The sequence below is a fragment of the Sphingomonas ginsengisoli An et al. 2013 genome (genome assembly GCF_009363895.1).
Lineage (GTDB): Bacteria > Pseudomonadota > Alphaproteobacteria > Sphingomonadales > Sphingomonadaceae > Sphingomicrobium > Sphingomicrobium ginsengisoli.
In genome coordinates this window covers 1,573,752-2,305,000 of record NZ_CP045434.1, presented here as the reverse complement: position 1 = coordinate 2,305,000, position 731,249 = coordinate 1,573,752, and the positions used below count along the sequence as shown (strand labels likewise).

Genomic DNA, 731,249 nt, shown 5'->3' with positions numbered 1-731,249 from the left:
CGCAGGGCGGGACGCTCACGGCGCGCCGGGCGGCGCTCCTCGCGGGCAAAAGTCTCGCGCCGCTCGCCCTCGTCGCGCTCGGTCCGTTCGGGACGCTCGGCGCGCTCCGGGCGATCCGACCGCTCGTAGCGATCGTTCCGCTCGGTCCGGCCGGTACGCTCGGTCCGTTCGGGACGGCGCTCCTGCTGCTGCCGCTGCTGCTGCGGACGCTGGTCGAACTCGTCGCCCTCGTCACCGTCGTCGCCCGAGAAATCGGCGTCGTCGCCGTCCTCATCCTCGTCGCGCGAATTGCGCTGTTCCTCGAACCGCGGCCGGGTCTCGGCGAGGACGCGGAAATAGTGATCGGCGAACTGGAGATAATATTCGGTCTGGACGCGGTCGCCGGACATCTGGGCATCGCGCGCCAGGCTCTTATACTTTTCGAGCAGCTGCGCGGCATTCCCGCGCTGACGGCTGTCGCGGGCATTGCCGCCTCCACCGCCCATCCCCTGCGGACGCTGCTGTCCCCCACGACCGCGACGGCGGCCGTTCTGACGATTATTCATCAAATGCTTGTTCCTTGTCGCACTGGCGCTGGTCTACTTTCGAAGCGCGTGACAACCGACCCGTCGATGATGCGGCGCCGCACGGCACAGCTGCCGTGGTGCCCCTCGCCGTCACGTCGCGCCTGTCATGCGGCGCCCTCATGAGCGTTGTCATCGGGGGTAGCGACGGGAGCGGTCGGGCTTTCGAGTGCGCGGTTCGCGGCCCCGTTGCTGCCCTTGATGTAGACTGCCGTCCCGGCTTTTCCAAGTTATTTGTTGTTCACCCGGACGAGCAGGGCGCGCGGGCGGTCACCGAGATCGCGGGCCAGCCGCACGTCGAGGCCCCGCTCACGGAACAAAGCGGCGGCGCTGTCGCCCTGGTCATGACCGATCTCGATCGCCGCCAGCCCGTCGGGGCAGAGCAGCCGGCCGATTTCGGGCGCGATCCGGCGATAGTCGTCGAGCCCCTGCGGACCGGCGAACAGCGCTTCGGCGGGTTCGTGCTCGGCGACGCCCGGCCCGAGCGCGGCGTCGGTCGCGACATAGGGCGGGTTGCAGAGGATGAGGTCGAAGCATTCCTCGACCCCGACCGCCCAGTCGCCCAGCCGCCATTCGGCGCGGCCCTCGAATCCGAGCCGGCGGGCGTTGGCCGAGGCGTAGGACAAGGCGCGACGCGAGGCGTCGATCCCGAGGCCGGTCGCCTGCGGGAACAGGTCGAGCGCGGCGAGCAGCAGCGTCCCCGGCCCGGTGCCGAGGTCGAGGATCCGCGCGGGCGGCTGCCGGCCCTCGAAATGCTCGAGCGCGGCGGCGATCAGCGTCTCGCTGTCGGGACGCGGGATGAGCACGCCGGGGCCGACATGGAGTTCGATGTTCCAGAAGGCGCGGCGGCCGGTGATGTAAGCGATCGGCTCGCCCCCGCGGCGCCGCTCGACCATCTCGGCGAAACGCGGCGGAACGGCGCGGTCGGGCGGGCTCAGCAGCAGCCGGTCGCGGTCGATCCCGAGCGCCTCGGCCATCAGCAGCTCGGCGTCCAAGCGAGCCGTGTCGCTGGTGGGTGCAAGGCTCCGGGCGGCATCGGCGAGCGCCCGGTCGATCGCTTTCACGCGTCCTCTAGTCCGGCGAGGCGCTGGGCCTCGTCCTCGGAGATGAGGGCGGCGGTCAGTTCCTTGAGGCCGGGGCCTTCGAGGATTTCGGGAAGCTTGTGGAGGGTCAGGTTGATCCGGTGGTCGGTCACCCGCCCCTGCGGAAAATTATAGGTACGGATGCGCTCGGAACGATCGCCCGAGCCGACCATCGACTTGCGCGCGCCGGCGCGTTCGTTCGCCAGCCGCTCGCGCTCGAGCTCGAACAGGCGGGTGCGGAGCACCTTCAACGCCTTGGCCTTGTTCTTGTGCTGGCTCTTCTCGTCCTGCTGGATGACGACGAGCCCGGTCGGCAAATGGGTAATGCGGACCGCGCTGTCGGTGGTGTTGACCGACTGGCCGCCCGGTCCCGACGAGCGATAGACGTCGATGCGGAGATCCTTGTCGTCGATGTGGACGTCGACTTCCTCGGCCTCGGGCAGCACGGCGACGGTGGCGGCGGAGGTGTGGATGCGGCCGCCGCTCTCGGTCGCGGGGACGCGCTGGACGCGGTGAACGCCGCTTTCGAACTTCAGCCGTGCGAACACGCCCGAGCCGAGAATCGAGGCGACGGCTTCCTTGTAGCCGCCGACTTCGGACTGGGAGGCGCTGATCAGCTCGAACTTCCAGCCCATCTCATCGGCGAAGCGCTGATACATGCGGAGCAGATCGCCGGCGAAGAGCGCGGCTTCGTCGCCGCCGGTGCCGGCGCGGACCTCGAGCATCGCGGCGCGCTCGTCCGCCGAATCTCGCGGCAGGAGCTGGAGCGCGAGCGCACGCTCGGCCTCGGGCAACTTGTCCTCGATCAGCCGCAGCTCCTCGGCGGCCATTTCGCGCAATTCCTCGTCGCCGTCGCGGGTCATCGCGCCGAGACTTTCGCGCTCGGCGCGGAGCCGGCGCACCTCGCGCGCGGCGGCGGCGACCGGCTCGATCTGGGCATATTCCTTGGACAGGCGGACGAAGTCCTCAGGCGCGAGGTCGCCCTTCGACATCGCCGAGGAGAGTTCGTTCTTCTTGGCCTCGATCTGCGCGATGCGCTCCGAACTAATCTGCATCAGCGGGTCACCGCAGCGGGGATGAGGTCGAAAGCCACGGCCCGCTGCTCACCGGTCGTGAGGTCCTTGACCTGCGCCGTTTCGCTGGCGAGCTCCTCGTCGCCGATGATGATGGCGAAGCCCGCGCCGCTCGCCGCCGCTCGCGCCATGCGCTTTTTCATATTGCCGCGAAAAGCCATGTCGGCCGCCAGCCCGCTTTGCCGCAGTCGGGTGAGGATGGTCACCGCCGCGCTCTCGGCCGAGGCGCCCAGAGGAACCAGCACTGCATCGGGCGTTTCTGCCGGCGGCGCGTCGATCATCATCGACAGCCGCTCGATTCCTGCCGCCCAGCCGATCGCCGGGGTGTGCGGGCCGCCGAGGCTCTCGATCAGGCCGTCGTAGCGGCCGCCGGCGAGCACCGTCCCCTGCGCGCCCAGCCGGTCGGTGATGAACTCGAAGGCGGTGTGGCGATAATAATCGAGCCCGCGTACCAGCCGCGGCGCGCGCTCCCACTGCACCCCGGCGGCATCGAGGCCGCTGGTCACGGCAGCAAAGAAGTCGGCCGCCTCGGGGGTGAGGAATTCGTCGATCGCGGGCGCTGAATCGACCACCGGCCAGTCGGCGTGCGCCTTGCTATCGAGGATTCGCAGCGGATTGCGCTCGAGCCGGTCGCGGCTGTCATCGCTGAGCTCGGCGACGCGGCCACGGAAATGCTCGCGCAGCGCGCCGCGCCACGCCTGGCGGGTGGCGGGATCGCCGAGCGTGTTCAGCTTGAGCACCGCGCCCTCGCCGATCCCCAATTCCTTGAGCAACTGGTCGGCGAACAGCAGCACTTCGACATCGGCCTGCGGTTCGCCCGCGCCGAGTATCTCGGCGTCGAGCTGGTGGAACTGGCGGAAGCGGCCCTTCTGCGGGCGCTCGTAGCGGAAGGCTGGGCCGTGGGTCGCGACCTTCAACGGCGCGAACTGCTGCCAGCCCTCGGTCAGATAGGCGCGGGCGATGCCGGCGGTGAATTCGGGACGCAGGGTCAGGCTGTCGCCGCCGCGATCCTCGAAGCTGTACATCTCCTTGGAGACGACGTCGGTGGTCTCGCCGAGCGAGCGGGCGAACACCGCGGTCGGCTCGAGCACGGGCACTTCGACCCGCTTGAAGCCGAACAGCCGACGGGTGCGCTCGAACGCAGCGACGACGGCGTGGAAGCGGTCGGCTTCCTCACCGAGGAGCGACTGCATGCCGCGGACGGGTTGGGGGGTGGAGATTTGCGCCATGAATATCGGGCAAGGCCACTAGCGGCCCGCAGGGGGAAAGGCTAGGCGCGGCGCATGGTCCGATCCACTCGCAGCGCCGCGCTGTTTTTCGCGGCACCCCTCGCCATTGCGGCCGCCTCGCCGGTCCCCCCGCAGAACAGCCGCCCGCAGCCGGTGCCGATCGTCGACACGATCCCGACCGCCCGCGACATTCCCTACCCGGGCACGCTGCAGCTGACGGTCGACGCGACCGACACCGCGCGCGGCATCTTCCGGATCAAGGAGCGCGTCCCGGTGGCGCAGGCGGGCGACCTCGTCCTGCTCTATCCCAAGTGGCTGCCGGGCAATCACGCGCCAAGCGGCCAGATCAGCAAGGTTGCCGGCTTCCGGCCCACCGCCAACGGCCAGGTGCTCAAGTGGCGCCGCGATCCGGTCGACGTCTACGCCTTCCACGTTGACGTGCCCCAGGGCGTCAGCGCGGTCGATGTTGAATTCCAATATGTCTCGCCGACCGACACCAACCAGGGCCGGACGGTGATGACGCCCGACATGGCGAGCATCCAGTGGATCGCCAATTCGCTCTACCCGGCGGGCTATTTCGTGCGGCAGATTCCGATCCAGGCGTCGGTGATCGTCCCCGCCGACTGGAAGATCGGCACCGCGCTCCGCCCGCAGGCGCAGAGCGGCGGCCGAACCGACTATCCGGTCACCAGCTACGAGATCCTGATGGATTCGCCGCTGATCGCCGGGCGCAACTATCGCAACATCCCGCTGACCAACGACGTCAGCATCGACGTCATCGGCGACACGCCGGCCGACCTTGCCGCGACGCCGGCGCAGATCGCCGCGCACCGGCGGCTGGTCGAACAGGCGGTGAAGCTGTTCGGCGCGCAGCATTACGACCATTACAACTTCCTGCTGACCATCTCCGACAACCTCGGCGGGTCGGGGCTCGAGCATCATCGCAGCTCGGAAGACGGGGTGAAGCGCGGCTATTTCACCGACTGGGACAATGTCCTGCGCGACCGCAACCTACTGCCGCACGAATATAGCCATAGCTGGGACGGCAAATATCGCCGCGGCGCCGACCTGTGGACGCCTGACTATCGGACCCCGATGCAGGGCACTTATCTGTGGGTCTACGAGGGCATGACCCAATTCTGGGGCTATGTGCTCGGCGCCCGCTCGGGGATGTTGTCCAAGCAGGATACGCTCGATGCGCTGGCGGCGACCGCCGCGACCTATTCCGAGGGCACGCCCGGGCGCGCCTGGCGGCCGCTGGTCGACACCACCAACGATCCGACCATCGCCCAGCGCTCGCCGCAGGCGTGGCGCGGCTGGCAGCGGAGCGAGGATTATTACTCCGAAGGCCAGCTGATCTGGACCGACGTCGACCGGATCATCCGCACGCGCTCGAACGGCCGCAAGTCGATCGACGACTTCGCCCGCAGCTTCTTCGGGATGCGCGACCGCGATTATGGCGAATTGACCTACACGCTCGACGAGATCGTCCAGCGGCTGAACGCGGTCGTCCCCTATGACTGGCGCGGTTATCTCACCGCCAAGGTCTATGACGTCGCGGCCAAGGCGCCCCTCGAAGGGCTGACCGAGGGCGGCTACAACCTCGTCTACACCGACCAGCCGACCAAGTGGATCAAGAACGGCGAGGCGCGCGCCAAGTCGACCGATCTCACTTATTCGGGCGGTTTCGCGGTCGGCAGCGACGGCAAGATCAGCAGCGTGCTGTGGGACAGCGCGGCGTTCAACGCCGGGCTGGCGATCGGCGACCAGCTGCTGGCGGTCAACGGCCGCGGCTTCAGCGGCGACGCGCTCAAGACCGCGATCACCGCCGCCAAGGGCAGCCCGACCACCCCCATCGACCTGCTCATCAAGAGCGGCGATCTCTATCGTACCGCCCGCCTCGAATGGCATGGCGGCCTGCGCTACCCGCGACTGGTCAAGGTCGGCCGCGGGATGGGCACCCTCGATCATCTGCTGGAGCCGAAGTGAATCTCGATCTCGTCCCCGCGGGCAAGAATCCGCCCGAATCCGTCAACGTCCTGATCGAGGTGCCGATCGGCGGCGACCCGGTGAAGTATGAGCTCGACAAGGCGTCGGGCGCGATCTTCGTCGACCGCATCCTCCACACCGCGATGCGCTATCCGGCCAATTACGGCTTCATCCCGCATACGCTGGGCGACGATGGCGATCCGCTCGACTGCCTGGTGGTGGCGCGCTCGCCTTTCTTCCCCGGCTCGGTGGTCCGCGCGCGTCCGATCGCGGTGCTGTTCCTCGAGGACGAAGCGGGCGGCGACGAGAAGTTGCTCGCGGTCCCCGAATTCAAGACCTCACCCTATTACGAGGGCGTCCACGAGGGCGAAGACCTGCCGGCCATCGTGATGGACCAGATCAGCCACTTCTTCACCCACTACAAGGACCTTGAGCCGGAGAAGTGGACCCGCGTCGGCCGTTGGGGCGACCGCGAAGAGGCTTATGCCGTGATCCGGGCCGGGCTCGAGCGCGCCAAGAACGCCAAATATTAGTAGTCGGCGATCAGGACTCGGCGGCGCCGTATTCCGATGGTGTCCGCCGTTCCTGATCGTGCGCGCGATTGTTGAGCGCCTGCCGGACCCGGTCGAGTAGCTCGGCCCGGCGATAGGGCTTGCCCAGCACGTCCTTGTGAGGACGCTCGGGCCCCGAGACGACCAGCTCCTCATTGTAGCCGGTGGTCAGCAGGATGCCGATCTTGGGATCGCGGCGGGCGATTTCATCGGCCAGCATCAGCCCGTTGATCCCGCCCGGCATGACGAGGTCGGTGAACAACAGGTCGAAGGTGCCTGCCGGCGTCTTCTCGAACAGCTTGAGGGCAGCCTCGCCGCTTTCGGCCGTGGTGACCCGGTAGCCGGCCGCGCCAAGAATCTCCTGCGCGAGCTCGAGCACTTCGGCGCTGTCCTCGACCACCAGCAGATGCTCGCCCGCCGAGCGATTCTCGACCACCGCGGCCTGGAGATGCGGCGGGCGCTCGAGGGCCTCTTCGGGCGCGGCGGTGACCGGGAACAGCATCCGGATCAACGCCCCGCGGTCGGGTTTCGATTCGATCTCCAGCCGCCCGCGCGACTGCTGAACGAAGCCCGACGCCATTGCGAGGCCGAGCCCGGTCCCCTTGCCTTCGCGCTTGGTGGTGAAGAAGGGCTCAATGGCGCGCTCGATCACCTCGGGGCTCATGCCCGAGCCCTCGTCCTGCACCTCGACCGCGACATAGTCGCCTTCGGGCAGCTGGCGGGCGGCGGCGTCGCCGTTCAAGTGCATCTGCTTGGTGGTGATGGTGACCACGCCCCCCGACGGCATGGCGTCACGCGAATTCATCAGGATGTTGAGCAGCGCCATTTCGAACTGCTCCGCGTCGACCAGCACGCGCGGCAGGCGGCGGCGCAAATTGAGCTGAAGATCGACCTGGCTACCGAGCGAGCTTTCGATCACCTCGACGAAGCCGCTGACGAGCTGGGTGAGGTCGGTCGACTTGGGCGTCAGCCGCGTCTTCCGGGCGAAGGCGAGCAACTGGCGGGTGAGCTTGGCGCCGCGGTCGGCCGCCGAACGGGCATTGTCGATGTAGCGCTTGGCGCGCTCGCCATCGATCGACGAGGACAAGAGCTCGAGGTTGCCGTTCACCACCTGCAGCAGATTGTTGAAATCGTGCGCGAGACCGGCGGTCAGCTGGCCGATCGATTCCATCTTCTGCGCCTGGCGGAACGCCTGCTCGCTGTTCCTGCGGCGGGTGACATCGAGCTGGCTGGCGAACTGATAGGCGAGCTTGCCCGACTGGTCATAGACCGGGCCGATGAACACGGCATTCCAGAAGGGCGTTCCGTCACGCTTGTAGTTAAGGATCTCGGCCGCAACCGAGCTGCCGGTGCGGATCGCCTCGCGCAGTTCGGACACGGTTTCGCGGTCGGTGTTGGCGCCCTGCAGGAACCGACAATTTCGGCCGAGGATCTCGTTTTCCTCATAGAGCGTGAGATCGAGAAAGGCCTTGTTGGCAAAGACGATCGGATTGTCGGGCAGATTGGGATCGGTGAGGATCATCGGCATCCGCGTCATCTCGATCGCGGCGAAGAAGACGTTGCCGCGCTCGTCGAGACCGGGGTGCGAAATGACGCTTTCACGCCAATGGTTCAGCCCTTGCGAGGTGCCGATCGTGTCATTGTCGCCGGGATAGAGATCCATCGCTCCGCCGGCAGGCGTGCCACGCGCGTCGCCCATGCTGTCGACATCGGTCGCGTCGCTGGCGTCGGTCGGCGTCGACCTTACAGTCTTGTCGTTCAAGCAACGTCACCCGATACAAAAGCAAGAAAAGTGCGAAAGCGTTTATGCTGGCGCATTTAGCGCGTAGCAACGGGAAACCAGGTGACGGGTTCCCACTCTGCGTGGCCTGCCGCTCATCCAATCGCTCATTGGCAACCTGCTTGCGGTCCCGTCGCCAAGCTGGGAAACAGACCGCCGATCCCTTTTCTCGAGAGGACCTGCCCTTGCCTCGCCTGCTGCTCACACTGGCCGCGCTGACCGCCACTGCCCCGCTGGCCGCGCAGCCCGTCGGACCCGCGGTCCGTCAGACACAGGCGACGATCGAGCGCATTCGCCGGATCGATCCTGCGCTTGGTTCGGTGCTCGCGCTCGACCCGACCGCGCTGGCGCAGGCGCAGCAGGTCGATGCGGGCGGATCGCTTGGTCCGCTCTCTGGACTGCCTATCCTCCTCAAGGACAATATCGAAGCAGCGGGGCCGCTGCCGACGACGGCGGGCAGCCTCGCGCTGGCCGGTAACGTCACCGGCCGCGACGCGCCGCTCGTCGCCCGCCTGCGCGCGGCGGGGCTGATCATCGTCGGCAAGACCAATTTGAGCGAGTGGGCCAACATCCGCTCGAACCATTCAATCTCGGGGTGGAGCGCGGTCGGCGGGCAGACCCGTAACCCCTACGCGCTCGACCGCAATCCCTGCGGCAGCTCGAGCGGCAGCGGCGCGGCGGTTGCCGCCGGCCTCACCCGAATGGCGATCGGGACCGAGACCGACGGCTCGATTACCTGCCCGGCCTCGCTGAACGGGATCGTCGGTCTGAAACCCACCGTCGGACTGGTCAGCCGCACCCATATCGTCCCGATCAGCGCCAGCCAGGACACCGCCGGGCCGATGACTGCGAGCGTGCGCGAAGCCGCCCTGGTGCTGAGCGTGATCGCCGGCAGCGATCTCGCCGACCACGCGACCGTCGAAGCCGACCGCCACAAGCGCGACTATGCCGCCGGGCTCAGCCCCACCGCGCTCCGGGGCAAGAAGATCGGCGTGATGCGCTTCGCCTCGGGCTTCGGCACCGACGAGGTTTTCGAGCGCGCGCTCGCCGTCCTCAAGGCGCAGGGCGCGACCCTGGTCGAGATCAAGAAATTCGACGACAGCCAGATCGGCCGCAACGAGGGGCTGGTGCTCAACACCGAGCTCAAGGCGGGGCTCAACGCCTACCTCAAGGGCAGCCCGGCGAACCTCCCGGTGCGGACGCTGGCCGACACCATCGCCTTCAACCAGGCCCATGCCGCGACCGAGCTCGCGCTGTTCGGGCAGGAAACCTTCATCGCCGCCGAGAAGACCAAGGGCCTGAGCGATCCCGCCTACCGCAAGGCGCGGCAGCTGAGCTTCACCGCCGCCGGGCCGAACGGGATCGATCGACTCCTGAAGCAATACGGCCTCGCTGCGCTGGTCGGACCGACCATGCCCCCGGCGTGGAAGATCGACGCGGTCAACGGCGACCAGATCAGCGGCGGCGGCGCGGGCAGCCTAGCGGCGGTCGCCGGCTATCCGCACCTGACGGTGCCGATGGGCAGCGTGCGCGGGTTGCCGGTGGGTCTGAGCTTTATCGGCGCCAAGTGGAGCGAGGCCGAATTGCTCAACCTCGGCTACGCCTATGAGCAGGCGCGCGGCCCGCTTCCCGGCCCGCTCTTCTTCCGTTCGATCGAGGACAGCCCGGCCGTCCTGCCCTATCTCAAGCGCTGAGCCGCAGCCCCGCGATGGCTGCGACGATGGCCAGGATCAGGAGGACGCGAAGGGTGCCGGTCGGCTCGCCGAAGAATGCCATGCCGACGAGCACGGTCCCGACCGCGCCAATCCCGCCCCACACGGCATAAGCAGTCCCCATCGGAATGCTCCGCGACGCTTGCTCGAGCAGCCCCATCGACAGGGTCACGCTGACCAGAAAGGCGATCGTCCACGGCCAGTTGCGAAAGCCGTCGACGAAGCGGAGCGAGGTGGTGAAGCCGACCTCGAACAGGCCACCGACGATCAGCAGGAGCCAGGCCATGACATTCCTTTCACTGGACGCGGGCCACCGCAGCGCTAGCCTCGCCGTCCATGGCTAAGTTCAGCATCGGTCACAAGCTCGCGCCTCCGCGCTTCCTCTTGTTCCTCGCCGTGCTTATCGTCGGGTTCGTCATCTCAGCTGTCTATCACGAACGCCTGTCGCTCGGGGTGCTCGCCTCGTTCGACGTCGCGGCGGTGGTCTTCCTGCTGGCGATCCTGCCCGTCCTCAAGACCGACAAGGAATCCGAGATCCGGCAGCAGGCGGCGCGCAACGACGCCAATCGCTCGATGCTTCTGGCGATCACCGGGGTCGTCACCACCGTGGTACTGGTGGCGCTCGCGGCGGAGAGCTCGGCTGATCACCTAGGTTGGAAAGGCAAGGCGCTGATCATCGCGACGATCATCATCGCCTGGCTGTTCAGCAACATGATCTACGCGCTGCACTACGCCCACCTCGCCTATGGCGATGAAGACGCGCCGTGCGAGAGCCTCGGCTTTCCCAACACGAACACGCCCGACTATTGGGACTTCGTCTATTTCGCCTTCACGCTCGGCATGACCTTCCAGACCTCGGACGTCGAAATCCGCGACCGCGGCCTGCGCCGGGTGGTGATCGCGCATTGCCTGGCGGCGTTCTTCTTCAACCTCGGCGTGCTCGCCTTCACCATCAACGTACTCGGGTCGAGCAGCTAGACGACAGCCTCGATCACCGGCGAGACGTGGCGCGGCCGGCGCGCGGCCAGCAGGCAGCCGAGCACGATCAGCGCGGCGCCGGCGAGCGTCGTCCAGCGCAGCGGGTCGGCGTAGAAGATCGCGCCGAGCGCCAGCGCCCACAGGAAGGCGCTATATTCGATCGGCACCAGCACCTGCGCTTCCTCGCGGCCATAGGCCCAGCTCAACAGGAATAGCGAGGTCACCGCCAGCGCCGCCGACAAGGCAAGCAGGCCCCACACCGGCAGCGACGGCGGGATCGCGGGCAGCGCCGGATCGAGCAGCATCGCTGGCGGTAGCGCCAGCAGCAGCCAGGCGCCCGAGATCAGCGACTGGAAGAAGCTCACCTCGGCGGGGCTCGCGACCTGTGACTGCTGGCGCATGAGAATGAGGTTCCAGGCGTAGAGCATGGCCGAGGCGAGGATCGCGGCGACCCCGTCGAGGTGGCGCTCGCCCCCGGTCCCGAGCCGTGCCCACAGCAGGATGAGCATGCCGGCAAGGCCGAGCAGCGACGCGCCGATGCTCCGCCGGCTGACCCGCTCCGCGAGCATCGCGGCGGCGAGATAGAGCGCGACCAGCGGGGCGATGAAGGAAAGAGCAATCGCCTCAGCCATCGGCAGCCGCGCCAGCCCGTGGAACCACAGCACCGCCATCGCCGCGCCGACCGCGCCGCGCATCAGGTGGAAGCGAAAGGCCGCGCGGCTCGGCCAGCCGGCGCGCGAGCGGAAGTAAGCGGGAGCGGACCAAGCGGTCGCGAACAGCTGGCGCCAGAGCATTCCCGAATAAGCGCCGATCGCCAGCGCCACCGCCTTCATCGCGGCGTCCATCCCGGCGAACAAAGCGATGCCGAGCGCGGCGGCGAGGATCGGAAGCCAGTGATGATGCCGCGCGCTCATGCCCTGCGCTGTAGCGGGACCGGCGGCCTAGCGCAGCAGCATCTCGTCATTCTCGATCGAGACCGACTGGAAGCGGCTCAGCACATTCTGGCCGAGCAAGGATTGCTCGCCGTCGGCGAGGACGAGCGCCTGGACGTCGGTCAGGCGATGCCCGCCCAATTCGAGGCTGGGGAGCGTCACGGGCAGGCCCATGACAGGTCCCGACGCGCCTTGAGCGACGACCTGGAAGCGGTCGGGATCGACATTGATCCCCGCTCTTTCCGCATCGGCGCGGGTCAGCGAGACGACCGTGGCGCCGGTATCGATCACGAAGTCGACCGCAGTGCCGTTGACGTCAGCACTCGCGTAGAAGTGGCCGTCGGCCTGGCGGGGCAAGGCGACGCTGCCGCCGAGCGACGATTGATGAAACGAGTTGGCGGTCGATTCGGTCGGCGTGATCAGGATCGACTGGTTCGAGCCGTCCTGGTCAGAAATGGCGGCGCTGGACGACGCGGGCATCTTCGTGCCCACCGCCACCGCGATCACCAGCAATGCCACCATCGCCTTCCACATCGCCCCCTTGTGCGGGCGAAGGGTGAAAAAGCCGTTGCCGATTACTCGGCGGCGGCGAGAACCTCGGCCTCCGTGGCCTGCGCGGCGTCAATCTCGGCCGCCTTCTGCTCGACCAGGCGGACGATGTGATCGATCATCCCCTCGTCCGAGACATGGTGGTCGGTGACGCCCGACAGATAGACCATGTGCTTGCCATTGCCGCCGCCGGTGATGCCGATATCGGTCTCGCGCGCTTCGCCGGGTCCGTTGACCACGCAGCCGAGCACCGACAGCGACATCGGGGTCCGGATGTGCTGCAAGCGCTCCTCGAGCTTCTCGACGGTGCGAATGACGTCGAAGCCTTGGCGCGCGCAACTCGGGCAAGAGACCACCCGCACGCCGCGATTGCGGACGCCGAGCGATTTCAAAATCTCGTAGCCGACGCGGACTTCTTCCTCGGGCTCGGCCGAGAGCGAGACGCGGATGGTGTCGCCGATCCCGCTCCACAGCAGCATACCGAGGCCGATTGAACTCTTCACCGTGCCGCCGATCAGCCCGCCCGCCTCGGTGATGCCGAGGTGGAGCGGGCAATCGAGTTCGCTCGCCAACTGGGTGTAGGCGGCGACCGCGAGGAAGACGTCGGACGCTTTCACGCTGATCTTATATTCGCGAAAGTCGTGCTCCTCGAGGATGCGGACATGGTCGAGCGCGCTCTCGACCAGCGCCTCGGGGCAGGGCTCGCCATATTTTTCGAGCAGATGTTTCTCGAGGCTGCCGGCATTGACCCCGATGCGGATCGAGCAGCCGTTGGCCTTGGCCGCGCGGACCACTTCGGCGACCCGTTCGCTACTGCCGATGTTGCCCGGGTTGATCCGCAGGCAGGCGGCGCCGGCGTCGGCTGCCTCGAGCGCGCGCTTGTAGTGGAAATGGATGTCGGCGACGATCGGCACTTCGGCGGCGCGGACGATTTCCCTGAGCGCCGCGGTGCTGTCCTGGTCGGGGCAGGAGACGCGGATGATGTCGACCCCGGCTTCCTCGCAGCGGCGGATCTGCGCGATGGTTGCGCTGGCGTCCGAGGTCGGGGTGTTGGTCATCGTCTGGACGGTGATCGGCGCGTCGCCGCCAACGGGGACTTTGCCGACCATGATCTGGCGGGACGGACGGCGATCGATGGTGCGCCAGGGGCGGAGTGCGGACATGCCCGCGATATAGCCCCCTCACGCGACAGAACCAAGGCAAGCCCGCGACTTAGCTGCGCGAACGCCGCGTAGGAGTCGCGGTTAACATCTGTTATGAGTCGCGGCCGAGGCTCAGAGTCGGGGACCTGACGGGGTGGATGAATCGGCCCTTCTGTCGCGATCGCGCGCGGGACGATCCCGCAAGCCGGCCGCGCGCAAGCCGTTCGTCCAGCGCTACTGGGCCTTCCTGAGCTACAGCCATGCCGATGCGGGCCACGCCGACTGGCTGCACCGCGCGCTGGAACGATTCCGCGTTCCGCCAGAGCTGGTCGGGCGCCGCACCGAGCGTTTCCTCGTCCCGCGCACGCTCGCCCCGATCTTCCAGGACCGCAGCGAGCTGGCGGCGTCGGGCGATCTTGGCGGCGACATCAACGATATGATCGAGGGCTCGCGCCACCTCATCGTGCTCTGCTCCCCCGCGACCGTCGCCAGTCGCTGGGTCAATGCCGAGATCCGCGCCTTCAAGCGGCTGCGTCCCGACGGCAAGGTGCTCGCCGCGATCGTCGGCGGCGAACCCCACTCAGCCGATCCCGCCAGTGAGTGCCTGCCCGCGGCGCTGAGCGAACGTTATGACGCGCGGGGCCGGCTGGTCGGCGACGATGCCGAGCCGATCGCCGCCGACCTGCGCGCGGAAGCCGACGGCCGCGACATGGGATTGCTCAAGCTCGTCGCGGGGATGCTCGACGTCCGCCTCGACGAGCTGGTCCAGCGCGAGGAACAGCAGCGACACCGTCGCTGGATGCTGGTCAGCGCAGGGTCGATCGCAGGGATGCTGCTGACCACCGGGCTGGCGGTGGTGGCGTTGCAGGCACGCGACGAGGCGCGCGACCAGCGTCGCCAGGCCGAAAGCCTGGTCGGCTTCATGATCGGCGATTTGAAGGACAAATTGGAGCCGGTTGGGCGGCTCGACGCGCTCGACGCGGTCGGCGGCAAGGTGCTCAATTACTATGAGCATCAGGACAAGGCGGGCTTGAGCGACGAAGCGCTGGGCCAGCGCAGCCGGGCGCTGACGCTGATGGGCGACATCGCCCAGCGCCGCGGCGACCTGGCCCGCGCGCTGGCGCTGTACCGCGAGGGGCTGGCGAGCACGACCGAGGCGCTGCGCCGTGATCCCGCCAACCCACAGCGGCTGTTCGACCAGGCCCAGAACGTCTTCTGGATCGGCAATCTCGCCGCGACCCAGGGCCGTTACGACGAGGCCGGCGCGCGCTTCACCGACTATCGCGCGCTCGCCGACCGCATGATCGCCGCCGAGCCGGCCAATGTGAAATGGCAGCTCGAGGGCATCTACGCCGACAGCAATCTCGGCGTGCTGGCGCTGCAGACGCGCCATTCGCGCGAGGCAGCAACGCGCTTCGGCCATGTCCTGAAGCCGCTTGGGACGCTGCGCCGCGCCGATCCCGCCAATGCCGATTATGCGAGTCTCGAGATCGAGGCGCGGGGCGACCTCGCCGATGCGCTCGAACGCTCAGGCCAATTGCCCGCCGCGGTAGCCGAGCGGATGCGGCAGCTCGCCACCTTGCAGCAGGCGCTGGCGCCGGCTCCCGACAACAGCCTGCTGCTCGAAAAGGAGCTGGTCGCGCTGCGCTCGCTGGCGCGCGAGCAGGCGGCGGTCGGCGATCGCGTCGCCGCGCTCGCGATCTCGGGCCGCGGGGTGGCGCTGGCCGACCTTTTGGTCCGCCGCGACCCGGCCAATGGCAATTGGGCCAGCAGCGCGGCGGGCGCGCGGCTTGAACATGCGGCGCTGCTGCTGCGGCAGGGCCAGCTTGGCGCCGCGGCGACGTTCACCGAGGCCGGCTGCAAGGTGGCCGAGCGGCTCAACCCCGCCAATAGCGCGGTGTTGGCCAAGAAGATGCGGCGCAAATGCCTCGACGACCGCGCGCGGCTCAGCCTTGCTCAAGGCGCCGCCGCGTCGGCGATGCTGACCGCCGGCCAGCTCATCGCCGAAATCCGCAACGATCCCGGCGCCGACCCGATCGACGCGCGCTTCGCGCTGGCGCGGGCGCAATCGCTGGCCGGCGATATCGCCGCCGCGATGGGCGACCGGGCGTCGGCGATGACCGCCTGGAACGAGGCGCTCGCGACTTGGCCGATCACGGTCGAGCAGACGCCCACCGACCTCGCGCAACGCCAGTTATTGCTCGAGCGGCTGGGCCGCAGCGCCGAAGCGAGCGCGCTCGGCGCCCAGCTTGCCGCCACCGGTTGGCGGACGTGACACGCACTTTGGGGACCTCGACCATGCCGGACACCGCCCACCGCCCGCCGTCGCCCAAAACCGAAGGTCGCGCCCATGCCAGCGAACTGACCGTCAAGGCGCGGCGGAACGGGGCCGACTGGTCGTTCGAGCTGCAAGCGGACGGTAAGGCGACGGCCGAGGTCACCTACAGCAAGGACGCGCTCGGACTGCACAAGCGCGACTGGCACGAGGCCGACTTCATGCTCGATGATCCGAGCGGGGCGCTGGCTTTCCATCCCGACAAGTTCACCGCCATCTGGGTCGCGCGCGGCACTGCCGCCGCCGCGCCGCCGTACCCGATGGCGCCGTCGCGCGACCACGGCGTGGTCCCGCTCTCGTCGAGGCCAAAGCGGCTGCGCGTCCGCAACGACAATGCCGAGCCCTGCCTGCTGAGCTTCCGGCTCAATTTTGTCGCGGCCGAGGGTCCGGGCGACACGATCGTCGCCTTCCTCGACCCGATCATGAACAACCAGAACGGTGGCTCGGGCAGCAGGAATTAAAGAGGAGCGGTCATGACGAAATCGAAGCCCATCATGGTGCCGGTAATCGTCCACAAGGACGCCTCGGGCGATTATTCCATCACGAAGATCAAAGATCTGAAGTTCAACAAGAAGGATGACAAGATCCCAGGCGACTGGGTCTATGCCATCACCTTCCGGATCCAGAATCCTCATCCGGCCAACTTCGTCTTCGCCAGCGACGAAGACGGCTTCTGGGTCCAGGACGCCGCGAAGGGTTGCCCGACGAAGTATCAGCCTCATCCCAGCTTCGTGTATGACGGCACGAGTGCAGACGGGCTCGAATTATATGTCACCAACCGCGACCCGAGTTGCCAACAGCTCAAATACACCCTCAACCTGGTCGACGCCGACGGGGTGCGGAAGCCGATCAGCCTCGACCCGATCATGAATAACCAGAATGGCGGCGCGAGCTTCTGGGAGGCGAACAGTGTCGCGATCATCGGCGCGGTAGGCGGGCTGTTCGCAATCGCGGGCCTGGCGGCGCTGATCTCCTTCTGGCGCGACACGGCCGACGATTGAGCGAATATGCGCCCGTCCCTTTTGCCCTGGCGGTCGGGATCACTGGCCACCGCCGCGCGGGGCTAGGCGATGCCGCGGGCCTGCGGGATCGGCTGACCCGGCTGATCGCCGACATCGAGGGAATCGCCGGCGACCTCCATGCGCAGGAAGCGGCGCTGTTCGCTCCGCCGCCGCCGATCCTGACTCTCGTCTCCCCGCTCGCATCGGGCGCGGACCAAATGGCGGCGGCGGTCGCGCTCGAGCGCGGCTGGCGGTTGCAGGCGGTGCTGCCGTTCGACCGGGCCAGCTACGCCGAGACAATGGACCAAGACGAGGCGGCCGAACTCGACCGGCTGGTGGCCGCGGCAGGCTGCGTGCTCGAATTGCCCGGCGAGCCGGAGCGGCCGCTCGACGGGTTCGTTATGGCCGGCCGCGCGACCATCGCCCATTCCGACCTGCTGATCGCGATCTGGGACGGCGAGCTGGCACGCGGCCGCGGCGGCACGGCCGAGACGGTCGACGCCGCTCTGCTGCGCGGGACCCCGGTGATCCATTTGCCGACCGATCCGGACCAGCCGGTGACCCTGCTGTGGAGCGCGTTCGACCCGGTGGTGGTGACCAGTCCCGGCGATCGCCAGTGCGGCCGCCCGGCCGACGCGGCGACGCTGCGCGCGGTGCTGTCGGCCGTGCTGCTGCCCCCGGCTGATCCACCAGAGCGGCAATATTTCGACCGCTTCCGCAACGAACGCTTGCGGCTGTGGCGCTGGCGGGTCGAATATCCGTTGCTGATGACGCTGGCGGGCACCCGCCGAATCTCGCGCCGCGACCTCACCGCCCGCCCGCAGCTTCAGGCGGCGGCGGATGAGTGGGACAGCTACCGCTTGAGCTGCGCCGACTGCCACGGCGTCGGGGTGCCGCTCGACCTGCTCCAGCGCGCCTATGTGTGGAGCGACGGGCTGGCGAGCCACTTTGCCCAGACCTATCGCTCGAGCCTGGTGTTCAACTTCCTGCTGGCCGCCTTCGGCGCGCTGGTGGGGTTGAGCGGACTGGTGCTGCCGACCAACCCGCTCGAGCTCGCGCTGATCGAGGCGGCGGTGGTGCTGGCGGTGATCGTCAACACCCAGGCCGGGTCGCGGCGCGGCTGGCACCAGCGCTGGCTCGACTATCGCCAATTGGCGGAACGGTTGCGACCGATGCGCAGCCTCAAGCTGCTCGGCATCGCCGCGCCCGACCCGCCCGGTAACGCCGCCGAGCCGGTCGCCCGGCGCTGGATCGACTGGTATGCAGCGGCGGTGTGGCGGACGATCGGCTGCCCCGCCGGTCGGCTCGACCTCGACGAAGTGCAGCCGCTGGCGGCGGCGATTGCCGCGCACGAGTTGCAGCCCCAGGTCGACTACAACCGCCACACCAGCGGCCAGGTGAAGGCGCTCGACGAACGGCTCGAGTGGGCGGCGCTGGCGATCTTCGCCGCGACCCTTGGCGTGACCCTCTTCTCGGTCGGTTGCCTGCTGTTCGATCCACCTTTGCTCCAGCGGATCGGCGCATGGAGCACCGTGCTCTCGGCGGGCCTGCCCGCGCTCGGCACCGCCATCTTCGGCATCCGCGTCCAGGGCGACTTCGGTTCGCTCGCCTCGCGTGCGCGCAACACCGCCGACCAGCTCGAGCGGATCGTCACCGACCTCAAGCTGGCGACCACCCTCCCGCGCACCGCCGACCTCACCGAGCAGGCCGCGCGGGTGATGCTCGCCGACCTCGGCGAATGGCGATTAGTTAATGAACTCCACGAGTTGTCGCTCGGATGAGCCTCGGCTAGATCGCCCCCCGTGCCGATCATCCGCTTGCTTGCCGCGCTGTGCGCGCTCTTCGCCGCTGCGCCCAGCGCCGCTTACTGGGAATATGGCCACGAGACCGTCGCCGCGGTGGCGTGGCAATCGGTCCGGCCCGAGACCCGCGCGCGGATCGAGGCGCTGCTTCGTCAGGGCCGGCTGCTCGAGACGCCGACCTGCCCGGTCGCGACGATCGAGCAGGCGAGCATCTGGGCCGACTGCATCAAGCCCCTGGGCGACCGCTTCAGCTATCAGAGCAGCTGGCACTATCAGAACGTCAACGTCTGCAAGGCGTTCAGCCTCGGTCAGGCGTGCAAGGACGGCAATTGCGTCAGCGCGCAGATCGAGCGCAACGCGCGCCTGCTTGCCGACAAGACGGTGCCGGTGCGTGAGCGGGTGATGGCGCTCGCCTACCTCGTCCATTTCGTCGGCGACCTGTCACAGCCGATGCACGCCGGCGACCGCGGCGACCGCGGCGGCAACGACCTGCCGGTCACCTACGGGACCATCGCCGGCAAGACGAACCTTCACAGCATCTGGGACGGCTGGCTGCCCGAGCGCGCGATCACGTCGGGCCCGAGCGCGCGACCGGGCAATCCCAACGACGCCAATTTCGCCGGGCGGGCACGCGAGCTGCTGTCCGAAGTGCCGGTCGGCGAGCGCGCCGCGCTGGCGCAGGGCACCACCGAGGAGTGGAGCCGGCAGAGCTGGGAGAATGCCCGGACCTATGCCTATGGCACGCTGCTTGGCGATCCGTGCGGCCCGCTGCCGGCCGAGCGGCCGGTGATGACCGAGGAGAAGATCCGCAGCGTGATGGCGCCGATCCGCCGCCAGGTTGTGACCGGCGGGCTGCGGCTGGCGCGGCTGCTCGACGATGCATTGCTTTACGGCAAGGCGCCGCAACGGCCGCAGCGCCCGCCGACCGCCGGCTAGCTCAGTCATCGTCACCGCGGCGCCAGCGCCAGCCGCCGCGAGTGGTGCGGCTGGCGACGAAGATCAGCGCGGCGGTGGCCGGGAGGACGATCGCAGCGCCGGTCAATTTGTCATCGTCGAAGTAGCGCAACGCGACCCCGACCAGCGCGAAATAGACGCCGAGCACCGCCCAGCCCTGCCAGGCGATCGGCAGCCCGGCGCCGAAGCCGACGCGCTTGGGCTCGAACCATTCGGGCCCGTCGCTCATCGCCGTTTCTCGGTGACGAAGGCGGCGATGCGGTCGACGAGGCCGGGCGCCAGCGGCAGATTGGGGTTGCCGTAGGTCGCGATGTTCGCGTCGCGCGCTGCCGGGGCTTCCTTGAGGATGTGGTTCATGGTCGGGAAGTCGGCCCGAGCGACCCCCGGCCGCGCCGCGACCAGCCGGTCGGCGTCGGCCGGCTTGACCTGGAGGTCGGTTCCGCCCTGCACCACCAACACCGGTCCCTTGTAGGCGGCGAGGAGCTTGGCCGGGTCGTAGCGCAATTCGTCGATCAGGAAGTCCTGCACCGCCGGGTTGAACAAGCCTTGGCCGAGCGCCGGCGGCAGGCTTGCCGCCTCGACCCGGCGGCCGGCTTCGAGGCTGGTGAGCGCTCGCTCGGCGTCGGCGAGGATCGGGGCGTTGGCGGGATTGGCGCGCAGTTGCTCGCGAATGATGCCGCCGAGCGGGCGCCCAGCCGCCTCGAGCAGGACCAGTCCGCAGACGTCGGGCCGGTCCGCCGCCGCCAGCGCGATGAGCCCACCTTCGCTATGTCCGGCCAGCCAGACGCAGCGGGCGCCGGTCGCCTGCCGCGCGGCGGTGACCCAGCTGCCGGTATCGGCGGCGTAGCGGCCGATGGTGACGTTGTTGCCATCGCCCGCCCCGCGACTGCCGCCGAGGCCGCGCTTGTCGATCCTGAGCGTCGCGATGCCGCGGGCGGCGAGCCCCTCGGCGAGCAGCTTGTACGGCGCGGCGTTGATCCCGAGCGGATTGTTGCCGTTGCGATCGGTCGGCCCCGACCCGGGGATGATCAGAACGGTGGCGCGCGGCGTGCCGACTGCCTGCAGCAGCGTGCCCACAAGCTGGCGACCCGTGCCGGCGGTGAGCTCGGTCTGGCGCAGTGCGCCGGGGGAGGCGGTCATCACCTGGGCCGCGGCGAGGATCAGGGTGATCATCCTTGTTTCTCCTTTGGCGGGCGTCCCCGCTTGACCGGGTGGGGCGGCCTCACCGCCACTCCGCGCGCCTTTAACGCTTCGCGGATCAACATTTCCGCTTCGGCATTGGCCGAGCGCAGATTGGCCGTGGCGCAGCGTTCCACCGCGTCCCACAGGGTCGCGTCGATTCGCAGCGGAAAGGCCTTGCGCTCCGCCATCCGCAACTACTGGTAAAGGGTGCCGGTGTTGACCACGGGCTGGGTGTCACGCTCGCCGCACAGCACCACCATCAGGTTCGAGACCATCGCCGCGCGGCGCTCGTCGTCGAGCTCGACGACATTCTTCGCGCTCAGCTGCTCGAGCGCCATTTCGACCATGCCGACGGCACCCTCGACCAGCGTCTTGCGCGCGGCGACCACCGCCTGCGCCTGCTGGCGGCGGAGCATCGCCCCGGCGATCTCGCTGGCGTAGGCGAGGTGGGTGAAGCCGCACTCGTCGACCGTAATCCCGGCGACCGCCAGCCGCGCATTCAGCTCCTCGCGCAGTTCGACTCCGACCTTGTCGTGGTTGCCACGCAGGGTCACTTCCTGATGCTCGAAATCGTCATAGGGATAGCGCGAGCCGATGGTGCGGATCGCCGCTTCGACCTGGACCACCACGAACGCCTTGTAATCCTGGACATCGTAGAGCGCCTGCGCGGTATCGATTACCCGCCAGACGATCTGCGCCGCGATCTCGATCGGGTTGCCGCGCAGGTCGTTCACCTTGAGCCGCTCGGAAATGAAGTTGTTGGCGCGGACCGACACCTTGCGCCGCATTTCCCACGGCAGCACCCAGCGCAGGCCGGTGGTCCGGTCGGTTCCGCGATAGGCACCGAACAGGGTGATCGCGACCGCCTGGTTGGGCTGGAGGATGTAGAAGCCGAACAGCACGAATACGAAGACGACCGGGGTCACCACGGCGACCACTGGCATCCATTCCAACGCGGTTTGGTGCGCGAGGCTGACGACCGCGAACACCTGCACCGCGATGGTCAGCAGCAGCAACAGCAACATCCCGTAGCCGCTGACGGTCGCGGCGCCGCGTTCGCGGCTCGAAGTCAGGACTGGGTTTGGCGACTCGCTCATGAACGTTCCCCTTTAATCTGATATCATATTTATATGGGAGTAGGGATTTGCGCAAGCGGGGGTCGGGGCCTAAGCGCGCGGGCATGACGAACTGGCAATTGGTGGTGCACGGCGGGTGCGGGGAATTGCGTCTCTCGGAAAAGGAGGAAGCGGCGGGGCGTGCCGGGCTCGCCGCCGCGCTCGACGCGGGCGCGGCGATCCTCGCAGCGGGGGGCTCTTCGCTCGACGCGGTCGAGGCGGCGGCGCGGGTGCTCGAGGATGATCCCGCCTTCAACGCCGGGCGCGGCAGCGTGCTCGCCCATGACGGGCATATCGAGCTCGACGCCGCGATCATGGACGGGCGCACTCGAGCGGCGGGCGCGGTCGCCGGGCTGACCACGATCCGCGCTCCCATCAGCGCGGCGCGGGCGGTGATGGAGCATAGCCCGCACGTCCTGCTGAGCTTCGACGGCGCCGAGGAATTCGCCCGCGACCACGGCCTCGAGACCGTCGACCCGAAGTGGTTCGAAATTCCCGAGCGCCGAGCCCAGCTCGAGCGCGTGCTGGCCAGCGGCGGCGGGTTCGACGCCGACGTCAAATATGGAACGATCGGGGCAGTCGCGGTCGATGCCGCCGGCCATGTCGCCGCCGCCACTTCGACCGGCGGGCTGACCGCCAAGCGCTACGGCCGGATCGGCGATTCGCCGCTGATCGGGGCGGGCACCTATGCTGACGATCGTTCGGCGGCGATCAGCGCGACGGGCTCGGGCGAGTTCTTCATTCGCGCCGCCGCCGCGCACGAGGTCGGCGCGCGGATGCGGATGCTCGGCGAGAGCCTTCAGCAGGCCTTGGACGCGGTGCTTGCCGACATTCGCGCGCTCGGCGGGACCGGCGGTCTGATCGGCGTCGCACCCGACGGAACGGCCGCGTGGGGCTTCACCACCCGCGGGATGTTCCGCGGGCAGGCCAATGCCGCGGGCCGGACGGTGGCGGTGCATGAGGCTTGAGCCGGCGACCGCGGCCGACCTCCCAGCGCTCGAACGGCTGGTCGAAAGCGCTTACCGCGGCGACAGCGCGCGCGCTGGCTGGAGTCATGAGGCGGACCTCGTCGGCGGGCGCCGCACCGATGCCGCCGAGCTCGCCGCCATGCTCGCTAACCCCGCCCAGCACATCCTATTGCGGCGCGAGGGTGATGCGCTCGGGGCCTGCGTGGCGGTGACCGACAAGGGCGAGGGGCTCGCCTATCTCGGTATGCTGACGGTCGACCCGACGGCGCAGGCGAGCGGGACCGGCCGCGACGTGCTGGCGGGGGCCGAGGCCTTCGCCCGCGATACGCTTGGCGCAACGCGGATGGAGATGCAGGTCATCGCCCAGCGGCCCGAGCTGATCGCCTGGTATGAGCGGCGCGGCTATCGGCCGACGGGAGAGACCCGCCCCTTCCCCTATGATGAGCAGCGCTACACGCCCAAGCGTGCCGACCTCGCCTTCGTGGTGCTGGAGAAGACGCTCTAGTTCATCGGGATCGGCCGGCCCTCGACCATCACGTAGCCGATGTGCTGGACCGCCCTGGGGTCGGTCAGCGGATCGCCGTCGACCGCGATCAGGTCGGCCGACTTGCCCGCATCGAGCGTCCCGGTCTCGCCGGCGATTCCGAGCAGGTCGGGCCCGCCCTTGGTCGCCGCGATCAGCGCGTCGCGCGGGGTCATCCCGCTCTTGGTCACCATCAGCTCGACTTCCTTGCCCGCGTCCTTGTGCGGGGCGACCGCCGAATCGGTCCCGAGCGCGATCTTGACCCCGCTCCGATAGGCGAGCGCGAGGCCCTTGCCCCACGCGGTCAGCGCTTGCCGCGCCTTGGCCTGCGAGCTTGGCGGGATCTTATTGCCTTCGATCAGTCCCGGAAGGGCACTCAGCGCGATCAGGGTCGCCGAATAATAGGTGCCGTGCGCCTTCATCGCCTGCGCCCCGGCGGAGTCGAGGAAGGTGCCATGCTCGATCGAATCGACCCCGGCGTTGGTCGCGGCGAGGATCCCGCGCGCTCCGTGGGCATGGGCGGCGACCTTGAGGCCCGACGAATGCGCCATCTGGACGATCGCGCGCATCTCCTCGTCGGTGAAATGCTGATCAAGGCCGCGCGCGCCAGGGTCGAGCACACCGCCGGTGGCCATGATCTTGATCACGTCGACACCCGCGGCGGCAAGGTGGCGGACCGCTTCCTGGCATTGCTGCGGCCCGGTGCAGACTGCGCTGCTGAGGTGCGCGGCGTCGAAGGCGGCGGCCATCTCGGGCGGCAATCCGGTGGCTGGGTCGGCATGGCCGCCGACGATCGACAGCGGGTCGCCCGACACCTTGACCCGCGGGCCCGGGAAGCGGCCCTCGCCGATCGCATCACGCACCGCGGTCACCGCCGCGGTCGCGCCGCCGAGGTCGCGTACGGTGGTGAAGCCTGCGCGCGCCATCTCGAGGGCATGGGTCAGGCCGACGGTCGCCGAATAAGGCACCGAATATTTCTGGGTATAGCCGTTGTACCAGGGCTCGCCCGAATTGCTTGTCAGGTGGACGTGAACGTCGGTCATCCCCGGCAACACCGTGCGGGCGCGCTGGTCGACCACCGTCGCCCCCGCCGGGGTAGTGAAGCCAGACTCGATCCGCACGATCCGACCATTGTCGACGATCACCGTCGAGGGGCCGCGCGCGGGCTGCGCCGCGTCGACGATCAGCCGTCCGGCCTGAATCGCGTAGGTCTCGGCGCTCGCCGCGCCCGACAGCATCAGCGCGCCCGCGGCGAGCAGCATCTTCCCGATCATGGTCGTCCCCTCATCCCTGTTGGAACGCAGCCTAGCGCGGGCCAGTCACGCTTCAAGTGACCATGTTGAGCAGGGTGTCGAGCCGGTCGGCTTCGTGCGCCGGCTTGTCGGTGCGGATGCGGCTGATCCGGGGAAAGCGCATCGCCAGGCCGGAGCGATGACGCTTGCTCAGGTGGACGCTGTCAAACGCGACTTCCAGTACCAGCGTCTTCTCGACCTCGCGGACCGGGCCGAAGCGCTGGACCGTGTTCTGGCGGACGAAGCGGTCGAGCCAGCGCAGCTCCTCGTCGGTAATCCCCATATAGGCCTTGCCGACCGGCAGCAGCTCACCCGCCTCGTTCCACGCCCCGAAGGTATAGTCGCTGTAATAGCTCGACCGTTTGCCCGACCCGCGCTGGGCGTACATCATCACGCAATCGGCGGTCAGCGGATCGCGCTTCCACTTGTACCACAGCCCGGTGCGGCGACCGGCGACGTAGGGCGAATCGCGCCGCTTGAGCATCATCCCCTCGATCGCCGCGTCGCGCGCGCCGGCGCGGATTTCGCCAAGCTCGGTGAAGTCCTTCGCTTCGATCAGTTGCGAGAGGTCGAAGCGGTCGGCGGGAAGCCGGGGCACGAACGCCTCGAGCCGCGCCCGGCGGTCGGCCCAGCCAAGTTCACGCAGGTCTTCTGAGCCGTCGTAAAGGATATCGTAGAGCCGGACGAAAGCGGGATAGTCGTCCTGCATCTTGCCGCTGACGACCTTTCGGCCGAGCCGCTGCTGGAGCGCGTTGAAGCTGGCCGCCGCGCCGCCATGCTCGTCCGCGCCCTGTCCCGCGCCGCGCACCAGCAATTCACCGTCGAGCACGCCGGGCACGACGAAGGCGGCGGCGACGTCGGGAAAGCTGCGGGTGATGTCGTCGCCGGTGCGGCTGTAGAGCCTCGTCTGTCCGCCGGCGCGGACCAGCTGGACGCGGATGCCGTCCCATTTCCACTCGGCCGCGTAAGCGTCGAGGTCGAGCTCCTCGCTCTCAAGAGGGTGGGCGAGCATGAACGGGCGGAACACCGGAATGTCGACCACGCGCGGCTGCTCGGCGTGGCCTTCGCCCCAGGCGAACAGTTCGAGGAACGGCTGGTCGAGCCCGTGCCAGACCTCCTCGACCCCCTCGACATCGACCCCGAAGGCGTCGGCGAACGCCTGCTTGGCGAGCCGGGCGCTGACCCCGACCCGCAACTCGCCCGTCGCCAGCTTGAGCAAAGCATAGCGGCCCGAGGCGTCGAGGTGGTCGAGCATTCGCGCCAGTTCGGCCGGCGCGTCCGAGCGGCTGATCGCCTGGAGGCGCGTCACCGCATCGGCGAGGCCGATGGTGCCGTCGTCAATCTCGGGATGTTCGGCATCGGGGGTCGGCCAGAGCAGCGACACGGTCTCGGCGGTGTCGCCAACGTAATTGCGGCTGAGGCTGAGCAGGAAGGGGTCGACGCGGGTCTCGGCGAGGTTGCGGATCACCGAGGATTTGACCGCGGGGATGTCGAGCGACCCGGTCAGCGCCGCCAGCGCATAGCCGCGATCAGGGTCGGGGGTGCGGCGGAGATAGTCGCCGATCAGCTTCAGCTTGGCGTTGCGGCTGCGGGTATAGACGAGCGCGTCGAGCAGCTGGGAGAAGGCGCGCATCGCCCCTTAATGCACGGGCCCGCCGATTCGTTTCGGGTCGGTGCGGGCGCTCCCGTCAGTGCAGTCTGGCGGCGAGCGCGGCGAGAATCGTCTGGCAGTCGGTCGCCTCCGGCGCACCGAGCGCGTCGTCGAAATGGCTGAGCGCCTGCGGCACCGACACCCGGCAGCCGGGCAGCAGTGCCAGTTGCGCCGAGCGCTTGGCGAGGCTTTCGGCGGCGCCGAGGCCGGCGCGGGCGGCGACATCGCGCACCGCGTCGAGCCGCGCATGGATGTCGAGCGGGCTCAACCGCTCGGCGCGGCCGTTAATATCGGCGATTCGCAACCGCAGGTCGCGGCGGATGTCATCAAGGGCGTCGCGCATGGCTTCACTCCGCTTTAAGTAAAGCGACGGTCGCCCAAAGCGGTTAAACAAGCATGAAAGCACCGTGACGGACCGGCGAAACGGATGCGAATTCCTTGACATGGGCGTGGCGGCGCGGCATGGGCGCGGCGAATGCGGGCGGCGTGCGAGCGCCGCTCTTTGTTTTTCCAGCTTTCAGGACTCGAACGATGGCCAAGCCGGCAACCGTCAAGATCAAGCTCGTCAGCACGGCCGACACCGGCTTCTTCTACGTGACCAAGAAGAATCCGCGCAACCAGACCGAGAAGATGAGCTTCCGCAAGTACGACCCCGTCGCGCGCAAGCACGTCGACTTCAAGGAGGCCAAGATCAAGTAAGGCGCTTGGCGCCTCTTGCTGGCTGACGAGGGGCGCTGCGGCGCCCCTTTTCACGTCAGTGTACCGCCGCGCCATTCTCCGCGAGCAGGGCGCTGACCTCTTCGATGAACCGCGCGACCGAGATCGGCTTCGAGACATAGGCCTGGACGCCGGCCGCGCGGACGCGGTCCTCGTCGCCGGCGCCGGCATAAGCGGTTACCGCCATGATCGGCACATCGCGCAAGCCGGGATCGTCGCGGAACCAGCGAATGAGCTCCATCCCGCTGACGTGGGGCAGCTGGATATCGGTGATGATCAGCTGCGGCGCGAAGCTCTGCGCCCGCTCAAGCGCCTCACGGCTGTCGGTCACCGCACACGGCTCGTGCCCGTGCGCCGCGAGCAGGTCGCAGAACAGCTTGATGTTGAGGGCGTTGTCCTCGACAACCAGGATCCTGGCCACGGCCTTACAAGCTCCCTCAACCCTTCACCTCCCATCATAGGCGATGATCAGGCCCGCTCCAAACACCCCGGACCCGATGATTGTTGCGCTGCAGGCGCTGGCTGTCACCTTGCGGGACGAAGCGCGCGCCCAGCGGCTGCTGACGCTGACCGGTCTGACCGCCGACGAACTGCGCGCCCGCGCCACCGAGCCGGCGATGCTGGCGGCGGTGCTGAGCTTCCTCGAAGCGCATGAGCCGGACCTTGTCGCGGTCGCCGAGGCTCTTCAGATGCCGCCGCAGGAACTGGTCGCCGCCCGGAGCGCTCTCGACGCATGAATCGCCCTCTCCTCGTCACCGACTGTGACGAAGTCCTGCTGCACATGGTGTCCCACTTCGCCGACTGGCTCGACGAAGCGCATGGCGTGCGCTTCGACCTCGACAATCTCGACTGGGGAAAAGCGTTGAGCCGCGGCGGCGAGCCGGTCCCGCCCGACGAGGTGTGGCCGCTGCTCAACGAATTCTTCCAGAAAGAAATGCACCGCCAGACACTGGTCCCCGGCGCGGTCGAGGCGCTCGGGCGGATCGGTGAGAGTGCCGACATCGTCATCCTCACCAACCTTGGCGACCATGCCCATAGCTGGCGGGTCGAGCAGCTTGCCGCCCACGGAATCCGCCATGAAGTGGTCTGCAATCAGGGCGGCAAGGGCGAGCCGTTGAAGCGGCTGGTCGAGCGACACGGCAATCCGCCCAGCGTATTCGTCGACGACCTCGCGGTGCACCATGCCAGCGTCGCCAAATATTCGCCGGCGACCGCGCGGCTGCACATGATTGCCGAGCCGCGCATCGCCGCAATCGTCCCGCCAGCGCCCGACGCCGACGCGCGGATCGACGACTGGCCGACCGCGACCGCCTGGATCCTCGACCGTTTGAAGGATGCTTAGATGACCAAGACCGCTCTTATCACCGGCGCCACCTCGGGCATCGGCGCGGCTGCTGCGAAACTGTTCGTCGGACACGGCTGGAAGGTGATCGGCACCGGCCGCCGCGGCGACCGCTTGAAGGCGCTGCAGGAGGAACTGGGCGACGCCTTCCTCCCGCTCGAACTCGACATGCGCGACCTCGACGCGCTGCGCTCGCTGCCGCAATTGGCGGGGGAATGGGGCGGCCTCGAACTGCTGGTCAACAATGCCGGGTTGGCACCGCCGGCCGACCCGCTGCACGAGCAGGAATGGGAGCGGCTCGACCAGGTCATCGCGACCAACATCACCGGGCTCGTCGCGCTGACCCAGGCGCTGCTGCCCAAGCTGATCGAGGCCAAGGGCGCGATCGTGAACCTGTCGTCGGTCGCCGCCACCTACCCCTATCGCGGTGGAGCGGTGTATGGGGGGACCAAGGCGTTCGTCCGCCAGTTCAGCCTCGACCTGCGCTGCGACCTGGCCGGAACCGGGGTGCGGGTCAGCTCGATCGAACCGGGAATGGCCGAGACCGAATTCACCGTCGTCCGCAATGGCGGCGATCAGGCGGCGAGCGACGCGCTCTACGCCGGGCTCGAGCCGATGACCCCCGAGGATTTGGCGGACACCATCTGGTGGATCGCCAACCAGCCGCCGCACCTCAACATCAATACGGTCGAGCTGATGCCGACCCGGCAAAGCTTCGCCGGTTTTGCGATGAGCAAGCAGGGCTGACAGGCCGCTCGCTCGTCCTGAGCGGAGCGCAGCGCAGTCGAAGGGCGTCTCGTCATACGCCCTTCGACTTCAGACCTTCGGTCTTCCGCCCAGGACGAGCGAAGGTTGACCGCCAGGAAGGGGCCTGCTTGAGCGCCCTCATGTCCATCGACTCACGCCTCGCCGAACTCGGCATCATCCTTCCGCAGCCGGCCGCGCCGGTCGCTTCCTATGTTCCGGCGGTGGAGGCCAACGGCCTTCTCCACATCTCGGGCCAGATCAGCTTCGCCGAGGACGGCAGCCTGATCACCGGGCGGCTGGGCGAGAATGTCGATCTGGAGGCGGGCCAGGCCGCCGCGCGCCGGTGCGGGCTGATGCTGCTGGCGCAGATCAAGGCGGCGCTCGGCTCGCTCGACCGGGTCGAGCGGATCGTGAAGCTCGGCGTATTCGTCAATTCGGCGGCCAGCTTCACCGACCAGCCCAAGGTCGCCAACGGCGCCTCGGATCTGATGCAGCAGGTGTTCGGCGAGGCCGGGCGCCATGCCCGCTCGGCGGTCGGTGTGCCGGTGCTCCCGCTCGGCGTCGCGGTCGAGGTGGATGCGGTCGTCCAGGTCCGCGCCTGACCCGCTGAAGCCCGGGCCGCTCGGCTTCGCGCATCGCGGGCTGCACGGACCGGGCGTCCCCGAGAACAGTCTGGCCGCCGCGCGCGGCGCGCTGGCGCTCGGCGCGGGAATCGAATGCGACGTCCGGGCGACCGCCGACGGCATTGCGCACGTCTTCCACGACGAGGGCCTCGAGCGACTGACCGGCGCCGACGGCTGCCTTCGGCATCGCTCGTCGGCGCACGCGGCCGAACTGCGGCTGCTCGGCACCGGCGAACCCATTCCGACCCTTGTCGACCTGCTCACGCTGATCGACGGCCAGGTCCCGCTGCTGATCGAAGTGAAGCGCGAGATCGGGCTTGAGCGGCTGTGCCAAGCGGTGGCCGCGGCGCTGGCTGGCTATCGCGGCCCGGTGGCGGTGATGAGCTTCGATCCGCGGGTCCCGCGGTGGTTTGCGACGAACGCCCCGGCGGTCCTGCGCGGACTGGTGATCGACGTCGGCCTCAAGCCGTGGTGGCGGGCGCTGTTCCTACTCACGGGCAGGCCGCAATTCCTCGCGGTCGACTGCCGCGCGCTCGACCAGCGGTGGGTGGCGAAGCAGCGCGGGCGGATGCCGGTCTATAGCTGGACCGTTCGCTCTCCCGCCGACCGCGCCAAGGTGGCGAAGTTCGCCGACGCTCCTATCTGGGAGGGCGATGGCCGACCTTGATCGCGTAACTGCCCGCATCGCCGATACGATCGCGGGGATCGAGCCCGCCTTGTGGGACTCGTTGGCGGCCAGCGGCAATCCGTTCGTTGCCCACGCCTTTTTCGCTGCGCTGGAGGATTCCGGGAGCGTCGGCGAGGCGAGCGGGTGGAGCCCGCTGCCGATCCTGGTCGAGGAAGCCGGCGAGATCGTCGCCGCCGCGCCCGCCTTCCTCAAGAGCCACAGCCAGGGCGAATATGTGTTCGATCACGGCTGGGCCGATGCCTGGCAGCGCGCCGGGGGCGATTATTATCCCAAGCTGCAGGTGGCGGTGCCGTTCACGCCGGTGCCCGGCCCGCGGCTGCTCGGCACCCGGCCACAGGCGCTGCTCGCCGCGCTCGAGGCGGTGACGAGCCAGAACGGGCTGTCGTCCGCGCACGCCACCTTCCTCGAGGAGGACGAGGCAGCCGACTTCGCCGCGCGCGGTTGGCTGATCCGCCACGGCATCCAATATCACTGGTTCAACCGCGGCTTCGCTAGCTTCGACGACTACCTCGCCACTTTGGCCAGCCGCAAGCGCAAGGCGCTGCGCAAGGAGCGGGAAGCGGCGCGGGCCGGGCTGGAAATCGTCGCCCTGCGCGGCGCAGAGATCGGGCCCGCGGAATGGGATGCGATGTGGGCATTTTACCGCGACACCGGCAGCCGCAAGTGGGGCCGGCCCTATCTGACCCGCGAATTCTTCGACCAAATTGCGATCAGCCAGCGCGACCGGCTGCTGCTGTTTCTTGCGCTGCGCGACGGGCGGCCGATCGCCGGCGCGCTCAACTGGATCGGGGCGGACACGCTCTACGGCCGTTACTGGGGCTGCACCGAGGAAGTGCCCTTCCTCCATTTCGAGCTCTGCTATTACCAAGCGATCGAGTGGGCCTGCCGCCATGGACTCGCGCGGGTCGAGGCGGGCGCGCAGGGCGAGCACAAGTTGGCGCGCGGCTATGAGCCGGTGATCACCCGCTCGGCGCACTTCATCCCGAATCCGGGTTTCCGCGATGCGGTCGTGCGCTTCGTCGATGCCGAGCGCGAGGGCGTGGGCCAAGAGATCGAGGCGCTGCGCGCCGAACTCCCCTTCCGTCAGGCGTGAACGAAAAAGGCCCGCCCGGATCATGTCCGGGCGGGCCCTGCCCCGCGTGACACGCGAGTTTTCGCTGGGAGCTTACGCTTCCTGGATCGGCTGCAGGTTCACCGCCGCGGTCTTGCCGCGCCGGTCGACCTCGAGCTCGAACTCGAGCCGGTCGCCTTCGTTGAGCGACGGCATGCCCGCGCGCTCGACCGCCGAAATGTGGACGAACGCGTCCGGCTGGCCGTCATCGCGCTGGATGAAGCCGAAGCCCTTCATCGAATTGAAGAACTTCACCGTGCCGCTGGTCCGCTCACCGGTCAGCTGACGCTGCGGCGCGCGCTCTTCGCGGACCACCGCGACCGGCTCACCGTCGATGCGCAGGTTGGTGGCCGAGATACGGCCCCCGCGGTCGACCAGCGTGAACTCGAGCGGCTGACCGTCGGCGAGGTCGGTGAGACCCGCCTGCTCGACCGCCGAGATGTGCACGAACACGTCCTCGCCGCCATCGTCACGGACGATGAAGCCGAAGCCCTTTTGCGGATTGAAGAATTTAACGGTGCCCTTGCCTTCGCCGACGACCTGGGGAGGCATGCCGCCACCACCACCACCGCCGCCGCCGCCACGGAAGCCGCCACCGCCGCCACCACCGCGGTAGCCACCGCCGCCGCCGCCACCGCCGAAGCGATCGCCGCCGCCGAAGCCGCCACCACCGCCGCCGCCGCGGTAACCACCGCCGCCGCCGCCGCCGTAGCCGCCACCGCCGCCGCCACCGAACCGGTCGCCGCCGCCGCCGAAGCCGCCGCGGTCACCGAAACCGCCGCCGCCACCGTAGAAATCACCACCGCCGCCGCCGCCGAAATCACCCTTGCTGTCGCGACCGCGTCCACCGCGATCACCCTTGCGCCCTCGATCGTAACCCATGCCCTTCACACTTCTCCAGCCCGAATAATCAATCAAACCAACGCGCTGGGCCTCAGGGCGCAACCGGTCACGACACGCCGAAACAGGCGCGCAGATGATTCACGTTACCCGAAAAGGTTCGTTCGCTCCAGCCGATTCGAAGGAGCGCGGCCAGCGAAGGTTCAGTGAGGCCTTGCCAAGCGCCGCCCGAAAGAGAAACAGCACTTTCATGGCCATTCATTTCCACGAAGAAGACCTGCCCTCCACCGACCTGTTCGCCGCCGGGCCGATCGCGATCGACACCGAGGCGATGGGGCTCCACCCGGGCCGCGACCGGCTGTGCCTGGTGCAATTGTCCGACGGCAGCGGGGACGAGCATCTGGTGCGCTTCTCGCCGGGAAGCGACTATGCGGCGCCCAATCTGAAGGCGCTGCTGGCCGACCCCAACCGGCTCAAGCTTTATCATTTCGCCCGATTCGATATCGCGATTATGCAGCACTATCTCGGCGTCATGGCCGCTCCGCTCTACTGCACCCGCACCGCCAGCCGGCTGATCCGCACCTACACCGACCGCCATGGCCTAAAAGAACTGGTCCGCGAGCTGCTCGGTCAGGATCTGAACAAGCAACAGCAGACCAGCGACTGGGGCGCGCCCGAGATCAGCGACGCCCAGCGCGACTATGCGGCGAGCGACGTGCGCTATCTCCACGCGCTCAAGGAAAAGCTTGACGTCCGCCTCGCCCGCGAAGGCCGGACCGAGCTGGCGCAGGCCTGCTTCGACTTCCTCCCCACCCGCGCTCGGCTCGACCTCGCCGGCTGGCCCGAGGAGGACATTTTCGCTCATGCCTGAGACGGCGGCAGAGCAGCGCGAGACGCAGGCGAAATGGGCGCAGCCGGGCAGCCGGCACGACGGCCTCGTGCGCCTGCTCAAGATCGCGCTGCCGAGCCTGGTCGGCGTGCTGGTCGCCTTTCTCCTGCTCGCTCCATTGAGCAAGCGGCAGGAGGTCAGCTTCATCCTCGACAAGAAAAAGGTCGAATCGTCGCCCGAGCGAATGCGGATCGAAGCGGCTAGCTACACCGGCCAGGACGACAAGGGGCAGCCGTTCACCGTCCAGGCCAAGCGCGCGATCCAGCCAACCTCCGAGCAGCCGATCGTCGATATCAACGGGATGTTCGCCAAGCTCGGCATGGTCGAGGGGCCGGCGACGATCGAGGCCGACCGCGGCCGCTACAATCTCGACCTCCAGCAGGTCAGCGTGCTCGGCCCGGTGCGGGTCAACGGGCCCAAGGGCGAGCAACTGTTCACGCATGACGTGCTGGTCGACTTGAAGACCCGCACGGTGACCGGCGGTAACGGCACCGGCACCGGTCGCGAGGGCGATGTGGCGGCGGGGAGCATCAACGGCGACTTGCGGAGCAAGCAGCTGGGGCTGAACGGCGGGGTCAGCGGCCGGCTTCCGCTCGGTACCTTTACCGCCGGGCGGGTCCACGCCGATCTCGGCACTCGGACCGTCGTGCTCGATGGCGGTGCGCGGTTGAAAATTAAGCAAGGGGCGGTCAGATGAGGACCATGGGGCGTTTCATCACTCTCGGGCTCTTGCTGGCGACCGGCACCGCGCTGGCGACGGTCGCCGCCGCGCAGGCGCAGCAGCCGGCGGGGACGCAGCCGATCCAGCGGGCCCAGCCGACCTCGGCGCTCAAGGGCCATAACGGCAATGCGCCGGTCGATGTCAGCAGCGAGCGGATCGAGGTTCAGGATCGTGCCGACCGCGCGGTCTTCTCGGGCAGTGTCGTCGCCAAGCAGGACGATCTCACCCTCACCACCGACCGGCTGACGATCGCCTATACCAACAACGGCGGGTCGACCAATGGCAGCGGAATCCAGATCGACCGCCTAGATGCGGCTGGCGGAGTCACGGTGCGCTCCCCGTCCGAAACCGGGCGCGGCGACTTCGGAGTCTACGACCTCAACCGCAAGATCATCACGTTGATCGGCAACGTCCAGCTCGACCGTGACGGCAGCCAGGTGAAAGGCAATCGCCTCACCATCGACCTCGACAGCGGCCGCGCGGTGATCGACGGCGGCCCGCCGGGCGTCGGCCAGAACGGCGGCCGGGTGCAGGGCCACTTCACCGTCCCCCAGCGCCAGACGCAGAAAAGCGGCTGAGCCGATGCTCGATACCCGTACGGCCCCCGGGACCGGACTCGACGCCGCCGGCACGGTGCGCGGGCTCGAGGTCCGCTCGATCGCCAAGGCTTATGACAAGCGCGCGGTCCTTCACGACGTCTCGCTGAGCGTCAGCCGCGGCGAAGTGGTCGGGCTGCTCGGTCCCAACGGCGCCGGCAAGACGACCTGCTTCTATTCGGTGATGGGCCTGGTGAAGCCCGATGCCGGCCGCATCCTGCTCGACGGCAACGACATCACCCCGCTGCCGATGTACCGCCGCGCGATCCTCGGTCTTGGCTACCTGCCCCAAGAAACGAGCATCTTTCGCGGGATGACGGTCGAACAGAATATCCAAGCCGTGCTCGAAGTGGCCGAGCCCGATCGCGGCGAGCGCCAGGCGCGGCTCGAGCGTCTGCTCGACGAATTCGGCCTGACCAATTTGCGCGCGGCGCCCGCGATGGCGCTGTCGGGGGGTGAACGGCGGCGCTGCGAGATCGCCCGCGCGCTGGCGGCCGAGCCCAAGATCATGCTCCTCGACGAACCGTTCGCGGGTATCGATCCCATCTCGATCGCCGACATCCGCGACCTGGTGAAGGAATTGAAGGGCCGCGACATCGGCGTGCTCATCACTGACCACAACGTGCGCGAGACGCTCGATATCGTCGACCGGGCCTGCATCATCTACGACGGCCAGGTCCTGTTCCAGGGTACTCCTGAGGCGTTGGTGGCCGATCGCGACGTGCGCCGGCTCTACCTCGGCGAGAGCTTCGAACTCTAAGGCCAGCGTGGCGCAATGAGCCTGGCACCGGGCCTCCAGCTCCGCACGTCCCAGTCGCTGGTGCTGACGCCCCAGCTGGCGCAGGCGATCAAGCTCCTCCAGCTCAGCAACATCGAACTGGAAGCGGTGCTGGCCGAGGAATTGGCCAAGAACCCGCTGCTCGAGGCCGGCGCGCCCGACCGCGACGTCGTGGTCCGCGAGGATCGCGAATTTGGCGACGACGCACCCGAGCCGAGTGGCGCCGACCAGCTTGCCGGCGCGGGCGACGAGGCGCTCGACCGCGACTGGCGCGAGGCCGCGCTCGAATATGACAGCGCGGCGGAAGTCGGTGCGGCGCCCGACGACGGGTTCGATTTCGACCGCCTCGAGGCCGGGGCTTCGGGCCTCAGCGAACATCTGCTGTCCCAATTGCACGGGCATGGCGGCGCTGCCGCCCGCGCCGCCGAGGCGATCGTCCACGAACTCGAGGAAACCGGCTATCTGGCAGTCCCGCTCGGCGACCTCGCCACCGCGCTCGAGTTGCCGCTGAGCGATGTCCAGGCCGGGCTCGCGCTCGTCCAGGGGCTCGAACCCGCGGGAATCGGCGCGCGGACGCTGGCCGAGTGCCTTGCGCTGCAGGCCAGGGCCGCCGACCGATACGACCCCGCGATGCGCCGGCTGATCGACAATCTCGACCTGCTCGCCAAGGGCCAGCTCGCCGCCCTGAAACGCATCTGCGCGGTCGACGACGAAGATCTGGCGGACATGATCCGCGAATTGCGCGCCTACGACCCCAAGCCCGGCTGCCAGTTCGCCGCCGAGCCCGAGACCGCGCCCGAACCCGACGTGCTGGTGCGGCGCGCAGGGAAAGGATGGGCGGTCGAGCTCAACCCCGCCAACCTGCCGCGGGTGCTCGTCAACCGCCGTTATTATGCCGAGCTCAAGACCGGCCCGCAGAGCAAGGAAAGCCGCGCCTGGCTGTCCGACTGTCTCGGCCAGGCCAACTGGCTGGTCCGCGCGCTCGACCAGCGCGCGCGTACCATCGTCAAGGTCGCGAGCGAAATCGTCACCCGCCAGGAAGGCTTTTTCCGCGGCGGTGTGGCGCATCTCAAGCCATTGACCATGGGCGCGGTCGCCGAGGCGGTGGGCATGCACGAATCGACCGTCAGCCGGGTCGCCGCCAACAAATATCTTTCGTGCGAACTGGGCCTGTTCGAACTCAAGTGGTTCTTTCGCTCGGGTGTCGCGGCGGACAGCGGCGAGGGCGCCTCGGCCGAGGCGGTCAAAGCAGCGATCGCGCGGCTGATCGGGCACGAAACCGAGATCCTGTCGGATGATACGTTGGTCGACCTGCTTAAAGAGCAGGGCTTCGACCTCGCCCGCCGCACGGTCGCCAAATATCGCGAAGCGCTCGGGATCGGCTCGAGCATTCAGCGGCGGCGGCAGCGCGCCATCTCGGGCAAGGCCGCCTAGAGCGCGATCCGCGCCCAGACGGGAAGGTGATCGCTCGCCACCCGCGCGGATTCGCTGTGGTGGACCCCCGCGGCTTCGATCCGGAGGGCCTTGTCGACGATGATCCGGTCGAGCGTCGCAACCGGGCGGCGGGCATGGAAGCTCGGCCCGATCGGCGCGATCCGGTAGTCGTCCGCTAAGTCCTTGAGGCAGCCCGCCTCACGCCGCCATTCATTGGTGTCGCCCATCAGCACGCTCGGCATCTTGTTCGGACGGCGCGCGATGGCGGCGACGATCGCCCGCATTTGCCGCCGCCGCCACAGTCCCGACAGGTCGAGGTGGAGCCCGATCACGCGCAGCGGCTGGTCGCCGATCAGCAATTCGGCAAGGACCGCACCGCGCGGCTCGAGTGTCGGCAGCTCGAGCGCGGCGACGTCCATGACCGCGATATGCGGCTTCACCAGCAGCGCGTTGCCGTGCCAGCCGATGTTGCGCGTATCGACCTTGAGCAATTCGTCGACCCGCGCACCCATCTTGGGCAGCGCATCGAACATCCGCCGGTTCTTCACCCCCAAGGGCACCGGCTTGTAGCGGCCGTGGCTGTCGATCAGCTCGTGCGGCACCGCCGAAGCGCGGCCGCCGGTGCGCCGATCCGCCTCCTGCAACGCGACGATGTCGGCATCGACCTCGTTCAGCACCTCGAGCACCCGATGCGGGTCGCGCCGCCGGTCGGTGCCGACCGCCTTGCGCATGTTGTAGCTGGCGAGGGTCACGACGGCGCTGGTCACAGATAGGCAACCCGAGCCAGCGGGCGGAGTTCCGGACGGTGGGACGATGGAAGGGTCACGCGCGCTCTGTGGGCATCGCTTTAGCGAGACGCAAGCGATTGCCCGCATCACCGTTAAGTTACGGAAAACCGCCGTTTATTGCCAGATGGGGCGTGGCGGGCGAGGGGTGAAACGAACAACCTTCTGCGATGGCCTTCGTTGTTTTCCCGGCAGCCGTGTCCGCACGGCCAACCTGCCCAAGAACGGAGAATTTCATGATCAAGACTGCTTTTGTCGCCACGCTGATGCTCGCCGGGACGCCCGCGCTGGCCCAGGCGACGCAGCCGGCGCCCAGCGCCACTCCGACGGCGACCCAGCCGACCACCCCGGCCCAGACCTCGCCGTCGGCGACTGCGCCGGCCGCGGATTCGATGACCCCGCCGGCCGATTCGGCAACGACGACCAGCACCACGACCACGACCACGCAGACCGCGTCGACCAGTTCGGACCCGGTCGCGGCGACGGTCGAGGCCGACTGGGCGAAATATGACAAGGACGGCAACGGCAAGCTCAGCCGCGTCGAGTTCGATGCCTGGATGAATGCGCTGCAGACGGCCGCCGGCAAGAAGCCGCAAACCAAGGCCTATCTGACCGCCGCCTTTGCCAAGGTCGACACCGACAAGAGCAAGAGCGTGTCGAAGGCCGAGCTGACGACCTTCCTCAAGGGCTAAGCCTCGTCAGCAACCGATGAAATGAAGGGCGGCGCGGTGATCGCGCCGCCCTTTGTCATGTCTAGACGTCGAGGTTGGCGACGCTCAGCGCATTGTCCTGGATGAACTCACGGCGAGGTTCGACCACCTCGCCCATCAGCCGGGAGAAGATCTCGTCGGCGACATCGGCCTGCCCGACCTCGACCCGCAGAAGCGAGCGGTTGGCTGGGTCGAGCGTAGTCTCCCACAATTGCTCGGCATTCATCTCGCCCAGCCCCTTGTAGCGCTGGATCGACAGCCCCTTGCGCCCCGCCCCGAGCACCGCATCAAGCAATTCGCTCGGGCGAGTGATGCTGGCGGGCTTGCCCTTGGTGTCGGCAGTTCCCTGCTCGGTCGCGTCGTCGCCTTCGCCCCCCTCGACGGTCGGTTCAGGCTCGGCGACCGCACCCTTGCGCATCGTCCGCAGCGTCGACGGCTGGGCATAGGCCTCGGCCTGCTCGGCGGCGAGCGCGTGCAGCTTGCGCGCCTCGGCCGAGACGATGAAGCTCGGCTCGACGATGGTGACGTCGGTCACCCCGCGCCACAGCCGCTTGAGCAGATAGCCGCCCTCCGCGGCGAGCTCGCCGGTCCAGCGCCCTTCGGGATCGCCCTGCTGGAGCCAGTCCGACACGCCCTCGATCGCGGCGCGGCGACCCGCTTCCTGCAGCTCGGGATTGAGCGCGCCCGCCAGCGCGAGCGCCTCGAGCAAGGCGGGATCGTACTTCTTGGGCGCATAGCGCATCAGCGTACGCACCCGCCGCGCATGATCGACCAGCGCCCGCAGGTCCTTGCCCTGGCGAACCTCGCCGGCGGTTTCGAGCTGGAGCCCGTCGAGCCCGGCGTCGACCAGATATTCGTCGAGCTGCGCGTCGTCCTTGAGATAGACCTCCGAGCGGCCCCGCGCGACCTTGTAGAGCGGCGGCTGGGCAATCATCAGGTGCCCCGCCTCGATCAGCTCGGGCATCTGCCGGTAGAAGAAGGTCAGCAGCAGCGTGCGGATGTGCGCGCCGTCGACGTCGGCGTCGGTCATGATCACGATCTTGTGATAGCGCAGCTTCTCGAGGTTGAACTCCTCGCGGCCGATGCCCGTGCCGAGCGCCTGGATGATCGTCCCGATCTCGCGGCTCGACAGCATCCGGTCGAAGCGCGCGCGCTCGACGTTGAGCAATTTACCGCGCAGCGGGAGGATCGCCTGATTGTGGCGATTGCGGCCCTGCTTGGCCGAGCCGCCGGCCGAGTCACCCTCGACCAGGAATAGTTCGCTGAGCGCGGGATCGCGCTCCTGGCAGTCGGCGAGCTTGCCGGGCAGCGAAGCGATATCCATCACCCCCTTGCGGCGGGTCAGTTCGCGCGCGCGCTTGGCCGCCTCGCGCGCGGCGGCGGCATCGATGATCTTCTGGATGATCGACCGCGCATTGACCGGATTTTCCTCCAGCCACTCGGTCATCTTGTCGCTCATCAGCGCTTCGAGCGGCTGACGCACTTCGGAGCTGACGAGCTTGTCCTTGGTCTGGCTGCTGAACTTGGGATCAGGCAGCTTGACCGAGACGATCGCGGTCAGCCCCTCGCGCATGTCGTCGCCGGTGAGCGTCACCTTCTCCTTCTTCAGCATGCCGGACTTCTCGGCATAGCCGTTGACGGTGCGGGTCAGCGCCGCGCGGAAGGCGGCGAGATGGGTGCCGCCGTCACGCTGGGGGATGTTGTTGGTGAACGGCAGGACGTTCTCGTAATAGCTGTCGTTCCACTCGAGCGCGACGTCGATGCCAATCCCGTCACGCACTGCCGAAATGGCGATGGGATCGGGGAACAGCGGGGTCTTGGCGCGGTCGAGATACTTCACGAAGGCGGCGATCCCGCCCTCGTAGAACAGCTCGACCTCCTTGCGCTCCTCGTGCCGCGCGTCGGCCAGCACCAGCCGCACACCCGAATTCAGAAAGGCGAGCTCGCGATAGCGGTGCTCGAGCTTCTCGAAATCGAACTCGGTGATCTTGAAGGTCGCCGGGCTCGGCAGGAAGGTCACGCGGGTGCCCTTCTTGCCCTCCGGCGCCGGGCCGACGATCTTGAGCGGAGCGACCGCGTCGCCGTGGGCGAAGCGCATGAAATGCTCCTCGCCGTCGCGCCAGATGGTGAGGTCGAGGAATTCGCTGAGCGCGTTGACCACGCTCACCCCGACGCCGTGGAGGCCGCCCGACACCTTGTAGGCATTGTCGTCGCTGGTGTTCTCGAACTTACCCCCGGCGTGAAGCTGGGTCATGATGACCTCGGCCGCCGAAACGCCTTCCTCGGCATGGATGCCGGTCGGAATGCCGCGGCCATTGTCCTCGACCGTGACCGAGCCGTCTGGGTTCAGCTGGATGAGGATGCGGTCGCAGTGGCCGGCGAGCGCCTCGTCGATGGCATTGTCGCTGACCTCGAACACCATGTGATGGAGGCCCGACCCGTCGTCGGTGTCGCCGATGTACATGCCGGGGCGCTTGCGCACGGCGTCGAGGCCCTTGAGCACCTTGATGCTGTCGGCGCCGTAGCTGTTCTGATTGGGATCGCTGCTCATGCTGAGGATATAGCGAGTGCGGGGAGGAAGTCACGCGTACGCGCGTGCGCGCGAGGGGCCGAAACGAAGCGGCCCGCCCTCGCTGATAGCAAGAGCGGGCCGTTGAAGGGAACGTTGGCGAAAGCGCTTAACCGGCGCGGCGCTGGCCGCCCCCGCCGCCGCCACCGCGGCGACGCTGGCCGCCGTTCGGACGACCGCCGCCCTGCCCGCCCTGACCACCGGCGGGACGCTGCCCACCGTGGCGCTGCGGCTGCTGGCCGTGGCTCTGACCGGTTGCGCCCGAGCGGATCGGATTGCCGACCGGGCCGCGTGGGGCGCCGGGGACGCCGCGCATCGACCGGCCGCCCTCACGTGGGCCACGCCGCTCCTCGGGCATGTCCGAACGCGGGTCGTTGCGCGGCAGGCCGAAGCGCTGCGGATCGCCGGCGTGGCCGCGGGCACCGCTGCCGTTGCGGCGATTGCGCTGGCCCTGCTGGGGCGCGCGCTCGCGGCCGCCGTCGCCCTTGGGCGCGGGCTTCAAGCGCTTGAGCGCCTCCACCGCCTGGTTGAAACCACCCGGCAGCTCCTCGACCGTCAGCTTCTGGCGGGTGAGCTTCTCGATGTCCTTGAGATACGCACGCTCCTCGCCGTCGCAGAAAGCGATCGCGATGCCGTCGGCGCCGGCGCGCGCGGTGCGGCCGATCCGGTGGACATACTGCTCGGGGACGTTGGGCAGGTCGTAGTTGATGACGTGGCTGACGCCCGGGATGTCGATCCCGCGCGCGGCGATGTCGGTCGCGACGAGGATCGGGACGCTACCGTCGCGGAACTGGCCAAGCGCCTTTTCGCGCTGCGGCTGGCTCTTGTTGCCGTGGATCGCATTGGCCTTGATCCCCGCCGCCTCGAGCAGGCGGACGACCTTGTCGGCACCATGCTTGGTCCGGCTGAACACCAGCGACCGGTCGATCTTGGTGTTCTGGAAGAACATCGTCAGCAGCGCGGTCTTCTCGCTCTGGTTGACGAAAGTGACGCGCTGCTCGACCCGCTCGGCGGTGGTGGCGACCGGGGTCACCGCGACCTGCGCCGGGTTGGTCAGATACTGGTCGGCGAGCGCCTGGATCGCCTTGGGCATGGTCGCCGAGAAGAACAAAGTCTGGCGCTTGGCCGGGATGATCTTCACGATCCGCTTCAAGGCGTGGATGAAGCCCAAGTCGAGCATCTGGTCGGCCTCGTCGAGCACCAGGATCTCGAGCGCCTTGAGGTCGACCGCGCGCTGGTCGACGAGGTCGAGCAGCCGGCCCGGCGTGGCGACGAGCACGTCGAGCCCGCGCTGGACGGTACGGACGCTCTTGGCATTGGCAACGCCGCCGAAGATCACCCCGCTGGTGGTCTTGAGGTTGGCGCCATAGGCCGCCGCGCTGGCCTCGATCTGCGAGGCGAGTTCACGCGTCGGGGCGAGCACCAGCATCCGGATCTGGCCCGGAAGGAGGAATTGCGGACGGTCGGCCGCCAGCCGCTGCAGCGAAGGCAGCATGAAGGCGGCGGTCTTGCCGGTGCCGGTCTGGGCGATGCCCAGCAGGTCGCGGCCGGTCAGGACGGTGGGGATGGCCTGCGCCTGGATCGGCGTGGCCTGGTTGTAATTCTTGGCCGCAAGCGCGGCGAGCAGGGGCTGGATCAGCCCGAGGTTTTCAAACGACATAAGTCTCTCAACATGACGCATCCGAGCACGGCTTTGCGCGCCCGGGAGCCGGGTGAACAAAGAACCCCGCGTGATGTGGAGAACTTAAAAAGGGAACCGAGACGCGGGCCGGCCGCAAGGCCGATCACGCCGCTTCAGTGGCGTCTCGCTACCGGCCATATAGGCGAGCGGTCACCATTTGTCCACTCAGGCGGCGATTGCGTTCCCGTGGTCGACCCGCAGGCGGGTGCCCACGACACCCTCGAACAGCGCTTCCTCGGTGGCCGTCATCCACACTTGCCCGCGTCCTTCGAGCCGCGTGAACAGCGCCTCGCGGCGGCCCGGGTCGAGGTGCGCGGCGACCTCGTCGAGGAGGAGCACCGGCGGCGCGTCGCGACGCTCCGCGACGAGCTCGGCGTGGGCGAGGACGAGGCCGAGCAGCAGCGCCTTCTGCTCGCCGGTCGAGCTGCGCGCGGCGGGTTGGCGCTTGGCTCGGTGGGTGACGGCGAGGTCTTGGCGGTGCGGCCCTTGGGTCGCCCGGCCCGCGGCGGCATCGCGCCCGCGGTTGGCGCGGAGAGCGGCGGCAAGGTCGCCGTCGGTCCAGCCCTCGAGCGCGATCTCGGGACGCGCGAAGCGGTCGTCGGGGCTGGCCGCGAGCCGCTCGTCGAGCGCGGCGACGGTCCGCGCGCGGGCCGCCGCCACCATCTCGCCATGCTCAGCCATCCCCGCTTCGAGCGCGGCGAGCCATTGCGGATCGGCGCCGTCCGGCTCGGCGAGCAGCTTGTTGCGGGCGCGCATCGCGGCCTCGTAGCGCGCGGCATGGTGGGCGTGGGCGGGCTCGAGCGCGAGCACCAGCCGGTCGAGGAAGCGGCGGCGGTCGCCCGCGCTGCCGGCGAACAGCCGGTCCATTGCCGGGGTCAGCCACAAGACGGACAGCCACTCGGCAAGGCTGTTGACCGCGGCCGCCGCGCCATTGACCCGCACCTGCCGCCGCTCGGGCGCCGCCGCGCTGGTCCCGGTGCCAAGGTCGATGTCGCCGAGGCGGGCGTGGATGGCGAAGCCGCCCGGCCCGTCGCTCCGCGCCACCTCGCCCAAGGCCGCGCCGCGCAAGCCGCGCCCGGGGGCGAGCAGGCTGACCGCCTCGAGGATGTTGGTCTTGCCCGCGCCATTCTCGCCGAAGAGGCAGACGAACCCCGGCCCCGGCGCGAGGGTCAGTTCGCGGTAGTTGCGGACGTCGGTCAGGGCGAGGCGGGAGAGCATGGCTGCTGAACGGATAGAGCAGAGCGCCGCCGGCGATGCCAGCACTCTCCGATCATCGATGAGTCGCGGTGCTCACGCTCCCCTTGTTCAGATCGAAGCGACGATGTTACGCTGCATCAACAAACGGGGGGACGTCATGACCATGAGCGTACGGGCCGCGCTGGGCAGCGGGTTGATGCTGTGCGGCTCGGCGGCGAGCGCCGGGCTGCTGACGACCAGCGGACCGGGCGTCGCCTGGTTCGAGCAATGCGACGGCTACGGAAAGCCGACCGAGAATGGCGATGGCATGACCAAGGAGGCGAGCGGCTTCCTCGGCATCTTCACCGGCGGCCCGTCGGCTGGCAACACCCGGCGGAGCACCCCGGCGTTCGGTGCGGCCGGCGTCCAGGCCTGCGATACCGCGCTGGCCGACCCGCGGCTGCGCGAGCGTTACTGGGCGCGCCGGACCAGCCTGCTGATGGCGCGCGCGGTCCACGGGCTGGCCGACGGCAAGGCCGACGGGGCGATCGCCGACCTCGACAAGGCGCAGGCGGCGGTCCAGGCGCCCAACGATCCCTATTATCAGCGCAGTCTCGGGCTCGGCCTCGAACTGGTCCGCGCCTATGCGCTCCGCCAGACCGGGCAGGAGGCCAAGGCACGCGAGCTCGCCGCCGACGTCCTTCGCCAGCGCCCGTGGAGCCGTGCCACCGGCAGCGCGATGATCGCCATCGTCCCCGACGAGGCCGCGGTCCTCAACGGCACGCCGATGGTCCAGTCGCTCGCCCGGCTCCAGCCCAAGTTCGTCGACGCGATCTTCCAACGGGCGATGACGACCCGCGACTTCGCGACCGCGATCCGGCTCTACCCGAACCTCGTCGCGCCGACCCGGACGCTCGATCGCGGGACGAGCGGGATCGCGGAGGAGCTCGGCCGCGAGCGCAACGAAGCGGTCGAGCGGCTCTATTCGGTGCGGCGGCGCGGCGCGCTGGCCTATGCGCTGGCGGCGACCGGCGATGCGACCGGCGCGCGCCGAGCACTCGCCGACGGCGATGCGGAGCTTGCCCAGTTGGCACAGCCGCTGCCGCCCTTGCCCGAGGGCGAAAAGGAAGGCTGGAAGGCGCGCTCGCGCCGCGCGGTCAACGAGGCGATCGTCACCGCCGGCCAGCGCGTGGGTTCGGAGCTCGCCATCTGGCGGGCGATGACCGAGAGCAAGCTGGCATTGCGCGACGGCAAGGTGCCCGCCGCCCTCGACCTCAAGAACATCCTCCCCAACGGAGCGGGTTACGACCTCCTCCTGACCTACAAGCAGGCGAACGTCCCCGACGCCGCCCGGCTCGCCGACCTGTTGGGCGAGGCGCTCAAGCCCAATCCGAAGTCGAATCCCAAGATCGAGATCCCGTTGCTGTTCGCCAGCCTTCCCCATGCGGAAATCCCGCAGCGGATCGCCACCTATCGCAAGGCCAACAGCGACTTCATCGGCTACCTCTGGGGTGGCACCAGCGGGTTCAAGACCAAGGCCAATGCCGACGGGACAACCACCATCTCGTTCACCGGGCAGAAGAGCAGCGGCAATGTAGTCGAGGAAATGGCCCTGCTGCGGGCAGCGGATTACGTCCACTCGCTTGGGCGTGACGGGTTCGTGATCCGCTCGCGCGCCGACTTTGAGCGGACCATCCAGATGGTCGGCATGTACAGCGGCGGCGCGCGCTATCCCGACGGCTATTCGACCGAGCTGACGATCGAACCGGTCGACGTGGCGCATCCGTCGCCTGCGCTGGCCGCCGCGCCGTGGCGGATCATCAAGGCCGACGAGATAATCTCCGCGCTCGGCCCGACTTACTTCGCGCCGCAGGTGGCGAGCGGCACGGCGAACTGAGGAGGGGCAGCGCTCCCTAGCGGCCCGGCAGCTCGGCGGCTCGGGCCATGTAGAGGCCGACGAGGCAGGCGTCGTCGCGGCATCTGTCGCGGCGGGCGAGGAAGCGGCGCTGGTCGGCGAGGAGCCTGGCCTTGGCGGTCGAGCCCATCGTCGCGCGCGCCGCGAAATAGCGTTGCGAGAGGGTGCGGTCGGCCTCGGCGAGCGCGTCGTTGCCGCAGATCATATCCTCGACCGCGGTGGCGGCGCTGCGGCAGTCGAACCCCGCCTTGCGATCGCGGCGGGATTCGTCCGCGCGGTTCGGCTCGGGCGGCGGGGCCGCATTCAGGGCGGGGCCGAAGTCGGGCGCGACCGGGAAGCGGGCGGCGGCGGCAAGGATCGCGGCCGAGACCGGGGCTAGCCCCTCGGTGATCAAGCTGTAGCCGCTGCCGTCCTCTTGCGGCTCGGCCCAGTAGCGCACCGGGGCGCTGAGCTCGGCCCGGCCGCCGAAATAGTCGCGCGCGCTGGCCGGCAGCGCGAGCCGCAGCGTCATCCGGCATTCGAGCCGGCCGCTGGCGGGGTCGTAGGACACCGAGCGGACGTCGTCGGCCTGCGCGCGGGTAGCGCGGCGGAGGCGACCGAGATCGGCACTGTGGGTCGGCGAGGCCGCGGCGGCGCGCGAGAAAGCGAGATCGCGCAGGAAGCCGTAGCTGCTGCGCAGCGCGCAGGCGTCGGTCGCGGGCGTGTCCGCCGCGGCCGCGAGCGCGAGCAGAGCGATCATCGCGTCAGCCCCCCGCCGACGTCGCTCAGACGCGCATCGGCATCAGGACGTAGAGCGCGTTGGCCTTGTCGTTTTCGCGCAGCAGGGTCGGCGCGGCGGCGTCAGCGAGGTGGACCTCGACCGTGTCGCCGTCGATCTCACCCAGGATGTCGAGCAGGTAGCGCGCGTTGAACCCGATCTCGAGCCCCTCGGACGCATAGTCCGCCGGGACTTCCTCGGTGGCGAGACCGTTCTCGGGGCTGGTCACCGACAGCGTCACGCGGTCGCGGTCGACGGCCATCTTGACCGCCCGGGTCTTCTCGCTGGCGATGGTGGCGACGCGGTCGACCCCCGCGGCGAAGCTCTTGGGGTCGAGCTTCAACAGCTTGTCGTTGGCGGTCGGGATGACGCGCGTGTAGTCGGGGAAGGTGCCGTCGATCAGCTTGCTGGTCAGGACCGCATGGCCGAGCACGAAACGGATCTTGGTCGCGCTCAGCGAGACTTCGACCGTGCCCTCGACCTCGTCGAGCAGCTTGCGGAGTTCGCCGACACATTTCCGCGGCACGATGATGTCGGGCATGCCGTCGGCGCCATCGGGCTTGGCGACGGTGACGCGCGCCAGCCGGTGGCCGTCGGTCGCGGCGGCCTTGAGCTGGTCGTCGGCGATGTGGAAGAAGATGCCCATCAGATAGTAGCGGGTTTCTTCCGACGAGATGGCGAAGCGGGTCTTGTCGATGATCTGGCGGAGCGTCGCGGCGGGCAGCTCGAAGCGGGTCGGCAGCTCGCCCTCGGCAATCACCGGAAAGTCGTCGCGCGGGAGGGTCGAGAGGTTGAAACGCGAGCGGCCGGCGACGACCTGCATCTTGCCGTCGGCGGCGGTCAGCTCGACCTGGCTGCCCTCGGGAAGCTTGCGGACGATGTCGAAGAAGGTGTGCGCCGAGACGGTGGTCGCGCCGGGCTGGGCGACGTTGGCGGCGACCGTTTCGTCGACCTGGAGGTCGAGGTCGGTCGCCATCAGGCGGAGCGAGCCGTCCTCACGCGCGTCGAGCAGGACGTTGGAGAGGATCGGGATGGTGTTGCGCCGCTCCACCACCGACTGGACGTGGCCCAGGCTCTTAAGGAGGGTTGCCCGTTCGATCGTCGCCTTCATCGTATTTCGCCCCTTGTCGCGGCGGCTGGAACGCCGGCCGCTGCCGCACTGGTTCGGGGCGACTATAGCGAGCGGAACCGGTCTTGCCAGTGCCTCCGCGCGGCCTGTCGCACGCCGTTTTCGCTCAGGCGGCGTGGGCCGCCTCGGCTGCCAGTTCGTGGGGCAGCGCGGCGATCGTCGAGGCGACTGCGCGGTCGAGGTTGCGGAGCGCCTCGTGGAGCTGGTCGGCCTGGCGCCGGGTGGTGCAGCCGAGCGCCTGCTCAAGCGCGGCGGCGGCCTCCCCGACGGCGCAGCCGCCGATCGACATCGCCGCGCCCTTGAGGCTGTGGGCTTCGGCCGCGGCGGCGGCGAGGTCGCTGCGCCCGATCGCCTCGCGGATGGCGAGCGGCTGGGCGGCGAGCTGCTGGGCGAACAGCGAGAGCAGTTGCGCGATGCGGTCGTGGCCGAGCGCCGCGCGCAGCTCATCGAGGCGGGAGCGGTCGAAGTGGACGACGCCAGGGCGGGTCTGGGCGCGCGCCTGGCGCCGTTCGGTCAATTCAGCGAAGAGCGCGTGCAGCGCGGCGGTGTCGATCGGCTTGGCGAGGAAGCAATCGATCTCCTCGATCGCATATTGGATTCGGCGGTCGGGCGAGGCATCGGCGGTGACCGCGGCGATGGGGGTGGTCGCGTTGGGTCCCCCTGAGCGACGGATGGTGCGGGCGGCGGCCAGCCCGTCGAGGAGCGGCATCTGCATGTCCATCAGGATGACGTCGAAGGGCCGCGCCCCGGCGGCGGCGACCGCGGCGGCGCCATCGCCGTAGCAGGTGACGCGATGGCCCATCCGCCGCAACAGCGCGAGGATCAGCAGCTGATTGACGCGATTGTCTTCGGCCAGCAGCACCTCGAGTGGGCGCGACCGCCGGGACTTGGCGAGGACCGGTGGCGGAGCTGGCGGAACGGTAGCGGTCGTCTCTACCCCCACGTCGGGAAGCGGCAGTTTGAGGACGAAGGTCGTCCCCTTGCCGAAGGTCGAACGGAGCTTGAGGTGGCCGCCCATCCCCGCGGCGAGCCGGCGCGAGATCGCGAGGCCGAGCCCGGTGCCGCCGAACCGCCGGCGGGCGCCGCCCTCGCCCTGGACGAACGGTTCGAACAGTCGTGCCTGGTCGTCGACGTCGATCCCGATCCCGGTGTCGCTCACCGCGAGGCACCAGCGGCGCGCGCCGCCGCGCCCGCCGCGCGCGCTGATCGTCACTTCGACCTTGCCGCGGTCGGTGAACTTGATCGCGTTGCTGACGAGGTTGGAAAGAACCTGCTGAATGCGCACCCGGTCGCCGCTGACCTTGGTCGTTTCGCCCGCTCGCCAGTCGAAGGCCAGCGTCAGCCCCTTGGCGTCGGCGGTCCGCTCGAACAATTGGACGGTTGCCGCGGCGGCCTCGCGCAGGTCGAATGGCTGCACCGCGAGATCGAGATGCCCGCCCTCGAGCCGCGAGAAGTCGAGGATGTCGTTGAGCACCGTCATCAGCAGGTCGGCCGATTGCTGAAGCGTATCGAGATAGGCTTCGCGTTCGCTTGCGCTGGTGGCGCCGCGCAGCAATTCGATCATTCCGAGGACGCCGGTCATCGGCGTGCGGATCTCGTGGCTCATGGTCGCGAGGAAGGAGGATTTGGCCTGCGCCGCCGAGCGCGCCTCGTCGAGCGTGGAGAACAAGCGCGCTTCGGCCGCGAGCTTGTCGGTGACGTCGGTGACCACCCCGAATGTCGCCACCAGCCCGCCGCCAATCCGCCGCTCGGCCTGCAGCCGGACCAGGACGGTGCGCGGCGTCTCACCGGCAACGGTGGCCAGCCGCAGCTGACATTCGCTCATGCCGGCTTCGCGCACACTGCGGGCCAGGATGCGAAGAAGTCGGCGGCGGTCGTCGGCATGAACCAGCCCGAGCGCGGCGGTGAATGAGCAGCGCGTCGACATGGTTCGCAGCAGCAGTTGTGCCTCGCTTGAGAAAAGGACTTCCCCGCTATCGGCGGCGGCATGCCAGTGGCCGACGTTGGCGAGCCCCTCGGCGAGGGTCAGCAGGCGATTGGTTTCGCGCAGCTTGCGTTCGGCCTCGGCGCGGCTCTGCTCGGCCGCGCGGCGCTGGGCGATGTCGCGCAAGCTGCCGACCCATTCGCCGTTCTCACCGACACGGTTGAAGCCGGCCTCGACCCAGCGAAAGCCCTGCCGCGCGCCGCCGACCCGAAAGGTGATCGGCGCCGGGTCGAGCGGTGCAGCCGGATCGAGCGCATGGTGCAGCGTCGTCCAGTCGTCGGGGTGGACCACGGCGAGCAACGGCTGGCCGACCAGCTCGTCGGGATCGGTGGCGAGCAGACGCTGGGCGGCGTGGCTGGCGAAGCGCACCTCCCCGTCGCTCGACAGTCGAAGGACGAGGTCGCTGCCGTGTTCGGCGAGCAGTCGATAGAGCTTCTCGCGCTCAACCAGCGCCGCCTCCGCGCGCCACCGCGCGGTCTGGTCGTGGACGCGAACGATCAGATGCGTCACCCGCCCGCGCGGATCGAGGCCGGGGGTGATGGTCAGATTGCAGCTGCCCTCGCTACCGTCCGCGCGAATATAGCCGAGCGCGCCCTCGAACCGCCGCTTGCTGACGCTGACGCGGCGCCATTCCTGGACCAGCCCCGGCCGCTCGACCCCCGGGAAGCAGGCGAGCCATTCGCGGCCACTGTCGAGGGCCAGGTTGACCCCGGTCAGCTCGGCCCAGCGGCGGTTGGCGAAGAACAGCCGGCCCGCGCCCGTGAACATCAGGATGCCGGTCGGCGAGACCTCGGCGATGTCACGGAACCGCTGCTCGCTACGGTCGAGCCGGGTGCGCAGGCTGCGCCGCGCCAGCCACTCGCGCGCGCCCAGCACCAGCGCGACCACGGCAATGCCGATCGCCACTTCCGGCCGTTCGGTCGCTGGCGCGACGACGAGAGCCAACGCCGCGCATGCCACCACTGCCGCCACTGCGGCGGGAATCAGCGATCGGCGGACAAGCGGATACGGCATGGGTCTCCTGTCGAGCCGGAGACACTTAGCAGCCTTTGTTCCCACGCCGTTCCAGAGTCGGGTCCACGCCGGACAAGCCGGAACGGTCTGTTAAATCACGCTTTAAACCGAACTGGAGCGGATTACTTCGCGGCGGGCTTGAGCACCGCATCGACGTGATGAACGACGCCGTTGCCGTAAACTTCGTCGGCACCACTCACGGTCGCGCTGCCGCTCGGTCCGGCGAGCTTGATGCGGTCGCCGTCGCGGGTGGCCGTGAGCGTGTCGCCGGCCATCGTCTTGAGCAGCGCCTTGCCGTTATTGGCGTCGATCGCGTGACCGATGTCCTCGGCGAGCACGGTGCCGGGAAGGACATGACCGCTGATCAACTTGACCAGCGCCTGCTTGTTGGTGCCGAGATCGCCCGCACTCATGAAGGCGGCGTCGGTCGGCATGAAGACGGTGTAGGGACCCGGGCCCTTGAACACCCCGTCCATGCCCGCCGCCTTGACCGCCGCGGCGAAGCGGCTGGTGTCGGGCTTGCCGAAGCTGTCGGCGATGGTGCCCTTGGCCGCGGCCGGGCGTGCGGCGGTGGCGCTATTGCCGTCGGGCGCGGCGGTGTTGCCGTCCTTGGCCGAGTGGCACGCCGCCAGCCCGGCAGTCGCCGCGACCAGCAGCACGATGCGAAGCGTCATTCGGATAATCTCCCTGTTGCGGCGGGCACCCCCTGCCGGGCGCCCGCCTGTCGTGATCAGGTCAGCGCCTCGATCACCGCCGTGATCAGGCGGGTCTTGGGATCGACCTGGTAGATGTAGCCGTCGTTGTAGCGATACCAGTCGTCGGCGTTGTCGGCGTAGCGGTCGCGATAGGGGTAGGGGACGTTGTAGACGTCATACCCCGGCGGAAGCGGCTGCCCCATCGACAGGTCGCCAGCGAGGAGGGCGACGATCTGGTCGACCACCCCGTTCGAGCGGTTGACCTGATAGATGCCGCCGTCGCCGTAGCGATAAAGGTCGTCGCCGCTGTCGGCATAGTAACGCTGGTAAGGCAGCGGCACGTTGTAGAAGCTGACATAGTCGCTCGGATACGGCTCCCCCGCGTAATAATAATCGGGGTAGTAATCGGGACCGTAGCCGAACAGCGGCGCATAGCCGTCGACCAGGTTGGTCGAGCGCGCGACGCGATAGATCAGCCCGTCGTTCTGCCGGTAATAATAGTCGTTATTGTCGGGATACCAGCTGCGATAGGCGATCGGCAGCAAGCTCGACGCGAAGGCGGCCGGGACCGCCTGGCCGAGATATTTGCGCGCCTGGCCCGGGGGCAGGCAGCCATTGTTCTTGGCCGCGAGCCCCGGCGGACAACCATCGACGCGGACCGGATTGCCGTAAAAGGCCGCTTGGTTGCGATAGCCGCCATCATTGCCGCCGCGGTAAACGGGGTTAGGCGCCTCGCGGAAGGCCTGGCCTCCGGCGACCTGCCCGCCCTGGCGGCCGCGGAACTGCTGCTGCTGGCGATCGGGACCGCGGAAGGCCTGGCGCTGGGCTCCGTGTCCGCGCTGCTCCATCTGACGTCCACCCTGGCCGCGGCCATGCTCGACGCGGGCCTGGCGCTGTTGCTGGCCATGCTGAGCGCGCGCCGCATGGCCGCTGCGGAACTGCTGCCCGCCACCGTGACCGCCACGGAATTGTTGACCGCCGCCTCCGTGCCCATGACCGCCGCCGCCACGGGCCATCTGCGGCCCACCACCGCCGCCGCCGCGACCGTGACCACCGCCACCGCCACCGCCGCCGCCATGGGGCTGGCCGCCCCCACCACCACCGTGCGGGTTGCCACCACCGCCGCCGTGCGGGTTGCCGCCACCACCGCCACCGCCGTGGCCGCCGCCACCGCCCGGGGGACCACCGCCGCCACCACCGTGGCCGCCGCCGTTGCCGCCGCCCCCGCCATGGCCCCCGCCTGGGCCGAGCGCGGCCAGCGGGGTGCCGAGGGCCAGGGCCAAAACCCCGGCGCCGAGCATGAGTGCACGCATGAAAACTCTCCTTTTCGAGGGCTTCAAACGGCTTGGTTAACGAGCTGTTCCGAGAGCTGTGTCGACCGCCCTACAGTGGGCCAGCGAGTCAGGCGGGCTGGTCGTCGACCCAGTCGCGCTGCAGCCCGCGGATCGCCAGCGCCATCAGCCCGGCGGCGACGAGGTAGAAGCCAAGCACCCCGACCGCGGCATAGCGCAGCGATTCAAGGCCATAGGTCGCTTTCAGCCGCTCGGAGATGCCGCCGATCAGGATCGGGCCGACCCCGAGGCCGATCAAATTGTTGATCAGCAGGAAGTAAGCCGAAGCGGTGGCGCGCATCGGCCGCTCGACCAGATGCTGGACCGCGGTGGTGACCGGGCCGAGCCAGAGGATGTTGAGGGCGTTGGGGATCAGCAACAGCGGCCAGGCCAACCACAGGCTTGGGCTGAGCAGGCCGAAAAAGAAGGTCGGCGCGGTGATCAGCCAGGCGAGCGCGGGCAGCCGCGCATACCAGCGCTTGTCGAGCCGACCGAGGCGGTCGGCGAGCAGCCCGCCGCCGAGCACGCCGAGCACGCCGCCGATCAGCAGCAGCGAGCCCATGAACTGCCCGGCCTGGAGGAGCTCGAGCGAATAGCTGCGCATCAGCACCGAGGGGGTCCACAGCGCGAGCCCGTAGCCGCACAGCGACGAGCAGGAGGAGGCGAAGGCCATCAGCCAGAAGCTCGGCTTGCGCGCGACCACCGCGAGCACCGCGCCGAGCCCGACCGGCACGGTGGTCTCGGCGGCGGCGCGGGGACGGTCGCGGACGACCCATTTGAGGATGGGCGCAAGGATGAGGCCGGCGACGCCCATGATCAGGAAGGCGGCGCGCCAGTTGATCCATTGGGTCAGGTAGGCGCCGATCAAGGTGCCGAAGCCGAGCCCGATCGGCACGCCGAGCGAGAAGATGCCCATCGCCCGCCCGCGCCTTTCGGGCGGGAAATAGTCGGCGATGAGCGCATAGGAGGGGGCGACCCCGCCCGCCTCGCCGACCCCGACGCCGAGGCGGTAGAGAAATAGTTGGGCAAAGCCGGTGGCAGTGCCGCACAGCGCGGTGAAGCCGCTCCACACCACCAGCGAACCGGTCACCAGCCAGCTCCGGCTGGTGCGGTCGGCGAGGTTGGAAAGCGGTGGTCCCAACACCGAGTAGAGCATCGCGAAGGTCAGTCCGCCGATCGCCCCGAACTGGGTGTCGCTTAGGCCGAGGTCGGCCTTAATCGGCGCGGCGAGGATGCCGAGGATCTGGCGGTCGAGAAAATTGAAGATGTAGGCGAGCAGCAGGAAGCCGAGCACTACATTGGGGTTGCGGGCCGGCGGCGCGGGAGAGACCTGCTGCATCGTGGTGTGGGGTGGCACGGGGCGCCGGCAAAGCCAAGCGCCCCGCGCGAACCCGCTACAGCTTGATGTCGACCGAAGCGAACACCTGCCGCGGCGAGCCGTAGAAGCCCGTCACCACGCCCTCACGGCCGAGCGACGGGGCGATCCCCGGCTTGTTGAAGTTGGGGCTGGTCGGGGTCACCGACAGCACCGGCTGGCCGGTCACCGGGTTGATGGTGAGGAACTGGTAGCCGCCAGTCTGGTAGCGCTTGTCGAAAAGGTTGCGGCCGTGGATCCCGACCGTGACCTTGCCGAACGAATATTGAAGGTTGGCGTCGAACAGCGCGAACGCCTTCTGATCGAGATAGGGGCTCGGCGTCTCGAACCGGTAGGTCTTGCTGCGATAGGAGACGGTGGCGTTGCCGCTGAGCACCCCGCTGCCGGTCGGCACCGCAAAGTCGAGCGAGGCCGAATTGGTCCACTTGGGCGTGTTCTGCAGCTTCCGGTACGGCGCCACATCGACCGGTCCGGCGCGGGTGGCCGGCGAGGGATTGCCGTTGGCGTCGTAGCCCGCGATGTTGGCGATGAACTGCTGATACTTGGCGTCGATGTAGCCGAGCGAGCCGCTCAGATTGATCCGCGAGCCCTGCCCGGCGAAGTCACGGGCGAGGGTTCCGGTGGCCTCGACCTCGACGCCGTTGAAGCGCGCGCGCCCGGCGTTGGTGGTGACGCCGACGAAGGTCGGGACGCCGTTGATCACCGCACCGACCGAACCGGGCACCTGCACATCGCGATATTGCGCGTGGAAGACGTCGGCGGCGAGGCGCAGGCGGCGATCGAACAGGCTCGCCTTGTAGCCGGCCTCGTAGCTGGTGACCTTTTCGGGATCGAACAGGAAGTAATCAAAGATTTCGGCGGCCGAGCGGGTGCCGTCGCCATTCAGGTCCGGCGCCGCGGTTGACAGGCCGCGCGGGTCGAAGCCGCCGCCCTTGAAGCCCTTCGACCAGCTCACATAGAGCGTGTTGTCGGGGTTGGGCATGAAGCTCAGCGAGGCACGCGGGGTGAACTGCTTGAAGGTCTTCTCGCCGGTGAAGTTGGAGGTGGTCGAGAGCACCACGCCATTGCCGCCGAGGCTCGGCAGCGGGCCATTCAGCACGTTCTGGCGGATCACCACCGCCTGGCGCTTGTCGTTGGTGAAGCGGCCGCCGAGCGACAGCGAAAGCTGGTCGGTGAACTTGTAGCTGAAGTCGCCGAACACCGCCCAGGTCTTTGTATGGACGTCGCCGAAGGTCGAGGCGTCGAACCCGGGCAGGCCGAGCAGCGCGCCGGTGGTTCCGAGCACCACGTCGAACACATCGCGCGCCCTGGCATTGAGATAGTAAGCGCCGACCAGGCCGCTCAACCGGCCGCGGTCGACAAGCAGCTGGGCTTCCTCGCTGAACTGGCGGTTCTGGTAGATGGCGGGCACGTCGACGTCGACCGCGGGCAGCGCGTCGAAGTCGATCGGGGTCGTGCTCTTGTCCTTGCGCCAGGCGGTGATGGTGCGGAACTTGAAGCCTTCGCCGAGCGGCACTTCGCCAGTGAAGCTGAGGCCCCCGCCGGTCACCTTCTGCTTGGGCAGGACCAGCCCGCCCTGGCTGTCAAAGACGTCCGACAGGACCGGCGTGCCCGACAGTAGGCCGGGGATCAGGCGGTGACCGCCGCGGGTGTTGCTCTTGTCCCAGGTATAGTCGCCGGTCAGCCGGAAAAAGGCGCCGAGCGCGGGCTCGAACTCGACCGTCCCGCGGGTGGCGATGACGTCCTTGTTGTAATTTTCCTGCCCCGTGGTGAGGTTCTTGCCGAACCCGCCGCGCGACAGCCGCGCTGCGGCGGCGCCGATCCGCAGGGTATCGGTGACCGGGACCGAGCCCGAGATGATCAGGTCGGCCTGATCGTAGGTGCCGTAATTGGCCTTGATCTCGAGCGCGGGCTGGGTCGACAGGCGGCGGGTGACGTACTTGATCGCGCCGCCAATCGTGTTGCGACCGTAGAGCGTGCCCTGCGGCCCGCGCAGCACCTCGACCCGCTCGACGTCGTAGATGTCGAGCAGCGCGCCCTGCGGACGGTTCAGATAGACGTCGTCGAGATAGAGGCCGACGCCGCCCTCGAAGCCGGCGACCGGGTCCTGCTGGCCAACGCCGCGGATGAAGGCGGTCAGCGTGCTGTTGGTCCCGCGCGAGGTCTGGAAGGTGACGTTGGGGGTGGTCTGGGCGATGTCCGAAATGTCGATCGCGCCGCGCCGGCTGAGCTGCTCGCCCGAGTAAGCCGAGACGGCGATCGGGACATTCTGCAGCCGCTCGGTCCGGCGGCGGGCGGTGACCACGATGTCGGTGTCGCTGCTGGTCGCGGCCTGCGCCTGCGTGACGGCGTCATTCTGGCCGGCCGGGGCCTCGGTGGCGGCGGGTGCAGGCGGCGGGACCGTCGCCGGATCGACCGGCGCGGCCTGCGCGAAGGCGGCGGCGGGCAGCAGGGTTACCGCGGCGGCGGTGCCGAGCAGAAAGGCGGCACGACGGCTATGCAACATGGATGAACTCCCCCTTGAAGCGGCAACCCCGTATCCTCCCGGTTGCGCCGCATTGGCTGGCTTGTTACTGAAAGTTGAACCACCTTTCAACTTGCTTGGCAAGGGGGTGGGACGGGGGGAGTGATGGCAGTAAGCAAGGCGCAGGCTGCGGAACGGGATGCTGGCGACGGCGCAGAGGGGCGCCACGCCAGCGACGGCAAGGCTCCGCGGACCGCGCGCGGCGAACGGACCTTGCGCAAGATCCTCGACGCGGCGCGGCACGAGTTTGGCGAACGCGGTTTCGGCGAGACCTCGATCGTCGGCATCACCGCCCGCGCCAAGGTCGCGCTGGGGACCTTCTACACCTACTTCGACAGCAAGGAGGCGGTGTTCCGTGCGCTGGTCCGCGACATGTCGGAGCAGGTCCGTGACACTGTCGCGCCAAGCTTCGGCGAGGGGGCCGATGCGCTCGATGCCGAACGGCGGGCCTTGGTCTCATTTCTCGGCTTCGTCCGCGACAACAAGGCGGTCTACCGGATCATCGACGAGGCCGAATTCGTCGACCCCGACGGCTTCCGCCAGCACTACGTCACCACCGCCGAGCGTATCGCCCGACGGCTTCAGTCCGGCGCCGAGCGCGGCGAAGCGGCGCCCGAGCAGGACCCGCTCGAGCGCGAGGTCCGCGCCTGGGCGCTGATGGGCGTCAACGTCTTTTTGGGCCTGCGCTTCGGCGTGTGGGGCGACGAGCCGCCCGAGCAGGTCGCGGCCGCCGCCAGCCGGCTGATCCGCGACGGACTGGCAGTGCGCTAGAGCGTCCGCACGCGTTTCGCGAAGCGGGCGATGTCGTCCGCGTCGTGATAAAGGCCGAGCCCAATCCGCAGCACCTCGCCGCGCACGTCGGTGACTATATCCTCGGCCAGCAGCCCCTGCTGCCAGGCTGCCGCGCGCGGTGAACGAAATGCGAGGAAGCGCGCGTGCGGACCACTATCGAGCGGGTTGAGCAACGTCGCTTCGGCCAGCGGCGTCCCGGCGATCGCGTCGAGCAATTGCGCCTGCAGGCCGGCAACATGCGTGCTGATCGCCGCGGTCGTCAGCCCCTCGCTCGCCAGCATCCGCCGCACGGCGAGGAAGCGGTAAAGCGCGCTCGGATCGAAGGTCGCGCCCATGAAACGCATCGCGTCGGGGGCGTAGCCGACCTGGCCGGGCGGCAGCGTCAGATCCTCGAATTCGGCATACCAGCCGGTGATCGGCGGCCGTTCGCCGAAGCCCGGCGGGGCGTGCATCAGCCCAAGCCCCTCCCCCGACATCGCATATTTGTAGCCGCCAGCGAGGAAGAACAGGCGGTCGGCGAGCGGCGCTGGAAGTGGCGCCGCATTGGCCATGAAGCTGTGATAGCCGTCGACCACCACCCACGGCCCGGCGGGCGCTGCCAGCGCCGCCAGCGGCGCGAGGTCGTCGAACCGGCGGCCACTGCCGAACAAGGTCTGGCTGACGAGGATGAGGTCGAACGGCTCGGCCTTGGCGGCGGCAAGGAAGCGCTCGCCCAGCGTCTCGAACGGCTCGGCAGCGACGCTGTGCTGGGTGATCGCCCCCGCCTCGACCCAGCGCGCGAACTGGCGGCGGGCGCTGTGAAATTCGCCGTCGGTGGTGAGCACGCGCAGCGGCTGACCGGCGCGGCGCGGGCAGGCGGCGGCGAGGCGGATCAGGAAGTCGTGGGTGTTGGCGGCAAACACCACCGCGTCGGGGAGGCCGCTGCCGAGCTCGGCAGAGACCTCGGCCTGCGCCGCGGGCCACAGCTCGCCCATCACCTTGTCCCACTTGCGGTCCGCCAGCCGCGCGGCATCGTCCCAGCAGGCGAGCTGCCCCTCGCGGCTGGCGTCGGGCCACAGATGGTGGCTATGCGCCGCGAGGTGCAGCCGACCCGGCGCCGCATCGAGCGCGCGCGAAAAGAGATGCTTGTAGCTCACAGCGCGGTGCGCAGCTGCCACAGCTCGGGAAAGGCGCGCTTGGACAGCGTTGACTGGAGGTAGGCGACCCCGGCCGAGCCGCCGGTGCCGGTCTTGCCGCCGATGATCCGCTCGACCGTCAGCACATGCTTGTGCCGCCAGCCGGCCAGAGCGTCGTCGATGTCGACCATCTTCTCGGCCAGCTCGTAGAGATCGAACCAGCGCTCGGCATCGCGGTAGACCTCGAGCCAGCTGACGGCGCCGCTGCGCTGACGGGCGCCGTCGCACACCTCCCACAGGCTCGGCGCGGCGAGCGCCACCTCGAGCCGGGCGCGATCCTCGCCATGGTGGAAGTCGAGGAATTTGGGGTCCTTGATCCCGAACCGATATTCGAGCTCGCGGAATTGCGCCGACTGGAAGCCCGACGAGGTGCCGAGCACGTGGCGGAAGCGGCTGTAGTCGACCGGGGTCAGCGTCGCGAGCACGTCCCACGACAGCGTCATCACCGACTGGATGCGGCTGACCCGGGCAAGCGCCTTATAGGCTTCGGCGAAGCGGTCCTCGGCGATCAGGCCGATCGCCAGCGCCACCTCGTGGAGCATCTGCTTGAGCCACAATTCCTTGGTCTGGTGAATGACGATGAACAGCATCTCGTCGTGGAGCGACGACAATGGCTGCTGCGCCGACAGCAGCTCGGGCAGGTGCAGGTAATCGGCATACGTCATGCCGGCGGGGGTCGCGGTCATGCCGCGGCCTTAGGCGAAAAGGCGGCGGGGTTCACCCCCGCGCTCTCCTTACGAGCCCGAGTCGTCGCCCTTGCTGTCGCCGCTACCGGGCGCGCCGGCGACGCCGATCCCGCCGAACACGTCCTCGAAGAAGCTACGGCGACGGCCGAGCGTCGGGGTCTGCTTCTTGTAGGGGCTGATGCTGGCGATCTGCTCGCGCCCGGTCTTGTCGACCGAGGTGACGTTACCGGCCGCATCGAAGCGGACGCGGAGCACGGTCTGCTGGACCACGCGCGGCAGGCGGAAGGCGACCGTGGTCGTCTGCCGCTGCACATAATACCATTCGTTGTCGTTGAATTCGCTGGTGAACGACGGGCGGCCGAGCGTCTTGGCGACCGAGTCCTTGTTGTCGACGCCGGGCTGGATCGCCGAGACGAGTTCCTTGTCGAGGATATAGCCCTTGTTTTCGCGCGTCCCCAGCGACGAGCAGCCCGCCAGCAGGACGGCGGCGGCGATGGCGAGGCTGGTGGTGCGGATCATGGAAACCTTTTTTCTCGGCAGAAACCGGCAATGGGCCAGGCGGCCTTGCACGGATGTGCGACGGGCTCAATATCCTTGGCCGACCCCGCGGCGCAAGCCTTGCGGGCCCTGCCGCGCGGCGGCTGAACGAAGGATAAACGGGAGATGGCGTCGCTGATGCGGCTGTTCCGCCGTGACGAGCCGATCGCACAGGCGCTTTACGCCGCGGTGGTGGCCAAGGCGCGGACGACCGAATGGTATGTCGCGGGCGAAGTCCCCGACACGCTCGAAGGGCGCTTCTCGATGCTCGCAACCTTGCTCGCGCTGGTCGACCTCCGGCTCGAGCGCGGGGCCGAGCCGGCGCGAATGCTGAGCGTCTCGCTGGCCGAGGCGTTCGTCGCCGACATGGACGCGCAGCACCGTCAGATGGGCACCGGCGACCCGGTGATGGGCAAGAAGGTCGGCGGACTGGTCGGCGCACTGGGCGGCCGGATCGGCGCGTGGCGGCGGGCAATCGACGGCAGCGAGAGCTGGCCCGCGGTCACCGAGCGCAGTGTGTTTCGCGGTACCGCGCCCAACCCCGACGCGCTCGACTTCGTCGAACGCCGGCTGCGCGACCTGTGGGCCGGGCTCGAGGCGAGCAGCGACGATTCGCTGGGCGCGGGGCGGCTGCCGTGAGCGCCTTCAGTGAATCGCTGCCGCTCCACCAGCTGCGCGACGGGCTGCGGCTCGACCTGGCCGCCGACGAGGCCGAACGGGCGGCGATCGCCGCGCGGCTCGACCTCGCCTCGCTCGAGCGGCTCGAGGCGCATGTCGCGCTCGAGCGACAGGGCGACCAGGTCCGCGCCCACGGCCGCCTGCGCGGCGCGCTCGAACAGCGTTGTGTCGCAACGGACGAGCCGCTGCCGGTTCATGTCGACGAGCCGTTCGACCTCAAATTTGTTCCCGAGCCGGGCGCCGCCGCCGAGGGCGAAATCGACTTGAGCGACGAGGATTGCGACGTCGTCTTCCACGACGGCGCGGCGATCGACCTCGGCGCCGCGCTGGCCGACACGTTGGCGCTCAGCCTCGATCCCTATCCGCGCAGCCCCAACGCCGACGAAGCGCTGCGCGAAGCGGGCGTGCTGAGCGAAGAGCAAGCTGGCCCGTTCGCGGCGCTGGCGGCGCTGAAAAAGGGGTGAGTTTCGCCTAGAACGGGACGTCGTCGTCGAGGTCGCTGTCGAACGCCGCCGGCTGTGGACGCGAGCCCGAGCTGGCGCCGCCGCGGCCGCCACCGCCGCTGTAGCCGCCCGAGCCGAAGCCGCCGTCGTCTTGGCTGCTGCCGCGGCCACCGCCGAAACCGCCACCGCCACCTTCGCGCGAATCAAGCAGCACCAATTCCCCGCGGAACTTGCCGAGCACGATCTCGGTCGAATAGCGGTCGGCGCCATTCTGGTCCTGCCACTTGCGGGTCTGCAGCTGGCCCTCGATGTACACCTTGCTGCCCTTCTTGAGGTAGCTCTTGGCGACGCGGCCGAGGTTCTCGTTGAAGATGGCGACCGAGTGCCATTCGGTCTTTTCCTGGCGGTTGCCGTCGCGGTCCTTCCAATTCTCCGACGTCGCGATGCGCAGGTTCACCACCTCGCCGCCGTTGGAAAAGCTGCGGCTTTCCGGGTCCTGCCCCAGGTTGCCGACGATGATGACCTTGTTGACGCCCGCCATGTGCAAACTCCTCGAATCTCGAGGGTCAGCTATAGGCCGAGCGCGACCGCCGTCCAGTAGGTGACACCCGCCGCGACATAGGCGAGCGCGAACATGTAGCCGACCATGAACAGCGGCCATTTCCACCCATTGGTTTCGCGCCTGGTGACCGCGATGGTCGAGATGCACTGCGGCGCAAACACGAACCAGGCGAGGAACGCCAGCGCGGTCGGCAGCGGCCATGCTCCGCCGAGCCGCTGGCTGAGCGTCTGCTCGAGCTTCTGGTCGTCGCTCTGGTCGAGCGCATAGACGGTGGCGATCGCGCTCACCGCCACCTCGCGCGCGGCCATGGCAGGGAGAAGCGCCAGCGCGATGTCGTGGTTGAAGCCGATCGGCCGAACCACGACCTCGATCCCGCTGGCAATCTTGCCGGCGACCGAGACCTCGCTCTGCTTCTGCCCCGGCGCGGCCTGGGGGAAGCTGGCAAGCGCCCACAGCACCAGTGTGCTGACGAGGATGATGCCGCCCGCGCGCTTCAAGAAGATCACCGCCCGCTGCCACAGGCCGAGCGCGACGTCCTTGATCCCGGGCATCTGATATTTGGGCAGCTCCATCATGAAGCTGCTCGATGCGCCCTTCGCCACCGTGCGGCGGAGGACCAGCGCGACGCCGAGCGCGCCGACGATTCCGGCGATGTAGAGGCAGAACATCACCAGGCCCTGCAGCCCGAACAGCGCCAACACCGGCCGGTTGGGGATGAAGGCGCCGATCACCAGCGTGTAGACCGGCAGCCGCGCCGAACAGGTCATCAGCGGCGCGACCAGGATGGTCGTCAGCCGCTCCTTGTCATTGTCGATAGTCCGGGTCGCCATGATCCCGGGGACCGCGCAAGCAAAGCTCGACAGCAAAGGGATGAAGGCGCGGCCCGACAGGCCCGCGCGGCTCATCAGCCGGTCCATCAGGAAGGCGGCGCGGACCATGTAGCCGGTGCCTTCGAGCAGCAGGATGAAGAAAAACAGGACGAGGATTTGCGGGAGGAAGGTGACCACCGCCCCGACCCCGCCGAGCACCCCGTCGACCAGCAGCGAGCGCACCCCCCCGGCGGGCAGCCGCGCGCTGACCCCGTCGCCGAGCCAGGCGATGCCATCCTCGATCCACCCCTTGGGGGCTTCGGACCAGGTGAACACCGCCTGGAACATGACGAACATGACGGCGAAGAAGATCAGCGGTCCGACCACCGGGTGGAGCAGCACGCGGTCGAGCTGGTGGGTCCAGCGGCGGGTCGGGGTTTCGGTCACCACCGCGGCGAAGGAAATGCGGCGCGCCTCGCGGCTGACATCGGCGGGCGGTTCGACGGCGGCGCGGCGGGGCTGGCCGAGCGCCGCCTGGAGCGCGTCGCGAACCTGCTCCATGCCTTTGCGGCGGACCGCCACCGTCTCGATCACCGGCACGCCGAGCAGCTCGGCCAGGCGGTCGGCGCTGAGCTCGAGCCCGTCGCGGCGGGCCATGTCGATCATGTTCAAGGCGACCACCGTCGGCAGCCCGAGCGCGATCAACTGGAGCGCGAAGCGGAGATGATTGTCGAGGTTGGAGGCGTCGACCACGATCAGTAGCGCGTCGGGCCGACGCTCGCCGGCGAAGCGGCCGAGCAGCACGTCGCGGGTAACCGCTTCGTCGGGGCTGGAAGGATCGAAGCCATAGGCCCCGGGGAGGTCGACCAGCTCGATCGGGCGGCCGTCGGCGAACGCGGTGCGGCCGCTCTTCCGCTCGACGGTGACGCCGGGATAATTGCCGACCTTCTGGCGCGCGCCGGTTAGGGCGTTGAACAGCGCGCTCTTGCCGGCATTGGGATTGCCGACCACCGCGACCAGTGGTGCGGGTGTCACGGCTGAAAGTCCGTCAGGCGCCCGGGACGACTCGGATGGCGTGGGCGTGGATGCGGCGAATGGCGACCGTCATCCGGCCGACTTTCACCGCCAGCGGGTCGCGCCCGACCGGGCCCGAATGCAGCGATTCGACCAGCACGCCCTCGTCGAACCCGAAATGCTTGAGCCGGCAGGCATCGCCCGCCTCGAGCGCGCTCCAGTCGACCAGCTCGACTCGGCCCCGGCCGCCCAGCGGCAGCTGGTCGAGGGGGAGCGAAAAGCTCGCCGAGTTGTGGTGGAGCGTCATTGCTGCGACTGATTATCAATAACGATAGTGGGCGTAAAGTGAAAACGCCACTCACTCTCAATAAGGGATTCGATTAGCGCGGCGGGTAGCGCAACCGCGCGACGAAGCGCGTCAGGCTCGGCCGCCGCTCGGCCCCGTCGCGCCAGCGCGCCTTGACCCCTTCGAAGCGCATCACCTCGTCGATCCGGCGGTCGAGGAAGGCCGCGGTGGCGGCGCCGTCCTCGCTGTCGTCCTGCAGCCAGGCGAGCAGGGTCGAGCCATAGACGGCCCCTAGCGTCAGCCGCTTGGTGTAGTGATTAAAGTCGGTCGCCGTATCACCGGCGAGGCGCCAGAGGTGGTCGGCAGTCCGCCACGACAGCTTCGCGGCGGCGGGCAGATTCTGCGGCATGGCGAGGGTGGCAAGCGCGCGGCGAATCGCTTCCTTGGCCGGCGCCTGGAGCTGGAGTCGCGCCCACAGCAATTCGCGGATGCGCGCGCGGATCTTCATCGCCGCGATCCGCTCGGGCAGGAAGGCTTCGGTCAGCGCGCGGTCGATCGCCTGGCCGTAAAGGTCGATCAGCCTGACCGCGTCCTTGGGCATCGCCAGCCGCGCCTGCTCGAGCGGGACCCCTTGCGCGGCGGCGGCGGCCTCGACGGCGGTCGCGGTCCAGCCGTCGAACACGGCATTCTCGCCGACCGCCAAGCTAAGCTGGCGGCGGATACGCTCGAGCGGGGTGATCTCGTCCATGCCCGGCTAAGTGGAACCGGCGGCGCGCGGACGCAAGCGCACCAGCACCAGCGCGACCGCAATCGCGCCGGCCCCGACGAAGTCGAGCAGGGTTAGCCGCTCACGATAGACAATCCAGCCGATCAGTGCCGACACCGCCGGCTGGGTCAGCAGGGTGAGGCCGACCACCAGCGGCGGCACCTCGCCCAGAGCATAGACCAGCAGGCCCTGCCCGATCACCTGGCTGCCGAGCGCGAGCAGCAGCACCCACGTCCAGTCCGCCGGCACCAGCCGCTCGCCGGTCATGAGGGCGAGCGGGAGCAGGTAAGCGGCGCCGAACAAGCTGGCGAGGATCAGCAGCGGCAAGGGCTGAAGCGTGCCGCGGATCCGCTCCACCCCGATCAGATATCCGGTGTAGAGCAGCCCCGCGAGCAGCGAGAGCAGGTCGCCGTGGAGGTTGCCGGCACTCAACTCGGCGCTCTTCACCATCAGCAGCACCGTGCCGACCAGCGCCAGCACGAGCGCCGCCGCCTGCAGCCGGGTCGGCCACGAGCGCGCGATCCACAACCCCCAACCGGCGAAGGCAAAGCTCGCGACATTGCCGAACAGCGTCGCATTGCCGAGCTTGGTCAGCCCGATCCCCGCATGCCACGCGGCAAGGTCGGCGGCGAAAAAGAACGCAGCGAGCGCGATCGCCCCGGCCAGCGCGGCGCCGGGCCAGTGCGGCCGCTGCTTCGTCGCCACCGCGATCAGCCACAGGAACGGCACCGCGAGCAGCAACCGCCAGACCCCTGCGGTGGCCGGCCCGACCCCCGACAGCCGCACTATCCACGGCCCGAACGCCAGCGCGACATTGCCGAGCAGCAGGGCGACGAACGCACGCGGGCGGATGGGTTGCGACATGGGGCTCCGGCGAGGGATGCGAGCCTGATAGCCGTCTTATTGCGCCGCACAAGAAAACTGCGGCTGCGACTTAGCAGGAGCGGGGCGGCACCCTATCTGTCGCTCCAGCCCGCCAGGCGACCGCAGCAGCGACAAGGACTTTCCCCTCATGGCCGACCTCTTCGATCCGCTGACCGTCGGATCGCTCCAGCTTCCCAACCGCATCGTGATGGCCCCGCTCACCCGCGGGCGCGCCGGCCGCGCGGGCGTGCCCAACGCACTGATGGCCGAATATTACAGCCAGCGCGCCGCCGCCGGGCTGATCATCTCCGAGGCGACCGGGATCAGCCGCGAAGGGCTCGGCTGGCCGAACGCGCCCGGCCTGTGGAACGACGAGCAGGTCGACGGCTGGAAGATTGTCACCGACGCCGTTCACGCCGCCGGCGGCCGGATCGTCGCCCAGCTGTGGCACATGGGCCGGCTGGTCCACTCGGACTTGGGCGGCGGACAGCCGGTCTCGGCCAGCGTCACCACCGCCCCGCACAAGGCGCACACCTACGAGGGCAAGAAGCCCTATGAGGAAGCCCGCGCCGCCACCCTCGACGACATCAAGCGCATCACCGCCGACTATGTCCGCGCCGCGCGCAACGCGATCGCCGGCGGCTTCGACGGGGTCCAGCTTCACGCCGCCAACGGCTATCTGATCGACCAATTCCTGCGTGACGGGACCAACCTTCGCACCGACGACTATGGCGGCCCGGTCGAGAACCGCACCCGCCTGCTGCGCGAAGTGGTCGAGGCGCTGGTGGCCGAGGTCGGCGCCGACCGCACCCACGTGCGCCTCAGTCCCAACGGCGAGTCGCAGGGCTGCAACGACAGCGATCCCGAAGCCATCTTCGTCGAGGCCGGCCGCGTCCTCGGCAAGCTCGGTATCGCCAGCCTCGAACTGCGCGAGCCGGGCCCGCAATCGACCTTCGCCGCTACCGACGTTCCCCCGGTCAGCCACCTCATCCGGCCCTTGTTCGACGGCGCGATCATCCTCAACAGCGACTATGTCCACGACAGCGCCGAGGCGCGGCTGAAGGAGGGGGTCGCCGACGCGATCAGCTTCGGGCGGCCGTTCATTGCCAACCCCGACCTTGTCGCGCGGCTCCGCCAGGACGCCGCGCTGCAGGTGCCCGACGTGCCGACGCTCTATTCGGAAGGACCCGTGGGCTACACCGACTATCCAGCGATGGCGGAACAGCAGGCCGCCTGAACCGGTTGAGGCCGCATGGCCAAGACCAGCACGACCAAAAAATCGCCCGCCAAGCGCGCCGCGCCGCGTCCCGCCTTCAACTGGAAAGCGGGCGCCGCGCTCGCCGGCAGCGCGCTGGTCGGGCTCGGCATCGCCTACGTCCTCCAGGAGAAAGCGACGCCGGGGCCCGACTATCGCGTGCTGGTCAGCGAACGCGGCTTCGAGGTGCGCGCCTATCCGGCGATCACCGTCGCCGAGACGGTCGTCCGCGGCGGCCGCAAGAATGCGCTGAGCGAAGGCTTCCGCCGGCTCGCCGACTACATCTTCGCCAAGTCGCGCGGCGGCGAGAAATTGCCGATGACGGTGCCGGTGTTCCAGGACGGCGGCAATCCGATGGCGAGCGACCCGCCCGTCTTCGACGATGCGGTCGAGGGTGGCTGGCGCGTGCGCTTCGTCATGCCCGAGGGCCGCAGCGCCGCCGATCTGCCGCCCCCGCCCACGGGAATCGCGATCGTCGAATTGCCCGAGCGCCGGGTCGGCGCGGTCCGCTTCTCGGGCGTGGCCGACGACGACAAATTGCTGGCGAATGAGGACGCTTTGCGTGGCTGGCTCGAACGGCACGGCGAAAAGGCGCTCCCGACCGAGCCCGAATATGCCTTTTACAATTCGCCGATGATCCCGCCGCCGCTCCGCCGCAACGAGGTATTGCTCGCGCTGAGCTAAGCGAAGCGTTCGCGCACCTGGAAGAGCGCCAGCGCCGCCTGCGCGGCGCCGCCGCCCTTGTCGCCCTGGCCCGGATCGGCGCGGGCGATCGCCTGGGCTTCGTTCTCGGTGGTGAGGATGCCGTTGCCGATGGCGACCCCGTCCATCGTCAGCGCCATGATCCCGCGCGCGCTTTCGCCGGCAACGATCTCGAAATGATAGGTCTCGCCGCGGATCACCACGCCCAAGGCGACGAACGCATCGTAGCGTCCGCTCTCGGCGGCGAGCGCGATCGCGCCGGGCACTTCGATCGCGCCGGGCACCGTCAGCACCTCGACCTCATGCCCCTTGAGCGCGGCCTTCGCCCCCTTGAGCAGCATGTCATTGAGATGCGCATAATAACGCGCCTCGACGATCAGCACGCGGGCCATCAGTGGGTCTCCTCAGGGATGCAGCGTTCCTCGACGATCGACAGACCGTAGCCCGACAGGCCGACCGGCTGGTGCCGCGTATTCGACAGCAAGACCATGTCGTGGATGCCGAGTGCAGCGAGGATCTGCGCACCGACACCGTAGCTGCGCAGCATTTCGCCTTCCTCGACTTCCTTGCCCGAGCGGCGATCGGCCGAATGGCTGAGTGAACCCGGCGCGGCGGCGTGGAGCGCGACGATCACCCCGCTTCCCGCTGCCTCGATCATCCGCATCGCCCGCTGGAGCAGCCCGCCGCGCTGCCCCGGCTCGCCGAGCACGTCCGCGAACAGGTCGAGGCTGTGCATCCGCACCAGCACCGGCTGGGTGACGTCGAGCGGGCCGAGAACCAGCGCGAGCTGCTCGGCGCCGGTCGCCTTGTCGCGGAACACCTGCGCCTGCCAGGTCGCGCCACCGGTCGAGGTGAAGCCGGTCTCGGCGACCCGCTCGACCATATTATCCTTCTTGAGGCGGTAGGCGATGAGGTCGCGGATCGTGCCGATCTTGAGCCCGTGCATCCGGGCGAAGTCGATCAATTCGTCGAGGCGGGCCATGGTCCCATCCTCGTTCATGATCTCGCAGATGACGCCCGAGGGGTTGAGGCCAGCGAGCCGCGAGACGTCGACCGCGGCCTCGGTGTGGCCGGCGCGGACGAGCACCCCGCCGGCGCGCGCGACCAGCGGGAAGACATGGCCCGGGCTGACCAAGGCGTCGGCGCCGTTGGCCGAATCGATGGCGACCGCGATGGTCCGCGCGCGGTCGGCGGCGCTGATCCCGGTTGTCACCCCGGTGCGTGCCTCGATCGAGACGGTGAAGGCGGTCTCGTGCCGGGTGCCGTTCTTGCGCGCCATCAGCGGCAGCTGAAGCTGTTCGACCCGGTCGCTGGTCAGGGCGAGGCAGATCAGCCCGCGGCCGTGGCGCGCCATGAAGTTGATCGCGTCGGGGGTCGCCATCTGCGCCGGGATGATGAGGTCACCCTCATTTTCGCGGTCGTCGTCGTCGACCAGGATGAACATCCGCCCGTTGCGCGCCTCGTCGATGATCTGCTCGGCGCCGACGAGAACCTCGGTCGTCCCACGCTTCAACAGCCGCTCGAGCCGGCCAAGCGTGTCAGCGGTCGGATTCCAGTCGGGCTGGCCGAGCTTGCGCAAGCTGTTGGGGTGGAGGCCGGCGGCACGGGCGAGGCCGGACCGGCTGACCTCGCCCGTGTCGATGATGGCGGTGAGCCGCTCGATCAGACTGGTAGACATGACGACGCAATATCACACTGTAGTGTGATAGGCGAACATGAAATATGCCTCAGCGCTGTGCGCGCTCTGCCATCATCCGGTCGAGATAGCGCGCCAGCACGTCGATCTCGACATTGAGCTGTCGTCCGGCTGCGATATTGCCGAGCGTGGTCTCATGCGCGGTGTGGGGGATGAGATTGACTGCAAAGTGGGTGCCGTCGGCCTCGTCGCGGACCTCGTTGACGGTCAGCGACACGCCGTCGAGCGTGATCGACCCCTTGGGCGCGAGCATTGGCCCGAGCGCGGCGGGGACACGGATCCCGACCCGCAGGCTGTCGCCTTCGGGACAGACGCCGAGCACCTCGCCCAGCCCGTCGACATGCCCGGTGACCAGATGGCCGCCGAGCTCGTCGCCCATCCTGAGCGCGCGCTCGAGGTTGAGCCGCGCGCCTTCCTGCCACAGGCCGGCGGCGGTCTTGCTACGGGTCTCGGCCGAGACGTCGACCGCGAACCAGTCGTTGCCCTTGTCGACCACGGTCAGACAGCAGCCGGAGCAGGCGATCGAGGCGCCCAGCGCGACCCCGGCCATGTCATAGCCGCAGCCGATCACCAGCCTGAGGTCGCCGCGCTCCTCGGCGGAGCGGACGGTGCCGATGTCGGTGACGATGCCGGTGAACATATGCGGGCCTCAGCTGGTGCGGACGCGCTCGTAGACTTCGAGCCGGTCGATGCCAAGCGAGCGCCCGTCGCGCGCTTCCCAGCGGCCGTGCGCGTCGCCGATCGCGTCGAGGCCGATGTAGCCCACGCTCTGCCGCCCCTCACCGATGATGATCGGTGCGCGGTAGAGGAGGATGCGGTCGACGAGGTCGGCGGCAAGGAAGGCGGTGGCGGTGGCCGAGCCGCCCTCGACCAGCAAATCGTTGACGTCATGAAGTCGGAACACGTCCTGCGGCGAATGCAGCGTCTCCCATCCTTCGACCGGCTCGCCGCGGGTGAGCAGGGCGCGGCGCGGCGAGCGCTCCTCGAGCCCGGGCAGGCGGACGTCGAGCCGCGGCTGGTCGGCCTGCAGCGTGCCGCGCCCGACCAGGATCATGTCCGAGCGCGCTCGCTCGAGGTGGACATGGGCGCGCGCGTCCTCGCCGGTGATCCATTTCGATTCGCCCGACGGCAACGCGATCTTGCCGTCGATCGACAGCGCGAGCTTGAGCGTGATGCGCGGCCGACCGAGCGCCAGCCGGGTAAGCCAGCCCGCCAGCCCCTCCCGCGCTGCGTCAGCGTCGAGCCCCACCCCGACTTCGATCCCCGCCTCGCGCAGGATCGCGAAGCCCCCGCCGGCGGTGCGCGGATCGGGATCCTCGATTGCGGCAACTACCCGGCCGACGCCGGCCTCGACGATCAAATGCGCGCAGGCCGGACCGCGGTGACTGCGGTGCGCGCAGGGTTCGAGCGTGGTGACCAGCGTCGCCCCCCGCGCCCGCTCCCCCGCCTCGGCCAGCGCGACTGCCTCGGCATGAGGCCGGCCGCCGGGCTGGGTCGCGCCGCGGCCGACGACCGTGTCGCCATCGAGGATGACGCAGCCGACGTTGGGATTGGGCGCCGTGCTACCACGCGCCTCCTCGCCAAGGCGCAGCGCCTCGGCCATCGCCGCGGCCTCACTTGATGCCGAGCTGATTCCCGAGCTCCTTGAACTGGCGCTGGCGGTCGGCCGCGGCGGCGTCCTTTTTCGCCTGGTCCTTCTTCTGGTCGGCGACGATCTGCGCGTCGGTGCGGTCGGCGCGGAAGCTCTCGACGTAGATCACCTGCGGCGGCGGCGCGGTGTTGACCTTGGGGTCGAAGTAAAAGGCGACCACGATCGCCGCGGTGGCGACCAGCGCGAGAACCGCGCCGATGGTCTGCTCGCGGCTGCGGCGGCGCATGAAGGCGCGCAGGTCGTTCCAGGCGGCGCGCGGGGTGGACGGGCGGGGGAAGACGGGCATGGCGTCTAGATAGGCGCTGCCGCGCTCCCCCGCCAGCCGTCGCTCATCCCTCGTCGTCGAGGCGGAAGCGGAGCGTCACCACGATACTCGTCGCGACCGGCTGGCCGTCTTCGGTGGCCGGCAGATAGCGCCAGTATCGGATGAGGTGACTGCGCGCCGAGGCGAGGAAAGCGGGGTCGGCCGGGCCGTCCGGATCGACCGCGGTGACCCGCCCGCGCGGATCGATCGCCAGCCGGAGTCGCAACGTCGCCTCCTGCTCGAGCCGGCGCTTCTCCTCGGGATAGGGCGGGCGAAGCTGGTCGGCGGGGGTGGCGAGCACCGGCGCGGTCGGCTTGGGCATGACGATCGTCGGTGGCTTGGGCGGCAGTACTGGCCCGGCTCCCGTATCGGTGCCCAGGCCGATGGTCGGGCCGGGGTCGACCACGATCGGCCCGGGGTCGAGCGTCTGGCCACCGCTGGGCGGTGGGGGAATGATCGGCTTGAAACGGTCGATGTTGGATTCGGTCGGGTGGGTGACCGGCTGCGGCTTCGGCTTGACCGTCTGCTCAGGCGGCGGATCGATCTCGGGCGGCACGCGATAGGTGGTCGTGATGACGTTCGGGATACGCACCACGTCCATCTTGGCGAGCGCGACCAGCGTCAGGGCGACGGCATGGACGCCGACGATCGCGATCAGGGTGGCGGGGCTGAGTTGCCGGTGAACCCGGCGGTGTGCGGCATAGGCAAGCATGGCACGTCTCCTCGCTGAGGAGAATTAATGTTACATCATCACGTGAGTCGTGCAAGCGAAATGTAACAGTGTCTCATGACGCGCTTAGATGCTGGCGGCGGTCAGCCGGGCATTGGCGAGGTCGGGACCGAGCCGCTTGAACAGCGGCGCCATCTCGGGCCCCGAGTCGCGCCCGGTCAGCGCGCGGCGCAGCGGCAGGAACAGCGCCTTGCCCTTGCGCCCCGTGCGCTCCTTGAGTGCGGCGGTGAGCTGGTGCCACGGGTCGTCGTCCCAGCCGAGTGATGGCAGCAGCGCCAACGCCTCGCCGAGGTAGGCGCGATCGTCGGGCGTGAGGTCGGGCGCGGCGATGTCCCCACCCAGCACCGGCAGCCACTCGCCGATCTCATCCAGCCGGTGCAGCGCCGAGCGGAGTAAAAGCCAATCCTCTTCGCTCACCTCAGCAGGGAGTCGCTCGGCAACCGCCGCGTACGGCAGCTGGTGGAGCAAGCGGGCGTTGAGCAGCTCGACCTCATGCAAATCGAAATGCGCCGGCGCGCGGCCGAAGTGGGCGAAGTCGAACGTCTCGGCGAGCTGGCCCAAGTCGGCAACCGGCTCGACCGGCTGCGAGGTACCGAGCCGCGCGAGCAGCGACAGCAGCGCCATCGGCTCGAGCCCCGCCTCCTGCAGTGCGGGCACCCCGCTCGCGCCGAGCCGCTTGCTCAGCTTGCCCTCGGCCGCGACCAGCAGCGCCTCGTGCGCCAGTTGCGGCGCCGGCGCGCCGAGCGCGGCGAACATCTGCAGCTGCACTGCGCTGTTCGAGACATGGTCCTCGCCGCGGACGATGTGGGTGACGCCAAGGTCGATATCGTCGATCACGCTCGGCAGCAGGTAAAGCCAGCTCCCGTCGGCGCGGCGGATGACTGGATCGCTGAGCAGCTTGGGATCGAACTTCTGCTCGCCGCGGATGAGGTCGGTCCAGCCGATCGGCGCGTCATGGTCGAGCCGGAAGCGCCAGTGCGGGGCCCGCCCCTCGACCGCTGCATTCTCGCCATCGGGTCGCTCGTAGACCGGCGGCAACCCGCGCCCGAGCAGGATCTTGCGGCGAAGGTCGAGTTCCTCGGGAGTTTCGTAGCAGGCATAGACGCGGCCACCTTCGCGCAGCCGCTCGAACTCGCGCCCGTACAGCGCAAACCGCTCGGACTGGCGGACACTGTCGTCGAAGCTGAGCCCGAGCCAACCGAGGTCGTCGCGGATCGCCTGCTCATGCTCGGCGGTCGAGCGCTCGGCATCGGTATCGTCGATCCGCAGCAGGAACCGGCCGCCATGCTTGCGCGCGAAAAGGAAATTGTGGAGCGCAGTACGAATGTTGCCGGCGTGGAGCCGACCGGTGGGGGACGGCGCGAAACGGGTGACGAAGGTCATGAGGTCCGGCTAAAGCAGACGCGGCTTTCGGGCCATAGCTACTCGTCGATCACAGCGAAACGTAAGTGGCATTGCTGCGCCACATCTCTTCGCATGTCCGAGCCGGTCGAATGCGATCCTCGGTGTGCGACGCGACACCTGTCGTTTGCGCGATCTTGCCGAGTTCTCCGATCAGGAAATCCAAGCCTCGCAGTTCGGCGCGGACGTCCGCCGCCGCTGCTCGCGCCACCGTTCGGTCCGCGTCACTCGGTTTACCGAAGGTCGGGTCGAGCAGGCTGAGTCTACCCCAGGCATGGATGATCGCGTCGACATTATGCTGAGCAAGGGCGATGTCAGCTGACGCCTGCTTAATCTTATCGGCGTCGGCGTCGCCATGTCGCTGACGCATCAACAATTCGGACTGGTTGTCGATTTCGTCGACATAGAAGGCCGCCATCCGCGGCCGTTCCAGCATTTCCTTGCTCATCGGATGCAACGGGTCGGATCGTATGACGTTCTGCATGCGCTGGTCGAGGCAAGGAATAGCTGCCTTCCATGCAAGGCCATAAGCCAGATTATCGCCGAGCTGACGCCTCGCGCGGCGGCGCGAGTCTTCCATCTGCGCCTGCTGCCCTCGTTCAGTCACCGCGTTCGCCAACCCCTGCGCGATCAGCACGCCGGCGATGACGACGGTGAGTTCGAACACGAACAGGCGCGCGGTGTGCTGGCCGCTGCCCTCGCTCCACCAGTGTCGAACCGTCCGGAACATTCCACGCCCCCGCCAGGAAAAGCGTGACCTTATCAGCTACGAACCGGTGCGAAAGGCGTTGGTGATCGGGTAGCGGCGGTCGCGGCCGAAGTTGCGACTGCCGATCTTGACCCCCGGCGGGGCCTGGCGGCGCTTGTACTCCGCACGAAGGACGAGCTTCTCCATTTCCGCCACGATCGCGCGGTCGGCTCCGGTCGCTTCGACGACCTCGGCGACGCTCTTCTCCTGGTCGACCAGCCCTTCGAGGATCGGGTCGAGCAGGCTGTAGGGCGGCAGGCTGTCCTCGTCCTTCTGGTCGGGGCGCAGTTCGGCCGAGGGCGGCTTGTCGATCACCCGCTGCGGCATCACCGGCCCGCTCGGCCCCAGCGCGTCCTCGGGCCGATGGCCGTTGCGCCAGCGCGACAGCGCGAAGACGGTCGACTTGTAAGCGTCCTTGAGCACCGAATAGCCGCCCGCCAGATCGCCGTAGAGGGTCGAATAACCGACGCTCATCTCGCTCTTGTTACCGGTGGTCAGCAGCATGTGACCGAACTTGTTGCTCAGGCCCATCAGCACCACCATTCGCAGCCGCGCCTGGGTATTCTCCTCAGCGAGGCCGGGCGGGCGGTCGCCGTAGCTCTGCTTCATCATCCCCGCGACCGCCTCGATCGCGGGCAGGATCGGGATGACGTCATGGCGGCAACCGAGCAGCCGCGCGCACTCCTGCGCATCCTCGACGCTGGTCGAATGGGTGTAGGCCGACGGCATCATCACGCACCACACCCGGTCGGCGCCGAGCGCGTCGACCGCCACCGCCGCCGACAGCGCGCTATCGATTCCGCCCGACAGGCCGAGCAGCACGCCGGGGAAGCCGTTGCGATTCACATAGTCGCGCAACCCCACGGTCATCGCGTGGTAGATGTCCTGCGGGAAGTGATCGAGCGGGTTGTGCAGTCGGGTGTAGCAGGTCCAGCCGGACTCCTCGCGCGCCCATTCGGTGAGGACCAGCTGCTCCTTCCAATCGGGCAGCTGGACCACCAGTCGGCCGTCGGCGTTGACCACGAAGGACGAGCCGTCGAACGCCAGCTCGTCCTGCCCGCCGACCCGGTTGAGATAGGCCATCGGCCGTCCGGAGGTGCGCACGCGCTCCTCGACCAGTGTCCGGCGGATGGCGTCCTTGTCGAGCTCGTAAGGGCTGCCGTTGGGGACGAGGAATAGCTCGGCGCCCGCCGCGGCCAGATGCTGGCAGACGTCCTCGAGCCAGATGTCCTCGCAGATCGGGATGCCGATCCGCACGCCCTTGAAAGTGAACACTTCGGGCAGCGGGCCGGGGGTAAAGACGCGCTTCTCGTCGAAGGTGCCGTAGTTGGGCAGCTCGCGTTTCAAGGTGACGAACAGCTCGCGCCCCTCGTCGGCGACGATCATGGCATTATGAGCGCGCCCCTCGCGCACCACGATCGAGCCGAAGGCGACCGCCGGGCCGGGCGCGGCGGTCGCCGCCACCAGCTTCGCCGCTTCCTCAGCGGTGCGGCGGAGGAAGCTTGGCTTGAGCACCAGATCCTCGGGCGGATAGCCGGTCAGCTGCAGCTCGGGCACCAGCAGCAGGTCGGCTCCAGCCGCCGCCTCGCGCATCGCCAGGATCGCGGCGGCGTTGCCGGCGAGGTCGCCCACCGTCTGATTCATCTGGGCGAGCGCGATGGTCAGCCGATCGGTCATGCGCAGCCTCTAGCGGTTCGCGCCCTTCCGTCCAACGCATGGGGTCGCTAGGAGCGGTGGCGTCACGCGAAGGGGCCGCTCACATCATGAAGATTCTCGCCGGCAATTCGAACCTGCCGCTCGCCAAGGCGATCAGCGACTATCTCGAGCTTCCGCTCACACAGGCCAGCGTCCGCCGCTTCGCCGACGAGGAGATTTTCGTCGAGATCCACGAGAATGTCCGCGGCGAGGACGTCTTCCTGATCCAGCCGACCAGCTACCCCGCCAACGACAATTTGATGGAATTGCTGATCTGCATCGACGCGCTGCGCCGCGCGTCGGCCAAGCGGATCACCGCGGTGGTGCCTTACTTCGGCTACGCCCGCCAGGACCGGAAGCCCGGGCCGCGCACCCCCATCTCAGCCAAGCTGGTCGCCAATCTCATCACCAAGGCCGGCGCCGACCGGGTGCTGAGCGTCGACCTCCATGCCGGGCAGATCCAGGGCTTCTTCGACATCCCGACCGACAATCTGTTCGGCGCCCCGGTAATGAGCGCCGACATCCAGGCGCGCTTCGCCGACCAGCCGATCACCGTGGTTTCCCCCGACGTCGGCGGCGTGGTCCGCGCGCGCAGCCTCGCCAAGCGGCTCGACAACGCCCCGCTGGCGATCGTCGACAAGCGCCGCGAGCGCGCGGGCGAATCGGAAGTGATGAACATTATCGGCGACGTCTCGGGCCGCTTCTGCGTGCTGATCGACGACATCGTCGATTCGGCCGGCACGCTGTGCAACGCCGCCGCCGCCTTGAAGCAGCAGGGGGCGACCGAGGTCGTCGCTTACGTCACCCACGGCGTGCTGTCGGGCGGGGCGGCGGCGCGCGTCGCGCAGAGCGAACTGACCGAACTGGTGGTGACCGATTCGATCTACGCCGGCGACAGTGCTGCGCACGACAAGATCCGCCGCCTGACCATCGCCCCCCTGCTCGCCGAGGCGATGCGGAGAATTGCCGACGAGTCGAGCGTTTCGAGCCTGTTCGACTAAGAGGATTTTCCCATGCCCAGAGTGCTCATCACCGGTGCCAATCGCGGTCTCGGGCTCGAATTCGTGCGCCAGTTCGCCCGCGACCGGTGGGAGGTGGTGGCGACCACGCGCGAGCCGGCGGCCGAGGTCACCGCGCTCGGCGCCGAGGTGCGCCAGCTCGACCTCGCCGACCTCGACGCGGTCGCGGCTTTTTCGCTCGACGGGCCGCTCGACCTGCTGATCGCCAATGCCGGCACCTATGGCCCGACCGAGGCGCGCGACGCCGACGGCGCCCGCCAGTGGCTTGACGCGCTCGCGGTCAATACGGTCGCGCCCTACCTGCTCACCCAGCGGCTGCTGCCCAACGTCGCCCAGGCGCGCGGCAAGCTGATCGCGGTGAGCACCCGGATGGGGTCGATCGAGGACAACACCAGCGGCGGCTACCTCGCCTACCGGTCGAGCAAGACCGCGCTCAACATGGCGTGGCGGACGCTCGCGCTCGCCAATCGCGAGCTGACCTGCGCGGTGCTCCACCCCGGCTGGGTCAAGACGCGGATGGGCGGGCCCAATGCGCCGGTCCAGCCGGAGGAGAGCATCGCCGGAATGCGCCGCGTGATCGACGGCCTCACCACCGCCGATTCGGGCGAGTTCTTCGACTTCCAGGGGAATCGCGTCCCCTGGTAGCCGCCTCAGGCGTGCTTCATCGCCTTGTGCTTGGCGTGCATATGGCCCGCCATGCAGCCGGCGGCGGCGCCCGCCACCGCGTGGCCCCTGCCGATCATATGCCCGCCGACACCGCCGACCGCGGCGCCCTTGAGGCAGCCCTTGGCGTCGGCCGTGGCGGGGATCGCGAGCGCGGCGCAGGCCAGCGCGGCGGTCAGTATCGTCGAACGGATCATCATCACTCTCCCTGGTTTGGTGATGCCAAAACGAACGAGGCGCGGGCGCGCCCCTCGATGAACCCGATTTAACCGCGCGGAAGGCTTCGCCCGCTTACCTTGCCTTTGGCGACAAGGGCCGCTATTGGCGCCTCGCTTTCCAGATCGTTGGAAAAACCACCGGGCCGGCCAGTGAGGGCTGCCGTGTCAGGTGAGAACCGTCGTCCCGCGCGAAAGCTCAGGGACTACACAGGAGACGAAAATGCCCAAGCTCAAGACCAAGAGCGGCGTCAAGAAGCGCTTCAAGCTCACCGCCACTGGCAAGGTGAAGCACGGAGTCGCCGGCAAGCGCCACCGGCTGATCAGCCACAACGCCAAGTACATCCGTCAGAACCGCGGAACCGAAGTGCTCGCCGTCGCCGATACGGCGCGGGTGAAGCTTTGGGCCCCCTACGGTCTCAAGTAAGGAGTTCTGACAGATGGCACGCGTCAAACGGGGTGTTACCACCCGCGCCAAGCACAAGCGTTTGTTGGATCAGGCGAAGGGCTATTACGGCCGTCGCAAGAACACCATCCGCATCGCCCGCCAGGCGGTCGAGAAGGCCGGGCAGTACGCCTATCGCGATCGCAAGGTGAAGAAGCGCAGCTTCCGCGCCCTTTGGATCCAGCGCATCAACGCCGCGGTCCGCGCCGAAGGGCTGACCTATGGTCAGTTCATGCACGCGCTCAAGCTCTCCAACATCGACCTCGACCGGAAGGTCCTGGCCGACATGGCGATGCACGAGGGTGCGGCGTTCTCGGCGCTGATCGCCCAGGCGCGCACCGCTCTGCCGGAGCAGGCCTCGGCCTGATCCTCGCACCGCACTGCGACTGATAAGGAAGGCGCTCGGGGCAACCCGGGCGCCTTTCTTTTATGCTGCGTCAGAAGGTCTGGTGGCCGGTGGCGGTGGCGGTCAGCACCGCATAGTCGACGCTGGTGCCGGCGGGCGCGTCGACCGTCCACTCGGCGCCGGCATAGAGCCGCTTGCCCGGCAGTTCCTTGCAGACATTCTTGGCCACGCAGGCCTTGCCGGCCGCCAGCTCGACGCTGGCGGTGCCGTCGTTGCGAATGGTGAGCTTGTCACCGCTGCGCCGGCCGCTCAACTTCGTCACTGCGGGCGCTGCCGGACGCAGCAGCACCAGCACGTCGTAGCCGATCAGCAACTTCAACCCGGTGACATTGGACTGCACCGTGCCGACGGTCGGCTTGACCGTCACCCGATAGACCCGCTCGCGCGCCGGCAGCGCGCCGATCGCCGCGATGCGCAGCAGCTTGCGCTGGCCCGGCTCGAGGATCATCCGCGCCGGCGTGACCAGCAGGCCAAGCTTCTCGGGGTCGGGATCGGCGTGGCGTTGCATGGTCGCCGCGCCCGGGTTCAGCACCTCATAGGGCTCGACCACGACGTAGGCGCGCTCCTTGTCGTTGTTCCAAATCTCGATGTCGCCGCGCGCCGGCTTGCCCGGCGCGAGGTCGAGCACGAGCTGGCTCAGCACGATGTCGGCCGACGCGGCCTGCGGCACCGCGAACAGCGCCGCGCCGGCGAGCGCGGCAGAGACACAAAGGCGTCGAATCATGAGCAGGTCACCGTTCCCAGGCTGAGATAATCCTTGTCCGCGGGCAGCGCCGGCAGCGCCACCGCGCACGGGCTGCCGTCCGGACGGACGAAGTTCAAGGTCTTGGCCGCGCCGCGATCGAATTGGAACCAGCCGCTGTCGGCGGTGACCATCTCCTCGGTGCCTTCGGCGAGGCGCGCACCGGCGAGCGGCTGGCCGGCGCGGTCGACCAGCTTGCCGAACAAAGTGGTCAGCTTGCGCGCGGTCCACACCGCGTGGGCGACGTTGCCGGGATAAAGGGTGACCGTGCGCGGTGCCGGGTCGAAGTCGATCGCGCCCCCGCTCAACGGCTTCAGCTGGATCTTGTAGCTGCGGTAGGGCGAGAGGAAGATCGGCAGGCTGCGGCCGTTGATGATGCGCCCGCGCGGCACCCCGTCGACCAGCAATTCGAACGCGCCACCGCGCCCGCGGACGGTGGCGATCAGCGCGCTTTCGGTGAGGTCGCGGCCGCCGACCACCACCCCGTCGCCGCGCGCCGCGCCGCCCGACTGGATGCTGAGCGAATAGCCGAAGTCGCCGCCCAAACGTTTGATGACGTCGGCGCGGGCGGTGCCGAAACGGCTCTGCAGGCTGGCGCTGCCCTGGAGGCTGCTCTCGGCCTGGTCGCGGTTGAGCCCGCCGGTCAGCGCCAACTGGGCGTCGTCGAACGGCTGGGTCTGCCACTGGCTCGACACGTTGGTGACCGCGCGGGCGCGCTGATTGCCGTCGGCGCCGCGGCCATAAGCGCCGCCGCCGCTGCTGACCGTGGTGAAGGCGCCGCGCGACATGATCATCCGCGCGCCGACGAAGCCGGCCATCCCGGCGCGGGTAAGCTGGAGGTCGGACAACATGGTCAGCTGCAGCCCGCCGATCTGTCCGAGCCGCCAGGTCGCACTCGGCCCAATGCTATAGTCGCGCGTGCCGGCCTGGCCGCGATAGAAGCCGGTCACCTGCATCGTCACCGGCCCGAACTGCAGGCCGAGGTTGCCGGTCAGCTGCGTATAGCTCCCGCCGCGCGGATCGACGCTGTCGACCGGGCGCCCGGCAAAGCCGAAGCCGCCGTCCTGGAGCGGCAGCAGGGTGTCGCCCGAGCGGCTGGCGACCCGCCTGAGGTCGAGCGTGAACTGAACCCGGCCGAGGTCGCCCGAGGCGAGCTGGAGCAGCCCGCCATGATCGTGGGCACTGCTCATGAAGCCGATCGCGCGGACCCGCACCAGCCGAGTCGCGACATAAGCGCCGGCCTGCCCGATCGCCTTGTCCGAGGTGCCGGTGACGCCCCCCTCGACGCCGAGCCAGCGCGACAGCCGGACGTTGGCGCCCCCGCTATAGTAAAGCTGGCGCTCGAGGCTCACCGGCCGTCCGGGGCGGGTGTTGGCGAGCAGCCCCGCCATCGCGTGGAACAGGGGCCGACCGAGCGGCGCCATCTCGGCGCTGCGAACGAAGAAGCGCTGCTCCTCGCGGATCGGCCCGCTGCCCTCCTGGATGCGGAGCACCAGATTATACGACCCGCTCGGCAGCCGCGCGGTATCGATGAGGTTGTTGCCCGCCTCGTAGTAGCGCGCGTCGACCAGCCGCCCGTCGACCAGCAATTCGACCCGCGCCGGCTGCTGAAGGAACAGGAACAGAGGCGTCCCCTCGAGCCGCTCGCGGTCTGCGCGGGTGTCGAGCTGGGTTTCGAAGCCGGCGCCGAGGATCCGGCGCTCGCCGGTGAAATCGTTGCCCGGCGCCCAGAACAGCCCCGCCGAGAAGCGCTGATCGGGACGATCGACCTCGGCGACGAGGTCGTCGACCAGCACTCCGAAGCCCGACGCCAGCGCCACGTTGCTGCGGATGCGCGCGCTGCCGAGCGCGAGGACGTTGCGGGTCTGCGCCTGGTAGAGCGGGGTGTGACTGCCGGTGCCCGACAGGCTGAGGCCGAAGTTGCTGGCCAGCGACAGCCCACTGTCGGGCCGGGGCAGGAAGCCGGTGGCGCCCTCGGCGACCGCCTTTCGCAGCTGGGGATTGACGAACACGGTCACGCGCAGCTGGTCCTCGTCGAGGATCACGCCCGCGACCGGCGGCCGGAGGACCCCGCAATCGAGGTCGTTGAGCTGGCCGCAGACCAGTCCGGCATGGCTGTCGAGCGGGCCGGCGAGCGCGGCGGTGATCGCCGCCGGATCAATGAGGTCGGGGATCAGCGCGACGACCGCCGCGGGGTCCTTGAAGCGGACGGTGCCGTGGTCGATCGTGACCGAGGCCTCGCCCAGCCGCCGCTCGCCGAGGTTCACGTCCATCAGCGCGTCGTGCGGGCCGTCGAGCGCGGCGAAGTCGCCGGGCGCGCTGACCTTGGCGTCGAACACATTGCTGCTGGCATCGCTGGCGGTGGCGCGTGTCGTGGTTGCGGCAGTCGTCGCCGCGGTGGTCGCGCTCCACGCCGGAGTCGCCGCGAGCGCAAATAGCGCGCAACCGGCGAGCAGCGGCGCGCGCGCGCCGGCCTGGTAGGTCGCCGACGTCATTCGGAGCCGATGATGATCGTCAGGATGCCGCTGAACGCCCCGCTCGGCGCGGCCTGCAGCGCGGTGGCGCGAAGCAGCACGATCAGGCTCGCGCTGCTCGGCGGCCCATTGTTGCAATTGGCCTGGACCGCGGTGGTCAGCAGGCCGGTCAGCGGGACATTGGGCCTGAGCGTGGTGCCGGTCGCCTGGTCGGGCAACATGTTCCACTGTACTTCGTAGGCGAGCGTGCCGCCCCCGCCGGCGAGGGTGAAGGCGCCGCCCGCTCCGTTGCCGACTGCGGTGACGTTGTAGCCCGGCGTCGTCTTGGCGCTGTAGACGCAGACGCTGCTGGCGAGCGTCCGGTCGGCCGAGAGGTTGGTGATGGTGCCGAAGTTGTAGTCGGTCAGGTTGCCGATCTTGACGAACTTCTCCTGCGCGGCGGCTGGGGCGGGCAAGCCGGCCACCAGCAACCCCAGCAGGGCAAGAAAAAAGCGGGGCAGCCAGCGGCCACCCCGCTTTTGCCGGTTCCGCGATGGCGAACTCAGAAGCGCCATTTACGGAACCAGCGGGCTCACTCGGGCGCGACGACCAGCGTCAGCACGCCGGTGTAGGTCGCGCTCGCCTGCATCGTCTGCAGTACAGCCGAGCTCATCTTGACGACCAGCGTCGCGCTGGTGGCGACGCCCGACGCGCAGGTCGGCGAGGTCGCCAGCGTGCTCTGGCCGGTCAGCGCGGTGCCGCTGGTCAGTGGCGCGGTCACCGCCGCACCCGAGGTGTTGGCGAACTCGACGGTGTAGGCCGCGGTCGGCAGCAGGCCGCTCGCGAGGGTGAAGGCGCTGCCCGTGCCGTTGCCGGTCGCGGTGATGTTGTACTTGCGGCCCGAGGTGTTGCTCCACACGCAGATGTTCTGCGAGTTGGACACCGGGTTGACCGGGTCTACCGCCGAGAAGGTGACGTCGGAGAGCTTGCTGATCTGAACGCGGCCGGCGACCGACGCGTTGATCGTAACGGTGCCGGTGGACGTGGCGCCGAGCGTACCATCGGTAGCCGCCTGAGCGGTCCCGGCGGCAGCCGTGGCGAAAAGAAGGGCGACCGGCAGGAGCCGGGCGAAACGGTTGCGAATCATGTCTTTCCCCAAGACCTCGAGGAGCCGCCGGAAGTGGATCGGCTCTGGTCCGCATTGGACCAAACAGGCGTTAAATTAGTCTCAACCGCCTCCCCGCGCCGGTTAAGGCGCTGTGTTCGCTCACCTTTTCGTCGGGGCGCTCGATGCTGTCCCAAGCTGCGACAGCTTCTCCCCTCGAATCAGCTGTTAGGACCGAAATGGTTAGCGACGCGTAAACCCTGTTCGACGAACTGGGCCGCATCCGCCTGACGGCCGCGTGTTCGTCCTATGATGCTCCGGGGGGCTGGAGATGGATGATGCGCGTTTGCTCCTGCCTGCTGATCGTCGGCGCTGCCCTGGCCGCGACACCGGGCGCCGCCGCGACCGACGGCCGGATGGGCGCGCTGTCGAGCGGGACGGTCACCATCCGCGTTTCGGTCGCCCCGCGCGCCTGGCGGCCCGGCGAAGGCACGCTGTGCGTCGCCGCGCCCACGAGTGGCTATTCGCTGAGACTGGCGGACTCGGGGCGTCCGGTCGCAGCCACCATCGCGCCGGGCCTGTGCGTCGCCCGCGCGCAGGGCGTGATTCTGCCGCCCGCCGTGCGCAAAAGCGGCGACACGCTGCTGATCGTGGCCGAGTGAAGTTTCACCGCTGAGTGTTGGTCACCACCGGACGGTGACTGGAGCGGGCGAAGGGATTCGAACCCTCGACCCCAACCTTGGCAAGGTTGTGCTCTACCCCTGAGCTACGCCCGCTCTGGCGCCATGAGCCGGAGACCGGCTGGGTGAGGGCGCGCAGCTAGCAGGGGGTCGGCAGCCGCGCAACCCCTTCCCGCGCCAGCCTTGCGGCCCCGCCCCCAGCGCCTCATATGCCGGGCGACCCCGTAACCGTACAGGAACTCCGACCGTGGCCACCCTGGGATTGAGCGCCGACGAGCGCGACGCCATCGCCAAGTTCCAGAAGGACGTGCTCGAGCCGTCGATGAGCGGTCTCGTCATCCTCGATTTCTGGGCGGAATGGTGTGGCCCGTGCAAGCAGCTCGGCCCGACGCTCGAGAAGGTCGCCGCCGACTATGCCGGCAAGGGCGTCAGCCTGGTCAAGATCGACGTCGACCAGGACAAGGTCATTGCCGCGCAATTCCGCATCCAGTCGATTCCGACGGTCTATGCCTTCTTCGGCGGGCAGCCGGTCGCCGACCTCACCCCCTATCGCAGCGAAGGGCAGATCAAGAAGGCGCTCGACCAGCTGATCGCCCAGCTTAACGTCCCCGGCGAGGAGCAGGCCCGCGAGGCCGAGATCGAGCCGCTGATCGCGATGGGCGAGGAAGTGCTCGACGGCGGCGACGCGGCGCGGGCCGAGAATATCTTCCGCCAAATCCACGAAATGGCGCCCGAGCATCCGCAGGTGATCGGCGGGCTGGCGCGCGCGCTGATCGCCGCCGGTCGCGCCGACGAGGCGCAGGAGCTGCTCGACGGCGCGCCGGCCGACGCCGCCAGCGACCCCGCGCTCGCCCGCGCCCGCGCCGCGCTGGCGCTGACCGCCGCCGCCCCAGCCGAGCCGACCGAGGAACTCGAGCAGCGGCTCGCCGCCAACCCCGACGACCACCAGGCCCGCTTCGAGCTGGCCGGGGCACGGATGGCCAACGGCGACCGCGACGGCGCCGCCGACGCGCTGCTCGAGATCGTCGGGCGCGACCCCGCCTGGAACGACGGCGCCGCCCGCGCCCGCTTCCTCCAGTTGCTCGAAGCCGCGGGGCTCGAGGACCCGTGGGCGCGAACCCAGCGGCGGCGGCTGTCGGCCTTGCTGTTCACATGAGCGCCGCGCCGCTCCGGCTCCCGCTCTTTCCGCTCGGCGGGGCGATCCTCTTTCCGCGCAGCCAGATCCCGCTGCACATCTTCGAGCCGCGCTATCGCACGATGATCGAGGATGCGAGCGCGGGGGCGGCGCGGATCGGGATGATCCAGCCCTTGGGCTCGGGCGACGATCCGCAGCATCCGCCGCTCTACCGGGTCGGCTGCATCGGCGAAATCGTCGGGCTGGAGGAACTGGAGGACGGGCGCTTCAACGTAGTGCTGCAGGGCTCGACCCGCTTCCGGCTGATCGCCGAGGCCGACGTCGGCACTCCCTATCGCCAGGCCGACGTCGACAGCGCGGCGTTCGACGACAGCGACCCCGACCCGCTCGGCCTTGCTCAGCGCGCCGAGGTCGAGCGCGAGGCGCGTCGGCTCGGCGATGCGATGGGGCTGACGGTCGACTGGAGCGCGGTCGAGCGCCTCGACGACGAGATGCTGGTCAACGCGATCGCCCAGGTCGCGCCGTTCGACGTCGGCGCCAAGCAGGCTTTGCTCGAGGCCGCGCTGCTGCCCGAGCGCGCCGACCTTTTGGTCCAGCTGATGCAATTCCTCCGCCTGGCGGTCGGCGGCGGCGAGCAGAGCCCGCGGCTGCAATAGCTAGATCGGCAACCCGCGCAGCAGCAGCGGCAGGTCCCCGCTGGTCCCCCGCGCCTCGGCGTTGAGCCGTTCCTTGAGCGGCCCGACCCGGTCGATCAGCGCCATGCCGAACCGCCGCACCGCCGAAGCCGCCTTGCCCGGTACTCCGTAGAGCCGCGCGAGGCTGTCGGTCGCCAGCGCCACCGACAGCGTGTCGAGCGCGCGCCACTGCTGATAGCGCGCGAGCAGTTGCGCATCTCCAAGGTCGAGCCCGAGCCGCGCCCCGTCGACCAGCACCTCGGCCAGCGCCGCGACATCACGGAAGCCGAGGTTGAGCCCCTGCCCGGCGATCGGGTGGATGCCGTGCGCGGCGTCACCAACCAGCGCCAGCCGGCGATCGGTGATCCGCGCCGCATGGTGAAAGCCGAGCGGATAGGTCGAGCGCGGCGCGGTCATCCGCACCTTGCCCAGCAATCCACCCATCGCCGCCTGCACTTCCGCGGCGAAATCCTCGTCGCTCAGCGACAGCCAGCCCGGCGAGTCGGCGCCCGCCACCGACCACACCAGCGCCGAGCGGTGCGACCCGTCGGCCAGGTCGGTCATCGGCAGCAGCGCGAACGGTCCGTCGGGGAAGAAGATCTCGTAGGCGACGTCCTCGTGCGGACGCTCGTGTGCCAGCGTCGAAACGATCGCCGCATGGTCGTAGCGCCAGCGCGCCAGCCGGATCCCGGCCGCCTCGCGGGTCGGCGAGTTGCGCCCTTCAGCGACCAGCAGCAGCGGCGCACGCGCTTCGCGCCCGTCGCTCAGCGTCACCGCGACCCCATGGTCGCCGCGATCGATCGTCGTCGCGCTGGTCTGCCACAGCAGGGTGATCCCGGGTCCCGCCTCGGTCCGTCCCCGCAGCGCGGCGCGGAGGTGGCGATTCTCGTGCATCCAGCCGAGTGGCTCGTCGGGCTCAGCCTCGAAGGTGAGCCCGCCCGGCGCCAGCCCGTCCGACGCGCGGATCGCTTTGATCGGGCTGCCCGGCGCGGGAAAATGGTCGGCGACCCCGATCGTCCGCAGCATTCGCAGCGACGAAGAGGAGATCGCGCTGGTACGGCCGTCGAAGGCGGCGTCCTTGCGCAGGTCAGGGTCGGCGGGGTCGATCACGATGCTGGTGAGCCCGCTCGCGTCGAGCGCCGCCGCCAGCGTCAGCCCGACCAGTCCGCCGCCCAGGATTATCACATCGCTGCTGATCATGCCGCCGCTCTGTCACCGCGCGGCCACGCACGCAATGCAGCCGTGCGGCCGTCCTTGACCCCGGACTCCGCCGTCAGGCACAATGACGTCATCGTTTCGGGTGGGGATAAGGACAATGGCGACGGTGGCGGGACGCGCGCAGCGGCGCGAGCTGGAGCCGGACTGGCGCGACCGGCTGACCGACACGGTGAAGGCGTTCGCGCTGCGCATCCTCGGCGCATTGCTGCTCGCCGCCAGCCTCGGGCTCGCGGTCGCCTTGCTCACCCACCAGAGCACCGACCCGAGCTGGAGCACCGCCGCCGGCGGCCCGCCCGACAATTGGCTCGGCGCGCCCGGCGCCTACCTTTCCGACATCCTGCTGCTGCTGTTCGGCGTCGGCGCAATTCTGTTCCTGCCGGTGATCGCCATCGCCGGCATCCGCCTGCTGCGCGGCGAAAGCGCCGGGCGGATCGGCCGCGCATTGTTGTTCACGGGCCTCGGCGCCCTGCTGCTCGGCGGCGCCCTCGGCCTGACCGCCGGCTCGGCGGTGTCGGGGCTCCCCGGCGGCTGGGGCGGCGCGCTCGGCCTCGCCGGCGCCCACGGCCTCGAATATGGGGTCGACCAGATCGGCAATCCGGCGATCGCGGGGCCGCTCCGGCTCGGCCTGATCGTCATCCTGGCGCTGGCCGGGGTCGTCCTCGCCTTCCTCGCATTGGGCCTGCGCGACGAGGAACGCGGCTGGGTCGCCGAGCGCTTCCGCCGGCCCGAGCGTGAGGACCGTCCGGTCAAGCCGCGCAAGACCGCCGCTCCGCGCGAAAAGCGCCTCGACGAAGCCGCCGCGATGCCGCCTCGTGGCCGTCCCGAAGTCTCGGTCGCCGAGCCGAGCGGTGCGCTCAAGCCCGCGCGCGGCAAGGCCAGGGAGGCCGCTGCCACCCGCGGCCAGCAGCAGAGCCTCGCGCTCGGCGACAACTTCCAGCTGCCCCCGATCGACCTCTTGACCGCTCCGCCCGCCGGCGGCCGCGCCCCGATCGACAAGGCCGGGCTCGAGCGCAACGCCCGCCTGCTCGAAGGCGTGCTCGAGGACTTCCACGTCCGCGGCGAGATCGTCGAGGTCCGCCCCGGCCCGGTCGTCACCATGTATGAGCTCGAGCCCGCCAGCGGGATCAAGGCGAGCCGCGTCATCCAGCTCGCCGACGACATCGCCCGCAACATGTCGGCGCTGTCGGCCCGCGTCGCCACCATTCCCGGCCGCAGCGTGATCGGCATCGAACTCCCCAACGTGAAGCGCGAGACGGTCGCCCTGCGCGAGCTGATCGCCAGCCAGGCGTTCGAGGACCAGTCGATGAGCCTGCCGCTGATCCTCGGCAAGAACATCGCCGGCGATCCCGTCATCGCCGACCTGGCGCCGATGCCCCACCTGCTGGTCGCGGGCACCACCGGCTCGGGCAAGTCGGTGGGCTTGAACGCCATGATCCTCTCGCTGCTCTACCGGATGACCCCGGACGAGTGCCGGATGATCATGATCGACCCCAAGATGCTCGAGCTGAGCGTCTACGACGACATCCCCCACCTCCTCTCCCCGGTCGTCACCGAGCCGGCCAAGGCGATCCGCGCCTTGAAATGGGCGGTCGAGCAGATGGAGGAGCGCTATCGGATGATGGCCAGCCTCGGCGTCCGCGCGCTCAAGAGCTTCAACGAGAAGGTGCTCGACGCCAAGGCGCGCGGCACCAAGCTCGGGCGGCGGGTCCAGACCGGTTACGACGCCGACAGCGGCCAGCCGATCTACGAGACCGAAGAGCTTGAGTATGGGGTCCTGCCGCAGGTTGTGGTGGTGGTCGACGAGCTCGCCGACCTGATGATGACCGCCGGCAAGGAAGTCGAATTCCTAATCCAGCGGCTCGCCCAGAAGGCGCGCGCGGCGGGCATCCACCTCATCATGGCGACCCAGCGTCCCTCGGTCGACGTTATCACCGGCGTCATCAAGGCCAATCTGCCGACACGCATCAGCTTCCAGGTGACCAGCAAGATCGACAGCCGCACCATCCTCGGCGAACAGGGCGCCGAGCAGCTGCTCGGCAAGGGCGACATGCTCTACATGCCCGGCGGCAAGCAGATCCTCCGCGTCCACGGCCCGTTCGTCAGCGACGAGGAGGTCCGCGCGGTCGCCGAGCATTGGCGCCGCCAAGGCACCCCCGACTACATCCAGGCGGTCACCGAGGAGCCCGAGGACGGCGGCTATCTGCTCGACGGCGCCCCGGCGGGCGAGGACGATGCCGAGAGCCAACTCTACCGCAAGGCGATCCAGATCGTCGCCGAAAGCCAGAAGGCCTCGACCTCCTACCTCCAGCGCCAGCTCCGCGTCGGCTACAACAGCGCCGCGCGGCTGATCGAGCGAATGGAAAAGGACGGTCGGGTCGGCCAGCCCGACCATGTCGGCCGCCGCGAAGTGCTGATGGACATGGACGGCCACCCGCTCTGAGCCTGAACGCGGCGGAACTGCGGGGTTCAGAGCGCATTCAACGCCAAACCGCCATTCGCGCGGACCAGCCTTTCTCAGGAGTGCGCATGACCATTTCGATTTCCGCCGCGCGGCTGCTCGCGCCGGTCGCCGCCGTGGCGCTGGTCGCGAGCGCGCCCGCGCCGGCCCAGACCGCCGACGCGCTCGGCCAGGTCGAGCGCTCGCTGTCCGCCACCCAGACGATGACCGCGAGCTTCCTCCAGACCGACCAGAAGAATCGCCAGCTCCGCGGCACCCTCCAGCTCAAGCGTCCGGGCAAGGTCCGCTTCCAATATGGCGGCCGCGCCAACATGCTGCTGGTCGCCGACGGCCGGAAACTGACCTTCATCGACTATGACGTCGGCCAGAAGTCGAGCTGGGGAATCGGCAATTCGCCGCTGTCGGTGCTGCTGTCGCCCCAGCCCGACTTGAAGCGCATCGCCTCGATCGTCCCCAACAGCGATCCGCGCATCGTGCTGGTCCGGGCCCGCGACAACCGCCGGCCTGAATTCGGCACAATCATCCTCGCTTTCGTCAAGACCGGCGACGCCCCCGGCGGGCTGCGGCTCGAAGGCTGGACCGCGATCGACGCGCAGAGCAAGCGCACCACGGTCAAGCTCGACGGCCAGCGCTACAACGTCCCGATCGGCGACGACGCTTTCACTTACGCCGACCCCAAGCGCCGGAAATAGCAGGGCGAATCCCAGTATCTGAACGCAACTGTTAATGCTGCCGACAGGGTAAGCCTGCTAGATCGATCCCGATCGCTGGCTGAGCCGGGGTTTCCCCCTGTTACCCGGGCGCTGGTGATCACCTCGCGTGACGAACGCTTGGTCGGCCCTCGCTCCATGCCCCCGGAGCGGGGGCCTTTGCCTATTCGGGCGCGGTTCGGCAAAGGAACGGCGTGACCAACCTCAAGATCGCCAGCTGGAACATCAACTCGGTCCGCGCTCGCGCGGCCATCGTCGAGCGCTTCCTGCTCGAGCAGTCGCCCGACGTCCTCTGCCTGCAGGAAACCAAGGCGGCCAACGACGTCTTCCCGACCGAGCTGTTCGAGCGGCTCGGCTACGTCCACCAGCAATTGAACGGCCAGCGGATGCACCACGGCGTGGCGATCCTCTCGCGCCTGCCGCTCGCCGACCCGGGCAGCCACGACTGGCAGGACAATGGCGAGGCGCGCCACGTCGGTGCGCGGCTGCCGGGCGGCGTCCGGCTCGAGAACGTCTACATCCCCGCCGGCGGCGACATTCCCGACCGGACCCTCAACCCTAAGTTCGGCCAGAAGCTCGACTTCCTCGAGCGGATGACCCGCTGGTCCGAGGGACTGAAGGAACCGACCGTCATCGTCGGCGACTTCAACGTCGCCCCGCTCGAGAGCGACGTGTGGAGCCACAAGGCGCTGCTCGACGTCGTCAGTCACACGCCGATCGAGGTCGAGGCGCTCGGCCGGCTTCAGGCGGCGCACGACTGGGTCGACCTCGGCCGCCAGTTCATCCCCGCGCCCGAGCGCAATTTCACCTGGTGGAGCTATCGCTCGCTCGACTGGACCCGCAACGACCGCGGGCGGCGGCTCGACCACATGTGGTGCTCGCCCGAACTCGCGCCCCAAGCGACCGCCCACGCCGTCCATGAGCCGTGCCGCGCGTGGGAGAAGCCGTCCGACCACGTGCCGCTGGTGGTCGAGTTCGCGCTGTGAACCGGGTCCGCGCGGCCATCGCCGTGCTGGCGGCCGGGCAGGCGATCACCATCGGCGAACTCACCGTCGCCGCGGTCGAGACGGGCGAGGATCCCGGCGGCGACCTCATCATCAGCGGCGAACGTGCCGCCGCGCTCGGCCTCGGCCAGCGCCGCGAGGCCGCCGATCCCGCGCAGCCGGTGCGCATCCTCCGCTCGGACTGGCTTCATGACGTCAACGTCCGCCAGCTGGTCGACCCCAGCCTCGACTTCAGCCGCGGCCCGCTCGGCCCGTTGTCGCTCGGCACCCTCGACGACCCGCCAAGCGCGCGCGCCGCGCTGACCCTCGCCCGCCTCGCCGCACTGCTGCCGGCGCTGTGGATCGCGCCTGCCGCGCAGTCGGTTCTCCACCTCGACACCGCCGAAGCCCTTGCCGCCAGCCAGCGCCGCGCGGTCACCCTGGCCGCCCGCGCCCGCTTGCCCATCGACGGCATCGACGCCGACACCCAGGTCGCGGTCTTCCGCGCGACCGAGGACGGCAGCGAGCATGCCGCAATCGTCGTCGGGGCGCCCGGCGGCGAGCCGCCGCTCGTCCGCCTCCACAGCGAATGCCTGACCGGCGACGTGTTCGGCAGCTTGAAGTGCGACTGCGGTCCGCAACTCCACGCCGCCTTGCGCCTGATCGCCGAGGCCGGCGCCGGCGTCCTCCTCTACCTTCGCGACGAAGGGCGCGGGATCGGGCTCAGCAACAAGATCCGCGCCTACCAGCTCCAGGACCGCGGGCTCGACACGGTCGAGGCCAACCGCCGGCTCGGTTTCCCCGACGACGTCCGCGACTATGCGCTGGCGGCGGCGATGCTTCGGGCGCTCGGGATCGACCGGGTGCGGCTGCTGACCAACAATCCGGCCAAGCTCGCCGGCTTAGCCGCGGCGGGCATCGAGGTCGTCGAGCGGGTCGCGCACCACATGCCGACCAACCCCCACAATGCCGACTATCTCGCCACGAAGCAGCGCAAGAGCGGCCACCTCGACTGAGGGTTCATTACTCGAACAGCGCGGTCCCGACCCGGACGGCGGTCGCCCCGAGCATCACCGCCGCGCGATAATCGCCGCTCATCCCCATGCTCAAACCCGTGACGTCATGCCGCCGCACCAGCTTGGCGAGCAGGGCGAAATAAGGCGACGGCTCGACTCCGGCGGGCGGGATGCACATCAGCCCGGCGAGCGGCAGCGGTCCGGCGCGGACCTGCCCGAGAAACTCCGCCAGTTCGCCCAGCGCGACCCCGCCCTTCTGCGGCTCGTCGCCGATGTTGACCTGGACGTAGACCGTCGGCGTGCGCGCGGCCTTGTCGCTCGCCTTGACCAGCGCCTCGAGCAGGCTCGCCCGGTCGAGCGAATGGATCACGTCGAACAGCGCCACCGCTTCCTCGGCCTTGTTCGATTGCAGCCGACCGATGCAGTGCAGCGCGACGTCGGGATGCGCGGCCTTGAGCGCGGGCCATTTCTCCTCCGCCTCCTGCACGCGGCTTTCGCCGAACACCCGCTGCCCGGCGGCGATCAGCGACTCGATCTCGGCCGCCGAGCGCGTCTTCGACACCGCCACCAGCGTAACCTCGTGCGGATCGCGCCCGGCGACTCGCGCGGCGGCGGCGATTCCATCGTTGACGGCGGCAAGGCGGGTGGCAGCATCGGTCACGCCGCGCTGCTATAGCGAGCCCCATGACGACGCAACGCTGGCCCGGCGCTTGGCTGATGACCGACGAGCGGATGGGCGAGAAGCTCTGGCCAGCGATCGAGTGCGCGGGTGATGCGAGCGCGGGGATCATCCTGCGCCATCACGCCACCGAGCCCCAGCGGCGGCGGGTGATCGGGTCGAAGATCGCCGACCTCGCCCACAAGCGCGGCCTCACGCTCGGAGTTGCGCGCGACGCCGCGCTGGCCCGCGAGCTGGGCGCACGGCTGGTCCACAATCCCGACGGGCCCAGTCTTGGTCTGCCTTTTTCGCGCGCGGTGCATGACGAAGCGGAGGCGCTGGCGGCTGCGGCCGAGGGCGCGGCACTGGTGTTCGTCTCGCCGGTCTACGCCACCCGCTCGCATTCCGAGGCAGTGCCGCTCGGCGAGAAGGAGGCGGCGCGGCTGGCGGGGATCGCCGGCGCACCGGCCTATGCGCTCGGTGGAATCGACTCGCGCGACTGGAGGCGGTTGCGCAAGCTTAAGGCGCTGGGGTTTTCCGGGTGGGCGGGGATCGACGCTTGGATCGCACTGGCGAAGGGGCGGTTTCGGTTGTGAGGGGGTGAGGCCGTCACGGGAGTAAATCCCGTGACGTCAGTCCTGTCACTTCGTGCCGGCTGGCCGGCCTTCGCCGTCTCTTTGCGTAAGGCGCGCTGCCGCGCAGCGCAGGCCTTACGCTCGGCGGCTCAGGCTTAGAACTTCAGCGCCGTCCCGACGTAGACAGCCTGGCTGTCGCGGCGCTGGTCGGAGAAGGTGGCGATCTTCTCGCGCTCAATCTTGTAGCGGACGCCGCCGGTCAGCGCGATGTTGCGCGAGACGTTATAGGCGCCGCCCACGTCCAGCGCGTAGCTGTTGTTGAAGGCGATCGCGGGGACCGCGCGGTCGGTCCGGTCGGCGCTCGCGGCGACGCGGCCGGTGAAGCGCTTCAGATTGTAATTGACGCCGACCACCGCACCTTCGCTGGCGCCGAGCGCGGGAACGTCGGCCTTGGCGCGGGCGACGTCGCCGGTGATGGCGAAGCGCTTCCAGCCCACGGCGACGCCGAGGTTATAGCTGGCCGGGGTCAGCGCGACGCCCTGGCTGACCGGCTGGGTCACCAGCTCGGTCGTCTTGAGCGAGCGGTTGGGCAGCTCGGCGCGGATCGCGACGCGGACCTGATTCGGGCGGCGCTTGGCCGCAGCCGGGGTGAAACCGAAGTCGTTGGCGAGCGCCGGCCGGCTGGCCAACGCCGCGGCGAGTCGCGGATCGACCTGCGAGGGCGTGAACCCCCGCTCGAACGACAGCGCGAGCGCGGGCGGCTTGGTATTCTTGGACGGGGCCGCGATGACGATCGTCGCGGGCAACAGCAGGCTGGCCGCGGCGAGCGCCACGGCAATCTTGCCTTTGCTGAAATTGCCCCGGTTCATCGTCGAGTCACCACTCCCTGTGTTGAGGATATAGCCTCGCGAAGATGAATGTTCCACGACAGTTCCGAGTTCGCCGGCCGATGTGACATTGAATCCACAGAACGGTTCCACCGACGTGCCGCTTGCCCGCATTGGCACAGCATCTATAACGCCGCCCAACCCTGACCGCTTCAAGGCAGAAAGACGAAAACCGATGGTCCGCACCACTTTCACCGCCGCGCTGATTCCCCTCGCGCTGCTTGCCACCGGGTGCGCGCGCAACCGGGACGTGCCGACCCGGCTCGCCCCCGCCCGGCTGACCCAGATCGGCGTCAACACCTACCTCTGGCGCGCCGCGATCGACACGCTGAGCTTCGCGCCGCTGATCACCGCCGACAGCAATGGCGGAGTGATCGTCACCGACTGGTACGCCAACCCCCAGGCGCCGGGTGAGCGGGTCAAGCTGACCGTCTCGATCCTCGACCAGGACCTGCGCGCCGACGCGCTGCGGGTCGCCGCCAGCCGCCAGGTCAACCAGGGCGGCCAGTGGGTCGACGCGCCGGTCGCCGCCGCCACCGTGCAGAAGCTCGAGGACATCATCCTGACCCGCGCCCGCGACATCCGCCGCGGCACCGTCTCCGGCTAAGCTTCGAGGAATCATGACCGACCGTTTCGACCCGGCGGCGAGCGACTCCCGCTGGCAGGAGCGGTGGGAGGCCGAGGGCTGCTTCCGCGCCGACAGCGCCAGCCCCAAGCCCAAGTCCTTCGTGCTCGAGATGTTTCCCTACCCGTCGGGACGCATCCACATGGGGCACGTCCGCAATTACACGATGGGCGACGTGCTCGCGCGCTTCCGCCGGATGCAGGGCTTCGAAGTCCTCCACCCGATGGGCTGGGATGCCTTCGGGATGCCGGCCGAGAATGCGGCGATGGAAAAGAAGGTCCATCCCGGCAGCTGGACCCGCGAGAACATCGCCACCATGCGCGGCCAGCTGAAGCGGCTCGGCTTCGCGCTCGACTGGAGCCGTGAGCTCGCCACCTGCGAACCCGATTACTACGGGCATGAGCAGGCACTCTTCCTCGACCTGTTCGCCGCCGGCCTCGTCTTCCGCAAGGAATCGGAGGTCAACTGGGACCCGGTCGACATGACCGTGCTCGCCAACGAGCAGGTGATCGACGGCAAGGGCTGGCGCTCGGGCGCCCCGGTCGAGCGGCGCAAACTGAGCCAGTGGTTCCTCAAGATCACCGACTTCGCCGAGGAGCTGCTCGACGGCTTGGGCACGCTCGACCAGTGGCCCGACAAGGTCCGGCTGATGCAGGAAAATTGGATCGGCAAGAGCCAGGGGCTCCAGTTCCGTTTCCAGCGTGCCGATACGGCGGGCGAGATCGAGGTTTTCACCACCCGTCCCGACACCATCTTCGGCGCCAGCTTCGTCGCCATCTCGCCCGGCCACCCGATCGCCGAGGCGCTCGCCGCCGAGCGACCGGAGGTCGCCGACTTCATCGCGCGCTGCAAACAGGGCGGCACCACCGCCGCCGAGATCGAGACCGCCGAGAAGCTGGGCTTCGACACCGGGCTCGAAGTGCTCCACCCGCTCGATCCCGACTGGCGCCTGCCGGTGTGGATCGCGAACTTCGTGCTGATGGACTATGGCACTGGCGCGCTCTTCGGCGTTCCCGCGCACGACGTCCGCGATTTCGAATTCGCGACCAAGTACAAGCTGCCGATCCGCCGCGTCGTCGCCGCCAGCGCCAACGAGGCTGGACTGCCGATCACCGCCGCCGAAGTCGGCTCAGGGGTCGCGGTGAACTCGCGCTTCCTCGACGGGCTGACCAGCGAGGCCGCCACCGCCGAGGTCATCCGCCGTGCCGAGACCGCCGGCTGGGGCCAGGGCACGATCCAGTACCGCCTGCGCGACTGGGGCGTCAGCCGCCAGCGCTACTGGGGCACGCCGATCCCGATCATCCACTGCGACGCGTGCGGCGCGGTCCCCGTCCCGCGCGATCAGCTCCCGGTGGTGCTGCCCGAGGACGTCAGCTTCGACATCCCCGGCAACCCGCTCGACCGCCATCCGACCTGGACCAAGGTCGACTGCCCGCAGTGCGGTGCGGCGGCGCGGCGCGAGACCGACACGCTCGACACCTTCGTCGATTCGTCCTGGTATTTCATCCGCTTCGCCAGCCAGCCGAACGATCAGCCGTTCGACCGCGCCGAGGCCGAGGCCTGGTTGCCCGTCGGCCAATATATCGGCGGGGTCGAGCATGCGATCCTCCACCTTCTCTACGCCCGCTTCTGGACCCGCGCGCTCGAGCGGATCGGCAAGATCGGCGTGACCGAGCCGTTCAAGGGCCTGTTCACGCAAGGAATGGTCACCCACGAGACCTATCGCGCCGGCGACGGCAGCTGGCTTAGCCCCAATGAGGTTCAGCGCAACGGCGACGACTGGGTGCACATCGAATCGGGCCATCCGGTCACCCCCGGCCGGATCGAAAAAATGTCCAAGTCGAAGAAGAACGTGATCGACCCCGACACGATCATCGACCGCTACGGCGCCGACGCGGTGCGCTGGTTCATGCTCTCCGACTCGCCCCCCGAGCGCGATCTCGAATGGTCGATTGGCGGGATCGAGGGCGCCGCCCGCTTCGTCCAGCGGGTGTGGAAGCTGACCCAGACCGCCGCTTTGGCCGACGCGACCGGCGACGACCTCGCGCTGCGCCGCCGCGTCCACAAGACCATCGCCGCGGTTGCCCAGGCGATCGAGGGCCTCCAGTTTAACAAGGCTATCGCCAGCCTCTACGAGCTCACCAGCGCGATCGAGAAGGCCGCGCCCTCGGCTGACCGCAGCACGGCCGTCCGCACCCTGCTCATGCTGGTCGCGCCGATGGCCCCCCACCTCGCCGAGGAAGCCTGGGCGAACCTCGGCGGCGCCGGGATGATCGCCGACCAGCCGTGGCCCGCGCACGATCTCGCGTTGCTGGTCGACGACCAGGTCACCGTCGCGGTGCAGGTCAACGGCAAGCTGCGCGACACGATCGCCGCCGCGCGCGGCCTCGCCCGTGAGGAACTGCAGGCGATGGCGCTCGGCAGCGACAAGGTCGCCAAGTTCCTCGACGGCGCCGAGCCGAAAAAGGTGATTGTGGTGCCCGACCGTCTGGTGAACATCGTCCTGTGACCCGCCTTCCCCTTCTCTTTGCGCTGGCCTTCGCCACCGCCGGCTGCGGCCTCCACCCGCTCTATGCCGGGGGCGAGGCCGGCCCGGTCGCGCAGCTGCTCCACTCGGTCGCGGTGCAGCCGATCCCCGGCCAGTCGGGCTATCTGGTCCGCTCGGCGCTGGTCGACCGGCTCGGCACCACCGATCCCACGCCGCGCTACCGCCTCCAGGTCGAGCTTGACGATTCGATCGAAGGCTTCGGCATCCGCAGCGATTCGGCGGTCACCCGCGAACGCCGCACCCTGCGCGCGCGCTACCGGCTGGTCGACGCGACCACCGGCGCGGTCGTGCTCGACGCCACCGCCGGCTCGGATTCGGGCATCGACGTCGTCAGCAGCGAATATGCCACCGTCGCCGCCGAGCAGAGCGCGCTCGAGCGGCTAAGCGTCATCGTCGCCGACCAGATCGTCGCCCGCATCGGTCTGTTCGCGACCCGCTCGGGCGGTCGGTGAAGATCGCCAAGGGCCAGGTCGACCGCACGGTCGATCGGCCCGACCCGGCCACGCGCCTGTTTCTCTTCGCCGGTGAGGATGAATCCACCTCGCGCGCGCTGGCGGCGCGTCTGCTCGCCGCGCTCCGGGCCGAGAAGGAGCCGCTGACTGGCGCCCAGCTCAAGAGTGACCCCGCCCTCCTCAGCGACAGCGCCAGCGCCATCTCGATGTTCGGCGGCGCGCGTCTGATCTGGGTCGAGCCCGCCGGCGACGAATCACTGGCGGCGGTGGAAGCGTTGCTCGCCGCCCCCGCGGTCGAACATCCGACCGTGTTGATCGCCGGCGCGCTTAAGAAGACCTCGGGCCTCCTGAAGGCGGTCGACGCCCATCCCGCCGCTTTGTCGCACCTCTCCTACACCCCCGATGCCGCCAACATGGGCCGCTTAGTCGCCGATCTCGGCCGCGCGCGCGGGCTGCGGCTGTCGCGCGACGTCGCCGACCGCCTCGCTGCCTCAGCTGGCGCTGACCAGGCGATCGTCGCGCAGGAGCTGACCAAGTTCGCGCTCTATCTCGACGCCTCGCCCGAGCGCCCGCAGGAGCTCTCCCCCGAGCATCTCGACCGGCTCGGCGCCGATGCCCCCGACCGCGACCTCGCGCGCGCTGGCGACCTCGCGCTGAGCGGCGCCCTCGCCGAACTGGCCGATGAGTTGGGGGTGGCCGAGGAAGCCGCCAACGACGCCATCCCGATGACCCGCTCGCTCCAGCGCCGCCTGCTCCAGCTGGCCCCGCTGCGCGCCCGGCTCGACGCCGGCCAACCGATTGACGCGGTGCTCACCGGCATCTTCTGGAAGGACCGCGCGCTGGTCGGACGGATGCTCTCGCGTTGGTCGAGCCCCCGGTTGGCGCAGGCGCTCAGCCGGCTGGCGCAGGTCGAACGGCAATTGCTCCAGGGTGGCGCCGCACCGCCCCCGGCGGCAACGCTCGGCACCGAATTGCTGCAGCTCGCCCGCGCCGGGCGGCGCTAAGGCCTAGATCGGCTCGCCGGTCAGTCGCTGGCAGACGAGGTCGAGCTGGTCGAGCGTCGAGAAATGCAGCGTCACCGTCCCGGCGCTGCCCTTGGCCGCGATCTTGACCCGCAGGCCGAGCACGTCGCCCAACTGCCGCTCGAGCGCGGCGACGTCGGCATCCTGGACCTGCCCGCCATTGCGCGCCGAACCGCGCGCCAGGTCGGTCCCCGCGCCCGGTCGGACCGCCTTGGCAAGCTGCTCGGTCTGGCGAACCGACAGGCCACCGCTGATCACTTCGCGCGCCAGCGCCTCGGGATCTTCGGCACTGGCTACCGCGCGCGCGTGACCCATGCTGAGCTCGCCGCGCCGGAGAAGCTCACGAACATATTCGGGAAGATCGCGTAATCTCAACAGGTTAGCGACATGGCTGCGCGATTTGCCGACCAGCTTGGCGACCGCATCCTGGCCATGACCGTAACGCTCGATCAGGCTGGCGTAGGCGTCGGCCTCTTCGAGCGCATTCAGATCCTCGCGCTGGACGTTTTCGATCAGCGCCACCTCGGCGCTTGCCGCCGCGTCGAACTCGCGGACCAGCGCCGGGATCTTGTGCAGCTGCGCGCGCTGCGAGGCGCGCCAGCGCCGCTCGCCCGCGATCAGCTCGAAGCGCCCATCCTTGAGGTCGCGGACGAGGATCGGCTGGAGCACCCCGCGTTCGGCGATCGACGCGGCGAGCTCGGCGATCGCGGCATCGTCGAACGCCTGCCGCGGCTGCTGCGGGTTGGGGCTGATCGCGCCGACGTCGATCTCACGCACCCCGCCCCCGCGCGCCGCCTCGAGCTCGGGCTGCGCATCGCCGAGCAGCGCCGACAGCCCGCGGCCGAGACCACGCTGACGAAGTTCGTTCATGCCGCCTCCCCGACCGCCGGCTGCGGCAGGCGATCCATCAATTCCTTGGCCAGCCGGACGTAGGCCTCGCTACCCGAACAGCGCAGGTCGTAGATCAGCGCCGGCAGCCCATGGCTCGGCGCTTCCGACAGTCGTACGTTGCGCGGCACCACCGTCTCGAACACCGCCGACCCGAGGCAGGCGCGGACGTCCTCGGCGACCTGCCGCGATAAGCTGTTGCGGCGATCGAACATGGTGAGCGCGACCCCGAGGATGCCGAGGTCGGGGTTGAAGCGGGTGCGAATCCGCTCGACCGTCTGTAGCAACTGGCTCAGCCCCTCGAGCGCGAAGAACTCGCATTGCAGTGGCACCAGCAACTGTTTGGCGGCAATCAGCGCATTGACCGTCAGCAGGCCGAGCGAGGGCGGGCAGTCCATCAGCACGATGTCCCACCGCGCCGGCGCCGCGTCGAGCGCATCGGCCAGGCGGTGGGTCCGCCGCTCGAGATCGACCATCTCCACTTCGGCGCCCGACAGATCCTGCGTCGCGGGGACGAGGTCGAGGCGCGGGACCCGCGAGGGCACCACCGCTTGCTCGAGCGTCGAATCGCCCATCAGCACGTCATAGCTCGACCGCTCGCGCGCCGCCTGGCTGACGCCCAGCCCGGTCGACGCATTGCCCTGCGGATCGAGGTCGAGCAACAGCACGCGCCAACCGGTAGCCGCCAGCGCCGTCGCAAGATTGATGGCGGTAGTGGTCTTGCCCACCCCGCCCTTCTGATTGGCGACCGCAATCCGGATCATCCTCGCCCCTTCCGCCTGGCTGAGACCTCGGAAGCCACCACGATCACCGCGTCCCCCTCGGTGATGCTGCGCTCCGTTCGGAAACGACCTTGCCACGAGGCCTGCGCCGCGGCCAGTTCGTTTTCGCCATTGCGCCCCTTGGGGAGCACCCAGACGGTCTCAGGATGCGACAGATGGTGTGCGGCAGCAAATAATTTGTCGACCGATGCTACCGCGCGCGCCGTGATCGCGTCGAACCGACCGCTCAAGCGCTCCGCCTTGCCATGGAAGACGCGCACGTGGGGCAAGTTGAGGTCAGCGATGCAGCGTTCGAGAAACTCGACGCGAAGGCGGCGCGGCTCGATGAGAGTGATCGGCTGCTCGGAGAGGATGGCGATGACCAACCCCGGAAGGCCAGCGCCCGACCCGATATCGGCAATCGCTCCGTGCGGTGTGAAGCGAAGGAGCTGCGCGCAATCGATAATGTGGCGCGACCAAATCTTATCTAGTGTCGATGCCGAAATGAGATTTTGCTGCTCGTTTCCCCCTCTGAGTAGCGCCACGTAGCGCTCGAGCCTCTCGAATGTTTCACGTGAAACATCGCGCTGCGCGGCATCACTAACCTGCTCGATCATGCCGCCCGACGCGCGATCATCAGATGTAGCGCGGACAAGGCCGCGGGACTGATTCCCGGAATGCGCGAAGCCTGGTCGAGGTTATCAGGCCGCGCTGCCGACAGCCGCTCGGCCATTTCGATCGACATTCCCGCAATGGTCGCGAAGTCGAGGTCAGCCGGAATCATCGTCGCCTGCGCCGCCCGCATCGCCGCCCACTCGCGCTCCTGCCGCGCAACGTATGGCGCGTACAGAGCATCGGCGCGGCCCTCTTCCGTATTCGCGAAGGCGGTCGTGCCGCGGAAGCGCAAGTGGTCTTCAATCTGCTGCCGCCTCCGCTCACCAACTGCGCACGAGGCAATCGCCGCCTCTCCCAATCGCGCCGTGGCGTTGTCCGCGCGTAGAGCCAACCGATGCTCGGCCCGCGCCGTCATCATTCGATAGGGCTCGCTTACGCCCTGGACGATGAGGTCGTCGATCAGCACCCCGATGTAGCTGGTGCGGCGGTCGAACAGAACCGGGGCAATATCGCGCGCGTGCGCCGCTGCGTTCATCCCGGCCACCAGACCCTGCGCCGCCGCTTCCTCATAGCCGGTCGTGCCGTTGATCTGTCCCGCGAGAAACAGCCCGCTAATCGCCTTGCTCTGCAACCGCGCATCGAGGTGGCGCGGATCGACATGCTCATATTCGATCGCATAACCCGGACGGACAATGACGGCGCGTTCGAGCCCAGGGATCGAGCGGACGAAGTCGCGCTGAACGTCTTCGGGCAGCGAGGTCGAGATGCCGTTGGGATAGACGAGTTCGCTGTCCAGCCCCTCGGGTTCGAGAAAGACCTGGTGCCCATCGCGGTCACCGAACCGCCGCACCTTGTCCTCGATCGACGGGCAGTAGCGCGGTCCCCGCCCCGCAATCGCGCCCGAATAAAGCGGCGAGCGATGTTCGGCCGCGCGGATCAAATCGTGCGTCATTGCAGTGGTTCGGGTTATCGCACAGGCGAGTTGTGGCGGACGGGCGCCGTCGTCGAGCGCGCTCATCTGCCAACAGTCGCGGTCCGATGGCTGCTCCTGCAGTCTCGCCCAGTCGATTGTGCGCCCGTCGAGCCGCGGGGGCGTCCCGGTCTTGAGACGCCCCTGTGCCAGACCTAGCGCGCGCAGCTGGCCCGACAGCACGACTGCCGCCCGCTCGCCTCGCCGTCCTGCCGGCGTCGCTTGCTCGCCGAGATGGATGACAGCGTCGAGGAAGGTCCCGGCGGTGACGACGACCGCCCGCGCACCGAGAGTCGTGCCATCGGCGAGCCGGAGACCCACGACCGTCTGGCCTTGAACGAGGAGCTCGGTCGCTTCTCCTACGACGACCTCGACACCGCTCTCCGCCATCAATGTCTTGATGGCCTCAGCATAAAGCCGCCGATCCGCCTGGACCCGCGGCCCTTGCACCGCCGGACCCTTGCTCCGGTTGAGCATGCGCCGATGAATCGCGCTGCGGTCGGCGGCGCGGGCCATGAGCCCGTCGAACACGTCAAGCTCGCGGACGAGATGACCCTTGCCGACGCCGCCAATCGACGGGTTGCAGCTCATCTGGCCGAGATTGTCGGCTTGCATCGTCACGAGCGCCACCCTTGCCCCGCGGCGCGCGGCTGCAGCGGCGGCCTCGCAGCCGGCATGACCCCCGCCGATGACGATTACGTCAAACATGCGGGCCTCATAGCGCAGCCGTGTTTCACGTGAAACATCACTTACCGAGACAGAACCGACCAAAGAGCGAGTCGAGCATTTCTTCCGTGCTGGATTGCCCGGTAATCCGATCCAGAGCCTCGCGGGCCAGACGCAATTGATACGCCGCGATAACGATGTCGTGCGAAACGCAACTTAAGGCGTTCAAGGCCTCGGCTAGCAAATCGGCTTGCCGACGATTGAGGCTTGTGAGATCCGGCGGCGGAAACGCGCTGGCCGCCTGATCGCGGACTGCCGCAAGCAGCGTAGCAATGCCTTCGCCAGTCAACGCCGACACGCCGAAACTGCTTGGCGGTGGGGAGCCGCGGCGATCAATTTGCGCATGCACCTTGATGACGCGCGAATGGTCGGGCGCCTCGTCGGGCGCGCCGAGCCAAAGGACGATACCGGCCCCGGCCACCTGTGCGTGAGCGCGCTCAACCCCGATCGCCTCGACCTGGTCACCTGTTTCTCTCAGTCCCGCGGTGTCGACGAGCACGAGCGGCACCCCGTCGATCGCAATTGGCGCTTCGAGCGCATCGCGGGTTGTCCCCGCGACCTCGGTGACGATCGCCCGCTCTCTCCCAACCAGCGCATTGAACAGGCTCGACTTGCCCGCGTTGGGCGGACCGGCGAGCACGATCCGCACACCTTCGCGAAGAAGGTCGGCGCGTGGCCGCGCCAGCCAGACGCGCCACTCATCGGCCAGCGCGACAATGGCGGCGCTGAAGGCGGGCTCGTCGAGTGCGGTCTCATCTTCGTCGCCGACGTAATCGATCGCGGCCTCGGCCTGCGCTGACAGCTCGATCACGCGGCGGCGCCAGTCTTCGATCAGGCGTCGGGTGCTGCCCTCCGCAGCGCCGACCGCCGCGCGACGCTGCCACTCCGTCTCGGCTTCGAGCAGATCGGCAAGCCCCTCGGCTTCGGTAAGGTCGATCCGCCCGTTGACCACCGCGCGGCGGGTGAATTCGCCTGGCTCGGCCTCGCGCACTCCCGGCTGAGCGGCAAGCGCCGCGCAGACCGCCGCCACCACAGCGCGGCCGCCATGGCAGTGGAACTCGACCAGATCCTCGCCGGTCGCGCTTGCGGGCCCATCGAACCGCAACAGCAACGCCTGGTCGAGCACGCTCCCGTCGCTTGCCCGCAACGTGCGCAACCGCGCCTCGCGTGCCGGCGGCAACGCCCCCGCCAGCGCGGCCGCCGCAGCGTGCGCGCGCGAACCGCTCAGGCGAATAACCGCAATCCCCGCCGGCGGCCGTCCGCTCGACAGGGCGAAAATCGTTTCCTGATCAGTCACTTAAGGCCATCGCTACACATCCGCGCCCGGCTCGGTCAGAGCCCGAACACCGTCCGCAGCCCGAGCACATGGTCGCCGCCGAGCCAGCCCTCGACGATCATCTTGCCAGCCACATACAGGATCACCAGCAGGCCGATATAGTTGATCCACGGGAAGCGCTCGATCAGCTTGGCGACGTAATTGGCCGCCAGCCCCATGAACAGCACCGAGCAGGACAGGCCGACGAACAGCAGCGCCGGATTCTCGCGCGCGATCGAGGCGACCAGCAGCACATTGTCGACGCTCATGCTGAGGTCGGCGATGGTGATCTGAATCGCCGCCTGAACCAGCGTCTTGGAGGGCGGCGGCCCCTCGATCTCGGGCGTGTCGGGATCGTCGCACTCGACGAGCTTGGCCGGGTGCAACCCGCGCCACATGTTGAAGGCGACCCAAAGGAGCAGTAGCCCGCCGGCGAACACCAGCCCGGTAATCTTGAGCAATTGAGTGGCGATCAGCGCGAAGCCGATCAGGAACACCAGCGCCATGCCGACGCCGAACAGGAGGACCTTGCGGCGGTCCTTGGGCGGCAGGCCCGAGGCGAGGCTGCCCATGATGACGACATTGTCGCCGGCCAGCGTCAGGTCGCCGACGATGATCTGGCCGAGGCCGGCCAGCCCAGCGGGCGTGAAGATTGACGCAAAATTCAACATGACAGCGCTTTAATCTTCTGACGCCGTCCGTCCAGCCCGAGCCCGGCACCGGGCACGCATGAAACGTGCCCGGTGCCGGGCTTGAGCTTACTGGTTCATCGAGGCGAAGAAGTCCTCGTTCGACTTGGCGTCCTTCATCTTGTCGAGCAAGAACTGCATCGCGTCGATGGTGCCCATCTGCATGAGGATCCGGCGGAGCACCCACATCTTGGTGAGGATATTCTGCTCGACCAGCAGCTCCTCCTTGCGGGTGCCGCTCTTGCCGACGTCGAGCGACGGGAAGATGCGCTTGTCGCTGACCTTGCGGTCGAGCACGATTTCGCTGTTACCGGTGCCCTTGAACTCTTCGAAGATGACCTCGTCCATCTTGGAGCCGGTGTCGATCAGCGCGGTGGCGATGATCGAGAGCGAACCGCCCTCCTCGATGTTGCGGGCGGCGCCGAAGAAGCGCTTGGGACGCTGCAGCGCGTTGGCGTCGACACCGCCGGTGAGCACCTTGCCCGAGCTCGGCACCACCGTGTTGTAGGCGCGGCCGAGACGCGTGATCGAGTCGAGGAGGATGACGACATCCTTCTTGTGCTCGACCAGCCGCTTGGCCTTTTCGATCACCATCTCGGCGACCTGGACGTGACGCTGCGCGGGCTCGTCGAAGGTCGAGGAGATGACCTCGCCCTTCACGCTGCGCTGCATGTCGGTGACTTCCTCGGGCCGCTCGTCGATCAGCAGGACGATCAGGAACACCTCGGGATTATTGTCGGTGATCGCCCGCGCGATGTTCTGCAGCAGCACGGTCTTGCCGGTCCGCGGCGGCGCGACGATCAGCGCGCGCTGGCCCTTGCCGAGCGGGGCGACGATGTCGATCACCCGCGCGCTCTTGTCCTTGATGGTCGGGTCGAGCGTGTCGAGCTTGAGCTTCTCGTTCGGATAAAGCGGGGTCAGATTATCGAAATTGACCCGGTGACGAACCTGGTCGGGATCGTCGAAGTTGATCTGGGTGACCTTCGTCAGCGCGAAATAACGCTCGCCGTCCTTGGGAGCGCGAATCTCGCCCTCGACCGTATCGCCGGTGCGCAGGCCGAAGCGGCGGACGACCTGCGGGGTGACGTAAATGTCGTCGGGCCCGGCGAGATAATTCGCCTCGGGACTGCGGAGGAACCCGAATCCGTCGTTGAGCACCTCGATGGTGCCGGTCCCCATGATCTCGGCGCCGCTTTCGGCGCGGACCTTGAGGATGGAGAACATCAGGTCCTGCTTGCGCAGGGTGCTGGCGCCCTCGACTCCCATCTCCTCGGCCATCGCGACCAATTCAGCGGGAGTCTTCTTCTTCAATTCTTTCAAATGCATGTGTGTATGCCTGGGTGTAGGGGAGATGGTCAGCCAGGTGGATCTTGGATCGAGCCGCTAGAACAGCGGTCACACCGGCTGAGGAGGAGGAATACGGACCGGTGCGGCCGTATCCTTGGCAGAGGTATGGTGCGCTTGGGCCTTAGTCAACTGGGGTGCTGTGGCCGCCCGGTCACTAGAAGGGCTTCACGATCACCAGCACCACGATCAGCGCGGTGGCGATGCCCGGAATCTCGTTCATGATCCTGAGCGTGCGATTCTCCAGCGGGCGCGCGCCGTTGGCGAGCTTGCGACCGTAAGCGCCCATCCACCCCTGATAGCCGGTCAGCGCGACCACCAGCGCGAGCTTGGCCGAAAACCAGCCCTCACCCCACGCGCCCAGGTGAAAGGCCAGCGCCAGCCCGAGCACCCAGACGATCACCATCGCCGGGGTGAGGATGATCGCGCGGGTGCGGCGCTCGCGCTCGATCCAGGCGCGATCCTCGGCCGAGCCGGGCGGGGTCGCATGATGGTAGACGTAGAAGCGCGGGAGCAGGAACAGCCCCGCGATCCAGAAGATGACGAAGGTCAGATGCGCGGCCTTGACCCACGGATAGGCGTTGCCGAGCCAGCCGACATAGTCATTCAGGAACGTCATCGTCAGAGCACCCCTCCCGGCGCCTTGCCTAGCAGCTGCATCAGCTGCTCGACATGGGCAATCGGCGTCGTCTGCTGGATTCCGTGACCGAGGTTGAAGACGTGGGGTCGCTCGGCCAACGCCGCCCGGATTCGCGCCACCGCGGTCCCGAGCGGCTCACCCCCGGCGATCAGCGCCAGCGGATCGAGGTTGCCCTGCACCGGCAGCCCCTCGGGGAGCACCTGGTGCGCCCAGGCCGGATCGACCGTCTCGTCGAGCCCGAGCGCGTCGACCCCGGTCTCCCGCGCATAGGCCGGCAGCTTGCCGCCGGCGCCCTTGGGGAAGCCGATGATCGCCAGTCCGGGCCGCGCCGAACGCAATTTCTCGACCAGCCGCGCGGTCGGCGCGATCACCCAGCGCTCGAACTCGCTCGGCGCGAGACTGCCCGACCAGCTGTCGAAGATCTGCACCGCGTCGACCCCGGCGTCGGCCTGGCCGATCAGATAATCGAGGGTCAGCGCCTCGATTGTCTCGATAATTGCCCCGAACCGGCCCGGATCCTGATAGGCCAACGTCCGCGCCGCCGCCTGCTCGCGGCTGCCCTCGCCGGCGACCATGTAGGTGGCGACCGTCCACGGCGCCCCCGCAAAGCCCAGGAAGGTGGTCTGGGGCGGCAAGGCGGCCTTCACCCGGCGCACGGTCGCGTAGATCGGGTCGAGGCGCTCCAGCACCGGCTGGAGGCCATCCAGCGCGGCCTCGGCGAGCGGGGGCGCCAGCCGCGGCCCCTCGCCGGCGGTGAAGCTCAATTGCTGGCCCAGCGCGAAGGGCACGATCAGGATGTCGGAAAAGAGGATCGCGGCGTCGAGCGCGAAGCGGCGGAGCGGCTGAAGCGTGATCTCGGCGGCCGCCTCGGGATCGTAGACGAGGTCGAGGAAACCGCCCTTGTCGGCCCTGAGCGCGCGATATTCGGGAAGGTAGCGCCCGGCCTGGCGCATCATCCACGCCGGGGGCGGGTCGCGCCGCTCACCGCGCAGCACGCTGAGCAGGGGCTTGTCGGTCATCCCCGCCGGTCCGCTCGCCACGCCCTTATTCCTCTCTTTAAGAATCTAATGATTGTTGAAAGTTGTTGGCCGCTTGGTCGCGGGGAATAGGTGGGCGTCCCGATTTTGCCAACAGCCGCCATCCCACCGCGCCCAAGCGAGTCCGGCGAGTCGGACTGAGACTCTCCCATGACTCACAGGCTGGGGATTGTCCCGGAAGCCCGTGGATGGAATCGCGCATGATTGCCCCGAAGCTGGGCGCGGACCGTCCGATTGGACTATGCACCGCGTCGCGCTAGGCCGGGCACACGGCTTGTCCACAGGAACAAATATGGACCTCATCCTCGCCTCGACCTCGACGATCCGCGGCACGTTGCTGGCCAATGCCGGCGTGCCATACGGCGTGGCGGCGCCGAGTGTCGACGAGGCGGCGGTCAAGCAGGGTTTCGCCGGCGACGACGCCGCGCTCGCCACCAGATTGGCCGAGTTGAAGGCGCTGAGCGTCGCCTCCGCGCATCCGGTCGCACTGGTGATCGGCAGCGACAGTGTCCTCTCGATCGACGGCCGCCGCTTCTCCAAGCCCGGCGGCCGTAGGCAAGCCGCCGAGCACCTCCGCTTCTTCTCCGGCAAGACGATGATCCTCACCAGCGCGGTCGCGCTCGCCAGGGGCAGCGAGGTCGTGTGGTCGCACGCCGACAGCGCACGGCTGCAGGTCCGCCCGCTCAGCGAGGAGTTCATCGAGCAGTATCTCGACAGCGACTGGCCCGAGGTCAGCTATTGCGTCGGTGTCTTCCGCCTCGAAGGCCCGGGCCTGCAATTGTTCGACACCGTCGACGGCGATCACTTCACCATAAAGGGCCTGCCGCTGCTCCCCTTGCTCCGCGAGCTGCGGCGACGGGGCGCGCTGACGGCATGACGTCAGATCGACCCCTCTCGGCTGCGCTCGGGACAAGCTTTGCCGAAGTGATCGGCGACCCCATCGCGCAGAGCAAGTCGCCGCTGATCCACGGCTATTGGCTCGAAAAGCTCGGCATCGCCGCCGACTATCGCCGCGCCCAGGTCACCCGCGCTGAGCTGCCTTCTTTTATAGCCGAGCGCCGCGCCGACCCGCACTGGCGCGGGTGCAACGTCACCATGCCGCTCAAACTCGACGCCTTGCTCCTCGCCACCGAATCGCGCGACGAGGCAGTCCAGGTCGGCGCCTGCAATACGCTGATGCCCGATCCCACCGGCCTCACCGCCGCCAACACCGACGTCGGGGCAATCGTGCTGGTACTGAAGCGCCTCGCCGAGCAGCGTCCGACCCACTCGGTGACCCTGCTTGGCACCGGCGGCGCGGCGCGCGCGGTGCTGGTCGCACTGAAATCGCTCGGCTTCACCAACGTCGCCATCCACGCCCGCGATGCCGAGCAGGCGTTCCACCTCGCCAACAGCTTCGGGCTCAAGCAGCGCCCGCAGCCGTTCGATGCGCCGATCGCCACCGACGGCCTCATCAACGCTACCCCGCTCGGGATGACCGGCGCGCCGCCCTTCACCCTCGACCTTGGCGGGCTGCCACCGGGCGGGTGGGTGTTTGACCTGGTCACGTCGCCAGACCCCACCGCGCTGGTCACCGCCGCGCAAGCCCGCGGGCTCGCCGCGACCGGCGGCCTAACGATGCTGGTCGAGCAGGCCGCCGCCGCCTTTCCACTCTTCTTCGGCGCCCCGCCGCCCCGCTCGGCGGAGGACGACGCCGAGCTCTACCGTCGGCTCCGCGCATGATCCGTCTTGCGCTGACCGGCTCGATCGGGATGGGCAAGTCGACCGTCGCCGCGATGTTCGCCGCGGCGGGCGTCCCCGTCTTCGACGCCGACGCCGTCGTCCGCCGGCTGCAGGGCCCCGGCGGCGCGCTGGTGCCCGCGATCGAGCAGCGCTTCCCCGGCACAACCCACGGCGGCGCGGTCGTGCGCGAGGCGCTGGCGGCGGCGGTACTCGGCCAGCCCGCCGAGCTCGCCGCGCTCGAGGCGCTGGTCCACCCCGCCGTCCAAGCCGAGCGCGAGCGTTTCATCGCCGCCCACGCCGACGCGCCGGTGCTTCTGTTCGACATCCCCCTGCTGTTCGAGACCGGCGGCCAAACCGCGTTCGACAAGGTCGTGGTGGTCTCCGCCCCGCTCGAGATCCAACGCGCCCGCGTGCTCGCCCGCCCGGGGATGACCGACGCCAAGCTCGCCGCCATCCTCGCTCGCCAGACCCCCGATTCCGAAAAGCGCGCGCGGGCCGACGTGGTGATCGACACCGGCGGCTCGCTCGCCCACACCGAGGCCCAGGTCGCCGCGATCCTCGCTGGACTGGAATCGGGCAAAGGCGCATAGTTTAGGGCGACCATGCGCGAGATCATCTTCGACACCGAAACCACCGGCGTAAACCCGGCCACCGGCGACCGGATGGTCGAGATCGGCTGCGTCGAGATGATCAACCGCTGCGAGACCGGGCGAAGCTTCCACGCCTATTTCAATCCCGACCGCGCGATGCCGTCGGAGGCCGAGGCGGTGCACGGACTGTCGGCGATTTTCCTTTCCGACAAGCCGCGCTTCGCCGAGCGCTGCGACGAACTGCTCGCCTTCATCGGCGACGCGCCGCTGATCGCGCACAACGCCTCGTTCGACTTCGGCTTCCTAAATGCCGAGCTGGCGCTGTGCGGCCGCGATCCGGTGTGCATGAGCCGGATGATCTGCACGCTGATGATGGCGCGCTCGAAACACCCCGGCGCCAAGCACAGCCTCGACGCGCTCTGCACCCGCTTCGGGGTCGACCGCTCGGCGCGCGTTCTTCACGGCGCGCTGCTCGACGCACAGCTCCTTGCCCAAGTCTATGTCGAATTGACCGGCGGCCGCCAGATCGGCCTCTCGCTCGTCAGCGAGGTGATCGCCGACACCGGCGCCGGCGCGACGATCGCTCCGGCGCAGCGTGCCGTCCGTCCGGCCCGCCCCCATGCGGCGTCGGTTGAAGAATTGGCGCGTCATGCCCAGTTCGTCGCGGGGTTGAAGGACCCGCTGTGGCACCTGCTGCAAGCGGCGGAAAACAGCCCCGCTCATTGACGGCCCCAGCCCTGCTGTTGCAGGGCACCGCCGCCGCAACAAAGAGGGAGTCCGCGAACGTGGACGTACGGGTGTCGGGCCATCAGGTCGAGACGGGGGACGCGCTGCGGGCGCATGTCACCGAGCGCATTTCGGCGGTCGCGGACCGCTATTTCTCGCGCGCGATCGGCGCCAACGTCACCTTCGGCCGCGGCCCGCACGACCGCGGCTTCACTTGCGACATCGTCGCGCCCGTCACCCACGGCGTGGTGCTGAAAGCGTTCGGCAAGGCGCAGGACGCCCACACCGCCTTCGACGGCGCCGCCGGCAAGATCGAGCGCCAGCTCAGCCGCTACGTCGCCCGCCTGCGCGCGCGCAAAGGCAATGGCGCCGACGAGGGCGACGGTACCGAAGTGGCACAGAATGCCGGCTACACCATCTTCGCGCCGCCGCCGGAGGACGCGCCCGCGCAGGAGCATCCGCCGATCATCGCCGAGACCAGCGTCGATATTCCCGACGCCAGCGTCGGCGACGCGGTGATGCTGATGGACCTTCGCAACACTCGTGCGTTGATGTTCCGCAACTCCGGAACGGGTGCGTTCAACATGGTCTACCGCCGCGAGGACGGGACCATCGGCTGGGTCGAGCCGCGCGGCTGAACCCACCACCTTTTTCAGGAATTGCGCCCGGCGCCCGCCCATTCCGGACGGCGCCACACCCGAGTGCCAAGCGATGCGTCTAGCCGAGTTCGTCGATTTCGAATCGATCAAGTCCGCCCTGCCCGCGACCAACAAGCGCGGGCTGTTCCAGCTGCTCGGCCAGTTCGCCGCGCAGCGGCTGGGGCTCGACCCGGCGGTGGTGACGAGCGCGCTCAACGAACGCGAGAAACTGGGCTCGACCGGCTTCGGCAACGGCGTCGCCATCCCCCACGGCAAGATCGAGGGGCTGGCGCGGGTCTGGTGCATGGTCGCGCGGCTGCCCGAGCCGATCGACTATAAGGCGATCGACAGCCAGCCGGTCGATCTCATCTTCTTCCTGCTGTCGCCGCCCGATGCGGGCGCCGAACATTTGAAAGCCCTCGCGGCGGTCAGCCGGACGCTGCGCCACGCCGCGACGCTCGAACAGTTACGCGGCGCCCGCTCGCGCGATGCGCTGGCGGCGGTGCTGATGGGGGTCGATGAACGCGACGCCGCCTGACACGGGCGCCGCCGCGCACCTGCGCGCGCTCGAAACGCTGTACGACAGCGCGCCGATCAACTGCCTGTTCGAATCGCAGCTGGCGCTCCCCCGCCAGGGCGAGGCGACGATCCGTTTCACCGTCCGCGAGGACGCCTATCACGCCGCCGGCGCGGCCCATGGCACGCTCTACTTCAAGATGCTCGACGACGCGGCCTTCTACGCCGCCAACAGCCTCGTCAGCGACCGCTTCCTCCTCACCACCGCCTTCAACCTCCACTTCACCAAGCCGATGACCGCCGGCCCGGCCGAAGCCCACGGCCGCTGGATCAGCGGGCGGCGGCGGGTGTTCGTCGCCGAGGCGCGGATCGTCGACGCGAGCGGCGAGGAATGCGCGCGGGGCACCGGCACTTTCATGCGCTCGCACATCGCGCTCGCCGGCCTCCCCGGCTACCGCGCCTGACCCGTGGACGACCGGCTCGCTCCCGGGGTCGAAGCGACCGCGCTCATCCGCCGCGCCGAGGCGCTCGGCGGGTTCGGCACCGTCCTCCACAAGGGCGATCCGACCCGCGGCACCATCCTCCTCGTGGTGACCGAGCGCGGCGACCATCGCGCCCTGCTCGAGCGGCGGCTGCAGGCCGACTGGACCTACCGCTGGACCGCGATCGGCGCCGGCCCGGGCGATTCGGCAGGGGCGGCACAAGATGTAGCGCGCGCTCGCTCCCGCGACCCCGATTGTTGGGTGATCGAACTGGATATCCCGTCGAGCGAACGATTCATCGCTGAAACGACTTCGACGAGTTGACCGTGCCGCCGATGCGGTGAACGGAGGAACTCGTTCAGCGGGGCACTTCTTCGCGCAGCCATTTCAGGCCGCGATTGGGGGGCACGCGAGACGGGGGATTGGCCAAGTTGCGCGAGCGCTTTTCAGCTCGATGTTGTGCGACCCACGCCGATCAACCGCATCAGGTTTGGTCTCGAATGTTGCATCGTTTCGCCGTGATGATTGCTGGCGCTGTTCTCGCCAGCGGTACGGTTGCTCCCGCCCAGGTTGTGCCCGCCGCCGCTTCGACCGCCGCCACCGTCACGCCGACCGTTGCCGTCGCTTCGACCAACACCCCCGATCCCCTGCTTCAGCCCGGTGAGCCGCTGATCGCTGCGCCGGTCACCGCCGCTCCCGAGGCGCCCGCCCAGCCGGTCGTCGACCGCAGCGAGAGCCTCGCCGACAAGGTCGCCGACCTGCGCGCCAGCGACGCCGGCAGCCGCGAGCTCGAGTGCCTCGCCGCCGGCGTCTATTTCGAAAGCAAGAGCGAGCCGCTCGCCGGCCAGCTCGCGGTCGGTCAGGTGATCGCCAACCGCACCCACAGCCGCGGCCGCTTCCCCGCCAGCTATTGCGGCGTGCTCAAGCAGCACGGCCAGTTCAGCTTCATCAGCGGCGGCCGCTGGCCGACCGTCAGCAAGTCGAGCCGCCAGTGGCAGACCGCGGTCGCCATCGCCCGCATCGTCGACGGCAAGCTCCACGACGACGTCGCCCGTTCGGCGATGTTCTTCCACGCCAAGCGCGTCCATCCGGGCTGGAACTCGACCCAGGTCGCCTCGATCGGCAACCACGTCTTCTTTCGCTAAACGCTGGCACTACGGTCCCGCTTTGTTCTAATGCGGGCCAGTGAGTAGCGCCCCCGAGTCCCTCAGCCCGCCACCCTGTTTCGACGATCTGCCTCCGGTCGCGGCCGAAGTCGCGCGCGGGGTCACCCGCCTGTTCTGCCGGCAGGACCTGTTCGTCATCTGCGAAGTGCCGCTGCCCAATGGCCGCCGCGCCGACCTGATGGGGATCGACCCCAAGGGGCAGCTCACCATCGTCGAGATCAAGGTCAGCAAGGCCGACCTCACCACCGACGCCAAATGGCACGACTATCTCGATTATTGCGACCGCTTCTTCTGGGCGGTTCCGCCGCACCTCTCGGCGCTGTGCGAGGAAGAGCGCTTCCTCCCCGGCGAGGCGGGGCTGATCGTCGCCGACCGCTATGACGCCGCTATCTGCCGCGACGCCGCGCACCGTCCGCTGGCGCCCGCTAGGCGTAAGGCCGAGACGCTGCGCTTCGCCCGCCGCGCCGCGCGCCGCCTGAGCGCGCAGCTCGACCCCAGCCTCGGCTTCGACCGCTAGAGCTTGGGGCGCTTAGAGTTTGGGGCCGGCGACCGCCCGCGCCGGGCGCGCCTTGATGCTGTCCATCAACTGCAGGATCGTCGCCGAGCGGGCATCCAATTTGGCATAGTCGCGCGCGCTGCGGCCGCTCGCGCTGTCGCGCTTGTCGGGGTTGGCGCCATTCTCGAGCAGCCGCTTGATCACCGCCAACTGGCGCGCCTGGACCGCGGCGATCAGCGGGGTCTCGCCCAGCTTGTTGGGCCGGTCGACCTGCGCCCGATAGGCGAGTAGCAATTGCACCCCGTCGTCCCACCCGTTGCGCGCCGCCAGGTGCAGCGGTGTGTCGCCCGAGCCATTGGGCAGGTTCGGGTCGCCGCCCTTGGCGAGGAAGTAGGTGAGGAAGTCGGTGTCGCGGCGCGCGGTCACCACGTGCAGCGCACTTTCGCCCTTGTCGTTGCGAAAGTTGATCATCGCCGCGCCATTGGCCTCGAGGTAATTCAAGACCTTGGTGCCATCGCGCGACTTGACCGCCTCGACGAAGGCATAGCCGTCCGAACCGTAGGCGGTCTTGGCCGCCTGCGCCTGCACCACCGTCGGGACCAGCAGCGCCAGTCCCGCCGCCGCCATCAACCGCCTCAAAACCCTGCCCATTTCGCCCACCCGCTCGATCGTCGCCTTGAAAGCGCCGCTCTAGCAGACCACAGCAGGCCGGGAAATGAACAAGCCTCCTCAAGACCCCTGGTGGAACCGGCCGCTGGCGACCCTCGACCGGGGCCAGTGGGAGGCGCTGTGCGACGGCTGCGGCCGCTGCTGCCTCCACAAGCTCGAGGACGAGGACACCGGCCAACTTTACCCCACCAACGTCGCCTGCAAGCTGCTCGACCGGCGCAGCGGGCAGTGCAGCGACTATCCCAATCGCGCGCGCCACGTCATCGACTGCGTGCAACTGTCGCCCGCCAAGCTCGACAGCCTCGAATGGCTGCCCTCGACCTGCGCCTACCGCCTGCGCGCCGACAATCTGCCGCTCCCCGACTGGCATTATCTTGAAAGCGGCAGGCGCGAGACCGTCCACGAAGCCGGCATGTCGACCCGCGGCTGGACGATCAGCGAAACGGACGCGGGCGAGCTCGAGTATCACCTTGTCGACCGCGATCTTTGACCATCCCGACCTGCCGCTCCCGATCGCGCTGGTGCGCCACCATGCCGCGCGCCGCCTGCGGCTCCGGGTCGATCACGAACGGCGCCAGCTCAAACTGACCATGCCGCGGCGCGGCTCGGCCAAGGCCGCGTTGCGCTGGGCGGGGGAACAGCGCGCCTGGGTCGAGCGCCAGCTCGCCGCCGCGCCGGGCGACGCGCCCTTCGCCGACGGCGCGACCTTCCCGCTCGAGGGCCGTCCAGTCACCATCCGCGCGGTCGGCGGGCGGCGGAGCGTCACCCTGGTCGGCGACGAACTCCACGTCGGCGGCCCGCCCGAGGCGCTCGCCCGGGCCGTACTGCGCTGGCTCCACGCCCGCGCCCGCGACACGCTCAGCGCCGAGACCAGCGCGGCGGCGGCGGCGGCGGGGGTCGGGGTCAGCTCGGTCGCGGTCGGCGACGCCGCCACCCGCTGGGGGAGCTGCACCGCGTCCGGCGCGATTCGCTACAGCTGGCGACTGATCCTCGCCCCGCCCGAATGCCGCCGCTTCGTCGTCGCGCATGAGGTCGCGCACCGGCTGCACATGGACCATTCGCTTAGCTTCCGCCGCGCCGAGGAGCGGCTGTTCGGCGGGCCGGTCGCCCCGGCGCGCGCCTTATTGCGCGAGGTCGGGCCGGCGCTGCGGCTGGTCGGTCGGGGCTGACGGCGGCGGCGCGCGGTCGGTCGGCGGGGGCGCGCCCTCGCGGGGCGGCGGTGTCCCCCCGAAAATGCGGTCGAGCTCGGTCTGGTCGGGCGAGCCCTGCTGCTGTTGCTGCTGCTGGCTCGGCGGCGGGGGATTGTTCTGTCCGCCGCCCATCGGGTCGGCCTGCTGGCTCGGCAGCGGGTTGCCGTCGGCGTCGACCAGCGGCTGGTCACCGCTGAAGGTCGCGTTCAGATCCTCCTCGGGCGACAATTGCCAGTCGGGCATCGGCACTTCGGTCTCGAACTGCTCGACCGGGCGATTGGCGACCGCGACCACCATGAAATCGTGGAAGGCGCGCGCCGGCGCGGTCCCGCCCTGCAGCCCGGGGATCGTCTTGGCATCGTCGCGACCCATCCACACGCCGGTGGTCAGGCCCGAGGAGAAGCCGAGGAACCAGCCGTCCTTGTTCGAGGTGGTGGTCCCGGTCTTGCCCGCTACCGGGCGCCCGATCTGCGCCGCGCGGCCGGTCCCCGACAGCACCGCGGTCTGGAGGAGGTCGGTCATCTCGGCCGCGACCCACGGCGCCACCAGCACCCGGTCCTCGGCATTCTCGTGGCGATAGAGAAGCCGTCCGTCGGCGGTGACCACCCGGGTGATCGCATAGGGGCTGATGCCCACGCCCTTGTTCTCGACCGCGGCGTAGGCGCGCGTCAGGTCGATCAGCCGCACTTCGGACGAGCCCAGCACCATCGACGGATAGGTCGAGATCTGGCCCGAAATGCCGAACCGGTGCGCCATGTCGGCGATGGTCGAGAAGCCTAGTTGCGCGCCGATCTTGGCGCTGATCGTGTTGATCGAGCGGGCGAACGCCTCGCGCAGCGTGACCGTGCCAAGGAAGCTGCGAGTCGAGTTGCGCGGGGTCCAGCCCTCGATGGTGATCGGCTCGTCGACCAAAGTGGTGGTCGGCTTCATCCCCGATTCCAGGGCGGCGAGATAGACGAACAGCTTGAATGCCGAGCCCGGCTGGCGCTGCGCCTGGGTCGCGCGATTGTAGATGCTGTTCACATAGTCGCGCCCGCCGATCATCGAGCGGACCGCCCCGTCGCGGTCGAGCGCGACCAGCGCGCCCTGCGCCCCGGCCGGGGTGTTGGCCGCGATCGCCTTGTCGCCCGCCGCCTGCATCCGTGTGTCGAGCGTGGTCCACACGTCGATCGGATCGCTGGTCTCGTCGATCAGCGTGTCGAGCTGGGGCAGCGCCCAGTCGGTGAAGTAGCGGACGCTGTTCTGCTTCTGCGTCGGCTGGACGACGATCCGCGCGGGGTCGACGCTCTCGGCGGTCGCCCGGCTGATGAAGCCGTTCTCCACCATCGTCTCGAGCACCACCCCGGCGCGGCCGCGTGCGGCCTCGACGTCGGCGGTCGGCGAATAATTGGAGGGCGCCTTGACCAGCCCCGCGATGATCGTCGCCTCGCCCAGGCTCAACTGGGTCGCCGGATGGCCGAAAAAGGTCCGGCTGGCGGCGTCGATCCCATAGGCGCCGCCGCCGAAATAGACCCGGTTGAGATAGAGCTCGAGGATCTGGTCCTTGGTGAACTTGCGCTCGAGCGCAAGGGCCAGAATCTGCTCGCGAATCTTGCGCCCGAAGTTGCGGCTGTTGGTGAGGAAGATGTTGCGCGCCAGCTGCTGGGTGATGGTCGACCCGCCCTGGCTGAAATGGCCGGTCTGCAGCCGCACCTTGATCGAGCGGGCGATGCCGATCGGGTCGACGCCCGGATGGCTGCGGAAGCGCTTGTCCTCGACCGCGATCATCGCCGCGCGCATCGGCGCCGGAATCTGTTCGTAGGGGATCCACTGGCCGAAGGTCGGGCCGATCGAGACCAGCACCTTGCCGTCGGCTGAATGGACCCGGATCATCTGCCCGAGGTCCTTGCGCTGGGCGAGCTCGGCGTAGGACGGCAATTCGCTCATCGCCACGCCGACCGCGATCGCCAGCGCGATCAGCCCGGCCAGCACCGCCGCCAGCCCCCACTTCACCAGCCGCCCGAACCAGCCGCCACGGCGTCGGGGTGGCGGCTCGCGGCGCGCGTTGCTCGGGGCGGGTCGGCGAGGGGGCGCAGCCATGGGTGGGCGCAAGGCTTAGGGGCTGCCCACCCGGTCGGCAAGCGTCACTCGGCGGGCTTATCCTTCTTGCCGGCGAAGTCGAGGCTCGCCGAGTTGATGCAGTAGCGCAGGCCCTCGGGTCCCGGCCCGTCGGGGAAGACGTGGCCGAGATGGCCCTCGCACTTGGCGCAGCGCACCTCGGTGCGGGTCATGCCGTGGCTGTGGTCGTGGATTTCCTTGACCGCGTCCGGCGCGGCGGGGGCGGTAAAGCTCGGCCAGCCCGAGCCGCTGTCATATTTGGTGTCGCTGGCGAACAACGGCTCGCCGCAGCCGCCGCAGACATATTGCCCCTGCTCCTTGTTCTTGAGCAGGTCGCCGGTCCACGGCGCCTCGGTGCCGGCCTCACGCAGGATTCGATAGCGGTCGGGGCCGAGCTTCTCGCGCCACTCCTGCTCGGTCTTGGGCATGTCGGTCATCGGGGGGATCTCCTTCGGCCGCATATGTGGGGTGCGGCGGCGGGAAGGAGAAGGGTGGGCGCGGTGCCGAGTTGCCCGCTCTGCGGCGGAGCAAACCGGCTGACCTGTCCCCGGCAGATTGCCCGCTCTTCGGCGAGCAACTCGGCCGCTTTGTCCCCCGGACAAAGCTAAGGCCGCCCGTGGGCGGCCTTACCGAGTTGCTGGTGCGGTCGAGAAGACTCGAACTTCCACGCCCTTTCGGGCACAGCCACCTCAAGGCTGCGCGTCTACCAATTCCGCCACGACCGCATGTTCTTGGCGGCGCGGCCCTAGCAGCGGTGCCGAACCTGCGCAACCGCCCCCGCGCAACGCCCTAACCGGCGCGGGTCGCGCCTTCCGGCACGCACTTCTTCTCCGGCGCGCGATTGCGGTCGAACGACACGTCGAGGCACGCCGCCGCCGGCGGGATATTGAGCTCGGCGCTGTTGAAGCTCGCGCTGCCGCCCGGCTGGAGCGACGGGGCGGGGGGCGGGATGGTCCAGCGATAGACCACTTGCTGGTCGAGGCTGCGCAGCTGCGCCTGCAGCGGCGGCACCTGGCGGGTCTGGTCGGTCGGGTTGATCACCTTGCCACTCACCTCGAGCAGCTGGTTGCCGCTCGCCAGCGTCCGCCGGTTGCGCTGGTCGACCTGGATCAACAGCGGCGTGTCGGTCGCCTGCGCCAGTCCGATCCGCTCCTTGAACGAGGTCGGGGCGAGGAACCAGAAGGCCGCCACCGCGGCGACGATGATCGCCAGCACGACCAGCAGCCCGATCATCAGCTTGCCGCGCCCGCCGCTGAATTCCTCGCTGCCGCTGTCATAGGCCGCAAAATCGACGTCGACGGGCGCGGCCGCGGCTGGCGCGGTCCAGCCGGCCGCTTCGTCGAGCGGCGGCGCCGGCGTCGACAGCCCCGGGTCCTGCGCCATCGCATAACGCTGGTCAGCCTCGCGCTCGGCGGCTTCGCTTTCGCTTTCCACCGCCGGCGCGCTTTCAAACGCTTCGGTTCTGGCGCCCGGCACTTCCCCGGCCGAGGTGATCGTCTGCGGCTCGGCCTCGACCGAAGGGGCATGTTCCCAGCCGTGGTCAGCAGGCGCCTCCTCGGGCACCTCGCTGACTTCGGCATAATCATGCTCGGATTCGGGCTCGGCCGTTGGCTCCGGCGCAGCCGCCGCCCGCTGGCCATAATTTTCAGCGCCCGCAGCGACGTCGCTGACCGGCGCGGGATTATCCGCCGCATCGACCGGCGCCACCGGCGGCGCCACCGCCGCTTGATCGGTTGCGGCCGAACCCTCTTCGGGGTCCTGGTGCCAGCTATGCTTGCAATTGGCGCAGCGGACCTGGCGGCCGCCCGGCGGGATGGCGCCGTCCTTCACCGTATAGCGTGTCCCGCAAGCCGGACAGGTGAGGATCATCGCTTCGGGCCCTTTGCCGCTATTGTTCTCTCACGGGTAACCGCATGGCGGCGGCATTGGCAAGGCGGCGGCGCCATGCGAGAGAATCGGGCAGCGTGGAGAGGGGACGAGTGAAGTGAGCGGCCTGGGCGCCATCGTCGAGTTCGACAGCGTCGGCCTGCGCTACGGCACCGGCGCCGAAGTGCTCAAGGATCTCGATTTCCGGCTGCCCGCCGGCGGCTTCACCTACCTCACCGGCCCGTCGGGCGCGGGCAAGACCTCGCTGATGAAATTGCTCTACCTCGCCCAGGCGCCGACCCGCGGCCGTATCCGGCTGTTCGGCGAGGAATTGAGCGATGCCCCGCGCGAAGCGATGCCCGCCTTTCGCCGCCGCATCGGCGTGGTCTTCCAGGACTTCCGCCTGGTCCGCCACCTCTCCGCCTTCGACAATGTCGCGCTTCCCCTGCGCATCGCCGGCCGCGCCGAGGCCGAGATAAATACCAGCGTGCGCGAACTGCTCGACTGGGTCGGGCTCGCCGACCGCGCCGCCGCGCCCCCGCCGACGCTGTCGGGCGGCGAGCAGCAGCGCGTCGCCATCGCCCGCGCGGTGGTCGCCCACCCCGAACTGCTCGTCGCCGACGAGCCGACCGGCAATGTCGATGCCGAGATGGCGCAGCGGTTGCTCCACCTGTTCGAGAGCCTCAACCGGCTCGGCACCACCGTCCTCGTCGCCACTCACGACCTCTCGCTGATCGCCGCCACCAAGGGCGCGCAGCTGATGCGGCTCGAGGGCGGACGGCTGGTCGACCCGACCGGCGCGCTCAAGCATCCGCCGCGGCGGCCGGGGGCCGAATGACCGCGAGTTCCGCCACCTTGCCCGGCGACCAGCAGTTGCTGCCCGACCGCGGGCCGCGGCTGGCGCCGTGGCTGATCGGGGTGCTGATGTTCGTCACCGTGCTGGTCGGTGCCGCCGGGCTGGCGCTCGCCAACGCCGCGCGGCTGGTCGCGTCCGGGGCCGAGCAGCGCTGGTCGATCCAGCTCCCCGGCGGCGCGCGCACCGCCGAACCGCTCGCCGCCAAGCTGCGCACTGCGAAGGGGGTCGAGGCCGCCACTGCCCTCCCCGAAGCCGAGGTCCGCTCCCTCGTCGGCCAGTGGCTCGGTCCCGACCTCGCCGCCAGCGCCGACCTCCCGCTGCCCGGCCTGATCGACTTGACCCTCGCCCCCGGCGCCTCGCCCGCGCCGCTACGCCAGGCGCTCGCCCAAACCGCGCCCTCGGCGCGCCTCACCTCTTACCCCGAGCAGCTCGGCCCCCTGCTCTCGAGCCTGCGCTTTCTCGGCGGGATCGCGCTCGCATTGGTGCTGCTGATGGCGGCGGCCAGCGCGGCGGCGGTGATGCTCGCCACCCGCAGCGCCTATGATGCGCACCGCGGAACGATCGAGGTGCTCCACGGCATCGGCGCCACCGACCGCCAGCTCGCCGCTTTGTTCCAGCGGCGGATGACACGCGAGGCGCTGATCGGCGGCATCTCGGGGACGATCCTCGGGCTGACCCTCATCTTCCTGACGCTGGTCACAAGCGGCGCCTTCTTCACGCTCGCCGCCAACGGCCCCGCGCTGCGCCCGCTCGACATCGTTGTCCTCGGATTGCTCCCGCTCGCCGGCGCTCTCCTCGCGCGGCTGGTTGCGCGGGCGACGATCCATCGGGCATTGCGGGCGACCCTATGATCCTCCGCCTCGCCGCTTTGTTCCTGCTCCTCTACGCGCTCGGCTTCGCTCTGTTCAGCGTCACGCTCGGCCAGCCGGCGGGACCGCAGGTGACCCAGGCGGTGGTGGTGCTGACCGGCGGCCCCAACCGGATCGAGCGCGGGATCGCGGTGATGCGCGACCATCAGGCACAGCGGATGCTGATCGCCGGCGCCGACCCCAGCGTCTCGCGCGCCGACCTCGTCAAGCGCCTCGGCAAGGACAGCGGCCCCGTGCTGCGCTGCTGCGTCGACTTGGGCTCGGAGAGCGTCGACACCCGCTCCAACGCCGAAGAGGCCGGGCGCTGGCTCAAGCAGCACCATTTCACCTCGGTTCGGCTGGTCACCAGCGACTGGCACATGCGCCGCGCGGCTTACGAATTCCGCCACCACCTCGGATCGGGCTACACCCTCCTCACCGACGCCGTCCCGACCCGCCCGCGCTTCCTCACGCTGTTCGGCGAATATAACAAATATGTCCTCCGCCGCGGCGCGGTGTGGCTCGACATGTAAGGCCCGCGATGCAGCACCTCCGCTCCGTCCTCTATTTCCTGATCTTCTACCCGGCGACGGTCTTCTACTGCATCGCCAGCCTCCTCGTCGCGCCGTTCAGCCAGCGCGCGCTCCGGCGCGTGGTGCGCGGCTGGGCCGATTTCCACCACAACCTCGTCCACGACCTCCTCGGCATCCGCTGGGAGATCGAGGGCAATGTCCCGCCCGGCCCGCTCCTGATCGCGATCAAGCATCAGGCGATGGTCGAGACGATCGAGGCGCTGCGCCTCGCCGACACGCCGGTGGTGGTGATGAAGCGCCAATATGTCGACACGCCGCTGCTCGGCTGGGTGATGAAGGCATTCGGCGTCATCGGCGTCGACCGCGAGGCCGGCGCCAGCGCGCTGCGCGAGATGATGGCGCTGGGCAAACAGGCCAAGGCCGACGGCCGCCCGGTGGTGATCTTTCCCGAAGGCACGCGTGTCGCCCCCGGCACCACCCCGCCGCTCCGCTCGGGTTTCGCCGGCCTCTACCGCGTGCTCGGAATGCCGGTGGTCCCGATCGCGCTCGACAGCGGGCGTCTCTGGTCCAAGGGGCTGCTCAAGCGCCCCGGCACCATCCACCTGCGCGTCGGCGAGACGATCCCCGCCGGCCTCAAGCGCGACGAGATCGAGCAGCGCGTCCACGCTGCCCTGAACGCCTTCGAATCAGCCGCGTAACCGCGCGCCGAGCTTCTCCGCCGCCGCGACGATCCGCGCGCCCACGCCGGCGATCTCCTCTTCGGTCAGCGTCTTCTCGGTCGGCTGGAGCACCACCTCGACTGCCAGGCTCAGCTCGCCCTCGGCAGGCTGGTAGCGGTCGAACACCCGGACGCCGGTGATCAGCACCTTCTCCGCCCCGCGGATCGCCCGCACCAGCGCGTCGGCGGTGAGGTCGGCGGGAACCAGGAAGGCGAAGTCGCGGGTGACCGGCTGGAGCGCGGGCGGGGTGTAAGCGGCCCGCGCCCGGCTGCTGCTGCGCGGCGCCGGGATCGCCTGGAGGTAGAGCTCGGCCGCCTGCGTCGTCGCCGGCACGTCGAACTGCCGCGCGATCCCCGGATGCACCTCGCCGAATGCCGCCAGCACCGTCTTCGGCCCCAGCCGCAGCGTCGCCGAGCGACCCGGGTGGAAGGTCGGCCCGGCGTCGGGGAAGACCATCAGATTGGCGACCGGCGCCCCGGCGGCCTCGAGCAAGGCGACCACCTCGGCCTTGGCGTCATAGGGCCCGAACGGCACCGCCTTGCCGCGCTGCCAGTCGCGCGTGGAAGCCTCACCTGCCAGCACCAGCCCGAGCGTCGGCTGCTCGCCGTCGTCGCGATAGCGCCGGCCGAGCTCGCACAGCCGAACGCTGCTCGCGCCGCGGTCGAGGTTGCGGCGCGCGGCGGCGAGCAGCCCCGGCAGCAGCGAGGGCCGCATCACCTTCAAATCCTCGCTGATCGGATTGGCGACCACCCACGGGTCGACCCCGTCGGCGAAGGGCGCGGCTTCGGCCTCGCCGATGAAACTCCAGGTCACCGCCTCGTCGAGCCCGCGCGCGGCGGCAGCGCGGCGCACCCGCCGCTCGAGCCGCTGCGCCGGGGTCGCGGTCGGCAGCGCGACGCCCTCGCGGCGCGGCAGCGCGGTCGCGGGGATGCGGTCGAAGCCGTGGATGCGGACGACTTCTTCGACGAGGTCGGCCTCGCCGTCGATGTCGGGCCGCCAGCCGGGCGGGACGACGCCCTCGCCGGTGACCGTGAAGCCGAGCCGTTCGAGAATGTCGTGCTGCTCGGCGACGGGCACCTCGACCCCGCAAAGCTGTGCGGTCCGCTCGGGCCGGAACGGCACCGTGCGCGGGGCGATCACCTGCGGCCAGTCGGCGGCCTCAGCAAACGTCACGTCTGACGCCTCGCCGCCGCACAGCTCGACAATCAGCGCGGTCGCCGCCTCGATCATCTCGGGCAAGTTGGTCGGGTCAACTCCGCGTTCGAATCTTGCGCGGGCGTCCGAGTTGAGCTGATGCCGCCGCCCGCTCTGGGCGATCGAGACCGGATCGAACCACGCGCATTCGAGCAGCACATCGGTCGTGCCGCCCGATACGCCGGTGCTCTCGCCGCCCATGACGCCACCTAGCCCGAGCACGGCGTGGTCGTCGGCGATCACGCAATCCTTGCCGGTGACCGCATATTCCTTGTCGTTGAGCGCCACGAACCGCTCGCCGTCGCGCCCGCGGCGGGCGACGATCCCGCCCTGCAGCTTGGCCGCGTCATAGACGTGCAGTGGGCGGGCGCGGTCGATCGAGAAGAAGTTGGTGACATCGACCAGCGCCGAGATCGGGCGCAAGCCGACCGCGGTCAGCTGCCGCCGCAGCCACTCGGGGCTCTTGCCATTGCGCACCCCGCGGATGTGCCGCCCGGCAAAAGCCGAACAGCCGCTGCCGTCCTCGACCCGGATCGGCACCGGATTGGCGCCGTTTGCGGCCACGGCCGCCACCGGCTTGTCCTTGAGCATCCCCAATCCCGCCGCCGCCAGGTCGCGCGCGATCCCGCGCACGCCGAGGCAGTCGGGCCGGTTCGGGGTCAGCGCGACATCGAACAAGGGGTCGTCCAACCCGGCATAAGCCGCGAACGCCGCCCCGACCGGCGCATCGGCCGGCAGCTCGATGATCCCGTCATGCTCCTCGCCAAGCTGCAATTCGCGCACCGAGCACATCATGCCCCGGCTCTCGACCCCGCGGATCGCGGCGACCTTTAAGGTCATGTCGCTGCCCGGGACATAGGCGCCCGGCGGCCCGAACACGCCCTTCATCCCCGCCCGCGCATTGGGCGCGCCGCAGACGACCTGCATCGGTCCCTCGCCGGCATCGACGCTCAGCACCTGCAGCTTGTCCGCCTGCGGATGGCGCTCGGCGGTCAGCACTTGCGCCACGCGGAACGGCGCCAGCTTCTCGGCCGGATTGGTGACCTCTTCGACCTCGAGCCCGATGCGGGTCAGCGTCTCGGCGATCGTCTCGACCGAGGCGTCGGTGTCGAGGTGGTCCTTCAGCCACGACAGGGTGAACTTCATGCCCCCACTCCCTGAGCGAGGGTGGGCACGGCCAGCGCGCTGAACCCGTAATGCTTGAGCCAGCGGATATCGCCGTCGAAGAAGGCGCGCAGGTCGTCCATCCCATATTTGAGCATCGCCAGCCGATCGACCCCGGTCCCGAAGGCGAAGCCCTGCCACTCGTTCGGGTCGAGCCCGGCGGCCGCGATTACCCGCGGATGGACCATCCCGCTGCCGAGCACCTCCATCCAGCCCTCCGACCCGCCGACCACGCGGCGGCCCTTTTCATGGCTGTAGCCGACATCGACCTCGGCCGACGGCTCGGTGAAGGGGAAATAGCTCGGTCGCATCCTGAGGACGATGTCGTCGCGCTCGAAAAAGGCCTTGAGGAAAGTCTCGAGCGTCCACTTGAGGTGCCCCATGTGAATGTTGCGGTCGATCACCAGCCCCTCGATCTGGTGAAACATCGGGGTGTGGGTCGCGTCGCTGTCCGAGCGATAGACTCGCCCCGGCGCGATCACCCGCAGCGGCGCACCTTGCGCCTCCATCGCGCGGATCTGCACCGGCGAGGTGTGGGTCCGCAGCACCCGCGCCGGCTCGTCCCCGCGCGGCTCGCAATAGAAAGTGTCGTGCATCGCCCGCGCCGGGTGGTGCTCGGGCATGTTGAGCGCGGTGAAATTATACCAGTCGCTCTCAATTTCGGGCCCCTCGGCGACCGCGAAGCCGAGGTCGGCGAAGATCTCGGCCAGTTCCTCCATCACCTGACTGACCGGGTGGACGCTGCCGACCGGCCGCTCGGGCGCGGGCAGCGACAGGTCGACCCGCTCGGTCGCCAGCTTGCGGCTCAGCTCGGCCGCCTCAAGGGCGTCCTTGCGCGCCGCGATGGCGTCGGCGACGCTCGCCCGCACGCCCTGGATTTCAGGCCCGCGGGTCTGGCGCTCCTCGGGGCTCAGCCCACCCAGCGTCTTCAACAGCGCGGTCACCCAGCCGCTCTTGCCGAGCGCGCTCACCCGCTCGGCATCGAGCGCCTGGAGGTCGGCGGCGACGGCAATCCGCGCCAGCGTGTCGTTCAGTTCGGTCATCGTGCGGGGGCCTTAGCGTCGCCGCCGCTTCCCGTCACGGCCCGACGAAGGGGAAGGGCGACACGGTCTTCCGATACTCGTGCACCGCGAGCGGCCGCCCGGCGGGCGGCATCGCGCGATAGGCGCAGTCCATCCGCGGGCAGATGCCGCACGACGGCCCGACCGGAGTCACCGGCGCGCGCTCGAGGTCGATCCCCTCGGCGCAATGCAGCCGGTGCGCATGTTCGATGTCGCAGCCCAGCCCGATCGCCAGCAGCCCGCCACGAAGCTCGGTCTTGATCGGCCGCTCAATCGTCCGCGCGACCGTGAAATAGCGATGGCCGTCGGGAGTCTCGATGAGCTGGGTCACCACCTGCCCCGCCTGCTGGAAAGCGGTGTGCAAATTCCAGCGCGGGCAGGTGCCGCCGAATCGCGAGAATGGAAATCGCTCGCCGGCATAGCGCTTGGAGATGTTCCCCGCCGGATCGATCCGCAGCATGAAGAAGGGCACTCCGCGCGCGCCCTGCCGGTTCATCGTCGTCAGCCGGTGCGCGACCTGCTCGACGTTGGCGCCGAACTCGGCGCACAGCCGGTCGATCGAATAGCGATAGCGCTCGGCCGCGGCGAGGAACTTGCCATAGGGCATCAGGATCGCCCCCGCCGCATAATTGGCGAGGCTGACGTGGAGCAGGTGGCGCGTCCCCGCGTCGGGCGGCCGCGCCGCCTCGAGCAGCCGGCCGATGATCGGGTGCAGCTCGAGCAGGCTCAGCTGATAGGCGATCCCAAAGGTCTTGTTCTCGGGCCGGAGCATCGACGACAGCGACAGCAGGCGCCGCTGCGGGTCATAGACCTGGCTGGCGCCCTGCATCTCCTCGGGGCTGACCACCCGCACCTCGACCCCATAGGCTTCCTTCAGCCGCCGCCGCAGCGGCTCGGCCACCGACAAGGGATCGCCGAGCGCGCCGCCCAGCGTCTCGGCACCCTCCTCGAGCTCGGGAAAATGGTTGCGGCTCGCCTGGATGAAATCGCGCACCCACGTCTCGGGGGTGATCACGCTGCGCTCGTCGCCCTCGGTGTCGCCGCCCTGGGGATGACGCTGAAGTTCGCGAAAGGCGGTGTAGAGCCGGGTCACCGCCTCCGACAAAGCGGGCGCATTGTCGGCGGTCTCGAGGATTTCCTGCCGGCTGATCCCTAAGTCCTGGAACATCGCGTCGGTGAATACTTCGGCGAGCTGGTCCGCGCCGCCGCTCTCGCCGCCCTCGCTGGCGAAGGCGCGGATGTCGATGTCGAACGCTTCGGCAAGCCGCAGCAGGATGCCCGCGGTCACCGGCCGCTGGTTGCGCTCGAGGTGATTGAGATAGCTCGGGCTGATCCCGAGCTCGGTGGCCATCGCGCTCTGCTGCAGCCCGCGCTCGCGCCGCAGCCGCTTCAGTCGCGCGCCGAGGAAGAGCTTATGCTGAGCCACGCTGAGAAGCTGTCAACTTTTGACAAGCTGCACAAGTCTAAACTTGGCATCTTCGCACTTCTCACCAGTAACTTGTCCGCGAAATCGCGTTTCACTGCCCACCTATTCGCAGCTTTCCAGGGGTGATTCGCACATGGCTACCGACTTTTCCGACGTGGTTTCCGCGCCGCCCGGCCGCTTCGCCGGGATCGAACGCCCCTACACCGCCGCCGACGTCGAGCGGCTGCGCGGCTCGGTGCCGATCGATCACACGCTCGCCCGCCGCGGCGCGCTCAAGCTGTGGGAATTGCTCCACCAGGACGAGCCGGTCTGCGCGCTCGGCGCGGTCACCGGCAACCAGGCGATGCAGATGGTCCGCGCGGGCCTCCAGGCGATCTATCTATCGGGCTGGCAGGTCGCCGCCGATGCCAACACCGCCGGCGCCATGTATCCCGACCAGTCGCTCTATCCCGCCAACGCCGGGCCCGAGCTCGCCAAGCGGATCAATAAGACCCTCCAGCGCGCCGACCAGATCGAGCATCTGGAAGGCGGCGCCAAGCGCGACTGGTTCGTGCCGATCGTCGCCGACGCCGAAGCCGGCTTCGGCGGCCCCTTGAACTGCTTCGAGATCATGAAGGCTTATATCGAGGCGGGCGCCGCGGGGGTCCATTTCGAGGACCAGCTCGCCTCTGAAAAGAAGTGCGGTCACCTCGGCGGTAAGGTGCTGATCCCGACCCAGGCCGCGATCCGCAACCTCGACGCCGCGCGCCTCGCGGCCGACGTCTGCGGCGTCCCGACTGTCCTCGTCGCCCGCACCGACGCCGAGAGTGCCAAGCTCATCACCAGCGATGTCGACGAGCGCGACCGCCAGTTCATCACCGGCGAGCGCACCCCCGAGGGCTTCTTCCGGCTACGCGACGGCAGCGGCCTCGACCATTGCATCGCCCGCGGCCTCGCCTTCGCCGAGCACGCCGACCTCCTCTGGTGGGAGACCTCGCACCCCGACCTCGCCGACGCGCGCAAGTTCGCCGAAGCGGTCCACAATGAGCATCCGGGCAAATTGCTCGCCTACAACTGCAGCCCGTCGTTCAACTGGGCGGCCAAGCTCGACGCCGACACCATCGCCAAGTTCCAGCGCGAGCTGGGCGCGATGGGGTACAAGTATCAGTTCGTCACGCTGGCGGGCTTCCACGCCTTGAACCACGGCATGTTCGAGCTGGCGTCCAACTACCGCGACCGCGGCATGGCGGCCTATTCCGAATTGCAGCAGGCCGAGTTCGCCTCCGAGGCGCAGGGCTACACCGCCACCCGCCACCAGCGCGAAGTCGGCACCGGTTACTTCGACGCGATCGCCACCGCGGTCAGCGCTGGCCAGGCCTCGACCACCGCTTTGTCCGAATCGACCGAAGCGGCGCAGTTCGTCGCCGCCGAATAACCCCTTTCGCAGGAGAATGATCATGGCACAGCGTTTTTGGGTGATCGGGGGCGAGTATCGGGATTGCGACTTCCAGGCGCTCGAGCCGGGCACCGAGCGGGTCAGCGGCCCCTTCGCCAATGAGTTGAAGGCGCGGATGGAATGGCAGCGGCTGACCTTCAAGGACCGCCATGCCGCGACCGAGCGTTACGCCATCTGCGCCGAACCGGAGCTGAAGTGCAAGTGAGCGATGTCCTCGAGCGGCCGCGGGTCGCGGTTGAACCCTCCACCGTCCCGGGTGCGGAAGAAATCCTCACCCCCGCGGCGCTCGATTTCCTCGCCGGGCTGCACCTCGCCTTCGACGTGCGGCGGCGGGCGCTGCTCGCCGCGCGCGGCGACCGGCAGGAATGTTTCAAGGCCGGCCAGCTCCCCGATTTCCCAACGGCGACCGCCGACACCCGCCGCGCCGAGTGGCGGGTGGGGGACATCCCCGCCGACCTCCAAGACCGCCGAGTCGAGATCACCGGCCCAACCAACGCCAAGATGGTGATCAACGCGCTCAACTCGGGCGCCAAGGTCTTCATGGCCGATTTCGAGGACGCCACCGCGCCGACCTGGGACGAATTGCTCCAGGGCCAGCTCAATCTGCGCGCCCGCTGGCAGGGCAACCTCGCCTTCACCGACGCGGGCACCGGCAAGCAGTATAAACTCAACGACCAGATCGCCGTGCTCAAGGTCCGCCCGCGCGGCTGGCACCTCGACGAGCGCCACCTGACCGTCGACGGCGTGCCCATCAGCGGCGGGCTGTTCGATTTCGGCCTCTATTTCTTCCACAACGCCCGCGCCGCGCTCGCCGCTGGCTCGGGCCCCTACTTCTACCTCCCCAAGCTCGAAAGCCGCTTCGAGGCCGAATTGTGGAGCGAGGTCTTCGCTCATGCCGAAGCCCACCTCGGCCTGTCCCGCGGCACCATCAAGGCGACCGTGCTCATCGAGACGATCACCGCCGCCTTCGAGATGGACGAGATCCTCTACGCGCTCCGCGAGAACATCGTCGGGCTCAACTGCGGCCGCTGGGACTATATCTTCTCGACCATCAAGCGCCTCGGCGATCGCCCCGACCGGCTGACCCCCGACCGCTCGGCGATGACCATGGATAAGGCCTTCCTCGCCGCTTACTCGCTGCGCCTCATTGAGACCTGCCACCGCCGCGGCGCCTTTGCCATGGGGGGAATGGCCGCCTTCATCCCGGTCAAGGGCGACGAGGCCGCCAACCAGACGGCCATGGACAAGGTCCGCGCCGACAAGGAGCGCGAGGTTCGCAACGGCCACGACGGCACCTGGGTCGCGCACCCGGCGCTGGTCCCGGTCGCGCTCGAGGCCTTCGCCGCGATGCACGGCCCCAACCAGCTCGCGAAACGCCCGCCCCACGTCCCCGGCCGCGACGAGATGCTCGAGCTCCACACCGGCCCCCGCACCGAGGCCGGCGCGCGCGAGAATATCCGCGTCGGCGTCCAGTATCTCGCGGCCTGGCTGTCGGGCCGCGGCGCGGTGCCGCTCTACAATCTGATGGAGGACGCGGCGACCGCCGAGATCTGCCGCACCCAGCTATGGCAGTGGCTCAAATATGCCGCCCCACTCGACGACGGCCGCACATTCGATCGCGCCCTGTTCGAAACGCTGTTCGAGGCCGAGCTCGCCGCCATCCCCGACCAGCCGCACCTCACCGAAGCCGCCGGCCTGTTCCGCGCGATGGTCCTCGATCCCGACTGCGAGGAATTCCTGACCCTCCCCGCTTACCCCCTGCTCAATTGAGCTGGAAGGCGGTCGCCTCGTGCGCGGCGATGATTGCGCGCACGACCTCGTTCATCAGCGTCATCCGTACCGCCAGCGGCACCGCGGTGCGCTTCATCATCACCGCCACCGCATAGCTGCGGCCGTCGGGCGCGGTCAGGACGCCGATGTCGTTATAGCCCGCCTGCACCCCGCCCAATTCCTGCCCCGTCCCGGTCTTGTGGGCGAGCGTCCACCCCGCCTTCAGCCCGCCGCGCAGCCGGTTCTTGCCGGTCACCGTGTCGCTCATGATCGTCAGCAGCCGCGCGGTCGACGCCGGCTGGAGCAGCTCGCCGCGCTTGAGCCGCGCCAGCGTGTCCACCAGCGCGAACGGCGCCGCGCCGTCATAAGGATCGTCGATATAGCGCTCGAACAGTCGACTGCGCTGACTCAGCGGCAGCTTGTCGCGCGCCGTGAAGAAGGCATCGCCGATTGAATAATCGTCGCGCCACCGCAGCCCCGCGATCCGCGACTGCAGCGCGCGCTCGCCATCGGCGAAACGGATCTCGCCCAGCCGCCGCTCGGCGATGAACCCGCGCACCGCCTCGGGCCCGCCCGCCAGCCGCATCAACTTGTCGTTGGCGGTATTGTCGCTCTGCGTCAGCGCTCGGTTGAGCAAATCCTGCAGCGTCGTCGTATAGCTCCCGCCATTTGCGAGGATGACGTCTCGGATCGGCTGGTGGAAGACGGTGAGGTCGCTCCGGGTCAGCGTCACCGGCTGGTCGAGGCGGAGCGCGCCGTGGTCGATCCGGTCCATCACCGTCAGCGCGACCATGAACTTACTGACGCTCTGCTGGGGATAGAGCTCGTCGGTCTTCCACCCGGTGCGCCAGCCGCGCTCGACCGACTCGACCGCGATCCCGACCCGCCCGTCGAACCCGCGCCCGAGCTCGGCGATCCGCGCGGCCAGCGGAGCCGGGGCCGCCACCGCCGTCGCTACCCCTGGTTGGACCGGAGGCACGACCGGGCCGCAACTCGCCACCGCCAGCGTGAGCACGGCCGCCAGTACTCGGATCAACGACGCCATGACGCCCGCACCCCGCTAGCGGCTGAGCAACGCCGCGCTTTCGATCTCGTCCAAGGCGCGATGCGCTGCGATATAGCGCCGCGCCTCGTTGACCCAGCCGCCCGCCACCCCGATCGCCGGCAGCCGCATCGCCTCGGCCAGCGCCTGGTCGACCTGGCCCCCCTGCAGCCGCGCCGCGGCGCGGGCATAGGTCGCCGACGGGCGCGCGCTCGGCCGGTCGGCGCGGTGGATCGAGATCAGCGACCCCAGTTGCGCGCGGGTCGCCTGCCAGAAGCCGACGTCGCCGCCACCCTGCAGTTGCGGCCCCAGCGCCTCGAACTGCGCCTGGAGCTGGTCGAGCCGGATTGGCGTCCGTCCGGCGGTAATCACCGTCGCTACCGCCTGCCGGTTGGTGAGGCCGAACCGCTCGTTCAGCAGCGCCTCGAGGTAGCCGAGCGGCACCCCGCGATCGATCGCCCGCCGCGCGGCGAAGCTGACCAGCAGCCCGTCGGCACGCCCCGCCGAGCCCGCCACCTGCTGCGTCGTGCTCTCCAGCCGCGCGATCCTTTGCTCGAGCACCGCGACATCGGCCGGTGCGGCGGTCGCGGGCGGCGCGGGGACGACCGCGGTCACCTGAACCGGTCGCGCCAGCGCGGCCTGCGGCGCCGTCTGCGTGGTCTGCACTGGCGTCACGCCGAAGAATTGCGCCGCCGCCTGCCAGCGCGCCAGCGTCCACACCGCCACCGCCGCTCCGATGAGCAGCAGGACGAGGATCAGCAGCAGCCAGGTGGCGACGCCGGGGCCGCGGCGGGGGTAAGGGCCGGTCATGTCGGCGGCGATTGTTGGCACAGCCGCGCGGCGAGGGAAAGCAGCGTGCCGTCGTCGGGCGTGTCGGCCGCGGCCAGCGTGTGCCAGCCGTCCCCGCACGCCGCCGCGGCCGCCGGGCTGATCGCGGCGATGGCGAAGCGCTCGCGGTCGGCGACCAGCTCGGCCACCCGCCGCCCCGCGCGGGGCGAATGGACCAGCAGCACCGCGGGCGCTTCGGCGGCCAACGCAGGCGCCGGCTCGATCGCCACCGAGCGATAGACGGGCACAGCGAGAATCCCCGCACGTTCCACCCCGATCCGATCCTCCCCCGCCAAATGGAGCAGCCGCCGCTCGGCCGGCACCTCGGCCAGCAACGCGGCCACGCCGCCCGTCCCGACCGTCTCGACCCGCAGCCCCGCCGCCCGCGCCGCTGCGGCGGTCGCCTCGCCCACCGCCAGCACCGGCAGGCGCTTAAGCCTCGCCAGTCCATCGCCTGCCTGGCGGACCGTATTGGCGCTGGTCAGCAGCAGTGCATCAAAGTCGGTCGTATTCGGCACCGCCCACGCCAGCGACTCGATCCGGAACAGCGGCCGCGCCACCGCCGTCAGCCCCAGCGCCGCCGCCCGTGCCATTGTTACCCAGGCACCCGGCTCGGGCCGCAGCACGACCAGCTTCATGCGCTGAACAGGCTCCGCACCGCCGCCGGCGCTTGGCTGAGCAACTCCCGCGCCAGCCCCGCCGGCGCGGCGTCATCGCCCGCTGCGAACCGCACCTCGCCTGCGACCCGCTCGGCCCCGTCGCTGCTCAGCAATTCCGCCCGCAGCCACAGCGAACCGTCGCCGCCAACCAATGCCAGCGCCGCCACCGGCGAATGACACGAGCCGCCGACGCTGCGCGCAAACGCCCGCTCGGCGTGGACCGCGGCGCAGGTCGGCCCGTCATTGATCGCCGCCAGCAGGTCGCGCACCCGCTCGTCCCCGCTGCGGCACTCGATCCCGATCGCCGCTTGCGCCGGAGCGGGCAGCATCTCGGTCGGCTCGATCGCCACGCCTTCGGCCATCCCCAGCCGGTCGAGCCCCGCCGCCGCCAGCAGCGTCGCGTCGCATTCGGCGCCGACCTTGCCCAGCCGCGTCGCGACATTGCCGCGCAGGGGCACGATCTGGAGGTCGGGCCGCAGCCGCAGCAATTGCGCCGCCCGCCGCGGCGACGAGGTCCCCACCCGCGCACCCTGGCTCAAGGCTTCGATCGACTCCGCCCCGATCAGCCGGTCGCGCACGTCGGCGCGCGGCAGCATCGCGGCGATGTGCAGCGATTGCGGCCGCTCGCTCTCGACATCCTTCATCGAGTGGACCGACAGGTCGGTCTCCCCCGCCAGCAAAAACTGGTCCAATTCCTTGGTCCAAAGATATTTGCCGCCGACCTCGGCCAGCGGGCGGTCCTGGATGCGGTCACCGCTGGTCTTCACCGCCTTGAGTTCGACGCTGCCCGCCGCCCAGCCGTGCGCTGCTTCGAGCGCGCTCGCCACCATCCGCGCCTGCGCCAGCGCGAGCGGGGAACCACGGGTGCCAAGGATGAGCGGAGCCTTCATCCCCGCCCCCTAGTGCAAGCCGGCCGCTTGGGGCAAAGGGCTTCGCGCAGCATGACCCTCATCCTCGGCCTCGAATCCTCCTGCGACGACAGTGCGGCGGCGCTGGTCACCGGCGATCGGCGCATCCTCGCCCAGGTCGTGGTCGGCCAGAACAGTGCCCACGCCCCGTTCGGCGGCGTCGTTCCCGAGATCGCCGCCCGCGCCCATGTCGAGGTGCTCCCCGGCCTCATTGCGCAGGTCCTCGCCGAGGCCGGGGTCGCCCCGCACCAGTTGGACGCGGTCGCCGCCACCGCCGGCCCCGGGCTGATCGGCGGGGTGATGGTCGGTCTGCTCGCCGGCAAGGGGCTCGCGCTTGCGGCGGGCAAGCCGCTGATCGCGGTCAACCATCTCGAAGGCCATGCACTGTCGCCGCGGCTGACCGATCCCGACCTCGAATTTCCCTATCTGCTCCTGCTCGCCAGCGGCGGCCATTGCCAGCTGCTCGAAGTGCGCGGCGTCGGCGACTATCGCCGCCTCGCCACCACCATCGACGATGCCGCGGGCGAGGCGTTCGACAAGGCCGCCAAGCTGCTCGGCCTGCCTTATCCCGGCGGCCCGGCGATCGAGGTGCTGGCGCAAGACGGCGACGCCGCCGCGGTCCCGCTGCCGCGTCCTTTGCTCGGCTCGCCCGAACCCCATTTCTCTTTCGCCGGGCTGAAGAGCGCGGTGCAGCGCGCGGTCGCCGCGGGCACCCACCGCCCCGCCGACGTCGCCGCCAGCTTCCAGCAGGCGGTGGTCGACTGCCTGATCGATCGCACCCGCCGCGCGCTGGCCGTCAGCGACGCGCCGACCCTCGTGGTGGCGGGCGGAGTCGCCGCCAACGGCGCCATCCGCGCCGCGCTCCAGCAACTCGCCGCCAGCGAGGGCCGCGCCTTCGCCAGCCCGCCCGGCTGGCTGTGCACCGACAATGCCGCGATGATCGCCTGGGCCGGCGCCGAGCGCTTCGCCGCCGGCCGCTGCGACCCGCTCGACGCCCCCGCCCGCGCGCGCTGGCCGCTCGACCCCGCTGCCGAGACGGTCCGCGGCGCAGGAGTGAAGGCATGAAGGTCGGCGTCATCGGCGGCGGCGCGTGGGGCACCGCGCTGGCGCAGGTCGCCGCGGCGAAGGGCGAGCCGGTGCTGCTGTGGGCACGCGAGCCCGAAGTGGTGGAGTCGGTCAACGCCCGCCACGAAAACAGCCTGTTCCTTCCCGGCCGCGCACTTAGCCCCGCGATCCGCGCCACCGCCGACCTCGCCGACCTCGCCGACTGCGCCGCCTGGCTGGTGGTCACCCCCGCCCAGCACATGCGGTCGGTCCTCGCCCACGCTCCCGCTGGCTGCCGCGCGCTTATCCTCTGTTCGAAGGGCATCGAGGAAGGCAGCGGCGCGTTGCTCCATTCGGTCGCGCGCGAGGTCTGTCCTGAGGCCGAGGTGATGGTCCTCTCCGGCCCGACCTTCGCGCACGAGGTCGCCGCCGGCCTCCCCACCGCGCTGACCCTCGCCGCCGCCGATCAGGCCCAGGCCGAGCAGGTCCGCGACCGCCTCGCGCTCCCCGCCTTCCGCCTCTACCTGACCGACGACGTTGCCGGGGCCGAGGTCGGCGGGGCGATCAAGAACGTCCTCGCCATCGCCTGCGGCGTGGTCGAGGGCCGCGGGCTCGGCCAGAACGCCCGCGCCGCGCTGATCGCGCGCGGCTTCGCCGAAATGACCCGTTTCGGCCTCGCTGCTGGCGCGCGGCGCGAGACGCTCGCCGGGCTGTGCGGGCTCGGCGACCTCGTTCTGACCTGCTCGAGCACCAGCAGCCGCAATTATTCGCTGGGGGTCGGGCTGGGGCAGGGCCGCGCCGCCGCCGAATTACTCGCCGACCGCCGCACCGTCGCCGAAGGGGCCTTCACCGCACCCGTGCTCGACCGGTTGGCGCGCGACCGTGGAATCGACATGCCGATCGTCGCTGCAGTCGCCGCCTTGTTGAGCGGCACCGCGACCGTCGACGCCGTGCTCGAAAGCCTGCTCAGCCGCCCGCCGCGTGCCGAGGCGCACTGAGTGCGGCCTCTAGAAATCCCAGGCGATGCCGTTCTTTTCCCAGTCGCCGTAGCGGGTCGGCTCGGGCCGCGGCTTGTCGCCCGCGGGCGGCGCGGCGGGCTCGGCCGCCTCGGGCGCCGGCACCGGCGGCGACTTGCTGAGGTAAGCGGGCGGGTCGAGGTGCTTGGGGCGCTTCATAACAAGGGACATGGGCAGTGAACGGCGCCGAGCCAAGAGGGACCGAAGGCTTTGCCGAGCGCCGCGCCGCGCTGCAATTGCTCGACGCCGTCCTCCGCCGGGGGATTACCCTGGACAGCGCCGCCCAGCGCACCCCGCTCGCCGACCGCCCGCTCGCGCTCGCCATCGCCGGCGAGACGCTCCGTCGCCTGCCCGAGCTCGACGCGCTGATCGACGGCGCGACCCGCCTCCGCCTCGCCGACGACGCCAAGGCGCGGATGGTGCTCCGCCTCGCGCTCGCGCAGAAACTGGCGATGAACGTACCCGACCATGCGCTGGTCGCGACCGCGCTGCCGCTGGTCGACGGCGGCCCGCGGCGGCTGGTCCACGGCGTCCTCGGCACCCTGCTGCGCAGCAATCCGCAAGCCAGCGACGCCCCCGCGCTCCCCGCTCCGGTCGAAGCGCGCTGGACCGTGGCTTGGGGCGAAGAAGCCGTCGCCGCCGCCCGCCGCGCGATCGTCCGGCGCCCGCCGCTCGACTTGAGCTTCGCCGACGATGCCGTCGCGCAGGCCTTCGCGGTCGAGACCGGCGGCGTCAGCCTTGCCCCGAACCACGTCCGACTGACCGGCGGCGCGGCGGTGCAGGATTTGCCCGGCTATGGCGCCGGCGGCTGGTGGGTGCAGGACCTCGCCGCCTCCATCCCCGCCCGGCTGATCCCGCGCGAGGCCGCCAACGTCCTCGACCTCTGCGCCGCACCCGGCGGCAAGACGATGCAACTGGCGTCACGCGGTCACCGCGTCACTGCCGTCGATCGGTCGGAAAGTCGTCTGGCACGACTTTCTGAAAATCTGAGCCGAACCGGACTCGACGCCACGACGGCGGCCTCCGAAGCGCTCGCGTGGAGCGAAGGCGACTATGACGCCATCCTGCTCGACGCGCCCTGCTCGGCGACCGGCACCTTCCGCCGCCATCCCGAGGTTCTCTACCGCGCCTCACCCCGCATCGTCGCTGAGAGTGCCGAGCGTCAGGCCGCGCTGCTCGCCCACGCCGCCACGTTGCTCCGCCCCGGCGGCACGTTGGTCTACGCCGTCTGCTCGCTCGAGCCCGAGGAAGGCGAGGCCATCGTCGCCAATGCCCCCGCCGGCCTCACGCTCGACCCGATCTCCGCGCAAGAATTGCCGCCGGGCATCGCCCCGCACGACCGCGGCTGGCTGCGACTCCTCCCCGGCGCCCTCGAAAAAGACGGCGGCCTCGACGGCTTCTTCATCGCCCGGCTTGTCCGCCGCTAGGCTCCCCGGCTAATCGGTCCCATGGTCCGCATCGCCCCCTCGATCCTCTCCGCCGATTTCGCCCGTTTAGGCGAGGAAGTCCGCGCGATCGACGCGGCGGGGGCCGATTGGATCCACCTCGACGTGATGGACGGCCACTTCGTCCCCAACCTCACCTTCGGCCCCGGGGTGGTGAAGGCGCTCCGCCCGCACAGCGCCAAGCCGTTCGACGTCCACCTGATGATCTCGCCGGTCGATAACTTCCTCGACGCTTTCGCCGAGGCGGGCGCCGACATCATCACCGTCCACCCCGAGGCCGGGCCCCACCTCCACCGCACCATCCAGCGCATCAAGGGTCTCGGCAAGCAGGCCGGCGTCTCCCTCAACCCCGCCACCCCCGCCAAGATGCTCGACTATGTCCTCGAGGACCTCGACCTCGTGCTGGTGATGAGCGTCAATCCGGGGTTTGGCGGGCAGAAGTTCATTTCGAGCCAGCTCCGCAAGATCGAGGCGATCGCCAAGCGCATCGCCAAGGAGGGCCTGACCTGCGAACTCGAGGTCGACGGCGGGGTCGACCCCGTCACCGCGCGCCAGTGCATCGACGCCGGCGCCACCGCGCTGGTCGCGGGCACCGCCGCCTTCACCGGCGGCCCCGACCGCTACGCCGCCAACATCGCCGCGCTGCGAGGCGCGGCGTGAGCGAAGCAGGCGGCGCCCGTCCGCCCCTGCTGCGCCGGCTGTTCGGCCGCTCGCGCCAGCCGCTGCGGCTCGCCGCCGTCCCCCGCGACCACGTCCAGGGCGACCGCGCGCGCGGCGACCAGCTGCTCGCCGGCCGGCTCGTCCGCGGCACCGACGCGCTCCCCCTCGCCGACCTCGACTTCGCCGACGTCGGCACGACGTCCCCGCTTGCCCGCGACCTCCAGGGCTTCTCCTGGCTGCGCGACCTCTCCGCTGCCGCCTCGCGCGACAAGGGCGCTCGCCTAGCCGAAGCGGTCGCCGCGCGCTGGCTGGTCGCGCATGGCGGCAAGGTCGACGCCGCCTGGGCGCCGCCCTTGTGGGGCGAGCGGCTCTTGTTCTGGACGGCCTACGCGCCCTTTCTCCTGTCGAGCCGCGACACCGCCTATCGCGCGGCGCTGCTCAACACGATGGCGCGCGGCGCCCGCCACCTCGTCGCCACCGCCGACCAGGCCCCGCCGGGCCTGCCGCGGATCACCGCCTGGGCCGGCCTCACCAGCGCTGCCTTGCTCCTCCAGGGCCAGTCGAGCCGCGTCGCCCGCGCCGAGGCGGGCCTTACCCGCGCGCTTGCCACCGGCCAGTTCGACGACGGCGGCCTCATCTCGCGCTCGCCGGCCGAGCAGGCGCTGCTGGTCGACCGCTTGGGCCTGCTCCACGCCGCTTACCATGCCGCCAAGCAGGCGATGCCCGAAGCGCTCGACAATGCCGCCACCGCCGCGCTCGCCGCGCTTCATGGGGTGACCATGGGCGACGGCGCGCTGGGGTCCTGGCAGGGCGGCAACCCGGGCGAAACCGCGCGCATCGCCGCGCTGATCGAGGGGTGCGGGCTGCGCGCCCGCCCGCTCCGCCAAGCGCGCGGCTGGGGCTATCACCGGCTGACCGCGCTCGGCACCATCGTCGTCGTCGACGCCGCGCCGCCCCCGCCGACGCGGATGGCGCGGACCGGTTCGGCCTCGACCCTCGCGCTCGAAATGAGCGACGGGCCGCAGCGGCTGGTGGTCAATTGCGGTGGCCCCGGCCTCCTGCCGACCAGCCTCCCGTCCGACCTCGCGCAGGCGCTGCGCACTACCGCCGCCCACTCGACGCTGATCCTCGCCGACACCAATTCCACCGCCATCCTCCCCGACGGCAGCCTCGGCGCCGGGGTCAAGGACGTCACCCTCGACCGCCGCGACGACGATGAGTTCACCCGCCTCGAAGCCAGCCACGACGGCTATCTCAAGGGCTTCGGGCTGATCCACAGCCGCGGCGTCATGCTCGCCAACGATGGCAAGGAAGTGCGCGGGCTCGACCGCCTCCTACCCCGGGGCCGCAAGAAGCTCCGCGACGCCGCCGCCTTCACCCTGCGTTTCCACCTCGCCCCCGGGGTCGAGGCGGTCGCCACCGCCGACCAGATGGGGGCGATTCTCCGCTCGCCCGGCGCGCCGCCGTGGAACTTCCGCTGCAAGGGCGCCCGGCTCGAGGTCGAGGACAGCGTCTGGGTCGATGGCGCCGGGCGTCTCGCCGGCTGCCTCCAGCTCGCCATCACCGGGGAGGTCTCCCACCTCGGGATCGACCTCGGCTGGCAATTCCGCCGCTCCTCCTGACCTCTCGCTCACCCAAGGGAACCACCATGACCGACCTCGTGCCCGTCCGCCGGGCGCTGCTTTCGCTTTCCGACAAGTCCGGCCTCGACGCGCTGGCGGCGGCGCTGGTCCGCTACGGGGTCGAGCTGGTCTCGACCGGCGGCACCGCGACGAAACTGCGTGAGCTCGGCCATCCGGTCCGCGACGTCGCCGAGCTCACCGGCTTTCCCGAGATGATGGACGGGCGCGTGAAGACGCTCCACCCCAAGGTCCACGGCGGCCTTCTCGCCGTCCGCGACAACCCCGCCCACCAGGCCGCTGCCGCCGAGCACGACATCGCCCCGATCGACCTCGTCGTGGTCAATCTCTACCCCTTCGAGCAGACCGTCGCCCGCGGCGCGGCGCGTGACGAGGTGATCGAGAATATCGACATCGGCGGCCCCTCGATGGTCCGCTCGGCCGCCAAGAACCACGCCCATGTCGCGATCCTCACCGACCCCGCCGACTATGAAGCGCTGACCGCCGAGCTCGACGCCAACCACGGCCAGACCTCGCTCGCGCTGCGCCGCCGCCTCGCCGGCAAGGCCTATGCGCTGACCGCTTCCTACGACAGCGCGATCGCCAGCTGGTTCGCCTTCGCCGACCAGGGCGAGCGCTTCCCCGCCACCCTGCCGCTCGCGCTCACCAAGGCGAGCGAGCTGCGCTACGGCGAAAACCCGCACCAGTCGGCCGCGCTCTATCTGCCGCAGAGCCGCGGCGTCCTGGGCGTCGCCGGCGCCCGCCAGGTGCAAGGCAAGGAACTCAGCTACAACAACTTGAACGACGCCGACGCCGCGCTCGAGCTGGTCGCCGAGTTCCGCGACGGCGCGCCCGCCTGCGTCATCGTCAAGCACGCCAATCCGTGCGGAGTCGCCCAAGGCGACTCGCTGCTCGCCGCCTACACCGCCGCGCTGCAGTGCGATGACGTCTCGGCGTTCGGCGGCATCGTCGCCGTCAACCGCTCGCTCGACGCCGCGACGGCGCGCGCCATCACCGCCATCTTCACCGAGGTGGTCATCGCCCCCGACGCCGACGAGGAAGCGATCGCGTTGTTCGCCGCCAAGAAGAACCTCCGCCTGCTGCTGACCGGCGCGCTGCCCGACCCGGCGCGCCCCGGCCTCCAGCTCAGGAGCATCGCCGGCGGGATGCTGGTGCAGGCGCGCGACAATGGCGTCATCTTGCCTCACGACCTCAAGGTGGTGACCAAGCGCGAACCGACCGAGCGGGAAATCGCCGACTGCCGCTTCGCCTGGACCGTCGCCAAGCACGTCAAGTCGAACGCCATCGTCTACGCCAAGGATGGCGCCACCGCGGGCATCGGCGCTGGCCAGATGAACCGCCGCGACTCCGCGCGTATCGCCGCGGTCAAGGCGCGCGAAGCCGCCGAAACCCACGGCTGGGCCGAGCCCCGCACCGTCGGCTCGGCGGTCGCCAGCGACGCCTTCTTTCCCTTCGCCGACGGCCTGCTCGCCGCCGCCGAAGCCGGCGCCACCGCGGTGATCCAGCCCGGCGGCTCGATGCGCGACGACGAAGTCATCCACGCCGCCGACGAGGCCGGGCTGGCGATGATCTTCACGGGCATGAGGCACTTTCGCCACTAAGCCGCCGAGCGCAGCGACGCCGGCACGATAGTGCCGCCGGAGCAGCGCGAAGAGCCGGCGAAGTGCGGCCGGCCTGCGCGCGAATGCGCGACAGGACCGACGGCGCGAATTCACTTCGCGCCCCTCCCTTCGTCCTACCGAACCGGGTTCGCCGTCGTCCCCGCCGCCGGCACCTCTGCCTCGCGCAATTCCTCGATGTCGGCCTTGCGCATCCGGAACAGCTCGCGGTCTTCGGGGCCGAAGCCGCGCAGCCAGATGATCGCGCCGAAGGTCGCCAGGATCGCCGGAATGCCGAACGCCAGCTCGGCCCATTCGGGCAGCCGGATCGCGACTTCGCCGACCAACGTCGCCGCCGCCGCCGCCCACACCAGCGGCCAGCGCCAGCCGCTGACCGGGGCGCCGAGCAGTCGGCCGGCGAGCCACGCCTTGCTCACCGCCGCGAACACCAGCGCCAGCGCCAGCGCGATCGCGGGTGAGGTCGCCTGCCACTGCGGCGGCCAGCCGAGCCGCCGCATGGCGACGATCAGCACCACCGTCAGCACCGCCTGCAAGCCGAGCATGATCAAGGACAGCAGCATGTTGCGCTTGCGGGCGATGTAGATCAGCGCCGCCTCGCTGGTGGTGGCGGTCGCCGCGACCACTTCGGCGGCGAGCAGGAAGGCGAGCGCCGCGGTGCCGGCGACGAAGTTGGGCCCGACCAGCCCCATCACCGCCTTGCCGGGGATGCACAGCGCCAGCCCCACCGCGGCCTGCGCGGCGATCACCCAGAAGCCGACCTGCCGCACCTGCTTGGCGACCGCCAGAAAATCGCCCTTGGCGACGTTGGTGGCAATGACCGGGCTGAGGATCGGGTCGAAGCTCGTCTTCAATTTGCTCGGCAGCGAGGCGACGTTCTGCGCGACATAATAGATACCGACTAGGTACGGCGTCGCGAACAGGCCGAGGATGGCGAGGTCGATCCGCCGGCTCGCCCATTCGACCGTGTCGGCCGCCGCCACCGGCAGATAGCGCCGCGCCATCCGCCAGCCGGTCGCCGGGTCGGGTCGCCAGCCGTGGGGAATGCCGTAGCTGCGGACGAACGGAATCACCGACGCGGTGACCGCGCCTAGCATCGACAGCGCATAAGCGATGATCAGCCCGTCGCGCTTGTCGATAAAGGCGAAGGCCAGCGCCGCCCCGCTGATGATCCACGGCTCGACCACCGCCCGCGCGCGCACCGTCGCGCCGACATCCTCGCGATAGGCGAGGGCGGCGAGCATGATGTCCGACCAGGCCATCGCCAGCACCGCTAGCGGCAACAGCCATTCGAGCCCGTGGATCTCGCTGTTGGGATACATCGCCCGCGGAAAGGCGAACAGCACGCCCATGCAGATCGCCGAGCCGACCGCCGCCACCAGCAGCGCGTCCCACGCGACGCAGCCATGGTCGCGGTCGGTTTCGCTCAACTGCTGGGCGAGCCCGCGCTTCAGCCCCAGCGTCGCGAGCTGCGCGGCGAATTCGACCACCAGCACCGCATAAGCGAAGCGGCCGAGCGCCTCGGCGCCGTACATCCGCCCGGCGATGAACAGGAAAGGCAGCCGCGCCGCCAGCCGCAGCACGAAGCCGAAGAAGTTGATCCGCCCGCCCCGCGCCAGTGCCGCGAGATCGGCGCTCGGTGCCTCGCTATCGGGGGTGGCCTCGCCCGGTCCCGCCTGCGTCGCGCTCAATGCGCCGCGCCCCAGTGCGCGCCCCAGCCCACCTCGACGTCGAGCGGGACGGTCAGCGCCACCATCGGCTCGGCCGCCTCGGCCATCACCCGCCGGACCACCGCCGCAGCGGCTTCTTCCTCGCCCTCGGGCACCTCGAACACCAGTTCGTCGTGCACCTGCAGCAGCATCCGCACGCGTGGCAGCCCGGCGTCGCGCAGCGCCGGCGTCATCCGCGCCATCGCCCGCTTAATGATATCGGCGCTGGTCCCCTGGATCGGTGCGTTGATCGCCGCCCGCTCGGCCCCCTGGCGGTGGTTCATCTGGCTCGAGCGGATGTTGGGGAAGTGCGTCTTGCGCCCGAACAGGGTGCGGGTGAAGCCATGCTCGCGCACGAAGCTCAGCGTGTCGCCGATATAATTCTGGATGCCCGGGAAGCGCTCGAAATAGCGGTCGATGATGACCTTGCCCTCGTCGCGCGAAATGCCGAGCCGTCCCGCCAACCCCCATGACGAAATGCCGTAGAGGATCGCAAAGTTGATCGTCTTGGCCTTGTTGCGCGCGTCGCGGTCGCTCGCCCCGAACAATTCCTCGGCGGTCATCGAGTGGATGTCCGCCTTGTCGAGGAAGGCTTCCTTCAATTGCGGCACGTCGGCGATGTGCGCCGCCAGCCGCAGCTCGATCTGGCTGTAGTCGGCGCTCATCAGCACATGGCCGGGCTCGGCGACGAAGGCGTCGCGGATCTTGCGCCCGATCTCGGTGCGGATCGGGATGTTCTGGAGGTTCGGATCGGTCGACGACAGTCGCCCGGTCTGCGCCGCCGCCAGGCTGAAACTGGTGTGCACCCGCCCCGTCTCGGGATTGATCTGCGCCTGCAGCGCGTCGGTGTAGGTGGTCTTGAGCTTGGTCAGCTGCCGCCACTCGAGCACCAGGCTCGCGCACGCCACCCCTTCGCCCGCCAGCCGCTCGAGCTCGTTGACGTCGGTCGAATAGGCTCCGCTCTTGCCCTTGCGTCCGCCTTTCAGCCCCAGCCGCTCGTAGAGCACCTGCCCCAATTGCTGGGTCGAGCCGATCTGGAACGGCCCGCACGCCGCCTCATAGACCCGCTCTTCCAGGCTCGCGATCTCGGTCGCGAAGGTCTTGCTCAGCTCGGCCAGATAGTCGCGGTCGACCTTGACCCCTTCGCGCTCCATGCAGCCGACCACCCGCACCAGCGGCTTGTCGACGCTCTCATAGACCCGCGCGACATTCTCGGCGGCGATCCGCGGCTTCAACCGCTGCCACAGCCTGAGCGTGATGTCGGCGTCCTCGGCGGCATATTCGGTCGCGCGGTCGAGCGGCACCTTGTCGAAGGTGATCTGGTTCTTGCCCGTCCCGCACACCGCCTTGAAGCTCAGGCATTCATGCTCGAAGTGCAGCTTGGCGAGCTCGTCCATGCCGTGGCCCTGCCGCCCGGCGTCGAGGTCGAAGCTCATCAGCATCGTATCGTCGACCGGTCCGGCCTCGATCCCGTGCTTGGCGAACATCACCCAGTCATATTTGAAATTATGCCCGATCTTGAGCACCGCTGGGTCTTCGAGCAGCGGCTTCAAGCGGTCGAGCACCTGGTTCAGCGGCAGCTGCTGCGGCGCCTCGGCGAACATGTCGAGCCCGCTGTGCCCGACCGGGATATAACAGGCCTTGTTGGGCGCGGTCGCCAGGCTCACCCCCGCCAGCCGCGCGACGATGCAGTCGATGCAATCGGTCTCGGTATCGACCGCGACAAAGCCCTGCCGCGTCGCCTCGGCGATCCAGCGATCGAGCGCGTCGAGCGTCGTCACCGTCTCATACTTCGAGCGGTCGATGGTGATCGCCTCGGCCGGCGCCGGCCCGCTCGCGCGGTCGGGCGTCGAGCCCAGCGTCGGCCGCGCCGCTCCGCTGCTTCCCGTCGCCACCGGCGCACCCGCCCCGCCGACCATCCGGTTCAGCAGCGTCTTGAACCCCTGGTCCTCGAGGAATTCGCGCAGCGGCTCCTTGGGGATGCCGGTCAGCGCCAGCGCCTCGAGCGGCTCGGGCAGATTGGCGTCGCACTTCAGCCGCACCAGCTCGCGGCTCAAGCGCGCCATGTCGGCGTGGGCGAGCAGATTCTCGCGCAGCTTGGGCTTCTTGATCCCGTCGGCGGCGGCCAGCACCGCCTCGAGGTTGCCATGCTCCTGGATCAGCTGGGTCGCGGTCTTCGGACCCACCCCCGGCACGCCCGGCACATTGTCGACGCTGTCGCCCATCAGCGCCAGCACGTCGCCGACCAGCTCGGGCCCGACCCCGAACTTCTCGACCACGTAAGCGGTGTCGATCCTCCGGTCGTTCATCGTGTCGAGCATGTCGACCGAGCCGTCCTCGATCAGCTGCATCAAATCCTTGTCGGAGCTGACGATGGTCACCTTCCACCCCGCCTCGCGCGCGGCGGTGACGTAGCAGGCGATGATGTCGTCGGCCTCCAGCCCCGCTTCCTCGATGCACGGAATCGAAAAGGCGCGCGTCGCGGTGCGGATCAGCGGGAATTGCGGGACCAGGTCCTCGGGCGGTGGCGGCCGGTGCGCCTTATACTGGTCGTACATCTCGTTGCGGAACGAGGACGAGCCCTTGTCGAGGATCACCGCCATGTGGGTCGGCCCGTCGGCCTTGTTCAGCCCGTCGGCGAGCTTCCACAGCATCGCCGTATAGCCATAGACCGCGCCCGCCGGCTGGCCATGCTTGTTGGTCAGCGGGGGGAGCCGGTGATAGGCGCGGAAGATGTAGCTCGACCCGTCGACGAGGTAGAGGTGGGGCTGCGTGTCGGACATGAAGCGCCCGATGTAGCCATCTCCCCCGTCCGATGCCAGCCAAGCGGCAGCATCCCGGAAAACGGCAAAGGAGCCGCCGCCGGTCTGCCCGGCGGCGGCTCCTCTATTCCCCCCGAACGTCAGCGGTCAGGCGATCTGCAAGGCCGCCTTCCGCCGCCGGCGCATGGCGACGCCCATGCCGCCGAAGCCGATCAGCATCAGCGCCCAGGTGCCGGGCTCGGGCACCGCCGCGGTCGGCGCGAAGGCGCGGCCCGACAACGTCGATCCGTCGATCACGCCGTAGAAGCCGAGCTGGTTGAAGGCGGTGGCGTTGGTCCGGAAGATGTAAGTGGTGCTGTTCTCGGTCCCGGTCAGGCCGTTGGCGCCGAATTCCGTGGTGAGCACGCCGCCGCTCGGCGACCGGCCGAAGGTGGTGGTCGACCCACTTGGCGTCCCATCGGCCAAGGCGGGATTGTTGACCGCAACGAACGGACCGGCGCCATCCGTGTCGGCACCGTTCACGAAGGCGCTCACCAGGAAGTTGGTGAAATCGCTGACCGTGAAGCTCCGGATCTCCTGGCTGGCGGCGCTCCCCGCGCCGGTGCGGATGACCTGATAGTAGAAATCGAGCGTGCCGGACGTGTTCTGATAGACCGCCTGGTTGAAGGTTGCCGAGAAGGTCAGCGCCGTGCCCGCTGTGCTCGAACTCGCCAACAGCGTGCCCGCCGTTCCGGCCGGGAAAGCCTGGGTCGGCTGGCCGGTCGCTCCGGGCAGCAGGTCCGTGGCCGATGCAGGCACGGCAAAGGTCAGGGACGCCGCAAGTGCAGCGCCGGCAAACATGGTTTTCAGTGACATAGTAGGCTCCGTCCAAACGACGTCGCCCTCCGACGCCAAGCCCACCCCGCCTCTTGGTTAACAGGAGTTAATCTCACGTCAATGCAATTTTAACTGTGCCGCGTTGGCGCATTTTCGGACGACGCGCGGCCGCGGGCGGCGCGTTCCTCGACCCTTTCACGGGTCCGGCGAGGCGGCGACATTACCGGCTGGAAGCTGAGCCCGCCCCCTTGCGCGATGGCGCCCGCCGGCTGGCCGTGCTTGTCGGTCGGCGGGTAGCCGGTGATAGGCGTGGAAGATGTAGCTGCCTCTCCCCTTGATCCACCGTCGCCGCTTAGATTTGACGACCGTCAAAGCGCCGTGCGGCCGCCGCGGCTACGCCTGACCCATCAAGTCAGGAGTTTGCCCGATGACCCGCGGTCTCGACCGCGCCGCGCTTGCCGCCCGCCAGGAAATCACTGCCCCGCCGCCCGCCCTCGCCACCCCCGCGGAAGCCCGCGCCGGCTGCACCGACCGCAACTTCGGCCTGCCCCCGGCGCTGCTGCTCGGCGTGTTCGGGCTGTTCATGGCCTATCTGGCGGTGATGTGGATCGGCTTCGCTGCCGACGGCCTCGTCATGCCGATGGTCATCAACGTCATCTTCGTCGCGGCGTTCTGCGTCGTGCCGATGAAGTGGGCGACGATGAAGCCCGCCCACCGCGACCGCGCGCTCGGCTGGGCCGAGTTTCGCGAGCGCGGGATCGAGACGTTGACCGGCCACAGCGACGCCGGCGAGGCGGCGACGCTGGTCCTCCTGCTCCCGGCCTGCGTGCTCTTCTGGGGCATCGCGACGACCACCATCGCCGCGCTGGTCTGACCGCTCAGGCGGCGGGGCCGAGCCGCGCGGGGTCGAGGAGTTCGATCCCGCGCCGGCCGTGGCGGCGGATCGCGCCGTCGGCCTCGAGCGCGCCGACCACCCGGCTGACCGTCTCGATCGTCAGCCCGAGCAGCCCGGCCAGCTCGGCGCGCGACAGCGGCAGCTCGAACCGCGCCGCCGGATGACAGGGCGACTCGCTCGCCGCATCGGCCATCGCCAGCAGGAACGTGCCGACCCGTTCGCGCGCGGTGTGCCGCCCGACCATCGCGGTCAGCGAGCGCGCGGCGAACAGATCCTCGCTCGATCGCCGCAGCAATGCCCGCGCCAGCGCCGGGTAACGCTCCACCGCGCGCTCATATTCGGCGCGCGAGAACAGGCACACCTCGCTTGGCGCCAGCGCGACCACGTCGAACCGCGCCAGCGGGGTGAACAGCTCGCCGACGAACCCCGCCGGATGGACCAGGCTCAAAATCCGCTCGGTCCCCCCGGCGTCGAGCGCGCTGATCTTGAGCGCCCCGCGCACCAGCGTCGCGCAGGCGTCGCTCGCCTCCCCCGCCGCGAACAGCGTCTCCCCCGCCGCCAGCCGCCGATGCCGACCCAGCCGCGCCAGGTCGTCGCGCTCGGCGGAATCGAGCGCCGCACACGCCGCGCGGTCGCGCACGGGGCAGCTGTCGCAGGCGAGGAGAGAGCCGGCCATGACCCAGGGTGTAGCCGCTCCGCCGGCCCGCTCAACCCGGCAGCCCTTGCGCGCCCGCCCGCGCTCGGCCACCTCCGCCGCGCGTGGTGTCGTCGGCTCTTCCACTCCTGCTCAGCTTCGGCGCCGGCCTCGTCGGCGGAGCGATGAACGCGCTTGCGGGCGGGGGCACCTTCGCCACACTGCCCGCGCTGATCGGGCTTGGCCTCCCCGCCAACATCGCCAACGCCACCTCCAACCTCGCGCTTCTCCCCGGCGCGGCGACCAGCGCCTGGTCCTTCCGCCGCGAGCTCGCGCCGGTCGGCGGCATCCCCGTCAAATGGCTCGCGGCGATCACCTTCGCCTTCGGGCTGGTCGGCAGCCTCTTGCTGGTCCTCACCCCGACCCGCACCTTCGACCTCCTCATCCCCTGGCTCTTGCTGTTCGCCTTCCTCGTCATGCTGCTCGGCAAGCGCGCCGCCGACTGGCTTCAGGCGCGCGTCACCATCGGGCGCGGTACCTTGCTCGCGACCCAAGGGTTGCTCGGCATCTACGGCGGCTATTTCGGCGGCGGGGTCGGGCTCATCACCACGGCGCTCTACGGGCTCCTCGCCGGCATCGCCCCGCGCGAGTTGTTCGCCATCCGCACGCTGATGCTCGCGCTCGCCAACCTCGCCGCGGCCTTCATCTTCGTCGGCTTTGGGATGATCGCCTGGACGGCCTGCGTGCCGATGCTGGTCGGGGCGATCCTCGGCGGATGGCTCGGCGCCATCCTCGGCAAGCACCTCTCGGCCAGCGCGATCCGCGCCTGGACCCTCCTCGTCACCGGCGCCACGACGCTCGTCTTCTTCGCCCGCGCCTACGCCTAGACACTGCGCCGCCAAACGCCGACACTCGCGCCATGTCCGACAAATTCGAACGCCATAAGCAGCCCTGGACCCAGGACGAGCTCGAGAAGCTCCACCGCCTCGCGGTCAAGGGCCTGGGCCTGAAAGCCATCGCCAAGGCCCTCACCCGCTCGGAAGAAAGCACCGAGAAGCAGGCCAAGGCGCTCCGGCTCAAGATCGCCAAGCTGCGGTGAGCCGGCGGCGGCCCCTCCGGTGGCGGGGGTGCGCCGCCGCCGCCCTCGTCCTTGGTTGCGGGCTGGCGGCTCCCGCGCTCGCCGCCGACGCGCCGCCACCCCCGCCACCGCCGCTCGCCATCGCCATGCGCGAGACCTTCGACGTGATGAGCGTGCCCTTCGGCCGAAGCCCGGGCATCAGCCTGCTCAACAAGCTGCAACTGTCCGGCACGCTGCGGGGTGACCAATTCGGGCTCGAAGGGTGGAGCGCGCACGCCCAGCTTTTCCGCTTCGACGGCCAGTCGCTCTCGCGCCGCCTCGGCGACCTCCAGACCGCCGACAACATCGAGGCGGTCCCGGTGACGCGGCTGTTCGAAGCCTATCTCGCCCGGCTGTGGGGCAAGGGCGACCGCACCGTCGCGGTCCGGCTCGGCCTCATCGATCTGAACAGCCAGTTCGATTCGATCGACGCCGCGAGCCTGATGCTCAACAGCTCGCACGGCATCGCTCCCGATCTCTCGCGCAGCGGGCTGAACGGCCCGTCCATCTACCCGGTGACCGCGGTCGGCTCGACCGTCACCTGGGTCCGCTCGCCCCGGCTGACGCTCCGGCTGGGGGTGTTCGACGGCGTCGCGGGCAGTCCCGCGCTCCCGCACGCCTTCCTTGCCGAGCGCTTGTCCCCGCACGACGGGGTGCTGGTGATCGCGCAGGTCGACGATCACCTCGACAAGGACCGGCGGATCGAAGGGGGCGCCTGGGGCTATACCGCGGCGACGGGCGGCGTGGCGGATCCCGCCGCGCACGGCCGCGGCGCCTATCTCTCCTACCAGGGGCCGACCGCGTGGCTGCCGCGACTGTCGTGGTGGCTGCGCGGCGGCGTCGCCAACGGCCGCGCCCAGGCGGTGGAGGATTATGCCGGCGGCGGCCTCGTCCAGCAGGGCACCTTCGCCGGCCGCCCCAAGGACCGCCTCGGCCTCGCGCTCGCCCACGCGGTCGTCGGGCACGACGCCGCGGCGCTTGGTGGCACGCACCGCGCGGAGACCAGCGTCGAATTGACCTACCAGGCGGTGATCGGCGACCGTTTCGTGGTCCAGCCCGACCTCGACTTCGTCCACCATCCGGCGGGCCTCGCCCACGCCCCCGACAGCCTCGCCGTCGGCCTCCGCCTCGTCTTCGTCGCCGCCCACCCCGGCTCCCTCAAGGCCAGCGACCCCGGCGACCCGACCGTCCCCCCGGATGCGCTATAGGCGGCCTGCGCCGGCGGAGGTCTGTTTTCGACCCAATGCGAACATGGCAAGATGAACGCATCAATTCAGAATGAAATGGCCTTACGTTCCGCTACTGCCACTTTGCATTGCTTCCTGTGCACAACAGCCAGCAGAAAACTCGGCGTGCCCAACCCTTCGCAGCCTGGATCCTTCTCTCGCTGATGCCGATGCAACCAAGGCCATCCAGCGCAGAGACCGCGTCCTTTTAGGCGTTTATGGTTATACTACGATCGTGCCCGGGGCTGAGGACAGCCATCTACCGGTGCGGATGATCGAGGGGACATCCGACACGCCTGAAAACGAAAACTGTCAGCTTCTCAACGAGCGAGCGGGAGCATATGCGGCGAACTACAACCGCAGGATCTTGAGCAGGTGATCTGGCCGTACTGACGGAAGGTCTGTTTTCGACCCATTGCGGACATCGACCCTCCATGTGAGACTGCCTTGGGGGGCCAATACTCATGAGCGATTTTGAAGCGCTGTTCTCTTTGTTCGGCGTCGTTTTCGGCCTTATCGTCGCCGAGATCGCGCTGAAGTTCGCAGACGCGATTGACGGCAGCCGAGCCCGCCCGCTGGGCGCCCTCACTCCAGCACTCGCGCTGCTCATACTCACCGACATCACTAATTTCTGGATGTTCCTGTGGGGCTCGCGCGCGGCGCTCGTCATCAGTTGGCACCTCGTATTTACTGGGGTTATGTTGGCGATCGTCTACTTTCTCGCTGCTTCCTTGGCCTTTCCACGCACAAAATCTCACGTCGCCCACTTGGACGAGCACTACTGGCATCGAAAGCAGATTGTCGCTGGTGGCATTCTGTTCGTGAACATCATTGTCATCGGTGCGCTCGTCGCGCGGACAGCGCCGGCTTGGAACGACTGGTGGTTCTACTTCTACTTCCCAAGCTATGTGGTTGCCCTTGCTGGGTTGACTTTCAGTAAGTCGCGTCGGTTCGATCTGCTCTGCCTTGGCTGGGCGCTTTTCGTGAACTTGTCTGCCGGTTCCGACCTGTTGCCGCACTCTCAGTTCGGCAAGATCACCGGACAAGTCCCGCAACACCAACAATAGTCCAAGTCGAAAAGTGCGCCGCAAATCCGCGGCCGTCGACACTCGGGCGAACGTCCGAGTCCGACCCATTGCGGACATTCCGGAGCCGTGAAACATACAGCTCATGCTGCCCATCGATTTCGACTGGATACTTTCAGCGTCTGCCGCTGCGTGGCTAGGTTATTCTCGACCGCGATCTACTGCGTTTACCGCTGCTCTAGGCCTCTTAATTGCAGTGTTAGCGTGGCTAGCGACTTATCCTCTCGTAGGCCTTGGCACGAGCTTCGGAGGCGACATCTCGCTCGCTGAAGATTACATCAACGGTGTGGGTAACGGCTCGTCGATGCTTGCCGACGCGGCATTTCCGCTCGTCTGGACATACCCCTAGGTCGCCATCGGATGGCTGGCATTCAGGGTCGGTCGCCGGGTCCGTAAATCGGATTAGGAACGAACGTCCGCTTTCCACCTATTGCGGAATGGGCGCTGGGTCAGGTGAGCTGGAAAGCGCGTTTTGGAGCGAAGCTATGAGCGACGCGGCACTGGGGTTTTTGAGTGTTTTCGCCGCTCTAGGCTTCGTCAGTCTCGCAATCTGGCAATGGCGCACCGGCAACTTCATTGATCCTATATTGAGGACCCTCGCACCTCAATTGAGGAAACGGCCGCTCATGTGGTTCACGAATTCGTTCTATGCTTTTATGGCGGTGTGCTGCCTCTATTCTGCTCGCCTTCTTTTTGCCGGTGTTTAAGGTCCGCTTTCCACCCATTGCAGACGTAGGCAGCCCCGCTACCTTACCTCGCATGTCTGGCTATCCTGCGCTGCTGCGTGACCTCTGTGTTAATCTGGGCTTCTGTGGGAGCGGTGATGGCGTTGAGCCGTCACATGTGGAGGCTCTGATAACGGAGGGCGGTCAAGTCACCGCTGACGAGTTTGTTAGGTGGGTATTTCAGGCTGAAGGCATGGATCCGGTCAGCGCTGAAGCGGCAAAGCACGCAACCAGCATTCGGGCGGCATTCGTCCGGCATTTGGGTGGTGAAGTCGTGCCAGCGTCATCCCTAACTGACGCGACATAAGGTCCGCTTTCCACCCAAAGCGGACATTGCGACCGAACGTCCGAGTCCGACCGGTTGCGGTTCTTCACTGCTTCTAGAAACCGGCTTCGTGCCCAGACCCTTCGACATTAGCGAGGAGCTTAGGGAGGCCCATTGCCCGGCGGGAATGCAGCGATGACAGACACCGCAAACGTCATGGCCATCGACCACTTCGGGTTCGCGGTATCGTCTCTCGACGACGCCGTTCGGTTTTGGACCGAAGCGCTCGGCTTCACGCTGGAGCGGCAGTCCGAGATGGGGGGCGACTTCCTGCGTCAGGTCACCGGCGTCGACGACGCAGGGGTGAAGACCGCGATCGTCAAGGCGCCCGGCGGCTGCGTGGTCGAACTGCTGCAATATGCCAAAGGGCTTGAGAACGGGATCGTGCCCAGCAGCTCGGGCGCCATCGGTGCCGCCCACCTGGCTCTCACCGTGACGGACATCCATGCCGCCCTCGCCCGCGTCGAGGCAGCGGGATGGACGGCCAAGGGAAGTCCGCAACCCATCCCTGGCGGCCCACGCCAGGGGACGCTGGTCGCCTACGTTTCCGGCCCTGACCATATCACGATCGAGTTCATGCAGCCGCCCGCCCGCTGACGTCCGCTCTCCACTCATCGCCGACATTCGCTGCCGGCCCTACGGCACCAACACCGTGTCCTTGGCGTGCGCCAGCAACCGCGGATAATCGAGGTTGAAGTGCAGCCCGCGGCTCTCGTGGCGGCGGAGCGCCGAGCGGATGATGAGGTCGGCGACCTCGACCAGGTTCCTGAGCTCGATCAGGTCGGGCGTCACCCGGAACTTGCCGTAATAGTCCGACACCTCCTGCCGCAGCATGTCGACCCGCCGCTTGGCCCGCTCGAGCCGCTTGGTGGTGCGGACGATGCCGACATAATTCCACATGAAACGGCGGATCTCGCCCCAGGTCTGGGCGATCACGACTTCCTCGTCGCTGTTGCTGACCCGGCTCTCGTCCCAGTCGCGCACCGCGGGCACGGCGGGCAGCTCGTCCCACCGGGCGAGGATGTCCTTCGCCGCCGCCTCGCCATAGACCAGGCATTCGAGCAGCGAGTTGGACGCCAGCCGGTTGGCGCCGTGCAGCCCGCTCTCGGTCACCTCGCCCGCGGCATAGAGCCCCGGCGCGTCGGTCCGCCCGTGTATGTCCACCACAACCCCGCCGCAGGTATAATGCTGCGCCGGCACCACCGGGATCGGCTCGCGGGTGATGTCGATGCCGAGCCCGAGCAGTTTCTCGTAGATGTTGGGGAAGTGCGCCTTCACGAACTCGGGCTCGCGGTGGCTGATGTCGAGGTGGACGAAGTCGAGGCCGTCGCGCTTGATCTCGCTGTCGATCGCGCGGGCGACGACGTCGCGCGGCGCCAACTCACCGCGCTCGTCATAGTCGGGCATGAAGCGGTGCCCCGTCTGCGGGTGCTTGAGGATTCCGCCCTCGCCGCGCACCGCCTCGGTGATCAGGAAATTCTTGACCGTGAGGTTGTAGAGGCAGGTCGGGTGGAACTGCATCATCTCCATGTTGGAGACGCGGCAGCCCGCGCGCCACGCCATCGCGATGCCGTCCCCGGTCGCCCCCCGCGGCGCGGTCGAGTAGAGATAGGTCCGCCCCGCCCCGCCGGTCGCCAGCACCGTTGCCCGGGCCAGCAGCGTCTCAACCTTCTTCGTCTGCCGGTTGAAGGCGTAGAGCCCGTGCACCGTCCCGTCGGTCGAGAAGCGCGTCGCATGGCGCCCGGTGACGAGGTCGATCGCCACCATCTCGGGCACCAGCGTGATGTTGGGCTGCGCCGCGGCGGCCTTTTCGAGCGCCTGCTGCACCGCCCAGCCGGTGGCGTCGGCGACATGGACGATGCGGCGGTGGCTGTGCCCGCCCTCGCGCGTCAGGTGCAGCGCGCCGCCTTCCTCCGCGAAGGGCACGCCCAGCTCGATCAGTCGGGCAATGGCCGCTGGCGCATGGCTCACCACATGCTCGACCACCTTGCGGTCGTTCAATCCCGCGCCGGCCATCATCGTGTCCTCGACATGCGCGTCGAAGCTGTCGCCTTCCTCGAGCACCGCGGCGATCCCGCCCTGCGCCCACCCGGTCGCCCCTTCGCTCAGCCCCCCCTTGGCGATCACCGCCACCTTGCAATGCTCGGCAAGGTTGAGCGCCGCGGTCAGCCCGGCGGCACCCGAGCCGATGACGAGAACGTCGAACTCCTGCTTCACCCCTGCCGCACCAGGCTGAGGAACACATCCTCGAGATCCGGATCGCGCGTCACCACGTCGACGATGCCGAGCCCCTGCGCCCCCAGCGCGCCCAGGACCTCGCCCGCATTCACCTTGTCCTTGCGGTAGGTGATCGTCAGCTGGCGCTCGCCCGACACCGCGATCTGCTCGAAGCACGGCGCCTCGGGCGCCGTCATGACGTCACGGTCGACCGTGACGATGACCTTCTTCTCCTGCGCGCGGCCGACCAGCTCGCGGGTCGGCTCATTGGCGATCACCTGGCCGTGGTTGATGATCGCGATGCGGTCGCACAATTCCTCGGCTTCCTCGAGGTAATGGGTCGTCAGCACGATCGTCACGCCCTTGGCGTGCAGTTCGCGGACGTAATCCCACAATTGTTGGCGAAGCTCGACGTCGACCCCGGCGGTCGGCTCGTCGAGCACCAGGATCGGGGGCGAGTGGACCATCGCCTTTGCGACCAGCAGCCGCCGCTTCATGCCCCCCGACAGCGTCCGGCTGTAGGCATTGGCCTTGTCGGTCAACCGCATCGCCGCCAGCAGCGCGTCGCTCTGCCGCTCGTTCTTGGGAATGCCGTACAGCCCCGCCTGGATCTCGAGCGCCTCGCGCGGGGTGAAGAAGGGGTCGAACAGGATTTCCTGCGGCACCACCCCGATCGACAGCTTGGCGTTGCGCGGGTGCTGGTCGATGTCGAAGCCCCAAATGTCGACCTTGCCCGACGTCTTGACCACCAGTCCCGCGAGGATGTTGATCAGCGTCGACTTGCCCGCGCCATTGGGGCCGAGCAGCCCGAAGATCTGCCCGCGCGGAACCTCGAAGCTGACCCCGTCGAGCGCGCGCTTGCCGCCCTGATAGGTCTTGCCGAGGTCCTCGATCCGGATTGCCGCGTCGCTCATAACCACCAGCCACTAGCGGCTTATTGAAGGCTGGCAAGCAAGGGGCTAATCCCCGCGCCCATGTCGGCCATTCCTCCTCCCGAGACCATCCTCGTCACCACCAACGCCGTGTCGTGCGACGGCGCGGGCGACATCGCCCCCGCGCTCGGCCACCCGCGGGTCTATCTGCGGATCGACGAAAAGGGGTTTGTCGAGTGCGGCTATTGCGACCGCCGCTTCGTCTTGAAGGGCGGCCCGGCCGACCCGGACGCCGCCGCCTAGCCCCAAGTCCCGGCTGGCGTCGCGCCGCGGCGCGCCTATATCGTGCGCCATGAACGCGCTGCTCGACCCCCGCCGCTTCCTCTATCGCGAAGCGCTCGACCCCGACGAGGCCAAGCGGCTCGCCGCCCGCCACCTTGGCGCCTGCGACGACGGCGAGCTCTACCTCCAGTATCGCAGCTCGGAGGCGTTCGGCTTCGACGATGGCCGCCTCAAGACCGCCGACTACAACACCGGCGGCGGCTTCGGCCTGCGCGGCGTGACCGGCGAGACCACCGCCTTCGCCCACGCCAATGAAATCAGCGCCGCCGCGATCGAGCGCGCCGCCCAGACGCTGAAGCTGCTCGACCCCGCCACCGGCCCCCACGCCGGCCCGCCGCCGCGCACCAACATGGCGATGTACGGCGTCGAGGATCCGCTCACCCTCATCCCCTTCGCGCGCAAGGTCGAGCTCTGCCAGCAGATCGACGCCGCCGCCCGCGCCCGCGATCCGCGCGTCGCACAGGTCAGCGTCGCCCTCCAGGGGAGCTGGAGCGTGGTCGAGGTGGTCCGCGCCGACGGTTTCGTCGCCACCGACGTCCGCCCGCTGGTCCGCCTCAACGTCTCGATCGTCGCCAAGCAGGGCGACCGCCGCGAGATGGGCTTCCACGGGCTCGGCGGCCGCTACCTCTACGACCGCCTGTTCGAGCCCGCGACCTGGAACCGCGCGATCGACATCGCGCTCCAGCAGGCGCTCACCAACTTGGATGCGGTCGACGCCCCCGCGGGCGAGATGACCGTGGTCTGCGGTCCCGGCTGGCCCGGCGTGCTGCTCCACGAAGCGGTCGGCCACACGCTCGAGGGTGACTTCAACCGCAAGGGCACCAGCACCTTCTCCGGCCGCCTCGGCGAGCGGATCGCCGCCCCCGGCGTCACCGTGGTCGACGACGGCGCGATGGCCGAGCGGCGCGGCTCGCTCACCATCGACGACGAGGGCACCCCGACCCAGCGCAACACGCTGATCGAGGACGGAATCCTCGTCGGCTATCTCCAGGACCGCCTGAACGCCCGCCTGATGGGGGTCGCCCCGACCGGCAACGGCCGCCGCGAGAGCTTCGCCCACGCGCCGATGCCGCGGATGACCAACACCTTCATGCTCGGCGGCCAGGACGATCCCGCCGAGCTGCTCGCCCGGGTCAAGGACGGCGTCTACGCCAAGAGCTTCGGCGGCGGCCAGGTCGACATCACCAGCGGAAAGTTCGTCTTCAGCTGCACCGAGGCCTATCGCATCCGTGGCGGCAAGCTCGCCGAGCCCTTGAAGGGCGCGACCCTGATCGGCGACGGCCCGACCGTGCTGACCCGGGTCAAGGGCATCGGCAATGACCTCGAACTCGACGAGGGCGTCGGCATCTGCGGCAAGGGCGGCCAGTCGGTCCCCGCCGGCGTCGGCCAGCCGACCCTGCTGATTGACGGCCTCACCGTGGGCGGCACCGCCGCTTGACCCTGGACGGCCCGGACTGGAGCGAGCGGCTGCTCGCCTTCTGGTTCGGACTCGATCCCGCCTTATGGTTCAAGCGCGACGATGCGCTCGACGCCGAGCTCCGCCGCCGCTTCGAGCGGGTCCGCGCCGCCTTGCGCGACTGCCCGCCCGGCTCGTTCCTCGCCAGCCCGCGCCGCGCGCTCGCCGCGGTGATCCTGTTCGACCAGGTGCCCCGCAACCTCTACCGCGACCGGCCCGAGCAGTTCGCCACCGACCCGCTCGCGCTCACCATCGCCCGCGACGCGATCGCGCTCGGCTACGACCGCGCCATGACCCTCGACGAGCGGACCTTCCTCTACATGCCGTTCCAGCACAGCGAGTCGCTCGCCGATCAGGCGGAGTCGCTCCGCCTGTTCACCGCGCTCGGCGATCCCGAGCGGCTCGACTACGCCCGGCGACACCATGACGTCATCGCCCGCTTCGGCCGCTTTCCCCACCGCAACGCCGCGCTCGGGCGCACCCCGACCGCCGCCGAACGGGCGGCCGGCAATGTCGAGCCTTTCTAGCGATGAGCCTGATCGAGATCGGCCGCTATCACGACCAGATCCGCGCCGACCTCGCGCGGCTGACGCTCGAGCGCGAGGGGATCGACGCCTTGCTGTTCGACGAGGCGATGCACCGCTACTTGGGCGTCGGCTGGTTGATGCCGGTTCGGCTGATGGTCGCGAAGGGCGATGGCCCACTCGCGCTCAACATCCTCGCCGAGGACGATCTCAGCCCTGACTGGTGACCTGAGCCTTAGAGCAGGTGGTCGACCGCGGCGAGGCTGAACCCCGCCGCCTGCGCCTTGGCCTCGACCTCGTCGCGCGGCACGCCTTCCTCGCGACAGGCGACCGCCCAGGCCAGCGTCGAGCGCATCCCCGAGCGGCAGAAGGCGAGCAGCTTGCCCTCGCCCGCGGCGTGCATCGCCTCGCGCATCGCCTCGACATGGGTCGGGCCCATGCCCCGGTCGATCGGCACATGGCGATAGGCGAGCCCGGCGGCCTGCGCCGCCTGCTCGATGTCGGCGCTGCTCGGCTGGCCGGGGTCCTCATTGTCGGGGCGGTTGTTGACGATCAGCGTCACCCCCGCCTCCTTGGCCTCGGCAAGCTGCGCGGGGCTCAACTGCCCGGCGACCAGCGTATGTTCGTCAAGCTGCTTGAACATGGTCATGGCGTGGTCCCCGGGTGGCCGTGTGTCTCGCCCGTAGGCGGTTCGGCGGCGCGGCGCCAGCGGGCGCGGATCATCGCACTCGTCTCGCGGCTGCCGTCGTGGCTCCACCCGGGCTCGCGCACCAGATAGCCGAGCTTGGCGCCCCACGGCGCGCGCCACAGGTCGCGGGCGATCCCGACCCATTCGTGAGTCGCCGCCCACAGGATGTTGAACGACCCCAATTGGTGGACGATGCCGTAGCGCGGCCGGTCGTCCGCGCGCTCGGGCTCGAAGGTGCCGAGCCAGCGGTCCCAGACGATGAACACCCCCGCATAATTCTTGTCGAGATAGCGCGGGTTGACCGCATGGTGGACGCGGTGGTGCGACGGCGTGTTCATCACCGCCTCCACCCAGCGCGGCAGCCGCCCGACCACCTCGGTGTGGATCCAGAATTGGTAGATGAGGTTCAGCCCCGCGCAGAAGAACACCATCGCCGGCGGGAAGCCGATCAGGAACAGCGGCAGGCGGAAGGCGAACGCCAGACTGAAGAAGCCGGTCCACGTCTGCCGCAGCGCGGTCGACAGATTATAATGCTGGCTCGAATGGTGGATGACGTGGCTCGCCCAGAACCACCGCACCCGGTGCGCCGCGCGGTGGAAGACATAGTAGAGGAAATCGTCGGCGACGAAGCACAGCACGAATGCCCACCAGGTCCACGGCACGTCGAGCAGCCGGAACCGCCACAGCCAGCTCGCCGCCGCATAGATGGCGCCGAGCGACAGCGCCCCCGCGATCGTGCTCCCGAACCCCAGCCCGAGTGACGTCATGGTGTCACGCGGGCAGTAACGCCGCCGGTCGCGCAGCCGGGCGACCACCATCTCGGCGAGCACCAGCGCGATGAAGCCGGGGATGGCGAGGTCGACCGGGTTGGGCAGGTCGGGCATCGGCGTCTTCTACAGCATCGCGCGCACGCTGGGGAGTTGCGCGCGCCCCAGCCGCAGCCGCACCTTGCCGAATGGGCGGTCGCGCGGATCGATCACCAGCGTGTCACCTTCCTCGGTCGCCAGCAAAGGCCGCTGCAATTCGCGGCTCGCCATATCGACCCCGTGCGCCTTGACCGCAAACAGCCGCCCGTCATGCGCGAAGGCCAGCGCAGCCTTGCCGTCCTGCCCGACCAATACCGTCCGCAGCGCCAGCGGCCCATATTCCTGCCCCAGCCGCTCGGCGACCTCGTCCGCGCTCAGCGCCTCGCGCCGGCCCAGCCCCATCGCTTTGGCGAGCGCCGCCAGCACCACCACCCCGACCAGCGAGCCGAGCAGCAGCATCCCCTTCACGCCGCGAACCGCTCGACCGTCTCGAGCATCGCGTCGCCATAGCGCTCGAGCTTGGCCGCCCCGACCCCCTGCACCCGCGCCAGCTGGTCGAGGCTCGCCGGCCTGGCCGCCGCGATCTCGCGCAGCGTGCTGTCGTGGAAGACGACGTAGGGCGGCACCCCCTGCGCGGCGGCGAGGCTGCGGCGGGTCTCGCGCAACGCGTCGAACAGCGGGTCGGCCGGCCCCTCGTCACCGCGGCTCCGGCGCCGGCCCTTGCTTTCCTTCGGCACCGCGATGGCGACGCTCGCCTCACCCTTGAGGATCGCCCGCGCCCCCGGCCCGAAGCTCAGCCCCCCATAAGCATCGGCCCGCAGCGCGTCGCGCGCGACCAGCGCGCGGGCGACGTGGCGGACCAGCGGCAGCTCCTCGGCGGTGGCGATCCCGAACACCGACAGCCGGTGGTGCCCGTTGGCATGAACCTTGTCGGTCTCCTTGCCCGCCAGCACGTCATTGAGGTGCCCGACCCCGAAGCGCATCTCGGTGCGGAAGGCGGCCGACAGCAATTTGCGCGCCAGCTCGGTCACCTCGATCTGCGCCGGCGGCTCGAGGCAATTGTCGCAATTGCCGCACTGCTCGGGCGGGTCCTCGCCAAAATGCCTGAGCAGGATCGCCCGCCGGCACCCCGGCGTCTCGACCAGCGCGGCGAGCGCGTTCAGGCGCTCGCGCTCGGCCTCGCGGCGGTCGGCCGGCACTTCCTCCTCGAGCCGCTGGCGGGCGAGCGCGAAGTCCGCCGCCGACCAGAACAGCCACGCCTCGGCGGGATCGCCGTCGCGCCCGGCGCGCCCGGTCTCCTGATAATAGGCCTCGATCGACTTGGGGATGGAGACGTGCGCGACGGTCCTGACGTCGGGCTTGTCGATCCCCATCCCGAAGGCGATCGTCGCCGCCATCACCATCTCTTCCGAGGCGACGAAGTCGTGCTGGTTGCGCTGGCGCACCTGGGGGTCGAGCCCGGCGTGATAGGCGCGCGCCGGCCGCCCGTTCCCGCTCAGCGCGGCGGCGGTCTTCTCGGCCTTGTCGCGGCTCGGCGTGTAGACGATCGCCGGTCCCGGCCGCTCGCGCAGCAACTGGTCGAGCTGCCGCGTCGCCTGCTCGCGCGGGCGGATCACGTAGCGGATGTTGGGCCGGTCGAAGCCGGCGACGATCAGCCCGTCCTCGCCGATCCCGAGCTGGGTTAATATGTCGGCCCGCGTGCGGCGGTCGGCGGTGGCGGTCAGCGCCAGCCGCGGCACCGCCGGAAAGGCGCTCAGCAGCCCCTTGAGCATCCGATAGTCGGGGCGGAAGTCGTGCCCCCATTCGCTGACGCAATGCGCCTCGTCGATCGCGATCAGCGCGAGATCCAGCCGCTCGATCATCCGCCCGAAATGGTCGGTCGTCGCCCGCTCGGGCGCGACGTAGAGCAGGTCGAGGTCGCCCCCCAACGCGCGCTCGGTCACAGCCTGGCGGTCGTCGGCGCTGGTCAGCGACGCGGCCTTGATCCCCAGCGCCTCGGCCGAGCGGATCTGGTCGTGCATCAGCGCGATCAACGGCGAGATGACCAGCGCCATCCCAGGCCGCGCCAGCGCTGGCAATTGGTAGCAGAGCGACTTGCCCGCCCCGGTCGGCATCACCGCCAGCGTGTTCTCGCCCGCCAGAACGCGATCGACCACCTGCCGCTGCACCCCGCGGAAGGAATCGAAGCCGAAGACGGATTTGAGCAGCTGCTGGGGGTCGGTCACGTCTGAACTGCTCTCGAACGAACGGCGCGGGCCCGCAAGCCCGCGCCGCCGTCTCTTCTTACTTGTCGCCGCCGGCGGTCGGGGTCGTCCCGGTCAGCCCGTAATATTGCAGATACGGATTGATGTCCGGATCGCGCCCGGCGAACCCGCGATACATGGCGGCATAGTCGAGCGTGTTGCCGCGGCTCAGCACCATGTCGCGGAAGCGCTGGCCGTTGGCGCGGGTCAGGCCGCCATGGCTCTCGAACCAGGCGAAGGCGTCCTGCCCGAGCATCCGGGTCCACGGGTAAGCGTAATAGCCCGCCGAATAGCCGTTGCTCCAGATGTGGAGGAAGTAGTTCGACCGATAGCGCGGGGGCACGTCGGTGACATCGAACCCGCTCTTGGCCAGCGCGTCGGCCTCGAACCGGTCGACGTCCTTGATCCCCGCGTTCGCCGCCAGCGAATGCCAGTCGAGGTCGAGCCGCGCCGCCTCGAGCACCTCGCCATTGTCATAGCCCTGGTTGAAGGTCCGCGCCTGCTTGATCTTGGCGATCAGCTCGGCCGGCAGCACCTGCCCGGTCTGATAGTGCACCGCGTAATTCGGCAGCACCTTGGGATCGAGCGCCCAATTCTCGTTGAACTGGCTCGGGAACTCGACGAAGTCGCGCGCCACGCTGGTGCCCGAGATGGTCGGATAGGTCTGCGCCGCGAACAGGCCGTGCAGCGCATGGCCGAATTCGTGGAACATCGTCGTCACGTCGTCGAAGCTGATCAGCGCGGGCTGGCCCGGCGCCGGCTTGGTAAAGTTCTCGACGTTGTAGATGACCGGCTTGGTCCCGCGCAGATAGCTCTGGTTGACCAGGTTCGACATCCACGCGCCGCCGTTCTTGTTGTCGCGCTTCCAGAAGTCGAAATACATCAGCCCGAGCTGCTGGCCGTTGGCGTCGGTCACCTCATAGGTGACCATGTCCGGATTCCACGTCGGCAGGTCGGTGCGCTTCTTGAAGGTCAGCCCGTAGAGCTGGTTGGCGGCGTAGAAGACGCCCTTTTCCAGCACCCGGTTGATCTCGAAATACGGCTTCAGCTGATCGTTATCGAGCGCATAGCGCTGCTTGCGGATCTGCTCGGCATAGAAGGTCCAGTCGGCCGGGGTGACCGGGGCGGTGGCGCCTTCCTTCTGGGCGAGCGCGCGTATGTCCGCGGCTTCCTGGCGCTGCTTGGCGGCGGTCGGCGCGGCCAGCCGGTCGAGGAAGCCGACCGCGGTCTGCCGGTTCTTCGCCATCTGGTCGTAGAGCGTATAATCCGCCCAGTTCGGATAGCCGAACAGCGCCGCCTTCTGCGCACGCAAATTAGCGATCTCGAGGATCAGCGCGCGAGTGTCGTTGGCATCGCCATGCTCGGCGCGATTGATGCTCGCCTCATAGAGCTTCTGGCGCGTCGCATGGTTGGTCAGGCTCGACAGCAACGGCTGCTGGGTCGTGTTCTGCAACTGCAGCACATAGCCGGTCAGGTGGCGCGCCTTGGCCGCCTCGGCCGCCGCCGCGATCTGCGCTTCGCTTAAGCCAGCCAGCTCGGCCTTGTCGGTGACATGCACCGCGCCGGCCTTGGCGGCATTGAGCAGCTTCTGGGTGAAGCTCGTCTGCAGGCTCGAGAGGCGGGTGTTCATCGCCTTGAGCTGGGTCTGCTTGGCGGGCGACAGCATCGCTCCAGCGTGGACCATCTGATTGTAATAGACGTCGAGCAGCTTGGCCTGCTCGGCGTTGAGCCCGAGCGAACCAACGCGGTCGTGCAGGTCCTTGACCCGCGCGAACAGCTTGGCGTTCAGATTGATGAAGTCGCCATGCTGCGCGAACAGCGGGCTGGTCTTGGTGTCGACCGCCTGCAGCGTGTCATTGGTGTTGGCCCCGTTGACCGCCGAAAAGGCGAGCCCGGTCCGCTCGAGCAGCAGCCCCGACCGCTCCAGCGCGACGATCGTATTGTCGAAGGTCGGCGCCGCCTTTTGGTTGGCGATCGCGGTCACTTCGGCTTTCTGCTGCGCCATCCCGGCCATCAGCGCCGGGAGGTAGTCGCTGTCCTTGATCCGGCCGAAATCGGGCGCCTGGAGCGGCAGCGTGCTGGGCTTGGCGAAGGGGTTGGACGCGGGCAGCGACGCCGACATCGTCGCGGGGTGACGCTTGGCGGGCGCAGCGGCGGTCAACGCGGGCACGATGGCGATCGCGGCGGACGCGAAAAGGAGCTTGCGGATCATAGGGTTACGGTTTCCTCCTGTAAAATGTCGCCGGAGGTCTAGCGCGCCCGCGCCTTTCGCAACACTGAATTATGAACGGCGCGGGCGGCGCCGTCGCGCTCAGACGATGGTGTAGACGATACCGAGCCGGCCTTCGTCCTTGAGCGCCGCGATTCCCGCCGTGTCGAGCGGCTCGTCGAAGGTCATCCCGCAATCATGCTCGCCGGACCAGGCGACCTCGCCCATCACCTCGATCTCGCCGACCTTGAGCAATATCTGCCTGCCGTCCTGCGGCAGGCTGCGGCCCGACAATTTGGCGCCGTGCAGCCCAAGGTCACTGATCGCGACCGAGCGGGAACCGCCCAGCGTGGTGGCCGACCCGGCAAGGGTCACGCGCTCGCGTTTCTCCCGCCGCTTGCCGCCGGGAATATCAACACGCTTACCGAAACTGTGCATCATCATACTCCATGATGCCCCACGCCCGGACGCGGCGGTAAGATCGCAAAGGTCAACGCAAGGTGGGCAGACAGCGCTAACCGCGCCTTCACCACGGCGCGCCTATTCGGCCGCCTGCTCGAGCTCGCGCTCCTGCGCCTGCCGCGCCCACAGCTCGGCATAGAGCCCCTGCCGCCGCAGCAGTTCCTGGTGCGTCCCGCGCTCGGCCACCCGCCCGGCGTCGAGCACCACGATCTGGTCGGCCCCGACCACGGTCGACAGCCGGTGGGCGATGGTGATCGTGGTGCGGTTGCGCGCGACGTCGCCGAGCGTGTCCTGGATCGCTTCCTCGGTCCGGCTGTCGAGCGCGCTGGTCGCCTCGTCGAGGATCAGGATCGGCGGGTCCTTGAGCAGCGTCCGCGCGATCGCCACCCGCTGCTTCTCGCCGCCCGACAGCTTCAAGCCCCGCTCGCCGACCATCGCTTCATAGCCGTCAGGCAAGGCGGCGATGAAGCGATCGATCGCCGCCCCCTTGGCCGCGCCCTCGATCTCGGCCTGGCTCGCCCCGTCGCGGCCGTAGCCGATGTTGTAGCCGATGGTGTCGTTGAACAGCACCGTGTCCTGCGGGACGATCCCGATTGCCGCGCGCAGGCTCGCCTGCGTCACTTGGGCGATGTCCTGCCCGTCGATCAGGATGCGCCCGCCTTGGGGATCGTAGAAACGGTAGAGCAGCCGCGCCAGCGTCGACTTGCCCGCCCCCGACGGCCCGACCACCGCCAGCGTAGTCCCCGCCGGCACCCTGAAGCTCACGCCCTCGAGGATCGTCCGCTCGGGGTCGTAGCCGAACCGCACGTCCTCGAAGCGGAGCTCGCCGTTCGGCACGCTCAGTGCCACCGCGCCCGGCGCATCGACCACCTCGGCGGCGGTGTCGGTCAGGTCGAACATCGCCTCCATGTCGATCAGCCCCTGGCGGATCGAGCGATAGACCCAGCCGAGCATGTCCAAGGGGCGGAACAGCTGCAGCAGCAGGCTGTTGACCAGCACCACGTCGCCCGGGGTGAACTTGCCCTGGCTCCACCCCCACACGGTCAGCGCCATCGCGCCCGCCATCATCCCGTTGGTGATGAAGCTCTGCCCGATGTTGAGCCACGCCAGGCTCACCTCGTTGCGCACCGCGGCGCGGGTGAAGGTCCCGATCGCCTCGTCGTAGCGGCGCGCCTCGCGCTCCTCGGCGCCGAAATATTTCACCGTCTCGTAATTGAGCAGGCTGTCGACCGCGCGCCCGATCGCCTTGTTGTCGACGTCGTTCATCTCGCGCTGGAGCTTGCTGCGCCATTCCGACACCCGCCGGGTGAAGACGATGTAGACCGCCACCGTCACCAGCGTCGCCGCCACCAGGCCCAGCCCATATTTGACGTAGAAAATGACGCTCGTGGCAACCAGCTCGATCAGCGTCGGGGCGATGTTGAACAGCAGGAAATAGAGCATCATGTCGATGCTCTTGGTGCCCCGCTCGACGATCTTGGTCAGGCTCCCCGTTCGCCGCTCGAGGTGGAAGCGCAGCGACAGGCTGTGGACATGGCGGAACACCCGCGCCGACAGCCGCCGCGCCGCGCTCTGCCCGACCTTCTCGAACACGGCGTTGCGCAAATTGTCGCTAAGCACCCCGCCGAACCGCGCCAGCGTGTAGGCGGCGACCAGCGCGAAGACGATCCCGACCGCCTGCGCCGGCCCGCTCATCCGGTCGATGATCGCCTTGTAGGTGAAGGGCATGGCGAACAGCACGCCGCGCCCGGCCAGCACCAGCACCACCGCCACCACTACGCGCAGCTTGAGCTCGCGCTCGCCCTTGGGCCACAGCATCGGCAGGAAGCGCCACAGCGTCTTGAACCCCGCCACCGGGCGGGTCGTCGTCTCTTCCGCTGTCGCCATCGTGCCACAGGTAGGCACCGCGCTGCCTCACCGCAATCGTTCGCCCCCGAAACGAACGGAACCGAGCCGTTAATCGACGGTTATGCCTTCAAGTTTGTCATTGCTTGCCAGTGAGTTCGCATCATGGGGCCCATCGCTTACGTCATCGCCATCCTCGGCTGCGCCGACGGCTCGTCGGCCGCCTGCACCCCGGTCGCGACCATGCCCACCCGCTATGAAAGCCGCGCCAGCTGCGACGCCGCCGCCGCCGCCGCGCTCACCCAGAACACCGACGTCGACTATCCCACCGTGGTCGCCGAGTGCCGCCGCGCGACGACCGTTCCGGCGGCTCAAAGGTTGGAGCGGAGCACGCCGCTTAGCGTTGACCACGCGAACGGCTGAGCCCCCCGCTCGGCCGAACGGAGTTTATCCCATGGCCGAGACCTTCCAGCCCGAAGTCCACCCCAACGACCATCTCCCCGGTCACGAAAGCGCGCTCGAGCCCAAACCCGAGTGGCAGCCGCGCTACCCCGGCTCGGGCCGCCTGAAAGACAAGGTCGCGATCGTCACCGGCGGCGACAGCGGCATCGGCCGCGCGGTCGCCGCCTTGTTCGCGCGCGAAGGCGCCGACGTCGCGATCATCTATCTCAACGAGCATGACGATGCGGCCAAGACCCGCGACATCGTCGCCGCCGAAGGCCGCCGCGCGCTGACCATCCCCGGCGACCTCGGTGACAAGAGCTTCTGCGAGAAAGCCGTCCACCAGGTGATCGACGCCTTCGGCCGGCTCGACGTGCTCATCAACAACGCCGGCGAACAGCACCACCAGGAGAAGATCGAAGACATCTCGGAGGAGCAGCTCCGCCGTACCTTCCAGTCGAAAATCTATTCGATGTTCTTCCTCACCCAGGCGGCGATGCCCCATCTCAAGTCGGGTGCGGCGATCGTCAACTGCACCTCGGAGACGATGTACAAGGGCGCGCCGATCCTGCTCGACTATAGTGCGACCAAGGGCGCCATCACCGCCTTCACCCGCAGCCTCGCGCTCAATCTGGTCGAGCAGGGCATCCGCGTGAACGGGGTCGCCCCGGGTCCGATCTGGACCCCGCTCAACCCGTCCGGCGGCCAGCCGCCCGAGAAGATCCCCGAATTCGGCAAGGACACGCCGATGAAGCGCCCCGGCCAGCCCAACGAGGTCGCCCCCGCTTTCCTGTTCCTCGCCTGCGAGGATTCCTCCTACATGACCGGCCAGGTGATCCACCCCGACGGCGGCAACACGACCAGCAGTTAGGTGTAGCAACCACGGCGGCGTTGGGAAATTCCGCCAAGCGATGGGGCTCCCCGCACGGTGCTGGGAGCCCCTTTTTTCGCCTCTCTTTGAAAAGAAACGACTTTTTGAAATTGGCACGCTCTCTGCATTGAAAGCTTCGTGGCCCCGGCAGTCGGACGCCACGACAAACAAGGGAGCTTTCACATGTTCATCTCGACCTCGAATTTCCGCAATACCGCGGTCAGCCTCGCCGGCGCGTTCATCACCGCCATGCTGTTCGTCTCGGCCGCCGTCGGCCCGATCCACCTCGCCTGAACGGAGCGCGCATCCATGCAGAAGTTCCTGCTCAACCGCCGCGACGCCAAGGTCCTCGGGGTCGGCGCGGGCATCGCCGATGCGACCGGCCTCGATCCGCTGATCGTCCGCCTCGGCCTGATCCTCGCGGTGCTGGTCACCGGGCCGATCGCGATCATCCTCTACCTCGCCGCTGCCTGGCTCGCCTCGGATCGCTGAGGCGGGTCAGCCGGCCCCCGGCTTGCAACCGCCGGCCCGGCCGCTAGTCTGACCATTGCCGATCGATGGAGGGACCATGCCCATCCTCTCGGCCTTGCTGTTCGCCGCTGCTCTACCCGCCGCCCCGCCGGCCCTCCCGGCCAACGCCGCGACGCTGGTCGTCTACCGCGCGTACGCCGAACCCATCCTCTTCGCGCCGACGTTGGTGATCGACGATCACGAGTTCGGCACGCTCGGCCAGAAGCGCCGGCTCTCCTTCGCCCTCGCCCCCGGCAAGCACGTCATCGAGGCGGTCTGGCCCGCCTTTTCGGCCCAGCGCAACGCCACGCTCGAAGTACGAGCCGCCCCCGGTCAGCAGCTTTATGTCGAGTTGCAGGGCGCCGCCGCGCCAATGCGCCGCAAGGGCACGTCGGCGCTGGTCGAGCAGGACGCCGCCACCGGCGCCGCCGCGCTCGCCTGCTGCCGCCCGCCCCGCTGACGGGAACAACCGCGCGCCTCGGCGATTGAAACGCTTCGGTAACGTCATCGGTCTCGAAGGGGGACCGAGCGCTACACAGGGGAATATTTTCATGAAGACTCTTTCTGCCCTCGCGGTCGCCGCCGGCCTGCTTTCGCTCGCCGCCTGCAACAACACCCCGCAGGAAAAGACCGCCGACAACATTGAGGCGAACGCCGAAGCCCGCGCCGACAACCTCGAGGACATGGCCGACAACGCCACCACCGAGAATCGCGAAGACGCGCTCAACAACAAGGCGGACATGGTCCGCGAGAATGGCGAAGAGCGCGCCGACCGCGTCCGCACCAGCGCGGACCTCGACGGCAACAGCGCCGACGACACCATCTCGGGCAACAGCACCCAGAAGAAGTAACTGCGCGAAAGAGCACGCAGGCGAGGCGCTCACCTTCGGGTGGGCGCCTCTTTTTATGCCCGCTTCTCCTGGCCCTTGGACGAGTGGACGTGGGCTCCGCGGAGGCCTAGCACGGGCGCCAACCTCTCATTTCGCCAGGAGCAAGCCCATGCGCCGTCTGCTGTTCGCCGCCGCCCTCACCCTCGGCCTCGGCGCCCCCGCCGCGGCGTCGCTCCCCGTCGGTGCCAAGGCGCCCGACTTCACCACCATGGGCGCGCTCGGCGGCAAGGACTTCAAGCTCCACCTTGCCGACCAGCTCAAGCATGGCCCGGTGGTGCTCTATTTCTACCCCAAGGCCTTTACCGAGGGCTGCACCTTCGAGGCCAAGGCGTTCAGCGATGCCTCCGCCGATTTCCAGAAGGCCGGCGCGCGGGTGATCGGGATGAGCGCCGATGATCTGCCGACGCTGCGCCGCTTCAGCACCGAGGCCTGCCGCGGCAAGTTCCCGGTCGCGACCGCCAGTCCCGAGGTCATCAAGGCCTATGACGTCAAATTGCCGGTGGTCTCGATGACCAACCGCACCAGCTACGTGATCGCCCGCGACGGGCGGATCACCTTCGTCCACTCGGATTTGAGCTGGAAGGACCATGTCGCCAAGACGCTGGCGGCGGTCCGGGCGCTGCCCCGCTAGGCGCTAGCGCTCGCGGCGGAACAGCCGCGACCACCAACTCCGCTTCACCTCGGGCTCGGGCTCGGGCGCGGCAACCGGCGCGGCGGCCACGACCGGCGGGCTGACGATCGGGATCACTTCGGCCTGCAGCACCCGCTGGCGCAGGCTCGCGCCGCTCGCCGGCGCGACCTCGGCGTCCAGGTCCTCGCGCGGCACCCACGGCTTGATCGTCAGCGCGGCGAACTGCGGCTCGCTGCTCTTCTCAGGCGTCGCGCGGGCGGCGGCGCGGCGGCGCTTGGGCTCGATCAGCGTGACGAAGTCGGCGTTGACCCCGACCGCCCCCGCGACCAGCCGGCACCCACCCGGCAATTGCTTCGCCGCGCGCTGCACCGCCGCCAGGAACAGCGTCGAGCGCAGCCAGCAGCCGAGCACATATTCGACATAGCCCCCCGGCGCGCGCCCCTCGACCCCGTCGCGTCCGTCGCGGAGGAAGTGGCGATGCTTGTGGAGCGTCAGCGCGCTGTTGAGCTCGGCGAGCCCCGCGGTCGCGCAATAGAATTCGACATCTTCCTCATGCCCGACCCACGCCGGCATCTCGCGGCTGCATTCCGCCAGCACCGTCTCCGCCGGGCTGGTCGAAAAGGCGAAGGCCTCGTCCGAATAGAGCCCGAGCAGCAGTTCGGGCTCGTGCGTCTGCCCGGCTTCGAACACCAGGTCGGGCGGGTTGGTCAGGCCGAGAGTGATCGCGCTGATCGGCGGGCCTTCCCATTCGGCCAGGATCGGCAGCAGGTCGTCCCACCCGTCGATGACGACGTCGGCGGCCTTGGTCGCTTGGCAAATGGCGGAAAGCGATCCGCCAAATGGCGCAAAAGCATCCCGCAACAGCGCCTCGGCGCCGGCGGCATCCCCCGCCGACAGCAGCACTCGCACCTGCTCGACCCACGCCGCCTCGTCGGCCGCCTCGAGGAACGTCAGCTGGAGCGGAAGCGGTTCAGGCGGCTCGCGATAAGCCCGGATTCCTGCGGTAAACGCGTCGGGAATCGTCACATGCTGCGGGTGGCTCCGATACATGTTCATGCTTGCACGCTCCCCATCCTACGCAGGCATAGGCAAGCATCGTTAAGCAAAGGTGAGAGCCTCGAACCACTCGGCGCGAGCAGCGTTCAACCCCTTGAGGAGACAGGCTTATGAGCGACTCGCTGGACCGGTCTGAGATCGTCAGGGACTTCCACGCCGCGGTGAACATGACACCGCCGGCGCTCGAGAAATGGCTCGACACCGACCACAGCCGAGAGGTCGGCGACAGCCACACCCAAGGCGGCGACGGTGGCGAAAGCACCGGCCACCGCTCGGGGCGAAAAATCATCGCCATCCTCGGCAAGAAGCAGGCCGACCTCACCGACGCCGACCTCGCCCACATGCGCAAGGTGGCGGGCTATGTGCACCGCCACATGGCGCAGCGTCCGGAGGGCGACGTCAGCGAGACCAAGTGGCGCTATTCGTTGATGAATTGGGGCCACGACCCCCTCAAGAAATAGCCTAAGCGCGCGCCGCGGCGGCCTGGAGCAGCGCTTCGAAAGCAGTCGCGTCGAGGCGGTCGCCCTCGTGGAGGTCGATCGCCCGCCGCTGGTTGCCGTCGAGGCTGGCGTTGAAGAGCCCCGCCGGGTCGGCCAACGCGGCGCCATGGGCGAAGGTCAGCTTGACCTTGTCGCGATAGGTTTCACCTGTGCAGATCAGCTGCCCGTCGACACTCCAGGTCGGCACGCCCGCAGGGTTGCTCGGCTTCTTCCACTTGCGCTCCTCGACCGCGGTCGGCAGCGCGGCGAGGATCATCGCGCGGATTTCCGCCATTCGTAGCACCCGCCAGTCGTCGCTCATGCGGCCTCCTCTTCCTCGCATTCGTAAGCGGTCAGGATCGCCTTGATCAGCCCGGGAAAGCGGGTCTCGACCTCGGCGCACCGCGAATAGTTGCGCAGCTCGATCCCGACGCGTTCGGAGCGGATCAGCCCGGCCTCGCGCAGGATCTTGAAATGCTGCGACAGCGACGACTTGGGGACCGTCCGCCCGCGCTGCTCGGCGACCTCGGCGCAGCGCGCGACGCAATCGGTCGCGGCGATGTCTGCGAAGATCGCCGCCCGCTCGCGATCCGCCAGCGCATGGAGGATCGCGTCGGGCCGGAGGTCGTCGAGCGAAGGGTGCAGCAGCGGTCTCATCGCCAAATCAGATAAGCGCCCTTGAACATCGGTTCAACAGTTCCAACTTCCCGAACTTCCGAAGTGATGCACCGCTGCGGTGGCGGTCGCGTCGCCGACGGACGGATATGGAGCAATGACATGGGCAAATTGACAGACAAGGTCGCGGTGGTCACCGGGGCTTCCAAGGGCATTGGCGCAAGCATCGCAAAGGCGCTTGCCGCCGAGGGCGCGGCAGTGGTGGTGAACTACGCCTCGAGCAAGGAGGGCGCCGACAAGGTAGTCGACGCGATCACCGCCGCCGGCGGCCGCGCAGTCGCGGTCCACGGCAACGTCGCCGACGAAGCCGACGCCAAGGGCCTGGTCGACGCCGCGGTCGAGCAGTTCGGCCGGCTCGACATCCTCGTCAACAACAGTGGGGTCTATGCCTTCTCCGCGATCGAGGAGGTCACGGCGGACGACTATCGCCGCCAGTTCGACATCAACGTGCTCGGCACCCTGCTCACCACCAAGGCGGCGGTGCCGCACCTCGAAGCCGGCGCGAGCGTCATCAACATCTCGTCGAACATCACCAGCCTGCTGGTCCCGCAGTCGGCGATCTACACGGGCACCAAGGGCGCGGTCGACGCGATCACCGGCGTGCTCGCCAAGGAACTCGGCCCGCGCGGCATCCGGGTCAACGCGATCAACCCGGGCATGATCGTCACCGAAGGCGCGCGCGAGGCGGGGGTGATCGGCTCGGAATTCGAGAGCCAGATCGTCGCCCAGACCCCGCTCGGCCGGATCGGCGCGCCCGACGATGTCGCCGACGTCGCGGTCTTCCTCGCCGGCGACGACAGCCGCTGGCTGACCGGCGAGAAGCTGGCGGCGAGCGGCGGCCTGCGCTGACCGATGGACGGCGATCCGGGGCCCGCGCGGCACCGGATCGCCGCCGGTGGGTTGAACGCCTTCGCCGTGATAACAACCGTCCGGCACACGAACGAGGGAGCCCGTCATGGCCAAGGGTCAGGTGAAGTCGAACAAGGAAGCGCGCAAACCCAAGAAGGAGAAGCCCAAGACGATTGCGGCCAATCCGTCGACCAAGGGCAGCGGCGGCGGGCTCGGCAACGGCTGAGTCCGCGCCGCCGATGTCCACCCGGCGGATCCTGGTCGATGCCGACGCCTGCCCGGTCAAGGACGAGATTTACCGGGTCGCCTGGCGCCACGGCGTTCCGGTCAGCGTGGTCAGCAACCAGCGGCTGCGCGTGCCCGAGCATCCGCAGATCGAACGCGTGGTGGTGACCGACGCGTTCGACGCCGCCGACGACTGGATCGCCGCGCGCGCCGGGCCTACGACCGTCGTGATCACCGGCGACATCCTGCTCGCCGAACGCTGTCTCAAGGCGGGGTCGGTCGTACTCGCCCCGACCGGCAAGGCGTTCACCAACGCCGGGATCGGCGCGGCGATCGCGACGCGGGCGATCATGGCCGACCTGCGCGCGGGCGCGGGAAGCGAGGGCATCGGCGGCCCGCCGCCCTTCGCCAAGGCCGATCGCTCGCGCTTTCTCCAAGCGCTCGACGAGGCGCTGGTCCGGCTCGCCCGCGGCTGAGGCAATCGGACGATTGTGCCGCGCGGCGAGCGCGCTAGGCTGGGCGCCTGAGGACTTGCCCGGTCGGTGGACGCATTTTCCTATCTCTCGGTGCTGCTGTCGATCATCCTCGGCCTTGCCATCCAGCAGGTGCTGCAAGGCTATCGCGCGCTGATCCTCAGCCGCGCGCAGGTGCGCTTCTATCCGCTGCCGCTGATCTGGTCGGTGCTGGTGCTGCTGATGGTCACCCAGCATTGGTGGGCGAGCTTCAACCTCACCCAGCGGACCGAGTGGAGCTTCGCGGCGTTCGGCGTCACCCTCGTCCAGACTGCGCTCATCTACATGCTCGCGGCGATCGTCCTGCCCGACGTGCCGGCGACCGAGCCGCTCGACCTCAAGGCGCATTATTATCGCGAGGCGTCCGCCTTCTTCGGGCTCGCCTTCGCGGTGGTGCCGTGGAGCATCTTTCGCGAGTGGGTGCTCGAGGGCCGTTTGCCCGAGCGCGAGAATCTGCTGTTCCACCTCTCCTTCCTCGCCATCTCGCTGCCCGCCGCGCTGATCCGGCGCGAGCGGCTGCACCACTTCGCCGCGCTCGCCATGACGGTGCTGTTCACCGCCTACATCGCCCTCCTCTTCGCGCGGCTGCGGTGAGCGACCCGTTCAACCTCCAGCGCTTCGTCGCGGCGCAGCGCGATGGCGTCTTCGAACGCGCGCTGGCGGAGATCGCGGCAGGGCAGAAGCGGACCCACTGGATGTGGTTCATCTTCCCCCAGCACGGCGACCTCGGCCACAGTCCGGCCGCCAAGTTCTACGGTCTGTCCGGTCCCGAGGAGGCGCAGGCGTATCTCGCCCATCCGCTGCTGGGCCCGCGCTACCGGGAGAGCGTCGCTGCGGTTCGCGCGCAGCTGGCCGCCGGGCGGAGCCTTGAGGCGATGTTCGGCGGATTGGACGCGCTCAAGTTCGCTTCGTCGGTGGAGCTGTTCGGCCTCTAGGCGGGCGCGACCGCGCCGACCGGGCCGACCGGCGCTTCCTCGCCGCGCGAATAGGTCCCCACCAGCACCCCGGCGGCGAGGACGTGGCCGCGGACATGCTCGACTAGGTCGCCGCGCCCGGGGCTGAAGTCGGGCGCTGGCGCCTCGCCGTCGAGCGCGAGCAATTGGAAGACATAGTCGTGGGCGCCGTGGCCGGTCGGCGGATCGGGCGGGAGCCAACCTTCGCCGCCGAAGCTGTTCTTGCCGACATCCTTGCCCGCCGCGCCGTCACCGTCGGCCCGGATCGCGCCTTCCTCCAACTGATCGAGCGCGGGGTCGATCGCGGCGACGATGGCATGGACCAACGGGCGCGGGGCGGGGGCGTCGGGATCCTCGACGATCAGCGCCAGCCGCGCGGTCCCTTCGGGCACGCCGCGCCAGTGGAGCGGGGGCGACACGCCTTCCCCGTCGGCGGTGAACCGCTCGGGCAGGCGGGCGCCGGGGGCGAAGGCCGGGCTCATCAGGTCGAGCGTCGGCAGGCCGCCGAGGTCGAGCCGGGCGAGGGTGAGCTTGTCATGCCCGGCGCGCAGGTTGCTGAGCGCCGAGCCGAGCCAGTGGGGGATGTTCTCGAGCATGGTGACCGAACGTCCGGGCGGGTCACGAAGGTCCGCCTAGCGACCCGAACCGGCGAACCGCGGACGTTGCCGCGCTATCGTTCGACGTCGACGATGATCCCGTCCTTGAGCCACTGCGCGACCTGATGGCGGTCGGCAGTGTCGCGGACATCAGCGTAGTAATCAGGCGACCGCGCGGTTCCGTCGGAGAGATCGCGATCGGCGCCGCGCCGCTCCTTGAAATAGGTCTTGGCCGGCTGCAGCGTCAGGGTGTCGCCGGCAATCGCCGCCACCCGAATCGTGCTGTACATGACCGGCGCCTCGGGATTGCTCGACAGGCGCGCGGCATCAACTTCGTAGATGTCGCCGACCCTGGGCGCGGCGACGTAATTGGCATTGTCGCTGGCGTCTGCCGCGCTGGCCACCGCGCCGACGGCGAACAGGCTGGCGAGCGCGCCGGCGCCGAGCGTCCAGCCCCGCCGGTCCAGGAAGGGGATGGCCTTGGCGACGGTCGCCTTGTCGAGGGTGTCGTCACCCCAGTGCTGCGCGCCGCAATGGCCGCAGACAAGCTGCGTTTCCTTGCCGGTCACCCAGCGGAACAGCCAGTAGGCGTGGCGCACCTGATAGGTCACCCAATGCTGGAAATTGCTGTCCTCGCCGCACCGCTCGCAATGGCGAACGCCCGCGTCCCCGACATGCGCGGCCTTGGACCGCACCCCCCAACTGATGAACATGTGCTTCCCCCCGGATGGCGGGGTGACCCCGCGCTGGAGCCATTGTTCATCGCGGCGGCGGCGCCGTCAACCGAGCCGCAATCGCCTTGCTCGGCTTCTTGGCGCCGGGCACCATGGTGCCGTGACAGGGGACAGTGAACGCAGCGGCCTGCCGATCACGCATTTCACGGACCAGGCGGCGCTGGAGGCGTGGCTGGCAACGCAGCCGGCCGACGCCAAGGGGATCTGGCTGGCGATCGCCAAGGCTGGCGGCGGGGCGACCTCGGTCGGCAAGGCGGAGGCGATCGACAGCGCGCTGTGCTTCGGCTGGATCGACGGGCAGCTCGGCAAGCTCGACGAGCGTCATTTCCTGATCCGATTCACGCCGCGCCGGCCGCGCTCGAAATGGTCCGAGAACGATGCCCGCCGGGCCGAGGAGCTGCTTGCCGAGGGGCGGGTGCGGCCGGGCGGTGTGGCACAGATTGAGGCGGCCAAGGCGGACGGGCGGTGGGAGGCGGCCTATCCGCCGGCGAGCCGGATCGCGGTGCCCGAGGACTTGGCGGCGGCGCTCGCCAGGAGGCCGCCGGCGAAGTCGTTCTTCGACGGGTTGAGCGGCGCCAATCGCTATGCGGTGCTCTACCGGCTCCACGCGGTGACCGAGCGGGCCAAGCGGAAGGTTGCAGTGGCCAAATGGGTTGCCGCCCTGGCGCGGGGCGAGACCGTGCACGGCTGAGCCGCGCAGCCTCAGTCGCCGGCGCGGGTGAGGGTGGTGCGGTTGCGCGGGAGCCAGGTCTCGGCGGCGTAGTCGGTGAAGTCGACTTCCTTGAGCTCGGTCAGCGCATTGCCGTCGCGGGTGGTGGTGACGCGGATCTTGGCGGGGCGATTGTCGTCGGTGCCGGTCTCCTCGCTGACGATGACCCAGCGGGCGGGGGTAGGGGCGGCGCTCAAGCGGAGCCTCGCGGTCGACAGTTCGGGCGTGTCGTTCTTGCGGAAGGAGACGCTGCTCTCGCTCGCGCCGTCCTTGAGCAGCATCGAGACGGTGGTGATGCGGACGGTGCCGGCCTTGGGGCCATCGTCGAAGTCGGCGACGCGCAGCTGGGTCACCCCGTCGCCGCCGTCGCGGATGGCGACGGTCATCGGCAGCCCGACCCAGCGGTTCGACTGATAGTCGCGATATTCGAGCTTGCCCTGCCAGCGCCCGACCAGCGTCGCCCGCGCGGCGGCGAGGGTCAGCGTTGGGGGCGGCGCGGGTTGGGCGGCGGCGAGAAGCATGAGGCTGAGCAGCATGATCGTCCCCTTCAAATTCGGCGCGGCCATGAGAGCCGCATGCGGCGATGTTGGCAATTACGGCGTTGGGCGGGGAGTGGATGCATGTGCCTAGGAGCCGACCCGATGACCGAAGCCTGGTGGAACGACACGCTGATCGCGCGCAGCGACGATATCGTGACGGTGGAGGGGAACGCCTACTTCCCGGCGAGCGCGGTGATGCCCGGCGTGCTCAAGGACAGCGCGACCACCAGCGTCTGCCCGTGGAAGGGTACCGCCCATTATTACTCGCTGGTCGCGGGCGGCGCCGAGAATAAGGACGCGGCCTGGTATTATCCCGAGCCCAAGGAGGCGGCGAAGGAGATCGCGGGGCGGGTGGCGTTCTGGAAAGGCGTGGAGGTCAGGTGAGCCGCGCCGCGGCGGCGGTGCTGGACCTGCTCGGTCGGCGCGATGAGCGCGCGACCGTCTGCCCGAGCGAGGTCGCCCGCACGCTCGCCGCCGAGCGTGGGGAGGCCGACTGGCGCGCGCGCATGAGCGAGGTCCACAAAGCGGTCGACGCGCTGGTTGCGGACGGGCGGGTGCGGCTGAGCTGGCAGGGCGCGGCGATGCCAGAGCGCGAGGGGCCGTATCGGATCGGCCGGACCGAGCGCTGAGCTAAGCTGTCAGCCCAAGCGCTTGCGGTTGGCGCGGACGCGCTTGCCGGCGATGCGCACCGCGGCGCGGGCAGCGCCCAGCGGTGTGCTCACCTTCCCGCTCACGAGCGCCTGGGCCAGCTCGGCGCCGGCCGCCATCTTCTCGGCGACCATCCGCTCGGCCTCGTGCGCGGCTCGGGGGCCGCCCTGCATCACCTTGAGCGTGCGCAAGCCGATGACGGCGGCGGCATCGGTCATCAGCAGCGCGCTGTCGAACCAGAGGTTGGCCCAGGCTTGATCGGTGCGGTGGGTCATATTTGGTCCTTGGTGAGCGACCGACGGTGGTCGGGATGCAGGAGGTGTAACGGGCGAGCGGGTCATTCAGGCCCGTGGTCCTCGGACCGCCAGAAAGGAAGCCCCAAATTGCCCCAGCGGGCGATGAAGCGCTCGGCATTCGGCATAGCGATGGGCCAGGCGCGCTGCACGGAGGCTAGTGAGGCGGGTCAGCGAGGGCCAGCGGCGGCGGTGAAGGTTACGAAGTTTCCGCCCGATGCGCCGTGGTGCCTTCGCGCTCCGGCCGCGGGGAGGTGGGCGCAGCGGCGGAATTGCGCCGCTGCCGGTCGCCGAGCAGGCGCATCAGGCGGCCGTCGCTGTAGCTTTCCATGTGACTTTCGGGTGGGGGCGCGGAGGCGGGCGGAGGCGTCATCGCCCGCTGCCACATGGCGGCAAACAGCCCGTCCGGCTGGCGATCGCGCAAGCGGTAGGCGCCCTCCCGGCTCATCCCCGCCGCCGCCGCAGCGGTGCCGACATGGCGGGTGCGGGCGAGGCTATCGAGAAAGGCGAGCTGCCGCGCGACAGTCCAGCCGTCGCGGCGGCAGGACTGGCGCGAGGGGCGCGGCGGTGGGGCGGGCGGGCGCATCGCCGATGATGGAGCAGATTGCGCGCGTGTAGGACAGGGGTTTGTGGTGTGGCGGGAATGAGTGGTCGTTGCCGAAAAGATCGACGGGCCGCTCGCAGCCTCAGACTCTTTCCGCTGGTTGTTCGTTGCGCCGGGCAGAGGTGGGCAGGCGGGCGTCGAGCCAGGCGGTGATGTCGGCCAGCACTTCCTCGCGGCCGAGATCGTTGAGGAGGTCGTGGAAATGCCCCTCGTAGAGCCTGAGTGTCTTGTCGGTCGAGCTCGCTTCACGGTGAAACTGCTCGCTGCCATCGGGGCGCGCGGCCTTGTCGGCGGTGCCGTGGAGGATCAACACGGGCAGGGTGATCCGCCCGAATTCCTGCTCGAAACGTTCGGCGGCGCGGGCGAGCGCGGCGACACTGGCGACGGGCTGGACCTCGTCCTTAGTCAGCGGATCGGCGAGCAAGCTCGCGACCCACTCGGGATCGCGCGAAAAGTCCTCCATCTTGAGCTTAAGCACGTGGAGGTGCGGGGTGAGGTGGCTGGCGCCCTCGAGCAGCTTCAGCGCGACGTCGGGGGCGAACACGCGGAAGGCGAAGCTTTCGCAGACGAGGCCGGCGATCCGGTCCTGATAGTCGAGCGCGTAACTCACCACGGTGACCCCGCCCGCGCTGTGGCCGAGGACAAAGACGGGCAGGTCCGGATGGCGGCAACGCGCCCATTCGATGGCGGCCGACAGGTCGGCGACATATTCGCTGATATTGTCGATGTAGAAGCGCTCGCCTTCCGAACGCCCGCGCCCGCGCAGGTCGAGCGCGGTGACCGCCAGGCCGGCGTCCGCAAATGCTTCGCCCGCGCGCAGATAATGGCCGCCATGCGCATTGAACCCGTGGCACAGCACCAGGCTGGCGCGCGGTGCGCCCGCCGGCTCCCAATGGCGGAGGAACAGGCGGCCGCCGTGGCCGTCGAGCCAATGTTCGGTCGCTTGGATCATCGTCGCTCTCCTTGGCTGGGCGGGGGACGCGGGTTCAGGGCTTGTCGAGGAAGGCGCGGACGAGGGCTATCGTGGCGGTGGGATTTTCCTCCATGATCCAGTGGCCCGAGCCGGGGACGATGCCGCCGGTGACGTCGGTGGCGCCGCCGCGCATCACCTCGGCCATCTGCGCGCCGAAGCTCTTTTCCCCGCCGAGCGCGAGGACGGGCATGGCGAGCTTGCCCTTGGCGGCGAGCCAGGCGCGGTTGTCGACCGCGTCCTGGTCGAAGGCGTGGAACTGCTCGAAACCCGAATGCATCGCCTCGGGCAAAGCGTAGAGCCGGGCGTAATGCTGGCGGCTGGCTTCGTCGAAATGGGCGGGGACGGCGGAGAATTCATTCCAGAAGCGGTCGAGGTAGATGCGCTCGCGGCCCTTCACCAGCCGCTCCATGTCCGGGCCGCCGAAGCGGAAATGCCACAGCAGGGGGTTCTTGAGAATCTCCTCCCACGGGCCGACCCCGGGAACCGGCGCATCGATCAGCGCGAAGCGGCGGACCCGGTCGGGATGCTGGATGGCGAAGGCGAAGCCGACCATGTTGCCGATGTCGTGGGTGACGAGGTCGGCGCGGGCGACGTGGAGCGCGTCCATCACGCCGGCGATGTCGCCGGCCTGGGTTTTCTTGTCGAAGCCGGCGGCGGGCTTGGAGGAGAGGCCGAGGCCGCGCAGGTCGGGGACGATCACCTGATGGTCGCGGGCAAGGTCGACGGCGAGCGGCTGCCACATGTCGCCGGTTTCGCCATAGCCGTGGATCAGCACCACCGCCGGGCCGCGGCCGCCGACACGGACGTGGATGGTCGCGCCGTTGGTGGCGATGTCGCGGATCTGGAAGGTGGCCGGATAGGGCCGGACCGCGGCGGCGAGCGCGCTGGAAAAGGCGAGCAACACCAAGGCACAGGTCGCGCGGATGAACATCTTCAGCCCCCGTTGGAAGGATGCGAAGCGCTCCGGCCCGACGCGACTCGACCGCTTGAGAACGCTAACGGAAGATAGCGCGTTTGCGGCTGGCGGCACAGCGGCGATTATTGCGCCGCGTGAATGACCTCAGTCGTGCTCGCGGCCGTTGGCGCCGATGTAGAGCTCGTGGCCGCCCTCTCGGTATTTGGCGCTCATCTCGGCCATGCCTTCTTCGGCCTGCTCGGGGGAGCGCTCCTCGACATCGCTCGGGACGAGCGGTGACTGGTTGAGCAGGCCTGCGTCCTGCTTCGCCGCGAAGTCGCGCACCTCCTGGGTGATCTTCATGCTGCAGAATTTAGGTCCGCACATCGAGCAGAAGTGGGCGGTCTTGGCGCCTTCGGCGGGGAGGGTCTGGTCGTGATATTGCTCGGCGGTGTCGGGGTCGAGGCTGAGGTTGAACTGGTCGCGCCAGCGGAACTCGAAGCGGGCGCGGCTTAGCGCGTCGTCGCGTAGCTTGGCGGCGGGGTGGCCCTTTGCGAGATCGGCGGCGTGGGCGGCGAGCTTGTAGGTGACGACGCCGACCTTGACGTCGTCGCGGTCGGGGAGCCCGAGATGCTCCTTGGGGGTGACGTAGCAGAGCATCGCCGTGCCGAACCAGCCGATCATCGCGGCGCCGATGCCGCTGGTGATGTGATCGTAACCGGGCGCGATGTCGGTGGTCAGCGGCCCCAGGGTGTAGAAGGGCGCCTCGCCGCAGCTCTCCAGCTGCTTGTCCATATTCTCCTTGATCTTGTGCATCGGCACGTGGCCGGGGCCCTCGATCATCACCTGGCAGTCGTGCTCCCACGCTTTCTTGGTGAGCTCGCCCAGCGTGTAGAGCTCGGCGAACTGGGCCTCGTCGTTGGCGTCGGCGATGCTGCCGGGGCGGAGGCCGTCGCCAAGGCTGAAGGCGACGTCATAGGCCTTCATGATCTCGCAAATCTCGTCGAAGCGCTCGTAAAGGAAGCTCTCGCGGTGGTGGGCGAGGCACCATTTGGCCATGATCGAGCCGCCTCGCGATACGATGCCGGTGACGCGCTTGGCGGTCAGGGGCACGTAGGGTAGGCGGACGCCGGCGTGGATGGTGAAATAGTCGACGCCCTGCTCGGCCTGCTCGATCAGCGTGTCGCGGAAGATGTCCCAGGTGAGGTCCTCGGCGATGCCGCCGACCTTCTCGAGCGCCTGGTAGATGGGGACGGTGCCGATCGGCACGGGGGAGTTACGCAGGATCCACTCGCGGGTGTCGTGGATGTTGCGGCCGGTCGAGAGGTCCATGACCGTGTCGGCGCCCCAGCGGATCGCCCACACCATCTTGTCGACCTCGGCGGCGACGTCGGAGGCGACGGCGCTGTTGCCGATGTTGGCGTTGATCTTGACCAGGAAGTTGCGGCCGATCGCCATCGGCTCGGATTCGGGGTGGTTGATGTTGTTGGGGATGATCGCGCGGCCGCGGGCGACCTCGTCGCGGACGAATTCGGGGGTGACGAAGTCCGGGATGGCGGCGCCGAAGCTCTCGCCGTCGCGGACGGTGCCGAGCGCGGTTTCGCGGCCGAGATTCTCGCGGTGCGCGACATATTCCATCTCGGGGGTGATGATGCCGCGGCGGGCGTAGTGCATCTGGGTGACGTTCTGGCCCGGCTTGGCGCGCAGCACGCGCTTGCGGACGTTGGGGAAGGGCGCGACGCCGCCGGAGCGGTCGGGGCCGAGCTGGCCGTTGTCCTCGGGACGGACCTCGCGCTGGGCGACTTCCTCGACGTCGCCGCGATTGCGGATCCAGTCGCGGCGGACTTCGGGCAGCCCGGCCATAATGTCGATGCGGGCGTCGGGGTCGGTGTAGGGGCCGCTGGGATCGTAGACGGTGACCGGCGCTTCGCCGCACGACGGCTCGAGCATCACCTGGCGCATCGCGACCTTCAAGGGGCCGACGTGGATCTTGCGGCTGCCGCGGATCGGGCCGGTGGTGACCTTGAGTTCGGTGCGGGCGGGAATGTCGGCCATGCTATTCGTCCTCTCCAAGTGGAGGGACGACGCGAAACGCCGCTCCCTCCCTACGCCGGTGTCAGCCGGATCAGGTTCAGCGGGTCGGAGGATGCGAGCCCTCCCTCTCAGGTCTCGCGACCTCCCCGGGGATGATGGCGGCCTAGCCCTTCGCTGCACCCAAGGCAACGCGGCGCGGCTCCGGACCGAGTGACTTTCCAATATGGAAAATTATCGCTTTCCAAATCAGAAAGTCGGTGTTAGTCAGTTTCCATCTTGGAAAGTGAAACGACACAAAAGGGACTGACGATGGATCGGAACGAGGCACTGGCGGCACTGGGGACGATGGACGCGGCCAAGGCCGATCTGGCGCGGGCGGCCGACTGCCCGCCGTGGCGGCACGTGGCGTTCGGCCTGGTGATGGGCGTGCTGGTGCTGGCGCAGGGGCTGGCGAGCCCGCTGAGCATGGGCTTGCTGGCCTGCGCCATGGCCGGGGTCGTGTTGCTGGTCCGGGCGGACCGCAAGCGGATGGGCGTGTTCGTCAACGGCTACCGCAAGGGCCGGACCCGGGTCGTCGCCTTCGTCATGCTGGGCGTGATGATGGTGCTGGTCTTCGCCGAGATCCATGCGCGCGAAAGCGGATTGAGCCTCGCCACCCGCCTCGGGATCGGGGCGCTGGCGGTGATGTTGGGCATTTGGGGCAGCTTGATCTGGCAGCGCGTCTTCCGCAAGGACCTCGGCCTGTGAGCGACGGCAATGTGATGGTGGGGTTCGACCCCGCCTTCCACCAGCCGGTCCGGCTGCAGGTGGCGGCGGTGCTGGCCAACGTCCAGGAGGCCGAATTCGCCCGGCTGCGCGAGATCGCGGGGGTGGCCGATTCGGTGATGAGCAAGCATCTCTCGGCATTGTCGGAGGCGGGTTATGTGGCGCTGCGCAAGAGCGCGCTCGACGGCCGGCAGCGGACCTGGGCGGCGCTGACCCGGACCGGACGGGCCGCATTCAAGGCCCATGTCGCGGCGCTTCAGCGGCTGGCGGGGGCGACGGCCTGACCGTTGGCGGCGGACCGGAGCGCCTTTTCTTTGCCGCAACCGCACGGCAGAGGGCGCTCCCATGAGCATGACGCACCTCGACCGGCTCGAGGCCGAGAGCATCCACATCCTGCGCGAGGTGGCGGCCGAGGCGAAGAAGCCGGTGTTCCTCTACTCGATCGGCAAGGATTCGAGCGTCATGCTGCATTTGGCGCGCAAGGCCTTCGCGCCGGCGCCGCCGCCGTTTCCGCTGCTGCACATCGCCAGCGGGTGGGATTTCCGCGCGATGCTCGAGCACCGCGACCGGACCGCGGCGGCGCTGGGGATGGAGCTGATCGTCTGGCACAATGACGCGGCGGCGGCGGACGGGGTCAATCCGTTCGACACGCCGACCCCGGTCTACACAAGGCTGATGCTGACCGAGGCGCTGCGGGCGGCGCTGGACGCGGGGGGCTATGACGCGATCCTCGGCGGCGGGCGGCGCGACGAGGAGAAGGCGCGCGCCAAGGAGCGGATCGTCTCGGTCCGCGGACGCAACCACCGCTGGGATCCCAAGCGCCAGCGGCCCGAGCTGTGGAACCTCTACAACCTCAAGGTGAACGCGGGCGAGAGCGTGCGGGTGTTCCCGATCAGCAATTGGACCGAGCGCGACATCTGGGAATATATCGAGCGGGAGGCGATCGATGTGGTGCCGCTCTACCTGGCGGCCAAGCGTCCGACGGTGGTGCGCGACGGCACCATCCTGATGGTCGACGACGAGCGCTTTCCGCTGGCCGAGGGTGAGGTGATCGAGGAGCGGCTGATCCGCTTCCGCACGATGGGCTGTTATCCGCTGACGGGCGCGATGGAGAGCGACGCCGACACTTTGCCCAAGATGATCGCCGAAATGGCGGCGAGCCGGACCAGCGAGCGGCAGGGGCGCGTCATCGACCGCGACGAGAGCGCGAGCATGGAAGTGAAGAAGCGCGAGGGGTATTTTTAACCGTGCAGGACCTCCTTCGCTTCATCACCTGCGGTAGCGTCGACGACGGCAAGTCGACGCTGATCGGGCGGCTGCTGTGGGATTGCCAGCTGCTGATGGAGGACCAGCGCGTCGCGCTGGCGGCCGACAGCAAAAGGGTCGGCACGCAGGGCGAGGACATCGACTTCGCGCTGCTGGTCGACGGGCTGGCGGCCGAGCGCGAGCAGGGCATCACCATCGACGTCGCCTACCGCTTCTTCGCGACGCCCAAGCGGCGGTTCATCGTCGCCGACTGCCCGGGGCACGAGCAGTACACCCGCAACATGGCGACAGGCGCGAGCACGGCCGATGCCGCGGTGATCCTGATCGACGCCAGCAAGGGCGTGCTGACCCAGACGCGGCGGCACAGCCATATTGTGCGGTTGCTCGGGCTCCGGCACCTGGTGCTGGCGGTCAACAAGATGGACCTGGTCGACAACGACCGGGCGACCTTCGAGGCAATCGTCGCCGATTACCGCGCCTTCGCCGACGAGGAGGGGATCGGCGCGGTGACCGCGATCCCCTTGTCGGGGCTCAAGGGCGACAATGTGATGGAGCGTTCGGCGGCGACGCCGTGGTACGACGGGCCGACGCTGATCGAGGCGCTCGAGACACTGCCGGTCGAGCTCGACGCCGAGGTCGCGCGGCCGTTCCGGATGCCGGTGCAGCTGGTCAGCCGGCCCAACGCCGACTTCCGTGGCTATGCCGGGCAGATCGTCGCCGGGACGGTGCGGCCGGGGGACGCCGTGCGGCTGCTGCCGTCGGGGCGGACCACCGGGATCGCGCGGATCGTGACGATGGACGGCGACCTCGGCCAGGCGTCGGCGGGGCAGTCGGTGACGCTGACCTTCGCGGACGAGGTCGATTGTTCGCGCGGGGAGACGATCGCCGCGGCCGAGGCGCCGCCGCAGCAGTCGGACCAGTTCGAGGCGGCGCTGGTCTGGCTCGGCGAGCAGGAGCTGGTGCCCGGGCGCGGCTATACGCTCAAGCTGGCGACCCAGAGCGTCACCGCGACGGTGCAACCGCCCAAATATGAGCTCAACGTCAATTCGGGCGAGCATCTGGCGGCCAAGACGCTCGGGCTGAATGCGATCGGGGTGGTCGAACTGGCGACCGACGCGCCGCTGGTGTTCGAGCCTTACGGGGAGAGCCGCGCGCTCGGCGGGTTCGTGCTGGTCGACAAGACCAGCAACGACACGGTCGCGGCGGGGATGATCCACTTCGCGCTACGACGGGCGCAGAACGTCCACTGGCAGCATATCGAGATCGGCCGCGAGGCGCATGCCGCGCAGAAGGGCCAGCGGCCCTGCGTGGTGTGGCTGACGGGCCTGAGCGGGGCGGGCAAGTCGACCATCGCCAATCTGGTCGAGAAGCGACTCCATGCGCTGGGGCGGCACAGCTTCCTGCTCGACGGCGACAACGTCCGCCACGGGCTCAACCGCGACCTCGGCTTCACCGAGACCGACCGGATCGAGAACATCCGCCGGGTCGGCGAGGTCGCCAAGCTGATGGCCGACGCCGGTCTGATCGTCGTCACCGCCTTCATCTCACCGTTCCGGGCCGAGCGCGAGATGGTGCGGCGGATGCTGCCGGAGGGCGAGTTCCTCGAAGTGTTCGTCGACGCGCCGCTGAGCGTCGCCGAGGAGCGCGACCCCAAGGGGCTTTACGCCAAGGCGCGGAGCGGCGCGCTCAAGAATTTCACCGGGATCGACAGTCCGTATGAGGCGCCCGAGCGGCCCGACCTCAGGATCGACACCACCGCAATGAGCCCGGAGGACGCCGCCGAGGCGATCGTCGAGGCGGTGCTGGGGCAGCGCTAGCGCGACCCTAAAGCCACAGGGTGCGACCCGAACGATACGGCGGTGCAACCAAGCGGTGAGTTGGCGGTTCGTAAGCGCCATGAAGCATCTCCTTCCCGCCGCCGCGGCGCTATTCGCTCTCGTTCCCACCGTCGCCGCCGCGCAGGAAACCGCGCCGCCCGAGACCGCCACGACCGCGCCGTCCAACGACCTGCGCGTCCGCGTCGGTGGCGGGGTGCAGACCCGGCCGAGCTTCATCGGCTCCGACAATAACGACATCGTCCCGCTATTCCGGCTGAGCATCGCCCGCGGCGACCATGAATTCCATTTCTCCGCGCCCGACGACGGCCTGTCGCTGCCGCTCTTCACCAGCGGCGGCTTCTCGATCGGCCCGATCGGCTATCTCCAGTCGCGCCGCCGCAACAGCGACGCCGGGGTGGCGATCGGCGAGGTCAAGCGCTCGGTCGAGGTCGGCGGCTTCGTCGACTATGTGCTCGACGACAGCATCCGGCTGCGCGCCGAGCTGCGCCAGGGCGTCACCGGGCACAAGGCGCTGGTCGGCCAGGTCGGTGCCGACAAGATCTGGCGCGACGGCGATAAATATGTCTTCTCGATCGGGCCGCGGGTGATGTTCGGCAGCGGCAAGTTCGACCGCACCTATTTCGGGGTCAGCCCGGCGGCGTCGCTGGCGACCGGCCTGCCCGCCTATACCCCGGGCAGCGGTGTCTATGCGGTGGCGCTGGCGAGCGGGCTCAATGTCGACCTCGGCCATCGCTTCGGGCTGTTCGGCTTCGGCCGCTACGAGCGGCTGGTCGGAGATGCGGCCAAGTCGCCGTTCATCCGCACCTACGGTTCGCGCAACCAGTTTTCGGCGGGCGCCGGCCTGACCTATACCTTCACCGTCCGGCGCTAGGCCGGGCGGGCCGACGGGGACTTAGTCGCCCGCGCCGGGGTCGGCCGAGAAATATTTGTCGTACTTGCCTTCCTCGCCCTTGTGCTCGTCGGCGTCGGCGGGCGAATCCTTCTTGCGGGTGATGTTGGGCCACTGGCTCGAGAAGGTCGAGTTGAGTTCGAGCCACTGCTCGTTGCCGCTCTCGGTGTCGGGCAGGATCGCCTCGGCCGGGCACTCGGGCTCGCACACGCCGCAGTCGATGCACTCGTTGGGGTTGATGACGAGCATGTTCTCGCCCTCGTAGAAGCAGTCGACCGGACAGACCTCGACGCAGTCCATATACTTGCAGCGGATGCAGGCGTCGGTGACGACGTAGGTCATGGTGACGTGAACTCCCTTTAGGGGAGCAAGCGCTATTGCGGGGCCGGCGTTCCGTCAACGGGGCTGGTGGGCGGCCGCTCGTCCACGTCCTCGTAGCAAGTGCGGGCTTCGGCCGGCGGCCCGCGGCGGTCGGGGAGGGCGAGGACGCGGACGATGCGGACCTGACCGCGCAGCGGTAGCGCGACGATGCTGCCGACCTTCACTTCCTCGGATGGTTTCTCGACCCTTTTGCCGTCGATGCGGGTGCGCCCTTGCGCGAGCAACTCCTGCGCCTGGGTGCGGGATTTGATCAGGCGGACGCAGAACAGGAAGCGGTCGATGCGCATGCCGCGCAAGCCAGCCGTCACCCTGAACTTGTTTCAGGGTCCATGCCAGAACCCACACCAAGGTTCGCGTGACGCGATGGATGCTGAAGCAAGTTCAGCATGACGGGAGTCGTCACCGCTTCAAATCCGCCAGCGCGGCGAAGGCGTTGCCGGGGCGGGCGGGCTTGGCCGCGCGCTCGGGGCGGCGGCGCTGGCCGCGCCAGTGCCACGCCTCGCCCTTGGGCTGAAAGCCGACCTCGGCCATCAGCAGGCGCAGCGTCGCGTCGTCGAGCCCGAGCGAGGTTGCGAGCTGGCGGTCGACCACCTCGTCGCCGCCGGCTGCGCGGACCTGGTGGGCGTGCGCGGCCATGCGGTCGGCGAGGTCGATGCGCAGCCAGGTCTGACCGAGCCGGCGGTAGGCCATCGCCGCGCCGTGGCGGTCGGCGCTGGGCGGCAGGGTCGCGGCGCCGGGCGGGGGAAGCGCCGGCATCGGTTGACCCCCGCGCACCGCCATCAGCGCGGCGCGCCAGCGCTGGCCCTCGGGCTTGAGCAGCGAGGGTAGGAAGGCATCGAGCGCGCCCAGCCGCACGCGCAGGCGGTAGAGCGCGGCGCGGTCGTCCTTGTCGAGCTGGCCGATCGGCGCGGCGAGCGCCTTGCGCGGCAGCAGCCCGCCGGCGTCGGCGAGCATCGCGGTGAGCGCGCGGACCGGCGGGCGATGGTGCGGGTCGGACGAGGCCTTGCCGAGCCGGACGAGGTCGCCGAGGTGGCGCGCGACCTGCGCCTCGACCCAGCGCTCGAGCCGGGCGCGGAGCATGGTGCGCACCGGTGCCGACAGGCGGTCGAGCGCGCGGACGGTGCGGACCGCGGGCTCGGTCAGCGAGCGGCCGGGGGCGAGGCGGGCGAGGACGTGCTCGCCCCAGCCGATCGCGACCTCGCCGCCAGGCTCGGCGCGCAGGGTGAACAGGCGGTCGTCGCCTTCGGCCAGTTCCCTGGCGCGGCGGTCGAGTTCTTCGCCGAGGCGGCGCTCGGCGGCGGCGAGGAGCAGGCGCTTGTCGGCAAGGCGCGCGGTGGGATCGACGGTGAAGTCGAAGCCGGCGAGATGGCCGATCGGCTCGGGCCCGACACTAACCTCGCCGTCGGCGGCGACGGTGACCGGCAGCGCATCGGCGCCGCGCGCGCCGATGTCGCGGACGAGAACGGCAGTGCGACGATCGACGAAGCGCTGGGTCAGCGCGGCATGAAGCGCATCGCTGAGGCGACCCTCAACGGCTCGCGTACGCTCAGCCCACTTGGCGGGCTCCTTCAGCCAGTCGGCGCGATGGGCGATATAGGCCCAGCTGCGCACCCCGGCGAGACGGTCGGCGAGCGCCTCGATGTCGCCCTGGACATTGTCGAGCCGGGCGACCTCGGCGGCGAACCAGTCGGCGGCGATGTGGCCGCCTTCGCCGATGTAACTGAACACCCGGCGGACCATCCGCGCATGGTGCATCGGGCCGACCTTGCGGAAGTCGGGGAGGCCACAGGCCGCCCACAGCCGCCGCGCCTGGATGCCACGCATCACCGCCACCGCGGGATCCTCGGCGATCGCCTTCAGGACCGCGAGGTCGATCGACAGCGGCGCGGCGCGGAGCAGGGGATCGCCGCTCTTCTCCTCGAGGCTGGCGATCAGCGCGCGGACATCGGTGAAGTCGAGGTCGGAGTTGCGCCAGTAGAGATGGTCGAGCGGGCGGAAGCGGTGCTCCTCGATCGCGAGGACTTCTTCGTCGCTGAACGCGGCGCCATTGTCGCCGCCCAGGCCCAGCGTGCCGAAGGTGCCGTCGCGCTGGTGGCGCCCGGCACGGCCGGCGATCTGCGCCATTTCGGGGATGGTCAGGCGGCGGTCGCGGCGGCCGTCGAACTTCTCGAGGCCCGCGAAGGCGACGTGGGCGACGTCCATGTTGAGGCCCATGCCGATGGCGTCGGTGGCGACGAGATAATCGACCTCGCCACGCTGGAACATCGCGACCTGGGCGTTGCGGGTGGCCGGGGAGAGAGCGCCCATCACCACCGCCGCGCCGCCCTTGAAGCGACGCAGCATCTCGGCGAGCGCGTAGACCTGCTCGGCCGAGAAGGCGACCACCGCCGAGCGCGGGGGCAGGCGCGACAGCTTGACCGAGCCGGCATAGCGCAGGGTGGAGAAGCGCGGGCGGGTGACGATCTCGGCTTGCGGGATCAGTTTGCGGATCAGCGGGCGGAGCGTGTCGGCGCCGAGGATCAGCGTCTCCTCGCGGCCGCGGGCGCGGAGCAGGCGGTCGGTGAAAACGTGGCCACGCTCAGGATCGGTGCCGAGCTGCGCCTCGTCGATCGCGCAGAAGGCGAAGTCCTGGCCGTCGTCCTGCCAGTTCGGGACGGGCCCCTCGACTGCGCTCGGGACAGGCATCGATTCCACCGTGCACAGCCAGTAACGCGCGGTCGGGGGAACGATCCGTTCCTCGCCGGTGAGCAGCGCGACGCTGGCCTCGCCCTTCAGCCTGACCACGCGATCATAGACTTCGCGGGCGAGCAGGCGGAGCGGGAAGCCCATCACTCCGGACGAGTGGGCGCACATCCGCTCGATCGCGAGGTGGGTCTTGCCGGTGTTCGTCGGCCCGAGGATCGCCCGGACCGAACCATCGCCGTTGGCCATGAGCGAATGTGGGGGCAGGGGCGGGACAAGCGCAAGACATGATCGCCTCGGCCCGGCGCATTTTCGCTCTTAGCGCGGCGTTAACCCTGATCGGCCAGACCGGCGTCACGCATGTATCAGTCGCGCATCCTTGCCCATGACGCCGCGCCCCTGTTCGGGTCGAAGCCGCCGCCCCCGCTAAGCTGGCGCGAGCGGATGCGCGAGCTCGACGTGGTGGTCGACCTCGGCGCCGGGCTGTTCAGCAGGCGCTGGTGGCGCGGGCTGGCGACGCTGGTGGCGCTGCTCGGGCTAGTCGCCTGGCTGGCGCCGCGATTCGAGCCGCTGCCGGGCGACCGCGCCGAATGGTTCGACGCGCCCCAGGCCGAGCAATGGGATGCGCTGGGGATCGGCGGGCTGGCGGCGGGCTCGCCGACCGGACTGCCGATGGCCGAAACCGGCGCGGTCACGCCGCTCAGCGAAGCGCCGGTGCGGACCGAGGTCGCGCTGGTCGGAGCGATCGGGCCGGGCAATGACGGGTTGACCGGCCTGCTGGTGCGCAGTGGCACGGTCGCCGCCGACGCCGCGCGCGCCGCCGCGCTGGTGCGCGGGACCGGCAGGCCGCTCGCGCCGGGAACGATGGTCAGCTTCACGCTTGGTGCGCCGCTCGCCGGCGGGGCGCGGCCGCTGCAGCGGCTCGAGCTCCAGGCCGGGATGGACCTGCGGGTGCGGCTGGCGCGCGCCGGGGAGGCGTTGGCGCTCAGCACCACGGGAATCGCGGTCGACCGGCGACCGCTGCGGATCCGGGGCAAGGTCGGCGACGGGCTCTACTGGTCGCTGCGCGCGGCCGGCGCGAGCCCGATGGCGGCGGCGCAATATCTCCAGGCGATCGCGACCCAGGTCGAGGTCGGCAGCGCGGTCGCTACCGACGATCGCTTCACGCTGGTGCTGGCCAACGCCCGCGCCGCGACCGGCGAGACCGTCACCGGGCCCTTGCTCTACGCCGGGCTCGAGCGGACGCTCGGCGCGCCGCTGCAGCTGGTGAAATGGAACGGGCAGTGGGTCGACGCGGCGAGCAGCGGCAGCGCCGCTCCGCGCACCTCGAGCGGGATTTTCTGGCCGGTGCAGGCGCGGATCACCTCGACCTTCGGGATGCGCTACCATCCGATCCTCCACTATGCGCGGATGCACAAGGGGGTCGATTTCGGCGCCCACTACGGCCAGCCGATCCAGGCCGCCGCCGAGGGTCAGGTGATCCAGGCGGGCTGGGCCGGGGGCTATGGCCAGCAGGTGCGCATCGCGCACGGCAACGGGCTCGTCACCAGCTACAGCCACATGAGCCGGATGGCGGTGACGCCGGGGACGCTAGTCCACCAGGGCCAGGTGATCGGCTTCGTCGGCTCGACTGGCCTGTCGACCGGCCCCCACCTCCACTTCGAGACGCTGCAGGGCGGCGTGGCGGTCAACCCGCTCGGCGTCCGCTTTACCAGCGTGGCGCCGGTGAACCCGGGCGCCAGCGCGGCGATCAAGGCGCGGGTGAAGGAATTGTTGGGCGGCTAGGTCAGTGTCAGCTTTCGACCCATTGCGGACATTCGGCAGAAGGCATTTGGGTGCTAAGCGAGTCGAACTTTTGCCAGAGCTCGTGGTTGTACTCTTCTCGACTTCGTTAGGAGTGCGCGATGAGCAGCAAGCGTGAATTGGTCGATACTGGAGCCGACAAGCGCTATGTCCGGCGCGACGACCACGGGAAATTCAAGGCGAGCGATGACCAGGCCAAGTCGCTAGGGCGTGATGTTCAACAACCTGCCAAGTCTGAGAAACCGAAGAGCCAAGGGGACAAGGGAGACTGACGTCTCCTGAGCGCTAAATCCGATCGGCTTGTTTCACGTTGATCGCACCATTTGCGGCAAGCATCTGTCATCGCTTAAGAGTGTTTGCAGGTCCGGTGCTTAAGCGAGTCGAGCGCACGGGCTAGACGGAGTGACTCGCGGTGGAGCAAAGTATGCGCCTCACCGAGGATGAAGAGTATTATCGCCAGCGGGTGATCATCGAGCGTCAGCGAGCCACGGACGCGCCCAATCTCAAGATTGCCAAAGTGCATATGCAGCTCGCCGATCTCTACGAAGAGCTGGTCGAGAGCAAAGAAGACGCGACGGTCATCTCTTGGCCGGGTACGTCTCGAGGGCATAACGACAATCGTTGAGATCAACCAAAATGCCGGCTTTGTCGGCGGTCGGGTCTTCAGAGATTTGGGCGTGCCTGCATGAAAGGCCTCGGCTACTTGATTTCGACGCTCAGCGTCTGTCTGCTGGGGATCGTTTCATGGCGGAGCGACCAACCCTTTTGGAAGGCTGCGGTCCTGACCACGGGCATGGTCGCATCAGTTCTCGGCATGCTCCTGCGCTTCCTGTCTCACCGCAAGGATCGAGCGGCGATAGCGTTTGCGCAGCGTGAGGCCGAGAATCAATCGTGCGAGCCGTCGACGGCTGCACCGCCAAAAACAAGCGGTGACGCCGGCGCAAACAATTAGATTAGGATTTGTGCTCAGGCTTTCCCTTGCGGCTAGTCTTGGCCATCTTCTCAAGCTCTTTCTCACTCATCGAAGAGGCCATCGACTTCGACGCACCCTTGAGCTCGCTTCTAGGTGTGTCACCTCGCTTAGCTGAAAGAGCCGCGCCAGCGGCCTTCTGTTGAGCGGCTGATTTAGCTGGCATGAGCGATTTCCTTACGTGATCCAGCGCCAAACGTCTCAACAGCTTTTTGGTTCGACCGGCTGGCGATTGCGAGCAGGCCTGATCAATGTCCGCTTTCCACCCAATGCAGACATTCAGCCGTCACCAGATCAGGTCGTGGTGCGTTGTGCTGTCAAACTGAGGTTCAGCTTGGGCGGCGCAGGGGGCGGCCTCGGCAGGAGACGATGTGATGTCGATGGTCATCGCGGTGATGGCGATCCAGGCGATCGCGGCGCCCCCGGCGAGCGTTCCGCCCGCCAGCGCCGAGGTGGCGCATGGCGAGGTCGCCGGGCCGCCCGCTCCGCCCAAGCCCAAGCCCAAGGTGCCCGCGCCGCTCGCGCCGGCCGGGTGCAGCACCAGCGTCCCGACCGACCCCGGGGTGGTCGTGGTCTGCGCGCCGCCGCCGCAGGGCTATCGGATCGATCCCGACGTCATCCGCGCCAAGCAGATCGCCCACAATCATACGCTGCCCAAGCCGCGCGAGATGCTCCACGACAACAGCTGCCAGGTGGTCGGACCCGGCGGGTGCATGAACAACACCGGGATCAACGTGGTCGGCGCGGCGCTGTTCGCCGCCAAGCTGGCCAAGACCGCGATCGAGGGCGGCAACGTCGGGCGGCTGTTCGTCACCAACCCGCAGCCGACCGAATATGAGATCTACCTCGCCGCCAAGGCCGACCGCGAGGCCGCCGAACGCGACCAGGCGGCGCAGGCCGCGGCGCTGGCGGCGAAGACGCGGCGCGGGGAGCCGGCGGCGCCTTAGGCGGTAAGGGTCACGCGGAGTGAATCCGCGTGACGTCGGACGAGTTCGGCGGTGCCGACCCGCCGGCCGGGCCGCAGCAATCTCGAACAAGACCGGCGCCGCTGCGCGTCGGCGGGCTTGGTCTCGTTGCTTAGCGGCCGTGCCCTCGCCACCGCTTGATCGTGCGGCCGATGATTTCTTCCTCGCCGCCGGTCTCGCGCCACAGCGCCGCGAAGCTGGGGTCGGCCGAGGCCGGGCGCTTCTCGGGTTCGAGGTCGTCGAAGCGGACGCGGATGGGAATGGCGACACCCTCGCCGCAGACGATGCATTCGCGGTTGCGGAGCGCCGGGATCGAATCGAGGAAGCCGCGCGCGCCTTCGGGCATCGCCGCGCGGACGCAGGCCTGGTCGCGGTCGTTGTTGAGGCGCATCGAGATGATCGTGCCGCACTGCGACAACACGCCTTCGGCCAAGTCGGACGGACGCTGGGTGATGAGGCCGAGCGACACGCCATACTTACGGCCTTCCTTGGCGATCCGCTCGAGGATCTTGCGGACGGCCTGGCCCTTGGCGCTCTCGTCCTTGGGGACGTAGCGGTGGGCTTCCTCGCAGACCAACAGCAGCGGACGCTGCGCTTCGGTCCGCGACCAGATGGCATAATCGAACACCATGCGGGCGAGCACCGAAACCACCACCGAGGTGACCTCGGAAGGGACGCCAGAGACGTCGACGATCGAGATCGGGCGGCCGTTGGCGGGGAGGCGGAACAGCTTGGCGAGGAAGCTGCCCATGTTGTCGCTGACCAGCATCCCTGAGAACATGAAGGTGTAGCGCGGGTCGGCGCGCAGCTCGTCGAGCTTATTCTTGAGCCGCTGATAGGGCATGGTGTCGCCGGCGCGGTCGAGCTTGCCCATCTCGTTGACCAGGATCTGGTTGAGGTCGGTCAGCAGGTAGGGGATGGGCGAGTCGACGGTGACCTTGCCGTACTGCTCGGACGACTTGGTCCGGGTGCGCGCGGCGAGCAGCACCTTGGCGAGGATGTCGGCATCGCGCTGGCGTTCGGCCCCGTCGGTGGTGAGGAGCACTTCGCAATGCTCTTCGAAATTGAGCAGCCAGTAGGGCAGCTGGAGGTTGTCGACGTTGAACAACTCGCCGATGCCCTTGAACGCGGCGCTATATTCGCCGTGGGGATCGATCATCACGATGTGCCCCTCGGGGCTGTACTGCGAGATGCGATGGAGGATCAGCGCGACGCTGGTCGACTTGCCGGTACCGGTCGAGCCCAGGACCGCGAAATGCTTCGACAGCATCGGGTCGATGTAGAGCGCGCCACGAATGTCGTCGGTCGGATAGACGGTGCCGATCTCGACGTGCGCCGAGTTGGACGCGGCGAACACCGAGCGGAGGTCGTCGGTCGACACCGGCAGCACCGGACAACCGGGGATGGGATAGCGGGTGACGCCGCGGCGGAAGTTGCTCATCCGGTCGGAGCTGTCGCGGTCGGCCTCACCGAGGAAGTCGATCATCGCCGAGATGGTGCCGTCGTCATCGCCCTTCATGGTGCGGACGTTGGCGATCAGCCAGCTGCCGTCCAAGGCCATCTTGACCTGGCTGCCGACCTGCCCGGACATGGCGACCGACTGGTCGGCGTGGGTGCTGATCGCGTTGAGGCGGGCCGCGTCCATCCGGATGCGCGAGCCCGAGCCGGCGATCTCGAGCACCGCGCCGATCGGCTCGAGCTTGTGCGCGGGCGAAGGCACGTGGCCGCCGGTCGAATCCTCGTCGTTGAAGCTCGAAAGCTCGTCGAGGAAGGCCTTGAGGCTCGGTTGGTCGGTCATGAAATGGTCGGCTCCGCACAGATACGCTGGAATAAGGAGCCAAGGTTAACGCCGCCGCAGTTAAGATTCCGTCACGCGGGGGCGTTAGGCGCCGCGGCGGCGGAAGGCGGCGGCGGCGGCCCAGCCGAGGAACAGCGACAACGCAACCGCGGCGAGGCCATAGGCGAAGGCGTGGCGTCGGGCGGCCTGGGCGACCACCCGCTCGAACCCCGACTTGCCGACCTGGATTTCCTTGGTGGCAGCGGCGATGACCTTGCCGCGCTCGATCAGGAAGGTCTCGGCCGTGTAGGTGCCGACCGGGACCTGGCTGGGGATGAAGATGCGCGCGCGGTAGAGGACGTTGGCGCTAATCTCGACCCCCGAGCCGTCCTCGACATAGAGGCCTTGGCGGCGGCGCAGGTCGAGCAATCCGGCTTCGAAGCGCCGTTCCTTGTCGGGCTGGGCACCGCCGCCGGGCGAGAGCTGGAGGTTCTGCAGGCCGAGCTCGTAAATGGCGGCGGTGCGGCTATCGACCAATGTGGAGATCGGGCGCGAGGAGGCGACCGCGTAGAAGCCGGGGGCCGAGCGGAAGCGGTTCGAATCGGCATTGGTCCAGATGCCGGCGAGGCGCTGCTTCTCGCGCACCATGATCGGCTGGCTCGGACCTTTCAGCACCACCACGATGTCGGCCGGCGCCTCGGGCACCCGGCCGCGCGGGTAGACGATCGCGCCGAACAGCAGGAGCTGCGCGCCGGTGAAGCTGTACTGGATGTCGATCCGCCGCGCCGAGATGTCGGGCACCAGCGTCGGCGCGGTCTGGGCGCTGAGGAAGGGAGCAAGCGCGAGGAGGAGGGCGAGCCGACGGATCACAGATATTCGATCGAGAAGATCTCGTCCGGGCGATAGGTGAGCCCGAGCGCCATCCGCGCCGCGACCAGCAGGATGATCAGCGCGAGGGCGAGGCGGAGATAGTCGGGCTTGATCCGGGTGGTGAGGATCGCGCCGACCTGTGCGCCGATCACGCCGCCGACCAGGAGCAGGGCGGCGAGGACGATGTCGACCGACTGGGTGGTCAGCGCATGGATCATGGTGGTCGCCGCGCTGACCGCGAGGATCATGACGAGGCTGGTGCCGACCACCACCCGCGTCGCCATGCCGAGCAAATAGATCATCGCCGGGACGAGGATGAAGCCGCCGCCGACCCCGAGCAGCACGGTCAGCACGCCCGCGGCGAAGCCGAGCAGCGCCGGGGCGATCGGCGAGAGATAGAGGCCCGAGGCATAGAAGCGCCAGCGGCCGGGCAGACCGGCGATCCAGCTCTTGTGACGGGGGCGGGGCTCGGCGGGGGCGGCGGTGGCGATCCAGCCGAGCGCGATTGCCGCGTCGCGGAGCATCAGCCCGCCGATCGAGCCGAGCAGGAGGACGTAGAGGATGCCGATGACGGTATCGATCTGGCCGCTCGACTGGAGCAGGCGGAAGATGCCCGCCCCGCTCGCGCTGCCGACGAGGCCGCCGGCGATCATCACTCCGCCCATCCGGAAATCGACCCCGCCGCGGCGCATGTGCGCGAGCACGCCCGAGACGCTGGCGCCCGTCAGCTGGGTGGTCGCCGAGGCGACCGCGACCGCAGGAGGAATGCCGTAGAAGATGAGGAGCGGGGTGGTCAGAAACCCGCCGCCGACGCCGAACAGGCCGGACAGGATGCCGACCAGAAAGCCGAGCACCACGATCAGCGGCGCACTGACGGACATGCCGGCGATCGGGAGGTAGATGTCCATGCGTCGGGGCAGGCTAGCGGGAAAGGGCGCGGGGACAAAGGGTCAAGCCGTGAGAGCCTTTCTCTCGCGATCGTCAACCTGAACCTGTTCCATGTTCAAAATCTCCGCCCGTGGCGAGGCGCGAGGATGGATGCTGAAACGAGTTCAGCATGACGGTTTGGTCGGATATTCCGACCGGAGCGGTTGCGTCGGCGCGGCGCTCCTCGCAAGGACGCGGGCGCATGGACCCGCGCTTTGCCCATATCACCGACTGGGTGTTCGACCTCGACAACTGCCTCTACCCGGCGTCGACCGGGCTGTTCGGGCTGATCGACGAGCGGATGCAGGCCTATATCCGGCAGTTGAAGGGCTGCGATGCCGCTGAGGCGAAGCGGGTGCAGAAGGCGCATTTCCATGCCCACGGGACGACGCTCGCCGGGCTGATGGCCGAGCATGACATCGATCCCCACCATTTCCTCGACGACGTTCACGACATTCCGCTCGACCGGGTCGCGCCCGACGCGCGGCTGGTGCGGGGGTTGGGCCGGCTGCCGGGGCGCAAGTTCGTCTTCACCAACGGCGATGCGCCTTATGCGCGGCGCGTGCTCGAGCGGATCGGCGCGGCCGACCAGTTCGAGCAGCTGCACGACATCATCGCCTCCGAGCTTCGGCCCAAGCCCGACCCGCACGGCTATCGGCTGATGCTGGCGAGCTTCGGGATCGACCCGGCCCGCGCCTGCATGGTCGAGGACATGGCGCAGAATTTGCGGCCGGCCAAAGCGCTCGGCATGACGACGGTGTGGGTGGACAATGGCTCCGAGCGGGGCAACCACGATGCCGAGCCGGGCCATATCGACGTGACGATCCGCGATGTCGGTGAGTGGCTGGAAAAATTGTTGGGAGAAGAACAGTGAGCGAGCTGCAGGGGATCATCGAGGGCGCGTGGGAACAGCGCGACAATCTCGACCTCGATTGCGCGACGCTCCGGTCGTCGGTCGAGGAAGCGTTGCGGCTGCTCGATAGCGGCGAGGCGCGGGTCGCCGAGCCGACCGCCGATGGCTGGCGGGTCAACCAGTGGCTCAAGAAAGCGGTGCTGCTGAGCTTCCGGCTGAACCCGATGGCGGCCATCGCCGGCGGGCCGGGCGGGGCGAACTGGTGGGACAAGGTGCCGAGCAAGTTCGAGGGCTGGGGCGCCGACGAGTTCACCAAGGCCGGCTTCCGCGCGGTGCCGGGCGCGATCGTCCGTCGCGGTGCCTATGTCGCGCCGGGCGCGGTGCTGATGCCGAGCTTCGTCAACCTCGGCGCCTATGTCGGCGAGGGAACGATGGTCGACACCTGGGCGACGGTGGGCAGCTGCGCGCAGATCGGCCGCAACGTCCACATCTCGGGTGGCGCCGGGATTGGCGGGGTGCTCGAGCCGCTGCAGGCGGGTCCGGTGATCATCGAGGACGATTGCTTCATCGGGGCGCGCTCCGAAGTGGCCGAGGGCGTGGTGGTGGAACGCGGCGCGGTCCTCAGCATGGGCGTGTTCCTCGGCGCGAGTACCAAGATCGTCGACCGTGCCTCGGGCGAGGTGATGTACGGCCGCGTGCCCGCTTATTCGGTGGTGGTGCCGGGCAGCCTGCCGGGCAAGGACGGGGCGCCGAGCCTCGCCTGCGCGGTGATCGTCAAGCGCGTCGACGAACGCACGCGGTCCAAGACCAGCATCAACGAACTGCTGCGCGACTGAACGGCCTGTGCGAAGGTGGCACATTCGTGAACATCGAAACAAAGCCGTTCTAAATCAACGAGAAACTTCCTTAATAAAAGGTTGACGCCGGCTGAACGAGGCGACAGCTTCGAGCGGTTGCCGGCTGCTGTCGGCGGAGGAGACCGAGTCGATGTCATTGCCGCGCACCAATAGTCTGACGACCAAGATCCAGCCTCAGGATTTCATCAACCTCGATAACTATGTCGGCTACACCTACGCCGGGAAGCCGATCCTTCCGCTGACCGGGACGAATTCGGTCACCAGCCATCTCGACGCCGGTCCCGAGCTCAAGGCGTCGAACGGTGTCATCACCTACACCTTCCTCGACCTGCAGCACCTGACCGGGCTCTACAACAATCCCAATTTCGGCTTCACCGCCGGCTACGGGCTGTCGAACTACACGCCCGACCAAGAGGCGGCGGCGCGCGCGGCGATCAAGCTGTGGGATGACCTCATCCCGGAGAGCTTCCGCGAAACCAACGGCCAGGGCGCGGACATCGTCTTCGCCAATTCGCTCGATCCGGCGCAGGCCTATGCCTATTATCCCGGCCAGCGCGGCTGGAAGTTCCAGAGCGACGTGTTCACCAACGATCCGAACGCGCCGGCAAGTCAGGGCGGTAACTGGACCAACAAGTGGTTCACGTTCGGCGGCTACGGCAACACGACGCTGATCCACGAACTCGGCCACACGCTCGGCCTGTCGCATCCGGGCAACTACAACTACGACCCGAATCTCGACCTGACCTACGCCAATTATGCGGAGTATGCGCAGGATTCGACCCAGTATACGATCATGTCCTACTGGAGCGCGGGTTCGACCGGCGCGCGGATCGTCAACTGGACGCAATTCGTGAACAGCAATGCGCAGACGCCGCTGCTGCACGACATCTTCGTCATCCAGGAAAAATATGGCGCCGACCCGACCACGCGGGCGGGGGACACCGTCTACGGGTTCAATTCGAACGCCGGCAACGCGGTCTACGACTTCACCAAGAACCCCTTCCCCTACCTGTCGGTCTATGACGCAGGCGGCAAGGACACGATCGATCTGTCGGGCTTCACCGTGTCGCAGTTCCTCGATCTGCACGCGGGCGCGTTCAGCTCGATCGGCGGCGCGGTGCCGAGCGCTGACGTCATCAACGCCGCGCGCGCCGACCTGTCGAAGATCGCCGGCTACGACGTCGACGGTGGACTCGGGCCGACGCCGCAGTCGTACATCGACGCGGTCGCCAACAGCTACATGACCGGCAATGCCTCGCGGATCGCCGCGGACGTGGGGGTCGCCGGGATCCGCACCACCGAATATCAGAACTTCTCGATTGCCTACGGCACGACGATCGAGAATGCGACCGGCGGTTCGGCCCGCGACCTGCTGTGGGGCAATGACGTCGCCAACGTGCTCAAGGGCAATGGCGGCGACGACGTGTTGCGCGGCTTCGGCGGCAATGACGAGCTGTGGGGCGGGACCGGCAACGACACCTTCGTGTTCGACAAGGACGGCTCCACCGACACGGTCAAGGACTTCCAGACCGGCGCCGACAAGCTCGACCTGCGCAATGTCGCCGGGGCGACCAGCGGCTGGGTCAGCTGGAATGCGGCGACCCACACGATCGGGATCGACACCGACCACAATGGCTCGGTCGACATGACGATCATCGTGCTGGGCTCGACCGTCAACCTGACGAGCGACGTGCTCTACCACGCCTGAGCGGCGCACCGATTGAAGGAAAAAGGCTCCGTCGGCTTGTCCGGCGGGGCCTTTTTTCTTGGATTGAACCGGCCTGTGGGGGGCCTTACTCAACGACGATCAATGGGGGAATTTCTATCGTGACCAGCAAGTTGTTTGTGCTCGCCGCCTGCGCCGCCGTCGTCGTGCCCAGCGCCGCCAATGCCACCGCTTCGACCAAGGCCAAGCCGCGGGCGACCGCGCCGGCGGCCGCGCCGGCCAAGAGCCGGCCGGCACCCAGCCCGGCCGAGATGATGGCGATGATGAGCAAGATGATGGACCTGCTGTTCCCGGCCGGGCCCGAACCCGATGCGGCGCGGCTGGTGGTCGCTCGCCAGGCGGCGATCACGATGTTTCCCAACGGCACCTATGCCAGCGCGATGAACGGCTTCATCGACCGCACCGTCGACCGCGTGCTGTCGATGAGCGAGGCCGATTTCGAGGCGATGATTCCGCCCACCGCCCCGCGCAAGAATGCCATGGCCAAGCCGCCGAGCACCGAGCCGCTGCGGGTCAGCCTGGCCAAGGGCGACGCCAATTTCGACGCCAAAGTCGCCGCCGGCAAGGCCTTCGTCCAGACCACGCTGGTGAAGTTCGGCGACGTCGCCGAGCCGCGCTTCCGCGAGGGCATGGCGCGGGCACTGGCGCGCAAGTTCGACGCCCGCCAATTGGCCGAGATCCAGGCCTTCCTGGCGACCCCGACCGGCGCCGCTTATGGCCGCGAGATGATCGGCATGTGGTTCGAGCCCGACGTCATGCACGGCATGGTCGCGGCGCTGCCCGACATGATGCGGATGATGCCCGACATCGCCAAGAGCGGCGCCGCGCTCGGTGCGCAGATGAAGGACTCCGCCCCGCCCAAGTGAGGCAAGCGCCTAGAAGGTCGGACGGGCGCCGCAGTAACGGTAGCGCGTGCCGGCCATGGCGAAGGCGGTCGGGCTGGTGATGGTGAGCACGGTCGCCCCGCCTTCGATCATGTCACCGCTCTGGATATCGCGGCAGCGATCGTGGAGGGTGTAGACGTTGCCGCGCTTCACCAGGCGGGCGATGCTGCATTCGGCCTGGGCCACGCCGATCGAGCTGCGCCCGCCCCAATAGTTGACCATCTCGGCATTGGACGCGCCGCGGCAGGCATGGCCGACGGGAACATAGATGCCCTGTTTCAAGGGCAACAGGTCGCCGGCGGCCATGGCCGTGGTCGAGACCAGCGCGAGGGTGAGGGTGAAGCGGGGAGCGAGAGGCATGGCGCGGTCCTTCTGCATGAGGAAGACGCGACAGGGCGCCACCATCGGGCAGGCGCCGCCACACTTGTCGCAGGTCCGCCGCGCGCCGGCAACGGCGGTGTGCTCCTAGCGCTGGGAGGCGACCCAGTTGTCGACACGCCGCTCGAGCACCGGGAGCGGCTGCGAGCCTTCGGCGATGATGAGGTCGTCGAAGGCCTTGATGTCGAACTTCGGGCCGAGCGCTTTCTGCGCGCGGCTGCGCAGCTCCATGATCTTGAGCATCCCGATCTTGTAGCCGGTCGCCTGGCCGGGGAGCGTGATGTAGCGGCGCACTTCGGAGCGGGCGCTTTCGGGCGACAGGCGGCCGGTCTTGATCATGTAGGCAACCGCCTGCTCCTCGGTCCAACCCTCGGCGTGAATGCCGGTGTCGACTACCAGCCGGCTGGCGCGGAACAGCTCGGCGTCGAGGCGCATGAAGTCGGCGGCGACGTCGGGATAGGCGCCCATCTCCTTGCACAGCAGCTCGGCATAGAGCGCCCAGCCCTCGTTGAAGGCGACATAGCCGCCCGAGCGGCGGAACTTGGGGGTGCCGGTCTGGCGGACCTGGATGTCGCCGGCCATGACGTGACCGGGAATGCCCTCGTGGCACATCAGGTCGTAGACCGCGGCGGGGTCCTCGGTCTTGCCGAGCAGGTGGACGTAGACCCGGCCCGGGCGGACGCCGTCGGGGCTGGGCCCGCTGGCATGGGCGGCGCCGCCGGCGACCTCGCTGAACGAGGGCTCGCGGACGACTTCGGCCTTGTATTGGGGCAGGTTGTTGAAGCGCGCCGGGAGCAACTCGCGGTTGTGCGCGACCGCGGCGTTGGCGCGGGTCAGATATTCCTGGCGGGTGACGTCGGTATAGTCGGCCGGCGGGAAGCGCTTCGCCCGGTCGTCGTAAAAGGCCTGGCGATTGGCGAAGCCGGCCGAGCGGGCGAGCGCGTCCTGCTCGCCCTCGATTCGCGCGACTTCCTTGAGGCCGATGGCGTGGATCTGGTCGGCGCTGAGGTCGAGCGTGGTGTTGATCTTAAGCGCGGTGGCGTACCAGGCCTTGCCGCCGGGGAGCGAGATCGCCCCGACCCGACCGGAAGGCGCGCGCGGCAGTTCGCTCGTCGCCCAGGCGATGATCCGTTCGTAGACCGGCTTCAATCCGAGGACTGAGGTGCGCGCGTCGGCGAGCAGCGCGTTGGCCTCGGCCGGGGTGAACTTGCCCGCGGTGCGCAGCTTGGCGACCTTGGCCTGCGCATCGGCCCACAACGGCGAGTCCTTGCCGCCGTCGAAGGGCGCGCCGCTGATGAGGGTGCGGCTGCCGCTGATCACCCGCTCGACCTGGAAGCGCGGGGCGCGGATGCCGGCGTCGTCGGACTGCTTGCTCAGCCCCATGGCGGTGTCGAGCGCGGCGGGAATCGCCTTCAGCCGGGCGTTGTAGGCGCGCATGTCGGCGGCGTCGGCGACCGTGTGCGTATTGATCATGAAGTCGGGCAGCGTGGTGTGCGCCGAATAAAGGAAGGAATAGAAGGGCGGCTGGAAGCGGCGATATTGATATTGCAGCTCGGCGCGGTCGAGCTCGGTCTGCCAGATGTCGAAGTTGGTCTGCCCGGACGGCGACAGCTTGGCCCGGTCGAACTGCGCCTTCATCCGCGCGACGCTGGCGCGGCGGGCTTCGAGCCGGGCGAGTTGGCCGGCCTCGCTATTGTCGTCGAGCCGGTCCTCGCCCTCCTTGATCCCCAGCCGGGTGGCGAGCTGCGGGCGCAGCTTCAAGTCAGCGGCGAATTCGGCGTCGAGGAAAGCGGTCAGGCGGGCATCCTCGCTGGCCGGGGTGGCGGCGGCCGGCGCGGCGGCGGGCTGGGCCAGCGCGAGGCCCGCCGGGGTGGCGGCAAGCGCGAGCGCGAGGGCGAGCGAGGGCAGATGACGCATGGACAAACCTCCGGTGGGGTGAGCGGTTACTTGGCTTCGGCGAGGAGCTGGCGGGCCTGCGGACTGGTCCAGTCCATCTCGCCCGTATAGCGCCAGATCTCCTTGCCCTCCGAGCTGTAGAGCACGGTGGTCGGCAGGGTCTGGACGCCGAGCGCGCTGCTCATCGCCATTTCCTTGTCCTGGTAGCTGTCGAGCCCGATCTTCTTCTCGTCGAGGAAGGCGGCGACGGTGGACTGCGGCTGCATGTCCTGGCTCAGCGCGAGGACCTGCGGCGCGCCGGGAGTCGCGGCGAGCTTGTCGAGGGTCGGCAATTCCTTGATGCACGGGGCGCACCAGGTCGCCCACAGGTTCATCAGCAGCGGCTTTCCCGAGAAACCCGCGAGGCTGGCGTCTTCGCCGTCGCCGTTGACGAAGCCGACGTCGGGGGCGGGTTGGCCCGCATGGCTACGGTCGAGCTTGCTGGCCGGGGGCTTGGCGGCGGTGTCGCCCGCGGCGGCGTTCGCGGCGACTTGGCCGTTGGAGGAAACTTGCCTATCGCAACCGGCGATGACGAGCAGGGCGGCAACGAGCAGGATGGAGCGCATGGGTGAGGCCTACAAGGTCCGACGGGCGCTTGGGAAGGCCGCAGTGGTGATGGCGGTCGCCGGGCTGCTGGTGAGCTGCGGCCGGGTCGGTACGCTACAGCCCAAGCCGGGCCATGCGCTGCCGGTCAAGCCCAAGGTCGCGCTGACCACGCCCAGCGTCGACGACCTGCTGACGATGCCGCCGCAGGCGCGCCCGGCGCGGGTCGACGAATTGCAGGCCAAGAACCGCCCGCGCGAGGCCGACCGCTTCGACCTGCCGCCCCCCGATGGCGGCGCCGCGCCCGAAATCGAGACCAACGGCCAGGCGACCAACCAGACCGACAGCACAGGACCCGTGACCCCCCAATGACCAGCGCTTTCAAGCCCGTTCGCAAGGCCGTCTTCCCCGTCGCCGGCCTCGGCACCCGGTTGCTGCCGGCGACCAAGACCATGCCCAAGGAGATGCTGACGGTGATCGACCGTCCGCTGATCCAATATGCGGTCGACGAGGCGCGCGAGGCGGGCATCGAGCAGCTGATCTTCGTCACCGGGCGCGGCAAGTCGAGCCTGGTCGACTATTTCGACCAGAGCTTCGAGCTCGAGGCGACGATGACCGCCAAGGGCAAGGACATGTCGGTGCTCGACGCCAGCCGGGCCGATTTCGGCGAGCTGATCAGCGTTCGCCAGCAGTCGCCGCTGGGTCTGGGCCACGCGGTCTGGTGCGCGCGCCACGTGGTCGGCGACGAGCCCTTCGCGGTGCTCTTGCCCGACGACCTGATGGCGGGGACGCCGGGCGCGCTCCGCCAGATGGTCGACGCGTACAACCGGGTCGGCGGCAACATCGTCTGCGCCGAGGAAGTCGCGGCGGACAAGACCGCGAGCTACGGGATCGTCACCCCGGGCGCGACCGACGGCGACCTGACCGAGGTCAAGGGGCTGGTCGAGAAGCCCAAGCCCGAGGTCGCGCCGTCGCGGCTGGGGGTGATCGGGCGCTACATCCTCCAGCCCGAGGTGATGCAGGTCCTGAGCGAGCAGGAGCCGGGCGCGGGGGGCGAAATCCAGCTGACCGACGCCATGGCCAAGCTGATCGGGCGCCAGCCGTTCCACGCGGTCAAGGTCGACGCGGTGCGCCACGATTGCGGCGACCGGGCGGGCTATGTGCGGGCGACGATCGCGCTGGCGTTGGGACGCGACGACCTGCGCGAGGTGGTGCGCGAGGCGGTCGCCGAGGGCTAGGCGCGGAGGCGCTCGGCTTCGCGCGCCTGGAAGCGGTCGTTCAATTCCCCGAAGGCGATCGCACGTTCGACCACTCGGGCGTCGAGCTTGACCATGTCGGCGCGCAGCGCGGCGAGGTTGCGCGCGCGCTCGAGCTGGCGGGCGATGCGCGCCACCAACACTTCGAAGTGGAAGGGTTTGACGACCACGTCGTCGGCGCCGCCGGCGAGCGCGCGGACGATCCCGTCATTCTCGCTCCGCCCGCTGATCAGGATCACCGGCAGGTCGCACCAGGCCGGGGTCGCACGCAGCCGCTGGGTCAGCGCGATACCGTCGAACACCGGCATCGCCAGCTCGGCCAGCACGAGGTCGACGTCGCCGCGATGGAGCATGGCGATCGCCGCGCCGGCGCTGTCGGTGGTGGTCATCGCATAGCCCTCCGCCGTCAGTCGCCGCGCCAGCAGCGCGCGATGCGCCGCCTTGGGGTCGACGACCAGCAGGTGGGGAGCGGAGCCGGACATGGCTCAGCCCATGAAGAAAAGTGGTTAACGAAATCTTACGGACCGGTCCGTTTCGCCAAGGAAATGATTCGGTCTGGACCGTTATCGTCAGGGCAGCAGCTCGACATCCCAATAGAGATAGTCGCGCCAGCTGTCGTGGAGATAGCCCGGCGGGAATTTGCGGCCATGGTCCTGCAATTGCCAGCTGGTCGGACGGATCGGCTCGCGGTGAAGCGGCATCCCGGCCTGGCGCGGGGTGCGGCCGCCCTTGCGCAGGTTGCACGGGGCGCAGGCGGTGGCGACATTCTCCCACGTCGTCCGCCCGCCCTGGGCGCGGGGAATGACATGGTCGAAGGTCAATTCGCGATGGCTGCCGCAATAGAGGCAGCGGAAGCGGTCGCGGAGGAACAGGTTGAAGCGCGTGAAGGCCGGATATTCGTTCGGCCGCACGAATTGCCTGAGCGCGATCACGCTCGGCAGCTTCAACGTATGGTTGGGCGAATGCACCTCGCGCTCATAGTGCGAGACGACGTCGACCCGTTCGAGGAACATCGCCTTGACCGCCGTCTGCCACGGCCACAGGCTGAGCGGATAATAGCTCAGCGGCGTATAGTCGGCGTTGAGGACGAGGGCGGGACAGCTGTCGGGATGGCGGATGAGTTCAGGCTGATACACGAGCGCGCGAGGCCTCCGGTCGTTGAGAACCGAACCTGCGCTCCCCCGGCCCGTCGCACCCAGGAGGAGAGGCCGTTATCGGCCACTTCCCTGTGACACCCGGATGCCAAGCCGGTGTGACGGGGTGATGAATCGCAAGTTGCGGATAAGCGGTCAAGGGGGCTGCGAATGACAAGCGCCCGCTTTGCCCCGTCGCCGAGCGGGCTGCTGCATCTGGGACACGCCTATAGCGCGGTGCTCGGGCGTCGGGCGGCCGAGCGGTGGCTGCTGCGGATCGAGGATCTCGACCCCGGGCGGGCGCGGGCCGAGTTCGTGCCGGCGATCATGGCGGATCTCGATTGGCTCGGGCTAGCGCCCGATGGGGCGCCGCTGGTGCAGTCGCAGCGGACCACGCTCTATGCCGCGGCGCTCGAGCGGTTGCGGGCGGCGGGGCTGGTCTATCCCTGCTTCTGCACTCGCGCCGACATCGCTGCCTCGCTGACCGCGCCGCATGGTGATGCGGGGAGTGGCTATCCTGGCACCTGCCGTGGGCTTCCGGACGACCCGGCGCGGCGGGCGACGACGCCGCACAGCTGGCGGCTCGACAGCGCCAAGGCGATCGCGGCAGCGGGCCTGCCCGGGTGGCGCGAGGCCGATGGGACGCGGTTCGCCGGTGACGCGGGGCAGATCGGCGACGCCATCCTCGCCCGCAAGGACGCGCCCTCCTCCTACCATCTCGCCTGCGTGATAGACGATGCGGCGAGCGGGGTCGATTTGGTGGTGCGCGGCGCCGACCTGCGTCCCTCGACCCCGGTCCAGCGGCTGTTGCAAGTCCTGCTCGACCTGCCCGAGCCGACCTACCTCCACCATGCGCTGGTCGTGCATGAGGACGGGCGGCGGCTCGCCAAGCGCGACCAGGCGCCGACGCTGGCGGCAATGCGCGCCGCGGGGGTCGACGGGCGGGCGCTGGCAGCGCAGCTCGCTACCGGCCAACTGCCACCTAGTTATCGGCTGGCGATGCCCTAGATAGGAGCCATCATGACTACTCTCCTCATCATCGTCCTGGTCGTCCTGATGGGCGCCGTTGCCTACGTGTTGGTGCGGGGCGTCATGGCGATGGCCTCGGGCAAGGCCGGCAATCAGCAGCAGCAACAGGATTGGATGCGCAAGCGCGTGCTCTACCAGGGCATCGCGATCTTCGTCGCGGTGGCGATCCTGCTGCTCGCCGGCAAGGGCCACTGACGCTGGTCAAGCTCAACCGGATCTACACGCGCACCGGCGACGGCGGCGAAGCCGGGCTGGTCGACGGCAGCCGGGTCAGCAAGGCGGGGCCGCGGCTGACCGCGATCGGCGAGGTCGACGAGGCCAATTGCGCGGTCGGGCTGGCGCTGGCGGAGCTGCCGGCCGACCATGCGCTCGCGGCCGCGCTGCTGCGGATCCAGAACGAGCTGTTCGATTGCGGCGCCGACCTCGCCACGCCCGGCGAGATGGAGGGCGCTCTGCGGATCCTGCCGGGGCAGGTGACCCGGCTCGAAACCGAGATCGACGCGATGAACGAGAGGCTGAGCCCCCTGACCAGCTTCATTCTGCCGGGCGGCAGCCGCGCGGTCGCGGCGCTGCACCTCGCGCGGGCGGTCACTCGCCGGGCCGAGCGCGCGGCGGTGGCGCTGAGCGAGGTCGAGCCAATCGGCGACGCGGTCGTGGCCTATCTCAACCGGCTGTCCGACCATCTGTTCGTCGCGGCCCGCGCGGTCGCGGCCGAGCGGGGCGGCGACGTGCTGTGGGTCCCGGGCGCCACCCGGCCTTAAGGCCTAGGCACAAAAGGGGGCATGGCTCGTTGGGTCGGCGTAACTTTTGGAGCGCTCCATGCCGCTGACCGCCGTCGCGTTGAATTGCAGTTTGAAGCCGAGCAGCGGCAAGCCCTCGTCCACCGATGCGATGATCAAGGTCATCGCCGACGAATTTGCCAAGCATGACGTAACGGTGAGCGAGACGATCCGGCTCGCCGACCACGATGTGAAACCGGGGGTCGAGAGCGATCTGGGCGAGGGCGACGCCTGGCCCGGCATCCGCGCCAAGATCCTTGCCGCCGACATCCTGATCTTCGGGACGCCCATTTGGATGGGGCAGACCTGCAGCGTCGCCAAGCGCGCGCTCGAGCGGATGGACGCTTTCCTGAGCGAGACCGACGAGCAGGGCCGGATGCCGAGCTTCGGCAAGCTGGCGGTGGCGGCGATCGTCGGCAACGAGGACGGTGCGCACAACGTCACCGCCGACCTGTTCCAGTCGCTGAACGACACCGGCTGGACGATCCCCTCGGCGGCGAGCTGCTATTGGGTCGGCGAGGCGATGCACAAGACCGACTTCAACCAGCTGCCGGCGACGCCCAAGGAAGTGCAGCAGACCGCGGCGATGCTGGCGTCCAACGCCGCGCACCTGGCGAAGCTGCTGAAGGGCGAAGCCTATCCGGGAGTGAAGCAGGAAGGGTGAACCAGCACGCGTCCATCACTGCCGCCACCGGGTCGCTCGCCGAGCGGCTGGCGGCGACGCGCGCGCTGACGCTGGCCCTCGCCGCGCCGCTGAGCGAGGCTGATGCCTGCATCCAGCCTTATGCCGAGGCGTCGCCCGCCAAGTGGCATCTGGCGCACACGACCTGGTTCTTCGAGACCTTCGTGCTGCGCGACCATCTCGCGGGCTACACCGCTTATGACGATCGCTTCCCGTTCCTGTTCAACAGTTATTACGAGGGTGAGGGCGCGCGGCTGGCGCGTGATCGCCGCGGGATGATCAGCCGGCCGAGCCTGGCCGAAGTGCGCGATTGGCGCGTGCATGTTGACGAGCGCTTGCAGCGCGCGCTGCCGGGCCTGCCGCCGGCGGCACTGACGCTGATCGAGCTCGGCATCCAGCACGAACAGCAGCATCAGGAATTGCTGCTGACCGACCTCAAGGCGGGGTTCGCCGCCAGTCCGCTCGAGCCGGCCTATGACGTCATGGCGCCGAACGCTGACGCCATGACGCCGCCGACCGAGAAGGTGAGTGGAGACGGCTTGTCATGGCTGACCAGCGATGAAGCGATCGTCACCATTGGCGCCGAAACGGAGGGTTTTGCCTTCGACAGCGAGCGGCCGCGGCACCGCGTGCTGCTGGCTCCGCACGCGCTGGCCTCGCGGCCGGTGAGCAATGGCGAGTGGCTCGAGTTCATCGCCGACGGTGGCTATGCGACGCCGACCCTGTGGCTCAGCGACGGGTGGGAGTGGGTGCGGCGCGAGGGGATCGCGGCGCCGCTCTACTGGAGCGCCGAGGAGCGGACGGCCTTCACGCTGGCCGGCCGCCGACCGCTCGAGCTCGCCGCACCGGTCGCCCACATCAGCCATTACGAAGCCGACGCCTTTGCCCGCTGGGCCGGGGCGCGGCTGCCGACCGAGGCCGAATATGAGGCGCAGGCGGCAAGCGCCGATCCGGCGGGCGGCAACCAGCTCGACCGGGCGGGGCCGGTCGGGCCAAAGGCCGGCGGCGGGCTGTTCGGCGACGTCTGGTGCTGGACCGGCTCGGCCTTCCTCCCTCATCCGGGGTTCGCGCCGGCCGAAGGTACGGTCGGCGAATACAACGGCAAGTTCATGAGCGGGCAGATGGTGCTGAAGGGCGCCAGCTGCGCGACGCCGCGCGGGCACAGCCGCGCTTCCTATCGCAACTTCTTCCCGCCGGCCGCACGCTGGCAATTCACGGGGGTCCGTCTTGCTCGCGACTTGTAACGCCGATCCGCAATTCCAGGCCGACGTGCTGGCAGGGCTGGCCGCTTCCCCGCCGGCCATTCCCGCGCGCTGGCTCTATGACAAGCGCGGGTCCGAGCTGTTCGAGGACATCACCGTCCTGCCCGAATATTATCCGACGCGGACCGAGACCGCGCTGCTGCGCGCGGTCGCGCCCGAGCTGGCGCGCTGGATCGAGCCCGGGCGGGCGGTGGTCGAATGGGGCGCGGGGGCGCAGACCAAGACGCCGATCCTCCTCGATGCGATCATGCCGGCGGCTTATGTTCCGGTCGACATCAGCGGCGGGATCCTGCGCGACGAAGCGGCGGCGCTCGACCGCCGACTGGCGGTGCCGGTGCTGCCGATCGAGGGCGACTTCACCAAGCCGATCACTTTGCCCGCGCAGGTTGCCGATCACGCCAAGCTGGGCTTCTTTCCCGGCTCGACCATCGGCAATTTCGTGCCCGCGAGTGCGACCGACCTGCTGCGGCTGTTCCGCGCCGACCTCGGGACGGGCGCACTGCTGCTAATCGGGTTCGACCGGGTCAAGGAGCAGGGCCGGCTGGTCGCGGCCTATGACGATGCGCAGGGAGTGACCGCGGCGTTCGACTTGAACCTGCTCGACCGCATCAACCGCGAGCTCGAGGGCAGCATTCCGGTCGACAAGTTCCGCCATCAGGCGCGGTGGAACGCCCTGCTCAATCGGATCGAGATGCATCTGGTGGCGAGCGAGCGGGTCGAGTTCAGCGTGCTCGGGAAGTCGTTCGCGCTCGACAAGGGCCAGTCGATTCACACCGAGAACAGCCATAAATATACGCCGGAGAGCGCCGGGCTGCTGCTGGCGGCGGGCGGCTGGACCCCGCGGACCTGGTGGACCGACCCGGCGGGCGACTTCATGCTGTTCCTCGCCGAGGCCGAACCCGAACGCTCGGCGCCCTGATCGCCCGCGCGAGTGTGTTGCCCCGCTGAGGCAGTCGGGGTAAGCGCGGAGCCATGCTGCTCATCAAGATCATCCTCGACGTCGCGGTCATTCTCCTCAACGTCCTGTGGTGGATCGTCGTCATCCAGGTCGTCCTGAGCTGGCTGGTGGCTTTCAATGTCCTCAACACGAGCTCGGAGGGGGTGCGGCGGTTCCTGGTCGCGCTCGACCGGTTCATGGCCCCGCTTTACCGCCCGATCCGGCGGATCCTGCCCGACTTCGGCGGGCTCGACCTGTCGCCGATCGTGCTCATCCTGATCATCACGATCCTCCAGGGTCCCGTCATCGGCAACATTCGCAACGCACTGCAGATCGGGTGAATCGCGTGAGCGCGGCGCTGATCGACGGGCGGGCCGCGGCCGAGGCGCTGCGGGCGCGGGTCGCCATCGCCGCCGACTTCTTCCGCGCGCAGGCTGGTCGGCCGGCGGGGCTGGCGACCGTGCTGGTCGGCGAGGATCCGGCCAGCGCCGTCTACATCCGCTCGAAGAACAAGGCGGTGGACGCGGCGGGGATGCACGGGTTCCACCATCCGCTGCCTGCCGACACGAGCGAAGCCGATTTGCTGGCGCTGGTCGCCGAGCTCAACCGCGATCCCGCGGTCGACGGCATTTTGGTGCAACTGCCGCTGCCGCCGCAGATCGACGCGGCGCGGGTGATCGACGCGATCAATCCCGACAAGGACGTCGACGGCTTCCACGTGGTCAACGCCGGGCGGCTGGCGGTGGGCGACCCGGCGGCGCTGGTGCCCTGCACCCCGCTCGGTTGCCTCCATCTGCTCAAGAGCCAGCTCGGGGACCTCACCGGTCTTAACGCCGTGGTGGTCGGGCGCTCGAACATCGTCGGCAAGCCGATGGCGGCATTGCTGGTAGAGACAAGCTGCACGGTGACGGTGGCGCACAGCCGCACCCGCGACCTCCCCGCGCTGTGCCGCACCGCCGACATCCTCGTCGCCGCGGTTGGGCGCCCCGAGATGGTCCGCGGCGACTGGGTGAAGCCGGGCGCGACGGTGATCGACGTCGGCATCAACCGCGTCCCCGCGGCCGAGCCCGGCAAGACGCGGATCGTCGGCGACGTCGCCTTCGACGAGGCGCGGGAAGTGGCGGGTGCGATCACCCCGGTGCCGGGCGGGGTCGGGCCGATGACCATCGCAATGCTGCTCAGAAACACGTTGGTCGCGGCGCACCGCCGGGCCGGGCTCAACCCGCCGGAGGATTTATGATCGCTGCTGCACTTCTGTTGAGCCTCGCTCCGGTCGCCACTGCCGTCGATGCGGAGCGCGCCTTCGCCGCCGATGCCCAACGGATCGGACAATGGAGCGCCTTTCGCAAATGGGCCGATCCGACCGCGGTGATGTTCACGCCCCAGGCGACCTGGGCGCAGAGCTGGCTGGCGGGACGACCCGGGAAGAGCCGTCCCAACCCGCCGCAGGCGGTGCGCTGGTCGGCGGACCGCAGCTTCGTGTCGTGCGATGGGCGGACGGCGGTCAATACGGGCCCGTGGCGCGGGCCGAACAGCAGCGGCACTTTCACGACCTTGTGGCTTCGGCAGAAGTCGGGCGCTTGGCGTTGGACCGTGGACGGCGGTGACGAGATCGCGCGCCGGGGCCCGCTGCCCGCGCGTGCAGTCGTTCGCAAAGCGTCGTGCGCCAATCCCCAGCTGCGTCGCAAGCAGGTCGAGGCGGCTTATGACGCGCCGCTCATTCGCGCCCAGCCGCCGGGCGACACCGGCTTCACCCGCGCCGCCGACGGCACCTTGCTCTACCAGTGGAAGGTCAGCCCGGCCGGCGCGCGCGAGCAGGTCGCCAGGCTGTGGAACGGCACCCGCTTCGAAATCGTCCTCGACCAGCGGATCGCCGCGCCGCCGCGCCGATGATCGCGCTGTTCACCTCGGCCCTGATCACCTTTTTGGTAATCATCGACCCGCCGGGGTGCGCGCCGATCTTCGCCTCGCTGACCACTCGGGCCGGCGCCGACGAGCGGCGGCGGATGGCGATCCGCTCGGCGCTGATCGCGTGGTTCGTGCTGATGTTCTTCGCGCTGCTCGGCGAGCCGCTGCTGCGCGCGCTCGGCATCCAGCTCGCCAGCTTCCGCATCGCCGGCGGGATCATGCTGTTCGCGATCGCGCTCGACATGGTGTTCGAGAAGCGCACCGAACGCCGTGAGGAACGGGCGGCGCATGTCGAGCAGGAAGATATTTCGGTCTTCCCGATGGCGATCCCGATGATCGCCGGGCCCGGCTCGATCGCCTCGGCGATGCTGCTGACCGCGCGCGCCAACGGCCTGATCGAGACCGCGATCGTGCTCGGCGCGATGACCGCGGTGATCGCGCTGACCATGCTCTCGCTGCTCGCCGCCGGGCCGCTGATGCGCTTCATCGGCGCACGGCTGGAAGCGATGATTACGCGCATCCTCGGCGTGGTGCTGGCGGCGCTGGCGGCGCAGTTCGTAGTCGACGGGCTGAAGCAGAGCTTCCCGCACGTGCTGGCCTAAGCGCGACGTCCCGGCCTTCGCCGGGATGACCCTTATTTCTTGTGCAGCTCCGCCAGCAGCGCGGGCGCCGGGTAGATCGTCCGCAGCGCTTCGTCGATCGCCGCGGTCGAGACGGCGACGGTGCGGTTAAGCGTGGGGTCGTAGCCGTAATTGCCGCCGAGGCTGTGGATGTTGCCGTCGAACGCCGCGCCGATCACCGTGCCGCCCTTGTCGATCACCGGCGAGCCTGAGTTGCCGCCGATGATGTCGTTGGTGGTGACATAATCGTATGTCGTGCGCGGGTTGATGCGGGCGCGGTTGGCGGCGAAGGCCGGGGCGAGGTCGAACGGGTCGGCCCCCGTGGCGCGGTCGAATGTCCCGCCGAACACCGTCCGGGTCGGGACCGGCTGGCCACGCTCGGTCCAGCCCTGGACCTTGCCGTAGCTGATCCGCAGCGTGAAGGTCGCGTCGGGATAGTTGCTGTCGCCATAAGCGGCGAAGCGGGCGTCGGCGAGCTTGGCGCGGGCGGCGGTCAGCGGGCCGTCGACCTCGGCATCGAATCGCTTCTGAAGCTCGCGGTCGTTCGCTTGGAGGCTGCGGGCGTAGACGATAAGCGGATCGGTCGACGCCGCGATCGCCGCCTCACCGCCGTCCCACAGCGCCTTGCGCACCGCCGGGTCGGCCAGCCGGGTTCCGGCGACCAGCCGGTGGGCGAGCGCCTCAGGCGATTCCTTGCCGAGCAGCAGCCGGGTCTGGGGATTGTCGGCGCCGAGATATTCGCGCGCCTTGGAGAGGCCCCAAGAGATCCGCAATTCCTCGAGCCAAGGAGTGATCGGGCGGTTGTCGAGGACGCGCTTCTGGACCAGCGGCAGCGCGCTGTCGGAGAAGCCGGGCAGGCGGTCGGCATTGGGCTTGGCGCGCTCGGCGGCGGCGCGGACCAGCGTGTCGGCATAGCCGTAGAGCGTGCCGCCCGGCGCGGCGTAGGTCCGCTCAACGTAGAGGCTGCGATAGGCGCGGGTGGCGGCGGCGATGTCGGCCCATGGATTGCCGATCGCCGGGTTGGCGGCGCTGCGCCGCTTGAGGTCGGCCTCGTTGGCGGCAAGCCGGGCCATGAAGGCCGGATCGTTGAGCGCTTTCACGCGGCCGATGTAGACCTTGAGCGTGTTCTCGAGGCCCTGCAGCGTCTCGGCGCCTTCGCGCGCCCGCTCGGGCGACTGGGCCATCGAGGCGAGCAGGCGCCCACGCAATTCGGACAGAGTGGTAACCGCGATCGGCAGCGCAACCTCGCGCTGGAAGGCGAGCTCGTCGAGCGTCAGCAGCCGCTGGGTCGAGCCTGGATTGCCGACGACGAAGGTCGCCTCGCCGTCGATCGGCGCGCGCGGGTTCCAGGCGAGGTGTTGGGGAGTGGCGACCGGCTGGCCATTCTCATAGGCGCGCAGGAAGCTGCCATCGAGCGAGTAGCGCGGGAAATTGAAGTTGTCGGGGTCGCCACCGAATTGCGCGGCCTGCGCCTCGGGTGCCCAGACCAGCCGGACGTCCGAATATTTGCGGTAGGTGTAAAGCTTGTACTGGCCGCCGCCGAACAAGGTGACGACCTGGCAGCGCTTCTTCGCCGTGTCGGTGCAATTGTCGCTCTCGAGCTTGGCCGCGGCGGCGCTGCGGGCCTTGACTGCGGCCGCCCCGGTGGCGGTGCCGATCGCCGCCTTGATCTGCGGCGTGACGTCGCGGATCGCGGTCAGCACCTCGGCCTGCTGGCCGGCGCACTTGCGCTCTTCCTCGCGGTTGCGGGCGACGAAGCCGTTCTTGAGGATGTTGTTGTTAGCGGTGCTGTTGTCCTCGGCGCAGGGGGCGACGCAATGGTGGTTGGTGAGGATGAGGCCCGAGCCCGAGACGAAGCTCGCCGAGCAGCCGCCGGTCAGGCGGACCGCGGCGCCGCGCACCTTGTCGAGCCACGCCTGGTCGGGCGCCCAGCCGTAAGCCGCCCGCATCTTGGCGGCGGGAAAGGCGTCGAAGGTCCACATGCCTTCGTCGGCGCGCGCCGCGGTGGTGGTCAGAGCGAGCAAGGCGGTTCCAGCGGCAAGGCGGGCGAAAGCGGGCATCGGGATCCTCAGGCGGAGAGACGAGAGCGGGCGAGCGTAGCGGGCAGCGCGAAATATGCAAAAGAGGCCCGGCCGTGCGGGCCGAGCCTCCTTCGTTCGTAACGGCGAGCGGGCGCTTACTGGCCGCGCATCGCGCCCATTTGCTCACGCGCCTGCGCGCGTTCCTCGGGGGTGAGTGTGCCGTCGTGGTTGAGGTCCATGCGGTCGAACCGCGCCACGCTGGCGGCGGTCAGCTCGTCGAGCGTGACCCGCCCGTCGCGGTTGGCATCGGCCATCATCAGCATCCGCCCGCGGCCCATCCCGCGACCGCCGCCCTCCTGACCGGCGCCGAGCGCAGCAATCTCGTCCTGCGTGATGACCCCGTCATGGTTGGCGTCGAGCCGGGCGAACATCTTCTGCGCACGCGCGATCGCCTCGGCGCGGGTCTCGGCCGGACGCGGCGCGCGGGCCCAGGCCTGGCCCGGGGCGGGTGGCGCCATCGGCGCGACGGGAGCGACCGGCGGCACCGGGGCGACCGGCGGGGGCGGCGGCACGGGTTGCGCCAGCGCGGCGGTGGTGGCGACAGCGGCCAGCAGCCCGCCGATCATCAGCTTGAACGTCATGTGCGTCAGTCTCCTGCCTCGAAAAGCCCTTCGTCGACGGAGGCTTAAGCGCGAGTCGCTTGCGCCAGGTTGAACGGGACTGGCGCGGCGAAAGACCCTCCCTTAGCAATGGTGGCGATGGACGTTGCCACCGCCGAACCTCGGATTGCCGATACCGCGCGCTGGTGGGAGCGGCGCTGGCTGGCGGCGGTCATGGTGCTTCTGACGGCGCTGCCGTTCGTGATTCCCCGGATCCCGCCGCTGGTCGACCTGCCGGCGCACATGGCGCGCTACCGGGTCGCGCTCGACCTCGCCAACTCGCCCGAGCTGCAGCGCTATTTCGGTTACCATTGGCGGCTGATCAGCAACCTTGGTGTCGACGTGCTGGTGGTGCCGCTGGCGCGGCTGGTCGGGCTCGAGCCGGCGACCAAGCTCATCGTCCTGCTGCTGCCGATGCTGACCGCCGCGGGGCTGCTCAGGGTCGCCACCGCCGCGCACGGCCGGGTGCCGCCGACCTTCTGGTTCGCGCTGCCCTTCGCACTCGCCTCTCCCTTGCTGTTCGGTTTCGTCAATTTCGTGCTCGGCGCGGCGTTGGCGCTGCTGGTGTTCGGCTATTGGCTCGGGCGGCGGTCGCCGTGGCTGCTGGCGGTCGCGGCGCCGGTATTGATGATCGCGCACCTCTACGGCTGGGCGATGCTTGGGCTGATGGTCGCGGGCGCGGTGCTCGGCGAAGGCTTCGCCGAACGGCGTCCTCTGCCGCGGCTCGCTCGCGAGCTGGTGCTGGCGACGCTGCCGCTGGCGACGGCGCTGGTGCTGCTGCCGTTCATGGCGCGCAGCGACGGGGTGCCGTTCGAGAAATGGTTCGACCTCAACGACAAGGTCGCCTGGGCGATGGCGGTGCTGCGCGACCGCTGGCCGGCGGCGGACATCGGTTCGGCCGTACTGGCGCTGCTGGTGATCATCCTCGGCTGGCGGCGACTACCGTTGAAGCCGGTGCTGGCCGGACCGGCGCTGCTGCTGATCGCCTTCGGGCTGATCCTCCCCTACAAGGTGATGGGCTCGGCCTTCGCCGACATGCGGCTCTACGCTTACGCCTTCGCCATCTTCATCCTCGCCATCGACAGCAGTCGGCTGCCGGCGCGCACCGCCGCCCGCGTGGCGGCGCTGGGACTAGCCTTCGCGCTTTTCCGGATCGGTGTGGTGACGGCGAGCAACCTCATCGCCGCGCGCGAGCAGGCCAGTATGCTGAGCGCGCTCGACCGTGTGCCGGTGGGCACGCGGCTGGCGGCGCTGGTCGGGCAGGACTGCACCGACATTTGGCAGCAGCAGCGCCACGCGCATTTCGCTTCGCTGGTGACGGTCCGGCGCAACGGTTTTTCCAACGACCAGTGGCCGGCCTCAGGGATCAACCCGCTCGAGCGGCGCTATCGCCCGCCCAATCTGTTCGACAGCGATCCGAGCGAACTGACCCAGCCGCAAGCGTGCGTGCTCAGCTGGACGGTGGACGTGGCACTGGCCGCCTTGCCACGCGACTATTTCGACTATGCGCTGCTGATCGGAACCGAGCGGCCCAAGCCCGCCAGCCTCGCCGGGCTGACGCCCGTTTGGCGAGACGACCGCGCGACGCTCTACCGGGTCGACCACCCGCGCCGCTAGCAAAGCGCGCGCACTGCGCTAGGGAGGCGTTCGATGGACTGGATGGTCGCCTCGCCGCCCAATACCGCCGCGCTCGACCGCCCCAAGCAGTGGTGGGAGAAGCGCTGGTTCGTCGCGGCGGTGATCCTGGCGACGATGATCCCGCTGCTCTATCCGCCGCTGCCGCCGCTGGTCGACCTGTTCGGGCATATGGGGCGCTATCGGGTCGAGCTCGACCTCGCCGACAGTCCGTATCTGTCGCGTTATTACGACTTCCACTGGAAGGTGGTCGGCAACCTCGGGGTCGACCTCCTGGTGGTACCGCTGGCCAAGCTGTTCGGCCTCGAATTGGCGGTCAAGCTGATCACGCTGGCGATTCCGCCAATGACCGCCGCAGGAATGCTGTGGGTCGCGCGCGAGGTGCATTACCGCGTCCCGCCGACGGTGCTGTTCGCGCTGCCGTTCGTGATCGGCCACCATTTCATGTTCGGCTTCATCAACTACGCGCTGTCGATGGCCTTCGCCTTCCTGGCGTTCGGGCTGTGGCTGCGGCTCGGGCGGCTGGGCAAGAGCCGGCTGCGCGCCGCGCTGTTCGTGCCGATCTCGCTGCTGATCTGGCTGACCCATACGTTCGGGTGGGGGACGCTCGGGCTGCTCGCCTTCGCCTCCGAGTGTATCCGCCAGCACGACAAGGGTCGCGGCTGGCTGATGAGCGCGCCGCGCGCCGCCTTCCACTGTTTGAGCCTCGCCGCGCCCCTGCTGTTGATGATCGCCTGGCGCGAGCATGGCGGGGGCAAGACGATCGACTGGTTCAACTGGAAGGTGAAGTGGCAGTGGATCATCATGGCCCTGCGCGACCGCTGGCGGACGTTCGACGAAGCGTCGGTCGCGGTCACCGGGGCGGTGCTGCTGTTCGCCATCGTCCAGCGCAAGCTGGCCTTTTCGCGGATGCTGCTGTTCACCGTGCTGGTGCTGCTGGTTGCCTATGCGATCCTGCCGCGCATCATCTTCGGATCGGCCTATGCCGACATGCGGATCGTGCCGTTCATCTGGGCGATCGCGCTGCTGGCGATCCGCTTCAAGAAACACACCGACCTGCGGATGGCGGGGCGGCTGGCGGGACTCGCGCTGGCTTTCTTCGTGGTGCGCATCGCCGCCACCACCTGGAGCATGGCGATCGCTGCCGACGAGCAGCGTCAGCAGCTGACCGCGCTCGATCAGGTCCCGATGGGCGCGCGGGTGGTGTCGATGGTCGGCATCCCCTGCGAGGAGGGCGGGTGGCCGCTATGGCGCAACGCCCACCTCGGCGGACTGGTGGTGGTGCGCAAGCAAGGCTTCTCGAACGACCATTGGGACGTGCCGGGGGCCAAGCTGCTGACCGTCACTTACGCAGCCGCGGGCGACTGGCGCTACGATCCCTCGAACCTGGTCCGCGATCCGCGCTGCCGGCTGTCGGCCGGGCCGATCGGGCTGCGGCTGGCGCGCTTCCCGTCGCAAGCGTTCGATTATCTCTGGCTGATCGATCCACCGGCCTACGACCCGGCGCTGACGGCGCGCTTCGCCAAGGTCTGGACGGGGCCGAACGGCTCGGCCCTCTACCGCTTGCCGGGCGCGGACGCTAACAAGCCGCAATGACCCTGCTGTCGATCGTCGTGCCCTGCTTCAACGAGGAAGCCTGCCTCGAGCTGCTCCACAAGCGGCTGGCGGCGGCGGCGCAGGCGGCGGTCGGCGACGATTATGAGATCGTGCTGATCAACGACGGCTCGCGCGACGGCAGCTGGCCGCTGATGCAGCGGCTCTCGGCGGGCGATCCGCGGCTGGTGTGCATCAACCTGTCGCGCAACCACGGGCACCAGCTGGCGCTGACAGCGGGACTCGACCTCGCCCGCGGCGAGCTCATCCTGATCGTCGACGCCGACCTCCAGGATCCGCCCGAGCTGCTCGGCCCGATGCTCGAATGCATGCGCGAGCAGCAGGCCGACGTCGTCTACGGTGTCCGTCGCAGCCGCGCGGGCGAGACCCACTTCAAGAAGGCGACCGCGGCGGCCTTTTACCGGCTGCTGGCGAGCGCGACCGAGATCGACATCCCGATCGACGCCGGCGATTTCCGGCTGATGACCCGCCGCGCGCTCGACGTGCTGCTGGCGATGCCCGAGCAGGCGCGCTTCGTCCGCGGGATGGTGGCATGGATCGGCTTCCGCCAGGTGCCGTTCCTCTACGATCGCGCCGAGCGGGCGGCGGGGGAAAGCAAATATCCGCTGTCGAAGATGCTCAAATTCGCCTTCGACGCGCTGACCGGGTTCAGCTCGGCGCCGCTCAAGCTCGCCAGCCACGCCGGGCTGCTCCTCAGCCTCGGTTCGCTGTTGATCATCTTCTACATCGCCTACGCCTTCATCAGCGGGTCGAGCATCCAGGGCTGGACCTCGCTGATGCTGGTGGTGGTGGTGCTCGGCGCGGTCCAGATGTTCGTGCTGGCGATGATGGGCGAATATATCGGCCGGCTCTACAGCCAGGCCAAGCAGCGTCCCTTGTACATCGTTCAGGAGATCGCCGGCGCCCCCCGCGCACCGAGCCACGGGCTGGGACAGGTCGTCGGGCCGGCGAACTTTCAGCGCGCGGAGGCGACCGCGAATAGCGACAGCCCGGGCGGTAGCGGGATCCGGCCGATCAACCGCGCTTCCTGAACGAAGACCTTTTCCAATGCGGTGTTGAGCGGGGCGGGCGGCAGGCTGTCGTCGCCATCGTCCTTGCCGCGCAATTTGCCCGCGAAGCGGTTGGCGACCGCCACCGGGAACAGCAGGCTGTTGAAATAGCCGAGCTGGTCGAGCTTGAGCGGTGAGCCTTGGACCAGCTTCCTGAGGCCGCTCTTCGAATAGCGGCGGTGGTGGTGATTGACGACGTCGTGCGCCGACCACATCCACTGGTGCGCGGGCACGGTCATCACGAATTTGCCGCCGGGCTTCAATCGCGCGGCGATGCTGGCGAGCGCGGCGGCGTCGTCCTCGATATGCTCGATCACGTCGAACGAGCCGATCAGGTCGAAGCTCTTGTCGGGCACCCCGTCGAGCCCGGGCAACGGGGCCGAGCCGACGCTGCGGCCGAGGCGCTGCTCGGCCATTTCGCGCGCGGCGGGGTCGACCTCGATCGCCTCGACCCGGCCGAAGGCGGACAGCATCGGCAAATTGTGGCCGGTGCCGCAGCCGATTTCGAGGATACGGGCGTCCTTGGGCGGCTGGACGGTGCGGCGGATCAGCGCCTCGAGCACTTCGCGGCGGGCGCGATACCACCAATGCTGCTGGTCGAGCTCGGCCATGCGGTCGTAGACGATGCGTTCCATCAGGCGAACACCCACAGGCGGTTGAGGAAGAAGGTCGCGAACGGTGTGATCAATACCGCCGGGACCAGCGGCCACCAGGTCGGGCCGTGGAGCAGGTCGGTGGCGATCCAGGTGAAGGCGGCGTTCATCAGGAAGCCGAAGCTCTGCACCGCGAAGAACTGGACCTTGGTCTTGTGGTCTTCGCCTTTGCCGTGGCCCTGGAAGCTCCATCGGCTGTGCGCGAAGAAGCCGGCGGTGACCGCCACCAGAAAGGCGATGATCACCGCGAACACCGGCCACATCACATAGGTGGCGAGCGGCCAGTAGACGACGGCGTAGAGCAAGGTCAGCAGCACGCCGACGATCCCGAAGCGCATCAGCTGGCCGAGCGTCTCGCGATGGTGAGGGGCAAGGGCGGTGAACATGGCGTCACTTGCCCTTTAAGGCGGAGCGGCTAGAGCGCCAGCCACTTTGTTGCGCGCATCCGACCCTCTGCTGCCGAACTCGGCCGACCGCTGGCTGGAGTGGACCGCGCGCCACTGGCGCTGGGTGGTGCTCGCCTATTGGCTCGGCGCCTGCGCCTGGTTCCTCTTCTCGCGCTGGCGCGGGATCGAGCTGTTCCAGCTCAACGACACCGACGACAACATGCGGATCGCGCAGGTCCGCGCGCTGCTCCACGGGCAGGCGTGGTTCGACCTGCGGCAATATCGGATGGACCCGCCCTACGGCGCGAATATCCACTGGAGCCGGATTGTCGACCTGCCGATCGCGGGGCTGATCCTGCTCGGTCGGCTGTTCGTCAGCGGCCCCAATGCCGAGCGGTTCGCGGTCGCGGTGGCGCCGCTGCTGCCATATCTGCCGCTGTGCGTCGGGCTGGCGCTGAGCGCGCGGCGGCTGATCCATCCGGCGGCCTATCCGCTGGCGTTCGCCGCTTTGTTCTTCGCCGCTTCGACCAACGGCATGGTGATGCCGACGCGGATCGATCATCACGGCTGGCAGCTGGCGATGCTCGCGCTGACGGTGGCCGGTCTCGCCGATCCCGACCGCCGCCGCGGTGGGCTGGTGGCGGGCGCGGCGAGCGCCTTCTCGCTCAGCATCGGGCTCGAATCGCTGATCTACATCGCGCTGGCGGCCGCCGCGCAGGTGCTGATGTGGGTCGACGACCGCGACCAGCGCGAGCGGATGGCGACCTTCGCGGTCAGCCTCGCCGCGGGCTGCACGATCGGCTTCCTCGGCTTCGCCAGCTACGCCAACCGGGCGCCGGTCTGCGACGCACTGTCGCCGGTGTGGCTGAGCGACGCGTTGCTCGGCGGGGCGCTGTTGTGGTTGATCGCTGCGGTATCGCCGACGCGGTGGACGGTTCGGTTCGGGCTGGCCGCGGGCGCGGGGGTGATCGTCGCCGCCTTCCACGCGCTGGCGTGGCCGCATTGCCTGACCCGGCTCGAAGGCGTTTCGCCCGAGGTGGCGACCTTGTGGCTCAACAATGTCCGCGAGGCCAAGCCGATCACCGATTACGGCTGGCAGGAGCAATTGCGGACGGCGGCGCTGCCGGCGGTTGGGTTGGTCGGCTGGGCGCTGCTGGCGGTGCGCAACTGGCGGCCCGAGCGGGACCTGGCGCGGCGGACGCTGGCGGCGGCGGCGATCTCGGTCGCGCCTTTCCTGCTGCTGTTCTGGCAGATGCGGACCGGTCCCGCGGCGCAATTGCTCGCCTGTCCGGGCGCGGCGGCGCTGGTGTGGGTGCTGCTGCCCAAGGCATGGGCGTCCAAGAATTGGCTGATCGGTGCGGTCGGCAGCGCCGCGCTCGTCGTGGTCGGCGTCGGCGCCGCGGCGCCGCTGGCGCTCAACTTCGTGCCCGGACCGCCGCGCAAGGAATGGGACAAGCAGGTCGACCGCGCCAACCGGCTTTGTCCGTCGATGTGGGGGCTGCGGCCGATCGCCAAGCTGCCCAAGGGGACGATCTTCACCTTCCTCGACCTGGGGCCGCGGATCATCGCGGTGACCCACCACGATGCGGTAGCGGGTCCCTACCATCGCAACGGCGACGCGATCCGTGACCTGATGGTGGCGTTCCGCGGGCCCGAGCCGCAGGCGCACCAGCTCGTCCTCAAGCACCGCGCCGACTATGTGATGATCTGCCCGATGATGAGCCAGGCGACCGTGTTCATGGCGCGCGCGCCGAACGGCTTCTACAGCCAGCTCGCCAAGGGACAGGTGCCGGGCTGGCTCCAGCCGATCGCGCTGCCGGTCGACAGTCCGTTCAGGATTTGGCGGGTGACCCCGTCGCCCGGTAGCGCGTCTCCGCCTCGGCCAGATAGTCGCGGGTGAGCGGCAGCGCGCGGCGGTCCTTTATATACTGGACCTGATAATTGCAGGCCGAGCCGCTCTCGAACATGACGATCCCGCCGGCGAGGTAGAATTCCCACATGCGGAAGAAGGGTTCGTCGTAGACGGCGACAATCTCGGCCCGGCGGTCCTGGCAGCGCTGCAGCCAGTGGCGCAGCGTGTAGGCATAATGGAGCCGCAGCGTCTCGGTGTCGCTGGCTATAAGGCGGAATTTCTCGCTCGCACCGTGCATCTGGCTGAGGCTGGGCAGATGATAGCCCGGGAAAATCCACTTGTCGGTGAAGGGGTCGGGTGAGCCCGCGCCGCCCAGCTTGCCGATCGTGTGGAGCAGCATGACTCCGTCGCGCTTCAGCAGCCGGTAGCAGCTCTCGTAGAATTCGTCGTAATGCGCCGCGCCGACATGCTCGAACATGCCGACCGAGACGATCCGGTCGAAGGTGCCGGTGACATGGCGATAGTCGATCAGCTCGAACTTGACCTTGTCGGCAACGCCCTCGCGGTCGGCCCAGGCGCGGGCGTAGGCGAGCTGCTCGGTCGATAGCGTGACGCCGAGCACCTCGACCCCGGCGACGCGGTTGAGGTAGATCGCCATGCCGCCCCAGCCGCAGCCGATGTCGAGCACGCGCTGGCCGGGCTTCAAGTCGAGCTTGGCGGCGATGTGGGCGAGCTTGTCGAGCTGCGCCTGCTCGAGGCTGTTGGCGGGGTCGGTGAAGTAGGCGCAGCTGTACTGACGCATCGGGTCGAGGAAGAGGTCGTAGAGCCGGTCGTCGAGGTCATAATGGTGGGCGACGTTCTTGCGCGACATGTGCGGCAGGTTGCGACGGAACTTTGCCTTGAGGTCGTTGAAGCGCCCCTTGCTCATCAGCGACTTGCCGCGCGAGCCGCCTTCTTCCCACGGGTTGGAGCCGACCACGATCTCGAGCAGCTCGAGCATCGTACCCTGCTCGATCCTCAGGCGGCCGTCCATGTAGAGCTCACCGATCGCGAGCCGGGGTTTGCGGATCAGCTGGCGTAGCGCGGCATTGTCGGTGATGCGGATCGTGACTTTGTGGAAGCCGCCGGGGCCGAAACTCTCCTGCCGCCCGCCGGGAAGCTGCACGTGAATTCGGCCTCGCTTGACCAGCGAGCCCGCCAACCTGGCAATCAATGACATTTGGGTGAGCCCTCGAACCGCGTGTGTCAGCGCTCTCTAGCGCGGCGCGCGCGCCCAACGCAAAGCCGAAGGTGAGCTCAAGAGGCCGCCGTCTCGCGGTCGCGGTCGGCGCGGCTGCGCTTCTCCGCCGCCGTCTTGAGCTGGCCGCAGGCGGCGTCGATGTCGCGGCCGCGGGGGGTGCGGACCGGGGCGCTGATGCCGCCTTCAAACACGATGTTCGAGAAAGCGCGGATCCGCTCGGGGGTCGAGCATTCGTAGACGGCGCCCGGCCACGGGTTGAACGGGATCAGATTGACCTTGGCCGGCAGGCGATAATGGCGGATCAGCCGGACCAGCTCGCGCGCATGGTCGTCGCTGTCGTTCTTGTCCTTGAGCATGACGTATTCGAAGGTGATGCGGCGGGCATTGTTGGCGCCGGGATAATCGGCGCAGGCCTGCAGCAATTCCTCGATGCCGTACTTCTTGTTCAAGGGCACGATCTCGTCGCGGATTTCCTTGGTGACCGCGTGGAGCGAGACGGCGAGGTTGACCCCGATCTCCTCGCCCGCCTTGGCCATCATCGGCACCACGCCCGAGGTCGACAAGGTGATCCGGCGCTTGGAGAGGCCGAGGCCGTCGCCGTCCATCACGATCTTCAGCGCGTCGCGGACATTGTCGAAATTGTAGAGCGGCTCACCCATGCCCATCATGACGATGTTGGTGAGCATGCGGCCCTCGGGCTGGCTCGGCCATTCGCCGAGCGCGTCGCGGGCGAGCATCACCTGGCCGACGATCTCGTCCGGCTCGAGGTTGCGGACGAGGCGCATCGTCCCGGTGTGGCAGAAGCGGCAGTTCAGGGTGCAGCCGACCTGGCTCGACACGCATAGCGTCCCGCGATCGGCGTCGGGGATGAACACCATCTCGAAATCGTGGCCGTCGTGGGTCTGGAGCAGCCATTTGCGGGTGCCGTCGGTCGAGACCTGCGCCTCGACCACCGCCGGGCGGGCGATGGTGAAATGCTCGGCCAGCCAGGGCTGCTGCGCCTTGGCGATGTCGGTCATCAGCGCGAAATCGGTGACCCCGCGATTGTAGATCCAGTGCCAGAGTTGCTTGGCGCGCAGCTTGGCGGGTTTGGCCTCAAGCCCGGCGGCTTCGAGCGCGGCGCGAATCCGGTCCTTCGATAGGCCGACCAGCTCGGTCTTGCCGTCAGCGCGCGGGCTCGGGCCCCTAGGAACGGGCACAGGGTCGATCGGGCCGGGGATCGGCATCAGGGTGGTGTCGGCGCTCATGGTGTGGCGGCCATGTAGCGGAGGTGGCGCGGTTTTTCCAGTCGGTGCGCTTGGCTTAGCGCGGGGCGGCGCAGCCGGCGGCCGCCGCGTCGATCGCGGTCGGGGCGCCGGCGAGCAGGTAGCGGTCGGTGTGGCCGCCGTCGCTGCTGCGGAAGCGGGCGCGGAGGTCGCCGGCAGCGCGGATCGCCGCGATCAGCGCGGCCTCCTGCGCCGGCCCGGTGCTCCAAGCGTCGGCGCCGCGGGTGGCGAGCTGGAAGGTGGCGCCTCCGGCCGCGACCAGCACGGTGCTGCCGGACAGGGCGGGGCGCGAGAGCCGGAGGTGGAGTTGGCCGCGCCGCCGCCCGGGCGGACGGTCGAAGCTTAGCGTGGCGCGGGCCTGGTCGTGGCCGGGGGAGGCGAGCAGTTCGGAACGGGCAACGGCGGCGCAGGTGCCGCCGCGGTCGAATGCGACCCAGACGGGGCTGGCGAACAAGGTGCGGGGAGGAGCGGCGGCAACGGGCGCCGCGACGAGCGCGGCGGCAGCGAGGATCAGCGCGCGGTGGTCCCGGCCTTGACCGCGGCCTCGTGCGCGACCGCCTGCTGGACCGCGCCGTTCAGCCCGATCGAGGCGACCACCACCGCGGCCCCGGCTAGCGCGAGACCGAGCGCGACTTCCGCCAAGGCGGCTCCGGCTGTGCTGGTCAGCAGCTTGCGCATCGCGAGGACTGTCCCCTTTCGTGACACGCGTCACTGCGGCCACGAATGTCCTCAACGCTCCGGTTAAGAAGATGTCAACCACGTCCGTTAACCTTGCTGCGCCGCTGGTCGACAGTGGCCGCCAAGTTGCTGATTTTGCAAGAGCGGGATGGGCAGGCGTCCATGCCCCCGCAACCGACCATCGGTAAAGTCCGTTCCGTTTACGAAACGACCCGCGTGAGTCGGGCCGGATATTCGTGGCGGTACGTGATCGCCACTCGGCGAGACAGCAGCAGGTAAGGCATCCAAATCGCGAGGCTCACCAGCACCCGGGTGAGGTTGCCGTGGAGCAGCAGCGTGAAGGCGGCGGCGACCTCGGGCGGGAGCATCATCCCGCGCGCGGCGCCGGTCATGATTACCTGCATCGCCAGGTCGATCGCCCAGGCCGAGGCGAGCAAGGCGGGGAAGTGGCCCGAGCGGCGCAGCCCGGCGGCGAAGGCGATCGCGTAGAGGCTGCAGGCGAGCGTCGCGTCGGCGGTGAGCCAGCTGTGCAGCGCGCCGAGCCACGGGCTGCTGTCCGCGCCCGCAGCCGGAATGGCGGTGAGAAAGGACAGCCCGCGCAGCAGGATGGCGGCGAGTAGCGCGAGCAGCAGCGAGAGCATCAGCCCGCCCGCGCCGTATAATGGATGGCGGGCGAGCACCGGCGGCGCGATCCGGCCACCGAACAGCGCCAGCCCGGCGGTCAGCGCGAGCGCCGGAACGAGGGTGAACACCGCATAGGGAAGCCAGGCGAACGGGTCGCCATAATGACCGGAGAGCCGTAGCGCAGAGCCCGCGCCCGCAATCGCCAGCCACGCCAGCGCCAGCCGCGGGGCGTGCCGCTCAAGCACCGCCAGCAGCGCGTTGCCGCGCGCTTGCAATGTCCGGGACCAGGCGGCGGCAGTTATCATTCGACGGCTTTGCTCGGTTGGAGGAACGCGACGAACGGGCTCATGGCACGCGAGCGATTATGAAGCCGTAAATCGGCGGGCGATGGGCGATGTTCCCGTCGTTTCGGTCGCGTATTGCCGCGCTTCCTCCATTATGGCATCAAATCGGTGCTCGGTTGTCACATGGGGTCATGATGACGGCGGAGCGATTCTCCAGTCGGTTGGGCATGAAACGGCGGCGGTGAGCGCGGCCGCGCTGATCGAGCGTGTGGCGATCGAGCTGTCGTTGTTTGCGGCGGCGGGGTTTCTGCTGTGCGCGATCGACGACCTGCTGCTCGACCTGCTTTACGTCGCGCGGCGCGGCTGGCGCGCGCTCACCGTCTATCGCCGCCACGCCCCTGCCGACGCCGCGATGCTGACGGGCGCGGACGAGGGCTTGATGGTGGTGTTTATTCCCGCCTGGGACGAGGCGGCGGTGATCGGCGACATGCTGCGCGCGACGCTGCGCCGGTTCGACCATTCCGATTACACGCTGTTGGTCGGCCATTATCGCAACGACCCCGCGACGGCGGCGGCGATCGCCGAAGTCTCCGATCCGCGGGTGGTCGCGGTTGACATCGGGGTCGACGGGCCGACCACCAAGGCCGACTGCCTCAACCGCTTGTACGATGCCTTGGTCCGGCTCGAGACCGCGCAGGGCCGGCGCGCCGCGGCGGTGGTGCTGCATGACGCTGAGGATCTGGTCCATCCGCAGGAGTTGAAGTTGTTCGCCCGGCTGATCGGCCGCGCGGGCGTGATTCAGCTGCCGGTGGTGCCGCTGGTCGATCCGGCAAGCCCGTGGATCGGCGGCCATTATTGCGACGAGTTCGCCGAGAGCCATGGCAAGGAACTGGTGGTGCGCGAGGCGGTCGGCGCGGCGATCCCGCTGGCGGGGGTCGGCTGCGCACTCGAGCGCGGGGCGCTCGGCCGGCTGGCGACGCGCGAGGACGGGCGACCGTTCGCCGGCGGCAGCATGACCGAGGATTATGAGATGGGGCTGCGGCTGGGCGCGCTGGGCGAGCGGACGATGTTCGTCCGGCTGCCGCTGGTCCACGGCCAGCCCGGCGTGATCGCCAGCCGCGGGCATTTTCCGGCGACCCTCGACGCCGCGATCCGACAGAAGGCGCGCTGGCTAGGGGGAATCGCCTTTTCGGGCTGGGACCGGCTCGGCTGGGGGCGCGGCTGGGGTGAGTGGTGGTTCCGGATGCGCGACCGGCGCGGACCGCTGGCGGCGCTGCTGCTGCTCGCGGGCTATGTCGCGGCGCTGCTATGGGCGCAATTGCTGGTCGCCCAATGGCTCGGCGCACCGGCGCCGACGCCGATCCCGCCGGTGCTCGACTGGCTGCTGCGGCTGACCGCGCTGCTGCTGACCTGGCGGGTGATCATGCGCGGGCTGTTCACCGCCTCGGCCTACGGGCTCGCCGAAGGGCTGATGAGCGTGCCGCGGATGGTGGTCGGCAACATGATCGCGATCCTCGCCGCGCGGCGCGCGCTGGCGATCCACCTCAAGGGCGGCCCCAAGCAATGGGACAAGACCGCCCACATCTTTCCTGCGGAGACGGCCCGATGAGTGCACCGGTGAAGTTCCTGGCCGTGGCGGTCGCCGGGTGGGTGACCTTCCGCGCCGCGGCGAGTGCGCTGGCCTTTCCCGAAGTCGCCGCCCCGCCGCCGCCAACTCCCGTTGCACCGGCAGTGCAGCCGGCGACTGCGGCGCCCGCTGTCGCCTACGCGCCGCTCGGGCCGGGGCAGGCGGGCGGATCGCCGGGTGCCGCGCCTTACGGTTATCCTTATGGCTATGTGCCGGCCGGCTATCCCTATCCGCCGCCGCAGCCCTATCCGGCCGCTTATGGCTACGCCCCGCCCGGCTATGGCGCCGCGCCGCCGGTGCGGCAGGTGTCGGTGCCGATCTATTACCCGGTGCCCGTGCAGATGGCGTCGGCGGCGATGCCGTTGCCGCGCCAACGGCCGTGGGCGAACGGCGCGAGCGGCAGCGTCGATCCCGAGGCGCTGGCCGACGGCGAGGCACCCGAATCGAGGCCGATGGTGGACGTCATGCCGGGGCCGGGCGGCGGCAAGGGGCCAGGCGTGGTCGCGCTCGACCAGCCGGGACCGCCGCGGCTCGACCGGCTGAGCCTGTCGACCTGGAGCCTGGTCCGCCAGGATCGCCATGGCGAGCTCATCAACGCGCCGCTCAGCCCGGCGCTGGCGCCCGGCGGGCAGCTCGGCGGCAGCCAGGCGGGGGCGCGGCTGACCTATCGCTTCACCCCGCGGCTGGCGGCCAATGTACGCTTCTCCGCGCCGGTGCCGTCGCCGGGCAGCCGCCAGCGCGGCTTCAGCGGTGAGACGGCGTTGGGGGTAAGCTGGCAGCCGCTCGCCGCCCTGCCGGTGCGGCTGATGGCCGAGCGGCGGCAGCGGATCGGCAATCCGCTCTACGGCGGTGGGCGCAATGCGTTCGCGCTGCTGGCCGAGGGCGGCGCGTACGACAAGCCGCTGCCGCTCGGCTTCAGCCTCGACGGCTATGGCCAGACAGGGATCGTTTCCGCTCGCCAGCGCGACTGGTTCGTCGATGGCGGCGCGACCTTCACCCGGGCGCTGTTCGGTCGCTATTCGGCCGGGGTCGGCCTGTGGGGCGGCGCGCAGAAGGGCTTGAACCGGCTCGACGTCGGGCCGCGAGTGTCGGCGCAGCTGACCCGCAACGTTCGGGTCAACCTAGACTATCGCTTCCGCGCGGTCGGCAACGCGCGACCGGGCAGTGGCTTCGCCGTCGGGCTGGGTAGCAACTTCTAGGCTGACCTGATTCTGCGTTTTTGCAGAACGGCGGTGCAACATTGTTGCTCCCGCAATGCGTCATCGTGGCTCATATGGGCGCCCTGTTCGTGACAGGGAGACATGAAATGACCACCCGTTCCGCTATCGCCGCCGCGTTCGTCAGCATGGTCGGCGCCGCTTCCGCTTTGACCCTCGCCGCCCCTGCTTCGGCCGCCATGCCCGGCCCGGTCGCGGTCGCCGCGGTGCCGACCGCCGACCTCGACCTCGGCTCGGCGAGCGGGCAGGCTCGCCTCAAGCAGCGCCTCGAGCGCGCCGCCGCCGACGTCTGCGGCGACGCCAGCTCGGCCGATCCCGCCGGCCGCCGCTGGGTCCGGCAGTGCCGGGCCGACAGCTTCGCCAAGGCATGGGACCGGGCGCAGGCGCAGCGCACGACCGCCGCGCGGGTCGCTGCCCGCTAAAGCGTCTGCGTTGGCCATCACCGCGGCGGTTGCGCTATGCCGCCGCGTATGACCGACCCAGATTTCCTCGACCTCGCCGACGGTCGCCGCCTCGCCTATCGCGCGAGCGCGGCCGCCGGGCCGCTGACCCTCGTCTTCCTGCCCGGCTATGCGTCGGACATGATGGGCGCGAAGGCGCAGGCGCTCGAAACCTGGGCGGGTGAGCGCGACCTCGGTTTCGTCCGCTTCGATTACAGCGGCACCGGCGAAAGTCCGGGCGACTTCGCCGACGGCACGCTCGAACGCTGGCTCGAGGACGTGCTGGCCATCATCGACGAGGTCGCGGCGGGACCGCTGGTCCTCGCCGGCTCGTCGATGGGCGGCTGGCTGGCGCTGCTCGCCGCGTTGCGCCGGCCCGACCGGGTGCGCGGGGTGCTCGGCATCGCCGCCGCGCCAGACTTCACCGACTGGGGCTATGACGAGCGCGACCGCGCGACTTTGCTCGCTGCTGGACGGCTCGAACGCCCGAACCCCTATGGCGGCAACGCCGAATTGACCACGCGCAGTTTTTGGGAATCGGGACAGCGCCTGTTGCTCGGGAACGACATCGCGCTCCATTGCCCAGTCCGGCTGGTCCACGGCGACGCCGACGGCGAGGTGCCGCTCGAGGTGGCGCTGCGGCTGGTGAGCGCGCTTCGTTCGCCCGAGGTTCAGTTGTGGCTGGTCAAGGGCGGCGGCCATCGACTGTCGACGCCGAGCGAGCTCAAGACCATCGAGCGCGCGGCGGCCGACCTGGTGGAGCTTGCCGCATGATCATCGCCCTGTTCGCCGCTGCTGCCCTCGCCCACGCCGCGCCCGTGCCCAATTGCGCGGCCGGGACGCCCGGCGCCGCCTGCCGCGCGGTCGCCGCCGGCAATGCCGGTCGCTTTGCCGAGGCCGCCGGCGAGTTCGAGACCGCGGCAAGCCGAGCTGTGGGCGCCGACCGCGACCGTGCGCTGGCGGCGGCGGGCAACATGTGGCTGGCGGCCGGCAATGGCGGCAAGGCGGCGGTCGCGCTCGACGGCGCGCTGGCCGGAACTGGGCTGACGGGGCTCCAGCGCGGCGAGGCGCTGATCGATCGCGCCCGGGTCGCCTTCGAGCAAAAGGATTTCGCGCTCGCCCGCGCCAAGCTCGGCGAAGCGCAGGCGACTGCGGCGAGCGACCCCTTCTACTGGTATTTCTCGGCGGCCGTAGCGATCGAGGAAGGCAAGCTCGACCTCGCGCGCACCGCCAACGCCCGCGCGCTGGCGCTGCTGCCGGGCGACCCGGCGACGCTGGTGCAAGCGGGCGACCTCGCGCTGCTCGGCAACGACCGGGCGCAGGCACGCGAGCGTTACCGCGCGGCGGCGGCGGGCAGCGACGCCTTCGCCAAGGAGGCGCAGGCCAAGCTCGCGCAGTTGGATGCCGCGCCGGCGGCGGCAACAGGCAAGGCGCCGGCGGTCACCCGGCCGACGCCGGCCCCGCGCAAGCCTCAGCCGAGATCGTAGTCGATCGTCGTCACGACCCGCACCTTCTGGAAGGGTGAGCCGCCGGCGGCCGAGGAGCAGTCGTCGCAGTCGTCGCCGTCACGAGCGGTGACTGAGAAATAGCCCTGGCTGGCGGTCTTGATCTTGCCGACTACCGCGCCGCTGTCGCGGGCGAACTGCTCGGCCATGTCGCGGGCGTTCTTGTTCGCTTCCCCGATCATCGCGGGCTTGAGCGCATTCAATCCGGTGAAGGTGTAGCTGGCGTTGCTGCCCGACAGTTCGATCCCGTCGCGCAACAGGTCGGCCTCGCGGCTCTTGGCGGCGCGGGCGCGCATCACGTCGGTGGTCCGGAGCTGTAGCGATCGGCGGACGGTCAGGATCGGCGGGCCGACCGGCTGGCCGTCCTTGTCCTTGGCGCGGTCGCGGCTGAACGAGACGTCGGTGTCAGTGACATCGTCGGGGCGGAAGCCGGCCTTGGCGAAGAAGGCGCGTGCCGCGCGAGCCTGGGCGTCGACCGACTGCTGGACCGCGGCGAAATCGCTGCCCTGGTGCGAGAAGTCGATCGTCCAGGTGGCGAGGTCAGCGGTGACGTTGCGCTGCGACACGCCGCGCACGGTGACCGAGCGGTGCTCGGCCATTTTCGAGCGGCGGAGGCCATCGCCGAGGGCGTAGCCGCTGGTGGTGAGACCCAATGCGAAGATAGCCACCGCGCCGAGCACGACGCGGTCCGTTCCGAGGTGCAGCATGACTTGAAGTCTCTCGGTTCGTCGTCACTTAAAGGACGGCCACCGGACACAAGCGCCGGTCACGGTCGTCGACGAACCGTGCAATAATAGCGATGAACGGAGTCCAGTTCCATGCGATTTCTCCACACCATGATCCGGGTCACCGATCCGGACGCCACTGTGGCATTTTTTCAACTGCTCGGGCTCGAGGAGCGGCGGCGGATGGAAAATGAGGCGGGACGGTTCACGCTCATCTTCCTCGGCGTTCCCGGCGACGAGGGCGGCGAGGTCGAGCTGACCCACAATTGGGACCCGGAGGAATATGGCGGTGGCCGCAACTTCGGCCACCTCGCTTATTCGGTCGACGACATCTACGCGACCTGCCAGCGGCTGATGGACGCCGGGGTGACGATCAATCGCCCGCCGCGCGACGGCCGGATGGCGTTCGTCCGCACCCCCGACAACATCTCGATCGAGCTCTTGAACAAGGGCGGGGCGCAGGCGCCGGCCGAGCCGTGGGTGTCGATGCCCAATAGCGGCGAGTGGTGATGGCGAGCCGACCTGAGGTCGTCGCGGTCCCGGCGCTGAGCGACAATTACATCTGGCTGCTCCACGATCCCGCCAGCGGCCACACCGCCTGCATTGATCCGGGCGACGGGGCAGCGGCGCTGGCGGCGGCTGAGGCGCGAGGCTGGCGGATCGACCAGGTGCTGATCACCCACTGGCATCCTGATCATACCGCCGGCATCGGCGCTGTAGTCGCGGCGACCGGGGCCGGCGTGTGGGGACCGGAGGCGGAGCGCGACAAGTTCGTCGGCCTCGACCACGGGCTGGCCGAGGGTGATCGGGTGAGCGTCGGCCCTTGGACGGCCGAGGTGTGGGAAGTCCCGGGACATACGCTGGGTCATATCGCCTTCGTCTTCCCCGAGGCGGGCCTCGCCTTCACCGGCGACACCTTGTTCGCAGGCGGCTGTGGGCGCTTGTTCGAGGGGACGCCCGAGCAGATGTTCGCATCGCTCCAGCGGCTGGCCGCCTTGCCGCCGGAGACGGTGGTTTACGCCGCGCACGAATATACGCTGTCCAACTACCGCTTCGCCGCGCATGCCTTTCCGGGCGATGCGGCGATCGTGCGGCGATTGGCGGAAGTCGAATGCTTGCGCGCGGCCGGCGAAATCACGCTGCCCACCACCATCGCCGAGGAGCGCGCGTCCAATCCTTTCCTGCGCGCCGCCGATGCCGCCGAATTCGCCGCCTTGCGCGCCGGCAAAGACAGCTTCCGTTAAGCCGGAGCCGCGCAGCCTCGGCGTGCGTTGTCCACAATACTAGACTCGCCAACCATGCCCTGGAGGCCGCCATGCGCCGCACCGCCATCCTCACCCTGTCCGCGCTCACTGCCGCGCTGGTCGGCGCCTGCGCCTACAATGAGGCACCCCAGCCGCGTAGCCCGCAGGCGCTCCAGGAACTCGACCGCTATCTCGCGGGCAAGGTTGCCGGGCCGCCGCAAAGCTGTCTGCCCAATTACCGTGCCAACGACATGGTGGTGATCGACGAGCACACCGTGTTGTTCCGCGACGGCCGGCGCGTATGGCGGACCGAGATTCCGGGCGGCTGCAGCAACCTTGGCCGACCCGGCTATGCGATGGTCACCAAGCAGTTCGGCGGCGAAGGCCTTTGCCGCGGGCAGATCGTCCAGGTCGTCGACACCGCCAGCGGGATGGTGGCCGGCGGCTGCACGTTCGGCGACTTCGTCCCCTTCGAGGCGCCGCGACCGCGCTGACGCGCTAGCCCGCTTTCCCGCCGTAGAGCGCGTCGAGCCGCTCGCCATAGTGCGCGCGGATCACGTGGCGGCGGATCTTCATCGACGGGGTGAGCATCTCATTGTCGACGGTGAAGGCGTCGTCGGCGACGACGAAGCGGCGGACCTTCTCGACCACGCTCAAGTCGGCATTGACCCGGTCGACCGCCTTCTGCAGCGCGGCCTTCAGCCCTGCCTCGTTGCCCTTGTACTTGGCCAAGACCTCGGGCTCGGGGACGAGCAGGCCGACGAGGTGCGGGCGGCGGTCGCCGGCGACCATCGCCTGCGCGATTTCGGGCTGGAGCGTCAGCATTCCCTCGACCCGCTGGGGCGCGACATTGTCGCCCTTGTCGTTGACGATCAGGTCCTTCTTGCGGTCGGTGATGACGATCCGGCCATGGTCGTCGAGGTGGCCGATGTCGCCGGTGTGGAGCCAGCCGTTTTGAAGGACTCGCGCGGTCTCCTCCGGGTTGTTCCAATAGCCGTGCATGACCAGCTCGCCACGGACGAGTATTTCGCCATCCTCGGCGAAGCCGACCTCGGTGTTGAGCAGCGGCGGGCCGACCGTGTCGAGGCGGATGCCGGCCTTGGGCCGGTTGCAGCTGATCACCGGCGCCGCCTCGGTCTGGCCATAGCCCTGGAGCATGGTCAGCCCGAGTGAATGGAAGAAGACGCCGACCTCGGGATTGAGCGGCGCGCCACCCGAGACCATCGCCTTGATCCGCCCGCCGAACTTGGCCGCGACCTTGCGCTTGAGCGTCAGCCTGAGGAACAGCTCCATCGGCCGGTCGGCGAGCGAGACCTTGCCGGTGCTGTAGCGGTCGCCGCCGATCTCGAGCGCGCGGCGGAGCAGCAGTTGCGAAAAATTGCCCGATTTCTCGACCGTCTTCAGCAGTCGCTGGCGCAGCATCTCGAACAGCCGGGGCACGACGACCATGATGGTCGGGCGCACTTCCTCGATGTTGGCGGCGAGTTTTTCGAGGCTTTCGGCGTAGTAGATCTGCCCGCCGAGCGCGATCGGGAAGTGCTGCCCGCCGGTGTGCTCATAAGCGTGGCTGGCGGGGAGGAAGGAGAGGAACACCTCGTCGTCCCAGCCGAAGTCGTTGGCGATGACGTCGACGCAGGCCGCGCAATTGTGAAGGATCGCGCCATGGTGCTGGCGCACCCCGCGCGGGGCGCCGCCGGTGCCGCTGGTGTAGATGAGGCAGGCGAGGTCGTCGCGGCCGACGTTCGCGATCCGCTCGCGCACCGCCTCGACGTCGCCGCTATCGCGGGTCAGTTCGCTCCACTGGTGGAAGCGTGCGCCCTCGACTGCCTGACCGGTGCGGATGTCGTCGATCCCGATCACGTCGTTGCAGTCCGACGAAAAGAGCACCGCAGGGATCAGCGTCTTGGCGAGCTTCTGCGAGGAGACGATCACCGCTCGCGCGCCCGAATTTCCGAGGATGTGGGTGTGATCGCGGGTCGTGTTGGTGGTGTAGGTCGGCACCGTCACGCAGCCCGCGGCCATGATCGCGAGGTCGGCGATCAGCCATTCGGGCCTGTTCTCGCTGACCAGCATGACCCGATCGCCGGGCTTGAGGCCGAGCTTGAGCAGACCCGTCGACAGCGCCGCGACCTGGCGCGCGGCCTCTCTGTAGCTGACCGGCCGCCAACCGCCGTCATGCTTGGCCCACAGGAAGGGCGCGTCGCCCTTCTCGGCCACGCGGTCGAGGAACATGGCGACGAGGTTGGGAAAGGTTTCGAGCTGGGTGCGCTTGACCATGAGATGTCCCTTATTCGCCGACCGCGACGCCTTCGCTGCGCGGGTCGGCGGCGCCGACCAGCCGGCCGTTCACCCACTCGATCGCGTTCGCCTTGAAGCTCGGCGGGCGGACGGCGACCTTGTGGCCGAGCGCTTCGAGCTGCGGCGCCATCGCCTCGAGGCTGGTGCCCTTCTCGACGAACACGGTGTCGCCGGGGGCGAACAGGACCGGCAGGGCGATCGCCGCCTGCGCGCTCATCTTCCAGTCGAGCACGGCGATGATCGCCTTCAGGACCTGCGCGGGAATCGTCGCCCCGCCCGCCGCGCCGACCGCGAGCCGGGGACGGCCGTCGGGGCCATAGACGATGGTCGGGCTCATCGAACTGCGCGGCCGCTTGCCGCCCTGCACCCGGTTCGCGGTGTCGAGGCCGTTCAAGGTCGGGGTCAGGTTGAAGTCGGTCAGTTCGTTATTGAGGTAATAACCGTTGACCACCAGCCCCGAGCCGAAGGGACTTTCGATCGTCGAGGTGACGGTGGCGACCTCGCCGCGGCGGTCGACGGCGACCATGTGCGAGGTGCCATATTCGACCTGGGGCCGGGGGACCGACACCGCGACCGCGCCCGCGGGCAAGCCGGCGGCAACGGTCGCCATGGTGCGGTCGGGCGCGATCAGGGCCGAGCGGCGGGCGAGGTAGCCGGAGTCGACCAGCCCGGCGACCGGCACCGCGATGAAGTCGCTGTCGGCGAGATATTTGTCGCGGTCGGCGTAGGCGAGGCGCATCGACTCGGCGATCAGGTGCCAGGCGGTCGGGCTGTCGGGTCCAAGCGCCGAGAGGTCGAACCGCTCGAGCATCTTCAAGGTGGCGAAGACGGTGGTCGCGCCCGACGAAGGCGGACCCATGCCGCAGATGCGGTAGACCCGGTAGGTGCCGCACACTGGCGGCCGCGACTTGGCCTGGTAGGCGGCGAGGTCGCTCGCGGCCATCGGCGCTGGATTTCGTGGGGCGGTGGTGACTGCGGCGACAATCTGCGCGGCATTGTCGCCGCGATAAAAGGCGTCGGGGCCTTGGGCTGCCAGCCGCTCGAGGAAGGCGGCGAGCGCGGGATTACGGACCAACGTGCCGACAGGTTTGGGACTGCCGTCGGCGGTAAAGAACAATGCGCGACCGGCGCGCGAGAAAGCCCCGGTGGTCGGGAAGTTGCGCAGCATCTCCTCCAGCCGCGGGGTGATGACAAAACCGTCGCGAGCGAGGCGGATTGCCGGCGCGAACAATTGGGCCCAGGCGAGCTTGCCATGGTCGCGGTGGACCAACGCGATCTGGCGCAGATTGCCGGGCACGCCGACGCTACGGCCGCCGGGGATCGCCTGCTCGATCGGCAGCGCCTGGCCGTTCTGGAAGAACCAGGTCGGGGTCGCGGCGGCGGGCGCTGCCTCGCGGCTGTCGTAGCTCTGCGGCCCGTCGTGGCCATCGTCATAGACCAGGAAGCTGCCGCCGCCGATGCCGCTCGACTGCGGCTCGACCACGGTCAGGGCGATCATCGTGGCGAGCGCCGCGTCGGCCGCGCTGCCGCCTTGCCGAAGCATTTCGGCCCCCGCCTCGGCCGCGCGAGGATCGGCGGCGCTGACCATCCCGCGGCTTCCGGTCGCGGGCGCCGGGTTGGTGGTGGCGGTCTGTTGCGGAAGAGTGGCGCAGCCGGCGAGCCCGAGCGCGGCGCTGAGCAGGAAAGTGAGACGCATGAGCGAAGGGCTACTCGCTGCCGACCGCCTCGGCAATGTCGGCGAAACCGGCGCGGTCGAGGTGATCGAGGAGACCGCGCGCGATGCGGCGCGCGAGGCCCGGGCCTTCGTAGACCAGCGCCGAATAGAGCTGGACGAGGCTGGCCCCGGCGCGGATCCGCTCCCACGCGTCGTCGGCCGAGCCGATCCCGCCGACCCCGACCAGCGGTAGACCGCCGCCGGTCTCGGCGCGAAAGCGGCGCAGCGCGTCGAGCGCCAGCGCCTTCAACGGCGCGCCCGACAGGCCGCCAGCCTCCTTGGCATGGGGCGAGCGGAGCGGCGGGCGGCTGACCGTGGTGTTGCTGACGATCAGCGCGTCGATGCCATGGTCGATCGCCGCGCGGACGATCTGCTTGGGCTCGCCCTCGCCGAGATCGGGCGCGACCTTGAGGAAGATCGGTGGACCGCCAAGCCGACGCGCGTCGCGGACGGCGGCGAGCAGCTCGCGCAAGGCGCCCTCGTCCTGCAGCTGGCGGAGGCCCGGCGTGTTGGGCGAGCTGATGTTGATCGTCAGATAATCGGCCACCGGCGCCATCCGCCGCACGCCTGTCGCATAGTCGGCGATACGGTCGGGGCTGTCCTTGTTGGCGCCGAGGTTGACCCCGACGATGCCCGTCCGCTTGCGATTGCGGAGGCGGGGCAGCGCGTCGGCCTGGCCGTGACTGTTGAAGCCGAAGCGATTGATCACCGCGCGGTCCTCGGCGAGCCGGAACAGGCGGGGAGCCGGATTGCCCGGCTGTGGACGCGGGGTGATCGTGCCGACTTCGACGAAGCCGAACCCCAAACGCAGCAGCGGAACGGATACCTCGGCATGCTTGTCGAACCCGGCAGCGAGTCCGATCGGTGAGGGGAAAGTAAGTCCGGCGACGGTGCTGGCGAGGCGCGGGTCGAAGCGAGGAGCGCCGCCGGGAAGTGTTTTGAGGCCGGCAATGGTCAGCCCGTGGGCGCGCTCGGGGTCGAGGCGGAAGAGCAACGGGCGGGCGAGCGAGAAGAGGGACATGCTGCTGTCGGCAAAGAGAAGAAGGCGGATGCCGGGTCAAGCCTGGCATGGGGTTAATGTTTGGCAGTGCGACCGTCGGCAGCGCCGCGCGTTGGGCGGGCGAGAGCGCGAGGAACTGCCCCCATGAACATCGCCGACCAGATCGTCGAAACGCTGCAGGAAGTCGGGGTAAAGCGCATTTACGGCGTGGTCGGCGACAGCCTGAACGGCATCACCGAGGCGATTCGCAGTCGCGGGGTGATCGACTGGGTGCATATGCGCCACGAGGAAGCGGGCGCCTTCGCCGCCGGGGCCGAATCGCAGCTGACAGGTGAGCTGGCGGTTTGCGCGGGTTCGTGCGGACCCGGCAATCTCCACCTCATCAACGGGCTTTACGACTGCCACCGCACCCGCACCCCCGTGCTGGCGATCGCCGCGCAAATCCCCAGCGCCGAACTCGGCAGCGGCTATTTCCAGGAGACCAAGCCCGAGAAGCTGTTCGCCGACTGCAGCCATTTCTGCGAAACGGTCTCCAGCCCCGAGCAGATGCCCCGCCTGCTCGAGCAGGCGATCCGCGCCGCGGTCGGCCAGCGAGGCGTGGCGGTGCTGATCATTCCCGGCAACGTCGCGCTGATGGAGGCGGGCAAGCGCGCCCCCGCGCCGCGCAGCGGTCTGCTACCCGCGGCGCCGGTGGTGCGACCGGCGGAAGCGGAACTTGATGCGCTTGCCGCGCTGCTCAATGGCTCGCGGCGGGTGACCCTGCTGTGCGGCCGTGGCTGCGCGGGCGCGCACGGCCCCTTGCTCCAGCTCGCCGACGCGCTCGGGGCGCCAATCGTGCACGCGCTCGGCGGCAAGGAGTTCGTCGAATATGACAACCCCTTCGACGTCGGCATGACCGGCCTCATCGGCTTCGCTTCGGGTTACCGCGCGATGATGAAGGCCGAGACGCTGCTGATGCTCGGCACCGACTTTCCCTATCGCCAATTCTATCCGCCCGAGGCGCGGATCGCGCAGGTCGACCTCAGGCCCGAGCATCTCGGCCGCCGCTGCAAGCTCGACCTCGGTCTGGTCGGCGACGTCGCTGCGACGATCGAGGCGCTGCTGCCCCGGCTCGAGCCAAAGGGCGACCGCGCGCATCTCAAGGAAAGCCTCGCCCACTATCGCAAGGCGCGCGAGGACCTCGACGAGCTGGCGGTGCCGGGCAGCGGCGCAATTCACCCGCAATATCTCGCCAGAGTGCTCAACGACGCGGCGGCGGACGACGCGATCTTCACGGCCGACGTCGGCACCCCGACCATCTGGGCGGCCCGCTATCTCAAGATGAACGGGCGGCGGCGGCTGATCGGCTCGTGGGTCCACGGCTCGATGGCCAATGCGATGACCCAGGGCATCGGGGCGCAGTCGGCCTTTCCCGGGCGGCAGGTCATCTCGCTGTCGGGCGACGGCGGGTTCGCGATGCTGATGGGCGACTTCCTGACGCTGAATCAGCAGCGGCTGCCTTTGAAGACCGTGGTCTTCAACAACGGCACGCTCGGCTTTGTCGAGCTTGAGATGAAGAGTGCGGGACTGATCGAAACCGGGGTATCCCTCGACAATCCCGATTTCGCGGCGATGGCGCGCGCGGTCGGGGTGCATGGGGTGCGGGTGGTCGAGGCCGACAAGCTGCCCGATGCGGTCGCCGAGGTGCTCGCTCACCCCGGCCCGGCGCTGCTCGACGTCGTGGTCAACCGGCAGGAATTGTCGCTGCCGCCCAAGGTCACGCTCGAGCAGATGAAGGGCTTCAGCCTCTATGTCGCCCGGGCGGTGATGAACGGCAAAGGCACCGAGATCGTCGACCTCGCCAAGAGCAACCTGCTGCGCTGACGGGGCGGCCGTGGTTGTAACTTGAGGCGTTCCGGCCTAAATCGGACCGGAAAGCTCCACATTTAATATGCGCCTGACCCATCTCGCCGATTATGCGGTCGTGATCATGACCGCCGCCGCCCGTTCCCCCGCGGGCGCGCGGCTCAGTGCGTCAACGCTGGCGGACGCAACTGGGGTGCCGCTGCCGACCGCGCAGAAATTGATGGGCAAGCTGGCCGGCGCCGGGCTGTTCGACAGCGTCCGCGGTGTCGGCGGCGGCTTCGTGCTGGCGCGCGACGCGGCGGCGGTGACGCTCGCCGACATCATCGAGGCGGTCGAAGGGCCGATCGCCATGACCCAGTGCAGCGGCTCGGACGAAAGCAGCGACTGCGCGCTCGACGCGCATTGCAAGGTCAAGCCGCACATGAGCGTCGTCAGCAAGGCCGTGCGCGGCGCGCTGGCGGGCGTCACCCTCGAACAATTGGCGCATGAGCGTCACCTGGAAATTGCATGACCGACGACGTCCAGTTTAAGAACCGCGAAGCGCACGAAGCCGCCGAGAAGCTCGCCACCTACGAGTGGGGCTTCACCAGCGACATCGAGTCCGACTTCGCCCCAAAGGGTCTCAACGAAGATACGGTCCGCTACGTCAGCGCCAAGAAGGGTGAGCCCGAGTGGCTGCTCGAATGGCGGCTCAAGGCCTATCGCGCCTGGCTCGAGATGGAGGAGGTCGACTGGGCCAAGCTCGACATCCCCAAGATCGATTACCAGGACGCTTATTATTACGCCGAGCCCAAGCAGCGGCCGACGATCGCGTCATTGGACGAGCTCGATCCCGAGATCCGCCGGACTTACGAAAAGCTCGGTATCCCAATCGAGGAGCAGAAGGTGCTCGCCGGGGTCGAGGGCGCGCGCAAGGTGGCGGTCGACGCGGTGTTCGACAGCGTCTCGGTCGCGACCACCTTCCGCGACGAGCTCGACAAGGCCGGCGTCATCTTCCGCTCGATCAGCGAGGCGGTGAAGGAATTTCCCGACCTCGTCCGGAAATATCTCGGCTCGGTCGTGCCGCAGCGCGACAATTACTTCGCCTGCCTCAACAGCGCGGTCTTCTCCGACGGCACCTTCGTCTACATTCCTGAGGGCGTCCGCTGCCCGATGGAGCTGTCGACCTATTTCCGCATCAATGCCGAGAATACCGGCCAATTCGAACGGACGCTGATCGTCGCCGACAAAGGCAGCTACGTCTCCTACCTCGAGGGCTGCACCGCGCCGATGCGCGACGAGAATCAGCTTCACGCCGCGGTGGTCGAGATCTTCGCCCACGAGGACGCGGAGGTGAAATACTCCACCGTCCAGAACTGGTATCCGGGCGATGCGGAAGGCCGCGGCGGCATCTTCAACTTCGTCACCAAGCGGGCGCTATGCAGTGGCGCGCGCTCCAAGGTCAGCTGGACCCAGGTCGAAACCGGCAGCGCGATCACCTGGAAATATCCGAGCTGCATCCTGAAGGGCGACGGGAGCGTCGGCGAGTTCTATTCGGTCGCGCTGACCAACAACCGCCAGCAGGCCGACACCGGCACCAAGATGGTGCACATCGGGGCGAACACGCGATCGACGATCGTCTCCAAGGGCATCAGCGCGGGGCGCAGCGACAACACCTATCGCGGCTTGGTGCGGGTGCTCCCGGGCGCCGAGAACGTCCGCAACTTCACCCAGTGCGACAGCCTGCTGCTCGGCGACCAGTGCGGCGCACACACCGTGCCCTACATCGAGGTCAAGAACCCGACCGCGACGATCGAGCATGAGGCGACGACGTCGAAGATCAGCGAGGACCAGTTGTTCTACGCGATGGCCCGCGGGCTCGATCAGGAAGCGGCGGTTGCGCTGATCGTCAACGGCTTCGCGCGCGAGGTGCTCAAGCAGCTGCCGATGGAGTTCGCGGTCGAGGCGCAGAAGCTGCTGGGGATTAGCCTTGAGGGGAGTGTCGGGTGATGACTCCGTCCCGTCATGCTGAACTCGTTTCAGCATCCATTTTTTTATCCACGCCGTGGGCGGCGGCATGGATCCTGAAACAAGTTCAGGATGACGCATCGGTGCGAGAGGAAGAGGCGTGATGTTTCTCCTCACCATGGCCGCCGCCTCGGCCGAACTCGACGGCCTCAGCCAGAGCGTCGCCCAGTGCAACCGCGCCGCGCTCAACCCGGTGTTCAGCGCCGAGCCCGACCGCCGCAGCCAGTTCATGATCGACGCCTATCGCGAGCAAGAGCAGATCGTGGCCGACCGGCTGGCGCTGTCGGATCAGCGTCGTCTACTGCGCGAGGCGGCGACGCCGACCCCGGCCGCCGAAAAGAAGAAGCTCGACCTGACCGACGCGGCGATCGACGACCGCCAGCGCGCGCTCAACGACAAACGCCTGCTCGAAAGCATGCGGCAGGACACGATCGACGCGCTCCGCCGCACCTACCTTTCCCACTGCCTAGCCGAAGAAGAACGCCGCAAGTGACCATGCTCCAGATCACCGACCTCCACGCGACCGTCGCGGACAAGCCGATCCTCAAGGGGCTGACCCTGTCCGTCCCGGCGGGCGAGGTGCATGCGATCATGGGCCCCAATGGCGCGGGCAAGTCGACGCTGGCTTATGTCCTCGGCGGACGCCCGGGTTACGAGGTGACCGGCGGGTCGGTGCAGTTCGACGGGCAGGACCTGCTGGCGATGGAGCCGCACGAGCGGGCGGCGGCGGGGCTGTTCCTCGGCTTCCAATATCCGGTCGAAATCCCGGGCGTCTCGTCGATGCAGTTCATCCGCGAAAGCCTCAACGCCCAGCGCCGTGCGCGCGGCGAAGCGGACCTGTCGGGCGCGGAGTTCATCCGGTTGGCGCGGGCCGAGGCGGCCGAGCTCGGCATGGACGTCGAGATGCTCAAGCGGCCAGTCAACGTCGGTTTCTCGGGCGGCGAGAAGAAGCGCGCCGAGATGGTCCAGATGGGGATCATGCGGCCACGGTTCGCGGTGCTCGACGAGACCGACAGCGGGCTCGACATCGACGCGCTGCGCGTGGTCGGCGCGGGCATCAACCGCATCATGCGCGCCCCCGATCGCGGCGTGCTGCTGATCACCCATTATCAGCGGCTGCTCGACGTGGTGCAGCCCGACAAGGTGCACGTGCTCAGCGCTGGGCGGATCGTCCGCTCGGGCGGCCCCGAGCTTGCCCACGAGCTCGAGCGCGGAGGCTATGCGGAAGTCGCATGACCGTGCTCGATCTCCCCACTCGTAAGGACGAGGCGTATCGCTACGCCGACCTCGATGCACTGAAGCGCGTCTGGGGCGAGCTGGCGGAAGCGCGCGAGGTCGTCGTCCCGGCGGGCGAAACGCATACGCATGTGCTGCTGGCGAACTGTGAACCGGTCGAGGTGCATCGCGCCAGGCTGGTGATCGAGGCCGGGGCGCGGCTCGACCTGTTCGTGCTCAACGGGGCCGCCGACTACGGCCGGATCGAGATGGACGTCGAAGTGCGGGAGGGCGCACATTTCGAGCTGAGCGCCGCCAATATCGGCGGCGGCACGGCGACGCAGGAGATCGTCACCGTCGTCAGCCACACCGAGCCCAAGGGCACCTCGCGCCAGACGGTGCGCAGCGTGCTGGGGGGCAAGGCAACCGGCAGCTATCTCGGCAAGGTGGCGGTGGCACGCCATGCGCAACATGTCGATGGCGAGCAGTCGGTCAAGGCGATGCTGCTAGACAGCGGGGCGACCGCCAACTGCAAGCCTGAGCTCGAGATCTACGCTGACGACGTCAAGTGCGCGCACGGCGCCAGCGTCGGCGAGCTCGATCCCAACCAGCTCTTTTATGCCTTCTCGCGCGGACTGCCGCCGGCCGAGGCCAAGGCACTGCTGCTCGAAGGGTTCGTGCTGCAATTGTGGGACGAAGCGCCGGAGGATCGACGCGAGGAGCTGATCGAGGCGACGCGCGCCTTGCTGCGACAGGTGGCGGCGTGAACGTCCAGTCGCCGATCCGCACCGAACTCGACGTCCGCGACCAGTTTCCGGCGATCGCGGGCTGGCATTATCTCGACAGCGCGGTGTCCGCGCAGAAGCCGCAGGCGGTGATCGACGCCATCACGCGGGCTTATGCGCAGGATTACGCCTCGGTGCATCGCGGGGTCTACCAGCGGTCGGCCGACATGACACTCGCTTATGAAGCGGCGCGGGCGCGGACGGCGGAATATATCGGCGGGGCGGCCGAGGAGATCGTCTTCACCCGCGGCGCGACCGAGGCGATCAACCTGGTGGCGTCGGTGCTGCCCAGGGACGGCCGCGACCGGGTGCTTCTGAGCGCGCTCGAGCATCACAGCAACATCGTGCCCTGGCAGCTGGCCGGCTACGCGATCGACGTCGTGCCGCTCACGGCGGACGGCCGGATCGACCTCGACGCCGCCGCGGCTATGGTCAGCGAGCAGCACCGGGTGGTCAGCCTGGCGCATGTCTCGAACGTCCTCGGCTCGATCCTCGATGCGCGGCGCGCGGCGGAGATCGCGCACTCGAAGGGCGCGCTGCTGCTGCTCGACGGCTGCCAGGCCGCGCCGCGGCTGCCGGTCGACGTCGCGGCGATCGGGGCGGATTTCTACACCTATTCGGGGCACAAGCTTTACGGTCCGACCGGCATCGGGGTGCTGTGGGGACGGCAGGCGTTACTCGAGGCGATGCCACCCTATCAGGGCGGCGGTGCGATGATCGACCGGGTGACCTTCGAGCGCACCACCTTTATGCCGCCCCCGCAGCGGTTCGAGGCGGGGACTCCGCACATCGTCGGCGGGATCGGCCTCGCGGCCGCGATCGACTGGGTCGAGGGCGTCGGGGTCGAACGTATTCATGCGCACGAGACGGCGCTGGTCGCCGAGACGCGCGCCCGGTTGCGCGAACTTGGCTTCGTCACGCTCTACGGGCCCGAGGAGAGCGCCGGCATCGTCTCATTCAATGTCGCGGGGGTGCATCCGCACGACGTCGGCACCATCTTGGATGATGCGGGCGTGGCGATCCGCGCCGGGCACCATTGCGCGCAGCCGCTGATGGACTGGCTCGGCGTCCCCGCCACCGCCCGGGCGAGCTTCGGCGCTTATTCGGATGCGAGCGACGTCGACGCGCTGATCGAGGGACTGAACAAAGTGAAGCGGATCTTCGGATGAACGAGGAGCGGAAAATCGAGATCGAGGAAGTGAGCGAGGTGCCGTCGCCGCCCAAGGCGCGGGTCGAGGTGGAGAGCCCCGCCGAAACCTTCGAGCGCAAGCGCGACTATCTCGCCGGTTTCCTTGCCGAGCAGCCGGCCGAGGCGCCCGTGCATGGGAGCGGCGGGGCAGTGCAGGCGGCGATCGTCGAGGCGCTCAAGACCATTTACGACCCCGAAATCCCGGTCGACATCTATGAGTTGGGGTTGATCTACGACGTCGCGGTGAGTGAGGATGGCGACGCGGTCGTCACCATGACGCTGACCACGCCGCACTGCCCGGTCGCCGAATCGATGCCGGGCGAAGTCGAGTTGCGAGTGCTGTCGGTACCGGGTGTGCGCGATGCCGAGGTGAAGCTCGTCTGGGATCCGCCGTGGGACCCGAGCAAGATGAGCGACGAGGCTCGGCTCGAACTGGGAATGCTTTAAGTGAAACCGCTCATGCTGAGTAGCCGCGCAAGCGGCATATCGAAGCACGGCCCTTCGATACGCGCCTACGGCGCTACTCAGGGTGAGCGGAGTGGAGTGTCGTAATGAACGTTCAGACCACCCGCCGCGCCCGTCCGGCCGCGATCACGCTGACCCCTGCCGCCGAAGCGCGGATCGCCGAGCTGATGGGTAAGGCGCCCGAGGGCGCGATCGGGGTCAAGCTGTCGACCCCCAAGCGCGGCTGTTCGGGGCTGGCCTACTCGGTCGATTATGTGACCGAGGAGCAGGGCTTCGACGAGAAGATCGAGACGCCCGGCGGCACCTTCTATGTCGACGGCGCCTCCGTGCTCTACCTGATCGGCTCGACGATGGACTGGCGCGAGGACGATTTCACCGCCGGCTTCGTGTTCGAGAACCCCAATGCCAAGGGCATGTGCGGGTGCGGCGAAAGCTTCATGGTCTGAGGCTTATCGTGCTATGACGGCGCCTTAGAGGAGGCGAGTCATGCGCATCTTCCTGTCTCTCATGGCCACCTTGCTGGCCGCCGCCGCGCCGCCGGTGCCGGTCAACCGCACGGCGTCCATGCCGGTCAGCAATCCCTATGCGGCGAGCAAAGGCTGCCCCGAGACGCCGATGTCGCTTGCCCGCAAGCAGGCCGACAAGCCCCAGCTCAAGCGGTTGAACAAGCTGCCGTCGGCGAGCGCCTTCGCCGCGGTCGACCGGCGGGTCGGCGGCTGCCCCGCACCGCTCACGCTGACCCGGCATCAGTTCGGCCGCTAACCGCCACTGCTGTTCGATGCGCGAGGGGGGGTGCACATGCTGCGCTGCACTCGCTACATGCAGCGCCATGTCCAAGATGTTCAAGATTTCGCTGCCGGACGGCTCGGTCCGGGAGATGCCCGAGGGTTCGACGCCGGCCGACGTGGCGGCGGCGATCGGGCCGGGGTTGGCCAAGGCGGCGCTGGCGGCGCGCGTCAACGGCGAGGTGCGCGACATCATGCGCCCGTTCGAGGGCGACACCGACCTCGCGCTGATCACCTCGCGCGATGAGAAGGACGCACTCGAGCTGGTCCGTCACGATTATGCGCACGTGCTGGCCGAGGCGGTGCAGATCCTCTTCCCGGGGACGCAGATCACTTTCGGCCCGGCGACCGACGACGGCTTCTACTACGACTTCGCGCCGGCCCCTGGCCGCGGGCCCTTCACCGAGGAAGATCTGCCGGCCATCGAGCAGGCGATGCGCGACGTCATCGCCCGCGATGAACCGCTGATCCGCGAAGTGTGGCAGCGCGAGGACGTGCGCGACTTCTTTGCCCGCACGGGCGAGAGCTTCAAGGCCGAGTGGGTGATGGAGCTGCCTGAGGGCGAGCCGATCACCATGTATCGTTCGGGCAAGGGCAAGGCGGCGTGGATGGACCTGTGCCGCGGGCCGCACCTCGCCTCGACCGGCAAGCTCGACCCGCAGGCATTCAAGCTGACGCGGGTGTCGGGCGCTTACTGGCGCGGCGATCCCAAGAACCCGATGCTCAGCCGCATCTACGGGACGGCCTGGCTGAACAAGAAGCAGCTCGCCGAGCATCTCCACCGGCTCGAGGAAGCCGGCAAGCGCGACCATCGCAAGCTCGGAAAGGAGATGGACCTGTTCCACCTCCAGGAAGAAGCGCACGGGTCGATCTTCTGGCATCCGCAGGGCTTCGTCGTCTGGCGCCAGCTCGAGGCCTACATGCGCCGGGCGATCGATGCCGCGGGCTATCAGGAAGTGAAGACCCCGCAGATCATGGACGCGCGTCAGTGGGAGCAGAGCGGCCACTGGGGCAAGTATCGCGAGAACATGTTCGTCATCCCCGACGAGGTGCCCAACACCGAGGACGAGGGACCGGTGATCAGTGGCGACGCGCAGTTGATGGCGCTGAAGCCGATGAACTGCCCGGCGCACGTGCTGATCTTCCGCCAGGGCATCAAGTCGTATCGCGACCTGCCGTTGCGGCTGTACGAGAACGGCTGTTGCCACCGCAACGAGCCGCACGGCGCGCTACACGGACTGATGCGGGTGCGCCAGTTCACCCAGGACGACGCGCACATCTTCTGCCGCGAGGACCAGATCGTCGACGAGGTGCAGGCGTTCTGCCGCCTCGCCGACCGCATCTACCGTGACTTCGGCTTCAAATATTCGATCAAGCTGGCGCTGCGCCCCGACAAGCGCTTCGGCAGCGACGCCGACTGGGACAAGGCCGAGAACGAGCTGCGCGACGCGGTGGTCGCGGCGGGCCTCGCGACCGAAGAATATGGCTGGGAAGAGCTGCCGGGCGAGGGCGCCTTCTACGCGCCCAAGCTCGAGTGGCACCTGACCGACGCGATCGGGCGGACCTGGCAGGTCGGCACCATCCAGTCGGACCGCGTGCTGCCTGAACGGCTCGACGCGAGCTACGTCGGCGAGGATGGCGAGCGCCATCGGCCGGTCATGCTACACCGCGCGATCTTCGGGTCGTACGAACGGTTCATCGGCATCTTGATCGAGCATTTTGCAGGCAAGTTCCCGCTGTGGCTCGCGCCGACTCAGGCGGTGGTGGCGACGATCGTCTCCGACGCCGACGGCTATGCGGCCGAAGTGGCGGCGAAGCTGACCGCCGCGGGGCTCCGCGCCGAAGCCGATCTTCGCAACGAGAAGATCAACTACAAGGTGCGCGAGCACAGCCTGGCGAAGGTCCCGTTGCTTTTGGTCGTCGGCAAGCGCGAGGCCGAGGAAGGGACCGTCGCGGTGCGCCGGCTGGGTTCGGACGATCATCAGAAGGTCATGCCGCTGGGCGAGGCCATCGCGGCCTTTACGGCGGAGGCGACCCCGCCCGACTTGCATGCGTGATCCGGGGCGGCCTTGCGGTCGCCCCGCTGCCGCCCCATCTTATGACTAGCGAACCAGCGCGTCCGCATGGCGCGTGTCCGCCACAGGCTGTGGATATTCTGCGCCTTTCGGGGGTTCGCCCTCTTCCCATCGCTCGCCTGAAAGCCTAGCTCGCGAGCAACCACACAACCGCATCAGGAGATTGCGCTATACCCCCGCCCTATCCGCGCCGTTCGATGGCGCCGCCGACGATGACCGGCCCTCGCTACAATGAATTCATCCAGTCGCCCAAGGTCCGGGTGATCGATGAGAATGGCGAGAATTTGGGCGTGATGTATACGCGCGAAGCCTATGAGCAGGCGGTGAGCGTGGGCCTCGACCTGGTCGAGATCAGCCCCAACGCCGATCCGCCCGTCGCCAAGTTCCTCGATATCGGCCGCTTCAAATATGAAGCGCAGAAAAAGGCCAACGAGCAGCGCAAGAAGCAGAAGACGCAGGAGATCAAGGAGATCAAGATGCGTCCGAACATCGACGACCACGACTATGACACCAAGATGAAGAAGGTCGTCGAGTTTTTGGGCGAGGGCGACAAGGTCAAGGTCACCATGCGTTTTCGCGGTCGCGAAATGGCGCACGGCCAGCTCGGAATGGCGGTGCTCCAGCGCGTCGCCGCCGAAACCGGCGAAATCGCCAAGGTTGAGGCACACCCGCGCATGGAAGGCCGGCAAATGCTGATGGTGCTTTCGCCCAAGTAACGTTGCCTCACCCTCCTTTCGAAGATTGTTGAACGATATTGCAGCGCAGCAAAGATTACGTCTTTGCTGCGCTGCGTCATGTTGCTGCCAAGTGACAGGTGTCACCGATTGCTAATCGCAACTTTGCTGCCTCGCTTTTCACCCGTTCGCCACTGCACTAGCTCTCCTTGCGACTGACTGATTCACAGGGGGAGTTTTCCGATGCGCAAGTCGATGTGGCTGTTGTCGAGTGGCCTGGTGGCCCTGGCGACCCCGGTGTTCGCCCAGGAGACCACCAATCCGCAGGGCGCGACCCCGACCGAAGGCGCGACGACCAGCGCCGCCGCGGTATCGAACACCCAGGCTCCGCCCAAGACCCAGGATCCCAACGTCGACGTCAACACCGGCGACATCGTGGTCACCGCGACCCGCCGTAACGAGGCGCTGTCGGACATTCCGCTGGCGGTCAGCGCGGTCACCGCGGCACAGCTGCAGAACACCGGCGCCAACGACATCCGCCAGCTCAACCAGGTTTCCCCCTCGCTGCTGGTGTCCTCGACTTCGTCCGAAGCGGGCGCGGCGGTGGCCCGTATCCGCGGCATTGGTACGGTCGGCGACAACCCCGGCCTCGAAAGCTCGGTCGGCGTGTTCATCGACGGCGTCTACCGCTCGCGCACCGGCACCGGCCTGACCGAACTGGGGCCGATCGATCGCATCGAAGTCCTGCGCGGGCCGCAGGGCACGCTGTTCGGCCGCAACACCTCGGCGGGCCTGATCAGCATCATCACCGCCAAGCCGACCTTCGCCCCGTCGGTCTATGGCGAAGTGACGCTCGGCAACTACAGCCTCCGCCGGGTCGAGGGCGGGGTCAACGCGCCCCTGTCCGACTCGCTCGCCGTGCGCCTCGACGGCGTCTACATGAAGCGTGACGGCTTCCTTCACGACGTCGTCTCCGACCGCCGGATTAACAACCGCGATCGTTACCTGCTGCGCGCCCAGGCGCTCTACAAGCCCAACGAAGATTTCAGCTTCCGCCTGATCGGCGACTATTCGAAGCGCAAGGAAGAGTGCTGCGGCGCGGTGTTCCTGCCGGCCAGCGACAGCGTCTACACCAACGGGACCTTCTCCTCGCAGCCCTCGACCATCGCCGGCATCGAGCGCGGGCTGGGCGGGATCATCCTCGACAATCCCTACGCGCGCCAGGTCGCGATCACGCCGGGCCGGGACTATGTCTCGAACGTCAAGGATTACGGCATTTCGGGTGAGGCCGTATGGAAGCTCGGCGGTGCCGAGCTGACCTCGATCACCGCGTACCGCTACAACAATTATGTTCGCGGGCAGGACGCCGACTTCAACAATCTCGACCTCATCTACCGGGCGAGCGACGGCGGCTCGTACAACAAGTTCAAGACCTTCAGCCAGGAGCTCCGCCTCCAGGGTTCGACCTGGAATGACCGGTTGGACTGGCTGGTTGGCGGCTATTACGCCAACGAGAAGCTGCAGGTCCGCGACAACCTCGCCTACGGCGCCGACTATTCGCGCTACGCCAACTGCCTCGTCGCGCTCAACTTCGCGCAGGTGACCGGCCAGTCGGCGCTGGTGCAGCCGAGCAACGCGACCTGCTTCAACCCGGCGATCGCGACGGCGCTGCTGCCGGCCGTCGGCACCAGCGCCACGGCGCTGTCGGCCTTCGCGCGGTTGGGCGTATTCGCCTCGCCGACCTTCACCAACTCGGGCTTCACCAACCTTGCCCAGGCCTCGGGCTTCCCAGGTCGGACCTTCTCGGGCGTCGCCATCGACGACCTTTACAACCAGACCAGCAACAACTTCGCGATCTTCACGCACAACATCTTCACCATCGCGCCGGGCCTCAAGCTCACCGCGGGGCTGCGGTACACGCGGGAGAAGAAGACCCTCGACGTGAACCTGCGCGATGCCGGCACCGGCCTCGCCACCAACCTGTGCGCCTTCTACTCGCAGCCGGCCTTGGGCTCGCTCGAGCAGCTGCCGTGCGTCATCCCGAGCCTGCCGGGCGGATCCTACGTCGGCAGCGACTCTCAGGTGGAGAAGAAGTTCTCGGGCACCGCGGTGTTGAGCTACAAGCCGACCGAGAGCCTGCTCACCTACCTGAGCTACTCGCGCGGCTACAAGGCGGGCGGCTACAACCTCGATCGCTCGGCCTTCTCGCGCTACGTCTTCCTCAACAGCGCCGGCGTTCCGATCGCGGGCGCGGTCTGCCCGTTCACCGGGACCGCGCCGACCGGCTGCGCCACCGGCACTTATGGCCGGACCGGGCTCAGCAGCATGTCGCAGCTGCGCTTCAAGCCGGAAATTAACGACGCCGTCGAACTGGGCGCCAAGTTCAACGGCCGCAAGGTCGACATCAACGTCGCCCTGTTCAACGAGCAGTTCCGCGACTTCCAGCTGAACACCTACAACGGCGTCAATTTCTTCGTCGAGAACATCAACAGCTGCAGCCAGAGCCTGAACGGCGCTGACACCGACAATGCCCAGCAGACGCCGACCGGCGCCTGCACCGCGGGGATCAGGTCGGGTCTGCGCAGCCGCGGTCTCGAGTTCGAGTCGTTCACCCGCCCGGTGCCCGACGTGAACTTCAACTTCGGCGCGACCTACGCCCAGACCAAGTATCGCGCCAACCTGGTCGGCGCCGACGGCCGGCCGTTGTCGGCAGCGTTGTTCCAGCTGCCGGGCCAGCGCCTTTCCAACAGCTCGCTGTGGACGGTGAGCAGCAGCCTCTCCTACACTCCGCGCATCACCGACAGCGGCATCCGCGCACTGTTCTACGTCGATGCCCGTCATCAGACGGCCTTCAACACCGGCTCGGACCTCGATCTCGAGAAGCTGCAGAAGCCCTACACGCAGGTGAATGCCCGCATCGGCATCCGCGGTCCGAACCAGGCCTGGGCGGTCGAGCTGTGGGCGCAGAATCTGTTCAAGGAGAATTACAAGCAGGTCGCTTTCGACGCGACGCTGCAGGGCAGCTGCACCATCCGCGGAGCGCAGGCCGGCTATTGCTCGCCGCTGCCGAACCGGGCGACGCAGCTCTACGGCGCCTTCCTTGCCGAACCGCGGACCTACGGCCTGACCGTGCGGTTCAAGTGGTCGCCGGCGCCGCACGCGGCCCCGATCCCGGTGGCCGAGCCCGCGCCGCCGCCGCCCCCGCCGCCGCCCGCGACCCAGACTTGCCCCGACGGATCGGTGATCCTGGCGACCGACGCCTGCCCGGCGCCGCCCCCCCCGCCCCCGCCGCCGCCGCCGGCGCCCGAGCGCGGCTAAGTCGCGACAACCAGCTCCAGGAGGAGGAGAGGGCCTCGCCGGGCAACCGGCGGGGTCCTTTTTATTTAGGACGTGAGTGCTGGCTGTTGGGCGGCGGCGAGCAGCAGCGCGTCGCGGAGCGCCTGCCCGGCCTCGGCGCTGAGCTTTTCGCCGCTCGCGTCGGTCAGGTAGAAAACGTCGACCGCGCGCTCGCCGTAAGTGGCGATATGGGCGCTGTGCACCACCAGCCCCTGTTCGAAGATGATCCGCGCGAAGGTCGCGAGCAGGCCGGGCCGATCGGCGGCATTCACTTCGACCACGGTGGTCCGGCGCGAAGCCTTGTCGGCGATCACCACCGCCGGCGCGACAGTGAAGGTCGTTGAGGACGGACGGGTCGTGGGTACCGCCGGCAGCGCGGTGGCGGCGAGCGCCTCCTCGACGTGGCGCACCAGTCTCTGGCGGTGGCGCTTGTCGGTATAAGCGAGGCCGCGTGCGTCCTGCACGAGTAGATTGTCGAGCGCGATGCCATCGCGGGTGGTGTGGATACGCGCGTCGACCACGCCCGCGCCAGCGGCCGCCAGCCCGGCGGCGATCCGGTAGAACAGGCCCGGCCGGTCGGCGGCGAAAACGGTGACGCGGGTGGCGCCGTCCTCCTGGCCCTCGGCCGTGACACTCGCGCCGTCGTCGCCGATCCGCGCTCCCGCCGCTGCCATCTGTCGCGCATTGGCGAGCAGGGCGTCGGCGGGCTCGGCCAGCCAGTAGCTGTCGGGAAGGCGGCGGGCGTGGCCACGCGCCGCCTTGGTCGACCAGCCGAGCTGGTCGCTCAGCACCTGCTGCCGCGCCGTGACCGCTTCGCCTCGTCCTTGCTGCTTGTGGCCGAGCCGGAGCCGCTCCTCGGCCGCCTCGTAGAGGGTGCGGATGAGCCGTCGCTTCCATTCGGTCCAGATGCCCGGGCCGACCGCGCGAATGTCGACCACGGTCAGCACCAGCAACAAGCGCAGCCGCTCGGGACTTTGTACGACCGCGACGAAATCGTCGATCGTCTTGGGGTCGGCGAGGTCGCGCTTGAAGGCTGTGTGGCTGAGCAACAGGTGATGGCGGACCAGCCAGGCGACCGTCTCGGTTTCCGCCGCGTCGAGCCCGAAGCGCGGCCCGAGCTGCAGCGCGATCTCGGCACCGAGGACGCTGTGGTCGCCCTTGCGGCCTTTGGCGATGTCGTGGAGCAAAGTCGCGACGTAGAGTGTGCGGCGCGACCCCAATTGGCGGAACATGGCGGTGGCCAGCGGATGGTCGTCGGTGAGGCCGCCGCGCTCGATCTGGGCGAGCAGGCCGATCGCGCGGATGGTGTGCTCGTCGACCGTGAAGTGGTGATATTTGTCGAACTGCATCTGCGCGACGACCCGGCCGAAGTCGGGCACGAAGCGGCCGAACACTCCGGCTTCGTTCATCCAGCGGAGCACCAGCTCGGGCCGTTCGCGGTCGGTGAGCACCTCGAGGAACAGCGCATTGGCTTGAGGGTCGTCGCGGACCTGGTCGACCAGTCGCGCGTCGCGCGCCGCCGCGCGCATCGCCTTGGGGTGGATCTCGAGCCCCTCGCGCGCGGCGAGCGCGAACATCTCGATCAGCCGCAGCGGCTGTTCGGCGAGGAAATTATCGCTGGCGATCGACAGTCGGCCGCGGTCCATCACGAAGCCGTTCAATCGGCGCGGCCGGCGGAGGAAGGTCGGCAGCGCGAAGCGCAGCCCCTTGCGCCCCATCTGCTCGTCCAATTGGGCGAGGAACACGCCGGTCAGATCGCCAACGATCTTCGCCTGCAGGAAATAGAATTGCATGAAGCGCTCGACCGCCTGCTTGCCGGGCCGGTCGGTGTAGCGGAGCGCAGCGGCCAGCTCGGGCTGGAGGTCGAAGCCCAGCCGTTCCTCGGCGCGGCCGCTCAGCAGGTGAAGCTGGCAGCGGACCGACCAGAAGAAGCGCTCGGCGCGGTCGAAGCGGCCGAACTCGGCGCGGGTCAGCAGCCCGGCGCCGACCAATTCGGCGGGCGTGCGGACGCCGTGGATATATTTGCCGATCCAGTAGAGCGTGTGGAGGTCACGCAAGCCGCCCTTGCCGTTCTTGACGTTGGGCTCGACGACGTAGCGGCTGTCACCCATCCGCACGTGCCGCTCGTCGCGCTCGGCGAGCTTGGCGGTGACGAATTCGGCCGCGGTGCCGGCGACCACTTCCTTGGCGAAGCGCGTGCGGCCTTCCTCGAACAGGGCCGGGTCGCCGCCGAGGAAGCGCGATTCGAGCATGGCGGTGCGGACCGTCATGTCGCTTTTCGCCAGGCTGACGAGCTCGGGCAAGGTGCGGATCGCCTGACCGACCTTCAGCTTCAGATCCCACAATTGGTAGAGCGTCGATTCGATCACCTGCTCGCACCACGGCGCGCGCGGGTGAGGGGTGAGGAACATCAAGTCGATGTCGCTGAACGGCGCCATCTCGCCGCGGCCATAGCCGCCCAAGGCGACCAGGCTGACGCGCTCGGCGGCGGTGGGGTTTGGCGAGGGATAGCGGCGCTGTGCTTCGGCGAAGGCGGCGAGGACGAGGCGGTCGGTCAGCGCGGCGTAGGCGGCGGCGTGGCGGCGGCCCGCGCTCGGCTCGGCGGCGACCTCGGCGGCGATGGCGGCCCGGCCGTCGGCAAGGAGAGCGGCGAGCGGCTGGTCGCGGGTCGCTGCGGTCGCCACGCGCTCAGCGCTCGTCCGCGAGGCTCTTGAGCCGGTAGAGCGTTTCGAGCGCCTCGCGCGGGGACAATGCGTCGGGATTGAGCTCGGCGAGCGCGTCGAGCAGCGGGTCGGCGGGGGTTTCCTCGGGCTGCGCGGCGGCGGCGAACAGCGGCAGGTCGTCGAGCCCAGCGGCGATCCCGCCGGTGGCGTCGCGCCCGGCTTCGAGCTTTGCCAGCACCGCCTTGGCGCGGGTGACGACGTCTGGCGGCAGCCCGGCGAGCCGCGCAACCGCGATCCCGTAGCTGCGGTCGGCGGGGCCGCCGGCGACCTCGTGGAGGAGGACGAGGTCGCCCTTCCATTCGCGCGCGCGGACGTGGTGGAGCGACAGCGCGTCGAGGCGGTCGGCGAGGCGCGTCAGCTCGTGATAATGGGTCGCGAACAGGGTCCGCGCGACGACCGTGTCGTGCATCGCCTCGACCACCGCCCAGGCGATCGCCAGCCCGTCGTAGGTCGACGTGCCGCGCCCGATCTCGTCGAGGATGACCAGGCTGTTCTTCGTCGCCTGGGCAAGGATGGCGGCGGTCTCGACCATCTCGACCATGAAAGTCGAACGACCGCGGGCGAGATTGTCGCTCGCGCCAACCCGGCTGAACAGGCGGTCGACCAGCCCGACCTTGGCGCGCGATGCGGGGACGAAGCTGCCGGCCTGCGCGAGCAATGCGATCAGGGCGACCTGGCGGAGGAAGGTCGATTTGCCGCCCATGTTGGGGCCGGTGATCAGCCACAATCGGTCGTGCGGCCCGAGCGCGACGTCGTTGGCGATGAACCGGTCGCCGGCGCGGGCGAGCGCGCTTTCGACCACCGGGTGGCGGCCGCCGTCGATCTCGAGGCAGGGCTGCTCGACCACCGCCGGACGGCACCAGCCGCCCTCGGCGGCGCGTTCGGCGAGGCCGGCGGCGACGTCGATCCGGGCGATCGCCTCGGCGGTGTCGGCGATCCGCGCCGCGTCGGCGACCGCGAGCGCGGTCAGCGCGGCGAGATGCGCCTGCTCGACGGCGAGCGCGTGGGCACCGGCCTCGACGACCTTGCTAGCCTCGGCATGGAGGTCGGGAGAGTTGAAGCGGACCACGCCGGCGAGGGTCTGGCGGTGGGTGAAGCCGCTGTCGGGGGCGAGCAGTCGATCGGCGTGCCGCGCGGCGACCTCGACATGATAGCCGAGCACGGCGTTGTGGCGGATCTTGAGCGCGGCGACGCCGGTCGAGTCGCGATAGCGCGCTTCGAGGGCGGCGATGGCCTGGCGGCCGTTGCTGCTCGCGTCGCGCAGGGCGTCGAGTTCGGGGTCGAATCCGGAGGCGATGAAGCCGCCCTTGGCCGCGTCGAGCGGGGGCGAATCGACAAGCGCCGCGGCGAGACGCTGCGTAAGCCGCTCGTGACCGGCAAGGCGGGGCAGTAGGCTGGCGAGGAGCGGCGGGAGATCGGGTTCGGCGGTGAGCGCCTGGCCCATGGCGGCCGCGGCGACGAGGGCGTCGCGCACCGAGGCGAGGTCGCGGGGAGAGCCGCGGCTCGCCACCAGCCGCCCAAGCGCGCGGCCGAGATCGGGGAGCGCACGCAACGCTTCGCGCACCCGGCCGCGGCGCAGCGCATCTTCGTTCAGCCAGCCGACGAGGGTCAGCCGCGCCTCGATCGCGGTTCGGTCGAGCAACGGCGCGGAAAGGTCCGATCCGAGCAGGCGGCGTCCGGCGGCGGTGACGCAGCGATCGACCTCGGCGAGTAGCGAGCCGGCGACCTGCCCATCGGCGGTGCGGCAGATTTCGAGGCTGGTCCGGGTCGCGGCGTCGATCGCCATATGCTGCAGCCGCGCGATCCGGCGCGGTGCGGCGAGGAAAGCAGTGGCGCCCTTCTGGGTTGCGTCGAGGTAGGCGAGGAGGCCGCCCGCCGCCGCCAGTTCGGCGCGCGACAGCTCGCCGAAGCCGTCGAGGCTGGCGACCCCGAACCGCGCCTTGAGCGCGCGTTCGCCGCCGCCGCTGTCGAAGCCGCCCTTGCCCGGTGTGGTGCGGATGCCGGGGACCGAGGCGTCGGCGATGGTCTCGGCGGGCGACAGCCGCGCCAGCTCGGCCAGGAGGTCGCCCGGCCCGCAGGCGATCAGTTCGAACCGCCCGGTCGAGATGTCGGCGGCGGCAAGCGCATAATCCTCGCCCGCGCGGCCGATGGCGGCGAGCCAGTTTGCGGCGCCACTGTCGAGCAGTGTTTCCTCGGTCAGCGTGCCGGGGGTGACCAGCCGCACGATCGCGCGGTCGACCAGCGCCTTGGAACCGCGCGCTTTGCGGGCTTCGGCGGGGCTCTCGGTCTGCTCGGCGATGGCGACGCGGTGGCCGGCCTTGATTAGCCGCGCGAGATAGCCCTCGGCCGAATGGACGGGGACGCCGCACATCGGGATCGGCTCACCCGCGTCGGCGCCGCGCTTGGTCAGCGCGATGTCGAGCGTCGCCGCGGCGGCCTTGGCGTCGTCGAAGAACAGTTCGAAGAAGTCGCCCATCCGGTAGAACAGGAGCGCGTCACCGGCCTCGGCCTTGAGGCGGTGGTATTGCTGCATCATGGGGGTGGGGTCGTCGGCCCGGGCCATGGGGGTGACGTTAGTGGGACAGGGGTGTAACCGCCACCCCATGTCCGACAGCAATGTGAAGTTCTCCGAAGCCGAAGCGCTGCATTTCCACAGCCGCGGCCGCCCGGGGAAGATCGAGATCATCGCCTCCAAGCCAATGGCGACCCAGCGCGACTTGAGCCTCGCTTATTCGCCCGGCGTGGCCGTTCCCGTCCGTGCGATCGCCGAGAACCCGGCCTGCGCCTACGACTATACGGCTAAGGGCAATCTGGTCGCGGTCATCTCGAACGGCACTGCGATTCTGGGTCTGGGCAATTTGGGCGCGCTGGCGTCCAAGCCGGTGATGGAAGGCAAGGCGGTGCTGTTCAAGCGCTTCGCCGACGTCGATTCGATCGACCTCGAACTCGACACCGAAGATGCCCAGCGATTCATCGACGCGGTCGCGCTGATGGAGCCGAGCTTCGGCGGCATCAACCTCGAGGACATCGCCGCGCCCGACTGCTTCGTGATCGAGCAGACGCTGCGCGAGCGGATGAACATCCCCGTCTTCCACGACGACCAGCACGGCACCGCGATCATCACCGCCGCGGGCCTCATCAATGCCTGCCTGCTGACCGGACGCGCCCTCGGCGACATCAAGGTCGTGGTGAACGGCGCCGGCGCGGCGGCGATCGCCTGCACCGAACTGATCAAGGCGATGGGCGTGCGCGCCGACCATGTCATCATGTGCGACCGCACCGGCGTCATCCACACGGGCCGTACCGACCTCGACCAATGGAAGAGCGCGCATGCGGTCGTCACCGATCGCCGCACTCTGAAAGAGGCGCTGGTTGGCGCCGATGTCTTTCTCGGCCTGTCAGCGGCGGGCGCCTTGAAGCCCGACATGGTGATGGAGATGACGGAACGGCCGATCATCTTCGCCATGGCCAATCCCGATCCCGAGATCACGCCGCCCGAGGCCAAGGCCGCGCGGCCCGACGCGATCATCGCCACCGGCCGTTCGGACTATCCCAACCAGGTCAACAACGTACTCGGCTTCCCGTTCATCTTCCGCGGGGCGCTCGACGTGCGGGCGCGGGCGATCAACGACGAAATGAAGATCGCCGCCGCGCAGGCGCTGGCCGAGCTGGCGCGCGAGCCGGTGCCCGACGAGGTCGCGGCGGCCTATGGCGGCAAGGCGCAGCGATTCGGCGCCGACTACATCATCCCGGCACCGTTCGATCCGCGGCTGATGGAGATCGTCCCCGCGGCCGTCGCCGAGGCGGCGATGCGCTCGGGGGTCGCGCAAAAGCCGATCGAGAATATGGCGGCCTACCGCCAGCAACTCCGCTCGCGGCTGAACCCGACCGTCAGCGTGCTGAGCCTCGCCTACGAGGCGGCCAAGGCCAATCCCAAGCGCGTGCTGTTCGCCGAGGGCGAGGAGAAGAACGTCCTCCGCGCCGCGATCGCATTCCGGGACAGCGGGCTTGGCACCCCGGTGCTGGTCGGCCGCGACGAGGTCTACGACAATCTCAAGGAACTGGGGGTCGACGATCCCTCGGGCTTCGAAGTGCTCAACAGCCGCAATTCGCCGCTGGTCGGGCGCGCGGTCGATCACCTTTACCGCCGCCTTCAGCGCAAGGGCTATCTGCGCCGCGAGATCGAGCGGATGGTCAACCAGGATCGCAATTTCTTCGCGGCGGCGATGCTCGAGCTGGGCGAGGCCGACGCGATGATCACCGGCACTACCCGCCCGTTCAGCCAGAGCCTGAAGCAGGTGCAGATGGTGCTCGACGACGACGGCCACACGCCGTTCGGGATCAACATCATCGTCGGCCAGAACCAGACCGTCCTGATCGCCGACACCGCGGTCACCGAGCGGCCGACCGCCGACGAACTCGCCAGCATCGCCGAGCGCTCGGCCGCCTTCGCCCGACGGATGGGGCAGGAGCCGCGGGTCGCCTTCGTCAGCTACACGACCTTCGGCAACCCGCCGGGCGCCTTCGTCGGCAGCCTGCGCGAGGCGGTGGCGCTGCTCGACACCCGCACCGTCGGCTTCGAATATGAGGGCGAGATGAGCCCCGAGGTCGCGCTCAACCACGACATGCAGCGGCGCTTCTATCCGTTCAGTCGGCTGACCGGGCCCGCCAACATCCTGATCATGCCGGGGCTCCAGTCGGCCAGCCTCAGCGCCAAGCTGCTCCGCGCGCTCGGCGGGGAGAATGTGCTCGGGCCGTTCCTGGTCGGCATGAAACTACCGGTGCAGATCGCCCCGATGACGGCGAGTGCGACCGATCTCGTCACGCTGGCGGTGCTGGCGGCCGGCGGGGTGGAGGCGTCGCGGGGGCTGTGACGTCGTCCCGGCGCAGGCCGGGACCTCAGGGAAAGCTGGCAGAACATCAGCGCTGCGCTACGCTGGTCCGATGCCAGGCTGGGTCTACATTCTCACCAACAAGCCTCATGGCGTTCTTTATACCGGCGTGACCGCTGACCTTGTTGAGCGTGTTTTCCAACACCGTGCTGGTCGCGGGTCGCGCTTTGCGCACAAGTATCAATGCCACACCCTCGTCTATGCCGAAGAGCATGAGCGAATCGAGGACGCGATCCAGCGGGAAAAACGGATCAAGGAATGGCCGCGGCTGTGGAAGCTCCGCCTGATCCACGAGGCCAATCCAGAGTGGATTGATCTTTCCGGTTCCTAGCCGACCTGAGGTCCCGGCCTTCGCCGGGACGACGTTTAGAGCCGCTCGGCGCTCGACACCGCGTCGCTTCCGCGCAGCGCGGCGAGGATGGTGTGGAGGTGGGCGAGGTCGTGCACTTCGACGTCGAGGTCGAAGGTGTGGAAGCTGCCGTCGCGGTGGACCTGCTGGAGGTTGATGATGTTGGCGTCCTTGGCGCCGAGGATGCCCGCCATCGCGCCGAGCGCGCCGGCCTGGTCGCGCAGGATCACCCGCAGCCGCGCGGTCGCGCCGTCCGAACCGTCGCCCCAGGCGAGGTCGAGCCAGTCCGCGTCGACCCCGGTCGCGAGGCTGTCGCAGCCGATCGCATGGACCTCGATCCCCTCGTCCTCGCGGCGCAGGCCGACGATGCGGTCGCCCGGGATCGGGTGACAGCAGGGCGCGAGGTGGAAGGCGACGCCAGGGGTCAGCCCCTTGACCGAGATCGCCTTGCGCTGGGCCGAGCGGCGCGGCGCGGCGACATCGCCCCCGGTCGAGCCCGGCATCAACGCTTCCATCAGCGCCTCGTCGGTGACCCGCTTGCGCGCGATCGCGATCATCAGCGCGTCCTCGCTTTCCTGCTTCAGCTTCTTGAGGGCGCGCGGCAGCGCCTCCTTGGGCAGCGGGACGGGCAGGCGGGCGACGATCTCGTCGTAGATCTTGCGACCCAATTCGACCGTCTCGTCGCGCTCCTTGTGGCGGACGAAGCGACGGACCGCCGAACGCGCCTTGCCGGTGGCGACGAAGCGCAGCCAGCTCGGCTGGGGATGCTGGGCGTCGCTGGTCAGGATTTCGACCTGGTCGCCATTCTCGAGCAATGTGCGGAGCGGGACGACCCGGCCGTTGACCTTGGCGCCGACATTCTGGTCGCCGAGCCGGGTGTGGACGGCATAGGCAAAGTCGACCGGGGTCGCGCCCTTTGGGAGCTGGATCAGTTCGCCCTTGGGGGTGAAGGCGAAGATGCGGTCCTGGTACATCGCCATCCGGGTATGCTCGAGCAGCTCCTCGGGGCTGTCGGCATGGTCGAGGATTTCGACCAGATCATCGATCCACGGCACGCGAATGTCGGCCGACGGGCGGCCTTCCTTATAGGCCCAGTGGGCGGCGAGGCCCTTTTCGGCCTGGAGGTGCATCTCGCGGGTGCGGATCTGCACCTCGATCCGCATCTTGCTGTCGTGGATGACCGAGCTGTGCAGCGACCGATAGCCGTTGCGCTTGGGGGTCGAGATGAAGTCCTTGAACCGGCCCGGGACCATCGGCCAGCGGCGGTGGATGAGGCCGAGCGCGCGGTAGCAGTCCTCGACGCTGTCGACGATCACCCGGAAGGCCATCACGTCGGACAGTTGTTCGAAGCTGATGTGCCGCTCGGCCATCTTCTTCCAGATGCTGTAGGGATGCTTCTCGCGCCCGGTCACCTCGGCGGTGAGGCCGTTGTCGGCGAGGTGAAGCTGCAACCCCAGGCCGATCCGGCCGATCACGTCGCCGCCCTCGGCGTGGAGCTGCGCCAGACGCCGGGTGATCGAGGCGTAGGCGTCGGGCTCCAGCTCGCGGAAGGCCAGCGTCTGCATCTCGTTCATGATCTCGTACATGCCGATCCGCTCGGCGAGCGGGGCATAGATATCCATGGTCTCGCGGGCGATGCGGCGGCGCTTGTCCTCGGCCTTGATGTGATAGAGCGTCCGCATGTTGTGAAGTCGGTCGGCGAGCTTGACCAGCAGCACGCGGATGTCGTCGCTCAATGCGAGCAGGAACTTGCGGAGGTTTTCGGCGGCGCGCTCATTTTCCGACTGCGCCTCGATCTTGGAGAGCTTGGTGACCCCGTCGACCAGCCGCGCGACGTTGCCGCCGAACAGCCGCTCGATCTCCTCGGGGGTCGCGACCGTATCCTCGATCGTGTCGTGGAGGATGCCGGTGGCGATCGTCTCGTCGTCGAGCTTGAGGTCGGTGAGGATGCCGGCGACTTCGATCGGATGGCTGAAATAAGGGTCGCCCGAGGCGCGGGTCTGGCTGCCGTGTGCCTTCATCGAGAAGACGTAGGCGCGGTTGATCAGGCCCTCATCGGCATCGGGGTCGTAGGCGCGGACCCGCTCGACCAGCTCATATTGACGAAGCACCGCCCCATGTGGGGCGAGCATCGCTCGCGTTGCAAGTGCGAAATGGTCTGCGGCGACCGCCGCGGACCTGTCGGCTTGCCTTACACTCTGTTCAGACCCCGCGATATGTGCTTCATTTTGCAGGCCGAATGGAAAAGGGGTGAAGTTTGGCTCGGGATCACAAGCAGATCGAAGCCTTCAAGGCGGCGGCGTTGCGGTGTCCGTTGCCCAGCTCGATCGACCTGGTCGGTGAACGCTGGGCGTTCCTGATCGTGCGCGGGGCATTGAACGGCCTCCAGCATTTCGAGGAATTCCAGGGCTGCCTCGGGATCGCCCGCAACATCCTGTCCGACCGGCTCGCCAAGATGGTTGCCGGGGGCATCCTGCGCCGCGCCGCCGATCCGGACGACCGCCGCAAGGTCATCTATTCGCTGACCCGCAAGGGCGAGGCGCTGCTGCCGGTGGTGCTGGCGCTGCGCCAGTGGGGCCTCGACTGGGGCCATGGCTCGAACGACCGGGTGGCGGCCGACATCCGTGACGGCCAGCCGATCCGCAAGATCGCCATCCTCGCCCATGACGGGCGCGAACTCGCGCTCGACGAGCTGATGTGGCTCGATCCCGAGGGGAAAGGCTATCGCCTGCCCGAACGGATCGTCCCGCCGGGCGATGCGGTCGACGCCGCCTGAGCGGCGCCGAACGGCTTATTCGTAGTCGTTGCCGCTCGGCGTCGGGCGCGGCGGGGCGGCGGCGGTGAGGCGCAGCGCCTCGGCCGATTCGCTCAGGCTCGCCAGCTCATCGGTGGCGTCCTCTTCGTCCATCTGGACGCGCTGCAGGCTCTGCACCACCGCTTCCTCAAGGTGACGCGGGCGAACGGTCTCCTCGGCGATCTCGCGCAGGGCGACGACCGGATTCTTGTCACGGTCGCGGTCAATGGTGAGATCGGCGCCGCCCGAGATCTGCCGCGCGCGCTGAGCGGCGAGCAGGACCAGGTCGAACCGGTTGGGGATCTTGTCGACGCAATCTTCGACGGTGACGCGCGCCATGGCGGGGCCTAGCCTCTTGAACAGTTTCCGTTGAACGGGAGAGCGGCTGAGCTAGGGCGGCGACCACGCAAAGTCAAGAAAAGCGGCTCCGGCGGCGCGCTGGTTCGTTACCGCAACGATGCTTGCCACCCGCCCTCCGCCGCCCCAACAACGACGCATGTCCGAGGCGACGCCCGCACCCATAAGCGCGAACATCGCCGGCACCGACCTTCTCCTGCTGGAGAGCGGGACCGAGCGGCTGGAGGTGCTGCTCGACCTGCTCGACGGCGCGGCGACCAGCGTGCGCTTCCTCTTCTACATGATGAACCCCGACGCGGCGGGCGAGGCAGTGCGCGACGCTTTGGTCCGGGCGGCGCGGCGCGGGGTCGAGGTGCGGGTGCTGCTCGACGGCTTCGGCTCCGACGTCAACGCCGCCTTTCTCCAGCCGCTGGTCGAGGCCGGCGGCGCGTTCATCCTGTTCCATCCGAAATTGAGCCGGCGCTACCTGCTGCGCAATCATCAGAAAATTGTGGTGGTCGACGAGCGGCTGGCGCTGATCGGCGGGGCCAACATCGACCGCCATTATCTCAGCGATCACGACCTCCAGCGCTGGCGCGACCTGTGGCTGCGGCTCGACGGGGCCGCCGTGCAGCACCTCGCGCGCTATTATGATGCGATTTATCGCTGGAGCAGCCACGAAGGGAGCCGCCTGCGCGACCTGCGGCGGATCGTCCGGCGGTACAGCCAGCACAAAGGTGCGCTGCAATGGAAGCTGTCGGGCCCGGTCGCGCGGCACAATCCGTGGCCGGGGCAATTGGCCCGCGAGATCATCGCCGGCACCCGGCTCGACGTCATCAGCGCTTACTTCTCGCCGCCGTTCGCGATGTTGCGGCGGATCGGACGGCTCGGTCGGCGCGGGCAGGTGCGAATCGTCACCGCCGCCAGGTCCGACAACAACGCCACCATCGCGGCGGCGCGACACACCTATGCCCGGCTGCTGCGGCATCGGGTGGGGATGTACGAATATCAGCCGGCCAAGCTGCACACCAAGCTCGTCATCTGCGACGACGTGGTTCACCTCGGGTCATCGAACCTCGACTTCCGCAGCCTCTACCTCAATCTCGAGATCATGCTGCGGATCGACGACGCGGGCTTTGCGGCGCAGCTGCGCGGTTATTTCGAGCGTGAACTCGTCGACTGCCAGCAGATCACCCCCGCCATCCACCGCGCGCGCGCCGGCTGGCTGCGGCGGCTGAAGTGGACGATCAGCCACTGGCTGGTGACCGCGGTCGATTACACGGTGACCCGGCGGCTCAACTTCCGGGCGGAGCAATAGGCCTTCGCTAATTTCCCGCTCGTGCTGAGCGGAGCAAAGCGAAGTCGAAGGGCGCCCTTCGACTGCGGTCCTGCGGACCTCCGCTCAGGACGAGCGAATCTGCTCCTCGCTTACTTGGGTTCACGATAGGCCCAGAAGAGCGTCGCCGGCGGCACGTTGATCCATTCGAACCCACGCTCGATCCGCTCGAACACCGGGGCGATGAAGTCGCGCACCTTGGGGCTGAACTGATAGACTAGGAACGCCCCGCCCGGGCGGATCACCCGGCTGGTGGCCGCGCCGATGGCGTCGCCGACGCCCGGCGGCAGGGTCGAGAAGGGCAGCCCCGAGAGGACATAGTCGGCGTGGGCGAAGCCGCGGTCGGCAAGGATCTTCTCGACGTCGGCGGCCGAGCCGGTGACCGGGATCAGCCGCTCGTCGTCGATGTCCTCGCGCAGATAGTCGGTGAACTCGGCGTTGGTGTCGATCGTGATCAGCGTCGCGTCGGGACACATCCGCTCGAGGATCGGACGGGTGAAGGTGCCGACCCCCGGACCATATTCGACGAACACCTTGGTGTTGGCCCAGTCGACCGGGCCGAGCATCTTGTTGATCAGCTTGGTCGAGGAGGGGATGATCGAGCCGACCATCACCGGGTGCTTCATGAAGCCGCGCAGGAACGCCAGGCGCGGATTGGTCGCACGGCCCCGGCGGCGCGCAAGGCGGCGCTGCTCTTTGAGCGCTCGGGCGGACGTGGCGTGCATGATTACTCCGGATGGGACGGAACAGGGGTGGACCGTCAAGCAAATGCCGCCGCAATGCGCAAGTTCCCTTGCGACACAGGTCGTTGAGATTAGACCCTGATACGATGGATGCCCCGCGCACCCGCCAGAAAGTCGCCGGCTCGGCGCTGAGCAGGACTCACTTCCTGCTGCTGTTCGCGGCAATGCTGGTCGCGGCAGCGGGCAATACCGCACTGCAGTCGATCATGCCCGCGATCGGCCGTGCGATTGGCATCGCGGATTTGTGGGTCGCGCTCGCCTACACGTGGAGCGCGGTGCTGTGGGTGCTGCTCGCGCCTTACTGGGCCGAGAAGAGCGACCATCACGGGCGCAAGTCGCTGACCCTGCTCGGGCTGGGCGGGTTCGTCGTGTCGATGGCGCTGTGCGGGCTGGCGCTGGTCGGCGGGCTGCACGGCTGGTGGAGCGGCGGTCTGACCTTCGGCCTGTTCGCGATATTCCGCACGGTCTACGGCAGCCTCGGCTGCGCGACGCCGAGCGCGACCCAGGCCTATCTCGCCTCGAAGACCCGGCGCGCCGCGCGCACCGCGGCCTTGTCCTCGCTGTCGAGCAGCTTCGGGCTCGGCACGATCATCGGGCCGGCGCTGGCGCCCCTGTTCGTGCTGCCGTTCATTGGCCTCCCCGGACCCCTGTTCGTGTTCGCATTGATCGGACTGATCGTGTTCGGCGCGGTGCTGCGCTGGCTACCCGACGACGCCCACGGCCGACGCGAGGGGCGCGGGGCGGCGATGAGCTATCCGAGCATCGCCTCGATGGTGACCGGCGCCAGCGTCCGCGCGGCGACCGCGCCGGGTCGCCGTCGGCGGCTGTCGTGGCGCGATCCGCGGATCAAGCCGTGGATTCTCGCCGGGGTGACCGCGGGGCACGCCCAGGCCGCCGGGCTGACCTGCATCGGCTTTTTCGTCATCGACACGCTCCATCTCGACCCGCACCATGCCGGGGGACCGATCTCGCTGGTGATGATGGCCGGCGCGGCAGGGACGCTGGCGGCCCAGTGGGGGATGATCCCGCGCCTCCACCTGCGTCCCCGCAAGCTGATCCTGTGGGGCGCGGTGATCGCCGGCGCGGGGCTGGTGATGACCATGGCCGGACGCGACCTCTACGGGCTCGTGGTCGGCTTCGGGCTGACCTCGATCGGCTTCGGCTTCACCCGACCCGGCTTCACCTCGGGCGCGAGCCTGGCGGTACCGACCGCCGAACAGGGCGGGGTGGCCGGGGTGATCACCTCGGCCAACGGGATCAGCTACATCCTCGCGCCCGGCCTCGGCATGGCGCTCTACGGGGTGAACCCGCACCTGCCCTTCGCCGCCTGCACCGCCATCATGGCGGCGCTGGCGGTGTGGGGGCGGCGGCTGACCTAACCCTGCTTGGTCGGGTCGCGCGGCCGCAGCATGCCGGGCGAGACGAACCCGATCCCGCCGCGGTCGGGCCGCACCGCGTCCGACTTGAGCGTGTCCTGGATCCGCTCATATTCCTCGAGCATCTCGGCGGTGACCGACGCGCGCGTATCCTGCAACGCGCTCTCGAAGTCGGCCATCGTCACGCTCGCGGCATCGAGACCGCGGCGTAGCGCGACGAGGCCCGCGCGGCGGGTGAGGTCTTCCAAGTCGGCACCGGTGAAATTGTCGGTCCGCCGGGCGAGCGCCTCAAGGTCGACGTCGGGCGCCAACGGCATCCCCTTGGTATGGATCGCGAGGATCCGCCGCCGTCCCGCCGTGTCGGGCGGGCCGACATAGATCAGCTCGTCGAGCCGGCCCGGGCGAAGCAAGGCTGGGTCGATGAGGTTGGGCCGGTTGGTGGCACCGATCAGCACCACGCCCTGCAGTTCCTCGAGCCCGTCCATCTCGGCGAGGATGGTGTTGACCACTCGCTCGGTGACCTGCGGCTCGCCCAGCCCGCCGCCGCGCGCGGGGACGAGGCTGTCGAGCTCGTCGATGAAGATCACCGTCGGCGCGACCTGGCGGGCGCGGGCGAACAGCCGGGCGATCTGCTGCTCGCTCTCGCCATACCATTTGCTCAAGAGGTCCGAGCTCTTGGTGGCGATGAAATTGGCTTGGCTTTCGCGCGCCGTGGCCTTGGCCAGCAGCGTCTTGCCGGTTCCGGGCGGACCATAGAGCAGGAAGCCCTTGGCCGGCCGGATGCCGAGCCGCTTGAAGGCTTCGGGATGCTTCAACGGCAGCTCGACGCCTTCCTTCAGCTTGGTCGCGGCGGCGTCGAGCCCGCCAACATCGTCCCAGGTGAGGTTGGGCACCTGGACCATGACTTCGCGCATCGCCGAGGGCTGGACTCGCTTGAGCGCACCGTCGAAGTCGCTGCCTAGCACCGCCAGCTTGTCGAGCACCTCGGTCGGGATGGTGCCCTCGGCGAGATTCAGCTCGGGCATGATCCGCCGCACCGCCTCGAGCGCGGCCTCGCGGACGAGCGCGGCAAGGTCGGCGCCGACGAAGCCGTAGGTCCGCCGGGCAAGGTCGTCGAGGTCGACCTTGGGGTCGAGCGGCATCGCGCGGGTATGGATTCCGAGAATCTCGCGGCGGCCGGTCTCGTCGGGGACGCCGACCACGATCTCGCGGTCGAACCGGCCTGGCCGGCGCAGCGCCTCGTCGATCGCCTCGGGCCGATTGGTGGCCGCGATCACCACCAGATTCTGTCGCGGCTCGAGCCCGTCCATCAGCGTCAGCAATTGCGCGACCAGCCGCTTCTCGGCCTCGCCGCTGACCTGGTCGCGCTTGGGTGCGATCGAGTCGATCTCGTCGATGAAGATGATCGAGGGCGCCGACTGGGCGGCCTGCTCGAACACCTCGCGCAGGCGCTTCTCGGATTCGCCATAGGCCGAGCCCATGATCTCCGGCCCGGCGATGTGGAAGAATTGCGCATCGCTCTCATTGGCGACGGCGCGCGCCAGCCGGGTCTTGCCGGTGCCGGGCGGGCCATGGAGCAGCACACCCTTGGGCGGGTCGACCCCAAGGCGCTGGAACAATTCGGGATGGCGCAGCGGCAATTCGACCATCTCTCGCAGCGCGTCGATCGTGCTCTTGAGCCCGCCGAGGTCGTCGTAGGTGACGTCGGCGCGGCGCTCGCCCTGCTGCTCGCTATATTCGGGGAGCAGTTCGACCACCGTGTCGCGGTCGATGTGGACGATCCCGCGCGGCGCGGTGCTGACCACGGTCAGGCGGATTTCCTGCAGCGCATAGGCCGGGGCGTTGAACAGCGCGCGGACATGCTCGGGCATGTCGGCGTTGACACGCTGGTGGCCGGTCGTCGCGACGGTGTCACCGGCGGTGATCGGACGGCTGGCGAAGCTGCGGCTCAGCGCTTCGGTCGAGCCGGCGAGCCGGATGTTGTTCTGCGCGGGCGCGAAGACGACGCGGGTGGCGGGACGGCTGACCGCCTTGCGCACTTCGACGAAATCGCCCGAGCCGGCGCCGGCATTGGCCCGTTGCAGCCCGTCGAGGCGGATGATGTCGAGGCCCTCGTCGTCGCCATAGGGGCCGATCGCGCGCGCCGGGGTCGGGCGCTTGCCGACGATCTCGATCACGTCGCCGTCGCTAAGACCGAGGTCGTCCATGAACTTGCGCGGCAGCCGCGCGATTCCGCGGCCGCTGTCGGCGGGCGGCAGGTTGGCCACCTGAAGGCGGCGGGTTTCTGTCTCGACGTCGGCCATTCATTGCTCCCTTGACGCCGCCCAACGGGGGGCGACGGTTTCGGTTCAATGTGGGGCGAGGCGGCGGCGATGCAAATCCGCCGGCGCCTGCCGTTCAGTTTGCCTTGATCATCGCCGCGACCTTGCGCAGCACCGAACGGGGGAGGATGCGGTGGCCCTGCGCACCGACCTTGTTGAGCGCGCCGGGGATGACCACCGCCTGGTTCTTCGCCAGTCCGGCGAGGCCGGCGGCGACGACCGGCGCGCTCGGCATCGCCATCTTCTCGAGCATGTTGCCCTCGCCGTAGCCGGCGACCCGGAAGAATTCGGTCTTGGTCGGTCCCGGGCACAGCGCGCTGACGTGGATGCCCTTGTCTTTGACTTCGACGTGCAGCGCCTCGGTAAAGCTCAGCACATAGGCCTTGGTCGCATAATAGACCGCCGAGAAGGGACCGGGCTGGAAGGCGGCGGTCGAGGCGACGTTGAGGATGCCGCCGCGCTTACGGTCGATCATGCCCGGAAGCACCGCGTGGCACAGCTCGGTCAGCACCCCGCAATTGAGGTCGATCATCTGCCGCTGCCGCGCGCCGTCGAGCTCAGCGACCGTTCCGCTGAGCCCGAAGCCGGCATTGTTGATCAGGCAGTCGACATGCTCGTCGTGGGCGGCGAGGTCGGCCAGCAGCCGGTCGGCCGCGCCGGCCTCGGCGAGGTCGAGCTCGACCGCGCGGGCATTGCCCAGCTCGGCGGCCAACTCGTCGAGCCGGTCCTTGCGCCTGGCGACCAGCACCAGCCGGCTGCCGTCCCCTGACAATTGCCGCGCGAAATCGACGCCGAGCCCGGCCGATGCGCCGGTAATTAGGACGACGGGCTTGGTCATGGCGGAGTGCTCCAATGCCGACCACCGTCCGCTCGTCCCGAGCGGAGGACCGCAGGTCCGTAGTCGAGGGGCGTATACCGCGTGGGGCGCCCCTCGACTACGCTTCGCTCCGCTCGGGACGAGCGGGGCAGGGACTTGCTTACGCGACGGTCGCTTTCTCGATCTTGCCCGGATTGCGCGGCGGCTCGCCGACCGGGAGCGCGTCGACATGCTCCATCCCGCTCTCGACCTTACCCCAGACGGTGTATTGCCGGTCGAGGAAGCGGGCGTCGTCGAAACAGATGAAGAACTGGCTGTTGGCGGTGTCGGGCTGGTTGGTCCGCGCCATCGAGCAGGTGCCGCGCACGTGTGGCTCGGCGTTGAACTCGGCCTTGAGGTCGGGGAGCTTGGAGCCGCCCATGCCGGTGCCCGACGGGTCGCCGCCCTGCGCCATGAAACCCGGGATGACGCGGTGGAACACGACGCCGTCGTAGAAGCCGTCCTTCGCGAGGCTGGTGATGCGCTCGACATGGCCAGGGGCGAGGTCGGGCCGCAGCCGGATGACGACGTCGCCGCCGCTCGAAAGGGTCAGGGTAAGGGTCTGCGGCGTATCGGCCATGAAGGATGCTCCGTGAATGGGAAGCGGCGCATGTAGGCGCGCCTCCCGCCTTGCGCCAGAGCAGGCCGCGCCATAGGAGGGCGGCGTCGCGGGCCAGGGAGAGCGGGAATGAGCGAACGGGAAACCGCTGCCACCGCCGTCCTGGCCGAGGATGAGGCTGTCGTTGCAGCGCCCGCCCCAGACCCTGAAAGCACGGTGATGGACGACGAGGACCGCCTGCGTCCCCGCTTCGTCGCCGAGGTGCTCGACGCCGTCGATGACGGCGATGTCGAGACTGCCCGCCGGCTGGTCGAGCCGCTCCACCCCGCCGATGTCGCCGACCTGATCGAGCTCGCCCGCGCCGACGAGCGCGAGGGCCTGGTCGCAGCGCTCGCCGAACTGGTCGACGCCGACGTCATCGCCGAGATGAACGAGCACGTCCGCGAAGTGCTGGTCGGCGAAATGGCGCCCGAGCGCGTCGCCGAGATCGCGGGCGAACTCGAGACCGACGACGCGGTCGCGATCATCGAGGATCTCGAGGAGGACGAGCAGCGCGCGGTTCTTCGCGCGATGGAGCCTGACGAGCGCGCAGCGATCGAGGAAGCGCTCAGCTACGGTGAGGAAACCGCCGGCCGCCTGATGCAGCGCGACCTGATCGCGGTGCCCGAGCATTGGACCGTCGGCCAGGTCATCGACTATCTCCGCTCCGACGAAGAACTCACCAACAATTTCTGGGAAGTGTTCGTCGTCTCGCCGATCCACCACCCGGTCGGCACCTGCCAATTGTCGGCGATCCTGCGCTCGCCGCGGACCATGCCGGTGAGCGCCATCATGGCCGAGGAGCAGACGCTGATCCCGGTCGACATGGACCAGGAAGACGTGGCGCTGCGGTTCCAGAAATATGCGCTCATCTCGGCTGCGGTGGTCGACGCGAGCGGGCGACTGGTCGGGATGATCACCGTCGACGACATCGTCCACATCATCCAGGAAGAGGCGGGCGAGGACACCACCCAGCTGGCCGGCGCGGGCGATGGCGACATCAACGAGCCGATCCGCTTGACGGTGCGCACCCGCGTGCTGTGGCTGGTGGTCAACCTCGCCGCGACCATCTGCACCGCCTCGGTGGTCGGCCTCTTCCAGGGCGAGATCGGGCGCTACGCGATCCTGGCCGCGCTGATGCCCATCGTCTCGGCGCTGGGCGGCAATGCCGGCACCCAAACGCTAGCGGTGGTGGTCCGCGCGCTCGCCACCAATCAGTTGACCAGCGCCAACACCGCCTGGATGCTGCTCCGCGAATTCCGCATCGCCATCGCCAACGGTTTTTCGCTCGGGCTGGTCGGCGCGGTCGGGAGCTGGCTGGTGCTTGGCAATCCGACGCTGTCGGTCGTCTTCGCGCTGGCGATGCTGATCAACAGTCTGGTCGCGGGGCTGGTCGGGGTGCTCGTCCCCGTCACGCTCGACAAATTCCGGCTCGATCCCGCGGTCGCCTCGGCGGTGTTCGTCACCACCATGACCGACGTGATGGGCTTCTTCACCTTCCTCGGCCTCGCCTCGCTGCTCCTTACCTAAGCGGTTGATTTCTCAGGCGTGGCCCGCAAATGGACGGGCGTGCCCAATCTCCATCTCACCAAGGTCGCGGTCGGCTGCCGCGATGTCGCATCGCTTGAGCGGCGGATCGCCGGGCGGGCCGCCGACGGTGAGGTGCGGGTGGTCACCCGGATGCGGCCCAAGCGGATGGCCGAGCTGATCGGCGGCTCGCTCTACTGGATCGTCAAGCATCGGTTGGTCGCCTGCCAGACGATCCTGCGGTTCGATGATCGCAAGGACGGCCGACTCGACATCGTCTGCAGTGATGCTCTGCTCGCCATTCCCCCGACCACCAAGCGTGCGCACCAGGGCTGGCGCTATCTCGAATCCGAGGCCGCGCCGAAACCGGGCGACCATGACGACAGCGGGCTCGGGCTGTTGCCGCCGCTGCTCTATGGGAAGCTTAGCGCGCTTGCGCTGATCTAGCGCCGGCCTACCTGCTCGCGGCAGCCGGTGATGGTCGCGGTGCCGGTGGTCTTGGACTGGCAGCCCGGATCGCCCGCGAGCGTCACCGCGGCGACCCCGGTGGCGTCGACCTTGGCGGTGCCGCTGACGGTGGCGCGGACCAGCGCCGGCCCCTCGGCACCGATGGTCGCATCGTGGGCGTTGACGCCCGCCGCGTCGATGCTTCCGGCGCCGCGGACGATAGCGGTCAAGTTGAGGGCCTGCCCGCCGAGCCGGGCCGAGCCGGCGCCCGCGACACCGATCTTCAACCGGTCGACGTCGAGGCGCTGGATAGTGGCGATGCCGCTGCCCTGCATGTTGAGCGCGAATTCGGGCCCGCGGATGTCGCTGGCTGTGAGCGAGCCCGCGCCGTTGACCGTGGCGATTGCGAGGTTGCCGGTGCCCGCCTCGATCGCCACGGGCCCGGCCGGTCCGTCGGGCGAGCCGCCCCAGCCGCCGGGATCGACGCTGACGATCAGGGTCGTGCCCTCGACCCTCACCTTGACCCGGTCGATCGCGGCGGCCGAACCGGTCGCGCGGGCGAAGGAACCGCTGTTGGTGGTGATGGTCACCGTATAGGGCCCGTCGATGCGGACTCGGTCGAAGCTGGTGATTGTGTAGCTGCGGGTCTCGGCGGCCGCCGGAGCGGCGAGACCGGCGGCGAGCAGGGCGGCGAGGGGAAGGAAGCGGATCATGCCCTCACCCTCGCACCGTCATGGTTAACGCTTCGTCAGCGCCGCCTTAGGAGCAGCGCACCTCGCCCGAGCCGGCCTTGCTGATCTGGCACTTGGCGCCGCCCTTGATCTCGACATCGCCTGAGCCGGCGACCGAGACATTGGCCGATTGCTTCGCCTGCAGCCGGACATTGCCCGAGCCCATCACCTTGATCTCGGCGGTGTCGGCGACGAGATCGGCGGCGTCGACGTCGCCCGATCCCGCGACCGACATCTGGGTCGCGCCGACCGTGCCCTTGGCCGAGACATCGCCCGACCCGGCGATCTTGATCGCCAGCTGGCGCGCCTGCACCGAGTCGAGCTTGAGCCCGCCCGAACCGGCGAGATTGGCCTCGAAACTGTCGCCGGCGACCTTGTTGACGGTGACGTCGCCCGATCCGGCCATCGCCACCGACGCCAACGTCGGCAGGGTAACCGAAATCTTGACGCCCTTGTCGTTGGTCCAGCGCGTCCAGTTCATGCCGTTGCTCGGCTTGGGGTGGATTTTGAGGGTGTCGCCATCCTGCTCGACCACGATGTCGTCGAGCCGGTTCTGCCCACCAGTCGCCTGCACGCCCGGCGCGCTGCCGGTGCTGACGGTGACATCGTAGGAGCCGGCGACCGCCAGCCGCGTGGCATTGCCAGCGGGGAAACTGCGGGTGGTCTGCGGTCCGGCATCGCGCGCCTGGCCCATCTGGCAGGCGGAGAGCGTGGCAAGGGCGGTCATCGGGACGGCGAAATGGACGAGGCGCATGGCAATTCCCCTAATGCTGTGTTGCCAGCATAATACACGCCCGGCCGCGGCGTGCAAGCATGCAAAAAGGGCGCCTTCTCGGGAGAGGAGACGCCCCTTTGCAAGAAGCATCGAGTGAAGGCGCTCAGTCGGCGTCTTCGGTCTCGACCACTTCCTTGTTCTTCTGATGGATGACCGCGGCCTTGTTCAGGATCTCGAGGATCTTGGCCAGCGCGGCCTTCTCGTCGGTCTGCTCCATCGCGCCGAGCTCCCGCGCCAGGCGCGACGAGGCGGCTTCGAAGATCTGCCGCTCCGAATAGCTCTGCTCGGGCGCGTCGTCCGGGCGGAACAGGTCGCGGGTCACTTCGGCGATCGACGTGAGGTCGCCCGAATTGATCTTCGCCTCATATTCCTGGGCCCGGCGCGACCACATGGTGCGCTTGACCTTGGGCTTGCCCTTGAGCGTCTCGAGCGCCGCCTGCATGGTCTTGTCGCTCGACAGCTTGCGCATGCCGACCGAGTCCGCCTTGAGGACGGGGACGCGCAGCGTCATCTTCTCTTTTTCGAAGCGGAGCACGTAGAGATCGAGCCGGGTGCCGGCGATCTCGGTGCTCTGCAGCTCAACGACGCGGCCCACACCATGCTTGGGGTAAACAACATAATCGCCAACGTCGAAGCTAAGCGCCTTCGCTGCCATTACTAACCTTTCTCTGCGCGCGGCACCGGACTCAACCGATGTCCCCCAAGTCGACCGACGGTCGTGGTGCCGTGCTGTGTGAACAGACCTGCTGTTGCGAGCGAGGCCGCTCAGGGTCGAGCGGCCTTCCGTGTCGAGTATTTAACACAAATGGATTCAGATTTCCAGTCCGAGCTGCCTCGGAACATCCTCATTAACCTCGTTTAATCCCGACAGCCCGAGCCCGAGCAGGCGAATTCCCTTGGTGACCGGCAGGAGCCGCTCGAGCAGGACATGGCCGGCCGCGGCGAAGGGGCCGTAGCGATCGATCGGCACCTGATGGCTGCAGGCGCGGCTGATCAGCTGGAAGTCGGCATATTTGACCTTGAGCGTCACCGTCCGCCCGGCGACCCCGTGCCGCTCGATCCGCGTCCAGGCGTAGCCGGCGACCCGCTCGAGCTCGGCGTGCAAGGCTTCCGGATCGCGCAAATCCTCGTTGAAGGTCCGCTCGGCACTGACCGACTTGGTTTCGCGTTCGGAGCGGACCGCGCGCTCGTCGATCCCGCGGCAGATGCGGTGATACCATTCGCCCGAGCTGCCGAACCGCCCGGTCAGTTCCTCGAGGCTCATCTGCTGGAGATCGGCGCCGGTGTGAATGCCGAGCGCGTTCAGTCGCTCGGCGGTTTTGGGACCGATTCCGTGAAAGCGCCCGACCGGCAGCGAGCCGATGTAGCGCGCCGCCTCGTGCGGGCGGATGACGCACAGGCCGTTGGGCTTGTTCTGGTCGGAGGCGAGCTTGGCGACGAACTTGCAGTAACTGACCCCGGCCGAGGCGGTCAGCCGGGTTTCCTGGGCGATGCGGCGGCGAATGTCCTCGGCGATCGCCTTCGCCGAGCCGAGCCCCAAGCGGTCCTCGGTGACGTCGAGATAGGCCTCGTCGAGGCTCAGCGGCTCAATGAGGTCGGTGTAATCGGCGAAGATCGCGCGGATCTGTTGGCTGACTTCGCGATAGGCGTCGAACCGCGGCTTGACGAAGATGAGGTCAGGGCAGCGCCGCTTGGCGGTGACCGAGGGCATCGCCGAGCGGACTCCGAACACCCTTGCCTCGTAGCTCGCTGCCGCGACCACCCCGCGGTGACCGCCGCCGACCGCCACCGGCTTGCCTTTGAGCGAGGGATCGTCGCGTTGCTCCACGCTCGCGAAAAAGGCGTCCATGTCGACATGGATGATCTTGCGGAGCGGATTCGGCGCTTCAGCGTTCACTCCCCGTTCCCTAACTTGGCTTGTCGCCGGAGTCATGCTTTAGGGCCGCCAAACCCCACTTGCGCGGAAACCCTCATGAACATCCACGAATATCAGGCCAAGGAATTGCTCGCGAAATATGGCGTGCCCGTCCCCGCCGGACACGCCGCGATGACCGCCGACGAGGCGGTTGCGGCGGCCAAGCAGCTCCCCGGGCCGTTGTGGGTGGTCAAGGCGCAGATCCACGCCGGCGGCCGCGGCAAGGGCAAGTTCAAGGAGTTGGGCCCCGATGCCAAGGGCGGCGTGCGCCTCGCCAAGTCGATCGACGAGGTCCGCGCGCACGCCGAGGAGATGCTCGGCAAGACGCTGGTCACCATCCAGACTGGCGAGCACGGCAAGCAGGTCCAGCGCCTCTACATCACCGACGGCGTCGACATCGCGAAGGAATATTACCTCGCGTTGCTGGTCGACCGGGAGACCGGCCGCATCGCAGTGGTCGCCTCGACCGAAGGCGGCATGGACATCGAGACGGTCGCCCACGACACGCCCGAGCGCATCCACACCATCACTATCGACCCCGCGACCGGGCTGATGCCGCATCACGGCCGCGCCGTCGCCGCCGCGCTCGGCCTGACCGGCGACCTCGCCAAGCAGGCGGCCAAGGTCCTTGCCGGCCTCTACGCCGCTTTCCTCGGCAGCGACGCCGAGCAGATCGAGATCAACCCGCTCGCGGTCACCGACGCCAAAGAAGGCGAGGGGGCAAAGCTGATGGTCCTCGACGCCAAGGTCGGCTTCGACGGCAACGCCATGTTCCGCCACAAGGACATCGCCGAGCTGCGCGACCTGACCGAGGAAGATCCGATGGAGGTCGAGGCGTCGAAGTACGACCTCGCCTACATCAAGCTCGACGGCGACATCGGCTGCATGGTCAACGGCGCCGGCCTCGCCATGGCGACGATGGACATCATCAAGCTGAACGGCGCCTTCCCGGCCAACTTCCTCGACGTCGGCGGCGGCGCCAACAAGGAAAAGGTCACCGCGGCGTTCAAGATCATCCTTGCCGACCCGGCGGTGAAGGGCATCTTGGTCAACATCTTCGGTGGCATCATGAAGTGCGACATCATCGCCGACGGCATCGTTGCCGCCGCGCGCGAGGTCGACCTCAAGGTCCCGCTGGTGGTCCGCCTCGAAGGCACCAACGTCCAGCAGGGCAAGGACATCTTGGCGAACAGCGGCCTGCCGATCGTCGCCGCCAACGACCTCGGCGATGCCGCCCAGAAGATCGTCGCCGAAGTGAAGAAGGCGGCCTGACACGATGCTGGCTCGCGCCGATGCCGACGCCCTTTGCGCCTCCATGGAGGATGCTTGGAATGCCGGTGACGGCGCGGGCTGGGCCGCGAGTTTTGCCGAGGACGCCGACTTCGTGAACGTCCTCGGGCAGCACGCCCGCGGACGGGCCGCGATTGGCGCGGGGCATCAGGAAATTTTCGACGGCATCTACCGGGGCAGTCGCAATCGGATGGCTGTCGAGGATCTTCGCGCGCTCGACGATCGGATATCGCTCATGCACGTGTCCGCGACCCTCGACGTCCCGGGCGGACCGATGGCGGGAACGCATCGTGCGCTGATGTCGATCGTGGTCGATGGGTCCGGTTCCAAACCGCTGATCGTCGCCCTACACAATACAATGCTGCGGGAACGGCCGGGCGTTTAAGCGGATGGAGCCGGGCGCGCGGTCCGCCGCGGCGCCGTGATGGAGAGAGAAAGCGATGAAGGTCTTAGTCGCGGTCAAGCGGGTGATCGATTACAACGTCAAACCGCGGGTCAAGATGGATGGCTCGGGGGTCGACCTCGCCAACGTCAAGATGAGCATGAACCCATTCGACGAGATCGCGGTCGAGGAAGCCATCCGCCTCAAGGAAAAGGGCGCCGCGAGCGAGATCGTCGTGGTCTCGGTCGGCCCGGCCAAGGCGCAGGAGACGCTGCGCACCGCACTGGCGATGGGCAGCGACCGCGCGATCCTCGTCCAGACCGACGACGAGGTCGAGCCGCTCGCCGTCGCCAAGATCCTGGCGAAGATCGCCGAGGAAGAGCAGCCGGGCCTTGTGCTGCTCGGCAAGCAGGCGATCGACGATGACAGCTCGCAGGTCGGGCAAATGCTCGGCGCGCTGACCGGCTGGGGCCAGGGCACTTTCGCCTCCAAGGTCGAGGTTGCGGGCGACAGCGTCAACGTCACCCGTGAGGTCGACGGCGGGCTCGAGACTGTGGCGCTGACGGTCCCAGCGATCGTCACGACCGACCTGCGCTTGAACGAGCCGCGCTACGCAAGCCTTCCCAACATCATGAAGGCGAAGTCGAAGCCGCTCGCGAACAAGACGCCGGCCGACTACGGCGTCGACACTGCTCCGCGGCTCGAGACGCTAAAGGTGGTCGAACCGGCCAAGCGTTCGGCCGGAATCAAGGTCGGCTCGGTCGACGAACTCGTGTCCAAACTGAAGTCCTTGGGAGTGGTGGCATGACGATCCTGGTTCTCGGCGAGCACGCCCACGGCAAGGTCAAGGATTCGACCCTCGCCACCCTCGGCGCCGCGGCCAAGATCGGCGGCGACGTGCATCTGCTGCTGACCGACAGCGGCGCCACCGCCGCGGCCGACGACGCCAAGACGATCGGCGGGGTCGCCAAGGTGCTGGTCGCCGCCGACGCCGCGCTCGATCATGAGCTGGCAGAGGCCGTCGCGCCGCTCGTCGCCGGGCTGGCGGCCAATTACGATTATGTCCTGTTCGGCTCGACCACCACCGGGCGCAACATCGCCCCGCGCGTCGCCGCATTGCTCGACGTCGCGCAGGTCAGCGACATCATCGCGGTCGAGGGGCCGGACACCTTCCAGCGCCCGATCTACGCCGGCAATGCGATCGCCACCGTGCGTTCGAAGGATGCCAAGAAGGTCATCACCGTCCGCGGCACCGCATTCGCAAAAGCCGAGCGCGGGTCGGGCGCGGGAAGCGTCGAGGACGTTCCCGCCGGCGCCGCCAACGAAAAGTCGCGCTTCGTCTCGATGGAGGAGAGCGTCAGCGAACGTCCCGAGCTGACCAGCGCCAAGATCATCGTCTCGGGCGGCCGAGCATTGGGCTCGGGCGAGGCATTCCACCAATATATCGACCCGCTCGCCGACAAGCTCGGCGCCGCAGTCGGCGCCAGCCGCGCGGCGGTCGACGCGGGCTACGCCCCCAACGATTATCAGGTCGGCCAGACCGGGAAGATCGTCGCCCCGGAGCTTTACGTCGCCATCGGCATCTCGGGCGCGATTCAGCACCTCGCCGGAATGAAAGACTCGAAGGTAATCGTCGCCATCAACAAGGACGAGGAAGCCCCGATCTTCCAGGTGGCGGACGTCGGCCTGGTCGGTGACCTGTTCAAGATCGTACCGGAGCTGACCGAGAAGCTTTAAGCGCCGGTCGCTGCATTGAGCGGAAGCAGAGCTCGCACCGCTTGGCGCCATAGCGTGCGCTGGGCGGGTCCGGTGAGCGCGGGGCTGTGCGCGTGGGGCTTCTTCTATCCAAGGCCGTACCTGCCGGTCTTGGCGCTGCTTGGGCTAACCCCCGTAATCGCAGTCGTTGCGGCGCAGCTCTCGAAAGGTGCGATCGATCTCAACAAGGACGAGGGTCCGTCTCAGTTCTTGATGCTGCCGCCGATCGTTTTGGCGTTGCGCCTCCTCCTCGACTTCCCGTTGGTCGACGGTTGGGCTCTGTTCGAATGGAGCCTCGCGCTCGGCGGCCTGCTGACCCTGATTGGGCTGTGGCTGTTTGCCAAAGGCTTGCCCCGCGGAAAGGAACAGTGGACCCTGCTGCTCTGCGGCGCTCTCGGGGCCATCTGCTATGCGTGGGCGCTGCTCGCATTGGCGAACGACATCTTCCCCCAGGCGGCACCCGAACACTTTGCGGTGCGCGTGCTCGATCATCGCATCGGCAATGGCCGGCATAGGAGCTATTACGTGACCCTGCCGCCGTTTGGCCCGGTGAAGGAGCGTGACGACTGGGATGTGGGTCGCACAGCCTATGAGCAGGTTGCAGTTGGCAAGCCGATTTGCATCGACATCTACCCCGGCGCCCTACGGGAGCCGTGGTACGACGCAAGCGCCTGCCGCTGAGCCGGCCGCCTAGAGCCCACCCAGAAAGCTCGCAACATTGGCGCCGAGTGCGTCGACCGCATAGCCGCCTTCGAGCACCGTGAGCGTCGGCACCCCGAGCCGCCCGATGCGGGTCGCCAGCCGGGCATAGTCGGCGGTCTCCAGTGCGAAATAGCTGATCGGATCGTCGACGAACGTGTCGGCGCCGAAGCTGACGATCAGCAGTTCGGGGCGGTCGGCGGCGAGCCACTCGAGCGTCTCGGCCAGCGCCTTGTCGTAGGCGGCGAACGCCGTTCCGCGCGGTAGCGACCGGTTGAGGATGTTGCCGCCGCTCTCCTCGGCGTGACCCCAGAAGAAGGGGTAGTCGGTGGCGGGGTCGGCATGGAGCGAGGCGAAAGCGATGCCCTCGCGCCCACGCACAATGTCCTGCGTCCCATTGCCGTGGTGGTAGTCGAGGTCGAGGATCGCGGCCCTCCGGCCCGAGACGACCGCCGCGATCGCCGCCCAGTTGAGGTAGGAATAACCGCCCATATAATCGGGGCCGGCGTGGTGGCCCGGCGGGCGAGTCAACGCGAACGCGTGCTCACCGCCGAGCACGGCGTCGAGGCCGCCGAGCAGCGTCCCGCAGGCCGCCAAGAGCGCGCTCCAAGTCCCGGCGGTGATCGGCGCGCAGGTGTCGTAGGCGTGGGCGCCGAGCCGCGCGTCGATGCGGGTGAGCTGGCGTGGACCGCGGTGCACCGGGAAGGCGTAGGGCAGCACGTCGCCGCTCCGCCCCGTCGCCTGCCACTCGTCGTAGGCGGTACGCAGCAGGTCGAGATAGTCCGGGTCATGCACCCTGCCGAGCAGTTCGAGCAATTCGTCCTCCGCGCGGTGCGCGGGCGTCTCAGTCGGCCCGATCGCGGTGAGGATTGAATCGACCCTGTCGACCGTGTCCGCCGCCGGGTGCAGCGCGCCGTTGAAGAATTCGGTCTGCGGCGTGTGCGCTCGCTGCCGCTCATCCCAGAAGCAGCGCATCACTTGGCGGTCGCGGTGTGGCGTTCGGAACTGCCGATCGCGGGATCCTCGTCGGCATCGTCGCCGAAGATTTCCGACGCCAGCTCGCGGTCGAGGTCGGGCGCCTCCATCGGCGGCGCGGTCCGCAGCACGACATAGCCGAGCAGCCCGGCGAGCAGCGAGCCGGCCAGCGTGCCGATCTTCGCCTCGTCCACCAGCGCCGGGTCGGCGAAGGCGAGCGCGCCGATGAACAGGCTCATGGTGAAACCGATCCCGCATAGCAGCGCCGCGCCATAGACCTGCCGCCAGGTGACGCCCGCCGGACGCCGCGCCGCGCCCAGTCGGACGGCGAGCAGGATCGCGGCAAAGACGCCGAGCTGCTTGCCGAGGAACAGGCCGGCGGCGATCCCGAGCGGGAGCGGGTGGGTCAGCTGGTCGATCCCGCCCAAGGTCACGCCGGCGCTGGCGAAGCCGAACAGCGGAACTACGCCGAACATCACCCACGGGTGCAGCCGATGCTCGAGCTTCTTGAGCGGGGAGGACGGCTCTCCGCGGCCGAGCGGGATGGTCAGCGCGGCGAGCACGCCGGCGATCGTCGCGTGGACGCCCGACTGGAACACCGCCACCCATAGCCCGCAGAACAGCAGCAAATAGGGCCACAGCCGCCGCACCCCGAACATGGTCAGGCTGGCCATCAAGCCGAGCAGCACCGCCGCCGCGGCGAGCGCGGGGACGTTGAGGTCGGCGGTGTAGAACAAAGCGATGATGATCACCGCGCCGATGTCGTCGACGATCGCGATCGTCACGAGCAGCAGCTTGATCGACGCCGGCGCGCGGCTGCCGAGCAGCGCCAGCACGCCCAGCGCAAAGGCGATGTCGGTGGCGGCGGGGATCGCCCAGCCGCGAAACAGCGCGGCGTCGCCGCCAGTGACTGCCAGATAGAAAGCGGCGGGAACCGCCATGCCCGCGGCGGCAGCGATGATCGGCAGCCGCCGCGCCTCGGCCCCCGCCAATCGCCCGTCATACCATTCGCGCTTCACCTCCAGCCCGACGAGCAGGAAGAACAGCGCCATCAGCGCGTCGGCGATCCAGTAGTGGACAGTCAACGGCCCCAGCTGGGTGTGGAGCAAGTCGTGGTAGCCCGCCGCCAGCGGGGTGTTGGCGATCAGCAGCGCCGCCGCCGCCGCACCCATCAACGCAAGGCCGGCGTTGCGATCGTGGTTGTTGCTGGCGGCCATGCCGTTTCATGGCCACCGGCGCCCCGCGGCGCAACCGAAAGGCGTCAGGCGGCCGCTGGCTGGCCGACCTCGACCTCAAGGCTCGTCTCGGCCTTGAGCAGCTTGGAGATCGGGCAATTGGTCTTTGCCCCTTCGGCCAGCTCGCGCAATTTGGCTTCGTCGATGCCCGGCACGGTCGCGCGCAGTTTGAGGTCCGATCGAGTGACGGTGAAGCCCGCGCCATCCTGCTCGAGCGTCACCTTGGCTTCGGTTTCGAGCGTCCCATCGGTCACGCCCGCGCCCGCCAGCGCGAAGCTCAGCGCCATGGTGAAGCAGCCCGCGTGGGCGGCGGCGATCAGCTCCTCCGGATTGGTCCCGGGACCGTCCTCGAAGCGGCTGTTGAAGCCGTAGCGCTGCTCGTTGAGCACGCCTGACTGGGTCGAGACCCAACCCTTGCCGGTCTTGCCCATGCCTTCGTAGCGGGCGTTGGCGGTGCGGGTGACCATGTTGGAATGCTCCTTTGGCTAAGGTCCGACGGACCGGTGGAACGCCACTCACCCCTGCAACGGATGAGACGAGCGCTCGTTCATTCGAACATGACTATCCCCGCCCGTCCCCTCCGCCTCGGCTTCCCGGTCAAGGTGATGGGAGTGCCCGGCCTGAAGTCGGGCGACAGCCGCCGCTGGCAGAAGAATCCGCATCTCAAGTGCAGCCTCGAGCTGCTCGACCACGTCCTCGACTATCTCCGGAAAGTCGAGATCGACATGTACCGGCTGTCGTCGGACATCGCGCCCTACGCCACCCATCCCGGCCTGCCGCAATTCCACAACATGGTGGCCGAGAGCGATGCCGAACTGGCCGCGTTCGGCCGGAAGGCGCGCGAGCTCGACATCCGCCTGTCCTTCCACCCCTCGCAATATGTGCTGCTCAACAGCCCGAACCCGGACCTGACCGCCAAGTCGATCTGGGACCTCGCCAGCCAGGCCGAGATGCTCGACCGGATGGGCTGCGGCCCCGAAGCGGTGCTCGTCACCCATGTCGGCGGGGTCTATGACGACCGCGAGGCGGCGCGGGCGCGATGGATCGACGGCTGGAACCAATGCCCCGAGCATGTCCGCCGCCGGCTGGTGCTCGAGAATGACGACATCCGCTTTTCCGCCGCCGACGTGCTGTGGATCCACGAGCGGACCGGGGTCCGCTGCGTGTTCGACTATCAGCACTTCTGGTGCTTGAACCCCGAGCGGTTTGAGCTGCGCGACACGTTCGAGAAGTTCCTCGCGACCTGGCCCGACGGGGTACGGCCCAAGATGCACTTCTCCTCGCCGCGCACTGAGATGCGCGAGGTGAAACGCAAGGTTACCGCCAAGCAGCGCGACGCGGCGAAGGCAGGCAAGGCACCTAAAGCGAGGGGGCTGACCAAGGCCCCGGTGAAGGCGACGGCGCGCGTGAAAACCGTGCTGCTCCCGCCGATCTGGACCGGCCACAGCGACTTCACCAATCCGTTCGAGTTCGCGACCTTCATGCGCGCGGTCGACGGGCTCGAGTTCGACGTGATGATGGAGGGCAAGGCCAAGGACGTATCGATCATCAAGCTGCGCCCCGACCTGCTCCGCTTCGCCCCCGATGTCGCCGCCCGTTTCGGAATCACCGCCGCCGATGCCGACGAGTTGGCGGCCGAGGAACGCGCGCTTGAACAGGGTGTCGCTGCTAACGATGAACCCGACGTCGACGAGGGTGAGCGCATGACCGAGCCTGAGGAAGCCCTCGGCTGACGAGCGGGCGTTGCCCCTTCGTTCGGGCCTGCTAGGCTGACCGGCGAGGAGCAGCGCATGACCCAGGCGCGTGTATTGGCCGACGGCATTTTCTTCGGCGAGGGACCGCGCTGGCACGAAGGGCGGCTGTGGTTCAGCGATTTCTATGCCCACGCGGCCCGTTCGGTCTCGCTCGCTGGCGATCTCAGGACCGAGGTCGAGCTCGACGACCAGCCATCGGGGCTCGGCTGGCTGCCCGACGGGCGTTTGCTGGTGGTGGCGATGCGCGGGCGCCAGCTGCTTCGGCGCGAGGCCGACGGCTCGCTTGTCGTTCATGCCGATCTGTCAGCGGTCCACACCTTCCTCAGCAATGACATGGTGGTCGACGCCGACGGCCGCGCCTACGTCGGCAACTTCGGTTTCGACCTGCACGGTGAGATCCGGACGCGCGGCGACCTCGCCGTGCTCGCCGATCATCCGACCGCGGCGATCGCGCTGGTCCACCCCGACGGCCGGGTCGAGCAGGCGGCGGACGGGCTGCACTTTCCCAACGGCAGCGTGATCACCCCCGACGGCGGGACGCTGATCGTCGGCGAGACGCTGAGCGGACAGCTCACGGCGTTCGACATTCTGCCCGACGGTCGTCTCGCCAATCGGCGGCTGTGGGCGCAGACCCTGACCGATCCCAACGCGCCCCGCCTGCCCGACGGCATCTGCCTCGACGCCGAGGGCGCGATCTGGATCGCCAACCCCACCGCGCCCGAGTGCGTCCGCTATGCCGAGGGCGGGGACGTGCTCGAGGTGGTGACGACCGGCCAGCCCAGCTTCGCCTGCATGCTCGGCGGCGAGGATGGCCGCACGCTCTTCGCCATGACCGCGCCGACCAGCGATTCCAGGCAGGCGTCGGCGAGCGCGAATGGGCGGATCGAGATCGCGCACGTGCGCGTCCCGCGCGCAGGCTGGCCGTGACCTTGTCGGTTATAGCGAGGGGGGTCCTGGCGCTCGCTCTGCTGGGAAGCGCGGGGCCGGCCCTGGCTGGCCCACCCTACCTCACCGACGATCCGGTCCCGACGGACCTCGGCCATTGGGAGTTGTACGCCTTCAGCGCCGGCGAAGGGCGCCGCTCGACCATCGACGCCGACGCCGGGCTCGACCTCAACTATGGCGCGGCCAAGGGCGTCCAGCTCACCGCCACGCTGCCGCTGAGCTTCAGCCATGTCCCCGGCGAGGGCTGGCGCGGTGGGTCGGGTGACGTCGAGCTCGGGGTCAAATATCGCTTCCTTCATGATGAGAAGGCGGGGGTCGCGATCGCCATCTTCCCGCGCGTGATCTTGCCGACCGCGGCGCACAGCCCGGGGGAGCGCACTCGCCTCTTACTGCCGGTGTGGGCGGAAAAGGATTTCGCGGGAGGCACCAGCCTGTTCGGCGGGGGCGGCTTCACTCTCAATCCCGGGAGCGGCAATCGCGATTTCTGGCAGGCCGGGATTGCGGTGACCCAGGACATGGGCCGCACCCTCTCGCTCGGCGCCGAAATCACCCGCCAAGGCGCCGACCAGCAGGGCGGCACCGCGCAGACGCGCGCCGGGCTGGGCTCGATCCTGCGCCTGAGCGAGCATGCCTCGATCCTGTTATCGGGCGGGCCAACCTGGGCCGACCACCGCACCGGTTATCATTTCTACCTGGCGCTCGGGCTGACGCGCTAGGGCGCGATCACCAGGACGCGGAATGAGCCCGGCACCGCCTTCGGTCGTTCGGCTCCGACGGCCGCGCCGAGGCGCGCCGACGGCAGATAGGCCCGGCCGGTGGTGAGATCGAGCGCGATGGTGCGCGCGCTGACCGCGGTCGCGACCTGCCCCGCGACGGTCGGTCTGGCGCCGAGCTGGATCAGCGTGATCGTCCCGTCGCGGCCGGCGGGGATCAGCGCCAGGTGGCGGGCGGCGTCGACTTCGGCCCCGTCGGCGCCGCGGCCGATCGGCAGCTTGGCGAGCTGACGGCCGTCCGGCGCGGAGACGATCGCCACCGCATTTTCCCCGCAGGCCGAGACGAGCTCATTCAGGGCGGGGTCGAGTGCGATCCCGGTCGGCCCTTCGCAGCCGGCCAGCGGGAAGCGGCCGACCAGCTTGCGGGCCTTGGTGTCGAGCACCACGACCTCATTCTTGTCCTCGACATTGACGTAGAGGCGGCCGCGCCCGTCGGCGACGCCAAGCTCGAGCGAGCCGCCGACCGCGATCGTCGAGAGGACCTTGGCCGTCACCGGGTCGATCACGGTGATGTCGCCGCTGCCCGGGTTCATGATCCACACCGTGCGGGTCAGCGGGTCCCAGGCCGCGGCATCGGGCTTGGTCCCGGTCGGGATCGTCGCGCGGACCTTGCCGGTGCGCCCGTCGAACAGGATGGCGGTGTTGGTGCCGCCGTTGGTCGAAAGCACCTCGTGCGTGCCGGGGATGGCCAGCGCGGCGTGGACTCGCTCTCCGGCGACGATCCGGTCGGTCGCTTGCCCGGTGCGGAGATCGATTGCGGTCACCCCGTCTCCGTGCGCAACATAAAGCCGACGGTCGGCCGAGGCGACGCTGAGCAGGTCCCAGCCGCCGTCGCCCGCGGGCAGCTGCGCGACCACCTTGTATGGCGGCGACGCGGCATGGGCGGCGGCGGCGCTCGCCATCAGCGTCATGAACGGGATCAGCCGGCGCATCGCTCACCTCATCGAAAGAAGAGGACGAGCCTAGCGGAGTCAGCGGCGGCGGCTAGTGAATAGGCGGCAAGGTGGAACTGGCATTAGGCCACTTCACTTCGAAACGATGGTGCCCAGGGACGGGGTCGAACCGCCGACACTGCGATTTTCAGTCGCATGCTCTACCAACTGAGCTACCTGGGCCCACGTCTGCAGCCAGACCGGCTGCGGGGCAGGCGGCTCCCTAGCTGTGCCCCTCGTCGCTGTCCAGCCCGTCCGCGGCGGGCGGGCCGGGAATGCGGTAGCCCTCACCAAGCCATTGCAGCAGATCGCGATCCTTGCAGCCGCGGCTGCAGAAGGGCTGGTGCTGGGGCGCGGGCGGCTGGCCGCACAGCGGACAGGGCTTGGGATCAGTCTTCGGCATGGCCCGCCCAGATGGCGAGGCCGGGGTCGGCGCGCAAGGCGATCGCGCCGCCGCGCGCCCGGGCTAGCTGTTCGAGCCACGATTGCTGCGCCTCGAGCAGGCTGACGACGGCCGGCGCGGCGACCAGCGTCGCCGGCCCGTGCGCGCTCGCGGCCTGGCGCAGCAGCTGCCGTGCCGCGAACGCCGGGCGGTCGAGCGCCAGCTCGAGCAGGGAGGCGTGCCGGCGCGGGCGGACCAGCTGAAGGAAACCGAAGCCGTTGACCGCGGTCCGCTCGAACCGGGTGCCGGTAAGCACCGCGTCGATTGCCTCGGCGGAGGCGGCGCGCGGGGCCTTGCCCGCGACCGTCGGCAGGTCGATCCCGATCGAGCCGCCGATGCCGAGCCGCCGGATCGCCTGCGCGGCGGCGCGCGCCCCGGCCACCGCCAGCTCGCCGGGCGGCAAATGGCCGTCGACGTCGATCAGCGTCATCGCAGGGGTCGCGAAAAGGCCGAGGCTGCCACCGGGGAAGGACACGCTCCCGCTCTGCGCCTGCTCGACGATCTCGTCCCAGTCGGCGGCGGCGAGTTCGCCCGGCCGTGCCAGTCGCCCCGGCAACGGGGCTGACTGCGGCGCGGCATCGGTGACCCGCGCCAGCGGCCGCTTCCATCGCTCTACCGAGGCAATCGCCTCGCGGGTGATCTCGAGGTGGAGCGCGCCGCCCTCGCTGACCCCGGCGGGGCGGTGCGGCAGCAGCAGTTCGGTCCCGTCCTGGGCGACCGCCAGCGCATTGCGGCCGTTCGTCCCGACGCTCGTCAGCCGTGCGTCGACCACGCTTCCGGCTGCCAGCGTACCATCGAGCACGACACGCGCCTCGACGATCGCCTCACGGTCGACCAGCGCGCACCGGGTCTCCCCGATCCCGCGCTCGTGGACCCATTCAGGCAAGGGGATATCCCGCCGCCTTGAGCAGGTGCCGTGTCTCGGCCAGCGGCAGGCCGACGACGTTGGAATAGCTCCCGCCGATGTGGCGGACATAGACCTCACCATAGCCCTGCAGCGCATAGCCGCCGGCCTTGCCGCGCCATTCGCCGTGCCCGGCGTAATAGTCGATTTCCTGCTCGGACAGCCGCTTCATCGCGATGGTCGTCTCGACCAGCCGGGTGCGCAGCGGCTGTCCCGGAGCGGCGAGCGCGACCCCGGTCATCACCCGGTGCCGGCGGCCGCTCAGCAGCGCCATGCACGCGCGCAGCGTCGCCTCGTCCTCGACTTTGGGCAGGATCCGGCGGCCGACCGCGACCACCGTATCGGCGGCGAGTACCAGCGCGTCCGGTTCGCGCGCGGCGACGGCTTGCGCCTTCTCGGCTGCCAGGCGCAACGCATGGTCGCCTGGACGCTCGCCGGCGGGCACGCTCTCGTCGATGTCGGCGGGGAGGATGGCATCGGGTACGACCCCGATCCGCGCCAGCAGGTCGAGGCGGCGCGGACTCGCCGAAGCGAGGATCAGCCGCATCGGCCGCGCTTAGCCGTTATAGCCGGGCGGTCCGGCGCGGCCGGGCATGAAGCGGTAGGTGATCCGCCCCTTGGTGAGGTCGTAGGGGGTCAGTTCGACCAGCACTTCGTCGCCGGTCAGCACGCGGATGCGGTTCTTGCGCATCTTGCCGGCGGTGTGCCCCAAAATCTCATGGCCGTTCTCGAGTTCGACGCGGAACATCGCGTTGGGGAGCAGTTCGACTACCCGCCCGCGCATCTCGAGAAGTTCTTCCTTGGCCATGCAATTCCTTGTGACGAAAAGTGAAAGTCGCGGCCCCTTAGCGGGACGGCGGCAAAAAGGGAAGGCGCACAGGGAGGACCGGCCCGGCAAGCGTGCCGACGGGGAAGCGCTCCCGAGCGTCTGATCTCCAGATGGGAAGTCGACGCCGCGCCGTCAACGCGCCAAGCCAGCCGATGCTGTCAGGAAGTTCATTTGCTGCGGGCCGCACCCCTCACTAACCTTTCGCGTTCCTGAACAGGGAGGCTGACTCGCGGCCGGTGACAGACGCCAGCCGGGCAGGGCAGTTGATAGGAATGTTGGAGGGAATATGCGCAAAGTTCTGATGATCGCGCTCGCTGGTGGCGCGCTGACGCTCGCCGCTTGCGGCCATAAGACCGACACGGCCACCGCCGCCAACGAGAGCGCCAATGCGGCGGTCGAGGCGAGCAATGCGGCCGATGCCGCCAACGCCGCGTCCAACGAGACCATGAATGCGATGGCGACCGGCAACGACCAGGCGATGCAGGCTGCCGGCGACAATGCCGCCGCGGCTGGCAAGGCGGCCGAAAAGGCCGGCGACGCCGCCAAGGACGCCGGTGACAAGGCCAAGGACGCCGCTCACTAAGCACGCCTTTCTCAACGGCCGGCTAGACTCCCGACCCGAGAGCATGAAGCGCCGCGGCGATCCCTCGCCGCGGCGTTTTTTTTTGCGCCCTCGCTGCGTCTCAGGCCGGGTTGTATTTGGCCAGGAAGGTCTCGAGACGGCCGAAGAAATCGGTCTCGTCGGCCTCGTTGCCGAGGTCGTGACCGTGATCCTTGTAGAAGACGGACGTCACCGGCGCATGGCGATGCTCGAGCGCGGTCACCAACGCGTGGCTTTGCTTGGACGACACGGTGCCGTCGCTCTCACCATGCGCGATCAGTACCGGCGTGTTGAGATGCGCAACCTGCTGAAGCGGTGAGACGGTCCCAAGATCGATCTTCTGGGGCCCCGCGACGCGGGTCCGCCATTCGCGGAAGTAGCGGGTCGCCGAAAAGGATTCGCGATTGTCGCGAAGTTGGGCTTCGAGGTCGGTAACCCCGGCATAGCTGACAGCGCAGCGATAGCGCTCCGGGTTGCGGATGGCGCCCCACAATGCCGCATAGCCGCCGTACGACAGGCCCATGATGCAGACCCGCTTGGGATCGACCTGGCCGCTCTTCACTAACCAGTCGAGGCCATCGTCGAGGTCGTCCTGCATGGCTCGACCCCACTGGCCATAACCCCGTTCGGCGAACGCGCGGCCGAACCCCGTCGATCCGCGGAACTGGGGCTGGAACACGGCATAGCCGCGGCTGGCGAGAAACTGCACAAGGGGATCATATTGCCAGTCGTCGCGGGCGAACGGTCCGCCATGCGGCAGCATGATCAGTGGTGGCGGGCCTTTCTCCGCAGTGCGCGGCAAGGTCAGGTAAGCGGGAATCTCGAGGCCATCGCGCGTCTTGAAGCTGACGCTCTTGACGTTGCTCATCGCCGCCGGATCGATCCGGTCGTAGGGATTGGCGACCGGGCTCATCCGCAATTGCCGTCGATCGAGCACGTAATAAGCGCCAGGATCGGTCGCCGCGCTCGACCGCACGAGCACGCGGTTCTTGTCGCGGCTGAAGCTCACCACTTCGTTGACTTTGTCCGGCAAGGCGCGGTCGATCGAACTCTGGACCTTGCGCATGTCGGCGTCGAACCACTGGAAGCGGGTCCGGTCGTCTTCGTAGGAGACGCCGCCGACGTCGCCGCTCCACTGGTCGGCGTAGACTTCACCGACATCGACATTGGGATGTTCGAAGATCGGCGCGCCAATGGCGCCGGTGGCAAAGTCGTAGTGGTAGACGCCGAAGCGACCGGTGCGCTCGTTGGTGATGATCGTGCCCTTGCCGGAGGGCCCGAAGGTGAAGCGCTCGATCCGGCTGTCGTCATCCTTGTCGAAATGGCCCTTGACGATGCGCAACGATTCCTCGGGCTTGTCGCGGTAGAAGAGCTTCCAGCTGCGATCGTCGTAGGCGAGTCCGGCGCGGACGGTGCCATTGGTGTCGACGAACCAGTCCCAGACATTGGGCCGTTCCTTCTCGACGACCACGGCGGCGCCGGTGCCGAGATCGACGCGTTTCACCTGCGGATTGCTGTAGATGTCCTTTTGACTCGCCACCAAGGCGTATTGACCGTCGGGATCGACGAACAGGACTTCGCCGACGAATAAGCCGTCGCTCTTGGGATCGCCGACTTTGATCTGGCCAGTGGTAAGGTCGACGATGAGCAGGCGCGTGTAGGGAAAGAACAACGCGCCGATGCGTGTCTGCTTGATCACCGTCATGAGGAGACGGTTGTTCCCGGCCCAATAGAGCGAGCGAAACAGTACGTCGCCGGTCTGCAGCGCGCGCGGCCGCCCGGCTGGGTCGTCGACGTTGATGATGAGGATGCGCTGGTCCTTGCCGGTTCCCGCGCGGGCGGCGAGCCAGCGGCCGTCGGGCGACATCATCGGCGAGCGCAGGGACGGCGGGGTAGCAAAATCGGCGATGCTCGGCTTGGCGGTCGTCGCTCCGACCACAGCAGCGGCCGGCGTCGTCTGCGCCGGTCCGTTCGCCCCCAGCGCGCCACTCGCAACCGCGCCCAGCGCGATCAAACGCAACCACAACATGCAACAAGCCCCCTTGTTTGGCGGCCCAGCCTAACTTGATTGCGGTTAAAGAAAAGCCCCGCTCCGACCGGTGTCGGAACGGGGCTTTTCAATGGCTCGATTTGACGATCAGCCGGCGCCGTGCGCCGCCAGGGCCGCGAGCAGCAGCAGCGCCACGATGTTGGTGATCTTGATCATCGGATTGACCGCCGGGCCGGCGGTGTCCTTGTAGGGATCGCCGACCGTGTCGCCGGTCACCGCGGCCTTGTGGGCTTCACTGCCCTTGCCGCCGTGGTTGCCGTCCTCGATGTACTTCTTGGCATTGTCCCACGCGCCGCCGCCCGAGGTCATCGAGATGGCAACGAACAGGCCCGACACGATTACGCCCAACAGCATCGCGCCCAGCGCCGCGAAGCCCTGCGCCTGGCCCGCGACAGCGGTGATGATGTAATAGACCGCGACGGGGCTTAGCACCGGCAGCAGCGAGGGGATGATCATCTCCTTGATCGCCGCCTTGGTGACGATGTCGACAGTGCGGGCGTAGTTGGGACGGCTGGTCCCGGCCATGATGCCGCTGTCGTTGCGGAACTGCTCGCGGACGTCCTCGACCACGCTGCCCGCCGCCCGGCCGACCGCGGTCATGCCGAAGGCGCCGAACAAATAGGGCAACAGCGCGCCCAAAAGCAGGCCGACGATGACGTACGGATTGCTCAGCGCGAAATCGACCTTGAGGCCGGGGAAGTAGCGGGCGAGGTCGGTGGTGTAGGCGCCGAACAGCACCAGCGCGGCGAGCGCGGCCGAGCCGATCGCATAGCCCTTGGTCACCGCCTTGGTGGTGTTGCCAACCGCGTCGAGCGCGTCGGTGCGCGCGCGTACGTCGTCGGGAAGACCCGCCATCTCGGCGATGCCCCCGGCGTTGTCGGTGACCGGTCCGTAGGCGTCCAAGGCGACCACCATGCCGGCCAGCGCGAGCAGGCTGGTGGCGGCGAAGGCGACGCCAATGATGCCCGCGATCTGGAAGGTCGCGACCACCGCGACCACGATCACCAGCGTCGGCAGTGCGGTCGACTCCAGGCTGATCGCGAGGCCCTGAATGACGTTGGTGCCGTGACCGGTCTCCGACGCCTTGGCGATCGACTTGACCGGGCGATAGTTGGTGCCGGTGTAATATTCGGTGATCCAGACCAAAAGGCCGGTGACGGCGAGGCCGATCAGCATGCACCAGAACAGGTCCATGCCGGTCACGCTGTCGATGATGTTGGCGGTGCCGTCGGGATTGACGATACCGCCGCCCCCGATCGCCGCGTGCATGTCGCCGAGCGCATATTGCGCAGCGAGATAGATCGCCGGGATCGACAGGACAGCGGTGGTCCAGAAGCCCTTGTAGAGCGCGCCCATGATCGACTGGCCCTTGCCCAGCCGGACCATGTAGGTGCCGATGATCGAGGTGATGATGCACACCCCGCCGACCAGCAGCGGCAGCACGATCAACTGACCGAGCAGCGGCGAATTGGGCAGCAGCAGGGCGATGGAGACCATCGTAAGGCCGATCGTCACGACGTAGGTTTCGAACAGGTCGGCGGCCATGCCGGCGCAGTCGCCGACATTGTCGCCGACGTTGTCGGCGATCACCGCCGGATTGCGGGGGTCGTCCTCGGGGATGCCTGCTTCGACCTTGCCGACGAGGTCGGCGCCGACGTCGGCGGCCTTGGTGAAGATGCCGCCGCCGAGACGCGCGAAGATCGAGATGAGCGAGGCGCCGAACGCCAGCGCGGTGAGCGCCTGGGTGATGGCATGACGATCGGCCTCGACCGCCAGGTCACGCCCGCCGGGGCCGGTCAGATACCAGTACAGGCCGGCGATCGAGAGCAGGCCGAGGCCCGCCACCAGCATGCCGGTGATCGCGCCCGAGCGGAACGCCATGGTGAGCCCGCCCTGAAGCGAAGTCCGCGCGGCTTCCGCGGTGCGGACGTTGGCGCGGACCGAGATGTTCATCCCCACATAGCCGGCGACGCCCGACAGGACCGCGCCAAGCAGGAAGCCGGCGGTGCTGAGGCCGCCCAGCGTGAAGAAGATGATCGCCGCGACGATCACCCCGACGATGCCGATGGTGGTGTACTGCCGGCCGAGGTAGGCCTGCGCGCCTTCCTGAATGGCGCCGGCGATATCGACCATGCGCTGGTCGCCGGCCGGCGCGCTCAGCACCTGGCGGCTGGTGACAAGTCCGTAGAGCACGGCAATCAGTCCGCAGACGATCGCGATCACTGTGACAGTCATGGTAGAGAACAACCCCTTGTTCGCTTATGTCCGGCGACGCTGGCGCGCCTCCGGGAGAGAAGACGGCGGGAGTTGTAACGGCTTAACGAGACCTGTCTAGGCCAGCCAAAATGCGCTCAGCGAACCGCAGATCAGCCCGGCGGCGAGGATCGACAGTCGGCGCCAGTCAATGAGTGCGATGTTCATGGCCCAGGCGCTCCGGCAGTGGGACGACGCCCCGTTTGTCGGTGAGCACGATTGCCTCGCCGTCGGTCAGGGTGCCGATGCGGGTGAACCTGGGCTGCTCGGGTAAAGAAAGCGTTAGGAGGTCGGTCCCGGCGGGCAGTGCGGCGAGCAGCGCATAGTCGTCGCCACCGGTCGCGGCGAACAGACGTTCGGCCCGGCCGCCACCGCGCTCGGCGACGAAGGCGCTCGACAGCGGCAGCGCCTCGAGGTCGAGCGCCGCGCCGCAGCCGCTCGCCGCGCACAGTCGCTGGGCATCGAGCAGCAGCCCGTCCGACACGTCCATCATCGCGGTCGCCAGCGGCGCCAGCGCGCGGCCGGCGGCGAGCAGCGGGACCGGGCGACGGAAGATGTCGACCAGCGGCCCCTCGGTCGCCGGATCGCTCGTGAGCAACGCCAGTCCGGCGGCACTGTCACCGAGCGTCCCCGCCAGCCACAGTTCGTCGCCCGGCCGTCCGCCCGCGCGCGCCGGGGCGGGCGTGGCGGTCCGTCCGACCACGGTCAGCCCGAGCACGCGCGGCGCCCCCAGCGGCAACGCGATGGTGTCGCCCCCGACCAGGGGCAGGCCGTAGCTCTCGCAAGCAGCTGCGAGACCGTCGAGGAAGGCATTCTCCCATGCGCCATCGCCCGCCAGCGTCAGCGACAGCAAGGCAGCAATCGGTTCGGCACCCTTCGCCGCAAGGTCGGACAGGTTGACCGCCGCCAGCTTCCACCCGACCGAGGCCGGCGGATCGGACGGTAGGTAATGGATGCCCTCGGCGATGCTGTCGTGGGTCAGTACGAGGTCGCCAAGCACCGCCACATCGTCGAGCAGCCCGCGCGCGGCGGGGTCGGTGGCGATCCGTCGCAGTTGGGGCAGGAAAGCGGATTCGGACGGCATCAGGTCACTCTATCGTCATTGCGAGCGCAGCGAAGCAATCCACTGCTCCTTCTGCCCCGAGAAGGCACTGGATTGCCGCGCCTTCGGCTCGCAATGACGCAAGCTCAGGTCCGCGCTTCCTTGGCGATGGCGTCGAGCAGCCCGTTCACGAACGAGACTTCCTTCTTGTCGAAGAAGGCGTGGGCGACGTCGAGATATTCGCTGATCACGCTGCCCACCGGCACATCGCGCCGCGCGATCAACTCGTAGGTGCCGGCGCGCAGGATCGCGCGCATCGGGCGATCGAGCCGGTCGAGCTTCCAGCCGTCGGCGAGCTTGCCCTCGACCTGCGCATCGATCTCGTCGCGGCGGGCATCGACCCCGCGGACGATGTCATCGAAGAAGTCGACCTCGGCGTCGGCCAGCTCGTCGCCGTCGATCGTCGCGCCGAGCCGGTGCTGGTGGAATTCATGGAGCAGCTGGGCGAGCGGCTTGGGCTCCATCTCGAGCTGGTAGAGCGCCTGGACGGCGGCGAGCCGCGCGGCGGAGCGCGAGCGGGAGCGGGCGGGAGCGGTCATGAGGCGGCGGCCTATGCCCGTTCAGGTGCGCCAAGGAAAGCATCGAGCGCCTGCGCCACCGCCGCGGGCTGCTCCCACGGGACGAAGTGGCCGGCATCCTCGACCCGGACGATCGTGAGGTTCTCGACCAGCGCATCGAGCCCGTGGAGCTGTAGCGGCAGCAGCGCCTTGTCCTTCATTCCCCACACCACCAGCGTCGGAACCTTCACCTTGGGAAAGGCGCGCAGGAGGAAGTCCGGCAGCGGAACGGTGACGCCGGGCGGCGGGACCATCACCGCCGCCCCGCGATACCAGTTGAGCATCCCGGTGAAGACCCCCGGCTGGCGCCATTCCTCGAAATATTCGGCGCGCTCGTCCGCGCTGATGTTGGCAAGGTCGACATGGCCGCCGAAGCTTTTGTCGAAAAAGGTCTCCCACCCCATCGCCTCGACCGCCGCCTCGAAGCCGGGCGTGCGGAAGGCGGTGATATACTGGCTCGCCGCGCGCTGGTCGGCATCCTCGATCAGGCTCTTCTGGAAGACGACCGGATGCGGCGCGTTGATGATGACGAGGCGTTTGAGCCGCGGATCGTTCTTCAGCGCCGCCGCCCACGACACCGCGCCGCCCCAATCGTGGCCGACCAGGGTGAAGTCGTTAAGGCCCAGCCGGTCGACCAGGGCGAACAGGTCGGCGAGGATCTTGTCGGTGCTGTAGTCGCCCGGATCCTGCGGCGCGTCCGACCCGGCGAAGCCGCGCTGGTCGGGCATGATCAGGCGATATCTGTCCTCGAGCAGCGGCACCAGCCCGCGCCATGTCCGATGGCTTTCGGGAAAGCCGTGCAGCAGCACGATCGCTGGCCCGTCCTCGGGCCCTGCGAAGCCCACGTTGAGGGCGACGCCGGTCGGCAGGGCCATTTTCTCGAAGCGCATGTCACCATCCTTGGTCGTTGCGATCGCGGCGAAGCAATCCAGTTCCTGCCCCGTTGGTCAAGGAAACCGGATTGCGTCGCCAACATCGCAACGATTGTTGCGGCTTAGTGCTTCGTCACGAGGTGAGCGTCCTCGCCCACATTTTGCCACAACCAGCGCCTGACCACCCGCACGGGCGGCGAGCGCCAGACGAGGATGACGAGACCCAGTAGCAGCAGCCACGGTAGGAGGAAGCCGATCGCCTGGAGCACCACGCTGATCATGGTGACGAAGCTCGCTACCAGCGCCTTGACGCCGGCCTTGATCGGATTCTCCCGGAAACCCGGGATGCCGCCTTCACCGTCGTAATTGAAGGTGATTGGCGTGGCGGCCAGTTGTTGCTGCCCCTCGTCGGCGGACCGGCGCTGCTGCTGGGCCGCGGCGATCAGGTCGCTGAGCTGGCGCTGCAATTCGGCGCGCTCGGTGCTGCCGGGCTTGGCCGCGTCGATCCGTTTGCGCAGGTCGGTAGCCTGCGCCTCGATGTCGGTCGCGGCATTATTGGCCGCCGCGACCGTGCTACCGACATCCTCGCCTTCATAATCGCTGCGGACAAGCTTGCCGTCGGCCGAACGGACGTCGGCGAGGGCCATCCGCCCGAACTGCCGAGCGATCCGCGGGTCGACCTTGACCGTGAGGCTGCCCGAGACCGCATCGTCCTCGCCGACCGAATATTGCATTCCGGTGATCCGGCACCGCGCCAGGCCAAGCTGTTCGCAACGCTCGGCATGGCGCTCCTGCACGGCTTCGATCTGCGAGTTGCCAAGCAGATAGTCGTAGGAGAATTTCCACGCGACACCGGGCGTCGCGCCCGGTCCCGCGCTGTCCTTGGCTACCGATGAAGAAGAGTCGTTCGCTCGTTGCGAACAGCCGGCCAGCAGTAAGGCTGCGGCGGCAAGCCCCATCACACGCATCAGACACCATCCCTTTCGTTCCTGCAGCTTCTGTCGGCTGCTGCCTCGGAGGAGAACGCAGGGCGCGAGTCGCGTCAAGCGTGGGCGCTAAGCCGATCCGCCTTTACCGAGCGGGGCGAGATAGTCCTGCCAATATCGCTCCGCCGCGCCATAGCCACCTTCGCTGGCGCCGATCAGGCCTTCGCGATCGCGGATGGTGATACAGCCGCGGCACATCTCGATCAGACCCTCCGCGCGCAGGGCCTTGAGCATGTTGGTGACGGTCGGCCGATGCGACACCGTCATCTGCGCCAGCGCGTCGTGGGTCACCTCGATCGCATCGTCGGGCAGCCGGTCCTGGCACATCAGCAACCAGCGCGCGAGGCGCGAGGTTACCGACTGTTCGGCGCACAGCAGGTTGGAGGAGACCTGCGTGATGAAGGCATAGAGATATCGCTGCACCACCTCGCGCGCCTCGGCGGAATCGGCGATGATCCGCTGGAAATCCTTGGTCCGCACCCGGCGACCGCGCAGGGGGCCGACCTGGACCAGCACCACATGGCGCGCTCCCGGGACACTGAGCAGTGCCGAGACCGGGAACATCCCCTCGCACCCGACCATCCCCACCTCGGAGAATTTGCCGCTTGGGGAGAGCTGGAATTTCGACGCGACGCCTTCGGTCACGATGAAGACTTGGCTGCCGTCGAGTAGCTCGTCGGGGACGGTGGCGCCGGTCTCGACCGAGAAGTCGCCCCCACTCGCCATCAGTTCGTCCGCGCAATCCGTCGGCATCAAGGACAACAGCTTATTATTGGGCACGCGCACGTCCCCTTTCACTGTGCTGACCAATTACCGAGCAAAAAGCAGTAGTAGACCTGTTGGGCAGGTAAGCCACCATACACAGGTTAAGAAAAAAACGTAAAGCAAACGACATTGTTCCGTTACGGAAGCGTCGGTTGCAAGACCAAGATTGCTTCAACCCGCTTGGGTTAATGTCCTGTGATTGCCGAACTTTTTGCGGCTTCAGCAGGAGACTCACCATGCCCTTCACCACCTCGTCGAGGCCGCGGCACCGGCGGCTCGCCCGCGTCGTCGGCTCGGCCCTCACCGCGCCTCTCGCCATCGCCGCCCTTGCCGGGCCGGCTGCCGCGCAGTCGGTGCCCGCACCGTCGACCCTGGTCAGCGTCTGCTCGGGTGTCAGCCTGCCGCGATCGGTGGTGACCGACATCATGAGCCCGGTGCTGACGGGCATCTACGGACCGGTCGAAAATCGCGTCAACGGCATCCTCGGCGTGCTCACACTCAACCCGCTCGTCCTGAACCTCACCGGCCAGCCAGCGCCGCTCAGCGTCAACGTCAACGGGCTGCTTACGACCGCCGCCTCGGGCAGCAACATCGGCCTCAACGTCGTCGCGCAGGATGGCACGCTGGTCGGTCCGGCAAGTACCTGTAACGCGACGGCCGACGGCTACACGCTCGACACGCCACAGGGCCTGGCGATCGGCGGCAACATGATCTCCGGTCTCGGCGCCAGCGGCCAGCAGGCCACTGCCGGCGAGATCAACTCGGTCGCCCTCGGCAACCGCGCCCAGACCGATGCCTTGGCGGTCAACAGCATCGCCATCGGTCCCGACGCCGCGGTGGGCGCGGGCGGGAGCAATTCGGTCGCGCTCGGCTCGGCCGCTAGTGCCACCGCCGCCAACAGCGTCGCGCTGGGCGCGGGATCGGTCGCCAGCCGCGGCGCCGTCAGCGGCTATTCGGCGCCCCTCCTGTCGGGCACCTACAATAGCGCTGGCGAGATCAGCGTCGGCGCGCCAGGGGCGCTTCGCCAGCTGACCAACGTCGCGCCCGGCTCGGCGCCGACCGATGCCGCCAACATCGCCCAGCTCCAGGCACTGGCCGCGCTCGTGCCGACCGATCCGGTCGTCTACAACGGCTCGAGCCACACCGGCATCACGCTGAGCGGAGCGGGCGGCACTACCATCACCAACCTCGCGGCGGGCAATGTCGCCGCCACGTCGAGCGATGCGGTCAACGGCAGCCAGCTGTTTGCCGTGCAGCAGCAGGCGAGCGCCGCCGCGACCACCGCCGCCAACTCAGTCCAGTATGGCGGCGCGTCGCAGACCAGCGTCACCTTCGGCGGCGCCGGCGGGACGGTTCTCACCAATGTTGCGGCGGGCACCGTCGTCGCGGGATCGACCGACGCGGTCAACGGCGATCAGCTGTTCACGCTGAGCCAGCAGGTCACCGGCCTCGCCAACGCGACTGCCAACGGGGTCCAGTATGACGACGCGACGCAGGCGCAGGTGACGCTGGGCGAAGCCGCCGGGACGGTGGTCACCAATGTCGCCGCCGGCAACATCGCCGCCGGTTCGACCGACGCCGTCAACGGTGGCCAGCTTGCCGCGACCAATGCCCAGGTCGCGACGAACACCGCCAACATCGCCAACCTCACCACCCAGGTGAACACCAACACCGGCGACATCAACGCCATCCAGGTGCAGATCGCCAACCTGACTGTCGCCGGGGGCAGCCCGGTGCAGTACAGCAACCCCGCCACGCCGACGACATCGAACGGGGGTGTCGCCACCAACGACGTGACGATTGTCGGCGCGAATGCCGGTTCGGTCACAGTGCACAATGTCGCGGCCGGGGTCGTCGCCGCCGGCTCGACCGACGCGGTCAACGGCAGCCAGCTCGCGGCCACCAATGTCGCGGTGCAGACCGCTCAGACCACCGCCAACCAGGCGCAGGCGACGGCCACGCAGGCCCAGACCACTGCGACCCAGGCGCAGGGGACGGCGACGCAGGCGCTCGTGCTCGCCAATAACAGCGTCCAGTACGACAATGCGCAGCGGACCTCGGCCACGCTCAATCCCGGCGGCTCGGCGACGCGCTTCAGCAATGTCGCGACCGGCACCGCCGCCACCGACGCGGTCAACGTCGCCCAGTTGCAGGCGGTCGCCAGCGGCGCGGTGACCAGCGCCGTCAACACCGCGGTCAGCCAGGCCAATGCCTACACCGACGCCCGCTTCCTGGCGATGAATTACGACCTGCGCGCGGTCCGGCGGGAAGCGCGGGCGGGGAGCGCCGCGGCGCTGGCCGCCGCCGCGCTGCCGCAGCCGCTCGAGCCCGGCCGCAGCATGATCGCCGGCGGCGTCGGCACCTACGGTGGCCGCTCGGCGCTCGCGATCGGCGCGAGCCACGCCTCCGACGACGGCCGCAGCGTGTTCCGCGTCGGCCTTACCTACGACACCAATGAACGCGTCGGTGCCAATGCCGGCTACGGGTTCCAGTTCTAGAGCTTGGGTTAAGGTGTCGGTGGCCCCGTCCCTGCTTCGGCAGGGGCGGGGCCATCTCGTTTGGCAGGACCAGAACGACCGACCGATCAGTCGCCGTCGAGCTCGGGATAGTGGCGGAAGATGCCGTTCTCGTTGAAGCCGATGCGGCGGTCGCTGGCGAAATAGTCCTGCAGCTCGGGCAGCGCGGCGACCCGGTCGCGGAGGGCGGCGACGCAGGGGGCATCAGGTTCGACCGCCGCCATCCGCCGCGGAAAGGCGTAGCGCAGGCCTTCGACCAGCTGGAACAGCGACAGGTCGACGTAGGTCCATTTGGTGTCGATGAACCAGTCGCGACCGCCGAGCGACTGCTCGAAATATTTGAGGAATTTGGGGATGCGCTTGTCGCGGAAGCCCTGCGCCGCCCGCGCTGCCTCGGCCTTCTGTTCCTCGTAGGTCGCCATCAGCGCGACCGGGTGATGAACGTTGTGCGCTTCGGCCACGGCGTCGGCGATGGTCAGCTGGAGCTGGATCAGCCACAGGTCGGTCGCAAGGTTGCCGCTGGCGAGCCCGTGCTTCTCGCCGAGCCAGGCGCAGATATGCGGCGCCTGCGCGATCACGAAGTCGCCGTCGACCAGGTAGGGCGGGGCGAACGGACCGCGCTCGGTCCGCGCCGCCAGATCCTTCATGAGCGCGTCCTCGCCCTCCTCGCGGGCGCGATCGCGATAGGCGATCTTGCCCGCCTCGAGCGCCAGCCGGACGAATTCGCCGCGACCGGGAATGGTCGGCCAGTACCAGAGGTCGTAGGCCATGGTTGGATGCCTTTCGTCAGGGATAGCTGACGGTCAACGGCATCTCGGGCAACGGGATCCATTCGTCATGATCGTCGGGCGGTAAAGCGAACTCGCCGGCGCGCCAGGCGCGCTTGGCTTCGTTCAGCCGCTCGCGGCTCGAGCTGACGAAGTTCCACCAGACATGGCGCGGACCGTCCATCGGCTCGCCGCCGCACAGCATCAGCCGCGCCCCGCTGGTCGAACGGAGCACCGGGCGGTGGCCGGGGGCGAGGAGGACGAGGTGCTGCTGGGTCAGCGCCAGCCCGTCGACGCTGGCGTCGCCGTCGAGCAGATAAAGCGCGCGCTCGTCGACTTCCTTGTCGATCTGGAGCGAGGCACCGGGGGCGAGGTGGATGGCGGCGTAGAGCGTCGCGCTATGCTGGGTGACCGGCGAGCGGACTCCGAACGCCTCGCCCATGATGAGGTTGAGCCGGACCCCGTCGCCCTCGACCCACGGCAGCGCGTCGGCGGCGACATGCTCGAAGGCTGGATCGACCTCCTCCTTGGCCTGCGGCAGCGCGAGCCAGGTCTGGATGCCGTCGAGCAGCGGGCCCACGCTCCGCTGGTCGGCGGGCGAGCGCTCCGAATGGGTGATGCCCTTGCCCGCGGTCATCAGATTGACCGCCCCGGGCTCAATCCGCTGGACGGTGCCGAGGCTGTCGTGATGCTGGATCGCGCCCTCGAACAAATAAGTGACGGTGGCGAGGTTGATGTGCGGGTGGGGGCGCACGTCGATGCCCTCGCCGACCCCCAGCCGGGCGGGACCCATCTGGTCGAAGAAGATGAACGGTCCGACCATCGTCCGCTGCTTATGCGGCAGGGTGCGGTGGACCTTGAAGCCACCGAGGTCGTGGCTGACCGGGGCGAGATCGAGCAGGATCGGAGGACCTTCCATGAGGCCCTCCTATCAGACCCCTTCGCCAGGGGCGACGGCGCGAATCGTCAGCGCATGGACCCGCGCGTCCATCAACTCGCCGAGCGCGCGATAGACCAGCCGCTGGCGCGCGATGCGGCTCTGCCCGGCGAAGGCGGCGCTCTCGATCAGCAGGCTGAAATGCGACTCGCCCGCCGGATTGTGTCCGGCGTGGCCGTGGTGCTTGGCGCTGTCGTCGACGAGCTCGAGCCGCGTCGGGCTGAGCGCCTGGGTGAGACGATGCGTGATGTCCTGTGCGACCGGGCCCGTGAAGTCAGCGTTCATCGCGACTATATAGGGCGGCTTGGCAATAGAGGCAGCATTGGCGTCACGAAGTCCAAAATTCCATGGCCGGGTCGAAGGTGCGGCGGATCGCTGCGCCGTTCCCGGCTGCGACGAACCCGGCGAATTCAAGGCGCCGCTGACCGAGCCCGATTTCGACGGGCCGGGCCAGTGGCGCTGGCTGTGCCTCGCTCACGTCCGCGAGCATAACAGCCGCTACAACTTCTTCTCGGGCATGAGCACCGAGGAGATCGAGGCGGCGCAATCGCCGGTCGCCGGCTGGGACCGCCACGCTCGCGCTTTCGCCCATGTCGGCGGGGGCGATCCGGCGCCACCGTGGAGCGACTTCAAGGATCCGCTCGACGCGATCGCGGGTCGGTTTCGCGGGCGCGGGTTCGCCGGTCCGGGCGCCGCGCCGGCGCGCTTCGGCCGGGACGAGCAGGCCGCGCTGTCGGTGCTCGGCCTGGGCGACGATACGACGCTCAACGCGGTGCGGCAGCGCTATTCCGAATTGGTCCGGCGCTACCACCCCGACCGCAACGGCGGCGACCGGCGGCACGAGGGCAAGCTCAGGAACGTTATCGACGCCTGGCAGACACTGCGGAAGGCGCCGGCGTTCGCTTAATCCCGGTCGGGCGCGCCGAGCGGGAAATAATGGCGGAATTGCCGCGCCTGCTCGACCGCGCGGCTGACCGCAGGGTGAGCAAGCAATCGCTGGCGATAGCGTGCGAGCCTAGGGCGATGATCACCGATTGGCTCGATCCAATCAGCGTAGAAGAGCGCGGGCGCGGCGGCGCAGTCGGCCATGGTGAATGCTTCTCCCGCGGCCCAGCCGTCCTCGGCGAGGTTGCGGTCGAGCCAGTCGTAGGCGGCGCGCAGCTTGGTCAGCGCTTGCTCGACGCCGTACGGGTCCTTTGCTTCGGCCGGGCGCAGGGCATTGGCGACCGGCACATTGGCACGGTCCATCACTCTGAGATCGAACACCCGGTCGAGGAAGCGCACGCGCAGCCCCGCGTCGCCATCGGGGATCCAGCGGTTGGGTCCGGGGTGATGGCGCTGCAGATGCTCGATGATGATCGAGCTTTCGGCGATCACCTCGCCATCGTCGACGAGCAAAGGGAACTGCCCGAACGGCGCGCAAGCCGCGAACTCGGCGCCATGCTGCTCGACCGAGCGGAACTCGAAGTCAGTGTCGTCGGCATAGAGCGGGATCAGCGCCTTCCAGGTGTAGCTGCTGAACTCGTGGCCATAGAGGATGAGGCCGTCTGTCCCGAGCGGCGTCGAGGGGCTCACCAGCGGCCCTCCTTCATCGCTTGCTGGCGGACTTCCTCGCGGGGGCTGACGATCTGCGGCCCCGCCCATTCCTGCCGGATTTCGCCGCCCGGCTCGTAGGTGGCGATGACCGCTCCGGCGTCCGTCGTCTTCTGATCGACCAGGCGCATCGCCGTGGCGGCCGGACCGTCGCCGAGCAGGCGCTTGCCCTGACCGAGGATGGCGGGGAAGATCATCAGCGTCAGCCGGTCGAGCAGGCCAGCGGCGATCAGCTGCGGGTAAAGGCTGCTGCTGCCCTGGATGAGCAGGTCCGGCCCGTCGCCGCGCTTGACCTCGGCCAGCTCCTCCATGCTGCGAACCGCCACGCTGTTGGACCAGCCGAGCTCGGGCTCGCCATGCGTGACGACATATTTCGTCGCCCGGGTGAAGTCCTCGCCCATCTGGATCGCGGCCTTTTCGCCGTCGTCCTTGCCCTGCAATTCAAACACTTCGCCGATGCCCTTTGGCTCCTGCCCGACATAGGGCCAGTAGGCCGAGAAGATGTCGTAGGTCCGGCGACCGAGCAGGAGATCGTAGGGCTTGGTGAAGAAGGCATCGATCGCCTCGCCAACACCCTCGTCGAAGAATTGCGGGAGCCAGCCGCCGTGCGCGAACCCGCCGGTCGGGTCCTCGGTCGGGCCGCCGGGCGCCTGCATGACGCCGTCAAGGCTGACGAAGGCGCAGCCGCGGATCTTACGCATCGATGGTCTCCCCACGCCGCGCCGCCTCGATCTTGGCGTGATCGATTTTCTGCATGGTCATCATCGCGTCGAACACGCGCTTGGCGACCTTGGGATCGGGGTCGCTATTCCCTTCGAGCAGGACGCGCGGGGTGATCTGCCACGAATAGCCCCAGCGGTCGGTGCACCAGCCGCAATCCTGCGCCGACCCGCCGTTGCCGGTGATCGCGTTCCAGTAGCGGTCGGTTTCGTCCTGGTTCTCGGTGATGACCATAAAGCTGGTGGCCATGGTCGGCTTGAACATCGGCCCGCCGTTCAAGCCAAAAAACGCCCGCCCGAGGACGGTGAAATTGACCGTCAGCTCGGTGCCCTCGGCACCGCCGGGAAAGTCGCCGGGCGCGGCCATCGCCTGACCGACCTGGCTGTTGGGGAACGTCGCGGCATAGAATTCCGCCGCCTTGCGGGCCTCGCCATGGTCGAACCACAGGCAGGTGGTGAGCTTGTCGTCGGTCATTGCGCTGCTCCTTGATGGCGAGGGCCGACCACGGCGAAGACCGCGCCCTGCGGATCGACCCCGTTGAGCGAAAATTCGCCGCCCGGAATCTCGATCGGGCCGTGGACGATGGTGCCGCCACCGGCGGTCACCGCCGCGGCCGCGCGGTCGATGTCGTCGACGCCAAGATAATAGGTCCAGCCGCCTTCGGGGCGGTTCGGCATGACACCCATGACCGCGCCGATGCCGACGCCGCCATGCTGGATGAAGCGATAGGCGCCAAGGTCGCCCATCGGCATTTCGCCTTCCTGGCCCCAACCAAAGTGACGCTTGTAGAAGTCGACCGCGCGATCGGGGTCGCTGCTCGACAGCTCATTCCAGCGGACGTGCTTCGGCTGGTCGACCGAGAAGACGTCGCTGGTCGCATCGGGCGCGCCCTGCGGCGGTTCGGGCTTCATCAGATACATCGGTGCGCCGGTCGGATCGGCGATCATCGCCATCCGGCCGATGCCGGGCACCGACCAGGGCGGCATCAGCGTGGCGGCGCCGTCGGCGGTGGCGGCGGCGACCGCCTGGTCGACATCGTCGACGTTGAGATAGCCGAGCCACATCGGCTTGGCGCCATGTTCCTGCATCGCGGCGTCGAGCCGGAGCACGCCGCCGGCGTTGCCGCCGTCGCCGCGGCGGATCATGCGATAGTCCATCTCGCCCGCGGGCTTAGCCTCGATGTCCCACCCGACCACGGAGTCGTAGAACGCCTTGGACGCATCGGGATCGGGGCTCATCAATTCGTACCAGATGAAACTGCCGGTCGGATTAGCCATTGCGCTTCTCCAGTTCGACGATCGGTTCAAACCCGCCGAAGATCATCCTCTTGCCGTCGAACGGCACGGGGATGGCCATCAGCTCCTCATTCTCCATCATCTTGCCGAAGGCGCGGTCGCGGGTCGCCTTGTCGGGCCACTCGATCCACGAGAAGCAGGCGGTTTCGCCCTCCTGCCGGTCGACGGCGCGATAGAAGTCGGTCTGTTTGCCTTCGGGCACGTCCTCGGGCCAGCATTCGACGATGCGCAACGCGCCTTCGTTCATCAGCAATTGGTCGGCCGCGCGGGCGTGGTCGATGAAGGCCTGCTTGTCGGCCAGCTTCACCGGAATGACGAAGCCATCGATATAGGTCATGCCGCTTCTCCCTTGGGCTTGTCGGCGTACAGCGCGAGCTGGTCGGCAAGCGCCTGGGCAAAGGCCGGACGGGCGATGCCGCGAGCGCGATAGGCGTCGAGCGTCGGATAATCGGCAACCAGCCCTCCCTCATCGCCGAGTATACGGAGCACCGCGATCATCAGCAGGTCGCCGATGGTGAAGCGGTCGCCTTCGAGCCACTGGCGGTCGCCGAGCCATTCCGCGACCCGCGCGAATCTTTTGCCGAGCTCGGCACGCGCCGACGGCTTGCGCAGCTTGGCCCACTCCTCATTCGGGTAGAAGGCGTCGAGGGTCGCATAGCTCATCATGAACGGCTCGACGCTGTTCAAGGCGGCGTATGTCCACTGTATCGCGCGAGCACGGGCAACGGGATCGCTCGGCAGCAGCCGCTCGTCCTTCTCGCCGATATGCTGGACGATCGCCCCGCTCTCGAACAGCTGGAGGTCGCCCTCGCGATAGGCGGGAACCTGGCAGAAGGGCTGCTCGCGCTCGTAGCCCGGCGGAATCGGCCCGACCGTGCGGACGCAATAATCGGCGCCGATCTCCTCCAGCGCCCAGCGGACGCGAAGGTCGCGGACCTGGCCGCGCGCGAAGGGCGGGACCCAGCCGAAGGTGGTGAGCTCGATTGGAGCCTGAGCAACCAGCGCCATGGCTCAGGCGTCCGCCGTTTCGACCGGATGCGCGCCCTGCGCCGCGAAGGCCGGGTCCATCCACATCGCCGACCACTGATGGCCGTCGAGATCTTCGAAGTCGCGGCCGTACATCGGCCCCTCGCCGGTCTGGTCCTCCTGGCTGACGTCGGCCTTGCCGCCGGCAGCCTTGGCCGCCTCGGTCATCTTGTCGACGTCGGCCTTCGACTTGGCCGACAGGCACAACAGCACCTGGCTGGTGCCATGCGGCGGCGCGATCGGGCGCTGGGTGAAGGTCGAATAAAAGTCGTGGGTCAGCAGCATCACCGCGATCGAGTCGCTGAGCTGCATCATCGCCGCCTGCTCGTTCGAGAACTTCGGTTCGTTGGTGAAACCGATCGCCGAATAGAAGGCCTTGGCCTTGGCGAGGTCGGTCACCGGCAGGTTCACGAAAATCATCTGGGACATGGGTAAGCTCCTCCTAGTGGTTGCTGCTCAGCGACGCAGCGGAATGAGTTGCCGAAGGCGCGGCTCGCGCAGCCACAGTCCGGCCCAGACCACGACTCCGATATACACGCCGAACAGGGTAAAACCGAGCAGCGGGCTACCGACCCGCAAATGGCTGGCGACCGCCCCGCCAAGATAGCCGGTCAGCAACACCGCCCCGAGCACCGCGGTTGGGGGCAGTGCGTAGAGCAGGGTGCAGATAGCCAGGATGGCGCCGAGCAACCGGTAGAAAGCGGGATCGGCGGGAAGGCCCAGCGGCGGGCTGTTGGCGATCATCAGATCGGGCGCGAGCAATTTGCCCGCGGCGTCGGCGGCCAGGAAGACGATCGCCAATCCGCTCAGCGCCCATGCCAGGCGTGCCTGGCGCTTGGCTGAGGGCGGAATTGCCGGGGCGTCATACGGGGCTGTTGCCATCGCTCGTTCTCCTCAAACCTAACCTTGATTGCGACTCGATAGAAGCTTATTTACCCAACCAATCAGGAAACACAACCACCAGGTTAGAAAAGATAACCAAAGTGCGACGAGGCGAGCAGAAACGCAGTTACGACGATGCCTGTGGCACCGCCCACGCGCTCGAATTGATTGGGGAGCGGTGGGCGCTGATCGTCCTGCGCGAGCTATTGTTCGGGCCACGGCGGTTCTCCGATCTGCGCGCCGACATCCCGGGGCTCAGCGCCAATGTCCTGACCCAGCGACTGACCGAGCTCGAGCAACGCGGGCTCGTCCGCCGCACCCGCTTGCCCCCGCCGGCGGCGCGCGAAGTCTATGAGGCGACGCCGTGGGGACTCGAGGCCGAAGCCGTGGTCCAGGCGCTCGGACGCTGGGCGGCGCGCTCGCCGCGGCACGACCCGACCCTGCCGTTGTCGGCCGTCTCGATCCTGCTCAGCTTTCGCACCATGATCGACGAGGACAAGGCACGGGGCGCGGATTTGCGGATCGGCTTCCGCTTCGGTGACGAGAGCTTCAGCGCGCGGGTCAAGAAAGGCCGGATCCGGGTCACGCGCGGGCCGGTCGAGGGATCGGACGCGGTGATTACCGCCAAGCCGACCGAGCTCGCGGGTGTAGTCTATGGCGGCGCGCCGTTCGAATTGCTGGGCGTCGAGGGCGACGAGGCCGCGGCGCGGCGGTTCGTCACGCTATTTACGCTGCCGCCGAAGGTTGAGACGCCCCCCGCAGCGAGCTAAGGGCCTCGATATGGCCGACCTTTCGAACGAGACCCAGATCCCCACCGGCGACACGCTGATGGACGCGCCCGACCGGATGGTGAAGGTGCGCGAGGCTTTCGGGATCGACAGCGACATGGAAGTGCCGGCCTTCAGCGAGGCCGACGAACGCGTCCCCGACCTCGACCCCGCTTATGTGTTCGATCCCGACACCACGCTGGCGATCTGCGCCGGCTTCGCCCGCAACCGCCGGGTGATGGTCCAGGGCTATCACGGTACCGGCAAGTCGACCCATATCGAGCAGGTCGCCGCGCGCCTCAAATGGCCGTGCATCCGCATCAACCTCGACGCGCACATCAGCCGCATCGACCTCATCGGCCGCGACGCCATCGTGCTCAAGGACGGCCAGCAGGTGACCGAATTCCGCGAGGGCCTACTGCCATGGGCGCTGCAGCACCCCGTCGCGCTGGTGTTCGACGAATATGACGCCGGCCGCCCCGACGTCATGTTCGTGATCCAGCGCGTCCTCGAGGTCGAGGGCAAGCTGACCCTGCTCGACCAGAATCGGGTGATTCGCCCCAACCCCTTCTTCCGCCTGTTCGCGACCACCAACACCATCGGGCTGGGCGATACGACCGGGCTCTATCACGGCACCCAGGCGATCAATCAGGGGCAGATGGATCGCTGGAACATCGTCACGACGCTCAATTACCTGCCGGCGCAGGTCGAGGCGCAGATCGTGCTCGCCAAGTCGGGCGAATATGACAAGGCCGACGGCCGCCAGACGGTAGAGAAGATGATCAAGGTCGCCGACCTCAGTCGCCAGGCCTTCATCAACGGCGACATCTCAACCGTGATGAGCCCGCGCACGGTGATCAGCTGGGCGCAGAATGCGCTCATCTTCGGCGACGTCGGATTCAGCTTCCGGGTCAGCTTCCTCAACAAGTGCGACGAGGCCGAGCGGCCGCTCATCGCCGAGATGTATCAGCGCGTGTTCGGCAAGGACCTGCCGGAGAGCATCGCGGGCAAGGCCTAGGTGGCGGGCGGTTCGCGCCTCGACGCGCGGCGCTGCTGCCAGGCCCACAGCGCCTCGATGAAGATCGCCATGCCGGTCCAGACCGCGAGCGTGACCTGCAACCGGCCGCTGCCGTGTCCGCCGTCGCGCCAAAGGAGTCGCGGCAACGACCAGATCAGCACCAGGTTGAGGGCCGCATACATCCAGCGCTGCGGGCTGGCCGACACATACAAGATGCCGATCACGATCGCGGCGGTGAACAGCAGCAACTGCGCGAAGTCGAGCGGCGTCGGGGCAGGAATGTCCGCCAGTACGAAGCCGAGCACGGCCCCGAAAAAGGTATTCAGCCCGGCGAGATTGGCGCGATACTCACTGCGCGTCACCTGCATCCCAAACATTCCCGGCATCACATTCCCCCGACTGGCGCGGCATTATGCTGCGGACGGGGCAGGGCGAAAGCAAGTCTGATGGCCGAAGTCACCCCGCTCGACCGGTTCCGCCAGGTGCTGGCTGGCGCGGCGCGAGCGATCGCGCAGGATGCGGAGGTCGAGGTCGCCTTCGCCAGCGAGAGCGGTGCGACCGGCGGGCGGGTGGCGCGGGTGGTGTCGCCGGGGCCGGGGCTCAATCCGCGACTGGTTGCGGAGGCGCGCGGCGGGGCGGACGCGGTCGCGCTGCGGCTGCGGCATCACAACGGAAGGCTGCACGACGGGCAGGCGCCGCTCGAGCCCGAAGCGCGGGCGGTGTTCGATGCGCTGGAGAGCGCGCGGATCGAGGCGCTCGGCGCGCGGGCGATGCCGGGTGTCCGCGACAATCTCGCCGCGCTGACCGAAAGCCGCGTCCGCACCGATCCGATCACTCGCGCTCGCTCGGCCGACGAGGTGCCGCTCAGCACCGCGCTTAACCTCCTGGCGCGTGAGCGGCTGACCGGGGAAGCGCCGCCGCAGGCAGCCAAGGCCGGACTGGCGCTGGTCCGCGACTGGATCGAGGAGCGCGCCGGGGGCGACCTCGATGCGCTCGCGCTGGCGCTCGACGACCAGCTCGCCTTCGCCTCGCTGGCACGCAAGCTGCTCGAGGATCTCGAACTCGCCAGCGCCGACGACCGCGCCGATGAGCAACCCGACGAGGGCGGGGAGGACGAACAGGGCGAAGACCGCGGCGAGGACGACAGCGAGGATCAGGACAGCGACCAGAGCCCGGTGCCGGGCGAGATGGAACAGCGCGCCGAGGAGGATCAGCAGGAGGCTGACGACGAGGACGTCTCGGCCGAGGATAGCGAGGATTCGGACGCGGTGCCGGGCGAGGAGGGCGACGAAAGCAGCGCCCCGCGCCCGAACCGGCGGCCGTCGGAACCCGAGCTTGCCGGTGATTATCGCGCCTTCACCACCCGCTTCGACGAAATCGTCGAGGCTCCCGATCTGTGCGACGAGGAAGAGCTCAATCGCTTGCGCGCCTATCTCGACCAGCAGATGGGGTCGCTGTCGAGCGTGGTGACCCGGCTCGCCAACCGGCTGCAGCGAAGGCTGATGGCCCAGCAGGCGCGCAGCTGGGATTTCGATCAGGAAGAGGGGTTGCTCGACGCCGGCCGGCTGGCGCGCGTGGTGGTCTCGCCGGGCCATTCGCTCAGCTACAAGATCGAGCGCGAGACCGACTTCAAGGACACGGTCGTCAGCGTGCTGATCGACAATAGCGGGTCGATGCGCGGGCGCCCGATCTCGATCGCCGCGATTTGCGCCGACATCCTCGCCCGCACGCTCGAACGGTGTGGGGTGCAGACCGAGGTGCTCGGCTTCACCACCCGCGCGTGGAAAGGCGGGCAGAGCCGCGAAAGCTGGCTGAGCGAAGGGCGCCCGCCAAGCCCGGGCCGGCTCAACGACCTCCGCCACATCGTCTACAAGCGCGGCGACGAGCCGTATCGTCACTCGCGCCGCAACCTCGGGCTGATGATGCGCGAGGGCCTCCTGAAAGAGAATATCGACGGCGAGGCGCTGTTGTGGGCACACCAGCGGCTGATCGCCCGGCCTGAGGAGCGGCGCATCCTGATGGTGATCAGCGACGGCGCGCCGGTCGACGATTCGACCGCCAGCGCCAATGGCGGCGCCTATCTCGAAAAGCATCTGCGGCAGGTGATCGGCTATATCGAGAACAAGTCACCGGTTGAGCTGGCGGCGATCGGGATCGGCCATGACGTGACGCGCTATTACCGGCGCGCGGTGACGATCATGGACGCCGAGCAGCTGGGCGGGGCGATGGTCGAGCAGCTTGCGGCGCTGTTCGACCAGAGCTGAGCCGGGATGCAGGAAAACAAAGGTCCGGCACAGTTACGCAACTGGTGCCGGACCCGCCCTCAAACGCGACGCGAGGGAACTCGTTGTCCGCCGTGGCCGACGGACGGAACGGGATGACAGGGGAGAAAATCCCGTCCGCTGAATGGCTTACTAGTGATTCGCAGTTGAACGCTGCTGAACAGGTGGCACAGCCGAGGTTCAGGAACCGCCGACTGTTCCTGGCTGCGGTCTTGGCGCTGCTGGCAGTATCCGACACCGGCGTCGATCGGCCCAACCGCCGTCCTTTGCCCGATCGCCTCGTCGCGGTCCGCTTCACGCCATTGCCGCTGGCGGCAAGCAGCGCCGGGTCGCTGCGGCTGGTCGGGGCCTGGACGGTGGCCGCGGGCGATCCGCGCTTCTTCGGGCTGTCGGCGCTGGCCGTGCGCGGCAACCGGCTGCTGGCGCTGACCGATTCGGGGGTGACGATCGACCTCCCCAAACCTGGCGATGGGACGGTCACGCGCTTGCACGATCTTCCGGATGGGCCGGGCTTCGCCACCTACAAGAAATATCGCGACAGCGAGGGGCTGCTGCAGGAGGCCGGCGGCGGTTGGCTGGTGACGTTCGAATATCGTCATTCGCTATGGCGATTCGATCAGGGCTTCACACAGGGCGCGCAGGTCGCCGACCTGTCAGTGATGCGCTGGCCGAAGAACGATGGGGTGGAGGCGCTGGTCGGCGCCCCAGGCGGCGGGCTGCTGCTGTTCCCCGAATCGACCCGCGGCGTGCTGTTGCTGCGCGATGGACGCGCGACCTTGCTGCCGCTGGTAGGGCGGACCGGCGGGATCGCGGACGCGGTGACGTTGCCGGACGGGCGAATCATGGTGGCGGTGCGGGACTTGGGGCTGGGAATCGGCAATCGGCTGGCGTGGCTTGAGCGCGAGGGGCTGGGTTACCGGCTGGTGACCTTCGCCACACTGCCGCTCGGCTGGCTCGACAATGTCGAAGGGCTCGCGGCGGAGCGCTTGCCGGGCGGCGGCACGCGTGTGTGGGCCGTCACCGACAATGACGACTGGCGGCGGACCGTGCTGCTGGAGATGGAATTGCCGCCGGAGCGCGCCACGCGCGCCCGGCAGCCGACGTGCTAGGCCGCGGCCGTATCGGTCGACGAAGCCTTCTTGGCCAACTCGCGCTTGAGCTTGCGGGCGGTCGGCCCCAGCTTCTCGGCGCCCGTCTTCTGCAGCCAGTTGTCGAGGCCGCCGACATGCTCGACCGAACGCAGGCCGTGCGTCGAGACGCGCAGCTTGACGCTCTTGCCCAGCGCATCGCTGATCAGCGTGACGTTCTGCAGGTTCGGCAGAAAGGTCCGCTTGGTCTTGTTGTTGGCGTGGGAAACATTGTTACCCACCTGCCGGCCCTTGCCGGTCAGCTCGCAAACGCGCGACATAATGTGTTCCTGCAAAAAAAGATTGGCGCCCAACCAGTGAGCGCCGGATCAGCGGGGGCCAGTACAGAAGGGCGCCCCGCGCGTCAACCGCGCAACCGCTTGGGCCAGCGAACGTTATGCCCGCGACACGATCTCTTGCGAAAAGGCATCTGGACTCATGCGCGGCATCATTCTCGCTCTCATCCTGGTCGTCGTGCTGGCGATCGCGGCGTTCGCCACGGGCCTGCTCAACCTGACCCCGACCCAGCAGGGCCGTGTGCCGAGCGTCGCCGCGCAAGACGGCAAGCTGACCGTCCAGGGTGGCGAACTGCCCAAGGCCAAGGTCGAGGCGGGCCGGATCGCGGTCGGCCAGGGCGAAGCGACGGTCAAGGTCCCGCGGCTCGAGGTGCGCCCGGCCGGCAGCGCGCCGGGGACCGCTACCCAGACGACCACGGTGACCACCAACTCGACGCAGCAGTGACGATTGGGTCCGCTTGCCGCTAGACGGCGGCATGGCTTTTCCGATGCCCCCACCGATGCGACGCGCGCTCGACCTCGCCGCCGAAGCGGCGCGGGCGGGCGAAGTGCCGGTGGGTGCGGTGGTCACCCTCGGCAATGAAGTGGTGGCCGAAGCGCGCAACGCGATGCGCGAGAGCCTCGACCCCACCGCCCATGCCGAGATGGTCGCGATTCGCCGGGCGGCGAAGACACTCGGCCGTCCACGGCTCGACGGCTGCACTCTGTGGGTCAGCCTCGAGCCCTGCGCGATGTGCGCCGGGGCGATCGCGCTGGCGCGGCTCGACGCGCTGCGCTTCGCCGCCGACGACCCCAAGGGAGGCGGGGTGGTGCACGGGGCGCGGGTGTTCGCGCAGCCGACCTGCCACCATCGCCCAGACGTGCTCGGCGGGCTCGGCGAGGTGGAAGCAGCGGCGCAGCTGCGCGATTTCTTCGCTGCTCGCCGCTGAGGCCTGCATCGGTGCGCTTGGCAGCCGGGCATTAATCCCGTTATGAACGATTGGACACGATGAGCACCCCTTTGCTCCCATTCCCCTGGTTCGACCTTGTCCTGATCATCGCGCTGGTCGCCTTGAACGGCGTCCTGTCGATGAGCGAGCTGGCGATCGTCTCGGCGCGCGAGGCGCGGCTCAAGGGGCTGGCCAAGAGCGGCAGCGGCGGCGCCCGCACCGCGCTGGCGCTCGCCGCCGACCCCGGGCGCTTCCTCTCCACCGTGCAGACCGGGATCACCCTGATCGGCGTGCTCGCCGGCGCCTTCTCGGGCGCGAGCCTGGGCGAGCCGACGTCGCAGCGATTGGCGCTGCTCGGGCTCGATCCGGACCTTGCGCACAAGCTCGGCTTCGGGCTCGTCATCGTGCTGACCACCTTCGTCTCGCTGATCATCGGCGAGCTGGTGCCAAAGCAGTTCGCGCTGCGCAGCCCCGAGCCGATCGCGGTGGTGATGGCGCGGCCGATGTATTGGCTGAGCCGCGCGACCGCGCCGGTGGTGTGGGTGCTCGACAAGACCAGCGGGGTGATCTTTACCCTGCTCGGTCTCAAGCGTGAGAATGAGAATCAGGTTACCGCCGAGGAACTGCACCTGGTGGTCGCCGAGGCGCAGAGCGCGGGCGTGCTCGAGGAGAGCGAGCGCGCGATCATCAGCGGCATCGTCCGGCTGGCCGATCGTCCGGTCCGCGAGGTGATGACCCCGCGCACCGAGATCGACTGGATCGATATCGACAGCACTCCCGAGGAGCTGCGGCAGGCGCTAGCAGAGACTCCGCACAGCCGCCTGCCGGTGGCGGAGGGGTCGGTCGAGAAGATCGTCGGCGTGGTCCAGACCCGCGACCTGCTCGACGCCGCCCTGAACGGCCGCCCGCTCGACCTGCGGCAGCTGGCGCGCAAGGCGCCGGTGATTCCCGACGTGATGGACGCGATGGACGCGCTGTCGGTCCTGCGCTCGGCGGCGGTGCCGTTGGCGCTGGTCCACGACGAATATGGCCACCTTGATGGGATCTGCACCCCGGGGTCGCTGCTGGCGGCACTGGCCGGCGCGTTCCGCTCGGACGTCGAGGACGACGACCCGCCCGCGATCGAGCGCGACGACGGCAGCTGGCTCTTGTCGGGCGCGGCCAATGCCGATCTGCTCGAGGACCGGCTCGGGCTCAACATGCCCGCCGAGCGCGACTATTCGACCGTCGCCGGCTTCGCGCTGTCGGTGCTCAAGCGCCTGCCCCACACCGGCGAGACTTTCGAGCACCTCGGCTGGCGGTTCGAGATCGTCGACATGGACGGGCGCAAGATCGACAAGTTGATCGCCACCGCCCCCCGGCGGCGGCGTGAGGTCGAGGAAGAGCCGGCCTGACGCTTCGTCGTCCCGGCGAAGGCCGGGAGCTCAGCGAATTTCAGACGTTATCTGTTCGTGTCCCGAGGTACCGGCCTTCGCCGGGACGACGGGCAGGTCTGACCTTACAGTTTGCCGAAGCTCGCTTCGTAGCCGTGCTGGTCGCCGCGGGCGAGGAACGCCGCCTGCTCGACCACCCGGTCGCGGGTCAGCCGGCCGCGGAAGGCCCCAAGCTCGGCGTCGATCCGCTCGACGTCGCTCGGCGTCAGCGCGGCGATCTGGGCGTAGGTCATCAGGCCCATGCTGTTGAGCATGGTCGCAAGCTTGGGGCCGACGCCCTTCATCCGCTGGAGGTCGTCGGGCCTTTCGCCTTCGGGCAGGTTGGCGTGGACCGGCGAACCGATCACTTCGCCGACCACGTCGCTGGTCGCGGCCGCCACCTCGTCCACCAGCCCCTCGCGGCGCGGCGCGGTGCGCACCACCTGCGGCGGGATGTCGTGCTGCGGGGTGATCGCCGGCTGGCGCATGTGCGCCCGCACCGGCTCGTCGCTACGGCTGAGCGTGACCTGCTGCTTGGGACGGAAGATCATGATGCCGACGATCAGGCCGATCGCGACCGCGATCAGGATCACCGGCCAGTAAGCGGCCCACAATTCACTCATGCCAACCTCGTGTTTGATGACGGACGATCTTGTATGACAGCCAGGCGAGGCCGAGCCCCACGGCGTAACCGGCGAGGCCGAGCAGCGCGACTTCGAGGAACAACGGCATCAGCGGGCGGCCGGGATGTTGACGATCGGGGGCGCCAGCACGTTGTCGGGCGGCGGGCCGGGCGCCAGCTTGGTCTCGACCGGCAGGCTGCCGGGGTCCCATTCAACCTTGGCCACCCCCGGCAGTGCCGCCATTCCTTCGGCGAGCAGCCCGCGTTGGAAGTCGTCGGCGGGGCCCGACAGGATCAGCGTCCGGCTGAGCGGCGTGTCGGCGAGATGCGCCTGGATCTGGGTCATGTCATTGGCGGTCAGCAGGCGCTGAGCGTGGCCTTCGATGTCGGCCTTGAGGCGGGCCGAAGCGCCGAGCGGGCCATGGAACAGCTCGGCCACGGCGAGCGTGGCGACGGCCCCAAGCAGGATCGGCTGGATGCGGCTCATGCCCGTTCGCGCGCCAGTTCGCGCCAGCCAATGTCGCGGCGGTGGAAACCGTCGGCGAAGTCGATCGCGTCGACTCCGCGGTAAGCGCGGGCGCGGGCTTCGGCGAGCGTCGGGCCGAGCGCGGTCACCGCCAGCACCCGCCCGCCGGCGGCGAGCAGCGCGCCCGAGCCGTGGCGGGCGGTGCCGGCGTGGAAAACGGTTACGCCCTCGACCTGTTCGGCGGCCTCGATCCCGTCGATCGTGCCACCCTTGCGCGGGGTACCGGGATAGCCTTCGGCCGCGACCACGACGGTCGCGCTCACTTGGTTCTTGAGCGTCGGCGGCGCGATCTCGCCAAGGCGACCGCTCGCCACTGCGAGCAGCAGCTGCGCGACGTCGCCGTCGAGGCGCGGCATGATCGCCTCGCATTCGGGATCGCCGAAGCGGACATTATATTCGATCAGCTGGGGTCCGTCGGCGGTGAGCATCAATCCTGCATAAAGCACCCCGTTGAAGGGCGTTCCCCGCTGCGCCATCGCCCGCGCGGTCGGCAGCACGATTTCATCCATCGCCTGGCGTTGGAGCGCGGGGGTCAGGACGCGGGCCGGGGAGTAGGCGCCCATGCCCCCGGTGTTGGGGCCGGTGTCGCCTTCGCCGACGCGCTTGTGGTCCTGCGCGCTTGCCAGCACCACCGCGACCTCGCCGTCGACAAGCGCGAACAGGCTCGCTTCCTCGCCGTCCAGGAACTGCTCGATCACCAAAGGGCCATCGCCCGCGGCGCGGATCGCTTCCTCGGCCTCGGCGCGGGTCACCGCGACGGTAACGCCCTTGCCCGCGGCGAGCCCGTCGGCTTTGACCACCACCGGCAGGCCGAACTTGTCGAGCGAATCCAGCGCCGCTGCCATGCGGTCTGTGCGGATGTAGCCGGCGGTCGGAATACCCACGCCCGCGCACAGATCCTTGGTGAAGCCCTTGCTTCCCTCGAGCGCGGCGGCGGCGGCGTTGGGGCCGAACACCGGAATGCCCGCGGCGCGGCAGGCGTCGGCGACTCCGGCGACCAGCGGCGCCTCGGGCCCGACCACGACCAGGCCGATGCCTTGTTCCTGCGCCAGCGCGACGACCGCCCGCGGATCGGTCGGATCGATCGCGACGCAGTCGGCCCAGCGGGCGATGCCGGGGTTGCCCGGCGCCGCCAGCAGCTTGCCGCAGCTGGGCGATTGCCGCATGGCCCAGGCAAGCGCATCCTCGCGCCCGCCCGATCCCAGCAGCAGAATGTCGATGGACCCCGTCACCGCCGGCCTCCTAGCCCAGCAAGCCCCCGGCGACAATTCGCCCCCGATGAGCGTCGGCGAGCTGGCCGGCGCGGTGAAGCGTGCGGTCGAGAGCGGCTTCGGCCGCGTCCGCGTGCGCGGTGAGATCAGCGGCTGGAAACGGCACAGCTCGGGCCATTGCTACTTCACCTTGAAGGACGACAATGCCTGCATCGACGCGGTGATCTGGCGCGCCTCCGCAGGGACACTCGCCTTCCGCCCCGAGGACGGGGCCGAGGTGATCGCCAGCGGGAGAATGACGACCTACCCCGGTCGCTCCAAATATCAGATCGTCGTCGACCGGATGGAACTGGCGGGGGAGGGCGCGCTGATGGCGCTCCTCGACAAGCGCCGCCGCGCCCTCGCCGCCGAAGGCCTGTTCGACGCCGGCCGCAAGCGCCGTCTGCCGTTCCTGCCGCGGACCATCGGGGTGGTTACCAGCCCCACCGGAGCGGTGATCCGCGACATCCTCCACCGCCTGGCCGACCGTTGTCCAAGCCATGTGATCGTCTGGCCGGTGCCGGTGCAGGGCGAGGGCGCGGCCGGCAAGATCGCCGCCGCCATCCGCGGCTTCGCCCAGCTCGAGCACAAGCCCGACCTCTTGATCGTCGCCCGCGGCGGCGGTTCGATCGAGGATCTGTGGGCGTTCAACGAAGAGGAAGTGGTGCGCGCGGCAGCGGAATCGCCGATCCCGCTGATCAGTGCGGTCGGGCATGAGACCGACACCACCCTGATCGACCACGCCGCCGACCTGCGCGCGCCGACGCCGACCGCCGCCGCCGAGCTGGCGGTGCCGGTGCGTGCCGAATTAGCGGCTTTGCTCGACGACTATATGGTCCGCCAGCGCCGTTGCCTCACTCGCCGCGCCGACGATGCGCGCGAGCGGCTGGCGCTAACCGTCTCGCGCTGGCCGGAGCCGGCGGCGCTGACCGGGCTGCGGCGCCAGCGGCTCGACGAGGTCGGCGATCGCCTGCCGCGTGCGCTCGGCGCCCGGACCCACAAGGCCGAGGCGGCGATGAACCGGGTGGTGCCATTGCTCCGCCGGAGCCTGCTCGACCAGCGGATCGAGCGGCTCGGCGAGCGGCTCGCCGCGGTGTGGAAGACTGCCGAGCTGGTCCATCCCGACCGACCCTTGTCGCGCGGCTTTGCGCGGGTCACCGATCGCGCCGGCCACACGCTCATCCACGCCGCGCAGGCGCGTGCGGCGGGGACGCTGACGCTGCGCTTCGGGGACGGCGCGGTCGAGGTGAGCACCGATGCGGCCGCGGTCCCGCGCAAGGTTGAGCGCAAAGCCCGCACTTCCTATGTGGCACCCCAGCCCGGATTGTTCGACGGCGAAGACTAGGACTCGACGATGCTCATGCAAGGCGGCGGCCGCGAGGCGCGCATCCACTATCTCGCCGGCACCTTCCGCGTTCTCAGCGACGGCGACCATGTGAAATGCGCGGTGACCGGCGCGCGCATCCCGCTCGATCATCTGCGGTACTGGAGCGTCGCGCGCCAGGAAGCCTATGCCGACGCCGCCACCAGTCTTGCCGCCGACGAGAAGGCTCGGTCGCGCTAGCCTAACGGACGCGGCGGACCCGGACTCCGGGCGCCTTGGCGACACTGAGTCGGAACCCGCCCAACCCGGCGCGCTTGATCAGTACCGGATCGCCGGCGCGCGGCGACCAGGTTTGGGGGTTCATGTCGGTCTGCTCCCACACGCTGCCGTCGCGCAGCGTGAACACCCACTGCCCGCTCGCATCCGCGCTGGCCTCGGCGAGCACGCCCTCGACCTGGTCGAGCGTTTCGACCTTGCCGCCGTGGTCGCGCAGGACCCCGACGTCGGGCATGTTGAAGCCGAACATCGCGCGGCGGTTACGCTCGACCTGCTCGCGCGCGACGATCACGATGTCGGATCTCTGCTCGGCCGCCAGCAGCGTCGCTGCCTCCTGGTCGAAGCAGGCGAGCCGCGCGGCGCTGTCGCCGATCGCCTTGCACCGCGCGAGGCCGCGCAGGGCCGACGACTCCGCCGGAGCGTCCTTCGCCATCGCCGCCGAGCCGCAGGAAAGTGCCAGCAGAGCCAGTGTCACCGTGATCCGCATGATGTCCCCTTTTGCCATGACGACGTTAGGCCCGCATTGCCTCCCAAGTCCATGACGACCGTTACGGGCCTGTGGCCGAATTGCTACAGGGTCGGTTCCGATTGTCGCCAACGCGCCATAACCGCTTGCCGCAAGCTTTGGCTCAAGCGTAGGCACGGCCCGGTTTGGTCGCTCGTCCTGCATGCAGGGGATGGCCGCCTAGAGTGTCTAAGGGGATTATAACGATGCCAACTCTTCGTTTTCGCGACCGCCTGCTCGCGACGACCATCGTCGCCGGCACCGCGCTGATCGCTGCGCCTGCCATGGCGCAGACCGCGCCGCCGCCGCAGGACGCGCAGTCCACACTGCCGCCGCAGAACAGCTCGAGCACGCCGGCCGCCCAGGCTGAGCCGGGCCAGAGCACCAACCCGACCATCGCCACCCCCGGCACCGCGCCGAGCACCGCGGTCGCGCCGGCCACCGACAACACTGGCGAAGTGGTTGTGACCGGTTCGCGCATCACCAATCCGAACCTGACCTCGGTCACCCCGATCACGGTCGTCACCGCCGCCGAAGTCCGCAACCAGGGCAACGCCCGCGTCGAGGACCTCGTCAACTCGCTGCCGCAGGTGTTCGCGAACGAAGGTTCGACCGACTCCAACGGCGCCTCGGGTATCGCCACCGTCGACCTTCGCGACCTCGGGCCGAGCCGCACCCTGGTGCTGATCAATGGCCGCCGCCTCGGCGCCGGCGATCCGACCGACATCGCGTCCGACTTGAACTTCATCCCGGGCGCGCTGATCAAGCGCGTCGACGTGCTGACCGGCGGCGCCTCGGCGACCTACGGTTCGGACGCGCTCGCGGGCGTCGTCAACTTCATCCTCAACACGAACTTCGAGGGTGTGCAGCTCGACGCGCAGACGTCGGTCTACAACCACACCAACGACTATCGTGAGGCGAACTACCTCGGCGCCAATAATGCGCGCGGCTATCGTCTGCCGCAGGGCATGTCGACCAACGGCGCGATCCAGAACGTCACCCTGACGCTCGGCGCCGGCACCGGCGACGGTCGCGGTCACGTGGTCGGCTATGCTGGCTGGCGCAAGGTCAACGCCGTCACCCAGGGCGACCGCGACTTCAGCTATTGCGGTTATTCGGCCGGCACCTCGAGCGGCAGCCCGTACTACACCTGCGGCGGCTCCTCGACCTCGGCCTTCGGTCGTTTCCGTCGTACCGTCCAGACCGGCACCAACCCCGCCAACGGGCAGCCGATCTACAGCGCGACGGGCAGCAGCTACACCGCCAACCCGGCGGCGCCGCGCGGCACTCCGGGCGGCTTCGGCATCTACTCGGGCGCTCGCGACGGGTTCAACTTCAACCCGTACAACTACTTCCAGCGTCCGGACACCCGCATCACCGCGGGCGTGTTCGCCAACTATGACGTGAGCGACGCGTTCAAGCCGTACATGGAATTCATGTTCATGGACGACCACACGAGGGCGCAGATCGCGCCGTCGGGTGCGTTCTACGGCACCGACTTCGCCGTCAACTGCAACAACCCGTTCCTGACCTCGGCCCAGGCCACTCAGCTGTGCGGCGCGAATGCGGGCACGGCGACCATCCAGTCGGTCTATATCGGCCGTCGTAACGTCGAGGGCGGCGGTCGTGTCGATGACCTGCGTCACACCGACTATCGCGCCGTGGTCGGCGCCAAGGGCGAAATCGCCCCGGGCATCAACTACGACGTCTACGGGTCGTTCTGGAAAGCGCTGCTGACCGAGACCTACTTCAACGACTTCTCGCGCATTCGCCTGAACCGCGCGCTGAACGTCGTGAACGTCAACGGCGTCGCGACCTGCCAGTCGGTGGTCGATGGCACCGACCCGAACTGCGTCCCGTACAACATCTTCACCGGGACGACGACGGTTCAGGCGACCACGGCCGCGGGTGTGACCCAGGCCGCGCTCAACTACCTCCAGACCCCTGGCTTCCAGAGCGGCAGCAACACCGAATATGTCGCCAGCGGCGTCATCTCGGCGGACCTCGGCCGCTACGGCTTCCAGTCGCCCTGGGCTTCGGGCGGCGCGCAGGTCGTCGTCGGCGGCGAGTATCGCAAGGAGAAGATCGAGCTCAACCGCGACATCGAGTTCCTGACGGGCGACCTTGCCGGCCAGGGAACGCCGTTCGGTGTGCCGAACGTCGCGGGTGGCTACGACGTGAAGGAAGTCTTCACCGAAGTCTCGCTGCCGATCGTCAACAACAAGCCCGGGTTCGAGACTCTCGGCCTGATCGGTGGTTACCGTTACTCGAAGTACAGCATCCAGGGCTCGACCCACACCTACAAGGCGCAGATCGAGTACGCCCCGGTGAAGCAGCTGCGCTTCCGTGCCGGTTACAACCGCGCGGTCCGTGCGCCGAACACGCTGGAGCTCTTCTCGGCGCCGACGGTCGGCCTCTTCGCGGGTAACGATCCCTGCGCCGGCACCTCGCCGAGCGCCACGGCTGCGCAGTGCGCCCTCACCGGCGTGACCGCGGCTCAGTACGGGAACATCGATACGAACCCGGCGAACCAGTACAACCAGCGCACGGTCGGCAACATCAACCTGAAGCCGGAGAAGAGCGACACGATCACCGCCGGTGTCGTCGTCAACCCGATCCGCAACCTGACGCTGACGGCCGACGCCTTCAGCATCAAGGTGAAGGGCTTGATCTCGGCTCCGGGTCCGCAGTTCGTGATCAACCAGTGCATCGCGGGCAACACCTCGCTCTGCAGCTTCATCAACCGCTCGTCGGACGGCTCGCTGTTCACCGGGCCGAGCTTCGTGGCCAATCCGACCCTCAACCTGGGTTCGGAAAAGACCCGCGGCATCGACGTCACGGCGCTCTACCGGGTTAACACCTGGGGCCGTCAGTCGATCAGCTTCGACCTCGTCGGGACCTATCTCGACCGGTTCGACATCACCCCCGTTCCGGGTGGTGACAAGCTGAGCTGCGCCGGTGCGTACGGCTTCAACTACTGCGGTACGCCGCTGCCCAAGTGGCGCAGCAAGCTCCGGGTGACCTACCAGCTCACCCCGGAACTCGGCATCACCGGTGCGTGGCGCTACTTCGGCAAGGTCACCAACGACGCGATCAAGATCGATGGCGTCAGCGAGTGCCCGTCGAGCGGCGCGGCTGATCCGAACGGCTGCATCAACCGTGCGGTCGCTCACATCGGTTCGCAGAGCTACTTCGACCTGACGCTCGTTGCGCGCATCAGCGACAAGTACACCTTCCGCATCGGTGCGCAGAACATCCTCGACAAGGCGCCGCCGGTGCTGGACTCGAACTACTCGAACAACGGTTCGAACACCTACGCGCAGGTTTACGACTCGCTGGGTCGTTACATCTACGCGGCGGTCCAGCTAAACTTCTAGTTCCAGCCTAGAACCGTTAAGTGGGGCGGGGCTTCTCTCGGGAAGTCCCGCCCTTCTTGCATCTGGAGAGCCGTCGATGGAGGCCGACTTTCACCGCGATGCCGATAGCGCCCTGGCGCGCGGAGATGTTGTGGCCGCGACCCGAGCGCTCGAGGCGGGCGTCGCCGCCGCGCCGGGAGACTATGCCGGCTGGATGAAGCTCGCGGCGTTGCGACGGCGGGCGGGCGAGCGACGCGGAGCGCTCGCGGCGGCCAATGCCGCGCTCGACGCCGTCCCCAATGATTTCATGGCCCTGCTGATCAAGGGAAATCTGCACGAGCAGCTGGGCGAAGCGAGCCGCGCGGCCGAGGTCTATCGCGCCGTGCTCTTCCATGCCGAGGCGCAGCCGGCATTGCCGCCGCCGGTGATGCAGCAGGTCGAGCGCGCGCGCGCGTTCGTCGCCGACCACCGCCGAGGGGTCGAGGAGCGGCTGACGACGGTCGCCGGGCTCGATGCCGCGCATCAGCGGCGCGCGCGGCGCTTCGTCGAACACGTCCTCGATCGCCGTCCCGCTTATCATCAGGAGCCAACGCACTATCGATACCCCGGGCTGGCCGACGTCGAGTTTTTCGACGACGCCTACCTCGAACTTCGCGCGCGGCTGAGCGATGCCACCCCGGCCATCGCCGAGGAGTTTGCGGTGCTCGCCGCTACCCACGCCGATCGGCAGCGGCCCTATGTCGATTTCGCGCCCGGTCAGCCGGTGGGGCAATGGGCCGAACTCAACCGCTCCACCGCCTGGAACGCCTTCCATCTGCTGCGCTACGGTGAACCCGATCCGGTCAATGCCGCGCTCTGCCCGCAGACGCTGGCCGCTTTCGCTGGTGAGGAACAGGCCAACATCCCCGGGCTCGGTCCCAACCTGATGTTTTCCCTCTTGGCGCCGCACACGCACATCCCACCGCATCACGGCGTCGCCAACTTCCGTGTAGTCTGCCACCTCCCGCTCATCGTCCCGCCACACTGCCGTTTCCGGGTCGGTGGCGACATTCGCGAGTGGCGGGTGGGCGAGCCGTGGATTTTTGACGACACGATTGAGCATGAGGCGTGGAACGACAGCGACGAGCTGCGGGTCGTTCTGATCGGCGACTTGTGGCGGCCCGAACTCGACGGGCAGGACCGAGCAATCGTCTGCGATCTCATGCAGGCCCAGGCGGAAGCCGACCGCCCCCTCGGTGACCTCTAAGCGCAGTGCTCCGAGCGTAGCTTGTTGTCGGCATCGCGTTGGTTTATTGGCCGAATCCGACAATTCAGCAGCTTAGCAGGAGCGTGATGATGAATTCTGGTATGATCGGCGGTCTGGCCGCCTTGCTCGTCGCCACCTCGGCCAGCGCGTTCGCCGCCGACCCGGCTCCGGTTCCCGCCCCGCAGGCGGCCCCGGCTCCGACCCAGGCGACTAGCGGCAAGCCAAACCCGGGCGACCGCATCGTCTGTGAGGAAGATGCCGAGACGGGCTCGCTGATCGCCAAGAAGAAGACCTGCATGACGGTCTCGCAGTGGCGCGATAAGGCGTTCCGCAGCGGTCAGTGGATCGAGCATCAGACCACTTACAACAGCTCGCCCAACGGGCGCTGAGCTCAAGCGTAGCCGAGCTTCTCGATCCAGGGGCGGAGGATCGGTTCGACCTCCGCCAGGTAGCGCTCGTAGCGACGCCAGCCGCCTGAGCCGTCGTAGAGCCCGCGCCTGACCTGGGTCGTGCTCGCGGTGGACACGCCGCGCCGGGTCGCGGTCCGGTCGAACCGGCGCAATTCGTCGCTCCATTCGACCCCGAGGAAGGCACACAGCGCCTTGGTGGTCGCGTCGAAGTCGCCGACCAGCGCTTCGTAGCGAAGCTCGAAGGCGTCGATCGGAAAGACCTCTAGCGAGCGAGCGATCACCTGCTGGGTCAGCGCATAATGAAGCGCGGTGCTTTCGAGCGTCGCGAAGGCCATCGTTCCGGCATTGAAGGCGAAGCTGGTGTGGAAACAGCTCCACACCACGTCGCGCGGATCGCGGCGCATCAGGATGGTCTTGGCGTGGGGGAACAGCCGCGCGATGATCGGCAGCCGCAACCCCTTGAATGGGTCCATGTCGACGAACAGCTTGCCGTCGAGCGGCTCGCCGGCGGCCTCGCTCGCGCGCTCCCAATATTCACCGTTAAGTGTCGCAAGCTCCGCCTCGGGCAGGGTAGCGAAGCGGGCGAGATCGGCGGCCGATTGGAGATAGTCGCGGTCGATCATCCCGAGCGTGCGGCGCTCCTCGATCGCCACGGCGTTGGGTAGGGTCGCAAGGATATTCTCCACCAGCGTCGTGCCCGAGCGCGGATAGCCGGTCAGGAAGACGTGGGTTGCCGCGGGCCCGGCGGGCAGCTGGCCTTCGCGCCACGGCGCCGGATCGACCGCGTCGACCGCCGCGGCGATGGCCCGCGCCGTCTGCAGCGCTTCGGCATGGCCTTCGCCAAGGCGCGCACTGTTGGTCTCATGGAACAGGCGCTGCGCTCCGGCATAGGCCTGGTAGGCGTCGTCGTAGCGGCCGACACCCTCATAGGCATCGCCAAGTAAAGTGCGGGTGCTGACCAGCATCTCGCCATCGGCGGGTCCGCTGGCGACAGCCGGCTCGAGCACCGCGATCGCTTCGTCGAAGCATTTCTCCTCGATCGCGACGAGCCCGAGGGCGTTGCGTGCAGCGACAGAGGCGGGATCGAAACGGAGTGCCTGTTCGGCATGCGCCACGGCCGCCTCGCGCTCGCCGCGACGGGCCAGGCTGGCGGCGAGCGCGGCGTGGGCCGCGGCGTTGTTCGGCTCAAGCTGGAGCGTGCGTTCGAAATCGTCGGCGGCGTCCTTGAGCGCGCCGCCGCGCTCGAAGGTGGCGCCGCGCTCGAACCAGGCGGCGGCGTAAGCAGGGTCGAGCTCGATGGCCCGGTTGAAGCATTCCACCGCGAGGCGCAGGCCGCCCTGCTTGCGGAGCACCACGCCGAGCGCGAGATGGAGCGACGGATCGCCAGCCCAGCGCTCGAGCGCCCGGCGGATCACCTGCTCGGCGTCGGCGAGTTGGCCGTCCTCCTCGTGGCGCCAGGCGACGAGGTTGAACACCAATGGATCTTCGACGCCATCTGCCAGCGCCCCCGAGGCGAGGGCGGCAGCGGCGGGCAGGTCGTCGCGATCGAGCGCACGGTCGATCTCAGCAAGCACATCGGACATGCGCAGCGCCTTATCCCGACTGGGCGCGCCCTCCAAGACCGCTTTGTCCCGCGCCGCGCGCGTCGCTAGGATAGGATCGAAGCGACCGTATGGCGCGGCGGTGGGATCGGGAAGCAGTGGCGAACAACGGGCTTTTTGCGGCGGCTTCGACGGCGTTCGACCGGGGCGACTATGAAGCGATGGTTCGCCTGCTTGAGCCCGCCGTGGCGGCGGCGCGCGACCCTCATCTGTGGCAGTTGCTTGGGCTCGCCCGGCGCGGGCTGCTCGACAGCGACGGCGCAGTCGCAGCGTTCGGCGCCGCGGCGGACCTCGCCCCCGATGATGTGCGGATCGCCCATGCGCTGGCGCTCGCTACTCTCGAAGCGGGGCGTCCGGCTGCGGACTTGTATCAACGGGCGCTGAGCCTCGCGCCGACCGACGCCGGCCTGCTGGTCGGTCACGCCTCGGCGGTGGCGGACAATGGACGCGGCGCGGAGGCGGAGGGCGGCCTGCGGCAATTGCTTCGCGACCATCCCGGCTGGCATGATGGGCATGCGGCCTTCGCACGGCTGGCCGCCGCCAATGGCGGTGGGACCGACGGGACCGCGACGGTACGCGAGGCGCTCACGCGCTTTCCGAAGGACCCCGCGCTGTGGCGGCTGTTGCTACGGCTACTGCTCGATGGGGGCCGTCATGCGGAGACGCTCGAACTCGCCCCGCAGGCAACGGCGGCCGTCGGTGCGTCGACCGAGTGGGCCCGCGCCGAGGCGATCGCGCTGAGCGAGCTTGGCCGGGCGGCAGAGGCACAGCGGCTGTTCGACCGGCTGCCCGCCGATGCGGTCGCGAATGGAATGGTGCAGCGTGTGCGCAACCTCATCCGTCTCGGCCGGCTCGCAGAGGCGACCGTGCTCGCCGAAGCTCGACCGGGCGATGGCGCCGATGCGGTTCTGTGGCCCTATCGGGCGCTGCTGTGGCGGGTTACCGGCGACGAGCGCTGGCAGTGGCTCGAAGGCGATCCCCGCTTGATTGGGACCTACGACCTCGGGCTGACGGCGGGGGAGATCGAGGCGTTGGCGACGATGCTCCGCGCCTTGCACCAGCGCTCGGGGCAGTTGCCCGACCAGTCGGTGCGTCGGGGTACCCAGACCGACGGCAATTTGCTCGCGCGCGCCGAACCGGAAATCGTCCGTCTGCGCACAGCGCTGCTCGACGCCGTGCAAACGCACGTCGCGCAGCTGCCGCCGCCGGTTGCCGGCCATCCCACACTGGGTGGCCCCCGCATGCCGATCCGGGTCAGCGGATCGTGGTCGGTGCGCCTGTCCGACGCCGGCTTCCACGTCGATCACGTCCATCCGTACGGCTGGCTGAGCTCAGCCTGCTACGTCGCCTTGCCGCAGGCCGACGACACGCGTGAGGAAGGGTGGCTGGCGTTCGGCGAAAACCGTGTCCTGCTGCCCGACCTCGCCGGCTTCCGGTCGGTCAAGCCGGTCGTCGGCCAGCTCGTGCTATTCCCTTCGACCATGTGGCACGGCACCCGGCCGTTCAGGGCCGGCGAGCGGCTGACGGTCGCCTTCGATATCGCCCGACCGCCGATCGGCTAGGCCGCGGCGCGCTCTTCGGCCACCGGCGTCAGCGTCAGTCCACCATCGCCCTCGTCGGCCCGCACCGTCGATCCGTCGCGCACCTCGCCCCGGAGAATGAGATCGGCGAGCGGGTCCTGCAGATAGCGCTGGACGGCGCGCTTCAGCGGACGCGCGCCGTAGGTCGGGTCGTAGCCGACTCGCGCCAGCCACGCCCGCGCGGCCTCGGTCAGCTCGAGCTTGATCTTGCGGTCGGTCAGCAGCCTGCGCAGCCGGTCGACCTGGATGTCGACGATCGGCGCCATGTTCCCCGCCGAGAGGCGGTGGAACAGGATGACCTCGTCCAATCGGTTGAGGAATTCGGGCCGGAAATGGGCGCGCACGACGTCCATCACCTGCGGTTCGGCCTTCTCGACCGGCTCGTCGTCGCCGAGCGCGGCGAGATACTGGCTGCCGAGGTTGGAGGTCAGGATGATGATCGTGTTGGTGAAGTCGACCGTGCGGCCCTGGCCGTCGGTCAACCGCCCGTCGTCGAGCACCTGGAGGAGAATGTTGAAGACGTCGCCGTGCGCTTTCTCGACCTCGTCGAAGAGAACCACCTGGTAGGGCCGGCGCCGAACCGCCTCGGTCAGCACGCCGCCTTCTTCGTAGCCGACATAGCCCGGGGGCGCGCCGATCAGCCGGGCGACGGCATGCTTCTCCATGAATTCGCTCATGTCGATGCGGACCATCGCGGTCGCATCGTCGAACAGGAATTCGGCGAGCGCCTTGGTCAGCTCGGTCTTGCCGACGCCGGTCGGCCCGAGGAACAGGAAGGACCCCAAGGGCCGGTTCGGGTCCTGCAGGCCCGCCCGGGCGCGGCGGACGGCGGTCGACACGGCCTTGACCGCCTGGTCCTGGCCGATGACGCGCTTGCCGATCAATTGCTCCATCTGGAGCAATTTCTCGCGCTCACCCTCCATCATCCGCTCGACCGGCACACCGGTCCAGCGGCTGACGACCGCGGCGATATCCTGCTCGGTGACTTCCTCGCGCAGCATCGCATGCTGCGAGACCGCGCGGGCGTCCTCAAGCTGCTTCTCGAGCGCGGGGATGCGCCCGTAGGCAAGCTCGCCGGCCTTGGCGAGATCGCCCCCGCGCTGCGCCTGCTCGAGCTCCAGCCGGGCGGAGTCCAATTGCTCCTGCACCTTCGAGGCAGCGGCGATCTTCTCTTTCTCGGCCTGCCAGCGTTGGGTCAGCTCGGCCGACTGCTGCTCGAGATTGCCGAGTTCGCCTTCGAGATTGCCGAGCCGATCGCGCGAGGCCGCGTCCTTCTCGCGCTTCAGCGCCTCGCGCTCGATCTTCAATTGCATGATCCGCCGGTCGAGGTTCTCGATTTCCTCGGGCTTGCTCTCGACTTCCATCCGGATCCGGCTGGCGGCCTCGTCCATCAGGTCGATCGCCTTGTCGGGCAAGAAGCGGTCGGAGATGTAGCGGTTCGACAGCGTCACGGCGGCCACGATCGCGGGATCGGTGATGGTGATCCCGTGGTGGAGCTCGTACTTTTCCTTGAGGCCGCGCAGGATGCTGATCGTATCTTCAACCGTCGGTTCACCCACGAACACCGGCTGGAAGCGACGTTCGAGCGCGGGGTCCTTTTCGACGTGCTTGCGATATTCGTCGAGCGTGGTGGCGCCGATGCAGTGCAGCTCGCCGCGCGCGAGGGCGGGCTTCAAGAGGTTCGATGCGTCCATCGCGCCTTCGCTCTTTCCCGCGCCGACCAGCGTATGCATCTCGTCGATGAACAGGATGATCTCGCCCGCGGCGCCCTTCACCTCGTCGAGCACACCTTTCAGGCGCTCCTCGAACTCGCCTCGATATTTCGCGCCCGCGATCAGCGAACCCATGTCGAGGCTGAGCAGCCGACGATCCTTGAGGCCGTCGGGCACGTCGCCGTTCATCATCCGGATCGCGAGCCCCTCGACGATCGCGGTCTTGCCGACCCCGGGTTCGCCGATCAGCACCGGATTGTTCTTGGTCCGGCGGGCGAGCACCTGGATGGTGCGGCGGATCTCCTCGTCGCGGCCGATGACGGGATCGAGCTTGCCGTCGCGCGCGGCCTGGGTGAGGTCGCGGGCAAATTTCTTGAGCGCGTCGAGGCGATCCTCGGCACCCTGCGTGTCGGCGGTGCGCCCGCCCTGCAGCTTGTCGATCGCGGCGTTGAGCGCGAGCGGCCTGACCCCCGCGCGCTCGAGCGCGGTCGCGACGTCGCTGCCCTTGGCGAGCGCCATCGCCAGCAGAATGCGCTGCACGGTGACGAAGCTGTCGCCGGCCTTTTTCGCAATCTGCTCGGCCTGGTCGAGCAGGCGCATCACGTCGCCGTCGAGCCCGGGAGCCGAGGTCGCGCCCGAGCCGGTCACGGCGGGCTCGCGCGCGACCAGCGCGTCGGCTTCACGGCGGGCGGCCTTGGCGTCGCCCCCGGCGGCGTCGATCAACCCCGCGGCCATTCCCTGCTCGTCGTCGAGCAAGGCTTTGAGGAAATGCGCCGGGGTGATCCGCTGGTGATGCTCGCGCACCGCGATGGTCTGCGCGGCCTGGACGAAGCCCTTGGCGCGATCGGTGAGTTTTTCGAAGTCCATGGAAGTTTGCTGCCCCTTCTCTGGCAGCGAAGGTAGTGTGGCAATCGGGCCACACAAGCCCGGCCGACGAAATGTCGGTCCGGGGGTGGCAATCAGCGCGGAGCGAGGGGGTCCGAGCTGGGAGAGGCTGGTTGAATCGCGGTGGGGACTACGGTCACCGCTGGCGCCGGCGGGGCTGCCCGGACGATCGGGCTCGGGCAGGCGAGCGTTCCGCCGTCGTTGCGGCCCCACGTGCGATATTTCCAGCTGTCCACGTGGAAGCGCAGCTTGGTATAGAAGCCCAATCCGACATTGTAGCGCGGCCCGTTGATCGCATGGCCCGAACAGAGCCGGCTCATCAGCGTGCCGCGATCGATCGGCAGCAGCGGCACCAGGTCGATCGCCGACATGGTCATGTGGACGCTCTCCGGCGCGCCACCGGCGCACTGGTTGAGGATCGGATTGCGATAGGCGCTGACCGCCTCGACCGGGCCGATCGCCGGCACCACATAATCGCGGACGTAGCGCAGCGTCTGGATGACGTTGGCCCACTGGGTGATCGGCGGCACCTCGAACGGTTCGGCGCCGCACTTTGCCCAGTCGCTCGCGGTCCGCAGCAACTGCCAGGTCGGGACGACGAAGCCGACCTGATTGTCCATCAGATAGCGATGGAAGCTGGCGACCAGTCCGGGCCGCCAGCTCTGCCCGCCGATCCATCGGCGATATCCGGCCTCGTCCTGACCGGCGATCACATAGTCGCCGGTCGGATTCCATACCGGCGGACCGACGCGGAACGGCGGAACGATCGACGCGGCGGCGGCGGTGGGCTGGGCGAGGGCAAGCAGGACTGGCAGCAACGGCATTATCCCAGCCTAAAGCACCCACAGCGCTTGAAAAGTGACTAAGGCGGACGCACGTCGCACGAATGAGCCAGCCCATCCACGTCGACCTCCCCCACACCCTCGGCCGCGAGGAGGCACAGCGGCGGATCGCCGCTAACGTCCACAAGCTCCAGGGCTACATTCCCGGCGGGGCGGACGTCACCAGCAACTGGGTCGATAACCGGCTCGACCTCACCGTCGGGGCGATGGGCCAGAGCGTCGATGCCAAGATCGACGTCGAGGATCGGCTGGTCCGCTGCGTGATCGCACTGCCCGGACTACTGGGCATGTTTTCGAAGCCGATCGAGGCGGCGCTGAAAGCCAAGGGCAGCGACCTGCTGCTCGAGGATCGCACAAAGGTCTAAGTCCCGCGCGCACGGCTCGCCTTGCCGAGCGAATGTGGCTAGCCTCCGTGCTCAAGGAGGCCGCCTTTATGCGCCATTTCGCCGTGATCGGTTCGGGTCCCGCGGGGTTCTACACAGCCGAAGCGCTGCTCAAGACGTACGGCAGTGAGGCGCGGGTCGATATCCTCGACCGGCTGCCGGTGCCTTACGGCCTGATCCGCTTCGGGGTCGCCCCCGACCACCAGTCGATCAAGGCGGTAACGAAGCGCTACGAAAAGGTCGCGCTCGAACCCGGCGCGCGCTTCCTCGGCAATGTCCACCTCGGGGCCGACGTCTCGATCGAGGAGTTGCTTGGCCTCTATGACGCGGTCGTGCTGGCGACCGGCGCGCCGCACGACCGTCGGCTCGGCATCCCTGGCGACGACCTCCCCGGCGTGCTCGGTTCGGCGGCCTTCGTCGGCTGGTACAACGGCCATCCCGATTTCGCCGAGCTGGCGCCGCCGCTCGACGGGACTGCCGCGGCGATCGTCGGCAACGGCAATGTCGCACTCGACGTCGCCCGCATCCTCAGCAAAACCCCGGCGGAGTTCGTCGGCTCGGACATCGTCGGCCATGCGTTCGAGGCGCTTGGCCAGAGCCACCTGCGCAGCGTCACCATCCTCGGCCGCCGCGGGCCGCAGCAGATCGCGATGACGCCCAAGGAGCTCGGCGAGCTCGGCCATCTCGAGCAGGCGCAGCCGCTGGTCGATCCCGCCGACCTGCCGCCGGCCGACAGCGATGCCGAGCTCGATCCGGGGCAGCGCAAGTCCGTCGGGCATTTGCGCGAGTTTGCTGCCATGCCGCGCAACGAAAAGCCGCGCGAGATCCTGTTCGACTTCTTCGCCAGGCCGCTGGCGATCGAGGGTGACGGCCGGGCCGAACGGCTGATCGTCGAACGAACCGCCTTGCAGGCTGACGGCACGTCGCACGGCACGGGCGAGACCTACGCCGTGCCCTGCTCGCTGGTGGTGAGCTGCATCGGCTACGCAACGCCGGCGATCCCCGGCGTGCCCTACGACGACCGGCTCGGCCGCTTCGCCAACGACGGCGGACGGATTGCGGAACGGCTCTATGCCGTAGGTTGGGCTCGGCGGGGCCCGACCGGGACGATCGGGACCAACCGCCCCGACGGCTATGAGGTCGCCGAGCAGATCGCCGCGCTGTTTCCGGCCGAGGGCGGCGACAGCGGGCGGCGCGGCGGCGACGGGCTCGACGCCCTGCTCCAATTGCGCGGCTGCGATCCCGTGCCCTTCCACGACTGGCAGAAAATCGAGGCGGCCGAGGTCGCTGCGGCACGGGCCGGCGCTCCGCGTGAGAAACTGGTGCGGGTCGGCGACATGCTCAAAGCCGGCGGACATTGATTCCCCGCGCATGAACTTGTCGCTTGCCGGACCCAAGCGCGGACACCGCTCGTTACGGGGGCGATGCAGGGTCTGATCATACTCAACAAGGGTGGCGGTAGCGCGGGCGACGACGTCGAGGAGCGGGTCCGCGCCGCGGTTGCCGATGCCGGGCTCGACGCCGAAATCTGTGCGGTCGAAGGCGCCGAGTGTGCGCGCCGGGCGACTGCGGCCCGCGACGATGGCCGACCGTTCGTTGCGGCCGGTGGCGGCGACGGCACGATCAGTTCGGTCGCGGGTATTCTGGCGGGAAGCGAGGTGCCTCTCGCCGTGCTCCCGCTCGGCACGTTGAACCATTTCGCCCGCGACCTCGGCATTCCGACCGAACTCGAAGAGGCGGTGGCAGTGCTCAAGACCGGCCACCACCGCCCGGTCGACGTTGCCGAGGTCAACGGCCGCGTCTTCATCAACAACAGCGCGGTCGGGCTCTATCCGTTGATGGTGCTCGACCGCGAGGCGCAGCAGAAGCGGCTCGGGCGATCCAAGAAGCTGGCGATGCTGGTCGCCGGGGCGCGGACGCTGGTGCGATTCCGTCATCACCGGCTCCGCCTGACGATTAACGATGCTGAGCAGGCGAGCGTCAACACGCCGCTGCTGTTCGTCGGCAACAACGACTATGCGCTGGTTCTGCCTGAAGCGGGCAAGCGTCAGACGCTCGACGACGGGCGACTGTGCGTGATGGTGCTCCGTTCGCAGAGCCGTGCGGGGATGGTCGCCGCGATCCTTCGCGCGCTGGTCGGCCGGACGCGCGACGACGATCTCATCCGGCTCGATGACGTCACCCGGCTCCGCGTGGCGAGTTCACGGAGCCATCTCGCGGTCGCGACCGACGGTGAGACCGAGCATCTCGAAAGCCCGCTCGACTACCGCATCTGGCCCAAGGCGTTGCAGGTGATCGTGCCCCAATGAAAAGCCGGCCCGAGCGGGTGCTCCGGCCGGCCGATCGCTGGTGAGGCGGGAACCGCTTACCAGATGTGGATGCGCTGCTCCGGCGTCAGGTAGAGCGCGCCGCTCTTGACGTTGAACGCCTTGTACCAGGCGTCGAAGTTGCGGACGACGTTGGGACGGAGCTGCCCCGGCGAATGCGGATCGGTGGTCAGCTGGTTGAGCATCGCCGCCTCGCGCATCTTGTTGCGCCATACCTGGCCGAAGCCGAGGAAGAAGCGCTGGTCGCCGGTGTAGCCGTCGATGACCCGGTCGGGCTTCCCGTGCAGGCTCATCTTGTAGGCATCGTAGGCGACGTTGAGGCCGGCGAGGTCGGCCATATTCTCGCCGAGCGTCAGCTCGCCGTTCACATGCTTGCCCGGGATCGGCTCATAGGCGCCGTACTGGGCGACAACCTTGTCGGTGCCGACCTTGAAGCGGTCGATGTCCGCCTGCGTCCACCAGTCGTTGAGGTTGCCCTGCGGGTCGTACTTCCGACCCTGGTCGTCGAAGTGGTGGCTGAGCTCATGCCCGATCACCGCGCCGATCGCGCCATAGTTGACCGCCATGTCGGCGTTCGGATCGAAGAAGGGCGGCTGCAGGATCGCGGCCGGGAACACTACTTCGTTCATCGGCGGGTTGGCGTAGGCGTTCACCGTCATCGGGGTCATGCCCCACTCCGTGCGGTCGACCGGCTTGCCCATCTTCGCGAGGTTGCGGTTATATTCGAACGCGCTGGCGCGGAAGAGATTGCCGACCGGATCGCCGCTCTCGACCGTCAACGCCGAATAGTCGCGCCACTTGGTCGGATAGCCGATCTTGGGGGTGAAGGCGGCGAGCTTGACCCGCGCCTTGGCCTTGGTCTCGGGCGCCATCCAGGTGAGGTTGGCCAACCGGTGATCCATCGCCTTGATCAGGTTGTGGACGAGTTCGTCCATCTTGGCCTTGGTCTCGGGCGTGAAGTATTTGGCGACATAGGCCTGGCCGACCGCCTCACCCAATGCGCCGTTGACCAAGCCAACCCCGCGCTTCCATCGCTCGGGCAGCTGGGGCGTGCCCGACAGCGTCTTGCCGTAGAAGTCGAAATTCTCGTTGACGAACGCCTTGGGCAGCATCGGCGCGGCGGCCGAGATGGTACGGAAGGTCAGATAGTCCTTCCACGTGTCGATCGGCGCCGACTCGATCAGCTTGGCCGACCCGGCGATCGCCTCGGGCTGGCTGACGATCACCCGCTCGGGCGCGCCGATACCGGTCTCGCGGAAATAGGCGTCCCAGTTGACGCCCGGGTCCTGCGCCTTGAGCTCGGCCAGCGTGCGCGGATTATAACGCTTCTCGACCTGGCGCGACTGGACGCGCGACCACTGGACCTGCGCGATCTGCTTCTCGAGGTCGAAGATCCGCTGGGCGCGCGCCTCCGGCTCGCTCATCCCGGCCATGCGCAGCATGTTGCCGACATGGGCGATATACTTGGTGCGCGCCTCGGCAAACTTGGGATTGGTGGTGTCGAGGTAATAGTCGCGGTCGGGCAGGCCGAGGCCGCCTTGGCTGAGATAGACGGCGTAGAGGCTATTGTTCTTGAGGTCCTGCTGGACCCCGGCGCGGATCGGACCGCCGATGCCGGTGCGATTGGCCCAGGCCATCGCATTGGTCAGGTCATCGCGGCTCTGCACCGCGGCGATCCGGGCGAGGTAGGGCCGGAGCGGGGTCAGGCCCTTCGCTTCGATCGCCTGCTCGTCCATGAAGCTCTTGTAGAGGTCGGCGATCTTCTGATCGTTGCTGCCGGCCGGACCGCCGGTCTTGGCGACGTCCTCGATGAGGTCATGGGTGCGCTGGTCGCTGAGGTCGCGGAGGATGCCGAACCCGCCCCAGCTCGACTTGTCGGCGGGGATCTCGGTGTTCTTGTCCCACGTCCCGTTGACGTAATTGTACCAGCTGTCGCCGGGGTTCACGCTCTTGTCCATGCCGGCGAGGTCGACGCCCCAGCTGCCGAGCTGCGGCTTGGCGGAGGTAGTCGAGGCGCGGGCGTGGTGCGCGGGCGCGGGCTTGGCGAGCAGCGGCGCGCTACCGGCGACGGTGACGGCGAGGGCGGCGGTACCGGCCAGAAGAATCCGTTGGAACATGTGAGACTTAACCTCCCCTTGGGTGGCGGTCGGTCTACGCCTCGGCGACCGCCTGTAAAGCGACCGAGCGACACTCCTTCGACAAGGGTGCCCAGTCCATCGACCAGCGGCGGCAACTCGGCGCTGGCGCTTGCCGGAGTGCCGCGTTAGCCTCGCCCATGGCGGCGCCGCCCGAGCGCCGCGTTTCGGGGGAACCGCCGTGCCCATCCGCTCGATTATCGCCGCCACCTTGCTCGCCGCCACTGCCGCGCCAGCGTTCGCCCAAGCGCCGGCTCCGGCGACAGCGCTGCGCCCCGACCAAGTCGAGTTCCGCCGGGTTTACAAGGAGCTGGTCGAGACCAACACGACGCTGTCGGCGGGCAGTTGCACACTCGCCGCCGAGCGGATGGCCGCCTACCTCAAGTCCGCCGGAATTCCCGACAGCGATCTTCACCCGTTCGTCGAACCCTCGCATCCGAAGGAAGGCGGGCTGGTCGTCGTCTACCCCGGCCGTCAGCCGACCGCGCGGCCGGTGCTGATGCTGGCCCACATCGACGTGGTCGAGGCCAAGCGCGAGGACTGGACCCGCGATCCCTTCACCTTGGTCGAGGAGAATGGGAATTTCTACGCTCGCGGCGCCGCCGATGATAAGGCGATGGCGTCGATCTGGGTCGACACGCTGGCGCGGATGGCGCGCGAGAAATATCGTCCCCGCCGCACGCTCAAGCTTGCGCTGACCTGCGGCGAGGAGACCAGCGGCGCGTTCAACGGCGCCGAATATCTCGCCAAGAACCAGCGCCAGCTGATCGATGCGGCCTTCGCGGTCAACGAGGGCGGCGGGGGCAAGCTCGACGCCAACGGTACCCCGCGCTTCCTCGGCATCCAGGTCGGCGAGAAGCTCAGCCAGAATTACACGCTCGAGGTGACCAATCCCGGCGGCCACAGCTCGCGTCCGGTCCCTGACAATGCCATCTATCATCTGGCCCACGCGCTGACCGCGATCGAGGCGACGCGATTCCCGGTGATGTTCAGCGCGACCACCCGCGATTTCTACACCCGCATGGCGCCGACCCGTCCGGCCGACCAGCGCGCGGCGATCACCGCGCTGCTCGCCAATCCGAACGACGTGGCTGCTCGCGCGCTGCTCGAGCGCGAGCCCGACGACAACGCCATTCTCCATACCAATTGCGTCGCGACGATGCTCGATGCGGGCCACGCCACCAATGCGCTGCCGCAGCGGGCGCGCGCCAACATCAACTGCCGGATTTTCCCAGGCACCAGCGCCGAGGACGTTCGCCAGACGCTGATCAAGGCGATTGCCGATCCCAAGGTCGCGGTCTCGCTGCGCGAAGTCCGCAACGCTCCGGCGCCGCCGCCTCCGCTCGACCCGAAGGTGCTCGGTCCGGCCGAGACGCTGGCCAAGCAGATGTTCCCCGGCGTGCCGCTGGTTCGGATCATGTCGGCCGGCGCGACCGACGGCGCCTTCCTGACGCCCGTGGGCATTCCGACCTACGGCATCAGCGGCTATTTCGGCGATCCCGACGGCAATGGCGTGCATGGGCTCAACGAGCGCGTGCGGGTCAGCGTGCTTTACAACAGCCGCGACTATCTCCAGCGGCTGATCCGCATCTACGCCGAACAGGCGGACTGAACGGAGCGACACCTATGCGAACCTCGATTGCCCTTGCCGCCACGGTACTGGCGCTGAGCCTGCCGGGCCTTGCCGCCTGCAAGAAGAGTAGCAGCAGCCAGACCGCCGCCGCGACGACCGCCGACCAGTCGCTCAAGATCACCCAGTCGAGCCCGCCGCCGGGCGGGAGCTGGCTCGACGTCGTCAACACCACCCAGGACGGCTACGTCCGCGGCAATCCCAACGCCAAGGTCAAGCTGCTCGAGATCGCCTCGCTCGGCTGCCCGGTGTGCAAGCGCTTCGCCGACGAGGGCGTCCCGCCGCTCAAGGAACTGGTGAAGAGCGGGCAGGTCAGCTGGGAAATCCGCCCTTACATCATCCACGGGCCGATCGACCTCGCCGCCAACCTGATCGCGCGCTGCAACGGACCGCAGGGCTTCTTCCCGCTGGCCGAGGCGATGTACAAGGATCAGCTGAGCTGGATGGGCACGATCGAGAAGCTGCCGCCGGCCGAACTCGACCAGATGCAATCGCTCCCTGCTCAGCAGGTGGTCAAGCAGATGGCTGAGCGTTCCGGCCTGCAGACGCTTGCCGCGCAGCACGGCTTGCCGAGCGGCAAGAGCAACCAGTGCCTGGCCGACCAGAAGGCGCTCGAGAATGAAGTCGCGGCGACGGCGCGGGTGACCGATCAGTATCCCGACTTCAAGGGCACCCCGACCTTCGTGCTCAACGGCAAGCTGCTCGACCAGACCTCGAACTGGAACGCGCTCAAGCCGCAGCTCGAGGCTGCGCTCAAGAGCTGATGATCGCGCTCAGCCGTCCTCATCGTCGTCTTCATAGCCGACGAGGTTGAGCTCGCGCGCCTTGATCTGGCGGGTCATGCACCAGTGCATCAGCGCGTCCTCGCGGCCGTGGGTGATCCACACTTCCTTGGGCTTGAGCTCGAGGATGGTGGCGGTCAGCTCGTCCCAGTCGGCATGGTCGGACAGGATCAGCGGCAGCTCGACGTTGCGCTGGCGGGCGCGCTGGCGAATCCGCATCCAGCCGCTCGCCATCGCGGTGATCGGGTCGGGCAGGCGGCGCGACCAGCGGTCGTTGAGCGCACCGGGCGGACACATGACCAGATGTCCGGCGAGCTCGGCCTTGCTCGCCCCGGTGGCGGGCCGCAACTCGCCGAGGTCGACCCCCCATTCCTGGTAGAGGCTATTCAGCCTTTCGAGCGCGCCGTGGACGTAGATGGGCGCGGTGTGCCCGCGGTGGCGAGCTTCGCTGATGACCCGCTGCGCCTTGCCCAGCGCATAGGCGCCGACCACCACGCAACGGTCGGGATTGTCGGCCAGCCGGGCGAGCAGGCGGTCGATCTCGCCCCCCGCATCGGGATGGCGGAATACCGGCAGCCCGAAGGTCGCCTCGGTGATGAAGATGTCGCACGGGACCGGCAGGAACGGCTCGCAGGTCGGGTCGGCGCGCCGCTTGTAGTCGCCCGACACCACCACCCGCTCGCCGCGATAGTCGAGGATGATCTGCGCGCTGCCGAGCACGTGGCCGGCCGGAACGAAGCTGACCTCGACTTCGCCGACGGTGACGCTCTGGCCATAGTCGACCGGGCAGCCGTTTTGCTGGCCGTAGCGGACATCCATGATCGCCAGCGTCGCCGGGGTCGCCCACACCGTGCCATGACCGCCGCGCGCGTGGTCGGCGTGGCCGTGTGTGACGAGCGCGCGCTCCTTTGGCTGCGAGGGGTCGACCCAGGCATCGGCGGGTGCGACGTAGATGCCCTCTGCATGAGGCTGTATCCAGGAACCGAGACGGGCCATGCGGGCTTATACGGTAGTGGACGGCGGACGGTTCCGCCCGCAAATTGGCAAGAACGGAGTGGATCATGGCCGCAGGCAGCGACGTCAACTATTGGACGATCGTCACGATACTCGGCCCAATCCTGCTCGTGCTGGCGATCGCCTGGGCGATGATCCGCAACCGCCAGCAGAGCGCGGACAGCGTCGAGCGGACCGAGGAAGCGACCCGCCAGAACTATCGCGACGAGCAGGCCGCGCACGAGAATGAGCCGGGCAGCGGCCTCTGATCGCGGCTGACCTTCCGCCCGTCATCGCCGACTGGTTCGCCGCCAAGGGCTGGGCGCCGCGGCGGCACCAGCTGGCGATGCTCGAACGGGCGCGGGCCGGACGCCACGCGTTGCTGGTCGCCGCGACGGGGGCGGGCAAGACACTGTCAGGCTTCCTGCCGACCTTGGTCGAGCTGGCCGAGCAGCCTGATTTCGACGGCCTCCACACCCTCTACATCTCGCCGCTGAAGGCGCTCGGGGTCGACGTGCAGCGCAACCTGCTTGGCCCGATCGGTGAGATGGGTCTGGCAATCCGGGTCGAGACGCGAAGCGGCGACACGCCGTCTGACCGCAAGGCGCGCCAGCGGGCGCGCCCGCCGCACGTCCTGCTGACCACGCCCGAATCCTTGAGCCTGCTGCTGAGCTACCCCGACAGTTTCACCCTCTTCGCCAACCTCAAGCACGTGGTGATCGACGAGATCCATGCCTTCGCCCGCGACAAGCGCGGCGACCTCCTCGCGCTGAGCCTCGCCCGGCTCCAGCGAATCGCGCCGCAGCTCCGCCGGGTGGGCCTGAGCGCCACCGTCAGCGATCCCGACGCCTATCGCGGCTGGCTCGCCCCCGATGCCGATGAGGAAGAGGTCGACCTCGTCATCGGCGACCCGGGCGCCGACGCCGACCTGTCGATCCTCATCCCCGACGGTCGCGTGCCCTGGTCGGGCCATTCGGGTCGCTACGCCGCCCGCCAAGTGATGGAGCTGATCGAGGCGCACAAGACGACGCTCGTCTTCTGCAACACCCGCAGCCTCGCCGAGCTGATTTTCCAGGAGCTGTGGAAGGTCAACGAGCAGAATCTGCCGCTCGGGATTCATCACGGCAGCCTCGCGCTCGAGGCGCGGCGCAAGGTCGAGGGGGCGATGGCCGACGGCCGGCTGCGGGCTTTGGTCTGCACCTCCAGCCTCGATCTCGGGATCGACTGGGGCGACGTCGAGATGGTCGTCCAGATGGGCGCGCCCAAGGGCTCGAGCCGCCTGCTCCAGCGGATCGGCCGCGCCAATCACCGGCTCGACGAGCCGAGCCAGGGTACCATCGTTCCCGGCAACCGCTTCGAATATCTCGAGGCGCGCGCCGCCCTGGACGCGATCGACGCGCGCGAGCTCGATCCCGAGATCTTCCGCCCGGGCACGCTCGACACGCTCGCCCAGCACATTCTGGCCTGCGCCTGCGCCGCCCCGTTCGAGCAGGCCGACCTGCTTGCCGAACTCCGCTCGGCCGCGCCTTATGCGGGCCTGCAGGACGAGGTGTACGAGCGCGTCCTCCAGTACATCGCCACCGGCGGCTATGCGCTCAAAGCCTATGACAAGTTCCGCCGCCTGACCGAGGAGCCGGCGGGCTCGGGCCACTGGCGGATCACCAAGCCCGCGGTCGCAGTGCAGCATCGGATGAACGCCGGGATCATCGTCGACAATCCGATGTTCGACGTCCGCTTCAAGAACGGCCGGATGCTCGGCCGGGTCGAGGAGGGGTTCGCCTCGACCCTCACCGTCGGCGACCACATCTTCTTCGCCGGCCTCAGCCTCGAGGTCGAGCGGATGAAGGACAGCGACATCATCGTCCGCGCCAGCACCAAGGAGGCGCGGCTGGTCACTTATGGCGGTCAGCGGATGAGCATGACGACGCACCTCGCCGACCGTGTCCGCGCTTATCTCGCGAGCCCCGAGGAATGGCATCGCTTCCCCGACGATGTGCGCGAATGGCTCGAAGTGCAGCAGCGCCGCTCGCGCCTGCCCCAGCCCGACGAACTGCTGGTCGAAACCTTCCCGTTCGAGAAGCGCCATTACATGGTGATGTACAGTTTCGAGGGCTGGAATGCGCACCAATCGCTCGGCATGTTGATCACCAAGCGGATGGAGAAGCTGGGGCTGAAGCCGCTCGGCTTCGTCGCCAACGACTACGCGATCGCGGTCTATGGGTTGGAGAAGATCACCGATCCCGCACCGTTGCTCTCGCCCGACATCCTCGAGGATGAATTCGTCGACTGGGTCGAGCAGTCGATGCTGCTGAAACGCGCTTTCCGTGAGGTGGCGGTGATCGGCGGGCTGGTCGAGCGCCAGCATCCGGGCAAGCGCAAGACGGGGCGCCAGGTCAGTTTCTCGACCGACCTCATCTACGACGTGCTGCGCAAATATGAGCCCGAGCATCTGCTGATGAAGGCGGCGTGGGAGGACGCACGCGCGCGGATGACCGAGCTTGGCCGGTTGGCCCGGCTGGTCGAGCGGGCGGCGGCGCAGATGGTCCATGTCGATGTCAGCCGGGTGACCCCGATGGCGGTGCCGCTGATGGTGGTGATCGGCCGCGAAGCACTGCCGGCGGGCGCGGCGGCGGATGACAGCCTGCTGATCGAGGCCGAAGCGCTGGCAGCGGAGGCGATGCGGCTGGATTGAGGTTTCGTCATTGCGAGCCGAAGGCGAAGCAATCCATTCGCCGCACTGCTCGATGGATTGCTTCGCTTCGCTCGCAATGACGAAGGGCGTTCACCAACGCGCAAGGTTGGCTGCCCGACCTTGGGCCATGCGCTTCCTGCCCGTCCTCACCTTGCCACTCCTTTCCGCCTGCGCGGTCGCCAATACCGCGGTCGATGTCGTCACTTTACCGGTGAAAGTCGTTTCAAAGGGCGTCGACCTCGCAACCACCAGCCAGTCTGAGGCCGACCAGAAGCGTGGGCGACGGATGCGCGAGGCGGAAGAGCGCTACGGCCGCGCGCTGCGCGAGTGGGACAAGGCCTGTCGCAAGGCGACCGCCCAAGGCAAACCCTGCCCGCCGCGACCCGAGATGCCGGAGGTGCGCTAGGCGCGCGACCCCGCTACAGCGCCGCGATGCGCTACTTCCTCGACTGCGAATATGACGGCTGGAACGGCCCGCTGCTGAGCCTCGCGCTGGTGCCCGAGGATGGCGGCGAGGAATTCTACGTCGTCCTGCAGCACGACCGCCCGCTGACCGACTGGGTCGAGCGCCACGTCGCGCCCTACCTGTGGACGGTGCCGGAAGCGCACAAGCATGAGCCGATGGGTCACCGCGAGGCGGCCGAGACGCTCTCGCAATGGCTGACTGGTCTGACCGAGGTCGAGATCGTCGCCGACTGGCCCGAGGACATCTCGCTGTTCTGCCGGCTGATCATGACGGGCTCTGGCGAGATCGTGCGCGTGCCCAAGCTGACCTTCCGCTTCATTCGCCTGCCGGGCTTCTCGACCGCCCGCAACAGCGTCGTGCCGCACAACGCGCTGCACGACGCGCGATCCTTGCGCGACCACTTTACCCACTTGGAATAGCAGGCGTTTCGCGCCACAGGCCGAAGCAATGGTTCCGCTTTCGTTCGCTGGTCACGATTTCCTTGCCGAGCCCCAAGGCGCGCTGTGGTGGCCGGCGCGTCAAGCGCTGCTGGTTGCCGACCTGCACCTTGAGAAAGCGAGCTGGTTCGCCAAGCTCGGCCAGTTCCTGCCGCCCTACGACAGCATCGCGACGCTGACCGCGTTGAACGAACTGGTCGACCGCACCGGCGCCGCCACGCTCTACTGCCTGGGCGACAGCTTCCACGACAAGTTCGGCTGCGACCGGCTACCCGAGGCGGCGTGCGCGCTGCTCACCGGCATGACCGCCCGGCTCGACTGGGTGTGGATCCTCGGCAACCACGACCCGGGCTTCGCCGACCACTGCGGCGGCCGGCTGGTCGAGGAAATCGCGGTCGACAACCTGGTCCTCCGCCACGAAGCCCAGCCCTTGGACCCGCGGCCCGAACTGTCGGGCCATTACCATCCCAAGCTCCGCCTCCAGCTCCGCGGTAAGCGCGTCTCTCGACGCTGCTTTGTCGCCAGCGGGTCGAAGCTGATCCTGCCGGCGTTCGGCGCGCTCACCGGCGGTCTCGACGCGCACCATCCCGAGATCATGAAGAAAGTCGGCGGCTCGGCCGCGGCGTTGATTCCGGTCGCCGACCGGCTGCTGAAGTTTCCGCTGGCCGCGTGAACCTCCCTGCGGCGGAGCCGTGGGGAGGGGGACCGTCAGCCGAAGGCTGATGGTGGAGGGGCCTGTTCGATCGTCGCTGGCCCCTCCGTCAGTCGCTGGCGCGACTGCCACCTCCCCATGCCGTCGCACGGGGAGGATCTTAAGCCAATCGAGCCGCGATCAGCCCGCGGACCATGTTGCCGATGTGAAAGCCGCCCGCCAGATCGTCGGGGGTCAAATCCGCCTCGACCGCGCGGCCCTCGTCGAGCAGCTTGGCACGGAGCACGCCGGGCATCAGCCCGCGGCTGGCGGGCGGGGTGAGCAGCTGGCCGTCGCGTTCGACGAACAGGTTGGTGAAGCTGCCCTCGGTGAGCTTGCCGTCGGGGTCGACGAACAAAGTCTCGAACGCGCCGCCTTCGGCCTGCGCCCGGTCGTAGAAGCTTCGGTCGGTGGTCTTGTGGCTGAGACGGAAATCACTTGCCGGAACAGGCAGGGGGCGAAGCGCGACCGTCACCGGGGGCCGCGCGGCCGGGGGCAGGTTGCGCAGCTCCACCGCCATCGTCCCGGTCGGTGAGAGTAGCAGCCGGGCGACACCCGGCAGTTTGCGGCTGAAGGTCGCTGCCTGAAGCTCGTTGCGGGCAGCGTGGCGGTCGTAACTGAAACCCAAAGCCCGCGCCGAGGCGCCGAGCCGGTCGAGATGGCGATCGAGCTCAAGCACGCCCTCGCGCGGATCGAAACGCATCGTTTCGATGAGGTCGACGGTCGGTTGCTGGGCAGTCACGAAGGCTCCCTTGGCCAGGCACTCGGCCCACTCATCGCTCGCTTGCGAGTCGACCACAAGCCCGGAGCCGAGCCCGATCCGCGCAGCCTCTTCCCCTTCGCGGGTCGCCAGCGTGCGGATGAGGACGTTGAAGCTGGCATTGCCGTTGGGGTCGATCCACCCCATCGAGCCGGTATAGGCGCCCCGCGGTTCCGGCTCGAGCCGGCGGAGCGCCAGCATGGCGGCGACCTTGGGCGCGCCGGTCACCGAGCCGCAGGGAAAGATGGTCCGGATCACGTCCACCGCGTCGAGCCCCGGGCGGAGGCGGGCGGTCACCCGGCTGACCATCTGCCGCAGCGTCGGATAGGTCTCGACCGCGAACAACTCGGGCACCGCGACGCTGCCCGGCTCGGCGACCCGGGCAAGGTCGTTGCGGATGAGGTCGACGATCATCAGATTTTCGGCGCGATTCTTGGGATCGTCGGTCAGCGCCGCGGGCGGGGCGGAAAGCGGCGCGGTACCCTTCATCGGGCGGGCCTCAATCATCCCATCGCGTAGCGTGAAGAATTGCTCGGGGCTGCACGACAGCAACCAGCCGTCGTCGTGGCGGACCACGCCGCCCCAGCCGGCCCCGCTCGCCTGTCGCAGCCGGGCGTAGAGTGCGAGCGGATCGCCGGCGAAGCGAACATCGCAGCCGAAGGTCAAATTGGCCTGATAGAAATCGCCGGCGAACAGGTGGTCGCGGACGTCTGCAGCGGTCGCGAGATAATCGGCGCGGGCCAGGCGCGGGACCGGCGCGCTCGCCCTCGCGCCGGCTGGGTCGGGCAGGAAGTCGGCGGCGTCGACCGTTTCATAATCGTCGAACAGCCCGAACCATAGCAGCGGCCCGTCTCCCTGCCGCGCGGCCGGCGCGAGCGCGGGGTCGAGCGCGATCCCAGCCTCGTAAGCCAGAAAACCCGCCGCATGCGCGCCGCCGCGCACCGCTGTCTGCAACTCGCCCAGCGCGTCGGCGACCTCCGTCAGTCGGTGGGCGACGATGATCCGCGTTGGCGCGCGGTAGAGCCGGGCGGGGGGCGCCCCGGCGCGGGCATCGTCGAACAGCAGGAAGGGCTCGGTCACCGCCGCGCGTTTGACCGTTCGTTGCGAGTCCGTAAAGTCGCGTCATGCGCACCCTCCTCGCCCTCGCCGCTGCGGCGCTCGCCGCCACGCCCGCCGTCGCCCAGCCGATCGCGCCCGCGGTCGCCAAGCGGATCGACCGCATCCTCCGCCAGACCCCGCTGATCGACGGGCACAACGACCTGCCCGAGCAATTGCGGGAGAATTACAAGCTTGATGTGAGCGGGCTCGCCAGCGGCACCGACACCCGCGCCCACCCGCTGATGACCGACATGGCGCGGCTTCGCGCCGGGAGGGTCGGGGGCGTCTTCTGGTCGGTCTATATCGACGGGTCGATCACGGGCAATCAAGCGATCCACGACACGATCGAGCAGATCGACACCGTCCATCGGCTGGTCGCGGCCTATCCCAACGACCTCGCATTCGCGCGCACCGCCGACGACGTCGTCCGCATCCATCGCCAGGGTAAGATCGCCTCGCTGATCGGGATCGAGGGCGGACGCCAGATCGGCGGCAGCCTCGCCGCGCTCAGGCTCTTCTACGACGCCGGCGCGCGCTACATGACGCTGACCCACAACCAGACCACCGAATGGGCCGACAGCGCCACCGACGAGCCCAGGTGGCACGGCCTCTCACCCTTCGGTCTCCAAGTCATCGGCGAGATGAACCGCCTCGGCATGCTGGTCGATCTGAGCCACGTCTCGGCCGAGACGATGAAGGCGGCGATTGCTGCGTCGAAGGCGCCGGTGATCTTCTCCCACTCGTCGGCGCGCGCGCTCAACACTCACCCGCGCAATGTCACCGACGATGTGCTTCGGCTGTTGCCTGCCAACGGCGGGGTGGTGATGGTCAACTGGGTGCCGCCCTTCATCAACCAGCGCGTGCTCGAGTGGCAGGCCGACGAGGAGGCCGCGACCGCGCGGCTAAAACAACTGAACAAGGGAAATCAGGCGGCGGTCGACGCGGGCGTCAAGGCGTGGGAATCCGCCCATCCGCGCCCGGCGACGACGGTCGCCATCATCGCCGACCACATCGACCATGTCGCCCGCGTCGCCGGGCACGATCATGTCGGGATCGGCGCCGACCTCGACGGCATTCCCTACACGCCCGACGGCATGACCGGGGTCGACGCCTATCCGCTGCTGTTCGCCGAACTGATCCGCCGCGGGTGGAGCGACACCGACCTCGCCAAGCTCGCCGGCGGGAACGTGCTCCGCGCGCTGCGCGGAGCCGAAGAAACTGCGCGCCGGCTCAAGGATCAGCCACCGGCAATGGCGACGCTTGAGGCCGCGCCCACCGCCCCCTAAGCTCGGCGCCATGCGCACTCCCATCCTCGCGGCGCTGCTTGCCGCCTCCTCGCTCGGCACGCCCGCTGCCGCCCAGTCCGCCGCGGTCGCGGCCAAGCCGGCGGCGCTCACCGCGAGCGGCCTTCCCGCCGTCCCCGCCGAGTTGGCGGCGCGGACCCGGCCGTACATGGAAACGCGGAGCGCCACCTTCGCCGGCTGGGACAATCGCACCCATGCGATGCTCATCCGCACCCGCTTCGGCAACACGCCCCAGCTTCACCGCGTCGCCGCGCCGCTGATGGATCGCGAGCAAATCACGTTCGAGGGCGAGCCGGTCAGCGGGGCCATCGCGCCAACCGGCGACGTGATCGCCATCCAGAAGGACAATGGCGGTGACGAATTCTTCCAGGCCTATCGCCTCGACCGCGGCCGGCTCGTCCTGCTGAGCGACGGCAAGAGCCGCAACGAACTCAATCGCTGGAGCATGGACGGGCGGCTGCTCGGCTACAGCTCGACCCGCCGCAATGGCACCGACAGCGATCTCTATGTGGTCGACCCGCGCAATCCTGCCAGCGGGCGTATGGTCGCTCAGGTCCAGGGTGGCGGCTGGGCGATCCAGGACTTCGCTCCGGGCAACCGCACCGCCGCGGTCCTCAACACCAAGTCCGTCACCAATGCTGATCCTTATCTGCTCGACCTCGCCAGCGGGAAGCTGAGCCCGATCGGCGATGTGTCGCGCGAGGTCGCTTACAGCGACCTCACCTACGCCCCCGACGGCCGGCTCTACGCCCTGTCCGACGAGGGCTCGGACGTCGCCCGGCTCGGCCGGCTCGATCCGGCGACCGGTCGATTCACGCCGCTGGCCGGCGGCGGCCGCTGGGACATTGAGAATTTCGACCTGAGCAAGGACGGCCGCACCGCCGCTTACCTGACCAACGAGGCTGGCATCAGCCGGCTCTACCTGCTCGACCTCGCCACCGGGCGCAGCCGCCGCGTCGTCAAGCTGCCCGTCGGCGTCGCCGGCGGCGTGCGCTGGTCGGCGTGGGGCGAGCTCGGCTTCACCCTCAGTTCGGCCAAGGGGCCCGCCGACGCCTGGTCCTACAATCCGCGCACCGACAAGCTGACCCGCTGGACCCGCAGCGAGACGGGCGGGCTCGACTTCTCGGGCAATCGCGACCCCGAGCTGGTCGAGGTCGCCAGCTTCGATGGCGAGCGCGTGTCGGGCTTCCTCTATCGCCCCGACCCGGCCAAATTCCCCGGCCGTCGCCCGGTCATCGTCGACATCCACGGCGGGCCGGAGGGGCAGGAGCGACCCGGCTTCATGGGCCGCGACAACTATCTCATCAACGAACTCGGCATCGCCATCTTCCTGCCCAACGTCCGCGGCTCGACCGGCTACGGCAAGCGCTTCGTCAGCCTCGACAACGGCCCCTTCAAGCGCGAGGACAGCGTCAAGGACATCGGCGCCTTCCTGACCCGTCTCAAGGCCGATCCGGCGATCGATCCGCAGCGGATGGCGGTCACTGGCGGGTCCTACGGCGGCTACATGTGCTACGCCTCGGCGATCCGCTACGCCGACACGTTCAAGGGCGCGCTGTGCAACGTCGCCATCTCGAACTTCGTCACCTTCCTCCAGAACACGCAAAGCTATCGCCGTGACCTGCGCCGCGTCGAATATGGCGACGAGCGAGTGCCGGCCCAGCGCGCCAAGCTCGAGGAGATCAGCCCGCTCCGCCGGATCGGCGAGATCCGCTCGCCGATGTTCGTCGTCGCCGGCGCCAACGATCCGCGTGTGCCCAAGTCCGAGGCCGACCAGATCGTCGCGGGCCTTCGCAAGCGCGGCGTCGAGACCTGGTATCTCGTCGGCGAGAACGAGGGCCACGGCTTCGGCAAGAAGGAGAACCAGGACTATCTGTTCTGGACGACCCTCATGTTCTGGCAAAAGGAATTGCTGGGCCGCTGACCGGTGTGAGCGGCCGCCCGCCTCAGGCGAAGGCGGTGAGGTCGATCGCGGCCATCGCCGCCGGCAGGTCGGGGAAGGCGTGGCGCAGGTGGCGGTCGGCCTTGCGCAGGTCGGACCGCAAATAGGATTTGAGGTGGGATCCCGCGCTCGCCATCGGGTCCCGCCCCACCAACCGCTCGTTGATTGCCAGCGCGGTCACGCGGGCCCGTTCGCTGAGGTAGCCGGTACGTTGGCTTTGCCAGCCCTGCCGGTCGTGGGCCGTGTAAGCGCTGAAATTCTTGGCGACATTGGCAAGGAGGACGCCGAAACCCATCCGGACGGCAAGCAGGTCGGTGGCCAGTTCCTCAAGCTCGGCTCCCCCCGGCGGCAACGTCGCGAAGCTGTGCATCCGATAATGGGCGAGTTCGTGGGCGAAGGTGGCGACCAGCAGGGCTGGGTCGTCGAGGAGCTCGGGCCGATAACTGATCCGCGGGTCGTTGCGACCGCGCAGTTGCTGGTAGGTGCCCAGCGCGCCGTTGCTAGTTTCCATCACCCCGATGGCCTCGACCCGGCTCGCGCGACTGTCTGGCAGCGCGACCAGTTCGCACGGCCAATCAGCCATCCCACACTGCCGTTGGACGAGCGCGAAGATCTCTGCCGCGAGTGCGTGTCCCCGGCTGGACATCGCCGGATAATATTCCGCCGTGGGCAGGAAAAGCGGGCGATCGCCGGCCGAGCCCAGCGCGGGATCCTCCTCGTCGATCCACCGCAAGGTTGCGAGCAGCCAATCCAGCTCGTCCGCATCAACCACGGCCTTGGGTGTGAACCAGCCCATCGCTCCTCCTTGCGCTTGCCTCGCGCACAGCTTGGTTTCACAGCAAGGAGATGTCCACTTCGGCCCCCACGCCGCCGCTCCGCGCCGCGATCATTCCGGTTACCCCGCTGCAGCAGAATTGCACCTTGCTGTGGTGCACCGCGACCAACCAGGCGGCGATCGTCGATCCCGGCGGCGACCTGCCCAAGATCAGGGATGCGATCCGCCAGACCGGGGTGACGCCGCAGAAGGTCCTGCTGACCCACGGCCACATCGACCATTGCGGCCAAGCCGGGATGCTGGCGGCCGAACTCGGCATCCCGATCGAAGGGCCGGAGGAGCAGGACCGCTTCTGGATCGCCCGGCTCGAGGAGGATGGCCGCAATTACGGGATCGAGGCCAAGTCGTTCGAGCCCGATCGCTGGCTCAAGGGCGGTGACACGGTCACGGTCGGCGACCTCACGCTCCAGGTTCACTACACCCCCGGCCACACCCCGGGCCATGTCGTCTTCCATCATCCGGAATCGAAGCTGGCGATCGTCGGCGACGTGCTGTTCGCGGGGTCGGTCGGGCGGACCGACTTTCCGCTGAGCAATACCCAGGACCTGCTCGATTCGGTCGTCCGCGAGCTGTGGCCGATGGGCGATGAAACCGTCTTCCTCCCCGGCCACGGCCCAGCTTCGACCTTCGGGCGCGAGCGGGCGAGCAACCCGTTTGTCGGCGACCAGGTGCTCGAGCGGGCCTAGCGGGTTGCGTCGGCAGCCTTTTCCGCTATAGGCCCACTCGTTCGCGACGACCGTTCGCCGCCGTGGGCTCCTTGCCCGCCGGAAGGTGACGTTCGTCGCATTCTTTTTTGACATTGAGACAGGTGCCGCAATGGCCGTTCCGAAGAGAAAGACCTCGCCCTCGAAGCGCAACATGCGCCGCAGCCATCATGCGCTGAGCCCGGTCGGGTTCCAGGAGTGCCCGAACTGCGGTGAGCTCAAGCTGCCGCATAACCTCTGCAGCGCGTGCGGGCATTACAACGGCCGCGAGATCGTCGCGACCGAAGTTTAAGCGCGAGAGGGTCGACATGGCCCGCGCTCCGCACCAGCCCGCTGATTTCGCCTCGCCGCGAATCGCGATCGACGCGATGGGTGGCGATTCTGGTCCGGCCGCGATGGTCGGCGGGGTCGCGCGCGCGCTCAAGTCCGATCGCTCGCTGCGCTTCCTCGTCGTCGGCGATGAAGCGCTGATCGCGGCCGAGCTCGCCAAGTATAATTTCGCCGCCGGTGCGGTCGAAGTGCTCCATGCCTCCGACGCGATAGAGGGCTCCGAAAAGCCCAGCCAGGCCCTGCGCCGCGCCCGTACCACTTCGATGGGGATGGCGATCGCGGCGGTGAAGGACGGTCGTGCCCAGGCCGCACTGTCGGCCGGCAACACGGGCGCGCTGATGGCGATCGCCAAACTCGCGCTCCGCACCATGCCGGGGATCGACCGGCCCGCGCTGACTGCGCTGCTGCCCTCGCTCGGTGAGCATGATTGCGTGATGCTCGACCTCGGCGCCAATACCGAGTGCGATGCCCAGAACCTCGTCCAGTTCGCGGTGATGGGGGCGGCCTTTGCCCGCACCGCGCTCGGGCTCGCCAAGCCGCGGGTCAAGTTGCTCAACATCGGCACCGAGGAATTGAAGGGCACCGGCGAGCTCAAGGAAGCCGCCGCGCTGCTGCGCGAGGCGAGCTACCTGCCGCTGAAATTCGACGGCTTCACCGAAGGCGACCAACTGTCGCGGGGCACGGTCGACGTGGTCGTCACTGACGGCTTCTCGGGCAACATCGCCTTGAAGACCGCCGAGGGCACCGCGCGCTTCGTCACCGACCTATTGCGCCGCGCCTTCACTTCGTCGCTGCGTTCGAAGGCGGGGTTCGCGCTGAGCAAGCCGGCGCTGCACATGCTGCGGGTGCATCTCGACCCCAATAATCACAATGGCGCGGTCTTCCTCGGCCTCAATGGGCTGGTGGTTAAGAGCCACGGCAGCGCGACTCCCAAGGGCGTCTGCAATGCGATCAACGTCACCGCGCGGATGGTGCGTAACGACATCACCCGGCAGGTCGCCGACGATCTCGACAATTTCCGCGCGCATGCCTTCAGTGCCGAGCAGGCGGGAACGGAGCCCAAGTGAGCGTCAAAGCCGTGATCCGCGGGGTCGGCGCGGCGCTGCCCAAGCGGCGGGTCGACAATGCCGAACTGGCGCAAATGGTCGACACCACCGACGAATGGATCGTCGAACGTACCGGCATCCGCTCGCGCTACATCGCAGGTGAGGGCGAGACGACGGGAACGCTGGCGGCGGACGCCTGTCGCCAAGCGCTCGAACGTGCCGGCATCGCGGCGGCCGACATCGACCTCATCGTCCTCGCCACCGCGACCCCCGACCAGACCTTTCCGTCGACGGCGACCAAGGTGCAGGCAATGCTCGGCATTTCCGACGCCATCGCCTTCGACGTCCAGGCGGTGTGCAGCGGCTTTCTTTACGCGGTGTCGGTCGCCGATTCGATGATCCGCGGCGGCGGCGCCAAGCGCGCTTTGGTGATCGGCGCCGAAACCTTCTCCCGTATCCTCGACTGGGAAGACCGCACCACCTGCGTCCTGTTCGGTGACGGCGCGGGAGCGATCGTGCTCGAGGCCGAAGAAGGCGGGAACCGCGGGATTCTCGCGACCCGGCTTCATGCCGATGGCCGCCACAACGAAATGCTTTATGTCGACGGCGGGCCGTCGACCACCGGCACCGTCGGCAAGCTCAGGATGAAGGGCCGCGAGGTCTTCCGCCATGCGGTGGTCAATCTCGCCGACGTCCTTGGCGAAGTGCTCGAGGCGGCAGGCTTGAGCGTTGCCGATGTCGACTGGGTCGTTCCGCACCAGGCCAACGCCCGGATCATCGACGCCACCGCGCGCAAGCTTGGCCTCGGCGCCGAGCGAGTGGTCATGACGGTTGACCGCCACGCCAACACGTCCGCGGCTTCGGTTCCCCTGGCGCTCGAGGTTGCGGTGCAGGATGGCCGAATCAAGCCGGGCGATCTGGTCGTCCTGGAAGCGATGGGCGGTGGCTTTACGTGGGGCGCTGCCGCACTTCGCTTTTGATTTCGTTCGTTAAACATGCTCTTAGGTCGAATTGCCGACACGGTTCGTTTGCGCTAGCGTAACGAAACGTCGACACGCGAGAAGGGGCGGAGTGAAAGGCGATGGCAGACGCTGGAGTGGCCCGGAGGCCGGCTCAGGATATGCATGGTGGGACGCTGACGCGCGCCGACCTCAGTGACATCGTGCATCGCAAGCTGGGACTCAGCCGCGCCGAATCGGCGAGCATGGTCGAGCGCCTGCTCCACCATATGTGCGCGTCGCTGTCGCATGGCGAAAACGTCAAGATTTCGGGCTTCGGCAGCTTCATCCTGCGCGACAAGGGCCAGCGGGTCGGGCGCAACCCCAAGACCGGCGTCGAGGTGCCGATCGCGCCGCGCCGGGTTATGACCTTCCGCGCCAGCCAGTTGATGCGCGACCGGATCGCGCGCCGCAGCTAGGCCGCTTGGTGGCGGGACCCAAGGCCGACGGCGCCTTTCGCACCATCGGTGAACTCGCCACCGAGCTGGGCGTCGCCCAGCACATCCTGCGCTACTGGGAAACCAAGTTCCCGCTGAAGCCGCTGCAACGCGCCGGCAACCGTCGTTACTATCGGCCTGCCGACGTCGCTCTCGCGCGGCGGATCAACGAACTGCTCAATCGTGACGGTTACACTGTGCGGGGTGTTCAGAAGCTGCTTCGCGAAGGACGGCTCGACGGCAGCGGCGAGGCGACCGCTTCGCCCGAACTGGTCGCAGAGCAGCCCTCAGGCGTCCGCGCCGTCGACCTGCGCGCCTTGCGCGAGCGGCTGGTCCGCGCGCTCGAGCGCTGAGCGCCGCGCCACCCGCGCCACCGCCTGGTCGAGCGACAGCCGGCTGACCGTCACGCCCGGCGGAAAGGCGGTCAGCAGCCGTGACGGGCAGGCGGCCGACAGGATCACGAAGGTTCCGCGGTCGCCCTCGCGCCGGATCAAGCGCCCGAACGCCTGCGCCAGCCGCGCCTTCACCACCCGGTCGTCATAGGCGCTGCCGCCCCCCGCCAGCTTGCGCGCGGCGTGGAGCACGGTCGGTCGCGGCCATGGAATCCGCTCCATCACCACCAGTCGCAGCGATTCGCCGGGCACGTCGACCCCGTCGCGCAGCGCGTCGGTGCCGAGCAGGCTCGCGCGCGGGTCGTCGCGGAAGATATCGACCAGCGTGCCGGTGTCGATCGGATCGACATGCTGGGCGAGCAGCGGCAGTCCCTCGCGCGCCAACCGGTCGGCAATCCGCGCATGGACCGCCTTCAGGCGCTGGATGGCGGTGAACAGCCCGAGCGTCCCGCCCCCGCTCGCTTCGATCAGCCGGGTATAAGCACCGGCCAGTGCGGGGAGGTCGCCCTGACGGATGTCGGTGACCACGATCACTTCGGAATTGGCGGCATAGTCGAACGGGCTCGACGCGGCGAAGCGCTCGGCCGGGCCGGGCAGGTGTAGCGCGCCGGTGCGGCCTTCCGCCGCCGCCCACTCCTCGCCGCCGCCACGCAGCGTCGCCGATGTCACCAGCACGCCCTGTGCACCCGCGAGCACCGTGCCGGCCAGCGGCCGGGTCGGGTCGAGCCAGCGGCGGTGCAGCCCCATGTCATATTCGCGCGCCTCGACCCGATCGAGCGCGAGCCAGTCGACGAAGTCGGGATCGGCCGGCCCGCCCACCCGGGCGAGCAATTGGGTCCACGCGCCCAGCGCCTGGCCGCGCCAGCTCAATCCCGCGATCGCCCCCTCGACCCTGGCGCGAGCGGCGGCATCGAGCCAGTCGGGCGCATCTTCGAGCACCGCCTCGAGCCGCCGGCCGAGCGCCGCCAGCGGACGGGCGAGCGCTTCGAGCGCCTCGAGCGCCTTGGCGGCGGCCTCGACCAGATCGCCGTCGGGCTCGGCCAGCTCGGTCTCCAGCCCATAGCCGGCGTCCTGCGCCTTAGCCCGCGCGAGCACCGTGCTGCGGACTTGGGAGAGCAGCGCCTCGAGCGGCCCGAACGGCGCACCCTCGGCGATCCGCCCAAGCCAGCCGTCGCTCGGCAGCAACCGCGCCGCATCGACCGCCGCGTCGAGCGCCTGTGCTCCCTGCTCATCGTAGGAGCAGACGTCGAGGAGGCGCGCGGCCAGCCCTCGCCGCCGCCCGCGCGAACTCTTTTCCGGTCCGACGATCCAGCGCCGCAGCTCGATCGCTTCCTGCCCGGTCAGCGCCACCGCGAAGGTCGAATCGGCGGCGTCGAACAAGTGATGGCCCTCGTCGAACACGATCCGCTCGGGCGGCCGGGCCAGTCGTCCGCGCGCCGCGGTGACCATCACCAACGCATGGTTGGCGATGACGAGGTCGGCGTCGCGGCTGGCGCGCTCGGCGCGTTCGATGAAGCAGCGGCGGTAGTGCGGGCATCCCGCGTAGACACATTCGCCGCGGCGGTCGGTCAGCGCCGTTGCGCCGGCGCGGCGGAACAGGCTCGGCAGCCAGCCGGGCAGGTCGCCGCCAACCATATCGCCGTCGCGGCTGTAGGCGGCCCAGCGCCCGACCAGTTGCGCCAATACAGCGGCCCTGCCCGAGAAGGCCCCCTGCAGCGCGTCCTCGAGGTTGAGCAGGCAGAGGTAATTCTCGCGCCCCTTGCGGATCACCACTTTCTGCCGCCGCTCGGACGGGTCGGGGAACAGCCGTTTGGTCTCGGCATCTAGCTGCCGCTGCAAAGCTTTGGTGAAGGTCGACACCCACACCGCGCCGCCCGCCTCGCCCGCCCACAGCGAGGCGGGGGCAAGATAGCCGAGCGTTTTGCCGATCCCGGTGCCCGCCTCGGCCAGCAGCAGATTGGGCGAATCGGGCCATTCGCGCGGGTTGAACGCGTGGGTCGCTGCGGCGGCGAAGGCGCGCTGCCCGGCGCGCTGCTCGGCGCCCGCACCGGTGATCTCCGCCAGCCGGTCCTCAGCCGCCGCCGGTGGAATCCGCAAGGTTCGCGGTGGCGGGCGCTCGGCCGCCTCTTCCCATTGCGGCAGCCGCGAGAACAGCATCCGTTCGCCCCGCTCGGGCCGCGCCAGTCGCTGGCCGACCAACGGAGCCCACGGCCAGCCGAGCCGGTGGAGCGTGGCGTTGACCGTCCATGCGCCCTCGCGCTCGGTCCAGGCCGGATCGGCGAGCCTGGCGAGCAATTCCTCGGCGATCTGCGGTAACAAGACAGCCGCAGCGGCATCGTCGGCGGGCGGCGCCAATCCCACCGCGCGGGCGAGCCCGGCGACCGTCGGCACCGCGAAGCGGGCGGGATGGAGAAAAGCGAACAGCTCGAGCAGGTCGAGCCCGCTGACCTCACCATAGCCGAGCCGCTGACCGACCAGCGGCGCGTTGAGGAGGATGTGGGGCGTTTCCGCCAACCGCGCGATCGCCTCGCCGCGGCTGATGGCACGGACGCCATCGGCTTGGACGAGCCAGATGCCGGCATGGGTGGCGTGAAGCGCGGGGAGGGCGGGCTTGAGCAAGCGCCGACTGTGGGGCGAGCGGAACGAAAGGGCAACAGCACAAGGCGGCGAACCGGTCGCCGCATTGCTGGTTTGTCATCTCGCAGTCGCGGTAAGTAATTGTGGCTGCAGCTCGTTTGCTGGTAGCGGCGGCCCATGTCCGACCGTCACCTGCAAGGCCTGGTTCTCCTCGCGCTGATCGTCGTGGCGGTCGTCGCCAGCGTGGCCTGGGCACTACGGCGCCGACGCCTCGCCCGCTCGCGCGGGCTGCGGGTCGACATCAGCCGCTAGCCCGCACGCCCTTGCCTTCGCAGGTGCGAAGGGGCAGTCGCGCCCACATGACCGACGACGCGCTCCGCCACGCCGCCATGACCTCCAAGACCTGGGTGTTCGAGGAAGCACGTAAGCTCCTCAAGCGCTGGCCCGAGGGCAAACCCGACGGATCGCCGATCGTGTTCGAGACGGGCTACGGCCCATCGGGCCTGCCGCACATCGGCACCTTCACCGAAGTGTTGCGGACGACCTGGGTGCGACGGGCCTTCGAGACGCTGACCGGCGGCACCGTGCCGACCAAGCTCATCGCCTTCAGCGACGACATGGACGGCCTGCGCAAGGTCCCCGACAACGTCCCCAATGGGGAGATGCTCAGCCAGCATCTCGGCCGCCCGCTGACCAAGGTGCCCGATCCATTCGGCCAAGCGGAGAGTTTCGCGCATCACAATAACGCGCTCTTGCGCTCGTTCCTCGACCGCTTCGGCTTCGATTATGAGTTCTTCAGCGCGACCGACTGCTATCGCGCGGGCCGGTTCGACCCGACGCTGCGCGAGGTGCTGCGTCGCTACGACGACATCCTCGCCATCATGCTGCCAACGCTGCGCGAGGAGCGGCGCCAGACCTATTCGCCGGTTCTCCCGGTCAGCCCGACGAGCGGCCGGGTGCTGCAGGTGCCGGTGCGGGTCGTCGACGCCGAGGCTGGAACGATCGCCTTCACCGACGAAGACGGCCAAGAGGTGACCCAGTCGGCGCTCGGCGGCCACGCCAAGCTCCAGTGGAAGGTCGACTGGGCGATGCGCTGGGTCGCGCTCGGCGTCGATTACGAGATGGCGGGCAAGGACCTGATCGACTCGACCATCCAGTCGGGCAGGATCGCCCGAGTCCTCGGCGGCCGCCCGCCCGAAGGCTTCAATTACGAGATGTTTCTCGACGAGAAGGGCGAGAAGATCTCCAAGTCCAAGGGCAATGGCCTCGGGCTCGACGACTGGCTCAAGTACGGCAGCGAGCGGTCCCTGGAATTCTACCTGTTCCGCGAGCCCAAGAAGGCCAAGAGCCTGCACCTCGGGCTCATTCCGCGCGCGGTCGACGAATATTGGCAGTTCCGCGGCAACTGGCCGGACCAGCCGGTCGAACAGCGGCTCGGCAACCCGGTCCACCACATCCACGCAGGCGACGTCCCGGCGCCTTACACGCTACCGCTCGGCTTCGGTCTGCTGCTCAACCTCACCAGCCTTCCGGGCGTGCAGGATAAGGAGACCGCCTGGCGCTTCGTCCGTCGCTACGCTCCCGACACCGCGCCCGAAACTCATCCCGAGCTCGACGAGCTGATCGGCTTGGCGGTCAATTATGCGCGCGACTTCGTCGTGCCCGGGCTGGCCCGGCGCAAGCCGGTCGGTGACGAAGTGGCGGCGCTCAAGGACCTCGACGCCCACCTCGCCGGACTGCCCGCCGACGCCACCGCCGAGGACATCCAGAATGCGGTGTTCGAGATCGGCAAGCGCTATCCGTTCGAGAGCCTGCGCCACTGGTTCCAGGCACTCTACGAGACGCTGCTCGGCTCGAGCCAGGGTCCGCGCATGGGCAGCTTCATCGCGCTCTACGGGGTCGACAACAGTCGCAAGCTGATCGCCGAGGCGCTTAGCCAGGCCTAGCGCGCGCGCAGCTTGTCCTTGTGGACTGGCTCGGCTGGCACCTCGCCCGCGTCGATTCGCGCGGCGTCGGCAGCGCTCAGCCCGCTGAGCTCGAGCGCCTTGACCAGGGCCTGCTTGGGATCGACCGCGAGGTCGGGCTCGATGCCGCTTCCCTCCCAATCGGCGCCAGTCTTGAGATCGCTGGTCCGCCCGACCGGCATCCACACCGCGAAATGGTCATTCAGCGGGCCCGGTCCGCCGAAGTGATTGGCCCCCGCAGTCGCCTCGCCGATCAGCGTCGCGCGGCCGGTCGACTTCATCGCCAGGCTGAAATGCTCGGCGGCACTGGCGGTGGCGTTGGAGGTCAGCAGATAGACCTTGGCCCGGCGCAGCGGCGTATCGGCGCCGGGAGTGGCGCTGTGAATCGCGCTCACCCGATCGGGCCCCTTGGTGAAGACGAGGCTCGGCGCTTCGCCGAATGGCGAGCCGAACTGGTCGAAGATGCTCCGCGCCATCTCCATCTTCACCAGCCCGGTCGGCTGGGCGAAGAGGTAGGGGAAGATGACGTCCATCTCCTTGAGCCCGCCGCCATGATGGTTGCGCAGGTCGAAGATCATCGTCTTGGCATTGCTGTGCTCGGCCATGAACTTGGTCACCGCCGCCACTTCCTCGTCCGTCCCCATGAAGGCGGTGAAGCGGATGTAGGCGATGTCAGGCGTGAGCCATTTCGCCGACTGGATCAGCGGCGGAAAGCCCTTCGGCGGGCCACCCCGGCCGCCCGGACCGTCGCCCTCCTTGGGCGCGAGCATGACATGGAGGTGCCCGTCCTTGTGGACTGCCTGGAGATCGTCGGTCAGCAGCGTCGCCAGCGACTGGCGGGTGCCGTGGTCGTAGCGTCCGGTCGCCGCCTTGGCGCGGAGCATCGCAGCATAGGCCTTGCCCTGTTCGGGAAGCACGAACTTCGACGCTAGCTCGCTCGCCAGCTTCTCGGCGACCCCGCGGCCCTCGCCGGCTTCGAGCGGGAGGGCGGCCTCGGCCGGCACGGCGGGCGTGGCGACCGGGGCAGGGGCTGCCGCCGGCGGTGCGGCCTGCGCGAGGGCCACGCTGGTGCCGAGCAAAAGCGTCGAACCCAGCAGAACGGAAGCGAACGACATCGGAAACCCCTCCACAGTGTGTTAGTTGACTACATCACTATCACAATCCCTGCGGCAGAACAGCGCGTTCTCGGTTGCCCTTGCGCCAGAATTTGGCACGGTCGCCGCGATGCTCGACGAATTCGACCTGGCGCTACTCGAGGAAATACAGCGCGACGACGGCCGCACCGCCGACCAGCTTGCCGAGCGGATCGCCCTGTCGCCCTCGGCGATCGCGCGGCGGCTGCGTCGGCTCCGCGGCGAGGGGTGGGTGCGGCGGACGGTGGCGCTGCTCGCCAGCCGGCTCACCGAGCGGCGGCTGCGAGCGATCGTCATGGTCCAGCTGGCCGAGCATGCCGACCAGGCGCGCAAGGCCGCGCTGCTCGACCGCCTCACCGCCGCCGCCGAAGTGCAGTTCGTCTACGAAATCGCGGGCAGCCACGACCTCCTGCTCCTGCTCGACTGCGCCGACATGGACGAGTTCGTCGGCCGCGCCGAAGCCTTGCTCGCCATCGACGCGACGGTGCGCCGCTACGAAAGCCTGTTCGTCAAGCGCGAGATCAAGTTTGCGCCCTTCGTCCGCCTGATCGGACGGCGCCCGGCCTATTGAGCCGGCGCGGCACCACCGTGCCGCCTGATCCAGCCCTGCATCTGGCCGATCTCGCGTTGCTGGTCGGCGATGATCTTCGCGGCCAGCGCCTTCATCTCCGGATCGCGGCCGCGCGCCTGTTCCTGCCGCGCCATGTCGAGCGCGCCCTGGTGGTGCGCGATCATCATCGTCGCGAAGTCCCGGTCGGGATCGCCGCTGATCGGCCCCATCGAATGCACCGCCGCCGCGCCGCGATTGTCCGGCTCGGGCGGCGGCGCGCTCGACCCGCACGCGGTGAGCAGGGCGGTCAGTGGGAGCAGGGGAAGCGTGCGCATGACCGCAGCGCTATCAACTTGGCCGACATGGGGCTAGGGAGCGCGCCATGACCGACGAAGCAGAACTCAGCGGCGTGCCCGCCAAGCGCGCGCCCAAGCCCTCACCCACCCATATCGGCAACCACAAGCTCGACGCGTCGACGCTGATGATGGGTTACGGGTTCGACCCCTCGCTGTCGGAAGGCTCGCTGAAGCCCCCGATCTTCCTCACCTCGACCTTCGTGTTCGACAATGCGGCGGCGGGCAAACGCTTTTTCGAGGGCGTCACCGGCAAGCGTCCGGGCGGGGCTGAAGGCCTCATCTATTCGCGCTTCAACGGCCCCAACCAGGAAATCCTCGAGGATCGCCTCGCACTGTGGGAAGACGCCGAGGACGCGCTCGCTTTCTCCAGCGGCATGTCGGCGATTGCGACCCTCCTGCTGACCTTCGTCAAGCCGGGCGACGTCGTCGTCCATTCGGGCCCGCTCTATGCCGCGACCGAGACGCTGATCGCCAAGATCCTCGGCAAGTTCGGGGTCAGCTGGCTCGACTTCCCCTCGGGCTCGACCCGGGAGGAGATCGACGCGGTGATCGCCGCCGCCAAGGCCAAGGGCCGGGTGGCGATTATCTACCTCGAAAGCCCGGCCAACCCGACCAACGCGCTGGTCGATGTCGAGGCCGTTCGCGCCGCGCGTGACGCGGCCTTCGGGGCCGACGAGCGTCCGCCGATCGCCATCGACAATACCTTCCTCGGCCCGCTGTGGGCCAAGCCGTTGGCGCAGGGCGCCGACGTCTCGGTCTACAGCCTCACCAAATATGCCGGCGGGCATAGCGATCTCGTCGCGGGTGGACTGGTCGGCACCAAGGCGGTGCTCGACCCGGTGCGGATGATCCGCAACACCATCGGCACCATCCTCGATCCCAACACCGCGTGGATGCTGCTGCGCAGCCTCGAGACGCTCGAACTCCGCATGACGCGCGCCGGCGAGAATGCCGCCAAGGTCTGCGAGTTCCTCCGCGGCCACGACAAGGTGGAAAGCGTTGGTTACCTCGGCTTCCTCGAAGAGGGCAGCCGCCAGGCCGACATCTACCGCCGCCATTGCACCGGCGCGGGCTCGACATTCTCGCTCTACCTCAAGGGCGGTGAGCGGGAGGCGTTCGCCTTCCTCGACAATCTTACCATCGCCCATCTCGCGGTCAGCCTCGGCGGCACCGAGACGCTGGCCAGCGCCCCGGCGGCGATGACCCACCTGAGCGTCCCCGACGAGCGCAAGCAGGCGCTCGGCATCACTGACAACCTCGTGCGGATCAGCATCGGCGTCGAGAATGCCAACGACCTCATCGCCGACTTCGAAAATGCGCTGAGAGCGGTGTGAGCTACCGAGCGCAGCGAAGCCGGCACGTAGCGTCGCCTGAGCAGCGCGAGAGATAGCGAACCGCGGGCGGCCTGCGCGCTGCTGGCGCGACAGGACCGACGGCGCGGGATTTATTCCCGCGCCGCCTCGTCGGATCTACCGCCAGTCCTCCACCCGCCAGCCGCGCTGTTGCGCCAGCCGCCGCAGCGTCGGGTGCGGGTTCACGGCGACCGGCTCGTCGGCCCATTCGAACACCGGCAGGTCGGAGATGTGGTCCGAATAGAAGCGCGTCCGCCCGACCTCGATCCGCTCCTCGGCAAGCCAGGTGTCGAGCATACGCTTCTTCGCCGGCCCGTAGCAATTTTCGCCATCGATTTTCGCCGACAGGCTTTGGTCGAGCCCGGTGACCGTGCCCGTCGCGATGACGTCGTCGAAGCCCAGCCGCTCGGCGATCGCCTCGGCGTAGAGCCGGTAAGACGCTGTCGCCATCACCAGCCGGAAACCCTCGGCCTTGTCGCTCGCCAGTTGCCGCCGCGCGCCAGGGCAGATGTTGTGCGCCACCGTCGCGTCGGCGAAGCTGGCGACCAGCGGCTTCAATTCATGCGGGTGGAGGTGCCCGCCCAGCATCAGCGCGTGGTTGATTTCCTTTAGTCGCGCCCGGTCGATCGCCTTGGCGACGTAGCCGAGCATCGACAGCGCGGCGAACGGGGTCAGCGCCAGCCGCCACGGCTGCCGCTGCCGCGCGCAATGGAGCAGGAAGCTCGTGTAAGTGGCGCGGACGGTGACCGTCCGGTCCATGTCGTAAACGGCAAGGTCGGTCATGCTTCTCCGGCGAGGATGGCGGTGACGAGGGCGTGGTCGGCGGGCTTGTCGACGTCGATCGCGGCGAGCGGATCGCGCATCACCACCGCCCGCGCGTCGAGCCCGAGGCGGCGACCGAGTGCGGCCATCGTCTGGTCGAGGTTGCGGACCCGCAGCACCGCGCCGAGCAGCAGCGGCAGCCCGAGCTGGAGCAGCACCCGCCAACCCTTCTTGCGATCCTGCTCGATCGCCCGCCAGCGCTCGACCCCGCGTGCCGCCTTGGGGGTTCCCAAGGCAAACAGGTTGGCGCCGCTATAGCCCTCGCCGCCGACATTGATCCACGTCCGCTGGGCGTCGGGGAATCGCTGCCGCATCGCGGTCCGGCTGACTACCCCGAGCGCAAGATCGCACCCGGCCGCGGCCGCGGTGAACTCGGCGATCATCGCCGGCGTCAGCAGCGCGTGGTCGGCGGTCGTGATTAGCAGCGGAAACGGGGTCTCCGGATCGGCCAGCAGATCGGTCAGCGTGCTCGCAATGGTTTCACCCGAAGGCGCGAGCTGGACTCGGGGGTCGGTCGGTAGCACCGAGGCGAGCCGCTCGGTCTGCTGGGTGAGGACCCGCACACCGCCGATCTCGGGCGCCGAGAGCAGCGCACGCAGCGGGCGCAACACCATCGGCTCACCCGCGACTGGCAGCAGCGGCTTATAGTCGACGCCGAGCGAGCGGCTCAGCGGGTCGCCGCCGGGCCGCGAGCCGGCGAGCAGGATCGCGGTCCAGCGGGTCACGCCGCTTCGGCCTCGCGCGACGAGCGGATGGTCTCGCCACGGTCGGCGCGCGCTTCGGCTTGGGCCAGCCGGAGCGCGAGGATGATCGTGCTGACCAGCGCCCAGCAGGCGGCGACCTCGACCCCGAGGTCGGGGCGGCCCGCCACCAGCGACAGCAACAGGATGACGAGCAGGCTGTCGCGCCGTGCGGCGATCATCCGGAACCAGCGGTCGCCGACCTGCCAGTCGTGAAGCTGAAGCCCGAAGCGGACGCGGAACCAGCCTTCGATCAGCAATCCCACGACATGCCCGCCGACCATGATCAGCAGGAGCGAACCCTTGTAGACTTCCTCCATCTGGTGCCCGGCGGCCCCCAGCCCGTGCACCCACGCCCACCACCAGAAGGGCGGGGCGATGAAGTCTATCCCGCGGTCGAGCCAATTGCCGGCCTGGCTGACCTGGCCGGTGACCCGCGCCAGCGTGCCGTCGACGCTATCGAGCAATAGATAGGCAAGCGCGCTAAGGCCGCCCCACCACAAGTGACCGCGCCAGAACAGCAGGGCGGCGACGACGCAACAGGCGAGCCCGGCGAGCGTCACCGCCAGCGGGTGCAGCCCGGCGGCGGCGGCGGCGCGGGTCAGCGCCAGCGCCGGCGTCCGCCACACGAAGCGCGGCAGCGGATCGACCAGATGCACCCGTGCCGCCGCGAAGCGGCTGCCAAAGTCGGCGGGGTCGGAGGCGGCACTGGTCATCGTCCGTCCCTGCTAAGCCGGACGCTCTGGCCTGGGCAAGCGCGACCTTGGTTCTGTCCCGAGATGACAGCAGTTGTCTTGTCGCGCTGTTTCGCCCATCTCTCGCGACCAATGGCGACGGCTGCGCAACGACCCGACAATGTGTTCGCACCAAGCGGGGCGATGACGATCGGCCGCGTCGGCTCGATGAGCCGCGAACTCGATGCGCTTCCCGACCCGCTGACGATCGACTTGTCGGGGGTCGATCGGATGGACACGGTCGGCGCGTATATCGTCCATCGCGCCATTCGCGACCGCCACGCCGAAGTCGTCGGCGCGAGCAAGGATTTCGGCGATCTGCTCGAACAGGTCGCCGAGGCCGATCACCCAGCCCGCGTCGTCCCGGAGAAGGAAGGCGGCGCGGTCGCCGAGCTCGGCGCCTGGACGATCGAGAGCGGCCGCACGCTGGTCGGTCTGCTGGGCTTCTTCGGCGCGACGCTCATTGGCTTTTGGGGGCTGATCAAGCGGCCTCGCCGCTTCCGCGTGAACGCGGTAGTTCAGGGCTTCGACGTCGTCGGGGTCCGCGCGCTCGGCATCATCGGGCTGATGAGCTTCCTGATCGGCGTCGTCATCGGCCAGCAGGGCGCGGTCCAGCTCCAGCAGTTCGGCGCCGACGTCTACACGATCAATCTGATCGGCCGGATCACGGTGCGCGAGCTCGGGCCCCTGATGACTGCGATCATGGTCGCCGGACGCTCGGGCTCGGCCTTCGCGGCGCAGATCGGCACCATGAAGATTACCGAGGAGGTCGACGCGATGCGGACCATCGGCGTCTCCCCGATCGAGGCGCTGGTGATCCCGCGGCTGCTGTCGGCGGTGGCGATGATGCCGCTCCTCGCTTTCTGGTCGATGCTGCTGTCGATCGCCGGCGGCGGCTTGTTCTGCTGGATCGGGCTCGACATCCCGCCGATCACCTACATCCAGCGGATCGCCGAAGTGGTGCCGACCACCGACCTGTGGGTCGGGCTCATCAAGGCGCCGGTGTTCGGCTTCATCATCGCTCTGGCCGGCTGCTTCCAGGGAATGCTGGTCGCCAACGACAGCGAGCAGGTCGGGCTCAAGACCACCGCCGCCGTGGTCCAGTCGATCTTCCTCGTCATCGTGCTCGACGCGGTGTTCGCGGTTTTCTTCAGCTCGCTGGGGTGGATCTGATGGCGCTCGCCGCCGAAGGCTCGCGGATCGACCGCGACGGCCCGCCGATCATCAGCGTCCGCGGGCTCGAGAACCGGTTCGGTGACCAGATCATCCACGAGGGTCTCGACCTCGACGTCCATCGCGGCGAGATCATCGGCGTGGTCGGCGGCTCGGGCACCGGCAAGTCGGTGCTGATGCGCTCGATCATCGGGCTGCAGACACCGGTCGCGGGTGAGATCAGCGTGCTCGGCGAGAACATGATCGCGCGCGACGAGGCCGAGGCCAAGAACATCCGCCGCCGCTGGGGAATCCTGTTCCAGAACGGCGCGCTCTTCTCGACCCTCACCGTGGCCGAGAATGTCGAAGTCCCGATCCGCGAATATTTCCCGTTCATCAAACCGCCGCTGCTCGACGAGATCGCCAGCTACAAGATCGCCATGTCGGGCCTGCCGGCGGACGCGGGCGAGAAATATCCGGCCGAACTGTCGGGTGGGATGCGCAAGCGCGCCGGCCTCGCCCGCGCCCTCGCGCTCGATCCCGAGTTGCTGTTTCTCGACGAACCGACCGCCGGGCTCGACCCGATCGGCGCCCAGGCGTTCGATCAGCTGATTCTCGGGCTGCGCGAGCGCCTCGACCTTACCGTCTTCCTGATCACCCACGACCTCGACAGCCTCTACGCCATCTGCGACCGGGTCGCGGTGCTCGCCGACCACAAGGTCGTCGCGGTCGACACCATTGATCGGTTATTGAAACTCGACCATCCGTGGATTCAAGAATATTTCAACGGGCCGCGCGGACGCGCTGCCGCGGCAGCGTGAGACAGGAGTAGACGGCAGGCCCATGGAAACCCGCTCCAATCACGTGCTGGTCGGCAGCGTCGTGCTCGGCCTGCTCGCCGGGTTGCTGCTGTTCGCCGTCTGGATCAGCGGCCTCAACACCGAGAAGCGCAAATGCTTCGACATCTATTTTCCCGCGGTCGGCGGGATCAACCGCGGCTCCAACGTCAGCTTCTCGGGCGTGCCGGTCGGTCAGGTTACGAAGATCGCGCTGCTCCCCGACCGGCCCGAATTCGTCTGGGTCCGGATCGAGGTCGACGATCCGACTCCCGTGCTCCAGGGTACCACCGCGCAGATCAAGAGCGTCAGCCTCGCCGGCGCCAACGAGATCCAGCTTCAGGGCGCGGTCAAGGGCGCCCGCCCGCTCGAGACGCCGGGCCCGCAGGGCTGCCCAGTCATCCCGCAGTCGGCCGGGGGCCTCGGCGCCTTGCTCAACAGCGCGCCCGAACTGCTCGACCGTATCCAGCGGCTGACCGAGCGATTGACCGAATTGCTCAGCGACAAGAACCAGAATGCGATGAGCGACATCCTCGAGAATGTCGACAAGACCAGCCAGGTGCTCGCCCAGCGCGCACCGGAGATGGCCGACACGCTCAAGCAGGCCCAGCTCGCCGCGCGCAACGCGGCCGAGGCGGCCAATTCGGTGTCGAAGCTCGCCAACAACACCAGCCGGCTGGTCGACGAGGAAGGCCGCCCGGCGGCGCAGGACCTCAGGAAGTCGATCGCCTCCATCCAGCAGACCACCGCCAACATCGACGCGCTGGTCGCCGATGCCCGGCCCGGGGTGCAGAACCTCAGCAAGTCGACGCTGCCCCAGGTCAACCGCCTGGTCACCGACCTCCAGCACCTGACCAGCAGCCTGCAGGGCGTGACCGAGCGGCTCGACCAAGGCGGGGTGACCGGCATCCTCGGCAGTCCCAAGCTGCCCGACCATCAGCCAAGAAAGGGCCGCTGATGCGCGCCGTGAAGTTCCTTCCTGTCGCGGCCGCGCTGACCTTGAGCGCCTGCTTCGGCGGCAAGCCCCCGCCCACGCTGCTGACCCTGACCCCGTCGGCGGCGCCGGTCGCGATCCAGCGCAGCGCCTCGGCCGGGCAGGCCGTCACCATCGACCTGCCCTTGGTCGCCCGCGAAATTCGCCAGGTCCGCGTGCCGGTGCTCGAGCGGCCGGGGCAGATCACCTACATCAAGGGCCTCCAATATACCGCGACCCCCGACCTGCTGTTCCAGGCGCTGGTCAGCGAGACGGTCCGGCGGACCACTAACCGCGTGGTGCTCGAGCCGGGACAGAGCACGCTCGATCCGGGCCTTCGCGTCGGCGGCACGCTGCAGCGGTTCGGCTATGACATGGCCTCGGGCCAGGTCACGGTGACCTACGACGCCGTCCTCTCGACCGAAGGCGGCACCAAGGTCGAGACCCGCCGTTTCGAAGCCACCGCCCCCGCCGACGGCACCCCCGCCACCGTCGGCCCTGCGCTCAACCAGGCTGCCAACTCGGTCGCGACCCAGGTCGCGGGGTGGATCGGGGGGTAAGGCATTGCCGATCTCGACCTGGCTCATTCAGCCTGAGCGGCTTCGTTGATCGGCCTTCCGCTTGCCGCTGCGGCAGCCGCATTCTCGCTGGCCGCCGCGCCGGTCATTGAAACCCTTCCCGAAGCGCACTGGCTATCGCCGTTCGACTATCCGATTGCGATCACGGGGCCGAAGGTTCAGGGACGGTTGTGTTTCTTCTGACGTTCGGGGCGGACGGCCGCCTCTCTGCGTGCAATATCCTCCAGTCGAGCGGCAATGCGATGCTCGACATGGCGACCTGCCGCCTGTCGCGACAGAGAGTGCGAGTGAGCGCGACCCAGCCGCACGTGCAATTCTTCCAACATCACTGGTCGTAGCGCTGAGCGGAAGCGCTTCATCCCTTTGAAACCACGGGGTTTCCGGACACCGTAGGCCTCATCCCAAACTCTTGCTGACCTGCTCGAACACGTCCTTGCTGAGATTCGGCTGCGCCAGGATTCGCTCGAGCGCCTGACGCATCAGCGCCGCGCGGCCCGGCTCGAGCTTGCGCCAGCGGCCGAGCGGCGGGACGAAGCGGGCGGCGGTCTGCGGATTGATCGCATCGACCTTGAGGATGAGGTCGGCCAGCCACTCGTAGCCGCGGCCGTCGGCGCGGTGGAAGGCGAAGGGCGTCGCGGCAAAACTGCCCGCCAGCGCGCGTAGCCGGTTGGGATTGGCGAGGGTGAAGTCCGGGTGGGCCGCCAGCGCCTCGGCCTTGGCCAGCGTATCCTCGGCCGGCACTGCGGCCTGGATCGCGAACCACTTGTCGATCACCAGCGCATCGTCGTGGAAGCGGTCGTAGAAATCGGCCAGCGCGGCGTCGGCCTCCGTTCCGCCGAGCATCGCCAGTACGCCGAGCGCCGACTGCCGCTCGGTCATCGTGCGCGCGGCGTCATATTGCTTGCGAGCGAGGCCGCGGGCGAGATCGGCGTCGGCCGCGGCGAGATAGCCGAGCGTGGTCGCGCGGAGCCGCCGCAGCCCCTTGTCCTCGCCGGCGAGGCTGTCGGGATCGGCGCGCGACGCCGCCTCATAATGGTCGGCGAGGTCGGCCTTGAGCGCGGTCCCGATCGCCGCCCGCAGGTCGTCGCGGACGCGGTGGATCGTCGCCGGGTCGGACGTGTCGAGCCGCTCGGCAAGCAGCGTCTCGCTCGGCAGCAGCAGCGCATCGGCCTTGAACGCGGGGTCGAGGCCGTTGCTGGCAAGCGTCGCGCGGGCGGCGGCGATCACCGGTTCGGCGTCGACCGGGCCGCCGCGGATGCCGCTCAGCAGCTCGCGCAGCGCCAGCTCCTGCAGCGCCTCGTAGCGCGCGAAGCTGTCGGTGTCGGACACCGCCAGCGCCTCAAGCTCGCCGGGCTGCCGCGCGACATCTGCAACGATCGGGGCCGAGAAGTTGCGGTTGATCGACAGCAGGGCCGGCTCGGCGAGCCCATCGAAACGGACCGACTGCTCGGCCTCGGTCAATTCGATCACCTGCTCGGCCACCAGCTCGCGCCCGCTGTCGCGGCCGATCAGCGCGGTCCGCAGCGGGATGACGACCGGCTGCTTGGTCGGCTGGCCGGGGGTCGGCGGCGTGACCTGGGCGAGATGCAGCGTCGCGCCGTCGCCGTCTTGCTCGAGCCGGGCGGTGACCTTGGGCGTGCCGGCCTGGCTGTACCATCGCCGGAACTGGGTAAGGTCGCGGCCACTGGCGTCCTCGAGCGCCTTGACGAAGTCCTCGCAGGTGACCGCCTGTCCGTCATGCCGCTCGAAGTAGAGGTCGGTGCCCTTGCGATAGTCGTCGGGACCAAGGATCGTCCGCAGCATGCGGATCACCTCGGCGCCCTTGTTGTAGACGGTGGCGGTGTAGAAGTTGGTGATCTCAATGTAGCTGTCTGGCCGGATCGGATGCGCCAGCGGGCCAGCGTCCTCGGGGAATTGCGCCGCGCGAAGGGTGCGGACCTGGTCGATCCGCTCGACCGCGGGGCTGCCCATCGCCTCGCTGAAGCTCTGGTCGCGGAAGACGGTCAGGCCTTCCTTGAGCGACAGCTGGAACCAGTCGCGGCAGGTGACCCGGTCGCCCGACCAATTGTGGAAATATTCGTGCGCCACGACGGCGGCGATCGCGTCGAAGTCGCCGTCGCTGGCGGTCTCGCGGTCGGCCAGCACGTAGCGGGTGTTGAAGATGTTAAGGCCCTTGTTCTCCATCGCCCCGAAATTGAAGTCGGAGACGGCGACGATGTTGAACCGGTCGAGGTCATACTCGCGGCCATAGGCCTGCTCGTCCCATGCCATCGCCTGCTTGAGCGCCCACATCGCATGGGCGGTCTTGGGCAGGTCGGCTTCGCGCACCCAGATGCCGAGCTCGACCTCGCGCCCGCTCATGGTCGTGAATCTGTCGCGATTGACCGCGAGATCGCCGGCGACCAGCGCGAACAGATAACACGGCTTGGGGAAGGGGTCCTCCCAGGTTGCCCAGTGGCGGCCGTTTTCGCCCTCGCCAGTCTCGAGCGGGTTGCCGTTCGACAACAGCACCGGGAAAACGGCGCGGTCCGCGTCCATCCGCACGCGGTAGCGGCTCAGCACGTCGGGTCGATCGGGGAAGAAGGTGATGCGGCGGAAGCCTTGGCTCTCGCACTGGGTGCAGAGCAGCCCGCCCGACGAATAGAGGCCCATCAGCTTGGTATTGGCGGCGGGACGGATCGCGACCTCGGTCTCGACCACCGCGGCATCGCCGGCGATGGCGATGAGAAGTTGGTCTCCGTCGAAGGTCGGCTCCTGGGCGGTGCCGTCGACCGTCAGCGTCAGCAGCTCGAGCTCGTCCCCGTCGAGCCGCAGCGGCCGGTCATGCGCGCCGTTACGGGCGACTTCGAGCCGGGCGCGCACCACCGTCCGCTCGGGATCGAGCGTGAAGTCGAGCGCGATGGCCGGGACCAGCCAGTCGGGCGGCCGATAGTCGGCGCGGTGGATGGCGGCGGGGGCGGCGGGCGCAGTACGGACATCAAGCATCGGATGGACTTAAGGACGCCGCGGCGCCGGCGCTAGCCCCACGCGGTCTGCGCCGCTAGGGTCGGCACGGGGGAGAAACGACCATGCAATTGCTCGTGATGGCTGCGGCCGCGGCACCGGCCGGCGGGTTCGACGTCGACCAGGCGACGCAGGCCTATCTGGCGATGGTGCAGGGTGCCGCGCGGGCGCGCTCGGACGCCTACTTCGAGGGCGGCTATTGGCTGCTGCTGTGGAGCGCGCTGCTCACCATTTTGGTCAATTGGGCGCTGCTGCAGTCGGGCTGGTCAGCGCGCTGGAGCGCGTGGGCGCGGCGCGTCGGGCGCGGACCTGGCCGGCGGGTGATGCTTTACGCGCTGCCCTATATCTTGGCGACGAGCCTGCTGCTGCTGCCGTGGACCATCTACACCGATTTCGTCCGCGAGCATCAGTATGGCCTTTCGAACCTGACCTTCCCCGACTGGCTGAAGGAACAGGGAACCGCGCTTTTGCTGACTCTGGTGATCGCGCCGTTCGCACTTGCCGGCATCTTTGCGGTGATCCGGCGCGCGCCGCGGTCGTGGTGGCTGTGGGGCACGGCGGTGATGATGTTGTTCACCGCACTCGGTGCGCTGATCGCGCCGGTGTTCATCGCCCCGCTCTTCAACCATTATACGCCGATGCCGCAGGGCCCGCTGCGCGACCAGATCCTCGCCATGGCGCACGCCCAGCATATCCCGGCCGACAACATCTATGTCTCCGACGCCTCGAAGCAGAGCGACCGCATCTCGGCCAACGTCTCCGGTCTCGGCCCGACGGTACGGATCACGCTCAACGACAATCTGCTGCGGCGCGTGCCGCCGGCGGGGGTGAAGGGCGTGATGGGCCACGAAATGGGGCATTATGTCCTCAATCACGTTGTCTCGCTGATTCTCGAATTCGGGCTGATCTACCTCGTTGTGCTGCTGGCGCTGTGGTGGCTGGCGCCGCGTCTGCTCAGGCGTCACGCCGGGCAATGGAAGGTCAGCGATCCGGCCGACCCCGCGGCACTGCCCCTCTACGCCGGGCTGGCAAGCGCGCTGATGCTGCTTCTGACGCCGGCCACCAACAGCATCACCCGCACCCATGAGATCGAGGCCGATGCCTTCGGGCTAGACGCAGCGCGTGAGCCCGACGGCTTCGCGGCGGTGGCGATGATGCTCGGCGAATATCGCAAGCTCGAGCCCGGGCGACTCGAGGAGATCGTCTTCTTCGACCATCCCTCGGGCTACAATCGCGTCCACCGCTCGATGGAGTGGAAGGCGCGGCACTTGGGCGAGCTACCGCCCGACCAGCGCGGGATCGTCCGCCCGGCGCCGCTGCCGGCAAAATTCTAGTCCGCGACGGGGGTCGGAACCACGTCGTGGCGGCTGGTCAGGGCCCACACCATGCCGGCCATGGCGAGGACCGCCCCGCCCGACGCCAGCGGGGTCCAGCGATAGGCCTCGAACAGGGTCGACAGCGCCATGGCGATGATCGGCACGATCACGCTCGAATAAGCGGCGCGCCCGGCGCCGATGGTGCGGATGATCGGCATGTAGAGGCTGAACGCGAGCGCCGAGGCGAACAGCGCTAGGTAAGCGAGCCCAAGCCAATAGCTCGGCCGCGGATCGAACACCGGAGGCCCGCTGACCGCGAGGGCAAAGGCCGCGTCGAAGCTGGCGCCGAAGATCATCCCCCAGGTCAGCATGGTCGGCAGCGGCACCTGCTTCGCCTTCTCGGTAGTCTGGAGCACGTTCGACACGCTCGCCCCCATCACCCCGGTCAGGGTCAGGCCGATGCCAAGCAGCACCTGATCGAGCGGCGCACGGGCGCTCTCAACCTCGTTCCAGAAGAGCAGGGCGATGCCGCCCACTGCCGGAATCGCCGACAGGATGAAGCTGCGGCTCGGCCGATGCCCGGTCCAGGCCCAGGCGAGCAGGCTGTTGGGGATGAGCAGAAGCGCGAAGACACAGGCCACCAGCCCCGAGGTGATGTGATGCTCGGCGAGATAGACCGCGTTGAAGTTGACGCAGAACTGGCAGAAGCCGAACAGCGCCGCGATCCGCCACGCGCCCGGGGGCAGGCGCAAGCCGCTGCCCTGCCACTTGGTGTAGGCCGCCATCGCCGCCGCCGCGATCACGAAGCGGTAGGTCACCGACCAATGCGCCGGGACGACGCCGAGCTGGTCGCGGATGACGATCCAGGTCGAACCCCAGATCAATGTGATGGTGATGAAGAAGAGCAGGACCGCCCCGCGGCCGAGCGGCGCGCTCACAGCGCCCGGATCGCGTCCGCCAGCCGGTCGACCGCGGCAAGGTCCTGGTCCCAGCTAGTCACCAGCCGCGCTTCGCTGACGCCCCAGTCGTAGAAGTCGAACCCGGCAGCGCGCAACCGGGCGGCCTCGTCGGCGGTCAGCTTGAGAAACACCTCATTGGCCTCGACCGGGTGGACCAGCCGCTCGGCGCCGGCGGCAGCGCCAAGCCTTTGCGCCGCCTCATTCGCGTTGCGGGCATTGGCGAGCCAACGGTCGTCGGCGATCATCGCCAGCAGCTGCGCGGCGAGGTAGCGGCCCTTGCTTAGCAGGTGGCCCGAGCGCTTGCGCAGCCGGCGAACCGGATCGGCCAGCGCGGGATCGAACAGGATCAGCGCCTCGGCCGACAGCCCGCCATTCTTGACGCAACCAAAGCTGAGCGCCTCGACCCCGGCGCGCCAGCTGAGGTCGGCGGGGCTGGCGCCGGTCGCGACCACGGCATTGGCGAAACGCGCGCCGTCGAGGTGAAAGCGGAGGCCTTGGATCTTGGCCCACTCGCCGAGCGCGGCGGTCTCTTGGGGCGAATAAGTCAGGCCATATTCGCTGGCGTTGGTGATCGACAGCGCGCGCGGCTGGACCTGGTGGACGTCGGGGCGGATGCGGCTGCGCGCTTCCTCGACCGCGTCGACCGTGAGCTTGGCGCCGGGGCCGTCGACCAGCAGCAGCTTGGCGCCGCCGGTAAAGAATTCGGGCGCGCCGGCCTCGTCGACATTGATGTGCGCCTCGCGATGGCACAGCACGCCGCCATAGGGCGGGACCATTGCCGCCAGCGCGAGGCAGTTGGCGGCGGTTCCGGTCGTCACCCACAGCGCGGTAACCGGAGTCTCGAACAGCTCGGAAAAAGCGGCGTCTAGCCGCTGCGACCAGCCGTCGCCATCATAAGCGGTGTCGAGCCGGTCGGCCTCGGCCATGGCGGCGAGCACCGCCGGGTGCGCGGCGGCTGCATTGTCGGAGAAGAAGCGCATGGCCCGGGTGAGTGGCGGCTGCGACGCGCCGGGTCAACCGAACGCGGAGGCTTAGGCGAGCGCCGCCACGCGCGGCAGGATCTCGGCCGGGACCGGGCCGCCGAGCTGGCGATAGCGCGCGAACAGCTCGGCGAAATGATCGTCCATCGTGCGGGTGACGGTGTTCGCCGCCGCCATCGCCCGCGCCCTGGTCGGGCCGCCATCGACGAAGCGGACGATCGCCTCGCTCAGCGACTGGCGGTCGGCGGCGACATAGCGCTGCCCGGCGCCCGCCAGATAGTGGCTCGCCGCCCCGCCGAAATCGGGGACGATCAGCGGCAGCCCGCTTGCCCGTGCCTCTGCCGCGGCCATGCAGAAGGTCTCCGATTCGCAGCCGTGGACCAGCGCGTCCGCGCTGGCGAGCAGGGTCGCAAGAGTCGCCCGATCGCGGACCGGATTGCCAACCGTGACATGGCGGCAATTGGCGGCGAGCTTCTCGAGCTTGGGTCGGGCATTGCCGTCGCCGACCAACAGCAGGCCGACCGGACGCGTGGCCGACGCCTGCTCGACCGCGCGCATCACCATCGCCCAGCGCTTCTCGGCGGCGAATCGACCGAGGCCAAGCAAGAGGGTCGCGCCGCGCGGCAGACCCAGTCGGCGCAGCAGTTCCTCGCGCAGCGGCTCGTCGCGCAGGTCGGGCGAGAAGGTGTTGGGTTCGCAGCCCATGGGAACGGTGGCGACGTTGCGCAGCCCGCCCTCGCGCAGCCGCTCGGACAGGCTGTGGTTGGCGCTGACGACCAAGTCGTACATCCCGTCGAGCCCGCGCAGGTGGCGCCAGAACCAGCCGAACCAGCGGTCGATCGTCTGCCGCTCGGCGACCTTGCCGAACCAGCGATAGGCATAGCTCGCCAACGGATCGGCGTGCATCACGAGGCTACGGGTCGCGGCGCCCTGCCAGCGCCCGACCAGCGTTGCGCTCGACCAGGGCGAGCTCGCCTCGATATGGTCGGGGCGCCAATGGTCGAGCGCGGCGTGCAGCGCCTCCTCATCGGCGAAATAATGGTAACGCCGGTCGACCGGCAGCTCGGGGTTGCGCAGGGTGGCGATGACGGCGCCCGGACGGACCTCGTTCCAGCCGTCCTCGCGGCCCGGCGCGAGCAGGATCATCTCATGGCCATGCGCCGCCGCGACCTCGAGCTTGCGCTCGAGATAGGTTTTAACACCGCCGCCGTAGGGCGTGTAGAAGGCACAGACATCGACAATCCGCATGGCGGGACCGGTTAAGCCTCATTGTGACGAGAGAATGGCTATGCCGTTGTGACTATCGCGGCTTTTTCCGACAAATGAAGATTGTGTCACATCGTCACACGAGCGTAGCGGTGACATGAAAGACACGGCAAGGGCCAATCATGTCACGCCGACTGCTGCTCGCTTCCATTCACGACGTCTCGCCGCGGTTCGAAGGCGAGGTCGATGCGTTGCTGGCGCGGCTGGCGCCGGTGGCCGGCGAGCGGGTCGCGCTGCTTGCCGTGCCCGACCATTGGGGAAACGCCCCGATCATCTCGGGCACGCCGTTCGCGACGCGGCTGCGGCGCTGGGCCGAGCGCGGACACGAAATTTTTCTCCACGGATGGTTCCACCAGGACCGCAGCGACCACGCGGGCGCCGCCGCCCGCTTCCGTGCCAAACATATGACCGCCGGCGAGGGTGAGTTTCTCGGGCTCGACCGCGCCGAGGCCGAGCGCCGGATCCGCGACGGGAAAGCATTGCTCGAGGACGTCACCGGCCAGCCGATCGCCGGCTTCGTCGCGCCTGCCTGGCTCTATGGCGACGGAGCCCACACCGCGCTGCGCAATACCGGCATCGCGCTGGCCGAGGATCACTGGAAAGTGTGGTCGCCGCGGACCGGCCAGGTGCTCGCGCGCAGCCCGGTGGTGACCTGGGCGACGCGAAGCAGGGCGCGTCTGCGCTCGTCGCTGTGGGCAGCGCGGGCGCTGCGGACCGTGCCGATGCCCGGTGTGATGCGGCTGGCGGTGCACCCGCCGGACATTCGTTCGGACGTCGCCATGGCGAGCGTCGACAAGACACTGGCGGCGCTGGCGCGGACGCGGCGGTGCGGGGGCTATGGAGAGCTGGCGGGGTAGGGCGTGGGGCTCAGCGCGACCCCTCCGGGGGATCATTCGCCGCGACCCTCCCCCGGAGGGTCGCTATCGGCGAATGATGGTGCTGCCGGTGAGGATTGAACTCACGACCTCAGCCTTACCAAGGATGCGCTCTACCACTGAGCTACGGCAGCACTGTCCGGAGACGGGCGGGCCTATGGCGGCGACCCTTGTCCCGTGTCAAGGAAAGAGAATGAGCAAGGACGACAAAGCCGAGCGATTGGCGGCACAACTGCGCGAGAATCTGCGCAAGCGAAAGGCGCAGGCGCGGGCAGTGGAGGCCCAGGGCGTCGTCACGGCGGAGGCCGGGACCTCGGATCGGAACGACGCGGCCGACTGAGCCGCGCTGAGATCCCGGCCTTCACCGGGACGACGCTTAGAGCGGCGCGCAGGCCTGTTCGAGCCAGGAGCGCTCGTCGCCGCCAAGCTGCGGTCCGACCTTCGCCAACACCTCGGCATGATAGTCGTTGAGCCAGCTAAGTTCGGACGGCGACAGCATGGCCTTGTCGATCAGCCGCCGCTCGATCGGCGAAAAGGTCAGCGTCTCGAACCCCAGCATTTCCTTCTCGGCGCCATCAATCTCACGTTCGACCACCAGGATGAGGTTCTCGATTCGGATCCCATACTCGCCGGTCTTGTAATAGCCCGGCTCGTTGGAAAGGATCATGCCCGGCTGGAGTGGCTCGTCGGCGCCGGCAAAGGCGCCGCCGGGGGGTGAGATGCGCTGCGGGCCCTCGTGGACCGAGAGGAAGCTGCCGACCCCGTGGCCGGTGCCGTGGGCATAATCGAGGCCCGCTTCCCACAGCGGCCGGCGGGCGAAGGCGTCCAGCTGCCCGCCGCGCGTGCCTTTGGGGAAAACGGCGGTGGCGATGGCGATGTGGCCCTGCAGCACCCGAGTGAAGCGGTCGCGCATCTCGGCGGTCGGCTCCCCCACCGCGACGGTGCGGGTGATGTCGGTCGTGCCGTCCTCATACTGCCCGCCCGAATCGATCAGGTAGAGCGAGCCCTTCTCGAGCTTGCGGTTGGTTTTCTCGGTCGAATGGTAATGGACGATCGCGCCATTCGGTCCGGCGCCGGAGATGCTGTCGAAGCTCAGATCCTTGAGTTCGGGATATTCGCGGCGGAAGGCCTCGAGCCGGTCCGAGGCGACCAGTTCGTCGAGTTCGCCCTTCGGCGCTTCGTCCTCGACCCACTTGAGGAAGCGCGTCATCGCCACCGCGTCGCGGGCTTGGGCGGTGCGCTGACCGGCGAGCTCGGCCTCATTCTTGATCGCGCGGGGCAAGACGGTCGGATCGCGCAGCTGGATGATCGTCGCCCCGGCGCCCTCGAGCGCTTCGAAGATAGCGGCGACCGAGCGCTCGCCGTCTACCGCAACGGTCTTCCCGGCAAAATTCTTGAGTGCACTCTCGAACGCCGACCGCTCGTGGAGCCGGACGCCATTGCCGAGGTGCTGGGTCAGTTCGGGGCTCACCTTTTCGCCCGCGACGAACAGGTCGGCGGTGCCGTCGGCGTTGACCAAAGCATAGGCCAGCGCGACCGGCGTGTGGCTGACGTCGGTGCCGCGGACATTGAAGGTCCAGGCAATCGAGTCGAGCGCGGCGAGCACCGCGGCGTCGGCGCCATGCCCGGTCAGCCAGTCGGCGATTTCCTGCCGCTTGGCCGCGCTGCTGCGCCCGGCATAGCGCTCGGGCTGGACGGTCAGCTTGGCCTTGCTCGCCTTCGGCCGGTCGGCCCAGACCCGATCGATCGGATTGTCCTTGACCGGGACCAGCGTCGCGGCGCGCGCGGCGAGCGCTTCGGTGGCTTGGCGGACCCAGTCGCGCCGGTGCAGCCACGGGTCGTAGCCGATCCGTGCGCCCTTGGGCGCATGGTCCTTGAGCCAGTCGGCGATGCTGGTCTCGGGCACCGACTGATAGCTCCAGTCCTTGCCGTCGACTTGGCTGCGCACCTGCAGCGTGTAACGCCCGTCGGTGAAGATTGCCGCTTCCTCCGGCAGCACCACCGCCGAACCGGCCGAGCCCTCGAAGCCGGTCAGCCAGGCAAGCCGCTGGGCATAGCTGCCGACATATTCGCTCATATGCTCGTCGGTGAGGGGGACGACGAAACCGTCGAGTTGCTGCTCGGCAAGCTGGCGGCGGAGGGCGGCGAGGCGGTCGGCGTGGCTGGACATGGGCTTTGCTCTAGCCCCGACGGGCCGCGATTGGCAAAGGCGGGGAATGACCAGCCCCGCCGACCTGCCGCCGCCACCGCAAGCCCTCCAGCGCCCGCACACCTACGAGCGCCACGGCGTTACGGTCGAGGACCCCTACGCCTGGCTGCGCGATCCCGGCTATCCGACCGTCACCGACGAGGTCGTGCTCGGCTACCTCAAGGCCGAGAATGCTTATTTCGAGGCGTGGAGGGGGCCGCACGACAGCCTGATCGAAACGCTGTTTCAGGAGCTCAAGGGCCGCCAGAAGGAGGACGACCGCTCGGTCCCGGTCAAGGATGGCGACTGGGAATATTGGTGGGCGTTCGAGGCCGGCGCGCAGTACCGGCAGTGGTGGCGGCGACCAACGGCCGGCGGCGAAGACCAGCTCATCTTCGACGAGGTCGCCGAGGCGGCGGGCAAGGATTATTTCCGTTTGGGCGCGCTGGCGGTTAGTCCCGACGGGCGGCTGGCGGCGACTTTGGTCGACGACGACGGCTCGGAGCGATTCAAGCTACGCATCCGTGACCTCGCCAGCTGCGAGACGCTCGAGGAAGTCAGCAGCGTCGGCATCGGCAGCCCGGTGTGGACCAGCGATTCGGCCGGGATCGTCTTCACTGAAGTCAACGATAATTGGCGCAGCTACCGGGCCAGGTACCACCGGATCGGCGCGCCGTTGGACGAGAGGGTCACCTTGTATGAGGAGACCGACGACAAGGGCTTCTCGGTCGGCGTCTCACGCAGCCAGGACCGGCGCTTCATCTTCATCGCTACCGGCGACAACACGACCAGCGAGGTGCGGTTCGTTCCGGCCGACCAGCCGACCGCACCGCAGACCCTGATCGCGCCGCGTCAGGCAGGCCGAGAATATAGCGTCGACGCGGCGCACGACCGGCTGTGGATCCTGACCAACGACACCCACGTCAATTTCCGCGTCGCCAGCGCCGATCCGGCGCGGCCGGGCGAGTGGGCCGAGGTGATCCCGGGATCGGACCGCACCTACCTGCGCGGGCTCACTTCGTTCCGCGATCATCTCGCGCTGACCACGCGAATCGAAGGGCTCGATCAGCTCCTCTTGCGCGATTATGCGAGCGGCGAGACGACCCGCATCCCCTTCGCCGAGGCGAGCTACACCGCCGGGTTCGGCGGCAATCCCGATTACGCGCCCGACTTCTACCGGGTGGGCTATACCTCGATGGTCACACCGGCGACGGTCTACGACTACGATCCGCGTGCGGGTGAGCTGATCGTCCGCAAGGTGCAGGAAATCCCGTCGGGCTACGATGCCGACCAATATGCGACCGAGCGCCTGATGCTGCCTGCCCGCGACGGGACGCTCGTGCCGGCCAGCGTGGTCTACAAGAAAGGCTATGCGAAGGACGGCAGCCAACCGCTCTTCCTCTACGCCTACGGCGCCTACGGCCACGCCATCCCGCCGAGCTTCTCGACCGCGCGCCTCAGCCTGCTCGACCGCGGTTTCGCCTACGCGATCGCCCACATCCGCGGCGGCGACGACCTCGGCTACCAGTGGTTCTTAGACGGCAAGCTGACCAAGCGCACCAACACCTTCACCGACTTCGTCGACGTCGCCAAGGGGTTGGTCGGCGAGGGTTTCGGCGCGCCGGGGCGGATCGCGATCCAGGGCGGTTCGGCCGGGGGCGAGCTGATGGGAGTGGTGATCAATACCGACCCCGACCTCTGGGGAGCCGTGATCGCCGACGTGCCCTTCGTCGATGTGGTCAACACGATGCTCGACGACTCGTTGCCGCTCACGCCGGGCGAGTGGCCCGAGTGGGGCAATCCGATCACCGACGCGGACGCGTTCAAGCTGCTGCTGAGCTACAGCCCTTACGACAATGTCACTGCGCAGGCCTATCCGCCGCTGCTGATCACCGCGGGCCTCAACGACCCGCGTGTAACCTATTGGGAGCCGGCCAAATGGGCCGCGCGCCTCCGCGCGACCAAGACCGACGACCGTCTGCTCATGCTCAAGACCAACATGGGCGCCGGCCACGGCGGCAAATCGGGCCGCTGGGATTCCTTACGCGAAGTCGCCGAGGAATATGCCTTCGTGCTCGACCAGCTGGGAATAAAGGAATGACCGAACGTCCGGTCTTCACCCTCGAGTTGACCGCGCTGCCCGAGCACATCGACGAGCTGGGCCACGTCAACAATGCGGTGTGGGTGCAGTGGATCCAGCAAGTGGCGCTGGCGCATTGGTACAGCCTCGCCGACCCGCGCCATGCCGACGACTATTTCTGGGTCATCGTTCGCCACGAGATCGACTACCTCCGCCCCGCTTTCGTCGGCGACAAGGTGACCGGGCGGACCTGGGTCGGCGAGGCGCCCAAGGGCGCCAAGTTCGACCGGCTGATGGAATTCATCGGCCCCGACGGCAAGGTCTGCGTCCGCGCCCGCACGGTGTGGGCAATCATCGACAAGGCCGCCGGCCGCCCGATCCGCGTACCGCCCGAGGTGATCGCGCCCTTTCTCGAACCGTACGGGTTGGAGTAAGGCCTCTTCGATGCCCGACGCGATCCTTCACGATTACTTCCGCTCCTCGGCCTCCTACCGGGTGCGGATCGCGCTCAACCTCAAGGGCATCGCCTACACCCAGCATCCCGTCGACCTGCGCCACGACGAGCAGAAGGCGCCGGCCTATGTCGCGCTCAACCCGCAGGGGCTCGTGCCGATGCTCGAGATGAACGGCGAGCGGATCACGCAGAGCCTGGCGATCTTCGATTTCCTCGACGCGCAGGTGAAGGATCCGCCGTTCGTCCCGAAAGACCCCGCCGGGCGCGCACACGTTCTGGCGCTGGCGTTGACCGTCGCCTGCGACATTCACCCGCTCAACAATCTGCGCGTGCTGCGTTATCTCAAGAATGAGCTCGGCCAGTCGCAGGAAGTGGTCGATACCTGGTACCGTCACTGGTGCAGTGAGGGGCTGGCGGCGCTGGACGGCCTCGCCGCGCCGGTTGCCGGCACCTACCTTTTTGGCGACCAGCTCAGCATGGCCGACATCTGCCTCGTGCCCCAGCTCTACAATGCGCGGCGGCTCGACACCCCGCTTGACGGCTTCCCGACGCTTACCCGCATCGACGCGATGCTGACCGAGCTTCCGGCCTTTGCCGCCGCCCATCCCGACCGACAGGAGACCGCCTCATGAATCGCGTGGACACGATCAACAGCGGCATGGACCAGATGAGCCCGCTCGCCTCGGTCGAGATCCCCAGCCTCGAAGGCCGAGTCAGCGACGAGGAATGGCAGCTGCGCATCGACCTCGCGGCTGCCTACCGTCTTGTCGCGCATTACGGTTGGGACGACCTCATCTTCACCCACATGAGCGTGCGGGTGCCGGGGCCGGAGCACCACTTCCTCCTCAACCCCTACAACCTCATGTTCGAGGAAGTGACCGCCTCGTCGCTGATCAAGGTCGATCTTCAGGGCAATCCGGTCGAGCCGACGCCCTTCCTGACCAATCCGGCCGGCTTCACCATCCATTCGGCGGTACACATGGCGCGCGACGACGCTCATGCCGTCATCCACCTCCACACACCGCACGGCCAGGCGGTCGCCGCCCATGCCGAGGGGCTGCTGCCGCTGACTCAGACCGCGATGCTGGTCGGCGGCGATCTCGCCTTCCACGATTACGAAGGCGTCGCCACCGATCTCGAGGAGCGCGAGCGGATCGTCGCCGACCTCGGAACTCGCTCGGCGATGCTTTTGCGCAATCACGGCACGCTGACCGTCGGCGAGACCGTCGGCGAGGCGTTCATCCGCATGTATTTCCTCGAGCGCGCCTGCGAGGCGCAGATCTACGCCCTGTCCGCGGGCGACAAGATCAACAACCCGCCGCAGGGCACCCCCGAGATTGCCGCCCAGCAGGGCCAGATGGGCCTCAAGATCGCCGCCAAGCTGCTCGCCTGGCCCGCGCTGCTGCGCAAGGCCTACCGGCTCGACCCAGCCTTCGCGAGCTAGGCGGCGAGCGCCACGGCATTGGCCAGCGAGCGGGCGTTGCTGCGCAGGGAGGCAATGCGCTTGGTCACCAGCGTTCGCATCGCACACGCTTCCGACCAGGTGATGGCGTAGGCGCGCGTCGGCGCCGCTTCCGACTGCTGAAAGGCAAGCGCGAGCAGCCACTGATGCCCGCGTCCGCGCCAGACGGTCAGCACCCCATGATCAAGATGTCGGCGCCATTCGCACCATGGCGCAAGGTCGGCCAGCGTCTCCGATATCGCCTTGCCAACGCTGGCCAGCGCTCCCTTGCTGCCGGTCAGCTCACGCAGCCGGTCGAACGGCGGCAGGTCGGAGGGCTTCTGTCGCTTCAGGCGCCGGCGCGGCGGTTGCAGTTCGGCGAGAAGCTTGTCGACGATTCCGTCGAGTTCCGCGAACAGCGCCAGGCAATCGCGGCGCCACCCGTCGGCCTGCTGGAACATGGCTGTAAAGGGATCGGCAGTGGCCGGATCTGGCAGACGGACGGGCTCGGTCATCCACCGCTGCTAACCGCAAAAGAATGACCGATTATTCAATGTTGCGCGGCCGTTTCGAGTTACCGCGCGAATAAGTCTCGCTGTGACCTCTTTGCTGCTTCTCGGCCTCGTTTGTCCGCCGAATGAAGCGACGCCGGCGGGCGGACCGTGAAGCGGGTTGCATCCCCACCGACCGCCGCCTAAGAGGCCCCCGCCTTGACCGCCGCGTCACCGCGCGGTGGTCGGTCGGGGAGTAGCTCAGCCTGGTAGAGCACTGTCTTCGGGAGGCAGGGGCCGGAGGTTCGAATCCTCTCTCCCCGACCAACTTTATGCGAGAGCGTTTTGCGCTCTCGCTCCGCCAAAAGAACAGGGGTTCGAGGCTCACATTGAACTTTTTAGTGTCCGACGCTCGAATTTACCTCGTGAATAGCCCGCGTCCAGGCGCAAGTTTCGGCGATTTGAAAATAACTTTCCGCGGACCTGGCTTGTTGAGCTCAACCACCGCAAAGCGCCCATCTCTCGGCCCATCACGGCCGCCAAACGATCGCCTAGAAGCGGACGCTCCTTAGCCAAGCACACGTCGACCCTTGGGACTCGCTGGCTAGATTGAGGCCGCGCCAAGCATCTTGGCGCCAGCCTCCTTTCGCTCCGAAAAGCGGTCGACGAGCGCCGCGCCGTGGGTGCGGAGCAGCCAGGGAAAGCGGACCAACTTCTCCATGACGTCTACGCTCCGGTCATAATGGTTGAACGGCTTCATTCGCCCGGTCTCGTCGAATCCCTGGTAGGCCTTGGCGACGCTCGACTGGTTCGGACTGGTCGTCATCCGCATCCAGCGACCAAGTATACGCAGCGTGTTGACGCTGTTGAACGATTGCGATCCCGCCGACACCTGCGTCACGGCCAGAGTGCGCCCCTGCGTCGGCCTGATTCCGCCCATGTTGAGCGGGAAGTGGTCGATTTGCGCCTTCATGATGCCGGTGATCTGGCCTCCCAGAAGCGGTCGTCCTAGTCGAACGGCCCGCCAAGCCACTGGGGCCGCATTCGAGGCGACGAATGCCGCCGCCGGTCGGGGCCGACTTCCAGTTTCCAAGGCTACGTCACACTTTGTAAAGATTGGCGGCAAGGAAGAGGCGATCGGAAGAGCTCCGAGCGCTTCTTGCCCTCCCATCCAATGAACGATACGCGAGCCGACCGCGGCCAGCACGCGCATTGAGGTCGCCATATTGGCGGACACCGCGCTCTGGCAGAGGTTTCTGAGCTGAGCCACTTTATAGTGGCGCCCTTACACTCGTCATGGGCCAATGGGCCGCTGAATCTCTCGCCTCATTCGGCTCGGCGTTAATCAGAGCGGGACGACCGGATGGTGTTCGCTAGCCTGCCGCTCGCTATAGCGGTCCACAAGGTATTCCGACCGGTCGCGGGTCAGCAGCGTGAATTTGTAGAGCTCCTCCATGACGTCAACGAGCCGCGCATAATAATCTGACGGCTTCATTCGGCCGTTGTCGTCGAACTCGTTAAAGGCCTTGGCGACAGAGGATTGGTTCGGGATCGTGATCATCCGCATCCACCGTCCTAAGATGCGGAGCTGGTTGACTGTGTTGAACGATTGCGAGCCTGCATTGACCTGGCACACCGCCAGCGTCCGGCCCTGGGTGGGGCGAACGCCGCCGCTTTCCAGCGGCAGCCAGTCGACCTGGCTCTTGAAGATGCCGGTCATGGCGCCGTGCCGTTCCGGTGAGCACCACACGTGCCCCTCCGACCAGATCGACAACTCGCGGAGCTCGGCGATCTTGGGGTGGGTCGCGGGTGCGTCGTCGGGCTGGGGCAAGCCGCGCGGATCATAAATCCGCGTCTCTGCACCCATGTTGCGCAGCAGGCGGTCTGCCTCCTCGATCAGCAGGCGGCTGAAGCTCCGCTCCCGCAGCGAGCCGTAGAGGAGCAGGAACCGAGGTGGATGCGTGGACACCGTCACAGGTATCAGCTTCTCCAGCGAGGGCCGGTCGATATGCTCGGGTGACAGGGCTGGAAAGTCGTCGGTCATCACTCACTCTGGCGGGGCGTGCGCAACATTATGGTTGGCAAGCTCGTACACTTCTAATAACGTGGAAGTATGGAAAGCAAGCTCGCCGTTGCCGCTCTGGCGGCGCTCGCCCACGAGGGCCGGCTCGCCGTGTTCCGCATGCTCGTGCAGGCCGGAGCGGACGGCGTTGCGGCCGGTGAGATCGCGCGCCACCTCGGAGTTCCGGCCAACTCACTTTCGGCCAACCTTAGCGTCCTCACCCATGCCGGGCTGATTGAGTCGAGACGAGAAGGTCGGTCGATCATCTACACCGCAGCTTATGAGCCGATGTCGGCGCTGCTCTCCTACCTTGTCGAAGATTGCTGCCAGGGCTCCCCGGCGATCTGCGCGCCGCTGGCGGCGATCATGGCGCGAACCGCCTGCTGCGCAGACGACGCCCCGGCGCCAGCGTGACTTCGCCAAGCCTCGAGCCGCCCCTCCAGCAGTTCGACCTGTCACGCCGTCTCGCCGCGGAGGCACTGGGGACGGCCCTGCTGCTCGCGATTGTAATCGGCTCGGGCATCATGGGCGACCGGCTTGCCGCCGGGAACGCCGCTGTCGCCCTGCTCGGCAACACACTTGCGACCGGCGCAGGTTTGGTCGTGCTCATCACGATGTTCGGTCCGCTCTCGGGGGCCCACTTCAACCCAGCTGTCACGCTCGTCTTCGCCGCCCGTCGTGAACTCAACGCGTCGACGGCCGCGGCATACATTGCCGTTCAAATCATCGGTGCCGTCGCGGGTGTGTGGGCGGCACACCTAATGTTTGCCGAGCCGGTGCTCCAGATCTCGAGCAAGCTGCGCGACGGACCGGCCCAGGCATTTTCGGAGGGCGTGGCGACCTTTGGGCTGATCGCTGCCATCCTCGGTTCGCTCCGTTTCCGGCCCGAGGCGACGCCGTTCATCGTTGGCCTCTACATTACCTCCGCCTACTGGTTCACAGCGTCGACCTCGTTCGCGAACCCTGCAGTGACGATCGCCCGGTCGCTCAGCAACACGTTTGCCGGCATCGCACCGTCGTCAGCACCCGCCTTCATCATCGCCCAACTCGCCGGTGCAGCGCTCGCCGCACTGTTAAGCGGTTGGCTATTCAGACAGGAGCGCCTCGCATGACCGAATTCCCGATCACGATCTATCACAACCCCGCCTGCGGCACGTCGCGCAACACGCTCGCCATGATCCGAGCCGCTGGGTACGAGCCGAAGATTATCGAGTATCTGAAAGCGGGTTGGACGCGACAGCAACTTGGCGAGCTGCTCGCTGCCATGCACATGCGCCCGCGCGACATAATGCGCGAGAAGGGAACGCCTGCGGCGGAGCTCGGGCTCCTCGCGCCGGATGCCACCGACGAACAGATTTTCGACGCGATGCTCGAGCATCCCATCTTGGTAAACCGACCCATCGTTGTCACGCCCAAAGGCTCTAAGCTTTCACGCCCCTCCGAGGTTGTACTCGACCTTCTCGATCGGCGCCCGGAATACTTCACCAAAGAGGACGGTAAGACTGTTAAGCTGAACACCTAGCTAAGCCAGGTGAGAGTCAGCTCAGGCCATCAGCTCTTGCCTCCTCCTCAAGTCTCGAACCATCCGCTAGAGAGGAGGTTGGATCCGTTGCGATCGCTTCCCCTCGCGTCGTCTTAGCAAGAGATAGCCAGCGGGGATGACGAGCATGGACAGCAGGGGTGCCGTCAACATGCCGCCGATCATCGGGGCGGCGATACGGCTCATTACTTCCGACCCGGTTCCCGTCCCGATCAAGAGCGGAAAAAGACCCGCGAGAATGACTGCGACGGTCATCGCCTTGGGTCGAACTCGAAGCAGCGCGCCTTCCCGCACCGCCTCTTCAATCTGTTGTCCATCCGGGTGCGAGGGTCGTTCGGCCAAAGCGTGTTTTAAGTAGATCAACATGACCACGCCGAACTCGGCGGAGACGCCGGCCAGCGCGATGAAGCCAACCCCAGTCGCAACCGATTGATTGTAGCCAAGCAGATAAAGCAGCCAAACGCCGCCCGTGAGGGCGAACGGCAGGGTGCCCATGATCAACGCTGCCTCGTCCAGCCGCCGAAAAGTCGCGTAGAGCAGCAGAAAGATGATCAGTAGCGTTGCCGGCACAACGATCTTGAGCCGTGCAACCGCGCGCTGGAGAAACTCGAACTGGCCAGTGTAGGTGACGCTGACTCCCGGTGACAGCTTGACGTTCGCGGCTACGGCACGCTGGAGATTGCCCACGATCTCGGTCAGGGCGCGGTCCCTGCCATCGATATAAATCCACGTGACCGGCCGACCGTTCTCGCTTCTCAGCATCGGCGGCCCATCGGCAACATGGATGTCCGCAACGGTGCCTAGCGTGATCTGCTGATACGACGGGGTTACCACAGGCAGCTGCCTGAGATCGTCGAGGCTGTCGCGTAACTCACGTGGGTAGCGGAGGTTGATCGGATAACGCGCCAGCCCCTCGACTGTCTCGCCGATGGTCTCGCCGCCAATGGCCCCGGAAACGATCGACTGCACGTCGGCGATGTTCATGCCGTAGCGCGACGCGGCCGCACGATTGATCACAACCTCGACATAGCGGCCGCCCGTCAGACGCTCCGCGAGTGCCGAACTGACGCCGGGTACGGTCTTCGCCACGAGTTCGATCTTGTGGGCGGCCTCGTCGATCTGGGCCAAATTCGAGCCCGCGACCTTGATCCCGATCGGGCTCTTAATGCCAGTCGACAGCATGTCGATGCGGTTGCGGATTGGCGGAATCCAGAAGTTCGCGAGTCCGGGCACCTTCACGGTGCGATCGAGCAAATCGATCAGCTTGTCCTGCGTCATGCCCACTCGCCACTCGCTCTTCGGCTTGAAGCGGATGGTCGTCTCGAACATTTCGAGCGGCGCGGGATCAGTTGCCGTGTCTGCGCGTCCGGCCTTGCCGAACACGGTGGCAACCTCCGGCACCGTCTTGATCAGGCGGTCGGTCTGCTGAAGCAGCCGTCCCGCCTCGGCGGTAGACAGGCCGGGCAGTGCCGAGGGCATGTAAAGCAGATCGCCCTCGTTCATTTGCGGAATGAATTCGCCGCCGAGCCGGGTAACGGGCCAGAGGATGGTGGCGAATAGCAGCGCCGCAATGACCAGCACCTGCTTGGGCCGGGACAGCGTCCAGTCGAGCGCCGGTCGGTAGAGACGGGTCAGCCAGCGATTGATCGGATTGCTCTCCTCCACCGGGATTTTACCGCGAATGAAGAAGCCCATGAGGACGGGGATCAAGGTGATCGAGAGGATCGCCGCGCCGGCCATCGCATAGGTTTTTGTGAACGCGAGCGGGGCGAACAAGCGTCCTTCCTGCCCCTGAAGCGAGAACACCGGCACGAACGACAGCGCGATAATCAGGAGACTGAGAAACAACGCCGGACCAACTTCGGCTGCGGCGTCGGTGATGACGCGCCACCGCTCCGGACCTTCCAGTACGTCGCCAGGGCGATCGCGCTCCCAATGTTCGATATGCTTGTGGGCATTCTCGATCATCACGATTGCGCCATCGACCATCGCGCCAATGGCGATGGCGATGCCGCTTAGCGACATGATATTGGCGTTGACGCCTTGCAGGCGCATGACGATCAGCGCGAATAAGATACCGAGCGGCAGCGTCAGGATCGCAACCAGCGCCGACCGGGCGTGCCAAAGAAAGAGTCCGCAGACGAACGCGACGACAATGAACTCCTCAATCAACTTGCTGGTGAGGTTTTCGACCGCACGGTCGATCAACCCCGAACGATCATAGGTGGTGACCACCTCGACGCCAGGCGGCAGGCTCTTCTTCAGTTCGGCGAGCTTGGTGCGCACGCCGTCGATCACTTCGCGCGCATTCTTGCCTTGACGCATGACAATGACGCCGCCAGCGACTTCACCTTGGCCGTTCAGTTCGGCAATCCCGCGGCGCATGGCGGGACCGACCTGGACCGTGGCGACGTCACCCAGCCGCACCGGAACGCCGCCGGCTGCCGTCTTCAGCGGAACCGCGCGAAAGTCGTCGAGTGAACTTAGATAGCCGGTCGAACGAACGATATATTCCGCCTCGGCCATTTCAACGACCGAGCCACCGTTCTCCTGATTGGCGCGCTTGAGCGCGTCCGCGACCTGATCGTGTGTGATGCCGTAGGAGGCGAGCTTCTGCGGATCGAGCAAGACCTGATATTCCCTTACCATGCCGCCGATGCTTGCGACTTCGGCGACACCGGGAATGGTCTTGAGCTCGTAGCGCAGGAACCAGTCCTGGATGCTGCGCAGTTCAGACAGATCGTGCCGGCCGGTTCGATCGACCAAGGCATATTCGTAGATCCACCCGACGCCTGTCGCGTCCGGGCCAAGCGATGCCTTGGCGCCTTCAGGCAGCCGGCTCTGCACTTGACTGAGATATTCGAGAACGCGGCTGCGCGCCCAATACAGGTCTGTGCTGTCGTCGAATAGGATATAGACGAAGCTGTCGCCCTCGAAAGAATAGCCGCGCACGACCCGCGCCCCTGGCACCGACAACATCGTCGTCGCCAATGGGTAAGTGACTTGGCTCTCGACGACTTGGGGTGCCTGCCCCGGATAGCTGGTCTTGACGATGACCTGCACGTCCGAAAGGTCGGGCAAGGCATCTACGGGGGTCGTTTTGATCGCACCGATGCCGATCACGATTACGACGAGCGCGGCTAGGAGAACCAGATAGCGGCCTTTGACCGACGCACGGATAATCCGGGCGATCACTTGGTGCCGCCCCCGATTGGCCGCGCCGGAATACCGCTAAGGCTTGCCTCGGAGTCGAGCAGGAACTGACCCGACGCGACCACTTTCTCACCCGGGCTAAGCCCGGCGAGGACTTCTGTCTGACCGCCGACATCCCGGCCGACGCGCACCTCCGCCGGGCGATAATGGCCCTTCCGTTCAGCAAGCATCACAAGGGTTCGCTTGCCCGTGCGGATGACCGCTTCACTCGGCACGAGCAGGGCCGACCGCGCCTCGTTCGTGAGGTGGACGGTCGCGAACATGCCCGGCCGCAGCCGCGTGCCGTGATTTGGCAACTCGACCCTGACGGTGAGCGTCCGGCTCTCAGTCGAGGCTGTCGGCAGAACCGCAACGATGCGCCCCCCGGAAGGCTCACCTGGAAAGGCGGTCAAATCGGCGGTAACTGACTGACCGACACGTACCTGACCAGCCTGTGCCTCCGGGATCGCCGCGTTGAGCCACACGGTGCCAAGTCCGTTGATCTGGGCGAGCGTCTGGCCTTGCGCGAGCGTCACCCCGGCTCGAGCATCGAGCGTCTGAATCACACCGCTGATCGGGCTTCGGACGGTTACCACTCCGCGCCGCCCCGTCTGGCCGGCTGAAACCCCGAGCAGCCGTAACCGCTGGCCTGCTGCGGCGATCAGGGCGCGATCGCCGGTGCGGCGCACGGCGCTGTACTCGGTTTCCGCGCCGCCCCACTCGGGCACCAGCAGATCGGCGATCGGTGCGCCGGCTGGGATCACGTCGCCCGGCGCCCGGCGATAGACCCGCTCGACGAAGCCCGTAGATCGCGCCTGCACTATAGCAACATCGCGCTGGTTGAAGTCGACCGTGCCAGTGACGTCGAGCGCGCCAGCAAGCGTGCCGGTCGTCGCGGTCGCGACCCTGATCCCGAGATTCTGTTGAGCGCCCGGATCGACCGTTACCGATGGCGGCCCGGCGACTGCGTCGGTTTCGTCCGCATATCTGGGTTTGAACGCCTTCATCCCCATGGATGAGAGTGCATCTGCACTGCTATAGTGCTCCCGCGGCACCATCGGATCGTAGTAATAGAGGACCTTCTTCTTGCTTTCGGAAGCAGAGGCACCGGTCTCCGTTTGAGCAGCAGGTGCGGTCCAGCGAGCGATGCCGAAGCCGATCGCACCGCTGGCGACCACTGCGAGGATCGCGGCGCGGCCCGGGGGTGTGCGGAAGACTGAGGTCATCGTGCCGCGCTCCGATAGGTGAGATTGATCCGCGCTGCTTCGAGAGCGACGTCGGCCTCTCGGTCGAGCGTGTCGAGCATCGCGTTGGCCAGCGCGCTGTGGGCATCGACAATGTCGATCAGCCCGGCCCGTCCAGCTGAATAGCTGGCCGTCTCCAGGTCGACCCGCTCGCGGGCGAGTGGCTCGATGGTCCGGAGGGCACGCTCCAGCCGGGCGTGGTGAGCGGCGTGTTCGGCCAGTCCGGCGTCGAGCTCGGCGCGGAGCGCGCGCCGCGCGGCCTCCTGCTCGGCGAGCACCCGTGCGGCATCGGCCTGACGCGCGGCGATGAGGGGCGCCTGACGGTGCTTCTGGAAAAGCGGAAGGCCGATCGTTACCCCGGCCGAGACATAGTCGCCAAAGCGTGGGTCGCGGCGCTGATAGCTGACATCGACGCTGAAGTCCGGGCGCCGCTCCGCTTCCGCGACCCGGACCTCCGCTAGCGACTGAGTGACCTTGGCGGCGACAGTCGCCAGTGCGGGATTTCCGTCCAGCGCGGCCTCAAGGCGCGCGGCATCGACCTCGAAGTTCGGTACGGGCCCGGCGATCGCCGGATCGGGATCGCCGGTCCACCGTGTAAGGACAGCACGAGCCTTCGCCAAAGCCGAGATTAGCTCATCCCGGCGATCATCGAGCGCGGCGAGTGCCTGGCGCCCCGCCAACACCTGCGCTGGTCGCGCGTTGCCCGCCGCGACCGCGCTCGGCGTCGTGCCGACCAGCCGGTCGAGCCGCCGCCTAACCGAGTCGAGCGCGGCGACCCTTTTCTGGGCGAAAGCGACGGTAATCCACGCAAGCGCGGTTTGGACCTCCACAGTGCGCGTCTCGGCCGTCGCTTGAGCCGTTGCGACCGTGATCTCGGCTCCGGCTCGCTGCTGCTGGGCGTGGCGCTTGGCGGCGTTCAAAATGTCCTGCGAGACGCCGACACTGAACCAGTTGAAGTCGTCGCGTGAGGGTTTGAATGCCAACGGCCCCGAGATCGGAAAACTATCCTCTTCTAGTCGCAACTTTGGATCGGGCAGGCGCCCGGTAGCGTCGCGTCGTAGACGCGCCGCATCAATCTCGAGCGATCTGGCCCGAAGCGAGGGCGCGTCGCCGCGCGCCTGTCTAAGCGCATCGTCGAACGTCATCGGTCGCCCTTGAGCTGCGCCCGACAGGAGGATGGCGGCCAATGCCAGGACGCCGCGAAAGCGCACCGACGGTACGTCAGTTAGACTGAAAAGCATGGTATGACCCTTTTATCGCCCAGGCGCACAGCGCCGGGAACGTCCGGAACTCGCCCATAAGAGCGAGCCGCTTCAGGGCAGCCTTAGGGGCTGCTTTAGCCGACAGTCTTCGGAGGCGGGTCTGTCGTCGTGAAAATCAACGAGGTGAGCTGAGGCTGGCGACTTGCGACGGCCACCAGGCGCAAAGAGCGCGTCGGTTCCACGCCTGCCATCATGGGGGCCACCGCCGTAGGTGCGCAAACCATGTCGCAAGCCTGTGCGCAATCCTTGTTCGAATCACAACAAGACCCATCGGGATGCGAGCTCTCCGGCGCCATCGTCATGCCGTGCATCTTGCCCGTCGTCATCTCGCAGCTGCTGTGCGCAGTCGGGGCCGGAAATGCCGCGGTCGCGGCGAATAGCATCAAAAAGATGGCGAGGAACGTCTTCATCGAGGGCAACCTTATACGTTCGAAGACGCAGAACCGTTACCGATAATATTTGTCGACCGGGCTGGATGCGGACAGCACGTCCGCTTTCCCAGAATATCGCCGTTCACAATCTGACGCTATTCAATCGCAGGGCGTTCAGCACAACTGTGAAAGAAGACAGCGCCATGGCCGCGCCAGCGAGCATGGGGGAGAGCAGGATGCCTGCAACTGGGTAAAGCACACCCGCCGCCACGGGCACGCCGATTCCGTTGAACAAGAACGAGAAGAGCAGGTTTTGACGAATGTTCCGCATAGTAGCTTGAGCAAGTCGGCGGGCGCGGACGATTGCGGAGAGGTCGCCACGCGTGAGGGTTATGCCGGCGCTTTCAATCGCGACATCGGTCCCCGTTCCCATCGCCAAGCCGACATCCGCAATCGCCAGGGCCGGGGCGTCGTTGATTCCGTCCCCGGCCATCGCCACGCGAGCGCCGCTCGCCTTCAGCTCAGCGATGATCCGAGCTTTGTCTTCGGGCCGCAAGTCCGCGCGCACATCGTCTAGGCCGCCCACCGCGCGCGCGACTGCATCGGCCGTAGCTTCATTGTCCCCGGTGAGCATGATGACACTCAGGCCCTCGCGTCGGAGCGTCGCGATAGCCTCCGCCGCCGTGGATCGCACCGGATCGGCGACCGCCAGCAGTCCTGCCAGCTTACCGTCGACCGCGACCAGCATGACGCCAGCGCCATCGCGCCGGTGACGATCAGCCGCGCTGTGGATGAAGGAAGGATCAATCCCGACCCTTTTCATCTGGGCCGCATTGCCAATTACGACTTCCTGGCCGGCTACCTTGGCGCTGACGCCGAGGCCGGTGTGGGAGGCGAACTCCTCGACCCGGCCGATCACCAGGCCCTTGTCCTTGGCAGCCGTGACAATCGCATGAGCGAGCGGATGCTCGGACTGGCCTTCAACGGCGGCGGCAAGTGCAAGCAACTCGTCTTGCTCGATGCCGCCCAAGGCCTCGATGTCCAGCAGCTTAGGCTTGCCTTCGGTTAGCGTGCCCGTCTTGTCGATGACCAACGTATCGACCTTCTCAAAAGCCTGCAGGGCTTCCGCATTCTTGACCAGCACACCGGCATGCGCTCCACGGCCGGTGCCGACCATGATAGACATGGGCGTGGCGAGCCCGAGCGCGCAAGGGCAGGCGATTACCAGCACTGCGATCGCGTTCAGGAGAGCGTGGCCCATGCGGGGCTCAGGACCGAACACTGACCAGACCACAAATGTTGCAACCGAGATCAGCACCACCAGCGGCACGAACCAGCCGGAGACTCTATCTGCGACCGCTTGGATAGGTGCGCGGCTGCGCTGCGCTTCGGCGACCATCCGGACGATCCGTGCGAGCATCGTATTCGAGCCGACCGCCCGGGCTTCCATGACAAGGCTTCCCGTGCCGTTGACTGTTCCGCCCGTGACCTCCGCGCCCAATTCTTTGAGCACTGGAACGGGCTCACCGGTCAACATGGACTCATCGACCGAACTGCGGCCGTCGACCACCACTCCATCGACCGGCACCGCCTCGCCGGGACGCACTCGCAGCCGATCGCCGGCCGCCACTTCGGCAAGGCTGACTTCCTCCTCCCACCCGTCAGCCCGCAGCCGACGCGCAAGCTTGGGCGCGAGATCCATCAGCGCTCGGATCGCACGACCAGTCGCCGCCCTAGCGCGCAATTCGAGCACCTGCCCGAGCAGCACCAGCGTCACGACGACGGCTGCGGCCTCGTAATAAACCGGAACGACTGCGCCCATCCGGAACGTCGAAGGAAAGGTCCCAGGAGCTACCGTTGCGAACAAGCTGTATAGGAACGCAGCACCAACCCCGATCGAAATCAGCGTGAACATATTCAGATGCCGCGTGACGATTGATCGCCATCCTCGCACGAAGAACGGCGCACCGGCCCACAGCACCACTGGCCCGGCGAGCGCGAGTTGAACCCACGGCGAGGCAGCGGAACTGACCAGTTCGTAGCCAAGCAGTTCGGCAAACATGGATACGGCGAGCAGCGGGATGGTTAGCGCTGTGGCAATCCAGAACCGACGGGTGAAGTCGACCAGCTCGGGGTTGGGCGCATCGTCGAGCGACGGCTCTTCGGGTTCGAGCGCCATGCCGCAGATCGGGCAGGTCCCGGGCCCTTCCTGGCGAATCTCGGGATGCATCGGACACGTCCACATCGCGCCCGGCGTCGCTTTCGGTTCCGGGCGCGGCTGTCCACCCAGATACGCGTCAGGCTGGGCGACGAACTTGGTCCGGCACCCGGCGCTGCAAAAGTGATAAGCTTGCCCAGCGTGCTCTGAATGGTGCGGCGTCGCTTCCGGATCAACGGTCATGCCGCACACGGCGTCAGTGACCGTTTTCATAGCCGCACCCTGTGCCTGATCGATTTGCCCATCATCACGGAGATACGCCTCGGGGTCGGAGACAAACTTGGCTCGGCACCCCGCACTGCAAAAATGAAAGCTATGACCGGCGTGTTCGGCATGGTGCGCACTAGTTGCCGGATCGGCCTTCATCCCGCACACGGGGTCCGTGACGGCTTGCACGCCAGCTGACGCACTATTCCGTGAGCAGCACCCTACCTCAGCCGGCTGGCGTTCGGCGTCCCGCGGCTGCGGGACGGAGCCCTCGCAGCAGCCATGGCCTTCTGGCGGAGACTGGGGATGCCCGTCGTTCATGCGAAAACTCCCTGGACTCAAGAAGACCGACACCTGATCCGCCAATCCTACTTGTGCTACGCACGAGGGCCTCTTTTCCCTCGAACGCATGAGTAAAGTCGACGGCCCCGACGGGGCTCGCTAGAGCCAAAGGCTTGCACTCGGGGAGGGGAGGCCGGGATGGCTGCGCAACTTGAACAGCCAAAGCCAAGCGGTGATCACGAATTCTTTATTCGTCGGCTAATCGCGAACTGGCGCGACGATCCGGGGGCAACCTATCGAAGCTGGTTCTTGTGGGATGAGCGGCTAAAGAACTTCCGCTCTATCCGGCGAGGCATCAGTCAAGTCGTTGGCGAAATCGAGCGAGGTGCCTTCGGGGTCGCGTACCGCGGATCGTCTTTAGAAACCGTTGTCCACTCGGTCGCCGAGCAACGCCAGATCTTTAAAGGTGCCGACCACGCCTTCTTGTGGAAACCCAAGCTCCGAATTCCTGACATTTACGAAAGCCCGGATAATCAACGGGCTTTCGGCCGGCTGCTCGATGCCTGCTCCTGCTGCGACACGGCGGAGGAGATTATTAGCCATATTCACACCATCGACCGCTTAAAGATCAAGGGGCTGGGGCCGGCGGTCGCTAACCTGCTCTACTTTCTTCACCCAACCCTGGTGCCGCCTTTCAACACTGCAATCGTGAACGGATACAATGCACTCACTGGCGCGAAGGTGAAGCTGGGAAGCTGGGAACACTTTCTTGCCATGCGAACCGGGATCCTCGACCTCAACGACCGATATCGTGATCTTCTGTCAAACGACCTGGGCGCGATCGGCGGTTTGATGTTCGACATCGGGTCAGGCCGCTATCCAGCCCCGCCCCTGGAGCCGGACTGCAGGGCGCTCAACGATTGGGCCTCGCGACTGGAAACCGCCCGCGAGGAAGCACGCACGCTCAGCAAAGCCGCAAAGCAGGACGGCGAGAACGAGCGTACCCACACCGAGCTTCAGGGCTGGTTGCGTGATCTTGGCCTGGCACTCGGCTATGATGTTTGGATCGCTTCCAACGACCGAAGCCGACTCTTGAATGACTTGGCGCTTGGGCACGGCTGTCTAGAACGGCTCCCGGACTCGATCGCGACTTCGAGCGGCGCAGATTCAATCCGTCTGATCGACGTGCTCTGGTTGGAGAAGGGCGGCGAGCATGTGACCGCCGCTTTCGAAGTGGAGCATTCGACCTCCATCTACTCAGGGATCGTGCGGATGCTCGATCTGGCACTTAGTGGCGGCGAGATTCATGCTGCAGCCGGCATGTTCCTTGTCGCGCCCGACGCGCGCGAGAGCGATGTTCGCGCTCAGCTGCGGCGACCGGCATTCAGTCGAATCGCTGACCTCAACATCGCCTATCTGCCGTACAGCGAATTGGAAAAGAACCGCGAAGCCATTGCTCGTTTCGGATCGGGGTTGAAGGCGATCAAAGCCATTGCGAGCAAGCTAACCTAGGTCGCCGTTGGCGAGGGCTCAGGCCGAACCCCGCGTATCCTTCTTCAAAGGGGTGCGTAACGATGACGATGACGATGCCTTCGCCGGATTCGTGGCTTGATCCGCTTTTGATCGGGTGGTTTGTGTTGACCGCTCTATCGGTCGGCTACGTCGCTTGGGACGCGTTCACCCGCAATCCCGAAATGAAGGTGATGAAATGGGGCTGGCTGCTGGTGACCCTTTACGGCGGGCCCATCATGGCTGCCGCTTATGTCCTGTCCTGTCAGGAACCGCCAAACCAGCGCCACGAGGACTTCATCCGCCCACTTTGGAAGCAGGCATTCGGGTCGTCCATTCATTGCATGGCTGGTGACGCGACCGGGGTCATTGTCGCAGCGGCAATCACCACGGCGCTCGGATTGCCGATGTGGTTAGATGTCACGGCCGAATATGTCTTCGGGTTTGGCTTCGGCCTGTTCATCTTCCAAGCCCTGTTCATGCGCGACATGGCGGGGGGCTCCTACATCCGGGCGCTTCGAATGTCCTTCGTTCCCGAATGGCTTTCCATGAACGCCGTGATGGCCGGCATGATCCCAACGATGGTGCTGTTGATGAGCAGGGACATGGCAGCGATGCACGCCAGCTCGCTCCGGTTTTGGGGCGTGATGTCGCTGGCCACTCTGGTCGGCTTCGCTACGGCCTATCCGATCAACTTATGGCTTGTCGGTGTCCGATTGAAGCATGGGATGGGAACGGAGCGCGCGCTTGGCCAAGGTGGGCACGATGTCTCGGCCGAGCGGCCACCGCCGGCGATGCCTGGGATGACCCACGACATGGCGGAGAACACGGAAGGCATGGCATTGAACGCGGGCGTGACCAACGCTCAGATTGCTGCGATGACGGTTTTAACCCTCATGATGCTCGCGGGCGGAAATGTGATTGCCACGCTATTCGGCCGATGGACGATGTAGCCAGGCGAGGAGCCGGCCAGTAATTTCGGAAAGGGATGGCGCGCGCCGGCGCGTAGCTGATGATGGGCGGGGTTTCACACGGAGAACGACCGATGCATCAGATGGACCCCGCAATGAAGGCTTGCATGGACGCCTGCCATGATTGCCATGTGACCTGCCTCAACATGGCGATGAATCACTGCCTAGAAGCGGGCGGACGTCACGCCCAGCCGCAGCATATGAAGATCATGATGGATTGCGCCCAGATTTGCGCAGTCACGATCGACTTCATGGCGCGCGGGTCCGAGCACCATCAGCATATCTGCCGCGAGTGCGCTGAGATTTGCCGGGCGTGCGCGACGAGCTGTGAGGCGCTCGATGGGATGGAAGAGTGTGCCGCCGCTTGTAACCGCTGCGCCAAGGAATGCGAGAAAATGGCCGCTTGAGAAGACGGTGCGGGCACCTACAACTGCCCGCACCTCGCTAATGCGCCCGGCGATCGGCGATTCAGGCGTCAGGAATTCATGCGCCTCACATTGCCGAAGCCGAGGGAGACAGGGTTCCTAACCAGGCCACCAGCCCGAGTATGCCAACGACGCAGCCGGTTTCCACGAGCAAGCTTGTGCGCAGTGCACCGAGTGCTCCGCGGTGATTCTCGGCTGCGATCGACTGTTCGAAGGCCGGCGTCAGACGGAAACGGTTCAGCGAAGCCAAGCCAAGGATGGCCGCGAACAGCACGAGCTTCAGAACAAAAAGCTGACCATAAAGGTTGGACGTTAGGGTCGTTATGTTACCTAATCCGACGAGCACCCAACCATTGACGAGGCCGGAGATGACGATCGTTCCTACGACGATGGTTCCGATGCTGCCGAACCCGTGAAGCGCGCGATGGGTCAAACGAAGGTGCGAGGCGTCTACCCGGACTACGGGACGTGAGACCAGCAAGAGCAGTCCGACTAGGGCTCCGACCCAAGTGCCCGAAGCGAGCAGGTGGAAGATGTCGGCAACAAGGTGAGCCCAGCCGATGGAGCCCTCGTCCATCGCGCCATGCCCGGTCCAAGCCAGACTCCCAAGGCCGACAGCGCCCGACGCCGTAACCAGGATCAGGGGTAAGGTGCGATTAGGGCTCGCACCCGCGCAAGCAGTTGCAACAACGAGCGCGACCATCCGCACCTTCCACGCCGTTCCGATGGCCGAGCCCGTCAGCAGTGCGCCCAGAGCCTCCTGGTCGATCGGCCACAGCGATGTGCCTGCCATCGATGTGGCCATTAGTATCAACCACGCGATCGACAGGATGAGGCCTAGGCAAGCGCTTGCGATTAACCACGGGCGTAGCGTGAGCGCGTCGCCGCGCTCACGCATGGTCAGTCCATATAGGCTGAAGGCGGCCAAGCCGAACATCGCAGACAGCACGACATAGAGTGCCAAACGAACTGCAATCAGCGACCAATCCGCCATTGTTCTACTTCACCGCAAAAACAAAATTTCCCGCTACCTTGTGAGTATCGGTCGAGACGACATGCCAGACCACATTGTAACGGCCGGAGTGCAGCGGTGCTTTCGGGGTGATGACGAGGCTGCGACCGTCAGGAGCAACGACGGCCGTGCTGGCGATGTTCATCGCCGCCATTCCGGGCATCGCCGCCATCACGAGGTCAGCCTTGGAAAACGCCGGCATCAGCTTCTCACTGAAGCGCAGGTCAATGTGCGATGGTCTCACGACTGACGAGTTGGCCGCCGGCGTCGCAGAGAGAAGCTTCGGGTGGGCGTTTGCCGCGCTCGAAAGCATAGCGACGGCCGCGGCAGCAATGACTAAAGGTAAGCGCTTCATGTTTGGTTCTTCCGTAAGAGGGTCCCTGCCCGTCATTACGCAAGCCGATGGCCAATCCCTCACACGAACTTGGTGAGGGCTGGCGGCCCATCGTGCGTAATCTATGCTAGTGAGGGTGGAGTGAGAAGATTGGACGACCTCGATCGGACGCTGGAGAGACTTGGGCAGGTGCCGATACCTTTGGGTTTAGACGCAATAGAAGCGAATGTGCTCGCGCGCATTGCAGCGGGATCGGCGGCACGCGTCGGCCTTCGGATCGGACCAGCCGTATTTGTCGTGGCGGCCCTGATCGGAGTGATGGGTGCAGGGGTACCGCTGCCTTCAACTGCGGCAGCGTCCCTCGCACCGTTGGGACCCGCCCAGCCATTGGCGCCTTCAACACTGTTGATCGGTGAGCCGTGAGCCGACGCTTCCGTCTTCTCATGCCCGTCCTAGCCTGCTTCCTCGCGGCGGTAGGCGGTGTCTTTGCTGGAAGGGCGATCCTTCCCAAGCCAACGCAGCCGGGCGCCGAGCTCCACGAAGTGCTGCATCACAGGCTCGCGCTTGACCAGAACCAGCAGGCGCAGCTCCAGCTTCTTGAGCAACGCTTCGCAGTGCAGCGAAAGGCGCTCGAGTTGGAGTTGAGGGCCGATAACGCGCGGCTGGCGGATGCAATCGAGCAGGAACATGGCAACGGTCCACGAGTGATTGCCGCTGTTGATCGCAGTCATGCCGTGATGGGTGAACTCCAGAAGGGGACGCTCGCACACATCTTTGCCATGCGGCAAATCTTGCGCCCCAATCAGACCGCCGCCTACGACCAGGCGGTGGTGAAGGCACTCACCGACAATCAGCAGTGAGCCTCGACTACACGTCGCTTGGCGATAGCGAGCTAGCCGACCTTAGTATCGCAGGTCGGCAAGCTGCATTTGCTGAGATCATGCGCCGCTATCGCCAGCCGGTTTTTCGTCTTGCGCGGGCATGGGTTGGGGATCCCGATGAAGCCCTCGATCTTGTGCAGGAGACATTCGTTTCTGCTCACCAGGCGCTTTCGCGGTTCGATGGCGCTCGTTCGATGAAGGCGTGGTTGTCCGCCATCGCCATCAATAAGTGTCGCGACTGGGCGCGACGCCGCGCCGTCCGCCGCATGCTTTCTTTCGCCCTTCCGATGGGCAGCGAAGCCGAATCCGTAGCCGATGGCCAAGTCGCGCTCGACGACGCTGTTGCCGATCGCCAGGAATTAGATCGGGTGAGGCGCGCCATCTCATCCCTCCCAACCAATTTGAAGGAGCCCCTCGTTCTTCGAACGATCGAAGGGATGAGCCAGGCTGAAACAGCCGAAGTCCTTGGCATTAGTCAGAAGGCCGTCGAGACCCGACTCTATCGTGCTCGCGCTCGTTTGTTCGAGAAATTGGGGCGAACCTAAGGGTTTCTACGTGGCGCTGCGTAACAGGATTAAGCAGGCCGCGTTTGGCCTCACGGGAGCTCTTCATGTCGCGCCTTCTTGACCGCCGCCAGCTTATGCGCGGAGCCGCTGCTGCTGGTGGCACCATGGTCCTTGCATCATCAATGCCGAGCTGGGCCAAGCCGCTTTCGCCCGGCCTGGTTAGGCCTCTGCCGACCGTCAGTGGAACAGACATTGCTCTCTCGATTGGCAACGTCGCGGTGCGTGTCGACGGCAGGTTGAGCAAGGCGATCGGGATCAACGGGACCGTTCCGGGACCGCTCATCCGGCTCAAAGAAGGCCAACAGGTTCGCCTGAAAGTCACAAACTCATTGCCGGAGGACAGCTCCATCCACTGGCATGGCCTTCTCGTCCCCTTTCCTATGGACGGCGTGCCAGGCGTGAGCTTCCCCGGCATCCGCCCTGGGACAACCTTCGACTATGCCTTCCCGGTCATGCAGTCTGGAACCTACTGGTACCACAGTCACTCGTCGTATCAGGAACAGGACGGACTGTACGGGCCGATCGTCATCGATCCAGCTGGGCCAGACCCCATTGCTTACGATCGTGAGCACGTCATCGTACTCGCCGACCACAGTCCAATGGGCGGAGCAACCATTTTCCGGAAGTTGAAGCAAATGGGCGGCGGCTATTTCAACATGCAGCGCCTTACACTTTCCGGCCTCCTGGCTGGCAGGGACATGCCGCTTAGCGAGCGCCGGCAATGGGCAAAGATGCGCATGGATCCCGCCGACATCGCCGACGTCACCGGCTCGACCTATACCTTCACCGTCAATGGCTATGGTCCCTATGACAACTGGACCGGTCTCTTCACGCCTGGTCAACGCGTCCGGCTTCGGATCATCAATGCCGCTGCGCAAACCAACTTCAACGTCCGAATCCCCGACTTGCCGATGACGGTGGTTCAGGCGGACGGGCAGAATGTCCGCCCGGTAACCGTCGATGAATTCCAGATCGGCGTGGCCGAGACTTTCGATGTCATCGTGACGCCGGGTGATCGCGCCTACAGCTTCGTCAGCGAGTCCATTGACCGCTCTGGACAGGGTCGCGCGACCTTGGCGCCGCGGGCAGGAATGATTGCGCCTGTTCCTCCGCTACGCCCACGTCCGCTTACGACAATGAAGGACATGGGCATGGACATGAGTGACATGCAGGGCATGTCGGGCATGGACATGAGCGGTAAGAACCCAGCCATGCTGAGAGGTATCGATCCGTCGGCAGAGCAGAACGCCTCACGCAACTTAGCCAAGCTAACCGGATGGCGCGAGCCGACCGACCATGGTTCGATGGCAGCCAGTGCGGCCTCCGCCGCTGTGGCAGGAATGGCCGGGATGGGAGCGTCTTCCGCTGCAGCAACGCCTGGAATGGCGTCCATGCCTGGGATGGCCGGTGGATCGATGTCCGGGATGTCCGGTGGGTCGATGGCGGGAATGTCCGGCATGGGTCCTGCAGCTGCCAGCGGAGCTGCCGCTGGCAGCTCTTCTTCGATGGCGGGGATGGATCATGGCGCCGCCGCGTCTTCTGGGTCGCAGAGCGGTGCAATGAGCATGAACATGCGCGATGGCCGCAATGCTCCCCAGGTTAAGATGGGACCAGGCGTGCAGACGATTTCACCGATGCCGATGGATCGGAGCGGCGAAGCGCCTCAGGGTCTTGAGGGGCTAGATCATCGCGTGCTCGTCTATCGTGACCTCGTGTCGCTCGACCGCAACAAGGATGTTCGCGCACCCTCGCGGTCGCTCGACATCCATCTGACCGGAAACATGGAACGTTACATGTGGTCGTTCGATGGCGTGAAGCTAAGCGACCCAGCCGAACCGATCCCGTTCCGGCTCGGCGAGCGAGTGCGCGTGACGTTGATCAATGACACGATGATGCCGCACCCGATCCACCTCCACGGTCACTTCTTTGAGCTCGTGACGGGGCATGGATCGAACGCGCCGCGCAAGCACACGGTGAACGTGCCTCCTGGAGGAAAGATGAGTTTCGATCTTACCGCGGATGCGCCCGGCGACTGGGCGTTTCACTGCCATAACCTGTTCCACATGACCGCGGGAATGATGCGAGTTGTGACGGTCCGTCCGTCGGAGGGGAACGACAATGCAGCATCGTAAGCTTGCGCTGCTGATGGCGACGGCGGTCGTTACGTCGGCTTCAGCTGCCTCCGCGCAAATGAACATGAATATGCCAGGCATGAACATGCCAGGAATGAAGATGCCCGGCACAAAGAAGCTGGCGACCAAGAAAAGCACGAGTAAACAGTCTCCTGCTCGGGCGAGCAAGAAACGGCCCAAGCAACCTGCCCGAGCGCCAGCTGCCAAGCGTAAGGGCGGCGCGATGTCGTCAATGCCTGGGATGCGAAGGCCTGCCGGTCACGACATGTCATCCATGCCGGGCATGACCATGCCCCCAGGCCATGACATGAAGGACATGCCTGGGATGGCGGCGCCCGCTGGCCATGACATGAAGGGCATGCCCGGCATGGCGGCACCTTCCGGTCATGACATGAAAGATATGCCCGGGATGGGGGCACCCGCTGGCAACAACATGCAGAACATGCCGGGGATGGGTACCCCTTCTGGCCAGGACATGGCGAACATGCCGGGAATGTCGGCGCCCGGACAGGCAATGAGCAACATGCCGATGCCGTCCGATGGCGATGCAAGTGGAACGAACCTTCCGGCCGGCACTGCGCCGCCGCCGCCAGTGCCGACGACCCATGCGGCGGACCAGGTTTATGGAACGGAGGCGATGGCGATGGGGCGCCATCACCTTCAGACGTTCCACGGTGGTCAGAACATGTCGCAGGTGATCGTCAACCTGGCGGAGTATCAGTTCAATCGCGGCCGCGACGGCTATGAGTGGGTCGGCCAGGCTTGGTACGGTGGCGACATCAACCGCATATGGATCAAAAGCGAAGGCGATGGTGAGTTCCGGCGCGGCGTCGACCGCGCTGAAGTTCAGGCTCTCTACAGCCGTGCCATTGGGCCATATTTCAATCTGCAGGGCGGGGTGAGGTATGACTTCAAGCCCAACCCGTCCCGTACTTATGCAACGATCGGAATCGAGGGACTGGCGCCCAGCTTCTTCGATATCGAGGCTGCGTTGTTTCTGTCGAACAAGGGCGAACTGATGGGCCGGGTCGAGGGAAGCTACGACCAGCGGATTACCCAACGGCTAATCCTTCAGCCTCGGGTCGAAGTGAATGCCGCAGCCCAAAGTAGCCGCTCGATTGGCATAGGTTCGGGATTGTCGGACGCGGAAGCGGGATTGCGCCTGCGCTATGATATTCGCCGAGAATTCGCGCCGTATGTCGGTGTGCAGTATAAGCGGTCGTTTGGCGCCACCGGGCGATACCTCCGCGAGGCTGGTGAGCGTCGTGGGGGCTGGAGCGTCGTCACGGGGATCCGCACATGGTTCTAAGCTCATCCAAATCGAAGTGCGGAGTGGGAGGCGGCGCCCCTAAATCGCTTTGGCTGGCTGCGTTGCTCGTGATGGCCGGAAGTAGTGCCATCGCTGCACCGCTCCCGCCCGGCGCCCGCGACGAGGCCGCCATTCGCTCGGTCCTGGCGAGTTATGATAGTGCCGTCGAACGCCTCGACCCTCACGGAACAGATAAGCTTTTCGCTGACGACTCGGTAATCTTTGAAAGTGGCGGAGCGGAGGGAAATTACGCCACCTACCTTGCTCACCATCTCACGCCCGAGCTGGCAGAGTTTAAGTCTTTTAAGTTCAGCGATTACAAGATCGCGGTGCGCTTTGAGGGTCCGGTCGCGCTTGTAGTTGAGACCTACAAGTACCGGATCGAAACCAAAAAGGGTGACGTAGCGGAGCGGCTGGGCGTAGCCACGAGCGCTTTGCGGAAGATGCACGGGCGATGGCGGATTATCATGATGCACAGCTCAGCTCGGAAGCCGGCCGCGTCCTGACCGCGAGACCAACGGTCTGACCATGCAAACGACCTGAGAACTGAAGCCAGAACGGGAGAACAATTGTGGACAAAGGTCGAATTCCCGATTTGCGCCGTCACTTTCCGAGCGTCACCTTTGTTCTAATCCTCGCGTTGGCGATCGCGGCATTTGCAGGGGCGTTTATCTTCACTGGGCTGTACAATATCGGTGCTGATGCTCCGCACTATCGGCCAGTCTACATGGCGCTTGAACAGCTGCGCGACCGCGCGATCAAGCATCACGCCCGGAACATCGTTGTGCCAGCCGATTTGAACAGCCCGGCGCGGATTGCGACCGGTGCTGGCCTGTACACCGAGATGTGCACCGGCTGTCACCTTGGGCCGGGTCTTGAGAAGACCGAGATGAGCCAGGGTCTCTATCCGCAAGCTCCCGAGCTGGCGCTTGGCCAGGACCAAACGGCAGCCGAGCAATTCTGGACGATTAAGCACGGCGTGAAATTGAGTGCAATGCCAGCATGGGGGAAGACCCATGATGATCAACTCATCTGGGACATGGTCGCGTTCGTTCGCAAGCTACCAACAATGTCTCCGCAGCAGTATCAGCAGATCGTTAAGAGCGCACCCAAGGACCACGATGCGATGATGAAAGATATGCAGGGGATGAAATAATGCTGCCCCTCGAACTGAGAAGTGACGTCGAAGACGTATTACTCCACGGCTGCTCGCCCTGGTGAACGGTCTTCTTGCGCTTTGGCCGGGTGATGCAGTGCTGCTTAATATCTGTGGGCCGAGGCGCCCGCGCCGGAACGCCGGGGGGCAACCACTTCGCGAAAGGTGACACGTAATGGATGATCACAAAGGCCAGATGAATATGGGCATGGGCTACGGTCGGTTCGCCGCGATGGTGGCGACCTCAACGGCCGTGATGTTCGGGCTTATGTACTTGAACACCTACGTCATCGGCCATGTCGAGTTCAGTCAAACCCGCTTCTGGATGGCGTTCGTCATGGGGGCAGCCATGGCCCTCATCATGCTCGCCTTCATGTGGTCGATGTACAAGAACAAGACCGTAAACGCCGTTATCATCGCTGGCAGTGTCGTCGTGTTCGCCCTCGCGCTCTGGCTTGTCCGCAGTCAAGAAACGGTTGGAGATGTGGCTTACATGAGGGCGATGATTCCACACCACTCCATCGCGATCATGACCAGTGAGCGCGCGCACATCAAAGATCCCGAGGTTCGCAAGTTGGCCGACGGAATCATCGACGCACAAGTACGCGAAATCACGGACATGCGGCGCTTGATTGCAAAGCTGGAGGCCCATCCGACCCCGGACGGTGCACCGGATCTGCCCTCGTTCCGCGACAAAGGGACCGCACCGCCCCCACCAGAGACAGACAAGGAAGTCGGCGTTGATCCGCTCGCGCCTATCAAGTGAACTTGCGGGGTTACGCCTAATGAGCCGTAAGCATCCTGATGGCTTTTGAAGCAGAAGCAGCGGCGGTGAATCGATGCGGTGCACACCGCCGCTGCATGTTCTCTGGCTAAGGGCATCATGCCCAAACAAATAGACCGGCGGGAAATGTTTGAGCTCGGTGCAATGGCTCTAGGAGGCTTGGGTCTTGCCTCGCTCCTCAGGAGGGCAACCCCGGTCGGGAAGAGCATTGGTCAGTCGGACCTTCAGTCGGCTATTCTCGACGCAAAGACATCGCCTTCGAGCGGACCACCGGGAGCATCACTCTACCTCGCGGTCTTTACGGATTACCGGTGCCCGGCATGTAGGCGTGCGTTCCTCGCGATGGACGCGGCAGTTGGCGTCGACAGAGATGTCCGCCTTGTCTATAAGGATTGGCCCATATTCGGTCCCCCGTCAGAGCGCGCAGCCAGGGTTGCACTCGCGACCGCCGAGCAGGGTATCTATCCGGCAGTCCACCGAATGCTGATGACGGACGGAAGAGCGATCAACGACGATCTGCTACGCGAGATTGTCACTCGAGCGGGCGGCAACTGGTCGCGGGCGCTAGTCCACCTAAAGGCGCAGAAAGATGGAATCGACCTGCAATTGCGGACCAACGCCCAACAAGCCTTTTCGCTCGGACTTCCCGGGACTCCCGGCTATTTGGCCGGGCAAGTCTTAGTTGCCGGCGCCATCGACAAAGGTGAGTTCATTCGATTATTCGCGCAAGCGCGCGCGGCTACCTGACGGCGCAGAGGCCTTTGGATGCGGTTCTGCGTTGTCGCTTTCGCCCGCCTCCACCTACTAGCAACCTCCCCAGGGCTGCACCCACTGAGCGCGCGATCAGCGCACGCCTTGCGGAGCTGATCCCACCGGAAGGATGCAGGCGGAAGAGACCATACCACTCTGTTCCTTTGTTGCGGTGCGAACACCTCTGATGCGCCGAAGGCCCCGTAGCTCTTATCCAGCCTCAAAGTAGACGATCGTGCGATGACCGAAGCGGGTGTCCGTCTTGGGACAGCCCCGCAATACGAGGAAGCTGGCTAGCCGGAGTAAGAGAGTACGAGCAAAGCTGCCCGCGGAGATGTTCGCAGATGCCCACCATATCCTCGATCCTCGTGAACATTCGGCTCGCCATATCGTTAATGTCTCGTTTCACAGGAGACTTATGGTGCTTAATAAGACTCTTCAGGCGGCCTTGGCGCTTTCTTTTGGCGCGCTGACTCCAACTATGGCTCAGGGCCAGTCCAACCACAGTATGTCCCACATGCAAGGCACGCACATGTCAGGCATGCAGAACATGGGACCGGCACAGCACGAGATGATGGCTTCCATGGACCGAATGAACAAGAACATGATGCAAGGCATGATGGACCCCGATCCTGGTCGTGCCTGGATGAAGAGCATGGCGGCGCATCACCAGGGTGCCATCGACATGTCGCGTATCATCATGCGCCACTCGAAGAACCAGCAGGTACTTCGTGAAGCTCGGAAAACGGCCGACGAGAATCAGCGCTCGCTCCGGGAGCTTGAAGCCAAAATGAAGTAAAAGACCGACCGGCTCGCCACGAAACTACCGCGGATGAGCCAGTCGTCGGAGCCTTGCAGACCGTGGTACTTTCAATCGTGGTAAACATGCCGCGCTCTTCTGCGCCTGTTGTTTATCCGCTGCGCGCGCCGCCTTGGCTCTATCCTGGAGAAGTGGCGAAGTTGTTGAGCTTGGCGGACCATTAAGACTGGTTCTGGGCGGCCGTCGAGCCCATCGCGCGGCAGCACCGGACCGCAATCGAGCGCAAGATTACCCACTTGTCTGTCAGTCTTTGATCGTCAACCATCCGGCGTAATCGACAAGTATTGGGCACGGGACAATCGCCAGTGCGGCATTCTTGAAGAGCTCTCTTCGTTTTAAGACCCACCCTGTAACAAGCACTGTTCGTGCGGCCATCTAGAGAAAGATGGCTTCCGGGAAGCACCTTCCTGAGGCGTTTCTTACTTGGTCGGCGCGAGGTCACGCGTCCGACGAGCCTCGCGCCTGTTCAGCGAAAAGCCGGCTACAATCGCACCTGCGATGAGCAATTGTGCGAGGATCGATTGCCAAGTTGGGAACAGGCCCAATACCGACAGGCGAGGTCCATCGGCGATCGGCGCGATGTCGATGATCCCAGCCTCTTGCAACGCCGCCACCCCTTTGCCGGCGAGCACGATGGTCAAGCCAGCCATCAACCATGAACTATACGAAAAGAATTTGGCGATCGGAAGTTGGCGGCTGTAGCGTAGCATGGCCCAGGCAATCACGCCGAGTACCGCGACGGCCGCTCCGGCCCCAGTCACTAGCGCGCCACCATTTCCTTGCGTCCACAGTGCCGCGTAGAACAGGATCGTTTCAAATACCTCCCGGTAAACCACCACGAAGGCCAATCCGAACAGCATCCAGGTCGAACGGCCCGACAATGCGTGCGTCATTTTCTCGCGAATATAGCGTTGCCATTGATCGGCTTGCGCCTTGCCGTGCATCCAGATCCCGACCGACAGCAGGACCACGGCCGCGAACAGCGATCCGAAACCTTCCGTCAGCTCCCGGCTCGCACCGCTGATCCCGATTGCATAGGTGGCGATCACCCAAGTCAGCAGCCCGGCGGCGAGCGCCCCAGCCCAGCCGCCATGCACATAAGGCAGGATCTCCGACCGTTCTGCTTTCCGCAGGAACGCGATCATGGCGACGATAATGAGCAAGGCTTCCAGCCCCTCGCGCAGCAGGATCGCGAACGCGCCGAGGAACGTCGATGCGCCGCTAGATGCGCTAGGGGCGAGCGCCGCTTCTGCATCGTCGAACAGGCCGTTGAGGACGAGAGCACGGTTCGTCAGATCATCGGGCTTGGCGCCATGATCGACCGCAGCGCGATACTCTCCCATCGCACTCTCAATCCGAGCAAGCAGCGTCGCGTCGCGAGCGCCGAGCGTCGGCTCGACAGGCTCGAACCCATCGAGATAGGCCGACAGCGCCAGTTCCTTCGCGGCACGGCGATCACCTTTGCGGGCTGCATCGAGGCTTGCGGCGAGCTTATGGCGAACGACCGAGAGCGATGCTGGCGCCTGCTCGACCACAGCTTCCGGGTGGCGGCGCAAATAGGCCATAACCGCCAGCGCCCGCCGTTCGCCGATGCTGTTTGCGAGCGAGGCAGGGGTGAGCCCCACAAGCGTTTTCAGGTCTGGAACACGCTGGCGCAAGGCCGCATCGGCCTTCCACAGCCGTTCGCCTTCGCGCGCCTGTTCATCAGTAAACGCGAAGCTCCCTGCGCGGAACGCCAGCGCCCAGCGATCCCCGCTCGGCAGATCGCCGAAGCTCTGCATCGCCGTCCCGTCGATGCCTTGCGTGATGACTTGATAGAGCGCGAACACGCTGCGCTGGCGGGCCCGATCCCCGTCCGTGAACGCGATCGGCGGGGTGGAAAGCTTGGCGGCATTCCGGCCATGCCCATCTCCCGTCGCACCGTGGCAGGCAGCGCAGGTGGAACCGAACAGGACGGACCCCCGCGCGAAATCAGGGGGCGAAGCGGGTGCGAGCGGCACGGGGTAGGCGTGCAGCAGATTGGCCGCCAACCCGTGCGCGAGCGTCGCGACCGCTTGCGGCGTGCCCTTGCGAGCGATTATGCCTTGCAGGCGCGTCGCTCCCGCGAGCAATATCGTACGTTCCGGTTTGGGCGGGAGCGTGGCGAGCCGCGACGACACGGAGCCGGCGAACTCCATCATTTCGGCATATTCCGACGCGCTCTTGACGCGCCCCCCCTCGACCGCGCCGCCGTAATCGACGGCGATATAGTCGAGCAGCCGCCACGCGGTTTGGACTTCATTGAGATCGGCCGCGGGCGCAGCGAGCAGAGCGGCGGGCAGAGCGAACAGACTGAGCAGCATTAGTACGGCATGCGCCATCAGGCGACGCAATGTCCGAGCCACATTGGATTCGAATCTTGCTACCGTCGTGGCCGATAACAGAGTGTTTGATGCGATCATCTGGCCTTCGTACACCCTCTAGTAGCTAGAGGGTCAAGAAGTTTGCGACTCTCTCGCATTAGCAATTGGCCGAACTGGCGCTAGCGCTTCGAGAATCCTACAGTCCGCAACGATGTTGCGGCTGCACGAGTCGATCAAAGCATCAAGTTCGCCCGCGAGCGCAGTCAGATCGATGATCTTCCGCTCAATCTCGGCGCGATGCTGATTGGCGATCCGATCAACCGCCATGCACGATTGATCGCGTCTGTCCGCGAGACTCATGAGCTCGCGCACCTGTTCGATCGAAAAGCCAAGATCGCGCGCCCGTCGAATGAAAGACAAGTGGCGGAGGTGTCCTTCATCGTAGGTGCGATAGTTGGCAGCCGATCGTGCCGGCGCCGGCAACAAGCCAATTTGCTCGTAATAGCGGATCGTCTCCACCTTGGTCGCGGTCGCTCTCGCGAGCTTTCCGATTGTCAAATTCTCAAACACGGCACTTGACCCTCTAGCGACTACAAGGTGCATATGGGCGGTCAGATCGACTTTATCGAGGTAGCGAGCATGGCCTGCACAAGTTGTGCGTCCGAGACGGCGGGCACCCTCAACGACCCGAAGTGGCGGCGCGCCCTTTGGATTGCGCTTGCCATTAACGCTGGCATGTTCGCCGTTGAGCTCGTCGCCGGCATCGCGGGCGGATCGAAGGCGCTGCAAGCCGACGCGCTCGACTTCTTCGGTGACGCTGCGAACTACGCGATCAGCTTGGGCGTCGCCGGCATGGCGCTCGCGTGGCGCGCCAAGGCGGCGCTGCTCAAAGGTGCGACGCTGGCGCTGCTAGGGCTCTACGTCTTAATGGCGACGATATGGGCGGTCATGGGCGACCCGGTGCCGGAGGCCCGAGTGATGGGCGCCGTTGGGATTGTGGCGCTGCTTGCGAACGGTTTTGTCGCGATGATGCTCTACCGCTTCCGCACGGGCGACGCGAACATGCGGTCGGTCTGGATCTGCTCCCGCAACGATGCGATCGGCAACGTCGCCGTTGTGCTGGCGGCCGCGGGTGTGTTCGGGACCGGCACGGCCTGGCCTGACCTACTCGTAGCGAGCTTGATGGCGGCTCTTGGCTTGTGGGGTGGCTTCCAGATCATCCAGCAGGCATATGGAGAACTTGGCGAGGTCAAGAGCAACGCTTCGCCGGCCCCGCTACACCGCTCCCGGTAGCTGTCGTGAGCGGATTGTGCATCGGCTTCTCGGCTTGATTGTGCGCTGCGCCGATTGGCCCCCTCGAGAAGGCAGTGGCAGCCCAGCTGGGAGAGACCAGCGGCGATGCTGTCATCTGCGAGCACCGGCGCCTGGGGTCCCGGCCCGTCGTGACGGTCAGCATCGGAACCCAGTTGTCGAGGGCGCAAGCAGAGTGCCTCCTCGCGATCGCTCCGTCGATGTTTTGAGGAGTAACGGCCCTTTTACACCGAAGGACCTACTCTTCGGAACAACGACGACCTGAATTGAGGACCGCAGTCGAAGGACCCGGTCGCGGTTGCCGCCGGGAGCTACAAGTATGCCATGTGGGCAATGTACTAAATTTTCTACTGTGTACATCGCTCTAAAAATAACGTGCGCGTAGCAAGGCTTATGGACAGACCGATACCCCATGGGCGAGTGGGCAAGCCTACGTACGGCGATCCCACGTCGCTTTATGCCTTCGTCCGCAGAGCGCTTGGTCGAACCGGTGGGGTGATAGAAATTCGAGATTTGGCGGCGGCGTTTGAGTCAGGACCTGATTTGAAAGGCAGACTCAACAGCCGAGGCCTGAAAGGATTACTGACTAACATGATGCACAGTGGCGAGGTAGTTTTTGACGGTGACATGGTTCGAGCGACCTCACGTGCCCTGCGACGCCTTAAGCTGCACCCCGAGCCAGAACAATGAAAGTCAACCGGTCTTTAGTCGAAACGCTCGGCTGGATCGTCATCGGTTTAGTAATCGCTTTCGTGATAATCCTTGTGTGGCATTCACGCGACGTGAGCCGTCAGCTAGATATCGAGAATCAGCAAGATTCGCACATGATCAACTCGCAACTCTAAGGCCGCTTCTGCGCGCCTCAGCCTGGAAGCTCGAAAAGGCCAGTTGCATTGTCGCAAGAGGGTCCATTCACATCTCTCTTCGAAGTACGGCATTTGTAGTTCCACGCCCGAATTCAAAGCCATTGCTAGCCGCCGAGTAGCTGCTATGTGACGGCGGTGCGTTGGCTTCTAGCTATCCTTCTATCTGTGTTGCTCGCGTCCTCATTTGGAGCGGCAGCGATCGCGCACGTGGCAGAGCCGATTGGCTGTATCGACAAAGCTGAAGCTACCTTTGATGGCCACACAGCTGGCGATGCCGATGAGGGGCCTGCCGACAGTGAGAAAGGCTACGCACATCACCATGGCTCATGCCACGGCCACCAGGTAGGCGAGCCTGCCCGCACCTCTGGTTTCAAGCTGATCGACTTGGACTCTTCTTTCGCTTCGCAGCGACCAACAGATGTGCTCGCCTCAGCTGAATCAGAGAGCGATCTGAGGCCACCTATCGCCTGACAAGCCTGAGCACCCACGCGCTGCTTTGCGCCTGGGTTTTCCCGGTTCGTCAGGAGTCTCAATTGTTATGATCCGTTTCTTCGCGGCAGCATTTGCCGCAGGAGCGTACGCGTCGGCCGCGCAGGGGCAGCAAATGCCCTTGCCCGCAACGACTAATAGCGTTCAGCCGTTCAAACTCGAGCAGGCGCTAGCGCTCGGTGGGGCTCGCTCTGCATCGATTTCTGCGGGAGCTGCAGGGGTGCAGGCGGCGCGTGCTGGCCGCGGCCTAGCCTCTCTTCGCCCCAATCCAGAGATCAGCCTGGAAAGTGAGAACATCGGTGGTACCGGAGAGTATCGCGGCGTTCGGGGTGCTGAGACAACAGCTCGCATTGCCTTGCCGCTTGAACTTGGCGGCAAGCGCTCGGCCCGGGTCGCCTTGGCCGATGCGCAGGTCAGTCGCGCGCAAATCGCCGCCGGAATTGCTCTTGCCGACCTGACACTCACAATCCGGCAAACCTATGCTGCTGCCTTAGCTGCCGAGCGCCGTGTTGAAATCGCACAGGAGCAGGCGGCCTTGGCAACCGAGAGCGCCCTCGCTGCGCGAGCGAGAGTTTTCGCCGGAGCAGCGTCGCCGATCGAGCAGCAGCGAGCGGAGGTTTTGCGGCTCAATGCCGACACCGCGGTTGAGCGGGCTCAGCGAACGGCAGACGCTGCACGCTTGAACCTATCGCGCCTGGTTGGACAGCCGATCTCAGGCAGTCTGGACAGTGCGTGGTTCCAGCAGATCGGAACCTTTGGTCCTGTTGAGAGCATCGACGCTCGAGGCACGCTTGCACTTGCGCTCGCTTCAGCTGACGCTCGCATTGCCGGGTCTCAGCTCCGACTGGCTCGCGCTCAGCGCATTCCCGATGTGACAATCAGTGCTGGGGCACGAAGGCTTGAGGCAACGAACGACGTCGCTGCGGTCGTTGGTGTTGCCGTCGCAATTCCGTTGTTCAACAACGGCCGAGCGGCGATCGAACAAGCAAGTGCGCAGCTGACGCAAGCCGAAGCGCTTAGGCAGGTTGCTTTGCTGGAGGCGCAACAAACCATCAGCACGGCGCAAGCCGAGCTAGCAAACGCTGCCGCAGCGGCCAGGAATGCTGCAGGTCCGGCTTTAGTCGCCGCGACTGAGGCCGCTCGCATTGCCCGCATCGGCTATCGTGCAGGCAAGTTTAGCCAACTCGAGCTGATCGAGGCCGAACGAACCTTGTCTCAGACGAGATCGGACGCGGTGGACGCTCTTGCCGCATACCGTGATGCAGAAGCGCGCCTCGCCCGCCTCACAACTTCCTTCTCCAGTTCAGAAAGATAATCTGATGGAACCAATTTCTCCGACGGAGGGCACCACGGTTGCCTCGTCGCCCTCGCCGGCTGGTCTCAACGTAGTGACGCTCGTCCGGCAACGTCCATTTCTAGGCGGCGTCGCAGCTACGGCGCTTGTCGCCGGCCTGAGTGGATTCCTACTGGCCAAGTTTACAACCCAGAATTCTTCTGATGAAGTGTCGCAAGGCGCGCCAGCTGCGCAGACTAAGGCTGAACCACCGACACCGGACGCAATCAAACTGTCGGCACAGTTGGCGAAAGCAATGGGGGTGGTCACCGAGACTGTAAGCGCTGGCGGTCTTGCATCCGAGATCGTCTCGCAGGCAACCGTGACTCCCTCCGCGAGGGGCGAGGCGGTGATAACCGCCCGTGCTGCTGGGGCGGTCACCCGGATGCTGAAGCGACTTGGGGACGCGGTGCGCCGCGGTGAGACACTCGCCGTGGTGGAGAGCCGTGAAGCCGCGCAGATCAGCGCGGATCGATCGGCAGCGGCAGCCAAAGCGACCTTGGCTCAGCGCAATCTCTCGCGAGAGCGCTACCTTTACGGTCAGAAGGTATCCCCGAGGGTAGACCTTGAGCAAGCGCAGGCGGAAGCGGCTTCTGCGGCGGCTGAAGCTCGCCGCGCGAGCGTAGCGGCCGGAGCAGCCAACGTGAGCAGTGATGGTCGCAGCGTCATCATCGCCTCGCCGATCTCTGGCCGAGTAACGGGCGTAACAGCAAGGCTTGGGAGCTTCGTTCAGCCGGAAACGGAACTGTTCCGCGTTGCCGACCCAGCCGAGATTCAGATCGAAGCGGCGGTCAGCCCGCTTGATGCATCCCGACTGCGTGCTGGCGACCGAGCCGTCATCGAGTTGCCGGACGGCACTACGACCAACGGGCGGGTTCGCGCAGTGACCCCAACAATTAGTGGCGAGACCCGCACCGCCACGGCGGTGCTTGAAGCTATTTCAGGTCGCCTCCAACCCGGGCTGGCCGTTCGAGTTCGCCTACTACCAAGTCAGGCGGGCGGCGCGGCGAACGGGATCGTAGTCCCCGAAGAAGCGGTGCAATCGCTCAACGGGCGGGATGTGGTCTTTGTCCGCACCCCGACCGGCTTCAAGGCCGTTTCGGTCTCTACAGGTCAGCGCAGCGCTGGCCGAGTTACGATTCTCTCAGGGCTTACGCCCGGACAATCGATTGCTACCAAGAACGCTTTCCTGCTCAAGGCCGAACTCGCCAAGGGCGCAGGCGAGGAGGAGTAAGGTTCATGATCGCGAGCCTTATGGGTCTTTCCGTCCGCGCCCGCTGGGCGGTGGTGCTTCTATTTCTCGTGGTTGCTGCAATCGGTGCTTGGCAGCTTACCAGGCTGCCAATCGATGCCGTGCCAGACATCACCAACAAGCAGGTGCAGATTAACACAGTTGAGCCTGGCCTCTCACCGATCGAAATCGAAAAGCGGGTGACGTTTCCGGTCGAGACGGCGCTAGCCGGAATCCCGGGGCTAGAGACCACCCGCTCGTTGTCACGCAACGGCTTCAGTCAGGTGTCGGCGATCTTCACGGAGGGGACTGACCTATACTTCGCGCGCCAGCAAGTAAGCGAGCGGCTGACTCAGGCGCGAGATACACTTCCCGAGGGAGTGCAGCCCCAGATTGGTCCGGTAACCACGGGTCTTGGCGAAGTGCTGATGTACTCGGTCGATTTCGCGAACCCCGGAGGGCGCGGCGCGAAGGTACAAGATGGGCAGCCTGGCTGGCAGTCTGACGGCAGTTTTCTAACCCCCGAGGGTCAGCGTCTCACCGACGATGTCAGCCGGGCCGCCTATCTCCGTACAGTCCAGGACTGGATCATCCGACCCCAGCTACGGACCGTCTCCGGGGTCGCGGGCATCGACTCCATCGGCGGCTACGCCAAGCAGTATGTCGTCGAACCCGACCCGGTGAAGCTGTCGACGTACGGAATCTCCTTCTCTGAGCTGGCGAAGGCTCTTGAAGCAGCCAACCTTTCAGTTGGTGCCAATTACTTCAACCGCGGGGGCGAGGCTTTTCTCGTGCGGGCCGACGCTCGTATTCGCGACATCGACGAGATTGCGGACGCGATCGTAGCTACCCGCGGCGGCGTACCTGTAGCGGTCAAGGATATCGCCAACGTGCACGTCGGCGGTGAGCTGCGAACCGGTGCGGCCAGCATGAATGGTCACGAAGCCGTTATCGGCACGGCATTGATGCTGATCGGTGAGAATAGCCGGATCGTGGCGCGTGCCGTGGGCGAGAAGCTGGACGGCCTGACCAAGTCACTCCCGCCCGGCGTCAAGGTGACCACCGTGCTGGACCGGTCGAAATTGGTCAATGCGACGGTTGCGACCGTGCAGCGCAACCTTACCGAAGGTGCCATACTTGTTGCCGTCTCCCTGTTCGTCCTGCTCGGCAACTGGCGAGCGGCGTTCATCGCAGTGCTGGTTATTCCCTTCTCGTTCCTGATGATGGCGATGGGGATGAATGCATTTCGAGTTCCTGGAAACTTGATGAGCCTTGGAGCGCTCGATTTCGGTCTGATTGTCGACGGAGCCGTCATCATCATCGAAAACTGCCTTGCTCGGCTTGCGAGCAGACAGGAGCACGAGGGACGACTTCTTACTCTCCGCGAGCGTCTCGAGGAAACGATGCGAGGGTCGCAGGAGATGATCAAGCCGACTGTCTTCGGACAGGCAATCATCCTGCTCGCTTTTGCGCCACTCCTCATGTTCACGGGCGTCGAAGGCAAGACGTTCTCGCCAATGGCGATCACGATCATGCTTGCGCTTGTTGCCGCGTTCATCCTGGCAATTACCTTCGTTCCGGCAATGGTGGCGCTGCTAATGCGCGGCAAGGTGTCGGAAAAAGACGTGTGGCTTATACGTCAAACCAAACGGCGTTATGCACCCCTGCTCGACAAGGCTGTCGCCCGCCCATGGCCGTTCATCATCGGCGGCTTCGCCTTCTTCCTGGCATGCATTCCGGCCTTCTCGCTGCTCGGGCAGGAGTTTATCCCTCAGCTCGACGAGAAGAACGTCGCTTTAGCTTCAACCCGTGTCCCCAGCGTTTCTCTGGACCAGTCACTGGCGATGCAGCGTGGGGTCGAACGGGCGGTTACAAGCCTTCCAGAAGTGGCCTTGATGTTCTCGAAGACGGGTACTGCTGAAGTGGCGACTGACCCGATGCCGCAGAATGTTTCGGATGGCTTTGTCATCCTCAAACCCCAGGACGAGTGGCCTGCGGGCGTCGAAGCGAAGGCCGACGTCCTTGAACGCATTGAGAAGAAGACGGGCAGCAGGTTGGGACAGACCTATGAGGTGAGTCAGCCAATCCAGCTGCGCTTCAACGAGCTGATCGCGGGCGTGCGCGGCGATGTCGCAATCAAACTCTACGGTGACGATCTCGATAAGATGGGTGCTGCTGCCGCGCAGATTGTTCGCGTTTTGCAAGGCATTTCAGGCGCAGCCGACGTCAAAGCGGAGCAGACCAGCGGCTCACCGACCTTGGATGTCCGGTTCGATCGGGCAGCCATCGCCCGTTACGCGCTCACCATCGAGGAAGTGGCGGACACAGTGGCAGCCGCAATGGGAGGGCGCGATGCCGGGCTGCTGTTTGAAGGGGACCGTCGGTTCGAGGTCGTCGTGCGGGTTCCAGAAGTTACGCGCGAGAGCCTCGATGCGTTGGCCGCATTGCCGGTGCTCTTGCCGGGCGAAGGCGGCCGGCGCTCCTCGATTCCTCTTTCTTCGGTGGCGCAATTCCGGTTCAGCGAAGGCTTGAATCAGATCAGCCGCGAAAACGGCAAGCGGCGCGTCGTCATTCAAACGAATGTGCGAGGTCGCGATGTTGGGTCGTTTGTCGCGGAGGCGAAAGCCAAGGTTGATAAGGTGACACTGCCCACCGGTTCGTACCTGGAGTGGGGTGGGCAGTTCCAAAACCTGCAGGACGCAAGCAGAAGGCTGGCGATCGTGGTGCCACTTTGCTTTCTTGCCATCTTCGGACTGCTTTACATGGCTCTGGGTGGATTCGCGCGAGCCGGTGCGGTTTTCCTTGCGGTGCCCCTCGGCCTTGCCGGAGGTGTATTCACCCTGGCCGTTACGGGCATCTCGTTTTCCGTGTCAGCAGCAGTTGGCTTTATCTGCTTGGCCGGGGTGGCCGTGCTGAACGGGCTCGTCGTTATGACGGCGATTAGAGAGCAGTCAGAAAATGGAGCTTCGCTTGATCGGGCCATCATCGATGGCTGCATCGAGAAGATGCGTGCCGTGGTAATGACCGGTTTCGTGCCGGCAATCGGCTTTGTACCCATGGCGCTGGCGCACGGCACCGGTGCCGAGGTGCAGAAGCCGTTGGCCACCGTCGTCATCGGCGGGCTGATTGCTGCCACCGTTCTTACCCTCCTCGTCCTCCCAGCCCTCGCGCGCGTGGTGCTCGGGTGGGGTGAGAAGAAAGAGAGGGACCGAACCGTCGAACAGCCTAGAGTTGAATCGACGAGCCCACCTGCTGGATCCGTTCTGGCGTGACAATGGAGGTGCGCATGAACAGTGCCATCAAGCTACTTCGGATCTACACCGACGAGGCTGAATTCTACGGCGACCGAAAGGTCTTCGAGGTGGTCGCCACCCGCGCCCGCGAGGCCGGTATGGCCGGGGTGACAGTGCTGCAGGCGCTGTTCGGTTTTGGCCGCACGGCGCATGTGCATCGTCGACATGTTCTTGAGGACGATCAATCGCTGGTAGTTGAAATCGTCGATCGCGAGGACCGACTCCGTGCATTCGTTACAGCAATCCGAGAGGTCTCTGGCGTAGCTCTGATCACCCTCGAGGCCGTCGAGGTGATCGGGGGTGAGGCTGCAGCCGCCATCAGCAAAATGTGAGAAAAGTCGCCCGGATAGATTTGGTGAGGTGTCCCAAGTCGGCATGAGAAACTCGCTATCAACCGGCTGCTGAGCCGGTCGATGAGAACATATTGGAGTACTCCGAAGTGCATGACCATACCCATGCCAGTCACGCCGACGAAGATCACCATGACCATGGGCCGGGCGGCCATGGGCATAGCCACGCTCCAAAGAGTTTTGGCCGCGCGTTTGCAATCGGTACAGCGCTCAACATGGGATTCGTCCTCGTTGAGGCCGGCTACGGTATCACCGCCGGTTCGATGGCCCTCCTTGCCGATGCTGGGCATAATCTAAGCGACGTGCTCGGCCTGCTCATCGCTTGGGGTGCCGCGACGTTAGGCAAACGAGTGCCGAAGGGCCGCTATACTTATGGGTTCCGCAGCTCGTCGATCCTTGCAGCTTTCTTGAACGCGCTCCTGCTGCTTGTCGCGATTGTCGTAATCGCGGTTGAGGCTATTCGCCGCTTTTCGGACCCACAGCCCGTCGCTGGCGGAACGGTGATGATTGTTGCTGGCATAGGCATCGTCATCAACACCGTCACCGCGCTCCTCTTCATGTCTGGCCGCAAAGGCGATCTCAATATCCGCGGCGCTTTCCTTCACATGGCGGCGGATGCCGCCGTTTCTGCAGGAGTCGTGGTCGCGGGATTCGTTATCCTTCGAACCGGCTTGAACTGGATCGACCCAGTCACCAGCCTCGTCATCGTCGTACTAATTGCTGCCGGAACTTGGGGGCTGCTTCGCGACTCGGTAAACTTGAGCTTGCAGGCAGCTCCGCCAGGCATGGATTTGGATGAGATCGGCGGCTTTTTGCGTGCCCAAGCTCGAGTGGAGGCTCTCCATGACCTTCACGTCTGGCCGATGAGCACGACTGAAACAGCACTCACGGTCCACCTGCTCATGCCGACCGGCTATCCAGGCGACATCTACACTGTCGAAATTGCCGCGAGGCTGAAGGCAAAGTTCGGCATCGACCATGCCACCATTCAAATAGAAACCGATTCAACCACGCCCTGTGAGCTTGAGTCCGATAAGGTTGTTTGAAGCCGTGCAGGCTGTTGCATATACCCTGATCCCACTTGCTGCTGTGCTGCTTGGCTCGCTGTTTGCCGTATTTAGGCGTTCAAGCGAGGCCGTCGTCAGTGCAATGCAACATCTCGCTGCCGGCGTGGTATTTGCGGCTGCAGCGGCCGAGATCCTACCTCAGGTCATGCACGAGGGATCTCCTGTCGCGACCTTCGTTGGTGGAGCGCTCGGCGTTTCCCTCATGCTGTCGCTCAAAGCCATGGAGGGGCGCGCCGAGGGGCCGCTTGCAATGTTGGGGGCAGTTGGAGTTGATATCTTAATCGATGGCCTAGTCCTTGGGTTAGCGTTTGTTGCAGGTGAAAAAGCCGGCGTCCTGTTGACGATTGCCCTGACGCTCGAGGTGCTCTTCCTCGGTCTCACGGTGACGACGGAACTTAAGGAAACAACTCGCTCTAAAGCTCGAATTGTTGGCACTAGTCTTGGCATCGCGATGCTTCTTCCTATCGGTGCGGCACTGGCCACGCCGGTAGCGAACTTTCCTCCAGTTATAATCGCCGGTTTTCTGAGCTTCGGCCTCATGGCCCTGCTTTATCTCGTAACTGAGGAACTGCTGGTAGAGGCGCATGAGAAACCTGACAGCCCGCTTATCAGCGCCATGTTTTTCATCGGCTTCTTGGGGCTGCTACTGATCGAGGAGCTACTGGGCTGACTTTTTGCGCCGCCGCTGCAAGCTAGGAGGCCAGTCCCGAGAGCGGACGGCCTGCTCTCGGTCTAAAGCGGACGCTTGCGCCTCGCATTCTGCTTTCCGAAGGGAAGCTACGCTGGCGAGCTTCCGTTGATGGCTGCTGCCTCGTTGCGAGCGGCGCGAAGGTTAGTCGAGACGCCGCGCAGGTACGTCGGTGAAAAACGGGCATAGTGCTTCTGGGTCGTCCGGTCGTCGTCGTGACCCATAAACTGTGCGAGCTCCGCCATCGGAGTGCCGCGCTCCGCCGCCCACACTGCTCCAGTGTGCCGCAGGGTGTATGGCGTCACATGAACCTGGCTCCTTTCGGAAGCTGCCTGGAAAGCCTTCTTGATACTGGCAATCCTCTTACCGCCGCGCTCAACCACGTAACTGCTTTGCGCTCCCTCTCGGGCTCGTTTCAGCAACGCCAATGTATCATCGTCCAGAGCGACGATCGGGCGACGCTTCTTCGTCTGTCGCCGACCCGGCGGGTTGAGGTTCAGGGTGCCGTGTTCCCAGTCGATCTGCGGCCAGGTAAGCTCAAGAATTGCGCTCGGACGTGCCATGGTTGCCAGGGCGAGCTCGACGTATAAGCGCGCGTGCTCGGCCCGCACTTCTGCGAACCACTTGCCGAACTCTTGCGGCGTGAGATGCTTCATGCCGCGCTCGGGTGCCGCTGGTCGCCAGATGTCCGGTGCCTTCTCGATCAGGTTCTGCTTTACGGCCCACCGCAGGGCAACCGCGAGCATCGACAACTCGTAGCGAGTAGTCGAAGCCGACCGACTCCGGCGACGCACATATTCCCGCGCCATCTCATCATCGATCATGCCCGGATCGACCCGGTCCCAATAAGGCGCCATCGCCTTCCACGCGTCCCGCTGGCGTGCCGTTGAGATGATGCCGGCGAGCTCGCGAGCGTCGATGTAGGCCGCGACTAAACCGCCGACCGTGCTGGCTGCGCCAGTGTTGCGCTTCCACCACGCACGCGCCTCCGCTTCCGCGGTGGGGCGATCGGCAGCTTCAAGGGTGTATCGGTGCCGCTTGCCAGCTTCGTCATGCCAGACGATGGCGTAACCGCCGCGAAGTCGCTGGACTGAATATCTTTCCATTCGAAACGCCTGACCTCCTCGGCGGGGATGCGGATGAGAGAGCCGATCCGGAAACTTCCCAGTTCACCGGTCGCGATCAGTTTGCGGATGGCGCCCTCGGAGCAGCCCCATTCGCCGGCCAGAGAGGAAACCGTGTACGCGCGCGTCACGACCGTTCTCCGAGCAAGCGCATGGGTGCAGCACGAAGGACTTGCACGGTGACCGGCGGCCTCGCTTGGCGGACGGTGAGGGCTGTTGCTAAGGGATGATGACGCACGTTATCGGCCATTGCTGTATCGACTTACGTGTATGTAATAAGTTCTTCACCGCCGACAAGAGGCATTTGCTTGAAGAAGTCTCGGCCCATCATCCAGGTCATGCTTCGGCCGGTGTTCCAGCAGGCCCTGCGCGCGCGGGCGGAGGAACTCGGCATCACCGAAGCCGAGGCCGTGTCCCGGCTTGTCGAGCAGGGACTTCAGCCCTTTCTGGAGCCGGGTACCGAGCTGGATCAGGCTCGTGCCGAGCGGCAGCTGCTCGACGTGACTGCAGAGCTTGCAAGAGATGAAGTCAGCACGATGTCTGTCTGGAATGAGCGCCTTACTCTTGCCGTGTTCGAGCGGATCAGGCTCGAGCACCGTCCTCTCTATGAGCTTGCTATCCAGGGTGGTTATCGAGACGCCGTCAATCGGCGTGTCGCCCGTCAGATCAAAAGTGCCGTAGGAGCCCAGGTGCTGAAACGTGGCGATAGGCCCGCGATGGCAAGAGTTCCGCGCGGATCGGAAGCGCTGATCGGCGACTTCACATTGCTCTGCGCTCCCGCGGACTGGACTTCATCTTCCTCCCACCTGAAGCCAGATGCCTAACTTTCCAAAATAGGAACCTCAACTTTCGTGCTTGGCAGGCAGCCTTCGTAGAAGCTCGCTGGTAGGACGAGCCTAGCGTCGTCCTGACATGTGAGCGGCGCAGATCCATCCCTCGGCCCTTCACCGATGACAACATCAACTTTCGAGGCTCGAGCTGTCAACTTTCAATGCGCAAACCGGCGTGAGGCGCCTAGGCCGACCCCAACTCAACGGGCGTGAAGGCGAGGCCATAATGTGGACGATAAACGCTGTGGGAGTTGGCTCCCATGAGCTGCTCGGACAGAAGGCGAAGCACTATATTCCGCATTCCGCATAACCCCCCACTCCCTCCTACCACCTTAACCTCCTACCTATACCTTCAACCTGCACCACCAACCTTATCCCCTCTCTCAACTTCCTTATCTAACCACCCTCTGCATCCTCCCTTCTGCTTCTTCCCCGTAGCCCTGCCACAATCGATGTGTCCGGCGGTCCGCGCAGTCGTAACAGCCTGCGCCGCAGCCCCAGCCTCACAGGTCGGTCGATCGGAGATGGAGTTCGGCCCTCAAGTTCGGGGCGGAAGCACGATCCTCCTGCACTGCGTGAATCCTCCTCGAAAGGCCGGCCGCGGCCTGGGCAGAAAGGATCATGTTGATGGGCATTCGGCGAACGGGCCACTATCGCCAGCTTCCGCTGGTGCCAGAAGCGCTGCTTCGTCAGCACCGGGTCTACGAGAAGCATGATCATCGCTTCCGTGCCTGCGCCCGCCTCCTTCAGGCACTCTGGCGCCAGGAACAAGGTCTGCCAATGGGCACCCACATCGGCCGGAACGGGCAGCGCAAGATTGGCTCGCTCCTCGGTGGCGCCGCTGCCGCGGCCGGGCGCAACTTCCTCACGCCGGACGTAGCTCTGCTCGCGCGCCGCGAAGTCATCTACCAGGAAGTGGGGGCGCTAATCGAGCGCCAGCGCCTGTTCGGCAATCTGCTCAGTAGCATGCCGCTTGCCTTCAACCTCTTCGCTCCCCTTCGTTTCGATCTCGAATTTGCTGCACGTGTCGTCCGCAGCCTCATTCCCGACATCGACCTCGCCCGAGTGGTCGAAGTCTGGTTCGAGCACAGCCCCGGCCGCAGCCGCCCCGAGTTCACCGAGGACCGAACGGCCTTTGACGTGGCAATCGTCTACGAGCGCCGCGACGGGCAGAGAGGGCTCCTAGCAATCGAGCAGAAGTATTCTGAAGGCACCGACGCCGCGGTTGGCGAACACCGCCATCGTTACGGCGAACTCGCCCGTTCATCCGAAATGTACAAAAACCCGATGCATGGTGTCCTGCGCACCGGCCCGTGCCAGCAGCTTTTCCGAGAGCACCTGCTGACGGTCGCGGCGACGCAGGGCGGTGCCTACGCCGAAGCCCGCTTCGTGTTGATCGCGCCTCGCCACAACCACCTGATCCAGCAGGGCGCGGCACTTTACGCTTCCATGCTGACGGAACCCCAGCCTGGCTCCGTGCCCTTCATCAATCTTGAGCTTGAACGGGTGATCGAAGCAATCGCCTGGGCTGGCCAGCTCGACTATGCCCAGATCCTCTACGATCGATACTGCAACTGGCTCAAAGTCGACCTCGCAGTCGAGGACGCACTTCGTGCCGACGCCGCGGCCTGGTCCAAGCCGGCACGGGCAAAGCCCGCCGCGCTTCCTGTCCTCGCCGCTGCCGCCTAGCCCGACGCAGGGCAGGGCCATGCGCGCCAACGAGCTATTCGAGCAGATCACCCAGCACATCATTGCTGCGGTCGAAGCTGGGGCGAGTGCCTTCAAAATGCCCTGGCACAGTTGGGGCAGGGGCATCGCCCAGCCTGCCAACTCAATGTCAGGGCGCGCCTATCGCGGCATCAACACGCTGCTGCTTTGGGCAGCAGCCGAAGCAGGGGGGTACCCGACCGGCCGCTGGGCTACATACCAGCAGTGGCGGCAGGCCGGCGGACAAGTCCGCAAGGGGGAGAAGTCGACGGCCGTTGTTCTGTGGAAGGCGACCGGCACCCCGGCAGGCACAGAGGATGGTGATAGCTCTGATCAAGGCCGGCGCGTCCTTGCCCGCACTTTCCTGGTCTTCAACGAAGCCCAAGTCGAGGGTGTACCGCCGGCACCCGAGGTGAGGACGCTCTCGACACGTGAGCGGATTACCGATGCTGAAGACTTTGTCGCTGCGACCGGCGCGCAGATTCGACACGGTCAGGATCAGGCCTGCTTCATTCCAGAAATCGATCAGATTTGGTTGCCGCAGTTCGCTCAGTTCCGAGGTCCGGAGGCCTATTACGCGACGGTGTGCCACGAACTTGTGCACTGGTCGGGAGCAAAGCACCGGCTTGCGCGAGAACTTTCCGGGCGGTTCGCCACGGAAGCTTACGCCATGGAAGAGCTTGTCGCTGAGCTCGGTTCTGCCTTCATTGCCGGGCACCTGGGGCTCACCGTCGAACCGCGGCCCGATCATGCCGGCTACATCGCCTCATGGCTGCGAGTTCTGAAGAACGACAGCCGAGCCATTGTTACTGCCGCTGCAAAGGCACAGGAAGCGGCCGATTATCTCATTCGCTTTTCGGCGGAAGCAACAGCTCGGCCGGAGACGTTCCCAGCGCCTGAGCCAGCTCGAACAGGCTCACGACGGTCGGGTTGCGCCGGCCACTCTCCAGCCCACTGATGTACTGCTGCGAGAAGCCACTCTCATCGGCAAACCGCTCCTGGGTCCAGCCCAGGGCGATACGCCGGTAGCGCACGTTTTCTCCAACTAGGCGGCGCATATCCATGCACGCGACCGTCGCGCCTGGACACGATGCTGTTTATCAACTTTAGTGTGTAAGTCGCTGCGTGGTCGTATCTTGGAAGCGGCTCCGGAGCAAACGGAGGAAAGTTACGTGAGCGATTCTGTTGACGGGTTTGCGCGCCTTCAGCGCATGCGCGCTCAGGGACAATTGTCGGCAGATGAATATGAGGCACGAAAGGCTGAGCTTCGTGGTAGCAGCGCTCCTCGCCCCACTTCATCGGCCGAGCGGTGGCAAGCCGGCTGGCGAGGCGCGGGCAGCCTGCGTCAGGTGCTGAAGTGGAGCTTCGTCGCAACCGCGGTGGCGCTACTACTCATAGGTGTTTTCTTCTTCGGCAAGGCAAGCTCGCTGACGCCGGCGAGCAGCGGGGCTAGCCCCTCGACGACTTCACCCGGAGGGAGCCCCCACGAGACAGCTGATGATAGCTCGGCCGAAAGCAGCTCGTGGAGTGTCACGGCCCAGCAGGACCCTATGACCGACCTGCGGACGACCGCGGCGCGCACGCGTCTTTCTGGTGTCCAAGCCGACGCCGAAATCGCGATCAGCTGCCGCAGCGACGGTGAGATCAACTTTGTGGCCAGCACCTTCCAGAAAGATGATCAGCCGGCAGAAATGCGTACGGAGACGGTGAACGGCTTCGGCGCGCAGGGCATCCGCTACCAGATGCGCGCAGATGACAAAGCAGCCGTGCAGCTCGTGCAAGCGCCACTTGAGTACACCAACGAGGTCAAGCTGACCTCGGGCACAATTCAGGACACTCCTGGCGATGGCATCCTTCCTGATACTGCCGATGAAATGGCCGCAGCCAAGCGCATCACACTCCGGCTCTTCCTGCCCAACGGTGAGGAAACATTCGCCTGGGATCAATCGAGCACGGAGGTAGGGAGCGTACTCGCGCCGTGTGTCGCCTCCCGCGCAGCCTTGCGAGAAAGGAAGACCGAAGAGCAGCACGCGGCTGAGGATCAGCAACGTCAGGCTGCCGAGCGGGAACGCCAGCAGCGCATCGAAGCGAACAAGCGCGACGGTCGCCCGAACGATGACAACACCTACGCCATGTAGCCCTTGGCGTGGCTAGAACTCCTCTGGAAGGACCTTCCGATGAAGCTACTGATCACGGCCGCCATTCTGGCGATTGCAGCGGGCACAAACTTGCCCGCGCAAACTAGCGATCTCACCAACCTCAAAGCCGTTGCGATCATGCATGGTCGCTGCAGGAGCCTTGTCGTTGCTGGTAAGGATGCGAGCCGAGCGTGCTCAAGTCTCGTCACGAACTCGATGTATCGGACGGGCAGAGGCGGCTTCGTCTTCACCGCCGGTGACCTTGCCGTTGTGACCTTCAGCGGCTTCGATACGGGAGCACAAGGTGACATCGCAGAGATCAAGCTCGACCATGTAATTTTCTCGCTGATCGGCACCGGCACGCCGCGGAACACCGTGCCAGCGACAGGGACTTGTACTTACACCAACCCCTACGCCGGTCCCAGCCACATCACCTGCACCGCTTTGACCAAGTCGGGTCGGTTTGCGGCGACCTTCCTTTCCAACGGTCAGGAGCCAGAGTTCAAGCGCTTCTAGTCGGCAAAGCTGGAGCAACAGGCACCTCGGGGCTTCGCTCACCCATCCCGGACCTTGCACCCATCAACATCGGCACAGCTCCGGTGAATCTGTCTCACTCCCAGGCTGAGGTTCCGCTGTCTTGTCAAACGCCGTAACTGCCGATCGTGCTTCACCTTTCCACGAGCCGAGGCTCTCGAAGAGCAAAATTGCGGCGTTCGAGCATTGCCGCAGACGGCTCTGGCTGCAGGTTCATCGACCAGGCCTTGCCCGCTTTGATGATCAGACGCTGCGGATATTTGCTCGAGGTCACTACATCGGCGAAGTGGCCCGGGAGCGGACATCGGGCGGCGTCCTGGTTGCTGATGATCACCGCAACCTTGTGGCAGCAATGGCGCACACCCGGTCTCTGGTGTCAGCGAAGCGCCTCACGCCCTTGTTCGAACCAGCCTTCATGCATGCCGGCGTGATCATCCGTGCTGATGTGCTTGCGCCTGATCGATGGGGCGGCTGGTCACTGATCGAGGTAAAGAGCTCGACCAGCCTAAGGCCGTACCACATCCGAGACGTCGCCACTCAGGCCTGGGTGCTGCGAGGGTCAAAGGTGTGCGTGTCTTCGATGTTTCTGAGGCACCTAAAGCCTGCACGCCGCGGAGCAGCCGATGAGCCCGCCTCCTTCGTGGACGTGGATGTCACGGGGGAAGTGCTGTCATACTTACCTCAACGAGCAACGGTGATCGACGCTGCGAAGCGGACACTCGCTGCGCCTGAGCCGGCGATTGCTGCAGGCCCTCACTGCCGCGACCCCTTTGCCTGCGAGTTCCTCGATTATTGCCAAGGCAAGGTTGTGCAGCAGGCCGCCCGTCGATGAGCGTCCGACGGATCGAAACGGCCGACGACGCTATGCTCAGGATTTGCGAGATCGTTGAGGAAATCGCTCCACTGCTTCCTCGGCGCTTGCCCGGCGGCGGGATGCCACGGCGAAACGCGTTGAGACGGGCCCGCGACGCTGGCATAGAAATAGCTGGGCTGGCTCACTGGGCATTGCGTCCGAGGCTGAGGACTTTACCCGAGGAATGGCACGGCCGCTGAAGTCAAGGCCGCGTGGAAGGCCGGCGTTTGGGCGACAAGGATGACGCCGTCGATCGCCCTTCGGACGGGCCCACTATCGTGAGCACGTCAAATGAATCAAAGGGATCAAAAGAAAAGTCGCTCGCTTTCGGTAGCCGCCAGCGTCAGCCGTCGAGCTTCAAGATCGATCCGCCTCTCGCCCTCTGGACGATCCTTAGAAAGCTCGATTGCAGACAACCGCCCACATTTGAGAGCAGCGCAAGGCTGAACCGACACGCAAGCGAGTGATGGGAATAGTTTAAACCTTTCAATCACTTAGGCTGCAGGCTCCTGCTGTTTTGAAATCAAAACCTCAGGTTTCGATCTAAATCTCCGGTAGCGATCCTAGGTGCCTGCCGATATGACCAGCCCTAATAAATCGGTCGTCAAAGCCGAGTTCGTCGCCCTGAAGCGAATGCTCAGGCCAGATCACCGGCGTGCCGAATCGCTGTTTTAAGGCCGTCAGGGCCGCGGGTCCGACATCGTGCGTGTTTCCGCATCGCTTGCCCATGACCCTGCCTTGGTCAGAAATCGCGATGCCGGCAAATTCCCGCACAAGATGCTTTATGTGCTTTTCCTCGTGCCGGAGCGTGAGCAGCGCCGAAGGCTCTAGGCCTTTGACGAGGTAGCGAAACACATTCCATTGTTCGGCCACGTCGGCGTCGAAATTCGGCGATACATGCACCAGCCGTCGTGTGCCGTCTTCCTTAAAGGGGTTAATGTCAGGTGCCTCAATGAGCTTGTGCGCCGCTCGCTCAAGCCAGCGACGAAAATCGAATCGAAGCTCATAAGGGACGTGCAGCAGGAAATGGCTGTGCAGTCCGAGCTTGCGACCAACCTCCTTTACCCAGATCGCGGCATACGGAAGATTGGGATGCGACTTGCGCCGATCCCGAAACCAAGCTCGCATGCGCTCCAGAAGATCGTTGTGGCACTGCGCGGCGAAGGTTTCGCTGCAATTCTCGTCTACCCGCCAGGCGACCGTCGCAAAGGTGTTCAATACCCACCCTGAAAGGTTGGCCACTGCTGTGCTGGTGTAGAGTAACTTAAAGTCCTTGGCGGTCAGCCCTCTAGAAACTGTCCGGAGACGAGGTTCCTGAATCGGGTGAGTGGCGCGGGCGAGCTGGCTTTCAGGACCATTGCCGAGCGGAACCCTTGGTCGGCCAAAGACGTCCACCGGAAGGTATCCGTCACGTCGCAGTGAGGCGATGCGCTGCTCAGAAGGATCGAGATTCTTGTAGCGGGACATTACCTTTTCAACGCTTGCAATGAGGAAAAAGCTAATTAAGTAGCCAGCCGAGCTGATTTCAAGGTTGTCTGATGCCGTCCAAACATGTGCTCAGCTTGGCCCTTTCTCCGGAAGCTGCAGCGACCAATGCCGCTGACGCTGAGGTCTTGGGAATTTCCCCGGCGCGCCATGCTGAGTTGGTGCTCGAGGAGGCACTGAGGCAAAGGCGTACAAGCGGAAAGCCTAGGCTCCCGAGTTCAGAGGGTGCTCTGCTGCGCATTGTTCGGGCGATCTGTGCTGAGCTCCGAGATACAGGTTGGGAGCCAGACGTGACGTTGCGGGTATTCGATCGTATCCGTCTCGAAAACCTGCAGCTGTATCAAGACGCTGTCAGTGCGAGCGACCATCCTCGTCTCAATCGCGCGATTGGCGCGCTGGTGAAGAAGTGCCTGGGCGCCGAGCCTGTGCGCCGGCCGAACGGAACAATCGCCATGCGCTACACCAAGCCGGCCGACGGTCACCTGATCAAAGCCTACACCCTATTGCAGCCTACAGAGGCGATTTCCCATGAATGATCGAGAACGCATCGCCCAGCTGACGACTTTTTCGTTTTTCAAGGACGATCCCGAGATCGCCGCTAAGATCATTGCGGCACCCGCGCCAGGTACCAAAGCACATAGCAAGGCGCGGACGTTGGCCAAAAAACTGCGCGCTAGTACCCGATCCCTGTCCGCGCCTCCGCTCGACCCCTTCGGTCGGCTAATTGCGGCGTGTGAGCAGCTCCTCGCAGCTCTTCGGGAGATCGAAAACCCTATCGACCCGAACGATCCGCTGCTTCGTTTGCGGTCGGTAGCGTCGCTTCTCTTGCAATCGATGGTGCGAATTGAGGAGCGAGTGATCGCCAAAGATCCCGGAGCGGAGTTCGACGCGCTTGCAAGAACAGTAATCTACCTCCCCCCGCGAGCCGACTACACCAGCAGTACCAAATGCATCGGCTACAAGGTTGAAATCGCTAGCGTTGAAGAAGCTCGTTCGAAGATTTTCGAACTGGCAAAGTCGGCCGACGGGCAGGATGCTCGGACATCGGTCGTAAGCGCGTTTCTCCACCTCTTAACCACCTTGCTGTGGCCTACGCGTTTCCATTTCTCTGGGGATAATGCAGGCAAGACCCTGTACTTCTACTTCAGTGATGATCCCAGCACCTATCGGTACTTGGAAGACATGAGCGATACGCCTGGATTTTCGCTCAGTCGCTGATTTAAATCTTGGATAAACGCCCTTCTGTCTCAGTTCGATGTCGCTGCCGCCCGTGATTGGAGTTGGACAATAATGCCTGAACTAGATTCGATCATTAACGACGATCGACATTATCTGGATGAAATACCTGGTGGTTCCTCGGGTCTAGAGTCCTTTAGCTATTGTAGCGAAGAGGGCATCGTCAAACTGAAGGCGTTGACTAGACTCATCGGAAGCTGGTTACCTGAGGAAGGTGAAGATGTCGGCGATCCGGTGCGTTACATTCGCAAGGCGGTAGACGATATTGTCTGGGGACGAGGCCGACCTTGGGTAAGCCTGAGGGAGCTTGCAAGTCGTGTTGATCCCGCTGAGCCATTGCGGCTCGCCTTACTTGCCCTTTGCCACCATCGCGATGCCTTTGCGGACGCGATCGGTACAGGTCAGGCAAACCCGGAAGCCTCTGTTGTTCGGAAGAGGTCCCGTAAAGAGCGGCCCCATCCCTGGTCCGTGCGGGATGACTGGCCTGATGAGCGTGGTGCCGAGGGTCTCGACGGCTACTTCATCGATTTTCATACCATTGACGCTGCAAGGAACGTGGTTCGCCAAGCCGGCAAGCAATGCGTTCGACGAGGCGACATGCACTGTCTCGACGTCATCGTAAGCATCGATTCACTCCTGAAAAAGTGCGAGCCGCCGTGCATAGGTCAGGTCCACGAAGTCTACCCGGACTGTTCCGAACTTGTTCTGTTCGACACGCGCTCACCGACGGGCTTCAGCCTCGCCCAGGCCGCCGATTAGAAGGCTAGCTGGCAATCGGACCGGTGCCATCGCGCGCGCCCGCATGTTTTGAAGGCCTACCGGTTGAGCGCTGACAGAGGCATGTTACCTCGCCCACACCCTCGCGCAGCAGCGGCAAAGCGGAAACCTGAGTGAATATATGGTGTGTACTGCGGCAGCCGCTGGTTCGATTGATGTCGTGTTCATGCGGTCATTGAATATTGCCGCGTCGGCGCACCAAAGGAGAGCATACCAACGTGCCTGATCTTTACTGCTGGGCGGCAACGCACGTGGGGCTTGTGCGACAACAAAATGAGGACGCGCTCGGTTTATCTACTGCTTTCACGCTTGGAGGCGAGGGTACGTGGCAGGGGCGGCTGCCCGGAGAGCGCGTGTGGGCAGTGGTCGCCGACGGTATGGGTGGACCTGCTGCCGGCGAGGTCGCTAGCCGCTTAGCTGTTGAGGTGCTTGGACCTTTCCTAATGCAGGACGCAAATGCCTCAGACCTTGTTGATGCATTGGCTGCGGCAGACTGGGCGATCCGCGAGGCGATGAACCAGCAGCCCGCATTCAAGGGAATGGGTACGACGGTTTGCGGCGTCGTGGCTGTCGGCAGGAGCATGAGCGCCTTCAATGTAGGTGACTCGAGAATATACCTCCTCGAGAATGGCGAGCTGCGGCACTTGTCCGAGGATCACGTTATTCATGGCCATATCCTAACCCAGTGCCTGGGAGGCTCATCAGAAGGACGCACGCTTGCACCATGCATCTTCACACAACCACTTCCGGCCGACGCCCGGCTCCTCCTCAGCAGTGACGGTCTGACGGATATCGTTCCCGATGAGCAGATCCGAGAGATTCTGGGGCGTAGTGAGCGGCCGGCCGAGGAACTGGTTGAAGCTGCGCTTCACGCCGGAGGGCACGATAACGTTACTGCCGTCGTGCTGCAGTTCGAGCCATCTTGAGCTTACATTAGCTCGGACGAGTTCCCGACTGAACTAACGTCGGTGGCGCGCCGTCGTCGTCGGCGCTGTTCGCCGGCGGGTCTGAACCACCGCCGGCGGCACTGCCGTCGGCGCCGCCGTCGGTCAGAGACGCGCCTGCACGGGCTGCGGGCATCAGGAAGTCGGAAAGTGCCGCTGCAACGTCCGCCAGAGAACCCGGGTCAACGGCTACGTCGTCGACGAAAGCTCGCCATTGGCTTGTTTTCGCTCGATCTTCGTAGAACTCGCGCTTGAGGCCGTCGGGTACATCCGTCGGGATCGGAGTCCCTCGCCGTCTGAAGGTTGCGGCGATCGCCCCAGCCAAGCGATGCGGGTCGAACTCATAGCTTCGCGCCAGCAGCCAGAGATCGTAATAGTCCTTCAGTCGGCTGTTCGCCTGACCGAGCATAACCATCGCCTGGAATTTTTCGGCGACGACGGTCTCTCGCGCGTAGGCCCTGAGGTGCGGCTGAGGCTGATCGAGCAAGACTGGGAGCTCGAGTTCTTCGAGCCCAGGCTCGGTTGAGTCTCCAAAGCCAATGTCGATGATGATGCGGAGGCGTGCACCGCTGATCGTGGCGTAGGTCTGAAGGCGTAGGCCACCGTAGGCGAGGTCCTCGCGGTTAGCGGTCACTCCCAAACTGTCGACGTCAAATTCAACGCCATCCTTTTCTTGGATGCTGCAGATTTCTCTGAAGACTTGAAGCATTTCGTCAGGCCGCGGATCCCCGAAGCAGAGCAAGTCGATGTCGCGAGTCGGCCGGTGCGGGTCGTCAAACCAGGTGGTCATAAGCATCGCGCCCTTGAGCACGAAGCGGCTTGCGTGTTCGGTCATTCCCATGCGGTACAAGAGGCGCTCGAGCGCATAACGCGTGAGCAGAAGTTCGTTCGCCTGGCCTGTCTTTCGCGATAGGGAGAGCAGACGCGCGCGCACCGAGGTGCCCACATCTTTGATGTCTTTAGCCATTGAATGAGAGGGCCTCGACGTAGGGTTGCATGACCTTCCATTGCTTCATCTCAGCGGCGATATTGTGAACCTCGGCCGGCGTGGCTCGCCTTTGTCGGAAAACCTCTTTGAGGCCATCGATCGCGACATTTTGACCGACCTTTCCGCGATATTTGAACAGGTCCACTATTGTGCGGGCAGGGTTCGTTACCCGGATGTCGACCCCGTCAATTGTGCGGGTCTCAACATGCTTAGTGAGTGCGTCGGGAGAGAAGCGGAAAAAGCGGATAGGAGGGTAGGTAATCTGAGGAAGCCAATCTCGTGGGCCAATCGCCATTGAGACCCGCCGGGGAATTTGATCGGTGAGCTCGTGGTATGAGAGGGCTGAGACGAGACAAATGACGCCCTTTGATACAAGCTTCGCCGCTTCGATAAGAGGCTGATTAGCCTCAAGTGGTCTGTCAGCCAGTTGGTATAGGCCTCGACTCAGACGAACGATCGTTCCGTCACGCTCGAGTCGAGAAACCGCGGTGGCTGTGGCGCCAGCTGCGAGAATCTCGCTCATGCGAGCAGCGTTCTGCTGCTGCAGAAGGTGTACGATCCTCTCCTTGTGCGATGCTGTGCTTTCTTCAGACATGATATAAAGCCTAGGATTGCCGGGCAATTTGTCCGAGGTTTTGTACCATACTCGTTACAGAGGTACACACTTTTGTTAGTCGCCAGCCCAAACGATCTAATCTTCAGCCGAAGGACCTACGGTCCAGGCCCACGAACACGGTGCTCGTTGCGCACTTTCCGAAGAAAACGGAGAGCGGCATACAAGGGCGAGCGCACATCAAACCGGCTGCCGCTGTAGACTCACGATAGCTGCGCTCAGTTCTAATTTGGTGCGGCCCTGAACCAAACATGGGTTCGAAGGCATCAAAGATGACGCTTTTCGGGCACAGAAGGCGTCCCACGAGCCGAAAGACGTAATCAGCATTGCAGGGCTCCTCAAGTGCGACCGTCCGGTTGGCGCTGCGAGGTAGGACGTATACTAGTCAGAGCAGTTCGAAGGAGAACCGATGAAGCGGCTCGCCATATTCCTCGACGGCACTTGGAACACGCTTGAGAACAACACTAACGTCTGGCGCCTCAGATCGCTGTGTGAACCCGCGGCCGACGGTCAGCTGGTGTACTACGGCAAAGGCGTAGGAACGACAGTAGGTGAAAGGATTCGGGGCGGAATCGCTGGATACGGCATCGATCAAGAGATTCTCGAGGCGTATGAGTGGATCATTCAGGTATTCGAACCGGGTGACGAGCTGTTTGTCTTCGGCTTTAGTCGCGGCGCCTACGCCGCCCGGAGCTTATCCGGACTAATCGCAAAATGCGGTGTGCTGGTGCCGGGCGCTCCACTATCAATCCAGCAGCTCTTCGACCGATACAGACGCTATTCGGAGCCTACACTTGTCGCGCTCCAGGCGCGGCCGACGGGCGCGTTAACGCTCGAGGAGTGCTGGATGATTAAGTATTGCACGGCTACGCCGATACGCTTCCTAGGTGTCTGGGACACGGTGGGCTCGGTCGGCAGCCCACTGCTGTCTCTGCGTCGGCGACTGAAGCAGTACCAATTTCTAGACACGCACCTCCGTCTTCAGAACGAATACGCCTTTCACGCACTCGCGCTCGACGAGCACAGGAAGGAGTTTGAACCGACCCTTTGGACGCGGACGGTGGAGAACACTGCCGCTCCCTTACCATCTCGACCCCTTGATCAGGCGGAGCAGCGTTGGTTCGTGGGCGCACATGCTAACGTAGGCGGCGGCTACCCCAGTGACACGTTAGCGCAGCCCCCCTTGGCTTGGATCGCCAAGAAGGCGCGTCAAGCAGGCTTGGCGCTGCGTCCGGGTTTCACGAGTGAGCCGGCCGACCCGGCTGCACCTATCAGGGACTCTTATGCCGCGTTCGTCCCGCGAGTGCTGCGACCGTTTAAGAAGCCGTTTTACCGGGTTGTCGGCGCCGACCCAGACGTGGGCACTCTACGCACTACATCACGCATCAACGAGACGATCGATGCTTCTGTTTTCGAGAGATGGCGTGCTAATCGCGAGTATCGTCCCCCTAGCCTTACGCATTGGGGCACGCGCAAGAACATTGACCCGGCGCTAGTTAACACGAGCGTGCGGGCAGACGAACCTTCCATGACCGCTGCATAGACCCCCACTCGGCCATTGGGACCTGGATCGCGGTTACACGCGAGCGGACGCTTGTTCATCGCGGCCGCTTAGACCCACTCTCGGACGCTCAAACTTGTGGTGGCGACCCCTACTTTCGGACGCTCGTTTATAGGGAAGTTAGCCGCACCGCTCGACGGCAAAGCAAGAGCGATTCTTGGGGACCGAGCGGCTACGTTTCGCGAGCCCGCTGTCGGGTTCAATCGCCGATAGCATCGGGAATCTGAGTCTGTTAGGTTCTTAGCGGTTTGCTCGCGTCACAACGTGTTTCAGGCAGTATGAGAAAACAGGGAGGGCGAATGTCGACTAAGCAGATTGTCGCGCTCCTGAACTCTCATGTTGAAGGCGATGAGGAGCAGTTTCTTTCGATTGCGCTCCAAGTAGCGGCACAGCAGGCGCGACAGGGCCACCGAGAGGAGGCCGACCAGCTCAAGCGGCTTGTCCAGAAGGCGCGTGATCGTCTGAGCGGAAAGCCGAGCGGCCAAGCGCCGATACCCTTGGCTCGTCCGCGAGGCGAGCTGCAGGGACTCGTCGAGAGCAATTACCCAAAGATAAGACTGGACGCGATGGTGCTCGGCGACGCTGTGCGCGTCCGGCTCGAGCGGATCGTGCGACAACAGCGCGAACGTGCGACGCTGCGCGATCATGGCCAAATCCCCGCAACGCACTTGCTCCTGGTGGGCCCTCCCGGAACCGGCAAGACAATGACAGCGTCGGCCTTGGCCGGCGAATTGCATTTGCCGCTCTTCACGGTCCGGCTGGAAGCGCTGTTCAGCCGCTTCTTCGGTGAGACCGCTGGCAAGCTCCGGCTGCTGTTCGATCAGATTGCGCAGACCCGCGCGGTCTATCTGCTCGACGAATTTGATGCGATCGGCGCCCGGCGCGGTGATCCGAACGACGTTGGCGAGATTCGCCGCGTCTTGAATTCGGTTCTAGCCTTCATGGAAGAGCCGAACGCCACCGACAGTCTGGTGATCGCCGCGACCAATCACGTCGAAATCCTCGACAGAGCACTGGGCCGCAGGTTCGACGAAGTGGTCGAGTATGGGCTGCCCGACAGTGAATCAGCCAAGTCGATACTGATGCGGCGCCTGGGCAAGTTAAAGCTTTCTCAGCGCTCGTGGACCAAGGTTCTCGAAGCCACTGACGGTTTGAGCCAGGGCGAACTCGTCCGCGCCGCCGAAGCTGTGGTCAAGGACGCCATTCTAGAAAAGGGAACGTCGGTGTCGCCGGAGGCTCTCGCCGGAGCGCTGCACGAACGGCAGTCGGTTCGCGCGCGCTTCCAACTTTAGAAGCACGAAGCGCTTCGAGAAATGCGTAGATGAGCGTGGGGAATCCGGCTCATTACAACGGGGGGTGAATGCCCGAGAATGAAGGCGCTCAGAAGGCGCACGTATCGATTAGTGGCTTCAAGGAAAGCTTCCAGTACGTCTTCCCGAAGACCAAGCGCGAATTTCGTGCGCGGCGCGTAAGCTATCCAGACCATGCAGCCCAGCTCATTGCGCAGCTGACGCAAGCTCTCGGCGAAGTGCCAGTAGGTGACGCCGACACGCGGCTGGCCATGCCGGGGGTGCGGCGCGGCGTGCTGGTCGAGGTCGAAACGATGGCGCCGACGCCGCAAGCAATGGCGACCAAGATCCCCAATACGCTCGATTTCCAGGCCCAACAGATTGCCGTCCTTAAGTCGGAGCGCCAAGCAGACCGAACAGAGCGCGCGGTGATGTTCGTGCCGGACGACGCGCGCACTTTCCTGCGTCAGCGAATTGAGGCTTACGGCAGCGACAATCTAGGCAATCATAGCCGTCCCGATGTCGAAAAGTTCGAAGTGCTCGAAGCGATCCGACAGGCCTCGCCGGCGGCACTGGTTGTCGGAGATGTCGACTTCGCTGCAGCTGAGGCGGGCTGGTGGGAGCTCTGGATCCGCCGCTTGGTAGGCGTCGCGGACGCGGTCGCGGGCGCTGCAGCTAACGCTGGGCTTGACGTTCATCCGGATCGGCTGACGTTTCCGGACACAGAAGTTCTGTTCGTCAACGCAGCACCATCAGCACTGCTGTCGTTCGTCGGCCGTCTGAACGGTGCCATAAGCGAGATTAGACCGGCCGCGCCGAGCGTCGAACCCCTACTCGACCTCGGGGATACCGCGTTTGGCCAGCATGAGTTGGTCGATAGCTACTTAGCGCGCGTTACGCCGCCGGGGCCTGGCGCACCAGTGATTTGCGTGATTGATGCCGGTATCGCTGGCGCCCATCCGCTGGTCGCGCCCGCCTTGGCAGGAGCATGGGCGGCCGATGAGGATTGGGGCAGCGACGACAACGAGCGCGACGGAGGCCATGGAACCGCCATGGCTGGCCTAATTCTTCACGGCGATCTGACGGGTCCGTTGCAGGACGATCGGTTGGTCGAGCTTGGCCATGCAGTCGAGTCGGTCAAATTCCTGCCGCCAGAGGGGTTTCCGGCGACTGAGCCGACCCGCTACGGTTTGGTGACCCAAAACGCGGTCTCGATTGCCGAAATCGAGGGCGGCAACGCTGTGCGAAGCTTCTGCCTCGCCACGTCATCACCGGATTTCGTATCGGAAGCGCCGTCGAGCTGGAGTGGGGCGCTTGACCAGATCGCTTCGGGATCGATGCCGGGCGATCGGCAGGATAATCTCGCGGCGAAAGATCATCCAAAGCGCCTTTTGGTGGTCGCGACCGGCAACATGCAGGGCGGACAGCGAACGATCGTCGAGCAGCATCATTCGCTCGAGGATCCGGCGCAGAGCTGGAACGCGCTGACGATCGGCGGATATACCGCAAAGGTCGATCTCTCCACCGAGGATCCTCACCTGATGCCCCTTGCGGGTGCGAATAAAAAAAGCCCGTTCAGCTGCGGGTCGCAGCTGCTTCCGCCGGACCTGACCCCGATCAAGCCAGAAGTGCTGTTCGAGGCAGGCAACATGATGGTCGATTCAACGGATTTCTGTGGCTGGCACCGGGCAGTCTCGCTGATCAGCACCGGCCGGGATGTCATCAACGAACCCCTCATTCCCTTCTGGGCGACGAGTGCCGCAACCGGCATGGCGGGTAACTTCCTCGGCCGGCTGAAGGCAGCTGTGCCGGGCCTGTGGCCAGAGACTTATCGCGCGCTGATGATCCAGTCGGCCGATTGGCCGCATCCGCTCCGCAAGCTGCTGATCGGTAAAGGCCGTAGCTGGAAGACGATGACCAAGGGCGCCAAGCAGAAAGTGCTTAGGGAGGTTGGGTTTGGCGTTCCGAACTTCGCGCGCGCGAGCAGCTCGATGCGGAACGACCTAACGCTGATCGCGGAAGCCGAGATCCAGCCCTATACTTTGACGCCTGACGGTCGCGCCGTGTTCAATGAGGTGCATTTCTACGATCTGCCTTGGCCAAGCCATGCGTTACAGGCACTGGAGAACAGCCCCGTCATCATGAAGGCCACGCTATCCTATTTCATCGAGCCGAACCTATCCGGCCGCGCTGGCACTCGCCCCGACACGTATCGATCGTTCGGACTACGCTTCGCACTGAAAAAGCGAAACGACACCGCCAACGATTTCCGGCGCCGGCTGAGCAAAAGCGACGAGAAAGCCGAGAAAGCCGGAAAGGAGGATGATCGTTGGCTGCTTGGGCCGCAGGCCATGGTTGCTGGGTCCTTGCACTGCGACCTCTGGCGCGGTCCGGCGGTCGAGCTCGCGGGCCATGACGAGATCGCAGTGTTCCCGGTCGGGGGTTGGTGGAAGTCACATCTTGGCCAACACCGTGCAAATGATAAGGCGCGTTATTCGCTGCTCCTGTCGATCTCGGCGCCTGATCTCGATGTCGACCTCTATGCCGAGGTTGAGGCAGCGATCGCAACGCGTGTGCCGATCGCGGTCCCTGTCGGGCCTGCAGGCTGAGAGTGGCATGCAACCCTCATTTAATGGGCTTGCTACCGAGATTCTGTTTGCAAACCTTCGGCGACCGGCCCGTACTTTACCAACGGCAGACGTTGGCAATCTGATCGGCATTCCTGTCATCAGGCCCGGAAGGTGTCGGAAGCGGACCTCAGCCCTTGTCTTAACGTGTTGCCCCCGCGAGGACCTGCGAGGCCTACCAAGCGCCCGTTATTGCCGCCAAAGCAGCCCGTCGCTCCTTGCGATCGAACGTCTGCGATCCGGTCGTCTTGACCCGAAAGCAGCCGTTCCGCTTCCCACCAATGACAGACAGTCGCTGTGACCAAAGCCGGTTCAAAGTTGCGCAAGGCAAGCCTGTGGAAATCACTAGGTGCGACTGTAATCTGACGAGGCTCATAGACAGGGGTCGAGGTTCAATCTGAACCTTGGGACCAAGATCGAGCGACATTGCAGGCCATTTGACGCTACTGACGTGTAATCGGGCACCCGAGGATGCTCTCTAGTGGAGCAGGGAGATACGCCTTCGGGAGGCAGGGGCCGGAGGTTCGAATCCTCTCTCCCCGACCAACTTTCTCACTTCCGCACCAAGCCGGCTTCAAGCGGCGGAGCGGCGCGGTTCGCCTGGCTGGTCATCGGCCCTGCTCGCGGCGTCGGCGTAAGCTTTCACCAGCTCTTCGGCCTTCATCGGTCGGCCGTAACGGAAGCCCTGGGCTTCCTGGCAGCCAAGCTCGCGCAACATTTTCTCCTGGGCGGCGGTTTCGACTCCTTCGGCGATGACCTCCAGGTCGAAGGTCTGGGCCATGCACATCAATGCCTTGACGATGGCCGCGTCGCCCGGTCGCTCATCGATCCGGGCGATGAAGCTGCGGTCGATCTTGAGCCGGGTGAGCGGGAAATGCTGCAATAGGCTGAGCGAGGCGAAGCCGGTGCCGAAGTCGTCGAAGGCGATACTGACGCCGAGGTCTTTCAGCCGGCGAAGCGCGGCGGTCGACGGCTGGTCCATCCGCAGCACGGTATTCTCAGTGATCTCCAGTTCGAGCAGGTGCGGCGGCAGACCGTGCCGCTCGAGAGTCGCGCAGACCAGTTCGCGAAGCCCGTGAGAACGCAGCTGCACCGGGAATAGATTGACCCCCATGCGGACGGGTCCGAACCCCTGCCCAAGCCAGCGCGCGGCGACGGCGCAGGCTTCCTCAAGGACCCAGCATCCGACGTCTTCAGCGATCGTGCTGTCCGACAGCACTTCGATGAAAGCGCCGGGCGCGAGCAGGCCGTGGCGCGGGTGGTGCCAGCGGAGCAGCGCCTCCACCCCGAGCAGGGTGCCGTCGCGGATCGACAATTGTGGCTGGTACCACAATTCGAACTGCCCGCCGACGAACGCCTCGCGCAACTCGTTGCCGAGGCGCAGTCGCTGTTCGGTGCGGGTCTTCATTCCCCGGGCGAAGAAGGCGCGGCCGCCGCCGCCCGCGCTCTTGGCGCTGTAAAGCGCAAGGTCCGCATCGGCGAGCAACTGGTCGACCTCGGTCGCATCGTGCGGGCTCAAGGCGACGCCGATGCTGGTTCCAACGAAGACCGAGCGCCCGGCGAGCGCGAACGGCTGCTTGAGCGCGGTGAAAATGCGGGTGGACAGGGCATCGATCCGCAGCGGACCGACATGTTCGGTGAGAAGGATGGCGAATTCATCGCCGCCGAGACGGGCGACGAAATCGCCGACGTCGACAGCGGCCCTGAGCCGCTTGGCGACCTCGGCGAGCAGGGCATCGCCGGCACTGTGGCCGAGGCTGTCGTTGACATGCTTGAAGCCGTCGAGGTCGAGCATCAACAGCGCGCACGGCTGCTGGCCGAGCGTTTCCGCGAGCCGCGTCACCAGCGCCCCGCGATTGGGCAGCGTGGTCAGCGTGTCGCGATGGGCGAGATGCTCGAGCCGGCGGGTCGCGGCGTGGCGGTCGCTGACGTCGCGCAGGAGCGCGCCGAACATCGGCCGCCCCTCCTCGAACCACATCGACAACGACAGGTCGACCGGGATTTCGTGCCCGTCGCGGTGAAGGGCCATGATCTCGATGGTCTGGCCGGCCATCGGCGTCTTGCGGGCAGCAATCGCGCGGATCATTCCCGCGTCGTGCGCGGCGCGCAATCGCTCGGGGATGATGATGGAAAGCGGCTGGCCGATCGCCTCCGCCGCGGGATAACCGAACATTTGCTCGGCCGCGCTATTCCAGCCGATGATGCCGTGGTCGGGATCGGCGCAAATCGCCGCGGTGGCGGAATTGCCGAGCATGCGCTCGTAGCGGCCCTTCTCGGCCGCGCTGGGCGGATCGTTCGATCCGCCGCGCTCCCCCCGTCGTTCCATCTTTCCATGATAGGCGAGCGCGCCAGCCGGAATCGCGCGAACCCACGAAAAACCGCCGTTACCCTCGTAAAAAAGGCAACGGCGGTTATCGATTCCGTTATGGTGAACGGTGACTCAGCCGAGCGACTGACCGCTCTCTTCTTCCTCGAACAGATTGGCGGCGACGTCGGCGTTGGCGCTCAGGCGGACCTGGTCGCCCTCGACTCCGGCCACCAAACCACCGGGGAGATAATGGTGGTGACCCTCGTGCGCGCCGCCTTCACCGCTGCCGCTGTCCTTCTTGGTGAGCTTGATCCGCTCGCCATCGACGTGGTCGACGGTGCCCACATGGACGCCGTCGGCGCCGATGACTTCCATATGCTCACGAACCTGGCTGAGGTCGGCCATGTGTCTTCTCCCTTGAGTTTGGATGAACCCGCTTCGCTGAACGCGTCGCGACCGTAACGGCTCCCTCTTGTCAGCCGACCGCGAACGGGCATGGTGCGCGCCGGTTCTGAGGGAGACGAGCGTGACTGATCGGTGGGCCCTGGCGGCGGTACTTGCGGCGGTGTTGGTGACGGCGGGACCGGCGGCGGCGCAGGACCGGCCGGGGGGCGACCGCAAGGGGCAGGCCGCGGCCGACGCGCCCGTCGACGTGGTGCCGCAGGTCGTCACCACCCGCCACTCGGGCACTTTCGGTGGCCAGCGCATCAACTACGCCGCGACCATCGGCGAGACGATCGTCAAGAATGACGATGGCGTGCCCGAGGTCGCGGTGGTCACCACCGCCTACGTCAAGGAGCCGCGAGACCCCAACCGGCCGATCACCTTCCTGTTCAACGGCGGTCCCGGCTCGGGCTCGGTGTGGCTGCAAATGGGGGCATTCGGGCCCAAGCGGGTCGCGATCCCCTCCGACGCGCGCGACGATGGCGCCCCGCCTTACCCGATTGTCGACAATCCGGGCTCGCTGCTCGACGTCAGCGACATGGTTTTCATCGACCCGCCGGGCACCGGTTGGTCGCACCTCATCGGCAAGGCCGACCCGAAGAATTATTACGGCGTCACCCAGGACGCCAAGCTGGTCGCCGGGGTGATCCGCCGCTGGCTCAACGACAACGGCCGCTGGGCCAGCCCCAAATTCCTCGGCGGCGAAAGCTACGGGACCACCCGCTCGGCGGCGGTCGCCAACCAGCTGATGAACGTCACCTACAACGACGTGGGCTTGAACGGCATCATCCTCATCTCGACCATCCTCGACTTCGCCGCCGGTTCGGATGCGGCGGGGAACGAGCTCAACTACATCACCAACCTGCCGTCGATGGCCGCGACCGCGCTCTACCACGGCAAGGCGCAGAGCCCGTCGGTCGAGCAGTTCACCGAGGAAGCGCGCCAGTTCGCGCTCGGCCCCTACGCCAGCTTCCTCCTCAAGGGGCAGCACGCGACACCCGCCGAGCGCGCCGCCATCCTGCCGCAGCTCGCCCGCTTCACCGGGCTCAGCACCACTTACCTCGACCACGCCGACCTGCGGGTGACGCCCGGCCGTTTCTTCAAGGAGTTGCTGCGCGACCGTAACCAGACGATCGGCCGGCTCGACACCCGCTACACCGGTCAGGACTATGACAGCGCCGGCGAGAACGTCGACAACGATCCGAGCTTCTACGGCATCGACGCCGGCTATACCGCGGCGATCAACAGCTGGGCGCGCGGCTCGCTCGGCTTCAAGACCGACCGCGAATATCAGGCAATCGGCTCGGTCGGGCGCGACTGGGACTGGCGGCTCGGCGGCCGCGACGACAGCAGCTACATGAACGTCGCGCCCTACCTCGGCACCGCGCTGCGCGAGAACAGCGGCCTGCGGGTGTTCGTCGCCCAGGGCTATTACGACTTCGCCACGCCCTTCTTCGGCGCCGAATACAGCCTGTCGCGCACCGGCATCCCGCAGGATCGGGTCCAATTCCATTACTATCACGCCGGACACATGATGTACGTCCGCGACGAGGATCGCGCCAAGCTGGTCGGCGACATCCGCGCCTTCATCCGCTCGCGCTAGCGCAGCACCCCGGCCCGCGATTGCCGCGCGGCATACCACAGCTGCAAAAGCACCAGCGCGATGATCAGGACGGGCATGTACTTCATCATGCCCTCGTTCATCGGCGCCGGCGGCCCGAGCGACTGACCGGCAAAGCTGAGCACCGCTCCCGCCAGCGACACCGCGAATGCGGTCACGGCATGGCGGCTGCGCGTCAGCAACAGGACGCTGCCGAGCACTGAGCCCCAGACGCCGAGGCCCCAGCCGATCTGGGCATAGAGCGGCATGGCGTCGATGTAGGCGAGCATGGCCGCCGGATCGCCGGCGTTCTTGAGATAGTCGACGTTTCTCAGCCGGGTCATGGTGTAGTCGTAGCCGCCGAAGCTGTTCCACAGCAGCGAGACGATCCCGACGGTCCACAGATGCCATGGGACGCGGGCGCCACTCTCGGGCGCGGTTATCACGGTTTCGTTCATTTCCAGCTCCTCCTGCGAAAGTCGGATGGGAACGCAACGGGTCCGGAACGGCGAGGTGACTCCGCTTGGCCCGGCAAGTCAAGCGAGACGGCACGCAGCCCCTGTGCAGGGTCGCTGCTGCTGTGCCACAAGCGCAGCCGATGGCCACCGATCCTGACCGCCTGACGACACCCGAACGCACCGCCGAGGATGCCGACGCGGCGCTGCGCCCCAAGAGCCTCGACGAATTCGTCGGGCAGAAGGGCGCGCGCGAGAATTTGCGGGTGTTTATCCAGGCCGCCAAGAGCCGGGGCGAAGCGCTCGACCATGTCCTGTTCTTCGGGCCGCCCGGGCTCGGCAAGACCACGCTGGCGCAGATCGTCGCGCGCGAGATGGGGGTCGGCTTCCGCGCCACCTCGGGGCCCGTGATCGCCAAGTCGGGCGACCTCGCCGCCCTACTCACCAATCTCGAGGACGGCGACGTCCTCTTCATCGACGAGATCCACCGCCTCAATCCGGCGGTCGAGGAAGTGCTTTACCCCGCGATGGAGGATCGCGCGCTCGATCTGATGATCGGGGAGGGGCCGTCCGCCCGCTCGGTCCGGATCGACCTGCCGCGCTTCACCCTGGTCGGCGCGACGACCCGGCAGGGCCTGCTGACGACCCCGCTGCGCGACCGGTTCGGCATCCCCGTGCGGCTCAACTTTTACACCGTCGACGAGCTTCAGTCGGTCGTTCGCCGCGCAGCCCGCCTGCTCGGCGCCGACCTCGCCGAGGACGGCGCGGAGGAAATCGCCCGCCGCAGCCGCGGCACCCCGCGCATCGCCGGGCGCCTGCTGCGCCGGGTACGCGATTTTGCCCATGCCGCCGGGGCCGACCGCATCGACGCCGCCACCGCCGACCGCGCCTTGAGCCGGCTCGAGATCGACGCGCTCGGGCTCGACGCGATGGACCGCCGCTACCTCACCATGATCGCCGACCTCTACGGCGGCGGCCCGGTCGGGGTCGAAACGCTCGCGGCGGGCCTGAGCGAGCCGCGCGACACGATCGAAGACGTGATCGAGCCTTACCTCATCCAGCTCGGGCTGATCGCCCGCACCGCGCGCGGCCGCCAGCTCAATGGCCTGGCCTGGACCCACCTCGGCCTCAATCCGCCCGCCGGGACGACCGCCGGCCTGTTCGACACTTAGGAGTTTGCCAGTGCTCGCTTTGCCCCTGCTTGCCGCCGCCGCCGCGATCGCGCCGCTCCCACTCAAGCCGGCAGCGGGTCCCGCGACCGATTACAGCGTCGCCGCGCATTGGCTGTGCCTGCCCGGCCGCGCCGACGTCTGCTCGACCCCACTCAAGACCACCGCACTCAACCCCAACGGCTATGGGTCGAGCGGGCCGAGCACGGTCGCCAAGGATCCGCCGGTGGACTGCTTCTACGTCTACCCGACCGTGTCGCGCGATCCTGGTTACAGCAGCGACCTCAATGCCAATGAGGAGCGCAGCGTGGCCGAGACGCAGGCCGCGCGCTTCGCCGGCGTGTGCAAGGTCTATGCGCCCATCTATCGCCAGATGACGCTCGGCGCGGTCACCGCGGCGGCGACCGGCGGTGACGTCTCCGCCGCCTATGCGCTCGCCTATCGCGACGTCGCGGCGGCGTGGCAGAACTATCTGGCCACCCGCAACCGCGGCCGGCCGGTGATCCTGATCGGCCACAGCCAGGGCAGCCTGATGCTCCAGCAGCTGATCGCCCGCGAGATCGAAGGAACACCCGCCGCCCGGCTGATGCGGCTGGCGCTGCTGCCGGGGTTCAACACCTATGTGCCCATCGGTAAACTGGTCGGCGGCACCTTCGCCTCGACGCCGCTGTGCAGCCGCGCTGGCCAGACCGGTTGCGTAATCGCTTATTCGAGCTTCCGGACCGGCAATCTTCCCCCACCCGGCGCGCTATTCGGTTATTCGGGCGCCCCCGGGATGACCGTCGGCTGCGTCAATCCGGCCGCGCCCGGCAGCCGCGACTGGCGTCCGCTCGACAGCTACTGGTTCGCCAACTCGGCGCAGCCGGTTCCCGGCGGTCCGATCACCTGGTCGACCGAGGGTCCGCCGCCGACGCCCTATCTGCGGACCGAGGGTCTGGCCTCGGCGCGCTGCGTCAACGACGGCCCGCGCGGCTATCTGGAAGTGCGGGTCAACGCGGACCCCAAGGACAAGCGCACCGACCGGATCGGTGGCGAAGTCGGCGCGCTCGGCTTCTTCCTGCCCGGCTGGGGCATGCACCTTGCCGACGTCAACGAGGCGCAGGGCGACCTGATGCGGCTGGTGGAAGGCGTCAGCCGCTAGCGCTCCACCCAGAATAACTCCTCGACCGGTCGCTCGAGCGCCACCGCGAGCTTGAGCGCGAGCAGGGTCGAGGGAACGAACACGCCGTTCTCGACGGTGTTGATCGTCTTGCGCGACACCTGGCATAACTCGGCGAGCTGGCTTTGCGTCAGTCCCAGCTCGCCGCGCCGTTCCTTGAGGCGATTGCCGAGGCGCTCAACCATCGCGCAGCGCGCGCCGCTCGAGCTTGCCGAACTGGAGCAAGGCAGCGGAGACCGAGGCGGTGATCAACACGCGAACCGCGAGGCCAGTTTCGAGTGGGACGAAGCTGTTGAGGACGGTGATGAACAGCCCGCAGACGAGCGCGGCGACGAAGCCGTTCGCCATCGCGCAGCGCCGGTGCGCGCGTGTCGTCTCGTCGTTCAAGGCCGCACGAACTCCTTCGCCTTGAAACCAGCCACCGCCGAACATCAGGATCGTCAGCAACACCGCGACCCAGCACAGGAACGGCCAATCGAGATGCGGCGATTTCACCGAATTGAACGAACCGCCTTGAGTCGCGAGGAAGACGATCGCGAGCGACGTGGCGGTATTCGCGCGCTTGACGGCGAGGCGGTCGGCCCGGTCGACGACGCTGGTCATAATGCTCTCCTGATGTAACCTCTAGGTGACAAGTAACCTATGCGTTACATCGCCGTCAAGCCCCGCTTCGTCGCGCGCGGTTTGCCCTTGGCAAGTCTGATGGTTAACGCCCGATCATGAGTTCAGCACCGTTCGACACGCCCTATCGCGGCGGGTTCGTTGGCGCGGAGCATCGCTTCGCGCTGACCGTCTATTTCGAAGACACCGACACCGCCGGGATCGTCTATTACGCCAATTATCTCAAGTTTATGGAGCGGGCGCGCTCGGACATGCTGCGTGCCGCCGGGATCGACCAGCGCGGCGCGATCGAGGCGGGCACCGGGGTCTATGCGGTGGCCGAGGCGACCATCCGTTACCTCCGTCCCGCCAAGCTCGGCGACGACCTGCTGGTGGTCTCGCGGGTCGAGCGCGTGCGCGCCGCCAGCGTGCTGATTCAGCAGCGAGTCATGCGCGGCACCGAACAGCTGACCGAAGCGCTGGTCACCGCTGCCTTCCTTACCCCGGACGGCCGGCCGACCCGCCAGCCGCGGGAGTGGGTCCAAGTGTTCGAAGCCATCAGCCGGGGAGAGACGCGATGAGCGGCGGCGACGCCGCGGCGGGGCTGATGAGCCCGCTGGCGCTGTTCCTCCACGCCGACGTGGTGGTGAAGCTGGTCATGATCGGCCTCTTGCTGGCGAGCGTGTGGACGTGGGGGATCATTTTAACCCACGCCACCCGGCTGCGGCGGATCAACCGCGCCACCGACGGTTTCGAAACCGAATTCGACGGTGCGCGAGACCTCGACGATTTTCATTCCCGGCGCGGGGGGGAGGCGCTGCCCCACGCGCGCATCATGACCGCCGGCCTGACCGAATGGCGCAAGTCGGTCCGCGCCAAGCAGCTCGACAAGGCCGGCGCGCGCGAGCGTCTGACCACGGTGATGAATGCCGAAGTGGCGGGCGAGCTCGACCGGTTGTCCGACCGCCTCAACATCCTCGCCACGATCGCCTCGGCGGCGCCGTTCGTCGGGTTGTTCGGCACCGTGTGGGGAATCATGCGCAGCTTCACCGCCATCGCCGGCGCCAACAACACCTCGCTCGCGGTGGTTGCGCCGGGCATCGCCGAAGCGCTTTTCGCCACCGCGATCGGCCTGTTCGCGGCGATTCCTGCGCTGATCGCCTACAACCGGCTGACCCACGGCCTCGACCGGCTCGAGGCGCGGCTCGGTCGCTTCGCCGACCGCTTCCACGCGACTCTTAGCCGCGAGCTTGAGCTCGAAGGCTGATGGCCGGCTCGCTCCAACGCCGCGCCCGCGGCGGCCGCCGGGCGCCGATGGCCGACATCAACGTCACCCCGCTGGTCGACGTGATGCTGGTGCTGCTGATCATCTTCATGGTCACCGCACCGCTGCTGGTTGCCGGCGTGCCCGTCGACCTGCCGCAGAGCCGCGCCGGCGCGCTCGACCAGCAGGCCAAGCCGGTGCAGGTTTCGCTCGACGGGCAGGGCGGCATCTTCATCGACGACCAGCCGGTTGCCGCCCCCGACCTGCCCCAACGGCTCGCCGCCATCGCCGCCCAGCCCGCGCCGCCCGAGGGTCGCCGGGTTTATCTGCGCGCCGACAAGACGCTCGGCTACGGCAAGGTCATGGCCGTGATGGGCGAACTCAATCGCGCAGGCCTCAACCGCGTCGCCCTCGTCAGCGTGGGCGACGAGGGCCGCTGAGCCGTGGCGATGGCGCTCGACAAGGGGGAGATGGGCGGAACGGCCGCGGCGGTGCTGCTGCACGTCGTCTTGATCGTCGCCTTGACCACCAGCCTCGCAAAAGTCTCGCCCACGCCCGAGCCCAAGCCGATGGAAGTGGAGTTTGTCGATTCGCCCGAAGTCGCGCTGACCGCTGCCGCGCCGACCGCTTCCCCGCCGCCGGCCGCGACCGCGCCGCTGCCCGCGCCGCAATCGACCGACGTACCACCGCCGGCGCCGCAGCCAATGCCGGCGCCTCCGCAAGCCGTGCCGCCGCCACCGTCTCCGCCGGTCCGTTCCACCCCGTTACCGCAGGCTCGCCCGGCCCCGCCGCCTCGTCCGACGCCGCCTGCGGCGCGCCCGGCACCTCCCCAGCGCCCAGCCGGGCGGCCGCTCGACAGTCTCAAGTTGCCGGCTGCTCCACGCCAGTCGCAGCTTGGCGCCGATTTCCTTCAAGGGATCGGCAGTGCGCCGTCGCACAAACCCGCACAGGCCGCCGCCAACTATTCGTCAGAGGCCAAGGCCAGCGTCGCCAATGCGATCGCCGCCCAAGCTCAACGGTGCGCCAATCGCCAACCGTTCCTCGGCGACGGGGCCGACCAGCTTCGGCTGCAGGTGCGGTTAAGCTTAGCGAAATCCGGGGATTTGCTACGACCTCCGACAATCTTGGCGGTGGAGGGTCCAAGTGAGCTGCAAGCGAAATATGGCGATCGGCTGGAAGATCAGGTTCGCGCGATCTTCGCCGATTGCGCGCCTTACCGTTTGCCGCCCGAGCTCTACGACACGCAAGCGGGTGGCTGGAAGCAGACCGTCCTTCGTTATCGGGTGAAGAAATGATGCGATCTCCGGTCTTTTTGACGCTGGCTCTGCTTGCCAGCCCGGCGGTCGCTCAGGAGACTGACGCGCCCGAGGTGGTCGGCGGCAGCGTGCGCACCGCGCAGACGATCGCCGTGCCCGTGCTCCCCACCCGCAACGCCGATGCCGGCTTGGGCGCGCAGGTCGCCGGCGTCATCGCCGCCGATCTTCGCTCGACCGGCGCCTTCGCTCCGATCGGGCCGCAGGGTCTGCCCGCGGTCAGCTTCGCGCAGGGCACCGATCCCGACTTTCCGACTTGGCGTTCGGCCGGCGCGGCGCAGCTCGTCACCGGCTATGTCGAGGGCGGGTCGGCGGGCTCGCTGACCCTGGCCTGTACTCTGTTCGACGTGACCTCGGGCCGCGAGCTGGTCCGCCAGGGTTATGCGGTGAGCGCCGCAAACTGGCGCCGCGCCGCGCATAAATGCGCCGACGCGGTCTACGCCAAGCTGACCGGCGAGCAGCCCTTCCTCGACACCCGCGTGGTATTCGTCGCCGAGACCGGACCCAGCACGCAGCGCCTCAAGCGCATCGCGATCATGGACAGCGACGGGTCGAACCTGCGCTATCTGACCGAGGGCGAGGCGACCGTAGTCACCCCGCGCTTCTCCCCCGACGGCAGCCGGCTCGCTTACCTCTCCTATCAGGGACGGCGCGGGCGGGTGTGGGTGCTCGATCTTGCCACCGGCGCCAAGCGCCTGCTCGTCCCGGGCCTCGTCCAGACCAGCGCGCCACGCTTCTCGCCCGATGGCCGCCGGATCGCCTTCGCGATGAGCGCCGGCGGCAACACCGACATCTACGTCACCGACGCGGCTGGCGGCGGGACGCCGGTGCGGCTGACTACTTCGCCCGGGATCGACACCGCGCCCAGCTTCTCGCCCGACGGTAGCCGGATCGTGTTCGAGAGCGATCGTTCGGGCTCACAGCAGCTTTATGTGATGAACGCCGACGGCAGCGGCCAGCGGCGGATCAGCGCCGGCGGCCCGTCGGCCTCGCCCGCGTGGAGCCCGCGCGGCGACAAGATCGCTTTCGTCCGCGTCGGCGCCTTCCGCGTCGGGGTGATGAACCCCGACGGTTCGGGCGAGCGGCTGCTGACCGATGGCTGGCAGGACGAGAGCCCGAGCTGGGCGCCCAATGGCCAATTCGTGATGTTCAACCGCTTCACCCGGGCGGGTGCCACCAGCCTCTACGCCGTGCCGCTGGCCGGCGGCGCGGCGCGTCGCCTTCCTACCCCGCAGGACGGCTCGGATCCGTCCTGGTCACCGCTCCAGCGCTAAGGAGAAAACAAATGCGCAAGATGATCATCGCCGCGTCGGTCGCCGCTCTGGCGCTCGCCGGCTGTGCCCGGAAAGCCCCGCCCGCGACCACGCCACCTCCCGCCGAGCAGGGCGCGGCAACCGGTGCCGGCGCCGGCAACGACGATGTCGGGCTGGTCGAGCTGCCGGGCAGCCAGCGCGCGCTGGTCGCGGCGGCCGGGACCGACACGATCCACTTCGACACCGACCAGTCGGATATTCGCGAATCGGATCGCACCGTGCTGGCGGCGCAGGCCAAGTGGCTGCTCGCCAACCCCAACGTGCGCGCCAGCATCGAAGGCCATGCCGACGAGCGCGGGACCCGCGAATATAATCAGGCGCTGGGCGAGCGGCGCGCCACTGCCGCCAAGAATTTCCTGATCGGCCAAGGTGTGCCCGAGGCGCGCCTGCTGACGATCAGCTGGGGCAAGGAGCGGCCGGTGGCGCTCGGTTCGGACGAGGCCTCCCACGCCCAGAACCGCCGGGCGGTGACCGTGGTGGTGCGATAATCGTCATCCCGGCGAAGGCCGGGATCTCAGGTCGCGAAGGCGCGAAGGTCGCGTCCAGATATCACCGGGGTCCCGGCCTCCGCCGGGACGACATCGATTACGCCGCGTAGCGCTGGGTCGTACCGCGGCCGGTCATCGCCAGCCACGCGCGCGCCTGGCGCTGGGCTTCGGCGATCTCGCGCGCGGTCATCTCGACGCTGATCTCGGCGCGGCACTGCTGCCCCCGGGTGCAGCCGTTGAGCGCCGCCAGGTTGAACCACTTGTGCGCTTCGATGAGGTCGACGCCCGTGCCCCCACGGCCGGTCGAATAGCTCACCCCAAGCTCGAACAAGGCATCGACGTCGCCGGCTTCCGCATCGGCCATCCGGCTGCGCAGCAGAAACTCGGCACTCTTGAGACTGATCGCCATGGAACTTCCCTCCTGTTGAGATTGAAGTTCGACTGATTCGCCTATTAAATGGTTAACGGCATCATCACCGTTGATTTTGTTACTCGCCGGCCACAGCCAGATTGTCGATCAGCCGGGTCGTTCCAAGGGTCGCCGCGGCGAGTAATCGCATGTGTCCGCCCGCCGAATCGAGCGGTTCGAGACTGTCGGCATCGACCAGCGCGACATAGTCCACGCTCGCAAAGCCGGCGCCAAGCAGCGCGGCTTTGGCTTCATCGACGACATCGGCCACCACCTCGCCCGCACCGATCCGGCCGGCCGCCTGCTGCAACGCCCGCGGCAGCGCCAGCGCCTGCGCACGCTGCTCGGGCGAAAGGTAGGCATTGCGCGAGGAGAGGGCGAGGCCGTCGGGGTCGCGAACCGTCGGCACGCCGACGACTTCGACCGGCAGGCCGAGGTCGGCAACCATCCGGCTAATGACCGCGAGCTGCTGGAAATCCTTTTCGCCGAACAAGGCGACTTGCGGCGCGCAGGCGATCAGCAATTTGGCGACGACGGTGGCGACCCCGGAGAAATGGCCCGGCCGTGCGGCACCGTCCCAGCGCTCGCTGACCCCCGCCACGCTCACCGTCGTCGCGAAGCCGGAGGGGTAGAGGACGTCGGGGGTCGGCAGCCAGACGAGGTCGCAGCCTTCGCGCTCGAGCAGCGCCAGGTCCGCCGCCTCCTGCCGCGGATAGCGCGACAGGTCCTCGGTCGGTCCGAACTGGAGCGGATTGACGAAGATCGAGGCGGCGACTTGGTCGGCCCGCGCCTTGCCCTCGCGGACCAGCGTCAGGTGCCCCTCATGGAGCGCCCCCATGGTCGGCACCAGCGCCAGCGTGCCCGCGAGGTCACGGCGGACGCTGCGCAGCTCCGCGATGGAACGGATGATTTGCACCGCGGATTCCCCTGCCGTAAACGTTAATCCATTGAGGCGCTTGGACGCGCACCGGGGGATGAATCAAGAGCGATGACAACGCACACGATCGTGTTCGCCAACGAAAAGGGCGGGACCGGCAAGTCGACCACCGCCGTGCATACCGCGGTGGCCTTGGCCGCGTCGGGCCATCGTGTCGGGGTGCTCGACCTCGATCACCGCCAGCGCACCACCACCCGCTATCTCGAGAACCGCGCCGCCACCATGCGCCGGCTCGACACCGCGCTGCCGCAGCCGGTCTTCGAAGTGCTCGAGGACCAGAGCATCGCCGCGCTCGACACCGCGGTCGCCCGGCTGGCCGAGCAGGCCGACGTGCTGGTGATCGACACCCCCGGCCGCGACGACGAGGTCGCCCGCGCCGCGATCCTCAAGGCCGATACGCTGGTCACGCCGATGAACGACAGCTTCGTCGACCTCGACCTCATCGGCCAGGTCCACCCCGACAATTTCAAGATTACCAAGCCCAGCTTCTATGCCGAACTGATCTGGAACAGTCGCACCCAGCGCGCCAAGTCGACCGGCAAGAGCGTCGACTGGGTGGTGCTTCGCAATCGCCTCCAGCACATCCAGAGCCACAACCTCCAGCGGGTAGGTGCCGCGCTCGACGAGCTCGCCCGCCGGGTCGGCTTCCGGGTCATCCCGGGCCTCGGCGAGCGCGTCATCTTCCGTGAGCTCTTCCCCAAGGGCCTCACCCTGCTCGACCTCCAGCAGTTGGGCGAAGTCGGCATCGGCCACATCGCCGCGCGGCAGGAGCTGCGCGAGATGGTCGCGGCGTTGGGCGTCCCCGGTGCGGAGGCCCGCGAAGCGGCGTAAGTTTCGTCGTCATTGCGAGCGTAGCGAAGCAATCCATTGCGCATCCACTGATGCCAAGCACTGGATTGCTTCGCTGCGGCTCGCAATGACGCAGTTCTGGCGATGCGGTTGAACAAATCGCTGCCTTCCGCGTAGGGCCGCGCAATGACCCACTCATTCCACCCCACCATCCTCCGCGAATATGACATCCGCGGAATCGTCGGCTCGACGCTCTCGGCGGACGACGCCTATGCCCTCGGCCGCAGCTTCGCCGCGCTCGCCAAGTCGGAAGGGGTGACCAACATCGCCGTCGGCCGCGACGGCCGCACCCACTCGCCCGAGATGCAGGAAGCGCTCGTTCGCGGCCTCACTGAAGGCGGCCTCGACGTGGTGCGGATCGGGCAGGGGCCCTCGCCGATGCTCTATTGGGCGACCTACAACCTCCCCGTCGGCGGCGGCATCCAGATCACCGGCAGCCACAATCCGGCCGACTACAACGGCTTCAAGATGCTCTTGAACGGCCGCTCGGTGTTCGGCGATGAGATCAAGGCACTGGGCGCGCGCAGCGCCGCTGGCGACTGGTCGGAGGGGCAGGGCCACGTCACCGACGAGGACGTGATCGACCGCTACGTCGCCCGCCTGACCGAAGATTTCGAGGGCGGTGAATATAAGATCGGGTGGGACGCGGGCAACGGCGCCGCCGGCCCGGCGCTCGAGCGGCTGGTCAAGGCGCTCCCGGGCGAGCACCACACCATCTTCACCGACGTCGACGGCCGCTTCCCCAACCACCATCCCGATCCCACGGTCGAGAAGAACCTCGAGCATCTCAAGAAGCTCGTTCGCGACAAGGGTCTCGACTTCGGCATCGCCTATGACGGCGACGGCGACCGCATCGGTGCGGTCGACGGGCAGGGGCGGGTGATCTGGGGCGACCAGATCGTTGCGATCCTCGCCGAGCCGGTGCTCGCCGCCGAGCCGGGTGCGACCATCATTGCCGACGTCAAGGCCAGCCAGTCACTGTTTGACCGCATCGCCGAACTCGGCGGCAAGCCGCTGATGTGGAAGACCGGACACAGCCTCATCAAGTCGAAGATGAAGGAAACCCACGCGCCGCTCGCCGGCGAGATGAGCGGCCACATCTTCTTCAAACACCGCTGGTACGGCTTCGACGACGCGCTCTACGCCTCGGTCCGGCTGATCGAGGCGGTGGCGAAGTCGGGCAAGAGCCTGACCGAGCTGCGCGACGCCATGCCGCAGACCGTCACCACGCCCGAGCTGCGCTTCCCGGTCGATGAAAGCCGCAAGTTCGCGGTGATCGACGAAGTGCTCGCCCGGCTCGAGCAGAGCGGGGCCGAGGTCGACCGTACCGATGGCGCTCGCGTCAACAGCGGCGACGGCTGGTGGCTGCTGCGCGCGTCCAACACCCAGGACGTGCTCGTCGCCCGCGCCGAAGCGCGCGATCAGGCCGGGCTCGACCGGCTGGTCAGCGAGATCGACGAGCAGCTCGCGGCGAGCGGGGTCGAGCGGACCGCCAGCGACCATTGAGCACGGCGCTCAGCGTGGGCCGGTCGTTCCGCTGCCCGCGCTGACTTGGACGCTGACCCGGCTCTTCCGCCGCGCCTGCTCGGCCTGATAGGCGCGGTAGGCCTGATATTCGTCGGGCTTGTCGCGGAAGGGCTGGCGCCAGTCCTCGCCCTTGGCAGCGAGCACCACAGCGGTCACCGTCCTGACCACTCCGGGCAAGATCGGGATCACCCCGCCGCCCTGGCACTGCCCGACCTCCTTGGTACAGTCGGCGACCTGCGACCTTTCCTGCGGCGAGCGGGTGTCGACCGGTAAAGCCTCGCGTGCCCGCTGCCCGGCCAGCACGTTCGGGTCGATCCGGAAGTCGTCGCGGGGGCGGGCGCAGACGGTGACGTCGGCATCGCCATCGTCTTTGCAGGGCCGGGCCAGCACGTCGATGCGCAGCGGTGGGGGCGGTTGGGCCGCCGCCGGTGGCTCGGGGCTCGCCAGGGACGCCATCAGCAAGAACAGCATTGCCGCGCTCCTCTCGCCGATGTTGTCCGCCGATCGACCGAGCAATTCAAGCGTGGCGCACCTGCGGATTACGGCCTTTGGTCCCGCCCGCATCCGGCCGCGTGCCACTTGCGTAACTCTCGTAGGCAGCCGGCTGAGGTTGCCGACCCAACACGGGAGTATCTTCGATGAAGCTCGTTCGCCTCACTGCCCTGACCCTCGCCGCCGCCGCGCTTCCGCTCGGCGCGGCCAGCGCCAAGAACCCGATGGTCGGCGGCGCCGCCATGTATCCGACCAAGACGATCGTCCAGAATGCGGTCAACTCGAAGGATCACACCACGCTGGTCGCCGCGGTCAAGGCCGCCGGCCTGGTCGATACGCTGAACGGCGCTGGCCCCTTCACCGTCTTCGCCCCGACCAACGCCGCCTTCAACCGCCTGCCCGCGGGCACGGTCGACACGCTGGTCAAGCCTGAGAACAAGGGCACGCTGACCCAGATTCTCACCTATCATGTGGTGCCGGGCCGCGTGACCTCGGCGCAGCTCGCCGCGAAGATCCGCGCCGGTCACGGGATGGCTTCGTTGACGACGGTCGAGGGCGGCAAGCTCACGGCCCGCATGCGCGGCCGCAACATCGTCCTCACCGACGCCAAGGGCGGTATGTCGACCGTCACCACCGCCGACGTGATGCAGTCCAACGGCGTCATCCACGTCGTCGACCACGTCCTGATGCCGTAATTGGTCAGGCGCGCGGGGTTTGGCCCTCCTGTTCCCCGCGCGCCGCCTGGTGGGAGCGCCTGTCATGCCCGACCTAGCCGTCGATCCGGGCGCTCCTGCCGGGTTTCTCTTTTCCTTTGCATCGCCTTGGGCCATCACGCTGCGCATGGACCCGTCCGCCTCCGAGCCCGCCGCGGCCCGCCTCGAACTGGTCCGCCTGCTCGGCCAGGTCGGGAGCGGCGATCGCGCCGCGCTTCGCTCGGTCTACGACCGCACCTCAGCCAAGCTGTTCGGCATCTGCCTGCGGGTGACCGGCAGCGAGGATGACGCCGCCGACGTGCTCCAGGATGTCTATCTCACCGTCTGGCGCAAGGCCGACCGCTTCGATGCCGGCCGCGCCAGTCCGATCACCTGGCTCGCGCTGATCGCCCGCAGCCGCGCGATCGACCTCATTCGCCGGCGCAAGGCGACCGCCGAGCCGATCGAGTCGGCGCTCGACATCCCCGACGAGAATCCCGACGCGCTGACCCTCGCCAGCGCGAGCGAGGACCGCGGCCGGCTCGAGCACTGCCTCGGCGAGCTCGACGAGCGCGGCCGCCAGATGATCCGCGCCGCCTTTCTCGACGGCTTCAGCTATCCGCAACTGGCCGAACGCGAGGGCGTGCCGCTGCCGACGATGAAGAGCTGGATCCGCCGCTCGCTCCAGCGGCTCAAGGGATGCCTGGACGCATGAGCACCGACCAACCCGCCGGCGACTGGCAGGCCGCCGAACTGGCGCTCGGGCTGCTCGACGGTGTCGAGCTCGACGCCGCGCGCCGCCGCGCCGCCACCGATCCCCGCTTCGCCGCAGAGGTCGCCGGCTGGTCCCGGCGGCTGGCGCCGCTGCTCGACGAGGTCGGCGACACGCCGCCGCCGTCTAGCCTGTGGGCCCATATATCCGGGGCCCTCGGTGGCCGCGCGCCCGCGGCGGTCAACGACAATGCGGTGGACGTCCATCGACGGCTCGCCTTCTGGCAGCGGTGGTCGGCCGGCGCGACTGCGGTCGCCGCCGCCCTCGGGCTGTTCCTGCTGGTCGAACCACGCCCGACTCCGCCGCCCCCGCCCGCTCCGACGCAGCCGACAGCCGAAGCCCCGATGGTCGCCGCGATGGCGAGCAAGGACAGCGACGCCAAGCTGGTCGCGACCTGGGAGCCGACGGCGCGCAGCCTGACGGTGGCCGCAGCGGGCGACATGCCCAACGACGGCGCGCACAGCCACGAATTGTGGTTCATCGTTTCCGGCGCGAAGCCGAAATCGCTCGGCGTGATGCCGCTGAACGGCCGCATGCACGCCCAGCTCGCCGCCGAGATCGCCGCCGCGCTTCGCCAGGGGACGGTGCTCGCCATCTCGGTCGAGCCGACGGGCGGATCGCCGACGGGCCAGCCGACCGGGCCGGTGATTGCGTCGGGCGCGCTGCTTCCTACCTAAGTGCATCCGATTGGCGACGCCGCGCGTAGCTGAGCTGGAACAAGGAGTTGCCATGAACCCGTCGCTCGATCGTCGTGCCCTGCTCGGTGCCGCCGGCCTTGGCGTCGCCGGCTGGATGCTGCTGCGCCCGTCGCCCGCCGCCGCCGGCCCGTTCGCGGTGCAGAAAACCCCCGCGCAATGGCGCGCCCAGCTCGGCGCCGCGCGCTACAACATCCTGCGCGAAGCCGGGACCGAGACCCCCGGCAGCAGCCCGCTCAACAAAGAGCATCGCCGCGGGACCTTTGTCTGCGCCGGTTGCAACCAGCCGCTCTTCTCCTCGACCACCAAGTTCGACAGCGGCACCGGCTGGCCGAGCTTCTATCGGGCCCTCCCGAACGCCGTCCTCACCCGGACCGACCGCTCGCTCGGCATGAGCCGCACCGAAGTGCTATGCCGGCGCTGCGGCGGTCATCTCGGGCATGTCTTTGACGACGGCCCCAAGCCGACCGGCCTGCGCTACTGCATGAACGGACTGGCGATGCAATTCCATGTGGGAGCAACGGCATGAGCGCCCGCGCCATCGGCCTTGCCCTCGCCGCGCTGTTGGCGGCCTCGCCCGCCGCCGCCGCCCCGGCGGAGCGCGCCACTGCGGTCCTCGCCGGGGGCTGCTTCTGGGGGATGGAAGGCGTCTACGAGCATGTGAAGGGCGTCGTCGACGTCACCTCGGGCTATGCCGGCGGCAGCGCGGCCGACGCCAACTACCCAGCGGTCAGCAGCGAACGCACCGGTCATGCGGAAGCCGTCCGCATCACCTACGACCCGCGTCAGATCAGCTACGGCCAATTGCTGCAGATCTTCGCCGGCGTCGCGCACGATCCGACTGAACTCAACCGCCAGGGTCCCGACGAAGGGACCAGCTACCGTTCGGCGATCTTCCCGCAAAACCCCGGCCAGGCCGCCGCCGCGCGTGCCTTTCTCGCCAATCTGGCAAAATCGGGAACGTTCAAGAAACCGATCGTGACCAAGATCGAGCGTGGCGGTTTCTTCCCCGCCGAGGCCTATCACCAGAATTTCATGCGCAAGAACCCGTACTATCCCTATATCGTGATCAACGACCGGCCCAAGGTGGCCGACCTCAAGCGCCGCTTTCCGCAGCTCTATCACGACTGACTTGCGTCCGGCCGTCCACGGACGGCATGACGGCGACCATGGGTGAACCGTTACGAATTGGCGTCGTCGGCCTGGGCGCGGTTGGCGGCTGGCTGGCGGCCCGCCTCGCCTTGGCGGGGCATCAGGTCACTGGCTTCGTCAGGTCTGAACGGCTGCGCTCGATGGCCGACGGACTCCAGCTTCAGGCCGACGGCGCCACGTTCGCCGCGCCGGTCCGCCTGAGCGACCAGCCGTACGAGCCGCAGGACGTGCTGATTATCGCGACCAAGGCGACTGGCCTCGCCGCCGCGGCCGAATGGTCACGACCCCTCATCGGTCCCGAGACCGCGATCCTCCCCTTACAGAACGGCGTGCCATTCTGGTTTGCCGGGGACGAGCCGCTGCGTTCGGTCGACCCCGCCGGGCGGATTGCTGCCGCTCTGCCCGCGCGCCAACTGGTGGCCGGCGTGGTCCATGCCGCGGTGCGCAGTCCCGCGCCGGGAGAGATCGTGCTTGTCCACGCCGACAAGCTCATCCTCGGCGAGCCGCACGGCGGCCACAGCGACCGGGTCGAGCGGCTGGCAGGGCTATTCACGGCCGCAGCGGTGCCGGCGGTGGCCGATCCCGACGTGCGCCGCGCGATCTGGTACAAATTGTGGGGCAATTGCACCCTCAACCCCTTGTCGGCGCTGACCCGCGCCAGCTGCGACCAAGTGCTCGCCGACCCTGACCTACGCCGATTCATCGCCGCCGGCATGGCCGACGCGGCGGCGGTCGGTGCGGCGATCGGCTGCCCGATCTCCGAAAGCGCCGACGCCCGCATGGCGGTCACCGCCCGGCTCGGCGCCTTCAAGACCTCGATGCTCCAGGATCTAGAAGCCGGGCGCCCGCTCGAGCTCGACGCCCTGCTCGGCGCCCCGCGCGAACTCGGCCGTCGCCACGGGGTGCCGACCCCAGCGCTCGACCAACTCGACGCACTCGTCCGAACCCTGGCCGCGAACCTCGGACTTCTCCCCAAATAAGAAATCACTGTCCTACAACGAACCAAAAAGGTTAGCAAAGTCGCGACTCGGTAATGAGGAGCGGCTTACAATGGATGCAGACGAACAACTGATCGCCACGCTGGTCGACGAGCTGATCGAGCGCGAGGGCGGGTTCGTCGACCACCCCGCCGACCGCGGCGGCGCGACCAACTTCGGGATCACCGAAGCGGTCGCCCGCGCCCATGGCTATGGGGGGCCGATGGCGCTGCTCCCGCGTGAGGAGGCCGAGGCCATCTACCGCCGTCTCTACTGGACCCGCCCACGCTACGACCAGGTCGCATCGCGCTCGTCGCGCATCGCGGCCGAGTTGTTCGATACCGGCGCCAACATGGGTCCGGGAGTCGCCACCACCTTTCTCCAGCGCGCGCTCACCGCGCTCAACCGCAATGGCAAGGACTATCCCGACCTCACCCCCGACGGCCGGGTCGGTCCGGTCACGCTCGGCGCGCTCGACCGCTTCCTCGCCGTCCGCGGCCGCGAGCGCGGAGAGACGGTGCTGATGCGCGCGCTCGAGGCGCTGCAGGGCGAGCGCTACCTTCGCCTCGCCGAGAAGCGCCCGGCCAACGAGGCCTTCCTCTACGGCTGGCTCGCCAATCGCCTTGGCAACGCCTGAGGCCTCGCGGAAACGCCGACCACCCACCCTCGCACCAGGGAAACTTGGAAACTTAGCGTCCCAGAAAAGGAACCACGCATGCCCATTCTCGACGCCATCGTCGCTCCCGTCGCCAAGCTCATCGACAAGATCATTCCCGACCCCCAGGCGCGCGAGCAGGCCAAATTGAACCTCCTCAAGCTCGAGGGCGACCAGGAAGCCAACGCCATCGCCCAGCAGATGCAGGCGATCGTCGCCGAGGCGCAGTCGCCAGACCCGTGGACCAGCCGCGCCCGTCCGAGCTTCCTCTACGTCATGTACGCGCTGGTGCTGTGGTCGATCCCGATGGGCCTGATCAGCGCCGCCAACCCGACCACCGCCGCGGCGATCGCCACCGGCATGACCAGCTACCTGCGCGGCATCCCGAACGAGCTCTACACGCTCTTCGGCACCGGCTACCTCGGCTACACCGCCGCGCGTACGTGGGGCAAAGTGAAGGGCGTCGAGAAGTAATCGCCCGGACGGCGGCGGGGCAGGTGGGCGTCCACCGCCCCCTTGTTCCGCGGCCCCGCCCTTGGTAGGGCGCCCGCCAGCCGCGAGGCCACGCCGCTTTAGCTCAGTTGGTAGAGCACCTCATTCGTAATGAGGGGGTCACAGGTTCGAGTCCTGTAAGCGGCACCACTCTCTTCTCAGTCTCTGCTGAAAAACCGCGCTCTCGTTGGTGCCCTCTCTGCAAGTGCCCGACTTTGCGGCACAACTCCGAATAAGGCTCGCCTGAGCGGAAGCCGAGAGACGTCGAACCCGTCTGTGTTGCCTTGGGATCAAGGCCGCGGTCTCTTGAGCGTACTCCGGTGAACAACCTGTCTCGTCCGGGAAGAACCACTCTCGGGCGCTCAGGCATTGATCGAATTTGCCCATGAGCGGACTTTCGTTCATCGAGGTCGGTGACGGCCGTGAAGACCCAACCGCCGTCGCTTAGGCTGTCGCCGCGACCGCCCATGAGCAGACATTCATTCATGGAGACGGATGCGGGCGGAAAGACCCGACCGCGGACGTTCAGCGCCTGGCGGGGTACGGCTGCGCGGCGAAGCAACATCGGCCGGTGCGCTCGCCCAAGCTGTTAGTCAGCCGTCGGGCAGATTTAGTTCCCGCCACTCAGTCCAGCTGACCTCTAAGGTTTCTTCCACGTCAATCGCGAACGCCAGATCTAGATTGTCGTACAAAATAACGTTGTCGCATGACCAACGGGCTGACGGAACCCTCAAGCCGTCCACTCCGAGAAAGCTTATCGCAGCACCAATCTCCTGAGTTCTCGACGGTGGCGCCTCGCCCATTCCCACATAGGATCGTGTGTCATATGTTCTGGCGTCGATGCCGAGCCGCGTTAGATCGGCCTCGTCAAGGGTGATTACCTGCTCGGCTCGAACTGTAAGCTTGTGGATTAGCACTGGTTTAGTTGGCGGCGGTGTCAGCAGCGCTAACCAGCTGCTCATCTCGGCGATAGCCCCATCGCGCTCGCAGCTAGTATATAGAACAGGCACTGACTGGTAGCTCGACGGTGGCGCCCAGCGACCACCTCGATATGAGAAAGCGGTGGGATCCTGTGATAGGCGCGTCGCACGCCAGACAACCCCGGCGAAAGGCTGCACCGTGTACCCGGCCAGCAGATCCAAAAGATCCGGATCGTGCGGGCGAGAACCACTATCAGGCAAAGACCCCGTCCCGCAGTTGGCACACAAACGCCACCACCTCGTCAATGCGGCCATTCTTGATGAGATCCGCAGGCGACTGATTGTTCAGCAGCCGCTGACGGGAGAACAGAAATAGCCTGGCCTCACGAGGCTCGTAGAAGTCGCTTAGCTGGTCCACGATGTATTCGAGCTCAATCAGCTCCTTTTCAGTGCCAGAGTGCGGGTAAGCTTTACCCTGGTTCCAGCGCGATACAGTCTCCGGCCTAGTCCCGAGCAGATTGGCGACGTCGATGTGCTTCATCCCCCCCTTGGAGCGGATCGAGTCTAGCTTCCTTGCGACCGCCGTCATGATGTTACCCAGCCTTTCTCGTTCAAACTTAATCCTTTCACACGAGCCACGATCACTCTTCTCGCTGCTGGCGCGACAACGGACATTGCGCCACTGTCAAAGGCTCAAAATTTTCGGTCATGTCTGCCAACGCGCCCCGAAAGCGTCCCATGGCGAGGTGGCGCTTAGCGAGGCTGGCCACTAACTTCTCATCGGTGAGCGGCAGCGTGGCAGCTGCAGCAAGGGCATCAGATCTAGGCCGCACCATCTCGTCCATAAAAGCGCTCGCGCGGCCGCCGATCGGCGTCGAGCTCAGCATCTCGACCTGACGGGCGCGACTATAGCAGTAATGGCGAGCGGGATGCTCAACCATGTCGCGGTAGCCGCGAGGACAGCAGCGCGGATCACGGCACGCATGCTGTCCCCTGACACGTAGAGAGTGCTCGAGCAGGTTCGATGCCTGATCTTTAGCAACCAACATGTCCAAGCCTTGCAGGTAGACCCGAGGAGCGGGCACGCGTGGCGTTCCACCGCGAGGATGACGCCACGCAGATGCCTTGAAGCTCTCGAACATCATGATGCCATGCGCAATGCCACCAGTTGCACCGAACGCGAGCGTAGCGAGCCCGGGCAACCCGCCAGCATGGTCAACTACAACCGGTACTCCCAGCTGATGGAAGTCCTGAGAGGCATTTACAAAAGCGCGGACCTTCTCGCCACTGGCGTCAGCGCCGAAGTTCTCTACCTTGATCCAAAGCGCGTCCATGTCGACCGAGCGCAAGGCTTCGACGATTGCACCCCGCTCTTCCGTGTTCCGTAAGAGCTGAAACGGCAACGCCAGAGAATAGAAGAGCGCCGATTGACGCGGCAGTTGAGCTTTCAGACGAGTGGCGACGGCACGATCCGCAGCGAACCAAGGATCATTGGCACTGCTAATTAGGTGGGTGGGGGCCAGAACCGCAGAGATTCCATGCTCTTCGGCAAAGGTGGCAATTTCTTCTGCCCGGCGTTGCCCCTCTGCCCCTCGAAAATCTCCTATCGCAGACTGGCGCCCGAGCCCCCACGGCAGTTTACCAAGGCTATTGCTGTAGCCACCCACAAAGGCTGCTTGCTGAGAGCGCGTGTCGAGCACCGCATCTAGGCCGTAGGTCGCTGCCGCAGCAATCAACTCGCGATGACGCTCGACATTGTGCGCATCAAATACGAGGCCTGAATACGCCCTCTCTCCCTCCGCCAGTCGGCTAGCAACTTCCTTGTGATCGTTTCGACCAACCCGAAGATAGTAGCCGATCCGAGCTGGAGATGGCCGTAGGCGACGTGGACGGGGCAGCTGGATGACGTTTGACATGCCAATCTCCTTGAGGAGTGAATTGACTATAGTATTGACATTTCGATTGCGCAAGCCAGACGGTATCGACAAAGGGAAGGCCTTGAACAAAGGCGTGCCATGATCATTCGCAAGTACGCCGCCTGCGAAGAGTGCGGCACCGATCATGTTCTTCGGATTGGCCTTGGTAATGAGCCCGTCGAGCAGCACCATTTTGCATGCAGCCATTGTGGTTCCGAAATGGGGCTTACACTTGAACAAGGAGTAGGCATCCGCTTCGGCCCGAACGCTATTGAGGTTGACCCCAATGACAGCGCGGCTGTCATCAATTTGCATCCAGACTTTCTTTTCGGCCAAGCCGAGCGATCCGATCCTAAATTTTTCGCCAGCCTCGAGATGGGCGCGAGGATGGTTCAAAATATGCTCGCTGCACGGCGCGCAGCAGGGCTCAGTGAAGATTTCAGCGACGCCGAAAAGGCCGCGCCGCCGCCGGCTGCAATCGGATTCGAATGGGAGGCTCTTCGCGCAGCCTGGTCGCTTCACCGCAATGGCAAGGACAAGCTCGCCGTTGCGCGTCGCGAGCGCTTTCAGAAGGCGAACCCGCTACCCGAAGCGCCTGACGGGCTGCCGGACTGGTTGTTTATGTTCACTCAGCGACTAGCTGGCTTCGCCTTCGAACCGATGTTTGAGGGTCTGTTCCAAGTGCTTAGACAAGCCATGGAGTCTGCCGATTTCGAGCGATTTCTCGGCTATTTCGACGCTGAACTTAGCCGGTCGCATGGGCGCCGCTACTTCGAACTTATGAAGGCCTACCTTAACCATTTCTCCGAATTCTCGCAGGCGCATTCTGCTGTTAACTTCGGGGTCAAGGTAGCGGATACAGCCGTCGCCGGCTCCACCGATTTCGACCGGACACGTATGGTCTACGGCGACGCATTCGAGACCTTTGCGAGCAACGTCGAACTACTTGCAATGCTGAACAATCTAGTTGTGGGGCGATCGTTCGATCAATTCGAGACGATGACACTGGACGACTACCATCGAATCGACAAAGCTGGCCGAGTTAGAGCTTTTTCCGCGCACCCGGCCTTGGCCGCAGCCGCCGCCGAGTTCGATAACCAGCTCCGCAATGCCTCCCATCACAACGGAATGGAGTTCGACCGCAAGACCGGGATCATTCACTATCGATCGGGAAAGGGCGGACAGGGCGAAGTAAAGACGCTTGGGTACGGTAATTATCTCGCGCGCACTGCTACCCTTTTCATTCAGACTATGCTGCTTTTCCGTCTTGAGTTGCTTATCGCCGACCGTTTCAAGCGGCGCCCGCCTCTCTAACGACCGCCTTATCGCCGAAGGTCGCTCGACCCGAATGCAGGCCAGCATGCCTGGTCTTCGACGCCCAGGATCGGATTCAGCTTACCGCCAGGTCCTGGTCAAGACTGGCCAAACCGATGCGCTCGAATTCTATCGAGACAAGACGATTGCTGCCTTGCTGAACGATCGTCGGCTATTCGCCTGTGTAAACCTAACAGCGGACCGGCCGCTTTCCACCAAAAACGACTGTTCGCGCGGACCCTAAGTGTCGAGAGGTCCTAGGGAGCTCCCCTCGCGTGCGATCCGGCACGCAGTACAAATGTGCGAAAATGTCATGAGTACGGCGGTTGTTGGCACTTCAGCTCGGGGCATTTGAGCTGGGCAAAGAGATATTCGCCGCCACCGACCGGAACTTCTCCAGCGCCGTCTCCAGGCTGTCCACAATTTCCGCCGCCAGCTCAGCTGGTGGTGGTAGGCTGTCCGGGTCGGTGGTGCTGGCGTCCTTCAGCCAGAAGATGTCGAGGTTCAGCTTGTCGCGCTTTACCAACTCCTCATAGTCGAAGCGGCGGAAGTGGTCGGTCTCCTGCCGCTCGTGCCGCCTCCGCTTCTCGCCGTAGCAGGCGACAAAATTGTCGAGATCGGAACGCTTCAAGGGCCGTTCGCGCAGGGTGAAGCGCTGGTTGGTGCGAAGATCATAGACCCATAAATCGCGGGTGCCGATGCCGCTGCCCGGAGCCACCCGATCGAAGAACAGGACGTTGGCCTTTACCCCTTGGCTGTAGAAGATGCCAGTTGGCAGTCGTAGAAGGGTGTGGAAATCGAACTCCTCCAGCAGGCGCTTACGCAGGGCCTCGCCCGCCCCGCCCTCGAAGAGGACGTTGTCCGGCATGACGACGGCCGTGCTGCCGCCGACCTTGAGGATCGACATGATGTGCTGGAGGAAGTTCAGCTGCTTGTTGCCCGTGGTGACGGTGAAGTCGTCACGGACATAGTCCTGCCGCTCGCTCTCGATTCCGCCATCCTCCCGGACGATACGGAACGACTGGCGCTTCCCGAACGGCGGGTTGGTCAGGATGACGTCGAATGACTGGACGCCCCGGTCCAGCAGCGCATCCGCCTGGCGCACGGGCGACACCGCCCCGCCGATGCCGTGCAGGTAGAGGTTCATGGCGCAGAGCCGGACGACCTCTGCGACGATATCGGTGCCCGAAAGTTTCTCCTCGCGGAGAGCTTTGGCGACCTTTCGGTCGCGGGCGGCCGGCTTCGCCTTCATGTGCTCGTAGGCGGCGAGCAGGAAGCCGCCGGTTCCGACCGCCGGATCGTGAACCGTGTGCTCGGGCTCCGGGTCGACGAGCTGGGTGATCACCTCAATCAGCGACCTGGGTGTGAAATACTGGCCGGCGCCGGACTTCACCTCGCCTGCGTTCCGCTCGAGCAGGCCCTCGTAGATGGTGCCCTTCACATCGACGTCGAGGCCCATCCAAGTCTCGGCTCCGATCAGCGTCACGAGACGCTGCAGCTTGGCCGGGTCGCCGATCTTGTTCTCGGCCTTCAGGAACAGGGTGCCGACGATGTCGGTGCGCCGGGACAGGGTTTCTAGGATGCGGCGGTAGGTCCGCTCCAGCTCCTCTCCTGCCTTGCCTGCGAGCGCATCCCAATTGGCATCGGCCGGCAGAGCCGAGGCCTCACCGAGCGCCTCGGTCCGCTCCTTGTCCATCTTCATAAAGAGCAAGAAGCTGATCTGCCCAAGGTAGTCGCCATAGGACACGCCATCGTCCCGTAGGACGTGGGCGTAGTTCCAGACCTTGGCGACGAGCGCCTGCTCATTCATGCGATGAGTTCTCCACGGAAGGCAGCGGACAGGATGGAGTGGCGGAGGCTCAGCGGCAGTCGATCTACCTGCACCAATTCATCCTCTCCCGGCTCCGCTTCTGCTTCCAAGTGCGCAAGTCTATCGAGAACCGCGGCGAGTTCTGCTTCTGAAGGTAATGGGATCGGCATGTCGCGGAGGGTCTGTCCAGAGATTTTAGGCATGGTGCCCGCGCCCCCCTGGGCCGAGCTCATCAAGTAGTGGCGCCCATGCGGAGAGGTTGACCACCGCCAAACCCATTGCGTCAATGAGTCGGTCAGCTATCGGACGCGTATCATCAGGTCCGGATAGATGTAGCGACCTTCTGGTCCGTCATAAACGGCGGCCATGCCCACGTATTCACGGGTGTTTCCCCGCTGGAACAGAAGGTCACCAGCCTCAAGGTATAGCGGAGAATCCTTCGGGATGTCCTCCGAAATGACCTTCACACAGTCCGGTCCAAGCCTTAGTCGGCCGGAGGTTGTCGCCGTAAGCTTCAGCGCCTCAGTGCCGCGGCCATCTGGCGACCGTTTCGGCGAGAAGCCATTAGATGGCCCCGACGAAATAATTTGTCCGAGAGTCGTCCAAGTCCACTCGGCTGGGACAGAAAAGGGGGGCTGGGGGGCAGATGCCTGGGACCCTGCGCCTCTGCCGCGTGCCCCAACGGCCCGGGGGAGCCGTGCTGAGTATAGCCGCACTAGATAGTCCGCGCCGATTTCTCCCGATGCGTTTTTCGCCCGCCAGTCGGCGGTGAGTTCGCCGGTGACGGCGGCCTTCAGCAGCGCCTTGCGCCAAGTCGCCAGATCCTCCCGCGCCCGCGCCAGCGCTGCCTCGCCATCGTCGATTTGGGCAAAGAAATCGTCGATGCGAGCGACGATGCGGCGCTGAGTTTCTAAAGGGGGGACCGGAAAGACCAGCTCACCTAGCGCCGTCCCCGATAGCTCCTTGAACGTCGTGCCGCTCGCATGGTCCTCAAGGTAGCTTCTTGAGAACAGCACGTAATAGCGGATGAAAAACGGATCGACTTCGTCGCCAAGGACAAGGCTCCGGAACCCTTGGTTCGTAAGCAGCGCATTGGACGCGACAGCGCAGTAGCCGACCGGCGCGCGGGAGGAGATCAGAACCGTGCCAGCGGGCAGAAGCGCTGCCCTGTTCACAAGATGCGGCGCAAGGTTGCGACGTCCCTCCGAGATGGTCGCGTGTGTATAACCAGAAAGGTCGGCTGGAGTGATCCAAGGCATGCCGTCGTCGCTGAAGTTCGATGGATCGGTAGCGTTCTTCGGCGTGCTGCCGCCGACGATGCGACCAAGATCACGCGCACGTCGCCAAACCCAACCTGGAGGCAGCGGCCAGCGACCTTCTACCGGCCCACTTGCCGCCACACGCTTCGCCTTCACCAGTCCCCCGCTTATGCCACCAATGCGTCCTGAAGCTCGTCGAGTAGCGGCTCAAGCCGCTGGCCGAAAGCCCGCCGGGCGCCAATGATGCCGCCCCTGCCCTCGAACTGGTCCTGGAGGTCGGCGGTGGTCACCTCGATGTTGGCGGCGAGATAGTCGCGGACGGCTTCCAGCCAGCCGAGCTGCTCCTGCGTATAGTGCCGCCCCGCCCGCTGCTCGCGGCCGAGCCACAGATTAAATCGCCCGGCCATGTCGGACGACAGCGGTGCCAGCGTTTCGGCGTGGCCGACGGCGAAGCGGACCAGCGCCACTATGTCGGTCAGAGTCTTGGCCGGGTTCGCCCGAACCTTGTCGCCCTGCAGCCGGCGGTAGGCGCTCCAGATGGCGAGCGGTTCCAGAAGCCACGGCGGCTGGAGCATGGCATCTCGCAGCTCCTCCAGGCTGGCATAGGTCAGGCGCCTGGTCGCCGCCGGCAAGCCGTAGAGGATGCGCAGGGCGGTGAGCTGGTCCCGATGCTCGTCCAGGAAGCGGGCGAAGTCGGCCGTCATGGTCGTGGCCTGACCTTCGTCCCAGGCCGAGGAGATCGTCACGTCCCGGCTGATGTCGTCGATGACGACTTCGGACGCCTTCTTCACCTCGATGAGCACGCGGCGAAGGTTCGGGTCGTTGTAAGCTAAAAGAGCTGCTTCCCGCCTGTCGGCCGCGACAGTCTCCATCTGCTCGGCGGTGGGACGGGGTCCGTGGCAGGTCTCGGCCTGCGAGATGATCGCGTCCGCGTCGATGGCTTCGACCAGCTCACCAGCCAAAGCGCTGAGAGGCTTGCCCGCAACCGCTTCCACCTTGGCGCGGGCGGCCGGGTCGAGCTTGCGGTCGAGCCGAGCGAGACGGCCGGCCAGCGTGGCGACGGCATCCTCGTCGCTACGTCCGCTGGCAATCTGCTCGAGAAGCTTCTCGAATGCGACGCCATGCTCTCGATCGAGTGGCACGGCTTGCACCTTCAGGCTGTCGGTCACGCCGACCGCGTCGACGAGCACGAAGCGGTCCTTCACCCCGGCGCCCGGCGTGATGGTGGCCAGCGTCGCCGGATCCATGGTCCGGACGCCGCGGCCCCGCATCTGCTCGAAGTAGACGGCGGACCGGACATCCCGGAGGAAGATCAGCGCCTCAATCGCCTTCACGTCCGTGCCTGTGGCGATCATGTCGACCGTGACGGCAATGCGTGGGTAGTATGAGTTTCGGAAGGCGTTGATCAGCTGCTCCGCATAGCCCGCCCCGACCCGGTAGGTGATCTTCTTGGCGAACTCGTTGCCCTGATCGAACACCTCGCGGGCGATCTCGACGATCTCCTCGGCGTGGTGGTCGTCCTTGGCGAAGATCAGGGTCTTCGGGACCTCCGTGCGCCCGAGAAAAAGCTCAGTGAACAGGGTGTCGCGATAGGTCTCGAGCACCGTGCGGATCTGGTTGCGTGCGATGACGCTCCGGTCGAGGTCCTGCGGAGCATAAACGAGGTCGTCGTCGAGAAGTCGGAATTCCTGCGCCCTGGTGTGTCGGTCACGAACCGGGACGGTGTAGCCGGCCTCCACCCGTCCGCCATGCTCGCCGATCTGGGTCCGGATGCGGAAGATCTCGAACGGCACGTTGACTCCGTCGGCGACCGACCGCTCGTAGGGGTAATCAGCAACGATGTTCTCGTTGAAGAAGGCTGCGGTCTGAACCGTGGGGGTAGCGGTCAAGCCGACGATCTGGGCGTCGAAATAGTCGAGAAGCTGGCGCCAGTTGCCGTAAATGGAACGATGGCACTCGTCGACGATGACGATGTCGAACGCTTCCGGCGGGATGGCGGCATTGTAGGCCACCTGCTTGGGCGGCGGTACCCAGCCCCGCTCGAAGTCGCTGGCTTCCTCGTCCTCGTCCGACAGCTCGGACCCGGTCAGCTGGGCGAAGAGGCGCTGGATGGTCGAGATAACCACCTTGGCGGGCGGGTCGAGCCCGACTGAGCCGAGCCGCTGAACGTTGTAGAGCTCGGTGAACAGGCGGCCGGTGCCCGGCGGACGGTAGGTCTGGAACTCCTTCAGCGTTTGCCGGCCGAGGTTGTTGCGGTCGACAAGGAAGAGGATGCGCTTGACGTCGGCATGGGCCAGCAAGCGGTAGGAAAGTGTCGCCGCGGTGAAGGTTTTGCCGGCGCCCGTTGCCATGCGGACGAAGGCTCGGGGCCGGTCGGCCGCAAGCGACTGCTCGATACCGGCGATTGCCTCGACCTGGCAGTCCCGCAGCCCGTCGGTGATCAGCGGCGGAAGCTTGCTGAGCCGTGATCGGAAGGACGAACCTGACTTCAGCCACTCGTGCAGCGTCTCGGGCTGGTGGAACGAAAACACCCGGCGTGACCGGTGCAGCGGATCGACACGGTCGGAGAACAGGATCTCGGTGCTGGACGCCTCATAGTCGAAACGAAACGGGTCGGTCCAACGCGCTAGGGGCTGCTCTGGAAGCGGCTGATAGCCGCGTGCCTGTTCGGCCACCCCGGACAAGGTCGCTCCAGCCGCCTTGGCTTCGATCACGCCGCATGCCTTGCCGGCCACGAACAGGAGGTAATCGCAGGGACCGGTCGCGAGTGGATACTCCCGAACCGCCACGCCCAGAGCGGCGGTCCGGTTCATAGTCGAGCGGTCCTGCACCACCCATCCGGTTGCTGCGAGCTGTTGATCGATGACCTGCCGGGCCGCTGCTTCGGGAGTGACGCTCACCGACCAACTATGAACTGCTAGTGTTGACGGAGGCAATACTTGCCCGTCCTGTTCGGACGCTGGCCTAGCCCCTTCAGTGAGTCATGACAAAACTGTACAAATGTCATGACAGCGTACTGTGAAAATTACGGGCTCCCTCACCAACTTAAGGGGTGCTCTCCCTCTAGCAGCTGCCTTGGCGTTAGGTCGTGAGGAGCCTTGCCATCGACGATCGCAGCCGTGACCTCCGGCGAGAGCCACGACAGCCGAACCAGCTTAGGCAGACGATGTCGGCAGCGCCCCTGCTCCGCCGCGAGCTCCCGAAGCGATTTCTCTGGTGCTGCCAGCACTGCCGCACGCGCAGCCTGCGCTTCAGCAAGCAGGGCAATCAGGTTATTGTCCCGCCTCGGCTGGCTTGCCGAGGCATTAGTCAACACCAGCTTTGTGGCCGTGCCCTGCCGCACCTTCGATGCTGAGGTGACCAGCTCGATGGGCTCGTCGCTAAGAGGGGGTGGTAATTCGAGCAGGCCTGCCAGCTGAGCCGCATCGATAAGCAAGGCGAGGTAAGCCTGGCTGACGGTGACCTTCATCAGCAGCCGCCCGAGTATCGCGCGCTGCCCCGCATTGGCCTGCAAACTTGCAGCGAAGTGATCGGCCCGATCTAAAAGGGCTCGCAGGTGAGAGGCCGTGGGCGAGGGGCCAGCCATCGCGGCAAGCTCCCGATGATCACGGAGGTACTGCGTCACTCGATCGACTACCGCAGCCTCGAGGTCTGCGGCTGGCATGCGCCACGCCTGCGGCTGACCCGTCCTCAGCTCCGCTGCATGAGTGATGTAGTAGCGGTAGCGCTTGCCCTTCTTCACAGCATGGCTCGGGGTCATGCGCCGGCCGTGTCCGTCGCGAAGGACACCTGCCAGTAAGCTGGTTGGGTTGCCGTTGCGTGCTCGGCCGCGGCTCACCCGATTATCAGCGATGCGCTGCTGAACGCTAGCCCAGAGCTCCGGATCGATGAGCGGCGGGTGCTCGCCTTCATGCTCCACGCCTTTGTGCACGACTTTGCCGATGTATATCGGGTTGCCGAGGATGTGGAACAGCACGCCACGCTCGAAGGGGATGCCCCCCACGATCCGGCTGCCCTGCTGGCGTACCTTAGTGCGGTAACCATCCGTCCGCAGCTCCTCGATCAGCTCACGGCCGGAACCCAGGGCCAGGTAGCGGGTGAAGATGTGCCGGACGGTTGCGGCCTCCGCCTCGTTGATGACGAGCTTGCGGTTTTGCACGTCGTAGCCGATCGGCACCGGGCCACCCATGAACATGCCCTTCTTCTTCGAAGCGGCGATCTTGTCGCGGATCCGCTCGCCCGTGACCTCGCGTTCGAACTGAGCAAAGGAGAGGAGCACATTGAGAGTCAGCCGGCCCATGCTGGTGGTGCTGTTCAGGGCCTGCGTGACGGACACGAAGGATGCACCTCTGGCATCCAACACCTCCACGATCCGTGCGAAGTCGGTGAGGGCTCGGGTGAGCCGGTCGACCTTGTAGACTACGATCACGTCAACCTTGCCCGCGGCGATGTCCGCCATCAGTCGCTTGAGGCCGGGCCGGTCCATGTTGCCGCCTGAGAAGCCGCCATCGTCGTAGCGCTCAGGGTTCTGAATCCAGCCCTCGTGCAGCTGGCTGAGGATGTAGGCGGCACAGGCCTCATGCTGGGCGTCGAGGCTGTTGAACTCCTGCTCAAGGCCCTCCTCGGTGCTCTTGCGAGTGTAGATAGCGCAGCGGATGACCTTGCGCTCAGGCATGCTTGCCGATCCCGAAGAACCTCGGCCCGGACCACGGCGTCCCGGTCACCTCGCGCGCGATGGCCGACAAGGAGCTGTAGGTCCGCCCTTCCCAGAGCATGCCCTCCTCAGTGGCGATCACATCGATGGTGCGGCCGTTCCACTCGCGCACCAGCCGAGTGCCTGGGCTGACCTCCGGTCTCTTCCTGCGACCAGCGGCGGCGATCTCGCGTGCGATCCTCGCTGGCAGCTTGCCATAGGCGCGCTCCTGGAGCCGGTAAGCAATGCCACGGCGCAAGAGGTCGGGCGGAAGGCGGGGGGCAGGGGTCTTGTAGACCATCTGCCACTCGGCCGGCAGCGCTGCTGCCGGCAGCGCGATCAACGCCGCCAGCTGTTGTTCAATGTCGGCCATGTTCAGGCGTCCACGCTGGCGAGATGGTAGCAGGTCACGTCACCGCGCTTGCGGCGCTCAATGGCATGGCCCTTCTTACGAAGGCCCGTCAGCATCGCTCGGGTCGTGTGCGGCTGCCAAGCGGTGGCTTCCACCAGCTCGGCAAGTGTGCCGCCTTGCTCGCGTCGAAGGAGGCCGAGTACTAGGTCGAACTTGGTGTTGCTGGGGGTGGCGGCCGCTTCGGCCTTGTCCTGCTTGGTTGTGGGTGCAGCCTTCTGATCTTTGGTCATGTGAGTGGTTCCAGTTGGCAGCCGCTGGATTGCCGCTTCCACTGACCGAAGCCCGGCAGATTCGGGCTGCCAGGCGCTATGCAGCTCACCAGCGCTGCGACTCACGAACTGATTTCCGCTCCGATAGCGAAAGAAGTCCAGGAGAAGGTGCCTCTTATCGCAAATTTGCGTTCTGCCTTGCGTGAGCGCGAAGCGGCCAACTTGTAGAGTCATCCCGAGCTGTCCCTGGCCGTGCTGGCCAAAGCTGCACCGTCCCTGTCCGTTTTTTGGAGCAGCGATGAGCATCGCAAGACGCGATGTCAGCTAACGGCCTTCTCGACCGGCTCTTGCCAGTTCTCGCTTCTTAGCTGCCGCACACGACTTTCAAAAACTCTCCTCAAGTCGTTTACATGCTTGGCTAACCAAGCATGCTGCCGCGGCCAGTCTGACCGGTCTTCCGGGTCCACGCCTCTAAGGGCAATAGAGACTCGTTTGTCGCGAGCATCGGGCAGTTCTTCCCAGAGCAGTTCGTACCCGAGCTCTTGTTCAACGTGCGCCCGTTGTTCGCAAAGCTGAAAAAAGAAGGATTTTGCATGCTCGTTCGAGATGTAGAGCTCCGCCCGAACCTGCTTTTTCGGACGGATCATAACCGCACCCAACATGAAGCCGCTGCGACCCACTGGGTACGTCATCCAAGATTGCAGCTGCGCCTTGCGATTTCCGCTGATTGGTCCCTTATGCCGGTCGAGTTCCAGATGAAATTGCTCCCAGTACTCTCTCTGCAAAACTCGGGTGTCGGATAACTCCGCCTCATCAATCGCACGGGCCGCTTGCGCGACGGATCTCGACCAATCGTTCGGCTTTGAGACGATGTTGAACTTCGGGGCAGCAGGAGAGTCGCCGATCCGCCAGAGCTCAACCTCCAGCCCGAAGAACCGAAAAGTGTCATCAGTGATCTTGTTGAGCCAGTCGAGCGTCGACCGGTGCTCTTCGGTGAACCGCGCTGCAATCCAGACGATCGTGACCGCTTCTAAACCCGAGGCGTATGTTAGCAGCTGTCCAAGGTGACCGTGATCGGTCTTCTCAAGCTGGTTCTCAATGAGCACCCAAGAGTTTGACCCTAACTCCTTGCAAAGGATGTCCGCACGGAACGGGCCAACCGCCTTTTCTTGTGCTTCAAGCTCAAGTTCAAGCCCAAGTGCATCCGCAAGTATGACTAAATTTTCATCTCGTGCGAGCCACGGGGTGAATGAAGTTGCTTCAGATACCCAAATCTGCCGCAGTTCGACTTTCTCTAGACGGCCCAAGACAGGCTCACTCACACGCAGCACCTCCGGTTACTCGATCGAAACGGATCGTTGCGTTTAAGCACGCGAAACGCAACGCAGAAGCTCCAATCTTATCGCGACGGGCAGACTCATCATGCCGGGCTATCGGCGCGCCCGGCATCGTTGATCTGGCTGGCAGATCTCCGGAGAGCGCGCTTGGAGACTCGAACCGGATTTCACATAAGACTGGTTGTCGCAAAGCGGCGAGCTTCCGCTTGAAGCGGGCGGGCAGTGGTTCCTAGCGAACCGGGAACTAATTTCAGTCCGCACGTACAAGTGGCACGCTTTCGCTTAGTTCAGCGCGAGCTTCTTCCTCTGTTTTTACCGTAAATTGCTGCCAGGATGAGCAGAAAGGCGGCCAGCCTGACGAGGTAGACCCAGCTCCGTTCCTCCACCGCGAAACGGCCAAGCGCGAGCAAGCTTTGTCCGAGGCCGAGGAGGCAGAAAGTACAGGCGAAGGATAAGAACAGCGGATCGCGACTGCGTGCCCAAAACCGAAGAAAGAACAGCGCCGCGACGAAGAACAGGGTCACCAGCATGCCGGAGAGGAAGGTGTACAGCATCATGCTTCTTCCTCCTGGTCCCAGATAAAACCGAAGACCAGCACGCCAACTCCCGCCAACGAGGTCACCAGGCGCAGTGTTTGCAGGTCTAGGTCCGGCCAGACCAGCAGATCGAGCACCAGCATCAGATTATTGAGCGCTAGAAAGGTAAAGCAGATTGAGCTCCACAACAGGAGGCGCGCCCCGCTGCGCAGATATCCTCGTGCCAGCAGGAACGCACAGCCGCTACTTGTAGCGAAGCACAAGAGGTAAACCGCGGCGGCCAGGAGCGGCTGCATGGGCTAGTCCTTTCGTAGCCGGAAGGCATCGGCGAAGGCTGACAGCCCTCGCGAATTCGCCGAAACGATCTGCCGGCGGACGGAATCCGGACGACGAGCGTACAGGTCCTGTGTTCCCTCGACCAGATCCCTCAGCCGTTCGGAGGCAGGGGCGTACAAGGCATACTCTTCTTCGTCGATGACGACCAAGCCACTGGCGACCAGATCGGCCAAGGAGTGTCGCACCACCAGTTCACTGGCCCGAAGAAGCGTGACCAGCTCGTGGTGCTGGCAAGGTCCGCCGCGCTGTTTGAGGAGCAGCAGCAAGTCCAAAGCCCAGACTGAGCGGAAGCTGCCCGCTATAAACCGTGTGATGTGTTCGGGTGACTCCATCGCGGCGCCCGCTAGCAGGGCCGATCGATACAGCACAGTGGCCATGTCGGACTATCGACATCCAACTTGATTTTCAGCACTCATCAAGGATTATCTCTGCTAATGAGCAAGCGTAGCCGGGGGGCTGCGTCATATTGGGCGGGGGGAGACGTACGGAGAGGCAGTTGAACATCCAAACATCGCGCGACTCTTTCGATCGCCGCCAACTTGTCTCAGCTCTCCGTGCTCTTCGTCGGGGCGACTTTACTGTTCGCTTGCCTGAAGACGCTGACGGCGTCGACGCCGAGATTGCAGCGCTATTCAATGAAGTCGTGTCGCTCAATGACGACATGGCGCAGGAATTCGCGCGTCTGTCGCAGGTTGTCGGCAAAGAAGGCAAGATCAGTCAGCGCGGTCAGGTGAAGAACGCCCGTGGCGGCTGGGAGACGGCGATCCGTTCCGTCAATGAGTTGATCGAGGACATGGTTCAGCCGACCGCCGAGGTGTCGCGCGTGATCGGCGCGGTGGCGAAGGGCGACTTGTCGCAAACTATGACGGTCGAGATCGACGGACGCCCCCTGCGCGGTGAGTTTCTCCGCATCGGCAAGGTGGTGAACACCATGGTGGAGCAGCTCGGTTCCTTCTCGGCCGAGGTGACGCGCGTCGCTCGCGAAGTCGGCACCGAAGGCAAGCTGGGCGGCCAGGCCAACGTGAAAGGCGTTGCCGGCACCTGGAAGGACCTCACCGACAATGTGAACGCCATGGCCACCAACCTGACCGGCCAGGTGCGCAACATCGCGGAGGTGACCACCGCCGTGGCGCGCGGCGACTTGTCGAAGAAGATTACGGTCGAGGTGAAGGGCGAGATCCTCGAGCTCAAGAACACTATCAACGTGATGGTGGATCAGCTCAACGGCTTCGCGTCCGAGGTGACTCGCGTCGCCCGCGAGGTCGGTACCGAAGGGAAGCTTGGCGGGCAGGCGCGCGTCGAAGGCGTCGCCGGCACGTGGAAGGACCTCACCGATAACGTGAACCTGATGGCCGACAATCTGACGGGCCAGGTCCGCAACATCGCTGAAGTGACTACCGCGGTCGCCAAGGGCGACTTGTCGAAGAAAATCACCGTCGACGTACGCGGCGAAATTCTGGAGCTGAAGAACACCATCAACACCATGGTGGATCAGCTCAACGGCTTCGCATCCGAAGTGACTCGCGTGGCGCGTGAAGTGGGTACCGAAGGTAAGCTGGGCGGTCAGGCGCAGGTGCCGGGCGTCGCCGGCACTTGGGCCGACCTTACCGACAACGTGAATCTGATGGCCGCAAACCTGACGGGCCAGGTCCGCAACATCGCGGATGTGACGACCGCGGTGGCCAAGGGCGACCTGTCCAAGAAGATCACAGTCGACGTGCGTGGTGAGATCCTGGAGCTGAAAGACACCATCAACACGATGGTGGACCAGCTCAACTCCTTCGCTTCCGAGGTGACTCGAGTGGCGCGCGAGGTGGGTTCGGAAGGCAAGCTCGGAGGCCAGGCGCAGGTTCCCGGCGTCGGCGGTACCTGGGCCGACTTGACGGACAGCGTGAACCTCATGGCCGGCAATCTGACGGGTCAGGTCCGCAACATCGCCGAGGTGACGACGGCCGTGGCGAAGGGCGATCTTTCTAAGAAGATCACGGTCGACGTGAAGGGCGAGATCCTTGAGCTGAAGAACACCATCAACACCATGGTGGATCAGCTAAACTCCTTCGCATCCGAGGTGACCCGCGTGGCCCGCGAGGTCGGCTCCGAAGGCAAGCTCGGCGGTCAGGCGCAGGTGGAAGGCGTCGCAGGCACCTGGGCCGACCTGACCGAAAGCGTGAACCTTATGGCCGGCAATCTGACCGGTCAGGTCCGCAACATCGCGGAGGTGACCACCGCCGTGGCCCGCGGTGATTTGTCCAAGAAGATCACGGTCGACGTGAAGGGCGAGATCCTCGAGCTGAAGGACACCATCAACGTGATGGTCGATCAGCTCAACGGCTTTGCGTCGGAGGTGACCCGCGTGGCGCGCGAGGTCGGCACCGAAGGTAAGCTCGGCGGGCAGGCGCAGGTGCCGGGGGTGGGCGGCACGTGGAAGGACCTCACCGACAACGTGAACGCCATGGCCGCGAATCTTACGGGTCAGGTGCGCAACATCGCCGAGGTGACCACCGCGGTCGCGTCGGGCGATCTCTCCAAGAAGATCACCGTCGACGTGAAAGGCGAAATCCTCGAGCTGAAAAGCACCATCAACACGATGGTGGATCAGCTCAATTCGTTTGCCGGCGAAGTCACCCGCGTGGCCCGCGAAGTGGGTACCGAGGGCAAGCTCGGCGGCCAGGCGCAGGTGCCGGGCGTCGCCGGCACCTGGGCCGACCTTACCGACAATGTGAATCTGATGGCTGCAAACCTGACAGGTCAGGTCCGCAACATCGCGGACGTGACGACCGCGGTGGCCAAAGGCGACCTATCCAAGAAGATCACGGTGGACGTGAAGGGCGAGATTCTAGCTCTAAAAAACACCATCAACACCATGGTCGACCAGCTCAATGGCTTCGCCTCCGAAGTGACCCGCGTTGCGCGCGAGGTCGGCACTGAAGGCAAGCTCGGTGGTCAGGCGCAGGTGCCGGGGGTGGGTGGTACCTGGAAGGACCTCACGGACAACGTGAACCTGATGGCGACCAATCTTACAAACCAGGTGCGCGGTATCGCGGAGGTGGTGACCGCGGTTGCTCAGGGTAACCTTAAGCGAAAGCTGACGGTGGACGCCAAAGGCGAGATCGCAGCGCTGGCCGAGACGATCAACTTCATGATCGACACGCTGGCGACCTTTGCCGATCAGGTGACCAACATGGCCCGCGAGGTCGGCATCGAAGGCCGGCTTGGCGGACAGGCGCGCGTGCCTGGCGCCGCCGGCCTCTGGCGCGACCTCACCGACAACGTGAACCAGCTCGCTGCCAACCTGACCAACCAAGTCCGCTCCATTGCCGACGTGGCTACCGCAGTGACCAAGGGCGACCTGTCGCGCTCCATCGCCGTCGAGGCGTCGGGTGAGATGGCAGCGCTAAAGGACAACATCAACGAGATGATCCGCAACCTCAAGGAGCAGACTTTGAAGAATGCGGAGCAGGATTGGCTTAAGACCAACCTCGCGAGGTTCAGCCGCATGCTGCAGGGCGAGCGCGACCTTGCCACAGTGTCGAACCTCATCATGTCCGAACTCGCGCCGCTGGTGAACGCCCAGTACGGCGTGTTCTACGTCACCAAGCGTGAGGAGGACGAAACCAAGCTCGAGCTGGTCGCCAGCTACGGCGCTGACAGTCCTGACAAGCTGCGCAGGGAGTTCAGCTTGCGCGAAGGGTTGGTCGGTCAAGCTGCGGCGGACAAGCGGCCGATCCTGCTCAAGAACGCTCCGGCCGACTTCATCAGGATCGGCTCAGGCCTCGGCCATTCAGCGCCAGCCAACGTCAACATCCTGCCGGCCTTGTTCGAGGACGACGTCAAAGCCGTGATCGAGCTCGCCTCGTTCAGCGACTTCAACGAAACGCACCAGAGCTTCCTAGACCAGCTGATGGAGTCGGTCGGCATCGTCCTCAACACGATTGCCGCAACTATGCGGACAGAGGGTCTGCTCAAGCAGTCTCAGCTGCTGACCCAGGAGCTGCAGGCGCGGCAGACCGAACTCACCACCAAGCAGGAAGAGCTTCACGCGACAAACGAGGAGCTTCAGGAAAAGGCGCAGCTGCTCGAAAACGAGAAGAAGCAGGTCGAAGCCAAGAACATCGAGATCGATATGGCTCGGCGTGCGATCGAGGAGAAGGCGGAGCAGCTGGCGCTCACTTCCAAGTACAAGTCCGAGTTCCTGGCCAACATGAGCCACGAATTGCGGACGCCGCTCAACTCGCTGCTAATTTTGTCTAAGCTGCTGTCCGACAATCAGCACGGCAACCTCAACGAGAAGCAGGTCGAGTTCGCCAAGACGATAAATTCGGCGGGTTCCGACCTGCTCAGCCTCATCAACGACATCCTCGATCTTTCGAAGATCGAGTCGGGTACCGTGAGCATCGAGGTTGGCGAGATGCCGATGGGCAGCCTCAAGCAGCACATGGAGCGGACCTTCCGTCAGCTTGCGGCCGACAAGAATCTTGAGTTCAACGTCAACTTTGATGCCGCCCTGCCGGAGGCCATCCGGACGGACGAGAAGCGCCTGCAGCAGATCGTTCTTAATCTCCTGTCCAATGCCTTCAAGTTCACGGCTCGCGGCGGCGTCACACTCGATGTGCGCTGCGCGACCAGCGGGTGGAGTAACAGTCATCCGGTGCTACGCGCCGGAGAGCTAGCCATTGAGATAGCGGTTACGGACACCGGTATCGGTATTCCCGACGACAAGCAGAAGTTGATCTTCGAGGCGTTTCAGCAGGCTGACGGTACGACCAGTCGTAAGTATGGCGGTACAGGCCTTGGTCTCTCCATCAGCCGCGAAATTGCCCGCCTGCTAGGTGGCGAGCTGCAGGTCCGCTCCACCCCCGGGGAGGGATCGACCTTCACCCTGTTCGTGCCGTTGTCCGCGGCACACGCGGAGGCCGCGCCCTCGGGCAGCAGCAATGTCCGTTATGAGAACAGTGGCGCCAATGTTCCCACGGCGCTGCCCAGCACGTTCGAGATTCAGGACGATCGCGATAGCCTGGGCCGTGATCCCTTTGTCCTAATCGTCGAAGATGATCCGACGTTTGCGTCCATCTTGCTCGATCTTGCCCGTGAGAACGGCCTAAAGGGCGTGGTCTCGACCGCTGGTTCAGGAACGCTGAACCTGGCGCGCAAACTGCATCCGAATGCCATTACGCTCGACTTGGGGTTGAGCGACATCGACGGGTTTGTGCTGCTCGATTTGCTCAAGCATGATCCAGACACGCGCGACACTCCCATCCACGTCATTTCGGGCGCGGACCGGCGGGAGTCTGTCATCGCCATGGGGGCGTTCGGCGTGACCGAGAAGCCGGCCGACCAAGCCGAACTCGGCGGGGTGTTCCGCGACCTGCTGGCCCAAGCTCGCAAGGCGGGACGCAAGCGCGCGCCGGCCCGCCAAGCCGCGCCAGTGCCGGTGCGCGAGGTGCCGGAACTCGCTGGCGCCAAGATGTTGATTGTGGATGACGACATCCGCAACATCTTCTCGCTCACCAGCGTGCTTGAAAGCTACGGGGTCGAAGTGATGCACGCCGAGCGCGGCAAAGAAGGCATCGCGATTTTGGAACGTACACCGAGCATCGATGCAGCACTTATCGACATTATGATGCCCGAAATGGACGGCTACGAGACGATGCAGCAGATTCGCTCGCGTCCTGCACTAGCTGACGTGCCGCTCATTGCTGTCACTGCGAAGGCGATGAAGGGCGATCGTCAGAAGTGCCTCGATGCGGGGGCTAGCGATTATATAGCCAAGCCGGTCGACATCGACCTGCTGCTCGCTCTCTTGCGCGTGTGGGTTGCGCGGAGCCGCGACGCCACCACGGGACAGTTGATCATTGAAGCTGCGGAATAGTTGTGACCTCCCCGACCCCGAATAACCCATCGGAGAGTTCGGAAATGTCCGAGCACGTGCGCGTGCTGGTCGTTGATGATGACGAGCGAAATCTCCTTGCGATCGCAACGGTGCTTGAGGATATCGGCGACGTAGTCGTCGCCAGATCTGGCGAGGAGGCCCTGCGTCATCTCCTCGGGGGTGACTTCGCGGTTATTTTGCTCGACGTCTACATGCCCGGAATGGACGGCTACGAGACTGCCAGCATCATCCGTAGCCGCGAACAGACCAAGCGCATCCCCATCGTCTTTCTGTCGGCAGTCAACAAAGAAGCTGAACACTTAATCCGCGGCTATTCCATGGGTGCGGTCGACTATGTCTTCAAACCTGTGGAATCGGTGGTGCTGCGTTCGAAAGTCGCAGTGTTCGTCGATCTGTTTGCCAAAACGCGCGAGATCGAGCGGAAAGCCAAGCACGAGCAGGCGCTGCTCGACGCCAATTTGCGCGCCAATGCCGAGCGCCTCCGAGCCGAGCAGGATCTACGCCGCGCCGAACAGCGGCAAGCCGCGATCATCCAGTCGTTGCCCATCCTCTTGTATCTGGAGCCCCTCGCTTGCGAGCCGCGCTGCCCTACCTTCGTCAGTGGCGACTGTATCGGCATCACGGGTTATCCGTTCGCGCAGGTACTCGAGAATCCCACATTATGGGCATCGCGGCTTCATGAGGACGACCGCGAGCGAGTCCTGCGCGCGCTTGAGGAACGAACGGCGACTGGCAAGCTATCCGTCGAGTACCGCTGGCGCTGCGCCGATGGCAGCTACAAGCACTTCCAAGATCAAGCTGTGCTGCTGCGCGATGCTGATGGGGAGCCCGTCGAATATGCCGGATCGCTGACCGACGTGACTGAGCAGCGCATGCTGGAGAACCAACTGGTGCAAGCGCAGAAGATGGACGCGATCGGCAAGCTTACGGGCGGCATCGCGCACGATTTCAACAATCTGCTCGCCGCGGTCCTCGGCGGTATCGGCCTGATTGAGCGCCGCGCCGAGTTGGCGGAGGAGCACCGCAAGATTCTAGCCATGACCAAGCGTGCTGCGGACCAGGGCACCGAGCTTGTTGGGCGACTTTTGGCCTTTGCGCGGCGCCAGCAATTGCAGCCGGCGCCGGTCGACATCGCAACCTTACACAAGGGAGTCCATGATCTCCTCAGCCACACCTTGGGCGGTCTCGTGGAGCTCAAGTGGGCTTTCCCCACAGCGAAGTGGTGCGCTTTCGCCGACCAATCGCAGCTTGAGCTGGCTTTGATGAACCTGATCATCAACGCGCGCGATGCCATGCCCAGCGGGGGTACGATCACTGTTTCCGCCAAGAACCAAGAGGTGGGGGAGAACGGCGAACTCGGCCTACCTGCAGGATCGTACGTCACTGCTGAAGTTTGTGACGAAGGTGTCGGAATCGCTCCGGACATCCTGCAAAAGGTCTTGGAACCTTTCTTTACCACCAAGCCCGTGGGTAAGGGGACCGGACTTGGGCTGAGCATGGTGTATGGTTTTGCTCGACAGTCTGGAGGAACACTCCAATTGAGGAGCGAACTGGGGCGCGGCACGCGGGCGACGATCTGGCTCCCGCGTTCAACGACGGCAGCACGCAAGGAGGCGCTCCCGTTACCGGTCAGCGAACATGTCGAAACGCCACCGACCGCCATTCTACTGGTCGACGATCATGCCGAGGTACGCGCGACGACAGCCGCGCTTCTTCGCGACCTCGGCCACTCGGTGAGCGAAGCAGCCAGCGGCGCCGCTGCACTTGAGTTGTTGCAGGCAGAAGAATTCGAACTCCTCATCAGCGATTATGCAATGCCGCAGCTGCGCGGTACGGAAATCGTAATAGCCGCTCGGGAGCTCAAGCCCGGACTGCGGGCTATGATTATCACCGGCTATGCCGAGGCTGATGAAATTGGGGAGCGGCCGAGGGATGTAGCTGTCCTCGGCAAGCCATTCACCGTACCGGAGCTGGTCGCCGCCATCAACAACACGCTTCGGCCTTCGCAATCAGAGGCCGCCTAAGCGGCTATACCTGCGATGAGGTTCACGCACTAAGCGTGCTGTTAAAGTGGAGGAGCTTGAACTCCTCTCCATTTTCTCGGCTCACCGCGGCCTCGAGCTCAATTTCCGCCTTGGTCGAAAATCTGGTCGGCAAAGGATTAAAAATTCGCTGAGTTTAAAAGACCGTTGACTCCGCTTTAACGCACTTTGTGCATTGAGGCGCGCTCGTTCCTGGGAGAGTTGGCGTGCTTCAGTTAGTCTATATCAGTTCTGCACGTGAGGTGATCACCGGATCGACGTGCGCAACAATCCTTGAGAAGTCTCGCGCTAATAATTCCAGAGACGACGTCACTGGCCTTCTCGTCGCTGGTGAGCGCCGCTTTCTGCAAGCGCTTGAAGGACCGACAGAAGCCGTCCGCTCGACTTACGCCCGCATTATACAGGATCACCGCCACTATGCCTGCGTGCTTCTCAGCGAGCAGTACGTAGAAAACCGTCAGTTCGCTGCATGGTCGATGGGCTTCGTGTCAGGTGGCTCTGAAATGTCCGACGACCAAAGTTTGGCCCAAATTGTGACGCGACTCGTGAATCCAATTAGCGACGCAAGCTTGCGCGCGCAGTTTATCGGCTTCGCCGAATTGCAGGATCAGGCCGCCTGACTAGATCGGGCGAGCACGCTCGCCGCCGTTCGCACGGGCCGTCCGACTAGAAAGCTCGAAGTCGATTGCTCGCGGCAAACTTTGGTCGGCCGAGGTTGGGCCGCTCCTGTACAAATACAGAATCGATATTGCGGCATCGATAAGCCGGGCGACCGAGGCTGCCAGGTCCAAGTGAGTGCTCGCCATGCCGCCAACCTAAAGGACATGTGAATGTCCGCAATGGGTGGAAAGCAGACGTTCCGCTGCTCGCTCACGACAGCGTGACGTCGCATGACTGGCTTGCGATAGTGCGCCGATGGAAAGCGCTCCTAGAACTGTCGATACGCTGGTGATCGGAGCGGGGCAGGCCGGTTTGGCGATGAGCTTCTGGCTATCGCGTTGGCGGGTGCCCCACCTGCTCCTGGAGCGCGGCAGGATCGCCGAGCGCTGGCGCAGCGAGCGCTGGGATTCACTGCGGTTCCAATTCCCCAATTGGGGGGTCGAGCTGCCAGGATTCGCTTATGCCGGTAAGGCTCCGGATGACTTTGCGGGCCGCGACGAGATTTGCCGGCTCATCGCGGCCTACGCCGATTTCATCAACGCACCAGTGCGGGAAGGTGTCGAGGTCCGACGCCTCGGTCTGGACGGCGACAGTTTTGCTGCCGAGACCGGCGCGGGAACCATTGTTGCCCGCAACGTGGTTGTCGCTACCGGCCCCTATCAGCGGCCGGCGTTGCCGTCGTTCGCCGCCGAGCTTGGCGCTGTCTTCCAGCTCCATACCAGTGCCTATCGCAATCCCGCGCGATTACCCGCGGGCGGCGTGCTCATCGTCGGCGCTGGTGCCTCGGGCGTGCAGATCGCCGCCGAACTTGCCGCCAGCGGGCGCGAGGTCTGGCTGGCGGTGGGCTCGCACCGACGGGTGCCCCGACGCTATCGCGGATACGATTTTCACCATTGGGAATATGCGCTGGGAGAATGGGACCGGACCTCGGCGCAGCGCCCCGCCGAGGAGCCGCCGCCGCTGTTGACCGGGGTCGCCGGCGGCCATGAGGTCGATCTGCGCGGTCTCGCCGGCACGGGCGTGACCCTGACTGGCCGCGTGACCGGCATTCACGATGGAGTCGCGACTTTCGCGCGTGACCTTGAAGAAAGCCTAGCTGCGGGCGACGCACATTACGATCGGTTCGTGGCTGCCATCGACGTCCATGCGCTGATGAAAAACTTGGCGCTGCCTCCGACGGAGCCCTCGGCTCCGCGCCCATTGCTGCCGTGCGTGAGCGACCCGCTACGCCGGCTCGACCTTGCCGCGGCGAGGATTGGGAGCGTGATCTGGGCGACCGGCTATAGGCTCGATTTCGAATGGATCGATCTGCCGGTGTTCGCCGCGGGCAAACCCATTCACGACCGCGGGATAAGCCCCATCCCGGGCCTCTACTTCCTCGGCCTCCCCTGGCTCAGCAAACGCAAGTCGACCTTGCTGGCCGGGGTCGGAGAGGACGCCGAGCACTTGGCCGCGCACATCGCGGCGCGCCGCCGCCACGATGAGGGACAAAGCTTGTCCGATCGGCGGTGAGACTAAAGGCTTGCCTCAATCCTCACCGCTGCCGGGTTCAGCCTGCTGGCGGTGGAGCATCGCGGTCACCTTTTCCGGAAGCACGCCCGAGGCGAGCACCTGCGCCTTGTTCTTGAGGCCGTAGACGACGCTCTCCTTGCCGTCCTTCATAGCCTCCCAGCCGGTCTTAGCGACATCGGCGGGATCGTCCTTCTTGGCCTGGCCGACCTTGGTGTCCTCCATGTCGGCACGCTCGAAGAATTCGGTGTCGGTCGCCCCCGGCTTGAGGCAGGTGACGGTGACGCCGGTGTCCTTAAGTTCATTGTTGAGCGCGGCGGCGAAGCTGTCGACGAACGCCTTGGTGCCGTTGTAGACCGCCTGGAACGAGCCCGCGAGATGACCGGCGATCGAGCCGGTGATGAGGATCCGGCCCTCGCCCCGCGCGACCATCTTCTTGGCGATCGGCTGGATCAACAGCAGCGTGCCGGTGATGTTGGTGTCGATCACGCCGCGCCAGTCGCGCGGCTCTTGGTCGAGGAAGGCGTGGCCGAGGCCATGGCCGGCGTTGGCGGCGAGGACATCGACCTGGCGATTGCCGATCTTGCCGAGCAACTCCTTCACGCCCGCTTCGGTGGCGAGGTCGGTCTCGATCTGCTCGACCGTGACGCCAAGGTCCTTGAGCCCCGCCGAGGCATCCACGAACGGCGTGTCGGCGGCGACGATCAGGTCGTATCCCTCACCCGCGGCGAGCTTGGCGAGTTCGAGCCCGATCCCGGACGAAGCGCCGGTGACGACGGCAAGTTTGTTGGCCATGGTGAAAACTCCTTACGCGGGTTCGGTGACGGCGGCTGGCTTGGCGGCCTGGGTGGAGGGCTTGGCCATCTCGGGCTTGAGCACGATCTTGGTGTAGTCGTTCTGCTCATCGTGCCAGTGACGGTACATCTCGGCTGCCTGCTCGAGCGGAGCGCGGTGCGAGATGAACCAGGTGGTGTCGATCTCGCCCTTCTGGATGTGCTCAAGGAGCGGCTTCATCCATTTCTGCATGTGAGTCTGGCCGCTCTTCACCTGCAGCCCCTTCTCCATCAGCGCACCCAAGGGGAATTTGTCGACGAACCCGCCATAGACCCCAGGGATCGAGATGCGCCCACCCTTGCGGCAGGCGATGATCATCTGCCTGAGCGCGTGCGGCCGGTCGGTGCCGAGAAAGGTGTGCGCCTTCATCGTGTCCATAACATTGTCGATGGCGAGGCCGTGGCTCTCCATCCCGACGCAATCGATCACCGCATCGGGGCCGATCCCGCCGGTCATCTCCTTCAGTGCCTCGAGCACGTTGACCTCGCGATAGTCGAGGATGTCTGCGCCCTTCTCTTTCGCGAGGCGCAGCCGATTGGGGTAATGGTCGATCGCGATCACCCGGTGCGCGCCGAGCAGGAACGCCGACTGGATGGCGAACAAGCCCACCGGGCCGCAGCCCCAGACCGCGACAGTATCGCCCGGCTCGATGTCAGCGTTGATCGCGCCCTGGTACCCGGTCGGCAAGATGTCCGACAGGAACAGCACCTGGTCGTCCTCGAGCCCGTCGGGGATCACCAGCGGGCCGACATCGCTGTAGGGCACGCGGACATATTCGGCCTGGCCACCGGCATAGCCGCCGGTCAGGTGCGCGTAACCGAACGCCGCACCCATCGGATGCCCCATCAGCGTCTCGGACGCATCGGACGTCTCGGCCGGATTGCTGTTGTCGCAGGCGCTATATTGCTGCTTTTCGCAAAAGAAGCAGCTGCCGCAGCTGATGGTGAAGGGGACGACCACCCGCTGTCCCTTTTTGAGCGTCGACTTGGGCCCGACCTCGACCACTTCGCCCATGAACTCGTGGCCGAGCACGTCGCCCGCGCGGAGCGTCGGGATATACTTGTCGTAGAGGTGAAGGTCCGAGCCGCAGATGGCGGTCGAGGTCACCTTGATGATTGCGTCGCGCGGGTTGACGATCTCGGGGTCGGGAACGGTGTCCACGCGAACGTCGTGGCGGCCGTGCCAAGTGAGTGCACGCATGGCTTTACTCCTAGATCCGGGCTTCGGTGGGGGTTTCCGACTTGCGGCCGGAGGGCGAGGCATTTGTCGCGACCTCGCCGGTTTCCATCAGCGACTTGAAGCGGTTGAGGTCGCGGCGCGCCTGCACGTTCGGCTCGCGCTGCAGCAGCTTTGCCGCCAGTCGGCCGAGCGTGCCCACCGGCGGCGTGTAGCGCATCACCAGCCGCACATATGTGCCACGACCCGGGGGCGCGTCGGCGAACTCGACTCTGCCGGCGGTCTCGATCGGGCTGTCGGGCTCGCTGGCCCAGGCGATGGTGGTGCCGGGCTCGTCCTCGATGATCCGCGTCTTGAGCGTAACACTGGCACCTGCTGGCGCCGCGATCGTCCATTCGGAGACCTTGTCGTCGAGCTTCCGGACCTCGCGCACATTGTCCATGAAGTCGGGGAAGCGGGTAAAGTCGCGCCAGACCTCGTAAAGATCCTGGCGCGGCTTGTTGATCGTCACCGTGCGGCCGACCAGCGCCGCGCCGGCTTCGCTGTTGCGGGCGGTCTTGCGCGCCTTGCCACGCAGCACGTGGTCGGGCGCGTCACTCAGTAGCGATCCCTCGCCGGTGTCGTCCTCGCGCGATTTGGCCACAAAGAAGGCCGCCGCGCCGGCAGCCGCCAGCCCCAGCCCAATGCCGATCAGCGCCCGGCCACTGACATCGGCCTGAGCGTCTTGTCGCCGGCCTTGCCGATTGCCCGTCCGCGCTCCGCGCCGCTCATCACTGCCGTCTGCCATGGCTGCCACTCCTTTCCCGGCCAACGGGCTCGGGCGGGAGCCGTTCCTGTTGTTTCGGGGGTAGTGACGATCGGCGGAGGGCGTAACGCGGCGAGGGCCAGGGAGCCAAACGCCGATAAGCGAGCGCTCGGAACGGCGGCAGCCCCGTGGGGTTGAGCCGGCGAGGGAGTTTTCGGCATGGGCAGTCCATCCGCACCGGACGACCGCGGTCGTGCGGCCGCCACGCCCAGCGCCATTCCGCTCGCGGGTTGGAAGGATGTCATCCTCCGCACGTGGCGGGAAACCGGCCAGGACAATGTGGGCATCGTCGCCGCTGGAGTGGCGTTCTACGGCTTTCTTGCGCTGATCCCGCTGCTCGGCGCCATCGTGCTGACCTACGGCTTGGTCGCGGAGCCCGAGACGGTCCTTCGCCACGCGACCGCGATCACTCGGCTGCTACCGGGCGAAACCGGGCAGCTGATCGGGCAACAGCTCATCTCCGTGGTCGATACGAGCGGCGGCAAGAAGGGGTTCGGACTACTGTTGGCGCTCGTCATCGCACTGTGGGGCGCGCGCAACGCCGCCGGTTCGGTCGTGACCGCACTCAACATCGCCTATGAGGAAGAGGAAACGCGAAGCCTGGTCGCGACGACCGTCCTCGCCCTTCTGATTACGGTGGCCGCCGTAGTGCTGGCGCTGATCGCGGGGGGCGCGATCGCCATGCTGGCGGCACTCGAGAAGTTGTTGCCCGATGTCGGACCGATCGGTGCCGCGCTGTTCCAGCTGCTGACCTTTGTGTTGCTGGGGGCCGCCGCCGCCGCCGCTGCCGCGACGCTTTTTCGCTATGGACCAGCACGTAACGAAGCGAAGTGGATCTGGCTCACGCCGGGCTCAATGCTGTACGCCATCGGCTGGATCGTGCTCACCCTCGGCTTCGGTTTTTACGTCAAGAATTTCGGCAATTATGGTGCGACCTACGGCAGCCTCAGCGCGACTGTGGTAATGCTCAGCTGGCTGTATCTTTCTTCCTATCTCCTGTTGTTCGCCGGGGAGCTCAACAGCGAGCTTGAGCATCAGACCGGGCGCGACACGACCCGGGGTCGCGAGGTGCCGCTGGGCCAGCGGGGCGCCTGGAGCGCGGATCATGTTGCTGGCGGAGACGGACCAACCGAAGAGGCGTCACTACGTGCGAGCCTGGCGGAGGCGGTCGGGGCCGGCAAAACGGTGGCGCGCGGCACGCCGACGCGGGCGAGCAACGGCCACGATTATCTCGTCTCGCGGGCCGCGTCGCGGGCGGGCCCGCTGGTCGGGGCGCGCCGGATCTCGATGGCCTCCTCGGCCCTGGCAACGGTTGGGCTCGGCCTACTCAAACGGCGCGGCAGGGCCAAGGTCGGGGCTGCGCTTTTGGCGGCGGCGGCCGGCCTCGCTTTCCTGCGTCGAAAGTAAGTGTGCCTTCTTTGGCTCGAGCATCTGCAAATTGGGTCCCGCCAGCTCCGACACGCTGTCGGATCCCGCTCGGCTGTCAGCTCGTCTCGAGTTGGAAGCAGGCATTAGGCGAAAGAATAGTGAAACGCGTTTTCGGCGCATGAACCACGCTCCCCCCGTCCCGCGCATCGGCACCGCCGGCTGGGGCATTGATCGCAACGCGGCCGACGCATTCCCGGGCCAAGGCAGCGGGCTGGAGCGCTACGCGGCGGTGTTCGGATGCGTGGAGATCAACAGCAGCTTCCACCGGCCACACCGGCACTCGACCTGGGAAAGGTGGCGCGACAGCGTGCCGGTCGACTTCCGCTTCTCGGTCAAGCTGCCCAAGACGATCACGCACGAGCGACGGCTGATCGACTATGCCGAATTGCTACCGCCGTTTTTGCAGCAGGTCGCGCTGCTCGGCGACAAGCTGGCCGTGCTGCTGGTCCAGCTTCCGCCGAGCCTCGAGTTTGACGCATCCGTCGTTCAACCCTTCATGGCCGAACTGGCGACGCGCTGCCCGGCCCTGCTTGCCTGCGAGCCGCGACACGCGAGCTGGTTCGAACCGGAGGCCGATGCGCTCTTGGCCGAGCTGAAGGTAGCGCGGGTCGCGGCCGACCCGGCGCGGGTGCCGGCCGCTGCAATCCCGGGAGGCTGGCCCGATTTACGCTACTGGCGGCTGCATGGCTCGCCGGTGATATATCATTCAAGCTATACAGGCCGGATCGCCGGCTATGCCGCCCAAATCGCTGGAGTCAGTGGCGAGCGCTGGTGCATCTTCGACAACACGGCGAGTAATGCTGCGACGGGCGATGCGCTGGCGTTGCAAGACTCCGTCTGCGTCTGAGCACACGCCAACCGCCTCAATGCTGCCTGCCGACGTGTACCGGCTACAATAGGCAAGTCCGCTTGGGTGGAAATCGGACATCGGCCAGGTCTGCTCGCAATTCGCATCCGCTCGAACCAAAAAGCTCTTGGAACGTTTGGCCGCTGGATCACGTAAGGAGATCGCTGATGCCAGCTAAATCAGCAGCTCAACAGAAAGCCGCTGGCGCGGCTCTTGCGGCTAAGCGAGGTGACACACCTAAAAGCGAGCTCAAAGGTGCGTCGAAGTCGATGGCCTCTTCGATGAGTGAGAAAGAGCTTGAGAAGATGGCCAAGACTAGCCGCAAGGGAAAGCCTGAGCACAAATCCTGATCTAACTCTTTGCGCCGGCGTCACCGCTTGTTTTTGGCGGTGCAGCCGTCGACGGCCCGCACGATTGATTCTCGGCCTCTCGCTGCGCAAACGCTATCGCCGCTCGATCCTTGCGGTGAGACAGGAAGCGCAGGAGCATGCCGAGAACTGACGCGACCATGCCCGTGGTCAGGACCGCAGCCTTCCAAAAGGGTTGGTCGCTCCGCCATGAAACGATCCCCAGCAGACAGACGCTGAGCGTCGAAATCAAGTAGCCGAGGCCTTTCATGCAGGCACACCCAAATCTGTGAAGACTCGACCGCCCACAAGGCCGACATTTTGGTTGATCTCAACGATTGTCGTTATGCCCTCGAGACGTACCCGGCCAACAGATGACCGTCGCATCTTCCCTGCTCTCGACCAGCTCTTCGTAAAGATCAGCGAGCTGCATATGAACCTTGGCAATCTTGAGATTGGGCGCGTCCGTGGCTCGCTGCCGCTCAATGATCACCCGCTGACGATAGTATTCTTCATCCTCGGTGAGGCGCATACTTTGCTCCACCGCGAGTCACTCCGTCTAGCCCTCGCATTCGACTCGCTGAAACACGGGGACTTCAAAGAACGGTAAGCGATGAGAGAGGCTCGTCGCAACTGGCGCGATCAACATGAAACCAGCCGATCGCATTAAGCCTTAGTCTCCCTTGTCGCCTTGGCTCTTCGGCTTCTTGGACTTGGCATGTTGCTGAACGTCACGCCTAAGCGACTTGGCCTGGTCATCGCTCTCCTTGAATTTCCCGTCATCGTCGCGCCGGACATAGCGCTTGTCGGCTCCAGTATCGACGAGTTCACGCTTGCTGCTCATCACGCACTCCTGACGAAATCGAGAAGAATACAACCACGAGGTCTGGCAAAAGTTCGGCTCGCTTAAGCACTCAAATGCGCTCGAGGGCACTGCGCTCATCCTCGATGTGGATGCGGTAGTGCAGCATGACGCGGTAGAGGCTAATCCCGATGGGGCGAACGCCCACCAACTGGTATCGCCCACGCATTGGGAGCCACGCCGTGCAACGCCACACAGATACTTCGACCTTGGAGCCTCTGGTTGAGAAGCTCGCCTATCGGGCAAGTCTAGATGCTGAAGATCGTGCTGCCATCATGGCACTCCCTTTCATTCTCACGACCATGAAACGCGACCAGATGATCGTCCGTGAAGGCGAGCTTGCCACTCACTGTTGCGTGGTCCTCTCGGGCTACGCAGTCCGTTCGAAGCTAGTTGGGACCGGGAAACGGCAGATTTTAGCCGTGCACATGAAAGGCGAGGTTGTCGATCTACAGAGCTCGCTGCTCAAGGTCGCCGACCACAGCGTTGAAATGCTTACCTCTGGCGACGTGGCGATGATCCCGCGCGAGAATGTTGTCCGTCTTACGCTCGAGAGACCTACAATCGCACGCGCCATGTGGGTCGACACGCTGGTGGACGCGTCGATCTTCCGCGAGTGGATCGCGAATGTCGGCAGGAGAAACGCACGTACGCGTGTTGCTCATCTCCTTTGTGAATTCTCACTGCGCCTCAAGTCTGCGGGCTTGGGAGAGGAAACGCGTTATGACTTGCCAATGACGCAGGAACAGGTTGCAGACGCGACAGGGCTCACGTCGGTACATGTTAACCGAAGCCTGAAGGCGCTTGAGGCTGAAGGCCTGATCCTTCGGCCCAGTGCACGCGTAATTTCGATAGGCGACTGGCGGAGATTAGCAGCCGCAGGCGACTTCGACAGCAACTATCTGCACATGCGCCAAGACGACCTGGCCTTTGCTTAGGCTTCCTTAAGACCGCTTTCTTGATCCGCCGATACAGTCTTGGCATCGCCGCCCAAGCCTGCTGTGGGAGGTGCTCGTAACACCTGCGTCCAAGCGCAAACGCTCTTCCGCCATTCGTGCTGGCGGGGCCAAACGCATGCATTGATGGGAAGTTCTGGTCGATTGAACCGAGCGAGGCGGAGGGGAATGGCTGTGTGTTCGAAGCCAAATGATGTCTGGAGTGGAGTTCAGTAGATCGCCGCGGCCAAGAGCATGTTACGCCTTGTTGGTGAGAGGACGAGGCCCCTGTTCTAAGATATAGAAAGAAGATTGAATATCATCTGGCGGCGAGAGGCCGTAAACGTGGTTTTGTGGCTTATTGATAATCTCTTCGGCCTGCGCCTTGGCGTCATACTCCTGAGCAAGTTTTATATGCGCGGCCTGAGCTACAGCGCTCGTCGCTTCTGATGCGAGCCGCCGTTCCTCACCCGCGCGTGTCAGGAAGTATGCTTGATCTGAATTGCTTGGCTTTGCCATTGCTCTTTGCCTGCAAATCATTGCCGCCGCGAAGACAAGACACAAACAACAGAGACTTTTCATTAACATTGATCAATCCTGGCCAGGTTGAGGTCGAGTTGGCCATCTGCGCTGCCGACCATCTTTGGCGGCGGCTCGGCTGTTCGCCTTCGCATGCCAGTGCCAGCTAAAGCATGCCCCCGTCACTCAAGACGCCTGGTACTTCATCCGGTATCTCGCGCGCGAGGAAGCCGAGTCTGCCGATCCTTTCAGCAAGCCGCCTGCCGGCCTCGCCATGACACCAGACGCCCCACAATAAGGCGGTAAGCGGATCGGCTCGCCGTGCTAACAACCCGCCGACAATCCCAGCCAGCGTATCACCGGAACCCGACACACCAAGCCCCGGGCCCCCGCCTTTATAGCGAAAGACCTGCCCCACGGGGCTCACGATGTGGCTCACAACTCCTTTAACCAAGGTGAGGCAATCGTAGCGCTGAGCGCAGCTTCGGCCGGCCGAAATAGGATCTGCGGCCACCTCTTGTTCTTCGCAGCCTAGAAGGCTCGCCATCTCGCCGGCGTGAGGAAGAAGGATGGTAGGACAATCGGACCGCTCTATATCGGCGCTCCTTGCGGCAAGGACTCGGAGAAGGGCTGCGTCGAGAACCAGCGGGCCGCCGCCTTCGACCAGCGTCGCGGCGAGCTCCTCCGCCGCACTATTGCCGCGCATCCCGGGCCCGGCGATCACAACGTCTGCCTGCTTGGCGCGTTTTGCAATCTCTCTGACCGTCGAGGGCGCAAAACCGCCGTCGCGACCCTCGGCCAAGCCAGTCACCATGGCCTCAGGCATCGAATTCGATAATCCAGCGGCCGCACTCTGCACCGTTATAATCTGAAGTCGGCCAGCCCCGGCTCGCATCGCGCCCATCGCTGTGAGCAAGGCCGCGCCGGGAACTTCGCGGCTTCCCGCAATGATCAGGATTGAACCACGTTCGTCCTTATCTCCGCTCATAATCGACGGAAGAGGAAAGCGCTTCAACGTTTGGTCGTTCAGCGATCTGGGCTCATTACTCATACCTGAGGAGCAATCGCCCTTCTCACGCCCCAATACAACAGAGCGCAGCTGCGTCGGCTCTCATGGCCAGCAAGGCAATGCATTGAACAGTGGTCTGCCAGCCAATCTGCAATGGGTCGAAAGCGAACACCCGATTTGAGAGCGGATGCTCTTTCGTGTGACCTAAGCAGAAAAGACCGGGACCTCACTTGCGATTAACCTTGATCGCCAAAAACGCCTTAATCTTTGACTGTTAGGTCGCAAACAGAGATCGGGGAGAGTGACGTGATACCGAGGAAGGCAAAGCGGGAAACGCGTGTTTGCGTGCGAGAAAAGGCCGATGTTGCGAACCTGCAAGGCAATCGCTTCGCCGGTGAGGTCATCAACGTATCGGCGAAGGGTCTTTGCCTCAGGTCGGCCGAACGATTGTCGCCGGGCGAGATCGTCCGCCTTCGAGTGCAAGGTTACGGTGACTTCGACGCACAAGTCAGATGGGCCCATACGCCCACGGCTGGTCTGATCTTTCTGGAACGAGGGCCTTCCCTCGCTTAGGAGGCGCCGCTCCCTGAGCGGTTGTCGCTGCAAGGTTCGGAACCTCAACGCTCGGAAGTGGAACCCGATGGTTCGGATGGGTCGAACTCAGACATTCGGGTTCAATGTCCGCAATGGGTCGAAGGCGTACATTCGAGCTGCTGCCTCCTGTCAGTCGAGGGAGCAGACCCTCCCACAATTGCACAAGGGAAGGCTCCGGAAGCATCGCTCACGAAGCCCTCCTTTCGATTATCGGCGCAGAGCCTCAGGCGTCCTCGGATTGCCTCTCGTCATTGGAGACTTCTGCCTCAATCGGGTCATGACGAGGCCCAAAATCAGTGCCACCGATCTCAATTCGCCGGGGCTTCATTGCCTCGGGGATTTCCCGCTTCAGCGTGATCGCCAGCATCCCGTCCGACAAATCGGCTCCCGTCACGTGAACATGGTCGGCCAGTGCGAAGCGCCGCTCGAAATTGCGTGTCGCAATTCCTCTGTGAATATACTCGGTGCCACTCTCGTCTGCCTTGCGGCCGCGAATGATCAGCACGTTTTGATGGCTGGTGATCTCAATATGGTCGCGCTGCAGACCGGCGACGGCAAGTTCAATACGATACTCGTGCTCGCCCTCGCGGATGAGATCAAATGGCGGGTAATTTTCTCCCGCCCCGGCAGCGGCGCTGCTCTCCAGCATATCAAACAGGCGGTCAAAGCCAACCGCGCTACGGCGGAAGGGGGCGAAATCAAACGAACTACGCATCACTTGTCCTCCTGTGTCTAGAGCAACAAAGGCGGACCAGGGCACGAGCATGACAACCGTCCCTAGGCCCGTCGCCGGACCCGACTGGGCGTCCGGCAGCGCAAATGTTGGAAGACACTTCAAAAGCTTCAAGAGCTGGCTTCCAGCTAGTCGCTGACAGCAATGCTTCCGGGTCTTGTCTGCTTCCGGTCGACGGAGATTGTTCGGCCGGAATGTCCGCAATGGGTGGGAAGCAGACATTCGCGCAGCCAGCCCCGCTCCCGAAAAGAACCCAGAAGCAGTTCTGAGCGCCGCCTGAAAAGCGACCCCGAAGCCGCCAATCGTTCTTGCTTTGAGTATGGCGCTGATGACCTCTGCTTCCCATATCGATAGATTGAGGAGAGGCAGATGGCTGGCGGTTGGACGCGCGACGGCGCAGTACAGGATCAAATCGACGACACGGTGACTGACGCGGTGCTGGCTGCTCGGGCGAGGATGCCGAGCGGAGAGAGCGAACCGTTTTGTTTATTGTGTGGCGAGGACATCCCACAGGGTCGCCGCCGTGCGGTGCCTGGGGTGACCACTTGCGTGACGTGCCAAAGCAGCCGCGATCGACCATTGGCGCCCGCGTTCAACCGGCGCGGCAGCAAGGACAGTCAGCTGCGCTGATCATCCGCGTAGTCAGCGACCAAGCTCATAATACTGCATTGGTAGCGCGGTCTAATTCCAGCCGTTAGAGGTCTCAGTCGATGTACTTATCAAGTCGACTATCGAAGTCTGCCAACTCAAGATGAGCTCAAACTCTCCTGAAAATCACCTTGCTGTTCTTTACGAGCATCCGGAGTGGTTTCGCCCTTTGTTCGCGGCCCTTGATCGCCGCGGAGTGGCCTACGTTCCTATTCAGCTCTCCGGCCATTCCTTCGATCCGGGAAGTCCCGAGTTACCGGCGCCTTTAATTCTCAGTCGCGTCGCTCAATCAAGCTTCCTGCGCGAGCCGGAGCATCCAATTTTTTACGCTGAAGCACTGCTGGATCAGTGGGAGCGGCTCGGTGCCCGTGTCATCAACGGCTCTGAAACCCTCGCCATCGATTCGTCCAAGGCGCGCCAGCTCTCCCTGATTACGTCACTCGGTCTCGCTGTACCGCGGAGTCGCGTTGTACACCGTGCACGCGACGTCCTAGCCGCCGCTGAAGGATTGAGCTTCCCGGTTCTCGTGAAGGCAAACATTGGCGGCTCGGGCGCGGGCATCGTCCGCTTCAATTCGATGGAAGAACTGCGCGTGGCTTCGCTCGACGTTCGGCTGCCAGTATCGGTTGATCAGGTGTTGCTGATTCAGGAGTATGTGCCACCTAGAGGCGACAGCATACTACGGCTGGAGACTTTGGGCGGCCAATTCCTCTACGCGATCGAAGTTGAAAGCAGCGGTGATAGCTTTGATCTCTGTCCCGCCGACGCCTGCATTGCGCAACCCGGACGCCGTCCGATCCGGATGGCGGCCGCCACGCCGCCGCAACAACTCATCGAAGCCGCCGAGCGGATCGCGCGTGCCGCCAATCTGGATCTGGGAGGCGTCGAAGTCGTCATCGACGATCGCGACGGCACGCCGCGCTTTTATGACATCAACGCAATGTCCAACTTCGTTGCCGATCCTCTCACCGTACTCGGTTGGGATCCGCACGACCGGCTAGTCGACTACCTTGAGAATCAATTGGGCGACGGGAAAAAAGCATGAGGTTTGGCTACTGGATGCCGGTGTTTGGCGGGTGGCTTCGTAATGTCGCCGATGAGCGGATGGAGGCGAGCTGGGACTACGTGAAGCGGCTTACCCAGCGGAGCGAGGAAACCGGTTGGGATCTGTCGCTTATCGCTGAGCTTAATCTCAACGATATCAAGGGCGTCGACCAGCCCGCGCTCGATGCATGGTCGACTGCTGCGGCCTTGGCCGCGGTAACATCACGGCTTGAGCTGATGGTCGCGGTCCGTCCTAATTTCCATCACCCGGCACTGTTCGCAAAAGCAGCAGCCAATATCGACAATATTTCGGGCGGAAGGTTGGCGCTGAACGTCGTTTCATCCTGGTGGGCAGACGAAGCAAAGCAGTACGGCTTGCAGTTCGACGAGCACGACGACCGCTACGCCCGTTCGAGCGAATGGCTTCAGGTTGTGAATGGCTTGTGGACCCAAGATCGCTTCAGCTTCGCGGGCGAGCGATTCACGCTCGACAACGCGATCTGCTCTCCCAAGCCGATGCGCAAGCCTCGCCCGACCATTTATGCGGGCGGCGAAAGCGAGGCGGCAAAGACGATGATCGCTACTCTGTGCGACGCCTACGTCATGCACGGAGATCCAGTCGACATCATCACGGCGAAGATTGCCGACATGGAAGAACGGCGCGCGCATACTGGCCAGTCCCGCATGCAATTTGGCATGGCGGCATTTGCCATCGTCCGCGACAGCGAAGCGGAAGCGCGCCGCGAGCTCGAGCGGATCACGCAAATGCCGCCCCATCCACCCAAGGGATTCGACAACTTCGAGCAGTGGCTGTCAGGCACTGAACTCGAGCGTGAGCTCAAACTCCAAGAGTACTCGGTCTCAAACAGGGGCTTGCGGCCAAACCTCGTTGGAACGCCTGAACAAATTCGCGAACGCATCGAAGAATATCAGGCTGCTGGGCTTGACCTCCTTCTCCTGCAAATGAGTCCGCAAGCGGAAGAGATGGACCGCTTCGCAGCGCAGGTCATCGCGCCGGCCCGGGTAAGGCAACTTTGAGCCGCAGCGTCGAGCCGTTCGGGCCTGAGTACGATCTCCGCTCGAACAATTGTGACGCTGACCACTGACCGATAGGTCACTACGGACGCTCTCAGCGACTGTCCGCAATTGGTCGAAAGCGGACATTCGCCCCGCTAGGCTCATGTAGATTATGCGCGCAGCAGCGCCACTGCTCCAAGCTCGAAGGAAGACCTGTTATCGCCGAGCTGCTTACCTGTTATGCGCGATTAGCAGGCCCTGATACGTCGATTTAAGTCCCTGTTCCGTCGAATAACAGGGAACGCTGATCTTCTCGCAGTATAGCCGCAGAAACCGGCCAATGTTCTGGCGGAGGAGTTCATTTGTTTGCCGCCAGAGGCCTGTTCCGGCGGGCGATTTGCAATGTTTTCCCTGTTAATTGCTGCGAAACAGCGAAAAACAGGGATGAGACCGGTTAGCGACAAACTGCAAGCCGCACCATCTCCTCGCTCACCTTCGCCGATTCTGCTGAGCCAGTTGTTCTCGCCCGACCTCACGCGGATACGTGACAAATCGAACGAAAGCCGGCGGCCATGAAGCGCGCCATCCGCAGCTTCACCGCTGCAAAGTCATCGGAGCTGCACAGCCCACCCGAAAGCTTGTCGATCCGGCCCGTCCGCGCCAGCGTCAGCATCAGCGCGCCGGTGACGAAATGATAGCCCCAGAAGATATCCTCGCGCGAACAGTCGGGCAGCGCGCGCTGAAGTAAGTCGATGAGACGGAGCACGACGGGATCGAAGTGCTGGTCCATCAGCTCGGCGCCCCACTCGGGCGTGTTGGCGACCTGCGCGCCCAGCTTGGCGTAATTACGCCAGCCTTCCCCACCTTCGATGTAGGTGTCGAGATCGGTGTCGAGGAAAGCATGCAACGCGCCCTCGACGGTCGGCCGGTCGCCGGCCTCGCGCTCATAATCGTCGAGCGCCTTCATCCGCCGCTCACTGGTGATCACCGCGCGCCGCGCGAACACGGCATCGAACAGCGCCTTCTTGTCGGTGAAATAATAGTTGAGCAGCGTGTGGTGGACGCCGACCTGCTTGGCGACATCCTTGAACGTCACGCCGTGCAGGCCATGCTTCGAGAAAAGCTCCTCGGCGGCGTCGTAGATGAGCTCCATCGTCTCGGCGCGTTGCTCGGCCTTGCGCGATTTACGGATGGTCTTTGGCAACTCGTTCACCAGGCCGTCCTGCGGTGGAATTCGGCCCCCGGTCAAGGTGTACGAGAAACGTTCACTCACAAGTGAACGTGCATTGACAGCCGTTGCCGAGGCGTGTCTCTTGCGTGCTCGTCACGAGCGAGGTGGAGCGCGAATGGACGTTGGAGGAGCGATCGAGCCGGTTCGGGCCGGAGGCAGCTGGCGCGGGCGCCCCGGCGTCGTGCTGGGCATGCTGACCTTCGTCTACGTGCTGAACTTCCTCGACCGACAACTGCTCGGCATCCTCGCCAAGCCGATCCAGGACACGCTTCACATCAGCGACACGCAGCTCGGCCTGATCGGCGGTCTCTACTTCGCGATGTTTTACTGCTTCATCGCCGTGCCGGTAAGCTGGCTGGCGGACCGCACCAATCGGGTTGCGGTGCTCAGCCTCGCCTGCGGCATCTGGAGCATGGCGACCATCGCCTGCGGCCTGGCGCGCACCTACCCGCAGCTGGTCGCGGCGCGCATGACCGTGGGCTTCGGCGAGGCCGGCGGGGTGCCCCCCTCTTATGCGCTCATCACTGATACCTTTGCTCCGGGGAAGCGCGGCATCGCCTTTGGCATCTACAACCTCGGTCCGCCGATCGGCGCCGCGCTCGGGATTGCACTCGGCGCGTCGATCGCCGCCGCGTTCGACTGGCGCCATGCGTTCATCGCCATCGGGATTGTGGGCATTGTCGCCGCCGTGGCCTTGCCGTTGCTGGTGCCTGAGCCGGCCCGCGGCGCCACCGACAAGGTAGCCAGCGCCACCGGAAAGGCACCGTTCGGCGCAACCGTGCGCGCCTTCTTCATCAACCCGGTGCTGCTGCTCGCGTCGCTCGGCAGCGGCGCGACCCAGTTCGTGACCTACGGGCTCGGCAATTTCGCGGTGCTCTTCCTGATGCGCGAAAAGGGCATGGCGCTCGGCGAGGTCGCCGTGTGGTACGCACTGGCGATCATTCTCGGGATGGGCGGCGGCATGGTCGTGTCGGGGCGGCTGATCGACCGGCTGGCGGGCGGCTCACGGCGCGGCTTCGCCACCCTTCCGGCTGGTTCGCTGGCGATTGCCGCGCCTTTCTACCTCGCCTTCATATGGGTGCCCGGCTGGCCGCTCGCGCTGACCCTGCTGACCGTCGTGATGTTCTTCAACTATTTCTATCTCTCCTGCTCAGTGACGTTGGTGCAGGAGGAAGTTCCGGCCAATCAGCGCGTGCTGGCCGGTGCCCTGCTGTTGCTGGTGATGAACTTCATCGGCCTCGGGCTCGGCCCGACCTGGGTCGGTGCGGCCAGCGACTGGTTCGCGGCGCACGGCCACCCGAACGGGCTGCAGCTGGCGCTCACCACTCTCGCCCCATTCTATCTAATCGCGATCGGCCTGTTCCTGTGGCTCGCTCGCGTGCTGCGTCGTCAGGAGGCTTCATGATCGCCAAGTCCATGCTTCTATCGGCCGCGTTGCTGGGCAGCGCGGCCGCCGCCGCTACCGCCCCCGTCATCGACGCCCCGGCCGGGCGCGTTCGCGGCACCAGCGACGGAGCCGTTGGCGTGTTCAAGGGCATTCCCTACGCCCAGCCGCCCGTCGGCCCGCTGCGCTTGCGCGCGCCGCAGCCTCTGCCGCGCTGGAGCGGTGAGCGGTCGGCACAGTTATTCGGCGCTGCCTGCGTCCAGCCGCAGGGCGGCCCGCCGTCGGTCTACAGCAGTGATACGCCGATGCCGGTCAGCGAAGACTGTCTCACGCTGAACATCTGGAAGCCGGCCAACGCCCGCCATGCGCCCGTCCTGTTCTGGATTCACGGCGGCGCGCTGACGACCGGCAGCAGTCGCGAAGCTCTCTACGACGGCCGCCGCTTCGCCGAGCGCGGGATCATGGTGGTCTCGATCAACTATCGCCTCGGCGTGCTTGGCTGGATGGCGCATCCGGCGCTCAGCGCGGAAAGCCCGCAGGGCGTATCGGGCAATTACGGACTGCAGGACCAGATCGCCGCGCTGCAATGGGTCCGCCGCAACATCGCCGCGTTCGGAGGCGATCCCGCCAACGTGACGATCGCCGGCGAGTCGGCGGGCGGGCTGAGCGGGCTTTACTTGATGACGTCGCCTGCCGCGCGCGGGCTGTTCGGCCGCGCGATCCTGCAGAGCAGCTACATGATCTCGATGCCCGAGCTGAAGAAGCCGGCGTTCGGCCTTCCGGCCTATGAGGCGGTTGGCCAACTGGTCGGCGCGGGACTGAAGGCGCCCGACCTCGCGGCGCTGCGCCGCCTCGATGTGCAGACTCTCACCGACAGCGCGGCCAAGCTCGGCTTCTTCCCGTTCGGCGTCGTCGACGGCAAGTTGCTCCCCCGCCAAATGGTCGACGTGTTCGACGCGGGGGCGCAGGCGCCGGTCCCGGTCCTCGCCGGTTTCAACCAGGGCGAGATTCGGTCGCTCCGGATGCTGACCCCGAAGAGCGCGGCCAGCGCGGCCGACTATGAGCGCGAAATCCGGGCGCGCTACGGCGATCTCGCCAACGACTTCCTTAAGCTCTATCCGAGCCCAGATTATGCCGAGAGCATTCTCGCGACGACCCGCGACTCACTCTATGGCTGGACCGCCGAGCGCGTCGCGCGCAAGCAGACCACACTCGGCCAGTCCGCTTACCTGTACCTGTTCGACCATGGCTATCCGGCGATGGACAGCGCCGGGCTGCACGCCTTTCACGCGAGCGAGCTGCCCTATGTCTGGGGCACCTTCGACGGCACGCCGCCGCGCTGGCCAAAGGTCAGCGACACGCCCGCCGAGCGCGCCTTCTCCGGCGCGATGATCGATTATTGGGCGAGTTTCGTCCGCAACGGCAAGCCGACCGCGCGGCTAGGCGGCGCGTGGCCAAGCTACGGGAAGGAGGCCAACTATCTCCACTTCGCAGCAGAGCCGGAGAACCGGCGCGACCCCATGCCCGGCATGTTCAAGCTGAACGAGGCGGTGATGTGCCGGCGCCGGGCCGCGGGCAAGGACGGGTGGAACTGGAACGTTGGGCTGGCCGCACCCACCCTGCCGCCGCGAAGCGCCGGCTGCGACTGAGTTCAGGCGGCGGCGGCAGGGTCGCTCGCATATTCCCGCCGAAGCCGCTGCTTGTCGATCTTGCCGGTGGCGGCGAGCGGCATGGCGGAAATTTCGATGACCGCGTCGGGGAGCCACCAGCCGGCGATCCGTCCTTTGAGGAGCGCCAGGAGGTCGACGGGCTCGGCACCTTCTGCCCGCTCGACGATCATCACCGGTCGCTCGCCCCAGCGGACGTGCGGACGGGCGATGACCGCGACATGCTGAACCGACGTGTCGGCCCCGACGATTGCCTCGATTTCGGCCGGGTTGATCCACTCGCCGCCTGACTTGATGAGGTCCTTGGCGCGCCCGCAGATAGTGAGATTGCCGTCGCGATCGATGGTCGCCAGGTCTCCGGTGGGGAAATAACCTTCGGCGTCGAGCGCATCATTCTCCGCGCCCAGATAGCGGTCGAGCACGCTTGGCCCGCGCACCCACAGATGCCCCTGGCCGGCGCGCTGGTCAGTCAGGGGGGTCCCGTCGGCATCGGTCAGCTTGAGGTCGAGGCCGAGCGGGGGCCGCCCCGCAGTGCCTGGAACCGCGCGCGCGAACGGCGGGGACAAAGTCCCGATTGGCGATAGTTCGGTCATCCCCCAACTGGTCTGCACGCGCGCGCCAAGCCCTCTTTCGAGCCGCTCGATCAGCGCGGCGGGGCAGCTCGACCCGCCGATAAGAATGCGTTCGAGGCTCGGCACGCTCTCGCCGCTGCGCTCGAGCTGTTCGAGCAGACCCAGCCACACCGTCGGCACGCCGACCGCCACGGTGACTTGCTCGGCGCGAATGAGGCCGGCGAGACTGGCCCCGTCGAGGTGCCGCCCCGGAAGGACCAGCTTGGTGCCGGCAGCGGGCGCCGCGAACGGAAGGCCCCAGCCATTGGCGTGGAACATCGGTACCGCCAGCAGCAGCGATTCGCGCGCGGTGAGAGCAACCGCGTCGGCCGCCAGCGCGCGCAGCGTGTGGAGGTAGTTGGAGCGATGCGTATATTCGACACCCTTGGGCGCGCCGGTCGTGCCCGACGTGAAGCACAGTCCGGCCACCGTCCGCTCGTCGAAGTCGCCCCAGGGCACCGCGACGCCGTGGTCCTCGATGAGCTTGTCGATCGTCAGCGTCCCGGCTGGCGACGTCGCGCCCTCGTCATCAAGTAGGATGAGGTGGCGCACGCTACTGCATCGCGCTTTGAGCTCCGCCCCTTGCTCGATGAGGTCGCCGGCCACCGCGAGCAGTATGTCTCCGGCTTCGTCGATCATCGCCGCCAATTGTTCGATCGTCAGGCGCGGATTGAGGGTGTGGCAGACAGACCCGATGCCCATCGCCGCATAGGTCAGCTCGACATGGTGCCGGCTGTTCCAGGCGAGCGTCGCGACCCGCGTTCCCAGGGTCACGCCCAGGCTCGCCAAGGCCCCCGACAGGAGATTGGCGCGGCGCCGTAACGCGGCATAGCCGATCCGATCGTCGGGTCCCGAGCCGCCGCCAGTGACGACCTCACGATCGCCGAACCACTTGGCCGCATGGTCGAGCAATTTGTCGACGGTGAGGGCGTAGCTTTGCATGACGACCCGACGAGAGGAGAAGGGGCGCGCCGCCGAAGCCGCGCGCCCGAGGACGAGACTAGAAGGCTTTCAGCACTTTCAGCCCATACTGCCGCGGTGCCCCCGCGAAGTAGAGGCCGCTGTTGAGCGCCGCGGGATAGTGCTGGTTGGTGAGGTTGGTCGCGTAGGCGGTGATCGTCACGCTGCCTTTGCTGAACGCGAGTTGGGCATTGAGGATGTTGCGATCCTCAAGCCGGTCACCGAAGGTTCGCGTCTCGAACAACGTGGCCCACTGCTTGCCGATATGGCCGAAGTTCACCCGCGGCGTCAGGGTCGCCCCATCGCCAAGCGCGATGTCGTACGACCCGCCGATGTTGAAGGTGAACTTGGGCGCATAGGTTTGGTCGCGTCCGCCAAGGTTGATGCAGGCGGAATTGGCCGGGCCGGTCAGCGGGTTGCAGGGCGTGACCGTGATCACGCCGCGGCGCGAATCCACTGCGAAGAACTCGCCGATGCTGCTGTGCGTGACGTTGGCGCCGACGTCGAACCGGAAGGCGCCATAATGCGCCTCCGCCTCGGCCTCGAAGCCGTAGATCTTGGTCGTGTTCGGCACGTTGATCTCGGTTCCGAACACCGGGAAGCCGGGGTTCGAGACGATCACCTGGAAGTCCTTATACTGGTTGTAGAATACCGCCACAGTCGTCCGGATGTGGCGGTTGTCGAAGCTGCTCTTCCAACCCGCTTCGTAGGAGCGAACCGTCTCCTCCTTGAAGGCGGTCGGGCCGGCCAGCGCTCCGGTCAGGCCGACCGGGACGTTCAAGCCGCCCGGCTTGAACCCCGTCGCGACGAACCCGTACAGGTAATTGTTGGCATCGGCGGTCCAGCCGAGCGACGCCTTGTAAGAGAAATTGTGCGACTTGGTCCGATCCTCGGCGACGATCGGCGCGCCGAACTGCAGGATCTGGACGTGGTTGACGCTTCGGCTGGTAGTGTAGCGGCCGCCGAGCTCGAGCTTGAGAGCCGGGGTGATCGCAAAGCCGAGCTGGCCGAAGGCTGCCAGCGAGCGGTTCGGGTTGGTGCCCTGGAGCCGATATTCGCTGGCCGCGCCGGGGGCCGACGAGCTGTCGCTGACGAACTGGTAAGGCGGCAGGAAATTATACTTGTTCCACGCCCCGAACACGCCGGCGAGGTAGGTCACCCGCGCGCTGTCAGGCGAGATCAGCGTCAGTTCCTGCGTCATCTGGCGTTCGTCGACATTGTCGAAGAAGGTCTTGTCGGCGGTCGCCGGGGTGAGGAGAGCCGTGCCGTCGAGGTCGGCGCGATACTTGGTGTTGCCCTTCGCGTAGCTGCTGACCGAGCGCAGCTGGATACCGTTCCCGAACTGGTAGTTCACCCGCAGGATCTGGCGGAAGAACTTGTCGCGCGCTTCCTGCGGCGAGTTGAGCTGAAGGTCGAAAAGGTCGCTGTAGCTGGTCAGCGCAGGCACCCCGACCGGCTGGTAATTCTGATAGGGGCTGGCGACGTAAGCGCCGAAATCAAGGTAATCGAGATCGGTCTTGGACGAGATCGTCAGCGCGCTCGACGGCTTCCACAGCAGCGATAGCCGCCCGGCAATCTGGCGCTGGTCACCATTGTTGCCGGTGTAGCGGACGCCGCCCGGCCCGGTGATATTGTAGAAGCCGTTGCGCCGCAGACCGTACAGCGCGACGCGCGCCGCAAAGGTATCGCTCACCGGCAGGTTGATCGCGCCCTGCGCGCCGAATTCGGCATAGTTGCCGATGTTGGCACTGACATAGCCATGGTTGCCGCCACCGATGATCGGATCGTTCGAATTGACGAACACCGCGCCGCCCGTGGCGTTCTGCCCGACGATGGTTCCCTGCGGGCCGCGCAACACCTGGATGTTGGCGACGTCGTAATAGGGCTCGCCCTGGAAATAGCCGGGGAAGGTCGGCGCGCCGTCGCGATAGGTGATGACGCCGGTCGCGGTCTGGGTGTTGTGCTCGCCCTTGCCGATCCCGCGGACGTTGAAATCGATGCCCTGGCCGAAATTGTTGACCACGATGCTCGGCGTCGCGAACTGCAGTGCGTCGACGGTGGCGACGCCCTTGTTCGCCAGGTCGGTGCCGGTCAGCACCGAGCCCGACAGCGGCGTGCGCTGAAGATTCTCGCTCCGGCGGCGAGCGGTGACGATAACGTCGCCGCTGTCGGGGGGCGGCGAATCGGCCTGAGCGGTGGTGCGGCCCGGATCGGCCGGCGGCGCCTGCGCCAATGCTCCGTCGGACCATGCTAGCGCGATTAGTGAAACGCCCAAGATGCTGCTGCGGATGCCCATGTGCCCCTCTCCAAAGGTTACGCCTTGCCGGCGTCTGGATCGGAAGCTGCCGCAAAATCAGCGGCGAGACAATACTAATTATCTTAAGAGTGAACGTACGTGATGCACGTTCAGAAATGAATAAGAATGCATTTTCGATAACTCAGACATTGCGCACTTTCGACATCGCCTTGTAACAAAGCGGCGACGGGAAGCGCCGACAATTTGTTTGTCAGCAAGGGTGGTCAAGCAGGCGATTATTGACCCCGAAATTCATGACACTCCTCGTCCCATCTTTGGCTGATTCCCAATGGCAAAAGGCGAATGGTTTGACTGCGACCGGAATTTTTCGCCGCCCCGACGGTTAACGCCGCACATCGTATGAAAGCCTAAGCTGGCCTATTGTAACGTTGTATTCACAACAGTTCTATGTTGGCGCGTGAAACGGGGCGACAGAGGTTGAAATCGGTTTGCACCACGCAAAGTGCTTATCACCCACCGGTGCCGTCCTCCGCCGGAGGGATGTTGAGTTTCAATTCGATGGCCTCTAAGTCAAGATCATACATCAAATATATTATTATAATTTCATGGGTGGAGGAATAAATAACTGTAATTCTAATGATTGGAGTTGTCTGCCCTACAGTGGTTTCTCAAATTCGAGATAAAAATCTGTTTGTTGGACTCGCCATTCAAACTTCGATTCCGTACATTATTCTTGTTTTGCTGCCGCGGTGGGTGCCGTGGATCTTGTTGGACAGAGGTGGTGGTGAAGCTCGCCGCGTGTTTGAGCGAAAAGCCGTGGGGACAGGTTGACGTCCCATGGCAGCATCGTGGAGCGAATGGCGTTCGGATCGGGGAGGTCGCCTTCCGCCATCCCGCGGGTGCCGAGCTGCCGGTCCTGATCAAATATCTCTACACCAGCGAGCGACTGTCGATCCAAGTTCATCCTGATAACGCCCAGGCTCGCGCGGTTGGGCATCCGTGCGGCAAGGACGAGATGTGGATCGTGCTCGCGGCCGAACCGGGCGCGACGATCGGGCTCGGGCTCAAGCAGTCGTGCGAGCCGGCGCAATTCGCTTCGGCAGTGCGCGACGGAAGCGTGGTCGACCTGCTCGACTGGAAGCCGGTTGCGCGCGGCGATGTCATCTACAACCGGGCTGGAACCATTCATGCCGCGGGCGCGGGGCTGGTGCTGCTCGAAGTCCAGCAGAGCGCCGACCTCACCTATCGCCTGTTCGATTATGGCCGGCCGCGCGAACTGCATCTCGACGAGGGGTTGCGGGTCGCTTATTTCGGGCGGCATGACTCCGCGCGAGATGGCAGCGTGGCCGATCGGCGCAGCCGCATTCTCGCTGATGGTCCTTATTTCGGCGCGGCCTGGTGCGTGGGCGCATTCCCGGTGGGCCTGCCGACCACGGCGGCCTGGCAGGTCGTGGTTGTCAGCGGTTCCGTTCGCCATCAGGGCCTTACCTATCAAATCGGGCAAGCCTTATGCGCGGCGTCGCTGGAGGGCCTCGACCTGCCCGGCGACGCCGAACTCCTGCTGGCTTGGCCGGTCCAAGCGGCACTGGCCCAGGCCGCATGAGCGCATCGGGAAGGCTCGCCACTATCCTTGCGGACATCAAACAACTGGCAGCCTCCGTCTGAAAAGGTTAAGGCCCGCCATCCCGCCAATATCCGACTGATTGCTAGACTTTTTCATGCTGCAACGCCGTTCTGAATCGACCTTGCTCCAGCGCCTGAGGCAGTCGCGCATGCGCATTGCCGCCAATCCATTGTTCGTTTTGTTGGTCATCGTGCCGACGGTGCTCGCTATCCTTTACTATGGCCTGTTCGCGTCGGACGTGTACGTGTCGCAGTCGCAATTCGTCGTCCGCAGCCCCGACAAACCTTCCACCACGGGGCTCGGGGTGCTGCTCAAGTCGGTCGGTTTCTCGAGCTCGGGCGATGAGATCTTCGTCGCGCAGAAATTCGTCCAGAGCCGTGACGCGCTGAAGGCGCTCAACGAAGGCAATTACATCCGTCAGACCTACACTAGCCCGTCGATCTCGGTGTTCGACCGGTTCAATGCGCTGGGGTTCGGCAACACCTTCGAGGACCTCTACAACTATTTCCGCAAACGGGTCGGGGTCGAGCATGACACAACCTCGGCGATCACTACCCTGTCGGTGCGGGCCTACACCGCACAGGATGCGCAGAAGATCAACCGGCGCCTGCTCGAAATGTCTGAAGCGCTGGTCAATCGGCTCAACAATCGCGGGCAGGCGGACCTGCTCGGCAATGCACAGCGCGAAGCGAACGACGCCGAGGCGGCGGCGCGCAGCGCATCGCGCGCGCTGGGCGCGTTCCGTCAACGCAGCGGGATCGTCGATCCCGAGCGGCAGGCGAGCGTGCAGCTGCAATTGGTATCCAAGCTTCAGGACGAACTGATCGGCGCACGGTTGCAGCTCCAGCAGCTCGAATCCATCGCGCCGGAGAATCCGCAGATTCCGCAGCTGCGGACGCGCATCGCCGGCCTGACCCGCTCGATCGATCTCGAGGGGAGCCGAGTTGCTGGCGGACAGGGATCGCTATCGGCGGCGGCGGTGCAATATCAGCGACTGTCGCTCGACCGCGAATATGCCGACAAGCGACTGACCGCGGCGCTCGCCGCGTTGCAGCAGGCCCGCAACGATTCTCGTCAGCAGCAGGCCTATGTCGAACGGATCGTCGAACCCAATTTGCCTGACGAAGCCGAAGAGCCGCGGCGCTGGCGCGGCATCCTGTCGGTCGTCATCCTCGGTCTGGTTGCCTACGGGATCATGAGCATGCTGCTGGCCGGCGTGCGGGAGCATCGTGATTGACGCCCGCCGACCCCGTCCCGGCGCCGCAGCCGACTAGCCTCGCGCGCTCCTGGGCAATCCAGCGGCGGGTGATCTGGGCGCTGGTGCTCCGCGAGATCCCGTCCCGCTACGGACGCCATAATATCGGCTTCCTGTGGCTGTTCGTCGAGCCGATGATCTTCACCCTGGCGGTCACCGCACTATGGACCGCGACCCGCTCGGTCCACGGGTCGAGCCTGCCGATCGTTGCCTTTGCGATCACCGGCTATTCAAGTGTTCTGCTGTGGCGCAACATGCCCAACCGAGCGATCGGCGCGCTCGCGCCGAATCTCTCGCTGTTCTATCACCGCAACGTTCGGCCGATCGATATCTACCTGTCGCGCCTGCTACTCGAGGCGGCGGGAGCGACGACGTCGTTCGTCTTCCTGGTGGTGTTCTTCTGCTCGATCGGCTGGCTCGAACCGCCCGAGTACATTCTCCAGATCGTTTTCGGCTGGATCATGCTCGCTTGTTTCGGTTTCGATCTGTCGGCGTTCTTCGGTGCACTGTCCGAGCGCTTCGAGCTGGTCGCAAAGCTGTTGCAACCGACCGCTTATATTCTGTGCCCGCTGTCGGGGGCGGCATTCCTCGTCGACGCACTGCCGACCGAAGGTCAGAAGTATGTCCTCCTGCTGCCGAAGGTGCTTGGGGTAGAATATATCCGCGAAGAGTTCTTCGGCAGCCAGATCGTCGCTCATTACGACATGGGCTACATGGCGCTCTGCAATCTTGCCTTGACGCTGCTCGGGCTCGCCGAAGTAGCCAAGACCAGCCGCGAGGTCATTCCCGAATGATTGAGATGCGTGCCGTCAACAAGACCTACCCGACCCGTTCCGGACCGGCCCGGGTGCTCAAGGACGTCGATCTCACGGTCGACATGGGTGAGCGAGTCGGTATCCTCGGCCGCAACGGCGCGGGCAAATCGACCATGATCCGACTGATCAGCGGCGCCGAGCTACCGACCAGCGGGACGATCACCCGCGACATGAGCGTCTCGTGGCCGCTGGCCTTTGGCGGCGCTTTCCAGGGGGCGCTGACCGGGTGGGACAATCTGCGCTTCATCTGCCGCGTCTACGGCGTCGACTGGCGCGACAAGAAGGCCTATGTCGAGGACTTCTCAGAACTCGGCATCTACCTGCGCGAACCGGTCAAAAGCTACTCGTCGGGCATGCGGGCGCGGCTCGCCTTCGCCATTTCGATGGTGATCGAGTTCGATTGCTTCCTGATCGACGAGATCATCGCGGTCGGCGACGCGCGCTTCCACCAGAAGTGCAATCATGAGTTGTTCGACAAGCGCGGCGAGCGGGCGATGATCATCGTCTCGCACGAGCCGGGCTATATCCGCGAGCATTGCAACCGCGCCGCCGTCCTGCACCAGGGCTCGCTGGTGCATTTCGACAATGTCGACGACGCCTACGACTTCTACACGAAGGCGAGCCTGACGGCCGTCGCGGCGTGAAGCAGCTGGTGCGTCTCTGGTCGGGCGTGCATCGGCATGCCTGGTTCGCGCGCCATCGCCGCCGCTTCCGCGAGAGCGAGCCGCGCCGGCCGCGGGTCTATGTCGACGTTTCGGTGATCGCGCGCAATGACGCCCGCACGGGCATCCAGCGGGTGGTGCGTGCGCTGTGGCTCGAGTTGAGCCGTCGCCACCACCCGACCCACGATTTCGTCCCCGTCTATGCCGGTGCTCGGCACGGCTATCGTCGCGCCTGCTGGAAGGCGACGGCGGAGCGGCCGACGCTAACCGCTGAGGTCGTCAAGGCGGCGCCCGGCGATCACTTCATCGGGCTCGACCTGTCGGCGCATTACCTGCCGTCTTGTACCCGGCAGCTGGCCGACTGGCGCGCGGCGGGTCTCATGACCCACTTCGTGGTCTATGACCTGCTGCCGGTGCTCCAGCCAGACTGGTTCAATGCCGGGACCGTCGGTCACTTCACCCGCTGGCTCGACACCATCGCGGCACATGGCGACAGCTTGCTCAGCATTTCAGATGCGGTCGGGCGACAGCTCGCCGATCATTTCGATCCCGTCGCGCGGCCGCCACTCGGCCGCCTTCGGCTCAGTGGCGATCTGACCCATTCGCGGCCGACGACCGGTATTCCCGCGCTCGTCGCCGAGCAGCTGGATGCAATGGCGAGGCGCCCGACGCTGCTGATGGTCGGCACAGTCGAGCCGCGCAAAGGCTATTCGGTGGCGCTGCACGCGATGGAGAGGCTGTGGGCCGCCCCCCAGTCGAGCGCGCCCGACCTGATGATCATTGGCAAGGCGGGCTGGAAGACTGGCGCCCTGCAGCAGCAGATCCGGCAGCATGCCGAATATGGGCGCCGCCTGCATTGGCTCGAAGGGGTCAGCGACGAGGCGCTCGAGGTCGCTTACGCGCGAGCATCGGCGCTGCTGCTGGCGACCCGCAGCGAAGGCTATGGCCTGCCGCTGGCCGAGGCGTCGCGGCACCGCAAATGGGTGCTCGCGCGCGACCTGCCGGTGTTTCGCGAACAATTGCTCAGCAACGTCCGTTACTTCGGCGACGACCATCCCGAACCGCTGGCGGCGGCTATCGAACGGATCATGGCGGTCGCGGCGCAGGGCGATCCCCCGGTCCAGCATCTGCTCAGTTGGGCCGAATGCGCGGACGAGCTATTGGTCGAGATCGGAGTCGATCGGCCGGCGGTCGTCGACGAACCCATCGAGCAGGATGAGCGGCGGGTCGCCGCACGATGAGCTTCACTTCTTACGCACAGAATTTCGAAGACGTGTTGTTGTGGCGGGCGCTCGGGCATGTCGAGCACGGCCGCTATCTCGACGTCGGCGCGCAGGATCCGGAGTGGGACTCGGTCAGCATGGCCTTCTACCAACGCGGCTGGCGGGGCATCCATGTCGAACCGACCCCAGACTATGCGCGCAAGCTGCGGGAACAGCGGCCCGACGAAGAGGTCGTCGAGGCGGCGGTCTCGATGGCGCCCGGGCCCATCACGCTTCACGAAATTCCGGAAACCGGGCTTACCACGGGCGTGCGCAGCATCGCTGATGGGCATGTCCGGGCGGGGCGCAAAGCCCGCGACATCCAGGTCCCGACCGTGCGGTTGAGCGCCTTGCTCGGCCGGGCCGATCCGTTCCATTGGATGAAGATCGACGTCGAGGGGATGGAAGCCGACGTCCTCGAAAGCTGGGGCGACCATCCGGCGCGGCCGTGGCTTGCCGTCGTCGAGGCGACGCTTCCCAACTCACGCGAGCACAGCGACGGGCCGTGGCGGCACCAGCTCGAACGGCGCGGCTATCGCGAAGTGCATTTCGACGGGCTGAGCCGCTACTTCGTCCACGAGGGCAAGGCCGAGCTGGCCGAGGCATTTGCCTGCCCGCCAAACATTTTCGACGGCTTCGTTATCACCGCCAAGCATTTCGCCAACCAACGGATTTTGGAGGAGCTCGAGGCCCTAGAACGCCGCGCTGACGCTACGGCCACTGAGGTCCGTGCCAGCGAAGCGGGCCTCGTCGCCACGCGGGCCCAACTGGCGGAGACAAAGTCCCAACAATTGTCGCTAGAAGCCGAACGCGGCGAACTCCAGGCGGCCAATGCGCGGCAGAAAGAGGAGATGGCGGCGGCAGTGGCCTCTCATCGTGCTGAACAGGCCGCACTCAACGCCCAGCTGGCACAGGCCGAGGAACAATCGGCGCGACGCCACGAAGCAGTCCGCTTTCTCTCCGACCATCTCGAAACGGAGCGCGAGAACGCGGAGGCAATCGCCATAGGCCGAAACGTTGCAGCGGGAGCTGGCCAGAGAGGCGGTAACGGCGGAGCGTTATCGCAGTCAGCTCGCCACGGCCGAGGCCATGATTTCGCAGGCCCTTGCGGAGCGCGGCGGAGGCTGGCACCGGCTGCGGCGGCGGTTGGGCATCCCCGCTGCCGATCCTTTGCGTACGCTCGGCTCCGGCGACCCCGTCACCAACTTTCGTTCCCCTCACAATGCGCGAAGCGGTCGAGGATTTCGAGCTGGGGATCGAGGATCATCGTGGCGCAACTTTTTCGCTCGAATCGCTGACCATCCGACCTGCCTGAAGAAGGATTTCATGACCACCGCAATCATCACCGGCGTTACCGGACAGGACGGGGCCTATCTCGCCGAATTGCTGCTCGCCAAAGGCTATACCGTTTACGGGACCTATCGCCGGACCAGTTCGGTCAATTTCTGGCGGATGGAAGAGCTCGGCATCACCGAGCATCCGAACCTGCATCTGGTCGAGTTCGACCTGACCGACCTGTCGGGGGCGATCCGGCTGGTCCAGCAGACCGGCTGCAAGGAGATTTACAACCTCGCCGCGCAGAGCTTCGTCGGCGTCTCGTTCGAGCAGCCGATCACCACTGCCGAGATCACCGGCATCGGACCGCTTTATCTGCTCGAGGCGATCCGGATCGTCGATCCGTCGATCCGCTTCTATCAGGCGTCGACCTCGGAAATGTTCGGCAAGGTTCAGGCCGTGCCCCAGCGCGAGAACACGCCTTTCTATCCGCGCAGCCCCTACGGCGTGGCGAAGCTCTACGCCCACTGGATGACCGTCAATTATCGCGAGAGCTACGGTATCCACGGCTCGAGCGGCATCCTGTTCAACCATGAGAGCCCGTTGCGCGGCCGCGAATTCGTCACTCGCAAGATCACCGATTCGGTCGCTAAGATCCGCCTCGGCAAGCTCGACTGCCTCAGCCTCGGCAACCTCGACGCCAAGCGCGACTGGGGCTTCGCCAAGGAATATGTCGAGGGCATGTGGCGGATGTTGCAGGCCGATCAGCCCGACACGTTCGTGCTCGCCACCAACCGCACTGAGACCGTCCGCGACTTCGTGGCGATGGCGTTCAAGGCGGGCGAATTCGACATCGAGTTCCAGGGTGAGGGCGAAAGCGAGACCGCGGTCGACCGCGCGACCGGTAAGACAGTGATGCGGATCGATCCGCGCTTCTACCGCCCGGCCGAGGTTGAGTTGCTGATCGGCGACCCCGCCAAGGCGACTGAAGTGCTCGGCTGGAAGCCGCAGACCACGCTCGAGGAATTGTGCCGGATGATGGTCGAGGCCGATCTTCGCCGCAATCAGGCCGGCGCCTCCTTCTGATGCCGGACGAAGGGGTCGTCCAGCGGGGAGGCGGCGGTCGACGGATACTCGTCACCGGCCTTACCGGCTTCACCGGGCGCTACCTTCATCCGCTGCTCGCCGACGCGGGCTACGAAGTTCACGGGACGGTCCAGCGAACGGGCGAAGAGGCCGCGGTCGAAGGCGCGACACTGCATGTCGCCAATCTGTCCGACGCCGCGCGGCTGGCCGAGCTCGTCGCCGAGATCGCGCCGACCGATGTCGTCCACCTGGCTGCGATTGCCTTCGTCGGCGGTGATGCGCGGGCAATGTACGAGACCAATCTGCTCGGATCGCGCAACCTGCTCGAGGCACTGGCGGCAGCTCCCGAGCGGCCTTCGGTGGTGCTCATGGCAAGCAGCGCCAACGTCTATGGTAACGCGCCTGAAGGCGTACTCGACGAGACGATGCCGCCCGCGCCGGCGAACGATTATGGCGTTTCCAAGCTGGCGATGGAGGCCTTGGCGCGCACCTACGCCGACCGGCTGCCAATCACCCTGGTGCGCCCGTTCAATTACACCGGTCGCGGCCAGGCCGAGCATTTCCTCATCCCCAAGATCGTCGCCCACGCGCGCCGGCGCGAGCCGCGGATCGAGCTCGGCAATCTCGATGTCGCCCGCGATTTCTCGGACGTGCGAACAGTGGTCGACGCCTATGCCCGGCTGCTCGACCGGCCTGAGCTGGCGGGGCAGGTGTTCAACGTCTGCTCGGGCCGACCAGTCACCCTGCAGGAGATCGTCGACCGGGTTGCGGCAATCACTGGCGCGCGGATGGCTGTCGTGGTCAACCCCTCCTTCGTTCGCGCCAACGAGGTCCGCTCGCTGAGCGGATCTGCCACGCGGCTCGAGGCGGCGATCGGGCCGCTGCGGGCCATTCCGCTCGACGACACGCTGCGCTGGATGCTGGACGACTAGGACGGTGAAAGTCGCGCTGTGGGGCGATTCGCTCCAGCCCCATCTGACTGGGATCGGACGGTATACCCTCGAACTGCTTCGTGGCCTGCCGGACGACCCGCGGATCGAGTCGGTGGCGCTATGGGCCCGCGAACAGCTCGTGGCCGAGCCGGAAAGGCTGCTGAGTCAGAAAGGCCTGCCGCGGCCTCCCAAATATCTGCGGCGCTGGCGCCGCTGGCGCGACTGGCGCGACTGGCGGGCGCTCGAGGGTCGGCTGTTCCACGGTCCTAACTACTTCTTGCCACGCAGGGTCGAACGCGGGGTGGTCACGGTTCACGACCTGTCGGTCATCCGCTTTCCCGAAACGCATAGCGCCGAGCGCCTGCGGCACTTCGCCCGCGACCTGCTGCCTTCGCTCGAGCGCGCTGTGCACGTCATCACCGACACCGAGACCGTCCGCCAAGAGGTGATCGCCGAATTCGGCTTGGCCGCCGACAAGGTGAGCGCGGTGCACCTTGGCGTCGGGCGAAATTTCCGTCCGCGCGCCGCCGACGACCTTGCGGCCGTGCTCGCACCCTTTGGTCTCACGCCCGGCGCCTACGGCCTCAGCGTCTCGACGCTCGAACCGCGCAAGCGGATCGCCGAGCTGATCGCGGCATGGCGCCTGCTGCCGGCCGCCACCCGCGCGCGCACTCCGCTGGTGCTGGTCGGCGCCAAGGGCTGGCAGGACGAGAGCTTGCTCGCCAGCATCGAGCGCGGCGCCGCCGAAGGCTGGCTGCGGCCGCTCGGCTACGTCCCCGAGGCGGCGCTGCCCGAGCTCTACGCCGGCGCGCGCCTCTTCATTTATCCGAGCATCTACGAGGGGTTCGGACTGCCCCCACTGGAGGCGATGGCGAGCGCAGTCCCGGTAGTGGTGGCGGGCCGGTCCTGCCTTCCCGAGGTGTGTGGGGATGCGGCTTTCTACGTCGATCCGGACGACCTTGACGGATTTGCCGTGACACTTGGCCAAGCCCTCGAGGACGAGTCTCAGCGATGCCGAAATGTCACGCGCGGACTGGCCCGTGCCGCCGCGTTCCGCTGGGAGCGATGCATCTCCAAGACCGTTGACGTATATGAACAGGCGGCGCGCTGACGGCGCTGCTGTATCAGTGCGTGAAGAGTAGACGATGGAACCGACCAACCGACCGATCAGCAAGACGTCCCCGGCGCCCGACCCCGAGCGGGTGATCGCCGTCGGGCGCGAGGTGATCGAGATGGAGGCGTCGGCGCTGGCCTTGCTGGCCGAGGCCCTCGACGAGGATTTTGCTCGCGCCGTCCAGCTGGTCGCCGCCACTCGTCAACGAGTAATCGTCAGCGGCATGGGCAAGTCGGGTCATATCGGCCGCAAGATCGCCGCCACCCTCGCGTCGACCGGCACCCCGGCCCTGTTCGTCCATCCGGCCGAGGCCTCGCACGGCGACCTCGGCATGATCGCCGAAGGCGATTTGCTGCTGCTCATCTCCAACAGCGGCGCAACGCCCGAGCTCCGGGCGGTCATCGACCATGCCAAGCGGATCGATTGTCCGATCATTGCCATCGGTTCGCAAAACGCCTCGCCGACGATGCGCTCGGCGACGGTCAGGCTGCTGATCCCTGCGGTCCGCGAGGCCTGTCCGGTCAACATCGCGCCGACCACCTCGACGACCGTCATGCTGGCGCTCGGCGACGCGCTGGCGATCGCGGTGATGCGGACCCGCGGGCTGTCGCGCGAACGACTGAAGCTGCTTCATCCGGGCGGCTCGATCGGCGAGCGGCTGGCACCGGTCGAGACCATCATGCACCTTGGCGAGGCGCTGCCGCTGGTGTCCCCCGGCATGGCGATGAGCGACGTGGTGGTCGAGATTAGCGCCAAGGGCTTCGGGATCGCCGGCGTGGTGGCCGACGACCGGCTGGTCGGGGTGATCACCGACGGCGATCTTCGCCGTCACAGCCACAATCTCTTCAGCCACTCGGCGGCGGAGGTGATGAGCACCCAGCCCAAGACGGTCGGCGAGGGTACCCGCAACGAAGTCGCGCTCGAATTGCTGCAACAGCACCGGATCACCGCCATCTTCGTCACTGCACACGACGATCCGCGGCGGCCGATTGGGCTTGTCCACATTCACGACCTGGCGCGGCCGAGGCATGGCTGAGCCGACCTCGAGCCCAACCTGCGTCATCATTCCCGCCCGCTTTGCGTCGACCCGCTTTCCCGGCAAGCCACTGGCCATGCTGCGCGGCGCCGGCGGCGTGGCGCGCCCGCTGATCGAATGGAGTTGGCGGGCGGCGCACAGGGCCTTCGCGGAGTTGCCGATCTACGTCGCGACCGATGACCAACGTATCGTGGCCGAGGTGGAGCGGTTCGGTGGCCGGGCGCTGTTGACCTCGGCCGATTGCCGCAACGGGACCGAGCGCTGCGCCGAGGCTGCCGAGATATTGGGCGACCGCATCGAGGTGGTGATCAATCTGCAGGGGGACGCGCTGCTCACGCCCCCGACCATCCTGCAGGCATTGCATGAGCGCCTCCGAGGCGACGCGACGGTCGAGGTCGCCACACCCGCTATCCGCGCTGCCGACGCGACCTTGGCGCATCTGCTCGCCGAGCAAGAAGCGGGGCGCGTCGGCGGGACGACGGTGGTTACCAACGCCGCCGGCGACGCACTTTATTTTTCCAAGCATCTACTTCCGCACGGGGCCGCCCGCGCCGGATGTCCGGTCGCCCTGCATCTCGGCGTCTATGCCTATCGTCGCGAGGCGTTGCGGCGCTACTCCGCTGCACCGCCGGCGGCGGCAGAGCTTGCGGAGGGGCTCGAACAGCTCCGCTTCCTCGACCAGGGAGTGCGGGTGGCGGTGGTTGATTGTCCGCCGCCCGACCAGCTAACGGCCGAGCTTAACAACCCCGAGGATGCGGCGCCGATCGAGGCGGAGCTTGCTCGGCTTGGACTGGACTGACGACATGCTGCTGTTCGGCCGCCCGGTCACGCGTTCCCGGCCTTTCCTGATTTCGGGCCCGTGCGTGATCGAGAGCGAGGCGCTGTGCCTCGACGTGGCCGGTGAGCTGCGTCGCCTCGCCGACCGGCTCGACCTGACGGTCATCTTCAAGGCCAGCTTCGACAAGGCCAATCGCACGTCGGGCGAGTCGTTTCGTGGGCTCGGCCTCGAGCAGGGACTCGCGGTGCTCGCCAAGGTGCGGGCAGAGACCGGCCTGCCAGTGCTGACCGACGTCCACTCGGCCGAGCAGGTTGCGCCGGTGGCCGCCGTTGTCGACGTGCTCCAGACCCCAGCCTTCCTCGCTCGCCAGACCGACCTCATCGCGGCGGTCGGGGCGAGTGGCCGGGCGGCCAACATAAAGAAAGCCCAGTTCATGGCGCCCGAGCACATGGCCGCGGTGATCGGCAAGGCGCGCGCGGCCGCCGCGGCCGCTGGCCACGCCGGCGACTTCTTCGTCTGCGAGCGCGGCACGTCGTTCGGCTATCGCGACCTGGTCGTCGACATGCGCTCGCTGGTCCTGCTGCGCGAGAGCGGCTGCCCGGTGGTGTTCGACGCCACCCACAGCGTTCAGCAGCCTGGCGCGCTCGGAGATCGCTCGGGCGGTCGGCGCGAGTTCGTCGAGCCGCTCGCCCGCGCGGCGGTCGCCGTTGGGGTCGAGGGACTGTTCATGGAAACTCATCCCGATCCGGACCGGGCGCTGTCGGACGGACCCAACGCCGTGCCGCTCGATGCGCTGGGTCCTCTGCTCGAGCGCTTGTTGGCCATCGCCGAGTGCAGTCATGGGCGAGCCGGTGACGAGCGGCCCTGATCCGACGGCAGGCGACGCCGGCGCGCTGCTCCGGGTTCCGCCGTTTCCGGGCGCGCAGACGAAGGCGTTTCAGCCACTTCCGAGCGAACCATCCGAGGACGCGATCGCCGCGCTTATCGCGACGATCCGCTCGGAAGCAATCGTCGGTGACTACTGGCAGAATGAACCGGACGCGGCGGCGATCGCGACAGTCGACGCCGAGGCCGCAGCGCCGTTCTTACGGGTCGAAAACCCGTACACGGGCGAGGCGATGAGTGGGCTTGAGGCCGTAGCTCTATGCGCTTTCTGGCGTGATCTGATCCGCTCCAATCGCGACCTCGCCGGCGGTCTCGGCATTGCATTCTGGAAGCAATCGGCGCTGGCACCGTTGTTGTGGGACGGCGCACGTCCCTTGCCGTTCTGGCGCTCCTTGCCGGCAGAGCTACCCGCCGGGGCGGTCGCGGTCTGGGGTTCCAAAGCACGCGCTGAGGATCTGGCGGCGCTTGAACGACGCGCGATCCCGGTGGTCGAAGTCGAGGACGGTTTTCTGCGCTCGGCCGGGCTTGGCGCCGACTGCATCCCGCCCTTGTCGATCACCGTCGACCGGCGTGGCCCCTATTTCGACCATCGCCAACCAAGCGAACTCGAGGCCATGCTCGAAACGCACGAGATCGATCCCGCTTTGCTCGATCGCGCTGCCCGCCTGCGCGCGGCGATCGTCGCGGCGGGCCTCGGCAAATATGAGCGCGGTCGCGTGCCGCTGCCGCGCTGGGGCGGGGAGCGGCGCCATCTGCTCGTCACCGGCCAAGTCGAGGACGATCGCTCGGTCCTCACGGGGGGCCTCGGGCTGACCAACCTGGAACTCCTCGAGCGCGTTCGCGCCGACCATCCAGCCGCATTTATTCTCTACAAGTCGCACCCCGACGTCGAAGCCGGCCACCGCAAGGGCGCGATCCCCGCCGCACGCATGCGCGACCTCGCCGACCGGATCGTCACCGATCTTCCCATCGCTTCGCTGCTCGACCTTGCCGACGAGGTCCATGTGAACACTTCGCTGGCGGGGTTCGAGGCGCTGCTGCGGCAAACGCCGGTCACCACCTACGGCGTCCCCTTCTACGCGGGGTGGGGCCTGACCCGCGATCTCGGCCCGGTCCCGAGCCGCCGCAAGCGCCGCCGGACGATCGACGAACTGGTCGCCTTGGCGTTGCTGGTCTATCCGCGCTATCTTGATCCGGTCACCGGGCTCCCCTGTCCGGCCGAAGTGGTGGTCGACCGCCTCTGTACCGATTCGGCGCCCGCTACCGGGTTGCTGGTCGGCCTCAGGCGGATGCAGGGGAGACTGGTGAAAGGCTGGAGAAGGCTTGTCGCGTGATCATTGACAAGAAGCTCAAGCGCCCGCGTGCGTTCGTGTTCCTGCAAGGACCGCCCGGTCCGCTGTTCGCGCGGCTGGCCGAGGCGATGCGCGCGCGCGGCGTCCCGGTGCATCGGATCAATTTGTCGGCGGGCGATCAGTTCGACTGGCCGGGGCCGGCGGTCAATTTCCGTGGGCGCCGATCGAATTGGGCCGTATTCTTCGACCGTTTCCTGCGCGAGCATCAGATCACCGACCTGCTGCTGTTCGGTGATTGTCGACCCTACCACGTCGCAGCACGCCGGCTGGCGGCGATGCGCGGGGTCCGCACCCACGTGCTCGAGGAGGGCTATCTGCGGCCGCACTGGATGACGCTCGAGCTTGAGGGCGTGAATGCGCACAGCCCCTTGTCGCGCGATCCCGCCCGGGTGTTCGAGCAGGCCCGCAAGCTCCCGCCCGAGCAGGCCGAGGAACCGCCGATCACCGCCAGCCTGCGCCGCCGGGTGCGCGACACGGCGCGATATTACACGGCGGTCCAGGTCGGCAGCCTGCTGTTCCCCTTTTACGAGAACCACCGCCAGCACACGCCGCTGTTCGAGGGTCTCGGGTGGAGCTGGCGCTACTTCACGCGCCGCCGGCGCGACCGCGAACTGGCGCGCGGGTTGGCAGCGCTCGCCGGCAAGCGCTTCTTCCTTCATGCACTGCAACTCTCGGGCGACTATCAGATCCGCGCCCATTCGCCCTTCACCGACATGCCGTCGGCGACCTCTTACGTGCTGGAAAGTTTCGCTGCGCACGCCGCGCCCGACATGCACCTGCTGATCAAGGCGCATCCGCTCGACGGCTCGTTCTTCAATTGGCGCGGCTTTCTCAAACGCCGGGCGCGCGAACTCGCCATTAGCCATCGGGTGCATTTCATCGACGGCGGCGATATCGAGGAGCTCGCCGCCGCGGCCGAGGGCATGGTGGTCGTGAACAGCACCTCGGCGACGCTCGCTCTCGAGGCCGGGCGGCCGGTATGCGTGCTCGGCGACGCGATCTACGACATCCCCGGACTGACCTTCGGCGGCCATCTCGACGCCTTCTGGCGCGATCCGCCGCCGCCGGTGGCGGGACTCTACGAGGCCTTCCGCAAGGTACTGGTCAACGACTGTTTGGTGCGCGGCGGGCTCGCCAGCAAGTCGGCAGTCACCACGCTGGTCGAGAATATGGCGAGCCGGCTGTGTGCGCCCCAACCGATGTCAGAGCGTGTCGAGGAACGGTTCGACGATCCGGAAGTGTTCGGCCCAGGTCGGCACCCGATAATTGCTCAGCCGGACGAGTTGCGCGTCCCGCTCCGGACTGGGTGACGCCGCATAGGCCATGATGGTCTGGCGCCAGGCGGGGCCATCGAGCGGATCGAGATAGTCGGGGATGTCGCCGCCGATCTCGCGGAATACGGGAAGGTCGCTGGCGATCACGGGGGTGCCCTGGTGCAGCGCTTCGATCAGCGGCAGGCCGTAGCCTTCGACGAAACTCGGAAACAATAAGGCGCGCGCGCCTGCCAGATGATCCGCCAGCTCGCGGTCGCTGCAACGGCCAAGCTCAGTCACATAAGGTTTGAGGCTGCGCGCGCGGTCGAGCAGGTCGGCCGCCTGCTCGCTCTCCCACCCTCGCTGGCCGATGATCACTAGCCGCGGGGTTTCGTCGCCGAGCGCGCGGGCAAGGCGGTCCCAGATCTGAAGCAGCAGAAGATGGTTCTTGCGCCCCTCGACCGTCCCCACCACGACGAAGGTCGGCCGAGCTGCCACGGCGTCGTTGCGACGAGGCAGCGCGCGCAGGTCGCTGCCAAGCGGCGCGGCGACCATCGGTGGAACAGTGGCGCCGACCTCGCCCGCATAGGCGGACAGCGAGCGCAGCGTGTCCTCGCTGTTCGCGACCACTCCCGCGGCGCTGTCGAGCACTGTCCGCATCCGCAGCCGATGGCGCGCTTCCTCGCCTGGCCGGCAATATTCGGGATGGGTGATCGGGATGAGGTCATGAATGAAATAGACCGCCTTCAACCCTTCGCGCGCTATCCACGGGGCGAGGTGCGGGGTGTCGAGCCCAGTGTGGCCGACGTTCAAGTAGCGCGCGCCGCGCATCGAGCGGCCGACCAGCCAGCCGGGCGCGGTGCGGACCACCAGGCGAGCGAACGCCGAGCGGAAATCCTGCCCCGGTTGACGTAGTCGCTCGAACAAGGCCTGCGAGCTGCGCTCGTCGAGGATGCGCCGCATGTTGCCCTGCTGGACAACCGCCAGCGCATTGGCGCCGAACTGTTCAACATAGGCCAGGCAGACGCGGTCGATGCCGGTCGGCAGCCGGCCCGACCAGCGCCGCCAGATCAGCCGACTGACGTCAAGCAGCAGCAATGATCAGTTAGCTCTTACCGTGTTGAGCACGGACACGCCCGGCAGCACCGTGCTGGCGATGGTGTTGACGAAGCGCTGGAATTCGGCGGCGGGCGAGTTGGCGACATACATCACATCGCCGTCCTTCATCGCGAAGCGCTGCGCGGCGAAATAGGTCTCGGGGTTCTTGAGATCGACGCGATAAATCACCGGAACTCGGCCGGTCGCGGGAAGCGCGGAGGTGGTCAGCCCGCGCAGGCGCTCGACCGGCTCGAAGCGGAAGATGAAGACCCCGCGCGAATCGGCGCGCTGATCCTGCAAGCCGGCGGTCCGGCCGAGCGCCTGCGACAGCGTCAGGCCAGTCTGCTCGAAGCGGATTTCCTCATTCTTTCCGGCCGCGCCAAGCACGGTAAAGCTGTATGGCTGGTAGAGCAGCGTGAGGACATCGTCCTTCTGCAGGATGATGTTCTGGCGGCTGTCCTGGACCACGGCCTGGAGCGGCATGGTCGCGGTGCGATCGTCGCGCGCGAGCTGGACCGTGATGCGCTCGATCGGTTGGCGCGTGCCCCCGGCAGCGGCAATAACGTCGAGCAGCCGCTCGCCCTTGGGAGTCAGCGGCACGCGGCCCGATTGGGCGACCTCGCCGACCACCGAGACATTGGCGGTGGCATTGCGGGTGATGCGGACGATCGCCTGCGGGGCGTTGGCCTTGCCGTGCAGCCGGGCGACGATGGTCCGCTGGATCTGCTCGAGCGAGCGCCCCGCGGCCGGAACCTCGCCAGCAAACGGGACCGAAATGGTGCCATTAGGTCCGACCATCAGCTCGGGCAGCGTGCCTGGACGGCTGCCCTGAACGTCGTTGCCGATGCGCGTGCTGACCGGCGCGCCGCCGAACAGGACGGCCGGCGGAGCTTCCCAGATGGTGACCTCGACCACATCGCCGACACCGACGATGGTCCCGATCGGCCGCGCATTGCCGAAGATGTCGGAAAAGCGCTGTTGCGGCTCGACCGAAGACAGCTGCGCGGCGCTCGCAGTGGTGACTGGAATGATTTGCAGGCCCGGGATGGTCAGGTCCCGGCTCGACGCCAGCACCTCGCGCCGGGTTGGCCCGACCGCGGTCGAAATACCGAGCGACTGGCATCCCGAAAGCAGGGTCACGCCGACAAGTGCCACGGACACGGTCGTGAAGCGACGCGGGGCGGAAAGCGGGACCTTGACGGACATTGTTGATCGATGACCCAATGGATGCGGAGACGGGCGTGGCTTGCAGGCCCTTACGGCGCTCGCCATGCCACAACAAGGCCGACCCCGGGATGAACGCCGCGCTCAGTCGGGCGTGAAGGCGAGCACCGCTTCCAGCAATTCCTCGCTCGCTGCCGCGACCAGCCCAGGGCGGGGGGTCGCGGGACGGTAGGGCGAACCGTCGAGCTGGCGCACGGCACCGCCGGCTTCCTCGACCAGCAGCGTCCCCGCGGCATGGTCCCACGGAAGGGTCCGCCAATAAACGATAAGGTCGCGTGAGCCGTCGGCCAGCAGCGGATATTCGGCGCCGGCGCAGCGCCGGGTTGGATATGCCGCACCTAACCGCTGCCGCAGTGCTGCAACCCACTCCACCAGCGGGGCAGGGACAAAGGCGTCGCTGACGATCGCCGTCGCCTCGGCAATGCTTCGGACGTCCTTGCGACACCGCAATCGCGTCGCGCCGTCCCAGGCACCGGCGCCGCGCTCCGCCACCACCAGCCGCCCGGTGAGCGGATCGAGGATCCAGGCGGCGACCGGCTGGCCGTGCGCGAGCAGGCACAGCATCGTCGCGAATGGACCCTCACCGCGGGCAAAGTTGCGTGTCCCGTCGAGCGGATCGAGCAACCAGACGAGCGGTTCGCTCAACGCCGACAAAAGTTCAGGCCGCGTCGCAACGGCTTCCTCACCAATCACTATGCCGTGGGGACGAAGGTCGCGGAGCCGGCGCGAGATCGTCGCCTCGGCCAACCGATCGGTTTTGGTGACGATCTCACCGGCGGATTTTTCCCATCCGTCCACGGTTTTTCCGGGTCGAAAATCGCGAAGTAAAACGCTGTCGGCGACTTCACGAAGGATCGTCGAAACCTTGTCCAGCACCTCGATGTTCATGACGCGAAAATAACGAATAGTTTCCCGCAGTCAGTACTGTTGCCTATATGCATCGCTCGGCTCGTTTCGTAGTCAAAAGGAACTCGGCACGGGCGTTAGGAGTTTCCTGAGGGCTTCGTGGTTAGCTTGATAAAGGGTAGGGCATCCAGGGTGCTGCCGGCATTGCCGTCTTTATTTCGTCCCGGAAGACGAGTATTGTGCAGTGCACGGTGAACGACCCGCGGGGGACCTGAGCTCTACGTATTAGGCAAGTCACTGTACCGCAACGAAGAAGAATAGGGAGCAGAATGAAGTACTTAGCCACTAGCGCACTGGTTGCGCTGTCGATGCTGGGGGCGACCGCCGCCAGTGCGCAGGAATATCGCTTCCCGGCCGTCCGTGCGGACGTTCAGGTCGGCGGCGACCGCTTCTATTCGGAAGGCAACCACCACACCAAGGTCGGTGTCGGCGGTTCGGTCGGCGCGGATTTCCTGCTCGGAACCAATTTCGTCCTCGGCGCGGAGGGCACCTTCTGGTGGGCTCCCAACGAGAACATCACCCGTGACGGGCCCGGCGTGGCCTATCGCAAGTCGTTCGAGGAGTGGGGCGGTGCGGTCCGCGCCGGCGTGCTCGTCACCCCGTCGACCCTGGTCTATGCCAAGGGCGGTATCGTCGTGAACGAGCAGCGCAAGCGCTTCAACGCCGATCCGATCGCGACCCCGGGTATTCCGGTCAACACCGCTTATGGTGATTACTACAATCACTATCGCACCCGTGGCTGGACCGTGGGCGGCGGCATCGAGCAGCTGCTGACCAACAACCTCTACGTGAAGGCGGAAGGTCGTTACTCGAACTACCGCACCGACTCGTCGCGCCTCGTCGGCCTGATCGGCGTCGGCCTGCGCTTCGGTCCGAGCGCTCCGGTTGAAGTGGCTCCGCCGCCTCCGCCGCCGCCCCCGCCGCCTCCGCCGCCTCCGGCGACGCAGACCTGCCCGGACGGCTCGGTGATCCTGGCGACCGACACCTGCCCGGCGCCGCCGCCGCCGCCGCCGCCGCCTGCTCCTGAGCGTGGCTAAGGCTTCGGTCCAAGGCTGAACAAGGAAGACCCGCTTCTCTTCGGAGAGGCGGGTTTTTCTTTAAGTGAAAAGCGACCGATCGGCATCGCACAAGTCGGTCCCAGCCGTTCGTAGCGATCGGCTGCTGTATCAGGAGTGAAAGTCGGCCAAGGTCAGCGCTGCCGGCGGGGGGCGCTCAGGCGCGGCTCAACCGAAACGGGCGTTGATCGGCGCGTGGCGCCGGCGCACCGCGCCGCGGCGCAGGCGATCGGGGTAGGATGGCAGGGTGCCTAGTGCCGGCTTGCCGAACAGGAAACCCTGGACGAAGCGCACGCCCAGCAGCCGGAGGACCTCGAGTTCCTCCTCGGTTTCGACGCCCTCGGCGATGGCCTCGGTCCCGAGCCGGCGGATCAGCAACACCAGCGATTCGACGATCGCTCGCCGGCGCTGGTCGCGGTCGAGCCCGCGAATCAGCTCCATGTCGAGTTTGACCATGTCGGTCTGGAGAACCGCGAGCTGGCACATGCCGGCATGACCGGTGCTGAAGTCGTCGATCGCGACCTGGCAGCCAAGCTCGCGATAGCAGGCGACGATTCCGCGCAGGTGGGCGAGGTCGTAGCGCTCGTTCTCGGAGAATTCGAACACCAGTCGGTCGGGCGAGAGGCCCGCGTCCGCGGCGGCGCGCAGCGTCTGCTGGATGCAGCTGCGCGGGTTGCGAACGGCGTTGGGAAGGAAGTTGATCGACAATTTGGCGCCGGTCGCGGCGATGCCGGCGGCGGCGGCGTCGCGGATCGCGGTCATCCGGCAGGCCTGATCGAAGCTATGCTCCTGGTCGGCGCCGACCTGCTGCAGCACGAAGGCTGCGCTCTGCCCGTCGATCCCGCGGATCAGCGCCTCGTAGGCGAACACCCGCTCGTCCTGGAGATCGAGGATCGGGTGGAAGGCGGCGCGGGTGGGCAAGGGAAACGGCTGGCCGTCGCGGCATTCGGCGCACGAGGATCGAGCAAGGTCGAAGGCGGACGCGCGGCTGGTCATGCCTCATCTTAGGAAGCGGCAGTTAAGAAAAGCCCAAGTCGCTCAGATCAGTCGTTCGGCGTGCCAGCGAAGGTGGTCGGCCATGAAGGTCGCGATGAAATAATAGCTGTGATCGTATCCGGGCTGGCGTCGCAGCAAGAGGGCGATGCCGGCGCGCTCACAGGCCGCCTCGAGCAACTCGGGCTTGAGTTCGCGCTCGAGGAAGGGGTCGGCGGTGCCGACATCGACGAGCAACTCGGGCAGGCGGACGCCGTCCTCGATCAGCGCCACGGCGTCGTGCCCGCGCCAGCCCGCGCGGTCGTCGCCGAGGTAGCGGGAAAAAGCCTTCTCGCCCCACGGCACCTGGCTCGGGGCGACGATCGGGGCGAAGGCGGAGACGCTGCGAAAGCGGCCCGGGTGGCGCAGCGCCACCGTCAACGCGCCGTGCCCGCCCATCGAATGGCCGCTGATGCCCTGCCGAGTGAGGTCGAGCGAGAATTCGCGTGCGATCAGCTCAGGCAATTCGTCGGTGACGTAGGACCACATCGAATAATGTGGCGCCCACGGCGCCTGCGTCGCGTCGACGTAAAAGCCGGCGCCGAGGCCGATGTCCCAACCCTCCTCGTCGGCCACGCCCTCGCCCCGCGGCGAGGTGTCGGGAGCGAGGAAGGCGACGCCTAATTCGGCGCAGGCGGCGCGATATTCGCCTTTGTCGGTGACATTGGCGTGGGTGCAGGTCAGCCCCGACAGATAGGTCACCAGCGGAACCGGGCCATGCTCCGCCTGCGGCGGCAGGAACAGGCTGAACACCATGTCCGTGCGCGTCGCGGCCGAGACGTGGCGGCAGACCAGTTGCCGCCCGCCATAGGCCCGGTTCTCGCTGACTACCTCCATCAACTCTGCGGTCGATGCAGTGCGCAGAGCTTGTTGCCGTCGGGATCGCGCAAATAGGCGAGGTAAAGGCCGCCGAAGCTGCTTTCGCGCAGGCCCGGCGGATCCTCGATCGCCGTGCCGCCATTGGCGACCCCGGCCTCGTGCCAGGCATGGGCTTGCTCGGGCCCGTCGACGCCGAAGCCGATGGTCGAGCCGTTGCCGTGGGTCGCCGGAGCGCCGTTGATCGGCTGGCTGACCATGAAGATGCCGCCGTTGTTGAGGTAGATAAGGCGGCCCTTGTCGTCGATTCGCCCCGGCTTGCCGCCGGTGGCGCCAAACAGGGCATCGTAGAAGCGCTTCGACCGGTCGATGTCGTTGCTGCCGACCATCACATGACTGAACATCGTTTTTTCTCCATTGCTCAGTAAACCACCACGCTACGAATGCTTTCGCCATTGTGCATCAGCTCGAACCCGCGGTTGATCTCGTCGAGCGACAGCACGTGGGTGATCATCGGGTCGATCGAAATCTTCCCATCCATATACCAGTCGACGATCTTGGGGACGCCAGTGCGGCCTTTGACCCCGCCGAACGCGGTGCCGCGCCAGTTGCGGCCGGTGACGAGCTGGAAGGGGCGGGTGGCGATCTCCTTGCCCGCCTCGGCGACCCCGATGATCACCGACGTTCCCCACCCGCGGTGACAGCATTCGAGCGCGGTGCGCATCACCTCGGTGTTGCCGGTCGCGTCGAAGCTGTAGTCGGCGCCGCCGTCGGTCAGCTCGACCACCCTGGCGACGATCTCCTCGCGGCTCATCCCCTTGGTGTTGAGGAAGTGGGTCATGCCGAACCGACGCCCCCATTCCTCGCGGTCGGGGTTGAGGTCGATCCCGATGATCTTCGCCGCGCCGACCAGCCGCGCGCCCTGGATGACGTTGAGGCCGATGCCGCCGAGCCCGAACACCACGACATTGTCGCCCGCCTGGACCTTGGCGGTGGTGGTCACCGCACCGACCCCGGTGGTCACTCCGCAGCCGATGTAGCAGCTGGTCTTGAACGGCGCGTCCTCACGGATCTTGGCCACCGCGATCTCGGGGAGGACGGTGAAGTTCGAGAAGGTCGAGCAGCCCATGTAATGGAAGATCGGTTGGCCGCGGTAGCTGAAGCGGCTGGTGCCGTCGGGCATGACCCCCTTGCCCTGGGTCGCGCGGATCGCGGTGCACAAGTTGGTCTTGCCAGACAGGCACGACTTACACTGGCGGCATTCGGGCGTGTAAAGCGGGATGACGTGATCGCCCGGCGCGACCGAGGTCACGCCCGCGCCGACCTCGCGGACGATGCCGGCGCCTTCGTGGCCGAGGATCGAGGGGAACAGCCCTTCGCTGTCCAAGCCGTCGAGCGTGTAGGCGTCGGTATGGCAGATGCCCGTCGCCATGATCTCGACCAGCACCTCGCCAGCCTTTGGCCCCTCGAGGTCGACCTCGACGATTTCGAGCGGACGCTTGGCTTCGAAGGCGACGGCGGCACGGGTCTTCATGGGGGCGTGATCTCCTTGACCCCGCCACTGCCATGTGCGCCGCCGCGCGCCAACTCCCTACTGCAGCGCGCTGGCCGGGATCTGCACCGTCGAGGGGACGCCCACCGCCGAGCCGCGGCGGATCACATGCGGGGTCACCACGATGTAGAGCTCGGTCTTGGCGCGGGTCGAACGATCGGTGCGGAAGGCCTGGCCGACCAGCGGAATGTCGCCGAGCAGCGGGATCTTCGACTTGCTGTTGATGACGTCTTCCTGGGTCAGGCCGCCGATCACGAAGCTCTCGCCATCGTGGACGGTGGCCGAGGTCTCGGCCTCGCGCTGGCTGATCGTCGGATAGCCCTGGCTGTAGCCTGACACGCTCGAGACCACGCAGAACACGTGGCTCATCACATAGCCGTCCTCGCTGACGCGGGGGGCGATTTGGAGGGTGACGCCGACGTTGACGTATTGCACCTGCTGGCTGACGCCGTTGACGCCCGACAGGGTGATGGCGGTCAGGATCGGCAGCGCGTCGCCGGTGATAATCTTGGCGGTCGAGCCGCTCTGCGCCGAAATCCGCGGCTTTGAGACGATGCGCCCGTTGCCCTTGGCGATCTGGGCGTAGATCGCGGCCTGGAAGGACGCGCCGGTGACGTGGCCCGAGCAACTGCGATTGCCATTGCCGTCGCTGCTGCACCCCTGCGACACGCCGACCGGGATGAAGCCGCCCGAGCCGACGGTGAAGACGCCGACCTGACCGTTGGCGTTGGTGAAGTCGATTCCGATCGCCTTGGAACCACTCTCGGTCAGTTCGAGGAACTGGGTCTCGAGGATCACGCTGTCGAGCGGGACGTCGATCAAGGCGATCATCGCCTTCATCCGCGCAATGCGGTCGGGCGAGCCCTTGAGCCAGATTGCGTTCAAGCGGCGGTCGATCGCCATCGAGCTGTCGACCGACTGGCCGAGCGGATCGTCGTTGGTCCCCGGCGACTGGCTGGTCTGCGCGCTGCTGTAGCTGTTGGCGCCGGTCAGGCCCGACGAGCCGAACGCCGGCTCGCGCGGCAGGAACAGGTCGTTCGACTTGACGGTCACGCCCTCGGTCAGCAGTCCGACCACTTCGGAAACGTCGGCATATTTGAGGCGAACGAGCTCATAGCCGTCCTCGCCGGGCGGCGGCTCGCTGGCGGCGGGCAAGCCGCTGGTGGCGCCGGTCGGGATGTCGGTCTTCACCGGCCCTGCGGGGACGCCGGTCGAGACGTCGACCTCGATCACCTTGTCGCCGGTCTGCACGGCACTGACGTTCGCGCCGGGGGCGGCGGTGCCGAAGTGGAGCAGGAGGACCGAGCCCTGCTGGTCGAAATCGATGGTGCGGACCAGGCCGCGGAGCGGCGGCGACACGGCGCTGTTGCCGCGCACGGTGCTGGCAAAGCCAATGCCGGGCCGGCCGCGGTCGAGGCCTGTCGGTCCGTAGCTGTTCGTCTTGGGTTCGAAGGTCAGTTGCAGCCGGGTGTCGTTCGCCGATTCGCTGATCAGCTTGACCTCGCGCAGGACTGCCTGGACCGGCATTGGGCGCGTCTGCGCTCCGGCTTCGGTTGGCAAGGCGCAGATCAGCAACAGGGCCTGCACCGCCAGAAGGAACCGCTTCACGTCTTACTCATTCCCCACTCTAAGGGATGATCCGCGCCGCCCCTGTCAGCGGCGCGGATCCCCTTTGCCCTCAGGTCAGAAGGCGGCCGTGGTGTTCGGCGTGCCCAGACCCGTCGGGCCGTCATAGCCGACACCGGCGGTGCACTGGTAGGTGCCGCCGCAGCTGCCGTTCGAGCCCGAGGTCACATCATTGAGGCTGCTGCTCTTGCTGTACAGCTCCTGCGCCCCGTTCACGCTGTCGCCGGCGACCGCGTAGATCGCGCCGACAACCGGCGCGGCGACGCTGGTGCCGCCGAAGACCATCCAGCCGGACTTTGTGCCGCGACCGGTCGGACCGTAGACGGCGACGCCGGTGTTGGGATCGGCGACCGCCGAGACGTCCGCTTCCATGCGCGTGGCGCACAGCGGGTCATTCTGCCACGACGGCTTGGCGAAGACGGCGCTGCAGCCGCTGCCCGCACCCGACCAGGCGGTCTCGTTCCAGCCGCGCGCATTCGACGCCTTGGTCAGCGCGGTGCCACCGACAGCGGTGACGGTCGGCGCGCTCGCCGGGAACTGCACGCCGTAGCCGCTGTCACCCGAACTCACCGTGATGGCGATGCCGGGATGGTTGTAGGCGGCCGCGTAGGTGGTCGCGCCATTCTCGCCACCGCCGTAGCTGTTGGAGATGACGTTCGCGCCGAGGTTGGCGGCGGTGTTCACCGCGGCCGCAAGGTCAGCGAGGCTGGCGCTGTTGGCCTGCACCAGGATGATCTTGCAGCTGTTGCACAGGGCGCTCGCCATATCGAGGTCGAGCGCGGCTTCCTGATCCCAGCCGGTGTTGTCGCGCGGGCTGCTGGTGGTGCTGCCGCTCTGGTTGACCTTCTTGAAGCAACCGTTGGCGGTGGTGCACGGCGCCAGGCCATATTGCGCCCGGTAGACGGCCAGGTCGGCTTCAGCGTTCGAATAGCCGTAGGCGTCGACGATCGCGATGGTGCGGCCCGATCCCGTGCCAGTGATCTTGTAGGCGCTCTTGAGGTCGGCCGGGCTATAGCCGCCCGGCGTGACGAACGGCTGCGCCGCCTGATCCTTGGTTTCGATCACTTCACCGCGCGCATCGACGCGGACGTGCGAGTGGCAATAGGCCTGACCGGGAGTGGCGACATGCTCGCAAACCGCACGATGAAAGCCGTTTCCGCTCCGCTCGATCGGCGCGGCCGACGCTACGCTGGACATCCCTGCACCGGTGACCGCAACCGCAGCCACCATTCCATACTTCCATAAGGTCATGAAGTTACCTCCCGGTCGCCGCGACCCCCGTCGGGCGATGAATGGAGGCTGGCAGCGGATCGGGCGATTGCAATCGCGCCGTCACAAAGCGGGGCGATGATGAACGCCTTTTAATTTCACCGTCGACCAAGCGAATTTTTTTGCCGGCCAGCCGAGGTAATTTTTCGCTAACCACGTCTTGAACCGGACGAAATTATTCGAATCACAAGTGTCGGGCAGTCGACAGGAAGGGCGGAATGGTGGGATTTTTGAGCGGCAAGCATGCCCTGATCACGGGTGGTGGCACGGGCATCGGCGCCGCCGCGGCGCAAGCGTTGGCGGCGGAAGGGGCGCGACTGTCGCTGCTTGGCCGACGCCAGGAGCCGCTGAGCGCCGTCGCCGGCGAGACCGGCGGCCGGGCGATCGTCTGCGACGTCACCGACCCCGTGGCGCAGGCGCGCGCTTTTGCCGCGGCGCGCGAGGCGAACGGGCCGCTCGACATCGTCATCCTTAATGCGGGCATCGGCGACAGTCGGCCATTCGTGCGGACCGAGCGAAGCGAGTGGGACCGGATCATCGCCACCAACCTGACCGCGCTGTTCGACGGAGCGCAGCTCGCGCTTCCTGACCTTCTGGCGCCGGGCAAACGGTTGATCATCGTCGCCTCGGTCGCCGGGCTGAAGGGCGCGGCGATGGCGGCGCCTTATGTCGCCTCCAAGCATGGCGCGGTGGGATTAGCCCGCAGCCTCGCGCTCGAGTTCGCGCGCACCGGGCTGACGGTGAACGCCATCTGCCCGAGCTTCGTCGACACGCCGATGGTCGACGAGAGCGCCGACCGCATCGCGCGGGCGACGGGCAAGAGCGTCGACGAGGCCCGGCAACTGCTGGCGCGGACCAACGCCAACGGCCGACTGATCCGCGCCGAGGAGGTGGCACGGGCAATCCTCAACCTGTGCCATCCCGACAGCGGCGGCGTGAACGGCGCCTGCGTCACCATCGATGGCGCTACCTCCGCCTGAGCGAGAAGTGAGGCAGCGACAATTGCTGGCTTAAGCTTTTCCTAAGTTTCCCGTGCTTTTCTCTCCATTATGGAAAGATTGTTCCTGTCCGGCCCGCGCGCGCTGTTCGGTCGCAAGAGGGGAAACGCCCGCCCTGCCGAAGAGCTTCTGGCTAGCCTCTCGCACGCCACCGAGGCCAAGCCCAATCGCAAGCGCTCGGCGCGCAAGTCGCGGAGTAATCCGACAGCGTCCGCGTCGACCGACTGAACGTTCTTTTTCGAATCAAGTCGACTGCCCATAGGGTCGTTTAGCTTTTGACGAAGCCTTCGTTGATGCTGGCGAAGGCCTTCAAACCAACGCCGACCAAGGCAACAAGGCTAATGACAACCTCGGCCGGCGGGCGTCGATCCGGAGATATCATCGCAGCAAAAACGAGTGCCGCAAGAAGCATCAGAGTGCGGTCGATGAGGCGGGCCAACCAGGCCGACGCGTTGAAGCTTTTCACTTTCGTAGGAGGTGCAGTAGCGGCGTTGTCCGTTTCGCTAGATAAGATGCGCGCCCGCTCAGCCTCGTCCTCAGCGGTATGTGCGGGCGCGGACAGCAGGCCTCGAGCCTGCACGGACAGCGTCTCAGCGAGCGGCTGCTTGGAAGCCTGAGGCTCTTCCAAGTTCACGAAATTGATTCCGCACCAACGCATGCGGAATGTCGCGACCCTCGCCCGAACCATTGGCGTAAATTGAAGACCATGGCGTGTTCTGACCCTGCGTCACCACAGCAAGCTGTGCGGTGCTCAACGAACCATATTCGCGTAAGGTCAGCGCAATTAGTTCCATTTCGGATGCGTCGGCCTGGCCAAGTTCGACGGCAGCGAATGACGCGATGGTCACGGGCTCAAGACGCGTAGGTCTGAGCAGTTCAGCCAAGCGGGCGTACACCGGTCCGAATTTGTCCGCATCAGGGCGATCACCGGTCAACGGCTCGCCAGTCGACGCGAGGCACCAGCCATGCGCGATATAAATCAGCTTTTGCAATTGCAGTTGGTTGAGGCTGATACCAAAGCCGGATGCCGCCAGCACCATCTCTCGTCCAACTTCGGTCGACCATGCGGGCATCGTCTAGCTCCCTCCCCGCACGGTAACGGGTAGGAACAAAACAGAAACAGACATTAGGTCCAGAACGGTCGATTCGACGGAGCGGGTGGTTGGGAATGGCCTGGCACTCTTGCTCGTGGCTGGTCATTCACATTGATCAGCAGATAGAGATCTTGCTCACTCAAACTCGACGATGACCTGATCGACGGCGAGACTCTCGCCGGCGGCGACGGGCGTGGCTTTGACCGTGCTGCTTTTCTCGGCGCGGAGGATGTTTTCCATCTTCATCGCTTCGACCACCGCCAGCGGCTGACCAGCTTCGACCTTGTCGCCGGCCTTGACATCGAGCCGGGTGAGCAGGCCGGGCATCGGCGCGAGGAGGAAGCGGCTAAGGTCGGGTGGCACCTTCTCGATCATGTGCCGGGCAAGTTCGCCGACAAGAGGGGTCATCACCGCCACCCGGTGCGTCGCGCCGCGCGTGGTCATCTTCCACGAGCGACCGTCGCGCGCGACCAGCACGGTGCGGGTGCGGTCGCCGATCCGCGCCACCACCTTGCGCTGCCCGGGTCGGTAATCGGCGTCGAAGGCGAGGGCGGCGCCTCCGTCGACCACCACCCGGTCGAGCTCGAAATGCACGCGATGCTCGGCGCCGCCGTCGAGGCGGACGACATGGTCCTCGTTGGTCGCGACCGACTGGCCGAGTTGCCCGTCGATCAGCGCCCCGCGCCGCTCGTGCGCGGCGGCGATGAAGGCGGCGATGGCGCTCAAGTCCGCGGTCAGCTTGTCGTCGAGCGGAGCGCCGTGGAAGCCGTCGGGATATTCCTCGGCGATGAAGCCGGTGGTGATCTCCCCCGAGCGGAAGCGCGGGTGCTGCATCAGCGCGGAGAGGAAATCGACGTTGTGGCCGATGCCCTGGATGTCGAACCCGTCCAATGCCACGACCTGCGCGTCGATCGCCTGCTCGCGGGTCGGCGCCCAGGTGATCAGCTTGGCGATCATCGGATCGTAGAACATGCTGACCTCGCCGCCCTCGACCACGCCGTCGTCAACGCGGGTGACTTCGGTGGCGGTGCGTTCAGGCGTGCTCGGCCGGTAGCGCACCAGCCGCCCGGTGCTCGGCAGGAAGCCGCGATAGGGATCCTCGGCGTAGACACGGTTCTCGACCGACCAACCGTTCAGTTTCACGTCGGCCTGCGTGAACGACAGCGGCTCGCCCGCGGCGACGCGGATCATCTGCTCGACGAGGTCGAGGCCGGTGATCTCCTCGGTCACCGGATGCTCGACTTGGAGACGGGTGTTCATCTCGAGGAAGTAGAAGCTCTTGCCGCTAATGTCGGCGCCGGAGACGATCAGCTCGACCGTGCCGGCGCTGTAGTAACCGACCGCACGGGCGAGCGCGACCGCCTGCTCGCCCATCGCCTTGCGCATCTCGGGCGTGACGAAGGGGGAGGGCGCTTCCTCGACCACCTTCTGGTGGCGGCGCTGGATCGAGCATTCGCGCTCGTTCAGATAGACGATGTTGCCGTGCTGGTCGCCGAGCAGCTGGATCTCGATGTGGCGCGGGCTCTCGATGAACTTCTCGATGAACACGCGGTCGTCGCCGAAGCTGGCGAGACCCTCGCGCTTGGTCGCCTCGAAGCCCTCGCGCACGTCCTGCTCGGACCAGGCCAGCCGCATCCCCTTGCCGCCACCGCCGGCCGACGCCTTCATCATCACCGGGAAGCCGATGTCGGAAGCGATCTTCACCGCCTCGTCGGTGGTGGCGATATCGCCGAGATAGCCGGGGACGACGTTGACGCCGGCTTCCTTGGCCAGCTTCTTGGATTCGATCTTGTCGCCCATCGCGGCGATGGCGTTGGGCGGCGGTCCGATGAAGGCGATGCCCGCGTCGGCGAGCGCCTGGGCGAAACTCGTTCGCTCGGACAGGAAGCCGTAGCCCGGATGCACCGCCTCGGCGCCGGTCGCCTTACAGGCATCGATGATAAGCTCGGCCTTGAGGTAGCTCTCGCTCGCTGGGGCGGGGCCGAGCCGGACGCTCTCGTCCGCCATTTTCACGTGCGGCGCGCGGGCGTCGGCGTCCGAATAGACCGCGACGGTCTTGATGCCCATGCGCTTGGCGGTGCGGATCACCCGGCACGCGATTTCGCCGCGGTTGGCGATGAGGATTTTGGAGAACATCGTTAATCCACTGTGCGGGGGTAAAATGCGATCACGTAGCGCGTGTCCGGTGTTCGGCGAAGATAGTAGCGGCCGCGATAGCTGCGCGCGAACGGGAACCACAACTCAGCAGGATAGCAAAAAGCTATCTCATGACGCGATTCCAGAACCTTGCTGTAGTCGTCAGCTTCCTGACGAAGGATGTGTACGGTCAGCGTCTGCGGCACAGAGTGCGCGGCCAGCTTACTGGCTACAATCCTCCTTCGCTTTAACTCGCAATCTCCGGACATCGTTGCACAATGGAGAGTGCCGTCCACCACGAGATCACTCGCCGCGTGCTTTGTCGACTCGCTTACATGATCGCAGCCTTCTGGATCGCGAGTTGGAGGCAAATCAGCGCAGCCGCCAAGTAAGATCAGCGAACTAGCGAGAAGACATCTTATCACTCCGCTGCCTCGTCGAGCGGCGGCTTGTTGTGGCCGAGTAGGCGCAGCACTTCGTCGGCGGCGTCGGCGAGGTTGGTGCCCGGGCCGAAGATCGCCTGCACGCCGGCGGCCCGCAGCGCGGCATAGTCCTGCGCGGGGATGACACCGCCGGCGACGACCTTGATGTCGGCGCGGCCCATTTCCTTCAGCTCATCGATCAATTCGGGGATCAGCGTCTTATGCCCGGCGGCTAGGCTCGAGGCGCCGACGACGTCGACGTCGCTGCTGACCGCCAGTTCGGCCGCCTCGCGCGGGGTCTGGAAGAGAGGGCCGGCGACGATCTCAAAACCGAGGTCGCCGAAGGCCGAGCTGACCAGGTTGGCGCCGCGGTCGTGGCCGTCCTGGCCCATCTTTGCGACCAGCATGCGCGGCTTCCGGCCGAGCCGCTGGGCGACGCTGACCGTGCCCTGCTTGGCCTCTTCCCAGCGCCGGTCGGCGCGCTGGCCGTAGATGCCGCTGACCGGGCTCGGCTTGGTCGCATAACGGCCGAACGCGCGTTCGAGAGCGTCAGAGATTTCGCCCAGTGTGGCGCGGGCGCGGGCGGCGTCGACGGCGAGGGCCAGCAGGTTGGCGTTGGCGCGGGCACCCTCTTCAAGCGCTTGCAGCGCCGCCTGGACTGCCGCGCCATCACGCCCGGCCTTGAGCTGGGTTAGCCGCTCGATCTGGCCGGCGCGGACTTTGGCGTTATCGACCTCAAGGATGTCGAGCTCGTCCTCTTCGGGCAGCCGGTATCGGTTGACGCCCACGATCACCGTCGCGCCGGTGTCGACGTTGGCCTGACGCTGCGCGGCGGCTTCCTCGATGCGGCGCTTGGGCAGGCCTTCGGCGACCGCCTTGGTCATGCCGCCGTGCGCCTCGACCTCCTGGATCAGCGCCCACGCTTTCTCCTCGAGCTCGCGGGTCAACGCCTCGACATACCAGCTGCCACCGAGCGGGTCGGCGACCGCGGTGACACCGCTCTCCTCGGCGAGGATCAGCTGGGTGTTGCGGGCGATGCGGGCCGAGAAGTCGGTCGGCAGCGCGATTGCCTCGTCGAAGCTGTTGGTGTGGAGCGACTGGGTGCCGCCGAGCACCGCCGCCAGTGCTTCAATCGTGGTCCGGACGATGTTGTTGTACGGGTCCTGCTCGGTGAGGCTGACGCCGCTAGTCTGGCAGTGGGTGCGGAGCAGCTTAGACTTTTCGGACTTGGCGCCGAGGTCGGTCATAATCCGGCCCCACAGGGTCCGCGCCGCGCGCATCTTGGCGACCTCCATGAAGAGGTTCATGCCGATGCCCCAGAAGAAGCTCAGCCGCGGGGCGAAGGCGTCGATGTCGAGGCCCGCGGCCATCGCCGAGCGGACATATTCCATGCCGTCGGCGAGGGTGTAGGCCATCTCCTGCACCGCCGTCGCGCCGGCCTCGTGCATGTGATAGCCGCTGATCGAGATGCTGTTGAACTTGGGCATCTCCCGGCTCGTGTACGCGATGATGTCGCTGACGATCCGCATCGAGGGTTCGGGCGGGTAGATGTAGGTGTTGCGGACCGCGAACTCCTTGAGGATGTCGTTCTGGATGGTCCCGGTCAGCGCCGCGCGCTCGACCCCCTGCTCCTCACCCGCGACGATGTAGAAGGCGAGCACTGGCAGCACCGCGCCGTTCATCGTCATGCTGACGCTCATCTCGCCCAGCGGGATGCCGTCGAACAGCAGCTTCATATCCTCGACACTGTCGATCGCGACGCCGGCCTTGCCGACGTCACCGGTGACGCGCGGATGGTCGCTGTCGTAACCGCGGTGGGTGGCGAGGTCGAAGGCGACGCTCAGGCCCTTCTGCCCGGCGGCGAGGTTGCGACGATAGAAGGCGTTGGATTCTTCGGCGGTCGAGAAGCCGGCGTACTGGCGGATCGTCCACGGGCGGCCCGCGTACATCGTCGCATAGGGGCCGCGGGTGTAGGGCGCGACGCCGGGGAAACCGCTGTCGATATCGGCGGTGTCGGCGGGGCCGTAGACGTTCTTGAGCGTGATGCCTTCAGGCGTGGTGCGCCTCAGATCAGCGCCGCGCGCCTCCTTGGCGGCAAGTTGCTCCCACGCTTGGTACTTCGAGTCCGACATGGGTGAGGCCCTAACCCCTCCCAACGCGTCAAGCAAAGGTCAGAGGATGCCGCCGCCCAGCGACAGGCGGATGACACCGATGAGGAGGACGACGAGGCAGAGGTTGCGGCCCGCCTTGTTAGCGGACAGCTGCCCGAGGCCGGCGCCGATGATTGGCAACGGCAGGATCAGCCAATTGGCCCAGCCGAGGAGCGGGAAGAAAGCGATCGCGACCAGCACCAGGCTAACAAGCCCGATCAGGATGGCGGTGACGTTGAACATGGGTCGTGGCTCCTAATCGGGCAAGGCTTCGCAATGCGCGGCGCGAGCGCTGCGTAGCGAGGAGATGAGGTAGAGTGCCGCCGCTGTCCAGATGGCGGCGAAGGCGATCGCATGGGAGCGGGTGAAGGGCTCGCCATAAGCGAACACCGCCAGCAGGAATTGCAGTGTCGGCGCGACGAACTGGAGAATGCCGAGCGTCGAATAGCGCAGTCGCCGCGCCGCCGCGGTGAAGAACAGCAGGGGCAGGGTCGAAACGACGCCGGTGCCGACCAGCAGCAGCAAGACCCCGGTCGAGCCGTTGCCCCATACGGCGGTGCCGCTGCGCCCAGCGACGACCAACCAGCCGAGCGCGAGCGGCAGCAGAAGGGTGGTCTCGATCGCCAGCCCGGCGGCGGCCTCGACCGCGGCGACCTTCCGCAAGAGGCCGTAGAGCGCGAAGCTGATGCACAGCGCGACGCTGATCCAGAGGTGTTGGAGCGCGCCTGCCGCGAGCACGGCGACGCCGGCGGCGGCAATCGCTACGGCCAGCCACTGGAGGCGGGTCAGCGGCTCGCGCAGGACGAAATAGCCGAGCAGGATGTTGGCGAGCGGGTTGAGGTAATAGCCGAGGCTCGCGGCGAGGATGTGCCCGCTGTTCACCGCATAGACGTAGATGAGCCAGTTGGTCCCGATCAGCAGCGCGGTCACGCACAGTAAGCGCACCGTCCGCCGGTCGTGCAGCACGGCGCGAATGGCGCCGCCGCTCCGCATCGCCAGGGTTAGCAGCACGAGGAACAAGATCGACCAGCAGATCCGCTGGGCGACGATGGCAACCGGCGGGACGCTGGTCAGCAGCTTGAAATAGATCGGCAGCAGCCCCCACAGCCCGTAAGCGGCGAGGCCGAACGCGACCCCCGCGGAGGCGTTGGGGGGCGGGGGTGATCCGGCGGCAGGCTCCATCCGGCGCGGCTAGCGCAGCGCCAGGCGCAAGTGAAAGGATTTGTTAACCCTTTGGGCCTGCTTTGGACCAGGTCCTTGCACCGGTTCCATTCTTGCTATTCGGGAGGTCATCGTGCGTTTCCATCTCCCTCTCACTTTAGGCGCCGTCGCGCTGCTCGCCGGCTGCGCCCAGCCGGCCGCTCGCCCGGTCGGACACCCGGTCAGCCAGGTCGCTGCGCCCAAGGCCGACGCGTGGCAGGGGGTGGCGAGCCGCGCCGACATCGACCGGATCGCGCGTATCCGCCAAGCGTGGGACGAAGGGCTGAGCGAAGCGCGGGCGACCGGCAATCGCCGCGACGTGGAGGCCGAGGGTGCCTTGCTCAAGGGCGATTCCGCGCTGGCCCGGCCGGCGCCTACTCCCGGCAGCTACGAATGCCGGATGGTCCGGCTCGGTCGAACCGAGCCGCGCGGCAAGGCGTTCGAAAAGTTCAAACCCTTCTTCTGCTACGTCGAGGTCGACGGCAATCTGCTGACGATCGTCAAGCAGACCGGCAGTCAGCGACCGGCGGGTCGGCTGTGGGAAGACGACAATCCCGAGCGACTGATCTATCTGGGCAGCCTGGCATTGGGGAGTGAGGAGCAGCCCAAGGCATATGGCGACGATCCCAAGCGCGACATGGCCGGCGTGTTCGAGCGGATCGGTCCGTTCCGCTGGCGGCTGGTGATCCCATGGCCGCAAGCGCAATCGAAGCTCGACGTCTACGAGCTGACCCCGGTGGCGGACCAGCCCAAGTAGGGTCGGCGCTGGCGGCACCGGACGAGGTCCGCGCTTATCTCATCGGTGCGGCGCAGGCCGGAACGGCACTAACCTACAGCGAATTGCTCGAGCGGCTCGGCTTCGCGTTTTCGCGGCCGAAGATGCGCGCCTTGTGCAAGGTGCTGACGGTGATCGACGAGGACGCGGCCGCCGCCGGCGAGCCCGAGCTGGCAGTGCTTGTAGTGCGACAGTCGGACGGGCTGCCGGGCCAGGGCTGGTGGGTCGGCAGCTGGGAGCAGCATCGCTTTACCGGCGAATGGACCGGCCCCGCGGCGCGGGCGCTGGTCGATCGCCTGCAGCGCGCCGCGTTCCGTTACTGGCAGGCGCGCGAGGCTTAGCCGCCGCCGCGGCGCTCGATCGTCGCGCCGACCGCGCTCAGTTTCTCCTCGAGCCGCTCGTAGCCGCGGTCGAGGTGATAGACGCGTAGCACCTCAGTCTCGCCCTCGGCGGCGAGGCCGGCGAGGATCAGGCTCATCGAGGCGCGCAGGTCGGTCGCCATCACCTGGGCGCCGGTCAGTTTCTCGACCCCATGGACGATCGCCGAACGTCCGCGCACGTCGATATTGGCGCCCATCCGGCGGAGTTCGGGGACGTGCATGTAGCGGTTCTCGAAGATCGTCTCTTCGAGGAAGCTTTCACCCGGCGCGCGGCACAGCATCGCCATGAACTGCGCCTGCATGTCGGTCGCGAAGCCGGGGTAAGGCGCGGTCGACAGCGCCAGCGGCTTGAGCGGGCCGTCGGCAGTCACCTTGAGACCCTTGCCGTGAAGTTCGACCACCAGCCCGCAATGCGCCAGCGCGTTGGTGGTCGCGAGCATGTCCTCGGCGCGGGCACCGACCAGGTCGATCGAGCCGCCGGTGATCCCGGCCGCGCAGGCATAGCTGCCCGCTTCGATCCGGTCGGGCATGACGGCATAGGTGCAGCCGTGAAGCGCCTCGACCCCGTCGATGATGAGGTGCGAGGAACCGATCCCCGAGATCTGGCCGCCCATCGCCGCCAGCAGATTGCAGAGATCGACGATCTCGGGCTCGCGGGCGGCGTTGAACAGCTGGCTGCGGCCGGTCGCCAGCACCGCTGCCATCAGCGCATTTTCGGTGGCCCCGACCGACACCACCGGGAAGGTGTATTCGCCGCCGCTGATCCGGCCCGTCGGAGCGCTCGCCTTCACGAAGCCCGCCGCAATCTCGATCTCCGCGCCGAGCGCTTCGAGCGCCTTGAGGTGGAGGTCGATCGGACGGTCGCCGATCGCGCAGCCGCCGGGTAGCGACACCGTCGCTTCACCCGCGCGCGCCAGCAAGGGGCCGAGCACCAGGATCGACGCGCGCATCCGCCGCACCATGTCGTAGGGTGCGACCGTCTCGGTGATTTCCTTCGCCTGGAGCGTCATCCGCCGCCCGAATTCACCTGGCCGCATGGCGTCGACCATGGTCGAGACACCGAGCATGTTCATCAGGTGGCCGAAGCTGTCGACGTCGGCCAGTCGCGGCAGGTTGGATAGCGTTAGCTTCTCTGCGGTGAGCAAAGCGCAGGGCAGGAGGGTCAGCGCCGCGTTCTTGGCGCCGGAGATGGGAATGGCGCCTTTGAGCCGGCGGCCGCCCTGAATGAGTATCGAGTCCATGAACTCGCGTTTAGAAGTTCGCTTGGACCGCGCAAGGGAGCGACCCGCTCAGCCGCGCTTCAGGCCTTTTCGAGCGTGCACTGCAGCGGATGCTGGTTCTCGCGAGCGAAGTCGATCACCTGGCTGACCTTGGTCTCGGCGACTTCGTAGGTGAAGACGCCGCACACCGCGACGCCCTGCTGGTGAACCTGGAGCATGACCCGGGTCGCGTCCTCGATGCTCATCGAGAAGAATTGCTGGAGCACCAGCACGACGAACTCCATCGGAGTATAATCGTCGTTGAGCATCAACACCTTGTAGTTGCTCGGCTTGCGGGTGCGCGGACGGGTGCGGACGGCGACGCCGCGCTCGATCTCTTCGATGCCGTCGCCCTGCCCGGGCGCATCGTCTTCGGGACCCATGTGGTTCGGACTGATCATTGTGGCCCTAGATATGGCACGGCCCGGACCATTGCCAAGCGCCGACGGCCGCTGGACGCCCGAACCTGCGCAAAAAGCATGGCCGTCGTCCCCAAAGCAAAGCGGCCGCCCCCCGGAGGAGTGGGGGGCGGCCGGCACTTACCTGACAGGAGGAGGAGTTATCAGGCAGTGATCTCGTTGATCTTCTCGGCACTGAGCGCGGCGCGGGTCGACAGCGGCTGGAACGCCTCGCCGGCGAGCTTGACCATCGACTCGGCGAAGCGGCTGCCCTCGGCGACCATGCGGTCGAACTGGGTGCGGGCGATCTCGCTCTGCAGCTGGAAGAACTCGGTCGGCGAACCGGCCTGGGTCAGGCTGCGGACCTGCTGGGCGGTCTGCTCGAAGTTCTCGCGAGTGCGGGCAAGCGCTTCCTGGCCCAGGGTCTGGGCGCCGGCGGCGGCGATCTTGCCGGTCTCGACCAGCGCTTCGACGTTGGCGCGGGTCAGCTCGACGAGCTCACCGGCGGCCTTCTGCGAACGCTCGGCGAACTGCTGGCCACGCTCGCTGGCGTCGGCGAACAGGGTCTGGAACTTGTCGGCGCCCGGCAGGGCGGTCGAAAATTGGTTCATCCAGTTGGTCGCATCATAGTTCATGATCTGGTCCTTAGGTTCGGCCGGCGCGGACGCCGGAGCATTGGTGGCCTTGGCGGCCGAATTAATCGCCTTGCGGGCCCGCGGCTTGCGCTCGGTCCGCACCCGGCGGGCATTGACCTTCGCGACCGCAGCGACGACGGTCGGGGTGACCTCGGCCTCGTCGCCGCTGGTCTCTACGATGTCATTCGGGTTATCGGTCACGAAGGGTTCCTTGATGTTGCACTGCACAATATAGTGCGCTGCAGCGAGAATCAAGTCCTAATTCGCACCTGCAGCATTGACGAATTCGGCGGCGCCGAGCCATAGGTCCGCATGGACCAGCCACTCCGCTCGCGTCGCGGCCTTTTGATCGTCTTGTCGTCCCCGTCCGGCGCCGGAAAATCCACCATTTCGCGCCTGCTGCTTGGCGCCGATCCCGAAGTCACCATGTCGATCTCGGCGACCACCCGTCCCCCGCGGCCAGGCGAGCGCGACGACCGCGACTATCATTTCGTCGACGATGGCGAGTTCGACCGGCTGATCGACGCGGGCGAGTTCGTCGAATGGGCGCCGGTGTTCGATTATCGCTACGGCACTCCCAAGGCGCCGGTGAAAGCCGCGCTCAAGGCCGGCCGCGACATTCTGTTCGATATCGACTGGCAAGGCACCCAGCAGCTCGAAGCGGCGATGGGTGAGGATCTAGTGCGGATCTTCATTCTTCCGCCTTCGATGGACGAACTCGAACGCCGCCTGCGGAGCCGCGCGACCGATAGCAACGATGTGGTTGCCTACCGCATGGAGCGTGCCGCCAGCGAGATCAGTCACTGGCCCGAATATGATTACGTGCTGATCAACCGCGACATGGAGTCGTGCCTAGACCAGGTCCGCGCGATTGTTGTCGCCGAGCGGTTGAAGCGCCAGCGGCAGATCGGGCTCGTGCCCTTCGTCCGCGACCTCGTCGCCGCGCGCTAGTCGAGCAGGCTCAGCAGCCGCGCGGCGGCCAGGAAATCGCGTTCGCGATTGCGCAGCGCGGCGGCGGCCTCGGCATCTTCGCCCCATTGGTCGCGTTGCCAGATATCGTCGACTGTCACCGCCGCCCACGCCTCGGCAGGGCTGACTTCCTCCTCGAGCACCGCCAGTGCAGCCACCAGCGACCCGCCGATCGTCACCAGCGGCGACAGCGCTGCAAGACGGAACGGATCGAGCGCCGCAACCGCATGGCCGAGCTTGCGCACGGTATCCTCAGGTTGGGCGACGAAGGTCACCCCCGCGGTGACTGCAAAATCGATGTCGAAACGGCGGCGCGCCCACTGAAGCAGCGGGTCCCACGCGACCGTTTGGCGCTCGACCAGCGGCCGCGGCCCGTCCGCGCGGTAGGCGAACAGGTCACTCTCGGCATAGCGCGCAAGGTCGGCGGCGAAGGCGTCGCGCTGCGGAGCAATGCGGTCGATCGCGGCGTTGGCGAGCCCGGTGAGCGGCATCGCCCGCGGATCGACCTCGTCCGGACTGTCGCGCCACTCGTCGGCGATGGCGTCGGCCAAGCCCTGCGTCGGCACCAGCAGGGACGCGCGCGCCGGGGTGCGCAGCGGGCGGCCATCGAGCGTGATCCCGAAGCCGTCGGCGCCGTCCGTGACCGCGACGTCCTTCCAGAAACGCTTCACTTTGATCAGTTCCCGCGTGGCCGAACCAACCGAGGCGCCAGCAGCGCTTCCGCCAGCCCCGCCATCGCCAGCGGAATGCCGAGGAATGGCTGGCCGCCACGGGTCATGAGGTCGGTGAAGGTGATCGCCACGCCAAGGATGAAGATGAGCGCGCCGCTGATCCGCAGCGCGGCGAACAGCAGGAAGGCGCGCTTGCCGGGCTCGTCGGTCATTCGGCCGCCTGCGCGATCAGCCGGTTCATCAGGTCGTGCACCTCGGCCGGGTCGCGAGCGAGCGCGTGCGCCCCGGCGCGCTGGAGCTCGGCGCCGTCGTGGTAGCCCCACAGCGCCCCGACTGCGTGGGCACCCGCCGCGCGCGCCATGCCCATGTCCCAGCCCGTGTCGCCGATCACCACCGACTGCTCGGGCGTGGCCCCAGCCTCCATCATCGCTTCGAGCGCCATCGACGGGTCGGGCTTGCTCGGATGGCGGTCGGCGGTCTGGAGTGAGACGAAGCGGTCGAGGAGCTGGTTGGCGGTGAGGCAATGGTGCAGCCCGCGGTCGGACTTGCCGGTGGCGATAGCGAGCAGCCAGCCGTCCGCGGTCAGCGCATCGAGCAGCGGCGCAATTCCCTCGAACAGCGGCTCGGCGACGGCGCCGCGCCGGCGGAGGTCGACGAAGGCGTCGCGATAGGTCGAAGCCATCCGCTCATGCTCAATATCATCGGCATCAGGTGCCAGAAATGCCATCGCCTCGGTCAGGCTGAGGCCGATCACCCGTTGCGCTTCGACGCGCGGCGGAACGGCTCGATCGTGGGCGGCGAAGGTTTCGCTGAGCGCGGTGTGGATGCTGTGGCCGCTGTCGACCAACGTCCCGTCGCAATCGAAGATGGCGAGGCGGGTCATCGGCGCTTGGCCGCCACCGGCGCCCCGCGCGAGCGCCGCTCTCCCCGGCGCTCTTTGCGCCGGTCCTTCGCCGCCGCGCTCGCCGCGCGCTTCTTGGCTTCGGGCGTCTTCTTGGGGGTCTCGAGCGGCAGGCTGTCGCCGGCAAGCGGATCGAAGCCGAGCGTCGCCAGGCTTTCCGCGAAGTGCGCCGGCAACTCGGCCGACACGTCAATTATCCCGCCCGGCGCGTCGATCTTCAGCCGGCGGGCGTGGAGGTGAAGCTTGCGGCTGATCCCGCCGGTCAGGAACGCCTCCGCCCCCCCATATTTGGCGTCGCCGACGATCGGGTGGCCGAGATGCGCCATGTGCGCGCGCAGCTGGTGCGTACGGCCGGTCAGCGGCTGCAATTCGACCCACGCAGCGCGGTTGCCGGCGCGGTCGACCACCCGCCACTTGGTCCGCGCCGCCTGGCCATCCTCGGCGACATGCATCTTTTCGCCGCCGCTCCCCGGCTGCTTGGCGAGCGGCGCGTCGATCAGCCCCTCGTCGAGCGACGGCACGCCATTGATCAGCGCCCAATAGACTTTCCGCGCGGTGCGCCCCGAGAAGCTCTTCGAGAAGAAAGCGGCCGCCCGTGCCGAGCGCGCTACCAGCAGGACCCCGCTCGTATCCTTGTCGAGCCGATGAACCAGTTTGGGCCGGCTGTCGGGATCGTCGGTCAGTCCGTCGAGCAGCCGATCGAGGTGCTGGGTGGTCTTGGTCCCACCTTGCGTGGCGAGCCCCGGGGGTTTGTTGAGGACGAAGGCATCGGGCGTCCGCGCGATCACCATCTCGCGGACGAAGCTCTTTTCGTCCTCGGTCAGTGGATCGCGGCGCGGCTGGGGGCGGGCCGAGCGGACCGGCGCAGCCTCGGGCGGCGGCATCCGAATGCTCTGCCCGGTCTGGAGCCGGTCGCCCGGAGTCGCCTTGTTGCCGTTGAGCCGGAGCTGGCCGGTCCGCGCCCAGCGCGAGACGAGGTTGAAGCTGACTTCGGGCAGGTGCCGCTTGAACCAGCGGTCCAGGCGGATGCCGTCGTCGTCCTCGGCGACGGTGAAAGTGCGCGGCTCTTGGCTCATCGCCGCGCCCTAGCGGGTGGGAAGCGGCTTCGCAAAGCGCATGGAGGTGCGCTCGTAGCCGAGGTGCCGATAGAAGGCGTGCGCTTCGCGCAGGCGATCGTTGCTGGTGACCTCGACGATCCCGCAGCCGAGCTTGGTCAAGCGCCGTTCGGCTTCCTCGACCAGCCGGCGGCCGAGCCCCTTGCCACGCGCCGCCTCGGCCAAGACCAGCACGGTGATCCGTCCGAGCGGGGGATCGCGGTGGGGCATGCGGGTCGCATGGAACCCGCAGGCGCCGAGCAGGGTCTTGCCCTCGGCCACGACCAGTACCGGCTCGCCGGTCTTCGCCAGCGCGGTGAGGTTGCTGCGCACCCTGGCGGGCGAGATGGTGTGACCGAGCAATGCGAACAGCCCGGCGAGCTGGGCGGCGTCCGTCGCCTTAGCTTCGCGGAGAATCGGTTCCGGCGTTGCCTTGGGTGGCGCAGGCTTCCGTACCGCGGGCGGCTTATTGGGAGGAGAGGGCCGGCGCTTGGCTTCCTGGGTCGCTCCGCTCGCGCGCAAACTTTGCCGCCAGTCGGTCCGGTCGAGCCCGCGCAGATACTCCTCGATCTCCTCCGCGCTTGCCCGCAGGGCCCGCTTGCCGCGGATGCCGAACACCGCGTCGCCCGCTGCGTCTGTCAGTCCGAACATTCCGAAGCCCGGCTTGTCCGGCGTCCGCACGCGTGAGCGCTTGAGTTTGAGTCCGCGATTGCGGGCGAGTTCGGCGAGCGCGTCGGCGTCCATCATAGCGTGTCGAGCACATGCAGCACGAGGCCGACGAGACCGCCGACCAACGTGCCGTTGATCCGGATATATTGAAGGTCGCGGCCGACCGCCGCCTCGAGCCTTGCCGTGATCGTCCGTGCGTCCCAGCCGCGGATGGTCTCGCTCACCAGCTTGACGATCGAGCCGCCGTAGGTGGCGGCCATCCCGGCCACCGCGCGCCGGCCGAACTGGTTGACCGCGGTGCGGATTCGCGGGTCGCTCTCGAGGGTTCCGCCCATCGACCGGAGGACCTCGCCGAGCTTGCCGGCCAGCGCCGCGTCGGGATTGCGCGCCGAGGCGATGATCGCTGACCGGCCCTTCTGCCACAGCGTGTCGAGCCAGCTCGCGACCGAACGATTGGCGAGCAATTCTTCCTTCCAGCCCTCGACGCGGGCGCGGGTCTCCGGATCTTCCTGCAGATCGCGGGCGAGGTCGGCCAGCGCCGCCTCGATCTTCTGACGAACCGGATGCTCGGGATCGGTGCTCATCTCGATCGTCAGCTTGCGCATGCCTTCCATGATCGAGTCCGACAGTTTCTCGTCGAGGCCGGCGAGGCGAAGAACCCAGCTCGCGCGCTTCTTGACCATCTCGCGGATCAGGCTCTCGTTGGCGTCGAGCATGCGGGCGATGGCGCGGATCGCCGCCTCGAGCATCGGGACGTGGCGATCCTCGCTGATCGCCGAAGCGAGCGCGGCGCCGATCACCGCCGCGACCTCGGCCTGGCGCAGGCGCGAGGAAATGGCGGTCTTGACGATCCCACCGAGCCGCTCGTCGTCGAGCGCTTCGAAAATGTCGGCGATCAGTCGCGACGCACCCTGACGGATGCGCAGCGCCTTGCCCTCGCTCTCGATAGGCGCCTGGAGGAACCGGCCCGCCGCACCCGCCAGGTCGATGGTGCGCATCCGTCTGGCGATGACCGAGGCGGTCAGGAAGTTGTCGCGGAGGAACTGCGCCAGCGTGTCGCCGATGCGATCCTTGTTGCGCGGGATGATCGCGGTGTGCGGAATCGGCAGGCCGAGCGGGTGACGGAACAAGGCGGTTACCGCGAACCAGTCGGCCAGCCCGCCGACCATCGCGGCCTCGGCAAAGGATTTGACGTAGGAAAGCCACGGCCAGCGCGGCTCGAATATACGCGTGACGACGAACAGCGCCGCCATCACGAGCAACAGACCAGTTGCCACCACCTTCATCCCCGCGGCGCCCGGCTGGACGGGGTTGAAGCGCGCCAGGGGACGGCGGGCAGGGGGCTCGGCGCGGTGCATCACCACATTAATCGCCGAGCCGCCCGTCGGTTCACTCCGCCGGCTGCGGCGCTCCGCCCTGATAGGGAATCGTGCCCTCGGGGAGCGTGTGGGCGCTGTCGCCGATCACCCGCTTGAACAGTCGCGCGATGCGGGTCTCGAGGCTGATCGCGATCGAGAAATAGCTCGGCACCAGCACCAGCGTCAGCAGTGTCGAGAACAGCAGGCCGCCGATCACCACCACGCCCATCGGCGCCCGCCAGCTCGCGTCGCCGCTGAGCGACACCGCAATCGGGATCATGCCCGCGACCATCGCGACTGTGGTCATCACGATCGGCTGGGCACGCTTGTGACCCGCCTCGATGATCGATTCGTCCTTGGGCACGCCGTGGTTCATCATCTCCACCGCGAAATCGACCAGCAGGATCGAGTTCTTGGCGACGATCCCGAACAGCATCAGGATTCCGATCAGCACTGGGAGGCTGACCGGGTTGCCGGTGACGTGAAGCGCCACCGCCGCGCCCAGCGGGGCGAGCAGAAGCGAACCCATGTTGACGAACGGGGCGAGGAACCGGCGGTAGAGCAGCACCAGCACCGCGAACACCAGCAACACGCCGCTGATTAGGGCGATGGCGAAGTAGAAGAGCAGTTCCGCCTGCCACTTCTGGTCGCCGAGACTGAGCTTGGTCACTCCATCGGGCAGGTGCTTGAGGGTCGGGAGTTCGTAGACCTTCTTGTAGGCGTCACCGCTGACCACGCCGGGGGCCAGATCGGCGCCGACGGCGATGCGACGCACCTGATTGGTCCGCTGGACCGTCGTCGGGCCAGCACCGAAGACGATTTCCGACACGGCCTTCAGTGGCACCGAGCCGCCGCTGGTGGTGGGCACCGGCAGATTCTCGAGCGTCGACAGGTCGCGGCGCTGATATTCGCTCAGCGCTACGCGGATCGGGACCTGACGATCGGCCAGGCTGAACTTGGCGCTGTTCTGATCGATGTCGCCGATGGTCGCGATGCGGATCGTGTTGCTTAGCGCTGCGGTCGTCACGCCGAGATTGGCGGCGAGGTCGAATCGCGGCTTGATCTGGATCTCGGGCCGAACGAGGTCGCCCTGCGTGCGCGGTGCGCGCAGTTCAGGGATCGTCGCCATCTCGTCGGCAATCTTGTTGGCGGTCTGCTCGAGCAGGTCGGGATTGTCGCCGCCGAGGAAGATGGTGATGTCGCGGCCGCCCGAACCGCCGTCGGGGCCGCCGCCCATCTGGCTCTGGAAGTTGACGCGAGCATCGGGGATCGCCGCGAGCTTGGGAGTCAGGTTGCGCTCGAACTGGGTCGAGGTGACCTTGCGGTCGGGCTTGAGGACGATGTTCACCGACGCCGAACCGACGCTGATCCGCTCGAACACGCGCTCGACGGAGGGATCCTGGCTGACGATGGCCGCGACCCGGTCGGCGACCTGCTCGGTTTGCTGCAGCGTCGTTCCCGGCGGCAGGTTGATGCGCGCCCGGCTGTAATCGACGTTGACCGCCGGCTGGAAGGTCATCGACAGGGTCGAGAAGAGCACTACCGTCAGCGCCAGCGCGCCGAACCCGATGCCGACCATGTAGAGCCGGTGATCGTAGATCAGCGACTTGAGCTTGTTGCCGATGGTCGGGCGGCGCTCGGCGCGATAGGCGCGCGCCTTGCTGTCGTCGATGCTCCACTTGAGTACCGACAGATAGCGATCCATCACCGCGCCAGCGGCATGCGGCTCCTCGCCGTGCGACTTCAGGAAATAAGCCGCGATCAGCGGCGTGATCATGCGGGCGACTAGCAGGCTCATTAGCACCGCGATTACGACCGTATAGCCGAAGCTCTTGAAGAACTGGCCCGAGATGCCAGGCATCAGCGCGACCGGCAGGAACACCGCGACGATCGCCATGGTTGTCGCCAGCACCGCCAGCCCGATCTCGTCGGCGGCGTCGATCGACGCCTGCCAGGCGGTTTTACCCATTCGCATGTGGCGGACGATGTTCTCGATTTCCACGATTGCGTCGTCGACCAGAACACCTGCCACCAGGCTCAGCGCGAGCAGCGACAGCCCGTTCAGGGTAATCCCCATCAGGTCCATGAACCAGAAGGCAGGGATTGCCGAGAGCGGGATCGCCAGCGCCGAAATCAGCGTCGCGCGGATGTCGCGAAGGAACAGCAGCACCACCAGCACCGCCAGCACCGCGCCCTCGATCAGGCCGTGCATCGCCGATTTATACTGGTCCTTGGTATATTGGACCTGGTTGACGATCTCGCGGAACTTGATGCGCGGATTCTCCGCCTCGATCTTGTGCAATTCCTTCCAGGCATTGTCGTAGACGGTGACTTCCGACGAGCCGCGGGCGCGACTGACGTTGAAGCTGATCACCTGCCGGCCGTTCATCTTGGCCATCGAGCGCTGCTCGGAATAGCTATCCTTGACCTGACCCAGATCGGCCAGCCGAACCATCCGCCCGCCGCCGACCGCGACCATCGATTGCGACAGCGCGTAAGCGTCCTTGGCGTTGCCAAGCACGCGGACCGATTGTTCGGACCCGGCCACTTCGGCGCGTCCACCGGTGGCGTTGATATTGGTCTGCCGCAGCTGCTGGTTGACCTGTGCGGCGGTGATGCCCTGCGCCTGGAGCGCGGCGGGATCGAGGATGACCTTGATCTCGCGGTCGACCCCGCCTTCGCGGCTCACCGCAGCGACGCCCTCGACCGACAGCAAGCGCCGGCTGACATTATTGTCGATGTACCAGCTGAGCTGCTCGAGGCTCATGTCGTTGGTTTCGGCGGCGGCGAACAGGATCGGGTCGCCCGAAGTGTCGACGCGCTGCACCTGCGGTTCGAGGATGCCGTCGGGCAGGTCGCTGCGGATTTGCGAGATGGCGTTGCGCATGTCCTCGACCGCACGGTCGATCGGAGTTCCGATCACGAATTGGACGGAAGTCTGGCTGCTGCCCTCGCGGACGGTGGAGTTGATCTCGTCGACTCCGTTCACGCCGCGAAGCGCGGCTTCGACCTTCTGGGTGACCTGATTCTCCATCTCCGACGGAGCGGCGCCCGGCTGCGAGATCGAGACGAAGGCGATCGGGAAGTCGACGTCCGGGTTGTTGTTCACCTCCATCCGGCTGAAGGCGACCAGGCCGGCCAGCAGCAGCCCGATGAACAGCACGATCGGCGGCACCGGGTTGCGGATGCACCAGGCGGAAATATTGCGGAAACTCATCGGTCCGTCCTTTGAGCCTGAGGCTTAGCGAGCCGCCGCCTGGCGGCGCGGGCTGACCTTCTGGCCGGGGTTGAGGAACGGCCCGGCCGAGAGGACCACGGCTTCGCTGCCGTCCAGGCCCTGCGCCACGGTGACGCCGGCATCGTTGACGTCGCCGAGCTTGATCGCGCGCCGTTCGACTTCGTTCTTGGCATTGACGATGTAGACGTAGTTGCCGTCGGCGTCGGACAGCACCGCGCTTTGCGGCAGCACCGGCGCGGTGGTCGCGCCGGCGGCGACGCGCGCATCGGCGAACCCACCCGGGCGAATGTCGGTCGAGTAGGGGATCGCGATCCTTACTTCGCCAAGGCGGCTGGTGGGGTCGATCACTGGCGCAACCTGCCAGACGCTGCCGCTGACACCGCGCTGCGCCCCGATTGGCGTAACCGTCGCGGGGAGGCCGACTCGGATGGCGGCGAGATCCTGCTGGCTGACCTGCGCGCGCATCTCCATCTCGCCGCCCTTGGCGATCCGGAACAGGCTCTGGCTGCCGGCGCCGATTACCTGGCCGACCTCGAGATTGCGCTGGAGGACCAGGCCGCTCGTCGGCGCCTTGATGTCGAGCAGGCCGATGCCCGCGCGGGTCGCGCCGAGCTGCGCCTGCGAGACGCGGATTTGCGCGCGCGCCTGATCGAGCGTCGCGCGGCGGCTCTCGAGCTCTGCCTTGGAGATGAAGCCGCGGTTCACCAGCGCGGCGGCGCGGTCGTAATTGGCTTGTGCCAGCTCGGCCGAAGCGCGCGCGCTATCGACCGCGGCGGACAATTGCGCCGCCGTCTGGGTCTGCACCGAGCGATCGACGGTCGCCAGCGTCTGCCCGGCATTCACCCAGCTGCCCGCATCGACCAGAACCGCGGTGACCCGGCCGCCGCTGCCCGCGGCACCGACCGGTTGGTCGCGGCGAGCCGCGATCGCGCCCGTGGCGGAGATGACGCGCCCGACTTGGCTGCGGCCCGGGACGACCACGGTTACGGTCGGGATTTGCCCGCCCTTGCCGTTGGCAGCGGTGCCGGCTGCGGTCGAACCCTGCGGCGTTGCTTTGCGCGAATCGCTCATCAGCAGATAGGCGAGCAGCAACACCGCCACCGCGACAATCGCGCCCACCGCCAGATTGCGGTTACGCCGCGAGCGGTCGACCACGACCAGCGTGTCCGAGCGATCGAGCCTGGTCTCGCGATTCATGTCCAACGTCTTTCTTCCTGTGCCGTGTGGCAATTGCACCGAGCAAAGCTGTATTACTTCAGTAAAGCAGTCAGGGCAACAGGCCTCGATGATGTCGGTGCAGCAATGATTCTTCGATGAACGGTGGCACCAGTGTTGCCAACCGTCGTTTCGCTTGGGCAGATGGACGACGGCGCGGCGCACGGTCCGCGGCCTTGATGAAGGAGCGACAATGATCGGAGATCATGGGATCATCGGGACCATCGTGATCGGCCTCCTGGCCGGCGCGATCGCCAAGTTATTGATGCCGGGGAAAGATCCTGGCGGATGCCTGATCACCATCCTGCTCGGCATCGCCGGCGCGCTGCTGGCCAAATTCCTCGGCCAGATCCTCGGTCTTTATCGCCCCGACCAGAATGCCGGTTTCGTCGCCGCGGTCGTCGGTGCGTTCATCATCCTGTTCCTCTATCGCCTGATCGCCGGCCGCCGCCGCCTCTAGGGGCAAGGCTTGTTCATCTTCCCTCCATTCGGGGCGCGGCACAACCGAGCCGTATCCCGCTGGAGAAATGAAATGATGCGCACCGCCTGCCTGATTTTGGCCCTGAGCTTCGTCAGTGCGAGTGCGCCGGCGGCCGCGCAATCGGCGTCGGCGGTCGCTCTCGGAGGGACCCGCCTCGACATCGCCGCCACCGGTGAGGTGTCGCGGGTGCCCGATGTGGCGATCATCACCACCGGTGTCGTCACCCGCGCCGTCAATGCGTCCGATGCGCTGGCGCAGAATGCCGCGCGAGTCGAGCGCGTCCGCGCGGCAGTTCGCCGCGCTGGGGTGGCCGAGCGCGACGTCCAGACCAGCTCGGTCAATCTCAATCCTGACTACGTCTATGCCGAGGGCCAGCCGCCGCGCCTGACCGGCTATCAGGCGAGCAACCAGCTGAGCGTGCGCTTCCGCGATATCCGCACCTCGGGCGCGATCATCGACGCGCTGGTGGCGCAAGGTGCCAACCAGATCAGCGGGCCTAATCTCACCATCGACAAGCCCGAGGCTGCGCTAGACGAGGCTCGGACCAAGGCGCTCGCGGTCGGTCGCGCTCGCGCTGCGCTCTACGCGCGCTCGCTTGGGATGCAGGTGATCCGGCTGGTTTCGGTCAGTGAGGGCGGCGCAGCGCCGGTGGGGCCGGTGCCGATGGCGATGATGCGGACCGCCCGCGCCGCCGACACCGAGATCGTGCCGGGCGAGCAGCAGCTATCGGTGACGCTGCAGATGAGTTTTGAATTGCGCTAGCCGCGCGGGCGAATGCGGCGCGCGACGATCACCCCGCCGAGTACGAAATTGGCGCCAAGTAGCGCGATCAGCAGATTGGGTAGCGAGAAACCGGTGGGGTCGACCCGCGTCCCGAACAGCGGCGCGAGCAGCAACGCGCCTAGCGCTGCTCCGACCATGCCGAGCCCGATCAGCAGGATGATGCTGCGCGGTCGGTCGAACGCTCCGATCACGCTGGCAAGCCAGCCGATAGCAGCACCGCCGACGAGAATAAGCGTCCAGGTCCAGGGCATCGGCGGGGCCTAAACGCAAGAAGGCCGCGCTTCAATGACGAAGCGCGGCCCTCGAACTGGTGACGTTCGCTGTTAGCGGACGCTGCCGCGGCGAACCAGGTTCACGATCGCAAGCAGGACGATGGCGCCCAGCAGCGAGTACAGGAAGCTGGTCACGGTGATGCCGTGGTTGAGGTCGGCACCGCCGCCGAGCAGGAAGCCGGCAATCGCCGCGCCGATGATGCCGACGATGACGTTGAGGATGATGCCCTGCTGACCATCGGTCCGCATGACGAGGCTGGCGAGCCAACCGCAGATGCCGCCGACGACGAGCCAGATAATGATACCCATTTGCGTTCCCTCCTGTGTCATCCGCTATGTTTGCGGACCTTACGGGCACAAGACGCACCTACATGCTTCTTGTTCCGCCCCAGCAACAGCCGGGACAGGGAACGGTTCCGTAACGAACGCGCTACGTCAATAGCGCTGTTGGCGTTCGTAGACCGATCGGTAGTGCTGGATGCGGGTTACGCGCAGTCCCGGCATCCCGCTGCGGTCGACCGCGCGCTGCCAGCTGGCGAACTCCTCGAGGCTGAGGCTGTAGCGCTGACAGACCTCGTCCACCGTCAGCAGCCCCCCGGCCACCGCGGCGACGACCTCGGCCTTGCGCCGCACCACCCAGCGGGTCGTGCCGGCCGGCGGAAGCTTGTCCAGCGTCAGCGGCTCGCCGAGCGGGCCGATCACCTGATGCGGACGGAACTTCTGATTCTCTAACATTACTTCCTCAATGTCCGCTCTGGTGGACCTGCCGTAGGTTTACCCGCCATTGATTGAAAGATTGCTGAAACCGGCTGGTAAACGACATGGTTACTCCTGTTTGGCAGCTTGACGACGAAGCGCTGGTACCGCCGCGAACGCGCCAACCCACTCGACCGCGACAGGACGATCGCAATCGCGTCCCGCCAGAAAGCGCACCAGCGTGGCTTGCTCTTCCGGCGCCAGCGGCAACGCCGGCACGAAGGCCGTAGGCACGTGGCTCAATGGGTGGCGTCCCTGCTGCACATGGGCTGGGCCTAGCGGACGAGGGTGAACTTCGCGTAAAGAAGCGCCGCTCATGACCGTGGATTTTGCTCTCAACCGGCCCGCCGCGGCGGCTCGCATCGTCGTCGCCATGTCGGGCGGGGTCGACAGTTCGGTGGTCGCCGCGCTCGCCGCCCGCACTGGCGCGGAAGTGATCGGGGTAACGCTTCAGCTCTACGATCATGGCGAGGCGGTGAAGCGCAGCGGCAGTTGCTGTGCGGGGCAGGACATCTACGATGCCGCGCAGGTCTGCGAGGCGCTCGGCATCGCCCATTACGTGCTTGACTATGAGAGCCGTTTCCGCAGCGGGGTGATCGACCGCTTCGCCGATGACTATGCCCGCGGCCGCACTCCCGTACCCTGCTCACTGTGCAATCAGGGAGTGAAGTTCACCGACCTCGTCACCTTCGCGCGCGAACTTGGCGCCGACTGCCTGGCGACCGGCCATTACGTCCGGCGGGTGGTCGAGGCGGGCCGGGTTGAACTTCATCGCGGGCGGGATCCGCGGCGCGACCAGAGTTACTTCCTCTACGGCACCACCCGCGACCAGCTCGATTTCCTCCGCTTTCCGCTCGGCGACTTGCCCAAGGACGCCGTCCGCACCCTCGCTGCCGAGATTGGCCTCGCGGTCGCCGGCAAGCCCGACAGCCAGGACATCTGTTTCGTGCCCGACGGCAATTATGCCGGTCTGGTGAAGCGGCTCAGGCCAGAGACCGCCGCGCCGGGGGAGATCGTCGATCTCGCCGGGCGCGTGCTCGGCACGCATTCGGGCGTCATCCACTTCACCGTCGGGCAGCGGCGCGGGATCGAAATCGGCGGGCAGGCCGAGCCGCTTTACGTCATTCGCATCGAGCCTGAGACGCGCCGCCTCGTCGTCGGGCCGCGTGCCGCACTTGCCGTTCGCGAAGCTCGGGTCGAGCAGCTCAACTGGCTGGGCGAGGAACAGCGGGACGTCCAGGTTAAGGTCCGCTCACTGGCGTCGCCGGTGCCAGCCCGGCTCGCGGCCGACGCGGTGCATTTCTTGGCACCTGAATATGGCGTCGCGCCCGGTCAGTCGGCGGTGTTCTACGACGGCGACCGCATGCTCGGCGGCGGGGTGATCGCCAAGACGGTGGCCGCCGGTCTCGAGTTGGCCGCAGCCGACTGACAATGATCGGTTGACCCGTCGGCGGTGCAAAGCGTTGAGCGGTCATGGCTGATGCTCGTCCACGCCGGGGTCCGCATAGCGCGGGGGTGCTGCTCTATCGCATCGGCCCGCCGCTTGAGGTGCTGCTGGTGAAGCCCGGCGGCCCTTATTGGCGACACAAGGACATCGGCGCCTGGATGATCCCCAAGGGCATGATCGAGGCTGGGGAGAGCCCGCTCGACGCGGCGGTGCGCGAATTCGGCGAGGAAACCGGAATGATCATCGGCGCTCCGCCCTGGCCACTCAGCACCGTCCGCCAGGCAGGCGGCAAGCTTGTCGAGGCATTCGCGGCGGAGGGAGAGTTCGATCCCGCCGCCCTGACCAGCATCGAGTTCGAGATGGAGTGGCCGCCACGATCGGGTCAGCTCGAACGTTTCCCTGAGGTTGTCGAGGCGCGCTGGTTCGACATCGCCGGTGCACGCGAAGCCATGCTCAAGAGCCAGTTGCCGTTGCTCGACGCCCTCGTAGCCGCGCTGGCCGGCTAGAGCTGGAAGCTGCCCTCGATCACCGTCCAGCAGCGGCCCGACAGAAGCACACGGTCGCCGGCAAGCTCGCAGTCGAGCAGGCCGCCGCGCGGGCCGACCTGCGCGGCGCTGAAGCGGGTCCGCCCGAGCCGCGCCGACCAGTAAGGCACCAGCGCCGCATGCGCCGACCCCGTGACCGGATCCTCGTCGATCCCGTGATAAGCCGCGAATACCCGGCTCCCGACGTCGGTCTCGACGCCCGGCGCGGTGACCATCACCAACGCGTCGATCGCGGCCAGCGCGGTGAAGTCGGGCCGCACCGCGCGCACCGCTGCCTCATTCTCGAGGACGACGATGATCGCGCCATTGCCGCCGCTGCCGCGCTGCACCGGGCCGGTGACACCGAGCGCCGCCAGCGCCTCGGGTGCGGTGGCCTCGACGACGGTCGAGGCCGGTAGGCTCAGCCGCAGCAGGTCTTCATGCCGCTCGACAGTCAGCACGCCCGAGCGGGTCCGGAACCGCACCCGCTCGCCGGTCAGCAGGATGTGTCCCGAAGCGAGCGTAGCGTGGCCGCACATGTCGACTTCGACCGTCGGGGTGAACCAGCGGAGGTGATAGTCGGCGTCCTCGCCATCGAGCGGCACCGCAAAGGCGGTCTCGCTGAGATTATTCTCGGCCGCGATCGCCTGAAGCTGCGCGTCGGGCAGCCATTGCTCGAGCGGCATCACCGCGGCGGGATTGCCAGTCAGCGGGGTCGGCGCGAAGGCATCGACCTGGAAGAAGGGCAGAATCATCGGCGTTCCGTCAGATGATGCGGCAGCATGCCTTCGCGATCGATATGCCCCTCGGGGTCGAAGTGCATCAGAATCTCTGTTCCAGGGAAACGCTGCTGCAGTTTCTCCTCGATCGAATCGAGTTTGTCATGGGCCTCACGGACGGTCCAATCCTCGGGCACCCAGACGTGGAACTGGATGAAATCATGCATGCCCGCGGTACGGGTTCGAACGTCGTGAATGCCCTTGAGCTCGGGATATTCGGCGCAGGCGCCCAGAAAGGCCTCGCGCTTATCGAGCGGCCATTCGGCGTCCATCAGTTGGTTGACGCTCTCGCCCGCGGCGTGCCACGCGCCCCACAGCAGCCACAGCCCAATCCCGATCCCGAACACCGCATCTGCGCCGCTGATGCTGAGCCACTGGTCGAGCACCAAAGCGACGATCACCGCGCCGTTGAGCACGAAGTCGGACTTGTAATGCAGATTGTCGGTCTGGATCGCGACCGAGCCGGTCCGGCTGATCACGCGCTTCTGATAGGCGAGCAGCAGCGCGGTCGCGGCCATCGCGAGGATCGACACCCCCACGCCCAGCTCGGCATTTTCGGTCGGCGCCCCTTCGAGCAGCCGCTGCACCGCGCGCCAGCCGATGCCGATCGCGCTGACTGAAATCAGGACCACCTGTGCGAGCGCCACCAGCGCCTCGGCCTTGCCATGTCCGAAGCGATGATCGTGGTCGGCCGGAATCGCTGCGATCCGCACCCCGGCCAGCGTCACCAAACTAGCGATAAGGTCGAGCGCGGTGTCGGCAAGGCTGCCGAGCATCGCGGTCGAATCGGTCGCGATCGCCGCCCAGCCCTTGGCCACCAGCAGGAGGCTCGCCATGCCGACGCTGGCGAGCGCGGCGCGGGTCGACAGCTTGGCGCGCTCCTCGCCCGTAACCCTCATGGGAAAAGCAGCCCTTCGTCCCAGCCGCCGTCGGCGCGGCGGGTGAACAGACGGCGGTGATGCAAGCGGAACTCGCCGTCTTCCCAAAATTCGATCCGCTCGGGAACGAGGCGAAAGCCCGACCAGTGTGGGGGCCGTTCGACCGGGCCATCGCCGAAGCGTTCCTTCACCTGCTCGACCCGATCGAGAAAAGTCGCGCGGCTGGCCAGCGGTCGCGACTGGTCGCTCGCCCAAGCGCCGATCCGGCTGGTGCGCGAGCGGCTCGCGAAATAGGCGTCGGCTTCCGCCTCGCTAACCGGCTCGAGCTGGCCTTCGGCGCGGACCTGTTTGCGCAACGATTTCCAGTGGATGCACAGCGCGGCGTGGCGATTGGCGGCGATCTCCTCGCCCTTGCGGCTCTCGAGATTGGTGAAGAAGCCGAACCCTTGCGGCCCGTGCAGCCGCATCAACACCATCCGGACCGACGGCCGTCCGTCGGGGGTGGCCGTCGCCAGCGCCATCGCGTCGGGATCGTTGGGTTCATGGGTCTGAGCCTCGGCGAACCATTGCTCGAACAGGGCGAAGGGGTCGTCGGCCATGGCCTGGGGCTCTAAGCCGCGACCCCACCGCAGGCAAGCAAGGCGAACCACCTAGCGCGCCGGTGTGGTTTGCGCCTAAGACACCGCCCCATGGACCTCTACGCACGGCTTGGGATCAAGCGCGGCGCCACCGACGCCGAGATCAAGAAGGCCTATCGCAGCCTCGCCAAGCAGCTTCATCCTGACGCCAACAAGGACAATCCCAAGGCGGCCGAGCGCTTCAGCCAGGTGACCGCCGCCTACGATCTGCTGTCCGACAAGGACAAGCGCGCCCGCTACGACCGCGGTGAGCTCGATGAGGATGGCAATCCCAAGATGCCATTCGGCGGCGGCTTCAGCGGCGCTGGTGCGGGCTACACCGGACCGAGCCCCGGCAGCGGCGGCTTTGAAGGGTTCAGCGACGCCGACGGGGTCGACTTGTCGGACCTGTTCGAGGGGATCTTCAATCGTGGGGGCGGGGGCGGTCGACCCGGAGCCGGCGGCGGGTTCGGCGGGTTCGGTCGCCGGTCCCAGCCGCAAAAGGGCAATGACGTTGCCTACCGATTGACCGTGCCGTTCACCGATGCTGCCACGCTGACCGCCCAGCGGGTCACTCTACGCGACGGCAAGGCGATCGACCTCAAGCTTCCGCCCGGGGTCGAAGACGGCACCAAGATTCGCATCGCGGGCCGTGGCGAGCCCGGCACGGCGGGCAATGGCGACGCGCTCATCACGATCGTCGTCGAGCCGCATCGCTTCTTTTCGCGGGATGGCGACGATGTCCGTCTGACCTTGCCGGTCTCACTTAACGAGGCCGTGCTCGGCGCCAAGGTCAAGGTGCCCACGCCCGACGGGCCGGTGATGCTCACCGTTCCCAAGGGCGCGTCTTCGGGCAAGGTGCTGCGGATCAAGAGCCGTGGCTTCTCGAGCAAGAGCGGCAAGCGCGGTGACCAACTGGTGACGCTGAGTGTCGACCTCCCCGCCGGTGATGCCGCGCTCGAGCGCTTTGCCGCCGATTGGACCGGCGGCGGCAACCCGCGGGCGGCCTTGGGCGTCTAGCCCACCGACGTGCTCGGCCTATCTCCCCAATCGCCCGAAGCGCGGCGCAAGCGCCTCGCCGAGCTGCAGGCCCGTTTCGGCAGCAAGGTGGTCGATCGGCTCAAGCCGGGCCAGCGGCCGTTCGAGATCGCCAAGCGCGTGCTGGTCGGGGTTTACAGCGACGGGTTCATCCACGCCGGCAACCTTGCTTACCTATCGCTGGTCGCGATGTTCCCCTTCTTCATCAGTGCCGCCGCACTCGCCCATCTGCTCGGGCGCAGCGAAGACGCGATGCACACGGTCAACTTCGTCCTGCTCCAGGTCCCGCCCGACATTCGCAAATTGCTGGTCGCCCCGGTCCAGGAAGTGCTCACCGCGCGCACCGGGCCATTGTTGTGGTTCGGCGGGATCGTCGGGCTGTGGACCGCGGCGAGCTTCATCGAGACGCTACGCGACATCCTGCGCCGCGCCTATGGAGTGAAATATAGCGCGCCCTTCTGGGAATATCGGCTGATGTCGATCGGCTTCATTCTCGCGTCGGTGCTTCTGCTGATGACGGCCTTCGCCGCCTCGGTGGCACTCAGCTCGGTCGAGGCGCTGATCATCCACGTCTTCCCGCGCCTGGCGCCGCTGACCAGTTCTTTCCCCATCTACAAATTGATCCCTGCGGTGGCGCTCTACATCGCCATCTACATCGTCTTCGTGGTGCTGACCCCGCGCCGCTACCGCCGCATCGAGTGCCGTAAATGGCCGGGCGCGGTTTTGGTGACGAGCTGGTGGCTGCTGACCGCCGAACTGCTGCCGCAGGCGATGCGGCTGGCCGGCGGTTATAGCCTGACCTACGGTAGCCTTGCCGGGGTGATGATCGCGCTCCTGTTCTTCTTCGTCATCGGCCTTGGCGTGGTGATGGGGGCCGAGCTCAACGCGGCACTGGCCGAAACCGAAGCGGTCGCGCTAGAGGGCGAACAATATTCGGGGCCGTACGCCGGCCAATTGCCGGTGGAAGCCCCGAATGCCGGACCCGAGCCGCTCGCAGCGCTCGCGGATAAGGTGGTGAAGACGGACAACAGGGACGAGCCTTCGACATGACGGGATTGATGCAGGGCAAGCGCGGGCTGATCATGGGCCTCGCCAACGACCGTTCGCTGGCCTGGGGCATTGCCCGCCAGCTCGCCGACCAAGGCGCCGAGATGGCCTTCTCCTATCAGGGCGATGCGCTGGAAAAGCGGGTCAGGCCGCTCGCCGAGCAGCTCGGGCACGAGCCGTTTCTGCTCGACTGCGACGTCAGCGACATGGCCGCGCTCGACCGCACCTTCGCCGAGCTTGAGCAAAAGTGGGGGACGATTGACTTCCTGGTCCACGCGATCGGCTTTTCGGACAAGAATGAGCTGCGCGGCCGGTTCGTCGACACGACCCTCGACAATTTCCTGCTGACCATGAACATCTCGGTCTACAGCTTCGTCGCCGTCGCCCAGCGCGCCGCCCGGCTGATGCCAAATGGCGGATCGCTGCTGACGCTGACCTACTACGGCGCCGAGAAAGTCATCCCGCACTACAACGTCATGGGCGTCGCCAAGGCGGGGCTCGAGACCGCGACCAAATATCTCGCCGCCGACCTCGGCAAGGAGAACATCCGGGTCAACGCGATCTCGGCCGGACCGATCAAGACGCTCGCGGCGAGCGGGATCGGCGACTTCCGCTACATTTTGAAATGGAACGAGCTCAACAGCCCGCTGCGTCGCAATGTCACCATCGAGGACGTCGGCGGGGCCGGGCTCTATCTGCTGAGCGACCTGTCGAGCGGCGTGACGGGTGAAGTCCACCACGTTGACGCGGGCTACAACGTGATCGGTATGAAGGCCGAGGACGCGCCGGACATCGCAACGGTCTGACGGCTGCCGGCGAGGCCGCTCTCGGCCGACCGCGTGCCTCGATAATTCTCCAAACGGCCGCCGTATTGTGACAAATAAGTCGCAGTTCGCTTACTTCCTGCGCCTTTTTCGGCATTTCCAATTGTAACGTTGCCGATTCTGGTGAGGCTTTGACTCATCGGAATCGTCTCGCTTGCTCGGAGAAATCATTTGACCCTTTCGGCCCGCCAGCTGCTGTTCTCCTCAATATCGGTAGTCGCGACCCTCGCAGCCGCGCCCGCGTTCGCCCAGACCGCCAGTCCGCAGAGCACCAGCGACCGCTGCCCCGACGGGTCTATTCCGGCCCCCGGCGTGTCCTGCCCCCCGGGCGGCACCGACAGCCAAGGCGCCGGAACTGCTCCGGCGACGAGCACTGTCACCAGGCCGCCGGAAAATGGTACAGTCGCCAACGACGACGTGGTCGTCACCGGCTCGCGCATCGCACGGCGGGGCATCGAGACGGCCTCGCCGATCGAAGTGATCGATTCCAAACAACTCGACGCCCGCGGCTACCAGACCGTGGCGCAGGCGCTCAATGAACTGCCGACCTTCGGCGTCCCGGGCGCTTCGCCGGTTGGTGCGAGTCAGTCGGGCTTTGGCGCCGGGCAAAGCTTCGTCGACTTCCTCGGCCTCGGCTCGCAACGCACCCTGACGCTGGTCAACGGCCGCCGCTTCGTGTCGTCAAACACGTCATCGATCTTCGGTCCCACGGGCGCCGGCGGCAGCCAGGTCGACCTGAACGTCATTCCGACCAAGCTGATCGATCGGGTTGAGACAGTCGCCGCCATCGGCGCGCCGATCTATGGTTCGGATGCGATCGCGGGTACCATCAACATCATCCTCAAGAAGAACTATCAGGGCCTCGACATCGACGCGCAGTCGGGCATTTCGCAGCGCGGCGACGCCCCAGATTATCGCATCCGCTTCCTGGCCGGTCAGAACTTCGGGAACGGCCGCGGCAACATCACAGTGGCGGGCGAGTATAACGTCTCGAAAGGGTTGCTCGCTACCGACCGCGGGGTGACGGCGCTCGACAACCGCTTCGACCAGTCGCGCAGCGGCACCGGTCCGCAGGTAATCTACAACGACTTCCGCATCACCTCGGTCGATCCCAACGGCGCGCCCGTGGTCGGCGGGGGACCGTTCGGGCTCGACTTCCCGCTAAGCCCGCAAGTCGCCACGCTCGTTGGCGGCGACTTCAACGTCCGCAACGCGGCCGGCCAGTCGGTGCGCTTCGACAGCAATGGTAACCTCATCCCGATCGACTTCGGCGGCGTGATCGGCCCGGACGACGGCTTCAACGTCTTTACCAGCGGCGGCAACGGCTTTTCGTTGCAGTCAGTGTCGAATCTGCTGACCGACCTCAAGCGCTACAACATCAACACCGAGCTGTCGTATCAGCTGACCGACAACATTCGCTTGTTCGGCGAGGGTTGGTACAGCGTCAGCAAGGGCAAGAACCTTGCCGCGCAGCCGGTTTACAATACTGGCCTATTCGATGCCGCGGGCACCCGCGACGGCAACCTCATCATTCCGCTCAGCAACCCGTTTCTGTCGGCGGCGGCCCGGACGGCAATCGCCAACTCGATCGCCAACAATGAGTTTTCGGATCAGAACCTCGGCATCGTCGACAATCAGGACTATTTCTACCTGAGCCGGGCCAGCACCGACCTGTCGTCGGGCGTGTCGGTCGGCAAGAGTCAGGTGTTTCGCGTGGTCGGCGGCATCGATGGCGACCTGCACGTCCTCGCCGCCAAGCCGTGGAAGTTCGAGGCGTTCGCTAACTACGGCCGGGCGACGGTGAACAGCCGCAATCCCGAACTCAACCAGCAGAATTTCCTCAACGCGCTCAACTCGACGGTCGACGCCAATGGCAACATCGTCTGCGCGCCCTACGCCAACTCGCCGGTTGCTACGATCAGCGGGACCTGCGTGCCGTTCAATCCATTCGGCCAGCAGAACAGCCAGGCGGTCAAGGATTACATCACCACCATCGCCACCCCGCGCAACCTCAACAAGCAGCTCGACTTCGTGGCGTCGATCTCGGGTGGGCTGTTCTCGTTGCCCGGCGGCGACCTCGGCTTCGCGGCCGGGTTCGAACATCGCCAGGAAAGCTCGAGCTTCGATCCGGGCGTCTTCTATTACGGTTCGGGTACGGGCGATTCGTCGCAGCGCGGCAGTTACGGCCGCTCGGTGCCGATCGATCCGGTATTCGGTAAGTATCACACCAACGAGATCTTCGGAGAGCTCAAGGCCGACATCATCTCGCCGGCCAACCACGTTCCGGGCGTCTACGCCCTGACGGTACAGACGGCCGGCCGCTACATCTGGAACTCGCTCGCGGGCAGCGATCCGACCTACACCGGCCAGATCCGCTATGCCCCCATCCGGGATATCGCCTTCCGCGGCGCCTACACCCGCGCGGTGCGTGCGCCTTCGGTGACCGAAGCGTTTAACCCGCGGTCGAGCGCGTTTGGTTTTGCAACCGACGTCTGCGACCAGACCCTGCGCAACCAGGGCCCGGATCCGACGACCCGCGCCGCCAACTGCACCGCCGCCGGGCTGCCGGCGAACTTCCGCTCGCTGTCCAACCAGCGGTCGTTCCCGACTTTCACCTTCGGCAACCCCGACCTGACCAACGAAAAGTCGGATAGCATCACGGCCGGCGCGGTGATCACCCCGCGCTTCCTGCCGGGGTTCAACGCCACGGTGGACTATGTCAGCGTCAAGCTGAAGAATGCCATCAGCCAGTTCTCCAACAGTCAGGTGGTGGCAGCCTGCTACGACTCGACGACCTATCCCAATAATCCGTTCTGCGCCCTGCTCAGCCGAGACGCGAGTGGCCAGCTTAACAGCGTCGGGACGAGCTACTTCAACTCGGCGCAGCTGCGTTACAAGGGCGTGATCGCCAGCATCGACTATCGCCGCCCGACGCCCTTCCTGGGGGCGGGCAGCCGGGTCGGGGTCAATGTGAGCTACCAGTATCTCGATACGCTGACCAACCAGGCCAATGCCGGCGACGCGCCGACCATCATCGACGATTCGGTCGGCTACAGCCGCCACAAGGGTATCCTCGGGCTAAGCTACGACACCCGAGCATTTAGCGGCCAACTGCAGTTCAATTACGTCGGCAAGGCTAAGATCGATCCGAATGCGAGCGCCGATTTCTACTCGGTTTCGACGGTGCGACCGTTCATCTTCACGAACCTGTCGCTGGCCTACAATGTCGGGACGCGCTTCACCTTCCGGGGCAGTGTCGACAACCTGTTCGACGTCAAGCCGCCCTATCCGTACCCGGCGAGCGGGGGCACTTCGACCTACTTCCAAGGCATCCTGGGCCGCTACTATCGCGTCGGCGCGGCGGTGCACTTCTAGGATTTGCGGGGATCAGCGGGGGCTTCGGCCGACTGCTGATCCCTCTCAAACGAGACCAACTGGGGCGGGGCCGCGCGGGCCCGCCCCTTTTTAGTGGTACTCGTGGCCCGTCAGGATTTGGGCGCGGTCGCCGAACGGCAACGATCCGAGCAATATTTCACCTGCTCCCAGTCGCGCGCCCATTTCTTGCGCCAGGCGAACGGTCGCTGGCAGGCGGCGCAGACCTTGGTCGGCAAGTCGCCCTTGCGAACCATCTTCGTCATCAGCCGGCAAAGGGGTCCCGGACCAGAATGGTGTCGTCGCGCTCGGGGCTGGTCGAGACCAGCGCGACCGGGCAGCGGATCAGCTCCTCAACCCGTCGGATGTATTTGATCGCCTGGGCGGGTAGTTCGGCCCAGCTGCGGGCGCCGGCGGTGCTCTCGCTCCAGCCGGGGATGTCTTCATAGACCGGCTCGACCCGCGCCTGGTCGGCAGCGTGGGGCGGCAGATAGCTGAAGTCGCGCCCGTCGATCCGGTAGCCAGTGCAGATGCGGATGGTGTCGAGTCCGTCGAGCACGTCCAACTTGGTCAAGGCGACGCCGGTGATCCCGCTCACCGCCACTGCCTGGCGGACCAGCACGCTGTCGAACCAGCCGCAGCGACGGCGGCGGCCGGTGACCGTTCCGAATTCGCGGCCGCGCTCGCCGATGCGCTCGCCAACCTCGTCGTGGAGTTCGGTCGGGAAGGGTCCGGCGCCGACGCGGGTGGTGTAGGCCTTGACGATGCCGAGGACGAACCCCGCCGCCGACGGTCCCGTCCCGCTGCCGCTGCCGGTAGTCCCGGCGACGGTGTTGGACGAGGTGACGAACGGGTAGGTGCCGTGGTCGACGTCGAGGAGCACCCCCTGCGCGCCCTCGAACAGGATACGGCGGCCGCGGCCGCGTGCTTCGTCGAGGTCGACCCACACCGGGCGGGCGAAGGGCAGCACGAAGTCGGCGATCTCGGCGAGGTCGGCCTTGAGCTGGGCGCGGTCGACCGGCGGCTGCCCGAAGCCGGCGCGCAGCGCGTCATGATGCGCGCACAGGCGATCGAGCAAAGGATCGAGCTCACCGAGGTGGGCGAGGTCGCAGACCCGGATCGCACGGCGGCCGACCTTGTCCTCATAGGCGGGCCCGATCCCGCGGCGGGTCGTGCCGATTTTCGAGGCCCCGCTGGCATCCTCGCGCAGCGCGTCGAGATCGCGGTGGATCGGCAGGATCAGCGGGCAGGTCTCGGCCAGGCGGAGAATGTCGGGGGTGACCGCCACGCCCTGCGCGCGGATCCGCTCGACCTCGTCGCGCAGCGCCCATGGATCGAGCACGACGCCATTGCCGATGATCGACGGGGTGCCGCGAACGATGCCCGAAGGAAGCAGCGACAATTTGTAGACGTTGCCGCCGACGACCAGGGTGTGGCCGGCGTTATGGCCGCCCTGGAAGCGCACCACGAGGTCGGCGCGGCTGGCGAGCCAGTCGACGATCTTGCCCTTGCCCTCGTCGCCCCACTGCCCGCCGATGACGGTGACGTTGCCCACGCGCCGGTCCTTCCAAACTGCCGATGATGGATGGCAAGGCGCCTAGGCGAGCGCGCGCGGAAGGTCCAGTTTCTGGCGATGCTCTAAAGGATATGGCGGTTGGCTAGAACGCCAGCGACACCGTCCACAGGATCGCGCTCCAGCTGACGACCATGAGGGCGATCAGCACGGTGCCGCGGGTGCGCAGCGCATAGCGGTCGTCTTCGGGCGCATAGGCTTCGACCTGCGCGGCAAGTTCCTGCAGGCGGGTGATGTCGAAACCGTCGTCGGTGGCGGCCGGCTTGGCAGCGGGGCTGCGCAGCAGCGCGGCGCTGACTGCGGCGGCGGGAATGCTCAGCTCAAATTCGCAGCCGTAGAAACGTCCGCTGTGCCAGGCGACGCTGGCCGCGGTTGGGCCGCGCTCGGGCAGGTCGACGAACAGCGTCTCGCCGGGCGCCAGCCGCTCGGCGGTTTCGATCAGCAAGCCGGTCGGGGAGAGATCGTGAATCGTCACCTCGACGCCCCGGTCGGCAAGGGTCGCACCGAGCCGCAGCGCGCGCCGCGAAGCGTAGCGGCGGTTCTCATTCCCGAGTGGCAGCGCGGTTTGTACGGCGGTCGACATCAAGAGGCCTCGTCCCTGTTGCGCCGACCGTGCCGTGAACAAGTTAACAGATGGTCAAGCACGCCGCGGCGGCGGACCGGGAAATCGGTCAACGGAAGTGAGGCGGGCGCGCGAACGTGCTAGCGTCGCGCAACTCGCCGACAGGAGCCGCCATGCCGACCGCCGCCCCCATGCCCGCCCTGTTCATCGGCCACGGCAGCCCGATGAATACGCTCGAGCAGAACGACTTCACCAGGGCGTGGGCCGGCATGGGGCGCGATCTGCCGCGGCCGCGCGCGGTCCTGGTGGTATCGGCGCACTGGTACATCGGGGCGACCGCGGTGACCGCGATGGCGCGGCCGCGGACGATCCACGATTTCTATGGCTTTCCGCCGGCGCTCAACGCGTTCGACTATCCCGCGCCCGGCCTGCCCGAGCTGGCGGCGGAGGTGGCCGAAGAGGTCAAGCCGACCTGGGTCGGGCTCGACCAGGACCAGTGGGGCCTCGACCACGGGACGTGGAGCGTGCTCGCCCACCTCTATCCCAAGGCCGACATCCCGGTCGTCCAGCTGTCGATCAACGCGCTCAAGCCGCTCGACTATCATGTCGAGTTGGGCGCCAAGCTGGCGGCCCTTCGCGAGCGCGGCGTGATGATCCTGGCGAGCGGCAATGTGGTCCACAATCTGCGCGAGGTGCAGTGGCGCGAGCCCGACACTGCGTTCGACTGGAATCGGCGGTTCGACGAGGCGGCCGAGCAGCAGCTGCGCGACGATCCCGGCGCGGTGCTGAAGCTGGTCGACCATCCCGATTACGCCCGGGCGGTGCCGACCCCCGACCATTTCGTGCCGCTGCTCTACACCGCCGGCCTTGCCGCCGCGGCGGGCGAGGGCGCCCGCGCGCTCGTCCACGGCTACGCGATGGGCTCGCTGTCGATGACCTGCTTCGGGGTGGGCGTGGTCGACGAATGCCCGGTCGACGCCGATGGCGCGGCCGGCATCCCTGCGAGCGTACCGGCAGGCCAAAGTAACATCTGACGCTGACGATCGGCAGAATTACAAAGTTTCCTTGGTGCGGCCCTTACCCGGGGTCCGAGCGCTTGATGGAATTCGCGAGATTTCCGCCATCGGCAAGTCCCGACGCCGAAGTTTCCATGTTTCCCTGCTGTGACCCTTTGCCCCTTCGGCGCGATCACCTCGCGATCGCGCGATGCCTGCTCGATTGTCAAAGACGTGGGCGAACCGCTGCTGTAGGCAAGCAGGTCAAATCCTATTGTTCAAGAGATGAGTGAATGTCCGCTATGGGTGGAAAGCGGACATTCGGAAGAGCGGCGCCCAATGGAGGAAAGCAGAGTTAGGAACAAAGCCCATCTCCACTTCGCTATGAGCTATGTCGACAATGTGACCATGTCGTTCCAAGCCACGGTAGACCCCTAAGTTCTCGGCTCCCGAGAGACATGGTGCTTCCCCGCTCCGAAAAGAGCCTATGCACGCGCTCATCATTGAAAACGAACCCGCGATTGCCTTCACAATCGAAACCATACTGTCGGATCTTGGATTCGACAGTTTCGACGTGGCTCAGTCCAGCGAGGCCGCAATGGCCTTTGCCGTGAAGACCTGCCCGCAATTGATCACGGCCGATGTCGAACTGGAAACAGGGACGGGTATCGACGCCGTGAACGTCATATGCTCGGGCCCGGATATTCCAGTGGTCTTCATCACGGGGACCCCCGACGAAGTGCGGAGCAAGATGCCGCTCTATCCGCTTGTAGTAAAACCATTCCGCCTAGAGACGCTGGTAAAGGCGGTCGAAACAGCGATGGCTCACCCCGTCTAGGCGAGCCGAAATCCGGGACGGGCATCCGAGGTCCGGCGTCACTTGGGCGCGACGACCGAAACCCTCGTTCCTGGGTTTCTGTCACTGGTCGAGACGGTCGCGCCAAGCTGCTTTGCCAGCGCATCGACAATCCCGCTTCCGAGGCCCGGCTTGCCTTGGCCTTCGCCCGCTTCGAGCCCGACGCCGTCATCGTCGACGTTGAGGATCCAGCCGTCGCCCGCCCTCGCGTAATCGACCGTGATCGCACCCTTCTGGTCGGCTCCGGGAAAGGCATGCTTGAGCGCATTGATGACGAGTTCGGTGACGATCAGTCCGAGACTGACTGAAACGTTCGCGGCCGTTTCGCTGTCGTCGGCGGTGGCGGTAAGGCGGACGCGTTGCGAATCGTCAATCATCGAGGCGCCGATGCTGGAACACAGTTCCTTCAGATAGTCGCGCAGCTTCACCTGGTCATCGCTCGAAATCGCCAGCTGCCTCTGGAGGGTCGCGACTGACATGACGCGATTGTGCGCGCTGTAGAGGTGGTTGCGGGTTTCGTCCGATTGCACACGGCGAGCGCTTTGCATGAGCACGCTAGCGATGATCTGAAGGCTGTTCGCGACCCGGTGCTGCAATTCTCGCAGCAGCACTTCCTTGTCCCTTACCAACGCGTCCTTGATCCGTGCGGCGAGCCGTGACGCGGTGACGTCGGTCACAGTCATTGCAATTAGCGGAAGATGGCCATCGCCAAGGTCGATCCTCTGGGCGTTGACAATGACGCAGGCCTTGTCGCGACCGTCACGGACCAGTTCCATCTCATATGCATCGACGCCGGCGCTCCCGAGCAGGGTCGCCTGGAGCAAGGACTGTAACTGGGGCACTGCCCACTCACCCGCACCGACCTTCGCGAGGCTCAGACCCTCGATCGTAAGGGGGTCGATATCGAAATCGCGGCAAAAGGACACGCTGGCGCTGACGACCTTGAAATGATCGTCCAGCAGGAGGAGCGGCGCTCTGGATGTGCCGACCAAGGCAAGGGCAAGGCTCGCAGCAGGTTCGAAGCGTAGAGGCGTAATCAATTCCATGGCCAAGGCCTTCGGAAACCGGAGCCTTCGCGGAATGCGATTTGACCGGCAGCAACGCCGTGCGTCAGGCTCCGACTGAGTCGAAACCAATACGCGGAAACAACAGCTTACACCTTATGCGGGCAAAGCTTGCAGGAAATCGTTCGGAGTGTGCCTTCACCACCCCGAATGTCCGCAATGGGTGGAAGGCAGACGTTCAGGACTGTTGCGTGTCCTCGGCAACCGCTAGCAATCCTGCGGTCAATTCTGCGACTCTATCTGCTCGGCGGAGGCGGTGCCTTCGCTCTCCGAAACCTTGGACCCACAAAGATGCGGTCAACAATCCGCCAAACGCGATACCCGCGATACCGCTTAAGGTGAGTGGTATTAGGAATGGAGAGACCAGAACAAAGGCCGTGCCAGCGGCAGCGATGGTGAATGTCATCACCTCCGCCGTTCGGTCAGGAACGAAGAAGGGGTCGCGCGCCTCGGGTGAGAACGGGTTAACCTTGGCCACGCGCCCAGGATGCGGAAGATGTTCAATGTCCGCAATGGGTCGAAAGCGGACATTCGCTCAGAATGTGAGCGGCACCACCTCGCGCACCCCGTCGAGCGCGCAGAGTTGCTTGACGACCGGCGCCGGCACCGGCTCGTCGACCGCGACCAGGGCGACGGCTTCGCCGCCCGCGGCGCGGCGGCCGAGGTTGAAGGTGGCGATGTTGAGGCCGGCGGACCCCAGCGTCGTACCGAGCTTGCCGATGAAGCCGGGGGCGTCACTGTTGACGATGTAGAGCATCGCTCCCGCCAGCTCGGCTTCGACCGGTACGCCGAAGATGTCGACGAGCCGCGGGCCGCTGTTGCCGAACAGGGTGCCGGCGACGGTCCGCTCGCCGCTGTCGGTGCCGACGGTGACCCGGACGAGGGTGTGATAATCGCCCTCGCGTTCGTGGCGCACCTCGCGCACGTCAAGCCCGCGCTCCTTCGCGAGGAAAGGCGCGTTAACCATGTTCACCGTCTGGCTGTAGGTGCCCATCAGGCCGGCGAGAACCGCGCCGGTGATCGGCTTCTGATTCAATTCGGCGGCAGCGCCCTCGACTTCGATCGCGACGCTGCGGACAGTGTCGCCGAGTACTTGGCCGACCAGCCGGCCGAGCTTCTCGGCGAGCGCCATGTAGGGCTTGAGGCGCGGCGCTTCCTCAGCGCTGAGGCTCGGCATGTTGATGGCGTTGGTGACCCCGCCGGCAAGCAGGAAGTCGCTCATCTGCTCGGCGACCTGGATGGCGACGTTGACCTGCGCTTCGCTGGTCGAGGCGCCGAGGTGCGGGGTGGAGACGAAGCCGGGGGTGCCGAACAACGGCGAGGCGGTGGCGGGCTCGGTCTCGAAGACGTCGAGGGCGGCTCCGGCGACCTGGCCACTGTCGAGCGCTTCCTTAAGCGCGGCCTCGTCGATCAGCCCGCCGCGCGCGCAGTTGATGATGCGGACGCCGGGCTTGGACTTCGCCAAGTTATCGCGGCTGAGGATGTTGCGGGTCTGGTCGGTCAGCGGGGTGTGGAGCGTGATGAAGTCGGCGCGGCGGAGTAGCTCGTCGAGCTCGACCTTTTCCACGCCCATTTCGAGCGCGCGCTCGGGGGTGAGGAAGGGGTCGAAGGCGACCACCTTCATCTTGAGGCCGAGCGCGCGGCTGGCGACAATCGAGCCGATGTTGCCCGCGCCGATCAGGCCCAAGGTCTTGGCGGTCAGCTCGACCCCCATGAAGCGGTTCTTTTCCCACTTGCCCTGCTGGGTCGAGGCGTCGGCCTCGGGCAGCTGGCGGGCGAGCGCGAACATCAAGGCGATGGCGTGTTCGGCGGTGGTGATCGAATTGCCGAAGGGGGTGTTCATCACCACCACGCCGCGCGAGGTGGCGGCGGGGATGTCGACATTGTCGACTCCGATGCCGGCGCGTCCGACGACCTTGAGATTGGTCGCCGCCTCGAGGATTTTGGATGTGACCTTGGTCGAGGAGCGGATGGCGAGCCCGTCATAGTCGCCGACGATCGCGGCGAGCTCGTCGGGGGTCTTGCCGGTGATCTCGTCGACCTGAATGCCGCGCTCGCGGAAGATGGCGGCGGCCTTGGGGTCCATCTTGTCGGAGATGAGGACTTTGGGTTGGGTCATTAGGTGATCCCTGAGGCTGTGCTCCCGCGCAGGCGAGAGCCAAGTTTGATGTGAAGCTACTGGGCTCCCGCCTTCGCGGGAGTACGCAAGTCAGGCGGCCGTCTCGGCCCACGCCCAGTCGAGCCAGGGGCCGAGCGCTTCGATGTCGGCGGTGTCGACCGTCGCGCCGCACCAGATGCGCAGGCCCGGCGGGGCGTCGCGGTAGCCGGCAATGTCGTAGGCGGCGTCGTGCTGCTCGAGCAGCGCAGCCATCGCCTTGATCCGCGCCTCGTCGGCGCCGTCGAGAGTCAGGCAGACGCTGGTCTTCGAGCGGCTGGCCGGGTTGGCGGCGAGGTGGTGCAGCCAGTCGCGCTGTTCGACGATGCGATCGAGCGCGGCGGCGTTGGCGTCCGAGCGCGCGATCATGCCCTTGAGGCCGCCGACGCTCTTGGCCCATTCGAGGCTGAAGATTGCGTCCTCGACCGCGAGCATCGAGGGGGTGTTGATCGTCTCGCCCTTGAAGATGCCTTCGGTCAGCTTGCCCTTGCTCATCAACCGGAACAGCTTGGGAAGCGGCCAGGCGGGAACGTAGGTCTCGAGCCGCTCGACCGCGCGCGGGCCGAGGATCAGGACCCCGTGCGCGCCTTCGCCGCCGAGCACCTTCTGCCACGAGAAGGTGGCGACATCGATCCGGTCCCACGGCAGGTCGTAGGCGAACACCGCGCTGGTCGCGTCGGCGAAGCTGAGGCCTTCGCGATCGGCGGCGATCCACTCGCCATCAGGCACGCGGACGCCGCTGGTGGTGCCGTTCCAGGTGAATAGGACGTCGGTCGACCAGTCGACCTGGCCGAGGTCGGGCAGCTGGCCGTAGTCGGCGCGGATGACGGTCGGATCGAGCCGCAACTGCTTGACCGCGTCGGTGACCCAACCCTCGCCGAAGCTTTCCCAGGCGAGCGTGGTCACGCCGCGCGCACCGAGCATGGTCCACATCGCCATTTCAAACGCGCCGGTGTCGGAGCCCGGGACGATGCCGATCCGGTGGCTGTCGGGGAGCTGCAAAAGCTCGCGCATCAGGTCGATGCAATAGCCGAGGCGCTGCTTGCCGAGCTTGCTGCGGTGCGAGCGGCCGAGGCTGTGAACAGCGAGTTTGTCAGGGTTCCAGCCGGGCGGCTTGGCGCACGGTCCAGAGGAGAAAAACGGACGCGCGGGACGCACGTCGGGTAGCGGGGTCGTCATATCCAAACTCTCCTTGCAGAGAGCACGCGCCGCGTTGGGACGGCGTGGCCCGTGGACGGCTGTAGCGGCCAGCGATGGGGGCGCAACCCCAATCATGCGAATCGGCAGTGAGCTGTGGACAAGTCGGCGGATGAAACCGCTACCCGGAACGAAGATCAGCAATAATCTTCGCTTCGTCGCTTTAGCGTCGCGGCTCGTCCCAAGGCAGGGATCGAAAGGTTGAATTGCTTAACCATCCCCGGTCTTTTCTCTCCAGCGACGTACCCGGAGGGGCAATTCGGGCGCGTGGCGACGGGGCTGGGGAGTTCCCGAAGCACTGGTATGCAGCAACGGTCTGCGCCTCGATTGGCGTGGGCCGCTACTGCGAAGACGTGGAGCGAACGAGCCGATGGCGCATGCCCTGACCCTGACGAACGGACTGCTGCGCAGCCGCGATCTGTTCGTCCACGACGGGGCCCGCCTGCGCCGTATCCGCCTTTCATCGCCTTTCCAGATCCTGCTGCTCGCCGTCGCCGCCCTGCTGGTCGGCTGGTCGGCGTTCGCGACCGCGCGGATGCTGCGCGCCGAGCCGACAGTCGTGGCGTCGGCCGCGCCGGCGGTGCCGCCGGTCATGGAGCAGCGCACCCGCCTGATCGAACAGCGCCAGGCCGTGATCGAGGCGCTGCTGCTCGGCAACAAGGTTGACCCGGCGCTGCTCGCCGCGGTCTCCCGCGATGCCGCGCCGGCGGTCAAGGATCGCCTCGCCAAGCTTGAAACGCTGCAGGCCGAGCAGGCCGCGCTCGTCGCGAAGGCACTCGACGTCCGCTACCAGGTCACCGCCGGCGAGCTGAAGAAGCTTGGCCTGACCCCGGCCCGGGTCGGGGCCGAGGGCCGCGGCGGTCCACTCGATGCGCTGCGTGGCGGGGCCGATCCGACCTTCAAGGCACTGTTTACCAGCTGGAAGCGGCTCGACACGCTGCAGGACGGCGTGTTCGCGGTGCCGAGTGACAAGCCGGTCAAGACGGCCGCTTTCACCTCGAGCTACGGCGTCCGCTCCGATCCGTTCCAGGGCCGCGCCGCGATGCACGCCGGGATCGACCTCGCCGGCCCGATCGGGACCCCGATCTACGCCACCGCCGACGGCACCGTCGAAACCGCCGGCTGGAACAACGGCGGCTACGGCAACCTCATCAAGATCGACCACGGCCGCGGGATCGAGACCCGCTACGGCCACTTGAGCCAGGTGCTGGTGCACGACGGCCAGCGCGTTCACCGCGGCGACCTCATCGCCAAGATGGGCTCGACCGGCCGCTCGACCGGCAGCCACCTCCACTACGAGGTCCGGATCGATGGCCGCGCGGTCAACCCGATCCCCTTCATGAAGTCGACCGATTACATCATGGCGCTGCGCAGCAACGGCGGCGGCGGCGCGTCGATGGATCAGGTCGCGATGGGCGGCCCGGCCACCAGCCGCGCCAAATAAGCTTGCCGGGAGCGGACCTGCTCCCCATCTTTCGCTCGTGACCAGCCTCACCCTCACTCCGTCCGCGGCCAAGCGCGTCGCCTGGATCGCCGAGCGCCAGGGCAAGCCGGCGGTGCTGCGCCTGTCGGTCGACGGCGGCGGCTGCGCTGGCTTCTCCTATAAGTTCGGACTGGCCGAGGGGCAGGACGCCGACGACACGGTCGCCGAGACCGACGGCGTCAAGCTGGTCGTTGATAGTGTCAGCCTCGGCCTGCTCGATGGGAGCGAGGTCGATTTCATCGAGGACCTCGGTGGGTCGGCGTTCAAGGTCCTGAACCCCAACGCGGCAAGCGGCTGTGGATGCGGGAGCAGCTTCAGTATCTAGTGCCGTCACCCTGAACTTGTTTCAGGGGTCCAACTCGTCAGCCCCGGTGCGCGCGGCGACATGGGTGCTGAAACAAGTTCAGCATGACGGTCACGCCGCACGCCGCTAAGCCTCCCCCATGAAAATCGCGACGTTCAACATCAACGGGATCCGCGCGCGGCTGCCGCGGCTGGTCGAATGGCTGGAGCGCGAGCAACCCGACGTCGCCTGCCTCCAGGAACTCAAATGCGCCGATGAGGCGCTGCCGGTCGCGGACATCGAGGCCGCCGGCTACGGCGCGGTTTGGCACGGCCAGAAGGGGTTCAACGGGGTCGCCATCCTGGCCAAGGGCGCGACGCCGGACCTGCGCCGCGTCGGCCTGCCGGGCGATCCCGACGACAGCCACAGCCGCTATATCGAGGCCGAGGTCGGCGGTGTGACGGTCGCCTCCATCTACCTCCCCAACGGCAATCCGATCGGGACCGAGAAATTTGAGTATAAGCTGCGCTGGATGGAGCGGCTGCGCGAGCATGCGGCAACGCTGCTGGCGAGCGAGCAAGCGGTGGTGCTGGCGGGCGATTACAATGTCGTCGCCGAGGACCGCGACGTGTGGTCGGCCGAGCGGATGGCGCATGATGCCCTTCTCCAGCCCGACACGCGGGCCGCCTGGCGCAAGCTGCTGTTCCAAGGCTGGACCGACGCTCTGCGCGCGCTTCACCCCCGCGACGACAAATTGTGGACCTTCTGGGATTACACCGCGGGCTGCTGGCAGCGCGACGCAGGGTTCCGGATCGACCATCTGCTGCTCAGTCCGGCGGCGACGGACCGGCTGCTTGCGGCGGGGGTCGATCGCTGGGTCCGCGGCGAGGAGAAGGCCAGCGACCATGCGCCGACCTGGGTTGTGCTGGACTAGCGGTCAGAACCCTAACGGATCGCCCGGCTGCGCAGCAGGCGGGGCGCAAGGCTGATCGCCGCGAGCAGCGGGAAGCGGCGCTGCCACGGCTTCAGTTCAATCTCGGTCCCGGCGTGGCGATTGATCTTCCACGCGATATAGTCGGCGCCGCCGGCGAAAGTCGCGCTGGCCTTGGCGAGGCGGAGGACCGACAGCGCCTTGCCTTCGATCCGGCGCCGGCGCCAGCTGGCGTGGCGACGCCGGCGCTCGGCACGGGCGGCGGCCAGGGCGGGGGCGGTGAAGCGCTCGTAACGCGCTCGGCCGGCGTCGACCACCGAGCCGCCCTTGGTCTTCTTCTCGGCGCGCAGCTCCGCCGAATAGGTCAGCGCGAAGGCGCCGCGCCACAGGTCGAGCGACGGCTGGTCGTTGGGCAATTCGGCGAGCGCCGCGCTGAGCAAGGTCGGCGCGGCGCGGGCGACGGCGGCGATGGCGCGGCCTGCGGCGGCGACGTCCGACGACCAGACCAGCCGCGACGGCTGGGCGAAGCGCGCCCACACCGAAGGGTTGCGCGTCTCGGGGCCGTTCAAGCGGTGGAAGTCGGCTTCGCTGAGCACCGCATATTTGGCGGTGAGCCCGTCATGTTCGAAGGGGAAGACGTTGGGCGGGATCAGCCGATTGGCGGTCGCCAACCAGCGCCGGTCGTAGGCGGCGCGATAGTCGGACACGATCAGGTAGAAATCGAGCATCAGCCCGTCGAGTTGGCTCTCCCGCAGACACGACCCGTAGAACAGCACCGCGCGGGATGCCCTGCCGTGTCTCGCGGCGATCGCGGCGGCCATGGCGGCGACGCGCGGGTCGACCGGCTGTTCGAGCTCGGCCCGAACCAGTTCGACCAACTGGCTCATGGGATCAGGCGGCGAGCCGGACGAAGGCGAGCGGCTGCGCCCGGGTGAGATGGATGGGCCGGTCGGTCCGCGCCTCGAAGGTCTCGCCGTCGAGGATCACGCTCGAGCGATCGCCCGAGATCTGGATTTCGTCGGCCTGCTCGACATGCACCCCGCTGAGCTTGCCCTTGACCAAGGTGCTCGACAGCATCGCGAAGATGCCGCGCAGCATCGAGACGGGGCGCTGCTCGATCGCCAGCAGCTTGAGCCGGCCCGCGCCCTCGGTGCGGATGCCGGTGCCGAGCAGCAATTTCTCGAGCGTGGTCACGGCAAGCAGTGCGAAGCGCCCGCTGATCTTGCCGTCGCGCGATACCAGCACCTGCAGCGGGGTGGGCTCGGGGGGCAAAAACTTGGCCTTGAGCCCAAACAACCCGCGGAGGATCACAGCGGCGGCGGCGAGGCCGTGGCTGACCCCGTTCGGTAGCCCGAGCGGGTAGATGCGGTTGCGGCAGTAGAGCATCGTGTCGGCGAGCCCCGCTCCGCCGAGGAACATGCCGATCACCGGGCTCTGCTCGCCCGCGCCGCAGCGCAGCGCGATGAGCTCGCGGTCGACGACATGACCGGCAAGGTCGTGCCGCGCGATCTCGAGCAGCTTGCCGAGCGCGACGACCGGATCACCGTGCGCGCCGAGGTCGAGCGCGATCAGGTTGGTCTTGCCGTTGGGAAGCACCGCCACCGGCGGGACGTCGCTGCCGAAGTGGCCGCCGTTGTGAAGCTCGGTCAGCGCGGCCTGGACGGTACCGTCGCCCCCATTGATCACCAAAAGGGCCGGGCGGACTCGGGCGATGGTCTTCATCGCCTCGCCGATCTGGCTGGCCTGCTCGACCTCGTAATGGAAAATGTCGGGATGCTCGGCGCAGAAGGCGCGGATGCGCGGCAGCTTGCTGAGGTTACCCGTCGATTTCGGGTTGGACAGGAGGGCGATGCGAACGGCCATGCTCACCCTCGCGCCGTGCTGGCGGAGGGAGTCACCGGACCCCGGATGAGGGGCTGCCGTGAAGCCGGAGTACCCGTAACCTGTCGCCTCATGAATAAGCTGACATTCAGACGCGGCCGGGAATAGCCCCAGCCTCACATTGCGGTTATGGCGCGGCTTTGCGGCCAAATGATGGTGTCAGGCAGTCTTTTTCCCGTGCGCAGCCGATGTCCCTGATCGATCGCTACATTTCCCGCTCGGTGGCGGTGCCGCTGTTCGGCACGCTGCTGCTGGCGGCGATGCTGCTCGTGCTCGACAAGATGCTGCGCCTGTTCGACTTCGTCGTGAACGCTGGCGGTCCGGTCAGCGTGGTGTGGCGCATGCTCGCCAACCTGCTGCCCGAATATTTCGCGCTAGGCATTCCGATCGGACTGATGCTCGGCATCCTGCTCGCCTTTCGCAAGCTCGCGACCAGCAGCGAATTGGACGCTTTGCGCGGGATCGGCGCCGGCTTCGGGCGGCTGCTGCGGGTGCCTTACGCCTACGCAGTGGCGCTGATGCTGCTCAACCTGTTCATCGTCGGCTGGCTGCAGCCATGGACGCATTATGGCTATGAGCGGCTGCGCTTCGACCTGCGTTCGGGCGCGCTGGGGGCCAGCCTCAAGGTTGGCGAATTCAACACGCTGTCGCGGCGACTGACGCTGCGGATCGATTCGTCCGAGCGCAACGGCACCCAGCTCCACGGCATTTTTGTCCAGGTCGACGACAAGAAGGGCAACAATGTCGTCGCCACCGCCGAGCAGGGCCGCTTCCTCAGCACTGACGACCCCGACACCATTCTGTTCCGGCTCGAGCGCGGCAAGCTTATCCAGGACAATCCGAAGTTCATCACGCCGCGAACACTCGCCTTCAACACCTACGATCTGCCGATCGCGTTGCCGCGGGTGGACACTTTCCGCGCCCGCGGCGCCGACCAGACCACGGCGATCGAAGAGAAGACGCTGCCCGAGCTTGCGCAGGCCGCTTATGGCGGCGGGGCCACCGGCCAGGCCAATCTTGTCGCCCGGGCCAACCTCCAATTCCGGCTGGTCGAGGTGATCATGATGCTGTTGCTGCCGCTGCTGGCGGTATCCTTGGCGGTCCCGCCCAAGCGCAGCAGCAGCTCGCTCGGCATCTTCGTCGGGATCGTGATTGTGGTCTCCTATCACAAGATCAACCAATATGCGCAGGGCGCCGGCGGTCGCGGACACGTGCCTCCCGAGATCGCGCTGTGGATCCCGTTCGTGCTGTTCGCGGTGCTGATCTTGTGGATGTACCGGACGCTGTCGAGCAAACCGGGCGGCCAGCCGATCGGCGCGCTCGAGCGCGGCTTCGCCAAGATCGCCGCGTCCGTACGTCGACTGCTGCCGCAATTCGGGCGTGAGACCGAGGCCGCCGCATGATCAACTTCAACTTCTTCCCGTCGAAGCGGCTGGCGTTCTATACCGGAAAGCTGTTCCTCACCCGCGGGATCGCGGTGCTGTTCAGCCTGAGCCTCGTACTGATGATGCTCAACCTGCTGAGCGAAAGCGGCAAGATCCTCGCGGTGCCGGGCAACACCAATGCCGACGTGTGGCATTATGTCGCGCTGCGGTTGCCGCAGATCGTCGCCTTCGCTTTCCCTTTCTCCTTCCTGCTCGGCACGCTGATCGTGTTCGTGGCCTTGAACCAGAACAGCGAAGTGATCGCGATGAAGGCGGCGGGAATGTCGGCGCACCAGGTGATCGCGCCGCTGATCCTGGTCAGCCTGATACTTGCCGGGATTTCGTTCGCCTTCAACGAGATGGTGGTGACCAAGGCGACCGCCGAATTGTCGGCGTGGGACGGCAACGACTATAAGCCGCTTCCGCCCGAGAGCCTGGTCACCAGCAATGTCTGGGTCACCAACGGCGACGACATGGTCCGCGCCGACCTGGTGATCGGCCACGGCGCCGCGACCCGGCTGCAGGGGGTCAGGCTCTACGACCGGCAGGGTAACAGCATCGCCCGCATCATCACCGCCGGCCGCGCGGTCCAGGTCCCCGGCGCGTGGGAGCTGCAGAACGTCACGATCTACGATTCTGCGCAGAGCCTGGTGCGCAAACTACCTGCGTTGCGCGAGTTGGTGGGAGTCGAGCCGGGACGCTTTACCTTGGCTAAGGTCGATCCCGAGACGCGCGGCATCGGCGCGCTCCAGGACAATATCGCCGAGCTTCGCGCCGCCGGACGCCAGACCGACGCGGTCGAGACCGGGCTGTGGCACAAGATCAGCGAGCCGCTGTCGACCGTGCTGATGCCGCTGCTTGCGGCGGTGGCGGCGTTTGGGCTGGCGCGCTCGGGCCAGGTGCTGGCGCGTGCGGCGATCGGCATGGCGCTGGGCTTCGCTTACTTCGTCGCCGACAATTTCGCGCTGGCGATGGGCAATGTCGGCGCCTACCCGCCGCTGCTCGCCGCATGGGCGCCCTTCTTCCTGTTCCTATTGATCGGTGAGACCGTGCTGGTCCGCTCCGAGGAGTAACGATGCTTCTGATGTTCCTGGCCGCCGCAGCGGCACCCGCGCTGATGCCTGTCAACGACACCCCCTATGGCTGGCAGATCGGCCGCCGCACCGCGCCCAAGACTTTGGTCGAATATGGCGCGCTTAATTGCCCGCATTGCGCCGCCTTCAACCAGGAGGCGGGGCCCAAGATCATGGCCGCGGTCAAGGCCGGGCGGGTGCGGTTCGAATATCGCCCGTTCCAGATCTTCCCCAATGACCCGGCGGCGACGCTGATCGCGCGCTGCGTCCCGCTCAGCCGGCGGTTCCAGTTCGTCGATGCCTATTACAAGAGCGGCCGCGAGATCGTCGCCAAGCTGCAGGCCGCCGACCAGTCGGCGCTCGACGCCGCCGGGCAGAAGGGGGACGCCGAACTCAACCGGCTGCTGGTCAAGGTTACGGACGTGAAGCCGTTGGCGGCTCGCTTCGGGCTGATCGGGGCGGCGGTCGATCGCTGCGTCAGCGATCCCAAGGGCATCGCCTGGCTGGAGCGCAGCCTCAAGGCGGCGCAGGACGCTGGCGTGACCGGCACGCCGACCTTCTTCCTCAACGGAGAGCGGATTCAGTTTAGCAGCTTCGACGACGTCGCCGACAAGCTGAAGTAAGCGGCGGCGCTAGCGCTGACGCATGGTCGAGCGGGCGAGCCGCGCGACCAGCGGCATCAGGCCGCGATGATTGGTGACATGATAGGCGCTGCCGTCGTCGAGCGCGGCCGCCAGCCGGCGGTGCGCCTCGCCAAGGTTGTGATAGGGCACGCCCGGCAGCAGGTGATGGAGGGCGTGATAGCGCAGCCCCACAGGAGCCCAGATCGCGGGCAGGGTCGCGGGCGGGGGCACATTGACGCTGTCGAGATATTGCGCGGTGACGCTCATCGGCTCGCCGTCATTCTCCCACAAATGCGCGACCAGGGTGCGGACCTGGTTCAAGAACATTACGCCGCTCATCACGCCGAGCACGATCAGGAAGGCCCGCAACGGGATGATTCCGGTCGCGGCCAGCGCGATCAGCAACAGCGCCCAGACGGCGGAGGCGATCTCGAGCCGAGCCCACAGCCGCGCGAAGTCACCCTCGGGGCGCTTGCGGCGGAATTGCGGGTTGATCTGCAGTCCCGAGAAGCGGGCCACGACGTGGTCGCGCAGGCGCGGCGACAGCAACGACAGCGGCGCCAGCATGCCGAAGCGAATCAGCATTCCCACCGGGGCGAGCGCGGCGACGATCAGGAACACCGGCAGCGTCCACGGCTTCATCAGCGCTAGCGGCAGATATTCGGGGTCGTTGGCGGTACCGTAATAGGTCTTGGCGTGGTGCTGGTTGTGGACGCCCTCGTAGAGGAAGGACGGGGCCAATAGCGGCACGCCGACCAGCGCGTTCCAGCCGAGGCGGAAGCCCGGCAGCTGGCTGTGCTTGATGTGGCTGACCTCGTGGATGAAGCTTCCCGCGCGATAGAGCGCCAGCACCGCAACTAACCCGCTCGCCCACGCCAGCCAGCCATGCAAGAGCAGCGCACCCGCCAGCGCCACATAGCCGAGCAGCGCCGAGCCGATGAGGTCGGCCCAATAGATGCGGGCATCGGGCGTGTTGAGGTCGCGGGTCAGGCTGGCGGCGGCCTTCAGCATCGCCTTGTCGTCGGCCGGGGCCGCCGGGCGCACGGCCGCGTCCGCGCCGGACGCGCGATTCAAACCGCCAGAACTGAGGGTTACCTGATTCATCGAATTTCCCGGGTCCGTGGGCAACGGACTTAGCCACAGATAGTGGCCGGGATGTGGCGCGACAATGAATGGCGCGATTAAGGGCGGCCCGGCGCCAGCGAAAAGGGCTCCGAAGCGGGTGCTCCGGAGCCCTTGTCCGTGGTGGGCGGCTCCCTTCTCGAAGCCGCCGGCCCTTAGCCGCGCTCGGGTGCGGGCGGCGGCGGCGGCGGCGGGGGCGGCGGCGCCGGACAGGCGTCGGTCGCCAGGATTACCGACCCGTCGGGGCAGGTCTGCGTCGCCGGCGCCGCGGGAGGTGGCGGAGGCGGCGGGGGCGGCGGCGCTGCCGCGATCACCACCGGCGGCGGCGGAGCGAAGTTGACGATGCCCTGCAGGCCGAAGGTGCGCGGCGGGTTGAAGTTGGCATAATCGCCGATCACCGCCGCATTGGCGTTGGAGCGGCGATAGATGTGCGCCTCGTTCAGCAGGTTGCGCGACCACAGGTTGAGCGTGCCCTTGACGCCCGGCGCGAGCGGAATGTCGGCCAGCGCGATGCTGCCGTTCACCACGAAGCTCTTGTCGGTCAGCACGTTCTCGGCCTGGAAGCTGTACTGCCGACCGGCGTAATTGCCGTCGAGGTGCACGCGCAGCTTGGCGCCGAGGTAGTCGTTCGCGTTGAGCGGCACCTCGATGTCGCCGAACACCGAGCCGGCATGGCGCGGGGTATAGACGGTGAAGACCTGGGTGATGACCCCGAAGTTCGGACCCGCCAGCGGGTTCGGCGTCGGCGGCACGCTGATCTTGGTGTAGGCGTAGGAGGCACCCAGCGTCAGGCCGGTGATCGGACGGACGGTGAGGTCGGCCTCGATGCCCCTGATCTTCGACGTCCCCGGCGCGTTGACCGTTTCCTCGGTGTGAAGGTTGTAGGTCGGGCTGACCGCGCCGCTCGGCAGGAACTGCGTCGTATCGACGAAATCGAAGTCGATCTGCGTGTTCTTGCGATGCATCAGGTAGGCGGCGAGATTGAGGCGCACATGATGGTCGAGGAAGTCGGTCTTGGCGCCGAGTTCGTACGACTTGACCGATTCCGGATTGAACTGGCGGAAGGTGCCCGAGCGGGCGTTGGCGCCGCCGGCGCGGAAGCCCGAGGCATATTTGGCGTAGAGATTGATGCCCGGCGCCGCGTCGAGGGCGACGATCGCGAGCGGATCGAAGCGGCCGTTCTTGTAGTGCAGCTGATAGGGGACGGCGACGCCGTTGATGATCGTCAGCGCGCCGTCGCGCTTGTCATGGCTGTAGCGGCCGCCCGCGGTGATGTGGAGTATGTCGAACCCGGCGGGGGTGAAGGTCGCCTGGCCGAACACGCCGTAGCTCTTGCCGATCGCGGCGCTGTTGCGCTGGAGGAACCAGTAGCGGCGATCCCAGCCCTGGTTGCTCGAGGTGATCGGCCCATTGGGGTTGGGCGGAAACTGGTTGACGAACGTGTAGGCGGTGCCGTCGACGTTCCACTGCTCGGGATTCGGGGTCGCCGCCAGCTCCGAGACGTGCTCGTTGAAGTAATTGGCGCCGAGCACATAGTCGAGCTGCGGGACGCTGCCGACGATCTGGAATTCCTGGCTGAACTGGTGCTGGTTGAGCTCGGACAGGCTGTAGCGGCCGAACTGCCCGTTGGGCGCGAAGGCGCTGCGGTGAGCGCCGGCCGAGCCGTCCCACTGCACCGTGTTGACGCCGCGCCACGAGGTGATCGAGCGCAGCTCGAGCGCCGGCGACAGCTTGTAGCGGATGGTGCCCGAGAAGCCGTGGGTCTTGTCGACGCTCGGCTGCTGGATCACGCCTAGGTCGGCGGTGTCCTGGCGGTTGTCGCCACTGACGTGCACGAGGGGCGACAGCGGCGCGATGCAGCTCGAGCAGGCAGCCGGCGCGGGGCCGGAGACCGTGCCGGGCGTGGCCAGCACATATTTGTTGGTGGTGGTGTTGAGGACGTAGACGCCGACCGTCCGGCCAAGCGGATTATAGTCGATGAGCTGGCTATAGAAGGGCGTATTCTCGTCCTTGGCCTGGTCGTAGGCGACGTCGATGGTCAGCCCGTCGACCGGCTTCCAGCGCGCGGCGACGCGGCCGCCGACGCGATTGTACTGGTTCCAGCCGGCCTGGCCCGAGGCGGGGTTCTTGGTCGTCGGATCCTGGTGCTGATAGACGGCATCGACTTTGACCGAGAAATTGTCGAACGCCGGCAGGTTGAGGTGAAGCTCGCCCTCGCGCCCGCCATAGTTACCGACGCCGGCCATCACCCGCCCGCCGAACACGCCGGTCGGGGCGGCGGTGACGATGCTGAGCGCACCGCCTTCGGTGTTGCGACCGAAGAGGGTGCCCTGGGGACCGCGCAGCACCTCGATCCGCTCGACGTCGAACAGCGCCGCGTTGAGGCCCTGCGAGCGGCCGAGATAAACGCCGTCGAGATAGATGCCGACGCCCGGCTCGCGCGCGGTCTGGTTCTGGTCGAACGGGACGATGCCACGAATGCCGATGGTCAGCGCCGACTGGCGCGCCTCGAAGGTGGCGACGCGCAAGGACGGGACCGAGCCGTCGGCGAGGTTGATCAGGCTCTGGACGTGCCGCTGCTGGATCGCCTTGGGGTCGACCACGCTGATCGAGATCGGCGTCTTCTGAAGATTAGTCTCGCGGCGGGTGGCGGTGACCACGATGTCGCCAAGGCCGCTGCTGTTGCCGCCCGGCGCCGCGGCGGTGGTCGCGATCGAGCCGGGAGCGTCGGTGGTGACCGCGGTCGGATTAGGAGTGTCGGACTGCGCCGGCTGGCCTGGCGTGGTGGTCGCGTCGGTCGCCGGTGCGACGGTGCCCGGCGGCGGGGTGACCGGCTGGGTCTGCGCCAGCGCAGGGACAGCGACGCCGGCCAGCAGCAGCGCAATCGCGGAATGACGAAGGACGGCCGGCGAATTGCCGCCGGCCCGAGCGATGTTCGACATGATTTCGAGTTCCTTGAGCCCCCACCACTTCGCGGCGGTTGCAAGCTCTCTAGAAACGAGTCGCGTCAGAAATGTTGCAGTTGCGCGAAGGACAAGAGAATCGAACTTGCGTCATGCAAGTAATTGTTCTGCAACAATCAAGTCACCCAGTCAGTCTTACTTTGCCTGTCACAGAAATTTCATGCTGCAGAAGCGCAAGTGACTTGGCGGCTTGCTTGAAGCCCGGGCCATGGCCATGTCCGATGCAGCCACCGACAGGGGTGACGACCCGGCGCTCCTGCGCTTTGCCGACCTGTCGCTCGACCCTACGCGCTTCAAGGCGTGGCGGAACGGGCGGACCATCCTGCTCAGCGCGCTGCAGGTGCAATTGCTGTCGCTGATGATGGCGCGACCGACCCATGTCTTCAGCCGCGACGAGCTTGAGCAATTGCTGTGGCAGGGGCGAACGCTCGAGATGGCCAATCTGCGGACCTGCTTCCGACGGCTGCGGCAGGCGCTCAACGCCCCCGGCGAGCGCGAGCTCATCGGCAACGTCCGTCAGCAAGGTTACGTTTTGTACGGCGACGCCGCCGCGCTCTAGGCGGCCCGCCCCGCGCCCGCTAGCAGGGGGGGATGAGCCTCGCCATTCGCCCGGTCACGACCGCCGCCGACCGCCGCCGCTTCGTCGATCTCCTGTGGGACGTCTATCGCGACGACCCCCATTGGGTCCCGCCCCTCAAGGATGAGGAGCTGGGGCTGATCGACCCCAGGAAGAACCCCTGGTTCGAGCATGCCGAGGCGGCGCTGTGGACGGCGGAGCGGGACGGCAAGGTCGTCGCCCGGATCAGCGCGCAGGTCGACCAGCTGGTTCTCGAGCATATGGGCGCTGGGACCGGCCAGATCGGCATGTACGAAGCGCTTGAGGAAGAAGCGGGCGCCCAGCTTCTCGTCACCGCCGAGCAATGGCTTCGCGACAAGGGCATGACCCGCGCGCTGGGACCGATCAGCCTGTCGATCTGGGACCAGCCGGGATTGTTGGTCGAGGGCTATGACGAGGCGCCGACCGCGATGATGGGCCACCATCGCCGCGAGTATAAAGGTTGGTGGGAAGCCGCCGGCTACGCCAAGGCCAAGGACCTTTACACCTACGAGCTCGACATCCGGATCAGCTATCCGCCGCTGCTCGACCGGCTGATCGAGAGCGGCAATCGCAACCCGCGGATCCGGCTGCGGCCGGTCGACAAGAGCCGCTTCGACGAGGAAGCCGCGCTGATCCTCGGGCTGCTCAACGATGCCTGGTCGGACAATTGGGGGTTCGTCCCGCTGACCCCGGCCGAGATCGCCTACGCCGGCAAGAAATTGAAGCCGATCATCTTCGAGGATCTGGTGGTGGTGGCCGAGGTCGACGGTGTGCCCAAGGCCTTCATGATCACCATCCCCGACATCAACGAACTGATCCGCGACCTCGACGGCAAGCTGTTCCCGTTCAATTGGGCCAAGCTGCTATGGCGCCTGCGCAAGCCGCGTGTCCAGCGGATGCGGGTGCCGCTGATGGGGGTCACCAAGGATCTGCAGGGCAGCCGCCAGGCTGGGCAGCTAGCCTTCATGATGATCGAGCATTGCCGCAAGGCGAGCGTCAACAAATATGGCGCGACCCATGGCGAATTCGGCTGGGTGCTCGAGGACAATCAGGGCATGATCTCGATCGCCCAGTTGCCCGGCGCCTGGGTCAACAAGATCTACCGGATCTACGAAAAGGCGCTGTAGGATTGGCGGTCAGGCTGCCTGGCCGTGATCCTGCTGCGGCGGATTGCGGCCGAGCGCGGTAACCACCGCTTGGGCGAGGCCGCTGACGGTGAACGGCTTGCGTAGCAATTCGTAGCCGACCAAATCCTCGCTCTCGCCTTCGCCGACGTAACCGGTGACAAACAGGATGGCGGTCTGCGGCCGGCGCGCCTTCAATTCGCGAACCAGCTCGGGGCCGGTCATCTCGGGCATGATCACGTCGGAGATGACGAGGTCGAACGGCTGGCTCTCGAACAATCGAATCGCTTCCGCGCCGCTGTCGCAGGCGACCGGCTGGTAATCGAGGTCCTCAAGCGCACCGACGGTCGCGGCGCGGACCCGGGGATCGTCCTCGACCAGCAGGATGCGTGCGCCGGGCACGCTGGGATCGGCAGAATCGCGCTGGTTCATCGCGGGGTGCATCCTCACCTCGGCCGACGCGCCGGCTGCCCGCGGCAGGAGGAGCGCGACGGTCGTGCCCACGCCAACTACAGAATCGATCGTCACCTCGCCGCCCGACTGGTGCGCGAAGCCGAAGATCTGGGACAGGCCTAGGCCCGTACCCTTGCCAACTTCCTTCGTCGTGAAGAACGGCTCGAACGCGCGCTCGATCACCTCGGGGGTCATGCCGCAGCCGGTGTCGGTGACCGCGAAGCGGACATAGTCGCCCGCGTCCAACTCGCCGACCTCGCCCGCGGCGAGCGCGACATTGCGCGTACTGATGGTGAGGTCGCCGACCCCGTCCATCGCGTCGCGACCGTTGACCGCCAGGTTGAGGATCGCATTTTCCAGCTGGTGCGGGTCGACGAAGACGGGCCAGCCGTCGGCCGCGGCGTCGACTTTGACCCGGATCCGCTCGCCCAAAGTGCGGTCGAGCAGGTCAGACATGCCGCCAACGAGATCGCCCGCTTCGACCCGGGCGGGGAGCAAGGGCTCGGCGCGGGCGAAGGACAGCAGGCGGCGGGTCAGCGCCGCGGCCCGCGTCGCGCCCTCCATCGCGTTGGTGAGGTGAAGCTGGACCTCGCTGCGGGGACCGTTCAGCCGCCGCCGCGCAAGGTCGAGCCCGCCGACCACCACCGCGAGCATGTTGTTGAAGTCGTGCGCGATGCCGCCGGTGAGCTGCCCCACCGCTTCCATCTTCTGGACTTGGCGAAGCTGCGCCTCGGCCGCCTCGCGCTCCTCGGCCTCGGCTTTCAGCGCTTGATAGGCTTCGCTCAGCTCGACCGTGCGCAGGGCGACCGCTTCCTCGAGCGTGTCGGCCTCGCGCCGCGCGCGGAGGTTCTCGCGCCACGTCTGCAGCGCCAGCAGCCCCAGCGTGATCGCCATGATCCCGCCGAAGATGCCGAGCCACGACAGATAGTCGGTCAGCCGGTCGGCGCGGCCCGAGAAGATCTGCGTCTGCCGCATCGAGGCGCGCAGGACACCGCGCTCGGCGCTGGCGATCTCGGCCAGCTTGGCGCGGAGTTCGGGGCCGGTCGCCGAACGGCTGGCGGCATAATAGAGGGGAACGCCGCCCTGTTCCTGCTTGGCGCTGGCAGCCTTGGCGGCGGCGCCCAGTTCGAGGCCGCGCTCATTGTAGAGCGCTTCCAACTCGGTCACCCGAATACGCTGCTCGGGATCGCGTTTGACGAGGCCGTGGAGCTGATCGAGCTGGTAGCCGGCGAGGCGCCACTGATCGGCGTAGATCGCGCCCGTGCCTTGTGGCGAGGTGTCTTCGTCGAGCACGAAGCGGCCGAGCGCCGCTTCCGACCGCGACAGCGTCGCGTCGAGCGAGCGGACGAGCAAGGTCACGTCGTAGGCATGGCGCTCGCCGGCCAGCGCGAAGTCGCGGGCCTGGTTGGCGAGTGTCACCAGCAGCACCATGCCGAGCAGGATCAGCGTTGCGATCAACGCTCCTGCCGCGACACCGCCCCGCCGCCAGTCGAAGCCATTCCCCTCAGGCGTCATGCATCAGACTCTAGGCGGCCCGACTCGCGCGCGCTACCCCTCCGTTCAGCCGGGTGCTGGTAAAGTCGAACGATGCGGATCATTTGCCTTGTCTTTATAGCGCTTTTTGCCGCGCCGGCGCTGGCTGCCGACCCGGTCGTGCAGACCCCGGCGGAAGCGCTCGCGGCCGACGCGGCAAGCTATGCGACCGCGCACGGGGTCACGCCCGACGAGGCCGAGCGCCGGCTGCGGCTGCAATTGGCGAGCGTCGGCGCGGCCGAGCATCTGCGTACGCAATTCGCCGACCGCCTCGGGGGGCTGTTCGTCGAGCATCGGCCTGAGTGGCGCCTGGTCGTCCTGCTGACTGGCGATGTCCCGTCGACCCGGCTGCTGCTGCCGTCGGGCGGGATGCAGGTGCCGGTTGAGTTGCGCGGCGGGGCAGGCGCGACCCGCGCGGCCGTGCTGGCGGCGCTCGACGCCCACCGGCGAGAACTCGCGACGGCGGTCCCCGGGGTGCGCGGCATGGGTGCCGACCCGCGGACCGGCACGCTGTTGGTCTTTCAGCGGGCGGCGGATTCACTCGCCCCGGTCGCCGACAGCGAGGCGCGGCTGACTGCGATTGCCGGGGTGCCGGTGCGGATCCGCCTGATCAGCGGGACCATCGCCAATGCCTCGGCCACCGGGGGCGGACGAGTGGTCGGGCCTTCGGGCGGACATAATTACATCTGCACCACGGGCTTCGTGGTGACCGCGGGCAACAACCGCGGGATCACTACCGCGGCGCATTGCCCCGACCAGTTGAGCTATCGCGGGCCCGACGGCGAGGAGCGTCTGCTGACCATGGTCGGCAGCTGGGGCGCGGGCGCGCGCGACGTCCAGGTGATGGCCGGGAGCGGCGGCGGTCCGGCGCTGTTCTTCGCCGATACTGCCAAGACGATCGCGCGGCCGGTGACCGGCTGGCTGACCCGCCCGATGACCCGCGCCGGCGACTGGGTGTGCAAGCGTGGCGAATTGTCAGGGGCCAGCTGCGCCGAAATCGAACTGACCGACTTCGCCCCGCCCGGCGAATTGTGCGGCGGGCTCTGCTCGGCAAGCTGGGTGACGGTGAGCGGCCCCGTCTGCAGCAAGGGCGATAGCGGCGCGCCGGTTTACATCGGGACGACGGCCCTGGGCTTGCTCAAGGGCGGGGCCTTCGTCGAGAACGATGGCTGCGCCTTTTATTATTACATGAGCCTCGACTATCTGCCGGGCGAGTGGCGGGTGGTGCGTAGCGAGGTGCCCGATTTATCGAAGTCGTCTGCGGCGCGTGGCGGGACGACGCCGTAGGAATCATCAGCGCGACGGCGCGGCTTTCGGTGCGGTGCAACCACTGTCGGCGTCGGAGGGCCGCTTGCAACGCGGTTCGGCGGGCGCGGCCTCTGCCGGCGGGCTGGGGGCGGTCTGGACGAACACCATCGGCGGCGGCGGGGCCATTACCACACCGGTCACCTCTGCGGTGATCTTGAAGGTGATCACGGTCAAGACCGCTGCGAGGCCAAGGCTGACGACCTTCCAGCGGGTCGGCGGCGGTTCGGCATGGATCTCCGCCATGTAGGCGTGATGCGGCTGCCAGCTCGGCCGATGGGGAGGGTAGCCATGGTCGTCGCCGCTTGGCGGAGTGGTAAAGACCGGCCGCGAATGGCGAGCCCGGCGCTGATGATCGTAGGCCGCGCGCTCGTCGGGATCGCCGAGACAGGCATAGGCCTCGTTGATCGCGGTCGCTTTGCGCGCCGCTTCGTCGGTCCTGTTCACGTCGGGGTGATAGAGCCGCATGAGCTTGCGGTAGGCGAGCCGGATGTCCGCTCCCTCGGCGCCCGGATCGACCCCGAGGATCGTGTAATAGTCGGCAGCGGCCTCCACCTCCGTGCTGATAACGGTCATCGCCTGCGCATTCAACGCCGACGGCTGGCCGTCTCGAATTACCCAATAATGGTTACATTGCGGTCAGTTGCGGAACGGGAGGCAGCGGCGAGAGGTTCACGTGTGACCGCCCAAGAGGACCCTCTCCATGACCGATCGCCCCGTTCCGCCGACCACCACCGATGCCGGCATTCCCGTCCAGAGCGACGAGCATTCGCTGAGCCTTGGTCGCGACGGGCCGCTGGTCCTCAACGACCATTACCTCATCGAGCAGATGGCCAACTTCAACCGCGAGCGGATCCCCGAGCGGCAGCCCCACGCCAAGGGCTCGGGCGCCTTCGGTCACTATGAGACCACCGCCGACGTCTCGAAATACACCAAGGCCAAGATCTTCCAGCCGGGCGCGAAGAGCGAGGCGGCGGCTCGCTTCTCGACCGTTGCGGGCGAACGCGGCAGTCCCGACACCTGGCGCGACCCGCGCGGCTTCTCGGTCAAACTCTACACCGAGGACGGCAATTTCGACATGGTCGGCAACAACACGCCGGTCTTCTTCATCCGCGATCCGCTCAAGTTCCAGCACTTCATCCGCAGCCAGAAGCGCCGCGCCGACAACGGCCTGCGCGACCATGACATGCAGTGGGATTTTTGGACGCTGAGCCCCGAAAGCGCGCACCAGGTCACCTACCTCATGGGCGACCGCGGCATTCCCAAGAACTGGCGCGAGATGAACGGCTACGGCAGCCACACCTACATGCTGATCAACGAGGCCGGCGAAAAATTCTGGGTCAAGTTCCATTGGCTGACCGACGTCGGCACCGAGAGCGGCGATGGCTATCTCGACCAGGACGAGGCCGACCGGCTGGCGGGTGTGGATGGCGACTATCACCGCCGCGACCTGTTCGAGCATGTCGCCAAGGGCGAATATCCCAGCTGGACGCTCAAGTGGCAGGTCATGCCGTTCGAAGAGGCCAAGACCTACCGCTTCAACCCGTTCGACCTGACGAAAGTCTGGCCGCACGGCGACTATCCGCTGATCGAGGTGGGCAAGCTCACGCTCACCACCAACCCGGTCGACTGGGACACGCAGATTGAGCAGCTGGCGTTCGAGCCCAACAACATGGTGCCCGGCGTCGGCCTGTCCCCCGACAAGATGCTGCTCGCGCGCGGTTTCGCTTATGCCGACGCGCACCGCCATCGGCTTGGCGTCAACTACAAGCAGATTCCGGTCAACGCGCCCAAGACCGAGGTCCACAGCTACTCGCGCGGCGGCGCGATGCGGGTCGTGAACGCGGTCGACCCGGTCTATGCGCCCAACAGCTATGGCGGTCCCGCGGCGCAGCCGCAGGTCGGCGGCGAGGCGACCTGGTACGCCGACGGCGAGATGGTCCGCAAGGCCTATACGCTGCGCGAGGACGATGATGATTTCAGTCAGCCGCGCGCGCTCATCCGCAACGTGATGGACGATGCGCAGCGCGAGCGGCTGGTCCAGAACATCGCCGGCCACCTTGCGGACGGCGTCAGCGAACCGATCCTCCAGCGCGCCTTCGATTACTGGCGCAAGATCGACGAGGAGACCGGGCGCAAGGTCGAGCAGGCCGTGCGCGACCTGCTCGGCGGCAAGTCGCAGGAAGCAGGCATGGCCTCGGCCGAAGCGATCCGCGAACCCGAGATGGCAAAATGATCCGGCGGCGCGGCGGGCAAGTGGGTCCGTCGCGCCGCACTCACCGGCCAACCCGTCGCGACCGCCCGATCGCGGGTTGCGGGGTCGCGTGGCGACGGTAAAGCCTTGACCGGTGAGTGCATCCATCGTGATCGGGGCCGCGCCGGGGGGTGCCGAGGTCACCGTCGACATCGAGGAATTGTTGGCCACCCGCTTGCTCGTCCAGGGCAACAGCGGGTCGGGAAAGTCGCACCTGCTGCGCCGCCTGCTCGAAGAGAGCGCGGGGCTGGTGCAGCAGATCGTGATCGATCCCGAAGGCGACTTCGTCACGCTGGCCGAGCCGTTCGGTCACATCGTCGTCGATGGCGCGGCGCTCGGCGACGCCGAGGTCGCGCGGGTGGCGGCGCGGGTGCGCGAGCATCGTGCGTCGGTGGTGCTCGCGCTCGACGGGCTCGAGATTGACGGCCAGATGAAATGCGCCGCGCGCTTCCTGTCGGCGTTGTTCGATGCCCCCCGCGAGTGGTGGTATCCGGCGATGGTGGTGGTCGATGAGGCGCAATTGTTCGCGCCTGCCGCCGCCGGCGAAGTCAGCGACGATGCCCGGCGGGTGTCGCTGGCGGCGATGACCAATCTGATGTGCCGCGGCCGCAAGCGCGGGCTGGCCGGAGTGATTGCCACCCAGCGGCTTGCCAAGCTTGCCAAGAATGTCGCGGCGGAAGCCTCCAACTTCCTGATGGGCCGGACCTTCCTCGACATCGACATGGCGCGGGCGGCCGACCTGCTCGGCATGGAAAGACGCCAGGCCGAGCAGATTCGCGACCTCGACCGGGGCCACTTCCTCGGGCTGGGCCCGGCGATCAGCCGGCGGCCGGTGGCGGTGCGGATTGGCCAGGTACGGACCGCGACCCGCGGCGGCGGCCACGCGCTGACCCCATTGCCGGAACTCGCAAAGGCCGACCTTGAGGCGCTGTTGATGGTCGAGGAGAGCGAGCCCGCCTTGCCCCTGCCGCCGCGCGACCCGGCACCGGCACCGGTCTCGGCTGAGGCATTGATCGAGCGCATCGCGGACCAAGGCGTGCCCGAAGCAACCATCGCGGACGCCGCTTCGTCCCCCGTCGATTTCGGTCCGGCGTTGGCGGCGATCCTGGCCGAGATGGCCGCCGATGAGGGCAGCACCTTCCAGCCGCTGCCGTCGCTCTACCAGGACTTCTCGGTGCGGGCGCGAATGCGTGGGCTGACCGGGCGCGAGCTCGACCTCGATTCTTTCCGGCGGCGGTTCGCCATGGCCGCGGCGGGAATTGCCGACCCGGGCGACGACGCGTGGCGGCCGGTGCTGTCCTCGGCTCGGGACGTGCCCGACGACCTGCTCGGCCCCTATCTCTTAATCGCCTGCGCCGCCCAGCAGGGGGAGCCCGGTCCCGACGATGCCGCGCTGGCGCGGATTTATGGGACCAGCTCGCCCGGCCGCATTCGCCGGCTAGTCGAGCATCTCGAGAAGCTCGGCCTGATCGTGTTGCGGACCGACTTCGGCGGGCGGCGCTCGATCGGCGTGCCGGCCCTCGGGCTCAGCACCGCACCGACGGCCGCCTAGCCGGCGGCGAGCAGCGCCAGCAGCGCGAAAGTGGCGAGCCAGTGCTCGCCGGCATAGTCGCCTTGGAGGTGCGGCCAGGCGGCGGCGAGATGCTCGACGGCGGCGCTGCGAAGCGTGGCCGCTAGTGCCGGCCCGACCGTCCCCGCCAGCCTCCGCTGACACCAGGCTCGGCTGAGGTTGAGCCCGTCGAGATGGGCGATCTTGCCGTCGGAACGGTCGCTGACCGTGGCGGGAGTGAAGAGCGTTTCCGGCGCGCGCTCCCCGGCGCGGGGGAGGAAAGCGGCGAACCACCAGTCGAACCGGTCGGGGCAGCAGCGCGCCATCGCCAGCGCTTCGATCCACGCCGGGGACAGGAAATCGTCGCCGCTGGGCTCCCACGCCTGGCAGTCGCGGTCGCCGCCGAACCACGCCCAGGTCCGCTCGGCGATGGCTTGCGCAAGCGAAGGATCGAACTCGACGGCCCATTCGTGCGCCAGGACCAAGGCGAAGGCAGTGTTGAAATGGGTGCCGGTGCGGATCGGATAGGTCAGCACTGCAAGGTAGCCGCGCAGCCGCTCGGCGAAGGCGCGGGCGAGCGGCTCAAGCGCGGCGGCCCAAGCCCGATCGGAGTGACGAGCAGCCTCGCCGTGCAGGGCGAGCAGCCACGCCCAGCCATAGGGCCGCTCAAACCCGCCCGACAGAGGGCGCTCGAGATAGGCCAGCTCACCAGCGACCTTGGCGGCGGAGAAGCTCGCGTCGGCCAACTCGGCGATCGAGCCGGCTTCGGGCAGCGCGGGATGGAGGCGCCGCAGCGTGAGCAGCGTCCACCAGCCGTGAACGCAGCTGTGCCAGTCGAAGCTGCCGAAAAAGATCGGGTGAAGCGCGCGCGGCGGCTGCGCGTCCGCGTCGCTCAGCAGGACGTGGTCGAGCTTGTGCGGATATTCGCGCGTGACATGCCCCAGCGCGATGCGCACCATCTGCCCGGCAGTGGCGGTTGTCAGTTCGATCATCGGAACGCCACCCAGTAAATGAGCAATGTGTTGAAAAGCAGCAGCGGAACCGCGGTCGCCACCTGCGCGCGGATCACGCCGTAGCGGTCCTTGAGGTCGAGCAGGGCCGCCGGCACCAAATTGAAATTGGCGGCCATCGGGGTCAGCAGCGTCCCACAGAAGCCGGCCAGCATCCCTACCGCGCCGATCACCGCCGGCGAGCCGTGATATTGCTGGATCAGCAGCGGGACACCGATCCCGGCGGCCAGCACCGGAAAGGCGGCGAAGGCGTTGCCCATCACCATCGTGAACAGCGCCATGCCGAAGGCGTAGACGAGGACAGTGACGAAGATGCTGCCGTCCGGGATGACCGCGCGCGCTGTGTCGCCGACGACCGTTCCGACGCCGGCCGCGGCGAAGACGGCGCCGAGCGCGGCGAGCATCTGCGGAAGGACCAGCGCCCAGCCGATCGAGTCGACTAGCCGGCGACCTTCCTGCAACGGGGCGCTGGCGGGCGGACGCAGCCAAGCGAACAGCACGTGCAGCGCGAGCAGCGCCCCGAGGATCAGGAGGGCATAGGTCTCGCGCTTGGGCTCGAACAATCCGAGCGTTCCGAGCGGCGTGTAGGCGACGGCCAGCGTCCCGACGAGCGCGACTGCCGGGATGATCAGGGCCGGCAGAAACAAGCGGTTGCCGAGTTTCGCGGACCACGTTTCGCGCTCGGTCGTGGACGTCGTCGCGGGGCGGCCTTTGCCGAGCAGGTTGAAGCCGCCGATCCCGGCCAAGCCAAGCACCAGAAGGCCGTTGCCGAAGTCGCCGAGCCGGTCCCCGGCGAGCAGGCTCAGCGCCATCAGTCCCCAGAAGGCCGCATTGGCCAGGCGGCGGGGGTTTTGCCGGTCGAGCGCGCTCAGCACGGCGAAGCCGGCGAACATCACGCCGACCACGGCGTAGAGCATCGTCATGCTGATCATCGCCGCGCTCCACCCAGCCGGCGGTCGAGCCACAGCATTCGTCCGCCGTGGATGAGGCACGCAGCGACCGCGCTTGGGATTGCCCACACCGCCAGCTCGAACGGCGCCAACGTATAGCCGTCGGCCGCCAGCGTCTGCTGGATGAGCACGATCGAGCCGATCGCGATGAAGATGTCCTCGCCGAAGAACAGTCCGACGTTGTCGGTCGCCGCGGCCATGCTCTTGACCCGCTCGGCGACCGCGGGATCGAGCGGTCCCCATTGCTGCTCGGCTGCCGCCAGCGCCATCGGCGCGACGAGCGGACGCACCGTCTGCGCCTGGCCGGCGGTCGACATCAGCCCGACCGCGGCGGTGACCTGGCGATAGACCAGGTAGAGCGCGAGGAGGCGGCCCGTGGTGGCGCCTTGCATCGAACGGATCAGCGCCGTTGCGCGCTCCTGCAGCCCGTAGCGCTCGAGCAGGCCGATCACCGGCAGCACGATCCACACCACCGCGATGATCCGGTTGTCGTTGAATGCCTTGCCGAAGGTCGACACCACCGCCACTGGGTCGAGCCCGGCGAGCAGCCCGGTGGCGAGCGCGGCGGCCGTCACCACCAGCATCGGGTTCCATCGCAACGCGAAGCCGGCGACGACGAGCAGGATGCCGAGCAGCGGCCAATAGTTCATTCGGGCTCTCCCCAGCCGGCGCCGCCCGGCGTCTCGATGATGAAGCGGTCGCCGGGCGCCATCTCGGCGTGACCGGTGGCGGTCAGCTCTTCGACGGTGCCGTCGGCGCGCTCGACCCAATTGCGTCCGGGCGCGGCGTCGCCGCCGCCGGCGAGGCCTCGCGGAGCGATCCGCCGGCGGTTGGCAAGGATATTGGCGCGCATCGGCTCGAGAAAGGTCATTTCGCGGATGACCCCGTCGCCGCCCCGGTGTCGTCCGTCGCCGCCCGAACCGCGGCGGATGGCGAAGCGCTCGAGCCGCACCGGCAGCCGGCTCTCGAGGATCTCGGGATCGGTCAGCCGGCTGTTGGTCATGTGGGTCTGCACCGCCGCCGTCCCGTCATGGTCGGGCCCCGCGCCCGACCCGCCGCAGATCGTCTCATAATATTGGTGGCGCGCGTTGCCGAAGGTGAAGTTGTTCATCGTCCCCTGGCTCGGCGCCAACCGGCCGGTCGCGGCGAACAGCGCGTCGGTGACGACCTGGCTGGTCTCGACATTGCCGGCGACCACCGCGGCCGGAAAGTCAGGCGCCAGCATCGAGCCTTGGGGAACGACCAGGGTCACCGGTGCGAGGCAGCCGTCGTTCAAGGGAATGTCGTCGTCGATGAGCGTTCGCACGACATAAAGCGCAGCGGCGCGGGCGATTGCGCGCGGGGCGTTGAAATTATCGGGCCGCTGGGCGCTGGTGCCGGTGAAGTCGAAAGTGGCGGCGCGCCGTTCGCGGTCGACACGGATAGCGACCTTGACCTCCGCGCCATTGTCCATCGGGTAGGCGAAGGCGCCATCGTCGAGCCGCCCGAGCAGCTGCCGCACCGATTCCTCGGCATTGGCGAGCACGTGACCCATGAAGGCCGCGACGACTTCAGCCCCGTGCTCGTCCGCCGCGGCGCGAAGCAGCGCCTCGCCCCGGCTGCAGGCGGCTAGCTGAGCCTTGAGATCGGCGAGGGTGCGATCGGGCCGCCGCGCCGGAAACGCGCCGGCGGTCAGCAACGCGACCGTTTCCGCCTCGCATAGGCGGCCCTCGTCGACCAGCAGCACATTGTCGATCAGCACGCCCTCGTCAGCGATGTTGCGGCTGTCGGGAGGCATCGAGCCGGGGGCGATCCCGCCAACGTCGGCATGATGGCCGCGCGCGGCGACGAAGGCGGACGGGTTGTCGTCGCCGGTCAGGAAGACCGGAACGATCACCGTGATGTCGGGCAGGTGGGTGCCCCCGCGATAGGGGTCGTTGAGCATGTAGGCGTCGCCGCGCCGGATGCCGCGCGCGTCGGCTCCGCCGCCGCGCCGCGCGATGATCGTCTTGATGCTCTCGCCCATGCTGCCGAGGTGGACCGGGATGTGCGGGGCGTTGGCGATCAGGGCACCGGCAGCGTCGAAGATCGCGCAGCTGAAATCGAGCCGCTCCTTGATGTTGATCGAGGTCGCGGTCGACTGGAGCGCGACGCCCATCTCCTCGGCGATCGCCATGAACAGCTTGTTGAAGATTTCGAGCCGGATCGGGTCGACCGAAGTGCCGCCCGCGCGGGCGCGCTCGAGCGGCACCGCGCGCGTCAGCACCAGCGTGCCGTCGCTTGCCCGGTCGGCGCGCCAGCCGGCTTCGACCACGGTGGTCGAAGCGGCGTCGATGATCAGGGCGGGGCCGGCGATGCGCTGGTCCGCGGACAGTTCGTCACGGCGATAGCAGGGCCAGGTCCCGTCGCCGCTCGGTACCGCCCCGTTACCGGCCGCGGCGCTAGCCACCGCCGATTCCGCGCCCAGCTCCCGGGCCTCGGCGATCAGCGTCTCGACGATCACCGGCCCCTCTTCGTCGGAATAGCCGAAGCGCTGCCGATGCAGCCGGTGAAAATCGCGGCGGAGCGCCGTCGCCTCGCCCAGCGGAAGTTCTAGCGGAAAATCGCTGCCCTCGAGCCGGAGCCGTGCGCGATGCTCAATCACCATGGCGGTCGCGGCCACACCCTGCAAATGCAGGTGTTGGCGGGCCTCGTTCCCAAGAGCGTCGATCGCCGCCTGGAAGTCGCTGCCGAGCGGCTGGCGCCAGCTGCGCTCGCGGATCGCCTTTCGGGCCGCAAGGCCGATGCCGAACGCCGACAGCACCCCGGCGAGCGGGTGGATCAGGATGCGCGCGATGCCCAGCCGGTCGGCCACCGCGCAGGCATGCTGCCCGCCCGCGCCGCCGAAGCAGGCCAGCGTATAGCGCGACACGTCGTGCCCGCGCGCGGTGGAAATCTTGCGGATCGCCGCGGCCATATGCTCGACCGCGATGGTGATGAAGCCAGCGGCCACCTCGTCCGCGTCCGGCGTGCCGAGGCCGACGGCGCGAACCGCGGCGGTAACCTCGGCAAGCCGCGCTGCGGCCGCCGCGCGGTCGAGCGGCTGGTCGCCGGCTGGACCGAACACCGCGGGGAATTGGTCTGGGACGATCCGGCCGAGCAGGAGGTTGCAGTCGGTCACCGTCAGCGGGCCGCCGTTGCGGTAGCAGGCCGGCCCCGGGTCCGCGCCCGCCGACTCCGGGCCGACGCGGAAGCGCTGGCCGTCGAACCGGCAGATCGAGCCGCCGCCCGCCGCGACCGTGTTGATCTGCATCATCGGCGCGCGGACGCGCACCCCGGCGACCAGGCTCTCCTCGGCGAGCTCATATTGCCCGGCGTAGTGCGAGACGTCGGTCGAGGTCCCGCCCATGTCGAAGCCGATCAGCCGCTCGTTGCCGTGCGGCGCCGAGGCGGCGACCATCCCGACCACCCCGCCCGCCGGCCCCGACAGTATCGCGTCCTTGCCGCGAAATGCCTGGGCCGCGGTGAGTCCGCCGTTCGATTGCATGAAGCTGAGCTCGGTATCTGCCGGCAGCCCCGCCGCCACCCGGTCGACGTAGCGCCGCAGCACCGGCGACAGATAAGCGTCGGCGACGGTGGTGTCGCCGCGGCTGACGAGCTTGATCAGCGGGGCGACTTCATGGCTGGCCGACACCTGCGCGAAGCCGAGGTCGCGGGCGATGTCTGCCAGGCGCGCTTCGTGCGCGGGAAAGGCCCAGCCGTGCATCAGCAGGATGGCCAGGCTGTCGAAGCCGTCGTCGCGCAGCCGCTCCAGCGCAATCCGCGCCGCCGCCTCGTCCAGCGGCCACAGGATTTCACCCGACGCGCCGACCCGCTCGTCGACCTCGACCACCGCGCTGTGGAGCAGATCGGGCAGGATGATGTGCCGTGCGAAAATCTCGGGCCGAGCCTGGGTGCCGATCCGCAGCGCATCGGCGAAGCCGCGGGTGGTGACCAGCGCCGTCCGCTCGCCCTTGCGCTCAAGCAGCGCATTGGTCGCGACGGTGGTGCCCATCCGCACCCCGGCGACCGCGCCGCCGCTGTCCGCCAACACCTGGCGGATCGCTTCCAGCGCGGCGTCGGGATAATGGCGTGGATTTTCGGACAGGAGCTTGAGCACCCGCTGCTCACCGTCCGAGCTGGTCGCGATCACGTCGGTGAAGGTGCCACCACGGTCGATGGCGAAGGACCAGCTGCGGCTCACCTGTGCCGCTAGAGCAGAGCCGGGCGCGGGGCTCAACCGTGCGACACCAGTTCGCCGATTTCCCGAGCGATGTTTTTCTACCGATAGGGAAGCCCGTTCGGCTTTTCGTGCGTTTGGATGTTCTTCGGTACCGGTGGGCCAATTTTCAAAGGTTTCTTAGCCATGAGCAAATCCGATGCTCTGCCCGTGTCGCGGCGCGGCGTGCTGGTCAGCGGCGCGGCCTCTGCCGCGGTGGTGACGACGCCAGGGATGGAGGCGATCGCCCGCCCGTTACCGGGGCCGGCGCCGACGACCATGCCGGTGTCGTTCGAGGTCAACGGCCGGCCCGAGCAGCTCAACCTCGACACCCGCACCACGTTGCTCGACGCCCTGCGCGAGCACCTCCACCTGACCGGTACCAAGAAGGGCTGCGACCACGGCCAGTGCGGCGCCTGCACGGTGCTGCTCAACGGCCAGCGGATCAACAGCTGCCTGAGCCTCGCGGTCCAGCATCAGGGCGACAAGGTGACCACGATCGAAGGCCTCGGCAGCCCCGACCGGCTGCATCCGATGCAGGCCGCCTTCGTCAAGCACGACGGCTACCAGTGCGGCTATTGCACGCCCGGCCAGATCTGCTCGGCGGTCGCGGTGCTCGACGAGATCAAGCGCGGGATCCCGAGCTATGTGCAGGCCGATCCAGCCGATGCTCCGAAGCTCAGCAATATGGAGCTGCGCGAGCGGATGAGCGGCAACATCTGCCGCTGCGGCGCTTATTCGAACATCGCCGAGGCGATCGCCGAAGTGGCGGGAGCGACGGCATGAAGGCGTTTTCGTACGAGCGCGCCGCCGACCCGGTGCAGGCCGCGCGGCTGGTGGCCGAACGGCCCGGCGCCAAGTTCCTCGCCGGCGGCACCAACCTGCTCGACCTGATGAAGCTCGAGATCGAGACTCCGACCCATCTGGTCGACGTCCAGGACCTCCACCTCGACAAGATCGAGGAGACTCGCGACGGCGGCCTGCGCATCGGCGCGCTGGTCAGCAACACCGATCTCGCCGCCGACCGCCGCGTTCGCCGCAATTATGCGGTGCTGACCAAGGCGATCGTCGCCGGTGCCTCGGGCCAATTGCGCAACAAGGCGACGACCGCGGGCAATCTGCTCCAGCGCACGCGCTGCCCCTATTTCTACGACCCCAACATGCCGTGCAACAAGCGGCGGCCGGGGTCGGGCTGTGCCGCGCTTGGCGGCTATTCGCGTCAGCTCGCGATCATCGGGTCTAGCGACCAGTGCATCGCGACCCATCCGTCCGACATGGCGGTGGCGATGCGCGTGCTCGACGCGAGCGTCGAAACGGTAAGGCCCGACGGCGCGGTTCGCGCCATCCCGATCGCCGATTTTCATCGTCTCCCGGGCGACACGCCGCACCTCGAAACCGCGCTCGAGCCGAGCGAGTTGATCACCGCGGTGACGCTGCCGCGACCGCTCGGCGGGCGGCATTATTACGAGAAGGTTCGCGACCGTTCGTCCTACGCGTTCGCGGTGCTGTCGGTCGCCGCGGTCATCGGGCGCGACGGGCGGGGCCGGGTCGCGCTCGGTGGGGTCGCACCCAAGCCGTGGCGGGTCGAGGCGGCGGAGGGCGCGATGCCCGATGGTGCGAAAGCGGTTACTGCACGGCTGCTGTCCGGCGCGCGGCCGACCGCCGACAATGCTTTCAAACTGCCGCTGGCCGAGCGAACGCTGGCCGCGGTACTGAGTCAGGCGAGGGCGTCATGAAGTTCACCGAGGCCGCCGGCGCCAACCCGATCGACCGGATGACGGTGGTCGGCCGCGCCCACAATCGCATCGATGGACCGCTCAAGACGAGCGGCCGCGCGCCCTATGCCTATGAGCACAACGACGTCGGCCATCTTGCTTACGCCTACCCGGTCGCCGCCGGCATCGCCCATGGGCAGATCGTCTCGATCGACTCCGGCGCCGCTCGGCGCGCATCGGGCGTGCTGGCGGTGGTCACCGCGCTCGACGTCGGCAAGCTCGGCAAGGGCAATTTCAACACGGTGAAGCTGTTCGGCGGACGAGAGGTCGACCATTATCAACAGGCCGTCGCGGTGGTCGTCGCCGAGACATTCGAGCAGGCGCGCGCCGCAGCCGCGCTGGTCCATGTCGACTATAATCGCGGCAAGGGACGCTTCGATCTCGACGCGGAGCTCAAGCATGCGCCGCTCAAGAGCGGGGAGGATGGCGCGGCCTCGCCGGTCAAGCGGGTCGGCGAGTTCGAGCAGGCGTTCGCCGCCGCGCCGGTCCAGCTCGACCAGGTCTACACGACCCCCGACCACAGCCATGCGATGATGGAGCCGCATGCGACCATCGCCCGCTGGGACGGCGACAAGCTGACGGTCTGGACGTCCAACCAGATGATCGACTGGGGCCGCAGCGATCTCGCCAAGACTCTCGGCATTCCCAAGGACATGATCCGCTTCCTCTCTCCCTACGTGGGCGGCGGGTTTGGCGGCAAGCTGTTCCTCCGCGCCGACACGGTGCTGGCGGCGCTGGGGGCGAAGGCGGCCAAGCGGCCCGTCAAGCTGGCCCTGCCGCGGCCGATGATTGCCAACAACACCACCCATCGCCCGGCGACCCGCCAGCGGATCCGGATCGGAGCAGCGCGCGACGGGACGATCACCGCAATCGCCCATGAGAGCGGGTCGGGCGACCAGCCCGACGGCCAGCCCGAGACGGCGGTCAATCAGACCGAGCTGCTCTACGCCGGGGCCAACCGGATGACGGCGATGCGGCTGGCGGTGCTCGACCTGCCCGAGGGCAATGCGATGCGCGCGCCGGGCGAGGCGCCCGGGCTGATGGCGCTCGAGATCGCGATCGACGAGATGGCCGAGAAGCTTGGGCTCGACCCGATCGAGTTCCGCGCGCGCAACGACACCCAGGTCGATCCCGCCAAACCCGAGCGACGCTTCTCCGAGCGCCAACTCGTCCGCTGCCTGCGCGAAGGCGCGCAGCGGTTCGGCTGGGCGCAGCGCAATTCGCGGCCAGGGCAGGTCCGCGACGGCCGCTGGCTGACCGGCCTCGGCGTCGCCGCTGCCTTCCGCAATCATATCAACATGGCGTCGGCGGCGCGTGTCCGGCTGGGCCACGACGGGCTGGTCACGGTCGAGACCGACATGACCGACATCGGCACCGGCAGCTACACGATCATCGCGCAGACCGCCGCCGAGATGATGGGCGTGCCGCTCGAGGGCGTGGTGGTCAAACTAGGCGATTCCTCCTTCCCCGTGTCCGCCGGGTCGGGCGGCCAGTTCGGCGCCGCCAACGCGACTGCCGGGGTCTATGCCGCTTGCGTCAAACTGCGCGAAGCTGCCGCTCAGCGGCTCGGGCTCGACCCCGCCACGGCGACCTTCGCCGGCGGAAAGGTGCAGGGCGGCGGACGTGCGCTCGCGCTGCGCGACGCCGCCGCTAAGGGCGAGCTGGTGGCCGAGGACAAGATCGAGTTCGGCGAGCTCGACAAGAGCCACCAGATGTCGACCTTCGGCGCCCACTTCGTCGAAGTCGGTGTCGATGCCTATACCGGCGTCACCCGGGTCCGGCGGATGCTCGCAGTGTGCGCCGCGGGGCGCATCCTCAACCCCACGTCGGCGCGCAGCCAGGTGATCGGCGCGATGACCATGGGGCTCGGCGCGGCGCTGATGGAGGAATTGGCGGTCGACAAGCGCTTCGGGCTGTTCGTCAATCACGACCTCGCCGGCTACGAGGTGCCGGTGCACGCCGACGTCCCGCACCAGGAAGTTGTCTTCCTCGACGAGGCCGACCCACTCGCCAATCCGATGAAGGCCAAGGGGGTCGGCGAGCTCGGGCTGTGCGGCGTCGGCGCCGCCATCGCCAACGCCGTATACAATGCGACCGGAGTTCGGGTGCGCGACTATCCGATCACGCTCGACAAGCATCTCGGCCGGCTGCCGCCCCTTGCCTGACACCCTGCCTTGGCGGTCGCCGGCGCCCCCACTTCCACGACGAAGCGACCCAGCGGCCACCGCGATCGAGGTGTTGAATCTGCTCGCCGACGGGCGCCGTCGCGGGCTGCGCGGAGTCCTCGCAACCATCACCAACCTTACCGGCAGCGGCGCCCGCGCGATCGGCACGCACATGGCGGTGCTGGCCAACGGCGACTGCGCCGGCTCCTTTTCGAGCGGTTGCGTCGAGGCAGCGATTGTCGCCGAGGCGCTGGCGGTGCTGACCGAGGGTCAGGCGCGCACAGTGCGGTTCGGGCAGGGTTCGCCCTACCTCGACCTTAAGCTGCCCTGCGGCGGCGGAATGGACGTTTTGTTCCTGCCCGACCCCGACATGGCCGTGATCGACACCGCGCTCGCCCAGCTCGCGCGGCGCGAGCCGGTGAGCCTCGCGCTTGGCCATTCGGGCAGGATCGCCCTCGGGCCTGTCGCGGTCGAGCAATGGGGCGACGCTCTTCGGGTGGCGCGCACGCCGCCGCTCCGGCTTATCCTGCTCGGCCATGGGGCTGAGATGCTGACGTCGCTGCGCCTCGCGCGAAGCCTGCGCCTGGCGGTCGAACTGTTTTCGCCGGACGAAGAGGTCGTCGCAGCGGGCAAGGCAGAAGGGGCGAAGGCGACGTTGCTCGGTTCGGCCGCCAGCCCGCCCGAACTCGACGGAGATTGTTGGACCGCCTTCCTGTTCCTGTTCCACGATCACGACTGGGAGCCGCCGCTGCTGGCGAAGGCGCTGGCCAGCGATGCCCTGTGGATCGGAGCGATGGGCAGTCCGCGCACGCACGTCGCCCGCCAAACCGCCCTTGCCGGTCTCGGGCTCGCCGGCGAGGCCATCGCCCGGGTGCACGGCCCGGTCGGCGTTATCCCGAGCGCACGCGATCCGACGACGTTGGCGCTGTCGGCGCTGGCGGAGATCGTGGGCGCCTATGCGGCGGCGACGCAGTGATCCCGCTCGAGCGCTGCGGCGCTGTGCTGCTTTGCGCGGGCTTGTCGCGGCGCTTCGGAGCGGACAACAAGTTGCTGATGCCCCTCGATGGGAAACCGTTGGTCACCTATGGCGCCGATCTCTGCGCGGTGGCGCCGTTCGCCAGCCGTTACGCGGTGGTCGCGCCGGCTGACATTGCGCTGCGCGACATGCTGAGCGGAGCCGGCCTGACACTGGTCGACAATTCTGACCCCGCGACCGGCCGCAACCGCTCGCTGCGGATCGGTCTCGCCGCCGCTCTTACTGAGGGGGTCGAGGGGGTATTGGTGCTGCTCGGCGACATGCCCCACGTCACGCTTGGGCACCTTGAGGCGCTCGCACGTGCGGCCGAGCCGGATACCGCTGCGATCAGCCACGACGGTGACGCCGCCATGCCGCCGACCCTCATTCCGGCGGCGATTGCGCGCGCTGTGCTTGGCGAGCCCGACCGCCCGGTGCGAACGCTGTTGGGAGAGCCCGCGCTGGTTCACGCGGATCCCGCGTTGCTTGCCGATTACGATACGCCCAACCGCTTTGAGCGCGCCCCATGATCGCGTTGCCGCAACGCTCTACCGCCACCGATCCGATGATCGACAGCTTCGGACGGCGGATCACCTACGTCCGGCTGTCGGTGACCGACCGCTGCGACCTGCGCTGCCGCTATTGCATGGCCGAGGACATGCAGTTCCTGCCGAAGCAGGAGATCCTCAGTTTCGATGAGATCGCGGCGCTCACCGACGTCCTGATCGCGCGCGGGGTCAAGCGGATCCGGCTGACTGGCGGCGAGCCGTTGGTGCGGCGGGACATCTCCGATCTTTGCGCGCGGCTCGGCAAGCGGCTGGACCACGGGCTCGACGAACTGACCATGACGACCAACGGCACCCAGCTCGCCCGCTTCGCTCCAGCGCTGCGGGCTGCCGGCATTCGCCGAATTAATGTCAGCCTCGACAGCCGTGACGCAGCGCGCTTTCGCCAGATCACGCGCCGTGGCGACCTTGCCCAGGTGCTCGGCGGGATCGAGGCCGCGGCCGCCGCTGGCCTCGCGATAAAAATCAACATGGTCGCCCTGAAGGGCGTCAACGACGACGAGATCGAGGACATGCTGCGCTGGTGCGCGGGGCAGGGCCATACGCTCACCCTGATCGAGACGATGCCGCTTGGTGACGTCGAGGCCGATCGTGCCGAGCATTACCTCCCACTCGACGAAGTCCGCCGCACACTCGAACGACGCTTGACGCTGGTGCCCTCGCCGCACCGAACCGGCGGCCCGGCGCGCTATTTCGACGTTCCCGAACTCGGCACGACGCTCGGCCTGATCACACCGCTCACCAACAATTTCTGCGACGGCTGCAACCGCATTCGCATTACCGCCACCGGGACCGTGTTCGGCTGCCTCGGCCAGGACCAGAAGGTCGAGCTGCGCACGCTGCTGCGGACGGGCGGGCCGGCGGCAGTGCACGGTGCGCTAGACGAATTGCTGGCGGGCAAGCCTCGCGGCCACGACTTCCGCATCGCCGCGCCGCGCCCAGCGATCGCACGGCATATGAACGTCACCGGCGGCTGACCGCAGGCCACTGCCGGGCCGCGCTTGCGAGCACCAGTTTACTTTGACATCATCGCACGAGTCTTGCCGGTGATAAAACGCATGCGCGGCCGGCCGAGTTCTTTTCAGGGGACAGGGCGATGACACCCGAACTCACCATCGCCGTCGACGGGCTCGGCTTTCCCGAAAGCCCGGTCGCAATGACTGACGGGACGTTGCTGTTCGTCGACATCAAGGCGCAGACCCTGTTGCGGACCCACGCCGGAGGCGGCGTCGACACGGTCGCCAGCCTCCCTGGTGGCCCCAACGGCGTCGCGATCGGGCCCGATGGCGCGGCCTACGTCTGCAACAATGGCGGGGTCTACAGTTGGCAGGACCTGCCCGGGATCGGTACCGTGCCCCAGTCGCCGCCGCCGCCCTCCTATGCCGGCGGTTCGGTCCAGCGGGTCGACCTCAAGACCGGCGCGGTGACCACCCTTTACGAGCAATTTGACGGGGCTCGCCTGCTCGCCCCCGACGACCTCGTCTTCGATTCGAGCGGCGGCTTCTGGTTCACCGATTCAGGCCTGCAGCTGCTCGACGGCACCAAGCATGGCGCGCTCTATTACGGCACCGCCGATGGCCAGCCGCTGCGCAAGGCGGCGACGATCCCGATGGCGAACGGCGTCGGCCTCTCCCCCGACGGCAAGACCGTCTATGTCTCGGACACGATGCAGGGGCGGTTGTGGGCGCTCGACATCGTCGGCCCGGGTCAGGTAGCGCCCGGCCAGCTGCCGGTGATGCCCGGCCGCGTCATCTGCACGCTTCCCGGCTTCCAGTGGCTCGACAGTCTCAAGGTCGAGGCCGGCGGCAACATCTGCGTCGGGACGATCTTCAACGGCGGCATCAGCGTGTTCGGCCCCGACGGCAGCGTCGACCACATTCCCGTGCCCGCGGTGTTCACCACCAACCTCTGCTTCGGCGGGCTCGACTTGACGGACGTTTGGATTACCGCGTCGAGCCAGAACCGCATCTACCACACCGTCTGGCCGCGGCCCGGCCTCAAGCTGGCATTCCAGGCGTGAGCGCAGGGGCGGCGACCGCGCGGCCAGCGCTCGATCCTGCGCCGCCGATCGCCGAGCAGTTGGTCGACGCACTCGCCCGTCCCGACGGCAGCCCCGCGCTGCGGCCAGTGCACGCGACCGGCAATGGCGCGACCGGGTCTTTTCTTCCGTCGCCTGTCGCGCAGAGTTTCTGCCGGGCGCCGCACTTTCGAGCCGGGTGCGCGCCCGTTCCGGCCACCGTCCGCTTCTCCAACGGGTCGGGCAGCGCGACCCGCCACGACGGCTGGTCCGACGTCCGCGGGATGGCGACGCGCTTCCATCTTGCCGACGGCAGCGCCACCGATCTCATCGCGATGACCTTGCGCGAGTTCTTCGCGCCTGACGCCGAATCCTTTCTCGCCTTCGCCATCGCTGCGAAGCCCGAACCGTGCCGGCGCGAACCGTGGTGGCGCAAGTTTTCGGACCTGCTGCACATCCTCCAGCCGTCGCCCGATCCCTATCCGGGCGAGACGATCCGCCCCGACGAGGGCGCGATCTCCTTCGCCAATCAGCATCGTTATGCGCAGCTCGCCGTGTTCGACGCAGCGGCGATCGGCGCGCCGGTCAGCTACGCGCGCGCCGCCTACCACGCGGTCCACACGTTCGTCGTCACCGCGCCCGACGAAGTGCGCCGCTGGGTGCGGTTCAGCTGGGTGCCGACCATCGGCGTGCTCGACACCGATCCCGCCCAGCCTCCGGTCGACAACTATCTCGAACAGGATCTACGCGATCGGATCGCGGCCGAGCCTGTCCATTTCAACCTGATGATGGTGCTGGGCGAGGTCGGGGACGCGTTCGACGATCCCACGCGGCCGTGGCCACCCCACCGTCGCCGGATCATCATGGGGACGTTGACCCTCGATACCATCCTTAACGACGCGGCCTGCGAGAAATTGAATTTCAATCCGTGGCTGCTGCCCGATGGCATCGAACCCTCGGGCGATCCGGTGCTGGCGGTCCGGCGCGACGCCTATCTCATCTCCGGCCGCCGCCGCGGCGCCGACCTTTGTCCTTTCGCCTCGGGCGACACGCATGTCGGCTAAGCCAGGTTTCCTCGACCGCTTTGTCGATTCGATGCCGGATCGCTGGTGGTTCAAATGGCTCTCGACCTATGTCGTCGTGCCGTACTGGGTGTGGCGCGAGCCCAAGGTGCCGCTGCCGGGTGGGCCTCGTCCCTCGCTGCAACCGAGTGAAAGCCTGCAGCGGATGATGAATCTCGTCATGCCGCTCAAGGATACGTCGCCGGTTGGGCGTGCTCGCGCAGCCATCGCCATCGCCCAGAACGTCGACGAGATTTTCGCGGGGCTCGACAATGTCGGGACGGTTCACTTCGCCCGCTTTGTCCTGATCGGCGACAACATCTGCATGATCTCGGTCTATGACGGCGATTTCAGCAACTATATTCGCGACTTCATCGCCACCGTCGGGAGCGTGTTCGACGCAGTGATCGCGCTGGTCGACGGCGGCGACGCGCTGCGGCCGACCGCGCACCATGTCGAAGCCTTCATCGAATGGGTCCGCGAGCACGACCTGTTCCAGGCTCCCGATTTCCCGACCGACCTGTTCGCGCTGCAGGATGCGGCCAACGGGGTTTCGCCCGACAGTCCGCCGCATCCGCTGCGTTCGCTGTCGCGGGCGCTGGTACTGCAGATGCGCTCCAACCCCGATCTCTCGCTCGGTGGCGGTTATCGGGCCTATCCCGGCGTGTCCGCCGCCCAGGTCCGCGGCGCCTTCGGAGTGGGCTGGTGAGCGCCGGGCTCGCACCTCGCGACATTCAGGGCAATGTCCTGCGCGGCTATCGCAGCAACCTTCGCTTCGTCCGCCACCTCATGCTCGAGGTGACCGACCGAGCCGCCGCGCGGCAGTTTCTCAAGGTCGCGGCCGAGGGCGGCAGCGAGGCGGTGCCGGCGATCACCACCGATGAGCCGTGGACCACGCCGCCGCCTTATTGCTTCAATCTCGCGGTCACCTTCCCCGGACTGCAGGCGCTCGGCACGCCCGCCGCATCGCTTGCCAGCTTTCCGCTGGAATTTGCGCAGGGCATGGCAGGCCGAGCCGCGCTGCTGTCGGACACCGGTGCGGGCGCCCCGGCCAACTGGCCCGCACCGTTCGACCAGCCCGAGCGCATCCACCTCGTCGCGACCGTCTACGCTCCCGACGACGTCGCGACGCTCGACGCGGTCGAGGCCCAGGTCGCCTGGGCATTTACCGTGCTCGGCGCGCGCGACGGGGCGGGTTTTCCCGAGAACCGGGTGCATTTCGGCTATGTCGACAGCATCTCGCAGCCGCGCTTCCGGCAGCATCCGAAACAGCCCACGATCGAGCCGATCGATCCCTTGGGCACGGTGCTGCTCGGCTACCCCACGCGCCTTGAAGGCCTGTTGTTCCGGGTGCCCGAACCGGCCGCGCTCGGCTTCAACGGCACCTTCAACGCCTTCCGTATTCTCCAGCAGGACGTTGTCGGCTTCGAGGCCTATCTCGACCGCGCGGCGGCCGAGCTGCTCGAGCGACTGCCGGGCGACAAGCTGTGCGCAATCCTCGCTCCCGGCGATGCCAAAAAAATCTTGGACGTCCTGTTCGGCCCTGCCGAGCGGCCGCAGACTCCGCCGCGCGACGACCGCTTCCTCGCGCTCCGCGAAATTGTCGCCGCGCAGTGGTGCGGCCGCTGGCGCAACGGCGATCCGCTCGCTTCCTGCCCTGACGTGCCCGATCCGACCAAGTCGCTGACGAATTTCGACTATGGCGCGTCCTCGACCTGCCCCGCGGGCTCGCACCTCCGGCGGGTCAATCCGCGCGGCGGGGCGATGGTCCAGCGCGTCGCCAACTACACCCGGCGGCTGGTACGGCGGGGAATGCCCTACGGCCCGCCCTACGACCCGGCAAAGCCCGACACGATCGAGCGTGGACTCCTCGGCAACTTTATCGGCGCCAATATCGCCGCCCAGTTTGAGGCGATCATGTGCGACTGGCTCAACCTGGGGCTGCAAGATCCCGACATAACGCGGTCCAACGATCCGCTGCTCGGCGCGAACCAGCCGGAGACGAGCTGGTTCGACCTCCGCTTGAAGGATGGATCGAAGCTTCGCCTGCGGGGCTTCCCGCGGTTCGTCTTCGCTCGTGGCGGTGCCTACACCTTCATTCCCAGCATGGCCGCGCTCCGCTACCTCGCCGGCTTGCGCGACTAGGCGCTCAGCTTGGCAGCGCTGCGAGCGCGGTTTCGACCCGGTCGAGCAGGGGCGACGCCCCCGACGCTTCGATCAGCCGCTTGGCCTCGCGTAGATGCCGCTCGGCAAGCGCGGGGCGCCGCTTCAATTGGTACAGCAGCCCCAGCACCATCTCGGCGCGACCGGCATTATGCCCCTCGGGGTCCATCTGCGGGTTGGCGCGGACCTGCGCGATGAGTTGCTCGATCCGTCCCGCTCCACGCAGGAACACGCCGGCCAGGCTCCGGCCGTTCCGCAGCAGCACCCCGACCGAAGCACCGCCTTTGCCCGATAGGATCGCGAGATAGACCTCGCACAGATAGAGCCGCCCCCAGTCGGCCGCGATGCGGAAACCCTCGGCTTCGTAGCGGGCAATCCGGCCCTCGATGTGAGCGAGGCCGGCGCCGATCTGACCCGCCATGACCTGCGCCACGCCGAGCATCAACTCGGGCCCGGCCTCGAACATCGTCCAGCCATTTCGTCGACACAGCGCGAGATGCTCTTCAACCTGCTCGGTCGCGCCGGGCTCGCCAAGCGGCACGATCGCCCCGCACCGCGCGGCCGAGGCGATGATCTGCTCGAACCGGGCGCGCGACACCTCCATCGCGCGCTCGGCGAGTGCGAGCGCCTGCGCATAATCGTCGGCGATACTGGCGATCAGCGCGCGCATGGCGGTGCCGTAACCGAGCGCACGAGGGTCGTTGCGGTCGGTGCCGCTCGCCACCAGCCGGTCCGCGGTCGCGGCCGCGCGCTCGACCTGGCCCCGGCAGACCTGGTCCCAGCCGATGCTCGCAAGATAGAAATTGTCGAGATAGGCGTCGTTGATCGCGGCGAGGTTGCGCGCCGCCTCGGCGCTGACCGCGTCAAACGCCGCCACTGTCATAGGCGCGCAGTAGGTCGACACCGACAGTTCGCTGACGAGGGCGTAGGCAGTGGCACCGCGATCGCCGAGGCGCTCGGCCATTGCCGACAGCCGCTGCTGCACCGCCAGCGCGTCGCGATAGCGCGCGTTGCCGACGAGACAGGCGGCATAATGGTGGAGGAAGAGCGCGTGATGGCGGTCGTCGCCGATCGCCTCGAGCAGCGGTGCCACGCGATCGGCAAGCGCCAGCATCGGCAGCACCGACAGCGACAAATTGAGGCATAGCGCGGTGTTGGCGAGCAGAACCGCGACGGCGTTCAGGTCGGCGCAGCGGGGATTGGCTTCGTAGAGCGCGAGCGCGGAGGCGAAATAGGTCGCCGCTTCGTCGTGCGAGAAGGTGCCGAGGCTCTTGGCGCCGGCCAGCGCGAGATAGGTGAAGGCCAGGTCGTCGCGCTCGGTCCGCGAATAATGCTGGGCGAGCAGTTCGGCCGCTTCGGTCAGCCGCCCCTGGCTGCGCTGTTCGAGCGCCTGGGCGACGGCGAGGTGAAGCGCGCGCCGATCGGGCGGCAGCAAGCTCTGATAGACGCAGTCGCGCATCAGCGCATGCTTGAAAACCCACGCGCCGCCGTCGCCTGCGCGCTCGATGAACTCCTGTTGCCGCAGTCGCTCGATCGCCTCGTCGATGTCGACCACGTCGGGGCGGGCCAGCGCCAGTAGCGCCACATCGAACCGGCGGCCGATGACTGCCGCCGCCTGCACCAGCCCGCGGTCGGCCGGGGCCAACCGGTCGAGCCTCGCCGCCAACAAGCCCAGCAGGCTCGTCGGCAGCGCACTCTCGCTGACCGCGTCGTCGAAGATCGCCGCGCCCGCCGAAACCCGCACCGCGCCCTGGTCGAGCAGGAAGCTGAGGATTTCCTCGCTGAAGAGCGGATTGCCCCCGGCTCGCTCGACGATCTGCCGGATGAGCGGTTCGGGCAAGTCGGAGACACCCAACCGGCTGCGCGCGACTTGCGAAATGTCTGCGCTCGCGAGCGGTGCGAGGCGAAGCGTGCTTACCCCCGGCTCCCCCCGCCACGACGGCGCATATTCGGGCCGCCGCGCGTGAACCACCAGCAGGTTGGCGAGGCCGCTGTCGGTCACGATCCGCGCCAGCACTTCCTCCGACGCGCTGTCGATCCAGTGGATGTCCTCGAGGGTCAGGATGACCAGGCGAGTCTGGCATAAAGCCCTCAGCAGCGCGAGCAGGAGGTCGCGCGTCCGCAAGCCAATCAGCACGACCTCTAGCCCTGCCAGCGAGGCCGCCGGTGGCGCCAGGCCGAGCAGGTTAAGCAGTAGGCCCAGATTCTCTTGGCTTTGCAGCGCGAGCGCGCGCAGGCCGGCCTCGAGCTTCTTGGCGATAAGTTCGGGCTCGTCCTCTGGCTGCAACTGGAACGCCCCCCGCGCGACCTCGAGGAAGGGCAGGAACGGAATCTGCTTGCTGTCCGCCGCGCAATGGCCCTGCAGCACGACCGCGCCGGTTTCGTCCGCCAGTTTGAGGAATTCGAAGATCAGCCGCGTCTTGCCGAGGCCAGGCTCGGCGACCAGGTCGACCACCCGCGTCCCGCCGCGCGCCGCCCCGAGCGCCGAGCGGAGCTTGGCCAGGTCGGCGTCGCGGCCCGCCAGCGGACTTAATCCACGGCCGAGCGAGCGATCGAAGCGGCTCGCATTCTCGTTGACCGAGACCAGCCGCCACAGCTTCTGCGGCAGCGCCACGCCCTTGATCGTCGCTTCGCTGTGGAATTCGACCGCGACTTGCCACTCGATCATCCCGCGCGTCGCTTCGCAGATCAGGCAGCCACCCGGGGGTGCCTGACTTTCGATTCGTGATGCCAAGTTAACCGAATTGCCGATGGTGGTGAGCGTCCCGCTCTCGCTGTCGACCGCCGCGATCGCCGCCAGCCCTGTGCTGATCCCGACCCGCATCTGAGGTCTAAGGCCGTATTTCTCACTGATCGGATTGGGGCCGTCGAACGCCCGCTGCACCGCCATCGCCGCGCGGCAGGCCTGGAGCGCGGGATTCTCCGACGCCTCGGATAGGCCGAACACGGCCATGACGCTGTCACCGCCGAAGGCATGGACCCGTCCGTCATGCTCGCGGACCGCATTGGCAAGGCTGGCGTAGACCGCCTGGACGAACGCCAACGAGCGTTCCTCGTCGAGCTTCTCCATGGTCGCCGTGTAACCGACCATATCGGCGAACAGCACCGACACATGGCGGCGCTCGCCTGCGCTGGTGGCGGGCGTTGTTGCAGCAAGGCCTTCGGTCGCCCCGTCCATCACTTCAGCAAATTGCTCCCGAGCAGGTCGAGCAAGCACTGCAACAAGGGTGATCGGCCACGCAATCAACCCAAATTCAACGGCGGGATACCATAGGAAACCGCCTCGGCCCATCGCCGATCGTGGGCGGCGGCGCGCGCGTCATCGGGCGCTACTCGTCTGTCCCGGTTGACCGACGCGCTCCGCTCGTGGCAATCGACCCTCGCATCGTCGGGCCCGCGCCCGGCGGCGGCCGCCAGGCATGCGGGTGTAGCTCAATGGTAGAGCAGAAGCCTTCCAAACCTCCCGGCTCGATTCGCGGCTAATCCCGGCGAACTATTCGCCCCGGTTTTCTCTCACAGATTGTTCGTGGACCTTCGCGCCCGTTCGCTGGAAATGGGGTATGTCGTGCCCCATGTCTGTGCCCCAAGTCGCAAGGACAGCCGATGCCGAAAGTTTCGTGGAACGCGTTCATCAATGCCGGTCACCCGGATGCCAGCCTGCTCGGCAACATGCTTTCGCCGCGCACCCCCACGCCCTTCGATAAGAATATGCGCGAGCTACCCTCGCCGTTCGCCGCGCTCTGCAAGGAACTCGGCACGATCATCAAGGGGGATTGGGCGGCGAAGAAGGGCGGGCTGAAGTCGCCATGCGTCTTCTTGGTCGCGGACCCGGCAGATGTCGCGTTGGTCCATGCCGCCATTGGCTTACGCAGTCGCCAGTCTGTAACCGGCAAACCTTGGCGAACCGCCTACACACTGGATTTTAGCGACCGCGAGGTTGGGCCGCTGCTTCGTAAGCAGGGCTATAATGTCTAAGTGAGTAGGCCGTGAAGGCGGACTAGCTCGGCACGGCAGGCGGCGACATTGGCCGCGTAACTGGCCAGAGCGAATATCCGCCCTTTCTCGAACAGGCTGGGTTTAAGCCCTGTCTAGACCTCGACGGTGGTTGAGCGCGGGCGGGATAAGTCGGATCGTCAGCGTTACCTAGCGTTAGGCATCGCTTTGCAGGCTAAGTCCAGAACATGCTCGTCGCTGGTGTCTGGAACAGCAAACTTCCAATCGAGGGGCGTCGCGCTGGTGCCGTTCGTTCCATCACGAAAGTAACCAGTGGTCTGCATGATCCGGTAGCGACGTGCACCGCAGTCCCATTCATAGAGGGCGATGAGTCGCGAGATATTCGTCGGCTTAGCCGTAATCTCAAGGTCGCGTCTGACCCACCCACTTCGTCCGGTCGCGGTGTTGGTTATAGAATCAAGGTCTAGATAGGTGGCCATCTGGGAGTCGCGACCAGTCTCCATCCAGTTCCGCGCTGACGCTGGCGAGGCGACGTAGACCAAGCCGATGCTTGTCGCTGCTAATAGGATGCTCTTGCGCACAGGTGTCTCCGCCTTAGAATTTGCGCGGTAGCGTCTTCGCGGTCGCGCAAGCGCCATTGTCGGCGGTAAGGGTCTGTTCCGGGATTTTGTCAGGAAATCTAACGGAGCCCATCTTCACGGTTCGCGAAACTGCTCCGGTCGCTCGATTAATTTCCCAATGATCCGTCGTGTATAGACCACTTGAGATATCGGTGTTTTGAGCAACTACCGCATTGGCCTTAAAAACTACATTCGGCAGCTTGGTGGTGTAGCCGGTCGGGCTTGTGTAGGAGAGGGATTGCGTCTCCTCGTCGAACGTAACCGAGAAGTCGCGCGATTTGCCGTTCTCACCGGGAAATGTGCAAGTGAGATAGACCGGCTTGGCCAGAGCGGGCGAACCGATCATCGTTGCCGCCAGCATAAGAAACACTTTTTTCATCACGCACACCCCCCTCTTGAAGGGCGCAACATGTTTGAAAGTCTAACTCAGAGCAAGCCTTCTAATCGGGCCAACTTGGCAAGACATGCCGCCGTGTTTTTACCTTCGCGACGCCGCATCCATCTCTTCTGAGAAAACGAAGGCAATCATCGCTGCGGCGGGCACCACTTGGCCTCCCCATGGCAGCCTCTTACCATTCAAGGCCGCTCCCATGAACACGGTAGTTCGCCCTGAGGGGCATTGGGGTGTGTAACTAGTCTGTTGATTTTGCATCTCGAAAGCGAAGCGGTCGGAGGTGTCGCTCAGGCGCTCATGCGCAGTAAAGCGCACGATTCGGGAGTTTGCGCCAGTGTTCTCAACCACCACATTCGTCAGCCGTTTGCGCTGCGCGCCAGTGTCGAGAAGCTCGCGCATGGTCTTACCGCCTAATACGAGACCTTCGCCATCTGGGCTAACCAAGCAACCATTCATGACTGGATCAGGGGTCTTGGCCCTCTGAGTAATGCGAGCCGATGGAGCTAGAGCTAGACTCATGGCGGCTGCAAACATTTTTGTCTCCAATGGCAAAGGCTACGAGGTGCACCTTGGTCCTAGGCGGAGACTAACACAACGGACCTTCCCAAATGGGCTACAAAGCTCGTAGTTGCTCTAGCTCGGCGCGGCAGGCGGCGACATTGGCGGCGTAACCGGCCTTGCCTTCACGGGCGGCGATCATCGCTTCGACCTTGGCGATGCGCTCGGCAATCTGCTCGGGGGTCATCCAAAGTAAGCCTTGCCCACGAGGGTGAGGATGCTGGCCACAATGGCAATCACCATCGACATGATGGCCTGCGTGCGAATCTGCTGGCGGCGCTCGGTGGCTTGCTCGGCTTCGTGCGCGGCCTTCCACGCGGCATCGGCCTGCATGTGGTTGTTCACCTTGTGCTCGAACTTCTTGTAGCCTTCGACCATCGGCGAACGCTCGGCGCGGAGCGACGCAAGGTCTTGCTCGGTAGCTGTGACACGGCGAGCGACATCGCCAACTTCGACGCGGAGCGCTTTGACGTCCTCGCTGGTGCCGGTCACCGTCGCCTTGATCTCTCCGAGCAGGAAGTTGCTGGTGTCCTTCTCCATTACATCGCCCCTATCGAGAGGCCGAACAGGTTCAGGGTGAAGTCGCGGTAACCGGTGGCAGTTTCCGGAGCGATGAGGCCGATGAGCGTCATCACGAAGAGGATGAGTGAGAGCAGCGCATGCAGATACGGGGTGTTGGGTTTCGCCCAATCAACCACGCGCTGCCACTTCGCCCACAGGTTCGAGAGGGACTGAGTAATCACACTAGTATTTAGGGTGCGGCTTACTCGTTCCCGCCGTCGTCGCCCTCGCCGAACAATTGGGTTCGAGCTTCCGAGCGCGCGTCCTTGATGGCGCTCTTGATGGCGGTGCGCCGGTCCTCGGCGGACTGGTCCTTCCAATCGGCGGCGCTGGTCTCTTCCTCGATGTATTGTCGAGTGAGCTTGCCAGCGAGCGCCTGATAGCTGTCCCATTCCTTGTCGTTGAGCTTGCGCTTCTCACCCCCAAAGGTGCCGCGACGCTGAAGGCGACCGATGCCCGCACCGCTATCGCGGATCGCTTCAACATCGGGGTCGATGGTCGCGTTGCTGGTCCGGATCGGGCTGGCGATATCCGGCCCTAGCGTTTCCTTGGTGACGCGCGGGTCGCCCATGACGTCGCGCGTGGGGTTCTGGTCCTTGCTCAAGCCGGGGATGCGGTTCTTGATGGCGTCGAGTTGCCCTTCCGCGAAACTGTCTTCGCTGGTGGTGCGCTGCACGGGGTCGAGGACATTGGCGGTCTGCGACACAATGGCGGGCACGGCCACGCCAGCAATGCGCTGCTGAATGATGCGCACGGCCTGTTGAGGATTGCCACTACCGGCAGCATCGACTGCCGAGAAGACATCGCTGATGCCGGTGAGGAACGACTTGTTCTCAAGGTTCGAGACCATGCCGCCGATGAGTAGCGCCGTGGTCTTGTCGCGCTGCGCCTCGGTCATTCCCGACTGCTTGTCCGCAAGGTCGGCAGCTACGCCGAGAATGGACGCGAACGGGTCAAGGCGCTGGTAACTGTAGTATCTGTCCCCGACCTTGAGCGAGTAGGGTTGCCAGCCTTCGGCGACGAGCAACGATTTCTGCTGCGGATCGGCGGGGCCATTGCCGGTAATGAATCCATCTTCGACGCCCTTGTAAGCGGCCATGGCAAGGCCGGTGCCGAACATCACCTTAGCGACCGCCACGTCGCGGCGGGCTCCGCCAGCGGCAAGCTCCTTCCACACGCTCGGCATGGTGACGGCGAGCGGCGAGTGTTCGACCGAGTATTTGAAGATGTTCGCCGGAGTGCGGATGAAGGGCAGGAACAGCTTGAGGGCGGGGCTCTCGTTCACCAAGCGCTGCAAGTTCGTCCCGAGCTTGCCCGTAAGCTGGCGCTGGAAGGTGAGGTAACGGCCATAGTCACCGGCCTGAGCAAGCATCTTCTGAGTGGGGTTGGCGATGAGTTCGGCGATGCGCGTCTTGGCGGCGGCTCCGCGCAGACCTTCGCCGCGCGCAATGCGCACGGCCTGCGCATTCATCTCCATGCGGCGAGCCATGCTCTTGAAGAACTCGTCTTCGACTTCGAGCGCGGCCAGCGGGGCGCGGACGATCTTTCCCTTCGTGCCCGAAATGGCTTGGTGGCGCGCGGCTTCGATCTTGGAGAACTCGTCTAGGCGTTCGCCAGTGCGGAGATAGCGGGACACGGCTTCCGCGCCGTCCTTTGCGCCTTGGAGTAGGCCGAATGCGCGGGCACCGACTTCGCTGAAAAGAACCCTGTCGGTGCTGCGGCCAAGGACTTTGTTCACGCCGCCGCGAACGGCACCGATACCAGCAGCGATGCCGTGCTCGATGGGCGCGGTCAGAGCCGTGATGGTGTTGCCGACAATGTTCGCCATGTGGGTCTGGGGACCAGACAGCATGCCCGCGTAGTAGAGTTCGACTGCCTTATCGAGGCGGGTCGGCTTCCATGCCTCAGCCGCCGCGCGGTTGAAGTCGCCGGGATTATCCGCCCGGTCGAGTAGGTCTTGAGCGATCTTTTTGAGGTCGGTTTCCTTGCCCGCAACAGCGGCGCGCAACACTTCCTCGCGCACCGAACCGCTATTGGCAGAGATACGGAAGGCACTCAGAGCGCGGCCAGCCTCGGCGGTCGCTCCGGTGACCTGCTCTTGAATCGCGGCATGGCGAATAAGTGCGCGCTGGAATGCGGCAAGGTCTTCGGCTCCGCCGTTGTCCTTCGCCACACGGGCCAGAAGCTGGAGCTCCTCCGCCGACTTGGCCAAAATGTTGCGTGCAGCATAGGCTTGCTCGGCGTTGAGTGCCTGACCTTCGCGACGGTTGAGAAGATCGTCGGCGGTCATGCCAAGGTCTTCGGCCAGCGCCTGCGTTTCTTCGTGCGAGATGACGCCACGGCGCGCACCGTCGAAGCCGAAGGTATCTTCGGCCTTCTTCAGCGCATGCGTGATATCATCGACGGATTCGATGTGGTCGAGATTGATGTTGGCAATCTTGTCCTTGGCGGCAGCGGAGCCGTTCGGAACGAAGTCAGCCGGGTTGGCGGCTTCGGCCTTGGCGGCGGTCTCCCCGGCGTCGCGCGAGAAGCTCGTCCCCAAGAGCGGCACTTCCTTGGTCGGGCCAGCCGCGCCCGCTGGGGTTGGCGTCATGTCCTGAATGAGTTCGTCCTTGGGGCTCTCATCCGCCATTGCTCGACGCACATTGCTTTCGATGGGGGCAGCATCGACTGCGGCGGGCGCGACTTCTGCGCCGGTTGCGGCGTGCGCGACATCGTCGGCGTAGGCTCGACCACCAAGGCCACCAAAGTCGGCACCTTCGCGCACTGTTCGAATGGCGGGCGCAATGACGCCACGGCCAACGGCTTCACCCGCGACACCAAGCGCGGCACCGGCTGCGGCACCTTCGAGGCGGTGACCTTCACCGGCTTCGCTGGCTCCGTAGAGCGACGACATAGAGACATCGACCGCGCCTTGAACGGTAGCGGGATTGAGTGCGGGGAGCGCAGCCTTTGCAGCCGCACCACCAGCGATTGCACCAGCGATGCCGCCACCGATTGCACCGGTCCATGACGCGACCGGGTGAGCGTCGAATGCCTGCTGTTCCCAAGCATTGCCTTCATTGCCTGTAAGGAAGACTGGGGCACCAGCGGTTGCCGCATTGGCCCAGTTACCAATAAGGGCACCGGTTCCTGACTGAGAGAAGTTGTTCGACTCCTGCTCGCCATCACCAAGCTGAACCTGCTTGCCCACATAGGCGCGGTTCTCGTTCGGGTGCGTCTTCACCCAGCGAAGGTTGGCATCCCAAATCTTCGGCCCGCCCTGTAGCCCGCCATAGGTGGGATAGCGGGCGTTGAACTGCGCTTGGGCTTGGTCGAACGGGACGCCAGCGTGCAGCATCCCATTGATGAGCGCTTCCGCGCCGTGGTCGATCTCTTGAACCTTGGTGCTGCCCGTGGGGGCAATGACTTTCTGCTCGGGCGCGCTGAACTCAATCGGCACCGTGGTGGGATGGTCGATCTGCTCGTTGGCTGCGGCCTTGGGCGTCGGCGGCGGAGCCGGTGTCGAGTTGTCCGGAGCGCTGGTGTCGGGATGGCTGACAATCTCAAGGTCATGCTCGGCATTGCTGCCGGTGGCGATGGGAGCGCCGCCCCAACCGGGAAGCTGAAGGTGGACATGGTCGCCCTCGAAGATGGCGCGACCACCCGGCCACTGCGCAGCAATCTGCGAAGCGCGGCGGTGAAGGTCGCCCCAGCTTAGGCCGGAGTTCCCCGGCGTGAGGTCCATCGCATCGCCAGTCAGGTGCTTGCTGTGCGGCTTGCCACCAATGGCGGCATTGTAGCCAACTTCGCGAACGCCACTGGCAATGTGCACGCCCCAATCCTGAACCGTCTTGATAGGGTCGATATCGGGGTGGCTTTGCTGCGGCTCCGGCGCGGGGGTGCTGTGAGTTGTCGGCGTGCTGACAATCTCAAAGTCAGAATCGTCTAACTTGGGAGCCGGTTCTGGTTTCGAAGCAGGCTCGGCCTGCGGGGATGATACGATCTCGAAGTCGTCGTCGCTAAAGTCCATGACTTACTTATTGCGGAACCCACTGGCCGCCCCGACGAACATACATCTTCCCGTTCTGCTTATTGCGGGCGACCGTTCCCTCGGGGATTGAACCACCAGCGGCGGGCGCGGCACCACCATGGTGGTGACCCTTGCCCTGATAGCTGGCGCTGCCACGCGTGGTCGCGGCCTGAATGTCCTGACCGCGAACGGTGTTGCCCTCGGTGGCCTGATTGTGACGAACACTTTCGTCGGCTCGACCAGCGGAAGTGTCGGCGTTCTGCTGCGCAATGCCAACGCGCTGCTGACCCTGACCCTCGGTGACCTGATTGTGGCGACCGGTCTCATCAACGCGCTGCTGTCCCTGACCTTCCGTCACGACATTGTGACGGCCAGTTTCATCGACGCGCTGCTGGTTGATGTGACCCTGATACTGCTGATTGGCCGACATGCCGCGCTGTTGAAGCTGCGCCACAACCTCGGGCGAGTAGGTGGTGGGCAAGTCGTCCATCCAATCGACCGGATATCCAAGGCGCGAATACTCATTGCGGACATCGGCCCGCACTGCGTCGTAGCCTGCCTGATCTCGAACCGAGCCGAGCTTCTGCATGGCATAGTTGTTGAGGCTCTGGAGGTTCTTCACGTCACCAGTGGTGATGCGCGTGTTGCGCGTCTGTAGAAGGGCGATGTCCTTGGGGTTGGCACCCGCCGCAATCGCTGCCTTCACAGCCGGATCGTTGCCATTCGAGGCGACTAGGTAAGCGCCCGCCGCGTGCTCCTCATCTTCGGCTTTCTGGTCCTTGTGCATCTGCATCGCGAGTTCGGGATTGATTGAGTAGAGTTCCTTCCACGCGTTGTGGTCGCCAGTCTGCGCGGCCTGCACCAGCTTGGCGGTGCGAGCCTGCTTGAACTGCTGATTGAACGACTGGAAAAAGGCGTTCGCCGACTGCGCCGGGGCGTCGGTGTTAAGCTGCACATTCTGTGAGACAGTGGGGAAGTCTGACATACTCTCCTTTAGTAGCGACCGATGATCGAGCCGCCGATATTACCCATCGTATTCGAGATCGATTGCACCATTGAGTTGGTCGCGTTGGCACGAGTGTAGGCGTTGTTGGCTGCGGCGTTGGCTTGGTTCTGATAAGCCGTAGCGGCATTGTTCATTGCGCCTGTGACGCCAGCGCCCATGGTGTTCGCGTCGCCAGCGATTGCCGAAGCTGCACCGCGACCTTGCTCGGCCACGCCAGTGACGTTTCCAAGGTAGGTCTGGTAATAGCTGTCGGCCATGTTGCGCGCGTAGTTGTCGAGCGCCTTCGCAGTCGCGCCACTATTGCCGAGACCGCGCATGTAGGCGTTTTCGTTAATGCCCCTGAGGCCCTCTTTATATTGAAACTCGTAACCCGGAGTCGAACGGATGATGTCCGTCATCGACGGCGTGGTGTTCATGCGGCTCGCGCCGTCGCTGATGCCATTGGCGGTGGGCACGGTGACATCCGGCGTGGTGGTCGAAGTCGTCGGCGTTGCGGTGGTGGCCGGAGCAGTCCCGCCAATCGTGAAGGGCGAGAGGTCGCGGCGCGAGCCATCCTGCGCGTAGTGATACTGGCCAAACTGGACGATATCGCCGTGGAAGGGCATGCCGCTCGAAGTGTTCTGGATAGCCATCCAGTTGGCGTAAGCGTCGGGGTTGCCGCGCACATAAGCTGCCCAATCGACGCTGCCGTTGGGCGCAGTCGGGGCAGGGGCCACCGTCTGCACCGGCTGTGACAGGGTCGAAGTAAGAGCCTGAAGGGCCGAGACAGGCTGAGCCGTCTGGACCGGCGTGGCGTAAGAGCTAACCTTCGGCGCGTTGTAACTCGCGTCCGGGTTGTCGAACGCACTGATGCCGGGTTCGCTAAGGTAGCGTGCGCTGCCGTAAGCCGGGATCATACTAGCTGACCCCCGACATTAAGGCCCATGCGACGGAGCATGCCGATAGTATCGGGATTTACACCGGCACCGGCTCCCGTGGTTGCGGTCGCGCCGGTCGGCGTGGTTGCGGTCGGCGTTGCGGCGGGCTGCATGGCGTTCATTGAAGCAGTCTTCAACGAGGTCGGAGATTGCAGGCCGAGCAAGTCCATGACGCGCTGCTGAGCAACTGTGCCACTATCCATCCACGGCGTAAGATTCTTCACTGCTTCGGCGTGGTTGTCCTTCCAAAGCTGCTGCTCTTGGTTCGCGATCTGAAGCTGACTGTCGGTCGCCTGCTGCTGTGCGGCAGCGGCGGTATTCGCTGCCTTCGTGGTGGCATGGCTTGAGATCGCCGCACCAGCGATGGACCCAAGTCCTGCAACGGCTGCGCCGATTGCTATCTGGGGCATGATGTCACCTGATTGTTCATTGTTTGATATTTATCGCGAAAGCCCCTCCACTCGCTTCGTCTGGTCAGGAATAGCTCTACTTCTCCCAACAGGGGACTGAAGGCTCGACCTTGGCTGATTCCACCTACTTTGCGGGCGAAATATCGCGCCCGAATGTTAGTGATTGCGGGCTCTGCCCAAACCGCAGCCGCACCTTGATTAAAGAACATTTCATGCAGAACGGCGGTGGCAAACCGTAGCGCTTCGAGACCGCGAGTTTGCGGCAATGCGCCAACGTGAAACTCCCAAACTCCCCCGTCATCCATCGTCGCTGTCTTCTCCAGAAAGATGCCAATCGTTTCTGCTTCATCGTGGAAGAAGCGAAAGCGGTCGGCGTATTCGGGATCGAAACAGGCGGAGTAATCGAGTGTCGCCTCGAACCCCGCAGGAACTGAAAGCGCGAAGATAGTGGAGTGATTGGCTAGGTTGTTCGCCACGCGGGCGTCGGTGGCGACGATCAAGCGGACCAACCGCCTTCGATGTCGATAGCCGCCAGTTCCTCGGCGGTGGTGGCCGCATCAATGGCGTTCTTGAGCGCGGTCGCCGTGTCGTGGACGCTGCTCACACCGGCCATTACGGTAAGGCCGAACTGCATCGCCTGCGTGGCATCGAGCGGCACAACGCTGTTGTCGGCCATGGTGAAGTTAACGCTGAACGGCTGACCCAACGCCTGCGCCGCCATCGCTCCAGTTACGATGCCGGTGATCTTGCCACGGCTGTCGAGGTCGGATTGCGCGGTGCCCCACGGGGTGACCATGCCACCGTTTTCATGCTCGAACTTGAGCGCTGCGACGCGGTCAATGGCGCGCTCTTTAAGCGTGGCTAGCGGGACTTCCCAATCGGTGCCGTTCCAGACTTCATCCGGGACAGGCATGCGGGTGCGTTCCTGCGCGCCTTCGCACGGCGCTTCTTCCGCATAGACGAACTGCGTTTCGACAACGGTTGAGCCGTCCTTTTTCGTGACGGGCGCGGTGACTTCAAAGACCCTCATTAGCTGCCGTCTCCCTTTACGGTGACGGAGCCGTAGAGATTGGCGACCGATGTGGTTCGACCCGCCGAGATGTAGCAGACCACCCGGAACTTCTGCGTCGAGCCCGCCGTCAATCCGGTCTGCACGGTATCGAACGAGACATTGCCGGGGTCATTAATCCACGAGGGCTCGGTGACCGTGCCTTCGTTGTAGCGAAGGAACGCCGGGTTACTGGCAACATAGGCGTTCACGTCCGCCCATGCCGAGCCGTTCCACCACTGCGCCTTGGCGCTAAGCGTCTGCGTTGCCCCACCCGTCACACCAGTGAGGGTGTGATCGAACGCCACCGAAACGCGCGCCTGAGTTACGCTCGAACCAAGCGTAACGGTTAGTTCGTCTGAAATGAGATTGGGCGATGTCGAGACCGTCGCGTTGACGGTGGTGAGCGAAGTGTCGGTGTTGTTGGTGCCACCGGTCGCACCGGTCGGTGCCGTAGGCGGTGCCGCTGCAATCGTCTTCGAGACAGTGACGTCGTAAGGGCGCGCGACGCCAAGGGTCGCTGTAACGCGAAGCGCTCCGGTTACCGTCGTCATGGCGCTCACCGTCACCAGACCGCGCGTGCCGGTGGTATTGCCAACGGTCGCGGTAACGCCACCAGTCGAGGTGGACACCGCCCACGTCGCCTGTTCGGTGACATCAACGCCGCTCTTAATCAGACGGTATTGCGTGTCCTTGGGAAGCTGACCGGCCTGCGCCGTGGTGCCGTTGCTTTCGAAACCAATCGAGATTGCCCCCGCACCAGTGATGGCCGAAGTGACGTCGGCGGCAAACTCGTTGCCGGGGCCGGGGCTAAAGTTCGGGAACGCGGTCTGCGCCGAACCGGCAGAGCAAAGCATTGGCTCGATGATACCAATCGAACCCGCGCCAGCAGTGCCGGTGTTGTAGAGATAGGCTTCGAACCAAGCCGAGTAGGCGTTCGCGGGAACGGTGGTAAAAACGCCGATGCGGGTCAGCACATTGTCGGTGGTGCCGCTTCCAATGGTGACGCTCGAAAGCGGCGCACCCGATGCGTCCAAGTAGCTCAGGTTATAGTTCCAAGTGCCGGTCGCGCCGACGACATCGACTTGAGTCTTGAGACCGGCGAAGATGCGCTCACCGGGGCGCACAGGAATGCGCGCGCCGGGGTTCATGTAGTCGGTGCCGACGCTGAACACTTGGGTCGCCGCGCCGAAGACGCCGACGCCTTGAATGAGGCGCACGCCGCTAGTGGTGAGCGCGCTAAGCGTTACCGAGATTGCGTTCGGATTGTAGAGAATGCCGTAACCGCTCGTGCCATTTTCGGCGAGCGAGAACCGCACACGGTTGCCGTCACCGACTGCGGTATTGAATGCAGTGACATCGGCGTTGTCTGCCGGTCGGCCCGTGCCAGTCACGCCAGACCAAGTTGCAGTTGTGGCCGCGACTGCCGCTTCGGCACGTGCCGTCGTAGCCGTCGTCTGCGCGGCCTGAATCAAGCCAAGCTGCGTGCCGAGGTCGGTGTAGCCCTTTTCGATTTGAGCGAACGCCGAGTTGATCCAGCTTTGAAAGTTGGATTGCGGCTTGCCGTTGTTCTGCGTGATTGGATTGGTGCCCAGTCGGGGCAGGCGAAACGAAGGCATCAGTTCGGACGCGCCTCATTCGCCCATGCTCCCGAGATGCGTAGCGGCGCATCGACCACGCACGAGAACTCGACCACGCGCACCGGAGCCTTGGCCGCACCCAGTCGCCAGAAATCGACGATATCGGTGAGGGCGCTGCTCACCTTGGTGCGATAGGCGGACCACGCACGGAGACCGTCGCGGAAGCGCATGCGAATGCTAATCGGCTGATTGCTGCCGACATGGACGGACACGTTGTCGTTGCGCTGGCGACCATGGTGGAAGGCGACCGCGCCGCTGACAGAGCGCTCGAAGATGATGCCGTCGTCGGTGTTGAGCGCCGGGTCGAGGACAAAGACTTTGCCGCTCGTGCTGTCACCGCAAAGCACATTGGTTCCGTAGGTGCACGAAACTTGCGGACGCCAGCCGATGCCCGTGGTGGAATACTCGGCCCACTCCGCCGTTAGTGTGTCGAGGCAGAAGGTGCCAACGCCGGGGATGTTGAGTGCGTAAATGGCATGGCCATCGAAGGTGTAGCTGAACGCGGTGAGGGGGCCGGTCCGCTTGCGGATGCGCTCTTCGATGCCGGAGTTAGAGACTCGTTCCGGATCGCCAGCAACGCGATAGACAATGCCATCGTCGCCGACCACGAACATCGAGTTGTCTAGCGGCAACAGCGTCTCTGCCGCCATTGCGCCACGATCCCACTCGCGCCCGGTGGCACGCACGAGGATGATGTCGGGGTCGAAGGTCGGTTGCCAAACTTCCATTGAGTTGGCTCCGAAGAAATAGACTTCGCTGCGCATGGTGCGCACGCCAATCAAACCATCGGGCATGGACTCGGCGGTCGCGAAGTGAAGCGGGTCAATGGTGTCGTCGCCGGGTTCGATCCAATACCAAGTGCCATCGGAGCACGCGATGATGAGGTAGCTATTGAGGCTCGCAATACCGACCGGAACGCGGCTCTCGGGAATCGAAACCGGCGTCCAAACGCCGTTGAAGAGATAGAGGTTACCGGCGCTCAACGTCGCGATGCAGAAGTTGGTGGCGGCAAACTGAACCTGCTTGCCGTCATTGGCGAGCGAAGCGATTAGCGTCACGCCCGACTGGTCGAAACTGTAGATTTTGTCCGCAACCACCGCGACCGGCTTGTTGAACAATAGACCGGATGTGTAGCTGAGACCGCGCACAGCGGTGCCGCTCGCAATGGTCTGATAGAGACGAAGGCCGGGGCGCTGAATGCGCGCAGTGGAGTCTTCCGCCGCGCCGCTTACATCGCGCTCGACGACCATGTTCTTAAGGGTGACTTCGGGCTGGAAAGACTGGTCGCGCGAGAAGCTGCCAACCCCGAGCGGGATGGCGACCATCTTACCAGAAGCTCCCGCGCTCGACGAACTCGGCGTTTTCCGACCACTGGAACACCAGCGCCTCTTCGAAGCGCATCGCAGACTGCGTGGTTTCTGGCGTCGGCTGCTGACCGTAAGTTGCGGCAAGCCGGATCGCGATTGCGCAGGCTAGTCCGTCTTCGTCGCGTGCAGACAGTGGCGCATAATCAGTAAGCTGGAGCCCGTTGATTTCGCACCACTTACGAACGCGGCCATCCCAAATGTAATCGCGGACATAACCGCCGCTTACTGCCGTGCTGACTTCCGAGAAGAGGCATAGATCGACGGGCGGACGCGCACGGCCAAAATCGACATCGAAGCAAACTTCACCGTAGCTTTCATCCGCTCCGACATAGGGCAAGGTCTGAGGCAGAATGACGGTTACAGTGCCGTCGTGGACGACGCGTTCGAACTCGCCAGCATAGTAGGGCGAGGAGTTGGGAATGACATCGTCACAGCGACCGAACGCGCCACCGTTGATGAGCCGTTGGTAGTAAGAGCGGAGGGAGCCGAGTGCGCGGTCGGTATCGACGGTTTCGGGAGTGGCTCCCGCGCCCAGCACGCCAATCTTTTCAAGGGCGAGAATGGCGATTTGCTGACAAGTTGAACTCATCATCTATTTAACGAGAAAGGGCGGCATCCTCTCGGATACCGCCCCTCATCTCTCGCTTTGTGCGAGCCGAACTTAGTCGGCCAGCGAAGCGTGGTAGATGCCCACAACGCCCGCCGCAGCGCCGTTGTAAGCCAGCTTAGCGGCAGCATCGACCATGACGATAGCAACGCCGTTCACCTGCCCGTAGGAGTAGGTGTCGGTGCGAGCTTCCGGCAGCATGCTGACGGCCTTACCAAGCGCCGAAGCGCCGCACAGGAATGCGTTGCCGACTACGGTGCCCGACGCACCAACGCCACCCAGATTGCCCAAGGTGGGAATCGGCACGACCGTGATTCCGTTTACGAAAAGGCACCCATCAGTGAAGAAAGGATTCTTCGACGGATCACGCGGGCGACCGTCAAGGTTGGCCTGCTTGAGGTCAGCCTGAAGGTCACGGAAGCCGGGAAGATCGCAGAACAGAACATAGTTTTCTTGGAAATCTTCAGCCGAAGTCGAGAGCGGCATGATCGACGGCTTGTTGACGCTTGCCTCAGTCATCTGAGCCTTACGCTTCGCAACGCCAAGGATGGCGACGGAGAGCTTGTCAGCAGCGGTGATGGTCAGGAGCGTGGCCGACATGTCGTTGGTTGCACCACCAGCCGGAGCCGTGGTGGCCAAGGCACGCGACTTGCTGTTGGCGGTGTCGGCGAAGACAGTGCGGTCGGCGTTGTTGTCGAGGTGCAAGTCCTTCTGAGCTTCAGTGGCCGAGCCATAAAGCACAGTGGTGTCTTCAACAGTCTGGTCGTTACCAGCGGCGTCCGAATAGGAGCCACGGATGATGACCGACTGGAGGGCGTCGGTGAACATGTTGCGCTCACGGCGAGCCGACCAATCCTTGAGGCCGGGGCGACCAGCGTCGAGAAGCTGAATCTCGCTCTGATAGGCATCGGCTTCATGCACTGCGACCGAGTTACCGGCGTAGGCGGTGCGGATAGCGAATGACCAGTTGCGCTGCTTTTCCTCGTTACCACGAAGGATGGTCGAGCCGTTGATGCCCGCACCGGTGAGCTTGGGAACCATCGGCAGATGGATTAGCGCACCCTTCTCCTTCGAGAGTTTCTTGTTGACGCGGATAAGCGCGTCATTGCCGTCGCCCATGAACTTGAGGAAGCCAGACTGGCGGTAATAATCGGTAGTAAAGTTTGCTTCCCAGACTTGCTTCTGCTGGGTCAGCGATAGGGTAGAGTTAGCCACTTAAGACGTCTCACTTATTCTTAAGCATGCGCTCGTAAAGCTCCTCTTTCGTCAGGACATTTGTGGACGGAGCGACTGCTCCACTTGCACCAGCCAAACTGCGAGTTGCCGTCGCCGCGACATGCGGTTGGTTTGCAGTGGCGGTCACAGACGCGGACACTGCGGTGCTCTGTTCGGCAGCCAAGCGGGCTTTGAATGCGGCGGGATCGCGCCGGTATTCTTCCCATTCAGCAGCTTCTTGAGCGTGACGGTTTTTTTCTTCTCGAATCGCAGCGATGGGATCGGTGGCGGCGAGCATTTGGCGCGCCCAGTTCTCGTCACCGAGAGAGGCCGCGTAATCCATGCATTCGTTGACGACTTCCTGCGGGTAGTTCGGCATCACTGACTGCAAGTTGGCGGTCAGATTTGCTAACTCTGCGCGGGTTCGTTCCGCTTGTTCCTGTTCACGCAGTTCATTGAAACGCTGCTCAGCTTCACGCTTCGCTTCATCAATGAGATGCTGCTTGAACTCGTCTGGATTCTCGAAAAGGTTCGGTTCGACAGTCTGGGATTTCTGCGCTTCTTCGAGTTCACGAATGCGCTCTTCCAACTTGGCTGCGCGCTCGGCTTCGGCTTGTGCCTTCTGCCTTGCTGCATGCAACGCTGGCTTCGGAACCCAGTTAGCCGGAGGCGGCGTGGGTGCGGGTTCAGCGGTAGTCTCTGCGACCGTTTCAGTAGGTTCAGCTACCGTCTCAGTCGGTGCTTCCTCAGTAGTTTCTACCGGTGCTTCGACCACTTCCGTGGCAGGAGTTTCGGCGGTTACTTCTTCAGTCGCTTCAGCGTTGGGCTCGTCATTGCTGCCGAGCAGGTAATCCAAGAACTTATCGTCCATTCAACCTTTCTTCGAAGGCCATATCGTTGCCCTCTTACGTCACGCCCGACTTTGAAATGACGGCGGCTCATTCTCATTGCTTGCGGTTCAATGAGGACCGGAACGCCCGTTTGCGTCGGCGGCACGCGAGCGGACGATCAATCCGCTCGGAACTATTTAGTTTGGAAAGCCAGATGCGCCGGGTTGTGGCATCATTGGATGCGGCGGTCGCAGTTCCGGTGCACTCTGCTGATGCATCATCGGGTGCTGCGGCGCTGACATGACCAAGGCAGTTTCGACCTTGGTGTAATCGGCTTCCGCATTCAGCTTGTTGGCGTGGGCCAAATCCTTCTGCGCCTCGGCCTGCACGCGAAGATGCTCAAGCTGCTGCTGCATCTGCTGCATCTGCTGCTGCATTTGCTGCATCGGCGCAGCCTGTTCCTGCATGCGAGCCATGCCCGCGTCGTAGCGCTCAAGCTGGCGCGTCCTATCCACCGTGAGGAACAACTCCATCACGAGACGGAACTGCGGATCGGTAATCGAAAGCTGCATGCCCTCGGCGTATTTGAGGATTTGCTCGTTAGCTTCCTGCTGCAAGCTGACCGTGTCGGGGACGCTATCAAGGATGATGTCTACGTCCATGGTGGCCAGCGCCTTCTCAAGGACAGGCACTGCCTTCATGGCAGGAGCGCCAGTGGTGGGGTCCATGACTGGAGCGCCTTGCGCGTCTGTCTGGGGCACCATGTTGACGCCCACCGGCACGTTGATTTCGAGATAGTCCGCAGCGCGAGCTTCGCCCGTCGTGCGAATCCACTGCTTGGTCGTCATAAACTGCTTGGCACCGAACCAGAGATGACGGTTCATTCGCTCTTCGAGCTTCTCAAGGTGAAGGAACGCGCGCGACCATTCGGTCAAACCGGCGTTCTGGAGAATCTGGCGAGCGCGTCCGCTATCCTGTCCACGCATTGCGCTTAGCACGGTTGAGCTTGGGGTGCGGCGGTCGAAGTCGGCTTCCGTCTTGGCTAGAAGCTGCGCCTGACCAGCGGCGATGTCGGGCACCGAGACCATGTCGGTTCCCCACGGGAGCACACCATCGGCCTTCTTCGCCTCGGCCTGCGCGGTCTTTTTGTCCTTGGCGTTCAATCCCTGTTCGGTGATGCGAATGCGGTGGTTCTGCGCTTCATTCAGAAGCACGCCACGGCGAGCATTGTATTCATCCTGTAGCGGTCGAAGCGCCATGATGGGGCCGAACCGCTCGCGCGTGTCGGGATTGATTTCGAACGATGCGGCGAGGATCGGGCAGATGCGATTGCCGTCATCATCCATAAACGGCGAAATGCCGAAGTCGATGAAGCCACCAGCGCAGTAGGTGACCTTATGCCACTGACCATCGGTGTGCTTGAAATAGAGTTCGACGATGCGAACTTTCTGGTCTTTCTTGTCCAACCAAAGCTGCTGATTTGCCTCGTCCATCCAGCCGGGAAGGGTGGCAAAGCAACCGTCAAACATCTCGGCCTTCTCGGGGTAGAGGCGCTTGGCTTCACCGCGATGGAGCATCATTGAAATGCCCATGAAGGACGCGTCGGAGTAATCCTGTTCCTTGCTCGTCGGGTCGTAGAAGAAGTCACTCCACGGGACGTGGCGAACGGCAATGCGGTCGGTGCCAGTGTAGGCACCTTCGCCCACAATGATCGCGCACGAACCGTAGATGAAGTAATCCTTCGAGAGCTTCATCTTGACGCTGCGCGTATCGGCGCGGTCGTTCAGGTAGCGCAGCACCTTGGTGGCGATGTCGGCGGAATCTTGCTGACTGGGGTCGCGCGCTTCGCACTTCGGGTCTGACTGTGCAGCGTCATAAACGCCGAGCACGCCATTGATGGCGCAATCGATCTTGTTGGTGTAGATGATTGGCTGATTGCGCTCGCGCCAAATCTTCTCAACGGCGGCAGGAATCTGCTCGTTGAAAAAGTAGCCAGCCTCAATGCGGCGCTCGATGTTGAACTTCGAAGTTCCGGATTCGGCGGTGGTGTAATAGTGGCGAGCTTCGACTTCGCTAATCGGGGGCTCGGGCTCATCTACAACGATTTCGAGTTCGCCGACTTCGGCGTCATTTTGAGGTTGATTAATCACGCAGTATTTAGAGAGATTGCGCTCAGATCAGATGATGAAGAAGGTTTCTGATGCGTGCTTCTCGCCGCGCTTGGCTTCACCGTAGCCGACCGACTCCCAGTCGAACTCTTCCTCATCGTCGGGGACTGATCCGGGGAACAACTTATTGATGACGCGACCAATCATGGAGTCGGCATCGACTTGGTCATCGTGGCGACCATTAGGGAACACTCGATACTCATCAAGCGCACGGTCACCAACGGCTCCCTCGGGCAGATAGATGCGAGCCTGATGCGCAAGGTTGATGTAGCTCTGTGCCTTCGCGATCTTGTTATTACCGTGCGGGGTGATGGGATGAGTGGGCACAAAGAGCCCGGTCTCACGCATGGCGTTTTCGAAGAAGCCTCGGACCGTCTTCCAGTTGTTATCGTCCTCGGGGAAGAACGCGATGGGCTTCCACTTCTGGATCATCGCCATTGCACCAACCGGCGACACCGTGGTCTTGCCCTTCGTGGTCTTCGCCCCAACGGCTTCGAACATGTCGCAGTTTTCGCGGAAGCTATCGACGAGCCACAGGTTGCGGTCGGCGCAATAACCCCACATACGGAAGACGTTGAAGTCGCCGTCCTTGGTTCCGGTCGCGTGGTCACTGGTCATGTAAAAGTTGCAGCCCTTGGGCCAACCTTCGACCGACTTGTTGCCGACTTTCTTGTAGAGTTTGAAGCGCTTAAAGAGCGTCGTATCAATGACACCTTGCTCGCGGGGTGTCGGACGCTGCTGGTGCTGGCCCGCCCAGTCCACCGGACCAAGCTGCTCCTTTTCGCCCGCGACCCGCTCGGCGTTCATAAACTCGGGGAAGAGTAGCTCGCCATCCTTGGTGCGCGGATCGACCCAACCAAGCGCAGTCGGCTCGTGCGGTTCGCCGAGTTCATACTCGTGCGGCATGCAAAGGTGAGTGTAACCGAGCTTGTTCTCGTGGCTCAGAATGTAGCCGGAGACATCTTCCTCGTGGAAGCGCTGCATAACGACAGCCGTGCGTGGCTTGCGGCGGTCATGGAAGCGTGACGGCAGTGATGCCTTGAAGGTCTGCACGGTTGCAGAGCGTTCGACATCGCTCCAACTGGCGTCGAACGAATGAGGGTCGTCGATGATGACCGTGTCACCACGCGCACCGGTCAGGCTCGTCATGGCGCGAATCTTGCGATAGCCGCCCGACGAGTTTTCGAAGTTAGTCTTCTCGTTCTGGTCGGCCTTTAGCTGGATCGGCCAGCGAGCCTGATACCAGTCAGACTTCACCAGTTCGCGCATCTGACGGCTATGCGTCTGCGACAAATCCATTGAGTATGACGCACTCAGAAAGCGATGGGTCGGTTGCCATGTCCAAACCCAAGCAGGCCAAAGCACACTTAGGATTGTGGACTTCGCGAAACCCGGAGGCATGTTGACTAACAGCTTCTCAATGCGGTCTTCACTCAAAGCTTGAAGGTGGTCGCAGATGACATCGACATGCCAGCCGTGGATGTAAGGGTCGCCCGCCACATGTTCCCATGCGTCGCGGACGAACAGCTTGAAGCTGCGCTCAAGTGCCTTGCGTTCGAGCGCTAGAAAGTCGCTCGGGCTCACTCGTTGTTTGCGTCTTCTTCAGTCTCTTGAAGGATCGCAATCATCGCCGCCTTCTTCGCCGGGTCGATGTTGCGAGTGTTGTATTCGAGGGTGTCGGTCGAACGACGCGCTTCCATCTGCCGCGCCGTGCCCAACCCATACTTGTAGGTCAGTTCGAGCAACTGGAGCATTTCCTTGACGGTCATCTCCTTGGTGTTCTTGAGCAAGCGATTGTGTAGCCGAAGCGCAGGCGGAATGTTCTTTGCCATCTTGGCATCGAACAGTTCGCCAAGGTGCGACTGAAGCATCTTGAGATCGCGCTCGACGCCCGTGACGCCGTGGGGATTGCCGCTCTGACCGGGCTTGAAACTGGTCGCGTTTCCCTGCCGCTTGATGGGCGTGACGTTGCTGGAATCCATGGCCATATTTATGCGGCCTTACCCCGACCCTGAACTCCCCAGCGATAGACCGAACCGGGCGCGCCGCCGCTCGCCGCAAGACCGATGCCGAACTTGTGCTTAGACATGGCGGTCGAGCCGATGCCGTTCACCGAGTTCTGGACATAGCGCTCGACAAGGATGGGATCAGTCGCGAACCAATCGTAGCTGAAGTAGGTGCCTGCCACGCCGTTGACCTTACCCGCGAACAAGACGCTAGGTCGGGTCTGGCCGGGGAACGGTGCACCGAAACCGAAGCTCGACACATCGCGGACGGTGCTGCGCATGTCCTGTCGCGTCGCGCCGTCATTCTTGATCCAGACCAATGAGTCCGGACCTTGGTCAGAGTGACCGCAGTAAAGCAGTTCACCACTGAAACCGGGAACATACTCAAGCTGACCAGCCCAAAACTGCCGATTGTCAGCAGTCCCTAGCGTGTCGATCAAGCCGGAAATAGTGCGCGTCCAAGTGTCGCCACCATCGGTGGTCACCCACATGCCACCGTAGCGATAGACGGGTGTCTGGCGAGTGACGGTGATCGCGCTCGTGCCGAGCGTTCCGCCGTTCGGTGCGGTGAACTGGAACCCGCCCCACTGGATAGTCGCACCCGCGCCACCAAGCTGCGTGCCGTTGTTCTGGAGCTTGATGTAAGTGTCGTATTCGGGGTGCCGCGTAAGCGTCCATGCGGTCGAGGTGCCGCCCACTACATAGACACCGTTTTGCGCAGTGCTGGTCTGAAGGCGCAGAACCACGAGGTCGCCAAGCTGCGTCTGATAGCCGTCAACGACTGGGAACGCGGTGCCGCCCGACAGCGCCAAGTTGGCGGTTGCAGCAACCGTCGCTACGGTCGGCGGCTGAACGGTATAGTAGCAGGCGAAAACGCCGGGGCGCTGCTTGTCAGCCGTCACATTGAAGCGCGGCGTGTAATAAGCGTTGTTCCAACCACTGACTGCATTCACACCGTCGAGCTTGACGGTGTTCCACGTCGCAGCGCCGTCCTTGGTGTAATAGGCGGTGCCGTTGTTGGCGGGCGTGATGATGATGTTGGTCTTGTTTGAGACCGCGACACAGCCACCGGGGCGACCGCCATTCGACTGTTCGGCCAGCACCGCAGCCGGGAACTTCGTGCTATCGAACTGTGTGAAGGTCTCGCCCGCGTCCGTGCTGTAGCCGTTGATGGTCGCACCCTGACCGACCAGCCCGACGAGATAGTTCGCGTCATCAATGGCCTGATCGACGCCGTAGCCGATGGTCACCGTGCCGACATCGCGCGGCGCTCCGCCAACAGTGGGATAGGTGAAGTTGTTCGTCCATTTGTCGAGGTTCTTGAGCTTCCAAATCGGCTTATCCCAGCAGTTGACGAACGGTGCAGAAATCGTCGCGAACGTGTTGATGCGGGTAACGATTAGCTCTTCGTTACCTTGCGACTGGTCGTGCCAAAGGATGCTCCCGCCCACGGTCGGAGTGGTGGTGTTCGAAACGCCGACGCCATCGGTGCACCAAATCTTGTTGGCGATTGTCCGGTCGAATTTGATATTCGCGAAGTAGCGACCCTTGTCGGTGTTCGAAATCCAAGCGATCTCACCGTCACCGCGCGTAGAGCTAACGTTGGTCCAAGTCGCAGCGCCGTCACGGCTGATGCACATGCCGCCGTTCTCGTTCCCGCCAATGATGAGGTTCGAGTTGTTGGGATCGATGTCGAACTGGTCGATGCCGCTAATGCCGCATGCATAGCTCGTCACTGTGGTCGTGCCCGACGCAACCTTGAACAGGTCATTAGTCGGCGGTCCACCATTGTCGCGGAACGAGGTCAGCCACACGTCGCCGTTGTTGATACGGATGCAGCTTGTCTTGAGCGGCGTCGAAGCAATCAGGCTGAACGAGCCGGTGATGCCAGTGGTGCTGCGATACAGACCCGAACCCGGCACGTGAATGTAAACATTCGTCGGGGTGGTGTGGTCGAATCGGACGAGGTAGCGACCGGGCGCACCGTTGTTGTCCATCATAATGGCGCGCGGAAGACCGCTTACACGGCTCCAACTCGTGCCACCATTTTGAGTGTAGAAAACGCCTTCCTTGGTCGTGTCTTCGGTCGAGCCGCTTGGTCCGCGATAGGTGCCGTAAACGATGATGTCCGGATTGGTCGGATGAATGTCGCTGGCGAAGCTCGCAAAGCGACGCTGCGCGCCCGTGTTGCCGTAGCCATACTTCTGGCCGAGCGAGGTGCAGACGCGGAAAGTGACGCCCTTATCGTCGCTGATAAAGCTGTAGCTCTGCCACGACAAAAAGATGCGGTTGGGGTTGCTGCGAGAGATGCGCAAAGCTGCGCAACCGCTGTCGCCCATGCTGTTGTTGTTGGGCGTGACGTAGCCGCTCGGCATACTCGTCGGCGTGATGAGAAGACGCCACTGCGAGGCAAGCGGACTGAGTTCGCGAATGTAGCACATCGCGACATCGGTGCCGTGCACGGCATAGCTGCCGTCTTGGGCTTGGTCCCAACTGGTGACGAAGCCACCAGCGCCCAACGGCATAGTGTTGATTTTGAATCCGCCGCACGGCGATCCGTCGAGGTTATGCATTACATGGTCACCGTGCCGCTGGGTTGAGTGTAGGCGAACGCCGTCGCCCCGAAGTTGACTGTGAGTTGGTTTTCGTTGCGGGTGCCGACGTGCACGAAGCATTCGGCCATGGTGCCGCCCTGCATGGTCAAGCCGGTCGAAAGGTTCGTGAAATCGGTGCCGCCGCGCCACGTGCCGTTGACACCGATCCACATCGTCGCGTTGCCGCTCGAAGGGCGACGGACGCGCACCATGACGACATCGTTGAGCACAAGTTCGGAGAAGCCCAACCCCGGCGTTGGGTAATTGTAGCCACCCTGAAACCCGTAGTTGCCGTATTGGGAGAACGAGGCAGTGACGCCAGTCGGATCGTTACCGGAAGCCGAACCGGGTGACGGAATATTCGTGGAGTTGATGCCGTAGGCTGCGGTCGCCAAACCGAGCAGCGAGTCGCAGTGATTGTCGGCGGCAAGGCCGGTAACCTTGACCTCGAAATACACGTCGGTGCTGGGTAGAACTTGGTTGAGAGAACGCACGCCCTGATAGGTGCCGTTCGATCCTGAACCGTGCATCGTGAGCCCGTCTGTGCTGACGAAAACGGTGCTCTTCTTGTCGTTCGTGTTCAGCTTCTGCGGCTGAACCTCGTAAACGTCAGTAATGTTGATCGTGACAATCTGAGGCGTTGAAACATTGCCGCCTGTATCGGTCGCAGTGACCTTAAACGTGTAGCTCTTATGCGGCCCTTCGTAATCGGGCAGCGCGTTACCAGCGAGGCGGATGATGTTGCCGTTGTAAAGTTCAACCAGCGTGGCATCGCCATAGGTGGTGTCGAGCGCCCAAGTGACCGGCTCGCTTGCCGTAAGGGTGAAGGCGACCGGGCTGTTCTCGGGGAACGAAGCGGTCGAGGCACTAGTGATCGTCGGCGCGGTAATGTCGCCATGCTTGATGATCGTCGTCCACGGCGAAGCCTTGGTCGCGGCGGCATTTTCCAAGCGCGCGCGGAAGAAGGTTTCGTTCGGGCTGACGCGCGTGCCAAGGCCGGGGAAAACCCAGTTGTTGCCGGTCGCTGTGGGATTGCTGAGAACGACGGCCTGCGAGAACAGCGTCGTCGAGAAGTCGATGACGGTTGAAGCTTCGAGCCGAAGACTGTCGCCAACGGTTGCCGTCGCCGGAACAAGAAAGACCGGTTCGGGCGGATAAGTCGCTACGCTGTCAAACGACATATCGGGCGCGTAGTAAGTGTTATCCACGGTGAGCGTGGGCGTGTTGCCCGACGTGACGGCAACCGAGATCGTCGTGGCCTTGGGTGTGTTGGTCGCGCCAGCGAGTGTTTCGGTAAGCGTTACCGTGGGCGAACCCGAGGAGTTGAACTTACCAGTGACGGTCGTGCCGGAGACGGTCAGCGTGGTGCCGTCGCTTGAAGTTGCGGTGACTGTCGAACCGGCAGTCTTGCCCGAGATGGTTGCGCTGTAGGTCGCTCCCATCGCAACGCTGGTGGGGGACAAGCTAAGGGTGGCGAGCGTCACCGCAGCGACGGCGACCGTAACGCTGATGTTGGTCGCCAGCGGAGTGTTGGTTGCACCGGCCAGCGTTTCAGTAAGCGTGACCGTTTTCGTGCCCGCGCTGGCGAAGGTTCCGCTGAGCGTCGTTCCACTGACAGTTAGGGTGGTGCCGTCGCTCGCGGTGGCGGTAATCGTCGAGCCAGATGTCTTGCCCGAGATGGTTGTCGAATAGAGCGCGCCAGCGGTGGCGCTAGTCGCCGCCAAGGTGAGCGCTGATAGCGTAGTGGTGGCAGGACTTGTGGTGGCCGAAACAAGCTCAAAGCCGGTGCCGTCCTGCTTGACCGCCAACACCTTGCCGCCGTTGCCGGGAAGCGAAAGCGCAGCGATGCTGGTCAGCAACAGGCTAAGCGACTGCTTGGCGTCTAGGGCCGTCTGGAGCCCCGTGACGGAGCTAATGGCGTGAGTGTGGCTTAGCGCCGCCTTCCCATCGAGTGCCGATTGCAGGCCGGTGACATCCGAAATCAGATGCGAGTGGTTGAGCGTCGCCTTGTTGGCGAGCGCGGTGTTGATCGAGTTGACGGCGGCGGTGAGGTCGCTCTGGTGAACGAGGTTGGCCGTGGCGGTGCCGATAGGCGCGAACAGGCCGAGAGCCTCGCCGTAGGTCAGGAGACCAGCGAGACCCTTGTCACTTCCCGTTACCTGCGAGAGAGGGCGCGAATTGAACGGGATCAACGCGACACCGTGAACGGCACGCCGTTATCGTCAGTGAAAATAGTTTTGCCGTCGCTGTCGGCGAGGAAGACCACGCTGTCGGGCAACACGGAGGAGTAGGTGCCGGTCCACCGCTTGCGCGGAACCGACTTCATGGCGCGAGTTCTAGACACACCATATTTATCGCGAGCGACCATGGAGGGCCGAATGAGCCGAGTAAGAGCGACCGGACCCTCAATCGTCCGCATTGGGGTGGAGCCCGAGCGTTACCGCGCGCTTCGCCAGTCAGAGCGTGACCAAATCCTCTACCATCTCGACCGCGTGCTAGGCGGTGAGGCAAGTGCCGTGACGGAATGGGAGCGCGCTGCACTTAAGATCGATGTTGTTCCTTGGAAGAGCAAGATGAAGTCTTAGATATTGACTAGGTTGAGCTTTGTTATACTGATGTTTATTGTTCGCTATATTGCGAGAAGTTGTTCGTCTGAGTAAGTAGGCGCTCGCCCGAAAGGACGAACGACTAAGTGACGACTTCAACTCTTGACCAGATGATCGGCGAACTTGTTCGCACAGCTATCGACGATGTCGTGGCCGTGGCGCGCGCCCAATGGGAGGACGAGTTCCTCACCATCGACGAGGTCTGCGAGTGGCTGAAGATGTCCAAGGTTTCGCTGCACGATCTGCGCAACAATCCGCGCAAAGGTTGGCCGCGTCCGGTGGGCTTCACGACCTCGCCACGGTGGCGGCGATCGGAACTCCTCGAATGGTCCGAGCGACCAGAAAACCGGATGGGCAGATGAAACACCGCATGCGCTTCACCCCGTGCCACGACCCCGACTGCGAGAGTTGCCAAGTGACCAAGATGTGGCTGCTCGAAGAGATTCGCGAGCGGCGCATCTCCGAACCCTGTGAGGCAACCCGAGGCGAGGTCTGCATCGACCCCGAGTGCATCGCTTGCGATCTCTTGCGCCAGCTTGGAGGCGAGGAATGACTATCGACTTTGACAAGGTTTGTGCGGCGATGGTGCACGGCCACGGACCAGACCGATTATGGCGGTCGGTTCGCTGGAGTGTCTATCTCGGGGAAACAGGCGGATTGTTGGTGTGCCGATTCAATCCGGCTAGCGGGTGCTTCAGTGAAATATCATTCGAACCCTTGCCCGCCGACGCGCCAAAGACTGTGCGAGGTATTGTTGAGGCGTGGAATCATTGGATTGAGGCGCGACGTTGACAACACCGTTGATGCGATAGATCGGTGCAAAATCCATAACACGGAGGTTGCACCGGTGTCGCTCAAATCACTGCTCGCATTGGCCGACGATAAGCTCGAAGAAATCTTCAACCGTAAGCCCCACGATCCTTCCAAGGACCGTAAGCGGGTGACCAAAATGATCGACCGCACCGAGCGCCAGTTCGCCAGCGTCGATCCAGTTCGGGGACGGAAAAACTTCACTGTTGCGAACAACACCGTGAAGTTCACCCCCGGCTTTGCCGTTGGGGGTAAGAGCGAGCACTACGTGCCGAGCGAGCGCTTCCCCGAGTATCTCAAGCATTTCCGCAGCGCGGTCGAGGGAGGCGAACTCGACGACGCCATTGGCGCTGGCGAAGCGGCTCCAGTGAAGCGTCGGGCTCGACGGTCGAAGGCGTCGGCCTAAATAATCACTCAACCACGAGGGCGCGCTCTGCGCGCACTGGAGACCCCCGGTATAGTTGCCGGGGGTCTTTTCTTTTGTGGTCGCACGATGCAGACCCGCAAATGACAGTAGGGGGTTTACTTGAAACTACCAATCGTTGTGTTCGCATCGGCGGCACTTGCGTTTTCGACACCCGCGCTAGCGGAGCACGACTATCTGTTCGTAGCCCTGACCGGCGATAACGCGTCGGGTATTTTCCTTGATTTGGAAACCATCCAGAAGACGCCGACGAGGAAGGATGTTTGGACGCTGATCGTCAACCTCGCGCCCGAGGCACAGCTACCTGACCATGTCTCCTACGCCATGCGCCGCTACACATACGATTGCGACGCCCGAACTACCGACATGACTTACGCCGCCCTCTTCACAAGTCGCGGCGAGTCAATTCGGCAAGGTCCGACTGCGACCGGCCCGCGTCCAATCGTTCCCTCAACCATCAGCGAAACGATGGCAAACCTGTTGTGCAAGGGCGAGGTGCCGACATTCGAGCATGTCGCGACCATTGAGGAAGCGCGGACCATGGCGCGCAAGATCGCGGGGCTCAACCGAGAGCCCAAATGAGAAGCACCTTTTTTGGGGTGAGCAACTATGCAAGGAATTCTCTTTGATACCGGAGGCGGCGTCAAAACTGAGTTCAAATCGTGGGATGAGGTTTCCGCATGGATCGCGCAAGAGCGTAAGAATTGGCTCTGGCTCTTACAGAGTAGCTATGATTTTATCAGGAACTCTGCCGTCAATAATAACGCCGTATGGGATGAATTCGAAAATCAGGTTTTGACTGCACGAGGGCAAGGAACGCCGATTGTGGCGCTTCAACCCATCGCAGCAACCTACTTACCTAACAGGCTGCTGACATCGTCCAGCGAAAACGGTTCGTTGGTGTTAGATATCTTCGAGAAGCACGGCGCTAACACAGCGGGCTTCGCATGGGCTTTTCTGCGGGGCGAAGTCGGAGGAGCACAGGCCATTCGTCCCGAGTTGGCGCTGGGTATGTTCCTCGCGATCTTTCCGGACATGCGCGGCATTCCCGAAATGCGAACTGCGCTTCAGAAGGAACGAGCAAATTTCAAGGCTGGCCTGAGCGATGCAACACGTCGCGCTGAAACGGCACAGGTCGAGCGTCAGAGAGCTTACGAGCGACTTCTCAGATTGAGCGCGAGGAAAGCAATCAGACGATATGTCGGTAAACTCGCACAGTGGCGTGCACAAAATCACAGAATGGCGCTCGCAGGCACGAAGGCTATTGATTCAATCATCTCGACCGAAGCAGCTTTTACGGAGAAGATGCGCCTAAAGGCTCCTGTTGATTACTGGCGGCGCAAGGCGGACCAACATAGCACGCGAGAGGCCAAGGCCGTCAGCCGCTTGCAGTTGTTCTTCCCGCTGGCGGTCCTTTCGATCATCGTAGGCTTTTGGATCGGCGGCAGTATCATTCTTGAGCACGCGGGCGACGCTAACAAAAACGCTCCTGTGGCGCTCTATGTCGTTGTGTCTGGTGCACTCGCTTTTTTGTCCACGATGGTCTTCTGGCTCGGGCGCATTCTGACAAAGCTCTACCTGAGCGAGCATCACTTGAGAAACGACGCGAACGAGCGCGCGATCATGACCGAGACTTACTTGTCGCTGACCAGCGAGGCGGCAGCATCCGACGAGGACCGGCAGATCATCCTCAATGCGCTGTTCCGCAATACCTCGGACGGCATCGTTAAGGAGGACGGGCCGAGTGACCTCAATCTAGCAGGGTTCATTTCCAAACTTGGCGTCAAATAGTTTTCCCATGCCACACCGGGGAGTTGAACCCTTGCTGCGAGCGTTTGTCAGAGCCAATCGAGCAAGAACCGGCTATGATTGGACGGGTCATTGAACAACGGGTGGCTTTGAAGCCAAAATGTTGCATCCTCCACCCATGCAAACACTGACCCAGCTTCTGACCTCGAACGCTTATGTGATTGCGTTCGTCAACTTCACCGCCGTGCTGGCCGGTCTGTGGTTGATATACAGAGTGATGAGGGCTCTGCTGCGATTCATTGTAGGCGCTTATCGAACCTCGATTCCGAGAGCCCTCGCGCGCGTGAGGGAAGTTCGCGTGGTGCAAGCAAAGATCGGCTCGACTGACGCTGTCTTCTTCGCGGCCCGCATAAGTCGGTCAGTGCTCTTGTCCTTTCTCTTTGCGGCCACAGCGCTGGGCTTGCTCGCGATGGCTCAGTCAACGTCGTCGGTTGAGCACAGCAGCGAGGTTGCTCGGCAAGGGCTAGCGGCGGTAGCTCTGTTCTACGCAATCGCCGCTGCCGCCTGTTTCGAGCATGCGATGAGTTTTTCACTTAGGGTGTTGGCGATCCGAGAAGCGGTTCATTCTCAACCACGAGACTAGCGTGCATTATTCGAACATTGAATTGATGATAGTGCTGAGTAGGCGCACCGTATCTTCGAGCGTTTCAACACGCTCAATGAGGCGATCATGCTGAGCCGCCAACGCAATGTAGCGCAACTCAGTTGAGGAACATGCGTCGAGGAACTCCTTGGTGCGATCCGGGGAAAAGCTCATCGGCGCACCATCCGGACAATGCGCATTACCAGCGGTTCCATCAGCAGACCGATGATGAAGACGAAGATGATGTCCTTCATGCTCGGCCCACCATGCGGTTGGCCTTACGGAGCAATAGACGGACACGGCGGAGTTCACGGTCGCAGAACAATCGTGCCGACGATGTAAGCGCCGCACGCTTCTGATCGCGCAACGATTGCACCGCCGCTTGAAGCGACTGGCGCATCTCGACAAAGCTATCATGGGCGGAGACAGTCTGGGGCTCGTCAGCTTCAACTTGGCGCACGACATCGGGATCGATCGGCGCAGCAGTGGCGTTGAGGTATGGGATAAAATGGTCATTCATAACGATATTTAGAACATCATCATCGACGCTTGTGGCATTATTCAAATGCAAGTTCGGATCATTTTGAGAGGTCTTCCCCGCTACCCACCCCCAAAAAATCGGCGACGGTTTTCGTGCAGATTGGCATAAGGGGGGAGGGGGGTCTCAGTGTCACCATGGGGTCGCCCAAGCTCCCCTCAGAGACGGTCGAAGCGCGCGGCCTGCACTGAATAGCAGACGGTGCGCACAATATGCCTGCTCCGTTGCCTGCTCGGAATCGCTGGAGAAGGCTCCGGAATGATCGCCGGGGGATTGCTTGGCCGACGTCTTAGGACAGTCAGGCTTAGGCCATTGTGTCGAATGCGTTGCAATCACAACGGTTTAGCCATTTCGGGGCATGATTGTGGGGCATAAAGCGCCCGAAATCGGCTGGTCAGAGGCTCCGGAACGCTGCCGGTATATTGCATGAGTAGCACACCTGCTCTGAGTCTTCGCGATGTTTTCCGTTTTTTTGACGTTGACGGGACACAATGTCCCCGTTAGGGGTTTGCGGCATAGGGTGACACAGTGTCCCCTAATGGAGTTGCTGCAATGACCCAGCCGAATGCTTTCACCGACCGTTACCTCGCCTCTTGCGATGCGCACGATCTGGAAATCCTCGTCGAACCGTCCACCGACTTCGACTCATCGTTCGTGGCATTCGACACCGACGAATCCGAGCTAATCCAAATCAACGGTTGGCTCTGGACCTTTGAACGCATCTGAAGCTTTGCGCGAAGTGGGGACACTGTGTCCCCACCATTGTTAGGAACTGTGTTATGGATCGTCTGTCTGTTTACGATAAGGTCACCGCTTCGATTGTGCACCAGCTCGAACAGGGCATTGCGCCTTGGGCGAAGCCGTGGGGCAAGCTTGGCGGTTCCCCATCGCTTCCCATCAATGCCAAGTCGGGTCGCTGCTACAGTGGCGTCAACGTCCTAATGCTTTGGGGCACGGCGCTCGACTCGGGTTTCCAGTCGAATGCTTGGCTCACTTTCAAGCAAGCCCAAGACCTTGGCGGCATGGTGCGCAAAGGCTCCAAGGGCACGATGATTGTTTACGCCGACCGTTTCGTTCCCGCTAAAGAGAAGGCGCGCGCGGAGCGTGACGGAGACGAAGCGCATGCCGTTCCGTTTCTCAAGTCGAGCTATGTCTTTGCACTAGAGCAGATTGACGGCTTGCCCCTAGATATCATGCCCGATGTCGAGCCCTTGCCCCAGCACGTCCAGCATGACGGCGCTCTGACTGTCATCAACGGGTCTGGCGTTGCGGTTCGCCATGGCGGAGATCGCGCCTTTTATTCGCCTTCCTCTGACTTCGTCCAAATGCCGGTGCCGCAATCGTTCAAAGACTTCAAAGACGGCATGACGCTCGACTACGTCCGCACTTGCATGCATGAACTCGTTCACTCGACCGGCCATGGTTCGCGGCTTGCGCGCCAGTTTGGCAAGCGGTTCGGTGACTCCGCTTATGCGCGCGAAGAGCTTGTGGCGGAGTTGGGCTCGGCATTCCTTTGCGCTGCACTGGGGATCGAGCCGACGCTTCGTCATGCCGATTATCTCGGTTCATGGCTCAAAGTTTTGAAAGCCGACAACAAGGCGATTTTCAGCGCCGCAAGCGCCGCTAGCAAAGCGTCTGATTGGCTCTTGAGCCGCGCCGTGGCGGTTCGCGAAGCCGCTTAATCCGGTTCCCCATGGCGGAGCCTTGCCCGTCATGGGGACACTCTGTCACTAGGAAGTTTCCCATGCAATATCTGTTTAAGACTCAACTGAAAGAGCAGAAAGCGCTTATCCGTTCCTGCATGCTCGACGGTGTCGGCATTGAAGGTTTGGACGACATGCCCGCATTTCGCTTCGTGCCGCCCGCAGAGACGGCGCGCTTTAAGGAAGGGCAATCTGCCTATGCGAAGCCTTCGCGCCGTTCCTATGCCGCGCACAAGTGCCGCAATCGCGGTTGCGCTTGCCACAAGTCAAAATGGTATCGGCATGCGCCCATGACCCTTGCGGGCGACTATCTCGTTCCGATGGCTGGGGATGATTGCGACCTAAGCGATGCGCGCAAGGCTTACCACAATGGCGAGCCGCAACCGCTTAGGGATTGGCACCTAGAGGCCGCTACAGAGCGTGCGGAGCGTTGGGCGGCGATTGATGCGGCGGAAGCCGTGGCATCGCTGGCGCGCGCTCTGGGGCGCTTTGCGGGGATGTCGGCGGATGATCGGCGCGCGGCTTTGCGCAAAGAGGAAGTGTGGGACATGCAAGCCGCTTGGGAAGCCGTCATTGCGGTTGCGGAGATCGCCAAGGCCGTTGCAGCGCTTCCAACGCCAGTCATGCCGGTCGAGCCCGTGGCGGTTGTGCGGCTCCCGAGCGTGCTGGATCGGTGGCGCGGAGCGCGCACGATTGAGGAACCCAAGCGACCGGTTAGTTCGCCAGATCGGCCAAGCATTGACGATTCAGAGCGGTCGCCCCATAGTGTCACTATGTCACCCGTCGAGTTCCGCAACATCCGCCTAAGCATCAACATGACGCAAGAGGAACTTGCGCAATGGGGCGGCGTCACCGTTCGTTCTATCAAGCGCTGGGAAGCTGGGGCGCAACCCGTGCCGCGCATCTGGGATCATGGTCTGCGGGGACTGTTGCGGAGCAAGGTCGCCGCATAGTCGCGGGTCAAATCGCTAGTAATGTCGAGCGGGGCAGGGACTGGTTCTCTGCCCCGTTTGCGTCGGGTCTTGCGCAGCCCCGTTGTTAGGTTAGCGTTAAGGCGCAACGAGGGGAGTTCGGCGTGAGCATTTACAACAGGGGGAACATCAGGGTGGATCGCGACTTCGCTCGGTTCGGGTCGAAGAGCTACGCCATCAACAAGATCAACACAGTTGATGTGCGGCGTCAGCCTCCCCGGCGAGGGTGGGGTTACGTCGCGCTGGCGTTCGCGGTGCTCCTCTTCCTCGGTAACTCTGCGCCGGGGAATCGGAACTCGACCGTGAGCATCATTGCCCTTGTGTTGTTCGTAATCAGCTTGGCAATCTTCCTCACGGCGAAGGCCAGCTATCGCCTGTTCCTAATGACATCGAGCAATGCCGTCCAAGCCTACGAGAGCAAGGATGAGGGTGAGGTCATTGAATTGCGCGACGCCATTGAGGGCGCGATGGTCGGGCGGTGATACTGCTCGCCTTCATCGCAGCCTTCTCGGCGACTGCTGAGAGCGCACCTCGATGCGACCGATATAACGGGCGGACTTTCGACGGGCGGATCATGGAGCTTCGCTTGCGGCGCAGCACTCCAACGTCGTGGAGTGCTGAGGATGTCGTGTGCGACCGCATGTTCTTCCCGGCGAGGCTCAGCAAGACGCTAGACCCTAAGCTAGCTCGCCGGATTAGTGCCGCCGTGAATAGCAAACATGGTGACGACTACATCACGCTCGATGCGCGGGTGCACATCGACCTCGATGCTGACCACTCTGGCGGCATTCTCACCGTAATGGAATTGGCCCGATGAAGCTCGGCGTCTGGTTACGCCTAGCCATTGTCCTCACTGGTTTGTGGCTAGTGATTGCTCCCGTCTGGATGTCGGCATCGGAGCGGGAGAAACAGTTCACGACCGCTTTCGACCTCTACAAAGCTTGCAGTCAAAACGCTTGGGAGCCGTATGATGCAAAGCGGATCGCGGGGTGCGAGAACGACAAGCAGATTCTCCTAAAGAGCGCCACCGACGCGCCATTATACGTGGAAGCGCTCGGGGTGTGCGCCGTGCTGGCCGTTATGGTCTGGTTACTCGGTCTAATCGCTTATGGGTTAGTGCGGTGGATTCTGCGCGGGCGCGAAGTCTAACGGCACTTATCGAGGCGCTCGCATTCATTTTGCAGTCGCTCGATTGCCAGATCACTGCGCTGCTTTTGCGTCAGCGTTCCCGGCGGATCGTCAGTCGATGCGCGCAGCGCATAAGAGTCGCAATCGCCCCAATGCCCTTGCTCACATTGCGCGAACGCCGCCCGATACCGCTCAGACTCGCGAATGTCGGGGGGCTTCCGATTCAAGTCTAGCAAGAGCAACAAGCCACAGGCGGCGAAAATGGCCACGAGCCCGATTTCTCGTCGGTCGAGCTTCACGGCTGTCCCTCGTAGTCGATCCGCGAAAGCCATTCGCTCAGCTTTGGCGCAACTTTATGCTCCGGCCCCAGATTGTGGCACCAAATGTCGCGGCGACCACCGGCAGCGCATATCCAAACGCAACCGTCCTCGTCCGGACCCTCGATGTCGAAGAGCGCTTCTTGTTCGAGATCGTCCTCGGGTTCGGGCACGGTCTTTCTCCAGCTAGATGATGGCTTCCCACGTGCTGACCGACTTTGACAAGCACTGATGCCAGTCATGGTCGGCTACGCCTTTCCCGTAATCCACTTTAACCACCACAAAAGCGGTGGATAACCTACTGGACGGCGCTCGGGGGTCGGCTATCACTGATGGGGCCGGTCGAGATCGTGGTCTCTCAACGAAGCGGAAGGTTGGAACCACTTCGTTCCAACGGCCTCGACCGGCGACCCCTCTTGTGGCGAGCAATCGCCACTTGAGCAATAGGCCGTGTAACATGGCCTTGGCAGGGGCAAGGTGGGGCGGCGGTCGCGAGGCTGTCGCCCCATTTTGCTAGCTCCGCAACCTTGCTTCTCCGCAGCCTGAAATTGCCACGAGCGGCATTGCCGCAAATGAGGTTGTCGGGCAGGTTGCATTGATGGCTATGCGATTGACTTCCACTGCAATCATCAGCGCAAGCGGGCTTACAGTGGCTCTACTGGTAAGTTCCTGCTCGGCAAAGCCGAAGCTACCCGCTGACTTGGCACGCTCTTGCTATGCCGTTCGGCTCCCGAATGGAGACTCAGTTGAGTCCACCATTCACGCCAATGTCGGCGACATACTTGAATCCACGCTCAGCAACGAAAAAGCGAAATCGGAAGTCGAGAAAACGGGTAACGATACTATCTTCCGTGCGGAAGTAGTAGATGATCTTACCAAGGCTACGCACAGCTTCGCATTGCAGTTTGCTCCAGCGGGCGACGCTCCCGGTTTCGTGGGAGGCGGCGCGCTCAATTCACATTGCGGACCTGAGAAAGCGCTCGTCGTTAGGGGCGTCATGGACGGAAACGAGCTTAACGCGCTTCAACTCTCGGCCCTTGTGGGCACCTTAGTTTCGGCGAGTAAATGGCGCACCGAGGCGCAATCCCTTTCTGAGAAAGAAACAGTATCACCCAAGCAGGATGAGGCACCCGCACCAGCCCCCGTTCCAGAGCTAGCGACCGAGGCAAGTTCGACCCCGGTCAAAGAGGCAAGCGACCATCCCACCTGCTTGAGGAAATGGATTTATTCGCCCAACAACTTTGACACGAGTGTGGGGATTGGCCTCGAACTTAATCAGAACGGTAAGTTCGTCGCACAGTTCAGCGATTACGACCGCCAAAACGGTGAGTGGTCTGTGAACGGAAGAGTTTCAGACGGAGACAAAATCATCCTCGATGACTTTGGCACCATACATGATTGCCAAGCGACATCTGCTACGCTCGATTTGCAGGATGGCCGCACCTTTAAGCTCAAGCCTTTAGTCGGAGACGCGTCATCCTACTGGCAGAAGCACGGCTGGACGCCAGAGTAAGCATTCTTCATGCAAAGAGACGTTGGCGCTCAGCTATCGCTGATCGCATTCGCAGAGCCATCTGCTCACTGGCGCTCGCATCTGTCTCGCTCATTTGAGCTTCGCTCGAAACTCAATCCGTTTCATCTTTCGAGAACATAGCTTTATATTCCCCCTGTGAATGACACAGCAATATTGCATCAATCACAAGGGGAACATTGTTCTTCATCTTTCGGAGTTTCTAACCTTCTGTCACTGCCGCGTCCTCTGTGGAGGAGGGTCGCTTGGTCTGCGCTTCAACCCTAATCGCGTCTATATTCCGGCTATCCCAACTCGTTTGCTTCGAGGGTCTGTGACTGGTGTCGTGTCTCGAAGGTGCGGAAGGAAATTGTGGCCCTAACGGTGTCCACGGGAGCCAATGACAGAAAGTCTCCTAGTGGGTGCATGATCGCGCGGAAGTCTCACCGCGTCATGCTCAAGTAGCTGTGCCTGCCCCGTTGGGCTTCAAGTCCGGTTTGGCTTCACATGTCCAAGGGTCGGAGCGGGCTTAATCGCTTATCCAACAGAGTGTCTGTTGGGCCTTGGGAGGTCCGGTGCGAGCTTCCGTCTCGACTGCTATCCCGTCTTCTTCCGGGGTAAGCTTGGTAGCGCGTTGAAGTGGCAACTGCTGTTCGTTGCCCGCGCGGAAGAACATGGCTCCAGCGAATATGTTCAACCATACTACGGCAGCGGTTGGGGCTGCATTATTTAACTGGCCATGGTGACCGGCAAGAGACCGATGATCACGCCGGTCACGATAACGCCAACCGTCACGCCGGTCGGCCCCGACGCCGAGGCTGGTAATGCTTCTTGGGATTGTCGGTCCAACTGCCCCGGTAGATGACGTTATCGACATGGTGGCGCTTGATGCCGAGGGTAGACGCAATCGCCTTGGGGTTCAGGCCGCGCCGCCGCAGTTCGAGGATGTCGTTGGCGGTGGCGATGCTCATCACCGTGCGGCTCGTCTTGCGCGCATTCTCCAACCGGGTGACGAAGTGGCAGTTGCTCGGTTCGTAATCGCCGTCGTTGTCGATGCGGTCGATCTGGAGTTCCGGCGTCCACCCATTGGCGAGCGCCCAATCATAGAAGGCTTCCTTGTCGTCACGCCATTCCTGACAGACCGTGATGCCGCGCTCGCCGTAGCGGGAGTAGCCTTCGGAACCTTCGACGTAGCAGCGCTTGAGCATGTTGCGCCGCGCCATGAGAAGGGTTTCGCGCTCAGCCGGGGATGCCCCGGTTGGCCGACGCTTCAAGCAACCGCACGACTTCCGCTTGTGGAGCGCCGAGGCGGTGGCCAAGGTGGTCGAACCGCAATCGCAAAGGCAGAGCCAGTTCGGTCGGCCTTGCTTGTCCCGCGATGGTAGTTGAACAACAGCAACCAGTTTGCCGTAACGCTTGCCCGTCAAATCTTTAGTGCGAGCAGCAGTAATTCTAGTGTAGTATGTCATAGTGCGCGAACCTCCATTTTAAGTCGCGCATCTATTTAGTCTGGCAGTAATGATGGCCGGTCAGGCTATAAATAAGAGTGCCGAGGGTTCCTCCATCTCCCTCGCTTCAATCTCCCAAGTGATTGAACAGGTGGGGCGGTTTGAAGGTCATTCGCCGCCCCACCACCACCTTTGCTACGCAGCGATGTCGAGCATCAGACCTTGAGCGTGAGCAATGCGCGCGCACGCGATCTTGAAGTATTCAGGGTCGCGCTCGATCCCGACGAAATCAAAGCCTTCTTGGAGCGCAGCGATACCGGTCGAGCCACTGCCCATGAACGGATCGAGGACCACGCCACCCTGCGGCGTCACCAGACGGCAAAGGTAAGCCATGAGCGCCACGGGCTTAACGGTCGGATGGACGTTCGCCCGAGGCGCGTTCATCGCGCGGCCCTTCGTCGGCTTGCCCGACATCCCGCCACCGGTCTGCAAGAACACGGAGTCGCGCTTGGCCAGATGTCCAAGCCCCTCGTCGCGCTCCCGGTTCGAGGGCTTGGCGCAATAGAAGTAGTTCGCCCACGGCTCGTCGAGACCGTCGTGGATCGTGTTGGCGGGCCAGCGACCCTCGGCGGTGCGGCTAGCCTCGATGTTCAGACCACCGACGCCGTGCTTCATCACATTAGCGGTGCAGCTTCCCCGGAACGACTTGCGCGCCATCACGATGGGCTCGTGGCTCGGCTTCAACGCCGTCCCCCAACCAGCAGATTGCTGAGCTTCCGACGTGGTGAGTTCGAGGTAATGCTGCTCGCGCTCGTGCCGGTCACCAGTCGTGCCCCGGAACATGTTACCAGCTTGGGCATAGCCGGGAGTGCCAGCCAACGGCGTCGGCTCGTAGTTGTCGCCCATGGCGGCACGGCGCTGGTTGATAGGACCAGCACCACCAGTGGTGAGCTTCGCCTCGATGGCCTTGCCAAGGTCGTGGTTCTTCGGGAACCCGGACGCATACAACCACATCAACTGGTCGCGGATTTCGAAGTCGGCGTCCTCAACCTGCACCGCGAGGCGATGGTAGGTCCGCGATCCACCGAAGGCCAACAGGTGGGCACCCGGCAACAGCGTGTCGCGCACCAGCGACCACAGCGCCGCTTGCGGCACATCGTAGTCCCAGTTCTTGCCCATGAGGGCGAGGCCATAGGGCGGATCAGTCACGCAAGCGTGGATGTCGGAGAGGTGGGGGAGAATGTCGGTGCTGTCGCCGCAGTAGAGAGTGGCGCGCCCGACGCGGACGAAGTTATTAGGGCTTTCCTGCACGCGATATTTAGTGAGGTCGGTAAGCTTGAGCATGGGCGATCCTCTCGAACACCCAGACCAAATCTCATCGACTCGCGATTTCGCCGATACTACTTTGTTGTTTCGTCAATCATCCTAGAGGGTTAGCTGTCTCACGATGCTTGATGTGCTTGGACTGCTGAAATACCTACGACGGTGTGGTTACAAGTGGTCACGGGCGACGCTTTATCGCCGCATTGCTGACGACAAGTTCCCCAAACCGGTGGAGTTTCGATGGCCGCGCGCTTACTGGAAACAGGAAGCAGTGGACCTTTGGATAACGAACGACATGATCCGCTATCTGTCGGTCGGTAACCCGCCTTTTGAATGACGCATCGGGGCTGGCTCTACTAAATAAGTGATAGGCGCAGGCAGACTCCTGAATGCTGGCATTGCGCGCGGCGGCTCCGTCAGGCGGATAAGACCCCACACAACGAGGGCACCGGGTTTTCATGTTCCCGGTGCCCTCACTCGTTTCAGGCTGCGAGCTTCAACTGGTCGAGCGCCTTGGCCTTCACTGCATCCAAGTATGCATTCCAAGCCGCGCCCGCTTTCTTGCGCGCGCCATACATCCACAGTGGATCGAGCGCGACGGCACTATAGTGCTTGTCCTTCGTCGAGCCGGGGCGATGGTTGAGCATCGCTTTCTGCACATGGTCCGGGAAGAGCGGATCGTCGTCCGCGTCGAGTTGGTTTTCGAACCAAGTGGTCGCCGTGTCCCGGAAGTTGTGCGGCGTCCAAAAGTCGAGGTTGCGCGTCTTGTCGGCAAAGTGCTCCACATTGAAGGTTCCGTTGAACCCATCGGCGCGCGCAATCTCCTCCATCATGGGGCGCAACTCCTCGTCCACAAAGCCCGCCTTGCGGCGAAGGTGCCCCGGCCAGATGTTGCCCGCGCCTTCTGTGTCCCCGAGCAGCGCCTTCATGGAGTCAGTGAGTGGCACCATCAGCGCCGTAAAGTTCTTCGTCTTGGGTAGGAGTAGCCCGCGCTCTCCGACATTTTCCTTCTTGGCGTCGAGGATGTTGCCGATGCGGCAGACCGAGCGGAGCAGGAACTCGATGGCGTTCGCCCGTGGACCAGCAAGCCGGTCGAGCGCTTGGAACAGCCAGATTAGTTCTTGCTCGTTGAGCGGACGCGGCGGACGGCGCGTCAGCGAAACATCGATCTTCTTCTTGAGGCCCGTCATGGGCGAGACTTCGATGTAGCCTTGACCCGCCACCCAGTTGAAGAACCGGGCGAGCACCTTGTGCAGGTTGTTGGCCGACGTTCCGGTCTCGCCGCGCGCCTTGGCCGCTTTGAGTTCAAGGTCGAGCAGCGCCACGCAATCCCGCTTGGCAATGCTGGTCACCGGGCGCGCGCCCCACTGGGGCTCGATGCTGCGCCAGTAGTGAGTCCACTTCTCCTTGCTCGAAACCTTATGCTTCCCCTCGGTCTCCATGTAGTCGAGGAACTTCTCCGCGACCGAGTTGGGGCATGGGCCGGTTTGTGCCCCAACCACTGCCTTGGCGGTCGCCAGATGCTCGGCACCGCCGTTGTCGCGAGCGTCGGCGTCGATGGCGAGCGCCTTGCGCTTCGCCTCGCTAAGCGTCCACTCACTGACCGGGCCAATGATTTTGCGCACCGACTTGCGGTCGATCACGGTGCGGCAAACATACTTCGAGCGCGCCTTGCCCGAGCGGTCGGCGGTGGCTTCCACGCGCACCCACAGAGGGGAACCGGGCTCGACCGCCTTCTCGTAGCGCTTGCCAGTCACTTCCATATCCGCGATACGCGCGGCGCTCAGCTTCACAGGCGAGTTCTTTGACATCCTCTGTTCCCTTCGTTCGCGGACATTCGTCCAAGTTCGCCCGCGTTCGGAGCTTTTCTGCCCCAACTTTATGCCCCAACTGCCTTATAGATCGGCAACATGGGGCACGGGAAACGGAAAGAAACAGGGGATTTCAGCGACTTAATGTGGCGAGTGCGGGTGTAGCTCAATGGTAGAGCAGAAGCCTTCCAAGCTTACGACGAGGGTTCGATTCCCTTCACCCGCTCCAGCCGATCAGTGACCTGCCGGGGGCAGGTCACAGGCTGGAGCGCAGCTCGGCTTGCCGAGCCGGCGTAGCGCGGGCCTAGCGCCACCGCATCCCCACCCACACCGTCCGCGGTGTCGCTCGCTCACGCACCCCGTCACCGCTGATCCCCGCCAGCACGGTCTCGTTGAGCAGGTTCTCCGCGCGCGCGGTCAGCGTGACGTGTCGCCCTACCGGCAAGCCGCCGCTCACCCCCAGCACCGTGGCGCCTTTCAGCCGCTCGGTGTTGAGGTCGTCCTCATATTGTGCCCCGGTCCGGGTGAGGGTGAGCGCGGCGAAGCGGTCGCGGTCGCTCCAGCCCAGGCTTGCATTGGCCGCCACCTGCGGGGTCTGGGCCGGTCGCAGCCCGCCCAGCACCGCGTCGACCACCCGGGCGTCGGTCAGGCTGGCCGACAGCCGCGCCCGCCATGGGCCGGCCTGCCAGCCGCCGGCCAGCTCGACCCCGCGGCTGCGGATCGCGGGCAAATTCTGCCGCTGGCGATAGGCCCCGCCCGCCGCGATGAAGCCGACCTGGGGGAAGGTGCCGGGTCCGTTCGCCAGCGTGACGTTTGCAATGGGGTCGAGCAGGCGGTTGGCGAACAGCGTCGCGCTCGCCGACCAGCCGCGCTGTGACCAAGCCAGCGCCGCCTCGGCGCCGCGGAGAAGCTCGGGCTTGAGCGCGGCGTTGGCGGCGGTGGCGTCGCTGCCGGCGCGGAACGGGCGGAACAGCTCGTTGAGGGTCGGCAGGCGCCAGCCGAGGTAGGCGGCGCTGCTTAGCGTCCAGCCCCGGCCGAGCGCCAGCGCGCCCGCGGCCCGTGCGGTCGGGCGCCAGCCATGGCGACCGGCTAACCGCAGATCCTGGCTGAGCAGCCCGGTGGCGAGCAGCCGCTCCTGGTAGAAGCCGCCGTCGATCCACCAGCGATCGACCCGGCCCGCGAGGCTGAGGTCGAGCGCGCCAAACGTGGTGCTCGCCTCGCCGAACAGGCCGGCGGTGCCGCTGCGGCCGCCCGAGCGGCGATCGCGCGTCGGGGTCAGCGCGGCAGTATAGCTGCCATATTCGCGCGACTGGCCGGCCATCAGCCGCAAGTCGCTGCCGACGCGCAGTTCTACCCCAGACAGCAAGCGCGGGCGAAGCTCGGCGCTGCCACCATAAGAATGCGACGGCACCGAATATTGGAGCGCTGCGGGGGTGGCGACGGTGCGGCCTGCGCTAACCGCCGCCGAACCGTTCTCGAAACCGCGCCACTGGCCATAGCCAACCAATACGAAGGGCAGCGCCCCGCGCCCAACTAGCCGCAGTGAAGCATCGGCGCCGCGCGAGAGGTTGGCGCTAAAGTCGACCCCGCGGTCGCGCCGATCGGTAAAGCCCGACAGGTTGGCCTGCAGTTCCGCCCCGCCGACAGGCACGAGATAGCGGAGCCGCCCGGCGGCGTTGCGATAGGGGGCAGCGCGGTCGGCCGGACCTCGGTCGGCGGCGACTACGGGCGTGAATCCATCGCCGCGCGCGCCGCTGGCCGACAGGACGAGCCGCCCGCCGCCCACTGCCGCTCCGGCGCCCACCGAGCCTTGCAGCGATCCGCGACTTCCGCCTTCGAGCTCGGCCCGGACGCCCTCGTCGGCGCGGCTGGTGAGGTCGATCACGCCCGCCAGCGCGCCCGGCCCGGCGGTGACGCCGCCGCCGCCGCGGGTGATCCGCACTTCGGCCAGCCCGGCGGGGTCGAAAGCCGGCCACGGCGCCCAGCCGCCGAACGGATCGGTCTGTGGCACGCCGTCGAGGATCAGCAGCGTCCGGCTGGCCGCATTGCCGCCGAGCGCGCGCAGGGTGATTCCCTGGCTGGTCGGATTGGCCGACCGCGAGTCCGAGCGACGGAACAGCTGCACTCCGGCTTCGGCGGTGAGCAGCTGGTCGAGACCGCTGACCGGGGTCTGCGCCAGTTCGGCCGGGCCGATCACCGTCGGCCGCAGTAGCCGTTCGCCACGACTGGCGGCGAGCGAGCGGCCGGTCACGACGATCTCGGGCGGGGCGGGGGCGGGCGCCTCGACGGCAGCTTGCAACATCGGCGCGCTCTAGGCCGGAACGCTTGACGCGCCCAGCGATTGAATCGGGAGAGCAACGTTTACGAGCAGGAGCCGTCCATGGCCGCACGCCCCGCCTGGCGCGGACAGATCAAGCTGGCGCTGGTCTCGATCCCGGTCGAAATCTACTCGGCGACCAAGTCGGGTGCGGCGATCGCCTTCCACCAGATTCACGAGCCGAGCGGCAAGCGGATCAAATATGAGAAGGTTGTGCCCGGCATCGGCCCGGTCAGCACCGACGACATCGTCAAGGGCTACGAGGTCTCCAAGGGCGAATATGTCCTGCTCGAGCCCGAGGAGATCGAGAGCGTCAAGCTCGAAAGTCGCAAGACGCTCGACCTCGTCCAGTTCGTCGATGTTGGCGACGTCGACGCCATCTATTACGATAAGCCCTATTTCGTGGTCCCGGCCGACGACCTCGCCGAGGAAGCGTACATCGTTGTCCGCGACGCGCTTCGAGCCGCGCGCAAGATCGGCATCGGCCAGCTCGCCATGCGCGGGCAGGAATATGTGGTGGCGCTGAAGCCGTGCGGACGCGGGATGCTGCTGGAAACGCTGCGCTACGCCGACGAGGTCAACAAGGCGGCAAGCTACTTCCGCGAGATCGAGGATGCCAAGCCCGATCCCGACCTGCTCGACTTAGCGGCGACGCTGATCGAGAAGAAGAGCGGCGACTTCGACCCGCAGGAATTCCACAACCGTTATGTCGATGCGCTGAAGGGCCTCATCGAGCAGAAGCGCAAGAGCAAGGGCGAGCTGGTCATCCAGGACCCCGAGGACGGCAAGGCACCCAAGAGCAATGTCATCGACCTGATGGCGGCGCTGAAGAAGAGCCTCGGCGACGACGCTAGGAACGACAATGCCGCGCCGGTGCGGAAACCGGCGGCGAAGAAGCCGCCAGCGAAGAAGGCCGCGCCAACGCCGAAAAAAGCAGCGGCCGGCGGGCGGAAGCGCTAGCCAGCCATGGCGCGCGCGTCCCGCCCCAAGGGTCTCACCATCGAGACCTACAACGCTAAGCGCGACTTCCAGAAGACCGCCGAGCCCAAGGGCCGCAAGCGCAAGGGCACGGGCGACAGCTTCGTCGTCCAGAAGCATGACGCGACCCGCCTGCACTGGGATTTCCGGCTCGAACTCGACGGCGTGCTCAAGAGCTGGGCGGTGCCGCGCGGCCCCAGCCTCGACCCCAAGACCACCCGGCTGGCGATGCGGACCGAGGATCACCCGCTCGATTACGGCAGCTTCGAGGGGATCATCCCCAAGGGCGAATATGGCGGCGGCACGGTGATGCTGTGGGACCGCGGCCGCTGGATCCCGCACCCCGACAAGGACCCGCGCAAGACGCTCGAGGAAGGGCATCTCCATTTCACCCTCGAGGGCGAGCGGATGCAGGGCGAGTGGGTCATGTTCCGCCTCAAGGGCAAGCCCGGCGAGAAGGGCGAGGCGTGGATGCTCAAGAAGGTCACCGACGCCTTCGCCAAGCCCGAGGAAGGCGATGCGCTGGTCGACGACTGCCTTACCAGCGTGACGACGGAGCGGACGATGGCCGAGATCGCGGCGGGCGCCGACGTATGGGAATCGAACAAAGGCGGCAAGAAGGGCGGCCGCACCACGCGCAAGGTGGTCGCCCCGCCCAAGTTCATGCACCCGCAACTGGCGACGCTGGTCGACGAGGTCCCGACCGGCAACGAGTGGCTCCACGAATATAAATATGACGGTTATCGGCTGTTGCTCAGCGTCGGTGATGGCGCGGCGCTGGCGTGGACGCGCAACGGCAAGGACTGGAGCGACTATTTCGCCCCGCTGGTGAAGGCCGCCGCCGCGCTGCCGCCCGGCTGCCTGCTCGACGGCGAAGCGGTCGCGCTCGACGAGGCGGGCAAGCCCAGCTTCCAATTGCTCCAGGCGACCCTCAAGCCGAAGGCAGGCGCGCCACCGCCCGACCTGGCCTATTACGCCTTCGACCTGCTGGTCGATCGCGGCGAGGACATTCGCGCGCTCCCCAACCTCGAGCGCAAGGAGCGGCTGGCGGCGCTACTCAAGGGCGTCGGCGGGCCGCTCATCTACGGCGACCACGTGATCGGCCGCGGCGAGAAATTGTTCGCGGCGATCTGCAAGGACGGCGGCGAGGGGATCATCTCCAAGCGCGCTGACGCGCCCTATCGCGGCACCCGCAGCAAGGCATGGCTCAAGATCAAGTGCATCCAGCGGCAGGAATTCGTGATCGTTGGCTGGCAGGCGAGCGACAAGCGCCGCGGCTTCCGCTCGCTCCACCTCGCCGTCCGCGAGGGCGAGGCGCTGCGCTACGTCGGCAAGGTCGGGACCGGCTTCGACACCAGGATGATCGAAGAACTGTCGGCGACCATGGCCCCGCTCGAGCGCGACGAGCCCGCGCTCGAGGTGCCCAAGGCGATGCGGCGGGGCTCGACCTGGCTCGAACCCAGGCTGGTCGCCGAGGTCGCCTTCACCGAATTCACCGCCGACGGCGTACTCCGCCATCCGAGCTTCATCGCGCTCCGCTCGGACAAGACGGCGAGCGAGGTCGTGCGCGAGACCCCGGTGAAGCTGCCGCAAACGTCCAAGCGCAAAGGCAAGGCCGCCGGCCTCGCCACCTACGACAGCCTCGGCGTCCGCCTGACCTCACCCGAGCGCGTGGTCTTCCCCGGCGACGAGCTCACCAAGGGCGACCTTGCCAATTACTATGCCGCGGTGGCCGAACTGCTCCTGATCGACCTGCGCGACCGGCCGATGACGCTGATCCGCTGTCCGCAGGGGCGGGCCAAGCATTGCTTCTTCCAGAAGCATGACAGCGGGACGATGGGCGAGCACGTCCACCATGTGCCCGTCACCGAGAGCAAGGGCGAAACTCAGGACTATCTCTATGTTTCCGACGCGCTCGGGCTGCTCGAATGCGTCCAGATGAACACCATCGAGTTCCACGGCTGGGGCAGCCGGATCGATCCGCTAGAAATGCCCGACCGGCTGGTGTTCGACCTCGATCCCGATGAAGGCCTCGGCTTCGACGCGGTCAAGTCGGGTGCCTTGCGCCTACGCGCATTGCTCGGCGACCTCGGACTCGAAACCTTCCCGATGCTGTCGGGGGGCAAGGGCATCCACGTCGTCGCACCGCTCGACCAGACCCGCGACTGGCCCGCGGTGAAGAGCTTCGCTGACCGCTTCAGCCGCGCGATCGCCGAGGCCGAGCCCGAATTGTTCACCGCCAACATCCGCAAGGTCCAGCGCAAGGGCCGGATCTTCATCGACTGGCTACGCAACCAGCGCGGCGCGACCGCGGTGATGCCTTATTCGGCCCGCGCCCGCGAAGGCGCGCCGGTCGCGGTGCCGGTCGCGTGGGAGGAACTGGACGGGATCGCAGCCGCCAACCTCTACTCGATCCGCGACGCCGCCGAACTCATCGAGCGCGCCGACAGCAAGGCACTGGCCGGCTGGGGCCGGGCGAAGCAACAACTACCGGATTTCTAGGCGCCCGCGAAGCGGTCCGTCGCCCGGATCAGCCCGTCGAGCACCCCCGGCTCGCTGTACAGATGCCCGCCATCGGGCACGATCTGTAGCTCGGCCTCGGGCCAGGCGCGGTGCAGCTGCCAGGCGGCGACGGGCGGGGTGCAGCTGTCGTGGCGGCCCTGGACGATGATGCAGGGGATGTGGCGGATCTTCTCGACGCCGCGCAGCAACTGCCCTTCCTCGAGCCAGCCGCCGTGGCGCATGTAATGGTTCTCGATCCGCGCCACCGCGATCGCCTTTTTCGGCTCGGCGAAGTCGTCGAGCGTCTCGGGGCTGGGGAGGAGGGTGACGGTGACGCCTTCCCAGATGCTCCACGCCTTGGCGGCCTCGAGCTGTAGTTCCTCGTTGTCACCGGTCAGCCGGCGATGATAGGCTTCAACCATGTCATGGCGCTCGTCCGCCGGGATTGGCGCGACGAAATCCTCCCACCCGTCGGGGTAGATGTTGGAGGCGCCGCCCTCGCGATACAGCCAGTCGACCTCGCTCTGGTCGAACAGGAACACGCCGCGCAGGACCAACTCGGTGACACGCTCGGGGTGCGCCTCAGCGTAGGCGAGCGACAGGGTCGAGCCCCAGCTACCGCCGAACACCTGCCACTTCTCGCAGCCCATGACTTCGGTCCGCAGCCGCTCAATATCGGCGACGAGGTGCTGCGTGGTATTGGCCTTCAGGCTGGCGAACGGGGTCGAGCGCCCGCACCCGCGCTGGTCGAACACGAGAATATGATAGCGCGCCGGGTCGAACTGGCGGCGGTGGGCGGGGCTGGCGCCGCCGCCGGGTCCACCATGAAGGAACACCACCGGCTTGCCGGTCGGGTTGCCGCACTTCTCCCAGTAGAGTTCGTGGCCGTCACCAACGGCGAGCATGCCGGTCGCATAAGGTTCGATGGGCGGATAGAGCGTGCGGCGATCGGTCATGGGAAGGCGAATAGCCGAGACAAGCCCCGCCTCCAATAAGTGTCACCGCAAAGACACACCTTAGCGGCAGCGACATTCCACGGTTCGCTTTTTACGCAACCACGGACCCCGTTCGCGCTTTTCGGTCACCTTCCCAACGCGCAAACCCACACAGAAGGGGACATTCATGAAGCGCATCCTACTGGCGACCGCACTCGGTGCGGCGTTCCTGGCCAGCCCGGCCGCAGCCCGCGACGGCAGCCCTTATGTCGGCGTCGAAGGCGGCGTCCTGTTCGCGAAGAAGGTGCACGCCGACACGTTCGTCGACTACACCACGACGCAGACCCCGGTCACCAACCCGCTCTACGTCGGCCCGGCCGACGTCACCTACAACAACGCTTATTCGGTCAAGAACAAGCGCGGGATCGATGCCGACGCCATCGTCGGTTACGATTTCGGCATGTTCCGCCTCGAAGGTGAGCTTGGCTACAAGCGCACTCGGACCAAGAGCATCACGGTCGATCCGGCGTTCATCTCGGGCCTCAACACCGCGTTGAACCTCCCGGCCACCGCCGGCGATCCGGTCGTTCCGGGCAACCCCGCCCTGACTGCCGGCAGCTTCAGCCTCAACGAGCGCACCCGCGTCCTCTCGGGCATGGTCAACGGCCTGTTCGATTTCGGCAGCGACAACGTCAACTTCTACGTTGGCGGCGGCGCCGGCCGCGCGCGCGTCAAGTTCGCGGGCATCAAGGATTCGGCGTGGGCCTTCCAAGGCATCGCCGGCGTCCGCTTCGCGCTCAGCGACAGCATCGATCTGGGTCTGAAGTATCGCTACTTCCGCACCGGTCGCCTGAATATCGTCGACGACTCGACCGTCGCGCTGGCCGGTAACGCCGACGCGACCACGGTTACGGTCAACGGCGTCGCGACGCCGATCACGCGGACCACCAATGCGGTCGTGACGACGGACTTCAACAACCGCTTCGTCAGCCACTCGCTGCTCGCCTCGTTGATCTTCAACTTCGGCGCGCCGCGCGAAGCGGCTCCGCCGCCGCCGCCGCCGCCGCCGCCGCCGCCCCCGCCGCCCCCGGCGCCGGCGACGCAGACCTGCCCCGACGGATCGGTGATCCTGGCGACCGACACCTGCCCGGTGCCGCCGCCGCCGCCGCCCCCGCCGGCCCCCGCTCCCGAGCGTGGCTAAGGCTTAGGCTCAGGCATGAAGGAAAGAGGGTCGCTCCAGCCGGAGCGGCCCTTTTTCTTGACTCCGCGGCGTTCATCGGCTTGAGGGTCGGCACACCGGCGGGGCCCCAAGCCTCGCCGTTTGTCATGGGGAAATTGGCAGCGCCCTCGAAAAGGCTGCCTGGCCCGGGGTACCTCGTACGGCCCCCTGACGAACGAAAGGATAGTTTTATGCGCCATCGTGTTGGCGGACGTAAGCTGCAGCGCACCTCGGCCCACCGGACCGCTCTGTTCCGGAACATGTCGGCCGCGCTGATCAAGCACGAGCAGATCACCACCACCCTCGCCAAGGCGAAGGAGCTGCGGCCCTACGTCGAGAAGCTGGTCACGCTCGCCAAGAAGGGCGGCCTCAGCAACCGTCGCCTGGCGCACAGCCGCCTGCTCGACGACGCCCAGCTGACCAAGCTGTTCGACGTGCTGGCCGAGCGCTACGCCGGTCGCAGCGGCGGCTACACCCGCGTGGTCAAGGCCGGCAGCCGCTTCTCGGACGCCGCGCCGATGGCGATCATCGAATTCGTCGACCGCGACGTCTCGGCCAAGGGCCAGGACTCGGGTCCGGTGATGATCGACGACGAGGACGAGCAGCAGGCCGCCTAAGCGGTCGCTTCATCCGGCAGACAAGAGGCCGTCCGCGTCGCGGGCGGCCTTTTTCTTTGCGTGGTGAGTGAGGTCAGGCCGCCTTGGCGGTGTCGGCAAGCTCGGCCGCGTCGAACGGCAGGTTGGCACCCAGCTCGCTAAGCTTCGCCAGATACAACAGCCCGAAATGCCGATGGCGATCGCGTGCCTGATGCGTGACGGACCGGCGGGACGCGGCGAGTTCCTCGACCGCCCGGCGCCAGTAATAGCGGATGTCCGCTTCCATTGCCTTGCCCCTCCCCAGTGGCGCAGTTCAAACCGCGACATGAGGACGGAAGCCCGCCGTCACCCGAGTCGCGGGCGGCAGGATACGTCAACCTTATCCACAAGAGGAGTCCGCTGGCGCGGACCGCCGCGTTACTTGACCAGCTCGACCTGCTCGAACTCGAGCTCGACCGGGGTCGCGCGACCGAAGATCGACACACCGACCTTGACCCGGCCGCGGTCGAAATCGAGTTCCTCCACCACGCCGTTGAAGCTGGCGAAGGGCCCGTCAAGCACCTTGACCGCATCGCCGATTTCATAATCGACGCTGATCTTCTGCTTGGGCGCGGCGGCGGCGGCCTCCTCCTTGGTGTTGAGGATGCGCGCGGCCTCGGCCTCGCTGATCGCCTGCGGCTTGCCGTTGGGGCCGAGGAAGCCGGTCACCTTGGGGGTGTTCTTGACCAAGTGATAGACGTCGTCGTTCATGCCCAGCTTGGCGAGGACATAACCGGGGAAGAACTTGCGGTCGCTGGTCACCTTCTTGCCGCGGCGGATCTCGGTCACCTTCTCGGTCGGGACCTCGACCGACTCGACAAGCTGCTCGAGCCCGAGCCGCTTGGCGTCGGCCAGGATCGACTCGCGAACCTTGTTCTCGAAGCCGGAATAAGCGTGGATGATGTACCAGCGGGACATGGGAAAACCTTGTAGTCGGTGAGGGGCTCAGCCGAGCAGGCTGAGCAGCTTCTGAACGATGATGGCGAAGACGCTGTCGACCCCGAAGAAGAAGATGGCGAGGATCGAGGTCATGATGAAGACCATGACCGCGGTCATCCAAGTCTCCTTGCCGGTCGGCCACACCACCTTGCGGGCTTCGGCCCGGACCTGGCGGGCGAATTCTCCGGGGGTCGTCTTGGCCACGGGGTAGATCACCTCTTCGGAACAGAAAAACGAGGTCCGCGGACACCCCGCCGGACCTCGATACGAGCCGCGATGTAGCGCGTGTGGGCGAGCGGTTCAAGTTGGCCAGGAACCGAAGTTGATGGAGCGGTCAGCTCCGCGTCGGATCGGTTGCACGGCGCATCAGCACCCCGCTCCAGAAATCGCGGACGACCGAACTGCGTTTGAATCCAGTCGCTCCGCCGTAATCGCCGGCACCCCACGATTGGACGAGCGCACGCAGTCGCTGGTCCATTCGGCCATTGGTGTAAGTTGCGGCGCGGCGCTCCATCCGCTCGGCCAGCCGATCGTACATGGCGATGACGTCGGTTCCGGGGCGGCCCTCTTCGGCTGTGATCTGCTCGGCGATACGTGCTCGGCTGCGCGCGCTGAGCGCCATCCAGCGATCCTGGTCACCGTAATGCTTCAGCCGTTCCGCCATCCGAACGATGAGCGGTCGATCAACCTTGACGCCATAAGTGTTGTTGGCGTGCTGGCGATAGTCGAGCAGTTCCGCATCGACGAACACGACCCGTCCCAGCAGCAACGCCAAGAAAAAGTACCACTGGTCGTGCGCCAGGATGACGTTGCCTTCATTCTGGTCGATGCTGTCGTCCCACAGCCGGTCGAACCGCCGCAAGTCGGCGCGGAATATCTGGAGCAGTCCGTTGACGGCCTTGAACGGCGGGATTGGCTGCTGAGCCAGCTCGGCCCGCTCGAAAGCAGGGTCGTGGAGGAAACGCCGGGCTGTTTCGTTGAAAGCCCAGGCATTATGGTAGGCGAGCATAACCGCTGGATTGGCAAACGCTTGGGCCATCCGCTCGAGCTTGTCGGCGCGCCAGATATCGTCCTGGTCACAAAAGGCGATGAGCTCTCCTGAACATGCCTGCGCGGCCTGGCGGAAATTCAACCGGTAGCCGAGCGGACGCTCGTTCCGAAGCACGCGGACGGGGAAGGGCGCGGTGGCAGCGAAGGCCTCGACCTGCGCCACCGTGTCGTCCGTCGAGCCATCGTCCGACACGATGAGCTCGAGCGGACGAAGCGTCTGTGCGGCAAGGCTGTCGAGCTGCTCGCGGAGGTGCCGCCCGCCGTTGTAGGTCGCGAGCGCAACGGAGATGCTCGGCGCTTCAGCCGCCAACGCCATGCTCCGCGCACAATTCGGCGAGGTAGGAGCCCGGCTCGGGAGCGGTGCCAGCCCGCTTCACGATCCGGGAGTGCCACATGTGGATGGCATGGGTGTCCGGTGTGAGATGGCGCTCGACCTCGGCCCGCGGCCCGAACAGGATCTCAGCCTCGAAATAATCGATCGGATAGAACACCGGCTTGGCCTGCGCCTGCGCCGCAAACCCCATCTTCTTGGCGAGGTAAGTGATCAGGCCCGGCCCCGCGACACCCCATGGCAAATCTTCCAGTTCGACATCGCCGCGCAGCCGCTGCCAGTAATATTCGAGCTTGCGACGCGGACCGAAGAAGGGCGGGCACCAGTTCCGTTCGGGAATGTCGCGAAGCACCTTCAGCATCGGCGATTCCGCCGGCATCTTGAGCACCGCGCCATTGATCGACCCCTCGCGCTCCCAACCGAACACATGCGGCTCGGCGAAGTCGAACGGCTTGAGAAAGATGAGGTCGAGGTCGACCCAATAGCCGAGCTCCTTCGCCAGCAGCTCATAGCGAAAGAAGTCCGAGCCGAGGGCCTTGAACTTGCCGGCGAAATGCTTGGTCCGCTTGGGGTCGCTCATCACTTCGTTGGCGTCGCGCAGATCGACTCCGGCGGGCACACCGCGAAGCTGCTCGGGCTCGTAGGAGTAGAGCGTATATTCGTGTCCCAGCGCCTGCGCCGACTTGATACTGAGCTGCTCGAGATAGCCGAGCTCGGACCCGAACCAGAGGGAATTGAATCTTTCCAGCAAACCGTCGGCCTTTGATCAGGGGGTTTCAGGGCGCCAAGTCACCTGCGCCTTCGTCTACGTTGGTCGTAGGAAACGGTAAAGCGGAGCAAGGCGACGGGCCTCGGCGACCGTCAGGTGATTATGGTCGAGATAGAGCGGGACGTCGTCGCGCGACACGGGGCAAGCGGGCTTGCACATCATGCTCGCCGGCCAGACGAACGTCACGCCCGGGGTCGCGGCGAATTGCCGGAAGAAGTCGAGAATGACGCGGTGCCGCTGCGCATAGCTGGCGTTCTGGTCGATCGGCTGGGCCAGGCCGAAGCCGGCGACATACATCCGGTGGGGAACGTTGAACGTGGGTTCGGGGTAGGGACCGACGATGACTACCCGCTTGCCCGCAGCAGTCAGCGTCGCAACCAGATTGCGGAACGCCGCCTCGAACTTCACGCGATTTTCTGCCGGGGAAGTCGCGGTTCCCGCGGCGTCGACCAGCCGGATGTCGACACTCCCCTCGGCCGGATTCGCCGGCTCGCCAAGGCGCCAGTTGGTCCAGCGCGCCGACAGTACGACCGTGCGGATACCGGGCTGAAGCGCGCGCGCCAGCATCGCCCGATTATAGTCCCAGCAGCGCCGGTAATGACCCTGCTGGGTCAGCGCGCGTTCGAAATCCGGGCTGATCGCGAGGTCCTGGCCGATCGGGCAATCGGCGTCGGCGGCAAAATAGAATGGCACTCCCGCCGCCTGCAGCGAGGTCGCGGTCACCATCGAATGGCTGTCGCCCCACAAGAGCGTGGTGGGATGCGCTCCAAACTGGCAGGGCGTGGCCGGGTCGATCCAGCGCTCGTCGAGCGACATGCAGCGCGAGGGATGGCGATCCTGATCGTCGACCACCGCGAGCTGACGGGCCTGCAGCGGGCTCAAGCGGGCGGGTATTCCGGCAAGGGCGAAGATCGCGAACCCCGCCAGCGCCATCACCGGCATGGTCACGGCCGCAAGCATCGTCAGCTTCTGGCGCGCCTTGCCGGTCCGGAACGGCGTCTCGACATAACGATAGGTGAGCGCTGCCAGCACCACCGAGAGCAGCGTCGCGAGCAACCCTTGTGCCGCGGTCAACGGCGCATCGGTCAGATAGCGCGCGAAGTCGATAACTGGCAGGTGCCAGAGGTAGAGGCTGTAGGAGATCAGCCCGATCGCCACCAGCGGCCGTGCGGACAGGCCCCAGCCACCGCCCCAGATTAGCAGGCCCGCGCCAAGCACGGGCGGCAGCGCAGCGGCACCAGGGAATGGCGTCGCTGGCGTGTACAGTAGGACCGATCCGAGTATCAGAGCGAGGCCCGCTACGGACGCGGCCTTGCCCATCGCCGGGGAGCGCGGCTGTCCGAAACAATCGAGCGCCAGCAACCCGCCCAGCATTAATTCCCACGCGCGCGGCGGAAGCAAGTAGAACGCCGCGCTCGGTCTGCTGGCGACGAGTGCGATCGACAAAGCGAGCGAGGCTGCGAACACTGCCCACAGCCCGATGATCATCCAGCGGCGACGGCCGTGCATCAGCATCAGGAACAGCGGGAAGAAGACGTAATATTGCTCTTCTACCGCCAGCGACCAGGTGTGCAGCATCGGCTGCACACCCGGCGCCCAATAGCTGACCGACTTCCAGAAGAAAAAATTGGAAATGAACGCCGCGATCGCCGCCGCGCTCTGGCCGAGATCGGCATATTCCTTGGGCGTTAGGATCAAGTATCCCGCGATCAGCGTGGCGAAGCCGACCAGCGTCAGCGCCGGGAAGATCCGGCGCGCGCGGCGGCGATAGAATTCGAGCAGCGAGAAGCGGCCCTGTGCGAGTTCACGCGCGATGATCCCGGTGATCAGAAAGCCCGAGATGACGAAGAAGACGTCGACCCCGACATAACCGCCGCCGACGAACGGCAGCCCGGCGTGGAACAGCACGACGGGCACGACCGCGATCGTCCGCAGGCCATCGATGTCGGGGCGATAAGCGGTACTCGGCAAGGCGGCGTGCTTCAACGCGTTCCCCACGTCCGGTGAGCGCGCAACGCTACCCTGTTCGACCATCGAGGCAAGGCGGGTGAACGACCCGTCTCGTATCAGGCCAGCGACCTGGCAGGGGCAGGGGGACTCGAACCCACGACCCTCGGTTTTGGAGACCGATGCTCTACCAACTGAGCTATACCCCTAGGCCGGGTGGCGCCCTAACCCCGGTGGTCGTCGGGCGCAAGGGCGACGACCTGCGCGGTCATCGTCGCGCGCACGGTAAAGCCGAGGTCGCAGTAGAGCGCGACCGCGGGAGCATTGTCGACATAAGCGTGGAGAAAGACCTGCTCGCCGCGGCGGGCGATGTCGTGCAGCTTCCACGTCGATAGCGCCCGGGCGAGGCCGCGGCCTCGAGCATCCGGGTGGGTGCAGACCCCGCTCAGCTCGGCCGCGCCGGGCACCGCCAGCCGCTCGCCCGCCATCGCGATCAGCCGACCGCCGTCGCGCACGCCCCAGAAGCCGCCGAGCCGCCACGTCTCGGCGCGGAACGGACCGGGGGCGGTCAGCTCGGCCAGCGCCTGCATGTCGGGGGCATCTGCTTCGCCCAGCGGCCGAGCGCCGTCGGGCGGTGATGATGCGGGAGCGTCGATAGCGATCATCTGCACGGCGGGACGGCAGGACAGCTCGATCAGATCGGGCGGTAGCTTGCTCGCGGCTGCCTGAAGCAGCACCAACTGCTCGCCGGGCGCGCACAGAGCAGCCAGCGCGGCAAGCGCGGCCGGGCTGTCGTCGGCAGCGGCGATGAACGGTTCGACCTCGGGCCGGAAGCGCAGCGCGGGCGGTGCCCCCAATGCGAACCCGGCCTGGCGGCTGGTCAGCGCCGCGTAGATCGGCCGGTCGAGCAGCGCCGCGAGGGCGTCGCCGCCCACCGCCATCAGGCCGCGATGTCGAAGGGGACGATCTCGCCCGACAGATAGAGGTTGCGCGCCTTGGTCCGCGACAGCTTGCCCGAACTGGTGCGCGGCAGGCTGCGCGGGGGGACCAGCTCGACCACCGGGTTGATCCCGGTGATCGCGCGCACGCGCTCGCGGATGTCGTCGCGCAGGCGGCCGCGTTCCTGCGGATCCGAGACCCGGCAGTGGACCAGCACCGCCGGCTGCTCCTCGCCCGACGGGCCGGTGATCGCGAAGGCGGCGATGTCACCCGACTTGAAGCCGGGCAGCTGCTCGACGGCCCACTCGATATCCTGCGGCCAGTGGTTGCGGCCGTTGATGATGATCATGTCCTTGGCGCGGCCGACGATGAAGATGTAGCCGCCCGACAGGTAACCCATGTCGCCGGTGTCGAGCCAACCGTCCTTCATGCACGCCTCGGTCGATTCCGGGTCGCGGTAATAGCCGACCATCAGGCTCGCGCCCTTGACCCAGACCTTGCCGATCTGGCGGTCACCGAGCAACGCGCCGTCGGCGTCGCGGACCTCGATGGTCATGCCCTTCACCGGCTTGCCGCAATTGACGATCGCGCGGTAGCGGCGCGGCCGCTCCTGCGCGGGCGTGCCGGCACCGGCCAGTTCGCTCTCTTCGACCAGTTCGACACGGATGCCCTCGCCCGGCGGCATCAGGCTCACCGCGAGCGTCGCCTCGGCGAGACCGTAGCTCGGGCAGAAAGCCTGCGCCTTGAAGCCGGCATCGGCGAAGGCGTCGACGAACGCCTGCATGACGTCGGGACGGATCATGTCGGCGCCGTTGCCAGCGACCCGCCAGCGCGACAGGTCGAAGCGGTCGCTGGCGCGGGTCTGCGAGGAGATGCGGCGCGAACAGATATCGTAGCCGAAAGTCGGCGAGTAGCTGATCGAATTGCCCGGATTGCGGCTGATGAGGTCGAGCCAGGCAAGCGGGCGCCGGGCGAAGTCCTCGGTCTTCATGTAATCGACCGAGATCTGCTGTGACAGCGGCGAGAGCAGGCAGCCGACCAGCCCCATATCGTGATACCAGGGCAGCCAGCTGATGCAGCGATCGGCTTGGGCGACCTCAAGCCCGACCCCGTGCGCGTGGAGATTGTCGAGTAGCGCATGGTGGGTGACCGCGACCCCGTGCGGGAAGCGGGTCGAGCCGCTCGAATATTGGAGGTAGGCGATTTCCTGCGGGTCAGCGGCGGGCAGTTCGGCATCGTCGTCGGGAACGACGTTGGTCAGGCTTTCCCAGGCAAGGCCTTCGATTTCGCGCAAGGTCGCGGCCTCGTGGGCGAAGTCGGCCAATTCGGCGGGGTAGAGGAAGAGCTTGGGATCGCTGCTGGTCAGCATCACCCGCAGTTGCTCGACATAGGCCTCGCGCCCGCCGAAGCTGGTCGGGAGCGGGAGGGGAACGGGCCACAGCCCGGCGTAGATCGCGCCGAAGAAGCAGGCGGCGAAGTCGGCGCCGGTCTCGGCGACCAGCGCGACCCGATCGCCCTTGACGAGGCCGAGCGTGAGGAAGCGGCGGGCGTGCGCCAGCGCGTCCACGCGCAGCTCGGAATAAGGATAAGCGCGGGCGAGATTGCCGCGGGCGTCGTGGAAATTGAGCCCGCGCGCACCCTGCGCGGCATAGTCGAGCGCCTCGCCGAGCGTGGCGAAGTCCGCGATCCGCCTCGGCAGCGCGTCGATGGTCGGGGTCGCGCCCGGAGGAGCGAGAAGGGTCGAAGCGGAATTGCGGTCGAGCACGCCGGTGTCCTGCATGGCTTGAAACTTACATCCGTGGCTGCCGGGTCGCGCCTTAACCCGGGCTGAGGCATTCGTTAGCTTCAACCCGGACACTGTGGCACAAACATGGCGTGGATGAGGCCGGGCAGCAGCGCGCAAGGCGGGAACGGCGAGCGCCAAAACCCCTCGACGAGGAGCGGCTGCGCGAGCTGGCGCTCCATTATGTCGGCCGCTTCGCGACCACCCGCGCCAAGTTGCGGACCTATCTCGAGCGCAAGTTGCGCGAGCGCGGCTGGGCTGGCGCACAACCGCCCGACACCGCCGCGCTGGTCGAGCGGATCGGCGAACTCGGCTATGTCGACGACCGGGTGTTCGCGCTGGCCAAGGCCGGATCGCTGACCGCGCGCGGGCTCGGCGGACGCCGCGTTCGCCAGGCGCTCCACCAGGCGGGGGTGGGGGAGGAGGATGCGGCGGGTGGCCTCGATCTTGCCGCCGGCCAGGCCGGGGAGAGCGCGCTGCGCTTCGCCCGGCGCAAGCGGATCGGTCCGTTCGCCCTCCTTCGGCCCGATCCCGCCGGCCGCGAAAAGGCGCTCGCGGCACTGGTCCGCGCCGGTCACGACTTCACCTTGGCCAAGCGGATCGTCGCCGCCGAGCCGGGCGAGGACGTCGTTTTCGACGATTAATTCCCGTTTTACTCGGTAAGCCGCCGTAACGGCTTTGCTAAGGTTCGCTTGGTCGTGCTATAGTTGCTTCGTGCAACGGGATGGTGCGTTAAGGGGTGAGTCCAGCGTTGACGAGGCGGCCGAGGTCGCTTCGCCCGAAGGCGCGACGCGCCTGCGTGGGCGAGTCAAATGGTTCGACGCTACCCGTGGCTTCGGCTTCGTCGTTTGCGACGAGGTTGAAGGCGACGTCCTCCTTCATTTCACCGTGCTCCGGGAGCACAACCGCCGCAGCCTCCCCGAAGGAGCGCTTGTGGAAGTCGAGGTGGTGCGGCAAGACCGCGGTCTACAGGCGAGCCGCGTCCTGTCGATCGACCTGTCCGACGCGCTGATCCCGCGGGCTGCTCCCGCCGTCAGCACCGCCGAACGCGCCGACCGGCAGGCCCTGCTCGACGAAGCGGGTGAGTTCGAGCCGGTGGAGGTCAAGTGGTTCAATCGCGTCAAGGGCTATGGGTTCGTCAATCGCGTCGGCGATCCGATGAACGACGTCTTCCTGCACATGGAAACGGTGCGGCGCACAGGTCTGGGCGAGCTGGATCCGGGGCAGCGGCTGGAAGCGCGTATCGCCGAGGGCAAGAAGGGGCTGACCGCGGTCAGCCTGCGCGAACCGGGCGACTGATCGCGGCGGCGCTGTTGCTGCCCTTGCCCCTGATGGCGGCCGCCTGCCAGCCCAACGCCAGCCAGCAGAGCCTCGAGAAAGCGCCCTCGGGCCTCGAGCAGAAAATCCTCACCATCCGCACCGCCAACGGTCAGCAGCATCGCTTCACGGTGGAGGTCGCGCGGAGCGAGGCCGAGCAGGAGCAGGGACTGATGAACCGTCAGAGTCTCGCGCCCGATCATGGGATGATTTTCCCTTATTCGCCCGCGCAGCCGGTCAGCTTCTGGATGAAGAACACCTTCATCCCGCTCGACATGGTGTTCGTCCGGCCCGACGGCTCGATCGGCAAGATCGAGACCGCGGTCCCGCTCAACCTCGAGCCGGTAGAGAGCATGGAGCCTATCGCCACGGTGCTCGAGATCCCCGGCGGGCGCGCGGCCGAGCTCGGCATCAAGGTCGGCGATCGGGTCAGCTACTAGCGCCGGCCGGCCGCCGGTGCTTGCGCCGGCGGCGAGGAGCGGGCAGGAGGCCGCGCCATGGGACTTTTGACTTGGTGGAACGGGGCGACGCTCGGCACGTCGCTGTTCACGCGCCGGCATGGCACGCAGGTCGGCAAGGACGACCTGGGCAATCTTTACTTCACCGCCGGCGCTCGCCGTTGGGTGATTTACGACGGCAGCAATGATGCCAGCCGGGTGCCCCCCGAATGGCAGAGCTGGCTCCGCGGCCAGATCGACGATGTGCCCGAGAAAGCCTTGCCCCCGCGGCGGCCATTCCAGACCGCGGCCAAGCCCAATCTGACCGGCACCGGCGAGACCTACCGCCCAGCCGGCTCGCTCAGCCGCGGCGGCGTTCGCCCGGCGGCGACCGGCGACTATCAGGCCTGGACTCCCGACTGAGGTGAGCCGGCGTGCGCTCACCGTCGGGTTGCTCGGCCTGCTGCTCGCGGGTTGCAACGGCGCGTCGTCGGGCAACGGCGACGACGGCGCCAACGTCCAGACCAGCAACGTCGTCACCAGCGGCACCGAGCAACTCCCTCCTGGCACCACCCCGTTGCGCGAGCGGGTCGCGGTGCTCGGCTTCCTCAACAAGCGTAACGGGATCAGCCAGGAGCTGACGCTCAAGCCCGGCCAGGCGGAGCGGGTAAAGGATGCGGTGGTCCGCGTCGGCGCCTGCGAGACGACCCCGCCGTGGGAGTTCGACAAGCTCACCGGCGCCTTCGTCCAGCTCGACGTGCAGCAGCCGGGCGGCGCCTGGAAAAGGGTCTTCTCCGGCTGGCTCTACAAGGAATCGCCGTCGCTCAACGTGGTCGAGCACCCGGTCTACGACGTGTGGGTCAAGAATTGCGTGATGAACTTCCCCGCCGGTCCGTCCGATTCGACGACCCCGGCCGAAGCGAGCAAGCCGTCGAGCGCGCCGAAGTCGCCCTCGCGCCCCGCCAACGAACCGGCGGCGACCGACTCGCCGGGTGCCGATGAAGCGGTCACCGATGCGCCGAGCGCTTCCCCCAGCAACGCCACATAGTCGTCGCGGCTGACCACGCTCGCGCCGAGCGAGGCGAGGTGGTCGGTGATGAATTGGCAGTCGAGGAGGGTGAAGCCGCCCGCCCGCAATCGCGCCACCAGCCACGCCAGAGCCACTTTGGAAGCATCGGTCGCCCGGCTGAACATGCTCTCGCCGAAGAAGGCGCGGCCGAGCCGCACGCCATAGACCCCGCCGACCAGTGACCCGCTTCGCCAGACCTCGACGCTGTGTGCCCGGCCCAAGCGGTGAAGGTCGCGCATCGCGGTGGCGATGGCCGCGTTGATCCAGGTCTCGGGGCGGTCGGCGCAACCCTCGAGGACGCCGGCGAAATCGCGGTCGCGGGTGACGTGGAACTGTCCCGAGCGCAGCTGCCGGCGGAGCGAACGCGAGACGTGGAAGTCATCGAGCGGCAGGATCGCCCGCTCGCGCGGCTCGACCCAGAACAGCTCGGGGCTGTCGCGGCTTTCGGCCATCGGAAAGATGCCGGCGGCGTAGCCCTGGAGGACGAGGCGGGGGTCGAGCGGGGTCATGCAGGCCCCAAGCCAACGCGGGTCAGGCGCAAAAGGCTTCGCCGGCCTCAGTTCGCCGCGAGGTCGTCGCCGCGCTCGCCGAGCGAGACATATTCGGGCGCGATGGTCATCGTCACGGTCAATCCATTCGCCGCCCAGTCGTAGGCCAGCGTTCCGCGCAGCTGCCGCTCGACGCTTGCCTTGATCAACCGCGAGCCGAAGCCCGAACGGCTGGGCGGCTGCTCGGGCCCCGGCGGTCCGCCGCGCTCCTGCCAGACCAGCAGTAGACCACCGTCGGGCTCGATGCACCAGGACAGGTCGATGCGCCCGCTGTCCGCCGACAGCGCGCCGTATTTGGCGGCGTTGGTGGCCAACTCGTGCAGGACCAGTGCGATACTTTGCGCCGCGGCCGGACGCAGCGTCAGCCGCGGCCCCTGCAGCGTAATCCGCCCGTCGCTCTCTTCCGCGTAAGGGGCGACTTCCTCGCGCGCGAGGGCGGTCAACTCGACCCCTTCCCAGCGCGATTCGGCAAGCAGGCTGTGCGCCCGGGCGAGCGACTGGATGCGGCCGGTGATCCCAGCCTTGAGCTGCTCGCTGTCGTCGGCGCGGGTGAGCTGGACCACCGACTGGACCACCGCCAGCAAATTCTTGGCGCGGTGGTCGACCTCGCGCGCGAGCAATTGCTCGCGCTCGTCGGCGTTGCGCTGCGAGGTGATGTCGGTGACCAAGCCGATCACCTGCTGCGCTTGCCCGTTCTCGTCGCGGACAATCGTGCCGCTATCCTGCACCCAGGTGATTCGGCCGCCCTGCCCGATGACGCGATAATCGAGTGCGAATCTTTCGTAACGGTCGAGTGCGCTCGCGAGCGTCGAGCGAAAGGAAGCGAGGTCGTGGGGATGGATGTGCCGCTCCCACTCGGCCTGCGCGGGGCCTAGCTCGTGCGGAAGGATGCCGCATAGTTCGGCCAGCACCGGATCTCGCGAAACCCGGTCGGTCTGCACATCATATTCGTAGAGCGACGAGCGCGCGCCGCGCTGAGCGATCTCCGCGCGTCGCGCCAGCCGCTCGACTTCCTGTTGCTGGTGGCGGCGATCGGTGACGTCGGTCGAGATGCCGACAATCCCGGTAATTGCGCCATCGTCTCCACGCAGCGGCGCCTTGATCGAGAAGAAGACCCGGACTTCGCCGTCGATTGTCAGCTCCTCCTCGAGCTCGCAGGACCGGCCCGAGGCCATGATCCGCCGGTCGTTGGCGATGAAAGTGTCGGACTCGGCCGAGTCGATCAGGTCGCGGTCCGTCCGACCGATGACCTCGCCCAAGGGCCTGCGATACATCTCGAGCAGCTCGCGGTTGGCGTAAATGAAGCGGCCGTCGCGATCCTTGGCGTAGATGAAGATCGGCGCAGCATCGCCGATCATCGTCAGCAGGCGAGTCGTCCGCTGCAGCTCGCGCCGGGTGGCAAGTTCGTTGGCGACGGTGCGGTAAAGCCGGCTTTCGCTGTTGCGTTCGTCGACAGCGGCGGCGAGTAGCAGCGTCGTCGCCGCGGTGACCACTAGATATTGCTGGAGCAAGAGCAGCCCAGGATCGAGTTGGCTAAAAGCGAATGGCCCCTTGCCGAGCATCGTGCCCAGGCTCGCCATCACCAGGACGATCAAAAGCCCTAGCGCCGCCCCGCGCGACCGGAACGCCAGCGCGACCCAGCCGAGCGCGGGATAGATCGCCCAGGCGCGTGCCGCAGGCCCTGAAAAGAACACCAGCGCACAGAGCCCTGCCACGGCGAGCAAGGCGCCCGTCAGATTGGCCAAGCGCCAGCCGCTGAACAACTTCTCGGCACGGGGATTGGGTATGTTGGTGAGGATCAGCGCGGTGATGATCAGAATGCCGACCGCGTCGCCGAAGAACCAGGCGGTGGCCACGCGCCACAGATCGACCTCCGCCAACCTGCCTGTGACGAGCAACGCCCCTGCGCCGATCGCGGTCGACACCGCGCTCGACAGGATCGCCGCGGCGATCAACAGCAGTACGTCGTGGACCCGCGCCAGCTCGGTGAAGCGACGATGGGCGAAGCGCTCGATCAGGGCGGCCGCCGCCCACGCTCCGGCGGTTTTGCCGACCGCCAGCGCCAACTGAATCCACCACGGCTGCGCGACCGAGGCCAGCAGGCCGCCAGCCAGCGCCCCAAGCAACACCGCTGGCGCCAGCCGCCGGCCGCCCAGCACCAGTCCTGCTACCGCGATTCCCGCCGCCGGCCAGATCGGCGCCGCCGCGCCCGCCACGATCACCCAGCGGTGCCCGGCCCAGGCAAAGAGTTCATAGGTGACAAGCAGCAGCGCGAAGGCGAGCGGAGTGGAGCGCCGCTCAGCCCCATCCGGACCTTCACGCTGCGCGGGCCCCCCGTCGGCCGCCACAGGCGATGCGTTGTTCACAACCACGCCAGTGTATGCCGGATCGAGCCGGCTGCAATGCGTTATTTGGTCCGCCTGCGGTGAAAAGTTACCGAGCGAACAAAGCGGCTTAGCGACCGCGCCTTAGCTCAGGCGGCGGCGTCGCGCTGCTCCTCGAGCCAGCGCTCGAGCCACTTGATGGTATAGTCGCCGCGCGCGAAGTCCTCGGTGCGGATAATCCGCTGGTGCAGCGGTACCGTGGTTTTCATGCCCTCGAGCACGAATTCCTCGAGCGCGCGCGACAGGCGGCGGATGCACTCGTCGCGGTCCTTGCCGTTGACGATCAGCTTGCCGATCATGCTGTCGTAATAAGGCGGCACCTTATAGCCGACGTACAGCCCGCTATCGACCCGCACGCTCATCCCGCCCGGCGCGACATAGTTCTTCACCAGGCCCGGCGAGGGGACGAAGGTTTCGGGATCCTCGGCGTTGATCCGGCACTCGATCGCATGACCAGTCAGCACCACCTCGTCCTGGGTCACGCTGAGGCCTTCGCCCTGCGCGACCCGGATTTGCTCGGCGACGAGGTCCATGCCGGTGATTGCTTCGGTCACCGGATGCTCGACCTGGAGCCGGGTGTTCATCTCGATGAAGTAGAACTTCTCATCCTCGTAGAGGAATTCGATCGTGCCCGCGCCGCGATAGCCCATGTCGGCCATCGCCCTGGCGACGATCCCGCCCATTTCCGCGCGTTGTTCGGCGCTGATGACGGGAGAGGGGGCTTCTTCGATCACCTTCTGGTGGCGACGCTGGATCGAGCAGTCGCGCTCGCCAAGGTGCACCGCGGCGCCGTTGCCGTCGCCAAACACCTGGAACTCGATATGCTTCGGGTCGCCGAGGTATTTTTCCATGTAGACGGTGTCGTCGCCGAACGCCGCTTTGGCCTCGGAGGCCGCCTGCATCATCAGGCTTTCGAGCTGATCCGCGCTCGGCACGACCTTCATGCCCCGCCCGCCGCCGCCTGACGCCGCCTTGATCAGAACCGGATAGCCGACCTCCTCGGCGATCCTCAGCGCCTCCTCGATCGTCTCGAGCGGGCCGGGCGAGCCGGGGACCAGCGGCAGGCCGAGCTTGGCGGCGGTGCGCTTGGCCTCGACCTTGTCGCCCATCACCCGGATATGCTCGGGCTTGGGCCCGACCCAAATGATGTTGTGGAGTTCGACGATCTCGGCGAACTGCGCATTCTCGCTCAGGAAGCCGTAGCCGGGATGGATGGCGTCGGCGTGGGTGATCTCGGCGGCCGAGATGATGTTGGCGATGTTGAGGTAACTGTCGGTCGCCGCCGGCGGCCCGATGCACACCGCTTCGTCGGCCAGCCGGACGTGCATCGCGTCGGCATCGGCGGTCGAGTGCACCGCGACGGTCTTGATCCCCAGCTCGTGGCAGGCGCGGTGGATGCGCAGCGCGATCTCGCCGCGGTTGGCGATCAGCAGCTTGGTGATCTTGGCCATCTTATTCGATCACGATGAGCGGCTGGTCGAACTCCACCGGCTGGGCGTTGGCGACCATCACCTGGACGATCCGCCCGGCACGCGGCGCGGTGATCGGGTTCATCACCTTCATTGCCTCGACGATCAGCAGCGTGTCGCCGGCGTTGACGGTATCCCCGGGCGCGGCGAACGGCTTGGAGCCCGGCTCGGCCGAGAGGTAGGCGGTCCCGACCATCGGCGACTTCACCACCTCGCCGGCGGGGAGGGCGTTCTCGGCCGGCGCCGATGTGCCAGCAGCAGGCGCCGCCGCCGGGGCAGCCGCGGCTACCGGGGAGGGCGCGGCCATCATCAGCGGCGCTGCGGCGGTCAGCTCGCGGCGGACGCGGATCTTGCGATCGCCGTCCTCGACTTCGATCTCGCTGAGCTCGTTGGCGGAAAGCAGCTCGGCCAGCTCGCGGACCAGCGCGCTGTCCACGCGCATCTGCTTGCCGGTATCGCCGTTGTCGTCGGCCATGGTCATTTCCTACGGTAACTGGGTGCCGGGCGCTCTGTCAGAGCCGAGCGGCGGCGTCCAGTGCCAGCCGGTAGGAAAGCGCGCCGAATCCACTGATAGACCCCTTGCAAACCGCCGCAATCAGGCTGCGGTGGCGGAAGCTCTCGCGCGCCTGCGGGTTGCTCAGATGCACTTCGATCACCGGAGTCGCGATCGCCGCCACCGCATCGCGCAAGGCGACCGAGGTATGGGTGAAACCGCCGGCATTGAGCAGCACGACGTGCCAGCCGTCGGCCTGCGCTTCGTGCAGCCAGTCGATCAGATGCCCTTCATGGTTGGATTGCCGCAGCTCGACCGCGACGCCCAATTCGTCCGCCTGCGCGTGCAGCGCCGCGCCGATGTCGTCGAGGCTGTCCGAGCCGTAGACGGCGGGCTCGCGCGTGCCGAGGAGGTTGAGGTTCGGGCCATTGAGGATGAGGATCTTGCGCATTGCCGCGCCGACCTGCGCCACCTAGATGGACCCCGTCAATGAGCGAGACCGAAACCCACTCTATCAGCGTCAACGGCGAGCACCGCCGCGTCGCTGCCGGCACCACCGTCGCCGGGCTGGTCCGCGAGATCGGGTTCGATCCCGCCCGGGTCGCGGTGGAGCGCAACCTCGCCATCGTGCCGCGCTCGACACTGGCCGACGTGCTGGTCGAGGACGGCGATGACTATGAGATCGTCCATTTCGTTGGCGGAGGCTGAGTTGAACGCACCGCAGAATATCGATCCCGACAGCTGGACCGTTGCCGGCCGCACCTTTCGCTCGCGGCTGATCGTCGGCACCGGCAAATATAAGAGCTTCGAGCAGAACGCCGCCGCGGTCGCCGCCTCGGGGGCGGAGATCGTCACGGTCGCGGTGCGCCGGGTCAACGTGTCCGATCCCAATGCGCCGATGCTGTCGGACTTCATTGACCCTAAGCAGATCACCTACCTCCCCAACACCGCCGGTTGCTTCACCGCCGAGGACGCGATCCGCACGCTGCGGCTGGCGCGCGAGGCGGGCGGGTGGAGCCTCGTCAAACTGGAAGTGCTGGCCGAGGCCAAGACGCTCTACCCCGACATGATCGAGACCGTCCGAGCGACCGAACTCCTCGCCAAGGAGGGATTTGAGGTGATGGTCTATTGCACCGACGACCCGATCATGGCGCGCCGCTGCGAAGACGCTGGCGCGGTCGCCATCATGCCGCTGGGCGCACCGATCGGTTCGGGCCTCGGCGTCCAGAACCCGGTCACCATCCGTCTCATCGTCGAGCAATCGAAGGTGCCGGTGCTGGTCGACGCCGGCGTTGGCACCGCCAGCGACGCGGCGGCGGCGATGGAACTGGGCTGCGACGGCGTGCTAATGAACACCGCCATCGCCGAGGCAAAGGACCCGATCCTGATGGCCCGCGCGATGAAGGCCGCGATCGAAGCCGGCCGCCTCGCCTACCGCGCCGGGCGCATGGCCAAGCGCCGCTACGCCGACCCGTCGAGCCCGCTCGCCGGCCTCATCTGATGACCGAGGCGCCGCGCGACGCCGTGGAGGCGATGCTCGGTCTGATCGCACGCGAATTGGCGAGCGATGGTTTTGCGCTCAAACCCGGCTTTGCTATCAAGCGTGTCGACGGCGCGTTCACCGACGTCATCCACTGCCAGACGAGCAAGTGGAACCGGCGCGATGTGCAGGCCTGGTTCGAAATTTCAGCCGTCCTTGAAACTGACGCGATCAGCCGCTTCCGGAAAGCGCGCTGGCCCGACCGTCCGCCAAACGTGACCCGCTACGATCGCTTCACCGTCGCCCGCCAGATCAAGTTCCCCGGGACGCCCCACACCGTTCGCTGGGATGCGCTCGATGTCGCCAGCCGCCCGGCGATCGCCGCAGAGGCGGCGGCGATCGTCCGCGCCGACATTCTCCCCTGGTTTGCGCGGATGCGCGATCCGCTCAACGTCCTGCGCTCCATGGATGAGGGCTTCACCTCAGCCAACGGCCTCATCTACGCCTGCGCCCTCGGCCTCGAGGACGAGGCCCGCGCCTACCTCGCCGAGCGCGCCGCCGCCAATCCCGCGATCGCCGAATCCCTCGCCCGGATGCGCGCCGATCCGGCGAACCGGAAGGCCGGCAACGCGTGGGACAATGTCATGCTCAAGGCGCTGGAGCTCAACCTCGCCTGACCAAATCGAAGGTCTGCGAATGGACATGACGCTACTTCATGAATGCTTGGCTTCGACCACCGCAGGTGACGCAAGCGAAATACGCCGCTCGGTTTACCTGGTGGCGGTCACCACATGCGCCGACAGTGCGCGCGGGAAATCGTCGGAGAGCGACCGGCGCACCGCCGCCTCGGCCTTTTCAAGCCAGCCGTCGCCGCGCGCCTCCAACTCAACTCGCAGCGGCGACCCTTCGATCATCCCGAGCGAGGCGTCCTCAGGGGTCGCCTCGGGCAGGCTTTCGAGCGCCACCGTTTCGAACTCGATGTCGGTGAAGCCAGCGGCGATGAGGTCGCGCTCGATCGCGGCCGGGTCGCCATAGCCGAACGGCGTGCGGGCGAAGAATTGCGGCGGGTCGTCGGGCAGTAGCGCGGCGACCGTCTCGTGCACCCGGCGCGAGAGCGGGTTGTGCTCGAGCCCGTCCCACACCACCAAATGGTAGCGGCCGCCCGAGGCCAGCACCCGCCGCGCCTCGGCGTTGGCGCGCACCTTGTCGGGGACGAACATGATCCCGAACTGACAGACCACCGTGTCGAACTGGCTGTCGCCGAACGGCAGGTCGAGCATGTCGGCGACTTGCGTGCAGACGTGCGGCGATGACGACAGCCGCCGCTTGGCGACCGCCAGCATGTCGGGGTTGAGGTCGGTCGCAACGACCTCGGCGTCAGGGCAGGCGTGGACGATCGCGCTTGTCACGATGCCAGTCCCCGCGGCGGTCTCAAGCAGCCGCCGCGGCTGCCAGCGCGCCACTCGGCGCGCCACTTCGGCGGCGTAGGGTAGGAAGAACAGGGGCGCCATGTGCCGGTCGTAAATGCCCGGGATCGCACCCGCGAACGCGGTGTCGGTCGTGGCCATCGACTCGCCCCCTTTCTCACGTCAGAAGAAGGAAACTACCGCTTTTCTGCCGTTCTTGCGAGTAGACTTAAGTCCGGGCGCGCTCGCGCAACTTGGTCACCGTGGTCGCGTGGCTGATCACCTCGACGTCGGTCTTGCAGTGGAGGAGGCGGATGCCCTTGCGGCCGAGCGCGTCCTGCAGCGCGGGACCGAATTCCTCGGTCCGCTCGACTGTGGCCGCCCAGCCGCCGAATGCCCGCGCCAGCGCCGCGAAGTCCGGATTGGTGAGCGTGGTCGCCGATAGCCGCGCGGGATAGTCGCGCTCCTGATGCATGCGGATGGTGCCGTAGGCGCCATTGTCGACGATCAGCACGAGAAGGTCGGCGCCATATTGCGCTGCGGTCGCCAGCTCCTGTCCGTTCATCAGGAAGTCGCCGTCCCCCGCGACGCACAGCACTTGCCGATCACGGAAGCGAAGCGCGGCGGCGACCGCGGCGGGGAGGCCATAGCCCATCGTTCCACTGGTCGGCGCGAGCTGGGTCGGGGTCGCGCCGTAGCGCCAGTAGCGGTGCACCCAGCCCGAGAAATTGCCCGCGCCGTTGCAGACGATCGTGTCGGCCGGCAGCGCTTCGCGCAGCTGCTTGATGCATGGCCCGAGGTCGAGGGTCACCCCTTCGCGCGGCGATGATTCGCTCCACTCGAGCCACTCGGCGTGCGCCTCGTCGCCGGCGCCGAAGCGGACCAGCTCGGGCTCGGCCCATGCGTCGATCGCCTGCGCGAACTCACCCATGTCACCGACGATCGGCAGGTCGGCGTGATAGACCCGGCCGAGCTCGTTGGGATCGGGATGGACGTGGACGATCGTCTGCCCCGGATGGTCGGGGGTGATCAGCGTGTAGCCGTCAGTGGTCGCCTCGCCGAGCCGGGCGCCGACCACCAGCAGCAGGTCGGCCTCGCGGATGCGCTGCTGAAGCTTGGGGTTGGGTCCGTAGCCGAGGTTGCCGGCATAGACCCGGCAGTCGTTGGAAACCGCGTCCTGGCGGCGGAAGGCGGCAGCGGTGGGGATGCCGTGGCGCGCCGCGAAGTTTGCGAAGTGATGCGCCGCGCACGGGCTCCAGTCGGCACCCCCGACGATCGCCACCGGCGCGGCGGCTTCCTTGAGCAATTCGAACAGCGTGGCGATGGCGGCAGGGTCGGGGCTCTCGACCACTGGCGGGACGGGCGGGCGGTCGGGCACGCTGACCTCGTCGCGCAGCATGTCCTCAGGGATCGCCAGCACCACCGGTCCGGGCCGGCCGCTGGTCGCGACGCGATAGGCGCGGGCGACATATTCGGGGATTCGCCGCGCGTCGTCGATCCGCGCCGCCCATTTGGCGATCGGGCCGAAGAAAGCGGGGAAGTCGATTTCCTGAAAGCCCTCGCGATCCTTGTCGCCGCGATCGAGGTCGCCGACGAACATGATGAGCGGGGTCGAATCCTGAAAGGCTACATGGACACCCGCGCTGGCGTTGGTCGCGCCCGGGCCGCGGGTGACGAACGCGACGCCCGGGCGCCCGGTCAGCTTGCCGTCGGCGTCAGCCATGTAGGCGACCCCGCCTTCCTGGCGGCAGACCACGGTCTCGATGCCCGGCGTGTCGTGCAGCGCGTCGAGCACCGCGAGGAAGCTTTCGCCCGGAACGGTGAAGATGCGGTCGCAGCCGTTGATGACCAGCTGGTCGACCAGCAGGCGGCCGCCGGTGCGGGCGGGGGAGGTGTCGCTCATGGCCCCGGCTCTAGACCGCGGCCAGCCGCTCCTCAACCAGCCGGATTGCCGCCGCCACCGACTCGTCGCGATCGAGCTTGCTGGTGTCGAGCAGGATCGCGTCCGCCGCCTGGCGAAGCGGCGCGGCCGAGCGATGGCTGTCGCGCTCGTCGCGCGCCTCGATGTCGAGCAGGACGTCGGCGAGATGCGCGCTCACTTCGCGGCCCTGGAGTTCGGCCAGCCGCCGCTCGGCGCGGACCTGGGCGGAGGCGGTGACAAACAGCTTGGCCGTCGCTTGCGGAGCGATCACCGTGCCGATGTCGCGCCCGTCGAGCACCGCGCCGCCGGCCTGCGCGGCGAAATCGCGCTGGCGCTCGAGCAATGCTGCGCGAACGCCCGGATAGGTCGAGATGCGGCTGGCGATCCCGCCGACCGTCTCGCTGCGCAATTCCTCGTCGCCCATCAGCCCGGCGACCCCGTCGCAGGCGCGCAGCGCGGCGAACTCGCTGTCGGGGTCGAGCCCGCGGCGCAGCAGGTTGAGCGCCACCGCGCGGTAGAGCAGCCCCGTATCCATGTGCGGCAGCCCGAAATGCGCGGCGAGCGCGCGGGCGATGGTCCCCTTGCCGCTGGCTGCGGGACCGTCCACGGCGATGACGAAATGCGAGGGCTGCGGCACGGGCGCGGCTTTGACAGCCACCCCCCGCTATGGCAAGGCGCCGCCCGATTTGGTCCGGGCCTGCCGCCCTTGGGCCTCAATGATAATTGGAGTTTTCCATGGTGAAGCCCGAGTGGGGTCACAAGCGCACCTGTCCCAAGTGCTCGACCCGTTTCTACGACCTCGGAAAGGACGATCCGGTGACCTGCATCCATTGCGGCACCGCCTTTACGCCCGAGCCCGTGCTCAAGTCCAAGCAGCCGCTACCGTTCGAGGCTGCCCCGGCGCAGGCCGCGCCCGAGCAGAATGCCGACGAGGATCTGGGTGCCGAGGATCTGGCGCTGCCCGACGAGGACGAGGAGCCGAGCGCCGACGATGAAGTCGATATCGGCACCGGCGACGACGACCTCGGCGTGGAGACCGCGGCGGACGACGACGAGAACAGCTGATTTGAGGTTTGACCCGCGTCGCAAAATCCCTAAAGGCGCGGGGGACGGGGCCGTAGCTCAGCTGGGAGAGCGTCGCAATGGCATTGCGAAGGTCAGGGGTTCGATCCCCCTCGGCTCCACCATCCTTCTAATGGATGAACAAAAAGGCCGCCCACTCGGGCGGCCTTTTTGTTTCGTGACTCAATCTTCGGACGAGCCGTTCGCTCGAACAACAAAAAGGCGGCGGCGTCTTCCGACGCCGCCGCCCCTTGTTCGAGCCAGTGGCTCGCGAAACTCTTACGAGTTCGCGCCGCTCAGGCTGTTCGAAACACCCTTGAAGGTGGTGCTCAGCTGGTTGCCGACCGCGCCCAGCGCGGTGATGCAGGCAACGGCGATCAGAGCGGCGATCAGGCCGTACTCGATCGCGGTGGCACCCTCTTCGTTCTTACGGATCTTCTTGAGAATCTTCAGCATGTCCGGTCTCCTAGTTCCACTCACCTGGGCCTTGAGGCCCCACCGGCGGTCCATCAGGAGCCCGTCGGTCAGGAGTGTTTCTACGAGTCGACCGTTGATAAGCGGTTAAAAGCGCTCCTTAATTTCCATTTACGAATTTTTCGGCGCGCAAACCCGCTATTATAGACGGTCCAACAGGCGCTGCGCGTTCTTCATCACATCGTCGACCCAATGGCCCGGATCGACGTCCCAGTCGGCTGGAAGCGGGCTCTTGCGCTGCGGCGGCGGGATGCGCTGCGGCGGCTGATAGTCGCCAGGCAATGACGAAGCGTTGCGCCCGTCGATCGCCAGCGCCGGCGCCATGAACGAGCGCCAGATCGCCGCCGGCGCGCTGCCCCCGCTCATCGAATGCGCCATCGGCTTGTTGTCGTCGCGCCCGACCCACACCCCGACCACGAGGTCGCCGGCGAAGCCGACGAACAATGCGTCGCGATTGTCCTGACTGGTCCCGGTCTTGCCGAACGTCGGCGTCGCCAGTGCCGCGCGGCGGCCGGTGCCCTCGTTGGCCGCCGCCCACAACAGGTCGAGCATCGGCTTCCAGTCACGGTTGCGGTCGAGCTGCCCGCCTTGGGTAAAGAAGAGCGATGAGAGCTGACTGTTGTCGCCGCCATCCTTCGTTGCTTGCGGCGGCAGGCCAAGCGCGTGGACCGGATAGCGCCCGCTCGCCACCGCGGCATAAGCGCTGGTCAACTCGAGCAAGCTGACCCCGGCGGTGCCGAGCGCGACGCTGGGCGAATTGGGCAAGGGGGTCGAAATGCCGAGGTCGCGCGCGGCGCGCAGCACGTTCTGGCGACCGACCGCTTCCGACAGGCGCACCGAGGCGGCGTTGCTCGAGCGAGCGAAGGCCTCCTTCATGGTGATCGGGCCGCGATAGATGCCGTCACTATTGGCGGGCGACCAGCCGTCGATCTTGATCGGCGTGTCGGACAACTTGCTGTCGGGGGTCCAGCCCGCCCGCAACGCGGCGAGGTAAACGAACAATTTGAAGGTGCTGCCCGGCTGGCGGCGCCCTTGGGTCGCGCGGTTGAAAGGCGAGGCTTTGTAGCTGGTGCCGCCGACCATCGCGACCACCCGGCCGTCGGGCCGCATCGCAACCAGCGCCGCCTGCGCGCCGCCGATCTGGGCGTTGGCGACGGCGCGGCTGGCGAGCCGCTGCAGACGCGAATCGAGCGTCGTGTTGACCCGCACCTCACCGAAATTGGCGGCGACCGCGTCGGCCGCTTGCGGCGCCACCCAGTCGGCGAAGTAGGTGCCGGTTGGGACCTTCGCGTCGACGATCACCGGGCGGGCCGAGGCGGCGGCACGGGCGCGGCCGATAGTGATGACGTGGGTGTCCGCCATCTCCTGCAGCACCAGTCGCGACCGCTTCTGCGCTGCGGCGAGATTGTGGGTCGGCGCCAGTCGCGACGGCGCCTGGACCATGCCGGCGAGCATCGCCGACTGCGCCAGCGTCAGATTTTCGGGGTCGCGCCCGAAATAGTGATGCGCGGCGGCGCGCAGGCCGTAGACGCCGTCGCCGAAATAGACCGACGACAGATAGCGCGAGAGGATTTCGTCCTTGGTCAGCCACGCCTCGAGCCAGAAGGCGATGATCACCTCCTGCGCCTTGCGCTTCAAATTGCGGTCGGCCGACAGAAAGCTGGTCTTGGCGAGCTGCTGGGTGATCGTGCTGCCGCCCTGGCGCACGCCGCCGGCATGGAGGTTGGTGAGCAGCGCCCGCCCGATGGAGCGCGGATCGATCCCCCAGTGCGAATAGAAGCGCCGGTCCTCGATCGCGACGAAGGCAGCCGGCGTGTATTTGGTGAGCTTGGCGACGGCGACCGGCGCTTCCTTTATCGCGCCGCGGCGGGCGATCGGCTGGCCGTCGGCCGAAACGATCAGCATCGCCGGGCTCGGCAACGGCTCGAGCGCGCGACCGAGCGGGGCGGTGAACACCAGCCACAGGATCGTGATCAGCAGTAGCGCGAAGAAGGCGGTCAGGCTCCACCGCAGCCAGCGCCAGCGACGCCGCCGCGGCGGCAGCGCCTCGTGTGCTTCCGACTCGACCTCGGGCGCGAACGGATCGGGCAATTCCTCGACCGGGGTGCCGGCACGGCTCAGCCAGGGAGAATCGCGGTCAGCCATGCGCTCGTCGACACCTCTTCGTACTGACCTAGGCGACTAATACAGTTCGGCGGGCTTGTGAAGGCTTGGGCCGACGCGCGGCAGCCGCTAGGACATCGCAGATGAACCGAAGCCGTCTTCTGCTGCCCGTGGCGCTGGCCGCAGCGCTGGCGCTGCTCGGCGGCTGCCACAGGAAGGAGACCGGAGCGGTCCGGGCGCTGGTCGTCGGCGCAACACCGACGCTGGTCGATCCGGCGGCCGGACCGGTCGATGCGCCGCAGGCGGTGCTGCTCGGCAATGTCGCGCAGGGACTGGTGCGGTTCGACGGCGACGGCAACATCGTCGGCGGGCTGGCAGAACGCTGGAACGTGTCGGACGACGGCTTGCTCTACATCTTCCGGCTACAGAGCGGGGCTTGGCCTGGCGGCAAGAAGATCACCGCGCAGGACGTCGCGCGACTGATTCGGCGGGAAATCGCCAAGGGCAGCCGCAACAGCCTCAAGGACACCGTCGGCGCGGTCACCCAAGTGGTGGCAATGACCGACCGGGTGCTGGCGATCCAGCTGTTCGCTCCGCGCCCGCATCTGCTCCAGTTGCTCGCCCAGCCCGAATTCGCGCTTGTCCGCGAGGGCGGGGGAAGCGGGCCGTTCGCGCTGTCGCGGCAGGGCAATTGGCTCCAGCTCAGCCGAACGCTGCCAACGGGGGAGGATGAGGAGCCGCAGGTCGAGCGGGTGATGCTGACCGCCGGCACCACTTCGGCCGGGGTGCGGGCGTTCGCCGACCGCAAGCTCGACCTGGTGCTTGGCGGGACGTTTGCCGATCTCCCGCAGACTGGTGCGGTGAAGCTGCCGCGCGGCACGCTGCGCTTCGATCCGGCGGCGGGGCTGTTCGGGTTAATGCCGGCGCGGGGCGACGGCCTGCTCGCGGACCGCGCGGTGCGCGACCTGCTCGACAGGGCGATCGACCGGACAGCGCTGGTCGCCGCCTTGGGCGTCCCCGATCTCCAGCCGCGCGCCTCGATCCTCGAAGGCGGACTGGACGGCAACATCGCGCCCGCCACCCCGGCGTGGGCGGGCCAGTCGCTCGCCGACCGGCTCCCCGGCCTCCTCGCCGAGGCCCGGCGGCTGTTACCTCGCAAGGCCGGGGACCCACCGCCAATAATCCGAGTGGCGGTGCCGCAATCTCCGGGCGGCGCAGCGCTGCTTCAGCGGCTGCGGACCGACTGGCGCCGGCTCGGGCTGATGGTGGCCTGGGCCGACGACCCCGACGAGGCCGACCTCAAGCTGGTCGACTGGGTCGCGCCGTCGATCTCGCCCGCGTGGTATCTGCGCTCGTTCCGCTGTGGCGCGGTGCCGATCTGTGAGCCGCAGGCTGAAGCCCCGCTCGAAGCGGCGCGCGCGACGCTCAGCGTCAACGATCGTAACCGGTTCCTTGGCGACGCCGAGCGGCTGATGCGCAATTCGGTGCTGTTCATCCCGCTGGCCGCACCGGTCCGCTGGTCGCTCGTCCGCGACCTGCCCGGATTTAACGAGAACCGTTTCGCTCGCCATTCATTGACTGATCTTAGATATGGGAGCGGTCAGCGATGATGGCGTCGGAAACGAAGGGTAGCGGCATGAACCGCTTCAAAGTGTCGAACGAGCCGCAGGCCGTCCGCGACCGCATCGACGGGTTGGAGCATCTGCTCGAGCGGCTGGTGGTGATCCCGGGTATCAATCGCCCGGTCGGTCTCGACGTGGTGCTCGATTTCGTGCCGGTAGTCGGGCCGACGGTCGCCGCCGGGCTCGGCGCCTATCTCGCTTGGGAGGCGCGCAACCTTGGCATGTCGAAGTGGCAGATGGCGCGGATGGGTGGCAACATCGGCATCGACTGGCTGCTCGGCATGATCCCGTTCGTCGGGGCGGTGCCCGACTTCTTCTTCCGCTCGAACACCCGCAACCTGCGGATGATCCGTCGGCACCTCGACCGCCACCATCCGGAGACGGCGACGATCGAGGGTCGAGCCGAACGGCTCTAGCGGTAGTAGCAACGGCGGTTGGCGGTCAGCGACCGGTCAATCGCCCGGCCGGCGAGCGCACCACCAACGGCACCGCCGGCAGTGCCGAGAAGGCCGTGACCAAGGATGCTGCGGCCGACCAACGCGCCGCCGACACCGCCGGCAATCAGGCCCGCACTGCCCTTCGAGCGGCGGCAGACCTTCTGACCGTAATAGGTCGAATGGCGATAGTGGTGCCGGCGCGCGTCCGCCGGGGCGGCGCTGAAGGCGGTGACGACGACCGCGAGGGCGGAGGCGCTGAGCAGAATGCGGGACATGGACGTTCCTTTCGGTTTATATGACTCCCGAAACTAACGCCACGGAAGCGCGAAGCGTTCCCGCTCGCTTAATCGCGTACCGGAACGACCGCCTCGCCTTGGTCGCTGCTGAGTATCGGGCGGCCGACGTCACCCTGGCCGACGGTGCGCCCCGCCATCTCGAGCATCCGCTCGAGCGGTACCCGCGCCTTGTCCATCAGCTCGGGCGAAAGTTCGACCCGCGGCTCGAGATCGCGCAGCGCGACGTACAATTTCTCGAGCGTATTCAGCGCCATGTAGGGGCACATGTTGCAGTTGCAGTTGCCGTCGCCGCCGGGGACCCCGATGAACGTCTTGCCCGGCGCCGCCTTCTCCATCTGGTGGATGATGTGCGGCTCGGTCGCGACCAGGATCACGTCGCTCGGTGAATTGACCGCGAAGTCGAGGATCGCGCGGGTCGAGCCGACGTGGTCGGCATGGTCGACGATGTGCGGCGGGCATTCGGGATGCGCCGCCACCGGCGCGCCGGGATATTGCGCCTTCAGCTTGAGCAATTCGGTCTCGGAAAAAGCCTGGTGGACGATGCAGATGCCCGGCCACAAGAGCATTTCGCGCCCGGTCTTGCGTGCCAGATAGCCGCCGAGGTGCCGGTCGGGGCCAAAGATGATCTTCTGCTCCTTGGGGATTTGGCTGAGGATGACGTCGGCGCTCGACGAGGTGACGATGATGTCGCTCAAGGCTTTCACCGCCGCCGAGCAATTGATGTAGGTCAGCGCGATATGGTCCGGGTGCGCTGCCCGGAAAGCGGCGAACTGGTCGGGCGGGCAGCTGTCCTCGAGGCTGCAGCCGGCATCCATGTCGGGCAGGATGACCGTCTTGTCGGGGCTCAGGATCTTCGCCGTCTCGGCCATGAAGCGGACGCCGCAAAAGGCGATCACGTCGGCGTCGGTCGCCGCCGCCTTGCGGCTGAGGTCGAGGCTGTCGCCGACGAAGTCCGCAAGGTCCTGAATCTCGGGCTTCTGATAGTAATGCGCGAGGATGACGGCATTTCGCTCGGTCTTGAGGCGCTCGATCTCGCCCAGCAGGTCAACGCCCTTCAAGCTGGTGGTCGATGCGGTCACTTGGGCTCTCCCGGGCGGACGCCATGCCCGCCCGAGCGAGGTAGTCGCGGCGTCAGCGCATCGCAATGCTGGCGGCGAGTTGTGCGGTCACCGGCAGCCGCGAGGCGATTTCGATCAGCAGGTGCGCGCCGACCAGCATCCCGGCAACCACCAGCGTCGCCGGGTGCACCTGGCCTAGCTGCCGGCGGTCGTGGCGGGCGATCACCGCCAGCATCGCCAATTGCACCGCCAGCGCGAGCATTTCGCCCCAGGTCTGGCCGAGCAGCGGCATCGGCAGCAGTCGGCCGAGCGCCGGTTCGGCGATGACGAAGCCCGTGCCGATCATCAGCCGGCGATGCCACTGCACCTGCTTGCGATAGGCTATTCCCAGTACGACCATCAGCGCGAAGGCGGCGATGTCGATCTGGTTCAGGGCGAGGAAGAAGGCCGGAGTGAAGAAGGGCGGCGCAATGCCCAGTGCGATCGCGTGGATTCCGGTGTAACTGCCGACCACCACGATCCCGGCGGCGAGCGCGACGGTCACCCAGCCCAGCGTCCGGTGCAACTGCACCTGCATCCGGCTGATGAGCACGCTCTGAAGAACGAACATTCCCAGCCAGCTGACCATCAAGCCGCCGTGCAAATGGAGAAAGGCGGGCACGGTGCGGACGTCGACGAAGCCGCGCAGCTCGAACTGGATGAAGCCGAACAGGATGAAGACGGCGAGGAAGATGGCGAAGCGCGTGAAGAAGCGCTGGTCGGCCATGTAGCCGCGCCCACGCGAGGCGGGTGCGGCGTTTGCGGCATGCGTTGCCATGATGAGAAGTCCCCTTGCAAGCGCACAAGGCCTAGTCCCCAACCCGGCGCGCCGGGCTCGTTTACCACCTTTTTCCGCTGATTGTCAGCGTTTTTGGAGGCCGAGCACTTCTTCGATCGAGCGGCTGACGTCCCACCGTTCGGCGGGCCGGCCGTCAGCGGGGAAGATCACTTCCACGTTCACGGGTTCGCCCGTTGCGACCTCGAGCGGGCCGCGCAGATTGGCCGCCACCGCCTTGCGCGCCTGTTCGCGCGCCGCGGCGAGATTCTCGGGCTTGAGCGCCTCGGCCTGCGCCTGGCGCCGCGCGCCGACCGCGACACCCTGGCTCATCTGCTCCTGCATGGTGCGGGTGATGACCAGCCCGCCAAGGTCGGTCTTGCGGCGGCTGGCGTCGACGTTGGGCGCATCGGGCGTCACCTCGGGCACCCGCACACGCAGGGTCCGGCTGGCCGGATCCCAGATGTAATCGTCGAGCCCGAGCTGACGCATGTCGACGAAATAGGCCACGCTCCACGGCTGGGTGACCGTCATCCGCCCTTCGAGCAGCTCGAACGGCCCGCCCTTGACGTTGCTCGTGGTGCGCACGTCGCCGCTCAGTCGATAGACCTGGAGCGCATTGCGCGGCTCGCGCAGCGCCACCGCGATCCGCTCGAGCTTGACGTTGGCGCCTTCGTCGACCGCTTTGTCGTGTCCGGCGCGATAGGTCAGCACCAGCGCGACGATGACGATCACCGCCAGCAGCAGCCCGAGGGGCGACCGCAGCTGTCCAGCCTCGTTCACGCGTTCGTCTGCCATCGGTTTCCTGAGCGGACGACCTTGCCTTGTTGTTCCAGCGCGATGAGGTGGGCGAGCGCGGTCGCTTCGGCCGCCGGGATCAGCCGCGGGTCGAGGCCGGGGTAGGCGCGGGCGGTTAGCGCCGGGAGCGACGTCGCCCCATCCTCGCCGAGCAATCGCAGCAATTGCCGCTCGCGCTGGAGCCGGTGGTTGATCATCCCGCGCACCAGCCGCTGCGGATCGGCGACCGGCTCGCCGTGGGCCGGATAATAGACGCGGTCGTGCGGCCGTTCGCGCAAGCGGATCAGGCTGGCGACATAGGCCGCCATGTCGCCGTCGGGCGGAATGACGACGCTGGTCGACCAGCCCATCACATGGTCGCCACTGAACAAGATGCCCGCGGCCTCGTCGGCGAAGCAGAGGTGATTGCTGGTGTGCCCGGGGGTGTGGATGGCAGTCAGTGTACGCCGGTCGACCATCACGCTCTCGCCGTCGGCGGGCACTCGGTCGGGCGCATAGTCCCGGTCGAAACCGGCTTCCTGCTCGCCATCGACCACCAGTGGCGCACAGCCGATCACCGGCGCGCCCGTCAACTCCGCAAGCGGCCCGGCACCAGGCGAATGGTCCTTGTGGGTGTGAGTGACGAGGATTGCCGCGACCGGACGTCCGCCGATCGCCGCCACCAGCGCGTCGAGATGCGCGGGGTCGGCCGGGCCGGGGTCGATCACCGCCAATTCGCTGCGACCGACTAGATGCACTTGCGTCCCGGTGAAGGTGTATGGGGAAGGGTTGGGCGCGAGCACCCGCGCCACGCCCGGCTCGACCTCGATCAGCTGTCCATAGGGCGCGTCCACGCCGGCGGGCTTAGCAGCTTGGCGCGTCGGCGGAAGGGTGGCGCTCAGTGCGGCGCCGGCGGCGTCCATGCCTGGGCAGCAGCGGCGGCAATCAGTAGGATTATGGTCGAACTCCCGATGTGGGCCGACGAACGGCAATCCTTACTTCAGCAATACCGCCGCTGAGCAGATCAGATGCGCACCGCCGATGCACCGAGTTGCGGCACGGTTTCGCGCCCTGCCAGCCGACGCCGATTCTGCGCCGCGGGAATAACCTCTCCGAACAAGACGTCCATGCTGTGCCGCCAGGTGAACTCGCCGGCGACATAGTCCCGCGCCATCCGCCCCATTTGGATTCGGTCCGACTGCCACACCTCGACGATGTTGGCCGCCATCGCCCCGGCATCGCCGACCGGCCCCAATAGCCCCATCCCCGGTCGCACCCGCTCGGGCATCGCGCCGCCGTTGACGCCGACTACCGGCAGACCCGACGCCTGGGCCTCAATCACCGAAACACCGAAGGTCTCGTTGGCCATCGCCGACACGTAAATGTCGCTTGATGCCAGCCAGCGGGCGAGCGCGGTCCGGTCGGTGACGAACCCCGGCATGATGATGCGCGGGTCGTCGTGCTTGGCGATCTGCTCGAGCATCGGACCCTGGCCGAGCAGCACCAGTCGCGCGTCGAGCTCCCGCGCTAGCTGGCGGAACGCCTCGACCACCACGTCGGGGCGTTTCTCGACGTCCATCCTGCCAACGTAGATTAGCAGCGGCTGGTCGTTCCTTAACCCAAATTCTGCGCGCAGCGCCGGATCGCGGCGGTCGGGCCCGAAATCGTCAAGCGCGACCCCGAGTGGCAGGATGTGCACCGGGTCGACCCCGAGCGCGCGCAAGCGGGTGCCACCGCCCGCGTCGGACAGCGCATAGACCGCGTCGAACTGGCGATAGAGCTTGCCGCAATAGCTGTAGCAGAGCGAGCCAGCCGCCCGGCCGACCCGTTGGCCGAACACCTTGGACAGCGGTCGCTCGGCATAGACGGTCGGAAAATCGGTCATGTAGCCGGCGACAACGGCGGTGTCGGGGAAACGGCGACGATGGCCCAGCGCGACCCACGGCAGGTTATAGGCGTCCTGGCATTCGATCACGTCCGGTTGAAACCGCTCGAGCGCCGCGCGAACCGCGCCATTGCGCAGCAGCAGCCGATAATTGGGGCTGAACGGCACGTGCGGGGACTTGATCCACACGGTGATCGCGCGGCCGCCGTCGTTCTCCTCAATCCCGTCATGGTCGCCCGGCAGGATCATCAAATGCCGGTGCGGTGTTTCGGCGAGGATATGGGCGCGCTTGGCGCGAAGATAGGTGCCGACACCGCCGCCGACCGCCGACCAACTCTGGGTCAGGTCGCACAGCAGGCGCGGGGGAGCGGCCGCGGCTGGGCTCATCGCTCCCAAACCTGTCGGAAATTCTGACAATCGGTCGAGCGTGCTGGCGACAGCCGCATGAATAATCCCCTGTTTTTCGCCACTCTCACGAGTTTGGCACGCAGCCTGCTACTAGGTAGCTGTCCACATTGGTTCCACGCCAATCGGAAGGGACGGCACTCCGGTTCTCTGGTCCCGGGTCGCCGTCCCTTCTTCGTTTTGCGGAACGCTACGCCCTAACGCAGCTAGGCCGCCGGGGTGCCGAGCAGCTGCTTCAGCTCGCCGCTCTCGTACATTTCCATCATGATGTCGGACCCGCCGACGAACTCGCCGTTGACGTAGAGCTGGGGGATGGTCGGCCAATCGGAATAGGCCTTGATGCCCTGGCGGACCTCGGGATCCTGGAGGACGTCGACGGTCTGATAATCGGCACCGAGCCGGTCGAGAATCGCCACCGCCCGGCTCGAAAAGCCGCATTGCGGGAAGAATTGAGTGCCCTTCATGAACAGGACGACCGGGCTGGCCTTCACCAGTTCGTCGATCTTGGTGGACGCGTCAGTCATTGATGTTCTCCGTCGAAGGCACTGCGGTTTCGAGCTGCAATGCGTGAAGCTCTTCCCCCATTCGCCCCCCGAGCGCGCGATAGACCAGCTGGTGCTGGCGGACGCGCGGCATTCCGGCGAAGGCGGCGCTGACCACCCGCGCCGCATAATGATCGCCGTCGCCGGCGAGGTCGCGGATTGTCACCTCGGCGTCCGGTAGCGCGGCGCGGATCAGTCCGGCGATGTCGTCGGCCGCCATCGGCACGGCGGCTAGTTCCCCGCCATCAGCTGGCGGCGGGCTTCGTCGGCCTTGTGGCCGAGCTGCTCGCGGATAGTCGCTTCGTCGCTCTCGACCCCGGCGCTGGTGAGATCGCCGAGCACCTTGCGGATGACGTCCTCGTCGCCCGCTTCCTCGAATTCGGCACGGACCACGTCCTTGGCATAGGCGTCGGCCTCGACCTCGGACAGGCCCATCAGCCCCGCCGCCCACTGCCCGAGCAGGCGGTTGCGCCGCGCGACGAGGCGAAACTTCATTTCCTCGTCATGCGCGAACTTGGCCTCGAAGGCGCGCTCGCGGTCGTCGAAGGTGGTCATGGAAGGGCATTCCCCGTGAAGGTTGATCGGGTCGCAGATAGGGGCGGAGGCCCCCCAACTCAACTCAAGCGGGCTAGAGCTCAACCACCAGCTTGCCGATCACCTGACGCGCGGCCATCGCGGCGATCGCCTCACCCGCGCGATCGAGCGAAAAGGTGCCGCTGACCCTGGGAGCGATCTTGCCCGCATCCCACAACTCAAACAGCTCGGCGACATGCGCGGCGTTGGCTTCGGGATCGCGCATCGCGAACGCGCCCCAGAAGACGCCGCAGACATCGCAGCTTTTCAGCAGGGTAAGGTTCAGCGGCAATTTGGGGATGCCGGCGGGGAAGCCCACCACCAGATAGCGGCCTTGCCAGGCGATGCTGCGCAGCGCGGGCTCGGCATAGTCGCCGCCGACGGGATCGTAGATGACGTCGGCGCCGGCCGGACCGACCGCCGCCTTGAACTGCTCGGCGAGCGCTTTTTGCCCGTCGCGATCGAACGGTCCGCGCGGATAGACGATTGCCTCGTCCGCGCCGGCCTCGCGCGCCGCCTGCGCTTTCTCCTCGCTCGACACGGCGGCGATCACGCGCGCGCCCCGCGCCTTGCCGAGTTCGACGGCCGCCAGCCCGACCCCGCCCGCGGCGCCGAGCACCAGCAGAGTCTGTCCCGCCTCGAGCCGGCCGCGGTCCCACAGCGCGTGGATGCTGGTCGCATAGGTCAGCAGCAGCGCCGCGCCGTCGGTAAAGCTGCGCCCCTCCGGCAGGCGGAAGGCGCTGCGGGACGAAATCACGATCTCTTCGGCCAACCCGCCATAGCCCGGCACCGCAATCAGCCGGTCGCCAACCTGCCAGTCGTCGACTTGCTCGCCGACGCCAATCACCTCGCCCGCGATCTCGCCGCCGGGCGCGAACGGCCGCGGCGGCTTCAACTGATATTTGTCCTCGATGATCAGCACGTCGGGGTAGTTGATCGCCGCCGCGCGCACCCGCACCAGCAGTTCGCCCTTGCCCGGTGTGGGTGAAGGGAGGTCGGTGACCCGAAGGGTGTCGGGGCCGCCCGGGGCCGTGCTCAGCAGTGCGCGCATCATCACCTCGTCATTGCGAGCGAAGCGAAGCAATCCAGTTCACTTGAGCCCGGAGAAGAAAGAGTGGATTGCCGCGTCGCTGCGCTCCTCGCAATGACGAACTAAGCCCCGGCTCGGTAATCCGCGGTCACCACCCCGGCTTCGGCCAGCTCCGCCTCGTGCCCGGCCTCGCGATAGGGCTCGGCCAGTGCCGCTTCCTCCCACGCGCGCATCGCCGGCTCCGCCAGCATCTGCTCGACCCACGCGCTTCCGAGCGGCCCCATCTCGAGCCCGTAGGTGCGGATGCGGAACACGACCGGGGCGAAGAAGGCATCGGCGGCGGTAAAATGCCCGCCAGCCAGATAGGGCCCGCCAAACCGCGCCAGCCCATCCTCGAAGATCTCGGCGATCCGCTCGACGTCGCGCGCCAGCGCCGCGCTCGCGGGCCGCGGCTTGACCCGCACCCCGACGTTCATCGTGCAGTCGTTCCGCAGCGCCGCAAACCCGCTGTGCATCTCGCAGGTGACGCTCTGCGCCCACACCCGCGCCGCCATTTCGCGCGGCCACACCGCCTCGTGCCGGTCGGCGAGATGAAGCACAATCGCCAGACTGCCCCACACGGTGTGCGCGCCGTCGATCAGGCACGGCACCGTCCCGCCTGGGCTGAACGCCCGGAACGCCGCCCGGTTGTCGAGCCCGGCGAACTGGACCAGCTCCTCTTCGAACGGAATGCCGAGCGTGGTCATCAGCACCCACGGGCGCAGCGACCAGCTCGAATAATTCTTGTTGGCGACGATCAGCTTCATCGCGCGTCCTTCAATCCTCGAAGTGAGCCGTCGTCTTGGCCTTGACCTCGTCCGCGCTCACGTCCGGCGCGGTCTCGAGCAGCCGGAACGGGCTGTGATGGTTGGGCCGCGCGAACACCGCCAGATCGGTGATGATCATGTCGACGACATTCTTGCCGGTCAGCGGCAAGGTGCAGTCGGGGATGAACTTCGGGCTGCCGTCCTTGGAAACATGCTCCATCACCACGATGATCTTCTTGACCCCAGCGACGAGGTCCATCGCCCCGCCCATGCCCTTGATCATCTTGCCCGGCACCATCCAGTTGGCGAGATCGCCCGCCTGGCTGACCTCCATCCCGCCGAGCACGGCGAGATCGATATGCCCGCCGCGAATCATCGCGAAGCTGTCGGCGCTGGAGAAATAGCTCGTCTTGTCGAGCTGGCTGACGGTCTGCTTGCCGGCATTGATGAGGTCGGGATCGACCTCGTCATCGAACGGAAACGGCCCGATGCCGAGCATCCCGTTCTCCGACTGCAGCGTCACTTCCATGCCCGCGGGGACGTGGTTGGCGACCAGCGTCGGAATCCCGATGCCGAGGTTGACGTAGAAGCCGTCCTCGAGCTCCTTGGCGGCGCGCGCCGCCATTTCGTCGCGGGTCCAGGGCATCAGTTTGTGTTCCTTGGATGGGAAAGGTCGACGGGTGCGTCCGTCGGGGACTCGCGTTCAGCGTCCAATCCGGACCAAATTCGACGTTCAGCTTCCTGCTCTGAAACGTTCACGCAGGCAGCATAAGCCTTCGCGCCGTGGCGAACGCAGTCGGCAAGGGCAATTCCGAGCAGAAACGGATCGGCACCGAGCTTCGGCGGGTCGATCAGACAGATGACCGCGTCTTCCTTGCTTCTCCACATACGAAGAAACTCCTCGGCATCTCGTAAGAGTGGACCGCAATCGGAGATGTCGAGTTGACCGGCAATGCTGGGCTTGGTCTTCCCAAACATCACGCCGCCGCTCTTTCCCGCACGGTGCGGAACTCGATCTTCTTGTCGTACGGCGCGCCGAGGATCAGGCGGTTGACGTAGATGCTCGGCAAATGGATCGCGTCGGGGTCGAGGCTGCCGACCGGCACGATCTCCTCGACTTCGGCGACGCAGACCTTGCCGCAGGTGGCGGCGGGCGCGTTGAAGTTGCGCGCGGTCTTGCGGAAGATGAGGTTGCCGCTCTCGTCGGCCTTCCAGCCCTTGATGATGGCGAGGTCGGCGCGAATGCCGCGCTCGAGGATATAGTCCTCGCCGTCGAAGCTCTTCACTTCCTTGCCCTCGGCGACCTGGGTGCCGACGCCGGTCTTGGTGTAGAAGCCCGGAATGCCCGCGCCGCCGGCGCGCATCCGCTCGGCCAGCGTCCCCTGCGGGCAGAATTCGACCTCGAGTTCGCCGGCCAGATACTGCCGCTCGAACTCCTTATTCTCGCCGACATAGGACGAGATCATCTTCTTCACCTGCCGCGTGCGCAGCAGCTTGCCGAGCCCTTCGTTGTCGATCCCCGCGTTGTTCGACGCGATGGTCAGCTCCTTGACCCCGCTCGCCTGGATCGCGTCGATCAGCCGCTCGGGAATGCCGCACAGGCCGAACCCGCCGGCGGCGATGGTCATGCCGTCGCGCAACAGCCCGTCGAGCGCGGCGGTGGCGTCGGAAAATATCTTCTGGGCCAAGGGTCAGCCGCTCCTTACTCGAATTCGGCGGGCGTCAGCCCTTCCTGTTGCAATGCGCGCCCGACCGCGGCCCGCTCGACCACCCGGCCGACCAGCGCAGACCAGCGCGGATAGACGCTCATGTCGAACTTGGCCCGCCTCGCCCAGCGGTAGAACACCGCTGCATAGCTGTCGGCGGCGGTGAATCCGTCGCCCGCCAGCCAGCCCGCGCCGCACAGGTCGTCGAGCTCGTTGAAATGGCTGGTCAGCGCGGCGCGGCCGCCTTCCTGAATGCCCGCGTGGATCGCATCGTCGGGCGAGAAGCGGCCGGGCCGGAAGAGCTGGGCAAAGGCCGGGTGAACGGTGCTTCCGAACCAGCCGAGCAGCTGGTTGGTGTGCGCGCGGGCAAAGGCATCGCTCACCGGCACCGATCCTTCGGCCCGATAGGTGTCGCCGACCCAGTTCAGGATGGCGACATTCTCGGTGATCGTGCCGGCGTCGGCGACCAGCGCCGGAACCCGTCCGTGCGGATTGACCTTGAGATAGTCGTCGCGGTGCTGCTCGCCCTCGGAGAGGTCAAGCCGCCGCGCCTCATAGTCGGCACCGGCCTCCTCAAGCGCGATGTGGCTCACGAGCGAGCAGGCGCCGGGCGAATAGAAGAGGGTGAGCATCGCGCTTACCCGCGCAGCTTGGAGACCACGCCCTGCAGCTGCATCGCGTTCGACATGTCGCCCTCGACCTTCAATTTGCCGGTCATGAAGGCGGTCATTCCGTCGAGCTGGCCGGCGGCCATCGCCTGCCAGTCGGCCCAGCTGACCTTGATGGTGGTGTCTGCGTTGCCGTTGTCTTCGCTAACCGTGTTCGAGGTGCCGTCGAGCATGATCGTGCCCTCGTCGCCGAAGTCGAGCTTGACCGTCTTGCCGGGAAGATACGCGTTCGACTCCTGCATCTTCTGCACCAGTTCCTGCTTGGTCATTTCGCGCACTCCTCCGGATGGTCGAATGGTCCCGGCGGTAGCTTGGCGGCCAAAGACCGGCAAGGGGTGCAGCGCGCCGCAACGTGCGGTAAGGGGTGGCATGGCGATGAGCGAGGGCGAGCAGAGCGACGATCGGCGGCGCGGGGTGCTGACGCTGATCAGCGGCTGGCTGGTGATCGCGGTCGCCGCGGTCACCTTCGCGCTCCCGCTCGGCGATCCGCGCCATGCCGGGACGATGATCGGGCTGCTGCTGCTCGCCGCCGGCGCGATCGAGATTGCGGCCGGCAGCCAGCGCGAAGCGGCATTGCTGCCCTCAGTCGCGGCCGGGGCGCTGACGATCGGGGCCGGCGGCCTCTTCCTCACCGGGGAATGGCGCGGGCTGGTCCCGGCGGTGAACATCATCGCCATCTGGCTGGCGCTGCGCAGTGTGGTGCTGCTGGTGGCGACCTTGCGCGCGGGCACCTCGTCGATCCGTAAATGGACCGCAATCGCTGCTGCGACCGACTTCCTGCTCGCCGTGCTGCTGTTCGTCGGCGTGTCGATCGCCAGCCTCGTCTACAATCTGTTCGGCCCGACCGAGCAATTGGTCGCCAGCTTCTCGTGGATCCTGGCGTTGAGCTTCCTCGCCACCGGCACGATGCTGCTCGAGGTCGCCAATTGCGAGCGCGACGGCGCCGCCTGAGCCGGGCTCAGTCGCCTCGCCTGAGCAAGCGCCAGGCAAGCACTCCCCAGCCACCGATCATCGACAGTCCGCCAAGCGGGGTCACCGCGCCAAGCCAGCGCGGCCCGCCGAGCGCCATCGCGTAGAGCGTCGCCGCGAACACGACCGCGCCGCCGCTGAGCAGCATCGCGGGCAACCGCAGTTTGGGCTGTCCGGCCAGCCCCAGCGCGACCACCGCGACGGCATGGGGCAGCAGATATTGCCCGGCGGTCTGCCACCAGCCGAGCTGCTCGGGTGCCAGCCGACTCTTCAGCGCATGCGCGCCGAACGCCCCCAGCGCGACCGCGATGGCGGCGAGCAGCGCGCCCGCCGCGGCGGTCCGCTCGCCCTTCACGCCTGGTGGATCGCCTTGGTCACCTGATAGCTCGCCAGCCCTTCGGGGCCGCCTTCGGATCCGGTGCCCGAATTCTTGATCCCTCCGAACGGTGCGTCGGCAACCGAGATGGCGAAGGTGTTGATGCCGACCATCCCGCTCTCGATCGCGTCGCCCATCAGATTGGCGCGGCGGCCGTTCTCGGTGAAGACGAAGGCGGCAAGGCCGTAGGGCAGGCGGTTGGCCTGTTCGAGCGCCTCGTCGTCATGAACGAAGCTGCGCATCAGCGCGACGGGGCCGAACGGCTCATGGTTCATCACGTCGGCCTCGAGCGGCACATCGGCGAGCACGGTCGGCTGGAAGAAATAGCCCCCGTCGCCCGGCTCGCCCCCGGCCAGCACCGCAGCGCCTTTGGCCTTGGCGTCTTCGACAAGCTGCTGGATCGCGGGAAGGCGGCGCTGATTGGCGAGCGGGCCCATCGCAGTGCCCTCCGCCATGCCGTTGCCCATCTTCACCTTGGCCGTCCGCTCGGCGAAGCCGCGCTTGAAAGCGTCGTAGATGCCTTCCTGAACGTAGAAGCGGGTGGGGGACACGCAGACCTGCCCGGCATTGCGGAATTTCTGCGGCACCACCGCGTCGAGCGTCTTGTCGAGGTCGCAATCGTCGAACACCAGCACCGGGGCGTGCCCGCCCAGCTCCATGGTGATCCGCTTCATGCCGTCGGCGGCGAGTGTCATCAGATGCTTGCCGACCGGGATCGACCCGGTGAAGCTGATCTTGCGGATGACCTTGCTGCCGATCAGCTGGCGGCTGACCGTGTCGGGCACGCCGTGGACCAGCTGGAACACGCCCTTGGGGATCCCGGCATCAGCGAGCGCCCGCGCCATCGCCCCGGTGCAGCCCGGGGTCTCCTCGGGCGGCTTGGAGATGACGGTGCAGCCCGCCGCCAGCGCCGCGGCGACCTTCTTTGCGAGCAGGTAGATCGGGAAATTCCACGGCGTGAAGGTCGCGGTTGGCCCGACCGGCTGCGGGATGACGATCGAGCGCTGTCCTGCGGGGCGCACCAGCACCCGGCCGTAGGAGCGCTTGGCCTCCTCGGCGTAATAATCGAACAGTTGCGCGGCGCCGTAGACCTCGCCGATCGCCTCGGGCAGCGGCTTGCCCTGCTCCTGCGTCAGCAACGCGCCGATCGCCGGGCCCCGCTCGCGCAGCAGCGCCGCCGCCTGGTGGAGGATCGCCCCGCGTGCCTCGACGTCGGTCGCGCGCCACGCCGGCCACGCCCGCTCGGCGGCGGCGAGCGCTTCCTCGAGATCGCCGGTCGAGGCGAGCGGCACTTGGGCGATCGCGTCGCCGGTCGCCGGGTTGATCACGGGGGCGCAATCGCCGCCTTCGCCGGCACGCCAGCTCCCGTCGATGAACAGTTTGAGGTCGGTATCGTAGGTCGCGGTATCGGTCATCGCGCCGATCTAGGCCTCCGCCGGGGCGGAGCCAAGCCCGCGTGTCGCCTCAGTCGACCGTTGGGGGCGGATCGAGGAACAGCCCGCCCGCTTCGTTGCCGAGCGTCCATTGCAGGCGCCCGCGCAGCGTTTCGCCCTTGTCGAGCCGAAGCTCGATCTCGTCGCCTTCGCGGAGATCGTCAAAGTGCTCGAGCCGGAACCCGCGCGCCGAGACGTCCTTGACGGTGACCTTTGATTGATGGCCGTCGGCGGAGACAAGAACCGCCGCATATTCGACGCCAACACGCGGTCCACGAGCCATCATCTCTCCACGCTAACGAACTCGGTTGCAGATTCGGACCGATGTTTAATTACAGTTAATGCAAAATTGAAAGCCTCAATCGTGGTAGCTTGCGGTTTTCTGTTTGCACCGGCCAGCGCCTCGGCTTGTCTCTGCACGAGTGCTGCGCTAAGGGCGCCGGGCCTGACGGACGGTGCGATCCGCGGGCAGCCCGTATCCTCGTCATGCTCGCCAGGCCGCAGTGCCGCCGTTCGAGTATGCCGGCCGCTCGGCTCTGGCCATGCGGCACCTCGGTCCCGGGCTGTTCGCATGCATCGTCCGTGCGGGTGTTTCGTCGGCGTGGTGCCGGTGGAACTTTGTCAGCAACGCTTGCCAGGTCCGCCAGATGGAAAGCCGTGCCAATCTTGGCCCGGCTGGCGGCATACCGACCGAGCACGAACGAAAGAATATCGATGGCCACTACGGCTTTTCCGACCCGCGACGATTTCGCGGCCATGCTCAATGAATCGCTCGGCGGCGAGAACGAGGCCTTCGAGGGCCGCGTCGTCAAGGGCACCGTCACCGGGATCGAGAATGACCTCGCCGTCATCGACGTCGGCCTGAAGAGTGAGGGCCGCGTGCCCCTGCGCGAATTCGCCGCGCCGGGTCAGAAGGCCGAGCTCAAGGTGGGTGACGAGGTCGAGGTGTTCGTCGACCGCGTCGAGAACGCCAATGGCGAAGCGATGCTCAGCCGCGACCGCGCCCGCCGCGAAGCCGCCTGGGACAAGCTCGAGAAGGAATTCGAAGCCGGCAACCGCGTCGACGGCGTGATCTTCGGCCGGGTCAAGGGCGGCTTCACCGTCGACCTCGGCGGCGCCGTGGCGTTCCTGCCCGGCAGCCAGGTCGACATCCGCCCGGTCCGCGACGTGCAGCCGCTGATGGACCTGCCGCAGCCGTTCCAGGTCCTCAAGATGGACCGTCGCCGCGGCAACATTGTCGTGTCGCGCCGCGCCATCCTCGAGGAAACTCGCGCCGAGCAGCGTTCGGGCCTCATCCAGAGCCTGGCCGAGGGCCAGATCATCGAGGGCGTGGTCAAGAACATCACCGACTACGGCGCGTTCGTCGACCTCGGCGGCATCGACGGCCTGCTTCACGTCACCGACATCAGCTACAAGCGCGTCAACCACCCGTCGGAAGTGCTCAACATCGGTGACACGGTGAAGGTGCAGATCATCCGCATCAACCGTGAGACCCAGCGCATCAGCCTCGGCATGAAGCAGCTCGAGAGCGATCCGTGGGAGGGCGCTTCGGCCAAATATCCGATCGACGGTACCTTCCGTGGGCGCGTCACCAACATCACCGAATATGGCGCCTTCGTCGAGCTCGAGCCGGGCATCGAGGGCCTCGTCCACGTCTCGGAGATGAGCTGGACCAAGAAGAACGTCCACCCGGGCAAGATCGTCAGCACTTCGCAGGAAGTCGACGTCAAGGTCCTTGAGGTCGACGAAGAGAAGCGTCGCATCTCGCTCGGCCTCAAGCAGGCCCAGTCGAACCCGTGGCACGACTTCGCCGACAAGCACCCGGTCGGCTCGACCGTCGAGGGCGAAGTCAAGAACGCGACCGAGTTCGGCCTGTTCATCGGCCTCGACGGCGACGTCGACGGCATGGTCCATATGTCGGACATCGCCTGGGGCGTGTCGGGCGAGGAAGCGCTGCAGCTCCACCACAAGGGTGAGCAGGTGCAGGCCGTCGTCCTCGACGTCGACGTCGAGAAGGAGCGCATCAGCCTCGGCATGAAGCAGCTCGAGCGCGGCGGTGTCGCGGCGGGCGGCACCGGCACCGGCGCCAACAAGGGCGAGACAGTCACCGTGACCGTGCTCGAGGTTCGCGACGGCGGGCTCGAAGTGCAGATCGGCGACGATGGCGCGACCGGCTTCATCAAGCGCACCGACCTCGGCCGCGACCGCGACGAGCAGCGTCCGGAGCGCTTCCAGGTCGGCCAGAAGTTCGACGCTCAGGTCACCGGCTTCGACCGGTCGAAGAAGCCGACCTTCTCGATCAAGGCGCTGCAGATCGCCGAAGAGAAGCAGGCGGTAGCCCAGTACGGCTCGAGCGACAGCGGCGCGAGCCTCGGCGACATCCTTGGCCAGGCGCTCAAGGAAGCCCAGGGCAAGACCAAGAAGTAAGCGGGAAGGGGCGCGTCGCAGGACCTGCGGCGCGCCCTTTTTCTTGCCTCAGCTAAGGGTGGGTTGCGTGGCGACCCGAATCCTGACAGCCTGCGGAGGCAGGGGTAAGCGTTTCTTTTAGCAGCCGAACAAGTGAGGACAGGCGGCGACATGATCCGGTCGGAACTGGTCAACAAGCTGTGTGGGGACTTCCCCGATCTGACCCAGCGTGAGGTCGAGACGGTGGTCGCCTCCCTGTTCGATTCGATCACCGAGCAACTGGCCGAGGGCGGCCGGGTCGAATTGCGCGGCTTCGGTGCCTTCTCCACCCGCCAGCGCGATGCCCGCGTCGGCCGCAACCCGCGCACCGGCGACAGCGTCGATGTCGACGCCAAGTGCGTGCCCTACTTCAAGCCCGGCAAGGAAATGCGCGAGCGCCTCAACTTGACCGAGGTCACCGCCGAGGCCGCCGAATAACCAGCGCTTGACCGCCGCCCCCACGCTCCCGATGAGCGTGAACTCGTGCGGGCGTGGCGGAATGGTAGACGCTGGAGACTTAAAATCTTCTGCCCACAAGGCGTGCGGGTTCGAGTCCCGCCGCCCGCACCAATAGTAAAACCTAAGTAAAATTGGGGCGGGGTCAAGTTTGTGGCCCGCCTAAGTTTGTGCGTGTTCTTAGGACGTTGCGCGCAACCGAAGCATCTCGTTAGTGCTTAACTTCGATCTCTGCTGTCGCCGTACTCTCGCGAATCGCGCCGAGTTCTCTGACAGTACATTTCGGGAGGCCGAGATGCGATGCAACACTTGATGGTGATTGGGGGCGCTAAAGGCGAAGAGCTTGGCGCTGCGCTTCCCAGGCGAGGGGCATTTCTTCGCAGCGCAGGAAGCGCTGGGTCGTCAAATCGGCGGGCTGCCGTCCTTCGATGATGGCGCTCAGGACTTCGGGCGCCAGGAACGAGATCTTGAGCATCCGCGCGCGATGGCGCGGACTGAAGTGATCCACGAGCGAATCCTTGGTGCCGGTGAGGGCTGAAGTGCGCACCGCCATCGCTAGCGCGACCATCCTGACGAGCGCGGGATCGGGCTCCTGATGCATACGGTCAGCGGCGGTGATCACGCGCCGTTCGTTGCCGCGGCTCGCAAGGCGGATGGCGATCGACTGCGGCGCAGCGTCCTTGAGTTCGATCGTAATGTGCTCGGAGGCGAGCTTTGCCTGCAGCGCCAGAGCCAGCAGCTGCCTGCGCTGCTCAGGCACCGGCAGGCCGGGCAGTCGCTCGGATGATGCACGGCTGTCGTCTAGGGAAGAGATGCATCCCACTGAGGCTGCCTGCTCAAGCATCGCTTTCTGGACAAGGCTGATCACCGCCCGATCGACTTCTGCTGCGGGAACGCGCCAGGCGGATTTGCGGGCTTCACCCGGCGTCAGTCTGCTGACGTAATAGTGGTGGCGCTTGCCACCGCGGCTTGTGAACACCGGGGTCATGGGCCGGCCATCCGGATCGGTGAGCATGCCGGTCAGCAAACTCGGGTAGCGGGTGCTCGCTCCGACTTTACGTGCGTTGCGATTGGTCTCGAGGACTGCCTGCACCTCCTCCCACAGGGCGGGCTCGATGATCGCCTCATGCTCGCCGTCAAACAGTTCACCGCGATGCTTGACCTTGCCGATGTAGAGAGGGTTCTGAAGCAATCTCGCGAGTGGACCACGGTAGATGGTTTTGCCGCCGATGACGCGGCCGCTGCCTTGGGTTCGCTGGGTGGTGGTAACGCCCTCCTGCGCAAGCTCGTCGACCAGCCGGACGATCGACCGACCCTCGGCGTAGCGCCGGAAGAGCATGCGGACCGTCTCTGCTTCGAAGGGCTCGATCACCAGCTTGCGATCGCGCACGACGTATCCGAGCGGCTCAGGGCCGCCCATCCACATGCCCTTGCGTTTGGACGCCGCGATCTTGTCGCGGATGCGCTCGCTGGTGACCTCGCGTTCGAACTGCGCAAAGGATAGCAGGACGTTGAGCGTCAGCCGGCCCATGCTGGTGGTGGTGTTGAAGGCCTGGGTCACACTGACGAAGGAAGCACCAGCCTTGTCGAGGATGTCGACGATCCGCGCGAAGTCGGCGAGGCTGCGGGTCAGGCGATCGACCTTGTAGACGACAATGACGTCGACTTTGCCGGCTTGCACATCCGCCAGCAGCTGCTTGAGGGCAGGGCGTTCCATGTTGCCACCGGACCAGCCGCCATCGTCGTAGTGATCGCTAACCGCCCGCCAGCCCTCGTGCGCCTGGCTGAGAATGTAGGCGCCACAAGCCTCTCGCTGCGCATCGAGGCTGTTGAAGGACTGCTCAAGTCCCTCTTCGGTCGACTTGCGCGTGTAGATGGCGCAGCGGCGCGGCTTCACGCAGCGCTCTTCCGGGCGGCTATGCCGAAGAAGCGCAGGCCCGACTGGTGCGTCCCGGTGATCTCCCGTGCAATCTCAGTCAGGCTGCCATAGCGCTGGCCGGCATGCTCGAAGCCACTGTCGAGTACGACCACTTGGTAGGACGCGCCGTTCCACTGCCGGATGAGCCGCGTGCCCGGCCGCAGTGAGGGGCGGAGTGGTGCCAGTGCTTCGCCAGTTCGAAGCCGCGCCAGCACGCGATCGATCTCGCGTCGCACCGACGACGGCAGATCACCGTGGACGCGCGCCTGCAGCTTCCATGCAATCCCGCGCCGCAGCAGATCGGGCCCGAGGTGCGGCGCCGGCTGGCGCCAGATCTCCCGCCACAACGCTCGCAGCTCGGTCGGGCGCATGCCGGGCAGCTGCGCGATCTTCTGCTCGACCGGGGTCACGCGGCGTGTTCCGTCACGGCGGCGGGCTCCGGTGCGGGTGCCAGTCGATAGCTGATCGCGCCGTCGCCGCGCTGCTCCTTCAGCACCTCAACGGTCTTGCGCACGCCCGACAGGAATGCCCGGACGCTATGCTCCTGCCACGCAGCTGCCTTGCATAGCTCTGGCACGGTGGCGCCGCGCTCGCGAGATAACAGTTTGCGCAAGCTTTCTGACTTGCTCGGCTTCTTCTTGTTCTTGGACATCGGTCAGTCTCCGCGGGCGGCATGCCCGCACTGACCAAGGCCGCGGCGGCGACCAGGCGCTGCGCGGCGGTGCCGAGTCGCTCACCCTCGGCACGCCAACAGCAATGCTCTGCTAAGGACCGAAGTCCAGTCCGCTTATGGTGGAAAGCGGAACGGCAGCTTTCGGCTGCTCCTTGGTAATTGGCGACGTTCGTTCATCCGACGCAAGACGTCGGCATCTACCCTTCTGCATACTAAAAGTGTGCTTAGCTTCGATCGCGGGCGGCGGCGCTAATCAGGCGTTTGATGTAGTCGACAACGCTCTGGGGGTCGTACGGTCGAGCGAGGTGTGGACCTTGCTCGCAGAGTTCAGCGGCCTTGTTTGCAGCGACTTCGATGTTTCCGGCTAACGCAATCTGAACGTCGTGACGGCGCTCGGTGGCCCACGATCGCAGGCGGAATGGGCTAAGAGATCCTGGCGCCTCAGCATCGCAGAGCACCGCAGCTATGTGCATGCTGGTGTCCTCCAGAACAACCTTGGCCTCGTCCGTATTGCTAGCTTCAACAACCCTGTAACCGCAATCTCGCAGGTAGTCGGAAATCCCATGGCGTACGAGCACGTCGCCATCGACAACCAAGATGACCGTTGAGCTGCTTTCGATCATTTTGCCGAAATCGCCTGTTTGATTAGAAATATGAGTTCGGCCGGCTGGAATGGCTTGGGAAGGAAAACATCTGCCGAGTGAGGGGTCCCCAGGTCGAAATCGGCCGACACCAAGATGAGCGGTTTGTGGGGTTCTAAAGCTTTGATCGCGAACGAGAGTTGAACTCCATCGATCGGACCGGGCATTTTGACATCACTTACCACGAGGCTGATCCTAGGGTGAGCTCGAAACTGTCGCAGCGCCTCTTCGGAAGTTGCTGCCTCAAGCACTTCAAAGCCTTCATCGCGAAGGATCTCCGCAATGAAAATGCGGACGAGGATCTCATCCTCAACTAAGAGGAGAGTGCGCTTCGGCAGCCCGACAGCTTCTCGATTGGCGTCAGAAACTATCACATTGCCCCCTCAGAAAGGCTCCAACGGCCCGTTCGTGTCATTGGGTCCGTTTATGTTTGCAACTGAGTAAGCAAAGGAAAGCTGGCCTTAGATTCATGCCCGCTGTGTACATCCACTCAGCCGTGTTTATGGGTGCGCCCGGCGGCTTGAGAGCTCGCCGGACGCACGTCGTGGTTCATTGCCCCTGCGGATACAACGCGACGAGCTGACCCCTTGCTTCAGGTCCCTTAGTGAAAGCTCCGCCGTCGGTGACCACGTAAAGCGTTGCCCGGTCGAAAGTGCCTCGGCCGAATGCCGCAGCTGTCGCACCCACAATGTGTTGGCGGTTATCGCCGACCAAAGTTCGCTTACCGCGCTCATCGATACGAACGAGCGTGTCATACGGGTGCGTGGTGACAAAGATCGAGCCGTCGGAGTTGATGGCAAAATCGTCGCCCGGGACACCCTTCGCCAAGACCTTCGCCCGACCGAAATGGCCAGCCGAGTTCAGTTCGTAAGAGAGCGCCTCTGCTGAGTCAGAAACAGTGACGATCATCTGCCGGCCCTTGAATTGGATGCCATTGGCACCAGGAGCGAGCGCGATGAAGGGCCGTGCTGCTAGCGCCTTGTCAGCAATCACTTGAGCAGCGTGACCAGACGAGGGATCGATCTTCCAGATCGCAGCCAACGAGCTGTCAGCCGAGTAGAGCTGGCCGTCCGGTCCAAAGGCGATACCGTTTGGCCAGGCGCCACCTGGAAGACGGGAGATCATCTTTGGCGCTTCTCGCCTGCCGATCTTCCAAACCCCTGAAACTTCGCCGTGACTGGTCATGAAGATCGTTCCGTCAGCATCCACGGCGATCATTCCAGCAGTAGTGCCGATCGGAGTTTGAAAGAGCACTCGCTCGCTTCCGCTCGGAGCGCGCGCGATCAGGACGCCGCTTGCTTTGCGGTAGTAGTCGCTGACGTTGAAATTCAAATTGCGGTTGCCGGTAAGGTAGAGCGTGCCATCTGAGCCGGCGGCAATGCCTTCGAAAGCAAGACCTGCGTCATAGGTCTTCAGAACCCGCGAGGAGATCGGTTGGTAGGGTAGGTTAGCAGCTGTCGGCAGCAGCATTACCTTTAGGCCGAGGGGCTGAAGGATGGCCGCACCAAATGCGGCGACGCTAACCAAGACGGACACTCCGAAATCAGTGCTACGTCGGTGCCGCATGGCGGGAACGCAGCAAAGCCCCACTACGGCAGTGCCCGCCAAGCATGCGGCGAAGAAAACCAAAAAAGGCACGAAGCATGCGGCGAGCAATGCGACGCCGCAGACCATAAAGATGATTGAACGGACACCCAGGAGCACTCGGCTGGGCACTTGAAGCAGTCCCTCGCGACCTGATCGTTTCCGCCGGCGCCATGACGAGAAGGCGAGGTAAACCATCACGCCGCAAAGCAGCGCGCATAGACTTAAACTGATCATAGCGAACTCCGGTAGGAAGCTAGGTTAAAGTAACATCACGCGCACACAGGATAATAGGTAGGAAGCTACCTAATAAGTTGATGAATTAAGCGGTGATCGCCTCAAGATTCAGCTCGATCTTCTTGAGCGAGGTCATGAACTCTCTGGCTTGCTGGTCGCTAAAGCCGTCGAACATCTGCTCGACCAACTTTTCACCAGCGTCGCAAAAACTCTTAGAACTGCAAAGATGTCGAGCTTTCGACGTCATATGTATCGTCTTCACTCGTGCGTCATGGGCATCGGCTTGTCGTTGAACGTGCCCCTCGCGCTCAAGCACGTCGATGATGTTGGTGAGTGTGGGAGAGGAGATCGCGAGGCGCCTCTGTAACTCACGATGCTGCAAACCGTCTTCGTGGAGTAGAAGCTGAAGTACATCGAAGTGTGCGCTGGTCAGGCCGAACGAGCCGACCGTAGCGTCAAGCGCCCGACGGAGCGCCAGATAGGCCTTTTTGAGCTCGAGGGTGGGGTGCGACATTTGTGTAGGATGCTATCGAGGCATTTGAATGTCAATAGGGAGCTATCGAAGCATCACAGTTGGACATCGGCGGCGTGGCGCCTCTTGCGAGCTTAGGTGGCTTCTGGTGGTAGGCGGACTGACTGCTTTCGGGCGAGCATTGGCTGAAGGCGGACGTTCGTTCATGCCCGGCCGAGCGTCAGCTTAGCGCCCATTACGGTCGTCTTGGGCCGGTCGACGCCAGCCCGCTTTCGGCCATGCGTTCATCGTTCCCGAAAGCAGTCGTTCGTTCAGCCGGCCCCAACTCCGGTCATTTGTTCAGTCAATCCAAGGGTGACAGCTTTGCGCCCATAGCAGCCGCTCCCGATGCCTTCGCTGGCACCCTGAATCGGACCTTCGTTCAGCTAAGTAGCTAATGTCTACTTCCGACCCATTCGGGACATAAGCGCGGCGAATGCTCCGCACTCGCTTCGGTCGTTGAGCTGGAGCTGAGAGTTTGCATAAGGGAAGTTCAGTCAGGCTTGTCGCAGTTTAGCCAAGGGGAAAGTCAGCCCCGGATAATCGGGCAGCGTTATTGGACGCAATCTGCGAAATTCCTTGGGGCCCTGTCGTCTAGATCAAGCGTTCACGGACGGATGGGAACAGCCTTGGCCGAGTTCACGCGTCCGAAGAACAGCAAGATCCAAGAGGGGAGTCAGTATCCTGCCCAGCCGGGCAAGCGCCTCAAGACTCTCAAGGTTTACCGATACGATCCCGGCAGTGGGGCTAATCCCACGTTCGACCGCTATGTGATCGACCTCGACACCACCGGACCTATGGTCCTGGACGCGCTAATAAAGATCAAGAACGAGATCGACACCACGCTGACGTTCCGACGATCGTGCCGCGAGGACATCTGCGGTTCTTGTGCGATGGCCGCGCATCAAAGCCACGTCTGCGACCATCAGACTAAAGTGCGCGTTAGTCTGACACCACTAGGTAAATACTACATTCCGCCGCAGCCGGCGCCTCTATAGTCAAACACGGCAATCAGAGCGTCGCGGCGATACTGAGCTCTCCAGACATCGGAAGTGACTTTGCCAACGGCCGCCTCTGGTTGTCGCTTGCCAAGGACGGCAAGGTTCACAAAGAAGACGTTGCACTGACCTAAGGCAGCATCAGCAACGTCACCCGCAGACTCTCGTACCTTTGCATAGACTTTGCTCCAGTGTCGAACACACGCGCCGGCACTCTCAATTTGCTCGTTCCATTTATCTGGCGTCTTCGGAACTGCGTAATCCTCGGGCTGACAGACGGCCTCGTTCGCCTGTGAGCAGCTTGCGGCGAGTAGCGCCATGATGGCTAAGGCGCGCTTCATTCAGGCTTTTCCTGACGCTGGGGCCTTCGGGCAGGGCTCCGATGGGCACCGATCCCTCGCGGTGGCCCGGTGCCGGACCTCCTTCGTGTTATTCTGAATGGCAGCATGGATCTTAACCTTTATAAGCGGACTCAGACTCTTCTTGATGAGCCGTCTCCCGGATTTCGGTGCCATGGAACTTCAGAGCTGGTCGAAGAAGTCGACCTCGCCACTAGCGAGGTTGTAATACGCCCCCACGATCTTAAGCGTCCCATCTAGAAGTGGTTGCGTGAGAATGGCTGCGCTTGCTTCACGCAATCCTCGGACGACCCGTCTCACGTTAGCCCGGACGGCATTCTCGACCGGATCGCCCTCGCACTCACGTGCTTCAAGAACAGCAGGAATGATGGGTTCGATCATCGAGCCAATCGCTCCGGGGAACTGCGCATTTTTATCGACAACGGACATCGCGGCAGTAACGGCGCCGCAGCTCTCGTGCCCCATAACGACGATAAGCGGAACTCCGAGCACGGCGACAGCGAACTCAATTGAGCCTCTCGCAACAGTGTCGACTGTGTTGCCCGCATTTCTAACGATGAATAACTCTCCTAGGCCCCGTCCAAAGAGAAGCTCGGGAGGTACGCGGCTATCTGAGCAGGAGAGGTAGGCACAAAACGGTGATTGACCTTGAGCCAAGCTCAATCGCCGGTCAGCGCTGACGTCAGGAGATTGCGCTTCTCCTCGCAGAAACGCTTCGTTGCCGCATCGCAGAAGATTTAGAGCCTCATCTGGCGTCACTGATTTCTCCCTTTCTAAGTTGCGCCATGCCGAACTCTGGTGCTCCGAACGAAGTCGATGCTCTCCGAAATTGGTTGGTTAAGAACATCGAGTGTTCGCCAGCGCGAGTTTATCTCCGATGGCCCCGATGCCGCCGTCTAGCGCTACGGCAACCGTGAACGTGGCGCTCGCTGGCCTTAGGCCGTACCAACTGCGAATGCGGCGCGAAATTGCTGAAGTCCGCTCTACCGATTGTCGCGATTCGACGGCGAGTGACTGCTTACAAAACGTTTTGGACTTTAACCCTGTCGTGATTTGTCACTTTTGGATTGCTTCTGACTTCACCGCTCTTCTGACTAGCTCGGACCTTCAACAAGTCCTGTCGGGAAATAATACCGACCACCCGCCGATCGTGGTGACCGACGATCGGGATACGCCCAACGCCTGACTCGACCATCATGTCGGCGATCTCGCCGCAAAGTGTCTCGGGGTACGCACATTCGATTGAATCGTCGGACATAACGTCAGCCAGAGTGCCCTCGGCTGCGCGATTGACGGTCCAATCCAGGGCGTCTGCTCTCGAGACGAGGCCGATCAGTCGGCCGTCCTTGTCGATGACCGGATATGAGCGATGAATTGCCTCATCTGCGAAGAATCGTACTACTTGCGAAAGCGGCATGTCGCCTGGAAGTGTGGCCGGATCCGAGGTCATTAGCTGCCCAGCTTGAAGAAACTCCAGCGGATCCACTGAATACTCGCGCAGAATGTGTCGTCCGCGCCGCGCGATCTTTTCGGTCAAAATCGAGCGCTTCATAATGAGGACACTGATGGCGTAAGCGGATGCTCCGGCCGCGATTGTCTCTGGAAGCGCGGGCAAGTGATTGGTGAGTTCAGCTGCGAACAAAGCGCCGGTCATTGGCGCGCGCATAACTCCACTCATGATCCCGGCCATGCCAATCATAGCCCAGAACCCGGGCGAGCCAGTTAGGTACTGGCCGACGAGGAACCCTAAGCAGCCGCCGAGAATAAGCAGCGGGGCCACCACCCCGCCAGAGGTTCCCGAACCGAGCGCGATCAGCCACACCACGGCCTTGGTCACAAGCAAGATCAGGACCGCTTTGACTGCCAGACTGCCATTCAGCAGGTCTTGGATGCTACCGTAACCGGCGCCGAGTACGTGGATGTCAATCATCGCACCGAGCCCCACCACTACGGCTCCGAGCGCCGGCCACCACATCCAGTGGACCGGAAGAGCATGAAATCCATCTTCGATGCGATAGAGAAGGAACGAGAGCAATGCGGCGAGAAACCCGGTAAGCAGACCAATCCCGGCAGCGATTGCTACAGGTCCGATCCCGTTGGGCGTCGGTGCCGCAAACGGGAACAACGGACCGCCGCCAACGAGTAGTGGACGCCAGGCGAGTGCCACTAGAACTGCGGTCACTACGGGAACAAAGCTGCGTGGCTTGAGCTCGAACAGCAGCAGCTCGACGGCAAGCATGATTGAGGCGAATGGAGTGCCGAAGATGCCGGTCATTCCAGCAACGGCTCCCGCAACCAGGAGGGTCTTCCGCTCAGCGGCGCTAAGGTGGAAGAGCTGGGCGAAGAGGGAGCCAATGGCACCACCGGTCATGATGATCGGACCCTCTGCTCCGAAGGGCCCGCCGCTGCCGATCGAAATTGCGGACGACACTGGCTTAAGCAGCGCGACCTTCAACGATAGGCGGCTTTCGCCGAACAGGATGGTTTCAATGGCCTCGGGAATGCCGTGGCCTCGAATCTTGTCGGAGCCAAAACGCGCCATCAAGCCGATTATCAATCCGCCAATTATCGGAATTAGCATCAGCAGAAGCGGGTTGCCGCTGGCGATAGTGGCGGGTCTAAACGTGAAGTTGCCGAACCAGAGAATGTTCGTCGCGAGCGCGATGAGTTTGAGCAGGATCCAGGCGGCAAAAGCACCGCCAGTACCCGCCATAATAGCCATTGCTGCAAGGATCAGCATGCGATGGTCAGCGCTGTAGTCTGCAAGCCGTGGACGGTTTGTTGAAGAGATTTTGGCCATGACGAGCGCTTCTCGCGATCGGTGGTCTGATTGCAAGTTTCAGGTTGAATCGCCGAGCCACGAATTGACGCGGGTCAAGCAAGCGCCACACACACCTGCGGATCGCCTTTGAGGATCACAGATTCGATCTAGAGGTTATAGCTGGGCTGCGGCTCCCAACATCATGCTGGAGCTCGGCCGCTGGTTAAGTTCAGATCAGGGCGAGGCTAGCTGCTCCATTCAACCGTTCGCTGATCGGCTGCCTAATTCCTGCGCTTCAGTTTCGACCTCGTAATTGGCAAGTTCATCGAGAATTGACCGTCGTCAATTGCCCGGTGGCAGACTTAAGCGCATTCGGTTGCGCGATTGCGAGGGAAAGGATCACGAATATCTTAAGACGTCTCGCCGCTGCTGCGCTTGTCGGATGCTTGGTTCTCCCGTCGTCCTGCGAGCAAGCGCGGCAGCAGCCATCGACAAAGGCGATGACCATTGGGAACGCAGGTCAGGGCGCATTCGATGCGGCGCCCGGCGGTCCGGCCGGTGAGTGGACCAGTCAGGCGCGTGATTACGCGAACAGCCGCTTCTCACCCCTGAACCAGATTGATCGCTCCAACGTCGCGCGTTTGAAGGCGGCGTGGACCTTCTCCGATGGCGCCCTCTACGGCCATGAAGGAGCGCCGCTGGTCAAGGACAACGTGATGTACACGGTGTCTCCTTTTCCCAACCGGGCGTTCGCGCTCGATCTCACAAAGCCCGGTCCGGACATCAAGTGGATGTTCGACCCGAAGCCCTCGCCGACTGCGATCGGAAAGGCTTGCTGCGACGCAGTGCTGCGCGGCTGGGCCATCGGCAATGGCAAGCTCGTCTATAATCTCCTCGACGCTCACACAGTTGCGGTCGACCTGGCAACAGGCAAGGAGGTCTGGCGCACACGTATGGCGGATGTCGCCAATGGGGTGACGATGACCATGTCGGCCTTCATCGTCGGCAACAAGGTCTTCGTCGGAAACTCCGGCGGCGAAATGGGCGTGTCGGGCTGGCTCGCAGCGCTCGACCTCAACACGGGTAAGGAGTTGTGGCGCGCTTATTCGGTGGGCTCCGACAAGGACGTGAAGATCGGGCCGCGGTTCAAGCCGTTCTACCCGCAGCTGAAGGGCAAGGACCTGGGACTTCGGACCTGGCCGCCGGGCATGTCTCAGCACGGGGCCGGGGCCGCATGGGGGTTCATCAGCTACGATCCCGAGACGAATCTGATCTTCTACGGGACGTCGAATCCGGGGCCGCGGGTGCCGGCCCAGCGGCCGGGCGACAATCTTTGGACCAGCGCGGTGTTTGCGCGTGACGCCGACACGGGCGAGGCGGTCTGGGCCTACCAATTCACGCCGCACGACCAGTGGGATTATGACGGTGTGAACGAGATGATGCTGCTCGATCTTCCGATAAACGGAAGGATGCGCAAGACGCTCGTCCACTTCGATCGCAATACGTACGCCTATGTACTTGACCGCACGACGGGCCAAGTACTGCGAGCAGACAATTTTGCTCCCCAGAACTGGAGCAGCGGCTTCGATTACAAGACGGGCCGACCGCTGGTAGTACCTTCGAAGCAGCCGCAGCCGGGGCAGAAGCTCAAGGTCTGCCCACCCGACATTGGCCAGAAGGATTGGGAACCACCGGCCTTCAGTCCTCGCACGGGCCTCATCTATGTGGGCATTTTCAATCTCTGTATGAACCTGACCGATCACAAGGTGAGCTACATTGCCGGCACACCGTACGACGGGATGGAGATGACCCGCGAAAGCGCCGATGGGCCGAACGGTGGCTGGGGCGCCTTTCTAGCCTGGGACCCGGTTCACGGCCGGGCAGCCTGGAAGATTCCTGAGAAGTTCATGGTAATGTCTGGTGCCATCGCCACGGCCGGGGACGTGGTTTTCTATGGAACCACGGACGGCTGGTTCCGGGCGGTCGATGCGACAAATGGCAAGGTCCTGTTCCAGCAAAAGCTTTCGAGCGGGATCATCGGCCAGCCGATCACCTATCTCGGTCCCGACGGGCGGCAATATGTCGCGGTCCCAAGCGGCGTGGGGGGCGCGGCCAAGGTGCAATCCGGCCGGGCCGGCTATCCGGCGCGCGGATCGACCCTTTATGTCTTCTCTATCGACGGAAAGGGCGTTCAGGGCGGAAAGGTCGGGCCATCATGAAGCCGGCCGGGGTGATTGCGATTGCGATGACTGCGGCCGCTGCGGGGGCGGCTACCGCTGGATGGATCGTGAGCTCGCACCAGAGAACCGGACCGGCAGGCCTGCTGGCGACCAACATCGGCTATACCGGTCCGGCCGCTGTTCCGGTGGGTGCACCACCGGGCCATATCCCCTACACCGGGCTCGGCATCACCAACCCGCTGGGCAACTCGCCCCAGGTGATCGCCAGGGGCAAACGCCTGTACGAGGCGATGAATTGCGCCGGGTGCCACGGCTACAAGGGGGAAGGGAACATGGGTCCCGACCTCACCGATGCTTACTGGCGTTACGGCGGCACGCCGGTTCAGATCTATAAGACGCTGTATGAGGGACGGCCGCAGGGCATGCCGGCTTGGGGCTCCGCACTGCCGTCCGACCAGATCTGGGCGCTGACGGCCTATGTCTCGTCACTTGGCGGCAAGCCATCGGACCGCGCCGCAAACGGCGGTGAAGCGCGCAGCAGCGAAGCTGACCGCCTGAACCCCTCGGGCAGTGCGCCAATGCCGAGCAACAGCGGCGCTGGCCTGGAAGGACAGTGAGGAGGGGCGCGCCCGTCATCGCCGCGGTGCTGCTCACCGGCTGCGCCGCTACTCCGCTCGGCTATCTCGAAGGAAGCGGAAGCCGTTCGGCCACCATCCTCCAGTCACTCGGCTGGGGGTTCACCGCGATTTCATGCGTGGTCGTGATCGTTATCGCCGGCCTTATCGGGGTGGGTATCTGGCGCGGCCGGGTGCGCGCGGCCGCCGAAGCCAGCGACGTCGGCCGGGAAGCTGGCGGCGTTAAAGCGATTTACTGGGGTGTCGGGCTGTCGATCCCGGTCCTGATCGGCATGGCCGTCTGGACCTTCCTGTCCGTGCAGGCCCTTGCAGTGCCGAGCAGCTCGCCTACGCTGGCGGTCAGCATCATCGGGCACCGCTGGTGGTGGGAGATCCGCTACCAATCGCCGTTGTACCCCGCCGACATCGTCACCACCGCCAACGAATTGGTCATTCCCACAGGCGTGCCGGTTCGGGTGGACCTCGGAAGCGCCGACGTCATTCACGACTTCTGGGTGCCCAAACTTGGCCCGAAGATGGACATGGTCCCGGGGCGGACCAACCACACCTGGCTGCAGGCCGACCGCGAGGGCACCTATCGCGGCCAGTGTGCCGAGTTCTGCGGCTTGCAGCACGGTCACATGGGCTTTGTCGTCCACGCACTCTCGCCAAAAGCATTCGACGTTTGGGTGACGAGGCAGCGCCAGCCAGCGCTGGTGGCGGGACCGTCGCCGGCAGCGCTTTCCCTGTTCGAAGTGAAATGCGCGGCCTGCCACACGGTACGGGGAACGACGGCCGCCGGTATCTACGGTCCGGACCTGACCCATGTCGGGGGCAGGACCACCTTGGCGGCCGCAATGACGCCCAATACGCCCGACAATCTGAATCGGTGGCTGGGTGACACGCAAGGGGTCAAGCCTGGCGCGGAGATGCCGCAGATTGACCTTTCACGGGTGCAGCGCGGGCAGCTGGTGAACTGGCTGGAGACGCTCAAGTGAGCACGACCCTTGACCGGCCGGCCGACTGGAAGGCGCCGCAGGACGCGGGTCCGGTGGATGGAGCGCCGCTGGCCTCCGTCATTCCGGCCGAAGCGGAACGCCGGCTGGCCGAGGCCTGGGAGGACTCGCCGGGCCTCAGGGGCTGGTTCGGAACGGTTGACCACAAGAAGATCGGGATCCGCTACATCATCACGGCCTTTGTCTTCCTGACAATCGGGGGGGTCGAAGCGCTCGTGATGCGGCTGCAGTTGGCGCAGCCGAACAACAACCTGCTCAATCCGGAGCAGTACAACCAGCTGTTCTCGATGCACGGCGTGACGATGATCTTCCTGTACGCCCTGCCGATCCTGTCAGGCTTTTCCAACTATCTCTGGCCGCTGATGCTTGGCAGCCGCGACATGGCGTATCCGCGACTGAATGCCCTGAGCTTCTGGCTCTATGTTGTGTCCGGAATTTTCCTCTACGTCAGCTTTCCACTCGGGGCCGCACCGAACGACGGCTGGTTCAACTACGTCCCCAACGGATCGGCCGAATATGACCCCGGCCCGAACATCGACGTCTACTGCCTGGGCATGATCTTCCTGGGCATCTCGACTGCCGTGGGGTCAGCCAACTTCGTCGTCACCCTGCTCAGGATGCGCGCGCCGGGCATGTCCCTCAACCGGGTGCCGATCATCATCTGGGGAACGCTGACAGCCTCGGCCGCCAACCTGCTCGCTATCCCTGCCGTAAGTCTGGCCTGCCTGATGCTGTGGTTTGATCGGAATTTCGGCACCCACTTCTACGATATCGGTGGCGGGGGACAGCCGCTGCTGTGGCAGCACCTCTTCTGGATGTTCGGTCACCCTTGGGTCTACGCCGTGGTGCTGCCTGCGATGGGCATGGTCAGCGATGGACTGCCGGTCCACTGTCGGCGACCGCTGGTCGGCTACACGCTCGTGGCGATGGCGACCGTTACGACGATGGTAGTGGGGTTCGGCGTTTGGCTGCACCACATGTTCGCTACGGGGCTGCCCTCGTTGGCACTGAGCTTCTTCTCGGCAGCGAGCTTCGTGATCGCCATTCCGTCCGCCATTTCGGTGTTCGCCTGGATTGCGACGATCTGGACCGGGCGGGCGCGCCTCACCGTTCCCTTTCTCTTCTTCACCTCGGTCATCCTGCTGTTCGTGATCGGCGGTGTGTCGGGGGTAATGACCGCCAGCCTGGCGCTCGACTGGCAGCTGACCGACACCTACTTCATCGTCGCGCATCTCCATTACGTGCTGATTGGGATCAACCTCTTCGCCGTGGTCGGCGCCGTCTACCACTGGTTCCCGAAGATGACCGGAAGGATGATGAACGAGCGCCTTGGTTACTGGGTGTTCGGGCTGATGTTCGGCGGCTTCAACGTCGCCTTCCTCCCCATGCACCTGCTTGGCCTCGAGGGCATGCCCCGCCGGGTCTATACTTACGGCGCCGACATGGGCTTCGGCACCACCAACCTGGTCGTAACGGTCGGAGCCATTACCTTCGCCGGTGGCATTGGTCTGTTCTTCCTGTCGATCCTGCTGGCGCGACTGTCGGGCCGGCCCGCCGGGCCCAATCCCTGGGATGGACCTAGCCTGGAATGGTCGATTCCCTCGCCGCCGCCGGCTTACAACTTCGCCGTCATTCCCCTGATCGCGTCCCGTCATCCGCTGTGGGAAGATCGCCTGCTGGCGGAGGATCAGCCGCACAGCCGTTTGGCTGAAGGCTATCTCCTCGACGAGGGCAAGGAGACGCTAGGCGTCACACCGCTCGATGCAGAGCCCGACGTCATTCTGAAGATGCCGGGCGATAGCATCCTACCGGTGTTGCTGTCGGTGTCACTGTTGCCGCTGTTCGGCGGCATGTTGCTGCTGAAGCCTTGGTTCGCTGCCGCCGGCGCAGCCGCCGCATTCGCTATCCTCATCGCTTGGTTCTGGCCGCATCCCGTACTTCAGCGGGAAGAGCAGGCGCGCATGTATGTCTGAGGCGGCGACTGCTCCCAACGCCTTACCGGTACACGGAAGAGGCCTGGTCGGTACGCCATGGTGGGGCATGCTGTGCCTGATCGCGACCGAAGGCATCTTGTTTGTCTACCTGATCTTTTCCTACGGCTATCTTGCCAGCCAGTCGCGCGGGCCGTTCGTTCCGGATGGCGCACCCTCGCTCGACATCGCCCTTCCCGCCACGATCGCGCTTCTGGTGTCGAGTGCGACTGCGGAATGGTCAAAGCGAAGCGCGAGATCAGGCAACCTCGCCCGGTCCCAGCTTGCGCTCGCCTGCACCATCGTGCTCGGCGCCATCTTCGTGGTGATGAGCGGCATTGAGTGGGCTCACAAGCCGTTTGCCTTTACCGACACGGCCTATAGCTCGATCTATTTCCTGCTGACCGGTACGCACCTCACCCACGTCCTTGTCGGGCTGTTGGCCCTCGGCGTTCTCCTCGCCCTGTCCCTTGGTGGGCGGGTTAAGGCGGGCCACGATCAGCATCGAACGCTGGTCACTCTCTACTGGCACTTCGTAGACGCCATCTGGCTATTCGTCTTCGCTACCATCTACCTGTCGCCGAGGCTGACATGAGCGATCCCGCGACCCTCGATGAGAAGGTGGGTCATCCATCGCCCGAGCGACACAAGCTTGCGCCATGGCGCCAGCTCATCTCGCTGCTGTCTCCGCCGCTTCTCTTCTCCGGCCAGATCCTGGCCAGCTTCACCACGGCTGACAGCGCATGCACGCGGGACCTTGCGCCGGGCCCGGCTCTCCTGATCTTCAATCTGCTCATACTGGCGGCACTGGTCGGTGTGTTGGTCCTGTCGTGGTGCAACGCCGCCGCCGTTCGTCGCGAACGCCGTTCCGGTCTGCAGGAACTCCATGACCTCGGAGATGGCCGAACCGCTTTTCTAACCCAGTTCGGCTTCACCATGAGCGCGCTGTTCGCCATCGCGTCCTTGGTCGAACTCGTAGCAATCCTGGTGCTCGGCGCCTGCGTCGGGTCCGCTCCAAGCCTATGAGCGCTGCTCTTGAGGATTGGACGATCGAGCCGCTGGCCGCGTTCCTGCTTGGCATGTCGCTCAGCCTCTACTCCACTGGCCGCTGGCGCATGAGCGATCCGCAGCGCCGGGCGGCGGCTCCGCCGTGGCGGGCCGGCTGCTATTATGCGGCGGCCGCAACCATGGTGGTTGCGCTATTCTCACCCCTCGACGAACTCGCCGACCGAAGTTTTGCCTGGCACATGACTCAGCACCTGCTGCTGATGCTCGCAGCTGCCCCGCTGCTGGCACTCGGGAACACGCATCTCGTATCACTCTTCGCCTTTCCTTTGCGTTTACGCCGCCTGCTTGGCCTTCAGCTGACTAGGTTGCCCGGCGTCCGGCGGGCGTCGTCGGACCGCCGTTCGCCGCTGGTCGCAACCATGCTGTTCGCAGCCGGCCTGTGGTTGTGGCACGCGCCGCGGATGTACGATGCGGCGCTCGATGATGCGGCGCTGCATACGCTCGAGCACCTCACCTTTCTGGTCACTTCGGCGGTCTTCTGGCGGATGGTGCTCCACGCAGGCGACCGCCGGCTGGATGCTGGGACTGCGGTTCTTCTGTCCGTGGTCGCAGGGTTCCAGGCCAACCTGCTGGCGGCCCTCATCGTGCTTGCTCCAGACCCGATCTACTCAGCGTACAGCCTCAATGACCCGTCGGATCAGCAAATCGGGGGGCTGCTCATGCTCGTCCCCGCGTCTTTGGTGTTTCTGGCGGCAACGGTGCACAGCATATTCCGACTGCTGCGGAGTAATCAGCGGCCCAGGTCAAGGCCGGCCGCGGCGGCTCCCAAGGCTCAACCGAAACTAGCTTCTTTACGGTCTAACTGAGCAGGGCCAACATAAAGGTCAGCTTGGCTATTTACATTGCATAAACGCTGAGCGGATGTTCATTGCCGACTGTATAGAAGTCAGGCCCGCAGAACTGCGTGACCTTCGCACGATCGTGGACGATTATCACACGACCGCGCAGGTGCAATCCATGTTCCGCGACGATCTGAAGTGTCCTCGACAAAGTCTCAGGCCTGATCCCAAGCCGCGTTGCTAGGCTGCGCTTAGGGATCGGGAGCTCCGGTGCAGCGTCACCATGCTGCAAGTCCGCGATCCTCAGCAGGAACGCGGCAAGCCGTTCGGCGGCGCTCCGGCCGGTCAGATCGAGGATGCTTCGGACCGCCATTCGCCATTGACCACACGTTACTTTCATCAGGTTGAAAGTTAGTGCTGTCGACTTCTGCATCGCTCGGCGCAGGAGCGGGCCGTCAAGCTCCAGTGTCTGTGTGCTCGTAACAGCTCGCACGGAGATCAAAGAACGTTCTTCCAAGATTGCTGCAGCCGGCAAAATCACGTCTAGCGCCGACAGCAGCAACACGCCGTATTCGTGCCCAACGGCGTCTAGCCGGCACAGTTCGACCATTCCGCTGACTACGACCTGCAGCTTCTGGACGTGCTTGCCTGACTCAACCAGCATCGTTCCGGCATGATAGGATCGATGCTCGAAAGACTTTGCGAGGGGCTCAGCGATGTCCGGGGCGACCTGATCAAACAGTGGAAGTTCGAGCAGGTCAGCAATCTTAAGGGGCAGTTCAACGACTCTAGAGGTCTTGGTCGGCCCACCGTCCCTGCGTTCACCATCGACGATCATGAGCCTTACAGCGGCCCACACGTAAGCGTTGTCAAGCGCACCAGCGCGGGAGCCAACGTCACAGAACATCTTGCTCAGCACGCAAGCGATCCGTTGTCAGATATTTCTGTTCGAGCTCGATACGAATAAGCAGCCAATCAAGACAATATGCAGACCCGCCAGACTTTACGGAGGCCTCGTCCGCCTTCAGCGCCTGCGGCTGAAGGCTAGATGGCCTTCTATCCGCTCAATCGCAGACGTACTTCTTGGGGCCAAATCCTGACAATCGCCTGCGTGGACCGCTTAGCCCAACCGAGTGTTCGGAATAGGTCGAATGCCGACGATCGCTGAACGTTCGCAATGGTCGGAGAGCGCACATTCGCTAAACCGCTTCACGAATGGTCAGCCAGCAACAATGAGCGAAATGGTGACTAGGCTCATCGGCTGATTAGGACGATCGGTTGAATAGTGTATAAGGCCTACCAACAGCACACCTCTGCTCAAGCAGGTGCTGTCCGAGAGTAGATAGAAAGCTCCCGCTTGTGACTGGGAGCTTTCATGTCTGGACCTCAAAGTCAAACATCGCAGAACGTTTCGAATAACCGGCTTACAGAGACGGACTCGCTCGTTGCTAATCTCCGAGCTCTTCGGGAGCAGATTGGCGTCACATGGCGGGAACGCCCGATATTATTCGATGAGGTCGAGCGGGCCGACCTCCGCGCTGAGATCATGGAAACCTGTGCTTTTCTCACTGAAGTCACGCGAGCTGACTGATCCAGTCATGCAGATGAGGCAGTCGAGCGAGCGGGAGCTCGCACACACTTTGACCATTGGAGCATTGAGGTGTCGCGCGATGGCCGCAAGCCTGCCCAATGGCTCGACACACAAATCCTTGATGAACATGGCTGACGACTACGAAGCTGCACTGGCGAACTTGCTTGGGACTAGCCGCAGCCTTGGCGACCAGCCGCTGCAGGGATGAAAGCGGGGCTCGATGCAAGCGGAAGTCTGCTGTGAGACGAAGGTATAAAATCGGCTTGAGGGCGCAAGCTGGTCGGAAGCAGACATTTGGCCAAGCTGACTGCTGTAGCCAATTTCCGTAGCACGACCGCAGAGGTCATTCTCGTAAGCGGAAGCCAATGCAGTGTCTCTGTCGGGACCAGAATTGCGGATGTGAGAGGAACGATGTTCCTAATCAAGGCATTCTGTCGTTCGGAAACGGGCACCCCCCTGTTCCGGTTTCCGCGTATTCAGCCCAGTTGCTCAAAAGCGGCTGGGCTGTTTCGTATGAAGGATCATGCCGGGCAAGGCTGTCTTCCGATCGACCTCTCCGGATTACTCCCTAAAAACGTCGCCAATGGGTCGAAAGCAGACGCTCGGCGGGAATGTCCGCAATGGGTGGAAAGCGGTCATTCGCTTGGCATTGCTTTCTTTTTGGCGGACAAGCTTGCTGAAGGGAGCGGCGATCATGCTAAAAACTGTCCGATTGGTGGCGTGGGTAGCGGTGTTGAGCATCGCAAGCAGCGCAGGGGCAAAGAGCTGCCCCTCTCCCAGACTGAATTCCCAGCGCGAGGTCGAGCGCTACATCGTTTCGAGCGAGGAAGCTTGGGCGAAGTCAGTAGCCACCAACGACGCGTCCGTGGTCCGCCGCATCCTCGCACCTGACTTTGTTTGGGTTCTCGACGGAAAGGTATACGACAAGGCTGCAGCCGTGCGGTTCGCGGAACAAGGCCCGGGACCTTTTCTCAGTAACGAACCCGATTACGTGCACGTGCGATTCTTCGGGGCAACCGCCGTCGCTCAAGGTAGCGAAACTTGGACCAAGAAGGGCGACAAGCGAGGTAGATTTATCTGGACTGACACTTGGATCAACCGTGCTGGTTGCTGGCAGATCGTCAATGCCCAGGACACGGTCGTCCCCTTGCCGTCCAAATAAGACGCCTGCGGTTCCCGGGCCAAAGAAGCGAGAGGTTCGGTCGGAACAGCGAATGTCCGCAATGGGTCGAATGCGGACATTCGTTGGGCCAAGGCTGGTCGTCCGGAGAGACCCACAAGCAGACGTTCAGGGGCACTTCCCCGTACCCAGAAACCGGATGCTCAATCATGTCCGCCTTGGGAGAACGTGTCGGTCAGCAGACCTCCGCGTTCGAGCGCGTCGACCGAATGGCCCTGCCAAGAGCTCTGCGACATTCCAGTTCGCCGCTAAGGCCGGGTTTAGTGGGTGCGTTCGCCTGCTCAGCGAAGGGACCGGAGGCAATCAACAGGGCTGCTTCCTCCTCGCCCGCCTGTCTGTCTTACGAACCGAGTTTGATTTGCCACTCGTTGGCTACCTCGCTTCTGGAGATCCACCGGATGCCGGCCTCACGGCCGATTTCGCGGTCGTGCTATCCCCGCTGAAATGGCAGCGAGACGGGATCCAGCGATGCTTGCGGCCGCAGAGTGGCTCGCGCGAGCCTGAGTGTGGTCCTCCAAAAATTCGCACCTCGCTTGCAGTCGGATATGACTCCGGCACGAGGCTCAGGCCCGCCATGTTGAACCATGTAAGTTTTCTTCCGAAAGAGACGCTCGATCTGCGTTCACGAGCGATCCGCGGTCCGTTACTCGTTCCATCCCGCAACGTCGTTGCTGCCGAACAACATGCGTCGGATCATCGGAAGCCCGAGGCTAGCGCTAAACCCAGTCGGTGGCGCACTGGCGCGCTCCAGCCGTGAAGTCTGTTCCTCACTTAAGATGACGTCGGTAGCCGCAATGTTCGACTGAAGTTGAGCAACTGTGCGCGCACCAATGAGCGTCGAGGACACCCCGCGCTTTGCCATCACCCAAGCCAGCGCAACCTGTGCGGCTGGTCGGTTGAGCTCAGCTGCAACGGCCTTCAGGACATCGAGTATGCTCCAGTTTCGTTCTGCGAACTTGCTGTCACCGAACGGGTTAGGTCCGCTGAGCCGCCCACTCTTAGAAGTGTCTTTTCGCTGGTATTTCCCCGACAGGAAGCCCCCGGCAAGCGGGCTCCACGGCATAATACCCATGCCCGCTTCACGCGCTGCGGGGAAATGCTCTGCTTCGACGTCGCGGGCGACCAGTGAATATTCAACCTGCATCGCAATCGGGCCGGGCATCCGACGCTCGGTTGCGATCGTGGACGCCTTCATCGCTACCCACGCCGGCATGTCCGACAAGGCAAAATAACGGATTTTGCCTACTCGCACGAGATCGCCAAGGGTTTGGACAATCTCTTCGACTGGCGTGACGCCGTCCCAGATGTGCATCCAGTAGAGGTCGACATAGTCCGTACCGAGGCGTCTGAGGGAGGAATCGAGCGCCCGATGGATGTTCTTGGCGCCTGCGCCACCTTCATGCGGGTTACCGCGGCCTCGTTGCTTTGCAGTGAGCGGACTGGCTGAGGCATTGAAGCCGAACTTCGTCGCAAGAACGATATCGTCCCGGCAACCGGCATCCTTGATGAACTGGCCGAGCAGGCGTTCGCTCTCCCCTCCCGAGTAGATGTCGGCCGTGTCGACGAAATTGCCACCCGCCTCCCGATAGGCATCAAAGATGGCGCGCGAGGTCACATCGTCAGCATTCCAGGCCCCCGGGCCGAAGGTCATTGTGCCCAAAGCAAGTGGGCTCACCACCAGGCCGGAGCGGCCTAGCGTTCGGAAGTTTGTCAGAGACATTGGAGGACTTTCCTAGCGTTCGATATGAAACCTCTGATAAAGCGGCTTGGGACTGTCAACCTGTTTTTGAGTGATCGCTATGAAATCCTGCCGTTCACCCATCACTGAAAGACGAAAGACCGGCCGCCCGCTGTCTTTCGACCGCGACAAAGCTCTTGAGAAAGCGATGCTAGCCTTCTGGGAACATGGCTATGAAACGACGTCGATTGCCGAATTGACCGAAGCCATGGGGATTACCGCTCCAAGCCTCTACACTGCCTTCGGAGACAAGAAGCGGCTCTTCCTTGAGGCAATGCACCTTTACGCAGGCGACCCTGCCGCTCGAGCCCAATCAGTCGCAGCGGCACCAAGCGCCTACGATGCTGCGCGTGATATGCTGCACAGCGCTGCCCAAGCTTTTACTGACGCGGGCACGCCGCCTGGTTGCCTCCTCGCCAGTGCCACGGCGACCGGATCCAAAGCGTCCGTCG

Annotated in this window: 738 protein-coding genes, 10 tRNA genes, 8 pseudogenes and 1 riboswitch (2 of these 757 cut by a window edge); of the genes and pseudogenes, 383 read left to right on the top strand and 373 right to left on the bottom strand. The window is 66.5% G+C overall.

Translation table 11 applies throughout. The annotated features are described in order from the left end of the window. From GCU42_RS11240 to hisS, 4 genes are all read right to left on the bottom strand, one after another. Nucleotides 1-545, bottom strand: the 5' portion of a protein-coding gene (locus GCU42_RS11240) for a DUF4167 domain-containing protein (protein ID WP_240309435.1). Its footprint begins 181 nt before the window's first position; the window shows 545 of its 726 coding nt (coding positions 1-545); it begins with the start codon at nucleotides 543-545; its stop codon lies off the left edge, out of view. A 248-nt stretch (nucleotides 546-793) separates the two neighbouring features. Next, nucleotides 794-1,627 carry a peptide chain release factor N(5)-glutamine methyltransferase gene (prmC, locus tag GCU42_RS11235; RefSeq protein ID WP_114227594.1) on the bottom strand — a complete coding sequence of 278 codons (834 nt, stop codon included), beginning with the start codon at nucleotides 1,625-1,627 and terminating at the stop codon, nucleotides 794-796. After that, complete coding sequence (prfA, locus tag GCU42_RS11230) at nucleotides 1,624-2,700, bottom strand: peptide chain release factor 1 (protein ID WP_420496911.1); 1,077 nt, start codon at nucleotides 2,698-2,700, stop codon at nucleotides 1,624-1,626. Before prfA ends, prmC begins: the two co-directional genes overlap by 4 nt. Continuing rightward, entirely contained in the window at nucleotides 2,700-3,947 is a 1,248-nt protein-coding gene (hisS, locus tag GCU42_RS11225; RefSeq protein ID WP_114227592.1) for a histidine--tRNA ligase, read from the bottom strand. Before hisS ends, prfA begins: the two co-directional genes overlap by 1 nt. 54 nt (nucleotides 3,948-4,001) lie before the next feature. Here hisS and GCU42_RS11220 point away from each other — a divergent pair, with 54 nt between their 5' ends. After that, nucleotides 4,002-5,936: a M61 family metallopeptidase gene (locus GCU42_RS11220; protein ID WP_114227591.1), complete on the top strand. Its 1,935-nt coding sequence runs from the start codon at nucleotides 4,002-4,004 to the stop codon at nucleotides 5,934-5,936. Further along, nucleotides 5,933-6,469, top strand: a complete 537-nt coding sequence (ppa, locus tag GCU42_RS11215) for an inorganic diphosphatase (RefSeq protein WP_114227590.1) — start codon at nucleotides 5,933-5,935, stop codon at nucleotides 6,467-6,469. Before GCU42_RS11220 ends, ppa begins: the two co-directional genes overlap by 4 nt. Nucleotides 6,470-6,479: 10 nt before the next feature. On the opposite strand, the gene GCU42_RS11210 is transcribed toward ppa, so the two are convergent. Next, complete coding sequence (locus GCU42_RS11210; protein ID WP_335341013.1) at nucleotides 6,480-8,249, bottom strand: histidine kinase famiy protein; 1,770 nt, start codon at nucleotides 8,247-8,249, stop codon at nucleotides 6,480-6,482. 203 nt (nucleotides 8,250-8,452) lie between these two features. Between GCU42_RS11210 and GCU42_RS11205 the strand changes: the two genes are divergently transcribed. Then, nucleotides 8,453-9,961 carry an amidase gene (locus GCU42_RS11205; RefSeq protein WP_240309434.1) on the top strand — a complete coding sequence of 503 codons (1,509 nt, stop codon included), beginning with the start codon at nucleotides 8,453-8,455 and terminating at the stop codon, nucleotides 9,959-9,961. On the opposite strand, the gene GCU42_RS11200 is transcribed toward GCU42_RS11205, so the two are convergent. After that, nucleotides 9,951-10,265 (bottom strand): DMT family transporter, encoded by a 315-nt coding sequence (locus tag GCU42_RS11200; protein ID WP_114227588.1) that lies wholly within the window; start codon nucleotides 10,263-10,265, stop codon nucleotides 9,951-9,953. The two genes, GCU42_RS11205 and GCU42_RS11200, sit on opposite strands and share 11 nt — an antisense overlap. Nucleotides 10,266-10,315: 50 nt before the next feature. Here GCU42_RS11200 and GCU42_RS11195 point away from each other — a divergent pair, with 50 nt between their 5' ends. Further along, nucleotides 10,316-10,957: a DUF1345 domain-containing protein gene (locus tag GCU42_RS11195; protein ID WP_114227587.1), complete on the top strand. Its 642-nt coding sequence runs from the start codon at nucleotides 10,316-10,318 to the stop codon at nucleotides 10,955-10,957. Here GCU42_RS11195 and GCU42_RS11190 read toward each other — a convergent pair. From GCU42_RS11190 to ispG, 3 genes are read right to left on the bottom strand one after another with little or no spacing between them, the layout of a single operon-like run. Further along, nucleotides 10,954-11,871, bottom strand: a complete 918-nt coding sequence (locus tag GCU42_RS11190; protein ID WP_114227586.1) for a DMT family transporter — start codon at nucleotides 11,869-11,871, stop codon at nucleotides 10,954-10,956. The genes GCU42_RS11195 and GCU42_RS11190 overlap by 4 nt on opposite strands. Before the next feature lie 27 nt (nucleotides 11,872-11,898). Further along, on the bottom strand, nucleotides 11,899-12,423 hold the full coding sequence (locus GCU42_RS11185) for a retropepsin-like aspartic protease family protein (RefSeq protein ID WP_114227585.1): 525 nt from the start codon (nucleotides 12,421-12,423) through the stop codon (nucleotides 11,899-11,901). Nucleotides 12,424-12,464: 41 nt separating this feature from the next. After that, nucleotides 12,465-13,601, bottom strand: coding sequence for a flavodoxin-dependent (E)-4-hydroxy-3-methylbut-2-enyl-diphosphate synthase (gene ispG / locus GCU42_RS11180; RefSeq protein WP_114227584.1), 1,137 nt, complete (start codon nucleotides 13,599-13,601; stop codon nucleotides 12,465-12,467). 133 nt (nucleotides 13,602-13,734) lie between these two features. Between ispG and GCU42_RS11175 the strand changes: the two genes are divergently transcribed. Genes GCU42_RS11175 through GCU42_RS11155 form a run of 5 tightly spaced genes read left to right on the top strand, consistent with a single transcriptional unit; the run spans nucleotide 13,735 to nucleotide 19,654 of the window. After that, nucleotides 13,735-15,855 carry a toll/interleukin-1 receptor domain-containing protein gene (locus GCU42_RS11175; protein WP_114227583.1) on the top strand — a complete coding sequence of 707 codons (2,121 nt, stop codon included), beginning with the start codon at nucleotides 13,735-13,737 and terminating at the stop codon, nucleotides 15,853-15,855. Nucleotides 15,856-15,878: 23 nt separating this feature from the next. Then, a complete protein-coding gene (locus GCU42_RS11170; RefSeq protein ID WP_114227582.1) occupies nucleotides 15,879-16,376 on the top strand; it encodes a hypothetical protein in 498 nt (165 codons plus the stop codon). A gap of 12 nt (nucleotides 16,377-16,388) precedes the next feature. Beyond that, complete coding sequence (locus GCU42_RS11165; RefSeq protein WP_114227581.1) at nucleotides 16,389-16,916, top strand: hypothetical protein; 528 nt, start codon at nucleotides 16,389-16,391, stop codon at nucleotides 16,914-16,916. After that, nucleotides 16,913-18,697, top strand: coding sequence for a DUF4231 domain-containing protein (locus GCU42_RS11160; RefSeq protein ID WP_114227580.1), 1,785 nt, complete (start codon nucleotides 16,913-16,915; stop codon nucleotides 18,695-18,697). The genes GCU42_RS11165 and GCU42_RS11160 overlap by 4 nt, the downstream gene beginning before the upstream one ends. 21 nt (nucleotides 18,698-18,718) lie before the next feature. Further along, nucleotides 18,719-19,654 (top strand): S1/P1 nuclease, encoded by a 936-nt coding sequence (locus tag GCU42_RS11155; RefSeq protein ID WP_114227579.1) that lies wholly within the window; start codon nucleotides 18,719-18,721, stop codon nucleotides 19,652-19,654. 1 nt (nucleotide 19,655) lies between these two features. Here the strand turns inward: GCU42_RS11155 and GCU42_RS11150 are convergent, their stop codons facing one another. Genes GCU42_RS11150 through GCU42_RS11135 form a run of 4 tightly spaced genes read right to left on the bottom strand, consistent with a single transcriptional unit; the run spans nucleotide 19,656 to nucleotide 21,951 of the window. Beyond that, the gene (locus GCU42_RS11150; RefSeq protein WP_114227578.1) at nucleotides 19,656-19,901 is read right to left on the bottom strand and encodes a hypothetical protein; all 246 of its coding nucleotides are present in this window, start codon (nucleotides 19,899-19,901) and stop codon (nucleotides 19,656-19,658) included. Next, entirely contained in the window at nucleotides 19,898-20,845 is a 948-nt protein-coding gene (locus GCU42_RS11145; RefSeq protein ID WP_114227577.1) for an alpha/beta hydrolase, read from the bottom strand. The genes GCU42_RS11150 and GCU42_RS11145 overlap by 4 nt, the downstream gene beginning before the upstream one ends. Beyond that, nucleotides 20,842-21,042, bottom strand: coding sequence for a type II toxin-antitoxin system antitoxin (locus tag GCU42_RS11140; protein ID WP_114227576.1), 201 nt, complete (start codon nucleotides 21,040-21,042; stop codon nucleotides 20,842-20,844). Before GCU42_RS11140 ends, GCU42_RS11145 begins: the two co-directional genes overlap by 4 nt. 6 nt (nucleotides 21,043-21,048) lie before the next feature. Beyond that, the gene (locus GCU42_RS11135; RefSeq protein ID WP_114227575.1) at nucleotides 21,049-21,951 is read right to left on the bottom strand and encodes an SPFH domain-containing protein; all 903 of its coding nucleotides are present in this window, start codon (nucleotides 21,949-21,951) and stop codon (nucleotides 21,049-21,051) included. Nucleotides 21,952-22,034: 83 nt separating this feature from the next. On the opposite strand from GCU42_RS11135, the gene GCU42_RS11130 reads away from it, so the two are divergent. Both GCU42_RS11130 and GCU42_RS11125 read left to right on the top strand, forming a co-directional pair. Continuing rightward, nucleotides 22,035-22,937: an isoaspartyl peptidase/L-asparaginase family protein gene (locus tag GCU42_RS11130; RefSeq protein ID WP_114227574.1), complete on the top strand. Its 903-nt coding sequence runs from the start codon at nucleotides 22,035-22,037 to the stop codon at nucleotides 22,935-22,937. Continuing rightward, entirely contained in the window at nucleotides 22,927-23,442 is a 516-nt protein-coding gene (locus GCU42_RS11125) for a GNAT family N-acetyltransferase (RefSeq protein ID WP_114227573.1), read from the top strand. The genes GCU42_RS11130 and GCU42_RS11125 overlap by 11 nt, the downstream gene beginning before the upstream one ends. On the opposite strand, the gene GCU42_RS11120 is transcribed toward GCU42_RS11125, so the two are convergent. From GCU42_RS11120 to GCU42_RS11110, 3 genes are read right to left on the bottom strand one after another with little or no spacing between them, the layout of a single operon-like run. After that, nucleotides 23,439-24,734 carry a metal-dependent hydrolase family protein gene (locus GCU42_RS11120; RefSeq protein WP_114227572.1) on the bottom strand — a complete coding sequence of 432 codons (1,296 nt, stop codon included), beginning with the start codon at nucleotides 24,732-24,734 and terminating at the stop codon, nucleotides 23,439-23,441. The two genes, GCU42_RS11125 and GCU42_RS11120, sit on opposite strands and share 4 nt — an antisense overlap. A gap of 52 nt (nucleotides 24,735-24,786) precedes the next feature. Next, the gene (locus tag GCU42_RS11115; RefSeq protein WP_114227571.1) at nucleotides 24,787-26,385 is read right to left on the bottom strand and encodes a cisplatin damage response ATP-dependent DNA ligase; all 1,599 of its coding nucleotides are present in this window, start codon (nucleotides 26,383-26,385) and stop codon (nucleotides 24,787-24,789) included. 55 nt (nucleotides 26,386-26,440) lie between these two features. Then, on the bottom strand, nucleotides 26,441-26,746 hold the full coding sequence (locus tag GCU42_RS11110; protein WP_114227570.1) for a hypothetical protein: 306 nt from the start codon (nucleotides 26,744-26,746) through the stop codon (nucleotides 26,441-26,443). 188 nt (nucleotides 26,747-26,934) lie between these two features. Between GCU42_RS11110 and rpmG the strand changes: the two genes are divergently transcribed. Continuing rightward, nucleotides 26,935-27,102 carry a 50S ribosomal protein L33 gene (gene rpmG, locus GCU42_RS11105; RefSeq protein ID WP_114227569.1) on the top strand — a complete coding sequence of 56 codons (168 nt, stop codon included), beginning with the start codon at nucleotides 26,935-26,937 and terminating at the stop codon, nucleotides 27,100-27,102. A gap of 55 nt (nucleotides 27,103-27,157) precedes the next feature. On the opposite strand, the gene GCU42_RS11100 is transcribed toward rpmG, so the two are convergent. After that, nucleotides 27,158-27,532, bottom strand: a complete 375-nt coding sequence (locus GCU42_RS11100; RefSeq protein WP_114227837.1) for a response regulator — start codon at nucleotides 27,530-27,532, stop codon at nucleotides 27,158-27,160. 85 nt (nucleotides 27,533-27,617) lie between these two features. Between GCU42_RS11100 and GCU42_RS11095 the strand changes: the two genes are divergently transcribed. From GCU42_RS11095 to GCU42_RS11070, 6 genes are all read left to right on the top strand, one after another. Next, nucleotides 27,618-27,857, top strand: a complete 240-nt coding sequence (locus GCU42_RS11095; protein ID WP_114227568.1) for a DUF3572 family protein — start codon at nucleotides 27,618-27,620, stop codon at nucleotides 27,855-27,857. After that, nucleotides 27,854-28,462 (top strand): HAD family hydrolase, encoded by a 609-nt coding sequence (locus GCU42_RS11090; protein ID WP_114227567.1) that lies wholly within the window; start codon nucleotides 27,854-27,856, stop codon nucleotides 28,460-28,462. The genes GCU42_RS11095 and GCU42_RS11090 overlap by 4 nt, the downstream gene beginning before the upstream one ends. Continuing rightward, nucleotides 28,463-29,209 (top strand): SDR family NAD(P)-dependent oxidoreductase, encoded by a 747-nt coding sequence (locus GCU42_RS11085; RefSeq protein ID WP_114227566.1) that lies wholly within the window; start codon nucleotides 28,463-28,465, stop codon nucleotides 29,207-29,209. Between the two features lie 140 nt (nucleotides 29,210-29,349). Further along, entirely contained in the window at nucleotides 29,350-29,811 is a 462-nt protein-coding gene (locus GCU42_RS11080) for a RidA family protein (RefSeq protein ID WP_114227565.1), read from the top strand. Continuing rightward, a complete protein-coding gene (locus tag GCU42_RS11075) occupies nucleotides 29,786-30,499 on the top strand; it encodes a glycerophosphodiester phosphodiesterase family protein (RefSeq protein ID WP_114227564.1) in 714 nt (237 codons plus the stop codon). The genes GCU42_RS11080 and GCU42_RS11075 overlap by 26 nt, the downstream gene beginning before the upstream one ends. After that, nucleotides 30,486-31,613 (top strand): GNAT family N-acetyltransferase, encoded by a 1,128-nt coding sequence (locus GCU42_RS11070; protein ID WP_114227563.1) that lies wholly within the window; start codon nucleotides 30,486-30,488, stop codon nucleotides 31,611-31,613. The genes GCU42_RS11075 and GCU42_RS11070 overlap by 14 nt, the downstream gene beginning before the upstream one ends. A gap of 72 nt (nucleotides 31,614-31,685) precedes the next feature. Here GCU42_RS11070 and GCU42_RS15555 read toward each other — a convergent pair whose 3' ends face one another. Next, nucleotides 31,686-32,513, bottom strand: coding sequence for a cold-shock protein (locus tag GCU42_RS15555; RefSeq protein WP_114227562.1), 828 nt, complete (start codon nucleotides 32,511-32,513; stop codon nucleotides 31,686-31,688). Nucleotides 32,514-32,721: 208 nt separating this feature from the next. Between GCU42_RS15555 and GCU42_RS11060 the strand changes: the two genes are divergently transcribed. Genes GCU42_RS11060 through rpoN form a run of 5 tightly spaced genes read left to right on the top strand, consistent with a single transcriptional unit; the run spans nucleotide 32,722 to nucleotide 36,889 of the window. After that, complete coding sequence (locus GCU42_RS11060) at nucleotides 32,722-33,342, top strand: ribonuclease D (protein ID WP_114227561.1); 621 nt, start codon at nucleotides 32,722-32,724, stop codon at nucleotides 33,340-33,342. Then, nucleotides 33,335-34,057, top strand: a complete 723-nt coding sequence (locus GCU42_RS11055; protein ID WP_114227560.1) for an LPS export ABC transporter periplasmic protein LptC — start codon at nucleotides 33,335-33,337, stop codon at nucleotides 34,055-34,057. The genes GCU42_RS11060 and GCU42_RS11055 overlap by 8 nt, the downstream gene beginning before the upstream one ends. Before the next feature lie 5 nt (nucleotides 34,058-34,062). After that, nucleotides 34,063-34,659 carry an LptA/OstA family protein gene (locus tag GCU42_RS11050; protein ID WP_114227559.1) on the top strand — a complete coding sequence of 199 codons (597 nt, stop codon included), beginning with the start codon at nucleotides 34,063-34,065 and terminating at the stop codon, nucleotides 34,657-34,659. Nucleotides 34,660-34,663: 4 nt separating this feature from the next. Further along, the gene (gene lptB / locus GCU42_RS11045; RefSeq protein ID WP_114227558.1) at nucleotides 34,664-35,437 is read left to right on the top strand and encodes an LPS export ABC transporter ATP-binding protein; all 774 of its coding nucleotides are present in this window, start codon (nucleotides 34,664-34,666) and stop codon (nucleotides 35,435-35,437) included. A gap of 15 nt (nucleotides 35,438-35,452) precedes the next feature. Beyond that, nucleotides 35,453-36,889: an RNA polymerase factor sigma-54 gene (rpoN, locus tag GCU42_RS11040; RefSeq protein WP_114227557.1), complete on the top strand. Its 1,437-nt coding sequence runs from the start codon at nucleotides 35,453-35,455 to the stop codon at nucleotides 36,887-36,889. Here the strand turns inward: rpoN and GCU42_RS11035 are convergent. After that, nucleotides 36,886-37,620: an endonuclease/exonuclease/phosphatase family protein gene (locus tag GCU42_RS11035; RefSeq protein ID WP_240309465.1), complete on the bottom strand. Its 735-nt coding sequence runs from the start codon at nucleotides 37,618-37,620 to the stop codon at nucleotides 36,886-36,888. The two genes, rpoN and GCU42_RS11035, sit on opposite strands and share 4 nt — an antisense overlap. A 290-nt stretch (nucleotides 37,621-37,910) precedes the next feature. Between GCU42_RS11035 and GCU42_RS11030 the strand changes: the two genes are divergently transcribed. Beyond that, on the top strand, nucleotides 37,911-38,366 hold the full coding sequence (locus GCU42_RS11030; protein WP_114227555.1) for an EF-hand domain-containing protein: 456 nt from the start codon (nucleotides 37,911-37,913) through the stop codon (nucleotides 38,364-38,366). A 61-nt stretch (nucleotides 38,367-38,427) separates the two neighbouring features. Here GCU42_RS11030 and gyrB read toward each other — a convergent pair whose 3' ends face one another. From gyrB to recF, 3 genes are all read right to left on the bottom strand, one after another. Beyond that, nucleotides 38,428-40,935, bottom strand: coding sequence for a DNA topoisomerase (ATP-hydrolyzing) subunit B (gene gyrB, locus GCU42_RS11025; protein WP_114227554.1), 2,508 nt, complete (start codon nucleotides 40,933-40,935; stop codon nucleotides 38,428-38,430). Between the two features lie 127 nt (nucleotides 40,936-41,062). Next, the gene (locus tag GCU42_RS11020) at nucleotides 41,063-42,613 is read right to left on the bottom strand and encodes a DEAD/DEAH box helicase (protein WP_114227553.1); all 1,551 of its coding nucleotides are present in this window, start codon (nucleotides 42,611-42,613) and stop codon (nucleotides 41,063-41,065) included. A 186-nt stretch (nucleotides 42,614-42,799) separates the two neighbouring features. Continuing rightward, nucleotides 42,800-43,852 carry a DNA replication/repair protein RecF gene (recF, locus tag GCU42_RS11015; RefSeq protein WP_114227552.1) on the bottom strand — a complete coding sequence of 351 codons (1,053 nt, stop codon included), beginning with the start codon at nucleotides 43,850-43,852 and terminating at the stop codon, nucleotides 42,800-42,802. Between the two features lie 142 nt (nucleotides 43,853-43,994). Here recF and GCU42_RS11010 point away from each other — a divergent pair, with 142 nt between their 5' ends. Next, the gene (locus GCU42_RS11010) at nucleotides 43,995-45,707 is read left to right on the top strand and encodes a hypothetical protein (RefSeq protein WP_152569558.1); all 1,713 of its coding nucleotides are present in this window, start codon (nucleotides 43,995-43,997) and stop codon (nucleotides 45,705-45,707) included. Nucleotides 45,708-45,723: 16 nt separating this feature from the next. Here the strand turns inward: GCU42_RS11010 and GCU42_RS11005 are convergent, their stop codons facing one another. The 7 genes from GCU42_RS11005 to GCU42_RS10970 form a co-directional block, all read right to left on the bottom strand. Beyond that, complete coding sequence (locus GCU42_RS11005) at nucleotides 45,724-46,464, bottom strand: lysozyme inhibitor LprI family protein (RefSeq protein WP_114227550.1); 741 nt, start codon at nucleotides 46,462-46,464, stop codon at nucleotides 45,724-45,726. Between the two features lie 25 nt (nucleotides 46,465-46,489). Further along, complete coding sequence (dnaN, locus tag GCU42_RS11000) at nucleotides 46,490-47,593, bottom strand: DNA polymerase III subunit beta (RefSeq protein ID WP_114227549.1); 1,104 nt, start codon at nucleotides 47,591-47,593, stop codon at nucleotides 46,490-46,492. Between the two features lie 124 nt (nucleotides 47,594-47,717). Beyond that, nucleotides 47,718-50,609, bottom strand: coding sequence for a PAS domain-containing hybrid sensor histidine kinase/response regulator (locus tag GCU42_RS10995; RefSeq protein ID WP_114227548.1), 2,892 nt, complete (start codon nucleotides 50,607-50,609; stop codon nucleotides 47,718-47,720). A gap of 122 nt (nucleotides 50,610-50,731) precedes the next feature. Continuing rightward, nucleotides 50,732-51,283, bottom strand: a complete 552-nt coding sequence (locus GCU42_RS10990) for a fasciclin domain-containing protein (RefSeq protein WP_114227547.1) — start codon at nucleotides 51,281-51,283, stop codon at nucleotides 50,732-50,734. Nucleotides 51,284-51,339: 56 nt separating this feature from the next. Continuing rightward, nucleotides 51,340-52,617, bottom strand: coding sequence for a hypothetical protein (locus tag GCU42_RS15080; protein ID WP_162789125.1), 1,278 nt, complete (start codon nucleotides 52,615-52,617; stop codon nucleotides 51,340-51,342). 88 nt (nucleotides 52,618-52,705) lie between these two features. After that, on the bottom strand, nucleotides 52,706-53,974 hold the full coding sequence (locus tag GCU42_RS10975) for a spinster family MFS transporter (RefSeq protein WP_114227545.1): 1,269 nt from the start codon (nucleotides 53,972-53,974) through the stop codon (nucleotides 52,706-52,708). Between the two features lie 55 nt (nucleotides 53,975-54,029). Continuing rightward, nucleotides 54,030-56,516: a TonB-dependent receptor gene (locus GCU42_RS10970; protein ID WP_114227544.1), complete on the bottom strand. Its 2,487-nt coding sequence runs from the start codon at nucleotides 56,514-56,516 to the stop codon at nucleotides 54,030-54,032. A gap of 123 nt (nucleotides 56,517-56,639) precedes the next feature. On the opposite strand from GCU42_RS10970, the gene GCU42_RS10965 reads away from it, so the two are divergent. Beyond that, a complete protein-coding gene (locus GCU42_RS10965) occupies nucleotides 56,640-57,305 on the top strand; it encodes a TetR/AcrR family transcriptional regulator (protein ID WP_114227543.1) in 666 nt (221 codons plus the stop codon). Here GCU42_RS10965 and GCU42_RS10960 read toward each other — a convergent pair. Genes GCU42_RS10960 through GCU42_RS10950 form a run of 3 tightly spaced genes read right to left on the bottom strand, consistent with a single transcriptional unit; the run spans nucleotide 57,302 to nucleotide 59,706 of the window. Further along, nucleotides 57,302-58,462: a class V aminotransferase gene (locus GCU42_RS10960; protein WP_205214966.1), complete on the bottom strand. Its 1,161-nt coding sequence runs from the start codon at nucleotides 58,460-58,462 to the stop codon at nucleotides 57,302-57,304. The genes GCU42_RS10965 and GCU42_RS10960 overlap by 4 nt on opposite strands. After that, on the bottom strand, nucleotides 58,459-59,187 hold the full coding sequence (locus GCU42_RS10955) for a tryptophan 2,3-dioxygenase (protein ID WP_240309433.1): 729 nt from the start codon (nucleotides 59,185-59,187) through the stop codon (nucleotides 58,459-58,461). Before GCU42_RS10955 ends, GCU42_RS10960 begins: the two co-directional genes overlap by 4 nt. A gap of 48 nt (nucleotides 59,188-59,235) precedes the next feature. Next, complete coding sequence (locus GCU42_RS10950) at nucleotides 59,236-59,706, bottom strand: outer membrane protein assembly factor BamE (RefSeq protein WP_114227541.1); 471 nt, start codon at nucleotides 59,704-59,706, stop codon at nucleotides 59,236-59,238. Nucleotides 59,707-59,850: 144 nt separating this feature from the next. On the opposite strand from GCU42_RS10950, the gene GCU42_RS15420 reads away from it, so the two are divergent. Then, on the top strand, nucleotides 59,851-60,363 hold the full coding sequence (locus GCU42_RS15420) for a ubiquinol-cytochrome C chaperone family protein (RefSeq protein ID WP_240309432.1): 513 nt from the start codon (nucleotides 59,851-59,853) through the stop codon (nucleotides 60,361-60,363). After that, nucleotides 60,360-60,866, top strand: coding sequence for a YceD family protein (locus GCU42_RS15415; RefSeq protein WP_240309431.1), 507 nt, complete (start codon nucleotides 60,360-60,362; stop codon nucleotides 60,864-60,866). Before GCU42_RS15420 ends, GCU42_RS15415 begins: the two co-directional genes overlap by 4 nt. A gap of 7 nt (nucleotides 60,867-60,873) precedes the next feature. On the opposite strand, the gene ssb is transcribed toward GCU42_RS15415, so the two are convergent. From ssb to GCU42_RS10920, 5 genes are all read right to left on the bottom strand, one after another. Next, entirely contained in the window at nucleotides 60,874-61,386 is a 513-nt protein-coding gene (ssb, locus tag GCU42_RS10940) for a single-stranded DNA-binding protein (RefSeq protein WP_114227539.1), read from the bottom strand. 29 nt (nucleotides 61,387-61,415) lie between these two features. Then, nucleotides 61,416-63,251: a ferrous iron transporter B gene (feoB, locus tag GCU42_RS10935; RefSeq protein WP_114227538.1), complete on the bottom strand. Its 1,836-nt coding sequence runs from the start codon at nucleotides 63,249-63,251 to the stop codon at nucleotides 61,416-61,418. 13 nt (nucleotides 63,252-63,264) lie between these two features. Next, entirely contained in the window at nucleotides 63,265-63,537 is a 273-nt protein-coding gene (locus GCU42_RS10930; RefSeq protein WP_114227537.1) for a FeoA family protein, read from the bottom strand. A gap of 73 nt (nucleotides 63,538-63,610) precedes the next feature. Then, complete coding sequence (locus tag GCU42_RS10925) at nucleotides 63,611-64,264, bottom strand: COQ9 family protein (RefSeq protein ID WP_114227536.1); 654 nt, start codon at nucleotides 64,262-64,264, stop codon at nucleotides 63,611-63,613. A 6-nt stretch (nucleotides 64,265-64,270) separates the two neighbouring features. Next, complete coding sequence (locus GCU42_RS10920) at nucleotides 64,271-65,146, bottom strand: DMT family transporter (RefSeq protein WP_114227535.1); 876 nt, start codon at nucleotides 65,144-65,146, stop codon at nucleotides 64,271-64,273. 148 nt (nucleotides 65,147-65,294) lie between these two features. Here GCU42_RS10920 and GCU42_RS10915 point away from each other — a divergent pair, with 148 nt between their 5' ends. Next, nucleotides 65,295-66,383, top strand: coding sequence for an alkene reductase (locus GCU42_RS10915; protein WP_114227534.1), 1,089 nt, complete (start codon nucleotides 65,295-65,297; stop codon nucleotides 66,381-66,383). Nucleotides 66,384-66,398: 15 nt separating this feature from the next. After that, nucleotides 66,399-67,085, top strand: a complete 687-nt coding sequence (locus GCU42_RS10910; protein WP_114227533.1) for an SOUL family heme-binding protein — start codon at nucleotides 66,399-66,401, stop codon at nucleotides 67,083-67,085. On the opposite strand, the gene ribH is transcribed toward GCU42_RS10910, so the two are convergent. The 9 genes from ribH to GCU42_RS10865 form a co-directional block, all read right to left on the bottom strand. Beyond that, the gene (gene ribH / locus GCU42_RS10905) at nucleotides 67,082-67,495 is read right to left on the bottom strand and encodes a 6,7-dimethyl-8-ribityllumazine synthase (RefSeq protein WP_114227532.1); all 414 of its coding nucleotides are present in this window, start codon (nucleotides 67,493-67,495) and stop codon (nucleotides 67,082-67,084) included. The genes GCU42_RS10910 and ribH overlap by 4 nt on opposite strands. Further along, nucleotides 67,495-68,781, bottom strand: a complete 1,287-nt coding sequence (gene ribB, locus GCU42_RS10900; protein ID WP_114227531.1) for a 3,4-dihydroxy-2-butanone-4-phosphate synthase — start codon at nucleotides 68,779-68,781, stop codon at nucleotides 67,495-67,497. The genes ribH and ribB overlap by 1 nt, the downstream gene beginning before the upstream one ends. 49 nt (nucleotides 68,782-68,830) lie before the next feature. Next, nucleotides 68,831-69,439, bottom strand: a complete 609-nt coding sequence (locus GCU42_RS10895; protein WP_114227530.1) for a riboflavin synthase — start codon at nucleotides 69,437-69,439, stop codon at nucleotides 68,831-68,833. 9 nt (nucleotides 69,440-69,448) lie between these two features. Further along, on the bottom strand, nucleotides 69,449-70,402 hold the full coding sequence (gene ribD, locus GCU42_RS10890; protein ID WP_114227529.1) for a bifunctional diaminohydroxyphosphoribosylaminopyrimidine deaminase/5-amino-6-(5-phosphoribosylamino)uracil reductase RibD: 954 nt from the start codon (nucleotides 70,400-70,402) through the stop codon (nucleotides 69,449-69,451). A gap of 10 nt (nucleotides 70,403-70,412) precedes the next feature. After that, nucleotides 70,413-70,736, bottom strand: coding sequence for a hypothetical protein (locus tag GCU42_RS10885; RefSeq protein WP_114227528.1), 324 nt, complete (start codon nucleotides 70,734-70,736; stop codon nucleotides 70,413-70,415). Between the two features lie 43 nt (nucleotides 70,737-70,779). Then, a complete protein-coding gene (locus GCU42_RS10880; protein WP_114227527.1) occupies nucleotides 70,780-71,466 on the bottom strand; it encodes an energy transducer TonB in 687 nt (228 codons plus the stop codon). Nucleotides 71,467-71,550: 84 nt separating this feature from the next. After that, complete coding sequence (gltX, locus tag GCU42_RS10875; protein ID WP_114227526.1) at nucleotides 71,551-72,867, bottom strand: glutamate--tRNA ligase; 1,317 nt, start codon at nucleotides 72,865-72,867, stop codon at nucleotides 71,551-71,553. Between the two features lie 49 nt (nucleotides 72,868-72,916). Next, nucleotides 72,917-73,615 carry a hypothetical protein gene (locus tag GCU42_RS10870; RefSeq protein WP_114227525.1) on the bottom strand — a complete coding sequence of 233 codons (699 nt, stop codon included), beginning with the start codon at nucleotides 73,613-73,615 and terminating at the stop codon, nucleotides 72,917-72,919. A gap of 36 nt (nucleotides 73,616-73,651) precedes the next feature. After that, on the bottom strand, nucleotides 73,652-75,310 hold the full coding sequence (locus GCU42_RS10865) for an NAD+ synthase (protein WP_114227524.1): 1,659 nt from the start codon (nucleotides 75,308-75,310) through the stop codon (nucleotides 73,652-73,654). Between the two features lie 86 nt (nucleotides 75,311-75,396). Between GCU42_RS10865 and GCU42_RS10860 the strand changes: the two genes are divergently transcribed. Beyond that, a complete protein-coding gene (locus tag GCU42_RS10860) occupies nucleotides 75,397-76,329 on the top strand; it encodes a ribose-phosphate pyrophosphokinase (RefSeq protein ID WP_114227523.1) in 933 nt (310 codons plus the stop codon). A 12-nt stretch (nucleotides 76,330-76,341) separates the two neighbouring features. Continuing rightward, entirely contained in the window at nucleotides 76,342-76,992 is a 651-nt protein-coding gene (locus GCU42_RS10855) for an SDR family oxidoreductase (protein WP_114227522.1), read from the top strand. Between the two features lie 5 nt (nucleotides 76,993-76,997). On the opposite strand, the gene GCU42_RS10850 is transcribed toward GCU42_RS10855, so the two are convergent. Beyond that, entirely contained in the window at nucleotides 76,998-77,210 is a 213-nt protein-coding gene (locus GCU42_RS10850) for a hypothetical protein (protein ID WP_240309430.1), read from the bottom strand. Nucleotides 77,211-77,448: 238 nt separating this feature from the next. Here GCU42_RS10850 and rpmI point away from each other — a divergent pair, with 238 nt between their 5' ends. After that, complete coding sequence (gene rpmI, locus GCU42_RS10845; protein ID WP_114227521.1) at nucleotides 77,449-77,652, top strand: 50S ribosomal protein L35; 204 nt, start codon at nucleotides 77,449-77,451, stop codon at nucleotides 77,650-77,652. 13 nt (nucleotides 77,653-77,665) lie between these two features. Next, complete coding sequence (gene rplT, locus GCU42_RS10840; protein WP_114227520.1) at nucleotides 77,666-78,037, top strand: 50S ribosomal protein L20; 372 nt, start codon at nucleotides 77,666-77,668, stop codon at nucleotides 78,035-78,037. Between the two features lie 70 nt (nucleotides 78,038-78,107). Here the strand turns inward: rplT and GCU42_RS10835 are convergent, their stop codons facing one another. The 4 genes from GCU42_RS10835 to GCU42_RS10820 all read right to left on the bottom strand — a co-directional run bounded on the left by GCU42_RS10835 (nucleotide 78,108) and on the right by GCU42_RS10820 (nucleotide 82,418). Beyond that, on the bottom strand, nucleotides 78,108-78,800 hold the full coding sequence (locus GCU42_RS10835; protein WP_114227519.1) for a fimbrial biogenesis chaperone: 693 nt from the start codon (nucleotides 78,798-78,800) through the stop codon (nucleotides 78,108-78,110). Continuing rightward, complete coding sequence (locus GCU42_RS10830; RefSeq protein WP_114227518.1) at nucleotides 78,797-81,313, bottom strand: TcfC E-set like domain-containing protein; 2,517 nt, start codon at nucleotides 81,311-81,313, stop codon at nucleotides 78,797-78,799. The genes GCU42_RS10835 and GCU42_RS10830 overlap by 4 nt, the downstream gene beginning before the upstream one ends. Beyond that, complete coding sequence (locus tag GCU42_RS10825) at nucleotides 81,310-81,756, bottom strand: hypothetical protein (protein ID WP_152569557.1); 447 nt, start codon at nucleotides 81,754-81,756, stop codon at nucleotides 81,310-81,312. Before GCU42_RS10825 ends, GCU42_RS10830 begins: the two co-directional genes overlap by 4 nt. Before the next feature lie 107 nt (nucleotides 81,757-81,863). Continuing rightward, entirely contained in the window at nucleotides 81,864-82,418 is a 555-nt protein-coding gene (locus tag GCU42_RS10820) for a hypothetical protein (protein ID WP_114227516.1), read from the bottom strand. Nucleotides 82,419-82,711: 293 nt separating this feature from the next. On the opposite strand from GCU42_RS10820, the gene GCU42_RS10815 reads away from it, so the two are divergent. Continuing rightward, a complete protein-coding gene (locus GCU42_RS10815) occupies nucleotides 82,712-83,038 on the top strand; it encodes a hypothetical protein (RefSeq protein WP_114227515.1) in 327 nt (108 codons plus the stop codon). Nucleotides 83,039-83,077: 39 nt separating this feature from the next. Here the strand turns inward: GCU42_RS10815 and GCU42_RS10810 are convergent. Next, nucleotides 83,078-83,152, bottom strand: a tRNA-Gly gene (locus GCU42_RS10810). Nucleotides 83,153-83,303: 151 nt separating this feature from the next. Here GCU42_RS10810 and GCU42_RS10805 point away from each other — a divergent pair. Both GCU42_RS10805 and GCU42_RS10800 read left to right on the top strand, forming a co-directional pair. Further along, a complete protein-coding gene (locus GCU42_RS10805; RefSeq protein ID WP_114227514.1) occupies nucleotides 83,304-84,212 on the top strand; it encodes a tetratricopeptide repeat protein in 909 nt (302 codons plus the stop codon). Beyond that, nucleotides 84,209-84,847: an LON peptidase substrate-binding domain-containing protein gene (locus tag GCU42_RS10800; RefSeq protein ID WP_114227513.1), complete on the top strand. Its 639-nt coding sequence runs from the start codon at nucleotides 84,209-84,211 to the stop codon at nucleotides 84,845-84,847. The genes GCU42_RS10805 and GCU42_RS10800 overlap by 4 nt, the downstream gene beginning before the upstream one ends. On the opposite strand, the gene GCU42_RS10795 is transcribed toward GCU42_RS10800, so the two are convergent. Next, the gene (locus tag GCU42_RS10795) at nucleotides 84,848-86,065 is read right to left on the bottom strand and encodes an FAD-dependent monooxygenase (RefSeq protein ID WP_114227512.1); all 1,218 of its coding nucleotides are present in this window, start codon (nucleotides 86,063-86,065) and stop codon (nucleotides 84,848-84,850) included. Nucleotides 86,066-86,180: 115 nt separating this feature from the next. On the opposite strand from GCU42_RS10795, the gene GCU42_RS10790 reads away from it, so the two are divergent. The 4 genes from GCU42_RS10790 (at nucleotide 86,181) to ribA (ending at nucleotide 91,250) form a co-directional block, all read left to right on the top strand. After that, on the top strand, nucleotides 86,181-88,523 hold the full coding sequence (locus tag GCU42_RS10790) for an FtsK/SpoIIIE family DNA translocase (protein WP_114227511.1): 2,343 nt from the start codon (nucleotides 86,181-86,183) through the stop codon (nucleotides 88,521-88,523). A gap of 86 nt (nucleotides 88,524-88,609) precedes the next feature. Beyond that, on the top strand, nucleotides 88,610-89,233 hold the full coding sequence (locus GCU42_RS10785) for a LolA family protein (protein ID WP_114227510.1): 624 nt from the start codon (nucleotides 88,610-88,612) through the stop codon (nucleotides 89,231-89,233). Nucleotides 89,234-89,445: 212 nt separating this feature from the next. Continuing rightward, nucleotides 89,446-90,237, top strand: a complete 792-nt coding sequence (locus GCU42_RS10780) for an exodeoxyribonuclease III (protein ID WP_114227509.1) — start codon at nucleotides 89,446-89,448, stop codon at nucleotides 90,235-90,237. Then, entirely contained in the window at nucleotides 90,234-91,250 is a 1,017-nt protein-coding gene (gene ribA, locus GCU42_RS10775; RefSeq protein WP_240309429.1) for a GTP cyclohydrolase II, read from the top strand. The genes GCU42_RS10780 and ribA overlap by 4 nt, the downstream gene beginning before the upstream one ends. A gap of 7 nt (nucleotides 91,251-91,257) precedes the next feature. On the opposite strand, the gene GCU42_RS10770 is transcribed toward ribA, so the two are convergent. Continuing rightward, complete coding sequence (locus GCU42_RS10770) at nucleotides 91,258-91,911, bottom strand: YggS family pyridoxal phosphate-dependent enzyme (protein WP_114227508.1); 654 nt, start codon at nucleotides 91,909-91,911, stop codon at nucleotides 91,258-91,260. Between the two features lie 23 nt (nucleotides 91,912-91,934). Here GCU42_RS10770 and GCU42_RS10765 point away from each other — a divergent pair, with 23 nt between their 5' ends. Next, on the top strand, nucleotides 91,935-92,504 hold the full coding sequence (locus GCU42_RS10765; RefSeq protein WP_114227507.1) for a thiamine phosphate synthase: 570 nt from the start codon (nucleotides 91,935-91,937) through the stop codon (nucleotides 92,502-92,504). Nucleotides 92,505-92,638: 134 nt separating this feature from the next. On the opposite strand, the gene GCU42_RS10760 is transcribed toward GCU42_RS10765, so the two are convergent. Continuing rightward, nucleotides 92,639-93,352 (bottom strand): hypothetical protein, encoded by a 714-nt coding sequence (locus GCU42_RS10760; RefSeq protein WP_240309428.1) that lies wholly within the window; start codon nucleotides 93,350-93,352, stop codon nucleotides 92,639-92,641. A gap of 193 nt (nucleotides 93,353-93,545) precedes the next feature. Between GCU42_RS10760 and GCU42_RS10755 the strand changes: the two genes are divergently transcribed. The 4 genes from GCU42_RS10755 to holA are packed head-to-tail and all read left to right on the top strand — an operon-like array spanning nucleotide 93,546 to nucleotide 97,999. Next, the gene (locus tag GCU42_RS10755) at nucleotides 93,546-93,977 is read left to right on the top strand and encodes a DUF3576 domain-containing protein (RefSeq protein WP_114227506.1); all 432 of its coding nucleotides are present in this window, start codon (nucleotides 93,546-93,548) and stop codon (nucleotides 93,975-93,977) included. A 13-nt stretch (nucleotides 93,978-93,990) separates the two neighbouring features. Then, nucleotides 93,991-96,504, top strand: coding sequence for a leucine--tRNA ligase (gene leuS, locus GCU42_RS10750; RefSeq protein ID WP_114227505.1), 2,514 nt, complete (start codon nucleotides 93,991-93,993; stop codon nucleotides 96,502-96,504). Next, complete coding sequence (gene lptE, locus GCU42_RS10745; protein WP_114227504.1) at nucleotides 96,501-96,995, top strand: LPS assembly lipoprotein LptE; 495 nt, start codon at nucleotides 96,501-96,503, stop codon at nucleotides 96,993-96,995. Before leuS ends, lptE begins: the two co-directional genes overlap by 4 nt. Next, nucleotides 96,992-97,999, top strand: coding sequence for a DNA polymerase III subunit delta (gene holA, locus GCU42_RS10740; protein WP_114227503.1), 1,008 nt, complete (start codon nucleotides 96,992-96,994; stop codon nucleotides 97,997-97,999). Before lptE ends, holA begins: the two co-directional genes overlap by 4 nt. Before the next feature lie 3 nt (nucleotides 98,000-98,002). Here holA and GCU42_RS10735 read toward each other — a convergent pair whose 3' ends face one another. The 9 genes from GCU42_RS10735 to hemE form a co-directional block, all read right to left on the bottom strand. Next, nucleotides 98,003-98,887, bottom strand: a complete 885-nt coding sequence (locus tag GCU42_RS10735) for a ParB/RepB/Spo0J family partition protein (protein ID WP_114227502.1) — start codon at nucleotides 98,885-98,887, stop codon at nucleotides 98,003-98,005. Further along, nucleotides 98,884-99,669 (bottom strand): ParA family protein, encoded by a 786-nt coding sequence (locus GCU42_RS10730; RefSeq protein WP_114227501.1) that lies wholly within the window; start codon nucleotides 99,667-99,669, stop codon nucleotides 98,884-98,886. The genes GCU42_RS10735 and GCU42_RS10730 overlap by 4 nt, the downstream gene beginning before the upstream one ends. After that, nucleotides 99,666-100,283, bottom strand: coding sequence for a 16S rRNA (guanine(527)-N(7))-methyltransferase RsmG (gene rsmG / locus GCU42_RS10725; protein ID WP_114227500.1), 618 nt, complete (start codon nucleotides 100,281-100,283; stop codon nucleotides 99,666-99,668). The genes GCU42_RS10730 and rsmG overlap by 4 nt, the downstream gene beginning before the upstream one ends. Beyond that, nucleotides 100,280-101,959 (bottom strand): tRNA uridine-5-carboxymethylaminomethyl(34) synthesis enzyme MnmG, encoded by a 1,680-nt coding sequence (mnmG, locus tag GCU42_RS10720; protein WP_114227499.1) that lies wholly within the window; start codon nucleotides 101,957-101,959, stop codon nucleotides 100,280-100,282. Before mnmG ends, rsmG begins: the two co-directional genes overlap by 4 nt. 37 nt (nucleotides 101,960-101,996) lie before the next feature. Beyond that, nucleotides 101,997-103,274, bottom strand: a complete 1,278-nt coding sequence (gene mnmE, locus GCU42_RS10715) for a tRNA uridine-5-carboxymethylaminomethyl(34) synthesis GTPase MnmE (RefSeq protein WP_114227498.1) — start codon at nucleotides 103,272-103,274, stop codon at nucleotides 101,997-101,999. Between the two features lie 35 nt (nucleotides 103,275-103,309). Next, nucleotides 103,310-103,963: a YjbE family putative metal transport protein gene (locus GCU42_RS10710; protein WP_114227497.1), complete on the bottom strand. Its 654-nt coding sequence runs from the start codon at nucleotides 103,961-103,963 to the stop codon at nucleotides 103,310-103,312. Between the two features lie 87 nt (nucleotides 103,964-104,050). After that, nucleotides 104,051-105,307, bottom strand: a complete 1,257-nt coding sequence (gene rho, locus GCU42_RS10705) for a transcription termination factor Rho (RefSeq protein WP_114227496.1) — start codon at nucleotides 105,305-105,307, stop codon at nucleotides 104,051-104,053. Between the two features lie 175 nt (nucleotides 105,308-105,482). Beyond that, nucleotides 105,483-105,944 (bottom strand): CopD family protein, encoded by a 462-nt coding sequence (locus tag GCU42_RS10700; protein WP_168713118.1) that lies wholly within the window; start codon nucleotides 105,942-105,944, stop codon nucleotides 105,483-105,485. Nucleotides 105,945-105,946: 2 nt separating this feature from the next. Next, nucleotides 105,947-107,005, bottom strand: a complete 1,059-nt coding sequence (hemE, locus tag GCU42_RS10695) for a uroporphyrinogen decarboxylase (protein WP_114227495.1) — start codon at nucleotides 107,003-107,005, stop codon at nucleotides 105,947-105,949. A 289-nt stretch (nucleotides 107,006-107,294) separates the two neighbouring features. Between hemE and GCU42_RS10690 the strand changes: the two genes are divergently transcribed. The 10 genes from GCU42_RS10690 to GCU42_RS10645 all read left to right on the top strand — a co-directional run bounded on the left by GCU42_RS10690 (nucleotide 107,295) and on the right by GCU42_RS10645 (nucleotide 113,359). Then, nucleotides 107,295-107,879 carry a Maf family protein gene (locus GCU42_RS10690; RefSeq protein ID WP_114227494.1) on the top strand — a complete coding sequence of 195 codons (585 nt, stop codon included), beginning with the start codon at nucleotides 107,295-107,297 and terminating at the stop codon, nucleotides 107,877-107,879. Further along, nucleotides 107,876-108,724 (top strand): shikimate dehydrogenase family protein, encoded by an 849-nt coding sequence (locus GCU42_RS10685; protein ID WP_114227493.1) that lies wholly within the window; start codon nucleotides 107,876-107,878, stop codon nucleotides 108,722-108,724. Before GCU42_RS10690 ends, GCU42_RS10685 begins: the two co-directional genes overlap by 4 nt. After that, a complete protein-coding gene (gene coaE, locus GCU42_RS10680) occupies nucleotides 108,721-109,314 on the top strand; it encodes a dephospho-CoA kinase (RefSeq protein WP_114227492.1) in 594 nt (197 codons plus the stop codon). The genes GCU42_RS10685 and coaE overlap by 4 nt, the downstream gene beginning before the upstream one ends. A gap of 12 nt (nucleotides 109,315-109,326) precedes the next feature. Next, nucleotides 109,327-110,040: a DNA polymerase III subunit epsilon gene (gene dnaQ / locus GCU42_RS10675; RefSeq protein ID WP_114227491.1), complete on the top strand. Its 714-nt coding sequence runs from the start codon at nucleotides 109,327-109,329 to the stop codon at nucleotides 110,038-110,040. Nucleotides 110,041-110,099: 59 nt separating this feature from the next. Beyond that, nucleotides 110,100-110,678, top strand: a complete 579-nt coding sequence (hpf, locus tag GCU42_RS10670) for a ribosome hibernation-promoting factor, HPF/YfiA family (protein ID WP_114227831.1) — start codon at nucleotides 110,100-110,102, stop codon at nucleotides 110,676-110,678. A 73-nt stretch (nucleotides 110,679-110,751) separates the two neighbouring features. After that, nucleotides 110,752-111,216, top strand: coding sequence for a PTS sugar transporter subunit IIA (locus tag GCU42_RS10665; protein ID WP_114227490.1), 465 nt, complete (start codon nucleotides 110,752-110,754; stop codon nucleotides 111,214-111,216). After that, nucleotides 111,197-111,658 carry a PaaI family thioesterase gene (locus GCU42_RS10660; RefSeq protein WP_114227489.1) on the top strand — a complete coding sequence of 154 codons (462 nt, stop codon included), beginning with the start codon at nucleotides 111,197-111,199 and terminating at the stop codon, nucleotides 111,656-111,658. The genes GCU42_RS10665 and GCU42_RS10660 overlap by 20 nt, the downstream gene beginning before the upstream one ends. A gap of 3 nt (nucleotides 111,659-111,661) precedes the next feature. Continuing rightward, on the top strand, nucleotides 111,662-112,000 hold the full coding sequence (locus GCU42_RS10655) for a DUF1491 family protein (protein WP_114227488.1): 339 nt from the start codon (nucleotides 111,662-111,664) through the stop codon (nucleotides 111,998-112,000). A gap of 176 nt (nucleotides 112,001-112,176) precedes the next feature. Then, nucleotides 112,177-112,821: a cell wall hydrolase gene (locus tag GCU42_RS10650; protein ID WP_114227487.1), complete on the top strand. Its 645-nt coding sequence runs from the start codon at nucleotides 112,177-112,179 to the stop codon at nucleotides 112,819-112,821. Nucleotides 112,822-112,861: 40 nt separating this feature from the next. Continuing rightward, nucleotides 112,862-113,359, top strand: a complete 498-nt coding sequence (locus GCU42_RS10645) for an MmcB family DNA repair protein (RefSeq protein ID WP_114227486.1) — start codon at nucleotides 112,862-112,864, stop codon at nucleotides 113,357-113,359. Between the two features lie 12 nt (nucleotides 113,360-113,371). On the opposite strand, the gene GCU42_RS10640 is transcribed toward GCU42_RS10645, so the two are convergent. Next, a complete protein-coding gene (locus tag GCU42_RS10640; RefSeq protein WP_162789201.1) occupies nucleotides 113,372-113,965 on the bottom strand; it encodes an ankyrin repeat domain-containing protein in 594 nt (197 codons plus the stop codon). An 88-nt stretch (nucleotides 113,966-114,053) separates the two neighbouring features. Here GCU42_RS10640 and GCU42_RS10635 point away from each other — a divergent pair, with 88 nt between their 5' ends. Together GCU42_RS10635 and GCU42_RS10630 are read left to right on the top strand one after the other, a co-directional pair. Further along, the gene (locus GCU42_RS10635) at nucleotides 114,054-114,497 is read left to right on the top strand and encodes a YcgN family cysteine cluster protein (protein WP_114227484.1); all 444 of its coding nucleotides are present in this window, start codon (nucleotides 114,054-114,056) and stop codon (nucleotides 114,495-114,497) included. Then, nucleotides 114,478-115,176, top strand: coding sequence for a M48 family metallopeptidase (locus GCU42_RS10630; protein ID WP_240309427.1), 699 nt, complete (start codon nucleotides 114,478-114,480; stop codon nucleotides 115,174-115,176). Before GCU42_RS10635 ends, GCU42_RS10630 begins: the two co-directional genes overlap by 20 nt. On the opposite strand, the gene GCU42_RS10625 is transcribed toward GCU42_RS10630, so the two are convergent. The 4 genes from GCU42_RS10625 to GCU42_RS10610 form a co-directional block, all read right to left on the bottom strand. After that, on the bottom strand, nucleotides 115,129-117,276 hold the full coding sequence (locus tag GCU42_RS10625; RefSeq protein WP_114227483.1) for a transglycosylase domain-containing protein: 2,148 nt from the start codon (nucleotides 117,274-117,276) through the stop codon (nucleotides 115,129-115,131). The two genes, GCU42_RS10630 and GCU42_RS10625, sit on opposite strands and share 48 nt — an antisense overlap. Nucleotides 117,277-117,320: 44 nt before the next feature. Next, a complete protein-coding gene (msrB, locus tag GCU42_RS10620) occupies nucleotides 117,321-117,731 on the bottom strand; it encodes a peptide-methionine (R)-S-oxide reductase MsrB (protein WP_114227829.1) in 411 nt (136 codons plus the stop codon). Nucleotides 117,732-117,932: 201 nt separating this feature from the next. Next, nucleotides 117,933-118,019: transfer RNA gene (locus GCU42_RS10615), tRNA-Leu, on the bottom strand. 64 nt (nucleotides 118,020-118,083) lie between these two features. Beyond that, the gene (locus tag GCU42_RS10610; RefSeq protein ID WP_114227482.1) at nucleotides 118,084-119,163 is read right to left on the bottom strand and encodes a zinc-ribbon domain-containing protein; all 1,080 of its coding nucleotides are present in this window, start codon (nucleotides 119,161-119,163) and stop codon (nucleotides 118,084-118,086) included. Nucleotides 119,164-119,287: 124 nt separating this feature from the next. Here GCU42_RS10610 and ftsE point away from each other — a divergent pair, with 124 nt between their 5' ends. From ftsE to GCU42_RS10590, 4 genes are read left to right on the top strand one after another with little or no spacing between them, the layout of a single operon-like run. Next, entirely contained in the window at nucleotides 119,288-119,998 is a 711-nt protein-coding gene (ftsE, locus tag GCU42_RS10605; protein WP_114227828.1) for a cell division ATP-binding protein FtsE, read from the top strand. Continuing rightward, complete coding sequence (locus tag GCU42_RS10600; RefSeq protein ID WP_114227481.1) at nucleotides 119,995-120,867, top strand: FtsX-like permease family protein; 873 nt, start codon at nucleotides 119,995-119,997, stop codon at nucleotides 120,865-120,867. The genes ftsE and GCU42_RS10600 overlap by 4 nt, the downstream gene beginning before the upstream one ends. Next, entirely contained in the window at nucleotides 120,864-121,397 is a 534-nt protein-coding gene (locus GCU42_RS10595) for a YdcF family protein (protein WP_114227480.1), read from the top strand. Before GCU42_RS10600 ends, GCU42_RS10595 begins: the two co-directional genes overlap by 4 nt. Before the next feature lie 8 nt (nucleotides 121,398-121,405). Beyond that, on the top strand, nucleotides 121,406-122,095 hold the full coding sequence (locus GCU42_RS10590) for a lysophospholipid acyltransferase family protein (RefSeq protein ID WP_114227479.1): 690 nt from the start codon (nucleotides 121,406-121,408) through the stop codon (nucleotides 122,093-122,095). On the opposite strand, the gene pheT is transcribed toward GCU42_RS10590, so the two are convergent. From pheT to GCU42_RS10575, 3 genes are read right to left on the bottom strand one after another with little or no spacing between them, the layout of a single operon-like run. Then, nucleotides 122,084-124,456 carry a phenylalanine--tRNA ligase subunit beta gene (gene pheT / locus GCU42_RS10585; protein ID WP_114227478.1) on the bottom strand — a complete coding sequence of 791 codons (2,373 nt, stop codon included), beginning with the start codon at nucleotides 124,454-124,456 and terminating at the stop codon, nucleotides 122,084-122,086. The genes GCU42_RS10590 and pheT overlap by 12 nt on opposite strands. Next, the gene (gene pheS / locus GCU42_RS10580; protein ID WP_114227477.1) at nucleotides 124,453-125,517 is read right to left on the bottom strand and encodes a phenylalanine--tRNA ligase subunit alpha; all 1,065 of its coding nucleotides are present in this window, start codon (nucleotides 125,515-125,517) and stop codon (nucleotides 124,453-124,455) included. Before pheS ends, pheT begins: the two co-directional genes overlap by 4 nt. A gap of 34 nt (nucleotides 125,518-125,551) precedes the next feature. After that, nucleotides 125,552-126,961 carry a helix-turn-helix domain-containing protein gene (locus GCU42_RS10575; protein ID WP_205214965.1) on the bottom strand — a complete coding sequence of 470 codons (1,410 nt, stop codon included), beginning with the start codon at nucleotides 126,959-126,961 and terminating at the stop codon, nucleotides 125,552-125,554. A 133-nt stretch (nucleotides 126,962-127,094) separates the two neighbouring features. On the opposite strand from GCU42_RS10575, the gene aceA reads away from it, so the two are divergent. Genes aceA through aceB form a run of 3 tightly spaced genes read left to right on the top strand, consistent with a single transcriptional unit; the run spans nucleotide 127,095 to nucleotide 130,166 of the window. Next, nucleotides 127,095-128,375 carry an isocitrate lyase gene (aceA, locus tag GCU42_RS10570; protein WP_114227476.1) on the top strand — a complete coding sequence of 427 codons (1,281 nt, stop codon included), beginning with the start codon at nucleotides 127,095-127,097 and terminating at the stop codon, nucleotides 128,373-128,375. Nucleotides 128,376-128,397: 22 nt separating this feature from the next. Continuing rightward, nucleotides 128,398-128,601 (top strand): DUF4170 domain-containing protein, encoded by a 204-nt coding sequence (locus GCU42_RS10565; protein ID WP_152569556.1) that lies wholly within the window; start codon nucleotides 128,398-128,400, stop codon nucleotides 128,599-128,601. After that, nucleotides 128,598-130,166 (top strand): malate synthase A, encoded by a 1,569-nt coding sequence (aceB, locus tag GCU42_RS10560; protein ID WP_240309426.1) that lies wholly within the window; start codon nucleotides 128,598-128,600, stop codon nucleotides 130,164-130,166. Before GCU42_RS10565 ends, aceB begins: the two co-directional genes overlap by 4 nt. Here aceB and bla read toward each other — a convergent pair. The 4 genes from bla to hemC are packed head-to-tail and all read right to left on the bottom strand — an operon-like array spanning nucleotide 130,159 to nucleotide 133,585. Further along, nucleotides 130,159-131,211 carry a class A beta-lactamase gene (gene bla, locus GCU42_RS10555; protein ID WP_114227473.1) on the bottom strand — a complete coding sequence of 351 codons (1,053 nt, stop codon included), beginning with the start codon at nucleotides 131,209-131,211 and terminating at the stop codon, nucleotides 130,159-130,161. The genes aceB and bla overlap by 8 nt on opposite strands. A gap of 15 nt (nucleotides 131,212-131,226) precedes the next feature. Further along, nucleotides 131,227-132,018, bottom strand: coding sequence for a hypothetical protein (locus GCU42_RS10550; RefSeq protein WP_114227472.1), 792 nt, complete (start codon nucleotides 132,016-132,018; stop codon nucleotides 131,227-131,229). Continuing rightward, nucleotides 132,015-132,674 carry a uroporphyrinogen-III synthase gene (locus tag GCU42_RS10545; protein WP_114227471.1) on the bottom strand — a complete coding sequence of 220 codons (660 nt, stop codon included), beginning with the start codon at nucleotides 132,672-132,674 and terminating at the stop codon, nucleotides 132,015-132,017. Before GCU42_RS10545 ends, GCU42_RS10550 begins: the two co-directional genes overlap by 4 nt. Further along, a complete protein-coding gene (gene hemC, locus GCU42_RS10540; protein ID WP_114227470.1) occupies nucleotides 132,671-133,585 on the bottom strand; it encodes a hydroxymethylbilane synthase in 915 nt (304 codons plus the stop codon). Before hemC ends, GCU42_RS10545 begins: the two co-directional genes overlap by 4 nt. 51 nt (nucleotides 133,586-133,636) lie before the next feature. On the opposite strand from hemC, the gene tsaD reads away from it, so the two are divergent. Continuing rightward, a complete protein-coding gene (gene tsaD, locus GCU42_RS10535; RefSeq protein ID WP_114227469.1) occupies nucleotides 133,637-134,668 on the top strand; it encodes a tRNA (adenosine(37)-N6)-threonylcarbamoyltransferase complex transferase subunit TsaD in 1,032 nt (343 codons plus the stop codon). After that, nucleotides 134,665-135,645, top strand: a complete 981-nt coding sequence (locus GCU42_RS10530) for an NAD(P)H-dependent glycerol-3-phosphate dehydrogenase (RefSeq protein WP_114227468.1) — start codon at nucleotides 134,665-134,667, stop codon at nucleotides 135,643-135,645. The genes tsaD and GCU42_RS10530 overlap by 4 nt, the downstream gene beginning before the upstream one ends. Nucleotides 135,646-135,654: 9 nt before the next feature. Here GCU42_RS10530 and GCU42_RS10525 read toward each other — a convergent pair whose 3' ends face one another. Beyond that, nucleotides 135,655-135,822 carry a DUF1674 domain-containing protein gene (locus GCU42_RS10525; RefSeq protein ID WP_240309425.1) on the bottom strand — a complete coding sequence of 56 codons (168 nt, stop codon included), beginning with the start codon at nucleotides 135,820-135,822 and terminating at the stop codon, nucleotides 135,655-135,657. A 17-nt stretch (nucleotides 135,823-135,839) separates the two neighbouring features. Here GCU42_RS10525 and GCU42_RS10520 point away from each other — a divergent pair, with 17 nt between their 5' ends. Genes GCU42_RS10520 through purH form a run of 4 tightly spaced genes read left to right on the top strand, consistent with a single transcriptional unit; the run spans nucleotide 135,840 to nucleotide 141,009 of the window. Further along, on the top strand, nucleotides 135,840-137,090 hold the full coding sequence (locus GCU42_RS10520) for an RsmB/NOP family class I SAM-dependent RNA methyltransferase (RefSeq protein WP_114227466.1): 1,251 nt from the start codon (nucleotides 135,840-135,842) through the stop codon (nucleotides 137,088-137,090). A gap of 21 nt (nucleotides 137,091-137,111) precedes the next feature. Continuing rightward, complete coding sequence (gene rpe / locus GCU42_RS10515; RefSeq protein WP_114227465.1) at nucleotides 137,112-137,768, top strand: ribulose-phosphate 3-epimerase; 657 nt, start codon at nucleotides 137,112-137,114, stop codon at nucleotides 137,766-137,768. After that, a complete protein-coding gene (locus GCU42_RS10510; protein WP_114227464.1) occupies nucleotides 137,765-139,390 on the top strand; it encodes a heparinase II/III family protein in 1,626 nt (541 codons plus the stop codon). Before rpe ends, GCU42_RS10510 begins: the two co-directional genes overlap by 4 nt. A 26-nt stretch (nucleotides 139,391-139,416) precedes the next feature. After that, nucleotides 139,417-141,009, top strand: coding sequence for a bifunctional phosphoribosylaminoimidazolecarboxamide formyltransferase/IMP cyclohydrolase (gene purH / locus GCU42_RS10505; protein ID WP_114227463.1), 1,593 nt, complete (start codon nucleotides 139,417-139,419; stop codon nucleotides 141,007-141,009). 134 nt (nucleotides 141,010-141,143) lie between these two features. Here purH and GCU42_RS10500 read toward each other — a convergent pair whose 3' ends face one another. From GCU42_RS10500 to GCU42_RS10490, 3 genes are all read right to left on the bottom strand, one after another. Beyond that, nucleotides 141,144-142,715 carry a lipopolysaccharide biosynthesis protein gene (locus tag GCU42_RS10500; protein WP_114227462.1) on the bottom strand — a complete coding sequence of 524 codons (1,572 nt, stop codon included), beginning with the start codon at nucleotides 142,713-142,715 and terminating at the stop codon, nucleotides 141,144-141,146. Beyond that, nucleotides 142,712-145,516 (bottom strand): DNA polymerase I, encoded by a 2,805-nt coding sequence (gene polA / locus GCU42_RS10495; protein ID WP_114227461.1) that lies wholly within the window; start codon nucleotides 145,514-145,516, stop codon nucleotides 142,712-142,714. The genes GCU42_RS10500 and polA overlap by 4 nt, the downstream gene beginning before the upstream one ends. 126 nt (nucleotides 145,517-145,642) lie before the next feature. Then, nucleotides 145,643-146,293: a PEPxxWA-CTERM sorting domain-containing protein gene (locus GCU42_RS10490; protein WP_240309424.1), complete on the bottom strand. Its 651-nt coding sequence runs from the start codon at nucleotides 146,291-146,293 to the stop codon at nucleotides 145,643-145,645. A 445-nt stretch (nucleotides 146,294-146,738) separates the two neighbouring features. Between GCU42_RS10490 and GCU42_RS10485 the strand changes: the two genes are divergently transcribed. After that, entirely contained in the window at nucleotides 146,739-147,185 is a 447-nt protein-coding gene (locus GCU42_RS10485) for a hypothetical protein (RefSeq protein ID WP_114227460.1), read from the top strand. Between the two features lie 4 nt (nucleotides 147,186-147,189). Here GCU42_RS10485 and GCU42_RS10480 read toward each other — a convergent pair whose 3' ends face one another. After that, on the bottom strand, nucleotides 147,190-147,882 hold the full coding sequence (locus GCU42_RS10480) for a Crp/Fnr family transcriptional regulator (protein ID WP_114227459.1): 693 nt from the start codon (nucleotides 147,880-147,882) through the stop codon (nucleotides 147,190-147,192). An 86-nt stretch (nucleotides 147,883-147,968) separates the two neighbouring features. Between GCU42_RS10480 and GCU42_RS10475 the strand changes: the two genes are divergently transcribed. The 6 genes from GCU42_RS10475 to GCU42_RS10450 all read left to right on the top strand — a co-directional run bounded on the left by GCU42_RS10475 (nucleotide 147,969) and on the right by GCU42_RS10450 (nucleotide 152,915). Next, nucleotides 147,969-148,727 carry a sulfite exporter TauE/SafE family protein gene (locus tag GCU42_RS10475; RefSeq protein ID WP_240309423.1) on the top strand — a complete coding sequence of 253 codons (759 nt, stop codon included), beginning with the start codon at nucleotides 147,969-147,971 and terminating at the stop codon, nucleotides 148,725-148,727. 32 nt (nucleotides 148,728-148,759) lie between these two features. Next, nucleotides 148,760-148,939 (top strand): hypothetical protein, encoded by a 180-nt coding sequence (locus GCU42_RS10470; protein ID WP_114227458.1) that lies wholly within the window; start codon nucleotides 148,760-148,762, stop codon nucleotides 148,937-148,939. Next, complete coding sequence (locus tag GCU42_RS10465) at nucleotides 148,936-150,165, top strand: carbohydrate porin (protein WP_152569555.1); 1,230 nt, start codon at nucleotides 148,936-148,938, stop codon at nucleotides 150,163-150,165. Before GCU42_RS10470 ends, GCU42_RS10465 begins: the two co-directional genes overlap by 4 nt. A gap of 482 nt (nucleotides 150,166-150,647) precedes the next feature. After that, entirely contained in the window at nucleotides 150,648-151,250 is a 603-nt protein-coding gene (locus GCU42_RS10460) for a hypothetical protein (protein WP_114227456.1), read from the top strand. Nucleotides 151,251-151,753: 503 nt separating this feature from the next. Next, nucleotides 151,754-151,975, top strand: coding sequence for a hypothetical protein (locus GCU42_RS10455; RefSeq protein ID WP_152569554.1), 222 nt, complete (start codon nucleotides 151,754-151,756; stop codon nucleotides 151,973-151,975). Between the two features lie 478 nt (nucleotides 151,976-152,453). After that, complete coding sequence (locus tag GCU42_RS10450; RefSeq protein WP_114227454.1) at nucleotides 152,454-152,915, top strand: VOC family protein; 462 nt, start codon at nucleotides 152,454-152,456, stop codon at nucleotides 152,913-152,915. Nucleotides 152,916-152,954: 39 nt separating this feature from the next. On the opposite strand, the gene nadB is transcribed toward GCU42_RS10450, so the two are convergent. Beyond that, nucleotides 152,955-154,535, bottom strand: coding sequence for an L-aspartate oxidase (gene nadB, locus GCU42_RS10445; protein ID WP_114227453.1), 1,581 nt, complete (start codon nucleotides 154,533-154,535; stop codon nucleotides 152,955-152,957). Beyond that, nucleotides 154,532-155,449: an ABC transporter ATP-binding protein gene (locus tag GCU42_RS10440; RefSeq protein WP_114227452.1), complete on the bottom strand. Its 918-nt coding sequence runs from the start codon at nucleotides 155,447-155,449 to the stop codon at nucleotides 154,532-154,534. Before GCU42_RS10440 ends, nadB begins: the two co-directional genes overlap by 4 nt. A gap of 60 nt (nucleotides 155,450-155,509) precedes the next feature. Between GCU42_RS10440 and GCU42_RS10435 the strand changes: the two genes are divergently transcribed. From GCU42_RS10435 to GCU42_RS10420, 4 genes are read left to right on the top strand one after another with little or no spacing between them, the layout of a single operon-like run. After that, a complete protein-coding gene (locus GCU42_RS10435; protein WP_114227451.1) occupies nucleotides 155,510-155,710 on the top strand; it encodes a zinc-finger domain-containing protein in 201 nt (66 codons plus the stop codon). A 49-nt stretch (nucleotides 155,711-155,759) separates the two neighbouring features. Continuing rightward, nucleotides 155,760-157,187, top strand: a complete 1,428-nt coding sequence (gene tldD / locus GCU42_RS10430; protein WP_114227450.1) for a metalloprotease TldD — start codon at nucleotides 155,760-155,762, stop codon at nucleotides 157,185-157,187. Continuing rightward, nucleotides 157,184-157,732, top strand: a complete 549-nt coding sequence (locus GCU42_RS10425; protein ID WP_114227449.1) for a DUF924 family protein — start codon at nucleotides 157,184-157,186, stop codon at nucleotides 157,730-157,732. The genes tldD and GCU42_RS10425 overlap by 4 nt, the downstream gene beginning before the upstream one ends. Before the next feature lie 2 nt (nucleotides 157,733-157,734). Beyond that, complete coding sequence (locus GCU42_RS10420) at nucleotides 157,735-157,956, top strand: putative signal transducing protein (RefSeq protein ID WP_114227448.1); 222 nt, start codon at nucleotides 157,735-157,737, stop codon at nucleotides 157,954-157,956. An 8-nt stretch (nucleotides 157,957-157,964) separates the two neighbouring features. Here GCU42_RS10420 and GCU42_RS10415 read toward each other — a convergent pair whose 3' ends face one another. The 7 genes from GCU42_RS10415 to GCU42_RS10385 all read right to left on the bottom strand — a co-directional run bounded on the left by GCU42_RS10415 (nucleotide 157,965) and on the right by GCU42_RS10385 (nucleotide 166,024). Continuing rightward, on the bottom strand, nucleotides 157,965-158,378 hold the full coding sequence (locus tag GCU42_RS10415) for a protein tyrosine phosphatase family protein (RefSeq protein WP_240309421.1): 414 nt from the start codon (nucleotides 158,376-158,378) through the stop codon (nucleotides 157,965-157,967). Further along, nucleotides 158,375-159,301, bottom strand: coding sequence for a sterol desaturase family protein (locus GCU42_RS10410; protein WP_114227446.1), 927 nt, complete (start codon nucleotides 159,299-159,301; stop codon nucleotides 158,375-158,377). Before GCU42_RS10410 ends, GCU42_RS10415 begins: the two co-directional genes overlap by 4 nt. Before the next feature lie 9 nt (nucleotides 159,302-159,310). After that, nucleotides 159,311-159,691 (bottom strand): hypothetical protein, encoded by a 381-nt coding sequence (locus tag GCU42_RS10405; protein WP_114227445.1) that lies wholly within the window; start codon nucleotides 159,689-159,691, stop codon nucleotides 159,311-159,313. Next, nucleotides 159,688-161,448 carry a DNA helicase RecQ gene (gene recQ, locus GCU42_RS10400; protein ID WP_114227444.1) on the bottom strand — a complete coding sequence of 587 codons (1,761 nt, stop codon included), beginning with the start codon at nucleotides 161,446-161,448 and terminating at the stop codon, nucleotides 159,688-159,690. Before recQ ends, GCU42_RS10405 begins: the two co-directional genes overlap by 4 nt. A 58-nt stretch (nucleotides 161,449-161,506) precedes the next feature. Next, the gene (locus GCU42_RS10395; protein WP_114227443.1) at nucleotides 161,507-163,678 is read right to left on the bottom strand and encodes a M3 family metallopeptidase; all 2,172 of its coding nucleotides are present in this window, start codon (nucleotides 163,676-163,678) and stop codon (nucleotides 161,507-161,509) included. Nucleotides 163,679-163,777: 99 nt separating this feature from the next. Beyond that, the gene (locus GCU42_RS10390) at nucleotides 163,778-164,119 is read right to left on the bottom strand and encodes a PilZ domain-containing protein (RefSeq protein ID WP_114227442.1); all 342 of its coding nucleotides are present in this window, start codon (nucleotides 164,117-164,119) and stop codon (nucleotides 163,778-163,780) included. A gap of 96 nt (nucleotides 164,120-164,215) precedes the next feature. After that, nucleotides 164,216-166,024: an ABCB family ABC transporter ATP-binding protein/permease gene (locus GCU42_RS10385; RefSeq protein WP_114227441.1), complete on the bottom strand. Its 1,809-nt coding sequence runs from the start codon at nucleotides 166,022-166,024 to the stop codon at nucleotides 164,216-164,218. Nucleotides 166,025-166,147: 123 nt separating this feature from the next. On the opposite strand from GCU42_RS10385, the gene GCU42_RS10380 reads away from it, so the two are divergent. The 6 genes from GCU42_RS10380 (at nucleotide 166,148) to GCU42_RS10355 (ending at nucleotide 169,325) form a co-directional block, all read left to right on the top strand. Next, the gene (locus GCU42_RS10380) at nucleotides 166,148-166,405 is read left to right on the top strand and encodes a hypothetical protein (RefSeq protein WP_205214964.1); all 258 of its coding nucleotides are present in this window, start codon (nucleotides 166,148-166,150) and stop codon (nucleotides 166,403-166,405) included. A gap of 31 nt (nucleotides 166,406-166,436) precedes the next feature. Then, on the top strand, nucleotides 166,437-167,294 hold the full coding sequence (locus GCU42_RS10375; protein ID WP_114227440.1) for an SDR family oxidoreductase: 858 nt from the start codon (nucleotides 166,437-166,439) through the stop codon (nucleotides 167,292-167,294). 309 nt (nucleotides 167,295-167,603) lie between these two features. Then, entirely contained in the window at nucleotides 167,604-167,786 is a 183-nt protein-coding gene (locus GCU42_RS10370; RefSeq protein WP_114227439.1) for a PspC domain-containing protein, read from the top strand. A 76-nt stretch (nucleotides 167,787-167,862) separates the two neighbouring features. Then, entirely contained in the window at nucleotides 167,863-168,264 is a 402-nt protein-coding gene (locus GCU42_RS10365; RefSeq protein ID WP_114227438.1) for a hypothetical protein, read from the top strand. Between the two features lie 91 nt (nucleotides 168,265-168,355). Next, complete coding sequence (locus tag GCU42_RS10360) at nucleotides 168,356-168,655, top strand: hypothetical protein (protein ID WP_114227437.1); 300 nt, start codon at nucleotides 168,356-168,358, stop codon at nucleotides 168,653-168,655. 148 nt (nucleotides 168,656-168,803) lie between these two features. Then, the gene (locus tag GCU42_RS10355) at nucleotides 168,804-169,325 is read left to right on the top strand and encodes a peroxiredoxin (RefSeq protein WP_114227436.1); all 522 of its coding nucleotides are present in this window, start codon (nucleotides 168,804-168,806) and stop codon (nucleotides 169,323-169,325) included. Nucleotides 169,326-169,328: 3 nt separating this feature from the next. Here the strand turns inward: GCU42_RS10355 and GCU42_RS10350 are convergent, their stop codons facing one another. Further along, nucleotides 169,329-170,381, bottom strand: coding sequence for a hypothetical protein (locus GCU42_RS10350; protein ID WP_114227435.1), 1,053 nt, complete (start codon nucleotides 170,379-170,381; stop codon nucleotides 169,329-169,331). Nucleotides 170,382-170,491: 110 nt separating this feature from the next. Here GCU42_RS10350 and GCU42_RS10345 point away from each other — a divergent pair, with 110 nt between their 5' ends. Continuing rightward, nucleotides 170,492-170,842 (top strand): DUF3140 domain-containing protein, encoded by a 351-nt coding sequence (locus GCU42_RS10345; protein WP_114227434.1) that lies wholly within the window; start codon nucleotides 170,492-170,494, stop codon nucleotides 170,840-170,842. Between the two features lies 1 nt (nucleotide 170,843). Here the strand turns inward: GCU42_RS10345 and GCU42_RS10340 are convergent, their stop codons facing one another. Both GCU42_RS10340 and GCU42_RS10335 read right to left on the bottom strand, forming a co-directional pair. After that, nucleotides 170,844-171,182 (bottom strand): DUF1801 domain-containing protein, encoded by a 339-nt coding sequence (locus tag GCU42_RS10340; RefSeq protein ID WP_114227433.1) that lies wholly within the window; start codon nucleotides 171,180-171,182, stop codon nucleotides 170,844-170,846. Beyond that, entirely contained in the window at nucleotides 171,179-171,517 is a 339-nt protein-coding gene (locus GCU42_RS10335; RefSeq protein WP_114227432.1) for a winged helix-turn-helix domain-containing protein, read from the bottom strand. The genes GCU42_RS10340 and GCU42_RS10335 overlap by 4 nt, the downstream gene beginning before the upstream one ends. 120 nt (nucleotides 171,518-171,637) lie before the next feature. Between GCU42_RS10335 and GCU42_RS10330 the strand changes: the two genes are divergently transcribed. The 4 genes from GCU42_RS10330 (at nucleotide 171,638) to GCU42_RS10315 (ending at nucleotide 174,056) form a co-directional block, all read left to right on the top strand. Continuing rightward, nucleotides 171,638-172,384 carry a glucose 1-dehydrogenase gene (locus GCU42_RS10330; RefSeq protein WP_114227431.1) on the top strand — a complete coding sequence of 249 codons (747 nt, stop codon included), beginning with the start codon at nucleotides 171,638-171,640 and terminating at the stop codon, nucleotides 172,382-172,384. Between the two features lie 239 nt (nucleotides 172,385-172,623). Next, entirely contained in the window at nucleotides 172,624-173,085 is a 462-nt protein-coding gene (locus GCU42_RS10325; RefSeq protein ID WP_114227430.1) for a YaiI/YqxD family protein, read from the top strand. Nucleotides 173,086-173,151: 66 nt separating this feature from the next. Then, a complete protein-coding gene (locus GCU42_RS10320) occupies nucleotides 173,152-173,715 on the top strand; it encodes a hypothetical protein (RefSeq protein ID WP_114227429.1) in 564 nt (187 codons plus the stop codon). Then, nucleotides 173,712-174,056 carry a DUF1810 domain-containing protein gene (locus GCU42_RS10315; RefSeq protein WP_114227428.1) on the top strand — a complete coding sequence of 115 codons (345 nt, stop codon included), beginning with the start codon at nucleotides 173,712-173,714 and terminating at the stop codon, nucleotides 174,054-174,056. Before GCU42_RS10320 ends, GCU42_RS10315 begins: the two co-directional genes overlap by 4 nt. On the opposite strand, the gene GCU42_RS10310 is transcribed toward GCU42_RS10315, so the two are convergent. Further along, nucleotides 174,053-174,670 carry a YbhB/YbcL family Raf kinase inhibitor-like protein gene (locus tag GCU42_RS10310; protein WP_114227427.1) on the bottom strand — a complete coding sequence of 206 codons (618 nt, stop codon included), beginning with the start codon at nucleotides 174,668-174,670 and terminating at the stop codon, nucleotides 174,053-174,055. The genes GCU42_RS10315 and GCU42_RS10310 overlap by 4 nt on opposite strands. Nucleotides 174,671-174,744: 74 nt before the next feature. Then, nucleotides 174,745-175,383, bottom strand: coding sequence for a hypothetical protein (locus GCU42_RS10305; protein ID WP_152569553.1), 639 nt, complete (start codon nucleotides 175,381-175,383; stop codon nucleotides 174,745-174,747). Between the two features lie 121 nt (nucleotides 175,384-175,504). Between GCU42_RS10305 and GCU42_RS10300 the strand changes: the two genes are divergently transcribed. Then, entirely contained in the window at nucleotides 175,505-176,095 is a 591-nt protein-coding gene (locus GCU42_RS10300; RefSeq protein ID WP_240309420.1) for a YdeI/OmpD-associated family protein, read from the top strand. A gap of 11 nt (nucleotides 176,096-176,106) precedes the next feature. On the opposite strand, the gene GCU42_RS10295 is transcribed toward GCU42_RS10300, so the two are convergent. Then, nucleotides 176,107-176,679 (bottom strand): hypothetical protein, encoded by a 573-nt coding sequence (locus GCU42_RS10295; protein WP_114227425.1) that lies wholly within the window; start codon nucleotides 176,677-176,679, stop codon nucleotides 176,107-176,109. 75 nt (nucleotides 176,680-176,754) lie between these two features. Here GCU42_RS10295 and GCU42_RS10290 point away from each other — a divergent pair, with 75 nt between their 5' ends. Further along, the gene (locus GCU42_RS10290; RefSeq protein ID WP_114227424.1) at nucleotides 176,755-177,036 is read left to right on the top strand and encodes a DUF427 domain-containing protein; all 282 of its coding nucleotides are present in this window, start codon (nucleotides 176,755-176,757) and stop codon (nucleotides 177,034-177,036) included. After that, complete coding sequence (locus GCU42_RS10285; protein ID WP_114227423.1) at nucleotides 177,033-177,281, top strand: DUF3253 domain-containing protein; 249 nt, start codon at nucleotides 177,033-177,035, stop codon at nucleotides 177,279-177,281. Before GCU42_RS10290 ends, GCU42_RS10285 begins: the two co-directional genes overlap by 4 nt. Before the next feature lie 9 nt (nucleotides 177,282-177,290). Here the strand turns inward: GCU42_RS10285 and GCU42_RS10280 are convergent, their stop codons facing one another. From GCU42_RS10280 to thiC, 5 genes are all read right to left on the bottom strand, one after another. Beyond that, nucleotides 177,291-177,575: a hypothetical protein gene (locus GCU42_RS10280; protein ID WP_114227422.1), complete on the bottom strand. Its 285-nt coding sequence runs from the start codon at nucleotides 177,573-177,575 to the stop codon at nucleotides 177,291-177,293. A 217-nt stretch (nucleotides 177,576-177,792) separates the two neighbouring features. After that, nucleotides 177,793-178,179, bottom strand: coding sequence for a hypothetical protein (locus GCU42_RS10275; protein ID WP_114227421.1), 387 nt, complete (start codon nucleotides 178,177-178,179; stop codon nucleotides 177,793-177,795). A 100-nt stretch (nucleotides 178,180-178,279) separates the two neighbouring features. Beyond that, nucleotides 178,280-179,149, bottom strand: a complete 870-nt coding sequence (locus GCU42_RS10270; RefSeq protein WP_114227420.1) for an alpha/beta hydrolase — start codon at nucleotides 179,147-179,149, stop codon at nucleotides 178,280-178,282. Between the two features lie 34 nt (nucleotides 179,150-179,183). After that, complete coding sequence (locus GCU42_RS10265) at nucleotides 179,184-180,101, bottom strand: alpha/beta fold hydrolase (RefSeq protein WP_114227419.1); 918 nt, start codon at nucleotides 180,099-180,101, stop codon at nucleotides 179,184-179,186. A gap of 129 nt (nucleotides 180,102-180,230) precedes the next feature. Then, on the bottom strand, nucleotides 180,231-182,120 hold the full coding sequence (gene thiC / locus GCU42_RS10260; protein WP_114227418.1) for a phosphomethylpyrimidine synthase ThiC: 1,890 nt from the start codon (nucleotides 182,118-182,120) through the stop codon (nucleotides 180,231-180,233). A 30-nt stretch (nucleotides 182,121-182,150) separates the two neighbouring features. Next, nucleotides 182,151-182,258: riboswitch (TPP riboswitch) on the bottom strand. 150 nt (nucleotides 182,259-182,408) lie between these two features. Between thiC and GCU42_RS10255 the strand changes: the two genes are divergently transcribed. The 5 genes from GCU42_RS10255 (at nucleotide 182,409) to GCU42_RS10235 (ending at nucleotide 186,839) form a co-directional block, all read left to right on the top strand. After that, nucleotides 182,409-182,846, top strand: a complete 438-nt coding sequence (locus GCU42_RS10255) for a hypothetical protein (protein ID WP_114227417.1) — start codon at nucleotides 182,409-182,411, stop codon at nucleotides 182,844-182,846. Next, nucleotides 182,843-183,148, top strand: a complete 306-nt coding sequence (locus tag GCU42_RS10250) for a transcriptional regulator (protein ID WP_240309419.1) — start codon at nucleotides 182,843-182,845, stop codon at nucleotides 183,146-183,148. Before GCU42_RS10255 ends, GCU42_RS10250 begins: the two co-directional genes overlap by 4 nt. A 61-nt stretch (nucleotides 183,149-183,209) precedes the next feature. Then, the gene (gene cysD / locus GCU42_RS10245; RefSeq protein WP_240309418.1) at nucleotides 183,210-184,109 is read left to right on the top strand and encodes a sulfate adenylyltransferase subunit CysD; all 900 of its coding nucleotides are present in this window, start codon (nucleotides 183,210-183,212) and stop codon (nucleotides 184,107-184,109) included. A gap of 2 nt (nucleotides 184,110-184,111) precedes the next feature. Next, the gene (gene cysN, locus GCU42_RS10240) at nucleotides 184,112-185,947 is read left to right on the top strand and encodes a sulfate adenylyltransferase subunit CysN (protein ID WP_114227415.1); all 1,836 of its coding nucleotides are present in this window, start codon (nucleotides 184,112-184,114) and stop codon (nucleotides 185,945-185,947) included. Between the two features lie 79 nt (nucleotides 185,948-186,026). Then, nucleotides 186,027-186,839, top strand: a complete 813-nt coding sequence (locus tag GCU42_RS10235) for a MipA/OmpV family protein (RefSeq protein ID WP_114227414.1) — start codon at nucleotides 186,027-186,029, stop codon at nucleotides 186,837-186,839. Nucleotides 186,840-186,860: 21 nt separating this feature from the next. Here GCU42_RS10235 and fdxA read toward each other — a convergent pair whose 3' ends face one another. The 3 genes from fdxA to GCU42_RS10220 all read right to left on the bottom strand — a co-directional run bounded on the left by fdxA (nucleotide 186,861) and on the right by GCU42_RS10220 (nucleotide 190,169). Further along, complete coding sequence (fdxA, locus tag GCU42_RS10230; RefSeq protein WP_114227413.1) at nucleotides 186,861-187,199, bottom strand: ferredoxin FdxA; 339 nt, start codon at nucleotides 187,197-187,199, stop codon at nucleotides 186,861-186,863. A gap of 32 nt (nucleotides 187,200-187,231) precedes the next feature. Next, a complete protein-coding gene (locus GCU42_RS10225; RefSeq protein WP_114227823.1) occupies nucleotides 187,232-187,525 on the bottom strand; it encodes an RNA-binding S4 domain-containing protein in 294 nt (97 codons plus the stop codon). A gap of 112 nt (nucleotides 187,526-187,637) precedes the next feature. Beyond that, nucleotides 187,638-190,169: a helicase-related protein gene (locus tag GCU42_RS10220; RefSeq protein WP_114227412.1), complete on the bottom strand. Its 2,532-nt coding sequence runs from the start codon at nucleotides 190,167-190,169 to the stop codon at nucleotides 187,638-187,640. Nucleotides 190,170-190,280: 111 nt separating this feature from the next. Here GCU42_RS10220 and GCU42_RS10215 point away from each other — a divergent pair, with 111 nt between their 5' ends. The 4 genes from GCU42_RS10215 (at nucleotide 190,281) to GCU42_RS10205 (ending at nucleotide 192,675) form a co-directional block, all read left to right on the top strand. Beyond that, on the top strand, nucleotides 190,281-191,705 hold the full coding sequence (locus GCU42_RS10215) for a M23 family metallopeptidase (RefSeq protein ID WP_114227411.1): 1,425 nt from the start codon (nucleotides 190,281-190,283) through the stop codon (nucleotides 191,703-191,705). 119 nt (nucleotides 191,706-191,824) lie between these two features. After that, entirely contained in the window at nucleotides 191,825-191,995 is a 171-nt protein-coding gene (locus GCU42_RS15075; RefSeq protein ID WP_168713117.1) for a hypothetical protein, read from the top strand. 152 nt (nucleotides 191,996-192,147) lie between these two features. Next, the gene (locus tag GCU42_RS10210) at nucleotides 192,148-192,348 is read left to right on the top strand and encodes a hypothetical protein (RefSeq protein WP_152569552.1); all 201 of its coding nucleotides are present in this window, start codon (nucleotides 192,148-192,150) and stop codon (nucleotides 192,346-192,348) included. 60 nt (nucleotides 192,349-192,408) lie between these two features. Then, on the top strand, nucleotides 192,409-192,675 hold the full coding sequence (locus tag GCU42_RS10205) for a hypothetical protein (protein WP_152569551.1): 267 nt from the start codon (nucleotides 192,409-192,411) through the stop codon (nucleotides 192,673-192,675). A gap of 1 nt (nucleotide 192,676) precedes the next feature. Here GCU42_RS10205 and GCU42_RS10200 read toward each other — a convergent pair whose 3' ends face one another. Continuing rightward, entirely contained in the window at nucleotides 192,677-192,859 is a 183-nt protein-coding gene (locus GCU42_RS10200) for a DUF3008 family protein (RefSeq protein ID WP_114227409.1), read from the bottom strand. Between the two features lie 208 nt (nucleotides 192,860-193,067). Here GCU42_RS10200 and GCU42_RS10195 point away from each other — a divergent pair, with 208 nt between their 5' ends. Further along, nucleotides 193,068-193,640: a hypothetical protein gene (locus GCU42_RS10195; protein WP_152569550.1), complete on the top strand. Its 573-nt coding sequence runs from the start codon at nucleotides 193,068-193,070 to the stop codon at nucleotides 193,638-193,640. Between the two features lie 130 nt (nucleotides 193,641-193,770). On the opposite strand, the gene GCU42_RS10190 is transcribed toward GCU42_RS10195, so the two are convergent. The 3 genes from GCU42_RS10190 to GCU42_RS10180 form a co-directional block, all read right to left on the bottom strand. Then, nucleotides 193,771-195,456, bottom strand: a complete 1,686-nt coding sequence (locus GCU42_RS10190; protein ID WP_114227407.1) for an ATP-binding protein — start codon at nucleotides 195,454-195,456, stop codon at nucleotides 193,771-193,773. An 84-nt stretch (nucleotides 195,457-195,540) separates the two neighbouring features. Next, on the bottom strand, nucleotides 195,541-196,302 hold the full coding sequence (locus GCU42_RS10185; protein ID WP_114227822.1) for a TIGR02186 family protein: 762 nt from the start codon (nucleotides 196,300-196,302) through the stop codon (nucleotides 195,541-195,543). After that, a complete protein-coding gene (locus tag GCU42_RS10180) occupies nucleotides 196,302-197,213 on the bottom strand; it encodes a sulfite exporter TauE/SafE family protein (RefSeq protein WP_114227406.1) in 912 nt (303 codons plus the stop codon). Before GCU42_RS10180 ends, GCU42_RS10185 begins: the two co-directional genes overlap by 1 nt. 221 nt (nucleotides 197,214-197,434) lie before the next feature. On the opposite strand from GCU42_RS10180, the gene GCU42_RS10175 reads away from it, so the two are divergent. From GCU42_RS10175 to GCU42_RS10160, 4 genes are all read left to right on the top strand, one after another. Then, entirely contained in the window at nucleotides 197,435-198,106 is a 672-nt protein-coding gene (locus tag GCU42_RS10175) for a pyrimidine 5'-nucleotidase (RefSeq protein ID WP_114227405.1), read from the top strand. Beyond that, entirely contained in the window at nucleotides 198,103-198,921 is an 819-nt protein-coding gene (gene dapD / locus GCU42_RS10170; RefSeq protein WP_114227404.1) for a 2,3,4,5-tetrahydropyridine-2,6-dicarboxylate N-succinyltransferase, read from the top strand. Before GCU42_RS10175 ends, dapD begins: the two co-directional genes overlap by 4 nt. A 151-nt stretch (nucleotides 198,922-199,072) precedes the next feature. Next, entirely contained in the window at nucleotides 199,073-200,650 is a 1,578-nt protein-coding gene (locus GCU42_RS10165) for a M10 family metallopeptidase C-terminal domain-containing protein (RefSeq protein WP_114227403.1), read from the top strand. A gap of 119 nt (nucleotides 200,651-200,769) precedes the next feature. After that, nucleotides 200,770-201,534, top strand: coding sequence for a hypothetical protein (locus GCU42_RS10160; protein ID WP_114227402.1), 765 nt, complete (start codon nucleotides 200,770-200,772; stop codon nucleotides 201,532-201,534). 9 nt (nucleotides 201,535-201,543) lie between these two features. On the opposite strand, the gene GCU42_RS10155 is transcribed toward GCU42_RS10160, so the two are convergent. From GCU42_RS10155 to GCU42_RS10145, 3 genes are all read right to left on the bottom strand, one after another. Then, nucleotides 201,544-201,912: a hypothetical protein gene (locus GCU42_RS10155; RefSeq protein ID WP_152569549.1), complete on the bottom strand. Its 369-nt coding sequence runs from the start codon at nucleotides 201,910-201,912 to the stop codon at nucleotides 201,544-201,546. A 105-nt stretch (nucleotides 201,913-202,017) separates the two neighbouring features. Then, nucleotides 202,018-203,847, bottom strand: coding sequence for a DUF885 domain-containing protein (locus GCU42_RS10150; protein ID WP_114227400.1), 1,830 nt, complete (start codon nucleotides 203,845-203,847; stop codon nucleotides 202,018-202,020). 26 nt (nucleotides 203,848-203,873) lie between these two features. After that, entirely contained in the window at nucleotides 203,874-204,431 is a 558-nt protein-coding gene (locus GCU42_RS10145; protein WP_114227399.1) for a TlpA family protein disulfide reductase, read from the bottom strand. On the opposite strand from GCU42_RS10145, the gene GCU42_RS10140 reads away from it, so the two are divergent. Both GCU42_RS10140 and GCU42_RS10135 read left to right on the top strand, forming a co-directional pair. After that, a complete protein-coding gene (locus GCU42_RS10140; RefSeq protein ID WP_205214962.1) occupies nucleotides 204,430-204,780 on the top strand; it encodes a hypothetical protein in 351 nt (116 codons plus the stop codon). The two genes, GCU42_RS10145 and GCU42_RS10140, sit on opposite strands and share 2 nt — an antisense overlap. Beyond that, nucleotides 204,777-205,646, top strand: coding sequence for a UTP--glucose-1-phosphate uridylyltransferase (locus GCU42_RS10135; RefSeq protein WP_114227398.1), 870 nt, complete (start codon nucleotides 204,777-204,779; stop codon nucleotides 205,644-205,646). The genes GCU42_RS10140 and GCU42_RS10135 overlap by 4 nt, the downstream gene beginning before the upstream one ends. On the opposite strand, the gene GCU42_RS10130 is transcribed toward GCU42_RS10135, so the two are convergent. Further along, nucleotides 205,643-206,146, bottom strand: coding sequence for a response regulator transcription factor (locus tag GCU42_RS10130; RefSeq protein WP_114227397.1), 504 nt, complete (start codon nucleotides 206,144-206,146; stop codon nucleotides 205,643-205,645). The two genes, GCU42_RS10135 and GCU42_RS10130, sit on opposite strands and share 4 nt — an antisense overlap. Nucleotides 206,147-206,233: 87 nt before the next feature. Continuing rightward, nucleotides 206,234-206,800 carry an HNH endonuclease gene (locus GCU42_RS10125; protein ID WP_114227396.1) on the bottom strand — a complete coding sequence of 189 codons (567 nt, stop codon included), beginning with the start codon at nucleotides 206,798-206,800 and terminating at the stop codon, nucleotides 206,234-206,236. Nucleotides 206,801-206,968: 168 nt separating this feature from the next. Here GCU42_RS10125 and gluQRS point away from each other — a divergent pair, with 168 nt between their 5' ends. From gluQRS to GCU42_RS10075, 10 genes are read left to right on the top strand one after another with little or no spacing between them, the layout of a single operon-like run. Then, the gene (gluQRS, locus tag GCU42_RS10120; protein WP_114227395.1) at nucleotides 206,969-207,805 is read left to right on the top strand and encodes a tRNA glutamyl-Q(34) synthetase GluQRS; all 837 of its coding nucleotides are present in this window, start codon (nucleotides 206,969-206,971) and stop codon (nucleotides 207,803-207,805) included. A gap of 12 nt (nucleotides 207,806-207,817) precedes the next feature. Beyond that, nucleotides 207,818-208,021 (top strand): HIG1 domain-containing protein, encoded by a 204-nt coding sequence (locus tag GCU42_RS10115; RefSeq protein ID WP_114227394.1) that lies wholly within the window; start codon nucleotides 207,818-207,820, stop codon nucleotides 208,019-208,021. Nucleotides 208,022-208,023: 2 nt separating this feature from the next. Next, nucleotides 208,024-208,587: a cob(I)yrinic acid a,c-diamide adenosyltransferase gene (locus GCU42_RS10110; RefSeq protein WP_114227821.1), complete on the top strand. Its 564-nt coding sequence runs from the start codon at nucleotides 208,024-208,026 to the stop codon at nucleotides 208,585-208,587. Between the two features lie 58 nt (nucleotides 208,588-208,645). Beyond that, nucleotides 208,646-209,269, top strand: a complete 624-nt coding sequence (locus tag GCU42_RS10105) for a flavodoxin family protein (RefSeq protein WP_114227393.1) — start codon at nucleotides 208,646-208,648, stop codon at nucleotides 209,267-209,269. Next, nucleotides 209,266-210,531, top strand: coding sequence for an ergothioneine biosynthesis protein EgtB (egtB, locus tag GCU42_RS10100; RefSeq protein ID WP_114227392.1), 1,266 nt, complete (start codon nucleotides 209,266-209,268; stop codon nucleotides 210,529-210,531). Before GCU42_RS10105 ends, egtB begins: the two co-directional genes overlap by 4 nt. Then, nucleotides 210,515-211,468, top strand: a complete 954-nt coding sequence (egtD, locus tag GCU42_RS10095) for an L-histidine N(alpha)-methyltransferase (protein ID WP_114227391.1) — start codon at nucleotides 210,515-210,517, stop codon at nucleotides 211,466-211,468. Before egtB ends, egtD begins: the two co-directional genes overlap by 17 nt. A 53-nt stretch (nucleotides 211,469-211,521) precedes the next feature. Continuing rightward, nucleotides 211,522-211,827 (top strand): YggT family protein, encoded by a 306-nt coding sequence (locus tag GCU42_RS10090; RefSeq protein ID WP_114227390.1) that lies wholly within the window; start codon nucleotides 211,522-211,524, stop codon nucleotides 211,825-211,827. A gap of 5 nt (nucleotides 211,828-211,832) precedes the next feature. Continuing rightward, nucleotides 211,833-212,726, top strand: coding sequence for a bifunctional methylenetetrahydrofolate dehydrogenase/methenyltetrahydrofolate cyclohydrolase FolD (gene folD / locus GCU42_RS10085; protein WP_114227820.1), 894 nt, complete (start codon nucleotides 211,833-211,835; stop codon nucleotides 212,724-212,726). Beyond that, nucleotides 212,723-213,379, top strand: a complete 657-nt coding sequence (locus tag GCU42_RS10080; protein ID WP_152569548.1) for a hypothetical protein — start codon at nucleotides 212,723-212,725, stop codon at nucleotides 213,377-213,379. The genes folD and GCU42_RS10080 overlap by 4 nt, the downstream gene beginning before the upstream one ends. After that, nucleotides 213,376-213,996 carry a MarC family protein gene (locus tag GCU42_RS10075; RefSeq protein ID WP_114227388.1) on the top strand — a complete coding sequence of 207 codons (621 nt, stop codon included), beginning with the start codon at nucleotides 213,376-213,378 and terminating at the stop codon, nucleotides 213,994-213,996. Before GCU42_RS10080 ends, GCU42_RS10075 begins: the two co-directional genes overlap by 4 nt. A 32-nt stretch (nucleotides 213,997-214,028) precedes the next feature. Here the strand turns inward: GCU42_RS10075 and GCU42_RS10070 are convergent, their stop codons facing one another. Together GCU42_RS10070 and GCU42_RS10065 are read right to left on the bottom strand one after the other, a co-directional pair. Beyond that, nucleotides 214,029-216,074 carry a S46 family peptidase gene (locus GCU42_RS10070; RefSeq protein WP_114227387.1) on the bottom strand — a complete coding sequence of 682 codons (2,046 nt, stop codon included), beginning with the start codon at nucleotides 216,072-216,074 and terminating at the stop codon, nucleotides 214,029-214,031. Between the two features lie 116 nt (nucleotides 216,075-216,190). Next, entirely contained in the window at nucleotides 216,191-216,676 is a 486-nt protein-coding gene (locus tag GCU42_RS10065) for an EF-hand domain-containing protein (RefSeq protein ID WP_114227386.1), read from the bottom strand. Between the two features lie 117 nt (nucleotides 216,677-216,793). Between GCU42_RS10065 and GCU42_RS10060 the strand changes: the two genes are divergently transcribed. Genes GCU42_RS10060 through GCU42_RS10050 form a run of 3 tightly spaced genes read left to right on the top strand, consistent with a single transcriptional unit; the run spans nucleotide 216,794 to nucleotide 220,974 of the window. Continuing rightward, a complete protein-coding gene (locus GCU42_RS10060; protein WP_152569547.1) occupies nucleotides 216,794-218,311 on the top strand; it encodes a glycosyltransferase family protein in 1,518 nt (505 codons plus the stop codon). Between the two features lie 33 nt (nucleotides 218,312-218,344). Beyond that, nucleotides 218,345-219,925: a hypothetical protein gene (locus GCU42_RS10055; protein WP_114227384.1), complete on the top strand. Its 1,581-nt coding sequence runs from the start codon at nucleotides 218,345-218,347 to the stop codon at nucleotides 219,923-219,925. Continuing rightward, nucleotides 219,922-220,974 carry a glycosyltransferase family 2 protein gene (locus GCU42_RS10050; RefSeq protein WP_114227383.1) on the top strand — a complete coding sequence of 351 codons (1,053 nt, stop codon included), beginning with the start codon at nucleotides 219,922-219,924 and terminating at the stop codon, nucleotides 220,972-220,974. The genes GCU42_RS10055 and GCU42_RS10050 overlap by 4 nt, the downstream gene beginning before the upstream one ends. Here GCU42_RS10050 and GCU42_RS10045 read toward each other — a convergent pair. Together GCU42_RS10045 and GCU42_RS10040 are read right to left on the bottom strand one after the other, a co-directional pair. Next, a complete protein-coding gene (locus GCU42_RS10045; RefSeq protein ID WP_114227382.1) occupies nucleotides 220,899-221,627 on the bottom strand; it encodes a class I SAM-dependent methyltransferase in 729 nt (242 codons plus the stop codon). The two genes, GCU42_RS10050 and GCU42_RS10045, sit on opposite strands and share 76 nt — an antisense overlap. Next, complete coding sequence (locus GCU42_RS10040) at nucleotides 221,627-222,031, bottom strand: GtrA family protein (protein ID WP_114227381.1); 405 nt, start codon at nucleotides 222,029-222,031, stop codon at nucleotides 221,627-221,629. The genes GCU42_RS10045 and GCU42_RS10040 overlap by 1 nt, the downstream gene beginning before the upstream one ends. Nucleotides 222,032-222,080: 49 nt before the next feature. Between GCU42_RS10040 and GCU42_RS10035 the strand changes: the two genes are divergently transcribed. Further along, nucleotides 222,081-223,931 carry an AcrB/AcrD/AcrF family protein gene (locus GCU42_RS10035; RefSeq protein ID WP_240309417.1) on the top strand — a complete coding sequence of 617 codons (1,851 nt, stop codon included), beginning with the start codon at nucleotides 222,081-222,083 and terminating at the stop codon, nucleotides 223,929-223,931. Here the strand turns inward: GCU42_RS10035 and GCU42_RS10030 are convergent. The 5 genes from GCU42_RS10030 to GCU42_RS10015 all read right to left on the bottom strand — a co-directional run bounded on the left by GCU42_RS10030 (nucleotide 223,864) and on the right by GCU42_RS10015 (nucleotide 227,995). Further along, a complete protein-coding gene (locus tag GCU42_RS10030) occupies nucleotides 223,864-225,102 on the bottom strand; it encodes a class I SAM-dependent methyltransferase (RefSeq protein ID WP_114227380.1) in 1,239 nt (412 codons plus the stop codon). The genes GCU42_RS10035 and GCU42_RS10030 overlap by 68 nt on opposite strands. Nucleotides 225,103-225,179: 77 nt before the next feature. Then, a complete protein-coding gene (gene rlmN, locus GCU42_RS10025) occupies nucleotides 225,180-226,370 on the bottom strand; it encodes a dual-specificity RNA methyltransferase RlmN (protein WP_240309416.1) in 1,191 nt (396 codons plus the stop codon). Between the two features lie 55 nt (nucleotides 226,371-226,425). Next, nucleotides 226,426-226,842 (bottom strand): hypothetical protein, encoded by a 417-nt coding sequence (locus GCU42_RS10020; RefSeq protein WP_114227379.1) that lies wholly within the window; start codon nucleotides 226,840-226,842, stop codon nucleotides 226,426-226,428. A gap of 56 nt (nucleotides 226,843-226,898) precedes the next feature. Continuing rightward, on the bottom strand, nucleotides 226,899-227,066 hold the full coding sequence (locus tag GCU42_RS15070) for a hypothetical protein (RefSeq protein ID WP_162789200.1): 168 nt from the start codon (nucleotides 227,064-227,066) through the stop codon (nucleotides 226,899-226,901). A gap of 200 nt (nucleotides 227,067-227,266) precedes the next feature. Further along, nucleotides 227,267-227,995 carry a hypothetical protein gene (locus tag GCU42_RS10015; protein ID WP_152569546.1) on the bottom strand — a complete coding sequence of 243 codons (729 nt, stop codon included), beginning with the start codon at nucleotides 227,993-227,995 and terminating at the stop codon, nucleotides 227,267-227,269. Nucleotides 227,996-228,215: 220 nt separating this feature from the next. Here GCU42_RS10015 and GCU42_RS10010 point away from each other — a divergent pair, with 220 nt between their 5' ends. The 5 genes from GCU42_RS10010 to GCU42_RS09990 all read left to right on the top strand — a co-directional run bounded on the left by GCU42_RS10010 (nucleotide 228,216) and on the right by GCU42_RS09990 (nucleotide 232,745). Next, nucleotides 228,216-229,583, top strand: coding sequence for a glycosyl transferase family protein (locus GCU42_RS10010; RefSeq protein ID WP_240309415.1), 1,368 nt, complete (start codon nucleotides 228,216-228,218; stop codon nucleotides 229,581-229,583). Further along, the gene (locus tag GCU42_RS10005) at nucleotides 229,580-230,800 is read left to right on the top strand and encodes a hypothetical protein (RefSeq protein WP_114227376.1); all 1,221 of its coding nucleotides are present in this window, start codon (nucleotides 229,580-229,582) and stop codon (nucleotides 230,798-230,800) included. Before GCU42_RS10010 ends, GCU42_RS10005 begins: the two co-directional genes overlap by 4 nt. 107 nt (nucleotides 230,801-230,907) lie before the next feature. Next, a complete protein-coding gene (locus GCU42_RS10000; RefSeq protein WP_114227375.1) occupies nucleotides 230,908-231,240 on the top strand; it encodes a UrcA family protein in 333 nt (110 codons plus the stop codon). A 48-nt stretch (nucleotides 231,241-231,288) separates the two neighbouring features. After that, a complete protein-coding gene (locus tag GCU42_RS09995; RefSeq protein WP_114227374.1) occupies nucleotides 231,289-232,032 on the top strand; it encodes an alpha/beta fold hydrolase in 744 nt (247 codons plus the stop codon). Then, nucleotides 232,029-232,745: a tetratricopeptide repeat protein gene (locus GCU42_RS09990; RefSeq protein WP_114227373.1), complete on the top strand. Its 717-nt coding sequence runs from the start codon at nucleotides 232,029-232,031 to the stop codon at nucleotides 232,743-232,745. Before GCU42_RS09995 ends, GCU42_RS09990 begins: the two co-directional genes overlap by 4 nt. Here the strand turns inward: GCU42_RS09990 and GCU42_RS09985 are convergent. Further along, entirely contained in the window at nucleotides 232,730-233,470 is a 741-nt protein-coding gene (locus GCU42_RS09985) for an SIMPL domain-containing protein (RefSeq protein WP_114227372.1), read from the bottom strand. The two genes, GCU42_RS09990 and GCU42_RS09985, sit on opposite strands and share 16 nt — an antisense overlap. A gap of 111 nt (nucleotides 233,471-233,581) precedes the next feature. Here GCU42_RS09985 and GCU42_RS09980 point away from each other — a divergent pair, with 111 nt between their 5' ends. The 3 genes from GCU42_RS09980 (at nucleotide 233,582) to GCU42_RS09970 (ending at nucleotide 235,226) form a co-directional block, all read left to right on the top strand. Continuing rightward, nucleotides 233,582-233,998 (top strand): VOC family protein, encoded by a 417-nt coding sequence (locus GCU42_RS09980; RefSeq protein WP_114227371.1) that lies wholly within the window; start codon nucleotides 233,582-233,584, stop codon nucleotides 233,996-233,998. Next, complete coding sequence (gene gloB / locus GCU42_RS09975) at nucleotides 233,998-234,732, top strand: hydroxyacylglutathione hydrolase (protein WP_114227370.1); 735 nt, start codon at nucleotides 233,998-234,000, stop codon at nucleotides 234,730-234,732. Before GCU42_RS09980 ends, gloB begins: the two co-directional genes overlap by 1 nt. Nucleotides 234,733-234,803: 71 nt before the next feature. Next, the gene (locus tag GCU42_RS09970; protein WP_114227369.1) at nucleotides 234,804-235,226 is read left to right on the top strand and encodes a hypothetical protein; all 423 of its coding nucleotides are present in this window, start codon (nucleotides 234,804-234,806) and stop codon (nucleotides 235,224-235,226) included. Between the two features lie 4 nt (nucleotides 235,227-235,230). Here the strand turns inward: GCU42_RS09970 and GCU42_RS09965 are convergent, their stop codons facing one another. Genes GCU42_RS09965 through GCU42_RS09955 form a run of 3 tightly spaced genes read right to left on the bottom strand, consistent with a single transcriptional unit; the run spans nucleotide 235,231 to nucleotide 239,765 of the window. Continuing rightward, on the bottom strand, nucleotides 235,231-237,009 hold the full coding sequence (locus GCU42_RS09965; protein WP_114227368.1) for an AMP-dependent synthetase/ligase: 1,779 nt from the start codon (nucleotides 237,007-237,009) through the stop codon (nucleotides 235,231-235,233). A 10-nt stretch (nucleotides 237,010-237,019) separates the two neighbouring features. Then, nucleotides 237,020-238,726, bottom strand: a complete 1,707-nt coding sequence (gene ggt, locus GCU42_RS09960; protein ID WP_114227367.1) for a gamma-glutamyltransferase — start codon at nucleotides 238,724-238,726, stop codon at nucleotides 237,020-237,022. Between the two features lie 10 nt (nucleotides 238,727-238,736). Continuing rightward, nucleotides 238,737-239,765: a quinone-dependent dihydroorotate dehydrogenase gene (locus GCU42_RS09955; RefSeq protein ID WP_114227366.1), complete on the bottom strand. Its 1,029-nt coding sequence runs from the start codon at nucleotides 239,763-239,765 to the stop codon at nucleotides 238,737-238,739. A gap of 123 nt (nucleotides 239,766-239,888) precedes the next feature. On the opposite strand from GCU42_RS09955, the gene poxB reads away from it, so the two are divergent. The 13 genes from poxB to GCU42_RS09890 all read left to right on the top strand — a co-directional run bounded on the left by poxB (nucleotide 239,889) and on the right by GCU42_RS09890 (nucleotide 254,102). Then, nucleotides 239,889-241,607, top strand: coding sequence for a ubiquinone-dependent pyruvate dehydrogenase (gene poxB / locus GCU42_RS09950; RefSeq protein WP_114227365.1), 1,719 nt, complete (start codon nucleotides 239,889-239,891; stop codon nucleotides 241,605-241,607). A 67-nt stretch (nucleotides 241,608-241,674) separates the two neighbouring features. Beyond that, entirely contained in the window at nucleotides 241,675-242,100 is a 426-nt protein-coding gene (locus GCU42_RS09945) for an SUF system Fe-S cluster assembly regulator (protein WP_114227364.1), read from the top strand. Next, a complete protein-coding gene (gene sufB, locus GCU42_RS09940; protein ID WP_114227363.1) occupies nucleotides 242,097-243,578 on the top strand; it encodes a Fe-S cluster assembly protein SufB in 1,482 nt (493 codons plus the stop codon). The genes GCU42_RS09945 and sufB overlap by 4 nt, the downstream gene beginning before the upstream one ends. 121 nt (nucleotides 243,579-243,699) lie before the next feature. Next, complete coding sequence (locus tag GCU42_RS09935) at nucleotides 243,700-244,089, top strand: hypothetical protein (protein ID WP_114227362.1); 390 nt, start codon at nucleotides 243,700-243,702, stop codon at nucleotides 244,087-244,089. Nucleotides 244,090-244,091: 2 nt separating this feature from the next. Next, complete coding sequence (sufC, locus tag GCU42_RS09930) at nucleotides 244,092-244,832, top strand: Fe-S cluster assembly ATPase SufC (RefSeq protein ID WP_114227817.1); 741 nt, start codon at nucleotides 244,092-244,094, stop codon at nucleotides 244,830-244,832. Next, nucleotides 244,829-245,578 carry a SufD family Fe-S cluster assembly protein gene (locus GCU42_RS09925; RefSeq protein WP_114227361.1) on the top strand — a complete coding sequence of 250 codons (750 nt, stop codon included), beginning with the start codon at nucleotides 244,829-244,831 and terminating at the stop codon, nucleotides 245,576-245,578. The genes sufC and GCU42_RS09925 overlap by 4 nt, the downstream gene beginning before the upstream one ends. Further along, nucleotides 245,575-246,765: a cysteine desulfurase gene (locus tag GCU42_RS09920; protein ID WP_205214961.1), complete on the top strand. Its 1,191-nt coding sequence runs from the start codon at nucleotides 245,575-245,577 to the stop codon at nucleotides 246,763-246,765. Before GCU42_RS09925 ends, GCU42_RS09920 begins: the two co-directional genes overlap by 4 nt. Further along, complete coding sequence (locus tag GCU42_RS09915; RefSeq protein ID WP_114227360.1) at nucleotides 246,762-247,232, top strand: SUF system Fe-S cluster assembly protein; 471 nt, start codon at nucleotides 246,762-246,764, stop codon at nucleotides 247,230-247,232. Before GCU42_RS09920 ends, GCU42_RS09915 begins: the two co-directional genes overlap by 4 nt. Before the next feature lie 104 nt (nucleotides 247,233-247,336). Next, nucleotides 247,337-247,696 (top strand): HesB/IscA family protein, encoded by a 360-nt coding sequence (locus tag GCU42_RS09910; RefSeq protein ID WP_114227359.1) that lies wholly within the window; start codon nucleotides 247,337-247,339, stop codon nucleotides 247,694-247,696. 40 nt (nucleotides 247,697-247,736) lie between these two features. Further along, entirely contained in the window at nucleotides 247,737-248,012 is a 276-nt protein-coding gene (locus tag GCU42_RS09905; RefSeq protein WP_114227358.1) for a hypothetical protein, read from the top strand. 67 nt (nucleotides 248,013-248,079) lie between these two features. Further along, the gene (gene thrS, locus GCU42_RS09900; RefSeq protein WP_114227357.1) at nucleotides 248,080-250,092 is read left to right on the top strand and encodes a threonine--tRNA ligase; all 2,013 of its coding nucleotides are present in this window, start codon (nucleotides 248,080-248,082) and stop codon (nucleotides 250,090-250,092) included. A gap of 230 nt (nucleotides 250,093-250,322) precedes the next feature. Next, nucleotides 250,323-250,826: a translation initiation factor IF-3 gene (gene infC, locus GCU42_RS09895; protein WP_240309414.1), complete on the top strand. Its 504-nt coding sequence runs from the start codon at nucleotides 250,323-250,325 to the stop codon at nucleotides 250,824-250,826. A 201-nt stretch (nucleotides 250,827-251,027) separates the two neighbouring features. Continuing rightward, nucleotides 251,028-254,102, top strand: coding sequence for a TonB-dependent receptor (locus GCU42_RS09890; protein WP_168713116.1), 3,075 nt, complete (start codon nucleotides 251,028-251,030; stop codon nucleotides 254,100-254,102). Nucleotides 254,103-254,167: 65 nt separating this feature from the next. Here GCU42_RS09890 and GCU42_RS09885 read toward each other — a convergent pair whose 3' ends face one another. Then, nucleotides 254,168-256,804: a [protein-PII] uridylyltransferase gene (locus GCU42_RS09885; RefSeq protein WP_240309413.1), complete on the bottom strand. Its 2,637-nt coding sequence runs from the start codon at nucleotides 256,802-256,804 to the stop codon at nucleotides 254,168-254,170. 4 nt (nucleotides 256,805-256,808) lie between these two features. Further along, complete coding sequence (mutS, locus tag GCU42_RS09880) at nucleotides 256,809-259,379, bottom strand: DNA mismatch repair protein MutS (RefSeq protein ID WP_114227814.1); 2,571 nt, start codon at nucleotides 259,377-259,379, stop codon at nucleotides 256,809-256,811. Between the two features lie 67 nt (nucleotides 259,380-259,446). On the opposite strand from mutS, the gene GCU42_RS09875 reads away from it, so the two are divergent. Then, a complete protein-coding gene (locus GCU42_RS09875; RefSeq protein ID WP_114227355.1) occupies nucleotides 259,447-261,717 on the top strand; it encodes an NADP-dependent malic enzyme in 2,271 nt (756 codons plus the stop codon). Nucleotides 261,718-261,787: 70 nt separating this feature from the next. Beyond that, nucleotides 261,788-262,066, top strand: coding sequence for a GIY-YIG nuclease family protein (locus GCU42_RS09870; protein WP_114227354.1), 279 nt, complete (start codon nucleotides 261,788-261,790; stop codon nucleotides 262,064-262,066). 35 nt (nucleotides 262,067-262,101) lie between these two features. Here GCU42_RS09870 and GCU42_RS09865 read toward each other — a convergent pair whose 3' ends face one another. Continuing rightward, the gene (locus tag GCU42_RS09865; protein ID WP_114227813.1) at nucleotides 262,102-264,195 is read right to left on the bottom strand and encodes a RelA/SpoT family protein; all 2,094 of its coding nucleotides are present in this window, start codon (nucleotides 264,193-264,195) and stop codon (nucleotides 262,102-262,104) included. A gap of 146 nt (nucleotides 264,196-264,341) precedes the next feature. Between GCU42_RS09865 and GCU42_RS09860 the strand changes: the two genes are divergently transcribed. Further along, nucleotides 264,342-264,860 carry a winged helix-turn-helix transcriptional regulator gene (locus GCU42_RS09860; RefSeq protein ID WP_240309411.1) on the top strand — a complete coding sequence of 173 codons (519 nt, stop codon included), beginning with the start codon at nucleotides 264,342-264,344 and terminating at the stop codon, nucleotides 264,858-264,860. A gap of 15 nt (nucleotides 264,861-264,875) precedes the next feature. On the opposite strand, the gene rpoZ is transcribed toward GCU42_RS09860, so the two are convergent. Further along, nucleotides 264,876-265,217, bottom strand: coding sequence for a DNA-directed RNA polymerase subunit omega (gene rpoZ, locus GCU42_RS09855; RefSeq protein ID WP_114227353.1), 342 nt, complete (start codon nucleotides 265,215-265,217; stop codon nucleotides 264,876-264,878). A 157-nt stretch (nucleotides 265,218-265,374) separates the two neighbouring features. Between rpoZ and GCU42_RS09850 the strand changes: the two genes are divergently transcribed. Beyond that, nucleotides 265,375-266,532, top strand: coding sequence for a phospholipase D-like domain-containing protein (locus GCU42_RS09850; protein WP_114227352.1), 1,158 nt, complete (start codon nucleotides 265,375-265,377; stop codon nucleotides 266,530-266,532). A gap of 110 nt (nucleotides 266,533-266,642) precedes the next feature. Here the strand turns inward: GCU42_RS09850 and GCU42_RS09845 are convergent, their stop codons facing one another. Beyond that, on the bottom strand, nucleotides 266,643-267,275 hold the full coding sequence (locus tag GCU42_RS09845) for a class I SAM-dependent methyltransferase (protein WP_114227351.1): 633 nt from the start codon (nucleotides 267,273-267,275) through the stop codon (nucleotides 266,643-266,645). A gap of 104 nt (nucleotides 267,276-267,379) precedes the next feature. Between GCU42_RS09845 and GCU42_RS09840 the strand changes: the two genes are divergently transcribed. After that, nucleotides 267,380-268,672 (top strand): MFS transporter, encoded by a 1,293-nt coding sequence (locus tag GCU42_RS09840; RefSeq protein ID WP_114227350.1) that lies wholly within the window; start codon nucleotides 267,380-267,382, stop codon nucleotides 268,670-268,672. On the opposite strand, the gene GCU42_RS09835 is transcribed toward GCU42_RS09840, so the two are convergent. The 3 genes from GCU42_RS09835 to GCU42_RS09825 form a co-directional block, all read right to left on the bottom strand. Then, nucleotides 268,669-270,972 carry a CDC48 family AAA ATPase gene (locus GCU42_RS09835; protein WP_114227349.1) on the bottom strand — a complete coding sequence of 768 codons (2,304 nt, stop codon included), beginning with the start codon at nucleotides 270,970-270,972 and terminating at the stop codon, nucleotides 268,669-268,671. The genes GCU42_RS09840 and GCU42_RS09835 overlap by 4 nt on opposite strands. Nucleotides 270,973-271,066: 94 nt before the next feature. After that, nucleotides 271,067-271,828 (bottom strand): SDR family NAD(P)-dependent oxidoreductase, encoded by a 762-nt coding sequence (locus GCU42_RS09830; protein WP_114227348.1) that lies wholly within the window; start codon nucleotides 271,826-271,828, stop codon nucleotides 271,067-271,069. 139 nt (nucleotides 271,829-271,967) lie between these two features. Further along, nucleotides 271,968-272,426: a peptidylprolyl isomerase gene (locus tag GCU42_RS09825; RefSeq protein ID WP_114227347.1), complete on the bottom strand. Its 459-nt coding sequence runs from the start codon at nucleotides 272,424-272,426 to the stop codon at nucleotides 271,968-271,970. A gap of 108 nt (nucleotides 272,427-272,534) precedes the next feature. Here GCU42_RS09825 and mgtE point away from each other — a divergent pair, with 108 nt between their 5' ends. Continuing rightward, nucleotides 272,535-273,974 carry a magnesium transporter gene (mgtE, locus tag GCU42_RS09820; RefSeq protein ID WP_114227346.1) on the top strand — a complete coding sequence of 480 codons (1,440 nt, stop codon included), beginning with the start codon at nucleotides 272,535-272,537 and terminating at the stop codon, nucleotides 273,972-273,974. A gap of 39 nt (nucleotides 273,975-274,013) precedes the next feature. Further along, nucleotides 274,014-274,418 (top strand): DUF1489 family protein, encoded by a 405-nt coding sequence (locus GCU42_RS09815; RefSeq protein ID WP_114227811.1) that lies wholly within the window; start codon nucleotides 274,014-274,016, stop codon nucleotides 274,416-274,418. Here GCU42_RS09815 and GCU42_RS09810 read toward each other — a convergent pair. The 4 genes from GCU42_RS09810 to dinB all read right to left on the bottom strand — a co-directional run bounded on the left by GCU42_RS09810 (nucleotide 274,415) and on the right by dinB (nucleotide 277,857). Next, nucleotides 274,415-275,131, bottom strand: coding sequence for a GIN domain-containing protein (locus GCU42_RS09810; protein ID WP_114227345.1), 717 nt, complete (start codon nucleotides 275,129-275,131; stop codon nucleotides 274,415-274,417). The genes GCU42_RS09815 and GCU42_RS09810 overlap by 4 nt on opposite strands. A gap of 46 nt (nucleotides 275,132-275,177) precedes the next feature. Continuing rightward, the gene (locus GCU42_RS09805) at nucleotides 275,178-275,903 is read right to left on the bottom strand and encodes a head GIN domain-containing protein (protein ID WP_162789199.1); all 726 of its coding nucleotides are present in this window, start codon (nucleotides 275,901-275,903) and stop codon (nucleotides 275,178-275,180) included. A 124-nt stretch (nucleotides 275,904-276,027) separates the two neighbouring features. After that, a complete protein-coding gene (locus tag GCU42_RS09800; protein WP_114227343.1) occupies nucleotides 276,028-276,579 on the bottom strand; it encodes a CarD family transcriptional regulator in 552 nt (183 codons plus the stop codon). Between the two features lie 156 nt (nucleotides 276,580-276,735). After that, nucleotides 276,736-277,857, bottom strand: a complete 1,122-nt coding sequence (gene dinB, locus GCU42_RS09795) for a DNA polymerase IV (RefSeq protein WP_114227342.1) — start codon at nucleotides 277,855-277,857, stop codon at nucleotides 276,736-276,738. A 39-nt stretch (nucleotides 277,858-277,896) separates the two neighbouring features. On the opposite strand from dinB, the gene sucC reads away from it, so the two are divergent. From sucC to GCU42_RS09770, 5 genes are all read left to right on the top strand, one after another. Next, complete coding sequence (gene sucC / locus GCU42_RS09790) at nucleotides 277,897-279,111, top strand: ADP-forming succinate--CoA ligase subunit beta (protein ID WP_114227341.1); 1,215 nt, start codon at nucleotides 277,897-277,899, stop codon at nucleotides 279,109-279,111. 4 nt (nucleotides 279,112-279,115) lie between these two features. Then, nucleotides 279,116-279,514 (top strand): SgcJ/EcaC family oxidoreductase, encoded by a 399-nt coding sequence (locus tag GCU42_RS09785; RefSeq protein ID WP_114227340.1) that lies wholly within the window; start codon nucleotides 279,116-279,118, stop codon nucleotides 279,512-279,514. A gap of 55 nt (nucleotides 279,515-279,569) precedes the next feature. Next, nucleotides 279,570-280,319, top strand: coding sequence for an electron transfer flavoprotein subunit beta/FixA family protein (locus GCU42_RS09780; protein ID WP_114227339.1), 750 nt, complete (start codon nucleotides 279,570-279,572; stop codon nucleotides 280,317-280,319). After that, nucleotides 280,316-281,248 carry an electron transfer flavoprotein subunit alpha/FixB family protein gene (locus GCU42_RS09775; RefSeq protein ID WP_114227338.1) on the top strand — a complete coding sequence of 311 codons (933 nt, stop codon included), beginning with the start codon at nucleotides 280,316-280,318 and terminating at the stop codon, nucleotides 281,246-281,248. Before GCU42_RS09780 ends, GCU42_RS09775 begins: the two co-directional genes overlap by 4 nt. A 72-nt stretch (nucleotides 281,249-281,320) precedes the next feature. Continuing rightward, nucleotides 281,321-281,947, top strand: coding sequence for a hypothetical protein (locus GCU42_RS09770; RefSeq protein ID WP_114227337.1), 627 nt, complete (start codon nucleotides 281,321-281,323; stop codon nucleotides 281,945-281,947). A 9-nt stretch (nucleotides 281,948-281,956) separates the two neighbouring features. Here GCU42_RS09770 and GCU42_RS09765 read toward each other — a convergent pair whose 3' ends face one another. Genes GCU42_RS09765 through GCU42_RS09755 form a run of 3 tightly spaced genes read right to left on the bottom strand, consistent with a single transcriptional unit; the run spans nucleotide 281,957 to nucleotide 284,642 of the window. Continuing rightward, nucleotides 281,957-282,940 carry a histone deacetylase family protein gene (locus GCU42_RS09765; protein WP_114227336.1) on the bottom strand — a complete coding sequence of 328 codons (984 nt, stop codon included), beginning with the start codon at nucleotides 282,938-282,940 and terminating at the stop codon, nucleotides 281,957-281,959. Next, nucleotides 282,940-284,157, bottom strand: a complete 1,218-nt coding sequence (gene nhaA, locus GCU42_RS09760) for a Na+/H+ antiporter NhaA (RefSeq protein ID WP_114227335.1) — start codon at nucleotides 284,155-284,157, stop codon at nucleotides 282,940-282,942. Before nhaA ends, GCU42_RS09765 begins: the two co-directional genes overlap by 1 nt. A 44-nt stretch (nucleotides 284,158-284,201) precedes the next feature. Beyond that, a complete protein-coding gene (locus GCU42_RS09755) occupies nucleotides 284,202-284,642 on the bottom strand; it encodes an OsmC family protein (RefSeq protein WP_114227334.1) in 441 nt (146 codons plus the stop codon). 90 nt (nucleotides 284,643-284,732) lie between these two features. Here GCU42_RS09755 and uvsE point away from each other — a divergent pair, with 90 nt between their 5' ends. From uvsE to GCU42_RS09740, 3 genes are all read left to right on the top strand, one after another. After that, nucleotides 284,733-285,908 (top strand): UV DNA damage repair endonuclease UvsE, encoded by a 1,176-nt coding sequence (uvsE, locus tag GCU42_RS09750; protein WP_114227333.1) that lies wholly within the window; start codon nucleotides 284,733-284,735, stop codon nucleotides 285,906-285,908. A gap of 57 nt (nucleotides 285,909-285,965) precedes the next feature. Further along, nucleotides 285,966-286,856, top strand: coding sequence for an SMP-30/gluconolactonase/LRE family protein (locus GCU42_RS09745; protein WP_114227332.1), 891 nt, complete (start codon nucleotides 285,966-285,968; stop codon nucleotides 286,854-286,856). A 122-nt stretch (nucleotides 286,857-286,978) separates the two neighbouring features. Next, on the top strand, nucleotides 286,979-287,590 hold the full coding sequence (locus GCU42_RS09740; protein ID WP_114227331.1) for a hypothetical protein: 612 nt from the start codon (nucleotides 286,979-286,981) through the stop codon (nucleotides 287,588-287,590). On the opposite strand, the gene GCU42_RS09735 is transcribed toward GCU42_RS09740, so the two are convergent. From GCU42_RS09735 to infA, 6 genes are all read right to left on the bottom strand, one after another. Next, nucleotides 287,587-288,579 (bottom strand): YncE family protein, encoded by a 993-nt coding sequence (locus GCU42_RS09735; protein WP_114227330.1) that lies wholly within the window; start codon nucleotides 288,577-288,579, stop codon nucleotides 287,587-287,589. The two genes, GCU42_RS09740 and GCU42_RS09735, sit on opposite strands and share 4 nt — an antisense overlap. Before the next feature lie 107 nt (nucleotides 288,580-288,686). Beyond that, nucleotides 288,687-288,762: transfer RNA gene (locus GCU42_RS09730), tRNA-Phe, on the bottom strand. 40 nt (nucleotides 288,763-288,802) lie between these two features. Beyond that, nucleotides 288,803-288,982, bottom strand: coding sequence for a DNA gyrase inhibitor YacG (locus GCU42_RS09725; protein ID WP_114227329.1), 180 nt, complete (start codon nucleotides 288,980-288,982; stop codon nucleotides 288,803-288,805). Next, complete coding sequence (locus GCU42_RS09720; protein WP_114227328.1) at nucleotides 288,969-289,907, bottom strand: ribonuclease; 939 nt, start codon at nucleotides 289,905-289,907, stop codon at nucleotides 288,969-288,971. The genes GCU42_RS09725 and GCU42_RS09720 overlap by 14 nt, the downstream gene beginning before the upstream one ends. Next, the gene (locus tag GCU42_RS09715) at nucleotides 289,900-290,472 is read right to left on the bottom strand and encodes a Maf family protein (RefSeq protein WP_114227327.1); all 573 of its coding nucleotides are present in this window, start codon (nucleotides 290,470-290,472) and stop codon (nucleotides 289,900-289,902) included. Before GCU42_RS09715 ends, GCU42_RS09720 begins: the two co-directional genes overlap by 8 nt. A gap of 9 nt (nucleotides 290,473-290,481) precedes the next feature. Beyond that, nucleotides 290,482-290,733 (bottom strand): translation initiation factor IF-1, encoded by a 252-nt coding sequence (infA, locus tag GCU42_RS09710; RefSeq protein ID WP_114227326.1) that lies wholly within the window; start codon nucleotides 290,731-290,733, stop codon nucleotides 290,482-290,484. Nucleotides 290,734-291,040: 307 nt separating this feature from the next. On the opposite strand from infA, the gene GCU42_RS09705 reads away from it, so the two are divergent. After that, a complete protein-coding gene (locus tag GCU42_RS09705) occupies nucleotides 291,041-291,337 on the top strand; it encodes a hypothetical protein (RefSeq protein ID WP_114227325.1) in 297 nt (98 codons plus the stop codon). Between the two features lie 100 nt (nucleotides 291,338-291,437). On the opposite strand, the gene GCU42_RS09700 is transcribed toward GCU42_RS09705, so the two are convergent. From GCU42_RS09700 to GCU42_RS09670, 7 genes are all read right to left on the bottom strand, one after another. Beyond that, nucleotides 291,438-293,384, bottom strand: a complete 1,947-nt coding sequence (locus tag GCU42_RS09700) for a S9 family peptidase (protein WP_114227324.1) — start codon at nucleotides 293,382-293,384, stop codon at nucleotides 291,438-291,440. A gap of 108 nt (nucleotides 293,385-293,492) precedes the next feature. Beyond that, nucleotides 293,493-295,640, bottom strand: a complete 2,148-nt coding sequence (locus GCU42_RS09695) for a sodium-translocating pyrophosphatase (protein ID WP_114227323.1) — start codon at nucleotides 295,638-295,640, stop codon at nucleotides 293,493-293,495. A 166-nt stretch (nucleotides 295,641-295,806) separates the two neighbouring features. Next, nucleotides 295,807-296,742, bottom strand: a complete 936-nt coding sequence (gene thiL, locus GCU42_RS09690; RefSeq protein ID WP_114227322.1) for a thiamine-phosphate kinase — start codon at nucleotides 296,740-296,742, stop codon at nucleotides 295,807-295,809. A gap of 104 nt (nucleotides 296,743-296,846) precedes the next feature. Then, nucleotides 296,847-297,299 carry a transcription antitermination factor NusB gene (gene nusB / locus GCU42_RS09685; RefSeq protein WP_114227321.1) on the bottom strand — a complete coding sequence of 151 codons (453 nt, stop codon included), beginning with the start codon at nucleotides 297,297-297,299 and terminating at the stop codon, nucleotides 296,847-296,849. A gap of 11 nt (nucleotides 297,300-297,310) precedes the next feature. Then, entirely contained in the window at nucleotides 297,311-298,207 is an 897-nt protein-coding gene (locus tag GCU42_RS09680) for an alpha/beta fold hydrolase (RefSeq protein ID WP_114227320.1), read from the bottom strand. 104 nt (nucleotides 298,208-298,311) lie between these two features. Then, on the bottom strand, nucleotides 298,312-299,157 hold the full coding sequence (locus tag GCU42_RS09675) for a DUF4349 domain-containing protein (RefSeq protein ID WP_114227319.1): 846 nt from the start codon (nucleotides 299,155-299,157) through the stop codon (nucleotides 298,312-298,314). An 87-nt stretch (nucleotides 299,158-299,244) separates the two neighbouring features. Next, the gene (locus tag GCU42_RS09670) at nucleotides 299,245-299,901 is read right to left on the bottom strand and encodes a Crp/Fnr family transcriptional regulator (protein WP_162789197.1); all 657 of its coding nucleotides are present in this window, start codon (nucleotides 299,899-299,901) and stop codon (nucleotides 299,245-299,247) included. A gap of 227 nt (nucleotides 299,902-300,128) precedes the next feature. Here GCU42_RS09670 and GCU42_RS15660 point away from each other — a divergent pair. The 3 genes and pseudogenes from GCU42_RS15660 to GCU42_RS15655 form a co-directional block, all read left to right on the top strand. Next, a pseudogene (locus GCU42_RS15660) lies at nucleotides 300,129-301,007 on the top strand (hypothetical protein); the annotation flags it as partial. A gap of 108 nt (nucleotides 301,008-301,115) precedes the next feature. Further along, nucleotides 301,116-301,190: pseudogene (locus tag GCU42_RS15675) on the top strand (hypothetical protein); the annotation flags it as partial. Then, entirely contained in the window at nucleotides 301,191-302,438 is a 1,248-nt protein-coding gene (locus GCU42_RS15655) for a YadA-like family protein (protein ID WP_420496917.1), read from the top strand. Nucleotides 302,439-302,524: 86 nt separating this feature from the next. Here the strand turns inward: GCU42_RS15655 and GCU42_RS09660 are convergent, their stop codons facing one another. From GCU42_RS09660 to GCU42_RS09650, 3 genes are read right to left on the bottom strand one after another with little or no spacing between them, the layout of a single operon-like run. Beyond that, nucleotides 302,525-303,226 carry a glutathione S-transferase gene (locus GCU42_RS09660; RefSeq protein WP_114227316.1) on the bottom strand — a complete coding sequence of 234 codons (702 nt, stop codon included), beginning with the start codon at nucleotides 303,224-303,226 and terminating at the stop codon, nucleotides 302,525-302,527. 16 nt (nucleotides 303,227-303,242) lie between these two features. Beyond that, nucleotides 303,243-304,142: a pirin family protein gene (locus tag GCU42_RS09655; protein WP_114227315.1), complete on the bottom strand. Its 900-nt coding sequence runs from the start codon at nucleotides 304,140-304,142 to the stop codon at nucleotides 303,243-303,245. 12 nt (nucleotides 304,143-304,154) lie between these two features. Further along, on the bottom strand, nucleotides 304,155-304,445 hold the full coding sequence (locus tag GCU42_RS09650; RefSeq protein ID WP_114227314.1) for a BolA family protein: 291 nt from the start codon (nucleotides 304,443-304,445) through the stop codon (nucleotides 304,155-304,157). A gap of 19 nt (nucleotides 304,446-304,464) precedes the next feature. On the opposite strand from GCU42_RS09650, the gene GCU42_RS09645 reads away from it, so the two are divergent. After that, nucleotides 304,465-305,067: a DnaJ domain-containing protein gene (locus tag GCU42_RS09645; RefSeq protein WP_114227313.1), complete on the top strand. Its 603-nt coding sequence runs from the start codon at nucleotides 304,465-304,467 to the stop codon at nucleotides 305,065-305,067. Here GCU42_RS09645 and GCU42_RS09640 read toward each other — a convergent pair. From GCU42_RS09640 to GCU42_RS09605, 8 genes are read right to left on the bottom strand one after another with little or no spacing between them, the layout of a single operon-like run. Next, nucleotides 305,064-305,735, bottom strand: coding sequence for a glutathione S-transferase family protein (locus tag GCU42_RS09640; RefSeq protein ID WP_240309409.1), 672 nt, complete (start codon nucleotides 305,733-305,735; stop codon nucleotides 305,064-305,066). The two genes, GCU42_RS09645 and GCU42_RS09640, sit on opposite strands and share 4 nt — an antisense overlap. Continuing rightward, entirely contained in the window at nucleotides 305,732-306,454 is a 723-nt protein-coding gene (locus GCU42_RS09635; RefSeq protein WP_114227311.1) for a dihydrofolate reductase family protein, read from the bottom strand. The genes GCU42_RS09640 and GCU42_RS09635 overlap by 4 nt, the downstream gene beginning before the upstream one ends. Then, nucleotides 306,447-306,947 carry a VOC family protein gene (locus tag GCU42_RS09630; RefSeq protein WP_114227310.1) on the bottom strand — a complete coding sequence of 167 codons (501 nt, stop codon included), beginning with the start codon at nucleotides 306,945-306,947 and terminating at the stop codon, nucleotides 306,447-306,449. The genes GCU42_RS09635 and GCU42_RS09630 overlap by 8 nt, the downstream gene beginning before the upstream one ends. Further along, nucleotides 306,944-307,750: a VOC family protein gene (locus tag GCU42_RS09625; RefSeq protein ID WP_114227309.1), complete on the bottom strand. Its 807-nt coding sequence runs from the start codon at nucleotides 307,748-307,750 to the stop codon at nucleotides 306,944-306,946. Before GCU42_RS09625 ends, GCU42_RS09630 begins: the two co-directional genes overlap by 4 nt. Beyond that, complete coding sequence (locus GCU42_RS09620; protein ID WP_114227308.1) at nucleotides 307,743-308,105, bottom strand: DUF1428 domain-containing protein; 363 nt, start codon at nucleotides 308,103-308,105, stop codon at nucleotides 307,743-307,745. The genes GCU42_RS09625 and GCU42_RS09620 overlap by 8 nt, the downstream gene beginning before the upstream one ends. Then, complete coding sequence (locus GCU42_RS09615; protein WP_114227307.1) at nucleotides 308,102-308,776, bottom strand: glutathione S-transferase family protein; 675 nt, start codon at nucleotides 308,774-308,776, stop codon at nucleotides 308,102-308,104. The genes GCU42_RS09620 and GCU42_RS09615 overlap by 4 nt, the downstream gene beginning before the upstream one ends. A gap of 3 nt (nucleotides 308,777-308,779) precedes the next feature. After that, nucleotides 308,780-309,223 (bottom strand): VOC family protein, encoded by a 444-nt coding sequence (locus GCU42_RS09610; RefSeq protein WP_114227306.1) that lies wholly within the window; start codon nucleotides 309,221-309,223, stop codon nucleotides 308,780-308,782. A 27-nt stretch (nucleotides 309,224-309,250) separates the two neighbouring features. Beyond that, nucleotides 309,251-309,676: a DoxX family protein gene (locus GCU42_RS09605; protein WP_114227305.1), complete on the bottom strand. Its 426-nt coding sequence runs from the start codon at nucleotides 309,674-309,676 to the stop codon at nucleotides 309,251-309,253. Between the two features lie 101 nt (nucleotides 309,677-309,777). Here GCU42_RS09605 and GCU42_RS09600 point away from each other — a divergent pair, with 101 nt between their 5' ends. Then, on the top strand, nucleotides 309,778-310,446 hold the full coding sequence (locus tag GCU42_RS09600; RefSeq protein WP_240309408.1) for a winged helix-turn-helix transcriptional regulator: 669 nt from the start codon (nucleotides 309,778-309,780) through the stop codon (nucleotides 310,444-310,446). 10 nt (nucleotides 310,447-310,456) lie between these two features. Next, a complete protein-coding gene (gene cobS, locus GCU42_RS09595) occupies nucleotides 310,457-311,461 on the top strand; it encodes a cobaltochelatase subunit CobS (protein ID WP_114227303.1) in 1,005 nt (334 codons plus the stop codon). On the opposite strand, the gene GCU42_RS09590 is transcribed toward cobS, so the two are convergent. Then, on the bottom strand, nucleotides 311,458-311,829 hold the full coding sequence (locus GCU42_RS09590; RefSeq protein ID WP_114227302.1) for a hypothetical protein: 372 nt from the start codon (nucleotides 311,827-311,829) through the stop codon (nucleotides 311,458-311,460). The genes cobS and GCU42_RS09590 overlap by 4 nt on opposite strands. Before the next feature lie 78 nt (nucleotides 311,830-311,907). Between GCU42_RS09590 and cobT the strand changes: the two genes are divergently transcribed. Further along, on the top strand, nucleotides 311,908-313,725 hold the full coding sequence (cobT, locus tag GCU42_RS09585) for a cobaltochelatase subunit CobT (protein WP_114227301.1): 1,818 nt from the start codon (nucleotides 311,908-311,910) through the stop codon (nucleotides 313,723-313,725). Between the two features lie 230 nt (nucleotides 313,726-313,955). After that, complete coding sequence (locus tag GCU42_RS09580; protein WP_168713115.1) at nucleotides 313,956-314,852, top strand: esterase-like activity of phytase family protein; 897 nt, start codon at nucleotides 313,956-313,958, stop codon at nucleotides 314,850-314,852. Here GCU42_RS09580 and rpmB read toward each other — a convergent pair. Next, the gene (gene rpmB / locus GCU42_RS09575) at nucleotides 314,849-315,151 is read right to left on the bottom strand and encodes a 50S ribosomal protein L28 (protein ID WP_114227299.1); all 303 of its coding nucleotides are present in this window, start codon (nucleotides 315,149-315,151) and stop codon (nucleotides 314,849-314,851) included. The genes GCU42_RS09580 and rpmB overlap by 4 nt on opposite strands. 157 nt (nucleotides 315,152-315,308) lie before the next feature. On the opposite strand from rpmB, the gene GCU42_RS09570 reads away from it, so the two are divergent. Genes GCU42_RS09570 through GCU42_RS09560 form a run of 3 tightly spaced genes read left to right on the top strand, consistent with a single transcriptional unit; the run spans nucleotide 315,309 to nucleotide 317,489 of the window. Next, nucleotides 315,309-315,611 (top strand): hypothetical protein, encoded by a 303-nt coding sequence (locus GCU42_RS09570; RefSeq protein WP_114227298.1) that lies wholly within the window; start codon nucleotides 315,309-315,311, stop codon nucleotides 315,609-315,611. A 55-nt stretch (nucleotides 315,612-315,666) separates the two neighbouring features. Then, nucleotides 315,667-316,095 (top strand): nucleoside deaminase, encoded by a 429-nt coding sequence (locus GCU42_RS09565; RefSeq protein ID WP_240309407.1) that lies wholly within the window; start codon nucleotides 315,667-315,669, stop codon nucleotides 316,093-316,095. Between the two features lie 59 nt (nucleotides 316,096-316,154). After that, complete coding sequence (locus GCU42_RS09560; RefSeq protein ID WP_114227296.1) at nucleotides 316,155-317,489, top strand: hemolysin family protein; 1,335 nt, start codon at nucleotides 316,155-316,157, stop codon at nucleotides 317,487-317,489. A gap of 104 nt (nucleotides 317,490-317,593) precedes the next feature. Here the strand turns inward: GCU42_RS09560 and GCU42_RS09555 are convergent, their stop codons facing one another. From GCU42_RS09555 to purD, 3 genes are all read right to left on the bottom strand, one after another. Continuing rightward, nucleotides 317,594-318,130 carry a hypothetical protein gene (locus GCU42_RS09555; protein ID WP_152569543.1) on the bottom strand — a complete coding sequence of 179 codons (537 nt, stop codon included), beginning with the start codon at nucleotides 318,128-318,130 and terminating at the stop codon, nucleotides 317,594-317,596. Nucleotides 318,131-318,238: 108 nt separating this feature from the next. Next, nucleotides 318,239-318,616 carry a hypothetical protein gene (locus GCU42_RS09550; protein ID WP_114227294.1) on the bottom strand — a complete coding sequence of 126 codons (378 nt, stop codon included), beginning with the start codon at nucleotides 318,614-318,616 and terminating at the stop codon, nucleotides 318,239-318,241. Next, on the bottom strand, nucleotides 318,613-319,875 hold the full coding sequence (gene purD, locus GCU42_RS09545) for a phosphoribosylamine--glycine ligase (RefSeq protein WP_114227810.1): 1,263 nt from the start codon (nucleotides 319,873-319,875) through the stop codon (nucleotides 318,613-318,615). Before purD ends, GCU42_RS09550 begins: the two co-directional genes overlap by 4 nt. On the opposite strand from purD, the gene xseA reads away from it, so the two are divergent. Together xseA and GCU42_RS09535 are read left to right on the top strand one after the other, a co-directional pair. Continuing rightward, nucleotides 319,874-321,250, top strand: coding sequence for an exodeoxyribonuclease VII large subunit (gene xseA / locus GCU42_RS09540; RefSeq protein ID WP_240309406.1), 1,377 nt, complete (start codon nucleotides 319,874-319,876; stop codon nucleotides 321,248-321,250). The genes purD and xseA overlap by 2 nt on opposite strands. 9 nt (nucleotides 321,251-321,259) lie before the next feature. Continuing rightward, entirely contained in the window at nucleotides 321,260-321,469 is a 210-nt protein-coding gene (locus GCU42_RS09535; RefSeq protein ID WP_114227292.1) for a DUF2093 domain-containing protein, read from the top strand. A 1-nt stretch (nucleotide 321,470) separates the two neighbouring features. Here the strand turns inward: GCU42_RS09535 and GCU42_RS09530 are convergent, their stop codons facing one another. Beyond that, nucleotides 321,471-322,010 carry a hypothetical protein gene (locus GCU42_RS09530; RefSeq protein WP_168713113.1) on the bottom strand — a complete coding sequence of 180 codons (540 nt, stop codon included), beginning with the start codon at nucleotides 322,008-322,010 and terminating at the stop codon, nucleotides 321,471-321,473. A 206-nt stretch (nucleotides 322,011-322,216) separates the two neighbouring features. Between GCU42_RS09530 and GCU42_RS09525 the strand changes: the two genes are divergently transcribed. The 3 genes from GCU42_RS09525 (at nucleotide 322,217) to GCU42_RS09515 (ending at nucleotide 327,001) form a co-directional block, all read left to right on the top strand. Continuing rightward, complete coding sequence (locus tag GCU42_RS09525; protein ID WP_114227290.1) at nucleotides 322,217-325,387, top strand: TonB-dependent receptor plug domain-containing protein; 3,171 nt, start codon at nucleotides 322,217-322,219, stop codon at nucleotides 325,385-325,387. 130 nt (nucleotides 325,388-325,517) lie between these two features. Continuing rightward, the gene (locus tag GCU42_RS09520; RefSeq protein ID WP_152569541.1) at nucleotides 325,518-326,612 is read left to right on the top strand and encodes an aspartyl/asparaginyl beta-hydroxylase domain-containing protein; all 1,095 of its coding nucleotides are present in this window, start codon (nucleotides 325,518-325,520) and stop codon (nucleotides 326,610-326,612) included. An 86-nt stretch (nucleotides 326,613-326,698) separates the two neighbouring features. Beyond that, the gene (locus tag GCU42_RS09515) at nucleotides 326,699-327,001 is read left to right on the top strand and encodes a hypothetical protein (protein WP_152569540.1); all 303 of its coding nucleotides are present in this window, start codon (nucleotides 326,699-326,701) and stop codon (nucleotides 326,999-327,001) included. 2 nt (nucleotides 327,002-327,003) lie between these two features. Here GCU42_RS09515 and GCU42_RS09510 read toward each other — a convergent pair whose 3' ends face one another. Next, complete coding sequence (locus GCU42_RS09510; RefSeq protein ID WP_114227287.1) at nucleotides 327,004-328,605, bottom strand: tetratricopeptide repeat-containing sulfotransferase family protein; 1,602 nt, start codon at nucleotides 328,603-328,605, stop codon at nucleotides 327,004-327,006. Nucleotides 328,606-328,784: 179 nt separating this feature from the next. On the opposite strand from GCU42_RS09510, the gene GCU42_RS09505 reads away from it, so the two are divergent. Next, a complete protein-coding gene (locus GCU42_RS09505) occupies nucleotides 328,785-330,185 on the top strand; it encodes a putative 2OG-Fe(II) oxygenase (RefSeq protein WP_162789194.1) in 1,401 nt (466 codons plus the stop codon). On the opposite strand, the gene clpB is transcribed toward GCU42_RS09505, so the two are convergent. Both clpB and GCU42_RS09495 read right to left on the bottom strand, forming a co-directional pair. Continuing rightward, on the bottom strand, nucleotides 330,182-332,782 hold the full coding sequence (clpB, locus tag GCU42_RS09500) for an ATP-dependent chaperone ClpB (protein ID WP_114227285.1): 2,601 nt from the start codon (nucleotides 332,780-332,782) through the stop codon (nucleotides 330,182-330,184). The genes GCU42_RS09505 and clpB overlap by 4 nt on opposite strands. Nucleotides 332,783-332,874: 92 nt before the next feature. Next, nucleotides 332,875-333,624 carry a D-Ala-D-Ala carboxypeptidase family metallohydrolase gene (locus tag GCU42_RS09495; protein ID WP_114227284.1) on the bottom strand — a complete coding sequence of 250 codons (750 nt, stop codon included), beginning with the start codon at nucleotides 333,622-333,624 and terminating at the stop codon, nucleotides 332,875-332,877. Nucleotides 333,625-333,686: 62 nt separating this feature from the next. Between GCU42_RS09495 and GCU42_RS09490 the strand changes: the two genes are divergently transcribed. From GCU42_RS09490 to GCU42_RS09480, 3 genes are all read left to right on the top strand, one after another. Beyond that, complete coding sequence (locus GCU42_RS09490) at nucleotides 333,687-334,007, top strand: polyhydroxyalkanoic acid system family protein (RefSeq protein ID WP_114227283.1); 321 nt, start codon at nucleotides 333,687-333,689, stop codon at nucleotides 334,005-334,007. Nucleotides 334,008-334,075: 68 nt separating this feature from the next. After that, a complete protein-coding gene (locus tag GCU42_RS09485) occupies nucleotides 334,076-335,386 on the top strand; it encodes an FAD-dependent oxidoreductase (RefSeq protein ID WP_114227809.1) in 1,311 nt (436 codons plus the stop codon). A 63-nt stretch (nucleotides 335,387-335,449) separates the two neighbouring features. Beyond that, on the top strand, nucleotides 335,450-336,334 hold the full coding sequence (locus tag GCU42_RS09480; protein ID WP_114227282.1) for a diacylglycerol/lipid kinase family protein: 885 nt from the start codon (nucleotides 335,450-335,452) through the stop codon (nucleotides 336,332-336,334). A gap of 56 nt (nucleotides 336,335-336,390) precedes the next feature. Here GCU42_RS09480 and GCU42_RS09475 read toward each other — a convergent pair whose 3' ends face one another. Continuing rightward, on the bottom strand, nucleotides 336,391-338,469 hold the full coding sequence (locus tag GCU42_RS09475; protein WP_114227281.1) for a M13 family metallopeptidase: 2,079 nt from the start codon (nucleotides 338,467-338,469) through the stop codon (nucleotides 336,391-336,393). Between the two features lie 199 nt (nucleotides 338,470-338,668). On the opposite strand from GCU42_RS09475, the gene GCU42_RS09470 reads away from it, so the two are divergent. Both GCU42_RS09470 and GCU42_RS09465 read left to right on the top strand, forming a co-directional pair. Further along, the gene (locus GCU42_RS09470) at nucleotides 338,669-340,099 is read left to right on the top strand and encodes a M20/M25/M40 family metallo-hydrolase (protein WP_335341010.1); all 1,431 of its coding nucleotides are present in this window, start codon (nucleotides 338,669-338,671) and stop codon (nucleotides 340,097-340,099) included. Nucleotides 340,100-340,113: 14 nt separating this feature from the next. Then, nucleotides 340,114-340,881, top strand: a complete 768-nt coding sequence (locus GCU42_RS09465; RefSeq protein ID WP_114227280.1) for a DsbA family protein — start codon at nucleotides 340,114-340,116, stop codon at nucleotides 340,879-340,881. Between the two features lie 9 nt (nucleotides 340,882-340,890). On the opposite strand, the gene GCU42_RS09460 is transcribed toward GCU42_RS09465, so the two are convergent. Continuing rightward, entirely contained in the window at nucleotides 340,891-341,895 is a 1,005-nt protein-coding gene (locus GCU42_RS09460) for a ligase-associated DNA damage response exonuclease (RefSeq protein WP_114227279.1), read from the bottom strand. A gap of 65 nt (nucleotides 341,896-341,960) precedes the next feature. Here GCU42_RS09460 and GCU42_RS09455 point away from each other — a divergent pair, with 65 nt between their 5' ends. The 5 genes from GCU42_RS09455 (at nucleotide 341,961) to pdeM (ending at nucleotide 346,160) form a co-directional block, all read left to right on the top strand. Beyond that, nucleotides 341,961-342,161, top strand: a complete 201-nt coding sequence (locus GCU42_RS09455; protein ID WP_114227278.1) for a hypothetical protein — start codon at nucleotides 341,961-341,963, stop codon at nucleotides 342,159-342,161. 77 nt (nucleotides 342,162-342,238) lie between these two features. Continuing rightward, nucleotides 342,239-344,584, top strand: coding sequence for a ligase-associated DNA damage response DEXH box helicase (locus tag GCU42_RS09450; RefSeq protein WP_240309404.1), 2,346 nt, complete (start codon nucleotides 342,239-342,241; stop codon nucleotides 344,582-344,584). A 127-nt stretch (nucleotides 344,585-344,711) separates the two neighbouring features. Beyond that, complete coding sequence (locus GCU42_RS09445) at nucleotides 344,712-344,990, top strand: hypothetical protein (protein ID WP_114227276.1); 279 nt, start codon at nucleotides 344,712-344,714, stop codon at nucleotides 344,988-344,990. A 26-nt stretch (nucleotides 344,991-345,016) separates the two neighbouring features. After that, the gene (locus GCU42_RS09440) at nucleotides 345,017-345,469 is read left to right on the top strand and encodes a hypothetical protein (RefSeq protein WP_114227275.1); all 453 of its coding nucleotides are present in this window, start codon (nucleotides 345,017-345,019) and stop codon (nucleotides 345,467-345,469) included. A gap of 28 nt (nucleotides 345,470-345,497) precedes the next feature. After that, nucleotides 345,498-346,160, top strand: coding sequence for a ligase-associated DNA damage response endonuclease PdeM (pdeM, locus tag GCU42_RS09435; RefSeq protein WP_114227274.1), 663 nt, complete (start codon nucleotides 345,498-345,500; stop codon nucleotides 346,158-346,160). A 139-nt stretch (nucleotides 346,161-346,299) separates the two neighbouring features. On the opposite strand, the gene pabB is transcribed toward pdeM, so the two are convergent. Further along, nucleotides 346,300-348,018, bottom strand: coding sequence for an aminodeoxychorismate synthase component I (gene pabB, locus GCU42_RS09430; protein ID WP_240309403.1), 1,719 nt, complete (start codon nucleotides 348,016-348,018; stop codon nucleotides 346,300-346,302). Between the two features lie 44 nt (nucleotides 348,019-348,062). Here pabB and GCU42_RS09425 point away from each other — a divergent pair, with 44 nt between their 5' ends. After that, nucleotides 348,063-349,322 (top strand): dipeptidase, encoded by a 1,260-nt coding sequence (locus GCU42_RS09425; protein WP_114227273.1) that lies wholly within the window; start codon nucleotides 348,063-348,065, stop codon nucleotides 349,320-349,322. Between the two features lie 10 nt (nucleotides 349,323-349,332). Continuing rightward, nucleotides 349,333-351,264, top strand: a complete 1,932-nt coding sequence (locus tag GCU42_RS09420) for a prolyl oligopeptidase family serine peptidase (protein WP_114227272.1) — start codon at nucleotides 349,333-349,335, stop codon at nucleotides 351,262-351,264. Between the two features lie 22 nt (nucleotides 351,265-351,286). On the opposite strand, the gene GCU42_RS09415 is transcribed toward GCU42_RS09420, so the two are convergent. Then, nucleotides 351,287-352,078 carry a hypothetical protein gene (locus tag GCU42_RS09415; protein WP_114227271.1) on the bottom strand — a complete coding sequence of 264 codons (792 nt, stop codon included), beginning with the start codon at nucleotides 352,076-352,078 and terminating at the stop codon, nucleotides 351,287-351,289. Nucleotides 352,079-352,128: 50 nt separating this feature from the next. Here GCU42_RS09415 and GCU42_RS09410 point away from each other — a divergent pair, with 50 nt between their 5' ends. The 6 genes from GCU42_RS09410 to GCU42_RS09385 all read left to right on the top strand — a co-directional run bounded on the left by GCU42_RS09410 (nucleotide 352,129) and on the right by GCU42_RS09385 (nucleotide 355,985). Continuing rightward, a complete protein-coding gene (locus tag GCU42_RS09410) occupies nucleotides 352,129-352,803 on the top strand; it encodes an MBL fold metallo-hydrolase (RefSeq protein ID WP_114227270.1) in 675 nt (224 codons plus the stop codon). Nucleotides 352,804-352,933: 130 nt separating this feature from the next. Continuing rightward, nucleotides 352,934-353,113, top strand: a complete 180-nt coding sequence (rpmF, locus tag GCU42_RS09405) for a 50S ribosomal protein L32 (RefSeq protein ID WP_114227269.1) — start codon at nucleotides 352,934-352,936, stop codon at nucleotides 353,111-353,113. A gap of 16 nt (nucleotides 353,114-353,129) precedes the next feature. Then, entirely contained in the window at nucleotides 353,130-354,218 is a 1,089-nt protein-coding gene (gene plsX, locus GCU42_RS09400; RefSeq protein ID WP_114227268.1) for a phosphate acyltransferase PlsX, read from the top strand. After that, complete coding sequence (locus GCU42_RS09395) at nucleotides 354,215-355,177, top strand: beta-ketoacyl-ACP synthase III (protein WP_114227267.1); 963 nt, start codon at nucleotides 354,215-354,217, stop codon at nucleotides 355,175-355,177. The genes plsX and GCU42_RS09395 overlap by 4 nt, the downstream gene beginning before the upstream one ends. A gap of 140 nt (nucleotides 355,178-355,317) precedes the next feature. Then, nucleotides 355,318-355,614, top strand: a complete 297-nt coding sequence (locus GCU42_RS09390) for an integration host factor subunit alpha (protein WP_114227266.1) — start codon at nucleotides 355,318-355,320, stop codon at nucleotides 355,612-355,614. A gap of 8 nt (nucleotides 355,615-355,622) precedes the next feature. Next, nucleotides 355,623-355,985: a MerR family transcriptional regulator gene (locus GCU42_RS09385; RefSeq protein WP_114227806.1), complete on the top strand. Its 363-nt coding sequence runs from the start codon at nucleotides 355,623-355,625 to the stop codon at nucleotides 355,983-355,985. Here GCU42_RS09385 and GCU42_RS09380 read toward each other — a convergent pair. Beyond that, nucleotides 355,920-358,643, bottom strand: a complete 2,724-nt coding sequence (locus tag GCU42_RS09380) for an ATP-dependent DNA helicase (RefSeq protein ID WP_114227265.1) — start codon at nucleotides 358,641-358,643, stop codon at nucleotides 355,920-355,922. The two genes, GCU42_RS09385 and GCU42_RS09380, sit on opposite strands and share 66 nt — an antisense overlap. A gap of 135 nt (nucleotides 358,644-358,778) precedes the next feature. On the opposite strand from GCU42_RS09380, the gene GCU42_RS15550 reads away from it, so the two are divergent. Together GCU42_RS15550 and GCU42_RS09375 are read left to right on the top strand one after the other, a co-directional pair. Then, nucleotides 358,779-358,913 carry a hypothetical protein gene (locus tag GCU42_RS15550; protein ID WP_275887909.1) on the top strand — a complete coding sequence of 45 codons (135 nt, stop codon included), beginning with the start codon at nucleotides 358,779-358,781 and terminating at the stop codon, nucleotides 358,911-358,913. Nucleotides 358,914-358,960: 47 nt separating this feature from the next. Further along, nucleotides 358,961-360,547, top strand: coding sequence for a lysine--tRNA ligase (locus GCU42_RS09375; protein ID WP_114227264.1), 1,587 nt, complete (start codon nucleotides 358,961-358,963; stop codon nucleotides 360,545-360,547). Here the strand turns inward: GCU42_RS09375 and GCU42_RS09370 are convergent. Then, on the bottom strand, nucleotides 360,544-361,680 hold the full coding sequence (locus GCU42_RS09370; protein ID WP_114227263.1) for a S41 family peptidase: 1,137 nt from the start codon (nucleotides 361,678-361,680) through the stop codon (nucleotides 360,544-360,546). The genes GCU42_RS09375 and GCU42_RS09370 overlap by 4 nt on opposite strands. Nucleotides 361,681-361,789: 109 nt before the next feature. Here GCU42_RS09370 and GCU42_RS09365 point away from each other — a divergent pair, with 109 nt between their 5' ends. Then, nucleotides 361,790-362,269 carry an Lrp/AsnC family transcriptional regulator gene (locus GCU42_RS09365; protein ID WP_114227262.1) on the top strand — a complete coding sequence of 160 codons (480 nt, stop codon included), beginning with the start codon at nucleotides 361,790-361,792 and terminating at the stop codon, nucleotides 362,267-362,269. Here GCU42_RS09365 and GCU42_RS09360 read toward each other — a convergent pair. Then, complete coding sequence (locus GCU42_RS09360; protein ID WP_114227261.1) at nucleotides 362,263-362,583, bottom strand: DUF305 domain-containing protein; 321 nt, start codon at nucleotides 362,581-362,583, stop codon at nucleotides 362,263-362,265. The genes GCU42_RS09365 and GCU42_RS09360 overlap by 7 nt on opposite strands. 47 nt (nucleotides 362,584-362,630) lie before the next feature. On the opposite strand from GCU42_RS09360, the gene GCU42_RS09355 reads away from it, so the two are divergent. Further along, nucleotides 362,631-363,938, top strand: coding sequence for a cystathionine gamma-synthase family protein (locus GCU42_RS09355; protein ID WP_114227260.1), 1,308 nt, complete (start codon nucleotides 362,631-362,633; stop codon nucleotides 363,936-363,938). A gap of 135 nt (nucleotides 363,939-364,073) precedes the next feature. Here GCU42_RS09355 and GCU42_RS09350 read toward each other — a convergent pair whose 3' ends face one another. From GCU42_RS09350 to GCU42_RS09340, 3 genes are read right to left on the bottom strand one after another with little or no spacing between them, the layout of a single operon-like run. Next, nucleotides 364,074-364,739 (bottom strand): HAD family hydrolase, encoded by a 666-nt coding sequence (locus GCU42_RS09350; protein WP_114227259.1) that lies wholly within the window; start codon nucleotides 364,737-364,739, stop codon nucleotides 364,074-364,076. After that, nucleotides 364,736-365,503 carry an NTP transferase domain-containing protein gene (locus tag GCU42_RS15065; RefSeq protein WP_162789193.1) on the bottom strand — a complete coding sequence of 256 codons (768 nt, stop codon included), beginning with the start codon at nucleotides 365,501-365,503 and terminating at the stop codon, nucleotides 364,736-364,738. Before GCU42_RS15065 ends, GCU42_RS09350 begins: the two co-directional genes overlap by 4 nt. Then, entirely contained in the window at nucleotides 365,500-366,234 is a 735-nt protein-coding gene (locus GCU42_RS09340) for a CDP-alcohol phosphatidyltransferase family protein (RefSeq protein WP_114227258.1), read from the bottom strand. Before GCU42_RS09340 ends, GCU42_RS15065 begins: the two co-directional genes overlap by 4 nt. Nucleotides 366,235-366,345: 111 nt before the next feature. On the opposite strand from GCU42_RS09340, the gene GCU42_RS09335 reads away from it, so the two are divergent. Genes GCU42_RS09335 through GCU42_RS15650 form a run of 6 tightly spaced genes read left to right on the top strand, consistent with a single transcriptional unit; the run spans nucleotide 366,346 to nucleotide 370,129 of the window. Continuing rightward, a complete protein-coding gene (locus tag GCU42_RS09335; protein ID WP_114227257.1) occupies nucleotides 366,346-367,425 on the top strand; it encodes an ABC transporter permease in 1,080 nt (359 codons plus the stop codon). After that, nucleotides 367,425-368,225, top strand: a complete 801-nt coding sequence (locus GCU42_RS09330) for an ABC transporter ATP-binding protein (RefSeq protein WP_114227256.1) — start codon at nucleotides 367,425-367,427, stop codon at nucleotides 368,223-368,225. The genes GCU42_RS09335 and GCU42_RS09330 overlap by 1 nt, the downstream gene beginning before the upstream one ends. A 22-nt stretch (nucleotides 368,226-368,247) precedes the next feature. Then, on the top strand, nucleotides 368,248-369,198 hold the full coding sequence (locus GCU42_RS09325; protein WP_114227255.1) for an MlaD family protein: 951 nt from the start codon (nucleotides 368,248-368,250) through the stop codon (nucleotides 369,196-369,198). Then, nucleotides 369,198-369,773: an ABC-type transport auxiliary lipoprotein family protein gene (locus GCU42_RS09320; RefSeq protein WP_114227254.1), complete on the top strand. Its 576-nt coding sequence runs from the start codon at nucleotides 369,198-369,200 to the stop codon at nucleotides 369,771-369,773. Before GCU42_RS09325 ends, GCU42_RS09320 begins: the two co-directional genes overlap by 1 nt. A gap of 45 nt (nucleotides 369,774-369,818) precedes the next feature. Next, nucleotides 369,819-369,974 (top strand): hypothetical protein, encoded by a 156-nt coding sequence (locus GCU42_RS15060; RefSeq protein WP_162789192.1) that lies wholly within the window; start codon nucleotides 369,819-369,821, stop codon nucleotides 369,972-369,974. Then, entirely contained in the window at nucleotides 369,962-370,129 is a 168-nt protein-coding gene (locus GCU42_RS15650; RefSeq protein WP_420496908.1) for an energy transducer TonB, read from the top strand. Before GCU42_RS15060 ends, GCU42_RS15650 begins: the two co-directional genes overlap by 13 nt. 58 nt (nucleotides 370,130-370,187) lie before the next feature. Here the strand turns inward: GCU42_RS15650 and pepN are convergent, their stop codons facing one another. Then, nucleotides 370,188-372,776: an aminopeptidase N gene (gene pepN, locus GCU42_RS09310; RefSeq protein ID WP_114227252.1), complete on the bottom strand. Its 2,589-nt coding sequence runs from the start codon at nucleotides 372,774-372,776 to the stop codon at nucleotides 370,188-370,190. A gap of 83 nt (nucleotides 372,777-372,859) precedes the next feature. On the opposite strand from pepN, the gene GCU42_RS09305 reads away from it, so the two are divergent. Then, on the top strand, nucleotides 372,860-374,128 hold the full coding sequence (locus GCU42_RS09305; RefSeq protein WP_240309402.1) for a M48 family metallopeptidase: 1,269 nt from the start codon (nucleotides 372,860-372,862) through the stop codon (nucleotides 374,126-374,128). Here GCU42_RS09305 and GCU42_RS09300 read toward each other — a convergent pair. The 3 genes from GCU42_RS09300 to GCU42_RS09290 are packed head-to-tail and all read right to left on the bottom strand — an operon-like array spanning nucleotide 374,125 to nucleotide 377,297. Continuing rightward, on the bottom strand, nucleotides 374,125-375,048 hold the full coding sequence (locus GCU42_RS09300; RefSeq protein WP_114227250.1) for a DMT family transporter: 924 nt from the start codon (nucleotides 375,046-375,048) through the stop codon (nucleotides 374,125-374,127). The genes GCU42_RS09305 and GCU42_RS09300 overlap by 4 nt on opposite strands. After that, nucleotides 375,045-376,049, bottom strand: coding sequence for a threonine aldolase family protein (locus GCU42_RS09295; RefSeq protein WP_114227249.1), 1,005 nt, complete (start codon nucleotides 376,047-376,049; stop codon nucleotides 375,045-375,047). Before GCU42_RS09295 ends, GCU42_RS09300 begins: the two co-directional genes overlap by 4 nt. 51 nt (nucleotides 376,050-376,100) lie before the next feature. Beyond that, nucleotides 376,101-377,297, bottom strand: a complete 1,197-nt coding sequence (locus tag GCU42_RS09290) for a glycosyltransferase (RefSeq protein ID WP_114227248.1) — start codon at nucleotides 377,295-377,297, stop codon at nucleotides 376,101-376,103. A 140-nt stretch (nucleotides 377,298-377,437) separates the two neighbouring features. Between GCU42_RS09290 and GCU42_RS09285 the strand changes: the two genes are divergently transcribed. Next, on the top strand, nucleotides 377,438-378,172 hold the full coding sequence (locus GCU42_RS09285; protein ID WP_114227247.1) for a polysaccharide deacetylase family protein: 735 nt from the start codon (nucleotides 377,438-377,440) through the stop codon (nucleotides 378,170-378,172). A gap of 77 nt (nucleotides 378,173-378,249) precedes the next feature. Here GCU42_RS09285 and GCU42_RS09280 read toward each other — a convergent pair. After that, nucleotides 378,250-378,324: transfer RNA gene (locus GCU42_RS09280), tRNA-Thr, on the bottom strand. Nucleotides 378,325-378,383: 59 nt separating this feature from the next. Between GCU42_RS09280 and GCU42_RS15055 the strand changes: the two genes are divergently transcribed. Continuing rightward, nucleotides 378,384-378,530, top strand: coding sequence for a hypothetical protein (locus GCU42_RS15055; RefSeq protein WP_168713112.1), 147 nt, complete (start codon nucleotides 378,384-378,386; stop codon nucleotides 378,528-378,530). 36 nt (nucleotides 378,531-378,566) lie between these two features. Here the strand turns inward: GCU42_RS15055 and GCU42_RS09275 are convergent, their stop codons facing one another. After that, entirely contained in the window at nucleotides 378,567-380,360 is a 1,794-nt protein-coding gene (locus GCU42_RS09275) for an aminopeptidase P family protein (protein WP_114227246.1), read from the bottom strand. Between the two features lie 46 nt (nucleotides 380,361-380,406). On the opposite strand from GCU42_RS09275, the gene GCU42_RS09270 reads away from it, so the two are divergent. Genes GCU42_RS09270 through GCU42_RS09255 form a run of 4 tightly spaced genes read left to right on the top strand, consistent with a single transcriptional unit; the run spans nucleotide 380,407 to nucleotide 384,356 of the window. Beyond that, on the top strand, nucleotides 380,407-382,479 hold the full coding sequence (locus tag GCU42_RS09270; RefSeq protein ID WP_114227245.1) for a S9 family peptidase: 2,073 nt from the start codon (nucleotides 380,407-380,409) through the stop codon (nucleotides 382,477-382,479). After that, on the top strand, nucleotides 382,476-382,892 hold the full coding sequence (locus GCU42_RS09265; RefSeq protein ID WP_114227244.1) for an acyl-CoA thioesterase: 417 nt from the start codon (nucleotides 382,476-382,478) through the stop codon (nucleotides 382,890-382,892). The genes GCU42_RS09270 and GCU42_RS09265 overlap by 4 nt, the downstream gene beginning before the upstream one ends. Nucleotides 382,893-382,902: 10 nt before the next feature. Then, on the top strand, nucleotides 382,903-383,544 hold the full coding sequence (gene maiA / locus GCU42_RS09260) for a maleylacetoacetate isomerase (RefSeq protein WP_114227243.1): 642 nt from the start codon (nucleotides 382,903-382,905) through the stop codon (nucleotides 383,542-383,544). Nucleotides 383,545-383,579: 35 nt separating this feature from the next. Next, a complete protein-coding gene (locus GCU42_RS09255) occupies nucleotides 383,580-384,356 on the top strand; it encodes a class II aldolase/adducin family protein (RefSeq protein ID WP_114227804.1) in 777 nt (258 codons plus the stop codon). Here the strand turns inward: GCU42_RS09255 and GCU42_RS09250 are convergent. After that, nucleotides 384,353-384,868: a hypothetical protein gene (locus GCU42_RS09250; RefSeq protein ID WP_152569539.1), complete on the bottom strand. Its 516-nt coding sequence runs from the start codon at nucleotides 384,866-384,868 to the stop codon at nucleotides 384,353-384,355. The genes GCU42_RS09255 and GCU42_RS09250 overlap by 4 nt on opposite strands. A gap of 226 nt (nucleotides 384,869-385,094) precedes the next feature. On the opposite strand from GCU42_RS09250, the gene GCU42_RS09245 reads away from it, so the two are divergent. Further along, nucleotides 385,095-385,171, top strand: a tRNA-Pro gene (locus GCU42_RS09245). Nucleotides 385,172-385,448: 277 nt separating this feature from the next. Here GCU42_RS09245 and GCU42_RS09240 read toward each other — a convergent pair. Beyond that, nucleotides 385,449-385,835: pseudogene (locus GCU42_RS09240) on the bottom strand (NAD(P)H-dependent oxidoreductase); the annotation flags it as partial. A 354-nt stretch (nucleotides 385,836-386,189) separates the two neighbouring features. Next, nucleotides 386,190-386,888: an arsenical resistance protein ArsH gene (arsH, locus tag GCU42_RS09235; protein ID WP_205214958.1), complete on the bottom strand. Its 699-nt coding sequence runs from the start codon at nucleotides 386,886-386,888 to the stop codon at nucleotides 386,190-386,192. A 69-nt stretch (nucleotides 386,889-386,957) separates the two neighbouring features. Between arsH and GCU42_RS09230 the strand changes: the two genes are divergently transcribed. Genes GCU42_RS09230 through arsC form a run of 3 tightly spaced genes read left to right on the top strand, consistent with a single transcriptional unit; the run spans nucleotide 386,958 to nucleotide 388,428 of the window. Beyond that, nucleotides 386,958-387,320, top strand: coding sequence for an ArsR/SmtB family transcription factor (locus tag GCU42_RS09230; RefSeq protein WP_114227240.1), 363 nt, complete (start codon nucleotides 386,958-386,960; stop codon nucleotides 387,318-387,320). 38 nt (nucleotides 387,321-387,358) lie between these two features. Further along, on the top strand, nucleotides 387,359-388,018 hold the full coding sequence (locus tag GCU42_RS09225; protein ID WP_205214980.1) for an aquaporin: 660 nt from the start codon (nucleotides 387,359-387,361) through the stop codon (nucleotides 388,016-388,018). After that, entirely contained in the window at nucleotides 388,015-388,428 is a 414-nt protein-coding gene (arsC, locus tag GCU42_RS09220; protein ID WP_114227239.1) for an arsenate reductase (glutaredoxin), read from the top strand. Before GCU42_RS09225 ends, arsC begins: the two co-directional genes overlap by 4 nt. A 66-nt stretch (nucleotides 388,429-388,494) precedes the next feature. On the opposite strand, the gene GCU42_RS09215 is transcribed toward arsC, so the two are convergent. The 5 genes from GCU42_RS09215 to GCU42_RS09195 form a co-directional block, all read right to left on the bottom strand. Then, the gene (locus GCU42_RS09215) at nucleotides 388,495-391,641 is read right to left on the bottom strand and encodes an efflux RND transporter permease subunit (protein WP_114227238.1); all 3,147 of its coding nucleotides are present in this window, start codon (nucleotides 391,639-391,641) and stop codon (nucleotides 388,495-388,497) included. After that, on the bottom strand, nucleotides 391,638-392,864 hold the full coding sequence (locus tag GCU42_RS09210; RefSeq protein ID WP_114227237.1) for an efflux RND transporter periplasmic adaptor subunit: 1,227 nt from the start codon (nucleotides 392,862-392,864) through the stop codon (nucleotides 391,638-391,640). Before GCU42_RS09210 ends, GCU42_RS09215 begins: the two co-directional genes overlap by 4 nt. Then, complete coding sequence (locus tag GCU42_RS09205) at nucleotides 392,861-393,865, bottom strand: TolC family protein (protein WP_484588775.1); 1,005 nt, start codon at nucleotides 393,863-393,865, stop codon at nucleotides 392,861-392,863. The genes GCU42_RS09210 and GCU42_RS09205 overlap by 4 nt, the downstream gene beginning before the upstream one ends. Nucleotides 393,866-394,218: 353 nt before the next feature. Then, entirely contained in the window at nucleotides 394,219-394,554 is a 336-nt protein-coding gene (locus GCU42_RS09200; protein WP_114227235.1) for a hypothetical protein, read from the bottom strand. Nucleotides 394,555-394,657: 103 nt separating this feature from the next. Then, on the bottom strand, nucleotides 394,658-397,261 hold the full coding sequence (locus tag GCU42_RS09195) for a heavy metal translocating P-type ATPase (protein WP_114227234.1): 2,604 nt from the start codon (nucleotides 397,259-397,261) through the stop codon (nucleotides 394,658-394,660). A gap of 159 nt (nucleotides 397,262-397,420) precedes the next feature. Here GCU42_RS09195 and GCU42_RS09190 point away from each other — a divergent pair, with 159 nt between their 5' ends. From GCU42_RS09190 to GCU42_RS09180, 3 genes are all read left to right on the top strand, one after another. Beyond that, a complete protein-coding gene (locus GCU42_RS09190) occupies nucleotides 397,421-398,734 on the top strand; it encodes a type II restriction endonuclease (protein ID WP_114227233.1) in 1,314 nt (437 codons plus the stop codon). 62 nt (nucleotides 398,735-398,796) lie between these two features. After that, on the top strand, nucleotides 398,797-399,684 hold the full coding sequence (locus GCU42_RS09185) for a DUF4396 domain-containing protein (RefSeq protein WP_240309399.1): 888 nt from the start codon (nucleotides 398,797-398,799) through the stop codon (nucleotides 399,682-399,684). Nucleotides 399,685-399,776: 92 nt separating this feature from the next. Further along, the gene (locus GCU42_RS09180) at nucleotides 399,777-400,109 is read left to right on the top strand and encodes a four-helix bundle copper-binding protein (protein WP_114227232.1); all 333 of its coding nucleotides are present in this window, start codon (nucleotides 399,777-399,779) and stop codon (nucleotides 400,107-400,109) included. A gap of 85 nt (nucleotides 400,110-400,194) precedes the next feature. On the opposite strand, the gene copD is transcribed toward GCU42_RS09180, so the two are convergent. After that, entirely contained in the window at nucleotides 400,195-401,121 is a 927-nt protein-coding gene (copD, locus tag GCU42_RS09175) for a copper homeostasis membrane protein CopD (protein ID WP_114227231.1), read from the bottom strand. Nucleotides 401,122-401,125: 4 nt separating this feature from the next. Continuing rightward, nucleotides 401,126-401,494, bottom strand: coding sequence for a copper homeostasis periplasmic binding protein CopC (gene copC, locus GCU42_RS09170; protein WP_114227230.1), 369 nt, complete (start codon nucleotides 401,492-401,494; stop codon nucleotides 401,126-401,128). A 422-nt stretch (nucleotides 401,495-401,916) separates the two neighbouring features. Between copC and GCU42_RS09160 the strand changes: the two genes are divergently transcribed. The 9 genes from GCU42_RS09160 to GCU42_RS15245 all read left to right on the top strand — a co-directional run bounded on the left by GCU42_RS09160 (nucleotide 401,917) and on the right by GCU42_RS15245 (nucleotide 409,850). Beyond that, nucleotides 401,917-402,333 carry a periplasmic heavy metal sensor gene (locus GCU42_RS09160; protein WP_425505003.1) on the top strand — a complete coding sequence of 139 codons (417 nt, stop codon included), beginning with the start codon at nucleotides 401,917-401,919 and terminating at the stop codon, nucleotides 402,331-402,333. Further along, nucleotides 402,330-402,899, top strand: coding sequence for an RNA polymerase sigma factor (locus tag GCU42_RS09155; protein WP_114227227.1), 570 nt, complete (start codon nucleotides 402,330-402,332; stop codon nucleotides 402,897-402,899). Before GCU42_RS09160 ends, GCU42_RS09155 begins: the two co-directional genes overlap by 4 nt. A 65-nt stretch (nucleotides 402,900-402,964) precedes the next feature. Then, nucleotides 402,965-405,052: a copper resistance system multicopper oxidase gene (locus GCU42_RS09150; protein ID WP_114227226.1), complete on the top strand. Its 2,088-nt coding sequence runs from the start codon at nucleotides 402,965-402,967 to the stop codon at nucleotides 405,050-405,052. Further along, nucleotides 405,039-406,361 (top strand): copper resistance protein B, encoded by a 1,323-nt coding sequence (locus tag GCU42_RS09145; protein WP_240309398.1) that lies wholly within the window; start codon nucleotides 405,039-405,041, stop codon nucleotides 406,359-406,361. The genes GCU42_RS09150 and GCU42_RS09145 overlap by 14 nt, the downstream gene beginning before the upstream one ends. Nucleotides 406,362-406,432: 71 nt before the next feature. Next, nucleotides 406,433-406,867: a YybH family protein gene (locus GCU42_RS09140; protein ID WP_168713111.1), complete on the top strand. Its 435-nt coding sequence runs from the start codon at nucleotides 406,433-406,435 to the stop codon at nucleotides 406,865-406,867. A gap of 65 nt (nucleotides 406,868-406,932) precedes the next feature. Next, a complete protein-coding gene (locus tag GCU42_RS09135; RefSeq protein WP_114227224.1) occupies nucleotides 406,933-407,517 on the top strand; it encodes a c-type cytochrome in 585 nt (194 codons plus the stop codon). Nucleotides 407,518-407,692: 175 nt separating this feature from the next. Beyond that, the gene (locus GCU42_RS09130; protein ID WP_205214956.1) at nucleotides 407,693-408,283 is read left to right on the top strand and encodes a DUF305 domain-containing protein; all 591 of its coding nucleotides are present in this window, start codon (nucleotides 407,693-407,695) and stop codon (nucleotides 408,281-408,283) included. A 117-nt stretch (nucleotides 408,284-408,400) separates the two neighbouring features. Further along, complete coding sequence (locus GCU42_RS09125; protein WP_114227223.1) at nucleotides 408,401-409,048, top strand: DsbA family protein; 648 nt, start codon at nucleotides 408,401-408,403, stop codon at nucleotides 409,046-409,048. A 337-nt stretch (nucleotides 409,049-409,385) separates the two neighbouring features. Next, nucleotides 409,386-409,850: a DUF305 domain-containing protein gene (locus GCU42_RS15245; protein WP_205214955.1), complete on the top strand. Its 465-nt coding sequence runs from the start codon at nucleotides 409,386-409,388 to the stop codon at nucleotides 409,848-409,850. Nucleotides 409,851-410,290: 440 nt separating this feature from the next. Here the strand turns inward: GCU42_RS15245 and GCU42_RS09115 are convergent, their stop codons facing one another. Continuing rightward, nucleotides 410,291-412,231: a cytochrome c/FTR1 family iron permease gene (locus GCU42_RS09115; RefSeq protein ID WP_114227222.1), complete on the bottom strand. Its 1,941-nt coding sequence runs from the start codon at nucleotides 412,229-412,231 to the stop codon at nucleotides 410,291-410,293. Nucleotides 412,232-412,345: 114 nt separating this feature from the next. Then, nucleotides 412,346-412,816: a MerR family transcriptional regulator gene (locus GCU42_RS09110; protein WP_114227221.1), complete on the bottom strand. Its 471-nt coding sequence runs from the start codon at nucleotides 412,814-412,816 to the stop codon at nucleotides 412,346-412,348. A gap of 36 nt (nucleotides 412,817-412,852) precedes the next feature. Between GCU42_RS09110 and GCU42_RS09105 the strand changes: the two genes are divergently transcribed. From GCU42_RS09105 to GCU42_RS09070, 7 genes are all read left to right on the top strand, one after another. Beyond that, on the top strand, nucleotides 412,853-413,506 hold the full coding sequence (locus tag GCU42_RS09105) for a cation efflux transmembrane domain-containing protein (protein ID WP_114227799.1): 654 nt from the start codon (nucleotides 412,853-412,855) through the stop codon (nucleotides 413,504-413,506). A 1,422-nt stretch (nucleotides 413,507-414,928) separates the two neighbouring features. Continuing rightward, nucleotides 414,929-416,194 carry a TolC family protein gene (locus tag GCU42_RS09095; RefSeq protein WP_114227219.1) on the top strand — a complete coding sequence of 422 codons (1,266 nt, stop codon included), beginning with the start codon at nucleotides 414,929-414,931 and terminating at the stop codon, nucleotides 416,192-416,194. Beyond that, nucleotides 416,136-417,446 carry an efflux RND transporter periplasmic adaptor subunit gene (locus tag GCU42_RS09090; protein ID WP_246165626.1) on the top strand — a complete coding sequence of 437 codons (1,311 nt, stop codon included), beginning with the start codon at nucleotides 416,136-416,138 and terminating at the stop codon, nucleotides 417,444-417,446. Before GCU42_RS09095 ends, GCU42_RS09090 begins: the two co-directional genes overlap by 59 nt. Nucleotides 417,447-417,451: 5 nt before the next feature. Further along, the gene (locus GCU42_RS09085; protein ID WP_152569537.1) at nucleotides 417,452-420,715 is read left to right on the top strand and encodes an efflux RND transporter permease subunit; all 3,264 of its coding nucleotides are present in this window, start codon (nucleotides 417,452-417,454) and stop codon (nucleotides 420,713-420,715) included. A gap of 14 nt (nucleotides 420,716-420,729) precedes the next feature. Beyond that, the gene (locus tag GCU42_RS09080) at nucleotides 420,730-421,068 is read left to right on the top strand and encodes a DUF190 domain-containing protein (RefSeq protein WP_114227797.1); all 339 of its coding nucleotides are present in this window, start codon (nucleotides 420,730-420,732) and stop codon (nucleotides 421,066-421,068) included. A gap of 107 nt (nucleotides 421,069-421,175) precedes the next feature. Continuing rightward, nucleotides 421,176-422,132, top strand: coding sequence for a cation diffusion facilitator family transporter (locus GCU42_RS09075; protein WP_114227796.1), 957 nt, complete (start codon nucleotides 421,176-421,178; stop codon nucleotides 422,130-422,132). Between the two features lie 4 nt (nucleotides 422,133-422,136). Beyond that, nucleotides 422,137-422,823, top strand: a complete 687-nt coding sequence (locus GCU42_RS09070; RefSeq protein ID WP_114227217.1) for a ZIP family metal transporter — start codon at nucleotides 422,137-422,139, stop codon at nucleotides 422,821-422,823. 107 nt (nucleotides 422,824-422,930) lie between these two features. On the opposite strand, the gene GCU42_RS09065 is transcribed toward GCU42_RS09070, so the two are convergent. Both GCU42_RS09065 and GCU42_RS15645 read right to left on the bottom strand, forming a co-directional pair. Continuing rightward, a complete protein-coding gene (locus tag GCU42_RS09065) occupies nucleotides 422,931-423,947 on the bottom strand; it encodes a tyrosine-type recombinase/integrase (protein WP_114227216.1) in 1,017 nt (338 codons plus the stop codon). A gap of 14 nt (nucleotides 423,948-423,961) precedes the next feature. Next, nucleotides 423,962-424,096 (bottom strand): annotated as a pseudogene (locus GCU42_RS15645) (MerR family transcriptional regulator); the annotation flags it as partial. Between the two features lie 177 nt (nucleotides 424,097-424,273). Here GCU42_RS15645 and GCU42_RS09055 point away from each other — a divergent pair. From GCU42_RS09055 to GCU42_RS09045, 3 genes and pseudogenes are all read left to right on the top strand, one after another. Continuing rightward, nucleotides 424,274-424,789 carry a hypothetical protein gene (locus tag GCU42_RS09055; RefSeq protein ID WP_114227215.1) on the top strand — a complete coding sequence of 172 codons (516 nt, stop codon included), beginning with the start codon at nucleotides 424,274-424,276 and terminating at the stop codon, nucleotides 424,787-424,789. A 627-nt stretch (nucleotides 424,790-425,416) separates the two neighbouring features. Further along, nucleotides 425,417-426,484: a PGN_0703 family putative restriction endonuclease gene (locus GCU42_RS09050; RefSeq protein ID WP_152569536.1), complete on the top strand. Its 1,068-nt coding sequence runs from the start codon at nucleotides 425,417-425,419 to the stop codon at nucleotides 426,482-426,484. Between the two features lie 19 nt (nucleotides 426,485-426,503). After that, nucleotides 426,504-427,265, top strand: a pseudogene (locus tag GCU42_RS09045) (ArdC family protein); the annotation flags it as partial. Nucleotides 427,266-427,347: 82 nt separating this feature from the next. Here the strand turns inward: GCU42_RS09045 and GCU42_RS15640 are convergent. Then, nucleotides 427,348-427,560 carry a helix-turn-helix domain-containing protein gene (locus GCU42_RS15640; RefSeq protein ID WP_425505012.1) on the bottom strand — a complete coding sequence of 71 codons (213 nt, stop codon included), beginning with the start codon at nucleotides 427,558-427,560 and terminating at the stop codon, nucleotides 427,348-427,350. A gap of 492 nt (nucleotides 427,561-428,052) precedes the next feature. Here GCU42_RS15640 and GCU42_RS09035 point away from each other — a divergent pair, with 492 nt between their 5' ends. The 3 genes from GCU42_RS09035 (at nucleotide 428,053) to GCU42_RS09025 (ending at nucleotide 430,006) form a co-directional block, all read left to right on the top strand. Beyond that, nucleotides 428,053-428,640 carry a hypothetical protein gene (locus tag GCU42_RS09035; protein WP_152569535.1) on the top strand — a complete coding sequence of 196 codons (588 nt, stop codon included), beginning with the start codon at nucleotides 428,053-428,055 and terminating at the stop codon, nucleotides 428,638-428,640. A 39-nt stretch (nucleotides 428,641-428,679) separates the two neighbouring features. Then, the gene (locus tag GCU42_RS09030) at nucleotides 428,680-429,156 is read left to right on the top strand and encodes a hypothetical protein (RefSeq protein ID WP_114227210.1); all 477 of its coding nucleotides are present in this window, start codon (nucleotides 428,680-428,682) and stop codon (nucleotides 429,154-429,156) included. Nucleotides 429,157-429,277: 121 nt separating this feature from the next. Then, on the top strand, nucleotides 429,278-430,006 hold the full coding sequence (locus GCU42_RS09025) for a hypothetical protein (RefSeq protein ID WP_152569534.1): 729 nt from the start codon (nucleotides 429,278-429,280) through the stop codon (nucleotides 430,004-430,006). A gap of 564 nt (nucleotides 430,007-430,570) precedes the next feature. Here GCU42_RS09025 and GCU42_RS09020 read toward each other — a convergent pair. Beyond that, nucleotides 430,571-431,494: a hypothetical protein gene (locus GCU42_RS09020; RefSeq protein WP_152569533.1), complete on the bottom strand. Its 924-nt coding sequence runs from the start codon at nucleotides 431,492-431,494 to the stop codon at nucleotides 430,571-430,573. Between the two features lie 308 nt (nucleotides 431,495-431,802). Between GCU42_RS09020 and GCU42_RS09015 the strand changes: the two genes are divergently transcribed. The 4 genes from GCU42_RS09015 to GCU42_RS09000 all read left to right on the top strand — a co-directional run bounded on the left by GCU42_RS09015 (nucleotide 431,803) and on the right by GCU42_RS09000 (nucleotide 434,451). Continuing rightward, nucleotides 431,803-432,048 (top strand): hypothetical protein, encoded by a 246-nt coding sequence (locus GCU42_RS09015; RefSeq protein WP_152569532.1) that lies wholly within the window; start codon nucleotides 431,803-431,805, stop codon nucleotides 432,046-432,048. Continuing rightward, complete coding sequence (locus GCU42_RS09010) at nucleotides 432,041-432,730, top strand: hypothetical protein (protein ID WP_114227207.1); 690 nt, start codon at nucleotides 432,041-432,043, stop codon at nucleotides 432,728-432,730. Before GCU42_RS09015 ends, GCU42_RS09010 begins: the two co-directional genes overlap by 8 nt. A gap of 72 nt (nucleotides 432,731-432,802) precedes the next feature. Next, nucleotides 432,803-433,507, top strand: coding sequence for a hypothetical protein (locus GCU42_RS09005; RefSeq protein ID WP_152569531.1), 705 nt, complete (start codon nucleotides 432,803-432,805; stop codon nucleotides 433,505-433,507). Nucleotides 433,508-433,743: 236 nt separating this feature from the next. Next, the gene (locus GCU42_RS09000; protein ID WP_152569530.1) at nucleotides 433,744-434,451 is read left to right on the top strand and encodes a PP2C family protein-serine/threonine phosphatase; all 708 of its coding nucleotides are present in this window, start codon (nucleotides 433,744-433,746) and stop codon (nucleotides 434,449-434,451) included. A 7-nt stretch (nucleotides 434,452-434,458) separates the two neighbouring features. On the opposite strand, the gene GCU42_RS08995 is transcribed toward GCU42_RS09000, so the two are convergent. Both GCU42_RS08995 and GCU42_RS08990 read right to left on the bottom strand, forming a co-directional pair. Next, on the bottom strand, nucleotides 434,459-435,436 hold the full coding sequence (locus tag GCU42_RS08995; RefSeq protein WP_114227205.1) for a nucleotidyl transferase AbiEii/AbiGii toxin family protein: 978 nt from the start codon (nucleotides 435,434-435,436) through the stop codon (nucleotides 434,459-434,461). Further along, entirely contained in the window at nucleotides 435,429-435,980 is a 552-nt protein-coding gene (locus tag GCU42_RS08990) for a type IV toxin-antitoxin system AbiEi family antitoxin domain-containing protein (RefSeq protein ID WP_240309395.1), read from the bottom strand. The genes GCU42_RS08995 and GCU42_RS08990 overlap by 8 nt, the downstream gene beginning before the upstream one ends. Before the next feature lie 499 nt (nucleotides 435,981-436,479). On the opposite strand from GCU42_RS08990, the gene GCU42_RS08985 reads away from it, so the two are divergent. Beyond that, a complete protein-coding gene (locus tag GCU42_RS08985) occupies nucleotides 436,480-437,613 on the top strand; it encodes a DUF2235 domain-containing protein (protein ID WP_114227203.1) in 1,134 nt (377 codons plus the stop codon). 287 nt (nucleotides 437,614-437,900) lie between these two features. Here the strand turns inward: GCU42_RS08985 and GCU42_RS15400 are convergent, their stop codons facing one another. Next, entirely contained in the window at nucleotides 437,901-438,278 is a 378-nt protein-coding gene (locus tag GCU42_RS15400; RefSeq protein WP_240309394.1) for a hypothetical protein, read from the bottom strand. A 57-nt stretch (nucleotides 438,279-438,335) separates the two neighbouring features. Here GCU42_RS15400 and GCU42_RS15395 point away from each other — a divergent pair, with 57 nt between their 5' ends. Further along, complete coding sequence (locus GCU42_RS15395) at nucleotides 438,336-438,923, top strand: AAA family ATPase (RefSeq protein ID WP_240309393.1); 588 nt, start codon at nucleotides 438,336-438,338, stop codon at nucleotides 438,921-438,923. A gap of 68 nt (nucleotides 438,924-438,991) precedes the next feature. Continuing rightward, complete coding sequence (locus GCU42_RS08975) at nucleotides 438,992-441,529, top strand: S8 family peptidase (RefSeq protein WP_114227201.1); 2,538 nt, start codon at nucleotides 438,992-438,994, stop codon at nucleotides 441,527-441,529. 592 nt (nucleotides 441,530-442,121) lie between these two features. Here the strand turns inward: GCU42_RS08975 and GCU42_RS08970 are convergent. Both GCU42_RS08970 and GCU42_RS08965 read right to left on the bottom strand, forming a co-directional pair. Further along, a complete protein-coding gene (locus GCU42_RS08970; RefSeq protein ID WP_114227200.1) occupies nucleotides 442,122-443,873 on the bottom strand; it encodes a putative bifunctional diguanylate cyclase/phosphodiesterase in 1,752 nt (583 codons plus the stop codon). 114 nt (nucleotides 443,874-443,987) lie between these two features. Beyond that, nucleotides 443,988-444,260 (bottom strand): DUF2171 domain-containing protein, encoded by a 273-nt coding sequence (locus tag GCU42_RS08965; protein WP_114227199.1) that lies wholly within the window; start codon nucleotides 444,258-444,260, stop codon nucleotides 443,988-443,990. Between the two features lie 121 nt (nucleotides 444,261-444,381). Here GCU42_RS08965 and GCU42_RS08960 point away from each other — a divergent pair, with 121 nt between their 5' ends. Next, nucleotides 444,382-445,902 carry a S10 family peptidase gene (locus GCU42_RS08960; protein WP_240309392.1) on the top strand — a complete coding sequence of 507 codons (1,521 nt, stop codon included), beginning with the start codon at nucleotides 444,382-444,384 and terminating at the stop codon, nucleotides 445,900-445,902. Here the strand turns inward: GCU42_RS08960 and GCU42_RS08955 are convergent. Beyond that, nucleotides 445,899-446,357 carry a hypothetical protein gene (locus GCU42_RS08955; RefSeq protein WP_114227198.1) on the bottom strand — a complete coding sequence of 153 codons (459 nt, stop codon included), beginning with the start codon at nucleotides 446,355-446,357 and terminating at the stop codon, nucleotides 445,899-445,901. The two genes, GCU42_RS08960 and GCU42_RS08955, sit on opposite strands and share 4 nt — an antisense overlap. A 140-nt stretch (nucleotides 446,358-446,497) precedes the next feature. Between GCU42_RS08955 and ruvB the strand changes: the two genes are divergently transcribed. Then, nucleotides 446,498-447,526 (top strand): Holliday junction branch migration DNA helicase RuvB, encoded by a 1,029-nt coding sequence (gene ruvB / locus GCU42_RS08950; RefSeq protein ID WP_114227197.1) that lies wholly within the window; start codon nucleotides 446,498-446,500, stop codon nucleotides 447,524-447,526. Between the two features lie 10 nt (nucleotides 447,527-447,536). Further along, complete coding sequence (locus GCU42_RS08945; RefSeq protein ID WP_162789190.1) at nucleotides 447,537-448,664, top strand: DUF3089 domain-containing protein; 1,128 nt, start codon at nucleotides 447,537-447,539, stop codon at nucleotides 448,662-448,664. Here GCU42_RS08945 and GCU42_RS08940 read toward each other — a convergent pair. Continuing rightward, a complete protein-coding gene (locus tag GCU42_RS08940; RefSeq protein ID WP_114227195.1) occupies nucleotides 448,661-448,867 on the bottom strand; it encodes a helix-turn-helix transcriptional regulator in 207 nt (68 codons plus the stop codon). The two genes, GCU42_RS08945 and GCU42_RS08940, sit on opposite strands and share 4 nt — an antisense overlap. After that, nucleotides 448,860-449,285 (bottom strand): hypothetical protein, encoded by a 426-nt coding sequence (locus tag GCU42_RS08935; protein ID WP_114227194.1) that lies wholly within the window; start codon nucleotides 449,283-449,285, stop codon nucleotides 448,860-448,862. Before GCU42_RS08935 ends, GCU42_RS08940 begins: the two co-directional genes overlap by 8 nt. A gap of 116 nt (nucleotides 449,286-449,401) precedes the next feature. Here GCU42_RS08935 and GCU42_RS08930 point away from each other — a divergent pair, with 116 nt between their 5' ends. The 6 genes from GCU42_RS08930 to pal are packed head-to-tail and all read left to right on the top strand — an operon-like array spanning nucleotide 449,402 to nucleotide 453,660. Beyond that, on the top strand, nucleotides 449,402-449,863 hold the full coding sequence (locus GCU42_RS08930; protein WP_114227193.1) for a YbgC/FadM family acyl-CoA thioesterase: 462 nt from the start codon (nucleotides 449,402-449,404) through the stop codon (nucleotides 449,861-449,863). Further along, nucleotides 449,860-450,549 (top strand): protein TolQ, encoded by a 690-nt coding sequence (tolQ, locus tag GCU42_RS08925; protein WP_114227192.1) that lies wholly within the window; start codon nucleotides 449,860-449,862, stop codon nucleotides 450,547-450,549. Before GCU42_RS08930 ends, tolQ begins: the two co-directional genes overlap by 4 nt. Beyond that, nucleotides 450,549-450,986: an ExbD/TolR family protein gene (locus GCU42_RS08920; protein WP_114227191.1), complete on the top strand. Its 438-nt coding sequence runs from the start codon at nucleotides 450,549-450,551 to the stop codon at nucleotides 450,984-450,986. Before tolQ ends, GCU42_RS08920 begins: the two co-directional genes overlap by 1 nt. A gap of 9 nt (nucleotides 450,987-450,995) precedes the next feature. Next, a complete protein-coding gene (locus GCU42_RS08915; protein WP_114227190.1) occupies nucleotides 450,996-451,841 on the top strand; it encodes a hypothetical protein in 846 nt (281 codons plus the stop codon). Next, complete coding sequence (gene tolB, locus GCU42_RS08910) at nucleotides 451,838-453,133, top strand: Tol-Pal system beta propeller repeat protein TolB (RefSeq protein ID WP_114227189.1); 1,296 nt, start codon at nucleotides 451,838-451,840, stop codon at nucleotides 453,131-453,133. The genes GCU42_RS08915 and tolB overlap by 4 nt, the downstream gene beginning before the upstream one ends. A gap of 11 nt (nucleotides 453,134-453,144) precedes the next feature. Next, nucleotides 453,145-453,660, top strand: coding sequence for a peptidoglycan-associated lipoprotein Pal (gene pal / locus GCU42_RS08905; RefSeq protein WP_335341009.1), 516 nt, complete (start codon nucleotides 453,145-453,147; stop codon nucleotides 453,658-453,660). A gap of 97 nt (nucleotides 453,661-453,757) precedes the next feature. Here pal and GCU42_RS08900 read toward each other — a convergent pair whose 3' ends face one another. After that, on the bottom strand, nucleotides 453,758-454,069 hold the full coding sequence (locus tag GCU42_RS08900; RefSeq protein ID WP_114227188.1) for an SEL1-like repeat protein: 312 nt from the start codon (nucleotides 454,067-454,069) through the stop codon (nucleotides 453,758-453,760). A 79-nt stretch (nucleotides 454,070-454,148) separates the two neighbouring features. Next, nucleotides 454,149-454,985: a pantoate--beta-alanine ligase gene (gene panC, locus GCU42_RS08895; protein WP_114227187.1), complete on the bottom strand. Its 837-nt coding sequence runs from the start codon at nucleotides 454,983-454,985 to the stop codon at nucleotides 454,149-454,151. A 72-nt stretch (nucleotides 454,986-455,057) separates the two neighbouring features. On the opposite strand from panC, the gene GCU42_RS08890 reads away from it, so the two are divergent. Then, complete coding sequence (locus GCU42_RS08890) at nucleotides 455,058-455,837, top strand: division plane positioning ATPase MipZ (protein WP_114227186.1); 780 nt, start codon at nucleotides 455,058-455,060, stop codon at nucleotides 455,835-455,837. 144 nt (nucleotides 455,838-455,981) lie between these two features. Next, on the top strand, nucleotides 455,982-457,361 hold the full coding sequence (gene pgmG, locus GCU42_RS08885; RefSeq protein ID WP_114227185.1) for a phosphoglucomutase/phosphomannomutase PgmG: 1,380 nt from the start codon (nucleotides 455,982-455,984) through the stop codon (nucleotides 457,359-457,361). Nucleotides 457,362-457,370: 9 nt separating this feature from the next. Here the strand turns inward: pgmG and GCU42_RS08880 are convergent, their stop codons facing one another. After that, a complete protein-coding gene (locus GCU42_RS08880; RefSeq protein WP_152569529.1) occupies nucleotides 457,371-457,853 on the bottom strand; it encodes a hypothetical protein in 483 nt (160 codons plus the stop codon). Between the two features lie 167 nt (nucleotides 457,854-458,020). Between GCU42_RS08880 and GCU42_RS08875 the strand changes: the two genes are divergently transcribed. The 9 genes from GCU42_RS08875 to GCU42_RS08835 all read left to right on the top strand — a co-directional run bounded on the left by GCU42_RS08875 (nucleotide 458,021) and on the right by GCU42_RS08835 (nucleotide 463,459). Continuing rightward, entirely contained in the window at nucleotides 458,021-458,569 is a 549-nt protein-coding gene (locus GCU42_RS08875) for a fasciclin domain-containing protein (RefSeq protein WP_114227183.1), read from the top strand. 145 nt (nucleotides 458,570-458,714) lie between these two features. Then, nucleotides 458,715-459,281 (top strand): sigma-70 family RNA polymerase sigma factor, encoded by a 567-nt coding sequence (locus GCU42_RS08870; protein WP_114227182.1) that lies wholly within the window; start codon nucleotides 458,715-458,717, stop codon nucleotides 459,279-459,281. Continuing rightward, nucleotides 459,278-460,015, top strand: a complete 738-nt coding sequence (locus tag GCU42_RS08865; RefSeq protein WP_162789189.1) for an anti-sigma factor — start codon at nucleotides 459,278-459,280, stop codon at nucleotides 460,013-460,015. Before GCU42_RS08870 ends, GCU42_RS08865 begins: the two co-directional genes overlap by 4 nt. 52 nt (nucleotides 460,016-460,067) lie before the next feature. Then, complete coding sequence (gene msrB / locus GCU42_RS08860; RefSeq protein ID WP_114227180.1) at nucleotides 460,068-460,562, top strand: peptide-methionine (R)-S-oxide reductase MsrB; 495 nt, start codon at nucleotides 460,068-460,070, stop codon at nucleotides 460,560-460,562. Continuing rightward, nucleotides 460,559-461,164 (top strand): peptide-methionine (S)-S-oxide reductase MsrA, encoded by a 606-nt coding sequence (msrA, locus tag GCU42_RS08855; RefSeq protein ID WP_114227179.1) that lies wholly within the window; start codon nucleotides 460,559-460,561, stop codon nucleotides 461,162-461,164. Before msrB (GCU42_RS08860) ends, msrA begins: the two co-directional genes overlap by 4 nt. 38 nt (nucleotides 461,165-461,202) lie before the next feature. Then, entirely contained in the window at nucleotides 461,203-462,165 is a 963-nt protein-coding gene (locus GCU42_RS08850; RefSeq protein ID WP_114227178.1) for a ketopantoate reductase family protein, read from the top strand. Nucleotides 462,166-462,235: 70 nt separating this feature from the next. Then, a complete protein-coding gene (locus tag GCU42_RS08845) occupies nucleotides 462,236-462,799 on the top strand; it encodes a glycoside hydrolase family 108 protein (RefSeq protein WP_114227177.1) in 564 nt (187 codons plus the stop codon). A 78-nt stretch (nucleotides 462,800-462,877) separates the two neighbouring features. After that, complete coding sequence (locus GCU42_RS08840; protein WP_114227176.1) at nucleotides 462,878-463,291, top strand: holin family protein; 414 nt, start codon at nucleotides 462,878-462,880, stop codon at nucleotides 463,289-463,291. A gap of 92 nt (nucleotides 463,292-463,383) precedes the next feature. Continuing rightward, nucleotides 463,384-463,459, top strand: a tRNA-Thr gene (locus GCU42_RS08835). A 443-nt stretch (nucleotides 463,460-463,902) separates the two neighbouring features. Here GCU42_RS08835 and GCU42_RS08830 read toward each other — a convergent pair. From GCU42_RS08830 to GCU42_RS08820, 3 genes are all read right to left on the bottom strand, one after another. Continuing rightward, nucleotides 463,903-464,544, bottom strand: coding sequence for an RES family NAD+ phosphorylase (locus GCU42_RS08830; protein WP_114227175.1), 642 nt, complete (start codon nucleotides 464,542-464,544; stop codon nucleotides 463,903-463,905). Next, nucleotides 464,483-464,770, bottom strand: a complete 288-nt coding sequence (locus GCU42_RS08825; RefSeq protein ID WP_152569528.1) for a helix-turn-helix domain-containing protein — start codon at nucleotides 464,768-464,770, stop codon at nucleotides 464,483-464,485. The genes GCU42_RS08830 and GCU42_RS08825 overlap by 62 nt, the downstream gene beginning before the upstream one ends. A 100-nt stretch (nucleotides 464,771-464,870) precedes the next feature. After that, entirely contained in the window at nucleotides 464,871-466,145 is a 1,275-nt protein-coding gene (locus tag GCU42_RS08820; protein WP_152569527.1) for a hypothetical protein, read from the bottom strand. A gap of 99 nt (nucleotides 466,146-466,244) precedes the next feature. On the opposite strand from GCU42_RS08820, the gene GCU42_RS08815 reads away from it, so the two are divergent. After that, nucleotides 466,245-467,459: a hypothetical protein gene (locus GCU42_RS08815; RefSeq protein ID WP_152569526.1), complete on the top strand. Its 1,215-nt coding sequence runs from the start codon at nucleotides 466,245-466,247 to the stop codon at nucleotides 467,457-467,459. A 337-nt stretch (nucleotides 467,460-467,796) separates the two neighbouring features. Here GCU42_RS08815 and GCU42_RS08810 read toward each other — a convergent pair whose 3' ends face one another. From GCU42_RS08810 to GCU42_RS08760, 11 genes are all read right to left on the bottom strand, one after another. Further along, complete coding sequence (locus GCU42_RS08810; protein ID WP_114227170.1) at nucleotides 467,797-469,269, bottom strand: class I SAM-dependent DNA methyltransferase; 1,473 nt, start codon at nucleotides 469,267-469,269, stop codon at nucleotides 467,797-467,799. Then, the gene (locus GCU42_RS08805) at nucleotides 469,266-469,472 is read right to left on the bottom strand and encodes a restriction endonuclease subunit S domain-containing protein (RefSeq protein ID WP_152569525.1); all 207 of its coding nucleotides are present in this window, start codon (nucleotides 469,470-469,472) and stop codon (nucleotides 469,266-469,268) included. Before GCU42_RS08805 ends, GCU42_RS08810 begins: the two co-directional genes overlap by 4 nt. 96 nt (nucleotides 469,473-469,568) lie before the next feature. After that, nucleotides 469,569-470,684 carry a restriction endonuclease subunit S gene (locus GCU42_RS08800; protein ID WP_162789187.1) on the bottom strand — a complete coding sequence of 372 codons (1,116 nt, stop codon included), beginning with the start codon at nucleotides 470,682-470,684 and terminating at the stop codon, nucleotides 469,569-469,571. An 11-nt stretch (nucleotides 470,685-470,695) separates the two neighbouring features. Beyond that, a complete protein-coding gene (locus GCU42_RS08795) occupies nucleotides 470,696-473,428 on the bottom strand; it encodes a type I restriction endonuclease subunit R (RefSeq protein ID WP_168713110.1) in 2,733 nt (910 codons plus the stop codon). 137 nt (nucleotides 473,429-473,565) lie between these two features. Next, the gene (locus GCU42_RS08790) at nucleotides 473,566-475,203 is read right to left on the bottom strand and encodes a recombinase family protein (RefSeq protein WP_114227168.1); all 1,638 of its coding nucleotides are present in this window, start codon (nucleotides 475,201-475,203) and stop codon (nucleotides 473,566-473,568) included. After that, nucleotides 475,196-475,594 carry a DUF2924 domain-containing protein gene (locus tag GCU42_RS08785; RefSeq protein WP_114227167.1) on the bottom strand — a complete coding sequence of 133 codons (399 nt, stop codon included), beginning with the start codon at nucleotides 475,592-475,594 and terminating at the stop codon, nucleotides 475,196-475,198. The genes GCU42_RS08790 and GCU42_RS08785 overlap by 8 nt, the downstream gene beginning before the upstream one ends. A 2-nt stretch (nucleotides 475,595-475,596) precedes the next feature. Then, nucleotides 475,597-475,863: a DUF3489 domain-containing protein gene (locus tag GCU42_RS15390; protein WP_240309391.1), complete on the bottom strand. Its 267-nt coding sequence runs from the start codon at nucleotides 475,861-475,863 to the stop codon at nucleotides 475,597-475,599. 299 nt (nucleotides 475,864-476,162) lie between these two features. Then, nucleotides 476,163-477,164 (bottom strand): DUF4268 domain-containing protein, encoded by a 1,002-nt coding sequence (locus GCU42_RS08775; protein WP_114227791.1) that lies wholly within the window; start codon nucleotides 477,162-477,164, stop codon nucleotides 476,163-476,165. Between the two features lie 302 nt (nucleotides 477,165-477,466). Continuing rightward, complete coding sequence (locus GCU42_RS08770) at nucleotides 477,467-477,736, bottom strand: DUF5985 family protein (protein WP_205214953.1); 270 nt, start codon at nucleotides 477,734-477,736, stop codon at nucleotides 477,467-477,469. Next, nucleotides 477,733-478,011, bottom strand: coding sequence for a DUF5985 family protein (locus tag GCU42_RS08765; protein ID WP_114227165.1), 279 nt, complete (start codon nucleotides 478,009-478,011; stop codon nucleotides 477,733-477,735). The genes GCU42_RS08770 and GCU42_RS08765 overlap by 4 nt, the downstream gene beginning before the upstream one ends. A 3-nt stretch (nucleotides 478,012-478,014) precedes the next feature. Beyond that, nucleotides 478,015-478,317, bottom strand: a complete 303-nt coding sequence (locus GCU42_RS08760) for a hypothetical protein (protein WP_152569524.1) — start codon at nucleotides 478,315-478,317, stop codon at nucleotides 478,015-478,017. Between the two features lie 230 nt (nucleotides 478,318-478,547). Here GCU42_RS08760 and GCU42_RS08755 point away from each other — a divergent pair, with 230 nt between their 5' ends. The 4 genes from GCU42_RS08755 (at nucleotide 478,548) to GCU42_RS08740 (ending at nucleotide 488,155) form a co-directional block, all read left to right on the top strand. Then, a complete protein-coding gene (locus GCU42_RS08755) occupies nucleotides 478,548-483,920 on the top strand; it encodes a HAMP domain-containing protein (protein WP_205214952.1) in 5,373 nt (1,790 codons plus the stop codon). Nucleotides 483,921-483,964: 44 nt separating this feature from the next. Further along, nucleotides 483,965-485,965 carry a response regulator gene (locus GCU42_RS08750; protein WP_114227163.1) on the top strand — a complete coding sequence of 667 codons (2,001 nt, stop codon included), beginning with the start codon at nucleotides 483,965-483,967 and terminating at the stop codon, nucleotides 485,963-485,965. A gap of 224 nt (nucleotides 485,966-486,189) precedes the next feature. After that, nucleotides 486,190-486,603: a BLUF domain-containing protein gene (locus GCU42_RS08745; RefSeq protein ID WP_114227162.1), complete on the top strand. Its 414-nt coding sequence runs from the start codon at nucleotides 486,190-486,192 to the stop codon at nucleotides 486,601-486,603. A 358-nt stretch (nucleotides 486,604-486,961) separates the two neighbouring features. Beyond that, the gene (locus GCU42_RS08740) at nucleotides 486,962-488,155 is read left to right on the top strand and encodes an NAD(P)-binding domain-containing protein (protein ID WP_240309457.1); all 1,194 of its coding nucleotides are present in this window, start codon (nucleotides 486,962-486,964) and stop codon (nucleotides 488,153-488,155) included. Nucleotides 488,156-488,170: 15 nt separating this feature from the next. Here the strand turns inward: GCU42_RS08740 and GCU42_RS08735 are convergent, their stop codons facing one another. The 3 genes from GCU42_RS08735 to GCU42_RS08725 are packed head-to-tail and all read right to left on the bottom strand — an operon-like array spanning nucleotide 488,171 to nucleotide 490,949. Then, on the bottom strand, nucleotides 488,171-488,947 hold the full coding sequence (locus GCU42_RS08735) for an SDR family NAD(P)-dependent oxidoreductase (protein ID WP_114227159.1): 777 nt from the start codon (nucleotides 488,945-488,947) through the stop codon (nucleotides 488,171-488,173). A gap of 12 nt (nucleotides 488,948-488,959) precedes the next feature. Next, nucleotides 488,960-490,186 carry a zinc-dependent alcohol dehydrogenase gene (locus GCU42_RS08730; protein WP_114227158.1) on the bottom strand — a complete coding sequence of 409 codons (1,227 nt, stop codon included), beginning with the start codon at nucleotides 490,184-490,186 and terminating at the stop codon, nucleotides 488,960-488,962. A 10-nt stretch (nucleotides 490,187-490,196) separates the two neighbouring features. Continuing rightward, nucleotides 490,197-490,949 (bottom strand): SRPBCC family protein, encoded by a 753-nt coding sequence (locus tag GCU42_RS08725; protein ID WP_114227157.1) that lies wholly within the window; start codon nucleotides 490,947-490,949, stop codon nucleotides 490,197-490,199. Between the two features lie 177 nt (nucleotides 490,950-491,126). Between GCU42_RS08725 and GCU42_RS08720 the strand changes: the two genes are divergently transcribed. The 3 genes from GCU42_RS08720 (at nucleotide 491,127) to GCU42_RS08710 (ending at nucleotide 493,592) form a co-directional block, all read left to right on the top strand. Beyond that, nucleotides 491,127-492,374 (top strand): YihY/virulence factor BrkB family protein, encoded by a 1,248-nt coding sequence (locus tag GCU42_RS08720; RefSeq protein ID WP_114227156.1) that lies wholly within the window; start codon nucleotides 491,127-491,129, stop codon nucleotides 492,372-492,374. A 91-nt stretch (nucleotides 492,375-492,465) separates the two neighbouring features. Further along, entirely contained in the window at nucleotides 492,466-493,242 is a 777-nt protein-coding gene (locus GCU42_RS08715; RefSeq protein WP_240309389.1) for a DUF72 domain-containing protein, read from the top strand. Nucleotides 493,243-493,409: 167 nt separating this feature from the next. Next, nucleotides 493,410-493,592, top strand: a complete 183-nt coding sequence (locus GCU42_RS08710; protein ID WP_114227154.1) for a DUF3008 family protein — start codon at nucleotides 493,410-493,412, stop codon at nucleotides 493,590-493,592. Nucleotides 493,593-493,920: 328 nt separating this feature from the next. On the opposite strand, the gene GCU42_RS08705 is transcribed toward GCU42_RS08710, so the two are convergent. Together GCU42_RS08705 and GCU42_RS15050 are read right to left on the bottom strand one after the other, a co-directional pair. Beyond that, nucleotides 493,921-494,121 carry a hypothetical protein gene (locus GCU42_RS08705; protein WP_152569523.1) on the bottom strand — a complete coding sequence of 67 codons (201 nt, stop codon included), beginning with the start codon at nucleotides 494,119-494,121 and terminating at the stop codon, nucleotides 493,921-493,923. Between the two features lie 141 nt (nucleotides 494,122-494,262). Next, a complete protein-coding gene (locus tag GCU42_RS15050) occupies nucleotides 494,263-494,433 on the bottom strand; it encodes a hypothetical protein (protein ID WP_168713109.1) in 171 nt (56 codons plus the stop codon). Nucleotides 494,434-494,633: 200 nt separating this feature from the next. Here GCU42_RS15050 and GCU42_RS08700 point away from each other — a divergent pair, with 200 nt between their 5' ends. Further along, a complete protein-coding gene (locus GCU42_RS08700) occupies nucleotides 494,634-495,389 on the top strand; it encodes a Crp/Fnr family transcriptional regulator (RefSeq protein WP_240309388.1) in 756 nt (251 codons plus the stop codon). A 255-nt stretch (nucleotides 495,390-495,644) separates the two neighbouring features. On the opposite strand, the gene GCU42_RS08695 is transcribed toward GCU42_RS08700, so the two are convergent. Together GCU42_RS08695 and GCU42_RS08690 are read right to left on the bottom strand one after the other, a co-directional pair. Continuing rightward, complete coding sequence (locus tag GCU42_RS08695; RefSeq protein WP_152569522.1) at nucleotides 495,645-495,905, bottom strand: hypothetical protein; 261 nt, start codon at nucleotides 495,903-495,905, stop codon at nucleotides 495,645-495,647. Nucleotides 495,906-496,071: 166 nt separating this feature from the next. After that, complete coding sequence (locus tag GCU42_RS08690) at nucleotides 496,072-496,956, bottom strand: NAD(P)H-hydrate dehydratase (protein ID WP_114227150.1); 885 nt, start codon at nucleotides 496,954-496,956, stop codon at nucleotides 496,072-496,074. A 264-nt stretch (nucleotides 496,957-497,220) separates the two neighbouring features. Between GCU42_RS08690 and GCU42_RS15635 the strand changes: the two genes are divergently transcribed. Beyond that, nucleotides 497,221-497,487: a PilZ domain-containing protein gene (locus GCU42_RS15635; protein ID WP_420496906.1), complete on the top strand. Its 267-nt coding sequence runs from the start codon at nucleotides 497,221-497,223 to the stop codon at nucleotides 497,485-497,487. Between the two features lie 244 nt (nucleotides 497,488-497,731). Here the strand turns inward: GCU42_RS15635 and GCU42_RS08680 are convergent, their stop codons facing one another. Next, nucleotides 497,732-498,223, bottom strand: coding sequence for an Hsp20 family protein (locus GCU42_RS08680; RefSeq protein WP_114227148.1), 492 nt, complete (start codon nucleotides 498,221-498,223; stop codon nucleotides 497,732-497,734). 387 nt (nucleotides 498,224-498,610) lie between these two features. On the opposite strand from GCU42_RS08680, the gene GCU42_RS08675 reads away from it, so the two are divergent. The 3 genes from GCU42_RS08675 (at nucleotide 498,611) to GCU42_RS08665 (ending at nucleotide 500,971) form a co-directional block, all read left to right on the top strand. Further along, a complete protein-coding gene (locus tag GCU42_RS08675) occupies nucleotides 498,611-498,871 on the top strand; it encodes a DksA/TraR family C4-type zinc finger protein (protein ID WP_114227147.1) in 261 nt (86 codons plus the stop codon). Nucleotides 498,872-499,085: 214 nt separating this feature from the next. Next, nucleotides 499,086-499,934 (top strand): ATP-grasp domain-containing protein, encoded by an 849-nt coding sequence (locus GCU42_RS08670; protein WP_246165623.1) that lies wholly within the window; start codon nucleotides 499,086-499,088, stop codon nucleotides 499,932-499,934. Beyond that, the gene (locus tag GCU42_RS08665; protein ID WP_114227145.1) at nucleotides 499,931-500,971 is read left to right on the top strand and encodes an LLM class flavin-dependent oxidoreductase; all 1,041 of its coding nucleotides are present in this window, start codon (nucleotides 499,931-499,933) and stop codon (nucleotides 500,969-500,971) included. The genes GCU42_RS08670 and GCU42_RS08665 overlap by 4 nt, the downstream gene beginning before the upstream one ends. A 511-nt stretch (nucleotides 500,972-501,482) precedes the next feature. Here GCU42_RS08665 and GCU42_RS08660 read toward each other — a convergent pair. After that, the gene (locus GCU42_RS08660; protein ID WP_240309387.1) at nucleotides 501,483-502,163 is read right to left on the bottom strand and encodes a TetR/AcrR family transcriptional regulator; all 681 of its coding nucleotides are present in this window, start codon (nucleotides 502,161-502,163) and stop codon (nucleotides 501,483-501,485) included. 133 nt (nucleotides 502,164-502,296) lie between these two features. On the opposite strand from GCU42_RS08660, the gene GCU42_RS08655 reads away from it, so the two are divergent. Both GCU42_RS08655 and GCU42_RS08650 read left to right on the top strand, forming a co-directional pair. Further along, the gene (locus GCU42_RS08655) at nucleotides 502,297-503,586 is read left to right on the top strand and encodes a spinster family MFS transporter (RefSeq protein ID WP_114227144.1); all 1,290 of its coding nucleotides are present in this window, start codon (nucleotides 502,297-502,299) and stop codon (nucleotides 503,584-503,586) included. Beyond that, the gene (locus GCU42_RS08650; RefSeq protein ID WP_114227143.1) at nucleotides 503,583-505,214 is read left to right on the top strand and encodes a carboxylesterase/lipase family protein; all 1,632 of its coding nucleotides are present in this window, start codon (nucleotides 503,583-503,585) and stop codon (nucleotides 505,212-505,214) included. The genes GCU42_RS08655 and GCU42_RS08650 overlap by 4 nt, the downstream gene beginning before the upstream one ends. A gap of 2 nt (nucleotides 505,215-505,216) precedes the next feature. Here GCU42_RS08650 and GCU42_RS08645 read toward each other — a convergent pair whose 3' ends face one another. Both GCU42_RS08645 and GCU42_RS08640 read right to left on the bottom strand, forming a co-directional pair. After that, on the bottom strand, nucleotides 505,217-506,785 hold the full coding sequence (locus tag GCU42_RS08645; RefSeq protein WP_114227142.1) for an AMP-binding protein: 1,569 nt from the start codon (nucleotides 506,783-506,785) through the stop codon (nucleotides 505,217-505,219). Nucleotides 506,786-506,843: 58 nt separating this feature from the next. Then, a complete protein-coding gene (locus GCU42_RS08640) occupies nucleotides 506,844-509,099 on the bottom strand; it encodes a TonB-dependent receptor (protein ID WP_114227141.1) in 2,256 nt (751 codons plus the stop codon). Between the two features lie 745 nt (nucleotides 509,100-509,844). Here GCU42_RS08640 and GCU42_RS08635 point away from each other — a divergent pair. From GCU42_RS08635 to GCU42_RS08570, 14 genes are all read left to right on the top strand, one after another. Beyond that, nucleotides 509,845-510,663, top strand: coding sequence for a class I mannose-6-phosphate isomerase (locus tag GCU42_RS08635; RefSeq protein WP_152569521.1), 819 nt, complete (start codon nucleotides 509,845-509,847; stop codon nucleotides 510,661-510,663). 169 nt (nucleotides 510,664-510,832) lie between these two features. Next, on the top strand, nucleotides 510,833-511,921 hold the full coding sequence (locus GCU42_RS08630; RefSeq protein ID WP_205214950.1) for a KpsE/RkpR family capsule polysaccharide export protein: 1,089 nt from the start codon (nucleotides 510,833-510,835) through the stop codon (nucleotides 511,919-511,921). After that, entirely contained in the window at nucleotides 511,918-512,733 is an 816-nt protein-coding gene (locus tag GCU42_RS08625; RefSeq protein ID WP_114227138.1) for an ABC transporter permease, read from the top strand. Before GCU42_RS08630 ends, GCU42_RS08625 begins: the two co-directional genes overlap by 4 nt. Further along, nucleotides 512,730-513,398 (top strand): ABC transporter ATP-binding protein, encoded by a 669-nt coding sequence (locus GCU42_RS08620; RefSeq protein WP_114227137.1) that lies wholly within the window; start codon nucleotides 512,730-512,732, stop codon nucleotides 513,396-513,398. Before GCU42_RS08625 ends, GCU42_RS08620 begins: the two co-directional genes overlap by 4 nt. Next, complete coding sequence (locus tag GCU42_RS08615) at nucleotides 513,395-514,657, top strand: glycosyltransferase family 4 protein (RefSeq protein WP_114227136.1); 1,263 nt, start codon at nucleotides 513,395-513,397, stop codon at nucleotides 514,655-514,657. The genes GCU42_RS08620 and GCU42_RS08615 overlap by 4 nt, the downstream gene beginning before the upstream one ends. Next, complete coding sequence (locus tag GCU42_RS08610; protein WP_114227135.1) at nucleotides 514,654-515,976, top strand: FkbM family methyltransferase; 1,323 nt, start codon at nucleotides 514,654-514,656, stop codon at nucleotides 515,974-515,976. Before GCU42_RS08615 ends, GCU42_RS08610 begins: the two co-directional genes overlap by 4 nt. Before the next feature lie 28 nt (nucleotides 515,977-516,004). Beyond that, nucleotides 516,005-517,039 (top strand): GDP-mannose 4,6-dehydratase, encoded by a 1,035-nt coding sequence (gene gmd / locus GCU42_RS08605; RefSeq protein WP_114227134.1) that lies wholly within the window; start codon nucleotides 516,005-516,007, stop codon nucleotides 517,037-517,039. Next, entirely contained in the window at nucleotides 517,039-517,971 is a 933-nt protein-coding gene (locus GCU42_RS08600) for a GDP-mannose 4,6-dehydratase (RefSeq protein WP_114227133.1), read from the top strand. The genes gmd and GCU42_RS08600 overlap by 1 nt, the downstream gene beginning before the upstream one ends. A gap of 4 nt (nucleotides 517,972-517,975) precedes the next feature. After that, nucleotides 517,976-519,082 carry a glycosyltransferase family 4 protein gene (locus tag GCU42_RS08595; RefSeq protein WP_114227132.1) on the top strand — a complete coding sequence of 369 codons (1,107 nt, stop codon included), beginning with the start codon at nucleotides 517,976-517,978 and terminating at the stop codon, nucleotides 519,080-519,082. A 34-nt stretch (nucleotides 519,083-519,116) separates the two neighbouring features. After that, nucleotides 519,117-520,121 carry a KpsF/GutQ family sugar-phosphate isomerase gene (locus GCU42_RS08590; protein WP_114227131.1) on the top strand — a complete coding sequence of 335 codons (1,005 nt, stop codon included), beginning with the start codon at nucleotides 519,117-519,119 and terminating at the stop codon, nucleotides 520,119-520,121. Nucleotides 520,122-520,197: 76 nt separating this feature from the next. Then, nucleotides 520,198-520,920, top strand: a complete 723-nt coding sequence (gene kdsB / locus GCU42_RS08585; RefSeq protein WP_240309386.1) for a 3-deoxy-manno-octulosonate cytidylyltransferase — start codon at nucleotides 520,198-520,200, stop codon at nucleotides 520,918-520,920. A gap of 4 nt (nucleotides 520,921-520,924) precedes the next feature. After that, entirely contained in the window at nucleotides 520,925-521,767 is an 843-nt protein-coding gene (gene kdsA, locus GCU42_RS08580; RefSeq protein ID WP_114227129.1) for a 3-deoxy-8-phosphooctulonate synthase, read from the top strand. Beyond that, nucleotides 521,739-523,118, top strand: a complete 1,380-nt coding sequence (locus GCU42_RS08575) for a capsular polysaccharide export protein, LipB/KpsS family (RefSeq protein WP_162789185.1) — start codon at nucleotides 521,739-521,741, stop codon at nucleotides 523,116-523,118. The genes kdsA and GCU42_RS08575 overlap by 29 nt, the downstream gene beginning before the upstream one ends. Then, nucleotides 523,115-524,446: a capsule biosynthesis protein gene (locus GCU42_RS08570; RefSeq protein ID WP_240309385.1), complete on the top strand. Its 1,332-nt coding sequence runs from the start codon at nucleotides 523,115-523,117 to the stop codon at nucleotides 524,444-524,446. Before GCU42_RS08575 ends, GCU42_RS08570 begins: the two co-directional genes overlap by 4 nt. Here the strand turns inward: GCU42_RS08570 and GCU42_RS08565 are convergent. The 3 genes from GCU42_RS08565 to GCU42_RS08555 form a co-directional block, all read right to left on the bottom strand. After that, nucleotides 524,339-525,487, bottom strand: coding sequence for a glycosyltransferase family 4 protein (locus GCU42_RS08565; protein WP_114227127.1), 1,149 nt, complete (start codon nucleotides 525,485-525,487; stop codon nucleotides 524,339-524,341). The genes GCU42_RS08570 and GCU42_RS08565 overlap by 108 nt on opposite strands. A gap of 3 nt (nucleotides 525,488-525,490) precedes the next feature. Then, a complete protein-coding gene (locus tag GCU42_RS08560) occupies nucleotides 525,491-526,627 on the bottom strand; it encodes a polysaccharide biosynthesis/export family protein (RefSeq protein WP_240309384.1) in 1,137 nt (378 codons plus the stop codon). 168 nt (nucleotides 526,628-526,795) lie between these two features. Continuing rightward, a complete protein-coding gene (locus GCU42_RS08555; protein WP_114227125.1) occupies nucleotides 526,796-527,599 on the bottom strand; it encodes an inositol monophosphatase family protein in 804 nt (267 codons plus the stop codon). 287 nt (nucleotides 527,600-527,886) lie between these two features. Between GCU42_RS08555 and GCU42_RS08550 the strand changes: the two genes are divergently transcribed. Next, nucleotides 527,887-528,654 carry an outer membrane protein gene (locus GCU42_RS08550; protein WP_114227124.1) on the top strand — a complete coding sequence of 256 codons (768 nt, stop codon included), beginning with the start codon at nucleotides 527,887-527,889 and terminating at the stop codon, nucleotides 528,652-528,654. A gap of 186 nt (nucleotides 528,655-528,840) precedes the next feature. Here the strand turns inward: GCU42_RS08550 and GCU42_RS08545 are convergent, their stop codons facing one another. The 6 genes from GCU42_RS08545 to GCU42_RS08520 form a co-directional block, all read right to left on the bottom strand. After that, nucleotides 528,841-529,668, bottom strand: coding sequence for an EAL domain-containing protein (locus tag GCU42_RS08545; protein WP_114227123.1), 828 nt, complete (start codon nucleotides 529,666-529,668; stop codon nucleotides 528,841-528,843). Nucleotides 529,669-529,710: 42 nt separating this feature from the next. Next, the gene (fghA, locus tag GCU42_RS08540; RefSeq protein ID WP_114227122.1) at nucleotides 529,711-530,541 is read right to left on the bottom strand and encodes an S-formylglutathione hydrolase; all 831 of its coding nucleotides are present in this window, start codon (nucleotides 530,539-530,541) and stop codon (nucleotides 529,711-529,713) included. Continuing rightward, entirely contained in the window at nucleotides 530,541-530,924 is a 384-nt protein-coding gene (locus tag GCU42_RS08535) for a VOC family protein (protein WP_114227121.1), read from the bottom strand. The genes fghA and GCU42_RS08535 overlap by 1 nt, the downstream gene beginning before the upstream one ends. Before the next feature lie 17 nt (nucleotides 530,925-530,941). Then, entirely contained in the window at nucleotides 530,942-532,054 is a 1,113-nt protein-coding gene (locus GCU42_RS08530) for an S-(hydroxymethyl)glutathione dehydrogenase/class III alcohol dehydrogenase (protein ID WP_114227120.1), read from the bottom strand. 57 nt (nucleotides 532,055-532,111) lie between these two features. Continuing rightward, nucleotides 532,112-533,680, bottom strand: a complete 1,569-nt coding sequence (locus tag GCU42_RS08525) for a secretin N-terminal domain-containing protein (RefSeq protein ID WP_114227119.1) — start codon at nucleotides 533,678-533,680, stop codon at nucleotides 532,112-532,114. A 75-nt stretch (nucleotides 533,681-533,755) separates the two neighbouring features. Continuing rightward, on the bottom strand, nucleotides 533,756-534,895 hold the full coding sequence (locus GCU42_RS08520; protein WP_205214949.1) for a S53 family peptidase: 1,140 nt from the start codon (nucleotides 534,893-534,895) through the stop codon (nucleotides 533,756-533,758). Nucleotides 534,896-535,185: 290 nt separating this feature from the next. On the opposite strand from GCU42_RS08520, the gene GCU42_RS08515 reads away from it, so the two are divergent. Continuing rightward, nucleotides 535,186-535,947 (top strand): SDR family NAD(P)-dependent oxidoreductase, encoded by a 762-nt coding sequence (locus GCU42_RS08515; protein WP_114227117.1) that lies wholly within the window; start codon nucleotides 535,186-535,188, stop codon nucleotides 535,945-535,947. Nucleotides 535,948-536,233: 286 nt separating this feature from the next. Here GCU42_RS08515 and GCU42_RS08510 read toward each other — a convergent pair whose 3' ends face one another. The 6 genes from GCU42_RS08510 to rarD all read right to left on the bottom strand — a co-directional run bounded on the left by GCU42_RS08510 (nucleotide 536,234) and on the right by rarD (nucleotide 542,949). Further along, nucleotides 536,234-536,593: a hypothetical protein gene (locus GCU42_RS08510; protein ID WP_114227116.1), complete on the bottom strand. Its 360-nt coding sequence runs from the start codon at nucleotides 536,591-536,593 to the stop codon at nucleotides 536,234-536,236. Beyond that, the gene (locus GCU42_RS08505) at nucleotides 536,556-537,038 is read right to left on the bottom strand and encodes a Panacea domain-containing protein (RefSeq protein WP_114227115.1); all 483 of its coding nucleotides are present in this window, start codon (nucleotides 537,036-537,038) and stop codon (nucleotides 536,556-536,558) included. The genes GCU42_RS08510 and GCU42_RS08505 overlap by 38 nt, the downstream gene beginning before the upstream one ends. 156 nt (nucleotides 537,039-537,194) lie before the next feature. Beyond that, entirely contained in the window at nucleotides 537,195-539,195 is a 2,001-nt protein-coding gene (locus GCU42_RS08500; RefSeq protein ID WP_114227114.1) for an acetyl-CoA carboxylase biotin carboxylase subunit, read from the bottom strand. Nucleotides 539,196-539,616: 421 nt separating this feature from the next. Continuing rightward, nucleotides 539,617-541,749: a methylmalonyl-CoA mutase gene (scpA, locus tag GCU42_RS08495; protein ID WP_114227113.1), complete on the bottom strand. Its 2,133-nt coding sequence runs from the start codon at nucleotides 541,747-541,749 to the stop codon at nucleotides 539,617-539,619. Nucleotides 541,750-541,788: 39 nt separating this feature from the next. Further along, a complete protein-coding gene (locus GCU42_RS08490; RefSeq protein ID WP_114227112.1) occupies nucleotides 541,789-542,010 on the bottom strand; it encodes a hypothetical protein in 222 nt (73 codons plus the stop codon). Nucleotides 542,011-542,022: 12 nt separating this feature from the next. After that, on the bottom strand, nucleotides 542,023-542,949 hold the full coding sequence (gene rarD, locus GCU42_RS08485; RefSeq protein ID WP_114227111.1) for an EamA family transporter RarD: 927 nt from the start codon (nucleotides 542,947-542,949) through the stop codon (nucleotides 542,023-542,025). A 112-nt stretch (nucleotides 542,950-543,061) separates the two neighbouring features. On the opposite strand from rarD, the gene GCU42_RS08480 reads away from it, so the two are divergent. Next, nucleotides 543,062-543,724 (top strand): DUF4893 domain-containing protein, encoded by a 663-nt coding sequence (locus tag GCU42_RS08480; protein ID WP_162789183.1) that lies wholly within the window; start codon nucleotides 543,062-543,064, stop codon nucleotides 543,722-543,724. Next, on the top strand, nucleotides 543,658-544,083 hold the full coding sequence (locus tag GCU42_RS08475) for a ribose-phosphate pyrophosphokinase (protein ID WP_240309383.1): 426 nt from the start codon (nucleotides 543,658-543,660) through the stop codon (nucleotides 544,081-544,083). Before GCU42_RS08480 ends, GCU42_RS08475 begins: the two co-directional genes overlap by 67 nt. Here GCU42_RS08475 and murA read toward each other — a convergent pair. The 3 genes from murA to GCU42_RS08460 form a co-directional block, all read right to left on the bottom strand. Next, nucleotides 544,080-545,363, bottom strand: coding sequence for a UDP-N-acetylglucosamine 1-carboxyvinyltransferase (murA, locus tag GCU42_RS08470; RefSeq protein WP_114227109.1), 1,284 nt, complete (start codon nucleotides 545,361-545,363; stop codon nucleotides 544,080-544,082). The genes GCU42_RS08475 and murA overlap by 4 nt on opposite strands. A 59-nt stretch (nucleotides 545,364-545,422) precedes the next feature. Further along, nucleotides 545,423-545,764: an ATP-dependent Clp protease adapter ClpS gene (clpS, locus tag GCU42_RS08465; RefSeq protein ID WP_240309456.1), complete on the bottom strand. Its 342-nt coding sequence runs from the start codon at nucleotides 545,762-545,764 to the stop codon at nucleotides 545,423-545,425. 179 nt (nucleotides 545,765-545,943) lie between these two features. Continuing rightward, nucleotides 545,944-546,615, bottom strand: a complete 672-nt coding sequence (locus GCU42_RS08460) for a phasin family protein (RefSeq protein WP_152569520.1) — start codon at nucleotides 546,613-546,615, stop codon at nucleotides 545,944-545,946. 111 nt (nucleotides 546,616-546,726) lie between these two features. Between GCU42_RS08460 and gmk the strand changes: the two genes are divergently transcribed. Beyond that, nucleotides 546,727-547,365, top strand: coding sequence for a guanylate kinase (gene gmk / locus GCU42_RS08455; RefSeq protein WP_114227106.1), 639 nt, complete (start codon nucleotides 546,727-546,729; stop codon nucleotides 547,363-547,365). Here the strand turns inward: gmk and GCU42_RS08450 are convergent. From GCU42_RS08450 to GCU42_RS08415, 8 genes are read right to left on the bottom strand one after another with little or no spacing between them, the layout of a single operon-like run. Continuing rightward, the gene (locus tag GCU42_RS08450; protein ID WP_114227105.1) at nucleotides 547,362-548,054 is read right to left on the bottom strand and encodes an ATP12 family chaperone protein; all 693 of its coding nucleotides are present in this window, start codon (nucleotides 548,052-548,054) and stop codon (nucleotides 547,362-547,364) included. The genes gmk and GCU42_RS08450 overlap by 4 nt on opposite strands. A gap of 5 nt (nucleotides 548,055-548,059) precedes the next feature. Next, nucleotides 548,060-548,266 (bottom strand): hypothetical protein, encoded by a 207-nt coding sequence (locus GCU42_RS08445; RefSeq protein ID WP_114227104.1) that lies wholly within the window; start codon nucleotides 548,264-548,266, stop codon nucleotides 548,060-548,062. Continuing rightward, nucleotides 548,263-548,937, bottom strand: coding sequence for an HAD-IA family hydrolase (locus GCU42_RS08440; protein ID WP_114227103.1), 675 nt, complete (start codon nucleotides 548,935-548,937; stop codon nucleotides 548,263-548,265). The genes GCU42_RS08445 and GCU42_RS08440 overlap by 4 nt, the downstream gene beginning before the upstream one ends. Next, a complete protein-coding gene (locus tag GCU42_RS08435) occupies nucleotides 548,934-550,031 on the bottom strand; it encodes an RluA family pseudouridine synthase (RefSeq protein WP_114227102.1) in 1,098 nt (365 codons plus the stop codon). The genes GCU42_RS08440 and GCU42_RS08435 overlap by 4 nt, the downstream gene beginning before the upstream one ends. A gap of 9 nt (nucleotides 550,032-550,040) precedes the next feature. Next, a complete protein-coding gene (locus GCU42_RS08430; protein WP_114227101.1) occupies nucleotides 550,041-550,796 on the bottom strand; it encodes a GNAT family N-acetyltransferase in 756 nt (251 codons plus the stop codon). Further along, nucleotides 550,793-552,076, bottom strand: coding sequence for a DUF445 domain-containing protein (locus GCU42_RS08425; RefSeq protein ID WP_420496905.1), 1,284 nt, complete (start codon nucleotides 552,074-552,076; stop codon nucleotides 550,793-550,795). The genes GCU42_RS08430 and GCU42_RS08425 overlap by 4 nt, the downstream gene beginning before the upstream one ends. 31 nt (nucleotides 552,077-552,107) lie before the next feature. Next, nucleotides 552,108-555,293, bottom strand: coding sequence for an efflux RND transporter permease subunit (locus GCU42_RS08420; RefSeq protein ID WP_114227100.1), 3,186 nt, complete (start codon nucleotides 555,291-555,293; stop codon nucleotides 552,108-552,110). Nucleotides 555,294-555,317: 24 nt separating this feature from the next. Continuing rightward, the gene (locus GCU42_RS08415; RefSeq protein WP_114227099.1) at nucleotides 555,318-556,511 is read right to left on the bottom strand and encodes an efflux RND transporter periplasmic adaptor subunit; all 1,194 of its coding nucleotides are present in this window, start codon (nucleotides 556,509-556,511) and stop codon (nucleotides 555,318-555,320) included. 211 nt (nucleotides 556,512-556,722) lie between these two features. Here GCU42_RS08415 and GCU42_RS08410 point away from each other — a divergent pair, with 211 nt between their 5' ends. Together GCU42_RS08410 and GCU42_RS08405 are read left to right on the top strand one after the other, a co-directional pair. After that, the gene (locus GCU42_RS08410; RefSeq protein WP_114227098.1) at nucleotides 556,723-556,989 is read left to right on the top strand and encodes a GlsB/YeaQ/YmgE family stress response membrane protein; all 267 of its coding nucleotides are present in this window, start codon (nucleotides 556,723-556,725) and stop codon (nucleotides 556,987-556,989) included. Between the two features lie 72 nt (nucleotides 556,990-557,061). Next, nucleotides 557,062-557,772 (top strand): SIMPL domain-containing protein, encoded by a 711-nt coding sequence (locus GCU42_RS08405; protein ID WP_335341008.1) that lies wholly within the window; start codon nucleotides 557,062-557,064, stop codon nucleotides 557,770-557,772. On the opposite strand, the gene GCU42_RS08400 is transcribed toward GCU42_RS08405, so the two are convergent. The 3 genes from GCU42_RS08400 to sciP all read right to left on the bottom strand — a co-directional run bounded on the left by GCU42_RS08400 (nucleotide 557,769) and on the right by sciP (nucleotide 558,800). Then, the gene (locus GCU42_RS08400) at nucleotides 557,769-558,044 is read right to left on the bottom strand and encodes a GlsB/YeaQ/YmgE family stress response membrane protein (protein ID WP_114227097.1); all 276 of its coding nucleotides are present in this window, start codon (nucleotides 558,042-558,044) and stop codon (nucleotides 557,769-557,771) included. The two genes, GCU42_RS08405 and GCU42_RS08400, sit on opposite strands and share 4 nt — an antisense overlap. A gap of 72 nt (nucleotides 558,045-558,116) precedes the next feature. After that, nucleotides 558,117-558,374 (bottom strand): GlsB/YeaQ/YmgE family stress response membrane protein, encoded by a 258-nt coding sequence (locus tag GCU42_RS08395; RefSeq protein ID WP_114227096.1) that lies wholly within the window; start codon nucleotides 558,372-558,374, stop codon nucleotides 558,117-558,119. A 126-nt stretch (nucleotides 558,375-558,500) separates the two neighbouring features. Further along, nucleotides 558,501-558,800 carry a CtrA inhibitor SciP gene (gene sciP / locus GCU42_RS08390; protein WP_114227095.1) on the bottom strand — a complete coding sequence of 100 codons (300 nt, stop codon included), beginning with the start codon at nucleotides 558,798-558,800 and terminating at the stop codon, nucleotides 558,501-558,503. A 337-nt stretch (nucleotides 558,801-559,137) separates the two neighbouring features. On the opposite strand from sciP, the gene mnmA reads away from it, so the two are divergent. Together mnmA and GCU42_RS08380 are read left to right on the top strand one after the other, a co-directional pair. Further along, the gene (gene mnmA / locus GCU42_RS08385; protein ID WP_114227094.1) at nucleotides 559,138-560,250 is read left to right on the top strand and encodes a tRNA 2-thiouridine(34) synthase MnmA; all 1,113 of its coding nucleotides are present in this window, start codon (nucleotides 559,138-559,140) and stop codon (nucleotides 560,248-560,250) included. 44 nt (nucleotides 560,251-560,294) lie between these two features. Further along, entirely contained in the window at nucleotides 560,295-560,774 is a 480-nt protein-coding gene (locus tag GCU42_RS08380) for an NUDIX domain-containing protein (protein ID WP_114227093.1), read from the top strand. Here the strand turns inward: GCU42_RS08380 and GCU42_RS08375 are convergent. Genes GCU42_RS08375 through pdxH form a run of 3 tightly spaced genes read right to left on the bottom strand, consistent with a single transcriptional unit; the run spans nucleotide 560,771 to nucleotide 563,048 of the window. Then, nucleotides 560,771-561,547 (bottom strand): PhzF family phenazine biosynthesis protein, encoded by a 777-nt coding sequence (locus GCU42_RS08375; RefSeq protein WP_114227092.1) that lies wholly within the window; start codon nucleotides 561,545-561,547, stop codon nucleotides 560,771-560,773. The genes GCU42_RS08380 and GCU42_RS08375 overlap by 4 nt on opposite strands. Further along, nucleotides 561,544-562,470 carry a cation diffusion facilitator family transporter gene (locus GCU42_RS08370; protein WP_114227091.1) on the bottom strand — a complete coding sequence of 309 codons (927 nt, stop codon included), beginning with the start codon at nucleotides 562,468-562,470 and terminating at the stop codon, nucleotides 561,544-561,546. Before GCU42_RS08370 ends, GCU42_RS08375 begins: the two co-directional genes overlap by 4 nt. Next, entirely contained in the window at nucleotides 562,467-563,048 is a 582-nt protein-coding gene (gene pdxH / locus GCU42_RS08365) for a pyridoxamine 5'-phosphate oxidase (protein ID WP_114227090.1), read from the bottom strand. The genes GCU42_RS08370 and pdxH overlap by 4 nt, the downstream gene beginning before the upstream one ends. 90 nt (nucleotides 563,049-563,138) lie before the next feature. Between pdxH and GCU42_RS08360 the strand changes: the two genes are divergently transcribed. The 4 genes from GCU42_RS08360 (at nucleotide 563,139) to GCU42_RS08345 (ending at nucleotide 569,350) form a co-directional block, all read left to right on the top strand. Next, nucleotides 563,139-564,086 (top strand): DnaJ C-terminal domain-containing protein, encoded by a 948-nt coding sequence (locus GCU42_RS08360; protein ID WP_114227089.1) that lies wholly within the window; start codon nucleotides 563,139-563,141, stop codon nucleotides 564,084-564,086. Nucleotides 564,087-564,095: 9 nt separating this feature from the next. Then, nucleotides 564,096-565,154 carry a YihY/virulence factor BrkB family protein gene (locus GCU42_RS08355; RefSeq protein WP_114227088.1) on the top strand — a complete coding sequence of 353 codons (1,059 nt, stop codon included), beginning with the start codon at nucleotides 564,096-564,098 and terminating at the stop codon, nucleotides 565,152-565,154. Continuing rightward, nucleotides 565,151-565,957: an enoyl-ACP reductase FabI gene (fabI, locus tag GCU42_RS08350; protein ID WP_114227087.1), complete on the top strand. Its 807-nt coding sequence runs from the start codon at nucleotides 565,151-565,153 to the stop codon at nucleotides 565,955-565,957. Before GCU42_RS08355 ends, fabI begins: the two co-directional genes overlap by 4 nt. A 189-nt stretch (nucleotides 565,958-566,146) precedes the next feature. Continuing rightward, nucleotides 566,147-569,350: a TonB-dependent receptor domain-containing protein gene (locus GCU42_RS08345; RefSeq protein WP_162789182.1), complete on the top strand. Its 3,204-nt coding sequence runs from the start codon at nucleotides 566,147-566,149 to the stop codon at nucleotides 569,348-569,350. Between the two features lie 110 nt (nucleotides 569,351-569,460). On the opposite strand, the gene GCU42_RS08340 is transcribed toward GCU42_RS08345, so the two are convergent. The 3 genes from GCU42_RS08340 to GCU42_RS08330 all read right to left on the bottom strand — a co-directional run bounded on the left by GCU42_RS08340 (nucleotide 569,461) and on the right by GCU42_RS08330 (nucleotide 571,503). Then, nucleotides 569,461-569,613 carry a DUF2256 domain-containing protein gene (locus GCU42_RS08340; protein ID WP_114227085.1) on the bottom strand — a complete coding sequence of 51 codons (153 nt, stop codon included), beginning with the start codon at nucleotides 569,611-569,613 and terminating at the stop codon, nucleotides 569,461-569,463. Beyond that, nucleotides 569,613-570,902, bottom strand: a complete 1,290-nt coding sequence (locus tag GCU42_RS08335; RefSeq protein ID WP_114227084.1) for an adenylosuccinate synthase — start codon at nucleotides 570,900-570,902, stop codon at nucleotides 569,613-569,615. Before GCU42_RS08335 ends, GCU42_RS08340 begins: the two co-directional genes overlap by 1 nt. Before the next feature lie 103 nt (nucleotides 570,903-571,005). Continuing rightward, nucleotides 571,006-571,503, bottom strand: coding sequence for a PilZ domain-containing protein (locus tag GCU42_RS08330; protein WP_152569519.1), 498 nt, complete (start codon nucleotides 571,501-571,503; stop codon nucleotides 571,006-571,008). A gap of 152 nt (nucleotides 571,504-571,655) precedes the next feature. Here GCU42_RS08330 and ygiD point away from each other — a divergent pair, with 152 nt between their 5' ends. Together ygiD and GCU42_RS08320 are read left to right on the top strand one after the other, a co-directional pair. Continuing rightward, a complete protein-coding gene (gene ygiD / locus GCU42_RS08325) occupies nucleotides 571,656-572,516 on the top strand; it encodes a 4,5-DOPA-extradiol-dioxygenase (RefSeq protein WP_114227082.1) in 861 nt (286 codons plus the stop codon). Between the two features lie 448 nt (nucleotides 572,517-572,964). After that, nucleotides 572,965-573,315 carry a response regulator gene (locus tag GCU42_RS08320; protein ID WP_114227081.1) on the top strand — a complete coding sequence of 117 codons (351 nt, stop codon included), beginning with the start codon at nucleotides 572,965-572,967 and terminating at the stop codon, nucleotides 573,313-573,315. A gap of 38 nt (nucleotides 573,316-573,353) precedes the next feature. Here GCU42_RS08320 and GCU42_RS08315 read toward each other — a convergent pair whose 3' ends face one another. The 3 genes from GCU42_RS08315 to GCU42_RS08305 all read right to left on the bottom strand — a co-directional run bounded on the left by GCU42_RS08315 (nucleotide 573,354) and on the right by GCU42_RS08305 (nucleotide 577,731). Further along, on the bottom strand, nucleotides 573,354-574,379 hold the full coding sequence (locus GCU42_RS08315) for a sensor histidine kinase (RefSeq protein ID WP_114227080.1): 1,026 nt from the start codon (nucleotides 574,377-574,379) through the stop codon (nucleotides 573,354-573,356). A 553-nt stretch (nucleotides 574,380-574,932) separates the two neighbouring features. Next, complete coding sequence (gene serA / locus GCU42_RS08310) at nucleotides 574,933-576,516, bottom strand: phosphoglycerate dehydrogenase (protein WP_114227079.1); 1,584 nt, start codon at nucleotides 576,514-576,516, stop codon at nucleotides 574,933-574,935. Between the two features lie 90 nt (nucleotides 576,517-576,606). After that, nucleotides 576,607-577,731, bottom strand: a complete 1,125-nt coding sequence (locus GCU42_RS08305; protein WP_114227078.1) for a phosphoserine transaminase — start codon at nucleotides 577,729-577,731, stop codon at nucleotides 576,607-576,609. Nucleotides 577,732-578,119: 388 nt separating this feature from the next. Here GCU42_RS08305 and GCU42_RS08300 point away from each other — a divergent pair, with 388 nt between their 5' ends. The 3 genes from GCU42_RS08300 (at nucleotide 578,120) to GCU42_RS08290 (ending at nucleotide 580,449) form a co-directional block, all read left to right on the top strand. Continuing rightward, nucleotides 578,120-579,193, top strand: coding sequence for a M23 family metallopeptidase (locus tag GCU42_RS08300; RefSeq protein WP_114227077.1), 1,074 nt, complete (start codon nucleotides 578,120-578,122; stop codon nucleotides 579,191-579,193). Between the two features lie 37 nt (nucleotides 579,194-579,230). Continuing rightward, nucleotides 579,231-579,557: an iron-sulfur cluster insertion protein ErpA gene (gene erpA, locus GCU42_RS08295; RefSeq protein WP_114227076.1), complete on the top strand. Its 327-nt coding sequence runs from the start codon at nucleotides 579,231-579,233 to the stop codon at nucleotides 579,555-579,557. Nucleotides 579,558-579,675: 118 nt separating this feature from the next. Then, the gene (locus tag GCU42_RS08290; protein WP_114227075.1) at nucleotides 579,676-580,449 is read left to right on the top strand and encodes an exodeoxyribonuclease III; all 774 of its coding nucleotides are present in this window, start codon (nucleotides 579,676-579,678) and stop codon (nucleotides 580,447-580,449) included. A gap of 11 nt (nucleotides 580,450-580,460) precedes the next feature. On the opposite strand, the gene GCU42_RS08285 is transcribed toward GCU42_RS08290, so the two are convergent. Both GCU42_RS08285 and GCU42_RS08280 read right to left on the bottom strand, forming a co-directional pair. After that, nucleotides 580,461-581,333 (bottom strand): hypothetical protein, encoded by an 873-nt coding sequence (locus GCU42_RS08285; RefSeq protein ID WP_114227074.1) that lies wholly within the window; start codon nucleotides 581,331-581,333, stop codon nucleotides 580,461-580,463. 4 nt (nucleotides 581,334-581,337) lie between these two features. Further along, complete coding sequence (locus GCU42_RS08280; protein WP_114227073.1) at nucleotides 581,338-582,309, bottom strand: diacylglycerol/lipid kinase family protein; 972 nt, start codon at nucleotides 582,307-582,309, stop codon at nucleotides 581,338-581,340. Nucleotides 582,310-582,515: 206 nt separating this feature from the next. On the opposite strand from GCU42_RS08280, the gene lptF reads away from it, so the two are divergent. Genes lptF through GCU42_RS08265 form a run of 3 tightly spaced genes read left to right on the top strand, consistent with a single transcriptional unit; the run spans nucleotide 582,516 to nucleotide 585,447 of the window. Further along, nucleotides 582,516-583,730 carry an LPS export ABC transporter permease LptF gene (gene lptF, locus GCU42_RS08275; protein WP_114227072.1) on the top strand — a complete coding sequence of 405 codons (1,215 nt, stop codon included), beginning with the start codon at nucleotides 582,516-582,518 and terminating at the stop codon, nucleotides 583,728-583,730. Next, entirely contained in the window at nucleotides 583,727-584,824 is a 1,098-nt protein-coding gene (lptG, locus tag GCU42_RS08270) for an LPS export ABC transporter permease LptG (RefSeq protein WP_114227071.1), read from the top strand. The genes lptF and lptG overlap by 4 nt, the downstream gene beginning before the upstream one ends. 2 nt (nucleotides 584,825-584,826) lie before the next feature. Beyond that, nucleotides 584,827-585,447, top strand: coding sequence for a DsbA family protein (locus GCU42_RS08265; protein ID WP_114227070.1), 621 nt, complete (start codon nucleotides 584,827-584,829; stop codon nucleotides 585,445-585,447). A gap of 9 nt (nucleotides 585,448-585,456) precedes the next feature. On the opposite strand, the gene GCU42_RS08260 is transcribed toward GCU42_RS08265, so the two are convergent. Together GCU42_RS08260 and GCU42_RS08255 are read right to left on the bottom strand one after the other, a co-directional pair. Beyond that, nucleotides 585,457-586,551 carry a fatty acid desaturase family protein gene (locus GCU42_RS08260; RefSeq protein ID WP_114227069.1) on the bottom strand — a complete coding sequence of 365 codons (1,095 nt, stop codon included), beginning with the start codon at nucleotides 586,549-586,551 and terminating at the stop codon, nucleotides 585,457-585,459. Nucleotides 586,552-586,724: 173 nt separating this feature from the next. Further along, nucleotides 586,725-589,511, bottom strand: coding sequence for a TonB-dependent receptor (locus GCU42_RS08255; RefSeq protein ID WP_240309382.1), 2,787 nt, complete (start codon nucleotides 589,509-589,511; stop codon nucleotides 586,725-586,727). Between the two features lie 235 nt (nucleotides 589,512-589,746). Here GCU42_RS08255 and GCU42_RS08250 point away from each other — a divergent pair, with 235 nt between their 5' ends. Both GCU42_RS08250 and GCU42_RS08245 read left to right on the top strand, forming a co-directional pair. Then, nucleotides 589,747-590,091, top strand: a complete 345-nt coding sequence (locus GCU42_RS08250) for a winged helix-turn-helix domain-containing protein (protein ID WP_162789181.1) — start codon at nucleotides 589,747-589,749, stop codon at nucleotides 590,089-590,091. A 32-nt stretch (nucleotides 590,092-590,123) separates the two neighbouring features. Continuing rightward, complete coding sequence (locus GCU42_RS08245; protein WP_114227067.1) at nucleotides 590,124-591,257, top strand: N-acetyltransferase; 1,134 nt, start codon at nucleotides 590,124-590,126, stop codon at nucleotides 591,255-591,257. 9 nt (nucleotides 591,258-591,266) lie between these two features. Here GCU42_RS08245 and GCU42_RS08240 read toward each other — a convergent pair whose 3' ends face one another. Further along, complete coding sequence (locus GCU42_RS08240; RefSeq protein WP_114227066.1) at nucleotides 591,267-593,222, bottom strand: response regulator; 1,956 nt, start codon at nucleotides 593,220-593,222, stop codon at nucleotides 591,267-591,269. A 138-nt stretch (nucleotides 593,223-593,360) separates the two neighbouring features. On the opposite strand from GCU42_RS08240, the gene GCU42_RS08235 reads away from it, so the two are divergent. Beyond that, nucleotides 593,361-594,527: a chymotrypsin family serine protease gene (locus GCU42_RS08235; protein ID WP_114227065.1), complete on the top strand. Its 1,167-nt coding sequence runs from the start codon at nucleotides 593,361-593,363 to the stop codon at nucleotides 594,525-594,527. A gap of 6 nt (nucleotides 594,528-594,533) precedes the next feature. On the opposite strand, the gene GCU42_RS08230 is transcribed toward GCU42_RS08235, so the two are convergent. After that, nucleotides 594,534-595,121, bottom strand: coding sequence for a J domain-containing protein (locus GCU42_RS08230; RefSeq protein ID WP_114227783.1), 588 nt, complete (start codon nucleotides 595,119-595,121; stop codon nucleotides 594,534-594,536). A 127-nt stretch (nucleotides 595,122-595,248) separates the two neighbouring features. Between GCU42_RS08230 and GCU42_RS08225 the strand changes: the two genes are divergently transcribed. After that, complete coding sequence (locus tag GCU42_RS08225) at nucleotides 595,249-596,781, top strand: catalase (RefSeq protein ID WP_114227064.1); 1,533 nt, start codon at nucleotides 595,249-595,251, stop codon at nucleotides 596,779-596,781. 112 nt (nucleotides 596,782-596,893) lie between these two features. Continuing rightward, entirely contained in the window at nucleotides 596,894-598,351 is a 1,458-nt protein-coding gene (locus GCU42_RS08220; protein WP_114227063.1) for a helicase HerA domain-containing protein, read from the top strand. On the opposite strand, the gene GCU42_RS08215 is transcribed toward GCU42_RS08220, so the two are convergent. Genes GCU42_RS08215 through GCU42_RS08200 form a run of 4 tightly spaced genes read right to left on the bottom strand, consistent with a single transcriptional unit; the run spans nucleotide 598,348 to nucleotide 604,509 of the window. Next, nucleotides 598,348-599,340, bottom strand: coding sequence for a DUF2891 domain-containing protein (locus GCU42_RS08215; RefSeq protein ID WP_114227062.1), 993 nt, complete (start codon nucleotides 599,338-599,340; stop codon nucleotides 598,348-598,350). The two genes, GCU42_RS08220 and GCU42_RS08215, sit on opposite strands and share 4 nt — an antisense overlap. Beyond that, complete coding sequence (locus GCU42_RS08210; protein ID WP_114227061.1) at nucleotides 599,337-600,290, bottom strand: DUF979 domain-containing protein; 954 nt, start codon at nucleotides 600,288-600,290, stop codon at nucleotides 599,337-599,339. Before GCU42_RS08210 ends, GCU42_RS08215 begins: the two co-directional genes overlap by 4 nt. Then, nucleotides 600,287-600,958 (bottom strand): DUF969 domain-containing protein, encoded by a 672-nt coding sequence (locus tag GCU42_RS08205; RefSeq protein WP_114227060.1) that lies wholly within the window; start codon nucleotides 600,956-600,958, stop codon nucleotides 600,287-600,289. The genes GCU42_RS08210 and GCU42_RS08205 overlap by 4 nt, the downstream gene beginning before the upstream one ends. Beyond that, nucleotides 600,955-604,509 (bottom strand): hydantoinase B/oxoprolinase family protein, encoded by a 3,555-nt coding sequence (locus GCU42_RS08200; protein ID WP_114227059.1) that lies wholly within the window; start codon nucleotides 604,507-604,509, stop codon nucleotides 600,955-600,957. The genes GCU42_RS08205 and GCU42_RS08200 overlap by 4 nt, the downstream gene beginning before the upstream one ends. 162 nt (nucleotides 604,510-604,671) lie before the next feature. On the opposite strand from GCU42_RS08200, the gene paoA reads away from it, so the two are divergent. The 10 genes from paoA (at nucleotide 604,672) to GCU42_RS08150 (ending at nucleotide 615,268) form a co-directional block, all read left to right on the top strand. Beyond that, on the top strand, nucleotides 604,672-605,310 hold the full coding sequence (gene paoA, locus GCU42_RS08195; protein WP_114227058.1) for an aldehyde dehydrogenase iron-sulfur subunit PaoA: 639 nt from the start codon (nucleotides 604,672-604,674) through the stop codon (nucleotides 605,308-605,310). After that, entirely contained in the window at nucleotides 605,307-606,260 is a 954-nt protein-coding gene (locus GCU42_RS08190) for an FAD binding domain-containing protein (protein ID WP_114227057.1), read from the top strand. Before paoA ends, GCU42_RS08190 begins: the two co-directional genes overlap by 4 nt. Next, entirely contained in the window at nucleotides 606,257-608,464 is a 2,208-nt protein-coding gene (gene paoC / locus GCU42_RS08185; RefSeq protein WP_114227056.1) for an aldehyde oxidoreductase molybdenum-binding subunit PaoC, read from the top strand. Before GCU42_RS08190 ends, paoC begins: the two co-directional genes overlap by 4 nt. 70 nt (nucleotides 608,465-608,534) lie before the next feature. Continuing rightward, nucleotides 608,535-609,440, top strand: coding sequence for an XdhC family protein (locus tag GCU42_RS08180; RefSeq protein ID WP_168713108.1), 906 nt, complete (start codon nucleotides 608,535-608,537; stop codon nucleotides 609,438-609,440). A 77-nt stretch (nucleotides 609,441-609,517) separates the two neighbouring features. Beyond that, nucleotides 609,518-610,009, top strand: coding sequence for an NTP transferase domain-containing protein (locus tag GCU42_RS08175; protein ID WP_240309380.1), 492 nt, complete (start codon nucleotides 609,518-609,520; stop codon nucleotides 610,007-610,009). Continuing rightward, the gene (moaA, locus tag GCU42_RS08170; RefSeq protein WP_240309379.1) at nucleotides 610,006-611,022 is read left to right on the top strand and encodes a GTP 3',8-cyclase MoaA; all 1,017 of its coding nucleotides are present in this window, start codon (nucleotides 610,006-610,008) and stop codon (nucleotides 611,020-611,022) included. Before GCU42_RS08175 ends, moaA begins: the two co-directional genes overlap by 4 nt. A 119-nt stretch (nucleotides 611,023-611,141) precedes the next feature. Further along, nucleotides 611,142-612,065 (top strand): SMP-30/gluconolactonase/LRE family protein, encoded by a 924-nt coding sequence (locus GCU42_RS08165; RefSeq protein WP_114227053.1) that lies wholly within the window; start codon nucleotides 611,142-611,144, stop codon nucleotides 612,063-612,065. Further along, a complete protein-coding gene (locus tag GCU42_RS08160; protein ID WP_162789179.1) occupies nucleotides 612,062-613,126 on the top strand; it encodes a catalase in 1,065 nt (354 codons plus the stop codon). The genes GCU42_RS08165 and GCU42_RS08160 overlap by 4 nt, the downstream gene beginning before the upstream one ends. Then, nucleotides 613,116-613,832: a hypothetical protein gene (locus GCU42_RS08155; protein ID WP_114227051.1), complete on the top strand. Its 717-nt coding sequence runs from the start codon at nucleotides 613,116-613,118 to the stop codon at nucleotides 613,830-613,832. Before GCU42_RS08160 ends, GCU42_RS08155 begins: the two co-directional genes overlap by 11 nt. After that, on the top strand, nucleotides 613,829-615,268 hold the full coding sequence (locus GCU42_RS08150) for a Dyp-type peroxidase (RefSeq protein WP_114227050.1): 1,440 nt from the start codon (nucleotides 613,829-613,831) through the stop codon (nucleotides 615,266-615,268). Before GCU42_RS08155 ends, GCU42_RS08150 begins: the two co-directional genes overlap by 4 nt. 4 nt (nucleotides 615,269-615,272) lie before the next feature. Here GCU42_RS08150 and GCU42_RS08145 read toward each other — a convergent pair whose 3' ends face one another. Continuing rightward, nucleotides 615,273-618,464 carry an ATP-binding protein gene (locus tag GCU42_RS08145; protein WP_162789178.1) on the bottom strand — a complete coding sequence of 1,064 codons (3,192 nt, stop codon included), beginning with the start codon at nucleotides 618,462-618,464 and terminating at the stop codon, nucleotides 615,273-615,275. A gap of 425 nt (nucleotides 618,465-618,889) precedes the next feature. Between GCU42_RS08145 and GCU42_RS08140 the strand changes: the two genes are divergently transcribed. Next, nucleotides 618,890-619,261 (top strand): hypothetical protein, encoded by a 372-nt coding sequence (locus GCU42_RS08140; protein ID WP_114227048.1) that lies wholly within the window; start codon nucleotides 618,890-618,892, stop codon nucleotides 619,259-619,261. A 164-nt stretch (nucleotides 619,262-619,425) separates the two neighbouring features. Here the strand turns inward: GCU42_RS08140 and GCU42_RS15630 are convergent, their stop codons facing one another. The 23 genes from GCU42_RS15630 to GCU42_RS15045 form a co-directional block, all read right to left on the bottom strand. Beyond that, on the bottom strand, nucleotides 619,426-619,719 hold the full coding sequence (locus GCU42_RS15630; RefSeq protein ID WP_425505002.1) for a surface-adhesin E family protein: 294 nt from the start codon (nucleotides 619,717-619,719) through the stop codon (nucleotides 619,426-619,428). A gap of 115 nt (nucleotides 619,720-619,834) precedes the next feature. Continuing rightward, nucleotides 619,835-620,239 carry a hypothetical protein gene (locus GCU42_RS08135; protein WP_168713107.1) on the bottom strand — a complete coding sequence of 135 codons (405 nt, stop codon included), beginning with the start codon at nucleotides 620,237-620,239 and terminating at the stop codon, nucleotides 619,835-619,837. A 99-nt stretch (nucleotides 620,240-620,338) separates the two neighbouring features. Beyond that, nucleotides 620,339-620,653 (bottom strand): hypothetical protein, encoded by a 315-nt coding sequence (locus GCU42_RS08130; protein WP_114227047.1) that lies wholly within the window; start codon nucleotides 620,651-620,653, stop codon nucleotides 620,339-620,341. Nucleotides 620,654-620,867: 214 nt separating this feature from the next. Further along, nucleotides 620,868-620,999 carry a hypothetical protein gene (locus GCU42_RS15545; RefSeq protein ID WP_275887908.1) on the bottom strand — a complete coding sequence of 44 codons (132 nt, stop codon included), beginning with the start codon at nucleotides 620,997-620,999 and terminating at the stop codon, nucleotides 620,868-620,870. Further along, nucleotides 620,996-621,352, bottom strand: a complete 357-nt coding sequence (locus GCU42_RS08125; protein ID WP_114227046.1) for a hypothetical protein — start codon at nucleotides 621,350-621,352, stop codon at nucleotides 620,996-620,998. Before GCU42_RS08125 ends, GCU42_RS15545 begins: the two co-directional genes overlap by 4 nt. After that, the gene (locus tag GCU42_RS08120; RefSeq protein ID WP_152569517.1) at nucleotides 621,352-621,555 is read right to left on the bottom strand and encodes a hypothetical protein; all 204 of its coding nucleotides are present in this window, start codon (nucleotides 621,553-621,555) and stop codon (nucleotides 621,352-621,354) included. The genes GCU42_RS08125 and GCU42_RS08120 overlap by 1 nt, the downstream gene beginning before the upstream one ends. A 20-nt stretch (nucleotides 621,556-621,575) precedes the next feature. Further along, the gene (locus GCU42_RS08115) at nucleotides 621,576-625,385 is read right to left on the bottom strand and encodes a D-Ala-D-Ala carboxypeptidase family metallohydrolase (protein ID WP_114227045.1); all 3,810 of its coding nucleotides are present in this window, start codon (nucleotides 625,383-625,385) and stop codon (nucleotides 621,576-621,578) included. 7 nt (nucleotides 625,386-625,392) lie between these two features. Continuing rightward, the gene (locus GCU42_RS08110) at nucleotides 625,393-626,370 is read right to left on the bottom strand and encodes a hypothetical protein (protein WP_152569516.1); all 978 of its coding nucleotides are present in this window, start codon (nucleotides 626,368-626,370) and stop codon (nucleotides 625,393-625,395) included. Between the two features lie 8 nt (nucleotides 626,371-626,378). Continuing rightward, on the bottom strand, nucleotides 626,379-627,287 hold the full coding sequence (locus GCU42_RS08105) for a hypothetical protein (RefSeq protein WP_114227043.1): 909 nt from the start codon (nucleotides 627,285-627,287) through the stop codon (nucleotides 626,379-626,381). Beyond that, on the bottom strand, nucleotides 627,284-627,718 hold the full coding sequence (locus GCU42_RS08100; RefSeq protein ID WP_114227042.1) for a hypothetical protein: 435 nt from the start codon (nucleotides 627,716-627,718) through the stop codon (nucleotides 627,284-627,286). The genes GCU42_RS08105 and GCU42_RS08100 overlap by 4 nt, the downstream gene beginning before the upstream one ends. Beyond that, nucleotides 627,706-628,218: a hypothetical protein gene (locus GCU42_RS08095; RefSeq protein WP_152569515.1), complete on the bottom strand. Its 513-nt coding sequence runs from the start codon at nucleotides 628,216-628,218 to the stop codon at nucleotides 627,706-627,708. Before GCU42_RS08095 ends, GCU42_RS08100 begins: the two co-directional genes overlap by 13 nt. Continuing rightward, a complete protein-coding gene (locus GCU42_RS08090; protein ID WP_114227041.1) occupies nucleotides 628,215-628,748 on the bottom strand; it encodes a DUF4376 domain-containing protein in 534 nt (177 codons plus the stop codon). The genes GCU42_RS08095 and GCU42_RS08090 overlap by 4 nt, the downstream gene beginning before the upstream one ends. Further along, a complete protein-coding gene (locus tag GCU42_RS08085) occupies nucleotides 628,748-630,385 on the bottom strand; it encodes a hypothetical protein (protein WP_114227040.1) in 1,638 nt (545 codons plus the stop codon). Before GCU42_RS08085 ends, GCU42_RS08090 begins: the two co-directional genes overlap by 1 nt. Next, nucleotides 630,385-631,731, bottom strand: a complete 1,347-nt coding sequence (locus GCU42_RS08080; protein WP_114227039.1) for a hypothetical protein — start codon at nucleotides 631,729-631,731, stop codon at nucleotides 630,385-630,387. Before GCU42_RS08080 ends, GCU42_RS08085 begins: the two co-directional genes overlap by 1 nt. 1 nt (nucleotide 631,732) lies before the next feature. Then, a complete protein-coding gene (locus GCU42_RS08075) occupies nucleotides 631,733-632,365 on the bottom strand; it encodes a hypothetical protein (protein ID WP_114227038.1) in 633 nt (210 codons plus the stop codon). Between the two features lie 69 nt (nucleotides 632,366-632,434). Beyond that, nucleotides 632,435-633,595: a phage capsid family protein gene (locus GCU42_RS08070; RefSeq protein WP_152569514.1), complete on the bottom strand. Its 1,161-nt coding sequence runs from the start codon at nucleotides 633,593-633,595 to the stop codon at nucleotides 632,435-632,437. Between the two features lie 10 nt (nucleotides 633,596-633,605). Further along, nucleotides 633,606-634,466 carry a hypothetical protein gene (locus GCU42_RS08065; RefSeq protein ID WP_152569513.1) on the bottom strand — a complete coding sequence of 287 codons (861 nt, stop codon included), beginning with the start codon at nucleotides 634,464-634,466 and terminating at the stop codon, nucleotides 633,606-633,608. 156 nt (nucleotides 634,467-634,622) lie between these two features. After that, nucleotides 634,623-636,575, bottom strand: coding sequence for a portal protein (locus GCU42_RS08060; RefSeq protein ID WP_114227035.1), 1,953 nt, complete (start codon nucleotides 636,573-636,575; stop codon nucleotides 634,623-634,625). 27 nt (nucleotides 636,576-636,602) lie between these two features. Continuing rightward, complete coding sequence (locus GCU42_RS08055; RefSeq protein WP_152569512.1) at nucleotides 636,603-638,177, bottom strand: hypothetical protein; 1,575 nt, start codon at nucleotides 638,175-638,177, stop codon at nucleotides 636,603-636,605. Continuing rightward, nucleotides 638,174-638,581 carry a hypothetical protein gene (locus tag GCU42_RS08050; RefSeq protein WP_114227033.1) on the bottom strand — a complete coding sequence of 136 codons (408 nt, stop codon included), beginning with the start codon at nucleotides 638,579-638,581 and terminating at the stop codon, nucleotides 638,174-638,176. The genes GCU42_RS08055 and GCU42_RS08050 overlap by 4 nt, the downstream gene beginning before the upstream one ends. A gap of 2 nt (nucleotides 638,582-638,583) precedes the next feature. Beyond that, on the bottom strand, nucleotides 638,584-641,172 hold the full coding sequence (locus tag GCU42_RS08045) for a hypothetical protein (protein WP_114227032.1): 2,589 nt from the start codon (nucleotides 641,170-641,172) through the stop codon (nucleotides 638,584-638,586). After that, on the bottom strand, nucleotides 641,172-643,385 hold the full coding sequence (locus GCU42_RS08040) for a hypothetical protein (protein ID WP_114227031.1): 2,214 nt from the start codon (nucleotides 643,383-643,385) through the stop codon (nucleotides 641,172-641,174). The genes GCU42_RS08045 and GCU42_RS08040 overlap by 1 nt, the downstream gene beginning before the upstream one ends. Beyond that, complete coding sequence (locus GCU42_RS15045) at nucleotides 643,382-643,519, bottom strand: hypothetical protein (RefSeq protein ID WP_162789177.1); 138 nt, start codon at nucleotides 643,517-643,519, stop codon at nucleotides 643,382-643,384. Before GCU42_RS15045 ends, GCU42_RS08040 begins: the two co-directional genes overlap by 4 nt. Nucleotides 643,520-643,885: 366 nt before the next feature. On the opposite strand from GCU42_RS15045, the gene GCU42_RS08035 reads away from it, so the two are divergent. The 6 genes from GCU42_RS08035 to GCU42_RS08015 all read left to right on the top strand — a co-directional run bounded on the left by GCU42_RS08035 (nucleotide 643,886) and on the right by GCU42_RS08015 (nucleotide 647,425). Further along, nucleotides 643,886-644,161: a helix-turn-helix transcriptional regulator gene (locus tag GCU42_RS08035; RefSeq protein WP_152569511.1), complete on the top strand. Its 276-nt coding sequence runs from the start codon at nucleotides 643,886-643,888 to the stop codon at nucleotides 644,159-644,161. Between the two features lie 53 nt (nucleotides 644,162-644,214). After that, nucleotides 644,215-644,352, top strand: a complete 138-nt coding sequence (locus GCU42_RS15040) for a hypothetical protein (RefSeq protein ID WP_162789176.1) — start codon at nucleotides 644,215-644,217, stop codon at nucleotides 644,350-644,352. A 294-nt stretch (nucleotides 644,353-644,646) separates the two neighbouring features. After that, nucleotides 644,647-645,015 carry a hypothetical protein gene (locus tag GCU42_RS08030; protein WP_114227028.1) on the top strand — a complete coding sequence of 123 codons (369 nt, stop codon included), beginning with the start codon at nucleotides 644,647-644,649 and terminating at the stop codon, nucleotides 645,013-645,015. Between the two features lie 120 nt (nucleotides 645,016-645,135). Then, nucleotides 645,136-645,615 (top strand): surface-adhesin E family protein, encoded by a 480-nt coding sequence (locus GCU42_RS08025; RefSeq protein WP_152569510.1) that lies wholly within the window; start codon nucleotides 645,136-645,138, stop codon nucleotides 645,613-645,615. Between the two features lie 27 nt (nucleotides 645,616-645,642). Continuing rightward, nucleotides 645,643-646,824 (top strand): DUF6161 domain-containing protein, encoded by a 1,182-nt coding sequence (locus GCU42_RS08020; protein ID WP_152569509.1) that lies wholly within the window; start codon nucleotides 645,643-645,645, stop codon nucleotides 646,822-646,824. A 136-nt stretch (nucleotides 646,825-646,960) separates the two neighbouring features. Further along, nucleotides 646,961-647,425 carry a hypothetical protein gene (locus tag GCU42_RS08015; RefSeq protein ID WP_114227025.1) on the top strand — a complete coding sequence of 155 codons (465 nt, stop codon included), beginning with the start codon at nucleotides 646,961-646,963 and terminating at the stop codon, nucleotides 647,423-647,425. Nucleotides 647,426-647,431: 6 nt separating this feature from the next. Here the strand turns inward: GCU42_RS08015 and GCU42_RS15035 are convergent, their stop codons facing one another. Then, nucleotides 647,432-647,599 (bottom strand): hypothetical protein, encoded by a 168-nt coding sequence (locus GCU42_RS15035; RefSeq protein ID WP_162789175.1) that lies wholly within the window; start codon nucleotides 647,597-647,599, stop codon nucleotides 647,432-647,434. 76 nt (nucleotides 647,600-647,675) lie between these two features. Continuing rightward, entirely contained in the window at nucleotides 647,676-647,996 is a 321-nt protein-coding gene (locus tag GCU42_RS08010) for a hypothetical protein (RefSeq protein WP_152569508.1), read from the bottom strand. A gap of 519 nt (nucleotides 647,997-648,515) precedes the next feature. On the opposite strand from GCU42_RS08010, the gene GCU42_RS15030 reads away from it, so the two are divergent. The 6 genes from GCU42_RS15030 to GCU42_RS07985 all read left to right on the top strand — a co-directional run bounded on the left by GCU42_RS15030 (nucleotide 648,516) and on the right by GCU42_RS07985 (nucleotide 651,786). Further along, complete coding sequence (locus tag GCU42_RS15030) at nucleotides 648,516-648,689, top strand: hypothetical protein (protein ID WP_162789174.1); 174 nt, start codon at nucleotides 648,516-648,518, stop codon at nucleotides 648,687-648,689. A 53-nt stretch (nucleotides 648,690-648,742) separates the two neighbouring features. Then, nucleotides 648,743-649,645: an ArdC family protein gene (locus GCU42_RS08005; RefSeq protein ID WP_114227024.1), complete on the top strand. Its 903-nt coding sequence runs from the start codon at nucleotides 648,743-648,745 to the stop codon at nucleotides 649,643-649,645. 62 nt (nucleotides 649,646-649,707) lie between these two features. Continuing rightward, on the top strand, nucleotides 649,708-650,619 hold the full coding sequence (locus tag GCU42_RS08000) for a helix-turn-helix domain-containing protein (RefSeq protein WP_152569507.1): 912 nt from the start codon (nucleotides 649,708-649,710) through the stop codon (nucleotides 650,617-650,619). Between the two features lie 122 nt (nucleotides 650,620-650,741). After that, complete coding sequence (locus GCU42_RS07995) at nucleotides 650,742-651,119, top strand: DUF6232 family protein (protein ID WP_114227022.1); 378 nt, start codon at nucleotides 650,742-650,744, stop codon at nucleotides 651,117-651,119. Then, the gene (locus GCU42_RS07990) at nucleotides 651,116-651,454 is read left to right on the top strand and encodes a hypothetical protein (protein WP_114227021.1); all 339 of its coding nucleotides are present in this window, start codon (nucleotides 651,116-651,118) and stop codon (nucleotides 651,452-651,454) included. The genes GCU42_RS07995 and GCU42_RS07990 overlap by 4 nt, the downstream gene beginning before the upstream one ends. Beyond that, nucleotides 651,451-651,786, top strand: coding sequence for a hypothetical protein (locus GCU42_RS07985; RefSeq protein WP_114227020.1), 336 nt, complete (start codon nucleotides 651,451-651,453; stop codon nucleotides 651,784-651,786). Before GCU42_RS07990 ends, GCU42_RS07985 begins: the two co-directional genes overlap by 4 nt. Here GCU42_RS07985 and GCU42_RS07980 read toward each other — a convergent pair. Both GCU42_RS07980 and GCU42_RS07975 read right to left on the bottom strand, forming a co-directional pair. After that, nucleotides 651,783-652,064 (bottom strand): hypothetical protein, encoded by a 282-nt coding sequence (locus tag GCU42_RS07980; RefSeq protein ID WP_152569506.1) that lies wholly within the window; start codon nucleotides 652,062-652,064, stop codon nucleotides 651,783-651,785. The two genes, GCU42_RS07985 and GCU42_RS07980, sit on opposite strands and share 4 nt — an antisense overlap. Further along, on the bottom strand, nucleotides 652,061-652,255 hold the full coding sequence (locus tag GCU42_RS07975; RefSeq protein WP_152569505.1) for a hypothetical protein: 195 nt from the start codon (nucleotides 652,253-652,255) through the stop codon (nucleotides 652,061-652,063). Before GCU42_RS07975 ends, GCU42_RS07980 begins: the two co-directional genes overlap by 4 nt. 425 nt (nucleotides 652,256-652,680) lie before the next feature. Between GCU42_RS07975 and GCU42_RS07970 the strand changes: the two genes are divergently transcribed. After that, a complete protein-coding gene (locus tag GCU42_RS07970) occupies nucleotides 652,681-653,595 on the top strand; it encodes a hypothetical protein (protein WP_152569504.1) in 915 nt (304 codons plus the stop codon). Between the two features lie 788 nt (nucleotides 653,596-654,383). On the opposite strand, the gene GCU42_RS07965 is transcribed toward GCU42_RS07970, so the two are convergent. Together GCU42_RS07965 and GCU42_RS07960 are read right to left on the bottom strand one after the other, a co-directional pair. Further along, complete coding sequence (locus GCU42_RS07965; protein WP_152569503.1) at nucleotides 654,384-655,061, bottom strand: hypothetical protein; 678 nt, start codon at nucleotides 655,059-655,061, stop codon at nucleotides 654,384-654,386. Nucleotides 655,062-655,235: 174 nt separating this feature from the next. Beyond that, complete coding sequence (locus GCU42_RS07960) at nucleotides 655,236-656,384, bottom strand: DNA-methyltransferase (RefSeq protein ID WP_114227018.1); 1,149 nt, start codon at nucleotides 656,382-656,384, stop codon at nucleotides 655,236-655,238. A gap of 103 nt (nucleotides 656,385-656,487) precedes the next feature. Between GCU42_RS07960 and GCU42_RS07955 the strand changes: the two genes are divergently transcribed. Next, nucleotides 656,488-656,700, top strand: a complete 213-nt coding sequence (locus GCU42_RS07955; RefSeq protein WP_152569502.1) for a helix-turn-helix transcriptional regulator — start codon at nucleotides 656,488-656,490, stop codon at nucleotides 656,698-656,700. A gap of 145 nt (nucleotides 656,701-656,845) precedes the next feature. On the opposite strand, the gene GCU42_RS07950 is transcribed toward GCU42_RS07955, so the two are convergent. After that, a complete protein-coding gene (locus GCU42_RS07950) occupies nucleotides 656,846-658,156 on the bottom strand; it encodes a tyrosine-type recombinase/integrase (RefSeq protein WP_114227017.1) in 1,311 nt (436 codons plus the stop codon). 173 nt (nucleotides 658,157-658,329) lie between these two features. On the opposite strand from GCU42_RS07950, the gene GCU42_RS07945 reads away from it, so the two are divergent. After that, nucleotides 658,330-658,403: transfer RNA gene (locus GCU42_RS07945), tRNA-Gly, on the top strand. A 75-nt stretch (nucleotides 658,404-658,478) separates the two neighbouring features. Here the strand turns inward: GCU42_RS07945 and GCU42_RS07940 are convergent. Next, nucleotides 658,479-660,476, bottom strand: coding sequence for a TonB-dependent receptor (locus GCU42_RS07940; protein WP_114227016.1), 1,998 nt, complete (start codon nucleotides 660,474-660,476; stop codon nucleotides 658,479-658,481). A gap of 78 nt (nucleotides 660,477-660,554) precedes the next feature. Between GCU42_RS07940 and ku the strand changes: the two genes are divergently transcribed. Together ku and ligD are read left to right on the top strand one after the other, a co-directional pair. Then, nucleotides 660,555-661,451 (top strand): non-homologous end joining protein Ku, encoded by an 897-nt coding sequence (gene ku / locus GCU42_RS07935; RefSeq protein WP_114227015.1) that lies wholly within the window; start codon nucleotides 660,555-660,557, stop codon nucleotides 661,449-661,451. A 6-nt stretch (nucleotides 661,452-661,457) separates the two neighbouring features. Further along, on the top strand, nucleotides 661,458-663,971 hold the full coding sequence (gene ligD, locus GCU42_RS07930) for a DNA ligase D (protein WP_114227014.1): 2,514 nt from the start codon (nucleotides 661,458-661,460) through the stop codon (nucleotides 663,969-663,971). Here ligD and pip read toward each other — a convergent pair. Further along, the gene (pip, locus tag GCU42_RS07925) at nucleotides 663,968-664,927 is read right to left on the bottom strand and encodes a prolyl aminopeptidase (protein WP_114227013.1); all 960 of its coding nucleotides are present in this window, start codon (nucleotides 664,925-664,927) and stop codon (nucleotides 663,968-663,970) included. The two genes, ligD and pip, sit on opposite strands and share 4 nt — an antisense overlap. 166 nt (nucleotides 664,928-665,093) lie before the next feature. On the opposite strand from pip, the gene GCU42_RS07920 reads away from it, so the two are divergent. Both GCU42_RS07920 and rplQ read left to right on the top strand, forming a co-directional pair. Further along, nucleotides 665,094-666,107 carry an outer membrane beta-barrel protein gene (locus GCU42_RS07920; RefSeq protein ID WP_114227012.1) on the top strand — a complete coding sequence of 338 codons (1,014 nt, stop codon included), beginning with the start codon at nucleotides 665,094-665,096 and terminating at the stop codon, nucleotides 666,105-666,107. Between the two features lie 209 nt (nucleotides 666,108-666,316). Then, a complete protein-coding gene (rplQ, locus tag GCU42_RS07915; protein ID WP_114227011.1) occupies nucleotides 666,317-666,742 on the top strand; it encodes a 50S ribosomal protein L17 in 426 nt (141 codons plus the stop codon). A gap of 73 nt (nucleotides 666,743-666,815) precedes the next feature. On the opposite strand, the gene GCU42_RS07910 is transcribed toward rplQ, so the two are convergent. The 9 genes from GCU42_RS07910 to GCU42_RS07870 form a co-directional block, all read right to left on the bottom strand. Then, nucleotides 666,816-667,007: a hypothetical protein gene (locus tag GCU42_RS07910; protein ID WP_114227010.1), complete on the bottom strand. Its 192-nt coding sequence runs from the start codon at nucleotides 667,005-667,007 to the stop codon at nucleotides 666,816-666,818. Between the two features lie 131 nt (nucleotides 667,008-667,138). Continuing rightward, nucleotides 667,139-667,678, bottom strand: coding sequence for a transcription termination/antitermination protein NusG (gene nusG, locus GCU42_RS07905; protein ID WP_114227009.1), 540 nt, complete (start codon nucleotides 667,676-667,678; stop codon nucleotides 667,139-667,141). A 27-nt stretch (nucleotides 667,679-667,705) separates the two neighbouring features. Then, nucleotides 667,706-667,903 (bottom strand): preprotein translocase subunit SecE, encoded by a 198-nt coding sequence (gene secE / locus GCU42_RS07900; protein ID WP_114227781.1) that lies wholly within the window; start codon nucleotides 667,901-667,903, stop codon nucleotides 667,706-667,708. A 130-nt stretch (nucleotides 667,904-668,033) separates the two neighbouring features. Then, nucleotides 668,034-669,065: a glycosyltransferase gene (locus tag GCU42_RS07895; protein ID WP_114227008.1), complete on the bottom strand. Its 1,032-nt coding sequence runs from the start codon at nucleotides 669,063-669,065 to the stop codon at nucleotides 668,034-668,036. Beyond that, the gene (locus GCU42_RS07890) at nucleotides 669,049-669,831 is read right to left on the bottom strand and encodes a hypothetical protein (protein ID WP_114227007.1); all 783 of its coding nucleotides are present in this window, start codon (nucleotides 669,829-669,831) and stop codon (nucleotides 669,049-669,051) included. The genes GCU42_RS07895 and GCU42_RS07890 overlap by 17 nt, the downstream gene beginning before the upstream one ends. A 54-nt stretch (nucleotides 669,832-669,885) precedes the next feature. Continuing rightward, nucleotides 669,886-671,847, bottom strand: a complete 1,962-nt coding sequence (locus GCU42_RS07885; RefSeq protein ID WP_162789173.1) for an acyltransferase family protein — start codon at nucleotides 671,845-671,847, stop codon at nucleotides 669,886-669,888. Between the two features lie 82 nt (nucleotides 671,848-671,929). Beyond that, a tRNA-Trp gene (locus tag GCU42_RS07880) sits at nucleotides 671,930-672,005 on the bottom strand. Between the two features lie 15 nt (nucleotides 672,006-672,020). Next, nucleotides 672,021-672,737 carry a GNAT family N-acetyltransferase gene (locus GCU42_RS07875; protein ID WP_114227005.1) on the bottom strand — a complete coding sequence of 239 codons (717 nt, stop codon included), beginning with the start codon at nucleotides 672,735-672,737 and terminating at the stop codon, nucleotides 672,021-672,023. Next, a complete protein-coding gene (locus GCU42_RS07870; RefSeq protein ID WP_114227004.1) occupies nucleotides 672,737-674,515 on the bottom strand; it encodes a fatty acyl-AMP ligase in 1,779 nt (592 codons plus the stop codon). Before GCU42_RS07870 ends, GCU42_RS07875 begins: the two co-directional genes overlap by 1 nt. A gap of 95 nt (nucleotides 674,516-674,610) precedes the next feature. On the opposite strand from GCU42_RS07870, the gene GCU42_RS07865 reads away from it, so the two are divergent. The 6 genes and pseudogenes from GCU42_RS07865 to GCU42_RS15575 all read left to right on the top strand — a co-directional run. After that, nucleotides 674,611-675,162 carry a regulatory protein RecX gene (locus GCU42_RS07865; RefSeq protein ID WP_114227003.1) on the top strand — a complete coding sequence of 184 codons (552 nt, stop codon included), beginning with the start codon at nucleotides 674,611-674,613 and terminating at the stop codon, nucleotides 675,160-675,162. A gap of 70 nt (nucleotides 675,163-675,232) precedes the next feature. Then, a pseudogene (locus GCU42_RS15540) lies at nucleotides 675,233-675,445 on the top strand (cold shock domain-containing protein); the annotation flags it as partial. Between the two features lie 6 nt (nucleotides 675,446-675,451). Then, nucleotides 675,452-675,817 carry a cold-shock protein gene (locus tag GCU42_RS15535; RefSeq protein ID WP_275887911.1) on the top strand — a complete coding sequence of 122 codons (366 nt, stop codon included), beginning with the start codon at nucleotides 675,452-675,454 and terminating at the stop codon, nucleotides 675,815-675,817. 14 nt (nucleotides 675,818-675,831) lie between these two features. Beyond that, nucleotides 675,832-676,275: a DUF192 domain-containing protein gene (locus GCU42_RS07855; RefSeq protein WP_240309378.1), complete on the top strand. Its 444-nt coding sequence runs from the start codon at nucleotides 675,832-675,834 to the stop codon at nucleotides 676,273-676,275. Nucleotides 676,276-676,332: 57 nt separating this feature from the next. Then, nucleotides 676,333-676,695 (top strand): NADH:ubiquinone oxidoreductase subunit NDUFA12, encoded by a 363-nt coding sequence (locus GCU42_RS07850; protein ID WP_114227000.1) that lies wholly within the window; start codon nucleotides 676,333-676,335, stop codon nucleotides 676,693-676,695. 1 nt (nucleotide 676,696) lies between these two features. Continuing rightward, a pseudogene (locus GCU42_RS15575) lies at nucleotides 676,697-677,083 on the top strand (DUF2155 domain-containing protein); the annotation flags it as partial. A 35-nt stretch (nucleotides 677,084-677,118) separates the two neighbouring features. On the opposite strand, the gene aat reads toward GCU42_RS15575, so the two are convergent. The 5 genes from aat to aroQ all read right to left on the bottom strand — a co-directional run bounded on the left by aat (nucleotide 677,119) and on the right by aroQ (nucleotide 682,686). Further along, the gene (gene aat, locus GCU42_RS07840; protein WP_114226999.1) at nucleotides 677,119-677,850 is read right to left on the bottom strand and encodes a leucyl/phenylalanyl-tRNA--protein transferase; all 732 of its coding nucleotides are present in this window, start codon (nucleotides 677,848-677,850) and stop codon (nucleotides 677,119-677,121) included. A 47-nt stretch (nucleotides 677,851-677,897) separates the two neighbouring features. Beyond that, nucleotides 677,898-680,255, bottom strand: a complete 2,358-nt coding sequence (locus GCU42_RS07835; RefSeq protein WP_152569501.1) for a PAS domain-containing protein — start codon at nucleotides 680,253-680,255, stop codon at nucleotides 677,898-677,900. A gap of 107 nt (nucleotides 680,256-680,362) precedes the next feature. Further along, nucleotides 680,363-681,724 (bottom strand): acetyl-CoA carboxylase biotin carboxylase subunit, encoded by a 1,362-nt coding sequence (accC, locus tag GCU42_RS07830; protein WP_114226997.1) that lies wholly within the window; start codon nucleotides 681,722-681,724, stop codon nucleotides 680,363-680,365. A 1-nt stretch (nucleotide 681,725) separates the two neighbouring features. Then, nucleotides 681,726-682,217, bottom strand: coding sequence for an acetyl-CoA carboxylase biotin carboxyl carrier protein (gene accB, locus GCU42_RS07825; protein ID WP_114227780.1), 492 nt, complete (start codon nucleotides 682,215-682,217; stop codon nucleotides 681,726-681,728). Nucleotides 682,218-682,254: 37 nt separating this feature from the next. Then, nucleotides 682,255-682,686 (bottom strand): type II 3-dehydroquinate dehydratase, encoded by a 432-nt coding sequence (gene aroQ, locus GCU42_RS07820; protein ID WP_114227779.1) that lies wholly within the window; start codon nucleotides 682,684-682,686, stop codon nucleotides 682,255-682,257. 38 nt (nucleotides 682,687-682,724) lie between these two features. On the opposite strand from aroQ, the pseudogene thiS reads away from it, so the two are divergent. Further along, a pseudogene (gene thiS / locus GCU42_RS07810) lies at nucleotides 682,725-683,736 on the top strand (sulfur carrier protein ThiS). Further along, a complete protein-coding gene (locus GCU42_RS07805; RefSeq protein ID WP_114226996.1) occupies nucleotides 683,736-684,392 on the top strand; it encodes a hypothetical protein in 657 nt (218 codons plus the stop codon). Before thiS ends, GCU42_RS07805 begins: the two are co-directional and overlap by 1 nt. Nucleotides 684,393-684,485: 93 nt before the next feature. Here the strand turns inward: GCU42_RS07805 and GCU42_RS07800 are convergent, their stop codons facing one another. From GCU42_RS07800 to cmk, 3 genes are all read right to left on the bottom strand, one after another. Next, nucleotides 684,486-685,283, bottom strand: a complete 798-nt coding sequence (locus tag GCU42_RS07800) for a class I SAM-dependent methyltransferase (protein ID WP_114226995.1) — start codon at nucleotides 685,281-685,283, stop codon at nucleotides 684,486-684,488. A 67-nt stretch (nucleotides 685,284-685,350) separates the two neighbouring features. Then, nucleotides 685,351-687,024: a thiamine pyrophosphate-binding protein gene (locus tag GCU42_RS07795; RefSeq protein WP_114226994.1), complete on the bottom strand. Its 1,674-nt coding sequence runs from the start codon at nucleotides 687,022-687,024 to the stop codon at nucleotides 685,351-685,353. Between the two features lie 10 nt (nucleotides 687,025-687,034). Then, nucleotides 687,035-687,679 carry a (d)CMP kinase gene (gene cmk / locus GCU42_RS07790; protein ID WP_114226993.1) on the bottom strand — a complete coding sequence of 215 codons (645 nt, stop codon included), beginning with the start codon at nucleotides 687,677-687,679 and terminating at the stop codon, nucleotides 687,035-687,037. Between the two features lie 98 nt (nucleotides 687,680-687,777). Here cmk and GCU42_RS07785 point away from each other — a divergent pair, with 98 nt between their 5' ends. Both GCU42_RS07785 and GCU42_RS07780 read left to right on the top strand, forming a co-directional pair. Continuing rightward, the gene (locus tag GCU42_RS07785; protein ID WP_114226992.1) at nucleotides 687,778-688,107 is read left to right on the top strand and encodes a TIGR02300 family protein; all 330 of its coding nucleotides are present in this window, start codon (nucleotides 687,778-687,780) and stop codon (nucleotides 688,105-688,107) included. Nucleotides 688,108-688,153: 46 nt separating this feature from the next. Continuing rightward, nucleotides 688,154-688,229, top strand: a tRNA-Ala gene (locus GCU42_RS07780). A 154-nt stretch (nucleotides 688,230-688,383) separates the two neighbouring features. Here GCU42_RS07780 and GCU42_RS07775 read toward each other — a convergent pair. Beyond that, complete coding sequence (locus tag GCU42_RS07775) at nucleotides 688,384-688,557, bottom strand: Flp family type IVb pilin (protein ID WP_114227778.1); 174 nt, start codon at nucleotides 688,555-688,557, stop codon at nucleotides 688,384-688,386. 162 nt (nucleotides 688,558-688,719) lie between these two features. Continuing rightward, nucleotides 688,720-690,723 (bottom strand): transglycosylase domain-containing protein, encoded by a 2,004-nt coding sequence (locus GCU42_RS07770; RefSeq protein WP_114226991.1) that lies wholly within the window; start codon nucleotides 690,721-690,723, stop codon nucleotides 688,720-688,722. 101 nt (nucleotides 690,724-690,824) lie between these two features. Between GCU42_RS07770 and GCU42_RS07765 the strand changes: the two genes are divergently transcribed. Next, nucleotides 690,825-692,291 carry an ABC transporter substrate-binding protein gene (locus GCU42_RS07765; RefSeq protein ID WP_114226990.1) on the top strand — a complete coding sequence of 489 codons (1,467 nt, stop codon included), beginning with the start codon at nucleotides 690,825-690,827 and terminating at the stop codon, nucleotides 692,289-692,291. Between the two features lie 26 nt (nucleotides 692,292-692,317). Next, nucleotides 692,318-692,719, top strand: a complete 402-nt coding sequence (locus GCU42_RS07760; RefSeq protein WP_114227777.1) for a DUF4112 domain-containing protein — start codon at nucleotides 692,318-692,320, stop codon at nucleotides 692,717-692,719. On the opposite strand, the gene GCU42_RS07755 is transcribed toward GCU42_RS07760, so the two are convergent. From GCU42_RS07755 to GCU42_RS07680, 16 genes are all read right to left on the bottom strand, one after another. Further along, complete coding sequence (locus tag GCU42_RS07755; RefSeq protein WP_114226989.1) at nucleotides 692,716-693,015, bottom strand: hypothetical protein; 300 nt, start codon at nucleotides 693,013-693,015, stop codon at nucleotides 692,716-692,718. The two genes, GCU42_RS07760 and GCU42_RS07755, sit on opposite strands and share 4 nt — an antisense overlap. Before the next feature lie 68 nt (nucleotides 693,016-693,083). Continuing rightward, entirely contained in the window at nucleotides 693,084-694,115 is a 1,032-nt protein-coding gene (nadA, locus tag GCU42_RS07750) for a quinolinate synthase NadA (RefSeq protein WP_114226988.1), read from the bottom strand. Between the two features lie 52 nt (nucleotides 694,116-694,167). After that, complete coding sequence (locus tag GCU42_RS07745) at nucleotides 694,168-694,911, bottom strand: hypothetical protein (RefSeq protein WP_114226987.1); 744 nt, start codon at nucleotides 694,909-694,911, stop codon at nucleotides 694,168-694,170. Nucleotides 694,912-694,995: 84 nt separating this feature from the next. Next, on the bottom strand, nucleotides 694,996-695,706 hold the full coding sequence (locus GCU42_RS07740) for a DUF4230 domain-containing protein (protein WP_152569498.1): 711 nt from the start codon (nucleotides 695,704-695,706) through the stop codon (nucleotides 694,996-694,998). Further along, nucleotides 695,688-696,608, bottom strand: a complete 921-nt coding sequence (locus GCU42_RS07735; RefSeq protein ID WP_114226985.1) for an MBL fold metallo-hydrolase — start codon at nucleotides 696,606-696,608, stop codon at nucleotides 695,688-695,690. The genes GCU42_RS07740 and GCU42_RS07735 overlap by 19 nt, the downstream gene beginning before the upstream one ends. Nucleotides 696,609-696,709: 101 nt before the next feature. Then, nucleotides 696,710-697,957 (bottom strand): glycosyltransferase, encoded by a 1,248-nt coding sequence (locus GCU42_RS07730; protein WP_114226984.1) that lies wholly within the window; start codon nucleotides 697,955-697,957, stop codon nucleotides 696,710-696,712. 224 nt (nucleotides 697,958-698,181) lie between these two features. Then, nucleotides 698,182-698,499, bottom strand: a complete 318-nt coding sequence (grxD, locus tag GCU42_RS07725) for a Grx4 family monothiol glutaredoxin (RefSeq protein WP_114226983.1) — start codon at nucleotides 698,497-698,499, stop codon at nucleotides 698,182-698,184. Further along, complete coding sequence (locus tag GCU42_RS07720; protein ID WP_114226982.1) at nucleotides 698,492-698,743, bottom strand: BolA family protein; 252 nt, start codon at nucleotides 698,741-698,743, stop codon at nucleotides 698,492-698,494. The genes grxD and GCU42_RS07720 overlap by 8 nt, the downstream gene beginning before the upstream one ends. 5 nt (nucleotides 698,744-698,748) lie before the next feature. Then, nucleotides 698,749-699,072 (bottom strand): DUF1476 domain-containing protein, encoded by a 324-nt coding sequence (locus GCU42_RS07715; RefSeq protein ID WP_114226981.1) that lies wholly within the window; start codon nucleotides 699,070-699,072, stop codon nucleotides 698,749-698,751. A gap of 73 nt (nucleotides 699,073-699,145) precedes the next feature. Then, entirely contained in the window at nucleotides 699,146-700,141 is a 996-nt protein-coding gene (locus GCU42_RS07710) for an NADPH:quinone oxidoreductase family protein (protein ID WP_205214976.1), read from the bottom strand. A gap of 101 nt (nucleotides 700,142-700,242) precedes the next feature. Then, entirely contained in the window at nucleotides 700,243-700,926 is a 684-nt protein-coding gene (locus tag GCU42_RS07705) for a glutathione S-transferase family protein (protein ID WP_114226980.1), read from the bottom strand. A 10-nt stretch (nucleotides 700,927-700,936) separates the two neighbouring features. Continuing rightward, nucleotides 700,937-701,572 (bottom strand): CoA transferase subunit B, encoded by a 636-nt coding sequence (locus tag GCU42_RS07700; RefSeq protein WP_114226979.1) that lies wholly within the window; start codon nucleotides 701,570-701,572, stop codon nucleotides 700,937-700,939. Next, nucleotides 701,572-701,904, bottom strand: a complete 333-nt coding sequence (locus GCU42_RS07695; protein WP_114226978.1) for a DUF5076 domain-containing protein — start codon at nucleotides 701,902-701,904, stop codon at nucleotides 701,572-701,574. Before GCU42_RS07695 ends, GCU42_RS07700 begins: the two co-directional genes overlap by 1 nt. After that, a complete protein-coding gene (locus tag GCU42_RS07690; RefSeq protein ID WP_425505011.1) occupies nucleotides 701,904-702,554 on the bottom strand; it encodes a CoA transferase subunit A in 651 nt (216 codons plus the stop codon). The genes GCU42_RS07695 and GCU42_RS07690 overlap by 1 nt, the downstream gene beginning before the upstream one ends. A gap of 74 nt (nucleotides 702,555-702,628) precedes the next feature. Further along, on the bottom strand, nucleotides 702,629-703,264 hold the full coding sequence (locus GCU42_RS07685) for a glutathione S-transferase family protein (RefSeq protein WP_114226976.1): 636 nt from the start codon (nucleotides 703,262-703,264) through the stop codon (nucleotides 702,629-702,631). 5 nt (nucleotides 703,265-703,269) lie between these two features. Further along, nucleotides 703,270-703,569 (bottom strand): SCP2 sterol-binding domain-containing protein, encoded by a 300-nt coding sequence (locus GCU42_RS07680; protein ID WP_114226975.1) that lies wholly within the window; start codon nucleotides 703,567-703,569, stop codon nucleotides 703,270-703,272. Nucleotides 703,570-703,675: 106 nt separating this feature from the next. Between GCU42_RS07680 and GCU42_RS07675 the strand changes: the two genes are divergently transcribed. Beyond that, nucleotides 703,676-704,251 carry a hypothetical protein gene (locus GCU42_RS07675; RefSeq protein ID WP_114226974.1) on the top strand — a complete coding sequence of 192 codons (576 nt, stop codon included), beginning with the start codon at nucleotides 703,676-703,678 and terminating at the stop codon, nucleotides 704,249-704,251. 7 nt (nucleotides 704,252-704,258) lie between these two features. Here the strand turns inward: GCU42_RS07675 and GCU42_RS07670 are convergent, their stop codons facing one another. From GCU42_RS07670 to GCU42_RS07660, 3 genes are read right to left on the bottom strand one after another with little or no spacing between them, the layout of a single operon-like run. Next, complete coding sequence (locus tag GCU42_RS07670; RefSeq protein ID WP_114226973.1) at nucleotides 704,259-704,624, bottom strand: DUF423 domain-containing protein; 366 nt, start codon at nucleotides 704,622-704,624, stop codon at nucleotides 704,259-704,261. Then, nucleotides 704,621-706,060, bottom strand: coding sequence for an NAD-dependent succinate-semialdehyde dehydrogenase (locus GCU42_RS07665; protein ID WP_114226972.1), 1,440 nt, complete (start codon nucleotides 706,058-706,060; stop codon nucleotides 704,621-704,623). Before GCU42_RS07665 ends, GCU42_RS07670 begins: the two co-directional genes overlap by 4 nt. A 49-nt stretch (nucleotides 706,061-706,109) precedes the next feature. After that, a complete protein-coding gene (locus GCU42_RS07660; protein WP_114226971.1) occupies nucleotides 706,110-706,364 on the bottom strand; it encodes a PilZ domain-containing protein in 255 nt (84 codons plus the stop codon). A gap of 428 nt (nucleotides 706,365-706,792) precedes the next feature. On the opposite strand from GCU42_RS07660, the gene rpsA reads away from it, so the two are divergent. The 3 genes from rpsA (at nucleotide 706,793) to GCU42_RS07645 (ending at nucleotide 709,093) form a co-directional block, all read left to right on the top strand. After that, nucleotides 706,793-708,505 (top strand): 30S ribosomal protein S1, encoded by a 1,713-nt coding sequence (gene rpsA, locus GCU42_RS07655; protein ID WP_114226970.1) that lies wholly within the window; start codon nucleotides 706,793-706,795, stop codon nucleotides 708,503-708,505. A gap of 150 nt (nucleotides 708,506-708,655) precedes the next feature. Beyond that, entirely contained in the window at nucleotides 708,656-708,961 is a 306-nt protein-coding gene (locus tag GCU42_RS07650) for an integration host factor subunit beta (RefSeq protein WP_114226969.1), read from the top strand. Between the two features lie 47 nt (nucleotides 708,962-709,008). Then, a tRNA-Leu gene (locus tag GCU42_RS07645) sits at nucleotides 709,009-709,093 on the top strand. A 214-nt stretch (nucleotides 709,094-709,307) separates the two neighbouring features. Here the strand turns inward: GCU42_RS07645 and GCU42_RS07640 are convergent. The 7 genes from GCU42_RS07640 to GCU42_RS07610 form a co-directional block, all read right to left on the bottom strand. Beyond that, the gene (locus tag GCU42_RS07640; RefSeq protein WP_114226968.1) at nucleotides 709,308-710,876 is read right to left on the bottom strand and encodes a recombinase family protein; all 1,569 of its coding nucleotides are present in this window, start codon (nucleotides 710,874-710,876) and stop codon (nucleotides 709,308-709,310) included. Further along, entirely contained in the window at nucleotides 710,873-711,307 is a 435-nt protein-coding gene (locus tag GCU42_RS07635; RefSeq protein ID WP_114226967.1) for a DUF2924 domain-containing protein, read from the bottom strand. Before GCU42_RS07635 ends, GCU42_RS07640 begins: the two co-directional genes overlap by 4 nt. Further along, nucleotides 711,304-711,549 carry a DUF3489 domain-containing protein gene (locus GCU42_RS07630; RefSeq protein ID WP_114226966.1) on the bottom strand — a complete coding sequence of 82 codons (246 nt, stop codon included), beginning with the start codon at nucleotides 711,547-711,549 and terminating at the stop codon, nucleotides 711,304-711,306. The genes GCU42_RS07635 and GCU42_RS07630 overlap by 4 nt, the downstream gene beginning before the upstream one ends. 245 nt (nucleotides 711,550-711,794) lie before the next feature. Continuing rightward, the gene (locus GCU42_RS07625) at nucleotides 711,795-712,193 is read right to left on the bottom strand and encodes a DNA-binding transcriptional response regulator (RefSeq protein ID WP_114226965.1); all 399 of its coding nucleotides are present in this window, start codon (nucleotides 712,191-712,193) and stop codon (nucleotides 711,795-711,797) included. Then, nucleotides 712,190-712,585, bottom strand: coding sequence for a response regulator (locus tag GCU42_RS07620; RefSeq protein WP_114226964.1), 396 nt, complete (start codon nucleotides 712,583-712,585; stop codon nucleotides 712,190-712,192). The genes GCU42_RS07625 and GCU42_RS07620 overlap by 4 nt, the downstream gene beginning before the upstream one ends. A 175-nt stretch (nucleotides 712,586-712,760) precedes the next feature. Then, complete coding sequence (locus tag GCU42_RS07615) at nucleotides 712,761-714,032, bottom strand: SMP-30/gluconolactonase/LRE family protein (protein ID WP_152569497.1); 1,272 nt, start codon at nucleotides 714,030-714,032, stop codon at nucleotides 712,761-712,763. 85 nt (nucleotides 714,033-714,117) lie between these two features. Beyond that, entirely contained in the window at nucleotides 714,118-714,546 is a 429-nt protein-coding gene (locus GCU42_RS07610) for a MarR family winged helix-turn-helix transcriptional regulator (protein WP_114226962.1), read from the bottom strand. Between the two features lie 626 nt (nucleotides 714,547-715,172). Between GCU42_RS07610 and GCU42_RS07605 the strand changes: the two genes are divergently transcribed. Beyond that, entirely contained in the window at nucleotides 715,173-715,541 is a 369-nt protein-coding gene (locus GCU42_RS07605; RefSeq protein ID WP_114227775.1) for a 2Fe-2S iron-sulfur cluster-binding protein, read from the top strand. Here GCU42_RS07605 and GCU42_RS07600 read toward each other — a convergent pair. The 3 genes from GCU42_RS07600 to GCU42_RS07590 form a co-directional block, all read right to left on the bottom strand. Continuing rightward, a complete protein-coding gene (locus GCU42_RS07600) occupies nucleotides 715,511-715,882 on the bottom strand; it encodes a hypothetical protein (protein ID WP_152569496.1) in 372 nt (123 codons plus the stop codon). The genes GCU42_RS07605 and GCU42_RS07600 overlap by 31 nt on opposite strands. Before the next feature lie 180 nt (nucleotides 715,883-716,062). Continuing rightward, nucleotides 716,063-716,659, bottom strand: a complete 597-nt coding sequence (locus GCU42_RS07595) for a carbonic anhydrase (RefSeq protein WP_114226961.1) — start codon at nucleotides 716,657-716,659, stop codon at nucleotides 716,063-716,065. Nucleotides 716,660-716,918: 259 nt separating this feature from the next. Then, entirely contained in the window at nucleotides 716,919-718,700 is a 1,782-nt protein-coding gene (locus GCU42_RS07590; protein ID WP_240309376.1) for a chloride channel protein, read from the bottom strand. A gap of 461 nt (nucleotides 718,701-719,161) precedes the next feature. Between GCU42_RS07590 and GCU42_RS07585 the strand changes: the two genes are divergently transcribed. The 7 genes from GCU42_RS07585 (at nucleotide 719,162) to GCU42_RS07555 (ending at nucleotide 726,315) form a co-directional block, all read left to right on the top strand. Beyond that, nucleotides 719,162-720,880: a PQQ-dependent dehydrogenase, methanol/ethanol family gene (locus GCU42_RS07585; RefSeq protein ID WP_114226959.1), complete on the top strand. Its 1,719-nt coding sequence runs from the start codon at nucleotides 719,162-719,164 to the stop codon at nucleotides 720,878-720,880. Beyond that, a complete protein-coding gene (locus tag GCU42_RS07580) occupies nucleotides 720,877-721,458 on the top strand; it encodes a c-type cytochrome (protein ID WP_114226958.1) in 582 nt (193 codons plus the stop codon). The genes GCU42_RS07585 and GCU42_RS07580 overlap by 4 nt, the downstream gene beginning before the upstream one ends. 26 nt (nucleotides 721,459-721,484) lie before the next feature. After that, a complete protein-coding gene (gene coxB, locus GCU42_RS07575) occupies nucleotides 721,485-722,453 on the top strand; it encodes a cytochrome c oxidase subunit II (protein WP_205214947.1) in 969 nt (322 codons plus the stop codon). Next, nucleotides 722,450-724,444: a cytochrome c oxidase subunit I gene (locus GCU42_RS07570; RefSeq protein WP_205214946.1), complete on the top strand. Its 1,995-nt coding sequence runs from the start codon at nucleotides 722,450-722,452 to the stop codon at nucleotides 724,442-724,444. Before coxB ends, GCU42_RS07570 begins: the two co-directional genes overlap by 4 nt. A 67-nt stretch (nucleotides 724,445-724,511) precedes the next feature. Next, nucleotides 724,512-725,036 carry a cytochrome c oxidase subunit 3 gene (locus GCU42_RS07565; RefSeq protein ID WP_162789172.1) on the top strand — a complete coding sequence of 175 codons (525 nt, stop codon included), beginning with the start codon at nucleotides 724,512-724,514 and terminating at the stop codon, nucleotides 725,034-725,036. Beyond that, nucleotides 725,033-725,467, top strand: coding sequence for a hypothetical protein (locus GCU42_RS07560; RefSeq protein WP_114226956.1), 435 nt, complete (start codon nucleotides 725,033-725,035; stop codon nucleotides 725,465-725,467). Before GCU42_RS07565 ends, GCU42_RS07560 begins: the two co-directional genes overlap by 4 nt. Next, the gene (locus GCU42_RS07555; protein ID WP_114226955.1) at nucleotides 725,464-726,315 is read left to right on the top strand and encodes a cytochrome c oxidase assembly protein; all 852 of its coding nucleotides are present in this window, start codon (nucleotides 725,464-725,466) and stop codon (nucleotides 726,313-726,315) included. Before GCU42_RS07560 ends, GCU42_RS07555 begins: the two co-directional genes overlap by 4 nt. Nucleotides 726,316-726,346: 31 nt before the next feature. Here the strand turns inward: GCU42_RS07555 and GCU42_RS07550 are convergent, their stop codons facing one another. Next, the gene (locus GCU42_RS07550; protein WP_162789171.1) at nucleotides 726,347-727,126 is read right to left on the bottom strand and encodes a helix-turn-helix domain-containing protein; all 780 of its coding nucleotides are present in this window, start codon (nucleotides 727,124-727,126) and stop codon (nucleotides 726,347-726,349) included. 832 nt (nucleotides 727,127-727,958) lie between these two features. Here GCU42_RS07550 and GCU42_RS15530 point away from each other — a divergent pair. Next, nucleotides 727,959-728,087 carry a hypothetical protein gene (locus GCU42_RS15530; RefSeq protein ID WP_275887906.1) on the top strand — a complete coding sequence of 43 codons (129 nt, stop codon included), beginning with the start codon at nucleotides 727,959-727,961 and terminating at the stop codon, nucleotides 728,085-728,087. A gap of 315 nt (nucleotides 728,088-728,402) precedes the next feature. Next, entirely contained in the window at nucleotides 728,403-729,041 is a 639-nt protein-coding gene (locus tag GCU42_RS07545) for a nuclear transport factor 2 family protein (protein WP_114226952.1), read from the top strand. Nucleotides 729,042-729,702: 661 nt separating this feature from the next. On the opposite strand, the gene GCU42_RS07540 is transcribed toward GCU42_RS07545, so the two are convergent. After that, nucleotides 729,703-730,710, bottom strand: coding sequence for an aldo/keto reductase (locus GCU42_RS07540; RefSeq protein WP_240309375.1), 1,008 nt, complete (start codon nucleotides 730,708-730,710; stop codon nucleotides 729,703-729,705). A gap of 148 nt (nucleotides 730,711-730,858) precedes the next feature. Between GCU42_RS07540 and GCU42_RS07535 the strand changes: the two genes are divergently transcribed. Beyond that, a protein-coding gene (locus GCU42_RS07535) for a TetR/AcrR family transcriptional regulator (RefSeq protein ID WP_114226950.1) crosses the window boundary here: on the top strand, nucleotides 730,859-731,249 show its 5' portion. 233 nt of this gene lie beyond the right edge of the window; 391 of the gene's 624 nt are visible here — the first part of the coding sequence; it begins with the start codon at nucleotides 730,859-730,861; its stop codon lies off the right edge, out of view.

Coding starts and splice junctions, on each gene's coding strand:
- GCU42_RS11095 (WP_114227568.1), top strand. CDS start 27,618: ATGATTGTTGCGCTGCAGGCGCTGGCTGTCACCTTGCGGGACGAAGCG.
- bla (WP_114227473.1), bottom strand. CDS start 131,211: ATGGCGTCGTTGATCCGAGTACTGGCGGCCGTGCTCACGCTGGCGGTG.
- GCU42_RS10045 (WP_114227382.1), bottom strand. CDS start 221,627: ATGGAACGCATCGTCTACGACCGCATGGCCGAGCTCGACCAGCAGCAT.
- GCU42_RS10910 (WP_114227533.1), top strand. CDS start 66,399: ATGGCCAAGACCAGCACGACCAAAAAATCGCCCGCCAAGCGCGCCGCG.
- sucC (WP_114227341.1), top strand. CDS start 277,897: ATGAACATCCACGAATATCAGGCCAAGGAATTGCTCGCGAAATATGGC.
- GCU42_RS10270 (WP_114227420.1), bottom strand. CDS start 179,149: ATGATCCAAGCGACCGAACATTGGCTCGACGGCCACGGCGGCCGCCTG.
- GCU42_RS10305 (WP_152569553.1), bottom strand. CDS start 175,383: ATGTTCATCAGTTGGGGGGTGCGGTCCAAGGCCGCGCATGTCGGGGAC.
- GCU42_RS11030 (WP_114227555.1), top strand. CDS start 37,911: ATGATCAAGACTGCTTTTGTCGCCACGCTGATGCTCGCCGGGACGCCC.
- rsmG (WP_114227500.1), bottom strand. CDS start 100,283: ATGATCGAGCAGGTTAGTGATGCCGCGCAGCGCGATGTTTCACGTGAA.
- GCU42_RS10295 (WP_114227425.1), bottom strand. CDS start 176,679: ATGGCCGCGCCGAATTTGAAGGGGACGATCATGCTGCTCAGCCTCATG.
- GCU42_RS09325 (WP_114227255.1), top strand. CDS start 368,248: ATGGAAACCCGCTCCAATCACGTGCTGGTCGGCAGCGTCGTGCTCGGC.
- GCU42_RS11120 (WP_114227572.1), bottom strand. CDS start 24,734: ATGATCGGGAAGATGCTGCTCGCCGCGGGCGCGCTGATGCTGTCGGGC.
- GCU42_RS09775 (WP_114227338.1), top strand. CDS start 280,316: ATGACGATCCTGGTTCTCGGCGAGCACGCCCACGGCAAGGTCAAGGAT.
- GCU42_RS09320 (WP_114227254.1), top strand. CDS start 369,198: ATGCGCGCCGTGAAGTTCCTTCCTGTCGCGGCCGCGCTGACCTTGAGC.
- GCU42_RS09935 (WP_114227362.1), top strand. CDS start 243,700: ATGTTTCTCCTCACCATGGCCGCCGCCTCGGCCGAACTCGACGGCCTC.
- GCU42_RS09800 (WP_114227343.1), bottom strand. CDS start 276,579: ATGGCAGCGAAGGCGCTTAGCTTCGACGTTGGCGATTATGTTGTTTAC.
- GCU42_RS07555 (WP_114226955.1), top strand. CDS start 725,464: ATGAGCGCTGCTCTTGAGGATTGGACGATCGAGCCGCTGGCCGCGTTC.
- GCU42_RS09515 (WP_152569540.1), top strand. CDS start 326,699: ATGATGAATTCTGGTATGATCGGCGGTCTGGCCGCCTTGCTCGTCGCC.
- GCU42_RS07705 (WP_114226980.1), bottom strand. CDS start 700,926: ATGAAGCTGATCGTCGCCAACAAGAATTATTCGAGCTGGTCGCTGCGC.
- GCU42_RS15545 (WP_275887908.1), bottom strand. CDS start 620,999: ATGACCCCCGAGCAGATTGCCGAGCGCATCGCCAAGGTCGAAGCGATG.
- GCU42_RS10065 (WP_114227386.1), bottom strand. CDS start 216,676: ATGACGTTCAAGCTGATGATCGGCGGGCTGCTGGCCGCTGTCGCCACC.
- GCU42_RS08420 (WP_114227100.1), bottom strand. CDS start 555,293: ATGAGTTTCCGCAATATTTCCGCCTGGTGCATCCGCAACCCGGTGCCG.
- GCU42_RS07940 (WP_114227016.1), bottom strand. CDS start 660,476: ATGTTGCAAGCTGCCGTCGAGGCGCCCGCCCCCGCCCCGCCCGAGATC.
- GCU42_RS10480 (WP_114227459.1), bottom strand. CDS start 147,882: ATGGCCGGCTCTCTCCTCGCCTGCGACAGCTGCCCCGTGCGCGACCGC.
- GCU42_RS09995 (WP_114227374.1), top strand. CDS start 231,289: ATGACCGACCCAGATTTCCTCGACCTCGCCGACGGTCGCCGCCTCGCC.
- GCU42_RS10080 (WP_152569548.1), top strand. CDS start 212,723: ATGATCGCTGCTGCACTTCTGTTGAGCCTCGCTCCGGTCGCCACTGCC.
- GCU42_RS11190 (WP_114227586.1), bottom strand. CDS start 11,871: ATGAGCGCGCGGCATCATCACTGGCTTCCGATCCTCGCCGCCGCGCTC.
- GCU42_RS08080 (WP_114227039.1), bottom strand. CDS start 631,731: ATGGTCGCCATCCCGCTCGGGGTTGGCAGCTTCTCGCGCGACCAGTCT.
- rpsA (WP_114226970.1), top strand. CDS start 706,793: ATGGCCACTACGGCTTTTCCGACCCGCGACGATTTCGCGGCCATGCTC.
- GCU42_RS11090 (WP_114227567.1), top strand. CDS start 27,854: ATGAATCGCCCTCTCCTCGTCACCGACTGTGACGAAGTCCTGCTGCAC.
- GCU42_RS07760 (WP_114227777.1), top strand. CDS start 692,318: ATGAACCGCTTCAAAGTGTCGAACGAGCCGCAGGCCGTCCGCGACCGC.
- GCU42_RS11035 (WP_240309465.1), bottom strand. CDS start 37,620: ATGCGCAAGGCGGTCGGCACCGACCGGCGGCGCGACCCGCATCGGGTG.
- GCU42_RS09415 (WP_114227271.1), bottom strand. CDS start 352,078: ATGGGCTGGTTCACACCCAAGGCCGTGGTTGATGCGGACGAGCTGGAT.
- GCU42_RS08550 (WP_114227124.1), top strand. CDS start 527,887: ATGAAGTACTTAGCCACTAGCGCACTGGTTGCGCTGTCGATGCTGGGG.
- infC (WP_240309414.1), top strand. CDS start 250,323: ATGACCGGCCCTCGCTACAATGAATTCATCCAGTCGCCCAAGGTCCGG.
- GCU42_RS07965 (WP_152569503.1), bottom strand. CDS start 655,061: ATGACATACTACACTAGAATTACTGCTGCTCGCACTAAAGATTTGACG.
- aat (WP_114226999.1), bottom strand. CDS start 677,850: ATGACCCCGCTCGACCCCCGCCTCGTCCTCCAGGGCTACGCCGCCGGC.
- serA (WP_114227079.1), bottom strand. CDS start 576,516: ATGACCCAACCCAAAGTCCTCATCTCCGACAAGATGGACCCCAAGGCC.
- GCU42_RS07800 (WP_114226995.1), bottom strand. CDS start 685,283: ATGGCCACGACCGACACCGCGTTCGCGGGTGCGATCCCGGGCATTTAC.
- GCU42_RS09785 (WP_114227340.1), top strand. CDS start 279,116: ATGCTGGCTCGCGCCGATGCCGACGCCCTTTGCGCCTCCATGGAGGAT.
- GCU42_RS10340 (WP_114227433.1), bottom strand. CDS start 171,182: ATGAGCGACGACTGGCGGGTGCTACGAATGGCGGAAATCCGCGCGATG.
- GCU42_RS10070 (WP_114227387.1), bottom strand. CDS start 216,074: ATGCCCGCTTTCGCCCGCCTTGCCGCTGGAACCGCCTTGCTCGCTCTG.
- GCU42_RS10795 (WP_114227512.1), bottom strand. CDS start 86,065: ATGATCAGCAGCGATGTGATAATCCTGGGCGGCGGACTGGTCGGGCTG.
- mnmG (WP_114227499.1), bottom strand. CDS start 101,959: ATGTTTGACGTAATCGTCATCGGCGGGGGTCATGCCGGCTGCGAGGCC.
- GCU42_RS07600 (WP_152569496.1), bottom strand. CDS start 715,882: ATGAAGCGCGCCTTAGCCATCATGGCGCTACTCGCCGCAAGCTGCTCA.
- GCU42_RS15035 (WP_162789175.1), bottom strand. CDS start 647,599: ATGAGCTTTTCCCCGGATCGCACCAAGGAGTTCCTCGACGCATGTTCC.
- pip (WP_114227013.1), bottom strand. CDS start 664,927: ATGACCGATCGCCGCACGCTCTATCCGCCCATCGAACCTTATGCGACC.
- GCU42_RS07920 (WP_114227012.1), top strand. CDS start 665,094: ATGAAGCGCATCCTACTGGCGACCGCACTCGGTGCGGCGTTCCTGGCC.
- GCU42_RS10975 (WP_114227545.1), bottom strand. CDS start 53,974: ATGCAGCAGGTCTCTCCCGCGCCGCCGGCCCGCAACCCCAATGTAGTG.
- GCU42_RS08125 (WP_114227046.1), bottom strand. CDS start 621,352: ATGGAGAAGGACACCAGCAACTTCCTGCTCGGAGAGATCAAGGCGACG.
- GCU42_RS10470 (WP_114227458.1), top strand. CDS start 148,760: ATGTCCGACAAATTCGAACGCCATAAGCAGCCCTGGACCCAGGACGAG.
- GCU42_RS10090 (WP_114227390.1), top strand. CDS start 211,522: ATGCTGCTCATCAAGATCATCCTCGACGTCGCGGTCATTCTCCTCAAC.
- GCU42_RS08375 (WP_114227092.1), bottom strand. CDS start 561,547: ATGATTCTGCCCTTCTTCCAGGTCGATGCCTTCGCGCCGACCCCGCTG.
- GCU42_RS08730 (WP_114227158.1), bottom strand. CDS start 490,186: ATGCGTGCACTCACTTGGCACGGCCGCCACGACGTTCGCGTGGACACC.
- GCU42_RS10435 (WP_114227451.1), top strand. CDS start 155,510: ATGTCGGCCATTCCTCCTCCCGAGACCATCCTCGTCACCACCAACGCC.
- GCU42_RS15400 (WP_240309394.1), bottom strand. CDS start 438,278: ATGATCGCGCAGCGTCGCACGTTCGCGCTGTTGTCGCACGATCCGCTC.
- rarD (WP_114227111.1), bottom strand. CDS start 542,949: ATGGAGCCTGCCGCCGGATCACCCCCGCCCCCCAACGCCTCCGCGGGG.
- GCU42_RS09355 (WP_114227260.1), top strand. CDS start 362,631: ATGACCGACGAAGCAGAACTCAGCGGCGTGCCCGCCAAGCGCGCGCCC.
- GCU42_RS08655 (WP_114227144.1), top strand. CDS start 502,297: ATGGACGTTGGAGGAGCGATCGAGCCGGTTCGGGCCGGAGGCAGCTGG.
- clpB (WP_114227285.1), bottom strand. CDS start 332,782: ATGGACTTCGAAAAACTCACCGATCGCGCCAAGGGCTTCGTCCAGGCC.
- GCU42_RS08045 (WP_114227032.1), bottom strand. CDS start 641,172: ATGCATAACCTCGACGGATCGCCGTGCGGCGGATTCAAAATCAACACT.
- GCU42_RS09735 (WP_114227330.1), bottom strand. CDS start 288,579: ATGCGCCGGCTGATCCCGTTCATGACGCTGATGGCGAGCGCCGCCGCC.
- GCU42_RS10865 (WP_114227524.1), bottom strand. CDS start 75,310: ATGACCGATCGGCTGACCATCGCGCTCGCCCAGATGAATCAGACGGTG.
- GCU42_RS10390 (WP_114227442.1), bottom strand. CDS start 164,119: ATGATGATGCACAGTTTCGGTAAGCGTGTTGATATTCCCGGCGGCAAG.
- GCU42_RS09460 (WP_114227279.1), bottom strand. CDS start 341,895: ATGGCCCGTCTCGGTTCCTGGATACAGCCTCATGCAGAGGGCATCTAC.
- GCU42_RS07695 (WP_114226978.1), bottom strand. CDS start 701,904: ATGTTTGGGAAGACCAAGCCCAGCATTGCCGGTCAACTCGACATCTCC.
- GCU42_RS08920 (WP_114227191.1), top strand. CDS start 450,549: ATGGCCGGCTCGCTCCAACGCCGCGCCCGCGGCGGCCGCCGGGCGCCG.
- GCU42_RS07970 (WP_152569504.1), top strand. CDS start 652,681: ATGGCTATGCGATTGACTTCCACTGCAATCATCAGCGCAAGCGGGCTT.
- GCU42_RS11170 (WP_114227582.1), top strand. CDS start 15,879: ATGCCGGACACCGCCCACCGCCCGCCGTCGCCCAAAACCGAAGGTCGC.
- GCU42_RS08705 (WP_152569523.1), bottom strand. CDS start 494,121: ATGCGCCTCACCGAGGATGAAGAATACTATCGTCAGCGGGTGATCATT.
- GCU42_RS09335 (WP_114227257.1), top strand. CDS start 366,346: ATGGCGACGGCTGCGCAACGACCCGACAATGTGTTCGCACCAAGCGGG.
- GCU42_RS08840 (WP_114227176.1), top strand. CDS start 462,878: ATGCCCATTCTCGACGCCATCGTCGCTCCCGTCGCCAAGCTCATCGAC.
- GCU42_RS09980 (WP_114227371.1), top strand. CDS start 233,582: ATGCGATTTCTCCACACCATGATCCGGGTCACCGATCCGGACGCCACT.
- GCU42_RS08675 (WP_114227147.1), top strand. CDS start 498,611: ATGGCTGGCGGTTGGACGCGCGACGGCGCAGTACAGGATCAAATCGAC.
- lptF (WP_114227072.1), top strand. CDS start 582,516: ATGTCCCTGATCGATCGCTACATTTCCCGCTCGGTGGCGGTGCCGCTG.
- GCU42_RS10755 (WP_114227506.1), top strand. CDS start 93,546: ATGGTCCGCACCACTTTCACCGCCGCGCTGATTCCCCTCGCGCTGCTT.
- GCU42_RS09660 (WP_114227316.1), bottom strand. CDS start 303,226: ATGGCCTACGACCTCTGGTACTGGCCGACCATTCCCGGTCGCGGCGAA.
- GCU42_RS10955 (WP_240309433.1), bottom strand. CDS start 59,187: ATGACCGCGACCCCCGCCGGCATGACGTATGCCGATTACCTGCACCTG.
- GCU42_RS09250 (WP_152569539.1), bottom strand. CDS start 384,868: ATGACCGAGCCCGTCCGTCTGCCAGATCCGGCCACTGCCGATCCCTTT.
- GCU42_RS08205 (WP_114227060.1), bottom strand. CDS start 600,958: ATGAACTATTGGCCGCTGCTCGGCATCCTGCTCGTCGTCGCCGGCTTC.
- gyrB (WP_114227554.1), bottom strand. CDS start 40,935: ATGAGCAGCGATCCCAATCAGAACAGCTACGGCGCCGACAGCATCAAG.
- GCU42_RS09670 (WP_162789197.1), bottom strand. CDS start 299,901: ATGGCGAGTGGGGGCGACTTCTCGGTCGAGACCGGCGCCACCGTCCCC.
- prfA (WP_420496911.1), bottom strand. CDS start 2,700: ATGCAGATTAGTTCGGAGCGCATCGCGCAGATCGAGGCCAAGAAGAAC.
- GCU42_RS15555 (WP_114227562.1), bottom strand. CDS start 32,513: ATGGGTTACGATCGAGGGCGCAAGGGTGATCGCGGTGGACGCGGTCGC.
- GCU42_RS08995 (WP_114227205.1), bottom strand. CDS start 435,436: ATGGCTAAAGACATCAAAGATGTGGGCACCTCGGTGCGCGCGCGTCTG.
- GCU42_RS09475 (WP_114227281.1), bottom strand. CDS start 338,469: ATGTTCCAACGGATTCTTCTGGCCGGTACCGCCGCCCTCGCCGTCACC.
- scpA (WP_114227113.1), bottom strand. CDS start 541,749: ATGTCGGACTCGAAGTACCAAGCGTGGGAGCAACTTGCCGCCAAGGAG.
- GCU42_RS08720 (WP_114227156.1), top strand. CDS start 491,127: ATGGGCAGTCCATCCGCACCGGACGACCGCGGTCGTGCGGCCGCCACG.
- GCU42_RS07895 (WP_114227008.1), bottom strand. CDS start 669,065: ATGGCGTTGGCGGCTGAAGCGCCGAGCATCTCCGTTGCGCTCGCGACC.
- mutS (WP_114227814.1), bottom strand. CDS start 259,379: ATGATGCAGCAATACCACCGCCTCAAGGCCGAGGCCGGTGACGCGCTC.
- GCU42_RS10820 (WP_114227516.1), bottom strand. CDS start 82,418: ATGATTCGCAACCGTTTCGCCCGGCTCCTGCCGGTCGCCCTTCTTTTC.
- GCU42_RS08090 (WP_114227041.1), bottom strand. CDS start 628,748: ATGAGGGTCTTTGAAGTCACCGCGCCCGTCACGAAAAAGGACGGCTCA.
- GCU42_RS08695 (WP_152569522.1), bottom strand. CDS start 495,905: ATGGCAAAGCCAAGCAATTCAGATCAAGCATACTTCCTGACACGCGCG.
- rpmF (WP_114227269.1), top strand. CDS start 352,934: ATGGCCGTTCCGAAGAGAAAGACCTCGCCCTCGAAGCGCAACATGCGC.
- GCU42_RS11125 (WP_114227573.1), top strand. CDS start 22,927: ATGAGGCTTGAGCCGGCGACCGCGGCCGACCTCCCAGCGCTCGAACGG.
- GCU42_RS09765 (WP_114227336.1), bottom strand. CDS start 282,940: ATGCGCTGCTTCTGGGATGAGCGGCAGCGAGCGCACACGCCGCAGACC.
- GCU42_RS08975 (WP_114227201.1), top strand. CDS start 438,992: ATGCCCGAGAATGAAGGCGCTCAGAAGGCGCACGTATCGATTAGTGGC.
- GCU42_RS09445 (WP_114227276.1), top strand. CDS start 344,712: ATGCGCTTCCTGCCCGTCCTCACCTTGCCACTCCTTTCCGCCTGCGCG.
- GCU42_RS11085 (WP_114227566.1), top strand. CDS start 28,463: ATGACCAAGACCGCTCTTATCACCGGCGCCACCTCGGGCATCGGCGCG.
- GCU42_RS09065 (WP_114227216.1), bottom strand. CDS start 423,947: ATGGAAAGATATTCAGTCCAGCGACTTCGCGGCGGTTACGCCATCGTC.
- GCU42_RS10550 (WP_114227472.1), bottom strand. CDS start 132,018: ATGACCGGCCCTTACCCCCGCCGCGGCCCCGGCGTCGCCACCTGGCTG.
- GCU42_RS08215 (WP_114227062.1), bottom strand. CDS start 599,340: ATGATCGAACTGACAACCGCCACTGCCGGGCAGATGGTGCGCATCGCG.
- GCU42_RS08645 (WP_114227142.1), bottom strand. CDS start 506,785: ATGCAAAGCTACGCCCTCACCGTCGACAAATTGCTCGACCATGCGGCC.
- nhaA (WP_114227335.1), bottom strand. CDS start 284,157: ATGGCCGCCAGCAACAACCACGATCGCAACGCCGGCCTTGCGTTGATG.
- GCU42_RS10930 (WP_114227537.1), bottom strand. CDS start 63,537: ATGACGCTCCACCACAACTCGGCGAGCTTTTCGCTCCCCCTCGACCAG.
- GCU42_RS08265 (WP_114227070.1), top strand. CDS start 584,827: ATGCTTCTGATGTTCCTGGCCGCCGCAGCGGCACCCGCGCTGATGCCT.
- thrS (WP_114227357.1), top strand. CDS start 248,080: ATGTCCAAGATGTTCAAGATTTCGCTGCCGGACGGCTCGGTCCGGGAG.
- GCU42_RS09610 (WP_114227306.1), bottom strand. CDS start 309,223: ATGTCCCAGATGATTTTCGTGAACCTGCCGGTGACCGACCTCGCCAAG.
- GCU42_RS10415 (WP_240309421.1), bottom strand. CDS start 158,378: ATGACCATGTTCAAGCAGCTTGACGAACATACGCTGGTCGCCGGGCAG.
- GCU42_RS08630 (WP_205214950.1), top strand. CDS start 510,833: ATGCGCATTGCCGCCAATCCATTGTTCGTTTTGTTGGTCATCGTGCCG.
- GCU42_RS10595 (WP_114227480.1), top strand. CDS start 120,864: ATGATCCTCCGCCTCGCCGCTTTGTTCCTGCTCCTCTACGCGCTCGGC.
- tolB (WP_114227189.1), top strand. CDS start 451,838: ATGATGCGATCTCCGGTCTTTTTGACGCTGGCTCTGCTTGCCAGCCCG.
- GCU42_RS09140 (WP_168713111.1), top strand. CDS start 406,433: ATGGCCGGAAGTAGTGCCATCGCTGCACCGCTCCCGCCCGGCGCCCGC.
- ygiD (WP_114227082.1), top strand. CDS start 571,656: ATGCCGACCGCCGCCCCCATGCCCGCCCTGTTCATCGGCCACGGCAGC.
- GCU42_RS07585 (WP_114226959.1), top strand. CDS start 719,162: ATGACCATTGGGAACGCAGGTCAGGGCGCATTCGATGCGGCGCCCGGC.
- GCU42_RS10205 (WP_152569551.1), top strand. CDS start 192,409: ATGAAAGGCCTCGGCTACTTGATTTCGACGCTCAGCGTCTGTCTGCTG.
- lptG (WP_114227071.1), top strand. CDS start 583,727: ATGATCAACTTCAACTTCTTCCCGTCGAAGCGGCTGGCGTTCTATACC.
- GCU42_RS09160 (WP_425505003.1), top strand. CDS start 401,917: ATGCCCGTCCTAGCCTGCTTCCTCGCGGCGGTAGGCGGTGTCTTTGCT.
- GCU42_RS09915 (WP_114227360.1), top strand. CDS start 246,762: ATGAACGAGGAGCGGAAAATCGAGATCGAGGAAGTGAGCGAGGTGCCG.
- GCU42_RS09890 (WP_168713116.1), top strand. CDS start 251,028: ATGCGCAAGTCGATGTGGCTGTTGTCGAGTGGCCTGGTGGCCCTGGCG.
- GCU42_RS09305 (WP_240309402.1), top strand. CDS start 372,860: ATGCAATTGCTCGTGATGGCTGCGGCCGCGGCACCGGCCGGCGGGTTC.
- GCU42_RS09195 (WP_114227234.1), bottom strand. CDS start 397,261: ATGAACGACGGGCATCCCCAGTCTCCGCCAGAAGGCCATGGCTGCTGC.
- GCU42_RS11140 (WP_114227576.1), bottom strand. CDS start 21,042: ATGGCGGAGCGCAAGGCCTTTCCGCTGCGAATCGACGCGACCCTGTGG.
- GCU42_RS09095 (WP_114227219.1), top strand. CDS start 414,929: ATGATCCGTTTCTTCGCGGCAGCATTTGCCGCAGGAGCGTACGCGTCG.
- purH (WP_114227463.1), top strand. CDS start 139,417: ATGACCGACCTCGTGCCCGTCCGCCGGGCGCTGCTTTCGCTTTCCGAC.
- GCU42_RS10665 (WP_114227490.1), top strand. CDS start 110,752: ATGCGTCTAGCCGAGTTCGTCGATTTCGAATCGATCAAGTCCGCCCTG.
- GCU42_RS09185 (WP_240309399.1), top strand. CDS start 398,797: ATGACGATGACGATGCCTTCGCCGGATTCGTGGCTTGATCCGCTTTTG.
- GCU42_RS09265 (WP_114227244.1), top strand. CDS start 382,476: ATGACCGAACGTCCGGTCTTCACCCTCGAGTTGACCGCGCTGCCCGAG.
- GCU42_RS07590 (WP_240309376.1), bottom strand. CDS start 718,700: ATGGCCAAAATCTCTTCAACAAACCGTCCACGGCTTGCAGACTACAGC.
- grxD (WP_114226983.1), bottom strand. CDS start 698,499: ATGACTGACGCGTCCACCAAGATCGACGAACTGGTGAAGGCCAGCCCG.
- GCU42_RS09180 (WP_114227232.1), top strand. CDS start 399,777: ATGCATCAGATGGACCCCGCAATGAAGGCTTGCATGGACGCCTGCCAT.
- GCU42_RS08900 (WP_114227188.1), bottom strand. CDS start 454,069: ATGGCGATCAGTCTCAAGAGTGCCGAGTTTCTGCTGCGCAGCCGGATG.
- GCU42_RS08535 (WP_114227121.1), bottom strand. CDS start 530,924: ATGTTCAGTCATGTGATGGTCGGCAGCAACGACATCGACCGGTCGAAG.
- GCU42_RS07805 (WP_114226996.1), top strand. CDS start 683,736: ATGACCGAGGCGCCGCGCGACGCCGTGGAGGCGATGCTCGGTCTGATC.
- gmk (WP_114227106.1), top strand. CDS start 546,727: ATGGACCAGCCACTCCGCTCGCGTCGCGGCCTTTTGATCGTCTTGTCG.
- GCU42_RS10015 (WP_152569546.1), bottom strand. CDS start 227,995: ATGATAACTGCCGCCGCCTGGTCCCGGACATTGCAAGCGCGCGGCAAC.
- GCU42_RS07960 (WP_114227018.1), bottom strand. CDS start 656,384: ATGCTCAAGCTTACCGACCTCACTAAATATCGCGTGCAGGAAAGCCCT.
- GCU42_RS10990 (WP_114227547.1), bottom strand. CDS start 51,283: ATGACGCTTCGCATCGTGCTGCTGGTCGCGGCGACTGCCGGGCTGGCG.
- moaA (WP_240309379.1), top strand. CDS start 610,006: ATGATCGCGTTGCCGCAACGCTCTACCGCCACCGATCCGATGATCGAC.
- rplT (WP_114227520.1), top strand. CDS start 77,666: ATGGCACGCGTCAAACGGGGTGTTACCACCCGCGCCAAGCACAAGCGT.
- GCU42_RS09835 (WP_114227349.1), bottom strand. CDS start 270,972: ATGGCCGACGTCGAGACAGAAACCCGCCGCCTTCAGGTGGCCAACCTG.
- GCU42_RS09845 (WP_114227351.1), bottom strand. CDS start 267,275: ATGCACGCCACGTCCGCCCGAGCGCTCAAAGAGCAGCGCCGCCTTGCG.
- pal (WP_335341009.1), top strand. CDS start 453,145: ATGCGCAAGATGATCATCGCCGCGTCGGTCGCCGCTCTGGCGCTCGCC.
- pheS (WP_114227477.1), bottom strand. CDS start 125,517: ATGACCGAACTGAACGACACGCTGGCGCGGATTGCCGTCGCCGCCGAC.
- GCU42_RS08050 (WP_114227033.1), bottom strand. CDS start 638,581: ATGGCCATGGATTCCAGCAACGTCACGCCCATCAAGCGGCAGGGAAAC.
- GCU42_RS08330 (WP_152569519.1), bottom strand. CDS start 571,503: ATGTCGACCGCCGTACAAACCGCGCTGCCACTCGGGAATGAGAACCGC.
- GCU42_RS10310 (WP_114227427.1), bottom strand. CDS start 174,670: ATGCTCGAGAACATCCCCCACTGGCTCGGCTCGGCGCTCAGCAACCTG.
- rho (WP_114227496.1), bottom strand. CDS start 105,307: ATGCATTTGAAAGAATTGAAGAAGAAGACTCCCGCTGAATTGGTCGCG.
- GCU42_RS09115 (WP_114227222.1), bottom strand. CDS start 412,231: ATGGCGCATGCCGTACTAATGCTGCTCAGTCTGTTCGCTCTGCCCGCC.
- lptB (WP_114227558.1), top strand. CDS start 34,664: ATGCTCGATACCCGTACGGCCCCCGGGACCGGACTCGACGCCGCCGGC.
- GCU42_RS10460 (WP_114227456.1), top strand. CDS start 150,648: ATGAGCGATTTTGAAGCGCTGTTCTCTTTGTTCGGCGTCGTTTTCGGC.
- GCU42_RS08100 (WP_114227042.1), bottom strand. CDS start 627,718: ATGCCCCAGATAGCAATCGGCGCAGCCGTTGCAGGACTTGGGTCCATC.
- rplQ (WP_114227011.1), top strand. CDS start 666,317: ATGCGCCATCGTGTTGGCGGACGTAAGCTGCAGCGCACCTCGGCCCAC.
- paoC (WP_114227056.1), top strand. CDS start 606,257: ATGAAGTTCACCGAGGCCGCCGGCGCCAACCCGATCGACCGGATGACG.
- GCU42_RS09110 (WP_114227221.1), bottom strand. CDS start 412,816: ATGCACCTTGTAGTCGCTAGAGGGTCAAGTGCCGTGTTTGAGAATTTG.
- rpoN (WP_114227557.1), top strand. CDS start 35,453: ATGAGCCTGGCACCGGGCCTCCAGCTCCGCACGTCCCAGTCGCTGGTG.
- ribB (WP_114227531.1), bottom strand. CDS start 68,781: ATGTCTACCAGTCTGATCGAGCGGCTCACCGCCATCATCGACACGGGC.
- GCU42_RS07955 (WP_152569502.1), top strand. CDS start 656,488: ATGCTTGATGTGCTTGGACTGCTGAAATACCTACGACGGTGTGGTTAC.
- GCU42_RS08475 (WP_240309383.1), top strand. CDS start 543,658: ATGGCCGCAAGCGCAATCGAAGCTCGACGTCTACGAGCTGACCCCGGT.
- GCU42_RS10195 (WP_152569550.1), top strand. CDS start 193,068: ATGTCGATGGTCATCGCGGTGATGGCGATCCAGGCGATCGCGGCGCCC.
- GCU42_RS09675 (WP_114227319.1), bottom strand. CDS start 299,157: ATGCGTGTGATGGGGCTTGCCGCCGCAGCCTTACTGCTGGCCGGCTGT.
- GCU42_RS08165 (WP_114227053.1), top strand. CDS start 611,142: ATGACACCCGAACTCACCATCGCCGTCGACGGGCTCGGCTTTCCCGAA.
- pheT (WP_114227478.1), bottom strand. CDS start 124,456: ATGAAGTTCACCCTGTCGTGGCTGAAGGACCACCTCGACACCGACGCC.
- GCU42_RS09105 (WP_114227799.1), top strand. CDS start 412,853: ATGGCCTGCACAAGTTGTGCGTCCGAGACGGCGGGCACCCTCAACGAC.
- ggt (WP_114227367.1), bottom strand. CDS start 238,726: ATGCGTCTCACTTTCCTGCTCAGCGCCGCGCTCGGGCTCGCCGGCTGC.
- GCU42_RS07675 (WP_114226974.1), top strand. CDS start 703,676: ATGAGCGAGGGCGAGCAGAGCGACGATCGGCGGCGCGGGGTGCTGACG.
- GCU42_RS09490 (WP_114227283.1), top strand. CDS start 333,687: ATGAGCCAGCCCATCCACGTCGACCTCCCCCACACCCTCGGCCGCGAG.
- GCU42_RS10175 (WP_114227405.1), top strand. CDS start 197,435: ATGGACCCGCGCTTTGCCCATATCACCGACTGGGTGTTCGACCTCGAC.
- GCU42_RS15070 (WP_162789200.1), bottom strand. CDS start 227,066: ATGCGCAAGCTGCTGACCAGCACAGCCGGAGCCGCCTTGGCGGAAGTC.
- GCU42_RS09840 (WP_114227350.1), top strand. CDS start 267,380: ATGGATGCCCCGCGCACCCGCCAGAAAGTCGCCGGCTCGGCGCTGAGC.
- fghA (WP_114227122.1), bottom strand. CDS start 530,541: ATGGAGGTAGTCAGCGAGAACCGGGCCTATGGCGGGCGGCAACTGGTC.
- GCU42_RS10685 (WP_114227493.1), top strand. CDS start 107,876: ATGACGTCAGATCGACCCCTCTCGGCTGCGCTCGGGACAAGCTTTGCC.
- GCU42_RS08575 (WP_162789185.1), top strand. CDS start 521,739: ATGGGCGAGCCGGTGACGAGCGGCCCTGATCCGACGGCAGGCGACGCC.
- GCU42_RS09970 (WP_114227369.1), top strand. CDS start 234,804: ATGCGCCGCACCGCCATCCTCACCCTGTCCGCGCTCACTGCCGCGCTG.
- GCU42_RS08110 (WP_152569516.1), bottom strand. CDS start 626,370: ATGTCAGACTTCCCCACTGTCTCACAGAATGTGCAGCTTAACACCGAC.
- GCU42_RS09360 (WP_114227261.1), bottom strand. CDS start 362,583: ATGCGCACGCTTCCCCTGCTCCCACTGACCGCCCTGCTCACCGCGTGC.
- GCU42_RS09525 (WP_114227290.1), top strand. CDS start 322,217: ATGCCAACTCTTCGTTTTCGCGACCGCCTGCTCGCGACGACCATCGTC.
- GCU42_RS15080 (WP_162789125.1), bottom strand. CDS start 52,617: ATGCGTGCACTCATGCTCGGCGCCGGGGTTTTGGCCCTGGCCCTCGGC.
- GCU42_RS10925 (WP_114227536.1), bottom strand. CDS start 64,264: ATGGACGAGATCACCCCGCTCGAGCGTATCCGCCGCCAGCTTAGCTTG.
- GCU42_RS10735 (WP_114227502.1), bottom strand. CDS start 98,887: ATGAACGAACTTCGTCAGCGTGGTCTCGGCCGCGGGCTGTCGGCGCTG.
- GCU42_RS11185 (WP_114227585.1), bottom strand. CDS start 12,423: ATGTGGAAGGCGATGGTGGCATTGCTGGTGATCGCGGTGGCGGTGGGC.
- GCU42_RS15640 (WP_425505012.1), bottom strand. CDS start 427,560: ATGCGCCGCCTAGTTGGAGAAAACGTGCGCTACCGGCGTATCGCCCTG.
- GCU42_RS08380 (WP_114227093.1), top strand. CDS start 560,295: ATGGCTGATGCTCGTCCACGCCGGGGTCCGCATAGCGCGGGGGTGCTG.
- GCU42_RS08300 (WP_114227077.1), top strand. CDS start 578,120: ATGGCGCATGCCCTGACCCTGACGAACGGACTGCTGCGCAGCCGCGAT.
- GCU42_RS09295 (WP_114227249.1), bottom strand. CDS start 376,049: ATGCGCTTCTTCTCCGACAATGCAGCCGCCGCGCACCCGGCGGTGCTC.
- arsH (WP_205214958.1), bottom strand. CDS start 386,888: ATGACCGACGACTTTCCAGCCCTGTCACCCGAGCATATCGACCGGCCC.
- kdsA (WP_114227129.1), top strand. CDS start 520,925: ATGCTGCTGTTCGGCCGCCCGGTCACGCGTTCCCGGCCTTTCCTGATT.
- GCU42_RS08000 (WP_152569507.1), top strand. CDS start 649,708: ATGCAATATCTGTTTAAGACTCAACTGAAAGAGCAGAAAGCGCTTATC.
- GCU42_RS09030 (WP_114227210.1), top strand. CDS start 428,680: ATGAAGCTACTGATCACGGCCGCCATTCTGGCGATTGCAGCGGGCACA.
- GCU42_RS08890 (WP_114227186.1), top strand. CDS start 455,058: ATGACAACGCACACGATCGTGTTCGCCAACGAAAAGGGCGGGACCGGC.
- GCU42_RS07615 (WP_152569497.1), bottom strand. CDS start 714,032: ATGATCAGTTTAAGTCTATGCGCGCTGCTTTGCGGCGTGATGGTTTAC.
- tldD (WP_114227450.1), top strand. CDS start 155,760: ATGAACGCGCTGCTCGACCCCCGCCGCTTCCTCTATCGCGAAGCGCTC.
- coaE (WP_114227492.1), top strand. CDS start 108,721: ATGATCCGTCTTGCGCTGACCGGCTCGATCGGGATGGGCAAGTCGACC.
- GCU42_RS15630 (WP_425505002.1), bottom strand. CDS start 619,719: ATGGCCACCTATCTAGACCTTGATTCTATAACCAACACCGCGACCGGA.
- GCU42_RS09450 (WP_240309404.1), top strand. CDS start 342,239: ATGCTCGAACGGGCGCGGGCCGGACGCCACGCGTTGCTGGTCGCCGCG.
- GCU42_RS09755 (WP_114227334.1), bottom strand. CDS start 284,642: ATGGTCACCCGCACCGCCAACGCCCGCTACGAAGGCATGGGCAAGACC.
- GCU42_RS10000 (WP_114227375.1), top strand. CDS start 230,908: ATGACCACCCGTTCCGCTATCGCCGCCGCGTTCGTCAGCATGGTCGGC.
- GCU42_RS08915 (WP_114227190.1), top strand. CDS start 450,996: ATGGCGCTCGACAAGGGGGAGATGGGCGGAACGGCCGCGGCGGTGCTG.
- GCU42_RS10055 (WP_114227384.1), top strand. CDS start 218,345: ATGGACTGGATGGTCGCCTCGCCGCCCAATACCGCCGCGCTCGACCGC.
- GCU42_RS08245 (WP_114227067.1), top strand. CDS start 590,124: ATGAGCCTCGCCATTCGCCCGGTCACGACCGCCGCCGACCGCCGCCGC.
- GCU42_RS09620 (WP_114227308.1), bottom strand. CDS start 308,105: ATGACCTATATCGATGGCTTCGTCATTCCGGTGAAGCTGGCCGACAAG.
- GCU42_RS09050 (WP_152569536.1), top strand. CDS start 425,417: ATGTTGATGGGCATTCGGCGAACGGGCCACTATCGCCAGCTTCCGCTG.
- GCU42_RS10335 (WP_114227432.1), bottom strand. CDS start 171,517: ATGAGACCGCTGCTGCACCCTTCGCTCGACGACCTCCGGCCCGACGCG.
- GCU42_RS09805 (WP_162789199.1), bottom strand. CDS start 275,903: ATGCGCCTCGTCCATTTCGCCGTCCCGATGACCGCCCTTGCCACGCTC.
- GCU42_RS09420 (WP_114227272.1), top strand. CDS start 349,333: ATGCGCACTCCCATCCTCGCGGCGCTGCTTGCCGCCTCCTCGCTCGGC.
- GCU42_RS08490 (WP_114227112.1), bottom strand. CDS start 542,010: ATGTTCAACGTCACCGCCATCCTGATCGGGCTTGTTAGCCTGGTGCTG.
- GCU42_RS09080 (WP_114227797.1), top strand. CDS start 420,730: ATGAACAGTGCCATCAAGCTACTTCGGATCTACACCGACGAGGCTGAA.
- GCU42_RS07550 (WP_162789171.1), bottom strand. CDS start 727,126: ATGATCGTCGATGGTGAACGCAGGGACGGTGGGCCGACCAAGACCTCT.
- GCU42_RS07680 (WP_114226975.1), bottom strand. CDS start 703,569: ATGACCAAGCAGGAACTGGTGCAGAAGATGCAGGAGTCGAACGCGTAT.
- GCU42_RS08545 (WP_114227123.1), bottom strand. CDS start 529,668: ATGACCAGCCGCGCGTCCGCCTTCGACCTTGCTCGATCCTCGTGCGCC.
- GCU42_RS10920 (WP_114227535.1), bottom strand. CDS start 65,146: ATGTCGCAACCCATCCGCCCGCGTGCGTTCGTCGCCCTGCTGCTCGGC.
- GCU42_RS15530 (WP_275887906.1), top strand. CDS start 727,959: ATGGCCGCAAGCCTGCCCAATGGCTCGACACACAAATCCTTGATGAAC.
- GCU42_RS07710 (WP_205214976.1), bottom strand. CDS start 700,141: ATGCGCGCACTGCTGAGCACGGCCCCGGGCGGCCCCGACACCCTTCGG.
- GCU42_RS07660 (WP_114226971.1), bottom strand. CDS start 706,364: ATGATGGCTCGTGGACCGCGTGTTGGCGTCGAATATGCGGCGGTTCTT.
- GCU42_RS08665 (WP_114227145.1), top strand. CDS start 499,931: ATGAGGTTTGGCTACTGGATGCCGGTGTTTGGCGGGTGGCTTCGTAAT.
- GCU42_RS08870 (WP_114227182.1), top strand. CDS start 458,715: ATGGACCCGTCCGCCTCCGAGCCCGCCGCGGCCCGCCTCGAACTGGTC.
- GCU42_RS08735 (WP_114227159.1), bottom strand. CDS start 488,947: ATGGCCAACAAACTTGCCGTCGTCACCGGCGCTTCGTCCGGGATCGGG.
- GCU42_RS09145 (WP_240309398.1), top strand. CDS start 405,039: ATGCAGCATCGTAAGCTTGCGCTGCTGATGGCGACGGCGGTCGTTACG.
- GCU42_RS08935 (WP_114227194.1), bottom strand. CDS start 449,285: ATGACCAGCGTCGTCGACCGGGCCGACCGCCTCGCCGTCAAGCGCGCG.
- GCU42_RS08415 (WP_114227099.1), bottom strand. CDS start 556,511: ATGAATCGCGAGACCAGGCTCGATCGCTCGGACACGCTGGTCGTGGTC.
- GCU42_RS10375 (WP_114227440.1), top strand. CDS start 166,437: ATGGCCGAGACCTTCCAGCCCGAAGTCCACCCCAACGACCATCTCCCC.
- GCU42_RS09190 (WP_114227233.1), top strand. CDS start 397,421: ATGGCTGCGCAACTTGAACAGCCAAAGCCAAGCGGTGATCACGAATTC.
- GCU42_RS15045 (WP_162789177.1), bottom strand. CDS start 643,519: ATGAAGTCGGTTCCGCGCAAGCGGTGGACCGGCACCTACTCCTCCGTG.
- GCU42_RS10200 (WP_114227409.1), bottom strand. CDS start 192,859: ATGCCAGCTAAATCAGCCGCTCAACAGAAGGCCGCTGGCGCGGCTCTT.
- GCU42_RS10635 (WP_114227484.1), top strand. CDS start 114,054: ATGAACAAGCCTCCTCAAGACCCCTGGTGGAACCGGCCGCTGGCGACC.
- GCU42_RS15075 (WP_168713117.1), top strand. CDS start 191,825: ATGAGCAGCAAGCGTGAATTGGTCGATACTGGAGCCGACAAGCGCTAT.
- GCU42_RS09230 (WP_114227240.1), top strand. CDS start 386,958: ATGGAAAGCAAGCTCGCCGTTGCCGCTCTGGCGGCGCTCGCCCACGAG.
- GCU42_RS08020 (WP_152569509.1), top strand. CDS start 645,643: ATGCAAGGAATTCTCTTTGATACCGGAGGCGGCGTCAAAACTGAGTTC.
- GCU42_RS09965 (WP_114227368.1), bottom strand. CDS start 237,009: ATGGTCAAGCGCACCCAGCTCGAAACCTTTCCCAACCTCGTCGCCATG.
- GCU42_RS09365 (WP_114227262.1), top strand. CDS start 361,790: ATGCTCGACGAATTCGACCTGGCGCTACTCGAGGAAATACAGCGCGAC.
- GCU42_RS10600 (WP_114227481.1), top strand. CDS start 119,995: ATGACCGCGAGTTCCGCCACCTTGCCCGGCGACCAGCAGTTGCTGCCC.
- infA (WP_114227326.1), bottom strand. CDS start 290,733: ATGGCCAAGGAAGAACTTCTCGAGATGCGCGGGCGGGTAGTCGAACTG.
- GCU42_RS07735 (WP_114226985.1), bottom strand. CDS start 696,608: ATGGACGCCGCCGGCGCCGCACTGAGCGCCACCCTTCCGCCGACGCGC.
- GCU42_RS10995 (WP_114227548.1), bottom strand. CDS start 50,609: ATGCCGTATCCGCTTGTCCGCCGATCGCTGATTCCCGCCGCAGTGGCG.
- mnmA (WP_114227094.1), top strand. CDS start 559,138: ATGACCGTGGATTTTGCTCTCAACCGGCCCGCCGCGGCGGCTCGCATC.
- GCU42_RS09330 (WP_114227256.1), top strand. CDS start 367,425: ATGGCGCTCGCCGCCGAAGGCTCGCGGATCGACCGCGACGGCCCGCCG.
- GCU42_RS10895 (WP_114227530.1), bottom strand. CDS start 69,439: ATGTTCACCGGCATCGTCACCGACATCGGCACCGTCCGCTCCGCCGAG.
- GCU42_RS10060 (WP_152569547.1), top strand. CDS start 216,794: ATGGACGTTGCCACCGCCGAACCTCGGATTGCCGATACCGCGCGCTGG.
- GCU42_RS09035 (WP_152569535.1), top strand. CDS start 428,053: ATGACCGACCTGCGGACGACCGCGGCGCGCACGCGTCTTTCTGGTGTC.
- GCU42_RS08140 (WP_114227048.1), top strand. CDS start 618,890: ATGCCGAAAGTTTCGTGGAACGCGTTCATCAATGCCGGTCACCCGGAT.
- GCU42_RS10135 (WP_114227398.1), top strand. CDS start 204,777: ATGACCAGCGCTTTCAAGCCCGTTCGCAAGGCCGTCTTCCCCGTCGCC.
- cobT (WP_114227301.1), top strand. CDS start 311,908: ATGGCCGAAGTCACCCCGCTCGACCGGTTCCGCCAGGTGCTGGCTGGC.
- GCU42_RS09085 (WP_152569537.1), top strand. CDS start 417,452: ATGATCGCGAGCCTTATGGGTCTTTCCGTCCGCGCCCGCTGGGCGGTG.
- GCU42_RS08940 (WP_114227195.1), bottom strand. CDS start 448,867: ATGGTTGAGCGCCTCGGCAATCGCCTCAAGGAACGGCGCGGCGAGCTG.
- sufC (WP_114227817.1), top strand. CDS start 244,092: ATGCTCCAGATCACCGACCTCCACGCGACCGTCGCGGACAAGCCGATC.
- GCU42_RS10210 (WP_152569552.1), top strand. CDS start 192,148: ATGCGCCTCACCGAGGATGAAGAGTATTATCGCCAGCGGGTGATCATC.
- GCU42_RS07580 (WP_114226958.1), top strand. CDS start 720,877: ATGAAGCCGGCCGGGGTGATTGCGATTGCGATGACTGCGGCCGCTGCG.
- GCU42_RS09375 (WP_114227264.1), top strand. CDS start 358,961: ATGACCGACGACGCGCTCCGCCACGCCGCCATGACCTCCAAGACCTGG.
- GCU42_RS09350 (WP_114227259.1), bottom strand. CDS start 364,739: ATGACCGACCTTGCCGTTTACGACATGGACCGGACGGTCACCGTCCGC.
- thiL (WP_114227322.1), bottom strand. CDS start 296,742: ATGCCGTCCGAATCCGCTTTCCTGCCCCAACTGCGACGGATCGCCACC.
- GCU42_RS11110 (WP_114227570.1), bottom strand. CDS start 26,746: ATGCGCGACGCCCTTGATGACATCCGCCGCGACCTGCGGTTGCGAATC.
- GCU42_RS09530 (WP_168713113.1), bottom strand. CDS start 322,010: ATGGCAAAAGGGGACATCATGCGGATCACGGTGACACTGGCTCTGCTG.
- GCU42_RS09505 (WP_162789194.1), top strand. CDS start 328,785: ATGGTTCGCCTGCTTGAGCCCGCCGTGGCGGCGGCGCGCGACCCTCAT.
- GCU42_RS09705 (WP_114227325.1), top strand. CDS start 291,041: ATGCGCAAAGTTCTGATGATCGCGCTCGCTGGTGGCGCGCTGACGCTC.
- GCU42_RS11060 (WP_114227561.1), top strand. CDS start 32,722: ATGGCCATTCATTTCCACGAAGAAGACCTGCCCTCCACCGACCTGTTC.
- GCU42_RS10785 (WP_114227510.1), top strand. CDS start 88,610: ATGACCATTTCGATTTCCGCCGCGCGGCTGCTCGCGCCGGTCGCCGCC.
- rpoZ (WP_114227353.1), bottom strand. CDS start 265,217: ATGGCGCGCGTCACCGTCGAAGATTGCGTCGACAAGATCCCCAACCGG.
- GCU42_RS08505 (WP_114227115.1), bottom strand. CDS start 537,038: ATGCCCGCATGGTCGACCGAAGTTGGACGAGAGATGGTGCTGGCGGCA.
- GCU42_RS08430 (WP_114227101.1), bottom strand. CDS start 550,796: ATGATGGACGCCGACGCGCTCGCCGAACTCGCCCGCAATCGCGGACTC.
- GCU42_RS09605 (WP_114227305.1), bottom strand. CDS start 309,676: ATGGCAACAGCCCCGTATGACGCCCCGGCAATTCCGCCCTCAGCCAAG.
- GCU42_RS08130 (WP_114227047.1), bottom strand. CDS start 620,653: ATGCGCGAGCTTCTCGACACTGGCGCGCAGCGCAAACGGCTGACGAAT.
- GCU42_RS08965 (WP_114227199.1), bottom strand. CDS start 444,260: ATGGCCGACCTCAGCCAGGTTCGTGAGCATATGGAAGTCATCGGCGCC.
- GCU42_RS10255 (WP_114227417.1), top strand. CDS start 182,409: ATGGATCGGAACGAGGCACTGGCGGCACTGGGGACGATGGACGCGGCC.
- GCU42_RS11115 (WP_114227571.1), bottom strand. CDS start 26,385: ATGCGCGCCTTCTCCCAGCTGCTCGACGCGCTCGTCTATACCCGCAGC.
- ribD (WP_114227529.1), bottom strand. CDS start 70,402: ATGGCCGAGGCGCTGCGCCTTGGCGAGGAGGCGCGTGGTAGCACGGCG.
- GCU42_RS09200 (WP_114227235.1), bottom strand. CDS start 394,554: ATGAAGACGTTCCTCGCCATCTTTTTGATGCTATTCGCCGCGACCGCG.
- GCU42_RS15055 (WP_168713112.1), top strand. CDS start 378,384: ATGAGCAAGGACGACAAAGCCGAGCGATTGGCGGCACAACTGCGCGAG.
- GCU42_RS07870 (WP_114227004.1), bottom strand. CDS start 674,515: ATGCAGGACACCGGCGTGCTCGACCGCAATTCCGCTTCGACCCTTCTC.
- GCU42_RS08805 (WP_152569525.1), bottom strand. CDS start 469,472: ATGCCTAAAATCTCTGGACAGACCCTCCGCGACATGCCGATCCCATTA.
- GCU42_RS15420 (WP_240309432.1), top strand. CDS start 59,851: ATGGCGTCGCTGATGCGGCTGTTCCGCCGTGACGAGCCGATCGCACAG.
- GCU42_RS07770 (WP_114226991.1), bottom strand. CDS start 690,723: ATGGCTGACCGCGATTCTCCCTGGCTGAGCCGTGCCGGCACCCCGGTC.
- tolQ (WP_114227192.1), top strand. CDS start 449,860: ATGAGCGGCGGCGACGCCGCGGCGGGGCTGATGAGCCCGCTGGCGCTG.
- GCU42_RS10115 (WP_114227394.1), top strand. CDS start 207,818: ATGACTACTCTCCTCATCATCGTCCTGGTCGTCCTGATGGGCGCCGTT.
- GCU42_RS07755 (WP_114226989.1), bottom strand. CDS start 693,015: ATGTCCCGCATTCTGCTCAGCGCCTCCGCCCTCGCGGTCGTCGTCACC.
- GCU42_RS09615 (WP_114227307.1), bottom strand. CDS start 308,776: ATGGCGCTGGTTGCTCAGGCTCCAATCGAGCTCACCACCTTCGGCTGG.
- ispG (WP_114227584.1), bottom strand. CDS start 13,601: ATGTCCGCACTCCGCCCCTGGCGCACCATCGATCGCCGTCCGTCCCGC.
- pdeM (WP_114227274.1), top strand. CDS start 345,498: ATGGTTCCGCTTTCGTTCGCTGGTCACGATTTCCTTGCCGAGCCCCAA.
- GCU42_RS07610 (WP_114226962.1), bottom strand. CDS start 714,546: ATGTCGCACCCCACCCTCGAGCTCAAAAAGGCCTATCTGGCGCTCCGT.
- GCU42_RS09480 (WP_114227282.1), top strand. CDS start 335,450: ATGCAGGGTCTGATCATACTCAACAAGGGTGGCGGTAGCGCGGGCGAC.
- rpmI (WP_114227521.1), top strand. CDS start 77,449: ATGCCCAAGCTCAAGACCAAGAGCGGCGTCAAGAAGCGCTTCAAGCTC.
- GCU42_RS09270 (WP_114227245.1), top strand. CDS start 380,407: ATGACCAGCCCCGCCGACCTGCCGCCGCCACCGCAAGCCCTCCAGCGC.
- GCU42_RS10050 (WP_114227383.1), top strand. CDS start 219,922: ATGACCCTGCTGTCGATCGTCGTGCCCTGCTTCAACGAGGAAGCCTGC.
- GCU42_RS08690 (WP_114227150.1), bottom strand. CDS start 496,956: ATGAGTAATGAGCCCAGATCGCTGAACGACCAAACGTTGAAGCGCTTT.
- sufB (WP_114227363.1), top strand. CDS start 242,097: ATGACCGACGACGTCCAGTTTAAGAACCGCGAAGCGCACGAAGCCGCC.
- GCU42_RS09425 (WP_114227273.1), top strand. CDS start 348,063: ATGCGCACCCTCCTCGCCCTCGCCGCTGCGGCGCTCGCCGCCACGCCC.
- GCU42_RS10625 (WP_114227483.1), bottom strand. CDS start 117,276: ATGGCTGCGCCCCCTCGCCGACCCGCCCCGAGCAACGCGCGCCGCGAG.
- GCU42_RS09850 (WP_114227352.1), top strand. CDS start 265,375: ATGTCCGAGGCGACGCCCGCACCCATAAGCGCGAACATCGCCGGCACC.
- GCU42_RS08850 (WP_114227178.1), top strand. CDS start 461,203: ATGGGTGAACCGTTACGAATTGGCGTCGTCGGCCTGGGCGCGGTTGGC.
- GCU42_RS10485 (WP_114227460.1), top strand. CDS start 146,739: ATGACCCGCGGTCTCGACCGCGCCGCGCTTGCCGCCCGCCAGGAAATC.
- GCU42_RS08290 (WP_114227075.1), top strand. CDS start 579,676: ATGAAAATCGCGACGTTCAACATCAACGGGATCCGCGCGCGGCTGCCG.
- rpmG (WP_114227569.1), top strand. CDS start 26,935: ATGGCCAAGCCGGCAACCGTCAAGATCAAGCTCGTCAGCACGGCCGAC.
- GCU42_RS09485 (WP_114227809.1), top strand. CDS start 334,076: ATGCGCCATTTCGCCGTGATCGGTTCGGGTCCCGCGGGGTTCTACACA.
- GCU42_RS08440 (WP_114227103.1), bottom strand. CDS start 548,937: ATGACCCGCCTCGCCATCTTCGATTGCGACGGGACGTTGGTCGACAGC.
- GCU42_RS10145 (WP_114227399.1), bottom strand. CDS start 204,431: ATGCGCTCCATCCTGCTCGTTGCCGCCCTGCTCGTCATCGCCGGTTGC.
- accB (WP_114227780.1), bottom strand. CDS start 682,217: ATGGCCGACGACAACGGCGATACCGGCAAGCAGATGCGCGTGGACAGC.
- GCU42_RS09390 (WP_114227266.1), top strand. CDS start 355,318: ATGCATGGTGGGACGCTGACGCGCGCCGACCTCAGTGACATCGTGCAT.
- polA (WP_114227461.1), bottom strand. CDS start 145,516: ATGTCCGACACGCAGCCCCACCTCTACCTCGTCGACGGGTCGAGCTAC.
- copD (WP_114227231.1), bottom strand. CDS start 401,121: ATGGCGGATTGGTCGCTGATTGCAGTTCGTTTGGCACTCTATGTCGTG.
- kdsB (WP_240309386.1), top strand. CDS start 520,198: ATGCTGCGCGGCGCCGGCGGCGTGGCGCGCCCGCTGATCGAATGGAGT.
- GCU42_RS09150 (WP_114227226.1), top strand. CDS start 402,965: ATGTCGCGCCTTCTTGACCGCCGCCAGCTTATGCGCGGAGCCGCTGCT.
- GCU42_RS11135 (WP_114227575.1), bottom strand. CDS start 21,951: ATGAGCGAGTCGCCAAACCCAGTCCTGACTTCGAGCCGCGAACGCGGC.
- GCU42_RS10130 (WP_114227397.1), bottom strand. CDS start 206,146: ATGTCCGGCTCCGCTCCCCACCTGCTGGTCGTCGACCCCAAGGCGGCG.
- GCU42_RS08320 (WP_114227081.1), top strand. CDS start 572,965: ATGCACGCGCTCATCATTGAAAACGAACCCGCGATTGCCTTCACAATC.
- GCU42_RS10165 (WP_114227403.1), top strand. CDS start 199,073: ATGTCATTGCCGCGCACCAATAGTCTGACGACCAAGATCCAGCCTCAG.
- GCU42_RS11010 (WP_152569558.1), top strand. CDS start 43,995: ATGAGCGTACGGGCCGCGCTGGGCAGCGGGTTGATGCTGTGCGGCTCG.
- recF (WP_114227552.1), bottom strand. CDS start 43,852: ATGCTCTCCCGCCTCGCCCTGACCGACGTCCGCAACTACCGCGAACTG.
- aroQ (WP_114227779.1), bottom strand. CDS start 682,686: ATGCGCAAGATCCTCATCCTCAATGGCCCGAACCTCAACCTCCTCGGC.
- GCU42_RS09905 (WP_114227358.1), top strand. CDS start 247,737: ATGCGCATCTTCCTGTCTCTCATGGCCACCTTGCTGGCCGCCGCCGCG.
- GCU42_RS10330 (WP_114227431.1), top strand. CDS start 171,638: ATGGGCAAATTGACAGACAAGGTCGCGGTGGTCACCGGGGCTTCCAAG.
- GCU42_RS09910 (WP_114227359.1), top strand. CDS start 247,337: ATGAACGTTCAGACCACCCGCCGCGCCCGTCCGGCCGCGATCACGCTG.
- GCU42_RS09830 (WP_114227348.1), bottom strand. CDS start 271,828: ATGACCAAGCCCGTCGTCCTAATTACCGGCGCATCGGCCGGGCTCGGC.
- GCU42_RS08815 (WP_152569526.1), top strand. CDS start 466,245: ATGATCATTCGCAAGTACGCCGCCTGCGAAGAGTGCGGCACCGATCAT.
- GCU42_RS08240 (WP_114227066.1), bottom strand. CDS start 593,222: ATGACGCCTGAGGGGAATGGCTTCGACTGGCGGCGGGGCGGTGTCGCG.
- GCU42_RS10395 (WP_114227443.1), bottom strand. CDS start 163,678: ATGATCCGCAAGCTCCTTTTCGCGTCCGCCGCGATCGCCATCGTGCCC.
- GCU42_RS10660 (WP_114227489.1), top strand. CDS start 111,197: ATGAACGCGACGCCGCCTGACACGGGCGCCGCCGCGCACCTGCGCGCG.
- copC (WP_114227230.1), bottom strand. CDS start 401,494: ATGAAGCGCTTACCTTTAGTCATTGCTGCCGCGGCCGTCGCTATGCTT.
- GCU42_RS08360 (WP_114227089.1), top strand. CDS start 563,139: ATGGACCTCTACGCACGGCTTGGGATCAAGCGCGGCGCCACCGACGCC.
- GCU42_RS08725 (WP_114227157.1), bottom strand. CDS start 490,949: ATGGCAGACGGCAGTGATGAGCGGCGCGGAGCGCGGACGGGCAATCGG.
- GCU42_RS08065 (WP_152569513.1), bottom strand. CDS start 634,466: ATGGACGATAAGTTCTTGGATTACCTGCTCGGCAGCAATGACGAGCCC.
- GCU42_RS08015 (WP_114227025.1), top strand. CDS start 646,961: ATGCAAACACTGACCCAGCTTCTGACCTCGAACGCTTATGTGATTGCG.
- GCU42_RS08680 (WP_114227148.1), bottom strand. CDS start 498,223: ATGCGTAGTTCGTTTGATTTCGCCCCCTTCCGCCGTAGCGCGGTTGGC.
- GCU42_RS08190 (WP_114227057.1), top strand. CDS start 605,307: ATGAAGGCGTTTTCGTACGAGCGCGCCGCCGACCCGGTGCAGGCCGCG.
- GCU42_RS08555 (WP_114227125.1), bottom strand. CDS start 527,599: ATGAACATCGAGGTGCTGGACAAGGTTTCGACGATCCTTCGTGAAGTC.
- GCU42_RS09780 (WP_114227339.1), top strand. CDS start 279,570: ATGAAGGTCTTAGTCGCGGTCAAGCGGGTGATCGATTACAACGTCAAA.
- GCU42_RS10275 (WP_114227421.1), bottom strand. CDS start 178,179: ATGCGCCCGCCCGCCCCACCGCCGCGCCCCTCGCGCCAGTCCTGCCGC.
- GCU42_RS10075 (WP_114227388.1), top strand. CDS start 213,376: ATGATCGCGCTGTTCACCTCGGCCCTGATCACCTTTTTGGTAATCATC.
- GCU42_RS07985 (WP_114227020.1), top strand. CDS start 651,451: ATGAAGCTCGGCGTCTGGTTACGCCTAGCCATTGTCCTCACTGGTTTG.
- GCU42_RS09625 (WP_114227309.1), bottom strand. CDS start 307,750: ATGGCTAATCCGACCGGCAGTTTCATCTGGTACGAATTGATGAGCCCC.
- GCU42_RS08785 (WP_114227167.1), bottom strand. CDS start 475,594: ATGGCCGACATTGAACAACAGCTGGCGGCGTTGATCGCGCTGCCGGCA.
- GCU42_RS08930 (WP_114227193.1), top strand. CDS start 449,402: ATGAGTTCAGCACCGTTCGACACGCCCTATCGCGGCGGGTTCGTTGGC.
- GCU42_RS08620 (WP_114227137.1), top strand. CDS start 512,730: ATGATTGAGATGCGTGCCGTCAACAAGACCTACCCGACCCGTTCCGGA.
- GCU42_RS10880 (WP_114227527.1), bottom strand. CDS start 71,466: ATGCTTGCCTATGCCGCACACCGCCGGGTTCACCGGCAACTCAGCCCC.
- GCU42_RS10800 (WP_114227513.1), top strand. CDS start 84,209: ATGAGCGCCGCGCCGCTCCGGCTCCCGCTCTTTCCGCTCGGCGGGGCG.
- GCU42_RS07650 (WP_114226969.1), top strand. CDS start 708,656: ATGATCCGGTCGGAACTGGTCAACAAGCTGTGTGGGGACTTCCCCGAT.
- GCU42_RS08880 (WP_152569529.1), bottom strand. CDS start 457,853: ATGCTGTTCTTGCTGATGGCGTCCCTGGCGAGCCCCGAGCCACCGGCG.
- GCU42_RS08530 (WP_114227120.1), bottom strand. CDS start 532,054: ATGAAGACCCGTGCCGCCGTCGCCTTCGAAGCCAAGCGTCCGCTCGAA.
- GCU42_RS08830 (WP_114227175.1), bottom strand. CDS start 464,544: ATGGCCGCATTGACGAGGTGGTGGCGTTTGTGTGCCAACTGCGGGACG.
- msrB (WP_114227180.1), top strand. CDS start 460,068: ATGAACCCGTCGCTCGATCGTCGTGCCCTGCTCGGTGCCGCCGGCCTT.
- GCU42_RS10225 (WP_114227823.1), bottom strand. CDS start 187,525: ATGCGCATCGACCGCTTCCTGTTCTGCGTCCGCCTGATCAAATCCCGC.
- GCU42_RS10180 (WP_114227406.1), bottom strand. CDS start 197,213: ATGGACATCTACCTCCCGATCGCCGGCATGTCCGTCAGTGCGCCGCTG.
- hemC (WP_114227470.1), bottom strand. CDS start 133,585: ATGAAGGCTCCGCTCATCCTTGGCACCCGTGGTTCCCCGCTCGCGCTG.
- ruvB (WP_114227197.1), top strand. CDS start 446,498: ATGGCCACCGATCCTGACCGCCTGACGACACCCGAACGCACCGCCGAG.
- GCU42_RS10525 (WP_240309425.1), bottom strand. CDS start 135,822: ATGAAGCGCCCCAAGCACCTCGACCCGCCCGCTTACCTCAGCAAGTCG.
- GCU42_RS09535 (WP_114227292.1), top strand. CDS start 321,260: ATGCTCATGCAAGGCGGCGGCCGCGAGGCGCGCATCCACTATCTCGCC.
- thiC (WP_114227418.1), bottom strand. CDS start 182,120: ATGGCCGACATTCCCGCCCGCACCGAACTCAAGGTCACCACCGGCCCG.
- GCU42_RS09725 (WP_114227329.1), bottom strand. CDS start 288,982: ATGCCGAAGACTGATCCCAAGCCCTGTCCGCTGTGCGGCCAGCCGCCC.
- GCU42_RS10380 (WP_205214964.1), top strand. CDS start 166,148: ATGGGGCCCATCGCTTACGTCATCGCCATCCTCGGCTGCGCCGACGGC.
- msrB (WP_114227829.1), bottom strand. CDS start 117,731: ATGACCGACATGCCCAAGACCGAGCAGGAGTGGCGCGAGAAGCTCGGC.
- GCU42_RS09410 (WP_114227270.1), top strand. CDS start 352,129: ATGTCCACTTCGGCCCCCACGCCGCCGCTCCGCGCCGCGATCATTCCG.
- dinB (WP_114227342.1), bottom strand. CDS start 277,857: ATGACTCCGGCGACAAGCCAAGTTAGGGAACGGGGAGTGAACGCTGAA.
- GCU42_RS10440 (WP_114227452.1), bottom strand. CDS start 155,449: ATGAGCGACGCGGCAATCCGGATCGAGGACCTCGGCAAGACCTATCAG.
- GCU42_RS10835 (WP_114227519.1), bottom strand. CDS start 78,800: ATGATTCGACGCCTTTGTGTCTCTGCCGCGCTCGCCGGCGCGGCGCTG.
- GCU42_RS07910 (WP_114227010.1), bottom strand. CDS start 667,007: ATGGAAGCGGACATCCGCTATTACTGGCGCCGGGCGGTCGAGGAACTC.
- GCU42_RS09695 (WP_114227323.1), bottom strand. CDS start 295,640: ATGACTGTCACAGTGATCGCGATCGTCTGCGGACTGATTGCCGTGCTC.
- GCU42_RS08340 (WP_114227085.1), bottom strand. CDS start 569,613: ATGACGAAGATGGTTCGCAAGGGCGACTTGCCGACCAAGGTCTGCGCC.
- GCU42_RS08750 (WP_114227163.1), top strand. CDS start 483,965: ATGTCCGAGCACGTGCGCGTGCTGGTCGTTGATGATGACGAGCGAAAT.
- GCU42_RS10265 (WP_114227419.1), bottom strand. CDS start 180,101: ATGTTCATCCGCGCGACCTGTGCCTTGGTGTTGCTCGCCTTTTCCAGC.
- GCU42_RS08085 (WP_114227040.1), bottom strand. CDS start 630,385: ATGCCTTCGTTTCGCCTGCCCCGACTGGGCACCAATCCAATCACGCAG.
- GCU42_RS07850 (WP_114227000.1), top strand. CDS start 676,333: ATGGGACTTTTGACTTGGTGGAACGGGGCGACGCTCGGCACGTCGCTG.
- GCU42_RS09255 (WP_114227804.1), top strand. CDS start 383,580: ATGAGCCCGCTCGCCTCGGTCGAGATCCCCAGCCTCGAAGGCCGAGTC.
- GCU42_RS10970 (WP_114227544.1), bottom strand. CDS start 56,516: ATGTTGCATAGCCGTCGTGCCGCCTTTCTGCTCGGCACCGCCGCCGCG.
- GCU42_RS10730 (WP_114227501.1), bottom strand. CDS start 99,669: ATGATCCGGATTGCGGTCGCCAATCAGAAGGGCGGGGTGGGCAAGACC.
- GCU42_RS09985 (WP_114227372.1), bottom strand. CDS start 233,470: ATGCTGCACCTCGGAACGGACCGCGTCGTGCTCGGCGCGGTGGCTATC.
- GCU42_RS08955 (WP_114227198.1), bottom strand. CDS start 446,357: ATGAACGAAACCGTGATAACCGCGCCCGAGAGTGGCGCCCGCGTCCCA.
- nusB (WP_114227321.1), bottom strand. CDS start 297,299: ATGACCGCTCCCGCCCGCTCCCGCTCGCGCTCCGCCGCGCGGCTCGCC.
- GCU42_RS08425 (WP_420496905.1), bottom strand. CDS start 552,076: ATGCACCGCGCCGAGCCCCCTGCCCGCCGTCCCCTGGCGCGCTTCAAC.
- gmd (WP_114227134.1), top strand. CDS start 516,005: ATGACCACCGCAATCATCACCGGCGTTACCGGACAGGACGGGGCCTAT.
- GCU42_RS08820 (WP_152569527.1), bottom strand. CDS start 466,145: ATGTCAAACGTCATCCAGCTGCCCCGTCCACGTCGCCTACGGCCATCT.
- dnaQ (WP_114227491.1), top strand. CDS start 109,327: ATGCGCGAGATCATCTTCGACACCGAAACCACCGGCGTAAACCCGGCC.
- GCU42_RS10855 (WP_114227522.1), top strand. CDS start 76,342: ATGCCCAGAGTGCTCATCACCGGTGCCAATCGCGGTCTCGGGCTCGAA.
- GCU42_RS08640 (WP_114227141.1), bottom strand. CDS start 509,099: ATGGGCATCCGCAGCAGCATCTTGGGCGTTTCACTAATCGCGCTAGCA.
- GCU42_RS11130 (WP_114227574.1), top strand. CDS start 22,035: ATGACGAACTGGCAATTGGTGGTGCACGGCGGGTGCGGGGAATTGCGT.
- GCU42_RS09210 (WP_114227237.1), bottom strand. CDS start 392,864: ATGACCTCAGTCTTCCGCACACCCCCGGGCCGCGCCGCGATCCTCGCA.
- GCU42_RS15245 (WP_205214955.1), top strand. CDS start 409,386: ATGTTCGCAGATGCCCACCATATCCTCGATCCTCGTGAACATTCGGCT.
- GCU42_RS08405 (WP_335341008.1), top strand. CDS start 557,062: ATGATGCGCACCGCCTGCCTGATTTTGGCCCTGAGCTTCGTCAGTGCG.
- GCU42_RS08600 (WP_114227133.1), top strand. CDS start 517,039: ATGCCGGACGAAGGGGTCGTCCAGCGGGGAGGCGGCGGTCGACGGATA.
- maiA (WP_114227243.1), top strand. CDS start 382,903: ATGCCCGACGCGATCCTTCACGATTACTTCCGCTCCTCGGCCTCCTAC.
- GCU42_RS10030 (WP_114227380.1), bottom strand. CDS start 225,102: ATGTCATTGATTGCCAGGTTGGCGGGCTCGCTGGTCAAGCGAGGCCGA.
- GCU42_RS08875 (WP_114227183.1), top strand. CDS start 458,021: ATGAAGCTCGTTCGCCTCACTGCCCTGACCCTCGCCGCCGCCGCGCTT.
- GCU42_RS10700 (WP_168713118.1), bottom strand. CDS start 105,944: ATGACGTTCCTGAATGACTATGTCGGCTGGCTCGGCAACGCCTATCCG.
- GCU42_RS10290 (WP_114227424.1), top strand. CDS start 176,755: ATGACCGAAGCCTGGTGGAACGACACGCTGATCGCGCGCAGCGACGAT.
- GCU42_RS09925 (WP_114227361.1), top strand. CDS start 244,829: ATGACCGTGCTCGATCTCCCCACTCGTAAGGACGAGGCGTATCGCTAC.
- GCU42_RS08370 (WP_114227091.1), bottom strand. CDS start 562,470: ATGAGGGTTACGGGCGAGGAGCGCGCCAAGCTGTCGACCCGCGCCGCG.
- GCU42_RS07785 (WP_114226992.1), top strand. CDS start 687,778: ATGGTGAAGCCCGAGTGGGGTCACAAGCGCACCTGTCCCAAGTGCTCG.
- GCU42_RS09825 (WP_114227347.1), bottom strand. CDS start 272,426: ATGGCCGATACGCCGCAGACCCTTACCCTGACCCTTTCGAGCGGCGGC.
- GCU42_RS08135 (WP_168713107.1), bottom strand. CDS start 620,239: ATGAAAAAAGTGTTTCTTATGCTGGCGGCAACGATGATCGGTTCGCCC.
- cysD (WP_240309418.1), top strand. CDS start 183,210: ATGAGCATGACGCACCTCGACCGGCTCGAGGCCGAGAGCATCCACATC.
- GCU42_RS08005 (WP_114227024.1), top strand. CDS start 648,743: ATGGATCGTCTGTCTGTTTACGATAAGGTCACCGCTTCGATTGTGCAC.
- GCU42_RS10350 (WP_114227435.1), bottom strand. CDS start 170,381: ATGAACATGTATCGGAGCCACCCGCAGCATGTGACGATTCCCGACGCG.
- clpS (WP_240309456.1), bottom strand. CDS start 545,764: ATGGGTCCCGAAGACGATGCGCCCGGGCAGGGCGACGGCATCGAAGAG.
- GCU42_RS09455 (WP_114227278.1), top strand. CDS start 341,961: ATGGCCGCAGGCAGCGACGTCAACTATTGGACGATCGTCACGATACTC.
- nusG (WP_114227009.1), bottom strand. CDS start 667,678: ATGTCCCGCTGGTACATCATCCACGCTTATTCCGGCTTCGAGAACAAG.
- GCU42_RS08515 (WP_114227117.1), top strand. CDS start 535,186: ATGGTGGGATTTTTGAGCGGCAAGCATGCCCTGATCACGGGTGGTGGC.
- GCU42_RS08710 (WP_114227154.1), top strand. CDS start 493,410: ATGCCAGCTAAATCAGCAGCTCAACAGAAAGCCGCTGGCGCGGCTCTT.
- GCU42_RS07730 (WP_114226984.1), bottom strand. CDS start 697,957: ATGAGCCCAGCCGCGGCCGCTCCCCCGCGCCTGCTGTGCGACCTGACC.
- GCU42_RS07875 (WP_114227005.1), bottom strand. CDS start 672,737: ATGGCGGTGGGCGGCGACGCCCTCGCGGCGCTGCTCGACCGGCCGATC.
- dnaN (WP_114227549.1), bottom strand. CDS start 47,593: ATGAAGGCGACGATCGAACGGGCAACCCTCCTTAAGAGCCTGGGCCAC.
- GCU42_RS08770 (WP_205214953.1), bottom strand. CDS start 477,736: ATGATGCTGTACACCTTCCTCTCCGGCATGCTGGTGACCCTGTTCTTC.
- GCU42_RS07625 (WP_114226965.1), bottom strand. CDS start 712,193: ATGATCGAAAGCAGCTCAACGGTCATCTTGGTTGTCGATGGCGACGTG.
- GCU42_RS11080 (WP_114227565.1), top strand. CDS start 29,350: ATGTCCATCGACTCACGCCTCGCCGAACTCGGCATCATCCTTCCGCAG.
- GCU42_RS07795 (WP_114226994.1), bottom strand. CDS start 687,024: ATGAGCGACACCTCCCCCGCCCGCACCGGCGGCCGCCTGCTGGTCGAC.
- GCU42_RS09130 (WP_205214956.1), top strand. CDS start 407,693: ATGGATGATCACAAAGGCCAGATGAATATGGGCATGGGCTACGGTCGG.
- GCU42_RS09870 (WP_114227354.1), top strand. CDS start 261,788: ATGCCAGGCTGGGTCTACATTCTCACCAACAAGCCTCATGGCGTTCTT.
- cobS (WP_114227303.1), top strand. CDS start 310,457: ATGGCCGACCTTTCGAACGAGACCCAGATCCCCACCGGCGACACGCTG.
- GCU42_RS08650 (WP_114227143.1), top strand. CDS start 503,583: ATGATCGCCAAGTCCATGCTTCTATCGGCCGCGTTGCTGGGCAGCGCG.
- GCU42_RS10885 (WP_114227528.1), bottom strand. CDS start 70,736: ATGCCCGTCTTCCCCCGCCCGTCCACCCCGCGCGCCGCCTGGAACGAC.
- GCU42_RS10765 (WP_114227507.1), top strand. CDS start 91,935: ATGACGACGCAACGCTGGCCCGGCGCTTGGCTGATGACCGACGAGCGG.
- GCU42_RS08315 (WP_114227080.1), bottom strand. CDS start 574,379: ATGGAATTGATTACGCCTCTACGCTTCGAACCTGCTGCGAGCCTTGCC.
- GCU42_RS08765 (WP_114227165.1), bottom strand. CDS start 478,011: ATGCAGCCGCTCCTGGCCGCCGCGGTTTACCTCTTGTGCTTCGCTACA.
- GCU42_RS10815 (WP_114227515.1), top strand. CDS start 82,712: ATGATGCGCGTTTGCTCCTGCCTGCTGATCGTCGGCGCTGCCCTGGCC.
- GCU42_RS10860 (WP_114227523.1), top strand. CDS start 75,397: ATGAAGATTCTCGCCGGCAATTCGAACCTGCCGCTCGCCAAGGCGATC.
- GCU42_RS08610 (WP_114227135.1), top strand. CDS start 514,654: ATGAGCTTCACTTCTTACGCACAGAATTTCGAAGACGTGTTGTTGTGG.
- GCU42_RS11145 (WP_114227577.1), bottom strand. CDS start 20,845: ATGATCACCCTGATCCTCGCCGCGGCCCAGGTGATGACCGCCTCCCCC.
- GCU42_RS10215 (WP_114227411.1), top strand. CDS start 190,281: ATGTATCAGTCGCGCATCCTTGCCCATGACGCCGCGCCCCTGTTCGGG.
- GCU42_RS08520 (WP_205214949.1), bottom strand. CDS start 534,895: ATGTCCAGCGTAGCGTCGGCCGCGCCGATCGAGCGGAGCGGAAACGGC.
- mgtE (WP_114227346.1), top strand. CDS start 272,535: ATGAGCGAACGGGAAACCGCTGCCACCGCCGTCCTGGCCGAGGATGAG.
- GCU42_RS09650 (WP_114227314.1), bottom strand. CDS start 304,445: ATGAACGCTGACTTCACGGGCCCGGTCGCACAGGACATCACGCATCGT.
- GCU42_RS10365 (WP_114227438.1), top strand. CDS start 167,863: ATGCCCATCCTCTCGGCCTTGCTGTTCGCCGCTGCTCTACCCGCCGCC.
- GCU42_RS09680 (WP_114227320.1), bottom strand. CDS start 298,207: ATGCGCTTCGAGAAAATGGCCCTGCCGACCGGCGTCGCCCTCAACGTG.
- GCU42_RS10040 (WP_114227381.1), bottom strand. CDS start 222,031: ATGTTCACCGCCCTTGCCCCTCACCATCGCGAGACGCTCGGCCAGCTG.
- GCU42_RS08175 (WP_240309380.1), top strand. CDS start 609,518: ATGCCCCTCGATGGGAAACCGTTGGTCACCTATGGCGCCGATCTCTGC.
- GCU42_RS08255 (WP_240309382.1), bottom strand. CDS start 589,511: ATGTCGAACATCGCTCGGGCCGGCGGCAATTCGCCGGCCGTCCTTCGT.
- GCU42_RS10850 (WP_240309430.1), bottom strand. CDS start 77,210: ATGATGATCCGTTCGACGATACTGACCGCCGCGCTGGCCTGCGCCGCG.
- GCU42_RS08845 (WP_114227177.1), top strand. CDS start 462,236: ATGGATGCAGACGAACAACTGATCGCCACGCTGGTCGACGAGCTGATC.
- GCU42_RS15050 (WP_168713109.1), bottom strand. CDS start 494,433: ATGAGCAGCAAGCGTGAACTCGTCGATACTGGAGCCGACAAGCGCTAT.
- GCU42_RS10155 (WP_152569549.1), bottom strand. CDS start 201,912: ATGCCTCTCGCTCCCCGCTTCACCCTCACCCTCGCGCTGGTCTCGACC.
- GCU42_RS08500 (WP_114227114.1), bottom strand. CDS start 539,195: ATGTTCTCCAAAATCCTCATCGCCAACCGCGGCGAAATCGCGTGCCGG.
- GCU42_RS07745 (WP_114226987.1), bottom strand. CDS start 694,911: ATGGCAACGCATGCCGCAAACGCCGCACCCGCCTCGCGTGGGCGCGGC.
- GCU42_RS09495 (WP_114227284.1), bottom strand. CDS start 333,624: ATGCCGTTGCTGCCAGTCCTGCTTGCCCTCGCCCAGCCCACCGCCGCC.
- GCU42_RS09010 (WP_114227207.1), top strand. CDS start 432,041: ATGAATGATCGAGAACGCATCGCCCAGCTGACGACTTTTTCGTTTTTC.
- GCU42_RS10360 (WP_114227437.1), top strand. CDS start 168,356: ATGAAGACTCTTTCTGCCCTCGCGGTCGCCGCCGGCCTGCTTTCGCTC.
- GCU42_RS10280 (WP_114227422.1), bottom strand. CDS start 177,575: ATGACCCACCGCACCGATCAAGCCTGGGCCAACCTCTGGTTCGACAGC.
- GCU42_RS08445 (WP_114227104.1), bottom strand. CDS start 548,266: ATGACCGACGAGCCCGGCAAGCGCGCCTTCCTGCTGTTCGCCGCGCTG.
- GCU42_RS09555 (WP_152569543.1), bottom strand. CDS start 318,130: ATGAGTGAATTGTGGGCCGCTTACTGGCCGGTGATCCTGATCGCGGTC.
- GCU42_RS09635 (WP_114227311.1), bottom strand. CDS start 306,454: ATGCGTAAGATCCGCGGCTGCGCCTTCGTCAGCCTTGACGGCGTCATG.
- accC (WP_114226997.1), bottom strand. CDS start 681,724: ATGGCCAAGATCACCAAGCTGCTGATCGCCAACCGCGGCGAGATCGCG.
- GCU42_RS10545 (WP_114227471.1), bottom strand. CDS start 132,674: ATGAAGCTGGTCGTGCTGCGGCCCGAGCCGGGTGCCTGGGTAACAATG.
- GCU42_RS08395 (WP_114227096.1), bottom strand. CDS start 558,374: ATGGGTATCATTATCTGGCTCGTCGTCGGCGGCATCTGCGGTTGGCTC.
- hisS (WP_114227592.1), bottom strand. CDS start 3,947: ATGGCGCAAATCTCCACCCCCCAACCCGTCCGCGGCATGCAGTCGCTC.
- GCU42_RS09700 (WP_114227324.1), bottom strand. CDS start 293,384: ATGTTGTGGTTGCGTTTGATCGCGCTGGGCGCGGTTGCGAGTGGCGCG.
- GCU42_RS10965 (WP_114227543.1), top strand. CDS start 56,640: ATGGCAGTAAGCAAGGCGCAGGCTGCGGAACGGGATGCTGGCGACGGC.
- gltX (WP_114227526.1), bottom strand. CDS start 72,867: ATGACCTTCGTCACCCGTTTCGCGCCGTCCCCCACCGGTCGGCTCCAC.
- GCU42_RS10530 (WP_114227468.1), top strand. CDS start 134,665: ATGAAGGTCGGCGTCATCGGCGGCGGCGCGTGGGGCACCGCGCTGGCG.
- GCU42_RS08210 (WP_114227061.1), bottom strand. CDS start 600,290: ATGATCAGCATGACGATGCTCTACGCCGTGGTCGGCGTGATGTTCGCC.
- arsC (WP_114227239.1), top strand. CDS start 388,015: ATGACCGAATTCCCGATCACGATCTATCACAACCCCGCCTGCGGCACG.
- rpe (WP_114227465.1), top strand. CDS start 137,112: ATGGTCCGCATCGCCCCCTCGATCCTCTCCGCCGATTTCGCCCGTTTA.
- plsX (WP_114227268.1), top strand. CDS start 353,130: ATGGCCCGCGCTCCGCACCAGCCCGCTGATTTCGCCTCGCCGCGAATC.
- GCU42_RS11005 (WP_114227550.1), bottom strand. CDS start 46,464: ATGATCGCTCTGCTCGCGCTCGCGGCCGCGGCGGACACGCCCGCGACC.
- GCU42_RS08740 (WP_240309457.1), top strand. CDS start 486,962: ATGAGCTTCTGGCTATCGCGTTGGCGGGTGCCCCACCTGCTCCTGGAG.
- GCU42_RS09590 (WP_114227302.1), bottom strand. CDS start 311,829: ATGCAGGTGACGCGCAGTGAGTATCGCGCCAATCTCGCCGGGCTGAAT.
- GCU42_RS15030 (WP_162789174.1), top strand. CDS start 648,516: ATGACCCAGCCGAATGCTTTCACCGACCGTTACCTCGCCTCTTGCGAT.
- GCU42_RS08145 (WP_162789178.1), bottom strand. CDS start 618,464: ATGGACGGGGCGACCGAAGGCCTTGCTGCAACAACGCCCGCCACCAGC.
- GCU42_RS09290 (WP_114227248.1), bottom strand. CDS start 377,297: ATGCGGATTGTCGATGTCTGTGCCTTCTACACGCCCTACGGCGGCGGT.
- GCU42_RS10450 (WP_114227454.1), top strand. CDS start 152,454: ATGACAGACACCGCAAACGTCATGGCCATCGACCACTTCGGGTTCGCG.
- GCU42_RS09875 (WP_114227355.1), top strand. CDS start 259,447: ATGTCCGACAGCAATGTGAAGTTCTCCGAAGCCGAAGCGCTGCATTTC.
- GCU42_RS09550 (WP_114227294.1), bottom strand. CDS start 318,616: ATGAGCCGCATCCAGCCGATCCTGCTTGGGGCCGTCGCCACGCTCGCC.
- GCU42_RS07565 (WP_162789172.1), top strand. CDS start 724,512: ATGCTGTGCCTGATCGCGACCGAAGGCATCTTGTTTGTCTACCTGATC.
- poxB (WP_114227365.1), top strand. CDS start 239,889: ATGAACATCGCCGACCAGATCGTCGAAACGCTGCAGGAAGTCGGGGTA.
- GCU42_RS10950 (WP_114227541.1), bottom strand. CDS start 59,706: ATGATCCGCACCACCAGCCTCGCCATCGCCGCCGCCGTCCTGCTGGCG.
- GCU42_RS11150 (WP_114227578.1), bottom strand. CDS start 19,901: ATGAGCGACGGGCCCGAATGGTTCGAGCCCAAGCGCGTCGGCTTCGGC.
- GCU42_RS09715 (WP_114227327.1), bottom strand. CDS start 290,472: ATGCGGCTGATCCTCGCTTCGGCGAGTCCGCGCCGCCTCGACCTGCTG.
- GCU42_RS08810 (WP_114227170.1), bottom strand. CDS start 469,269: ATGAATGAGCAGGCGCTCGTCGCCAAGGTCTGGAACTACGCCCACGTC.
- GCU42_RS11020 (WP_114227553.1), bottom strand. CDS start 42,613: ATGTCGTTTGAAAACCTCGGGCTGATCCAGCCCCTGCTCGCCGCGCTT.
- GCU42_RS15395 (WP_240309393.1), top strand. CDS start 438,336: ATGACAGCGTCGGCCTTGGCCGGCGAATTGCATTTGCCGCTCTTCACG.
- GCU42_RS09945 (WP_114227364.1), top strand. CDS start 241,675: ATGCGCCTGACCCATCTCGCCGATTATGCGGTCGTGATCATGACCGCC.
- GCU42_RS10005 (WP_114227376.1), top strand. CDS start 229,580: ATGAGTGCACCGGTGAAGTTCCTGGCCGTGGCGGTCGCCGGGTGGGTG.
- GCU42_RS09020 (WP_152569533.1), bottom strand. CDS start 431,494: ATGTCCCGCTACAAGAATCTCGATCCTTCTGAGCAGCGCATCGCCTCA.
- GCU42_RS10220 (WP_114227412.1), bottom strand. CDS start 190,169: ATGGCCAACGGCGATGGTTCGGTCCGGGCGATCCTCGGGCCGACGAAC.
- GCU42_RS07715 (WP_114226981.1), bottom strand. CDS start 699,072: ATGACCACCTTCGACGACCGCGAGCGCGCCTTCGAGGCCAAGTTCGCG.
- GCU42_RS08230 (WP_114227783.1), bottom strand. CDS start 595,121: ATGACCGTTATCAGCACGGAGGTGGAGGCCGCTGCCGACTATTACACG.
- GCU42_RS08115 (WP_114227045.1), bottom strand. CDS start 625,385: ATGGACTTTAGCGACGACGACTTCGAGATCGTATCATCCCCGCAGGCC.
- GCU42_RS10830 (WP_114227518.1), bottom strand. CDS start 81,313: ATGACGTCGGCGACCTACCAGGCCGGCGCGCGCGCGCCGCTGCTCGCC.
- GCU42_RS08435 (WP_114227102.1), bottom strand. CDS start 550,031: ATGAGCCAAGAGCCGCGCACTTTCACCGTCGCCGAGGACGACGACGGC.
- GCU42_RS09440 (WP_114227275.1), top strand. CDS start 345,017: ATGCGCTACTTCCTCGACTGCGAATATGACGGCTGGAACGGCCCGCTG.
- GCU42_RS10455 (WP_152569554.1), top strand. CDS start 151,754: ATGAGCGACGCGGCACTGGGGTTTTTGAGTGTTTTCGCCGCTCTAGGC.
- GCU42_RS07690 (WP_425505011.1), bottom strand. CDS start 702,554: ATGACCATCGCCGCCGGCGGGTTCGGCCTGTGCGGCATTCCCGAGCGG.
- GCU42_RS08305 (WP_114227078.1), bottom strand. CDS start 577,731: ATGACGACCCCGCTACCCGACGTGCGTCCCGCGCGTCCGTTTTTCTCC.
- GCU42_RS10355 (WP_114227436.1), top strand. CDS start 168,804: ATGCGCCGTCTGCTGTTCGCCGCCGCCCTCACCCTCGGCCTCGGCGCC.
- aceA (WP_114227476.1), top strand. CDS start 127,095: ATGGCTACCGACTTTTCCGACGTGGTTTCCGCGCCGCCCGGCCGCTTC.
- GCU42_RS10710 (WP_114227497.1), bottom strand. CDS start 103,963: ATGTTGAATTTTGCGTCAATCTTCACGCCCGCTGGGCTGGCCGGCCTC.
- GCU42_RS07545 (WP_114226952.1), top strand. CDS start 728,403: ATGCCGGGCAAGGCTGTCTTCCGATCGACCTCTCCGGATTACTCCCTA.
- GCU42_RS10325 (WP_114227430.1), top strand. CDS start 172,624: ATGTCCACCCGGCGGATCCTGGTCGATGCCGACGCCTGCCCGGTCAAG.
- GCU42_RS10610 (WP_114227482.1), bottom strand. CDS start 119,163: ATGATCCTCACCTGTCCGGCTTGCGGGACACGCTATACGGTGAAGGAC.
- GCU42_RS10370 (WP_114227439.1), top strand. CDS start 167,604: ATGCAGAAGTTCCTGCTCAACCGCCGCGACGCCAAGGTCCTCGGGGTC.
- GCU42_RS07630 (WP_114226966.1), bottom strand. CDS start 711,549: ATGTCCAAGAACAAGAAGAAGCCGAGCAAGTCAGAAAGCTTGCGCAAA.
- GCU42_RS08985 (WP_114227203.1), top strand. CDS start 436,480: ATGAAGCGGCTCGCCATATTCCTCGACGGCACTTGGAACACGCTTGAG.
- gloB (WP_114227370.1), top strand. CDS start 233,998: ATGGCGAGCCGACCTGAGGTCGTCGCGGTCCCGGCGCTGAGCGACAAT.
- GCU42_RS10565 (WP_152569556.1), top strand. CDS start 128,398: ATGGCACAGCGTTTTTGGGTGATCGGGGGCGAGTATCGGGATTGCGAC.
- ribH (WP_114227532.1), bottom strand. CDS start 67,495: ATGGCCCGCGTGCTGATCGTCGAGGCGCGTTATTATGCGCATCTCAAT.
- GCU42_RS09465 (WP_114227280.1), top strand. CDS start 340,114: ATGCGAACCTCGATTGCCCTTGCCGCCACGGTACTGGCGCTGAGCCTG.
- GCU42_RS08970 (WP_114227200.1), bottom strand. CDS start 443,873: ATGGAACGACGGGGGGAGCGCGGCGGATCGAACGATCCGCCCAGCGCG.
- pgmG (WP_114227185.1), top strand. CDS start 455,982: ATGACCCACTCATTCCACCCCACCATCCTCCGCGAATATGACATCCGC.
- GCU42_RS08400 (WP_114227097.1), bottom strand. CDS start 558,044: ATGCCCTGGACCTGGACGCTTATTCTCGTCGGCGGTGCTGCTATCGGC.
- GCU42_RS07540 (WP_240309375.1), bottom strand. CDS start 730,710: ATGACCTTCGGCCCGGGGGCCTGGAATGCTGACGATGTGACCTCGCGC.
- GCU42_RS10790 (WP_114227511.1), top strand. CDS start 86,181: ATGGCGACGGTGGCGGGACGCGCGCAGCGGCGCGAGCTGGAGCCGGAC.
- GCU42_RS15550 (WP_275887909.1), top strand. CDS start 358,779: ATGTCCGACCGTCACCTGCAAGGCCTGGTTCTCCTCGCGCTGATCGTC.
- ssb (WP_114227539.1), bottom strand. CDS start 61,386: ATGGCGGGCGTCAACAAGGTCATCATCGTCGGCAACCTGGGGCAGGAC.
- GCU42_RS09125 (WP_114227223.1), top strand. CDS start 408,401: ATGCCCAAACAAATAGACCGGCGGGAAATGTTTGAGCTCGGTGCAATG.
- GCU42_RS08250 (WP_162789181.1), top strand. CDS start 589,747: ATGTCCGATGCAGCCACCGACAGGGGTGACGACCCGGCGCTCCTGCGC.
- GCU42_RS08790 (WP_114227168.1), bottom strand. CDS start 475,203: ATGCCTGAGCGCAAGGTCATCCGCTGCGCTATCTACACTCGCAAGAGC.
- GCU42_RS07685 (WP_114226976.1), bottom strand. CDS start 703,264: ATGCTCACCCTCTTCTATTCGCCCGGCGCCTGCTCGCTCGTGAGCCAC.
- GCU42_RS10190 (WP_114227407.1), bottom strand. CDS start 195,456: ATGACCGACCAACCGAGCCTCAAGGCCTTCCTCGACGAGCTTTCGAGC.
- GCU42_RS08075 (WP_114227038.1), bottom strand. CDS start 632,365: ATGATGAGTTCAACTTGTCAGCAAATCGCCATTCTCGCCCTTGAAAAG.
- xseA (WP_240309406.1), top strand. CDS start 319,874: ATGGACCCCGTCACCGCCGGCCTCCTAGCCCAGCAAGCCCCCGGCGAC.
- GCU42_RS08410 (WP_114227098.1), top strand. CDS start 556,723: ATGATCGGAGATCATGGGATCATCGGGACCATCGTGATCGGCCTCCTG.
- GCU42_RS09630 (WP_114227310.1), bottom strand. CDS start 306,947: ATGACCGACGACAAGCTCACCACCTGCCTGTGGTTCGACCATGGCGAG.
- GCU42_RS11165 (WP_114227581.1), top strand. CDS start 16,389: ATGACGAAATCGAAGCCCATCATGGTGCCGGTAATCGTCCACAAGGAC.
- GCU42_RS09275 (WP_114227246.1), bottom strand. CDS start 380,360: ATGTCCAGCCACGCCGACCGCCTCGCCGCCCTCCGCCGCCAGCTTGCC.
- fabI (WP_114227087.1), top strand. CDS start 565,151: ATGACGGGATTGATGCAGGGCAAGCGCGGGCTGATCATGGGCCTCGCC.
- GCU42_RS10345 (WP_114227434.1), top strand. CDS start 170,492: ATGAGCGACTCGCTGGACCGGTCTGAGATCGTCAGGGACTTCCACGCC.
- GCU42_RS10640 (WP_162789201.1), bottom strand. CDS start 113,965: ATGGCGGCGGCGGGACTGGCGCTGCTGGTCCCGACGGTGGTGCAGGCG.
- GCU42_RS10410 (WP_114227446.1), bottom strand. CDS start 159,301: ATGCCCGACCTGCCCAACCCGGTCGACCTCGCCATCCCCGGCTTCATC.
- GCU42_RS11075 (WP_114227564.1), top strand. CDS start 29,786: ATGCGGTCGTCCAGGTCCGCGCCTGACCCGCTGAAGCCCGGGCCGCTC.
- GCU42_RS09570 (WP_114227298.1), top strand. CDS start 315,309: ATGCGCGGCATCATTCTCGCTCTCATCCTGGTCGTCGTGCTGGCGATC.
- GCU42_RS10915 (WP_114227534.1), top strand. CDS start 65,295: ATGGCCGACCTCTTCGATCCGCTGACCGTCGGATCGCTCCAGCTTCCC.
- GCU42_RS09285 (WP_114227247.1), top strand. CDS start 377,438: ATGTCACGCCGACTGCTGCTCGCTTCCATTCACGACGTCTCGCCGCGG.
- GCU42_RS10760 (WP_240309428.1), bottom strand. CDS start 93,352: ATGAACCGGGGCAATTTCAGCAAAGGCAAGATTGCCGTGGCGCTCGCC.
- gluQRS (WP_114227395.1), top strand. CDS start 206,969: ATGACAAGCGCCCGCTTTGCCCCGTCGCCGAGCGGGCTGCTGCATCTG.
- GCU42_RS08225 (WP_114227064.1), top strand. CDS start 595,249: ATGACCGATCGCCCCGTTCCGCCGACCACCACCGATGCCGGCATTCCC.
- GCU42_RS11220 (WP_114227591.1), top strand. CDS start 4,002: ATGGTCCGATCCACTCGCAGCGCCGCGCTGTTTTTCGCGGCACCCCTC.
- GCU42_RS09565 (WP_240309407.1), top strand. CDS start 315,667: ATGCGACGCGCGCTCGACCTCGCCGCCGAAGCGGCGCGGGCGGGCGAA.
- GCU42_RS10235 (WP_114227414.1), top strand. CDS start 186,027: ATGAAGCATCTCCTTCCCGCCGCCGCGGCGCTATTCGCTCTCGTTCCC.
- paoA (WP_114227058.1), top strand. CDS start 604,672: ATGAGCAAATCCGATGCTCTGCCCGTGTCGCGGCGCGGCGTGCTGGTC.
- GCU42_RS07765 (WP_114226990.1), top strand. CDS start 690,825: ATGAACCGAAGCCGTCTTCTGCTGCCCGTGGCGCTGGCCGCAGCGCTG.
- GCU42_RS08990 (WP_240309395.1), bottom strand. CDS start 435,980: ATGAGCGAGATTCTCGCAGCTGGCGCCACAGCCACCGCGGTTTCTCGA.
- GCU42_RS08285 (WP_114227074.1), bottom strand. CDS start 581,333: ATGAGCCAGTTGGTCGAACTGGTTCGGGCCGAGCTCGAACAGCCGGTC.
- ku (WP_114227015.1), top strand. CDS start 660,555: ATGGCCGCACGCCCCGCCTGGCGCGGACAGATCAAGCTGGCGCTGGTC.
- pdxH (WP_114227090.1), bottom strand. CDS start 563,048: ATGGCCGACGACCCCTTCGCCCTGTTCGAGCAATGGTTCGCCGAGGCT.
- GCU42_RS10690 (WP_114227494.1), top strand. CDS start 107,295: ATGGACCTCATCCTCGCCTCGACCTCGACGATCCGCGGCACGTTGCTG.
- GCU42_RS10420 (WP_114227448.1), top strand. CDS start 157,735: ATGAGCCTGATCGAGATCGGCCGCTATCACGACCAGATCCGCGCCGAC.
- GCU42_RS09955 (WP_114227366.1), bottom strand. CDS start 239,765: ATGTCCCTCTTCTCGCTCGCCCGCCCGTTGCTCTTCCGCCTCGACCCC.
- GCU42_RS10590 (WP_114227479.1), top strand. CDS start 121,406: ATGCAGCACCTCCGCTCCGTCCTCTATTTCCTGATCTTCTACCCGGCG.
- GCU42_RS09655 (WP_114227315.1), bottom strand. CDS start 304,142: ATGGAAGGTCCTCCGATCCTGCTCGATCTCGCCCCGGTCAGCCACGAC.
- fdxA (WP_114227413.1), bottom strand. CDS start 187,199: ATGACCTACGTCGTCACCGACGCCTGCATCCGCTGCAAGTATATGGAC.
- GCU42_RS07665 (WP_114226972.1), bottom strand. CDS start 706,060: ATGACCGATACCGCGACCTACGATACCGACCTCAAACTGTTCATCGAC.
- GCU42_RS11200 (WP_114227588.1), bottom strand. CDS start 10,265: ATGGCCTGGCTCCTGCTGATCGTCGGTGGCCTGTTCGAGGTCGGCTTC.
- GCU42_RS11195 (WP_114227587.1), top strand. CDS start 10,316: ATGGCTAAGTTCAGCATCGGTCACAAGCTCGCGCCTCCGCGCTTCCTC.
- uvsE (WP_114227333.1), top strand. CDS start 284,733: ATGACTATCCCCGCCCGTCCCCTCCGCCTCGGCTTCCCGGTCAAGGTG.
- sciP (WP_114227095.1), bottom strand. CDS start 558,800: ATGTTAGAGAATCAGAAGTTCCGTCCGCATCAGGTGATCGGCCCGCTC.
- GCU42_RS11050 (WP_114227559.1), top strand. CDS start 34,063: ATGGGGCGTTTCATCACTCTCGGGCTCTTGCTGGCGACCGGCACCGCG.
- ligD (WP_114227014.1), top strand. CDS start 661,458: ATGGCGCGCGCGTCCCGCCCCAAGGGTCTCACCATCGAGACCTACAAC.
- murA (WP_114227109.1), bottom strand. CDS start 545,363: ATGGACTCGATACTCATTCAGGGCGGCCGCCGGCTCAAAGGCGCCATT.
- GCU42_RS07740 (WP_152569498.1), bottom strand. CDS start 695,706: ATGGCAGACGAACGCGTGAACGAGGCTGGACAGCTGCGGTCGCCCCTC.
- GCU42_RS08155 (WP_114227051.1), top strand. CDS start 613,116: ATGTCGGCTAAGCCAGGTTTCCTCGACCGCTTTGTCGATTCGATGCCG.
- GCU42_RS10105 (WP_114227393.1), top strand. CDS start 208,646: ATGCCGCTGACCGCCGTCGCGTTGAATTGCAGTTTGAAGCCGAGCAGC.
- tsaD (WP_114227469.1), top strand. CDS start 133,637: ATGACCCTCATCCTCGGCCTCGAATCCTCCTGCGACGACAGTGCGGCG.
- GCU42_RS08825 (WP_152569528.1), bottom strand. CDS start 464,770: ATGAAGCACATCGACGTCGCCAATCTGCTCGGGACTAGGCCGGAGACT.
- GCU42_RS07700 (WP_114226979.1), bottom strand. CDS start 701,572: ATGCCCTGGACCCGCGACGAAATGGCGGCGCGCGCCGCCAAGGAGCTC.
- GCU42_RS09370 (WP_114227263.1), bottom strand. CDS start 361,680: ATGTCGTTCGCTTCCGTTCTGCTGGGTTCGACGCTTTTGCTCGGCACC.
- GCU42_RS15390 (WP_240309391.1), bottom strand. CDS start 475,863: ATGACCAAAGATCAGAAGGCTGCACCCACAACCAAGCAGGACAAGGCC.
- GCU42_RS11055 (WP_114227560.1), top strand. CDS start 33,335: ATGCCTGAGACGGCGGCAGAGCAGCGCGAGACGCAGGCGAAATGGGCG.
- rpmB (WP_114227299.1), bottom strand. CDS start 315,151: ATGTCGCGCGTTTGCGAGCTGACCGGCAAGGGCCGGCAGGTGGGTAAC.
- GCU42_RS07560 (WP_114226956.1), top strand. CDS start 725,033: ATGAGCGATCCCGCGACCCTCGATGAGAAGGTGGGTCATCCATCGCCC.
- leuS (WP_114227505.1), top strand. CDS start 93,991: ATGACCGACCGTTTCGACCCGGCGGCGAGCGACTCCCGCTGGCAGGAG.
- GCU42_RS08865 (WP_162789189.1), top strand. CDS start 459,278: ATGAGCACCGACCAACCCGCCGGCGACTGGCAGGCCGCCGAACTGGCG.
- GCU42_RS08105 (WP_114227043.1), bottom strand. CDS start 627,287: ATGATCCCGGCTTACGGCAGCGCACGCTACCTTAGCGAACCCGGCATC.
- msrA (WP_114227179.1), top strand. CDS start 460,559: ATGAGCGCCCGCGCCATCGGCCTTGCCCTCGCCGCGCTGTTGGCGGCC.
- GCU42_RS10650 (WP_114227487.1), top strand. CDS start 112,177: ATGTTGCATCGTTTCGCCGTGATGATTGCTGGCGCTGTTCTCGCCAGC.
- GCU42_RS09340 (WP_114227258.1), bottom strand. CDS start 366,234: ATGACCAGTGCCGCCTCCGACCCCGCCGACTTTGGCAGCCGCTTCGCG.
- GCU42_RS10385 (WP_114227441.1), bottom strand. CDS start 166,024: ATGGCGACAGCGGAAGAGACGACGACCCGCCCGGTGGCGGGGTTCAAG.
- GCU42_RS10870 (WP_114227525.1), bottom strand. CDS start 73,615: ATGTTCCGGACGGTTCGACACTGGTGGAGCGAGGGCAGCGGCCAGCAC.
- GCU42_RS09510 (WP_114227287.1), bottom strand. CDS start 328,605: ATGTCCGATGTGCTTGCTGAGATCGACCGTGCGCTCGATCGCGACGAC.
- GCU42_RS09810 (WP_114227345.1), bottom strand. CDS start 275,131: ATGATCCGCTTCCTTCCCCTCGCCGCCCTGCTCGCCGCCGGTCTCGCC.
- GCU42_RS11070 (WP_114227563.1), top strand. CDS start 30,486: ATGGCCGACCTTGATCGCGTAACTGCCCGCATCGCCGATACGATCGCG.
- GCU42_RS08590 (WP_114227131.1), top strand. CDS start 519,117: ATGGAACCGACCAACCGACCGATCAGCAAGACGTCCCCGGCGCCCGAC.
- GCU42_RS08260 (WP_114227069.1), bottom strand. CDS start 586,551: ATGAATCAGGTAACCCTCAGTTCTGGCGGTTTGAATCGCGCGTCCGGC.
- GCU42_RS09005 (WP_152569531.1), top strand. CDS start 432,803: ATGCCTGAACTAGATTCGATCATTAACGACGATCGACATTATCTGGAT.
- GCU42_RS08280 (WP_114227073.1), bottom strand. CDS start 582,309: ATGGCCGTTCGCATCGCCCTCCTGTCCAACCCGAAATCGACGGGTAAC.
- GCU42_RS10150 (WP_114227400.1), bottom strand. CDS start 203,847: ATGCGTCATCTGCCCTCGCTCGCCCTCGCGCTCGCGCTTGCCGCCACC.
- GCU42_RS09560 (WP_114227296.1), top strand. CDS start 316,155: ATGAGCACCCCTTTGCTCCCATTCCCCTGGTTCGACCTTGTCCTGATC.
- rlmN (WP_240309416.1), bottom strand. CDS start 226,370: ATGAGCGCCGACACCACCCTGATGCCGATCCCCGGCCCGATCGACCCT.
- GCU42_RS10140 (WP_205214962.1), top strand. CDS start 204,430: ATGGGTGAGGCCTACAAGGTCCGACGGGCGCTTGGGAAGGCCGCAGTG.
- pepN (WP_114227252.1), bottom strand. CDS start 372,776: ATGCTTGATGTCCGTACTGCGCCCGCCGCCCCCGCCGCCATCCACCGC.
- GCU42_RS09990 (WP_114227373.1), top strand. CDS start 232,029: ATGATCATCGCCCTGTTCGCCGCTGCTGCCCTCGCCCACGCCGCGCCC.
- GCU42_RS09745 (WP_114227332.1), top strand. CDS start 285,966: ATGACCCAGGCGCGTGTATTGGCCGACGGCATTTTCTTCGGCGAGGGA.